Source organism: Streptomyces sp. S465 (assembly GCF_026898115.1).
GTDB lineage: Bacteria > Actinomycetota > Actinomycetes > Streptomycetales > Streptomycetaceae > Streptomyces > Streptomyces luomodiensis.
Window position 1 is genome coordinate 2,169,299 of sequence record NZ_CP114036.1, and the last position, 915,913, is coordinate 3,085,211.

General features: G+C 71.8%; 801 protein-coding genes, 5 tRNA genes, 3 rRNA genes, 1 other RNA gene, 22 pseudogenes and 4 riboswitches (2 of these 836 cut by a window edge). Of the genes and pseudogenes, 376 read left to right on the plus strand and 456 right to left on the minus strand.

Features of this window, described 5'->3' with window-relative positions; genetic code table 11:
- Both N6H00_RS09265 and N6H00_RS09270 read right to left on the minus strand, forming a co-directional pair.
- Positions 1–176, minus strand: the beginning of a protein-coding gene (locus N6H00_RS09265) for a molybdopterin-dependent oxidoreductase (protein ID WP_268971109.1). 559 nt of this gene lie to the left of the window's left edge; the window shows 176 of its 735 coding nt (coding positions 1–176); its start codon is at positions 174–176; its stop codon lies beyond the left edge, outside the window.
- A gap of 81 nt (positions 177–257) precedes the next feature.
- The gene (locus N6H00_RS09270) at positions 258–1,070 is read right to left on the minus strand and encodes a helix-turn-helix domain-containing protein (RefSeq protein WP_268971110.1); all 813 of its coding nucleotides are present in this window, start codon (positions 1,068–1,070) and stop codon (positions 258–260) included.
- A 100-nt stretch (positions 1,071–1,170) separates the two neighbouring features.
- On the opposite strand from N6H00_RS09270, the gene N6H00_RS09275 reads away from it, so the two are divergent.
- On the plus strand, positions 1,171–2,013 hold the full coding sequence (locus N6H00_RS09275; protein WP_268971111.1) for an SDR family oxidoreductase: 843 nt from the start codon (positions 1,171–1,173) through the stop codon (positions 2,011–2,013).
- 94 nt (positions 2,014–2,107) lie between these two features.
- Here the strand turns inward: N6H00_RS09275 and N6H00_RS09280 are convergent, their stop codons facing one another.
- Positions 2,108–3,763: an FAD-binding dehydrogenase gene (locus N6H00_RS09280; RefSeq protein WP_268971112.1), complete on the minus strand. Its 1,656-nt coding sequence runs from the start codon at positions 3,761–3,763 to the stop codon at positions 2,108–2,110.
- A 232-nt stretch (positions 3,764–3,995) separates the two neighbouring features.
- Between N6H00_RS09280 and N6H00_RS09285 the strand changes: the two genes are divergently transcribed.
- The 4 genes from N6H00_RS09285 to N6H00_RS09300 all read left to right on the plus strand — a co-directional run bounded on the left by N6H00_RS09285 (position 3,996) and on the right by N6H00_RS09300 (position 6,174).
- Complete coding sequence (locus N6H00_RS09285) at positions 3,996–4,769, plus strand: hypothetical protein (RefSeq protein ID WP_268971113.1); 774 nt, start codon at positions 3,996–3,998, stop codon at positions 4,767–4,769.
- A gap of 29 nt (positions 4,770–4,798) precedes the next feature.
- Positions 4,799–5,335, plus strand: a complete 537-nt coding sequence (locus N6H00_RS09290) for an NUDIX domain-containing protein (protein ID WP_268971114.1) — start codon at positions 4,799–4,801, stop codon at positions 5,333–5,335.
- A gap of 89 nt (positions 5,336–5,424) precedes the next feature.
- Positions 5,425–5,817: a YidH family protein gene (locus tag N6H00_RS09295; RefSeq protein WP_268976886.1), complete on the plus strand. Its 393-nt coding sequence runs from the start codon at positions 5,425–5,427 to the stop codon at positions 5,815–5,817.
- 18 nt (positions 5,818–5,835) lie between these two features.
- Entirely contained in the window at positions 5,836–6,174 is a 339-nt protein-coding gene (locus tag N6H00_RS09300; RefSeq protein ID WP_268971115.1) for a DUF202 domain-containing protein, read from the plus strand.
- 44 nt (positions 6,175–6,218) lie between these two features.
- Here N6H00_RS09300 and N6H00_RS09305 read toward each other — a convergent pair whose 3' ends face one another.
- Complete coding sequence (locus N6H00_RS09305) at positions 6,219–7,145, minus strand: NADP-dependent oxidoreductase (RefSeq protein ID WP_268971116.1); 927 nt, start codon at positions 7,143–7,145, stop codon at positions 6,219–6,221.
- 157 nt (positions 7,146–7,302) lie between these two features.
- On the opposite strand from N6H00_RS09305, the gene N6H00_RS09310 reads away from it, so the two are divergent.
- Complete coding sequence (locus tag N6H00_RS09310) at positions 7,303–8,325, plus strand: phosphotransferase family protein (protein WP_268971117.1); 1,023 nt, start codon at positions 7,303–7,305, stop codon at positions 8,323–8,325.
- A 6-nt stretch (positions 8,326–8,331) separates the two neighbouring features.
- A complete protein-coding gene (locus tag N6H00_RS09315) occupies positions 8,332–9,546 on the plus strand; it encodes an acyl-CoA dehydrogenase family protein (protein ID WP_268971118.1) in 1,215 nt (404 codons plus the stop codon).
- Positions 9,547–9,623: 77 nt separating this feature from the next.
- On the opposite strand, the gene N6H00_RS09320 is transcribed toward N6H00_RS09315, so the two are convergent.
- From N6H00_RS09320 to N6H00_RS09335, 4 genes are all read right to left on the minus strand, one after another.
- Positions 9,624–10,217, minus strand: a complete 594-nt coding sequence (locus tag N6H00_RS09320) for a TetR/AcrR family transcriptional regulator (RefSeq protein WP_268971119.1) — start codon at positions 10,215–10,217, stop codon at positions 9,624–9,626.
- Positions 10,218–10,255: 38 nt separating this feature from the next.
- Complete coding sequence (locus tag N6H00_RS09325; RefSeq protein ID WP_268971120.1) at positions 10,256–11,899, minus strand: AMP-binding protein; 1,644 nt, start codon at positions 11,897–11,899, stop codon at positions 10,256–10,258.
- Between the two features lie 60 nt (positions 11,900–11,959).
- Positions 11,960–12,769 carry an SDR family oxidoreductase gene (locus N6H00_RS09330; RefSeq protein WP_268971121.1) on the minus strand — a complete coding sequence of 270 codons (810 nt, stop codon included), beginning with the start codon at positions 12,767–12,769 and terminating at the stop codon, positions 11,960–11,962.
- Positions 12,770–12,913: 144 nt separating this feature from the next.
- Positions 12,914–13,954, minus strand: coding sequence for a LysR family transcriptional regulator (locus tag N6H00_RS09335; RefSeq protein WP_268971122.1), 1,041 nt, complete (start codon positions 13,952–13,954; stop codon positions 12,914–12,916).
- Between the two features lie 310 nt (positions 13,955–14,264).
- Between N6H00_RS09335 and N6H00_RS09340 the strand changes: the two genes are divergently transcribed.
- Positions 14,265–15,602 carry a serine-threonine protein kinase gene (locus N6H00_RS09340; RefSeq protein WP_268971123.1) on the plus strand — a complete coding sequence of 446 codons (1,338 nt, stop codon included), beginning with the start codon at positions 14,265–14,267 and terminating at the stop codon, positions 15,600–15,602.
- 85 nt (positions 15,603–15,687) lie between these two features.
- Here the strand turns inward: N6H00_RS09340 and N6H00_RS09345 are convergent, their stop codons facing one another.
- Positions 15,688–18,537 (minus strand): penicillin acylase family protein, encoded by a 2,850-nt coding sequence (locus N6H00_RS09345; protein ID WP_268971124.1) that lies wholly within the window; start codon positions 18,535–18,537, stop codon positions 15,688–15,690.
- Between the two features lie 201 nt (positions 18,538–18,738).
- Between N6H00_RS09345 and N6H00_RS09350 the strand changes: the two genes are divergently transcribed.
- Both N6H00_RS09350 and N6H00_RS09355 read left to right on the plus strand, forming a co-directional pair.
- Positions 18,739–19,350, plus strand: a complete 612-nt coding sequence (locus N6H00_RS09350; protein WP_268971125.1) for a hypothetical protein — start codon at positions 18,739–18,741, stop codon at positions 19,348–19,350.
- 168 nt (positions 19,351–19,518) lie between these two features.
- Entirely contained in the window at positions 19,519–19,980 is a 462-nt protein-coding gene (locus N6H00_RS09355) for a MaoC family dehydratase (RefSeq protein ID WP_268971126.1), read from the plus strand.
- A gap of 53 nt (positions 19,981–20,033) precedes the next feature.
- Here the strand turns inward: N6H00_RS09355 and N6H00_RS09360 are convergent, their stop codons facing one another.
- A complete protein-coding gene (locus N6H00_RS09360) occupies positions 20,034–20,669 on the minus strand; it encodes a TetR/AcrR family transcriptional regulator (protein WP_268971127.1) in 636 nt (211 codons plus the stop codon).
- Positions 20,670–20,752: 83 nt separating this feature from the next.
- Between N6H00_RS09360 and N6H00_RS09365 the strand changes: the two genes are divergently transcribed.
- Positions 20,753–21,271, plus strand: a complete 519-nt coding sequence (locus N6H00_RS09365; RefSeq protein ID WP_268971128.1) for a DUF402 domain-containing protein — start codon at positions 20,753–20,755, stop codon at positions 21,269–21,271.
- Between the two features lie 164 nt (positions 21,272–21,435).
- Here the strand turns inward: N6H00_RS09365 and N6H00_RS09370 are convergent, their stop codons facing one another.
- The 4 genes from N6H00_RS09370 to N6H00_RS09385 all read right to left on the minus strand — a co-directional run bounded on the left by N6H00_RS09370 (position 21,436) and on the right by N6H00_RS09385 (position 27,423).
- Positions 21,436–22,737, minus strand: coding sequence for an MFS transporter (locus N6H00_RS09370; RefSeq protein ID WP_268971129.1), 1,302 nt, complete (start codon positions 22,735–22,737; stop codon positions 21,436–21,438).
- Between the two features lie 3 nt (positions 22,738–22,740).
- A complete protein-coding gene (locus tag N6H00_RS09375; protein ID WP_268971130.1) occupies positions 22,741–24,201 on the minus strand; it encodes a CitMHS family transporter in 1,461 nt (486 codons plus the stop codon).
- Positions 24,202–24,351: 150 nt separating this feature from the next.
- Positions 24,352–26,580: a molybdopterin oxidoreductase family protein gene (locus tag N6H00_RS09380; protein ID WP_268971131.1), complete on the minus strand. Its 2,229-nt coding sequence runs from the start codon at positions 26,578–26,580 to the stop codon at positions 24,352–24,354.
- A 180-nt stretch (positions 26,581–26,760) separates the two neighbouring features.
- The gene (locus tag N6H00_RS09385) at positions 26,761–27,423 is read right to left on the minus strand and encodes a TetR/AcrR family transcriptional regulator (protein ID WP_268971132.1); all 663 of its coding nucleotides are present in this window, start codon (positions 27,421–27,423) and stop codon (positions 26,761–26,763) included.
- A gap of 74 nt (positions 27,424–27,497) precedes the next feature.
- Between N6H00_RS09385 and hmgA the strand changes: the two genes are divergently transcribed.
- The 3 genes from hmgA (at position 27,498) to N6H00_RS09400 (ending at position 31,334) form a co-directional block, all read left to right on the plus strand.
- The gene (hmgA, locus tag N6H00_RS09390) at positions 27,498–28,835 is read left to right on the plus strand and encodes a homogentisate 1,2-dioxygenase (protein ID WP_268976887.1); all 1,338 of its coding nucleotides are present in this window, start codon (positions 27,498–27,500) and stop codon (positions 28,833–28,835) included.
- A gap of 157 nt (positions 28,836–28,992) precedes the next feature.
- A complete protein-coding gene (locus N6H00_RS09395) occupies positions 28,993–29,757 on the plus strand; it encodes a GntR family transcriptional regulator (protein ID WP_268971133.1) in 765 nt (254 codons plus the stop codon).
- 368 nt (positions 29,758–30,125) lie between these two features.
- Complete coding sequence (locus tag N6H00_RS09400) at positions 30,126–31,334, plus strand: type ISP restriction/modification enzyme (protein ID WP_268971134.1); 1,209 nt, start codon at positions 30,126–30,128, stop codon at positions 31,332–31,334.
- Positions 31,335–31,547: 213 nt separating this feature from the next.
- Here the strand turns inward: N6H00_RS09400 and N6H00_RS09405 are convergent, their stop codons facing one another.
- Both N6H00_RS09405 and N6H00_RS09410 read right to left on the minus strand, forming a co-directional pair.
- Positions 31,548–31,811, minus strand: a complete 264-nt coding sequence (locus N6H00_RS09405; RefSeq protein ID WP_268971135.1) for a hypothetical protein — start codon at positions 31,809–31,811, stop codon at positions 31,548–31,550.
- Positions 31,812–32,071: 260 nt separating this feature from the next.
- A complete protein-coding gene (locus N6H00_RS09410; protein WP_268971136.1) occupies positions 32,072–32,878 on the minus strand; it encodes an SGNH/GDSL hydrolase family protein in 807 nt (268 codons plus the stop codon).
- 382 nt (positions 32,879–33,260) lie between these two features.
- On the opposite strand from N6H00_RS09410, the gene N6H00_RS09415 reads away from it, so the two are divergent.
- Positions 33,261–34,373: a DUF5925 domain-containing protein gene (locus tag N6H00_RS09415; protein ID WP_268976888.1), complete on the plus strand. Its 1,113-nt coding sequence runs from the start codon at positions 33,261–33,263 to the stop codon at positions 34,371–34,373.
- Between the two features lie 74 nt (positions 34,374–34,447).
- Here the strand turns inward: N6H00_RS09415 and ddaH are convergent, their stop codons facing one another.
- Together ddaH and N6H00_RS09425 are read right to left on the minus strand one after the other, a co-directional pair.
- On the minus strand, positions 34,448–35,224 hold the full coding sequence (ddaH, locus tag N6H00_RS09420) for a dimethylargininase (protein ID WP_268971138.1): 777 nt from the start codon (positions 35,222–35,224) through the stop codon (positions 34,448–34,450).
- Between the two features lie 18 nt (positions 35,225–35,242).
- A complete protein-coding gene (locus tag N6H00_RS09425) occupies positions 35,243–35,629 on the minus strand; it encodes a GntR family transcriptional regulator (protein ID WP_268971139.1) in 387 nt (128 codons plus the stop codon).
- Positions 35,630–35,915: 286 nt separating this feature from the next.
- Between N6H00_RS09425 and N6H00_RS09430 the strand changes: the two genes are divergently transcribed.
- Positions 35,916–36,845, plus strand: coding sequence for a GNAT family N-acetyltransferase (locus N6H00_RS09430; protein WP_268971140.1), 930 nt, complete (start codon positions 35,916–35,918; stop codon positions 36,843–36,845).
- Positions 36,846–36,896: 51 nt separating this feature from the next.
- Positions 36,897–38,381 carry a fibronectin type III domain-containing protein gene (locus N6H00_RS09435; RefSeq protein ID WP_268971142.1) on the plus strand — a complete coding sequence of 495 codons (1,485 nt, stop codon included), beginning with the start codon at positions 36,897–36,899 and terminating at the stop codon, positions 38,379–38,381.
- 35 nt (positions 38,382–38,416) lie between these two features.
- Here the strand turns inward: N6H00_RS09435 and N6H00_RS09440 are convergent, their stop codons facing one another.
- From N6H00_RS09440 to N6H00_RS09450, 3 genes are all read right to left on the minus strand, one after another.
- Complete coding sequence (locus tag N6H00_RS09440; RefSeq protein ID WP_268971143.1) at positions 38,417–39,598, minus strand: methyltransferase domain-containing protein; 1,182 nt, start codon at positions 39,596–39,598, stop codon at positions 38,417–38,419.
- A gap of 59 nt (positions 39,599–39,657) precedes the next feature.
- Complete coding sequence (locus N6H00_RS09445; RefSeq protein ID WP_268971144.1) at positions 39,658–40,407, minus strand: SAM-dependent methyltransferase; 750 nt, start codon at positions 40,405–40,407, stop codon at positions 39,658–39,660.
- 305 nt (positions 40,408–40,712) lie between these two features.
- Positions 40,713–40,871 carry a hypothetical protein gene (locus tag N6H00_RS09450; protein WP_268971146.1) on the minus strand — a complete coding sequence of 53 codons (159 nt, stop codon included), beginning with the start codon at positions 40,869–40,871 and terminating at the stop codon, positions 40,713–40,715.
- A 154-nt stretch (positions 40,872–41,025) separates the two neighbouring features.
- On the opposite strand from N6H00_RS09450, the gene N6H00_RS09455 reads away from it, so the two are divergent.
- Positions 41,026–41,874 carry a helix-turn-helix domain-containing protein gene (locus N6H00_RS09455; protein ID WP_268971147.1) on the plus strand — a complete coding sequence of 283 codons (849 nt, stop codon included), beginning with the start codon at positions 41,026–41,028 and terminating at the stop codon, positions 41,872–41,874.
- A complete protein-coding gene (locus tag N6H00_RS09460; protein WP_268971148.1) occupies positions 41,853–42,068 on the plus strand; it encodes a DUF397 domain-containing protein in 216 nt (71 codons plus the stop codon). The genes N6H00_RS09455 and N6H00_RS09460 overlap by 22 nt, the downstream gene beginning before the upstream one ends.
- Here the strand turns inward: N6H00_RS09460 and N6H00_RS09465 are convergent.
- Together N6H00_RS09465 and N6H00_RS09470 are read right to left on the minus strand one after the other, a co-directional pair.
- Positions 42,050–42,823 (minus strand): sulfite exporter TauE/SafE family protein, encoded by a 774-nt coding sequence (locus N6H00_RS09465; protein WP_268971149.1) that lies wholly within the window; start codon positions 42,821–42,823, stop codon positions 42,050–42,052. The two genes, N6H00_RS09460 and N6H00_RS09465, sit on opposite strands and share 19 nt — an antisense overlap.
- A gap of 48 nt (positions 42,824–42,871) precedes the next feature.
- A complete protein-coding gene (locus N6H00_RS09470) occupies positions 42,872–43,453 on the minus strand; it encodes a Uma2 family endonuclease (protein ID WP_030833228.1) in 582 nt (193 codons plus the stop codon).
- Between the two features lie 188 nt (positions 43,454–43,641).
- Here N6H00_RS09470 and N6H00_RS09475 point away from each other — a divergent pair, with 188 nt between their 5' ends.
- Positions 43,642–43,767, plus strand: a complete 126-nt coding sequence (locus N6H00_RS09475; RefSeq protein WP_443072920.1) for a hypothetical protein — start codon at positions 43,642–43,644, stop codon at positions 43,765–43,767.
- 20 nt (positions 43,768–43,787) lie between these two features.
- Here N6H00_RS09475 and N6H00_RS09480 read toward each other — a convergent pair whose 3' ends face one another.
- The 5 genes from N6H00_RS09480 to N6H00_RS09500 all read right to left on the minus strand — a co-directional run bounded on the left by N6H00_RS09480 (position 43,788) and on the right by N6H00_RS09500 (position 52,881).
- Positions 43,788–45,008: a type III PLP-dependent enzyme gene (locus N6H00_RS09480; RefSeq protein ID WP_268971150.1), complete on the minus strand. Its 1,221-nt coding sequence runs from the start codon at positions 45,006–45,008 to the stop codon at positions 43,788–43,790.
- Positions 45,005–46,909 carry an IucA/IucC family protein gene (locus N6H00_RS09485; RefSeq protein WP_268971151.1) on the minus strand — a complete coding sequence of 635 codons (1,905 nt, stop codon included), beginning with the start codon at positions 46,907–46,909 and terminating at the stop codon, positions 45,005–45,007. The genes N6H00_RS09480 and N6H00_RS09485 overlap by 4 nt, the downstream gene beginning before the upstream one ends.
- A gap of 97 nt (positions 46,910–47,006) precedes the next feature.
- The gene (locus N6H00_RS09490; RefSeq protein ID WP_268971152.1) at positions 47,007–49,214 is read right to left on the minus strand and encodes an IucA/IucC family protein; all 2,208 of its coding nucleotides are present in this window, start codon (positions 49,212–49,214) and stop codon (positions 47,007–47,009) included.
- Positions 49,211–50,491 carry an ATP-grasp domain-containing protein gene (locus tag N6H00_RS09495; RefSeq protein WP_268971153.1) on the minus strand — a complete coding sequence of 427 codons (1,281 nt, stop codon included), beginning with the start codon at positions 50,489–50,491 and terminating at the stop codon, positions 49,211–49,213. The genes N6H00_RS09490 and N6H00_RS09495 overlap by 4 nt, the downstream gene beginning before the upstream one ends.
- A gap of 167 nt (positions 50,492–50,658) precedes the next feature.
- Positions 50,659–52,881 (minus strand): carboxyl transferase domain-containing protein, encoded by a 2,223-nt coding sequence (locus tag N6H00_RS09500; protein ID WP_268971154.1) that lies wholly within the window; start codon positions 52,879–52,881, stop codon positions 50,659–50,661.
- 194 nt (positions 52,882–53,075) lie between these two features.
- On the opposite strand from N6H00_RS09500, the gene N6H00_RS09505 reads away from it, so the two are divergent.
- Positions 53,076–54,119 (plus strand): lytic polysaccharide monooxygenase, encoded by a 1,044-nt coding sequence (locus tag N6H00_RS09505; RefSeq protein ID WP_268971155.1) that lies wholly within the window; start codon positions 53,076–53,078, stop codon positions 54,117–54,119.
- Between the two features lie 121 nt (positions 54,120–54,240).
- Here N6H00_RS09505 and N6H00_RS09510 read toward each other — a convergent pair whose 3' ends face one another.
- Positions 54,241–54,753 carry a MarR family winged helix-turn-helix transcriptional regulator gene (locus N6H00_RS09510; RefSeq protein WP_268971156.1) on the minus strand — a complete coding sequence of 171 codons (513 nt, stop codon included), beginning with the start codon at positions 54,751–54,753 and terminating at the stop codon, positions 54,241–54,243.
- Positions 54,754–54,873: 120 nt separating this feature from the next.
- On the opposite strand from N6H00_RS09510, the gene N6H00_RS09515 reads away from it, so the two are divergent.
- Positions 54,874–55,290, plus strand: a complete 417-nt coding sequence (locus tag N6H00_RS09515) for an organic hydroperoxide resistance protein (RefSeq protein WP_311035029.1) — start codon at positions 54,874–54,876, stop codon at positions 55,288–55,290.
- 145 nt (positions 55,291–55,435) lie between these two features.
- On the opposite strand, the gene N6H00_RS09520 is transcribed toward N6H00_RS09515, so the two are convergent.
- Positions 55,436–56,452 carry a DNA polymerase Y family protein gene (locus N6H00_RS09520; protein WP_268976890.1) on the minus strand — a complete coding sequence of 339 codons (1,017 nt, stop codon included), beginning with the start codon at positions 56,450–56,452 and terminating at the stop codon, positions 55,436–55,438.
- Between the two features lie 731 nt (positions 56,453–57,183).
- Positions 57,184–60,774 carry a DNA polymerase III subunit alpha gene (locus tag N6H00_RS09525; RefSeq protein WP_268971158.1) on the minus strand — a complete coding sequence of 1,197 codons (3,591 nt, stop codon included), beginning with the start codon at positions 60,772–60,774 and terminating at the stop codon, positions 57,184–57,186.
- A gap of 352 nt (positions 60,775–61,126) precedes the next feature.
- Between N6H00_RS09525 and N6H00_RS09530 the strand changes: the two genes are divergently transcribed.
- Entirely contained in the window at positions 61,127–61,570 is a 444-nt protein-coding gene (locus N6H00_RS09530; protein ID WP_268971159.1) for a subtilase-type protease inhibitor, read from the plus strand.
- 132 nt (positions 61,571–61,702) lie between these two features.
- Here N6H00_RS09530 and N6H00_RS09535 read toward each other — a convergent pair whose 3' ends face one another.
- The 10 genes from N6H00_RS09535 to N6H00_RS09580 all read right to left on the minus strand — a co-directional run bounded on the left by N6H00_RS09535 (position 61,703) and on the right by N6H00_RS09580 (position 74,380).
- Positions 61,703–62,779 (minus strand): S1 family peptidase, encoded by a 1,077-nt coding sequence (locus tag N6H00_RS09535; protein WP_268971160.1) that lies wholly within the window; start codon positions 62,777–62,779, stop codon positions 61,703–61,705.
- 348 nt (positions 62,780–63,127) lie between these two features.
- Entirely contained in the window at positions 63,128–64,069 is a 942-nt protein-coding gene (locus N6H00_RS09540; protein ID WP_268971161.1) for a slipin family protein, read from the minus strand.
- 210 nt (positions 64,070–64,279) lie between these two features.
- Positions 64,280–65,185 (minus strand): S1 family peptidase, encoded by a 906-nt coding sequence (locus tag N6H00_RS09545; RefSeq protein WP_268971162.1) that lies wholly within the window; start codon positions 65,183–65,185, stop codon positions 64,280–64,282.
- A gap of 317 nt (positions 65,186–65,502) precedes the next feature.
- Positions 65,503–66,861 carry an NtaA/DmoA family FMN-dependent monooxygenase gene (locus tag N6H00_RS09550; RefSeq protein WP_268971163.1) on the minus strand — a complete coding sequence of 453 codons (1,359 nt, stop codon included), beginning with the start codon at positions 66,859–66,861 and terminating at the stop codon, positions 65,503–65,505.
- Entirely contained in the window at positions 66,858–67,961 is a 1,104-nt protein-coding gene (locus tag N6H00_RS09555; protein WP_268971164.1) for an LLM class flavin-dependent oxidoreductase, read from the minus strand. The genes N6H00_RS09550 and N6H00_RS09555 overlap by 4 nt, the downstream gene beginning before the upstream one ends.
- Before the next feature lie 31 nt (positions 67,962–67,992).
- Positions 67,993–68,955, minus strand: coding sequence for an ABC transporter substrate-binding protein (locus N6H00_RS09560; RefSeq protein WP_268971165.1), 963 nt, complete (start codon positions 68,953–68,955; stop codon positions 67,993–67,995).
- A 49-nt stretch (positions 68,956–69,004) separates the two neighbouring features.
- Positions 69,005–69,766, minus strand: coding sequence for an amino acid ABC transporter ATP-binding protein (locus N6H00_RS09565; protein WP_329618526.1), 762 nt, complete (start codon positions 69,764–69,766; stop codon positions 69,005–69,007).
- Positions 69,763–70,653 carry an amino acid ABC transporter permease gene (locus tag N6H00_RS09570; protein ID WP_268971166.1) on the minus strand — a complete coding sequence of 297 codons (891 nt, stop codon included), beginning with the start codon at positions 70,651–70,653 and terminating at the stop codon, positions 69,763–69,765. The genes N6H00_RS09565 and N6H00_RS09570 overlap by 4 nt, the downstream gene beginning before the upstream one ends.
- 122 nt (positions 70,654–70,775) lie before the next feature.
- Positions 70,776–72,659 carry an FAD/NAD(P)-binding protein gene (locus N6H00_RS09575; RefSeq protein WP_268971167.1) on the minus strand — a complete coding sequence of 628 codons (1,884 nt, stop codon included), beginning with the start codon at positions 72,657–72,659 and terminating at the stop codon, positions 70,776–70,778.
- 512 nt (positions 72,660–73,171) lie between these two features.
- Positions 73,172–74,380: a DUF5685 family protein gene (locus tag N6H00_RS09580; protein ID WP_268971168.1), complete on the minus strand. Its 1,209-nt coding sequence runs from the start codon at positions 74,378–74,380 to the stop codon at positions 73,172–73,174.
- A 237-nt stretch (positions 74,381–74,617) separates the two neighbouring features.
- On the opposite strand from N6H00_RS09580, the gene N6H00_RS09585 reads away from it, so the two are divergent.
- Entirely contained in the window at positions 74,618–75,049 is a 432-nt protein-coding gene (locus tag N6H00_RS09585) for a cell division protein SepF (protein WP_268971169.1), read from the plus strand.
- Positions 75,050–75,065: 16 nt separating this feature from the next.
- Here the strand turns inward: N6H00_RS09585 and N6H00_RS09590 are convergent, their stop codons facing one another.
- Positions 75,066–76,253, minus strand: coding sequence for an acyl-CoA dehydrogenase family protein (locus N6H00_RS09590; protein ID WP_268971170.1), 1,188 nt, complete (start codon positions 76,251–76,253; stop codon positions 75,066–75,068).
- A 176-nt stretch (positions 76,254–76,429) separates the two neighbouring features.
- Positions 76,430–78,136: an MFS transporter gene (locus N6H00_RS09595; RefSeq protein ID WP_268971171.1), complete on the minus strand. Its 1,707-nt coding sequence runs from the start codon at positions 78,134–78,136 to the stop codon at positions 76,430–76,432.
- A 352-nt stretch (positions 78,137–78,488) separates the two neighbouring features.
- On the opposite strand from N6H00_RS09595, the gene N6H00_RS09600 reads away from it, so the two are divergent.
- Together N6H00_RS09600 and N6H00_RS09605 are read left to right on the plus strand one after the other, a co-directional pair.
- The gene (locus tag N6H00_RS09600) at positions 78,489–79,676 is read left to right on the plus strand and encodes a hypothetical protein (protein WP_443072921.1); all 1,188 of its coding nucleotides are present in this window, start codon (positions 78,489–78,491) and stop codon (positions 79,674–79,676) included.
- Positions 79,677–79,978: 302 nt separating this feature from the next.
- Positions 79,979–81,010, plus strand: a complete 1,032-nt coding sequence (locus N6H00_RS09605) for a phosphatase PAP2 family protein (protein ID WP_268971172.1) — start codon at positions 79,979–79,981, stop codon at positions 81,008–81,010.
- Between the two features lie 218 nt (positions 81,011–81,228).
- Here the strand turns inward: N6H00_RS09605 and N6H00_RS09610 are convergent, their stop codons facing one another.
- Positions 81,229–81,444 (minus strand): I78 family peptidase inhibitor, encoded by a 216-nt coding sequence (locus tag N6H00_RS09610; RefSeq protein WP_268971173.1) that lies wholly within the window; start codon positions 81,442–81,444, stop codon positions 81,229–81,231.
- Positions 81,445–81,844: 400 nt separating this feature from the next.
- Between N6H00_RS09610 and gvpO the strand changes: the two genes are divergently transcribed.
- The 9 genes from gvpO to ctaD (N6H00_RS09655) all read left to right on the plus strand — a co-directional run bounded on the left by gvpO (position 81,845) and on the right by ctaD (N6H00_RS09655) (position 87,088).
- Positions 81,845–82,147, plus strand: coding sequence for a gas vesicle protein GvpO (gvpO, locus tag N6H00_RS09615; protein ID WP_268971174.1), 303 nt, complete (start codon positions 81,845–81,847; stop codon positions 82,145–82,147).
- A gap of 77 nt (positions 82,148–82,224) precedes the next feature.
- Positions 82,225–82,674 carry a gas vesicle structural protein GvpA gene (locus N6H00_RS09620; protein ID WP_268971175.1) on the plus strand — a complete coding sequence of 150 codons (450 nt, stop codon included), beginning with the start codon at positions 82,225–82,227 and terminating at the stop codon, positions 82,672–82,674.
- The gene (locus tag N6H00_RS09625) at positions 82,671–83,390 is read left to right on the plus strand and encodes a GvpL/GvpF family gas vesicle protein (protein ID WP_268971176.1); all 720 of its coding nucleotides are present in this window, start codon (positions 82,671–82,673) and stop codon (positions 83,388–83,390) included. Before N6H00_RS09620 ends, N6H00_RS09625 begins: the two co-directional genes overlap by 4 nt.
- 17 nt (positions 83,391–83,407) lie before the next feature.
- Positions 83,408–83,596, plus strand: coding sequence for a gas vesicle protein GvpG (locus tag N6H00_RS09630; protein ID WP_432280564.1), 189 nt, complete (start codon positions 83,408–83,410; stop codon positions 83,594–83,596).
- Between the two features lie 80 nt (positions 83,597–83,676).
- On the plus strand, positions 83,677–83,979 hold the full coding sequence (locus tag N6H00_RS09635) for a gas vesicle protein (RefSeq protein ID WP_268976894.1): 303 nt from the start codon (positions 83,677–83,679) through the stop codon (positions 83,977–83,979).
- Positions 83,976–84,794, plus strand: a complete 819-nt coding sequence (locus N6H00_RS09640; RefSeq protein WP_268971178.1) for a GvpL/GvpF family gas vesicle protein — start codon at positions 83,976–83,978, stop codon at positions 84,792–84,794. Before N6H00_RS09635 ends, N6H00_RS09640 begins: the two co-directional genes overlap by 4 nt.
- A complete protein-coding gene (locus N6H00_RS09645; protein WP_268971179.1) occupies positions 84,791–84,994 on the plus strand; it encodes a gas vesicle protein in 204 nt (67 codons plus the stop codon). The genes N6H00_RS09640 and N6H00_RS09645 overlap by 4 nt, the downstream gene beginning before the upstream one ends.
- Positions 84,991–85,281: a gas vesicle protein K gene (locus N6H00_RS09650; RefSeq protein WP_268971180.1), complete on the plus strand. Its 291-nt coding sequence runs from the start codon at positions 84,991–84,993 to the stop codon at positions 85,279–85,281. Before N6H00_RS09645 ends, N6H00_RS09650 begins: the two co-directional genes overlap by 4 nt.
- A gap of 97 nt (positions 85,282–85,378) precedes the next feature.
- Positions 85,379–87,088: an aa3-type cytochrome oxidase subunit I gene (gene ctaD, locus N6H00_RS09655; protein ID WP_268971181.1), complete on the plus strand. Its 1,710-nt coding sequence runs from the start codon at positions 85,379–85,381 to the stop codon at positions 87,086–87,088.
- A gap of 32 nt (positions 87,089–87,120) precedes the next feature.
- Here ctaD (N6H00_RS09655) and N6H00_RS09660 read toward each other — a convergent pair whose 3' ends face one another.
- Entirely contained in the window at positions 87,121–87,981 is an 861-nt protein-coding gene (locus N6H00_RS09660; protein WP_268976895.1) for a hypothetical protein, read from the minus strand.
- A 41-nt stretch (positions 87,982–88,022) separates the two neighbouring features.
- Positions 88,023–89,261: a glycosyltransferase family 4 protein gene (locus tag N6H00_RS09665; RefSeq protein ID WP_268971182.1), complete on the minus strand. Its 1,239-nt coding sequence runs from the start codon at positions 89,259–89,261 to the stop codon at positions 88,023–88,025.
- Between the two features lie 267 nt (positions 89,262–89,528).
- Between N6H00_RS09665 and N6H00_RS09670 the strand changes: the two genes are divergently transcribed.
- Both N6H00_RS09670 and N6H00_RS09675 read left to right on the plus strand, forming a co-directional pair.
- The gene (locus tag N6H00_RS09670; protein WP_268971183.1) at positions 89,529–90,458 is read left to right on the plus strand and encodes a hypothetical protein; all 930 of its coding nucleotides are present in this window, start codon (positions 89,529–89,531) and stop codon (positions 90,456–90,458) included.
- Positions 90,459–90,637: 179 nt separating this feature from the next.
- Positions 90,638–90,934, plus strand: coding sequence for a hypothetical protein (locus tag N6H00_RS09675; RefSeq protein WP_329618527.1), 297 nt, complete (start codon positions 90,638–90,640; stop codon positions 90,932–90,934).
- Between the two features lie 103 nt (positions 90,935–91,037).
- Here the strand turns inward: N6H00_RS09675 and der are convergent, their stop codons facing one another.
- The 14 genes from der to N6H00_RS09745 all read right to left on the minus strand — a co-directional run bounded on the left by der (position 91,038) and on the right by N6H00_RS09745 (position 107,572).
- The gene (gene der / locus N6H00_RS09680; RefSeq protein WP_268971184.1) at positions 91,038–92,501 is read right to left on the minus strand and encodes a ribosome biogenesis GTPase Der; all 1,464 of its coding nucleotides are present in this window, start codon (positions 92,499–92,501) and stop codon (positions 91,038–91,040) included.
- A gap of 56 nt (positions 92,502–92,557) precedes the next feature.
- Complete coding sequence (locus tag N6H00_RS09685) at positions 92,558–93,232, minus strand: lysophospholipid acyltransferase family protein (RefSeq protein ID WP_268971185.1); 675 nt, start codon at positions 93,230–93,232, stop codon at positions 92,558–92,560.
- The gene (cmk, locus tag N6H00_RS09690; protein WP_268971186.1) at positions 93,229–93,933 is read right to left on the minus strand and encodes a (d)CMP kinase; all 705 of its coding nucleotides are present in this window, start codon (positions 93,931–93,933) and stop codon (positions 93,229–93,231) included. Before cmk ends, N6H00_RS09685 begins: the two co-directional genes overlap by 4 nt.
- Positions 93,934–94,077: 144 nt before the next feature.
- Entirely contained in the window at positions 94,078–95,163 is a 1,086-nt protein-coding gene (locus N6H00_RS09695; protein ID WP_268971187.1) for a prephenate dehydrogenase, read from the minus strand.
- The gene (aroH, locus tag N6H00_RS09700; RefSeq protein ID WP_268971188.1) at positions 95,160–95,522 is read right to left on the minus strand and encodes a chorismate mutase; all 363 of its coding nucleotides are present in this window, start codon (positions 95,520–95,522) and stop codon (positions 95,160–95,162) included. Before aroH ends, N6H00_RS09695 begins: the two co-directional genes overlap by 4 nt.
- Before the next feature lie 245 nt (positions 95,523–95,767).
- The gene (locus N6H00_RS09705) at positions 95,768–96,847 is read right to left on the minus strand and encodes a pseudouridine synthase (protein WP_268971189.1); all 1,080 of its coding nucleotides are present in this window, start codon (positions 96,845–96,847) and stop codon (positions 95,768–95,770) included.
- The gene (gene scpB / locus N6H00_RS09710) at positions 96,847–97,527 is read right to left on the minus strand and encodes an SMC-Scp complex subunit ScpB (protein ID WP_268971190.1); all 681 of its coding nucleotides are present in this window, start codon (positions 97,525–97,527) and stop codon (positions 96,847–96,849) included. The genes N6H00_RS09705 and scpB overlap by 1 nt, the downstream gene beginning before the upstream one ends.
- Complete coding sequence (locus N6H00_RS09715) at positions 97,524–98,771, minus strand: segregation and condensation protein A (protein ID WP_329618675.1); 1,248 nt, start codon at positions 98,769–98,771, stop codon at positions 97,524–97,526. The genes scpB and N6H00_RS09715 overlap by 4 nt, the downstream gene beginning before the upstream one ends.
- 425 nt (positions 98,772–99,196) lie before the next feature.
- A complete protein-coding gene (locus tag N6H00_RS09720) occupies positions 99,197–99,781 on the minus strand; it encodes a hypothetical protein (RefSeq protein WP_268971192.1) in 585 nt (194 codons plus the stop codon).
- Positions 99,766–100,782 (minus strand): ParA family protein, encoded by a 1,017-nt coding sequence (locus tag N6H00_RS09725; protein ID WP_020872375.1) that lies wholly within the window; start codon positions 100,780–100,782, stop codon positions 99,766–99,768. Before N6H00_RS09725 ends, N6H00_RS09720 begins: the two co-directional genes overlap by 16 nt.
- Before the next feature lie 591 nt (positions 100,783–101,373).
- The gene (gene ald, locus N6H00_RS09730; RefSeq protein WP_268976897.1) at positions 101,374–102,489 is read right to left on the minus strand and encodes an alanine dehydrogenase; all 1,116 of its coding nucleotides are present in this window, start codon (positions 102,487–102,489) and stop codon (positions 101,374–101,376) included.
- A 197-nt stretch (positions 102,490–102,686) separates the two neighbouring features.
- Entirely contained in the window at positions 102,687–105,017 is a 2,331-nt protein-coding gene (locus N6H00_RS09735) for a tetratricopeptide repeat protein (protein ID WP_268976898.1), read from the minus strand.
- A gap of 191 nt (positions 105,018–105,208) precedes the next feature.
- Positions 105,209–105,835 (minus strand): NUDIX domain-containing protein, encoded by a 627-nt coding sequence (locus tag N6H00_RS09740; protein WP_268971194.1) that lies wholly within the window; start codon positions 105,833–105,835, stop codon positions 105,209–105,211.
- Between the two features lie 81 nt (positions 105,836–105,916).
- Complete coding sequence (locus N6H00_RS09745; protein ID WP_268971195.1) at positions 105,917–107,572, minus strand: CTP synthase; 1,656 nt, start codon at positions 107,570–107,572, stop codon at positions 105,917–105,919.
- Between the two features lie 420 nt (positions 107,573–107,992).
- Here N6H00_RS09745 and N6H00_RS09750 point away from each other — a divergent pair, with 420 nt between their 5' ends.
- A complete protein-coding gene (locus N6H00_RS09750; protein ID WP_268971196.1) occupies positions 107,993–109,801 on the plus strand; it encodes a glycoside hydrolase family 15 protein in 1,809 nt (602 codons plus the stop codon).
- An 88-nt stretch (positions 109,802–109,889) separates the two neighbouring features.
- Here N6H00_RS09750 and N6H00_RS09755 read toward each other — a convergent pair whose 3' ends face one another.
- The 6 genes from N6H00_RS09755 to N6H00_RS09780 form a co-directional block, all read right to left on the minus strand.
- Positions 109,890–111,062, minus strand: a complete 1,173-nt coding sequence (locus tag N6H00_RS09755) for a glycoside hydrolase family 64 protein (RefSeq protein ID WP_268971197.1) — start codon at positions 111,060–111,062, stop codon at positions 109,890–109,892.
- 109 nt (positions 111,063–111,171) lie between these two features.
- Positions 111,172–112,320 carry a glycosyltransferase family 4 protein gene (locus tag N6H00_RS09760; RefSeq protein WP_268971198.1) on the minus strand — a complete coding sequence of 383 codons (1,149 nt, stop codon included), beginning with the start codon at positions 112,318–112,320 and terminating at the stop codon, positions 111,172–111,174.
- 144 nt (positions 112,321–112,464) lie between these two features.
- Entirely contained in the window at positions 112,465–114,213 is a 1,749-nt protein-coding gene (gene recN, locus N6H00_RS09765) for a DNA repair protein RecN (RefSeq protein WP_268971199.1), read from the minus strand.
- An 854-nt stretch (positions 114,214–115,067) separates the two neighbouring features.
- A complete protein-coding gene (locus N6H00_RS09770; protein ID WP_268971200.1) occupies positions 115,068–115,988 on the minus strand; it encodes an NAD kinase in 921 nt (306 codons plus the stop codon).
- Positions 115,989–116,068: 80 nt separating this feature from the next.
- On the minus strand, positions 116,069–117,001 hold the full coding sequence (locus N6H00_RS09775; protein ID WP_268976899.1) for a TlyA family RNA methyltransferase: 933 nt from the start codon (positions 116,999–117,001) through the stop codon (positions 116,069–116,071).
- 53 nt (positions 117,002–117,054) lie between these two features.
- Positions 117,055–117,375: a hypothetical protein gene (locus N6H00_RS09780; protein WP_268971201.1), complete on the minus strand. Its 321-nt coding sequence runs from the start codon at positions 117,373–117,375 to the stop codon at positions 117,055–117,057.
- A 65-nt stretch (positions 117,376–117,440) separates the two neighbouring features.
- On the opposite strand from N6H00_RS09780, the gene N6H00_RS09785 reads away from it, so the two are divergent.
- Positions 117,441–117,788, plus strand: coding sequence for a sterol-binding protein (locus tag N6H00_RS09785; protein ID WP_268971202.1), 348 nt, complete (start codon positions 117,441–117,443; stop codon positions 117,786–117,788).
- Positions 117,789–117,933: 145 nt separating this feature from the next.
- Here N6H00_RS09785 and N6H00_RS09790 read toward each other — a convergent pair whose 3' ends face one another.
- The 4 genes from N6H00_RS09790 to N6H00_RS09805 all read right to left on the minus strand — a co-directional run bounded on the left by N6H00_RS09790 (position 117,934) and on the right by N6H00_RS09805 (position 122,288).
- Positions 117,934–118,872 carry an ABC transporter ATP-binding protein gene (locus tag N6H00_RS09790; RefSeq protein ID WP_268976900.1) on the minus strand — a complete coding sequence of 313 codons (939 nt, stop codon included), beginning with the start codon at positions 118,870–118,872 and terminating at the stop codon, positions 117,934–117,936.
- A 32-nt stretch (positions 118,873–118,904) separates the two neighbouring features.
- On the minus strand, positions 118,905–119,972 hold the full coding sequence (locus N6H00_RS09795; protein WP_268971203.1) for a FecCD family ABC transporter permease: 1,068 nt from the start codon (positions 119,970–119,972) through the stop codon (positions 118,905–118,907).
- Entirely contained in the window at positions 119,969–121,018 is a 1,050-nt protein-coding gene (locus N6H00_RS09800) for a FecCD family ABC transporter permease (RefSeq protein WP_268971204.1), read from the minus strand. Before N6H00_RS09800 ends, N6H00_RS09795 begins: the two co-directional genes overlap by 4 nt.
- A gap of 214 nt (positions 121,019–121,232) precedes the next feature.
- Positions 121,233–122,288, minus strand: coding sequence for an HAD hydrolase-like protein (locus N6H00_RS09805; RefSeq protein WP_268971205.1), 1,056 nt, complete (start codon positions 122,286–122,288; stop codon positions 121,233–121,235).
- Positions 122,289–122,364: 76 nt separating this feature from the next.
- Between N6H00_RS09805 and N6H00_RS09810 the strand changes: the two genes are divergently transcribed.
- A complete protein-coding gene (locus N6H00_RS09810; RefSeq protein WP_268971206.1) occupies positions 122,365–123,750 on the plus strand; it encodes a DUF1015 domain-containing protein in 1,386 nt (461 codons plus the stop codon).
- Positions 123,751–123,817: 67 nt separating this feature from the next.
- Here N6H00_RS09810 and N6H00_RS09815 read toward each other — a convergent pair whose 3' ends face one another.
- From N6H00_RS09815 to N6H00_RS09840, 6 genes are all read right to left on the minus strand, one after another.
- Complete coding sequence (locus tag N6H00_RS09815) at positions 123,818–124,654, minus strand: hypothetical protein (protein ID WP_268971207.1); 837 nt, start codon at positions 124,652–124,654, stop codon at positions 123,818–123,820.
- Positions 124,639–125,583 (minus strand): hypothetical protein, encoded by a 945-nt coding sequence (locus N6H00_RS09820; protein WP_268971208.1) that lies wholly within the window; start codon positions 125,581–125,583, stop codon positions 124,639–124,641. The genes N6H00_RS09815 and N6H00_RS09820 overlap by 16 nt, the downstream gene beginning before the upstream one ends.
- A 224-nt stretch (positions 125,584–125,807) precedes the next feature.
- A 5S ribosomal RNA gene (gene rrf, locus N6H00_RS09825) occupies positions 125,808–125,924 on the minus strand.
- A 110-nt stretch (positions 125,925–126,034) separates the two neighbouring features.
- A 23S ribosomal RNA gene (locus N6H00_RS09830) occupies positions 126,035–129,154 on the minus strand.
- A gap of 258 nt (positions 129,155–129,412) precedes the next feature.
- Positions 129,413–130,939, minus strand: a 16S ribosomal RNA gene (locus N6H00_RS09835).
- Together the 16S, 23S and 5S rRNA genes form the textbook arrangement of a ribosomal RNA operon.
- Before the next feature lie 528 nt (positions 130,940–131,467).
- The gene (locus N6H00_RS09840) at positions 131,468–132,130 is read right to left on the minus strand and encodes a DNA-3-methyladenine glycosylase (protein WP_268971209.1); all 663 of its coding nucleotides are present in this window, start codon (positions 132,128–132,130) and stop codon (positions 131,468–131,470) included.
- 168 nt (positions 132,131–132,298) lie between these two features.
- On the opposite strand from N6H00_RS09840, the gene N6H00_RS09845 reads away from it, so the two are divergent.
- Positions 132,299–133,081, plus strand: a complete 783-nt coding sequence (locus N6H00_RS09845; protein ID WP_268971210.1) for a sporulation protein — start codon at positions 132,299–132,301, stop codon at positions 133,079–133,081.
- 76 nt (positions 133,082–133,157) lie between these two features.
- Here the strand turns inward: N6H00_RS09845 and N6H00_RS09850 are convergent, their stop codons facing one another.
- Positions 133,158–133,484, minus strand: a complete 327-nt coding sequence (locus N6H00_RS09850; protein ID WP_268971211.1) for a barstar family protein — start codon at positions 133,482–133,484, stop codon at positions 133,158–133,160.
- Between the two features lie 87 nt (positions 133,485–133,571).
- Between N6H00_RS09850 and N6H00_RS09855 the strand changes: the two genes are divergently transcribed.
- Complete coding sequence (locus N6H00_RS09855; RefSeq protein ID WP_268976901.1) at positions 133,572–134,111, plus strand: YbhB/YbcL family Raf kinase inhibitor-like protein; 540 nt, start codon at positions 133,572–133,574, stop codon at positions 134,109–134,111.
- A 105-nt stretch (positions 134,112–134,216) separates the two neighbouring features.
- Positions 134,217–134,720 (plus strand): HNH endonuclease, encoded by a 504-nt coding sequence (locus N6H00_RS09860; RefSeq protein ID WP_268971212.1) that lies wholly within the window; start codon positions 134,217–134,219, stop codon positions 134,718–134,720.
- A gap of 30 nt (positions 134,721–134,750) precedes the next feature.
- On the opposite strand, the gene N6H00_RS09865 is transcribed toward N6H00_RS09860, so the two are convergent.
- The 3 genes from N6H00_RS09865 to N6H00_RS09875 form a co-directional block, all read right to left on the minus strand.
- On the minus strand, positions 134,751–135,710 hold the full coding sequence (locus N6H00_RS09865; protein ID WP_268971213.1) for an SPFH domain-containing protein: 960 nt from the start codon (positions 135,708–135,710) through the stop codon (positions 134,751–134,753).
- Between the two features lie 152 nt (positions 135,711–135,862).
- Positions 135,863–136,288: an NfeD family protein gene (locus tag N6H00_RS09870; RefSeq protein ID WP_268971214.1), complete on the minus strand. Its 426-nt coding sequence runs from the start codon at positions 136,286–136,288 to the stop codon at positions 135,863–135,865.
- 79 nt (positions 136,289–136,367) lie between these two features.
- Positions 136,368–137,159 carry an ABC transporter ATP-binding protein gene (locus N6H00_RS09875; protein ID WP_268971215.1) on the minus strand — a complete coding sequence of 264 codons (792 nt, stop codon included), beginning with the start codon at positions 137,157–137,159 and terminating at the stop codon, positions 136,368–136,370.
- A 110-nt stretch (positions 137,160–137,269) separates the two neighbouring features.
- Between N6H00_RS09875 and N6H00_RS09880 the strand changes: the two genes are divergently transcribed.
- Complete coding sequence (locus N6H00_RS09880) at positions 137,270–138,073, plus strand: hypothetical protein (protein ID WP_268971216.1); 804 nt, start codon at positions 137,270–137,272, stop codon at positions 138,071–138,073.
- A 226-nt stretch (positions 138,074–138,299) separates the two neighbouring features.
- On the opposite strand, the gene N6H00_RS09885 is transcribed toward N6H00_RS09880, so the two are convergent.
- The 3 genes from N6H00_RS09885 to N6H00_RS09895 form a co-directional block, all read right to left on the minus strand.
- On the minus strand, positions 138,300–138,536 hold the full coding sequence (locus tag N6H00_RS09885; protein WP_311035077.1) for a chaplin: 237 nt from the start codon (positions 138,534–138,536) through the stop codon (positions 138,300–138,302).
- Positions 138,537–138,674: 138 nt separating this feature from the next.
- Positions 138,675–139,322, minus strand: coding sequence for a response regulator (locus tag N6H00_RS09890; protein WP_268971217.1), 648 nt, complete (start codon positions 139,320–139,322; stop codon positions 138,675–138,677).
- A complete protein-coding gene (locus N6H00_RS09895) occupies positions 139,315–140,478 on the minus strand; it encodes a GAF domain-containing sensor histidine kinase (protein ID WP_432280566.1) in 1,164 nt (387 codons plus the stop codon). Before N6H00_RS09895 ends, N6H00_RS09890 begins: the two co-directional genes overlap by 8 nt.
- A 441-nt stretch (positions 140,479–140,919) precedes the next feature.
- Between N6H00_RS09895 and N6H00_RS09900 the strand changes: the two genes are divergently transcribed.
- On the plus strand, positions 140,920–141,675 hold the full coding sequence (locus tag N6H00_RS09900; RefSeq protein ID WP_268971219.1) for a transglycosylase SLT domain-containing protein: 756 nt from the start codon (positions 140,920–140,922) through the stop codon (positions 141,673–141,675).
- 116 nt (positions 141,676–141,791) lie between these two features.
- Here the strand turns inward: N6H00_RS09900 and N6H00_RS09905 are convergent, their stop codons facing one another.
- Positions 141,792–144,437 carry an ABC transporter ATP-binding protein/permease gene (locus tag N6H00_RS09905; RefSeq protein WP_268971220.1) on the minus strand — a complete coding sequence of 882 codons (2,646 nt, stop codon included), beginning with the start codon at positions 144,435–144,437 and terminating at the stop codon, positions 141,792–141,794.
- Between the two features lie 657 nt (positions 144,438–145,094).
- Between N6H00_RS09905 and serB the strand changes: the two genes are divergently transcribed.
- Positions 145,095–146,327 carry a phosphoserine phosphatase SerB gene (gene serB, locus N6H00_RS09910; protein WP_268971221.1) on the plus strand — a complete coding sequence of 411 codons (1,233 nt, stop codon included), beginning with the start codon at positions 145,095–145,097 and terminating at the stop codon, positions 146,325–146,327.
- Between the two features lie 130 nt (positions 146,328–146,457).
- Here the strand turns inward: serB and N6H00_RS09915 are convergent, their stop codons facing one another.
- From N6H00_RS09915 to N6H00_RS09930, 4 genes are all read right to left on the minus strand, one after another.
- On the minus strand, positions 146,458–146,976 hold the full coding sequence (locus N6H00_RS09915) for a SixA phosphatase family protein (protein ID WP_268971222.1): 519 nt from the start codon (positions 146,974–146,976) through the stop codon (positions 146,458–146,460).
- Positions 146,977–147,089: 113 nt separating this feature from the next.
- Complete coding sequence (locus N6H00_RS09920; RefSeq protein WP_268971223.1) at positions 147,090–147,308, minus strand: hypothetical protein; 219 nt, start codon at positions 147,306–147,308, stop codon at positions 147,090–147,092.
- A gap of 183 nt (positions 147,309–147,491) precedes the next feature.
- Positions 147,492–147,608 (minus strand): SGM_5486 family transporter-associated protein, encoded by a 117-nt coding sequence (locus N6H00_RS09925; RefSeq protein WP_268971224.1) that lies wholly within the window; start codon positions 147,606–147,608, stop codon positions 147,492–147,494.
- A gap of 35 nt (positions 147,609–147,643) precedes the next feature.
- Complete coding sequence (locus N6H00_RS09930; protein WP_268971225.1) at positions 147,644–149,065, minus strand: CynX/NimT family MFS transporter; 1,422 nt, start codon at positions 149,063–149,065, stop codon at positions 147,644–147,646.
- Between the two features lie 167 nt (positions 149,066–149,232).
- Here N6H00_RS09930 and N6H00_RS09935 point away from each other — a divergent pair, with 167 nt between their 5' ends.
- Entirely contained in the window at positions 149,233–149,907 is a 675-nt protein-coding gene (locus tag N6H00_RS09935) for a FadR/GntR family transcriptional regulator (RefSeq protein WP_268971226.1), read from the plus strand.
- A gap of 28 nt (positions 149,908–149,935) precedes the next feature.
- On the opposite strand, the gene N6H00_RS09940 is transcribed toward N6H00_RS09935, so the two are convergent.
- The 4 genes from N6H00_RS09940 to N6H00_RS09955 form a co-directional block, all read right to left on the minus strand.
- Positions 149,936–150,259: a hypothetical protein gene (locus tag N6H00_RS09940; protein WP_268971227.1), complete on the minus strand. Its 324-nt coding sequence runs from the start codon at positions 150,257–150,259 to the stop codon at positions 149,936–149,938.
- Between the two features lie 284 nt (positions 150,260–150,543).
- Positions 150,544–151,314, minus strand: coding sequence for an enoyl-ACP reductase FabI (gene fabI, locus N6H00_RS09945; RefSeq protein WP_268971228.1), 771 nt, complete (start codon positions 151,312–151,314; stop codon positions 150,544–150,546).
- A 5-nt stretch (positions 151,315–151,319) separates the two neighbouring features.
- Positions 151,320–152,024, minus strand: a complete 705-nt coding sequence (fabG, locus tag N6H00_RS09950) for a 3-oxoacyl-[acyl-carrier-protein] reductase (protein WP_268971229.1) — start codon at positions 152,022–152,024, stop codon at positions 151,320–151,322.
- A gap of 382 nt (positions 152,025–152,406) precedes the next feature.
- Positions 152,407–153,294, minus strand: coding sequence for an alpha/beta fold hydrolase (locus N6H00_RS09955; RefSeq protein WP_268971230.1), 888 nt, complete (start codon positions 153,292–153,294; stop codon positions 152,407–152,409).
- Positions 153,295–153,404: 110 nt separating this feature from the next.
- Between N6H00_RS09955 and N6H00_RS09960 the strand changes: the two genes are divergently transcribed.
- From N6H00_RS09960 to N6H00_RS09990, 7 genes and pseudogenes are all read left to right on the plus strand, one after another.
- A complete protein-coding gene (locus N6H00_RS09960; RefSeq protein WP_268971231.1) occupies positions 153,405–153,950 on the plus strand; it encodes a CGNR zinc finger domain-containing protein in 546 nt (181 codons plus the stop codon).
- Between the two features lie 188 nt (positions 153,951–154,138).
- On the plus strand, positions 154,139–154,453 hold the full coding sequence (locus N6H00_RS09965; protein WP_268971232.1) for an SseB family protein: 315 nt from the start codon (positions 154,139–154,141) through the stop codon (positions 154,451–154,453).
- Positions 154,446–154,967: a hypothetical protein gene (locus N6H00_RS09970; RefSeq protein ID WP_268971233.1), complete on the plus strand. Its 522-nt coding sequence runs from the start codon at positions 154,446–154,448 to the stop codon at positions 154,965–154,967. Before N6H00_RS09965 ends, N6H00_RS09970 begins: the two co-directional genes overlap by 8 nt.
- Complete coding sequence (locus N6H00_RS09975; protein ID WP_268971234.1) at positions 154,967–159,415, plus strand: putative T7SS-secreted protein; 4,449 nt, start codon at positions 154,967–154,969, stop codon at positions 159,413–159,415. Before N6H00_RS09970 ends, N6H00_RS09975 begins: the two co-directional genes overlap by 1 nt.
- Before the next feature lie 21 nt (positions 159,416–159,436).
- Positions 159,437–159,808 (plus strand): hypothetical protein, encoded by a 372-nt coding sequence (locus N6H00_RS09980; RefSeq protein ID WP_268971235.1) that lies wholly within the window; start codon positions 159,437–159,439, stop codon positions 159,806–159,808.
- Between the two features lie 274 nt (positions 159,809–160,082).
- On the plus strand, positions 160,083–160,523 hold the full coding sequence (locus N6H00_RS09985; RefSeq protein WP_268971236.1) for a hypothetical protein: 441 nt from the start codon (positions 160,083–160,085) through the stop codon (positions 160,521–160,523).
- A 208-nt stretch (positions 160,524–160,731) separates the two neighbouring features.
- A pseudogene (locus N6H00_RS09990) lies at positions 160,732–161,093 on the plus strand (PmbA/TldA family metallopeptidase); the annotation flags it as partial.
- Between the two features lie 163 nt (positions 161,094–161,256).
- On the opposite strand, the gene N6H00_RS09995 reads toward N6H00_RS09990, so the two are convergent.
- A complete protein-coding gene (locus N6H00_RS09995) occupies positions 161,257–161,832 on the minus strand; it encodes a Uma2 family endonuclease (RefSeq protein WP_268971237.1) in 576 nt (191 codons plus the stop codon).
- 46 nt (positions 161,833–161,878) lie between these two features.
- Positions 161,879–162,379 (minus strand): ATP-binding protein, encoded by a 501-nt coding sequence (locus N6H00_RS10000; RefSeq protein ID WP_268971238.1) that lies wholly within the window; start codon positions 162,377–162,379, stop codon positions 161,879–161,881.
- Positions 162,380–162,530: 151 nt separating this feature from the next.
- On the opposite strand from N6H00_RS10000, the gene N6H00_RS10005 reads away from it, so the two are divergent.
- The 10 genes and pseudogenes from N6H00_RS10005 (at position 162,531) to N6H00_RS10040 (ending at position 168,446) form a co-directional block, all read left to right on the plus strand.
- On the plus strand, positions 162,531–163,328 hold the full coding sequence (locus N6H00_RS10005; protein WP_268971239.1) for a helix-turn-helix domain-containing protein: 798 nt from the start codon (positions 162,531–162,533) through the stop codon (positions 163,326–163,328).
- Complete coding sequence (locus N6H00_RS10010) at positions 163,325–163,528, plus strand: DUF397 domain-containing protein (protein WP_268971240.1); 204 nt, start codon at positions 163,325–163,327, stop codon at positions 163,526–163,528. Before N6H00_RS10005 ends, N6H00_RS10010 begins: the two co-directional genes overlap by 4 nt.
- A 149-nt stretch (positions 163,529–163,677) precedes the next feature.
- A pseudogene (locus tag N6H00_RS10015) lies at positions 163,678–163,848 on the plus strand (TldD/PmbA family protein); the annotation flags it as partial.
- An 868-nt stretch (positions 163,849–164,716) separates the two neighbouring features.
- Complete coding sequence (locus tag N6H00_RS10020; protein ID WP_268971241.1) at positions 164,717–165,139, plus strand: hypothetical protein; 423 nt, start codon at positions 164,717–164,719, stop codon at positions 165,137–165,139.
- Positions 165,140–165,236: 97 nt separating this feature from the next.
- Positions 165,237–165,446, plus strand: coding sequence for a hypothetical protein (locus N6H00_RS10025; RefSeq protein ID WP_443073199.1), 210 nt, complete (start codon positions 165,237–165,239; stop codon positions 165,444–165,446).
- Positions 165,413–166,678, plus strand: a pseudogene (locus tag N6H00_RS10030) (type IV secretion protein Rhs); the annotation flags it as partial. The gene N6H00_RS10025 and the pseudogene N6H00_RS10030, both read left to right, overlap by 34 nt.
- Positions 166,679–166,742: 64 nt before the next feature.
- Entirely contained in the window at positions 166,743–167,057 is a 315-nt protein-coding gene (locus N6H00_RS40480; RefSeq protein ID WP_443072922.1) for a polymorphic toxin type 30 domain-containing protein, read from the plus strand.
- A 59-nt stretch (positions 167,058–167,116) separates the two neighbouring features.
- Positions 167,117–167,914, plus strand: coding sequence for a hypothetical protein (locus N6H00_RS10035; protein WP_268971242.1), 798 nt, complete (start codon positions 167,117–167,119; stop codon positions 167,912–167,914).
- Positions 167,915–167,945: 31 nt separating this feature from the next.
- Positions 167,946–168,107 carry a DUF5958 family protein gene (locus N6H00_RS40485; protein ID WP_443072923.1) on the plus strand — a complete coding sequence of 54 codons (162 nt, stop codon included), beginning with the start codon at positions 167,946–167,948 and terminating at the stop codon, positions 168,105–168,107.
- A gap of 66 nt (positions 168,108–168,173) precedes the next feature.
- Positions 168,174–168,446 (plus strand): hypothetical protein, encoded by a 273-nt coding sequence (locus tag N6H00_RS10040; RefSeq protein ID WP_268971243.1) that lies wholly within the window; start codon positions 168,174–168,176, stop codon positions 168,444–168,446.
- A 396-nt stretch (positions 168,447–168,842) separates the two neighbouring features.
- Here the strand turns inward: N6H00_RS10040 and N6H00_RS10045 are convergent, their stop codons facing one another.
- The gene (locus tag N6H00_RS10045; RefSeq protein WP_268971244.1) at positions 168,843–169,400 is read right to left on the minus strand and encodes a MarR family winged helix-turn-helix transcriptional regulator; all 558 of its coding nucleotides are present in this window, start codon (positions 169,398–169,400) and stop codon (positions 168,843–168,845) included.
- A gap of 139 nt (positions 169,401–169,539) precedes the next feature.
- Between N6H00_RS10045 and N6H00_RS10050 the strand changes: the two genes are divergently transcribed.
- The 5 genes from N6H00_RS10050 (at position 169,540) to tyrS (ending at position 175,238) form a co-directional block, all read left to right on the plus strand.
- Positions 169,540–170,079, plus strand: a complete 540-nt coding sequence (locus N6H00_RS10050) for a phenolic acid decarboxylase (protein ID WP_268971245.1) — start codon at positions 169,540–169,542, stop codon at positions 170,077–170,079.
- 11 nt (positions 170,080–170,090) lie between these two features.
- Positions 170,091–170,555, plus strand: coding sequence for a DUF3237 domain-containing protein (locus tag N6H00_RS10055; protein ID WP_268971246.1), 465 nt, complete (start codon positions 170,091–170,093; stop codon positions 170,553–170,555).
- A 155-nt stretch (positions 170,556–170,710) separates the two neighbouring features.
- Positions 170,711–172,246 carry a TldD/PmbA family protein gene (locus tag N6H00_RS10060; protein WP_268971247.1) on the plus strand — a complete coding sequence of 512 codons (1,536 nt, stop codon included), beginning with the start codon at positions 170,711–170,713 and terminating at the stop codon, positions 172,244–172,246.
- On the plus strand, positions 172,243–173,637 hold the full coding sequence (locus N6H00_RS10065) for a metallopeptidase TldD-related protein (RefSeq protein WP_268971248.1): 1,395 nt from the start codon (positions 172,243–172,245) through the stop codon (positions 173,635–173,637). The genes N6H00_RS10060 and N6H00_RS10065 overlap by 4 nt, the downstream gene beginning before the upstream one ends.
- A 182-nt stretch (positions 173,638–173,819) precedes the next feature.
- Positions 173,820–175,238, plus strand: coding sequence for a tyrosine--tRNA ligase (gene tyrS / locus N6H00_RS10070; protein WP_268971249.1), 1,419 nt, complete (start codon positions 173,820–173,822; stop codon positions 175,236–175,238).
- Positions 175,239–175,447: 209 nt separating this feature from the next.
- Here tyrS and N6H00_RS10075 read toward each other — a convergent pair whose 3' ends face one another.
- Positions 175,448–175,732 (minus strand): GlsB/YeaQ/YmgE family stress response membrane protein, encoded by a 285-nt coding sequence (locus tag N6H00_RS10075; protein WP_268971250.1) that lies wholly within the window; start codon positions 175,730–175,732, stop codon positions 175,448–175,450.
- 224 nt (positions 175,733–175,956) lie between these two features.
- On the opposite strand from N6H00_RS10075, the gene N6H00_RS10080 reads away from it, so the two are divergent.
- Positions 175,957–176,346: a DUF3099 domain-containing protein gene (locus N6H00_RS10080; protein ID WP_268971251.1), complete on the plus strand. Its 390-nt coding sequence runs from the start codon at positions 175,957–175,959 to the stop codon at positions 176,344–176,346.
- A gap of 193 nt (positions 176,347–176,539) precedes the next feature.
- On the plus strand, positions 176,540–176,776 hold the full coding sequence (locus N6H00_RS10085) for a hypothetical protein (protein WP_268971252.1): 237 nt from the start codon (positions 176,540–176,542) through the stop codon (positions 176,774–176,776).
- Positions 176,777–177,314: 538 nt separating this feature from the next.
- Here N6H00_RS10085 and moaA read toward each other — a convergent pair.
- From moaA to N6H00_RS10100, 3 genes are all read right to left on the minus strand, one after another.
- A complete protein-coding gene (moaA, locus tag N6H00_RS10090; RefSeq protein WP_268971253.1) occupies positions 177,315–178,304 on the minus strand; it encodes a GTP 3',8-cyclase MoaA in 990 nt (329 codons plus the stop codon).
- A 125-nt stretch (positions 178,305–178,429) separates the two neighbouring features.
- Positions 178,430–180,049 (minus strand): solute symporter family protein, encoded by a 1,620-nt coding sequence (locus N6H00_RS10095; protein WP_268971254.1) that lies wholly within the window; start codon positions 180,047–180,049, stop codon positions 178,430–178,432.
- Complete coding sequence (locus N6H00_RS10100) at positions 180,046–180,432, minus strand: DUF485 domain-containing protein (protein WP_268971255.1); 387 nt, start codon at positions 180,430–180,432, stop codon at positions 180,046–180,048. Before N6H00_RS10100 ends, N6H00_RS10095 begins: the two co-directional genes overlap by 4 nt.
- A 709-nt stretch (positions 180,433–181,141) precedes the next feature.
- Here N6H00_RS10100 and N6H00_RS10105 point away from each other — a divergent pair.
- A complete protein-coding gene (locus tag N6H00_RS10105; RefSeq protein ID WP_268971256.1) occupies positions 181,142–182,683 on the plus strand; it encodes a S8 family peptidase in 1,542 nt (513 codons plus the stop codon).
- Between the two features lie 63 nt (positions 182,684–182,746).
- On the plus strand, positions 182,747–183,295 hold the full coding sequence (locus N6H00_RS10110; protein WP_268971257.1) for a hypothetical protein: 549 nt from the start codon (positions 182,747–182,749) through the stop codon (positions 183,293–183,295).
- Here the strand turns inward: N6H00_RS10110 and N6H00_RS10115 are convergent.
- Together N6H00_RS10115 and N6H00_RS10120 are read right to left on the minus strand one after the other, a co-directional pair.
- Positions 183,270–183,977, minus strand: a complete 708-nt coding sequence (locus N6H00_RS10115; RefSeq protein WP_268971258.1) for a lysoplasmalogenase — start codon at positions 183,975–183,977, stop codon at positions 183,270–183,272. The genes N6H00_RS10110 and N6H00_RS10115 overlap by 26 nt on opposite strands.
- Positions 183,974–184,852, minus strand: a complete 879-nt coding sequence (locus N6H00_RS10120) for a sterol desaturase family protein (RefSeq protein ID WP_268971259.1) — start codon at positions 184,850–184,852, stop codon at positions 183,974–183,976. The genes N6H00_RS10115 and N6H00_RS10120 overlap by 4 nt, the downstream gene beginning before the upstream one ends.
- A gap of 190 nt (positions 184,853–185,042) precedes the next feature.
- Here N6H00_RS10120 and N6H00_RS10125 point away from each other — a divergent pair, with 190 nt between their 5' ends.
- From N6H00_RS10125 to N6H00_RS10145, 5 genes are all read left to right on the plus strand, one after another.
- Positions 185,043–186,029, plus strand: a complete 987-nt coding sequence (locus tag N6H00_RS10125) for a DEDDh family exonuclease (protein WP_268971260.1) — start codon at positions 185,043–185,045, stop codon at positions 186,027–186,029.
- A 63-nt stretch (positions 186,030–186,092) separates the two neighbouring features.
- Positions 186,093–186,326: a hypothetical protein gene (locus tag N6H00_RS10130; RefSeq protein WP_268971262.1), complete on the plus strand. Its 234-nt coding sequence runs from the start codon at positions 186,093–186,095 to the stop codon at positions 186,324–186,326.
- Between the two features lie 78 nt (positions 186,327–186,404).
- Entirely contained in the window at positions 186,405–187,220 is an 816-nt protein-coding gene (locus tag N6H00_RS10135; protein ID WP_268971263.1) for an SURF1 family cytochrome oxidase biogenesis protein, read from the plus strand.
- Between the two features lie 29 nt (positions 187,221–187,249).
- Entirely contained in the window at positions 187,250–189,031 is a 1,782-nt protein-coding gene (locus N6H00_RS10140) for a glycoside hydrolase family 15 protein (protein WP_268971265.1), read from the plus strand.
- 4 nt (positions 189,032–189,035) lie between these two features.
- Positions 189,036–189,791, plus strand: a complete 756-nt coding sequence (locus N6H00_RS10145) for an SDR family oxidoreductase (RefSeq protein WP_268971266.1) — start codon at positions 189,036–189,038, stop codon at positions 189,789–189,791.
- A gap of 883 nt (positions 189,792–190,674) precedes the next feature.
- Here N6H00_RS10145 and amaP read toward each other — a convergent pair.
- From amaP to N6H00_RS10170, 5 genes are all read right to left on the minus strand, one after another.
- Positions 190,675–191,229, minus strand: a complete 555-nt coding sequence (gene amaP, locus N6H00_RS10150) for an alkaline shock response membrane anchor protein AmaP (RefSeq protein WP_268971267.1) — start codon at positions 191,227–191,229, stop codon at positions 190,675–190,677.
- Positions 191,230–191,236: 7 nt separating this feature from the next.
- Positions 191,237–191,992, minus strand: coding sequence for a DUF6286 domain-containing protein (locus tag N6H00_RS10155; RefSeq protein WP_268971268.1), 756 nt, complete (start codon positions 191,990–191,992; stop codon positions 191,237–191,239).
- Positions 191,989–192,432 carry an Asp23/Gls24 family envelope stress response protein gene (locus N6H00_RS10160; protein WP_268971269.1) on the minus strand — a complete coding sequence of 148 codons (444 nt, stop codon included), beginning with the start codon at positions 192,430–192,432 and terminating at the stop codon, positions 191,989–191,991. The genes N6H00_RS10155 and N6H00_RS10160 overlap by 4 nt, the downstream gene beginning before the upstream one ends.
- 64 nt (positions 192,433–192,496) lie before the next feature.
- On the minus strand, positions 192,497–192,688 hold the full coding sequence (locus N6H00_RS10165; RefSeq protein WP_030841226.1) for a hypothetical protein: 192 nt from the start codon (positions 192,686–192,688) through the stop codon (positions 192,497–192,499).
- A gap of 41 nt (positions 192,689–192,729) precedes the next feature.
- Entirely contained in the window at positions 192,730–193,260 is a 531-nt protein-coding gene (locus N6H00_RS10170; RefSeq protein WP_268971270.1) for an Asp23/Gls24 family envelope stress response protein, read from the minus strand.
- A gap of 193 nt (positions 193,261–193,453) precedes the next feature.
- Here N6H00_RS10170 and N6H00_RS10175 point away from each other — a divergent pair, with 193 nt between their 5' ends.
- Positions 193,454–194,305, plus strand: a complete 852-nt coding sequence (locus N6H00_RS10175) for a nucleopolyhedrovirus P10 family protein (protein WP_268971271.1) — start codon at positions 193,454–193,456, stop codon at positions 194,303–194,305.
- A gap of 30 nt (positions 194,306–194,335) precedes the next feature.
- Here N6H00_RS10175 and N6H00_RS10180 read toward each other — a convergent pair whose 3' ends face one another.
- Positions 194,336–194,782: a response regulator gene (locus N6H00_RS10180; RefSeq protein WP_443073200.1), complete on the minus strand. Its 447-nt coding sequence runs from the start codon at positions 194,780–194,782 to the stop codon at positions 194,336–194,338.
- Positions 194,783–194,826: 44 nt separating this feature from the next.
- The gene (locus tag N6H00_RS10185) at positions 194,827–199,413 is read right to left on the minus strand and encodes a HAMP domain-containing protein (RefSeq protein ID WP_443072924.1); all 4,587 of its coding nucleotides are present in this window, start codon (positions 199,411–199,413) and stop codon (positions 194,827–194,829) included.
- Positions 199,414–199,566: 153 nt separating this feature from the next.
- Between N6H00_RS10185 and N6H00_RS10190 the strand changes: the two genes are divergently transcribed.
- A complete protein-coding gene (locus N6H00_RS10190) occupies positions 199,567–201,432 on the plus strand; it encodes a SpoIIE family protein phosphatase (RefSeq protein WP_268971273.1) in 1,866 nt (621 codons plus the stop codon).
- Positions 201,433–201,615: 183 nt separating this feature from the next.
- Here N6H00_RS10190 and N6H00_RS10195 read toward each other — a convergent pair whose 3' ends face one another.
- The 6 genes from N6H00_RS10195 to N6H00_RS10220 form a co-directional block, all read right to left on the minus strand.
- Positions 201,616–202,395 (minus strand): enoyl-CoA hydratase/isomerase family protein, encoded by a 780-nt coding sequence (locus tag N6H00_RS10195; protein WP_268971274.1) that lies wholly within the window; start codon positions 202,393–202,395, stop codon positions 201,616–201,618.
- Positions 202,396–202,528: 133 nt separating this feature from the next.
- On the minus strand, positions 202,529–202,750 hold the full coding sequence (locus tag N6H00_RS10200; protein ID WP_009718933.1) for a helix-turn-helix domain-containing protein: 222 nt from the start codon (positions 202,748–202,750) through the stop codon (positions 202,529–202,531).
- 395 nt (positions 202,751–203,145) lie between these two features.
- Positions 203,146–204,744: an ABC-F family ATP-binding cassette domain-containing protein gene (locus tag N6H00_RS10205; protein WP_268971275.1), complete on the minus strand. Its 1,599-nt coding sequence runs from the start codon at positions 204,742–204,744 to the stop codon at positions 203,146–203,148.
- A gap of 235 nt (positions 204,745–204,979) precedes the next feature.
- Complete coding sequence (locus tag N6H00_RS10210) at positions 204,980–206,431, minus strand: hypothetical protein (protein ID WP_443072925.1); 1,452 nt, start codon at positions 206,429–206,431, stop codon at positions 204,980–204,982.
- Positions 206,432–206,622: 191 nt separating this feature from the next.
- The gene (locus N6H00_RS10215) at positions 206,623–207,750 is read right to left on the minus strand and encodes an alpha/beta hydrolase (RefSeq protein ID WP_268971276.1); all 1,128 of its coding nucleotides are present in this window, start codon (positions 207,748–207,750) and stop codon (positions 206,623–206,625) included.
- Positions 207,751–207,957: 207 nt separating this feature from the next.
- The gene (locus N6H00_RS10220; RefSeq protein ID WP_268971277.1) at positions 207,958–208,644 is read right to left on the minus strand and encodes a class II aldolase/adducin family protein; all 687 of its coding nucleotides are present in this window, start codon (positions 208,642–208,644) and stop codon (positions 207,958–207,960) included.
- Between the two features lie 349 nt (positions 208,645–208,993).
- Between N6H00_RS10220 and N6H00_RS10225 the strand changes: the two genes are divergently transcribed.
- The 10 genes from N6H00_RS10225 to cobC all read left to right on the plus strand — a co-directional run bounded on the left by N6H00_RS10225 (position 208,994) and on the right by cobC (position 220,622).
- Complete coding sequence (locus tag N6H00_RS10225) at positions 208,994–210,349, plus strand: inorganic phosphate transporter (RefSeq protein ID WP_268971278.1); 1,356 nt, start codon at positions 208,994–208,996, stop codon at positions 210,347–210,349.
- Positions 210,350–210,362: 13 nt separating this feature from the next.
- Positions 210,363–210,611, plus strand: a complete 249-nt coding sequence (locus tag N6H00_RS10230) for a hypothetical protein (RefSeq protein ID WP_268971279.1) — start codon at positions 210,363–210,365, stop codon at positions 210,609–210,611.
- A 190-nt stretch (positions 210,612–210,801) separates the two neighbouring features.
- A riboswitch (cobalamin riboswitch) is annotated at positions 210,802–210,953 on the plus strand.
- Between the two features lie 201 nt (positions 210,954–211,154).
- Complete coding sequence (locus N6H00_RS10235; RefSeq protein ID WP_268971280.1) at positions 211,155–212,138, plus strand: cobalamin biosynthesis protein; 984 nt, start codon at positions 211,155–211,157, stop codon at positions 212,136–212,138.
- The gene (locus tag N6H00_RS10240; RefSeq protein WP_268971281.1) at positions 212,135–213,742 is read left to right on the plus strand and encodes a cobyric acid synthase; all 1,608 of its coding nucleotides are present in this window, start codon (positions 212,135–212,137) and stop codon (positions 213,740–213,742) included. The genes N6H00_RS10235 and N6H00_RS10240 overlap by 4 nt, the downstream gene beginning before the upstream one ends.
- Positions 213,743–213,794: 52 nt before the next feature.
- Entirely contained in the window at positions 213,795–215,951 is a 2,157-nt protein-coding gene (locus N6H00_RS10245) for a putative cobaltochelatase (RefSeq protein WP_268971282.1), read from the plus strand.
- Positions 215,951–216,547: a cob(I)yrinic acid a,c-diamide adenosyltransferase gene (gene cobO / locus N6H00_RS10250; protein WP_030841175.1), complete on the plus strand. Its 597-nt coding sequence runs from the start codon at positions 215,951–215,953 to the stop codon at positions 216,545–216,547. Before N6H00_RS10245 ends, cobO begins: the two co-directional genes overlap by 1 nt.
- Positions 216,541–217,992 (plus strand): cobyrinate a,c-diamide synthase, encoded by a 1,452-nt coding sequence (locus N6H00_RS10255; protein WP_268971283.1) that lies wholly within the window; start codon positions 216,541–216,543, stop codon positions 217,990–217,992. Before cobO ends, N6H00_RS10255 begins: the two co-directional genes overlap by 7 nt.
- A gap of 32 nt (positions 217,993–218,024) precedes the next feature.
- Positions 218,025–218,525 (plus strand): cobalamin biosynthesis protein, encoded by a 501-nt coding sequence (locus tag N6H00_RS10260; RefSeq protein WP_268971284.1) that lies wholly within the window; start codon positions 218,025–218,027, stop codon positions 218,523–218,525.
- 95 nt (positions 218,526–218,620) lie between these two features.
- Positions 218,621–219,517 (plus strand): sirohydrochlorin chelatase, encoded by an 897-nt coding sequence (locus N6H00_RS10265; RefSeq protein ID WP_268971285.1) that lies wholly within the window; start codon positions 218,621–218,623, stop codon positions 219,515–219,517.
- Positions 219,507–220,622: an Rv2231c family pyridoxal phosphate-dependent protein CobC gene (gene cobC / locus N6H00_RS10270; protein WP_268971286.1), complete on the plus strand. Its 1,116-nt coding sequence runs from the start codon at positions 219,507–219,509 to the stop codon at positions 220,620–220,622. The genes N6H00_RS10265 and cobC overlap by 11 nt, the downstream gene beginning before the upstream one ends.
- A gap of 198 nt (positions 220,623–220,820) precedes the next feature.
- Here the strand turns inward: cobC and N6H00_RS10275 are convergent, their stop codons facing one another.
- The gene (locus N6H00_RS10275; protein ID WP_443073201.1) at positions 220,821–221,723 is read right to left on the minus strand and encodes an SCO1860 family LAETG-anchored protein; all 903 of its coding nucleotides are present in this window, start codon (positions 221,721–221,723) and stop codon (positions 220,821–220,823) included.
- Between the two features lie 243 nt (positions 221,724–221,966).
- Positions 221,967–223,076: an amidohydrolase family protein gene (locus tag N6H00_RS10280; RefSeq protein WP_268971288.1), complete on the minus strand. Its 1,110-nt coding sequence runs from the start codon at positions 223,074–223,076 to the stop codon at positions 221,967–221,969.
- Positions 223,077–223,527: 451 nt separating this feature from the next.
- Between N6H00_RS10280 and N6H00_RS10285 the strand changes: the two genes are divergently transcribed.
- The 6 genes from N6H00_RS10285 (at position 223,528) to thpD (ending at position 228,538) form a co-directional block, all read left to right on the plus strand.
- The gene (locus N6H00_RS10285; RefSeq protein ID WP_268976906.1) at positions 223,528–224,100 is read left to right on the plus strand and encodes a SigE family RNA polymerase sigma factor; all 573 of its coding nucleotides are present in this window, start codon (positions 223,528–223,530) and stop codon (positions 224,098–224,100) included.
- A complete protein-coding gene (locus tag N6H00_RS10290) occupies positions 224,100–224,972 on the plus strand; it encodes a hypothetical protein (RefSeq protein WP_268971289.1) in 873 nt (290 codons plus the stop codon). The genes N6H00_RS10285 and N6H00_RS10290 overlap by 1 nt, the downstream gene beginning before the upstream one ends.
- A gap of 354 nt (positions 224,973–225,326) precedes the next feature.
- Positions 225,327–225,878: a diaminobutyrate acetyltransferase gene (gene ectA, locus N6H00_RS10295; RefSeq protein ID WP_268971290.1), complete on the plus strand. Its 552-nt coding sequence runs from the start codon at positions 225,327–225,329 to the stop codon at positions 225,876–225,878.
- Between the two features lie 61 nt (positions 225,879–225,939).
- Positions 225,940–227,202, plus strand: coding sequence for a diaminobutyrate--2-oxoglutarate transaminase (gene ectB, locus N6H00_RS10300; protein ID WP_268971291.1), 1,263 nt, complete (start codon positions 225,940–225,942; stop codon positions 227,200–227,202).
- Positions 227,203–227,241: 39 nt separating this feature from the next.
- A complete protein-coding gene (locus N6H00_RS10305; protein WP_268971292.1) occupies positions 227,242–227,646 on the plus strand; it encodes an ectoine synthase in 405 nt (134 codons plus the stop codon).
- 4 nt (positions 227,647–227,650) lie between these two features.
- Positions 227,651–228,538, plus strand: coding sequence for an ectoine hydroxylase (gene thpD / locus N6H00_RS10310; RefSeq protein ID WP_268971293.1), 888 nt, complete (start codon positions 227,651–227,653; stop codon positions 228,536–228,538).
- Between the two features lie 129 nt (positions 228,539–228,667).
- On the opposite strand, the gene N6H00_RS10315 is transcribed toward thpD, so the two are convergent.
- Both N6H00_RS10315 and N6H00_RS10320 read right to left on the minus strand, forming a co-directional pair.
- Positions 228,668–229,714: an aminotransferase class V-fold PLP-dependent enzyme gene (locus N6H00_RS10315; RefSeq protein WP_268971294.1), complete on the minus strand. Its 1,047-nt coding sequence runs from the start codon at positions 229,712–229,714 to the stop codon at positions 228,668–228,670.
- 188 nt (positions 229,715–229,902) lie between these two features.
- The gene (locus tag N6H00_RS10320) at positions 229,903–231,438 is read right to left on the minus strand and encodes an aldehyde dehydrogenase (NADP(+)) (RefSeq protein ID WP_268971295.1); all 1,536 of its coding nucleotides are present in this window, start codon (positions 231,436–231,438) and stop codon (positions 229,903–229,905) included.
- 133 nt (positions 231,439–231,571) lie between these two features.
- Here N6H00_RS10320 and N6H00_RS10325 point away from each other — a divergent pair, with 133 nt between their 5' ends.
- A complete protein-coding gene (locus tag N6H00_RS10325) occupies positions 231,572–232,342 on the plus strand; it encodes an IclR family transcriptional regulator (RefSeq protein ID WP_268971296.1) in 771 nt (256 codons plus the stop codon).
- A gap of 52 nt (positions 232,343–232,394) precedes the next feature.
- Positions 232,395–233,375 carry an aldo/keto reductase gene (locus N6H00_RS10330; protein WP_268971298.1) on the plus strand — a complete coding sequence of 327 codons (981 nt, stop codon included), beginning with the start codon at positions 232,395–232,397 and terminating at the stop codon, positions 233,373–233,375.
- Positions 233,376–233,444: 69 nt separating this feature from the next.
- On the opposite strand, the gene N6H00_RS10335 is transcribed toward N6H00_RS10330, so the two are convergent.
- From N6H00_RS10335 to N6H00_RS10400, 14 genes are all read right to left on the minus strand, one after another.
- Positions 233,445–234,665, minus strand: a complete 1,221-nt coding sequence (locus N6H00_RS10335) for a right-handed parallel beta-helix repeat-containing protein (protein ID WP_268971299.1) — start codon at positions 234,663–234,665, stop codon at positions 233,445–233,447.
- A 214-nt stretch (positions 234,666–234,879) separates the two neighbouring features.
- Positions 234,880–235,665: a polysaccharide deacetylase family protein gene (locus tag N6H00_RS10340; protein WP_268971300.1), complete on the minus strand. Its 786-nt coding sequence runs from the start codon at positions 235,663–235,665 to the stop codon at positions 234,880–234,882.
- Positions 235,666–235,876: 211 nt separating this feature from the next.
- Positions 235,877–237,181, minus strand: a complete 1,305-nt coding sequence (locus tag N6H00_RS10345) for a pectate lyase family protein (protein WP_268971301.1) — start codon at positions 237,179–237,181, stop codon at positions 235,877–235,879.
- Between the two features lie 37 nt (positions 237,182–237,218).
- The gene (locus N6H00_RS10350; protein ID WP_268971302.1) at positions 237,219–238,028 is read right to left on the minus strand and encodes a rhamnogalacturonan acetylesterase; all 810 of its coding nucleotides are present in this window, start codon (positions 238,026–238,028) and stop codon (positions 237,219–237,221) included.
- A gap of 218 nt (positions 238,029–238,246) precedes the next feature.
- A complete protein-coding gene (locus N6H00_RS10355) occupies positions 238,247–239,587 on the minus strand; it encodes an ABC transporter substrate-binding protein (RefSeq protein ID WP_268971303.1) in 1,341 nt (446 codons plus the stop codon).
- Between the two features lie 104 nt (positions 239,588–239,691).
- Complete coding sequence (locus N6H00_RS10360; protein ID WP_268976907.1) at positions 239,692–240,555, minus strand: PmoA family protein; 864 nt, start codon at positions 240,553–240,555, stop codon at positions 239,692–239,694.
- Between the two features lie 92 nt (positions 240,556–240,647).
- On the minus strand, positions 240,648–241,862 hold the full coding sequence (locus N6H00_RS10365) for a Gfo/Idh/MocA family protein (RefSeq protein WP_268971304.1): 1,215 nt from the start codon (positions 241,860–241,862) through the stop codon (positions 240,648–240,650).
- A gap of 96 nt (positions 241,863–241,958) precedes the next feature.
- A complete protein-coding gene (locus N6H00_RS10370) occupies positions 241,959–242,858 on the minus strand; it encodes a carbohydrate ABC transporter permease (RefSeq protein WP_268971305.1) in 900 nt (299 codons plus the stop codon).
- Complete coding sequence (locus N6H00_RS10375) at positions 242,855–243,781, minus strand: carbohydrate ABC transporter permease (protein ID WP_268971306.1); 927 nt, start codon at positions 243,779–243,781, stop codon at positions 242,855–242,857. The genes N6H00_RS10370 and N6H00_RS10375 overlap by 4 nt, the downstream gene beginning before the upstream one ends.
- Positions 243,782–243,968: 187 nt before the next feature.
- Entirely contained in the window at positions 243,969–245,756 is a 1,788-nt protein-coding gene (gene araD, locus N6H00_RS10380) for an L-arabinonate dehydratase (protein WP_268971307.1), read from the minus strand.
- Positions 245,753–246,655 carry a dihydrodipicolinate synthase family protein gene (locus N6H00_RS10385; RefSeq protein ID WP_268971308.1) on the minus strand — a complete coding sequence of 301 codons (903 nt, stop codon included), beginning with the start codon at positions 246,653–246,655 and terminating at the stop codon, positions 245,753–245,755. The genes araD and N6H00_RS10385 overlap by 4 nt, the downstream gene beginning before the upstream one ends.
- A gap of 78 nt (positions 246,656–246,733) precedes the next feature.
- On the minus strand, positions 246,734–247,372 hold the full coding sequence (locus N6H00_RS10390; protein WP_268971309.1) for a GntR family transcriptional regulator: 639 nt from the start codon (positions 247,370–247,372) through the stop codon (positions 246,734–246,736).
- Positions 247,373–247,600: 228 nt separating this feature from the next.
- Positions 247,601–248,800 carry a hypothetical protein gene (locus N6H00_RS10395; protein ID WP_268971310.1) on the minus strand — a complete coding sequence of 400 codons (1,200 nt, stop codon included), beginning with the start codon at positions 248,798–248,800 and terminating at the stop codon, positions 247,601–247,603.
- Complete coding sequence (locus N6H00_RS10400) at positions 248,797–249,738, minus strand: 5-dehydro-4-deoxyglucarate dehydratase (protein ID WP_268971311.1); 942 nt, start codon at positions 249,736–249,738, stop codon at positions 248,797–248,799. Before N6H00_RS10400 ends, N6H00_RS10395 begins: the two co-directional genes overlap by 4 nt.
- Positions 249,739–250,009: 271 nt before the next feature.
- On the opposite strand from N6H00_RS10400, the gene N6H00_RS10405 reads away from it, so the two are divergent.
- On the plus strand, positions 250,010–250,831 hold the full coding sequence (locus N6H00_RS10405) for an NAD-dependent epimerase/dehydratase family protein (protein WP_268971312.1): 822 nt from the start codon (positions 250,010–250,012) through the stop codon (positions 250,829–250,831).
- 507 nt (positions 250,832–251,338) lie between these two features.
- Here N6H00_RS10405 and N6H00_RS10410 read toward each other — a convergent pair.
- The 5 genes from N6H00_RS10410 to N6H00_RS10430 all read right to left on the minus strand — a co-directional run bounded on the left by N6H00_RS10410 (position 251,339) and on the right by N6H00_RS10430 (position 254,948).
- Positions 251,339–251,890: a cysteine hydrolase family protein gene (locus N6H00_RS10410; protein ID WP_268976908.1), complete on the minus strand. Its 552-nt coding sequence runs from the start codon at positions 251,888–251,890 to the stop codon at positions 251,339–251,341.
- Positions 251,891–251,892: 2 nt separating this feature from the next.
- Complete coding sequence (locus tag N6H00_RS10415) at positions 251,893–253,257, minus strand: MFS transporter (RefSeq protein WP_443073203.1); 1,365 nt, start codon at positions 253,255–253,257, stop codon at positions 251,893–251,895.
- A 107-nt stretch (positions 253,258–253,364) separates the two neighbouring features.
- Positions 253,365–253,793, minus strand: a complete 429-nt coding sequence (locus N6H00_RS10420) for a MarR family winged helix-turn-helix transcriptional regulator (protein ID WP_443073205.1) — start codon at positions 253,791–253,793, stop codon at positions 253,365–253,367.
- Positions 253,794–253,881: 88 nt separating this feature from the next.
- Positions 253,882–254,142 carry a DUF397 domain-containing protein gene (locus N6H00_RS10425; RefSeq protein ID WP_268971314.1) on the minus strand — a complete coding sequence of 87 codons (261 nt, stop codon included), beginning with the start codon at positions 254,140–254,142 and terminating at the stop codon, positions 253,882–253,884.
- The gene (locus N6H00_RS10430) at positions 254,139–254,948 is read right to left on the minus strand and encodes a helix-turn-helix domain-containing protein (RefSeq protein ID WP_268971315.1); all 810 of its coding nucleotides are present in this window, start codon (positions 254,946–254,948) and stop codon (positions 254,139–254,141) included. The genes N6H00_RS10425 and N6H00_RS10430 overlap by 4 nt, the downstream gene beginning before the upstream one ends.
- Before the next feature lie 172 nt (positions 254,949–255,120).
- On the opposite strand from N6H00_RS10430, the gene N6H00_RS10435 reads away from it, so the two are divergent.
- Positions 255,121–255,558, plus strand: a complete 438-nt coding sequence (locus N6H00_RS10435; RefSeq protein ID WP_443073206.1) for an ATP-binding protein — start codon at positions 255,121–255,123, stop codon at positions 255,556–255,558.
- Here the strand turns inward: N6H00_RS10435 and N6H00_RS10440 are convergent.
- Positions 255,526–256,104, minus strand: coding sequence for a TetR/AcrR family transcriptional regulator (locus N6H00_RS10440; protein ID WP_268971317.1), 579 nt, complete (start codon positions 256,102–256,104; stop codon positions 255,526–255,528). The genes N6H00_RS10435 and N6H00_RS10440 overlap by 33 nt on opposite strands.
- Before the next feature lie 125 nt (positions 256,105–256,229).
- On the opposite strand from N6H00_RS10440, the gene N6H00_RS10445 reads away from it, so the two are divergent.
- From N6H00_RS10445 to N6H00_RS10460, 4 genes are all read left to right on the plus strand, one after another.
- Complete coding sequence (locus N6H00_RS10445) at positions 256,230–257,186, plus strand: DMT family transporter (protein ID WP_268971318.1); 957 nt, start codon at positions 256,230–256,232, stop codon at positions 257,184–257,186.
- 96 nt (positions 257,187–257,282) lie between these two features.
- Entirely contained in the window at positions 257,283–258,500 is a 1,218-nt protein-coding gene (locus N6H00_RS10450) for a TerD family protein (RefSeq protein ID WP_268976910.1), read from the plus strand.
- Between the two features lie 70 nt (positions 258,501–258,570).
- On the plus strand, positions 258,571–258,861 hold the full coding sequence (locus tag N6H00_RS10455) for a hypothetical protein (RefSeq protein ID WP_030841051.1): 291 nt from the start codon (positions 258,571–258,573) through the stop codon (positions 258,859–258,861).
- Positions 258,843–259,256 carry a DNA-binding protein gene (locus N6H00_RS10460; RefSeq protein ID WP_268971319.1) on the plus strand — a complete coding sequence of 138 codons (414 nt, stop codon included), beginning with the start codon at positions 258,843–258,845 and terminating at the stop codon, positions 259,254–259,256. The genes N6H00_RS10455 and N6H00_RS10460 overlap by 19 nt, the downstream gene beginning before the upstream one ends.
- Before the next feature lie 164 nt (positions 259,257–259,420).
- Here N6H00_RS10460 and N6H00_RS10465 read toward each other — a convergent pair whose 3' ends face one another.
- The 3 genes from N6H00_RS10465 to N6H00_RS10475 all read right to left on the minus strand — a co-directional run bounded on the left by N6H00_RS10465 (position 259,421) and on the right by N6H00_RS10475 (position 264,348).
- Positions 259,421–260,527, minus strand: a complete 1,107-nt coding sequence (locus tag N6H00_RS10465) for an LLM class flavin-dependent oxidoreductase (RefSeq protein ID WP_268971320.1) — start codon at positions 260,525–260,527, stop codon at positions 259,421–259,423.
- 54 nt (positions 260,528–260,581) lie between these two features.
- Positions 260,582–262,036 carry an alkaline phosphatase PhoX gene (locus N6H00_RS10470; RefSeq protein WP_268971321.1) on the minus strand — a complete coding sequence of 485 codons (1,455 nt, stop codon included), beginning with the start codon at positions 262,034–262,036 and terminating at the stop codon, positions 260,582–260,584.
- Between the two features lie 782 nt (positions 262,037–262,818).
- Complete coding sequence (locus N6H00_RS10475) at positions 262,819–264,348, minus strand: hypothetical protein (protein WP_268971322.1); 1,530 nt, start codon at positions 264,346–264,348, stop codon at positions 262,819–262,821.
- 433 nt (positions 264,349–264,781) lie between these two features.
- Between N6H00_RS10475 and N6H00_RS10480 the strand changes: the two genes are divergently transcribed.
- On the plus strand, positions 264,782–266,611 hold the full coding sequence (locus N6H00_RS10480; RefSeq protein WP_268976911.1) for an endonuclease/exonuclease/phosphatase family protein: 1,830 nt from the start codon (positions 264,782–264,784) through the stop codon (positions 266,609–266,611).
- Between the two features lie 90 nt (positions 266,612–266,701).
- On the opposite strand, the gene dapD is transcribed toward N6H00_RS10480, so the two are convergent.
- The 13 genes from dapD to N6H00_RS10545 form a co-directional block, all read right to left on the minus strand.
- Positions 266,702–267,688, minus strand: coding sequence for a 2,3,4,5-tetrahydropyridine-2,6-dicarboxylate N-succinyltransferase (dapD, locus tag N6H00_RS10485; RefSeq protein ID WP_268971323.1), 987 nt, complete (start codon positions 267,686–267,688; stop codon positions 266,702–266,704).
- 719 nt (positions 267,689–268,407) lie between these two features.
- Positions 268,408–269,367: a hypothetical protein gene (locus N6H00_RS10490; RefSeq protein ID WP_268971324.1), complete on the minus strand. Its 960-nt coding sequence runs from the start codon at positions 269,365–269,367 to the stop codon at positions 268,408–268,410.
- Positions 269,360–270,013 carry an RNA polymerase sigma factor gene (locus N6H00_RS10495; protein ID WP_268971325.1) on the minus strand — a complete coding sequence of 218 codons (654 nt, stop codon included), beginning with the start codon at positions 270,011–270,013 and terminating at the stop codon, positions 269,360–269,362. The genes N6H00_RS10490 and N6H00_RS10495 overlap by 8 nt, the downstream gene beginning before the upstream one ends.
- A 223-nt stretch (positions 270,014–270,236) precedes the next feature.
- Positions 270,237–270,776: a TetR/AcrR family transcriptional regulator gene (locus N6H00_RS10500; RefSeq protein WP_268971326.1), complete on the minus strand. Its 540-nt coding sequence runs from the start codon at positions 270,774–270,776 to the stop codon at positions 270,237–270,239.
- Entirely contained in the window at positions 270,776–271,096 is a 321-nt protein-coding gene (locus N6H00_RS10505; protein ID WP_268971327.1) for a DMT family transporter, read from the minus strand. Before N6H00_RS10505 ends, N6H00_RS10500 begins: the two co-directional genes overlap by 1 nt.
- Before the next feature lie 116 nt (positions 271,097–271,212).
- A complete protein-coding gene (locus N6H00_RS10510) occupies positions 271,213–271,551 on the minus strand; it encodes a metal-sulfur cluster assembly factor (RefSeq protein ID WP_268971328.1) in 339 nt (112 codons plus the stop codon).
- Complete coding sequence (gene sufU, locus N6H00_RS10515) at positions 271,548–272,012, minus strand: Fe-S cluster assembly sulfur transfer protein SufU (protein WP_030841024.1); 465 nt, start codon at positions 272,010–272,012, stop codon at positions 271,548–271,550. Before sufU ends, N6H00_RS10510 begins: the two co-directional genes overlap by 4 nt.
- Positions 272,013–272,023: 11 nt before the next feature.
- A complete protein-coding gene (locus N6H00_RS10520) occupies positions 272,024–273,280 on the minus strand; it encodes a cysteine desulfurase (protein ID WP_268971329.1) in 1,257 nt (418 codons plus the stop codon).
- Positions 273,277–274,041: a Fe-S cluster assembly ATPase SufC gene (sufC, locus tag N6H00_RS10525; protein WP_268971330.1), complete on the minus strand. Its 765-nt coding sequence runs from the start codon at positions 274,039–274,041 to the stop codon at positions 273,277–273,279. The genes N6H00_RS10520 and sufC overlap by 4 nt, the downstream gene beginning before the upstream one ends.
- A 7-nt stretch (positions 274,042–274,048) precedes the next feature.
- Positions 274,049–274,372, minus strand: a complete 324-nt coding sequence (locus tag N6H00_RS10530; protein ID WP_268971331.1) for a bifunctional 3-phenylpropionate/cinnamic acid dioxygenase ferredoxin subunit — start codon at positions 274,370–274,372, stop codon at positions 274,049–274,051.
- Positions 274,369–275,538 (minus strand): Fe-S cluster assembly protein SufD, encoded by a 1,170-nt coding sequence (gene sufD, locus N6H00_RS10535; protein WP_268971332.1) that lies wholly within the window; start codon positions 275,536–275,538, stop codon positions 274,369–274,371. The genes N6H00_RS10530 and sufD overlap by 4 nt, the downstream gene beginning before the upstream one ends.
- A gap of 93 nt (positions 275,539–275,631) precedes the next feature.
- A complete protein-coding gene (gene sufB, locus N6H00_RS10540) occupies positions 275,632–277,053 on the minus strand; it encodes a Fe-S cluster assembly protein SufB (protein WP_268971333.1) in 1,422 nt (473 codons plus the stop codon).
- Positions 277,050–277,790, minus strand: a complete 741-nt coding sequence (locus tag N6H00_RS10545) for a helix-turn-helix transcriptional regulator (protein ID WP_268971334.1) — start codon at positions 277,788–277,790, stop codon at positions 277,050–277,052. Before N6H00_RS10545 ends, sufB begins: the two co-directional genes overlap by 4 nt.
- Before the next feature lie 376 nt (positions 277,791–278,166).
- Here N6H00_RS10545 and N6H00_RS10550 point away from each other — a divergent pair, with 376 nt between their 5' ends.
- The 3 genes from N6H00_RS10550 to N6H00_RS10560 all read left to right on the plus strand — a co-directional run bounded on the left by N6H00_RS10550 (position 278,167) and on the right by N6H00_RS10560 (position 280,952).
- Positions 278,167–279,093, plus strand: a complete 927-nt coding sequence (locus tag N6H00_RS10550; protein WP_268971335.1) for an ABC transporter ATP-binding protein — start codon at positions 278,167–278,169, stop codon at positions 279,091–279,093.
- Complete coding sequence (locus N6H00_RS10555) at positions 279,090–279,863, plus strand: ABC transporter permease (protein WP_268971336.1); 774 nt, start codon at positions 279,090–279,092, stop codon at positions 279,861–279,863. Before N6H00_RS10550 ends, N6H00_RS10555 begins: the two co-directional genes overlap by 4 nt.
- Positions 279,864–279,959: 96 nt before the next feature.
- On the plus strand, positions 279,960–280,952 hold the full coding sequence (locus tag N6H00_RS10560) for a COX15/CtaA family protein (RefSeq protein ID WP_268971337.1): 993 nt from the start codon (positions 279,960–279,962) through the stop codon (positions 280,950–280,952).
- Here the strand turns inward: N6H00_RS10560 and N6H00_RS10565 are convergent.
- Genes N6H00_RS10565 through N6H00_RS10575 form a run of 3 tightly spaced genes read right to left on the minus strand, consistent with a single transcriptional unit; the run spans position 280,922 to position 283,523 of the window.
- A complete protein-coding gene (locus N6H00_RS10565; protein WP_268976912.1) occupies positions 280,922–282,067 on the minus strand; it encodes an amidohydrolase in 1,146 nt (381 codons plus the stop codon). The genes N6H00_RS10560 and N6H00_RS10565 overlap by 31 nt on opposite strands.
- 55 nt (positions 282,068–282,122) lie before the next feature.
- Positions 282,123–282,548, minus strand: coding sequence for a hypothetical protein (locus tag N6H00_RS10570; protein ID WP_443072926.1), 426 nt, complete (start codon positions 282,546–282,548; stop codon positions 282,123–282,125).
- Positions 282,549–282,572: 24 nt separating this feature from the next.
- Positions 282,573–283,523 (minus strand): heme o synthase, encoded by a 951-nt coding sequence (locus N6H00_RS10575; protein ID WP_268971338.1) that lies wholly within the window; start codon positions 283,521–283,523, stop codon positions 282,573–282,575.
- Positions 283,524–283,906: 383 nt separating this feature from the next.
- On the opposite strand from N6H00_RS10575, the gene tkt reads away from it, so the two are divergent.
- From tkt to pgl, 5 genes are read left to right on the plus strand one after another with little or no spacing between them, the layout of a single operon-like run.
- A complete protein-coding gene (gene tkt / locus N6H00_RS10580; protein WP_268971339.1) occupies positions 283,907–285,985 on the plus strand; it encodes a transketolase in 2,079 nt (692 codons plus the stop codon).
- Positions 285,986–286,030: 45 nt separating this feature from the next.
- Positions 286,031–287,149: a transaldolase gene (gene tal / locus N6H00_RS10585; RefSeq protein WP_268971340.1), complete on the plus strand. Its 1,119-nt coding sequence runs from the start codon at positions 286,031–286,033 to the stop codon at positions 287,147–287,149.
- A 5-nt stretch (positions 287,150–287,154) separates the two neighbouring features.
- Positions 287,155–288,678, plus strand: coding sequence for a glucose-6-phosphate dehydrogenase (gene zwf, locus N6H00_RS10590; RefSeq protein ID WP_443073207.1), 1,524 nt, complete (start codon positions 287,155–287,157; stop codon positions 288,676–288,678).
- Positions 288,675–289,781 (plus strand): glucose-6-phosphate dehydrogenase assembly protein OpcA, encoded by a 1,107-nt coding sequence (gene opcA, locus N6H00_RS10595; protein ID WP_268971342.1) that lies wholly within the window; start codon positions 288,675–288,677, stop codon positions 289,779–289,781. Before zwf ends, opcA begins: the two co-directional genes overlap by 4 nt.
- Positions 289,778–290,560 carry a 6-phosphogluconolactonase gene (gene pgl / locus N6H00_RS10600; RefSeq protein ID WP_268971343.1) on the plus strand — a complete coding sequence of 261 codons (783 nt, stop codon included), beginning with the start codon at positions 289,778–289,780 and terminating at the stop codon, positions 290,558–290,560. Before opcA ends, pgl begins: the two co-directional genes overlap by 4 nt.
- A 75-nt stretch (positions 290,561–290,635) precedes the next feature.
- Here the strand turns inward: pgl and pgi are convergent, their stop codons facing one another.
- The 12 genes from pgi to N6H00_RS10660 all read right to left on the minus strand — a co-directional run bounded on the left by pgi (position 290,636) and on the right by N6H00_RS10660 (position 303,639).
- On the minus strand, positions 290,636–292,288 hold the full coding sequence (gene pgi / locus N6H00_RS10605) for a glucose-6-phosphate isomerase (protein ID WP_268976914.1): 1,653 nt from the start codon (positions 292,286–292,288) through the stop codon (positions 290,636–290,638).
- A 51-nt stretch (positions 292,289–292,339) separates the two neighbouring features.
- Positions 292,340–293,578 carry an MFS transporter gene (locus N6H00_RS10610; RefSeq protein ID WP_268971344.1) on the minus strand — a complete coding sequence of 413 codons (1,239 nt, stop codon included), beginning with the start codon at positions 293,576–293,578 and terminating at the stop codon, positions 292,340–292,342.
- Positions 293,579–293,713: 135 nt separating this feature from the next.
- Positions 293,714–294,049 carry an RNA polymerase-binding protein RbpA gene (locus N6H00_RS10615; RefSeq protein WP_009718803.1) on the minus strand — a complete coding sequence of 112 codons (336 nt, stop codon included), beginning with the start codon at positions 294,047–294,049 and terminating at the stop codon, positions 293,714–293,716.
- 216 nt (positions 294,050–294,265) lie between these two features.
- Entirely contained in the window at positions 294,266–294,493 is a 228-nt protein-coding gene (gene secG, locus N6H00_RS10620) for a preprotein translocase subunit SecG (protein WP_014059875.1), read from the minus strand.
- 113 nt (positions 294,494–294,606) lie between these two features.
- Positions 294,607–295,383: a triose-phosphate isomerase gene (gene tpiA / locus N6H00_RS10625; protein ID WP_268971346.1), complete on the minus strand. Its 777-nt coding sequence runs from the start codon at positions 295,381–295,383 to the stop codon at positions 294,607–294,609.
- Positions 295,384–295,387: 4 nt separating this feature from the next.
- Positions 295,388–296,590 carry a phosphoglycerate kinase gene (locus N6H00_RS10630; RefSeq protein ID WP_268971347.1) on the minus strand — a complete coding sequence of 401 codons (1,203 nt, stop codon included), beginning with the start codon at positions 296,588–296,590 and terminating at the stop codon, positions 295,388–295,390.
- Between the two features lie 83 nt (positions 296,591–296,673).
- Complete coding sequence (gap, locus tag N6H00_RS10635; protein ID WP_268971348.1) at positions 296,674–297,678, minus strand: type I glyceraldehyde-3-phosphate dehydrogenase; 1,005 nt, start codon at positions 297,676–297,678, stop codon at positions 296,674–296,676.
- Between the two features lie 352 nt (positions 297,679–298,030).
- The gene (whiA, locus tag N6H00_RS10640; protein WP_020872204.1) at positions 298,031–299,020 is read right to left on the minus strand and encodes a DNA-binding protein WhiA; all 990 of its coding nucleotides are present in this window, start codon (positions 299,018–299,020) and stop codon (positions 298,031–298,033) included.
- Complete coding sequence (locus N6H00_RS10645; RefSeq protein ID WP_311035189.1) at positions 299,011–300,030, minus strand: gluconeogenesis factor YvcK family protein; 1,020 nt, start codon at positions 300,028–300,030, stop codon at positions 299,011–299,013. Before N6H00_RS10645 ends, whiA begins: the two co-directional genes overlap by 10 nt.
- The gene (rapZ, locus tag N6H00_RS10650) at positions 300,027–300,962 is read right to left on the minus strand and encodes an RNase adapter RapZ (protein ID WP_268971349.1); all 936 of its coding nucleotides are present in this window, start codon (positions 300,960–300,962) and stop codon (positions 300,027–300,029) included. The genes N6H00_RS10645 and rapZ overlap by 4 nt, the downstream gene beginning before the upstream one ends.
- Positions 300,959–303,070, minus strand: a complete 2,112-nt coding sequence (gene uvrC / locus N6H00_RS10655; RefSeq protein ID WP_268971350.1) for an excinuclease ABC subunit UvrC — start codon at positions 303,068–303,070, stop codon at positions 300,959–300,961. Before uvrC ends, rapZ begins: the two co-directional genes overlap by 4 nt.
- Before the next feature lie 143 nt (positions 303,071–303,213).
- Positions 303,214–303,639 carry a QcrA and Rieske domain-containing protein gene (locus tag N6H00_RS10660; protein WP_268971351.1) on the minus strand — a complete coding sequence of 142 codons (426 nt, stop codon included), beginning with the start codon at positions 303,637–303,639 and terminating at the stop codon, positions 303,214–303,216.
- A gap of 202 nt (positions 303,640–303,841) precedes the next feature.
- Here N6H00_RS10660 and N6H00_RS10665 point away from each other — a divergent pair, with 202 nt between their 5' ends.
- Both N6H00_RS10665 and N6H00_RS10670 read left to right on the plus strand, forming a co-directional pair.
- Positions 303,842–304,900 carry a LacI family DNA-binding transcriptional regulator gene (locus N6H00_RS10665; protein WP_268971352.1) on the plus strand — a complete coding sequence of 353 codons (1,059 nt, stop codon included), beginning with the start codon at positions 303,842–303,844 and terminating at the stop codon, positions 304,898–304,900.
- Positions 304,897–305,847 (plus strand): carbohydrate kinase family protein, encoded by a 951-nt coding sequence (locus tag N6H00_RS10670; RefSeq protein ID WP_268971353.1) that lies wholly within the window; start codon positions 304,897–304,899, stop codon positions 305,845–305,847. The genes N6H00_RS10665 and N6H00_RS10670 overlap by 4 nt, the downstream gene beginning before the upstream one ends.
- A 64-nt stretch (positions 305,848–305,911) precedes the next feature.
- Here N6H00_RS10670 and uvrA read toward each other — a convergent pair whose 3' ends face one another.
- On the minus strand, positions 305,912–308,938 hold the full coding sequence (gene uvrA / locus N6H00_RS10675) for an excinuclease ABC subunit UvrA (RefSeq protein ID WP_268971354.1): 3,027 nt from the start codon (positions 308,936–308,938) through the stop codon (positions 305,912–305,914).
- Positions 308,939–309,245: 307 nt separating this feature from the next.
- Here uvrA and N6H00_RS10680 point away from each other — a divergent pair, with 307 nt between their 5' ends.
- Together N6H00_RS10680 and N6H00_RS10685 are read left to right on the plus strand one after the other, a co-directional pair.
- Positions 309,246–309,902, plus strand: coding sequence for an MBL fold metallo-hydrolase (locus N6H00_RS10680; RefSeq protein ID WP_268971355.1), 657 nt, complete (start codon positions 309,246–309,248; stop codon positions 309,900–309,902).
- Positions 309,903–310,005: 103 nt separating this feature from the next.
- The gene (locus N6H00_RS10685; RefSeq protein ID WP_268976916.1) at positions 310,006–311,313 is read left to right on the plus strand and encodes an MFS transporter; all 1,308 of its coding nucleotides are present in this window, start codon (positions 310,006–310,008) and stop codon (positions 311,311–311,313) included.
- 87 nt (positions 311,314–311,400) lie between these two features.
- Here N6H00_RS10685 and N6H00_RS10690 read toward each other — a convergent pair whose 3' ends face one another.
- The 4 genes from N6H00_RS10690 to uvrB all read right to left on the minus strand — a co-directional run bounded on the left by N6H00_RS10690 (position 311,401) and on the right by uvrB (position 317,705).
- Positions 311,401–312,405, minus strand: coding sequence for a TerC family protein (locus tag N6H00_RS10690; RefSeq protein WP_268971356.1), 1,005 nt, complete (start codon positions 312,403–312,405; stop codon positions 311,401–311,403).
- 221 nt (positions 312,406–312,626) lie between these two features.
- The gene (locus N6H00_RS10695) at positions 312,627–314,543 is read right to left on the minus strand and encodes a TerD family protein (protein WP_268971357.1); all 1,917 of its coding nucleotides are present in this window, start codon (positions 314,541–314,543) and stop codon (positions 312,627–312,629) included.
- Between the two features lie 110 nt (positions 314,544–314,653).
- Positions 314,654–315,232, minus strand: coding sequence for a TerD family protein (locus tag N6H00_RS10700; RefSeq protein ID WP_268971358.1), 579 nt, complete (start codon positions 315,230–315,232; stop codon positions 314,654–314,656).
- Between the two features lie 325 nt (positions 315,233–315,557).
- On the minus strand, positions 315,558–317,705 hold the full coding sequence (uvrB, locus tag N6H00_RS10705; protein WP_268971359.1) for an excinuclease ABC subunit UvrB: 2,148 nt from the start codon (positions 317,703–317,705) through the stop codon (positions 315,558–315,560).
- Between the two features lie 213 nt (positions 317,706–317,918).
- Between uvrB and N6H00_RS10710 the strand changes: the two genes are divergently transcribed.
- From N6H00_RS10710 to N6H00_RS10725, 4 genes are all read left to right on the plus strand, one after another.
- Positions 317,919–318,797: a glycerophosphodiester phosphodiesterase gene (locus tag N6H00_RS10710; RefSeq protein WP_268971360.1), complete on the plus strand. Its 879-nt coding sequence runs from the start codon at positions 317,919–317,921 to the stop codon at positions 318,795–318,797.
- Between the two features lie 81 nt (positions 318,798–318,878).
- On the plus strand, positions 318,879–319,514 hold the full coding sequence (locus tag N6H00_RS10715) for a methylated-DNA--[protein]-cysteine S-methyltransferase (RefSeq protein ID WP_268971362.1): 636 nt from the start codon (positions 318,879–318,881) through the stop codon (positions 319,512–319,514).
- A gap of 194 nt (positions 319,515–319,708) precedes the next feature.
- Positions 319,709–320,362, plus strand: a complete 654-nt coding sequence (locus tag N6H00_RS10720; protein ID WP_268971363.1) for a DUF4360 domain-containing protein — start codon at positions 319,709–319,711, stop codon at positions 320,360–320,362.
- Between the two features lie 51 nt (positions 320,363–320,413).
- Positions 320,414–321,076 (plus strand): DUF4360 domain-containing protein, encoded by a 663-nt coding sequence (locus N6H00_RS10725; protein WP_268971364.1) that lies wholly within the window; start codon positions 320,414–320,416, stop codon positions 321,074–321,076.
- Positions 321,077–321,112: 36 nt separating this feature from the next.
- Here the strand turns inward: N6H00_RS10725 and N6H00_RS10730 are convergent, their stop codons facing one another.
- Entirely contained in the window at positions 321,113–321,760 is a 648-nt protein-coding gene (locus tag N6H00_RS10730; RefSeq protein ID WP_268971365.1) for a uridine kinase, read from the minus strand.
- A gap of 78 nt (positions 321,761–321,838) precedes the next feature.
- Between N6H00_RS10730 and N6H00_RS10735 the strand changes: the two genes are divergently transcribed.
- On the plus strand, positions 321,839–322,381 hold the full coding sequence (locus N6H00_RS10735; RefSeq protein ID WP_268971366.1) for a DUF1697 domain-containing protein: 543 nt from the start codon (positions 321,839–321,841) through the stop codon (positions 322,379–322,381).
- 29 nt (positions 322,382–322,410) lie between these two features.
- Here N6H00_RS10735 and N6H00_RS10740 read toward each other — a convergent pair whose 3' ends face one another.
- Positions 322,411–322,881 (minus strand): type II toxin-antitoxin system PemK/MazF family toxin, encoded by a 471-nt coding sequence (locus N6H00_RS10740; protein WP_432280572.1) that lies wholly within the window; start codon positions 322,879–322,881, stop codon positions 322,411–322,413.
- A gap of 70 nt (positions 322,882–322,951) precedes the next feature.
- Here N6H00_RS10740 and N6H00_RS10745 point away from each other — a divergent pair, with 70 nt between their 5' ends.
- On the plus strand, positions 322,952–324,175 hold the full coding sequence (locus N6H00_RS10745) for an FUSC family protein (protein WP_268971367.1): 1,224 nt from the start codon (positions 322,952–322,954) through the stop codon (positions 324,173–324,175).
- A 52-nt stretch (positions 324,176–324,227) separates the two neighbouring features.
- On the opposite strand, the gene N6H00_RS10750 is transcribed toward N6H00_RS10745, so the two are convergent.
- A complete protein-coding gene (locus N6H00_RS10750) occupies positions 324,228–325,436 on the minus strand; it encodes an ADP-ribosylglycohydrolase family protein (RefSeq protein WP_268971368.1) in 1,209 nt (402 codons plus the stop codon).
- 144 nt (positions 325,437–325,580) lie between these two features.
- Between N6H00_RS10750 and N6H00_RS10755 the strand changes: the two genes are divergently transcribed.
- On the plus strand, positions 325,581–325,874 hold the full coding sequence (locus tag N6H00_RS10755) for a DUF6343 family protein (RefSeq protein WP_268971369.1): 294 nt from the start codon (positions 325,581–325,583) through the stop codon (positions 325,872–325,874).
- A gap of 121 nt (positions 325,875–325,995) precedes the next feature.
- A complete protein-coding gene (locus N6H00_RS10760; RefSeq protein ID WP_268971370.1) occupies positions 325,996–326,202 on the plus strand; it encodes a hypothetical protein in 207 nt (68 codons plus the stop codon).
- A gap of 55 nt (positions 326,203–326,257) precedes the next feature.
- On the opposite strand, the gene N6H00_RS10765 is transcribed toward N6H00_RS10760, so the two are convergent.
- From N6H00_RS10765 to N6H00_RS10775, 3 genes are all read right to left on the minus strand, one after another.
- A complete protein-coding gene (locus N6H00_RS10765; RefSeq protein WP_268971371.1) occupies positions 326,258–326,638 on the minus strand; it encodes a tetratricopeptide repeat protein in 381 nt (126 codons plus the stop codon).
- 258 nt (positions 326,639–326,896) lie between these two features.
- Entirely contained in the window at positions 326,897–327,505 is a 609-nt protein-coding gene (coaE, locus tag N6H00_RS10770; protein ID WP_268971373.1) for a dephospho-CoA kinase, read from the minus strand.
- 38 nt (positions 327,506–327,543) lie between these two features.
- Positions 327,544–328,488 carry a PAC2 family protein gene (locus N6H00_RS10775; protein WP_268971374.1) on the minus strand — a complete coding sequence of 315 codons (945 nt, stop codon included), beginning with the start codon at positions 328,486–328,488 and terminating at the stop codon, positions 327,544–327,546.
- 288 nt (positions 328,489–328,776) lie between these two features.
- Between N6H00_RS10775 and N6H00_RS10780 the strand changes: the two genes are divergently transcribed.
- Positions 328,777–329,238: a hypothetical protein gene (locus N6H00_RS10780; RefSeq protein ID WP_268971375.1), complete on the plus strand. Its 462-nt coding sequence runs from the start codon at positions 328,777–328,779 to the stop codon at positions 329,236–329,238.
- Positions 329,239–329,368: 130 nt separating this feature from the next.
- On the opposite strand, the gene rpsA is transcribed toward N6H00_RS10780, so the two are convergent.
- Positions 329,369–330,871, minus strand: a complete 1,503-nt coding sequence (gene rpsA / locus N6H00_RS10785; RefSeq protein ID WP_268971376.1) for a 30S ribosomal protein S1 — start codon at positions 330,869–330,871, stop codon at positions 329,369–329,371.
- A gap of 370 nt (positions 330,872–331,241) precedes the next feature.
- Here rpsA and N6H00_RS10790 point away from each other — a divergent pair, with 370 nt between their 5' ends.
- Positions 331,242–332,105: a class I SAM-dependent methyltransferase gene (locus N6H00_RS10790; RefSeq protein ID WP_268971377.1), complete on the plus strand. Its 864-nt coding sequence runs from the start codon at positions 331,242–331,244 to the stop codon at positions 332,103–332,105.
- 10 nt (positions 332,106–332,115) lie between these two features.
- Entirely contained in the window at positions 332,116–334,710 is a 2,595-nt protein-coding gene (gene hrpB, locus N6H00_RS10795; protein WP_268971378.1) for an ATP-dependent helicase HrpB, read from the plus strand.
- 14 nt (positions 334,711–334,724) lie between these two features.
- Here the strand turns inward: hrpB and N6H00_RS10800 are convergent, their stop codons facing one another.
- From N6H00_RS10800 to polA, 4 genes are all read right to left on the minus strand, one after another.
- Positions 334,725–335,741 (minus strand): DUF3068 domain-containing protein, encoded by a 1,017-nt coding sequence (locus N6H00_RS10800; protein WP_268971379.1) that lies wholly within the window; start codon positions 335,739–335,741, stop codon positions 334,725–334,727.
- A 16-nt stretch (positions 335,742–335,757) separates the two neighbouring features.
- Positions 335,758–335,892, minus strand: a complete 135-nt coding sequence (locus tag N6H00_RS10805; protein ID WP_268971380.1) for an SPW_0924 family protein — start codon at positions 335,890–335,892, stop codon at positions 335,758–335,760.
- A 176-nt stretch (positions 335,893–336,068) separates the two neighbouring features.
- A complete protein-coding gene (locus tag N6H00_RS10810; RefSeq protein ID WP_268971381.1) occupies positions 336,069–337,826 on the minus strand; it encodes a lytic transglycosylase domain-containing protein in 1,758 nt (585 codons plus the stop codon).
- 113 nt (positions 337,827–337,939) lie between these two features.
- On the minus strand, positions 337,940–340,678 hold the full coding sequence (gene polA, locus N6H00_RS10815; protein ID WP_268971382.1) for a DNA polymerase I: 2,739 nt from the start codon (positions 340,676–340,678) through the stop codon (positions 337,940–337,942).
- A 280-nt stretch (positions 340,679–340,958) separates the two neighbouring features.
- Here polA and N6H00_RS10820 point away from each other — a divergent pair, with 280 nt between their 5' ends.
- From N6H00_RS10820 to N6H00_RS10850, 7 genes are all read left to right on the plus strand, one after another.
- The gene (locus tag N6H00_RS10820) at positions 340,959–343,265 is read left to right on the plus strand and encodes an FdhF/YdeP family oxidoreductase (RefSeq protein WP_268971383.1); all 2,307 of its coding nucleotides are present in this window, start codon (positions 340,959–340,961) and stop codon (positions 343,263–343,265) included.
- An 87-nt stretch (positions 343,266–343,352) separates the two neighbouring features.
- Positions 343,353–343,868, plus strand: a complete 516-nt coding sequence (locus N6H00_RS10825) for a hotdog fold thioesterase (protein ID WP_268971384.1) — start codon at positions 343,353–343,355, stop codon at positions 343,866–343,868.
- Between the two features lie 584 nt (positions 343,869–344,452).
- A complete protein-coding gene (locus N6H00_RS10830; protein WP_268971385.1) occupies positions 344,453–345,685 on the plus strand; it encodes a branched-chain amino acid ABC transporter substrate-binding protein in 1,233 nt (410 codons plus the stop codon).
- Positions 345,686–345,789: 104 nt separating this feature from the next.
- Positions 345,790–346,722 (plus strand): branched-chain amino acid ABC transporter permease, encoded by a 933-nt coding sequence (locus tag N6H00_RS10835; protein WP_268971386.1) that lies wholly within the window; start codon positions 345,790–345,792, stop codon positions 346,720–346,722.
- Positions 346,723–346,734: 12 nt separating this feature from the next.
- A complete protein-coding gene (locus N6H00_RS10840) occupies positions 346,735–348,489 on the plus strand; it encodes a branched-chain amino acid ABC transporter permease (RefSeq protein WP_268971387.1) in 1,755 nt (584 codons plus the stop codon).
- Positions 348,486–349,394 carry an ABC transporter ATP-binding protein gene (locus N6H00_RS10845; protein WP_268971388.1) on the plus strand — a complete coding sequence of 303 codons (909 nt, stop codon included), beginning with the start codon at positions 348,486–348,488 and terminating at the stop codon, positions 349,392–349,394. Before N6H00_RS10840 ends, N6H00_RS10845 begins: the two co-directional genes overlap by 4 nt.
- Positions 349,391–350,107, plus strand: a complete 717-nt coding sequence (locus N6H00_RS10850; RefSeq protein ID WP_268971389.1) for an ABC transporter ATP-binding protein — start codon at positions 349,391–349,393, stop codon at positions 350,105–350,107. The genes N6H00_RS10845 and N6H00_RS10850 overlap by 4 nt, the downstream gene beginning before the upstream one ends.
- Positions 350,108–350,176: 69 nt before the next feature.
- On the opposite strand, the gene N6H00_RS10855 is transcribed toward N6H00_RS10850, so the two are convergent.
- A complete protein-coding gene (locus N6H00_RS10855; RefSeq protein WP_268971390.1) occupies positions 350,177–350,815 on the minus strand; it encodes an ANTAR domain-containing response regulator in 639 nt (212 codons plus the stop codon).
- 99 nt (positions 350,816–350,914) lie between these two features.
- On the opposite strand from N6H00_RS10855, the gene N6H00_RS10860 reads away from it, so the two are divergent.
- Positions 350,915–350,988: transfer RNA gene (locus N6H00_RS10860), tRNA-Leu, on the plus strand.
- 275 nt (positions 350,989–351,263) lie between these two features.
- Here the strand turns inward: N6H00_RS10860 and pyk are convergent.
- Together pyk and N6H00_RS10875 are read right to left on the minus strand one after the other, a co-directional pair.
- A complete protein-coding gene (gene pyk, locus N6H00_RS10870; protein WP_268971391.1) occupies positions 351,264–352,694 on the minus strand; it encodes a pyruvate kinase in 1,431 nt (476 codons plus the stop codon).
- Between the two features lie 134 nt (positions 352,695–352,828).
- On the minus strand, positions 352,829–353,545 hold the full coding sequence (locus tag N6H00_RS10875; protein WP_268971392.1) for an SIMPL domain-containing protein: 717 nt from the start codon (positions 353,543–353,545) through the stop codon (positions 352,829–352,831).
- Between the two features lie 291 nt (positions 353,546–353,836).
- Between N6H00_RS10875 and N6H00_RS10880 the strand changes: the two genes are divergently transcribed.
- The 3 genes from N6H00_RS10880 (at position 353,837) to N6H00_RS10890 (ending at position 359,060) form a co-directional block, all read left to right on the plus strand.
- Complete coding sequence (locus tag N6H00_RS10880; protein ID WP_268971393.1) at positions 353,837–355,648, plus strand: bifunctional metallophosphatase/5'-nucleotidase; 1,812 nt, start codon at positions 353,837–353,839, stop codon at positions 355,646–355,648.
- Positions 355,649–355,962: 314 nt separating this feature from the next.
- On the plus strand, positions 355,963–357,273 hold the full coding sequence (locus N6H00_RS10885) for an MFS transporter (RefSeq protein WP_268971394.1): 1,311 nt from the start codon (positions 355,963–355,965) through the stop codon (positions 357,271–357,273).
- Between the two features lie 68 nt (positions 357,274–357,341).
- Positions 357,342–359,060 carry a long-chain fatty acid--CoA ligase gene (locus N6H00_RS10890; RefSeq protein WP_268971395.1) on the plus strand — a complete coding sequence of 573 codons (1,719 nt, stop codon included), beginning with the start codon at positions 357,342–357,344 and terminating at the stop codon, positions 359,058–359,060.
- Positions 359,061–359,151: 91 nt separating this feature from the next.
- Here the strand turns inward: N6H00_RS10890 and N6H00_RS10895 are convergent, their stop codons facing one another.
- Positions 359,152–359,850 carry a GntR family transcriptional regulator gene (locus N6H00_RS10895; RefSeq protein WP_268971396.1) on the minus strand — a complete coding sequence of 233 codons (699 nt, stop codon included), beginning with the start codon at positions 359,848–359,850 and terminating at the stop codon, positions 359,152–359,154.
- Positions 359,851–359,982: 132 nt separating this feature from the next.
- On the opposite strand from N6H00_RS10895, the gene leuC reads away from it, so the two are divergent.
- From leuC to N6H00_RS10920, 5 genes are all read left to right on the plus strand, one after another.
- A complete protein-coding gene (gene leuC, locus N6H00_RS10900) occupies positions 359,983–361,383 on the plus strand; it encodes a 3-isopropylmalate dehydratase large subunit (RefSeq protein WP_268971397.1) in 1,401 nt (466 codons plus the stop codon).
- A 5-nt stretch (positions 361,384–361,388) separates the two neighbouring features.
- Complete coding sequence (gene leuD, locus N6H00_RS10905; protein WP_268971398.1) at positions 361,389–361,979, plus strand: 3-isopropylmalate dehydratase small subunit; 591 nt, start codon at positions 361,389–361,391, stop codon at positions 361,977–361,979.
- 11 nt (positions 361,980–361,990) lie between these two features.
- Positions 361,991–362,884: an isocitrate lyase/PEP mutase family protein gene (locus N6H00_RS10910; RefSeq protein WP_268971399.1), complete on the plus strand. Its 894-nt coding sequence runs from the start codon at positions 361,991–361,993 to the stop codon at positions 362,882–362,884.
- A gap of 67 nt (positions 362,885–362,951) precedes the next feature.
- On the plus strand, positions 362,952–364,403 hold the full coding sequence (locus N6H00_RS10915) for an MmgE/PrpD family protein (protein WP_268971400.1): 1,452 nt from the start codon (positions 362,952–362,954) through the stop codon (positions 364,401–364,403).
- A gap of 65 nt (positions 364,404–364,468) precedes the next feature.
- On the plus strand, positions 364,469–365,860 hold the full coding sequence (locus tag N6H00_RS10920; RefSeq protein ID WP_268971401.1) for an MmgE/PrpD family protein: 1,392 nt from the start codon (positions 364,469–364,471) through the stop codon (positions 365,858–365,860).
- A 21-nt stretch (positions 365,861–365,881) separates the two neighbouring features.
- On the opposite strand, the gene N6H00_RS10925 is transcribed toward N6H00_RS10920, so the two are convergent.
- The 9 genes from N6H00_RS10925 to N6H00_RS10965 all read right to left on the minus strand — a co-directional run bounded on the left by N6H00_RS10925 (position 365,882) and on the right by N6H00_RS10965 (position 380,670).
- Entirely contained in the window at positions 365,882–367,384 is a 1,503-nt protein-coding gene (locus N6H00_RS10925) for a lysine N(6)-hydroxylase/L-ornithine N(5)-oxygenase family protein (protein WP_268971402.1), read from the minus strand.
- Positions 367,381–368,781, minus strand: a complete 1,401-nt coding sequence (locus tag N6H00_RS10930; protein WP_268971403.1) for a pyridoxal phosphate-dependent decarboxylase family protein — start codon at positions 368,779–368,781, stop codon at positions 367,381–367,383. The genes N6H00_RS10925 and N6H00_RS10930 overlap by 4 nt, the downstream gene beginning before the upstream one ends.
- 186 nt (positions 368,782–368,967) lie before the next feature.
- Positions 368,968–369,729 (minus strand): respiratory nitrate reductase subunit gamma, encoded by a 762-nt coding sequence (gene narI / locus N6H00_RS10935; protein WP_268971404.1) that lies wholly within the window; start codon positions 369,727–369,729, stop codon positions 368,968–368,970.
- Positions 369,726–370,373 carry a nitrate reductase molybdenum cofactor assembly chaperone gene (gene narJ / locus N6H00_RS10940; protein ID WP_268971405.1) on the minus strand — a complete coding sequence of 216 codons (648 nt, stop codon included), beginning with the start codon at positions 370,371–370,373 and terminating at the stop codon, positions 369,726–369,728. Before narJ ends, narI begins: the two co-directional genes overlap by 4 nt.
- On the minus strand, positions 370,370–372,010 hold the full coding sequence (gene narH / locus N6H00_RS10945; RefSeq protein WP_268971406.1) for a nitrate reductase subunit beta: 1,641 nt from the start codon (positions 372,008–372,010) through the stop codon (positions 370,370–370,372). Before narH ends, narJ begins: the two co-directional genes overlap by 4 nt.
- A gap of 1 nt (position 372,011) precedes the next feature.
- Complete coding sequence (locus tag N6H00_RS10950; protein WP_268976918.1) at positions 372,012–375,698, minus strand: nitrate reductase subunit alpha; 3,687 nt, start codon at positions 375,696–375,698, stop codon at positions 372,012–372,014.
- 346 nt (positions 375,699–376,044) lie between these two features.
- Positions 376,045–377,067, minus strand: a complete 1,023-nt coding sequence (locus tag N6H00_RS10955; RefSeq protein WP_268971407.1) for a tellurite resistance/C4-dicarboxylate transporter family protein — start codon at positions 377,065–377,067, stop codon at positions 376,045–376,047.
- Positions 377,068–377,386: 319 nt separating this feature from the next.
- Positions 377,387–380,026 (minus strand): aminopeptidase N, encoded by a 2,640-nt coding sequence (gene pepN / locus N6H00_RS10960; RefSeq protein WP_268971408.1) that lies wholly within the window; start codon positions 380,024–380,026, stop codon positions 377,387–377,389.
- Positions 380,027–380,316: 290 nt separating this feature from the next.
- A complete protein-coding gene (locus N6H00_RS10965) occupies positions 380,317–380,670 on the minus strand; it encodes a chorismate mutase (protein WP_268971409.1) in 354 nt (117 codons plus the stop codon).
- A 685-nt stretch (positions 380,671–381,355) separates the two neighbouring features.
- On the opposite strand from N6H00_RS10965, the gene N6H00_RS10970 reads away from it, so the two are divergent.
- Positions 381,356–381,736, plus strand: a complete 381-nt coding sequence (locus N6H00_RS10970) for a VOC family protein (RefSeq protein ID WP_268971410.1) — start codon at positions 381,356–381,358, stop codon at positions 381,734–381,736.
- 109 nt (positions 381,737–381,845) lie between these two features.
- Here the strand turns inward: N6H00_RS10970 and N6H00_RS10975 are convergent, their stop codons facing one another.
- The gene (locus tag N6H00_RS10975) at positions 381,846–382,643 is read right to left on the minus strand and encodes a S1 family peptidase (protein WP_268971411.1); all 798 of its coding nucleotides are present in this window, start codon (positions 382,641–382,643) and stop codon (positions 381,846–381,848) included.
- Positions 382,644–382,884: 241 nt separating this feature from the next.
- On the opposite strand from N6H00_RS10975, the gene N6H00_RS10980 reads away from it, so the two are divergent.
- Positions 382,885–383,775 carry a hypothetical protein gene (locus N6H00_RS10980; RefSeq protein WP_268971412.1) on the plus strand — a complete coding sequence of 297 codons (891 nt, stop codon included), beginning with the start codon at positions 382,885–382,887 and terminating at the stop codon, positions 383,773–383,775.
- Positions 383,776–383,969: 194 nt separating this feature from the next.
- Entirely contained in the window at positions 383,970–384,443 is a 474-nt protein-coding gene (locus tag N6H00_RS10985) for a PPOX class F420-dependent oxidoreductase (protein ID WP_268971413.1), read from the plus strand.
- 156 nt (positions 384,444–384,599) lie between these two features.
- Here N6H00_RS10985 and N6H00_RS10990 read toward each other — a convergent pair whose 3' ends face one another.
- The 14 genes from N6H00_RS10990 to hisI all read right to left on the minus strand — a co-directional run bounded on the left by N6H00_RS10990 (position 384,600) and on the right by hisI (position 401,169).
- The gene (locus N6H00_RS10990) at positions 384,600–386,060 is read right to left on the minus strand and encodes a glutamate synthase subunit beta (RefSeq protein WP_268971414.1); all 1,461 of its coding nucleotides are present in this window, start codon (positions 386,058–386,060) and stop codon (positions 384,600–384,602) included.
- Positions 386,053–390,603, minus strand: coding sequence for a glutamate synthase large subunit (gene gltB / locus N6H00_RS10995; RefSeq protein ID WP_268971415.1), 4,551 nt, complete (start codon positions 390,601–390,603; stop codon positions 386,053–386,055). Before gltB ends, N6H00_RS10990 begins: the two co-directional genes overlap by 8 nt.
- Before the next feature lie 309 nt (positions 390,604–390,912).
- Entirely contained in the window at positions 390,913–391,644 is a 732-nt protein-coding gene (locus tag N6H00_RS11000; RefSeq protein ID WP_268971416.1) for a VIT1/CCC1 transporter family protein, read from the minus strand.
- A gap of 188 nt (positions 391,645–391,832) precedes the next feature.
- Positions 391,833–392,900 carry a prolipoprotein diacylglyceryl transferase gene (gene lgt / locus N6H00_RS11005; protein WP_268971417.1) on the minus strand — a complete coding sequence of 356 codons (1,068 nt, stop codon included), beginning with the start codon at positions 392,898–392,900 and terminating at the stop codon, positions 391,833–391,835.
- A gap of 72 nt (positions 392,901–392,972) precedes the next feature.
- Positions 392,973–393,806: a DsbA family protein gene (locus N6H00_RS11010; protein ID WP_268971418.1), complete on the minus strand. Its 834-nt coding sequence runs from the start codon at positions 393,804–393,806 to the stop codon at positions 392,973–392,975.
- Positions 393,807–393,911: 105 nt separating this feature from the next.
- On the minus strand, positions 393,912–394,733 hold the full coding sequence (gene trpA / locus N6H00_RS11015) for a tryptophan synthase subunit alpha (protein ID WP_268971419.1): 822 nt from the start codon (positions 394,731–394,733) through the stop codon (positions 393,912–393,914).
- Positions 394,733–396,013 carry a tryptophan synthase subunit beta gene (gene trpB / locus N6H00_RS11020; RefSeq protein ID WP_268971420.1) on the minus strand — a complete coding sequence of 427 codons (1,281 nt, stop codon included), beginning with the start codon at positions 396,011–396,013 and terminating at the stop codon, positions 394,733–394,735. The genes trpA and trpB overlap by 1 nt, the downstream gene beginning before the upstream one ends.
- Before the next feature lie 205 nt (positions 396,014–396,218).
- Positions 396,219–396,371, minus strand: coding sequence for a tryptophan biosynthesis modulator TrpM (gene trpM, locus N6H00_RS40490; RefSeq protein ID WP_432280573.1), 153 nt, complete (start codon positions 396,369–396,371; stop codon positions 396,219–396,221).
- A gap of 20 nt (positions 396,372–396,391) precedes the next feature.
- On the minus strand, positions 396,392–397,201 hold the full coding sequence (gene trpC, locus N6H00_RS11025; RefSeq protein ID WP_268971421.1) for an indole-3-glycerol phosphate synthase TrpC: 810 nt from the start codon (positions 397,199–397,201) through the stop codon (positions 396,392–396,394).
- Between the two features lie 157 nt (positions 397,202–397,358).
- Positions 397,359–397,769, minus strand: a complete 411-nt coding sequence (locus N6H00_RS11030) for a DUF2752 domain-containing protein (protein ID WP_268971422.1) — start codon at positions 397,767–397,769, stop codon at positions 397,359–397,361.
- Between the two features lie 117 nt (positions 397,770–397,886).
- Entirely contained in the window at positions 397,887–398,147 is a 261-nt protein-coding gene (locus tag N6H00_RS11035) for an HGxxPAAW family protein (protein WP_268971423.1), read from the minus strand.
- Positions 398,148–398,348: 201 nt separating this feature from the next.
- On the minus strand, positions 398,349–399,083 hold the full coding sequence (locus N6H00_RS11040) for a TIGR02234 family membrane protein (protein ID WP_443072927.1): 735 nt from the start codon (positions 399,081–399,083) through the stop codon (positions 398,349–398,351).
- A 109-nt stretch (positions 399,084–399,192) separates the two neighbouring features.
- Positions 399,193–400,683 (minus strand): anthranilate synthase component I, encoded by a 1,491-nt coding sequence (locus tag N6H00_RS11045; protein ID WP_443072928.1) that lies wholly within the window; start codon positions 400,681–400,683, stop codon positions 399,193–399,195.
- Between the two features lie 120 nt (positions 400,684–400,803).
- Positions 400,804–401,169, minus strand: a complete 366-nt coding sequence (gene hisI / locus N6H00_RS11050) for a phosphoribosyl-AMP cyclohydrolase (protein WP_268971426.1) — start codon at positions 401,167–401,169, stop codon at positions 400,804–400,806.
- Between the two features lie 357 nt (positions 401,170–401,526).
- Here hisI and N6H00_RS11055 point away from each other — a divergent pair, with 357 nt between their 5' ends.
- Together N6H00_RS11055 and N6H00_RS11060 are read left to right on the plus strand one after the other, a co-directional pair.
- Positions 401,527–402,240 (plus strand): hypothetical protein, encoded by a 714-nt coding sequence (locus tag N6H00_RS11055; RefSeq protein ID WP_268971427.1) that lies wholly within the window; start codon positions 401,527–401,529, stop codon positions 402,238–402,240.
- Between the two features lie 91 nt (positions 402,241–402,331).
- Positions 402,332–402,964 (plus strand): TIGR03085 family metal-binding protein, encoded by a 633-nt coding sequence (locus N6H00_RS11060; RefSeq protein WP_268971428.1) that lies wholly within the window; start codon positions 402,332–402,334, stop codon positions 402,962–402,964.
- A 116-nt stretch (positions 402,965–403,080) separates the two neighbouring features.
- Here N6H00_RS11060 and N6H00_RS11065 read toward each other — a convergent pair whose 3' ends face one another.
- On the minus strand, positions 403,081–403,917 hold the full coding sequence (locus N6H00_RS11065; RefSeq protein ID WP_268971429.1) for an endo alpha-1,4 polygalactosaminidase: 837 nt from the start codon (positions 403,915–403,917) through the stop codon (positions 403,081–403,083).
- A 317-nt stretch (positions 403,918–404,234) separates the two neighbouring features.
- On the minus strand, positions 404,235–404,978 hold the full coding sequence (locus N6H00_RS11070) for an SDR family oxidoreductase (protein WP_268971430.1): 744 nt from the start codon (positions 404,976–404,978) through the stop codon (positions 404,235–404,237).
- Between the two features lie 186 nt (positions 404,979–405,164).
- Here N6H00_RS11070 and N6H00_RS11075 point away from each other — a divergent pair, with 186 nt between their 5' ends.
- The 3 genes from N6H00_RS11075 to N6H00_RS11085 all read left to right on the plus strand — a co-directional run bounded on the left by N6H00_RS11075 (position 405,165) and on the right by N6H00_RS11085 (position 407,450).
- A complete protein-coding gene (locus N6H00_RS11075) occupies positions 405,165–405,635 on the plus strand; it encodes an OsmC family protein (RefSeq protein ID WP_268971431.1) in 471 nt (156 codons plus the stop codon).
- A gap of 139 nt (positions 405,636–405,774) precedes the next feature.
- Positions 405,775–406,416, plus strand: coding sequence for an RNA polymerase sigma factor (locus N6H00_RS11080; RefSeq protein ID WP_268971433.1), 642 nt, complete (start codon positions 405,775–405,777; stop codon positions 406,414–406,416).
- Complete coding sequence (locus N6H00_RS11085) at positions 406,413–407,450, plus strand: CU044_5270 family protein (protein ID WP_268971434.1); 1,038 nt, start codon at positions 406,413–406,415, stop codon at positions 407,448–407,450. The genes N6H00_RS11080 and N6H00_RS11085 overlap by 4 nt, the downstream gene beginning before the upstream one ends.
- A 132-nt stretch (positions 407,451–407,582) precedes the next feature.
- Here N6H00_RS11085 and hisF read toward each other — a convergent pair whose 3' ends face one another.
- The 8 genes from hisF to hisD are packed head-to-tail and all read right to left on the minus strand — an operon-like array spanning position 407,583 to position 413,408.
- Complete coding sequence (hisF, locus tag N6H00_RS11090) at positions 407,583–408,353, minus strand: imidazole glycerol phosphate synthase subunit HisF (RefSeq protein ID WP_268971435.1); 771 nt, start codon at positions 408,351–408,353, stop codon at positions 407,583–407,585.
- A complete protein-coding gene (locus N6H00_RS11095; protein ID WP_268971436.1) occupies positions 408,350–408,760 on the minus strand; it encodes a Rid family hydrolase in 411 nt (136 codons plus the stop codon). Before N6H00_RS11095 ends, hisF begins: the two co-directional genes overlap by 4 nt.
- Positions 408,757–409,488, minus strand: coding sequence for a bifunctional 1-(5-phosphoribosyl)-5-((5-phosphoribosylamino)methylideneamino)imidazole-4-carboxamide isomerase/phosphoribosylanthranilate isomerase PriA (priA, locus tag N6H00_RS11100; protein WP_268971437.1), 732 nt, complete (start codon positions 409,486–409,488; stop codon positions 408,757–408,759). Before priA ends, N6H00_RS11095 begins: the two co-directional genes overlap by 4 nt.
- A 52-nt stretch (positions 409,489–409,540) precedes the next feature.
- Positions 409,541–410,197: an imidazole glycerol phosphate synthase subunit HisH gene (gene hisH / locus N6H00_RS11105; RefSeq protein ID WP_268976919.1), complete on the minus strand. Its 657-nt coding sequence runs from the start codon at positions 410,195–410,197 to the stop codon at positions 409,541–409,543.
- 14 nt (positions 410,198–410,211) lie between these two features.
- Positions 410,212–410,376 carry a hypothetical protein gene (locus N6H00_RS11110; RefSeq protein ID WP_268971439.1) on the minus strand — a complete coding sequence of 55 codons (165 nt, stop codon included), beginning with the start codon at positions 410,374–410,376 and terminating at the stop codon, positions 410,212–410,214.
- Position 410,377: 1 nt separating this feature from the next.
- On the minus strand, positions 410,378–410,971 hold the full coding sequence (gene hisB / locus N6H00_RS11115; RefSeq protein WP_009718697.1) for an imidazoleglycerol-phosphate dehydratase HisB: 594 nt from the start codon (positions 410,969–410,971) through the stop codon (positions 410,378–410,380).
- Complete coding sequence (locus N6H00_RS11120) at positions 410,968–412,086, minus strand: histidinol-phosphate transaminase (RefSeq protein WP_268971440.1); 1,119 nt, start codon at positions 412,084–412,086, stop codon at positions 410,968–410,970. Before N6H00_RS11120 ends, hisB begins: the two co-directional genes overlap by 4 nt.
- Positions 412,083–413,408, minus strand: a complete 1,326-nt coding sequence (gene hisD, locus N6H00_RS11125) for a histidinol dehydrogenase (RefSeq protein ID WP_268971441.1) — start codon at positions 413,406–413,408, stop codon at positions 412,083–412,085. Before hisD ends, N6H00_RS11120 begins: the two co-directional genes overlap by 4 nt.
- A gap of 156 nt (positions 413,409–413,564) precedes the next feature.
- Here hisD and N6H00_RS11130 point away from each other — a divergent pair, with 156 nt between their 5' ends.
- Genes N6H00_RS11130 through ybaK form a run of 3 tightly spaced genes read left to right on the plus strand, consistent with a single transcriptional unit; the run spans position 413,565 to position 416,485 of the window.
- On the plus strand, positions 413,565–415,160 hold the full coding sequence (locus tag N6H00_RS11130) for an oxidoreductase (protein WP_268971442.1): 1,596 nt from the start codon (positions 413,565–413,567) through the stop codon (positions 415,158–415,160).
- A gap of 34 nt (positions 415,161–415,194) precedes the next feature.
- On the plus strand, positions 415,195–415,935 hold the full coding sequence (locus N6H00_RS11135; RefSeq protein ID WP_268971443.1) for an LON peptidase substrate-binding domain-containing protein: 741 nt from the start codon (positions 415,195–415,197) through the stop codon (positions 415,933–415,935).
- Between the two features lie 52 nt (positions 415,936–415,987).
- Positions 415,988–416,485 carry a Cys-tRNA(Pro) deacylase gene (ybaK, locus tag N6H00_RS11140; RefSeq protein ID WP_268971444.1) on the plus strand — a complete coding sequence of 166 codons (498 nt, stop codon included), beginning with the start codon at positions 415,988–415,990 and terminating at the stop codon, positions 416,483–416,485.
- 256 nt (positions 416,486–416,741) lie between these two features.
- Here ybaK and N6H00_RS11145 read toward each other — a convergent pair whose 3' ends face one another.
- From N6H00_RS11145 to N6H00_RS11160, 4 genes are all read right to left on the minus strand, one after another.
- Complete coding sequence (locus N6H00_RS11145; RefSeq protein WP_268971445.1) at positions 416,742–417,476, minus strand: magnesium transporter; 735 nt, start codon at positions 417,474–417,476, stop codon at positions 416,742–416,744.
- A gap of 59 nt (positions 417,477–417,535) precedes the next feature.
- Positions 417,536–418,414: an ABC transporter permease gene (locus N6H00_RS11150; RefSeq protein WP_432280737.1), complete on the minus strand. Its 879-nt coding sequence runs from the start codon at positions 418,412–418,414 to the stop codon at positions 417,536–417,538.
- Between the two features lie 133 nt (positions 418,415–418,547).
- On the minus strand, positions 418,548–419,588 hold the full coding sequence (locus N6H00_RS11155) for an ABC transporter ATP-binding protein (protein ID WP_268971446.1): 1,041 nt from the start codon (positions 419,586–419,588) through the stop codon (positions 418,548–418,550).
- A gap of 78 nt (positions 419,589–419,666) precedes the next feature.
- Positions 419,667–420,986, minus strand: a complete 1,320-nt coding sequence (locus tag N6H00_RS11160; RefSeq protein WP_268971447.1) for an NYN domain-containing protein — start codon at positions 420,984–420,986, stop codon at positions 419,667–419,669.
- Between the two features lie 304 nt (positions 420,987–421,290).
- On the opposite strand from N6H00_RS11160, the gene N6H00_RS11165 reads away from it, so the two are divergent.
- Positions 421,291–421,458 (plus strand): hypothetical protein, encoded by a 168-nt coding sequence (locus N6H00_RS11165; protein ID WP_268971448.1) that lies wholly within the window; start codon positions 421,291–421,293, stop codon positions 421,456–421,458.
- A gap of 134 nt (positions 421,459–421,592) precedes the next feature.
- Here the strand turns inward: N6H00_RS11165 and dnaE are convergent, their stop codons facing one another.
- Positions 421,593–425,138: a DNA polymerase III subunit alpha gene (gene dnaE, locus N6H00_RS11170; RefSeq protein WP_268971449.1), complete on the minus strand. Its 3,546-nt coding sequence runs from the start codon at positions 425,136–425,138 to the stop codon at positions 421,593–421,595.
- A 215-nt stretch (positions 425,139–425,353) separates the two neighbouring features.
- Between dnaE and N6H00_RS11175 the strand changes: the two genes are divergently transcribed.
- The 4 genes from N6H00_RS11175 to N6H00_RS11190 all read left to right on the plus strand — a co-directional run bounded on the left by N6H00_RS11175 (position 425,354) and on the right by N6H00_RS11190 (position 429,344).
- A complete protein-coding gene (locus tag N6H00_RS11175) occupies positions 425,354–426,679 on the plus strand; it encodes a DUF2252 domain-containing protein (protein ID WP_268971450.1) in 1,326 nt (441 codons plus the stop codon).
- 77 nt (positions 426,680–426,756) lie between these two features.
- On the plus strand, positions 426,757–427,704 hold the full coding sequence (locus N6H00_RS11180) for a thioredoxin domain-containing protein (protein WP_268971452.1): 948 nt from the start codon (positions 426,757–426,759) through the stop codon (positions 427,702–427,704).
- A 62-nt stretch (positions 427,705–427,766) separates the two neighbouring features.
- Positions 427,767–428,453, plus strand: coding sequence for a hypothetical protein (locus N6H00_RS11185; protein WP_268976921.1), 687 nt, complete (start codon positions 427,767–427,769; stop codon positions 428,451–428,453).
- A 63-nt stretch (positions 428,454–428,516) separates the two neighbouring features.
- The gene (locus N6H00_RS11190; RefSeq protein ID WP_268971453.1) at positions 428,517–429,344 is read left to right on the plus strand and encodes a DsbA family protein; all 828 of its coding nucleotides are present in this window, start codon (positions 428,517–428,519) and stop codon (positions 429,342–429,344) included.
- 85 nt (positions 429,345–429,429) lie between these two features.
- Here N6H00_RS11190 and N6H00_RS11195 read toward each other — a convergent pair whose 3' ends face one another.
- On the minus strand, positions 429,430–430,020 hold the full coding sequence (locus N6H00_RS11195) for a dienelactone hydrolase family protein (protein WP_268971454.1): 591 nt from the start codon (positions 430,018–430,020) through the stop codon (positions 429,430–429,432).
- 174 nt (positions 430,021–430,194) lie between these two features.
- Here N6H00_RS11195 and N6H00_RS11200 point away from each other — a divergent pair, with 174 nt between their 5' ends.
- Positions 430,195–431,349 (plus strand): mechanosensitive ion channel family protein, encoded by a 1,155-nt coding sequence (locus N6H00_RS11200; RefSeq protein WP_268976922.1) that lies wholly within the window; start codon positions 430,195–430,197, stop codon positions 431,347–431,349.
- A 49-nt stretch (positions 431,350–431,398) separates the two neighbouring features.
- Here N6H00_RS11200 and N6H00_RS11205 read toward each other — a convergent pair whose 3' ends face one another.
- The 4 genes from N6H00_RS11205 to N6H00_RS11220 form a co-directional block, all read right to left on the minus strand.
- Positions 431,399–431,863 carry a GNAT family N-acetyltransferase gene (locus N6H00_RS11205; protein ID WP_268971455.1) on the minus strand — a complete coding sequence of 155 codons (465 nt, stop codon included), beginning with the start codon at positions 431,861–431,863 and terminating at the stop codon, positions 431,399–431,401.
- The gene (locus N6H00_RS11210) at positions 431,860–432,801 is read right to left on the minus strand and encodes an RluA family pseudouridine synthase (RefSeq protein WP_268971456.1); all 942 of its coding nucleotides are present in this window, start codon (positions 432,799–432,801) and stop codon (positions 431,860–431,862) included. The genes N6H00_RS11205 and N6H00_RS11210 overlap by 4 nt, the downstream gene beginning before the upstream one ends.
- A 117-nt stretch (positions 432,802–432,918) precedes the next feature.
- The gene (locus tag N6H00_RS11215) at positions 432,919–433,512 is read right to left on the minus strand and encodes a signal peptidase II (protein WP_268971457.1); all 594 of its coding nucleotides are present in this window, start codon (positions 433,510–433,512) and stop codon (positions 432,919–432,921) included.
- A gap of 71 nt (positions 433,513–433,583) precedes the next feature.
- Positions 433,584–434,426: a TraR/DksA family transcriptional regulator gene (locus tag N6H00_RS11220; protein WP_268971459.1), complete on the minus strand. Its 843-nt coding sequence runs from the start codon at positions 434,424–434,426 to the stop codon at positions 433,584–433,586.
- Positions 434,427–435,024: 598 nt separating this feature from the next.
- Between N6H00_RS11220 and ileS the strand changes: the two genes are divergently transcribed.
- Complete coding sequence (ileS, locus tag N6H00_RS11225) at positions 435,025–438,162, plus strand: isoleucine--tRNA ligase (protein ID WP_268971460.1); 3,138 nt, start codon at positions 435,025–435,027, stop codon at positions 438,160–438,162.
- A gap of 198 nt (positions 438,163–438,360) precedes the next feature.
- On the opposite strand, the gene N6H00_RS11230 is transcribed toward ileS, so the two are convergent.
- The 16 genes from N6H00_RS11230 to rsmH form a co-directional block, all read right to left on the minus strand.
- Entirely contained in the window at positions 438,361–439,542 is a 1,182-nt protein-coding gene (locus tag N6H00_RS11230; protein WP_268971461.1) for a DivIVA domain-containing protein, read from the minus strand.
- 49 nt (positions 439,543–439,591) lie between these two features.
- Positions 439,592–439,888 (minus strand): YggT family protein, encoded by a 297-nt coding sequence (locus tag N6H00_RS11235; RefSeq protein ID WP_268971462.1) that lies wholly within the window; start codon positions 439,886–439,888, stop codon positions 439,592–439,594.
- Between the two features lie 81 nt (positions 439,889–439,969).
- Positions 439,970–440,590 (minus strand): cell division protein SepF, encoded by a 621-nt coding sequence (locus tag N6H00_RS11240; RefSeq protein WP_268971463.1) that lies wholly within the window; start codon positions 440,588–440,590, stop codon positions 439,970–439,972.
- A 123-nt stretch (positions 440,591–440,713) separates the two neighbouring features.
- Complete coding sequence (locus N6H00_RS11245; protein ID WP_268971464.1) at positions 440,714–441,433, minus strand: YggS family pyridoxal phosphate-dependent enzyme; 720 nt, start codon at positions 441,431–441,433, stop codon at positions 440,714–440,716.
- 3 nt (positions 441,434–441,436) lie between these two features.
- Entirely contained in the window at positions 441,437–442,177 is a 741-nt protein-coding gene (pgeF, locus tag N6H00_RS11250) for a peptidoglycan editing factor PgeF (RefSeq protein WP_268971466.1), read from the minus strand.
- Between the two features lie 43 nt (positions 442,178–442,220).
- Entirely contained in the window at positions 442,221–443,459 is a 1,239-nt protein-coding gene (gene ftsZ, locus N6H00_RS11255) for a cell division protein FtsZ (RefSeq protein ID WP_268971467.1), read from the minus strand.
- Between the two features lie 276 nt (positions 443,460–443,735).
- On the minus strand, positions 443,736–444,533 hold the full coding sequence (locus N6H00_RS11260; protein ID WP_268971469.1) for a cell division protein FtsQ/DivIB: 798 nt from the start codon (positions 444,531–444,533) through the stop codon (positions 443,736–443,738).
- 13 nt (positions 444,534–444,546) lie between these two features.
- Positions 444,547–445,641: an undecaprenyldiphospho-muramoylpentapeptide beta-N-acetylglucosaminyltransferase gene (gene murG, locus N6H00_RS11265; protein WP_268971471.1), complete on the minus strand. Its 1,095-nt coding sequence runs from the start codon at positions 445,639–445,641 to the stop codon at positions 444,547–444,549.
- 6 nt (positions 445,642–445,647) lie between these two features.
- Positions 445,648–447,099, minus strand: coding sequence for a putative lipid II flippase FtsW (gene ftsW / locus N6H00_RS11270; protein ID WP_268971473.1), 1,452 nt, complete (start codon positions 447,097–447,099; stop codon positions 445,648–445,650).
- Positions 447,100–447,152: 53 nt separating this feature from the next.
- Positions 447,153–448,604, minus strand: a complete 1,452-nt coding sequence (gene murD / locus N6H00_RS11275) for a UDP-N-acetylmuramoyl-L-alanine--D-glutamate ligase (RefSeq protein ID WP_268971475.1) — start codon at positions 448,602–448,604, stop codon at positions 447,153–447,155.
- Entirely contained in the window at positions 448,601–449,668 is a 1,068-nt protein-coding gene (gene mraY, locus N6H00_RS11280) for a phospho-N-acetylmuramoyl-pentapeptide-transferase (RefSeq protein WP_268971476.1), read from the minus strand. The genes murD and mraY overlap by 4 nt, the downstream gene beginning before the upstream one ends.
- A gap of 8 nt (positions 449,669–449,676) precedes the next feature.
- Positions 449,677–451,107, minus strand: coding sequence for a UDP-N-acetylmuramoyl-tripeptide--D-alanyl-D-alanine ligase (locus N6H00_RS11285; RefSeq protein ID WP_268971477.1), 1,431 nt, complete (start codon positions 451,105–451,107; stop codon positions 449,677–449,679).
- A gap of 62 nt (positions 451,108–451,169) precedes the next feature.
- Complete coding sequence (locus N6H00_RS11290) at positions 451,170–452,930, minus strand: UDP-N-acetylmuramoyl-L-alanyl-D-glutamate--2,6-diaminopimelate ligase (RefSeq protein WP_443072929.1); 1,761 nt, start codon at positions 452,928–452,930, stop codon at positions 451,170–451,172.
- A gap of 12 nt (positions 452,931–452,942) precedes the next feature.
- The gene (locus N6H00_RS11295) at positions 452,943–454,925 is read right to left on the minus strand and encodes a peptidoglycan D,D-transpeptidase FtsI family protein (protein WP_268976924.1); all 1,983 of its coding nucleotides are present in this window, start codon (positions 454,923–454,925) and stop codon (positions 452,943–452,945) included.
- A gap of 178 nt (positions 454,926–455,103) precedes the next feature.
- On the minus strand, positions 455,104–455,628 hold the full coding sequence (locus N6H00_RS11300; protein ID WP_268971480.1) for a septum formation initiator family protein: 525 nt from the start codon (positions 455,626–455,628) through the stop codon (positions 455,104–455,106).
- Positions 455,625–456,587: a 16S rRNA (cytosine(1402)-N(4))-methyltransferase RsmH gene (rsmH, locus tag N6H00_RS11305; RefSeq protein ID WP_268971481.1), complete on the minus strand. Its 963-nt coding sequence runs from the start codon at positions 456,585–456,587 to the stop codon at positions 455,625–455,627. The genes N6H00_RS11300 and rsmH overlap by 4 nt, the downstream gene beginning before the upstream one ends.
- Before the next feature lie 408 nt (positions 456,588–456,995).
- On the opposite strand from rsmH, the gene N6H00_RS11310 reads away from it, so the two are divergent.
- The 4 genes from N6H00_RS11310 to N6H00_RS11325 all read left to right on the plus strand — a co-directional run bounded on the left by N6H00_RS11310 (position 456,996) and on the right by N6H00_RS11325 (position 462,663).
- Positions 456,996–457,550, plus strand: coding sequence for a beta-class carbonic anhydrase (locus tag N6H00_RS11310; protein WP_268971482.1), 555 nt, complete (start codon positions 456,996–456,998; stop codon positions 457,548–457,550).
- A gap of 234 nt (positions 457,551–457,784) precedes the next feature.
- Positions 457,785–458,840 (plus strand): AAA family ATPase, encoded by a 1,056-nt coding sequence (locus N6H00_RS11315; protein ID WP_268971483.1) that lies wholly within the window; start codon positions 457,785–457,787, stop codon positions 458,838–458,840.
- A complete protein-coding gene (locus N6H00_RS11320) occupies positions 458,840–460,237 on the plus strand; it encodes a DUF58 domain-containing protein (RefSeq protein WP_268971485.1) in 1,398 nt (465 codons plus the stop codon). Before N6H00_RS11315 ends, N6H00_RS11320 begins: the two co-directional genes overlap by 1 nt.
- A complete protein-coding gene (locus tag N6H00_RS11325) occupies positions 460,234–462,663 on the plus strand; it encodes a transglutaminaseTgpA domain-containing protein (RefSeq protein WP_268971487.1) in 2,430 nt (809 codons plus the stop codon). The genes N6H00_RS11320 and N6H00_RS11325 overlap by 4 nt, the downstream gene beginning before the upstream one ends.
- A gap of 289 nt (positions 462,664–462,952) precedes the next feature.
- On the opposite strand, the gene N6H00_RS11330 is transcribed toward N6H00_RS11325, so the two are convergent.
- The 3 genes from N6H00_RS11330 to N6H00_RS11340 all read right to left on the minus strand — a co-directional run bounded on the left by N6H00_RS11330 (position 462,953) and on the right by N6H00_RS11340 (position 465,058).
- Positions 462,953–463,345 (minus strand): DUF3040 domain-containing protein, encoded by a 393-nt coding sequence (locus N6H00_RS11330; protein WP_030831620.1) that lies wholly within the window; start codon positions 463,343–463,345, stop codon positions 462,953–462,955.
- A 267-nt stretch (positions 463,346–463,612) separates the two neighbouring features.
- Complete coding sequence (locus N6H00_RS11335) at positions 463,613–464,395, minus strand: methyltransferase (protein ID WP_268971488.1); 783 nt, start codon at positions 464,393–464,395, stop codon at positions 463,613–463,615.
- A 132-nt stretch (positions 464,396–464,527) separates the two neighbouring features.
- The gene (locus N6H00_RS11340; protein WP_268971489.1) at positions 464,528–465,058 is read right to left on the minus strand and encodes an SAV_6107 family HEPN domain-containing protein; all 531 of its coding nucleotides are present in this window, start codon (positions 465,056–465,058) and stop codon (positions 464,528–464,530) included.
- Between the two features lie 241 nt (positions 465,059–465,299).
- Between N6H00_RS11340 and N6H00_RS11345 the strand changes: the two genes are divergently transcribed.
- Positions 465,300–465,920 carry a TetR/AcrR family transcriptional regulator gene (locus tag N6H00_RS11345; RefSeq protein WP_268971490.1) on the plus strand — a complete coding sequence of 207 codons (621 nt, stop codon included), beginning with the start codon at positions 465,300–465,302 and terminating at the stop codon, positions 465,918–465,920.
- A 401-nt stretch (positions 465,921–466,321) separates the two neighbouring features.
- Positions 466,322–467,878: a phytoene desaturase family protein gene (locus N6H00_RS11350; protein WP_268971491.1), complete on the plus strand. Its 1,557-nt coding sequence runs from the start codon at positions 466,322–466,324 to the stop codon at positions 467,876–467,878.
- Positions 467,879–468,012: 134 nt separating this feature from the next.
- On the opposite strand, the gene N6H00_RS11355 is transcribed toward N6H00_RS11350, so the two are convergent.
- The 5 genes from N6H00_RS11355 to N6H00_RS11375 all read right to left on the minus strand — a co-directional run bounded on the left by N6H00_RS11355 (position 468,013) and on the right by N6H00_RS11375 (position 472,771).
- The gene (locus N6H00_RS11355) at positions 468,013–469,002 is read right to left on the minus strand and encodes a hypothetical protein (protein ID WP_268971492.1); all 990 of its coding nucleotides are present in this window, start codon (positions 469,000–469,002) and stop codon (positions 468,013–468,015) included.
- 40 nt (positions 469,003–469,042) lie between these two features.
- Entirely contained in the window at positions 469,043–469,960 is a 918-nt protein-coding gene (metF, locus tag N6H00_RS11360; protein ID WP_268971493.1) for a methylenetetrahydrofolate reductase [NAD(P)H], read from the minus strand.
- Between the two features lie 193 nt (positions 469,961–470,153).
- The gene (thiE, locus tag N6H00_RS11365) at positions 470,154–470,801 is read right to left on the minus strand and encodes a thiamine phosphate synthase (protein WP_268971494.1); all 648 of its coding nucleotides are present in this window, start codon (positions 470,799–470,801) and stop codon (positions 470,154–470,156) included.
- A 242-nt stretch (positions 470,802–471,043) separates the two neighbouring features.
- On the minus strand, positions 471,044–471,409 hold the full coding sequence (locus N6H00_RS11370) for an Rv2175c family DNA-binding protein (protein ID WP_268971495.1): 366 nt from the start codon (positions 471,407–471,409) through the stop codon (positions 471,044–471,046).
- Positions 471,410–471,511: 102 nt separating this feature from the next.
- On the minus strand, positions 471,512–472,771 hold the full coding sequence (locus tag N6H00_RS11375) for an NAD(P)/FAD-dependent oxidoreductase (protein WP_268971496.1): 1,260 nt from the start codon (positions 472,769–472,771) through the stop codon (positions 471,512–471,514).
- A gap of 127 nt (positions 472,772–472,898) precedes the next feature.
- A riboswitch (TPP riboswitch) is annotated at positions 472,899–473,013 on the plus strand.
- A 128-nt stretch (positions 473,014–473,141) separates the two neighbouring features.
- Here N6H00_RS11375 and thiO point away from each other — a divergent pair.
- The 6 genes from thiO to N6H00_RS11405 all read left to right on the plus strand — a co-directional run bounded on the left by thiO (position 473,142) and on the right by N6H00_RS11405 (position 479,265).
- Positions 473,142–474,377, plus strand: a complete 1,236-nt coding sequence (thiO, locus tag N6H00_RS11380) for a glycine oxidase ThiO (protein WP_268971497.1) — start codon at positions 473,142–473,144, stop codon at positions 474,375–474,377.
- Positions 474,374–474,574, plus strand: a complete 201-nt coding sequence (thiS, locus tag N6H00_RS11385; RefSeq protein WP_268971498.1) for a sulfur carrier protein ThiS — start codon at positions 474,374–474,376, stop codon at positions 474,572–474,574. Before thiO ends, thiS begins: the two co-directional genes overlap by 4 nt.
- A gap of 151 nt (positions 474,575–474,725) precedes the next feature.
- Positions 474,726–475,469 (plus strand): thiazole synthase, encoded by a 744-nt coding sequence (locus tag N6H00_RS11390; RefSeq protein WP_268976925.1) that lies wholly within the window; start codon positions 474,726–474,728, stop codon positions 475,467–475,469.
- A gap of 146 nt (positions 475,470–475,615) precedes the next feature.
- Positions 475,616–476,074, plus strand: coding sequence for an SRPBCC domain-containing protein (locus tag N6H00_RS11395; RefSeq protein ID WP_268971499.1), 459 nt, complete (start codon positions 475,616–475,618; stop codon positions 476,072–476,074).
- Between the two features lie 194 nt (positions 476,075–476,268).
- On the plus strand, positions 476,269–478,194 hold the full coding sequence (gene pknB, locus N6H00_RS11400) for a Stk1 family PASTA domain-containing Ser/Thr kinase (protein ID WP_268971500.1): 1,926 nt from the start codon (positions 476,269–476,271) through the stop codon (positions 478,192–478,194).
- A 195-nt stretch (positions 478,195–478,389) separates the two neighbouring features.
- Entirely contained in the window at positions 478,390–479,265 is an 876-nt protein-coding gene (locus N6H00_RS11405) for a deoxyribonuclease IV (protein WP_268971501.1), read from the plus strand.
- Between the two features lie 73 nt (positions 479,266–479,338).
- On the opposite strand, the gene N6H00_RS11410 is transcribed toward N6H00_RS11405, so the two are convergent.
- Complete coding sequence (locus N6H00_RS11410; RefSeq protein ID WP_268971502.1) at positions 479,339–479,962, minus strand: sulfite oxidase-like oxidoreductase; 624 nt, start codon at positions 479,960–479,962, stop codon at positions 479,339–479,341.
- A 158-nt stretch (positions 479,963–480,120) separates the two neighbouring features.
- Here N6H00_RS11410 and bfr point away from each other — a divergent pair, with 158 nt between their 5' ends.
- Positions 480,121–480,600: a bacterioferritin gene (gene bfr, locus N6H00_RS11415; RefSeq protein WP_268971503.1), complete on the plus strand. Its 480-nt coding sequence runs from the start codon at positions 480,121–480,123 to the stop codon at positions 480,598–480,600.
- 58 nt (positions 480,601–480,658) lie between these two features.
- Here bfr and N6H00_RS11420 read toward each other — a convergent pair whose 3' ends face one another.
- Both N6H00_RS11420 and N6H00_RS11425 read right to left on the minus strand, forming a co-directional pair.
- The gene (locus N6H00_RS11420) at positions 480,659–480,922 is read right to left on the minus strand and encodes a (2Fe-2S)-binding protein (RefSeq protein ID WP_268971504.1); all 264 of its coding nucleotides are present in this window, start codon (positions 480,920–480,922) and stop codon (positions 480,659–480,661) included.
- A 135-nt stretch (positions 480,923–481,057) separates the two neighbouring features.
- Positions 481,058–482,407, minus strand: coding sequence for a class II 3-deoxy-7-phosphoheptulonate synthase (locus N6H00_RS11425; protein ID WP_268971505.1), 1,350 nt, complete (start codon positions 482,405–482,407; stop codon positions 481,058–481,060).
- Positions 482,408–482,680: 273 nt separating this feature from the next.
- Here N6H00_RS11425 and N6H00_RS11430 point away from each other — a divergent pair, with 273 nt between their 5' ends.
- Positions 482,681–483,232 carry a hypothetical protein gene (locus N6H00_RS11430; RefSeq protein WP_268971506.1) on the plus strand — a complete coding sequence of 184 codons (552 nt, stop codon included), beginning with the start codon at positions 482,681–482,683 and terminating at the stop codon, positions 483,230–483,232.
- A gap of 186 nt (positions 483,233–483,418) precedes the next feature.
- Complete coding sequence (locus N6H00_RS11435) at positions 483,419–485,374, plus strand: anthranilate synthase family protein (protein ID WP_268971507.1); 1,956 nt, start codon at positions 483,419–483,421, stop codon at positions 485,372–485,374.
- Positions 485,375–485,461: 87 nt separating this feature from the next.
- Here the strand turns inward: N6H00_RS11435 and N6H00_RS11440 are convergent, their stop codons facing one another.
- The 4 genes from N6H00_RS11440 to N6H00_RS11455 form a co-directional block, all read right to left on the minus strand.
- Positions 485,462–486,490 (minus strand): 6-phosphofructokinase, encoded by a 1,029-nt coding sequence (locus N6H00_RS11440; RefSeq protein ID WP_268971509.1) that lies wholly within the window; start codon positions 486,488–486,490, stop codon positions 485,462–485,464.
- Positions 486,491–486,670: 180 nt separating this feature from the next.
- Positions 486,671–487,351 carry a response regulator gene (locus N6H00_RS11445; RefSeq protein WP_268971511.1) on the minus strand — a complete coding sequence of 227 codons (681 nt, stop codon included), beginning with the start codon at positions 487,349–487,351 and terminating at the stop codon, positions 486,671–486,673.
- Complete coding sequence (macS, locus tag N6H00_RS11450; protein ID WP_268971512.1) at positions 487,348–488,604, minus strand: MacS family sensor histidine kinase; 1,257 nt, start codon at positions 488,602–488,604, stop codon at positions 487,348–487,350. Before macS ends, N6H00_RS11445 begins: the two co-directional genes overlap by 4 nt.
- A 64-nt stretch (positions 488,605–488,668) precedes the next feature.
- On the minus strand, positions 488,669–489,394 hold the full coding sequence (locus tag N6H00_RS11455) for a lysophospholipid acyltransferase family protein (protein WP_268976926.1): 726 nt from the start codon (positions 489,392–489,394) through the stop codon (positions 488,669–488,671).
- A 134-nt stretch (positions 489,395–489,528) separates the two neighbouring features.
- On the opposite strand from N6H00_RS11455, the gene N6H00_RS11460 reads away from it, so the two are divergent.
- Positions 489,529–490,344, plus strand: coding sequence for an alpha/beta hydrolase (locus N6H00_RS11460; RefSeq protein WP_268971514.1), 816 nt, complete (start codon positions 489,529–489,531; stop codon positions 490,342–490,344).
- Positions 490,337–490,954 (plus strand): hypothetical protein, encoded by a 618-nt coding sequence (locus N6H00_RS11465; protein WP_268971515.1) that lies wholly within the window; start codon positions 490,337–490,339, stop codon positions 490,952–490,954. The genes N6H00_RS11460 and N6H00_RS11465 overlap by 8 nt, the downstream gene beginning before the upstream one ends.
- 78 nt (positions 490,955–491,032) lie before the next feature.
- On the opposite strand, the gene N6H00_RS11470 is transcribed toward N6H00_RS11465, so the two are convergent.
- The 6 genes from N6H00_RS11470 to N6H00_RS11495 all read right to left on the minus strand — a co-directional run bounded on the left by N6H00_RS11470 (position 491,033) and on the right by N6H00_RS11495 (position 496,114).
- Positions 491,033–491,830, minus strand: coding sequence for an endonuclease/exonuclease/phosphatase family protein (locus N6H00_RS11470; RefSeq protein ID WP_268971517.1), 798 nt, complete (start codon positions 491,828–491,830; stop codon positions 491,033–491,035).
- A gap of 21 nt (positions 491,831–491,851) precedes the next feature.
- On the minus strand, positions 491,852–492,793 hold the full coding sequence (locus N6H00_RS11475; protein WP_268971518.1) for an ROK family glucokinase: 942 nt from the start codon (positions 492,791–492,793) through the stop codon (positions 491,852–491,854).
- A 57-nt stretch (positions 492,794–492,850) separates the two neighbouring features.
- On the minus strand, positions 492,851–493,324 hold the full coding sequence (locus N6H00_RS11480; protein ID WP_268971519.1) for a DUF5304 domain-containing protein: 474 nt from the start codon (positions 493,322–493,324) through the stop codon (positions 492,851–492,853).
- Between the two features lie 120 nt (positions 493,325–493,444).
- Positions 493,445–494,800 (minus strand): ArsA family ATPase, encoded by a 1,356-nt coding sequence (locus tag N6H00_RS11485; protein ID WP_268971520.1) that lies wholly within the window; start codon positions 494,798–494,800, stop codon positions 493,445–493,447.
- Between the two features lie 45 nt (positions 494,801–494,845).
- On the minus strand, positions 494,846–495,286 hold the full coding sequence (locus N6H00_RS11490) for an SRPBCC family protein (RefSeq protein WP_268971521.1): 441 nt from the start codon (positions 495,284–495,286) through the stop codon (positions 494,846–494,848).
- A 66-nt stretch (positions 495,287–495,352) separates the two neighbouring features.
- Positions 495,353–496,114 (minus strand): metallophosphoesterase family protein, encoded by a 762-nt coding sequence (locus N6H00_RS11495; protein WP_268971522.1) that lies wholly within the window; start codon positions 496,112–496,114, stop codon positions 495,353–495,355.
- Positions 496,115–496,366: 252 nt separating this feature from the next.
- Here N6H00_RS11495 and N6H00_RS11500 point away from each other — a divergent pair, with 252 nt between their 5' ends.
- Positions 496,367–498,163: an AMP-dependent synthetase/ligase gene (locus tag N6H00_RS11500; RefSeq protein WP_268971523.1), complete on the plus strand. Its 1,797-nt coding sequence runs from the start codon at positions 496,367–496,369 to the stop codon at positions 498,161–498,163.
- Between the two features lie 72 nt (positions 498,164–498,235).
- Here N6H00_RS11500 and N6H00_RS11505 read toward each other — a convergent pair whose 3' ends face one another.
- The 6 genes from N6H00_RS11505 to N6H00_RS11530 form a co-directional block, all read right to left on the minus strand.
- The gene (locus N6H00_RS11505) at positions 498,236–499,378 is read right to left on the minus strand and encodes a glycosyltransferase family 4 protein (protein ID WP_268971524.1); all 1,143 of its coding nucleotides are present in this window, start codon (positions 499,376–499,378) and stop codon (positions 498,236–498,238) included.
- A gap of 96 nt (positions 499,379–499,474) precedes the next feature.
- Positions 499,475–500,749 carry a hypothetical protein gene (locus N6H00_RS11510; RefSeq protein ID WP_443072932.1) on the minus strand — a complete coding sequence of 425 codons (1,275 nt, stop codon included), beginning with the start codon at positions 500,747–500,749 and terminating at the stop codon, positions 499,475–499,477.
- A 31-nt stretch (positions 500,750–500,780) separates the two neighbouring features.
- Complete coding sequence (locus N6H00_RS11515) at positions 500,781–501,953, minus strand: C40 family peptidase (protein WP_268971525.1); 1,173 nt, start codon at positions 501,951–501,953, stop codon at positions 500,781–500,783.
- 237 nt (positions 501,954–502,190) lie between these two features.
- Entirely contained in the window at positions 502,191–503,216 is a 1,026-nt protein-coding gene (locus N6H00_RS11520; protein WP_268971526.1) for a C40 family peptidase, read from the minus strand.
- Positions 503,217–503,522: 306 nt separating this feature from the next.
- Positions 503,523–504,884 carry an NYN domain-containing protein gene (locus N6H00_RS11525; protein ID WP_268971527.1) on the minus strand — a complete coding sequence of 454 codons (1,362 nt, stop codon included), beginning with the start codon at positions 504,882–504,884 and terminating at the stop codon, positions 503,523–503,525.
- A 17-nt stretch (positions 504,885–504,901) separates the two neighbouring features.
- Complete coding sequence (locus N6H00_RS11530) at positions 504,902–505,147, minus strand: hypothetical protein (RefSeq protein WP_268971528.1); 246 nt, start codon at positions 505,145–505,147, stop codon at positions 504,902–504,904.
- 153 nt (positions 505,148–505,300) lie between these two features.
- Here N6H00_RS11530 and N6H00_RS11535 point away from each other — a divergent pair, with 153 nt between their 5' ends.
- Together N6H00_RS11535 and N6H00_RS11540 are read left to right on the plus strand one after the other, a co-directional pair.
- Complete coding sequence (locus N6H00_RS11535) at positions 505,301–506,011, plus strand: rhomboid family intramembrane serine protease (RefSeq protein WP_268971529.1); 711 nt, start codon at positions 505,301–505,303, stop codon at positions 506,009–506,011.
- The gene (locus N6H00_RS11540) at positions 506,008–506,289 is read left to right on the plus strand and encodes an Lrp/AsnC ligand binding domain-containing protein (protein WP_268971530.1); all 282 of its coding nucleotides are present in this window, start codon (positions 506,008–506,010) and stop codon (positions 506,287–506,289) included. The genes N6H00_RS11535 and N6H00_RS11540 overlap by 4 nt, the downstream gene beginning before the upstream one ends.
- A 51-nt stretch (positions 506,290–506,340) precedes the next feature.
- On the opposite strand, the gene N6H00_RS11545 is transcribed toward N6H00_RS11540, so the two are convergent.
- The 6 genes from N6H00_RS11545 to ctaE all read right to left on the minus strand — a co-directional run bounded on the left by N6H00_RS11545 (position 506,341) and on the right by ctaE (position 513,608).
- On the minus strand, positions 506,341–507,741 hold the full coding sequence (locus tag N6H00_RS11545; protein ID WP_268971531.1) for an aminotransferase class V-fold PLP-dependent enzyme: 1,401 nt from the start codon (positions 507,739–507,741) through the stop codon (positions 506,341–506,343).
- A gap of 200 nt (positions 507,742–507,941) precedes the next feature.
- A riboswitch (SAM riboswitch) is annotated at positions 507,942–508,060 on the minus strand.
- Between the two features lie 114 nt (positions 508,061–508,174).
- On the minus strand, positions 508,175–509,248 hold the full coding sequence (gene trpD, locus N6H00_RS11550; protein ID WP_268971532.1) for an anthranilate phosphoribosyltransferase: 1,074 nt from the start codon (positions 509,246–509,248) through the stop codon (positions 508,175–508,177).
- Positions 509,249–509,422: 174 nt separating this feature from the next.
- Complete coding sequence (qcrB, locus tag N6H00_RS11555; protein ID WP_268971533.1) at positions 509,423–511,060, minus strand: cytochrome bc1 complex cytochrome b subunit; 1,638 nt, start codon at positions 511,058–511,060, stop codon at positions 509,423–509,425.
- Positions 511,057–512,112, minus strand: coding sequence for a cytochrome bc1 complex Rieske iron-sulfur subunit (gene qcrA, locus N6H00_RS11560; RefSeq protein WP_268971534.1), 1,056 nt, complete (start codon positions 512,110–512,112; stop codon positions 511,057–511,059). The genes qcrB and qcrA overlap by 4 nt, the downstream gene beginning before the upstream one ends.
- Positions 512,109–512,918, minus strand: a complete 810-nt coding sequence (gene qcrC, locus N6H00_RS11565) for a cytochrome bc1 complex diheme cytochrome c subunit (protein ID WP_268971535.1) — start codon at positions 512,916–512,918, stop codon at positions 512,109–512,111. Before qcrC ends, qcrA begins: the two co-directional genes overlap by 4 nt.
- A 69-nt stretch (positions 512,919–512,987) precedes the next feature.
- A complete protein-coding gene (gene ctaE / locus N6H00_RS11570; protein ID WP_268971536.1) occupies positions 512,988–513,608 on the minus strand; it encodes an aa3-type cytochrome oxidase subunit III in 621 nt (206 codons plus the stop codon).
- Positions 513,609–513,819: 211 nt separating this feature from the next.
- Here ctaE and N6H00_RS11575 point away from each other — a divergent pair, with 211 nt between their 5' ends.
- A complete protein-coding gene (locus N6H00_RS11575; RefSeq protein WP_268971537.1) occupies positions 513,820–514,221 on the plus strand; it encodes a hypothetical protein in 402 nt (133 codons plus the stop codon).
- A 33-nt stretch (positions 514,222–514,254) separates the two neighbouring features.
- Here N6H00_RS11575 and N6H00_RS11580 read toward each other — a convergent pair whose 3' ends face one another.
- The 4 genes from N6H00_RS11580 to ctaC all read right to left on the minus strand — a co-directional run bounded on the left by N6H00_RS11580 (position 514,255) and on the right by ctaC (position 518,768).
- Complete coding sequence (locus N6H00_RS11580) at positions 514,255–515,502, minus strand: L,D-transpeptidase (protein ID WP_268971538.1); 1,248 nt, start codon at positions 515,500–515,502, stop codon at positions 514,255–514,257.
- Between the two features lie 169 nt (positions 515,503–515,671).
- A complete protein-coding gene (locus tag N6H00_RS11585; RefSeq protein WP_268971539.1) occupies positions 515,672–516,070 on the minus strand; it encodes a cytochrome c oxidase subunit 4 in 399 nt (132 codons plus the stop codon).
- Entirely contained in the window at positions 516,067–517,809 is a 1,743-nt protein-coding gene (ctaD, locus tag N6H00_RS11590; protein ID WP_268971540.1) for an aa3-type cytochrome oxidase subunit I, read from the minus strand. Before ctaD (N6H00_RS11590) ends, N6H00_RS11585 begins: the two co-directional genes overlap by 4 nt.
- Entirely contained in the window at positions 517,806–518,768 is a 963-nt protein-coding gene (gene ctaC / locus N6H00_RS11595) for an aa3-type cytochrome oxidase subunit II (protein WP_268971541.1), read from the minus strand. The genes ctaD (N6H00_RS11590) and ctaC overlap by 4 nt, the downstream gene beginning before the upstream one ends.
- A 580-nt stretch (positions 518,769–519,348) precedes the next feature.
- Between ctaC and N6H00_RS11600 the strand changes: the two genes are divergently transcribed.
- A complete protein-coding gene (locus tag N6H00_RS11600) occupies positions 519,349–520,749 on the plus strand; it encodes a cysteine desulfurase/sulfurtransferase TusA family protein (RefSeq protein WP_268976928.1) in 1,401 nt (466 codons plus the stop codon).
- Positions 520,750–520,881: 132 nt separating this feature from the next.
- Here N6H00_RS11600 and N6H00_RS11605 read toward each other — a convergent pair whose 3' ends face one another.
- Positions 520,882–521,856 carry a carbohydrate kinase family protein gene (locus tag N6H00_RS11605; RefSeq protein WP_268971542.1) on the minus strand — a complete coding sequence of 325 codons (975 nt, stop codon included), beginning with the start codon at positions 521,854–521,856 and terminating at the stop codon, positions 520,882–520,884.
- A 172-nt stretch (positions 521,857–522,028) separates the two neighbouring features.
- On the opposite strand from N6H00_RS11605, the gene N6H00_RS11610 reads away from it, so the two are divergent.
- Both N6H00_RS11610 and N6H00_RS11615 read left to right on the plus strand, forming a co-directional pair.
- Positions 522,029–522,253, plus strand: a complete 225-nt coding sequence (locus tag N6H00_RS11610; RefSeq protein WP_268971543.1) for a hypothetical protein — start codon at positions 522,029–522,031, stop codon at positions 522,251–522,253.
- A gap of 91 nt (positions 522,254–522,344) precedes the next feature.
- The gene (locus N6H00_RS11615) at positions 522,345–523,838 is read left to right on the plus strand and encodes a hypothetical protein (RefSeq protein WP_268971544.1); all 1,494 of its coding nucleotides are present in this window, start codon (positions 522,345–522,347) and stop codon (positions 523,836–523,838) included.
- Positions 523,839–523,939: 101 nt separating this feature from the next.
- On the opposite strand, the gene N6H00_RS11620 is transcribed toward N6H00_RS11615, so the two are convergent.
- A complete protein-coding gene (locus N6H00_RS11620; RefSeq protein ID WP_020871998.1) occupies positions 523,940–524,293 on the minus strand; it encodes a HesB/IscA family protein in 354 nt (117 codons plus the stop codon).
- 236 nt (positions 524,294–524,529) lie between these two features.
- Here N6H00_RS11620 and nadA point away from each other — a divergent pair, with 236 nt between their 5' ends.
- Positions 524,530–525,708, plus strand: a complete 1,179-nt coding sequence (gene nadA / locus N6H00_RS11625; RefSeq protein ID WP_268971550.1) for a quinolinate synthase NadA — start codon at positions 524,530–524,532, stop codon at positions 525,706–525,708.
- A gap of 64 nt (positions 525,709–525,772) precedes the next feature.
- Here the strand turns inward: nadA and N6H00_RS11630 are convergent, their stop codons facing one another.
- The 4 genes from N6H00_RS11630 to N6H00_RS11645 all read right to left on the minus strand — a co-directional run bounded on the left by N6H00_RS11630 (position 525,773) and on the right by N6H00_RS11645 (position 528,951).
- Positions 525,773–526,450: a response regulator transcription factor gene (locus N6H00_RS11630; protein ID WP_268971552.1), complete on the minus strand. Its 678-nt coding sequence runs from the start codon at positions 526,448–526,450 to the stop codon at positions 525,773–525,775.
- Complete coding sequence (locus tag N6H00_RS11635; RefSeq protein WP_268971555.1) at positions 526,447–527,730, minus strand: sensor histidine kinase; 1,284 nt, start codon at positions 527,728–527,730, stop codon at positions 526,447–526,449. The genes N6H00_RS11630 and N6H00_RS11635 overlap by 4 nt, the downstream gene beginning before the upstream one ends.
- Positions 527,731–527,846: 116 nt before the next feature.
- Positions 527,847–528,125, minus strand: a complete 279-nt coding sequence (gene pspAA / locus N6H00_RS11640; protein WP_268971556.1) for a PspA-associated protein PspAA — start codon at positions 528,123–528,125, stop codon at positions 527,847–527,849.
- A 37-nt stretch (positions 528,126–528,162) separates the two neighbouring features.
- Complete coding sequence (locus tag N6H00_RS11645) at positions 528,163–528,951, minus strand: PspA/IM30 family protein (protein WP_268971557.1); 789 nt, start codon at positions 528,949–528,951, stop codon at positions 528,163–528,165.
- Positions 528,952–529,221: 270 nt separating this feature from the next.
- Here N6H00_RS11645 and N6H00_RS11650 point away from each other — a divergent pair, with 270 nt between their 5' ends.
- Together N6H00_RS11650 and N6H00_RS11655 are read left to right on the plus strand one after the other, a co-directional pair.
- Positions 529,222–529,818 (plus strand): DUF3043 domain-containing protein, encoded by a 597-nt coding sequence (locus N6H00_RS11650; RefSeq protein ID WP_268971558.1) that lies wholly within the window; start codon positions 529,222–529,224, stop codon positions 529,816–529,818.
- Positions 529,819–529,901: 83 nt separating this feature from the next.
- Entirely contained in the window at positions 529,902–530,612 is a 711-nt protein-coding gene (locus N6H00_RS11655) for a class I SAM-dependent methyltransferase (RefSeq protein ID WP_329618683.1), read from the plus strand.
- Positions 530,613–531,463: 851 nt separating this feature from the next.
- Here N6H00_RS11655 and N6H00_RS11660 read toward each other — a convergent pair.
- Positions 531,464–531,667 carry a hypothetical protein gene (locus N6H00_RS11660; protein WP_268971560.1) on the minus strand — a complete coding sequence of 68 codons (204 nt, stop codon included), beginning with the start codon at positions 531,665–531,667 and terminating at the stop codon, positions 531,464–531,466.
- A gap of 141 nt (positions 531,668–531,808) precedes the next feature.
- Between N6H00_RS11660 and N6H00_RS11665 the strand changes: the two genes are divergently transcribed.
- Together N6H00_RS11665 and cobT are read left to right on the plus strand one after the other, a co-directional pair.
- Positions 531,809–533,008: a bifunctional adenosylcobinamide kinase/adenosylcobinamide-phosphate guanylyltransferase gene (locus N6H00_RS11665; protein ID WP_268971561.1), complete on the plus strand. Its 1,200-nt coding sequence runs from the start codon at positions 531,809–531,811 to the stop codon at positions 533,006–533,008.
- Positions 533,009–533,682: 674 nt separating this feature from the next.
- Positions 533,683–534,732: a nicotinate-nucleotide--dimethylbenzimidazole phosphoribosyltransferase gene (gene cobT, locus N6H00_RS11670; protein WP_268971562.1), complete on the plus strand. Its 1,050-nt coding sequence runs from the start codon at positions 533,683–533,685 to the stop codon at positions 534,730–534,732.
- Positions 534,733–534,872: 140 nt separating this feature from the next.
- Here the strand turns inward: cobT and N6H00_RS11675 are convergent, their stop codons facing one another.
- Positions 534,873–535,868: an adenosylcobinamide-GDP ribazoletransferase gene (locus tag N6H00_RS11675; protein ID WP_268971563.1), complete on the minus strand. Its 996-nt coding sequence runs from the start codon at positions 535,866–535,868 to the stop codon at positions 534,873–534,875.
- 202 nt (positions 535,869–536,070) lie between these two features.
- On the opposite strand from N6H00_RS11675, the gene N6H00_RS11680 reads away from it, so the two are divergent.
- The 6 genes from N6H00_RS11680 (at position 536,071) to N6H00_RS11705 (ending at position 546,059) form a co-directional block, all read left to right on the plus strand.
- Positions 536,071–537,603: a leucyl aminopeptidase gene (locus tag N6H00_RS11680; protein WP_268971564.1), complete on the plus strand. Its 1,533-nt coding sequence runs from the start codon at positions 536,071–536,073 to the stop codon at positions 537,601–537,603.
- A gap of 295 nt (positions 537,604–537,898) precedes the next feature.
- Positions 537,899–539,287 carry a dihydrolipoyl dehydrogenase gene (gene lpdA / locus N6H00_RS11685; RefSeq protein ID WP_030838769.1) on the plus strand — a complete coding sequence of 463 codons (1,389 nt, stop codon included), beginning with the start codon at positions 537,899–537,901 and terminating at the stop codon, positions 539,285–539,287.
- A gap of 53 nt (positions 539,288–539,340) precedes the next feature.
- Complete coding sequence (gene sucB, locus N6H00_RS11690; protein ID WP_268971566.1) at positions 539,341–541,101, plus strand: 2-oxoglutarate dehydrogenase, E2 component, dihydrolipoamide succinyltransferase; 1,761 nt, start codon at positions 539,341–539,343, stop codon at positions 541,099–541,101.
- A gap of 126 nt (positions 541,102–541,227) precedes the next feature.
- Positions 541,228–541,851 carry a GntR family transcriptional regulator gene (locus N6H00_RS11695; protein ID WP_268971567.1) on the plus strand — a complete coding sequence of 208 codons (624 nt, stop codon included), beginning with the start codon at positions 541,228–541,230 and terminating at the stop codon, positions 541,849–541,851.
- Between the two features lie 91 nt (positions 541,852–541,942).
- Complete coding sequence (aceE, locus tag N6H00_RS11700) at positions 541,943–544,618, plus strand: pyruvate dehydrogenase (acetyl-transferring), homodimeric type (RefSeq protein WP_268971568.1); 2,676 nt, start codon at positions 541,943–541,945, stop codon at positions 544,616–544,618.
- Positions 544,619–544,766: 148 nt separating this feature from the next.
- Positions 544,767–546,059 (plus strand): helix-turn-helix transcriptional regulator, encoded by a 1,293-nt coding sequence (locus N6H00_RS11705; protein WP_268971569.1) that lies wholly within the window; start codon positions 544,767–544,769, stop codon positions 546,057–546,059.
- A 5-nt stretch (positions 546,060–546,064) separates the two neighbouring features.
- Here N6H00_RS11705 and N6H00_RS11710 read toward each other — a convergent pair whose 3' ends face one another.
- Positions 546,065–546,985 carry an SDR family oxidoreductase gene (locus N6H00_RS11710; protein WP_268971570.1) on the minus strand — a complete coding sequence of 307 codons (921 nt, stop codon included), beginning with the start codon at positions 546,983–546,985 and terminating at the stop codon, positions 546,065–546,067.
- A gap of 151 nt (positions 546,986–547,136) precedes the next feature.
- Here N6H00_RS11710 and N6H00_RS11715 point away from each other — a divergent pair, with 151 nt between their 5' ends.
- The 3 genes from N6H00_RS11715 to N6H00_RS11725 all read left to right on the plus strand — a co-directional run bounded on the left by N6H00_RS11715 (position 547,137) and on the right by N6H00_RS11725 (position 550,269).
- A complete protein-coding gene (locus N6H00_RS11715; protein WP_268976929.1) occupies positions 547,137–547,658 on the plus strand; it encodes a DUF4240 domain-containing protein in 522 nt (173 codons plus the stop codon).
- A gap of 49 nt (positions 547,659–547,707) precedes the next feature.
- Positions 547,708–548,598 carry a TIGR01777 family oxidoreductase gene (locus N6H00_RS11720; RefSeq protein ID WP_268971571.1) on the plus strand — a complete coding sequence of 297 codons (891 nt, stop codon included), beginning with the start codon at positions 547,708–547,710 and terminating at the stop codon, positions 548,596–548,598.
- A gap of 327 nt (positions 548,599–548,925) precedes the next feature.
- A complete protein-coding gene (locus tag N6H00_RS11725) occupies positions 548,926–550,269 on the plus strand; it encodes an NAD(P)/FAD-dependent oxidoreductase (protein WP_268971572.1) in 1,344 nt (447 codons plus the stop codon).
- Positions 550,270–550,465: 196 nt separating this feature from the next.
- Here the strand turns inward: N6H00_RS11725 and N6H00_RS11730 are convergent, their stop codons facing one another.
- A complete protein-coding gene (locus N6H00_RS11730; protein WP_268971573.1) occupies positions 550,466–551,944 on the minus strand; it encodes a regulator in 1,479 nt (492 codons plus the stop codon).
- A 205-nt stretch (positions 551,945–552,149) separates the two neighbouring features.
- On the opposite strand from N6H00_RS11730, the gene lipB reads away from it, so the two are divergent.
- The 4 genes from lipB (at position 552,150) to N6H00_RS11750 (ending at position 555,263) form a co-directional block, all read left to right on the plus strand.
- A complete protein-coding gene (gene lipB / locus N6H00_RS11735; RefSeq protein ID WP_268971574.1) occupies positions 552,150–552,974 on the plus strand; it encodes a lipoyl(octanoyl) transferase LipB in 825 nt (274 codons plus the stop codon).
- A gap of 211 nt (positions 552,975–553,185) precedes the next feature.
- On the plus strand, positions 553,186–554,136 hold the full coding sequence (gene lipA, locus N6H00_RS11740; RefSeq protein WP_268971575.1) for a lipoyl synthase: 951 nt from the start codon (positions 553,186–553,188) through the stop codon (positions 554,134–554,136).
- 238 nt (positions 554,137–554,374) lie between these two features.
- Positions 554,375–554,572: an SCO2195 family GlnR-regulated protein gene (locus N6H00_RS11745; protein ID WP_268971576.1), complete on the plus strand. Its 198-nt coding sequence runs from the start codon at positions 554,375–554,377 to the stop codon at positions 554,570–554,572.
- A 10-nt stretch (positions 554,573–554,582) separates the two neighbouring features.
- Positions 554,583–555,263: a DUF4191 domain-containing protein gene (locus tag N6H00_RS11750; protein WP_268971577.1), complete on the plus strand. Its 681-nt coding sequence runs from the start codon at positions 554,583–554,585 to the stop codon at positions 555,261–555,263.
- 173 nt (positions 555,264–555,436) lie between these two features.
- Here N6H00_RS11750 and N6H00_RS11755 read toward each other — a convergent pair whose 3' ends face one another.
- Entirely contained in the window at positions 555,437–555,904 is a 468-nt protein-coding gene (locus N6H00_RS11755; RefSeq protein WP_268971578.1) for an RDD family protein, read from the minus strand.
- Between the two features lie 253 nt (positions 555,905–556,157).
- Between N6H00_RS11755 and glnA (N6H00_RS11760) the strand changes: the two genes are divergently transcribed.
- Positions 556,158–557,567 carry a type I glutamate--ammonia ligase gene (gene glnA, locus N6H00_RS11760; protein ID WP_268971579.1) on the plus strand — a complete coding sequence of 470 codons (1,410 nt, stop codon included), beginning with the start codon at positions 556,158–556,160 and terminating at the stop codon, positions 557,565–557,567.
- 85 nt (positions 557,568–557,652) lie between these two features.
- Here the strand turns inward: glnA (N6H00_RS11760) and N6H00_RS11765 are convergent, their stop codons facing one another.
- The 5 genes from N6H00_RS11765 to N6H00_RS11785 all read right to left on the minus strand — a co-directional run bounded on the left by N6H00_RS11765 (position 557,653) and on the right by N6H00_RS11785 (position 562,057).
- Complete coding sequence (locus N6H00_RS11765; protein ID WP_268971580.1) at positions 557,653–558,252, minus strand: Ig-like domain-containing protein; 600 nt, start codon at positions 558,250–558,252, stop codon at positions 557,653–557,655.
- A gap of 333 nt (positions 558,253–558,585) precedes the next feature.
- Entirely contained in the window at positions 558,586–559,962 is a 1,377-nt protein-coding gene (locus tag N6H00_RS11770) for a hypothetical protein (RefSeq protein WP_268971581.1), read from the minus strand.
- Between the two features lie 98 nt (positions 559,963–560,060).
- Positions 560,061–560,651: a TetR/AcrR family transcriptional regulator gene (locus N6H00_RS11775; RefSeq protein ID WP_268971582.1), complete on the minus strand. Its 591-nt coding sequence runs from the start codon at positions 560,649–560,651 to the stop codon at positions 560,061–560,063.
- 111 nt (positions 560,652–560,762) lie between these two features.
- Complete coding sequence (locus N6H00_RS11780) at positions 560,763–561,281, minus strand: inorganic diphosphatase (protein WP_268971583.1); 519 nt, start codon at positions 561,279–561,281, stop codon at positions 560,763–560,765.
- Positions 561,282–561,364: 83 nt separating this feature from the next.
- Positions 561,365–562,057, minus strand: a complete 693-nt coding sequence (locus N6H00_RS11785; protein WP_268971584.1) for a TetR/AcrR family transcriptional regulator — start codon at positions 562,055–562,057, stop codon at positions 561,365–561,367.
- Between the two features lie 138 nt (positions 562,058–562,195).
- Between N6H00_RS11785 and N6H00_RS11790 the strand changes: the two genes are divergently transcribed.
- Genes N6H00_RS11790 through N6H00_RS11800 form a run of 3 tightly spaced genes read left to right on the plus strand, consistent with a single transcriptional unit; the run spans position 562,196 to position 565,325 of the window.
- Positions 562,196–563,251 (plus strand): medium chain dehydrogenase/reductase family protein, encoded by a 1,056-nt coding sequence (locus N6H00_RS11790; protein ID WP_268971585.1) that lies wholly within the window; start codon positions 562,196–562,198, stop codon positions 563,249–563,251.
- The gene (locus N6H00_RS11795) at positions 563,248–564,651 is read left to right on the plus strand and encodes a carotenoid oxygenase family protein (RefSeq protein WP_268971586.1); all 1,404 of its coding nucleotides are present in this window, start codon (positions 563,248–563,250) and stop codon (positions 564,649–564,651) included. Before N6H00_RS11790 ends, N6H00_RS11795 begins: the two co-directional genes overlap by 4 nt.
- A 41-nt stretch (positions 564,652–564,692) precedes the next feature.
- The gene (locus tag N6H00_RS11800; RefSeq protein ID WP_268971587.1) at positions 564,693–565,325 is read left to right on the plus strand and encodes a GntR family transcriptional regulator; all 633 of its coding nucleotides are present in this window, start codon (positions 564,693–564,695) and stop codon (positions 565,323–565,325) included.
- Between the two features lies 1 nt (position 565,326).
- On the opposite strand, the gene N6H00_RS11805 is transcribed toward N6H00_RS11800, so the two are convergent.
- The 3 genes from N6H00_RS11805 to N6H00_RS11815 all read right to left on the minus strand — a co-directional run bounded on the left by N6H00_RS11805 (position 565,327) and on the right by N6H00_RS11815 (position 567,979).
- Positions 565,327–565,698, minus strand: a complete 372-nt coding sequence (locus N6H00_RS11805) for a cupin domain-containing protein (protein WP_268971588.1) — start codon at positions 565,696–565,698, stop codon at positions 565,327–565,329.
- Complete coding sequence (locus tag N6H00_RS11810; RefSeq protein ID WP_268971589.1) at positions 565,695–566,498, minus strand: carbon-nitrogen hydrolase family protein; 804 nt, start codon at positions 566,496–566,498, stop codon at positions 565,695–565,697. The genes N6H00_RS11805 and N6H00_RS11810 overlap by 4 nt, the downstream gene beginning before the upstream one ends.
- 125 nt (positions 566,499–566,623) lie before the next feature.
- Positions 566,624–567,979, minus strand: a complete 1,356-nt coding sequence (locus N6H00_RS11815; protein ID WP_268971590.1) for an MFS transporter — start codon at positions 567,977–567,979, stop codon at positions 566,624–566,626.
- Between the two features lie 233 nt (positions 567,980–568,212).
- Between N6H00_RS11815 and N6H00_RS11820 the strand changes: the two genes are divergently transcribed.
- On the plus strand, positions 568,213–568,935 hold the full coding sequence (locus N6H00_RS11820) for a DUF2848 domain-containing protein (protein WP_268971591.1): 723 nt from the start codon (positions 568,213–568,215) through the stop codon (positions 568,933–568,935).
- Between the two features lie 146 nt (positions 568,936–569,081).
- On the opposite strand, the gene N6H00_RS11825 is transcribed toward N6H00_RS11820, so the two are convergent.
- Positions 569,082–569,522 carry an SPW repeat protein gene (locus tag N6H00_RS11825; protein WP_268971592.1) on the minus strand — a complete coding sequence of 147 codons (441 nt, stop codon included), beginning with the start codon at positions 569,520–569,522 and terminating at the stop codon, positions 569,082–569,084.
- A 94-nt stretch (positions 569,523–569,616) separates the two neighbouring features.
- On the opposite strand from N6H00_RS11825, the gene N6H00_RS11830 reads away from it, so the two are divergent.
- Both N6H00_RS11830 and N6H00_RS11835 read left to right on the plus strand, forming a co-directional pair.
- Positions 569,617–572,646 (plus strand): helix-turn-helix transcriptional regulator, encoded by a 3,030-nt coding sequence (locus N6H00_RS11830; RefSeq protein WP_268971593.1) that lies wholly within the window; start codon positions 569,617–569,619, stop codon positions 572,644–572,646.
- 321 nt (positions 572,647–572,967) lie between these two features.
- On the plus strand, positions 572,968–573,756 hold the full coding sequence (locus N6H00_RS11835) for a S1 family peptidase (protein WP_268971594.1): 789 nt from the start codon (positions 572,968–572,970) through the stop codon (positions 573,754–573,756).
- Between the two features lie 61 nt (positions 573,757–573,817).
- Here N6H00_RS11835 and N6H00_RS11840 read toward each other — a convergent pair whose 3' ends face one another.
- Positions 573,818–574,189: a 5-carboxymethyl-2-hydroxymuconate Delta-isomerase gene (locus N6H00_RS11840; protein WP_268971597.1), complete on the minus strand. Its 372-nt coding sequence runs from the start codon at positions 574,187–574,189 to the stop codon at positions 573,818–573,820.
- Between the two features lie 339 nt (positions 574,190–574,528).
- Here N6H00_RS11840 and N6H00_RS11845 point away from each other — a divergent pair, with 339 nt between their 5' ends.
- Positions 574,529–575,083, plus strand: a complete 555-nt coding sequence (locus N6H00_RS11845) for a winged helix-turn-helix domain-containing protein (protein ID WP_268971598.1) — start codon at positions 574,529–574,531, stop codon at positions 575,081–575,083.
- 187 nt (positions 575,084–575,270) lie between these two features.
- On the opposite strand, the gene N6H00_RS11850 is transcribed toward N6H00_RS11845, so the two are convergent.
- Positions 575,271–577,466 carry an MMPL family transporter gene (locus N6H00_RS11850; RefSeq protein ID WP_268971599.1) on the minus strand — a complete coding sequence of 732 codons (2,196 nt, stop codon included), beginning with the start codon at positions 577,464–577,466 and terminating at the stop codon, positions 575,271–575,273.
- 253 nt (positions 577,467–577,719) lie between these two features.
- Here N6H00_RS11850 and N6H00_RS11855 point away from each other — a divergent pair, with 253 nt between their 5' ends.
- Entirely contained in the window at positions 577,720–578,997 is a 1,278-nt protein-coding gene (locus N6H00_RS11855; RefSeq protein WP_268971600.1) for a sensor histidine kinase, read from the plus strand.
- 163 nt (positions 578,998–579,160) lie between these two features.
- Here the strand turns inward: N6H00_RS11855 and N6H00_RS11860 are convergent, their stop codons facing one another.
- Positions 579,161–579,772 (minus strand): hypothetical protein, encoded by a 612-nt coding sequence (locus N6H00_RS11860; RefSeq protein WP_268971601.1) that lies wholly within the window; start codon positions 579,770–579,772, stop codon positions 579,161–579,163.
- Positions 579,773–580,135: 363 nt separating this feature from the next.
- Positions 580,136–580,993 carry a putative RNA methyltransferase gene (locus tag N6H00_RS11865; protein ID WP_268971602.1) on the minus strand — a complete coding sequence of 286 codons (858 nt, stop codon included), beginning with the start codon at positions 580,991–580,993 and terminating at the stop codon, positions 580,136–580,138.
- Positions 580,994–581,254: 261 nt separating this feature from the next.
- Here N6H00_RS11865 and N6H00_RS11870 point away from each other — a divergent pair, with 261 nt between their 5' ends.
- From N6H00_RS11870 to N6H00_RS11880, 3 genes are all read left to right on the plus strand, one after another.
- The gene (locus N6H00_RS11870) at positions 581,255–581,902 is read left to right on the plus strand and encodes a response regulator transcription factor (protein ID WP_268971603.1); all 648 of its coding nucleotides are present in this window, start codon (positions 581,255–581,257) and stop codon (positions 581,900–581,902) included.
- Between the two features lie 106 nt (positions 581,903–582,008).
- Positions 582,009–585,149, plus strand: coding sequence for an alpha-N-acetylglucosaminidase (locus tag N6H00_RS11875; protein ID WP_268971604.1), 3,141 nt, complete (start codon positions 582,009–582,011; stop codon positions 585,147–585,149).
- A gap of 78 nt (positions 585,150–585,227) precedes the next feature.
- Entirely contained in the window at positions 585,228–587,174 is a 1,947-nt protein-coding gene (locus tag N6H00_RS11880) for a hypothetical protein (protein WP_268971605.1), read from the plus strand.
- Positions 587,175–587,295: 121 nt separating this feature from the next.
- Here N6H00_RS11880 and pulA read toward each other — a convergent pair whose 3' ends face one another.
- The 6 genes from pulA to N6H00_RS11910 all read right to left on the minus strand — a co-directional run bounded on the left by pulA (position 587,296) and on the right by N6H00_RS11910 (position 595,927).
- Positions 587,296–589,965: a pullulanase-type alpha-1,6-glucosidase gene (gene pulA / locus N6H00_RS11885; RefSeq protein ID WP_329618528.1), complete on the minus strand. Its 2,670-nt coding sequence runs from the start codon at positions 589,963–589,965 to the stop codon at positions 587,296–587,298.
- Positions 589,966–590,107: 142 nt separating this feature from the next.
- Complete coding sequence (locus N6H00_RS11890) at positions 590,108–591,499, minus strand: alpha-amylase (protein WP_268971606.1); 1,392 nt, start codon at positions 591,497–591,499, stop codon at positions 590,108–590,110.
- A gap of 252 nt (positions 591,500–591,751) precedes the next feature.
- Entirely contained in the window at positions 591,752–592,783 is a 1,032-nt protein-coding gene (locus N6H00_RS11895) for a LacI family DNA-binding transcriptional regulator (protein ID WP_268971607.1), read from the minus strand.
- Positions 592,780–593,610 (minus strand): sugar ABC transporter permease, encoded by an 831-nt coding sequence (locus N6H00_RS11900; protein WP_268971608.1) that lies wholly within the window; start codon positions 593,608–593,610, stop codon positions 592,780–592,782. Before N6H00_RS11900 ends, N6H00_RS11895 begins: the two co-directional genes overlap by 4 nt.
- A gap of 2 nt (positions 593,611–593,612) precedes the next feature.
- Positions 593,613–594,635: a carbohydrate ABC transporter permease gene (locus N6H00_RS11905; protein ID WP_268971609.1), complete on the minus strand. Its 1,023-nt coding sequence runs from the start codon at positions 594,633–594,635 to the stop codon at positions 593,613–593,615.
- 11 nt (positions 594,636–594,646) lie between these two features.
- The gene (locus N6H00_RS11910; RefSeq protein WP_268971610.1) at positions 594,647–595,927 is read right to left on the minus strand and encodes an extracellular solute-binding protein; all 1,281 of its coding nucleotides are present in this window, start codon (positions 595,925–595,927) and stop codon (positions 594,647–594,649) included.
- Positions 595,928–596,211: 284 nt separating this feature from the next.
- Between N6H00_RS11910 and N6H00_RS11915 the strand changes: the two genes are divergently transcribed.
- The 4 genes from N6H00_RS11915 (at position 596,212) to N6H00_RS11930 (ending at position 600,906) form a co-directional block, all read left to right on the plus strand.
- Positions 596,212–597,873, plus strand: coding sequence for a glycoside hydrolase family 13 protein (locus tag N6H00_RS11915; protein WP_268971611.1), 1,662 nt, complete (start codon positions 596,212–596,214; stop codon positions 597,871–597,873).
- A gap of 25 nt (positions 597,874–597,898) precedes the next feature.
- The gene (locus N6H00_RS11920) at positions 597,899–598,969 is read left to right on the plus strand and encodes a LacI family DNA-binding transcriptional regulator (protein ID WP_268971613.1); all 1,071 of its coding nucleotides are present in this window, start codon (positions 597,899–597,901) and stop codon (positions 598,967–598,969) included.
- Between the two features lie 65 nt (positions 598,970–599,034).
- Positions 599,035–599,883 (plus strand): phosphatase PAP2 family protein, encoded by an 849-nt coding sequence (locus N6H00_RS11925; protein WP_268971615.1) that lies wholly within the window; start codon positions 599,035–599,037, stop codon positions 599,881–599,883.
- A 132-nt stretch (positions 599,884–600,015) separates the two neighbouring features.
- Positions 600,016–600,906, plus strand: a complete 891-nt coding sequence (locus N6H00_RS11930; protein ID WP_329618529.1) for an HAD family hydrolase — start codon at positions 600,016–600,018, stop codon at positions 600,904–600,906.
- 592 nt (positions 600,907–601,498) lie between these two features.
- Here the strand turns inward: N6H00_RS11930 and N6H00_RS11935 are convergent.
- From N6H00_RS11935 to N6H00_RS11945, 3 genes are all read right to left on the minus strand, one after another.
- Entirely contained in the window at positions 601,499–601,702 is a 204-nt protein-coding gene (locus tag N6H00_RS11935; RefSeq protein ID WP_268971617.1) for a DUF397 domain-containing protein, read from the minus strand.
- A gap of 196 nt (positions 601,703–601,898) precedes the next feature.
- On the minus strand, positions 601,899–602,108 hold the full coding sequence (locus tag N6H00_RS11940; protein ID WP_268971618.1) for a DUF397 domain-containing protein: 210 nt from the start codon (positions 602,106–602,108) through the stop codon (positions 601,899–601,901).
- 10 nt (positions 602,109–602,118) lie between these two features.
- Positions 602,119–603,012, minus strand: a complete 894-nt coding sequence (locus tag N6H00_RS11945; RefSeq protein WP_268971619.1) for a helix-turn-helix domain-containing protein — start codon at positions 603,010–603,012, stop codon at positions 602,119–602,121.
- 174 nt (positions 603,013–603,186) lie between these two features.
- Here N6H00_RS11945 and N6H00_RS11950 point away from each other — a divergent pair, with 174 nt between their 5' ends.
- From N6H00_RS11950 to N6H00_RS11965, 4 genes are all read left to right on the plus strand, one after another.
- Positions 603,187–603,615 (plus strand): ATP-binding protein, encoded by a 429-nt coding sequence (locus N6H00_RS11950; RefSeq protein WP_268971621.1) that lies wholly within the window; start codon positions 603,187–603,189, stop codon positions 603,613–603,615.
- A gap of 230 nt (positions 603,616–603,845) precedes the next feature.
- Positions 603,846–604,136 carry a hypothetical protein gene (locus tag N6H00_RS11955; RefSeq protein ID WP_268971622.1) on the plus strand — a complete coding sequence of 97 codons (291 nt, stop codon included), beginning with the start codon at positions 603,846–603,848 and terminating at the stop codon, positions 604,134–604,136.
- A 99-nt stretch (positions 604,137–604,235) separates the two neighbouring features.
- Positions 604,236–605,330 carry a hypothetical protein gene (locus tag N6H00_RS11960; RefSeq protein ID WP_268971625.1) on the plus strand — a complete coding sequence of 365 codons (1,095 nt, stop codon included), beginning with the start codon at positions 604,236–604,238 and terminating at the stop codon, positions 605,328–605,330.
- Positions 605,327–606,538 (plus strand): hypothetical protein, encoded by a 1,212-nt coding sequence (locus N6H00_RS11965; RefSeq protein WP_268971627.1) that lies wholly within the window; start codon positions 605,327–605,329, stop codon positions 606,536–606,538. The genes N6H00_RS11960 and N6H00_RS11965 overlap by 4 nt, the downstream gene beginning before the upstream one ends.
- A 49-nt stretch (positions 606,539–606,587) precedes the next feature.
- On the opposite strand, the gene N6H00_RS11970 is transcribed toward N6H00_RS11965, so the two are convergent.
- Positions 606,588–609,818, minus strand: coding sequence for a bifunctional [glutamine synthetase] adenylyltransferase/[glutamine synthetase]-adenylyl-L-tyrosine phosphorylase (locus N6H00_RS11970; RefSeq protein ID WP_268971629.1), 3,231 nt, complete (start codon positions 609,816–609,818; stop codon positions 606,588–606,590).
- Positions 609,819–609,967: 149 nt separating this feature from the next.
- Positions 609,968–611,329 (minus strand): type I glutamate--ammonia ligase, encoded by a 1,362-nt coding sequence (glnA, locus tag N6H00_RS11975; protein ID WP_268971630.1) that lies wholly within the window; start codon positions 611,327–611,329, stop codon positions 609,968–609,970.
- 481 nt (positions 611,330–611,810) lie between these two features.
- On the opposite strand from glnA (N6H00_RS11975), the gene N6H00_RS11980 reads away from it, so the two are divergent.
- Positions 611,811–613,400 (plus strand): multicopper oxidase family protein, encoded by a 1,590-nt coding sequence (locus N6H00_RS11980; RefSeq protein WP_268971631.1) that lies wholly within the window; start codon positions 611,811–611,813, stop codon positions 613,398–613,400.
- Between the two features lie 106 nt (positions 613,401–613,506).
- Entirely contained in the window at positions 613,507–615,261 is a 1,755-nt protein-coding gene (locus N6H00_RS11985; protein ID WP_268971632.1) for an NAD+ synthase, read from the plus strand.
- Between the two features lie 371 nt (positions 615,262–615,632).
- Here the strand turns inward: N6H00_RS11985 and N6H00_RS11990 are convergent, their stop codons facing one another.
- The 4 genes from N6H00_RS11990 to N6H00_RS12005 all read right to left on the minus strand — a co-directional run bounded on the left by N6H00_RS11990 (position 615,633) and on the right by N6H00_RS12005 (position 620,437).
- The gene (locus N6H00_RS11990; protein ID WP_268971633.1) at positions 615,633–616,838 is read right to left on the minus strand and encodes an MFS transporter; all 1,206 of its coding nucleotides are present in this window, start codon (positions 616,836–616,838) and stop codon (positions 615,633–615,635) included.
- A 165-nt stretch (positions 616,839–617,003) separates the two neighbouring features.
- Entirely contained in the window at positions 617,004–618,032 is a 1,029-nt protein-coding gene (locus N6H00_RS11995) for an endonuclease/exonuclease/phosphatase family protein (RefSeq protein WP_268971634.1), read from the minus strand.
- Between the two features lie 174 nt (positions 618,033–618,206).
- A complete protein-coding gene (locus N6H00_RS12000; RefSeq protein ID WP_268971635.1) occupies positions 618,207–618,815 on the minus strand; it encodes a TetR/AcrR family transcriptional regulator in 609 nt (202 codons plus the stop codon).
- Positions 618,812–620,437, minus strand: a complete 1,626-nt coding sequence (locus tag N6H00_RS12005) for an MFS transporter (protein WP_268971636.1) — start codon at positions 620,435–620,437, stop codon at positions 618,812–618,814. The genes N6H00_RS12000 and N6H00_RS12005 overlap by 4 nt, the downstream gene beginning before the upstream one ends.
- Positions 620,438–620,627: 190 nt before the next feature.
- Between N6H00_RS12005 and panB the strand changes: the two genes are divergently transcribed.
- The 3 genes from panB (at position 620,628) to N6H00_RS12020 (ending at position 623,534) form a co-directional block, all read left to right on the plus strand.
- Positions 620,628–621,488, plus strand: a complete 861-nt coding sequence (gene panB, locus N6H00_RS12010) for a 3-methyl-2-oxobutanoate hydroxymethyltransferase (RefSeq protein ID WP_268971637.1) — start codon at positions 620,628–620,630, stop codon at positions 621,486–621,488.
- 143 nt (positions 621,489–621,631) lie between these two features.
- Entirely contained in the window at positions 621,632–622,645 is a 1,014-nt protein-coding gene (locus N6H00_RS12015; RefSeq protein WP_268971638.1) for an ATP-binding cassette domain-containing protein, read from the plus strand.
- Between the two features lie 64 nt (positions 622,646–622,709).
- On the plus strand, positions 622,710–623,534 hold the full coding sequence (locus N6H00_RS12020) for an ABC transporter permease (RefSeq protein WP_268971639.1): 825 nt from the start codon (positions 622,710–622,712) through the stop codon (positions 623,532–623,534).
- A 161-nt stretch (positions 623,535–623,695) separates the two neighbouring features.
- Here N6H00_RS12020 and N6H00_RS12025 read toward each other — a convergent pair whose 3' ends face one another.
- Positions 623,696–627,073 carry an ATP-binding protein gene (locus N6H00_RS12025; protein ID WP_268971640.1) on the minus strand — a complete coding sequence of 1,126 codons (3,378 nt, stop codon included), beginning with the start codon at positions 627,071–627,073 and terminating at the stop codon, positions 623,696–623,698.
- Between the two features lie 230 nt (positions 627,074–627,303).
- On the opposite strand from N6H00_RS12025, the gene N6H00_RS12030 reads away from it, so the two are divergent.
- Entirely contained in the window at positions 627,304–628,101 is a 798-nt protein-coding gene (locus N6H00_RS12030) for a site-2 protease family protein (RefSeq protein ID WP_268971641.1), read from the plus strand.
- Between the two features lie 25 nt (positions 628,102–628,126).
- Here the strand turns inward: N6H00_RS12030 and N6H00_RS12035 are convergent, their stop codons facing one another.
- From N6H00_RS12035 to N6H00_RS12060, 6 genes are all read right to left on the minus strand, one after another.
- Positions 628,127–628,324 carry a hypothetical protein gene (locus tag N6H00_RS12035; RefSeq protein WP_268971642.1) on the minus strand — a complete coding sequence of 66 codons (198 nt, stop codon included), beginning with the start codon at positions 628,322–628,324 and terminating at the stop codon, positions 628,127–628,129.
- A gap of 100 nt (positions 628,325–628,424) precedes the next feature.
- On the minus strand, positions 628,425–629,171 hold the full coding sequence (gene npdG, locus N6H00_RS12040) for an NADPH-dependent F420 reductase (protein WP_268971643.1): 747 nt from the start codon (positions 629,169–629,171) through the stop codon (positions 628,425–628,427).
- A 71-nt stretch (positions 629,172–629,242) separates the two neighbouring features.
- Positions 629,243–630,106, minus strand: a complete 864-nt coding sequence (locus tag N6H00_RS12045; protein ID WP_268971644.1) for a carbohydrate ABC transporter permease — start codon at positions 630,104–630,106, stop codon at positions 629,243–629,245.
- A complete protein-coding gene (locus N6H00_RS12050) occupies positions 630,103–631,035 on the minus strand; it encodes a carbohydrate ABC transporter permease (protein ID WP_268971645.1) in 933 nt (310 codons plus the stop codon). Before N6H00_RS12050 ends, N6H00_RS12045 begins: the two co-directional genes overlap by 4 nt.
- Before the next feature lie 8 nt (positions 631,036–631,043).
- On the minus strand, positions 631,044–632,441 hold the full coding sequence (locus tag N6H00_RS12055; protein WP_268971646.1) for an ABC transporter substrate-binding protein: 1,398 nt from the start codon (positions 632,439–632,441) through the stop codon (positions 631,044–631,046).
- On the minus strand, positions 632,438–633,565 hold the full coding sequence (locus N6H00_RS12060) for a sialidase family protein (protein WP_268971647.1): 1,128 nt from the start codon (positions 633,563–633,565) through the stop codon (positions 632,438–632,440). Before N6H00_RS12060 ends, N6H00_RS12055 begins: the two co-directional genes overlap by 4 nt.
- Before the next feature lie 261 nt (positions 633,566–633,826).
- Between N6H00_RS12060 and N6H00_RS12065 the strand changes: the two genes are divergently transcribed.
- The gene (locus N6H00_RS12065; protein WP_268971648.1) at positions 633,827–634,432 is read left to right on the plus strand and encodes a hypothetical protein; all 606 of its coding nucleotides are present in this window, start codon (positions 633,827–633,829) and stop codon (positions 634,430–634,432) included.
- A 750-nt stretch (positions 634,433–635,182) separates the two neighbouring features.
- On the opposite strand, the gene N6H00_RS12070 is transcribed toward N6H00_RS12065, so the two are convergent.
- Positions 635,183–635,389, minus strand: a complete 207-nt coding sequence (locus tag N6H00_RS12070) for a hypothetical protein (RefSeq protein WP_268976931.1) — start codon at positions 635,387–635,389, stop codon at positions 635,183–635,185.
- Positions 635,390–635,476: 87 nt separating this feature from the next.
- Here N6H00_RS12070 and map point away from each other — a divergent pair, with 87 nt between their 5' ends.
- From map to N6H00_RS12085, 3 genes are all read left to right on the plus strand, one after another.
- On the plus strand, positions 635,477–636,334 hold the full coding sequence (gene map / locus N6H00_RS12075; RefSeq protein WP_268971649.1) for a type I methionyl aminopeptidase: 858 nt from the start codon (positions 635,477–635,479) through the stop codon (positions 636,332–636,334).
- Positions 636,335–636,500: 166 nt separating this feature from the next.
- Positions 636,501–637,130: a biliverdin-producing heme oxygenase gene (locus N6H00_RS12080; protein WP_268976932.1), complete on the plus strand. Its 630-nt coding sequence runs from the start codon at positions 636,501–636,503 to the stop codon at positions 637,128–637,130.
- Between the two features lie 124 nt (positions 637,131–637,254).
- Positions 637,255–637,953 carry a hypothetical protein gene (locus tag N6H00_RS12085; protein ID WP_268971650.1) on the plus strand — a complete coding sequence of 233 codons (699 nt, stop codon included), beginning with the start codon at positions 637,255–637,257 and terminating at the stop codon, positions 637,951–637,953.
- Between the two features lie 28 nt (positions 637,954–637,981).
- On the opposite strand, the gene N6H00_RS12090 is transcribed toward N6H00_RS12085, so the two are convergent.
- Both N6H00_RS12090 and N6H00_RS12095 read right to left on the minus strand, forming a co-directional pair.
- Positions 637,982–638,365 (minus strand): hypothetical protein, encoded by a 384-nt coding sequence (locus tag N6H00_RS12090; RefSeq protein ID WP_268971651.1) that lies wholly within the window; start codon positions 638,363–638,365, stop codon positions 637,982–637,984.
- Positions 638,366–638,405: 40 nt separating this feature from the next.
- On the minus strand, positions 638,406–638,768 hold the full coding sequence (locus N6H00_RS12095; protein WP_268971652.1) for a hypothetical protein: 363 nt from the start codon (positions 638,766–638,768) through the stop codon (positions 638,406–638,408).
- 366 nt (positions 638,769–639,134) lie between these two features.
- Between N6H00_RS12095 and efeO the strand changes: the two genes are divergently transcribed.
- From efeO to N6H00_RS12115, 4 genes are all read left to right on the plus strand, one after another.
- Positions 639,135–640,268 carry an iron uptake system protein EfeO gene (gene efeO, locus N6H00_RS12100; protein ID WP_268971653.1) on the plus strand — a complete coding sequence of 378 codons (1,134 nt, stop codon included), beginning with the start codon at positions 639,135–639,137 and terminating at the stop codon, positions 640,266–640,268.
- 11 nt (positions 640,269–640,279) lie between these two features.
- Complete coding sequence (gene efeB, locus N6H00_RS12105; RefSeq protein WP_268971654.1) at positions 640,280–641,539, plus strand: iron uptake transporter deferrochelatase/peroxidase subunit; 1,260 nt, start codon at positions 640,280–640,282, stop codon at positions 641,537–641,539.
- A 110-nt stretch (positions 641,540–641,649) separates the two neighbouring features.
- A complete protein-coding gene (gene efeU, locus N6H00_RS12110) occupies positions 641,650–642,627 on the plus strand; it encodes an iron uptake transporter permease EfeU (protein ID WP_268971655.1) in 978 nt (325 codons plus the stop codon).
- On the plus strand, positions 642,578–643,483 hold the full coding sequence (locus tag N6H00_RS12115; RefSeq protein ID WP_268971656.1) for a hypothetical protein: 906 nt from the start codon (positions 642,578–642,580) through the stop codon (positions 643,481–643,483). The genes efeU and N6H00_RS12115 overlap by 50 nt, the downstream gene beginning before the upstream one ends.
- A gap of 83 nt (positions 643,484–643,566) precedes the next feature.
- On the opposite strand, the gene N6H00_RS12120 is transcribed toward N6H00_RS12115, so the two are convergent.
- Positions 643,567–644,304, minus strand: a complete 738-nt coding sequence (locus N6H00_RS12120; RefSeq protein ID WP_268971657.1) for a bifunctional DNA primase/polymerase — start codon at positions 644,302–644,304, stop codon at positions 643,567–643,569.
- A 168-nt stretch (positions 644,305–644,472) separates the two neighbouring features.
- Here N6H00_RS12120 and N6H00_RS12125 point away from each other — a divergent pair, with 168 nt between their 5' ends.
- A complete protein-coding gene (locus N6H00_RS12125; protein WP_268971658.1) occupies positions 644,473–645,387 on the plus strand; it encodes a glycerophosphodiester phosphodiesterase in 915 nt (304 codons plus the stop codon).
- A gap of 629 nt (positions 645,388–646,016) precedes the next feature.
- Positions 646,017–647,039, plus strand: coding sequence for a small ribosomal subunit Rsm22 family protein (locus N6H00_RS12130; protein WP_268971659.1), 1,023 nt, complete (start codon positions 646,017–646,019; stop codon positions 647,037–647,039).
- Positions 647,040–647,145: 106 nt separating this feature from the next.
- Here N6H00_RS12130 and N6H00_RS12135 read toward each other — a convergent pair whose 3' ends face one another.
- The 3 genes from N6H00_RS12135 to N6H00_RS12145 form a co-directional block, all read right to left on the minus strand.
- On the minus strand, positions 647,146–648,477 hold the full coding sequence (locus N6H00_RS12135; protein WP_268971660.1) for a cytochrome P450: 1,332 nt from the start codon (positions 648,475–648,477) through the stop codon (positions 647,146–647,148).
- A gap of 116 nt (positions 648,478–648,593) precedes the next feature.
- Entirely contained in the window at positions 648,594–649,652 is a 1,059-nt protein-coding gene (locus N6H00_RS12140) for a serine hydrolase domain-containing protein (RefSeq protein WP_268976933.1), read from the minus strand.
- A gap of 5 nt (positions 649,653–649,657) precedes the next feature.
- A complete protein-coding gene (locus N6H00_RS12145; protein WP_268971661.1) occupies positions 649,658–650,998 on the minus strand; it encodes a multidrug effflux MFS transporter in 1,341 nt (446 codons plus the stop codon).
- Positions 650,999–651,090: 92 nt separating this feature from the next.
- On the opposite strand from N6H00_RS12145, the gene N6H00_RS12150 reads away from it, so the two are divergent.
- Positions 651,091–652,098: a Gfo/Idh/MocA family protein gene (locus N6H00_RS12150; protein ID WP_268971662.1), complete on the plus strand. Its 1,008-nt coding sequence runs from the start codon at positions 651,091–651,093 to the stop codon at positions 652,096–652,098.
- A gap of 48 nt (positions 652,099–652,146) precedes the next feature.
- Here N6H00_RS12150 and N6H00_RS12155 read toward each other — a convergent pair whose 3' ends face one another.
- Entirely contained in the window at positions 652,147–653,769 is a 1,623-nt protein-coding gene (locus tag N6H00_RS12155; protein WP_268971663.1) for an alkaline phosphatase D family protein, read from the minus strand.
- A 173-nt stretch (positions 653,770–653,942) separates the two neighbouring features.
- Between N6H00_RS12155 and N6H00_RS12160 the strand changes: the two genes are divergently transcribed.
- The 7 genes from N6H00_RS12160 (at position 653,943) to N6H00_RS12190 (ending at position 661,912) form a co-directional block, all read left to right on the plus strand.
- Positions 653,943–654,716 (plus strand): SDR family oxidoreductase, encoded by a 774-nt coding sequence (locus tag N6H00_RS12160; RefSeq protein ID WP_268971664.1) that lies wholly within the window; start codon positions 653,943–653,945, stop codon positions 654,714–654,716.
- A 349-nt stretch (positions 654,717–655,065) separates the two neighbouring features.
- On the plus strand, positions 655,066–655,674 hold the full coding sequence (locus tag N6H00_RS12165; RefSeq protein ID WP_268971665.1) for a hypothetical protein: 609 nt from the start codon (positions 655,066–655,068) through the stop codon (positions 655,672–655,674).
- A gap of 153 nt (positions 655,675–655,827) precedes the next feature.
- Positions 655,828–656,667, plus strand: a complete 840-nt coding sequence (locus N6H00_RS12170) for a glycosyltransferase family 2 protein (protein ID WP_329618684.1) — start codon at positions 655,828–655,830, stop codon at positions 656,665–656,667.
- 134 nt (positions 656,668–656,801) lie between these two features.
- Positions 656,802–658,010 (plus strand): PP2C family protein-serine/threonine phosphatase, encoded by a 1,209-nt coding sequence (locus N6H00_RS12175; RefSeq protein ID WP_268971667.1) that lies wholly within the window; start codon positions 656,802–656,804, stop codon positions 658,008–658,010.
- Positions 658,011–658,029: 19 nt separating this feature from the next.
- Positions 658,030–660,483 (plus strand): SpoIIE family protein phosphatase, encoded by a 2,454-nt coding sequence (locus N6H00_RS12180; RefSeq protein WP_268971668.1) that lies wholly within the window; start codon positions 658,030–658,032, stop codon positions 660,481–660,483.
- A gap of 347 nt (positions 660,484–660,830) precedes the next feature.
- Positions 660,831–661,400 carry an Hsp20/alpha crystallin family protein gene (locus N6H00_RS12185; RefSeq protein ID WP_268971669.1) on the plus strand — a complete coding sequence of 190 codons (570 nt, stop codon included), beginning with the start codon at positions 660,831–660,833 and terminating at the stop codon, positions 661,398–661,400.
- An 80-nt stretch (positions 661,401–661,480) separates the two neighbouring features.
- Complete coding sequence (locus N6H00_RS12190; protein ID WP_268971670.1) at positions 661,481–661,912, plus strand: DUF2267 domain-containing protein; 432 nt, start codon at positions 661,481–661,483, stop codon at positions 661,910–661,912.
- Between the two features lie 49 nt (positions 661,913–661,961).
- Here the strand turns inward: N6H00_RS12190 and N6H00_RS12195 are convergent, their stop codons facing one another.
- Complete coding sequence (locus tag N6H00_RS12195; RefSeq protein WP_268971671.1) at positions 661,962–662,864, minus strand: alpha/beta fold hydrolase; 903 nt, start codon at positions 662,862–662,864, stop codon at positions 661,962–661,964.
- A gap of 117 nt (positions 662,865–662,981) precedes the next feature.
- Here N6H00_RS12195 and N6H00_RS12200 point away from each other — a divergent pair, with 117 nt between their 5' ends.
- Entirely contained in the window at positions 662,982–663,872 is an 891-nt protein-coding gene (locus N6H00_RS12200; RefSeq protein ID WP_268971672.1) for a LysR family transcriptional regulator, read from the plus strand.
- Positions 663,873–663,929: 57 nt separating this feature from the next.
- On the plus strand, positions 663,930–665,000 hold the full coding sequence (locus tag N6H00_RS12205) for a tartrate dehydrogenase (RefSeq protein WP_268971673.1): 1,071 nt from the start codon (positions 663,930–663,932) through the stop codon (positions 664,998–665,000).
- A gap of 91 nt (positions 665,001–665,091) precedes the next feature.
- Here the strand turns inward: N6H00_RS12205 and N6H00_RS12210 are convergent, their stop codons facing one another.
- The 5 genes and pseudogenes from N6H00_RS12210 to N6H00_RS12230 all read right to left on the minus strand — a co-directional run.
- Positions 665,092–665,244 (minus strand): hypothetical protein, encoded by a 153-nt coding sequence (locus N6H00_RS12210; protein ID WP_268971674.1) that lies wholly within the window; start codon positions 665,242–665,244, stop codon positions 665,092–665,094.
- A 488-nt stretch (positions 665,245–665,732) separates the two neighbouring features.
- Positions 665,733–666,077: a hypothetical protein gene (locus N6H00_RS12215; RefSeq protein WP_268971675.1), complete on the minus strand. Its 345-nt coding sequence runs from the start codon at positions 666,075–666,077 to the stop codon at positions 665,733–665,735.
- 250 nt (positions 666,078–666,327) lie between these two features.
- Positions 666,328–666,630: pseudogene (locus N6H00_RS12220) on the minus strand (glycoside hydrolase domain-containing protein); the annotation flags it as partial.
- Between the two features lie 518 nt (positions 666,631–667,148).
- Positions 667,149–667,553: RNase P RNA component class A (gene rnpB / locus N6H00_RS12225), an RNA gene on the minus strand.
- 22 nt (positions 667,554–667,575) lie between these two features.
- A pseudogene (locus tag N6H00_RS12230) lies at positions 667,576–667,879 on the minus strand (Uma2 family endonuclease); the annotation flags it as partial.
- A gap of 218 nt (positions 667,880–668,097) precedes the next feature.
- Between N6H00_RS12230 and yaaA the strand changes: the two are divergent.
- Positions 668,098–668,901 (plus strand): peroxide stress protein YaaA, encoded by an 804-nt coding sequence (yaaA, locus tag N6H00_RS12235; RefSeq protein WP_268971676.1) that lies wholly within the window; start codon positions 668,098–668,100, stop codon positions 668,899–668,901.
- A gap of 99 nt (positions 668,902–669,000) precedes the next feature.
- Complete coding sequence (gene eda / locus N6H00_RS12240; RefSeq protein WP_268976934.1) at positions 669,001–669,660, plus strand: bifunctional 4-hydroxy-2-oxoglutarate aldolase/2-dehydro-3-deoxy-phosphogluconate aldolase; 660 nt, start codon at positions 669,001–669,003, stop codon at positions 669,658–669,660.
- Positions 669,661–669,831: 171 nt separating this feature from the next.
- Here the strand turns inward: eda and N6H00_RS12245 are convergent, their stop codons facing one another.
- From N6H00_RS12245 to N6H00_RS12255, 3 genes are all read right to left on the minus strand, one after another.
- Positions 669,832–671,136, minus strand: a complete 1,305-nt coding sequence (locus N6H00_RS12245; RefSeq protein WP_268971677.1) for a bifunctional RNase H/acid phosphatase — start codon at positions 671,134–671,136, stop codon at positions 669,832–669,834.
- Between the two features lie 4 nt (positions 671,137–671,140).
- Entirely contained in the window at positions 671,141–671,884 is a 744-nt protein-coding gene (locus tag N6H00_RS12250; RefSeq protein ID WP_268976935.1) for a zinc ribbon domain-containing protein, read from the minus strand.
- 94 nt (positions 671,885–671,978) lie between these two features.
- A complete protein-coding gene (locus tag N6H00_RS12255) occupies positions 671,979–672,839 on the minus strand; it encodes a Nif3-like dinuclear metal center hexameric protein (protein ID WP_268971678.1) in 861 nt (286 codons plus the stop codon).
- Between the two features lie 355 nt (positions 672,840–673,194).
- Here N6H00_RS12255 and N6H00_RS40495 point away from each other — a divergent pair, with 355 nt between their 5' ends.
- Together N6H00_RS40495 and N6H00_RS12265 are read left to right on the plus strand one after the other, a co-directional pair.
- On the plus strand, positions 673,195–675,954 hold the full coding sequence (locus N6H00_RS40495; RefSeq protein WP_443072937.1) for a hypothetical protein: 2,760 nt from the start codon (positions 673,195–673,197) through the stop codon (positions 675,952–675,954).
- 135 nt (positions 675,955–676,089) lie between these two features.
- Positions 676,090–676,251, plus strand: coding sequence for a hypothetical protein (locus N6H00_RS12265; protein WP_268971679.1), 162 nt, complete (start codon positions 676,090–676,092; stop codon positions 676,249–676,251).
- 133 nt (positions 676,252–676,384) lie between these two features.
- Here the strand turns inward: N6H00_RS12265 and N6H00_RS12270 are convergent, their stop codons facing one another.
- The 3 genes from N6H00_RS12270 to N6H00_RS12280 form a co-directional block, all read right to left on the minus strand.
- Positions 676,385–677,401 (minus strand): 3-oxoacyl-ACP reductase, encoded by a 1,017-nt coding sequence (locus N6H00_RS12270; protein WP_268971680.1) that lies wholly within the window; start codon positions 677,399–677,401, stop codon positions 676,385–676,387.
- Entirely contained in the window at positions 677,386–678,471 is a 1,086-nt protein-coding gene (locus tag N6H00_RS12275) for a Zn-dependent alcohol dehydrogenase (RefSeq protein ID WP_268971681.1), read from the minus strand. The genes N6H00_RS12270 and N6H00_RS12275 overlap by 16 nt, the downstream gene beginning before the upstream one ends.
- A 104-nt stretch (positions 678,472–678,575) precedes the next feature.
- Positions 678,576–679,433 carry a MaoC/PaaZ C-terminal domain-containing protein gene (locus tag N6H00_RS12280; protein WP_268971682.1) on the minus strand — a complete coding sequence of 286 codons (858 nt, stop codon included), beginning with the start codon at positions 679,431–679,433 and terminating at the stop codon, positions 678,576–678,578.
- Between the two features lie 320 nt (positions 679,434–679,753).
- Here N6H00_RS12280 and N6H00_RS12285 point away from each other — a divergent pair, with 320 nt between their 5' ends.
- From N6H00_RS12285 to N6H00_RS12325, 9 genes are all read left to right on the plus strand, one after another.
- Positions 679,754–680,962, plus strand: coding sequence for a sensor histidine kinase (locus tag N6H00_RS12285; RefSeq protein ID WP_268971684.1), 1,209 nt, complete (start codon positions 679,754–679,756; stop codon positions 680,960–680,962).
- Positions 680,963–681,393: 431 nt separating this feature from the next.
- Positions 681,394–681,999, plus strand: a complete 606-nt coding sequence (locus N6H00_RS12290; RefSeq protein WP_268976937.1) for a response regulator transcription factor — start codon at positions 681,394–681,396, stop codon at positions 681,997–681,999.
- Positions 682,000–682,038: 39 nt separating this feature from the next.
- Positions 682,039–682,323 (plus strand): hypothetical protein, encoded by a 285-nt coding sequence (locus N6H00_RS12295; RefSeq protein WP_268971685.1) that lies wholly within the window; start codon positions 682,039–682,041, stop codon positions 682,321–682,323.
- Complete coding sequence (locus N6H00_RS12300) at positions 682,305–682,718, plus strand: DNA-binding protein (protein ID WP_268971686.1); 414 nt, start codon at positions 682,305–682,307, stop codon at positions 682,716–682,718. Before N6H00_RS12295 ends, N6H00_RS12300 begins: the two co-directional genes overlap by 19 nt.
- Before the next feature lie 90 nt (positions 682,719–682,808).
- Entirely contained in the window at positions 682,809–683,495 is a 687-nt protein-coding gene (locus tag N6H00_RS12305) for a class I SAM-dependent methyltransferase (protein ID WP_268971688.1), read from the plus strand.
- Positions 683,496–684,135: 640 nt separating this feature from the next.
- A complete protein-coding gene (locus N6H00_RS12310) occupies positions 684,136–685,032 on the plus strand; it encodes an N-acetylmuramoyl-L-alanine amidase (RefSeq protein WP_268971690.1) in 897 nt (298 codons plus the stop codon).
- A 162-nt stretch (positions 685,033–685,194) separates the two neighbouring features.
- Entirely contained in the window at positions 685,195–686,022 is an 828-nt protein-coding gene (locus N6H00_RS12315) for a DUF5336 domain-containing protein (RefSeq protein ID WP_268971692.1), read from the plus strand.
- Between the two features lie 177 nt (positions 686,023–686,199).
- Positions 686,200–687,210: an LLM class F420-dependent oxidoreductase gene (locus N6H00_RS12320; protein ID WP_268971695.1), complete on the plus strand. Its 1,011-nt coding sequence runs from the start codon at positions 686,200–686,202 to the stop codon at positions 687,208–687,210.
- Positions 687,211–687,274: 64 nt separating this feature from the next.
- Positions 687,275–687,568, plus strand: a complete 294-nt coding sequence (locus N6H00_RS12325; RefSeq protein ID WP_268971697.1) for a hypothetical protein — start codon at positions 687,275–687,277, stop codon at positions 687,566–687,568.
- 252 nt (positions 687,569–687,820) lie between these two features.
- Here the strand turns inward: N6H00_RS12325 and N6H00_RS12330 are convergent, their stop codons facing one another.
- The 3 genes from N6H00_RS12330 to N6H00_RS12340 form a co-directional block, all read right to left on the minus strand.
- Positions 687,821–688,921 carry a prenyltransferase gene (locus tag N6H00_RS12330; protein ID WP_268971698.1) on the minus strand — a complete coding sequence of 367 codons (1,101 nt, stop codon included), beginning with the start codon at positions 688,919–688,921 and terminating at the stop codon, positions 687,821–687,823.
- The gene (locus tag N6H00_RS12335) at positions 688,918–689,661 is read right to left on the minus strand and encodes a class I SAM-dependent methyltransferase (RefSeq protein WP_268971699.1); all 744 of its coding nucleotides are present in this window, start codon (positions 689,659–689,661) and stop codon (positions 688,918–688,920) included. Before N6H00_RS12335 ends, N6H00_RS12330 begins: the two co-directional genes overlap by 4 nt.
- A gap of 107 nt (positions 689,662–689,768) precedes the next feature.
- Positions 689,769–691,106, minus strand: a complete 1,338-nt coding sequence (locus N6H00_RS12340) for a glycosyltransferase family 4 protein (protein ID WP_268971700.1) — start codon at positions 691,104–691,106, stop codon at positions 689,769–689,771.
- Positions 691,107–691,518: 412 nt separating this feature from the next.
- Between N6H00_RS12340 and N6H00_RS12345 the strand changes: the two genes are divergently transcribed.
- Together N6H00_RS12345 and N6H00_RS12350 are read left to right on the plus strand one after the other, a co-directional pair.
- Positions 691,519–692,133 (plus strand): TetR family transcriptional regulator, encoded by a 615-nt coding sequence (locus N6H00_RS12345; RefSeq protein WP_268971701.1) that lies wholly within the window; start codon positions 691,519–691,521, stop codon positions 692,131–692,133.
- A 311-nt stretch (positions 692,134–692,444) separates the two neighbouring features.
- A complete protein-coding gene (locus tag N6H00_RS12350; protein WP_268976938.1) occupies positions 692,445–693,065 on the plus strand; it encodes a response regulator transcription factor in 621 nt (206 codons plus the stop codon).
- 872 nt (positions 693,066–693,937) lie between these two features.
- On the opposite strand, the gene N6H00_RS12355 is transcribed toward N6H00_RS12350, so the two are convergent.
- Positions 693,938–694,171: a ferredoxin gene (locus N6H00_RS12355; RefSeq protein ID WP_268971702.1), complete on the minus strand. Its 234-nt coding sequence runs from the start codon at positions 694,169–694,171 to the stop codon at positions 693,938–693,940.
- Positions 694,171–695,637, minus strand: coding sequence for an aldehyde dehydrogenase (locus N6H00_RS12360; RefSeq protein ID WP_268971703.1), 1,467 nt, complete (start codon positions 695,635–695,637; stop codon positions 694,171–694,173). Before N6H00_RS12360 ends, N6H00_RS12355 begins: the two co-directional genes overlap by 1 nt.
- A gap of 112 nt (positions 695,638–695,749) precedes the next feature.
- Between N6H00_RS12360 and N6H00_RS12365 the strand changes: the two genes are divergently transcribed.
- Both N6H00_RS12365 and N6H00_RS12370 read left to right on the plus strand, forming a co-directional pair.
- The gene (locus tag N6H00_RS12365) at positions 695,750–696,826 is read left to right on the plus strand and encodes an MBL fold metallo-hydrolase (protein ID WP_268971704.1); all 1,077 of its coding nucleotides are present in this window, start codon (positions 695,750–695,752) and stop codon (positions 696,824–696,826) included.
- Positions 696,827–696,965: 139 nt separating this feature from the next.
- Positions 696,966–698,513, plus strand: a complete 1,548-nt coding sequence (locus N6H00_RS12370; RefSeq protein ID WP_268971705.1) for a cytochrome P450 — start codon at positions 696,966–696,968, stop codon at positions 698,511–698,513.
- 93 nt (positions 698,514–698,606) lie between these two features.
- Here N6H00_RS12370 and N6H00_RS12375 read toward each other — a convergent pair whose 3' ends face one another.
- Complete coding sequence (locus tag N6H00_RS12375; RefSeq protein WP_268971706.1) at positions 698,607–699,071, minus strand: protein-tyrosine phosphatase family protein; 465 nt, start codon at positions 699,069–699,071, stop codon at positions 698,607–698,609.
- Between the two features lie 125 nt (positions 699,072–699,196).
- Between N6H00_RS12375 and N6H00_RS12380 the strand changes: the two genes are divergently transcribed.
- The 6 genes from N6H00_RS12380 (at position 699,197) to N6H00_RS12405 (ending at position 706,165) form a co-directional block, all read left to right on the plus strand.
- Complete coding sequence (locus N6H00_RS12380) at positions 699,197–699,769, plus strand: GNAT family N-acetyltransferase (protein WP_268971707.1); 573 nt, start codon at positions 699,197–699,199, stop codon at positions 699,767–699,769.
- Positions 699,770–699,789: 20 nt separating this feature from the next.
- Positions 699,790–699,864: riboswitch (cobalamin riboswitch) on the plus strand.
- A 167-nt stretch (positions 699,865–700,031) separates the two neighbouring features.
- On the plus strand, positions 700,032–701,345 hold the full coding sequence (locus N6H00_RS12385; protein WP_268971708.1) for a prenyltransferase/squalene oxidase repeat-containing protein: 1,314 nt from the start codon (positions 700,032–700,034) through the stop codon (positions 701,343–701,345).
- 14 nt (positions 701,346–701,359) lie between these two features.
- Positions 701,360–702,055, plus strand: a complete 696-nt coding sequence (locus N6H00_RS12390) for an SCO2322 family protein (RefSeq protein ID WP_443073208.1) — start codon at positions 701,360–701,362, stop codon at positions 702,053–702,055.
- Positions 702,056–702,129: 74 nt separating this feature from the next.
- Positions 702,130–703,524 (plus strand): energy-coupling factor transporter transmembrane component T, encoded by a 1,395-nt coding sequence (locus tag N6H00_RS12395; protein WP_268971709.1) that lies wholly within the window; start codon positions 702,130–702,132, stop codon positions 703,522–703,524.
- On the plus strand, positions 703,521–705,143 hold the full coding sequence (locus N6H00_RS12400; protein WP_268971710.1) for an ABC transporter ATP-binding protein: 1,623 nt from the start codon (positions 703,521–703,523) through the stop codon (positions 705,141–705,143). The genes N6H00_RS12395 and N6H00_RS12400 overlap by 4 nt, the downstream gene beginning before the upstream one ends.
- Before the next feature lie 221 nt (positions 705,144–705,364).
- Positions 705,365–706,165 (plus strand): ECF transporter S component, encoded by an 801-nt coding sequence (locus tag N6H00_RS12405; protein ID WP_268976940.1) that lies wholly within the window; start codon positions 705,365–705,367, stop codon positions 706,163–706,165.
- 62 nt (positions 706,166–706,227) lie between these two features.
- Here N6H00_RS12405 and N6H00_RS12410 read toward each other — a convergent pair whose 3' ends face one another.
- Positions 706,228–706,794 (minus strand): hypothetical protein, encoded by a 567-nt coding sequence (locus tag N6H00_RS12410; RefSeq protein WP_268971711.1) that lies wholly within the window; start codon positions 706,792–706,794, stop codon positions 706,228–706,230.
- A gap of 287 nt (positions 706,795–707,081) precedes the next feature.
- The gene (locus tag N6H00_RS12415) at positions 707,082–708,251 is read right to left on the minus strand and encodes a steroid 3-ketoacyl-CoA thiolase (RefSeq protein WP_268971712.1); all 1,170 of its coding nucleotides are present in this window, start codon (positions 708,249–708,251) and stop codon (positions 707,082–707,084) included.
- 259 nt (positions 708,252–708,510) lie between these two features.
- On the opposite strand from N6H00_RS12415, the gene N6H00_RS12420 reads away from it, so the two are divergent.
- The gene (locus N6H00_RS12420) at positions 708,511–709,749 is read left to right on the plus strand and encodes a cytochrome P450 (protein WP_268971713.1); all 1,239 of its coding nucleotides are present in this window, start codon (positions 708,511–708,513) and stop codon (positions 709,747–709,749) included.
- A gap of 35 nt (positions 709,750–709,784) precedes the next feature.
- On the opposite strand, the gene N6H00_RS12425 is transcribed toward N6H00_RS12420, so the two are convergent.
- The 3 genes from N6H00_RS12425 to N6H00_RS12435 form a co-directional block, all read right to left on the minus strand.
- Positions 709,785–710,414 (minus strand): superoxide dismutase family protein, encoded by a 630-nt coding sequence (locus tag N6H00_RS12425; protein ID WP_268971714.1) that lies wholly within the window; start codon positions 710,412–710,414, stop codon positions 709,785–709,787.
- A 111-nt stretch (positions 710,415–710,525) separates the two neighbouring features.
- Positions 710,526–712,628, minus strand: a complete 2,103-nt coding sequence (locus N6H00_RS12430) for a bifunctional glycosyltransferase 87/phosphatase PAP2 family protein (RefSeq protein WP_268976941.1) — start codon at positions 712,626–712,628, stop codon at positions 710,526–710,528.
- 275 nt (positions 712,629–712,903) lie between these two features.
- The gene (locus N6H00_RS12435; protein ID WP_268976942.1) at positions 712,904–713,716 is read right to left on the minus strand and encodes an AraC family transcriptional regulator; all 813 of its coding nucleotides are present in this window, start codon (positions 713,714–713,716) and stop codon (positions 712,904–712,906) included.
- A 166-nt stretch (positions 713,717–713,882) separates the two neighbouring features.
- On the opposite strand from N6H00_RS12435, the gene N6H00_RS12440 reads away from it, so the two are divergent.
- The 3 genes from N6H00_RS12440 (at position 713,883) to N6H00_RS12450 (ending at position 715,825) form a co-directional block, all read left to right on the plus strand.
- Entirely contained in the window at positions 713,883–714,293 is a 411-nt protein-coding gene (locus N6H00_RS12440; RefSeq protein ID WP_268971715.1) for a DUF2000 domain-containing protein, read from the plus strand.
- 266 nt (positions 714,294–714,559) lie between these two features.
- The gene (locus N6H00_RS12445; RefSeq protein WP_268971716.1) at positions 714,560–714,883 is read left to right on the plus strand and encodes a DUF6355 family natural product biosynthesis protein; all 324 of its coding nucleotides are present in this window, start codon (positions 714,560–714,562) and stop codon (positions 714,881–714,883) included.
- Between the two features lie 615 nt (positions 714,884–715,498).
- On the plus strand, positions 715,499–715,825 hold the full coding sequence (locus N6H00_RS12450) for an antibiotic biosynthesis monooxygenase family protein (protein WP_268971717.1): 327 nt from the start codon (positions 715,499–715,501) through the stop codon (positions 715,823–715,825).
- A gap of 123 nt (positions 715,826–715,948) precedes the next feature.
- On the opposite strand, the gene N6H00_RS12455 is transcribed toward N6H00_RS12450, so the two are convergent.
- Positions 715,949–716,512: a flavoprotein gene (locus tag N6H00_RS12455; RefSeq protein WP_268971718.1), complete on the minus strand. Its 564-nt coding sequence runs from the start codon at positions 716,510–716,512 to the stop codon at positions 715,949–715,951.
- A 134-nt stretch (positions 716,513–716,646) separates the two neighbouring features.
- Between N6H00_RS12455 and N6H00_RS12460 the strand changes: the two are divergent.
- Positions 716,647–717,225, plus strand: a pseudogene (locus N6H00_RS12460) (helix-turn-helix domain-containing protein); the annotation flags it as partial.
- Between the two features lie 58 nt (positions 717,226–717,283).
- Here N6H00_RS12460 and N6H00_RS12465 read toward each other — a convergent pair.
- Positions 717,284–717,643: a winged helix-turn-helix transcriptional regulator gene (locus N6H00_RS12465; protein ID WP_268971719.1), complete on the minus strand. Its 360-nt coding sequence runs from the start codon at positions 717,641–717,643 to the stop codon at positions 717,284–717,286.
- A 92-nt stretch (positions 717,644–717,735) separates the two neighbouring features.
- Between N6H00_RS12465 and N6H00_RS12470 the strand changes: the two genes are divergently transcribed.
- From N6H00_RS12470 to N6H00_RS12490, 5 genes and pseudogenes are all read left to right on the plus strand, one after another.
- Positions 717,736–718,575 (plus strand): enoyl-CoA hydratase/isomerase family protein, encoded by an 840-nt coding sequence (locus tag N6H00_RS12470; RefSeq protein ID WP_268971720.1) that lies wholly within the window; start codon positions 717,736–717,738, stop codon positions 718,573–718,575.
- 74 nt (positions 718,576–718,649) lie between these two features.
- A pseudogene (locus N6H00_RS12475) lies at positions 718,650–718,819 on the plus strand (IS5/IS1182 family transposase); the annotation flags it as partial.
- Positions 718,820–718,896: 77 nt separating this feature from the next.
- Positions 718,897–719,808, plus strand: coding sequence for a MerR family transcriptional regulator (locus N6H00_RS12480; RefSeq protein WP_268971721.1), 912 nt, complete (start codon positions 718,897–718,899; stop codon positions 719,806–719,808).
- Between the two features lie 564 nt (positions 719,809–720,372).
- Positions 720,373–720,768 (plus strand): hypothetical protein, encoded by a 396-nt coding sequence (locus N6H00_RS12485; RefSeq protein ID WP_268971722.1) that lies wholly within the window; start codon positions 720,373–720,375, stop codon positions 720,766–720,768.
- Positions 720,769–720,918: 150 nt separating this feature from the next.
- Positions 720,919–721,701: an HD domain-containing protein gene (locus N6H00_RS12490; protein ID WP_268971723.1), complete on the plus strand. Its 783-nt coding sequence runs from the start codon at positions 720,919–720,921 to the stop codon at positions 721,699–721,701.
- A 35-nt stretch (positions 721,702–721,736) separates the two neighbouring features.
- Here the strand turns inward: N6H00_RS12490 and N6H00_RS12495 are convergent, their stop codons facing one another.
- Positions 721,737–723,035: a sialidase family protein gene (locus N6H00_RS12495; protein ID WP_268971724.1), complete on the minus strand. Its 1,299-nt coding sequence runs from the start codon at positions 723,033–723,035 to the stop codon at positions 721,737–721,739.
- Between the two features lie 218 nt (positions 723,036–723,253).
- Here N6H00_RS12495 and N6H00_RS12500 point away from each other — a divergent pair, with 218 nt between their 5' ends.
- The 5 genes from N6H00_RS12500 to N6H00_RS12520 all read left to right on the plus strand — a co-directional run bounded on the left by N6H00_RS12500 (position 723,254) and on the right by N6H00_RS12520 (position 727,581).
- Complete coding sequence (locus N6H00_RS12500) at positions 723,254–723,997, plus strand: response regulator transcription factor (protein ID WP_268971725.1); 744 nt, start codon at positions 723,254–723,256, stop codon at positions 723,995–723,997.
- A complete protein-coding gene (locus N6H00_RS12505; RefSeq protein WP_268971726.1) occupies positions 723,994–724,713 on the plus strand; it encodes a sensor histidine kinase in 720 nt (239 codons plus the stop codon). The genes N6H00_RS12500 and N6H00_RS12505 overlap by 4 nt, the downstream gene beginning before the upstream one ends.
- 225 nt (positions 724,714–724,938) lie before the next feature.
- Positions 724,939–726,177 (plus strand): cytochrome P450, encoded by a 1,239-nt coding sequence (locus N6H00_RS12510; RefSeq protein ID WP_268971727.1) that lies wholly within the window; start codon positions 724,939–724,941, stop codon positions 726,175–726,177.
- A 19-nt stretch (positions 726,178–726,196) separates the two neighbouring features.
- Positions 726,197–726,394, plus strand: a complete 198-nt coding sequence (locus tag N6H00_RS12515) for a ferredoxin (RefSeq protein ID WP_268971728.1) — start codon at positions 726,197–726,199, stop codon at positions 726,392–726,394.
- Positions 726,391–727,581, plus strand: a complete 1,191-nt coding sequence (locus N6H00_RS12520) for an NAD(P)/FAD-dependent oxidoreductase (RefSeq protein ID WP_268971729.1) — start codon at positions 726,391–726,393, stop codon at positions 727,579–727,581. Before N6H00_RS12515 ends, N6H00_RS12520 begins: the two co-directional genes overlap by 4 nt.
- A gap of 570 nt (positions 727,582–728,151) precedes the next feature.
- Here N6H00_RS12520 and N6H00_RS12525 read toward each other — a convergent pair.
- Entirely contained in the window at positions 728,152–728,490 is a 339-nt protein-coding gene (locus N6H00_RS12525) for a P-II family nitrogen regulator (RefSeq protein WP_268971730.1), read from the minus strand.
- Positions 728,487–729,797 (minus strand): ammonium transporter, encoded by a 1,311-nt coding sequence (locus tag N6H00_RS12530; RefSeq protein WP_268971731.1) that lies wholly within the window; start codon positions 729,795–729,797, stop codon positions 728,487–728,489. Before N6H00_RS12530 ends, N6H00_RS12525 begins: the two co-directional genes overlap by 4 nt.
- 429 nt (positions 729,798–730,226) lie before the next feature.
- Here N6H00_RS12530 and thrS point away from each other — a divergent pair, with 429 nt between their 5' ends.
- A complete protein-coding gene (gene thrS, locus N6H00_RS12535) occupies positions 730,227–731,459 on the plus strand; it encodes a threonine--tRNA ligase (RefSeq protein ID WP_268971732.1) in 1,233 nt (410 codons plus the stop codon).
- 265 nt (positions 731,460–731,724) lie between these two features.
- Here thrS and N6H00_RS12540 read toward each other — a convergent pair whose 3' ends face one another.
- The 4 genes from N6H00_RS12540 to N6H00_RS12555 all read right to left on the minus strand — a co-directional run bounded on the left by N6H00_RS12540 (position 731,725) and on the right by N6H00_RS12555 (position 734,357).
- Positions 731,725–732,279 (minus strand): GNAT family N-acetyltransferase, encoded by a 555-nt coding sequence (locus N6H00_RS12540; protein WP_268971733.1) that lies wholly within the window; start codon positions 732,277–732,279, stop codon positions 731,725–731,727.
- 70 nt (positions 732,280–732,349) lie between these two features.
- Complete coding sequence (locus N6H00_RS12545) at positions 732,350–732,925, minus strand: helix-turn-helix domain-containing protein (protein WP_268971734.1); 576 nt, start codon at positions 732,923–732,925, stop codon at positions 732,350–732,352.
- A gap of 137 nt (positions 732,926–733,062) precedes the next feature.
- Positions 733,063–733,329, minus strand: a complete 267-nt coding sequence (locus tag N6H00_RS12550) for a hypothetical protein (protein ID WP_268971735.1) — start codon at positions 733,327–733,329, stop codon at positions 733,063–733,065.
- 332 nt (positions 733,330–733,661) lie between these two features.
- Positions 733,662–734,357 (minus strand): hypothetical protein, encoded by a 696-nt coding sequence (locus N6H00_RS12555; protein ID WP_268971736.1) that lies wholly within the window; start codon positions 734,355–734,357, stop codon positions 733,662–733,664.
- Between the two features lie 125 nt (positions 734,358–734,482).
- Between N6H00_RS12555 and N6H00_RS12560 the strand changes: the two genes are divergently transcribed.
- Positions 734,483–735,022, plus strand: a complete 540-nt coding sequence (locus N6H00_RS12560) for a GNAT family N-acetyltransferase (RefSeq protein ID WP_268971737.1) — start codon at positions 734,483–734,485, stop codon at positions 735,020–735,022.
- Positions 735,023–735,182: 160 nt separating this feature from the next.
- Here the strand turns inward: N6H00_RS12560 and N6H00_RS12565 are convergent, their stop codons facing one another.
- Positions 735,183–737,276 (minus strand): MFS transporter, encoded by a 2,094-nt coding sequence (locus N6H00_RS12565; protein ID WP_268971738.1) that lies wholly within the window; start codon positions 737,274–737,276, stop codon positions 735,183–735,185.
- 175 nt (positions 737,277–737,451) lie between these two features.
- Between N6H00_RS12565 and N6H00_RS12570 the strand changes: the two genes are divergently transcribed.
- On the plus strand, positions 737,452–738,483 hold the full coding sequence (locus tag N6H00_RS12570) for a peptidoglycan-binding domain-containing protein (protein ID WP_268971739.1): 1,032 nt from the start codon (positions 737,452–737,454) through the stop codon (positions 738,481–738,483).
- A gap of 176 nt (positions 738,484–738,659) precedes the next feature.
- Positions 738,660–739,310 (plus strand): HAD-IA family hydrolase, encoded by a 651-nt coding sequence (locus N6H00_RS12575; protein ID WP_268971740.1) that lies wholly within the window; start codon positions 738,660–738,662, stop codon positions 739,308–739,310.
- A 606-nt stretch (positions 739,311–739,916) separates the two neighbouring features.
- Here the strand turns inward: N6H00_RS12575 and N6H00_RS12580 are convergent.
- Both N6H00_RS12580 and N6H00_RS12585 read right to left on the minus strand, forming a co-directional pair.
- Positions 739,917–740,498, minus strand: coding sequence for a TMEM165/GDT1 family protein (locus N6H00_RS12580; protein WP_268971741.1), 582 nt, complete (start codon positions 740,496–740,498; stop codon positions 739,917–739,919).
- 191 nt (positions 740,499–740,689) lie between these two features.
- The gene (locus tag N6H00_RS12585) at positions 740,690–741,505 is read right to left on the minus strand and encodes an ABC transporter permease (RefSeq protein WP_268971742.1); all 816 of its coding nucleotides are present in this window, start codon (positions 741,503–741,505) and stop codon (positions 740,690–740,692) included.
- A 188-nt stretch (positions 741,506–741,693) separates the two neighbouring features.
- Between N6H00_RS12585 and N6H00_RS12590 the strand changes: the two genes are divergently transcribed.
- The 5 genes from N6H00_RS12590 (at position 741,694) to N6H00_RS12610 (ending at position 746,892) form a co-directional block, all read left to right on the plus strand.
- Positions 741,694–742,362, plus strand: coding sequence for an HNH endonuclease family protein (locus N6H00_RS12590; RefSeq protein ID WP_268971743.1), 669 nt, complete (start codon positions 741,694–741,696; stop codon positions 742,360–742,362).
- Positions 742,363–742,478: 116 nt separating this feature from the next.
- Positions 742,479–744,233 carry an alkaline phosphatase D family protein gene (locus N6H00_RS12595; RefSeq protein ID WP_268971744.1) on the plus strand — a complete coding sequence of 585 codons (1,755 nt, stop codon included), beginning with the start codon at positions 742,479–742,481 and terminating at the stop codon, positions 744,231–744,233.
- Positions 744,234–744,684: 451 nt separating this feature from the next.
- The gene (locus N6H00_RS12600) at positions 744,685–745,167 is read left to right on the plus strand and encodes a DoxX family protein (protein WP_268971745.1); all 483 of its coding nucleotides are present in this window, start codon (positions 744,685–744,687) and stop codon (positions 745,165–745,167) included.
- 243 nt (positions 745,168–745,410) lie between these two features.
- Positions 745,411–746,109: a DedA family protein gene (locus N6H00_RS12605; RefSeq protein ID WP_268971746.1), complete on the plus strand. Its 699-nt coding sequence runs from the start codon at positions 745,411–745,413 to the stop codon at positions 746,107–746,109.
- An 84-nt stretch (positions 746,110–746,193) separates the two neighbouring features.
- Positions 746,194–746,892, plus strand: coding sequence for a lytic transglycosylase domain-containing protein (locus N6H00_RS12610; protein ID WP_268971747.1), 699 nt, complete (start codon positions 746,194–746,196; stop codon positions 746,890–746,892).
- Here N6H00_RS12610 and N6H00_RS12615 read toward each other — a convergent pair.
- Positions 746,876–747,658 (minus strand): alpha/beta fold hydrolase, encoded by a 783-nt coding sequence (locus N6H00_RS12615; RefSeq protein WP_268971748.1) that lies wholly within the window; start codon positions 747,656–747,658, stop codon positions 746,876–746,878. The two genes, N6H00_RS12610 and N6H00_RS12615, sit on opposite strands and share 17 nt — an antisense overlap.
- A gap of 521 nt (positions 747,659–748,179) precedes the next feature.
- On the opposite strand from N6H00_RS12615, the gene N6H00_RS12620 reads away from it, so the two are divergent.
- Positions 748,180–748,746: a helix-turn-helix domain-containing protein gene (locus tag N6H00_RS12620; RefSeq protein WP_268971749.1), complete on the plus strand. Its 567-nt coding sequence runs from the start codon at positions 748,180–748,182 to the stop codon at positions 748,744–748,746.
- Between the two features lie 39 nt (positions 748,747–748,785).
- On the opposite strand, the gene N6H00_RS12625 is transcribed toward N6H00_RS12620, so the two are convergent.
- The 3 genes from N6H00_RS12625 to N6H00_RS12635 all read right to left on the minus strand — a co-directional run bounded on the left by N6H00_RS12625 (position 748,786) and on the right by N6H00_RS12635 (position 751,368).
- Positions 748,786–749,391, minus strand: coding sequence for a ClpP family protease (locus N6H00_RS12625; protein ID WP_268971750.1), 606 nt, complete (start codon positions 749,389–749,391; stop codon positions 748,786–748,788).
- Between the two features lies 1 nt (position 749,392).
- On the minus strand, positions 749,393–750,055 hold the full coding sequence (locus tag N6H00_RS12630; RefSeq protein WP_268971751.1) for a ClpP family protease: 663 nt from the start codon (positions 750,053–750,055) through the stop codon (positions 749,393–749,395).
- A 191-nt stretch (positions 750,056–750,246) separates the two neighbouring features.
- Complete coding sequence (locus N6H00_RS12635; protein WP_268976943.1) at positions 750,247–751,368, minus strand: MFS transporter; 1,122 nt, start codon at positions 751,366–751,368, stop codon at positions 750,247–750,249.
- Between the two features lie 250 nt (positions 751,369–751,618).
- On the opposite strand from N6H00_RS12635, the gene N6H00_RS12640 reads away from it, so the two are divergent.
- Positions 751,619–752,227, plus strand: a complete 609-nt coding sequence (locus N6H00_RS12640) for a TetR/AcrR family transcriptional regulator (RefSeq protein WP_268971752.1) — start codon at positions 751,619–751,621, stop codon at positions 752,225–752,227.
- A 58-nt stretch (positions 752,228–752,285) separates the two neighbouring features.
- On the opposite strand, the gene N6H00_RS12645 is transcribed toward N6H00_RS12640, so the two are convergent.
- On the minus strand, positions 752,286–752,876 hold the full coding sequence (locus N6H00_RS12645) for a TetR/AcrR family transcriptional regulator (protein WP_268971753.1): 591 nt from the start codon (positions 752,874–752,876) through the stop codon (positions 752,286–752,288).
- A gap of 133 nt (positions 752,877–753,009) precedes the next feature.
- Between N6H00_RS12645 and N6H00_RS12650 the strand changes: the two genes are divergently transcribed.
- Complete coding sequence (locus N6H00_RS12650) at positions 753,010–753,660, plus strand: peroxiredoxin-like family protein (protein ID WP_268971755.1); 651 nt, start codon at positions 753,010–753,012, stop codon at positions 753,658–753,660.
- A 74-nt stretch (positions 753,661–753,734) separates the two neighbouring features.
- On the opposite strand, the gene N6H00_RS12655 is transcribed toward N6H00_RS12650, so the two are convergent.
- Both N6H00_RS12655 and N6H00_RS12660 read right to left on the minus strand, forming a co-directional pair.
- Positions 753,735–755,186 (minus strand): amidase, encoded by a 1,452-nt coding sequence (locus N6H00_RS12655; protein WP_268971756.1) that lies wholly within the window; start codon positions 755,184–755,186, stop codon positions 753,735–753,737.
- A 204-nt stretch (positions 755,187–755,390) separates the two neighbouring features.
- Positions 755,391–755,607: pseudogene (locus N6H00_RS12660) on the minus strand (hypothetical protein); the annotation flags it as partial.
- A 181-nt stretch (positions 755,608–755,788) separates the two neighbouring features.
- Here N6H00_RS12660 and N6H00_RS12665 point away from each other — a divergent pair.
- Both N6H00_RS12665 and N6H00_RS12670 read left to right on the plus strand, forming a co-directional pair.
- On the plus strand, positions 755,789–756,637 hold the full coding sequence (locus N6H00_RS12665) for an oxidoreductase (RefSeq protein WP_268971757.1): 849 nt from the start codon (positions 755,789–755,791) through the stop codon (positions 756,635–756,637).
- On the plus strand, positions 756,637–757,251 hold the full coding sequence (locus tag N6H00_RS12670) for a TetR/AcrR family transcriptional regulator (protein ID WP_268971758.1): 615 nt from the start codon (positions 756,637–756,639) through the stop codon (positions 757,249–757,251). Before N6H00_RS12665 ends, N6H00_RS12670 begins: the two co-directional genes overlap by 1 nt.
- A gap of 283 nt (positions 757,252–757,534) precedes the next feature.
- On the opposite strand, the pseudogene N6H00_RS12675 reads toward N6H00_RS12670, so the two are convergent.
- Positions 757,535–758,021 (minus strand): annotated as a pseudogene (locus N6H00_RS12675) (hypothetical protein).
- A 153-nt stretch (positions 758,022–758,174) separates the two neighbouring features.
- On the opposite strand from N6H00_RS12675, the gene N6H00_RS12680 reads away from it, so the two are divergent.
- On the plus strand, positions 758,175–758,468 hold the full coding sequence (locus N6H00_RS12680; RefSeq protein WP_268971759.1) for a hypothetical protein: 294 nt from the start codon (positions 758,175–758,177) through the stop codon (positions 758,466–758,468).
- Positions 758,465–759,592 (plus strand): methyltransferase domain-containing protein, encoded by a 1,128-nt coding sequence (locus N6H00_RS12685; RefSeq protein WP_268971760.1) that lies wholly within the window; start codon positions 758,465–758,467, stop codon positions 759,590–759,592. The genes N6H00_RS12680 and N6H00_RS12685 overlap by 4 nt, the downstream gene beginning before the upstream one ends.
- A gap of 71 nt (positions 759,593–759,663) precedes the next feature.
- On the opposite strand, the gene N6H00_RS12690 is transcribed toward N6H00_RS12685, so the two are convergent.
- On the minus strand, positions 759,664–760,080 hold the full coding sequence (locus N6H00_RS12690; protein WP_268971761.1) for a hypothetical protein: 417 nt from the start codon (positions 760,078–760,080) through the stop codon (positions 759,664–759,666).
- A gap of 303 nt (positions 760,081–760,383) precedes the next feature.
- On the opposite strand from N6H00_RS12690, the gene N6H00_RS12695 reads away from it, so the two are divergent.
- The 6 genes and pseudogenes from N6H00_RS12695 to N6H00_RS12720 all read left to right on the plus strand — a co-directional run bounded on the left by N6H00_RS12695 (position 760,384) and on the right by N6H00_RS12720 (position 766,751).
- Complete coding sequence (locus N6H00_RS12695; RefSeq protein ID WP_268971762.1) at positions 760,384–761,415, plus strand: XRE family transcriptional regulator; 1,032 nt, start codon at positions 760,384–760,386, stop codon at positions 761,413–761,415.
- Between the two features lie 251 nt (positions 761,416–761,666).
- The gene (locus N6H00_RS12700) at positions 761,667–762,878 is read left to right on the plus strand and encodes a helix-turn-helix domain-containing protein (RefSeq protein WP_268971763.1); all 1,212 of its coding nucleotides are present in this window, start codon (positions 761,667–761,669) and stop codon (positions 762,876–762,878) included.
- A gap of 113 nt (positions 762,879–762,991) precedes the next feature.
- Positions 762,992–763,579: a hypothetical protein gene (locus tag N6H00_RS12705; protein WP_268971764.1), complete on the plus strand. Its 588-nt coding sequence runs from the start codon at positions 762,992–762,994 to the stop codon at positions 763,577–763,579.
- A complete protein-coding gene (locus N6H00_RS12710) occupies positions 763,576–763,920 on the plus strand; it encodes a hypothetical protein (protein ID WP_268971765.1) in 345 nt (114 codons plus the stop codon). The genes N6H00_RS12705 and N6H00_RS12710 overlap by 4 nt, the downstream gene beginning before the upstream one ends.
- A 430-nt stretch (positions 763,921–764,350) precedes the next feature.
- A complete protein-coding gene (locus N6H00_RS12715) occupies positions 764,351–764,725 on the plus strand; it encodes a methyltransferase domain-containing protein (protein WP_268971766.1) in 375 nt (124 codons plus the stop codon).
- Positions 764,726–765,098: 373 nt separating this feature from the next.
- Positions 765,099–766,751: pseudogene (locus N6H00_RS12720) on the plus strand (IS1182 family transposase).
- Between the two features lie 35 nt (positions 766,752–766,786).
- On the opposite strand, the gene N6H00_RS12725 reads toward N6H00_RS12720, so the two are convergent.
- Both N6H00_RS12725 and N6H00_RS12730 read right to left on the minus strand, forming a co-directional pair.
- Positions 766,787–767,287, minus strand: coding sequence for a hypothetical protein (locus tag N6H00_RS12725; protein WP_268971767.1), 501 nt, complete (start codon positions 767,285–767,287; stop codon positions 766,787–766,789).
- 337 nt (positions 767,288–767,624) lie between these two features.
- Positions 767,625–767,696 (minus strand) — tRNA-Val (locus tag N6H00_RS12730).
- A gap of 273 nt (positions 767,697–767,969) precedes the next feature.
- Between N6H00_RS12730 and N6H00_RS12735 the strand changes: the two genes are divergently transcribed.
- The 3 genes from N6H00_RS12735 to N6H00_RS40500 all read left to right on the plus strand — a co-directional run bounded on the left by N6H00_RS12735 (position 767,970) and on the right by N6H00_RS40500 (position 770,782).
- Positions 767,970–769,283 (plus strand): hypothetical protein, encoded by a 1,314-nt coding sequence (locus N6H00_RS12735; RefSeq protein WP_432280578.1) that lies wholly within the window; start codon positions 767,970–767,972, stop codon positions 769,281–769,283.
- A gap of 104 nt (positions 769,284–769,387) precedes the next feature.
- On the plus strand, positions 769,388–769,609 hold the full coding sequence (locus N6H00_RS12740; RefSeq protein WP_268971769.1) for an FmdB family zinc ribbon protein: 222 nt from the start codon (positions 769,388–769,390) through the stop codon (positions 769,607–769,609).
- Positions 769,610–769,753: 144 nt separating this feature from the next.
- On the plus strand, positions 769,754–770,782 hold the full coding sequence (locus tag N6H00_RS40500) for a DUF4383 domain-containing protein (protein WP_443072941.1): 1,029 nt from the start codon (positions 769,754–769,756) through the stop codon (positions 770,780–770,782).
- On the opposite strand, the pseudogene N6H00_RS12750 reads toward N6H00_RS40500, so the two are convergent.
- The 5 genes and pseudogenes from N6H00_RS12750 to N6H00_RS12770 form a co-directional block, all read right to left on the minus strand.
- A pseudogene (locus tag N6H00_RS12750) lies at positions 770,739–771,402 on the minus strand (O-methyltransferase). The gene N6H00_RS40500 and the pseudogene N6H00_RS12750 sit on opposite strands and share 44 nt — an antisense overlap.
- 134 nt (positions 771,403–771,536) lie before the next feature.
- Positions 771,537–772,409, minus strand: coding sequence for an HAD family hydrolase (locus N6H00_RS12755; protein WP_268971770.1), 873 nt, complete (start codon positions 772,407–772,409; stop codon positions 771,537–771,539).
- Positions 772,410–772,501: 92 nt separating this feature from the next.
- Positions 772,502–774,542, minus strand: a pseudogene (locus tag N6H00_RS12760) (cysteine protease StiP domain-containing protein); the annotation flags it as partial.
- 462 nt (positions 774,543–775,004) lie between these two features.
- Positions 775,005–775,853, minus strand: a pseudogene (locus N6H00_RS40505) (phosphoribosyltransferase domain-containing protein); the annotation flags it as partial.
- Positions 775,854–775,880: 27 nt separating this feature from the next.
- On the minus strand, positions 775,881–777,158 hold the full coding sequence (locus N6H00_RS12770; protein WP_268971771.1) for an HpcH/HpaI aldolase/citrate lyase family protein: 1,278 nt from the start codon (positions 777,156–777,158) through the stop codon (positions 775,881–775,883).
- A 234-nt stretch (positions 777,159–777,392) separates the two neighbouring features.
- Here N6H00_RS12770 and N6H00_RS12775 point away from each other — a divergent pair, with 234 nt between their 5' ends.
- Positions 777,393–778,547, plus strand: coding sequence for a TerD family protein (locus N6H00_RS12775; protein WP_268971772.1), 1,155 nt, complete (start codon positions 777,393–777,395; stop codon positions 778,545–778,547).
- A gap of 122 nt (positions 778,548–778,669) precedes the next feature.
- On the opposite strand, the gene N6H00_RS12780 is transcribed toward N6H00_RS12775, so the two are convergent.
- From N6H00_RS12780 to N6H00_RS12805, 6 genes are all read right to left on the minus strand, one after another.
- Positions 778,670–779,413, minus strand: a complete 744-nt coding sequence (locus tag N6H00_RS12780) for a TerD family protein (protein WP_268971773.1) — start codon at positions 779,411–779,413, stop codon at positions 778,670–778,672.
- Positions 779,414–779,548: 135 nt separating this feature from the next.
- The gene (locus N6H00_RS12785; RefSeq protein ID WP_268971774.1) at positions 779,549–780,754 is read right to left on the minus strand and encodes a DUF475 domain-containing protein; all 1,206 of its coding nucleotides are present in this window, start codon (positions 780,752–780,754) and stop codon (positions 779,549–779,551) included.
- Between the two features lie 50 nt (positions 780,755–780,804).
- Positions 780,805–781,380 (minus strand): TerD family protein, encoded by a 576-nt coding sequence (locus tag N6H00_RS12790; protein ID WP_268971775.1) that lies wholly within the window; start codon positions 781,378–781,380, stop codon positions 780,805–780,807.
- Between the two features lie 146 nt (positions 781,381–781,526).
- Positions 781,527–782,102, minus strand: coding sequence for a TerD family protein (locus N6H00_RS12795; protein WP_268971776.1), 576 nt, complete (start codon positions 782,100–782,102; stop codon positions 781,527–781,529).
- Between the two features lie 102 nt (positions 782,103–782,204).
- Positions 782,205–782,663, minus strand: a complete 459-nt coding sequence (locus N6H00_RS12800) for a peroxiredoxin (RefSeq protein WP_268971777.1) — start codon at positions 782,661–782,663, stop codon at positions 782,205–782,207.
- 114 nt (positions 782,664–782,777) lie between these two features.
- Positions 782,778–783,218 carry a DUF3052 domain-containing protein gene (locus N6H00_RS12805; protein ID WP_030826007.1) on the minus strand — a complete coding sequence of 147 codons (441 nt, stop codon included), beginning with the start codon at positions 783,216–783,218 and terminating at the stop codon, positions 782,778–782,780.
- Positions 783,219–783,689: 471 nt separating this feature from the next.
- On the opposite strand from N6H00_RS12805, the gene aceE (N6H00_RS12810) reads away from it, so the two are divergent.
- Positions 783,690–786,419, plus strand: coding sequence for a pyruvate dehydrogenase (acetyl-transferring), homodimeric type (gene aceE / locus N6H00_RS12810; protein ID WP_268971778.1), 2,730 nt, complete (start codon positions 783,690–783,692; stop codon positions 786,417–786,419).
- 118 nt (positions 786,420–786,537) lie between these two features.
- Here aceE (N6H00_RS12810) and N6H00_RS12815 read toward each other — a convergent pair whose 3' ends face one another.
- On the minus strand, positions 786,538–786,924 hold the full coding sequence (locus tag N6H00_RS12815) for a peptidase inhibitor family I36 protein (RefSeq protein WP_268971779.1): 387 nt from the start codon (positions 786,922–786,924) through the stop codon (positions 786,538–786,540).
- 124 nt (positions 786,925–787,048) lie between these two features.
- Positions 787,049–788,650, minus strand: coding sequence for an MFS transporter (locus N6H00_RS12820; protein WP_268971780.1), 1,602 nt, complete (start codon positions 788,648–788,650; stop codon positions 787,049–787,051).
- A gap of 127 nt (positions 788,651–788,777) precedes the next feature.
- On the opposite strand from N6H00_RS12820, the gene N6H00_RS12825 reads away from it, so the two are divergent.
- The 5 genes from N6H00_RS12825 (at position 788,778) to N6H00_RS12845 (ending at position 793,996) form a co-directional block, all read left to right on the plus strand.
- A complete protein-coding gene (locus N6H00_RS12825) occupies positions 788,778–789,443 on the plus strand; it encodes a TetR family transcriptional regulator (protein WP_268971781.1) in 666 nt (221 codons plus the stop codon).
- Between the two features lie 100 nt (positions 789,444–789,543).
- On the plus strand, positions 789,544–790,749 hold the full coding sequence (locus N6H00_RS12830) for an alpha/beta hydrolase (RefSeq protein WP_268971782.1): 1,206 nt from the start codon (positions 789,544–789,546) through the stop codon (positions 790,747–790,749).
- An 86-nt stretch (positions 790,750–790,835) separates the two neighbouring features.
- The gene (locus N6H00_RS12835; RefSeq protein WP_268971783.1) at positions 790,836–791,909 is read left to right on the plus strand and encodes a DUF4429 domain-containing protein; all 1,074 of its coding nucleotides are present in this window, start codon (positions 790,836–790,838) and stop codon (positions 791,907–791,909) included.
- Positions 791,910–793,319: a sensor histidine kinase gene (locus tag N6H00_RS12840; RefSeq protein ID WP_268971784.1), complete on the plus strand. Its 1,410-nt coding sequence runs from the start codon at positions 791,910–791,912 to the stop codon at positions 793,317–793,319.
- The gene (locus N6H00_RS12845; protein ID WP_268971785.1) at positions 793,316–793,996 is read left to right on the plus strand and encodes a response regulator; all 681 of its coding nucleotides are present in this window, start codon (positions 793,316–793,318) and stop codon (positions 793,994–793,996) included. Before N6H00_RS12840 ends, N6H00_RS12845 begins: the two co-directional genes overlap by 4 nt.
- Before the next feature lie 594 nt (positions 793,997–794,590).
- On the opposite strand, the gene N6H00_RS12850 is transcribed toward N6H00_RS12845, so the two are convergent.
- Together N6H00_RS12850 and N6H00_RS12855 are read right to left on the minus strand one after the other, a co-directional pair.
- Complete coding sequence (locus tag N6H00_RS12850) at positions 794,591–795,634, minus strand: aldo/keto reductase (protein WP_268971786.1); 1,044 nt, start codon at positions 795,632–795,634, stop codon at positions 794,591–794,593.
- Positions 795,635–795,641: 7 nt separating this feature from the next.
- Complete coding sequence (locus N6H00_RS12855; protein ID WP_268971787.1) at positions 795,642–796,103, minus strand: MerR family transcriptional regulator; 462 nt, start codon at positions 796,101–796,103, stop codon at positions 795,642–795,644.
- A 148-nt stretch (positions 796,104–796,251) separates the two neighbouring features.
- Between N6H00_RS12855 and N6H00_RS12860 the strand changes: the two genes are divergently transcribed.
- The gene (locus N6H00_RS12860; protein WP_268971788.1) at positions 796,252–797,064 is read left to right on the plus strand and encodes a serine hydrolase domain-containing protein; all 813 of its coding nucleotides are present in this window, start codon (positions 796,252–796,254) and stop codon (positions 797,062–797,064) included.
- 62 nt (positions 797,065–797,126) lie between these two features.
- Here the strand turns inward: N6H00_RS12860 and N6H00_RS12865 are convergent, their stop codons facing one another.
- The gene (locus N6H00_RS12865; RefSeq protein WP_268976944.1) at positions 797,127–797,795 is read right to left on the minus strand and encodes a pirin family protein; all 669 of its coding nucleotides are present in this window, start codon (positions 797,793–797,795) and stop codon (positions 797,127–797,129) included.
- 114 nt (positions 797,796–797,909) lie between these two features.
- Between N6H00_RS12865 and N6H00_RS12870 the strand changes: the two genes are divergently transcribed.
- The 5 genes from N6H00_RS12870 to N6H00_RS12890 all read left to right on the plus strand — a co-directional run bounded on the left by N6H00_RS12870 (position 797,910) and on the right by N6H00_RS12890 (position 802,857).
- Positions 797,910–799,094: a PucR family transcriptional regulator gene (locus N6H00_RS12870; protein WP_268971789.1), complete on the plus strand. Its 1,185-nt coding sequence runs from the start codon at positions 797,910–797,912 to the stop codon at positions 799,092–799,094.
- Positions 799,095–799,183: 89 nt separating this feature from the next.
- Complete coding sequence (locus tag N6H00_RS12875) at positions 799,184–800,179, plus strand: ACP S-malonyltransferase (protein ID WP_268971790.1); 996 nt, start codon at positions 799,184–799,186, stop codon at positions 800,177–800,179.
- Positions 800,176–801,186, plus strand: coding sequence for a ketoacyl-ACP synthase III (locus tag N6H00_RS12880; RefSeq protein ID WP_268971791.1), 1,011 nt, complete (start codon positions 800,176–800,178; stop codon positions 801,184–801,186). The genes N6H00_RS12875 and N6H00_RS12880 overlap by 4 nt, the downstream gene beginning before the upstream one ends.
- Before the next feature lie 82 nt (positions 801,187–801,268).
- Entirely contained in the window at positions 801,269–801,517 is a 249-nt protein-coding gene (locus tag N6H00_RS12885; RefSeq protein WP_014060365.1) for an acyl carrier protein, read from the plus strand.
- A 74-nt stretch (positions 801,518–801,591) separates the two neighbouring features.
- A complete protein-coding gene (locus tag N6H00_RS12890) occupies positions 801,592–802,857 on the plus strand; it encodes a beta-ketoacyl-[acyl-carrier-protein] synthase family protein (RefSeq protein WP_268971792.1) in 1,266 nt (421 codons plus the stop codon).
- A 475-nt stretch (positions 802,858–803,332) separates the two neighbouring features.
- On the opposite strand, the gene N6H00_RS12895 is transcribed toward N6H00_RS12890, so the two are convergent.
- Both N6H00_RS12895 and N6H00_RS12900 read right to left on the minus strand, forming a co-directional pair.
- Positions 803,333–804,226, minus strand: a complete 894-nt coding sequence (locus tag N6H00_RS12895) for an NAD(P)-dependent oxidoreductase (RefSeq protein WP_268971793.1) — start codon at positions 804,224–804,226, stop codon at positions 803,333–803,335.
- Between the two features lie 60 nt (positions 804,227–804,286).
- Positions 804,287–804,781 carry a DUF3145 domain-containing protein gene (locus tag N6H00_RS12900; RefSeq protein ID WP_268971794.1) on the minus strand — a complete coding sequence of 165 codons (495 nt, stop codon included), beginning with the start codon at positions 804,779–804,781 and terminating at the stop codon, positions 804,287–804,289.
- 365 nt (positions 804,782–805,146) lie between these two features.
- Between N6H00_RS12900 and N6H00_RS12905 the strand changes: the two genes are divergently transcribed.
- Positions 805,147–806,118, plus strand: coding sequence for an SGNH/GDSL hydrolase family protein (locus tag N6H00_RS12905; RefSeq protein WP_268971795.1), 972 nt, complete (start codon positions 805,147–805,149; stop codon positions 806,116–806,118).
- Positions 806,119–806,893: 775 nt separating this feature from the next.
- On the opposite strand, the gene N6H00_RS12910 is transcribed toward N6H00_RS12905, so the two are convergent.
- Positions 806,894–809,461: a glycoside hydrolase family 3 protein gene (locus N6H00_RS12910; protein ID WP_268971796.1), complete on the minus strand. Its 2,568-nt coding sequence runs from the start codon at positions 809,459–809,461 to the stop codon at positions 806,894–806,896.
- 179 nt (positions 809,462–809,640) lie between these two features.
- Here N6H00_RS12910 and N6H00_RS12915 point away from each other — a divergent pair, with 179 nt between their 5' ends.
- On the plus strand, positions 809,641–810,243 hold the full coding sequence (locus N6H00_RS12915) for a TetR/AcrR family transcriptional regulator (RefSeq protein ID WP_268971797.1): 603 nt from the start codon (positions 809,641–809,643) through the stop codon (positions 810,241–810,243).
- A 31-nt stretch (positions 810,244–810,274) separates the two neighbouring features.
- On the opposite strand, the gene N6H00_RS12920 is transcribed toward N6H00_RS12915, so the two are convergent.
- Positions 810,275–810,769: a DUF6299 family protein gene (locus N6H00_RS12920; protein ID WP_268971798.1), complete on the minus strand. Its 495-nt coding sequence runs from the start codon at positions 810,767–810,769 to the stop codon at positions 810,275–810,277.
- A gap of 201 nt (positions 810,770–810,970) precedes the next feature.
- Positions 810,971–812,158: an MFS transporter gene (locus N6H00_RS12925; RefSeq protein ID WP_268971801.1), complete on the minus strand. Its 1,188-nt coding sequence runs from the start codon at positions 812,156–812,158 to the stop codon at positions 810,971–810,973.
- Positions 812,159–812,404: 246 nt separating this feature from the next.
- Between N6H00_RS12925 and N6H00_RS12930 the strand changes: the two genes are divergently transcribed.
- The 9 genes from N6H00_RS12930 to N6H00_RS12970 all read left to right on the plus strand — a co-directional run bounded on the left by N6H00_RS12930 (position 812,405) and on the right by N6H00_RS12970 (position 823,861).
- Positions 812,405–813,379, plus strand: coding sequence for an ArsR family transcriptional regulator (locus tag N6H00_RS12930; RefSeq protein WP_268971802.1), 975 nt, complete (start codon positions 812,405–812,407; stop codon positions 813,377–813,379).
- A gap of 267 nt (positions 813,380–813,646) precedes the next feature.
- Positions 813,647–814,810, plus strand: a complete 1,164-nt coding sequence (locus N6H00_RS12935; protein WP_268971803.1) for a mandelate racemase/muconate lactonizing enzyme family protein — start codon at positions 813,647–813,649, stop codon at positions 814,808–814,810.
- A 163-nt stretch (positions 814,811–814,973) separates the two neighbouring features.
- On the plus strand, positions 814,974–815,993 hold the full coding sequence (locus N6H00_RS12940) for a zinc-dependent alcohol dehydrogenase (protein ID WP_268976945.1): 1,020 nt from the start codon (positions 814,974–814,976) through the stop codon (positions 815,991–815,993).
- Between the two features lie 246 nt (positions 815,994–816,239).
- On the plus strand, positions 816,240–817,229 hold the full coding sequence (locus tag N6H00_RS12945; RefSeq protein WP_268971804.1) for a hypothetical protein: 990 nt from the start codon (positions 816,240–816,242) through the stop codon (positions 817,227–817,229).
- Between the two features lie 41 nt (positions 817,230–817,270).
- Positions 817,271–818,380: a multiple monosaccharide ABC transporter substrate-binding protein gene (gene chvE, locus N6H00_RS12950; protein WP_268971805.1), complete on the plus strand. Its 1,110-nt coding sequence runs from the start codon at positions 817,271–817,273 to the stop codon at positions 818,378–818,380.
- Between the two features lie 14 nt (positions 818,381–818,394).
- A complete protein-coding gene (mmsA, locus tag N6H00_RS12955; RefSeq protein ID WP_268971806.1) occupies positions 818,395–819,960 on the plus strand; it encodes a multiple monosaccharide ABC transporter ATP-binding protein in 1,566 nt (521 codons plus the stop codon).
- Positions 819,957–821,189, plus strand: coding sequence for a multiple monosaccharide ABC transporter permease (gene mmsB, locus N6H00_RS12960; RefSeq protein ID WP_268971807.1), 1,233 nt, complete (start codon positions 819,957–819,959; stop codon positions 821,187–821,189). The genes mmsA and mmsB overlap by 4 nt, the downstream gene beginning before the upstream one ends.
- 23 nt (positions 821,190–821,212) lie before the next feature.
- Positions 821,213–822,421 carry an aldose epimerase family protein gene (locus N6H00_RS12965; protein ID WP_268971808.1) on the plus strand — a complete coding sequence of 403 codons (1,209 nt, stop codon included), beginning with the start codon at positions 821,213–821,215 and terminating at the stop codon, positions 822,419–822,421.
- 183 nt (positions 822,422–822,604) lie between these two features.
- Positions 822,605–823,861 (plus strand): pyroglutamyl peptidase, encoded by a 1,257-nt coding sequence (locus N6H00_RS12970; RefSeq protein WP_268971809.1) that lies wholly within the window; start codon positions 822,605–822,607, stop codon positions 823,859–823,861.
- A 12-nt stretch (positions 823,862–823,873) separates the two neighbouring features.
- Here the strand turns inward: N6H00_RS12970 and N6H00_RS12975 are convergent, their stop codons facing one another.
- Together N6H00_RS12975 and N6H00_RS12980 are read right to left on the minus strand one after the other, a co-directional pair.
- Positions 823,874–824,671: an EI24 domain-containing protein gene (locus N6H00_RS12975; RefSeq protein WP_268971810.1), complete on the minus strand. Its 798-nt coding sequence runs from the start codon at positions 824,669–824,671 to the stop codon at positions 823,874–823,876.
- A gap of 86 nt (positions 824,672–824,757) precedes the next feature.
- A complete protein-coding gene (locus tag N6H00_RS12980) occupies positions 824,758–825,015 on the minus strand; it encodes a hypothetical protein (protein WP_268971811.1) in 258 nt (85 codons plus the stop codon).
- Positions 825,016–825,222: 207 nt separating this feature from the next.
- Here N6H00_RS12980 and N6H00_RS12985 point away from each other — a divergent pair, with 207 nt between their 5' ends.
- Entirely contained in the window at positions 825,223–826,017 is a 795-nt protein-coding gene (locus tag N6H00_RS12985; RefSeq protein ID WP_268971812.1) for an intradiol ring-cleavage dioxygenase, read from the plus strand.
- Between the two features lie 141 nt (positions 826,018–826,158).
- Here N6H00_RS12985 and arfA read toward each other — a convergent pair whose 3' ends face one another.
- The 4 genes and pseudogenes from arfA to N6H00_RS13005 all read right to left on the minus strand — a co-directional run bounded on the left by arfA (position 826,159) and on the right by N6H00_RS13005 (position 829,817).
- Complete coding sequence (arfA, locus tag N6H00_RS12990) at positions 826,159–827,667, minus strand: arabinosylfuranosidase ArfA (RefSeq protein ID WP_268971813.1); 1,509 nt, start codon at positions 827,665–827,667, stop codon at positions 826,159–826,161.
- Positions 827,668–827,963: 296 nt separating this feature from the next.
- The gene (locus N6H00_RS12995; protein ID WP_268971814.1) at positions 827,964–828,434 is read right to left on the minus strand and encodes an NUDIX domain-containing protein; all 471 of its coding nucleotides are present in this window, start codon (positions 828,432–828,434) and stop codon (positions 827,964–827,966) included.
- A 3-nt stretch (positions 828,435–828,437) separates the two neighbouring features.
- Positions 828,438–829,071: pseudogene (locus tag N6H00_RS13000) on the minus strand (XRE family transcriptional regulator); the annotation flags it as partial.
- Positions 829,072–829,439: 368 nt separating this feature from the next.
- A complete protein-coding gene (locus N6H00_RS13005) occupies positions 829,440–829,817 on the minus strand; it encodes a hypothetical protein (protein ID WP_268971815.1) in 378 nt (125 codons plus the stop codon).
- A gap of 54 nt (positions 829,818–829,871) precedes the next feature.
- Between N6H00_RS13005 and N6H00_RS13010 the strand changes: the two genes are divergently transcribed.
- Positions 829,872–830,417, plus strand: a complete 546-nt coding sequence (locus tag N6H00_RS13010; RefSeq protein ID WP_268971816.1) for a glycoside hydrolase family 30 beta sandwich domain-containing protein — start codon at positions 829,872–829,874, stop codon at positions 830,415–830,417.
- An 81-nt stretch (positions 830,418–830,498) separates the two neighbouring features.
- Here the strand turns inward: N6H00_RS13010 and N6H00_RS13015 are convergent, their stop codons facing one another.
- The gene (locus N6H00_RS13015; protein ID WP_268971817.1) at positions 830,499–831,518 is read right to left on the minus strand and encodes an NADP-dependent oxidoreductase; all 1,020 of its coding nucleotides are present in this window, start codon (positions 831,516–831,518) and stop codon (positions 830,499–830,501) included.
- Between the two features lie 89 nt (positions 831,519–831,607).
- On the opposite strand from N6H00_RS13015, the gene N6H00_RS13020 reads away from it, so the two are divergent.
- Positions 831,608–832,036, plus strand: coding sequence for a MarR family winged helix-turn-helix transcriptional regulator (locus N6H00_RS13020; protein WP_268971818.1), 429 nt, complete (start codon positions 831,608–831,610; stop codon positions 832,034–832,036).
- 32 nt (positions 832,037–832,068) lie between these two features.
- On the opposite strand, the gene N6H00_RS13025 is transcribed toward N6H00_RS13020, so the two are convergent.
- From N6H00_RS13025 to N6H00_RS13035, 3 genes are all read right to left on the minus strand, one after another.
- A complete protein-coding gene (locus tag N6H00_RS13025; RefSeq protein WP_268971819.1) occupies positions 832,069–832,809 on the minus strand; it encodes an SCO2400 family protein in 741 nt (246 codons plus the stop codon).
- 141 nt (positions 832,810–832,950) lie between these two features.
- Positions 832,951–833,820 carry an SMP-30/gluconolactonase/LRE family protein gene (locus N6H00_RS13030; RefSeq protein ID WP_268971820.1) on the minus strand — a complete coding sequence of 290 codons (870 nt, stop codon included), beginning with the start codon at positions 833,818–833,820 and terminating at the stop codon, positions 832,951–832,953.
- The gene (locus N6H00_RS13035; protein WP_268971821.1) at positions 833,817–834,593 is read right to left on the minus strand and encodes an IclR family transcriptional regulator; all 777 of its coding nucleotides are present in this window, start codon (positions 834,591–834,593) and stop codon (positions 833,817–833,819) included. The genes N6H00_RS13030 and N6H00_RS13035 overlap by 4 nt, the downstream gene beginning before the upstream one ends.
- 145 nt (positions 834,594–834,738) lie before the next feature.
- Between N6H00_RS13035 and N6H00_RS13040 the strand changes: the two genes are divergently transcribed.
- The gene (locus tag N6H00_RS13040; protein ID WP_268971822.1) at positions 834,739–835,362 is read left to right on the plus strand and encodes a hypothetical protein; all 624 of its coding nucleotides are present in this window, start codon (positions 834,739–834,741) and stop codon (positions 835,360–835,362) included.
- Here the strand turns inward: N6H00_RS13040 and N6H00_RS13045 are convergent.
- The 4 genes from N6H00_RS13045 to N6H00_RS13060 all read right to left on the minus strand — a co-directional run bounded on the left by N6H00_RS13045 (position 835,337) and on the right by N6H00_RS13060 (position 838,578).
- A complete protein-coding gene (locus N6H00_RS13045) occupies positions 835,337–835,762 on the minus strand; it encodes an OsmC family peroxiredoxin (RefSeq protein ID WP_268971823.1) in 426 nt (141 codons plus the stop codon). The two genes, N6H00_RS13040 and N6H00_RS13045, sit on opposite strands and share 26 nt — an antisense overlap.
- Positions 835,763–835,837: 75 nt before the next feature.
- Positions 835,838–836,485 carry a histidine phosphatase family protein gene (locus N6H00_RS13050; protein WP_268971824.1) on the minus strand — a complete coding sequence of 216 codons (648 nt, stop codon included), beginning with the start codon at positions 836,483–836,485 and terminating at the stop codon, positions 835,838–835,840.
- Positions 836,478–836,891: a thioredoxin gene (gene trxA / locus N6H00_RS13055; protein ID WP_268971825.1), complete on the minus strand. Its 414-nt coding sequence runs from the start codon at positions 836,889–836,891 to the stop codon at positions 836,478–836,480. The genes N6H00_RS13050 and trxA overlap by 8 nt, the downstream gene beginning before the upstream one ends.
- 67 nt (positions 836,892–836,958) lie before the next feature.
- Complete coding sequence (locus N6H00_RS13060) at positions 836,959–838,578, minus strand: FG-GAP and VCBS repeat-containing protein (RefSeq protein ID WP_268971826.1); 1,620 nt, start codon at positions 838,576–838,578, stop codon at positions 836,959–836,961.
- Between the two features lie 171 nt (positions 838,579–838,749).
- On the opposite strand from N6H00_RS13060, the gene N6H00_RS13065 reads away from it, so the two are divergent.
- Entirely contained in the window at positions 838,750–839,397 is a 648-nt protein-coding gene (locus N6H00_RS13065; protein ID WP_268971827.1) for a CatB-related O-acetyltransferase, read from the plus strand.
- Here the strand turns inward: N6H00_RS13065 and N6H00_RS13070 are convergent.
- Positions 839,394–839,924: pseudogene (locus N6H00_RS13070) on the minus strand (helix-turn-helix transcriptional regulator); the annotation flags it as partial. The gene N6H00_RS13065 and the pseudogene N6H00_RS13070 overlap by 4 nt on opposite strands.
- Positions 839,925–840,392: 468 nt before the next feature.
- A pseudogene (locus N6H00_RS13075) lies at positions 840,393–840,899 on the minus strand (helix-turn-helix transcriptional regulator); the annotation flags it as partial.
- Between the two features lie 100 nt (positions 840,900–840,999).
- On the opposite strand from N6H00_RS13075, the gene N6H00_RS13080 reads away from it, so the two are divergent.
- The 3 genes from N6H00_RS13080 (at position 841,000) to N6H00_RS13090 (ending at position 843,823) form a co-directional block, all read left to right on the plus strand.
- Positions 841,000–841,584: a DinB family protein gene (locus N6H00_RS13080; protein WP_443073210.1), complete on the plus strand. Its 585-nt coding sequence runs from the start codon at positions 841,000–841,002 to the stop codon at positions 841,582–841,584.
- Between the two features lie 98 nt (positions 841,585–841,682).
- Positions 841,683–842,726, plus strand: coding sequence for an aldo/keto reductase (locus N6H00_RS13085; RefSeq protein WP_268971828.1), 1,044 nt, complete (start codon positions 841,683–841,685; stop codon positions 842,724–842,726).
- Positions 842,723–843,823 (plus strand): winged helix DNA-binding domain-containing protein, encoded by a 1,101-nt coding sequence (locus N6H00_RS13090; protein ID WP_268971829.1) that lies wholly within the window; start codon positions 842,723–842,725, stop codon positions 843,821–843,823. Before N6H00_RS13085 ends, N6H00_RS13090 begins: the two co-directional genes overlap by 4 nt.
- 33 nt (positions 843,824–843,856) lie before the next feature.
- On the opposite strand, the gene N6H00_RS13095 is transcribed toward N6H00_RS13090, so the two are convergent.
- The 4 genes from N6H00_RS13095 to N6H00_RS13110 form a co-directional block, all read right to left on the minus strand.
- The gene (locus N6H00_RS13095) at positions 843,857–844,609 is read right to left on the minus strand and encodes a GNAT family N-acetyltransferase (RefSeq protein ID WP_268971830.1); all 753 of its coding nucleotides are present in this window, start codon (positions 844,607–844,609) and stop codon (positions 843,857–843,859) included.
- Between the two features lie 270 nt (positions 844,610–844,879).
- On the minus strand, positions 844,880–846,223 hold the full coding sequence (locus N6H00_RS13100; protein ID WP_268971831.1) for an MFS transporter: 1,344 nt from the start codon (positions 846,221–846,223) through the stop codon (positions 844,880–844,882).
- 35 nt (positions 846,224–846,258) lie between these two features.
- Positions 846,259–847,923 carry a dihydroxy-acid dehydratase gene (locus N6H00_RS13105; protein ID WP_268971832.1) on the minus strand — a complete coding sequence of 555 codons (1,665 nt, stop codon included), beginning with the start codon at positions 847,921–847,923 and terminating at the stop codon, positions 846,259–846,261.
- A gap of 13 nt (positions 847,924–847,936) precedes the next feature.
- A complete protein-coding gene (locus N6H00_RS13110; protein ID WP_268971833.1) occupies positions 847,937–849,301 on the minus strand; it encodes an FAD-dependent oxidoreductase in 1,365 nt (454 codons plus the stop codon).
- 67 nt (positions 849,302–849,368) lie between these two features.
- On the opposite strand from N6H00_RS13110, the gene N6H00_RS13115 reads away from it, so the two are divergent.
- Complete coding sequence (locus N6H00_RS13115) at positions 849,369–850,007, plus strand: GntR family transcriptional regulator (protein ID WP_079079968.1); 639 nt, start codon at positions 849,369–849,371, stop codon at positions 850,005–850,007.
- Positions 850,008–850,104: 97 nt separating this feature from the next.
- Here N6H00_RS13115 and N6H00_RS13120 read toward each other — a convergent pair whose 3' ends face one another.
- The 4 genes from N6H00_RS13120 to N6H00_RS13135 form a co-directional block, all read right to left on the minus strand.
- Entirely contained in the window at positions 850,105–850,797 is a 693-nt protein-coding gene (locus N6H00_RS13120; RefSeq protein ID WP_268971834.1) for a hypothetical protein, read from the minus strand.
- Positions 850,798–851,012: 215 nt separating this feature from the next.
- Complete coding sequence (locus N6H00_RS13125) at positions 851,013–851,396, minus strand: RidA family protein (protein WP_268971835.1); 384 nt, start codon at positions 851,394–851,396, stop codon at positions 851,013–851,015.
- 44 nt (positions 851,397–851,440) lie between these two features.
- Positions 851,441–852,940, minus strand: a complete 1,500-nt coding sequence (locus tag N6H00_RS13130) for a carboxylesterase/lipase family protein (RefSeq protein ID WP_268971837.1) — start codon at positions 852,938–852,940, stop codon at positions 851,441–851,443.
- Positions 852,941–852,961: 21 nt separating this feature from the next.
- Positions 852,962–853,876 (minus strand): MBL fold metallo-hydrolase, encoded by a 915-nt coding sequence (locus tag N6H00_RS13135; protein ID WP_268971838.1) that lies wholly within the window; start codon positions 853,874–853,876, stop codon positions 852,962–852,964.
- Positions 853,877–854,117: 241 nt separating this feature from the next.
- Here N6H00_RS13135 and N6H00_RS13140 point away from each other — a divergent pair, with 241 nt between their 5' ends.
- Entirely contained in the window at positions 854,118–856,925 is a 2,808-nt protein-coding gene (locus tag N6H00_RS13140) for a helix-turn-helix transcriptional regulator (RefSeq protein WP_268971839.1), read from the plus strand.
- A 409-nt stretch (positions 856,926–857,334) separates the two neighbouring features.
- On the opposite strand, the gene N6H00_RS13145 is transcribed toward N6H00_RS13140, so the two are convergent.
- Complete coding sequence (locus tag N6H00_RS13145) at positions 857,335–858,243, minus strand: SDR family oxidoreductase (protein WP_268971840.1); 909 nt, start codon at positions 858,241–858,243, stop codon at positions 857,335–857,337.
- 125 nt (positions 858,244–858,368) lie between these two features.
- On the opposite strand from N6H00_RS13145, the gene N6H00_RS13150 reads away from it, so the two are divergent.
- Positions 858,369–858,935 (plus strand): TetR/AcrR family transcriptional regulator, encoded by a 567-nt coding sequence (locus N6H00_RS13150; RefSeq protein ID WP_268971841.1) that lies wholly within the window; start codon positions 858,369–858,371, stop codon positions 858,933–858,935.
- Between the two features lie 118 nt (positions 858,936–859,053).
- Here the strand turns inward: N6H00_RS13150 and N6H00_RS13155 are convergent, their stop codons facing one another.
- The 3 genes from N6H00_RS13155 to N6H00_RS13165 all read right to left on the minus strand — a co-directional run bounded on the left by N6H00_RS13155 (position 859,054) and on the right by N6H00_RS13165 (position 863,056).
- Entirely contained in the window at positions 859,054–860,427 is a 1,374-nt protein-coding gene (locus N6H00_RS13155; protein WP_268971843.1) for an MFS transporter, read from the minus strand.
- Complete coding sequence (locus N6H00_RS13160; RefSeq protein WP_268971845.1) at positions 860,424–862,106, minus strand: acyl-CoA synthetase; 1,683 nt, start codon at positions 862,104–862,106, stop codon at positions 860,424–860,426. Before N6H00_RS13160 ends, N6H00_RS13155 begins: the two co-directional genes overlap by 4 nt.
- 125 nt (positions 862,107–862,231) lie before the next feature.
- Positions 862,232–863,056: an enoyl-CoA hydratase/isomerase family protein gene (locus tag N6H00_RS13165; RefSeq protein WP_268971846.1), complete on the minus strand. Its 825-nt coding sequence runs from the start codon at positions 863,054–863,056 to the stop codon at positions 862,232–862,234.
- Between the two features lie 204 nt (positions 863,057–863,260).
- Here N6H00_RS13165 and N6H00_RS13170 point away from each other — a divergent pair, with 204 nt between their 5' ends.
- Entirely contained in the window at positions 863,261–864,229 is a 969-nt protein-coding gene (locus N6H00_RS13170) for a LysR substrate-binding domain-containing protein (RefSeq protein WP_268971848.1), read from the plus strand.
- Between the two features lie 42 nt (positions 864,230–864,271).
- Here the strand turns inward: N6H00_RS13170 and N6H00_RS13175 are convergent.
- Positions 864,272–864,448: pseudogene (locus tag N6H00_RS13175) on the minus strand (IMP dehydrogenase); the annotation flags it as partial.
- Between the two features lie 45 nt (positions 864,449–864,493).
- On the opposite strand from N6H00_RS13175, the gene N6H00_RS13180 reads away from it, so the two are divergent.
- Positions 864,494–864,778, plus strand: a complete 285-nt coding sequence (locus N6H00_RS13180; RefSeq protein ID WP_268976947.1) for an MmyB family transcriptional regulator — start codon at positions 864,494–864,496, stop codon at positions 864,776–864,778.
- Between the two features lie 45 nt (positions 864,779–864,823).
- On the opposite strand, the gene N6H00_RS13185 is transcribed toward N6H00_RS13180, so the two are convergent.
- Positions 864,824–865,567 (minus strand): SDR family oxidoreductase, encoded by a 744-nt coding sequence (locus N6H00_RS13185; protein WP_268971850.1) that lies wholly within the window; start codon positions 865,565–865,567, stop codon positions 864,824–864,826.
- Between the two features lie 94 nt (positions 865,568–865,661).
- Between N6H00_RS13185 and N6H00_RS13190 the strand changes: the two genes are divergently transcribed.
- Positions 865,662–866,564 (plus strand): LysR family transcriptional regulator, encoded by a 903-nt coding sequence (locus N6H00_RS13190; RefSeq protein ID WP_268971851.1) that lies wholly within the window; start codon positions 865,662–865,664, stop codon positions 866,562–866,564.
- Positions 866,565–866,634: 70 nt separating this feature from the next.
- Here the strand turns inward: N6H00_RS13190 and N6H00_RS13195 are convergent.
- Positions 866,635–867,216, minus strand: a pseudogene (locus tag N6H00_RS13195) (aminoglycoside phosphotransferase family protein); the annotation flags it as partial.
- Positions 867,217–867,220: 4 nt separating this feature from the next.
- Here N6H00_RS13195 and N6H00_RS13200 point away from each other — a divergent pair.
- Positions 867,221–867,638, plus strand: a pseudogene (locus tag N6H00_RS13200) (IS5 family transposase); the annotation flags it as partial.
- A 9-nt stretch (positions 867,639–867,647) separates the two neighbouring features.
- On the opposite strand, the gene N6H00_RS13205 reads toward N6H00_RS13200, so the two are convergent.
- The 5 genes and pseudogenes from N6H00_RS13205 to N6H00_RS13225 all read right to left on the minus strand — a co-directional run bounded on the left by N6H00_RS13205 (position 867,648) and on the right by N6H00_RS13225 (position 872,439).
- On the minus strand, positions 867,648–869,738 hold the full coding sequence (locus tag N6H00_RS13205) for a hypothetical protein (RefSeq protein WP_268971853.1): 2,091 nt from the start codon (positions 869,736–869,738) through the stop codon (positions 867,648–867,650).
- A gap of 949 nt (positions 869,739–870,687) precedes the next feature.
- Positions 870,688–871,472: pseudogene (locus N6H00_RS13210) on the minus strand (IS5 family transposase).
- 565 nt (positions 871,473–872,037) lie between these two features.
- Positions 872,038–872,114, minus strand: a tRNA-Ile gene (locus N6H00_RS13215).
- Positions 872,115–872,288: 174 nt separating this feature from the next.
- Positions 872,289–872,361: transfer RNA gene (locus N6H00_RS13220), tRNA-Asn, on the minus strand.
- A 5-nt stretch (positions 872,362–872,366) separates the two neighbouring features.
- Positions 872,367–872,439, minus strand: a tRNA-Asn gene (locus tag N6H00_RS13225).
- A gap of 248 nt (positions 872,440–872,687) precedes the next feature.
- Here N6H00_RS13225 and N6H00_RS13230 point away from each other — a divergent pair.
- The gene (locus tag N6H00_RS13230; protein ID WP_268976948.1) at positions 872,688–872,957 is read left to right on the plus strand and encodes a YtxH domain-containing protein; all 270 of its coding nucleotides are present in this window, start codon (positions 872,688–872,690) and stop codon (positions 872,955–872,957) included.
- A 25-nt stretch (positions 872,958–872,982) separates the two neighbouring features.
- Positions 872,983–874,485, plus strand: a complete 1,503-nt coding sequence (locus N6H00_RS13235; RefSeq protein WP_268971854.1) for an FGGY family carbohydrate kinase — start codon at positions 872,983–872,985, stop codon at positions 874,483–874,485.
- A gap of 959 nt (positions 874,486–875,444) precedes the next feature.
- Here N6H00_RS13235 and N6H00_RS13240 read toward each other — a convergent pair.
- The 5 genes from N6H00_RS13240 to N6H00_RS13260 form a co-directional block, all read right to left on the minus strand.
- Complete coding sequence (locus tag N6H00_RS13240) at positions 875,445–876,626, minus strand: RNA polymerase sigma factor (protein ID WP_268971855.1); 1,182 nt, start codon at positions 876,624–876,626, stop codon at positions 875,445–875,447.
- A 315-nt stretch (positions 876,627–876,941) separates the two neighbouring features.
- Positions 876,942–878,936: a DNA primase gene (gene dnaG / locus N6H00_RS13245; RefSeq protein WP_268971856.1), complete on the minus strand. Its 1,995-nt coding sequence runs from the start codon at positions 878,934–878,936 to the stop codon at positions 876,942–876,944.
- Positions 878,937–879,009: 73 nt separating this feature from the next.
- A complete protein-coding gene (locus N6H00_RS13250; protein WP_268971857.1) occupies positions 879,010–880,305 on the minus strand; it encodes an NAD(P)/FAD-dependent oxidoreductase in 1,296 nt (431 codons plus the stop codon).
- Positions 880,306–880,481: 176 nt separating this feature from the next.
- Complete coding sequence (locus N6H00_RS13255) at positions 880,482–881,852, minus strand: deoxyguanosinetriphosphate triphosphohydrolase (protein WP_268971858.1); 1,371 nt, start codon at positions 881,850–881,852, stop codon at positions 880,482–880,484.
- Positions 881,849–882,739: a sirohydrochlorin chelatase gene (locus N6H00_RS13260; RefSeq protein ID WP_268971859.1), complete on the minus strand. Its 891-nt coding sequence runs from the start codon at positions 882,737–882,739 to the stop codon at positions 881,849–881,851. The genes N6H00_RS13255 and N6H00_RS13260 overlap by 4 nt, the downstream gene beginning before the upstream one ends.
- A 160-nt stretch (positions 882,740–882,899) precedes the next feature.
- Here N6H00_RS13260 and N6H00_RS13265 point away from each other — a divergent pair, with 160 nt between their 5' ends.
- On the plus strand, positions 882,900–885,116 hold the full coding sequence (locus N6H00_RS13265) for a molybdopterin oxidoreductase family protein (protein WP_268971860.1): 2,217 nt from the start codon (positions 882,900–882,902) through the stop codon (positions 885,114–885,116).
- A 151-nt stretch (positions 885,117–885,267) separates the two neighbouring features.
- Here N6H00_RS13265 and N6H00_RS13270 read toward each other — a convergent pair whose 3' ends face one another.
- Positions 885,268–886,245, minus strand: coding sequence for an adenosine deaminase (locus N6H00_RS13270; protein WP_268971861.1), 978 nt, complete (start codon positions 886,243–886,245; stop codon positions 885,268–885,270).
- Positions 886,246–886,434: 189 nt separating this feature from the next.
- Between N6H00_RS13270 and N6H00_RS13275 the strand changes: the two genes are divergently transcribed.
- Together N6H00_RS13275 and N6H00_RS13280 are read left to right on the plus strand one after the other, a co-directional pair.
- On the plus strand, positions 886,435–887,046 hold the full coding sequence (locus N6H00_RS13275; protein ID WP_268971862.1) for a Uma2 family endonuclease: 612 nt from the start codon (positions 886,435–886,437) through the stop codon (positions 887,044–887,046).
- 77 nt (positions 887,047–887,123) lie between these two features.
- The gene (locus tag N6H00_RS13280; RefSeq protein ID WP_268971863.1) at positions 887,124–887,870 is read left to right on the plus strand and encodes a SanA/YdcF family protein; all 747 of its coding nucleotides are present in this window, start codon (positions 887,124–887,126) and stop codon (positions 887,868–887,870) included.
- Between the two features lie 36 nt (positions 887,871–887,906).
- Here N6H00_RS13280 and cutA read toward each other — a convergent pair whose 3' ends face one another.
- Positions 887,907–888,230 (minus strand): divalent-cation tolerance protein CutA, encoded by a 324-nt coding sequence (gene cutA, locus N6H00_RS13285; RefSeq protein WP_268971864.1) that lies wholly within the window; start codon positions 888,228–888,230, stop codon positions 887,907–887,909.
- Positions 888,231–888,354: 124 nt separating this feature from the next.
- On the opposite strand from cutA, the gene N6H00_RS13290 reads away from it, so the two are divergent.
- The gene (locus N6H00_RS13290) at positions 888,355–888,714 is read left to right on the plus strand and encodes a cupin (protein WP_268971865.1); all 360 of its coding nucleotides are present in this window, start codon (positions 888,355–888,357) and stop codon (positions 888,712–888,714) included.
- A 33-nt stretch (positions 888,715–888,747) separates the two neighbouring features.
- On the opposite strand, the gene N6H00_RS13295 is transcribed toward N6H00_RS13290, so the two are convergent.
- Complete coding sequence (locus N6H00_RS13295) at positions 888,748–889,404, minus strand: TIGR04222 domain-containing membrane protein (RefSeq protein ID WP_268971866.1); 657 nt, start codon at positions 889,402–889,404, stop codon at positions 888,748–888,750.
- 183 nt (positions 889,405–889,587) lie between these two features.
- A complete protein-coding gene (locus N6H00_RS13300) occupies positions 889,588–890,253 on the minus strand; it encodes a maltokinase N-terminal cap-like domain-containing protein (protein WP_268971867.1) in 666 nt (221 codons plus the stop codon).
- A 253-nt stretch (positions 890,254–890,506) separates the two neighbouring features.
- On the opposite strand from N6H00_RS13300, the gene N6H00_RS13305 reads away from it, so the two are divergent.
- The 9 genes from N6H00_RS13305 (at position 890,507) to nirD (ending at position 900,587) form a co-directional block, all read left to right on the plus strand.
- Positions 890,507–891,895: an ATP-binding protein gene (locus N6H00_RS13305; protein ID WP_268971868.1), complete on the plus strand. Its 1,389-nt coding sequence runs from the start codon at positions 890,507–890,509 to the stop codon at positions 891,893–891,895.
- Positions 891,895–892,341, plus strand: coding sequence for a roadblock/LC7 domain-containing protein (locus tag N6H00_RS13310; protein ID WP_268971869.1), 447 nt, complete (start codon positions 891,895–891,897; stop codon positions 892,339–892,341). The genes N6H00_RS13305 and N6H00_RS13310 overlap by 1 nt, the downstream gene beginning before the upstream one ends.
- Complete coding sequence (locus tag N6H00_RS13315; protein ID WP_268971870.1) at positions 892,338–892,703, plus strand: DUF742 domain-containing protein; 366 nt, start codon at positions 892,338–892,340, stop codon at positions 892,701–892,703. Before N6H00_RS13310 ends, N6H00_RS13315 begins: the two co-directional genes overlap by 4 nt.
- 115 nt (positions 892,704–892,818) lie before the next feature.
- Positions 892,819–893,412 (plus strand): GTP-binding protein, encoded by a 594-nt coding sequence (locus tag N6H00_RS13320; protein ID WP_432280581.1) that lies wholly within the window; start codon positions 892,819–892,821, stop codon positions 893,410–893,412.
- Complete coding sequence (locus N6H00_RS13325; RefSeq protein ID WP_268971872.1) at positions 893,409–894,665, plus strand: cytochrome P450; 1,257 nt, start codon at positions 893,409–893,411, stop codon at positions 894,663–894,665. Before N6H00_RS13320 ends, N6H00_RS13325 begins: the two co-directional genes overlap by 4 nt.
- The gene (locus N6H00_RS13330; RefSeq protein WP_268971873.1) at positions 894,662–895,924 is read left to right on the plus strand and encodes a cytochrome P450 family protein; all 1,263 of its coding nucleotides are present in this window, start codon (positions 894,662–894,664) and stop codon (positions 895,922–895,924) included. Before N6H00_RS13325 ends, N6H00_RS13330 begins: the two co-directional genes overlap by 4 nt.
- A 126-nt stretch (positions 895,925–896,050) precedes the next feature.
- A complete protein-coding gene (locus tag N6H00_RS13335) occupies positions 896,051–897,574 on the plus strand; it encodes an FAD-dependent oxidoreductase (protein WP_443073211.1) in 1,524 nt (507 codons plus the stop codon).
- 2 nt (positions 897,575–897,576) lie between these two features.
- Positions 897,577–900,216 carry a nitrite reductase large subunit NirB gene (nirB, locus tag N6H00_RS13340; RefSeq protein WP_268971875.1) on the plus strand — a complete coding sequence of 880 codons (2,640 nt, stop codon included), beginning with the start codon at positions 897,577–897,579 and terminating at the stop codon, positions 900,214–900,216.
- Positions 900,213–900,587, plus strand: a complete 375-nt coding sequence (nirD, locus tag N6H00_RS13345; RefSeq protein ID WP_268971876.1) for a nitrite reductase small subunit NirD — start codon at positions 900,213–900,215, stop codon at positions 900,585–900,587. Before nirB ends, nirD begins: the two co-directional genes overlap by 4 nt.
- A gap of 99 nt (positions 900,588–900,686) precedes the next feature.
- Here nirD and N6H00_RS13350 read toward each other — a convergent pair.
- Positions 900,687–902,074, minus strand: a pseudogene (locus N6H00_RS13350) (endo-1,4-beta-xylanase).
- Positions 902,075–902,200: 126 nt separating this feature from the next.
- Here N6H00_RS13350 and N6H00_RS13355 point away from each other — a divergent pair.
- The 5 genes from N6H00_RS13355 (at position 902,201) to N6H00_RS13375 (ending at position 909,165) form a co-directional block, all read left to right on the plus strand.
- Positions 902,201–903,244 carry a LacI family DNA-binding transcriptional regulator gene (locus N6H00_RS13355; protein ID WP_268971877.1) on the plus strand — a complete coding sequence of 348 codons (1,044 nt, stop codon included), beginning with the start codon at positions 902,201–902,203 and terminating at the stop codon, positions 903,242–903,244.
- Positions 903,245–903,569: 325 nt separating this feature from the next.
- Positions 903,570–904,877 carry an ABC transporter substrate-binding protein gene (locus tag N6H00_RS13360; RefSeq protein WP_268971878.1) on the plus strand — a complete coding sequence of 436 codons (1,308 nt, stop codon included), beginning with the start codon at positions 903,570–903,572 and terminating at the stop codon, positions 904,875–904,877.
- Entirely contained in the window at positions 904,877–905,800 is a 924-nt protein-coding gene (locus N6H00_RS13365; RefSeq protein WP_268971879.1) for a carbohydrate ABC transporter permease, read from the plus strand. The genes N6H00_RS13360 and N6H00_RS13365 overlap by 1 nt, the downstream gene beginning before the upstream one ends.
- Positions 905,797–906,714: a carbohydrate ABC transporter permease gene (locus N6H00_RS13370; RefSeq protein ID WP_432280582.1), complete on the plus strand. Its 918-nt coding sequence runs from the start codon at positions 905,797–905,799 to the stop codon at positions 906,712–906,714. Before N6H00_RS13365 ends, N6H00_RS13370 begins: the two co-directional genes overlap by 4 nt.
- Positions 906,715–906,765: 51 nt before the next feature.
- Entirely contained in the window at positions 906,766–909,165 is a 2,400-nt protein-coding gene (locus tag N6H00_RS13375; protein ID WP_268971880.1) for a glycoside hydrolase family 3 N-terminal domain-containing protein, read from the plus strand.
- Between the two features lie 57 nt (positions 909,166–909,222).
- Here N6H00_RS13375 and N6H00_RS13380 read toward each other — a convergent pair whose 3' ends face one another.
- Both N6H00_RS13380 and N6H00_RS13385 read right to left on the minus strand, forming a co-directional pair.
- A complete protein-coding gene (locus tag N6H00_RS13380) occupies positions 909,223–911,217 on the minus strand; it encodes a hypothetical protein (RefSeq protein ID WP_268971881.1) in 1,995 nt (664 codons plus the stop codon).
- Between the two features lie 545 nt (positions 911,218–911,762).
- The gene (locus N6H00_RS13385) at positions 911,763–912,365 is read right to left on the minus strand and encodes a TetR family transcriptional regulator (RefSeq protein ID WP_268971882.1); all 603 of its coding nucleotides are present in this window, start codon (positions 912,363–912,365) and stop codon (positions 911,763–911,765) included.
- Between the two features lie 109 nt (positions 912,366–912,474).
- On the opposite strand from N6H00_RS13385, the gene N6H00_RS13390 reads away from it, so the two are divergent.
- The 4 genes and pseudogenes from N6H00_RS13390 to N6H00_RS13405 all read left to right on the plus strand — a co-directional run bounded on the left by N6H00_RS13390 (position 912,475) and on the right by N6H00_RS13405 (position 915,832).
- Complete coding sequence (locus tag N6H00_RS13390) at positions 912,475–913,281, plus strand: SDR family NAD(P)-dependent oxidoreductase (protein ID WP_268971883.1); 807 nt, start codon at positions 912,475–912,477, stop codon at positions 913,279–913,281.
- A 145-nt stretch (positions 913,282–913,426) separates the two neighbouring features.
- The gene (locus tag N6H00_RS13395; RefSeq protein ID WP_268971884.1) at positions 913,427–914,359 is read left to right on the plus strand and encodes an oxidoreductase; all 933 of its coding nucleotides are present in this window, start codon (positions 913,427–913,429) and stop codon (positions 914,357–914,359) included.
- A 186-nt stretch (positions 914,360–914,545) separates the two neighbouring features.
- A pseudogene (locus tag N6H00_RS13400) lies at positions 914,546–914,791 on the plus strand (Scr1 family TA system antitoxin-like transcriptional regulator); the annotation flags it as partial.
- Between the two features lie 243 nt (positions 914,792–915,034).
- Positions 915,035–915,832, plus strand: coding sequence for a putative protein N(5)-glutamine methyltransferase (locus N6H00_RS13405; RefSeq protein ID WP_268971885.1), 798 nt, complete (start codon positions 915,035–915,037; stop codon positions 915,830–915,832).
- 4 nt (positions 915,833–915,836) lie between these two features.
- Here the strand turns inward: N6H00_RS13405 and N6H00_RS13410 are convergent, their stop codons facing one another.
- A protein-coding gene (locus N6H00_RS13410; protein WP_268971886.1) for a MarR family winged helix-turn-helix transcriptional regulator crosses the window boundary here: on the minus strand, positions 915,837–915,913 show its 3' portion. Its footprint extends 364 nt past the window's final position; only the last 77 of its 441 coding nucleotides appear in the window; its start codon lies beyond the right edge, outside the window — the gene reads right to left on this strand; the stop codon is at positions 915,837–915,839.

A 915,913-nucleotide genomic window follows, 5' to 3' on the forward strand; every position in this document is an offset into this window, starting at 1 on the left:
CCGGTCACCCCCGTCGGGTCCTTGTCGGCCACCGCGCCCAGCGCGGTCTCCAGCCGGTCCTGCAACCAGGGCGCCGCGGCCATCGCGCCGGCGCCGAGGCCGAGCATGCCGAGAACGAGGCGCCGGCCGACGGGGGCGCCCCGGCCGTCGGCTCCGGCACCGGTGTTGGGGTCCATGGACCGATGAGAGCACCGGGCGGGGGCGACGCGCCATCTCCGCCGGGGATTCGTCAGCGTTCCGTAAGACTCCGTCGTGGCCTACGAGGCGTCGAGCGAGGCGAGCAGTGCGAGGGCGTCGGCCGAGGGGCTGCCGGGAGCCGCGTGCAGGAGCAGCGTCTCCAGTCCGTCGGAGCCGGCCACCTGGAACTTCTCGACCAGCAGTTCCACCGGGCCGATCGTGGGGTGCCGGATGCGGAAGGTGGTGTCGCGGGCGGTGCGCACGTCGTGGCGCGCCCACAGCACGCGGAACCGCTCGCTCTTGACGGAGAGCTCACCGATCAGGGTGTGCAGACGCTCGTCGTCGGTCTCGGTGCCGATCTGGGCGCGCAGGTGCGCCACGGCGGTGGCCGTGTACTGCTCCCAGTCGTCGTGGTAGTCGTGTGCCGCCTGCTCGGTGAAGAGCGTCCGCAGCCGGTTCGTCCCCGGCTCCATGTCCGGCGCCAGGGCTCGGGCCAGCCGATTGGCGGCCAGCACGTCGCTGTACTTGTTGAACACCATGGCGGGCACGTTGACAGTGCGCAGCAGCAGGCCAAGGCTCTGGGGTACGCGCGCGTCCGTCCGGTCCGGGCGGCGGCTCGGCTTGGGGCCGGCCAGCGACATCAGATAGGCCGTGCCTTCCGCGTCCAGCTGGAGCACATCGGCCAGGGCGTGGATGACCTGGGCCGAGGGGTTGCGGTCGCGGCCCTGTTCCAGGCGCAGGTAGTACTCGACGCTGATCCCGGCCAGCATCGCCACTTCCTCGCGGCGCAGACCCGGCACCCGCCGCGGCCCGTGGCCGGCCGGCAGGCCCGCCTCCGCCGGTGTGACGAGTTCACGACGGGCCCGCAGGAAGTCTCCGAGAGCGTTGTCCACCCGTTCAGCCTAGGCGGCCGCGACTCCCCGTGGGTGTCCCCGCCACTACCAGGAACAGCGGGGACTGGGACCCGGCATGCGCCCGGGTGACAGTGACGGCATGACGAAGACATGGTTCATCACGGGGGTCAACAGCGGGCTCGGCCGGGAGCTGGCGGAGCAGCTCCTCGCGCGCGGCGACCGCGTCGCGGGAACGGTCAGGCGGCAAGGATCGGTCGATGACCTGCGGGACACGTACGGCGACCGGTTCTGGCTCGGCCACCTCGACATCACCGACCTGGCGCGGGTGCGGGAGGTCGTCGACGCCGCCTTCGGCGAGCTGGGCCGTATCGATGTCGTCGTGATCAACGCGGGCTACGGGCTGTTCGGCGCTGCCGAGGAATGCACCGACGAACAGATGGTCCACCAGATCACCACCAACCTGATCGGCTCGATCCAGACGGCGCGGGCGGCGCTGCCGCATCTGCGGGCGCAGGGCGGCGGCCGGATCATCCAGATCTCGTCGGTCGCCGGTCTCGCCGCGCACCCTGGTGCCTCGCTCTACCACGCGGGCAAGTGGGGCGTCGAAGGGTTCATGGAGGCCCTCGCCGGTGAGGTGGCGCCGTTCGGCATCGAGGTGACGCTGGTCGAGCCCGGTGGTGCGCGGACCTCCTTCGCCGGCAGCAGCCTGGCGCTGGGCCGGCCGCTGGCCGCTTACGACGGCACACCGGCCGCCGCGGTACGCGCCTTCAAGGACACCGCCGTCCCGCTCCCCGGCGATCCGGCCAAGGTCGCCGCGAAGGTCATCGACAGCGCCTCCCAGCGGCCCGCGCCGATGCGGCTGGTGCTGGGCAGCGACTCCTACCAGGGCGCCACCGCCGCGCTGCGCAACCGTCTCGCCCACATCGCACCGCAGCGGGCCGGCGCCGCCGAGACCGACGCGGACACCGACGGGACCGCCTGAGCGATCCCGCCGCCGCCGGCCGGGTGCCCGCCCGGCCCGCAACCATGGGGTCGGCCGGGCCGTCCATGGCGTCGGTCTGACCGTCCGCCGGAGGTCAGGACACCGCCTTGGCCGCCGCGCGGCCCGCCGTGCGGCCCGAGAAGAGGCAGCCGCCCAGGAAGGTGCCCTCCAGGGAGCGGTAGCCGTGCACGCCCCCGCCGCCGAAGCCCGCCGCCTCCCCGGCCGCGTAGACGCCGGGCAGCGGTTCGCCGCCCTCGGTCAGGACGCGGGAGGAGAGGTCCGTCTCCAGGCCGCCGAGCGTCTTGCGGGTCAGGATGTGCAGGCGCACGGCGATCAGCGGACCCGCCTTGGGGTCGAGGATGCGGTGCGGGGCGGCGGTGCGGATCAGCCGGTCGCCCAGATAGTTGCGGGTGCCGCGCAGGGCGGTCACCTGGAGGTCCTTGGTGTAGGGGTTGGCGATCTCGCGGTCCCGGGCGACGATCTCCCGCCGCAGCCCGGCCTCGTCGATGAGCGGCTCCTTGGTGAGCTCGTTCATCCGCCGGACCAGCGCCGTCAGCGACCGCTCCACGATGAAGTCCGCGCCGTGGTCCATGAACGCCTGGACCGGGCCCGGGACGCCGGCCCGCGCACGGCCGATCACCTCGCGGACGCTCTTGCCGGTGAGGTCCGGGTTCTGTTCGGAGCCGGAGAGCGCGAACTCCTTCTCGATGATCTTCCGGGTGAGCACGAACCAGGTGTGGTCGTAGCCGGTCCGCATGATGTGCTCGAGCGTGCCGAGGGTGTCGAAGCCGGGGAAGAGCGGCACCGGCAGCCGGTTGCCACGGGCGTCGAACCACAGCGAGGACGGGCCGGGCAGGATGCGGATGCCGTGCCGGGGCCAGATCGGGTTCCAGTTCTCGATGCCCTCGGTGTAGTGCCACATCCGGTCGCGGTTGATGATCCGTCCGCCGGCGGCCTCGGCGATGCCCAGCATCTTGCCGTCCACATGGGCCGGAACCCCGGAGATCATCCGCTCGGGCGGGGAGCCGAGCCGCTCGGGCCAGTTGGCGCGGACGAGGTCGTGGTTGCCGCCGATGCCGCCGGAGGTGACGATCACGGCTTGGGCGCGCAGTTCGAAGGCGCCGGTGACCTCGCGGCCGCTGGCGGTGCCGCGCTCGGCACGGCTGGGCTCCAGGATGTCGCCGGTGACCGTGTCGACCGTGCCCGCGCTGCGGCCCAGCCCCGTCACCCGGTGCCGGAAGCGCAGGTCGACCAGGCCGCGGGCGGCGGCCGCGCGCACCCGCCGCTCGAAGGGGGCGACGACGCCGGGGCCGGTGCCCCAGGTGATGTGGAAGCGGGGCACGGAGTTGCCGTGCCCGGTCGCGTCGTAGCCGCCGCGTTCGGCCCAGCCGACGAGCGGGAACAGCCGCAGCCCCTGGGCGTGCAGCCAGGACCGCTTCTCGCCCGCCGCGAAGTCCACGTACGCCTCGGCCCAGCGGCGCGGCCAGTGGTCCTCCTCGCGGTCGAACCCGGCCGTGCCCAGCCAGTCCTGCCAGGCGAGGTCGCGGCTGTCGCGGATGCGCAGGCGGCGCTGCTCGGGTGAGTCGACGAGGAAGAGGCCGCCGAAGGACCAGTGGGCCTGGCCGCCGAGCGACTGCTCGGGCTCCTGGTCGAGCAGGATCACCTTGCGGCCGGCGTCGGCCAGTTCGGCGGTGGCCGCGAGGCCCGCGAGCCCCGCGCCGACCACGATCACATCCGCGTCGTACGCCATGGTGTGGTGTCCCGTTCTCGTGAGCCCGCCGACGCCCGCCGGCGGTGTCGTGACCGCGATCCTGCCTACCGGCCAGTACGGCGTCAACCCGCGGCATGGGAGCGGTTTCCGGCCGCTCCCATGCCCGTCGGTGTGGTGCCGACGGCGCGGCGAAACCTCGGCGCCGAACAAAAGGGCACAATCGTTCACTGATATTGGACAGGGTTTGGCTGACGGTGCATCATCATCGACCATGGCTGACAGCTCCGTTGAGCGTTCAGGGCCGACCCCCACCGTGGGACGCCGCGTGGTGAACCCGACCCTCGTCACGCCCGGCCCGCAGCCCCTGGAGGCCGGACCGCCCGCGGACGAGGCGCCACAGGTGCTCCGCGGCGAGGTGATCGGGCCCCGGCACGCCCGCCACCGCCCGGTGGACAACCGGCGCAAGGCAGCCGCCGGGGCGATCCTGCTGTCCGCCACCGGCGCCGCCACCGCGCTCCTGATGTTCCTGGGCAAGGACGCCCGCGAGGCGTCGGCCGCCCCCGAGCACCACACCGCCACGGCCGCCCCCGACGAGCCGGACAGCCAGGCCGTCCCGTACGCCGAGGCGGCGGTGGGCGACACCCCGCTGCGCGGTGCGCGCGCCGAGAAGTCCGAGCAGCCCGAGTCGCGGCGGCCCGCCACCGCGCAGCCGACGGCCCAGGCCCCGGCCGACGGCTCCACCCCGGCGGCCGGGCCCCGGACCCCCTCGTCCGGCGGGAACCGCTCCGCCCCGTCCTGGCCGGACCGGGCTTCGCAGGGGTCGGGGCGGTACGAGGACTGGCAGGACGCGGCGGAGGCGTTCGACCGCTGGGTCGAGCAGCAGGCGAGGCAGTACGCCGACGACGGCGGCTCCGGGCCCTACGGGACGGGCCAGGGCGACGGGCGCGGTCGGCGCGGGCACGGCGGCGGCTACGGCGGCTATGGCGGCGGCCACGGGGGCGGGAACGGCCACGGGGGCGGCTACGGCGGTGGCCACCGCCGCTGACCGCGTCCGCGATCTGCTTGTATGGCGGTATGCCTGATCAGGAACCGCGTTCCGCCGACGAACTACTGGACATCGTGGACGAGCGGGACCGCGTGGTGGGCCAGGCCCGACGCGGTGACGCCATGGCCCACCGACTCCGGCACCGCTGCGTCTTCATCCAGGCGCGGGACGCCCAGGGCCGGATCTTCGTCCATCGCCGCACCGCCGAGAAGCTGGTCTTCCCGTCGCTGTACGACATGTTCGTCGGCGGGGTCGTCGGCGCGGGCGAGAGCTACGACGAGGCGGCGCTGCGCGAGGCTGAGGAGGAGCTGGGGGTGCGGGGGCTGCCCGCGCCCGTGCCGCTGTTCTCCTTCCTCTACGAGACGCCCGAGCACACCTGGTGGAGCCGGATCTACGAGGTGCGCTGCGAGCTGCCGGTCGATCCGCAGGTCGAGGAGGTCGCCTGGCACACCTTCCTCACCGAGGAGGAGCTGACCCGCCGGCTGCCCGAGTGGGAGTGGGTGCCGGACGGGCGGGAGGCGTACCGGCGGCTGGTGGAGTGGCGCCGTGAGAGGCTCGAAGCGTGACCGAGTCCGCCGAACCCACCGAATCCGCCGAACCCGCCGAGCCCGGCTCTCCGGAAGCCTCCGGGCCCGCCGATGCGCGTGGCGGCGGTCTGGCCTCCGTCGTCGCGGAGGTGCGGCTGTGGTTCGCGCCCGAGCGGCTGCGGACGGAGGGCGACACCCCCGACTACCGCTTCTCGCTCGCCAACGAACGGACCTTCCTGGCGTGGCTGCGCACCGCGATGGCGCTGGTCGGCGGCGGATTCGCGGTCGACCAGTTCCTCCCGGGGACGGGCCGGCCGCTGCGGCTGGCCCTGGCCCTCATCCTGCTGGCGGGCGGTGCGATGTGCGCGCTGCGGGCCATCAACCACTGGATGCGCTGCGAGCGGGCGATGCGACGCGGCGAGGACCTGCCGGTGTCCCGGTTCCCGGTGGTGCTGGCCGTCGCGGTCGGGGTGGTCGCGCTGCTGATGGTGATCGTGGCCGCCTTCGGGTGGGGCGGGTGAGCCGGGAGGTGTGAGGCGATGCCCGAGGGGAACAGAACGGACGGAACACGAACGCAGGACCGGGACCCAGGGCTCCAGCCGGAGCGGACGCGGCTGGCCTGGCGGCGTACGACGCTGGCGTGCGCGGTGGCCGCCTCGCTCGCGGGGCGCCAGACCTTGCACGGCGGTGCCGACCCGGCAGCGCTCGTGATCCTGGCCCTGGTGGTGCTGGCCTGGCTGGCCTTCCTGGTGTCGGCTCACCGCCGTATCCGGGCCATGAACGCGTCACGGCCGCCCGCCCTGTCCCCGCGGACGGCCGCGGCCGCGGTCACCTGCACCCTCGCCCTGGCCCTCCTGGGAGCGGCCACCCTGCGCTGAGCCCCACCCAGCGCTTCACCCCCGCCCGGGGCCGCCCGGATCGCTCAGTCCACCGTGATGGCGATCTTGCCCCTGACGTGGCCCTCCATGCTGAGCCGGTGCGCGTCGGCCGTCTTCGGGAGGGGGAAGACCTCGGCGACCTCGACGCCGAGGGCGCCGCGCTCGGCGAGGTCGGTGAGGTCCTGGAGGTCGTCGGGGTCGGGGCGGACGAAGACGTAGTGGCCGCCGAGGCCAAGGACCGCGGGGTCGGCGATGGAGGCCAGGCGGCCGCCGGGGGCGAGGAGTTCGGGGGAGGCGGTGAGGGCGTCGCCGCCGACCAGGTCGAATACCGCGTCCACCCCGTTCGGGGCGAGGGCGCGGACCCGGTCGGCGAGTCCCTCCCCGTACGTGGTCGGTTCGGCGCCGAGCGCGCTCAGGTACGCGTGGTTGCGCTCGCTCGCGGTGCCGATCACGCGGGCGCCCATGTGCCGGGCCAGCTGGACCGCCATCGAGCCGACCCCGCCCGCCGCCGCGTGGACCAGGACGGTGTCCCCCTCACCGGCCTTCAGCGCCCGCGTCAGTGTCTGGTAGGCGGTCAGGCCCGCCAGGGGGATGCCCGCGGCCTGTGTGAAGGAGAGGTTCCGCGGTTTGCGGGCGAGGGTGCGGATGGGCGCGGCCACGTACTCGGCGCAGGTGCCCCGGGAGAGGAAGTCCTCCCGTACGTACCCGATCACCTCGTCGCCGGGCTGGAACTCCGTCACCGCCGGACCGGTCCGCTCCACGACCCCGGAGACGTCCCAGCCGGGGATGACCGGGAAGACCGCGTCCAGGAAGGGGTCGAGGTAGCCGGCCCGCGTCTTCCAGTCGACGGGGTTCACGGCGGCCGCCTTGACCCTGATCAGCACGGTGTCGGGGCCGACCTTGGGCTCCGGCCGCTCCCCGTACTCCAGGACCTCGGGGCCGCCGTAGCTGCGGTAGCTGATGGCCTTCATGGTGGTACTCCTCGCCTTTCTCGTGTTGCTCGTGTTGGTCGCGGGTCTCGCCCCCTCGCTGTCGCCGAGACCCACTGGACTACATACCGACTGGTCGGCATCATGTGGTGGGACGGTCCGCCCGTTTCCCCTACCCGAGTACCGAGGAAGAGGCGCGATGAACGCAGGCAATCCCCCAGGGCTCGACCTCGAGCGGCTCCGTGCCCACCTCGACCGCGAACGGGCGGGGCTGGTGCGCGGGCCGCTGAGCGCCGAGCTGATCGAAGGCGGCCGTTCGAATCTCACCTACACCGTCACCGACGGCGCGTCCCGCTGGGTCGTCCGGCGTCCGCCGCTGGGCCATGTGCTCGCCACCGCCCATGACATGGCGCGCGAACACCGGGTGATCAGCGCGCTGCACCCGACGTCGGTGCCGGTGCCGGAGCCGGTGCTGCTGTGCGAGGACGAGACGGTCATCGGGTCGCCCTTCTACGTCATGGAGTTCGTCGAGGGCACCCCGTACCGCAGCGCCGGGCAGCTGGCCGCGATCGGGCCGGAGCGCACCCGTGAGGTCGTCCTCTCCCTCGTCGATACGCTGGTGGCGCTGCACTCCGTCGACCCGGCCGAGGTCGGGCTCGGCGACTTCGGGCGTCCGGAGGGGTTCCTGGAGCGGCAGCTGCGCCGCTGGGGCAAGCAGCTGGAGGCTTCGCGCAGCCGCGAGCTGCCGGGGATCGACGAGCTGCACACCCGGCTCGCCAAGGCGCTGCCGGTCTCCCCCTCCCCCACGGTGGTGCACGGCGACTACCGCCTCGACAACGTCCTGGTGAACGCCGACGACCGGATCACGGCGATCCTCGACTGGGAGATGTCCACGCTCGGCGATCCGCTGACCGATCTCGGGCTGATCGTGATGTACAGCGGTCATCCGCAGCTCGCCGACGCCCCCATCTCCTCCACCCAGGGCGCCCCCGGCCACCCCGCCACGGACGAGCTGATCCAGCGCTATGCCGAGGGTTCGGGGCGCGATGTCGGCGCCGTCTCCTGGTACACCGCGTTCGCCTACTTCAAGCTGGCGGTGATCCTCGAGGGCATCCACTACCGCTTCACCCTCGGTCGGACCGTCGGTGCGGGCTTCGACCGCATCGGCGACATCGTCCCCGCCTTCATCGACCACGGCCTCACCACCCTCCAGGAGAGCTGATCCCGCATGGACTTCGCATTCGACGCCAGGACCGAAGAGCTGCGCGCCAAACTGCTCGCCTTCATGGACGAGCACGTCCATCCGGCGGAGGCGGTCGTGGAGGAGCAGCGGGCCCGGCTGGACTCCCCGTGGCTCACCCCGCCGATCGTCGAGGAGCTCAAGGCCGAGGCCCGCCGCCAGGGGCTGTGGAACCTGTTCCTGCCCGACGCCGAGTACGGCGCGGGGCTGACCAATCTCCAGTACGCCCCGCTCGCCGAGATCACCGGTCACAGCCCCCAGCTGGCCCCCACGGCGCTGAACTGCGCCGCCCCCGACACCGGCAACATGGAGGTGCTCGCCCAGTTCGGCGACGAGCGGCAGCGCAAGCAGTGGCTGGAGCCGCTGCTCGCGGGGGAGATCCGGTCGGCCTTCGCGATGACCGAGCCCGAGGTGGCCTCGTCCGACGCGACCAATATCGAGACCCGGATCGAGCGCGATGGCGACGACTACGTCATCACCGGGCGCAAGTGGTACATCTCCGGGGCGATGAACCCCGACTGCAAGATCTTCATCGTGATGGGCAAGACCGACCCGGAGGGCGCCGATGTGCGCCGTCAGCAGTCGATGGTGCTGGTCCCGCGCGACACCCCGGGGGTCGAGGTGCGGCGGGCGATGCGGGTGTACGGCTACGAGGACCACTACCACGGCGGCCACGCCGAGGTGGTCTTCGACCGGGTGCGGGTGCCGGTGAGCAACCTCATCGGGGAGGAGGGCGGCGGTTTCGCCATCGCCCAGGCCCGTCTCGGCCCCGGCCGGATCCACCACTGCATGCGGCTGATCGGCATGGCCGAGCGCGGGATCGAGCTGATGTGCCGGCGGGCCGTGGACCGTACGGCCTTCGGCAAGGCGCTCGGCCGGCAGGGCCAGGTGCAGGAGTGGATCGCGGACGCGCGGGTGGCGGTCGAGCAGCTGCGGCTGCTGGTGCTGAAGACGGCCTGGCTGATGGACACGGTGGGCAACCGCGAGGCCCACACCGAGATCCAGGCGATCAAGATCGCGACCCCGCGCACGGTGGTGGACATCCTGGACCGGGCGGTGCAGCTGCACGGCGCGGGCGGGGTCAGCCAGGACTTCCCGCTGGCCGAGCTGTGGGCCGCGGCCCGTACCCTGCGGCTCGCCGACGGCCCGGACGAGGTGCACCAACGCTCGCTGGCCCGCCGGGAGTTGAAGCGCTACCAGTAGACCAGTAGACGCTGACGGAAACGGGTGTGGGGCGCCTGCCGGGCAGGCGCCCCACACCCGTGGGTGTCACGATCCGCTCAGGGCCGCAGCGCGCGGAGCAGCAGGTCGGCCAGATGGTCGGCGACCTCCTGGGCGCCCAGCGGCCCGCCGTGCCGGTACCAGGTGCCCAGGTGGTGGACCGAGCCGAAGTGGTAGTCCACCACCAGATCGGCCGGGGTCCGGGAGCTGAACACCCCGGTCCGCTGGCCCTCCTCGATCAGCGCGCGGAACCGCTCGTGGTAGCGGCGGCGCTCGGCGCGCACCTGCTTGTGCTTCTCCGGGCTGAGTTGGTGCATGGACCGGAAGAAGATGGTGGCGTCGTCGAGGTTCTCGATGGTGGTGACCACGACATCGGCCGCCGCGTCGCGCAGCCGCCGCTCCACCGGCGCGTCCGCGTCCGCGAAGGCGTCCAGGCGCTCCTGCTGGAGCCGGAGCACCCGGCCGTAGATCTCATGGAGCAGATCGTCCTTGGAGCCGAAGTAGTGGTAGAGCGCGCCCTTGGTGACGCCTGCCGCCTCGACGATCTCCTGTACGGACGTCCGGTCGTAACCGCGCTCGGCGAAGAGGCGGGTGGCAGCGGCCAGCAGCCGCTGTGGCACCGGCTGTCCGCCGCCGTCGGTCGCTCTGCCCATGGTCGCCACCCGTTCTCTTCCTCTTTTCTCTTTCCCTCTTATCCTCGCAGCTCGCGCCGGAGGATCTTGCCACTGGTCGTCTTCGGCAGCTCGGGCAGGATCTCCACCTCGCGCGGGTACTTGTACGCGGCCAGCCGCTCCGCACAGTACGCGGACAGCTCGTCCGGTGTGGCCTCGGCCCCTGGCCGGAGACTGACATACGCCTTGACCGTCTCGCCGCGGTAGGCGTGGGGTTTGCCGACGACGGCCGCCTCCCGCACGGCGGGGTGGGTGTAGAGCACGTCCTCGACCTCGCGCGGCCACACCTTGAAGCCCGAGGCGTTGATCATGTCCTTCTTGCGGTCGACCACGTACAGCCAGCCGCCCTCGTCCATGAAGCCGATGTCGCCGGTGCGCAGCTCGCCGTCGGGGAGGGCGGCCGCGGTCGCCTCCGGGCGCCGCCAGTAGCCGGGCACCACCATCGGGCCGCGGACGACGATCTCGCCCTGTCGGCCGAACGGCACGTCCTCGCCCGCGTCGTCCACGATGCGCACCACGGTGTCGGCGCCGGGGACGCCGACGGCGAGGGTGCCGGAGGCCGGGTCGACGGGGGCGCGGACGCCGGGCGGGACGCTGGCGCAGGGCGCGGTGCACTCGGTGAGCCCGTAGCCGTTGTGCAGATACGGGCCGAGGGTGGTCTGGAACCGTTCGACCAGCGCGGGCGGCAGCGGGGCGCCGCCGGAGGAGATGATCCGGAAGGACGAGAAGTGGTCGCGGGTGGCCTGCGGATGGGCCATCAGCGCCATGAAGGCGGTGGAGGGGCCCACGGTGTAGACGGGACGGTACTCGGCGAAGGCGTCGAGGACGACCCCGGTCTCGAAGCGGTAGGTCAGGGCGAGGGTGCCCGCCCCGGCGATGCACGCGCACAGCTGGCAGACCATGCCGGTGATGTGGAAGAGCGGGGCCAGCGCGAACAGCGTGGAACCGGCGGGCAGCTCATGGAGGAGGTGCTGCCGGTCGGCGTTGTAGGAGATGTTGCCGTGGGTGTTGGTGGCTCCCTTGGGGGTGCCGCTGGTCCCGGAGGTGTAGCTGATCAGCGCGATGTCATCGGGGCCCGGTGCGGCGAGGGACGGCGGGCGGGCTCCGGCGCGGGCGGCGACGAGGAGGTCCTCGGTGTCCTCGGGGACGGGGATCGGCGCATCGCGCAGCACCCGCTCGTCGTCGCGGGTCTGGAGGTCGCGGGCGTCGGCGGTGAGCGCGATGCGCACCGGGGACGCGGCGGCCGTCTCGCGTATGTAGTCCTCCCAGGCGTGGCGGGCGCAGACCAGGGCGCTGACCTCGGCGTCGCCCAGGATGTGCGCCAGCTCCGCGCCCTTGTACATGGGGTTGACGGGGACGACCGTACCGCCCGCCTTCCACGCGCCCAGCAGCGCGAGCACGAAGTGCGGGGTGTTCTGGAGCATGATGGCGAGCCGGTCGCCGGGCCGGAAGCCGCGTTCGGTGAGATGGCCGGCTATGCCGTCGGAGAGCTCGTCGACCTCCTGGTAGGTCAGCCGTCCGTCGAAGTAGGCGAGTGCCGGGTGGCCGGGTGAGGTGCGCACGGCGTCCCGGAACGCGTGCAGCGGACTCGGCCTCGGGGTGATCGGCCGGCGCTGTGCCTCAGTGAGTTGCGCGAGCCATGGCTTGTCCTGGTACGAGGTCATGGGGTGCGGCCCTGTCTGGTGGGGGTGAGGGTGGCGGTGGGAGAGGTACCGGGCGCGGAGTCAGCCGGATGTCCCGGAGGCCCCGGATGTCCCGGAGGCACCGGGTGCCGCTTCGATCGCTTCGAGCTTGCGCTGGAGCTTGTTGATACCGCCCAGCCAGCGGTCGGTGTCACCGGCGCGGGCCGCGTAGTGGCGGGCCACCTCGGGGTGCGGAAGGATCAGGAAGCGCTCCTCGGCGATGCCCGCGAGGACGGCGTCGGCGACCTGTCCTGGTTCGATCGCGGTGGGCGCCAGCACCAGCTCACCGGCGGTCCCGGAGGCGGTCAGCATGTCGGTGCGCACCCCCTGCGGGCAGACGGCGTGGACGCCGATGCCGCGGTGGCGGTAGGTGGCCGAGAGCCATTCGGCGAAGGCGAGCGCGGCGTGTTTGGAGACGCTGTACGGCGCCGAGCCGACCATGGTGAGCAGTCCGGCGGCGGAGACGGTGGCGACGAAGCGGCCGCTGCCGCGCTCCAGCCACTCGGGCAGCAGTTCACGGGCGGCCCGCACATGGGCCATCACATTGACGTCCCAGGACTGCTGCCACAGCTCCTCGTCGGCCTCCGGGCCACCGTCGTGGCCCACGCCGGCGTTGGCGCAGAAGATGTCGATGGTGCCGTCGAGCGCCTCGCGGGCCGCGGGCACGACACCGGAGGCGTCACCGGGGACGGCGGTCGCGCCGATCTCCTCGGCGACGGCCTTGGCCTTGGCGACGTCGAGGTCGTTGACCACGACCCGGGCGCCCTCGGCGGTGAAGCGCCGGGCGAGGGCGGCGCCGATGCCGCCGCCCGCTCCGGTGACCACGACATGCGCCCCACGCACGGTACCCACGATCGCAACGCTCCTCGGATCGGCTCGGTTCTGTTCGGCTCGGTTCCGATCGGCTCGGTTCCGTTCGGCTCCGCAGCGCAGACTAACCAGTCGGTATGTGCGAACGGAAGAGGTCCCGCCACCTCCCCGCGAATGACCGGTGGGTTACCGGCCGGGTCCGTTCTTGCGCATGACGCTGCGCCAGCGGGCGTTCTCCCCGGCGAGCGCGTTCCACAGCACATTCAGCGGATGACCGGCGTCCTGCGCGGTCCGCTCCCCGGCCCGTACGAACACCCCGACCAGCACTTCCAGCTCCGGCTCCATGCCGTCGGTCAGCTCCAGCGTGCGCAGCCCGGCGCCGGCCCGGATCCGCCCGTCGGCCACCGCGTCGCCGATGCCCTCGGTGACCAGCACTCCGCCGCGCAGCACGCCGGAGGAGAGCAGCTCCAGGCCGTACTGCACATTGTCGATCTCGGCCGCGATGTTCAGCTCCTGGCGGTAGCGGCCGCCGAACCAGCCGCGCAGGAAGCCGGGTATCAGACCGTCGGCCGACACGGCCAGCGGCAGCCGGGGCAGCTCGCCCACCGGGACCGAGGGGCCCGGCAGTTCCCCGGCGTCCAGGTTGGTGACCAGGGACAGCCCGCTGCGCCGCCACTCCATCACCTCGAAGCCGTCGAGCCGGCCGTCGCGGCCGGCCGTGGTGAGCACGCTGCCGCAGACCAGGTCGAGTTCCTTGGCGTCGAGCCGCTGCAACAGATCCCGGGTGCGCACATGCTCGACCTTGAGCTCGACCCCCCGGCGGTCGAATTCCCCGGCCACCAACTCCACCGCGTTCAGCAGAAAGCCGAGGGTGTATCGGGTGGAGCCGACGCAGAGCCGGCTGCCGAGACGGCGGCGGGCGTCGTACAGCTCCTCCCGCCAGTCTTCGAGGGTGCCGCGCGCGAGTGTGGCCAGTGACTCCCCGGTCGCGGTGAAGAGCACATTCCGGCTGCGGCCCCGTTTGACCACCAGCGGCTCACCGCACAGCGCGCCGAAGTTCCGGTTCAGGGTGTCCAGTTGTTTCTGCACACTGGACTGTTCCCGCCCCAGCAGCCGGGCGGCGCCCAGCGCGGTGCCCGTCTCATGGACCGCGAGCAGCGTTCTGAGCTGGTCCATCGTGGTGTCCAGCAGCGCCGTCGGGTACTGCCACCGATCCTTTACAGGCATTCCGGCCTTCCGCTCGAAGAGTATTCGGCACCCCAATGACGTTTCCGTCCGCAGCATAGTCCAGCGCACTTTGGGTGAACTGATCCCGAGAACAGCGGCGATATTCTTCCGATGGATATTCGGGAATTCTGTATCCCCCACGTATCCCCCGGCGGTTACGGAGTCCTGCATTCCAGGTTCCGCCCGCCCATTCCGGGTAAGTCGAACGGCTGGCCGATTGTCCGACGGCGACCGTATGCGTGTCGTATGGCCAGCGCTCAGGGCAGTTGGGACGATACACGCACAACGGACCATTCGAGGGGAAGCAGCAATGACGGGGATGAGCGTACGGCCGTACTGGGAGCTGAGATTCGACGCCGACGGGGACGTCGACGTCCGGCAGCTGGACCGGCTGCTGGAACAGACCGCGCAGCGGGAACTCACGGATCTGGTGGTGTTCTCGCACGGCTGGAACAACACCCGGGCGATGGCCACGCGGCTCTACGACCGCTTCTTCGCGCCCTTCCCGGAGCTGCTCGGCGAGACGGGCCCGGCACGCCTCGGCTATGTGGGGGTGGTGTGGCCGTCGATGCGGTTCGCCGACGAGTCGCTCGCGGGCTTCCCCCGCGAACCGGTACCCGGTGCCCGCCCGGGGCTCGACGCGGAGACCCGGCGAGCCCTGGAGACGGTCTTCCCCGGGCGGCAGCAGATCGTGGCGCGCCTGGCCGAGCTGCTGGCCGAGCGGCCCGAACGGCTCGCGGCGCTGGACGAGTTCGCGGTGCTGATGCGCGGGCTGGTCGGGGTCCGTGGGCTGTCCGGCGCGGCCGGCCACGCGGCGGACACAGACGCGGACACGGACGCCGACGACGTACCGGCGATGTTCGGGGAGGACGTGGCGGAGGTCTGCGAGCGGTTCGCCGCCGCGCTCACCGAGGCGCGCGGGAAAACCGACACCGAGGACCGCGGGAGGACCGGCACCGAGGACCGCGCCCTCCTCGACAGCGGGCTCGACGGGCTCTGGGACGGGGCGCACGAGCTGCTCCGCCAGGGCACGTACTACGTGATGAAGCGGCGGGCCGGCACGGTCGGGCGGGAAGGTCTGGGACCGGCGCTCGGCGCGCTGGCGGCCGCCCGGTCCGCGCCGCGCCTCCATCTGATCGGCCACAGCTTCGGTGGCCGGCTGGTGTCGTACGCGCTGACCGGGCTGCCCGGGAGCGCCACGGTGGCATCGGTGACCCTGCTCCAGGGGGCCTTCTCGCACTACGCCTTCGCCGAACGGCTGCCGCACGCCGCAGGGCGCGGCGGTGCGCTGCGCACCGCCCCGCACCGGGTGGCCGGGCCGGTGGTGTCCTGCCACTCGCGCCATGACACCGCGCTGGGCCTGCTGTACCCGGTGGCGTCGCGGGTGTCCGGGGACGATGCCTCGCTGTTGCCGGGCGACACCCGCTGGGGGGCGATCGGGTACGACGGCATCCACGCGGTGGACGGCTCCCGGCGCGTGGACCTGGCCGAGGCGCTGGACGGGCCGTTCCCGGCCGGGGGCTGTGTGAGCGTCGATGTCTCGGAGGTCGTCCGGCACGGCGTGCCGCCGGCCGGCGCGCACAACGACATCTGCCATGCCGAGCTGGCCCAGGTGGTGCTGCGCGCCGGCCGGATCGGGGACGGGTAGCGGTTCCGCGACGGCCGGGGCGGCGGCCCTGTCACGGCCGGGAGGGGCGGGACCTCGTCGGGTGCGAGGTCCCGCCCCGGTGGCCTCAGCGGTGGGCCGGGAACTCCACGACCTGCTGGTAGGTGGGCCGGTTCTGCCAGCTGATCTTGTTGTGGGTCAGCCCGCCGACCGGCCGCTGGATGATGGCGTCGGCGCACCACTGGTCGCCCGCCGAGCAGTTGTCGTCGCCGGGGTAGACCTGGGCGGGGGTCTTGGCCACGGCCGTCCTCAGACTCGTCAGCAGGGCGTCCCGGCAGGCGCTCAGCTCCCCGCCGCCGCAGTACGGCCGGGCCAGCGGGCCCGCCACGTCCTCGCCGAGGACCGTGCGCAGATCCTTGTCGACATAGGACCACCAGCCGTACTGGAAGGAGGACCCGGCGTGCGAGCCGGTGGGGCCGTGCCCGGCCGAGGGCGCTTCGTCGACCGTCAGATTGGCGCGCAGGGCGTCGTAGAGGTCATCGCCCAGTCCGGGTCCGAACTCGGCCTCGACCAGCAGCGGCCACCAGGCGTCCATGATCCGTACGGCGTCGGCGTGCCCGTAGGTGTGCGAGCCGGCGCTGGTCTCGCGGCGCTGTGCGCCCGCCGCCGCCCAGGACTCCAGCCGCTGCACCGCGGTGGCCAGGCCGGGGTCGTCGATGGGCTGCGAGCGCAGCACCTTCAGCAGCTCCGGCAGCACGTCCTCGCCGCGCAGATCGGTGACGGCGGCCTCGGCCATGGCCCGGGTGAGCGCGGCGCGGGTGACCCCGCCCTCGCGGACCAGGGCGCGCACCCGGTCGTCGAGGAGGTTGCCGCGGTGCACCGAGCCGTTGCCGAAGCCGGCCGCGCTGTAGCCCTTGGCCAGCTTGTTGTTCCAGCTGATGTAGTAGTCCTGGTCGATGGACTGCGGATGTTCGGCGGGCGGGGTGGCGGCGGCGGTGTTGGCCGTGGGGTCGAAGTCCCGCCACTCGTACGCGGTCTGGGCCCGGACCGGCAGCGAGGAGTCCACGTCCGCGGCGCGCACCGGGTTGAGTCCGCTGTTGTAGTAGGCGGTCTGCCGGGAGTCGGCGTAGAACCAGTTGAAGGTGTAGTTGATGTGCTGGGTCGCGCTCTGGAAGGACGCGGCGTCGGTCACGTAGCCGGGGTCGTTGAGCATCTGGAAGCCGATGATGGAGTCGGCCTCGTGGCGGTAGGTGGAGCGCAGCACGGTATAGGCCACCGGTGTGCCGTCGACCGTCGCGCGGTGGGTCACCAGTCCGTAGTTGGTCCGGTAGACCTGCATCCGGTACGAGCCGGCGGCGGTGGAGTCGGCGAGGGTGGGCTTCCAGGCGTTGCGCCGCTCCAGCTTCTCCATCGGCAGACAGGCGCCGTGGTAGCGGTAGTACGTGGCGTCCTTGGACGGCGCGGAGCCGTCCGGGGAGCACAGCTCGACCGCGTAGGTGTCGGTGATGTCCTGGGCGGAGGTGGTGGCGCTCCAGGCGTAGTCCTGGCCGCGGCCGAGCTGGACGTACATCCCCACGCCCGCGAAGGAGGCACCGCGGGCGCTGATCCCCGGGCCCTGGAGCTCCTGGAGCATCAGCAGCTGCGGGGCGAAGTAGCCGGTCTGCGGGCCGAAGACGGCCATCGGGTGGCCGCTGGCGGTGTACTTGCCGGAGACCACCAGCGCGTTGGACATGCCCTTCTTGCGGCTGAACAGATCGCGGGGCAGCACCCCGTCGTCGTAGATGCCGCGCAGCGGTTCGAGTGACGCGGGGCCCTCGGCCTCGGTGCGGTCCTTGCTGTCGGCTTTGCCGGCTGTGGTGGCGCCGCCCTCGCGGTCGTAGACGAGTTGTTCGGCGGTGACCGAGCCGGGGTCGGGCAGCGCGACGCCCTTGGGCGTGGCGGGCTTGTCCGCGTACGGGAAGCTGCCGTCGCGCACGGTCAGCACCGCCTCGGGGTCGTTGCGCTCCCGGAAGGACTCCCACACCTCGGTGCCCTCGGCGAGGCCGTACTTCTGCTGGGCGGCGAGCAGCGAGAGCGCGCCCTCCACCTCGCCGCCCCCGCCGTTGCCGAAGAGGGCCCCGACCACGGAGGCGAGGGCGATCAGGTCGGTGAGCTTGAACGGCTGGATCTCACCGGCGTTGGTGATCGCGTCGATATGGCCGGTGAGCACGTACTCCCCGGGGAAGTACCGGCCGTCCTTGGCCTTCTTGGCGTAGGCGTTGATGCCGTCGACATACGCCTGGGCGTCGGCCAGCGCCTGGCGTCCGCGCTCTCCGCCGTGGCCGAGGATGTAGTCGATCTGCGCCTGGTAGTCGGCCTCGGTGTACGGCGCCTGGCGGAAGAAGTCCTGCTCCAGGCCCTGGTTGGCGGCGGCGCCGCCGGCGAAGGAGGTCAGTTCGCCGCGCCCCACGTGGCGGAAGAGGTCCATCAGCCACAGCCGGTCCTGGGCCGCGGCGTATCCGGCGCCGAACTCGGTGCCCTCGCGGGTGGTGCCCTGGATGTGCGGGACACCGGTCTTCTTGTCACGGGTGATCGTGACGTCGTCGCGTGGCTTGGTCACGGAGGCGACCTGGCCGGCGGGGACGCCGAAGGAGGAGTCGTTGAAGAAGTCGGTCAGCTTGTCGTCGGTGAGGGCGGGGTAGCCGCTCGCCAGGTCGCCGTAGCGGCCGAGTTGGTCGGTGCTGTGCTCGGGATGGGTGCCCAGCACCCGGTTGGCGAGGATGTCGGCGAGCGTGGCGTTGCCGGTCGCACCCGGCGGGAGGATGTCGGAGCACTGGCCGCCGCAGTAGTCGGTGGCGGCCGCCGCGGCGGGCTCCGCACGGGCCGGCTGCGGCACCGGGGCCGCGAGGGCGACGCCGAGGCCGAGTGCGGCGGCCGCGGCGAGCACGGTACTGGTGAGCTTGCGGGGTCTGATGGGCCTGGGGGTTCGTCGTCGCATGTGCGCTCCTCCCGGTTGCCGTCGCGACGGAGGTTACCGGCGGTATTACCGGCCCGGAAGATGAGCGGACGTCAACTTCGTGGCCACGGCGGCCGAGTGAGGACTGCCGGAGAAGATCCGGGGAATTCGATGGATCCGGATCGCGCTGCGTTACGTCCATTCGACAACGAGTCGGGTCCGCACTCGCGGAGGTGGTAAGAAGTGGCCGGTTTCAGAGCACTTGCACGTGAGGTTCGCAATCCACGCAGACACATCACCGCCCGGCGCACATCGCTGCGCAAATGCCTGGAGCGGTTCGCGCCGTACGGGCACCGGGCGACCTGGCACCATCTATGCGCCCGTTCCGGGATCATCCCGGAGGACCGTAGGCCGGACCCCCTGCGGCTGCTCACGGCCCTGGCGGAGCTCGAGGAGGCCCGCACGCTGTGGCTCGCGTACGAGGCGGACTTCGCCGCCCGGCGCCGGCAGGAGAAATTCCTCGGCATCCGCCAGCCGAGCGCCGTCGACGACTGGCATCTGCGCACCTGGGGCGGATGCGACATCATTCCCTGCGAATCCCCCCAGGCCCATCCCGACGGCCGCCTCGCCGACGTGCTGCGACGGCTGATCGCGGCGATGGAGTCGGGTCCGGGCTCGGCCTGTCCGGTCTGCGCGCGACCGGACCTGGTCTGGCGCGAGGACCTGGACCGCTATCCGTCGGCCGGGCCGGTCTGCCAGGACTGCGGCATCGTGGTGCCGCTGCCGCTGCTGACCACCGAGGCCCTGGCGGCGGCCCGGCGCGCGGCGCGGATGAGCCGGTACGCCACCGTATGACACCCGGCCTTCCCCGGCCGGAGGAGCGCTCGCCGGAGTCCCCGCACCGGGCGGCCGGCGAGCGCCGACATCCCTGACGACCGCGTCGGCGCGGGCCGCGTTGACAGGGCGCCGGGCAGCCGAGCATGCTGAGCAGTCGCTTAGTACGTGGCTGCCCGGGAGGCACGCATGACAGAGCCCAGGATCTTCACCTCGCCCGATGAGCTGCGGTCCGCGGCCGGCGCGGAACTCGGCCCCAGCGACTGGCTGGAGATCGACCAGAAGCGCATCGATCTGTTCGCCGACGCGACCGGCGACCACCAGTGGATCCACGTGGACGCGGAGAAGGCGGCGGCCGGCCCGTTCGGCACCACGATCGCGCACGGCTATCTGACGCTGTCCCTGCTGCCGTCGTTCACCCCGCAGCTGCTGCGGGTCGAGGGTGTGCGGATGGGCATCAACTACGGCGTGAACAAGGTCCGCTTCCCCTCCCCCGTCCCGGTGGGCTCCCGGCTGCGCGCCACCGGCCGGATCGTGGAGGTCGCCGAGGTCAAGGACGGGGTGCAGATGACGCTGACGGTGACCGTGGAGCGGGAGGGCGGCGACAAGCCGGTGTGCGTGGCGGAGTCCGTGGTCCGCTACTACGGCTGACGGTTACCGCTGCCGGTGGCCCCTACGGCCGGCGGCCCTACCGCTGACGGCCCCTACGGCTGCCGCCCCGAGGCCCCCACCATGCGCAGCACCAGACCCGCGTAGAGGTCGCCGACCTCGTCGGGGGTGCTGCGCCCGCGGGCGTTGAACCAGCGGGCGACGTCGATGCACAGGGACAGCACGGCGACCGTGGTGCCGCGCACGTCCGCGACGTCGAAGACGCCCTCCTTCACCCCGTCCTCGATGATCGAGCGCACCGCCCCGTCCGTGGCCCTGCGGACGGCGATGACCTCGGCATGGTGCTCCTCGGCGAGCGCGCCGAGCTCGTACTGCACCACCCGCGCGGTCGTATGGTGCTCGGCGTGCCAGCGGACGAAGGAGCGCACCGCCTCGGCGAGCCGCTCGGCCGGGCTGCCACCGCCGTCCCGCGCCCGCTCCACGATCCCCAGGGCCCGCTCATGGCCGACCTTGCTGATCTGGTAGAGCAGCTCTTCCTTGGTCTTGTAGTGGATGTAGAGGGCGGCCGGGCTCATTCCGGCGCGGCTCGCGATGTCCCGGGTGGTGGTGGCGTGGTAGCCGCGCTCCGCGAAGGCGTGCACGGCGGCGCTCACCAGCCGCCGGGCGGCGTCAGGGGTGATGTCGCCCCAGGGCTCGGCCTTGCCCCCGGTGTTCTTCGGCTCCGCGTCCATGGCGGACACCCTACACGGAGAGTGAGCAAGCGCTTAGGAGATGTCCGGATCGTCGTCCCGCCACTCGGACTAGGATCCCCCCCATGTCACAACTGGTCCAGGTCAACTACCGCAAGTACGACGGCACTCTGCACTGGAATCAGCGGATGCGCAGACTGGGCGAGGACGACCACGGCGTATGGCTGGGGCTGCCGGCCGGGGCGGTGACGCGCAAGGGGTACCGTCCCCCGATCCTGCTCGAGTGCGCGCATGTGCTCCTCTTCCCGCGCGACGCGTGGTGGACGGCGGTGTTCAACGCCCCGCCCCGGGAGACCGAGATCTACTGCGACATCACCACGCCGCCCGAGTGGGTCTCCCCCTACGAGGTGACCATGGTGGACCTGGACCTCGACGTCATCCGCGAGCGGACGGACGGCGCGACCCGGATGGTCGACCAGGACGAGTTCGCCGAGCACCAGGTGCGGTACGGCTATCCGGCGGACGTCATAGCGGAGGCCGAGGCGGCGGGGCGGTGGCTGATGGAGGCGGTCGACGGGCGCGCCGAGCCGTTCGGGACCGCCTGCGGGCAGTGGCTGGGCATGGTCGACGGCGAGCGGCGCTGACGGCCCCACCAGGGACGCGGCCTCACCGGGGACGCGGCCTCACCGGGGGCCGCCACCTCAGCGGGGACGCAGCCTGACCGGGGGCCGCCACCTCAGCGTTGGACATCGCCTCACCGGTGGGCGCCACCCCACCAAGGGACGTCGCCTCGCCGGGAAACGTCGTCTCACCCGGGCGGGCGGCCCGTGCCGGGCGCGGCCGAGGACCCTTCCGTATGCCGCTTCCCCGGCACGGGCGGGCCCCCGGCGGGGTCCGCGGCGGGGTCCGCGGCCGAGCGTTCGCGCAGTGGCCGTACGGCGATCGCCGCCGATATCAGGAGCAGTCCGCCCAGCATGACGAAGGGGGCGGCCGTGCCCACGAGCCCCGCGAGCACACCGGCGGAGGCGGGCGCGGCGACCTGGCCGAGGCGGTTGCCGGTCAGCCGCAGCGCGAGGGCCGTGCTGCGCGCCCCCTCCGGGGCGGCCTGGACGACGGTCGTCATCGACAGCGGCTGTCCGACGCCGAGGCAGAAGCCGAGTCCGGCCAGCAGCACCCCGAGCGCCCAGGCGGGCACCGGCAGGGCGATGCCCGTGCACAGCAGCGCGGCGCCCAGACAGCTGACGGCCATCAGGACGGTGCGGCCCATCAGCCGGATCATCGGGGTGATGGCGAGCCGGCAGACCACGGTGGCGGTGGCGCGCAGGCTGAGCAGCACACCGACGACCGCGGGCGAGATCCCGCGCTGTTCGCCGACCACCGGCAGATAGGCGGTGAGGATGTCGGTGGCGGAGAGCACGGCGAGGCTGATGAACATGCCGGAGGCGACACCGCGGGTGGTCAGGATCCCGCGCACCGGCACCCGCCGGGCGGCGGTCTCCCCGGCGGGCGCGGCCGTCGCCCGCGTACCGTCCGGGCGGCGCTCGATGCGCCACAGCGAGGTGACGGAGAAGGCCGCGAGGGCGGCGGACACGAACAGCGCGGCCGCGCTGGTGCGCCCCATCGCCCCGTCCTGTTCGGAGACCACCAGCCCGGCCGCGATGGGCCCGATGAGCTGGCCGAGCGAGGCGCCGATGGTGAAGTGGCCGAAGTTGCGGTCCTGTTCGTCCGGTCCGCTCTGGCGGGCCACGATGGACTGGGCGCCGATGACGAACGACAGATGGCCCAGGCCCATCACCCCGCTCCACGCGGCCATCTCGGGCAGCGAACCGGCCGTGCCGCTGAGCGCACAGCCGGTGGCGATGAGCGCGACCCCGACGGGCAGCAGCGGGGCGCACCGCCCGTGGTCGGTGCGCCGTCCCAGCGGTACGGCGGCGAACAGCGGCAGCAGGGCGTAGACACCGGCGATCACACCGACCGCGCGGGCGTCGGCGCCGAGTGCCAGCGCCCGGTAGGAGACGGCCGGCCGCGCCATGCTGACCGCCCCCTGGGTGAACGAAAAGGCGATGACCAGGCGCAGCAGCCAGCCCCTCCCGGGCTTCGAACTCTCCATGGATCAGATGATGCCGAAGGCCAGAGCCGCGGCGAGCACCACCAGCGAGGTGAGCGCCGCCCATTTCACGGTGAACCGGGTGTGGTCGCCGAATTCGACCTTCGCCATGCCCACGAGGACGTAGACGGCGGGGACCAGCGGGCTCGACATGTGCAGGGCCTGTCCGGTGATCGAGGCGCGGGCGATCTCCAGCGCGGAGACCCCGTGCGCGGCCCCGGCCTCGGCGAGGATCGGCACGATGCCGAAGTAGAAGCCGTCGTTGGACATGAAGTAGGTGAGCGGGATGGACAGCACACCGGTGACCACGGCCATGTGCGGGCCCATGCCGTCGGGGACGCTGTCGACCAGCCAGCGGGCCATGTGCTCGACCATGCCGGTGCCGGTGAGGACGCCGGTGAAGACGGCGGCGGCGAAGACCATCCCGGAGACGTTGACGACGTTCTCGGCGTGCGCGGCGATCCGGGCCTTCTGGTCGCTCATCTGCGGGAAGTTGACGGTGAGCGCGATCGCGGCGGCGAGGAGGAAGAGGACCGGGATCGGCAGGACTTCCATGATCATCAGGGTCAGCAGGGCGATGGTCAGGGCCGCGTTGAACCAGTAGAGCTTGGGGCGCAGGGTGGCGCGGTGGGGGTCGAGCCCCTTGAACTCGTCGTCCTCGGAGGCGCCGGAGACGCCGGAGACGTGCGAGCCGTGCGAGCCGTCCGAAGCGTCGGAGGCATCGGAGGCGTCCGAGGCGTGTGCCGCGCGGCCGCCCTTGGCGGCCTTGCCGCCGCCCTCGCCCTTGGTGCCGGAGCCCGCGCCGACCAGCACCTGCTCGGGGTCGCCCGCGGTGACCTCGTCCAGCGTCAGCACGCCCAGGCGCTTGCGCTCCCGCAGACCCAGGCCGTAGGAGAGGGCGATGACGAAGAGCAGTCCGACCGCGAGGGCCGGGATCATCGGTACGAAGATGTCGCCCGCGTCGACCTTGAGCGCGGTGGCGGCACGGGCGGTCGGGCCGCCCCAGGGCAGCGTGTTCATCACGCCGTTGGCCATGGCCGCGACACCGGTCATCACCACCAGGCTCATCTTCAGCCGCCGGTAGAGCGGCACCATGGCCGACACGGTGATCATGAAGGTGGTGGAGCCGTCGCCGTCGAGCGAGACGACCGCCGCGAGGATCGCGGTGCCCACCACGATCCGCATCGGATCCGCTTTGCAGAACCGCAGGATGAGCCGGACGATCGGATCGAAGAGGCCGACGTCGATCATCACCCCGAAGTAGATGATGGCGAACATCAGCATGGCGGCCGTGGGGGCGAGATCGCCGACGCCGTCGAGAACGTAGTCCCCGAGATGCGCCCCCTTCCCGACGAGCACGCAGAACAGCGCGGGGATGAGCACCAGGGCACCCATCGGGGACATCTTCTTCATCATGATCAGGACAAGGAATGTCGCGATCATGACGAAGCCGAGGACGGTCAGCATAGTTGGCTACCTCACGTTCGCCTTCGAACTCCCCCAGTTATTGGCGGTCGAGGTGACGTTAGGTGCGGCAACTTTCCGTTAACAAGACCTTGACATGCGAGCAATAAGCGCAAAACCCCAGGTCAGTGCAGTGGTGTCAGCGCAGTGGCCTCAGCGTGGCGGCATGGGCGAGACCTGCACCGGATGACCGTTGAGCACCGCCGTACCGGAGAGCGGGTCCAGCCGTGAGCCGTCGATGAGCTGGTTGACGTTGACGCCGGGACGGGCCCCGGCCACGGAGAGCCGGACACCGGGACGGTCATGGCCCCAGCCGTGCGGCAGGCTCACCACGCCGGTGCGTACCGCGTCCGTCACCTCGACCGGCACCTCCAGTTCTCCGCCGTCGCCCTTGACCCGCGCCAGGCCGCCGTCGGCCAGGCCCAGCCGGGCGGCGTCCTCGGGGTGCACCTGGAGGGTGCAGCGGTTGCTGCCGCCCATCAGGGCCGGGACGTTGTGCATCCAGCTGTTGTTGGACCGCAGATGGCGGCGGCCGACCAGCAGCAGCCCCGAGGGCCGGTCGGCCAGCGCCCGGCGCAGCCGGGCCACATCGGCGGCCAGCGGCTCCGGGCACAGCTCGACCGTGCCGCTGCGGGTCTTCAGCAGTCCGGGCAGCCGCGGCCGCAGCGGCCCCAGGTCGATGCCGTGCGGATGGGCGAGCAGCTTCTCCAGGCTCAGCCCGTCGGGATCGGCGCCGAACCCGTCGCCGTACGGCCCCAGCCGCAGCATCATGTCCAGCCGGCGCTCGGCGCCGTCCACCCCGGTCAGCCGCGCGGCCAGCCCGGCGGGCTCGCGTCCGTACACCGGGGACGCCGGATCGGCGGTCTCCTTGCCGAGCGTCTGCTCGATGGCCAGCGCGTCCACGGCCGCCGGGTCGGTACCGCCTCGTCCGCTCACGCACAGCACCAGCCGCGCCAGGATCTCGCACTCGCTCATCCGGTCCGCCTCCAGCGGGATGGCGGGGCGGCTGTAGCGGACCTGGTTGCGCACGGACAGGCTGTTGAAGGCGTAGTCGAAGTGGGGGCTGCGGCTGGGCGGGGGCGGCGGCAGCACCACATGGGCGTGGCGCGAGGTCTCGTTGAGATACGGATCGACGCTGACCATGAAGTCGAGCCCGGCCAGCGCCCGGTCGAGGCGGTCGCCGTCCGGCGCGGAGAGCACGGGGTTGGCCGCGATCGCCAGCAGCGCCCGTATCCGCCCCTCGCCCGGTGTCTCGATCTCCTCGGCGAGCGCGGCGACGGGCAGTTCCCCCTTGGCCTCGGGGTGCCCGCTGACCCTGCTGCGCCAGCGGCCCAGCGCGAACCCCTTCCCCGGCCGCGCCGGGCGCTCCCGCCGGCCGGTCGCGCCCAGCGGGAACATCATGCCGCCGGGCCGGTCGAGCTGTCCGATGAGCACGTTGACCACATCGACCAGCCAGCTGGTGAGGGTGCCGAACTCGACCGTGGTGGAGCCGACCCGCCCGTACACCACGCCCCTGGGCGCGGCGGCCAGCTCACGGGCGAGGGTGCGGATCTCCTCGGCGGGCACATCACACGCCGCGGCCACCGCCTCCGGCGGGAAGTCCTCGGCCAGCCGCCCCACCTCCGCCACACCGCTGATGTGCTCGGCGAGCGGGCCCGGTGCCACCAGGTCCTCGGCGAACAGCACCTGCACCATGGCGAAGAGCAGCAGGACGTCCGTACCGGGCCGGATCGCCACATGGCGGTCGGCCAGCGCGGCCGTACGGGTGCGCCGGGGGTCGACCACCACCAACCGGCCGCCGCGCCGCCGCAACGCCCGCAGCCGGCCGGGGAAGTCGGGGGCCGTGCACAGACTGCCGCCCGAGTCCAGCGGGTTGGCGCCGAGTATCAGCAGATGGTCCGTACGGTCCAGATCGGGCACCGGGAGCGCGCCCGCGTCGCCGTACAGCAGCCCGCTGGAGACGTGCTTGGGCATCTGGTCGAGGGTGCTGGCGGTGAAGACGTTGGGGGTGCGCAGCGCGCCGAGCAGCTGCGGCGGATAGAGCCCTCCGGCCACGGTGTGCACGTTGGGGTTGCCGAGCACGATCCCCGCCGCCTGCGGTCCGTACTCGCGCAGCAGGGGCGCCAGCCTCTCCTGGACGACGGCGAACGCTTCGTCCCAGCCGGTCTCCTCAAGGCGCCCGGCGCGGCGCACGAGGGGACGCCGCAGCCGGTCGGGGTCGGCGTCGAGCTCCCCGAACGAGGCGCCCTTGGGGCAGATGAAGCCACGGCTGAAGACGTCCTCCCGATCGCCGCGCGCCCCGGTGACCCTCCCCTCGTCGATCGTCAGGGTCAGCCCGCAGGTGGCCTCGCAGAGCGGGCAGATGCGCAGGGCGGTGCTCATGGGTCCCTCCCGGGGACGGCGGCGAGGCGGCGCTGACGCGCGGGACCCGCTCACCATACCGACTGGTTGGCATGCCGGGGAGGCATCGACGGGAACTCCCGCCCGGCACGGCCCCGCCGCCCGGCCCCTCCGCCGCCTGCCCCGGATCGGCCCAGCACCCGGGCCGGCCCAGCACCCAGCTCAGTCCAGCACTCGGGCCAGATAGGCGCGCAGCAACTCCTTCGTCTCCGCCACGATCGCCGGATCGCCCTCCGGGTCCATCCGGAACGCCAGTTGCAGCAGCGCGTCCGCCGCCTCGACCGCGAGCAGGAACGCCACCCGCAGCCGCTCCTCGGCCACCTCGACCGTGCCGTCCCCGCCGTCCCCCAGCCGGTCGGCGAGCAGCATCCGCAGCCGGTCGGCGACCAGATGGTTGGGCTGGTCCGGCCGCGCGGTCGCCGGGACCGGATGGCCGAACTCGATGAGCGCGAAGCCGGGCGCCCCGCGCTTCATCGCCAGATACTCGTCGACGACCACGTCCATCGCCTCACGCCAGCCGCCGCGCCCGGCCGGCCCGGAGTCCGAGGCGGCCAGCCGCCGGGTGATCCGCGTGGCGTACTCGTCCAGATTGCGGTGGGCCAGGGCCTCGGCCATCGCCCGCTTGTTGGAGAAGAAGCGGTAGACCGAGCCGATGGGCACATTGGCGCGCTCGGCGACGGCGCGGGTGCTCAGCTCTTCGTAGCTGATCTCGTCGAGCAGTTCGGCGCAGGCGTCCAGGATCCGGCCGAGGCGCTCGGCGCTGCGACGCTGGACCGGAGGGCGGCGGAGGGGCGGTATGGGCACGCCACCATCCTGCCCGATCATTGACGCACCCGGGTTTCGATTCCTATCGTCTGACAGAGGAATCGAGCGGTGTGGCGGAGCGGCGGGAGCGCGCGATGGGCGACGGCACGGGGATCGAGCAGGCGCGTAAGACGGCCCAAGGGCTGGTCTACGCCTCCGGATTCGGCAATGAGCACAGCAGCGAGGCCGTGCCCGGCGCACTGCCCATCGGCCGCAACTCCCCCCAGCGCGCACCGCTCGGGCTCTACGCGGAGCAGCTGAGCGGCACCGCCTTCACCGAGCCGCGCGCCGCCAACCGGCGCTCCTGGCTGTACCGCATCCGGCCCTCCGCCGCGCATCCGCCGTTCACCCGGATCGACAATGGCGCGCTGCGCGGCGCGCCCTTCACCGAGACCGCGCCCGACCCCAACCGGCTGCGCTGGGATCCGCTGCCGGAGCCGCCGGAGGGCACCGACTTCCTCACCGGGCTGTGGACGCTGGGCGGCAACGGGGACGCCACCCAGCGCGCCGGCATGGCCATCCACCTCTACGCGGCCAACGCGCCGATGACCGACCGGGTGTTCAGCGACGCGGACGGCGAGCTGCTGATCGTTCCCGAACGGGGCGGGCTGCTGCTGCGCACCGAGTTCGGTCTGCTGCGCGCCGAGCCGGGGCATGTGGCGCTGATCCCGCGCGGCGTGCGGTTCCGGGTGGAGCCGCTCGCCCCTTCCGTGCGCGGCTATGTGTGCGAGAACTACGGCCGCCCCTTCACCCTCCCCGACCTCGGCCCGATCGGCGCCAACGGGCTGGCGAACGCCCGGGACTTCCTGGCCCCGGTCGCGGCGTACGAGGACGTGGAGCGCCCGGTGGAGGTGATCAACAAGTTCTGCGGCAATCTGTGGGCCGCGACGTACGACCACTCGCCGCTGGATGTGGTCGCCTGGCACGGCAACCATGTGCCGTACGTGTACGACCTGCGCCGTTTCAATGTGCTGGGCACCATCAGCTACGACCACCCGGACCCGTCCATCTTCACGGTGCTCACCTCGCCCTCCGACACCCCCGGGCTCGCGGGCGTGGACTTCGTGGTCTTCGCCCCGCGCTGGCTGGTCGGCGAGGACACCTTCCGGCCGCCGTACTTCCACCGCAATGTGATGAGCGAGTACATGGGCCTGATCGAAGGCGCGTACGACGCGAAGACCGGGGGCGCCGGGGGCTTCGTACCGGGCGGGGGCTCGCTGCACAACATGATGTCCGCGCACGGCCCCGACCACGAGACCTTTCTGCGGGCGAGCGCGGCCGAGCTGGCGCCGCACAAGGTGGACGACGGGCTGGCCTTCATGTTCGAGACCCGCTGGCCGGTCGCGGCCACCCGGCAGGCGCTGGAGGCGGACCACCTCCAGGGGCGCTATGACGACGTATGGCAGGGTCTGGAGCGTCATTTCCGCCCCTGAAACGCCACGTGAACGACGCCGTGCGGCCGTTGCCGTACGACCGCGCGGCGCGGCCGCTGCCGTACGACCGCCCCGCGCGGCGGTTGCCGTACGACCGCCCCGTACGGCCGCTCCGGCACGGCCGCTGCCGTGACGCGTGGCTCGTGACTCCTGACTCATGACCGGAGACCGCGTGACCGCCTTCGCCCCCGACTCCCTCACCCTCAACCGCAAGTTGCCGCTGTGGTACCAGGTCTCGCAGTCGCTGCGGGCCTCCATACTCGGCCGGCGCCCGCACGACCCGCTGCGGCTGCCGACCGAGGACCAGCTCGCCGAGCACTACGGCGTCAGCGTGCTCACCATGCGGCAGGCGCTCAAGGAACTGGAGGCCGAGGGGCTGATCAGCCGCCACCGCCGTCGCGGCACCTTCATCGAACCGAGCGCGCGGCGCGGCGCGCCGGTACGGCTGCTGGGATCGGTGGACGCGATCGTGGCCCAGCAGTCGGGCGAGCGGACGACGGTGCTGGAACACGGCCCGGCGCCGGTTCCGGCGGAACTCGCGGAGTACTTCCCCGGCCTGGACGAGGCGACCGTCTACCGCCGGCTGCGCCGGGACGGCAGCGGCGGCGAACCCACCAACTGGGCGGAGAACCTGGTCCGCCCCGAGCTGGCCGACCGCATCGACCTCGCGGACCTGGCGCGCTGGCCGATGACGAAGGTGCTGCGGGACGTGGTGGGGGTACGGATCAGCCGGATCACGGACACGGTGGAGGCCCGGCTGGCCGACCCCGAGACCTCCCGCCTGCTCCAGGTCCCGCTGCTCAGCCCGATCCTGTACTACACGGGGGTGACCTACGACGAGAGCGGCCGCGTGGTGGACGTGGCCCGCATCCACTACCGGGGCGACCGGTTCTCGTTCTCGGTAACCGTCGAGGCCGACTGACCCGCCCCCGCGCAGCGGCCACGCCGCCACACCCCCCGCCGTCGCCGTCGCCGTCGCGGGGGGGCGGGACGCGGACACCGATGTGCGGGTGCCGCCGGTCCGACCGGGCGCCCACCCCGCCCGCCTCCCTCGCACCGCGCGGGCGGCGCACGTCCGACAGTGGCAGCCGGACAGGCGGGACAGGCGATCACCGTCGAGGCCGACCGGCACCCCTCGGCCCCGCCGGGCCACGCCGCCACACGCCCCGCCGTCGCCGTCGCCGTCGCGGCGGGACGCGGACACCGATGTGCGGGTGCCGCCGGTCCGACCGGTGACCGGCATGGTGACGGCGGGCACATGGCCTTGGGGGTGGGGGCCGCATCGATACCATGCCGGGCGTGGGAGAACGTGAGGCGCCGCTGCTGGGGGACCTGATGCCGTGGGCCGTGGGGCCGCTGCGGCTCGGGCGGGCCTGGGTCATGGGGCCGGACGCGGTCTCACTCAGAGCGCGCTGGGAGCGGCTGACGGGGGCCGAGGACGAGGCCGCGCGGGCCGCGCTGTTCCGGCCGACCCGCGCCCGTACGCTGCACAGCTCCGTACCGCAGCTGCCCGGCCAGACCACCTCCACCGCCCGGCTGGCGCGGGCGGACGGACCGTGCCCGCAACCGGTGCGGATCGCGCACGGGCCGTTCGACCAGCAGTGGCTGATACCGGATCACCGGCTGATCGACGCCGCCCGCCCCGAGCTGTGGCGGGTGGCCGACGACCGGCAGATCCATGTGGTCGAGGCCGCCGGGCCGGACCCGGACCCGGTGCTCAGCTTCTCGGCGCTGCTGCCGGACGGCCACTCCCCCGCGGGCCGCCCCGGCCGTATCCGTCCGCTCTACCGCCGCCCCGGCGGGCAGGAGCCCAATCTCGCTCCCGGGCTGCTCGCATACCTCACCACCCGGCTCGGCCGCGCGGTGAGCGCCGAGGACTTCCTGGCGTGGACCGCCGCCGTGGCGCGCGGCGCCCCGTGCGCCGTGCCGCTGACCGCCGACCCCGGGATGTGGGAGTCGGGCGTGGCGCTGGGCCGCCGTGTGCTGTGGCTCCACACGCGCGGGGCGCACAGTGGTGAACGCCCGCGCATGCCGGGTGGCCGACGCCCCTACGTCCGTGCCGCGCTTCCGGCGAGCGGGCTGCCGGACTCCCTGGACTACGACCCGGACGAGGAGGCCCTGCTGCTGGGTGAGGGCCGGATCTCGCCGGTGCCACGGGTCGCGTGGGAGTTCCGGGCGGGCGGGGTGCGCGTACTGGAGACGTGGTTCGAGCGGCGCACCGCCCGGCAGGAGCCGGGCACGCTGGAGGCGGTCGGCCCGGCGGACTGGCCGCCCGCGTGGACCTCGGAGCTGCTGGAGCTGATCACCGTGCTGGCGCTGCTCGCCGGGCTGCGCCCGGAGCTGCGGGCCGCCGCCGACCGGCTGGCGGACGGCCCCCTGATCGAGGCGGCGGAGCTACGGGAGGCGGGGGTGCTGCCGGTGCCCGGCACTGCGCGGCGCCCCGCGTCCGTACTGGACCATCACGAAGAGGGCCCGGAGGGTCAGTTCGCCCTTCTGTGAACGGACCCGCCCCGCTTCCACGAGGGGTACGGCCGCCTCCACGAAGAGTTCGGCCGCACCCACGCGGGGTACGGCCGAACGGACCTCTCGTCGGCATCCCACAGCGACAGCGGTATGGGGTGGATCACAGCACGGAACTCACCGGCTGGAGCGAACCGGATGACCCCGTGCCTGCCCGGGATGACGAACGAAGACGCCTACGGGCCGGCCGGGTCAGCCGTGGTTGCCGAACAGCGAACGACGCAGCCGGCGCAGTGGCGCGAACAGCGACACCCGCGCACCCCGGCTGTTCTTCGCGCGCGTGTGATCGTGCGCGATCAGCTCCTGCATCAGCACCGCGGCGCTCTCCGCCTCCCGCTGGGGGACGGCAGGGCCGCCCAGCACCGCGAGATGGCGGTCGAGGCGCGCGCTGGACGCACCGCTTCCGCATTTGATCGCAGGCACTCGTGGCCTGCTCCGTACCGTTATCTGCTCCATGACACTCCCCACCCGTACGAGGGCACCCGCCCCGGGCAGAGTAACCCTACCTCCCCGAGCCGTCACCCACGCATCCCAGGTTCCGGATTCACCACCACGTCAAGGGTGTTGACAATACCTTTCGCGCGCAAACACATTCTCGGCCCACCGCTCCATCCGTCCATCTGTCTACCCATCGCACCCCTTCACCAGGCTCGAACACGCCTGCGAGGAGACCCCGGCGGCCGGGGCCTCCTCCGTGCGGTGGTGGCGTGGCGCGATCAGGCGGCCGAACTGAAGACCGGGAGGTAGCCACCGGACTGACCGGCGGCGGTGGGGTGGTAGGACTCGTCGATGGGGATGGTGACGCTGTTCAGCCAAGCGCTGCCGGAGCAGATCTCATGCCCGGTGAAGGTCGTGGTGACGTCGCCGAAGCTGAAGCCGTGGTCGGCGGCGCGCTTGGCGGTGACGGAGTTGAGCACGTCGGCGCCGCTGTTGATCGCGGCGCGCTCGGTCTCGCTGAGACCCAGTACGCAGGAGCCGCTCAGCTTGTAGAAGCGCGGGTAGCCGAGGACGACGACATGGGCGGACGGGGCCTTGGCGCGGATGGCGTCGTAGACCTGGTCCAGCTTGGCGGGCAGGGTGTTCTGGACGAACGTCTTGGCGCTGTTGACCGCGTTGACGCAGGTGGACTCGGACTGGAGCACACAGGTGGTCATGATGTCGGCGAAGCCGGCGTCATTGCCGCCGATGGAGATGGAGACGAGACCGGTGCCGGAGTTCAGCGGACCGAGCTGATTGTTCAGCACATCGCCGGTCTTGGCGCCGGAGCAGGCCGTGAAGGCGAAGCTGGAGGGGGCGTGCGCGGCGGCCCAGAGCGCGGGGTACGCCTTGGTGCTGCGCTTACAGCTGCCGCTGGCGCTGTCGTAGCTGCCCGCGCCGACGCCGGATGAGTAGGAGTCACCCAGCGCCACATAGGCGGGGCCCGCGCTGTTCTCGTGGGCATGGGCGGCGCCGGCCCCGGTGAGGGCGAGGACGGCACCGACGACGAACGAAGCCACCGTCGCCGTGAGTCTGGACAGTTTCATTCGATCTCCCTAGCAGGATCACTGCTGTGCCGATATGAGGCGCGATGACCCGAAAAGGTGTCATCGCGTTCGTTCGAAACCGTCAGTCACGCCGCACGGGAGCGTTTCAGCGGAGTGACATGGCTATGTCATCCCGCTCAAGCGGCCTATCTATGCGAGTAGTTGGCAAAAATCTTTCGATACGCGGCCGATACCGCCACAGGGCGGCCAGTATCCGGACGAGTCACTCCGCGGGATGCGTGAACGCCCCCATTCCGGTGGGGTCCGTGGAACAGCTCGGTAAACGGCCGCAAACCCTGGTGCGCCCTCGCCCCCGGTCCTGGATCATGGGGGCGGGTGCGCTGACCGACGCACCGGCCCCCCCGTTCTCAGGAGGCAGACCCTGCCTACGACACCCGCCGAAAAGTCCCTCCCGATCCGGCTGAACGTCGATGACAGCGATTCGCCGTCGGATGTCGTCGACGCGCTCTTCCTGGGGCGCTTCGCGACCGGTGAGCAGCCGTACGCCCGCAGCCACTCCGTCGACCGGGTGAAGTCGGGTGCCACGCTGCTGCCGCCGTCCGCGACCGTGCTGCGGGCGGCCCGCGACGACGACCGCAGCGCGACACTCGCCGAGGGCGACGGCTGGACCCTGCTGATCTCCCGGTGGAACCGGGGCGCGGATGTGACCGTGACCGCCGTCGAGGACGCGCTGGCCGAGAAGGTGCTGCGGCAGGCGGTCGACGGCGCGGAGGACGAACCCGAGCCGCAGCCGGAGAACGTCTCGATGGGCTTCTGGTACGTCTCGCCGCGGCGCGGACCGCACCGCACCACGCGGCAGATCTCGGCCGGGACCTGGGAGGAGATCCGCGGCAACTACACGGCGCCGGTCGCCGAGGCCATGGACGGGCTGATGAAGGTCACCCCCGACGACATCGCCGGCCGGCTCCTGCTGCTGCACGGCCCGCCCGGCACCGGCAAGACCTCGGCGCTGCGCACCCTGGCCCGGTCCTGGCGGGACTGGTGCCAGGTGGACTGCGTCCTGGACCCGGAGCGGCTGTTCACGGACGTCGGCTATCTGATGGACATCGCGATCGGCGAGGACGACGGCACCGCCAAGGGGCGCTGGCGGCTGCTGCTCCTGGAGGACTGCGACGAGCTGATCCGCGGCGAGGCCAAGCACACCGCCGGGCAGGCGCTGTCCCGGCTGCTGAACCTGACGGACGGTCTGCTCGGCCAGGGGCGCAATGTGCTGGTCGGGGTGACCACCAACGAGGACCTGGAGCGGCTGCATCCGGCGGTCGTCCGCCCCGGCCGGTGCCTGGCCCGGATCGAGGTGGGCAAGCTGACGCGGGCGGAGGCGGTCAACTGGCTGGGCACGGAGACCGACGACCGGGAGGGCGTCGTCGGACGGGACGGGGCGACGCTCGCGGAGCTGTACGCGCTGCGCCGCGGCACCCGGCCCGCCTCGGTGCCGTCACAGTCGGGGGACGCGGACGCGGGGCTGTACCTGTGAGACGCGCGGGCCGGTGAGACAGGCGGGCCGGTGAGACGCGCGGGCGATGAGACGGGCTCGCCGGCGGGCCCGTCTCAGCCGTACAGCTCCCGCAGCCGTACGGACAGGCAGGTCACACAGCCCTCCATCTTCTCGAACTCGCTGATGTCCACCGGCACCGGCTCATAGCCGAGGTCGGCGAACAGCTCGGCGGTGCGCGGCGCGCTCCGCGCCATCAGCAGCTTGCCGCCGCCGAGCAGCACCACATGGGCGCCGGACTCCTCGGGCACGGGGAGGAAGCGCGGAAACGCCTCCGGGTCGTCGACCAGCGGCGGATAGCCGATGACGGTGCCGTCCGGCAGCGCGGTGACCGCCGACTTGAGGTGCAGCACCTTGCTGACCGGTACGGCCACCACCCGCGCGCCCAGCGGCTCCAGCGCGGCGCGCAGCTGGCGTACGCCGTCGCCGTTGGTGCGCCCGCCGCGTCCCACGTAGAGGGTGTCGCCGATCTTCAGCACGTCCCCGCCGTCCAGCGTCCCCGGCTCGCGGATGCGGTTCAGCGAGCAGCCGAGTCCGGTCACGGCCTCCTCCGCCGTCACGGTCTCGGGCCGGCGGGAGTCGGCGCCGGGGCGGGCGATCACCGCGACGTTCCGGTGGACGACCATGGTGTCCTCGACGAACACCCCGTCCGGGCAGTCGTCCAGCGGCGGCAGCTCCACCGTCTCCCAGCCGTGCGCACGCAGCGCCACGACGTAGACCTCCCACTGCCGCAGCGCCAGCGCCGCGTCGACCGGTGTGCGGTCGATATGGGTGACGAGCCCGTCGGCGAGGCGGGGACTGGGGCGTCGGACAAGGGCTTTACGGCTGGTCATGGCTCCAGGATGACAGGCTCAGGCGCCGTCCTGGTCACCGTAGGCGGCCCGCACGGCGTCCTCGACGGCGGCGAGCGCGGCCGCGCGGTCCAGGCCCAGGCGCCGCGCCCGCTGGGCGTACGTCCGGGCGGCCTCGGCGGCCTGGCGCCGGGCCGCGTCGCCCGCCGCCGCGATGAAGGAGCCGTGGCGGCCGCGGGTCTCGATCACACCGTCCGCCTCCAGCGCCCGGTACGCCTTGGCGACGGTGTTGGCCGCCAGCCCCAGCTCCTCGGCGAAGCCGCGTACGGTGGGGAGTTTGTAACCCACGGGGAGCGCGCCGGAGCGGGCCCGCTCGGCGATCTGCGCGCGGATCTGCTCGAAGGGGGCGGCCGCCGCGTCCGGGTCGACGGTGATCTGCAAGGCCACGTGGGGCTCCTGGGGCGTGCGTACGGTGTGGTGGTGTGTGGCCCCCATTGTCTGCCACGCCGAGGGCCCGCGCACCGCCGGTGATCCGGCGCATGAGCCAGCGGTGAGCTTGCGCAGGCGCCAGCGGTGATCCGACGCACGCGCCGCGGGTGGTCCGGCGTATGAGCCGCCGGGGGCCCGGCGTATGCGCCGCGGGTGATCCGGTCCCCATACCGTCGGTGATCTAGCCCACGAGCAGGGCGAATTGGGAGGCGGGCGGAGCTGACAGGCCGTAGCCTGCGAAACCATGACCCTGACTGTGCGCGATTTCCGTGCCGCCGACGCGGAGTCCGTCGCGGCAGCGCGTCGCTCCGCCTTCCCCTATCTGGTGACCACCCCGCGGACGGTGGTCTGGGCGGTGGAGAGCGCGCCCGTGGCACGGCACTACCGGCTGCTGGTCGCCGAGGCCGACGGGGAGGTGGTGGGCGCGTCCGAGGTGGGCGTCTTCCACGACAGCGACGAGCCCGGCCTGGCCTTCGCCAATACGACGGTGAGCACGCGGGCGCGCGGCCGGGGCGCCGGCTCGGCGCTGGTGACCGCCGCCGAGGAGTACCTGGCCGGACTGGGCACCGCGAAGGTCTTCGCCTGGACGCTGGACGAGCCGCACGCGGTGACGTTCGCCGAACGCCGTGGCTACCGCCGTGGCCGCGCCTCCCGCGTCCAGCGGCTGGACCTGACGGCGGCCGCGCTGCCGCCGCTGGACGCGGACGGCCTGCCGGACGGCGTGGAGCTGCGCACGGCGGCGGACTTCGCGGACGATCCGCGCCCGCTGTACGAGGCGGACGTCGAGTGCACACGGGACGAGCCGGGAGATGTGGCGACGACCCGGCCCCCGTACGCCGAGTGGCTGGCCGCCACCTGGGAACACCCGGCGCTCGACCGCGAGCTGACCTCGGTGGCCGTGGTGGACGGCGCCGTGGCGTCCTACAGCGTCGCCCACACCGACGGCCGGGGCCGCTACTGGTCCGGCATGACCGGCACCCTCCGCGCCTTCCGCGGCCGCGGCCTGGCCAAGCTCGCCAAGAACGACTCCCTGCACCGCGCCCGGTCGGCGGGCTGCCGGGAGGCGTTCACCGGCAACGACGGCGACAACGAGCCGATGCTGGCGATCAACAAGTGGTTCGGCTACGAACCGGCGCACATGGAGTGGCGCTACGTCCGGGAGCTGGCGGCGTAACGCCGTCAGCCGCCCTTTTCCTGTCAACCCCCCACTGACCAAGGGACATCGATGTCTGCCATGACCCCATCCGTCCACCCGCCCAGACGCACTCTGCTCGGCACCCTCCTGGCCGTCGCCCTCACGGCGGCGGTACCCCTCCTCCCGAACGGCACGGCCTGGGCGAACGACAGCGCCTCCGCCGACACGCTCAAGGTGATGGTCGTCGGCGACTCGATGACCCAGGGCCACGAGGGCGACTACACCTGGCGCTACCGCCTGTGGCAGTGGTTCCACGAGCAGCACGTGGCCGTGGACTTCGTCGGCCCCTACACCGGTACGACGTCACCCGACGCACCGGCCGCTCCCCAGCCGCCCCGGCTCCAGGGCGAGCCGGAGCCCGCCCCGGCCCCGCCCAGGACCGACGGCGGCTACGCCAAGGACGCGGAGGCGTTCGACAGCGACCACTTCGCGGTGTGGGGCCGGCAGGCCGCCCAGGACAAGGCGCTGATCAAGGAGCAGGTGGCGAAGTACCAGCCGGATCTGCTGCTGGTGGGCCTGGGCTTCAACGACATGGGCTGGTTCGTCAGCGACGCCCAGGGCACCCTGGAGAGCGTGAAGACGCTGGTCGACGAGGCCCGCGCCGCCAAGTCCGACGTCAAGTTCGCCCTGGCCAACGTGCCGCAGCGGGCGAAGATCGAGGGCCGGGACGACCTGATCGCCAACACCGACACCTACAACCGGCTGCTCGCCGAGGCGATCCCGGCCTGGCACACCGCCACGTCCCCCGTGAAGCTGGTCGACTGGCAGGGCGACTACGACTGCGCGCCCGAGAGTTGCCCCGCCGGCTATGACGGCCTGCACCCCAACGCCCTCGGCGAGTACCAGATAGCCCACGCCTTCGAGACCACCCTGCACACCGAATACCACCTCGGCACCGACGTCCCGGACGTCCCCGGCACCGTCGCGCCCCGCCCCACCTCGACACCGGCCGACGTCAAGGCCACCTCGGCGGACAGCGGCATCGTCGTCACCTGGGACCCGGTCTACGGCGCCTTCGGCTACGACGTCCGCGCCCGGCTCGTCGGCTCCGCCGACTGGGGCGGCGCACACCACGTCACCGCCAACCGCTACGACACCACCTGGACGACCGAGGGCCAGACCTACGAGTACCAGGTCCGCACCGACAGCGGCGAAACGCTGAAGTCGGAGTGGTCGGAGGTCGTCAGCGCGACCGCCCACCCGAAGACAGCCCCCGGCCCCGCCGACATCGCCACCCGTCCCACCGCCACCGGCGTCGACGTGACCTGGAACCCCCCGACCGGCCCGTACACCGACACCATCGACCGCTACGAGGTCCTCACCTACGATCTCGACACCCCCGGCGCGTTCCCCGGCAGCGTCGGCACCCGGGACACGTCCATCCACGTGGACGGCCTGACGCCCGGCCACCGCTACGCGGTCTCCGTGGCCACCTGGAACGCGGCCGGCGGCGGTATCCCCAGCGGCGGCCCCCAGGTCGTCATCGGCGCGGACGCCGCGTCGGCGGCAAGCTGACCGTCCGATAAACGCGCTGTCGCGCGGTCACGGCACTAGCCCAGCGGCGTCAGGCGGTCGGGGCCCTCCGGGTCGTACGCGATGGCGTCGCCGGGCTCGTGCCAGTGGACGGTGAAGCGGTGGCCCGCCCGGTAGGCCTCCAGGCCCGCGCGGCAGTACGCCACCATGTCGTCCGGCAGCGCGTCCAGCGGGAACCAGCCCAGCTCCGAGCACTTCTCCGGCTCCCGGTTGACCGGCTCCCGCCCGCCCTCCCCCGGATCTCCCAGCTCCGCCTCGAAGAACCACCCCGTACGGGGCGCCCCCGTCGGCGCCTTGTGCTGCATCACGAGGACGACCCGCACCTCGTCCGGGGTGAGGGTGAGGCCGATCTCCTCCGCCGTCTCGCGGAGGAGTGCGGCACGGACGTCCTCCCCGTCCTCGACATGGCCGGACGGGGCGTGCAGCAGCCCGTCCGCGTAGCCCGTGTTGGCGCGGCGGGCGAGGAGGACCTCGCCGCCGCGGCGCAGGATCAGATGGACGTCGACGATCTCGGTGTGGCGCCGGGCGGGCGCGAGGTCGGCCACCAGGACATACCGCTCGTCGTGCACCACCCGCCCCCACAGCGCCGCGTCCGGCCCGAGCTGCTCGACCGACAGCCGCTCGGCCAACGGCCCGACCAGCCCGGACAGCTCGGCGGCGGACAGACCGACGGGGCCGGACCGCTCAGCGACGGACAGGCCCACAGGATCGGACCGCTCGGCGACGGACAGGCCCACCGAGTCGGACTCACCCCAGCGGCCCTCGATCAGCACCAGCCGCCCGCCCGGCCGCAACAGCCGCGCCCAACGGCCCAGCACCGCCCGCTGATCGGGCAGCAGCCACAGCAGATGCCGGACCAGCACCACATCGAAGCTCCGCTCCGGCACGGGCGGCTCCGCCGCGTCCCCGACGAGCACGGTGGCGCCCGTCCCCGCGAGCTTCTCCCGGGCCAGCCCGGCCATCCGGGACGAGCGGTCGACCCCCGTCACCCGGTGCCCCGCCTCGGCCGCGAGCAGGGCGAGGCTTCCGGTGCCGCACCCGAGGTCGAGCACATCGCCGGGCCGCTCGGGCAGCCACCCACGCAGCCGGGCGGCCCACGCCTCCCGGACGGCCGGGTCACGCAGTCCGTGATCCGGCTCGTCGTCGAAGTCCCCGGCGGCGGCGTCCCAGTAGGCGGTGGTCGAGCTGTCGTCACGCATAGCGCGATGGTCGCATCCGCCACCGACAACGCCTCCCTTTCTCACCGTGGGGCGGCTTCTTACCGTGGGACGGGCCGCAGCACGAGGGTGACGAAGCCCAGCGTGCCGCGATAGCCGTTGAGCCAGCCGGTGCGGTGCTCGGCGGCGGCCTCCAGCACATCGGCGCTCACCGGGTCCTCGGGGTGGTCCAGCGCCCACTGGGCGGTGGCTCCGCTCCAGGCCCACTCGAAGTCGTTCCACTCCTCCGGCGTGCTCACATGGCCGTGGACCGGCACCCAGCCGTCGGCGACGACGCGGTCAACGGTGGTGGCCAGGTCGTCGTAGTCGTCCGGGGCGACTTCCAGGACGTCAAGGGTGGCCGTATCGGGGGGCCGCTCCCAAAAGCCCTCGCCCACGATGACGCGCCCGCCGGGGGCCAGATGCGCACGGGCCGCCGCGAGAGTGGGCAGCAGACCGCCGAAGGCGTGGGTGGCGCCGACACTTAGGACGACGTCGAAGGGGGCGGACGCGGTGTAGGCCGAGGCGTCCTGCCGGTGGAGGACGAGCCGGTCGCCGGCTCCCATACGCGCCGCCGCCTCGCGGGCCCGCGCGAAGCCGGCGTCCACGACGTCGACTCCCTCGGCCGTCACCCCCGGACGCCCGGCGAGGGCCCGCAACAGCCACTCCCCCTCCCCGCAGCCGAGGTCCAGAACACGCTCATCGCCCCGGGCCAGGGCACGGTCGAGGAGTTTCGCCACGGAGGCGTCACTGAGCGGGCCGACTATGGGGTGGGCGGCGCGGGCAGGGCGAGCAAACGATTGACGATCCATCCGAGGGATCCTGGCATGCGCCCCGCCCCGGGGCATCCGTATTTCCTTGCCATGGCGGCGCCTTTGACGGGCGGAACGTCAGAGGTCGCCCTCCCGTTCGTGGACCTCGCGGGCTCGGGCCACGGCCTCGGCCGCCGCATGGCCCGCGCCCCGAGGTCGATGACCCGTGGCCGCCGTCGACGGCCCGCCCCTTGCGTCGTCGATCGCCGCCAGGACGTCCGATGCGCTCAGGCGGGCACCGGCCTCGGCTTCGGCACGAGCCGCAACCTCGGCAAGCGTGGGCCCGTGGGCATGCCGCAGCTGCTTCACAGGTCCGCCCGGTCGCGGTGGCGCGGGCAGCGGCAGGGCGGGAACTGGCTCGACCGCAGGGGTGCGAGCTTGTCCTTGACCACGACGACCACCTTGGCGACTTCCTGCGTGACGACCGCGCCGTCCGGCGAGACGCGGTAGACGCGCATCGTCATCCGTGGAGGGGCGGGTTCGCTGTGTGGGAACACGTTGACCTGTCTTTCCGGTCGGCCAATTACGTTGAGTGCCCACAGCGTTGCGCTCCGGCACGTAGGCTGGAAAGAGGCGATACGTCCCAGCCAAGATCGCGGGACGAAAGGGGATGGACCGATGACGTTCCAGCCACGCGAACTGTTTCCCGACCGCTCCGCACGTGACCTCTTCGGCGCGGAGATCCGCCGCCACCGCGAGAAGGCGGACATGTCGCTGCGGCGGCTGTCAGAGGTGCTGAACTACAGCAAATCGCACCTGGCCCGGATCGAGGCAGCGGAGTCCCTGCCGTACGACGACCTTCCGGCCAAGCTGGACGCGTGCTTTGGGACGGACGGCATGTTCGCGCGAATCTATGCGCTGGCGAAGAACGAGCCGTATCCGTCGAAGTTGCGCCGTGTGGTGGAAGTTGAGAAGCGCGCGGTCGCCATCGAGCAATACGCGTGCGCAACCATCCCTGGCCTGCTCCAGACTCCCGAACTCGCGAAGGCATCGCTACGCATCGGCAACCGGTTCGCTCCCGAGGCGGAGATCGAGGCGTGGACGAAGGCCCGCATCGCTCGACAGGCGCGGTTGGCCGAACCACGGCCACCGCACTGTTGGTTCATCGTGGACGAGGCGGCATTGCGCCGCGCGGCGGGCGGACCTGACGTGATGCGCCGCCAGATGGCGTCCCTCCTTGAGCGCGGGACGCAGCCCTACGTAACCATTCAGGTCCTGCCGTTCAGGGCGGGCCAGCACGTGGAGGCGGGCGGTTCCTTGCTGCTCTACACGCTGCCGAACGAGCCACTGCTGGCCTATGAAGAAGGCAGCCGCTTCGGGACTTTCATCGAGGACCGGGACCGAGTTGCGGAGCGCCGGAAGAACTACGATCTGCTCAGGGCAATGGCCCTCTCGCCCCTCGACTCCGAGGCGGTGATCCGAGCCGTGATGAAGGACTGGACCTCATGGGAACCGCCCCAGACCTGAGAACCGCTTCGTGGCACAAGAGCAGCTACAGCAGTAACGGGGGCGGCGAATGCGTGGAGGTCGCCGACAACCTCCCCGGCATCGTCCCCGTCCGCGACTCCAAGAATCCCGACGGGCCCGTCCTCATATTCCCGAACGACTCCTGGAGCACCTTCATAGCGAGCCTGAAGAGTCCTCACCGCAGCAGCAGCTGAAGTCCGCCCAGCACCGTGGCCGCGATCACCAGGCGCTCGAAGAGCTTCTGGTTGATCCGGTCCACGCACGCCTTGCCGATGAACGCACCGGGCAGGACGAAGAGCGCCAGCAGCGCGTCCAGCGACAGGGAGCGGGCGTCGATCAGGCCGAGGCCGACGCTGAAGGGCACCTTGGCCACGTTCACGATCAGGAAGAACCAGGCCGAGGTGCCCAGGAAACCCAGCTTCCGGAAGCCGGCGGAGAGCAGGTAGAGCGACATGACCGGGCCGCCCGCGTTGGCCACCATCGTCGTGAAGCCGCCGAGGACACCGTACGAACCGGCCTTGAGCCGTGCGCCCGCCCCGTCCGTGTCCGGGGCCGCCGGGACCGCCGGGGTCTCCGCACGTGCCGCCGTGCGCCGTCGCCACAGCGTGACGCCCGCCATCAGCAGCAGGATCGCCCCGATCGACGTCCGTACCGCCGCGTCCCCGGCCCACAGCAGGAACACCGTCCCCACCACGACCCCGGCCGCGACCGCCGGGAACAGCCGCCCCAGGGTCCCCCAGTGTGCGTGCCGCCGATAGGTGCTCACGGCGAGCACATCACCCACGATCAGCAGGGGCAGCAGCACACCGGTCGACTCCCGGGCCGGAAGCACCGCCGCGAAGATCGCGAGGCTGACGGTGTTGGCGCCGCTGACGGCGGTTTTCGAGAAGCCGACGAGTATGGCCGCCGCCGCGAGCGCGGCGAACTCCCAGAGGGTAACGGTGTACATGCCACGGAATGATGGCAGGCCGCCGCGTACCCGCCGCAGCCAGGGATCTCAGCGCACCCAGCCCATGAGCGGCTCGGTGTCGAGCGTGACGCCGACCGGCGCGGGCAGCGTGAGGGGCTTACCGAACGGCACGGTCTTGGTGCACTCGTAGCGGACGCCGTCGGGCTCGCTGAACACGGTGACCTCACCGGCCTCCCGGTCGACCAGCAGGTAGACCGGAATGCCCGTCTCGGCGTAGGCCCGTGGCTTCTCCACCCGATCCCTGCGGTCGGTGTCGGAGTCGTAGGAGGTGACCTCCACGACCATCAGGACGGAGTCGGCATCGGCCCACTCCCCCTGGCCGACGAACGCGTCACTGTGGGCCAGCGTCCCGTCGGGGCGCGCATGGCCATTGCGGTACGTCTCGACTTTGAGGCCCTGGTCGTGCAGCCACAGTTCGGGATGGGCCTGGATGCAGATCCGCGCCAGCCACTGAATGATCCGCCCGTGATCGCCGTCCGGCACCGGCGTGACCCCGATCTTCCCGTTGATGAACTCCCACCGCACTCCCTCCGCCACGCGGGCCGCCAGCCGCGCGTACTCCTCGAACTCCTCCGGCAGCATCTGCGGACGATCGTGGGTCGCGGTCATGACCGAGAGCCTCCTTCGGGTGCGGTGCGCTCTCAGCGTAGTCGTTCTCAGTGGCCACCACCTGTGAGACCGAGGCGCACGCATGGTGACAGGACGAACTCGGGACGGGCTGCCGGAGCTGGTGGACTGGTTCGAGGAGGAGTACGGGCCGATCGCCGAGGACGGAACTCCGCCTCGCGTACGAGACGATGGAGCTGCCCGCCGACGACGATCAGCGCCTGGTGGTGCACATCCCCGCCGACGACGCCTCGGCCGCCGCCCTGGACCGACTGACGGGCCGCTGCTCCGGCGCGCTGCGTGCGGTGTCCGGCTGAGGCCCGTCCGCCGGGCAGGCTCATTCGTCCAGGTAGTGGAAGCCCGGATGCGGATGCATCAGGAAGTCGTGGTGCGAGATGTTCCAGGCGTACGCACCGGCCATCGCGAAGGCGACGCGGTCCCCCGCCCGTAGCTCCGCGACCGGGACGCGGCGGGCCAGGACGTCCTTGGGGGTGCACAGCTGGCCGACCAGCGTGACCGGCTCCTCCCGTACGGCCGGGCGCGCCCAGGGTCGGGGCCAGGTGTCCACGGGGAGCACCTGGAAGGGCTGGTCGTGCTGTTTGGTCGCGGGGGTGCGCAGGTGGTGGGTGCCGCCGCGCAGCACCGCGAACGCCTCACCCCCGCTGTGCTTGAGGTCCAGCACTTCGGTGACGTACCAGCCGCAGTGGACGGTCAGCGCCCGGCCGGGCTCGATCCGCAGGGTGAGGCCGGGGTGGCGCAGGGCGAGGTCCGCCATGCCCTTGCCGTAGGCGGCCCAGTCGAAGCGGCGGTCGGGGTGGTCGTAGTCCACCCCCATCCCGCCGCCGACGTTCACCTCGGTGAGCGCCAGACCGTGGCGCTCGGACAGCTTCCGCGTCCAGTCGGCGATCACGGCGGCCACCGCGACCTGGGCGGGGGCGTCGAGGCCGCTGGCGAGATGGGCGTGGATGCCGCGCAGGCGGAGGGGGCCCGCGCGGGTGAACAGGGGCAGGCAGTGCTCCACGGCCTCGGGGTCGAGGCCGAAGGGGCTGGGGCGGCCGCCCATGGCGAGCGCCGCGCCGCCCAGCTCGTCACCGGGCACCGGGAGGTTGACGCGCAGCAGGACGTCCACGTCCCCGGCCCCCGTGTCCCCGGCCCTCACGTTCCCGGCTCGCGCGTCTTCCGCCGCCCTGGCCAGCAGCCGCAGCTCCTGTTCGCTCTCCACATGGAACCGCTCCACGCCCAGCGTCAGCGCCCGGCGCAGCTCGCCCTCGGTCTTGCCCGGTCCGCCGAAGGCCAGCGGCATCCCGGGCACGGCCGCGCGGACATGCTCCACCTCACCGCCGGAGGCGACCTCGTAGCCGGTGACGTGGGGCGCGAGCGCCCGGAGGACGGGCGGGGCCGGATTGGCCTTCGCGGCGTAGTAGAGCTCCAGGCCCGGCGGCAGCGCGTCGCGTACGGCGCGTGCGTGGGCGCGGAGCGCGGCCAGGTCGTAGACGTAGGCGGGGAGGTCGTCGCTGGTCAGCGCCGTGGCGAGGGTGTGGACGGGGGTGGTGATCAACGGCTGCTCCCGGGGTGGATGGCATGGGCCGCCTCGGCCACGTGGGTCGACTCCGACACCTGGGTCGTGTTCGACACGTGAGTCGTCTTCGAGGCGTGGGTCGACTCCGACGCATGGGGTGTCTCCGACGCATGGGGTGTCTCCGACACATGCGCCGCCTCCGACACGTGCGCCGCCTCGGACAGCAGGGCGGAGGCGAGCGGGCTGGCGATACGGACATAGCCCGCGTGGCGGTCGGCCTGACGGGCCCAGCGGGTGAGCAGGTTGGCCTTGGCGGGCAGCGGCACACCCGCCACGAGGGCGCGCAGCGCGGGCGGGTGATCGTGGGCCGCGGAGCGCTCGCACAGCACCCGGCGGACCGCCGACCACAGCGCGGGCTCCAGACGCGGACAGCGGTCGGCGAGGGCGGCCACCATCTCGGCGACATGGTTGACCAGCAGGCAGTACACCACCCGGTCCCAGCCGCGCTCCCGCTCGTACGTCAGCGGGCGGGCCACGGCCTCGGGCAGCGCCGCGAGCGCGGCGGTGTGCTGCTCGGGCACCAGCTTGGTGCCCTCCAGGTCGCGGAAGAGGACCTGCCGGGGGGTGCCGTCGGCGGGGTCCACGCCGATCACGACGTTCTGGAGATGGGGTTCGAGCACCACGCCGTGGTCGAAGTAGGCGGCCAGCACGGGCGGTACGAGAAGGTCCAGATACGCCTGCCACCAGGCGGCGAGCCGGTCGGGACCGGCGCCGGGGAGGAGCCGGGAGATCTGGGCGCCGCTGGTCGGGTACTCATCGGCGACGGCCGCCGCGAGCACCGCGGTCAGCCCCGGCCGCAGCCGGGCGGCCAGCCCCTCGCGGACGATCACCCCGAAGCCCTCGGTCAGCTGCTGCTCACCGCCGAGGTCAAGGCTCCGGTACGCGGGTTCGCGCAGCAGCTCGCAGCCGGGGAAGCGGGCGGCGAGGTCGGCGGCGACCGGTTCCAGCAGCCGGGTCAGGGCGACGGCGCCGGACAGCTCGTAGTCGGCGTTCTTGCGCAGGCAGTTGGTGATCCGCACGTTCAGGCTGAACTTGAGGAAGTCCCGGCCGTCGTACAGCGTCCGGACCGACGCGGTCGGCGCGAAGTCCCGGCCGCCGGGCCCGAGGTCCAGCACATCGCCACGGCCGATCGCCGCCCGCAGCAGATGGTGCTCGCTCAGCATGGCGTACTGCCAGGGGTGCGCGGGCAGCAGGCGGTAGCCCTCGGGGACCTGGCGCTGCCGGTCCAGCGCGGCGAGGGCCCCGGGGCGCGCGGACTCCTCGCGGACGTATGCGTGGCGTACGGCGAGGTGGCGCAGCGGGAAGCGCGCCCCGGCCTCGGGGGCGAACCGCGACCAGGAGTCGGCGCTGCCGGTGCGGGCCTTGGGGGTGGGGTGGAAGCGGTGGCCGAAGAGCAGGGACTGCTCGGAGGCGAGATAGGCGAGATGGGCGCGCTGGGTGTCATGGGCGCTGTCGGCGGCGGGTGGGGTGTCCCGGTCCCGGTTCCGGTCCCGCTCCTCCGCCGTCTCCAGGGCCGCCGTCATGCCCGCGTGGCTGGAGGTGACCTGGTCCAGGAACTCGTCGTTGTGCACACCCGTGCGCAGCTGGAGCTCCCGGTGGATGCGCTCGGCGAGTTCGCGCCAGGACATCTCGGTCCAGGTGCCGTCGCGCTGTTCGCTGACCGGCCCGGTGAAGCGGTGCGCCCCGATGAGGGAGGTGCGCCGCAGCCGGACGCGCAGCAGCGCCCCGCAGCGCGGCAGCCTCAGCCGAAGCCACCCGTCGGCCACGGCGGTCTGGTGCTCCGGCCCCGAGACCTCACGGAGCAGACAGTTGAGGAGGGTGTGGGCGGTCACGTGGTCGGCGGAGGCCACGGCCGCGGCGGGCGAGGAGGTCATGGGCATGAGGCGGCTCCAGCGGGGGCGGAGGAGGGTGCGGAGGGAGGTGCGGGGTGGAGGGTGGGAGAGGTACGGAGAAGGTGGGCCGGTCGGGGCGCGCCGGTCATCTGCCGCTTCCCCGCAGCAGATAGTTGGGCCCGGTGACGTAGTGCTTGTTGATGTCCGCGGCGCCCGAGTGCTCCTTGGTGAACAGGGTGCCGGCGGTGACCATCGCCTTGACCGGCAGCCGCGCCGCCTCCAGCACCCGCGCCCGCAGCAGGGCGGCGGACGTCCCGGGCCGGGTGGCGGCGAGCCGGTCGACGGCCTCGGTGAGCCGGTCACGCAGCCGCCGCAACAGGGTGTCGAGCGGGGCCCGGCCAAGGCGGGCGAGTTCGAAGACGAGGGCGGCGGCGCACAGATGGACGGTGATGGTGGTGAACACATCGGCCACCGGGCCGTCGCCGGGCGTCAGGATTCTGCGGTCGTCGAAGCCGCACAGGTCGGCGGCGGGTCCGCCGCCGATCACGGCGGCGAGCCGTACCGCGTGGACGCGGGGGCCGTCGTGGTCCTTGATGAGCAGCCGCAGCCGGGGCACCGCACACCCCTCCTCGAAGACCAGCGAGGTGTTCTGCTGGTGGGACTCCAGCGCGATGCCGTACCCGAAGAGGGTGGTGTGGAAGTCGAACAGCAGCGTGAAGTAGTCGTCGAGCAGGGCGAGGACGTCACCGCCGTAGTGGCGCTCGGCGAGCCCGTCGATGACGAGCGTGCCGTCCGGGGCGGGGGCGAGCAGCCCGGCCAGCGGCACGATCGTGGCGTTCTCCAGACCGGGCGGGTAGCGGCGCACGAGCGTGGCCAGCAGCTCGTGCCCGGCGTGCAGATGGGTGGTCTCGTCGGCGAGCAGCACGGTGGCGCGGAACCTCGGCTCGCGCTCGATCACGGCTTCCACGAGCCGCTGGGCCACTTCACCGTCGGTGAGGGTGCCGGGTTTGATGGACCGCCGGTTGCGTTGCCCCAGCGTGGAGGTGGTGAGCGGCAGCTTGAGGTGGACGAGGGGGTCGTCGGCGACGGCCACGGTCCGCATGGAGAGGGTGGGCCGTACGTCCAGCAGACCACGGTCGGCGAGCCGGGCGGCACCCTCCAGCCCGGCCGTGCGCAGCGCGGTCTCCAGCGGGCGGCCGACGGTGAGCGGATGCACCGGGAAGGTCAGCCACCCGTCGGCCGTCCCCTTCCCCGGTCCGAGATCGAGCCCGAGATCGAGCCCCAGCTCACCGGGTGTCGGCCACCAGACGGGCAGCCGTGCCAGGTCCCCGCTGACCGCCTCGCGGGGGAGGACGAGCCAGCGCAGCGGGAAGGTGGGGTGGAACTCGGGGGCGTGGGCGCGTAATTGGTCCTCGGTGAAGACGGCCCGGCCCCGGCTGGTCGGGTAGACCGGGTGGTCCCGGAAGGCGGCGAGCGTGTCATACGCCACCGCCCCGGACATCCCCGTCCACCGCTCACCGTGGCGCGCGGCCAGGTCGGCGACGACAGCGGGCCGGACGCGGGTGTGCAGCCGCATGGCGTCGAGGGCCTGGTGGCATTCGGTGACGAAGACGTCGTACAGCGCGCGGTCGTCGACCGGAACGGCCGCCCGCAGCCGCCCGAGGACGGCGTCGAGGCCGGTGAGCGGTGCGGTGCGGACGGGATGGTCGACGGGACTGCCCCCAGCTCCGGGCCCGGCGGCGGCGCCGGGGGCGCCGGAACTGCCGGGGACGACGGGAACGCCGGGGACACCGGAAGTGCCAGGGGCGCTGGGGACACGGGGGACGCCGAGCGACCCGGATTCACCCGAGACGCCGAGCGGCCCAAGCCCGGCCGGGGCGCCCGGCGCCCGGGGAACGCGACCTCCGGGAGCGCGGTTCCCGGGCCCGGCGGCCGGGCCGGGCCCGGCCGAGGGGGCGGCGTCCCCGGCGCCGCCCCCAACCGCGGCACCCGACGCCCTGCCCGCGCCCGCACAGCCCACGGCCGCGCCACCCGCACCCGCGCCCACACCACCCACAGTCGCGCCACTCGCACCCGCGCCCCCCACAGTCGCGTCTCGCGAGGGGGCGGGTACCAGTCGGGGCGGGCGGCGGGCGCGGATGGCGCACTGGAAGCCCTCGGGTTCCACCGGCAGCAGCACGCTCTCGCCCCCCTCCAGCGCGATGCGCAGCCAGTCGCCGTCGGCGCGCCGCACCGTACGGGCGCGGCTGCGCAGCTTGTAGGCATCCTCTCGGAGGAGCGTGTCGAGCACCCGTCCGAGAAGCTCCCGCTCCTCTTCCGCTGTTTCCGCTGTTTCCGCTGTTTCCGCTGTCACACGATCTCCCATCGGTGGGCCGCGAGGAACTCCGCCACCGCCGCGTCGATCCGCCCCTGGTCGGTGCCGGTGGCCCGGAGCACGCCGAGGAAGTCGCGGTTGGTGCGGTGGAGCGGGTGTTCCTCGCCGATTCCGCGCAGCGGCCGGTAGTCCAGCCGTACGCCGTCGCGTTCGGTCACACTCGCCGGAGGGGCGGACGCGAGCCGTCCGGCCCGGTCGGCCATGACGTACTCCATGCGGACCCGGCCGTCGGTCCGTGCGCCGAGGTCGTCCGGCAGCGGCTCGCCCAGGTGCGTACGGAGGATGTACTCGAACAGGGGGATGTCGAGGAGCTCGGCGAGGACGAGGTCGCACTGGTCGCCTATGGCACGGTAGTTGACCTCTATGAGGCGCGCCCGGTCGCCCTGGACGACGTACTCGGTGTGGCACACGCCGAACCCGACACCGAGCGCCCGTAGTTGGGCCAGCACCTGGTCGGTGTGCGGCTGCGGGGGCGGGGCGGGCAGCAGGTGCAGCCGTTCCTCGATGAAGTGCGGGGGTGGCGACAGCTCGGTGCGGAAGGCGCCCAGGACATGCAGGGTGCGGCCGTCGCCGAGCGTTTCCAGGGTGCGTAGTTCGCCCTCGAGGAACTCCTCGATCACCAGCGCGGCCCCGGGCCGCCGGGCGCGGATCTCCCGGCAGCGCCGGATCAGTTGGTCCGCGTCGGCGACGAGGACGACGTCCTCGCTGGCGACGCCCTCGCGTGGTTTGACCACACAGGGGTAGGGCGCGTCGAGTCCGGCGAGGGTGGCGGGGTCCTGCCCGGTGGCGAGTTCGGCGGACCAGACGGGGTCGGCGGCGTCCGGGCCGGCGGCGGCGAGGGCGCGGCGCAGTTCGGCCTTGTTCTTCGTGCGCAGCGCGGCGCGCCAGTCCTTGCCGGGGAGGCCGAAGTACGCGGCGGCGAGGGCGGCCTGGGTCTGGAGGTGGTCGCTGTTGGTGAAGACGGCGTGGGGACGGCCCTCGGCGGCGATACGGCTGATGACCTCGGCGAAGTCCCGCACCTCACAGGGGACGACATCGAGCGCGGGGAACGGGGCGCGCCGCCGTCCGTAGGCACGTTCATGGGCGTCGGGCTGGTCGGTGAGGAGGGTGACCGCCAGGCCGAGCCGGGCCGCCGCGGGGAGGAAGCCCTCGGTGACGGAGTCGGTGGGGTTGAGGGCGAGGAGGTGGAGCCGAGGCGGCCCCGAGGCAGGGGAGGAGGACGGCCGGGACGCCGCGTCGAGATCATTCTCGTTCACGGCCCGAGATTAGGTTAGGCATGCCTAATCTTGCTAATTCGACGGCCCGGTCCGCCCGTTTGGCCCTGATTAGCCGTCAACGATCGTCACCACTCCGCATCGCCCCTCCGCATCGGCCCTCCGCGTCGGCCCTCCGCGTCACCCCCCGGCGTCGACGAGGTGGTCCGTCAACGGGGTAGCCCGATGCCGCGCTGGCGGACGCGGCGCGCGGTGAGCCGCTCGTCCGGGTCCTGGGCGCGCAGCGCGGCGAGTTCGTCGCCCAGGAGACGGCCGAGGCGGCCGAGGAAGGCGTCGGCGGTGCGGGAAGCGTCAGGGGTCCGGGCGGTGTCCCCGTCCGCCTCCCGGTCCGCCTCCCCGTCCTCCTCCACGATCCGGTCGACGATGCCCTGGGCGAGGAGGTCGGCGGAGCGTACGCCCTGGCGGGCGGCGACCTCGTACGCCCGCTCCGTGGTGCGGTGGAGGATCGCGGAGGCGCCCTCCGGCGGCAGCGGCGACAGCCAGGCGTGGCGCGCCGCGACGACCCGGTCGGCGGGCAGCAGCGCGAGCGCGGCGCCACCGGCGCCCTGGCCGAGCAGCAGGCAGAGGGTGGGCGCGGGCAGGGTCACCATGTCGGCGAGGCACCGTGCTATCTCCCCGGCGAGCCCGCCCTCCTCGGCCTCGCGGCTGAGCGCGGCGCCCGCGGTGTCGATGACGGTGAGCAGCGGCAGCCCGAGCTCGGCGGCGATCCGCATCCCGCGCCGCGCGGTCCGCAACCCCGCCGGCCCCAGCGCCTGCCCCTCCCCCGGCCCGTCGGCCGTGTCGCCCTTACGGGCACTGCGCCGGTTGTGGCCGAGGACGACGCAGGGCGTCCCCCCGACGCGGGCGAGCGCCAGCAACAAGCCGGGATCGTGCTCGCCGGCCCCCGTGCCGCTGAGCGAGCTCACATCCTCGGCGGCGACCCGCAGCAGATCCCGCAGACCGGGCCGTTCGGCCCGCCGCGACGCCCGGATCGACTCCTCGGCGGACGGCACCGCCGCCCCCACCTCCGCGTCGTCGGGTGCCCCGCCGCCCCCTCCCGCCCCGGCGAAGGCAGTGGCCCCGGCCTGATCGTGCTCGGCCCCCACGCCCCCGCCGCCCCCGGCCGCCTCCGGTGTGGTGGCACGCGCGACCGACGCGCCAGCCCCGGCCGCGACATCCCCACGCCGACCGCCCGCTCCCGCCCCGGGCAGAGCGCCGGAGGGCGGGACCGGCGTCGGGGCTGCCGACCCCGCCTCCACGGCATCGGCACCACCCGCGTCCCGCTCGGCGCCGCGCCCACCAGGCACCACGTGCCCGTGAACGGCCGACGAGGACCCGGCCTGCGGATCCCACCGGCCCGCGCCACCACCGAACGCCTCCGCCTCACCACTATCGGCGCCACGAGCGACCGTCGGGCCGCAGCCGGCCGCGACATCCCCACGTCGCCCCGGCGTCCCACCAGGCGCGTCACCCGGTGTGCCGGGCGCGGACCCGGTGGAGGCCCCGCCTGCGTCCCTCGGCTGGTCGGGGGCGAGTGCCGCACCCGCCGTGGGGGCGGGCCCGGACGCGGTGTCCGCACCTGGCCCGAGCGCCTCCGCCTCCGGCCCGGCGCCGGAGGCGGAGGCGGAGGGCGGGGGCGCCCCGGTCTCCGGACCCGTGGCGGGGCCGGCCGCGGCGTCGCCCGCGCAGAGAACCCTCAGCACGCGTGCCGCCACGCCCGGCAGGCGGCTCAGCGGGAGGACCGCGTCGATCAGGCCGTGGCGCATCAGGTTCTCGGCGTTCTGCACACCGGGCGGGAACTCCTCCCCGTACAGGGCCTCGTGCACCCGCGGGCCCATGAAGCCGATGAGGGCGCCCGGCTCGGCGGCGGTGACGTGGCCGAGGGAGCCCCAGGAGGCGAGGACGCCGCCGGTCGTGGGGTGGCGGAGGTGCACGAGGTACGGCAGGCCCGCCGCCTTGTGGTCCGTGATCGCCGCGGCCACCTTCACCATCTGGAGGAACGCGACCGTACCCTCCTGCATCCGGGTCCCGCCCGACGCCGGTGCCGCCAGCAGCGGCAGTCGCTCCGCCGTGGCCCGCTCCACGGCCCGTACCAGCCGCTCCCCCGCGGCGACGCCTATCGAACCGGCCAGGAAGCGGAACTCGCAGGCGACCAGCGCCACCCGGCGCCCCTCGATACGCCCCTCACCGGTGATGACCGACTCGTCCAGCCCGGTGCGCTCCCGGGCCCGCTCCAGGTCGGCCCGGTAGTCGGGGTCCTCCGTGGTGATCTCCACCGGCTCGTCCCAGCCGTACCAGCTGCCGGGGTCGACGACGGCCTCGATCAGCTCACGGGCCGAGGCGCGGGAGAGGCGGGAGGCGCGGGAGACGCGGGGTGAGTTCGTTCCGGTCATGTGTGTCACCTTTCCACGCTGCCGAGCCTGCGCAACCATCGGCGATCACCTTGAGTACCCCCGGGACCGGCCCAGGACCGGCCCAGTCTCAGCTCCGCCTGAGCTGCTCCTTAACGGCGCCATAAGTGCGGTGGACCGGCCGGTGGGCGGGGCTAGCGTGCTCCGCGTCACCCCCACCGAAGGAGTCCCCGACGATGACCGCTCGTGCTACCGCTCGCCGCAGAACCGCCCGCATCGCCGTGCTCGGGACGGTGCCGCTCGCCCTCATCGCGCTGAGCGCCGACCCGGCCTCCGCGCACGGTTCGATGACGGACCCGGTCAGCCGGGTGTCGGCATGCTTCGCGGAGGGGCCGGAGAGCCCGGACTCGGCGGCCTGCAAGGCGGCCGTCGCGGCAGGCGGCACCCAGGCGCTCTACGACTGGAACGAGGTCAACATCCCGGACGCCGCCGGGCGCCACAAGGAGATCATCCCGGACGGGAAACTGTGCAGCGCGGGCCGCGACAAGTACCAGGGCCTGGACCTGCCGCGCGCCGACTGGCCCGCCACCGCCATGACGGCCGGTGAGCACACCTTCAGCTACCGGGCCACCGCGCCCCACCGGGGCAGCTTCGAGCTGTACATCACCAAGGACGGCTACGACCCGACGAAGCCGTTGACCTGGGCCGACCTGGAGGCGGAGCCGTTCGCCAAGGTCACCGACCCCACGTTGCGGAACGGCAGTTACGTCTTCACGGGGAAGGTGCCCGACAAGTCGGGCCGCCATCTGATCTACAGCATCTGGCAGCGTTCGGACAGCCCGGAGGCGTTCTACACCTGCTCGGACGTGACGTTCGGCGGAGACGCGGCCGGGACGGGGACGAACTCCGCACCCGCCGCCGTCGCGCCCGATGACACGCAGATAGCGGAGGGCGCCGAGAAGTCGACGGTCGACCACCACGGGCACGGCGGTGACGGCGGCGCCGAGGCCACCCAGCAGCCGAAGACGGCGGACGAGAGCGCGGAGGGGACGGACACCAAGGCCAAGAGTGCCGAGGCCAAGAGCGCCGAGGCCATGGCCGCGAGCACCGGCCCGCGACAGGACGGGAGCGCCGCCGACGGGCAGCGGCTCGCCGAGACCGGGGGCGACGGCTCCACCACCCCCATGGCCCTCGGCGGCGCCGCGGTCCTCGCCACCGGCGCGGCCGTGCTGTTCGCCGTCGGCAACCGCCGCAAGGCCGTACGCCGCGGCCGCGGCTGAGGCTGTCGCCGGCGCCGAGGCGCCAACGCCGAAACGGAGCCGATGAAGCGGAGCCGGTTCCGGGGCCTACGGCAACCCCGGGACCGGCTATCCGCGTTTCGTCACTCCGACAGGGGCCCGTCTAGAGCTCGTCGTCGGCCAGCGCCGCGTCGAGGGCCGCCGTGAGCCGCAGCAGCCGCGCCCGCAGATCGATCGCCTCCTCGGCGTCGAGGCCACTGGCCTCGATCGCCTTCAGGGGGACGACCTGGGCGCGCTCCTTCAGCGCCGTCCCCTCCGCCGTCAGCCGGACCGTCACCGAGCGCTCGTCGTGCGCGCTGCGCTCGCGCTGGACGAGTCCGGCCGACTGCATCCGCTTGAGCAGCGGCGAGAGGGTACCCGAGTCCAGCCGCAGGAACTCCCCCAGCCGTTTGACCGGCATCTCCCCGTGCTCCCACAGCACGAGCATCGCCAGGTACTGCGGATAGGTCAGCTCCGTGTCGCGCAGCACCCGGCGGTAGAGGCCGTCGAAGGCGCGGGAGGCGGCGTGCAGGGCGAAGCAGAGCTGCCGGTCGAGCCGGAGCAGCTCGTCGGCGGGAGGCAGCGGCGCCTCCGGGGCGGTGGTGCGGTCGGTCGTGCGGTCGGGCTGATGCGGCATGTATCCAGCGTACCCTTTAGTTGTGCGCAACTTAATTGTGTGCTGTACTTCCGTCCGGAGGCAGGGCGCACCGAGCACCCGCCTCCCTCCGACTGCCGGAACACGAAAGGGATGGTCTTCATGGACGCGCTCTACACCGCGGTGGCCACGGCCAACGGACGCGACGGCCGGGCCGTGAGCTCCGACGGACAGCTCGACCTGCCGCTGGCCATGCCGCCCGCCCTCGGCGGCAGCGGCCAGGGCACCAACCCCGAGCAGCTGTTCGCCGCGGGCTACGCCGCCTGTTTCGCGTCCGCGCTCGGCCTCGTCGGCCGCCAGGCCAAGGTCGACACCAAGGACATCTCCGTCACCGCGGAGGTCGGCATCGGCAAGGACGAGGCGGACGGCGGCTTCGGGCTCAAGGTGACGCTGCGCGTCGAGCTGCCGAGCGAGCTCGAGAACGAGACCGGCCGCAAGCTGGTCGAGCAGGCGCACCAGGTGTGCCCGTACTCCAAGGCGACGAGGGGCAACCTCGAGGTCGAGCTCGTCACCGAGTGACCGGGTAACACCCGGCAGCCCGGCGGACGGCGCGCCCTGCCCGTACGGAACGAGGCAGGGCGCTCATCCACGCGCGGCCAGGCGTCAGTCGTCCGCGGCGAGGCCGACCAGGGTGTTCACCTTCGGAGGAACGTTTACGCCGTTTTCACGCCACGTCCAGGAACCCGGCGGGCCGGATCGCGGAGTCGCCGAAGCGGGCGCGGGCCCGGTCGGCGGCGGCCTCCAGGCGGCGTGACTTCTCGTCGGCGGGGTCGAACGTCAGCTGGTGCGGGGCGAGTTCGGCATCCACCAGCCCCTCGACGCGCAGCGCCACCGACCGCACCCGGGCCCGCTGCAACCCGAGCGCGTCGTGCAGCGCGTACGCGGCGGTGGTCAGCGCCGGGGTGTGCGCGGTCGGCTCGGTCAGGGTGCGGGAGCGGGTGGTCGTGGAGCGGTCGGCGTAGCGGACGGTGAGGCTGAGCGCGGTGGCGACCTGGCCGCTGGTGCGCAGCCGGACGCCGAGCCCGTCGGCGAGGGTGAGCAGCGCGCGGCGCCTGCGGACCGGGTCCAGCTCGTCGTGCCGGAAGCGGTGTTCCGCGCCCATCGCACGGGCGGGGGCGTTCGGGGTGACCGGCGCCGGGTCGACACCGCGCGCCCACGCGTGGACGCGGCGCGCGGTCGCCACGCCGAGGATCCGCTGGAGGGTGGACAGCGGCGCGGCGGCGATCCGTGCGGCGCTGTCCAGCCCGTACGCACTCAGGGTGCGCGCGGTCGCCGGGCCCACCCCGGGCAGGGCGGTGGGCGGCTTACGGGCCAGGAACGCGGCCACGGCATCCGGATCGCCGGGAACGGTACGGACGGAACCGGCCGCACGGCCGGCCCGGCCGCCCTCGGGGCCGGAGGCGTCGGACTCCTGGGCGGCCATGCGGGCGAGCATGGGGTTGGCGGCGACGCCGACGGTGCAGTCCACGCCGTACCGGGCCAGCGCCCGGACCCGTACGATCCCGGCCAGCCCGGCCGCGTCCCGCCCGAAGTACCGCAGCGCACCCCGCACATCGGCCAGCGCGGCATCGGGCGGCAGCGCCTCGACGACCGGCGTCAGCTCCCCGAGCAGGGTGAGCAGGCCCTGATAGACGTCCTCCCCGGGCGCGGGATGGAACCGCACGTACAGCACATGCGGCACGTCATCGGACCGTTCCGGACCGTCGGCCCGCCCCCGGCCCGCGTCGCCCGCCCCGCCGGCCCCGCTCCGGGTCCGGCCACCGGCCGGCGCGTCCTCGCCCGCCTCGTCCTCCGGCGCCCCGGCCGCCGCCCCCGCGTCCGCCTCGTCCTCCGGCGCCCCAGCCGCCGCCCCCGCGTCCGCCTCGTCAGCGCCGCCCGGGGTCCGGCCCCCGCCTCCGCCTCCGCCCGCCTCGTCGTCGAACTGGTCGAACTCCTCGGCGCCACCGCTGGGTTCACCGGCCGCCGAACCCGCCGCCGCACCGTCAGCGGGCCCCCCGGGTGCGGCGGCACCGGCCGAGGGGTCGGCCGGGCGCGCGACGGGGGCGGCCGAGGAGACCGCACCCGTACCGCCGGGGGCGCCCTCCCCCGCCACGACCGACGACTGGCTCGGCGCGGGCGGGCGGGCATCGGCCGCATGGCCGGCCTCCGCCCCGCCCCGGGGCACCGCGCCATCCAGACGCATGCGCTCCCCCGGCCCGGCCCCGCCCCGCGCCCCGGGTGCGAGTGGTCCGGCCGACGCCGGTGGGGGTGCGGTGGCCCGGACGCCGAGCGGGACGACGCCGACCAGGGACATGGCGGACGGGACCGCACCACCACCGGCCCCGAGCGCGGGCCCGCCCTGGCACGGCCCGACCCGCAGCACGGGCGACGTGGCGGCGGACGTACGGCGGGGCTGCCGCCCCTTCGGGGCGTTCATCCCGCGCTCCCCGGACTCGCGTGCCACAGCTTGCGGCCGGTCGCGGCCTGGTCGCCCGCCGGCCGGAGGTCGGCCCAGGGGTGCATGGCGTAGCCGGTGGGCATCTCGATGCGGCGGTCGGAGCCGGAGTCCGCCCCGGCCGTCTCCGGGCCCGCCCCGGCCAGTTCGGCGGCGACCGCCTCGAGGCCGCCCTCCTTCCTGAGCCGGGCCAGTTCGGCGAGGTTCCACACGGCCGAGCCGACGACGCTGAGGCTGCGCGGGCCGCGCCGCTGGACCACCCCGCGCACGAGCAGCAGCCAGGAGTGGAAGACGGTGTGCGCGCAGGCCGCGTGGCTGTCGTCGAAGAAGGCGCAGTCGACCAGCCCCGTACCGTCGTCGAGCGTGATGAAGATGACCCGGCGTCCCGAGCGGATCGGCGGGGTCTGGGTGGCGGCCTTGGCGCCGGCGACGAGCACCGTCTCCCCGTGCGGCGCGTCGCGCAGCCGCTTCGCGGGGATCGCGCCCAGCTCCTCCAGGAAGTCCCGGTGGTCGCCCATCAGATGGCGGGAGACGTCCATGCCGAGGATGCCGAGTTCGGCGCCGAGGCGTTCGTCCGCGTCGAGGTCGGGGAGGCCGGCGGGGGCGGCGGGGCCGGTTTCGGCCAGCGGAAGCTGGCCCTCGGCGTTGTGCCGGGCGGCGGCGCCCCGCTGCTGGCGGTGCAGTTCGGCGATCTGTAGCAGCAGGTCGCGGCGGCTCGCGCCGAACGCGTCCAACGCGCCGACCTGGGCCAGCCGTTCGGCGACCGGCCGCCCGGGGTGGGCGCGCAGCCACAGGTCCTGGAGCGAGGAGTACGGCTGTCCGGCCACGATCCGCTCGGTCTCGGCCTCGCTGATGCCGTGGACGTCGCTCAGCGCCAGCCGGATCCCGACGCCCTCATGACCGTCTTCATGACCGTCCCCATGACCGCCCTCATGACCGCCCTCATCATTGGCGTCCTCTTTATTACGGCTGTCATGAGAACCGCCAGACGTCAGTTCGATTCGATAGGCGGCCCCCGACCGGTTCACGTCCAACGGCAGGATCGGCACCCCGCGCCGCCGCGCGTCCGCCAGCAGCAGCCGCTTCGGGTACATCCCGGGGTCATGGGTGAGCAGCCCGGCGTAGAAGGCGGCCGGATGGTGCGCCTTGAGCCATGCGGACTGGTACGTCGGGACCGCGAAGGCGACGGCGTGCGCCTTGCAGAAGCCGTACGAGCCGAACGCCTCGACGATCTCCCAGGTGCGCTCCCGTACCTCCGGCGCATAGCCCCGTTTCTCCGCCTCCGCGTGGAACCAGGACCGCACCCGCCCCTGCCGCTCGGGGTCGGACAGCGCGCGCCGCGCCTCGTCGGCGAGGTCCCGTTCGCAACCGGTCATGATCGACACGATCTTGATGATCTGCTCGTGGAAGACCACGACCCCGTAGGTCTCGCGCAGCGCGTCCGCCAGGTCCGGATGCGGATAGCGCGCGGGTTTGCGGCCGTGCCGGGCGTCGATGAAGGGCCGGACCATGTCGGCGGCCACCGGACCCGGCCGGAAAAGCGATATGTCGACCACGAGGTCGTGGAAGGAGGTGGGCTGGAGCCGGCCCAGGAGATCACGCTGACCGGGCGATTCGATCTGGAAGCAGCCGAGCGTCTCGGTGGAGCGGATCAGGTCGTAGGTGGCCGGATCGCCGGGCCGGACCTGACCGGGGTCGTCGAGATCCACGTCCCGCCCGGTGGTCCGGCGGATCTCCGCGACCGCGTGCGCCATCGCGGACTGCATCCGCACACCGAGGACATCGAGCTTGAGCAGTCCGAGCTCCTCCACGTCGTCCTTGTCGAACTGCGACATGGGAAAGCCCTCGCCGCTGGTCGGCACGATGGGGGTACGGGCCGGCAGCCCGGCGTCCGAGAGCAGCACTCCGCAGGGGTGCATGGCGATGCCACGGGGCAGCCCGTCGAGCGCCTCGACCAGTCCCCAGAACCTGCTGAAACGTTCCTGTCCCGCGGTCGCCTCGCGGAGCGCCCGCAGCTCGGGCAGTTCCTCCAGCGCCGCGCGGGCATCCCGGGCGCGGATGTGCGGGAAGGACTTGGCCAGCCGGTCCACCTCGGCCGGGTCCATGCCGAGCGCCGCGCCCACGTCCCGTACGGCATGGCGCACCCGGTAGGTCTCCGGCATCGAGACGGTCGCGACCCGCTCCGCCCCGAACCGCTCGAAGATCGCGCGATAGACGTCGAGCCGCCGCGCGGACTCCACATCGATGTCGATATCGGGCAGCGCGGCCCGCCGCACCGACAGGAAGCGCTCCATCAGCAGGCCGTTGGCGACGGGGTCGGCGTGGGCGATGCCCAGCAGATGGTTGACGAACGACCCGGCGCCGGAGCCACGGGCGGCCACCCGGATGCCGAGCGCACGGGTGTCGTCCACGACCTGCGCGACGGTGAGGAAGTACGAGGCGAAACCGAGCCGTTCGATGGTGCGCAGCTCGTCCTCCAGCCGCTCCCAGCGCGCCCGGTCGCGGTCGTACCCCCGCAGCACCATGGCGGCGGCGCAGCGCGACCGCAGCACCCGCTCGGCGCTCCGCCGCCCGGCCCCGACCAGACGGGGCTCGGGGAAGTGGACGCTGCCCAGGCCGATGTGGCCCTCGGGATCGACCAGACACCCGGCGGCGGTGCGCCGGGTCTCCTCCAGCAGCCGGTACGCGGCATCCCGCCGCATCCCGGCCGCCGCCACGATCCGCTCGGCCGCCTTCGCCATGTCCCGGGGGCCCTTGAGCCAGCGCTCACCGCTGTCGAGCGCGCCGGGGTCGCGCGGGTCGATGGGAACGAGCCGGCGGGCCGCGTCCAGGACATCGGCGACCGGCCCCTCCCCCGGGTCCGCATAGCGGACGGCGTTGCTCAGCACGGCCGGTATGCCCTGTTCTGCGGCGAATCCGACGGTACGGGCGGCGAGCCGCAGCGAACCCGGGCCGGTGCCGGCGCGGCCGTGCCAGACGGCTTCCAGCCGCAGCGCGTCACCGAAGAGTTCCCGCCAGGGGGTGATCAGCTGCTCGGCCCGGTCGGGGCGTCCGGCGGCCAGGGCCCGGCCGACGTCGGAATCCGGGCCGAGCAGCACGGTCAGCGGGGCGAGCGCGCCGGCGGCGCCCACCAGATCGCGCCAGTGCAGCAGGGGCGGCCCGGCACCGTTGGTCCGGGCGGTCCCGGGGTGGGCGAGCCCCGCATGGGCGGCGGAGACCAGCCCGCACAGCGCGGCCCAGCCCGCCGCGCCGTCCCGGGCGAGGAAGACCACCCGGGGCGCGGACTCGTCGATGAACGCCCCGCCGCGCACCGGCGTCCGGCGCCGGGCGGTACGCCCCGGCTCCGGGGCCTCCATCCGTACGGCGAGGTCCACCCCGAAGAGCGGCCGCACCCCCGCACGCTCACACGCCCTGGCGAACCGCACCGCCCCGGCGAGGCTGTCGCGGTCGGTCAGCGCGACCGCGTCCATGCCACGCTCGGCGGCGCGCTGCGCCAGCCGCTCCGGGTGCGCGGCCCCGTACCGCATGGAGAACCCGGACGCGGTGTGCAGATGCGTAAAGCCCGGCATCCACACCTCCCGCTGCTCGCACCCCCTGCCCGACCCTGCTTGTCCCACGCCCCACCATAACCCCATTCTCGAACAGGAGTACGAGTTGGTTCGGCGGCCTTCTTCATCCACCATAAGCACATAAAACGACACCAAGTTCCGCGTGTCGCCTTCGGAAGCGGCGGAGCCGGGACGCGACAGCCTCGCCGGGGCGGCGCGCGGCGTTCCGCATCGAAACATCCGCCGCACGCGACAATAAGCCACCGAACGACTACGTGTAGCGACCGGAAGTGCTCGATTGGCGTGCGCTCTTGACGCGTACCGCGTAAGGCTCCGTCCGGTATCTGCAACCATGAGCAAGGGAGTGTTCGACATGCGGAAGACCACTGGGGCGATCGGGCTGGGAGCCGCTCTGACCGTGAGCGCCGTGCTGGGGATCGGCACGAGCGGCACGGCGAACGCCGAGCCCGTCAAGCCGAAGAGCCTGTACCCTCCCTCCGCCCTGGTCCTCACCGTCGGCTACGGGGCCGACGCGGCCACGGCCAGGGTCCAGCGGGCGGTCACGCTGAGCTGTCGCCCCACCCCCAGCGGCACCCACCCGGCCCCCGCCCAGGCATGTGCCGAACTCCGTTCCGTGAACGGCACGTTGGGCCGGCTGCGGACCGGGGCGGAGCCCGGCCGGGTGTGCACCAAGGAGTGGCGTCCGGTCACCGTCACCGCCGAGGGGGTCTGGGACGGCCGCCGGGTGTCGTACGCGCACACCTTCGCGAACAACTGCTTCAAGAACGCGGCCCCGACGGTGATCTTCGAGTTCTGACCGGCTGAGCCCGTCCGACCGGCTGAGCCCAGGCGAGTTCCGGCCGGCCGCACCACAGAACAGGCCCCCGGACACCCTCCACGGGTTCCGGGGGCCTGCTGATGTTCTGTTCGTACCGCTCTACCCGGCCCTTCAGCCGATCTCGGCGCCGAACGCCTGGAGCGCCTCCGGCACCGGCTGGAAGAAGGTCTCGCCGCCCGAGGAGCAGTCACCGCTGCCGCCGGAGGTCAGGCCCAGCGCCGTGTCGCCCGAGAAGAGCGCGCCGCCGCTGTCGCCGGGCTCGGCGCAGACGTTGGTCTGGATCAGCCCGGAGACCGACCCCTCCTGGTAGTTGACGGTCGCGTCGAGGCCGGTGACCTCGCCGTCGTGCACCTGGGTGGTGGAGCCGCTGCGCGTCACCGTCTGACCGACCGTGGCGTCACCGGCCTTGCTGATGGCCTGGGTGCTGCCGTTGTAGAGGTCGACCTCGCTCGGGTGGTCGGTGTCCGCGGTGTACTTGACCAGCCCGTAGTCGTTGCCGGGGAACTCGCTGCCCGCGTTGGTCCCGATCTCGCCGCCGCCCTGCGAGTCCGACCAGCTGCTGATGGCCTCGGTGCAGTGACCGGCGGTCAGGAAGTACGGCTCGCCGTCCTTGACGACGTTGAAGCCGAGCGAGCAGCGTCCGCCGTCGCCCCAGATGGCGTCGCCACCCGCGATGAAGGTGGAGAACTTCCCGGCCGAGCGCTTCACCTCGACCTTGTCGCCGAGCGCGTCGGTGACCTTCTGAAGCGCGCTCAGCCGGTCGCCCTTGACGGTGCTGTCCGCGGTGACGACGACCTTGTTGCTTCTGGGGTCCACCGACCACGAGGTGCCCGGAATGGTGGCCTTGTCCTTCAGCGTCTGACGCGCCTTGCCCAGCTCGGCCAGGGTGTACTTGACCAGCTTGGCCTCGGCTCCGGCCTCCCGGACCCGGTCCACGGCGGTCTCGTCGACCACGTTGACGACGAGCTTCTTGGCCTTGGCGTCGTAGTACGAGCCCGCCGTGTCGCTCTTGAGCGTGGCGGTGAGGGTGTGGGCGAGCTTTCCGGCGGCGGTGACCGAGAGGGTCTCCGGCTGGGCCTCACCGGGCGCGGCGTTGGCGCTCTGGAGGGTGATCCCCGTGGCGACCAGGGCCGCTATGCCGGCTCCGGCAATGGCGACACGACGCTTCGGTATGCGGCGGTGCTTCAACTCTCTGCCTTCCAGTGGGGGGTTGGGCCGTCGGCAGTGGGGTGCCAGGGCCCGGAGGGCGTAACGACATGCCGCTTCTCCCCACGCGGGGCGCGTTCATGCCAAATTGCGCCGTCGAGTATTCCCATCACGACCGGGCGCGCACAAGGGGGCGTTCACCTCATGGGCGTGAAATGTACCCTGCGGCCCCGAGTCCGGACATGCCGGGGCCCGCACACCTCATGGGTGTACGGGCCCGATCAGGCGCATCCGAACGGAACGTCACACCTCGCGGATCTCCCCAGCTCAGCGCCCCGCCGGCAGCTCCTCACTCCCGGCGGGGCGCTCCTCACGGCCCCCTCTCGCGGCTCACCGGTCCACGGTATGCGCCTCCGGTTCCGGCTCGCGCTCGGTGATCCTCGGCATCGCCGGCCGGGCGGACTGCGCGGACTGGGCGGGTGCGGCCTCCCGCTCCGGAGCGGCGGCCGGGGCGCCGCCCGCCGCACCGCCCGCCACGCCGCCGTCCGTCCGGGCCGCCCCCTCCGGGAGCTCCTGCTGTCCCTTTTCCAGGAAGCGCAGCAGCTCGACCGGGATGGGCAGCACCAGCGTGGAGTTCTTCTCGGCGGCGACCGCCATCACGGTCTGGAGCAGCCGCAGCTGGAGGGCCGAGGGGGTGTCGGCCATCTGCGAGGCGGCCTCGGCCAGCTTCTTCGACGCCTGGAGCTCCGCGTCCGCGTTGATGACCCGGGCGCGGCGCTCCCGGTCGGCCTCCGCCTGGCGGGCCATCGACCGCTTCATGGTCTCCGGCAGCGACACGTCCTTGATCTCCACCCGGTCGATATGGACGCCCCAACCGACGGCCGGGCTGTCGATCATGAGCTCAAGGCCCTGGTTGAGCTTCTCGCGGTTGGAGAGCAGATCGTCCAGATCGCTCTTTCCGATGATCGACCGCAGCGAGGTCTGGGCCATCTGGGAGACGGCGAAGCGGTAGTCCTCGACCGCGACGAGCGCGTCGGCCGGGTCCACGACCTTGAAGTAGACGACGGCGTCGACCCGCACCGTCACGTTGTCCCGGGTGATGCCCTCCTGGGCGGGCACGGGCATCGTCACGATCTGCATATTGACCTTGTAGAGCCGGTCGACGAACGGGGCGATCATGGTGAAACCCGGCCCCCGGATATCCGAGCGCAGCCTCCCGAGCCGGAAGACCACCCCCCGCTCGTACTGCTTGACCACCCGGGCCGCGGCCAGCACGCCCAGGACGCCGAGGCAAGCCAGTACCACTACCAATGTCACGAGCGCGTCCACCATCACGGCCACCTGCCGTCCGTATCGCGAACAATGCCCCGTATGGGGTACTGATGTCCACGATAGTCCGCCGGTCGGACAGGGGGGAGAGCCGCGGAAAGCCCCCGCCCGGTGGCCCGGACGGGGGCTTCTCAGCAGGCTGCTCAGCCGGCGATGATTCGGCGACGATTCGGCGATACGGCGCCGATCAGCCGATCAGCGAACGGGCGCCGATCAGTACACGCTCACGCCGTACGCGTTCAGCGCCTCGACGACCGGCTGGAAGAACGTGGTGCCACCGGAGGTGCAGTCGCCGCTGCCGCCGGAGGTGAGGCCGAGGGCGGTGGTGCCGGCGTAGAGCGGGCCGCCGCTGTCGCCGGGCTCGGCGCAGACCGTGGTCTGGATCATGCCGTAGACGATGTCACCGCCGCCGTAGTTGACCGTGGCGTTCAGCGCGGTGACCCGGCCGCTGTGGATGCCGGTGGTGCTGCCGCGCCGGGTGACCGTCTGGCCCACGGTCGGGTTGGCGGCGGAGGTGATGTCCTGGCTGCCGACGGTGCCGGAGGGGGACACCGAGCCGCTGTACTGGACCAGACCGTAGTCGTTGGTCGGGAAGCTGGAGCCGGCCGTCGGGCCGATCGTGGAGGTGTGGCTGGAGTTCGACCACCAGGTGCCCGCACCGTCGGTGCAGTGACCGGCGGTGACGAAGTAGTTGGTGCCACTGCTGCTGCGCACGTTGAAGCCGAGGGAGCAGCGCCAGCTACTCGCGTAGATCGCGTCGCCGCCCGAGATCAGCTTCTGGATCTTGCCGGGGGTCCGCTGGACCTCGATCGCGTCGGCGCTCGCACCGGCGGTGTTCTTGATCTTGGCTATCTCGCTCTGGGACACCGTGCTGTCGGCGGTGACGACAAGCTTGTTGGTCGCCTTGTCGACATACCAGGCGGTGCCCGCGACATCGGCCTCCAGGACGGCGTTGCTCGCCGACTTGGCCTCCGCCGCGCTGAAGGTGCGGGCGTTGTCGCTTCCGGCGTAGGCGGCGGGGGCGGCGAGCGCCGTTCCGGCCACCAGGGCGGAGGTCGCGGCGATCAGGGCGATGCGTCTCGCCTGCTTACCGTGGGGGGCGTTGCGCTTGATCCTCAACTCTTCCTCCGTGGGAATCGGGGGTCCGCTCGAGTGGGCAGGCCCGTGAGGCGCAGTCAGAGAGCACGCCGAATAGTCCCATTCGACGTGCCCCTGACAAGCGCTTCCGGAAGTATTCGTGGCCATGGGCGCACCGCGCAAGAGGACAATTCGGAACAGCCGCCTGGCACACGCCACATAGCCCCGGCGGGTTCAGGCCGCCGGGGCTTGTGCTCCCATCCCCTTGGGGTATCCCATGAGACGGATGCGCGGGCGATCAGGTTCCGTTGTGGCGCGGGCGGATCACACCCCTTCGGCCATCCCGGTCCCGGGGCCGCTCAGTCCCCCTCCCGCCGCTCCCCCGGATAGGGAAGTCCCAGGTGGTCGCGGAGTGTCGGACCGGTGTACGCGGTGCGGAACGCCCCGCGCTCCTGGAGCAGCGGCACCACCCGGTCCACGAAGTCGTCGAGCCCGCCGGGGGTCAGATGCGGTACGAGGATGAAGCCGTCGGCGGCGTCCGCGGCGACGTATTCGGCCATCTCGGCGGCGACCGCCTCCGGGGTGCCGATGAACGACTGCCGCCCGGTCGCCTCGATGACGGTCTGCCGGATGGACAGCCCTTTCTCCTCCGCCAGCGCCCGCCACTTGGCGGCGACGGCCAGCGGGTCACCATGCCGCACCCGGCCCTGGGCCAGCTGGGCGTCGGGGTCCGGGTCGATGTCCGGAAGCGGCCCGTCGGGGTCGTAGCCGGACAGGTCCACGCCCCAGATCTGCTCCAGGGTGAGCAGCGCGGTCTGGGGCGAGACCTGCTGCCGCCGGATCTCGGCGGCCTTCTCCCGGGCCTCGGCCGCGGTGTCGCCGAGGACCAGGGTCACCCCGGGCATGATCTTCAGTTCCTCCGGGGCGCGCCCGTACCGCGCGAGCCGCCGCTTGACGTCGGCGTAGAAGGCGCGCCCCGCCTCCAGTGAGCCGTGCCGGGTGAAGATGACGTCGGCGGTGGAGGCGGCGAACTCCCGCCCCTCGTCGGAGTCCCCGGCCTGGATCACCACCGGATGGCCCTGCGGTGAGCGCGGCAGGCCGAACTCGCCCTCGAGGGTGAAGTGCCGGCCGGTGTGGGCGAACGCGCGGGGCGTACCACCCGGCGTGCCACCCCGCAGGCCGTCCGGCGTGCCGTCCGGGGTGCCCTTCGTCCCCTGGGAGTCCCACAGTTCGCGGGCGACGGCGACGAACTCGGCGGCCCGGGTGTAGCGGTCGGCCCGGTCCAGGAAACCGCCGCGCCGGAAGTTCTCGCCGGTGAAGGCGTCGGAGGAGGTGACCACGTTCCAGGCGGCGCGGCCTCCGCTGAGGTGGTCCAGGGAGGCGAACCGGCGGGCCAGCTCATAGGGTTCGTTGAACGTGGTGTTGACGGTGGCGGCCAGCCCCAGCCGTTCGGTGACGGCCGCGAGCGCGTTCAGCACGGTGATCGACTCGGGCCTGCCGACCACGTCGAGGTCGTGGATGCGGCCGTTGTGCTCGCGCAGCCGCAGCCCCTCGGCGAGGAAGAAGAAGTCGAACAGGCCGCGCTCGGCGGTGCGCGCGAGATGTTCGAAGGAGGAGAAGTCGATCTGGCTCCTGGACCGGGGATCGGCCCAGACCGTGGTGTTGTTGACCCCGGGGAAGTGGGCGGCGAGATGGATCCGCTTGCGCTGCCGGCTCATCGGGCGGCCTCCCTCTCCAGGGCGTAGCGGTTGGCCGGGCGGGACAGCCCCAGGTGGTCGCGGAGCGTCGCACCGGGATAGAAGGTGCGGAAGAGCCCTCGGTGCTGGAGCAGCGCCACACTGCCGTTGACGAAACGCTCCAGGTCATGGCGCGGGGCGACGGGGGTGATGTGGAAGCCGTCCACGGCGTCGGCGGTATGCCATCCGGTGATCAGCTCGGCGAGGTCGACCGGTCCCCCGCGGTACAGCGGCGGTCCACCGGCCGTCGCGGGCGGCCGCACCAGCGGGGCGTCGGCCGGGGAGCGCCCGGCCGCGCCCTCCCCGTCGGCCAGGTCCACGGCGACGGCGGCGAGCACGGTGAGCGCGCCGGCCTCCCGGCCGTACCCCACCGCCCGGCTCCGCAGCTGGTCGCGGAGGCGGCCCGCCTCCTCCGGGGAGGTGGCGTGGACGTACACCACGTCGGCGTGCCGGGCCGCGGTCTCCCAGGTCACCGGGTCGGTGGCGGCGACGGCCACGACCGGGTGGCCCTGCGGGGGCCGGGGCACGATGGCGGGGCCGCGCACCGTGAAGCGGGGCGACTCGAAGTCCACGTAGTGCAGTTTGTCGCGGTCGATGAAGCGGCCGGTGGCGGTGTCGCGGATCTCCGCGTCGTCCTCCCAGCTGTCCCACAGCCGGGCCGCCACATCGGCGACCTCCCCCGCCTCGGCCCACAGCTCCCCGGCGGGGGCGGCCGGGCGGCGGCCCACCAGCCGCGCCTCCGCCTCCGTGGACGACACCTCGACCCGCCAGCCCGCCCGGCCGCGGCTCACCCAGTCCAGGGTGGCCACGGCGGAGGAGACGTGGAACGGTTCGGTGTGGGTGGTGGTGACGGTCGGGACCAGCCCGATCCGCCCGGTGGCGGGTGCGACACGCGAGAGCACGGCGAGCGCGTCCAGCCTGCCGCGGCCCGGCCCCGGCGGGCCGAAGGTGTCGTCCAGGGTGACGAAGTCGAGTGTGCCGCGCTCGGCGAGGCGGGCGAGGTCCACGTAGTACGGCGCCTGGTACTGCCCGTCGCCGTCGATGGCGGCAGCCAGGTGCAGGGTGCCGGTCGGTACGGCCATGGTCAGGGCCTTCCTCGGTCGGGGGCGGGGGTCACGGCTTGGGCAGACCGGGCGGGTTGATCTCGGACTGCTTCACCGCCTCACTGGAGAGCCCCCACCGCTTCAGAACCTTGGCGTACGAACCGTCCTCGATCACGTGGTCGATGGCCGCGGCGTAGGCGTCGACCAGCCCGCTGCCCTTCTTGGTGGTGGCCGCGATCTTGCCCTGCACCTGGTCGCCGCCGCCCGAGAAGCGGCCGATGATCTGGGTCTGGCCGGTCGAGGCGACGTGGTAGGCGGAGGTGGGGTGGGGGCCGAAGTAGGCGTCGATACGGCCGGACTGGAGGGCGAGGTAGTAGTCGGTGTCCTTCTGGAAGTACTTGATGTCCACGGGCTTGCGGCCCGCCTTCTCGTTCTCCTTGCTCCAGTCGACCAGGATCTTCTCCTGGTTGGTGCCGGAGGAGACCGAGATGGTCTTGCCCGCCACGTCCTTCGGGCCCCTGACCCGCCACGACGTGCCCTTCTTGGCCTCGAAGGCGAGGTCGTCCAGCCGGTAGGTGGCGAAGTCGTACTTCTCCTTGCGCTCCTCGGTGACCGTCACATTGGAGAAGACGGCGTCGAACTTGGAGCTGTCGAGGCCCACGAAGAGGTTCTCCCAGGAGACCGCCTGGAAGTCGACCTTGAGCCCGAGGGTGTCGGCGACCAGCGTGGCGATGTCGATCTCCGAGCCGATCCGGGTCTTGTCGTCGGTCGCGTAGAAGCCGAGCGGGGCGGCGGCGTCGGCGCTGCCGCCGATGCGCAGGGTGCCGCGCTCGCGGATCGCGGCCGGCACCTTGGCCGCGATCGACTCGACCTTCTTGCCTCTGATGCGGTGCTGGTCGGGGCCGATGTTGATGGCGTTCTTCCGGTTCTTGGAGCCCACCGTCTCCTGGACATCGCCGTCGCCGCAGCCGCCGAGCAGGGCGGAGGCGGTGAGGGCGGCGACGGCGGTGACGAGGGTGCGGCGGGTCTTCACGGGGTGCTCCTTGCACAGAGGGACAGCGGCGTACGTGACCATCGGCGGATCACAGGACCTTGGAGAGGAACGCCTTGGTGCGTTCATGGCGCGGGCTGTCGAGCACCTCGGCGGGCGTGCCCTGCTCGACGATCCGGCCGCCGTCCATGAAGACGACGGTGTCGGCGACCTCCCGCGCGAAGCCGATCTCATGGGTGACGACGATCATGGTGGTGCCCCGGTGGGCCAGGTCCTTGATGACGTCGAGGACCTCGCCGACCAGTTCCGGGTCGAGGGCGGAGGTCGGCTCGTCGAAGAGCAGCAGCTCGGGTTCCAGGGCGAGGGCACGGGCGATCGCCACCCGCTGCTGCTGTCCGCCGGAGAGCTGCCGGGGGTACGCGGACGCCTTGTCGGCGAGACCGACCCGGGCGAGCAGCGTCCCGGCGGCCTCGACCACCTGCTTCCGGGGGCGGCGCAGGGCCGAGACCGGCGCTTCGACGATGTTCTCCAGCACGGTCAGATGCGGGAAGAGGTTGAAGTTCTGGAAGACGAAGCCGATCCGGGTGCGCTGCTTGAGGATCTCGCGTTCGCGCAGCTCGTAGAGGCGGTCGCCCTGACGGCGGTAGCCGACCAGCGAGCCGCCGACGCTGATCCAGCCGCTGTCCACCTTCTCCAGGTGGTTGATGGCGCGCAGCAGGGTGGACTTGCCGGAGCCGGAGGGGCCGAGGACCACGGCCACCTCCCCGGAGCGCACCTCCAGGTCGATCCCGCGCAGCACCTCCAGCGGCCCGAAGCTCTTGTGGACGGAGCGGATGTCGACCATGGCGGTCATCGGGTGGCTCCCCGCGAGAAGTGGCGCTCGACGAATGTCTGCACGATCGAGAGCACGGTGGTCAGGATGATGTACCAGACGGTCGCGACCATCAGCAGCGGCACGACCCGGCCGTTGCGTCCGTAGATGACCTGCACCTGGTAGAACAGCTCGCCGATCGCCATGACGGAGACGATCGAGGTGCCCTTGAAGAGCGAGATGACCTCGTTGGCGGCGTTCGGCAGGATCGAGCGCATCGCCTGCGGGAGCACGATCCTGCGCAGCTGCCGCAGCCGGGGGATGCCGAGCGCGGCCGCCGCCTCCAGCTGTCCGCCGTCGACGGCGAGGACTCCGCCGCGCACGATCTCCGCTGCGTAGGCCGCCTGGTGGAGGGCGAGTCCGAGGACCGCCGCGCTCATCGCGCCGACCAGACCGGCGGTGTCGAAGGAGAAGAAGCCGGGGCCGAAAGGGATGCCGAAGTCGATCCGCTGGTAGAGATAGGTGAGGTTGAACCAGAAGAGCAGCTGGACGATGAGCGGGATGGAGCGGAACGCCCAGATGTAGGTGAAGGCGACCGACTTCAGGAACGGGCTCTTGGACAGCCGCATGAAGGCCAGGACGATCCCGAGGGCGAAGCCGAGCGCGGTGCCGTAGAAGGTGAGCTGGATGGTGATCCAGACCGCCTTGAGGATGGTCGCGGTGGTGAAGAAGTCGGCGAAGACGTCCCATTCCCAGCCGGGGTTGGTGACCAGGCCGTGGGCGAACTGGGCCACCAGGACGGCGGTGACGACCACCGCGGCCCAGCGCCAGGGGTGGCGTACCGGGACGACCTTGAGGGCGGAGTAGTCCTCGCGTGCGGCGCCGCCATCGGCGGCCTTGCCGACAGGCGGATCGGACGTCAGCGACATGGAGGGTCCTTCAGGGGGGAGCGGAGGGTTTTCCGGGGGCGGAGGGTTTTCCGGGGGATGCTCAGAGCTCAGGCGATGCGCGGGACTCGGACGGCGAGCGGGACTCGGACGGCGAGCGGGACTCAGACGGCGAGCGAGGCGCGACAGGACAGGTCGCGCAGACAGCGCAGCAGTGCGCGGGCGGTCGCGTCGTTCTGCCGGAACGCGGGTGCGTTGGTACGGGGCCGGGCGAAGGCGCCGGAGGCGCGGGCGTCGGTGTGCGGGCCGAGCGCGAAGCGGCGCGGATGCGGATGGCCGGCCCGGTCCAGGACCCGGGCGTCGGCGGGGCTGACGGCGAGCAGTCCGGCCGGGGTGGCGGCGGCGCCGTCGCGGTGCAGGGAGCGCAGCAGGCTGTCGCGGGAGCGGTCCACGGTCGGCTCCGGCAGCCGGGCCTCGACCAGCGCACGGGCCTCGACGGCGTGGCCGGGCACACTGGCGGAGCTCGCCCGGAACACCCCGCGCAGCGGATCGGCGGTCACGGTCGTCTCGGCGCCGAGGAAGCGGACCACTCCCGCGCGGGAGAGCGCGAGCAGCTGCTCAAGCCGTGGGCCGGGCGGTCCGGAGGCGAGGAAGCTGAAGAAGCCGTGCCACCAGCCGCCGATGTCGCCGAGCCGGGTCAGCTGGCCGTAGACGGACAGCAGGGCGAGGAAGACGGCCAGGTCGGGGCTGTGGGCGGGGTCGTGGCGGCGGGCGAGGTCGGCCTCGATATGGGCGCGCAGCCCCTGCTGGAGGGCCTCCTCGGTGGGGAACCGCAGCCCGGTCAGGGGGCGGTCGAGGGCGTCCAGGCCGAGTCGGTCGGCCGGATCGGGGACGGCCGCCGTGACCAGGGCGTCCAGTGCGGGACTGCCGGGCGGGCAGGCGGCGTACTTCTCCTCGAACGCGGACCACTCGCCGGCCGTCCGCTCCGGATGGGCGGTGAACAGCCGGTGGTAGTGGGCGAATCCCAGCTCCTTGGTGATCAGGGGCCAGATGTCGCGCCGGAAGTCCGGCCGTTCGGGGCGCGACAGCAACGCGTCGACCTGGGCGGGGCCGAAGAAGCGCGGCACTGGGGGCCGTTCGCCGTCCAGCGAGTAGCCGATCTTGGCGTGGTACGGCACACCGCGCCGTGAACCGGCGTACAGCACGGGCTCGCGGCCGGAGGGGCGGTACACCAGCTCCCCGTCCGGGCCGCGCTCGTAGCGTCCGCCGCGCCCCTCGGTGAGCAGCAGCATCAGATCGACGAAGGCCAGGCCGAGGCCGCGTACGAGCACCGGTTCCCCGGGGCGCAGTCCGCTCAGGTCGCTGTCGGCGGTGTACTCCGGCGGGAGGTGGACGAGTCCGTGCTCGGCGGCGAACGCGCTGAGCGCCCGCTGCTCGGCATCGGGTTCGGCGTCGAGGTGGCCGAGGGTGAGGACCACGGCGTCGGCGGTGATCGGGGCGGTCCGCCGCTCCAGCCACACCTGCTGGCGTCCGTCGCGCGGCCCGGTGACGCGTACCGCCCGGTCCCGGTGCTCATGGACGGTGGTGCCGGGCGGCAGGGCGGCCACCGACCGCTCGTACACCCAGCGCAGATAGGCGCTCTGGAGGCGTCTGGTGGCGAAGCTCTGCCCGGTCAGGGCGGCGGCCTCGGCGGCGAGTTCGGGCGGCAGGGCGGGGGACACCTCTCCCGCGCGGACCTGTCCGGCCCATTCGGCGAGGGAGGGGCCGGGACGCAGCGGGCCTTCGCGCTCCACCGACTCGTCGGTGAACATGGTGACGTCCTCGGCCATGGAGTTCATCCACAGCAGCGGGGACTGGTCCGGCCGCCAGATACGGCCGCCACCGGGCGGGTGGGGGTCGACCAGGTGCAGCTCGAACGGGACGCCGTCGCCGTACAGTTCGGGGGCGTTGGCGGCGATGCGCTCGATCAGACCGGTGGCGCGGGGGCCCGCGCCGACGATGACGATCGTGGCGGGCGATCGGGAGGGGTGGTCCGATGTCGCGGACATGCGAGGGCTCCGTGAGTTCTGAAGTGAACACACGCATGGCCCGCACACACGGCCGAGCCCCTCAGCTCGGCATGGGCCCGAGGCTAAGGCGTCCCCACCGTGCGCTGTCAAGACCGTCCGAACTGTGAGCAGTGCGTCTCACCACGGTTGACGTGCAAGCGGAAGGCTGCTCCACTTGGACCATGGACTCTTGGCAGCGACTGGTCACGCGCGACCACATCGACTTCGGTCGGGTGTGGTCCTCGTCCTGTTCGGGCTGACCGCCCGCCTCCGCTGCCCTGGGGGAATCCCCCGGATTCCTCCGGAATTCCCCGGAATTCTCCGGGAATACCCTCCTCCAGCGCTTCGAGGCTTCGCCCGCCCGCCGGTTCCCTCCTCCGGTGTGGCCGCCGCATCCCCGCGTCGTCACGCGCCATCGGCCCTCGCGCACGCATGACCGCAGCACACGTTTGACGCCAGCACACACGGTTCAGCACACCCCTCCCCTCGGGTGCCCCGGCACCGCCTAGCGGCTAGCAGTCGCAGCCGCAGTCACAACCGTCGCAGCAGTCACAGCAATTGCAGCAGTCGCCGCAGTTGCCGCAGCAGTCACAACAGTCACAGCAGTCATCGCACTTATGGCACAGGCCCTCGCGCGGCTGCCCGGTCCACGGGTCGTGGTACGGGTCCCGGCAGCACACCTGGCAGGTGCAGCACAGCCCGGTCCACACCAGGCAGCCGGCGATCAGCCCCCGGCGCCGGTGCGGCGGCTCCGGAGGCGCGCCGCCGGGGCCGCCCGGGGTGATCCACGGCGACTGCGGCGGCGGCCCGTAGGAGGACTCCGGGCCGCCGGAGCCATGGCCGGTGTGCGCACAGCCGCCGGTGCCGAAGGCCCGGTCGACCGCGCGCTCCAGCTCGTGGACCAGCAGCACATGGGCGAGCCGCCCGGACCCCTTGTCCGCGAACCGGGTGTCCTTCAGGGCCAGCCGCACCCCGTGCACCGCGTCGTCGCACAGCCTGCGGACCTCGGCGAGAGAGGTGCCGGTGGCCGCGATCGGGTTCCAGGCGCCGGTCCGGGCGTCCTCGGCCAGGTCCTCCACCGCGTCCAGCAGATGGGCGAGCCGTCCGAAGAGCCGGCCCGCCTCCTCCAGCGGGGTCCGGTTGCCGGGCCGGCCGGCCAGGACGGCGGTGTGCCCGAAGGCCGCGGCGGTCGCGGTCTCGGTCGGCTCGGTGATGGTCAGCAGTGAGGTGCCGGGGCCGGCCTGGGACTCGAGCTCCGGCTGCCGGCCGACCGCGTCGAGCAGCAGGGCGGTGTCGAAGCCGAGCGCGGCGCCGCCGCGCTCCCCCGCCCGGTCCCACCGCCCGGCCACCCGGCGGGCGGCCGCGGCGACCGGCCGCCGGGCCAACGCCCCGTCGCCGTCCGCGACATGGTCCCGTACCTTCGCCGAGGCCAGCACCAGCGAGACGGTGGCCGCCAGCCGCGCCCCCTCGCCCTGGGCGACCGACGCCGTCCGCATCCCGCGCAGCGGACAGGGCCCGGCGGTGCGCCGCCAGCCGTCCGAGCGCCCGGCCTGGGCCTCCACCAGTACCGAAATCACCAGGCCGTCGTAATTGGTGGCGATGCGGGCGAACTGCCCGTGTTCACCCCGCAAGGCGAGGCACAGCCCGCACAAATGCGCCATCCACTCGGTGCGCAGGTTTTCCGACAGCCGATGGCGGCAAGGCCGGATAATGCCAAACACAAAGATCCCCGTTCACCCATACGTCCCCGACGTCACCCGTCCGGCCGCGGCGGAGTCTACCCAGCGCTCCGTCAGCCTCCATAAGCAGGGGGAACTCTGATATGGCGCCAGTCGTTGTGCACCAGTAACGTCACGAATCCCCTGTGCGGCCGCAATCCACGTGGCAGACCATCCGCATCATGGACGACCATAGAGGGGCGGACACTACACACCATCAGGGAGAGAGAGGAGGCGTCCATGGGATCGGTACGCAAGGCAAGTGCCTGGCTTGGCCTCGTCGACGACAGCGATGACGAGCGCTACTACGACGACGACTACGCCGAGGGACCCGAGCCCGGCGACTCCTGGGTGACCGACCCGCGAGCGCGGGTGGCCGACCAGACCGCGCAGGACCCCGGGACCCGGATCGCCACGGTCACCCCGGAGGGGTTCCGGGACGCGCGCGGCATCGGCGAGATGTTCCGGGAGGGCGTCCCGGTCATCGTCAATCTGACGACGATGGAGCCCGCCGACGCCAAGCGCGTGGTGGATTTCATGGCCGGGCTGATCTTCGGGCTGCGGGGCTCGATCGACCGCGTGGCCAACCGCGTCTTCCTCCTCACCCCGCCGGACTACCAGATCATCAACGGCCAGGTCGGCCACGCCACGGGTTTTTTCAACCAGAGCTAGGCCCGCGCTGCGGGGCTCACCGGAAGGCGTCGATTCCGGTGAGCGCCTTGCCCAGCACCAGCTGGTGCATTTCGACGGTGCCCTCATAGGTGAGCACCGACTCCAGATTCGTGGCGTGCCGCATCACCGGATACTCCAGCGAGATCCCATTGGCACCCAGAATCGTCCGCGCCGTACGGCAGATCTCGATCGCCTCCCGCACATTGTTCAGCTTGCCGAAGCTGACCTGCTCGGGGCGGAGCCGTCCCGCGTCCAGCCGCCGCCCCAGATGATGGGCGAGCAGCACCCCCTTGTGGAGCTCCAGCGCCATATCGGCCAGTTTGGCCTGGGTGAGCTGGAAGCCCCCGATCGGCCGGCCGAACTGCTCGCGCTCGCGCGCGTAGTCCAGCGCCGACTCGAAGGCGGAGCGGGCCGCCCCCATCGCGCCCCAGACGATGCCGTAGCGGGCGTGGCTCAGACAGCTGAGCGGCCCCCGCAACCCGGTCACCTCGGGCAGGACGGCGTCGGTCGGCAGCCGCACCTCGTCCAGGACCAGTTCGCTGGTGACCGAGGCGCGCAGCGACCACTTGTGCTTGATCGCGGGGGCCGAGAAGCCGGGCGCGTCGGTGGGGACGAGGAAGCCGCGGATGCCCTCGTCGGTGCGGGCCCACACCACGGCGACCCCGGCCACCGAGCCATTGGTGATCCACATCTTGCGGCCGGTGAGCACCCAGTCCGAGCCGTCCCGCTTGGCGTAGGTGCGCATACCGGAGGGGTCGGAGCCGTGGTCGGGCTCGGTCAGCCCGAAGCAGCCGATGACCTCGCCGGAGGCCATCCGGGGCAGCCACCGCTGCTTCTGCTCCTCGGAGCCGAAGCGGTGGATGGCGTACATGGACAGGGAGCCCTGCACCGAGATCAGGGAGCGGATGCCGGAGTCGGCGGCCTCCAGCTCCAGACAGGCCAGTCCGTACTGGATCGCGCTGGCGCCCGCGCAGCCGTATCCGGTGAGGGACATGCCGAGCGCGCCGAGGGAGCCGAGCTCCCGGGCCAGCTCGCGGATGCCGGGCACCTCGCCGCGCTCGTACCAGTCGGCGATCTGCGGCAGGACGCGGTCGGCGGCCCAGCGGCGCATGGTGTCGCGGACCGCGAGGTCCTCGGGGTCGAGCAGATCGTCGAGCCCCAGCGGGTCGCGCGGGTCGAACGGCGGCAAGGTACCAGCGGACATGGGCGGCGGCCTCCGGTGGTTGCGGGTCCGGTACACCGGGCGCGTACCGGCCGCCGGGGCGCGTCCTGTCGCCCGGCGGCCGGGGTGGTCAGCCCGGTCGGTCCGACGCTACGGCCGGGTAACCCCCGGCGTCCAGACCCGCTCCCGCCAGGTCATCGGGGTCGGTCGGGGTCCGGTCAGGACTCGGCGGCGACGGCGGTGCGGTCATACCGGGCCGGGGCGTCCGGATCGCCCGTCCCCTGTCCGTCCGCCTCCTGTCCGTCCGCATCCTGTCCGTCCTGGCCCTGGGCGGCGCCCGGGTCGGACTCGTCGTCGCCGGCGCACTCCATGACCTTGGGCAGCCGCAGCGCGGCCAGCGCGCCGAGCAGCAGCAGACCGGCACTGACCGCGAGCGTGACGTGCAGACCGTGGACGAAGGCGGTGCGGGCGGCCGAGCGCAGGGCCTCCCCGGCGTGGCCGCCGAGCCGGTCGGAGACCTTGTACGCGGCGCCCAGCGACTGGCCCGCGTCGGCGCCGGCCGAGGCGGGGACGCCGGGCACCGAGGACACTCCGGGCTTGTAGGCGGCGTTCATCACGCTGCCGAGGAGGGCGATGCCGATACCGGCGCCGAGCTGGTAGGAGGTCTCGCCGATGGCGGCCGCGCCGCCCGCCGAACCGGTCGACGCCTCGTTGAGCATGGACTCATAGGCGCTGAAGAGCGTGGTCTCCAGGCCGAAGCCCAGGACGACGAAGCCGCCGACGAGCACGGCGGGCCGGTCGGACTGGCCCATGGCGGTGAGCGAGAGAACGGCGAGGGCGGTGAGCGCGAAGCCGACCGCGACCATGACCCGGGGGCCGAGCCACTGGAGCATCCGCGAGCCGACGAGCCCGGCGGCCATGGCGGCGAAGGTGAGCGGCAGCAGCCGCAGACCCGTCTCGAGCGGGGTGAGCCCGAGCACGAGCTGGAGGTACTGGGCGGCTATGAGCTCCAGGCCGACGAGCGCCAGCAGGGCGAGGACGATACAGCCGACGGAGATCGAGAAGGCGGGCCGGGAGAACAGCTTGAGATCGACCAGCGGATGCGTACGGCGGCGCTGGCGGCGGATGAAGAGCACCAGCAGCACCACCCCGAACAGGGTCGGGGCGGCGGTCACGACGTTCAGCAGCCCGGCGCCGCTGCCCACCCGCTTGACGCCGAAGACGACGCAGAACAGCCCGCACGCGGCCATGACCGCGCCCAGCACGTCCCAGGGCCCGTTCCGGTCGCCGGTGGACTCCGGCAGCAGCCAGCGGCCGACGGGCAGCGCCACGACCATCAGGGGCAGGTTGACCAGGAAGACCGAGCCCCACCAGAAGTTCTCCACCAGAAAGCCGCCGAGCAGCGGACCGACGGCCGCGCCGACGGCGGCGACCGCGCTCCATATGCCGATGGCCAGCGCCCGCTCCCGGCGGTCCGGGAAGACCTGGCGCAGGATGGACAGCGTCGCGGGCATGATCATCGCGCCGCCGACGCCCAGCAGCGCGCGGGCCACGATGAGGATCTGGGGGCTGGGGGCGAAGGCGGCCAGCGCGGAGGCGGCGCCGAAGAGCCCGTAGCCGAGCAGCAGGACGCGCCGTCTGCCGACCCGGTCGCCGAGGGTGCCGAAGAGGATCAGCAGCGAAGCGCAGACCAGTGGATAGACGTCCACGATCCACAGCAGTTCGATCGCGCCGGGGCGCAGATCCTCGGTCACGGCCGGGACCGCGACATGGAGCACGGTCGCGTCCACGGCGACGAGCAGCAGGCTGACGCAGAGCACGAGGAGCACGATCCAGCGGTTCGCCCCGCCGTTCGCCCCGGTGCCGCGCCATTGCCGGGGAACGCCCGCCGTCCGCCGATTGCCGGCCGTGGTCGTCCCGGACATGTACGCACCTCCCTGGGTCTTGCGCTCGCGGTCCGCCGCGCTGGGGCGGAACGTCACGTCGGTGGGGACGTCCGGGTGACCCGGTGGCGAAGGCGCGAGTGAGACGTCAGGGTACGCGAGTCCCCGCGCGGACCGTGTGCCGCAGGTCATGTTGGGCCCATCGCCCGGATGGCTTACGGAGGCGTACGTTCCGCACTTCCCCTTTTGTCCCCCGTCGCTCTGCCGTTCCCCGCCGTCCCTCCCGTGTCCTCACGGTGGCTGTTTTCCGTTCGTCCGCCGTTGTCCACAGCCCCCGCGAGCGGTCGTCCACAGCCCCCGCGAACAGCGCGGACCATCCTTGATAATCGTCGCCGTGACTGATCTCGCCCCGACCGACTGCGCGCCACCCGGCGACGGCGGCAGACCGGGCCGCACCACCGGCCCCACGCCGCGCCGGGCCGCTTCGGCGTTGCTCGCGTATGCGGGGACGCGCCTGCTCGGGCTGGTGGTTCTCGCGGTCTGGGGCGCCTTCGCGGACAAGAGCCCGCACCAGCTGCTCGCGGCCCGCTGGGACGCGCTGTGGTACACCCGCATCGCCGAGGAGGGGTACGGCTACGCGCTCCGGCTGCCCGACGGGTCGGTCCACTCCGACCTCGCGTTCTTCCCCCTGCTCCCCGCGCTGGAGCGAGTGATTTCAGCCATAGCCCCGCTGACCGCGGCCGACGCCGGTCTGCTGGTGAGCTGGGTCACGTCCCTGCTCGCCGCCTGGGGGATCTTCGCGATCGGCGATCTGCTCCACGGCCGGCGGGTGGGCCTCACGCTGGCCGCGCTGTGGGGCGTGCTGCCGGTCGGGATCGTGCAGTCGATGGCGTACTCGGAGTCGCTCTTCACGGCACTGGCCGCCTGGGGGGTGTACGCGGCGCTGACCCGGCGGTGGCTGTGGGCGGGGCTGCTCGCGGCGCTGGCGGGGCTCACCCGGCCGGTGGGGGCGGCGGTGGTCGCGGCGGTCTGGGTGGCGGCCGCGGTGGAGCTGCTGCCCGGCGGGCGGTGGCGGCGGGCGGGAGGAATGGATCGGGGCCTGCTCGCGGGCGTCGTGCTCGCGCCGCTGGGCTGGCTCGGCTATGTGACCTGGGTGGCCTTCCGGACCGGAAGCGTCACCGGCTACTTCGACGTCCAGAACGGCTGGGGAAACGGCTTCGACGGCGGCCTGGCCTTCGCACGCTTCATCGGCGGGCTGCTGACCGGCCCGCCCTTCGTGGACGGGCTCGGCCTGCTGCTCGGCGTCGGGGCGCTGCTCTGGCTCTACGCCCGCTGTGTGCGGCAGCGCCAGCCGCTGCCGCTGCTGGCCTACGGCGGGGCGGTGCTCGCCCTGGCGCTGACCGCGAAGGGGTACTTCGGCTCCAAGCCCCGGCTGCTGCTACCGGCCTTCCCCCTGCTGCTGCCGGCCGCGGTCGCCCTGGCCCGGCTGCGGCCGGGGCGCGCCGCGCTGGTGCTGGGCTCGGTCGGGCTCGTCTCCGCGCTGTACGGGGCCTTCTGGCTGCACGGCTCCGGGCCGCCGTGATCCGACCATCCCGGCCGGATCGCCGAGCGCCCGCGGAGAGCCGCGTCCGGCCGCCCGGCGACGCCCGGGGAAACAACGAGGAACGCCTCGGCTAATACGCGATAAACACCCCCTGTAAGAATTCCATAAAGGCCCTGGGACACGCCCATTGCAAGGGCGGGTCACAAAAGTCCGGGAGCTCGCGCATTCCTGGGAAAGGGCACGGCCAAAAGCCATGGGCGAGACGCACTCCACATCACATCGTCATCACAAAGCGACCTGATCGACCGAACCCGCCTGTCACGCAATGTAACGTCGATTAGGTGCGTACCGAAGACAGGCTCCCGGCGACCGAGGAGCGACGGCCCGATCTCATGCGACCACGCATGACCCGAACGCGCTTCTGGCTGCTCGGGACCACCATTGCGGTCTACGCGGCGACCGTGATCGGGGTGCTCACCACCTCATGGCTGGTGGAGCTCGACTGGCAGGTGATGCTCTTCCGGCCCTACAAGCAGTGGCCGGAATTCCACACCTTCCTGGACTATTTCGTCGTCATGGGCCAGCGCGGCCCGACCGCGGTGGCCGTCGCCGCCTGGCTGGGGTGGTGCTGCCACCGGCAGCGCACCCTGCGCCCGCTGCTGGTGCTGGGCACCTCCCTGCTGCTGCTGAACGCCACCGTGGGCGCGGTGAAGCTCGGCTTCGGCCGGCTCGGTCCGCACTACGCGACCACCGTCGGGTCCAATGAGATGTGGGGGACCGGCGATATATTTCCTTCCGGTCACACCGCGAACGCCGTGGTCACCTGGGGCGTGCTCGCCTATCTGGCGACCACCCCCCTGGCCCGCAGAGTCGCCTCGCTGATCGCCGCGGGGTTCGCCTTCGGCGTCGGCATGACCACCGTCTACCTCGGCACCCACTGGCTGAGCGATGTGGTGCTGGGCTGGGCGGCCGGGGTGCTGGTGCTGCTGGCGCTGCCGTGGCTGGAGCCGGCCATGGCCCGCGCCGAGGTGCTGCTGCTGACCCTGTGGCGCCGGGTGCGCGAGCGCCGGGCGGCCGCGCCGGTGCCCACCGGGCCGCCGGTCGCCGGGACCCCGCTGGCCACCCCGCGTGCCGCCCGCGACGACGAGCTGCCCGCCCGGGAGACCGTGGCGGTGATCCGGCCGGCCGCCGCGGCCGGCCGCGGCCCCGACGGACGGCCCCACCACCCGGTCCGCCAGCACACGGTGCGCTCCGAGCGCACCCCGGTCACCCCGGTCGGCAGCCGCCGGCCGCCGCACGCCGACCGGGTGCCGCGCACCACGGCGCCCTTCGGCCCGCCCGCCGGCCGCGGCCGGACGCCCGCGGGGGGCTGAGCCGCCGCACCGGGCCGCGGGGCGGTACGCACACCCTTCCCCGCTTCCCAGCGCCGGTCGATTCGCGCACCACGGCCCCGGACGCTCCGCCGAGAGCGTCCGGGGCCGTGGTGTGTCCGGGCACGTGACGTGTCCGGACAGGTGGCGTGTCCACGCAGGTGCCGTATCCGCGCAGGGCGGACCGGCGCGCCTCGGACAGCCGGGCCGGACCGGGCCGGTCAGCCGCGCCAGCAGCGCTTCACGGTGCCGTCGTCCACCTCGAAGTCGATCCGCCCGCGCACGTACTCCATCGTGATGATCGCGCCCGGCGGAAGCGACCGTACGGTGGTCCAGCCGCGGGCGCGCGCCCTCTCCTCGGCGGTACGGGCATCGAGACCCACATAGCTGTCGAGATCGTCGTCGGGTTCGGCCGGAAGGTTCGGTACAGGTCCCATGACAGCCACCGTAGGTGGCTCCATACGAGTGGCAAACCCGGAGTGCCCATGGACTGGCACCGCCTCATGTGCCTCGTGTCCGCCATTCGTCACACTTGTGTCACAGAAAACACGCCCGGGTTTGTCGGCGACTTCGTCACTCTTCCGGGGCTTGTGTTGACGTCTCGAAGATGACGGCGAGTTTCCGTCGATATCCCGCGCCAAACCACCGGCTCCGGTATGGACGGCGGGCCTTGGCGAGATCCTTCGAACAATTCGCACAGCTGCCGGAAAAGCGATGTCCGGACCCTCCGGAACACACACTTCCGCCACACATCGCCGAAGCCGAACCCGAAGGCCGGAGCCGAACCCCAAGGTTTACGCCCAGCCGGACGCGGTACCCGCCGCCACCGGAGACCACATGACTGACACATCCGATGAGACCCCCGAGAAGACGGCGGCCGGCGACCTGACCCCGCTGGCACTTCTGCGCGCCGCCCGTGAACAGCTCGTCGAGCTGACGGGCCTGGCCCCCGAGTCCGTGCCCCGCCTGGAGCGGACCGACGAGGGGTGGGTGCTGGAGGCCGAGGTGGTGGAGCTGGCCCGGGTGCCGGAGACGATGAGCCTGATGGCGCTGTACGAGGTGAGCCTCGACCCGGACGGCATCCTCACCGGATACCGCCGCCTCCGCCGCTATGAGCGCGGACGGAGCGACCGCGCCTGACGGCGGGAGCCCCGGACGCCCACGAAACCCAAGACCTTGAGACCTGAACCCCGAAACCCGAGAGGAGCACATCCGACATGACCACTGTTGTCCCGGCACAGCAATCCAGAGGCGGTGGCGGCTCCAGCGGCCTGTACGACGTCCTGGAACTCATCCTCGACCGGGGGCTGGTGATCGACGCGTTCATCCGCGTCTCCCTCGTCGGCATCGAGATACTCAAGATCGACGTCCGGGTCGTGGTGGCCAGCGTCGACACGTATCTGCGGTTCGCCGAGGCGTGCAACCGGCTCGACCTGGAGTCGGGGCCGAACAAGTCCCCCGGACTGCCCGAGGTCGTGGAGGGCATCACCGAGGGCGGTGCGCGTTCCAAGACCAAGGGCGCCCTCTCCGGCGCGGGCGAGACCGTCTCCAAGGCCGCCCAGTCCGTGGCCGAGGCGATCCGGCCGGCGGAGGAGGACGACGAGGAGCCGCGCCGCCGGCGTCCGGCCCGTAAGGCGGCGCCGAAGAAGTCCGAGGAGTCCGCATGAGCACGTATGTCTACGGCATCGCGCGCGGTGAGGTCGCGGATCTGGACGATCGGCTGACCGGCATCGGTGACCCCCCGCTGCCGGTCCGGGCGCTGAACGAGGGCGAGCTGGCCGCGATCGTCAGCGACTGCCCGGCGGAGCTCAAGCCCCGGCGGCGCGATCTGCTGGCCCATCAGCATGTGCTGGCCGAGGTGAGCGGCTCCCATCCGGTGCTGCCGATGCGCTTCGGCAGCGTGTCCTCCAGCGACGAGGACGTCCGCAGCGTGCTGGCCGAGCACGCCGACCGCTACCAGGACCAGCTCAGCCGGCTGTCCGGCCGGGTGGAGTACAACGTCAAGGCCGTGCACGACGAGGACGCGGTGCTGCACCAGGTGCTCGCCGAGGAGCCGGACCTGCGGGTGATGGCGGAGGCCAACCGCGCGGCGGGCGGCGGCACCTACGAGGAGCGGGTGCGCTTCGGCGAACGGGTGGCCGAGGCGGTACGGGCGCACGAGGTGCGGGACGCCAAGCTGGTGGAGGAGGCGCTGGCCCCGACGGCCGAGGACGTGCGCCCCGGACCGGAGAGCGGCGGCTGGTTCCTGAGCCTGTCCCTGCTGCTGGACAAGGACGCCGCGGATCCGCTGCTGACGGCGGCCGCCGATCTGGAGAAGGCCCATCCCTGGCTGAAGCTGCGGCTCAACGGCCCGCTGCCGCCGTACAGCTTCGTCGAGTCCTGATGCTGATGATCGGCTGGGTGCTGAGGCAGGTCGTGGCCGCCGCGGAGCGGGAGTACTACGACCCGGCCAACATCCAGCGCGCCCTGGCCGATCTGGAGAACCGGCTCGACCTGGGCGAGATCGACGAGAAGGAGTTCGAGCGGCAGGAGGACGCGCTGCTCGACCGGTTGGAGGAGGCGCGCCAGTGGGCGAACGGGACTCTGTGACCACCCGGGGCGGTGTGGCCCCGACGGCCGGCGCGTATGGCTCTCCGGCCTCGTCGTTCGGCTCCTCGGGATCGTACGGGGTGGCCAACCGGGGCGAGGGCGGGGCCAACCTCGCCGACATCCTGGAGCGGGTGCTCGACAAGGGCGTGGTGATCGCGGGCGATATCCGCATCAATCTGCTCGACATCGAACTTCTCACGATCAAGCTGCGGCTGATCGTGGCCTCGGTCGACAAGGCGAAGGAGATGGGCATCGACTGGTGGGAGCACGATCCGTCGCTCTCCTCCCGCGCCCGGACCGACCGGACCGAAGTGACCGACCAGGCCGCCCGGACCGACCGGGCCGAGGTGCCCAGCGGGGAGAACGAGGAGAAGACCGCATGACCGAAGGACTGCGGTACGCCTACGCGGTGGTACGCGACACCGGTACGCCGGACGCCGCCCCGGACGTGCTCGCCGCCCTGGAGGGGGTGCCCGGAGTGGCGGGCGAACCGGTGCGCGCCGTACGCCATCTGGGCCTCGCCGTCCTGGCGGGCACCGTGCCCGCCGAGCACTTCGACGAGGGCCCGCTGCGCGAGCGGCTGGAGGACATGGCATGGCTGGAGCGGGTGGCGCGCGCCCATCAGCGGGTGGTCGACACCGCGGGCGCCGAGTCCTGCGTCATACCGGTCCGGCTGGCCACCGTCTGCCGTGGTGAGGAGGGGCTGCGGCGGATGCTCGCCGACGGGCGGGAGCGGTTCGCCTCGGCGCTGGACCGGCTGGAGGGCCGGGTCGAATGGGGCGTCAAGGCATATGCCGAGGCGCCCCCGCCCGAGGAGCCGCCCGCCGGGGAACCAAACGCTGCGACCGCCCTGTCCGGCCGTGACTACCTGCGCCGCCGCAAGGCACAGCGGCACGCCGCCGAGCAGCGCTGGGGCCATACGGAGGAGGGTGCGCGGCTGGTGCACGACACCCTCGCCGGGCTGGCCGAGCGGCACCGGCTGCATCCGCCGCAGGACCCGAAGCTGTCGGGGGTGTCCGACCGCAATGTGCTGAACGCCGCATATCTGGTACGGCGCGAGGACAGCGCCGGTTTCGCCCAGCGGGTCGGTGAGCTGGCCGGGCGGGCGGCCGGGCTGCGGGTGGAGCTGACCGGCCCGTGGGCGCCGTACTCCTTCACCGCCCCTGACGAAGCCGAGGGCGCGGGGGCGGGCGGATGACGACGGCCCCGGCCGACCGTCCCCTGGCCCATCAGCAGATCGCCCTGGTGGATGTGTTGGACCGGCTGCTCGCGGGCGGAGTGGTGATCACCGGTGATCTGACCCTGCGGATCGCCGACGTCGATCTGGTCCGTATCGATCTGCGCGCGCTCATCAGCTCGGTGAACGCCAATGTGCCGTCGCCCTGGGAGGAACCATGAGCGGAACCGTGAGCCACAAGCTGGAGCTGGACCAGGACACCGTCGAGCGTGACCTGATGAAGCTGGTGCTGACCGTCGTCGAGCTGCTGCGCCAGCTCATGGAGCGGCAGGCGCTGCGCCGGGTGGACCAGGGCGACCTGACGGAGGACCAGGAGGAGCGGATCGGGCTGACGCTGATGCTGCTGGAGGACCGGATGGGCACCCTCTGCGCGCGCTACGGCATCGCGCCCTCGGAGCTCAATCTGGACCTTGGGCCGCTCGGTCCGCTGCTGTCCCCGGGGGAGTGACGGTCAGGGCAGCTCCACGGTTCGCCGCAGCCAGCGGACGATCATGACGGTACCCGTCTCCAGGACCGAACCCGCCCAGGACACGTAAGGAGCCTCGATGGCGACAGACACCGCGCGGGCCGTCGGTCCGGTCCGGGTGACACGGCAGGGCAGTGTGCTCGTGGACTGGCTCACCACCACCGACCACAAGAAGATCGGGCATCTGTATCTGATCTCGTCCTTCGGCTTCTTCCTGGTCGGAGGCGTCCTGGCGCTGGTGATGCGCGCGGAGCTGGCCCGCCCCGGGCTCCAGATCGTCTCCCAGGAGGAGTTCGACCAGGCGTTCACCCTGCACGGCACGATCATGCTGCTGCTGTTCGCCACCCCGGCCTTCGCGGGGTTCGCCAACGAGATCATGCCGCTCCAGATCGGCGCGCCGGATGTGGCCTTCCCACGCCTCAACATGCTGTCGTACTGGCTGTATCTGTTCGGCGGGCTGATCGTGGTGGCCAGTCTGCTGGTGCCGGGGGGCGCCGCGGACTTCGGCTGGACCGCCTACGCCCCGCTCAACAGCGCGATCCGCTCCCCCGGTATCGGCGCCGATATGTGGATCATGGGGCTGGCGCTGTCCGGCTTCGGGACGATCCTGGGCGCGGTGAACTTCCTGACCACCATCATGGCGATGCGGGCGCCGGGGATGACGATGTTCCGGATGCCGATCTTCACCTGGAACACCCTCTTCACCTCGATCATGATCCTGATGGCGTTCCCGGTGCTGGCGGCGGCGCTGCTGGCGCTGGAGGCGGACCGGCGGTTCGGGGCGGTGGTCTTCGACGCCCGGTACGGCGGACCGCTGCTGTGGCAGCACCTCTTCTGGTTCTTCGGCCATCCCGAGGTCTACATCATCGCGCTGCCGTTCTTCGGCATCATCACCGAGATCATCCCGGTCTTCTCCCGTAAACCGGTCTTCGGCTATGTGACGCTGATCGGCGCGACCATGGCCATCACCGGACTGTCGATGGTGGTCTGGGCACACCACATGTTCGCCACGGGATCGGTTCTGCTGCCCTTCTTCTCCCTGATGTCATTTCTGATCGCGGTGCCGACCGGGGTGAAGTTCTTCAACTGGATCGGCACCATGCTGGGCGGCTCGGTGTCCCTGGAGGCGCCGATGCTGTGGGCGGTCGGGTTCCTGGTGAGCTTCCTCTTCGGGGGGCTCACCGGCGTCATCCTGGCCTCACCGCCGATGGACTTCCATGTCACCGACACCTACTTCGTCGTGGGCCACTTCCACTACGTGGTCTTCGGCACCGTCGTCTTCGCGATGTTCGCGGGGTTCTACTTCTGGTGGCCGAAGTTCACCGGGAAGCTGCTGGAGGAGCGGCTGGCCCGGATCCACTTCTGGACGCTGTTCGTCGGCTTCCACACCACCTTCCTGGTGCACCACTGGCTGGGGGTGGAGGGGATGCCGCGCCGCTACGCCGACTATCTGGCGGCGGACGGCTTCACCGCGCTCAACACCGTCTCCACCATCGGCTCCTTCCTGCTGGGCATGTCGACCCTGCCGTTCCTCTACAACGTCTGGAAGACGGCCAAGTACGGGAAGAAGATCGAGACGGACGACCCCTGGGGGTTCGGCCGCTCCCTGGAGTGGGCGACCTCCTGTCCCCCGCCCCGGCACAACTTCACCACCCTGCCGAGGGTCCGCTCCGAGTCGCCCGCCTTCGATCTGCACCATCCGGAGGTGGCCGGCCTGGAGCAGGGGAAGGACCAGCAGCTGAAGCCGCGGGGGGCGATCGGCCCAGGGCCCGAGCCAGGCGGTCCCTGAGCCTCGAGCCCCCGCCGAAGCCCCCGTCAGGATCAGACCGACGCCTCGATCCGCACCGCCAGGTCGTTGCCACGGGTGTAGTACGGCCGGGCCTGTACCTCCCCGTGCGGGCCCGTGACCGTCCGCGGCGGATAGGTGAAGATCTCCTTCTTGTCCGCGATGTCGTCCAGGATGCGGGCGAGCCGCGCCGGGGCCATGCTCCCGTCCGCCGGGCGCAGCCACAGGTCCCACACGTCCGCACCGCCGTCCCAGCTCCGCGCCAGCTCGGGGTAGGAGAGCGTGAAGGAGAAGTCCGGGCCGTCCACCTCCAGCGGCGCCGTCCGCACCGGGGCGGTGCCCCCGCGGCGGCGGGCCTCGACGACCGCCTCGGCCAGCCAGTCGGAGGGGTAGGCGACGCGGTGCAGCCGCCCCCGGACGGTCATCGTGTCGTCCCCCAGGCGGATCTCCCCGGCCTCGGCGTGGGGCGCCCGCCGCCAGCTGCGCAGCGACAGATTGCCGTGCTTGGTGGCGTACGGGATGCGGACGGACAGCGGGGAGGTGCTCGGCCCCGGCCGGCGGTCGACGAGCGAGCGCAGATCGTTCAGGCCCGGGGCGAGCCGCCGCGGCTCCGCGTCCCCGTACGCCACATGGACGTCCCAGCGGCCCTCGGGCAGGGCGACGGTGCTGGGCAGGGCAGCCTGTAGCCGGCCGTCCGCGGTGGGGCCCAGCGGCAGCCGCACCTCCCCGTCGGGGGCGTCCGCCGCGCCCCGGCGGAGCAGCACCAGCGCACCGCTCCAGTCGTCGTGGCCGCCCGGGGCGGGACGGGCCCCGTCGGCGATGTGGAAGGTGAGCCCGCCGGCCGAGTCCGCCACGCAGTCGGCGCGAGCCGGGGCGGTCTCGTCGGCCTCACTCATCCCGTCCTCCTCGAGGTGCTGGGCTGCCTCCACTGTTGCACTCATGCGACACGCACCTTCCGCAGGGAGTCCTTGGTGGTGAACGCGCCGCTGAGCAGGGAGCCGCGGGTGCGGTGCCAGGACTCCCGCAGTCCGCTGCGGGCGATCAGACCGGAGAACAGCGTCTCGTAGCGCCCGGCCACCCGGGAGGGGTCGAAGCGGGCCGAGTCCTTCAGCGCCGCCTGTCCCATCTGCTGGCGCAGCTCGTCGTTGTTGATGAGGTCGAGGAGGGCGGCGGCGATGGCGTCGCTGTCGCCGGTGGGCACGAGCCGGCCGTCCACGCCGTTGTCGATGATCTCCGCGGGTCCGTGCGGGCAGTCGGTGGCCACCACGGGAAGGCCGCAGCGCATCGCCTCCACGATGGTCATGCCGAACGACTCCAGGCTGGAGGTGACGGCGGCGATGGAGCCCTTGGCCCACTCGGGGTCGAGCGGATTGGCCGGACCCATCAGGAAGACGTGGTTGTAGAGGCCGAGCTGGTCGATCAGGGCGCGCAGCTTGGCGTACTGGGCGCCGCCGCCGTAGATCCGCAGCCGCCAGTCCGGGCGGGCCTCGCTGACCTTGGCGAACGCGCGTATCAGCAGGTCGTAGCGTTTGACCGGGGCCAGCCGGCCGGCCGCGACCACCCATTTGCCGGTGCCGTCCGCGGGCGCCAGACCGGGCTCGGGCACGCTGTTCGGCACCGCCTCGACCCGTACGCCGGGCAGCCGCATCTGGTCGCGGTAGGTCTGCGCGTCGGCCTCGGTCACGGTGGTCACCGCGTCCAGCCGGGGGTAGACCGCGCGCAGGGCCCGCTTCAGCCCCTTGGAGTGGGTGCTGAGCGTCAGATGCTCCTGGCCGACCCGTACCGGACCGCGGCGGGCCTCGCGGGCGATGTGGACGTTGAGCCCGGGGCGGGTTCCGACAACGATATCGGCGTCCAGCCGGCGCAGATGGTCCGCGATACGGCGGTCGGTGAGGGCGCTGTACTGCTTGTAGCGGCCCTCCGCCGCCGGGAAGACCCGCGCCGGGCGGCTGTGGTCCGGGTCGTCGCCGTCGTAGGACGGGCTGTTCTTCCGGATGTCCACTAAGTGGCTGAGCCGCACATGCGGACCGGGATCGAAGATCGGCTGGTCGCGGTGGCGGAAGACCGACACGATCTCCACATCGTGCTGTTCCCCCAGGGTGCGGGCGAGGTTGTACGTGGTCCGGATCGTCCCGCCGATCCCGTACGCGTTATGAATCAGGAAAGAGATGTGCATCCGGCCCCGTATCCCACTGCTTCCCCGCGGACGGGTCTCGTCCGCCTACCACGGTGTTAGACGGCGAAAAGTGGGACAGGGTTGGGCGTCATCACCTTCTTGTGTCCCAACAGATGTGAAATCGGTAGCGACTTGAGGGAACCATCCGGCCCGACGGGCCATCGGGCCCCGGCGCGGCCCAGGGCGCGTGACCCCCGCCCCGCATGGCCCGTTGTCTACGTATGAGCCGGGAACCGCCCGGCTCACACCGAGACCGAGGAGCCACCCGTGCCGCGCATGCTCGACGTCAGCGATGACGTACGCGCCGAGATCGGCGACGAAGAAGCCGACCGGCTGCTCGCCGGGGACAACGCCCCGGGCGCTTACGACTGCACGTCCTGCCGCACGCCCGGCAACACCGAGCAGGAGCGGACCAGCACCGTGCTCTTCGTGGGCCAGGAGACGGCCGTGCTGGCCTTCGCCCACGCCACCTGCGTGCCCTCCCAGGTCGTCCCGGTCTCCGAAGAGCAGCTGCGCGGCGCGGTGCGGTCCATCACGGGCGAGGACGCCGCGCCACTGACCGCCGAGGCGCCGCCCGCGCCGCCCGCGCCATACGCTTCCGTATCGCACGCCTCCGTACCGCAGGCTTCCGCGCCGTACATCCCCGCCCCGGCCGCGCCACTCGCCCCCGCCTCGCACACCTCCGCGCTGCTGACCGCCGAGGCGCCGCACGCGCCGGTGGCCCAGCAGGCGGTGCTCGGGGTGACCAGCGGGGTGGTGCTGGTCGGCCAGGAGGCGTGCCCGGCGCTGGTGGTGGAGCCGACCGCGCCGATCGTCCGCCCCGGTTCGGCCGGCCACGCCGACGACTTCCTCCAGCTCCTCATCGAACAGGGCTTCGCCCCGGTGGTCGATCTGGGCCGGCCGCCCGCGCCCAACCCCGGCTGGTCGGTGCTGCTGGCCATGGGGCGGCTGCACGCGGTGCTGATGCCGGGGCCGAACGGCGGCGGCCCGGTGGCCTGGTGGCAGGCGCACAGCCCAATGCCGCTCAGCGACGGCTGGCGGAGCGCCGTCGGCCGCTCCCGGAAGGTGCTGATCTACGGCGCGGCGGCGGGCACGATCGGCACCCAGCCGCGCGAGGACCAGCTGCGCGCGGCGCTGGACCGGGCCGCGGCGCGCGGTGCGCTGGTCGGCGCGTCGATGCCGCTCGCGGGCACATGACCGCCATGGCCGCCGCCGTCCCGGAGCTCCCCCCGCAGCTCCCCCCGGACCTCACCGACCCTTGGTGGGCAGCCCATTCGCCACCGATGCCGCATCCGACGGGCGGCCGGGTCGTTGGCACATACGTGCACGCATACGACCTCTCCTACCGCTCCCCTTCATACGGCTGCATTCCGGCCATGCGCCCCGCGCTGGAGGCAGCGCCCGACCCCTGGCGCCACTCCGCCACGCCGATCTACGACGCGTTGTACGCGGAGTACCGCAGGCTGTTCCGGGCGCTGCCCGGCGACCGTTCGGACGAGGAGAACATGGAGTTCGTGGCGTTCGCCGCCATCGGCCGGCCCCGGGGCCTCACCGGCGGCCACGGCCGCCCGGACGGCCACAGCGCAGCGTGGCACACCGACGAGCTCTACTACCGCGGCTACGTCCCCGCCCTGCCGCCCGGCCGCGGCGAGGAGCGGGGGCACACCTACTGACCCCGGGGGCACACCCACCGGTCCCCGCGCCCGCCCGCCCGCCGCACGGGCGGAAGGCGCGGACCCGGCCGGGAGCCGGGGCGGGCTGACCGGCGCGCGGCCGCTACTTCTTGCGGCCGCGCTTCTCGCGCACCCGCACCGAGATCTGCAGGGGCGTTCCCTCGAAGCCGAACTCCTCGCGCAGCCGCCGCTCGATGAAGCGCCGGTAGCCGGCCTCCAGGAATCCCGAGGCGAACAGCACGAACCGCGGCGGCCGGGTCCCGGCCTGCGTCCCGAACAGAATCCGCGGCTGCTTGCCGCCGCGGATCGGATGCGGATGGGAGGCGACGATCTCACCGAGGAAGGAGTTGAGCCGCCCGGTCGGAATCCGGGTCTCCCAGCCGGCCAGCGCCGTCTCGATCGCCGGGACCAGCTTCTCCATGTGGCGGCCGGTGCGCGCCGAGACGTTCACCCGCGGCGCCCACTGGATCTGCCCCAGCTCGGTCTCGATCTCGCGCTCGAGGTAGTAGCGGCGCTCCTCGTCGAGGGTGTCCCACTTGTTGTACGCGATGACGAGCGCGCGCCCGGCCTCGACGGCCATCGAGATGATCCGCTGGTCCTGGACGCTGATGGACTCGCTGGCGTCGATCAGCACGATCGCGACCTCCGCCTTCTCCACGGCGGCCGCGGTGCGCAGCGAGGCGTAGTAGTCCGCGCCCTCCTGGAGGTGGACCCGGCGGCGGATACCGGCGGTGTCGACGAACTTCCACGTGACGCCGCCGAGTTCGATCATCTCGTCGACCGGGTCGCGGGTGGTGCCCGCCATCTCGTTGACGACCACCCGCTCCTCGCCCGCGACCTTGTTGAGCAGCGAGGACTTGCCAACGTTCGGGCGGCCGATCAGGGCGACCCGGCGCGGTCCGCCGACCGTCGCCCCGAAGGTCTGGGCCGGGGCCTCGGGCAGCGCCTCCAGCACCGCGTCGAGCATGTCGCCGGTACCGCGGCCGTGCAGCGCGGAGACCGGGTACGGCTCGCCGAGGCCGAGCGACCACAGCATCGCGGCGTCCGCCTCACCGCTGGGCCCGTCGACCTTGTTGGCGCACAGCACCACGGGCTTCCCGGCCCGGCGCAGCAGCTTGACCACGGCCTCGTCGGTGTCGGTGGCGCCGACCGTCGCGTCCACGACGAACACCACCGCGTCGGCGGCCTCGATGGCGAACTCGGCCTGGGCCGCCACGGACGCGTCGATGCCGAGCACGTCCTGCTCCCAGCCGCCGGTGTCGACCACCTTGAAGCGGCGGCCGGACCACTCGGCCTCGTAGGTGACCCGGTCGCGGGTGACCCCGGGGCGGTCCTCCACGACCGCCTCACGGCGGCCGAGGATGCGGTTCACCAGGGTGGACTTGCCGACGTTGGGGCGGCCGACGACGGCCAGTACCGGCAGCGGGCCGTGCCCGGCCGCGGCGAGGTCGCCCTCGACCTCCGTCAGGTCGAAGCCCTCTTGCGCGGCGAGCTCCATGAACTCCGCGTACTCGGCGTCGCCAAGCTCCCCGTGCTCGTCGCCGCCGCTGTGGATCTGGTCGTTCATGAAGATTTCCTCGTCGTCCCTCAGTGCCGCGGGCCGCCGCTATGGGCTCGCGGGTCTCATGTCTGGTCTGGGCGCCCGGTCAGCCGCCGGGCGGCGTCCAGATGCGCGCCCAGCCGCTTCCGGATGCGCTCGGTGGCCTGGTCCAGGGCCGCCCGGGTGCGCCTGCCGCTTCCGTCCCCCGCCTCGAAGGGGTCGCCGAACACCACGTCGATCCTGCCGCGCAGCCGGGGCAGCGCCCTGGTCCGCCCGTCGCCGCGCGGCTCGGCGGTGCCGAGCACCGCCACCGGCACGATCGGCGCACCGGAGCGCACGGCGAAGTACGCGAGCCCCGAGCGCAGTGAGGCGAAGTCGCCGTCGCCCCGGCTGCCCTCCGGGAAGATGCCCAGCACCCCGCCGCGCTCCAGCACCCCCAGGGCCTGGCCGATCGCGGTGCGGTCGGCGCTGGTGCGGTCCACCTTCAGCTGCCCGATACCGCGCAGGAACGGGTCCAGCGGGCCGGTGAACGCCTCCTTCTTGACCAGGAAGTGCACCGGCCGCGGCGAGGTGCCGATCACCATCGGACCGTCGACGTTGTGGGAGTGGTTCCCCGCGAGGATGACGGGCCCGGCGGACGGGACGCGCCAGGCGCCCAGCACCCGGGGCCGCCACAGCCCGTACATCAGGCCGATGCCGATCCGCCGGGCCGCGGCGGCCCCGGCCGCGCTGGGAAGTGCCGCGTCGGTGGCGCTCACGCCGCGGTCCGCTTCTCCTCGACGAGGGTGACGACGCACTCGACGACCTGGTCGAGGGTGAGGTCGGAGGTGTCCACCTCGACCGCGTCGTCCGCCTTGGCGAGCGGTGAGGTCTTACGGCCGGAGTCCAGGGCGTCCCGCTTGGCCAGCGCGGCCTGGGTGGCGGCCAGGTCGCTGGCCTCCTTGCCCTTCAGCTCGCCGTTGCGGCGGGCCGCCCGGACCTCCGGGGAGGCGGTCAGGAAGATCTTGAGGTCGGCGTCCGGGAGGACCGTCGTGCCGATGTCCCGGCCCTCGACCACGATGCCGCGCGGCGCCTCGGTGGCGATGGTCCGCTGCAGCTCGGTGATCACGGCCCGCACCTCGGGCACCGCGCTGACCGCGCTGACCCGCGAGGTGACCTCCTGGGTGCGGATCGGCCCGGAGACGTCGGTGCCGTCGACGGTGATCGTCGGGGCGGCCGGGTCGGTGCCGGAGACGATGGTGGGCTTGGCGGCGGCGTCGGCCACGGCGACGGCGTCCTCGACGTCGATGCCGTTGGTCACCATCCACCAGGTGATCGCCCGGTACTGGGCGCCGGTGTCCAGGTAGCCCAGGCCCAGCTTGGCGGCGACGGCCTTCGAGGTACTGGACTTGCCCGTGCCTGCGGGGCCGTCGATCGCGACAATCACTGCTGCCGGGGCGGTCCGGGCGGCGGTTTCCACGGTGACAGACACCTTTCATGTGCACGGGGCTGAGTTGAACGGGGCAGGTGAGCCTCGGACAAGGTTACTGGCTTCGTCCGGGCGGCTTCGCACCGCTGGGGGACGGTCCCCGGGGCCGGGGCGTGCGGCGGCCGTCCCGCACCGCTACTGCCGGATGGACCAGCCCCGCTCCCGCAGCGCCTTGGTGAGCGCCGGGGCCGCCGAGGGCTCGACCATCAGCTGGATCAGACCGGCCTGCTGTCCGGTGGCGTGCTCGATCCGGACGTCCTCGATGTTGACGCCCGCCCGGCCCGCGTCGGCGAAGATCCGGGCCAGCTCGCCCGGCTGGTCGCCGATGAGCACCGTCACGGTCTCATAGGCGGCCGAGGCGGCGCCGTGCTTGCCCGGCACCCGCTCGCGCCCGGCGTTGCCCCGGCGCAGCACGTCCTCGATACCGGCCGCGCCGTGGCCGCGTTTGGCCTCGTCGGCGGACTGGAGCGCGCGCAGCGCCCGCACCGTCTCGTCGAGGTCGGCGGCGACGGCGGCGAGCACATCGGCGACCGGGCCGGGGTTGGCGGAGAGGATGTCGATCCACATGGCGGGGTCGGAGGCCGCGATCCGGGTGACGTCGCGGATGCCCTGCCCGCACAGCCGCACGGCCGTCTCATCGGCGTCCCTCAGCCGCGCGGCGACCATGCTGGACAGCAGGTGCGGGGTGTGCGAGACGAGCGCCACCGCCCGGTCGTGGGCCTCGTCCTCCATCACCACGGGCACGGCCCGGCACAGCGCGACGAGCTCCAGCGCCAGGTTGAGCACCTCGATATCGGTGCCGCCGGTGGGTGTGAGCACCCAGGGCCGTCCCTCGAAGAGGTCGGCGGTGGCGGCCAGCGGCCCGGAGCGCTCCCGGCCCGCCATCGGATGCGTGCCGATGTAGCGGGTCAGATCGCAGCCGAGGGCCTCCAGCTCACGGCGCGGGCCGCCCTTGACGCTCGCGACGTCCAGGACGCCGCGGGCCAGGCCGCGGCGCAGCGCGTCGGCCACCGTGGGGGCCACGTGGGCCGGCGGCACGGCCACGATCGCCAGGTCCACCGGCCCGTCCGGCTCGCCTTGCGTCCCGGCGCCGAGCGCCTCCGCGGTGCGGGCCTGGTCCGCGTCGTGGTCGGCGAGGTGCACCTGGACCCCGCGGCCGGCCAGGGCCAGCGCGGCGGAGGTGCCGATCAGGCCGGTGCCGATGACGAGGGCGGTTCTCATTGGGCGATGTCCTTGCGGAGGGAGGCGGCGGCGCCGAGGTAGACATGGGCGACGTCGGACTTGGGCAGGGGCGTCTCGACATGCGCCAGGATGCGGACGACCCGGGGCATGGCCCCCTCGATGTCCAGCTCCTGGGCGCAGATCAGCGGTACGTCGGTGATGCCGAGCTTGCGGGCGGCGACCGCGGGGAAGTCGCTGTGCAGATCGGGGGTGGCGGTGAACCACACGCTGATCAGGTCGTCGGGGTCGAGGTCGTTGCGCTCCAGGATGGCGGTCAGCAGCTTTGAGACCTGCTCGTGCATGTGCTCCGGCTCGTCCCGCTCCAGCTGGACGGCCCCGCGGACCGCTCGTACCGCCACGTCTCGCTCCCTGTCGCGCTGTGCCCGTCTGCGTCGGGCGCGGCCGCGTCGCGGGCCGCGCTCACGATCAGCCTAACGAGCGGGTCGGACAGACTCCCGGGGCGACCGCTGGGCGAGACGCGACGAGACCGGCGAGACGCGACGAGACCGTACGAGCCGCCGGCGGCCGGGCCGATCAGCGACTCGGGGGTCGTCAGTGGCTCTTGGACCGTCAGCGGCTCGGGGACCTCAGAGGCTCGGGGACCTCAGAGGTCGACCTCGCGCATCAGCATGCCGACCTCGGTGTTGGTCAGCCGCCGCAGCCAGCCGGACTTCTGGTCGCCGAGCGCGATCGGTCCGAAGGCCGTCCGCACCAGCTTGTCGACCGGGAAGCCGGCCTCGGCGAGCATCCGCCGCACGATGTGCTTGCGGCCCTCGTGCAGGCTCACCTCGACCAGGTAGTTCTTGCCGGTGTTCTGCACCACCCGGAAGTGGTCGGCGCGGGCGTAGCCGTCCTCCAGCTGGATGCCGCTCTTGAGCCGCTTGCCGAGGTCGCGCGGGAGCGGGCCCTGGATCGCGGCGAGGTAGGTCTTGGTGACGCCGTAGCGGGGGTGGGTGAGGCGGTGGGCCAGCTCACCGTGGTTGGTGAGCAGGATGATGCCCTCGGTCTCGGTGTCGAGCCGGCCGACGTGGAAGAGCCGGGTCTCGCGGTTGGTGACGTAGTCGCCCAGGCACTGGCGGCCGTCGGGGTCCTCCATGGTGGAGACGACACCGGCGGGCTTGTTCAGCGCGAAGAAGAGGTACGACTGGGTGGCCACGGTCAGCCCGTCGACCTTGATCTCGTCCTTCTCGGGGTCGACGCGCAGCCCCTGCTCGGTCACGATCTTGCCGTTGACCTCGACCCGGGCCTGGTCGATCAGGTCCTCACAGGCACGGCGCGAACCCATACCGGCGCGGGCGAGGACCTTCTGGAGCCGCTCGCCCTCCGGCTCGCCGAAGGTCTTGGGCAGCGTGATCCGCGGCTTGTCGTGGCGGGCGCGGTTGCGCTCCTCGATCTGCGCGTCGTACTCGCGCGGACGGGCCGGGGCCGACGTCCGGCCACGGCCGCCGCCTGCCTTGGGACCACCCTTGGGGCCGCCCTTGGGCCCCGCCTTCGGGCCGCCCTTCGGTCCACCCTTGGGACCCGCCTTGGGGCCCGCGCTCGGGCCGCCGCCCACGTCGTAGCGGCGCTCCTCGGGGCGGGGGCGGCCGGCGCGCTGCTGCTTCTCGTCGCGCCGGTTCCCCGCGCCCCGGTAGTTCTTGCCGCCGCTACCGCTGCCCCTGCTGTTCCTGCCGCTGCTTCGCATCACGTTTCCGTCTGAGAGTGGCCGCTGCCGGCTCGGTGTTCTACATCGTCGTGCGCTTCGTCGCCGTCGATGGCGTCCGGATCGAACGACGGCACGCCCTCCTGGGACTCGCCCTCGACCGCGTCCGCCTCGGGGAGGAACGGCGCGAGCTCCGGAAGCTCCTCCAGGCCCCGCAGGCCCATCCGCTCCAGGAAGTAGTTCGTCGTCCTGTACAGGATCGCACCTGTTTCGGGTTCCGTGCCCGCCTCCTCGACCAGACCCCGCTGGAGGAGGGTCCGCATCACGCCGTCGCAGTTGACGCCGCGGACGGCCGAGACCCGGGAACGGCTGACCGGCTGACGGTACGCGACCACCGCGAGGGTTTCCAAAGCGGCCTGGGTGAGCCGGGCCTGCTGACCGTCCAGGACGAACCCCTCGACGGCGGCGGCGTAGGCCGGGCGCGTGTAGTAGCGCCAGCCGCCCGCGACCAGCCGCAGCTCGAAACCGCGGCCCTGTGTCGCGTACTCGTCGGCCAGCTCGCGCAGCGCGTCCGCGACGGCGCGGCGCGGCCGCTCCAGCACCTTGGCGAGGTGCTCCTCGGTGGCGGGCTCGTCGACGACCATGAGGACGGCCTCCAGGGCGGGCTTGAGGTCCAGCTCGGCGACCCCGGAGAGCCCGGCGGGTGTCCGCTGCTCACTCAACTCGGTACCTCCTCCTTCTCGTTCGGGGGCGTGGCCGTCTCCTTACCGGGCGTGGCCGCCTCCTTACCGGGCTCGGCCTCCCGGGGCCGGGCCTTGCCCCGGGCCTGGGCCTCCTGGTCGAACTCGTCGGTCACCAGCGGCTGCCGCCCCTCCTCGCCCGTCCAGCGGACCATGAGCGACCCGAGCGCCTCCGGCTGGTCGAGCAGGACCGCGCGCTCCCGGTAGAGCTCCAGGAGCGCCAGGAAACGCGCGACGACCGTAAGGACGTCGGGAGCGTCCTCGGTGAGCGTGCCGAAGGTCGCCTCCCCCAGCTCCCGCAGCCGTGCGACCACCACCTCGGCCTGCTCCCGGACGCTGACCAGCGGGGTGTGGATGTGGTCGACGTAGACCTGTGGCTTGGGTTTGGGCTGCATCGCCTTGACGGCCAGCTTGGCGAAGCCCTCGGGGCCGATGCTGATGACGACGTCGGGGAGCAGCTCGGCGTGGTGCGGCTCCAGGCCGACGGTACGGGGGTGGCGGGTGGCCTCGGCGGCCAGCCGGTCGCTGAAGATGTCCGCGATCCGCTTGTACGCGCGGTACTGGAGCAGCCGGGCGAAGAGCAGGTCGCGCGCCTCGAGCAGGGCGAGGTCCGCTTCGTCCTCGACCTCGGCGGCGGGCAGCAGCCGGGCCGCCTTGAGGTCCAGCAGGGTCGCGGCGACGACGAGGAACTCGGTGGTCTGGTCGAGGTCCCAGTCCGGTCCCATGGCGCGGATATGGGCCATGAACTCGTCGGTGACCTTGGAGAGGGCGACCTCGGTGACGTCGAGCTTGTGCTTGGAGATCAGCTGAAGGAGGAGGTCGAAGGGGCCCTCGAAGTTGTCCAGCCGCACGGTGAACCGATTGCCGTCGTCGTCACCCTCGACGTCGTCCTGGTCGCCCCCCTGGGTCCCCTGAGTCCCCTCGCTCCCGTCGGCCCCGTCGGTCCCGGCCCCCGTCGCCTCCCCGCCGTGCCCGCCCGCCGAGGGCGTCACATCGACGTCGGCCCGTGCGTGCACCGGCTCCGGCTCGCCCGCCGCAGCGCCCTCACCATGGCCCCCGGCCGTCGCACCGCGCCCGGCGGGCGTGCCGCCCGGCACGGCCCGCTCCCCCGGGGCGACGGTCCGTTCCTGGCGCGTGGTGCGCGGCTGAGCGTGGGTCCTTCGTCCGGCTCGGGTCTCCGCTTCCGTGGCCCCGGCCGCCGGGGCCGGAGCGGCGGGCTCGGTCACCGCCGGGGACGCCTCGGGCCCGGCGGCCGCCCCGTAAGGGGCCCCGTGCGCCGCACGGGCGCCGTCCCGCGGCCCGTCGGCCACCAGGGGCGGCGCTGCCGCCTCAGCCGTCGCCGGGTGCGGATCGGCCGCCGTCGTCGTACGCGTGGCGGGCTCGCTGCCCGGAGTGGCGCGGGCCGCTTCGGCGGGGTCCGTCCGCGGGGACGGGGCGTCCGACGCGGGGGGCGGCGCGGCGGGGTGCTGCGCGGAGGTGGTGGACCGGTCCGGCCCCGTGGTGTGCGGCCGGGCGCCGGGGCCTCGGCCGAGGGTGCGGCGAGGGGGGCGGGGCGGCGGGGCGGGGGCGTCGTTCGTCGGCATCGCGGTCCAGGGTGCTCAGGGCCGGGCGGGGCAGCCCGTACGACCGGGCAGGCTATCGCCCGGCCCGGTCAACGGCCGCGCAGGCGGCGCACCAGGATGCTCGCGTCGCCCCGCGACTCGAGGTCGGCGAGGACGACCGCGACCGCCTCGCGGACGATCCGGCCGCGGTCGACGGCGAGCCCGTGCTCGCCCCGGAGCACCAGACGTGCGTGCTCGAGGTCCATCAGCTCCTCGGCGGAGACATAGACCGTGATCTTCTCGTCGTGGCGCTCGCGCCCGCTGGGCCGCCGGTTCGCCGTACGGGCGCGCCGGCGGGCCGGGGCGCTCTGCTCGGCCGCGGCCGAACCGGTCCGGGCCGGGCGGCCCTTGGGCCGGTCCCCGGCCGCGGGGCGCCGCTCGCCGACCGCGTCCTGGGGGGCCGCCGCCTCCCGTCCGGTGTGTTCGCCCGAGCCGGACTGCTCACCGTCCGGGCGCTGCTCCTGCCCTTCGCCCGGCTCGGTGCCCGCCTCGGGGCCCGCGGCGGGCGGGGGCACCCGGGGGCCCTCGCCGTTCGTCTGGCGGCGTCCGGAGGCGGGAGAGGAGGACTGGAGCGCCATCCCTCCCGTGGTGCGGAACAGTTCGTCGGCTCCCGGCAGACTCACTCGGCGTGACACCGGGCGAGCACCTCCCTGGCGAGCTGACGATAGGCGGCGGCGCCGACGGAGTTGGACGCGTACGTGGTGATCGGCTCACCCGCGACCGTGGTCTCGGGGAAGCGGACCGTACGGCCGATGACCGTGTGGTAGACGTGATCGTCGAACGCCTCGACCACTCGGGCGAGCACCTCGCGGCTGTGCACGGTGCGCGAGTCGTACATCGTGGCGAGGATGCCGTCCAGCTCCAGGTCGGGGTTGAGCCGCTCCTGGACCTTCTCGATCGTCTCCGTGAGCAACGCCACACCGCGCAGCGCGAAGAACTCGCACTCCAGCGGCACGATCACCTTGTGCGCGGCGGTGAGCGCGTTGACGGTGAGCAGACCGAGCGAGGGCTGGCAGTCGATGACGATGTAGTCGTAGTCGGCCATCAGCGGCTTGAGCGCGCGCTGGAGGGTCGACTCCCTGGCGACCTCGCTCACCAGCTGCACCTCGGCGGCCGACAAGTCGATATTGCTGGGCAGCAGGTCCATATTGGGCACGGCCGTCTTCAGCAGCACCTCGTCGGCCGACATGCCCCGCTCCATGAGCAGGTTGTAGACCGTGAGGTCGAGCTCCATCGGGTTGACCCCGAGGCCGACCGACAGGGCGCCCTGCGGGTCGAAGTCGACGAGCAGGACCCGGCGGCCGTACTCGGCCAGGGCGGCGCCCAGGTTGATGGTGGAGGTGGTCTTGCCGACCCCGCCCTTCTGGTTGCACATCGCGATGATCTTCGCGGGACCGTGGTCGGTCAGCGGACCCGGGATCGGGAAGTACGGCAGCGGGCGCCCGGTCGGGCCGATGCGCTCGCGGCGCTGGCGGGCAGCGTCGGGCGCGAGCGTGGCCGCGTATTCGGGGTCCGGTTCGTACTCCGCGTCCGGGTCGTAGAAGTGCCCGTCGGGGAGGTCGTCGTAGTCGGCGAAGCGGGCGGGATCCGTGCCCCCCTGGTCGCCGGCCATGGCGTTCACGTGATGGCCGTCCATGCTGTGGCTCTGGTGGGCTGTCGTCATGCTCTGGTGGGTTGCGAAGGTGCGGACAGCGACGGAGCCGACAGCCTCGAGCCCCGAGGGACCCTGGCCCCGCGCAGCCGATCCTGGTTGACCACCCCCGGGAGAAAATGTCGACTCATTCACAAGTCGTCCTACCTCCTTGGTGACCAGGAAATTTCTCTATAGGTCAGCGTGACACCATGCCGACGGTTGGCGACTCTATGGCGTGTCGGCGGTCCGCAGCAACACAATCCACCGGACACGGCACGATGTGTCGGCAATCGAACACCCCGATGTCAAGGGCGTGTGACCGGTGCCGCGGAGATTTCACCACCCCACAAAGCGTCTGAATAGTTGCCTTTAGGGCGAGTTGGCCGAGCCATGAGCCGCGCCCGATATGGGACACAGCGGACACGCCCGCGGCCGGGCCCCGCCCTACGGCAGAACCCGGCCGGATGTCCATCCTTGACTTGTCGTTGACGGTCCGGGTTGACCGTCCGGCAACCGGCGTTCACCGGCCCGGACAACCGGAATTCACCCGCCCCGGCACCCCTCAGCCGATCAGCGAGTCAGCCGATCGGTGAGTCAGCCGATCAGCGCGCTCAGTTCGACGGCGGGCAGCTCGTGCGCCTCGGCGACCGGGCCGTAGACGACCTGCCCCTCATGGGTGTTGAGCCCCTTGGCCAGCGCGGCGTCCCGGCGCAGCGCGTCCCGCCAGCCGCGGTTGGCCAGCTCCACGATGTACGGAAGCGTCGCGTTGGTGAGCGCGTGGGTGGAGGTGTTCGGCACCGCGCCGGGCATGTTGGCGACGCAGTAGAAGACCGAGTCGTGGACCGTGAAGGTCGGCTCGGCGTGGGTGGTGGGGTGGGAGTCCTCGAAGCAGCCGCCCTGGTCGATCGCGATGTCGACAAGGACACTTCCCGGCTTCATCCGGGACACCATCTCGTTGCTGACCAGCTTGGGCGCCTTGGCCCCCGGGATGAGCACGGCACCGATGACCAGGTCGGCATCAAGGACGGCCTTCTCCAGCTCATAGGCGTTGGAGGCGATGGTCTGCACCCGGTTGCCGAAGATCCGGTCGGCCTCGCGCAGCTTGTTGATGTCCTTGTCGAGCAGCGTGACGTGGAAGCCCATGCCGATGGCGATCTGGGCGGCGCTCCACCCGGAGACGCCACCGCCGATGACGACGGCCCGCGCGGCGGCCACCCCCGGCACCCCGGCGGGCAGCACACCGCGACCGCCGGCCGACCGCATCAGGTGGTACGCGCCGACCTGCGGCGCGATCCGGCCCGCGACCTCGGACATCGGCGCGAGCAGCGGCAGCGCGCGGTGGGCGGTCTCGACGGTCTCGTAGGCGATGGCGGTGGTGCCGGACTCCAGCAGCGCGTCCGTGCAGGCCCGGGAGGCGGCCAGGTGCAGATAGGTGAAGAGCGTCTGGTCCTTGCGCAGCCGGTGGTATTCCTCCGCGATGGGCTCCTTGACCTTCAGCAGCAGGTCGGCGGCGGCCCAGACCTCGTCGGCCGTGTCGAGGATGCGCGCGCCGGCGGCGATGTACTCCTCGTCCGTGATGGAGGAGCCGAGGCCCGCGCTCTGCTCCACGACGACCTCATGGCCGCCTCGGACCAGCTCGTGCACACCAGCGGGGGTGATGGCCACACGGAACTCGTTGTTCTTGACCTCGCGGGGAATACCGACCTTCACGTCGATCACGGTCCTTGGATGGGGGGAAAGGAACATATCGCCACAGCCAGTCATAGGCCGCCACAACATCGACCTTAGACAGGCAAACCGGAACGCGTCCGCATGCCGGAGACGACCGCAACATTCGCGGTACAGCCAGTCTAATGAAGGAGGTCACCCTGTCTAGCCTTGCAATGCATCAATCTTTTGGGAGACCGCTACTTGTTTCGTAGGTCGACTGGGTTTCCCTTGTCCTTCCCGAGTGACGGAACCATGTCGTCCGGTTCGGCCTCGTCGATCCTCTGGGCGGTGCGTCGCAGCGACCGCGCCACCGCGGGGTCCCCGCCCAGCCGGTCGATCGCGTCCGCCGCGTGGTGCGCCACATCGGCGTGCAGCCGCGTATCGCCGCAGGTCCGGGCGGCCGCGGCGGCCTCCGTCCAGATGCGCAGCGCCTCCCTCGGCCGGCCCGTGCGCTCCTGGGCGCCGGCGGCACCGCTGAGCGCCCGCGCGTACCCCGGCCGGTCCCCCGCCCGGCGGCAGGCGGCCGCGGCGGCCCGCCAGTCGCGCAGCGCCTCGCCCCACCGCCCGGCGTAGCCGTGGACGGTGCCGAGCCGGGCGTACAGCCGGGCGGCCGCGGGCAGATCGCGGCGGCTCAGCCGCAGCTCCAGGGCCCGTCCGTACCAGTCGGCCGCCCGGTGCCAGTCCTCCAGCTCCTGGTACGTCCCGCCGATCGACTCCAGCGCCCGCCCGGTCGTATACGGATCGCCCGAGGCGCGGGCGGCCTCCAGGGCGCTCTTGTAGCGGGCGAGGGCCTGGTCCACCCGGCCCGCCCCGCCGTCCAGATCGCCGAGGTTCAGCAGCGCGGCCGCCCGCTCCACCGGCAGATCGCGCCGCCCGGCCACGTCCAGCACCAGCTGATGCAGGCCGTACAGCTCCGGCGCGGCGCCCTCGGCGCCCCGGTGGGCGGTGAGGGCATGGGTCAGCGCGGCCACCAGACGGCGGGCCAGGGTGTCGAGCCGACCGGTCTCCACGGCCGTCCGGGCGGCCTCGAGCAGCGTGGGCAGCCGCGCCTCGAGCCAGGCGGCCGCCTCCGCCGCCGACTCGAACCGCAGCGGCCTCGGCATCTCGGCCAGCCTCTTCCGGCCCGGCGAACCGGGGGGCTCGGCGGCCAGTCGGCAGGCGCGCAGCTGCCGTACGGTGCGCTCCAGCATCCGCGCCCGCGCCAGCTCCACCTCCGCCGGGCGCTCCACGGTCTCCAGCAGCTCCCGCAGCAGCGGATCGAGACAGCCGGGCACCAGGTAGCGGCCGGGCTCGCGCGGGCGCAGCATCCCGTACGCGGCGAAGCCCTCCAGCGCCGCCTCGCCGTCCGCCACCGAGCATCCGGCCAGCGCGGAGGCGGTCTGCGCGTCGACCGATCCGCCGGGCGCGAGCACCAGCAGCCGCAGCATCCGGGCGGTGGCGGACGGCAGCGCGGCGTAGGCCAGCCGGAAGGCGCGGTTCAGCGGGCGCGCGCCATGGTCGGAGTCCCTCTCGTCCGGCGGCAGTTCGCGCAGCCGCGCCAGGACGTCGGCGACCGACGCCTGGGGACGGGCGGCGAGCCAGCCGCCGATCAGGACGAGCGCGGCGGGCTGGCCCGCGCACTCCTCGACCAGGGACTGCGCGGCCACCGGATCGCAGGTGATCCGGGTGGGACCGGCGTACTGCGCCAGCAGGCCGACCGCCGCGCTCACGTCCAGCCCGCCCACCGTGCACGGCCGCACATCCGGCACCCCGGTCAGCGGTCCGTGCGAGACGGCGACCACCAGGCAGCCGGGCTCATCCGGCAGCAGCGCGTCCACCTGCTCGGCCCCGGCCACGTCGTCGAGCAGCAGCAGCATCCGCCTGCCGTCGAACGCCTCGCGCAGCCTCGCGCTCAGATCGTCCTCGTCCGCCCCCGGCGGGGCGCTCGCCCCAAGCCGTCCGAGCAGCTCACGGGCGGTGCGCTCGATGGGGACGGGGTCGCCGGCGGAGGTCGTCAGCCGGGCGCTCAGCACACCGTCGGGGTAGTCGTCGGCGAGCCGCCGGACGAGCTCCTCGGCGAGCGCCGTACGGCCCCAGCCGGGGCGGCCCGCGATCAGCAGCACCCGGCTGCGGGCGGCCTTGCGGCCGGCGAGGGTGTCCAGGCCCGCGCGCTCGATATCGGCCCGCAGCGAGAGCAGCTCCCGCCGCCGCCCGGCGAACCCCCGCCCCACCGTGGCCGCCGCCGCGAACAGCACGGCCCGGGTCGCCCCGCTCCACACCCCGCCGTCCTGGCCCCCCGTGCGCCCGGCCGCGCCGCTCGCGGAGCGCTGCCGGGGCGGGGTGTCGGCAGGGGGTGTCCGGTCGTCCGGCGCCGGACGGTCCTGTGACGCACGGTCCTGCGCCGGACGGTCCTGTGACGCACGGTCCTGCGGCTGCCGCCCGGGAGCGGACGAAGTGGAAGAAGTAGACGAAGCGGGCGCGGCGGGCGGCGGCTGCCGCTTCCGGGGGGCCGTCGGCTCCCCATCGGTGTCGACCGCCTGCTCCGCCACCGGCCCACTCCCGTCCACCTGCGCGTTCGAGCCCGTCGCGGCCATGCGATCGGGGTGACTATGAGCGTAGTTCACTCCGCGTCAGGTAACCGGCACTCCCGGCCCACGGCCCGCCCCGAAAATCACTCCATCGGATCTTCACCAGCCGCCGCCCCCCCCAGGCGCGGGCCTGCGCCTCGGCAGACGCGGGCCTACGCCTCGAAGGGGCGGGCCGGCCAGGGCGCGTCGGCGGGGCGCAGGGAGTCGATGCCATCGCCGGCGAGCGCGGCCTGGAGCGCCAGCGCACCGACCGCGAGGCAGTTGTTGTGCAGTTCGCCCGCGAGGACGCCGCGCACCAGCTCCTCCAGGGACACCCGGGCCAGCTCCATGTCGGCCTCCTCCTCGGAGACCTCGAACCGCTCGCCCTCGGCCGCGGAGATCTCCCGGGCCAGGAAGATCCGTACGGCCTCGTCACAGCCGCCGGGCGAGGTGTAGACGTCCACCAGGACGCGCCAGTCCTCGGCCTTGACGTGCGCCTCCTCGTACAGCTCCCGCTGGGCGGCGTGCAGCGGGTTCTCACCGGGGATGTCGAGGAGACCGGCCGGGATCTCCCACAGCCGCCGGCGGACCGGGTGCCGGTACTGCCGCAGCACGATCACCCGGCCGTCCTCGTCCAGGGCGAGGACGGCGACGGAGCCGGGGTGGACCTGGTAGTCGCGCTTGGCCCGGCCGCCGTCGGGCATGACCACCTCGTCCGTGCGCACGCTCGTCTTGTTGCCGGTGAACGGCGTGGCGGTGGCGGTGACCTGCCATTCCTCGGGGGTGTCCTGGATGCGCATGCTTGCCTCAGCGTCCTTTCCGCGTGCGGTTGACGGGGCGGTGGGGCCGCGCCGGCCGCCCGCCCCCGTCAACCGTAGCGGTCAGACCTGGCCGCCCCGCGCCTGAGCTGCCGTCTGTCGCTCGACCGCGGCCTTCACCAGGCCCGCGAAGAGCGGGTGCGGACGGGTCGGACGGGAGCGCAGCTCGGGATGGGCCTGGGTGCCGACCAGGTACGGGTGGACCTCGCGCGGGTACTCCACGTACTCCACGAGCTTGTTGTCCGGGGAGGTGCCGGAGAAGACGATCCCGGCCTTCTTCTCCAGCTCACCGCGGTAGGAGTTGTTGACCTCGTAGCGGTGGCGGTGGCGCTCCTCGACGTACGGCTGGTTGTCGTAGACCTCGCGGACGATCGAGCCCTCGGCGAGCTTGGCCGGGTACATGCCCAGCCGCATGGTGCCGCCCATGTCGCCCTCGCCCGCGACGATGTCGAGCTGCTCGGCCATGGTGGAGATCACCGGGTCGGTGGTGGCGGGCTCGAACTCGGTGGAGTTGGCACCCTCGATGCCCGCCAGGTTGCGCGCCGCCTCGATGACGATGCACTGGAGTCCGAGGCAGAGGCCCAGCAGCGGGATCTTGTTCTCCCGGGCGTAGGTGATCGCGCCGACCTTGCCGATCACACCGCGGTCGCCGAAGCCGCCGGGGATGCAGACCGCGTCCACGCCGTCGAGCTGCTGCCGGGCACCGGCCGCCGTCTTGCAGTCGTCGGAGGTGACCCACTTGATCTTGACGCGGGCGCTGTTGGCGAAGCCGCCGGCGCGCAGCGCCTCGGTGACGGAGAGGTAGGCGTCGGGCAGGTCGATGTACTTGCCGACGAGCGCGACGGTGACCTCGTGGTCCGGCTGGTGGACCCGCGCCAGCAGGTCGTCCCACTGGGTCCAGTCCACGTCGCGGAAGGGCAGGTCCAGCTTGCGGACGACATAGGCGTCCAGGCCCTCGGAGTGCAGCACCTTCGGGATGTCGTAGATCGACTTGGCGTCGATGGCGGCGACCACGGCCGCGTCGTCCACGTCGCACATCAGCGAGACCTTGCGCTTGATGGAGGTCGGGACCTCGCGGTCGGCTCGCAGCACGATCGCGTCCGGCTGGATACCGATGTTGCGCAGCGCGGCCACCGAGTGCTGGGTGGGCTTGGTCTTCAGCTCGCCGGACGGGCCGATGTAGGGCAGCAGCGAGATGTGCACCACGAAGACGTTGTCCCGGCCGACCTCGTGCCGGACCTGGCGGACGGCCTCCAGGAAGGGCAGCGACTCGATGTCGCCCACGGTGCCGCCGACCTCGGTGATGACGACGTCGACGTCATCGGTGGCCATGCGCCGGATACGGTGCTTGATCTCGTTGGTGATGTGCGGGATGACCTGCACGGTGTCACCGAGGTACTCACCGCGCCGCTCCTTGGCGATTACGGTGGAGTAGACCTGGCCGGTGGTCACATTGGCCGAGCCGTCGAGGTCGACGTCGAGGAAGCGCTCGTAGTGGCCGATGTCCAGATCGGTCTCGGCACCGTCGTTGGTGACGAACACCTCACCGTGCTGGAAGGGGTTCATCGTGCCCGGGTCCACGTTCAGGTACGGATCGAGCTTCTGCATGGTGACGCGCAGACCGCGCGCCTTCAGCAGGGCCCCCAGGCTGGAGGCGGTAAGACCCTTGCCGAGTGAGGAGGCGACACCCCCGGTGACGAAGAGGTGCTTGGTCGTCATGGGTTTAGCGGCAATGGCCAAGAGGGAGCTCCCGTGGTCGCGTCGTGAGGGTGCGCACGGCAACCGCCCCGGATACCGGGGGCGCCGTCGCTGAGGTTCGGGGGTTTCGTGCCCGCCGCTCCACGGGCTACCAGGGTATCAGCGCCCCGGAGCGGCCGCTGCTGACCTGGTTCCCGCGTTCGGTCTGCGCAATCGTCCGGATACCATCGGTGACCGGCCACCCGATCGGCCGCGCGCTGCGAGCCACGATGTGGACTGACTCCAGCGGATCACCGTCGTCCGTCGTATCCTCATCGGACGCACGCATGCGAGCGACCCCGGCACGGCACCACCAGCACGCCCCCGGAACAAGTAGCTCGTCAGAATTTTCCGAGACCGTAAGCAACGCCCTCCGGGGCGATACGGCCGTTCGAATGGGGAATGCACGTGGCCGGGCGTATCGAGGATTACGCACTGATTGGTGATATGCAGACCGCCGCCCTCGTCTGCAGAGACGGGACGGTCGACTGGCTGTGCCTGCCGCGCTTCGACTCCCATGCCATCTTCGCCGCTCTGCTGGGCACCGAGGAACACGGCTTCTGGCGCCTGGGCCCCGCCTCCCCCGCGGGGAGCGAACCGCCCGCCGCCGACCGCCGCCGCTACCGCGGCGACTCGCTGGTCCTGGAGTCGGAGTGGGACACCCCGCGCGGCACGGTCCGGGTGATCGACTTCATGCCGCCCCGGGACGGCGCCCCGCAGCTGGTGCGGATCGTCGAGGGGGTCAGCGGCCGGGTGCCGATGCGCTCCGCGCTGCGGATGCGCTTCTCCTACGGCTGGGTCGTGCCGTGGGTGCACAAGGTGGACACCCGCACGGTCGCCGTGGCCGGTCCGGACTCGGTGTGGCTGGACACCGAGGTCGACACCTACGGCAAGGACCTGACCACCTACTCCGACTTCACGGTGGGCCCCGGCGACCGGATCGCCTTCACCATCAGCTGGCAGCCCTCGCACAAGGAGCCGCCCGCCCTGCCCGAGCCGGAGACCGCGCTGGAGGCCACCGAGGCGTTCTGGCGGGAGTGGGTCGAGCACTGCACGTACCACGGCCCCTACCGGGACGCGGTGGTCCGCTCACTGATCACGCTCAAGGCGCTGACCTACGCCCCCACCGGCGGCATCGTCGCGGCGCCCACCACCTCGCTCCCCGAGGAGATCGGGGGCGTCCGGAACTGGGACTACCGCTTCACCTGGCTGCGGGACGCGGCGATCACCCTCTCCTCGCTGCTGCGCACCGGCTACCGCGAGGAGGCCCGCGCCTGGCGCGAATGGCTGCTGCGCGCGGTCGCGGGCGACCCGGAGAACCTACAGATCATGTACGGCATCGCGGGCGAGCGGGAGTTGGCCGAGGCGGAGCTGACCTGGCTGCCGGGCTATGAGAACTCCCAGCCGGTCCGGGTCGGCAACGGCGCGGCGGGCCAGCTCCAGCTGGACGTCTACGGCGAGGTCACCGAGGCGCTGCACCTGGCCCATATGACCGGGCTGGCGCGCAACGACTACGCGAGCGTGCTCCAGCTGAAGCTGATCCGCTACCTCGAGGAGCACTGGGACGAGCCGGACGAGGGCATCTGGGAGGTGCGCGGGCCGCGCCGGCACTTCGTGCACTCCAAGGTGATGGCCTGGGTCGCGGTCGACCGCACCGTCAAGCTGATCGAATCCGGCGATGTGGACGGGCCGTTGGAGCGCTGGCGGGAGCTGCGCGAGATGATCCACCGGGACGTGTGCGAGAAGGGCTACGACGCCGAGCGCAACACCTTCACCCAGTCCTACGGCTCCAAGGAGCTGGACGCCTCGCTGCTGCTCATCCCGCAGATGGGCTTCCTGCCGCCGGACGACAAGCGCGTCATCGGCACCATCGAGGCGATCCAGCGGGAGCTGTCGACCGAGGACGGTTTCGTCATGCGCTACCCCACGGCGGGCGAGGACGCCGGGGTGGACGGTCTCGAGGGCGACGAAGGGGCCTTCCTGGCCTGCTCGTTCTGGCTCGCGGACGACCTGGCGATGATCGGCCGGGTGGACGAGGCCCGCAGGCTCTTCGAGAAGCTGCTCGCGCTCCGCAACGACCTCGGGCTGCTGGCCGAGGAGTGGGACCCGCGCAACCAGCGCCAGGTGGGGAACTTCCCGCAGGCGTTCAGCCATGTGCCGCTGATCGACACCGCGCTGCGGCTGACGGCGTCCGGGGCGTACGGGGGCTAGTGACCGGGGGTTGGCCGCGCGGGCGGCCAACCGCCACCGGGCGCGGTGTCCGCGTGGACACCGCGCCCGGTCATGCCGGATGAGCGTCTTAGAACGGGGTCAGGGTGAGCGTGATCCCCGTCGGGGCGGTGTCCTGGATGTAGGACGCGAACTCGGCCACGTCGTCGAAGGCGAAGCCGTACGCCTTGCCGTCCACGGTCGCCGCGTGCATGGCCTTGGCGTAGTGGTTGGTGACGTCCTCGCCGTAGAAGGCGGCCGGGTCGGTGGTCGGCTGGGCGTCGGCGTTGTGCAGCGTGGTGCGGTTGAAGCCCGCGCCGAGGATCGCCGCGACCGGGCCCGTCGTCCCGTCGTTGGGGGCCGCCAGGGCGCCGTCGCAGAACAGCACGTCCTTGGTGGAGGGCTTGTCGAAGGAGACCGACGCCGGGCCGGTGAAGGAGAACTTCCCGTCGGTCACCCGGCCGGTGAACTCGCCCGCGTTGGTGGTGACCTTGAGGTCCTTCGATCCGTAGGTCTCCCAGACCTGGTCGATGTACGACGCGAAGTAGTCCTCCGCGAACACTCCCGCGCCCATGCCGTGGCCCGGGGCGATCACCCGCAGGTTGTCCCCGACGATCAGCGGCTTGAAGGCCTCGACGGCGGCGATGTCGGAGAAGACCTTGTCGCGGGCGCCGTCCTTGAGGGTGCCGGTGGTCTGGTCCTGGGCGCCGGTGAGGTGGATCGACAGCGGGACGCTGAACATGTCCACCATGGTGGTGTTGCAGAACATCCCCGAGGAGTTGTACGTGAACTCCGCGCAGTCGTGCAGGATGTCGTAGTTCGGGTCGCCGGACACCCAGCCGGCCGGGTACTGGAGCGCGGCCTTGCCCGCCCCGTCCTCGACCACCTTGAGCTTGAGCTTCGAGCCGAGGGCCACATAGATCCGGCCGGACATCTCGGGCAGGTTCAGCTTGGTGTCGCCGCCTCCGGACAGCGGGATCGCGTAGTCGGTGAAGCCGTCCGAACCGTTGTCGGAGAGCGCGACGGGGACGGCCTCGCCCTCCGGGGTGACGTGGACCTGCTGGTCTCCCGCGTTGCCGACGATGTAGAGCCACACCGACCCGTTGTCGTACTGGCCCGTCTTGTTCACGACGGTCAGGGGCAGCGAGGCGGCGGCCCTCGCGCTCGGCGCACCGCTGGCGCGGCCGCCGGCGAAGGCCAGGCCGGTTCCCGCGGCGGCGGCGGAGGCCGCGATTCCACCCAGCAGCTTCCTGCGACTGATCATGATGATGGTGCTCCTCGGCGTAGTGGGGGTTGCCGGGAAAATGGCGTGGGGGGTGACGAGACGCGCAACTGAGAGCGCTCTCTCGTCCCTCTGCCCAGCACCCTGCCGATCAACGGCCGGGCCCGTCAACCCTTTCGCTCAGAATGGTCTGCACCAACTCGTCGTAGACGCTGAGGACATGGGCGACGGTGTCGTCCTCCGTCGGCCAGCCGGCCGTCCGCGCCCGCCCGGCCGCGGCGAGCCCGGCCCGGCGCGCCGGGTCGGCGAGCAGCCCGGTCACGGCGCCGGCCAGGGCCTCCGGGTCGCCGTACGGGACGAGTTCGGCCGCGTCCCCGACCAGTTCCGGCACCCCGCCCACCGCCGTGGCCACCAGCGGCACGCCCGCGTGCAGCGCCTCCTGGGCCAGCAGCGACCGCGCCTCCCAGCGGCTGGAGAGCACCGCGACATCGGCGGCGGACAGCAGCTGCGGCACATCGTCACGCCGGCCGAGCAGCCGCACCGGCAGCCCCTCCAGGGCGATCCGGCGCTCCAGCACCGCACGGTCCGGCCCCTCCCCCGCCACCACCAGCAGCGGCCGCGGCTCCAGCCCGCGCCAACGCCGCGCCGCGTCCAGCAGCGGGCCGAAACCGGCCGCCGCGTCCAACCGGCCCGCCGTGACCAGCAACGGCCGGTCCAGCACGCCCAGTTCGGCCCGGATCTTCTGGCGGCGGCCGTCCCCGCTCTCCGGTGCGCGGCGCGGTGCGGGCACCGCGACCGGGGCCAGCCGTGCGTCGCGCGCACCGCGGGCGCGGGCCCGGTCCACCAGGTCCGAGGAGGCCCCCAGCACGATCGCCGCGGTCCGCGCCACCCGGCGCTCCATCAACCGGACCAGACCGGCCCGCGCCCCCTCGACGTCCACCCGGGTGTGCCAGGTGACGATCAGGGGCACATTCCGGCCACGCAGCGCCACCGCGGCCAGCAGCCCCGGACGCAGTCCGTGGGCGTGCACCAGGGCCGCCCCGGCGGTGGCCGCGCGCAGCGACGCCACGCTTCCGGCGTCCGTCAGGGCGTCCAGCCCGGTGAACCCCGCTCCGGCCTGCGTGAAGCCGTAACCCTGCTCGGCGCTCCAGGGCCCGCACACGGTCACCCGCAGTCCCCGGGCCACCAGCCCGGCCGACAGCGACCGCACATGCACCCCACTGCCCGAACTCCCGCCGCCCAGCACCTGGACGGCGTGCAGCGACGACTGCCCGTGCGGCGGGACCGGGGTGTTGCTCACGCGGGCGGAGCTCCTGAGGCGATATCGGAGAAGGGGACGGCCCAAGAATGCCAGCACTCGCCGGGCCCTCGTCGCAACGCTCCCAGGCGACGTCCGCCCCGGGCTCGTTCGTACGTCCGCGACGCAACCCTTTCGGGTGAAGGATCAACGTCCCGCGCGGGCCGCCTCCAGGAGCTCTTCCGCATGCGCCCGCGCCAGTTCGGAGTCCTCCTGGCCGGCGAGCATCCGCGACAGCTCCCGCACGCGGTCCTCGCCCTCCATGGCCTTCACCCCGCTGCGGGTCACCGCCCCGTCGTTGGTCTTCTCCACCACCAGATGCCGGTCGGCGAAGGCCGCGACCTGCGGCAGATGGGTGACCACCACGACCTGCGCGGAACGGGCCAGCCGCGCCAGCCGACGGCCCACCTCGACCGCCGCCTTGCCGCCGACGCCCGCGTCCACCTCGTCGAAAAGATAAGTCGGCACGGGATCGGAGCCCGCGAACACCACCTCGACCGCGAGCATCACCCGGGACAGCTCACCTCCGGAGGCGCCCTTGGCGATCGGCCGGGGCGGGGCGCCCGGGTGGGGGGCGAGCAGCAGCTCGACCTCATCGGCCCCATGCGGCCCGAACCCGACCGCCCGGCCACCCACCTCGATGCCCTCTCCCTCGGCGGCCTCGTTCTGCCGGATCGCGAACGTGACCCGCGCGTGCGGCATCGCCAGGGAGGCCAGCTCGGCGGTGACCGCCTCGGCGAAGCGCCCCGCCGCCTCCGTACGGGCGTCGGTGAGCGTCTGCGCCAACTCGCCCAGTTCGGCACGGAGCGCGTCGCGCTCGGCGGTCAGCTCGCCGATCCGGTCGTCGTCACCGTCCAGCTCGGCGAGCCGGGCCGCGCCCTGCTCCGCCCAGGCCAGCACATCCGCGATGGTCTCCCCGTACTTGCGGGTCAACTGGGCCAGCGCGGCCCGGCGCTCCTCGACGGCCGCCAGCCGCAGCGGGTCGGCGTCGAGATCGTCGGCGTACCCCGCGAGCTCTCCGGCCACATCGGACAGCAGGATGCCGACCTCGCCGATCCGGTCGGCGAGCCCGGCGAGGGCCGGGTCATGGGAACGCACCCCCTCCAGCGCACGGTGGGCACCCGCCACCAGCGTGGCCGCGTCCACACCCTCCGGGTCCTCCGGATTCCCGGCGAGGGCGGCATGCGCGAGCGCGGCGGCGGAGGCCAGGGCCTCGGCATGGCCGAGCCGCTCGGCCTCGGCCGCCAGCTCGGCGTCCTCGCCGGGCAGCGGCTCGGCGGCCGCGATCTCTTCCAGACCGAAGCGCAGCAGATCGGCCTCCTGGGCCCGTTCCCGCGCCCGCGTGGTCAACTCCTCCAACTCGGCCGAGACGGCACGCAGCCGACGATAAGCCTCCGCGTACTTCTCCAGCGGCCCGGCCACCGCGTCCCCCGCGTACCGGTCCAGCGCCTGACGCTGCCGGGCCGGACGCAGCAGACCCTGCTGATCGGTCTGGCCGTGCACGGCCACCAGATCGTCGGCCAGCTCGCTCAGCAGCCCCACCGGCACCGAACGGCCACCCACATGGGCCCGCGACCGCCCCTCGGCGGAGAGCGTACGGCTGATCAGCAGCGCGCCGTCATCGAGCTCGGCCCCCGCCTCCTCGGCTCTCACGGCCACCGCCGAACGGGCATCCACCGTGACCCGCCCCTCGACGACCGCCGCCTTGGCCCCGATCCGCACCAGGGCGGCATCGGCCCGACCGCCCAGCAGCAACCCGAGGCTGGTGACGACCATGGTCTTGCCCGCGCCGGTCTCACCGGTCACCGCGGTGAAGCCGGGCGACAGCTCGACGACCGCGTCGTCGATGACGCCCAGCGCACGTATCCGCATCTCCTCCAGCACGTGCAAGACCATACGAGGTTTGCCCGGCCCGACGCGACGAAGGGGCGCCACTTCCGAGCCCCACCGCACATATGCCCGGCCCCAGGGCCGCACCCGCGCCGCCGGGCAAACCCACCACCAGACAGACGCCCGGAGCCACCGGGGGGGGGCAGCCGCCGACGAGACGGGAGGGGGCGGGGCCGCACCCACCCCCGCCCAGCACCCGCGCCACCGCGCGGGTCCGGGGACGGACAGGCGCCCGGAGCCACCGGGGGGGCAGCCGCCGACGACACGGGAGGGGGCAGGACCGCACCCACCCCCACCCGGCACCCGCGCCACCGCGCGGGTCCGGGGACGGACAGGCGCCCGGAGCCACCGGCGGGCGGCCGCCGACGAGACGGGAAGGGGCGGGGCCGCACCCACCCCCGCCCGGCACCCGCGCCACCGGGCGGGTCCGGGGACGGGCAGGTGCCCGGAGCCACCGGGGAGCGGCCGCCGACGAGACGGGAGGGGCGGGGTCGCACCCACCCCCGGCACCCGCACCGCCGGGCGGACCCGGCACCGGACGGCGCCGGGGACCACCGGGGGGCGGCCGCCGACGAGACGGGAGGGGGCGGGGTCGGAGGGGCGGGGTCCTGGACGCTTACGTGTATTTGTGGCGCCAATCTCCGGCCCACCCCACGCTCAACTGTCGTCGGCGCCGTAAATATACGGTCCAGGACCCCGCCCCGGAGGCCCCGCACCCGCACCCACCACACAACCGACCGCGCACCCCACGGCAACCCCGCCCCCGCACCCGCACCCGCACCCACACAACCCACCGCGCACCCCAGCGCAACCCACCGCGCACCCCAGCGCAACCGACCGCGCGCCCCCAGGGCAACCCCCTAGTGCGGCGCCCCCCGCCACCCCGCCACCGGAAGCGCGAACTTCGCGACCAGACGGTCCGTGAACGACGCGTGGTGCAGCCGCGCCAGCCGCACCGGTACCGCACCCCGGCGCACCTCCACCCGCGCCCCCGCCGGCAGCTCCACCGTGCGCCGGCCGTCACACCACAGCACCCCATGCGGCGTCTGCGGCTGGACCTCCACCGCGAGCACCGACTTCGGCGACGCCACCAGCGGCTTGGCGAACAGCGCATGAGCGCTGATCGGCACCATCAGCAGGGCCTCCACCTCGGGCCACACCACCGGCCCGCCCGCCGAGAACGCGTAGGCCGTAGAGCCGGTCGGGGTCGCGCAGACCACACCGTCACCACCGAACCGGGAGACCGGACGGTTGTCGACCTCCGTGACCACCTCGAGCAGCCGCTCACGCGCCGCCTTCTCGACCGACGCCTCGTTCAGCGCCCAGTCCGTGTGCACGATGTGCCCGTCGGTGCGGACGAGCACATCGATCGTCATCCGCTCCTCGACCTCGTACTGCCGGGTCACCACCCGGTCCACGACCTTGTCGAGGTCGTCCCGCTCGGCCTCGGCCAGGAAGCCGACCCGGCCGAGGTTCACCCCGAGCATCGGCACCCCCGAGACCCGGGCGAACTCCGCGCCGCGCAGCAGCGTCCCGTCCCCGCCGAGCACGACCAGCAGCTCGCAGCCGTCCAGGACGTCACAGTCCGCGTCGACGCGCTCGACGGCGGGTGGCAGCGGCAGGTCCGCGGCCTCGGCAGCGAGTACCCGCACCCCGATTCCGCTGCGCAGCAGCCCCTGGACGACCAGCTCGGCGCTGCGGATGGCCGCGGGGCGGCCGGTGTGCGCGAGCAGGAAGACGGTGCGGTCCGCCGCCGGCTCGACCGCCGGTGGTGGCACCATCGACGCCAGCGGAGCCACCGACGCCGAAGACTCCCACGCTTCGGGCACTGCTTCCTTCTCCTGCGCTGCTTCTGAAGTGGTCAACTGGGCCCCTCCGCCACTGCACGGTCAACATCGGCCGGGTCCAGTGCCGGCGCCCCGGCGCGCATCCACAAAAAGTACTCAACATTACCCGACGGTCCCGGAAGCGGGCTGGCCGTCACGCCCAGCACCCCCAGTCCCAGTTCCGCCGCCCGCTCCGCCACCGTACGCACCGCTTCGGCGCGCAGCTCGGCGCTGCGGACCACTCCCCCGCTGCCCAGCCGCTCCTTGCCGACCTCGAACTGCGGTTTGACCATCAGTACCAGATCGGCGTCGGGCGCGGCGCACCGCACGAGGGCGGGCAGGACCAGCCCGAGCGGGATGAAGGAGAGATCGCCGACGACCAGGTCCACCGGTGTCCCCCCAATCCGCTCGAGTGTCAGCTCGCGTACGTTCGTACGGTCGTAAACGCTGACGCGTTCATCGTTCTGGAGCGACCAGGCCAGCTGGCCGTAGCCGACATCGACGGCGAGCACCCGCGCGGCGCCCGCGCGCAGCAGAACGTCCGTGAAGCCTCCGGTCGACGCACCCGCGTCCAGCGCCCGCCGCCCGGCGACCTTCAGCCCCGCCCCGTCGGCCGGGCGGACCGGGCGGACCGGACGGACCCCGGGCTCCTGCCCAGCGCCCGAACCGGCACCCGCACCCGCACCCACACCCACACCCGCACCGGCACCCGCCCGATACTCCTCACTGAAGGCGTACAGCGCGCCCGCCAGCTTGTGGCCGCCGCGCGAGACGTAGTCCGGATCGCTGTCGTCCTTGATCACGACGACGGCCGCGCTGGTCTCCACCTGGGTGGCGGGCTTGGTCGCCACCGCCCCTCCGACGGTGACCCGGCCCGCGCTGATCAGCTGGCTCGCATGCTCACGCGAACGCGCCAGCTTGCGGCGCACCAGCTCCGCGTCGAGTCGTACGCGTCGTGGACGGGTCACTGCCACGGGTGGTTCAGCTCCTGAGGTCGTTTACGTCGTGATGCGGCGAACGGTTACATCGCAGCAGGGGGCTGCGGACCGGGCGCCGGCGGTCCGGGCCGCCGGTCGAGTGCTGTCAGCGTGTCGCGCAGGCCCCGGTGGACATCCTCGTACACCTCCAGATGTCCGCTGGTCGCGAGGTGGTCGGCATCGGCCAGCCGGTCGAGCCGGGCGTCCACCTCGGGAACGCCGGTAGGTGTGCGGTCCACGCCGAGCGGCGCCGGATCAGCGGCCCCGAGCGGCTCCGGCACAAGGTCCGGCGCCGGCTCCGGTACCGACTCCGCCGCCGGATCGGACTGTGGGCCGGGCCGTCCGGCCGGCATCGGCTCGCTCATGGCCCCGACGCTACCGCGAATCCCACGTTCTCCGGCGTACGAGACCTGCGGTAACGTCGTCCGCGATGGCGACCTTGGAACAGTGCCGCGGCGCACTCGAGAAGCTGGCGGAGAACCTCGCGGGCGCGAACGGGGACCTCCGCAGCGCCGCCGCGCTCGATCGCTCCGTCAGCTGCTGGATCACCGACCTGGACACCACCTTCGTCGGGCGTCTCGTGGACAGCCGGATAGAGGATGTGACGGCCGAGCCGGGCCCGCCGGCCGAGCGAGCGCAGATCCGGCTGACGATGACCGGCGACGACCTGGTGGCCCTGGTCGACGGCGAGCTGCACTTCGCACGGGCGTGGGGCAGCGGCCGGATCAAGCTCGAGGCCGGTCTGCGCGACCTCCTGCGGCTACGGAAGCTGCTCTGATCCAACCGGAAGCGCCCCAACCGGACCTGAGCGGAAACACCCCAAGCGGAAACCGGACCTGAGCGGAAACGCCCCAAGCGGAAACCACACCGACCAAAGACCCAGCAGAGACTCGCCAGGACTGGCCAGGACTCGCCAGGACTCGCTAGGACTCGCTCGCCACAGCCGCCAAAGACACCTCGGCGGCCCGTGCCGTACGGGGCTGGCGGGCAGCGGGGATGACCAGCGGCGTCCCCGTCTCCGGGTCGTCGATCACCTGGCAGCGCAGCCCGAAGACCCGCTCCACCAGCTCCGCCGTGACCACGTCCCCCGGCGTCCCCTCGGCGACGATCTTCCCGCCCCGCATCGCGATCAGATGCGTGGCGTAGCGGGCGGCGTGGTTCAGGTCGTGCAGAACGGCGACGAGGGTGCGGCCCTGTTCCTCGTGGAGCTGGGCGCACAGGTCCAGCACATCGATCTGGTGCTGGATGTCCAGGTAGGTCGTGGGCTCGTCGAGGAGCAGCAGCGGGGTCTGCTGGGCGATGGCCATCGCGATCCACACCCGCTGGCGCTGTCCGCCGGACAATTCGTCGACATAGCGATCCCTGAGTTCCGCCACCCCGGTCGCCGCCATCGATTCGTCGACGATCCGCTCGTCCGTCTCCGACCACTGCCGCAGCAGCCCCTGGTGCGGATAGCGGCCGCGGGCGACCAGGTCGGCGACCGTGATCCCGTCCGGCGCGATCGAGGACTGGGGCAGCAGCCCGAGCGTGCGGGCGACCTTCTTGGCGGGCAGCGTGCCGATGGCCTGCCCATCCAGCAGCACCGATCCGGCCGAGGGCTTGAGCATCCGGGACAGGGCACGCAGCAGAGTGGACTTGCCGCAGGCGTTCGGTCCGACGATCACCGTGAAGGAGTTGTCGGGGATGACCACGGACAGCTCTTCGGCGACCGTGCGCCGGTCGTAGGCGAGGGTCAGCCCCTCCGCGGTGAGCCGCTGCCGCCCCCGCGAGCCCCCGCTTCCACTCCCACTCCCACTACCGCTACCGCTACCGCCCCCACTGCCACTGCCGTCTGCCACGGTCTGCCGGGTGTCCTTGTCCATGTCGTCTTCCGTCCGGGTCGTGTCCACACTCGTCATATCCGCCCCGCCTTGCGCTCGGTCACCAGCAGCCACAGCAGATAGGCGCCGCCCAGCATCCCGGTGAGCGCCCCCACCGGAAGCTGATCGGCCCCGAAGGCGCGCTGTGAGGCCCAGTCGGCGGTGATCAGCAGCCCCGCGCCCATCCAGGCCGACGGCAGCAGATTCGGGCCCGCCGAGCGGGTGAGCCTGCGGGCCAGCTGCGGGGCGACCAGCGCCACGAAGGCGACGGGCCCGGCGGCGGCCGTGGCGGCCGCCGTCAGCAGCACGGCCGAACCCATCAGCACCATCCGCGTCCGCTGCACCCGCACCCCGAGCGCGTAGGCGCTGTCGTCGCCCATCTCCAGCATCCGCAGCCCGCGGGCGTGGCCGAAGACCACAGGCAGCAGCACCACGCAGACGGACAGCAGCGGCCAGACCTGGTTCCAGTCCCGCGCGTTGAGCGATCCGGCGATCCACACCACCGCGCGGGTCGCGTCCACCACGTCGGCCTTGGTGAGCAGATAGCCGTTGACGGCGGTGAGCATCGCGGACGCGCCGATGCCCACCAGCACCAGCCGGTACCCCTGTACGCCCCGCCGCCAGGCCAGCGCGTAGACGCCGAGTCCGGTCAGCAGGCCGCCGCCGAGCGCACCGGCGGCGACCTCGGCCGGACTGCCCTGGAGCAGGACGATCACGGTGAGCGCCCCCGCCGCCGAGCCCTGGCCGAGACCGAGCACATCCGGACTGCCCAGCGGGTTGCGGGAGATGGACTGGACGATCGCCCCGGCCAGCCCCAGGGAGGCGCCGACCAGCAGCCCCACCAGTACGCGCGGCAGCCGCAGATCGTTGACGATGAAGTCCTGGGCCATCGTGCCGTCGCCGAACAGCGTGCGCACCACGTCGACGGGGGCGATGGGGTAGTCCCCGGTGCCGATCAGCACGACGCTCATCACCAGCGCCAGCGCGATCAGCAGCGCCCCCACGACCATGCCCCGGACGTCCAGGCGCAGCGAGAGGCCGCCACGGGTGCGCAGCACGGCTCCGCGCGTCCCGGGCTTGCTGGTGCGCTTGCTCGCGTTCACAGTTCGGCCATCCTTCGGCGACGTACGAGGTAGATGAAGAGAGGTCCGCCGATGAAGGTGGTGACGACGCCGACCTGGAGTTCCGCGGGCCGGGTGATCACCCGCCCGATCACATCGGCGCCCAGCAGCAGCACGGGCGAGAGCACGGCGGCGTACGGCAGGATCCAGCGCATATCGGGCCCGGTGAGCGCGCGCACCAGATGCGGCACGATCAGCCCGACGAACGCGATCGGCCCGCAGGCGGCGGTCGCGGCCCCGCACAGCAGCGTGACCGCGCCCATGGAGAGCGCCCGGGTGCGGTTGAGGTTGGTGCCAAGCGCGCGCGCCGTGTCGTCGCCGAGGGCCACGGCGTTCAGCGAACGGCCCAGCGCGACCGCGAGCACCATGCCGACCAGGAGGAACGGCGCCACCTGCCGGACGACGCTCATGTTCGCGGAGGCGAGCGAACCGACCGTCCAGAAACGCATCTTGTCGAGCGCCGCGGTGTCCAGCAGCTCAACGGCGTTGACGTATCCGTAGAGAGCCGCGTACACCGCCATACCGGCGAGCGCGAGCCGCACCGGGGTGGCGCTCCGGCTGCCGCCGAGCGCGTACACCAGCACGGCCACGACGGCGGTGCCGAGGAACGCGAACCACACATAGCCGGTCAGGGAGGTGACGCCGAAAAAGCTGATGGCCGAGACGACGGCGGCGGACGCGCCCGCGTTCAGCCCCAGCAGTCCGGGGTCGGCGAGCGGGTTGCGGGTGAGCGCCTGGATGACCGCACCGGCGAGGCCCAGCCCGGCGCCGACGAGCAGACCGAGGATGGTGCGCGGCAGCCGTACGTCCCGGATCACCACATCGGTGTTGTCGCCGGTGTAGTGGAACAGCCCGTGCCACACCTGGTCCAGCGGAATCGGTTTGGCGCCGATCGCGATGGACGCCGCGGCGATCGCCAGCAGCACGCCCAGGGAGACGACCAGGCCGGTCGCACGGAGCGCGGTGCGCCGACGGGGCGGCGCGCTCGCTGTCTCGGTCCCGGCTTTCACCGGACTGACCACGGTCACGCGGAACTCCACCTCATAGCACGGCCGATCATGACTTAGGTTAGGTTACCCTAAGTCTTACTGGCCGTATCCATGCGGGATCACCGGAGTTCGTGGCCGGGCTCACAGCCCCCAGCCGCCCAACGCAGCCGCCGCCGGCCGCGCAACGCCGCCAACGCCGCCAACGCCGAGTCTTCCCCGCGTCCGCCGAGTCTTGCCCGCGTCCGCGCTCGGCTCACAGCCCCAGCCGCGCCAGAGCCTTCCCCGCGTCCGCGTCGCTCACACCGTCCCCCGCCTCGGCCCACGCCGCCGCGCACAGCGCCCGCAGACCGTCCAGCGGCTCATCGCCGTCGCCCTCCAGCACCAGCGCCCCGCCGTCGGCCCGCGCGACCCAGCCGCCGCACCGGAAAGCGCCCGCCGCGCCCGCCGCGCCCGCCGCGCCGTCGTGCTCCACCTCCGGCTGCGGGGTGAGCAGCCCGCGCAGGTCGCGGTCCACATACGCCGGCCGGTACTTCGGCTCGGCGGCCAGCAGCTGCGCGGGCGTGGTCACCCCGGTCAGCACGAGCAGCGAGTCCACCCCGCCCGCGTACGCGCCCTCGATATCGGTGTCCAGCCGGTCCCCGACCACCAGCGGCCGCCGGGCGCCGGTGCGCAGGATCGTCTCCCGGTGCATCGGCGGCAGCGGCTTCCCCGCGGCCTGCGGGGACGCGCCCGTCGCGATGCGCACGACCTCCACCGCCGCGCCGTTGCCCGGTGCGATGCCCCGTCCGCTGGGAATCGTCAGATCCAGGTTGGAGGCGAACCACGGCACCCCGCGCGCCACCGCGTACCCCGCCTCCATCAGCCGTGCCCAGGGCATCTCCGGCCCCCCGTACCCCTGCGCCACCGCCGCCGGGTCGTCGTCCGCCGAGTCCACCGGGGTCAGCCCGCGTTCGCGCAGCGCCACCCGCAGCCCCTCCCCGCCGATCACCAGCACCCGCGCCCCCTCCGGCAGCTGCTCGGAGATCAGCCGGGCGACCGCCTGCGCGGAGGTGATCACATCGGCGGGGGCGGCGGGCACCCCGAGCCGCGTCAGATGCTCGGCCACCACCTCCGGCGTCCGCAGCGCGTTGTTGGTCACATACGCCAGCCGCATCCCGTCGTCCCGCGCGGTGACCAGCGACTCCACCGCATGCTCAATGGCCTCGCCGCCCGCGTACACCACCCCGTCGAGGTCCAGCAGGGCCGTGTCGTACGCCTCGTGCAGCGGCCGTCGACTGGATTCGGGCCGGGTGCGGACGGGCTGGTTCATGGGGGCCACTCCTCGCAGATCTGTGCGCTTCTCCCCCGATCATCGCGTATCGCCGCGCGGGGCATAACATTCACTGATGAGCATTCCAGGGCCTGGCGGACAAGGTCTCCAGCTCACTCCCTTCCGGGGGCTGCGCTATGTCGCGGAGCGGGTCGGCAGCCTCGCCGCCGTCACCTCACCTCCCTACGACGTGGTCGTACGGCCCGATGGTCTGCGCCGGCTCGAGGCGGAGGACCCGTACAACATCGTCCGGCTGATCCTGCCCCAGGCCGGCACCCCGGCCGCCCGCCACCGCCAGGCCGCCGAGACGCTGCGCCGCTGGCAGGCCGACGGAGTGCTCGCCCCGGACCCCGAGCCCGCGCTCTACGTCTACGAGCAGCGCGACGGCCGGACGCTCCAGCGCGGACTGATCGGCGCACTGCGGCTGAGCCCGCGCGAGGAGGGCATCGTCCTCCCCCATGAAGAGGTCATGCCGCATGTCGTCGAGGACCGCGCCGATCTGATGCGCGCCACCGCCGCCCATCTGGAGCCGCTGCTGCTCGCCTACCGCGGCCACGAGAACGGGCCCTCGGGGAACGGACCGAACGGACCAGCGGAGAACGGAAGCGCAGGGAACGGCACCACGAGGAACGGCACCACGGGGAACGGACCAGCGGAGAAGGGCACCGGCGGGGCCGCGCGGGTCATCGAACGCGCCATCCGACGCGCACCGCTGCTCTCCACGACCACCGAGGACGGCGTCGACCACCACCTCTGGCGCGTCACGGACCCCGCCGACCTGGTGGAGGTCGCCGCCGACCTCCGCCACCACCAGGCCCTCATCGCCGACGGCCACCACCGCTGGGCCACCTATCTGCGGCTGCGCGAGGAGCGCCGGGAGCCCGGCCCCTGGGACTTCGGGCTCGTCCTGCTCGTCGACACCGCCCGCTACCCCCTCCGGGTCCGGGCCATCCACCGGCTGCTCCGCCGGCTGCCACCGGCCGAGGCGCTCGCCGCGGCACGACGCGCCTTCCGCGTACGGGAGATCGACGGCCCCATGCCGCGCGCCCTGGAGCGGCTCGCCGAGGCGGCCGCGGCCACGCCGCCGAACGCCTTCCTGCTGGCCGGGGACGGCCGCTTCCACCTCCTGGACCGGCCGGATCCGCAGGTGCTGGCCCGTACGGTCCCCGAGGGACGGCCGGAGGCATGGCGGACGCTGGACGCCACGGTGCTCCACCACGTCCTGCTGGACCATCTGTGGCATGTCCCGGACACACCCGAGCACATCGGCTACCTCCACGACCCGGCGGCGGCCGTCGAGCAGGCCGAGCGGCTGGGCGGTACGGCGGTGCTGATGCATCCGGTGTCCGAGGACGTCGTGCACGAGCTGGCGCGGCAGGGCATCGCGATGCCGCACAAGTCGACGTCCTTCGGACCGAAACCGGCGACGGGGCTGGTGCTGCGGAGCCTGACGCTGGGCTGAGCCCTTCGGCCGCGGCGGACAGACGAGTGGGGCGGAACCCTTCCGGAATCCCGCCCCACTCGTGGCGTCAGCTGTCGTCGCCGTCCTTGTCGCGCTCGGCCCGGGGCCCGGACGTCGCCTCCGCCACCGGCTCGGCGTCCTGGTCCTGGTCCTCGGCCTGTTCCTCGCCGGACTCCTGGCCCCGGTCCTCGCCCTCGGCCTCCTCGACCGGCCGGGGAACGTCCGGCTGGGGAACGTCCGGCTGGGGAACGTCCGCCCCCTCCTGCTCGGGGTCGAGGGCGTCCACGAACTCGACCCCGTCCAGCTCGGCGAGCCGGTCCGACGCGTCCGTGGTCCCGCCCTGGTCCGCCTCGAGCGCCTTGGCGAACCACTCCCGGGCCTCGTCCTCGCGGCCGACCCCCAGCAGCGCGTCGGCGTACGCGTAGCGCAGTCGGGCGGTCCACGGCTGGATCGAGTTCGAGGCCAGCTCCGGGCTCTGCAAGGTGACGACGGCGGCCTCGGCCTGGCCCATGTCGCGCCGGGCTCCGGCGGCCACCATCCGCATCTCGACCTGCCCGGCCCGGTCCAGCTTCTGCACCTCGGGCTCACCGGCCATGGCCAGCGCCCGCTCGGGACGGCCCATGCCGCGCTCACAGTCGGCCATCACCGGCCACAGCTCGGAGCTGCCGGTCATCCGGCGCGCGGCGCGGAACTCCGCGAGCGCCTCGGCGTACTTCCCGACGCTGTACGACGCGAAGCCCGCGGCCTCGCGCACGGCGGCCACCCGGGAAGCGAGCCGCAGGGCGACCCGCGAGTACTGGTACGCCCGCTCGGGCTCGTCGTCCAGCAGCTTGGCGACCATGACGAGGTTCTTCGCGACATCCTCGGCGAGCGTCTTCGGCAGGCTCATCAGCTCCTGCCGCACGCTCTTGTCGATCTCCTCGCCGGTGACGTCCTCGGGGATCGGCAGCCGCTTGATCGGCTCGCGGTCGCGGTCCCTGCCGCGCTCATCGCGGCGCCCGTAGCCGCCGGTGCGGTCGTCGCGGCGGTTGAAACCGCCACCGCCGGAGCGGCGGTCGTCCCGACCCCGACCCTGACCGTACGGCCGGCGCGGCCCGCGGTCGTCGCGACCGCCCCGGAAGCCGCCATCACGGTCGTCGCGCCGCGGCCCGCGCGGCCGGTCGTCCCGACGCTCGTCACGCCGCTCATCCCGCCGGAACCCACCACGGTCACGGTCGTCACGGCGGAACCCACCACGATCGTCATCGCGCCGGAAGCCACCACGGTCACGGTCGTCACGCCGGTAGCCGCCCCGGTCGTCGTCACGCCGGTACGAAGTCCGCTCGTCACGGCGCTCGTATCCGCCACTACCACGACCGCCACGGTCGCGGTCACGGTCATCGCGGCGGAACCCACCACGATCGTCACGCCGCTCGTCACGGCGGTCATCGCGCCGGTAGCCGCCACGGTCATCGTCCCGGCGGAAGCCCGGCCGATCGTCACGGTCGCGACGGAAGCCACCCTGGCGGAAGCCACCGTCGCGATCATCCCGGCGCGGTCCGCGCGGCCGCTCGTCACGCCGCTCATCACGCCGGTCATCGCGACGCTCGTCCCGGCGCTCGTAACGGCCGGCAGGACGGCCGCCCCGGTCGTCGCGGCGCCCGTAGCCACCGGGACGGCCTCCGCGGTCATCGTCCCGACGCGGCCCGCGCGGCCGGTCATCCCTGCGATCGTCGCGGCGGTCATCGCCACGGCGGAACCCGCCACGGTCGTCATCGCGACGCGGTCCGCGCGGCCGCTCATCACGCCGGTCATCGCGGCGATCATCACGACGGAAACCACCACGGCCGCCATCACGGCGCGGCCCGGAGCCGCGGAACTCGCGCCGGTCGCCGGCGTCCCGGCGCCGCGGCTCGCGGCCTGTCCGGTCGTCGGGAGAGTTGGTGGACATCGGCGTGACTCCTGTCTTCATGTACTACAGACATTCTCCCGCACCGGACGCACCGATGCGGCTCCAGAAAAAACAAAAGGACCCCTGGTCCCAGCATGCACGCTGGGACCAGGGGTCCTAAAAGATTGTTCGGCGGCGTCCTACTCTCCCACAGGGTCCCCCCTGCAGTACCATCGGCGCTGAAAGGCTTAGCTTCCGGGTTCGGAATGTAACCGGGCGTTTCCCTAACGCAATGACCACCGAAACCCTATCGGGTTCTAGCGAACAAGCACACTCTTCAATTAAGTCAAGTGGAACTGATTCACCGGTGCGACTGTTCGCAACCCGGGAACCACACAGTGGACGCGAGCAACTGAGGACAAGCCCTCGGCCTATTAGTACCAGTCAACTCCACCGGTCACCCGGCTTCCATATCTGGCCTATCAACCCAGTCGTCTACTGGGAGCCTTAACCCCTCAAGGAGGTGGGAGCCCTCATCTCGAAGCAGGCTTCCCGCTTAGATGCTTTCAGCGGTTATCCCTCCCGAACGTAGCCAACCAGCCATGCCCTTGGCAGAACAACTGGCACACCAGAGGTTCGTCCGTCCCGGTCCTCTCGTACTAGGGACAGCCCTTCTCAAGACTCCTACGCGCACAGCGGATAGGGACCGAACTGTCTCACGACGTTCTAAACCCAGCTCGCGTACCGCTTTAATGGGCGAACAGCCCAACCCTTGGGACCGACTCCAGCCCCAGGATGCGACGAGCCGACATCGAGGTGCCAAACCATCCCGTCGATATGGACTCTTGGGGAAGATCAGCCTGTTATCCCCGGGGTACCTTTTATCCGTTGAGCGACGGCGCTTCCACAAGCCACCGCCGGATCACTAGTCCCGACTTTCGTCCCTGCTCGACCCGTCGGTCTCACAGTCAAGCTCCCTTGTGCACTTACACTCAACACCTGATTGCCAACCAGGCTGAGGGAACCTTTGGGCGCCTCCGTTACCCTTTAGGAGGCAACCGCCCCAGTTAAACTACCCACCAGACACTGTCCCTGATCCGGATCACGGACCCAGGTTAGACATCCAGCACGACCAGAGTGGTATTTCAACAACGACTCCACCACAACTGGCGTTGCGGCTTCACAGTCTCCCACCTATCCTACACAAGCCGAACCGAACACCAATATCAAGCTGCAGTAAAGGTCCCGGGGTCTTTCCGTCCTGCTGCGCGAAACGAGCATCTTTACTCGTAGTGCAATTTCACCGGGCCTATGGTTGAGACAGTCGAGAAGTCGTTACGCCATTCGTGCAGGTCGGAACTTACCCGACAAGGAATTTCGCTACCTTAGGATGGTTATAGTTACCACCGCCGTTTACTGGCGCTTAAGTTCTCAGCTTCGCGGAGTCGAAACCCCACTAACCGGTCCCCTTAACGTTCCAGCACCGGGCAGGCGTCAGTCCGTATACATCGCCTTACGGCTTCGCACGGACCTGTGTTTTTAGTAAACAGTCGCTTCTCGCTGGTCTCTGCGGCCACCACCAGCTCCGAGTGCAAAACCCATCACCAGCAATGGCCCCCCTTCTCCCGAAGTTACGGGGGCATTTTGCCGAGTTCCTTAACCATAGTTCACCCGAACGCCTCGGTATTCTCTACCTGACCACCTGAGTCGGTTTAGGGTACGGGCCGCCATGAAACTCGCTAGAGGCTTTTCTCGACAGCATAGGATCATCCACTTCACCACAATCGGCTCGGCATCAGGTCTCACCCACAATGAGAGACGGATTTACCTACCCCTCGGGCTACACCCTTACCCCGGGACAACCACCGCCCGGGCTGGACTACCTTCCTGCGTCACCCCATCACTCACCTACTACAGGTCTGGACCGTCGGCTCCACCACTCCCCTTCACCCGAAGGATCCAGGGCGGCTTCACGGACTTAGCATCGCCTGGTTCAGCGTTGGCGCTTCAAAGCGGGTACCGGAATATCAACCGGTTGTCCATCGACTACGCCTGTCGGCCTCGCCTTAGGTCCCGACTTACCCTGGGCAGATCAGCTTGACCCAGGAACCCTTAGTCAATCGGCGCACACGTTTCCCACGTGTGAATCGCTACTCATGCCTGCATTCTCACTCGTGAACCATCCACAACTCGCTTACACGGCTGCTTCACCCGGCACACGACGCTCCCCTACCCATCACAACAGCCGTTAGGCCTTACGCTGCAATGACACGACTTCGGCGGTACGCTTGAGCCCCGCTACATTGTCGGCGCGGAATCACTTGACCAGTGAGCTATTACGCACTCTTTCAAGGATGGCTGCTTCTAAGCCAACCTCCTGGTTGTCTCTGCGACTCCACATCCTTTCCCACTTAGCGTACGCTTAGGGGCCTTAGTCGATGCTCTGGGCTGTTTCCCTCTCGACCATGGAGCTTATCCCCCACAGTCTCACTGCCGCGCTCTCACTTACCGGCATTCGGAGTTTGGCTAAGGTCAGTAACCCGGTAGGGCCCATCGCCTATCCAGTGCTCTACCTCCGGCAAGAAACACACGACGCTGCACCTAAATGCATTTCGGGGAGAACCAGCTATCACGGAGTTTGATTGGCCTTTCACCCCTAACCACAGGTCATCCCCCAGGTTTTCAACCCTGGTGGGTTCGGTCCTCCACGAAGTCTTACCTCCGCTTCAACCTGCCCATGGCTAGATCACTCCGCTTCGGGTCTTGAGCGTGCTACTCAAACGCCCTCTTCGGACTCGCTTTCGCTACGGCTCCCCCACACGGGTTAACCTCGCAACACACCGCAAACTCGCAGGCTCATTCTTCAAAAGGCACGCAGTCACGAGACACCAGCAAGCTGATGTCCGACGCTCCCACGGCTTGTAGGCACACGGTTTCAGGTACTATTTCACTCCGCTCCCGCGGTACTTTTCACCATTCCCTCACGGTACTATCCGCTATCGGTCACCAGGGAATATTTAGGCTTAGCGGGTGGTCCCGCCAGATTCACACGGGATTTCTCGGGCCCCGTGCTACTTGGGAAACAAGCAAGCAAGCCACCACGATTTCAGCTACGGGGGTCTTACCCTCTACGCCGGGCCTTTCGCATGCCCTTCGCCTATCGCAATGGTTTCTGACTCACCCAGCCGCCGGCAGACGACCGAAGCTCGCTCCCACAACCCCGCATGCGCAACCCCTGCCGGGTATCACACACATACGGTTTAGCCTCATCCAGTTTCGCTCGCCACTACTCCCGGAATCACGGTTGTTTTCTCTTCCTGCGGGTACTGAGATGTTTCACTTCCCCGCGTTCCCTCCACATACCCTATGTGTTCAGGTATGGGTGACAGCCCATGACGACTGCCGGGTTTCCCCATTCGGACACCCCCGGATCACAGCTCGGTTGACAGCTCCCCGGGGCCTATCGCGGCCTCCCACGTCCTTCATCGGTTCCTGGTGCCAAGGCATCCACCGTGCGCCCTTAAAAACTTGGCCACAGATGCTCGCGTCCACTGTGCAGTTCTCAAGCAACGACCAGTCGCCCACCACCAACATGGACTCCGGCCAACCGAGGGTTCATTCCCTCAGACACCCAACAGCGTGCCCGACCCGACCGCACCCGACCATCCCGTTCCACACCCCCGAAGAGGCAGTACTGAAGACACCAGGCCAACGGCCGTGCCGAATAGTCAACGTTCCACCCATGAGCAACCGTGCGAGACACTCGCTCGCAGTCGGCTATGCGCTCCTTAGAAAGGAGGTGATCCAGCCGCACCTTCCGGTACGGCTACCTTGTTACGACTTCGTCCCAATCGCCAGTCCCACCTTCGACGGCTCCCCCCACAAGGGTTGGGCCACCGGCTTCGGGTGTTACCGACTTTCGTGACGTGACGGGCGGTGTGTACAAGGCCCGGGAACGTATTCACCGCAGCAATGCTGATCTGCGATTACTAGCGACTCCGACTTCATGGGGTCGAGTTGCAGACCCCAATCCGAACTGAGACCGGCTTTTTGAGATTCGCTCCACCTCACGGCTTCGCAGCTCATTGTACCGGCCATTGTAGCACGTGTGCAGCCCAAGACATAAGGGGCATGATGACTTGACGTCGTCCCCACCTTCCTCCGAGTTGACCCCGGCAGTCTCCTGTGAGTCCCCATCACCCCGAAAGGCATGCTGGCAACACAGAACAAGGGTTGCGCTCGTTGCGGGACTTAACCCAACATCTCACGACACGAGCTGACGACAGCCATGCACCACCTGTACACCGACCACAAGGGGGCACCCATCTCTGAGTGTTTCCGATGTATGTCAAGCCTTGGTAAGGTTCTTCGCGTTGCGTCGAATTAAGCCACATGCTCCGCCGCTTGTGCGGGCCCCCGTCAATTCCTTTGAGTTTTAGCCTTGCGGCCGTACTCCCCAGGCGGGGAACTTAATGCGTTAGCTGCGGCACGGACAACGTGGAATGTCGCCCACACCTAGTTCCCAACGTTTACGGCGTGGACTACCAGGGTATCTAATCCTGTTCGCTCCCCACGCTTTCGCTCCTCAGCGTCAGTATCGGCCCAGAGATCCGCCTTCGCCACCGGTGTTCCTCCTGATATCTGCGCATTTCACCGCTACACCAGGAATTCCGATCTCCCCTACCGAACTCTAGCCTGCCCGTATCGAATGCAGACCCGGAGTTAAGCCCCGGGCTTTCACATCCGACGCGACAAGCCGCCTACGAGCTCTTTACGCCCAATAATTCCGGACAACGCTTGCGCCCTACGTATTACCGCGGCTGCTGGCACGTAGTTAGCCGGCGCTTCTTCTGCAGGTACCGTCACTTGCGCTTCTTCCCTGCTGAAAGAGGTTTACAACCCGAAGGCCGTCATCCCTCACGCGGCGTCGCTGCATCAGGCTTGCGCCCATTGTGCAATATTCCCCACTGCTGCCTCCCGTAGGAGTCTGGGCCGTGTCTCAGTCCCAGTGTGGCCGGTCGCCCTCTCAGGCCGGCTACCCGTCGTCGCCTTGGTAGGCCATCACCCCACCAACAAGCTGATAGGCCGCGGGCTCATCCTGCACCGCCGGAGCTTTCCACCACCAGACCATGCGGTCAGCGGTCATATCCGGTATTAGACCCCGTTTCCAGGGCTTGTCCCAGAGTGCAGGGCAGATTGCCCACGTGTTACTCACCCGTTCGCCACTAATCCCCGGCCGAAACCGGTTCATCGTTCGACTTGCATGTGTTAAGCACGCCGCCAGCGTTCGTCCTGAGCCAGGATCAAACTCTCCGTGAATGCTTCCGGGATATCCCGGCAAACACTGCACGAGAGCGGAACAGAACCGGAGGAATAATCCAGTCCCGTTCACAGCGTCCTCGCTGTGTTTTTCAAAGGAACCTCGTCCGAGAAGGACGGGGTTATCAACATATCTGGCGTTGACTTTTGGCACACTGTTGAGTTCTCAAGGAACGGACGCTTCCTTCGAAACCCTTTCACCGGTTTCTCCGGGCGCTTCCCTTCAGTGTTTCCAACCTTACCAGATCCGATTTCCGGTCCGTTTCCGTTCCGAATACCGTTTCCGGCCCCCTGCTGGAGCGGGGTGTTTCGCGCCTTCCGGCGTGTCCACTACTTTAGCCAATTTCCTGCCGGGCGCCTAATCGGAGCCCCGGGCCTTGATTTCGCGCAGCGAAATAGGACCCTCTTCGGGAATCGTCGGTAGTGGTTGGCCGCTCCGGAGCTGCGGTGACGTGATCTTCAGATCGCGCCGACAGCGCTGCCCGTCTCAAGCGGCTCGGGCTACGTTAGGCGTCCGGTCCAACGGAGTCAAGTTCCGACCTGACGGCGCGTCGCATTTCGGCGACGCGGGGTGTGGGCCCGGTAGGGGCTCACCGAGGGGTCACCGTCGATCCAGAAGCGCCAGGGGTGAGTTGCGCCCTCGCCGCCCACTCCGGTGCGCGGACCGCTGAGCACCTGGTCGGGCCGGGCGGGGTGGCCGGTGAGTATGCCCAGCGGGGCATCGGCGCCGGCGCAGGCATCGATGCCGTTCAGCCGGCGGTCCACGCCCAGCGCCGTGGCCAGCCGGGCCGGTCCCTTGGCCAGCTCGTGGTCGTTACGGGCCTTCGGCCGGCGCTCATGGGCCCGCTCATGGCCGTGCAGTACCTCGCCCGCGCGCAGCAGCACCCCGCTGGCGTGGCCCTCCGGTCCGCAGACCAGGTTGAGGCAGTGCCACATGCCGTAGGTGAAGTAGACATACGCATGACCCGGGGGGCCGAACATCACGGCATTGCGCTCGGTGCGCCCCCGGTAGGCGTGCGAGCCGGGGTCCGCCGGGCCCGCGTAGGCCTCGACCTCGGTCAGCCGCAGTTCGATCGGGCCGTCCGGGGTGCGTCGCACCAGGACGCGGCCCAGGAGGTCGGGCGCGACCTCGAGGACGGGTCGGTCGAAGAAGGCACGGTCGAGCGGCTGGCGATCAGGTCCTGGTGTCACGCGCCCCGAGCGTAGTGGAACAGATATGAACCGGTGGTTGGAGAGGGCACCGATCCGCTGGGAAGGTATGAGCCGCGGAACCGTCCAGTGCGGTTTCGCGTTCCTACGTGTCAACAGTGATCGAGTGCGATCAGGTCAAGACGCAGTCGCGTCCTTGAAAGGGAGAACATGGGCTTCAAGAAGCTGCTCGCGAGTCTGGGTGCCGGTGGCGCTTCGGTGGAGACGGTGCTGACCGAGGAGAACGTCGTCCCGGGTGGCATCGTGCAGGGCGAGGTCCGGATCCAGGGCGGCTCGGTCGCGCAGCAGATCGAGGGGCTCTCGGTCGGCCTACAGGCACGGGTCGAGGTGGAGGGCAACGACCAGGAGTACAAGCAGGACATCGAGTTCACCCGGCAGCAGCTGGGCGGTGCGTTCGAGGTGCAGCCGGGTGCGGTGCACGCGGTGCAGTTCGGCCTGGAGATCCCGTGGGAGACTCCGATCACCATGTTCCTGGGCCGGCATCTGACCGGGATGAACGTGGGGGTGACCACGGAGCTGGCGATCGCGCGCGCGGTGGACTCGGGCGATCTTGACCCGGTCAATGTGCACCCGATCCCGGCCCAGCAGGCGATCCTGGACGCCTTCGGTGCCCTCGGCTTCCGGTTCAAGAGCGCCGACCTGGAGAAGGGACACATCCGCGGGACGCGCCAGCGGCTGCCCTTCTACCAGGAGATCGAGTTCTACGCGCCGGAGCAGTACCGGGGTCTGAACCAGGTGGAGCTGTCCTTCGTGGCGGACGACCGCGAGATGGACGTGGTGCTGGAGATGGACAAGAAGCCGGGGCTGTTCACCGAGGGCAGTGACACCTACCGGTCGTTCACGATGAACCTGGCGTCCTTCCAGGACACCGACTGGGCCGCGTACCTGAACCAGTGGCTCGCCGAGGTCGGCGGCAAGCGCAACTGGTTCTGAGGGTTCCCTCCGCTGCGATGAACTCCCGCGCGGGGCGCACACCGAAGGCATCGCGGTGTGCGCCCCGCGTCGTACGTCAGGGCCCGTCGTCGTAGCGCACCACCAGCGGCCGCCCCTGCGCCGCCCAGTACGCCTCCGCGTCGGCGAGGATGTCCGCCGCGATCGCGGCGGCGTCGGGGGCCGCGTCGCGGAAGGCCGGCCAGCCCTGGATGTCCAGCAGACAGCCGCTGGGCTCGCCGCCCTCGGCCAGCCAGGACAGATCGGTGAGGCAGTCGGCGAGGGCGTCCCAGTTGCGCCCGTACCAGTCGGGAAAGCGCAGGTCCCGGGCGCAGCGGTCGAGAAAGCCGCTCTTGTCCGTCACGCCGTCGAGGCGTAGGTGGAGGGCGAGGGTCGGGCCGGTCATGGGCGCCATGGTGCCAGCCCGCCGGGTACGGGTCTCGTTAGGCTGGCCGCGGAGATGATCCACTGCGACTTCGAGGAGGTTCTCGACGTGTCCGAGCAGAACCGGCCACCGCTTCCCCATGACTTCCATCCGCCGGTGCCGTCGTTCACGGTGGTGAGCGACGATGTGGAGCCGGGCGGCACGCTGAAGTCCGCCCAGGTGCACGCCGAGGGGAACACGTCCCCGCAGCTGCGCTGGGAGGGCTTCCCGGAGGGTACGAAGAGCTTCGCCGTCACCTGCTTCGACCCGGACGCGCCGACGGGCAGCGGTTTCTGGCACTGGGTGGTGTTCGACATCCCGGCCACGGTCACCGAGCTTCCGGCGGGTGCGGGCAGCGGCGGCTTCGCGGGCCTGCCCGCTGGTGCCGTGCAGGCGCGCAACGACTACGGCACGCGTGACTTCGGCGGTGCCGCGCCGCCGCCCGGGGACGGTCCGCACCGCTATGTGTTCACCGTCTACGCGGTGGACACGGAGAAGCTCGGCCCGGACGCGGATGCCTCGCCCGCGGTGGTCGGCTTCAATCTGCGGTTCCACACGCTGGGGCGGGCCCAGTTGATCGGGGAGTACGAGGTTCCGGCCGCGGGCTGACGCGGCCGAAATTGCGTTGTTCCCGGCCAGGCTCCCGGCCAGAGTTGATCCCGGCCCCGCACATGTCCGGGCGGGGCCGGACGCCGGGATGCGGGGGTGGTCGGGATGCGCGAGACGCTGGTTCTCAATGCGAGCTTCGAGCCGCTGGCGACGGTGACGCTGCGGCGCGCCGTGGTGCTGGTGCTCCAGGAGAAGGCGGTCGTCGAACACGCCCATCCGGGGCTGCGGGTGCGGGCCGCGGAGGTGGATCTGCCGCTGCCGCGGGTGATCCGGCTGTGCCGTTACGTGCGGGTGCCGTTCCGAAGACGTGCCCCGTGGTCGCGGCGCGGGGTGCTGGTGCGGGACCAGCACCGGTGCGCGTACTGCGGCCGCCGGGCGACGACCGTGGACCATGTGGTGCCGCGGTCGCGCGGGGGCGGGGACACCTGGCTGAACACGGTGGCCTCCTGTGCCGAGGACAACCACCGTAAGGCGGACCGGACTCCGGAGCAGGCGGGGATGCGGCTGCTCAAGGCGCCGTTCGAGCCGACGCCTTCGGATGCGCTGCTGCTGGCGCTGGGGGCGGCGGAGCGGGACGGCCTGCCGGAGTGGCTGGCGCTGCCGGCCTGAGGGTCCCGGGGCCCGTCCCGCCGCCGTCCGTCAGTCGATCGTGGGCTGTTCGCGGCGCGGGGCGGGCTCCTTACCGGTGGCGGCGGGGGCACCGCCGCCGTTTCCGCCGCCGGTCAACGGGCCGAAGTTGCCCATGGCCCCGCCGAGTCCCTTGAGGGCGTCGCCGATCTCGCTGGGCACGATCCAGAGCTTGTTGGCGTCGCCCTCGGCGATCTTCGGCAGCATCTGGAGGTACTGGTAGGAGAGCAGCTTCTGGTCCGGGTCTCCGGCGTGGATGGACTCGAAGACCGTACGGATCGCCTGGGCCTCGCCCTCGGCGCGCAGCGCGGCGGCCTTGGACTCACCCTCGGCCCGCAGGATCGCGGACTGCTTCTCACCTTCGGCACGCAGGATCTCGGACTGCCGGACACCTTCGGCCTGGAGGATCGCGGCGCGCTTGTCACGGTCGGCGCGCATCTGCTTCTCCATCGAGTCCTGGATGGAGGTCGGCGGCTCGATGGCCTTGAGCTCGACGCGGTTGACGCGGATGCCCCACTTGCCGGTGGCCTCGTCGAGGACGCCGCGCAGCGCCGCGTTGATCTCCTCGCGGGAGGTCAGGGTGCGCTCGAGGTCCATGCCACCGATGATGTTCCGCAGGGTGGTGACGGTCAGCTGCTCGATCGCCTGGATGTAGCTGGCGACTTCGTAGGTGGCGGCGCGGGCGTCGGTCACCTGGTAGTAGATGACGGTGTCGATGTTCACGACCAGGTTGTCCTGGGTGATCACCGGCTGCGGGGGGAAGGGCACGACCTGTTCACGCAGGTCGACGCGGTTGCGGATCGAGTCGATGAACGGGACGACGATGTTGAGGCCCGCGTTGAGGGTGCGTGTGTAGCGTCCGAAGCGCTCCACGATGGCGGCACTGGCCTGCGGGATGACCTGGATCGTCTTGATCAGTGCGATGAACACCAGCACCACGAGGATGATCAGGACGATGATGATCGGTTCCACAGCGGCTCCCCGTGCCCTTCATGCGGCGGTTCGGATGGTCGGGATGATCAGGTTGGGCGGTTCCCGAGGGTGGAGTCTGTCAGATTCATGGCCGACTCCGCAGCTCAACCGGGTTGTCCTCAGCTCTTGTTGGGACACTTCCGGTACGACGTCTACATGACGACGGCTGTCGCACCGTCGATGTCCACCACGTCGACCTGCTGCCCCGGTTCGTAGCTCTGGCCGGGGTCGAGGGAGCGCGCGGACCACACCTCGCCGGCGAGTTTGATCCGGCCGCCGCCGCTGTGGTCGACGCGCTCGAGGACGACGGCCTGGCGTCCTTTCAGCGCATCGATACCGCTGCGCAGTTCGGGCTGCTGACGGCGGCTGCGGACCGCCATCGGCCGTACCACGGCGACCAGCGCGACGGAGACGGCGCAGGCGACCACGACCTGGAGCACGATGCCGCCGCCGAGCGCGTCGATGATGGCACCGGCCACGGCGCCGACCGCGACCATCCCGAATTCGGGCATCGCGGTCAGCACGAGCGGGATGCCCAGTCCTACGGCGGCGATCAGCCACCACACCCACGGATCCACACGGTCATGGTAGTTGGCGCCGGTCCTCGGGGACAGTGCGCGGATCACCTGCCGATGGCACGGCGGGCGCCGGGGGCGGTCACTTCAGCGGCAGGCCCTGGGCGGTCCAGCGGTCGCCGTTGCGCTCGACGACCAGCGGGAGGCCGAAGCAGCGGGAGAGGTTACGGGAGGTCAGTTCGGTCTCGACCGGGCCGGCGGAGAGCACCCTTCCCTGGCGGATCATCAGCACATGGGTGAAGCCGGGGGGGATTTCCTCGACATGATGTGTCACCATGATCATCGACGGGGCGAGCGGGTCGCGGGCGAGCCGTCCGAGGCGGCGGACGAGGTCCTCGCGGCCGCCGAGGTCGAGTCCGGCCGCGGGCTCGTCGAGGAGCAGCAGTTCGGGGTCGGTCATCATGGCGCGGGCGATGAGGGTGCGCTTGCGCTCGCCCTCGGAGAGGGTGCCGAACTTCCGGTCGAGGTACTCGGTCATGCCGAGGCGGTCGAGGAAGGCGCGGGCGCGGGACTCGTCGACCGCGTCGTAGTTCTCCTGCCAGTGCGCGGTCATGCCGTAGGCGGCGGTGAGGACCGTCTGGAGGACGGTCTGGCTGCGCGGCAGCTTCTCGGCCATGACGATGCCCGCCATGCCGATGCGCGGGCGCAGGTCGAAGACGTCGACGTGGCCGAGCAGCTCGCCGAGGATCCGGGCGCTGCCGGTGCTCGGGAAGAGATAGCTGGACGCGAGGTTGAGGAGGGTGGTCTTACCCGCGCCGTTGGGGCCGAGGATGACCCAGCGCTCTCCCTCTTTGATCGACCAGGAGACCTCGTCCACCAGAGCCCGACCATCGCGGACCACCGATACGTCCAGCAGCTCCAGAACCTCGCTCATGAGCGCGTTGTCTCCCATTGCAGTCTCGAGTCGTGCGTGCGCCTGTGGGCGCAGCCCCCTGGGGAAAACCTACGCCACACGTTGTCGGTACCAGTCCTTAGGCTGGTGCCATGCTCGATGAACCACGTTCAGGGCGCCTCGCAGCTTGGGGAAATGCCCTTCTTGCCGGACTTGTCTCCCCCGATGAGGCCGCGCATCGCATCGCGGGAGAGGACGCGTCGCACCGTGTGGCCGGGCTTCCGGGGGAGTCCGGGCCGGTGGGGCTCACGCTGGCGCTGGGGCGGCTGCGGGCGCTCGGGGCCAAGGGGCTGCGGGTGGCGCTGCCCATAGCGGGGCATCCCCTGGGGCTGAGCGGTCCGCCGGAGTTCAACGCCAAGGCGCTCGACGCGGGCGAGGCGGTGATCGCCACGGGGGTCGCGCTCGGCCTGGTGCCCGAGGTGTCGGCGGCCGGGCCCGAGGGCGATCAGCACATCGAGGTGGTGTGGCGGTGCCAGGGCGTGCGGGAGGCGCCGCCGGCCGATGTGCCGTCGCTGGGCGAGGCCGAGCGGGAGCTCGCCGAGGCGCTGCGGGAGGCCACGGAGGTGCTCTCGCGGCTGAACGTGGCCGGATCGGGCCCGGTGGCGCAGGCGGCCCTGGAGGCGTACCGGGCGCGGGCCGAGCGGGGGCGCGAGGTGCTGGCCCCGGGCTATCCGCCACGGGCCATCCGGGTTCTGGAGCTGGCGCAGCGGGTGGGCGCCCTGGTGGACATCGCGTACACGGCGGGCGGGGACGGCCGGGAGCACGGCGGTGCGGTGAGCGCGTCGGAGATCGCGGCGCGGGCCGAGGCGCTGCGGCCGGTGGAGCGCACTTCGCGGCGGGCGCAGGTGGCGGCGTACAACGCGTATGTGGAGGAGCGGGAGCGGGGCGGTCTCTGACCCTCGCAGGGTGTCTTCCTGGGCTGTCTCCGGGGGCGGGGTGCGGGCTTCCCGGGCTGTCTTCCCGGGAGCGGGGCTGTCTCCCGGGAGCGGGGCTGTCTCCCGGGGCGGGGCGCCGGCGTCCCGGGGGTGCCTTCGCCGGAGTGTCATGGGACCGGCCCCGGAGGCGGGTGCCTCCGGGGCCGGCCGGTGGTGCGTCGGGTGTGTCCGCCCGGACAGGGAATCGTCAGCGGCAGACGCCGGGGTAGGCGAAGTTCATGGCCCCGATCGCGGTAATGGTGTTGCTGCAGACCCCGGCGGGCACGTGGACGGGCACCTGAATGTTGTTACCGGACACGGCACCCGGGGACGTCGTGGCCCCACCGTCGGCCTGGGGGCCCTGGGCGGAGGCGGCACCGGCACCGGCCACGGCGAGTCCGCCGGCCGCGATGGTGATGGCAGCGAACCTCTTGATGTTCTTCACTTCTCAAGACCCTTCATCCATAAGCGTGTCGCTGCGACGGTCCGCCGCAGTACGCCGTGAAGAACGGCCCCGCTCGCGACGAGTTGCGCTGTTCGAGTGACGGCTACACGTTGGTGTGATTGCACGGAGAAACGCTGTTCAGGCTCCGATCCCATGCCTTACGGCCCACAGCGCGGCCTGGGTGCGGTCGGCGAGATCCAATTTCATCAGGATATTGGACACATGGGTTTTAACGGTCTTTTCGGATAGCACCAGGGCACGGGCGATCTCCCGATTGGACCGGCCGTCCGCGATCAGGGCGAGCACCTCGCGCTCCCGCTCGGTGAGTGAGCCGCCGCGCCCCTGGCCGCCGCCGTTCTCCTCCTGGGAGAGCAGCGCGAGGGCCACGTCGGGCTGGAGCAGCACATGCCCGGAGTGGACGGACCGGATGGCGCGGGCCAGCGCCTCGGGGTCCACGTCCTTGTAGACGTAGCCCGCGGCGCCCGCGCGCAGGGCGGGGACCACGGTGCGCTTCTCGGTGAAGCTGGTCACGACCAGCACCCGGGCGGGGTTGTCGAGGTCCCGCAGGGTGCGCAGCGCCCCGATGCCGTCGAGGCCGGGCATCTTCACGTCCATGAGGACCACGTCGGGGCGCAGCTCCTCGGCGCGGGCGATGCCCTCCTCGCCGTCCGACGCCTCGCCGACCACCTCGATGTCGTCCTGGACCTCGAGGAAGGTGCGCAGTCCGCGCCGCACCACCTGGTGGTCGTCGACGAGCAGTACCCGAATCCGCCCCGGGTCAGCCACCGGGCACCTCCATCTCGATCACGGTGCCCTTACCGGGCGCCGACTCCACGGTCAGGCGGCCACCGACGCCACCGGCCCGGTCCCGCATCGACACCAGCCCGAGGTGGCGCCCGGCGCGCCGTACGGCCGAGGGGTCGAACCCCCTGCCGTCGTCGGCGACGCGGAGCCGGGCGCCCTGGCCGTACCGGGCGAGGGTGACGTCGACCTGTTGTGCGTCGGCGTGGCGCAGCGCGTTGTGCAGCGCCTCCTGGGCCACCCGCAGCAGCGCCTCCTCCTGGGCGGCGGGCAGCGCCCGTACGCCGTGGCAGGCGAAGGTGACACGGGCGGAGTGGGCCCGGTCGAGGACCCGCACCTGCGTTCTCAGGGTCGCCACGAGGCCGTCCTCGTCGAGGGCGGCGGGGCGCAGTTCCACGACGGCGGAGCGCAGCTCGTCGGCGGCCTCGGCGGCGAGCTGCGCGACCTGCCGGAGCTCGTCCTTGGCGCGGACCGGGTCGCGGTCCACGAGGGCGGTGGCGGCCTGGGCGGTCAGCCGCAGCGAGAAGAGCTTCTGGGAGACCGCGTCGTGCAGCTCGTGGGCGAGCCTGGCCCGCTCCCCGGCGATGGTGAGTTCGCGGCTGCGCTCGTAGAGCCGGGCATTGGTCAGGGCGATGGCGGCGTGCTGGGCCAGGATGGCGAGCAGCTCCTCGTCCTCGGCGGTGAAACCGCAGCCGCCCTGGGGCTTGGGGCATCGCTTGTTGGCGAGGAACACCGCGCCGAGGACTTCATCGCCGTCGGCAATAGGAAGACCCAGAAAATCAGACATATCGGGATGAGCTGATGGCCATCCACCGAAACGCGGATCAAGTCGTACATCGGCGAGTCGCTGCGGAGTGGCGTCCTTGAGCATGGCGGCGAGAATGCCGTGCTGCCGGGGCAGCGGCCCGATGGCCTTCCACTGCTCCTCGCTCACCCCATCTACTACGAACTGGGCGAAACCTCCGTGATCATCCGGCACCCCCAGAGCGGCATACTCCGCATCGAGCAGCTCACGGGCGGACACAACGATGGTCTTTAGGACATCACGGACTTCCAGATGTCTGCTCATGGCAAGCAGCGCACCGCTCACCCGGCGCAGCCCGGCCTCGGTTCCGCCACCCCGTCCTTTCGTCATGAGCATTACCGTACCGACCGCCATCCGGGGGCCATATCGGCCGGTCGGCGGCCACCTGATAAGACCCGAGCCCTAGGTCGAACGGCGCACTCAAGGCGCCCGAAGGGGCTGTTACAGGAGTGGAAAATACAAACACCCTGTGCATTTGCGTGGGCACACCGCGCAATATGAGAGGCTCCGCGATGTGAGCCCGGACACAGGACCTAAAGCACTTACGAACGTGCTTAGTGGACGTTTCATAGGCGACTGAGCGGGGATGACGGCCGTTCGCATGGGCATGAGCGGCCTACTTATCCACTAAGCAGCATCGTATGTCACTGCTTTGCGACAGCTTTTTGCGGCAGCTAAGAATTTCCCCCAGTCGCACGGCGCCGTAGATCGATGAACGGCGCTCTGCGCGCCGATTTGGCCTGCGACTCAAAGCGATTGGAAGAGGTCTACTCCGCCATGCCCCTGCCCAACATCCCCGGCTACCACCGTCTGACCAAAACGCACAAGTACTCCGCCGCCGGTATCGCGGCCGCCGGTGCGGCCGCCATAGCCTTCGCGGTCGTCCCCGGCGGTGACACCGGTGCCCAGACGACGGCCCAGGACCTGCCGAACAAGCCGGTTGCCCTCACCTCCCAGAAGGCCGACAGCCAGGCGCACCACGAGGTCCTGGTGAAGCAGTCGGCCGCCGCCGAGAAGCAGGCCAAGGAAGAGGCCGCCGCCAAGAAGAAGGCCGCGGAAGAGGCTGCGAAGAAGAAGGCCGCGGAAGAGGCCGCCGCCAAGAAGAAGGCCGCCGAGGCCAAGGCCGCCAAGGAGCGGGCAGTCAAGCAGGCCGCGAGCCGCTCCACCACGCGTGTCGAGACGGTCGCCGCTGCCAAGGACACCAAGAACTACCCGGACAACCTCGACGGCTGGATCCGCGAATCCCTCGACATCATGAAGGAAAAGGGCATTCCGGGGACCTACGAGGGCATCCACCGCAACATCATCCGGGAGTCCGGCGGTAACCCGCGCGCCATCAACCTCTGGGACATCAACGCCCAGAACGGCGTGCCCTCCAAGGGCCTGCTCCAGGTAATAGCCCCGACGTTCAAGCAGTACCACGTCGAGGGCACCTCCTGGGACCCCTACGACCCGGTCGCGAACATCACCGCCGCGTGCAACTACGCCGCCGCGCGGTACGGCTCGATGGACAACGTGAACGGCCCGTACTAAATCCAACGGCCCGTCCCGGACCCGGCGTTCACACGCCGAAGGGCGACGGCACCCCCTGTGTGCGAGGGGTGCCGTCGCTCTTTTCGGTGACGTCAGGACGGTGGTGACGGCCGCGGCTACTTGCGCATGACCTCCGGCTCATGGCGGCGCAGCAGCCGTGCGACCGCGAAGCCGCAGGCGATGCCCAGGACGAGCAGCGCCACCATGTCGATGCCCCACTGCGTCGTGGTGTGCTCCCACAGCGGATCGGTGTCCAGGGGCTTCTTGCTGTCCCACGGCGCCATCATGTGGCCGGAGCCCGGACCCAGGTCCAGCGTGGCGCCGGCCGCGCCGACCGCCCAGCGGGACGGCATCAGCCACGCGAACTGCTCCACGCCCGGCGAACCGAAGATCTTGAACAGCACACCGGTGAAGACAACCTGGACGATCGCGAACATGACCAGCAGCGGCATGGTCTTCTCGGCGGTCTTCACCAGGGACGAGATCACCAGGCCGAACATCATCGAGGTGAAGCCGATCGCGATGACGGCCAGGCAGAGCTCGGCGGCCGGGGGCATCAGCAGGCCCTCTTCGGGCAGCTTGCGCGTCGAGAGACCGATGGCGCAGATGATGATGCCCTGGACCGCGGTGATCACGCCGAGCACGATCACCTTGGACATCAGATACGCGGAGCGGGACAGGCCGACCGCCCGTTCCCGTTCGTAGATCACCCGTTCCTTGATCAGTTCTCGTACGGAGTTGGCCGCACCGGTGAAGCACATGCCGACCACGAGGATCAGCAGAATGGTCCCGGCAGCCTGGTTGAACGAGCCCTTCGGGGCCATCTGGAGGCCGAACTTCGCCGGGATGACGACGCTCACCGCGCCCAGTACGGCGGGCAGGATCGCCATCAGTCCCATGAAGCCCTTGTCCGAGCCGATCACCGACAGATAGCGGCGGATCAGCGTCCACAACTGGGATCCCCAGCTCTGCGGCTTCTGCATCCGGGTCGGCGGGGCCTGGACATGGACGGACTGCGGGGCGACGGAGTCCAGGTCCGCCGCGTACATCTGGTAGTGCTGCGAACCGCGCCAGCGGCCCGCCCAGTCGTAGTCGCGGTAGTTCTCGAACGCCGAGAAGACATCCGCCCAGCTGTCGTAGCCGAAGAAGTTGAGCGCCTCGTCCGGCGGGCCGAAGTAGGCGACCGAGCCGCCCGGCGCCATCACCAGGAGCTTGTCGCACAGCGCCAGCTCGGCGACCGAGTGGGTGACCACCAGCACGGTGCGGCCGTCGTCGGCGAGCCCGCGCAGCAGCTGCATGACATCGCGGTCCATGCCCGGGTCGAGACCGGAGGTCGGCTCGTCCAGGAAGATCAGCGACGGCTTGGTGAGCAGCTCCAGCGCGACGGAGACCCGCTTGCGCTGACCGCCGGAGAGGGCGGTGACCTTCTTCTCCCGGTGGATGTCGAGCTTGAGCTCGCGCAGGACCTCGTCGATCCGGGCCTCGCGCTCGGCCGCGGCGGTGTCACCGGGGAAGCGGAGCTTGGCGGCGTACCGGAGGGCCTTCTGGACGGACAGCTCCTTGTGCAGGATGTCGTCCTGGGGCACCAGACCGATGCGCTGGCGCAGCTCGGCGAACTGCTTGTAGAGGTTCCGGTTGTCGTAGAGGACATCGCCCTGGTTGGCCGGGCGGTATCCGGTGAGCGCCTTCAGCAGCGTGGACTTACCGGAGCCGGACGGGCCGATGACCGCGACGAGGGACTTCTCCGGGACGCCGAAGGAGACGTCCTTGAGGATCTGCTTGCCGCCGTCGACGGTCACCGTCAGATGGCGGGCCGAGAAGGAGACCTCACCGGTGTCGACGAACTCCTCGAGGCGGTCGCCGACGAGCCGGAAGGTGGAGTGACCGACACCGACGGTGTCGGAGGGGCCGATGATCTGCTGCCGGACCGGCTGACCGTTGACATAGGTGCCGTTGTGGCTGCCGAGGTCGCGTATCTCGAAGCGGCCGTCGGGCAGCGCCCGGAACTCGGCGTGGTGGCGGGAGACCTGCAGATCGGAGACGACCAGGTCGTTCTCCAGCGCACGGCCGATGCGCATCACCCGGCCGGCGGCCAGCTGGTGGAAGGTGGTCGGGCTGCGGTCGCCCTGGGCGGGCGCGGCACCGGCCGGGCCGCCGGAGGGGCCGGCGCCGGGGACCTTCTGCGCGGGGTTGTGCTGCGGGGCCTGGGCCTGGGCCTGTGGCTGCTGGGGGGCCTGCTGCTGTGGGATGAACGGCTGCTGCTGGTGCGGGGCCTGGGGCTGCTGCTGCGGCTGGTGCTGCTGCGGCCAGCCTTGGTGGGGCTGCGGTGCGCCCTGCTGGGGCCAGCCGGAACCGGCCTGCTGCTGCGGCTGGTGGGCGGGGGGCTGCTGAGCCTGCTGAGGCATACCCATCGCCGCCTGCTGGCCGTACCCGCCCGTGGCGCCCATCGAAGCGGCACCGTTGCCGGAGACGCTGAGCCGGGGACCGTCGGTGGCGTTGCCGAGATGGACGGCCGAACCAGGGCCGATTTCCATCTGTTGGATTCTCCGGCCTTGCGCATAGGTGCCGTTCGTGGATCCCTGATCCTCAATGATCCAACTGCTCCCGCCCCAGCGCACCGTGGCATGTCGCCAGGAGACCCTGGCGTCGTCCAGCACCATGTCGCCCTGCGGGTCACGCCCCAGGCTGTACGACCTCGACGGGTCAAGTGTCCAGGTCTGTCCGTTCAATTCCAGTACGAGTTCCGGCACTCCACGCCCCACTAGTTGTCCCCCGAGCTACCCCCTGTCACAGGGAGTCTAGGGATGGCGAACATCGTGGGGAACTATTTCAGGCTCAGTCCCTTAACTGAAAGTCGGGTTTTGACAAGACCACATCTCGGGCGGTGTTGACTCATCCGAAAGGCCCTCGGAAAGTGGTAAGCGCTGACAGACAGCCCGGATCGCTGTTTATCCGGGCAACCTGATCGATGCGGACGGGGCGGACGCGCTCGGCCCGATGACCGCCGCGGCGACGGTGCCGGCGGTCGGCGGTTCCGTACACCGCGCGCGGGCCTCGTGGCCGCCTCCTTTCCCGCTCCTGCTCGCCGGGCTGATCCGGGTGGACAACGATACGGTCACGATCGACGGCATCCGCGCTGGTCCGCGCTCGTCGACGCCACGGTGTCCGTCGGCTTCGCCGCGGCACCCGGCCGCTCGCTGCCGGGCGGGCGCGGTGTGGGTGGCCGCCGTGCGGTGAGACGTGGGGATGGGAGACGGGGCACGGGAGGGGCTGGCACCGGGGGCGTGGGGAACGGCACCGCCGATCATGCGAGGGATGACGCCACGGCGACCTGGACATGAACGTTCCGCTTCGGGTGGCTGTCCACGGTGCGGGCTGCCGCGCACCCCGCGCGGACAGCCGGATACGGTGGTAAGACCATGAGCGCATCGCGGAATCTCCCTGTCACCGCCGTCCCGGATGACGATGTCCCCACCCTCCTTGTCAAGATTTTCGGCAAGGACCGCCCCGGTATCACCGCCGGGCTCTGCGACACCCTCGCCGCCTACGGCGTGGACATAGTCGACATAGAGCAGGTCGTCACCCGGGGCCGCATCGTGCTGTGCGTCCTGGTCACAGCCCCCACAGCAGACGGGGTGGAGGGCGATCTGCGGGCCACCGTGCACAGCTGGGCGGAGTCGATGCGGCTCCAGGCCGAGATCATCTCCGGCCGGGGCGACAACCGGCCGCGGGGCACGGGCCGGTCGCACGTCACCGTGCTGGGGAATCCGCTGACCGCCGAGTCGACGGCCGCCATCGCCTCCCGTATCACCGGCACCGGCGGCAATATCGACCGGATCTTCCGGCTGGCGAAGTATCCGGTGACGGCCGTGGAGTTCGAGGTGTCCGGCGCCGAGACGGAACCGCTGCGCACCGCGCTGGCCACCGAGGCCGCCGATATCGGTGTCGATGTGGCCGTGGTGGCGTCGGGGTTGCAGCGCCGGGCGCAGCGGCTGGTGGTCATGGATGTGGACTCCACCCTGATCCAGGACGAGGTGATCGAGCTCTTCGCCGCCCATGCCGGGTGCCAGGACGAGGTCGCCGAGGTCACGGCGCGGGCGATGCGCGGTGAGCTGGACTTCGAGCAGTCGCTGCACGCGCGGGTCGCGCTGCTGGCGGGGATCGACGAGTCCGTGGTGGAGAAGGTACGCGCCGAGGTCCGGCTCACCCCCGGCGCCCGTACGCTGATCCGCACCCTGAAGCGGCTCGGCTATCAGGTGGGTGTGGTCTCCGGTGGCTTCACGCAGGTCACCGACGATCTCAAGGAGCGGCTGGGGCTGGACTTCGCCTCCGCCAACACCCTGGAGATCGTGGACGGCAAGCTGACCGGCCGGGTGATCGGCGAGGTGGTCGACCGGGCGGGCAAGGCCCGGCTGCTGCGGCGCTTCGCGGCCGAGGCGGGGGTGCCGCTGGTGCAGACCGTCGCGATCGGCGACGGGGCGAACGACCTGGACATGCTGAACGCGGCCGGGCTCGGGGTCGCCTTCAACGCCAAGCCGGTGGTGCGGGAGGCCGCGCACACCGCCGTGAACGTGCCGTTCCTCGACACGGTGCTGTATCTGCTGGGCGTGACCCGCGACGAGGTCGAGGCCGCGGACGCGCACGAGGACTGACGGGTCCGGAACCCGCGTCCCGCGTCCCGGCCCGGCGGAACGCGCATCGGCCCCCGGCTCCTCCGTACGACGGCGGAGCCGGGGGCCGATGCGGTGGCGACGTGGTGGCGACCTGGTGGGACCGGTGAGATCACTCGTGGGGCGCCCAGAAACCGGCGAGGCGCCCGCAGCCGAGCTCGACCGACTTCCACGAACCACTGAAGGTCACCACCGCGAACGCGGAGGTGGGGAAGGCGCTGCGGGTCATCCGCTCCCGGGCGCCCTCCTCGGCCTCGCCCGCCAGCGCGTCGGCGAGGCCGTGCATCCCGGGGTTGTGGCCGACGACCAGCAGGTCGGTGATGTCGTCCGAGGTCTCGTTGAGCACCTCGATGAGCTGGCCGACCGGAGCGTCGTACAGCCGCTCCTCGTAGACGGTCTTCGGGCGCCGCGGCAGCTCGTGGACCACCAGCTTCCAGGTCTCACGGGTGCGCAGTGCGGTGGAGCAGAGGGTGAGTTCGGGGGTGAGACCGGCCTCCGCGATCCGGCGCCCGGCGATCGGGGCGTCCTTACGGCCGCGCTCCGCGAGCGGGCGCTCATGGTCGGCCACCTGGGGCCAGTCGGCCTTGGCGTGTCGAAGGAGGACAATCCTGCGGGGCACATCGACGCTCATGCGTCCCAGCTTCGCATGAATCAGTGCATGAGGCGCAGGGTGTTGGAACGACCTTGTCAAACGTGCGCGCACCCGCCATACGGCGGACCTGGCTGGTGGGCGGCCTGCGGCGGTCACAGTGCCGCGCGTCCGAAGGCCCGGTGCAGCAGCTCCACGGTCTGCGAGACCGGCCCGGAGCCGCCGCTCGCGGCGTGGGCGTCGGTGGGTCCGGTGAGCAGGAGCAGCAGCGCCACGAAGGCCAGGACCGGGAGCGCGAGGGCCCACCACGGCAGCCGGACGTCCACGCCGCTGTCCGCCGGGTGTACGGGCCGGGTACGGGTGCGGGCGGACATGGGATCGCCTCCGGGGTCGCCGAACGTGGTGATGGTTCGACAGTACGGAGCGGGCGGGGCCGCCCCCATCCGGTGAGCCACCCAGTTACCCCTGAGCCTGACCCCCTAGGGGATGGTGGGGCCTGCCCCACCATCCGATCCACCGCACCAGGTCAGGGCGCCGGGCCGGCCGGGCCGGCCGGGTCAGGGCGAGGCGATGGTGGCGATCACGGCGATGATCACGGTGATGCCCAGCATTACGCCGAAGATGGTGAGGAGCTTCTTCTGGCCGTTCGGGGGGTTCTCATCGAGCACTGGCATGGCACCAGTGTCCCACTCCCCGTGTGCGACGCCGATCAGGCCTCGTCCTCCAGGGTGCGGGGACGTCCGGCCAGTACGCCCGCGATGATCTGCGGCACCATGAACGCGGCCATCAGCGCGATGGGCTGCCCCCAGCCGCCGCTGTGCTGGTAGAGCACGCCGACCAGCAGCGGGCCCGGGATGGACAGCAGATAGCCGGTGCTCTGCGCGAAGGCAGACAGCCGGACCACGCCCGCGTGGGTCTTCGCCCGCATGCTGATCATGGTGAGGGCGAGCGGGAAGGCGCAGTTGGCGACGCCGAGCAGCACGGCCCACGCCCAGGCGCCCTCGGCCGGGGCCAGCCACAGTCCGCCGTAGCCGATGAGGGAGAAGGCGCCGAGGATGGCGACCAGCACGCCCTGGTGCCGCAGCCGGGCGGCGATCCGGGGCAGGACGAAGGCGAGCGGCACGCCCATCGCCATCATCACGGCCAGCAGCAGACCGGAGGTGGAGGCGGAAACCCCCGCGTCCCGGAAGATCTGCGGCATCCAGCCCATGGAGACGTACGCGGCGGTGGCCTGGAAGCCGAAGAAGACGGCCATCGCCCAGGCGATGGGGCTGCGGGTGATGCGGATCGCGGACCCGCCGGCGGAGGCGGATGTCCCATCGGCGGAGGCGGATGTCCCGCCGGCAGGGGTGGGAGTCCCCGCTCCGGCCGGTGCGTCCGCGCGGGAACCGCCCGCCGCGGAACCCCGCACCACGGAACCACCCGACCCGCCCGCCGCCGGGCCATCCGCCTGCGGGCCATCCGCCTCCGGTCCGCTCGCACGGTCGCGGGCGAGGAACAGCCAGGGCACCAGCGCCACGGCGGCGAGCAGCGCCCACACCGCGAGCCCGGCCCGCCAGGAGCCGCCCAGCGCGTCGGTCATCGGCACGGTGGCCGCCGCGGCGGCGGCCGTGCCCAGCGACAGTCCCATCGAGTACAGCCCGGTCATCGCGCCGACCCGGTCCGGGAACCAGCGCTTGACGATCACCGGCATCAGGACGTTGCTCACCGCGATCCCGGCCAGGGCGAGCGCGCTGGCGGCCAGGAAGGCCACCGTCCCGCCGGCGAGGGGGCGCAGCGCCAGACCGGCGGTGATGGCGGCGAGCCCGGCGCAGACGACGGCTCCCGGACCCCGGCGCCGGGCCAGTCGGGGTGCGGCGAACCCGAAGAGCGCGAAACAGGCCGCGGGCACGGAGGTGAGCACTCCGGCGACGGTGCCGCTCATCCCGAGGTCGTCGCGGACCTCCTCCAGCAGCGGACCGAGGCTGGTGACGGCCGGGCGCAGATTGAGTGCGGCCAGGAGGAGTCCTGCCGCCATGACGCGGCCGCGCCACGGCGAGGCCGCGCGGTGCGGTTTTCCGGGTTGCGCCGGGCGGGGCGCGGAGGCGGCGGTGTCAAGCGTCGCGAGGTCGTCAGACGGGGGCGTGTGCATGCCGACCATCATAGAATCATGGGATGAATGCCGTCCAAACGCCGGTCATGCCGGTCGTGACGGTCATGCCGCCCCAGTGGTGCGCGATCGCCCGGTGACGGCCGGACGGCATGATGGAAGGGCCCGTTCACCCAAACGGCCACCACCGCACCACGCACAGGAGAGTCATGCCGCTGACCTCGCCCCGGCGTTCCGCCCTCGCCGACCAGGTGATCGCCCAGCTGCGCGCCCAGATCACCTCGGGCGAGTGGCCGGTGGGCTCGCGGATTCCCACCGAGCCCGAGCTGGTCGAGCAGCTGGGGGTCGCGCGCAACACCGTGCGCGAGGCCGTGCGCGCCCTCGCGCACAACGGGCTGCTGGACATCCGCCAGGGCTCGGGCACCTATGTGCTGGCGACCAGCGAACTGGCCGGGGTGATGCACCGCCGATTCGCCGGCGCCGACCCCCGTCATGTGGCCGAGCTGCGCAGCGCCCTGGAGACCAAGGCGGCCCAGCTGGCCGCGGAGCGCCGTACCGAACAGGACCTCAAGCAGCTGGACGCACAGCTGGACCGGCGCGAGCGGGCCTGGGAGGCGGGCGACCCGGGCGCCTTCGTCGAGGCGGACGCCACCTTGCACATGGCGGTCGTGGCCGCCTCGCACAACGATGTGCTGGCCGAGCTGTACGCGGATCTGGGCGCGGTCGTACGGGACTTCCTGCGCGCGGACATCCACGGCGGGATGGGCCCGGAGACGCATGTGGACCACGGCCGGCTGGTGGCGGCGATCCGGGAGGGGGACGGCGAGCGGGCGGCGGCCGAGGCCAGCATCCATCCGTTCGGCTGCCGCTTCCGCGGCCGCTGAGCGTGGACGCGTCAATCCCTGAACGCACTCACCGGTGGCTCACCCACGCCTTCCGTATCTCCTTCCAGCAGCGCTCGGCGAGCCGCACGTACTGAGCCGGGCCGACCTCCACCGGGCGGGCGTCCATGTCCGGGTCCCACCAGCGGGCGCATTCGACGTGCAGTTGCACCCGGTCGGAGCGGGGGTTGGGGTTGAAGCAGCTGGCGGTGGCGTGCGAGCCGCGCACCGAGGTGCTGCACGCGGCCTCGCGCCGCCGGGGCCGCTCCTGCGCGGCGGAGCTGGAGGCGGCGATGACCAGCCCCACCATGGCGACGAGCAGCAGCCCGGCCGCGACACGACGGGTCGTCCGCACACGGCGGGTCGTACGCACACGGCGGGTCATACGCACACGCCGGGTCGTACGCACACGAACGGTCGTACGCATGCGGGACCTCCTCGGCCGTGCTGCCGCGCCGCTGTCGCTTCGGTGAGTCGGTTCGTGAGTTCGCCTTCGAACACCTCCACAGTGCGCGCTCCCACCACCCGTACGCGCGTTCTCCTCCCCCGTACGGGTGAACGCGGACGCGGAACGGCCGCCGCCCCGGACCCGCGGTTCGCGGGTGGGACGGCGGCCGTCGCGCGGAGCGTGCCGTGGGCTCAGGCGCCCATCATGTGCACACCGCCGTCGACGTGCACGATCTCGCCCGTAGTGCGCGGGAACCAGTCGGACAGCAGGGCGACGACGCCGCGGCCGGCCGGCTCCGGGTCGGTCAGGTCCCAGCCGATCGGGGCCCGGTGGTTCCACACGTCCGCCAGATCCTCGAAGCCGGGGATGGACTTCGCGGCCATGGACTTGATGGGCCCGGCGGAGACCAGGTTGCAGCGCACGTTCTTCTCGCCGAGGTCGCGGGCGAGGTAGCGGTTGGTGGACTCCAGCGCGGCCTTGGCCACACCCATCCAGTCGTACTTCGGCCAGGCGAACTGGGCGTCGAAGGTCAGCCCGACGATCGAGCCGCCGCGCGGCATCACCGGCAGGCACGCCATGGTGAGCGCCTTGAGGGAGTAGGCGGAGACGTGCACGGCGGTGCCGACGTCCTCCCAGCTGCCCTCGAGGAAGTTGAACGCGCCCTGCGGGCCGAAGGCGATGGAGTGCACCACGCCGTCGAGGTCGACACCCTCGCCCAGGTGCTCGCGCACCTTGTCGGCCAGGCCGTCCAGCTGCTCCTGGTTCTGCACGTCCAGCTCGATCACCGGGGCGGGCTTGGGCAGCCGCTTGGCGATCCGCTCGACGAGGGAGACCCGGCCGAAGCCGGTGAGGATGACCTCGGCGCCCTCCTCCTGGGCGAGCTTGGCGGCGTGGAAGGCGATGGACGACTCGGTGATGACGCCCGTGACCAGGATGCGCTTACCGGCGAGAATTCCACTCATGACGTTCAGTGACCCATGCCCAATCCGCCGTCGACAGGGATGACGGCTCCAGTGATGTACGCGGCCTCGTCCGAGGCCAGGAAGCGGACCGAGGCGGCGATCTCCTCGGGCTGCGCGTAACGCGCGAGCGGTACCTGCTTCACGATGTTCTCGCGCTGCTCGTCGCTGAGCGCGCGCGTCATGTCCGTGTCGACGAAACCGGGCGCGACCACGTTGACGGTGATGTTGCGCGAGCCCAGCTCACGGGCGAGGGAGCGGGCGAAACCGACCAGGCCCGCCTTGGACGCGGCGTAGTTCACCTGACCGGCCGAACCCATCAGTCCGACGACCGACGAGATCAGCACCACGCGTCCCTTACGGGCTCGCAGCATCCCCCGATTGGCCCGCTTGACCACGCGGAACGTGCCGGTGAGGTTGGTCTCGAGGACGGTGGCGAAGTCCTCCTCGGTCATCCGCATCAGCAGCTGGTCGCGGGTGACCCCGGCGTTGGCCACCAGGACCTCCACCGCGCCGTGCTTCTCCTCGATCTCCTTGTACGCCTGCTCCACCTGCTCCGGCTCGGTGATGTCGCACTTGACCGCGAGGAAGCCGGCCGGCGGCTCACCGGACCGGTAGGTGATGGCGACCTTGTCGCCAGCGTCGGCGAAGGCGCGGGCGATGGCGAGGCCGATGCCGCGGTTGCCTCCGGTGACGAGAACCGAGCGGCTCAAGGGACCACCTTCTCTTGTCGATCTTTTGTCGATCTTGCCGATCTTGTCGATGTCGTGGTGCACGTCACAGTGCGTGCCGACGACCCCTACCCTCGCAAACTATCGGTCCGAGGCCCCCGAGGAGGAATCGGGCACCCACAGGGGCGTGTGGCACTCCCTGTCGAGTTCCTACAGAAATCCGGTGCCGGACGGACCCCGCCGCGCCCGTCGGCATCCGCCGCGACATCACCGGAACGGCTGACCGTACCTGCGTCCGTGCTCGACACCCCGGCGGCCCGGACCGGAATCCCGCCCGGGGAGAAAGGTGACCAACAAGCAGGCCGAGCTGTCGTGGTTCAAGAGCAGCTGGGGCGCAGCTGGGGCGCCGTCATCTCCGCCCCGTTCACCCGCGGCTTGCGGGCGGCAAAGGCTGCTGCTCGAGGAAGGCGCGCATCGCGTCGGCGACCGTGTCGAGGTGGCTTTCGAGGAGGAAGTGCCCTCCGCCCGGCACCAGCCGGATCTGGGCGTTGTCGAGGTCCCTCGCGAAGGCCCGCGCTCCGTCGGGACCGAAGATCTTGTCTTCCGCGCCCCAGATGGCCAGCAGCGGTACCTGGGTGGCACGGAAGTACGCGTGGAGCTGGGGATAGAGGGGCGGGTTGGTGGCGTAATCACGGAAGAGGTCGAGTTGGATCCGGTCGACGCCGGGGCGCGAGATCTCACGGTGGTCGGCAGCCCAGGTGTCCGGGTCGATCAGTTCTGGTTCGGCGACACCGTGCAGGTACTGCCAGCGAATGGCTTCCTCGCTCAGGGCCGCACGCAGCGCGGCTTCCGTCGTTGGGCTCGGCGACTGCGCGTAGGCCCAGATGGGGGCCCAGAAGTCGGCGACGAATCCTTCGTCGTAGGCGTTGCCGTTCTGCGTGACGATCGCGGTGATGGCGTGAGGGTGTCGCAGTGCCAGGCGCCACCCGATGGGAGCGCCGTAATCCTGCACATACAGCGCGTACCGCTCCAGGCGCAGTTCGGTGAGGAATGCGTCGGTCACGTCGGTGAGAGCGTCGAAGCTGTAGGCGAACTCGTCGGCCGGCGGCGTGGCGGACTGCCCGAACCCCAGATGGTCGGGGGCGATGACGTGGAATCGGTCGGCCAGTGCGGGAATCAGCTGCCGGAACATGCGTGAGCTCGTGGGATATCCGTGCAGCAGGACGATGACGGGAGCGTCGGCGGGGCCGGCTTCCCGGTAGAACACGCGATGTCCGAGCACGGAGGTGTAGCGGTGTCGCACCTCAGCCATGGGTAACCCCTTTAGTTCCTCTGTGTGGTTAGGTCGGTTCCTCATAGGCTGACCCTGAGCGTGTAACCTGTCAAGCGCTACAAGCTGGTTACAGACGGAGGAAGGGTCGGATGCCCAGCGAGGAGGCGCTGCTCGAAGCGCTCAACAGCACCCCCGTAGTGGACGGGGTTCCGCGCGACCTGTGGCTGGAGGACCCCGCACTGCGCCAGTGGGCGGCACGGCACGGCGGTGACGGCGGCCCCGCGGAGCGGGAGTGGCTCAGGAAGACCCGTGACGTCCTGCAGACGGTGGTGCGCGGTGAGGACGGACCGGAGGTCCTGGCCCCGTTCGTCGCAGGCGCCCGCAAGGTGCCCCGAGTGAGCGAGGACGGCCTGGAGTGGATTCTGGAGGTCGAGGCGGAGCGCCGGCTGGCCGTCGGGCTGATCCTCGCCTGGGCCCGCATGCAGGAGGACTCGCCGGGCAGGCTGCGACCGTGCGCGAACAGCGACTGTCACCTGTTTCTAGTCGACCGCAGCCGTGCCAACACCGCGCGGTGGTGCTCGATGAAAACCTGCGGCAACCGGCTCAAGGCCCGTCGGCACCACGAGCGGCAACGTCGGGCCGGGAGACAGACCGCGCCCGGTGACACCGGAGCGAGGGCGGACCAGCCGTCCTGACCGACCTCTTCGGCGGCCTGGACACCACGCGATGACGGTCATCGCGCAGAGCGGTGTGGCGGTCACCGGCGGTGTCGGTCACCCGTGCGAAGATAACCCTCATGTTTGGGGGAGGGAACGGTCGGCCGCCCGGTCGGAGCGGCCGTCAGACGCTGGCTGACCTGGTACGACAAGAGGCCGCCGCGCGCATGCCGGAGCGCGAGAAGTGGGCGGCGCTGCGGAAGCGGCGGCTGTACTTCCAGCGTCCCGAGAACCCCGGCTTCCTGGTCTCGGAGACCGCCGAAGGCGGCCCACTGGTACCGGTCTTCACCTCGCTCCAAGGGCTCGCGCTGTTCGCGGGGGCGTGCGGCTGGGCGTCCACCACGGCCGAGGACCTGGTGGGCCTGCTGCCCGAGGGCGTACGGGCGTTGGTGGACCCGCTGGGCGAGCACCCCTTCCTGCTGGACGCGCGGACGCTGCGCGACGCGGAGGGGCACGGGGAGGAGGCGGCCGGCCATGGCTGATCCCGACGCGCGGAATGTGAACCGCGCTCCCAGCGAGGGCGGCGAGGACGGCAAATACGGCGGCAACGAGGGCGCCGACGGCTACAAGATCGAGATCGAGTCGGTGAAGGGGCTGATCAGCCCGCTGGAGGAGTCGGTCATCGGCGCGCGGGCGGTGAAGAACGGCCAGGAGAAGCTGACGACGTACCTCCAGCACTGCGGCGCGCCCGAACTCCTGGAGTCGGGCAAGGGATTCATCAAGGCGTGGGGCTTCGGCATGGGCGAGCTGGCCGACCACGCGGACGTGGTGGTGGAGCGGCTGTACGAGGCGGTGGCCGGGTACATGCTGGCGGAGCTGCTCCAGATCAAGAACTTCTGGCCCTCGGACGAAAACATGGCCAAGCTGCCGAACGGCGCGGCGGGCAAGTGGTCGTGGGACAACGTGGGCGCGCCGGAGATGGAGAAGCGCCCGGAGGACACGGGGTTGTCGAAGCTGTCGCGCAAGTGGCTGCGTGAGTACGAGGACGAGAGCTGATGGGCGATCCGGACGCGGGGCGGGCCCCGCAGATACGGATACCGGCGGGCGCCGAGCCCAAGGACCTGATCCCCGGCGATCCGGACCAGATCGACGACCTGGTGCTGGAGCTGCGCGCGTACGCGGGCGCCTTCCAGGACGGCAAGGACAAGCTGCGGCCGCTGGAGCTGGCGGACTGGTCGGGCAAGGGCGCCAGCGAGTTCCGCAAGTCGGTCGACCGGCTGCCGAAGGAGCTGACCTCGGGCCACGACCAGTTCACGCATGCGGCGAGCGCGCTGGCGGCGTACGCGACCAAGCTGCGCTCGGTGCAGAAGAGCTGTGAGCTGATCATCGAGGACGCGGACGCGGCGCGGTCGGCGTCGAGGTCGCACAGCAAGAAGGTCGAGGCCTACAACGACGCGGTCTCGCGCGGCGACGAGGAGTTGCCGGAGAAGCCTTCGGAGACCGATCCGGGCATCGCCGCGATGGACGAGTGTGTCGGTCGGCTGGACAAGCTGATCGAGGAGTTGCAGCTGGTCGTCGACGCGTCGAAGAAGAAGATCGACACGGCGGCGGAGAAGGCCCCCGACAAGCCGAGCAACTGGCAGAAGGTCGGGGACGGCTTCAAGGACGGGTTATGGAAGGTCCACCACGGCATCCTGGGCATGGCCGAGCTCCCCGCCTCGCTCCTCAAGGGCGACGTCAACGACTTCGCGATGCAGTTGGCCGGCATGGTGGACGGCGCGGCGTACGCGGCCCAGCACCCCAAGGAGTTCGCGAAGGCGGTCACCAACTGGGACATGTGGTCCAAGGACCCGCTGCGCGCGGCGGGCGAGATCACCCCGTCACTGCTGCTCGCCCTGGCCACGGGCGGTGCGAGCGCGCTGCGCAAGGAGCTCCAGTCGGGCAAGACCGCCGCCCAGCGGCTGGCGGCCCGTAAGCAGGCGCTGGGCCGGGACGGCGAGGCGTCCGGCCGGGCGGACAGCGAGGGCAGCCAAGACCAGCACACGCGCGACAGACCCTGCGAGAACGACCCGGTCGACGTCGCGACCGGCGAGATGGTCATGCCGGCCACGGACGTGTCCCTGCCCGGGGCGCTGCCCCTGGTCCTGGAGCGCACCTTCGTCTCCGGGCACACCTGCGGCGGCTGGTTCGGCCGCACCTGGGCGGCCACGCTCGACCAGCGGCTGGAGCTGGACGCGAACGGGATCGTGTTCGTCGCGGCCGACGGCATGGTGCTGCGCTACGGCGTGCCGACACCCGGCCAGGACACGTATCCGGTGCGGGGCCCGCGCTGGCCGCTGCACTGGGACGGCACGGCGGGCGGCACGATGCGGGTCGAGATACCCGAGCAGGCCCGCACACTGCACTTCGACCCGCTGGGCGGCCTGGGTGGCAACGAGCTCCCCTTGACGCTGGTCGAGGACCGCAACGGCCGCTCGATCACCTTCACCTACGACGAGGACGGCACCCCGCGCGAGGTGACGCACTCCGGCGGGTACCGCATCGCGATCGACACCGACCCGGAGCTGATGCGCGTCACCGGGCTGCGGCTGCTGGGCGTCGGCGACGCCGAGGGAGGGACCACGCTGGTCTCCTTCGGCTACAACGGCGCGGGTGATCTGACCGAGGTCCACAACTCCGCCGCCGAGCCGATGCGGTTCACCTACGACGACCAGCACCGCATCACCTCGTGGACCGACCGCAACGGCACCAGCTTCGGCTACGTCTACGACCACCGGGGCCGCGTGCTGCGCACCATCGGCTCGGACGACATGATGACCGGCCGCTTCCACTACGACGAGGCGTCCCGCACCACCGTCTACACCGACTCGCTCGGCCACCGCATCACCTACGTCTTCGACGAGGCGTACCGGACGGTGGCCCGCACCGACGCCCTGGGCCACACCACCCACACCCAGTGGGCCCCGGGGCCGCGCCGCCTGCCGCTGTCGGTGACCGATCCCCTGGGCCACACCACACGCTACGCGTACGACGACTCCGGCCACCTGATACGCGTGGACCGCCCGGACGGCACGACGGCCACGGCCACCTACGACACGTACGGCCACCCGCTGGAGATCCGGGAACCGGACGGCGCGGTGTGGCGCCACGCGTACGACGACCGGGGCAACCGCATCCGCACGACGGACCCGACGGGCGCGCAGACGCACTACGCGTACGACGCGTCGGGAAACCTGACGTCGGTCACGGACGCACTCGGCCACACCGTGCACGTGGTGTGCAACGAGGCGGGCCTGCCGGTGAAGATCACCGACGCACTGGGCAACACGACCACCGTCCGCCGGGGCACCCACGGCCGCATCACCCGCGTCACCGACCCCCTGGGCCACATCACCCGCCAGGGCTGGACGATCGAGGGCAAGCCGGCGTGGCGCACCCGCCCGGACGGCAGCCGCGAGACGTGGACCTGGGACGCCGAGGGCAACCTCCTCGAACACACCGACCCGGCGGGCAACACCACCCGCCACACCCACACCCACTTCGACCTCTCGGCGACCCGGACGGAACCGGACGGGGCGAGGTACGCCTTCGCGTACGACACACAGCTGCGCCTGACGACGGTGACGAACCCGCAGGGCCGGACGTGGACATACACGTACGACGGCGCGGGCCAGGTCGTCTCGGAAACGGACTTCAACGGCCGCACACTCACCTACGAACACGACGCGGCAGGCCGCCTGACATCCCGGACCAACGGCGCGGGCGAAACCCTGTCCTACACACGCGACGCACTGGGCCGCACGATCGCCACCCGCACGGCGGACGGGACGGAGACGACGTTCGCGTACGACGCGGCGGGCCGCCTGACCCGGGCGACAAACCCGGACACGGAGCTGAGCCGCACGTATGACGCGCAGGGCCGGGTCCTGACGGAAACGGTGGACGGCCGGACGACGACGTACGAGTACGACGCGACGGGCAACCGCACCCAGCGGATCACCCCCAGCGGCCTGCACTCGGAATGGACCTACGACGCGGCAGGCCGCCCGACGACCCTCAGCACGGCGGACAACACCCTGCACTTCGCGTACGACGCGGCGGGCCGCGAAACCTCGCGGACGTTCGGCGCCGACGTATCGCTGACCCAGACCTGGGACGCCCTGGACCGCCTGACAACCCAGTCCCTCACCCACGCTTCCGGCGCGGAGCGGCTCTTGCAACACCGGGCGTACGCCTACCGCCCGGACGACCACCTCACCGAAATCCGCGAGCTGACCTCCGGCACCCGCCGCTTCGACCTCGACCCGGTCGGCCGCGTGACGGCGGTCCACGCCCACGGCTGGACCGAGACCTACGCCTACGACCCGGCGGGCAACCTGACCCACGCCACGGCCCCTGACCACGCGTCCCCCGGGGACCGCGAATTCACCGGCACGGTGATCCACCGAGCGGGCCGCACGACCTACGAACACGACGCCCAGGGCCGCCTCACCCGCCGCACCCGCAAACTCCTCAACGGCCAGACCCGCACCTGGACCTACACCTGGAACGCGGAAGACCGCCTCACCGACGCAACAACCCCCGACGGCGAGCACTGGCACTACACCTACGACCCCCTGGGCCGCCGCACCACAAAACAACGCCTGACCGAGACCGGCACAGTCGCCGACCGAATCGACTTCACCTGGGACGGCACAAGACTGGCGGAGCAGACGACGCCCGAGGGCGCGACGCTGACCTGGGACTACGCCCCAGACACCCACCGCCCGATAACCCAAACCGAGCACCACACACCGCAAGAACCGACGGAGGAGCCCTCAGCAACCCTCCGCCGCCTGACCGACAAGACCCCCCAATCGGAATACGACGCCCGCTTCCACGCCATCATCACCGACCTGGTCGGCACCCCCACCGAACTGGTCACCCCCGACGGCACCCTCGCCTGGCAACACCGCACCACCCTCTGGGGCACCCCCCTCCCCGCCCCACCCAGCTCAACCGACTGCCCCCTCCGATTCCCCGGCCAATACGCCGACCCCGAAACCGGCCTCCACTACAACTACTTTCGGTATTACGACCCCGAAACCGCCCGCTACACCGCTCCTGACCCCCTTGGGCTTGCCCCTGCCCCTAATCATCACTCCTACGTTGTCAATCCCTTCGCTTCATCAGATGCGCTCGGCCTCGCGCCTGATTGCGACGATCTCGGGGAGGCCTGGCAGACCAAGCCGGTCGAAAGCATTCCCGGGAGCAGCGGATGTGAGGACGTCGCCCGAGAGATCCAAAAGAGAATCGGCGGCGAGAGAATGCGCATCACTGACTCCATGGGCGCCCCCCAGCTTGGCAAATATCGAGGTCAAGATAGCTTCTGGGGTCATCATGATGTCCTCGTAAAGAATGGCCGAGTGTACGATGCCTGGACCGGGCGACACGGAGAGCCTATGGATGAGTACCTAGCCCATTGGGAATATGGCGAATATCTTAGATTCGACCCCGCCCCCTAAGCAGCCGGAAAGGCGTCAGTGATGGATTATCGTCAGCTCTTCACCGACACACACAGGCGGCCAAATGCATACGGTCTCGACGGAAGTTATCACCAATACGTCGCTTTCATTACAGGATGTGATGCCGGTAACGATTGGGGGCTGCTTGTCGGATTTCCAGAATGGCTCGCCTTGAAGGCAGGGACTGAAGCAAACGTTGCCTGGCCATCATTGGTGTTGAAGGTAGCCGAACAATTCGGCGCAGGCGACTATTCCTCCGATGCGAAATCCAACTCGAAAGCAGTCGCTGCCCTCTTCTCCCTTCTCGACGAATTCCTATCCGAACGCGCCGGGGCGAAGGGTGCGTCAAACATCATTTCTCGCTATGTCAACAGGAGACAGGAGGGAACATAGTGGCTATGGGTCCTTCCTGGGCTCCAGAAAACGCATTCCATCTCCGCTAGCCCAAGGCATACACCACATCGCGTTGGAGGGCTCACCCCTCAGTGCATCGGATCGAGCCGTGTACTGCCGGACATCGCCGTCGAGCTGTCCAGCGCGCTGCTGATCCCAGACCGCAGCCCCCAAGCCTAAGGCCGGCCTCCAAGGGAACTTTGGAAACGCTTAATTGGCTGTCAATGACTCACCTCCGTCACTTCAGGGAATGACCACCCACCGAGGGGAACCTATGACGGTAGGCGACAGAAGGCTCATCAGCCTTGTCAAAGAACTCGTTTCAGAGGCGCCAAGAGTGAGAGAGAATGCTTGCGGCACGGTCGCGGACTGGGTGAATTCGCTCAACCCAAGGGAAGCCACACTCCTCGCCATGATCCTCTTTTCTTCCGCCACCATAGAAGAAGACCTCAGTCGCGGGGAAAGCCAACTCCACGCCCTTGTCGAACTAAGTGACACGGGATTCGTTCACACCAAGGACTTTTCACCGCTCTCCTCTCTCAGCAGGAGCGTTCTACAGGACTCAGAAGTCGAATACGTTGACTACCTGACGGCCGAATACGCCGAACCCGGCACCTCGCGTGGGACGGCACCCGCCTCCCAGACCGCTGGAGTAACGTGCAGCAACAGGAAATCCAGAAACTTCTTGACCTGCTTGACGCACGACGAGAACTAGCGCGTCTCTTACTTCGATCAGTCGACAGCCTCACAGATCGAGATCGAATGACCCCATATCGCTGATCTATGCGCCAGGCTGACGCTGTCGGGCCTGGCCGGCGAGCTGCTCGCGCCGCGCCGGCTCGTGGGGGCAATTACCGCGCCCCAGACCGCAACCGCATGGTTCACTGCCGACGGACACCTACACGACCGAAGGGGAGTCGCCCGTGCCGCACGGGATTGATCCGTCCTTCCTCGCGCTGCCCCTGCGGGTGCTCGCCGATGCGGCGCCCACGCGCTCGGGGCCGAGCATGCCGACTTCCGGTTCGAGCGTGTGCGCAGTGCCGCGTACCGGTTGCGGGATGCCAAGCCGGCCGGGACCTCGGACATCACCGATCTGGGGTATGCGGTGCGGGTGGTGCACGGCGGGGCGTGGGGGTTCGCGTCCGGGGTGGATCTGACCATGGACGCGGCGGCGCGGGTCGCCTCCCAGGCGGTGGCGATGGCGAAGCTGTCGGCCAAGGTGATCGAGGCGGCGGGGCCCGATGAGCGGGTGGAGCTAGCGGACGAGCCGGTGCATGCCGACAGGGGCCCCTGCATAAGAGGTCTTCAGCTTGCTGACGGACAGCGGGCTGCCCGCGCACCGCCAACCGCAGGCGGCATCCTGAAGTCCCAGCCCAGACAGGAATTGCGCACCCCACCCGCAGCCTCGTGGAGCGAGCGGCTGCCGGCCGCCGCCGGCGGTCGGCGGGTCAGCGGTCCTCGGGATAAGTCCGCAGGTCCGTGGTCGCGAGGGTCCAGTCGCCGATGGTCACCTCGTCGCCGAAGGCGTAATCGCTACGGGTCCGGTAACGGGGGCCCTCGCCGCCGAGCCCCGGCCCCGGATCGGACAGGGCCGCGATCGTGCCCTTCCGTGGGTCGACGAGGAGATAGAGCGGGATGCCCATCGCCGGGTAGTCGTGCATTTTTTCGACGTAGTCGGTGGAGTGGTTCGACGGCGAGACGATCTCGGCGACCAGGGCGACATCGCGAGGGTGGAACGGTGCCATCGTGTTCTCGGCGAACACCGCATCAGGAACGACGATCAGATCGGGGCGCCGGAGCTTCCCGAGGGAGGCGTCTTCCACCTCACCGCCCGTGTGGGCGACCAGGAAAGGCGGGATCTGCCGGTCGAGCTGCTGGCGGATACGCAGGGCGATGAACTCGTGCGGCCGCGAGGGAGACATCATCATGACGATCTCGTCGCCGCTGATCTCGTAGCCCCGGAACGGGTCCGGGGCGTGCTCGGCGAGCCGCTCCGCGATCTCCCGTAGACGTGCATACTCCACGGCCGACGCTCCTTCACCACGGCGGGCCTGCTCCTCTGTGCCCCCATCATCGCGCACCGCCGGCTCCGGTGTCTCCCGTGACCTGCTGCGACCGGCACCCGACGGGAGCCAAGGCGTATTCGCACCACACCGTCTTACCGACACCCCGCTCCGCCACCCCCCACTTCGACGCGAGCGCATCCACGAGCAGCAGCCCGCGCCCGCACTCCGCCTCGTCCTGGCACTCCCGGAGCACAGGCCGCCGTTCGTCACGAGCGTCGGACACCTCGATACGGGCCGATACGGGGCCGGGACGCCCGTCGCGATCCAGCGGCGGCTGCACGCTGAGCCGCAGGTGGAAGTTCCGGCCGGGCACATGCCCATGGCTCACGGCGTTCGCCGCGAGTTCGCCCGCGATCAGGGCCAGGCCCTGCGAGGCGTCGCTGTCCCGGGGGATGCCCCACTCCTCCAGTCTGCGGACAACGAGGCACCGGGCGAGCCGGGCACCGCGCCGGGAAGAGGTGAAGAACATCTCGAACGTACCGCTAGGGGGATTTTCGCCATTCACGTCACCGAGCGTGGCGAAGCGTGCCTAGCCTGACCAGACGGGCGGCGGGTACGCAGAGTCGCGGTACGGGCACTTCGGGTGCCCGTACGGGAGTCATGCCGTGACGCCGAGGGACGGCGGGGCGTTCTGGCGCAAGGAGGTGGGCGGGCGCATGGCAGGTGACATCGCCAAGTGCATCGGCAGGCAGGTGAAGCTCTTCCGCGAACGGGCAGGGGTCACACAGGCGCAGCTGGGGGAAGCGATCGGGTACAGCGAGGAGCAGGTCTCCTCCGTCGAGCAGGGACGCCGGGTGCCACAGCCGGACTTCCTGGACGCGGCGGACGAGGCTCTGGAGGCGTTCGGGGTACTGCGAGCGGCCAAGGAGGAAGTCGCCAACATACAGCTCCCGGCCTTCTTCCGGGGCGCGGCACGGCTGGAGGCGCAGGCGACCGAGTTCCACGCGTATGAGAACCAGGTGATCAACGGGTTGCTCCAGACCGCTGATTACGCTCGCGCCGTCTTCACCATGCAACGCCCCATACTGGACGAGGAAACCATCGAGCAACGGGTCACCGCCCGGTTGGCCCGGCAGGAACTCCTCACCCGACAGCCCCCGCCCGTCATGAGCTTCGTGATCGAAGAGGTGGTATTGCTCCGGCCGTGCGGCGGAGCATCCGTGCTGCGCGCGCAGTGGGAACACCTGCTCCGCATCGGCCAGATGCGCAACGTAGAGCTTCAAGTCATGCCGACACGGCGGGAAGAACATGCCGGAGCGGGCGGCCCCTTCGCCTTGCTGGAACCCAAGGGGCGCCAGATGATGGCCTACGCAGAGGTCCAGGACATCAGCAGGTTGCTGACGGACCGCAAAGCGGTCCGCACGCTCGAACAGCGCTACGGGATCATCAGGGCCCAGGCTCTCCCGCCACGGGAGTCGCTGGAGTTCATCGAGAAGCTGCGGGGAGAAACATGACCAACAAGCAGGCCGAGCTGTCGTGGTTCAAGAGCAGCTACAGCAGCGGCGAGGGCGGCATGTGCGTCGAGGTGGCCGCCACGCCCGACACCGTCCACGTACGGGACTCCAAGAACCGCCACGGATCGCAACTCGCCTTCCCCATACGCCAGTGGGACGCGTTCATCGGCCGTCTCACGGCTGAAGAGTTCGGCGCGTAACCACCCGTTCGGCCGCCCTGGGCAACCGGGGCGGCCGTTGTCCTTTCGCCACGCAGAGCGCAACGGCAAGCACCGCGCCCCGGGCCCCAGTCAGCATGGTTCACTGCCGACGGACACCACACAACGTACGCGACGAAGGGGAGCCGCCCGTGCCGCACGAGATGGATCCGTCCTTCCTCGCGCTGCCCCTGCGGGCGCTCGCCGACGCGGCGCTCGCGCGCGCCCGCGCGCTCGGGGCCGCGCATGCCGACTTCCGGTTCGAGCGGCTGCGCAGTGCCGCGTACCGGTTGCGGGATGCCAAGCCGACCGGGACCTCCGACGTGGAGGCAACACAAACAGCGAGTTCACCTCATGGACCACTGATTTCTGCGGCGTAGCAGTGGACGCGGCTGATGAATATTCGAGCCACCTGACATCTACGGCGAAGGTGAGATACTAATCAGAGGCGAAATATCCGGAACCTTGATATCCACCAACGACGGGAAGAGCCGGCAATGTCCAGGTTGCTTGAAGCTATCGAAAGGGCGATCAATCGAGGAGGCGTTATCGATTCCTCGTTTCTGTCGCTCATCGGGGACACGCAGAGAGTGGACGATGCACAATCAGAAGTGGGTGTCGAGTCACTTAAGCGGACTTACAGAAGGAGGGTCAATAGATTTTCCCCGGACACCACAGAATACACAGAGATAAGCCGCCTTCTGGAAACCCTAGAGTCTGTTACGACAGATTGCGTCAGATTGCTGCAGCTACATGGCAGCGAAGGCCGGAAGACCCTTCTCCTGGCTGACAAAACCGGCACCAAGGTCCTCTACTGGTCCCCCATGTGGGTAACTCCGTAAGCGGATTTTGTTCGGCTAGGCTCTGACAGCCGCGCCGCTGATCAATGGCGGCGAGCCAGGTTATCAACCCATGGATGAGTACCTAGTCCATCGGGAATATGGCGAATATGATCCGGTGACCTCCGGATTCCCTTCGGAAGAGGCGGAGCGACCGCGGGTCACTCGTTCGTGACGGCCAAAACCATGATCGACGATCGGGTCTGACTGAGGCTGATCGAAACCCGGTCAGCATGCGACGCCCGGGCGCACGGCTCTGTTTGACACCGGTTGAGCGTATGCGATTGATCTTCACGAACGGGTGATCTGCGGACGACGGGCCTAGCTCGTCATCTCGTCCGACGGGCGCGGGGTGATCAACCACGCTGGGTCTCGTCTGCTGGCGGATCTCGCCAATGCCACCGGCCTGACCGCAGCCTTCACCGACGCGCTGCGTCGGCTGTGGCCACGCGGCACCGGGCACGTCCCTGGAAGGATCGCGATGGATCTGGCGGTGATGCTCGCCGACGGCGGCGAGGCCATCACGGACCTGGCTCTACTGCGCGATCAGGCCGAGGCGCTCGGTCCGGTGGCCTCCACTCCGACCGCCTGGCGGCTGCTGGCCAGCATCGATCCTGCCGCCCGCGCGGCACTGCGGGCGGCCCGCGCCGCCGCCCTCGAAGTCGCATGGATACAGGCCACCGACTCCAGCCCTGCGATACCTGCGGCTCACGCGGGCGGACGCGACCTCGCGGGCCTGAACCTGGACATCGACGCCACCTTCGTCACCTGCTAGTCCGAGAAGGGCCAAGCGTCGGCCACCTATTAAACGCGGCTTCGGCTACCACCCGCTGCTGTGCTTCCTAATCAACACCGGAGAAGCCGTGGCCGGAGTGCTGACGCCGGGCAACGCCAGGGCCAACACCGCCGCCGATCACATCGCCGTCCTCGAGCAGGTCCTGGCCCAGATCCCCGATGCCCACCGCCACGGCACCGACATCCTCATCCGCACCGACAGCGCCGGAGGCGCGAAGGCATTCCTGACCCACCTGCGCCACTTACGACGGAGACGACGTTCGCGTACGACGCGGCGGGCCGCCTGACCCGGGCGACGAACCCGGACGCGGAGCTGAGCCGCACGTATGACGCACAGGGCCGGGTCCTGACGGAAACGGTGGACGGCCGGACGACGACGTACGAGTACGACGCGACGGGCAACCGCACCCAGCGGATCACCCCCAGCGGCCTGCACTCGGAATGGACCTACGACGCGGCAGGCCGCCCGACGACCCTCAGCACGGCGGACAACACCCTGCACTTCGCGTACGACGCGGCGGGCCGCGAAACCTCGCGGACGTTCGGCGCCGACGTATCGCTGACCCAGACCTGGGACGCCCTGGACCGCCTGACGGGCCAAACCGTCACCGGCCCGGCCAACGCCCTGATCCAACACCGGGCGTACGGCTACCGCCCGGACGACCACCTCACCGAAATCCGCGAGCTGACCTCCGGCACCCGCCGCTTCGACCTCGACCCGGTCGGCCGCGTAACGGCGGTCCACGCCCACGGCTGGACCGAGACCTACGCCTACGACCCGGCGGGCAACCTGACCCACGCCACGGCCCCTGACCACGCGTCCCCCGGGGACCGCGAATTCACCGGCACGGTCATCCACCGAGCGGGCCGCACGACCTACGAACACGACGCCCAGGGCCGCCTCACCCGCCGCACCCGCAAACTCCTCAACGGCCAGACCCGCACCTGGACCTACACCTGGAACCCCGAAGACCGCCTCACCGACGCAACAACCCCCGACGGCGACCACTGGCACTACACCTACGACCCCCTGGGCCGCCGCACCACAAAACAACGCTCAACCGAGACCGGCACAGTCGCCGACCGCATCGACTTCACCTGGGACGGCACAAGACTGGCGGAGCAGACGACGCCCGAGGGCGCGACGCTGACCTGGGACTACGCCCCAGACACCCACCGCCCCATAACCCAAACCGAGCACCGCACACCGCAAGAACCGACGGAGGAGCCCTCAGCAACCCTCCGCCGCCTGACCGCCAAGACCCCCCAATCGGAATACGACGCCCGCTTCCACGCCATCATCACCGACCTGGTCGGCACCCCCACCGAACTGGTCACCCCCGACGGCACCCTCGCCTGGCAACACCGCACCACCCTCTGGGGCACCCCCTCCCCGCCCCACCCAGCTCAACCGACTGCCCCCTCCGATTCCCCGGCCAATACGCCGACCCCGAAACCGACCGCGACATACATTCAGAACCCCCACACCTGGGCCGACCCCCTCGGACTCGGACCCTGCCCCCCCTTCTGGAGATGCCGCTGGCACGGGCCCAGGTCCGTGGGATATGACTGGTCGAGACCCGATGAGTGTCGTGCCGGACCATGCGACCGTCCGTGAACTTAAGCCAGATCCGAATGGAGGAGCCCAGTACGGACTGGAATATAAGTGGGTCGACTCCGAAGGAAGGACTGTCCGTCTTCGAATCCACGGCCCGGACGGGAACGCACCGGCAGGTTCACACGCCCACATGGGGGAGACGTATCGAATTCAATATGGCGGAAAGTACCAAGACATGATGGGCAATCTGCATCCGAGGAACGTCCACAACCCGGCCAGCCCGCACTACGATCCGCATGCGGCCGACGCCACACATATACCTTGGCCTCGCGATTTCTAGGACCGAGGTCTCTGAAAACACGGCCATAAGAAATGCCAAGAGTCCACCAGGGGAATATCATGGCGGTAGGCGACAGAAGGATCATCAGCCTTGTCAAGGAACTACTTGCAGAGGATCCAAGAGCAAGAGAAGATGCCTGCGGTACGGTTACGGACTGGGTGAACTCGTTCGACTCAAGGGAGGCGACGCTCCTCGCCATGGTCCTCTCTTCTTCCGCAACCACAGAAGAAGACCTTAGTTGCAGAGAAAGTCAACTCCACGCGCTTGTCGAATTGAGAGACACAGGCTTCATTCACGCCAAAGATTTTTCACCGCTCTACTCTCTCAACAAAAGTGTCCTACGGGGCTCCGAAGTCGAATATTTCGAGTACCTAACCACCGAACATATCGAACCCAGCATAGAGCAGGATAATATCGGCGAACAGCGCGCCAGCGTTCGTGAGCGTGCGCCCACTTCTGGTAGGGACCCGGAAGACGTCAGCGACGTATTACCGTCAGCCCTTAGCCGACACACGGGCGACCAAATACATACGGACTCGACGGAAGTTATCGCTAATACGTTGCTTTCATTACCGGTTGTGACGCCGGTAAATGGCCAAATCGACGAGGTCGTTCATCTGTGTCCGAAGAGAGCGATCGCGGCTTTGGAAAAGTACACTGCGGGCGACATTACGGCGAAGGAGCTTACCGAATGGGCGGAGAGGGTGCATTCTCTGGACACCATTGGGGTAGCTGAAGAGCACGAGGATTTACTGCTCCAGTTCCTTTTCGAAATTTCCACTCCAGAGCTATTCAACGAAATCAACGCTGAGATCTGTAGCCGGTGGATCAGTAGGTTGCGCCGCGCGACTTCATGATCCGAAGGATTACTGAGGCGGTTGAGGCGGCATGGACGAAGCCGTTAACTGGTTCCCTTCGCTGGACCGGGACACGCAGAGAGCGGTGCTGCAGGAGGTGGTTCGTTACGCGATGCAGGCGCAGGTAACGGCAGAGGATGGGCGAAATGGCCTGGCGGGTTCATCGCGGCGCCTGCACTCACGATTGGCATAACCTATGAGCGCTACAAGGACGCGTACGGTACGCCTTTTGGCGGATTACGAGTGCTATCCCGTGTGGATGATCACTGAACAGGGACTGGATAACGTAGCGCCCGACTCGCTTCCTCTCAGCAGGCAGCTCATAGAGGATCTGGATCGTTGGGGAGACGAGTACGAAGCGACGTACAACCGGGATGACCCGGCGATCTCCGGATTCCCTTCGGAAGAGGCGGAGCGAAGCTTCGTTGAGCGGGGCCATATGTTGGCTCGCCGTCTGCGCGATGTGCTCGACGAGACCTGGCGCGTCTCCTACTTCGATCAGTCGACAGCCTCACACATCGAGATCGAGTAACCCATCGCTGACCTGTGGGCCGGGCCGGCGCTAGCGGCGGCTGCACTTCCAGCGCCCGGAGAACCCGGGCTTCCTGGTCTCGGAGACCGCCGGAGGCGGCCCACTCTGCCGGTCTTCCCCCAAGGGCTCACGCAGTCCGCGGGGGCGTGCGCTGGGCGTCCACCACGGTCGGAGGACCTGGTGGACCTGCCGCCCGAGGACGTACGGGCGTTGGTGGACCCGCTGGGTCCCTTGAGGCATGGCTGCCGCCGGACGACATGCGCGGACGGATCGAGCAGTGGGACCCTCGGTCTGGTGGCGGGTTCCGAAAGTTCCTCACCTACCTCGACCCCGCCCACAGCCCCAGCAAGACGTCAGCGGCGACGGATGTCGTCAACGTCGAGTTCACCGGCTGGCTCAGGTCGACGCGTCGTCTCCAGCCTCGGCACCGGCCCCCGCCCCGGCCTCCAGCGCGGCGACCAGCCGGTCCAGTGCGGGCAGGGCCTGGTCCAAGGCCAGCCGGTCGGCCTCGGGCAGTTCCTCGACGACCCGGGTGAGGGCGGCCGTGCTGGCGCGGTCGTAGCGCTCCAGCAGCTTGAGGGCATCCGCCGAGGCGGTGAGAACCACGGTCCGGTGGTCGTGCTCGGGGCGGATCCGGTCCACCAGCCGCGCGGCGGACATCGTCCGGACGAGGTTGCTGACGGTGGAGGGCGCCACCCGCAGGCGGTTGGCCGCCGCGCCGGGGCTGAGGCCGTCGGGGGCGGAGGACAGCGCCCGTAGCAGCTCGATCTGGGCCTCCGGCAGGTCCGGCAGCCCCTCGGCGTTGCGGGTGGCGCGCAGCACGGCGCGCCGCAGCGGGCCCAGCAGGCCGCCCAGTCCGGCGGCCACCCGGGTCGCTCCGGCCACTCCCCGGCCGCCGGGCGCACCGCCGCCGTCCTTCCCGCCACCGCTCGCTGCTCTGTCCGTGTTGCGCATGCCCCCATTGTGGGCCCACGGACGCATAGTTTTGTGACAAACATGTTTTGTTGCACAATGAATTCCAGGGCGCGGAACCGGACCGGCCTGAACCACACGCCCGCCGGCCCTCGCCCACCGCACAGCAAGGAGCACCACCATGAGCACCGGGTACGCCACGCCGACCACCGTCGAGAACCCCGTCCCGCCGCAGGACCTGTCCGGCATCGCCGGGCACCGGTTCATCTACACCTATGCCAACGGCTGGCAGTACGAGATGTACGTGAAGAACGCCACGACCATCGACTACCGGATCCACACCGGCATGGTCGGCGGCCGCTGGGTGAAGGACCAGGAAGTCGACCTGGTGCAACTCGCCGACGACGCCTACAAGATCTCCTGGAACGAGCCGACCGGCACCTCGGCGGTCGTCAACGTGCTGCCCGGCCGGCGGGTCCTGCACGGCACCATCTTCTTCCCGCAGTGGATCGAGCAGGAGGGCAGCAAGACCGTGCTCTACCAGAACGAGCACCTGGAGGAGATGCGCGCCTACCGGGACGCCGGCCCCACCTACCCGATCTATGTCGTCCCGGAGTTCGCCCGGATCACCCTGTTCGAGCACGTGGGCGAGAACGACGAGAAGGTCATCGCGGTGGGTCCCGAGGAACTGCCCGCGGGCTTCGCCGACCGCGTCAACTGAGGACGGCGACCGTGACTCCCGCACCTCCGCCGCTCACTTTCTTCGCCCACCTGTCGGTGCACGTGGACGCCCCCTACGACCTCGGGGAGGCGTCCGACGGCCACCGTCGGCTGGTGCCCCTGACCGGGGGCCGCTTCGCAGGGCCGGACGTGCGGGGCACCGTCCTGCGTGGCGGGACCGACAACCAGGTCCTGCGCACCGCCACCCTGACCGAACTCGACGCCCAGTACGCCCTGGAGACGGATGAGGGCGAGCGGATCGCGGTGCACAACACCGGCATCCGCTCCGGCAGTCCCGAGGACATCGCGGCCATCGTCCGGGGCGAGGAGGTGGCGCCGGAGCGGATCTACTTCCGCAGCTTCCCTCGTCTGGCCACCGCCGCCCCCAGGCTGGCCTGGCTCAACGAACGCCTCTTCGTCGCGACCGGGGAGCGCCGGCCGGACAGCGTGGAGCTGGATGTCTTCCTGCTCGGCTGACCACTGACACTGTCCCGAGGACGCCGCCCCGGTAGCACACCGAGGGCGGCGTCTTCGGCTCATGGGCGCCTTGCAGGCACGAATTAACCGGACCCGAGACGGATCGGCATGGTTCACTGCCGACGGACACCTACACGACCGAAGGGGAGTCGCCCGTGCCGCACGAGATTGATCCGTCCTTCCTCGCGCTGCCCCTGCGGGCGCTCGCCGACGCGGCGCTCGCGCGCGCCCGCGCGCTCGGGGCCGCGCATGCCGACTTCCGGTTCGAGCGGGTGCGCAGTGCCGCGTACCGGTTGCGGGATGCCAAGCCGGCCGGGACCTCGGACATCACCGATCTGGGGTATGCGGTGCGGGTGGTGCACGGCGGGGCGTGGGGGTTCGCGTCCGGGGTGGATCTGACCATGGACGCGGCGGCGCGGGTCGCCTCCCAGGCGGTGGCGATGGCGAAGCTGTCGGCCAAGGTGATCGAGGCGGCCGGGTCCGATGAGCGGGTGGAGCTGGCGGACGAGCCGGTGCACAGCGACAAGGTCTGGGTCTCCTCGTACGACGTCAATCCCTTCGATGTGGCCGACTCCGACAAGACCGGGCTGCTCGCGGAGTGGAGCGAGCGGCTGCTGGCGGCCGACGGGGTCGCGCACGCGGACGCGTCGCTGCTGACCGTGCAGGAGAACAAGTTCTACGCGGACACGGCGGGCACTACGACCACCCAGCAGCGGGTGCGGCTCCATCCGCAGCTGACCGCCGTGGCCGTGGACCCGGCGAGCGGTGAGTTCGACTCGATGCGCACCCTGGCCCCGCCGGTCGGGCGCGGCTGGGAGTATCTGACCGGAGGGCCCGGTGCGGGCGGCTGGGACTGGGACGCCGAGCTTGCGGAGATCCCGGAGCTGCTGGCCGAGAAGATGCGGGCGCCCTCGGTCGAGGCCGGGACGTACGACCTGGTGGTGGATCCGTCCAATCTCTGGCTGACCATCCATGAGTCGATCGGTCACGCCACCGAGCTGGACCGTGCGCTGGGCTACGAGGCGGCGTACGCGGGCACCTCCTTCGCCACGTTCGACCAGCTCGGGACGTTGAAGTACGGCTCCGAGGTCATGAACGTCACCGGGGACCGGACGGCCGAGCACGGGCTGGCCACCATCGGGTACGACGACGAGGGGGTGGCCGCGCAGTCCTGGGATCTGGTCAAGGACGGCACGCTCGTCGGCTACCAGCTGGACCGCAGGATCGCCCGGCTGACCGGTTTCGAGCGGTCGAACGGCTGCGCCTTCGCCGACTCGCCCGGCCATGTGCCGGTGCAGCGGATGGCGAATGTGTCGCTGCGGCCCGCGCCCGACGGTCCCTCGACACAGCAGCTGATCGGGGACGTCGAGAACGGTCTGTATCTGGTCGGCGACCGCTCCTGGTCGATCGATATGCAGCGGTACAACTTCCAGTTCACCGCGCAGAGGGCGTACCGGATCAGGAACGGGGCTCTCGCCGGGCAGCTGCGCGACTTCGCCTACCAGGCCACGACCACCGACTTCTGGGGTTCGATGACGGCCGTCGGCGGCCCGCAGACCTACGTCCTGGGCGGCGCCTTCAACTGCGGCAAGGCCCAGCCCGGACAGATCGCGGCCGTCTCGCACGGCTGCCCGTCGGCACTGTTCCGCGGCGTGAACATCCTCAACACCACCCAGGAGGCCGGGCGATGAGCACCAAGCCGCATGAGATCGTCGAGCGCGCCCTGGAGCTGTCCCGCGCGGACGGCTGTGTGGTGATCGCGAACGAGACCTCCACGGCCAATCTGCGCTGGGCGGGCAACGCCCTGACGACCAACGGTGTCACCCGCGGCCGCACCCTGACCATCGTGGCCACGGTGGACGGCGCGCGGGGCACCGCCTCGGGTGTGGTGTCCCGGTCCGCGGTGACCACCGAGGAACTGGAGCCGCTGGTGCGGGCCGCCGAGGCGGCCGCGCGCGGAGCGGAGCCGGCCGAGGACGCCCAGCCCCTGGTGGCGGCCGGTCCGGGGGCGTCCGTCTCGCCCGGCTTCACCGACTCCCCCGCCGTGACCTCCTCCGAGGTGTTCGCCGACTTCGCCCCCGTCCTCGGCGAGTCCTTCGCGGCCGCCCGCGCGGGCGGCCGGGAGCTGTACGGATTCGCCCACCACGAGCTGGTCTCCAGCTATCTGGGCACCTCCACCGGGCTGCGGCTGCGCCATGACCAGCCGACCGGCACGCTTGAGGTCAACGCCAAGTCCCCGGACCGGACGCGTTCGGCCTGGGCCGGGCGGGCCACCCGCGACTTCACCGATGTGAACCCGGCCGCGATCGACGCCGAGCTCGCCCAGCGGCTCGCCTGGGCCGAGCGGAGGATCGAGCTGCCGGCCGGCCGCTACGAGACGCTGCTGCCCCCGAGCGCCGTGGCCGATCTGCTGATCTACCAGATGTGGTCCGCCTCGGCGCGGGACGCGGCGGAGGGCCGTACGGTCTTCAGCAAGCCGGGCGGCGGCACCCGGATCGGCGAGAAGCTGTCCGAGCTGCCCCTCACACTGCGCAGCGACCCGGCCGCGCCGGGGCTGGAGGCGGCGCCGTTCGTGATCGCGCACTCCTCCGGGGACGACGCGTCGGTCTTCGACAACGGCCTGCCGCTGTCCGCCACCGACTGGGTCCGCGACGGGGTGCTCGAGCGGCTGATCACCACGCGGCACACGGCCGGTCTCACCGGGCTGCCGGTCGCCCCCGCGGTCGACAACCTGATCGTGGACGCGGGCGGCACGCGCTCGCTGGCGGAGATGGTCGCCTCGACCGAGCGGGGGCTGCTGCTGACCTGCCTGTGGTACATCCGCGAGGTCGACCCGGCGACGCTGCTGCTGACCGGGCTGACCCGGGACGGTGTCTACCTCGTGGAGAACGGCGAGGTGGTCGGCGAGGTGAACAACTTCCGGTTCAACGAGTCCCCGGTGGATCTGCTCTCCCGGGCCACCGAGGCGGGCCGCACCGAGCGGACGCTGGCGCGTGAGTGGAGCGACTACTTCAACCGGGCCGCGGCGCCCGCGCTGCGCGTGCCGGACTTCAACATGAGCTCGGTCAGCAAGGGAGTCTGACTGGTCCCGCCGGTGCCGCCGGTGCCGCCGGTCCTGCCGCTCCGGGCAGGACCGGCCGCTCGGGAGGACCGGCCGCTCGGGAGGACCGGCCGCCCCGGCCGGACGCCCCGGCCGGACGAATAGACTGGTCCACGCCTGTCCCGATCTCTTCCCTATCCGTTTCGTCTATCTCCAGGAACGCCATGACACGCCTCGGCGAATCCGTCGCCCGCGCCAGTGAGCTCCTCACCCAGGACCTCTCCTCCGACAAGACCGTCGAGCGGCTGCTCGAGGAGACGGGCTCGCGGCGCTATCTCGATCTGACGGACCTGTCGCCGCTGGAGCAGGCCGAGCTGATCGCGTCCCGTACGGTCGAGATCCTGCCGGGTGTGGAGGAGCTGGCCAAGCGGATCGAGGAGCGCGCCGGCGCCGGCCAGGGCCTGGGCATCAAGCTGGGCATCGACCCGACGGCCGCCGATGTGCACCTGGGCCATGTGGTGCCGATGATCATCCTCAACCGCTTCCAGCGGATGGGGCATGACGTCACCCTGCTGATCGGCGACTTCACGGCCAAGATCGGCGACCCGTCGGGCCGTACGGCGGAGCGCCCGCCGCTGACCGACGAGGACATCGCCCGGAACCTCGCGGGCTACCAGGACCAGGTCCGGCCCTTCTTCGACTTCGAGAAGGTCAGCTTCCGGCAGAACAGCGAGTGGCTGGCGCCGTTCACCTTCCCCGAGCTGCTGGGGCTGCTCTCCCAGGTGCCGGTCTCGCAGCTGCTCCAGCGCGAGGACTTCCGCAACCGGCTGGCCGCTGGCTCCGGCCTGACCATGTCCGAGCTGCTCTACCCGATCGCGCAGGCCCTGGACTCGGTGGCCCTGGACTGCGATGTGGAGCTGGGCGGCGCGGACCAGCTGCTCAATCTCCAGATGGGCCGCAAGCTGATGGAGCTGCGCGGGCAGCGGCCGCAGCTGGTGGTCACGATGCCGCTGATCGAGGGCACGGACGGCACCGGCGCGAAGATGTCCAAGTCCAAGGGCAACTACGTCGCGCTGTCCGCGACCGCCGACGACGTCTTCGGCAAGATCATGTCGATTCCGGACCGGCTGATGAAGCCGTACCTTCAGGCGTGGACCGAGTGGACGGACGCGGAGATCGCCACCGTGACCGCCCGGGTGGAGGACCGGTCACTGCATCCGATGGACCTGAAGAAGGTCCTGGCGGGTGAGGTGGTGGCGGCGCTGTACGGCGTCGAGAAGGCGATGGCGGCCCGTGCGGGCTTCGTCGCCCAGTTCTCCAAGAAGAGCTTCGCCGACGTCGGGACGCTGCCGGTGGTCGACGCCGGGGAGCACGGCGCCGAGTCCATCGCGACCGTGCTGAGCAAGGTGCTGGAGTTCCAGCCCAGCGCCTCGGCCGCCCGCCGGGTGGCCAAGCAGAACGGTCTGCGGCTGGTCGTCGAGACCGAGGGCGGTCAGGAGTCGGTGGTGCTGCCCGAGGCCCAGGCGGTGCGCCCGCTGGCCGAGGTGATCGCGGAGACGCTGGCGTCCACCGGGCTCACGGCGGACTCCGGCACGGTCTACCTCAAGGCCGGGCGCAAGATCGCCCAGGTGCGGGGGGTGTAGCCCGCCCGCTCCGCTACGACCCGAAAGCCCCCGTCAGGGGCCGAACCGGCGGCCGGTGCGCGTCTCCAGCACGTGCGCCGGCCGCCGCGCATATGGGCCGTATGCATATGGGCGTATGCACATGAACCGATGCGTATGTGGCGTGTGCGTACGGGCGTATGCGTACGGGCACCCTCACGACGCGCACCCCGCTCCCCGGCCGCCGGCGGTCAGGTCACACCCCGTCTGCGTCCGCCACTGCGGATGGTGTGCCACAGCGGAGTGCCCAGGGCGACGATCACCACGGCCCCCGCCAGCTGGAGCAGATGCCGGATCCAGTCGAAGCCCCCGGTGTGCCGGACCCCGATCCAGCCGGCCACCGCATTGCCCAGCATGCCGCCGAGGATGCCGTAGATGCAGGTGAGCCAGAGCGGAATGGCCTGTTTGCCGGGCAGGATCGCCCTGGCGATCACACCTAGGATCAGACCGACGATGATCGCCCATAGCCAGTTCATGTCGCCTCCTGACACGCGGCGAAGGGATGCGAAGGGACGCACATCCCTTCCAGTGTTCGGCCACTTCGGATACGGCGCACGCCGGAGGGCCGGTACGCCTTCTGGCGCACCCAGGACGACACCCGTCAGGACGCCCCGGTCTCGAACCGACAGCAGGCGCGGCGTAACGTTGAGTACGTCCCAGAGCGGGGGATGCCCGCTCGGCGAGCAGGTGGTGGAACGTGATGCGGAAGCAGGGCGGTACGGAGGTCTTCCGGATCACCGGAGCCCGGCAGGGTCTGGCCGACGACGTACGCGGCCGGCAGCGGCGTTATGTGATCTCGATGTCGGTGCGGACCGTCGCGGTCGTGCTGGCGGCGGTGTTGTGGAACGTGGAGCGGCATGTGGCCATCGTGGCCCTGGTGCTCGGCGCGGTGCTTCCGTACATCGCGGTGGTGATCGCCAACGCGGGCCGGGAGAACGCCACTTCCTTGCCCACCACCTTCATCCCGACCCCGCCCCGTCCGATGCTGATCGCCGGGCGCGGTGAGGAGCCGTCCGATTCCCGTGGGGCGGAATCCGTCCCGGAGGACCTCGGACATATCAGCGAACCTGGACGCGGCGAGCGCGGCTGACCTGCCAGGTTTTCGCAAGCTCAAGAAAACCTCAGATCAATCGCGCAGTTCCGGTGCACCGCGCCCTATCCCTCGTGACATACTGCGTACGCGCTCCGCATCCCCCGTCGGAGCGACGGACCGACGCCGGGCGGCTCCCCCCGTGGCTGCCCGGCGTCGCCATGTCCGGCGGGTCTTCCGTAGAGTCTGCGGTGTGAACACCCCTGAGACCACCGCCGAGACCGACACCCTGATCTGCTCCGCCAAGGGCTGCCGTGCCCCCGCCGTATGGGTGCTGGCCTGGAACAATCCCAAGATTCACACTCCGGAGCGGCGCAAGACCTGGCTGGCCTGCGAGGAGCACCGCGAGCATTTGTCGGAGTTCCTCGGGATGCGTGGCTTCCTCAAGGACGTGGTGACGCTGGAGGAGTGGTCGGCCGCCGACCACTGACACCGGTTCCGCAAGCTCAAGAAAACCTCAGATCAATCGCGCAGTTCCGGTGAGCCGTGCCCGGTGCCCCGTGCCATACTTCCTGGCGTTTCCGAAGCGCGCCCCTGCGGCAGGCCCGCTGCATCCGTTAGCGGACCTGTTGGAGGACCAAGGAGGAAGTGAGTGAGTGGTCGGAACGAGGCGAAGCCTCACGGGCGAAGGTGGACCGATGCCGAGAGGTGGCAGGTCGGTCTGGCAGTGGCGGGACTGTTCGTGGCGATCATCGCCACGGTGGAACAGTTCGTGCGGTAGCAGTCCCGCACATGAGACGGTCGCGACCGGATCCGTACACGCGGAAGCCCGGTCGGCAGATGGACGACCGGGCTTGTGAACCGCATTGAAGGGTCTGCCTCGGGATGCCGCCCGGGTCGGGCCCTTCAGTGTTGACACGAAGAATATATCGAACCCACATCACCGTGGAGCCGGTTCCGGTGGTTCCGGCGGTTCCGCCCAGGCGGCGGGGCCGCCCCGGAAGGAGTCAGCCGCCGATCGGCCGGTGTCAGCCGCCGATCGCCGACATCGGGCGGTCGGGCTGGAGGAACGACGGGTCGTCGAGCCCGGAACCGGCCTTCTTGCCCCACATCGCCAGCCGCCACAGCCGGGCGATCTCCTCGTCCGGGGCGCCGGAGCGCAGCGCTCCGCGCAGATCGGACTCCTCGCGGGCGAACAGACAGGTGCGCACCTGCCCGTCGGCGGTGAGCCGGGTGCGGTCGCAGGCGCGGCAGAAGGGGCGGGTGACGGAGGCGATGACGCCGACCCTGGCCGGGCCGCCGTCGACCAGCCAGCGCTCGGCGGGCGCCGAGCCGCGCTCCTCGTTCCCCTCGGGGGTGAGGGTGAAGCGGGTGCGCAGGCTCGCCAGGATGTCCCCGGCGGTGGTCATTCCCTCGCGCTTCCAGCCGTGCTGGGCGTCGAGTGGCATCTGCTCGATGAAGCGCAGCTCATAGCCGTTTTCCAGGGCCCAGGCGAGCAGCTCGGGGGCCTCGTCGTCGTTGAGTCCGGGCATCAGCACGGCGTTGACCTTCACCGGGGTCAGCCCGGCGGTGTGCGCCGCCTGGAGGCCGCGCAGCACATCGTCATGGCGCTTGCGCCGGGTCAGGGCCTGGAAGACCTCCGGGCGCAGCGTGTCGAGCGAGACATTGACCCGGTCCAGACCTACGTCGCGCAGGGCCTGGGCGGTGCGCTCCAGCCCGATGCCGTTGGTGGTGAGGGACATCTCGGGGCGCGGGGTGAGGGCCGCACAGCGCTCGACGATGCCGACCAGACCGGGGCGCAGCAGTGGCTCACCGCCGGTGAAGCGGACCTCGGTGACCCCGAGCTCGGTGACGGCGATCCGGATCAGCCGGACGATCTCGTCGTCGGTGAGCAGATCCGGTTTGGCGAGCCACTGCAGGCCCTCTTCCGGCATGCAGTAGGTGCAGCGCAGGTTGCAGCGGTCGGTCAGGGAGACACGCAGGTCGGTGGCTACGCGACCATAGGTGTCGATCAGCATGGTGCGGCCCCTCCGCGGTTGGCGTCGCGTGCACTGTGGTCAATTGTCCACGGTGGTCAATTGTCCTTCTCGCAGCGTACGTGACGGGTGTGACAGGGAGGGGCCGCACGAGTGGTTCAAGCGGCTCAGTGGGCGCCGTGTCCGGTGAGCGAGCGGACCTCCAGTTCGGCGTACTTGTCCTTGTCCGGCTCCTCCTTGGAGACCAGGGTGCCCACCCAGCCGAGCAGGAAGCCCAGCGGGATGGAGATCAGACCGGGGTTCTCCAGCGGGAACCAGTGGAAGTCCACATCCGGGAACATCGAGGTCTCCTTGCCCGAGACGACGGGCGAGAAGAGCACCAGGAAGACCGAGGAGATCAGTCCGCCGTAGATGGACCACAGCGCGCCCTGGGTGGTGAACCGCTTCCAGAACAGGCTGTACAGGATGGTTGGCAGGTTGGCGGAGGCGGCGACCGCGAAGGCGAGCGCCACGAGTCCGGCGACGTTGAGATCCCGTGCGAAGACCCCGAGGACGACGGCGACGGTGCCGATGCCGACGGTGGCCCAGCGGGCCGCCGAGATCTCCTCCTTCTGCGTCGCCTGGCCCTTGCGGATGACGTTGGCGTACAGGTCGTGGGCGAAGGAGGACGAGGAGGCGAGGGTGAGTCCGGCGACCACGGCGAGGATCGTCGCGAACGCCACCGCGGAGATCACCGCGAGCAGGATGGCCCCGCCGGTGGAGTTCGCCCCGCCGCCGACCTCCTCGGCGAGCAGCGGAGCGGCGGTGTTGCCGGACTTGTTGGAGGCGATGATGTCGTCGCGGTCGAGCAGCGCGGCGGCGCCGAAGCCCAGCGCGATGGTCATCAGGTAGAAGACGCCGATGATGCCGATGGCCCAGTTGACCGACTTACGGGCGGCCTGGGCGGTGGGCACGGTGTAGAAGCGGATGAGGATGTGCGGCAGTCCCGCGGTGCCCAGCACCAGGGCGATGCCGAGGGAGAGGAAGTCGAGTTTGCTGGTGGCGTTGATCCCGTACTTCAGCCCCGGCTCCAGGAACGACTCCCCGATGCCGCTGTTCTTGGCCGCCTCGCCGAGCAGCTCGGAGACGTTGAAGTGGAACTTCAGCAGCACCAGGAAGGTGATCAGGAGCGTGCCCGCGATCAGCAGTACGGCCTTGACCATCTGCACCCAGGTGGTGCCCTTCATGCCGCCGATGGTGACGTAGAGCATCATCACGACGCCGACGAGGACGACGATGAGGATCTTCCCCGCCTCGCTGGTGATGCCCAGCAGCAGGGAGACCAGCACGCCAGCGCCCGCCATCTGCGCCAGCAGATAGAAGATCGACACGACGATGGTGGAGACGCCCGCGGCGGTGCGCACCGGGCGCTGGCGCATCCGGTAGGCGAGGACGTCGCCCATCGTGTAGCGGCCGGAGTTGCGCAGCGGCTCGGCGACCAGCAGCAGGGCGACCAGCCAGGCGACGAGGAAGCCGATCGAGTACAGGAAGCCGTCGTAGCCGGAGAGGGCGATGGCGCCGGCGATGCCGAGGAAGGACGCGGCGGACATGTAGTCGCCGGAGATGGCGAGGCCGTTCTGGAAGCCGGAGAACTGGCGGCCGCCGGCGTAGAAGTCGGTGGCGTCCTTGGTCTGCCGGCCCGCCCATACGGTGATGGCGAGGGTGGCCAGGACGAAGACCGCGAAGAGCGTGACGATCAGCGGCCGGTTGTCCGAGGTGCTCCCGGCCGCGAGCAGATGGTGGCTCATGGACGCTCCTCCAGAGGGGTCTTGCCCGTACTGGGCTTGTCCAGACGGGACTTGATCGCCTCGGCGCGGGGGTCGAGCTTGGCGGCGGCGTGCCGGGAGTACCACCAGGCGATGAGGAAGGTGCTCAGGAACTGGGCGAGCCCGAACACCAGGGCCACGTTGACATGGCCGACGACCTTGGTGCCCATGAAGCCGTCCGCGTAGTTGGACAGCAGGACGTAGAGCAGGTACCAGCTGACGAACGCGATGGTGAGCGGGAAGGCGAACGAGCGGTGGGCACCGCGCAGTTCGCCGAACTCCGCGCTCGCTTGCACCTCGGCGTAGGGTGAACGGTCTTGTTGCCGCTGATCGTCGGGGCGATCGCTGGCCGGTGCGGTATCCACGGTCTCTCCTGGTGAGTGGGTCCGAGCGGGGATGGAAACGGCGGCGCGAAGTGATCCGGATCACGCATGGTAGGGCGACGCCGACCCGTACGACAGGGGCCGGTTGATTGAAAGAGGGATAAGAATTCGGCGGAGGGATCGGCTCCGGGTACTGTGGCGGGTTTTCTTCCGGAATGCATTGATGCCCGACCTTGATCAGCGATAGCTTCCTTCGTCATGTACCCGCCCAAGCGCGGACTGCGTTCGGGCGGCCCTCGAGGACGAAGTGGAGACCCCATGCCTCATCCGAGATCGGCTCCTCCAAGACCCGGACGGCGGGCTTTTGACGGCCCGTCGGCTCCGCACGCTCGCATGACCCCTTCACCACTCCCCGCCGTCTCTCCCCCGGTCCCGCGGCGTCCCGGGGCGTCACGACGGCGAGCGGGATCCGCGCCATGAGGGCGCGCACATTCGCTGGTGCGGATGACCCCGGCCGGACCACGGCCGTTGACCCGGCCCCCAGGACCGCCGCCCGCGCCCGGGGGCTCCGCGTCCCCCGAGTGGCGCGCTGAGCGCGCGTCCGCGCCCCCGGTCCGGAACGCTGTCGATCCAGCCCGGTCCGTCGGCCCAGGTCCCCCTCAGCCACGTTCCCGCCACGTCTGGCCCACGTGTCACCCCATCTCACCCCGCCCCACCGCGTCTCACCCACGTCGAGAGAACCGGAGTACCCATGACGCCGCGCCGCACCTCCCTGCCGCTGCGCACCGCCGCGATACCCGCCGCCATGGCGCTCACCACCGCGCTGGCCTTCCTGCCCACCACCGCCACCGCTCTCGGGCGGGACGGCGACGCCACCGCGGCCACCACGGCCACCACGGCCGACGGTCCGTCGCTGAGCTATGTCGTCAACACCCGTCCGGGGCAGGACCCGTCCCGGATCCGCAAGGCCATCACCCAGGCCGGCGGCACGGTGGTGGAGTCGTACGACCGGATCGGCGTCATCGTCGTCCACTCCGCCAACCCGGACTTCGCGAAGACCGTCCGTAAGGTCCGCGGCGTCGCCTCCGCCGGCAACACCCGCACCGCCCCGCTGCCCGCCCAGTCCACCGACGACATCGACACGCCGAAGCTGCTGAGCGAGAAGGAGCGGCAGGCGGTGGCGGCGAAGGCCTCGGCCGGGCAGGACCCGCTGGAGCCGCTCCAGTGGGATCTGCCGGCCATCAAGGCGGACAAGGCACATGAGAAGAGCCTGGGCAGCCGGAACGTCACCGTCGGGGTCATCGACACCGGCGTGGACGACACCCACCCCGATCTGGCGCCGAACTTCGACCGTAAGGCGTCCGTCAACTGTGTGACGGGCAAGCCGGACACCACCGACGGCGCCTGGCGGCCGAGCGCCGAGGAGTCCCCGCACGGTACGCATGTCGCGGGTGAGATCGCCGCCGCGAAGAACGGCATCGGCGTCACCGGGGTGGCCCCGGGCGTCAAGGTCTCCGGTATCAAGGTGTCCACGACCGGCGGGTTCTTCTACACCGAGGCGGTCGTCTGCGGCTTCGTCTGGGCCGCCGAGCACGGTGTGGACGTCACCAACAACAGCTATTACACCGACCCGTGGTACTTCAACTGCACCACGGACCCGGACCAGAAGGCCCTGGTCGAGGCGGTGCGCCGGGCCTCGTCGTACGCGGAGCGCAAGGGCGTGGTCAACGTGGCCGCGGCGGGCAACGAGAACTACGACCTGACCTCGGACACCATCACCGACCCGTCCAGCCCCAACGACACCACCCCCGGCGACCGGGAGGTGGACCCGAGCGTCTGCCTGGACATCCCGACCCAGCTGCCGGGCGTCGTCACCGTGGCCTCGACCGGCGCCAAGGGGCTCAAGTCCTCGTTCTCCAACTACGGCCTCGGGATCATCGACATCGCGGCCCCCGGCGGCGACAGCACCGCCTACCAGAAGCCGGAGCCCCCGGCGACCAGCGGCCTGATCTACAACACGCTGCCGGGCGGGCAGTACGGCTACATGGCGGGCACCTCGATGGCCTCGCCGCATGTGGCCGGCGTCGCGGCGCTCATCAAGAGCACCCATCCGCACGCCTCCGCCGCGCAGGTGAAGGCGCTGCTCAAGGCCGAGGCCGACGACATCGCCTGCCCGACCGAGTACGACATCGACGGCAACGGCACGGTCGACGCGGTGTGCGAGGGCGGTGAGCGGTACAACGGCTTCTACGGCGCCGGGCTCGCGGACGCCCTGGACGCCGTCGAGAAGTAACCGGCTGACACAATGCACGGGCCGCCGGGGCGACTTCGCTTCGGCGGCCCGTACGCGTCCCCCATGAAGCCGCGAGAGGACCTCGTTTCCGTGCACCCCCACGACCCCTGGGGACCGCTGCCCCCACGGCCGGCCTTCTCCCTGCTGATCCGGTTCGTACTGACCGTGCTGCTGCTGCCGGTGTGGTGGGTGCTGGTAGTGGTGATCTTCCTCGCCTTCATCGCCGCCGCCCTCGTGGGCGAGATCCTTACGGTGATCCCCGGGTTCGAGAGGGGCTTCCTCCGGCTGATGGACGCGTTCGGGGACAAGGTGGCGGTGTGGCCCGCCTGGTGCGTGACGCTCCCGGAGCTGCGGCACGAGGGCGACGCGGCCTTCTACCGGGCGCGGGTGGACCACCGCATCGCCACGTGGACCAGCAAGGAGCTGGCCGCCCAGAAGGCGCGGAAGGCACCGCCGCCGGGCCCGCACGACATCACGGTGCGCGAGTACCGCGGGGTGGGCGCGGGCTATGTCGTCCAGGCGGCCCGCGCCCAGGGCTGGGAGCTGAGCCATGACCGCCCCTCGGACCCGCTGCGCGTGGTCCGGCTCAGGCGGCTTCCCGTCCCGGCCTGACGAGCGCCCCTGCCGGCCCGGGGCGTGAGGCCCCGGCGCGTAGCGCCCCCGCCGTCAGCAGCCACTGGGCGGCGGCATAGGTGGCCATGATCCAGAACTGGGGCACCGGCGGCCGCGGCCAGTCGGCGAGCCCAGCCGCGATCAGGGTGTCGGAGAGCAGGAACAGCGCCCCGCCGAGCCCCGTCCACGGGCCCGCCCCGAGTGCGCCGAGGCCCATGGCCGTCAGCAGCAGGCTGTAGCCCGCGACGGGCAGCCGCAGTTCCGGCGCGAGACCGGGCCACAGCAGCGCCACCGTGCCCAGCCAGGCCGCCCCGTATCCGGCGGCCGCCCGGAGCGCCGTACGGCGCCGTACGGCACGGGCGAAGAGCGCCGGCCGGCAGCGGGTGAAGAGCGCCAGATAGCAGAGGTGTCCGGCCGCGAAGCAGCCCATTCCGGCCAGGAACGCGATCTCGCCGCCGATCTGCAACAGCACATCGCCGCCGCAGCCGCACAGCAGCGCGGCGGGGAGCGGCCACGGCCCGCCCCGCACCAGGGCCCAGGCGGCGAGGACGGGCATCAGGGCGGGTTTGGTGAGCCGGCCGGCGGTGGTGGCGCCCGCCAGGAGCGCGCCCAGGTGAACGGCGGTCAGCAGCGCGAAGCAGACCGGCAGGGCCCGCGCCGCGCGCCCGGCGGCGGCCGTCATCCCACGCGCTCGCCGGCCGGCTCCCGGCGCCCGGCCTCCGGGGCCGGTCCTGGCTGCCAGCCCGGCCCCCTGAAGACCCGGCCCGCCCGTTCGCGCCAGTCCCGCGCCGCCGCGATGTCGCGGGCGATGGCCGCGTACTCGTGCGTGGCCACGCGCAGCGGGTTGTAGGTGGCGATGTTCTTCGTCAGACCGTAGACGGGCCGCTCGGTCTCGGGGACGAACGACCGGAAGAGCCGGTCCCACACGATGAGGATGCCGCCGAAGTTGCGGTCCAGATAGCCCCCTTGGGAGGCGTGGTGGACACGGTGGTGCGAGGGGGTGTTGAACAGGAACTCCACGGGGCGCGGCAGGGTGCCGATCCGCTCGGTGTGGATCCAGAACTGGTAGACGAGGTTCGCCGACGAGCAGAACGCCACCGCCGCCGGATGCACCCCGAGCGCGATCATCGGCACGTAGAACGGCCATACCGTCCAGGTGGTCCACGGCTGCCGCAGGGCGGTGGTGAGGTTGAACTTGCGGCTGGAGTGGTGCACCACGTGGCACGCCCACAGGACGCGGACGACGTGGTGCCCGCGGTGCGACCAGTAGTACAAGAAGTCCTGGACGAGCAGCATCAGCGGCAGCGTCCACCACACCACCGGGACGCGCAGCGGGGTGAGTTCGTAGACGGCGGTATAGATCGCCACAATCGGGATCTTCCACACCAGGTCGAAGACGATGCTGCCGAGCCCCATGGTGACGCTGGTCGCGGCGTCCTTCACCGCGTAGCCCTCGGCGTCCTCGTCGGGGTGGAGGCGACAGCTCACCATCTCCACGACGGTGAGCAGGACGAAGGCCGGTATGGACCACAGCACGGCATTGGGCAGATGCGGCATGTCCGCAACATAGAACCGCCCGTAAGGCCACGGCTAGGGTTGGTTACCAACAAGTACGGTAGATGGTGTGTCAACAAGGCGATGGCTGCCCCAGGGGCTTCGCCCGACACCCCGTCAACCCCGAGGCCGCGCACGTCCCGACCGGCCCGCCCGTCAGGGCTGTCGGTGACGGCCCGTATCCTCATGGACCATGCTCGAAGACCCGACGGCAACCGCACCGCACCCCGTCCCGCCGTCCGCATGGCCGGCCAGCTATCCGCAGGGGTACGCGGTCGTCGACGTGGAGACCACCGGCCTCGCCCGCGACGACCGGATCGTCTCCGCGGCGGTCTATCAGCTCGACGCCCGGGGCGCGGTGCAGGACCACTGGTACACCCTGGTCAACCCGCAGCGCGATCCGGGCCCGGTGTGGATCCACGGCCTCACCGCGGAGATGCTCGCCGACGCCCCGCGCTTCCCCGAGATCGCCGGGGAGCTCTCCGAGCGGCTCGCCGACCGCGTCCTGGTCGCGCACAACGCCGCCTTCGACTGGTCGATGCTCGCCCGTGAGTACGCCCGCACCAAGAGCACCGCGCCCGTGCGGCAGCGGCTGTGCACCATCGCCCTCTCCAAGGAGCTGGGCCTTCCCCTGCCCAACCACAAGCTGGAGACCCTCGCCGCGCACTACGGCGTGGTCCAGCGGCGCGCCCACCACGCCCTGGACGACGCGCGGGTGCTCGCCGAGGCGTTCCGGCCCAGCCTCCTCCGGGCCGCCGCGACCGGGCTGCGCCTGCCGCTGCTGGCCTGCCAGCCGCTCACCGAGTGGTCCGACGGCCCGGCGATCGGCCACCAGCGGTCGTACCGGCAGACCTGGCGCCCCAGCCGGAAGCGCCCCGCCTGCCCCTATCCCAACCCCGGGCGCTACGAGCCGGGCGGGCAGCTGGTCCAGGGCATGCGGGTGGCGTTCTCCGGGGACACCTCGGTCGACCGCGAGCTGCTGGAGGACCGGGCGATCGAGGCCGGGCTGCACGTGGCCACCAGCGTCTCCCGGCTCACCAGCGTGCTGGTCACCAATGACCCCGAGTCGCCCACGTCCAAGACCGCCAAGGCCCGCTCCTTCGGCACGCCCATCATCGACGAGGCGGCCTTCATGCAGCTCCTCCAGGACGTCACCCCCGCGCCGCCGACAAACAGGTGAAGTCGGCGCGACGCGCCCGCCCGCCGCTCGCCCGCCACCGCGCGGGGCCGCACGCTGAGGCGCATGGCACGTTGTGAGGTCTGCGGAAACGACTACAGCATGGCGTTCGAGGTGCACGCGCAGGGCAGCGTGCACGTCTTCGACTGTTTCCAGTGCGCCATCCACCGTATGGCGCCCATCTGCGAACACTGCCGGGCCCAGATCATCGGGCAGGGCGTGGAGGCGGACGGCCAGTTCTACTGCTGTGCGCACTGCGCGCGGGCGGAAGGGAAGGTGGGCATCGTCGACCATGTGTGAACCCGGCCACCTGCGTGGATTGTCCCGGGGCCGCCCCCACCGGCCGAGGGACAATCCACGCCGAGTAGGGTCAAGGACGTGTACCGCTTCCTGTTGACCCGGCAGTGGGTGATCCTCACACTCGTGGCCCTGGCCCTGATCCCGACGATGATCAGGCTGGGTTTCTGGCAGCTGCACCGCCATGAACACCGGGTCGCGCAGAACCAGCTCATCGGGGACAACCTCGACGCCCCCGCCGTGGCCGTCGAGAAGCTCACCTCCTCCGGCCGTACCGTCCCGCGCGACGACACCTGGCGCACGGTGACCGCCACCGGCAGCTACGACACCGCCCACGAGGTCGTCGTCCGCCAGCGCACCGGCTCCGACGAGCAGTCCATCGGCTACTTCGTGCTCACCCCGCTGCTGCTCCCCGACGACCGCGCGGTCCTGGTCAACCGGGGCTGGATCCCGGCCGGCACGGACCTCACCCGATTCCCCGACGTGCCGGCCGCCCCCTCCGGCAAGGTCACCGTCACCGGCCGGCTGAAGGCCGACGAGACCACCGGCAACAGCGGCATCAAGGACAAGCAGGGGCTGCCGCCGCGCCAGGTCTCGCTGATCAACAGCGAACAGCAGGCGAAGGTCCTGTCCCGGCCCGTCCTGGGCGGCTACATCGAGCTCACCTCGTCCTCCCCCAAGGGCGGCGGCAAGCAGCCCCAGCCGGTCGCCGCGCCCAACCACAGCGACATCGGCCCGCACATGGCCTACGCCATCCAGTGGTGGCTGTTCTCCGCCGGTGTGCCCATCGGCTGGGTGGTGCTGGCCCGCCGCGAGCGCCGGGACCGCGCCGAGGAGGCCGCGAAGGCCGCCGCGGCCACCCCCGAGAAGGTCCCGGCCACGGCCTCGGCGGACTAGCGTCCCGCTTCCCGGGAAGGCGTCCCGACATGGCTCAGCGCATCGACGACTACGCCCTCATCGGTGACCACCAGACGGCGGCCCTGATCAGCCGCCATGGCTCGATCGACTGGCTGTGCCTGCCCCGCTTCGACTCACCGGCCTGCTTCGCCGCGCTCGTCGGCGACCACGACAACGGGCACTGGCGGCTCGCCCCCAAGGGCGCGGGCGACTGCACCCGCCGCCGCTACCTCGACGACTCCCTCGTCCTGGAGTCGGTCTGGGAGACCGGGACGGGCACGGTCAAGGTCATCGACTTCATGCCGCAGCGCGACCGCGCCCCCGACGTCGTCCGCATCGTCGAGGGCGTCTCCGGCAGCGTCGAGATGCTCGGCGTCCTCCGGCTGCGCTTCGACTACGGCCGGGTCATCCCCTGGATGCGCCGCACCGACGGCCACCGGATCGCGGTCGCCGGACCCGACTCCGTATGGCTGCGCTCGGAGCCCGAGGTCCGCACCTACGGCAAGGACTTCAGCACCCGCTCCGAGTTCACCGTCTCGGCCGGGGACCGGGTGGCCTTCGTGCTCACCTGGCACCCCTCCCACGAGCCCCGCCCTCAGCTCGTCGACCCGTACGACTCCCTCCGCTCCAGCCTGGCGGACTGGCGCGACTGGGCCGCCCGCTGCCGCTACCAGGGCCCGTACCGGGATGCCGTCATGCGCTCCCTGATCACCCTCAAGGCGCTCACCTACGCGCCGAGCGGCGGTATCGTCGCGGCCCCCACCACCTCGCTGCCCGAGGAGCTCGGCGGGGTCCGCAACTGGGACTACCGCTACTGCTGGCTGCGCGACTCCACCCTCACCCTGAACGCCCTGCTGCGCGCCGGCTACCAGGAGGAGGCCGCCGCCTGGCGCGACTGGCTGCTGCGGGCGATCGCCGGCGACCCGGCCGAGCTACAGATCATGTACGGCCTCGGGGGCGAGCGCCGCATCCACGAACACGAGCTCCCCTGGCTGGAGGGGTACGACCGCTCGGCACCCGTCCGGGTCGGCAACGGCGCGGTCGACCAGCGCCAGCTCGACGTCTACGGCGAGGTGCTCGACACCTTCCACCTGGCCCGCGCCGCGGGGCTGCCCGCCGAACCGCACGCCTGGAAGATCCAGACCGCGCTCATGGACTTCCTGGAGTCCGCCTGGCGCGACCCCGACGAGGGGCTGTGGGAGGTCCGCGGGCCTCGCCGTCACTTCGTCCACTCCAAGGTCATGGCCTGGGTCGCCGCCGACCGCGCCGTCCGCGCCCTCGAGGCCCACCCCGAGCTGAGCGGCGACGCGGACCGCTGGCGCGCCATGCGCGACGCCGTCCACCAGGAGGTCTGCGAAAAGGGCTACGACCCCGCGCGGTCCACCTTCACCCAGTCCTACGGGTCCGCCGAGCTGGACGCCGCGACCCTGCTCATCCCCCGCGTCGGCTTCCTCCCCGCCACCGACCCCCGCGTCACCGGCACCATCGACGCGATCCGCCGCGAACTCAGCGAGGACGGCCTGATCCGCCGCTACACCACCGACGGCGGTGTGGACGGCCTCCCCGGCTCCGAGGGCGCCTTCCTCGCCTGCTCCTTCTGGCTCGCCGACGCCCTCCAGCTGGCCGGCCGCCACAAGGACGCCCGGACGCTCTTCGAACGCCTCCTCACGTTCCGCAACGACGTCGGACTCCTCGCCGAGGAGTACGACCCGGCGGCCGGCCGGCAGCTCGGCAACTTCCCCCAGGCGTTCAGCCACATCGGACTGGTGGGGACCGCCCTCACCCTCGCGGAAGGGCCCAGGGCAGACTGACCCCATGGATCTTGGACTCAAAGACCGCGTGTACATCGTCACCGGGGCCACCCGCGGGCTCGGCCTCGCGACCGCCCGTGAGCTGATCGCCGACGGCGCGAAGACCGTCATCACCGGCCGCGACGCCGACACGGCAGCCGCCGTCGCCGCCGACCTCGGCCCGAACGCCGTCGGCGTCGCCGCCGACAACGCCGACCCCGAGGCCGCGGCCCGTCTGATCGCCACCGCCCGCGAGCGCTTCGGCGGCTTCGACGGCATCCTCATCAGCGTCGGCGGCCCGCCGGCCGGGTTCACGGCCGACCTCACCGACGCCCAGTGGCAGAGCGCCTTCGACTCCGTCTTCCTCGGCGCCGTCCGCCTCGCCCGCACCGCCGCCGAGCAGCTCTCCTCCGGCGGCGTGATCGGCTTCGTCCTCTCCGGCTCCGTCCGCGAGCCGATCCCCGGCCTCACCATCTCCAACGGCCTGCGGCCGGGCCTCGCCGGTTTCGCGAAGTCCCTCTCCGTCGAGCTCGGCCCCCGCGGCATCCGCGTCCTGGGCCTCCTCCCGGGCCGCATCGCCACCGACCGCGTACGCGAGCTCGACAGCCTCTCCGGCGACGCGGACGCGGCACAGGAGCGGGCCTCGGCGGCGATTCCGCTGCGGCGGTACGGGACACCGGAGGAGTTCGGCAAGTCCGCCGCGTTCCTCCTCTCCCCGGCCGCGTCGTACCTCACCGGCCTGATGCTCCCCGTGGACGGCGGCGCCCTCCACGGCATCTGAGCGGCTCCACCCCGGCCGCATGGGCTCCCCCCAGCCCCGGTGCCGCCTGCGTCCCCGCCGGACCTCCGGATGCGGACCGTGGACGCCTCCGGCGACCGTCCCCCACCCCACCCCTCCCCGAACCGAGGGGCTCCCCCCGGCCCCCGCTAGCGACGGCCGACGAGACGGGAGGGGACGGGGGCCGCACCCACCCCACCGGACGAAGCCGAGACCGGGCATCGGAACCACCGGGGGCGGTCGCCGACGAGGCAGGAAGCGGCGGGGGCCGCGCCCATCCCACCGGACAAAGCCGGAACCGGTCACGCGTCCGGGACGAAGACGAGAACGAACGGGGCCGCACCCACCCCCCCAAACGCACCCGCCACCGGGCAGGTGTCCGGGGTCACCGGGGGGCGGCCGCCGACGAGACGAGAGGGGACGGGGCCGCACCCACCCCACCGGCGAACCCGGCACCAGGCAGGCACCCGGGACCACCGGGGCGCGACGCCAACGAAGACGAGAACGAACGGGGCCGCACCCACCCCACCGGCGAACCCGGCACCAGGCAGGCACCCGGGACCACCGGGGCGCGACGCCAACGAAGACGAGAACGGACGGGGCCGCACCCACCCCCCGGACGTATCCGCCACGGGGCAGGTGTCCGGGGTCACCGGGGGGCGGTCGCCGGCGAGACGGGAGGGGGCGGGGTCGGAGGGGCGGGGTCCTGGACGCTTACGTGTATTTGTGGCGCCAATCTCCGGCCCACCCCACGTTCAACTGTCGTCGGCGCCGTAAATATACGGTCCAGGACCCCGCCCCGGAGGCCCCGCACCCGCACCCACCCACGCAACCGACCGCGCACCCCACGGCAACCCCGCCCCAGGGGCACCCCCGCCCCGCAGAGCTACCGCGCCCGCTCCGCCCCGTGCCGCGCCACCCGCACCCGCACCTCCGCCGGCAGCCGCTCCAGCCCCGCCGAGCCCCGCGCACGCTCCAGGACCTCCGCCCGCAGCCCGTCCAGCGTGAGCTTCGGCTCCGCGCCCGGCTCCAGCACCAGCCCCATCCGGGCCTCCGGTGTGGTCCGCCGGCCGCGCAGCAGCACATGGGCCCGCTCCACGCCGTCCAGCGACTCCGCGTCCGCCAGCAGCGCCGCCTCCAGGGCCCGCCCCCGCAGCAGCGCGCCCTCGCCATCGCCCGTCTCCACCAGCACCTCATGCAGCCGGCGTCGCCGCAGCTGTGCCAGGAACCAGCACAGCGCGAGCACGAACAGCACCGCCAGCGCCGCGATGACGGCCGGCCACCACCACCCGGCGTCCCGCCAGCGCGTCCGGTCCGCCCGGCTGAGCAGCACATCGTCCCGTCCGTCGAACGGCGGCCACCCGGCCAGGACCACCGCTCCCACCCCGGCCAGCACCAGACCCAGGACGCCCAGCAGCACCCGGTTGACGACGCTCAGCATGGCCCGCTCACCTCGTCTTCGACTTCGCCGACCGCCGGACATGGACGGACAGGGCGGGCCGCCGGGCCAGGCCCAGCTGCCGGATGCCCTCGTGGAGGGCGGCATCCAGATCCGCCCGCACCTCGTCGAGATCGCGGAAGTGGGCCAGCGCGCGGGCCCTGATCCGCCGACGGCCGACGTCGACGCGGGCCGACCGCACACCGGGCACCTCCATCGCCCGGTCCCGCAGCACCAGCCCCGCCGAGGCCCGGTCGATCCCCGCCCGAACGCCATCCGCGCCCCCGGCGCCGGCCCCGGCCGCACCCCCAGCAGACGCCTCCGCACCCGCACCCGCACCCGCACCCGCACCCGCACCCGCACCCGCACCCGCACCCGCACCCGGCGAACGCATAGGGAGCACCCCGCGCATCCCCGGCGTCATCGCGAGGACCACCATCCACACCCCCAGCGCGGCCAGCAGCGCCGCCCCGCCCATGACCCACACGTCGTCCAGCGGCCGCGAGGCGAGTTGCGCGGCGAGCCAATCCCGCCAGCGCATCGCAGACCAGCCCGAGCGCACGGCCGCCACGTCGTACAGCAACAGCCCGGCGACGGCGGCTGTGACCAGGGCGACGATCCCGGCCGGTACCCGCCGCACGGACCAGAAGCGCCTCACCCGAACGGGCGGATCTCCGTACTCCGCGCCGGAGCCCGCCCCCGTCCGCTCCCCCGCGCCGTACGCCGACGCCGACGTGGACTGACGCATCTTCTGGTCCGCGTTCATCGCACCCTGTCCCTCCCCCGCCGCACCTTCTGCTCCGGGCGCTCCCACCGCGGCACATGCAGCCGTTCGACCGTCACGACGACCTCGGGCACCTCCATGCCCGTCAACTCGCCTACCCGTTCGATCACCCGGCGACGCACCGCACCGCAGTGCGCCCCGATGTCCGAGGGATAGCCGAGCTCGACAGCGACCCGGATCCGCGCGACACCCCCGCGCACCACCGCGACAGCGTTCGGCCGAGCGACGGCGGCGTCGGTAAGACCGTCAGCAAGGCCGTCAGCAAGACCGACATCCGCAGCGCCGACGGCACCGGCAGCCCCCACGGCACCCACGGCACCCACGGCACCCACACGCAACGCCTCCCGCGCCGCCCGCGCGGCGATCTTCGCAACGACCCGATCCGCGATCCGCGTCGCACCCCGCTCACCCGGCTCGACCACAACGCGTCCTTACGGTCGTCACGGCCACCTCTGCCGTCATGATCCCTGTCGTCATGGTGTTCATTCACCGCCGCCGTTCGTCACGGCCACGGGAACGGAAGAAGTCGCCCGGTTCCAGATCACCGTCCAGGAACCGGCCGACGATGAACCCGACGGCGCCCAGCGCCGCCACCAGCAGAAAGGCCCCGAAACCACCGAAGTAACCGGCGAAAGCCAGCGCCATCCCCGCGATCATCCCGACCACGGCCATGCTCATCGTGTGCTCCCCTGCTGGAGCCAACCGGAACCGCCTCCGGACTACTGAAGCCGCGGCTCCGGCGCTTCCTCTTCTTCGTCCGGCAACTTCACATCGCTGACCGCGATATTGACCTCGACCACCTCGAGGCCGGTCATCCGCTCGACCGCCGCGATCACGTTCTCCCGCACAGCCCGTGCGACATCGGAGATGGAGACCCCGTAGTCCACCACGATCTCCAGGTCGAGGGCCGTCTGCACCTCCCCCACCTCCGCCTTCACCCCTCGGGTGACCGACCGGCCGCCGGGCACCCGGTCCCGTACGACCCCGAAGGTGCGCGCGAGACCGCCGCCCATCGCATGGACGCCGACCACATCCCGGGCCGCCATACCAGCGATCTTCTCGACGACGCCATCGGCGATGGTGGTACGCCCCCGCGAGGCGGGGTCGCCACCGCTCCGCCGGGTCCGGTCGGGGGTCCCGGGGGCGGTGCCGCCTCCGGCGCCACTCCCGGCACCCAGCGTCTTGGGTGTACCGGCGGCGGGCTCCGTGGCGGGGTTCTCGGGTCGGTTCCGTGGTGCGGTCTCGGACATCACCGATCGTTCCTTCCGAGGCGGAGAGCGGCTGAAGCGGTCAAATCAGCCAAAGCGACCGAAGTACGGTGTTTTCCACTCGCTCTACTTGCCAGCCTAAAGGCGCTTTCCCCGAACCGCTCCGGAGATGCGGCACTCGCGCGATCGATACGGCAGGCTGAGAGCAGGAGCACGTACGGCGCCAAGAGGTGACATGGTGGTCACGGACCGGCTCGCGCAGACCGTAAGGGAGCAGTTGCGGCTCGGCCGGCTGCTGCCCCTGGGTGGGCCGGAGGACGGCTCCTGGATCACCGAGCACGCGGCGAGCGAGGTGCTCGGGCGGGCCGCGCACGAGGTTACGGACGCACGTCTGGAAGCGCTCCGGATCGGCCCTGCCGACCCCGACACCGCCTCCACACCGGCCGTTCCGCCCCCGCCGAGCGCGCTGCCGCCGGGCCCCCTGCGTATCGCGGCGGAGTGCGGCGCGACGCTGGAGGAAGCGCTTCCGGTGACGGCGGACCGGCTGCGCGAGGTACTGCTCGACGAGGCGGCGGACCGGCTGGGCCTCCTGGTGGAGGCAGTGGACGTACGGGTGACGAAGGTGCTGGAGGAACCCCAAACCCCACAACACCACCCCCAGGCGCCGGCGGAACCCCAAACCCCACAACACCACCCGAAGGCGCCGACGGAACCCCAAACCCCACAACACCACCCGAAGGCGCCGACGGAACCCCAGCCCCCACAACACCACCCACCACAACCGCAACCCACACCACGGCCGACCACCGAGCGTCCCGAGCCCCCCGACCGCGCCACCTCCGTGCCCGACCCCGCCACCCGCGCCGCCGCCTCCGTGCCCGGCGTCGCCCGCCTCACGCCCGTGCTGGGCTCGTCCCGCGCCGTACGGATCGAGGGCGCGCACATCCGGATCGAGCTGGCCGTGGCGGCGGGCCACCGCGCCCTGGACGTGGCGAGGGCGGTGCGGACGGCGGTGGCCGAGGCGGTCCCGCCCCCGGAAGACCAGCCGACCACGGTGGCCGTCCTGGTCACCGCCGTGGACCCCTGACCACCCGTGGACCCCCGACCACCCGCACGATCAACGCTCGGCGCGGTGCTTCCGCAGCTCCTCGACGGTGCGTTCCAACTCCGCCACCCGATCGGCCAGCTGCTCGCTCCGCGCCTCGAGCCGACGGTTCTTACGGTGCATCTCCAGGAAGACGTTGACCTTCGTCCGCAGGAGCCAGGGGTCGAAGGGTTTGGTGAGGAAGTCGGCGGCCCCGATCGCATAGCCCCGGTAGGCGTAGTCGGAGTCGGCGTCGGTCCCGGTCAGCAGGATGATCGGCACGTCCTTGGTCTGGTCGAGCCGCTTGATGTTGGCGGCGGTCTCGAAGCCGTCCATGCCCGGCATCAGCACATCGAGCAGAACGACGGCGAAGTCCTGCCGCAGCATCGCCTTCAGTGCCTCCTCGCCGGAGCGGGCGCGGACGAGCTGCTGATCGAGCGGGCCGAGGACGGCCTCCAGCGCGATCAGGTTCTCCTCCATGTCGTCGACGATGAGGATTCCGGCCTTTTCCGACACGGTCGCAGTCACCTCTCCCCCTGCCTCGGCCTCGGCGGAGCGGCCTCGGCGGACACGCTCCCGCCCTGGCCCACACCCTCGTCCTGACCCGCACCCCCGCCCTCACCCACACGCCCAGCGTTGTCACCGCCGCCGTCACCACCGTCGCCCCCGACACCATCCCCGCCGTCATCCCCGGACGTGGCACCCTCACTCCGCGCCCCGCCCGTCGGATCGAGCAGTTCGACGATCGCCGACATCAGCCGGTCGACATCCACGGGTTTGGGGACATAGCCGTTGGCGCCGCTGTCGATGGCCTTCTCGCGGTCGCCGGGCATGACCTTCGCGGTCAGGGCGATGATCGGCACATCGGCGAGACGGGGTGTGTTCCGGATGACCCGGATCGTCTCGTACCCGTCCATCTCGGGCATCATCACGTCCATCAGAACCAGCGAGACGTCCGGGTTGCGGTGCAGCACCTCCAGCCCCTCGCGCCCGTTCTCCGCGTACTTCACCGTCATACCGACCCGGCCCAGCACATGGGTGAGCGCGAAAACGTTCCGGATGTCGTCGTCGACGATCAGGATGCGGCGGCCGTTCAGCACCCGGCCGGAATGTCCGTGCTGCCACTCCTTGAGCTGCGTGGTCTCCGGCCAGCCGTCGCCGCGCCCCTCGGACTCGCCCCCGAATCCGCTCTCGGTCCCGAACCCGCCCTGGGTCCCGGACCCGCCCTCGGTCTCGCCGCCCGGGGCCGGGCCACCGACCCGGGTGTCCGTCTCCCCGAAGATCCCGCTGGGGGCGTGGTCGGCGGTGTCCGGCAGCGGCTCGTCCGGTTGCGGGCGGACCACCGCCGGGACGGTGGAACCGGTGGCCTTGGGGTCCGAGGGGTCGGGCACCGGGGCGACACCCCGGTAGTGGGCGGGGACGTAGAGGGTGAAGCGGGAGCCGACGCCCAGCTCGCTCGCGGCCACGATCCGGCCGCCGAGCATCCCGGCGATCTCCCGGCTGATGGACAGACCGAGGCCGGTGCCGCCGTACTTGCGGCTGGTGGTGCCGTCGGACTGCTGGAACGCCTCGAAGATCACCGGCAGCTTCTCCGGCGGGATGCCGATACCGGTGTCGGTGACGGAGAAGGCGATGACGGCGTCCGCGCCGCGCAGCGTCTCCTCCTCGAACCGCGCCGCCGGGACGCGCTCGACACGCAGCGTCACCCCGCCCGAGGAGGTGAACTTCAGGGCGTTGGAGAGGAGGTTGCGCAGGATCTGCTGGAGCCGCTGCTCGTCGGAGAACATGTCACGCGGTACGTCCTCGCCGACGGCGATCTCGAACGACAGATCCCGGTCGGCGGCGAGCGGCCGGAAGGTGGCGTTCACATAGTCCAGGATCTTGACCAGCGGCAGATTCCTCGGGCGGACGTCCATCCGGCCCGCCTCGATCTTCGACAGATCCAGGATGTCGTTGATCAGCTGGAGCAGATCGGAACCGGAGCGGTGGATGGTCGCGGCGAACTGCACCTCCTGGCTGGACAGCCGCCCCTCGGGGTTGTCCGCGAGCAGCCGGGCCAGGATGAGCAGCGAGTTCAGCGGGGTGCGCAGCTCATGCGACATATTGGCCAGGAACTCGGACTTGTACTGGGAGGCGGTGGCCAGCAGCGCGGCCTTCTCCTCCAGCTCCGCGTTGGAGCGCTGCAGCTCGTCCGAGCGCTGGCGCAGCTCGGTGGTCAGCCGCTGGGACTCGGAGAGCAGCGACTCGGTGCGGGCGTTGGCGATGATGGTGTTGATCGAGACGCCGATGGTGTTGACGAACTGGTCGATGAAGGCCAGGTGGACCTCGCTGAACCGGCTGAACGAGGCCAGTTCGATCACTCCGAGCACCTGGTCCTCGTAGAGGATCGGCAGGATGACCACGCTGGCCGGGAGCGCGGAGCCCAGTCCGGAGCTGATGGTGATGTAGTCGGGCGGAACATCGTTGATGAGGATCCGCTTCTTCTCCAGCGCCGCCTGGGCGACCAGCCCGCATCCGGGAGGACCGGTCCCCGGCGCCGGGCCACCGCCCCGGGTCGCGGACTGATCGGCCCCGGCCACGGAAAGATCGGTCCCGTATCCGGCGATGAGCTCCAGCCCCTGCCCTCCACCGGCCACGCCACCGTCCCCAGTACCGTCATCGGCGCCGGCGTCCGCGACGACCTCCGCACCCACCTCCGCACCCGCCTCCACACCGACATCCGCACCCACCTCCGCGCAGACGTCCGCACCGGCCTCCGTATCGCCGGCACTGAGGAAGAACGCCCCGAATTGCGCGTTGACCAGCGGGGTCAGCTCACGCAGGATCAGATCGGCGACCTCGACCAGATCGCGGTGGCCCTGCATCAGCGAGGCGATACGGGCCAGGTTGGACTCCAGCCAGTCCTTCGCGCGGGTGGTTTCGCGGAGGTTGGCGACCATCAGGTTGACGTTGTTCTTCAGCTCGGCCACCTCGCCCTGCGCCTCGACCGAGATGGACCCGGACATATCACCCTGGGCGACGGCGGACGCGACCTCGGCGATCGCGCGCACCTGGGTGGTCAGGTTGAGGGCGAGCTCGTTGACGCCGGTGGTCAGCCGCTTCCAGGTGCCGTAGACGCCCTCGACCCGGGCCTGGCCGCCGAGGCGGCCCTCGCTGCCGACCTCGCGGGCCACCCGGGTCACCTCGGAGGAGAACGAGGAGAGCGTGTCGACCATGGTGTTGATGGTGGTCTTCAGCTCCAGGATCTCGCCGCGCGCGTCCACGTCGATCTTCTTGCTCAGATCGCCCTCCGCCACGGCGGTGGCGACCTGGGCGATGTTGCGGACCTGCGAGGTCAGGTTGAAGGCCATGAAGTTGACGTTGTCCGTGAGGTCCTTCCAGACGCCCGAGGCGCCCGGCACCCCGGCCCGGCCGCCCAGCTGGCCCTCGGTGCCCACCTCACGGGCCACCCGCGTCACCTCGTCGGCGAACGAGCGCAGCTGCTGGACCATGGAGTTCACGGTCTCCTTGAGTTCCAGGATCTCGCCCCGGGCATTGACCGTGATCTTCTTCGACAGATCGCCGTCGGCGACCGCCGTGGTCACCTGGGCGATGTTGCGGACCTGCGAGGTCAGATTGGACGCCATGAAGTTGACGTTCTCCGTGAGGTCCTTCCAGACCCCGGAGACGCCACGGACCTGGGCCTGACCGCCGAGGTTGCCCTCGGTGCCCACCTCACGGGCCACCCGCGTCACCTCGTCGGCGAAGGACGACAGCCGGTCCACCATGGTGTTGATCGTCGACTTCAGCTCCAGGATCTCGCCCTTCGCCTCCACCGTGATCGTCTTGCCCAGATCGCCCTCCGCCACGGCGGTGGCGACCTGGGCGATGTTGCGGACCTGCGAGGTCAGGTTGTCCGCCATGAAGTTGACGTTCTCCGTAAGGTCCTTCCAGACCCCGGAGACGCCACGGACCTGGGCCCGGCCGCCGAGCCGGCCCTCGGTGCCCACCTCACGGGCCACCCGCGTCACCTCGTCGGCGAAGGCGGAGAGCTGGTCGACCATGGTGTTGATCGTCGACTTGAGCTGGAGGATCTCGCCCTTCGCGTCCACGGTGATCTTCTGCGAGAGATCGCCGTCGGCGACCGCCGTGGTCACCTGGGCGATGTTGCGGACCTGCGAGGTCAGATTGGACGCCATGAAGTTGACGCTGTCCGTAAGGTCCTTCCAGACCCCGGAGACGCCACGGACCTGGGCCCGGCCGCCCAGTTCACCCTCGGTACCCACCTCACGCGCCACCCGCGTCACCTCGTCGGCGAACGCCCGCAACTGGTCGACCATGGTGTTCACGGTCAGCTTGAGCTCCAGCAGCTCACCGGTGGCCTCGACGGTCACCTGGCGGGTGAGGTCACCGCGGGCGACCGCCGTGGTCACCTCGGCGATGTCGCGGACCTGTGCGGTCAGCCGGGAGGCCATGGTGTTGACGGCCTCCGTCACCATGCGCCAGTCGCCGGAGAGCCCCCGCACCTTGGCCCGGCCGCCCAGCCGCCCCTCGATGCCGACCTCGCGGGCGATACGGGTCAGCTCCCCGGTGAACAGCGACAGCTGGTCCACCGTGCGGTTCACCCCGCGCCCCAGCCGCCGCAGATCGCCACGGAGCTGGCGGTTGCCGTCGTGCAGGTCCACCCGCTGGGTCAGATCCCCCGACGCGATGGCGTCCAGCACCCGGGTGGCGTTGCACACCGGCCCGACCAGGGCGTCCACCAGCTGATTGGCCGCGTCCACACTGGTCGTCCAGGCCCCCTGGCCGGGGCTCGCGGTGATCCGCTCGTCCAGCCTGCCCTGGCGCACCACCTCACGGCGCACCCGCTGAAGCTCCCCGGCCAGATGCGCGTTGCGCCCCACGAGCTGGTTGAAGACCCCGGCCATCTCGCCGACGAGGCCCTCGGCCGAGCTGTCCGCACGGACGGTGAAGTCGCCGTCGCACAAGGCGTTCATCGCCGCGAGCAGGGGACGCAACTCCGCCGCCGACACGGACTCCTCACCGCGCGCCAGGCCGGACGGCCGGGCGGATTCCGGATGTTCCACGGTCCGCGCTGAAGACGTGTCGGTGGGGATCGGGTCGAGTGCCATGGCGTCGCCCCTAAAAGATCATTAACATCCCCCTGTTTGTCATAATATGGCACCTAGATGGCCTAAACCGCTCGTATTGTCCTGGAGCCGCACGTGGGGGCCTTGTTTCCTCTCTCGCGTGAGTCCGTCTCGCGGACGACGTTGCCCGGAAGTGTGGGCGCTCCCGGCGCGGCACGCGCCTTCGTCCGTACGGCGCTTACGGAGCAGAGCACGACGGAGACGTACACACCGATCGCCGTCGACGAACGGTCGGTCGACGACGCGGTGCTTCTGGTGAGCGAGCTGGTCACCAATGCCGTACTGCACGCCGGCACCCGGGTCGAGGTCATCTGCCGGATCCAGCCCGGCGGCGCCGACGACGAGGGCGGCGCCGCGGGGCCCGGCGAGACGCCCGGCCCGGACGACGTGCCGAAGCGGCCGGGCGTCGTCGTGGAGGTGGTGGACCTCCACCCCGCCAGCACCGTGTACGGGGGACCGGAGACCCAGCGCCGGGGCCGCGGCCGGGGGCTCCAACTGATCGGGGCGCTCGCCGAGTCCTGGGGCGTGACCTACCACCGCACCCGTAAGGCGGTCTGGTTCCGGCTGGACGCCGAGCGGGCCGGGCCCGCGTACGACACCGTCCCCACCAGCGCGCTCGGCCGTGAGCTGCGGTTCGCCGAGACCCTCGCCCCCATCCCGCCGCGTGAGCAGCGCGATCCCACCACCGAGTGGGTGGACCGCGGCGGGCCGTCCTTCCTCGCCGAGGCCAGTGAACTGCTCACCGGCCAGCTCGACGAGAACATGGTCGCCGCGCTCGCCGGACAGCTCCTGGTCCCCCGGCTGGCCGACTGGTGCGCGGTCTGGCTGGTCACCGAGAGCGGCCGACTCCAGCTCGCCCGCGTCTGGCACGGCGATGAGCGCCGGATCGACGCGCTCCGCGTCGCGCTGGAGCGGCATCCGCCGCCGACCGGGCTCGGCTCGGCGGGCGGTACGCCCTGGCCCTGGCCCGGGGTCGCGGACAGCCACGGGACGGGCGGATCGGCGGTGTGCTTCCCCCTGATCGCGCACGGCCGCAGCCATGGCGCACTCCTGCTCGGCCGGGCCGGCGTGCCGCGGCTGAGCGAGGGCGTGGTGCGGCTCTCGGAGGACGTGGCGCGGCGGGTGGCCCAGGCGGTCGCCACCGCCCGGCAGTACACCCGGCAGGCGACGATCAGCCGGGCGCTGCAACGCCGGCAGCTGCCCATGTCGCTCGCCCATATCCCGGGCGTGGACACGGCGATCGTCTACGAGCCGCACGGCGAGGGCCAGACCGTCGGCGGCGACTTCTACGATCTGTTCCCGATGGGCAGCCGCCGCTGGTGCTTCCTGCTGGGCGACGTCCAGGGCAGCGACCCGGAGGCGATGTCGGTCACGGGGCTGGCCCGCCACCTGGTCCGGCTGCTGGCGCGCGAGGGCCACGGCGTCGAGTCGGTGCTCAGCCGGCTGAACCAGGCGCTGGTGGAGGAGGAGACGGAGGCGGCGGAGATCGGCGGCGAACAGGCCCGCCCGCGCTTTTTGAGCCTGCTCTACGGGGAGCTGGAGCCCGATCCGGAAGGCGGCGGCGCCCGCTGCACGCTGGCGAGCGCCGGTCATCCGCTGCCGCTGCGGCTGACCACCGACGGTGCGGTGGCGCCTGCCGCCACCCCCCAGATGCTGCTCGGCATCGACGAGCATCCCGGCTTCCACGCCGACACCGTGAACCTGGCGCCCGGCGAGACGCTGCTGTGCGTCACCGACGGGGTGACCGAGCGGCGCAACGGCACCCGTCAGCTGGATGACGACGACGGCCTTTCCGAGATCCTGCGGGGCTGTGTCGGGCTGGGCGCCAAGGCCGTCGCGGAGCGGGTGCGGCGCGCCACGCATGACTTCGCCGCCGAGCCGGTCGACGACGATCTCGCGGTGCTGGTGCTGGAGGCGGTGCCGCCGGTGAGCCGCCGCGGCTGCCGTGACGGGGCGGGGCCGGGACGGGACCGAGACCGGGACCGGGACGGGACCGTGTGACAGGGCCGCCCGTGGTGTCCGCCGATGACTGCGCCGGACTTCGCCGGACGTCGCCGGTGACGGAGGCCGTTGAGTGGCACGTCCTCGTTGAGTGGCACGTCCTGCGTCACCGCCACGCACCGGCACTCACCGTCCGGGGCACTCACCGTCCGGCCGGCGCCGTCGGTCCGCCGGCCCGCACCGTCAGTCCGCCAGTCCGACCAGGTCGCGCAGTCGGCGGGCCTGGGCGGCGCGCTCGGCGGCGCGCTGCTCCTCGTAGGTGCGGTCCACGGCACCCCGCAGCAGCGCCTTGGTCTCGATCACGGCGTCGCGTGGCGCGGCGAGAAGGGCCGCCGCCAGGTCCTGGACCGCGCCGTCGAGTTCGGCGGCGGGCACCACGAGGTTGGCGAGCCCGGTCCGCTCGGCCTCCGCCGCATGGACGAACCGCCCGGTGGCGCAGATCTCCAGCGCCCGCGCATATCCCACGAGGCCGACCAGCGGATGGGTGCCGGTGAGGTCCGGCACCAGTCCAAGGCTGGTCTCGCGCATGGCGAACTGTGCGTCGTCCGCACAGATCCGCAGGTCACAGGCGAGTGCGAGCTGGAATCCGGCCCCGATGGCATGGCCCTGGACGGCGGCGACCGACACGATGTCGTTCCGCCGCCACCAGGTGAACGCCTCCTGGTACTCGGCGATCGTGGCGTCCAGCTCGCTGTCGGAGCCGCGCGCCAGATCGCGGAACGACGGCTCGCCGTCGAACCCCTCGGGCGTGAACGCCTGCCGGTCCAGACCCGCCGAGAAGGACTTGCCCTCGGCGCGCAGCACCACCACGCGCACGGTGCCCGGCACCAGCTTTCCCGCCTCGGCCAGCGCCCGCCACAGAGCGGGCGACTGGGCGTTGCGCTTCGCCGGGTTGGTCAGGGTCACCGTGGCGACCGTGTCATCGACGGTGAGCCGAACGCCGTCCTTGTCGAGCAGGGTCACAGGGGCCTCCGGTCGAGTGCGGTCAGTACAAGTGACTGCACAGTAACCACCCGGCCGAACCGACGGTCAGCCGGGTGGCACCCCTGTCCATACCTGCTGGTCGTGCTGGTCCTGGCGGAGCCGGCGGGCGCGATCAGGCCGAGGCGGCCTTCTTGCCCCGTGTGGCACCGCCGCGTCCCCGTAGGGAAACTCCGGATTCGCTGAGCATCCGGTGAACGAATCCATAGGAACGGCCGGTCTCCTCGGCCAGCGCCCGGATGCTCGCACCGGAGTCGTACTTCTTCTTCAGGTCTGCCGCGAGCTTTTCGCGCGCGGCGCCGGTCACCCGGCTGCCCTTCTTCAGAGTCTCGGCCACCCGTGCCTCCTCATGGGAAGTGCGCTCTGGACTCTCATGATCACCCCTATAGGGCTTCCTGGCCACCCATTCGGCAAGGTCTGTGGATGAAGGATTGCTTGAAATCGCGGCACGAGGACCTTCGGAAGCAAGGATTCCGGCGCTGTTCGACCTGACACTCTTTCGTGTTCACCGGCGAAGAGGCAGGTCAGGGCATACGTGAGCAAGGTCGGAGAGATCCAGACCGGCGCACGGCACGCCGCGTGCGCCGGTGGCCCGCGACGCGCCGCGATACCAGCCGTTCTCACTCAGATGATGGATCACGCCTAGGCCGAATGATCTATCGGAAGGGTACGGGGCCGGAGGAACCGGGCTCTTGCCACGGCGTCCGGCGAAACCGGGCCCTTGGGGCGGCCTCAGGCGAGCGCCACGAGGTCCGCGTACTCCTCGCCCCACAGGTCCTCGACCCCGTCCGGAAGCAGAATGATCCGCTCCGGCTGTAGCGCGTCGACGGCGCCCTCGTCGTGGGTCACCAGGACCACCGCACCGGCGAAGGTGCGCAGCGCGCCGAGGATCTCCTCACGGCTGGCCGGGTCGAGGTTGTTGGTGGGCTCGTCCAGGAGCAGCACGTTGGCCGAGGAGACCACGAGGGTGGCCAGCGCGAGCCGGGTCTTCTCACCACCGGAGAGCACCCCGGCCGGCTTGTCCACGTCGTCGCCGGAGAACAGGAACGACCCGAGCGTCTTACGGATGTCGACGAGGTCCAGGTCCGGGGCGGCGGAGCGCATGTTCTCCAGGACGGTGCGGTCCGGGTCCAGCGTCTCGTGCTCCTGCGCGTAATAGCCCAGCTTCAGCCCGTGGCCGGGGGTCACCGCACCGGTGTCCGGCTTCTCGACCCCGGCCAGCAGCCGCAGCAGGGTCGTCTTACCGGCGCCGTTCAGCCCGAGGATGACGACCCGGGAGCCCTTGTCGACGGCCAGGTTCACATCGGTGAAGATCTCCAGGGAGCCGTACGACTTCGACAGCCCCTCCGCGGTCAGCGGGGTCTTGCCGCACGGGGCCGGGTCGGGGAAGCGGAGCTTGGCGACCTTGTCGGACTGACGGACCTCCTCCAGACCGGCCAGCAGCTTCTCGGCGCGGCGGGCCATGTTCTGGGCGGCCACGGTCTTGGTCGCCTTGGCGCGCATCTTGTCGGCCTGGGCGTTGAGCGCCGCGGCCTTCTTCTCGGCGTTGGCGCGCTCGCGCTTGCGCCGCTTCTCGTCGGCCTCGCGCTGGGCCTGGTAGAGCTTCCAGCCCATGTTGTAGATGTCGATCACCGAGCGGTTGGCATCGAGGTAGAAGACCTTGTTGACGACCGTCTCGACGAGGTCGACGTCGTGGGAGATGACGATGAAACCGCCGCTGTAGGTCTTGAGGTAGTCCCGCAGCCAGCTGATCGAGTCGGCGTCGAGGTGGTTGGTGGGCTCGTCCAGCAGCAGGATGTCGGAGTCCGAGAAGAGGATCCGGGCCAGCTCGACCCGGCGCCGCTGACCGCCGGAGAGCGTATGGAGCGGCTGGCCGAGCACCCGGTCGGGCAGTCCGAGACTGGCCGCGATGGTCGCGGCCTCCGCCTCGGCGGCGTATCCGCCCTTGGTGAGGAACTCGGTCTCCAGGCGCTCGTACTTCTTCATCGCGCGCTCACGGGTGGCGCCCTTGCCGTTGGCCATCCGGTCCTCGTTCTCGCGCATCTTACGGAGCACGGAGTCGAGGTCGCGGGCCGAGAGGATGCGGTCGCGGGCGAGGACGTCGAGGTCGCCGGTGCGCGGGTCCTGCGGGAGGTAGCCGACCTGACCGGAGCGGGTGATCGTGCCGGAGGCCGGGATGCCCTCACCGGCCAGACACTTGGTGAGCGTGGTCTTGCCCGCGCCGTTGCGGCCGACGAGGCCGACGCGGTCGCCCTTGGCGATGCGGAAGGAGGCGGACTCGATGAGGACGCGGGCGCCGGCACGCAGTTCGACGCCGGAGGCGGTGATCACGGAAATTACTCCTGGGCAGAACGGACGGCGGACGGGACGCGTCAAAGGGGGCCGCGCGCAGCGCGCCGTACAGGGGTGGAGGCGAGCGACGGGCGGGCGGGCCGACGCCGTCTAATGCACGAGGAGAATTGCCATGCGGACAGTTTAGCGGGGCGGGCAAGTCGATTTTTCCGCGGCTTCCCCCCGCTGCCCGCTCCCCGCGGGCCACTCCCCTCTCCCCCGGCGGCCGCTCTCCTCAGGCGCCGCCCGTGTGCACCTGGAAAGCCGCCCGGCGCACCGCCTTGGCCAGGGCCGGATCGGGGTGGGCGGCGGCCAGCGCCACCAGGACCTGCACGGTACGGGGGTGGCCCACGGCACGTACCTCCTCCAGCAGCGCGGGCACGGTGCCCTGGACGGCGGACTCCAGGTGGCGGACGAGCAGCGGGCTCTCCCCGTGGTCGGAGATGGCCGCGGCGGTGTCCACCCACAGCCAGGTGGCCTCCTCGCGGGTGAGCGCGTCCAGCGCATCGTCCGGGTCGGCCCCCTCGTGCTCGGCGAGCCACAGAAGCGCGTACGGCCGCAGGCACGATTCGTCGACGACGGCCCGTACGGCGGGCTCGGCGGGCGCCCCGACAACGCGCAGCGCCTCGAAGGCGAGCCCGCGCAGCAGCGCGTCGTCGCCGCGCGCCGCGTCGATGAGCTCGGTGACGGCGCTGCCGACCGGTCGGGCGGCCAGCCAGGCCCGGTACTCGGCGCGGGCGGGGCCCGGGGTCAGGCCCGCGCAGCCGCGCAGCATGTCGGCGGCGGGCTGCTCGATGTTCCCGGCCGGGCTCTGGGCGGCGACGCAGATCTGCTCCAGCTTGACCCACACCGCCCAGTTGCCGAGCGCGGTGAGCACGGCCTCGCGGCGGTCGCCCTCGGCGCCGTCCGCCGCGCTCCCCGCGCCCTCAGGGCCGTCCTCGGGGCCCTCCCGCACGGTGAGCGCCCCGACGGACGAGAGGGCGTCCAGGGCCCAGTCGAGCAGCCCCTCCAGGGTGGCGGCGTCCTCGGCGTCATGGGCGCTCTCGGCGCCGTTGGCGGGCTCCCGGGCCTCGGCGGCCTCCTGGGGGACCTCGCACCGCTCGGTGCGCAGCTCGGCGACCCGCTGCCGGAGCATGTCCAGCAGGGTGGCGATCGGCACGGGGCCCGCCGAGAGCTGGAGCAGGGACAGCAGCTGCGGTACGGCCTCGACGACCTCCGCGACCGCCGTCGGCTCGGCCGTGGCCGGGGCGGGGCAGGCCAGGGACCACGCGTCGAGCAGCGCGACCCAGCCGCGCAGCACCGCGCTGTCGTCGCGGTCCCACGCCTGGAGCCGCCAGCCGGGGCGGGTGGTGCCCGCGTGGTGCTCGATGAGGCCGATGAGGCGGGCGCGGTCCCAGTCGCTCCGCACCTCCTGCGGGCTCAGACCGAGCGCCGCCGCGGCGCGGGCGGCGGCCTCGTCGGACAGCGCGCCGGGCGCGCCGTGCTCGGCCGCGGCCCAATGGGCGATCGCCACGGCCCCGGTGAGCCCCGCCCTGGCTCTCCGGGCCAGCTCCGCCGGGGGCGGAGTGCCCTCGGGCGGGCGGGGCGCCGGTCTTGAGCCGCGGTTCACCGCGGGCCGGCGGGCGGTGGCCATCGGCCGGTTGCGGACGAGTCGGAGCCGGGAGTCGCGCGGAGTACGGGACGTCACGGGAGCAGTCTCGCCGTTGACGGCCCGAAAGCCCAATCGGCACCCGTCCGGCGGTCGCCGCGAACGGCGCGCGTCACCTTGCGGACGCTTCCGTCTCCGCCGCACGAACGCCTCCCGCGCCGCCTCGCACGCCCTTCCGCGGTCGCCTCGCACGCCCTTCCGCGGTCGCCTTACGGATCGCTTCCCAGGCGTTAGAGGAACGGCGTCAAAAAGCGCCGCAGGACCTCTTCGTACCCCTGGGGGTCCGCGTTCCACATGGCCGCGTGCGGGGCCTGCCGCACCGTGTGAAGGGTGACCAGATCGCGGCGGCGGTCGGCGAGTTCACGCGAGACGTGCCAGGGCGCGAGGGTGTCGTCGGGGCCATGGGCGATCAGCGTGGGCACGGACAGCCGCTCGGGGTCGGCCACCTCCGGAAGCCTGCTGTCATGGAGTCCGGTGCGCCCCTCGGCGGCCCGCAGGGCGAGCGGAAGCAGGGGGGCGGGGATGCGGCGGGCCGTGGCGAGGGCGCGCAGGGTGGCCTGCCAGTCGAGCACGGGGGAGTCCAGGACGATGCCGCGGACGTGGTGCCGCAGCGCGGAGTTCGCGGCCGTGTGGAGCGCCATGGAGGCGCCGATGGACCAGCCGTGCAGCACGATCCCGGTCGCCCCGTAGCCCACCGCGTAGCGGATGGCCGCCTCCAGGTCGCGCCACTCGGTGTCGCCGAGGTGGGATATGCCCCCCTCGGGGCGGGGGGCGCCGGGGTCCCCGCGGTAGGCGAGGTCGAGCACCGGCACCCGCAGCTGCCGCAGGAAGGGCATGACGACCATAGGGTGCTCACGGGTGGTGCCGAGGCCATGGGTGGTGATCACCCATGTGGAGCGTTCGCCGGGGACGAACCAGGCGGGCAGCGGACCGAGTTCGCCGGACACCTCGACGTCGGCGTGGTCGATGCCGAGCGCGTCCCGCGGATTGCCGATGTGCACCTGCGGGGTCAGCCGCACCCGGGTGCCGGGGGTCAGATCGCCGTGGGCGACCCGCTCCAGGCGGCGTACGACGCAGTCGGCGCCGCGCGGGGCGTCCTCGATGACGGGGCCGACGACGGCGTGGCAGGAGCGGCCGGTGAGGCCGTAGGTGCCGGGGCGCAGCGTGGCGAGGGAGCGGGTCAGGGTGATCTGGCCGGCCGCGGTCGCGTGCACGGTCAGCGGCGGCTCGTTGGGCAGCGGGCGGCCGGGCCCCGGTTTCAGCGCAGCGTCGGTGGCGTACCGTCCGGCCGCCACCGCGGCCGCGCCGACACTCAGCAGGGTGGTGGCGGCCGCAACCGCCGTTGTACGCAGACGCATCCCTCCCAGTGTGGGCGGGGAGGCGGCCTCTGGCCAGCGGGCGTGCCTCGCCGGGTGACCGGCGGACCGGCGGACCGGGACCGGACGTGCCCGGCCGGGTGACCGTACGGGGTCGGGTGACCGATACGGGGTCGGGTGACCGATACGGGCAGGACCGGGCGGGCCCGGCCGGATGTCCGTACGACCCGGGCCGGGCGCGCCGCGGGCTCAGCGCGGCTGGCCGTAGCCGCTCAGCTTCTCCGCGGCCCGCCGCATCTCGTCCGGCGGGATCAGGGAGGGGGTGCGGCCGGGGACGGAGGCCGCGGTGAGCCAGACCTGGCACATCCATTCGAGCTGGGCGGTGCGGTCGTACGCCTGGTCCAGGGTGGCGCCGTGGACGACGGTGCCGTGGTTGCGCAGCAGACAGCCGCTGCGGTTGCGCAGCGCCTCGATCATGGCGGCGGCCAGTTCGTCCGTTCCGTAGAGCGCGTACTCGGCGACCCGGACCGGGCCGCCGAGGGCGGCGGTCATGTAGTGGATCGCGGGGAGCTCGTCGACGAGCGTGGAGACGGCCGTGGCGTGGACGGCGTGGGTGTGGACCACGGCCTGGGCGTCGGTCTCGCGGTAGACGGCGAGGTGCATGGGCAGCTCGCTGGTGGGCGCCAGCGTCCCGAGGACCTGCTGTCCGTCGAGATCGACGGCGACGGCGTCCCGGGGGCCGAGCCGGTCGTAGGGGACGCCGCTGGGGGTCACCAGGACGGTGTCGCCGACCCGGGCCGAGACATTGCCCGAGGTACCGACGACCAGGCCGTCCGCGGTGGTCCTGCGGGCCGTGCGCACCACCTGCGCCCATGCCTGCCGCAGGGGGTGGGTCAGCCGCGGCTGCGGCCGCCGTGGGGATTGCGACTGTGTCACCTGTCCTCACCTCCGTTGGCCCGATCCTCCCAGGCGCCGGGAGGCCGGGCGGCGGCGGGGCCGGAACGGGCTCGCCGGGCGCCTACGGTCGCGCCTCGTGGACAGCCGTCCCGGGTGGGCGGCGGAGGGTGAACGGCGGGCGGCCGCGCGGTCGGGCCACGGGCCGTCCCAGGAGTGCTCGATCGCCACCCAACTCCCTTGCGACACAGGAGAGTAGGCTCGAATTCACTGCGTATTAGCACGCCCGCAACCACGTCATCCCCACGCCCGACTCAGTTCATCTTCCGTTCACCATGCTTCCCTACGTTCACCGAGGCACTACCGACCTTCGAACTGATTGACCGGGTGTATGGAACACATCACGCTTCTCATCGGGATCGTGATCGTCACGGCCTTGGTGTTCGACTTCACGAACGGCTTCCACGACACGGCCAACGCCATGGCCACCACCATCTCCACGGGAGCACTCGGTCCCAGGGTGGCGGTGGCGATGTCGGCCGTCCTCAACCTCGTCGGCGCGTTCCTGTCCGTGGAGGTGGCCAAGACCATCTCCGGCGGGATCATCGACGAGGATTCCGGTATCCGACCCGAAGTGATCTTCGCTGGACTGGTCGGCGCGATCCTGTGGAATCTGGTGACCTGGCTCGCCGGGCTCCCCTCCAGCTCCTCGCACGCCCTGTTCGGCGGCCTCATCGGCGCCACCGTGGTCTCCGCCGGCCTGGACGGGGTCAACGGCGACGCGATCGTCATGAAGGTCCTGATCCCCGCCGTCGCCGCGCCGGTCGTGGCCGGCATCGCCACGGTGGCCGCCACCCGGCTCACCTACCGGCTCGGCCGCGACCGCGCCCCGGAGGACACCGCGAAGGGCTACCGCGCCGGGCAGATCGCCTCGGCCGCCCTGGTCTCCCTGGCCCACGGCACCAACGACGCCCAGAAGACGATGGGCGTGATCACCCTGGCGCTGGTCACCGGAGGCGTGGTGGCACCCGACTCCGACCCGCCGCTGTGGGTCATCGTCTCGGCGGGCCTGGCCATCGCGCTCGGCACCTACCTGGGCGGCTGGCGCATCATCCGCACCATGGGTAAGGGCATCACCGACATCCAGCCGCCGCAGGGCTTCGCCGCCCAGACCGGCGCCGCGACCGTCATCCTCGCCTCCTCCCACCTCGGCTTCGCGCTGTCCACCACCCAGGTCTGCTCCGGCGCCGTCATGGGCGCGGGTGTCGGCCGTAAGGGCGCCGTGGTGCGCTGGTCGACCGCGGGCCGCATGGTGATCGCCTGGGTGCTGACCCTGCCGGCCGCCGGTCTGGTGGCGGGCGGCGCCGCGCTGCTGGCCGACCAGGGGAACGCGGGGATCACGGCGGTCGCCGTGCTCGCCGTCCTGGCCTGCGGGGCGATCTGGGCGCTCTCGCGCCGCAAGCCCGTGGACCACACCAACGTCAACGAGGTCGGCAGCCAGGAGCCGGTCGGCGCCGTCACGGCCGCCCTGCGGTCCGTGGCCCCGCCGCCCGCGGGTCCGGTGGCGCCTGCCGGCCCGGCGGATTCCGCTTCCGTCTCCGCTTCCGTTTCGGCAAGCTCCGAGGTCTCCGGGAAGACCGGCGAGACCGGGGGAACCGCCTCCGGGACCGGCGCCCCGGAGACCACGTCCGAGAACATCCCCACGCCCGCCCCCGCCGCCGCCGCGGCGAGCAGCACCACCCCGTAAGGAGCCGGCAAACATGGACATCGACTGGGCGGCACTCGGCCAGGTCTTCGGCGTCAGCCTCGTGGTGACGGTCGGCATGGTGGGCGTCTTCACCCTGGGTATCGTCGGGACGTCCCGCAAGACGCGGCCGGAGCAGGGCGACACGGCCGCCGTGCCGGGTGGCGCGGCCGACGCCTCCGCGCTCGCGCGCACCGGCGCGTACGCCTGTTTCGCGGTGTGCGCCGCGGTCGTGGCGTACGGCATCTATCTGATCGTCGGCTGAGGATTCCGCCCGCGTCCTCATCGACCTACCGGCCGCCGGACGGTGGCGCTGACCAGCGCCGTCCCTCCGGCGGCCGTTCCGTGTGCGGCGGTCGCTGTGGGCCTCGGCACACTCGGGCGTCCTGGGTCATATGCGAGTTGACGGCCATTCGCGGCCCATGGTGGACTTCCCGAGCCAAACGGCGGCAGGAGAGGAAGCCGGTGAGAATCCGGCGCGGTCCCGCCACTGTCACCGGGGAGCGCCCTCCCATCGCCTGCATGGGGTCACGGCTCATCCGTACGGTTCGTTCCGTGCACGGGCTGGAAGACCGGGAGGGCCGCGGATCCGGGAGCCAGGAGACTCTCACCGCCGGTCACGTCGAACCAGGGCGAGGACCCTGAGTGAGGACATACCGCCATGCCCGGCACCGCCACGCCGCCAGCCCCCTCGGTCCGCTCCGGCTGCCCTGTCTTGCCCACCCGTCTTGTCCTTACCAGCCGCACCGGCTGCTCGGTCGGCTCGGTCGGCGTGTCCCCGCGCCGGGGCATGACGGCGGCCTGACGGATGGCTGCCGACCACGCCTCCTTCGCGTGCGGCGCGGCCCTCGGCTTCCTCGCTGATCTCGCCGTGGGCGATCCGCGCCGCGGCCACCCGGTGGCCGCTTTCGGGTGCGCCGCCGCGGCCGCCGAGCGCCGGCTGTGGCGTGACCACCGCGGTTACGGGGCCCTGCACACCGCGTTGTGCGCGGGCGGCGCGGCCGCCGGTGCCGCGCTGCTGACCCGCGCCGTACGGGCCCTGGGCGGCCGCCGTGGTGCGCAGGCCGCGCTGACCGCTGCCGCCACCTGGGCCGTGCTGGGCGGTACGACGCTGGGCCGTGAGGCACGGGCCGTCGGCGGGGCGCTGGCCGCGGGCGACCTCGAGGGCGCCCGGGAGCGGCTGCCGCATCTGTGCGGCCGCGATCCGCAGGCGCTGGACGGGCCGCAGATCGCCCGCGCGGTCGTCGAATCGGTCGCCGAGAACACGTCCGACGCCGTCGTGGGCGCGCTGGTGTGGGGGGCCGTGGGCGGGGTGCCGGGGCTCATCGGCTTCCGCGCCGTCAACACCCTGGACGCCATGGTGGGTCACAAGTCGCCGCGCTACCGGCGGTTCGGCTGGGCGGCGGCCCGTGTGGACGATGTGGCCGGCTGGCCCGGTGCGCGCCTTACGGCGGCCATGGCGACCCTCGCGGGCCCCGATCCGCGCGGCGCGTGGCGCGCCTGGCGGCGCGACGGCCGGCGCCATCCGAGCCCCAACGCGGGACCCGTGGAGGCGTCCTTCGCGGGGGCGCTCGGCGTACGGCTGGGCGGCACCCTCGCCTATGGCGGCCGGGTCGAGCACCGGCCGGTGCTCAACTCCGGCGGGCGGCCGGTGGCGGCGGCCGACATCGAGCGGGCGATACGGCTGTCGCGGCGCGTGGGCCTCCTGGCGCTCGGTGTGTCCGTGGCGGCCCGGCCGGCCGTCAGGGCGTTGACGGGGCGGCCGCGGGCCGCTGGAAGGGGCGGTGGATGAGCGGGATACACGGTAAGGGCGGCACGGGCGCTCCCGGGGCGCGGGGCGGGGGGCTGCTGGTCGCGGGTACGACCTCCGACGCGGGCAAGAGTGTCGTGACGGCCGGGATCTGCCGGTGGCTCGCCCGTAAGGGCGTCAGCGTGGCGCCCTTCAAGGCGCAGAACATGTCCCTGAACTCCTTCGTGACCCGGGAGGGGGCGGAGATCGGGCGGGCGCAGGCCATGCAGGCGGCCGCCGCGCGCGTCGAGCCGAGCGCGCTGATGAACCCGGTCCTGCTGAAGCCGGGCGGCGACCGCAGCAGCCAAGTGGTGCTGCTGGGCAAGCCGGTGGGCGAGATGAGCGCCCGCGGGTACTTCGGGAAGTACGGGCCGCCGTCATCCGGGGAGAGTCCGTACGCGGGGGGCCGGGAGGCGCTGCTGGGGACCGTCACGGAGTGCCTGGAGGAGCTGCGGCGCACCCATGACGCGGTGATCTGCGAGGGCGCGGGCAGTCCGGCCGAGATCAACCTGCGCCGCACCGACATCGTCAACCTGGGGCTGGCGCGGGCCGCGGGGCTTCCGGTCGTGGTGGTCGGGGACATCGACCGCGGTGGCGTCTTCGCGTCCTTCTTCGGCACGACCGCGCTGCTGTCGGCCGCGGACCAGCGGCATGTGGCCGCCTATCTGGTGAACAAGTTCCGCGGCGATGTGAGCCTCCTGGAGCCCGGTCTGGAGATGCTGCGCGACCTCACCGGCCGCCCGACCGTCGGGGTGCTCCCGTTCGCCCACGGGCTGGGGATCGACGAGGAGGACGGGCTGCGGGTGTCGCTGCGCGGCGCAGTGCGGGAGAGCGTCGTGGCGCCCCCTTACGGTGCGGACGTGCTGCGCGTCGCGGTCGCCGCCGTGCCGCTGATGTCCAACTTCACGGACGTGGACGCGCTGGCCGCCGAACCGGGTGTGATCGTGCGGTTCGTGGACCGGCCCGAGGAGCTGGCCGACGCCGATCTGGTGGTGCTGCCGGGCACCCGGGGCACGGTGCGGGCGCTGGAGTGGCTGCGGGAGCGCGGGCTCGCCGAGGCGATCGCCCGGCGGGCCGCCGAGGGCCGTCCGGTACTGGGCATCTGCGGCGGTTTCCAGGCGCTCGGGGAACGCATCGAGGACGAGGTCGAGTCGAAGGCCGGGACGGTCGCCGGGCTCGGGCTGCTGCCGGTAAGGGTGCGGTTCGCGGCGGAGAAGACCCTGGCCCGGCCGGTGGGCGAGGCGCTCGGCGAGCGGGTGGCGGGCTACGAGATCCACCACGGGGTCGCCGAGCTGCTCGACGGGGCCGACGAGCCCTTCCTGGACGGCTGCCGGGTGGGCTCGGTGTGGGGCACGCACTGGCACGGCTCGCTGGAGAGCGACGGCTTCCGGCGGGCGTTCCTGCGGCGGGTGGCCGACGCGGCGGGCCGGGCGTTCGTCCCGGCGCCGGACACCCGCTTCGGCGAGCTGCGCGAGGAGCAGCTCGACCGTCTCGGGGACCTGATCGAGGAGCACGCCGACACCGACGCGCTGCTGCGGCTCATCGAGGAGGGTGTGCCGGACGGGCTGCCCTTCGTCCCTCCGGGAGCGCCGGGGGGCACGGCGTGACGACCCGACACACCGACACCGACCGCCCATCCACCCCAGGAGGTATCGCCGCGTGACCACCACCTACCCCTTCAGCGCGATCGTCGGCATGGACGGTCTGCGGCTCGCCCTGCTCCTCAACGCCGTCTCGCCCGCCGTGGGCGGCGTCCTGGTGCGCGGGGAGAAGGGCACGGCCAAGAGCACCGCCGTAAGGGCGATCGCCGCGCTGCTGCCCGAGGTGGACGTGGTGGCCGGGTGCCGGTTCTCCTGCGATCCGGCCGCGCCCGACCCGTCCTGCCCGGACGGGCCCCATGAGCCGGCCACGGGCGAGGCGCGCCCCGCGCGGATGGTCGAGCTGCCCGTGGGCGCTTCCGAGGACCGGCTGGTCGGCGCGCTGGACATCGAGCGCGCGCTGTCGGAGGGGGTCAAGGCGTTCGAACCCGGGCTGCTCGCGGACGCCCACCGCGGGGTGCTCTACGTCGACGAGGTCAATCTGCTGCACGACCATCTGATCGACCTGCTGCTCGACGCGGCCGCCATGGGCGCCTCCTATGTGGAGCGCGAGGGGGTGTCCGTACGGCATGCGGCGCGCTTCCTCCTGGTGGGCACCATGAACCCCGAGGAGGGCGAGCTGCGGCCGCAGTTGCTGGACCGCTTCGGCCTCACGGTGGAGGTCGCGGCGTCCCGGGACACCGAGGAGCGGGTCGAGGTGGTGCGGCGACGGCTGGCGTACGACGAGGACCCCGAGGGGTTCGCGGCGCGCTGGGCGGCGGACGAGGACGCCCTGCGGGAGCGCATAGCCGCGGCGCGCGCCCTGCTGCCGCGGGTGCGTCCGGGCGACCGCGCGCTGCGGCAGATCGCGGCGGTGTGCGCGGGGTTCGAGGTGGACGGAATGCGCGCGGACATCGTGACGGCCCGTACGGCGACCGCGCTGGCCGCCTGGGCGGGGCGCACCGATGTGCGGACCGAGGACGTACGGGGGGCGGCGCTGCTGTCGCTCCCCCACCGCCGGCGGCGGGCTCCGTTCGACGCGCCGGGGCTCGACGAGAACAAACTCGAGGAGATCCTGCGCCGGTTCGAGGAGGACGACCCGGAGCCGGATCCGGACCCGGGCCCGGAGGGACCCGAAAGCCCCGACGACGGGCCGGACGGCCGCGGACCGGACGGGCCGGGCGGCTCCGACGACCCCGGAGGCCGCCCCCAGGAGGGCGCGGCGGAGGGGGCGCGGGAGCAGGCGCCGCCCGCCGCTCCCGAACCCGAGCCGTCCGTCCCCGGCCAGCGCACGGGTGAGCACGAGGCGGCCGACCGCGCGACCGACGCGGCCGAAGCGGACGACGGTTCGGGCGGCGGCACGGGCGGTGCCGGCGGCGAGCGGGCGGCCGTGGGCGCCGCCGAGCCGTTCCGGACCCGGCGTCTCGACGTCCCCGGGCTGGGCGAGGGCGCGGCCGGGCGGCGCTCGCGCGCCCGCAGCGCGCACGGCCGCACCACCGGGGCGCGCCGCCCGCGGGGGGCACTGTCCGCGCTGCATCTGACGGCGACCGTCCGGGCGGCCGCCCCGCATCAGCGGGCGCGCGGGCGGCGCGGCCCCGGGCTGCTGGTGCGCCGTGACGATCTGCGCGAGGCGGTGCGCGAGGGCCGGGAGGGCAATCTCGTGCTGTTCGTGGTGGACGCGTCGGGGTCGATGGCCGCGCGGAAGCGGATGAGCGCGATCAAGGGGGCGGTGCTGTCGCTGCTGCTGGACGCCTACCAACGGCGGGACAAGGTCGGGCTGATCACCTTCCGGGGCGCGGACGCCGAACTGGCGCTGCCGCCCACCTCGTCGGTGGACGCGGCCGCGGTGCGGCTGGACCGGCTGCCGACGGGCGGCCGCACGCCGCTGGCGGCCGGGCTGTTGAAGGCGCGGGAGGTGCTGCGGGTGGAGCGGCTGCGCGATCCCTCGCGCCGCCCGCTGCTGGTCGTGGTGACCGACGGACGGGCCACGGAGGCGAGGCGGACCGACAGGTCCAGGCCGGTCGAGCGGGCCGGGCGCGCGGCGCGGATGCTCGCGGGCGACGGGGTCGCCTCGGTGGTCGTGGACTGCGAGTCGGGGCCGGTGCGGCTGGGACTGGCGGGGGCGCTCGCCCGCGAGCTGCGGGGCACGCGGGTGACACTCGACGAGCTGCGCGCGGACAGCGTGACCGAGCTGGTGCGCGATGTACGGACCGTATCGAACACACGGAGGGCCGCCTGATGCCGCAAGGACAACCGACCGTCGTCCCGGACGACGGGCTCACCACCCGCCAGCGCCGCAACCGCCCGCTGGTGCTCGTCCACACAGGTCAGGGCAAGGGCAAGTCGACCGCGGCGTTCGGGCTGGCGCTGCGGGCGTGGAACCAAAACTGGCCGGTCGGTGTATTCCAGTTTGTAAAGTCCGCGAAATGGCGGGTCGGTGAGGAGCGTGCGCTGCGCGTCCTCGGCGACTCGGGCGAAGGGGGGACCGTCGCATGGCACAAGATGGGCGAAGGCTGGTCGTGGGTCCAGCGCGACATGGCTTCCAGCGAGGAGGCCGCACGCGAGGGCTGGGAGCAGGTCAAGCGCGATCTCGCGGCGGAGACATACCGGCTGTATGTGCTGGACGAGTTCGCGTATCCGATGCACTGGGGCTGGGTGGATCCCGACGAGGTGGTGTCGGTGCTCCGGGACCGGCCCGGGACGCAGCACGTCGTCATCACGGGGCGTAACGCACCGGCTCAGCTGCTGGACTTCGCCGATCTGGTCACCGACATGTCCAAGGTCAAGCATCCGATGGACGCCGGCCAGAAGGGTCAGCGAGGCATCGAGTGGTGAGTGTCCCGCGCCTGGTGATCGCCGCGCCCGCCTCCGGCAGCGGGAAGACGACGGTCACCGCGGGGCTGATGGCCGCCTTCGCGGAGCGCGGCCTGGACGTGTCTCCGCACAAGGTCGGCCCGGACTACATCGACCCTGGCTATCACGCGCTCGCCATCTCCTCGGCGGCCTCCTCGGCCGCCTCCTCGGCCGGCCGGTCCCGGGCCCGGGGAGCGCGGCCGGGCCGGAATCTGGATGCCTATCTGTGCGGTCCGCAGCGGATCGCCCCGCTGTTCCTGCATGGGTCGGCGGGCTGCGATCTGGCCCTGGTGGAAGGGGTGATGGGCCTGTTCGACGGGGCGGCCGGGCAGGGCGAGCTGGCCTCGACGGCGCATGTGGCCAAGCTGCTGCGGGCGCCGGTGGTGCTGGTCGTGGACGCGTCGTCGCAGTCCCGGTCGGTGGCCGCGCTGGTGCACGGCTTCGCGTCCTGGGACCCCGAGGTCCGGGTCGCCGGGGTGATCCTCAACAAGGTCGGTTCGGACCGCCACGAGGCGATGCTGCGCGAGGCGTTGGAGGGCTGCGGGGTGCCGGTGTTCGGCGCGCTGCGCCGGACGCGGGCGGTGCGAGCGCCGAGCCGTCATCTGGGTCTGGTGCCGGTGGCCGAGCGCCATGCGGAGGCGGTGGATTCGGTGGCCGTGCTGGCCGCCCGGGTGCGGGAGGGCTGCGATCTCGACGGGCTGCTGGCGCTGGCGCGCAGCGCGCCGCCCCTGTCCGGGCCGGTCTGGGATCCGGAGGAGGAGATCCGCCGGGCGACGGGGCCCGCCACCGGCGCCGGGGCTCCGGCCGGGCGAGAGGGGCGGCCGGTGGTCGCCGTGGCGGGCGGGGCCGCGTTCACCTTCTCGTACGCGGAGCACACCGAGCTGCTCGCGGCGGCCGGGGCGCGGGTCGTCCCCTTCGATCCGCTGCGGGACGAGCGCCTCCCGGAGGGCACCGGCGGTCTGGTGATCGGCGGCGGGTTCCCGGAGGTCTACGCTCCCGAGTTGTCCGCGAACGAGCCGCTGCGCGCCGCCGTCGCCCAACTCGCCGCGTCCGGCGCGCCCATCGCCGCCGAATGCGCCGGGCTGCTGTATCTGGCGCGTTCGCTGGACGGGGAGCCGATGTGCGGGGTGCTGGCCGCCGAGGCGCGGATGTCGGAACGTCTGACGCTGGGCTACCGTGAGGCGGTGGCCGTCTCCGACACCTCCCTCGCCGCCGCGGGGACGCGGGTGCGCGGCCATGAGTTCCACCGCACCGCCATCGAACCCGGAGCGGGGCCGGAGCCCGCCTGGGGGCTCGTCCACCCGGAGCGTCGCACCGAGGGCTTCGCGCAGGGAGATGTGCACGCCTCCTATCTGCATGTGCACTGGGCCTCGATCCCGGGGGCGGCGGCCCGGTTCGTCGACAGATGTGTGCCGTACGGCGAGTGAACAGAAGCGGTGAGCGGAGACGGTGAGCTGAGGTGGAGGTCATCGGCCGGGCCACGGCCCGCCCCCTGCCCGGGTCACCGCTCGTGGTCGGGGTCGGGGCGAGCCGGGGGGTGTCCGCCGACGAGGTGGCCGGGCTGGTCGAGGCGACTTTGGCGGAGGCGGGCCTGGCACCGCGCGACGTGGCCGAGTTGGCCACGGTGGCGGCCAAGACCGGGGAGGCCGGGCTGCTGACGGCGGCCGGACGACTCGGGGTGCCGTTGCGCGGTTACCCGGCGGAGGCGCTGGCCGCGGTGGAGGTGCCGCATCCGTCCGCGGCGGCGCTCACCGCCGTGGGCACGGCCGGGGTCGCCGAGGCGGCCGCACTGCTGGCCGCCGGTCCGGGAGGCGAACTGCTCGTGCCCAAGCGGAAGTCCGCGCCGCACGGCCGCCCCGCGATGGCCACGTGCGCCGTCGCCCGCCGTCCGGTGGGCGTCCCATCCGCGCGGAGCGGGCAGCGAGGACCTGCCGTCGACCGCCCCGGCTCAGGTCAGTAACGTCTCGGGGCGGAACGGCCCGCTGTCCCCGCTGACCGTGACACCGGCATCACCCGCACCGGCACCACTTGCACCACCTGCGCCAAGGAGACCTCGTGACGACCCCGCCCGCGCTGCTCATCGCAGGCATCGGTACTCGAGACGACAGGCATGCCGCCGCCTTCCACGACTTCGTCAGGGAGCTGGCCGCACGCCACCCGGAGCTGCCCGTGGCGGGTGGCCTCACCGGACCGGGCGGCCACCCGCTGTCCGACGCGGTCGCCCGGCTCGTCGGGGAGGGGGTGACCCGCTTCGCCGTCGTACCGATGACGCTGGTGGCGACGACGCTCGACCCGGCGACGCCACCGACGGACTGCATCGCGGCCGCGCTGGCCCAGGAGGCGGAGCGGCATGCCGACGCCGCGTTCACCTCCGCCCTGCCGCTCGGCCCGCACCCCACGCTGCTGAACGTGCTGGAGCGGCGACTTGACGAGGCGCTGGGCAATGGGCCCCGGCTGCCCTCGGACCGCGCGGAGACGACCGTGCTGCTGGTGGGCGACGGATCGCCGCTCCCCGAGGCCAATGCCGAAGTGCACCGCGCGGCCCGGCTGTTGTGGGAGGGCCATGGCTTCGCGGGCGTCGAGGTGGCTTTCGCCTCGCTCGCCGCACCGGATGTGATCTCGGGGCTGGACCGCTGCGCCAGGCTCGGGGCGCGGCGGGTCGTGGTGCTGCCGTACTTCCTGTTCGCCGGCGACGCCCTGGAGCGGGTGCGGCAGCAGGCGGAGGGCTGGGGGCTCGCCCACCCCGAGGTCGAGGTGGTCGCCGCCGATGTCATCGGACCGGTGCGGGAGTTGGCCGAGCTCGTCATGGAGCGCTATGCGGAGGCGGCCCGGACCACCGGGCGGCCCGACTTCCCCGATGAGCCGCACGCCTTCACCCACCCCGATGCCCACCCCGACGCCGACGCCGTCGCCCACGCCGATGTCCATGCCGATGTCTCCGATGCCCGCTGACGCGTCGGCGGGCCGGCCCGCACACGGGCCGGCCGCCCCGTCCGCCGAGGGCGAGCCCGCCGGGTTCGATCTGCGGCACCACGGGGACGCGGAGGTGCGGGGTGCCGACGCCGCCCTGACCGACCTCGCGGTCAATGTGCGGACCGGTACGCCTCCGGACTGGCTCAAGGCCCGTATCGCCGCGTCCCTCGACGGGCTGGCCGCCTATCCGGACGGGCGGGCGGCGCAGGACGCGGTCGCCGTACGGCATGGGCTTCCGGCCGGCCGAGTGCTGCTGACGGCGGGCGCCGCTGAGGCGTTCGTCCTGCTCGCCCGCGCCATCCCGGCCCGGTGTCCGGTGGTGGTGCACCCGCAGTTCACCGAGCCGGAGGCGGCACTGCGGGACGCGGGGCACACGGTCCGGCGCGTGGTCCTCGAGGAGCGGGACGGCTTCCGGCTCGCCCCGGAGGCGGTGCCGGACGAGGCCGATCTGGTGGTGATCGGCAACCCCACCAACCCCACGTCCGTACTGCACCCGGCCGACACCCTGGCCGGTCTGGCCCGGCCGGGGCGGACGCTGGTGGTGGACGAGGCGTTCATGGACGCCGTCCCGGGCGAGCGCGAGTCGTTGGCGGACCGCGCCGATGTGCCGGGACTCGTGGTGCTGCGCAGCCTCACCAAGACCTGGGGCCTGGCGGGGCTGCGGATCGGCTATGTGCTGGCGGAGCCGGACACCATCACGGCGCTGGAGCGGGTCCAGCCGTTGTGGCCGGTGTCCAGCCCGGCCCTGGCGGCGGCCGAGGCGTGCTGCACCCCGTCCGCGCTCGCCGAGGCCGCACGGGCCGCCGAGCGTACGGCCGCCGACCGGGCCCATCTGACCGAGCGGCTGGCCGAGCTGACGGAGGTGCGGGTGTGCGGTCCGGCGGCCGGGCCCTTTGTGCTGATCCGTCTTCCGGGCGCGGCGGCGATCCGCACCCGGCTGCGGGATCTGGGCTTCGCCGTCCGCCGCGGTGACACCTTCCCGGGCCTGGGACCGGACTGGCTCCGGCTCGCCGTCCGCGACCGCGCCACGACGGACCGGTTCGTCATCGCCCTGGCGAAGGCCCTCGCGGAGGTGACCGCCTGACCCAGTGCCGCGGCCACCGCCTGACCATGTGCCGCGCGGGCGACGCGCGGCACACGGTCGGATGCGGACACGGCCGGCCCGTGCCACCCGGCCTCCTTGGCCCAACGGACCAGGAGGCGTCAGGCGGCGGCACGACGCGTCAGGCGCCAAGGCACTTCAGGGGCGAGACACCTCAGGCGGCACGACGCGTCGGCGGCGTCAGGAGGCGTCGCCGTCGGCGCCCGCGCGCCGGCGGCGGGCCAGGAGGACGGCGCCGCCGCCCGCGGCGAGCAGCAGCGCGCCGCCGCCCACCAGATACGGCGTGGCCGAGCTGCCACCGGTCTCGGCCAGGTGCTCCGGCTCGGGCTTGGGCTCCGGCTTGGTCGGGGAGCTCTCGCTCGGGCTGGGCTCGACCGCCGCGGCGGTGGGCGCCTCGCAGGTCGCTCGGGCGAGGGTGACCTGCCCCTCGACCTCGGAGACGTTCAGCTTGAGCGGGTTCACGGAGACCTTCAGGTTGAGGGCCGTGGCCGCCGCCGTGCGCGAGGTGGTGGCCGTCCGCGACAGATCGAGCCGGACCTGGCCGAGCGTGGGGACATCGACCGTGGTGGTGCCGCTCGTGCTCAAGGTGGCCTTCCGGCCGAGCACGCTGACGCTGCCGAGCAGGTTGGAGTCGGCGGTCGGCCGCTTTCCGGCGGCGCACACCGCCTTCGAGGTCACCTGCTCGACCGTGATCAGCGGCACCGCGGCCAGACCCGGCACATGGACGTGGGCGTTGACGATGTTGGAGTACCCTTCGGCCCGCTGCTTGTCCGCCGCGGCCCGCGCGGTGGCCACATCGGCCCGCAGCACGCTGAACGGGTGGCCCCCGTCCACGCCGTCCAGGGTCGCGGTGAGCGCGGTCTTGCTCGCGGTCGCGGGCGCCTGCACATCGTTCAGCGCGAGCGCGAGCGGTGCCGTGACGGTCTTGTTGAGCAGGGAGACATCGAGGTCGGTGCGGAGCACGACCGCACCCGCCTTACCGGTTTTCGCACCGGTTTCGGCCTGCGCGGTCGCCGCGGGCAGCAGGCCCAGGACGGAGACCGCGGCTGCGGCAGTGGCGGCCGCCAGGCGGCGGGTGGGCATGCCGAAGGAGGTGTTACTGGAACAGGACACGTGAGTTGACCCCCACAGGAGACATGGAGCCGCCGGCGCCTGCCGCGGGGGACTCCACGGGCGCCGACGGCCTCGACCACGCCATATTTGCGCACCGTGGGTAAACGGGCAGACACATGCGGTCCGTTCATCCCAACGGGTGTGGTTCGTCGCTCAGTTCGACCCCCGGGCCCTCTCCAGCACCCCCCGTCCCACCCGTCCCCCGGCGCCGTGTCAGCCGACCACCCGGCCCCGCAGCACGATCCGTCGCGGCGCCGTCAGCACCCGCACATCGGCGCGCGGATCCGTCTCGTAGACGACGAGATCGGCGGGGGCTCCCTCGGCGAGCCCCGGCCGCCCGAGCCAGGCCCGCGCCCCCCAGGTGGCCGCCGAGATCGCGTCCCGCGCCGGGATGCCCGCCTTCACCAGCTCGGCGACTTCCTGCCCGATCAGCCCATGGGCCAGGCCGCCGCCCGCGTCGGTGCCGGTGTAGATCGGGATGCCCGCGTCGTAGGCCGCCCGCACCGTCTCGTACCGGCGCGCGTACAGCCGCCGCATATGGTCGGCCCAGCGCGGGTACCGCATGTCGCCGGCCAGCGCCAGCCGGGGGAAGGTGGCGATGTTGACCAGGGTCGGGACGATCGCCACGCCCCGCTCCGCGAACAGCGGGATGGTCTCCTCGGTCAGCCCGGTGGCGTGCTCGATGCAGTCGATCCCCGCCTCGACCAGCGGGGCGAGACTCTCCTCGGCGAAGCAGTGCGCGGTGACCCGGGCGCCCAGCCGGTGCGCTTCCGCGATGGCCGCCTCGACCGCGCCGCGCGGCCAGCAGGCCGCCAGGTCGCCGGCCTCCCGGTCGATCCAGTCACCGACGATCTTGACCCAGCCGTCGCCGCGCCGTGCCTCCGCGGCCACGTAGGCGACCAGGTCCTCCGGCTCGATCTCGTGCGCGTAGTTGCGGATATAGCGCTTGGTGCGGGCGATGTGGCGGCCGGCCCGGATGATGCGGGGGAGGTCCTCGCGGTCGTCGATCCAGCGGGTGTCGGCCGGTGATCCGGCGTCCCGCAGCAGCAGTGCCCCGGCGTCGCGGTTGGTCAGCGCCTGTTTCTCGCTCTTCGCCTCGCCCACCGCACCATGGGAGTCGAGTCCGACGTGGCAGTGGGCGTCGACGAGTCCGGGCAGGACCCAGCCCTCGATCAGCCGGACGTCCCTGGCCCCGGCCGGCCGCTGGAACGTGATCCTGCCGTCCACCACCCACAGCTCGTCCCGGATGTCCCCGGCAGCGTCGCCGGTGTCCGGCCCGACCAGCACCCGGCCCTTGATGTGGAGTACCGCGCTATCCCTCATGCCACGCACTGTACGAGACCGGGGCAGGGCGCTGACCGGCCAATTCCCGCGAGTGGTGACGGCGCCACTCGAACAACATGCGCAGCGCTGCTACGCTCACGCAACCCACCGGACGCGCGGCAGTGAGGAGGTCCTCGTGAGCGCTCCCGCCGATGACGCGGCCACCGCGGGCACCGCGCGCGCCGCGCGGATGGAGGCGGCGCGCGGGGCGGACACCCCACGGGAGGTGCCGTCGGACGCGTCCGACGCACCGGACGGCCCCGACGGCTTACCGGACGGCCCCGACGGCTTACCGGACGGCCCCGACGGCTTACCGGCCGGCGCACCGGCCCGCTCGCACACCGACTCCCCGACCCGCTCGCACACCGGCCCACAGGCCGACCCACACGCCGACCCAGACACCGACCCGCAGGCCGAGTTCCGGGACTTCTTCGAGCGGCACCACGCCGAACTGGCCCGCCTCGCCCATCTGCTGCTCGGCAGCTCCGACGGGGCGGACGACCTGGCGGCCGACGCGCTGGTGGCGGTCTGGCACCAGTGGGACCGGGTGCGGGCCGCCGACCATCCGGCCGCGTACGCCCGGGGAGTGGTCGCCAATCTGGCCCGGTCCCGGATCCGCAGCCTGGTGCGGGAGCGGCGGCGGGTGGCGCTGTTCTCCTCGCAGCGCGCCGACCACGTGGACGACCCGGATGTGTCCGCCGTGGTGGATGTGCAGGCCGCGCTGGTCCGGCTGCCGTTCCGCAAGCGCGCGTGTGTGGTGCTGCGCCACGCCTTCGATCTCTCCGAGCGGGAGACGGCCCGTACGCTGGGCATCTCCGTGGGCACGGTCAAGAGCCAGACCTCCCGTGGGATCGCCGAGTTGGAGCGGCTGCTCGGCCCTCCGGACGGCGAGGGGGAGCTGCCCACGGCGACGGAGGCCGAGCGGACGGTGCGGACGCTCCGCTCCGGGGGCGCGGGCCGCACCGGGTCAGCCCGCCACTCGGGGCATATGGGCCACGCCGGGCACGCGGGAGGGGGCGGTTGATGATCGAGCATCGCGAGCGCCACGAGGGCCGCGATGTCGTCGCCGAGCTGCGGGCGGCCGCCGGCTCCCACGAGCCGGACCGGAGCCGGATGCTGGCCCGGGTCACGGCGGGCATGGCGGCCGCGGACCGGGGCCGCGACCCGCGGACGAGTCCGCGCCGGCCGCGCTGGACCCACTGGACGCGCCGGACACCCCGGACACGCCGGACGCAATGGACCCGGGTGCTGGGCCCGGTGGCCGGGCTGGCCGCGGCGGTCGCCGCGGCGGGCATCGCGGTGGTGGCCACGGACAGTGCCGAGCCGCCGCAGACGGTGCGCATCTCGGGCGCGCCCTCCGCGCCCGCGGCGGGCGTGGCCGGGCACCCCGGGGACGAGCCCGACGGGGGTTCGCCGGGCGCTGGGGGTTCGCAGGGCGATGCTGAGCGGCACACGCCGAGCGCCTATCCCACCGCGGCCGGTCCAAACCACCTCGCCGAGCCGACCGTGCGGTCGAAGGGCGCCGTCAACGCTCATGCGAATCCGTACTGGGCGCAGAGCGACATCACGCTCTCCATCGGTAAGCCGCTGACCTCGCTGACGGTGGAGCTGCGGGTCGCGGACACCGGGCAGGTGCGGACCACCGGGTCCTGGAGCACGCTGCCGGCCGGTGATGTGACCACGTCCGCCCATGTCGAGGACGGGGTGCTGGTCTACCGCTGGACGCTCCGGAAGGGGGCGACCGTGCCCGCGGGCCGGCAGGTCTTCGCCGGGCAGTACAACCACGCCCAGGGCGACCGGGACACCGGCCGGGACGCGTACTCCGCCTCGGGCAACGGCGCCTCCGGGCCCTTCGCGGTGCGCGGCGACTTCCCTCGGTCCCCCGTGGCCGATTGAATTCGATGCGATCCGCGACAGTGGCATGCGACAACCCGCGACGATCCGGGAGAGGAATTCCACGCGTTTTTCCGCTACTGCTTCCGGATTCGTCTGCCCGCTTTTTTGATTCCTAAACAAAAAAGTTTTCCACGGGGTTTCCGTCTCATAATTCAAACCGGTCACCGGCCGGTTACGCATATGTGACACACCCCACACCGGGTCCGTTTTAGCCCAGTATCTCCCTGACAAATCGCCGTCTTTCGGCGGGCGGCCGCGCGCACGCACGCTCCCGCGTGATAACACACCCACCCCCCTCTCCGTAACCCCTCACCGCGATGCATTTTCAGATTCTGCTGGGTAAATTGAATTTGCATGACCGCCGTACAAGCAGACCTTGTCCGTAGCGATTTGGATTTGCCGGAGGGCCTCACCCTCGACACCCCACGCGTCGAGGACGGAGCCGCGATCTGGCGAATCGCCCGCGACTCCAAAACCCTGGACCTCAACTCCTCCTACAGCTACCTCCTGTGGTGCCGCGACTTCGCCGCCACCTCCGTCGTGGCGCGCGACGCCGACGGCGGACCGGTCGGCTTCGTCACCGGTTACATCCGCCCCGAGCTCCCCGAGACCCTCGTCGTCTGGCAGGTCGCCGTCGACCATGCCTGGCGTGGCCGCCGACTGGCCGCCACCCTGCTGGACGGACTGGTGGGCCGGGTCGCCGAGCTGGGCGTCCGTGGCATCGAGACGACGATCACCCCTGACAACACCGCCTCGAACCGGCTGTTCACCTCGTTCGCCGAACGGCACGAAGCGCCACTCGAGCGTGAGGTGCTCTTCCACGGCGGTCTGTTCCCCGACGGTGCGCATGAGCCCGAGGTGCTCTACCGCATCGGTCCGCTCGGCCCGCGCGCGGACCGGACCTGACTCCCCGCCCCTGAACCCCCACCCTCCTCACCCCCTCACACCCCTCTCCCAGGAGAACGCTGTGACCATCACCCCGCCCGCCCTGAGCGTCTTCGAGGCCCTGGAGTCGGAGGTGCGCAGCTACTGCCGTGGCTGGCCCGCCGTCTTCGACCGCGCGCAGGGCAGCCACATGTACGACGAGGACGGCCACACCTATCTCGACTTCTTCGCCGGGGCCGGGTCGCTCAACTACGGCCACAACAACCCGGTACTGAAACGGGCGCTGATCGACTACATCGAGCGTGACGGCGTCACGCACGGCCTGGACATGTCCACCACGGCCAAACGCGCGTTCCTGGAGTCGTTCCAGAACAACATCCTGCGCCCGCGCGACCTGCCCTACAAGGTCATGTTCCCGGGCCCGACCGGCACCAACGCCGTCGAGGCCGCCCTGAAACTGGCCCGCAAGGTCAAGGGCCGCGAGGCCATCGTCTCCTTCACCAACGCCTTCCACGGCATGTCGCTGGGCTCGCTGGCCGTGACCGGCAACGCCTTCAAGCGCGCCGGTGCGGGCATTCCGCTGGTCCACGGCACCCCGATGCCGTTCGACAACTACTTCGACGGCACCGTCCCGGACTTCCTGTGGTTCGAGCGGCTGCTGGAGGACCAGGGCTCCGGCCTCAACCAGCCCGCCGCCGTGATCGTCGAGACCGTGCAGGGCGAGGGCGGTATCAACGTGGCCCGGCCCGAGTGGCTGCGCGCCCTGGCCGAGCTGTGCGAACGCCAGGACATGCTGCTGATCGTCGACGACATCCAGATGGGCTGCGGCCGCACCGGTGCCTTCTTCTCCTTCGAGGAGGCGGGCATCACCCCGGACATCGTGACGGTCTCCAAGTCCATCAGCGGCTACGGCCTGCCGATGTCGCTCACCCTCTTCAAGCCCGAGCTGGACGTCTGGGAGCCCGGCGAGCACAACGGCACCTTCCGCGGCAACAACCCCGCCTTCGTCACCGCCGCCGCGACCCTGGACACCTACTGGGCCGACGGCCAGATGGAGAAGCAGACGCTGGCCCGCGGCGAGCAGGTCGAGCGGGCGCTGCGCGCCATCTGCGAGGAGCAGCCGGGCACCCGGTTCCGCGGCCGCGGCCTGGTGTGGGGCCTGGAGTTCGACGACAAGCCGCGCGCCTCGGCGGTCTGCCGGCGCGCCTTCGAGCTGGGGCTGCTGCTGGAGACCTCCGGCCCCGAGAGCGAGGTCGTCAAGCTGCTGCCCGCGCTGACCATCTCCCCCGATGACCTGGACGAGGGGCTGCGGACCCTCGCCCGCGCGGTCCGCGAGACCGCATAACACTCCCGCCCCGCAGAGAGAGAAAGGCTAGAACTCACCGTGATCGTCCGATCCTTCAAGGACATCGAGGGCACCGACAGGCACATCAAGTCCGCGTCCGGCACCTGGGAGAGCAAGCGCATCGTGCTCGCCCGGGAAGGCGTCGGCTTCTCGCTGCACGAGACCATCCTCTACGCGGGCACCGAGACGTCGATGTGGTACGCCAACCACATCGAGGCGGTGCTGTGCGTCGAGGGTGAGGCCGAGCTCACCAACGACGAAACCGGTGAGAAGCACTGGATCGCGCCCGGCACCATGTACCTGCTCAACGAGCACGACAAGCACACGCTGCGTCCCAAGACGGACTTCCGGTGCGTCTGCGTCTTCAACCCGCCGATCACCGGACGGGAGGACCATGATGAGAACGGCGTATACCCGCTGATCACCGAGACCGAGGAGGCCTGATCCGATGACCGCGGTCACTGACCTGTACCCGACCCGTGGGTCCGTGGAGGTGGCGACGCCGCGCGTGGACCCGGTGGTGTGGTCCGAGCCCGGGGCCCCGGGGCCGCTGCAACCGTCCGAGCTGAGCGATTTCGATCGCGACGGCTTCCTGGCGATCGACCAGCTGATCACTCCGGACGAGGTGGCGGTCTACCGCGCCGAGCTGGACCGGATGATCGCCGACCCGGACGTGCGCGCCGACGAGCGCTCGATCGTCGAGCCGAAGTCGCAGGACGTACGGTCGGTGTTCGAGGTGCACCGGATCAGTGAGGTCTTCGCCCAGCTGGTACGCGACGAGCGGGTGGTGGGCCGGGCCCGGCAGATCCTCGGCTCGGACGTGTACGTCCACCAGAGCCGGATCAACGTCAAGCCGGGCTTCGGCGCCTCGGGCTTCTACTGGCACTCGGACTTCGAGACCTGGCACGCCGAGGACGGGCTGCCGAACATGCGCACCGTATCGGTCTCGATCGCGCTCACCGAGAACTTCGAGTACAACGGCAGCCTGATGATCATGCCGGGCTCGCACCGCACCTTCCTCGGCTGTGCGGGCGCGACGCCGAAGGACAACTACAAGAAGTCGCTCCAGATGCAGGACGCGGGCACCCCGTCCGACGAGGCGCTCAGCGGCTTCGCCGACAAGCACGGCATCAGGCAGTTCACCGGCCGGCCCGGTTCGGCGGTCTGGTTCGACTGCAACTGCATGCACGGGTCCGGCGACAACATCACGCCGTACTCCCGCAGCAATGTGTTCATCGTGTTCAACAGCGTGGAGAACACGGCGGTCGAGCCGTTCGCCGCGCCGGTCCGCCGGCCGGAGTTCATCGGGGCCCGGGACTTCACGCCCGTACGGTGACGGCCGTTGGCGACCGTACGGTGACGTGACGTCCGTGATCTGAGGGAAGCCGGGGCGCCCGGCTTCCCTCAGGTTTTTTCCGTGCCACGGGCCCCGGCTCCCCCAGGGCTTTCCGCGTCGCGGGGTGTCTCAGCCGGAGAGCGCCGCCAGCAGCCGGTCCACATCGGCCGGGGTGTTGTAGAGGTGGAAGGCGGCACGGAGGTTCCCGGCCCGCGCCGATACGGCGACGTTCGCCTCCGCCAGCCGTGCCGCGGCATCGCCCAGGCCCGGTACGGAGACGATGGCCGAGCCGGGGGCGTCGACGGGCCGGTGGCCGAGCTCGGCGAGCCCGGCGCGGAAGCGGTCGGCGAGCGCGCGGTCATGGGCCGCGATGGCCTCGATGCCCACCTCCTCGAGCAGGGCGAGGGAGTGCCGGGCCGCGACGTAGGAGTACATACTCGGGCTCTCGTCGAAGCGGCGGGCGGAGTGGGCGAGTTCGGCCACCGGCCCGTAGCAGCTGTCCCAGGGCTTCTCGCCCGCGACCCAGCCCGCGAAGACGGGGGTGAGTTCGCCGAGGTCCTCGGGGACGGTCAGGAAGGCGACCCCGCGCGGGCACAGCTGCCACTTGTAGGACACGCAGACGGTGTAGTCGGCCTCGGCCGCGCGCACCGGGAACCAGCCGACCGCCTGACTGGTGTCGACCAGGGTGCGGGCCCCGTGGGTCCGGGCCGCCTCCCGGATGGCGGCGAGATCGGCGATCCGGCCGTCCGCCGACTGGACCGCGCTCACGGCCACCAGCGCCGTACCGGGCCGTACCGCCTCCGCGATCTCCTCCAGCGGCACGATGCGCAGCTTGAGGTCACCGCGCACGGCGAAGGGGTTGACCAGGGAGCTGAAGTCGCCGTCGGCCACCAGGACTTCGGCCCCGGGCGGCAGCGAGGTCGCGATCATTCCGGCGTACACGGCGACCGAGCTGCCCGCGGCGACCTGCCGCGCCGGTACGCCGACGAGCCGGGCGTAGCCGGCCCGGCTCTGCTCGACCGCGTCGAAGGCCACGTCGGCGACGGGCCCGCCGGCGGCCGCGTCGTCCAGGACCGCCTTCATGGCGGCCACCGCCCGTGCGGGCATCAGACCGCTGGACGCGGTGTTCAGATATGTCGTCTGTGGCGCGAACTCGGCGCCGGCCAGGCTCTCCATGCCCATCAACTATGGGCCGGTCGCACTCCGGCGTCCATCGCGTTTTCCTGTCGAATGCCCTCAAGCGATCCTTATGCATCCCCGCTGACCTGCGGTGATGCCAACGCCTGGCGGGCCGGCCACCGGACACGGGTGGGCCGCCGGACGCGGGTGGGATTCCGCGCGTCCGGCGGCCGTGCCGTGGGGTGTCAGCCGCGCTGCTCCCGGACGCCGTTGATGCGCCGGGGCAGCCCGAGCGGGTTCTCCTCGCGCAGCTCCGGCGGCAGCAGGGCGGCCGGGGTGTCCTGGTAGCTGACCGGCCGCAGCCAGCGCTCGATGGCGGTGCCGCCGACCGAGGTAGAGGTCGAGGTGGTGGCCGGGTACGGGCCGCCGTGGTGCTGGGCGGGGGCGACCGCGACACCGGTCGGCCAGCCGTTGACCAGGACCCGGCCGGCCAGCGGGGTGAGCTCGGCGATCAGTTCACCGGCCCGGCCCTCGGTGCCCTCAGCCTCGGCGGCGGAGATCTGGACGGTGGCGGTGAGGTTGCCCTGGAGCCGGCCGAGCACCGCGCTGATCTCGTCGTCGTTCTCGTAGCGCGCCACGACGGTCACCGGGCCGAAGCACTCCTCCAGCAGCACATCGTGCGGGCCGTCCTCGGTGAGCCGCCGCGCCGGGACGGTCAGGAAGCCCGCGCTGACCGTGTGCTCGCCGCCGGCGCCGGGGGTGACCGGGGCCTCCACGTCCGCCAGCTCGGCGCGCTCCTTGACCCCGGCGACGAAGTTGTCCCGCATCCGGTGGTCGAGCAGGACGCCGGCGTCGGTGTTGCTGACCGCGTCGGTGAGGGCCTTCACCAGGCCGTCGCCCGCCGGGCCGGCCGGGGCCAGCACGAATCCGGGCTTGGTGCAGAACTGGCCCACGCCCAGGGTCATGGAGCCCGCGAGCCCCGCGCCGATCTCGTCGCCGCGCTCGGCGGCCGCGGCCTCGGTGACCACGACCGGGTTGAGGCTGCCCAGCTCGCCGTGGAACGGGATCGGCGTGGGCCGGGCGGCCGCGGCGTCGTGCAGGGCGCGCCCGCCGCGGACCGAGCCGGTGAAGCCGGCGGCGGCGATCAGCGGGTGCTTGACCAGCTCGATGCCCGCGTCGAAACCGTGCACCACCGAGATCACATCGGCGGGTACCCCGACCTGCTCCGCGGCGCGGCGCAGCGCGGCGGCGGCCACCTCGGAGGTGGCGGGGTGGTCGGGGTGGGCCTTGACGACGACCGGGCAGCCGGCCGCGAGGGCGCTGGCGGTGTCGCCGCCGGGCACGGAGAAGGCCAGCGGGAAGTTGCTGGCGGCGTAGACGGCGACGACGCCGAGCGGCAGCTTGTAGCGGCGCAGATCGGGCCAGGGCGGGGTCTGGGTGGCGTCCGCGTGGTCGATGCGGACGTCGAGGAAGGCGCCCTCGTCCACCACGGTCGCGAAGGCCCGCAGCTGGTAGGTGGTGCGGGCCAGTTCTCCGGTGAGCCGGGCGGGGCCGAGCGCGGTCTCCGCGTCGGCGGCCTCGACCAGCTGGTCACGGGCCTCGTCGAGCAGATCGGCGGCGGTGCGCAGCAGGGCGGCGCGCACCGTACGGTCGGCCAGGGAGCCGCGCGCGGCGTGGGCCGCGCGCACCACGCGGTCGACCTCCTCCGCCGTGGCTTCGACCGCTACCTGCTCGCGCTGCTTTCCGGTTCGGGGGTCGACGCTCCACACTGGTGCTGACACCGCGGATTCCTCCTGCTGTGGTGTTACCGCTGCTTGCGTCTCACACATCGACGGTGTTCGATATGCTGAACGCTGTCCCGGGTGATGAATTTCCCTGGGACTCTATGGCTGGTCGAACAGAGGGGTCAAGGCGATGTCAGCTGCCGAGACAGGCGGGGCCCAGGTCAAATCGGCGGTCCGCACGGTCGAACTGCTGGAGTTCTTCGCCGGACGGCCCGGAATGCACAGCCTGGCCGCGGTCCAGGAGGCCGTGGGCTACCCCAAGTCGAGTCTCTACATGCTGCTGCGCACCCTGGTGGAGCTCGGCTGGGTGGAGACGGACGCCACCGGCACCCGCTACGGCATAGGCGTGCGCGCCCTCCTCGTCGGCACCTCCTACATCGACGGCGACGAGGTCGTGGCCGCCGCCCGCCCCACCCTGGACCGGCTCTCGGACGACACCACCGAGACCATCCACCTCGCCCGCCTCGACGGCACCAATGTGGTCTACCTCGCCACCCGCCAGTCGCAGCACTATCTGCGCCCCTTCACCCGCGTCGGCCGCCGGCTGCCCGCCCACTCCACCTCGCTGGGCAAGGCGCTGCTGGCCACCCACTCCGATGAGCAGGTGCGCAAGCTGCTGCCGGAGACGCTGAGCCGGCTCACCGAGCACACCATCACCGACCGCGAGAAGCTGATCGAGGAGCTGCACCTCATCCGGGAGCAGGGGTACGCGGTGGACCGCGAGGAGAACACCCTGGGCCTGCGCTGCTTCGGCATCGCCATCCCGTACCGCACCCCCTCGCGTGACGCCATCAGCTGCTCGGTGCCGGTGGCCCGGCTCACCTCCGCCCATGAGCAGATGATCAAGGACGCCCTGTTCGACGCCCGGGACCGGCTCACCCTCGCCACGCGGCGTCTCTGACCCTCGGTGTGACGATTCCGGCGAGCGCACGGAAGGCAGGAGGAACAGGCACATGGAGTACGCACGGCTGGGCACGTCGGGCATCAAGGTGTCGCGGATCTGCCTGGGCATGATGAGCTACGGCAGCCCCGAGTACCGCCCCTGGCAGCTGGACATCGACGACGCGCGGCCGATCGTGCGGCGCGCGGTCGAGAGCGGGGTGACCTTCTTCGACACCGCCGACATGTACGCGATGGGCCGGAGCGAGGAGATCACCGGGGAGCTGCTGCGGGAGCTCTTCCCCCGCCGCGACGACTACGTCCTCGCCACGAAGGTCTACTCCCCGATGGGAGAGGGCCCCAACGACCGGGGGCTGTCCCGCAAGCACATCCTGGCGGGCATCGACGCCTCGCTGCGGCGGCTGGGCACCGATCATGTGGACCTGTACCAGATCCACCGCTTCGACCCCGAGACGCCGATCGAGGAGACGATGGAGGCGCTGCACGATGTGGTGCGGGCCGGGAAGGCCCGGTACATCGGCGCGTCCTCCATGTTCGCCTGGCAGTTCGCCAAGGCCCAGCACACGGCCGGGACCCACGGCTGGACCCGGTTCGTCTCGATGCAGAACCACTACAACCTGCTGTACCGGGAGGAGGAGCGGGAGATGAACCCGCTCTGCCTGGACCAGGGCGTCGGCGTGATCCCCTGGAGCCCGCTGGCGCGCGGGCTGCTGGCCGGGACGCGCGACCGGGACCGCACCGGGCCGACGGTCCGGGCGGGCAACGATCCGCTGGTGGAGAAGTGGTACGCGGACGCGGAGTTCTCCATCGTGGACGCCACCCGCGCGATTGCCGAGGAGCGCGGGGTGTCCCCCGCGCGGATCGCGCTGGCGTGGCTGCTCGGCAGGCCCGCGGTCACCGCGCCGATCGTCGGGGCCACCAGGACCGCCCATCTGGAGGACGCGGTCGCGGCGGTCGGGCTGACGCTCGACGACGAGGAGGTGGCCCGCCTGGAGGCCCCCTACCGCCCGCGCCCCATCATGGGCCACGGCTGACGGGCGGGGTGCACGGGACGGGGCGGGGGTTCACGGCTCAGGAGAGCCTCTCCCCCGCTCGCGTCGTCATCAGTTCATCGTCGAACCGATCTCGGTGCGGTCCATGACCACCAGGAAGCTGGTGACCGGCAGCGAACCGTCCTGCCGCCGCGAGCCGAGGGCCGTGGTGGGATCGGTGGTGACCAGCGGTGGGGTGACCGGGCCGCCCGGCGACCAGCTGTTGTCCCGGGAGACGGCGAGGTGTCCGGTGTCGGCGCTGCCGCGCCCGTTGGAGACCGCGAGGTTGCGGGTCAGGACGGCGCGGGAGCCGGCGAAGGAGTAGCCCTTGCCCCAGTTGGCGAAGGCGGTGGTGCGCTGGAGCCGGAGGGCTCCGGTGTTGCCGCCCGCGTCGAAGCCGCTCTTGGAGTTGTCCCAGGCGGCGGAGGACCGTACGACATGGGCGGGCGAGGGGGCGCCGACGCGGTCGGCGCCGAGCTGGAAGCCGCTGCCGTCGCCCTTGAAGTAGGGGATGTGCCAGCGGTTGCGGCCGTTTCCGAAGGCCCAGGAGTGCTCGATGGTGACCGGGCTCGCCCACATCCACAGGTCGAGGCCGTCGTCGCTGTTGTGGTACAGCCGGGAGCCGGTGACCACGTTTCCGGTGCCGGAGCCGTGGGTGATGGCTATGCCGTCGGCTCGCCGCCCGCCGGTGGCGTCGTCGTGGTTGCCGTAGGAGTCCAGGTTGCGGATGACGTTGTCGTGGGTGTTGTCGCCGCGGAGGGTGAGTCCGGTGTCGCCGTTGCCGTGCGTGCTGAGGTTCTGGAAGACGTTTCCCGCGCAGGAGGTGCAGACCAGGCCGCCGCCCGGGGCGTTGCGCAGTTCGATCCCGGAGACCGTCCAGTAGTCGGCGCTGAGGGAGAGCAGGGCGGAGCCCTCACCCAGCCTGGAGCCGTCGATCCTGACCTTCTCCGCGCCGTACGGCCGCAGTCGGACGCGTTCGCGGGGGGTGCCGCTGACGGAGCTGCGCAGCGTGCTGGAGGGGTAGTAGGTACCGCCGCGCACCTCGATGGTGGTGCCCGCCTTGGCGGCGGAGAGCGCCTTTTCCAGGCTGCGGTACGGGGACCCCAGCGTGCCGGTGTTGCCGTCGCTGCCATGGGTGGCCACATACACGGTGGTGGGCACGGCGCTGGCACCCTCCGGCGAAGCCGTCAGATACACCCCGGCCACGGCCGACGCCACGATCACGGCGCTGCCCAGCGGCAGCGTGCGGTCCTTACGGCGCCGGTGGCGGCCCCGTTTGCGCCTCAGCCTCATGGCAACTCCTGTTCCGCGTCGAGAGAACGAGCCGGAGAATCCGGGCCGGCCCGCTCCATGTCGTCGTTGCCGCCAGTCCAGATTAGGTTGCCGGGCTCCCGAGGATTCTTAGATTACGAAATTCCGATCGCCTCGCGATAGCTTGAGACAACTCTTGATCGTTTTGTGGCCGAGGATGCAACGAGAACCGCGAAGTTCGCGTCGGTCTGTTGCCTCATGGACGATAGACCTTGCCCGGCTCCGGGGTGGCCGGGGCCAGCAGCTGGGAGACCGTCACCACGGTGTAGCCGTCCTTCTTCAGCTTCGCCAGGATGCCCGGCACCGCCGGTACCGTGCCCCGGTAGATGTCGTGCAGCAGGATGATCCCGTCACGCTTCGTCTGGTCCAGCACCCGCTTCTCGATCAGCTTCGAGTCGGTCGTCCGATAGTCCTTCGCCGTCACGCTCCACAACACCTGTGCCACGCCCAGCTCACGGCAGATCTTGATGATCCGCTCATCCGTACGCCCCTGCGGCGGCCGCATCAACAGCGGTTTGGTACCGGTGAGCTCGACGACGGCGTCCTGGACGCGGCTGATCTGCGAACGCACCTCGTCGGAGTCGGTCTTGGTCAGGATCTTGTGCGACCAGGTGTGGTTGGCCACCTCATGGCCCTCGGCCGCGATGCGGCGCACCAGGTCGGGGTGTTTGTCGATGTGGTTCTTGCCGAGCATGAAGAAGGTCGCGTGGGCGTGCTCGCGCTTGAGGATGTCCAGCAGCCGGGGGGTGTTCTCACTGGGCCCCGCGTCGAAGGTGAGGGCCACGCACTTGGCGACGGCGCAGTCGACCGACGCATCCAGCGCCGCGTGCTCGGCGCCCGACGCCGCGTGCTCCCGGGCGCTGCGCGGCGAGGTGGTGTCGTAGGAGACGCCACAGCCGCTGAGGCCCAGCGTCAGACAGACAGCGCCCGCGAGGAGCCCGTACGTGCGGGATATGCGGGATATGCCGCCTTTTTGTTTCATGGAATCCCCGTCATCAGATAGTGCCCGTAAGCGCCGTTGTGGTCAGCAACGGCCAAATGACGCCAACAGGAGTACAAACGCGTACAGTTGGCGGCGCGCAGCGAGCACTATACATGGCAGGTATACATAAAGTTTATAGATGGGTCACAGAAAGGGAGGCCGGGCGGGGCCAGTTACGCCCGGCCTCCCCGCTCTCAGGAGCGGCGGACCGTCACAGACGGCCCGCGCCCGCGCCCCTGGCGACGGCACCGGGCACCGCGCGGGGGTCGTCGACCCGGGTGCGCAGCGTCGGCGTCCAGCCCGCGTCGTCGCCCAACCGCTCCTCGGGAACGCCCGCGTTGTGGAGGGCGAGGAGATCGGCCGGCCGGCCGCCGAGGCGGTTGTTCCGCGCGGTCAGCGCCGTGCCGTTCCACTTCTTGATGATCTTCGCGGGATCGACGGAGGAGGGCACCGTGAAGGCGTTGGCCTCGGCGACCAGCTGGGACTCGATGCCGACGCCCCAGCTGTAGACATAGCCGTCGCGGGGCGCCACGAAGTGGTTGTTGTAGACGTCCACCTTCCCGAACCGCACCCGCGGCGCCCGCTCCACGATGGTGCGGAACAGGTTGTGGTGGAGCGTGACCCGGAGCCTGCCGCGGTCCGTCGCGCCCGCGCTGTCGCTGTTGCCGATCATCAGTGTCTTGTCGTGGTCGGCGAAGACGTTCCAGGATGCGGTGACGAGATCGGCCCCGCGCACCACGTCCAGCTCACCGTCGTGCTGCTGGTAGAGCCGTCCGTAGTAGCTCGGCTGGGCGCTGTCGGGGCGGCGGCCGTCGGTGAAGGTGTTGTGGTCGACCCAGACATGGGTGGAGCCGTACACCACCAGGTTGTCGTACTCGGAGTTCCAGTTGCCCTCGTCGCCGTCGGTCGGGTCCCAGGCGGGGAAGCAGTCGAAGGCGTCCTCGAAGGTGAGATTCTGGACGATGACGTTGTCCGCGCCCCTGACCTGGAGGCTCGCGCCCAGCAGTCGCGCGCTGCGGCCGAGGCCCACGATGGTGGTGTTGGAGCCCACCGTGAGCTGCACGCGTTCGGCCTGCCGGGCGGCGGAGGCGGCGCGGGCCTCCTCCTGCGGGCCGGACGGCTCGGCCTCGCCCCAGGTGGCCGGGTCGTAGGCGGTGAGGTAGGCGTCCAGGGAGTAGCCGTCGGTCGCGTAGTCCGCGCAGGACAGCGGCTTTCCGGCGGCGTCGGTGTTGGCGTCGATGGTGCCCTTGACGTAGATGAGCTTCGGGGTCGGATCGGCGTCGTTCAGCGCCTCGGCCAGTTCCGCCCGGTTGGTGACCGTGTACGTATGCGCCCGGTCGGCCTTGCCGCCGCCGGTCGTACCGCCGTCGGCGGAGGCCCAGCCGTCACCGGCGGGGAGGGCGGCTCGGGCGACGGCGGACGGCGTGTGCGCCGAGGCGGGGACGGTGGCGAGGGCGCCGAGGGCGAGTGAGGCGCAGCCGAGTACGGCGGCGACGCGGGCATGGCGTCCGGGCATGACGGCTCCTGGGGAACGGGGTGGGCGGCGGGAGGGGTTACCAGGTGATCCAGCTGTCCGGGATCGCGTCGTCCAGACGCCGGACCTCGTTCGGGGCCAGCACCCGCGCGTCCTTCAGCCCGCGCGCGACGAGCCGGGCGACCTCGATCGCGCCGTGTGGCTGGAAGTGGGTGTTGTCCTGGAGCCCATCGGGGTAGTTGGGCCACTCCCCCGGGTCGAGCCAGTCGAAGCAGTCCTTGGTGGCCTCGGGCCCGAGCCGCTGCCACAGGGCGAGGCTGGTGGCCTGGACGTCGATCAGGGGCACCTGCTCGGCGCGGGCGAGAAGGCGCACCGCGTCGGGGTAGGCGCCGTGCGTGGGCAGGGCGTTGCCCGCCGCGTCGAAGCGGCGGCGCTCGACGGAGGTCAGCAGCACGGGCCGGGCGCCGCGGTCGCGCGCGCCCTGGACATAGCGCCGCAGATACTCCGGATAGGTGGTCTGCGGATCGGTGCCGCGCGCCGGGTCATCGGTCTTCTCGTCGTTGTGGCCGAACTGCACGAGGAGCAGGTCACCGGGGCGGATGGCGGCCAGGACGGGGGTGAGCAGACCCTCGTCGTAGAAGCTCTTGGAACTGCGGCCGTTGACGGCGTGGTTGGCCACCGCGAACCGGTCCTCGCCGAGGAAGAACGGCAGGGCCATCCCCCAGCCGGTCTCGGGGGCGGCCGAGGGGGCCTTGGCCGCGGCGGTGGAGTCGCCCGCGAGGTAGACGGTGGAGAGGCGGCGGGGACGGGCCTCGGCGGTGCCGGTGGCGGCGAGGACGAAGGGCAGCGCGGCGAGCGAGGCGGCCGCGTGTCTGCGGGACAGGGACATGGCGAAGCGGATGCCTTTCGTACGAAGCGTGCGGGTGCCCGGTGCGAACGGGCCCCGGGACGAGGGGTGCGGGGCGGGGACGGACACGTGCCGGGGCGAGCCGGGTCGAAGGGCGGCAGGGCGAAGAGGTGGCGCGAAGGAGTGGCGCGGCGGGCAGGGCGGGCGGCGGTGGGGCGGCCGTCGGTGGGGCGCGGCCGCCCCGTACGCGCGGACGGCGGCTAGCCCTGGTGCTCCTTCCAGTCCGCCTGCGCCGCGTTGAGCTCCTTCGCGACCTTGTCGCAGAAGGCCTTGGCGGTCATCTGGCCGAGCAGCACCTTCTGGAAGCTGGGCTCGTTGTCGGCCTTGCTGATGTTGTTCCAGTCCGGGAGGTAGTACGGCAGCTGGACGACCTTGGTCCGCGGATCGTTGAGCGACTCCAGCGCGGCCTTGGTCGGCGGGGCCTCGGCGATCCAGTCGTCGTCCGCCGCGCCGACGTTGGCGGGGATCGCGCCGACGTCCTCGTTCCACAGGCTGTTCATCTCCGGGGAGGCCGCGAACTCGATGAACTTCCAGGCCGCCGCCTTGTTCTTGCTCGCCTTGAAGAGCCCGAGTCCGTCCACCGGGTTGGAGACGATGGTGCGCGCCGCTCCGGCCCGCGACGGCGGCAGCGGGATGCCCGCGATCTTGTCCTTGCCGAGCAGCCGTACGTGGTCGACATAGCTGCCGAGGTTGTGCTGGAGCATCCCGATGTCGCCCTGGTCGAACTGGGCGACCATCTTGGCGAAGTCGTTGTTGAGGTCCGCGGCGGGCGTGACCTTCTTGAAGAGCGCGACGTACTTCTCGAGCGCCGCGACGTTCTTCGGGTCGTTGAGCGTGGTCTTGTCGCCGTCCCAGAAGGACGGGATGCCGGACTGGGCGTACATCATGTCCAGCGCCTGGGCGATCGAGCCCGCACCGCCGCGCAGGGTGAAGCCGAACTTGTTGTCGCCCTTGTCGGTCAGCTCGTCGGCGGCCCGGTAGAAGTGCTCCCAGGTGTCGGGGGCCGGCAGCTTCGCCGCCTGGAACAGGTCGGTGCGGTACCAGAGGGTGCCCTGGTTGGCGGAGGTCGGGACGGAGTACAGCTCCTGGTCCGCACCGCCGGCCGCGCGGACGCTCTCGACCATGTTCTTGATCAGCTTGCCCTTGAGGGCGCTGTCGTCGATGCGGTCGGTGACGGGGTCGAGCGCGCCCTGGGCGACCAGGTTGGCCAGATAGGCGGTGCCCACGCCGCCGACGTCGGGCAGGCTGTCGCCGCCGCTCTGGATGGCGGTGTCGTACTTCGACTGCACATTGGTGATCGGGATCGGCACGTACGTGACCGTGATGTCGGGGTACTTGTCCTCGAACTTGGCGATGATCCGCTTCCAGATCTTGGTGCGGGGGCCGCCGTTGTTGTCCCAGAAGGTGATGGTGCCCTTGCCGGAGCCCTCCTCGCCGGTGGTCGAGCCGTCGTCCCCGCAGGCGGTGGCGGTCAGGGCGAGGGTGAGGGCGGCGGTCAGGGCGGCTGCGGTGCGGGTGGCGCCGCGGGTGCGTGGGTTCATGGATATGCGTCCGTCTCGTCGTGGGTTTCGCTTGCGGTCACCGGTCGGCACCGGCGGCTCCGGGGCGCGTCCGCTCCTGCGGCGGTGGCTCCTACGGCGGTGGCTCATACGGCGGCCCCCTTGTCGGAGAGCTGCCCCGCGATCCGGGCGGCGGCGGGGCGGTCCAGACGGCCGTCGGCGACGGCGGTGACGATGCGCCGGGTGACGGTGTCGGCGGGGGCGATCGGCAGCGGCCGCTCCCAGGCGAGGGCCGAGCCCACCCCCGGGTGCTCCCCGGTGCGCACGCACCAGGGGTCGGCCCGGGTGTCGCCGGTCGCTCCGGCGAAGACCAGCGTCCAGTCGTCGGTGGCCAGCGCCAGCCAGTCCGCTGGCCGTCCGTGCACCGCCGCCTCGCCCTCGCCGTCGGCGCTGAAGACGTGCGCGGGCTCGGGACGCCTCGGGAGGGGCCAGCAGAAGCCGCCCGCGTGGCCGGTGGCGCCGATGCCGATCTCCCGGCCGGTCACATTGGTGAGGGCGGAGGTGAAGTCCAGTGCCCAGCACCCCGTGCCGAGGGCCCGTACGGCCACCGTGCGGCGCTCCAGCAGCAGTTGCCGCCCCCCGGCCGTCCACGACAGCTCCTCCACGAACCCGTCGGGGTCGCGCAGCAGCCAGCTGAGATGGCGCTGGCTTCCCTGGTGGTCCAGCCGGCCCGGACCGCCCCGGAAGTCCCGTCCCGCCACCTCCGGGACGGCCATGGACACGCCCAGGTGCGCCGGATGTTCGGCGGGCCGCAGCCCGGTGACGGTGGCGCCGCCCAGGGTGCGCACGGGGTGCAGATACGGGCGTGGCGCGAGCATGCCGGGCAGCTGGGGGCGGTGCACGTACGACCCGACGATCCGGCCCTCATGGCGCAGCACGGTGCAGGGGGGACGGCGGGTGAGGGACGGGGTCAGCGCGTTGGAGGAGGTCAGCCGATTGGAGGGGGTCAGCCGGTTGGGCGGGGTCAGCGGGTTGGGGGTCAGCCGGTTGGGCGGGGTCAGCGGGTTGGGCGGGGTCAGCGGGTTCGAGGGGGTCAGAGGTGTCATGGGTGCGGGACCTCCGCGGGGGGTGCGGCCCAGGGGGCGCGCAGTTCCGAGTACAGGGCGAGGCGCTCGGCGCCGGCGGTGACCAGTCGGTCGATGCCGGTCACCACGCGCCGCTTGGCGGCCCGCGCGGTGACGCCCGCACCGGGCTCGGTGCGCCAGGCGTCCGCGGGCAGCGGGACCGGTGCGGGGGCGGTCCGGACCGCCTCGACGACACGCATGAACGCGCCGGTGCGGTCCGGTGGGACGAGCAGTTCGGTGCCGTCGCGCAGATGCGCGACCAGGTTGTCCAGCAGGTCGGTGCGCGCGTGGTCGGTGGTCTCGGGCGGCGCTCCGTCGCGTTCGACGCGGACCCGGTCCAGCTTGTACCAGAAGGTGATCCGGCCCCGGTCGCCGTGGACGGTCACATACGGTTCACCGGGCTCCTCCGCGCACAGGGTGACGGCGGCGGCGATCGTGGTGCCGCCGGTGGTACGGACGCGTACGCAGGAGGTGTCGTCGGCCTCGATGGCGTTGGCCCGGTACAGCTCCAGCTCGATACCGGCCACGTCCTCGGCCCGGTCGGCGCCGCCGAGGCTCAGGGCGGTGGCGACGGCGTGGGCGAGGGGGTTGGTGAGGACCCCGTCGACGACGTCACGGCCGTCGAGGGTGCGGTGTCCGGCCCAGGGGGCGCGGGTGTAGTAGTCCTCGTCGCGGGCCCACGCCCCGGCCGCGCCGATGCCGCGGATCGCCCCTATGCGGCCGTCGGACACGAGTTTCCGGATGGCGGGCAGGGCCTGGGAGCCGAGCGACTGGAAGCCGATCTGGCAGGCGGTGCCGTACCGGCGCAGCCCTTCGCTCAACCGGGTGAATGCGGCGTACGAGGGTGTGGGCGGCTTCTCCAGCAGAAGGTGCGCACCGCGCTCGGCGGCGGCGAGGGCGAGGTCGGCGTGGGTGTGGATCGGTGTGCAGATGACGGCGATCCGGGCGCCGGTCCGGGCCAGAAGTGCGGGCAGGTCGGCGGATTGCTCGGGCTCGCCGAGCCCGTCGCCCAGCTCCGCCGCCGTGAGGGGACGGAGTTCGCACACTCCGGCGAGCCGGACCTTCCGCTCGGCGGTCAGCCGGCGGATGTTGTCCAGGTGCCAGCGCCCGTGGCCGCGGGCGCCCGCGAGGACGACGGGTATCGGTTCCTCGGCCGGTGCCTTCCCGCGGCTTTCGGGGTGCGCCATGTCCATGCTCGGACCTCCTTGCTCGTTCACGAACGGTTGTGCCGCTGACCAGGTGCGTCGGCTCCGGCCGGCTGTTGACCGGCCGGCTCCCGACCGGGTCGGTCAGCCCTTGACCGCCCCCGCGCTGAAGCCGGTGATCAGCCACTTCTGGATGAAGGCGAAGACGATGACGACCGGCACCGCGGCGATCACCCCGCCCGCCGCGAGCGCGCCCAGATCGACGCTGTCGGCGCCGATGAGGGTGTTGAGGCCGACCGGGATGGTCTGCCTGTCCTGGGAGCTGAGGAACATCAGCGCGAACAGGAAGTGGTTCCAGCTGTGCACGAAGGCGAAGGAGCCGACCGCGATCAGCCCGGGGCGCAGCAGCGGCAGCACCACCGCGCAGAAGGCCCGGAAGCGGCCGCAGCCGTCCACCCACGCCTGCTCCTCCAGCGACACCGGCACGTTCCTGATGAAGCCGCTGATGAGGATGATCGACAGGGGCAGCTGGAAGACCGTCTCCGCGATGACCACGCTCCCCAGCGAGTTGATCATCTGGAGGTTCTTGAAGATCTCGAAGAGCGGCACCAGCATCAGCGCGCCCGGGATGAACTGCGAGGCCAGCAGCGCCAGCATGAAGCCCTTCTTGGCCCGGAAGTCGAAGCGGGCCAGGGCATAGCCGCCGGCCAGCGCGACCGCCGTCGTCATCACCAGCGAGGCGACACCGACGATCATGCTGTTCTGGAAGAAGATCCCGAAGCTGCGCTCGTTCCACACCTTCTGGAAGTGCTCACCCGTGACCGGCCAGGGCACCAGCGCGTTCGAGCCCGCGGGGCGCAGCGCGAACAGCAGCATCCAGTAGAAGGGGACGAGGGTGAACAGCAGGTACAGGCACAGCGGCAGATAGATCTGCCAGCGCGGTACGCCCTGGTCGAGCCCGCGCCGACGCTTCGCGCGGGCGGCGGGCGGCGGGGCGGCCGTGGGGGCGGGCAGGGTGCCCTGCTCGGCGAGTGCGGTGGTCACGTGGGGTCGCCTCCGAACTTGCTCAGGCGCAGATAGAGGATCGAGCAGAAGAGGAGGATCACGAAGGCGACGGTGGTCAGCGCGGAGGCGTAGCCGAAGTCATGGCCGTTGATCCCGGTGTTGGCGACGTACAGCGGAAGGGTGGTGGTCTGCCCGGCCGGTCCGCCGCCGGTGAGGGTGTAGAGCAGATCGACGTTGTTGAACTCCCACACCCCGCGCAGCAGCGTGGACAGGATGATCGCGTCCTTGAGGTGCGGCAGGGTGATGTGGAAGAACCGCCGCGCCCGGCCCGCGCCGTCGACCGAGGCCGCCTCGTACAGGTCCCCCGGGATGGACTGGAGGTCGGCGAGGATGAGGATCGCGAAGAACGGGACGCCGCGCCAGAGTTCGGCGACCACGGCGGCCCAGAAGACGGTCCCGGTGTCGGAGAGCACCGAGGTGCCGTAGGTGCCGATCCCGGCGTCCGCGAGATAGCGGCTGATGCCGGTCGAGGGGTTGTAGAGCAGCATCCAGATGGTGGTGGTCAGCACCCCGGACACGGCCCAGGGCGAGAAGACCAGGGCGCGGGCGAGGCCGCGGCCCAGGAAGGTCTGGTTGACCAGCAGGGCGAGCGCGAGGCCGAGCAGGAGTTGCAGCAGCACCTCGGTGACGACCCATTTGCCGCTGAAGACGAGGGTGTCCCAGAACTGCGGATCGTCGGTGAAAATGCGGGTGAAGTTCGCGAAGCCGGCCCAGCCGTTCCGCCAGGGCTTGGTGACGTTGTAGTGCTGGAGGCTGTAGTAGAGGACGCTGAGCATCGGATAGGCGATGAAGCCCAGCATCAGCAGCCCGGCGGGGGCGATCAGCAGATACGGGAGGCGGCGGGGCGGTCCTCCGGTACGGCGCCGGGTGACCCGGGGTGGTTTCGCCACGGCGTCGGCCATGACTGCTTCTCCGTTCTCAGAGGTGCACGGGCGGGTCTCACAGGTGCACGAGCGGGTCTTACAGGTGTACGAGCGGGCGGGTGAAGCGCTTGCTGTGAAGCGCTTACCGAATAGCGTTCGATATGACGAACAAACCGTGTGCTGATGGATGCGGGCTGATGGATACGGGCTGCTCAGAGGGTGTGCGTCAGCCCGCGTAGGGTTCGGGGACCGCCCCTGGGCGGGCCAGGAAGCGGAAGTCGCATCCGGTGTCGGCCTGGGTCATCTGCTCCTGGTAGAGCGCGCCGTAGCCGCGTTCGTAGCGGGGCGGCGGAGCCGTCCACCGCGCCCGGCGCCGCTCCAGTTCGGCGTCGTCCACCTCCAGCCGCAGCGTCCGCGCCGCGACATCGAGGGTGATCGGATCGCCGTCGCGGACCAGGGCGAGCGGGCCGCCCACGTACGACTCCGGCGCGATGTGCAGCACACAGGCCCCGTAGCTGGTGCCGCTCATCCGGGCGTCGGAGATCCGCACCATGTCCCGCACCCCCCGCTTCAGCAGATGGTCGGGGATCGGCAGCATCCCGTACTCGGGCATCCCGGGGCCGCCGAGCGGGCCGGCGTTGCGCAGCACCAGCACGCTGTCCTCGGTGATGCCGAGGCCGGGGTCGTTGATGGTGGCCTGCATCGCCCGGTAGTCGTCGAAGACCACGGCCGGCCCGGTGTGCTTCAGCAGCCGGGGCTCGGCCGCGATGTGCTTGATGACCGCGCCGTCGGGGCACAGGTTGCCGCGCAGCACCGCCACCCCGCCCTCCTCGGCCAGCGGGTTGTCACGCTCCCGGATCACCTCGGAGTTGTGCACCAGGGCGCCGTCCAGCTGTTCGCGCAGCGTGGTGTGGGCGATGGTGGGGCGGTCCAGGTGCAGGATGTCGGTCAGCCGGGAGAGGAAGCCGGGCAGCCCTCCCGCGAAGTGGAAGTCCTCCATCAGGTACCGGCCGCCGGGCCGCAGATCGGCCAGCACGGGGACGGTACGGGCGATCCGGTCGAAGTCGTCGAGGGTGAGCCGCACCCGGGACCGGCCCGCCATGGCGATGAGATGGATCACCGCGTTGGTGGAGCCGCCGAGGGCGAGCACGGTCGCGACCGCGTCCTCGTACGCCTCCCGGGTGAGGATCTCCGAGAGCCTGAGGTCCTGCCAGACCAGCTCGACGGCGCGCAGTCCGGCGGCGGCGGCCATCCGGTCGTGCCCGGAGTCCACGGCCGGGATGGACGAGGCGCCGGGCACGGTCACGCCCAGCACCTCGGCGGCGGCCGTCAGCGTGGAGGCGGTGCCCATCGTCATGCAGTGACCGGGTGAGCGGGCCAGTCCGCGCTCCAGTTCGGACATCTCGCAGTCGCCGATCAGCCCGGCCCGCTTGTCGTCCCAGTACTTCCACATGTCGGTGCCCGAGCCCAGCACCTCGTTGCGCCAGTGCCCCGGCAGCATCGGCCCGGCCGGGACGAAGACCGCCGGCAGGTCGGCGCTGGCCGCGCCCATCAGCAGCGCCGGGGTGGACTTGTCACAGCCGCCCAGCAGCACGACGCCGTCGACCGGATAGGAGCGGCACAGCTCCTCGGTCTCCATGGCGAGGAGGTTGCGGTAGAGCATGGGGGTGGGCTTCTGGAAGGTCTCGGAGAGCGTGGAGACCGGGAACTCCAGGGGGAAACCGCCCGCCTGCCAGACGCCGCGCTTGACCGCCTGGGCGCGGTCGCGCAGATGCACATGGCAGGGGTTGATGTCGCTCCAGGTGTTGAGGATCGCGATGACCGGTTTGCCCAGGTGCTCCTCGGGGAGGTAGCCGAGCTGGCGGGTGCGGGCGCGGTGGCTGAAGGAGCGCAGGCCCTCGGTGCCGTACCACTGGTGGCTGCGCAGCTCCTCGGGCCGTCTGCGTCTCCTGACCGGGGCGCTTGCACCGGTCCCGGCCGGGGAACCCGTACCCGTCCCGACCGGGGTGCTCATACCGACCACCCTTCGACGATCGCGGCGACCTCCGCGCGCCGGGCTTCGGGCAGCGGCTTGCTCGGGGGGCGGACGTCGCGCCGGCACAGGCCCATGGCAGCAAGCGCTTCCTTGACGACCGTGACGTTGTTGGCGGACTGCCGCTCGGCCCTGAGGTCCTCGAACCGCCGGACCTGTTCCCACACCTTCATCGCGCCCGGATAGTCCCCCGCGCGCAGCGCCCCCAGCATGTCGAGCGAGAGGGTGGGGGCCACGTTGACCAGGCCCGAGGTGAAGCCGGTGGCGCCGACCGCCCAGTACGAGGGCGCGTACAGCTCGGCGAGCCCGGCCACCCAGACGAACCGGTCCAGCCCGGCCTCGCGCGCCACCGCGGCGAAGCGGGTGGCGTCGTGGACCGCGTACTTGAGCCCGATGACATTGGGGCACTCCTCGCCGAGCCGGGCGATGGCCGCGCCCTCGATCAGCGGATTGCGCAGGTACGGCACCACGCCCAGCTCGGGGACGGCCTCGGCGATGGTGCGGTGGTAGTCGATCCAGCCGTCCTGGGCGACGTAGGGGTGCACCGGCTGATGGACCATCACCATGTCGGCGCCGGCCGCGCGGGCATGGCGGGCGGCCTCGACCGCGGTGGCCGCGTCATGGCCGACGCCGACCAGGACGGCGGCCCGGCCGGCGGCCTCCTCGACGGCCAGCTCCGTGACCAGCCGGCGCTCGTCGAGGGTGAGGGCGTAGAACTCCCCGGTGTTGCCGTTCGGGGTGACGGCCTTGACCCCGCCGTCGAGGAGCCGGCGGAGCAGGGCGCGGTAGGCGGTGCGGTCCACCGCGCCCTCGGCGTCGTACGGAGTCACCGGGATCGCCACGACGTCCGCGAGCGCCGTCCTCAGCGGTGAGTAGTCCATACGAACCCTTTCTCTCGATGTCGGCATCGGGCGGGCTGTTCGGATGGTGCTGGGGCCGGCGGCCTGGGCCGCCGGGTGCTACTCCCCCTTGGGGAAGGCGCGCTGGACGAAGGAGGCGATGTGGTCGTGGAGCGCGCGGGCCGCGCCGTCGGCGTCGCCGTCGCACGCGCGGGCCAGGATCTCCCGGTGCTCACGGGCCTCCTGCTCCCAGGAGGGCACCGCCTGCCAGGCGACGGCGGAGACCAGCGCCGCCTGGTCGCGCAGCTCGTCGAGCATCCGGGTCAGCAGGGGGTTGCCGCAGGACCGGTAGAGGGCCCGGTGGAAATCGCGGTTGGCGAGCGACCGGCCGGCCGGATCGGCGGCGGCGTCCGACCGCTCCAGCGCGGCCCCGGCGTCCTCCAGCCCGGCCCCGGCGGCGACGGTCCGGCGCAGCGCCTCGGGCTCCAGGAGCAGCCGCACATCGTAGACGGCGTGCGCCATCGCGGTGTCGACGGTCCTGACGGTGGCCCCCTTGTACTCGCTCATCACCACGAGCCCACGCCCCGCGAGCGTCTTGAGCGCCTCCCGTACGGGCGTCTTGGACACCCCGAACTGCGCGGCCAGTTCGGCCTCCACCAGCGGCTGCCCGGGGCGCAGCTGCCCGGTGAGGATCGCGCGCTTGACCGCCTCCTGCACGTACTGGGTACGGGAGGGGATCGGGCTCGGTGCGATGTCCATGGACGGCTCTCAGGTGGCTCGGATGGCTCGCAGAATTCGCATATCGCGTCTCATATATGACGTACGAAGTACGACGCGATGAAGTTAGGGCGGCCCCGGGGCTGCGTCAACGGTTCTGACGGAAAATCGCGCAGGCCGCCACATGCCGGGCACTCCGAGGATCTGCCAAGCCGTCCCGGGAACCCGCCACCGTAAAAGGGCGGCGGGTTCCGGGCCGGATCTCAGCGCTCAGCCCAGCTCGGCCAGGGCGGTGCGGACCGCCGTGAGGTCCTGGTCCGAGGCCAGGCCCGCGTGGTACAGCCGGATCTCGTCCGCGCCGAGCTCCACCGCGTGGGCCGCGTCCTGGGCCAGCGTGGCCGGGCTGCCGCCCATCCCCGTGACCACCGTGAAGTTGGCGGCGAGCACGGTCCGTTCGGTCCGGTGCGGGGCGAAGGGCGGCAGGATCGCCGAGCGCGCTGCCTCGCCCCCCGTGCACGGCAGCACGACGCCGTCCGCCTGGGACAGCACCTGGGCCGGGTCCACGCCGACGTTGGCGCCGAGCCGGTGCGGGGCCGGGTCGGCGTGCAGCAGCACCCGGAAATCCTTCGCCGCCGCGGCCCTTACGGCGGCCACGGCCTCGGCCCGCAGACCGCCGGCGATCCGGTCCCGCCAGGCCGCGAAGAGCGCGGCGCGGTCGGCGCCGAGCAGCTTGACGACCTCGGCCCACTCCCCCGCGCGGTCACCGCCGTCCGCGGTGGTCCCGCCCGCCCACACCGGGCGCAGGGCGCGCAGGACCGCCTGGCGCAGCTCCTCGGCGTCGGCTCCGAGTTCCGCATAGCCCGCACCGCAGCTCTCGCAGAAGCACAGCGACATCAGGTACTGGCCGGCGCCGCCCAGCGGCACCCCGCCGATCTTGTCGTGGGCGTGCAGATGGGCGAGCCCGTACCAGCCGCAGGACTCCAGCTCCACCCCCCGGGTGCCGGGCCGCACGGCGGCCTCGGCGGCCAGGTCCACCAGATAGGCGCGCACCTCGGGGCGGGCGATGCACGGCGCCCACGGGTAGCGGTCGCCATAGGCGTTGCGCACGGCGATCCGGGGGTGCTCCTCGCCCAGCCGGGAGTTGTGCGCGAGCACCACCCAGGAGTGGACCTCAAGCCCGGCGTCGGCCAGCGCGGCGGCGGCCTCGCCGTACGGGTCGTCGCCCGGCACCCACGACTGCTGGTACGGGCGCAGCTCGCGGCCCCGCCAGCGCTCGGCGTCCGGCGGGTAGAGCACGGCGGCGTGCCGGGCGGTGACGACGCGGTGGTCCGGGTGACGCGGGGTCAGGGCCCGGGTGGAGTGGTAGGCGGAGGCCAGGGTCACCTGCTGGACGCCGAGGTCGGCGATGCGGCGCGCGGCGTCCGGGTCTCCGACGACGTCCCAGGGGTAGACGAACGCGGAGGCTCTCACCGCGCCTCACCGTCTCCGATCAGCGCCATACCGCGCTCGATCAGCTCGGCCAGCTCCTTGACGTGGGCGGGGCTGGGCTCGCTCAGCGGCGGCCGCACCTCGCCCACGTCCAGCCCGCGCAGCCGGACCCCCGCCTTGACCAGCGACACGGCGTAGCCGCGGCCCTGGTTGCGGAGTTCGACCAGCGGCCGGTAGAAGCCGTCGAGCAGCTTGTTGACGGTCGCGTCGTCGCCCGACAGGAGCGCCTCACGGAAGGCGAGGGCGATCTCGGGGACGAAGCAGAAGACGGCGGAGGAGTAGAGCGTCACGCCGATCCCGCGGTAGGCGAGGCCGGTCAGTTCGGCGGTCGGCAGCCCGTTGAAGTAGCGGAAGTCCGCGCCCTCGTCCTCCGCCCGCACCGCGCTCACGATGCGCTGCATCAGGTCGAGGTCGCCGATGCCGTCCTTGAGGCCGATGACGCCGGGCACCTTGGCGAGCCGGGCCACGGACTGCGGGGTGAGGACGGCGTTGTCCCGCTGGTAGACGATGATGTCGAGGTCGGTGGCGCCCGCGAGGGCGCTGTAGTGGCGGATCAGCCCTTCCTGGTCGGCCACCACCAGATACGGCGGCATGGCGAGCAGCCCGTCCGCCCCGGCGCGCTCGGCGAGCTTGGCGTAACGGATCGCCAGCGCGGTCCCGTACCCGGCGCCCGCCACCACCGGCACCCGCCCGGCGGCCTCCTCCACGGCGACCGCGACGCAGTCGTGGAACTCCTCCGGGGTCAGGGCGTGGAACTCGCCCGTGCCGCAGCACGCGAAGACGGCCCCCGCCCCCGCCTCGATCCCGGCGCGCACGTGCGCGCGGTAGACCTCCAGGTCCAGGGCGCCATCGGGACCGTAGGCGGTCACGGGGAAGAACAGCAGACCCTCAAGGCGCTCGCCGAGTGAAGTCGAGGTCACGGGCTTCTCCCTGTCGCGTACACGGACCCGCCGTCAGCCGCCCGACGAAGTGTGCACGTTTCTGATCGTCATCTACATTCGTGAACGCGCTCACCGTAAGGCAGCCCTCTGTCACCGGTCAAGGGTGCGGACGGGGCACGCACCCTTGACGGTCCATCCGTCGATCCTTACGGTGTCCATGAATCTGAACCACATACACGAATAAAAACCCCATACGCCCGCTTCCGCGCATCACACGACCCGATAAGCCCCTTACGGAGGAGATCCGCCCATGCCCGCTCCCCGCACCGTCCTCCTCACCGGCGCCGCCGGCGGCATGGGCACCTTGATGCGCGAGCTGCTGCCGTCGTACGGATATCGGCTGCGGCTGCTCGACCAGCTCCCCATCGAGGGCGAGCCGGACGCGATCACCGCGGATCTGTCCGACCGGGACGCCCTGGGCGAAGCCGTACGGGGCGTCGACGCGATCATCCATCTCGCGGGCATCTCCCTGGAAGCCCCGTTCGAGAAGATCCTGCGGGCCAATATCGAGGGCACGTACAACCTGTACGAGGCGGCCCGCGAGGCGGGCGTCCGCCGGATCGTCTTCGCCTCCAGCAACCACGCCGTCGGCTTCACGCCGCGCCCGGCCGAGACCCCCGTGTCCGGCGACGCGCTCATCCCGCTCGACACCCCGCGCCGCCCCGACACCTTCTACGGGCTGTCGAAGTCGTTCGGCGAGGACCTGGCCTCGCTCTACTGGGACAAGCACGGCATCGAGACGGTCGCCATCCGCATCGGCTCCTGCTTCCCCGAGCCGACGACGGTCCGCATGCTGTCCATCTGGATGAGCCCGGCGGACGGCGCCCGGCTGCTCCACGCCGCCCTTACGGCGGAGAACGTGGGCTACACCCTGGTCTACGGCAGCTCGGCCAACACCCGCCTGTGGTGGGACCTTTCCTCGGCCCGCGCCCTGGGGTACGAGCCGAGGGACGACTCCGAGCCGTACGCCGCGAAGCTGATCGCCGAGCAGGGCGAGCTGGAGCCGGGCAACCCCGACCACGACTACCTCGGCGGCGCGTTCTGCACCAACCCGCCCATCTGGCCGCGTTGAGGCGTTGGGGCGCGGGGTTGTGGTTTACGGGCGCGCTTTTGAGGCGGCGCGCCCTTGAGGTTTCCGGGCGCGCCCGTGCGCGTGGGGGCGCCGCTCACCGAGGCGAGGTGGTTTTGAGCATGGGTCCGGTGGTGGGGGGCGCGGCGCCACCGCCGGCCGCCGGGCCGGTGGGATGTCAGGACCGTGGCGGCTCGGCGATGCGCGGGACCCGGCCCGATCCGGAGTGCGGCCCGGTGGCCCCTGGGGCGGCCCCTCCGGGTACCCCTCCAAAAGATGCTTGATCTGACGCAACTAATTTGTCAAGCAGTTTCCAGAGGGGTACCCCCACCCCTCGGCGGCCCGGCGGCGGCCCTGGCTCCCGGCCACGGAAGCCGCCACCGGCGCCCACACCCACGGGCCCGGCGGACGGCGGCGGCGCCGCGCTCCCCACCCCCGCCGCCGCTGCTCAATTGCGCCGAAGGCGCGAGACGAAGGCCGCACTCAACCGAGCCGCCCAGCCGCAACCGCTCAGCCCACCGCCTTCGCCCACTCCTCCACCGTCGTGACCTCGGCCTGACGCGGGAACACCTTCTCGGTGAGCACCCGGTGGACCTCCTCGTCCGGGTCGGCACAGCCGTCGGCCAGCACGGTGAGCTGGTAGTCCAGGTCGGCGGCCTGCCGCAGGGTGGACAGGACGACGCCGCTGGTCGCGATACCGGCCAGGACGAGGTGGGAGATACCGCCGGAGCGCAGAACCAGCTCCAGGTCGCTCCCGGCGAACGCGCTGACCCGCTTCTTGGTGATCACGGCCTCGTCGGGCCGGGGTGCGACATCGGGGTGGATGACCGCGTTCGGGTCCCCAGGGCTGAACGCGCCCTCGGGCAGGCCGCTGAACGCCTTGTTGCGGTCGGAGATGTCGGAGCGACCGGACCGGAAGCCCACCACGACGTGCAGGACCGGAATCCCGGCGGCACGGGCGGCGTCGATCGCGCGGCGCACGCGCGGCAGGTAGTCGGCATCCCCAATGTGGCTCACCATGGCCGCCTGGAGGTCCATCGCGAGCAGAGCGGTGTTGTTCACGGTCACGTTGTCGACGCCTTTCGCTGCTGTGGTTCTTGGGAAGAGGAGGAATCGCCGGACCCGATACGGCCCAGCGAGCGGTCCACGACCGTCAGCGCCAGGAACAACCCGGCGACGGCGAGCATGAACCAGGCCAGGCCGTGCAGCCCGGCGGTGTCGGCGCGGGCGCCGAAGAAGGCGCCGTTGGCGCTGGAGGCGACCATCGCGCCGACGTAGAGGAAGGTACGGAGCAGTCCCGCCGAGGCGCCCATCCGTTCCGGATCGGCCTGGTGGTACACCGCGTTCTGGAGGGCGAGGTTGTTCAGCCCCTGCGGTACGCCGAAGACGAGCGCGACGGCGATCAGCAGCCACACCGCGCTGTGCGGCTGGAGCAGGAGCAGCAGGACGCATACGGCGATCTGCGCCACACCGCCCACCAGAAGCTTGCCGCGCACCTCGGCGCGGCGCCCGGTCACGGAGGACACCGCGATACCGGTCAGGAACAGCGGCAGTTGGGCCAGCCCCGCCTGGGACGCCGTCAACCCCCGGCCGTCCTGGAGCCACTGGGTGTAGCCGTACAGAAAGACGTAGGAGACGACGGAGGTGAGGAGGGCGCGGCCGTAGGTGAGCAGCAGGGGCGGATTGCCGCCGAACACCCGCAGGTCGATGAACGGCTCATCCGTCCGCAGCTCCCGCACCGCGAACCCGGCCGCCGCCAGCGCCACCAGCACCGGCAGGTACCAGCGGTCGGACCGGGGCTCCATCAGGAACAGCAGCAGCGAGACGAGCATGGCGGCGAACAGCGCCATACCGGGCAGGTCCAGCCGGACGCCCCTCCCGGCCCGCCCCTTCGGCGAAGCCTTGGGCAGCCGCCGGACGCCGAGGACCAGACCGGCCACCGCCAGGGGGATGTTGACGGCGAACGTGGTGCGCCAGCCGCCGAGCCCGATCAGCAGCCCGCCCAGGGGCGGGCCGACGACGGCGACGGTCTGACTGGCGACCGCGAGCGCCGCGAGGATTCCGGCGGGGCTGTCCCGGCCGGTCCGCCGGGCCTCGCTGCGGATGAGGGACATCGAGGCCGGATAGCCCGCGCAGGTTCCGAATCCGAGCACCACGCGGGAGACGATCAGCACGCCCAGGTTCGGGGCCAGCAGCCCGATCACCCCCGCGATCCCCGTCAGCGTCGCCCCGGCCAGGAAGAGGCGGCGCGGTCCGTAGAGGTCGATCAGCCGCCCCACGACCGGCTGGCCTATCGCGGTGGCCAGATAGAGCGCGGAGACCAGCCAGGCCGTCTGCGACGGCGGCGCCCCGAACGCGGCGCCGATGGGCACCAAGGAGACGGAGATGATCGAGGAGTTGACCGGGTTCAGCACCGAACCCAGCATCATCGGGGCCAGGAGCCTCCGGTCGAAGGCGCTCTCCTTGTCCGCGTCCGCCGTGGCCTGTCGTCGTCGTACGAGCCGGGCGAGCCGCGCCAGCCGCGCCAGCCGCGCGATCACGCGCGGGTGAGCCGGTCCAGCAGGGCCAGCGCCTCGAGGATGGTCTGCCGTTCCGCTTCCGTATAGCCGGTTTCCAGGGACCGGGCGAGCCACTCCTCGCCCGCCCGCCGCTTGTCGGCCAGGAACGCGCCGCCGGCTTCACTCACCGACACCAGCTGCCGCCGCCTGTCATGGGGATCGGGGCGCCGCTGGATCAGCCCGCGCTCGTCCAGTACGCCGAGCGTGGCCGCCATCGACTGCGGCCGGACCCGCTCGGCCGCCGCCAGATCACTGGTCGAGGCGGGACCCTCCTTGCTGAGCCTGCTGAGCACGGAGGTCTGGGAGGGGGTGAGCTCCTCGTTGTCGTACGTCTCCTTGAACCGCCGCCGCAACCGGCCGATCACCACGCGGATCTCATGCGCGGCGCGCACGGCGGACGCGGACATGCCGCGAGGGGTTTCTGCCATGCCCCTCACGGTAATTTCTTCAGCCCAGGCTGTCCAGTTGCAACTGAACAGCCTGGGCTGTGCATTTTCAGAGGTTCGCGCTCGCGCCCGCGAACCCTACGAACTCGGCCCACGCATGTGCCGGGAACGTAAGGTTCGGGCCGTCGGTGTCCTTGCTGTCCCGGACGTGCACGGTGCCGGGGCACGCGGCGACCTCGACGCACTCGCCGCCCTCGCCCCCGCTGTAGCTGCTCTTACGCCAATCCATGGCAACTTCGACGCACTGGCCGCCCTCGCCGCCGCTGTAGCTGCTCTTGAACCACACCAGCTCGCGTATGTCCCTGCTCATAGCTCCCCCAGCAACTTCTCGATGAAGATGGACGACTCTCGTGGCGTGAGAGCCTGGGCCCGGATGATTCCATACCGCGCGGCGATGGCGCGGACTTCTTCCCGGTCGGTGAGCAAGGTACTGCGCCCCTGGCCTTCGAGATATGCGATCTGTTCGCTTCCCTTGGGGGTCATCAGCGTGAAAGGTCCGTCTATACCGGCGTTGTCCTCCCGGCTGAGGGGCATCACCTGAATCTCCACATTGCGCTTCTCTCCGACGAGAAGTAGCTGCTCCAACTGTCCACGGAGAACCTGCACCCCGCCGAACGGTCGCCGCAGGACAGACTCCTCGATGACGAAGCCCAGGAGGGGAGCAGGGCGCATACCGAAAATCGCTTGGCGCTCCATGCGTGCGGCAACTCGCTGTTCAATGACCTCTTCGTCCAGGTGTGGACGGCGCATCGTGAACGTCGCTCGCGCGTAGTCCTCCGTCTGCAAGAGGCCGTTCACCACATGCGTGTCGTACACCTGGACCTCAACCGCCACCGCCTCCAACCGCGCCGCATCGCGGAAGAACGCCGGGTACCGCGCGTGCGCCAGCTCCTCCTTCATCGCCCCCAGCACGCCGCCCGCACCCAGCACCTCATCGGCCTTGTCGACCAGCTCCGGCTTGGGAATCCGTCGTCCGCATTCCACCGACGCCACCTGGTCCGCGCTGTACCCGACGAGCGCCCCTAATTCCGCCTGGGTGAGTCCGGCCCGTTCCCGGAACAGCTTCACCTGCCTGCCGAAGCCCCTGAGGAACGGGGACCGTTCCGTACCCGCCATGTCGCATCCCTCCCATCACACCAGGCGTGCACGTACAGGCACTGTCCGTACACGCGCGCTTGCTGGTCAGGCTAGGCACGCCACCGCAAGGCTCGTGCCCATGACGACCGAAAATGCCCCCTCACGAGGGACACACCAGGGACAACCAACGCCCGCGCCCGGCGAGTTCGCCATGCGCTTCACCTCGACGCCGCGCGGTGCGCGCCTCGCTCGGCGGCTCGTGTCGCACCGGCTCGCCGCGTGGGGCTACCCGTACGATTCCGGCCCCAACGAGACCGTGACCCTGATCGCGAGCGAGCTGGCCGCGAACGCGGTACGGCACGGCCGCGTGCCGGGGCGGGACTTCCACGTACGGCTGACCGCACCGCTGGGCGACGCGGGCGGGACGATCCGGATCGAGGTGTCGGACACGCGCACCGAGAAGCGGCCCACGCTCACCGCCGCCGCGCCGGACGCCGAGACGGGGCGCGGTCTGTTCCTCGTCTCGCGGCTCGCCGAGCGCTGGGCGGTCGGGCCCCGGCCCGGCGGCGGACCGGGGAAGACCGTGTGGGCCGAGATCGCGACCGAGACCAAGCCCTCAGACCGCTCCGGCCCGCTCCAGCGCCCGTAGGGCCATCCGACGTGAGATGCCGACCGGATCGGCCACCGCCGACAGCCCGTACAGCACCGTGGCGCCCTCGTGAAGCAGCAGCAGCTCGTCCGCCAGCTCATCGGGGGCGGCCACGCCCGCCTCCTCGCACAGTTGCCACAGATAGGTCCGCAGCCAGCGCTTCTGGCCGGCGACCACCTGCCGGGCCGGATGGTCGGCGTCCGGCAGTTCGGCCGCCGCGTTGACGAATCCGCAGCCGCGTGGGTTCTCGCGGCGCATCCACGCCGCGAGGGCGTCGAAGGTGGCCAGGACGCGCTCCGCCGGGGGCGACTTCTCGACCTCGGCGGTGAGCCAGGCCCGCCACCGCTCATCGCGCTCCCGCAGATACGCGGCGACCAGCGCTTCCTTGGAGCCGAAGCGCTCGTACAGCGTCTTCTTGGTGACTCCGGCGCGCTTGGCGATCAGATCCACGCCGACCGCGTTGATCCCCTGCCCGTAGAACAGCTCGGCGGCGGCGTCGAGGACGCGGCGCGCGGCGGGGGTGAGCGCTTCCCTCTGCGTTCGCATGCCGTGATCACCTCCGATCGGGGTTGACGGAAGGGTATACCGATCTGTTTAGTCTAGTGGACGCGAGGTACTAAACAGATCGGTATACCTGGAACCCGATCCGACCCGGAATGAGGACGACGCCCATGCCCATCAGCACCGCCATCACCTCCATCGGCCTCGTCGTGATGTGGAGCTCCGGCTTCATCGGGGCCGAGCTCGGCACCCGGGAGGCCACCGCCGACACCCTGCTGATGTGGCGATTCATCGCGGCGGCGGCGGTGCTGGGCGGCGCCTGGGCGCTGCTGAGGCGCCGCAAACTCCGCCCGCGCGCCATCGCCGAGCAGGCGGCGATCGGCGCGCTCTCGCAGGGCGGCTACCTGGGCGGTGTCGTCTGGGCGGTCGGGCTCGGCGTCCCGTCCGGCACCACCGCGCTGATCGCCGCGTTGCAGCCGCTCGCGGCGGGCGCGCTGGCCGGGCGGCTGCTCGGGGAGAGGGTCAGCCCGCGCCAGTGGGCGGGGCTGGCCATCGGCCTCGGCGGGGTCGCGCTCGTCGTCCAGGGCGATCTGTCGGCGGGCACCGCGGCCGCCCCGGTCTGGGCGTACGGACTGCCGTTCGCGGCGATGGCGGCGCTGCTGGCCGCGAGCTTCCTCGAACGCAGGGCGCGGGCGCCGCTCGGCCCCGTGGACGCCGTGCCGCTGCACTGCCTCGTCAGCGCCGTGCTGTTCACCGGGGTCGCCCTGGCCGGGGGCCATGCCGCGCCCCCGTCGAGCGGGACCTTCTGGACGGCGGTGGCCTGGACGTTCCTGCTCTCCACGGTCGGCGGTTACGGCTTCTACTGGCTGAGCCTGCGCCGCAGCGGCGTCACCCGCACCAGCGCCCTGATCTACCTCACGCCGCCGACCACGCTGGTGTGGGCGTACGCGATGTTCGGCGACGCGCCGGGGTGGACGGCCCTGGCGGGCATGGCGGTGTGCGTGATCGGGGTGACGGCCGCCACCGCCCGCCCCGTACAGCGCCGCATGCGCCGCCCCGAGCCGTCGGCGCGGCGCGCGGATGATCCGGTCCGTGATCGAGCGGTGTCACGGGTACCGGCCGAGTAGCGCGCGATGCGCGAGGCGTCCGGGGCGCGGACGGAAGTGGGGCGCAGGTCAAGGAACCGTAAAGCGGGGACGTTCGTTACCCCGGGCATGACCGCTATGACACCCGGCTCGAACCTCCCCCTCCCCGTCGCGCGCGTGGCGGTTGACGTGACCGCTCCGGTGCGGCTCGACGTATCGGGCCTGCTGCTGACCGCCAACGGCAAGGTGCGCTCCGACGACGACTTCGTCTTCTACAACCAGCCCGCCGGACCGGGGGTGACCCACCGCGCCGGCACGGCGGGCGCGGGCGACACCATCACCGTGGACACCGGCGCGGTGCCCGCCGATATCGAGAAGATCGTGGTGACCGCGAGCCTGGACGCCCCCGGGGCGACCTTCGCGGGCACCGAGCCGACCGCCACCGTGCGCGGCGCCGACGACGGTGCCGTGATCGCCACCTTCACCCCGCCGCGCCTGGGCAGCGAGACGGCGCTGGTGGTCGTGGAGGTCTACCGGCGCAATGGGGCGTGGAAGGTGCGCGCGGTCGGGCAGGGCTACGCCAATGGGCTGGCGGGCATCGCCACCGACTTCGGGGTGACCGTCGAGGAGCCCTCCGTCCCGGCCGCCCACGCCACCCAGTCGCCGCCCCCGCCGAGCGGTCCGCCCGCCGGTTTCCAGCCCCCGCCGCCCATGCCGACCGCCCCGCCGCCCGCTCCCCCGGCCGCGCCGCCCGCCGCCGCACCGGCCCCGGCCGCCGGGAAGATCAACCTGGACAAGGGCCGGGTCAGCCTCCAGAAGAACCAGACGGTCTCCCTGGTCAAGGGCGGCCGCCCGGTGCTCAGCTCGGTGAAGATGGGCCTGGGCTGGGAGCCCGCCTTCCGTGGCAAGGACATCGACCTGGACGCGTCCGTGATCGCCTTCGGTGTCGACCGCAAGAAGATCGACGCCTGCTTCTTCGGCAAGCTGGCCATCCTCAACGGCGCCATCCAGCACTCCGGCGACAACCTCACCGGTGAGGGCGGCGGCGACGACGAGTCCATCACCGTCCACCTCGGCGGCCTCCCGCCCGAGGTCACCGGCCTGGTCTTCACGGTCAACTCCTTCTCCGGCCAGAAGTTCACCGATGTGGCCAAGGCGTACTGCCGCCTGCTCGACGCCCAGACCGGCGAGGAACTGGTCCGCTTCGACCTCACCCACGCCGAGCCGCGCACGGGCGTGATGATGGCGAAGCTGATCAAGCAGTTCTCGGGTGAGTGGGAGATGACCGCGATGGGCGAGTACGTCGACTCGCGCACCGTGCGCGGCATGGCCAAGCCCGCGGGCAAGGCCCTGTGAGCCATCCCGCCCGCCACGCGTCGGGTGTTTCCGGATAACGGATTATTAAACCGATTGCTAAACTGGGCGCATGCATGAGGAATCAGTGGAGCCGGGGATCGGGGAGGGACCTGCGAAGGCGCTCAGCGTGTCCCTCCCCGAGGGAACGGTGCGGGCGCTGCGGGACCGTGCGGGCAACCGCGGCGTCTCCGCCCTTGTCGCAGCGGCCATCGAGGAGCACCTGCGCAACCAGGCCACGCGCGAGAATCTCGCCGAGTTCGAGAAGGACCACGGCCCCTTCACGGTCGAGGAGCGGCAAGCGGCCGCGGACGTCTGGTCCACGGCCGAAAGCCGGGAGTCCCGTTGGCGCGAGGCCGGCTGACCGGGGGCGGCAGCCTGGTGCTGGACAGCCAAGGGCTGTCGCTCTACCTCGAAGAGGACCGGGCCGTGATGAACATGGTTCGCTCCGCGCTGGACCGCGGCGCCGACCGAGTAGTCAGCGGAGCCACCCTCATCGAAGCCCAGCACAACGGCGTCAAGCGCGCCCGCTGGCACTATGTGCTGTCACAACTGCGCGTCGAGCCGCTCAGCGTCGACTGGTCCAAGGAGGCCGCGCTGCTCCTGCGGGACACCGGCCTGCACGGCCACACATACGCCATCGACGCCATGGTGGCCGTCACCGCGCTCCACCAACCGGGCCCCGTCGTCATGCTGACCTCGGACACGGATGACATGGCAAAGCTGTGTGGAGAGAGGATCACGCTTGTCGCCGTCTGACATGAGGCCGTACGGATCATCGGACGCGGATTGCCACCAAGCCGTGCGGCGGCAGGTCGAGCGGGTCCTTCTCGCCGAGCTGACCGCCCAGTACGAGGCCCAGCACGGGATGCTGAGCCCAGCGGAAGTCAACGCGGCGCGGACACTTCTTCGCGGCCGACCGGTCAGCTGCGCATGCCGGTCTCATGCGCACGGCTCGGCATGCGCTGACCCGGTGACATAGCGGCCGGCGCTGAAACGGAACCCGGGCCGGGGCCGGAGTCGCCGGACAGGCCCGCCACGCGGGCCAGGCGGCGGTAGGAGTCCAGCAGCGCCTCGCGGTCGTAGGTGCTCGTGGTGACCAGCACCTCGTCCGCGTCGCTGCGCTCGATCAGCTCCTCGAGCGCGGCGGCGACCTCGTCCTCCGTGCCGTACAGCTGGCCCCGCAGGCCCCGCTCGTAGAAGCCGCGCTCCTTCTCGGTCATCTCCCGCGCCTCGATCTGCGCCACCGGGGCCAGCGGCGGGAAGACACCGTGGGTGCGGGAGTGGGCCATCGCCCACGCCTCGGGGAGCAGCAGCCGGCGGGCCTCCTCCGTGGTCCCGGCGACCGCGACATTGCCCGAGACGACGACATACGGTGCGGCGGACCACGCCGAGGGGCGGAAGCCCGTGCGGTAGCGGTCGATGGCGCGCAGCATCTCGTCCCGGCCCCGCAGATCGCCGATCACCAGGGCCAGCCCGGCTTCCGCCGCCAGATCCGCGCCGGCCCCGGTGGCCAGGACGAAGACGGGCAGCCGCAGCCCCTCCGCCGGGTGGGCGTGGACCTGGGGGTAGGCGCTCTGCTCACCGGTGAACCAGCCGAGCAGCTCCTCCAGTTGGGCGCCGAAGTCCCGCGCGGCCTCCTTCTCGGCGCCCAGGGCGCGGCGGATGCCGTCGGTGAAGCCGACGGAGCGGCCCAGGCCCATGTCGATCCGGCCCGGGAAGAGGGATGCGAGCACCCCGAACTGCTCGGCGACCACCAGCGGGCGGTGGTTCGGCAGCATCACCCCGCCCGTGCCCACCCGGATGCGGACCGTGGCCGCCGCGACGGCGGACGCCAGCACCGTGGGCGCCGAACCGGCGACGCCGGGCACGCTGTGGTGCTCGGAGACCCAGAAGCGGTGGTAGCCGAGGGCCTCGGACGCTTGCGCGAACCGTACGGTGTCGCGCAGCGCCTGCGACCGCTCCCGGCCCTGGCGGGTGCGGGAGCGGTCGAGGATGGAGAAGGGGGTGGTGCGCAGGCGTGAGGTCACCCTCACGTCAACGTGCGCCCCGGCCGGCGGGATTCCCCCCGGCCGGGTGCCGCGTCAGCGCTGGCGGCGCCAGGGTCCGGTGATCGCGAGCATGATGCCCGGCACCTGGATGTTGGCGAACAGCGTCGATCCGTCGGGCGAGAAGACCACACCGGTGAACTCGCTGAACTCCGGCTCCTCGGCCGTGCCGATGTTCAGCTCGTTGCGCGCGATCGGGTACGTCCGGCCGTCCTCGGTGGCGCCGAACAGGTGCTGGATGCCCTCGCCGTCCTCGGCGATGACCAGCCCGCCGTACGGCGAGACGGTGATGTTGTCCGGGCCGTCGAAGGCGCCGTCCTTCGACGGGTCGGGGTTGACGCCGAGCAGCACCTTGAGGGTGAGGGTGCGCCGCTTGGGGTCGTAGAACCAGACCTGGCCGTCGTGCTGGACCGGGCTCTCCTCACGGGCGTACGAGGAGACGATGTACGCACCGCCGTCCGCCCACCACATGCCCTCGAGCTTGCGCGCCCGGGTGATCTGACCGTCGGCGAACTGCTTGCGCACCGACACGGACTTCGCGTCGCGGTCCGGCACCGGCTCCCAGTCCACGCCGTAGACCGTGCCGGTCTTGGTGGCGCGCGAGAGGTCGTCCACGAAGTTGCCGCCGGAGTCGTAGCACTTGGGCGCCTGGAGCACACCCGCGTCGTCGGCGAGGGTGTCCAGCTTGCCGCGCCCGTGCTCGAAGCCGTGCGGCGGAACCCACCGGTAGAGGAGGCCGTTCGGTCCGGAGGCGTCCTCGGTGAGGTAGAGGTGGCCGCGCTTGGGGTCCACGACGACGGCCTCGTGGGCGTACCGGCCCAGGGCCTTGATCGGCTTCGGGTCGCGGTTGGCCCTGCGGTCGTGCGGGTCGACCTCGAAGACGTAGCCGTGGTCCTTGGTCATGCCGTTCTGGCCGGCCTTGTCCTCGGTCTCCTCGCAGGTCAGCCAGGTGCCCCAGGGAGTGCGGCCACCGGCGCAGTTGGTGGAGGTGCCCGCGATACCGACCCACTCGGTGACGTGGTCGCCGTGCTTGGAGACCTCCACGACGGTGCAGCCGCCGGAGGCCGCCGGGTCGTAGACCAGACCGTCGGTCAGCGGGACCGGATGCGGCCACTTGCTGCGCGGCCCGCTCAGCTCGTGGTTGTTGACCAGCAGCGTCGCACCGCGCGAGCCCTCGAAGGTGGCTGTGCCGTCGTGGTTGGACGGGGTGGACTCGCCGGACTCCAGCGTCGTCTCACCGGTGCGGGTGATGATCTTGTAGCTGAAGTCCTTGGGGAGGGCCAGGATGCCCTTGGGGTCGGCGATGAGCGGACCGTAGCCGAGCGAGGCGCCGCCGTGACCGGGCCGACCCTCGGCACCCGCCGCGGTCGTCCCGGCCGCCTCAGCGGCGAGCGCACCGGGCGCGGTGCCGAGCACCCCGGCACTTCCGACCAGGGCGACCCCGGCCCCGGCCGCGGAATGCTTCGCGAAGTCTCTTCGGCTGAGCGACATGTCTTCTCCCGAACGCAGGTGGTCCTCCGGACTGCGGCCTTACGTTCCCGCCCTCGGCCGAACATCAGTTGAACGGAACGCGACATCAACGGACCAATGGGCCGCCGCCCCCTGATACGGCACTCCCGGAGCCGCGTCCCGCGAGCGGATCGCGTCCCACCGCACGAGGGCGGGCGCCCCCCTCAACGCGCAAGCACCCGCCCACCCCACGAGCGGATGCGCCGCTCAGCCTCACGATGGCGGGTACCCCCTGCCCCGCACGTCGCTCACCCCACGAGCGGAATCGCGACTCACCCCGCAAGCCGACGCGCCCCTCACCCAGCGAGCGATCGCCCACCCCACGAGCAGGATCGCGTCCCACCCCACGAGGACGGGCGCCCCCTCAACGCGCAAGTGGCCACTCACCCCACGAGCGGATGCGCCGCTCAGCCTCGCAAAGGCGGGCACACCCCCTGCCCCACACATCGCACACCCCACGAGCGGAATCGCAGCTCACCCCGCAAGCCGGTGCGCCAGCGAGCGATCGGCCACTCCACGAGCGGGTGCGCCCCCACCCCGCGAACTAGACCGCCACTCACCCCACGAGCGGGCGCCCCCTCAACGCGCGAGTGACCGCCCACCCCACGAGGGCAAGCACGCCGCTCACCCACGAGCGAGCTCCCGGCCCACCACACGAAGCGGAAACGCCCCCACCCCGCGAGCGGAATCGCGACTCACCCAGCGAGGATCGCTCAACCCCGTGAGCGGGATCGGGGCTCGCCCCGCGAGGGCGTGGGCGGCGCTCAGCCTCGGGAGCGGGCCTTGAAGGCGGCCTTGCGGGCCTCCTTGGCGGCCTTCTTGTCCGGATGCAGCCGCCCCATCGCCTCCAGCACCTCCGCGGTCGCCGGGTGGTCCACCCGCCAGGCCGAGTCGAAGAAGCTCCCCGACTGGTCGACCAAACCCCGCACCAGATCCCGTAGCTCCGCCGAGTCGCCCTCGGTGGCGAGCTGGGCCGCCAGGGTGTCCACGGTCAGCCAGAAGACCATCTCCTCCGACGGCTCCGGAACCCCCGCCACCCCGTGTTCGGCCAGCCAGACGCGGGCCAGCCCGCCCAGGTGCCGGTCGTCCAGCACCTCGCGCAGCGCGGGCTCGGCCGCGGCCCCGGCCAGCGAGAGGGTCTGCTGGCAGGTGAGGCGGCGCAGCGGCGCGCCCTCGTCGTCGCCGCGCGCGGCGGCCAGCAGCTCGCGGGCGGCCTCCTCGGGCGTACGGCGGGCCAGCCACTGTTCGGCCTCGGCCTGCGCGGCGGGCTCGGGGTGGCCGGGGAGGGCGGCCAGCAGGACGTCGGCGCCTTGGTCGGCCAGGTCGCCGACGGCCGGGGCGTCGATGCCCGCCTCGACCATCCGGGACCGTACGGCGTAGACGCCGAGCGGGGTGAGCCGGACCATGCCGTAGCGGGAGACGTCCTCGTCCTCCAGCTCCTCGGCCGGCTCGGGCTCATGGACGCGGCCCTCGCCGTCGACCTCCTCGATCAGCGCCTCGTCCACCGGCTGGTAGTCGATGAGGCCGGTCGGGGCGAGCAGCCGGAACTGGTCGTCCAGCCGCACCATCGCCTCGGAGACCTCTTGGAGGACGTCGTCGGTGGGCTCGTCCATGTCCTCGGGGACGATCATGGAGGCGGCCAGCGCGGGCAGCGGTACGGAGGCCGCGGCGGCCTCCTCGTCCAGGGCGGTCAGCAGGTAGAGGTTGCCCAGCACGCCGTCGAGGAACTCGGCCTCCTCCTCCGGGTTCCAGTCGAGCGCGTCGAGGTCCAGCTCACCGCCCTCGCTGAGCTGGTCGGCGATCTCGGCCAGGTCGGGGGCGGCGGCGTCGGCCAGCACCGTCTCGAAACCGTCCAGCCAGATGTCCAGGATGTCGCGGGGGCCGCCCTCGGAGATCAGCCGCAGCTCCTCGCCGCTGGTCGCGACGGACGAGAACGCGTCCCCGGGTGCCGCCGCGCCGTCCGCGCGGTCACCGTGGTCGTCACTGCCGCCGTCGCCGTCACCCTCGTCGTGACCGTCTCCACGGATCTCGACCAGTCCGGTGTCGACGGCCAACTGCCATGCCTGCGCGGTGTGCTCGGGTCCGTCCTCGTCCCCCGCGAGCCCCAGCAGCTCGATCGCCGCCCGCAGCTCGGCCTCCGGCAGCACCCCGTCCGACGCCACCGGCTTCCCCGGCTCGGCCCAGCGGGCGAGCCGGACCGCGCGGGAGAGAAGCGGCGCGGCGAGTGCGTCCCGTGCGAGTTCCGCGTCGGTGCGGAGCCGCACGGGCGGCATGGTGGGGCGCTCTTCTGGCATGGGCGGACGTCACTCCTCGGGGACGCGGCGGTCGCGGGCGCGCATCGGGGCTGTCAGGACCACGGCTATGGGGCTATGGCTGTACGGGCTATCGGGCTATCGGGCTATGGCTACGGGACACGGCTGTGCGGCTGTGCGGACCCGGATGCGCACGGCTGCGCAGGCACGGCCCGCCCCCAGCGTAGACGGAACGGGACGGCACTTTCGTCCCGATGTGGCCCCGCGTCACGGCAAGCGGTGATTTCGGCCAGTGGACCGGCGGTCACCTGCCGGGGCGGGGGTACGGGCGCCGCGCCTCCGTTCACGATCCCGTCCCGCTCCGGCCACGCACCGGACATCCGTCCTCCCTTGACAACGTCCGTGGTGAGGACAGAGATTGACGCGCGTAGAGGCCACCTCCTCGCCCGTTCACTCCTTCCCGGAGGCCACCACCATGTCCCCTCGCGCCCCGCGCGGACCCGTCGCCGTCACCGTCGTCGCCGCCTCCGCCCTCGCGGCCGGGCTGCTCGCCGTACCGTCATCGGCCGCCGCCGCCGAGATCCGCATCCATGACATCCAGGGCAGCACCCGGATATCCCCGCTCGCCGGACAGCGGGTGACCGACGTCCCCGGCACGGTCACGGCGATACGCGCCTTCGGCTCGTCGCGCGGCTTCTGGGTCCAGGACACCGCGCCCGACGACGACCCGGCCACCAGCGAGGCGATCTTCGTCTACACCGGATCGACCACGCCCTCGGTCGCCGTGGGCGACTCGGTGCTGGTCTCCGGAACGGTGTCCGAGTACTACCCGGGCGGCAAGGACGCCGGCGGGCAGTCGCTCACCGAGCTGTCCAAGGCGACCTGGACGGTCCGGTCCTCCGGCAACGCGCTGCCCGCCGCCTACCGGCTCAACCCGTCCACGATCCCCGACCGCTACGCCCCGGACGCCGGCGGGAACTCCATCGAGGGGCTGCGGCTGCGGCCGCGCTCGTACGCCCTGGACCGCTACGAGTCCCTGGAGGGCATGCGGGTCTCGGTCCAGGACGCGCCCGTGGTCGGCGCGACCAACACCTACAAGGAGCTGTGGGTCACCGCCGAGCCCCGCCACCAGCGGACCGCGCGCGGCGGCGCCCTCTACAGCTCGTACCGCGACGCGAACGCAGGACGGGTGAAGGTGGTCTCCCTCCTGCCCTACGCCGAGCACCCCTTCCCGGTCGCGGACGTCGGCGACGCGCTGACCGGCACCACGGCCGGACCGCTGGACTACGACGACTTCGGCGGGTACACGATCGCCGCCACCGCGCTGGGCGGCCTGGCCGACCACGGCCCCGAGCGGGAGAGCACCCGCGCGCAGCGGGCGGACGAACTCTCCATCGCCACCTACAACGTGGAGAACCTCTCCCCCAAGACCGCCCAGTCGAAGTTCGACCGGCTGGCCTCGGGGCTGGTGGAGCACCTCGCCTCGCCGGACATCGTCGCGCTGGAGGAGGTCCAGGACGACAACGGTTCCACGGACGACGCGGTGGTGAGCGCCGACGCCACGCTGAAGAAGCTCACCGACGCGATCGAGGCGGCGGGCGGACCCTCGTACGCGTGGCGCCAGATCGACCCGGTGGACGACCAGGACGGCGGCCAGCCCGGCGGCAACATCCGCGTGGCGTTCCTCTACAACCCGGAGCGGGTCTCCTTCACCGACATCCCGGGCGGCGACTCCACCACCCCGGTGCGGGTCGAGGAGAAGGGCGGCAAGGCCACGCTGTCGGCCTCCCCCGGCCGTATCGCCCCGGCGGACGACGTCTGGAAGGACAGCCGCAAGCCGCTGGTCGGGCAGTTCTCCTTCCGGGGCCGCCCGGTCTTCGTGGTGGCCAACCACTTCAACTCCAAGGGCGGCGACCAGGGCCTGGACAGCCGCTTCCAGCCCCCGGCCCGCTCCTCGGAGACCCAGCGCACCGGACAGGCCGCGACCGTCAACACCTTCGTCAAGGAGCTGCTGAACGCCGACCCCAAGGCGGCCGTGGTGGTCGCGGGCGACCTCAACGACTACCAGTTCTCGCCCGCGCTGGCCGAACTCACCGAGGGCGGTGTGCTGACGGACCTGGTGACCCGGCTGCCGAAGGACGAGCGCTACGGCTATGTCTACAACGGCAATTCGCAGGTGCTGGACCACATCCTCACCAGCCGTGCGCTGAGCCGCCACGCCGACTACGACATCGTCCACGTCAACGCCGAGTTCTCGGACCAGTCCAGCGACCACGACCCGCAGGTGGTGCGGGTGCGGCCCTGACGCCCGGCGTCACGCGGCGGCCCGGCGGGAAGCTGCTTCCCGCCGGGCCGCCGTCCTGCGTCCGGTCTTCAGTTGTGGCTCAGTCGTGGCTCAGTTGTGGCTGTGCAGCGCCTCGTTCAGACCGCCCCAGGAACCCGTGCGGGGCAGCGCCTCGACGGTGCCGGTGACGGAGTTGCGGCGGAAGAGGAGGTTGTTGACGCCGGACAGCTCCAGAGCCTTGGCGATCTTGCCGTCCGGGAGGGTGACGCGGGTGCCCGCCGTCACGTACAGCCCCGCCTCGACGATGCAGTCGTCGCCGAGCGAGATGCCCAGACCCGCCTCGGCGCCGAGCAGGCAGCGCTCGCCGATGGTGATGGTCTGCTTGCCGCCGCCGGACAGCGTGCCCATGATCGAGGCGCCGCCGCCGACGTCCGAGCCGTCGCCCACCACGACGCCCGCGCTGATCCGGCCCTCGACCATGGAGGTGCCGAGCGTGCCGGCGTTGAAGTTGACGAAGCCCTCGTGCATGACGGTGGTCCCCGGGGCGAGGTGCGCGCCGAGGCGGACCCGGTCGGCGTCGCCGATGCGGACGCCGGAGGGGACGACGTAGTCGGTCATCCGCGGGAACTTGTCGACACTGGTCACCGACAGCTGGAGCCCTTCCGCGCGGGCGGCGAGCCGGGCCCGCTCCACCTGGTCGGCGGCGACGGGACCGAGCGAGGTCCAGGCGACGTTGGCAAGCAGGCCGAACTGGCCCTCCAGGCTCACCCCGTGCGGCTTGACCAGCCGGTGGCTGAGCAGGTGCAGCCGCAGATAGACGTCGTGCGCGTCGACGGGCTTCTCGTCGAGCGAGGCGATGACCGTGCGGACGGCGACGACCTCGACGCCGCGCCGGGGGTCCGGTCCGACCGCCTTGAGGGCGGTCTCGCCCAGCAGCTGCGTGGTCCGCTCGGCATCGAGCCGCTCGGTCCCGGCCGGGCCGGGCTCGTCGGTCAGCTCGGGGGCCGGGAACCAGGTGTCGAGAACGGTGCCGTCCTCGGTGAGGGTGGCGAGACCGGCGGCGACGGCGCCGGTGCGGGTGGTGGGTGCATCGGTCATGCTCAGAACGCTAACCGGAGCCGGCCCCGAGAGGCGAACCGGTCTCAACGACCGACACCCACCGCCCCGGCCCCCGGCCCGGCCCGGTCCGCGCCGGCCCGGTCCGGTCCGCGTCGGCCCGGTCCGGGGCGCGTCGGCCCGGTCCGGGGCGCGTCGGCCCACCCCGGCCCATCCCGACCCGATCCACCCCGGCCCGGTTGGTCCGCAGCGGCCCACCCCGGCCCGGACCCCAGCCCGGTCCACCCCGGCCCGCGCCCCCGGTCCGTGCCGGTCCACCCCGGTCCGCGCCGGCCCGCGCCCCCGGTCCGTGCCGGTCCACCCCGACCTACCCCGGCCCGGTCCGGTCCACGGCCCGGTCCGGTCCACCCTGGTCCGCACCAGCCCGCCTCAGCCCGCGCCGGTCCACTCCGGCCCGCGCCAGGCCGTCCCGGCCCGCGCCAGTCCACGCCGGTCCGCCCCCGCCCGCGCCGGTCCACGCGGGTCCAGCCCCGCCCGCCCGGCCCGTGCCGGTCCACTCTGGCCTGCCCTGGCCCGGCCCACCCCGGTCCGCCCCGGCCCGCGCCGGTCCACCCCGGCCCGCACCAGTCCACCCTGGCCTGCCCCGGCCCGGTCCACCCCGGTCCGCGCCGACCCACGCCGGTCCAGCCCCGCCCGCCCCGGCCCACGCCGGTCCACCCCGGCCTGCCCTGGCCCGGTCCGCGCCCCCTGCCCGCCTCGGCTCAGGGCCGCTGTCCGTCCTCGTCCACCAGTGCCTGGTCCACCAGCGCATGCGTGCTGAGCACGTCGCCGGCCTTCCAGCCGTCCTTGTCGTCTGCGTCCGGCTCCGCGTCGTAGCCCGCGATGCCGCGCTCCCCGAGCGGGGCGAAGGTCTCCGGGTCGTACAGCAGTTGGAACTCGGTGAAGCCCTTCTTCCGCACCGTGCCCTGGCCGATCGCCACGGCCTTGCGCCCGAGGTTGTCCGTCACCCGGGCGGCCGTGATCCCCGGCAGGGTCGCCATCGCCCGGAGGACCTTGGCCCGGCCCTCGGGGTCGGTCGGAAACGCCTGGCTCAGACCGCCGAGCAGCCGGAAGTCGTACTGCGCGGAGGTCTCGGAGTCCGGGCGGCCCTCTTCCAGCGTGCGGACCTTCTTCTTCACCCGCTCCGGGTCGTCCGGCAGCGACCGCAGCAGGCGGTACTCCTTCCGGGCCGCGTACGAGGGATCGTCGTACGCCGTCCAGGACTCGGACTCGCGCGGTTCCGGCCCGCCGTCGATCCGGCCCGCGTCCACGTACCTGGTGTAGATCCACTGGCCGTCATGGGGCGTGGGGACGGGGGTCTGCTCCACGGTGTCCGCCGCCTGACGCAGCAGCTTCGCCGCGTCGCCGAGGTCCTTCCCGTCCGCGGCGCTGCCCAGCCGGGCGGTCGCGGTGTAGCCGGGCCGGGCCGCGGGGTCCGCTACGCGGGTGCCCCCGGCCCCGCCGCCCACGACGTCGGCGGCCAGCAGGGCGGCTACGGTCAGCGTCGCGGCGACACCGGCGGCGGCGAGCCGCCAGTCGGCGCGGAAGCGGCGCCCGCGGGCCGCGCCGGTGGCGGCCTGGTGGAGCCGCGCGCGCCCGGCCGCGAGCCGCGCCCGGTCGGGGCGGGGGGCGTCGGCGCGCAGCGCGCGCAGCCCGGTCAGGTCCTGCTGAAGATCATCCATAGCTGACCACCTCCGTGACATCCGTGACATCCGTGGCATCCGTGGCATCGCTGACGAGGGTGGGGTCGGTGCCGAGCGCGGAGCGCACCGTGCGGCGGGCGCGGTTGAGCCGGGAGCGGACGGTCCCGACGGGGATGCCGAGGGCCTCCGCGACCTCCTGGTAGCTGAGGTCGGCCCAGGCGACGAGGAGCAGCACATGCCGGTCGCGGGCGGACAGCCCGGCGAGGGCGGCAGCCAGAGGCCGGCGGGTGGCCTCGGCCGCCATCCGGCTGTCGGCGCGCTCGACCCAGGACTCGGCGACCGGGTCGGTGCCGGTGCGGGCCAGGGCGCGCAGCGCCCGTACCTCGGCACGGCGGTGCTTGCCGATGAGGTTGGCGGCGATGCCGTACAGCCAGGGGCGGGCGGTGCGGCGCCCCTGGTCGTAGCGGGCCCGGACGCGGAAGGCGATGAGGAAGGTCTCGGCGGTGATGTCGTCCGCGGCGCCGTCGCCGAGGCGGCGGGCCGCGTAGCGGTGGATGTCCGGCGCGTACCGGTCGTAGAGCCGCGCGAAGATCTCGGGCCGCTCCAGCGACTGGGCCACGACCGCCGCGTCGTCGTCGGGCGTGGGGTCGGGGTCGTGGTGCGACGGTGGATCGGGGTCGGTCACAGGGTCTCCGTATCCGGTGCGTCGAGGTGCGGGGATCGGTGTGTCACCCCCTGTTCCCCGATGGCCGGATACGGGTTCACGGCCTGCCCGTCAGCCGGTCGGCCGCCCCTCCGGCCGGGCGCCAGTGCTCAGCCGGTCGCCAGCCCCTCAACCAGCCGCCAGTGCCTCAGCCGGTCGCCCGCCCCTCAGCCGGTCGGCCGCCCCTCAGCCGGTCGGCCGCCCCTCAGCCGGTCACCCGCTCGAACGCCGCCCGCGCCTCGTCCCGGTCGAACGGCCGCCCGGTCAGCAGCAACTGGAGCAGCAGCCCGTCGAACAGCGCCACCACCCCCCGCGCGACGGAGAGGTCGCCGGCGCGGCGGACCAGCAGGGCCGCCGTGTCATCGAGGTACGCGGCGACGATCGGCCGCACCGGGGTGCGCCGCAGGGCGGCGACGTACAGCTCGTACTCCAGCTCCAGCCGCTTCCGGTCCCCCTCCAGCAGCTCCTCCATCAGCCCGGTCATGGCGTCCGCGAGCGGCACCTCGGCGGCCGTGTCCCGCTCCCAGCGCTCCATATCGGCCACCCACTCGGCGCTGACCTGCTCCAGCGCGGCGACCAGCAGATCATCCAGGGACGCGAAGTGGTACGTGGTCGACCCGAGCGGCACATCGGCCGCTGCGGCCACGGTCCGATGGCTGAGCGCTCCGATGCCGCGCTCCCCCACCACCGTGATCGCGGCGTCGATGATCCGCTGCCGCCGCTCGGGGTCGTAGCGGCGTCCCATCAGTGGGCCCCGCTGGAATTGAGCACCACCACTCCCGCGATGACCAGCAGCACCCCGATCACCTTCGCGGCGGTCATCGCCTCCCCCAGGAAGAGCATGCCGATCGCGGCGATGACGGCGGTCCCGACCCCGGACCATATGGCGTACGCGGTGCTGACCGAGATGGTCTTGAGCGTCTGCGCGAGCAGGACGAAGGACACCAGATAGCCCGCGGCCGTGGCGAGCGAGGGCCACAGCCTGCTGAAGCCCTCGCTGTACTTCATCGAGGTGGTGGCGAGGATCTCGGCGAGGATCGCCCCGGAGAGCGTCAGATATCCCATGCGTACGAGCGTACACAACGATGCGTACGGCCGTACATAAAAGCCCCCCAAGGGTCCGGACACGCGGATGGCCCCCGCGCCGCGGCGCGGGGGCCATCCGGGACATCCAGGAGCCGTCAGACGTTGAAGCCGAGCGCACGCAGCTGCTCGCGCCCATCGTCGGTGATCTTGTCCGGGCCCCACGGCGGCATCCAGACCCAGTTGATCCGCAGCTCGCCCACAATGCCGTCGGTCGCGGACTTGGCCTGGTCCTCGATGACATCGGTCAGCGGGCAGGCCGCCGAGGTGAGCGTCATGTCGATGGTGGCGATATTGCTGTCGTCGACATGGATGCCGTAGACCAGGCCGAGGTTGACCACGTCGATGCCCAGCTCGGGGTCCACGACGTCGTACAGGGCCTCGCGGACCTCTTCCTCGCTCGCGGGCTTGGTGGTGGTCTCCACGTTGTCACTCATGCGGTCTTCCCTCCGGCGGTCTCACCCAGTGCCTGTGCCGTCGCGTCCTTCCACGCCATCCAGCTCAGCAGCGCGCATTTCACACGGGCCGGGTACTTGGAGACACCGGCGAACGCGATCGCGTCCTCCAGCACCTCCTCCATGGCGTCGTCCGGCTCGGCCCGGCCCTTGGACTGCATCAGCTCCAGAAAGGTCTCCTGGATCTTGCGGGCCTCGGCCAGCTCCTTGCCGACCAGCAGTTCATTGAGCACGGAGGCGCTGGCCTGGCTGATGGAACAGCCCTGGCCCTCGTAACTCACGTCCTCGATGGTGTCGCCGTCAAGCCGAACCCGGAGGGTGATCTCGTCACCGCAGGTCGGATTGACATGGTGGACCTCTGCGTCGCCGTCCCGCAGCCCCCGCCCGTGGGGGTTCTTGTAGTGGTCCAGGATCACGTCCTGGTACATCGAATCCAGCTTCACGCGGCACGCCCCTACCCGAAGAAGTTCCGTACGTGCTCCAGGCCCTCCACCAAGGCGTCGACCTCGGCCGGCGTGGAGTACAGATAGAACGACGCCCGGGTGGTCGCCGGAATTCCGTAGCGCAGGCAGACCGGGCGGGCGCAGTGGTGGCCGACCCGGACCGCGATGCCCTGCTCGTCGAGCACCTGGCCCACGTCGTGGGGGTGGATGTCGCCGAGCGTGAAGGAGATCGTGGCGCCGCGCTCCTCGGCCGTGGTGGGGCCGATGATGCGCAGCTCGGGCACCTCCAGGAGCCTGCCGACCGCGTAGTGCGTGAGGGCGTGCTCATGGCGGGTGATGTTGTCCATGCCGATCGAGGTGAGGTAGTCCACGGCCGCGCCGAGGCCGACGGCCTGGGCGATCGGGGGCGTACCGGCCTCGAACTTGTGCGGCGCCGGGGCGTAGGTGGACGAGTGCATCGAGACGGTCTCGATCATCTCGCCGCCGCCGAGGAACGGAGGCAGGTCCTCCAGCAGCTCCTGGCGGCCCCACAGCACCCCGATACCGGTCGGACCGCACATCTTGTGGCCGGTGAAGGCCACGAAGTCGGCCTGGAGCGCCTGCACGTCCAGCGCCATGTGCGGGGCGGCCTGGGAGGCGTCGATCACCACGAGGGCGCCGACGTCCTGGGCGCGGCGGACGATCGCCTCGACCGGGTTGACCGTGCCGAGGATGTTGGAGACCAGCACGAACGAGACGACCTTGGTCTTCTCGGTGATGATCTGCTCGATCTCCGACAGGTCGAGCCGGCCGTCCTCGGTGAGGCCGAACCACTTCAGCTTCGCGCCGGTGCGCTGCGAGAGCAGCTGCCACGGAACGATGTTGGAGTGGTGCTCCATCTCGGTGATGACGATCTCGGTGTCCTGGTCCACCCGGTAGGGCTCATCGGCCCAGCCGAGCATGTTGGCGACCAGGTTCAGCGACTCCGAGGCGTTCTTGGTGAAGATCACCTCGTCGCGGCTGGGAGCGTTGATGAAGGCGGCGACCTTGTCGCGGGCGCCCTCGTACAGCGCCGTGGCCTCCTCGGCGAGCACATGGACGCCGCGGTGCACATTGGCGTTGGAGCGCTCGTAGTAGTCGTTCAGCACGTCCAGCACCTGGCGCGGCTTCTGCGAAGTCGCCGCGTTGTCCAGGTAGACGAGCTTCTTGTCGTCGTGGACGGCACGGTCCAGGATCGGGAAATCCTTGCGGATCGCCTCGGTGTCGAGGAGGCCCGGCAGCTGTGTCACTCGGACGCGCCTCCCTTCACGTACGCCTCGTAGCCCTCTTCCTCGAGCTTGTCGGCGAGCTCGGGGCCGCCGGACTCGGCGATCCGGCCGGCCGCGAACACGTGCACGTGGTCGGGCTTGATGTAGCGCAGGATGCGGGTGTAGTGGGTGATCAGCAGGGTGCCGACCTGGCCCGACTCACGGACGCGGTTGACGCCCTCGGAGACCACCCGCAGCGCGTCGACGTCGAGGCCGGAGTCGGTCTCGTCGAGGATCGCAATGGCCGGCTTCAGCAGCTCCAGCTGGAGGATCTCGTGGCGCTTCTTCTCACCGCCGGAGAAGCCCTCGTTCACGTTCCGCTCGGCGAAGGAGGGGTCGATCTGGAGGCGCTCCATGGTCTCCTTGACCTCCTTGACCCAAGTGCGGAGCTTGGGCGCCTCGCCGCGGATCGCGGTGGCGGAGGTGCGCAGGAAGTTGGAGACGGAGACGCCGGGGACCTCGACCGGGTACTGCATGGCGAGGAAGACACCGGCGCGGGCGCGCTCGTCGACGGACATCGCGAGCACGTCCTCGCCGTCCAGCGTCACGGTGCCGCCGGTGATCGTGTACTTCGGGTGACCGGCGAGCGAGTAGGCCAGGGTGGACTTGCCGGAGCCGTTGGGGCCCATGATGGCGTGCGTCTCGCCCTGCTTCACGGTCAGGTCGACACCGCGCAGGATCTCGCGGGGACCGCCCTCGGCGTCGACGGAAACGTGCAGGTCGTGGATCTCAAGCGTGGCCATGGGTGCCTCAGGACTCCTGGGTGACGGAGACGAGCACATCGTCCCCTTCGATCTTTACGGGGTATACGGGGACCGGGCGCGTCGCGGGGAGGCCGGACGGCTTGCCGGTGCGCAGGTCGAAGCTGGAGCCGTGCAGCCAGCACTCGATCTGGCAGTCCTCCACCTCGCCCTCGGACAGCGAGACGTTCGCGTGCGAGCAGATGTCGTTGACCGCGAACACCTCGCCCTCGGTGCGCACGAGAGCGATGGGCACGCCCTCGAGCTCCACCCGCTTGGGGGTGTCCTCCTCGAGTTCGTCCAGCGCGCAGGCGCGTACGAAGGTGTTGGTCATCCTACGGACGCCTCCAGCTCGGCCTCGATCTTGGCGATGAGCCGCTCCTCCAGCTCGGGGATCCCGATCTGCTGGACGAGCTCGGCGAAGAAGCCGCGGACCACCAGACGGCGGGCCTCCTCGGCCGGGATACCGCGCGCCATCAGGTAGAACAGCTGCTCGTCCTCGAAGCGGCCGGTCGCGCTCGCGTGACCGGCGCCGACGATCTCGCCGGTCTCGATCTCCAGGTTCGGCACCGAGTCGACGCGGGCGCCGTCGGTGAGGACCAGGTTGCGGTTGAGCTCGTAGGTGTCGGTGCCCTCCGCGGCGGCCCGGATCAGCACATCGCCGATCCACACCGCGTGCGCCTCCGCGCCCTGGAGCGCGCCCTTGTAGGCGACGTTGCTGCGGCAGTGCGGGGTGTCGTGGTCGATGAAGAGCCGGTGCTCCTGGTGCTGGCCGTTGTCGGTGAAGTACACGCCGTAGAGCTCGGCCTCGCCGCCCGGGGCGCCGTAGACGACGCGCGGGTGGAGCCGCACCAGGTCGCCGCCGAAGGTGACGACCACGGACTTGAAGGTGGCGTCCCGGCCGACCAGCGCGGTGTGCTGACCGGCGTGGACCGCGGTGTCGTCCCAGTCCTGGACGGAGACCACGGTGAGCTTGGCGCCGTCGCCGATCAGGTACTCCACATTGGCGGCGAGCGTGGCGTCACCGGTGTGGTCGATGACCACGACCGCCTCGGCGAAGGCGCCGACCTCGACCACCTGGTGGCCGAAGGCGGTGCCGCCCTCGCCGTGCACGGAGATCCGCACCGGCTCGGTGAGCACCGTCTCCTTGGGCACGGAGACGACCGACGCCTTCTCGAAGGAGCTGTACGCCTGGGCCGCCACCCGGTCCACCGGCTTGCCGGCCTTCCCCAGGCGCGCGTCGTCACGGCCCACGGTCTCGACGGTGACGCCCTCGGGGGCGGTCACCTCGACCTTGACGCCGCCGTCGGCGACAGCCGTGCCGTCGTGGAGACCGCGCAGCCGCTCCAGCGGCGTGAACCGCCAGTCCTCCTCGCGGCCATGGGGCACCGGGAAGTCGGCCACGTCGTACGACGCGGGCGCGCTCACCCGGGCGTCGGTGGGCTGGCCCACCTGGATGACGCCGTCCGTGGTGGATCCGGCCGGGATGGTTTCAGCCATGGCTGTCGTACTGCTCTCTTTCTGCCTGATGGGCCTGAACGGGGTGCCCAGGCGGGGACGGTGCCCCCGCCGGGGCGGGAAGGGGTGGTGGCGTCAGCCGACCGCGCCCTCCATCTGCAGCTCGATCAGCCGGTTGAGCTCCAGCGCGTACTCCATGGGCAGCTCGCGCGCGATCGGCTCGACGAAGCCGCGCACGATCATCGCCATGGCCTCGTCCTCGGACAGCCCGCGGCTCATGAGGTAGAAGAGCTGGTCGTCGCTGACCTTGGAGACGGTCGCCTCATGGCCCATGGACACGTCGTCCTCGCGGACGTCCACATACGGGTAGGTGTCCGACCGCGAGACCGTGTCGACCAGCAGGGCGTCGCACAGCACATTGGACTTGGAGCCCTCGGCGCCCTCGCCGATCTCGATCAGACCGCGGTAGGAGGTGCGGCCGCCGCCGCGCGCCACCGACTTGGAGACGATGTTCGACGAGGTGTGGGGCGCCATGTGCACCATCTTGGCGCCGGCGTCCTGGTGCTGGCCCTCGCCCGCGAAGGCGATGGACAGGGTCTCGCCCTTGGCGTGCTCACCCATCAGGTAGACGGCGGGGTACTTCATGGTCACCTTGGAGCCGATGTTGCCGTCGACCCACTCCATGGTCGCGCCCTCGTAGGCCACGGCGCGCTTGGTGACCAGGTTGTAGACGTTGTTCGACCAGTTCTGGATGGTCGTGTAGCGGCAGCGGGCGCCCTTCTTGACGATGATCTCGACGACCGCGGAGTGCAGCGAGTCCGACTTGTAGATCGGCGCGGTGCAGCCCTCGACGTAGTGGACGTACGCGTCCTCGTCGACGATGATCAGCGTCCGCTCGAACTGGCCCATGTTCTCGGTGTTGATCCGGAAGTAGGCCTGAAGCGGGATCTCCACGTGCACGCCCTTCGGCACGTAGATGAACGAGCCGCCGGACCAGACCGCCGTGTTCAGCGAGGCGAACTTGTTGTCGCCCGCGGGGATCACCGAGCCGAAGTACTCCTTGAACAGCTCCGGGTGCTCCCGCAGACCGGTGTCGGTGTCGAGGAAGATGACGCCCTGCTCCTCGAGGTCCTCACGGATCTTGTGGTAGACGACCTCGGACTCGTACTGGGCGGCGACACCGGCGACCAGCCGCTGCTTCTCGGCCTCCGGGATGCCCAGCTTGTCGTAGGTGTTCTTGATGTCCTCCGGCAGCTCCTCCCAGGAGGCGGCCTGCTGCTCGGTGGAGCGGACGAAGTACTTGATGTTGTCGAAGTCGATGCCCGACAGATCCGAGCCCCAGGTGGGCATGGGCTTCTTGTCGAAGAGCTTCAGTCCCTTGAGACGGAGCTTGAGCATCCACTCCGGCTCGGACTTCTTCGCCGAGATGTCGCGTACGACCTCCTCGGAGAGGCCGCGCTTGGCCGAGGCGCCGGCCACGTCGGAGTCGGCCCAGCCGTACTCGTAGTTGCCCAGACCCTCGAGCTCGGGGTGAGCGGTCTCCGTGGGGAGAGTCATTCGGAATTCCTCCCGGCCGTGCTGGCAGATGCGGTGGTGGTCTTGATGGTGCTGGTGTCGGTCTTCTCGACCTTGCCGGTCTTCGGAATGAACGTCGTGCACACCCCGTCGCCATGGGCGATGGTGGCCAGACGCTGCACATGGGTTCCGAGCAGCTGGGAGAAGACCTCGGTCTCCGCCTCACACAGCTGCGGATATCGCTCGGCTGCGTGGGCGACCGGGCAGTGGTGCTGGCAGAGCTGTTCGCCGACCGGCGCGCTGCGCGCCGTAGCAGCGTACCCGTCCGCGGAGAGTGCGCCTGCGAGCGCCTCGGTGCGGCGGCCGGGGGCGGCGGCCTCGACGGCGCCGCGGTACCTCTCCGCCTGGGCGGCGAGCCTGGCGCGGGCGAACGCCGCGACCGCGGCACGGCCCGCCTCGCCGCCTCCGGCGCTCTGCTCGATCCAGTGCAGTGCGTCGACGGCGAGCTTGTCGTAGGCCTGGTCGAAGGCGTCGCGACCGCAGTCGGTGAGCGCGAAGACCTTGGCCGGGCGGCCGCGCCCCCGCGCCCCGTACACCCTCTTCTCGCGGGGCTCGACGACGCCGTCGGCAACGAGGGTGTCCAGGTGGCGGCGGACGGCCGCCTGGGTCAGCTCCAGCCGCAGGGCGAGCTCCGCCGCGGTGGAGGGACCGTGGTCGAGGATCGAGCGCGCCACCCGGTTGCGGGTGCCGTGCTGCTCTTCCGGCGCTGACGCGGGCACGCCAGTCCGCGCGGCCGCTTCGGCCGCGCGTCCGTTCGGTGCGTCGCTCGCGTATTTCACAACGCCATTGTTGCGTAATTCTCCGGCGAAGGACAACCGAGGGGATCGCCGGTTCCGGTGGAGTACGTCACTTAGGCACGCCTAAGCCCCGAACGGCCCTGGACCATCGTTTCACCTGCTGCTTCACCTGTCGCTCCGCCCGCGCCGCCACCTGAGCCGCGGGCACGGCGCGCCGCTCACCGCCGGTCACCTCCGACACGGGGCACGGCGCCCGGGATTCCGGCCTCCGCCACCGGATGCGCGCCGGACCGGCGGGCGCCATCGCTTTCCGGCCCTGCCGCCCGCGGGGGGCCCCGCGATTCGTAGACTGCCGAGCATGCGAGAAGAGCCCGCGGTCGACATCGTCGGCCTGGTCAAGCGGTACGGCCCGAAGACCGCGGTCGACGGGCTCGACCTGTCCGTCGACCGGGGCACCGTGACCGCCGTCCTCGGCCCCAACGGAGCCGGTAAGACCACCACCGTCGAGACCTGCGAGGGGTACCGCCGCCCCGACGCGGGCACGGTCCGGATACTCGGGCTCGACCCGGTCGCGGACGCCTCGGCACTGCGACCGCGGGTCGGGGTGATGCTCCAGTCCGGAGGCGTTTATTCCGGCGCGCGAGCAGAAGAGATGCTGCGCCACACCGCCTCACTGCACGCGCATCCGGTGGACGTCGGTCTGCTGATCGAACGGCTCGGCCTCGGCTCCTGCGGCCGGACCCCCTACCGGCGGCTCTCCGGGGGCCAGCAGCAGCGGCTCGCGCTCGCCATGGCCGTCGTCGGCCGCCCCGAGCTGGTCTTCCTCGACGAGCCGACCGCCGGACTCGATCCGCAGGCCCGCCGCGCCACCTGGGACCTCGTCCGCGATCTGCGGGGCGACGGCGTCACCGTGGTGCTGACCACGCACTACATGGAGGAGGCCGAGCAGCTCGCCGACGATGTGGCGATCATCGACGGCGGCAAGGTGATCGCCCAGGGCAGCCCGGAGGAGCTGTGCCGCGGCGGCGCCGAGAACACCCTGCGCTTCACCGGGCGCCCCGCACTCGACCTGGCCTCGCTCCTCAAGGCGCTGCCGGCCGACTCCACGGCCTCCGAGCTGACGCCCGGCTCGTACCGCGTCACCGGCAAGGTCAACCCCCAGATGCTGGCCACCGTCACGTCCTGGTGCGCACAGAACGGTGTGCTGCCGGACCGGATCTCGGTCGAACGGCACACCCTTGAGGACGTCTTCCTGGAGCTCACCGGTAAGGAGCTGCGAGCGTGACCGCCACGGGCACTTTCCTCCCCAGGCCGGGGGCGGCCCCGCTCCTCCGGATGATCCGCGCGCAGGCCGCGCTGGAGACCCGGATGCTGCTGCGCAACGGCGAGCAGCTGCTGCTGACCGTCGTCATCCCCTCCCTGTTGCTGGTGCTCTTCAGCACCGTCGACATCGTCGACACCGGCGCGGACGGCAGCGCGGTGGACTTCCTGGCGCCCGGTGTGCTGGCGCTGGCCGTGCTGTCCACGGCGTTCACCGGCCAGGCCATCGCCACCGGCTTCGAGCGGCGCTACGGCGTACTGAAGCGGCTCGCCGTCTCGCCCCTGCCGCGGTGGGGCCTGATGACCGCCAAGACCTGCGCGGTGCTGGTCACCGAGGTGCTGCAGATCGCGCTGCTGACCGCGATCGCGCTGGCCCTCGGCTGGTCGCCGCACGGCGACCCGCTCTCCGTGGCGCTGCTGCTGGTCCTCGGCACGGCGGCGTTCTCCGGCCTCGGACTGCTGATGGCGGGCACCCTGAAGGCCGAGGCGACCCTGGCCGCCGCCAATCTGGTCTTCCTGCTGCTGCTGGTGGGCGGCGGGGTGATCGTGTCGCTGGACAAGTTCCCCGGCGCCGTGCGGGGCGTGCTGGAACTGCTGCCGATCTCGGCGCTCTCGGGCGGGCTGCGGGACGTGCTCCAGGACGGGGGCGGGATGCCGTGGCGGGATCTGGCGATCCTGGCGGTGTGGGCGGTGCTGGGACTGGGCGCGGCCGCGCGCCTCTTCCGCTGGGAGTGACCCGGGCCCCCCTCTGATCTGCGGCTGTGACCTGGGGCTTTACCGAAAGACAACCCCTCGTGAAAAGCTGCACAAGCGGCGGCCTACGATGGGCCCGTGCCGAATTCGCTGAATCCGCTGGAGCTGATCGCCCGGCGCTGGCAGCCCTCCGCGCGTTTCGTGGAGCGGGCCGCGCTGGCCACCGTGGTGATGGCCGTGGTCATCGTCGTGACCGGAGGCGCGGTCCGGCTCACCGAGTCCGGGCTGGGCTGTGACACCTGGCCCAAGTGCACCTCCGGCAGTCTGACGCCGACCTCCGACATGGGCATCCACGGCGCCATCGAGTTCACCAACCGCATGCTGACGTACGTCCTGTGCGTCTTCGTCGGCGTGCTGATCATCGCCGCGCGGGCCCGCACCCCGGTGCGCCGCTCCCTCACCCGGCTCGGCTGGGCACAGTTCTGGATCGTGATGGGCAACGCCGTCGTCGGCGGCATCGTGGTCCTCACCGGGCTCAACCCGTACATCGTCAGCTCGCACTTCCTGCTGTCCTCCGCGCTGCTCACGGTCGCGATGGTGGTCTGGCAGCGGGCCCGCGAGGGGGACGCCGAGCCACGCGATCTCGTCGCCCGCCCGGTGCGCCAGCTGACCTGGCTGCTGGTCGGCACGACCCTCGCGCTGATCCTGATCGGCACCGTGGTCACCGGGGCCGGACCGCACGCGGGCGACGCCCGGGAGGTGCACCGGATCCCGCTGAACTGGCAGGAGATCACCCAGCTGCACGTGGACTTCGTCTACATCGTGCTGGGCCTCACCGTCGCCCTGTGGTTCACGCTGCGGGCCGTGAAGGCCCCCGCCGCGCAGCGCCGGACGGTCCTGGAGCTCCTCGTCGTACTGCTCCTCCAGGGCGTGGTCGGGTACGTGCAGTACTTCACCCATCTGCCCGAGGTGATCGTCGGCCTCCATATGTTCGGCTCCTGCCTGGTGTGGATCGCGGCCCTGCGGGTGCTGCTCGGCCAGCGCGAGCGCGCCGCGCTCCCGGCGTCCGTGCCCACCCCCACGGGCGGCCACGAGGCCGTTCAGCCCGAGCCGGCCGCGTCCAGCCGGTAGACCCGGCGCGCGGTCCCGGCCGCGACCAGCCCGGCGATCCGCTGGGCCTCGGCCCGGGTGCAGATCCCCCCGCCGACCCACTCCTCCGCCAGCCGGGCCATGGCCTGGCCGAACAGCCGGGACGCGGTCACATACAGCTCGGGCAGGGCCCGCGCGCCGGTCGAGAAGAGCAGCTTGCCGAAGGGCGCCTCGCCCAGGGTCTCCTCGGGCCGGAGCCCGGCGTCCGCGTAGACGTGCGGGAAGGCCGCGGCCAGCTGGGCCGCCCGCCGGTGGTGCGGCCGGCCGGGCAGCAGCACCAGATCGGTGCCGAAGCCCGCCGTGGCGCGCAGGAAGCCGGTGAGCGGCTGCGGATCGGCGCAGTGCAGCTGCACCGGAAGGCCGGTCGCGACGGCGCTCCACAGCAGGTGCTGGGCGAGCGCCGGGTCGGGGGCGCGATCCCGGGCCGGGCGTACGGTGAGCGCGAGCCAGCGGGCGGCGGCGCGCCGCACCTCGCGCGGGTCGGGCGGGATCTCGTCGCAGAAGGTGATCCCCATGGCGAAGGCGGTCGCGTGCTGGGCTGCCGCGTACAGCGCCTCGGCGGTGTTGCCGATGAAGGCGTCCACCGTGCCGGAGGTGTCGGCGACCTGCTCGGCCAGCGGCTCCAGGCGGATCACCTCATGGACCGTGCCGTCGGCGGCCGCGGCCAGCTCCTCGGCGGTGCTGAGGTCGTCCCGGGCGCCGGACTCCAGCAGGAAGGTGCCGATGCCGGCGCCGCGCAGCAGCAGCCGCGCGGCGTGGTAGGCGCCCAGCTCACGGCGGCGGGCGAGATAGCTGACGGGCGCGCAGTGGGGTTCCATCCCCAGCAGCGGCGGGCACCAGCGGCGCACGGCCAGTCCGGTCCAGCTGTCGAAGAAGGTGGTGCCGACCGGGGCCGCCCCCGACCCGGCGGCGGCGGCCAGATGGGTTTCGAACGAGCCCAGCCCCAGCTCGCCGTGGACCGTGCCGTGGCTGTGCTGGTCGACCAGCGGCGGCAGGGCGATCCGTCCCGCCACCGGGCCCGGCCCGTCCCGGGGGACCGGGCCGGGCGGGGCGCTCAGGGTGTCCGGGGTGTCCGGGGAGTCCGTCGCCTCGTGCATCGCCATCGATGGGCTTAACGGGCGAAAGGGGTGCGAGGTGTCGCCGGACCCGTTCTCAGGCGTGTCGCGAGGCCGATGCCGGAGGGTTGGGCGTTCCGCCCAGCTGGATGCCCGCCATGCGCGTCCACTCGTACGGACCGGTGCGGACCTTCGCGGCGAGGTCGCCGCCGAAGTCGTCATGGAGGGTCAGCCCGGCGATCTCGGCGGCGCGCCGCGCGCTCTCCTGGGAGGGGGCGACGAGGACGCCCCATTCACCGTCGGTGCCGACCAGGGCGATCCGGACGGCGCCGCGGCCGATATGGGCGATCTGGCCCTCGGCGCCGCCGCCGTGACTCGTGGCGAAGGCCGTGATCTGCCGAGCGAGCCGCTCGGCCCGCTTCTCAGCCTTGGAAGGCTTCGACGGCTTGGCGGGCTTGGCGGAGGCCGCCGATGCGGTCGGCTCGCCGCCCTCGATCGTCTCCGGCTGGGTGCTGTCTGCCATACAGCCGATGCTACCCGCCGGTAATCACCGCAGGAAGGGGTCCACGGCCAGGGCGACGAAGAGCAGCGAGACATAGGTGATGGACCAGTGGAACAGCCGCATCTCCTTCAGCTTCGCGCCCGTGATCTCGGCCTTGGCGCGGGCCTGGAGCCCATGCGCCTCCTTCAGCCACAGCCCGCCCAGCACGGCCGCGACCACCGGGTAGAACCAGCCGGTGTAGCCCAGCGGCCACAGCAGCAGGGAGACGATGACCATGGCCCAGCTGTAGAGGACGATCTGCCGGGCGACCACCTTGTTGCCCGCGAGGACCGGCAGCATCGGCACGCCCACCCGCTCGTAGTCGTCCTTGACCTTCATCGACAGCGGCCAGTAGTGCGGCGGCGTCCAGAAGAAGATGACGAGGAAGAGGATCAGCCCGGCCCAGGAGACCGAGTTGGTCACCGCCGACCAGCCGATGAAGACGGGCATGCAGCCGGCGATGCCGCCCCACACGATGTTCTGCGAGGTGCGCCGCTTGAGCCACATCGTGTAGACGAGGACGTAGAAGGCCAGCGCACCGAGCGACAGCATCGCGGACAGCGGGTTGACCAGCACCCAGAACCAGACCGTCGACCCGACCGCGAGCGCGGAGGCGAAGACGAGGCATTCCCGGGGCGAGACCATGCCGGTCACGAGCGGGCGCTGCGCCGTGCGTTCCATCAGCGCGTCGATGTCCCGGTCGTAGTACATGTTGAACGCGGCCGCGCCGCCGGCCGACAGGTAGCCGCCGACGCAGGTCGCGAGCACCAGCCACAGATCCGGGACGCCCTGGGCGGCCAGGAACATGACCGGCACCGTCGTCATCAGCAGCAGTTCGATGACGCGCGGCTTGGTCAGCGCCACGAACGCCTTGACACGGGCCCCGAACGGCCGGTGACCGGAGCTCGTTTCGCTCGTCTCGAGCACCCCCGCAGGACGGGATTCGACGGCCGTCACGCACACCCCTGGTGGAAGCAAGAACAAGCAAGCACCGGACATGAAGAGCCGGTAAAGACTTGCGCGTACCACGCCACTCTAGACGCAGCGGATGCGCCGCCCGCCGCCGGGGTCCCCCGTGTTGGGGGCGCGCCGCGGGGCGCCCGTAAGGCGGTCACGCCCGGGGCGCGGCAGGGCCGGCACAGTCCGGAACGACACGTTCCGCATCCTCTTCGATGCCCTCCGGACGGACACCGGAGGGAATGCGGCAACCTCGGAATTCGTTCCCTATCCCGTTGGGTGGAACTGAAAAAGATGACCATTGTTCCAGGGGTAGGCTCGACATCGCCGGTGTACATACGGTCACCGGATTTCGACAGTGTGGAGAGGAGCCCTGACTCAGGGTGAGCACCAAGCCGACTACCACAGACCTCGAGTGGACCGATCTTGACCAGCGGGCCGTCGACACGGCCCGGGTCCTGGCCATGGACTCCGTACAGAAGGTCGGTAACGGCCACCCTGGCACGGCCATGAGTCTCGCGCCCGCCGCGTACCTGCTCTTCCAGAAGCTGATGCGGCACGACCCCTCCGACGCCGGCTGGGCGGGCCGCGACCGCTTCGTCCTGTCCCCCGGGCACACCAGCCTGACCCTCTACGTCCAGCTGTACCTGGCGGGCTTCGGGCTGGAGCTGGAGGACCTGCGGGCGTTCCGCACCTGGGGCAGCAAGACCCCGGGCCACCCGGAGTACGGACACACCACCGGGGTCGAGACCACCACCGGCCCGCTGGGCCAGGGCATCGCCAACGCGGTGGGCATGGCGATGGCCGCCCGCTACGAGCGCGGCCTGTTCGACCCGGAGGCGCCGCAGGGCGCCTCCCCGTTCGACCACACCATCTGGGCGATCGTCTCCGACGGCGACCTGGAGGAGGGCATCTCCGCCGAGGCGTCCTCGCTGGCCGGCCACCAGAAGCTGGGCAACATCGTCGCCCTGTACGACGACAACCACATCTCGATCGAGGGCGACACCGCCACCGCGCTCTCCGAGGACGTGCTCCAGCGCTACGAGGCGTACGGCTGGCACGTCCAGCGCATCGAGCAGGCCGAGAACGGCGACTTCGACATCCACGCGCTGTACGCGGCGCTCAAGGCGGCGCAGGCCGAGACCGAGCGCCCCTCGATCATCGCGGCCCGTACGATCATCGCCTGGCCCGCCCCGAACGCGCAGAACACCGAGGCGTCGCACGGCTCGGCGCTCGGCGCCGACGAGGTCGCCGCCACCAAGCGTGTCCTCGGCTTCGACCCCGAGCAGCACTTCGCGGTCGAGCAGGACGTCATCAACCACACCCGCGGACTGGTCGAGCGCGGCCGCCAGGCGCGCGCCGCCTGGGACAAGCAGCTCCAGGAGTGGCGGAACAACAACTCCGAGCGCGCCGCCCTGTTCGACCGGATCACCGCGGGCGAGCTGCCCGAGGGCTGGGAGAGCGCGCTGCCGGTCTTCGAGCCGGGCAAGGACGTCGCCACCCGTAAGGCGTCCGGCCAGGTACTCAAGGCGCTCGGCGGGGTGCTCCCCGAGCTGTGGGGCGGCTCCGCCGACCTCGCGGGCTCCAACAACACCACGATCGACGCGTCCTCGTCCTTCCTTCCCAAGGGCAACCCGCTGCCGGAGGCCGACCCGTACGGCCGCACCATCCACTTCGGCATCCGCGAGCACGCCATGGGCTCGACCATGAACGGCATCGCGCTGCACGGCAACACCCGTGTCTACGGCGGCACCTTCCTGGTCTTCTCCGACTACATGCGCCCGGCCGTCCGGCTCGCCGCGCTGATGAAGCTGCCGGTCACCTACGTGTGGACGCACGACTCCATCGGCCTCGGCGAGGACGGCCCGACCCACCAGCCGGTGGAGCACCTGTCCGCGCTGCGCGCCATCCCGGGCCTGAACGTCGTCCGCCCGGCCGACGCCAACGAGACGGCCATCGCCTGGCGGGAGATCACCCGCCGCCACAGCGCCGCCCCGGCCCCGCACGGCATCGCGCTGACCCGGCAGAACGTGCCGACCTACGAGGCCAACGAGGACGCCGCCAAGGGTGGTTACGTCCTCTTCGAGGCCGAGGGCGGCCGGCCGCAGGTCATCCTCATCGGCACCGGTTCGGAGGTGCAGCTCGCCGTCGAGGCGCGGGAGCAGCTCCAGGCCGCCGGGATTCCCACCCGCGTCGTGTCGATGCCCTCGGTCGAGTGGTTCGAGGAGCAGGACAAGGGGTACCGGGACGGGGTGCTGCCGCCGTCCGTCAAGGCTCGTGTGGCGGTCGAGGCCGGGATCGGCCTGACCTGGTACCGCTACGTCGGCGAGGCCGGCCGCATCGTCTCGCTGGAGCACTTCGGCGCCTCCGCCGACTACAAGGTGCTCTACCGGGAGTTCGGTCTCACCGCCGAGGCCGTGGTCACCGCCGCCCGCGAGTCCCTCGACGCCGCAGGGCGCTGACGCCCCGCAGACGACTTAGTAGCGACGAGTAGGAGAACACACCCCATGACAGACGCACTCAAGCGGCTGGCCGACGAAGGCGTCGCGATCTGGCTCGACGACCTCTCCCGCAAGCGGATCACCTCCGGCAACCTGGCCGAGCTGATCGACCAGCAGCATGTCGTAGGCGTCACCACCAATCCGTCGATCTTCCAGAAGGCGATCTCCGGCGGCGACGGCTACGAGCAGCAGCTGACCGACCTCGCGGCCCGCAGGCTCACCGTGGAAGAGGCCGTCCGCATGATCACCACGGCGGACGTCCGCGACGCCGCCGACATCCTCCGGCCGGTGTACGACGCGACGGGCGGCCAGGACGGCCGGGTCTCCATCGAGGTCGACCCGCGCCTGGCCCACAACACGGCCGCCACCATCGCCGAGGCCAAGCAGCTGGCCTGGCTGGTGGACCGGCCCAACACCTTCATCAAGATCCCGGCGACCGAGGCGGGGCTGCCCGCGATCACCGAGGTGATCGGCCTGGGCATCAGCGTCAATGTCACGCTGATCTTCTCCCTGGAGCGGTACCGCGCGGTCATGGACGCCTTCCTGGCCGGTCTGGAGAAGGCCAAGGCCGCGGGGCTGGACCTCTCCAAGATCCACTCGGTGGCGTCCTTCTTCGTCTCCCGCGTGGACACCGAGATCGACAAGCGCATCGACAAGATCGGCACCGATGAGGCCAAGGCGCTGCGCGGCAAGGCCGCCGTCGCCAACGCCCGCCTCGCCTACCAGGCGTACGAGGAGGTCTTCTCCTCCGACCGCTGGGCCGCCCTGGACCGCGCGAACGCCAACCGGCAGCGTCCGCTGTGGGCCTCGACCGGTGTCAAGGACCCGGCGTACAAGGACACCATGTACGTCGTGGAGCTGGTCGCCCCCGGCACCGTCAACACCATGCCGGAGGCCACCCTGGAAGCGGTCGGCGACCACGGCGAGGTCCGCGGCGACACCGTGCGGGGCACCTACGAGCAGGCCAAGGCCGACCTCGACGCGCTGGCCGGGATCGGGATCTCCTACGACGAGGTCGTCCAGGTCCTGGAGGACGAGGGCGTGGAGAAGTTCGAGTCCTCCTGGAACGACCTGCTGAAGTCCACCGAGGCGGAGCTCAGGCGCCTCGCACCCTCGGAGGCGTGAAAACGGTGAGCAGCAGCAATCCGCTGCGTGACCCACGGGACCGGCGGCTCCCGCGTATCGCGGGGCCGTCCGGCCTCGTGATCTTCGGCGTCACGGGCGACCTGTCCCGTAAGAAGCTGATGCCCGCCGTCTACGACCTGGCCAACCGCGGTCTGCTGCCCCCGGGCTTCTCGCTCGTCGGCTTCGCCCGCCGCGACTGGGAGAACGAGGACTTCGCCCAGGTCGTGCACGACGCGGTCAAGGAACACGCCCGGACCCCGTTCCGCGAGGAGGTCTGGCAGCAGCTGGCCGAGGGGTTCCGCTTCGTCCCCGGCGAGTTCTCCGACGACGAGGCGTTCCAGACCCTGCGGGCGACCATCGAGGAGCTCGACAAGGCACGCGGCACCGGCGGGAACTTCGCGTTCTACCTGTCGGTCCCGCCGAAGTTCTTCCCCACCGTCGTGCAGCAGCTCAAGAAGCACGGGCTGTCGCAGGGGCAGGGCGACTCCTGGCGGCGCGCGGTCATCGAGAAGCCCTTCGGCCACGACCTGGCGAGCGCTCAGGAGCTCAACCAGGTCGTCCACGAGGTCTTCCGGCCCAGCGACGTCTTCCGGATCGACCACTACCTGGGCAAGGAGACGGTCCAGAACATCCTGGCACTGCGCTTCGCCAACACGATGTTCGAGCCGATCTGGAACCGGTCGTACGTCGACCATGTACAGATCACCATGGCCGAGGACATCGGCATCGGCGGGCGCGCGGGCTACTACGACGGCATCGGCGCGGCCCGTGACGTCATCCAGAACCACCTGCTCCAGCTGCTCGCGCTGACCGCCATGGAGGAGCCCGCCTCCTTCGAGGCGTCCTCCCTGGTCACCGAGAAGCTGAAGGCGCTGCGGGCCGTCAAGCTGCCCAAGGAGCTGGGCAAGCACACCGTGCGCGCCCAGTACGCCCGCGGCTGGCAGGGCGGCGAGGAGGTGCGCGGCTACCTCGACGAGGAGGGCATCGACCCCCACTCGAAGACCGACACCTACGCCGCGATCAAGCTGGAGATCGACAACCGCCGCTGGGCGGGTGTGCCCTTCTACCTGCGCACCGGCAAGCGGCTGGGGCGGCGGGTCACCGAGATCGCGGTGGTGTTCCAGCGCGCCCCGCACTCCCCCTTCGACGCCACCGACACCCAGGAGCTGGGGCAGAACGCCCTGGTCATCCGGGTGCAGCCGGACGAGGGCGTCACCATCCGGTTCGGCTCCAAGGTGCCCGGCACCTCCATGGAGATCCGCGACGTGACGATGGACTTCCAGTACGGCGAGTCCTTCACCGAGTCCAGCCCCGAGGCGTACGAGCGGCTGCTGCTCGATGTGCTGCTGGGCGAGGCGAACCTCTTCCCGCGCCATGAGGAGGTCGAGCAGTCCTGGCGGATCCTGGACCCGATCGAGGACTACTGGGACAAGCACGGCAGGCCCGAGCAGTACACGGCCGGGACCTGGGGGCCGAAAGCCGCGGACGAGATGCTCGCACGAGACGGACGGAGCTGGCGGCGGCCATGAACATCGATCTCACGGACACCACGTCCAGCCGGATCAACTCCGCTCTGGTCCAGGCGCGCCGGGCCACCGGTTCCCCGGCCGTGGGCATGGTGCTCACCCTCGTCATCGTCACCGACGAGGGCAATCACTACGACGCGCTGCGGGCGGCGAGCGAGGCGTCCAAGGAACACCCCTCGCGCATCCTGGTCGTCATCAAGCGGCCGGGCCGGTCGCCGCGCGACCGCAAGATGGCCCGGCTGGACGCCGAGGTGCGGGTCGGCGGGGAGACCGGTACCGGCGAGACGGTGCTGCTGCGGCTGCACGGCGAACTCGCCAACCACGCCTACTCGGTGGTCCTGCCGCTGCTGCTGCCGGACGCCCCGGTGGTGGTGTGGTGGCCGGAGGACGCCCCGGAGCACCCCAGCGAGGACCTGCTCGGCCGACTGGCCCAGCGCCGGATCACCGACGCCCAGGCCACCGAGGACCCGGTCGCGGCCCTGGGGCTGCGGGCCGAGACCTACACCCCGGGCGACACCGATCTGGCCTGGACCCGGATCACCCCGTGGCGCAGCGTCCTGGCCGCCGCGCTGGACCAGAAGCACTCCCCGATCACCTCCGCGGTCGTCGAGGGCGAGGCGTACAACCCGAGCAGCGAGCTGCTCGCGCTGTGGCTCGCCGAGCGGCTGGGGGTGCCGGTGGACCGGCAGGTCTCGGAGGGCCCCGGGCTGACCGCGGTGCGGCTCCAGACCGCCGACGGCGTGATCTGCCTGGACCGGGCGAACGGCTCGCTGGCCGAGCTGGCGATGCCGGGCCAGCCGGACCGGCATGTGGCGCTCCAGCGGCGTGAGATGTCGGAGCTGATCGCCGAGGAGCTGCGCCGGCTGGACCCCGACGAGATCTACGAGTCGTCGGTGAAGTTCGGGGTGAGCAAGCTCGGCAACGGCGGGGTGGGCACGCTGGAGCGCGACGCCAAGGCGGCCCCGGCCACTCAGGTGGCACCGCCGGCCCGGTCCGCGGCTTCGAAGGCGAAGGCGCAGAAGGCCAACGCACAGAAGGCCAAGGCGCAGAAGCCCGAGGAGCAGAAGGCCGAGGGCGCGGCCGGGGACGGAAAGGCGGACACGTGACCGCTCCGCAGGTGGTCGTCCACCGCGACAAGGAGCTGATGGCCCAGGCCGCGGCGGCCCGGCTGATCACGAAGATCGTGGACGCCCAGGCCGCCCGCGGCTCCGCCTCGGTCGTCCTGACCGGTGGGCGCAACGGCAACGGCCTGCTGGCCGCGCTCGCCGCCTCCCCGGCGCGCGACGCGGTCGACTGGTCGCGGCTGGACCTGTGGTGGGGCGATGAGCGGTTCCTGCCGGAGGGCCATCCGGACCGCAATGTCACCCAGGCCCGTCAGGCGCTGCTGGACGCGGTGGAGCTGGACCCGGCGCGGGTGCGTGCGATGCCCGCGTCCGACGGGCCCCACGGCGGCGATGTGGACGCCGCGGCCGAGGCGTACGCCGCCGAGCTGGCCCGAGCGGCGCGGCCGGAGAACCACGCCGCGGTGCCGTCGTTCGACGTGCTGCTGCTGGGCGTCGGCCCGGACACCCATGTGGCCTCGCTGTTCCCCGAGTTGCCGGCCGTCCGGGAGACCGAGCGGACGGTGGTCGGGGTGCGCGGCGCGCCCAAACCGCCGCCCGTACGGATCACGCTGACCCTGCCGGCGATCCGCGCGGCACGCGAGGTGTGGCTGCTGGCGGCCGGTGAGGACAAGGCGAAGGCGGTCACGATGGCCCTGTCGGGGGCCGGGGAGCTACAGGCCCCGGCGGCGGGGGCGTACGGCCGCGGCCGTACGCTGTGGCTGCTGGACCGTACCGCCGCGGCGGGCCTGCCCCGCGAGCTGTACCCCCCGGCGTCACCGTAATCCGCATCCGCGCGACGATCCCCCGGGAGCCTCAGGGCCCCGGGGGATCGTCGCGTTTTCGCGTGCCTGCGCGCCTCAGCGGCCGCGCAGCGAACGGTAGGTGGCGACCAGGTGCGCGGTGGAGGTGTCCAGACCCGGCACCTCGGCGCCCTCGGTCAGCGCGGGCTCCACCCGCTTGGCCAGCACCTTGCCCAGCTCCACTCCCCACTGGTCGAAGGAGTCGATGTTCCAGACGGCGCCCTGGACGAACACCTTGTGCTCGTAGAGGGCGATCAGCTGGCCCAGCACCGACGGGGTGAGCTCGGAGGCGAGGATCGTGGTGGTGGGGCGGTTGCCGGGGAAGGTCTTGTGCGCCACCAGGTGCTCGGGCACGCCCTCGGCGACGACCTCCTCGGCGGTCTTGCCGAAGGCCAGCGCCTGGCCCTGGGCGAAGAGGTTGGCCATCAGCAGGTCGTGGTGGGACTCCAGGCCGGGCGGCAGGTCCTCGACCGGCCGGGCGAAGCCGATCAGATCGGCCGGGACCAGCTTGGTGCCCTGGTGGAGCAGCTGGTAGTAGGCGTGCTGGCCGTTGGTGCCCGGGGTGCCCCAGACGATGGGGCCGGTCTGCCAGCCGACGCGATTGCCGTCCCGGTCCACGGACTTGCCGTTGGACTCCATGTCCAGCTGCTGGAGATAGTCGGTGAACCGCGACAGGTAGTGGCTGTACGGCAGGACGGCGTGCGCCTGGGCGTCGAAGAAGTTGTCGTACCAGATGCCCAGCAGGCCCATCAGCAGCGGAACGTTCTCCTCCGGCGGGGCGGTGGCGAAGTGCTCGTCGACCAGGTGGAAGCCGGCCAGCATCTCGCGGAAGCGCTCCGCGCCGATGGCGACCATCAGGGAGAGCCCGATGGCCGAGTCGAAGGAGTAACGCCCGCCGACCCAGTCCCAGAAGCCGAACATGTTGTCCGTGTTGATGCCGAACTCGGCGACCTTCTCGGCGTTGGTCGACACCGCCACGAAGTGCTTGGCGACGGCCTCCTCGCCGGCGCGCAGCCCGGTCAGCAGCCAGTCGCGGGCGGAGACGGCGTTGGTGATGGTCTCGATGGTGGTGAAGGTCTTGGAGGCGACGATGAACAGCGTCTCGGCCGGGTCCAGGTCGCGCACCGCCTCATGCAGATCCGCGCCGTCCACATTGGAGACGAACCGGAACGTCATCGAGCGGTCGCTGTAGGGCCGCAGCACCTCGTACGCCATGGCCGGGCCCAGGTCGGAGCCGCCGATGCCGATGTTGACGACGTTTTTGATCCGCTTGCCGGTGTGGCCGGTCCAGTCGCCGGACCTGACGCGGTCGGCGAAGACGGCCATCTTGGTGAGCACGGCGTGCACCTCGCCGACCACGTCCTCGCCGCCCACCTTGATGTCCGCGGAGTGCGGGGCGCGCAGCGCGATGTGCAGCACCGCGCGGTCCTCGGTGGTGTTGATCCGCTCACCGCGGAACATGGCGTCCCGCAGCTCGGCCACCTTGGTGGCCCGCGCCAGCTCGCGCAGCAGCCGCAGGGTCTCGTCGGTCACCAGGTGCTTGGAGTAGTCGACATGGAGATCGCCGACCTGAAGGGTGAGCCGGCGGCCGCGCTCGGGGTCGCCTGCGAACAGCTCGCGCAGATGCGCGTCGCCCAGCTCCTTGCGGTGTGCGGACAGCGCATGCCATTCCGGCAGCTGGTCCAGCCTGGTGCGGCCTTCCACGTTCATCTCGGACATCAGCCCACTTCTCGTCGGTGCCTGGCCCCCGTGTCCCCCAACCTAATTGATGCCGGACCGCATTCCCGGAACGAGGGCCGCCAGCCCGCAGACGAAGAGCCCCGCGGCCCCCAGCGCGGGCGTGTTGAGCCCCCATGCCGCGGCCATCGCCCCGCCCAGCAGCGCGCCGAGCGGGGCGCCCGCGATCGACAGGGTGCGGAAGGCCGAGCTCACCCGGCCGAGTGTCCCGTCGGGGCTGCGCCGCTGGGTCATCGTCACCTCGATCACGTTCCAGATGATCCCCGCGAAGCCGAAGAGGCCCATGGCGGCGACCGCGACCGGCAGGCTCCGTATCGCCCCGAGGGCGACCAGGGCGCCGATCTGCGCGGTGCCGCACACCGCGAGGGCGCGGGCGTTCCCCAGCTTCTCGGTGAACCGGGCGGCCACCAGCCCCCCGATCACACTGCCGATCCCGTACACGGTGATCACGACGGCGTACCCGGTGTTCCCGGCGTCCAGCCAGCCGGTGATGTGCAGCACCAAGGTGGCGATGAGCGCGCCGATGCCGATGTTGCACAAAGTGGTGGAGGCGCACAGCGCCCGCAGCATGCGGTCCCGCCACAGCACGGCCAGGCCCTCGGCGATGTCCCGCCGCAGCGACCCGCCCGGCGGGCGCGAATCCCGCGGAGGGGGTGTCACCCCCAGCGAGGCGACCAGCGCGGCGGCGACGAGATAGGTGACCGCGTCCGCCGCGTACGGCATCGCGGCGCCCAGGCCGAGCAGCACCGGCACCAGCGGGGCGCCCACGAACCGGCCCATGACCTCCTGGCCGGTCATCAGCCGGGCGTTGGCCCGGCCCAGCGCCTCCTGGCCCACCACCGACGGCAGCAGCGCCGTGGCCGCGTTGTCGAACAGGGTCTGGAGCGTGGTCAGCGCGAAGGCCAAGGCGATCAGCAGCCCGACGGTGGCCCGGTCCAGCCACACCGCGACGGCGAACCCCGCCATCAGGACGGCCCGCACGCCGTCCACCGCCCACATCGCCCGCCGCTGGTCCACCCGGTCGGCGATCGCCCCGCCGATCAGCCCGAACAGCAGCCACGGCAGGAAGCCGCAGGCGGTCACCAGCGAGACCAGCACCGGCGAATCGGTGAGCGAGACGGCCAGCAGCGGCAGCGCCGCACCCCGCAGGGCGTCCCCGAACCGGGAGACGAGCGCGGCCGCCCACAGCCGCCCGAACCCCCCGCGCCACGCGGGCACCGCCGCCTTCCCGGCGCCCCGCTCACCGGCGTCCACCGCGGTCATGACGCTCCCCCCTGGGCCTCGGCCCCGCCCCTGCGATCCAGCACCCCATGACCGTAGCCCGCACCACTGACAACGGCCCGGCCGCGCACCCCTCGCAGGAGGTGCCCGGCCGGGCCGTCGTACCGCGTGCTGTGTCTAGATCTCGCCCCGGAGCTTGGCGAGTGCCTCGGCGAGGATCGCCTCGCCGTCGGCGTCGCTGCGCCGCTCCCGTACGTACGCCAGATGCGTCTTGTACGGCTCGGTGCGCGGCGGGTCCGGCGGATTGTCCCGGTCCTTGCCGGCCGGGAAGCCGCAGCGGGGGCAGTCCCACGTGTCAGGGATCTGCGCGTCGCTGGCGAAGCTCGGCACGGTCTCATGCCCGTTCGAGCACCAGAAGGAGATGCGCAGGCGCGGCGCCGATTCGCCTCGCTCGGCTTCTCCCATCGGCCCCGCTCCGACCCGACTTCCACGGATCGCGTTGCCACTTGCCACGGTCGTAACTCCCTGCGTGATGGTGCCGCGAAGCCTCGATTGGCAGCTCCGCCGCCCGGCGCCCCAGTCTACGTAAGGCCCAACGCGCGTCCAGTGAGAGGAGTTACACCCGCCACCGAGGACGCCATGCCATCATAGGCCGCATATGGGCCCCGCTGGCGACGGTACGTCAGTTATCGGGCGTCAGCCGGGCCCTGAACGGGCCCCGCCGGAGCCTCAGTCGAGCTTCATCAGTAGTCCGAGCACGACGATGCAGACGAACCACAGCAGCCCGACCACCACGGTGATGCGGTCCAGGTTGCGCTCGGCGACCGAGGAGCCGCCCACCGAGGACTGCATCCCGCCACCGAACATGTCGGACAGGCCGCCGCCCTTTCCCTTGTGCATGAGCACCAACATCATCAACAGGAGGCTGAAGATGATGAGGGCGATCGAGAACCCCATGATCACAGCTGGACCAACCTTCTCGGGCTTGAACGGACGTCGGGGGCCGGACGGTGCGCAGCACACCGCCCCGACCCCCGACAGGGTACGACGACCCGCGCGCTAGGGCCTACTCACTGGTCGCGGAAACGAACGATCTTGACGAATTCGTCCGCGTCCAGCGACGCGCCGCCGATCAGTGCGCCGTCCACATCCGGCTGGGCCATGATCGCGGCGACGTTCCCGGACTTCACCGAGCCGCCGTACTGGATCCGGACCTTGTCGGCGACCTCCTGGCCGTAGAGCTCGGCGAGCCGGCCGCGGATGGCCCCGCAGACCTCCTGGGCGTCCTCGGGGGTCGCGACCTCGCCGGTGCCGATCGCCCAGACCGGCTCGTAGGCGATCACGATGGTCTCGGCCTGCTCGGCCGGGACGTCCTTGAGACCGCCGTCCACCTGGGCGAGGGTGTGCGCGACCTGGTTGCCCGCCTTACGGACGTCGAGGCCCTCGCCGACGCACAGGATCGGCGTGAGGTCGTTGCGGAAGGCCGCCTTGACCTTGGCGTTGCACAGCTCGTCGGACTCGTTGTGGTACTGGCGCCGCTCCGAGTGCCCGACGACGGCGTAGGCGCACTTGAGCTTGGCCAGCATCGGGCCGGAGATCTCGCCGGTGTACGCGCCGGAGTCATGCGCGGAGATGTCCTGCGCACCGTACTTGATCTTCAGCTTGTCGCCCTCGACCAGGGTCTGCACCGACCGCAGGTCGACGAAGGGCGGCAGCACCGCGACCTCCACGGCCTCGTGGTCCTTGTCGGAGAGCGCGAAGGCGAGCTTCTGGACGTGGGCGATGGCCTCGAGGTGGTTGAGGTTCATCTTCCAGTTGCCCGCCATCAGCGGGGTGCGGTCACTCACGGGTTCAGTCCTCCAGTGCGGCGAGGCCGGGGAGCGTCTTGCCCTCGAGGTATTCGAGGCTCGCTCCACCGCCGGTCGAGATGTGGCCGAAAGCGTTCTCGTCGAAGCCCAGGATGCGTACGGCCGCGGCGGAGTCGCCGCCGCCGACCACGGTGAAGGCCGGGCTGTCCACGAGCGCCTGGGCCACGGCCCGGGTGCCCTCGGCGAAGTCGGGGTGCTCGAAGACGCCCATCGGGCCGTTCCAGAAGACGGTGGCCGCGTCGGCGAGCTTCGAGGCGTACAGCTTGCGGCTCTCCGGGCCGATGTCCAGCCCCTGCAGATCGGCCGGGATCGCCTCCGCGGGGATGGTCGTCGGGTTCGCCGGGGCCTTGGTCTTCAGGTCCGGGAACTCGGACGCGGCCACGACGTCGACCGGGAGCACGAACTCCACACCGCGCTCCCCCGCCCGGCGCAGATAGTCCTGGACCGCCGGGACCTGGTCCTCCTGGAGCAGCGAGCCGCCGACCTCGTGGCCCTGGGCCTTGAGGAAGGTGTAGGCCATGCCGCCGCCGATCAGGATGCGGTCGGCCTTCTCCAGGAGGTGGTCGATGACGCCGAGCTTGTCGGAGACCTTGGCGCCGCCGAGGACCACCACGTAGGGCCGCTTGACGTCCTCGGTGAGCTTCTTGAGGACGGACAGCTCGGCGGCGATCAGGTTGCCCGCCGCGTGCGGCAGCCGCGCCGGGAGGTCGTACACGGAGGCGTGCTTGCGGTGGACCGCGCCGAAGCCGTCGCCCACATAGAGGTCGGCGAGGGCGGCGAGCCGCTCGGCGAAGGCACCGCGCTCGGCGTCGTCCTTACTGGTCTCACCGGCGTTGAAACGCAGGTTCTCCAGCAGCGCCACCTCACCGCCGCCGAGCGCCGCCACGGTGGCCCGCGCGCTGTCGTCCACGGTGTCGGTGGCGAAGGCGACCTGCTTGCCGAGGAGTTCGCCGAGCCGCCGGGCGACGGGGGCGAGGGAGAACCGGGGGTCCGGGGCGCCCTTGGGGCGGCCCAGATGCGAGGCGACGATCACCTTGGCGCCCTGGTCCAGGAGCTTGCTGATCGTCGGGACGGCGGCGCGGATCCGGCCGTCGTCGGTGATCGTCTCGCCGTCGAGCGGGACGTTCAGATCGGCGCGGACGAAGACCCGCTGCCCGGCGACCTGAAGATCGTCAATCGTCTTCACTGGGTTGACTCCTTGATCATGGATCGGGGCCCGTTACGACGGTGTCGTAGCGGGCCCCGTTTCCTAGCTCATCGGGACAGCGGTCAGAGCCGGCCGCCGACGAAGACGGTCAGGTCGACGAGGCGGTTGGAGTAGCCCCACTCGTTGTCGTACCAGCCGACGACCTTGACCTGCTTGCCCTGGACCATGGTCAGGGAGGAGTCGAAGGTGCAGGACGCCGGCCAGTTGACGATGTCCGAGGAGACGATCGGGTCCTCGGTGTACTCGAGGATGCCCTTGAGCTGGCCCTCGGCGGCCTTCTGGAAGGCGGTGTTGATCTCGTCCCTGGTGACCTCGCGGTCGAGCTCCAGGACGAGGTCGGTGACCGAGCCGGTCGGGACCGGGACGCGCATCGCGATGCCGTCCAGCTTGCCCTTGAGCTGGGGGAGGACCAGCGCGGTGGCCTTGGCGGCACCGGTGGAGGTCGGGATGATGTTCTCGGCCGCCGCACGGGCGCGACGCAGGTCCTTGTGCGGGAAGTCCAGGATGCGCTGGTCGTTGGTGTACGCGTGAACCGTCGTCATCATGCCCTTGACGATGCCGAAGCTCTCGTCGAGGACCTTGGCCATCGGCGCCACACAGTTGGTGGTGCAGGAGGCGTTGGAGATGACGTGGTGGTTCGCCGCGTCGTACTTGTCGTTGTTGACGCCCATCACGATCGTGATGTCCTCGTTCTTGGCGGGCGCGGAGATCAGGACCTTCTTGGCGCCGGCGGCGAGGTGCTTGGCGGCGTCCTCTCGCTTGGTGAAGATACCGGTGGACTCCACCACGATGTCGGCGCCGAGCTCACCCCACGGCAGGGCCGCCGGGTCGCGCTCGGCCATCGTCTTGAAGGTCTGGTTGCCCACCGTGATGGTGTCCTCGGTGTGGCTGACCTCCTGCTTCAGCCGACCGAGGATGCTGTCGTACTTGAGCAGGTGCACCAGGGTGGCGTTGTCGGTCAGGTCGTTGACACCGACGATCTCGATGTCCGCGCCCTGCTCAAGGAGCGCGCGGAAGTAGTTGCGGCCGATGCGGCCGAAGCCGTTGATGCCTACGCGGATCGTCACGAACCGATCTCCTCGTTGGTGTGCCGGTCTGGACGCCGGCGAACGTGTATGGGATGTCCCCGACCGCCTCCGACCCTACCGCTATCACGGGACGTACGTGACATTGGCATCGGCGGCCCATGACCACCGGAAAGTGGTACGGCCCGCCGATTGAGTCACGATTTGTCACGTGCTGTCAACGACGCAGCGTACGCAGCGCGTCGCCCCATCCCCGCACGGCCACAGGCACACCGACGACGGCGAAAGGGGATACCGGCCTGGCCGGTTGGGAGCGGCGCCGGGCACGCGTACGCCCCCGGATCAGCTGAGCGATCCGGGGGCGCGGGGCGGCTTCCGTGGCGTCTACGGGCGGTCAGCCGACCATGCCGTCGGCCATCTCCTCGGTCAGGCTGGACTCGGTGCCGGGGATGCCCAGGTCCTGGGCGCGCTTGTCGGCCATGGCCAGCAGCCGGCGGATACGGCCCGCGACCGCGTCCTTGGTCAGCGGCGGGTCGGCGAGGGCACCCAGCTCCTCCAGGGACGCCTGCTTGTGCTCCATGCGCAGCCGGCCGGCCGCGGCGAGGTGCTCGGGCACCTCGTCGCCCAGGATCTCCAGGGCGCGCTGCACCCGGGCCCCGGCGGCCACGGCGGCACGGGCCGAGCGGCGCAGATTGGCGTCGTCGAAGTTGGCGAGGCGGTTGGCGGTCGCCCGCACCTCGCGCCGCATCCGCCGCTCCTCCCAGGCGAGGACCGACTCGTGCGCCCCCAGCCGCGTCAACAGCGCGCCGATGGCATCACCGTCCCGGACGACCACCCGGTCCACCCCGCGCACCTCGCGCGCCTTGGCCGCGATCTGTAGCCGGCGGGCGGCGCCGACCAGCGCGAGCGCGGCCTCCGGACCGGGGCAGGTCACCTCCAGGGAGGACGAACGGCCCGGCTCGGTGAGCGAGCCATGGGCGAGGAAGGCCCCGCGCCAGGCGGCCTCGGCGTCACAGGTGGCGCCGGAGACCACCTGCGGCGGCAGTCCGCGGATCGGCCGGCCGCGGCCGTCGACCAGGCCGGTCTGCCGTGCCAGCTGGTCACCGCCCGCCACCACCCGCACCACGTACCGGCTGCCGCGGCGCAGCCCTCCGGGGGCCATCACCACCAGGTCCGAGGAGTGGCCGAAGATCTCCAGGATGTCCTTGCGCACTCTGCGGGCCGCGATCCCGGTGTCCAGCTCGGCCTCGATCACGATGCGCCCGCTGACCAGATGCAGGCCGCCCGCGAACCGCAGGATCGCCGAGACCTCCGCTTTCCGGCAGCAGGTCCGGGTGACGGGGAGCCGGGAGATTTCGTCCTTCACCGCTGCCGTCATCGCCATGGGCCGATCCTTCCATGCATCCGAAAAATACGGTCGTACGCGGCCGCCAGAAGCTCCGGGTCGTGCTTCGGGGCACCGTCGGTCGCGGCCACCGGCGCCAGCTCGACCGTGCCGCCCAGCCGCTTGGCGGCGTCGCACAGACTGCTCTGGTCCGGGACGGCGGCCTCGTCGGCCAGCACCACGTCGAAGGCGAGTTTAGGGGCGTGTCGGGCCAAAACCTCCAAATGACGCTGCGGGGAGAAGCCGTCGGTTTCGCCCGGCTGAGGGGCGAGGTTCAGCGACAGCACCCGCCGGGCCTTGGTCTCGGTGAGTGCCTGGAGCAGCTCGGGGACCAGCAGATGCGGGATCACGGAGGAGAACCAGGAGCCGGGCCCCAGCACCACCCAGTCCGCGTCCATGACCGCCTCGACGGCCTCGGGGACAGCCGGCGGATCGGGCGGCACCAGATGGACCGACTGCACCTCGCCGGGGGTGAGGGCCACGGTGGCCTGCCCGGCGACGGTGGAGACCTCGTCCGGACGCGCCGGGTCATGGCCGCGGACGTACGCCTGGAGCTCCAGAGGGACGGCCGACATGGGCAGCACCCGGCCGTGGGCGCCCAGCAGCTTGCCGACCAGGTCGAGCGCCTCCACATGGTCGCCCAGCTGCTCCCACAGGGCGACGATCAGCAGATTGCCGACCGCGTGGCCGTGCAGCTCGCCCTCGCTGGTGAAGCGGTGCTGGATGACCCGCGCCCAGGTCTGGCCCCAGTCGTCGTCGCCGCACAGCGCGGCCAGGGCCTTGCGCAGATCGCCGGGGGGCAGCACGTCCAGCTCGTCGCGGAGCCGTCCGCTGGAGCCCCCGTCGTCGGCCACGGTGACGACGGCGGTCAGATCGCCGGTGATCCGGCGCAGCGCGGCGAGCGACGCCGACAGACCCATGCCACCGCCGAGCGCGACGACCTTGGGCTGAGTGCCCCGGCTCGTGCGCGCCCCGACCAGCCGCCGCAGCCGCCTGGTACGGATGGTCACTCGCGCCCCATGTCCCGGTGGACGACAACGGTCTCCACGCCCTCGGCGGCCAGCCGCGGGGCGAGCCGCTCGGACATGGCGACACTGCGGTGCTTGCCGCCGGTGCAGCCGACGGCGATGGTCACATAGCGCTTGCCCTCGCGGCGGTAGCCCGCGGCGATGAGCTGGAGCAGCTCCGCGTAGCGGTCGAGGAACTCCTTGGCTCCGGGCTGGTTGAAGACATAGCCGGAGACCTCCTCGTTGAGCCCGGTGAAGGGGCGCAGCTCGGGGACCCAGTGCGGATTGGGCAGGAAGCGGCAGTCCACCACCAGATCGGCGTCGACCGGCAGTCCGTACTTGTAGCCGAACGACATCACGGTGGCCCGCAGCTCGGGCTCCTCCTCGCCCGCGAACTGGGCGTCCATCTTGGCGCGCAGCTCATGGACGTTGAGACTGGAGGTGTCGATCACCAGATCGGCGTCTCCGCGCAGCTCGCGCAGCAGATCGCGCTCGGCGGCGATGCCGTCCACGATCCGGCCGTCGCCCTGGAGGGGGTGCGGGCGGCGCACCGACTCGAAACGGCGCACCAGGGCCTCGTCGGACGCCTCCAGGAACAGCACGCGCCGCTTGACGTTCTTGGCGGCGAGGTCGGCGAGGGACTCGCGGAGGTTGTCGAAGAAGCGGCGGCCGCGGACGTCCACCACCACGGCGATCCGGGCCACATTGCCCTGGGAGCGGGCGCCCAGGTCGACCATGGTGGGGATCAGCGCGGGCGGCAGGTTGTCCACGACGAACCAGCCGAGGTCCTCCAGACACTTGGCGGCGGTGCTGCGGCCCGCGCCGGACATTCCAGAGATGATCACCAGCTCGGGGATGGCCGCCACCTCGGCGGACTCTCCCGACGTGCCCGTATTCACCTGCGCTCCGTCTCCGTGGTTCGTGTGTGCGGTCATGGTCTGGTTCCCCCGTTCGACGACGCCGCGCCGGCGGCCTCGTCCTCAATGATCTCTCCTGTGGCGGTGTTCACCGCGGGCGCGGCCGGGGCGGACCCGGCGAGCGCCGCGGCGACCGTCTCGGCCGTCTTACGGCCGACACCCGGCACCTCGCAGATCTGCTCGACCGTGGCGGCGCGCAGCCGCTTGACCGAGCCGAAGTGCTTCAGCAGCGCCTGCTTACGGCTGTCGCCGAGACCCGGAACCGTGTCCAGCGGCCCGGCCTTCATCGACTTGGCGCGCTTGCTGCGCTGGTAGGAGATGGCGAAGCGGTGGGCCTCGTCACGGACCCGCTGGAGGAGGTAGAGCCCCTCGCTGCTGCGAGGCAGCACCACCGGGTCGTCCTCGTCCGGCAGCCACACCTCCTCGAGCCGCTTGGCGAGACCACAGACGGCGACATCGTCGACGCCGAGCTCTTCCAGGGCCCGCTTGGCGGCGGCCACCTGCGGCTTTCCGCCGTCGACCACGACGAGCTGGGGCGGATAGGCGAACCGCTTCGGCCTGCCCTCCTCGTCGACCGGGCCGGCGGGCCCGCCGACGGACTGCCCGTCGGGTCCGGGGACGCCAGGGGCTCCGGGGGTGCCGGTGGTGTCAGGGGCTCCGGGGGTGCCGGTGGCTCCGGTGGCACCAGGGGTGCCGATGGTCTCCTCTTCCCACTCCCCCGTCTTCTGCTTCTCCTGGAGATAGCGGCGGAAGCGGCGGCTGACGACCTCGTGCATGGAGCGGACATCGTCCTGCCCGGCGAAGCTCTTGATCTGGAAGCGGCGGTACTCACTCTTACGGGGGAGCCCGTCCTCGAAGACCACCATGGAGGCCACCACGTCATCCCCCTGGAGATGGGAGATGTCGAAGCACTCGACGCGCAGCGGAGCGGAGTCCAGCCCCAGGGCCTCGGCGATCTCCTCCAGCGCCCGGGAGCGCGTGGTGAGGTCGGAGGCGCGCTTGGTCTTGTGCAGCGCGAGCGCCTGCTGGGCGTTGCGCTGGACGGTCTCCATCAGGTCCTTCTTGTCGCCGCGCTGCGGAATGCGCAGATCGACCCGGGAGCCCCGGCGATCGGCGAGCCACTGGGTGACCGGTTCGGCCGGGTCCGGCACGGCGGGCACCAGGACCTCCTTGGGGACGGCGTCGCCGCGCTCCTCCCCGTACAGCTGCTGAAGGGCGTGCTCGACCAGTCCGGCGGTGTCGACGGCCTCGACCTTGTCGGTGACCCAGCCGCGCTGCCCGCGCACCCGGCCGCCGCGCACATGGAAGATCTGGACGGCCGCCTCCAGCTCGTCCTCGGCGACCGCTATCAGATCGGCGTCGGTGGCGTCGGCGAGGACCACCGCGTTCTTCTCCATGGCGCGCTTGAGCGCCCCTATGTCGTCACGGAGCCGGGCCGCCCTCTCGTACTCCATCTCCTCGGCGGCCTCGTGCATCCGCTGCTCCAGGCGGCGCAGATAGGTGCCGGTGCGGCCGGCCATGAAGTCGCAGAACTCCTCAGCCAGTTCGCGGTGTTCCTCGGCGGTGACCCGGCCGACGCAGGGGGCCGAGCACTTGCCGATGTAGCCGAGCAGACAGGGGCGGCCGATCTGGGCGGAGCGCTTGAACACCCCGGCCGAGCACGTGCGGACCGGGAACACGCGCAGCATCAGGTCGACGGTCTCGCGGATCGCCCAGGCGTGGGCGTACGGACCGAAGTAGCGCACGCCCTTCTTCTTGGCACCGCGCATCACCTGGACCCGGGGAAACTCCTCGTTGAGGGTGACGGCCAGGGAGGGGTAGCTCTTGTCGTCGCGGTACTTGACGTTGAACCGGGGGTCGAACTCCTTGATCCAGGAGTACTCGAGCTGTAGGGCCTCGACCTCGGTGGAGACCACGGTCCACTCCACGCCGGCGGCCGTGGTGACCATGGTGCGGGTGCGCGGGTGGAGGTTCGCCAGGTCCTGGAAGTACGAGGAGAGCCGCTGGCGCAGGCTCTTCGCCTTTCCGACATAGATCACCCGGCCGTGTTCGTCACGGAACTTGTAGACCCCCGGCGACTCGGGGATCTGTCCCGGCTTGGGGCGGTAGCTGCTCGGGTCGGCCATGGTGACCACCCTACTTGCGGGGGGTGACACATCCGGCGCCCTCGGGACGCGGGTTGGTCAAGGTCCAGGGGATTCCGCAGCCGCCCGGATGCCGACCGAGCGCCGGGGCAGGCTTCGGGGCCCGCTCAGGCTTCGGGAGCCGCTCAGGCGTCGGGGCCCGCGACGAGCCGTCCGCCCTCCGCGGTGACCGGGACCGACGGCAGCGGCTTGACCGCGGGCCCCTGGAGGACCTTGCCGGTGCGGGCGTCGAACTGGCTGCCGTGGCAGGGACAGCTGATCGCGCCGTCCTCGACGCTGTCGACGACGCATCCGGCGTGCGTGCACACCGCGCTGAACGCCGTGAACTCACCCTTGGCGGGCTGGGCGACCACCACCCGCTGCTCGCGGTAGATCTTGGCGCCACCGACCGGGACGGCACCGGCCGTGCCGAGGTCGACGGGGGCGGTGGGCGTCGGGGACGCCTTCTTGTCCGATCCGTCCGGGGTGCAGGCCGCCGCCCCGAGCCCGGCGGCTCCGGCCAGCGCGGCGCAGCACAGCACGGTTCGGCGGGAGGCGGGCTGGCGGGACATGTGCGGCTCCTGGGGGTGTGGGGGCCCTCCGACCATACCGGCACAGATCTCTCCGTCCGCCGCCGCCTCCCCGGCTGGGCGAAAACGCTTGCGCAAACGTTTACGTCCGATCCCGGATGCGGTACGTTACGGGCTCCGACGAACCCGATGAACCCCATGAACCCGACGAACCCGGCGACCTCGACGCGGAGGACCCCAGCGGATGGCAACCATGGTCGACGTCGCCCGGCGCGCCGGGGTGTCCGTGGCCACCGTCTCGCATGTGCTCAACGAGACCCGGCCGGTCCGCCCGGACACCCGTAAGGCCGTGCTGGACGCCATCGACGACCTCGGGTACATCCCCAATACGCTGGCGCGCTCCCTGGTGACCGCGCGCACCCGCTCGATCGGTCTGGCCGTCTCGGCGATCAGCAATCCGTACTTCACCGAGATCCTCCAGGGCGTCGAGTCCAGCGCCCTGGAGCGGGGATACGGGCTGCTGATCGCCGATCCGCATGACGACCCCGCGCATGAGCGCAAGGTCGTCCGGCTGCTCCATGAGCGACGGGTGGACGGCGTGATCGTGGCCCCGTCGGCCGAGCCCGCCGGGCTGGTGGAGTATCTGACCCGCCGCGGGATTCCGGCCGTGTTCCTCGACCGGCTGGTCGGCGACTCCCACGACCAGGTGTGCGCCGAGAACGCCCCTCCCGTCGAACAGCTGGTGCTCCATCTCACCGACCTCGGCCACACCCGCATCGGGCTGGTCGCCGGGCTCCCCGGGCTGAGCACCACCAGCGAGCGGATCGCGGGCTACCGGGCCGGGCTGGCGCGGCGCGGGCTGCCGTTCCGCCCCGGGCTGCTGGCGGACGGCCACTCCGAGGCGCGGGGCGCGGAGCACGCCGTCCACCGGCTGCTGGCCGCGCCCGAGCCGCCCACCGCGATCATCGCCGCGAACAACGCGATGACCATCGGCGCGCTGCGCGCCCTGCGGACGGCGGGTCTGAGCGTGCCGGGCGATCTCGCGCTCGTCTGCTTCGACGACTTCTCCTGGGCGGATGTCTTCTCCCCCGGACTCACCGCGATCTCCCAGCCCAGCCGGGAGATCGGCGCCACCGCCGTCCGGCTGCTGCTCGACCGGCTGGAGAACCCGGGGCGGCCACCGCGCACCGTCCGGCTGCCCTGTGCCTTCGTCCACCGCACCTCCTGCGGCTGTGTGGCCGAAGCCCCCGACCGACCGCTCCCCGGAACCCCCGCACAACCCGGAAAGGACCCCGCCTCGTGATCGTCGTCGCCGGAGAAGCCCTGATCGACCTCGTGCCCGAGCGCACGTCGAGCGCCGCGGCGGGCGACCGGCTGCCCGCGCTGCGGCCGGCGCGCGGCGGTGGCCCGTACAACACCGCGCTGGCGCTGGGGCGGCTCGGCTCGCCCACCGCGTTCTGCTCGCGGGTCTCCACGGACGGCTTCGGAGAGGCGCTGCTGGAGGGCTTGCGGAAGGACGGTGTGGACACCGCGCTGGTGCAGCGCGGCCAGGAGCCCACGACCCTCGCGGTCGCCTCCATCGGGGCCGATGGCTCGGCCGGGTACGGCTTCTATGTGCAGGGCACCGCGGACCGGCTCTTCACCCTGCCGCCGTCCCTCCCCGAGGGGGTGCGCGCACTGTCGCTGGGCACCTGTTCCCTCGTGCTGGAGCCGGGCGCGAGCGCGTACGAGGAGCTGCTGCGGCGTGAGGCCGCACGCGGTGTCTTCACCACCCTGGACCCCAATATCCGCACCGGTCTGATCCCCGACGCCGCTGCCTACCGGGCCCGCTTCCACGGCTGGCTGCCCCATATCGGCCTGCTGAAGCTGTCCATAGAGGACGCCAGGTGGCTGGCCGACTCGGAGGACGCGAAGGATGTGGAGACGGCCGTGGGCGAGTGGCTCGCGGCGGGACCGGCGGCCGTGGTGCTCACCCATGGCGGGGAGGGGCTGAGCGTACGGCGCCAGGACGGCTCGGTCTTCTCGGTGCCGGGCGAGCGGGTGGACGTCGTGGACACCATCGGGGCGGGCGACACCGTGAACGCCGCGCTGCTGCACCGGCTGGCCGCACACCAGGCGCTGTCGGCGCCCGCGCTGGCCAAGCTCGACGAGACGGTCTGGCGGGATGTCCTGGCCTTCGCCGGCCGCGCCGCCGCGATCACCTGCTCCCGCGCGGGCGCGGAGCCGCCCTACGCGTCCGAGCTGGTCTGACCCCCCTCGCCGCGACTGCGCCGCGCCCGGTCGGTCCGGGCGCGGCGCATCCGCGGGCGCGGGGCTACTTCGCGGCCGTCCGCTGGGAGGCGACCGTGGTCTTGGCCGCCCCCTTCTTGGCCACGGTCTTCTTCGCCGCGGTCTTCGCGGCCGCCGTGGTCTTGGCGGCGGCCTTCTTGGCGGGCTTGGCGGCGGCCTTCTTGGCGGTCCTGCCGCCCTTGCGCGCGACCGGCACCGTCGCGTCGCTCACCCGGTCACCCAGCATGTCCCGCAGGAACTTCCCGGTGTGGCTGGCCGGGATCGAGGCCACGTCCTCGGGGGTGCCCTCGGCGATCACCAGACCGCCGCCGCTGCCGCCCTCGGGGCCCATGTCCACGACCCAGTCGGCCGTCTTGATCACATCGAGGTTGTGCTCGATGACGATCACGGTGTTGCCCTTGTCGACCAGTCCGGAGAGCACGCTGATCAGCTTGCTGATGTCCTCGAAGTGCAGACCGGTGGTCGGCTCGTCCAGGACGTACACCGTGCGGCCGGTCGACCGCTTCTGGAGCTCGCTGGCCAGCTTGACGCGCTGCGCCTCACCGCCGGACAGGGTCGGCGCGGGCTGCCCCAGCCGGACATAGCCGAGACCGACCTCGTTGAGGGTGCGCAGATGGCGGGCGATGGTGGGCACCGCCTCGAAGAAGTCCAGCGCCTCCTCGATGGGCATGTCCAGCACCTCGGCGATGGACTTGCCCTTGTAGTGCACCTCCAGGGTCTCCCGGTTGTAGCGCGCGCCGTGGCAGACCTCGCACGGCACATACACATCCGGCAGGAAGTTCATCTCGATCTTGATAGTGCCGTCACCGGAGCAGTTCTCGCAGCGGCCGCCCTTGACGTTGAAGGAGAACCGGCCGGGCTGGTAACCGCGGACCTTGGCCTCCATCGTCTCCGCGAACAGCTTGCGCACATGGTCGAAGACGCCGGTGTACGTCGCCGGGTTCGAGCGCGGGGTGCGGCCGATGGGCGACTGGTCGACATGCACCACCTTGTCGACGAGGTCGTCGCCGACGACCCGGGTGTGCCGCCCGGGAACCGCCCGCGCGCCGTTGAGCTCACGGGCCAGATGGGTGTAGAGGATGTCGTTTACCAGCGTGGACTTACCCGATCCGGAGACGCCGGTGACCGCGGTGAGCACCCCCAGCGGGAAGGACACATCGATGTCCTGGAGGTTGTTCTCCCGGGCGCCGTGGACCGTCAGATGCCGCTTGGGGTCCACGGGCCGGCGCGCCGCCGGCAGCGGGATGGCCTTCTTGCCGGCCAGATAGTGCCCGGTCACCGACTCCTCGTTGACCAGCAGCTCGCTCAGCGGCCCGCTGTGGACCACCTTGCCGCCGTGCTCACCCGCACCCGGACCGATGTCCACCACCCAGTCCGAGGTCTTGATGGTGTCCTCGTCGTGCTCCACGACGATCAGGGTGTTGCCGAGGTCGCGCAGCCTGACCAGCGTCTCGATCAGCCGGTGGTTGTCGCGCTGGTGCAGGCCGATGGACGGCTCGTCCAGGACGTAGAGCACGCCGACCAGACCGGAGCCGATCTGGGTGGCCAGCCGGATGCGCTGGGCCTCGCCGCCGGAGAGGGTGCCCGCCGCGCGGTTGAGCGAGAGATAGTCCAGGCCGACGTCGACCAGGAACCTCAGCCGCTCATTGACCTCCTTGAGGACCCGCTCGGCGATGGTCTTCTCGCGCGGGCTCAGCTCCATGCCGCGCAGGAAGTCGGCGCATTCACTGATCGACATCGCCGAGACGTCCGCGATGGACTTGTCCTGCACGGTGACCGCCAGGACGATCGGCTTGAGGCGGGTGCCCTCACAGGTGGGGCAGGGCACCTCGCGCATATAGCCCTCGAACCGCTCCCGGCTGGTGTCGCTCTCCGCCTCCGAGTGGCGCCGCTTCACATACGGCACCGCGCCCTCGAAGGCCGTGGTGTACGCCCGCTGGCGGCCGTAGCGATTGCGGTAGCGGACCTCGATCTGGGTGCGGTGGCCATTGAGCAGCGCCTTCTTGGCGCGCTGCGGAAGCCCGGCCCAGGGGACGTCCGTGCGGAAGCCGAGCGCGTCGGCGAGCGCGCCGACCAGCCGCCCGAAGTAGTCCTTGGTGTGGCCGTGGGACCAGGGGTGGATGGCGCCCTCGTCGAGCGACTTCTCCTCATCCGGGATGATCAGCTCGGGGTCGACCTCCATCCGGGTGCCGATCCCGGTGCAGTCCGGGCAGGCGCCGAAGGGCGAGTTGAAGGAGAAGGTGCGCGGCTCCAGCTCCTCGAAGGACAGATCGTCGTACGGGCAGTACAGATGCTCGGAGAACATCCGCTCCCGCTGCGGGTCGTCCTCGTCGAGGTCCACGAAGTCGAGGATCACCATGCCGCCGGAGAGGCCGAGCGCGGTCTCCACCGAGTCGGTCAGACGGCGCTTGGCGCTGTCCTTGACGGTGAGGCGGTCGACGACCACCTCGATGGTGTGCTTCTCCTGCTTCTTCAGCTTCGGCGGATCGGCCAGCTGGATGGTGGTGCCGTCCACCCGGGCCCGGCTGTAGCCCTTGGTCTGGAGATCGGAGAAGAGGTCGACGAACTCCCCCTTGCGCTCGCGCACCAGCGGGGAGAGCACCTGGAAGCGGCTGCCCTCGGGGAGCTCCAGCACCCGGTCCACGATCGCCTGCGGCGACTGGCGGGCGATGGGGCGGCCGCACTCGGGGCAGTGCGGCTTGCCGATCCGGGCGAACAGCAGCCGGAGGTAGTCGTAGACCTCGGTGATGGTGCCGACCGTCGAGCGCGGGTTCCGCGAGGTGGACTTCTGGTCGATCGACACCGCGGGGGACAGGCCCTCGATGAAGTCGACATCGGGCTTGTCCATCTGCCCCAGGAACTGACGGGCGTAGGAGGAGAGCGACTCCACGTAGCGACGCTGCCCCTCGGCGAAGATCGTGTCGAACGCGAGGGACGACTTGCCCGACCCGGACAGCCCGGTGAAGACGATGAGCGAGTCGCGAGGAAGGTCGAGCGAGACGTTCTTGAGGTTGTGCTCGCGAGCGCCACGAACGATGAGACGGTCGGCCACGCCGGTCGGCACCTTTCTTGAGAGAGACGGGGTGCGCCGAGCCCGCTCGCGGGGCGGCCCTGCCGGATGGAGCAGAGGCGGAGCGGAGCGAAGCCCCCGACCCAGGGTATGGGGGCACGACGGCGATGTCTTAAGGATGCAGCACACCGAGCCTATAGCACGCACATTCGATTCGCGGGAGATGGGAACGGACTTCACCCGATCGTGTGGCGCGCGGGCGCACTCATCGGTACAAGCTTCGCCGGGTGCCCGGGTATTCCCCGCCCCGACGGTCCCTCGCCCCTTCCCCCCGGACTAGGCTGAGGCCATGACCTACAGCGGAGTGGTGACGGTCGGCGGACCGGCGGACGTGCATGAACTGCCCGATCTCATGATCTCGAAGGTCGCGGTGGGCCCCATGGCCAACAACGCGTACCTGCTGCGCTGCCGGGCCACCGACGAGCAGCTCCTGATCGACGCCGCGGCGGAGCCGCACACCCTGCTGTCCCTCATCGGCGAGAGCGGGATCGCCTCCGTGGTCACCACCCACCGCCACCAGGACCACTGGGGCGCGCTGCGCGAGGTGACGGAGGCCACCGGCGCCCGCACCTACGCGGGCCGCTACGACGCGGAGGGCATCCCGGTGCCGACCGACGTCCTGGTCGAGGACGGCGACACACTGCGGGTCGGCCGGGTCGAGCTGACCGCCCGCCACCTGGTCGGCCACACCCCGGGCAGCATCGCCCTGATCTACGACGATCCGCACGGCCATCCGCACGTGTTCACCGGCGACTGCCTCTTCCCGGGCGGGGTCGGCAACACCCGTAAGGACCCCAAGGCGTTCGAGAGCCTGATCAACGACGTCGAGACCAAGCTCTTCGACCGGCTTCCGGACGAGACCTGGGTCTACCCCGGCCACGGCGACGACACCACGCTCGGCGCCGAGCGCCCGCACCTCGGGGAGTGGCGCGAGCGCGGCTGGTAGCGGCACACGCACGGCCCCCGCGCGCCGCGCACCCCCGTACGCCCCGTGACTCCCGGCGGGCCGTGACGGTTGGCGCGTCATGCAGCATGACCGCCCTGTGTCCATGGCCCGCCTCGCCGCCGCCTCCCTGGCCGGCACCGCGATCGAGTTCTACGACTTCTTCGTCTACGGCACGGCCGCCGCGCTCGTCCTCGGCCCGCTGTTCTTCCCCACCTTCTCCCCGCTGGCCGGCACCCTCGCCGCCTTCGGCACCTTCGCCGTCGGTTTCGTCTCCCGGCCGCTGGGCTCGATGCTCTTCGGGCCCATCGGCGACCGCCACGGCCGCCGGCCGGTGCTCATCGCCTCACTGCTGCTGACGGGGATCGCGACCGTCGCCGTGGGCTTCGTCCCGTCCTACGGCACGATCGGCATCGCCGCCCCCGTACTGCTGCTCGTGCTGCGCTTTCTCCAGGGGCTGGGGCTCGGCGGCGAGTGGGGTGGTGCGGTGCTGCTGACCGCCGAGCACGCGCCCGCCGGGCGGCGCGGGCTGTGGTCGGGCTTTCCGCAGGTCGGCCCGGCCATCGGCTTTCTGCTCGCCAACGGCACCATGCTGGCCCTGTCGGCCACGCTGAGCGAGGGCGCGTTCCGGTCCTGGGGGTGGCGGGTGCCGTTCTGGGGCGCGGGGCTGCTGGCGGGCGCCGGGTTGCTGCTGCGGGCCCGGCTGACCGAGAGCCCGCGCTTCCGGGAGCTGGCCGAACGCGACGGCCGGGCCGCCGCGCCGCTGGCCGAGGTGGTGCGCGGCCACTGGCGGCTGGTCCTGCTGACCGCGGGCGGGCTCACGGTGGGCTACGCCGTCTTCTACACGGTCACGACCTGGTCCCTGGCGTACGGCACGGAACGGCTCGGCATGGCGCGCACCACCGTGCTGGGCTGTGTCATGGCGGCCGTGGCGGCCATGGGGGCCTTGACGCCCCTGGTGGCCCATCTCGGCGACCGCTTCGGGCGGCGGCCGCTGTGCCTGGTGGGCTGTGTGGCCACCGCGGTGTGGATGTTTCCGCTGATCGTGCTGTTGCGCACCGGGGAGCCGCCGCTGATGTTCCTCGGCTTCCTGGGCGCGCTGCTCGCCTTCATCACCATGTTCGCCGTGACCTCGGCCTATCTGCCCGAGCTGTTCGAGGCGCGGGTGCGCTGCACGGGCGCGGCGCTCGGCTACAACCTCGCGGGCGTCCTGGGCGGGGCGCTCACCCCGATCGTGGCGACGGCGCTGTCCCACGGCGACGGCCCGCCCTGGGGCGTCGCCGTGTATCTGACCGCCGCCGCGCTGCTGAGTCTGGGCTGCTTCGTGCTGCTGCCGGAGACACGGCCGACGGCCGACCGTCCGGAAGGACGATCGGCCGTACGGCCTCTGGAGGCCGGGGAGGCGGCTGCGTGAGCCGGTCTCCCGGGTCCGGGACGCGGACGTCGCCGCACGCCCTCGGTCGCCGCCGGGCGCCGTCAGGGCGGTGACGCCGCAGGGCCGTCAGACGTCGACGCTGTCCTTGTCCCGGGCCCGGCTCTCCCCGTTCCCCGCCTCCACCAGGGCCTGTTTCCTCGAGGCGTGCAGACTGGTGGCCGTCGTGACGGCGAGCACCGCGCAGATCACCCCGAGCGAGACCGGGATGCTGATCTCCGGGACGTGCACCCCTGACTCGTGCAGCGCGTGCAGCACCAGCTTGACACCGATGAAACCGAGGATGATCGACAGCCCGTACGAGAGGTGGACCAGCTTCTTGAGCAGGCCGCCGATCAGGAAGTACAGCTGGCGCAGGCCCATCAGGGCGAAGGCGTTGGCGGTGAAGACGATGTACGGATCCTGGGTGAGGCCGAAGATCGCGGGTATCGAGTCCAGCGCGAACAGGACGTCCGTGGTGCCGATCGCCAGCATGACGATCAGCATCGGGGTCATCAGCCGCTTGCCGTTCCGCACGATGAAGAGCTTGGTGCCGTGGTACTCGTCGGTGGACGGGAACCGCTTCTCGACCGCCTTGAGCAGCCGGTTCTCCTCGAACTCCGCTTCCTCCTCATCGGCCCGCGCCTCCTGGATGAGCTTCCAGGCCGTCCAGATGAGGAACGCGCCGAAGATGTAGAAGACCCAGGCGAAGGTCGAGATGATCGCGGCGCCGGCGGCTATGAAGACCGCGCGCAGCACCAGGGCGATGAGCACCCCCACCATCAGCACACGCTGCTGATAGACCGTCGGCACCGCGAACTTCGCCATGATCAGCACGAAGACGAAGAGGTTGTCGACGCTCAGCGACTTCTCGGTGATGAAGCCGGCGAAGAACTCGCCGGAGGGCCCGCCGCCGGCGAAGACCAGCAGCCCGAGCCCGAAGAGCGCGGCAAGGGCGACCCAGACGGCGGTCCAGATCCCGGCCTCCTTGAGGGAGACCTCATGGGGTTTGCGGCCGCCTATGAAGAAGTCGGCGGCGATGAGGGCACACAGCCCACCAATGGTCAGCCCCCACATGGCCCACGAAACGTCCACGGTTCCTCCGGCATTCGTACGGCAATCTCAGCGTCGTCGCTGCCGGAGGTCTCCTCCGCCCATGGCCGAGCCGTGGACCGGTGCCCCGGGATGCCATCCGGTCTCCTGGGACCGGACGGCATCCGTGGTGACGGGAACACCGCTACAGGAGTACTCCCCTCCGCGTAAAGAAGAGTACAGGAATTCCCATGAGAGAGTAAAGAGATGGGCAAAAGAGCTGGTCAACGCCCATACGACTGGCGGGCCCTCACCATCTGCCGCAGCACCTGGTCCAGCACCTGACTGCCCCGCGGCACCATCGACGGCTCATACGTCCACGCATGGCCCACCCACGGGTCGGCGAGATGGTCGTCGGCGACCGGAGTGAGCCGCAGCAGCGACCGCCACAGCGGATCGAGCACCGGACCGTAGTCCCGCGCGTCCTCACGGTCGGCGACCATCATCAGATGCACGCCCACCGAGGGCCCCTCGTCCGCCAGATAGCGCAGCTGGGTGACGGCCCGGTCGTCGAAGCCGTGCGGGAAGTCATGGACGAGCAGCAGCTGCTCGGCGGTGTCCAGATCGGGCGGCAGCGCGTCCGTGGCACCGCTGCGCATCGCCATCTGCACCAGGTCGACACGCCGGGTCAGCGAGGCGAGCACCGCGGAGACCCCCTGGGCGCCGGCCGCCGGCGGCTCGCCCAGCGCACCCGACCCCACCAGCGGGGCGAGCGAGCCCGCGGCCGAACCCGCCGGGTCGATCACACGCACCGAGAACTCCCCCGCCGGATAGACGGCCAGCAGCCGCGCGGCGATCGTCACCGCCGTGTCCGCAGCCAGTCGGCGCAGCTCGCCGGGGTCGGCCGGCCCCCCGTCGAACGAGCCCGAACGCCCGGCGTCGATCCACAGCCCCCGCTCCAGGGGCAGCCGCACCAGCATGGGGATGCGCAGATCGGCGCGCTCCGGGAGGTGCAGCTCGCCCAGGCGCAGGGCCATCGGCATCTCCATCGGCACCTGGTACGCCTGCCACACCGGGCTGTCCCAGCGGGCGTAGGCGGGCGGCAGCGCGGGCTCCACCACCTCGGCCTCGGCCGTGAGCTGCGCCAGATCGCGGTCGAAGGCGGCGCGGGCCTGCTCGACGAGGTCGGTGTGCCTGGCGCGCGCCTCGGCGCGGGCGGAGTCGGCCGCCGGGCCCACCCGGGTGCGCGGATCGGAGAGCACCCGGTCCAGCTCCTGCTCCATCCGGGACTCCGCGAAGTCCACGGCGCTGCGATAGGCCGCGGTGGTGCGGGCCAGGTCCTCGAACATCCCCCAGACCTGGTTGTAGAGCCGCTCGTCCATGGTCCAGCCGGAGGCGTCGCCCGCGACCGGCCGGGCGGGCTGTCCGGGCGTGGCGGGCGGCACGGACGGCGGGGGCGGGGGCGGCGCGGCCGTACGGCGGCCTGGGTGCTGATAGTTGACGGGCCCTTGGCCGCAGGGCGCGCCCTGCGGCTGCTGCGGCGGGGTCTGCGGCTGGGCGGGGGCCGGGGCGGCACCGCCGCCCGCGGTGGCCGTGCGCACCCGGCCGTCGTCCTCGGAACGGGGCGGGGGCTGGGCGACCGAGCGGGCCATGCCCCGCACCACCGCCTCGTTGATCCGCGCCGCGAGTTCGGCGCCCTGCTCGAGCCCCTGGTCACGCAGCATGGCCGCGAGCCCGTCCGCGTACCCCTGGCCGACGGCGCGCACCTTCCAGGCGCCCTGCCTGCGGTAGAGCTCCAGGGCGGCCACCGCGGACTCCGAGTCCAGGCCGGTGATGGTGTAGCCGGCGATCTCGGTGCCGTCGAGGCCGGTGACGGCGACGAACGGCGCGGCCGTGGCGCCGAACCGGTCCGGGCCGCCGACGCCGGTCGGCAGCGCGAGCAGCACGGTGACCCGGTGGACGTTCTCGGGCATCGCGTCGAGGTCGACGGCGAGCCGGTGGTCGGCCGCCGCCTGTCTGGGCACCTCTATCCCGGCCAGTTGGGGCGAGGCGGGGTGCGCGACCCCTTCGGCGCCGTGCACCGTGCCCCGCTCATCGCCGAGGGTGGCCCCGGCCACGATCGGATGGCCCGCCGAGATCCGGATCTCCAAACGGGTCTGGGGCAGGGGGTGGTTCTGCCCTCGGACCAGCTCGGCCGTCATGGCTTGCGTCCCCTCGTTGTGTTCCGCGGTGTGCCGTGGATCCGCATGCGTGCGGATGGTACGGCGAGCGCGCGGGCCCACCGGGACACACGCGCTCGCCGAACGGCGGATTACAGATGCGGCAGGATATGCGGCATCAGGTCCTGGAAGGTGCGTCCGTTGGCCGGCTCGCCGATCGCCCTCATCTGCCAGGCGCTGCCCGCCCGCTGGACGGTGGCCATGATCTGGGCGGTGTACTGCCCGCCGCCGGTGAGGGTGTAGCGGGCGAGCTCCTGGCCGTTGGTCTCGTCCACCAGCCGGCAGAACGCGTTCTGCACCTCGGCGAAGGTCTGGCCGGTGAAGGAGTTCACCGTGAAGACGATCTTGTCGATGTGGACCGGCACCCGCTGCAGGTCGACCAGGATCGCCTCGTCGTCGCCGCCCTGCCCGGCGCCGCCGACGAGGTTGTCACCGGTGTGGCGGACCGAGCCGTCGTCGCTGACCAGGTGGCGGAAGAAGACGACATCGGTGGGCTGCTTGTCGGCGAAGAGGACCGCCGACGCGTCGAGGTCGATCTCCCGCGTACGGGAGCCGAACAGCCCGCGGCGGGGCGCCGCCTGCCAGCCCAGCCCCATCCGCACCGCGGTCAGGGTGCCCCCGTCGGCCTTCTGTAGGCTGATGGCCTGTCCCTTGGACATGTTGACCGTCACGCGCTGTCCCTACTCTCGTCTCTCGATTCCCCGTGGCCGCCGCGGGAGTGCGGCCGTGGCCGCGCCGTGTGCACGGCCCTGTCGAAAACCCTATGCACTGCGACCAGGACTCCGGCCGGACGAGCGGGCTTTTGTGTCGGTCTTGCAACACAGCGGAGCAGGTGCGGGTTCGCGGCACGGCGGAGCAGCCGTGCGGGTTCGCGGCACGGCGGAGCAGGGGTGCGGCCTTGCGCAGGGGTGCGGCCTTGCGGCACCGCGGGGCAGCCGGGCGGCCCCGCGGCACGGAGAGGGGCGGGCGCCCCGGCGGGTCCGGGGCGCCCGGCCGTCAGGAGACCCCGGCCTCCCGCATCTGCCGCAGCTCCTTCTTCAACTCCGCCACCTCGTCGCGCAGTCGGGCCGCCACCTCGAACTGGAGCTCCGCCGCCGCGGCCCGCATGCGGTCGGTCATCTCCTCGATCTGCTCGGCGAGTTCGGCTGCGGGCCGGTCGGTCAGCACCGGCTCCTTGGCCTTGCCCTTGGCAGCCTTGGCGCCCTTGCCGCCCTTGGCCGCCTTTCCGCCCGCCGCCGCCTCGGGGGTCTTGGCGCCCTTGCCGTCCTTCGTCTTGCGGTAGCCGGTGCCGAGCAGCTCCTCGGTGTCGACGTCCTCACGAGCGATCTGCGCCACGATGTCGTTGATCTTCTTGCGCAGCGGCTGCGGGTCGATCTTGTTGGCCTTGTTGAACGCGATCTGCTTCTCGCGGCGCCGGTTGGTCTCCTCGATGGCCTTCTCCATCGCCGGGGTGACCTTGTCGGCGTACATATGCACCTGGCCCGACACGTTACGGGCGGCCCGGCCGATGGTCTGGATCAGCGAGGTGCCCGAGCGCAGGAAGCCCTCCTTGTCCGCGTCGAGGATGGCGACCAGCGAGACCTCCGGAAGGTCGAGGCCCTCGCGCAGCAGGTTGATCCCCACCAGCACGTCGAACTCGCCGGCGCGCAGCTCGCGCAGCAGCTCGACCCGGCGCAGGGTGTCCACATCGCTGTGCAGATAGCGCACCTGGATGCCGAGCTCCAGCATGTAGTCGGTGAGGTCCTCGGCCATCTTCTTGGTGAGGGTGGTGACCAGCACGCGCTCGTCCTTCTCGGTACGCGTGCGGATCTCGTGGATGAGATCGTCGATCTGGCCCTCGGTCGGCTTGACGACGACCTCGGGGTCGACCAGACCGGTCGGGCGGATGATCTGCTCCACGAAGCCGTCGCCCCGGGAGAGCTCGTACGGGCCGGGGGTCGCGGAGAGGTAGACGGTCTGGTCGACGCGCTCCAGGAACTCCTCCCACTTCAGCGGGCGGTTGTCGAGCGCGGAGGGCAGCCGGAAACCGTGCTCGATCAGGGTCCGCTTACGGGAGGCGTCGCCCTCGTACATCGCGCCGATCTGCGGCACCGTGACATGCGACTCGTCGATGACCAGGAGGAAGTCCTCCGGGAAGTAGTCCAGCAGGGTGTGCGGCGGGGAGCCGGGCTCACGGCCGTCGATGTGCAGCGAGTAGTTCTCGATACCCGAGCAGGTGCCGATCTGCCGCATCATCTCGATGTCGTAGGTGGTGCGCATCCGCAGCCGCTGGGCCTCCAGCAGCTTGCCCTGCTTCTCCAGCCGGGCCAGGGTCTGCGTGAGCTCGGCCTCGATCCCGGCGATGGCCTTCTCCATGCGCTCGGGCCCGGCCACATAGTGGCTGGCCGGGAAGACATAGAGCTCCTGGTCGTCGCTGAGCACCTCGCCGGTGAGCGGGTGGAGCGTGGAGAGCGCCTCGATCTCGTCGCCGAACATCTCGATGCGGACCGCGAGCTCCTCGTAGACCGGGAAGATCTCGACGGTGTCGCCGCGGACCCGGAAGGTGCCCCGGGTGAACGCCATGTCGTTGCGGGTGTACTGGATGTCGACGAAGCGGCGCAGCAGCTGATCGCGGTCGATCTCCTCGCCGACCTTGAGCGGCACCATGCGGTCCACGTACTCCTGCGGCGTGCCGAGGCCGTAGATGCAGGAGACGGATGCCACCACGACCACGTCACGCCGGGTGAGCAGCGAATTCGTCGCCGAGTGGCGCAGCCGCTCCACCTCTTCGTTGATCGAGGAGTCCTTCTCGATGTAGGTGTCCGACTGCGGGACGTACGCCTCGGGCTGGTAGTAGTCGTAGTACGAGACGAAGTACTCGACCGCGTTGTTCGGCAGCAGCTCGCGGAACTCGTTGGCCAGCTGGGCGGCCAGCGTCTTGTTCGGAGCCATGACCAGCGTGGGCCGCTGAAGCTTCTCGATCATCCACGCGGTGGTGGCGGACTTGCCGGTGCCGGTCGCGCCGAGCAGGACGACGTCCTTCTCGCCCGCGCGGACGCGCCGGTCGAGGTCGGCGATGGCCGTGGGCTGGTCACCGCTGGGCTGATAGGGGCTGACGACCTCGAAGGGCGCCACCTTGCGTTCGAGCTGAGTTACGGGCCGCATGTCACCCACGGTACGACTCACCACTGACAACGGCGGGCGTTCCGCCGCGCCGCCCGCTGCCCGGCGCCCGTCCGGATTGGCATGATCACGCGGGCGATGCCGCCCGCCACACGAATTTTCCGTCCATCCGATACCTATCCCCCGCTACCGCGCATCTGGGACCCTCTGCCCGTCCATGAGTCAGACGCACGTCAGACGATGCGAGGAGTCCGTATGCAGATCCGCCCGGCCGCCGCGTTAACCGGCGCGCTCATCGGGATGTCCGCGCTCTTCCTCCCCACGGCCGCGGCCCAGGCCACCGGCCATCCGCACCACCACACGGTCACCGTGGCCCACCGGGGGGCCTCCGGATACGCCCCCGAGAACACCCTGGCCGCCGTCGACGCCGCCGACGACCTGGGCATCGACTGGGTGGAGAACGACGTCCAGCGCACCAAGGACGGCGAGCTGATCGTGATGCACGACACCACGCTGAGCCGGACCACCAACGCCGAGGAGGTCTTCCCGGACCGCGCCCCCTGGAACATCTCCGACTTCACCCTCGACGAGATCGAGAAGCTGGACGCCGGAAGCTGGTTCGGCCCGGAGTTCCAGGGCGAGGCGGTGCCCACCCTGGAGGAGTACATGGACCGGGTTTCGGACAACCACCAAAAGCTCCTCCTGGAGCTCAAGTCCCCCGAGCTCTATCCCGGGATCGAACGCCAGACGCTGCGGGAGCTGCGCAGAGAGGGCTGGCTGGACCACCGGCACAAGCGGCGGCTGATCGTCCAGAGCTTCGACGCCGCGTCCATGCGGACGGTCCACCGGCTGCGGCCGGACGTCAAGACCGGCTTTCTGGGCACCCCGGCCGTCGCCGATCTCCCGGAGTACGCCGAGTTCTCCGACCAGATCAACCCCAGCTACAAGACCATCGACGCCGACTACGTGGCCGCGGTGCAGGCCGTGAAGGGGGCACACGGCAAGCCGCTGGAGGTCTACACCTGGACCGTCAACGACGGCCCGTCGGCGGTCTCGGTCGCGGGCATGGGCGTGGACGGCATCATCACCAACAAGCCCGATGTGGTCCGGGACGCCCTCGACGACGCTTCGTGACCCACCGCTCCTCGAAACGAGGCGCCCCGTCGGCCGAGCGGCCGGCGGGGCGCTGTCGGTGGTGGGTTCTACGCTGAACGCGTGAGCATCGCACAGCGGCAGACACGGCGGGACCCGCGGGAGCGACCCGAGCGGGCGGACGCGCGCGCCTGGGCCTGGGCCGTGCCGGCCACGCCCATCGGCCCACTGCTGCTCGCGGCCACCGACGAGGGGCTGGCCCAGGTGGTCTTCCACGCGGAGGGGGAGACGGCGGCCGAGGCCGTGGCCAGGCTCACGCGCCGCCTCGGCGCCGGGCCCACGGCCGGGCCGCCCGCGTCCTCCGCCGCCGCGGCCGCCCGGCCGGCGCCTCGGTGCGCCGAGCATCTCGCCGCGGCGATACGGCAGGTGGAGAGCTATTTCGCCGGCGAGACCAAGGCGTTCACCCTCCCCCTGGACTGGTCGCTGATCACCGGCTTCAACCGCCGGGTGCTGCGCGAGCTGGCCGCCCATGTCCCCTATGGCACGGTCGTCGGCTACCAGGACCTCGCCGACCGGGTGGGCGAGCCGGGCGCCGCCCGCGCCGTCGGCGTGGCCATGGGGAGCAATCCGCTGCCGGTCGTGGTCCCCTGCCACCGGGTCGTGGAAAGCGGCGGCGGCATCGGCGGCTTCGGCGGGGGGCTGGAGACCAAGCGCGCCCTGCTGGCGCTGGAAGGCGTTCTTCCGCAGCCGCTCTTCTGAATCGTCCGGCCGCCGGCCGGGACGGAAATATCTTGTTCCGGAATTCCTCGGCCGTCTTGTGGCGCTTGCCTTTCGCCCTTATCTTAACAGCGGCCTTCCTGCCCTTCGCGCACTTTCCGCTCTTCGCAGACCTTCCCGCTCCTGGGAAATTCACGGCTCAACTACGTCCCCACAGATGATCGAATTGGAGAGCCATGTCCGGTGTTCTGCTCGCGGGCGGCGCGGTCGCGGCGTTATTCGCCTCCGCCCTTTCCGCCCAGGGGGTTTCCCCGGCCCCCGATGCGCCGTCGGAAAAGATCCAGATAAGCGTCAGAACGGTGAACGGTTCGGGTTGTCCCCAGGGCACCGCCGCCGTGGCCGTGGCCGCTGACAACACGGCCTTCACCGTGACCTACAGCGACTATCTCGCCCAGGTCGGCCCCGATGCGGACCCCACCGACATCCGCAAGAACTGCCAGCTCAACCTGGGTGTGCACGTACCGCAGGGATTCACCTACGCCATCGCCCAGGTCGACTACCGGGGCTATGGCCACCTCGAAAAGGGCGCCCAGGGCACCGAGAAGGCGAGCTACTACTTCCAGGGCTCGGCGGACACCGCGTCACGGACCCATGACTTCAGCGGTCCGTACGACGACAACTGGCAGACCACCGACAGCACCGACTACAGCGCCCTGGTGTGGGCCCCCTGCGGCCAGGACCGGAACGTCAACATCAACACCGAGCTGCGGGTCAGCGCCGGCACCTCCCCCACGGGCAGCACCAGCTTCATGGCCATGGACTCGACGGACGGCGGGGTCAACACCATTTACCACCTCGCCTGGAAGGAATGTTCCTCCTCCGTCCAGTGACACGGTAAATCCACCATCGCACCCAGAACCTCGAACATCGAATGGAGAATCATGTCCGGTGTTCTCTACGCAGGCGGCATGGTCGCGGCGTTATTCGCCTCGACGCTTACTTCCCAGGCATATGCACAACCGCCGTTCGACACCGTGCCACCCGACAAGATCGTGATTACGGTCGCGACCGTCAACGGATCGGGCTGTCCGGCGGGCACCGCGGCGGTCGCCGTTTCCCCCGACAACACGGCCTTCACCGTGACCTACAGCGACTATCTCGCCCAGGTGGGCCAGGGGTCCACGCCGACGGACTTCAGAAAGAACTGTCAGCTGAGTCTGGTCACGCATGTGCCGCAGGGCTTTTCCTACGCCATCGCCAGTGTCGACTACCGTGGTTTCGCCCATCTGGAAGATGGCGCGTCCGCCACCCAGAAAGCGTCGTACTACTTCCAGGGCCAGTCGCAGACCTCGTCCAACTCGCACGACTTCACCGGCGTCTACGACGACAACTGGCAGACCACCAACGTCTCGGACATCGCCACCGTGGTGTGGTCGCCGTGCGGTGAACTCCGCAACTTCAACATCAACACAGAGTTGCGCGTCAACGCCGGAAGCTCCGACACCACCAACACGACGAGCTTCATCACCATGGACTCGACGGACGGCGATGTGAGCACCACCTACCACTTCGCCTGGAAGGAATGCCCGCCGGCCCAGGAGTGACCTCCTGCCCCCGCGCACCGCCCCGGGGCGTCCCCCCTACGGCTCCGGGCGGTGCCAGGCCGGATGCCGGGGGTCGTCCACCCGCACCACCACATCCGCCGCCTCACCGGGTCCCACCTCGTCCTCGTAGCGGGCGAAGGCCGGCAGGGTCCAGTGGTCGTCCTCCTCGGTGCGACGGGCGAGGGCGGCCGGCGACAACCGCAGATGCACCGACAGATCGAACGGGAACCAGTGCCCCAGCAGCAGCGCACCGTGCAGCAACAGCACCCCGCCCCGGGGCAGTTCGGCATACGGGCTGCGGGTGGCCCGGTCGGTCACCGGATCCCACAGGTCGGGCAGCACCCGCCCGGTGCCGCCCGGCCCCGGCTCCAGCGGGGCGAAGACCTCCCGCCACAGGACGCCGGTGTCCAGCCAGCGGTCGTAGTAGGCGTCGGGGTCGCGCTTCCCGTACTCGAAGCGCAGCGAAGCGGGCCGCCAGAACCCCGCCGACGCGACCATCAGCACCGGACGCCCCCGGACCCGCAGCGCCTCCGACAGGCCCCGCGCCAGCTCGGCGGTGGGCGCCGCCGGGGCACCGTCGACGGCCACCCTCAGCCAGGGGCTGCCGTCCGCCGCCGTCAGTCCGGCGATGCGGTCGGCGGTCGCGTCGGTCAGCCGTTCCCAAGTGATCGCTTCGAGCCGCACGCCCCCATCATGCCGTGGCCCCCACGGCATGGGCCGCGGGGCCCGGCTCAGCGGCCCCCGGCAGGTTACGCTCCGGCCATGGCATCTCAGATAGCGCTGCTCCGCGGCATCAATGTGGGCGGGAAGCGGAAGTTCCCCATGGCGCGGCAGCGCGCGCTGATGGCCGAGCTGGGCTTCGGCCGCGTCACCGTCCACCTCCAGACCGGCAACATCGTCTTCGCGGACCCCGGCACCCCGCCCGAGCGGACGGCCCGTACGCTCGAGGACCACTTCGCCGCCGACCTCGGCTTCCCCGTGCCCGTCATGGTCCGTACCCGCGACGAGCTGGCCGCGGTGATCGAGGCCAACCCCTATCCGGAGGCCGCGGCCGAGCCCAGGACCCTGCATGTGGTCTTCCTGGCGGACGTGCCCGCGGACACCGCCGCGCTGGACGCGCTGGATCCGGCCGCCTACGCCCCGGAGGAGTTCCGCCTCGTCGGCCGGGAGATCTTCCTGCGCTGTCCGGACGGGATCGGCCGCTCCAAGCTCGCGGCGAAGGTCACCAACGCCCGGCTCGGCGTGCCGGCCACCGCCCGCAACTGGAACACGGTCACCAAGCTGATGGCGCTGGCCGACATCTGAGTCCGGGTTCCCCTCGGTCCACGGTTCCCTCAGCTCCAGCCGTACCGCCGCCGCAGCCGCATCACCACCAGGTCGAAGCGCGGCCGGTCCAGGGCGCACGCCTCCCGCCGCATCCCTTCCGGGTGCACCCGCAGCACCCGGTCCAGGTCGACCCAGGACTCGCGCCCGGCCCGGTCCCACGGCCCGGAGCCGATCGCCACCCACTCGCGGTCGTCGTCGTGCCGCTTGCTCGACAGCTGCACGGCGAGCAGCGTCCCGCCCCGTTCCCGCGCGACCACCAGCACCGGCCGGTCCTTGCCGCGGCCGTCGTTCTCCTCGTACGGCACCCAGGTCCAGACGATCTCCCCGGGGTCCGGGTCCCCGTCCGGATCCGGTGCGTACTCCGTCCGCACCCGCCCGACCTGGCGCGGATGGGCCTCGACGGTGGCGGCGGGGCCGGTGCTCCCGGGAAGCACCGCGCCGTCCTCGGTCCCCTGCGTTGCGTTGAATGGCCTGATCACGCGCGACACGTTAACCCGTCCGCGACCGCCGGTGACATGGCGGCCCCCTCGGCGTGGAAGGGGCTAGTACGTGCCCGATGTTCTCGACCCAGTGGCGGAACTCGTCAAACGGCGCCATGACCCGGTCGTCGTGCAGACAGTGCGGTCCACGGCCGCCGCGATCATCGCGTACGTCGTCGCTCTCAAGCTCAGCAAGGAACCCGCTCCGCTCACCGCCCCGCTCACCGCCCTGCTCGTCGTCCAGGTCACCCTCTACGCGACCCTCACCAGGAGCCTGCGCAGGGTGCAGGCCGTGGTCGTGGGTGTCCTGATCGCCATCGGCTTCAGCATCCTGGTGGGGTTGACCTGGTGGAGTCTGGGTCTGATCATCCTCGCCGCGCAGACCGCCGGTTATCTCACCCGGGTGGGCGACTGGGTCCAAGAGGTGGCGATCAGCGCCATGCTGGTCCTCGGCGTCGCCCAGGTGACCACCTACGCCTGGGACCGGGTGCTGGAGACCCTCATCGGGGCGGGCGTCGGAATGGCCTTCAACTTCTTCCTCGCCCCTCCGGTCTGGGTCCAGACGGCCGGCCAGTCCATCGAGGACCTGGCCCGCCGGATGCGTCAGCTGCTGCTCCACATCGGCGAGGAACTCGGCAGCCAGGTCGCCGTCGACCGTGCCGCCGCCCGCCTCCACGAGGCCCGCCGCCTCGACCACGACATCGCCCAGGTCGACGCCGCGCTCCGCCAGGCGGAGGACAGCGTGCGGCTCAACCCCCGGGTCAAGGAGGGCCTGCTGTACCGCGTGGTGCTCCGCACCGGCCTGGACACGCTGGAGATCTGCACCGTCATCCTGCGCGTGATGACCCGCACCCTGACCGACCTCGCCAAGAAACGGATGGAAGAGCCCCTCTTCCCCCCGGACGTGGCGGACGCCCTACAGGATCTCTTCGTCCACCTCGCCGCCGCCATCGAGAGCTTCGCCATCCTGGTCACCACCCAGGTCAGCGCCAACGCCGAGGAGGCCGAATCCCGCCTGGCCAGCGAGCTCGTCAAGGCCCACGCCGGCCGCGACCGCGCCGCCAATCTCCTGCTGCGCCGGGTCCAGGAGCACCCCCGCCAGTGGCAGCTGCACGGAGCCCTGCTCGCGGAGATCGACCGCATCCTCGACGAACTCGACATGGAACAGCGCTCCACCCGCCTCATGGAGGAGCTCGACCGCAGCACCCGGGAGAAGCGCGAGCGCTTCCCCCTCCTCCACAAGCTCCAGCGCTATGTCCGGGGCGAGGACACGGACGGCTCCATGAGGACCTGAGCGAGCGCCCCGCCGAGGCCGGCGCGCCCGCGCACCGGCTGCCGGGCGCGGGTCAGCTGAGCGGGTAGCGGTCGCGGGGGAAGACCACGTCGTCGTAGGGCTCGTACAGCTCCACGGAGCGGTGGAACTCGGCGGCGAAGTCGTCGGCGAGCTCCGCGATCGTGGCGCGGCCCTCGATCCGGGCCAGCCAGGACGGCGGGAGGCGGAGGTCGCCGTGGTGGGCGCCGAGGAGGTTGCCGCAGATGGCGCCCGTCGAGTCGCTGTCGCCCGAGTGGTTGACGGAGAGCAGAAGGGCCGCCTGGACGGGGGTGCGCGGCGGCGCCGGCTCATAGCTGATCTTGCCGCCGGGGCCATAGAGGATCTGCTGCGCGGGGGTGCGGGCCAGGGCGCTGTAGACCGCGATGGCCAGGGCCTCCTCGGCGACCCAGCCGCCGCCGAGCGATTCGGCCTTCTCGGCGGTCGGTTCGCCCTCGGCCGCCAGGTCGACCGCTTTGCGGAGGACGGCGGTGGTCTCCTCGTGCCCGGGATAGCGGGCGAGGAGCTCCAGGGCGCGCAGGGTCGCGCCTTCGAGGGACTCGCCGTCGAGCAGGCACGCGATCATGGCGGCCAGGGCCCCGGCCGCGTAGTAGCCCGTCGGATGGCCGTGGGTGATCTGGGCGCAGCGGGCGGAGAGTTCGAAGCAGTCGCGGGGGTCGAGCCCGGTGAGGCCGAACGGCGCTGAGCGCATCACGGTGCCGCAGCCCTTGGAGCCGGGGTTCACCGGGCCGGGGGTGCCGTCGAGGGGGCCGCGCGGGGCCGGGACGTGCTTCGCGGCGAGGCCGGAGAGGCAGGCGTTACCGGGGGCGCGGCGCGCGTACAGCCAGGACTGGGTGCGCAGCCAGCCGGACCGGACCACGTCCCCGGCGCCCTCGGCGGGCGGCGGCCCGGGGTGGTTCTGGGTGTCCAGCCAGCGCAGATAGGCATGGCGGACGATGGCGCTGTCGGACCCGTCGGCGCCCTTGGACGAGGACCTGGCATGGGCCCGTATCAGGCCCTCCGCCGTGAAGAGGGTCATCTGGGTGTCATCGGTGATCCGGCCCACGAAACCGCTGTCGTCCGGGACCAGGGTGGTGACGCCCGCGCCGCCGTGGGTCTCGCGGATCGCCCGCAGGGAGAGGAACTCGATCGGGTTGCCGAGGGCGTCCCCGATCGCCCCGCCCAGCAGGCAGCCGCGGATACGGGCCCGCTTGGCGGCCGATTCGTCCCATGACTGACGGATCACTGGCAGCTCCTCATCGTTCTCGTCTCGCGCCGTCCCGTCCGGACGCCCAGAACATGATCTCAGGTGTCGGGGTGCGTCCCCCGGCGGTAGATTCGACATGGCAGAAACCAGGAGGAATCGGGAACAAACGGGAGATGCGCTGCCATGCCGATGAGGCTGATCCGAACGGGTGATGAACCTCTGCACGCGCGCAGCCCTCTGCGCATGCGGCTGGGGCTGGCCACGTGGGGGCTGCTCTGGACACTCGGCGGCGCCGTCGCCTTCGCGCTCGCGGGCCGGCCGGGATGGGCGGCCGCGTGTGCCGCGCTCGCCGTCGTCACGCTGGTCGATCTGGTCCTGGTCATCCGGCACATCCGGCAGGGACCGCACTATCAGCCCGGCCCGGACGTGCCGCCGTACGCACCGATCATGGAGCGCGGGAATCGCGGGCGGCGCTGAGCGCCGTGGCCGCCGCTTAGGCGGTGACGGGATATCGACGGCCGGGAGCGCCGCGTTCCGGGAGATACTGCCGAGTACCAGCTGCATACCTGCTGAGTACCTGCCGCGACAGGGGGCCGTCATGGGGGTGCTGGCGATCGGCGTCGCGCTCTGTGCGCTCGGGCTGCTGTTCTCCGGAACCGGAGAGCCGTACGGGCGGCGGGAGGCGCGGCGGGGCCGGGCGGCCGACCCGTACGACATCGCCCGGCAGCGTGGGGTGGCGCTGGGCCTGGGCGGAGTGGTGCTGTTGGGCGCGGTGGTGCTCGGCGGGTTCGCCCTCTGGCGCTGACGGAATCCCCGCCCCGCTCATCCGCGCCCGCTCCCCGGCCCCGCTTGCCCGTCCCCTATCCGTCCCTTCCGCCCTTTTCGCCGAACCGGGCCGCCTCGACGAAGTCCGGACGGGGGTCGAGCGCCGCCGCCAGCCGGAAGTGGCGGGTGGCCTCGGCCGGGCGGTTGGCCCGCTCCAGGGTGCGGGCCAGGGCGAAGTGGGCGAAGGCGTTGTCCGGCTCGCGCTCCAGGACGAGCTGGAACTCCAGCTCCGCCGAGCGCAGCTGCGCCGCGCCGAAGAAGGCACGCGCCCGCAGCAGCCGGGCCGCCGTGTTCTCGGGGTGGGCGCTGATGACCGAGTCGAGCAGCTTCACGGCGCCCCGTGGGTCTCGGGCGGCGAGCAGCTGCTCCGCGGCGCGGTAGTCGATGACATGGGTCTCGGGCGTGGGCTCGCGCACAGCCGTTTCCTTCCCCGGGTACGTGCTCGGTGATGAGGCGGTGGATCGGGTGAGGGGATGGGGGGAACCGTCACGGTGATCGTTCAGTGATCGTTCGTTACGGGGAGCACAACAAGCACCCCGCACGTCGCATTCCCCGCCGCGCTCGCCCGCACGCTCCGCACCACGCCCCCGCTGGTCCCGCGCGCCCCGCACCACGCCCCCACCCGGGCCGCACGCTCCGCACCAGCCCCCGCTGGCCCCGCGCCGGCCGCCCGCTCAGTTCCGCGTGCCGGCCGCCCGTTCGACCAGATCCGCCCAGACCTTTCCGACCTGCGGCTCCAGCGCCTCGATCGGGCCATTGTTGTCGATCACGACATCGGCGACCGCCAGCCGATCCGCACGCGTGGCCTGCGCCGCCATCCGGGCCCGCGCCTCGTCCTCGGTCATGCCGCGCAGCCGTACCAGCCGGTCGAGCTGCGTCTCGGGCGTGGCGTCCACGACCATGACCAGGTCGTAGAGCGGGGCCAGCTGGTTCTCGGCCAGGAGCGGGACGTCGTGGACGACGACGGCGTCCGGGGCGGCCGCCGCCTGGAGCTCGGCGGAGCGGTCCCGGACCAGGGGGTGGATGATCGCGTTCAGCGCGCTCAGCCGCTCGGGGTCGTTGAAGACGATCCCGCCGAGCCTGGGCCGGTCCAGGCGGCCGCCGGCGGTCAGCACCTCGGGGCCGAACTCGGCCACGACGGCGGCCAGTCCCGGCGTCCCCGGCTCGACCACCTCCCGAGCGATCCGATCAGAGTCGATCAGCACCGCTCCGTATGAGGTCAGGATGCGTGAGACCTCGCTCTTGCCCGCGCCGATTCCGCCCGTGAGCCCCAGCTTCAGCATGGGGCCCACGCTATACGGCGCGGCGGCGGAGCCATCGCTCAGGCTCCGCCCTCGCCCTCCCGCTCGGCCAGGAACCGCTCGAACTCCGCCCCCAGCTCCTCCGCCGAGGGCAGCTCGGCCGGCTCCGCGACCAGATTGCCACGGCTCTCGGCCCCGGCCACCGCGTCGAACTGGTGCTCAAGCCCCCGGACGAGCGCGACCAGCTCCTCGTCCCCCTCCGAGATCTGCCGCTCGATCTCCTCCTGCGTCTTGAGGGCCTCGTTGCGCAGGGTGTGCGCCGGCCCCGGCAGGACCAGACCGGTGGCCGCGGTGATGGCCTCCAGCGCGGTGAGCGCCGCGTCCGGGTAGGCCGACCGGGCCAGATAGTGCGGCACATGCGCGGCGACGCCGAGCACGTCGTGGCCCGCCTCGGCGAGCCGGTACTCGATCAGGGACTCGGCGCTGCCGGGCACTTGCGCCTCGTCGAAGTAGCCGCGATGACCGGGCATCAGGTCGGTGCGGTTGCCGTGCGGGGTGATGCCGACCGGACGGGTGTGCGGAACGCCCATGGGGATGCCGTGGAAGTTCACCGCGAGCCGCACCCCCAGCCGCTCGACCAGCTGACGCACGGCCGCCGCGAACCGCTCCCACTCCACGTCCGGCTCGGGCCCGGCGAGCAGCAGGAACGGGGCCGCGGTCGCATCGCGCACCAGATGCAGCTCGATCTTCGGGGTTTCGTAGGCGGTCCAGCGGTCGCGCTGGAAGGTGAGCAGTGGGCGACGGGCCCGGTAGTCCACCAGCCGGTCGTGGTCGAAACGCGCGACGACCTTGCGCGGCAGGCCGTCGAGCAGCCGCTCGACGATCTGGTCCCCGGTCTCACCGGCGTCGATATAGCCGTCGAAGTGGTACAGCAGCACCAGCCCGGCCGAGTCCCGCGACATTATCGCGTCGACCTCCGCCAGTCCGCTCGGCTCCCATGCGTACAACTCCTGCGGATCATGCACTGTGACCGCTCCTCCTCGGGTTCGCATCGAAGAACACCGAACGGGGGCGGGGGCATTCCCCGAGCGGGAGGTCCGATCGCCCGGACGGCGGTGAACCGCGCTTCGGCGATGCCCACTTGGGCGGTACGGCAGCGGCCCGATCCCGACGTCGGCGCACGTCGCGGGGTTGACGGCGCTATCCGGCACACCTATCTTCGCGAGCCGTCAGCGGTTCACCATGTCATCCGGCGTTCACTGATCAGAACCGGGCGATCGCGCCGGCTGGTCACGGCACAGGAAGGCAGCCCTATGCACTCCCCCGGCCGCACCCCCACCCGATTACGCACCCTCCTCACCGCCTTCGCCGCCGGACTGATCGCCACCGGCGGGCTGATCGCGGCGGGCACCACCGCGCGGCAGGCCCCGGCCGCCACCGCCGCCCCGATCTCCGTCTTCGACACGGACGGGCTCAGGGAGGCCCTCGACGCGGCCCGGCCCGGCGATACGATCCGGCTCGCCGACGGCAGCTATCACGGCAGCTTCGAGATCACCGTCTCCGGCACCTCCGGCTCGCGGATCACCCTCACCGGCTCGCCGAAGGCGGTCCTCACCGCGCGCGACGGCTATGGGCTGCGCCTGAACGGCGCCTCGTACTGGACCGTCGAGGGGATCACGGTCCGCGGCGACCGGGAGGGCATCAGGATCGACGATGCCCGGAGCGTGACCGTGGACTCGGTTTCGGTCAGCGTGCGGCGCCCCGAGCACGCATAAGGCCGCACCAGGCACCCCAAACCGCCCGCGCATAAGGCCCACTCCCCCGACCAGCCGAGCACGCGTAAGGCCCGCTCCCCAGGGGGAGCGGGCCTTACCGGCTCAGCTGGTGCCGACTAGCGGCCGCTGGTCAGCTCTGGCCGCCGGCCAGCTTCTCGCGGAGCGCGGCCAGCGCCTCGTCCGAAGCCAGGGCGCCGGAGTTGTCGGCCGACTCCGAGGAGTACGAACCGCCACCGGACGCCTGCCCGCCCTGCGACGGGGCGGCGCCGCCCGCCTCGGCAGCGGCCTGCTCGTCGGCCTCGCGGGACTTGATGACCTGCGCCTGGTGCTGCTCGAAGCGCTGCTGCGCCTCGGCGTACTGGCGCTCCCACTCCTCGCGCTGCTTCTCGTAGCCGGGCAGCCAGTCGTTGGCCTCCGGGTCGAAGCCCTCGGGGTAGATGTAGTTGCCCTGGTCGTCGTAGGACGCGGCCATGCCGTACAGGGTCGGGTCGAACTCGACCGCGGACGGGTCGGCACCGAAGGACTCGTTGGCCTGCTTCAGCGAGAGGCTGATGCGGCGGCGCTCGAGGTCGATGTCGATGACCTTGACGAAGATCTCGTCGTTGACCTGGACGACCTGCTCCGGGATCTCCACGTGGCGCTCGGCCAGCTCGGAGATGTGGACCAGACCCTCGATGCCCTCGTCCACGCGGACGAACGCACCGAACGGCACGAGCTTGGTGACCTTACCCGGGACGACCTGACCGATCTGGTGGGTCCGGGCGAACTGCTGCCACGGGTCTTCCTGGGTCGCCTTGAGCGACAGGGAGACGCGCTCGCGGTCCATGTCGACGTCCAGGACCTCGACCGTGACCTCCTGGCCGACCTCGACAACCTCGGACGGGTGGTCGATGTGCTTCCAGGACAGCTCGGAGACGTGGACGAGACCGTCGACGCCGCCCAGGTCCACGAACGCACCGAAGTTGACGATGGAGGAGACGACGCCGGAGCGCACCTGGCCCTTCTGAAGGGTGGTGAGGAAGGTCTGGCGGACCTCGCTCTGGGTCTGCTCCAGCCAGGCGCGGCGGGACAGGACCACGTTGTTGCGGTTCTTGTCGAGCTCGATGATCTTCGCCTCGAGCTCCTTGCCCACGTAGGGCTGAAGGTCGCGGACGCGGCGCATCTCCACCAGGGAGGCGGGGAGGAAGCCACGGAGGCCGATGTCGAGGATGAGACCACCCTTGACGACCTCGATGACGGTACCGGTGACGATCCCGTCCTCTTCCTTGATCTTCTCGATGGTCCCCCAGGCGCGCTCGTACTGGGCGCGCTTCTTGGAGAGGATCAGCCGGCCTTCCTTGTCCTCCTTCTGGAGAACGAGGGCCTCGATCTCGTCGCCGACGGCCACGACCTCGTTGGGGTCGACGTCGTGCTTGATCGACAGTTCGCGGGAGGGGATGACGCCTTCGGTCTTGTAACCAATGTCGAGCAGGACCTCGTCCCGGTCGACCTTCACGATGACGCCGTCGACGATGTCGCCGTCGTTGAAGTACTTGATCGTCTCGTCGATCGCGGCGAGGAAGGCTTCCTCGGAACCGATGTCGTTTACCGCCACCTGCGGGGTGGTGCGGGTTGCCTCGGTGCTGCTCGTCATGTGGAAAAGGGCTCCGGTACGGACATGAAGTCGTAGGTACTGCTACGCCAAGGACCCTTATCGCACCGCCGAAGCCGGACAGCCTTGGAGGCGTTCCACTCTTTCCGATTTGCGAGTGATCGAAAAGTGTAAGCGCCTCGACAACCGAGGGGACATACAACAGATGCGAGTGCGGCCTGCTCCGTCCGAGGCGCACAGGCCCGCAGCGCAACTTGTAGCATACGGGGGCAGCCGGGCATGGTCAATGCACGAAGAGCGCACGCGGGGACCAACGCCCCGAACCCGGCAAATTGCACGGTCCGCGCGGCGACGCGGTCCTCGCCGCGTCCCGCACCCGCAGGTCGAGACAGAGAGTACGACGACACCCGAGATGGTCCAAGAACACGAGCCCAGCACCGCTGGGGAGGCCGCCGAGCCGACGGCCACCCGCCGGATCGCCGACGAGGCGGAGAGCAGCCGGGCCAGCCGGGGATGGTGGGACCGCAACGCGGACGAGTATCAGGAGGAGCACGGCGCCTTCCTGGGCGACGACCGGTTCGTCTGGGGCCCGGAGGGACTGGACGAGGCGGAGGCCGGGCTGCTGGGTCCGGTGGAGGCGCTCAAGGGGCGCGACGTGCTGGAGGTGGGCGCGGGCGCCGCGCAGTGCGCCCGCTGGCTGGCGGCCCAGGGGGCGCGGCCGGTGGCGCTGGACCTCTCCCACCGGCAGCTGCGGCACGCACGGCGGATCGACGCGGAGGCCGCCGCCTCCGGGGCCCCTGAGGGGTCCGGGGTGGCGCTGGTACAGGCCGACGCCACGGCCCTGCCCTTCCGGGACGGCTCCTTCGACCTGGCGTGCTCCGCGTACGGGGCGGTGCCGTTCGTGGCCGAGCCGGTGCGGGTGATGCGCGAGGTGCGCCGGGTGCTGCGGCCGGGCGGCCGGTGGGTCTTCGCGGTGACGCATCCGATCCGCTGGGCGTTCCCCGACGAACCGGGGCCCGAGGGGCTGTCCGTCGCCGCCTCCTACTTCGACCGCACGCCCTACGTGGAGCAGGACGAATCGGGCCGGGCCGTCTATGTGGAACACCACCGGACGCTGGGCGACCGGGTACGGGACGTGGTGGCCGGGGGCTTCCGGCTGGTCGACCTGGTCGAACCGGAATGGCCCGAGTGGAACCACCAGGAGTGGGGCGGCTGGTCCCCCCTGCGGGGGAACCTGATCCCCGGCACGGCGATCTTCGTATGCGAGCGGGACTGAGGCGGAAGCGTTGACGGCGTCGAACGTCCCCGCGGGCCCGCGCACCGAGGCCCTCGACCGCCTGCCCGTCAAGGACGCCGTGCCCGAGCTGCTGCGCGCGCTCGACGAGCGCGGCGTCGCGGTGCTGTGCGCGCCGCCGGGCACCGGTAAGACGACGCTGGTGCCGCTGGTGCTCGCCGGGCTGGTGGGCGGTGGACCGGTGCGGCGGGTGCTGGTCGCCGAGCCGCGGCGGATCGCGGCACGGGCCGCCGCGCGGCGGATGGCGTGGCTGCTGGGCGAGCGGACGGGCGGGAAGGTCGGCTTCACCGTGCGCGGCGAGCGGCAGGCCGGGCGCGGCACCGTGGTCGAGGTGGTCACGACCGGTGTGCTGGTGCAGCGGCTGCACCGCGACCAGGAGCTGACCGGCGTCGATGTGGTCGTGCTCGACGAATGCCACGAGCGCCACCTGGACGCCGACACGGCCGCCGCCTTCCTGCTGGACGTCCGGGCCGCGCTGCGCCCCGACCTCCGGCTGATCGCCGCCTCGGCGACGACGGACGCGGAGGGCTGGGCGCGGCTGCTCGGCGAGGGCGGGCCGGACGGCGGGGACGGCCCTGGGGAGCCCGCGCCGGTCGTCTCGGCGCCGGGCGTGTCCCATCCGGTGGAGGTGGTGTGGGCGCCGCCCGAGCGTCCGGTGAGGCCGCCGCACGGGATGCGGGTGGACCCCGCCCTGCTGGACCATGTCGCGGCCGTGGTGCGGCGGGCGCTGCGCGAGCGGGAGGGCGATGTGCTGTGCTTCCTGCCGGGCGTCGGGGAGATCGCCCGGGTGGCCGGGAAGCTGGGCGGGCTCGCCGGGGCGGAGGTCCTCCAGGTGCACGGGCGGGCGCCCGCCGCCGTCCAGGAGGCGGTGCTCGCGGGCGCGGACGGCGGACGGCGGCGGGTGGTGCTGGCCACCTCGGTCGCCGAGTCGAGCCTGACCGTGCCGGGCGTGCGGATCGTCGTGGACTGCGGGCTGGCGCGGGAGCCCCGGATGGACCACGCACGCGGACTGAGCGCGCTGACGACCGTAAGGGCGTCACGGGCCGCCGCACGGCAGCGCGCGGGCCGTGCCGGGCGTGAGGCGCCCGGGGTGGTCTACCGCTGCTGGCCGGAGGCGGAGGACGCCCGGCTGCCGCGTTTCCCGTCCCCGGAGATCGCCGGCGCGGACCTTACGGCGTTCGCGCTACAGACGGCGTGCTGGGGCGATCCGGACGCCTCGGGTCTGGCGCTGCTCGATCCGCCGCCCGCCGGGGCGATGACGGCCGCACGCGGGACGCTGGCCGCGATCGGCGCCGTGGACACCGCGGGACGGGCCACCGAACGCGGCACCCGGATGGCCCGCCTCGGCCTGCACCCGCGCCTGGCGCGGGCCCTCATCGACGGCGCGGAGGAGGTCGGCGCACGGCGGGCGGCCGAGGTGGTGGCCCTGCTGAGCGAGGAACCCCCGCGGGAGTACGGCGACGACCTGGCCGCCGCCTGGCGCACCGCCCGCCACGGTGGCGACCCCTACGCCGCCCGCTGGCGCCAGGAGGCCCGGCGGCTCGAACACGCCCTGGCCGCCGAGGGGCTCGCGGGTGCGGACGGCGCACGCGGCGGTGACGGCCTGGCGCGCGGCGAGGACGCGGTGGCGGGGCTGATGGCCGCGCTGGCGTTCCCGGAGCGGGTGGCCCGGCGGCGGGGCGAGCGGGCGTATCTCATGGCCGCCGGGACGGGCGCGGAGCTGGGCGACGGCTCACGGCTGGGCGCGGCCCCATGGCTCGCGGTGGCCGTCGCGGACCGGCCGGTGGCCGCCGCGTCGGCGCGGGTGCGGCTCGCGGCCGTGACCGACGAGGACACCGCCCGGACCGCGGCCGCGGCGCTGGCCTCGGACGGTGCGGAGGTCCGCTGGGCGGACGGGGACGTGCTGGCGCGCCGGGTGAGCCGGCTCGGCGCGATCGAGCTGGTGTCCCGGCCGCTGGCCGACCCCGGTCAGCACGCGGTGCGGCGGGCGCTGCTGGAGGGGCTGCGCCGCGAGGGGACGGGGCTGCTGCGCTGGTCGGCACAGGCCACGGCGGTACGGCAGCGGATGGCGTTTCTCCACCGGGAGCTGGGCGGGGCCTGGCCGGATGTCTCCGACGCGGCGCTGCTGGACCGCGTGGACGACTGGCTCGGGGTGGAGCTGGCGCGCGCCCGCAGACGTGCCGACCTGGAGCGGGTGGACGCCGGGGTGGCGCTGGCCCGGCTGCTGCCGTGGGCCACCGGCGAGGCCGCGCGGTTCGAGGAGCTGGCGCCGGAGCGGATCGAGGTGCCGAGCGGTTCGCGGGTGCGGGTGGACTACGGCGGGGACCGGCCCGTGCTGGCGGTCAAGCTCCAGGAGCTGTTCGGCTGGCAGGAGGCGCCCCGGATCGCGGGCGGCCGGGTGCCGCTGCTGGTGCACCTGCTGTCCCCGGCGGGGCGTCCGGCCGCGGTCACCGCCGATCTGGCGTCGTTCTGGAAGGACGGCTACCGCTCGGTGCGGGCCGAGTTGCGCGGCCGGTATCCCAAGCATCCCTGGCCGGAGGACCCGACGACGGCCGAGCCGACCCGGCGGACCAACGCCCGCCGCTGAGCCCGCGCCGGCCCCTACCGGCTTCGCCGCCACGAGCGAATCCCGGGGACGGATGGTGACGCGGGGGCCGGTACGGGCCGTGGCCGGTGCGCGGTGCGGCCGCGGGCCTCCAGCAGCAGGGCGAGCGCGAGCAGGGCCGTCCCGAGGATCAGGAAGCCCCACGGCAGGTAGGTCGTGAGCGCGAGGACCAGCTGGCGCTGGGACGTGACCAGGTCCACGGTGTGCCGGACGTAGTCCTCGCGCATCTTCACATGGCCGGAGAAGACGGTCACCCGGTCGCGGTCGCCCAGCAGCGTGCCGCCGCGCAGCTCCTCCTTGTGGATCTCCTCTCCGTTGACCGGGGCGCCCGTGGTGGGCTCGACCCAGAACATCCGCTTGGTGCTGTACCAGCGGGAGGTGCCGGCCTTGGCGACGGTCTCGGGGGTGACGCCGTCGACCGGCATGGTCTTGGGCAGCGCCACCTTGGTCCAGGGGATGGTCTGTTCGAAGTAGTAGACCTTCAGGCCGCGGAAGGTCCGGGTGCCCTTGTAGTGGATCGGGGCGGAGGTGCGGGTCTGGGCGTCGAAGTAGCGGTAGTCGCGCTTTTCGGTGAGGAACGGCCATTTGTACTCGATGCCGTCGCGGCGCACCGAGTCCCCGTCGACGTGCTCGCCGCCGGCGTGCACCGGGTCCTGGGAGTGGGCGTCGAAGACATAGCGCTCGGGGATCTTGGAGACCATCTTGCCGTCGGGCCCGGCGACGTACGACAGGGCGTCCCAGACGACGACATCGCGCCCGGTCTCCTTCCCTACCTTCCCGGCGGCCGCCACATTGCCGCGCAGGGTCTGCACGATGCTGACCTTGGAGACGGTGTGGGGCTTCATGGTGCCGTAGTCGAGCAGGGTGGCCGGACTCGCCTCCAGGACCGCCGTCTGGTACTCGCTGGGCGGGATCTTGGCCAGCCGGGGATAGGCGTACCAGCGCAGCAGCGGCGCGAGGGCGGCGAAGAAGACGGCGAAGGCCAGCAGCACCAGGCTTGCTCTGCGGCGCATGGCGGATGTCCCTCCCTCAGGGGTGCTCGGGGACCGTGGTGAGCAGGGGGTCCGGGGAGGTCTCCCCGCTGGGCACGCCGATGGCCGTCACCGTCAGGACGATGGCGAGGGCGGCGGCGAGTCCGATCGCGGCGGCGACGAGGGCACGCATACGGGCCTCCTCGTGGGTCCGGTACGAGGCGCTGCCTGACGCTTCGTCAGGGATGGGGCACCGTAGCAACGGGGGCCGCAGATGAGAACACGAAGGCGGGAAAGCGTCGCACCGCCCCTGGACCCGGCGGGGCCCAGGGGCGGTGCGAGGAAACTGCCCGGTGCGCGGAGCGGCGCTTACGAGGCGGGGGCCTGGGTGACCGTCAGCTCGACGTCCAGCACCGCGCCGCCCTCCGTGGTGAGCCGGAGCAGGAAGGTGCCCGCCTGGTCATCGGTGAGGATCTTCGGCAGCGTGAGCTGCCCGGAGGCGTTGGTCTTCAGGCCGGTCAGGGTGCGGACCGGCTTGCCCGCGGCGTCCAGGAAGTAGGGGCCCTTGTCGTTCGCCTCGGGCTGTTCGGCCGAGGTGATCATGGTGGCGGTCACCGGCACATCCGCCGTGGCCTTGCCCTTGTTGGTGGCCGTGACGGTGAGCGCGTCGGCGAAGGAGCCGCCGGTCTGGGCCGTGAGCTTCTTGTCGCCGATCCGGGCCAGCGCATCGGCCTGCGGTACCGGACGGGCCGTGACGGTCGCGGCGAATTCGACCGGGGCGGCCTCCCGTCCCACGGCGGTGGCGCGCACGGTGAAGGCGCCGGCCTTCTCGCCCGCGAGCAGCTTCGGCGCGGTGGCGGTGCCATCGGAGCCGGTCAGCACGGTGGCGGAGGTGACGAGGCCGAGGAAGCGGGCGTCGGTCTCGCCCAGGATCTCGTACCGAACCTTCGCACCGGCCACCGGCTTGCCCGCCGCGTCCACGGCCTTGACCTGCGGCGACTGGGCGAAATTGGTGCCCGCGACGGCGGACAGCCGCTGCGCGCCGACGGTGGTGAGCTTGCTGGTGCCGCTCGGGGTGGTGGGCGGAGTGGTGGTGGGCGGCTTGGGGGCCGGGGTCTGGGAGCCGGGGGTCCCGTCGTCGCCATCGGCCGGAGGGGTCGGGGTGGAGCTTTCGGAGTCCCCGTCGGGCTTGGGCAGGGTGTGGGCGTCGTGCTCCCCGCCGTTGCCGGTGTCCTTGCCCGCTCCGCTGCCCTTCCCCGTGTCCTTGTCCTTGTCGCCCGAGCCGCCACTGGACTTGTCGCCCGAGGGCAGCACACCGGTGCCGTCGGGGACCTCATGGGTGCCGCGCTTGTAGTACTCGAACCACGACAGGACGGTGTTCAGATACTCCTGCGAGTGGTTGTAGCCGAGGATCGCGCTGTCCAGATCGGCCTTGACGGACAGGTCGCGGCCGCCGGCGCAGAGGTAGCTGCCCGCGGCGAGGGCCGCGTCATAGATGTTGTTGGGATCCTTCTCACCGTCACCGTTGCCGTCCCGGCCCCAGCTGGCCCAGGTGGACGGGATGAACTGCATGGGGCCCACGGCCCGGTCATGCGTGCTGTCGCCGTCGTAGGCGCCGCCGTCGGTGTCCTTGATCAGTGCGAAGCCGTCGCCGTTGAGCACCGGGCCGAGGATGGGCGAGACGGTGGTGCCGTTCGCGTCCACATTGCCGCCGCGAGCCTGGCCGGACTCGACCTTGCCGATCGCGGCGAGCAGCTGCCAGGGCAGATTGCAGCCGGGGTTGGACTCCCTCAGGGCCGCTTCGGCCTTCTTGTAAGCGGCGAGGACGCTCGCGGGTATGCCCGCCTCGGGCTTGGTGCTGTTCCCGAGCCCCGGCAGGTCGACCGAGGAGCCCGGCTTGTCGGGGGTGACCAACGGCGGCAGATCGGTGTGGTACGACGAACCACCGTCAATGGGGGTGTCGTCGGGCGCCGGTGCCTCCCCGGCCCGCTGCTCCCGGTTCCGGTCACCATGGTCCGAATTGGCGAACCCGGGCGCCTGAGAGGCGGTGAGGGCGGCCATCGCGGCCGCCGCCACCGCTGTCGTGGCCGCCCCCTTACGCAGTCGTCGGCCGATAAGCGGTGCCATCCGAGTGTCCCTCCCGTGTGAACACAGTGCGCTCCCCCGCGCGTCAACCCTGGTGACACTACGACAACTTATGGCCCGGAGCTACCGGTGCAAACACCGCGTCCGCGGATCCCTCAGTGAGCCGCCGACTCCCAGTCGGCGCCCGAGCCGACCGACACGTCCAGCGGGGCGCTCAGCCGGAAGGCGCCCTTCATCTCACGGCGCACCAGCTCCTCGACCCGCTCCCGCTCACCGGGGGCGATCTCCAGCACGATTTCGTCGTGCACCTGGAGCAGCATCCGCGAGGAGAGCTTCTCCTTGGTCAGCGCCGCGTCGACCTTCAGCATCGCGATCTTGACGATATCGGCGGCGGTGCCCTGGATCGGGGCGTTGAGCGCCATCCGTTCGGCCATCTCGCGGCGCTGGCGGTTGTCGCTGGTGAGGTCCGGAAGATAGCGGCGGCGGCCGAGCATGGTCTCCGTATAGCCGGTGGCGCGCGCCTCCTCGACGACCCGCTGAAGATAGTCGCGCACCCCGCCGAACCGCTCGAAGAAGTTCTCCATCAGCTTGCGGGCCTCATCGGGGGTGATGCCCAGCTGCTGGGAGAGGCCGAACGCCGACAGGCCGTACGCCAGCCCGTAGGACATGGCCTTGATCTTGCGGCGCATCTCCGGATCGACCGCCGCCGGCTCGACCGCGAAGACCTGGGAGGCGACCGTGGTGTGCAGATCCTCCCCGGAGGTGAACGCCTCGATCAGGCCCTCGTCCTCGGAGAGATGGGCCATCACGCGCAGCTCGATCTGGCTGTAGTCGGCGGTCATCAGCGACTCGAAGCCGTCACCGACGACGAAGCCGCGCCGGATCGCCCGGCCCTCGTCCGTGCGCACCGGGATGTTCTGGAGATTGGGGTCGGTGGAGGAGAGCCGGCCGGTGGCCGCCACGGTCTGGTTGAAGGTGGTGTGGATGCGGCCGCCGGGGGCGATGGTCTTGATCAGACCCTCGACGGTGGAGCGCAGCCGGGCCTGCTCACGGTGGCGCAGCATGATCACCGGGAGTTCGTGGTCGGTCTGCGCGGCCAGCCAGGCCAGCGCGTCGGCGTCCGTGGTGTACCCGGTCTTGGTCTTCTTGGTCTTGGGCAGGCCCAGCTCGCCGAAGAGCACCTCCTGGAGCTGCTTGGGCGAGCCGAGGTTGAACTCATGGCCCACCGCGGCGTGCGCCTCCTTCACGGCATGCTGCACGGCGGCCGCGAACTGCTGCTCCATGCGCTCCAGCCAGGAGCGGTCGGCCGCGATGCCCGACCGCTCCATCCGGGCCAGCAGCTCGGAGACCGGCAGCTCCATGTCGTGCAGCAGCCCGTCCGCGCCCACGTCCTTCAGCCGGCCGCCGAACGCCTCCCCCAGGTCCAGGATCGTCCGCGCCTTGATCATCAGGGCGTCCCGCTCGGCCTCGTCATCGGCGCCGAAGGCCAGCTGCCCGCCGTCCGCCGCCACCGCGGGGGACAGCTCACGGCCCAGGTACTCCATCGACAGGGCGTCCAGCTCGAACGAGCGGCGGCCGGGCTTGACCAGATAGGCGGCGAGGGCGGTGTCCATGGTGACGCCCGCGACGGACCAGCCGTGCTCGGCGAAGACCCGCATGATCCCCTTGGCGTTGTGCAGCACCTTGGGGCGGTCCGGGTCCGCGATCCACTCGGCGAACGCCCGCTCGTCGGCCTCGTCCAGCTGCGCGGGGTCGAAGCTCACGGCGGGTCCGGAACCGGTGGCCAGCGCGATCTCGCTGACGCTGCCGCTGCCCAGCGCCCAGGTGTCCACGGTGGCCAGGCCCAGCGGTGCGGCGCGGTGGCTCTCCAGCCAGGGGGCGAGCTCACCCGCGCCCAGCGCCACCCCGTCGACCGCGACGCCCGGCTCCGCGGCCGCGGGCTCCTCCTCCGCCGCGCCCGGGTCGGCGGCCATGATCCGGTCGCGGAAGTTCTGGTGGCGGAACTCCAGCGCGTCCAGGATCACCGAGAGCGCATCCCGGTCGTACGGGGCGCGCGCCAGCCCCTCCGGACCGGTGGTGAGCTCCACGTCCCGCACCAGCTCGGTCAGCCGGCGGTTGAGCTTCACGGACTCCAGGTGGTCGCGGAACTTCTCGCCGACCTTCCCCTTGACCTCGTCGGCCCGCTCCACCAGCTCTTCGAAGGAGCCGAACTGGTTGATCCACTTCGCCGCGGTCTTCTCGCCGACGCCCGGGATACCGGGGAGGTTGTCCGACGGGTCGCCGCGCAGGGCCGCGAAGTCGGGGTACTGGCGCGGGGTGAGGCCGTACTTCTCCTGCACCTTCTCGGGGGTGAACCGGGTCAGCTCGGACACGCCCTTGGTGGGGTAGAGCACCGTGACATGGTCGGTGACCAGCTGGAACGAATCCCGGTCGCCGGTGACGATCAGCACCTCGAAGCCCTGCTCCTCGGCCTGGGTGGCGAGAGTGGCGATCACGTCGTCGGCCTCGAAGCCGTCCACCGCGAACCGCGTGATGTTCATGGCGTCGAGCAGCTCGCCGATCAGCTCGACCTGGCCCTTGAACTCGTCAGGGGTCTTGGAGCGGTTCGCCTTGTACTCCGTGAACTGCTCGGAGCGCCAGGTCTTGCGCGAGACGTCGAACGCCACGGCGAGGTGCGTGGGCCGCTCATCACGGAGCGTGTTCGCCAGCATCGAGGCGAAGCCGTAGATCGCGTTGGTGGTCTGGCCGGTGGTCGTGCTGAAGTTCTCGGCCGGCAACGCGAAGAACGCCCGGTATGCCAGGGAATGCCCGTCCAGCAGGAGCAGGCGGGGACGGTCCTCCCCCGTGCGGTCGGACGCGGGCGCTGCGGTCTTCTTCGATGCTTTCTCTGCCACGCCCCCGATCCTGCCACGCCCCACCGACAATGCTTCCCGCCCCGGCCACCGGGACCAGGCCGGGCACATGATCGGACGGGCACATGACCGGCACATGACCAGGCACCTGACCCGACACTTGAGCCGGACGCATGACCGGACCGGCCGCGGTCCGAACCAGAGAGGCGGACCACCGGGACCGGCCCGCCACCCCGGACGCCGGTGACCCGTGACAGGATCGGACCCACAGGTCCACGCACCCGCACAGGTCCCGCAACGCTCGAACCCGAAGGGGAGCGAGATGGCAGCCAAGCCGCCCGCAGGCGATCCGGTCCAGGACGCGCCCGAGGTCACACCCCCACGCCACGCCGCCGCCGGACTGCCGGCCGTAGGGCATTCACTGCGCGTCGCCCAGCAGCAGATGGGCGTGCGCCGCACCGCGCTCACCCTCCTGCGCGTCAATCAGAAGGACGGCTTCGACTGCCCCGGCTGCGCCTGGCCCGAGCCCGGCAAGCGCCACACGGCCGAGTTCTGCGAGAACGGCGCGAAGGCCGTCGCCGAGGAGGCCACCCTTCGCCGGGTCACCCCCGACTTCTTCGCCGCCCACCCGGTGGCCGACCTCGCCACCCGCAGCGGCTACTGGCTCGGCCAGCAGGGCCGGCTGACCCAGCCCATGTATCTGGCCGAGGGCGCCGAGCGGTACGAGCCGGTCACCTGGGACCGGGCCTTCGACATCATCGCCGACGAGCTGACCGCGCTGGACTCCCCCGACCAGGCGGTCTTCTACACCTCGGGCCGCACCAGCAACGAGGCGGCCTTCCTCTACCAGCTCTTCGCGCGCGAATTCGGCACCAACAACCTGCCCGACTGCTCCAACATGTGCCATGAGTCCTCCGGCTCGGCGCTCACCGAGACCCTCGGTGTCGGCAAGGGCAGCGTGCTGCTGGAGGACCTCTACCAGGCCGACCTGATCATCGTGGCCGGGCAGAACCCCGGCACCAACCACCCGCGCATGCTCTCCGCCCTGGAGAAGGCCAAGGCCAACGGCGCGCAGATCATCTCCGTCAACCCGCTGCCCGAGGCCGGTCTGGAGCGGTTCAAGAACCCGCAGAACGCCCGCGGCCTCGCCGGCGGCGGCACCGCGCTCACCGATCTCTTCCTCCAGATCCGGCTCGGCGGCGACCAGGCCCTCTTCCGCATCCTCAACAAACTTCTCCTCGAAGCGGCCGACAGCGCCTCCGGCGCGGGCGAGGGCGCCATCGACGAGGCGTTCATCCGCGAGCACACCCACGGCTTCGAGGAGTTCGCCGCCGCGGCCCGCGCCGCCGACTGGGACGAGACACTGCGGGCCACCGGCCTCGACCGCGCCGACATCGACCGCGCGCTGCGCATGGTCCTCGCCTCGAAGCGCACCATCGTGTGCTGGGCGATGGGCCTGACCCAGCACAAGCACGCGGTGCCCACCATCCGGGAGGTCGTCAACTTCCTGCTGCTGCGCGGCAACATCGGCCGCCCCGGCGCCGGGGTCTGCCCGGTGCGCGGCCACAGCAATGTGCAGGGCGACCGCACCATGGGCATCTTCGAGCGCCCCGCCCCGGCCTTCCTCGACGCCCTGGAGCGCGAATTCGGCTTCGCCCCGCCCCGTGAGCACGGCCTCGACGTCGTCCGGGCCATCCGCGCCCTGCGCGACGGCCAGGCCAAGGTCTTCTTCGCCATGGGCGGCAACTTCGTGGCGGCCACCCCCGACACCGAGGTCACCGAGGCCGCGATGCGCGCCGCGCGGCTGACCGTCCACGTCTCCACCAAGCTCAACCGCTCCCATGTGGTCACCGGCGCACGGGCGCTGATCCTGCCCACCCTGGGCCGCACCGAGCGCGATCTCCAGGGCGGCGGACCGCAGTTCGTCACCGTCGAGGACTCCATGGGCATGGTGCACGCCTCCCGCGGGCGCCTGGAGCCCGCCAGCCCCCACCTGCTGTCCGAGCCGGCCATCGTCTGCCGGCTGGCCCGCCGGGTGCTCGGCCCCACGAGCCGCACCCCCTGGGAGGACTTCGAGAAGGACTACGCGGCGATCCGCGACCGCATCGCCGCCGTCATCCCCGGCTTCGAGGATTTCAACGCCCGGATGAGCGACCCGGCCGGGTTCGCCCTGCCGCACGCCCCGCGCGACAGCCGCAGCTTCCCCACCGCCACCGGCAAGGCCAACTTCACCGCGGCCCCCGTCGAGTACCCCACGGTGCCCGAGGGGCGGCTGCTGCTCCAGACCCTCCGCTCCCACGACCAGTACAACACCACCATCTACGGCCTGGACGACCGCTACCGCGGCATCAAAGGCGGCCGCCGGGTGGTGCTGGTGCACCCCGAGGACGCCCGGGAGCTCGGGCTCGCCGACGGCGGTTACGCCGACCTGGTCAGCGAGTGGACGGACGGCACCGAGCGGCGCGCCACCGGCTTCCGCGTGATCCACTACCCGACCGCACGCGGCTGCGCCGCCTCGTACTACCCGGAGACCAACGTCCTGGTCCCGCTGGACGCCACCGCCGACACCAGCAACACCCCGGCGAGCAAGTCCGTGGTGATCCGTCTGGAACAGACACCCCCGGCCTAAGCGTTTGCTCAGTCCCCTGGTAAGAAGGTGGCCACCACCAGCCAAGACCAAGGTGGCCACCACGAGCAACCGAACGGAGCCGGTCCGATGGGCGAGCAGACCAGCGTGAAGTTCCCGCAAGAGGTCATCGACGAGTACGCGGCGCTCGGTGTGGACCTTCCCGCGCTGTTCTCCGCCGGACACCTCGGCACCCGCATGGGCGTGCAGATCCTCGAAGCCTCCGCCGAGCGCGTCGTGGGCACCATGCCCGTGGAGGGCAACACCCAGCCCTACGGACTGCTGCACGGCGGCGCCTCCGCCGTCCTGGCCGAGACCCTGGGCTCGGTCGGCTCGATGCTCCACGGCGGCAGCGAGCGGATCGCGGTCGGCGTCGACCTCAACTGCACCCACCACCGCGGCGTCCGCTCCGGCCTGGTCACCGGCGTCGCCACCCCCCTCCACCGGGGCCGCTCCACCGCGACCTACGAGATCGTCATCAGCGATGAGCAGGACCGGCGGGTGTGCACCGCCCGCCTCACCTGCCTGCTGCGCGAGATCGACAACGCCGGCCGCGCCAGGACGGTCGCCGAGATCACCGACGCCAAGGAGCGCACGCAGGCGTGACGCCCGGCGGGCCGGACGCGCCCGCGCCGTCCGGCCCGGCCCTCTCGAAGGCCGGGCCGGACTTCTTTACGGCCGGAAGGACTTCCTTACGGCCGGAAGGACTTCCTTACGGCCGGCCCCGCCCAGCAGGGGAAGCCCCGCTCGCGGCACCGGACCGATGTCGACGGTTGTAACACTCCGTAACGCCGACGCAATGCGAGATCGCGTTTTCAGCGACCGGAACGCCACTCCGAACTCGATCTTTTCGCGCTGATCCGCGCACGGCGCTCCGCACTTCGCTCGCCAGTTCCCCACACTCCTTAGCGGAACTGCACCTTCTCAGTATCCGGACCTGATAATCGATCCAGGTATGCCCTATTCATCCTTTCCGTTCCGCTACACGGACACCCAGAAGTGACGCGCGTCATAACAAGACAGTCACATCATGGCCTGCACCTCTGCCCCCGGTCGCGCCCCACGCTTAGAGTCACAGCCAGTCACGACCCCGTGGGGTGTACGCCGCACCCGCACGGCCATTCCAGGTTCATCCGGCGAGGACACGGCATCCCGTGAACTCGGGTGCCGAGCCAGGGAAAGGATTCCTCGTGCGACACCGTTCCTTGCTCATCATGACCACCGCGATCACTGCGGGCGCCCTCACCCTCAGCGCCTGCGGGTCGCGGGACAACAAAGACGACAGTGGCGGCAAGGACAGCAAGACGACCGTGGTCATCGGTGTCGACGCCCCGCTCACCGGCTCGCTGTCCGCCATCGGCCAGGGCATCAAGAACTCCGTCGACCTCGCGGCGCGCATAGCCAACAAGAACAACGAGGTCGACGGAGTCACCTTCAAGGTCAAACCCTTCGACGACCAGGCCGTGCCCTCCTCCGGCAAGGCAAACGCCACCTCGATGGTCGACGACGAGGAGATCCTCGGCGCGGTCGGCCCGCTCAACTCGGGCGTCGCCCAATCCATGCAAGGCGTCTACGCCAGAGCCGACCTCGCCCAGGTCTCCCCCGCCAACACCAACCCGGCCCTCAGCCAGGGCGACGACTGGGCCTCGGGCAAGAAGTCCCGCCCCTTCAAGACCTACTTCCGCACCGCGACCACCGACATCATCCAGGGCCGCTTCGCCGCGCAGTACTACTACAAGGACGCGAAGAAGCGGAAGGTCTTCGTCATCGACGACAAGCAGGCCTACGGCAACGGCCTCGCCACCATCTTCGCCGAGGAGTTCAAGCGCCTCGGCGGCAAGGTCGTCGGCCGCGACCACCTCACCGTCAAGGAAACCGACTTCTCCGGCATCGCCAACAAGGTCAAGTCCTCCGGCGCCGACTCCGTCTACTTCGGCGGCCAGTACCCCGAGGGCGGCCTCCTCTCCGACCAGGTCAAACAGGCCGGCGCACAGGTCCCGGTCATGGGCGGCGACGGCATCTACGACCCCGCCTTCATCAAGGCGTCCAGCACCAGCAACGACGGCGACCTCGCCACCTCCGTCGGCTACCCGGTCGAACAGCTCGACTCCGCCAAGACGTTCGTGAAGAACTACGCGGCCCAGAACTACGACGACCCCTACGGCGCCTACGGCGGCTACTCCTACGACGCCGCCTGGGCCATCATCCAGGCCGTCAAGGCCGTCGTCGACGACAACGACGGCAAGCTCCCGGACGACGCCCGCGCCAAGATCACCGAAGCCCTCGGCGACGTCTCCTTCGACGGCGTCACCGGCAAGGTCTCCTTCGACAGCTACGGCGACACCACCAACAAACAGCTGACCGTCTACCAGGTCACCAAGGGCGCCTGGAAGTCCGTGAAGAGCGAGACCTTCAAGGACTGACCACCCGGCGGCGACTCGCACACCCACGAAACGAAACCGCGCGAGGGCGTACACCATCGCCCTCGCGCGGCGTCATATCCGACACGCTCATCGGAGGCCCTGCGGTGCACGAACTGCCGCAAACGCTGGTCAACGGCCTGACCCTCGGCGCCCTCTACGGCTTGATCGCCATCGGGTACACCATGGTCTACGGCATCGTCCAGCTCATCAACTTCGCCCATGGCGAGATCTTCATGATCGGGGGCTTCGGCGCCCTCACCATCCACCTCTGGCTGCCCAGCGGCACCGCACTCGCCCTCGCCCTGCCCCTCATGCTCATCGGCGGCATCATCGCCTCGGTCGCCATCGCCACCGCGGCGGAACGCTTCGCCTACCGCCCCCTGCGCGGCGGCCCCCGGCTCGCCCCCCTGATCACCGCCATCGGACTGTCCATCGCCCTGCAACAGGCCATCTGGGCCTTCTACCCGGACGCCAAGAAACCCCTCAGCTTCCCCCAGTTCGAAGGCGCCTCGTTCGAAATCCTCAGCAACCTCCACATCCAGCGCGGCGACGCCTTCCTCCTCATCGCCGCCCCGCTGTGCATGCTCGCCCTCGGCCTGTTCGTCTCCAAAAGCCGCGCCGGCCGCGCCATGCAGGCCACCGCGCAGGACCCCGACACCGCCAAACTCATGGGCATCAACACCGACCGCATCATCATGATGGCCTTCGCCATCGGCGGTGCCTTCGCCGCCGTCGCCGCCCTCTCCCACGGACTCAAATACGGCCAGATCAACTTCGAAATGGGCTTCATCGCCGGCCTCAAGGCGTTCACCGCCGCCGTGCTCGGCGGCATCGGCAACATCTACGGCGCCATGCTCGGCGGCGTCGTCCTCGGCATCGTCGAAGCCCTGGCCATCAAATACATCCAGGACATCCCCGGGATGGACCAACTCGGCGGCGGCGCCTGGAAGGACGTATGGGCCTTCGCCCTGCTCATCGTCGTCCTGCTGGTCAGGCCACAGGGCCTGCTCGGCGAACGCGTAGCGGACCGGGCGTGAGGGAGTGAACCGATGACCACCGACAAGACCCAGCCCACGCCCACGAACACGACCCAGGCCGGCACCACCACCCCGCGCACCACCTGGCTCCGCGCCCTCACCGCGGCCGGCGGCGTCGCCGCCGTCGCCTCCACCTTCCTCGCCTGGACCTGGACCGCCGAATTCCCCGGCGACCTGACCGTCTACGGCTACCCCGGCGGACTCCAGCTCCTCACCCTCGTCCTCGGAACCGCCACCGCCGTCTTCGCACTCGCCGCCCTCGGCCTGAAGGGCCTGCGCTGGCTCACCCCCAGCGGCTCCACCCAGGCCCTGCGGCTGCTGGCCCTCGGCACCTTCGCCGTCACCTGGTTCACCGTCATCACCATCGCCGTCGACCTGAACGGCCTGGTCAACCTCGAACCCGGCGGCTGGATCGCCGCCCTGGCCACCGCCGCCCCCGTCGCCACCACCTTCCTCCTCCCGGACGACACCCACCCGCTGCGCCGCCCCGCCGAACTCCCCTCCTGGGCCGACATCCTGATCATCGCGGCCGTCTTCGCCCTCGGCCTCTACGTGGTCAACTACGGCATCCAGACCGACGCCGACCACCCCGAACCATTCCTCGGCTACCTCATCGCCATCGGATTCGCCGCCGTCGCCCTCGCCAAAGCCGGACTCATCAGCCGGATCAGCGAACTCACCAGCGCCTACCGTTCCACCACCCTGGTCGCGGCGCTCATCACCGCCATCGTCTTCCCGTTCTTCCAGGACAAATCCAGCTTCACCGAACTCGGCGTCAACATCGCCATCTTCGCGACCGTGGCCCTCGGCCTGAACATCGTCGTCGGCCTCGCCGGCCTCCTCGACCTCGGCTACGTCGCCTTCCTCGGCGTCGGCGCCTACACCGCGGCCCTGGTCTCCGGGGCCACCGCCTCCACCATCGACGTGACATTCCCGTTCTGGGCCGCCGTGCTCACCGGCGGCGCGGTCTCCCTGATCTTCGGCGTCGTCATCGGCGCCCCCACCCTGCGGCTGCGCGGCGACTACCTCGCCATCGTCACCCTCGGCTTCGGAGAGATCTTCCGGCTCGCCATGCTCAACCTCGACGGCACCTCCGGCCCCTCCGTCACCAACGGCCCCGACGGCATCCCCAACATCCCCCCGCTGGAGATCTTCGGGTTCAACTTCAACGACGACCACAGCTTCGCCGGACTCACCCTCGACGCAGGCGGCAACTACTACCTGCTGATGCTGCTGGTCACCGTCCTCGTCGTACTGATCTTCAGCCGCGCGGGCAACTCCCGCATCGGCCGCGCCTGGGTCGCCATCCGCGAGGACGAGACCGCCGCCACCGCCATGGGCATCAACGGCTTCCGCGTCAAACTCATCGCCTTCGCCCTCGGCGCCACCCTCGCCGGAGTCGCCGGCACCGTATGGGCCCACTTCCAGTCCACCGTCGTCCCCGAACAGTACGTCTTCGCCGGCCCCGTCCCGCCCAACTCCACCTTCCTGGTCGCCGCCGTCATCCTCGGCGGCATGGGCACCATCGGCGGCCCCCTGCTCGGCGCCACCCTGCTCTACCTCATCCCCAAGAAACTGGAATTCCTCCAGGACTACCAGCTCCTCGCCTTCGGCATCGCGCTCATCCTGCTGATGCGCTTCCGCCCCGAAGGGATCATCCCCAACCGGCGACAGCAGCTCGAATACCACGAGACCGGCCAGCTCGACGTCCCCGGCGCCACCGGACTCAAGGACGCCGCCATCGGCGTCACCAAGGCGGAGGCATGACAGCGATGACCACCACCACGACCTCCCCCGTGCTCACCGCCACCGGCGTCACCATGCGCTTCGGCGGACTCACGGCCGTACACGCCGTCGACCTCGACGTCCACCCCGGCGAGATCGTCGGCCTCATCGGCCCCAACGGCGCCGGCAAGACCACCTTCTTCAACTGCCTCACCGGCCTCTACGTCCCCACCGAAGGCAGCGTCGCCTACCAGGGCACCGTCCTGCCGCCCAAACCCCACCTCGTCACCCAGGCCGGCATCGCCCGCACCTTCCAGAACATCCGGCTCTTCGCCAACATGACCGTCCTCGAAAACGTCCTCGTCGGCCGCCACACCCGCACCAAAGAGGGCTTGTGGTCCGCCCTCCTGCGCGGTCCCGGCTTCAAACGCGCCGAGACCGCGTCCAAAGCCCGCGCCATGGAACTCCTGGAATTCACCGGCCTCGCCGACAAGGCCGACCACCTCTCCCGCAACCTCCCCTACGGCGAACAGCGCAAGCTGGAGATCGCCCGCGCCCTCGCCAGCGACCCCGGACTGCTGCTCCTCGACGAACCCACCGCCGGAATGAACCCCCACGAGACCCGCGCCACCGAGGAACTGGTCTTCGCCATCCGCGACATGGGCACCGCCGTACTCGTCATCGAGCACGACATGCGCTTCATCTTCAACCTCTGCGACCGGGTCGCCGTACTCGTCCAGGGCGAAAAGCTCATCGAGGGCACCTCGGACGTCGTCCAGAGCGATGAACGCGTCATCGCCGCCTACCTCGGCACCCCCTTCGAAGGCGCACCCGGCGCGGAGGAGGCCGCCGAGGTCACGGCCGCGGAGGCCGGGACCGCGCAGGCCAGGGCCAGGCAGGACGAGGCCCACCCGGGCACCACAGCACGTACGGAGGACCAACAGTGACCGCACTGCTCGAGGTCGAGGACCTCCGGGTCGCCTACGGCAAGATCGAGGCCGTCAAGGGCATCTCGTTCAGCGTCGAGGCCGGCCAGGTCGTCACCCTCATCGGCACCAACGGCGCGGGCAAGACGACCACACTGCGCACCCTGTCCGGCCTCCTCCAGCCCCTCGGCGGCCGGATCCGCTTCGACGGCAAACCTCTGAAGGGCGTCCCCGCGCACAAGATCGTCGCCCTCGGACTGGCCCACTCGCCCGAGGGACGGCACATCTTCCCCCGGCTGACCATCGCCGAGAACCTCCAGCTCGGGGCCTTCCTCCGGAAGGACGCGGACGGCATAGCCGCCGACACGCGCAAGGTCTACGACCTCTTCCCCATCCTCGGCGAACGCCGCGGCCAGGCGGCCGGCACCCTCTCCGGCGGCGAACAGCAGATGCTCGCGATGGGCCGGGCGCTGATGTCCCGCCCCAAGCTGCTGATGCTCGACGAACCCTCGATGGGCCTCTCCCCGATCATGATGCAGAAGATCATGCACACCATCGCCGAGCTCAAGGCCCAGGGCACGACGATCCTGCTGGTCGAGCAGAACGCCCAGGCCGCCCTGTCCCTGGCCGACCAGGGCCATGTGATGGAGATCGGCAAGATCGTGCTGTCGGGCACGGGAGAGGCACTGCTGCACGACGAGTCGGTGCGGAAGGCGTACCTCGGCGAGGACTGACGCCCGGACACAGCGGAAGGGCCCGCACCGCCTCATCCGGCGGTGCGGGCCCTTCCGCCGCCTCGTTCCCTACTGCTCCTTGGCGGCCTTCTTCTCCTCCGCGTCCTCGATCACGGCCTCCGCCACCTGCTGCATCGACATCCGGCGGTCCATCGAGGTCTTCTGGATCCAGCGGAAGGCGGCGGGCTCGGTCAGCCCGTACTGGGTTTGCAGGATCGACTTGGCCCGGTCCACGAGCTTGCGGGTCTCCAGCCGCTGGGAGAGGTCGGCGACCTCCTTCTCCAGGGTCTTCAGCTCGGTGAAGCGGGAGACGGCCATCTCGATGGCCGGGACCACATCGCTCTTGCTGAACGGCTTCACCAGATACGCCATCGCCCCCGCGTCCCGGGCCCGCTCGACCAGCTCGCGCTGGGAGAAGGCGGTCAGCATCAGGACGGGGGCGATACGGTCCCCCGCGATCCGCTCGGCGGCGGAGATACCATCGAGAACCGGCATCTTCACATCGAGGATGACGAGATCGGGGCGGTGCTCCTGGGCGAGCGCGACGGCCGTCTCACCATCGCCCGCCTCGCCGACGACGGAGTACCCCTCCTCCTCGAGCATCTCCTTCAGGTCGAGGCGGATGAGGGCCTCGTCCTCGGCGATGACGACGCGGGTTGTCTGCGGTGGGACGTGCGACTGCGCGTCGGGGGCGTCAGCGGTGCTCACTGTGCTCCTCGTTTTCCTGGCAGGTGGGCCACCACGAGCCTACCGATGTCCTGTATCTTTGACGCACGGAGGGGCTAGACTAACCTTCAGATTGCAGGGGCTCCGGTAGTCCAATCGGCAGAGACGATACCCTCAAAAGGTATTCAGTGTGGGTTCGAATCCCACCCGGGGCACTTTTCCTTAGGTTCCAAGGTCGCCAGCGGATATGGGGATCTTCCCTCAATGAGGTGAACAATCCTTCGAATGGGCGCGCATCGGACGCGTCACGGTCACACTCGCATGTGTGTACGACCTGGAAACACGCAAACGCGTTCTTGCCCTGGTGCGCCAAGGGCGCAGCCTCAACTCCATGAGCAAGCAGACGGGGACATCCCGATACGCGACACGCGACGCACGTCGGGCCGAAGTACTGAGCCCAGTACTTCGGCCCCCGGGGAGCGAGGCGCGGTTACCTCAGGTCGTCCGCGCCGATGTGGTGGACGCGGACCAGGTTGGTGGAGCCGGAGACGCCGGGCGGGGAGCCGGCGGTGATGATGACGAGGTCGCCCTTGCGGCAGCGGCCGAGGCGCAGCAGTTCCTCGTCCACCTGGGCCACCATCTCGTCCGTGGAGTCGACCTTCGGGCCGAGGAAGGTCTCGACACCCCAGGTGAGGTTGAGCTGGGAGCGGGTGTTCGGCTCGGGGGTGAAGGCCAGGAGGGGGATCGGGGAGCGGTAGCGGGAGAGGCGGCGGACGGTGTCGCCGGACTGGGTGAAGGCGACGAGGAACTTCGCGCCGAGGAAGTCGCCCATCTCGGCCGCCGCGCGGGCCACCGCGCCGCCCTGGGTGCGGGGCTTGTTGCGTTCGGTGAGCGGGGGGAGGCCCTTGGCGAGGATGTCCTCCTCGGCGGCGGCGACGATGCGGCCCATCGTCTTGACGGTGGCGATGGGGTACTTGCCGACGCTGGTCTCGCCGGAGAGCATCACCGCGTCCGTGCCGTCGATGACCGCGTTGGCGACGTCGGATGCCTCCGCCCGGGTGGGGCGGGAGTTGTCGATCATCGAGTCGAGCATCTGGGTGGCGACGATGACCGGCTTGGCGTTCCGCTTGGCCAGTTTGATGGCGCGCTTCTGGACGATGGGCACCTGTTCCAGCGGCATCTCCACGCCGAGGTCGCCGCGGGCGACCATGATGCCGTCGAAGGCGTCGACGATGTCCTCGAGGTTGTCGACCGCCTGCGGCTTCTCGATCTTGGCGATGACGGGGAGCTGGCGGTCCTCCTCGTCCATCACCCGGTGGACGTCCACGATGTCGTCGCCGTTGCGGACGAAGGAGAGGGCGATGACATCGGCGCCGGTGCGCAGTGCCCAGCGCAGGTCCTCGATGTCCTTCTTGGAGAGCGCGGGGACGGAGACGGCGACGCCGGGGAGGTTGAGCCCCTTGTGGTCGGAGACCATGCCGCCTTCGATGACGATGGTGTGCACCCGGGGTCCGTCGACGTCGACGACTTCGAGGGTGACGCGGCCGTCGTCGACGAGGATGCGCTCGCCCTTGCTGACGTCGCCGGCCAGCCCCTCGTAGGTGGTGCCGCAGCGGAACCGGTCGCCCTCGATGGGTTCGACGGTGATGGTGAACTCGTCACCGCGTTCAAGGAGTACGGGACCTTCACGGAAGCGGCCGAGTCGAATCTTCGGGCCTTGAAGGTCGGCGAGGATGCCGACGCTGCGGCCGGTCTCCAGCGAGGCTTTGCGCACTCGCCGATAACGCTCCTCGTGCTCGGCGTAGGTGCCGTGGCTGAGGTTGAGGCGGGCCACGTCCATTCCGGCTTCGACGAGTGCCTTGATCTGCTCGTACGAGTCGGTGGCGGGTCCCAAGGTACAGACGATTTTTGCTCGGCGCATGGTGCCGAGCCTATGACTTACCGACGAGTAAAGAACCGTGAACTCCACACTCCTCCATGGCCTTTGGATGGCAGGTTATTGACAACTAATGAAACGTGCACGGGGGTGCTCCGATGAGCGTTCGCGAGGGCGGTTCACAGCTCGGGAGGGGTCATCGTAAAGCGGGCGTTGACCTGTGCGTACACCGTCTGGCGCTGCGGTTCGAGGTCGAGTGCGGCCACGGCGTCCTGGTCGGCGGGGCCGCCGTAGCCCGACCGGCGGCGCGGGGCGGCGACGGCGACGGGCTGGAGCGGGCCCTGCTCCGCCTCGAGGTCGGCGAGCTCGACGAGCGCGACCAGCCGGGCACCGAGTGCTCCGGCGTACTCGCGGGCCCGCTGCACCGCCTCGCGCACCGCCTGCTGCCGTGCCCGGCCGTGGGCGGGCGAGTCGGGGCGCAGTCCCCATCGGGGGCCGTCGACACGGGTGAGTTCGAGGTCGGCGAGGCGGGTGGTGAGTTCGCCCAGTGCGGTGAAGTCGGTGAGGGTCGCGGTGAGGTGCACCCGGCCGTGGTAGGCCCGTACGCGCTCGTGGCGACCCTTGGGGGCCAGTTCGGGGGTGACCGAGAAGGCGCCGGTCTCCAGCTTCTCGACCGCCTCGCCGTAGGACTTCACCAGCTCGCGGACTTCGTTGTTGCGGCGGGTGAGGTCGTCGAGCGCGGCGCGCCGGTCGGCGCCCCGGGCGCTGACGGTGATGGTGATCCGGGCGATCTCGGGGTCGACGTCGAGGCGCGCCTCGCCGAGGACGGCGACGCGCGGGGTGTCGGGGGTGCCGTAGGGCTGGGGCGCGGCGGGCGGCTGGGCGGGCTGGTTCATGGGGCGGGCTCCTGGTCGGGTGTTACGGGGGGTGGTGTTCGGAGCGTACGGCGCGCGGCCCCTCGGCGGGGCGGGGCGACCGGGCCGGGTGGGCTGCCGATGCGCCGGCCCGTCAGCCGGCCCGTCCGCTGACGCCCCCTCATGCGCGGGGGCTCTCACGCGTGGGGGCGGCAACCTGATCGCAACCTGCCGGGGGTGGTGCGGAGTGGTGCGGCTGCGCCAGAATCTACGCGCGTTGTGCCCGGTCGGCGGGCTGTCGACGGGTTGTGTACCGCAAGGGGAGACATAGAGATGCCGCTCAACCGTAGGACGTTCCTGGGCCGCTCGGCGGCGACGAGCGCGGGGGTCGCACTGGCCGGGGCCTCGGCCTCCACCGCTGCCGCCGCGCAGGCACGGGGGCACCAGGGCCCCGCCGGCCACCGGAAGCGGTACGCCTTCACCGTGATGGGCACGACCGATCTGCACGGCAACGTGTTCAACTGGGACTACTTCACCGACGCCGAGTTCGATGACACGGCGCACAACGACGTGGGCCTGGCGAAGATCTCCACGCTGGTCGACCAGGTCCGCGAGGAGAAGGGGCGTCGCAATACGCTGCTGATCGACGCGGGTGACACCATCCAGGGCACCCAGTTGTCGTACTACTACGCCAAGGTGGACCCGATCACGGGCGCGGACGGTCCGGTGCACCCCATGGCGCGGGCGATGAACGCGATCGGCTATGACGCGGCGGCACTGGGCAACCATGAGTTCAACTACGGCATCCCGGTGCTGCGGAAGTTCGAGGAGCAGTGCGACTTCCCGCTGCTGGGGGCGAACGCGCTGGACGCGAAGACGCTGCGGCCGGCCTTCGCGCCGTACTGGATGACGCGGCTGCGCACCCCGTTCGGGCGGGATGTGAAGGTGGCGGTGCTGGGGCTGACCAATCCGGGCATCGCGATCTGGGACAAGGCCAATGTGCAGGGGAAGATGACGTTCCCGGGTCTGGAGGAGCAGGCCGCGAAGTGGGTGCCGCGGCTGCGGTCGATGGGCGCGGACGTGGTGATCGTCTCGGCGCATTCGGGGACCAGCGGCACGTCCAGCTACGGCGACCAGGTGCCGTATGTGGAGAACGCGGCGGCGCTGGTGGCGCGGAAGGTGGCGGGGATCGACGCGATCCTGGTGGGCCACGCGCATGTGGAGATACCCGAGTCACGGGTGGTGAACGAGGAGACGGGGCGCGAGGTGGTGCTCTCGGAGCCGCTCAAGTGGGGTCAGCGGCTCACCCTCTTCGACTTCGAGCTCGCGTGGGAGCGGGGCCGCTGGCAGGTGGCGTCGGTGTCGGCGGAGGTGCTGAACTCCAACACGGCCGAGGAGGACCCGCGGATCGTGCGGCTGCTCGGCGATGAGCACAAGAAGGTCGTCGGCTATGTGAACCAGACCATCGGCACCTGCTCGGTGGCGATGGCGGCCACCGAGGCGCCCTACAAGGACGAGCCGATCATCGACTTCATCAACCATGTGCAGTCGGAGACGGTGAAGGCGGCGCTGGCGGGGACGGAGTACGCGGCGCTGCCGGTGCTCTCGCAGGCGTCCTGTTTCTCCCGGACGGCGGCGATCCCGGCGGGGGAGGTCACGATCCGGCAGGTGGCGGGGTTGTATCCGTTCGAGAACACCCTGGAGGCGCGGGTGCTGACGGGTGCCCAGCTCAAGGAGTATCTGGAGTTCTCGGCGCGCTACTACGTGCAGACCCCGGCGGGCGGTGAGGTGGACCCCGAGAAGCTGACGAACGCCTCGGACACCCCGGACTACAACTACGACGCGGTCGGCGGGCTGACGTACGAGATCGACATCGCGAAGGCGCCGGGGTCGCGGATCGCCGGGCTGAGCTTCGAGGGCAAGCCGATCGACGAGAAGGCGGAGTTCGTGCTGGCGGTCAACAACTACCGGGCGAGCGGGGGTGGCAACTTCCCGCATGTGGCCTCCGCGAAGCAGGTGTGGGCCAATTCGGAGGAGATCCGGAACACGATCATCGCCTGGGTGCAGGCGGAGGGGACGATCGATGTGTCGCGGTTCGGGTCGGTGGACTGGAAGCTGACCCGCGACGGCGTCCCGGTGTTCTGAGGGGTCGTCGGACGGGTCCTGCCCGGAGCAGGACTGACGCGCATGTGACCGCCGCTTCATGGGAAGCGGCGGTCTTCTTCTTTTTCGGTGCGATGGGCGCGGCGGGGCGATGTGAAAGATTCCCGAAACCAAGCGTTGACGAGCCCACAATATTGTCCCACACTTTTGCCCCATCGACTCGGGCGTCGCGTCGGAGCACCGTCCGCGCGCCGACGAACCCAGACCGACAGGGAGCAACGCATGTCTCACTTGCCCGGCGCCCCTCCGCCACCACAGCCATCGGATCCCCTCGCCGAGCGTCCGCGGCGGCGACGGTGACCGCCACCGGCCGGGCGACCGCACCCAGCGGATCCGCCTCCGGCGCCCACGACACAGTCCGCTGGTACCGACAGGTGGACGCCACGGCATGGCGAGCCCTCATCGCGGGCGGCGGGGCGTGGCTCTTCGAGGTATTCGACGTCACACTGCTGTCCCTGACCACCCCCGCACTGCTGGCCGATTTCAGTACCACCAAGGCGCAGATCGGTCTCATCGGCACTCTTCAAGCCGTGGGGATGCTCGTCGGCGGTATCACCGGGGGCGCGATCGCCGACCGCGTCGGCAGGGTGAAGTCCCTGAGCCGCGCCACCGCCGTATACGCCCTCTTCACGGGCCTGGCGGCGCTGGCGCCCTCCTTGGGCGTCTTCGCGTTGCTGAGGCTCCTCGCCGGCCTGGGACTGGGCGCCACCTGGTCGGCGGGCGCCGCGCTCATCGCCGAAACCTGGCCCGCGGAGCACCGCGGCAAGAGCGGCGCTCTGATGCAGATCGGATGGCCGCTGGGCAACCTGCTCGGGTTGGGTGTCGCGACCGTGGTCACCGCGTCCAACGGGGGAGACCTGCACCACGGTGGTTGGCGGATCCTCTACGCGATCGGGGCGCTGCCGCTGCTGCTCGCTCTCTACATCCGGGTGGCCACACCGGAATCGCCGCATTGGTCGAGGGATCACACATCGGAGAGCTCGCGCCCCCGGGCCCGCACCCTGCTCGCCCGGGGAACACGTCAACCGCTGCTGCTCGGCCTGGTGTTCGTGCTGGTGCTGCAGTACATGTTCTGGGGCGTGGTCTCCTTCCTGCCGACATACCTGGTCGAGGTCGACGGGCTCTCCATGGCCAAGAGCCTGGCGTTCCTGCTCATCCAGCAGGCGGGGGTGGCGGTGGGAATCATCGCCTATCTGGGGGTCGGGGACCGATGGGGCCGCAAGCCGGTCTTCATCGCCTATCTCACCGTGACCGTCTGCGGCATACTCCTGCTGATCAGCACACGCTCACATCCCGCCGCCCTCGTCGCCGGCCTCCTCGCCGGGACGGGAGTGAGCGGAATCCTCGCGGGGATCGGCCCCTGGACCGCCGAGCTGGTGCACCGGTCGCCCATCCGCGCGACCGCCATGTCCGTCATCTACCACGGTGGGCGCATCGGCGGCGCCGCCGCGCCGTACATCATCGGCACCCTGGCCGTGGGGACGACCGGATTCAAGATCGGACTGCTGACCACCGCGCTCGCCACGGTCGCGGCCATCGTCGTCATGTCGTTCGCTCCCGAGACCAAAGGCCGGGAACTGACCGCGAACGCCGCCGTCCGCGCCTAGGACAGGTGCCGCGCCCGCCCAAAACCTCCCCCTGCCGCTCCCCTCCCGTTCAAGGATCCCCGCCTCTCATGTTGAGCACCATGCAGGACGTTCCCCTCACCCTCGCCCGGATTCTGATCCACGGCTCGACGGTGTTCGGGAACTCCACCGTCACCACCTGGTCCGAAAGCCACTCACCACGGCGCCGCGGCTACGCGGAGACCGGCGCACGTGCTGCCCGCCTCGCCCACGCACTTCGCGAGGAACTCGGAATCCGCGACGGCGACAGGGTTGCCACGTTCATGTGGAACAACGCCGAACACCTGGAGGCATATCTCGCCGTCCCCGCGATGGGAGCGGTGCTGCACACCCTCAACCTCCGGCTGGCACCACATCAGCTCTCCTGGATCGTCAACGACGCCGCCGACACCGTGATCATCGTTGACGGATCGCTGCTGCCGCTCCTCGCTCCGGTACTGGCCGGACTGCCCTCGGTCGAGCACCTCATCGTCGCGGGCCCCGGGGACCGCTCCGGGCTCGACGAGGCCCGCGCGGCCCGGCGCCGGGCCGGCCGCGGCGTCCATGTCCACGACTACGAGGAACTGATCGCGGGGCGGCCCGAGGAATATCCCTGGCGGGAGGAGATCGACGAGCGATCGGCCGCGGCGCTGTGCCACACCTCCGGCACCACCGGAAACCCGAAAGGCGTCGTCTACAGCCACCGTTCCATCTACCTGCACTCTCTGCAGTTGCAGGCCGCCGACGCCTTCGCCCTCGGCTCCGCGGACACCGCGCTTCCCGTGGTCCCGATGTTTCACGTCAACGCCTGGGGCATCCCGCACGCCGCCTTCATGACCGGTGCCTCCTTGCTGATGCCGGACCGGTTTCTCCAAGGAGCGCCACTCGCCGACATGATCGCCGCAGAACGGCCCACTGTGGCGGCCGCGGTACCGACCGTGTGGGCCGCCCTGCTCACCGAACTCGACGCGCGACCGCGCGACGTGTCCAGCCTGCGCACGGCGGTCGTGGGCGGTTCCGCATGCGCCCCGTCACTGATGCGCGGCCTCGAGAGCCGGCACGGCGTACGGGTCCTCCAGGCTTGGGGGATGACCGAGACCTCGCCCTTGGGGACACTGGCCCGGCCACCCGCCGGCGTCGACGACGAGCAGGCGTGGAAGTACCGGGTCACCCAGGGCCGTGTCCCGGCCTCGGTCCAGGTCCGGCTGGTCGGCCTCGACGGAGCCCCGGTCCCCCACGACGGGCGCACCAGCGGTGAGCTCCAGGTGCGCGGCCCGTGGATCACCGGCTCCTACTACGAGGGGGCCCACCCGGCGACGCCGTCGGACCCTCAGACCCCCGAAGCGCATGAGCGGTTCGACGGGGACTGGCTGCGCACCGGGGACATCGCGACGCTGACCCCGGACGGCTATCTCACACTCACCGACCGCGCGAAGGACCTCATCAAGTCAGGGGGCGAGTGGATCTCCTCGGTCCAGCTCGAGAACCACCTCATGGCACACCCGGCGGTGGTCGAGGCAGCCGTCGTCGCCGTCCCCGATGAGCGTTGGGGGGAGCGCCCGCTGGCGGCGGTCGTGCTCCGGCCGGGTGAGGACATCGCCTTCGGGCCGCTGCGCGACTTCCTCGCCGGGCACATCGCGCCCTGGCAGTTGCCGGACCACTGGGTCCGCCTGCCCAGCCTTCCGAAGACCTCCGTGGGCAAACTCGACAAAAAAGCGCTCCGGGCTCGGTACGCCGACGGCGAGCTGGACACCGTTCGCGTCCCCGGGCGCCGGGAGCGGGGGGTCTGAAGGGGCGGAGGGCTCTGCCCGCTCACGGGTTGGCCTGTCCGGCGGCACATGGGACAGGCGAACCCGCCCCTGGCCGGCTGGAGGAGGTCCCTCAGGCGAAGTCGCCGTCCGGGAGCTGCATGATGCCGCTTCTGGTGTGCCTCAGGTGGCGGCGCATCAGGTCTTCGGCCCGGGTGCCGTCGCCGTCGAGAATCGCCTCGGCGAGGCTTTGGTGCTCGGTGACCGAGTATTCCCGCATGCCGGTCCTGTCGTGGATCGCCGCCGCCGAGCGGAACTGGATGCGGAAGGTCTGGATCTGGAGCTGGTCCACCAACTCCTCCAGGCGCGGATGGGCGCTCAGCTCGACGATGGTGCGGTGGAACCGGATGTTCTCGTCCATGTAGACCGGCAGTTCGGCGGTGCGGGCGACCTCATGCATGGATTCGAGTGCCGCCACCAGGCGATGACGGTGATCCGTTTCGCCGATCCGTTGGGCGGCGAGGCGGGCGGCGAGCCCTTCGAGAACCTCGCGCAGTTCGTAGAGCTGAGCCACGTCCTCGCGGGTCAGCCGGCGGATGGAGGCACCCCGATGCGCTTCGATCTGCACGAAGCCGTCGCTGCGCAGCCGGGACAGCGCCTCGCGCAGCGCGTTGCGTCCGACGCCGAGTTCCCGCATGAGGTCGGCCTCCACAAGGCGCTGACCGGGGACGTAGCGGCCGGTCTTGACCCCCTCCCGCACGGTGGCGACCACCCGCTCGACGGCGGATGACGCCCCGCGACGCCCCCCGCCGGTCACTACTTGCTCGGTCACTTTCGGTTCCTCTCGCTCGATGGGGGCCGGTCTTGCCGGGCCCGGCACGCTGTCCATATTTTGCCCCCTTGCATCATCCTACAATTTCGCCCTACCATCGCCGGGAAATGAAACGTCCTCGAGGAGGTGCCGATGAAGACGTTGGTCGAGAAGGTGTGGGACGCCCATGTCGTGCGGCACGCCGAAGGCGAACCCGACCTGCTGTACATCGACTTCCACCTGCTGCACGAGGGCTCCAGCCCCCAGGCGTTCGCCGGGCTGCGTCAGACCGGCAGGCGGGTGCGGCGCCCGGAGCTGACCATGGCGACCGAGGACCACATCGTCCCGACCCTCGCCATCGACCGCCCGGTCGGAGACCCGGTGGCCCGCATGATGATGGACGCGCTGCGGAGCAACTGCGCCGAGTTCCACGTCCCGCTGCACCGCATGGGCTCGGCGGACCAGGGGATCGTGCACGTCATCGGCCCGCAGCTGGGGATCACCCAGCCCGGTATGACCATCCTGTGCGGCGACAGCCACACCAGCACCCACGGCGCGTTCGGGGCGCTGGCCCTCGGCATCGGCACCAGCGAGGTCGAGCATGTGCTGGCGACCCAGACGCTGCCCCTGCAGCGGCCGAAGACGATGGCCGTCACGGTGAACGGCCGGCTGCCCGCCGGAGTCACCGCGAAGGACCTGATCCTGTCCGTCATCGCGAAGATCGGCACCGGTGGCGGCCAGGGCCACATCATCGAGTACCGCGGTGAGGCGATCCGGGCGCTGTCGATGGAGGGCCGGATGACGGTGTGCAATATGTCGATCGAAGCCGGCGCCCGAGCCGGGTTGATCGCCCCGGACGAGACGACGTTCGCCTACCTGGCGGGCCGGAGGTACGCCCCGAAGGGCAGGGACTGGGAGACATCGCTGGAGCGCTGGCGCTCCCTGGCCACCGACGAAGGCGCCGCCTTCGACACCGAGGTCGAACTGGACGGCTCCGCGATGTCGCCGTACGTCACCTGGGGCACCAACCCCGGCCAAGCGGTACCGCTGTCCGGCACGGTCCCCGCCCCGGACGGCTTCGCCGACCCCCACAAGCGCACCGCCGCCGAGCAGGCCATGGCCTATATGGGGCTCTCCCCGGGCACACGGATGCGGGACATCGCCGTCGACACCGTCTTCCTCGGGTCGTGCACCAACGGGCGCCTCGAGGACCTGCGGGCCGCCGCCGAGATCCTGCACGGCAAGAAGGTCGCACCGGGGGTGCGGATGGTCGTCGTCCCGGGATCCATGAGCGTCAAGGCCCAGGCCGAGTCGGAGGGACTGCACGAGGTCTTCCTCGCCGCGGGCGCGCAGTGGCGGGCGGCCGGCTGCTCGCTGTGCGTCGGCATGAACGACGACCGGCTCGGGCCCGGACAGCGCTGTGCCTCCACGTCCAACCGCAATTTCGAGGGTCGTCAGGGCAAAGGCGCACGCACTCATCTGGTCTCTCCGGCCACCGCCGCCGCCACCGCCGTCACCGGCCGTCTGACCGCCCCCGCCGACCTGGACGCGTGATCACCATGCAGCCACTGACCGTGCACACCGGATCCGCGGTGCCCTTGCGCCGCAGCAACGTCGACACCGACCAGATCATCCCGGCCCGGTACTGCCTGACGGTGTCCCGCACCGGATTCGCCGACCATCTGTTCCACACCTGGCGCCAGGACCCCGATTTCGTACTCAACCGGCCCGAGTACACGCACGCCTCCGTGCTGCTGGCCGGGCCCGACTTCGGCACCGGCTCCTCCCGGGAACACGCCGTATGGGCCCTCCAGGACTTCGGCTTCCGCGTCGTGGTGTCCGCCCGCTTCGGCGACATCTTCCGCGGCAACGCCACCAAATCGGGCCTCCTCCCCGCCCAACTCGACGAGGACGCCGTCCTCGCCCTGCAGCAGCGCGTCGAAGCGGACCCCGCCCAACCGGTCACCCTGGACGTCATCGAGCGCCGGGTGCGCTGCGCGGAGCTGGATCTGCCCCTGGAGATCGACGACTTCACCCGCCGACGGTTCCTCGAAGGGCTCGACGACATCGACCTGACCCTGCGGCATGCCGCCGCCATCACCGACTACGAGGCCGGGCGGCCCGCGGGGCTGCCCGCCGTCCTGGCCTGAGGAGCGAGACCATGAGCACTTCCCCCGCGGCCCGACTGCGCCGGCTGATCGCCGGCGAGGAACTGATCGTCGCTCCCGGCATCTACGACGGTCTGACGGCCGCCCTGGCCGAGCGTCATGGCTTCCCCGCGGCTTACGTCAGCGGCGGGGCGGCGTCCTGCGCCGTCCTCGGGCGCCCCGACCTCGGTCTGATGACGGCCTCGGAGATGATCGCGCACACCTCCCGGCTGCGCTCGGCGACCTCGCTCCCGCTGGTGGTCGACATCGATACCGGTTACGGCAACGAACTCAACGTCCGCCACACGATCGAGTCCTACGTCCGGGTCGGCGCGGCCGCGGTGCACCTCGAGGACCAGGTCTTCCCCAAACGCTGCGGCCACCTGTCCGGCAAGGCCGTCATCCCCACAAAGGACGCCGTCTCCAAGGTACGAGCGGCGGTGGCCGCCCGCGCCGACGCGGACCTGGTGGTCATCGCCCGCACCGACGCCCGTGCGCCGCTGGGGTTGCGGGAGGCCATCGACCGGGCGAACCGCTTCGCCGACGCCGGTGCGGACATGGTCTTCATCGAGGCACCCGAGAGTGTCGCGGAGATGGAGGCCATCGCCGAACGGGTCGAGGTCCCGCTGGTCGCCAACGTACTGGCCAACTCCAGGACGCCGGTGCTGTCCACCGAGGAACTGGCACAGCTCGGCTTCCGGCTGGCCCTCTACCCGGCCATCACCGCCGGCGCCGCGGTCACCGCGGTGGACACCGCGCTGGCGACCCTCGGCGAACGGGGCCGCCCTCCCGAGCAGGACGCCCACGGGCCCGCCGCCCTGTTCGACATCGTCGGACTCGACGACTGGCTGGAATGGTCCGAGCACTACACGGGCACCAGCGCCGCCAAGCCGCACGCCCCTGAGTGAGCCCGGCCGGCAGATCGCCTTCGAAACCTTCCGGCACCGCACCTCGCGCGAAGAGAGACCGAACGGAATGAGCGCATCGCACCGCCCCCGGAACACCGGCGCCCCGGCAAGCGACCCCACCGGGCCGACCGGCAGGCTGGCCAGCTGGCTGGCCGACACCACCCTCGACGACATCCCGGCCTCCGTACGCGAGCGCGCCAAGCACCTGCTGCTCGACGGCGTCGGCTGCGCGCTGGTCGGCGCCCAACTCCCCGTGTCCCGCACCGGCGTCGAGGCCGTCACGGCACTGGACGACGCCGGAAGTGCCATGATCATCGGTTGGGACGGCCGCACCACCAGCGCGCCCTCGGCGGCGATGCTCAACTCCAGCTTCATCCAGGGATTCGAGCTCGACGACTACCACCCCCTCGCCCCGCTGCACAGCAACTCCCTCGTCCTGCCCGCCCTGCTCGCCGCCGCATCCCGCATCGGAACGGTGTCGGGCTCCCGCTTTCTGCTCGGCGCGATCCTCGGCTACGAGACCGGGCCGCGGGTCGGGCTGGCCCTGCACGGTCTGGAGATGCTGTCCCGTGGCTGGCACTCGGGCCCGGTGTTCGGCACCCACGCCGCGGCCGCGGCGGCCGGGGCCCTCTACGGCCTTGACGCCGCGGGATTCGAGGACGCCCTCGGAATCGCCGGCACCCAGTCCGGCGGGCTGATGGCCGCCCAGTTCGAATCGATGGTCAAGCGGATGCAGCACGGCTTCGCCGCGCGCAACGGCCTCACCGCCGCCGCGCTCGCCGCCTCCGGATACGTCGGCATCAAGCGCGTCTTCGAGCGCGAGTACGGCGGCTTCCTGGCCACCTTCGGTGAAGGACACAGCCCCGATGCCCGGCAGATCGCCGACACCCTGGGCAGCGTCTGGGAGACCGAGCGCATCGCCGTCAAGGCGTACGCCGCCATGGGCGGCCTGCACGCCGCCATCGACGCCGCTCTGAAGCTGCGCAGGGACCTTCCGCTGTCCGTCGAGAACATCGAGCACATCCGTATCGACGTCGCCGAAGCCGCCTTCCACCACGGCGGATGGCAGGCCGTACGCCCCCTGGAACCGATCGGGGCCCAGATGAACCTCGCCTACGCCGTGGCCGCCGCGCTGATCGACGGAGCCGTCCTCATCGACCAGTTCACCGATGAACGGATCAACCGCGACGACGTCTGGTACCTCATCGACCGGACCGAAAGCCGCCACGAAGCGGCCTACGACCAGCTCCCGCACGACGAGCGGCTGACCACCCGGCTCCGCCTGACCCTCAAGGACGGCAGCCGGCACGAAACCCTCGTCACCCACCCCCGCGGCACCGGCGACCGCCCCCTGAGCAACACCGACATCGTCGCCAAGTACCGCGATCTGACCCACGCGGTCATCACCCCGGACCGGCAGGCCGCCATCGAACACGCCGTCCTCGGCCTCGACGGCCTCGAGGACATCACCGCACTGGCGGACCTGCTGTCCCCCGCGGCGCGCCCGGCGCTCGGCTGAGGGCCTTCCCGAGAGGTGCACCGGAGCACCCGCCCACCCCGGATACGAACGGAGGCGCCGGCCTCATGACCACACCCGCCGACACCCTGTCCGCCTCGCCCGCGGGACCGACGGCCGAACTCGCCCGGTTCGTCTCGCGACTGCGCTTCGAAGATCTTCCGGCCTCCGTGGTGACACGGCTGTCGCAGTGCCTGCTCGACTTCATCGGCGTAACCGTCGGCGGCAGCGCCCAGGCCGACTCCAGCCCGGCCGTCATCAACGCGGTGCGCAGCCTCGCACCGCCTGACGGCCCGGCCACCTGCGTCGGCCACGAGCGCGGCTACCCGTGGCAGTACGCCGCACTGCTCAACGGAGCCTTCGCGCACAGTCTCGACTTCGACGACACCAACATCACGAGCGCGCTGCATCCCGGTGCTCCGGTGATACCAGCCGCCCTGGCCGTCGCCGAGCGCGAAGACGCCACCGGAGCCGAGTTCCTCACCGCGCTCGCCGCGGGCTACGAGACCTGCTGCCGCGTCGGTGCCGCGCTCGGGCAGAGCGCCTACGACCGCGGGTTCCACCCCACCGCCATCGCGGGCCTGTTCGGCGCCGTGGCGGCCGGGGCGCGGCTGATGAACACCACCGCCGAACAGCTCACCGGCGCCTTCGGAGTCGCCGGCTCCATGGCGGCCGGGTCCATGCAGTACCTGAAGAACGGGAGCTGGAACAAGCGGCTCCATCCGGGGCTCGCCGCACACAACGCCATCCTGTCCCTCGCCCTCACCGCATCCGGATTCCACGGTGCGGAGCAGGCTCTGGAAGGACGCCATGGGCTGCTCAACTCCTACAGCGATGCCCCGCGCCCCCAGCTGATCACCGACGGCCTCGGCGAACACTGGCTGCTGTCCGACACCGGCATCAAGCCCTACCCCGCCTGCCGCCTCGCCCACGGAGCGATCGACGCGGCCCTGCGGCTGCGCCAGTGCCTGGGCGGAGCCATCCCGCCGTCCGCGGAGATCAGCGTGCGCGTCTCACCGCGGGCCTACGCGATCGTCGGTACGGACGAGTCATGCAAGACCCATCCGGCCAACACCGTCGACGCCCAGTTCAGCGTCTACTTCCAGACGAGTGTCGCGCTGCTCGACGGCGCCGTCGACTGGTCGAGCTACCAGCGCCTGGGCGACGCCGACGTCCTGGCCCTCACCAAGCGTCTCCACGTCACCGCCGACGACCGGGTTCCCGACGCGGGAGCTGTCCTCACCTGCTGCCTGGACGACGGCCGGACATCCGAGATACGCGTCGACCAGCCGTCCGGCGAACCCGGCGGCGACCTGCCGTGGGAGCCGGTCGAGGCCAAGTACTACGCACTCGTCCGCACCATCTACGAGGAGGAGCAGGCCCGCGGAATCGTTCAGCAGGTCAGAACCTTGCCGGAAGGGGTGCGCATCCGCTCGCTCGCCCGCCGCCTTCGTACGTGACGCCCCCTCGCCCCCACGCGGTCAGGTTCGGGTGCGGGCGAGGGGGCCGCGCTGGTCGGGGAGGTGCGGGCTGCCGATGACGGTGCCGCACCGCCCCGACGGCTGGAGGCCGAAGGTGGTGAACGCGGTGCGGGACGGCAGCCGGTAGGCGGGCTCGGCGAGCAGCGAGTTGAGGATGACGGCGGAACGCCATGCGGCGAGGCCGAGGTCGGGCGTGCCGACGCCGTGGGTGTGGCGTTCGGCGTTCTGGACGTACACCGAGCCTTTGATCATGGGGTCGAGGACCAGGCGGTGGTCGGCGTCGACGCGGGGGCGCTCGGAGGCGTCCCGCCGGATGTAGGGGTCGAGGGCGGCGAGGAGGGTGTCGACGGGGCGCTCGCGGTAGCCGGTGGCGAGGACGACGGCCTCGGTGGTGTGGCGGGCCCGGGTGCCCTGCTGGATGTGTTCCAGGTGGAGTTCGAGGCGGGCTGCGGCGATGCGTCCTGCGGTGCGGACGGTGACGCCGGGGGTGAGGACGGCGCCGGGCCAGCCGTCGGCGTGCTGGGCGCGGCGGTAGAGCTCCTGGTGGATGGCGTCGATGGTTTCGTGGGCGATGCCCTTGTAGAGCTGCCATTGGCGGGGCAGCAGCTGGTCGCGGACGGGTTCGGGCAGGGTGTGGAAGTAGCGGGTGTAGTCGGGGCTGAACTGCTCGAGGCCGAGTTTGCTGTATTCCATGGGTGCGAAGGCGGGGGTGCGGGCGAGCCAGTGGAGTCCCTCGGCGCCGAGGGGGCGATTGCGCAGCAGGTCGAGGAAGACCTCGGCGCCGGACTGGCCGGAGCCGATGACGGTGACGTGGCCGGTGGCCAGGAGCCGTTCGCGGTGTTCGAGGTAGTCGGAGGAGTGCAGGACGGGGACGTTGGGGGCGTCGGCGAGGGGGCGGAGGGGTTCGGGGACGTACGGTTCGGTGCCGACGCCGAGGACGAGGTTGCGGGCGTAGGCGCGGCCGGGGGTCCGGCTCTCCTGGTCGGTGGCGGTGGGGTCGGTGGCGGTGGGGTCGGGTGTGTGGGGGTCGGCGGCCGGGCCGAGGCGGGTGTAGTCGATTTCGAACAGTTGGTGTTCGTGGTCCCAGCGGACGGCGTCGACGCGGTGGCCGAAGTGGAGTCCGGGGAGTTGTTCGCTGACCCAGCGGCAGTAGGCGTCGTATTCGGCGCGCTCGATGTGGAAGCGCTCGGCGATGTAGAAGGGGAAGAGCCGCTCGTGGGCCTTGAGGTAGTGGAGGAAGCTCCAGGGGCTGGTGGGGTCGGCGAGGGTGACCAGGTCGGCGAGGAAGGGGACTTGGATGGTGGCGCCGTCGATGAGGAGGCCGGGGTGCCAGTGGAAGGCGGGCCGCTGTTCGTAGCAGGCGGTGCGCAGGGCGGGGACGCCGTGGGCGAGGGCGGCGAGGGAGAGGTTGAACGGGCCGATGCCGACGCCGGCCAGGTCCAGGGGCCGGTCGGCGGTGGGGGCGGGCTCGGCGGCGGGGCGGGTGGGGGGTGCGGTGCTCATGGGGTGGTGTTGCCTTCCACGAGTTCGAGCAGCCCGCGCAGGTCGTCGGGCTGGGTGTGCGGGTGCAGGACGGTGGCCTTGAGCCACAGTCCTTCGGGGGTGGTGGCGCGGCCGAGGACGGCCGTGCCGTGGTGGAGGAGGCGGCGGCGCAGTGCGGCGACGGCGGCGGGTGGTGCCCCGGTGGGGCGGAAGAGGACGGTGCTGAGGGTGGGGCGGGCGTGGAGTTCGAGTCCGGGGCGGGCCTCGATGAGGTCGGCGAGGTGCTGGGCGGCCGCGCAGACGTGGTCGACGAGGTCGCCGAGGCCGCGGCGGCCGAGTGCCCGCAGGGTGACGGCGATCTTGAGGATGTCGGGGCGGCGGGTGGTGCGGAGGGAGCGGCCGAGCAGGTCGGGGATGCCGGCGTGGGTGTCGTCGTCGGCGTTGAGGTAGTCGGCGTGGTGGGCCAGGGGGGTGAGGGCGGCGGTGTCGGGGACGGCGAGGAGGCCCGCGGCGACGGGTTGCCAGCCGAGTTTGTGCAGGTCGAGGGCGACGGTGTGGGCGCGGTCGAGTCCGTGGAGCCGTTTGTGGAGGGTGTCGCTGAAGAGGAGGGGTGCGCCGTAGGCGGCGTCGATGTGGAGGGTGGCGGAGTGGTGGTCGCAGATGTCGGCGATGTCGGGGAGCGGGTCGATGGCTCCGGTGTCGGTGGTGCCGGCGGTGGCGACGACGAGGGTGGGGGCGGCGGGCAGCCGGTCGAGGGCGGTGTGGAGCGCGGCCGGGTCGAGGACGCCGGTGGGGGTGGGGAGGGTGTGCGGTGCGGGGAGTCCGAGGAGCCAGGCGGCGCGGTGGATGCTGTGGTGGGCGTTGGCGCCGTGGATGATCCGCGGTGGCCGGCCGCCCGCGGCTTCGCGGGCGAGGAGCAGGGCGAGTTGGTTGGACTCGCTGCCGCCGGTGGTGACGAGGGCGTCGGGGGCGGGGCCGTGCGGGTGGACGAGTTCGGCCAGGGCGCGGCAGGTGAGCGCCTCCAGTTCGCAGGCGGCGGGGGCCTGGTCCCAGGAGTCGAGGGAGGGGTTGAGCGCGGAGACCGCGAGGTCGGCGGCGGTGGCGACGGCGAGTGGCGGGCAGTGCAGATGGGCGGTGCAGCGGGGGTCGGCGGGGTCGGCGGCGCCGTGGGCGAGGGCGCGGACGAGGGTGCGCAGTGCGTGGTGGGGCCCCTCCCCTTCGTCGGGGATGAGCGGCCGGGCCGCCTCCCGTATCCGCCGGGCCACCGCGGCGGGTCCCCCGGCCGGGAGCGGTCCGCCGCGGTCGGCGGCGCCGTGGGCGAGGGCGTGGAGGACGGTGTCGAGCAGCGGGCGGAGCGCGCCCGGTCCGTCGTGGCCGCCGGCGAGGAGGCGGGCGGTTGCGGATGCGGGCTCGGGCATGGGGGGTGCCCCTAGGGGGTGTGGTGGACTCGGGCGGGTGGGAGTGTCGGGCGGCGGTCAGGGGTGCCCCAAACTACTTCGCACTGCCGTGGTCGGGCCGGGGTCGGCGGGAAGTGCACCCGTACGTGGTACGGCCCGGTGGTGCGGATTGATCCGCACCACCGGGCCGTCCGGAGGCCGCCGCTGTCAGGTCCTGGCCCGGCCCTGCCGCCGGGGGGCCGGGGTGCCGGTGTCGGCGCCGGTGAGGGCGGGGTGCCGGTGGGGGTGGGCGGGGGTGCGGGAGCGGTAGACGACGTAGGGCCTGGTGAGGTAGCCGATGGGGGCGGTGAAGGCGTGGACGAGGCGGCTGAAGGGCCACAGGGCGAACAGGGCCATGGCCAGGAGGGCGTGGAGCCGGTAGGCCAGGGGGGCGTGGGTCATGGCGGGCACGTCGGGGTCGAGGGTGAACAGGCTGCGGACCCAGACGGAGACGCCCTGCCGGTAGTCGTAGGCGCGGTGGCCGGCTCCGGTGGCGGTGGCGGTGAGTCCGGCCAGGAGGACGGCGGCGAGCAGCGGGTAGAGGGCCTTGTCGGTGCGGCTGGTGGCCGCCCGGACGGCTGGTACGCGCAGCCGCCGGTGGAGGAGTATGCCCAGGCCGGCGGCGGTGGCCAGACCGGCGGTGCCGCCGACGAGCAGGGCGCCCGCGTGGTAGAGCGATTCGCTGACGCGCAGTCGTTCGGTGAGGGCTTCGGGGATGAGCAGGCCCACGACGTGTCCGGCGATCACGAAGAGCAGTCCGTAGTGGAAGAGGGGGCCGCCGATGGCGAGCAGCCGGTGTTCGTGGAGCTGGCTGGAGCGGGTGGTGAAGCCGAAGCGGTCGTAGTGGTAGCGCCAGGCGCTGCCGCCGGTGAAGAGGGCGAGCACGAGGTAGGGGAGGACGCCCCACAGGGCGGTGTCGAGGTGGTTCATCGGCCGGTTCCTTGCGCGGCGGAGGGGGCGGCTGAGGGGATGGCGGAGGGGTTTGCGGAGAAGGGGGCCAGGCCCACGGTTTCGGTGGGCGGTCCGCCGCGGGCGAGGGCGAGGGCCTGGGCGCGGTCGGCGGGTGAGGGTCCGGGCAGGGTGTCGCAGACGGCGCGCAGGATGTCGGCGTACGGGCTGCCGTGGTCGGTGAGGGCCATCCTGAGCAGTTCCAGGGCGGCGCGGTGGTCGCGCAGGAGCGCGCTGCCGGGGTCCGGGCAGCGGGCGGCGAACTCCAGCAGGAGGGGCAGGTGGTCGGGGAGTTCGTTCTCGGGGGGTGCCCATCCGTGGGCGCGGTAGTGGGCCTTGAGGGCGGCGAGGGCGGAGCCGCGGCGGCGGGTGTCGCCGTCGGTGTAGTAGGTGAGGTGCAGGGTGCGGCGGCGGCTGCGGTCGAAGGTGCGGACGTAGGCGGAGGCCAGGTCGAGCACCGGGATGCCGTCGACGGCGGCGCAGAACCGCAGCAGGGGCGCGGCGGCGGGGGTGGCGAGTTCGGTGAGGCAGTCGCGTACCAGTGTGTGGCGGGCGGGCCAGTCGGGTCCGGGGTAGCCGAGGAGGAGGGCGGCGGCCTGGTGGAGGGCGGGGGTGGCGGGGGTCACCGGGTGTCCCCGTTCCGCTTCGGGAACAGTCCGGCGGGGCGGCCGCGGCCGTTCCAGTTGAGCAGGTTGATCCGGCCGGCGAGGCCGGAGGCGGCGCTGGCGGGTTCGGGTGCCGGGGGTGTGTGGAAGGCGTCGGCGCCGGGCGGGCCGTAGGGCATCATGCCGGGCAGTCCGTCGCCGTCGAGGCTGCATGAGTCCAGGGGGGCGTCGCCGCCGGGACCGGTGGTGTAGCTGGTGGGAATGACGTAGCGCTCCTCGTACTTGGCGAGGGCCAGCAGCCGGTAGAGGGCCTCGATGCCGTCCTGGTCCAGGCCGACGGCCGCCGCGATGGCGGGGTCGCGTTCCTCGCCGAGGTTGATCCGGCGCATATGGCTGCGCATGGCGGCCAGCCGGCACAGGGCGGCCTCGACCGGTTCGGGGTCGCCGGCGGTGAAGAGTTCGGCGAGGTAGCCCAGGGGGATGCGCAGGCTGTCGATGGCGCCGAAGAGGTTGACGGGGTCCTCGCCGTCGTGGCCGGTGGCGGTGAGCGCGTCCACGACCGGGGAGAGCGGGGGGACGTACCAGACCATGGGCATGGTGCGGTATTCGGGGTGCAGTGGCAGGGCCACCCGGTAGCGGGTGATGAGGGCGTGCACCGGGGAGCGCCGGGCGGCCTCGATCCAGTCGTTGGGGATGCCGGAGTCGGCGGCGGCGCGGGCGACGGCGGGGTCGTGGGGGTCGAGGAAGCAGCCGAGCTGGGCCTCGTAGAGATCCTTTTCGTCAGGGGTGGCGGCGGCCTCGCCGACCTTGTCGGGGTCGTAGAGCATGACGCCGAGGTAGCGCAGCCGTCCCACGCAGGTCTCGGAGCACACGGTGGGTTCCCCGGCCTCGATGCGCGGGTAGCACAGGGTGCACTTCTCGGCCTTGCCGCTGCGGTGGTTGAAGTAGATCTTCTTGTACGGGCAGCCGCTGACGCACATGCGCCAGCCGCGGCAGCGGTCCTGGTCGACCAGGACGATGCCGTCCTCGATCCGCTTGTACAGCGCGCCGGAGGGGCAGACGGCGACGCAGGAGGGGTTGAGGCAGTGCTCGCAGATGCGCGGCAGGTAGAACATGAAGGCCTGTTCGTACTCCAGCCGGACCTGTTCGCTCATCTTGGCCAGGACGGGGTCGCCGGCGATGTGTTCGGGGCCGCCGCCGAGGTCGTCGTCCCAGTTGGGTCCCCAGGTGACGGTGGTGGGCCGGCCGTCGATGAGGGAGCGGGGCGGGGCGGTGGGCACGTCGTCGCCGAGCGGGGCGGTGGTGAGGGTGTCGTAGTCGTACGTCCAGGGCTGGTAGTAGTCGTCCAGCCGGGGCAGTTCGGGGTTGGCGAACAGCCGGGCGAGGCGGCGGGCCCGGCCGCCGGTGCGCGGCACCAGCCTGCCGCCCTTGAGGTGCCAGCCGCCCTTCCAGGTGTCCTGGTCCTGGTAGCCGCGGGGGTAGCCCTGGCCGGGGCGGGTCTCGACGTTGTTGAACCAGACGTATTCGGTGCCGGAGCGGTTGGTCCAGGTCTGTTTGCAGGTGACCGAGCAGGTGTGGCAGCCGATGCACTTGTCGAGGTTCATGACCATGGCGACCTGGGCCATCACCCGGGGGGTGCGCGGGCGGTGACGCGGCATGTCAGTACTCCACGTTCTGGGAGCGGCGCCGGATGACGGTGACCGCGTCCCGCTGGTTGCCGGTGGGGCCGTAGTAGTTGGGGGCGAAGGAGAGCTGGGCGTAGCCGCCGATGAGGTGGGTGGGTTTGATGAGCAGTTTGGTGAGGGCGTTGTGCACTCCGCCGCGGCGGCCGGTGGCCTCGGACTTGGGCACGTTCACCAGCCGTTCCTGCACGTGGTACATGAACACGGTGCCGGTGGGCATGCGGTGGGAGACCACGGCGCGGGCGACCACGACGCCGTTGGCGTTGACGGCCTCGATCCAGTCGTTGTCGGATACGCCGATGGCCTGGGCGTCGGGGACGCTGAGCCAGATGACGGGGCCGCCGCGGGCCAGGGTCTGCATGATCAGGTTTTCCTGGTACTCGGAGTGGATGGACCACTTGGAGTGCGGGGTGACGTAGCGGACGGTGACCGCGCGGCCGGTGTCGCCGTCCGCTCCCGGCGGGGCCTCGCCGAGGGCGGCCAGGTCCAGCGGGGGCCGGTAGACGGGGAGTTGTTCGCCCAGTTCGGCCATCCAGGCGTGGTCGAGGTAGAAGTGCTGGCGGCCGGTGAGGGTGTGCCAGGGTTTGCGGTGCTCGGTGTTGATGGTGAACGGCGCGTACCGGCGGTCGGGGGCCTCCTTGCCGGACCATTCGAAGCTGGCGCCTACCTGGACGGGCCTGGCCTGGGTGTCGGAGAACACCACCCGGCGCTCGGCCACCGAGGCGCCCAGTGCGGTGAGGCCGGAGTCGGGGCCGCAGCGCTCGGCGAGCCGGGCGAACCCTTCGGCCGCGATGCGCCCGTTGGTGGTGCCCGACAGGGCGAGGATGGCCTCGCACAGCTTGGCGTCGGTGTCCAGCAGGGGCCGGCCCGCCGCGGCGCCGCCGGTCGCGGTGCCACAGCGGTCGGCCAGCCAGGCGGCTTCCGGGTCCGGGTGCACGGTGATGCCCTTGACCTGCATGCCCGCCTGCTGGGCGAGCGGGCCGAAGGCGGCGAGCCGGTCGGCGACGGCGGTGTAGTCGCGGGTCACCAGGGTGACGTTCGGCAGGTTGACGCCGGGTGCGGCGGGGGTGTGGCCGTCCCGCCAGTCCGGTACGGTCCCGCCGGGCTGGGCGGTCTCCCCGGGGGTGTCGTGCAGGAGGGCGGTGGCGACCAGGTCGTGGGCGGTGTCCAGCCGTCCGGCGGCCAGTTCGCTGAGTTTGCGGGCGAGGCCGTGGAAGATGTCGAAGTCGGTGCGGGCCTGCCAGGGCGGGATGATGGCCGGGGTGAAGGCGTGCACGTAGGGGTGCATATCGGTGCTGGACAGGTCGTGCTTCTCGTACCAGGTGGCGGCGGGGAGCACGAGGTCGGCGAAGAGGGTGGTGGAGGTCATCCGGAAGTCCAGCGCGAGCAGCAGGTCGAGCTTTCCGCGGGGCGCCTGGTCCTGCCACGTGACGTCGGCCGGCCGGCCCTCCGGCGGGGTCTCCTCGGCGGTGGCGTTGTCCTGGGCGCCCAGCAGATGGCGCAGGAAGTACTCGTTGCCCTTGGCGGAGGAGCCGATGAGGTTGGCCCGCCAGACGGTGAGCACCCGGGGCCAGTTCTCCGGCGCGTCCGGGTTCTCGCAGGCGAACTCCAGCTCGCCGGAGGCAAGGTGGTCGGCGAGCCACTCCCCCGCCGGCCGTCCGCTCTCCTTCACCCGGCGGCCCAGTTCCAGGGGGTTGGCGGAGAAGGTGGGGTAGGAGGGCATCCAGCCCAGCCGCATGGACTGGGCGACCAGGTCGGCGGTGTGGCGGCCGGTGAACAGTCCCCGGCCGGTGGGTGAGGCCAGCGCGTCGGCCCCGTACCGTTCGTAGCGCCACTGGGAGGTGTGCAGGTACCAGTACGGGGTGCCCGCCATCTGCCGGGACGGCCGGGTCCAGTCGGCGGCGGTGGACAGCTGCTGCCAGCCGGTGAAGGGGCGCACCTTCTCCTGGCCCACGTAGTGCGCCCAGCCGCCGCCGTTGACGCCCTGGCAGCCGGTGAGCAGCAGCAGGGTGAGGAAGGAGCGGTAGATGGTGTCGGAGTGGAACCAGTGGTTGGTGCCGGCGCCCATCACGATCATGCAGCGGCCGCGGGTCTTCTCCGCGGTGCCCGCGAACTCCCGGGCGGCGCGGATCACGGCGGCGGCCGGGACCGAGGTGATGGCCTCCTGCCAGGCCGGGGTGGGTGCCGCCGAGGCGTCGTCGTAGCCGCTGGGCCACTGTCCGGCCAGGCCGGGGCGGTCGACCCCGTACTGGGCCAGGAGCAGGTCGAAGACGGTGGTGACCAGGCGTCCGCCGATCCGCCGGGCCGGGACGGCGCGCCGGGTGGTGGCGCCGGGTTCGTCGAAGCGGGGCAGTTCGACCTCGACGGCCTGGGCGCCGGGGGTGCGGTGGAGGGTGAGCCGTGGGGTGATGCCGCGCAGGTCCAGGTTCCAGCGGCCTTCGCCGCCGTCGGCCCAGCGGTCGCCGAGGGTGCCGTTCGGGACGGCGGGGCGGTCGGTCCCGGCGTCGTGGAGCACCGGCATCCAGCGGCGGGCCGCCCGGTCCACATGGGCGGCCAGGTCCGGTTCGGTGGCCTCCAGGTCGGCGGCGGTGAGGAACCGGCCGGGGGTGTGGGATCCGGGCCGCTCCCGCTCCTCCAGCTCGACCAGGAAGGGCAGGTCGGTGAAGCGCCGGGCGTAGTCGGTGAAGTAGGGGACCTCGCGCTGGACGAAGTATTCCTTGAGGACGACGTGTCCCATCGCCATGGCGACCGCCCCGTCGGTCCCGGGGTGGGGGTGCAGCCATTCGTCGGCGAACTTGGTGGCGTCGGCGTAGTCCGGGGAGACCACCACCACTTTCTGTCCCCGGTAGCGGGCCTCGGCCATCCAGTGGGCGTCGGGGGTGCGGGTGACCGGCACGTTCGAGCCCCACAGCATCAGATAGGCCGCGTCCCACCAGTCGCCCGATTCGGGGACGTCGGTCTGGTCGCCGAACACCTGGGGGGAGGCGATCGGCAGGTCCGCGTACCAGTCGTAGAAGGAGATCATCGGGGCGCCGATCAGCGCCATGAAGCGGGCGCCGACGGCGTGGGAGGCCATCGACATGGCCGGGATGGGGGAGAAACCGGCGATCCGGTCCGGACCGTGGGCGGACAGGGTGTGCACATGGGCGGCGGCCGCGATCTCCAGGGCCTCCTCCCAGCCGATCCGCACCAGCCCGCCCTTGCCGCGGGCCGACTGGTAACGGCGCCGTTTGACCGGGTCCGAGGTGATCTCGGCCCAGGCGGCCACCGGGTCGCCGAGCCGGTCGCGGGCCTCCCGGTAGAGCTCGACCAGCACCCCGCGGGCGAGGGGGTGGCGCACTCGGGTCGGCGAGTAGGTGTACCAGGAGAAGGAGGCGCCGCGCGGGCAGCCCCGTGGTTCGTACTCGGGGCGGTCGGGGCCGACCGAGGGGTAGTCGGTCTGCTGGGTCTCCCAGGTGATCAGCCCGTCCTTGACGTAGACCTTCCAGGAGCAGGATCCGGTGCAGTTGACGCCGTGGGTGGAGCGCACCACCCGGTCGTGCGCCCAGCGTTCGCGGTACGGGGAGTCCTCCACGGTCTGGTCGGTCCGGTAGACGGCCCGCAGATCGGTGCTGGCCGGGAGGCGGCGGAGCGATGTCCCGGCCGCGAGCAGTCTCTCGGTCACCGCCGCGGCGACGGCCCCGGCTCCCCCTGGTGCTGTGCGGCTTCGTGCTGTGCGGCGCGCCACGGTCCCGCTCCTTCGGCTGTGGCTCCGTGCCGAAGGGTCGGCCGGGGCTTCGAATGCGTGCTGCGCGTCAGCATCACTCGGGCATCGGCCGGGCCGTATGAGCCCATTAAGTCATTTAGCAACCCCTAGATCGGTTTTTTCTCGCGGTTTGCCGAGCTTGCGCCGGGCATGTGCGCCCAAGGCGGCGCCACGGTGAACAGGAGTTGACGGCACATCATTTTTGCCTGATAGGCAAGCGGGGAGACCGCACCGCATCGGTGCCGGGCGTCCGCCGGCCGGGGTTTCACTTCTCTTGACCCGGCTTCTGGCCGGAATTCAACCCCGCCGGGCGAGGCCGTCGCGCATGGGTCAACCCGGCCGCGACCAGCGCCCACATACCCAGAGCGACCCAGGCGGCGACATGTCCGAGGGCCACCAGGCGGCGGATTCCCTCGGTCTCGCCGAGGGCCGCCGTGGACACGGCGTACATGCCCGTGGGGAACACGATGGTCCAGAAGGCCGGCTCGTACCCCAGGGGCACCCGGTGCACCAGATGCCGCCAGACGCCGGCGGCCAGCAGCGGCGGCAGCAGGCAGGTGGCCCAGCCCCACAGGGCGAGGAGGACGACGCGGAGCACCGGCCCCGGATGCGGGGCGCCGAGCCCCTGGTGCGCCAGCCGGGCACCGGCGAGGAGGCTGATCGCGCAGGCCCCCATCGTGATCCAGTAGGGCGGCGCCAGCTCCCGCGGCCGTATCCCGAACCGGGTCAGCCGGCCGGCCACCACCGTGGCCACCGCCGCGTACAGCAGCACTCCGGCCGCCCAGCCGAACGCCTCGGCCGGCCGGGCCCGGCCGGGCGCCAGCGCGGCCGCCGCCAGCACGGTGGACTGGAGGCCCACCACGCACAGGAACCAGGTGCCGTCCGCCCGCCGCACCATCCCGCCCGCTCCGAGCCGGTACGCCAGCCGCGCCACGCACCCCAGCAGGACGGCACAGGCGGGGACGGCCATCATCGGCAGGGCCACGGCGGCCGCCCGCCACGGCCCGGACGCCAGCCGGACGGCGAGCACGTCGGAGCCGGCGACGAAGGTGAAGAAGCCGAAGAGCCGTCCGGGATCCCGCAGGTCGGCGGCGACCTCGCCCGGATACCGCGCCACCCGCCACACCAGCCCCGCCAGCAGCCCGCCGTAGACCACCACGGCCACCGCCAGCAGGGCGTCCGACAGCCGTCGGGCGCCGCCCGCCGCGAGTGCCTGGGACACGATTCCGGTCGCCATCACCGGGGCGAAGGCGCTGGGCGGGAGGTTACGCGCGGTAACGCTGGGCATGGTCCGTATCACGCCAGCAGGCTGCCACCGCACCGGCGGCCGGGGGCCGCGGCCGGGAAGGCCGGGCCGCGGCGGGGATGTCTTTGGCCACCGGTTGCACAAGAGTCTCACAAGCCCCCTTGGCGGACGCTTTAACCAGCGCAGACCGTTCCCATAGCCGAGGGGCCCGGGGCCGGCCGTGGAAACGGGCCACGATGGCGTGAAGGACGCCTTCGAACGCCCGTCCGCCCAGCTCAGGGCCGGTTCGGCGGGCAGTTTTCGGCCGCCCGCCCCGCCGCGCCTCGCCGACCGCCCCGCCTCGCCGGGCCGGCCGCCGTGGCTATCCCTCCTGCTTCCGGCGTACGGCCAGGGCGCGCCGCAGATCGTCGAGCTGATCGGCGAGCCGACGGCGCAGGGCGGGCTGGGCGTCGGGGTGTGCCAGGCACTCCTCGCCCAGCCGCAGGGTTTCGGGGTCCACCGTGCTCGGGAAGCCGAAGCGGGCCACGGTGTCGGCGATGGCGGGGCCGCGGCGGGCGCCCAGCGCGGTGGCGGCCGGGAAGTAGCGCGGCACGTAAGCGGCGAGGACGTCGTGGTGCTCGGGCTGCCAGAAGCCGGTGAGGGTCGCGGTGACCAGGTAGTTGGAGAGCTCGCCCGGCTCGGTGTCCGCGCCCCGGCCGTCCCCGGCACCGTCCTCCGGGCCGTCCTCCACGCCGCCGAAGAGGGTCCGCCAGGCGGCCTCCTTGGCGTCCGCGTCGGGCAGCGCGGCCCGGCAGCGGGCCGCGCCCTCCTGGCCGGTGGCGCTGGAGTCACGGGCGAGTTCGGCGTCGATGTCGGCGGGGCCGACCGCGCCGAGGACGGCGAGCCGGCCGAGGATCTGCCAGCGCAGCTCGGGGTCGAGGGCCGGGCCGCCGGGGACGGTGTCGCCGTCGAGCCAGTCGCTCAGCTCGGCGGGGGCGGTGGCGCTGCCGATGAACGTGCGCACGGCGGCGAGCCGCAGTCCGGGCCCGGAGCCGTCCTCGGTGCGGCGCAGCAGATCGCGGCAGGTGGCGCTGATGGTGGCCAGGGCCGCGGGGCGCTGGTCCGCGGGGAGGTAGCGGTCGGCGATCTGGGTGCGGGCGAAGGCGAGGACGCCCTGGACGATCGCTATGTCGGTCTCGTGCGGCAGATGGGCACGGGCGGCCTCGAGGTACTCGGCGGGCCGGAGGTCGCCGTCGCGCACCATGTCACGGGCGGCGTTCCAGACCACGGCGCGGCTGACGGCGTCGGGCAGGCCGGACAAGGAGCGGACGACGGCCTTCCAGGAGCCGGGGTCGAGCCGGATCTTGGCGTAGGTCAGGTCGCCGTCGTTGAGGAGCAGCAGATCGGGGCGGGGCCCGGTGAAGGAGAGGGTGAGACCGGACTCGACGCCGTCGAGCTCGGCCTCCACGCGCTCGCGCAGCACCAGCTGGTGCGGGGCGGCGGGCGCGTGGTCGTACAGGCCGATGGCGATGCGGTGCGGACGGCTGACCGGACCCGCGTCGGGACCGCTCCCGTCCCGCCCGTCCCCGTGCGGGCCACTGCCCTGGTGCCGGATCTCGGCGCTCCACCGGTCGCCGTTGGCGCTGATGGCGGGGGTGAGGGTGTCGACGCCGGTGGTGCGCAGCCAGCGGTCGGCCCAGGCGTGGACGTCGCGGCCGGAGGAGCGGGCGAGGGAGTCGATGAAGTCGGCGAGGGTGGCGTTGCCGAAGCGGTGCCGGGCGAAGTGGTCGTTGATGCCGTCGAGGAACGTCTTCTCACCGAGCCAGGTGACGAGCTGGCGCAGCGCGGAGGCCCCCTTGGCGTAGGAGATGCCGTCGAAGTTGAGACGGGCCGCGGCGGTGTCGGGGACGAGTTCGGGCGCGGGGGCGACCGGGTGGGTGGAGGGACGCTGGTCGGCGTCGTAGCCCCAGTTCTTGCGGCGGACGCCGAAGTCGGCCCAGGTGTCGGTGTAGCGGGTGGTCTCGGTGAGGATCTGGTAGCCCATGTACTCGGCGAAGGACTCGTTCAGCCAGATGTCGTCCCACCACTTCATGGTGACGAGGTCGCCGAACCACATATGGGCCATCTCGTGGGCGATGACCATGGCGCGGGTCTGGCGCTCGGCGTCGGTGACGGCGGAGCGGAAGACGAATTCGTCGCGGAAGGTGACCAGGCCGGGGTTCTCCATGGCGCCGGAGTTGAATTCGGGGACGAACGCCTGGTCGTAGGAGTCGAAGGGGTAGGGCTCCTGGAAGATCTCGTGGTAGCGGTCGAAGCAGCGCCGGGTGATCTCGAACAGTTCGTCGGCGTCGGCTTCGAGGTAGGGGGCGAGCGAGCGGCGGACATGCAGCCCGAAGGCCAGTCCGGCGTGCTCGGTGCGCACCGAGTGGTACGGGCCGGCGGCCAGCGCCATCAGATAGGTGCTGATGGGCGGCGTCGGCGCGAGCTGCCAGCGGCCCTCCTCGGGGGCGCCGACGCGGGTGGCGACGCCGTTGCCGAGGACGGTCCACTGCGGCGGGGCGGTGACCCGGACGTCGAAGACGGCCTTGAGGTCGGGCTGGTCGAACGCGGCGAAGACGTCGTTCGCGTCGGCCATGCAGCACATGGTGTAGAGGTAGGTCTCGCCGTCGGCGGGGTCGGTGAAGCGGTGCATGCCCTCGCCGGTGTGGGAGTAGCGCATGTCCGCCTCGACCCGCAGCTCGTGCTCGCCCTCGGTGAGCGCGGTGAGCGGAAGCCGTCCGTCGGCGAGTGCCTCGGCGGCACCGGTGAGGTCGAGCTCGCGGCCGTCGAGCACGGCCCGGTGGAGTGCGGCCGGCTGTAGCTCGACGAAGGTGTCCGCGCCCGCCTCGCGCGCGCTGAAGCGAATGGTGGTGGTGGAGCCGAAGAGCTCCTCCCCGCGGGTGAGGTCGAGTTCGATGGTGTAGCGGTGGACCTCGATGAGGCGGGCTCGGATCTGCGCTTCGTCGCGCGTCAGTACGGACATGGAGACATGCTGCCCTACGTGCGGCGGGCCGCACACGGGTGGGAAGTGGTTGCCCGGCGCGGCCGGGCCCCGGACGCACTACCGGAGTGCGCCCCGGGGGTGCCCAGCCGGGGGCACGCCGCTCATTGACCACGGCCGCATGGGGCCCGGCGCCGTACGAATGCGGCCGCGTGAACGGACCTACCGCCGCGGCCGGGCGGGCGGGGAGCAGCTCCTGCCGCGCAGTGGCCCAGACCGGCGTGGTCGCTCCGCGTCGGCGCCGAGCAACGTGTCGTCGCTCCGAGCCGGGGTCAGGAGCGGGCGATGGTCTCGTGGTGCCGGATGACCTCGGCGATGATGAAGTTGAGCAGCTTCTCGGCGAAGCCGGGGTCGAGCTTGGCGCTCTCGGCGAGCTGGCGCAGCCGGGTGATCTGGCGGGCCTCACGGGCCGGGTCGGCCGGGGGGAGCCGGTGGGCGGCCTTGAGGTGGCCGACCTGCTGGGTGCATTTGAAGCGCTCGGCGAGCATGTGGACCACGGCCGCGTCGATGTTGTCGATGCTCTCGCGCAGCCGGGTCAGCTCGTCGAAGACGGCCGGGTCGATGCTCTCGGTGTCCCCCGGCGTCACCGGCTGGTCGGCGGTGCGGTCGCTCGTGCTGTGCGTCATGCCTCCAGAGCCTACTTTTCCCGGGGCCGGCTCGGCTCCGGGTCCGGAGTGCGGACGGAGCGCGGACCGCCCCGACCCCTGTGGGGGGTTCGGAACCGGCCCTGCGGGGGGCCGGAACGGGGGCGGGGCGGTCGCGGGGAGGGCCGCTCCCGGTACGGCGCCTCACCATGGAGGAGGGGCCTGGGCGGGGAGAGGTTCCCTTTCGGGCCCGGCTTTCCCGCGGCCGCTTCCGGACAGAGCCACGCCCCGGCCGGGCTCGCGGCAGCCCGCGCGACCGGGAAGCGGACCCCTGCCGCGCCGGGCCCAAGCCACTCCGAGCGGGATCGTCCCGAACGAGGCCACTCCGGCCCCGAGCCCCTCCGGACGGAGCCGCGACCGGACGGAAGCCGTGCCGGACCCGAGCCGCTCGGACGGAGCCACGCCCCGGCCAGGCTCGCGGCAGGCCGCACGGCCGGGAAGCGGACCCCTGCCGCGCCGGGCCCGAGCCACTCCGGACGCAGCCGCGACCGGACGAAGCCGAGACCGGACGGGAGCCGTGCCGGACCCGAGCCGCTCGGACGGAGCCACGCCCCGGCCAGGCTCGCGGCAGGCCGCACGACCGGGATGGGGAACGTACCGCGCCGGGCCCGAGCCACTCCGAGCGGGATCGTCCCGGGCCCGAGCCGCTCCGGACTAGGGTTCCGGCATGATCGCGACGCTTCAGTGCACCGTCATCGACTGTCCCGACCCCGCCGCGCTGGCCGCCTTCTACGGGCGGATCCTGGGCTGGCGGGTGGACGACAGCGATCCGGAGTGGGCGACCCTGACGGCCGAGGACGGCCGGCGGCTGGCCTTTCAGCTCGCGCCGGATCATCAGCCGCCGCGCTGGCCGGACCCGGCCCGTCCACAGCAGATCCATCTGGACTTCGACGTGGAAACGCGCGCGGACGCGGAGCGGGCGCAGCGGGAGCTGATCGGGCTCGGGGCGACGTTTCTGCACGACAGCGGTGGGGAGCGCAGCGGCTTCCGGGTCTTCAGCGATCCGGCGGGGCATCCGTTCTGCATCTGCTACGGACAAACCGGATAGATCTGAGAGGTCTGACAGACCCGACAGGGCAGGCAGAGCCGACCGGGGCCGCCCGAAGGCCGGGTCCCGGTCGGCTCTGCCCTTGTGCTGAGGCGGGGCCGCTGACGGGTCAGCCGTCGAGCTGGGTCGCGGCCGCCTTGATGTCCTCGGCGAAGGTGCTCACCTCGGTGTAGACGCCGGGCTTGCCGGGCCGTGCGCAGCCCTCGCCCCAGCTGACGATGCCGACCTGGATCCACTGGCCGCTGTCGTCCTTGCGGAACATCGGGCCGCCGGAGTCGCCCTGGCAGGTGTCCACGCCGCCCTCGTCCACCTTCCCGGCGCAGAGCTCCTCGTCGGCGACGAGCTCGTCGTACGCGGCCTTGCAGGTGGCGTCGTCGACGAACGGCACGGTGGCCTTGAGCAGGTAGCGCTGCTGGTCGCCGCCCTCGGCGTCGGCGCCCCAGCCGGCGATGGTGAAGTCGCCCTCGTTGTAATCCGTGGTGTCGGCGATCTTCAGGGTGGGCTGGTCGATCGGCTCGGCGAGCTTGATGAGCGCCCAGTCCTTGCCGGTGCCGTTGTAGCCGGGGGCCTGGAGGACCTCGGTGGACTTGACCTCGATGGCGTCCGGGTCCTGGAGGTCGACGACGCCCGCGGTGGCGGTGATGGAGGTGTCGGCGCCGCTGCCGTCCACACAGTGGGCGGCGGTGAGCACGATGTCCTGGGTGTAGAGAGCGCCGCCACAGCCCATGGACAGCCGGACCATGAAGGGGAATTCGCCCTGGGTGGCGCGGGTGCCGCCGACGACGGAGGGGCTGGGCTCAGGGCCGGTGGGGGCGGCGCTGGCACTGCCGGGGGTGAGGCTGAAGGCGGCGAGGGCGACCGCGCCGAGGGCCGAGGCTCTCTTGATGTGCTTCCAAGGGTTCCGCAACGGACTTTCCTTTCGTGGGGGGTTGTGCGCTATGTCAAGCACATGCCAACTCAGGAAATCCGGAATCGGCTCCGAAATCCCGTGGCCGAGCTGATAAAGCGCCCTGTGATTATCCGGAGCCGATGATCCGGATGACAAGGGTTGGTTTCCGGCCAGCGCGGCCTCCCCACCGCCGCGGCGAACGGCCGTAAGGTTGACGCCAGACAGGGCGCGCGGCGGACGACGGCACGGGGGTGACGGCGTGGCGGCACCGGGCAGCGACATCGAGCACGGCTATCCCCACCTGGACACCGTCCGGGCCGCGATCACCGCGCTCTACCACCGGCTGTCCCGCGACACCGTGGACACCTTCGGGCTCAGCGTGCTCCCCGGCGATGTGGCCTTCTCCGACCAGGACGACCTCTACCTGGGCGTGCAGCGGGTCGCCCGGGTCATGGTGCAGCATCTGCGGCTGCCCGAGGCCCGGATGATCGTGAGCTTCCGGGAGATGCGGCATGCGGGGAATGTGGACCTCGCCGCGGGCCCGGAGTACTTCATCGAGCTCAACTCCCGCTTCAAGACGCACCGCAGGGACATCGGCGCGGCCCTCGCCCATGAGGTCACGCATGTGTATCTGCACCGGCTGGATCTGTCGTTCCCCGGCACCCGCGACAACGAAATCCTCACCGACACCACCGCCGCCTATCTCGGCACGGGCTGGCTGCTGCTCGACGCCTACCGCCAGGACTCGCTCACCAGCCAGAAGCTGGGCTATCTGACGCCGGAGGAGTTCGGCTATGTGCTGGCCAAGCGGGCGCTGCTGTTCGCTGAGGACCCGTCCCCCTGGTTCACCTCTCCCCAGGCGTACGAGGCGTACGCCAAGGGGCTGGAGCTGGCCCGCCGCGACCAGGCCCAGCCGCCGCTGGCCGCGGCCGGCTGGACCGGCCGCCGCCGCTACGCCAAGGACCGCCGGTCGGCCCGGTCCGACGCCCCCTCCCCCACCACCGGAGGCGACTACTCCTTCGACGGCGGCCCTCCGCTGAGCGTCTCCTTCCCCTGCCCGACCTGCCGTCAGCGCATCCGGGTCCCGGTACGCGGCCGGCTGCGGGCCCGCTGCGGGCTGTGCCGGACGGTGCTGGAATGCGACACCTGACGCGGCCCTGACGCAGGTACCACCTGACGCGGCACGGCCTCACGCCGTACGACCTGACACGGCACGACCTGACGCGGTGCCACCTCACCCCGTGCCACCTCACGCCGGCCACTCGACGCGGGACGGCACCCGACGCCGGACCGGCCGGTCGTCGTGCGCGCTTCGAGCGTGCTCGACGTCGTACGCTCGCCTGCATGAGTCCCTCCATCGCCACCAACACCCGTGTCGGCCTCGACGAGCTGCTGGAGTTCGTACGCCCGCGCCACCGTGCGCTGCTGATGACCCGCCGGGCCGACGGCTCGCCCCAGGCGTCCCCGCTGACCTGCGGAGTCGACGACTCCGGCCGTATCGTCGTGTCCACCTACCCCGAGCGCGCCAAGGTGCGCAACGCCAAGCGCGACCCGGCCGTGAGCGTCGTCGTGCTGTCCGACGAGTGGAACGGCCCCTGGGTGCAGATCGACGGCACCGCCGAGGTGATCGATCCCCCGGACTCCGTGGAGCCGCTGGTCGAGTACTACCGCAACATCGCGGGCGAGCACCCGGACTGGGACGAGTACCGCGAGGCCATGCGCAAGCAGGGCAAGTCGCTGATCCGTATCACCCCCGAGCGCTGGGGTCCGGTCGCCACCGGCGGCTTCCCGGCCCGGCTGGTGGAGAGCGGGTCCTGAGACCTCGGCACCGCGCCGCCCGCCCGTGAACGCCATACGGCGCCCGCCCCCGAGGAATGGGGGAAGGCGCCGTACGGCCGGTCCGTACGCCGTTGTACGGACGTCAGATCCGGGACCTCCGGGAGAGCCCGGAGGGTCACCCGCGGTGAAGCGCGGTCAGACCGCGAGGGCCCGGTCGGTGGGGCGGATCGGGGCGGGCAGCTCACTGGCCCCGGTCAGGTAGCGGTCCACCCCGCGCGCCGCGGAGCGGCCCTCGGCGATGGCCCAGACGATCAGCGACTGGCCGCGGCCCGCGTCACCGGCCACGAAGACACCGGGCACGTTGGTGGCGAAGTCGGCGTCGCGCGCGATGTTGCCGCGCTGGTCCAGCTCCAGACCGAACTGCTCGACCAGGCCGTTCTTCTGGTCGGTGCCGGTGAAGCCCATGGCGAGGGTGACCAGCTGGGCCGGGATCTTCCGCTCGGTGCCCGGCTTCTGCTCCAGCTTGCCGTCCTTGAACTCCACCTCGATCAGATGCAGCCACTGGACGTTGCCGTCCTCGTCGCCCTCGAAGTGGGTGGTGGAGACGGAGTAGAGCCGCTCGCCGCCCTCCTCGTGGGCCGAGGTGACCTTGTAGAGCATCGGGAAGGTCGGCCAGGGCTGGTTGGCGTTCCGCTCGTCGCCGGGCTTCGGCATGATCTCCAGCTGGGTGACGGAGGCGGCACCCTGCCGGTGGGCGGTGCCGACGCAGTCCGCGCCGGTGTCACCGCCGCCGATGACCACGACGTGCTTGCCCTCGGCGGTGATCGGGGAGGTGGTGAGGTCGCCCTCCTGCACCTTGTTGGCCAGCGGCAGGTACTCCATCGCGAAGTGGATGCCGTTCAGCTCCCGGCCCGGCACGGGCAGGTCGCGCGAGGTGGTGGCGCCGGCCGCGATGACCACGGCGTCGTACCGCTTGCGGAGCTTGGCGGCGTCGATGTCGCGGCCGATCTCCGTCTCGGTGCGGAACTTGGTGCCCTCCGCGCGCATCTGCTCGATACGCCGGTTGATGTGCCGCTTCTCCATCTTGAACTCGGGGATGCCGTAGCGCAGCAGGCCGCCGATGCGGTCGGCCCGCTCGTAGACGGCGACCGTGTGGCCGGCCCGGGTCAGCTGCTGGGCGGCGGCCAGGCCGGCCGGTCCCGAGCCGATGACGGCGACGGTCTTGCCGCTGAGCCGCTCCGGCGGCTGCGGGGTGACATCGCCGGCGTCCCACGCCTTGTCGATGATGGTGACCTCGACGTTCTTGATGGTCACCGGCGGCTGGTTGATGCCGAGCACACAGGCCGACTCGCACGGGGCCGGGCACAGCCGCCCGGTGAACTCCGGGAAGTTGTTGGTCGCGTGCAGCCGCTCGCTGGCCTCGCGCCAGTCCTCCCGGTAGGCGTAGTCGTTCCACTCGGGGATGAGGTTCCCCAGCGGACAGCCGTTGTGACAGAACGGGATGCCACAGTCCATGCACCGGCCGGCCTGCTTGCTGATGATCGGCAGCAGCGAACCGGGGACGTAGACCTCGTTCCAGTCCTTGACGCGCTCGCCCACCGGACGGGTCTTGGCGACCTCGCGGTCAGTGGACAGGAAGCCCTTGGGGTCAGCCATTGATCGCCGCCTCCATCATCTTCTCGTGGGTCTCGGACTCGGAGAGCCCGGCACGCTCGGCGGCTTCCTTGGCGGCGAGCACGGCCTGGTACGTAGCAGGGATGATCTTGCTGAAGCGCGGGAGGGCGGCCTCCCAGTCGTCGAGCAGCGCACCCGCGACGGTGGAGCCGGTCTCCTCGTGGTGGCGGCGCACCGCGTCGTGCAGCCACCGCTTGTCGGCGTCGTCGAGCCCACCGACGGCATCCCGGAGGTCGCCGTTGACGTTGTCCCGGTCGAGGTCGATCACGTATGCGATACCGCCGGACATACCCGCCGCGAAGTTCCGGCCGGTGGGTCCGAGGACGACGGCGTGGCCGCCGGTCATGTACTCACAGCCGTGGTCGCCCACGCCCTCGGAGACGACCGTGGCGCCGGAGTTGCGGACGCAGAACCGCTCGCCGACCCGGCCGCGCAGGTACATCTCACCGCCGGTCGCACCGTAGGCGAGGGTGTTGCCCGCGATGGTCGAGTACTCGGCGAGGTGGTCCGCGCTCCGGTCCGGGCGGACCACGATCCGGCCACCGGAGAGGCCCTTGCCCACGTAGTCGTTGGCGTCGCCCTCGAGCCGCAGCGTGACACCGCGGGGCACGAACGCGCCGAAGGACTGGCCGGCCGAACCGGTGAAGGTGATGTCGATGGTGTCGTCGGGCAGGCCCGCGCCGCCGAACTTCCGGGTCACCTCATGGCCGAGCATGGTGCCGACGGTCCGGTTGATGTTGCGGATCGCGACCTGGGCGCGGACCGGCTGGGCGGCCTCGGCGCTCTCGGCGTTCAGCGCGTCGGCCGCCAGCTTGATCAGCTGGTTGTCCAGCGCCTTGGCCAGGCCGTGGTCCTGCTCGACCGCCTGGTGGCGGACGGCGCCGTCGGGCAGCTCGGGCACGTACAGCAGCGGGGCGAGATCCAGACCTTGCGCCTTCCAGTGCTGTACGGCGCGGGTGGTGTCCAGCAGCTCGGCGTGGCCGATGGCCTCGTCCAGCGTGCGGAAGCCCAGCTCGGCGAGGAGCTCGCGGACCTCCTCGGCGATGAACTCGAAGAAGTTCACCACGAACTCGGCCTTGCCGCTGTAGCGCTCGCGCAGCACCGGGTTCTGGGTGGCGATGCCGACCGGGCAGGTGTCCAGGTGGCAGACGCGCATCATCACACAGCCGGAGACCACCAGCGGCGCGGTGGCGAAGCCGAACTCCTCGGCCCCGAGCAGGGCGGCGATGACCACGTCACGGCCGGTCTTCAGCTGGCCGTCGGTCTGCACCACGATACGGTCGCGCAACCCGTTGAGCAGCAGCGTCTGCTGGGTCTCGGCGAGGCCGAGCTCCCAGGGGCCGCCCGCGTGCTTGAGCGAGGTGAGCGGCGAGGCGCCGGTGCCGCCGTCGTGGCCGGAGATCAGCACCACATCGGCGTGTGCCTTGGAGACGCCCGCGGCCACGGTGCCGACGCCGACCTCGGAGACCAGCTTGACGTGGATGCGCGCCTGGGGGTTGGCGTTCTTCAGGTCGTGGATCAGCTGGGCCAGATCCTCGATCGAGTAGATGTCGTGGTGCGGCGGCGGGGAGATCAGGCCGACGCCCGGGGTGGAGTGCCGGGTCTTGGCGACCCACGGGTAGACCTTGTGGCCGGGCAGCTGACCGCCCTCACCGGGCTTGGCGCCCTGGGCCATCTTGATCTGGATGTCGTCGGAGTTGACCAGGTACTCGCTGGTCACACCGAAGCGGCCGGAGGCCACCTGCTTGATCGACGACCGCCGGGCGGGGTCGTGCAGCCGGTCGGAGTCCTCGCCGCCCTCACCGGTGTTGGACTTGCCGCCCAGCTGGTTCATGGCGATGGCGAGGGTCTCGTGCGCCTCCTGGGAGATGGAGCCGTAACTCATGGCGCCAGTGGAGAACCGCTTGACGATCTCGCTGACCGGCTCGACCTCGTCGATCGGGATCGAGGGGCGCTCGTTCTTGAAGGAGAACAGGCCGCGCAGCGTCATCAGCCGCTCGGACTGCTCGTTCACCCGGCCGGTGTACTTCTTGAAGATGTCGTAGCGACGCGACCGGGTGGAGTGCTGGAGCCGGAAGACCGTCTCGGGGTCGAAGAGGTGCGGCTCGCCCTCACGGCGCCACTGGTACTCGCCGCCGATCTCCAGCGCCCGGTGGGCGGAGGGGACGCCGGAGGCGGGGTACGCCTTGGCGTGGCGGGCGGCGACCTCCTTGGCGACGACGTCCAGGCCCGCGCCACCGATCTTGGTGGCGGTGCCGTGGAAGTAGGTGTCCACGAAGGACTCGTCCAGACCGACGGCCTCGAAGACCTGCGCGCCCCGGTAGGAGGCCACGGTCGAGATGCCCATCTTGGACATGACCTTCAGGACGCCCTTGCCGAGCGCCTTGATCAGGTTCTTGATCGCGATCTCGGCCTCGACCCCGGGCAGGAAGGTGCCCGCCCGGACCAGGTCCTCGACCGACTCCATAGCCAGGTACGGGTTGACGGCCGCGGCCCCGTAGCCGATCAGCAGCGCGACATGGTGCACCTCGCGGACGTCGCCCGCCTCGACCAGCAGCCCCACCTGGGTGCGCTGCTTGGTGCGGATCAGGTGGTGGTGGACCGCGGAGGTGAGCAGCAGCGAGGGGATCGGGGCGTGCTCGGCGTCCGAGTGGCGGTCGGAGAGCACGATCAGCCGGGCGCCGTCCTCGATGGCGGCGTCGGCCTCGGCGCAGATCTCGTCCAGCCGGGCGGCGAGCGCCTGACCGCCGCCGCCGACCCGGTACAGGCCCGAGAGGGTCGCCGCCTTGAGGCCGGGCATGTCGCCGTCGGCGTTGATGTGGATGAGCTTGGCCAGCTCATCGTTGTCGATCACCGGGAAGGGCAGGGTCACGCTGCGACAGGAGGCCGCGGTCGGCTCCAGCAGATTGCCCTGCGGGCCCAGCGAGGAGATCAGCGAGGTGACCAGCTCCTCGCGGATCGCGTCCAGCGGCGGGTTGGTGACCTGCGCGAACAGCTGGGTGAAGTAGTCGAACAGCAGCCGCGGCCGCTCGGAGAGGGCGGCGATCGGCGAGTCGGTGCCCATCGAGCCGATCGGCTCGGCGCCGGTCTTGGCCATCGGCGCGAGCAGGACGCGCAGCTCCTCCTCGGTGTAGCCGAAGGTCTGCTGGCGGCGGGTGACCGAGGCGTGGGTGTGCACGATGTGCTCGCGCTCGGGCAGGTCGGCCAGGCCGATCAGACCGGCCTCGAGCCACTCGCCGTACGGCTGCTCGGCGGCCAGCTGGGCCTTGATCTCGTCGTCCTCGATGATGCGGTGCTCGACGGTGTCGACCAGGAACATCCGGCCCGGCTGGAGCCGGCCCTTGCGGACCACCCTGGCCGGGTCGATGTCCAGGACGCCGACCTCGGAGGAGAGCACGACCAGACCGTCGTCGGTGACCCAGTAGCGGCCGGGGCGCAGACCGTTGCGGTCCAGCACGGCGCCGACCTGGGTGCCGTCGGTGAAGGTGACACAGGCCGGGCCGTCCCAGGGCTCCATCATCGTGGAGTGGTACTGGTAGAAGGCGCGCCGGGCCGGGTCCATGGAGGGGTGGTTCTCCCACGCCTCGGGGACCATCATCAGCACCGAGTGCGGCAGCGAGCGGCCGCCGAGGTGGAGCAGCTCCAGGACCTCGTCGAAGGTCGCCGAGTCGGAGGCGTCCGGGGTGCAGATGGGGAAGATCCGCTCCAGCGCCTTGTCCCCGAACAGGTCGCTGACCAGCTGGGACTCCCGGGCGCGCATCCAGTTGCGGTTGCCCTGGACGGTGTTGATCTCACCGTTGTGGGCGACGAAGCGGTACGGGTGGGCCAGCGGCCAGCTCGGGAAGGTGTTGGTGGAGAACCGGGAGTGGACCAGCGCGATGGCCGTGGCGAAGCGGCGGTCGGAGAGGTCCGGGAAGAACGGCTCCAGCTGCCCGGTGGTCAGCATGCCCTTGTAGACCAGGGTGCGGGAGGACAGCGAGGGGAAGTAGACCCCCGCCTCGCGCTCGGCGCGCTTGCGCAGCATGAACGCCTTGCGGTCCAGGGCCACGCCGGTGCTGGTGCCGTCGGCCACGAAGAGCTGACGGAAGACGGGCATGGTGGCGCGGGCCCCGTTGCCCAGCAGCTCGGGGGCGACGGGCACCTCGCGCCAGCCGAGGACGGTGAGCCCCTCGTCGGCGGCGAGCCGCTCGATCTGCTCCACGGCGGCCGCGCCCTCGGTCTGCCCCTCGGGGAGGAACGCGATACCCACCGCGTAGGCACCGGCCTCGGGCAGCTCGAAGCCGGTCACACTGGCCCGCAGGAAGGCGTCCGGGACCTGGACGAGGATGCCCGCGCCATCGCCGGAGTCGGGCTCGGAACCGGTGGCGCCGCGGTGCTCGAGGTTCCTCAGCACGGTGAGAGCCTGCTCCACGAGCTCATGGCTGGCCTCGCCGGTGAGGGTCGCCACGAAGCCGACGCCACAGGCGTCGTGCTCATTGCGCGGGTCGTACATCCCCTGTCGGGCGGGGTGGGATGCAGAACGCATCGGCTCTCCCGTCGTCGTCATGGCATTGTGCGTGTGCCGAGGGACGACGTTGGCCCTCCGCGAAATTTCATGCAGGTTACATGATGAGCAGCTTCTCGGAAACCGGAAGTTCCGTTTCATCATGCGGACACCCCGGAGCGAGGTGACGTCAGGCGATGCAGGCGATACGGGCAAGAACGGACCGAGCGACCGACGTCGCCAAGGCGCTGATCGGGCGACACTGCCCAAGCGCTTCGGGCTTATGCCCGCCTGTAAAAGGATCGAAACCGTCGAGTAACGGCGTAATTATGCGGCTCGCCGTATGGTATGTCATCCTACGGCCGTTCCGAAGAAAGTGCCCAGGGCGTAGGTCACACCCGCCGCCGCACCTCCCAGCGCCAGCTGCCGCAGCCCGCTGTACCACCAGGAGCGGGCGGTCACCCGCGCCACCACCGCACCGCAGCCGAACAGCCCGATCAGCGCCAGCAGCACGGCCGGCCACAGCGCGGTGGCGCCCAGCAGATACGGCAGCACCGGCAGCAGCGCACCCAGCGCGAAGCAGCCGAACGAGGACACCGCCGCGACCAGCGGCGACGGAAGGTCGTCCGGGTCCACGCCCAGCTCCTCGCGGGCGTGTATCTCCAGCGCCTGCTCGGGGTCCCGGGACAGCTGCTCGGCCACCTCCCGGGCCAGGGCCGGCTCCACACCGCGCGACTCATAGAGCGCCGCCAGCTCCTCCAGCTCGTCCACCGGGTGCTTGCGCAGCTCGCGCCGCTCCACCTCCAGCTCGGCCTGGACCAGATCGCGCTGGGAGGCGACGGAGGTGTACTCACCGGCGGCCATGGAGAAAGCACCGGCCGCCAGTCCCGCCAGACCGGTGATCACGATGGTCTGCCGGTCCACGGCACCGCCGGCCACACCGGTCATCAGCGCGAGGTTGGAGACCAGTCCGTCCATGGCACCGAAGACGGCCGGACGCAGCCAGCCGCCGTTCACATCACGGTGGGTGTGGTTGTCGCGGTGGGCGATATGCGGGGACTCGGTGCTGTCGATGACGGACATATGAAGATGTGCTCCCTTCGCGAAGGGTGTGGCGATGCTGCGCTCACTCCAACGGTTCGAAGGTACGCACGGATTCCCCTGCTCCGCCAGCAAGGAAGGCCGAACTTACCTCGCTGACCTGCGGAAACGTAAAGAGGCCGCCGAACCCCGAGGGGGTCGGCGGCCCGTTGGGCGCACGGTGGCGCGGGTCAGGGTTTCCGGGAGGGCTCCGCCTCGGCGGCCACCGCACCGGTCGTGTCCGCGGCCGGCTTGTCCGCGGTCGTGTCCGCATCGGTCGCGTCCGCGGCGGGCTTGTCCGCGTCGGTCGCGTCCGGCTTGGTCGTGTCCGCGGCGGCCTCGTCGACAGCGGCCGTGTCCGCCGCCGCCGTGTCCGCCGCCGCCGTGTCCGCGCCCGGCCCGTCCGCGCCGTCGCTCTTCTCGGCCGCGTCCCCGGCCGCCGCGGGCTCCACGACCGCCTCCCGGCCGGGGGCCTTCTTGGCGGAGATCACCATGTAGGCCACCGCGCCCAGGAAGACCACGATGGACGTCCAGTCGTTGAGCCGCAGCCCCAGCACATGGTGGGCGTCGTCCACCCGCAGGTACTCGATCCAGAAGCGGCCCACGGTGTAGGCCGCGACATAGAGGGCGAACGCCCGGCCATGCCCCAGCGTGAAGCGACGGTCCGCCCAGATCACCAGCAGGGCCACCCCGACGCACCACAGCGACTCGTACAGGAAGGTCGGGTGGTACGTGCCGGCCACCCGGCCCGCGTCGGCGTCGCCGTCGATCTTCAGCGCCCACGGCAGCGTGGTCGCCTTGCCGTACAGCTCCTGGTTGAACCAGTTGCCCCAGCGCCCGATCGCCTGGGCGAAGGCGATACCGGGCGCGATGGCGTCCGCGTACGCCGGGAGCGGGATGCCCCGGCGGCGGCAGCCGATCCAGGCGCCCAGCGCACCCAGCGCCACGGCCCCCCAGATCCCGAGGCCGCCCTGCCAGATCTTGAAGGCGTCCACCCAGTCACGGCCGTCGGTGAAGTACAGCTCGTAATCGGTGATGACGTGGTAGAGGCGCCCTCCGACCAGGCCGAAGGGCACGGCCCAGACGGCGATGTCGGCGACGGTGCCGACCTGGCCGCCCCGGGCGACCCAGCGCCGCCCGCCGAGCCAGACCGCGACGAAGACGCCGATGATGATGCAGAACGCATAGCCGCGCAGCGGGACCGGACCGAGATAGATCACGCCGGACGACGGGCTGGGAATGTAAGCGAGGAGGTCCATGGCAGGACCGACGCTACCGTGCCGGGCGGGAGATGCGGCAACCCACCCGGCACAACGGCTGCATAACGAGGGTCAGTCGCGGGTCGCCGCGAGGACCATGCGCTTGAGCTTCTTGGGGCTCAGCGGCTTGTCGGGGTCGCCGTACACGGACTTCCCGTCCAGCAGCACCGTCGGGGTGGAGGCGTAGCCGGAGTGGGTGAAGACGTCGTTGGACTTCCGTACCCAGGTGTCGTGCCGGCCGTCCTCGACGCACTTCCGGAAGGCGGGGGTGACCAGCCCGGGGACCGTGCCGGCCAGCTTGATCAGCCTGCTGTTGTGGGCGTAGGCGTCCCGGGTTTCCTCGGGCTGATGGCGGTAGAGCACATCGTGGTACGCCCGGAACGTGTCGGGGTCCCGGTCCTGGGCGCAGGCCGCCGCGTTCGCCGCGCGGAGCGAACCGGTGCCGCCGAGGTTTCCGTCGATGATCGTCACCAGGTGGTACTCGACCCTGAGCCGGCCGTCGTCCTGGAGCTCGTGGACGGTCTTGCGGAAGACGTCCTCGAACTGCTTGCACCCAGGGCAGCGGAAGTCCTCGAACACCGTCAGGGTCGCCGGGGCGCCCTTCCCCGATCCCTTGCTCGATTCCCCCGGCTCGCCCGGCTCCCCCTTCTTCCCCGAGGGGATCACCAGACGTCCCTTGCCGGCCGCTCCGCGCGGCGGCACCACGGCGCTGCCCGACTTGCCCGAGTCGTCATCGGTTCTGGACGCGAACATGCCCACCCCCGCGGCCACGGCGAAGACGGCCACCACCGCCCCCAGGACCCCCAGCGTCCGCTTCCTCTTCGCGCGCGCCCGCTCCCGTTCACGCTGTTCCCGCAGGCGCTCACGGGCGCCGCGCTTTCCCTCACCACGGTTTCTCTGGCTCACGCCCTCGCCTAACGAGGCGGAGGAGCACCGCTGAGCTCCTCCGCCTCGTTGTTCCCTCCAACGAGTGACCCTCCAACGGCCGACCAGCGGCCGATCGGCGGCCGGTTAGCGGCGGCCGGCGCGGACGCCCTCCGCCAGGTCACCCGCGAGCTCGCGCAGCCCCGCCAGACCGGCCTCGGTGTCGCCGTCGGCGTCCAGCAGCCGCTTGACGAAGGCCGAGCCCACGATGACGCCGTCGGCGAACCCCGCGACCTCCGCCGCCTGCGTGGCATTGGAGACGCCGAGCCCCACGCACACCGGAAGCGAGGTGGTGCGACGGGTGCGCTCCACCAGCGCGCGCGCCTCCTGTCCCACCGATTCCCTCGTTCCGGTGACGCCCATCAGGGACGCCGCGTAGACGAAACCGCTGCCCGCCGCCGTGATCTTCGCCAGCCGCTCGTCACGGCTGCTGGGCGCGACCACGAACACGGTCGCCAGACCGTGCTGCTCGGCGGCCTTCCGCCAGATCTCCGACTCCTCGACCGGCAGATCGGGCAGGATGCAGCCCGCGCCGCCCACCTCGGCGAGATCGGCGGCGAACCGCTCGACGCCGTACCGGTCCACGGGGTTCCAGTACGTCATGCACAGGATCGGCGCACCCGTCCGGGCGTGCACCTCCCCCACCGTGCGGATCACATCGCGGATCTTGACCCCGCCGCGCAGCGCGATGTCGTCGGCGGTCTGGATCACCGGTCCGTCGAGCACCGGGTCGCTGTGCGGCAGGCCGACCTCGACGATGTCGCAGCCGCCCTCGATCATGGCGGTCATCGCGTCCACCCCGCCGTCGACGGAGGGGAAACCGGCGGGCAGATAGCCGACGAGCGCGGCGCGTCCCTCGCCCTTGGCCTTCGCCAGGACCGATCCCAGCAGCTCCAGATTTCCGGCCATCACTTCTCCCCCTGGTCGTGTCGCTGCTCGTTCCGCTGGTCGTCCCGCCGCTCGTCCCGGTCGTACAGCCCGAAGTACCGGGCCGCCGTGTCCATGTCCTTGTCGCCGCGCCCGGAGAGGTTGACCAGCACCACGCCGTCGCTCCCCAGCTCACGGCCGAGGTCCAGGGCGCCCGCCAGCGCGTGGGCGCTCTCGATCGCCGGGATGATGCCCTCGGTCCGCGACAGCAGCCGCAGCGCCCGCATCGCCTCGTCGTCGGTGACCGCCCGGTACTCGGCGCGGCCGGTGTCCTTCAGGTACGCGTGCTCCGGTCCGACGCCGGGGTAGTCCAGTCCGGCCGAGATCGAGTACGGCTCGGTGATCTGGCCGTCCTCGTCCTGGAGCACATACGACCGGGAGCCGTGCAGGATGCCGGGCTCGCCCTGGCTCAGCGTGGCCGCGTGCTCCCCGGTGGCCACCCCGTGCCCGGCGGGCTCGAAGCCGACGATCCGCACGCTCTCGTCCGGCAGGAAGGCGTGGAACAGCCCGATCGCGTTGGACCCGCCGCCCACGCAGGCCGCGACCGCGTCCGGCAGCCGCCCGGTCCGCTCCAGGATCTGCCGCCGGGCCTCCACGCCGATCACCCGGTGGAAGTCGCGCACCAGGGCCGGGAAGGGGTGGGGTCCGGCCACGGTGCCGAAGAGATAGTGGGTGCGGTCCACATTGGCGACCCAGTCCCGGAACGCCTCGTTGATGGCGTCCTTCAGGGTGCGGCTGCCGGACTTCACGGCGATGACCTCGGCGCCCAGCATCCGCATCCGCGCCACGTTGAGCGCCTGCCGCTGGGTGTCCACCTCGCCCATGTAGATGGTGCACTCGAGCCCGAACAGCGCACACGCGGTGGCCGTGGCCACGCCGTGCTGACCGGCGCCGGTCTCGGCGATGACGCGGGTCTTGCCCATGCGCTTGGTGAGCAGGGCCTGCCCCAGCACGTTGTTGATCTTGTGGGAGCCGGTGTGGTTGAGGTCCTCCCGCTTGAGGAAGACCCGGGCACCCCCGGCGTGCTCGGCGAACCGCGGCACCTCGGTCAGCGCGCTGGGCCGGCCGGTGTAGTTGACCATCAGGTCCTCGAGCTCGGCCGCGAAGGCGGGGTCCGCCTTGGCCTTCTCGTACTCGGCGGCGACCTCGTCGACCGCGGCGACGAGCGCCTCGGGGATGAACTTGCCGCCGAAGGCGCCGAAATACCCCTCGGCGCTGGGCACCTGACCCTCCGGGTCCGGGATGAAGAAATCAGAGGACATGCGATGTACTCCTCGTTCGGGGCATCGCCCCGCAACAGGTGTGATGGGTGTGGGGAACCGTGTCCGAGCGGGCCGACGGGGCACGTCGCTGCCGAGACGTCGAGACGTCGATAGACCGATACGGCGATAGGCGATACGGCGATACATCGACAAACGACACCTCCCGGCGGTGGCCGGGGGCTGTCAAACCCCTAAAAGGCCCCGCTCAGCGCGTTGCCGCCCGGCGCCATCGACGCCCGTTGATCTGCCCCGGCTCACATCCGATGTGGTAGCGCACGCGCCGCCCCCGCACCCGCCGCGCGGGCGCACGGCAGCCCCGGGGCCGACAGCCCCGGGCCAGGCGCGCGTACGTCTCCATGGTCCGCCGTTCCCGTCTCGTCAGTCCCGGCCGTGGCGCAGCGCCGGATGGGCGCCCGCGGCCACCAGGTCGGCCACCGCGGCCTTGGGGTCGCGTCCGGTCACCAGGGACTCGCCGACCAGCACCGCGTCCGCGCCGTCGTTCGCGTAGGCGATCAGGTCGTGCGGTCCGCGCACGCCCGACTCCGCGATCTTGACGATGTGGTCCGGGATCTCCGGTGCGATCCGGGCGAAGTTCGAGCGGTCCACCTCGAGGGTCTTGAGGTTGCGCGCGTTGACCCCGATCACCCGGGCCCCCGCGTCGACCGCACGGGCCACCTCTTCCTCGTCGTGCACCTCGACCAGCGGCGTCAGCCCGATCGACTGGGCCCGCTCGATGAGCGAGACCAGGGCCTCCTGCTCCAGGGCGGCGACGATCAAAAGGATCACGTCGGCGCCGTACGCCCGCGCCTCCCACAGCTGGTACGAGGTGACGATGAAGTCCTTACGGAGCACCGGGATGTCGACCTTGGCCCTTACGGCCTCCAGGTCGGCCAGCGAGCCGCCGAAGCGCCGCTGCTCGGTCAGCACGCTGATGACGGCCGCGCCGCCCGCCTCGTAGTCGGCGGCGAGCCCGGCGGGGTCGGCGATCGCGGCGAGCGCGCCCTTGGACGGGCTGGACCGCTTGACCTCGCAGATGACCTTGACGCTGTCGCCCTTGAGGGCGGCGGCACCGTCCTTCGCCGGCCGCGCGCCGGCCGCCCGCTGCTTGAGCTCGTCGAGGGTGACGCGCGCCTGCCGCTCCGCGAGGTCGGCACGGACTCCGTCGATGATCTCGTCGAGCACACTCACCGAGCGGCCCCCTTCCGGGACGGGGATGAAGCTTCTGATCGGCGCCGGGCGGGGCGGTCCACCGCGTCACCCGGCACTGCGATGGTAGCCGCCGTAAGGCCGATGTTTCGCATCCGGTTGACGCAGATGCCCACCACGTGGACATACAGAACAGCGGTCATGGCGTCAGCAGTCCCCCGAACGGAAAATTCCGGACAATGGTGAAAACCAGGGCCGCCCCGCCGAGCGCGCCCGCGTGCCAGAGCCGCGCCGCCGGGAAGCGGCCGCGCACGCACCACACCACCCAGCAGACGGCGAAGACGGCGTAGCAGCCGACGGCGAGGGCGTTGTCGCGCAGGGCGGCCGGCAGATCGCCGTGCACGAGGGCATGGGCGCCGCGCAGCCCGCCGCAGCCGGGGCAGTACAGCCCGGTGAGCCGCAGCAGCGGGCAGACGGGATAGTGACCGGGCTCCCGGGGGTCAACGGCGCCGACGTAGCCGAAGGCGGCGAGGACACCCGCGAGCACGCCGAAAGGGGCGGCGAGGCGCCGCACCAGGGGAACCGGGACGGCCGGCGGTGGTTCGGTCACACCGCCGAGTCTGCCCGGGGAGCCATCGAGGCGCGGCCCGGGGCCTGTGCACCGGCCTCCGAACGGCTCAGTGCCGAGCGAGGTGGAGGCGGCCGGAGCCCCGGACCGCGCCCCGGCTCACTGCTGGGTCTGCGCCTGCGCCTGCGGCTGCGACTTCGCCGCGGGCTGCGGCTGCGGGTGCTGCGACTTGGGCATGCCCAGCCCGGCCGCGCGCATCGCCGCGCCGACGACGCCGCCGAGGGCGATGATCACGATGCCCGCCCAGAAGCCGACCGGCTTGGCCGCCACGGTGAACGCGCCGGCGACACAGAATCCGATGAAGGCGATGGTGACACCGGTCCAGGCGGCCGGGGTGTGTCCGTGGTTGTGACCCGCCATGAATACTCCTCGTAGCTGTACTGCGCCTGGTCCGGGCGCCCGGGGGCGAACGCTCCCACGCCATTGTCCCCGACGCGCGAAACACCCTTGAGCGGGGGTGGACCTTGCGGTGCGAGAGGGGAGGGCAGGCGGGTGGGCGGCCCGGACGGATGGGCGGGTGGGCGGCCCGGACGGGCTCCCTAGGCGCCCCGGACGGGCTCCCTAGGCGCCCCGCTCGGCCTCCTGCCGCACCGGGGCCTCAACCGGGGCCTCAACCGGGGTCTCGGTCGGGGTCTCGGCCGGCGCCTCGGTCGGGTCCTCGCCCCGGTCCAGGGCCTTCCACAGCTCCTCGGGGCGGTCCGGGTCGGGGGCCGGTGCGCCGCGCCGGACGCGGCCGCGGCCCGCGGTGCCCGAGCGCTCGTACCGCCCGGACATGGCGGGCCAGTGGCGGCCGTACCCCAGGGCGAGAACGCCCGCGAGCAGCAGCAGCACCCCGCCCGCCGCCGCGACCCACGGCCAGGTGGTGTACGCCACGTCGTGGATCGGGCTGTGGGTCAGTCCGCTCACCTTGGACGCCTTCTCCTCCAGCGCCGCCTTGTCGGAGGCGCCGAGGACCGAGCTGATGACGATGCCCGCGCCACTGAGGGTGAGCAGCGCCGCGACGACGACGCGGCCGATGCGGCGCACGGCGAAGACCGCGACCAGCGCGGCGAGGCCGACGACCGCGAGCGCGCCGGGCAGCCCTGTGATGTCATCGCCGTTGGCGCTCTGCGGGAGGGAGCCCTGGGCGACTGAGGCGGTGCCCTCGGCCCACTTGCGGCTGGTGGCCAGCAGAACGAGGGCGGCGCCGAGCGCACCGGCGAGCAGGGCGATGGCAAGGCTGCTTCGGCGGCCGCGCGCGGCGGGGGCGGAGGGCTCGTTCTCGGCCCTGGGCTGAGGTACGGCTGCTGCAGTCACGCCTACCACTATCCCCCACCGGGGTACGGGGCCGTTCCCGGGGATACCGGACCGACGAACCGTTCCCGGCGATACGGGACCGTCGGACCGTTCCCCGGGAATACGGGACCTACCGCCCCAGCCGGTTCGCCGAGTGCACCGCCCGCAGCACCGCTGCCGCCTTGTTGCGGCACTCCGCGTCCTCGGCCACCGGGTCGGAGTCGGCGACGATCCCCGCGCCCGCCTGGACGTACGCCGTGCCCTCGCGCAGCAGCGCGGTACGGATGGCGATCGCGGTGTCGGAGTCGCCCGCGAAGTCGAGATAGCCGACACAGCCGCCGTACAGCCCGCGGCGGCTCGGCTCCAGCTCCTCGATGATCTGGAGCGCCCGCGGCTTGGGGGCGCCGGAGAGGGTGCCCGCGGGGAAGCAGGCGGTGAGCACGTCGAAGGCCGTACGGCCCTCGGCGAGGCTGCCGGTGACCGTCGAGACGATGTGCATGACATGGCTGTAGCGCTCGATCGACATGAAGTCGACGACCTCGACGCTGCCGGGCTCGCAGACCCGGCCCAGGTCATTGCGGCCGAGGTCGACGAGCATCAGGTGCTCGGCCCGCTCCTTGGGGTCGGCGAGCAGCTCCTCGGCGAGGGCGGCGTCCTCCTGCGGAGTGGCGCCCCGGTGCCGGGTGCCGGCGATGGGGTGCAGCATGGCCCGGCCGTCCTCGACCTTGACCAGGGCCTCCGGGCTGGAGCCCACCACGTCGAAGCCCTCGAACCGGAAGAGGTACATATAGGGGCTCGGGTTGGTGGCGCGCAGCACCCGGTAGACGTCGAGGGCGCTCGCGGAACACGGCGTCTCGAACCGCTGCGAGGGGACGACCTGGAACGCCTCGCCCGCGCGGATGCGCTCCTTGATGTCGTCCACGGCCGCCATGAAGTCCTCGCCGCCCCACAGCGCGGTGTACTCGGGCAGCTCGGAGTCGGGCAGCGCGGCGGGGTCGGTGGGCATGGGGCGGACGAGGTCGGCGGCCATCGCGTCGAGCCGCGCCACGGCGTCCGCGTACGCCTCGTCCACGCCCGTTTCGAGGTCGTTGTGGTTGATCGCGTTGGCGATCAGCAGCACGGTGCCGTCCCAGTGGTCCAGCACCGCGAGGTCCGAGGTGAGCAGCATGGTCAGCTCGGGCAGCCGCAGATCGTCCCGCCCGTGCTCGCCGACCTTCTCCAGGCGGCGGACGATGTCATAGCCGAGGTAGCCGACCATGCCGCCGGTGAACGGCGGCAGCTGGACCAGGCCCCCGAGGTCACGGGGGGTGTGCAGGGCCTCGACGGTGGCGCGCAGCGCCTGGAGGGGGTCGCCTCCGGTGGGAACGCCGACGGGCGGGGTGCCCAGCCAGTGGGCGCGGCCGTCGCGCTCGGTGAGGGTGGCGGCGCTGCGGACGCCGATGAAGGAGTAGCGGGACCAGGAGCGGCCGTTCTCGGCGGATTCGAGCAGGAAGGTGCCGGGCCGCTCGGCGGCCAGTTTGCGGTAGAGGCCCACGGGGGTGTCGCCGTCCGCGAGCAGCTTGCGGCTGACGGGGATGACGCGGCGGTCGGCCGCCAGCTTGCGGAAGGTCTCGAGATCCATCGTGACAGCGTCCTGGGTCGAGGGCCGGGAAGCCCGGCGGGGCACGGGGACTGGGTTGGATGGTGGCCGGGTCGGATGGCGGCCGGTCGGTGGCTGGTCTGTCGCCGGTCTGCGGCCGGTCTACTGGCCGAGCGGGAGCACGTCGGCGTCGAAGCAGGTGCGGTCACCGGTGTGGCAGGCGGCGCCGACCTGGTCGACCTTGACGAGGATGGTGTCGGCGTCGCAGTCGAGGGCGACGGACTTGACCAGCTGGACATGGCCGGAGGTGTCGCCCTTGACCCAGTACTCCTGGCGGCTGCGGCTCCAATAGGTGCAGCGGCCGGTGGTGAGGGTGCGGTGCAGCGCCTCGTCGTCCATCCAGCCGAGCATCAGCACCTCACCGGTGTCGTACTGCTGGGCGATGGCGGGCAGCAGCCCGTCGGCACCGCGCTTGAGGCGGGCGGCGAGGGCCGGGTCGAGGGCGGAGGGGCGGTCGGAGCCGGTCATGCGACCATTCTGCACGGCCGGGCGGGCGTCCCCGCGAACAATCCCTGTCCGGCCGGCCCGCCCGAGCCCGATGACCGGGTTGTCGGTGGAATGGGGCATGCTTCGGACATGACGTTTCCGCCGCCGTCGAACGACCCCAACCGGCCTGGAGACGGCGGGGGGTTCGGTCCGCCGCCGCAACCACAGCCACAGCCACCGCAGCAGGGCTTCGGGCCGCCGCCCCCGGCGGACCAGCCCGCTCAACCGGGTCCGCCCGCGCTGCCGAGTGGCGGTTTCGGCCCGCCCCACCCGCCGGTGCCGCTGCCCGGCGGTCCGCCGCCGGGCGCTGTGCCGCCGGGCTCCATACCCCCGGGCGCGATGCCGCCCCCTCCCCCGCCGCCCGGCAGCAGCGGCTCCAAGGTCACCGCGATCGTCATCGCGGCGGTGGTGGCCGTCGCGGTGGTCGTCGGCGCGATCGTCATCGGGACGAAGGACGACGGCGGCGGCAAGGAGACGTCGGCCGACGCCGGCCCGTCCGCCTCCGCCTCGGACAGTCCCCGCTCCTCGCCCTCGGACGCCGGGCCGTCCGCCTCCGCCGCCCCGCCGGGCTCGGAGGACCCCGGCCAGGGCGCGCCGCTGGGCGGTGGGAGCGATGTCCCCGACGGTGATCCGGACGCCTCGGACTCGGCGGACCCGGGCGCGTCGGAGTCCGCCGCGCCCGGTGACCGGGTGCCGTATGTGGTGCTCGATCCCGGCCAGTGCTTCGACCATCCGGCGCTGGACAGCAGCGTCACGAAGATCGAGAAGCGGTCCTGCCGCAGCCCGCACGACGGCGAGGTGATCGCCAATGAGACGCTGAGCGGTGACTTCTCCTCCGAGAAGGCGATCCAGTCCAAGGCGCTCTCGCTGTGCGGCACGGACGCCAAGAACCGGCTGAAGAGCATCCCCAACGACGGCCGGATGTACTACTACTACGCGCTCTATCCCGCCCTGAGCACCTACACCGTCCAGGGCGAGGACCAGGTCTCCTGCGCGCTCACGCTGAGCGCCGGCCCGGACGGCAAGAAGCTGAGCGAGCCCCTGCCGGGGTGAGCCCTGGCCGGGGTGGGCCCGGCGCGGTGGCGGGGCCGCCTCAGCGGCGATTCTCATGGCCGCGGGCGGGTCCCGGCCGTAGGGTGGCCGTATGTCCACTCACGCGAAGCGCGAACGCCTGCTCCTCGCCGACCTCTTGGAGAACGCGGGCCCCGGGGCCCCCACGCTGTGCGAGGGCTGGACCACCCGCGATCTGGCGGCCCATCTGGTGGTCCGCGAGCGCCGCCCCGACGCGGCCGCCGGGGTGCTGGTCAAGCCGCTGGCCGCGCGGCTGGCCCGGGTGCAGGAGGAGTTCGCGGCGAAGCCGTACGAGGAGTTGCTCCAGCTGTTCCGCACCGGTCCGCCGCGGATGTCGCCGTTCGCGCTGAAGCAGGTGGACGAGGGGGCCAACAGCTTCGAGTTCTACGTCCACGCCGAGGATGTGCGCCGGGCCCGGCCGGACTGGACACCGCGCGAGCTGGACCCCGTCTTCGCCGACACGCTGTGGTCCCGGATCGAGCGCGGCGCCCGGGTGTTCGGCCGCCGCTCCCCGGTCGGCCTGGTGCTGCGCCGTCCGGACGGCCGTACGGCGGTGGCCCGCCGAGGCGTCCCGGTCGTCACGGTCACCGGCGAACCGGGCGAGCTGGTGATCTTCCTCACCGGCCGTCAGAAGGCCGCCCGGGTCGAGCTGGAGGGCGACAAGGAGGCCGTGGCCGCGGCGCAGGAGGCCAAGCTCGGCATCTGAGCGGCCTCGTCGGCCGGCCCGGCCCCCTGTGGTCACCGCGCCCGGCCGCACCGGGCCCGTGAGAAACCCACGAGCCCCGCCCGCCCGCGCGGCGGGCGGGGCGTCGAGCGGACTCCCTAGCACGTCTCGCGGACGTAGTCCTCGCTGTCGTCGGTGGAGACGTCCACGTCCCGCAGGACGACGCTGAGCCGGTCGCCCCAGCCCTCGCACGCCTTGGCGAAGCCCTCCTCGCCGTACTCGACGACCACGACGTGATCGTCGTACGCCTTGGCGAACGCATCGCACTCGTCGTACTGGCCGCACTCCTCGACCACCGCGAAGTCCAGCCCGGCCGCCTTCCGGCCGGACAGCAGCTCGGCGGTGTTCTTCTGACCGATGGCCAGCCCCTGGGCGTGGGCGTGCTCGGACAGCAGGGCGATGAACGCCTTGGCGTCGTTGGGGGTCAGCAGGTCCTGGGAGCGTTCGTAGCTGTCGTAGTTGTCGGGCTCGATGGCGTCGAAGCCCTTGTCGGCGCAGCCGTCGATCCATGTGTTGACCTTGTCGGCCACGCGCTCGCGCTTCTTGGCGGTGCCGATGTCGAGCAGCGGCTCGTTCCAGTCCTCGTCGATGACCAGATCGCCGTTCTTGTCGCGCAGCAGCAGGTCGTCCGGCCACTGCTTGCGCTCGCCCGGCTGGACCTGGAAGGCGTTGACGTAGCAGATGTTGTAGAGCCCGTCCGCCGGGGAGTCCGCGCGGTCGCGGCTGACGATGTCGACGCCCTTCGGCGGGGTGTACTCCCCGCCGATCTGGTAGTCGAAACCGCCGTGGACGGGCGGCAGCGCCACTTCGGACGCGTCGGCCCCGTTGGCCCCGTTGGACAGGGACACGGCCACGACGGCGGCGGCGACGGCGGCCGCCGCCACCGAAGCGACGGCCCAGCGGCGGCGAAGGCGGTGGGCATGGCTGGCGGGCATGAAAGCTCCAACACTCGCGGGCAACGACCCCGCCTCGGACGGCATCCGCCGTCCTGGCGACTGAGTCCGGGCTCGGGACCGGAACCGGGTCCCCTACCGGCTGGGCGCGCCTCTTGCCTCTTGGGCGGCACCGGGCTGGACACCGGTGCGACTGCTGCGATCAAAGCGGGCCCCGGCAACGGCGTCAAGTCGGCAGGCCACGGGACCGGACCCGCCGCCTCCGGGCCGGCTGAGCCGGCGTCAGCCCCGCGTCGGCCCGCGCGTCGAGCCGGCCGGGGAACGCCGGCGCTGGACGCCGGCGCTGCGCGCCCGTGCCCCTACTGGGCGCTCGCGGCCGGGCGGACCACGATCTCGTTGACGTCGACCTCGGCGGGCTGACCGATGGCGTAGGCGATGGCGTCCGCGATCGCGGAGGCGGGGATGGCCACCGAGCGGTAGGTCTTCATGGCCTCGCGGGCGCCCTCATCGGAGATGGAGTCGGCGAGTTCGGACTCGGTCACGCCCGGGGAGACCAGGCTGGTCCGGATGTCACCGGCCGACTCCTGGCGCAGCCCCTCCGTGATGGCGCGGACGGCGAACTTGGTGGCGCAGTAGACCGCGGCGGTCGGCACCACCTCGTACGCGCCGACCGAGGCGATGTTCACGATGTGCCCACCGCCCTGCTCCTTCATCACCGGCAGGGCCGCGGCGATGCCGTACAGCACCCCGCGCACGTTCACATCGAGCATCCGGTCCCACTCGTCGACCTTCAGCGCCTCCAGCGGCGAGAGCGGCATCACCCCGGCGTTGTTGACGATCACATCCACCCGCCCGAACCGCTCCCGGGCGGCGGCCACGAAGGCGCGCACGTCCTCGGCCGAGGTGACATCGAGCCGCTGGTACGCGGCGGTGCCGCCGTCGGCGGTGATCTGCGCGGCCAGCTCCCCGAGCCGCTCGGTCCGGCGCGCCCCCAGGTGGACCCGGTGCCCGTCGGCGGCGAGCCGACGCGCGGTCGCCTCCCCGATCCCACTGCTGGCCCCGGTGATGAGCACGACCTTGCCCGTGACGTTGCTGGCGTTCATGGCGGTATCCCTCTCGATCCTGCTGCCGTTCGCTGTCCTGCACCACCGAGTCTGCGCAGGTCAGCGCCCCTATACCAGGACGCCCTTCTCCTGGGTGCGCCACACCCAGTCGGCGCTCCGGATACGGTCGCACCTCGATCGCGCGATAGCTGAGCGCCGTAGATCACGAAAGGGAGCACGCAGACCATGGGCCGGAAGCACTCCTACCGCACCACCGTCCGCTGGACCGGCAACACCGGTTCGGGGACGAGTGGTTACCGCGACTACGGGCGGTCGCACGACGTCATCGGCGACGGCAAGCCGACCCTGCGGGCCAGTGCCGATCCCGCGTTCCTGGGGGATGCGGAGTGCTGGAATCCGGAGGAGTTCCTGCTGGCCTCGCTCTCCCAGTGCCACATGCTGACCTACCTCTCGGTATGCGCCCGGGACGGGGTACGGGTCACGGCGTACGAGGACGTCGCCACCGGGGTCATGGAGGAGGCGGCCGGGCACAGCGGGCGCTTCACCGAGGTGGTGCTGAACCCGGTGGTCACCGTCGCCGACGCGGCGATGGTGGAGCGGGCGCGCGCGGCGCACAGGGACGCGCACGAGGCGTGTTTCATCGCCAACTCGGTCAACTTCCCCGTCCTGCACCAGCCCACCGTCCGGGTCGGCTGAGCTCAGGCCGCCGTCGGCGGGGCCCCGTCGCCGAGCAGCCGGGCACGGGGCGCGGTCAGCGCCCGCGCAGCACATGTGGCGCAGGTCACGGGAACCACCTCCGGCGTGCGGAGAGGCACGGGTGTGAGGTGTAAACGACATGACTGAGGGTGTGCGGGCGCGGATTCGGGCGGGTGACCGCGAGGCGTTCGCAGAGCTCTACGAGAGTTACGCGCGCACGGTGTACAACCACGCCTACCGGCTGACCGGCGACTGGTCGGTCGCCGAGGAGGTGATGGGGGACACGTTCCTCGACGCCTGGCGTAACCGGGAGCAACTGGAGCCCGGCGACGGCACGCTGAAACCGTGGCTGCTGGGCGTGGCGACGAACAAGGCGCGGAACGCCAACCGGGGCATCGGCCGCCGGCTGGCCTTCCTGGCCCGCCGCCCCGCCCCCGACCCGGTGGCGGACTTCGCCGACGAGGCCGCCGGGCGCATCGACGACGCCCGCCGGCTCGCGGCCGTACGCAAGGTGTACGGCCGCCTGCGGCGCGGCGAGCAGGAGGTGCTGGCGCTGTGCGTATGGTCCGGCCTGGATTACGCGCAGGCCGCGCAGGCGCTGGGGGTTCCGGTGGGGACCGTGCGCTCGCGCCTGTCCCGCGCCCGCGCCCGGCTGCGGAAGCTCGCCGAGCAGAAACTCGCGGAAGAAAAGAAGGAACCGCGACCTCGCCGCGGAGAGGTACGGAGCGAGGCCGCGTTCGCGGCCCTGCCCTTTCAGGAACTTCAGGAGGAACCCCGATGAACGCCGCCGGCTCCGGTCCCGCACGGGCCGGGCACGAGGAAGCGGAGCGCGAGGAACTGGCCCGGCTGCTTCCCGCCCCGGCCGAACGGGACGTTCCTTCCGAGCCCTACCTCCACCACAAGGACCGTTTGATGCAGCACATCGATGACGACCAGAACCGCACCACCCCCGCGCCCGCCCAGAAGGTCCGGCGGCGGATGCTGCGCCCGGCGCTGCTGATGCCCGCCGCGGGCCTGGCGCTGGCCGGGGCGCTGGCCGTCACCCTCACCGCGGGCGGGGAGTCCGGCAACGGCTCCGGCCAGCCCCGGGAGAGCGCCGCCGTCCTGCTCGACCGGATCGCCGGCGTCGCCGAGAAGACGGACGTCAAGCCGGTACGGGAAGACCAGTTGGTCTACGTCAAGAGTCTGATGGCGGGAGCCGAGCTGAAGGAGGACGGCTCCTCCAAGCTGGACCCGCTGCACGAGCGGGAGATCTGGAAGTCACAGATCTCCAAGCCCGTGATCAAGATCGGCCTGATCCACGAGGACGGGGCCTACTTCCCGCTCAACGAGGGGGGCCCCGGCACTCCGGCGGGCGTCCACCGGCCGACGTACCTCTGGCTGTCGTCCCTGCCCACCGACCCGGACGCCCTCCTCAAGGAGCTGTACCGGATGACCGAGCCGGAGGAGGGGCACGAGAAGGCGCAGGCCGTCTTCGACCTGATCGGCGAACTGCTGTCGGAGAACGTCATGCCGCCGGAGAACGCCGCCGCCATCTACAAGGCCGCCGCGAAGCTCCCCGGGGTGAAGCGCGTCGACGACGCGGTGGACGCGGCCGGGCGGCACGGGGTCGGCATCGCCCGTACCGACAAGTGGGCGTCGACCGCCACCGAATGGGTCTTCGACCGGGACAGCCTGGCCTTCCTCGGCGAGCGCCGCTACCGGACGGAGGACGTCGGGGCGGGCAAGAAGGGCGACATCCTGGAGAAGTTCGCGGTCCTGGAACGCGGCATCGTCGACGCGTACCGCGAGCGGCCGGACTCGGACACGAAGTAGGCGGGCCCCGGGGGTGGGGCGGACCGTGCTGCGGTCCGCCCCGCCCCCGGCCGTTGGGCCAGGGCCCTTCCGGCGGATCTCGGCCGGAGGAGGAGCGGTGTCGCGGGCCCGCGACGATCCACCGGACAGGGCCTAGCGGACCGGGTGCCCGGCCCTCCGCAGTTCGTCCTTGACCTGGCCGATCCGCAGATCGCCGAAGTGGAAGACGGACGCGGCCAGCACCGCGTCCGCGCCCGCGGCGATCGCCGGCGGGAAGTCGGCGAGCTTCCCCGCGCCGCCGCTGGCGATGACCGGGATGGTGACGTGCTTGCGGACGGCCTCGATCATGGCCGTGTCGTAGCCGTCCTTGGTGCCGTCCGCGTCCATCGAGTTCAGCAGGATCTCCCCGGCGCCCAGCTCCGCGGCGCGGTGGGCCCACTCGACGGCGTCGATCCCGGTGCCCCGGCGGCCGCCGTGGGTGGTGACCTCGTAGCCGGAGGCCGTCACCGTCCCTTCGGGACAGGCGCGGGCGTCGACCGAGAGGACCAGGACCTGGCTGCCGAAGCGCTCGGCGATCTCGCGGATGAGTTCGGGGCGGGCGATGGCGGCCGTGTTGACGCCGACCTTGTCCGCCCCGGCGCGCAGCAGCTTGTCGACGTCCTCCGGGGTGCGGACGCCCCCGCCGACCGTCAGCGGGATGAAGACCTGCTCTGCGGTGCGGCGGACCACGTCATAGGTGGTCTCGCGGTCGCCGGAGGAGGCGGTGATGTCGAGGAAGGTCAGCTCGTCCGCGCCCTCCTCGCCGTAGACCTTGGCCATCTCGACCGGATCGCCCGCGTCGCGCAGATTCTGGAAGTTGACGCCCTTGACGACCCGGCCGTTGTCCACGTCCAGGCAGGGGATGACTCGGACCGCCAGGGTCATGACTGTCGTGCTCCTCGGAATGCTTCCAGTTCCACTTCCACCAGGACCCGCGAGTCGACGAAGCCGGACACCACGACCAGCGTGGCGGCGGGGCGCACGGCGTCGAAGAGCTCCTTGTGGGCGCGGCCCACCTCGTCCACGTCGCGGGCGTGGGTGATGTACATACGGGTGCGGACCACCGATTCGACGCCCAGGTCGAACTTCTTCAGGACGTCCAGCGCATGGCGGAAGGCCGCGAGGGTCTGTTCGTACGGATCGCCCTCGCCCTCCAGCACACCGCGCTCCGCGAGCGGCATCGTCCCGGAGACGAGCACCAGGTCACCGGCCTCCACGGCCCGTGCGAACCCGATGTTCTCCTCCCAGGGGCTCTCGGTCTGGACCCGCCGCGCGGTCTCGGGTGAGGTCATACGGATACCGCCTCCAACGCCTCTTCCAAGGTGAACGCCTTGGCGTAGAGCGCCTTGCCCACAATGGCGCCCTCGACACCTTCCGGTACCAGGGTCGCAAGGGCGCGCAGGTCGTCGAGGGAGGAAACGCCGCCGGAGGCGACGACGGGCTTGGTCGTCGCGGCGCAGACGTTGCGCAGCAGCTCCAGGTTGGGGCCCTGGAGGGTGCCGTCCTTGGCGATGTCGGTGACGACGTAGCGGGCACAGCCCTCGGAGTCGAGGCGGGCCAGGGTCTCGTACAGATCGCCGCCGTCACGGGTCCAGCCGCGGCCGCGCAGGGTGGTGCCGCGCACGTCGAGGCCCACCGCGATGAGGTCGCCGTGCTCGGCGATGACCTTGGCGACCCATTCGGGGGTCTCCAGGGCGGCCGTGCCGAGGTTCACCCGGGCGCAGCCGGTGGCCAGGGCGGCGGCCAGCGAGGCGTCGTCGCGGATGCCGCCGGACAGCTCGACCTTGAGGTCCATGGCACGGGCCACCTCGGCGATCTGCGCGCGGTTGTCCCCGGTGCCGAAGGCGGCGTCGAGGTCCACCAGGTGCAGCCATTCGGCGCCCGCGCGCTGCCAGGCCAGGGCGGCCTCCATCGGGTCGCCGTACGACGTCTCGGAGCCGGACTCGCCGTGCACGAGGCGGACGGCCTGGCCGTCGCGGACGTCGACGGCGGGGAGGAGTTCGAGGCGGTGCGTGGGCATGCGGGCAACCTTCGGTCGGTCGTGCGGGCGGGTGGGAGCCGGCGCGGGCCGGTCAGAGCGTGTCGAGCCAGTTGCGGAGCAGCCGCGCTCCGGCGTCACCCGACTTCTCGGGGTGGAACTGGGTGGCCCACAGCGGGCCGTTCTCCACGGCGGCGACGAACGGCTCGCCATGGGTGGTCCAGGAGACCTTGGGAGCGGGGATGTGCGGGTTGGTGACCTCCAGCTCCCAGGTGCGGACCGCGTAGGAGTGGACGAAGTAGAACCGCTCGCCCCCGTCCAGCCCGGCGAACAGCCGCGAGTCCTGGGGCGCCGTGACCGTGTTCCAGCCCATGTGGGGGACGACGGGGGCGCGCAGCGGCTCGACCGTGCCGGGCCACTCCTCCAGGCCCTCGGCCTCGACGCCGTGCTCGATACCGCGCCCGAAGAGGATCTGCATGCCGACGCAGATGCCCATGACCGGGCGGCCGCCGGACAGCCGGCGCCCCACGATCCAGTCGCCGCGCGCCGCGCGCAGCCCCTGCATACAGGCGGCGAAGGCGCCGACGCCGGGGACGAGGAGGCCGTCGGCGGCCATGGCCGCCTCGTAGTCGCGGGTGATCTCGACCCGCGCGCCGACGTGGGCGAGGGCCCGCTCGGCGGAGCGTACGTTGCCGAATCCGTAGTCGAAGACCACGACGTTCTTCGGCGTCTTGGTGGGCACGGGCTTCATGGGGGTGTCGTCGCTCAATTCCACACCTCGAGCCGCAGGACCCCGGCGAGCAGCGCCATCGCGGCGCCGACGCCGAGCAGCGTGATGATGCTCTTGGACATGCCCTGCTTGACGAAGGAGATGACCCCGCCGAGCAGGAACAGTCCGAGGAGGATGAACGCGGTCGACAGGCCGTTCACGTTAGAGGGCGCCCTTCGTGGAGGGGAGGATTCCGGCGGCCCGGGGGTCGCGCTCACTGGCGTAGCGCAGGGCCCGCGCCAGGGCCTTGAACTGGCACTCCACGATGTGGTGCGCGTTGCGCCCGTAGGGGACGTGGACGTGCAGGGCGACCTGCGCCTGGGCCACGAAGGACTCCAGGATGTGCCGGGTCATCGTGGTGTCGTACGAGCCGATCATCGGCGCGATGTTCTCCGGCTCGCTGTGCACCAGGTACGGGCGGCCGGAGAGGTCGACCGTCACCTGGGCCAGGGATTCGTCGAGCGGCACCGTGCAGTTGCCGAAGCGGTAGATGCCCGTCTTGTCGCCGAGCGCCTGCTTGAAGGCGGCGCCGAGCGCGAGGGCGGTGTCCTCGATGGTGTGGTGGGTGTCGATGTGCAGGTCGCCCTCGGTCTTGACGGTGAGGTCGAAGAGGCCGTGGCGGCCGAGCTGGTCGAGCATGTGGTCGTAGAAGCCGACCCCTGTCGACACATCGACCTGGCCGGTGCCGTCGAGGTCGATCTCGACGACCACCGAGGTCTCCTTGGTGGTGCGCTCCACGCGGCCTACGCGGGTCATGCGCTCTTCTCCTTCATCAGCTCGCGTACCGCGTCGAGGAACGCGTCGTTCTCGGCGGGGGTGCCCGCGGTGACCCGCAGCCATCCCGGTACGCCGTTGTCACGGACCAGGACGCCCCGGTCCAGCAGGCCCTGCCACGCCGCGTGGGCGTCCTCGAAGCGGCCGAACTGGACGAAGTTGGCGTCGGAGTCGGTCACCTCGCAGCCGATGGTGCGCAGCTCGCTCACCAGCCGGTCACGCTCGGCCTTCAGCGCCTCGACGTACCCCAGCAGCGTATCGGTGTGCTCCAGGGCGGCCAGCGCGGTGGCCTGGGTGATGGCGGACAGGTGGTACGGCAGGCGGACCAGCTGGACGGCGTCGACGACCGCCGGGTCGGCGGCGAGATAGCCCAGCCGCAGCCCGGCCGCGCCGAACGCCTTGGACATGGTCCGCGAGAGCACCAGCCGCGGCCGCCCCTCGATCAGCGGCAGCAGCGACGGACGGTGGCTGAACTCCCCGTACGCCTCGTCCACGACGACGAGTGCCCCGGCGGCGTCCGCCCTGGCGGCCTGCGCCGCGTCGTGGAGCGCCAGCACCGTCTCGGCCTCGACGGCCGTGCCCGTCGGATTGTTCGGCGAGGTGATGAACACGACATCGGGGCGGTGCTCGGCGATGGCCTGACGGGCGGCATCGACATCGATGGTGAAATCGGTGTTCCGGGGACCGGAAATCCAGCCGGTGCCGGTGCCACGGGAGATCAGCGCGTGCATCGAGTACGAGGGCTCGAAGCCGATCGCGGTGCGCCCCGGCCCGCCGAAGGTCTGGAGCAGCTGCTGGAGCACCTCGTTGGACCCGTTGGCCGCCCACACGTTCGCGACGCCGACCTCGAGACCGGCCGTGCGGCTGAGGTAGCGGGCCAGCTCGGTGCGGAGCTCGACCGCGTCCCGGTCCGGGTAGCGGTTGAGGTTCCGGGCCGCCTCGGCGACCCGCTCGGCGATCCGCGCGACCAGCGGCTCGGGCAGCGGATAGGGGTTCTCGTTGGTGTTCAGCCGTACGGGCACATCGAGCTGCGGGGCGCCGTACGGGGACTTGCCACGGAGCTCGTCCCGGATCGGGAGATCGTCAATGCGGGTCACTTGCTCGGTGGCACCTTCCAGTCGAACCTTGCCTTCACCGCGGCGCCGTGCGCGGGCAGATCCTCCGCCTCGGCGAGCGTCACCACATGGCCGGCGACCTCGGCCAGCGCCTCCCGGCTGTAGTCCACCACATGGATACCGCGCAGGAAGGACTGCACGGACAGCCCCGAGGAGTGGCAGGCGCAGCCGCCCGTGGGCAGCACATGGTTGGAGCCCGCCGCGTAGTCGCCGAGCGACACCGGCGCATAGGCCCCGACGAAGATCGCCCCGGCGTTGCGCACCCGGGCCGCGACGCCCGCCGCGTCCTGGGTCTGGATCTCCAGGTGCTCGGCGGCGTATGCGTCCACGACGGCCAGGCCCTGCTCCAGACCGTCGACCAGCACGATGCCGGACTGCCGCCCGGACAGCGCCGGAGCGATCCGGTCCGCGACGTGCTTGGTGGCCGCGACCTGGACCTCCAGCTCCTTCTCGACCGCGGTGGCCAGCTCCTCGGAGTCGGTGACCAGCACGGACGCGGCCAGCGGATCGTGCTCGGCCTGGCTGATCAGGTCGGCGGCGACGTGCACCGGGTCGGCGGTGGCGTCGGCGAGGATGGCGATCTCGGTCGGCCCGGCCTCGGCGTCGATGCCGATCCGGCCCTTGAGCAGCCGCTTGGCCGCGGCGACCCAGATGTTGCCCGGCCCGGTCACCATGGAGACCGGACGGCAGTCCTCGGTGCCGTAGGCGAACATGGCGACGGCCTGGGCGCCGCCCGCCGCGTACACCTCCTCGACGCCCAGCAGCGCGCACGCGGCCAGGATCGTGGGGTGCGGCAGGCCGCCGAACTCGCTCTGCGGCGGGGAGGCGACGGCCATCGAGCCGACCCCGGCCTCCTGCGCGGGCACCACGTTCATCACCACGGACGACGGGTAGACCGAGCGCCCGCCCGGTACGTACAGGCCGACGCGCTCGACCGGCACCCAGCGCTCGGTGACCGTGCCGCCCGGCACCACCTGGGTGGTGTGGTCGGTGCGCCGCTGCTCGCGGTGGACCAGCCGGGCCCGCCGGATGGACTCCTCCAGAGCGGCCCGCACGGCCGGGTCCAGCTCGGCGAGGGCGCGCCCCAGCGCCTCCGCGGGGACCCGCACCCGCTCTATGGTGACGCCGTCGAACCGATGGGCGTACTCGATCAGCGCAGCGGTACCACGATGGCGCACGTCGTCGCAGATGGGCCGGACCTTCTCCAGGGCGGCCTCGACATCGAGCTCGGCACGGGGCAGCAGGTCGCGGTCGATCCCGCCCTCGGGGAAGGCGGCGCCGCGCAGATCGATACGGGAGATCACGCGCCCAATTGTCTCAGACCCGCCACGGCGCCCCTCCCCCCGTATCAGCCAGTGATACGGACCCCCTAAGTTGACCCTGACCGTTGGCGTTCAACCGGTTACTCAGCGGGAATGTGGTCCGTACGGGGACACGGAGAATCAGGAGGGGACACGGCTGTGACCGAGCCGCACGATGGCGATCCACCCCCGGGTCTCGATCTGACCACCGCCGAATGGGGCATGTGGCAGGCGTTCCGCAACGGCAGCACCCATGATCTGCGCACCTCGCACCCCCAGCGGAACGACCCCTCCGGCCCGTACGCATGGGGGCCGGAGCGCAGTGTCCGCGCGCGTGTCGTGGCCCTGCTGCTGCTGGACGGGCCGCCCGCGCAGCCGGGCCGGGTGTCCGCGCTCAAGCTCAACGGGGTGCACATCACCGGCACGCTCGACCTGGCCGGCGGCAACATCGAGCCCTATGTGGAGCTGAAGAACTGCCGCTTCGAGCGGGAGGTGCTGCTCCCCGAGTCGCAGTTCACCACCCTGCGCCTGGTGGGCTGCGCCCTCCCCCGGCTGGAGGCGGCCCGGCTGCGCACCGAGGGCGATCTGCATCTGCCGCGCTGTGTGGTCGAGCACGGCATCCGGCTCACCGACGCCCATATCGGCACCGATTTACTGCTCAACCAGCTGATCGTGCGCCGTGACCGCCGGGGCATGTCGATCAGCGCCGACGGGCTGTCCGTCGCCCAGGACTTCCAGGCCGACATGATCGAGTCGTATGGCGAGCTGAGCCTGCGCGGGGCGCAGATCGGGGTGTCGCTCAGCCTGCGCGGCAGCCGGCTGCGCAACCCTTACGGCCGCCGCGCCCTCAACGCGCCGCAGCTGACCGTGGAGCGCAGCCTCTACCTCACCGCGGGCGGGGTGAGCACATATTCCAGCGGCTCCACACCGCCGTACGGCACCGCCTCCACCCCGACCCGCGGCACCCGTATCCAGCGTTTCGAATGCGAGGGCGGCATCCGGCTCGACGACGCGCGGATCGGCGACGCCATCGACTTCGACCAGGCCCGCTTCATCATGGAGAACGACCAGGAGCTCTCGCTGCGCCGGGTCCAGACGCCCGAGCTGCGCTTCCTCGGGGAGCGGCCACAGCGCGGACGGGTGATCCTCTCCGGCGCCCGGGTGGTCAACCTGGTCGACAAGTCGGTGAGCTGGCCGGGGCCGGGCGGGCTGACCATGGCCGGGTTCAGCTACGAGTGTCTGATCCCGCGCGGCCACTTCCCGCTGTCCCGGCGGCTGGAGTGGGTGGCCGCCGCGACCCCCGAGTACGCGCCCGAGCCGTACGAGATGCTGGCCAACACCATGCGGGCCAGCGGCGAGGACGCCGACGCGCGCGAGGTGCTGCTCGCCAAGCAGCGCCGCCGCCGGGAGACGCTGCCGCTCGCCGGGAAGGTGTGGGGCTACCTCCAGGACTGGACGGTGGCCTACGGCTACCGACCGGGCCGGGCGGCGGTGTGGATGGCGGTGCTGTGGGCGGTCGGCTCGGTGTTCTTCGCGCACAACCGGCCGGAGGCGATGAAGCCGGACGAATCCCCGCACTGGAACGCCTCGCTCTACACCCTCGACCTGCTGATCCCGGTCATCGACCTGGGCATGGACGGCTACTGGAAACCCGAGGGCCCGGTCCAATGGGCGTCCATCGTGATGATCCTGCTGGGCTGGGTGCTGGCCACCGCGGTGGCCGCCGGCGCCTCACGACTGCTGCGGCGCCAGTGAAAGGTGGCGCGCGGGGCCATTAGGCTTACGCCCCGTGACCTCCGCGCGCCTTCCGCTCTTCCCGCTGAACACGGTGCTGTTCCCGGGGCTCGTCATGCCCCTGAACGTCTTCGAACAGCGGTATCGCTCCCTGATGCGCGACCTGTCGGCGCTCCCCCAGGACGCGCCGCGCCGGTTCGGGGTGATCGCGATCCGGGACGGCCACGAGGTCGCCCCGAGCGCGATCGGCCTCCCGGACTCCGTCACGCTGCCGGACCCCGGCCCCACGGCCGGGTTCGGCCCCGACCCCGCCAAGTCCTTCTATTCCGTGGGCTGTGTGGCGGACGCGGCCACCATCCGGGAGCAGGAGGACGGCACCTTCGAGGTGCTGGCCACCGGCACCACCCGGTTCGAGCTGCTCTCCGTGGACTCCTCCGGCCCCTATCTGTCGGCCGAGGTCAAGGAGCTGGAGGAGGAACAGGGCGAGGGCGCCGGGGCACTGGCCTCAGGGGTCGTACGGGCCTTCCGGATGTACCAGAAGCGGCTCGCGGGCGCCCGTGAGCGGACCCTGGCGGCCGAGCAGGACCTGCCGGGCGAACCGTCCGTCCTCTCCTATCTGGTGGCGGCGGCGGCCGTGCTCGACACGCCCGCGAAGCAGCGGCTGCTCCAGGCGCCGGACACCGCGAGCCGGCTGGCCGAGGAGCTGAAACTGCTGCGCGCCGAGAGCGCGGTCATCGGTAAGCTCCCGTCGCTCCCCGCCGTCGACCTGACCCGCCGTCCCACCAGCCCCAACTGACGCAGACGAACCGACGCAGACGAACCGACGCAGAGAATCGACGCGGACCAACATGGCCAAGAAGTCCAAGAAGACCTCCGCGGGCACCCCCGCCACCACCGCGCTGACGGCCGCGGGCACCGACTTCACCCTGCACTCCTACGAGCACGACCCGGCCGCCCCCTCCTACGGCGAGGAGGCCGCCCAGGCGCTCGGCGTCGAACCGGGCCGGGTCTTCAAGACCCTGGTCGCCAGCGTCGACGACCGCCTTACGGTCGCCATCGTCCCGGTCTCGGCCACGCTCGACCTCAAGGCACTCGCCTCGGCGGTGGGCGGGAAGCGCGCCACGATGGCGGACCCCGCGGTGGCCGAGCGCACCACGGGCTATGTGCGGGGCGGGATCTCCCCGCTCGGTCAGCGCAAGCGCCTTCCCACGGCCCTGGACGCGTCGGCCACCGGCTACGAGACGATCTGCGTCTCGGCGGGCCGGCGCGGGCTGGAGGTCGAGCTGTCGCCCAAGGACCTGGCGTCGCTGACCGACGCGGTGCTGGCGCCGATCGCCCGCACCTAGGGCGTGTTTCGAAAGCAGCGCCGTCCGCCCGGAGGGCGGGCCCCGCGGCGTCTGGTGCGTGTGATCGCAAGGCGGAGGGTCGTCCTCGTAGTGGGCCAAGCGCGCGTGCCAGGCGCCGCGGGGCAGGCGGGACTTTCGAAACGCGCCCTAGGGGCCCGCCGGCAACCGGCAGGGGCGCGGGCCCCGGGCGAGGGCGCTCAGGCCCTGAGCGGGCCCTGTGCGGTCCCCGAGCCCCCGGGCCCTCGCCGAACGGCGCCTAGCGCGCTCCCGAGCCCGCCGCGGGCGGCAGGGCCGGCTCCGGGTCGCGGGGGCCGAACAGCCCCGTCAGCGCCAGGTGGATCACCATCGCCGCCACCGACCACGACAGCAGCGCGCCCTTCGCGCCCAGCTTCAGCGGTCCGTCGAAGGTGACGCCCTTACCGGCCGACTTTGCATGGGCCACGACGTCCGAGGTGGGTCCCAGCCATACGCCCAGCCGCCAGGCGATCACCGAGGCGAGCACCCCGCCGATCGCCAGCCCGACGACCAGCGCGATACCTCCGCGGCGGAAGAGCAGAAAGACGACGACGGCCGAGACCACCCCGAAGGCGAGCCCGAGCAGCGTGAACACACCGTCCGCGCCGATCGCGTCCTCACCTTCCGAGTTCGCCAGATAAACGGCGGAGCCGTCCGAGACCAGCGGCACCTTCGGCGCCCACCACAGCCACAGCAGCCCGAGAAGCACCCCCGCGACCGCCACCGCGATGGCGACCAGCGACGCCTGCACCAGTTCGGCGCGCAACTCGGGCCCCGGCTCGGACTGCTCCGAGTGCTCCGAGTGGTCGGGGTGGCCAGGGTGGTCGGGATGACCGGACTGCCCGGGATGGCTGCTTTGCTCCGGGTGCCCGGAATGTTCGGGGTGCGCGTACGGCTGCCCCTGGGACGGCGGCCGGCCCCCGGCAGGATCATCGTGCGGCGAAGGCTGATCATGTGGCGTCAACGGTGCGGTCACCCCGTCATCGTGCCAGGCGGATGGCGTACATCGGTCGGCGGGAGGTTCACTGCGGCGCGTCACCGCACCGCCGCCCGCCGATAGGCCCAGGTCGCGGCAGCGAGGGACACCACGGCCACCCCCGCGCACACCCCGAGGTCGGCACAGATCACCCACCAGTCGGGCTGCCCGTCGAAGGACCGCGCCAGGGCCTCCACACCGTACGTCGAGGGCAGCAGATCGCGCACGTACGACACTACCTGCGGCATCCGGGCCGCGGGCAACACGCCCAGCAGCAGCGCGGCGGACATCCCCAACTGCCCGCACAGCGTGGCGAGTTCCTGGCGCGGCGCGAGCAGCCCCAGCGCGGCGCCGAGTCCGGCGAGGGCGGCGCCGGAGAGCGGGATCACGGCGAGGAGGATCCACAGATGCGCCATGGGCAGCTGGAAGAGGGCACTGCCCATGACCGCGGTGACGGCGGTCCCGGGCACGGTGAAGGAGGCGTACGCGGCGGCCGCCCCGAGCACCACGGCCGCGGGCGGCACCGGCAGGGTCGCGTAGTGGTCGAGCCCGCCGCTGGCCCGCAGCTGGCCGAAGTACTGCGCGAGCAGGTTGAGCGCCACGAAGGCGACGACGAGCACGCTCGACCCGGCCACCACGGACCGCGCCTCGTTTCCGCCGTCCACCACCCCGCGCATCAGGATCATGATCCCGACGGACTGGAAGGTCGCCACGAACAGCAGGGGTATCCGGGCCACCCGGGCCCGCGAGAGCTGGGCGCGGTAGACCGCGGCGAGCGCGGGGAAGAGCCGTGCCCGCGCCGCCAGGGGCGCGGGCACATCACCGGCCCCGCCGGACGCCCCCGACGTACCAGAGGCGTCAGGAGCACCGGAGACACCCGAGGTACCGGAGGCACCGGGCACACCTGTGGTCCCGGACACACCGGACAGGGCGGGCACGACACTCACGTTGCGCTGCTCCTTCACCTACACGGGTCTACGGTTCTACGGCTTCACGGTTCTACGGCTGCATGGCTCCACGTCCCGAAATACGGTCACGGCCACCGGCGCGTTCACCGGAGCGCCCCGGCCATCACGCCTTCACCAGCCCCTGCGCGCCCTCCGCACGGCCGCCCAGGGCGAGGTACACATCCTCCAGGCTCGGCGTGGCGAGAGTGAAATCGTCCAGCGCGGCGAAGGCGGGACCACCGGTCACGGTGGCGACGGCGGCGCGCGCGTCGTCCGGCGGGAGCCGCAGCGTCCAGCGCCGCCCCAGGGCGCCGTCCGCGGCCCGAGCCGCCTCGGCGGCCTTCCGCAGGGCGGCGACCCCGGGCACGTCCAGCGGCGGCTCGGTGCGCCACACCAGCTCCAGCCGCACCTCGTCGGCCACCAGCGCCTTGAGCCCGGCGGGCGTGTCGCAGGCGATCACCCGGCCGCGGTCCAGCACGGCGACCCGGTCCAGAACCGTTTCCGCCTCGATCACGTTGTGGGTGACCAGCAGCACCGTGACCCCCCGCTCGGCCCGCCGCCGGTCCACGGCCGCCCATACGGCGCGCCGGGCCACGGGGTCCATCCCGGTGGTGGGCTCGTCCAGCACCAGCAGCGGCCGCTCCCCGACCAGCGCGGCGGCGACGCAGGCCAGCCGCCGCTGTCCGCCGGAGAGCTTCTTCAGCGGCCGCCCGGCGAGTCCCCCGAGCCCCAGCTCCTCGATCACCGCGTCCCGCTCCGCGCGGGCCGCGCGGTTGTCCAGCCCGCGCAGCCGCGCGGTGGTCTCGGCGGCGAGCGAGACGGTCAGCTCGTCCAGCGCGGTCGAGTCCTGGCCGAGATAGCCCAGCAGCCGGGCGGCGCGCTCGGGGTGGCGTACCAGATCGTGGCCGAGCACCCGCACCCTGCCCTCGTCGGGCCGCAGCAGGCCGGTGAGCTGCCGTACCAGGGTGGACTTGCCGGCGCCGTTGGGCCCGAGCAGCCCGAAGACCTCGCCGCGCACCACATCGAGGTCGATGCCGTCGCTGGCCCGGACGGCGGGCGTGGCGGGCGCGCCGCGTCGGCCACGCGCCGCGGGATAGGTCTTGACCAGGCCGCGCACGGTGCACACCACATCGCCGCTCGTCGCCTGTTTCGCGCCCGTCCTCACGAGCTATGAGGGTACGCGCCCAAACACCCACACCTGCGCCCGGGGCCCACGCCCTCGGCGGGAGAACGGCGGGAAGGCTTACTCCCCGGCCGGTGCGTGCTCCGCCGCCGAACGGACGTCGATCTCACGCCAGAAGCCCGCCCGGATCGCATAGCGGTCGTGCTCGTCGATCTGGTCGTCCTTGTGGGCCAGCAGCCCGAAGCGGGCCGCGTAGCGCAGCAGTTCGCCGTCGATACGGTGCGGGATGCGGGGGTACTCGGTGGAGAGCTGGTGCAGATGGCCCGGATCGGCGAGCCGGTCGGCCCAGCGGCGGGCGAAGACCTGGCCGACCTCGAAGGGGTCGCCGCTGACGGCGGTGATGTCCTCCTCGCGGTCGGCCCAGCGCTGCTCGGCGCTGGTGAGCTGGGCCAGCATGGGGAGATTGGCGGTCTCCGGCGGCTCCCCCACCCCGGTGCCGGGGCCGCGGTCGATCCAGCCCTTGTCGGAGGACCAGCGCAGGGTGGCACTGGCGGCCTGCTGCCGCTCCGCCTGGCCGCCGGGCACGGCCGGGCCCCGGCCCAGGTCGGCGAGGTCCTTGGGGGTGGGCACGCCCCGGCCGGCGCCCCCTGCCGCGGTGTCCGGGCCCGCCCCGGGGGCCGCGGCGGCGGGACGGCCGGGAGCGGCCGCCGGGTCGGTCACCCCGGCGCCGGTCCTGGCGGTGCCGTTGCGGCCGGGGGGCGCCTCGCCCGCGCCGGGCGGGGCGGCCGCGGCGGCGGCAGCGGCGGCCGCCGCCGTCTCCGGCAGCGGGGCGGAGAGGATGGCCGCGATCTCCGGGCGCGGCTCGGAGACGGGCGCGCAGGGCCCGGGAAGCTCCTTGGCGCGCACCGCCCGGGTGATCCAGGCGCGGTCCAGGACACGCCGCTCATCGGCCTCGGCGACGAGGTCCTCGGACTGGTTGTAGTCGCCGTCGGCGGCCTGGACCGCCCACAGGTGGACGGCGACGCCGTGTTCCTTGGCCGACATCAGTCCGGGCAGCAGGTCCCCGTCGCCGGTGACGAGCACGATGTCGGAGCAGGCGCGGTTGCGGGCGAGCTCGGTGAGCTCGGCGTGCATGGCGGCGTCGACGCCCTTCTGGGCCCAACGGCCGTCACTGCGGGTGAGCGCGCCCAGCCGGACGGTCACCCGGGGCATCACGCGCAGCCTCCGGTGCTCGGGCTGCGGGACGCGGTCGGGGGCGCCGTCGAACCAGTAGATGCGCAGCAGCGGACGCTCGGTCTCGGCCTCGGCCCGCTCCCGCAGGCCCTGGATGAGGGTCGCGTGGTCAACGGAAATACGCGATCGGGCGGGCTCCCCGGCCAGCAGGCTCGCGGCGGCGCCCAGCAGATACCCGGCGTCCACCAGGACGACGCAGCGGTCCACGTTCCACCCTCTTTCCTGACGGTCCAGTCCTCGGTCGCCCCCCGCACACAGCCATGCCCCGGATCTCCCCTTCGGCCTTCCTTCGAGTCTGCCCGACCGTACGGGGGGTTATCAGTCCGAACTGGATCACCGGCGTGGCGGATACGGCCTACCCGCCAACACCCTCCTTCTCACTCACGGTAATTGCCCGAAATGCACGGGTCACCGTGGCGTGTCACTGTTCTTCCCGAAGGGATTCTCACCGGAGGGCCCTTCATCGGGGGACTCTTCGCCGGGGGCTGATCCCAACTGGAGGAACACCACCATGGGCAAGAACAAGAACCGCACTCGCAAGCAGCAGCAGGAGCAGGGCATGGCCGACCGCCCCGCCGAGCAGCAGTCCTCGATGGACGCGCAGTCGCAGGCGATGCGGTCGGAGGGCAGCCCGTCGACGGCGCGCAAGACCCGGCAGAAGAGCTTCGGCCACAACTGAGGCACCGCGCGGCGGCACCGGCCGCCGCGACGGCGGGCCGCGCGGCAGCGGCCCCGGGGCGCGCCCGTGCCGGGCGCGCCCCTCGCGCTGAAAGGGGCCGGGTCAGCGGGGCGAACGCCGGCCAGGCCGGGCGGTCACCCGGCCAGACAGGACGCCCCCAGCAGCACCTTGAGGTCGCCGAAGAGCGCCGGGTCGGGGGTGACGCGGTGCCGGTCGAGCCGCAGCACGGTGGTCTTCCGGGCCCCCTGGAGCTTGATCCGCACCTCCGTGGAACCGCGGTGGTGGGTGAGCACCTCGCCGAGCTTCTCGACCAGCGGCGGGGTGACCTTGACCGTGGGAATGGTGATCGTCACGGGTGCGTTGGCCGACGCCTCGGACAGATCGGGAACCATCAGCTCCATGGCGACCAGCCGGGGCACGTCCTCGCGCTTGTCCAGCCGGCCCTTGACGAAGACGACCGCGTCCTCCACGAGCTGGGTGGAGACCAGCTGGTAGGTGGCGGGGAAGAACATGCACTCGATGGAGCCGGCCAGGTCCTCCACGGTGGCGATGGCCCAGGCGTTGCCCTGTTTGGTCATCTTGCGCTGGAGGCCGGAGATGATGCCGCCGATGGTGACGATCGCACCGTCGGCGTGCTCGCCCCCGGTGAGCGCGGCGATCGCGGCGTCCGCCTTCTCGTTCAGCACATGCTCGATGCCGAACAGCGGATGGTCGGAGACATACAGGCCCAGCATCTCCCGCTCCTGGGCCAGCAGATAGGCCTTGTCCCATTCGACGTCCGAGAACTCGACGTCGAGCCCGAAGCCCGGCCCGTCGCTGTCCCCGCCGTCGCCGCCCATGCCGCCGAAGAGGTCGAACTGCCCCTCGGCCTCCTTGCGCTTCACCGCGACCACATTGTCGATCAGCGCCTCGTAGTGCGCCATCAGCCCCTTGCGGGTGTGGCCCATCTCGTCGAAGGCACCCGCCTTGATCAGCGATTCGGTGGTGCGCTTGTTGCAGACCACCGCCTCGACCTTGTCCAGGTAGTCCGGGAACGAGGCGTACTTCCCCTTGGTCTTACGGCCGCGGATGATCGCTTCCACCACGTTCTGACCGACGTTCCGGACCGCCGTGAGACCGAAGAGGATCACATCATCACCCTGGGCGGTGAAGTTGGCCTCGGACTCATTGACGTTGGGCGGCAGCACCTTGATGCCCATGCGGCGGCATTCGTTCAGATAGACCGCCGACTTGTCCTTGTCGTCACGGACCGAGGTGAGCAGCGCCGCCATGTACTCGGCGGGGTAGTTGGCCTTGAGGTACGCGGTCCAGTAGGTGACCAGGCCGTAGGCGGAGGAGTGCGCCTTGTTGAACGCGTATCCGGCGAACGGGACCAGCACGTCCCACACCGCCTGGATGGCCTCGTCGGAGTACCCCTTCTCGCGGGCGCCCTTCTGGAAGTTGACGAACTCCTTCTCCAGCACCTCGGGCTTCTTCTTGCCCATCGCACGGCGCAGCAGGTCGGCCTGGCCGAGCGAGTAGCCCGCGAGCACCTGGGCGGCCTTCTGCACCTGCTCCTGGTACACGATGAGGCCGTAGGTGATGCCGAGGACCTCCTTGAGCGGCTCCTCCAGCTCGGGGTGGATCGGGGTGATCTCCTGCTGCCCGTTCTTCCGCAGCGCGTAGTTGATGTGCGAGTTCATGCCCATCGGGCCCGGCCGGTAGAGGGCCGAGACGGCGGAAATGTCCTCGAAGTTGTCGGGCTTCATCATGCGCAGCAGGGAGCGCATGGGACCGCCGTCGAACTGGAAGACGCCGAGGGTGTCACCGCGGCAGAGCAGTTCGAAGGTCTTGGGGTCGTCCAGGGACAGATCGAGCAGCTTCAGATCGATGCCCTTGTTGGCGCGAACCATCTTGACGGCGTCGTCCATGATGGTGAGGTTGCGCAGGCCCAGGAAGTCCATCTTCAGCAGGCCCAGCGACTCACAGGTGGGGTAGTCCCACTGGGTCACGACCTGGCCGTCGTTCTTCGGCGAGAAGACCGGGACGTGGTCGGTCACCGTCTCGCTCGACATGATCACGCCGGCGGCGTGCACACCCATCTGGCGCACCAGGCCCTCGATACCGCGGGCGGTGTCGATGACCTTCTTGACATCCGGCTCGTTCTCGTACATTCCGCGCACCTCGCCCGCCTCGCTGTAGCGGGGGTGGCTGGAGTCGGTGATGCCGGAGAGCGGGATGCCCTTGCCGAGGACGTCGGCGGGCATCGCCTTGGTGATGCGGTCGCCCATCGCGTACGGGTAGCCCAGCACACGGGCCGAGTCCTTGATGGCGTTCTTGGCCTTGATGGTGCCGTAGGTACCGATCTGGGCGACCTTGTCGGCGCCGTATTTCTCGGTGACGTACCGGATCACCTCACCGCGCCGACGCTCGTCGAAGTCGATGTCGACATCGGGCATGGACACGCGCTCGGGGTTGAGGAACCGCTCGAAGATCAGCCCGTGCTCGACCGGGTCGAGGTCGGTGATGCCCATCGCGTACGAGACGATCGAACCGGCCGCGGAGCCTCGCCCGGGGCCGACCGCGATGCCGTTGTTCTTGGCCCACATGATGAAGTCGGCGACCACGAGGAAGTAGCCCGGGAACCCCATCTGGATGATGACGTCCATCTCGTACTCGGCGAGCTTCTGGCGGTCCTCGGGGACGCCGCCGGGGAAGCGGCGGGCCATCCCCTTGCGGACCTCCTCCTGGAACCAGGTGACCTCGGTGTACCCCTCGGGGACGTCGAACCGGGGCATCAGGTCACGCTTCTCGAACCACCCGGTGGTGTCGATCTGCTCGGCGACCAGCAGGGTGTTGGCGCACCCCTGCTGCCAGGCGTCGGAGGAGTCGATGGCGTACATCTCCTCCGTGGACTTCAGGTAGTAGCCGGAGCCGTCGAAGCGGAAGCGGTCCGGGTCGGAGAGGTTCTTGCCGGTCTGGACGCACAGCAGCGCGTCGTGCGCCTCCGCCTCACGGGAGTACGTGTAGTGCGAGTCATTGGTGACCAGCGGCGGGATGCCCAGCTTCTTGCCGATCTCCAGCAGCCCGTCGCGGACCCGGCGCTCGATCTCGATGCCGTGGTCCATCAGCTCCAGGAAGTACCGGTCCTTGCCGAAGATGTCCTGGTACTCGGACGCGGCCTTGAGGGCCTCGTCGAACTGGCCGAGCCGCAGCCGGGTCTGCAGCTCGCCCGAGGGGCAGCCGGTGGAGGCGATCAGACCCTCGGACCACTGGGCGATGGTCTCCTTGTCCATCCGCGGCCACTTGACGAAATAGCCCTCCATATAGGCGTCCGAGGAGAGCCGGAAGAGATTGTGCAGACCGGTCTTGTTCGCCGCCCAGATGGTCTTGTGGGTGTAACCACCGGAACCGGAGACGTCATCGCGCTTCTGGTGCGGCTGGCCCCACTGCACACGCCGCTTGTAGCGCCGCGACTCGGGCGCCACATACGCCTCGATCCCGATGATCGGCGTGACCCCGGCGCCCGTCGCCTGCTGGTAGAAGTCGTAGGCGCCGTGCAGGTTGCCGTGGTCGGTCATGGCGATGTGGGTCATGCCCATCTCATTGCAGGCCTTGAACATGTCCTTCAGCCGCGCCGCACCGTCCAGCAGCGAGTACTGGGTGTGGACATGCAGGTGCGTGAAGGGCGGCTTCGTCACGGTGGAGGACCTCCGGCGAACAATCGATGACGGCAAGGCGAGACAGCACCGAAGGTTACCCCTCCGCACCGACAGGAGCCCGGCACTCACGAGTAGCCTCGGGCGTTGATCCCGACGGGGCGTCCGGTCCTCCCGCGCACCCGGCGGACCGGAACATACCCTGTCGTATCTGCCATTCCGATCAGATCCCTCATGCCCCCAGGAGGCGCTCCGCGATGTCGACCCAGCAGACCCAGGCGGAACAGCGCGGCGAGCACATCCTCGCCGTTTTCGACACCGCCTTCGGCGAGCTGCTCGCCGCCGACCCGGCCGCCTTCCGCGTCAAGTTCCGGAAGATGGCCGCCTCGGCGTTCGCGTTCTACCGCGGCACCGCCTGCCTGTTCTACGCCGATGTGGAGCGGGAGCGCGCCGGCGGTCCGTACCTGGACGACCGCACCAGCCGGGTGTGGATCCACGGCGACCTCCACGCCGAGAACTTCGGCACCTACATGGACGCCAACGGCCGGCTGATCTTCAACGTGAACGACTTCGACGAGGCGTACGTCGGTCCCTTCACCTGGGACCTGAAGCGCTTCGCCGCCTCCGTGGCGCTCATCGGCTACACCAAGGCGCTCAGCGACGAGAAGATCACCGAGCTGGTGCGGACGTACGCCGGCGCGTACCGCGAGCGCATCCACGCCCTGGCCACCGGCGCCAAGAACGACGAGGTGCCGCCCTTCACCCTGGAGACCTCGGAGGGTCCGCTGCTGGACGCGCTGCGCGACGCCCGCTCGCTGACCCGCTTCGGGCTGCTCGACTCGATGACCGAGATCCGCGACTTCGAGCGGCGCTTCTCGGCCGGCGGCGGGTCCATCGAGCTGGACGCGGCCACCCGCTACAAGGTCCTGGCCGCCTTCGACGGCTATCTGGAGACCCTCCCGGAGTCCAGTCTCGCGCGTCCGGACTCCTACCGCGTCAAGGACGTCGTGGGCCGCCGGGGCATCGGCATCGGCAGCGCCGGGCTCCCCTCGTACAACATCCTTCTGGAGGGCAACAGCGACGCCCTGGAGAACGATGTGGTGATCTACATGAAGCAGGGGCAGACCCCGGCGGTCTCCCGGCACATCACCGACGAACAGGTGCGGTCGTACTTCCACCACGAGGGCCACCGCACGGTGATCTCCCAGCGCGCGCTCCAGGCCCACGCCGACCCGTGGCTGGGCTGGACCGAGCTGGACGGGGCGGGGCAGCTGGTCGCCGAGGTGTCGCCGTACGCGGTGGACCTCGACTGGTCCGACATCGACGACCCGGCCGAGATCGCGGCGGTCGTGGCCGACCTCGGACGGGCCACGGCCGCCATGCACGCGGCCGCCGACGACCAGAGCGGCCACTCGCTGGTGCCGTTCTCCACCGAGCGCGCCATCGACGCGGTGATCGCCGCCGACGAGGACGGCTTCGCCGATCTCCTGGTGGACTTCGCGCACTCCTACGGCGCCCGCGCCCGCGCCGACCACCAGATCTTCGTGGACCTCTTCCGCAACGGCCGCATCCCCGGCCTCTGACCGCCCAGGGGGCCCATGACCGCCCCCGGTGACCGCACGGTCGCCGCCCCCCGCCGACTGCTCTATCGTTACCGGGCATGTGGCCTGGAGAGCAGCCGCCGGGGGGCGAGCAGAATCCGCAGCGGAATCCGTACCAGCAGCCGGGGTACCAGCAGCCGGGCCATCCGCCGCCCCCTGCTCAGCCTCCGGGCTTCCCGCCCGCTCCCCCGCCGCCGCCCGGCCCGGTCGGCGCGCCCGGCCCGGCGGACCGGCAGCGCCGGAGCGGGCTCACGGCCGTCGTGGCGGTGACGGTGGCCGCCGCCGCGCTCGCGGGCGTTCTGGTGATCACGGACGAGGACACGGGTTCGAAGGACTCCGCGGCCGATGTCGTCCAGGGCGGCTCCGACGGCTCCACGGACGCGGACGGCTCCGGGGGCTCGCAGAAGCTCGTCACGCCCGCCCACAGCTCCGGTCCGAGCGGCACCACCGTGGTGGTCGGCGAGGCCGGTTCCGGGCACACCCTCGACGTCTACGAGGATCTTCGCTGCCCGCCGTGCGCCGCCTTCGAACAGGGGGTCGGGCCCACCATCGCCAAGGACATCAAGGACGGCACGTACCAGGTGTCGTTCCACTTCGCCGCCATCCTGGACGAGACCATGGGCGGCAGCGGCTCCGCGAACGCCCTGAGCGCCCTCGGGGCGGCGCTGGACGTGAGCACCGACGCCTTCCTCGACTACAAGGCCGCCCTGATGTCGTCGAAGAACCACCCCGTGGAGTCCAAGGACTCCTACGCCGACGACGACTATCTGCTGAACGTCTCCCAGGAGGTGTCCGCGCTCAAGACGAACGCCTCCTTCCGGGCGGCGGTGCGCGAGGGCACCTACGACCCCTGGGCGAAGCAGGTGATCGCCGACTTCGACGCCTCCGGGGTGAACGGCACGCCCACCGTCGAGCTCGACGGCTCCCCGCTCCAGGCGAACGGCTCCGCCCCGGTGACCGCGACGGAGTTCACGAAAGCGGTGAACAAGCAGCTCAAGGGCGGATAGCCGGCCGCCATGGCCGGTTCTTCACCTGGTCCATACGGGCGAACGTGGCAGAATTCGAAGGTATGGACGGCACCGGACCGCAGCTGAGGGCAGTGCGCGCGGCGCTCTTCACCGCGCTGTGCGTCACGCTGTCCTCGGCTTCGCATGTCCTGCTGTCGCGGGTCCCGCTGCCCCTGGGCACCGTCGCCGCGCTCTCGGTGGCCGTCTTCGCCCTCGCCTACGCCCTCGCGGGCCGGGAGCGGGGCTTCTGGTCCATCGCCGCCCTGCTGATCCCGCTGGAGCTGGCCGCCGACACGATCTTCACCACCGGCCAGCAGGCGTGCTACGGACAGTCCGGCGGCCCCGTGGCGGGCTCGCTGCGCTCCATGGGGGTCACCGTCCTGTGCGGCGGCGGTGACCTCGGCGGTCCGCTGCCCGCGGTCTCCCGGAGCGGCGTCGGCACCCCGCTGGCGGCCACCGTGAGCTCCTCCACGCCCTGGCTGCTGCTCGCCGCGCATATCGCGGTGGGTCTGGTCGCCTCGGCCTGGCTGCGGCGCGGCGAGGCCGCCGTGGGCCGTCTGCTGGGCTCCCTGGCCGCCTTCGCCTTCCGGCCGCTGCTGCTGGCCGCCGCGGGCCTGGCGCCGGCCGGGGCGCTCCCGCACCGGCGCCCGGCCCCGCGGCCCGTACGGCCGGTGCGCCCGGCGCCGGCGCTCCCCCTCCTCGTGCACTCCGTGGTGCGCCGCGGACCGCCCTGCTCGGCCGCTGCCTGAGCACAGCGTTCCCCACCCCGTACGCATCACCGACGACGCACACCCACGGAGATCGAATCCATCATGAGCAACCGCAACAGCCACCAGAACAAGCAGGCCGCGCGCGAACGGCTGCGCGCCGAGCGTGAGCGCCAGGCCAAGCGGGAGCGGACGCGGCGCCAGCTGTTCGTCGGCGGCGCGGTCGTCGCGGTCCTGGCGATAGCCGGCGGCATCGGCTACGCCGTCACCAACATGCACTCGGACGACGCCAACAAGAAGTGGCGGGCGGCGGCCGAGAAGGAGGCGTTCAAGAAGCCCGCCCACACCAGCGGCTCCCAGGGCACGACGGTCGTCATCGGCGACGAGAAGGCCAAGAACACCCTGCACGTCTACGAGGACATGCGCTGCCCGGTCTGTGCCCAGTTCGAGGAGTACACCGGTAAGACCGTGCTCAAGGACATCAAGGACGGCACCTACAAGGCGCAGTTCACGATGGGCACCTTCCTCGACGACAACAAGCAGGCGCCCGGCGCCGGCTCGAAGAACGCCCTGAGCGCGCTCGGCGCGGCCCTCAACGTCAGCCCGCAGGCGTTCCTGGACTACAAGGCGGCGCTGTACGCCCCGAAGAACCACCCCGACGAGACCGACGACGCCTTCGCCAGCGACCAGAAGCTGATCGACATCGCCCAGCAGGTCAAGGAGCTGAAGGGCAACACGGCCTTCGAGAAGGCCGTGAAGAACGGCACCTACGACCGGTGGGCGCTGGCCATGTCCAAGTCGTTCGACGACACCAAGGACATCACCGGCACCCCGTCCTTCAAGCTCAACGGGAAGAAGCTGGAGGTCAACGGCAACCCGCCGATGACCCCGGACCAGTTCACCCCGCTCATCGAGAACGGGCTCAAGAAGTAACGGCCGACGCTGTTCCCGGCCGGATCGGCGGGCGTGTCCCCACAGGGCACGCCCGCCGATCGCGCTCGCCGGCCCGGCGGCCCGCTCAGAGGTCGGCCAGGAAGCCGAGCGCCACCCGCCAGGCGGCCTCGGCGGCCTCCTTGTCGTAGTCCGGCAGCTCGGGGTCGGTGAAGATGTGCCCGGCCCCGGCGTAGCGGAAGACCTCCACATCGGCGCCCGCCCGCCGCATTCGCAGATACCAGGCGTTGAGCCAGTCGTGCGGCTCGAACGGGTCGGGGTCGGCCACGTGCAGCTGCACCGGCAGCTCGTCGGCCGCCGCGTCGTCGGCGATGTCCGAGGTGCCGTGCAGCAGAAGCAGTCCGCGCGCCTTGTCGTCGGCCAGCGCCAGGTTCTGCGCGAGGGAGCCGCCGAGCGAGAAACCGGCGTAGACCAGCCCGCGGTCCGAGTACGGCGCGGCGGCGGTGACGGCCCGCTTCAGCAGCTCGTCGCGGCCGATCCGCTCCTTGATCACCATGCCGTCCTCGACGGTGTCGGCGGTCTGCCCCTCATAGAGGTCGGGCACGACCACCTCATGCCCGGCCGCGCGCAGCCGGTCGGCCGCCTCCCGCACGGCGGGCCGCAGTCCGTACGCGGAGTGGAACAGAACAATCGTCGAGGTACCGGCCACCGCTGTCACTTCCCCTTGCGTGGGTCTTCCATGGGTTTTCCACGGGTCTTCCGTGGGTTTTCGCGAGTTCTTCCGTGGATCGTCCTCTCCCATCGTGCCAGTCGCGGTCTGAGCGCACCCGTTCCGGGGAAGGCGGGACAGGGCACCCGGGAGTCTCCCGAAGGAAGGATGAGGTAGGTGTCCATGGAGGACGTGCTGCGTCCGCTCGTCGTCATCGGCGGCTCACTGGCCATCACGCTGTTCATCGGCTGGGCCGTCGACTGGCTGCTGCGACGGGCCGACGCCCGGCACCCGGAGACCCCCCTGTGGGACCGGCTGCGCCGCTGCCGGCTTCCGCTACAGGTGACCGTGTGCACGGCGCTGCTGGGCGGGTCGTACGACAAAACGGAGGCGGAGGTCGTCCACGAGCACGGGACGGCCATCGGCCGACTGCTCGCGCTGGTGCTGATCGCGGCGGCGGCCTGGCTCGCGGTGCGGGTCTCGTCGGCCATCGTGGAGTCCTCCTACTCCCGCTACGCCTCCAGCGCGCACGACCCCGCGCGGGTGCGCCGGGTGCGCACCCAGGTGACGTTGATCCAGCGGGTGGTGGCCGCGATCGTCGGCGTGGTGGCGGCCTCCGCGATGCTGCTGACCTTCCCGACCATGCGCACGGTCGGCACCTCCATGCTGGCCTCGGCCGGCATCCTCGGCGTCGTCGCCGGTGTCGCCGCCCAGTCCACGCTGGGGAACCTTTTCGCGGGGCTCCAGATCGCCTTCGGCGACATGGTGCGGATCGGCGACACGGTGGTCGTGGACGGCGAGTGGGGCACGGTCGAGGAGATCACGCTGACCTTCCTGTCCGTGCGGACCTGGGACGAGCGGCGGATCACCATGCCGGTCTCGTACTTCACCAGCAAGCCGTTCGAGAACTGGTCGCGCGGCGGCACCCAGAAGGTGGCCACGGTCTTCTTCCACCTCGACCACAGCGCGCCGGTCGAGGAGATGCGGGAGCGGCTGCGCGAGATCGTAAGGAAGTCCCCGGCCTGGGACGGCCGGGACTGGAACCTGGTGGTGACGGACACCACCCCGAGCACCATCCTGGTACGGGCGCTCATCACGGCGCGGGACCCGGACGACGCGTGGACGGTGCGCTGCGAGGTGCGCGAGAAGATGATCACGTGGCTGCGGGACACCCACCCCTACGCCCTGCCGCGCATCGCCACCGCCCCGGCCGCCCAGCCCCCGCAGGCGCTTCTGGAGGGCGAGCGCGGCCATGACCGCCGCGGCCGCCACGAACACTTCGCCCGCTTCGAGGACGGGCTGCGCAAGGACGCCCAGGGCCCGGGGCGGGACTACTGAGGGCGCGCGGCGCCCCGGGCCGCGCCCGCCGCTGCCACCGCACCGCCCGCTACAGCGCCCGCCGCATCGCGCGGTGCGGGATGCCGCTGCCCTCGTCGAACTCGGGGCCGTACGCCGCGTAGCCCAGCCGCTCGTAGAAGCCGAGCGCATGGGTCTGGGCCTCCAGATAGACCTCGGCCAGGCCGCGCCGGCGGGCCTCCGCCTCGACGGCCCGGACCAGGTCGGCCCCCAGCCCGGTGCCGCGTGCCGCCCTGGCCACCGCGAGGCGGCCGAGGACGGCGGTGGTGGCGCCGTCGACACCGGCGTGGGCGTACTTCTTGTCCGCGGCGGCGCCGTGCAGAAACCGGACGGTGCCCACCGGACGGCCCTCGGCGTCGGTGGCGAGGAGGTGGACGGCGTGCGCGTCGTACGCGTCCATCTCCTCCTCCTCGGGGATGCGCTGCTCCACCACGAAGACCTCCCGGCGCACCGCGAAGCAGCCGGACAGGTCCCCGTCGGCCACCACCTCGATCACGCGCTCTCCGCCTTCACGATGTCCAGCGCCCCCCGCAGGTCGTCCGGGTAGGCGCTCTCGAACTCGACCCATTCACCGTGCGCGGGGTGCTCGAAGCCGAGCCGCACGGCGTGCAGCCACTGCCGGGTCAGCCTCAGCCGCTTGGCGAGCGTCGGGTCCGCGCCGTAGGTGAGGTCGCCGACACAGGGGTGGCGGTGGGCGGCCATGTGCACCCGGATCTGGTGGGTGCGGCCCGTCTCCAGCTTGATGTCCAGCAGGCTCGCGGCCCGGAACGCCTCGATGAGGTCGTAGTGGGTGACGCTCGGCTTGCCCTCCGCCGTCACGGCCCACTTGTAGTCGTGCTGCGGATGGCGCCCGATCGGGGCGTCGATGGTGCCGCTCAGCGGGTCCGGGTGGCCCTGGACCAGCGCGTGGTAGCGCTTGTCCACGGTGCGCTCGCGGAACGCCTGCTTGAGCACGGAGTACGCCAGCTCGGACTTGGCGACGACCATGAGCCCGGAGGTGCCGACGTCCAGTCGGTGCACGATCCCCTGGCGCTCGGCGGCGCCCGAGGTGGAGACCCGGAAGCCGGCGGCGGCGAGTCCGCCGATCACGGTGGGTCCGGTCCAGCCGGGGCTGGGGTGGGCGGCGACGCCGACCGGCTTGGAGACGACCACGATGTCCTCGTCGTCGTGCACGATCTCCATGCCCTCGACGGGCTCGGCGACGACCTGCACCGGCGGCGCGGCCCGCGGCATCTCGACCTCGAGCCAGGCACCCCCGGAGACCCGGTCGGACTTCCCGGCGACACTGCCGTCGAGCTGCACCTTTCCGGCGGCGGCCAGCTCGGCCGCCTTGGTCCGGGAGAAGCCGAACATACGGGCGATCGCGGCATCGACGCGCTCGCCTTCCAGACCGTCCGGTACGGGCAGGGTGCGGATCTCGGGAATCGTACTCACCCGACGAGTATGCCGGACCGGGCGCACCGGTTCGTACGCCCGTCGGATACCAGCCGGTCCGCCCCCGTCCTGGCCGGACCGGTGCCTCCCCGGTCCCGTCCCCGGACCGCCGCCGGGTCAGTCCTTGTGGACGGTGCCGTCCGGGTCCAGGCCGCGGAAGGACAGGATCACGATCAGGAAGCCGCCGCACACGATGGCCGAATCGGCGAGGTTGAAGACCGCGAAGTGGGCGGGCGCGATGAAGTCCACCACCGCCCCCTGGAAGTCCCCGGGCGCCCGGAAGACCCGGTCGGTGAGATTGCCGAAGGCCCCGCCGAGGAGCAGACCGAGCGCGATGGCCCAGGGCACGCTGTAGAGCTTGCGGGCCAGCCGCGCGATCACCACGACGACCCCGACCGCGATCACTGTGAAGACGATGGTCATGGCCTCACCGAAGCCGAAGGCCGCGCCCCGGTTGCGGATCACCTCGAACTGAAGCCAGGTGCCGATCACCTCGACCGGAGCGTGGTGCTCCAGCTTCGCGACCACGGCCAGCTTGCTGATCAGGTCGACCAGATAGGCCAGCGCGGCGACTCCGAGGAGCACTCCGACCCGCCGCCGCCCTCTGTCCGCCGCGGTCTCCTCGGCTCCGGCTCCGGCAGCGCTGGTCCCGGCGCCCCCTTCCGCCTTCCCCGCGTCCGGCGTACCGATGGCCTGCTCCGCCTCTGTCACGTGAGTCCCTCAACCTCTCCGGGCCAGTCTCCCCCTGTGAGGGACGAGGGTACGGCACACACGTACGGGCGTCAGCGGCGCTCCTGGCGCTGCTTGCATTCGACACACAGTGTGGCCCTGGGGAACGCCTGCATCCGGGCCTTGCCGATCGCGTTGCCGCAGTTCTCGCACAGCCCGTACGTCCCGGTGTCCAGCCGCTCCAGGGCCCGCTCGGTCTGGAGCAGCATCTCGCGGGCGTTCCCGGCCAGGGCCATCTCGTGCTCACGGGTGATGTTCTTGGTGCCGGTGTCGGCCTGGTCGTCGCCGGCGCCGTCACCGGAGTCGCGCATCAGCCCGGTGATCGCCTGCTCGGAGGCGAGGATCTCGGTGCGCAGCCGGCCGGCCTCGGTCAGCAGCTCGGTGCGCGCCTCCTCCACCTCCTCGGCCGACCAGGGGTCCTCACCGGGGCGTACCGCGAGCTCGCCGGGGTCGGCGGGCGCGCCCGCCGCTCGGGCCTTGGGCAGCGGGGGCGCGGTCGTCGTGGGCTTCTCGTCGGTCGGCGCACCATCCGGGGTCTTCTTCGCAACCACTTTCCTGGCTCCCGTCTTCTTCGCGGGCACCGCCTTGCCGGCGGGCGTGGCCTTCCTGGCCGTGGTCTTCCCGGCCGTGGTCTCGTCGGCCACGGTCTTCCCGGCTGCGCCTTCCTCGGCGGGCGCGGCCGTCTTGGCGGATGCGTTCCTCCTGGCGGGTGTGGCCGCCTTCTTCCTCGGTGCGCTCTTCTTCGCGGACGCGGCCTTGGCGGGGCCCTGCGCGGCGGCCCCGTCGGCCGCCGCGGTCTTGTGCGCGGCCTTCTTGCCCGAGGCGCTCTTCTCGGCGGGCGCGGCCTTCGTCGCCTTCGCCGTGCTCTTCTGCACGGCGGTCTTCCTAGCCACCATGGCCGCGGCCCCTTCACATATTGTGATCTTGCTCGCGAATCGTTCCGGAACGATAAATCGACTCCGGGCGGGCGGCAACGGGGCACGCCGCCCGATTCGCCCGGCTTGTCGCTACGACAACCCGGTCTCCCCCGTTGTGCCCCACTCCGCGCGCCGTAATCCGTCCGGCATCCGGTACCGGGGAGTGACCCAGCGTGACGACCGTGCCCACGGCACCCGGCGTAGCGCCATTCGGGTCAATCCCCGGAGCCGGCCGTCCCCCACTCGGCGCAGCGCCTTATTCGGTCGGCCCCGGTCGTCCCGGCCCCGTACACTGGGCGCAGCGAAAGGCGTGGATGGGGACGAGTAGCGTCGTAGGCGGCCCAGAGCGACCCGGGGACGGTGTGAGCCCGGGGGCGAGCGCGATGTGAAGGATCACCCCGGAGCCGCCGGAAGAACCCCCGCCCTGGGCCAGTAGAACCGGCATCGCGATCCCAATGAGGGGGCCGGGAGCTCACCCGCTGCCGGTCAAGGAGGGTGGTACCGCGGGAGCGCACGGCTCTCGTCCCTCCGACGGAACCGGAAAGAGCACGTGTCCGCCGGAGGAAGAAGAGCCCCGATGACGCCGCAGTACCGCCAGGTGCCCGCCCAGGTCGACCTGCCCGCCCTCGAGCACGCCGTGCTCGACTTCTGGCGGGAGAACAAGATCTTCGCCCGTAGCCTCGAGCAGTCCGAGGGACGGCCCGAGTGGGTCTTCTACGAGGGCCCGCCGACCGCGAACGGCATGCCCGGCGCCCACCACATCGAGGCCCGCGTCTTCAAGGACGTCTTCCCGCGCTTCCGCACCATGCGGGGCTACCACGTCGACCGTAAGGCGGGCTGGGACTGCCACGGCCTGCCGGTCGAGCTGGCGGTCGAGAAGGAACTGGGCTTCAACGGCAAGAAGGACATCGAGGCGTACGGCATCGCCGAGTTCAACGCCAAGTGCCGGGAGTCGGTCACCCGGCACACCGACGCCTTCGCCGAGCTCACCACGCGGATGGGCTACTGGACCGATCTCGACGGCGCGTACTGGACCATGAACCCCGAGTACGTCGAGTCGGTGTGGTGGTCCCTGAAGGAGATCTTCAACAAGGGGCTGCTGGTCCAGGACCACCGGGTCGCCCCCTGGTGCCCGCGCTGCGGCACCGGACTGTCCGACCACGAGCTGGCGCAGGGCTACGAGACGGTCGTCGACCCCTCGGTCTTCGTCCGCTTCCCGCTGACCTCCGGGCCGCTGGCGGGCCGGGCGTCGCTGCTGGTGTGGACGACCACGCCGTGGACCCTGGTCTCCAACACCGCCGTGGCCGCGCATCCCCAGGTGCGCTACGTGGTCGCCACCGACGGCGCGGAGTCGCTGGTCGTCGCGGAGCCGCTGGTGGAGAAGGCGCTCGGCGAGGGCTGGACCGTCACCGGGGAGTCCTTCACCGGGGCCGAGATGGAGCGCTGGAGCTACCGGCGCCCCTTCGAGCTGGTGGAGATCCCCGACGCGCACTTCGTCGTCAACGCCGACTATGTGACGACCGAGGACGGCACCGGTCTGGTCCACCAGTCCCCGGCCTTCGGTGAGGACGACCTGAAGACCTGCCGTGCGTACGGTCTGCCGGTGGTCAACCCGGTCCGCCCGGACGGCACCTTCGAGGAGGGTCTCGGCCTGGTCGGCGGCGAGTTCTTCAAGAAGGCCGACGAGGCGCTGACGGCGGACCTCCAGGAGCGCGGTCTGCTGTTCCGGCACGTGCCGTACGAGCACAGCTACCCGCACTGCTGGCGCTGCCACACCGCGCTGCTCTACTACGCCCAGCCGTCGTGGTACATCCGCACCACCGCGATCAAGGACGCGCTGCTGCGGGAGAATGAGAAGACCAACTGGTACCCCGAATCGGTCAAGACCGGTCGCTATGGCGACTGGCTCAATAACAACATCGACTGGGCGCTGTCGCGCAATCGCTACTGGGGCACCCCGCTGCCCATCTGGCGCTGCGCCGAGTCCCATCTCACCTGCGTCGGCTCCCTCGCCGAGCTCTCCGAGCTGACCGGCACCGACCAGAGCGGACTGGACCCGCACCGGCCGTACATCGACGAGATCACCTTCACCTGCGCCGCCGACGGCTGCTCGCTGACGGCCGAGCGGGTGCCCGAGGTCATCGACGCCTGGTACGACTCGGGCTCGATGCCGTTCGCGCAGTACGGCTACCCGTACCGGAACAAGGAGCTCTTCGAGCGGCGCTACCCGGCGCAGTTCATCTCCGAGGCCATCGACCAGACCCGCGGCTGGTTCTACACGCTGATGGCGGTCGGCACGCTCGTCTTCGATAAGTCCTCGTATGAAAACGTGGTCTGCCTCGGTCACATCCTGGCTGAGGACGGGCGGAAGATGTCCAAGCACCTGGGCAACATCCTTCAGCCGATCCCGCTGATGGACCAGCACGGCGCGGACGCGGTGCGCTGGTTCATGGCCGCGGGCGGCTCGCCGTGGGCGGCGCGCCGGGTCGGGCACGGCACCATCCAGGAGGTCGTGCGCAAGACGCTGCTCACCTACTGGAACACGGTCGCCTTCCAGGCGCTGTACGCCCGCACCTCGGGCTGGGCGCCGTCCGGGGCGGACCCGGCCCCGGCCGAGCGGCCGCTGCTGGACCGCTGGCTGCTGGGCGAACTGGGCACGCTCACCGAGCAGGTGACCGAGGCGATGGAGGCGTACGACACCCAGCGCGCCGGAAAGCTGCTGTCGGCCTTCGTCGACGATCTGTCCAACTGGTATGTGCGCCGCTCCCGCCGCCGCTTCTGGCAGGGCGACGCCGCCGCGCTGCGCACCCTGCACGATGTCGTCGAGACGGTCACCCGGCTGATGGCACCCCTGGTGCCCTTCATCACCGAGCGGGTCTGGCAGGACCTGGTGGTCCCGGTGACCCCCGAGGCGCCCGCCTCCGTGCACCTGGCCACTTGGCCGGAGCCGGACCGGTCCATGATCGACCCGGTCCTCTCGGAGCGGATGGCGCTGGTGCGGCGCCTGGTGGAGCTGGGGCGCGCGACCCGCGCGGAGTCCGGTGTGAAGACGCGCCAGCCGCTGTCGCGGGCGCTGGTCGCCGCGTCCGGCTTCGAATCCCTCGGCACCGAACTGCGCGCCCAGATCGAGGAGGAGCTCAACGTCTCCTCGCTCGCATCGCTGAGCGAGGTCGGCGGCTCGCTGGTGGACACCACCGCGAAGGCCAACTTCCGCGCGCTGGGCAAGCGTTTCGGCAAGGGCACCCAGCCGGTCGCCAAGGCGATCGCGGATGCGGACGCGGCCGCGCTGTCGGTGGCGCTGCGCGAGGGCACGGCGTCGGTGACCGTGGACGGCGAGCAGGTCTCCCTCTCCCCGGACGAGGTCATCATCACCGAGACCCCGCGCGAGGGCTGGTCGGTCGCCTCCGACGCGGGTGCCACGGTCGCCCTCGACCTGGAGATCACCCCGGAGCTGCGCCGCGCGGGTCTCGCCCGTGACGCGATCCGGCTGATCCAGGAGGCCCGTAAGAACAGCGGACTGGACGTGGCCGACCGGATCGCGCTGCGCTGGCGGTCGGCCGACGAGGAGCTCCGCCAGGCCCTCACCGACCACGCCGAGCTGATCGCGGACGAGGTCCTCGCGACCGACTTCGCCTCCGGCGACGGGGAGGAGGGCTACGGCGAGGAGTTCACGGACACCCCGCTGGGCCTCACTTTCCGCCTTCGCAAGGCGTAATACCGCACGGGGTTCGGTACCCCACCCCGCGAGCGCCGGACGGGCTGGAACCAGCCCGTCCGGCGCTCGCGACGTCCCGAACAAGGGGCAGGCAGGGGAAAGCGTCCCACCCGCACGGCAAAGGGCCGGGCCCGGGAGCTTGCCGCTCCCGGGCCCGGCCCTGGTGATTGCCGAACGCCGCGCGCTATGCGTACCGCGTCAGTTGTCGTCCTCGTCGATGAGGAAGCCCCGCATCGGGCTCGGCGCCTGCTGCATCGGCTGCGGGCTCTGCGGCCGCACCGGTGCCATCGGCTGGGTCATCGCGGGAGACATCTGCTGCTGTCCGCCGTAGGACGGCGCTCCGCCGTTCTGACCGTGGCCGCCCATGGACTGGTTGCCGCCCATGGTGTGGCCGCCCATCGTGCCGGCGCCGGCCGAGGCCATGGAGCCGCTCATCGACGGGGACGGCGGCAGCGAGGCGGTCGCCGGAGTACGCGGCGGGGCGAGCGAGTCGTCGGCCTGGTTCTCCAGCTGGCGCAGCTGGCTCTCCAGGTACGACTTCAGCCGCGTGCGGTACTCGCGCTCGAAGCCGCGCAGGTCCTCGACCTTGCGCTCGAGCGTGGCACGGGCGGACTCCAGGGAGCCCATCGCCACACGGTGCTTCTCCTGCGCGTCCCGCTCCAGCGCGTCGGCCTTGGCGCGGGCATCCCGCTCCAGGCCCTCGGCGCGGCTGCGGGCCTCGCCGACGATCTTGTTGGCCTCGGAACGGGCCTCCGCGATCGCCTGGTCAGCGGTCTGCTGCGCGAGCGAGAGCACGCGCGCGGCGCTGTCGCCGCCCGGACCCTGCCCCGGCTGCGGCAGCTGCGGACCACCGGGGCCGCCAGGACCGCCGGGGCCACCGGGCCCACCGGGACCGCCCATCGGGCCACCCATGGGACCGCCGGGACCCATCGGGCCGTTCTGACCCATGGGGCCGTTCTGACCCATCGGACCGTTCTGGCCCATCGGGCCGGGGCCACCCTGCTGCATCGGTCCGGGGCCGTTCTGGCCCATCGGACCGGCCGGCAGCTGCGGGGCACCGCCCGGAAGTTGGGGCGGCCCACCCATCTGCTGCTGCTGGCCGGGCGGCACCGGCTGCGGTCCCGATATGGCGGCGGGCACGGGTGCGCCTGGCCTCTCCTGCTGTTCGGGAGGCTTGCGCATGCCTTGTTGCTGACTCTGGGCGGCGGCACGCGTCGCGGCGGCCAGCTTGGCGCGCAGGTCCTCGTTCTCCCGCAACAGCCGGGTCAGTTCGGCTTCGACCTCGTCGAGGAAGGCATCGACCTCGTCCTCGTCATAGCCTTCTCGGAGGCGGACGGTCGTGAACTGCTTGTTCCGCACGTCCTCGGGGGTCAACGGCATCTCTACTTCACCTCAACGTAGTCGTCGGCAATCGGCAAGACCGTATCGTTCACACCCTGCTCGCAAAATTGCTCACGACGGTGATCAGGATCCAGACGATGATCATCAGCACGAAGAAGGACAGGTCGAGCGCCACACCCCCGAGACGCAGCGGCGGGATGAACCGCCGCAGAAGCTTGAGTGGCGGATCGGTCACAGTGTAGGTGGCCTCGAGGAGGACCACCATCGCTCGACCGGGTTGCCACGAGCGCGCGAACTGGAAGACATAGTCCATAACCAGCCGGAAGATCAGCACGATCAGGAAGCAGTAGAGCGCGATGTAGATCACCTGTAGTGCGATGCCCATCCCGCGCGTCCCTCTCCCCTGGTTCGTACTGGCCTTACGGCCTCGGATGACTCGGTGTTGCCGGTTTGCCGTTTTTGCGTCTCAGCTCTGGTTGAAGAACCCGCCCTCTGCGATACGGGCCTTGTCCTCCGCCGTGACATCGACGTTAGCAGGAGACAACAGGAACACCTTCTGCGTCACCCGCTCAATGCTGCCATGGAGGCCGAACACCAGACCGGCGGCAAAGTCGACAAGTCGCTTCGCATCCGTGTCGTCCATCTCCGTCAGATTCATGATCACGGGAGTGCCCTCACGGAAGTGTTCCCCGATAGTACGGGCCTCGTTGTAGGTCCGGGGGTGGAGTGTGGTGATGCGGTACGGCTCCCGCTCGGACACAACCTTGGGCATGATCACGGGCGCGTTCTTCTCCAAGTTCTGACGTTCAGGTGTGATGGACGCCACGGGGGCAATTCGCGCGGGTCGCCCGGTTTCCACCGCAAGGGGAGTTGGCTCACGCTGCGCGGGAGGATGGACGACTCGCACGGATTCGCCCCTTTCCGGCCGTGGTTCGGTCTCCACTACCTGATGTCGCCGACGGTCCCGCTCCCGCTCGGGCTCCGGCTCGGGCTCGAACTCGTCGTCGGGGTCGAATCCCCGGCCGTCGTACCCATCGTCCTCCACGAGGCCGAGGTAGACCGCCATCTTGCGCATCGCGCCGGCCATTCTCTGCGTCCTCCGCTCTGTGGTGGATCGGCTCCGCCACCGGATGCCATGGATCCACGTGGCCCGCCCGCCTTTTGACGGGAATGACCATATTTTCTGCTGTGGTCCGACTTCTTCGCGACGTTACCGGAGCCTGGGTCGGACTCCGAGTACCGCAGTGCCGACGCGCACATGTGTCGCCCCCGCCGCCACCGCTTCCTCGAGGTCCGAGCTCATCCCCGCCGAAACCATGGTGGCAGCCGGATGGGCCACGCGCAGGCGGGACGAGATTTCCATCAGCCGGTCGAACGCCGCCCGCGGCCGCCCTTCATAAGGGCCCGTCAGCGGGGCGACGGTCATCAGACCGTCGAGCCGCAGCCCTTCGGCCTCGGCCACGGAGTCGGCGAGCCGTGCCACTCCGTCCGGTCCGACGCCTCCGCGCCCTCCCCGTTCGTCGGAGTCCGCGTCGAGCGCGACCTGAATCAGGACGCCCAGCTCCCGTGCGGCCCCCACGGCCGCACGGGAGAGCGCGTCAACCAATCGCTTACGATCGACAGATTGCACCACATCGGCATAACTCGATACCGAACGAACCTTATTGGTCTGCAACTGTCCGACAAAGTGCCAGATCAGTGGCAAATCCGCGCATTCCGCGGCTTTGGGAGCTGCTTCCTGATCGCGGTTCTCGGCGACATGCCGTACGCCGAGTTCCGCGAGCAAACGGACATCGCTCGCCGGATAGGTCTTGGTGACCACGATCCGGGTCACCTCTTCGCGCTTGCGACCGGCCGTGGCACAGGCGGCAGAGATACGTTCCTCCACCCGGGCCAGATTGGCGGCCAGTTCCGCCTTGCGATCCGTCACGACTCAGCCGCCCAACCAGACATAGCTCGCGAGCCGCCCCGTGATGCGCTCGCGCCGGTACGAGAAGTGGTCCGCCGACTCCAGGGTGCAGATGTGAGATTCTCCATCCGCCTCGTCCATCCGCACACCGGACCGGGTCAGTTGGGCCCGGACACCGGCCACCACGTCCACCGCCGGGGTACCCCAGCTGGTTTCGGCCCATGCCTCGGGCACCGTCGCGGCGACATCGGCGCGCATGTCCGCGGGAACCTCGTAGCAGCGGCCGCACACCGCGGGGCCAATACGGGCGACGATCCGGGCAGGCTTAGCGCCCTGTTCGGTCATCGCCTCCACCACCGCCGGGACCACTCCGGCGACCAGACCCGGCCGGCCGGCGTGGGCGGCGCCGATGATCCCGGCCACCGGATCGGCCAGCAGCACCGGGGTGCAGTCGGCGGTGAGGACGGCCAGGGCGAGACCTTGACGCCGGGTCACCACCGCGTCCACCGCCGGGATCTCCCCGTCGGCCCACGGTCCGTCGACCACCGCGACGTCCCGGCCGTGCACCTGGTTCATCCATACGACCGCCGCCGGGTCCAGGCCCATCGCCTTGGCGGCCAGTTCCCGGTTGGCCCGTACGGCCTGGGGGTCGTCGCCGACCGCCCCGCCGAGGTTGAGCTCGTCATACGGAGCGGCGCTCACCCCGCCCCACCGGTCGGTGAAGGCGAAGTGCGCGCCGCTCGCGTCGTGCTGTTGCGCTATCACGTCTGGTTCGCTTCAAAGTCGCCGTCGAGCCATACCGGACGGCTCACTTCAGGAAGTCCGGAACGTCCAGCTCCTCGGCCTGGCTCTCCGGGTAGGGACGAGCCGGGGGGACCTGGGGGTGCGGGGCGGGCGCCGGGGGCGGCGGCACCTCGGCGACCGGGGTCGGGTCCGCCGGGGCGGGCTCCTCCTCGCGCGGGGTGACGCTGCCGAGCCCGCCGAAGGACGGGCGGCTGTTCTCCGAGCGGGACGACGGGCCGCTCGAGGAGGCGGTGGCGCTCTCGTCGCGGCTGCCGCCGTAGGAGCCGAGCACCTTGTCGCGGTTCTTGGCGGGCGGCTGACCGCCGTCGAAGCCCGCCGCGATCACGGTGACCCGGACCTCGTCGCCGAGCGCGTCGTCGATCACCGCGCCGAAGATGATGTTGGCCTCGGGGTGGGCGGCCTCGCTCACCAGCTGGGCGGCCTCGTTGATTTCGAACAGACCGAGGTCGGAACCGCCGGAGATGGAGAGCAGCACGCCCCGGGCGCCGTCGATGGACGCCTCCAGCAGCGGCGAGGAGATCGCCATCTCGGCCGCGGCCACCGCGCGGTCGTCACCGCGCGCCGAGCCGATGCCCATGAGCGCCGATCCGGCCTCGGACATCACGGACTTGACGTCCGCGAAGTCGAGGTTGATGAGACCGGGGGTGGTGATCAGGTCGGTGATGCCCTGAACACCGGAGAGCAGCACCTGGTCGGCCGACTTGAACGCGTCGAGCACGCTCACCTGACGGTCCGAAATGGACAGCAGTCGGTCGTTCGGGATCACGATGAGGGTGTCGACCTCGTCCCGCAGACCCGCGATGCCGTCCTCCGCCTGATTGGCGCGGCGGCGGCCCTCGAAAGTGAACGGACGGGTGACCACACCGATCGTCAGTGCGCCCAGCGAACGCGCGATGTTCGCGACCACAGGCGCACCGCCGGTGCCCGTGCCGCCGCCCTCGCCCGCGGTCACGAAGACCATGTCGGCCCCCTTGAGGACCTCCTCGATCTCCTCGCGGTGGTCCTCGGCGGCCTTCCGGCCGACCTCGGGGTTGGCGCCGGCGCCCAGGCCCCGGGTGAGCTCGCGGCCGACGTCGAGCTTGACGTCCGCGTCACTCATCAGCAGGGCCTGCGCATCGGTGTTGATCGCGATGAACTCGACGCCCTTGAGCCCGACCTCGATCATCCGGTTGATGGCATTCACGCCACCGCCGCCGATGCCGACGACCTTGATGACTGCGAGGTAGTTCTGCGGTGCTGCCACGTCGAAGGCCTCTCGCCTCGAGTTACGTGTCGCCACCCCGCCGTTGCCGCGGTGCGCCGACTGATGCCGAATGGGACGGTTCCGATTGCCGACCCCAACCCTAACGCTGAAGTTTAGGGTTACCAGTGCCTCTGTTTCCCGGACTCTTCGGAACAGGACACTAAGTCGACAAGTGGCGCGCGTTCAATGAACACGCCGAACCTCCCGCTTTTCTTTTCACCCTATGTGATCACCCAGTGGGCTAGCCAACCAGGGTGCTGGCCTGCCGCTATCACGTCAACTGCGAGACACCGCCGGGGCGCTCGGCGCTTGGACGTCGAAGTGGTCGGCGTCCGGCCGCGCTTTCATCAGCGCGGTGAGCGTCTTCGCCTTCGCCTCGCCGCGCTCTCCGCTCCCCCAGGCGACCGTACGGCCGCCGGTCAGCTCCAGGGTGATCGAATCGTACGAGCGGACCCGGAGGGAACGGGTGTCCCGGTGGACCTTCTCCGGGAGTTGGGTGACCACCCGGACCGCCTCGCGGCGCAGCCTGGCCGCGCCGAAATGGCGCGAACTCGGCGACCGGTCCGGCTCCATTTCCAGCAGCGGAACCCCCTTCGGACGCTTGCTCACGGTGGAGAACAGGACTCCCCCGGCGTCCACTTCGTGGAACTTCCCGTCCTCTTCGACAATCGCTTCGGGCTCGCGTTCCGTCACCACCAGACTGATGGTGTGCGGCCATGACCGGGATACGTCCACTTTCGCAATCCGCGGCAGTCGCTCACGCAGCCGGTGTTCGATCGCTCCGGTGTCCACCGCCGCCAAGGGGGTGTTCATGGATACGTCGGCGGCGTCGCGCACCTCCTCGGCGGTGAGGACGGTGGTGCCGGCGACCCGCACCCGCTCGGTCCGCAGCCAGCTCGAGCCGTAGAGCAGCCAGCCGCCGCCGGCGCCGAGCAGGGTCACCGCCACCGCGGTCAGCAGCAGGGTGCGCCGGCCGGGCAGCCGGATCCGGCGGCGGGCGGCGGGACGGCGTGGGGGCGGGCCGGACGGCGACGTCCTTCGTGCACCGCGCTCGGCGGTCGACGGTCCGGCCACGCTCCCTGCCTCCTCACGCCTGGCGGCGTGCGCTGATCGCCTCGTACACCATGCCGACCAGCAGCTCGTCGGCGTCCCTGCGGCCGAATTCGGCGGCGCGCCGGGACATCTCGTACAGCCGGTGCGGGTCGCCGAGCACCGGCAGCACATTGCTCTGCACCCACTCGGGGCTCAGCTCGGCGTCGTCGACCAGCAGCCCGCCGCCCGCCTTGACCAGCGGCTGGGCGTTGAGCCGCTGTTCGCCGTTGCCGATCGGCAGGGGGACGTAGGCGGCCGGGAGCCCGACGGCGGACAGTTCGGCGACGGTCATCGCGCCCGCGCGGCAGAGCATCATGTCGGCCGCGGCATACGCGAGGTCCATCCGGTCCAGATACGATACCGGGATATACGGCGGCATTCCGGGCATGTGGTCCACGCGCGGCAGTTCGTTCTTCGGGCCGACCGCGTGGAGCACCTGGATTCCGGCGCGCTGGAGGAACGGCGCGACCGTCTGGACCACCTCGTTGAGCCGGCGCGCGCCCTGCGAACCGCCGGAGACCAGCAGCGTCGGCAGGTTCTGGTCGAGCCCGAAGGCCGCGCGGGCCTCGGGGCGGACCGCCGCCCGGTCGAGGGTGGCGATGGAACGGCGCAGCGGGATGCCGACGTAGCGGGAGTTGCGGAGCTTGCTGTCCGGCGTGGAGACCGCCACGTACTTGGCGTAGCGCGAGCCGATCTTGTTGGCGAGCCCGGGGCGGGCGTTGGCCTCGTGGACGACGATCGGCACCCCGAGCCGCTTGGCGGCCAGGTAGCCGGGCAGGGCCACATAGCCGCCGAAGCCGACGACGCAGTCGGCCTTGGTGCGCTCCAGGATCTGCTCGGCGGCCTTGATGGTGCCGCGCAGCCGCCCGGGGACGGTGATCAGCTCGGGGGTGGGCTTGCGCGGCAGCGGTACGGCCGGGATGAGGCCGAGTTCATAACCACGCTCGGGTACGAGCCGGGTCTCGAGCCCGCGCTCCGTACCGAGCGCCGTGATCCCCACGGTCGGGTCCTGCCTGCGCAGGGCGTCCGCGAGGGCGAGCGCGGGCTCGATGTGGCCGGCGGTCCCCCCACCGGCGAGTACGACATGCACCGAAATTCACCGCTCTCCGGACGGCCGTCCCTTGACGGGCCGTCTCATCGTCTTCCGTCTCACCCGAGCCAGCTTCTTCCGCAAAGCAGGCTGCCGCATGGCCAGTGCCGCCCGCGCGGCGGGCTCCGCCCGTGCGAAGGCGATCAGCAGGCCGACGGCGAACATGGTCGGCAACAGGGCGGACCCTCCGTAGGAGAACAGCGGGAGCGGAACCCCGGCGATCGGCAGCAGACCGAGCACCGCGCCGATGTTGACCACGGCCTGGGCCGTGATCCAGGTGGTCACGCCTCCCGCGGCATACCTCACGAAGGGGTCCTCCGTGCGTCCGGCCACGCGGATACCCGCATAGCCTAGAGCCGCGAAGAGAACGAGAACCGACAGCGTCCCCGCCAGGCCGAGTTCCTCCCCGGTAATCGCGAAGATGAAGTCGGTATGCGGTTCGGGTAGTTCGCCCCATTTCTCCATACTCGCCCCAAGTCCCGAGCCGAACCATCCGCCGTTGGCGAGCGCGTAGATCCCGTGCACCGCCTGCCAGCACTGATCGTTCGTCCCGGGCTCGGTGGCGCCGATACAGGCGAGCCGGGACATCCGGTTGGCGCTGGTCTTGATGAGCAGCACGCCGATGACCCCGGCGAAGGCGAGAACGCCCACGAAGAGCCGGGTGGGGGCGCCGGCCAGCCAAAGGAGGCCGAAAAGGATCGCCGAGAGGATGATCGCGGTGCCCATGTCCCCGCCCAGCATGATCAGGCCGAGCAGCATGGCGGTCGCGGGCACCAGCGGGACCAGCAGATGCTTCCACTGGACCAGCAGCCGCTTGTCCTGTTTGCGGGCGAGAAGATCGGCGCCCCACAGGACGAGCGCGAGCTTGCCGAACTCGCTGGGCTGGAGCAGGAACGGACCGCCGAAGGAGATCCAGTTCTGGTTGCCGTTGACCGCGATGCCCATGCCCGGGACCTGCACCAGACACATCAGGAAGACCGAGACCGCGAGCAGCGGATAGGCGAAGGCGCGGTGCAGTTTGATCGGCATCCGCACGGCGAGCAGCATCAGCGCGCCGCCGAGTGCGGCGGCCAGGAGCTGTTTGCGAAAGAAGTACGACGGCGAGAGCCCGGATTGCAGCGCCTTGATCTGGGAGGCGGAGTAGACCATGACCAGGCCGAGCACCAGGATCAGCAGTGAGCCGCCCAGCAGCAGGTAGTACGCCGTGAGCGGCCGGTCCCAGGCCCGCCGGAGGCGCTGGTGGAGCCCGCGCAGCCGGTCCAGGACGTTTCCCCGCACCGGGCGGCGCGGAGGGCGGGAGACGCCCGCTGCGCCGCGCGGGCGGGCCGGAGACGCCGCCCGGCCCTTGGCCCGCACGGCCTCCCGCACCCGCGGGGCGCCGCCCGAACGCGGCCCGGGGCGGCCGGTGCCGGGGCGTGCCGTCCGGGACCGGGGCGCGGCGGGCTGGTCAGACGTCATGTCGTATCCCCTCCAGTTTCCCCGCGCGGGCGGTCCATGCGGGGACCGGCGGGCTACTGATCGTCCGTGACCCGGCCGGAGGCCAGGTCACGCACTGCCGCGGCGAAGGCGTCGCCCCGCTTGTTGTAGTTGGTGAACATGTCCATCGAGGCACAGGCCGGGGCCATCAGGACGGTATCGCCCGGCCGGGCGAGCCGCGCCGCTTCGCGCACAGCCGCCGCCATCGCCCCAGTGTCGGTCCGGTCGAGGTCCACGACCGGGACATCCGCTGCGTGTCGCGTGAGCGCTTCGCGGATCAGGGCGCGGTCCGCGCCGATCAGCACGACGCCGCGCAGCCGCTTGGCCGCCGTAAGGACGAGTTCGTCGAAGGTGGCTCCCTTGGCGAGGCCCCCCGCGATCCACACGATGTGCTCATAGGCGCCCAACGACGCCTCCGCGGCGTGGGTGTTGGTCGCCTTGGAGTCGTCGACGTAGGTCACCCCGTCGACGTCCGCGACATGCTCCACCCGGTGCGGATCGGGGCGGAAGGCGCGCAGGCCGTCCCGTACGGCCGTCGGCGGGACGCCGAAGGCGCGGGCCAGGGCCGCCGCCGCGAGGGCGTTGGCGATGTTGTGCGGGGCCGGCGGGTTCACATCACTGACCTCGGCGAGCTCCTGCGCCTGCTTCTGCCGGTTCGGCACGAAGGCCCGGTCGACCAGGACGTTCTCCACGACGCCGAGCTGGGAGGGGCCGGGGGTGCCGAGGGTGAAGCCGATGGCCCGGCAGCCCTCCTCGACGTCGGCCGCGCGCACCAGGTCCTCGGTGGCGGGGTCGGCCACGTTGTAGACGCAGGCCACCTGGTTGCCCTCGTAGATCCGGCCCTTGTCGGCCGCGTACGCCGCCATGGAGCCGTGCCAGTCGAGGTGGTCGGGGGCGAGGTTGAGCACCGCCCCGGAGTGGGCGCGCAGCGAGGGCGCCCAGTGCAGCTGGTAACTGGAGAGCTCGACGGCCAGCACGTCGTACGGCTCGTCGCCCAGCACGATGTCCAGGAGCGAGACGCCGATGTTGCCGACGGCGGCGGTGCGCAGCCCGGCCGCCTCCAAGATGGCCGCCAGCATCCTTACGGTGGTCGTCTTGCCGTTGGTGCCGGTGACCGCGAGCCAGGGCGGGGCGTCCGCGCCGCGCAGCCGCCACGCCAGTTCCACATCGCCCCAGACGGGCACGCCGGCCTCGGCGGCGGCCAGGAAGAGCGGACTGGTGGGCTTCCAGCCGGGGGTGGTCACGATCAGCTCGGTGGACTCGGGGAGCGTCTCCCCGTCGCCGAGGCGGACCGTGATGCCCAGCGGCTCCAGTTCGGCCGCCTGGGCGCGCTGTGGCGCGCCGTCGCTGCCGTTGACCACGGTCACCGAGGCCCCGAGGCCCCGCAGCGCACGCGCTGCGGGGACCCCGGAGACGCCGAGTCCGGCGACGGTGACCTGCCGTCCGGCGAGGTCGGACACGTCGAGGGAGGCGGCGTCGGATGTCACGAGGCCCGCCACCCCGCGTAGAAGATGCCGAGGCCGACGATCACGCACATGCCCTGGATGATCCAGAACCGGACCACCACAAGGACTTCGCTCCACCCCTTGAGTTCGAAGTGGTGCTGGAGCGGCGCCATCCGGAAGACCCGGCGCCCGGTCGTCCGGAACGAACCGACCTGGATGACCACGGACATGGTGATCAGGACGAACAGCCCGCCGAGGAGGGCCAGCAGCAGCTCCGTACGGGAGCAGATGGCCAGGCCCGCGAGCGCGCCGCCGAGCGCGAGCGAACCGGTGTCCCCCATGAAGATCTTGGCCGGCGAGGTGTTCCACCACAGGAAGCCGAAGCACGCGCCCATCAGGGCGGAGGCGACGACCGCGAGGTCGAGTGGGTCGCGGACCTCGAAACAGGAGGCGGGGTTGGTCAGGGTCTGCGCGTTGGCGCAGGACTCCTGGTACTGCCAGACGCCGATGAAGGTGTAGGCGCCGAAGACCATCACGGAGGCGCCGGTGGCCAGACCGTCGAGACCGTCGGTGAGGTTCACCCCGTTCGACATCGCCAGGATCATGAACAGCGCCCAGATCGCGAAGATCACCGGGCCGAAGGACCAGCCGAAGTCCTGGACGAAGGAGAGCCGGTCGGAGGCGGGCGTCTGCTGGCGCGCGTCGGCGAAGTTCAGCGCGAGGATCGCGAAGGCGATACCGACGATCAGCTGACCGGCCATCTTGGCCTTCGCCCGCAGACCCAGGCTCCGCTGCTTGACGATCTTGATGTAGTCGTCGAGGAAGCCGACCAGGCCCATGCCCGCGAACAGGAAGAGCACCAGCACACCGGAGAAGGACGGCGGCTTGCCCGTGATCACCTTCGCCAGGGCGTAGGCGATCAGCGTGGCCAGGATGAAGGAGATACCGCCCATGGTGGGCGTGCCCTTCTTGCTGCCGTGCGTCCGCGGACCGTCGTCCCGGATGTACTGGCCATAGCCCTTGCGCGCCAGCAGCTTGATCAGCAGCGGCGTGCCGATCAGGGTCAGGAAGAGCCCGATGGCTCCCGAGAAGAGGATCTGCCTCATGCCACCCATCAGAGGACGCCCTCACCCTTGCCCTCGAGCAGCGCCTGCGCGACCCGCTCCAGCCCCACCGACCTGGAAGCCTTCACCAACACGACGTCCCCCGGTCGCAGCTCGCTGCGCAGCAGATCGACCGCTGCCCGCACGTCGGACACGTGCACCGACTCCTCACCCCACGAACCCTCGTTCTTGGCGCCCATGTTCAGCCAGCCGGCCTCCCGGCCGCCGACCGCCACGAGCTTGCTGACGTTGAGCCGGACGGCCAGCCGCCCGACCGCGTCGTGCTCGGCCAGTGACTCCTCGCCCAGCTCGGCCATCGGGCCGAGCACCGCCCACGTGCGACGCCCCGGTGTGGCAGCGCCCATGGCGACCAGTGCGCGCAGCGCAGCTCGCATGGACTCGGGGTTCGCGTTGTAGGCGTCGTTGACGACCGTCACGCCGTCCGAGCGCTCGGTGACCTCCATCCGCCAGCGGGAGAGCTGCCCCGCCTCGGAGAGCGCCACGGCGATCTCGTCGACGGACATGCCCAACTCATGGGCGACGGCGGCCGCGGCGAGCGCGTTCGACACGTGGTGCTCACCGTACAGGCGCATGGTCACGTCGCTGCACCCGGTAGGGGTGTGAAGTGTGAAGGCGGGCCGGCCGCCGTCGGCGAGCCGGACATTCCCGGCACGCACATCGGCCTCCTCGGCCTCGCCGAACAGGACGGTACGGGCCTTGGTGCGCGACGCCATGGCGCGCACCAAGGGGTCGTCGGCGTTGAGCACCGCCACCCCGCCGTCCTCGGCCGCCGGCAGCGCCTCCACCAGTTCGCCCTTGGCCTCGGCGATCTGCTCCCGGCCGCCGAACTCCCCGATATGGGCGGTGCCGACGTTGAGCACGAGTCCGATACGGGGCGGGGTGAGGTCCGTCAGATACCGGATGTGGCCCTTACCGCGGGCACCCATCTCCAGCACCAGGTGCTGGGTGGTCTCATCGGCGCTCATCGCGGTGAGCGGCAGACCGATCTCGTTGTTCAGCGAGCCCGGCGTCCATACGGTCGGGCCGCGGCGCTGGAGCAGCTGGGCGATGAGGTCCTTGGTGCTGGTCTTGCCCGCGGAGCCGGTGAGCGCGACCACGGTGACACCCAGCCGCTCCACGACGGCGCGCGCGAGCGCCCCCATGGCGGCGATGACATCGGGCACGACGATCGCCGGTACGGGAGCGTCGGCGGTGCCGACGGGACGGGCGGCCAGAACCGCCGTGGCGCCGGCCTCGACCGCGCTCCGCGCGAAGTCGTGGCCGTCCGCGCGCTCCCCGGGGAGCGCGGCGAAGAGGCTGCCGGGCCGCACCTCGCGGGAGTCGATCACGACAGGGCCCGTGACCTTCAGGTCCGGGTCCGGTATGTCGTGCGGCTGTCCACCGACTAGGCCGGCGATCTCGGTGAGGGACAGTGCGATCACTGATCACCTCCGGCCGTGCGGGAGAGCTGCCTGGAGGGTGCTGGTGCGCGCATGGCGGTCTGTCATCCCTGGTCGTCTTGGTGTTTGTCCCAGTGCTGTGCGCTCGCCCCGGGGCACGAGGCATCGCGCCTGTGGGCTCGCTCACTGAGCTCGATGGCTTCGCGGAGTACCTGTCGGTCGTCGAAGGCACGGACCACGCCGGCGATGTCCTGGCCCAGCTCATGGCCCTTGCCCGCCACGATGACGGTGTCACCGGGCGCGGCACGGGCGACGGCGGCCGCGATGGCGTTGGCCCGGTCCTCCTCGACCAGCACATCACCGCGCTCGTGGGCGGGCACCTCGGCGGCACCCGCGAGCATGGCGGCGAGGATCGCGAGCGGGTCCTCGGAGCGGGGGTTGTCGGAGGTGAGGACGGCCGTGTCGGCGTACCGGGCCACCGCGGCGCCCATGGGGCCGCGCTTGAGCCGGTCGCGGTCCCCACCACAGCCGAGAACGGCGTGCAGCTTGCCGTCGGTCACCTTACGGAGCGCACGCAGCACCGACTCCACGGCGTCGGTCTTGTGGGCGTAGTCCACGACAGCGAGGTAGGACTGGCCCACGTCCACCCGCTCCAGCCGGCCCGGTACGCCGGGGACGGCGGCGATGCCGTCGGCGGCCGTCTGCGGGTCGATCCCGGCCACGGCGAGCGCCACCACGGCGGCGAGCGCGTTGGACACGTTGAAGGGGCCCGGAAGGGGCGCGGCGGCCCGTACGGACTGGCCGTCCGGACCGAGGACGGTGAAGGTCGAGCCGAGCGGGCCGACCTCGACGTCCGCGGCGCGCCAGTGGGCGTCGGGGTGGCCCTCGGCGGAGAAGGTGGTGACGGGGACCTCGGACTGCTCGATCAGCCGCCGACCGTACTCGTCGTCGTAGTTGATCACTCCGGCACGGCTGCGGGCCTTGGTGAACAGCTGGGCCTTGGCCTGGAAGTAGTCCTCCATGCCGGAGTGGAACTCCATGTGCTCCGGGCTGAGGTTGTTGAAGACGGCGACGTCGAAGACGCAGCCGTCGACACGGCCGAGGACCAGGGCGTGGCTGGAGACCTCCATGACGACCGAACGGACGTCGCGCTCGCGCATCACCGCGAACAGGGCCTGGAGATCGGTGGCCTCGGGGGTGGTGCGCTCGGACTTGATGCGCTCGTCGCCGATCCGCGTCTCCACGGTGCCGATGAGACCCGTAAGGCCGCCGTCGTGCTTCGCGGCGGCCCTGAGGCCGCCCTCGATGAGATACGCGGTCGTGGTCTTGCCGGAGGTGCCGGTGATCCCGATCTGCAGCAGGTCGTGACCCGGCTCGCCGTAGATCGTGGCGGCCAGCGCGCCCATCCGGCCGCGCGGGTCCTCCGCCACCAGGACCGGCAGCCCGGTGGCCGCGGCGCGCTCGGCGCCGGCCGGGTCGGTCAGCACCGCGACCGCGCCCAGGTCGGCCGCCTGGGCGGCGAAGTCCGCGCCGTGGAGGCGGGCACCGGACAGCGCGGCGTACACATCGCCGGGACGTACGGCCCTCGAGTCATGGGTGATCCCGGTGACCGCGGCCCCCTCCGGGGCCTCGGGGGCTTCGACGCCCAACTGCTCCGCCAGCTCCGCGAGCGGGATCGGGCGGACCTGGAGAGGGCGGGGCGCTCCCGGGTATTCCACAGAAACGTCCTTCTGAGGGGTTTGGGACTGGTCAGCGTGGGGCACGGCGGTGAGCGTACCCGGCACACCCGCTCCCCCGCGAAATGAGACGGGGAAGCGGGCCCGTACCGGACCGTGGTTCCCGGGGTCCGGCGTGATCGTCATCACTACTGGGTCCGTTCACTGGCCCGGGTCATAGCTCACGGCGAGCCGTTCCGGCTGCTTCCCGGACGGCCGGACCTGCAGGGCCTTCAGACCGAACTCCATGACCTTCTTGTAGACCGGCCCGCAGACCTGACCGCCGAAATAGCTGCCCTTGGTCGGGTTCTGAACGGCACAGTAGACGGTCAGCCGGGGTTTGTCGGCCGGGGCGAAGCCGGCGAAGGACGCGGTGTAGCCGCGGTAGCGGCCGGTCTTGGGGTCCACCCGGTTGGAGGTGCCGGTCTTGCCCGCGACACGGTAGCCGGGGATCTTCGCCTTGGTACCGGTGCCCTCCTCGTCGTCGACGACCGACTCGAGCATCTTGGTGAGGGTCTTCGCGGTCTCCTTACTGACGACACGGGTCCTCTTGGGAGCGGGCGCGGCCGTGAAGTCGCCGTCCGGCCCCCGGGTGCCGCGGACGAGAGTGGGCGCGATGCGCTCACCGCCGTTGGCGATGGTGGAGTACACCGAGGCCGCCTGGACTGCGTTGAGCGACAGCCCCTGGCCGAAGGGAATCGTGTACTGCTGCGAGGCGCTCCAGTCCTGCGGCTGGGCCAGGATGCCCGGGGTCTCGCCGGGGAAGCCGAGCCCGGTGGGCCGGCCGATCCCGAACTTCCGCAGATAGGAGTAGAGAACCCGGTTCTTCTCCTGCTTGGTCTTCCCCAGCTGCTCGGTGGCGAGGATGGTGCCGATGTTGCTGGACTTGGCGAGCACGCCGTTGAGCGTGAGGTACCAGGTCGGATGGTCTATGTCGTCGGCGAAGGCCCGGTCCGCGCGCCGCAGCCGGTTGGGGACCACCACATGGGTGTCCCACCGCGCCGCGCCCTCCTGGAGGACGGCGGCCATGGACATCAGCTTGCTGACGCTGCCGGGCTCGTAGGCGTCGGAGACCGCGGCGTTGCCCAGGTCGTCGGCGTCCGACGTGGTGATGTCGTTGGGGTCGAAACCGGGCGCGTTGGCCATCGCCAGTATCTGCCCGGTGCGGGTGTCCTGGACGATGACGTAGCCGCGGTCCGCCCCGGACTTCTCGACCTGGTCGGCGATGGCGCTCTGGGCGGCCCACTGGATGTCGCGGTCGATGGTCAGCTCGATGTCGCTGCCGGGGACCGCGGGCTGCTCCTTGACGTCACCGGTGGGCACCTGGTGGCCACCGGACTGGGCGTAGACGCGCCTGCCGTCCTTGCCCGCGAGCTTCTTGTTCAGCTGCTGCTCCAGCCCGGCGGCGCCGCGGCCGTCGGCGTCCACGAAGCCCAGCAGCCCGGCGGCCAGGTCCCCGTTCGGATAGACCCGCTTGCTGTGCGCCTCACGGTTGACCCCGGCCAGGACATTGGTGCCCTTGCCCTTGGCCGCCGAGTCGTCCAGGGCGCTCTTCAGGTCCTTGATCTGGTTCCAGACCTGCGGGGACTGCTGCCGGGCCAGCACCACGTACTTCGACGTGGGGTTGTCGGTGAGCTTCTTCTCCAGGTCCGCCTGGTCCTTGCCGAGGATCGGCGCGAGCAGGGCCGCGGCCCGGCGCGGCGCGTCACGGGTCTTGGCCGTCTCGGGCGTGAGGAGGTCGGGGGCGGCGGTGATGTCGTACGCGTCCACGGTGGTGGCCAGGTCGACGCCGTCGCGGTCGGTGATGGAACCGCGCTCGGCGGACAGCGTCACCGGGATGTAGCGGTTGACGTTGGCCTTGGCCGCGTAGGCGCTGGCGTCCACGGCCTGCACCTGGAGCAGCCGCACCACGAAGACCAGCATGACGAGGGTGAGTCCGAGGCTGATCAGCCGCAGCCGGGGGCGCGGGCTGCCCAGCCGCAGCGGCTGGGGGCCACCGGGGCGCGGGCGCCGGGCCGGACGGCCGGACGGCCCCGCAGGGCGCCCGTCGGCGCGGCGCGGCGTGCCCTTGCGCGGGCGGCGGTCGCCGCCCGGCCCGGCCGGGCCGGGCACCCTGCGGCGGCGGGGGTCCTGGGGCCCGGTCACGCGACGACCGCCCTCGGTCCAGCGGCCGCCGTCGGTCCAGCGGCCGCCGTCGGTCCAGCGGCCGCCGTCGGTCCAGCGGCCGTCCACGGTCCAGCGGCCGTCCACGCAGCGTGTGCGGTGGTCGGCGCGGACGGGCTGGACGGGGCGCGGGCTGGGGATCGCGTCACCGTGTCACCTCCTAGGGGGCCGGGGTGGACTTCGCGGAGGCGGAGGCGGAGGCGGAGGGGGCGGCCGGCGAGGCCGGAGTGGCCGGTGCGGCCGGCGACGCGAGGACGGACGGTACGGGCGCCTTCGACGGCGTGCGCGCGAGCGCGGAGGGCGGCGCGGGCCTGGGGGCGCCGAGCACCGAGGGCTGCTCCGTGGCGGGGGTGGGCACCCCGCTGACCGTGCCGTCCGGGTTGAGGAAGGCGGGATTGCCACCGGGCACCATCCCCAGCTCACGGGCGCGCCGCTCCAGCTCGCCGGGTGCGGAGAGCTTGTCGACGTCCTGCTGGAGCGCCTGGCGCTCGTCGGTGAGCTCCTTGGTCTGCTTCTCGAGCCTGCTGAGCTCGAACGAGCCCTGGTTGAGGGAGGAGTTCAGCAGCAGCAGCGCGATCAGGCCGGAGCCGAGCAGGACCACGACGAGCAGCACGAAGGGCGTGCGCTTGGCCGTGGTCCCCCCCGGCGCCGGCCGGCCTTTCGCCCCCGCCCCCCGCGTGCTCAAGGTGCCACCTCTTCCCGGATGCGCTCGGCCGCCCGGAACCGGGCCGGAGCGGCTCGGCGGTTCTCGGCGATCTCCTCCTCGGTGGGCAGCTCCGCGCCACGGGTGAGCAGCTTCAGCCGGGGCTGGTAGCGCTCGGGGACAACCGGCAGCCCGGGGGGTGCCGTATGGCTGGCACCGGCCGCGAACACCTGCTTGACCAGGCGGTCCTCCAGCGAGTGATACGACAGCACGGCGATCCGCCCGCCCACCGCGAGCGCCCCGACGGCCGCCGGAATAGCCCGTTCCAGGACCGCGAGCTCGCCGTTGACCTCGATGCGCAGCGCCTGGAAAGTGCGCTTGGCCGGGTTGCCGCCGGTGCGCTTGGCGGCCTGCGGCAGCGCCTCACGGATCAGTTCGACGAGCCGGGCGCTGGTGGTGAACGGCTCCTTGGCGCGCTCGCGCACCACCGCGTCCACGATCTTCTTGGCGAACTTCTCCTCGCCGTACGCCCGCAGGATGCGCACCAGCTCACCCGGCGGATAAGTGTTGAGCACCTCCGCCGCGCTGACCCCGGTGGTCTGGTCCATCCGCATGTCCAGCGGGGCGTCCTGGGCGTAGGCGAAACCACGCTCGGCCTCGTCCAGCTGCATGGACGACACGCCGAGGTCGAAGAGGACCCCCTGGACGCGCGGCACACCGAGCCGGTCGAGGACCTCGGGCAGCTCGTCGTAGACCGCGTGGACCAGCGTCGCCCGATCGCCGTACGGGGCGAGCCGCTCACCGGCGAGCCGCAGCGCGGCCGGGTCGCGGTCGAGGGCGATCAGCCGGGCCTCGGGGAAGTCGCGCAACAGCGCCTCGCTGTGGCCGCCGAGGCCCAGGGTGCAGTCGACCACGACCGCGCCGGGCTGGGCGAGAGCGGGGGCCAGCATGTCCAGACAGCGCTGGAGCATGACGGGAACATGGAGAGCGTTGCTGCTCATTGCGCTGCTCGTGCGCCCTTCTTAGGGTCGGGCGAGGAAGGCACGCACCTCCGGGTCCCCACCCGCTCTGAAGGGGAAGCGGCCTACTGGCGCCGGGGAAGTGACGTCAGGCGACCGGAGCGGGAGGAGGCCGAGGGGTACGTACGCACCGCGCTCACGCGAAATTCCGGGATCCGAGGGGAGCGTCACGCCTCCCACTTCGCGCCACTTTAGTCCACTCGTCCCTTCGGTCAACCAACCGGCCAGCGCGTCCCGGCCCAGGGGTGACATCACCTCCCCCGTGCGCCACACAGCGCGGCCCACGGGTTGTGGATTGCCTCACATCACCCCTTCGGCCCACCCGGTTGCCCTCGTTTGCACTACCTAAAGAGAAGACAAAATCCCCTGGTGAGAGGTAGCGTCATAGCCATGTCGATATCAGCGCCGCAGCCGAACCCGCCCGCCGACCGCGACGCCCGCACGGGAGAGACGGTCACCGACAGCCTTGTGGAGGCCAACCGCAAGTACGCCGAGAAGTTCACCGACCCCGGGATGGACGCGCGGCCCGTGCGGCGCGTCGCCATCGTCGCGTGCATGGACGCCCGTCTGGACCTGCACGAGGCGCTCGGCCTGGAGCTGGGCGACTGTCACACCATCCGCAACGCGGGCGGTGTGGTCACCGATGACATCATCCGATCCCTGACCATCAGCCAGCGCGCGCTCGGGACCCGCAGCGTCGTGCTCATCCACCACACCGGCTGCGGTCTGCTGAACCTCACCGAGGACTTCCGGCACGAGCTGGAGGAAGAGGTGGGCCAGCGGCCGTCGTGGGCGGTCGAGGCGTTCCGGGACCTCGACGCCGATGTCCGCCAGTCGATGCAGCGGGTGCGCACCTCGCCGTTCCTGTTGCACACCGACGATGTCCGCGGTTTCGTCTTCGATGTGACGACGGGTCTGCTGCGGGAGGTCACGCCGCGGGCGTGAGACGACGCCGAGGGGGTTGCTGAGGGGATTCAGCACGATTCAGCACCCGAACTCGCACAAGCGTGACAAATAACCCCGGGTTATCCACAGCCGAGTGACGCGAGGCCGCGGAGACCGCAAGAATGCATAGGTGACATCGCCCCCCGCGACCACGCGGGGGACCGATGGCGGCGTTTGCGGTGGGCCGGTCCGTTCCGAGGGCAGCGGCCCTGAGAACGGGCCGAGGAGGGCCGGGTGACGACCTATGACGAGCGAGCGAGCCTCAGCGATCTGACCACCACAGCTGAGCGGGTCCGCCGGTCGGTGGAGGGTGTGATCGAGGGCAAGCCCGAGGTCGTACGGCTTTCGCTGACCGTGCTGCTCGCCGAGGGGCATCTGCTGATCGAGGACGTCCCGGGCGTGGGCAAGACGATGCTGGCCAAGGCGCTCGCCCGGTCCATCGACTGCTCCGTGCGGCGGATCCAGTTCACCCCGGATCTGTTGCCGTCCGACATCACCGGCGTGAGCATCTTCGACCAGCAGCGCAAGGAGTTCGAGTTCAAGCCGGGCGCCATCTTCGCCCAGATCGTGATCGGCGACGAGATCAACCGCGCCTCGCCCAAGACCCAGTCCGCGCTGCTGGAATCGATGGAGGAGCGCCAGGTCACCATCGACGGGCAGAGCTATGAGCTGCCCAACCCGTTCATGGTGGTGGCCACCCAGAACCCGGTCGAGATGGAGGGCACCTATCCGCTGCCCGAGGCGCAGCGCGACCGCTTCATGGCCCGGGTCTCCATCGGGTATCCCAGCCCGCAGGCCGAGCTGGCGATGCTGGACATCCACGGCGGTGTCTCCCCGCTGGACGACATGCAGCCCGTCGCACACGCCCATGAGATCGCCAAGCTGGTCGAGACGGTGCGCACGGTGCATGTCGCCGAGGCCGTCCGGCGGTACGCGGTAGACCTGGTGGCCGCCACCCGCAACCACCCGGATCTGCGGCTGGGCGCCTCGCCCCGGGCCACGCTGCATCTGCTGCGGGCCGCCAAGGCGTCGGCCGCGCTGGCCGGGCGGGACTTCGCGCTGCCGGACGATGTGCAGTCCCTCGCCGTCCCGGTGCTGGCGCACCGGCTGCTGCCCACCGCGCAGGCCCAGCTGAACCGGCGCACCTCGGAGCAGGTCGTCGCGGACATACTCCAGCGCACCCCGGTGCCCGCCTCCGGCCCGCGCGGCGCGGGTGCGATGCCGCCGCCCATGCCGCCCATGCCCCCGGCCGACTACGGCCGGCAGCAGCCGGGCGCGCGGAGGCTGTGATGACCGCAGGGGGGACGGGCATGGGGCCCGAGGGCACCGGCGGCGACGGCGACGGGGAGCGCTCGGGCGGGCTGCGGGCCGCCCTCGCCGGTCTGACGACCCGCGGCCGTTCCTTCCTGGCCGCGGGGGTGGCCGCCGCGGTGTGCAGCTACGTCCTGGGCCAGGCGGATCTGCTGCGGGTCGGGCTGCTGCTGGCCGCGCTGCCGCTGGTCTGCGTGGCCGTGGTCCACCGCACCCGGTACCGGGTGGTGGGCAGCAGGCGGCTCACGCCCGCGCGGGTCCCGGCGGGCACGGAGGCCCGGGTGCATCTGCGGATGGACAACGTCTCGCGGCTGCCCACCGGGCTGCTGATGCTCCAGGACCGGGTGCCCTATGTGCTGGGGCCGCGCCCCCGGTTCGTGCTGGACCGGGTGGAGCCGGGCGGGCGGCGCGAGGTGTCCTACCGGGTCCGCTCGGATCTGCGTGGCCGCTATCCGCTGGGCCCGCTCCAGCTGCGGCTGAGCGATCCCTTCGGGATGTGCGAGCTCACCCGCGCCTTCAGCGCCTATGACACGCTCACGGTGGTGCCCCAGGTCGAGCCGCTGCCCCCGGTGCGCCTGACCGGTGAGGCCGCGGGTTACGGGGACGGACGGCACCGCTCGCTGGCGCTGGCCGGTGAGGACGATGTCATTCCGCGCGGCTATCGCGTCGGCGACGATCTGCGCCGGGTGCACTGGCGGTCCACCGCGCGCTACGGGGAGCTCATGGTCCGCCGGGAGGAGCAGCCGCAGCGGGCCCATTGCACGGTGCTGCTGGACACCCGGCGCACGGCCCACCACGGCTCAGGGCCCGGCTCGGCCTTCGAATGGGCGGTCTCCGGGGCGGCGTCGGCCGCGGTCCACCTGCTGGAGCGGGGCTATGCGGTCCGGCTGCTGACCGACTCCGGAAGCTCGGTGCCGGGCCCGGACGGCGGCGGTGGGTTCGCCGGTTCCAGGCACGACTCGGCGGAGACGGCCGGGCTGATGCTGGACACCCTCGCCGTGGTGGACCACTCCGACGGCGGAGGGCTCTCGCCCGCCTATGAAGTGCTGCGCGGCGGCGGTGAGGGACTGCTGGTGGCCTTCCTGGGCGATCTGGACGAGGAGCAGGCGGCGATGGCCGCCCGGATGCGGCACCGCACCACGGCGGCGGTGGCGTTCGTGCTGGACGGCGCGGCCTGGTCGCGCGGGGCGGGGTTCGGGGACGGACCGGAGCTGCGGGAGCGGCTGCGGCGGCTGCGCGAGGCGGGGTGGACGGCGCTGCCGGTCGGTCCGGGGGCCTCGCTGGCACAGCTGTGGCGGCAGGCCGACGGCCAGGGCGCCACCCGGGCGGACGCCGAGGGCCCCGCGGTCGGCGGTATGACAGGGAGCTGGGCATGAGTGGAAGTGTTCGGCTCGCGATATGCGCGACGCTGGCCACGGTGGCGGCGGCCGGTGCGCTGCTGCCGCTGGTGGATCCGGCGAGCTGGCTGCTCCAGGCCGTCCTGCTGCTGGCGGTGCAGAGCGCGGCGGGTGTGGCGGCCCGCCGGGTGCCGCTGGCCCGCCCGCTGACGGTGGCCGTGCAGGCTTTGGTGACGCTGCTGCTGCTCACCGTGGCCTTCGTGCGCGAGCAGGCGCTCGGCGGGCTGCTGCCGAGCCCGCAGGCGTTCCACGAGTTCGCGCTGCTGCTGCGGGACGGCGCCGACGACGTGGGGCAGTACGCGATCCCCGCGCCGCTCACCGACGGCATCCGGCTGATGCTGGTGGGCGGGGTGATGGTGATCGGCCTGGTGGTCGACGCGCTCGCGGTGACGTACCGCAGCGCGGCCCCCGCCGGGCTTCCGCTGCTCGCGCTGTACTCGGTCGCGGCCGGTCTGTCCGACGGCGGGAACGACTGGCTGTGGTTCCTGCTGGCGGCGGTCGGCTATCTGCTGCTGCTCCTGGCCGAGGGCCGGGACCGGCTGTCCCAGTGGGGCCGCGTGTTCAGCGGGGGCGCCCCGCATCCACCGGGGATGCCGCCGTCCGGCCTGGCCGGGGCCGGCGGCGGCCCGGCGCTCGCCCCGGTCCGCACCGGCCGCAGGATCGGCGCGCTGGCGCTCGGCATCGCGCTCGCGGTGCCCGCGGTGCTGCCGTCCCTGGACGGCGGGCTGCTGGACCGGCAAGGCAGCGGCGGCGGGTCGGGCAGCGGCGGCGGCACGATCTCGGCGGTCAATCCGCTGGTGTCGCTCCAGGACAGCCTGAACCAGCCGGAGAACAAGGAGGTGCTGCGCTATCGCACCTCCTCGCAGACCACCCAGGACCTCTATCTGCGGATCGTCGCGCTGGACCAGTTCGACGGCACCTCGTGGAAGTCGTCCGAGCGGCATGTCACCGATGTGCCCAGCCAGCTGCCCTCACCGGCCGGGCTCGGCCCCTCGGTCAGGGTCTCCTCGATCGACACCTCGATCACGGCCGCCGAATGGTACGCGCAGAACTGGCTGCCCCTCCCCTACCCCGCTTCCCGGGTCGAGATCGACGGGCGCTGGCGTTATGAGCCGGAGGGCCGCACGCTGGTCGGCGACCGCGGCCAGACCACCCGGGGCGCGCGCTACCGGGTCACCAGTCTGCTGGTGGAGCCGACGGCCGAGCAGCTGGCGGACGCACCGGCGCCGCCTTCGCGGCTGCGGAGCGAGTACACCAAGGTGCCGGATTCGTTGCCGCCCATGGTGGCCCGTACGGCGCGGGAGGTGACCGCCGGCGCGGCCAACGCCTACCAGAAGGCGGTCAAGCTCCAGGACTGGTTCGCGGTGAGCGGAGGGTTCCGCTACGACACCCAGGTGCAGTCCGGCAGCGGCTCGGCCGCCATCGTGCGGTTCCTGAAGCAGAAGGAGGGCTTCTGCGTCCACTTCTCCTTCTCGATGGCGGCGATGGCCCGGACCCTGGGCATCCCGGCTCGGGTGGCGGTGGGGTTCACCCCCGGCACCACCGAGGCGGACGGTTCGGTGTCGGTGGGCCTGAAGGACGCGCACGCCTGGCCCGAGCTGTATTTCGAGGGCGTGGGCTGGACCCGTTTCGAGCCCACCCCGAGCCGTGGCACCCAGCCCGACTACACGATCGACCAGACGCCCTCGGGCGACCCGTCCGACGAGCCGACGGACGAGCCCAGCGCGTCCTCGGAGCCGACGGCCGCGCCGACCGCCTCCGAGAGCTGCACCGCGGAGATGAAGAAGCTGGGCACCTGCGGCGGCGCCGCGGCCCAGCAGCCGGACAGTGGCGCCTCGGGCGGGGGCTGGTCGGCGACCAAGGTCACCAGCTGGAGCTCACTGGCGGTGCTGCTGGTCGTGGTGCCCCTGCTGCCCATGCTGTGGCGGCGGCGGATACGGACCCGCAGACTGGGCGGCTCGGGCGGGCGCACGGAGCAGGACGCGGCCGACCGGGTCCTGGCCGCATGGCGGGAACTCACCGATTCGGCCTGGGACTTCGGCGTGCTGCCGGACGACTCGCTGACCTCGCGCAGAGCAGTGGCCCGCATGGTACGGATCGCCGATCTCGACGACGAGTCGGCCCATGCGGCGCAGCGGGTGGCCACGGCGGTCGAGCAGGTGCTGTACGCACCGCGGCCGCGTCCGGCCGCCGGGGTCGCGGACGACGTCCGGCTGGTGCTGGCCGGTTTCCGGGCCAGGGCCGGGCGGCGGGAGCGGCTGCGTGCGCTGCTGGCCCCGCGGTCCGCGGCGCAGCTGATGTGGGCGGCCGGACAGCGCTGGTCCGCGCTGGTCCAGCGGTGGGGAGCCCCTCGCTGGGCCCGCTGGGCCGCCCAGCTGCGGGCCCCTCGGGGCCAGGGGAGCTGATCCGCGGCCGCCCTGAGCCCCTGCGGTATGCGCGGGGGCTCAGGGCGGCCCGAGGCGCGCCTCGGGCCGCTGCGGGACTCCTCGTCCTCGGGGTCCTCGGGATCCTCGGGATCCTCGGGATGTCGCGTTGCGTTCCGGGCCTCGGGGTCGCGGGCACGGTCGGAAGGCGAAGAAGAGGCCGTCGAGAGGCTGTGCGGCGGTGGGAAGGGCCATGGCACGGCTGAGGGGCGGTCGCCGGTCGGCGACCGCCCCTCAGCCGTTCATCCGTGAATGCTCAGTGGCCGAATGCTCAGTGGCCCTGCTCGTCGCGGCGCCGCTGCCACCGCTCCTCGATACGCGTCATCATCGAGCGGCGCTGACGCCCCTGACGGCGGGGAGCCGCCCCGCCGCCGCGCTGTGCCTCACCGGGTTTAGGAGCCTTGCGCCAACCGGTCACCGCGAGCACCGCGCATCCCAGCATGATCAGGAAGCCCACCACGCTGATCCAGATCTGGGGAACGATCACTCCGACCATGAGGAGTGCGATGCCCACGAGAAAACCCGCGACCGCCTGGTAGACCCGTCGCCGGGTGTACGTACGCAGGCCGCTTCCCTCAAGCGCTGTCGCGAACTTGGGATCTTCGGCGTACAACGCTCGCTCCATTTGCTCGAGCATGCGCTGCTCGTGCTCCGAGAGCGGCACGGAGTCCTCCTACTCGTCGGTCGCGGGGGGCGACCGAATGCGACCCTTTCAGGATAGGCAGGGAATCGCCCCCGTGAAACCCGCCCCTCAGCGCCAATTCGCCCACCCCCGCAAGCGGGGCGAAAGTTGACGCTGAGACGTCCATTCCCCTCCCGCCGATTGGCCATGCCGGACGGTGTACCTCGATCATACGGGGCCGGACGTCCGATCGGGTGTGCTGTGGCCTACTCCACCGCTCCGCCCGCCGCCCGGCGGGACGCGTGGTGATCAGTCACGCTCGGCGAGAACGTGCAGCTGAGTGGCGACGGAGCGGAACGCGGGCAGCTCGGCGGCGGCCTCCTCCAGCTGCAACAGGGCCTCCAGCGCCCCGGGCTCGGTGTCCACCAGCACCCCGGGGACGAGGTCGGCGAACACCCGCACCCCGTGCACCGCGGCGATCTCCAGCCCGGCCGCGCTCACCAGCTCGGACAGCTGGTCGGCGGTGAAGCGGCGCGGCATCGGGTCGCCGGAGCCCCAGCGGCCCTCGGGGTCGGTAAGCGCTTGCCGCGCCTCGCCGAAGTGCCCGGCCAGGGCGCGGGCCAGCACGGCGCCGCCCAGGCCCGCGGCGAGCACACTGAGGGTTCCGGCGGGGCGCAGGGCCGCCGCCGCGTTCCCCAGGCCCTCGGCGGGGTCGTCCACGTACTCCAGCACGCCATGGCAGAGCACCACGTCGTAACAGCCCCGCTCGACCACGTCGAACAGCCCGTGGGCATCGCCCTGGACTCCGCGCACCCGGTCGGCGACCCCGGCCTCGGCGGCCCGCCGCTCCAGCGCGAACAGCGCGTTCGGGCTCGGGTCGACCACGGTGACACGATGGCCGAGGCCGGCCACGGGGACGGCGAAATTACCGCTGCCGCCGCCCGTGTCGAGAACGTCCAGCGCCCCATGCGCGGCCCCGCCCTCCGCGGCCCTGCGGCCCGCGGCCTTGGCCCGCCGTTCCAGGGCGTCTTTCAGGACCTCCCAGACCACGGCGGTACGGAGGGACGCCCGGGGGCGCTGCGGGTCTGACACGGCGGGTGGCTCCTCGGCGCGGTGCCGCCACCGCCCGGAGGCGGCGACGACGGCTTACTGACGTCGGTGCTCCCAGCCTATTGCCTCCACGGGCCGGGCCGCGCCCACCGGCCACCGGCCGCCGGGCCGCGCTCAGGCGTCCGACGGGCCCGGCCCGCCATCGGGCGGGGTCCGGTGGGGCAGGGCGGGCTGGAGCGTCAGCATGCGTTCCACCAGCCGCAGGAACATCGCGGTGGCGCGCAGCAGATCATCCGCGTCCCGGTGGCTCGCCGCGCCCGGTATCCCCGCCTCGGCGCGGGCCCGGCGCTCGGCGCCGGAGGCGAACAGCGCGCTCCACTCGGCGAGTTCGGGAGCGACCTCCGGCAGCACCTCCCAGGCGCTGCGGATCCGGGCGCGGCGGCGCGCGGTGGACTCGGGACGGCCGCGCACGGCGAGCACGGCGGCGGCCGTGCGCAGGGCGGCCAGATGTGCGGCCGCGAAGCGCTCGTTGGCGGTTTCGAGCGCGGTGGCCTCGTCCAGTCCGTGATGGGCCTGGGTGAGCAGGTCGACGGCGGCGGGCGGGGCGGACGCGCGGCGCAGCACGGGGTGGACATCGCTCGCGGGTCCGGTCAACGAGGGGGCAGGGGCGGCACGGTGCCGACGCGCTGCGGCGGTACTGGCCATGACGAACCTCCTGTCGTCGCGTGGCGGCCGGTCGTGTGGTGGAGCGACCGCCGTATGGGGCCATCGTGGGGCACACCACTGACAATCGACCCTGACCAGTGCGTATGCCCCCGCTGCCGGGTCCTTGGCCGCGATCGGCAGGTGTGGTCGCGGTGCGGTCGGTGGAGCGGTCGGTGGAGCGGTCGCGTCCGGAACTGAGGCTGTGAGCGGGAGCACATCGACAGCGGGCAGAATCGGCGCCATGGACAGCAGCAGCACGCGCCGCCAGGCCACACGGCAGAAACTCTTCGAGGCAGCGGTCACCCTCATCGCCGAGCAGGGCTTCTCCGCCACCACCGTCGACGAGATCGCGGAGCGGGCGGGGGTGGCCAAGGGCACGATCTACTACAACTTCGCCAGCAAGACCGTGCTCTTCGAGGAGTTGCTGCGGCACGGCATCGAGCTGCTGACCGCCTCGCTCCAGAACGCCGCCGACGAGAACGCCGAGCGCGGCGGCAGCCATGTGGACGCGCTGGACGCGATGATCCGCGCCGGACTGGACTTCATCTCCCGCTATCCGTCGCTGACCCAGCTGTACGTGGCCGAGCTGTGGCGCACCAACCGCGCCTGGCAGGCCACCTTGATGAGGGTCCGGCAGCGGGCCATAGCGGCGATCGAGGCCGAGCTGCGGGCCGGGGTGGCCGCGCATGAGTTCAGCGGGGACATCGACATCCCGCTGACCGCGTCGGCGCTGTTCGGGATGGTGCTGGTGGCCGCGCTGGACTGGCAGTCCTATCAGCCGGAGCGGTCGCTGGAGGATGTGCACGCGGCGCTGTCGCGGCTGCTACAGGGCCGCGTCGGCGGGACGGTGGCTTCCGGATAGCGGCTCCGGAAGCGGCTTCGACCGTCGAAGGGCATCGGCCGCCGAACGACATCGGCCATCGAACGGCAGAAGGCGCTGTTCCGGCAGATCGACCCCCATCGACCTGACCGGAACAGCGCCTCCCCCCGTAACTCCCCCGTACTTCCCCCGTTGGAGGCTCCTGGTTCCTGAGACTCCCGGTGACTCCCCACCATTCCGTCCGGGCCGCCGCGCCGTTCCGCCGCCCCGTGCCGGCGGTGCGGCGTGCGGCCCTTCCGTGTGCTCCACTCTCTCGTCCGCGCAGGTGGCGGCCCATCCGCGCGACTACTCATCTCCCCGCCTGAGTACCTGTACTCAGGTGTGCGCGCTGATCCTCAGGCGCCGTGCCCCGGTTGTCAGTGGGTGCGGATAAAGTCGCGGTCATGGCACGGATTGCGGTGATCGGCTCCGGGATGGGCGCCATGGCGGCGGCCGCCCGGCTTGCCGTGGCGGGCCACCGGGTGGTGGTGTACGAGCGCGGGCGGACCCATGGCGGCGGGGTCGGCCGCTTCGAGCGGGACGGATTCCGGTTCGACACGGGTCCGGGGCTGCTGCACCTGCCCGCCGTCTACCGAGACCTGTTCGTGAAGACGGGCAAGCAGACCCTGGAGCAGAGCGTCGAGCTCGTCCAGGTCGACCCGGCGAGCCGGCACCTCTTCGCCGACGGCACGGATGTCCGGCTGCCCAATGCCTCGCGTGCGGGGGTGCTCCAGGCGCTGGACGGCGCCTTCGGCGCGGGCGCGGGCGAGCGCTGGAGCGATCTGGTCAACCGGGCGCGCGAGGTGTGGGACGCCACCCGCAGGCCGCTGCTGGAGGAGCCGCTGCGCGCCGACTGGCGGGTCCTGGGCCGCGATCCCTATCCGGCCGCGCCCGTGCGGCGCGGCTGGCTCGGCGGCCTGTTCGGCCGGGGCGGCGCCGACGGCCCGCCCACGCTCGCCGGAGTGGCCCGGCGCGAGTTGGGGGACCCGCGCGCCGCGGCCCTCCTGGAGAGCCATGCGCTGGCGCACAGCCTCGATCCGCGCTCCGCCCCCGCCGCGGCCACCGTGCTGCCCTATATCGAGCAGACCTTCGGCACCTGGTATGTGCGCGGCGGTATGCGGGCGCTCGCCGACGCCCTCCATGAGCGCTGCCGTCAGCGGAAGGTGGAATTCCGCTTCGAGGCCGAGGTCACCGGCATCGTGGAGAAGGACGGCCGGGCGGCGGGTGTGGAGCTGGCCGACGGCACTGTCGCGGAGGCCGACGCGGTGGTCTCGGGCACCGACCCGGCGCTGCTGCCCCCGCTGCTCGGCGGGCAGGAGCCCTGGCGTGCGGAGGACGTCCGGCCGGAGCCGGGCGCGGGAGGCGGCGCCCCGGGGCGGCTGACCGTCTTTCTGGCACTGCGCGGCGCCCGCCCCGGCGACACCGCGCACCGCACCGTGGTCCACACCCCGGACCGGGAGGCGGAGTTGACCGCCGTCTTCGGCGACGGCCACGGCCTCCGCGAGCCCTGTGCGCACCCCACGGTGACCGTGCTGCGCCCGGACGACCCCGCGGTGCGCCCGGACGAGGACCACGAGGCCGTCACCCTCACCGCGGTCGTCGCCCCGCACGGCCCGGTGGACTGGACGGACGGCGCGGCGGCTGAGCAGGACGCCCAGCGGCTGATCACCGCCGCCGAGGCCGCGATACCGGGGCTGCGGGACCGGATCCTGTGGCACGAGGTCCGCACCCCCGCCGACACCGGCGCCGAGACGGGCGCCAGGGGCGGTGGCGTCCCGGGCCCCGCACTCGCCGGAGCGGACGGCGCGTTTCTGCGGCCCGCCAATGTCACCCGGGTTCCGGGGCTGTATCTGGCGGGCGGCTGGGCCCATCCGGGTGGCGGGCTCGCCCACGCCGGGATGTCGGGCGCGCTGGTGGCCGGGCTGATCGTCGAGGGCGAGGACTGGCGCGGCTCCCAGTAGCGGTACCGACCAGCAGCGGCACCGGTTCAGTGGCCGTACCGGCCGGTTGCCGTACCGGTCAGTGGCCGCGCCAGCCGGTGGCCGCGCCGGTCGGTACCGCCAGCAGCGGCACCGGTCAGTGGCGGTACCGCGCCTCAGTAGCGGTACTGCTCGTCGAAGCCCTGGGGGTAGCCCGGGTGCTGCTGCTGGTACGGGTACGCCTGCTGGTCCGCCGCAGGGGTGGCGTCGCCCTCGCGCTGCTGCGGCACCCAGGGCCCGCCGGGCCCCATCGCGTCGTACGCCGGGTCCGGCGAGGGGTAGGAGGCGTCGGCCGCCCAGTGGTCGCCGCCGAGGGTCCCGCCGTCCCCGCCGCCGTACGGATCCTGCTGGCCGTACGGCGCGTACTGCTCGGTGTACTGCTGATGGCCGTAGGGCTGCTGCTCGTAGGGCTGGGCCTGGGGCTGGGCGCCGCCGTACGGGTCCTGCTGACCGTAGGCCGCGTACGCCTCGTTGCCGTAGCCGTACTGCCCGGCCTGGGTCTGGTCCGCGTAGATGTCCTGGCCGCCGTAGCCCTGGCCCTGCTCCTGTCCGTGGCCCAGCCCGTGGTCCAGCCCGTGGTCCTGCTGCGAGCCGTAGCCGCCGTAGGTCTCGTACGCGCTGTAGTCGCCGGCCGCGTTGTCGCTGTAGGGGCCGGAGGCCGGGGTGAAGGGGGACGGCTCGTCGTAGACGCCGTACTCGCTGGTCTCGTCGGGCATCGGCTGCGGCTGGTACGCGGCCGGCTCCGGCTGGGCCGCCGGGACCGCCTCCAGGCCCGACACCTCGAGGACCGGCTCCTTGTCGGCGTCGTCCGGCCGGGGACGCTTCTCCCCGCGCCCGAGCAGCCCCGGCAGCCCGCCGCGCAGCGCCCAGCCCGCGGCGAAACCGCGCCGGAAGGAGAGCGTCACATAGGTCTGGCCTATGGCGAAGGCGATCGCGCCCACCCCGATCACCGGAACCGACGGGATCAGCACACCGACGACCACGCCCAGGAAGCCGCAGAAGGCCAGCAACCGCCAACGCAGCCGCGCCTTGTACTGGAGGAGGACCTCCCCCAGCAGCCACAGCGCGACGACGCCGAAAGCGATGTAGAGGACCGTCCAGCCCATGCCCGCCCCTCTCAATGCGGCCGCCCGTCGGCTGCCGTCATCAGGACCGCTGATGCAGTCCCAGATTCTTGTAGATCTCCAGCGTCGCCGTGGAGTGGTTCAGGGTAATGAAGTGCAGCCCGGGGATCTCCTCGGCCATCAACCTCGCGCACAACTCCGTGGCGTAGTCGATCCCGATCGAGCGTACAGCCGCCGCGTCGTCCTTCACCGCCAGGATCCGGTCCGCCAGTTCGGGCGGGAACGCGGCATTGCTGAGCTGTGCGAACCGCTCGATCTGCTTGATGTTCGTGACGGGCATGATCTCAGGGATGATCGGTGTCGTACAGCCCGTTGCCGCGACCCGGTCGCGCAACCGCAGATAGTCCTCCGGATAGAAGAACATCTGCGTGATGGCGAAGTCGGCGCCCGCGCGGCACTTGTCGATGAAGTGACGGATGTCGGTGTCCCAGTCCGTCGACCGGGGGTGCATCTCGGGGAACGCGGCCACGCCGACGCAGAAGTCCCCGGACTCCTTGATCAGCCGGACCAGCTCGGCGGCGTAGGTGAGACCGTCGGGGTGCCGGACCCACTCCCCCATCGGATCGCCCGGCGGATCGCCGCGCAGGGCCAGCATGTTCCGGATCCCGGCGTCGGCGTACTGCCCGATGATGTTGCGCAGCTCGGCCCGGGAGTGGTTGACCGCGGTCAGATGGGCGACGGGGGTGAGCGTGGTGTCCGTCGCGATGCGCTCGGTGGCGCGCACGGTGCCCTCGCGGGAGGAACCGCCAGCTCCGTACGTCACGGAGACGAAGGTGGGCGAGACGGCTTCCAGCCTGCGGATGGCGTCCCACAGCGTCTGCTCGCCCTTCGCCGTCTTGGGAGCGAAGAACTCGAAGGAATACGACTGCTCGCCGGACGCGAGCAGATCGCGCACGGTTCGTGCGCGATCGGTCCTGGTGGAAGCGGTGCCTAGGGCCATATGAGCAGGCTATCCACCCGGCTCGCCCACGCCCACCCGGTCACGGAGATATGGGGGATTTGCCAGATTTCTGTCCGTAGTGCGGACAGTTCCGTACGTTCTCGACCGTCGGACGAACCGAGCAGAACCGAGCCGGACGGGCGGCCGGGCCGGGGCCCCGGCCTGCGCCGGTAGCGGCCGGATCCCGGCCAGGTCAGGCCGCGCGCACCCGCTTCGCCAGCTCCGCCGTCGCCGCCGCCGGGTCGTCGGCGGCCGTGATGGCGCGGACCACGACGATGCGCCGGGCGCCCGCCGCCAGCACCTGATCGAGGTTGGAGGCGTCGATTCCGCCGATGGCGAACCACGGCCGCTCGGTGCCCAGCGCGGCGGCGTAGCGGACCAGGGACAGCCCCGGGGCGGGGCGGCCGGGCTTGGTGGGGGTGGGCCAGCACGGGCCGGTGCAGAAGTAGTCCACACCGGGCTGGACGGCCGCCGCGTCCACCTCCGCCTCCGCATGCGTGGAGCGCCCGATCAGCACGTCCTCGCCGAGGATCGCGCGCGCCGCCGGGACCGGCAGGTCGCCCTGGCCCAGGTGGAGCACGTCGGAGCCGATGGCGTGGGCGACGTCCGCCCGGTCGTTGACGGCGAGCAGCTTTCCGTGCCGACGGCAGGCGTCCGCGAAGACCTGGAGGTGCTCCAGCTCTTCCGCCGCCTCCATCTCCTTGTCCCGCAGCTGGACGATGTCCACCCCCGCGCCCAGGACGGCGTCCAGGAACTCCGGCAGGTCGCCCTGTCGCTTCCGTGCGTCGGTGCACAGATAGAGGCGGGCGTCGGCCAGCTGCTCACGAGCGGTGGTGGACATGGGTAGGTCCCCCTGGGGGTCGGTGGCGTACGGGCCGTGAGCGGAGCCCGGCCCGTACGCCCGTGGGCGATACGAAAACGACAAGCCCTGCAGAAGCCTTGCACGAGCCCTGTGGAGCCCTGTGCCGGGGGCTCAGTGCGAGCCGTGTACCGGCTTCCGCGCGAGCCCTGCGCGCCCTGTACGAGCCTGTACGAGCCCTTCAGGAGCTCCGCGGAAGCCGCCGGTGGCTGGCGGGAGCGGCGTCAGACAGCCAGCGCCTGCGCGCGCCGCTTCACCTCCGTGCCACGATTCTCGCTCAGGGCCTGTGCCGGGGTGCCGGGCAGGCTCGGGTCGGGGGTGAAGAGCCACTCCAGCATCTCTTCGTCGCTGAAACCGTCGTCCTTCAAAAGCGTCAAGGTCCCCACGAGGCCCTTGACGATCTTTCCGTCACCGATGAACTCCTCGGGCACTTGGAGCACCCGGTTCTCGCCACGGCGCACCGCGATCAGCTGGCCCTCCTTGACCAGCTGCCGGACGCGTGTCACCTCCACACCGAGCCGCTCGGCGACGTCGGGGAGGGTGAGCCAGTCGGGGACGAGAGCATCGATCTTCGCGTCAATCTCGGTCACGGAACAAGCCTGCCATCTGGGACTGACAGTGGGTAGCCGGGCGCCCGCCGCGCGGGCCGCCCCGCCCCGCCCCGGACGCCCGCCCGGCGACCGGCCGGCCCGTCAGCGGACGGCCGACTTCAGCGGCACCGAGGGGTCCATGGCCCGCGTCCGGTCCAGCCGGGCGCCGCGCTCGATCAGCTTGCGCCCCTGGGCCAGATCGCGCGGACGGCCGACGGCCAGCAGGGCGACCAGGGCGCCCTCGCGCAGCCAGCACACCGACCAGGCGGCACCGGCCGGATCGCCGCGCCAGACCAGTTCGTCGGCCTCCGCATGATGGCCGGCGTACTGCACGAAGCGCCCGAACTGCTCGGACCAGAAGTACGGCACCGGGTCGTAGACCACACCGGGGAAGTGGGCGGCCGTCCGGTTCCCCACCACATTGGCGGCGACGGTGCGCGGCCCCTGGAGCGCGTTGTCCCAGTGGTGCACCAGCAGCCGCGTCCCGTAGCGGGCGGACGGGAAGGAGGCGCAGTCGCCGACCGCGTAGACGTCCGGCACCGAGGTGCGCAGCCGGTCGTCCGCGGCCACGGACCGGTCCTCGGCCAGCGCCACGTCCGAACCAGCCAGCCAGTCCGTGGCCGGCCGCGCCCCGATCCCGACGACCACCGCACCCGCCCGCAGCCGGGTGCCGTCGTCGAGCAGCAGCCCGCTCCCGTCCACGGCGGCCACCCGGGCGCCCGTCATCAGCGTGGCGCCGCAGTCCTCGTACCAGGCCGCCATGGGGGCGGCGACCTCGGCCGGGAGGGCGCCCGCCAGCGGTCGGTCCGCGGCCTCGACGACGGTCACGGCGCACCCCGCCTCGCGCGCCGCCGTGGCGAACTCCGCGCCGATCCAGCCCGCCCCCACGACCGCGATCTCACGCTGCCGGGCGAGCACCGGGCGCAGCCGTTCGGCGTCGTCCAGGGTGCGCAGCAGGTGGACGTTCGGCACGTCTTCGGCGCCCGGCAGCGGGATCGGGTCGGCGCCGGTGGCGATCACCAGGACGTCGTACGGGACCGGGCCGGTCCCGGTCTCGACCACCCGCTTGTCCGTGCGCAGCCCCGTGACCGGGACGCCGAGCCGCAGCCCGATGCCCAGCCCGGCGAAGTCCACGTCGAGCGTCGATCCCTCGGCCTTACCGAGCAGCACGGCCTTGGACAGCGGCGGCCGGTCATAGGGCTGGTGCGGCTCCGCGCCCAGCAGCACGACCTCCCCGGCCCAGCCCTGCTCGCGCAGCGCGACGGCGGTCTGCACGCCCGCCATCCCCGCGCCGACGATCACCACCCGCTGTCCGCCGCCATCCGAGGACGCCTTCGTCCCCGTCGTCGTCTTATCGCTCACACGATCACTGTATGGCGGCAGGTGGAGCGGACCGCAGAGCACGGGACGAGATCTCGGGCACAGCACGGAGGGCAGGGCGAACGGCCACCCTTCCGACCGATTCGGACCTCGTACTAGGGTGGCGGGACGAAGCACTCGCGGGAGCCCGGACGCACCGGGCTGAGAGGGAGGCTGGCACGGCCTCCGACCGTACGAACCTGATCCGGGTCATGCCGGCGAAGGGAGGGGCGGCGTGTCCACGCACGCACCAGGTCACGACGGACCGCACTCACCAGGTCACGACAACGACGGACCGCACTCACCAGGTCACGACAACGACGGACCGCGCACAACCGGTCAGGACAACGACGGACCGCGCACGCCAGGTCACGTGGACGACGGACCGCATACACCGCGACCCGGCGGCGGACCGCCCGGCGGGGCCTATGACGCCCTCGTCGTCGGGGGCGGCATCATCGGCCTGGTCACGGCCTGGCGAGCGGCCCAGCGGGGCCTGCGCACCGCCCTCGCCGACCCGGCGCCCGGCGGCGGAGCCGCCCGTGTCGCGGCCGGGATGCTGGCGGCCGTCACCGAGCTCCACTACGGCGAGCAGACCCTGCTCGGCCTCAACTTGGCCTCCGCACGCCGCTATCCGGACTTCGTGGCCGAGCTGGAGGAGGCCGGCGGCCAGGACGTCGGCCACCGGGCGTGCGGCACGCTCGCCGTCGCGTTCGACTCCGACGACCGCGCCCATCTGCGTGAACTCCACACGTTCCAGCAGGGGCTCGGGCTGGACTCCCAGTGGCTGACGGGGCGGGAATGCCGCCGTCTGGAACCGATGCTCGCGCCGGGCGTACGCGGCGGGCTGCGCGTCGACGGCGACCACCAGGTGGACCCGCGGCGGCTGGCGACGGCGCTGCTCATCGCGTGCGAGCGGGCCGGGGTGGTCCTCCACCGCGCCCGTGCGGAGCGGCTGCTGCTGGACGGCGACCGCGCCACCGGGGTCGAGCTGACCGGGGACACCCGCCTGGCCGCCGAGCAGACCGTGCTCGCCGCCGGCAGCCTCAGCGGACGGCTCGCGGGCGTCCCCGACGACGTCCTGCCACCCGTCCGCCCGGTCAAGGGACAGGTGCTGCGGCTGTCGGTGCCCGAGCGCTACGCGCCGTTCCTCTCCCGGACGGTACGGGCCGTGGTGCGCGGCGGGCCGGTCTACCTCGTACCGCGCGAGAACGGCGAGCTGGTCGTCGGCGCGACCACCGAGGAACTGGGCTGGGACACCACGGTCACCGCGGGCGGCGTGTACGAACTGCTGCGCGACGCCCATGAGCTGGTGCCCGGCATCACCGAACTCCCGCTGGTGGAGACGTGCGCCGGACTGCGCCCCGGCTCCCCCGACAACGCCCCGATGCTCGGCCCGACCGCGCTGCCGGGGCTGCTGCTGGCCACCGGCCACTACCGCAACGGCGTCCTGCTCACCCCGATCACCGGCGATGTCATGGCCGAGGCACTGACGAGCGGAGAACTCCCGCCCGAGGCCCGGCCGTTCACCCCGCGGCGCTTCGCGGCCCCGGCCGTCCCCGACGCGTCCGCCGCCGCGCCCTCCCCAGCACAGGAGCAGCACACATGACCGTCTCCGTCAACGGCGAGCCCCGCGAGATCCCCGACGGCACCACCCTCGACCGGCTCGTCGCGACCCTCACTCAGGCGCCCTCGGGCGTCGCCGCCGCCGTCAACGAGACGGTCGTCCCGCGTACCCAGTGGCCCGCGACCCCGCTCGGCGACGGTGACCGCGTCGAGGTCCTCACCGCGGTCCAAGGAGGCTGATCCCCCCATGGCTCCCACCACCACGACCACTACGGCCAACACGGGCACCACGTCCGCCGCCCCCGCCGCCGCCCTGGCCGACGGCGCCGCGCCGCTCGCCGCCGCCGACCCGCTCACCATCGCCGGGACGACGTTCGGCTCCCGTCTGATCATGGGCACCGGCGGCGCCCCCAGCCTGGAGGTCCTGGAGCGCTCGCTGCTGGCCTCCGGCACCGAGCTGACCACCGTCGCGATGCGGCGGCTGGACCCCACGGTGCAGGGGTCGGTGCTCTCCGTGCTCGCCCGGCACGGCATCCGCCCGCTGCCCAATACCGCCGGGTGTTTCACCGCCGGTGAGGCCGTGCTGACCGCCCGCCTCGCCCGGGAGGCCCTGGGCACCGACTGGGTCAAGCTGGAGGTGGTCGCCGACGAGCGCACCCTGCTCCCCGATCCGATCGAGCTGCTGGACGCCGCCGAAACCCTGGTCGACGACGGCTTCACGGTCCTCCCGTACACCAATGACGACCCGATCCTGGCCCGGAAGCTGGAGGACGTCGGCTGCGCCGCGATCATGCCCCTCGGCTCCCCGATCGGCTCCGGGCTCGGCATCCGCAATCCGCACAACTTCCAGCTGATCGTCGAGCGCGCCACCGTGCCGGTGATCCTCGACGCGGGCGCGGGCACGGCGTCGGACGCCGCGCTGGCCATGGAGCTGGGGTGCGCGGCGGTGATGCTCGCCTCGGCGGTCACCCGGGCGCAGGAACCGGAGCTGATGGCCGGGGCGATGCGGCACGCGGTGGCGGCGGGCCGGCTGGCCCACCGGGCGGGCCGTATCCCCCGCCGCCACTTCGCCGAGGCGTCCAGCCCGGCCGAGGGCCTGGCGGCCCTGGACCCCGAGCGCCCGGCGTTCGGCTGATCCGCGTCCGGCGGGTCCGCGTCCGGCGGGTCCGCGTCCGGCGGGCCCGCGTCCGGCGGGTCCGCGTCCGGCGGGCCCTGTCCGGGCCCCGCGCCGCCCCTCTACGGTGGATTGAGGGGTCAGCGCACACTGCGGAGGTGGTCGCCGTGACCGTGACCGTGGCCGACCGGATCGAGCGCGAGGTGTTCGTACGAGCGCCGATCGACCGGGTGTGGCGGGTGCTGACGACGCCCGAGCACATCCGCGTCTGGTACGCCCCCGGCGGCTGCGAGATCGATCCGCACCCCGGCGGGACGCTCCGGTTCCGCTGGGACGAGCACGGGGAGTTCCACGGCCAGGTCGAACGGGCGGTGCCGGACACCCTCTTCCGCTTCCGGCTGGCCCTGGAACCCGATCACGCCCCCTCGGACCCCGGGGAGGCGACCGTGGTGGAGTTCGCGCTCTCCGCAGAGGGGCGGGGCACCCGGCTGCGGTTCGCGGAGAGCGGTATCCGCGACCTGGCCGTCCCCGACGACGCCAAGGCCAAGCACGCCGAGTACGCCACCCTGTCGTGGACCTCCGCGCTCGAGGAGCTGGCCGCGATCGCCGCCGCGTCGCACAACTGACGTCGCACAACTGACACCGCACAACGGACATCCCGCAACGGACATCGCGCAATCGCACAACGCCACATCACCCAGCGGACATCGCACGGCTGACATCGCGCAACCGACTCACCGGTGTCACCGTTCCGCTGCAATACCCGCCCCACCTGGGCAGCCGGTCCTGGCTCAAAGCGACGCCTCGTAGACTGCCCCCCGTGGATACGACCCTCCAGGACCCCCTCGTCGGGCAGGTGCTCGACGGCCGCTACCGCGTCGAGGCGCGCATCGCCGTTGGCGGGATGGCGACGGTCTACCGGGCCGTCGACACCCGGCTCGACCGGGTGCTCGCCCTGAAGGTGATGCACCAGAGCCTCGCCTCCGACGCCGCCTTCGTCGACCGCTTCATCCGGGAGGCGAAATCCGTCGCGAGGCTCGCGCACGCCAATGTGGTCGCCGTCTACGACCAGGGAACGGACGGCGACCACGTCTATCTGGCCATGGAGTACGTCGCCGGCTGCACCCTGCGCGATGTGCTCCGCCGGCGTGGCGCCCTGCACCCGCGCGCCGCGCTGGACATCCTGGAGCCGGTGCTGGCCGCGCTCGGCGCGGCCCACCGGGCCGGTTTCGTGCACCGCGACATGAAGCCGGAGAACGTGCTGATCGGCGACGACGGCCGGGTCAAGGTGGCCGACTTCGGTCTGGTCCGGGCGGTGGACACCAACACCAGCGCCTCCACCGGAGCCGTCCTCGGCACGGTGTCGTATCTCGCGCCCGAGCAGATCGAGCACGGCACGGCCGACACCCGCGCCGATGTCTACGCCTGCGGTGTGGTGCTGTACGAGATGCTGACCGGTGCCAAGCCGCACACCGGCAGCACCCCGGCGCAGGTCCTCTACCAGCATCTGAACGAGGACGTCCCGCCGCCGTCCGCCGTCGCGCCCGAGGTCGCCCCGGAGCTGGACGCCCTGGTCGCCTCGGCCACCGCGCGCGCCCTCGACGCGCGCCCCGCCGACGCCGTCGCACTGCTGGGCGCGGCCCGCGCGGTGCGGGACGCGCTGACCGACGCCCAGCTGGACGCGGTGCCTCCGCAGGCCAAGGAGGACACCTCGGAGGGCGCGGAGAACCGTACGACGGTGATTCCGCGCCCGGCGGCCGCGGTCGACGACCAGGAGGCGCTGAACCACACCAGCCGTCTGGAGCTGCCCCCGGAACCGCCCCGGCGCGAGCGGTCCGACCGGCGCGGGCGGGGCCGGATGCCGCGCCGCGGGATCGTCACGATCGTCGCCGCGGTGCTGCTGCTGATCGGTCTCGGCGTCGGGATCTGGTACATCAGCGTCGGCCAGTTCACCGAGGTCCCGCCGGTGCTGCGGAAGACCCAGGCGGAGGCGGAGAAGAAGCTGCACGACGCCGGTCTGGACGTGAAGGTCGTCAACGAGTTCAGCGATGTCGTCCCCAAGGGCCAGGTCATCGGCTCCAAGCCCGGACCGGGCGAGCGCGTCCGCGACAGCGTGACCATCCGGGTCTCCCAGGGGCCGCCGCGGGCCGAGGTGCCCAATGTGGTGGGCATGCCGCTCGCCGACGCCAAGCGGAAGATCGCGGACCAGGGGCTCACGGTCGGCACGGTCACCCGCCGCTTCAGCAGTGAGACGGCCCAGGGCTCGGTCCTGTCCACCAGCCCCGGCGCCGGCTCCGTACGCCGTCCCGAGACGTCGGTGTCGATCGTGGTCAGCAAGGGCGAGCCGGTCGACGTCCCGGATGTGGTGGGCGATTCGGTCGCCGAGGCCCGGTCCGCGCTGGAGGACGAGGGCTTCAAGGTCAAGATCGCTGAGCGCCAGGTGTACTCGGAGGAGGACAAGGGCTCGGTCGCCGCGCAGTCGCCGTCGGCGGACGGCCAGGGCGCCAAGGGCGACACGGTGACGCTGACCCTCTCCAAGGGCCGGCAGATGATCGAGGTGCCGGACGTCACCGGGCTGAAGGTCGACGAGGCCACGTCGCAGCTGGAGGAGGCCGGCTTCGAGGTGAAGGTCGACAAGGCGCTGTTGTTCCCGGGGGACACGGTGAAGGACCAGTCGGTGAACGCCGGTGACAAGGCGCCCAAGGGGAGCACCATCACCATCACGCTGAGCGGCGGCGTGTTCTAGGGCGTCGGCGGCTTCGCGGCTGCCGGACGGCGATGGCCGTGCCATCCGTCCGGCAGCCGGCCCCCTCCCCCGTACCGCGACGGCTCGCGGAAGCGCTGGTCGGGCAAGGCTCCCGTGGCCCGGTGCACCCGGCGGGGGCGCCTCAAAGCGGTGGCCGGGGACATCCGAGCCACGAAAAGCAGGCACCCTTGTTCTGTGAGTACGCATCGCATCCGCAACCCCATCGGAGGCCATGTCCGGGTGGCCGGTGGCCTCGCCACCGTCGGCATGGCACACGCCGCCGACATCGGCGCCGAGACCGTCCAGGTCTTCGTCGCCAATCCGCGCGGCTGGGCCACCCCGGCCGGTACGCCCGCCCAGGACGAGGCGTTCCGGGCCGCCTGTGCCGAGCGGTCCATACCGGCGTATGTCCACGCCCCGTACCTGATCAACTTCGGCTCGCACACGGAGGCCACCGCCGAACGCTCCGTGGCATCCCTGCGCCATTCGCTGCGGCGCGGCCGGGAGATCGGGGCACTCGGCGTCGTCGTCCACACCGGCTCGGCGACCGGGGGACGCTCGCGGGCCACGGCGCTCGCGCAGGTGCGGGAGCGGATGCTGCCGCTGCTGGACGAGCTGGTCCGGGACGACGACCCGTGGCTGCTGCTGGAGCCGACCGCCGGTCAGGGCACCTCGCTGTGCTCGTTCGTGGCGGACCTGGGCCCGTACTTCGAGGCGCTCGACCGGCACCCCCGGCTCGGTGTCTGCCTGGACACCTGCCATGTGTTCGCGGCGGGCCATGATCTCGCCGCGGCGGGCGGTGTGAAGCAGACCCTGGACGAGCTGGTGGCCGTCACCGGCGAGGGGCGGCTCAAGCTGATCCACGCCAACGACTCCAAGGACGTGGTCGGCGCCCATAAGGACCGGCACGCGAACATCGGCGCCGGGCACATCGGGGCGGAGCCGTTCCGTGAGCTGTTCGCCCATCCCGCGACGGAGGGGGTGCCGCTGGTGATCGAGACGCCGGGCGGTACGGAGGGGCATGCGGCGGATGTGGCCCGGCTGAAGGAGTTGCGCGCCGGGGTGGTCTGAGCGCCCGGGAGGCGCCGGGGGGCGTCTTCAGGGCCTGGGGCCCTTCTGACGGATCTCCGCGGGAGAGGGCGCCCTAGAGCTCCGGGCCGTCGCCCGGCTCCTCCTGGTAGGAGTAGCGCTGTTCCGCCCAGGGGTCGCCGATGTTGTGGTAGCCGCGCTCCTCCCAGAAACCACGGCGGTCGGCGGTCATGTACTCGACCCCGCGCACCCATTTCGGGCCCTTCCAGGCATACAGATGGGGCACCACGAGCCGCAGCGGAAAGCCGTGCTCGGCGGTGAGCGGCTCCCCGTCCTTGTGCGTCGCGAACATCGTGGTTTCCGCCAGGAAGTCCGACAGGCGTAGATTCGAGCTGAACCCGTATTCCGCCCACACCATGACATGGGTGACGTCCGGCGCCGGCGGTGCGAGTTCCGCGATCTCCCGCGCGGAAACCCCGCCCCATTCGGCGCCGAGCATGCTGAATTTGGTGACGCAGTGCAGATCGGCCACGACCGTCGAGTACGGCAGAGCGGAGAACTCCTCATGCGTCCAGCAGTGTTTTTCGCCGTCCGCCGTGGCGCCGAAGACCCGGAACTCCCATCGGTCCGGCTTGAACTTCGGCACCGGCCCATAGTGCGTAACCGGCCAACCGCGCTGCAGTCGCTGCCCCGGGGGCAGCTTCGCGAGCTCCCCCTCGCGGCTTTCCGACTGACCCATGGACTCCATGGTCTCAGACCGCCGGGGGTGGTCGTGACCAGGGCATCGGACGCCGGGACAACCCGTACTAAGCGTGCACTTACTGGACGCCCTACCAGGCGCGATGCGACGATGCGCGGAACCTGCCGTTCCCGATCGGATTGGAAGGAGCCCCTCCGATGCAGGGTGACCCCGAGGTCCTCGAGTTCCTCAACGAGCAGCTGACCGGCGAACTGACCGCGATCAATCAGTACTTTCTGCACTCGAAGATGCAGGACAACTTTGGCTGGACTCGGCTTGCCAAACACACCCGGTCGGAGTCTTTCGATGAGATGAGGCATGCGGAGACGCTCACCGACCGGATCCTTCTCCTGGAGGGCCTGCCCAATTACCAGCGGCTCTTCCATGTCCGGGTGGGCCAGACGGTGACCGAGATGTTCCAGGCCGACCGGCAGGTGGAGGTCGAGGCGATCGACCGTCTCAGGCGGGGCATCGAGCTGATGCGGTCCAAGGGGGACATCACCTCGGCCAACATCTTCGAGGACATCCTCGCCGACGAGGAACTCCACATCGACTATCTCGACACCCAGCTGGAGCTGATCGAGAAACTCGGCGAGGCCCTCTACATCGCCCAGCAGATCGAGCAGCCGAGCGACTGAACCAGGACGCCGGTCAGGCAGGTCAGACAGGTGAGTCCGGTCAGCCCCGTCAGTCCCGTCAGGCCGCTTCGGCCGCCGCCGGGACGGAGGCGGCAGCGGTGGCCGCGGCCGTGGCAGTGGCCGTCGTCAGGACGACCGGGTCCAGCGCCTCGCGCCGGGGGCAGGCGCCGCGGCCCAGCAGCGCCTGGATCTTCCGCACGCACGAACCGCAGTCCGTGCCTGCCTTGCAGGCACCGGCGATCTGGCGCGGGGTGCACGCGCCCGCCTCCGCGTGCTCACGCACCTGCCGCTCGGTGATGCCGAAGCATGAGCAGACGTACACGGGCTCTCCAGCGGTGGCGGTGATCAGTGAGGTAACCCTTACCTTACCTGCCGCACCGGACCCCCACAACGCACAGGGGGCGCGGATCCTTGTGATCCGCGCCCCACCTGCGTCTTTGCGATCTTCGCCGGGTGCCTACTGGTCCCGGTACATCTCCGCCACCAGGAACGCCAGGTCCAGCGACTGGCTGCGGTTGAGCCGCGGGTCGCAGGCCGTCTCGTAGCGCTGGTGCAGATCGTCGACGAAGATCTCGTCGCCGCCGCCCACGCACTCCGTGACGTCGTCGCCGGTCAGCTCCACATGGATACCGCCCGGGTGGGTGCCCAGCGCCTTGTGGACCTCGAAGAAGCCCTTGACCTCGTCCAGCACGTCGTCGAAGCGGCGGGTCTTGTGCCCGGACGCCGCCTCGAAGGTGTTGCCGTGCATCGGGTCGCAGACCCAGACGACCTGCGCACCGGAGGCGGTCACCTTCTCCACCAGGTTGGGCAGCTTGTCGCGGATCTTGTCCGCGCCCATCCGGGTGATGAAGGTCAGCCGGCCCGGCTCGCGGTCCGGGTCGATCCGCTCGATCAGCGTCAGCGCCTCTTCCGGCGTGGTCGTCGGGCCGAGCTTCACGCCCACCGGGTTGCGGATCTTCGAGGCGAACTCGATGTGCGCCCCGTCCAGCTGCCGGGTGCGCTCACCGATCCAGACCATGTGGCCGGACACGTCGTACAGCTCACCGGTGCGCGAGTCGGTGCGGGTCAGCGCCGTCTCGTAGTCGAGGATCAGGGCCTCGTGCGAGGAGAAGAACTCGACCGTCCTGAACTCCTCCGGGTCCACCCCGCAGGCGTTCATGAAGGACAGCGCCCGGTCGATCTCGCGCGCCAGCGCCTCGTAGCGCTGGCCCGACGGGGAGGACTTCACGAAGTCCTGGTTCCAGGCGTGCACCTGGCGCAGGTCCGCGTAGCCGCCGGTGGTGAAGGCCCGCACCAGGTTCAGCGTCGAGGCCGACGCCTGGTACATGCGCTTGAGCCGCTGCGGGTCCGGGATCCGGGCCTCGGGGGTGAACTCGAATCCATTGACGGAGTCGCCGCGGTAGGTGGGCAGGGTCACCCCGTCCCGGGTCTCGGTCGGCTTCGAGCGCGGCTTGCTGTACTGCCCGGCGATCCGGCCCACCTTCACCACCGGGACGGATCCGGCGTAGGTCAGCACGGCGCCCATCTGGAGGAGCGTCTTGAGCTTGTTGCGGATCTGGTCGGCGCCCACGCCGTCGAACGCCTCGGCGCAGTCCCCGCCCTGGAGCAGGAACGCCTCGCCCCGCGCCACGGCCCCCAGGCGGTGCCGCAGCGCATCGCACTCGCCCGCGAAGACGAGCGGCGGATAGGACTCGAGCTCAGCGATCACATCGCGCAGAGCCGCTCGATCCGGCCAGTCGGGCTGCTGCGCCGCGGGAAGAGACTGCCAGGTGTGGCCACCGGCGTGGGTTTCAGCGTTCACGGTCACCCGCACAAGGTTACGGGGTCCGCACCGCCTCCCAGCGCGCTGCCCACAGGGTGAGACATCTTCCGCCACGCCGTGGGCTCTCGTCCCGCCCCTCCCCCGCGCCTCCGCTCCCGCCCCGCACATCCGCGGCCCCGGGCGCAAGAACGACCGCTCGGGCATCCTGCGACCGGTTATGGCCATGTCGTGAAGAACACGTGATGGAATCGCGCCCTCCTCGGACGCTGTCCGTGCCGGTCCACCCCGGGCCGGCACGGACACCCGAAGGAGTGCGCCATGAGGAAGCCCAGGCATCTGAGGAAGGTGCTCCGCTCCACCGCCACGGCCGTCGCGGCCGCCGCCTCGCTCGTCCTGCTGCCGTTGGCCGCCGCCCCCGCCCAGGCGGCGCCCTCGGCCATCGCGTCCGGGATGACCTGGACCGTGCTCGCCAAGGGCGACGGCACGGTCCGGGTGGGGGCCGACGCCGCGACCGACGCCTACAACGGCGACACCGCCGCCACCGCGACACTGCCCCTCCTGTGCCTGAGAGTGAACGGCAGCGCCGTGCCCAGCGGGATCACACCGGACTTCTACGCCGGCTGGTCCCGCGGCACCGTCGCCGCGACCCCGCCGGTACTGGGCCGGACGCTGACCAGCCGGGCCGTCGCGGACGCCCTGTGCGCGCAGTACTACGGCCCGGAGTGGCGCATGGCGGAGTTCCACGACGGCCGCTACGGCAGCGCTCTGGAGTTCAGCGGCGGCTGGTCCTTCTGGGCGTACGGCTATGTCCCGGACGGCAGCCGCTTCTGGACCGCGATCGACGACCAGCCCGCAAATCCTTGGAATTGATCCGTTGCGGCCGCAACCGGTCCTGTAGGGTCTGGCACATGTTCGCGCGACTGACCATGACCTGGTGGTGGACCGCTCATCCGGCGGCCCGCTGAATCGCGCACTCCCAGACACCGCGAAGGCCGCCCGAGGGGCGGCCTTCGGCGTTTCCGCGGGTCGTTCCTCATTCCGGAAGGACTATCCGCCATGCAGAACCCTGCTCAGGCCGTCGTCGCACGGCTGCTCTCCGACGACGCGCCGCCCTTCGCCCTGCTGCACCGCCGCACCCCCGGCCGGGCGTCCGACACCGTCGAGGTGCTGCTCGGCCCGGTCACCGAGGTGGAGCGGCTGACCGACATCCCGCTGCCCGCCGGCGCGCCGGAGGACGGCGCCCCGGTGGTGGACGCGCTCGCGCTGGTGCCGTTCCGGCAGATCCGGGAGCGGGGGTTCGAGGTGCGCGACGACGGGACGCCGCTGGCCGTGCTGCGGCCGCGGGAGACCGTCGAGCTGCCGCTCGCCGAGGCGCTTGAGGCGCTGCCCGCGCACCGGGTGCGGGTCGAGGACGGGGCGTTCGACGTGGCCGACGACGCCTACGCCGACATCGTGCGCCGGGTCATCGAGGACGAGATCGGCACCGGTGAGGGCGCCAACTTCGTCATCCGGCGGACGTTCCGGGGCGAGATCCCGGGGTTCGGCAGCAGCGACGCGCTCGCGCTCTTCCGGCGGCTGCTGGCCGGTGAGCGGGGCGCCTACTGGACGTATGTGGTGCGGCTGCCGGACGGGCGGACGCTGGTGGGGGCCAGCCCGGAGGTGCATGTGCGGGTGTCCGGGGGGACGGTCGTGATGAACCCGATCAGCGGCACGTACCGCTATCCCGAGGGCGGGCCGAGTACGGCGGGGCTGCTGGAGTTCCTGCACGACCGCAAGGAGGTGGAGGAGCTGTCCATGGTCGTGGACGAGGAGCTGAAGATGATGTGCACCGTCGGCGACATGGGCGGGACGGTGATCGGGCCCCGGCTCAGGGAGATGGCGCATCTGGCGCACACCGAGTACGAGCTGCGCGGCCGTTCCTCGCTCGACGTCCGGGAGGTGCTGCGCGAGACGATGTTCGCCGCGACGGTCACCGGATCGCCGGTGCAGAACGCCTGCCGGGTGATCGAGCGCTACGAACCCCTCGGACCGGACGGGGCCGCGCGCGGCTACTACGCGGGCGCCCTGGCGCTGATCGGACGGGACGGCGGCGGCGCCCAGACCCTGGACTCGCCGATCCTGATCCGCACCGCCGACATCGACGCCGCGGGATCGCTGAAGGTGGCGGTCGGCGCGACGCTCGTGCGCCACTCGGACCCGCGCGGCGAAGTGGCCGAGACGCACGCGAAGGCGGCCGGGGTGCTGACCGCGCTGGGCGTGCGGCCGGCGCCGGTACGGCCCGAGGCGCGGGGCCCGCGGCCGCGGCTCGCGGACGATCCGCGGGTGCGGGCGGCGCTGGACGCGCGGCGGGCGGACCTGGCGCCGTTCTGGCTGCGGATGCAGCAGACCCCGTCGTCGGCGGACGGGTCCCTGGGCCGGAAGCTGTCCGGGCATGCCCTGGTCATCGACGGGGAGGACACGTTCACCGCGATGCTCGCGCATCTGCTGCGCACCTCGGGGCTGACGGTGACCGTGCGGCGGTACGACGCGCCGGGGCTGCGGGAGGCGGCGCTGGCGCATCAGGGGCCCGTGGTGCTCGGCCCGGGGCCGGGCGACCCCGGCGACACGACGGACCCGAAGATGCGCTTCCTGCGGGGGCTGACCGCGGAGCTGGTGGCCGGGCACCGGCACGGGCTGCTGGGGGTGTGCCTGGGCAGCGAGCTGATCGCGGCCGAGCTGGGGCTGGAGATCGTGCGCAAGGCCGTGCCGTTCCAGGGGGCACAGGAGCGGATCGACTTCTTCGGGCGCGAGGAGACCGTCGGCTTCTACAACACCTTCACGGCACGCTGCGACGAGGCGGCCGAGACGGAGCTGGCGATGCACCGCGTGGAGCTGAGCCGGGACCCGGTGACCGGCGATGTGCACGCGCTGCGCGGGCCGGGTTTCGCCGGGGTGCAGTTCCACCCGGAGTCGGTGCTGTCCCGGGACGGGGCGGCGCTGGTGGCGGAGCTGCTGGCGGCCGTGCTGGTCTGACGGGTCCGGCCGGTCCGCCGCGGGCGTGACGATGGGCCGGGTGCGGGGAACGCGCCCGGCCCATCGCCGTACTGCACCCAGACGGCCTCAGCCGAAGAAGACCTCGGCCTCGGCGTAGAGCGAGGGATCGACCGTCTTGAGCCGTGCGGTCGCCTCGGCGAGCGGGACCCGGACGATGTCGGTGCCGCGCAGGGCGACCATCTTCCCGAAGTCCTCGTCCCGCACCGCGTCGATGGCGTGCAGCCCGAAGCGGGTGGCGAGCCAGCGGTCGAAGGCGCTGGGCGTGCCCCCGCGCTGGACATGGCCGAGGACGGTGGTGCGGGCTTCCTTGCCGGTGCGCTTCTCGATCTCCTTGGCCAGCCACTCGCCGACGCCGGAGAGCCGGACATGGCCGAAGGAGTCCAGCGTGTCGTCCTTGAGGACCACCTCGCCGTCCTTGGGCATCGCGCCCTCGGCGACGACCACGATCGGGGCGTAGCGGATCTGGAAGCGGGATTCGACCCAGGCGCAGACCTGGTCGATGTCGAAGCGCTGCTCGGGGAGGAGGATCACGTTGGCGCCGCCGGCCAGCCCCGAGTGCAGGGCGATCCATCCGGCGTGACGGCCCATCACCTCCACGACCAGGACGCGCATATGCGATTCGGCGGTGGTGTGGAGCCGGTCGATGGCCTCGGTGGCGATGTTGACGGCGGTGTCGAAGCCGAAGGTGTAGTCGGTGGCGGAGAGATCGTTGTCGATGGTCTTGGGGACGCCCACGCAGGCGATCCCGTAGTCGCCGGAGAGCTGGGCGGCGACGCCGAGGGTGTCCTCGCCGCCGATCGCGATCAGCGCGTCGACCTCCTGCTTGACGAGGGTCTCCTTGACCCGCCGGATGCCGTCCTCGCTCTTGAGGGGGTTGGTGCGGGAGGAGCCGAGGATGGTGCCGCCGCGCGGCAGGATGCCGCGCACCGCGCGGATGTCGAGGGGGACGGTGTCGTTGTCGAGAGGGCCGCGCCAGCCGTCCCGGAAGCCGATGAAGTCATAGCCGTATTCCTGTACGCCCTTGCGCACGACGGCGCGGATGACCGCGTTGAGCCCGGGGCAGTCACCGCCGCCGGTCAGCACTCCGACCCGCATCGTTTCTTCCCTTCTCCCGTGAAATCCCGTGATTGGGCCCGGTATGGAATGCCACGCTAACGGTGATCCAGGTCACACGGGATGGGGCGTCGGCCGATTTCCGTGCGCGCCAAGGGAGTTGGTTTTGAACTTCACTCGTACGAGCGGTTGCGCGGTGTCGACGTGCTCAGCCGGACGGCGTCAGGCGTCGTCCAGGCCGCGCTCGATCGCATAGCGGACCAGCTCCACGCGGTTGTGCAGCTGAAGCTTGCCGAGGGTGTTCTGGACGTGGTTCTGCACCGTGCGGTGCGAGATGACCAGCCGCTCGGCGATCTGCTTGTACGACAGCCCCTTGGCCACCAGCCGCAGCACCTCCGTCTCGCGCTCGGTCAGCCGCGGGGCGGCCGGCTGATCGGCGGCGGTGGGGGCGGGCTCGCCCGCCAGCCGCCGGTACTCGCCGAGCACCAGGCCCGCGAGCCCCGGGGTGAACACCGGGTCGCCGGCCGCCGTGCGGCGCACCGCGTCCAGCAGCTCCTCGGTGCTGGCCGACTTCAGCAGATAGCCGGTGGCCCCGGACTTGACCGCCTCCAGGACGTCCGCGTGCTCACCGCTCGCGGAGAGCACCAGCACCCGCAGCCCGGGGCGGTCGGCGACGACCTCCTTGCACACCTCGACCCCCGGCAGACCGGGCAGGTTGAGGTCGAGCACCAGGACGTCGGGGCCGGTGGCCTTGGCCCGGCGGACCGCCTGCGGTCCGTCCCCGGCCGTGGCCACCACGTCGAACCCGGCCTCGGCCAGGTCCCGGGCCACCGCGTCACGCCACATCGGATGGTCGTCGACCACCATCACCGTCACCGGCCGGCCGTCCAGCTCAGCGGTCATCGCGCCGCTTCCCCCTTCTCCTTCTGCTCCGCCTTCTCCGCCGGCCGCTTCGCCGACGCCTTCGGCACCGTCAGCTCCACCTCGGTGCCCTGGCCCGGGGCCGAGATCCACTCGGCGGTGCCGCCGAGGTCGCGCAGCCGTCCCCGGATCGACAGGGCCACCCCCAGGCGGCCCTCCGCCTCCGCGTCCGCCAGCCGCCCCTCGGGAATGCCGGGGCCGTCGTCCCGTACGGTCACCATCACCGCGTCCGGCTCGTCCTCCAGCAGGATCCAGGCATGGGCCTCCTCCCCGGCGTGCACCCGCACATTGTCCAGGGCCGCACCGACGGCGGCGGCCAACTCCCCGGCGGCGCCCGCCGGGAGGAGCACCGGGGCGCCCGGTTCGGAGAAGGTGACCCGGGAGCCCGCGTGCGGTGCCAGCAGGGCCCGCAGATCGCAGGGCGCGCCATCGGAGCGCTCGGGGCCGGGCGGACAGGGCGGGGCCGACGCGTCCGCCGCGCCCGGGAGGCCGTACGGGTCCGGTGCGGTGTCCGCCGCCCCGCGCGGCGGGGTCACCAGACCGGTGGAGACCAGGGTGCGCAGTGCGATCTCCTGTTCCCCGGCCATCCGGCCCAGTTCGGCCGCCTCACCGCCGATGGCGGCGCCGCGCCGCTGCACCATGGCGAGCACCTGGAGCACGCTGTCGTGGATGTCGCGGGCCAGCCGCTCCCGCTCCCGGGTCGCCGCCTCGATGCGCAGCGCGCGGGCGAGGGTGCGCTCACTGGCGCGGGCCACCTCGACCACATAGCCGATGGCCACGCTCGCCACCCACACCAGCATCAGCATGTGGATGGTGTCCTGGGCGAAGGTGCCACGCTCGATCACATTGGCGGCGCAGACGACGGCGGAGGCCCAAGCGCCCCAGCGCCAGCCGCCCTTGATGGCGAAGCCGAGGACCGCGCCCATCGTCCATATGGACGGCAGGGTGGGCGTGCCCTCGGCGATCCGGTCGTGGTTGTCCACGAGCGGGGTGAGCAGAATGCCGGCCACCGCGATGCCGAGGTCGCCGACGAGGAACCGCCGGGTGCAGCGCTCGGCCGAGGAGACCATCCGGAAGGTGAGCGCGGTCCACAGCGTCAGCACCGCCATGTAGACGGCCGCGCCGAACGGATGGTCGTAGTCGTCGTACGCGTAGACGCACAGGCCGAGCGCGTAGAGCAGAGTGAGCACCCGGTAGGCGGTCAACGCCTGCCACAGCGGCTGCTCGACGGACATGCGCACCACACGTCCAGGCCTGGACCGCTCCGTCAACGTCCCCCCTCCCCCGGTGCCGGCGCCGCTAGGCGTCGGGCTTGTGCTTGTCCTTCTCCTTCTCCGCCTGCTTCCGGGCCGCCTCCGCCTCCGCGATCTGCCGCTTGGCGGCGGTCGCGTAGATGTCCACGTACTCCTGACCGGAGAGCTTCATGATCTCGTACATGACCTCGTCGGTCACCGAGCGCAGGATGAAGCGGTCGCCGTCCATGCCGTGGTAGCGGCTGAAGTCCAGCGGCTTGCCGATCCTGATGCCGGGCCGCATCAGCTTCGGCATGACCTTGCCGGGGGGCTGGATCTTCTCGGTGTCGATCATCGCGACGGGGATCACCGGCGCACCGGTCGCGAGCGCGACCCGGGCCAGACCGCCCGGCTTGCCCCGGTAGAGCCGGCCGTCGGGCGAGCGGGTGCCCTCGGGGTAGATGCCGAACAGCTCACCCCGCTCGATCACCTCGATACCCGCCTTGATGGCGGCCTCGCCGGCGCCGCGCGAGCCCGAGCGGTCCACCGGGAGCTGCCCGACACCCTTGAAGAAGGCCGCCGTCAGCCGCCCCTTGACCCCGGGGGTGGTGAAGTACTCCTGCTTGGCGATGAAGGTGACTTTGCGGTCGAGCATCGCGGGCAGGAAGAAGGAGTCGGAGAAGGAGAGGTGGTTGCTCGCGAGGATGGCCGGACCCTCGGCCGGGATGTGTTCCAACCCCTCCACCCAGGGCCGGAAGGCGAGCTTCAGCGCTCCCCCCACCGACAGCTTCATTGCGCTGTAGAACAACCGGGACCTCCTGTATCCGACGAGGAGACCTTAACCTGCCTACCCCCTGTGCGGCGCGCCGCGTACGCTGAGGACCTCGATACCCGCTTCCCCGCTTCCCCAGTGAATGGAGATCCGTGGTGCCGCTCCTGCCCGGAGCCGAGCCGTTCCGCCACGACGGCGGCGAGATCGGCGTCCTCGTCTGTCACGGCTTCACCGGTTCCCCGCAGTCCGTGCGGCCCTGGGCCGAGCATCTGGCGGCCCGCGGTCTGACCGTCTCGCTGCCGCTGCTTCCCGGCCACGGCACCCGCTGGCAGGATCTCGCCGTCACCGGCTGGCAGGACTGGTACGCGGAGGTGGACCGCGAACTGCGGCGGCTGGTCCGGGTGTGCGAGCGGGTGTTCGTCTGCGGTCTGTCGATGGGCGGGGCGCTCGCGCTGCGGCTGGCCGCCCTGCACGGTGCGGCGATCAGCGGCCTCGCGCTGGTCAATCCGGCCAACAAGGTGCACGATCCGCTGGCGGTGGCGCTGCCGGTGCTGCGTCATCTGGTGCCCTCGGTGAAGGGCATCGTGAGCGACATCGCCAAGCCGGGGGCGCGGGAGTCGGGCTACGACCGGATACCGCTGCACGCCGTGCACGCGATGCGCCGGCTGCTGAGCGTCGTCGACGCGGAGCTGCCGCAGGTGACCCAGCCGCTGCTGGTGATGCACAGCCCGCAGGACCATGTGGTGCCCCCCGCCGACTCCGAGCGCATCCTGAGTCAGGTGTCCTCGCGGGACATCACCGAGCGGCTGCTGGAGCGCAGCTACCACGTGGCGACCTTGGACCACGACGCCGAGTTCATCTTCGAGCAGACGGACACGTTCATCACCCGGCTGACGGCGGGTATGGGTCAGGACACCCGGACCGGCCTCGGGAAGGGCAGCGGAAAGGAGGGGGCGGCGGCCAGTGGCTGAGCGCGACTCGAATGAGAACGAGGCGGACGCGCGGCGCGATGACGACGCCGCCTTCGCCGCGATCGTCGCCGCGTACGGGGAGGAGCCGCAGGACCCGCCGGGCGCCGAGCGGTGGCCCGCCGCCGAGAACCTCGACGAGGAGCCGTACCGGGACCGCCGGCCCGGCGCCGCGGACGACGACACCGACGACGGCACCGATACCGACGCCGACGCCGAGGGCTCCGGTGAGGGCGCGGCGACGGGCGGTCTGACCAAGCCCGACAAGCCGGTGGGCAGCTTCATCGTCTACGCCCCGGGCGTGGGGCCCCGCGACTGGGAGCCCGACGAGCCGTCCGAGGACGATTTCGACGAGACCGACGAGGGCCATTTCGTCCCGCGCGAGCCGCCCCCGCTCCCCGAGTCGGACACCACCTCCCGCTTCGCCTGGCTGGGGGTGCTGGGCGGACCGCTGCTGCTGCTCGGTGCGGTGATCTTCCAGGTGGAGATGGTCTGGTGGATCACGACGCTGGGCGTCGGCGGCTTTCTGGGCGGCTTCGTCACGCTGGTGCTGCGGATGAAGGACGACGACGAGGACGAGGACGACGACCCGGGGCGCGGCGCCGTCGTCTGACCCCGGCGCCCCGGCGCCCCGGCTCCCGGAAGGGTCCTGGCCCCCGTCGGCTGCCAAAGAGCCCTGGCCGGCCCCGGCTCAGACCGGGGCCACGCGCGGCAGCCTGAGCGCGGCCAGGACCGGAAGGTGGTCGGTGGCCGCTTCGAGGTCCGCGTCGGCGACGCCCGGCAGCCCGGCCGGAACGCCACAGCCGATGATCTCCACGCCCTCGGAGGCGAAGACGGCGTCGATGCGCCGGCGCGGGTCCCCGGGGGTCGAGGTGGCCTCGCTCCCCCAGGGCTCGGTGGCCCAGCCGTCCCGCAGCTTCCCCGCGATCCGGCGGAAGGCGCGGCCGTCCGGACGGTCGTTGATGTCACCGGCCGCGATGGCGTACGGGACGTCCAGCGCGGTCAGGTGGTCCAGCAGCATCCCGGCCTGGTCGTAGCGCTCGGCCTCCGCGAGGCTCAGATGGCAGCTGACCACGCCGAGCCGGACGCCGCCCGCGTTCCCCGGGCCGCCGGTGTCCCGGTGGCCGCCGCCAAAGCGCAGCACGGCGGTCGCGAACCCGCGCCGGTGCAGCCCGGGGACGCGGGGCAGCAGGGTGTCCTCGGCGTGCTCCACCTGGGCGCGCAGCGAGGTGAGGATCATCGGGCCGGCGGCGGTGGCCCCGCCCGTGGTGTAGACGAGGCCGGTCTCCCGGGCCAGCCAGGCGGCGGCCTTGCGCCAGCGGAAGAAGCGCGGCGCCTCCTGGACGCACACGACGTCCGGGGCGCAGGCCCGGATCACCCGGGCCAGCGCCTCGCGGTCGTCACGCATCGAGCGGATGTTGTAGCTGAGCACCCGCACCACCGCCGCGTCCGGGCCGGTGCTGGATCGTGGCAGGTCCGCGAGCGGCACGATGTCGGTCCCCCTCGCCCCTCAGCCCTGGCGGGCCAGGTCGGCGGCGCCGACGAGCCCGGCCTTGCCGCCGAGCTGGGCGGCGAGCACCTGGGCGTGCGGACGCCACTGGTTGCCGACCAGCCAGCGCCGGAAGGACTTGCGGATCGGCTCCAGGACGAGATCGCCCTCGTCGGAGACCCCGCCGCCGACGATGAAGGCGGAGGGGTCGAAGAGCGAGGCGAGGTCGGCGAGCCCGGCCCCGGCCCAGCGGGCCAGCTCACGGAAGGAGTCGACGGCGACGGCGTCGCCCTGGCGGGCGGCGTCGCTGATGTGCTTGCCCTCGATGCCCTCCGGGGTGCCGTCGCCGAGCCCGAGCAGGACCGTGGCGTTCTCCGGGGTGGCGGCGGCGCGCTGCTTGGCGTAGCGGACCAGCGCGCGGCCGGAGGCGTACTGCTCCCAGCAGCCCTGGCTGCCGCAGCCGCACAGCAGACCGTCCGGGACGACCCTGATGTGGCCGAACTCGGCCGCGACGCCGAAGCGGCCGCGGTGCAGCCGGCCGCCGATGATGATGCCGCCGCCCAGGCCGGTGCCGAGCGTGATGCAGACGACGTCGTCATGGCCGACGCCGGCGCCGAAGCGGTACTCGCCCCACGCGGCGGCGTTCGCGTCGTTCTCCACCACGACCGGCAGGCCCACGCGCTGCTCGACCTTGTCCTTGAGCGCTTCGTGCCGCCAGTTGATGTTCGGCGCGAAGAGCACGGTGGCGCGCTTGTCGTCCACGTACCCGGCCGCACCGATGCCGACGGCCTCGATGTCGTGTCCCTCGCTCACGATGCGCACCGCGTCCGCGATGGCATCGACGACCCCCTCGGGGGTCCGCGGGGTCGAAACCTTGCTCGTCTCGAGAATCGTGCCCTCTTCGTCGACCACGCCGGCCGCGATCTTCGTGCCGCCGATGTCGACGCCGATGGTGAGTCCCATGAGTCCCTCAGTTATTTGGTCGAACCCCGCCGAGGCTAACGGTACCGGAGGTAGCGCTCAGTCGAGGTCGATGTGTTCACTACTCGAACTCTTGCCTTCGTCGCCACGGCCCTTCGCATCGCCGTCGGCACCCTGGGTCCAGCGCCGCTCCTGGCCGGTCACGGCGGCGCGATAGGCGGCGAGCAGCTCGGAGCCGGCGCTGGCGAGGTGCTCGAAAACGTCTGGGTTGCGCTCTATGACCGGCTCCACGGCAGCCTTGGCCTGTGCGATCAATTGTTGTACGGCCCCTTGAACCGCCGTCCCGGCGATCGGTGCCTGGATCCCGGCGACCTTGTCGGCGAGCGCGTCGGCGAGCTTGAGGAACTCCTCGGCGACGCTCCCCGGCTCCTCGGCCGTCTGCCGGGCCCGCCGCCGGGCGCGCTCGGCGGCGAGGTCCTCGGCACAGGCGCGCTCCCAGGCGTCGGGGTCGATCTCGGTGACCGGTACATCGGTGACCGGGGGTTCAGCGGGGCGCTCGGTGGCATCGCTCATGGCGAACTCCTGGCGGCGGGGATGCTGGCGGCCCGTTGCGTTCATCCGGGCTTGTGACCGACGTTACCCGAAGGAGGGGGCGCGGTCAGAGCCCAGGACCGGCCGGGACGGGAGCCGGGTTCACGGCCGCTTCGGCCACAGCTCGGGGTCGGGGGCGAAGCGGACCTCGAGCCGGCCGTCGCGCAGCCCGGCACCGGCGACGGTGCAGCGGCGCAGGGCGGACGGCAGGGGCAGCACCCGGTGGAACGCCCCGACGGTGACGATCAGTTCATCGCCCCGGCGCACCAGTCCGAGCCCGTCGCGGTCGGCGCCGGGCAGCGGCAGCCGCCACAGCAGCACCCCGTCGTCGGCCAGCCGGTCCTCGACGGTCCAGGGGTCGGGGGCGGGCCGGTCGGGCCGCGGCTCGGGGGCCCCGACGGCCCCGGCGAGCGCGGCGAGGCCGACCGGGGCGCGCCCGGCGTCGCCGCCGGGCCCGGCCGGATCCGCCTGCCGCGCGTCCCCGGCGCCGAACGCGTCCCCGGCGCCCCGCGGGTCGCCGAGCCCCGGCACCTCGCCCAGCCCCTGCGGATCGCGGCCCAGATGCGGCAGTTCGCGGACCGGGACGGCGGGGGCCCACTGCTCGTACAGCTCCTTGAGCGCGGCCTGCTGCTGACCGGAGAGCGCGGCGAGCCACGGGTCAGAGGTGGCGGTGGGCAGCAGCCGGTTGGCGATGACCGCCTCCACCCGGCAGCCGTGCAGCGCGAGGCCCGCGCGGGCGGTGCGCAGCGCCCGGTCGGCGAGCGGTCCGGGCTCCACCACCAGCCGTACCGTCGTGGCCTCGGACTCGATCACCGACTGGACGGCGGCCAGCTCCCGCTCCCAGCGCTCGGCCGTCTCGTACAGCTTCTGCGCGGGCATGGCCACCCCCGCCAGCTGGGCGAGCATCGGCCGCAGCGCGCGGGCCGCCTGCCGCTCGGCGGGCAGCAGCCGCCGCAGATAGCGCCGCAACTGCTCGGGCAGCGCGAGCGTGGTGACGGTCTCCGGCGCGGGCGGCATGTCGACGACGAGGACGTCCCAGCCGGCGCCGGGCGGGGCGGCCTGGGCGGCGCGCAGGGCACGCAGCAGCGCGACGGCCGCCACGCCGGGGAGGACGGTCAGCTCCTCGTCGTCCAGCGGGGTCGCGCCGAGCATGTCGAGCAGACCGTGGCCGCGCTCCTGGAGGGCGGCCAGCTCGCCGCGGAACCACTCGTCCGTGACGACCCGCGCGACCCACAGCCCCGGGGCGAGCTCGACGGGTACGGACCACGGCAGCCGGTCCGCCGGCCGCCCGGGGGCGGACCGCAGCGGGCCGGTCCCGAGCAGCGCCTCCGGGGTGCCGTCCGGGTCGGCGGTGAGCAGCAGCGTCCGCCGCCCCTCACGGGCGGCGGCGAGGGCGGTCGCGGCGGCCACGGTGGTGCGGCCCGCGCCGCCGGTTCCGGTGACGAGGACCGTACGCATGAAGGAAGCCTCCGGCAGGTGATGCGTCAGACTGTCAGGAGGCTGTCAGGCGCCCTCGACGCGCTTCTTCAGGCCCGCGAGCGCGCGGTCGATGATGACCTTCTCGGCCTTGCGCTTGATCATGCCCAGCATGGGGATCTTGACGTCGACGGTGAGCTGGTACGTCACCTCGGTGCTCTTGCCCCCGGCCAGCGCCGACAGCCGGTAGGAGCCGTCGAGGGAGCGCAGCATCTGGGACTTGACCAGGGACCAGCTGACCAGGTCGTCGCCGGTCCAGGTGTACTGGAGGACGTAGTCGTCCTTGATCGCCCCGGCGTCGAGCAGCATCCGCACCTGCTCGGCGCGCCCGTGGTCGTCCTTGGTGAGGATGTCGGCCTCCTTGACCTCACCGGACCACTCCGGGTAGCGGTCGAAGTCGGCGATCACCCCCATCACGTCGGCCGGTGCCGCCTCGATCGTGATGCTCGAGCTGGTGTGTTCCGCCATCGCCGTGGCTCCTCCGTACCGGTCCGCCGCATGGGATCTCTGCCGCTGAAGGCTACCGCGCCCGGATCACCACTCCAGGGCCCAGGGGGTGCCCGAGGAGGCGAAGTGTCCGACATTGACGCACTCGGTGGCACCGATGCGCATACGGCGCGCGAGCGGCTGGTGGACATGGCCGAAGAGGGCGTACTTGGGCCGGACGGTGTGGATCGCCTCCAGCAGGGCGGCGCTGCCGCGCTCGAAGCGGCGGGCGACGGTGTCGTAGCAGAGGTCGGGCACATCCGGCGGGATGTGGGTGCAGAGCACGTCCACCTCGCCGAGCGCCGCGAGCTTCGCCGCGTAGGTCTCGTCGTCGATCTCGAACGGGGTGCGCATCGGCGTGCGCAGCCCGCCGCCCACGAACCCGAAGACCAGCCCGCCGATGTCGACGCGCTCACCGTCGAGGACGGTGGTACCGGGCCGGGCGTACTCCGGCCACAGGGCGGGCATGTCGACATTTCCGTAGGTGGCGTACGTCGGGGTGGGGAACGCGGCGAACAGCTCGGCGTACTGCCGGCGGACCGCGGACTCGATGGCCGCGTTGCGGTCGAGCCCCGCCCACAGCCGGTTGCCGAACTCCCGGGCCTCCTCGAAGCGGCGGGCGGTGCGCAGCTCGACGATGCGGTCGGCGTTCTCCACCCCGAAGAGGTCGGGGAAGATGCCACGTGAGTGATCGGCGTAGTCGAGGAAGAGGATGAGGTCGCCGAGGCAGATCAGGGCGTCCGCGCCATCACCCGCCTTCTCGAGGTCCTCACTGTTGCCATGCACGTCACTCACCACGTGGACTCGCATGCGTGTCACCCTAAGACGTAAGGGTCCGCGCCCGTAAGGTGTTCCGCCTGCGTCTCCCCGCGTCCACCTGCGGTTCCCGGGCGGTCGCGGCGTGCGTCGACTAGTCTGCGGGCAGTGTGAAGGCGGTGTGTGACGCATCGAACATCTGGGCGGGAACCCCTATCCCGGAAGCGTACCGATGGGTAACGTCCGGGCCGTCCACCACCCCCCATGCCCTGTAGCGGCGCCGGCGCCCCACGAGGAGCAGCAGTCTTGCGCGAGTTCAGCCTTCCGGCCCTGTACGAGGTCCCGGCCGACGGCAATCTGACGGATCTCATCCGCCGCAATGCCGCCCAGCATCCCGATGTCGCCGTGGTCGGCCGCAAGGTCGACGGCCGTTGGGAGGACGTCACCGCGACCGAGTTCCTGGCCGAGGTGCGCGCCGCCGCCAAGGGTCTGATCGCGGCCGGGGTGGAGCCGGGCGACCGGGTCGGGCTGATGTCGCGCACCCGCTATGAGTGGACGCTGCTGGACTTCGCCATCTGGAGCGCGGGCGGGGTCACCGTGCCGGTGTACGAGACGAGTTCACCGGAGCAGGTCCAGTGGATCCTCAGCGATTCGGGCGCGGTGGCCGCGCTGGTCGAGACCGGGACCCACGAGGCCGCCGTGGAGTCCGTACGGGACGGCCTGCCCGCCCTGAAGCACGTGTGGCAGATCGAGGACGACGCCATCGGGGCGCTGCGGAAGCTGGGTGCGGACGTGCCCGAGGAGAAGGTGGAGGAGCGCTCCTCGATCGCCACCGCCGACTCCCCCGCCACCATCGTCTACACCTCGGGGACCACGGGCCGCCCCAAGGGCTGTGTGCTCTCGCACCGCAGCTTCTTCGCCGAATGCGGCAACGCGGTGGCGCGGCTCAAGCCGATCTTCCGCACCGGTGAGTCGTCGGTGCTGCTGTTCCTCCCCGAGGCGCATGTCTTCGGGCGGCTGGTGGAGATCGCGGCGGTGCTGGCGCCGATCAAGCTCGGTCACGTACCGGATGTGAAGTCCCTGACCGAGGAACTCGCCGCGTTCCGGCCCACGTTGATCCTGGGCGTGCCGCGCGTCTTCGAGAAGGTCTTCAACGCGGCGCGGGCCAAGGCCCAGGCCGAGGGCAAGGGCAAGATCTTCGACAAGGCGGCCGACACCGCCATCGAGTACAGCAAGGCGCTGGACACCCCGGGCGGTCCGTCCCTCGGACTCCGGTTCAAGCACAAGCTCTTCGACCGGCTGGTCTACGGCAAGCTGCGGGCCGTGCTGGGCGGCCGCGCCACCCACGCCATCTCCGGCGGGGCGCCGCTGGGCGCGCGGCTGGGCCACTTCTACCGGGGCATCGGCTTCACGGTGCTGGAGGGGTACGGCCTGACGGAGTCCTGCGCGGCGACCACTTTCAACCCCTGGGACCGGCAGAAGATCGGCTCGGTCGGACAGCCGATGCCGGGCTCGGTGGTGCGCATCGCCGACGACGGCGAGGTGCTGCTGCACGGTGAGCACCTCTTCACCGAGTACTGGAACAACGAGGCGGCCACGGCGGACGCGCTCTCGGACGGCTGGTTCCACACCGGGGACGTGGGCACCCTCGACGAGGACGGCTATCTCACCATCACCGGCCGGAAGAAGGAGATCATCATCACCGCGGGCGGCAAGAACGTCGCCCCGGCGGTGATCGAGGACCGGATCCGGGCCCACGCCCTGGTCGCCGAGTGCATGGTCGTCGGCGACGGCCGCCCCTTCGTGGGCGCGCTGATCACGGTGGACGAGGAGTTCCTGCCGCGCTGGGCGGCCGAGCACGGCAAGCCCGAGGGCGTGACGGTGGCCGAGCTGCGGGAGGACCCGGAGCTGCTGGCCGAGATCCAGCGGGCGGTGGACGACGGCAACGCGGCGGTGTCCAAGGCGGAGTCGGTGCGCAAGTTCCGCATCGTGGCCACGCAGTTCACCGAGGACTCCGGGCATGTGACGCCGTCGCTGAAGCTCAAGCGGAATGTGGTGGCGAAGGACTTCGCCACCGAGATCGAGGCCATCTACCACGGCTGACGACGGCGGGGCCCCTGGGCCCGGCCTAGGGCCGGCCCGGGCCCGGCCCAGGTCAGGCCCGAGGCCGCTCCGTCACAGCAGCGACTTCAGGCGGTCGGCGAGCAGATCCCAGCGCCAGCGCTCCTCGACCCAGGCGCGGCCCCGCTCGCCCATGCGGCGGCGCAGCTCGGCGTCCTCCAGGAGCGTCACGATGCGCTCGGCGCTCTGCTCGGCGGAGCCGCCCCGGACCACCCACCCGGTCTCCCCGTCCAGCACCGCGTCCGGCGCTCCGCCCGAGTCCCCGGCGACGACCGGCAGCCCGGTCGCGGACGCCTCCAGATAGACGATGCCCAGGCCCTCGACGTCCAGTCCGCCGCGGCGGGTGCGGCAGGGCATGGCGAAGACGTCGCCCGCGCCGTAGTGGGCGGGCAGCTCCTCCCAGGGGACCGGGCCGGTGAACCGTACGGAATCGGCCACGCCCGTGGTCTCCGCGAGCCGGTGCAGATCCTTCGCGTACGGCCCGCCGCCGACGATCAGCAGCACGGCGTCCGGCACCCGCCGCAGGATCCGCGGCATGGCCCGGATCAGCGTGTCCTGCCCCTTGCGCGGCACCAGCCGGGAGACGCAGACCACCACGGGCCGCTCGGCGAGGCCCAGCCGGGCCCGGATCTCATCGCCGCCCGAGCCGGGGTGGAAGGTCTTCTCGTCCACACCGGGCGGGAGTTGGACCATCCGGGCGGCGGCCCGGGGGTCGAGCGCGGCGGCGATCCGGGAGCGGGTGTACTCACCGAGATAGGTGATGGTGTCCGTGGCGCCGCCGATCCGCCGCAGCAACCCCCGGGCGGCGGGCAGCTGCGCCCAGGCCGCCTCGTGGCCGTGCGTCGTGGCCACCAGCCGCCGCGCCCCCGCCCCGCGCAGCGCGGGGGCCATCAGCCCGAGCGGCGCGGCGGCGCCGAACCACACCGAGGTGCAGCCGTGCTCACGCAGCAGCGCGACCGCGCGGCGGGTGACGCGCGGGGTGGGCAGCAGCATGGTCGTCCGGTCACGGACGACCTGGTACGGCTGCTCGGCGTCGAATCGGGCGGTGGCCTCCGCGCCCTCCTGGCCGCGCTTCCAGGTGGACGCGTAGACGACGATCCGGTCCGGGTCGAGGCGCAGCGCGATGTTGTGCAGGAACGCCTGGATGCCGCCGGGGCGGGGCGGAAAGTCGTTGGTCACGAGCAGCGTCTTGTCCATCGTGGCCGACAGTACCGGGTACGGCACCGCGCTCCCGCCCACGGCCGGCCGCCCCGGGACCTCCCGGACCTGCGGGGGGCAGGCCCGGGTCGGGGTTCAGTCCAGCTTGCTCGCTACGTACTTTCGCCACAGCGCCGTGAAATCCGCCAGGTTCGTCCCCAGCACCTCGTCCAGCGCGGCCTCCACCGCCCCCGCGCGCTCGGGCGCCCGGCCCACCGTGCGGTAGAACTCGACCAGCTTCTTCTCGCCCCACCGGTCCGCGATCAGGCGGCAGGCGAGCCAGCCTTGTTCATAGGCGCGGGAGAGGCTGTCGGAGTCGCTGCCGAAGCGGAAGTCGTCGTCGCGCGGCAGCGTGGCGGGCAGGTGTCCGGCGGCGACGGCCTCGGCGAGTTCCGGGGCGACTTGGCGCGGGGGGCGGCCCGGGGCGCGGTAGCCCACCCAGTCGGCGAAACCCTCGGAGAGCCAGAGCGGGGTGGCGGCGGTGGTGGCGGTGCGGGTGGCGACATGGGCCGTCTCATGGGTGATCACGACGTTCCGGCCGAAGTCGCCGAGGACCTGGTACGCCTCGGGGTTGACGATCACGCGGTCGGCGGGGGCCTCGTCCCCGGACCCGCCGACCTCGCCGGTGGTGACGGCGGCGATCCCCCGGTAACCGTCCGCGGAGGCGCCGAGCAGGGCGGCCATATGACCCAGGGAGGCGGGGACCTCGACCACGACGCGTCCGGCCCACGCATGGGGCCAGACCCGGTCGAGGGCGGGCACCGCCCGGTCCGCGGTGTCGGCGAGCGCGCGCAGCACCCGCCGGTCCTGGCCGACGCCGAGGACGAGGCTGTGGGCGCCGCGGACGACGTCGACCGTGCCCTGGTCCCACAGCTGCTGAAGACCGCGTTTGCCGTCCACCACTCCGTCGTCGTTCGCCACGTACCACCGCCCGCCGCGCTGGGCGAGGGTCAGGTACTGGGCGGAGACCAGCGGCGCGGTGTCGTACCCCTTGAGCCGGTAGCGGAGTTCGACCTGTGCGGCGAGGCGGCGGCCGGTGACCCGCGCGGGCTCGAAACCGCCGGTGCGCACCAGGCGGTAGGTCCAGGAGTCCAGCGGTACGGCGGACATCTGCCGGAACACCCGCCGCTGCTCGGCCCGGTAGCCGGCGGAGCCGCGGTCGACGGTGGCGAGGAACGCCTCCGCGTCCCGGTTCCGGACCGCCGCGGCCCGCTGGTCGAGCATGCGCTGCACGGCCCGGCCGTCGCGCCCCTCGGGGTCGTCGGGCGCGGGGACGGCGCCGCAGCCGCTCAGCGCGGTCACGGAGAGCGCGGCCGCCAGCGGCAGGCACAACAGCGCCCGCCATCCGCCCGATCTCCACCGACCCGCCACGTCTTAGATCGTACGAGCCCGCGCGCCGGCTTCAGACGCGTGTGATGGAAGAGATCGGCAACATGCCGACGGGGTCATAGCGGACCCGTGCCCCGGGGTAAGGGGCGTGGATCACTTGCCCGTTGCCCGCGTACAGGGCGACATGACTGGCGTCGGAGCGGTAGACCACCAGATCGCCGGGGCGGGCCTGGGACAGCGGCACCGGCTGCCCGGCGTGCGCCTGGGCCTGTGAGGTGCGCGGGATGGCCACTCCGGCGCGGGCGTACGCCCATTGGGTCAGCCCGGAGCAGTCGAAGGCGGCCGGGCCGGCCTGGCCCCAGGCGTACGGCAGCCCGAGGGCCGCCCGTGCCGCGTCGACGGCCGCGGCGGCCCGCCCCGAGGACGGCGCGAGATCCGGCCCGCCGGTGAGGCCGCCGGGGAACTCGCCCCAGCCGGAGCCGGATCCGGAGCCGGAGCCGTGCACGGAACCGGGACCGGGACCGTGCACGGAACCGGGGGTGGGGCCCGGCAGCCCGCCGGCGAGGGCGCCGGACCCCCGTTCGCCCGCCCGCGAGGCGCGGCGCGCGTACGTCTCCCACTCCCTGGGCGGCAACTGGTGCACCAGCCGCCGCGCCGTGGCCAACCGGCGCTGGACGGTCCGCTTGTGGCGGGCCACGGCCCGGCGGCTGTGCTCCAGCTTCACCAGCTTGGCGGCGGCCTCCGCCCGTTCCTGCCGCAGCGTCCGCTGCGCGCCCTGGAGCACCCGCAGTTGGGCGGCCTGGCGGCTGGTGATCCGCTCCAGTGTGGCGGCCTTGTCGAGGTACTGGGCCGGGTCCTCGGAGAGGAGCAGGATGAGGCCCGGGTCGATCCCGCCGGAGCGGTACTGATCGCCCGCGAGGGCGCCGAGCGCCATCCGCATCCGGTTGACCCGCCCCTGGCCGCGGGCGACCCGGTCCTGGAGCCGGTCGACCTGGCGGCGCAGGCCCTGGGCGCGCGTCCGAGCCGCGTTGTAGCGCTCGGTGGCCCGCTCCGCCTGGGCGTAGAGGGTGGCGATCCGGTCGCCGGGGGACCGGGACGCGGGACGGCCCGCCGGGTCATGCGGTTCGGCACCGGCCGCCACGGCGGCCAGTGCGGCGGCGGAGGCCACCACGGCGGCCGAGGCGGCGGCCGTGACAGTGGCCCGGCCGGACCCGGGTTTCGCGGCGCGGTGGCGACGGGACGCCATGGGAAGCCGCACTCCTTTCCGCAGTGTCGGGCGAGAACTGCGGGCAGACAGTAGCCGGGGGGCTACGCACGGTCCAACGGCCGTGAGGTGCGGACAAGCTGACGCGCCGCCGACTGACGCAGGTCACCGGCGGGGCGGAGGATCAGCGAGGGTGCTGGAGATTCGCCCGAAAGGATGGCCTTTCAGACGGTTTGAAACCCGGTTCGAGACCCGGTTCGACCCGGTTCCCGGCTCCGGTCAGACCCGGACGCCGAACTGGAACGGCATGTTGTCCATCGACTCGTAGCGCACGTTGGCACCGGGCTTGGGCGCGTGCAGCACCTGGCCGTTGCCCGCGTACAGACCTATGTGGTGCAGGTCGCCGTAGAAGAGCACCAGGTCACCCGGCTTGAGCTCACCGCGGCCGATGCGGGTGCCGGCGTTCGCCTGGTCCTGCGAGATACGCGGCAGCTGCACACCGGCCTGCTGGTACGCCCAGCCGGTGAGGCCGGAGCAGTCGAACGAGGACGGACCGGTGGCGCCCCACACATAGGGGGTGCCGATCTTCGTCTTGGCGGCGGCGAGCGCGGCGGCGGCACGCTGCGAATCGGGCACCTCGCTGCCCAGGTCGACACGGTCGCTGGAGCGGTTGGCGCGCTCCGCGTCCTGGGCCGCGATCTGGGCGCGCTCCTTGGCGGTCAGCGTGTTGAGGAGGTTCCGGGCCTTGGAGAGCTTGCCCTGGATCTCGTCCTTCTTCTTGCCGAGCGCCGTACGGGTGTCCGCCAGGTCCTGGAGCTTGGTGGACGCCTCCTGGCGCTGCTGCTTCAGGGTGCGCTGCTTGTCGGCGATCTTGCGCAGGGACTCGGCCTGCTTGCCGCTCAGCTGGTTGAGGGTGGACGCCTTCTCGAGGTAGGTGTCCGGGTCGGAGGAGAGGAGCAGCTGCACCGAGGGGTCGATACCGCCGGAGCGGTACTGCGCGGTGGCCATCGCGCCCAGGCCGTTGCGCAGCTTGTTCAGCTCCTCCTGACCGCGCGCCACCTTGTCCTGCAGCTCGCCGACCTGCTTCTCCAGCTTCTGCTGCTTCTCCTTGGCGCCGTTGTACTTCTCGGTCGCCTGCTCCGCCTCTTCGTAGAGCTTGTCGACCTGCTCCTTGACGTCCTTCTTGTCCTGCTTCGGAGCGGCCTGGGCGGCCTGGGACGTGAGAGCGACGGCAGCGGCCGCGGTCGCGGTGAGGACGGTTACCCGAGTGCGGCTCGGCTGCTTGGGTCGACGGTGGGACGCCACGAAGGCGAGCTCCTTCTTCCTCCAGCCGCCTACCGGGAGTTGGGGGGTTGTGAAGCCCCGGCTCCGCGACAGGGCGCGGACTCGGCGGTACCTCCGCTGTCACCCCGGATGGGTGATCAACCGCGCGAAGGTTCGAGGCGACCATAGTGACCTCGCCGTGATCCGTTCAAATCCCGACGGCAAAAAAGTTGCTCCGGAAGGGCATCTTTTACAAACAACACACGGGCAGTGACGGCCGATTGACGCTCCGCCGACATCAGAAGTGGTGCGGTTCCGACTTCTGAAGTGATTCGGACGTACCGGGCCTCAGGTACGGGCAAGTCGCTTCAGCAGCAGCGCGGATGCCACGGGGCGCGCTCCGGCGCGCGCCACTCCGTCGGCCACCTCGCGATCGGTGGAGACCACCACCACCGGCCGGCCCGGCGGCTCCGCCCGCACCAGCTGCCGGATCAACTCGTCGGCCGTCACCCCCGGCTTGCTGAACAGCACCCGCACCCCGCGCGGCGGTGCGAGCAGCACCGGCGCGGCCAGCTCCGCCCCGTCGAAGACACAGGTCATCTCCGCGCCCGTCTGGGCCGCGAGCACCGCCAGACCGCCCAGCAGCCGCAGCCGCTGCTTCTCCAACGGCATCGTCGGATAGCCGGTCTTGGTGACGTTGTAGCCGTCCACCACCAGATGCGCCTGCGGCAGCGCGAGCAGCTGGTCCAGCAGCGCCGGATCCATCTCCGACAGCGCCCGGGTCGCTATGTCCTTCGGCGTCATCTTCCCCGGCTCCACGGCGGCCACCGTGTCCGCCGGGCGCGTCGACGCGGGCGGCAGGGCCAGTTCCCGCCGCAGCCCCTGCGCCGCGTCCAGCACCGTGTCCAGCAGCAGCCGCAGCCGCATGTCCTCCACGCTGCGCCCCTCGCGCGCCGCCCGCCGGCTGGCCTCCAGCGCCGACTCCGCCTCCGCGAGCCGGGCCCGCAGCCGCCGCGCCTCGCTGTCCGCGGTCGCCTGGCGCGCCGTCGCCTCCGACCGCACGGACTCCAGCTCCGCCTCGACCTTGCGCAGCGCGGCCGCGCCCCGCTTCACATCGCTCAGCGCGCTGCGCAGCTTGCGCTGGAGCACATCGTTCTCCTTGCGGGCCGCCTCCAGTTCGCCGCGCGCCCGCTCCGTCTCGTGACGGATGGCCGCCTTGGCCTCGGCGAGCTGGTCGCGCAGCCGCTGGAGCTCGCGTGCCGCCTCCTCACCGGCCCGCTCGGCGGAGGCCCGCTGGGCCTCCTCGCCCGCCGCCTCGACCAGCTTGACCCAGCCCGCCGGGCGCAGCACATACGCCACCGCCGCGACGTCCACCGGGTCGGCCGCGGCGGGCGGCGAACCGCTCTCGATCGCCTCGGACAGCTCCGGCTGGGCCTCCCGCAGCCGGCTCGCGATCCGCTGCCGGAACAGGGGGTCGCTCTCCACCGCGGCGGCCATCGCGTTGCCCGCGAACTTGGCGCGCCGGGTCGGGGTGAAACGGGCGTACTGCCGCAGCTGGGTGGGCAGCTCGGTGACCGTCAGCCCGCCGAAGGCATCGGCGACCAGCGCCACCACCCGCCGCCGCACCCCCTCCGGCAGGGGGCGGTCCAGCGCCTCGGTGACGCCCTCGGCATCACCGGCCGCCCCGGGGCCACCGGTCCGCTCCACCACCTGTCATCGCTCCGTTCTCAGTCGCCGGCGCCGCTGCTCGGACGGTCCACGAGTTCGATCTGGTCGACCGCGTTGCACCAGCGACAGCGCACTGACTCAATGGTCTCACTGAGCACCTCGCGCTCCTCGACACTGGGTTCCCCGGCCAGGTCGAGATGCACATACTCCACGGCCCTCGTCGCACGGGTCACATCGAAGCGGGTGAGGTTGCCGCACAGCGTGCAACGCCAGCGGGTCTCGGCGGTCGGCTGGGGAACGGCCATGATTGCGGATCCTCGCTTCTCGGCTGTCGGCGGCGTCCTGTAACCCTACGGCCTGAGCCCTGGCCCGTGCCCGGCCCGTACCGCCGCCGCGTCCCGGCGGGAGCGCGGCGAGGCACTCTGTGGAGGTTGTGCCCGGTACGCCATGATCTGACCATGATCGAGACGTCGGCGGGGCCCGGCCGTCCCTGGGTGACGTACGGCCTGATCGTCAGCTGCTGCCTGCTCTTCGTGCTCGGACCGGCCTCGGGGCTCAACCCCGGCTATGGCTCGGGCGGGGAGCTGGTGGCGGCCCAGTCCGCGTACTTCGAGCGCTGGGGGGTGGTGCCCAGCGCCCTGTGGGGCGGCGCCCCCGATGCGCCGCTCGCCCCGCTGACCGCGCTGTTCGTGCACGGCAACTGGCTGCATCTGCTCGGCAACATGCTGTTTCTGTACGTCTTCGGCGCGATGACCGAGGAGCGCATGGGCCGGTTCCAGTTCGCCGTCTTCTACGTCGCCACCGGCTATCTGGCGCTGCTCGGCTACGCCGCCGCGCACCCCGACTCCACCCAGAGCCTGGTGGGCGCCTCCGGGGCCATCTCCGGGGTGCTCGGCGCCTTTCTGTGGCTGTTTCCCCGGGCCCGGGTGACCAGCCTCTTCCCGTTTCTGTTCTTCCTCCCGCTGCGCTTCCCGGCCTGGGCGGTGCTGATCTTCTGGGTGGCCCTCCAGTGGCTGGCCGCCCGCGAGGCCGACGACCGTCCCGGGGTCGCCTATCTCGCCCATCTCGTGGGCTTCACACTCGGCTTTCTCTTCGCGTGGGCCCGGTTCGGGGGGACGCGTAGAGTGGGCGGCGCAGCCAGGTCCAGCGAGGGAGAAAGCCAGCCGTGATCACATCGATCGTGCTCATCAAGACCAGTGTGGACCGGATCCCGGAGATCGCCGAGAAGATCGCCGCGCTGGACGGTGTGAGCGAGGTCTACTCGGTCACCGGTGCGCACGATCTGATCGCGATGGTGCGGGTGGCCCGCCACGACGACCTCGCGGACATCATCCCGGGCCAGATCAGCAAGGTGCCGGGGGTGGCCTCCACGGAGACGCACATCGCCTTCCGGACGTACTCCCAGCACGACCTGGAGGCCGCGTTCGCCATCGGCCTGGACAGCTAGGCCCAGTCCGGACAGGCCCGGTCCGGACCTCCCCCGGCGCCGCCCAGGGGCTCAGCCGCGGTCCGGGACGCAGCGGCCGTCCTCGGTGCGGTAGCTCCACCGGGCACCGTCGCGTACGAGCTCCCGCACGGCGCGGACGAACCGCTCCACATGTTCGTCCGGGGTGCCCGCCCCGAAGCTGACCCGGATCGCGTTCAGCGCACGCTCCCCCGGCGCGGCCTCGGGCGCACCGCATTCGCCCGGCTCGTCGGGCTCGCTGTCCAGCAGGGTGCGGACCAGCGGATGCGCGCAGAAGAGCCCGTCGCGCACGCCGATGCCGTACTCCGCGGAGAGCGCCGCCGCGAAGTGGGAGCTGTTCCAGCCCTCCACCACGAACGAGAGCACACCGACCCGGGGGGCGTCGTCGCCGAACAGCGACAGCACCCGCACCTCGGGCACCTCGGCCAGCCCCGCCCGCACCTTGGCGATCAGCTGCCGCTCACGGGCCACCAGGCCCTCGAAACCGGCCTCGGTCAGCGCCTTGCACGCGGAGGCGATCGCGTAGACGCCGATGACGTTCGGCGAGCCGGCCTCGTGCCGGGCGGCCGTGGTGTGCCACTCGACGTCGATCCCCCCGTCGTCCCGGCGCGCCACCTTACGGCTGGCGCCACCGCCCGCCAGATACGGCTGGGCCTCCCGCAGCCAGTCGGCCCGCCCGGCCAGCACACCGGCCCCGAAGGGCGCGTACAGCTTGTGCCCGGAGAAGGCCACCCAGTCCACGTCCGCCGCCGCGATGTCCACCGGGTGGTGCGGGGCCAGCTGCGCGGCGTCCAGCACGATACGGGCGCCGTGGGCGTGCGCCGCGGCGGCCAGCTCCCGCACCGGCCACAGCTCACCGGTCACATTGGACGCGCCGGTCACGCAGACCAGCGCCGGGCCCTCGGCGGCCCGCCCGGCGAGCGCCGTCTCCAGCGTCTCCACCGCCTGCCGCGGGGAGCGCGGGGCGCTGAGGTAGTGGACGGCGATGTCCGCCCGCTGCCGCCAGGGCAGCAGCGAGGCGTGGTGTTCGGTCTCGAAGACGAAGACCTGGGTGCCGCGCGGCGCCACGGCGGCCAGGAGGTTGAGCGAATCGGTGGTGGAGCGGGTGAAGACGACCTGGTCGTCCGCGCGGCAGCCGAGGAAGGCGGCGACGTCCTTACGGCTGTTCTCGAAGAGGTCGGTGGACAGCTGCGAGAGGTAGCCCGCCCCGCGGTGCACGCTGCCGTAGTAGGGCGCGTAGGCGGCGATGTCGTCCCAGACCCGCCGCAGGGCGGGCGCGCTGGCGGCGTAGTCGAGCGCCGCGTAGGTCACCTCGCCGCCGGTGACCAGGGGCACCAGGACATCGCTGCCGAGCACGGGCAGCGGCTCACAGGCGGCGGAGGAGGAAGCGGCGCAGGAGTCGGCGGAGGCGAGGGCGGAAGGGCGCGTGGACATGACGAGGTCTCCCGGAAGGGTCGAAGGCGTGACGCGCCACGGGAACGGCGGCGGTGAACCAGCCGTCGGGGCGCGGAAAGGTCGCTCGACGCACGGCACCACCGCGCGGAGCGGACAAAAGAGAAACGGGCCGCTCGGCCCTAGCGCATTCGCTGCATCACGGAAAAGCTCCCTCGACCACCAGGACCCCTAGTGCGAGGGGTCCGCGCTTGCCACCGGCCTTGTTGCCAGGCGGCCTGGTCATCACCCGGGGCACCCCGCCACGGACGGAGGGTTGCCGGACAGCGGGCCGGGGCCGTAGTCGCTGTCGCTCGTGACCTGGGCAGGAGTATGCCATGCCGAACGCCGACGCCCATGTTCTGTCCGCATCCCGGACAGAACATGGGCGTCGTCAACCGAACACGGGCGGCGTAAGGAGGCCGCCGGGGTCCGCTCAGGCGTTGGTGGCCCGCACCCACCGCTCCAGGGCGTCGCGCGCCGCGCCCGAGTCGATCGACTCGGCGGCTTGCTCGACCCCCGCCGCGATCCGCTCCGTCAGGGGCTTGTCCCCCGGCTCCGGTTCGAGCGCCACGAGCGCCGCCGCCGAGTTCAGCAGCACCGCGTCCCGGACCGCGCCCCGCTCGCCCGCCAGCAGCCGGCGGGCCACATCCGCGTTGTACGAGGCGTCGGCGCCGCGCAGGGCCTCCACGGGAGCCAGCCCGATGCCCACGTGCCGGGGGTCGAAGGTCTCCTGGCGCACGGCGCCGTCCCGGACCTCCCACACCTGGGAGGTCGAGGTCACGGTCAGCTCGTCCAGTCCGTCGTCGCCCCGGACGACCAGCGCGGAGGAGCCGCGCTCGGCCAGCACCCCGGCCATGATGGGCGCCATCCGGGCATCGGCCACCCCGGTCGCCTGGCATGTGACCCGTGCCGGGTTGGTCAGCGGGCCGAGGAAGTTGAACGGGGTGGCGACGCCGAGCTCGCGCCGGGCCGCCGCGACATGCCGCAGCGACGGGTGGAACTTCACCGCGAAGCAGAAGGTGATGCCCGCCTCCTCCGCGATCTCGACCACCCGCTCCGGGCTGATGTCCAGATTGACGCCGAGCTTCTCCAGGACGTCGGAGGCACCGCTGGCGGAGGACGCGGCGCGGTTGCCGTGCTTGACCACCCGTGCGCCGGTGCCGGCCACGACCAGCGCGGACATGGTCGAGATGTTGACGGTCTTGGCGCGGTCGCCACCGGTGCCGACGATGTCCACGGTCGCCCCGGGCACCTCGATCACCTTGGCGTGCTCGTACATGGCCCGCACCAGACCGGTCATCTCGGAGACCGTCTCGCCCTTCGCCCGCAGCGCGACCGCGAAACCGGCGATCTGGACGTCGGTGGCCTCGCCCCGCATGATCTGGTCCATGGCCCAGGCGGTGTCGTCCGCGCCGAGGTCCTGGCCGACCAGCAGCGAGCTCAGTACGTCCGGCCAGGTGCGGGCCGTCGCGGTGCTGTCGCCTCCGGCGGGGGTCACAACGTCCATGGTCCGCTCCTGGATCCGTGGGGGTGGGCAGGGACAAAGGGGTCCGCGACATCAGCGGCCCGCCGCAAGCCTATCGGCAGTACGACCGGGGCCCCGGTCCGGACCGTGCGGTCCGGGCCGGGGCCCTGGTCTGTGGCGTCGCTCGAGTGGAGAAACCGGTGGGTGGGAGTGAGATCAGTGGTGGCCGTGGCCGCTGGTGATCTCGTGGTACTCCTCGCGGGTCGGCTTCGGAATGATGTTGTCCCCGCCGTAGTAGCCCTTGGAGAGCTTGGAACGGAGCTTCTGGGAACGCTTTATCTTCCGCTTGACCCCGTTCTCGTCGACCTCGGGGCCGATCTCGTAGGGCTCGGGCTGATCGTGCTGGGTCAGCGCGAACAGCTGGTCCTGCGAGAGCGGCTCGTGGACCTCGATGAACTCACCGTGCGGGAGCCGCTTGATGATGCCGGTCTCACGGCCGTGCAGCACCTTGTCGCGGTCGCGCCGCTGGAGGCCGAGGCAGATCCGCTTGGTCGCGATGAACGCCAGGACCGGGCCGACGAAGAAGCCGATCCGCACGAACCACGTGATCGAGTTGATCGACAGGTGGAAGTGGGTGGCCCACAGGTCGTTACCGCCACCGATCAGCATCACGAAGTACGCGGTCAGCCATGCGACACCGAAGGCCGTACGGGTCGGGGCGTTGCGCGGGCGGTCCAGGATGTGGTGCTCGCGCTTGTCACCGGTGATCCAGGACTCGACGAACGGGTAGAGCCCGATCGCGAAGAGGACCAGCGGGAAGAGCACGATCGGGATGAACACGCCCAGGACGAGCGTGTGACCCCAGGCGGTGATCTCCCAGCCGGGCATCACACGGACCAGACCCTCGGCGAAGCCCATGTACCAGTCGGGCTGGGCGCCGGTGGACACCTGGTCGGGCCGGTAGGGACCGATGGTCCAGACCGGGTTGATGGTCGCGATCGCGGAGACGACCGCGATCACACCGAAGACCAGGAAGAAGAAGCCGCCCGCCTTGGCCATGTAGACCGGCAGCAGGGGCATGCCCACGACGTTCTTCTCGGTCTTTCCGGCCCCTGGGTACTGCGTGTGCTTGTGGTAGAAGACCAGGATCAGGTGCGCCACCAGCAGACCGAGCATGATGCCCGGCAGCAGCAGGACGTGGACCGGGTAGAGCCTCGGGATGAGGTCCATCCCCGGGAACTCGCCGCCGAAGACGAACATCGAGATGTAGGTGCCGACCACCGGGATCGACAGGAAGACACCCTCGATGAACCGCAGACCGGTGCCGGAGAGCAGGTCGTCGGGGAGCGAGTAGCCGGTGAAGCCGGTCAGCATGCCGAGGAAGAACAGCAGGAAGCCGAACAGCCAGTTGATCTCACGCGGCTTGCGGAACGCACCGGTGAAGAACACGCGCATCATGTGCGTGAACATGCCGCAGAGGAAGACCAGCGCGGCCCAGTGGTGGATCTGCCGGATCAGCAGACCGCCGCGCACCTCGAAGCTGATGTCGAGCGTCGAGGCGAACGCCTCGGACATCTTGACACCCTGCATCGGGACGTACGGCCCGTGGTACGTGACCTCTTCCATGCTGGGGTGGAAGAACAGCGTCAGATACACACCCGTGAGGATGATGATGATGAAGCTGTAGAGGCAGACCTCGCCCAGCATGAAGGACCAGTGGTCCGGGAAGATCTTGCGCATGTTGGCCTTGGCCAGGCTGTAGATGCCCAGCCGGCCATCGGCCCAGTCGGCGACGCGCTCGCCCGCGGGCGCTTTGCCGCGGCGCTGCGCGCCGCTGTCGCTTGCAGTGCTCATCCGCGCTCCCAGTAAGCAGGACCGACGGGCTCCGAGAAGTCGCCCATGGCTTCGAGGTACCCCTGGTCGTTGGCCCTGATCCGCAGCTGCGGCAGCGCGTGACCGGCCGGACCGAAGATCACTCGGCCACCGTCGGAGAGGTCGAAGGTCGACTGGTGGCAGGGGCACAGGACGTGGTGCGTCTGCTGCTCATAGAGGTTGATCGGGCAGCCGACGTGGGTGCAGATCTTGGAGAACGCCACGATGCCCTCGTGCGACCAGTCCAGCTCGCGCTTGTCCTTGATGTTCTCCGGCTGGAGCCGGACCAGCATCAGGGCGGCCTTGGCGATCTGGGTCTGGAAGTCGTGGTCCTCCTCGCTCATGCCCTCGGGCATGGCGAAGGTGAGCGAACCGACGGCGATGTCCTCGGGGCGCAGCGGCTGCATGGTGTTGTAGTTCATCAGCCGCTTGCCCTTGGCCCACTTGGTGTGCCGCAGCTTGGTGCCCGGCATCGGGCCGAGGTCGCGCAGCAGCACGACGCCGGAGAGCGGCACCAGCGCGAGCGCGCCGAAGAGGGTGTTGCGGGCGAGCTTGCGCCGGCCGAAGCCGGACTCCTTCGCGCCCTGGCGGAAGTCCTCGAGGACCTTCGACTTCACCTCGGGGCTGGCCTCGATGGCGTGCCGCTCGTCGGCGATCTCCTCGTCGGACATCAGGGTGCGGGCCCAGTGGACCGCGCCCGCGCCGATGCCGAACAGCGCGATGCCGAGCGTCACCCCGAGCGCGAAGTTGAGCGCGCTGATGTGCCCGATCGGGAAGACGTAGATGTACTTGTCGACCGGGATCGCCACGTACGCGGCGATGAAGGCGATCGTGGCCAGCATCGAGACCGTGAAGAGCAGGGCGACGGTGCGCTCGGAGCGCTGTGCGGCCCGCTCGTCGATGTCCTGCTTACGGTGCTCGTGCGGCGGCAGCCCCGGGTCGGCGAAGGGGTCGTCGGCCGGCCTTACGGCGCTGGCGGCCCCCCGCCCTTCCGGCAGCTTGTCTTCTGCTTCTGAAATCTCGTGGCTACTCATGACTTCTTGGCCTTTGCGGTCCGGGCGGCGACCCAGATGGTGAGGACGATCATCGCGCCCATGCCGAAGACCCAGCCGAACAGGCCCTCGCTCACCGGGCCGAGCCCGCCGAGCTCGAGGCCACCGGGGGTCTTGCTCTTGTCGCTGTTGACCGTGTCGAGGTAGGCGATGATGTCCTGCTTGTTCTTCTCCGGCATCACGGTGTCGGGGAAGGAGGGCATGTTCTGCGGGCCGGTCTGCATGGCCTCGTAGAGATGCTTGGGGCTGACCCCTTCGAGGGACGGCGCGAACTTGCCGTTGGTCAGGGCGCCGCCCTTACCGCCGAAGTTGTGGCACTGCGCGCAGTTCGTCCGGAAGAGCTCCCCGCCCTTCGCGACGTCCGCGCCATCGGTGCTGTACTGGTCCTTGGTGGGCGTCACCGGACCGGCACCGAGCGAGGCGATGTACGCGGCGAGCTGCTCGATCTCGGCGTCCGAGTAGATCTTCTTCTTCTTCGGCACCTGGGCGCCCGGCTGCTGCGCGGGCATACGGCCGGTGCCGACCTGGAAGTCCACGGCGGCGGAGCCGACGCCGACCAGGCTCGGGCCGTCAGAGGTCCCCTGACCGCCCGTGCCATGGCAGCTGGCGCAGCCGACGGCGTAGAGCTTCTTGCCCTCCTCGATGGCGAGGGACTGGGCGGAGCTGTCGTCGGCCTTCGCCTTACTCGGCGAAAACGCTGCGTACAGCCCTCCAGTGACCGCCAGCGCGAAGAGTAGGACGACGAGCGCAGCCAGCGGATGGCGCCGTCGTGCGGAGAGCTTTTTCACGGATTACCCCGGTGTCAGGATCTTCTGCGTCGATGCTGTTAAGGACGTTATTCCGGTGCGGTGACCGGCTTACTTGATCATGTAGATCGTGGCGAAGAGGCCGATCCAGACGACATCGACGAAGTGCCAGTAGTAGGACACGACGATGGCCGCCGTCGCCTGCTGGTGGGTGAACCTCTTGGCCGCGTACGTCCTGCCCAGGACCAGCAGGAAGGCGATCAGGCCGCCCGTCACATGCAGTCCGTGGAAGCCGGTGGTCAGGTAGAACACCGAACCGTACGGGTCGGACGAGAGCGAAAGCCCGTCGTTCTTGACCAGCTCGGTGTATTCGAAGATCTGACCGCCGATGAAGATCGCGCCCATGATGAAGGTGATCACGAACCAGGTCCGCAGCTTCTTCACGTCGCCGCGCTCGGCGGCGAAGACGCCGAGCTGGCAGGTGAGAGAGGAGAGCACCAGGATCGTGGTGTTCGTCGCGGAGAACGGGAAGTTCAGCGCGGACGCCATTTCCTTCCAGTGCTCGGCTCCGGTCACCGATCGCAGGGTGAAGTACATCGCGAAGAGGGCCGCGAAGAACATCAGCTCGGAACTCAGCCAGATGATGGTTCCGACGCTGGTGAGGTTCGGCCGGTTGACCGACGGGTGCGCGTGCCCGGTTTCTACTGCTGTTGCTGTCGCCACGACCGACATTATGTCGGTCGCTTATCCAGCCCTCACTCCCGGGGGTCCCGTTCGGAGTGTCAAGGGCCGCGTCAAGGGCATCGACCCTGCTCGTCGGGGCTGTTCGGGACGGTCCCCCGAAGGGAGGAGAGATCCGTACGCCCCCTCCTCCGGACGGCTGTACGGGAGTAGCATCCGCCCCAGGAGCCCGGCAGATCACTTACTTCGCCCGGAGGTCATGATGCGGCCGACCGCAACGGTGCTGGTCTACAGCGACGACGCGAGCACCCGCGAGCAGGTGCGCCTGGCGGCCGGGCGCCGGCCCGCCGCCGATGTGCCCCCGGTGGAGTTCCTGGATTGCGCCACCCTCCCGGCCGTTCTCTCGGCGCTGGAGGAGGGCGGTATCGACGCCTGCGTGCTGGACGGTGAGGCGGTGCCCGCGGGCGGGATGGGCGTCTGCCGGCAGATCAAGGACGAGATCTTCCAGTGCCCGCCGGTGCTGCTGCTCATCGGCCGCCCGCAGGATGCCTGGCTGGCCACCTGGAGCCGCGCGGAGACCGCGGTGGCGCATCCGGTGGACCCGGTCGCCCTGGCGGACGCGCTGGCCGGGCTGCTCCGCAAGCGGCTCTCGGTGGACGCCTGACCTCACCGTCTTCCTCACACCCGGGAACCTTCCTCACACCTGGGGACGGAGCCGGGCCGAGTCGGCGGGGGTGCCGTCGGGCTGGCCCGCGGCAATCGCGCTGCCCTTGCGCCAGTCCGCCCACGCCATGTTCCAGTCGCCGTAGCCGTTGTCGAACGTCGCCATGTCCTCGCCGTTGCTGTTGACGACCTCCACGATGTCACCCAGGCGCACGGTGTTGAAGAACCACTCGGCGTTCGCCGTGCTCATGCCCGTACAGCCGTGGCTGACGTTGGCGTAGCCCTGCGAACCGGTGGACCAGGGCGCGGCATGGACGTACTCACCGCTCTTGGTGACCCGGGCAGCCCAGTAGACCATCAGGTCGTAGGAGCCGGCGCCGAGTCCGATGCTGGCGCCCGTCATCCGTACGGCTGATTCCTTGGCCAGGATCACCTTGATGCCGTTCCGGGTGTCGAATCCGGGCATACCGGTGGTGATCGGGATGGTCCGGATCGGCACGCCGTTCCGCTTCACCGTCATCTGGTGGGTGCCGGAGTCGGTGAGGGCCTCGATGCGGTCGCCCGTGGTCAGCCGCAGCGACGTGGACGGGCCGCCGTAGAGCCCGCCGCCGACCCTGATGCCCTTGAGGTTGGAGTGGACCGTGATGGTGGCGTGGGCGGGCCAGTACTCCCGCGGACGGTAGTGCAGATTGCGGCTGTCCACCCAGTGCCAGACGCCCTCCACCGCGGGCCGCGAGTCCACCTTCAAGGCGCGTTCGATCACGGCTCGGGCCGAGGGGTCCTTGACGGGCCGGCTCAGCCGGGCCGTGATGGGCTGCCCCACCCCGTACTCCCCCGCCTTGGGGCCGAAGGTGACCTTCAGCAGCCGGCGGGCGGGGCTGGTGGTGAAGTCGACGGTACGGCGGCCGGGGGCCCCGTTGGAATCCTCCGTGGACACCTTCAGCGTGTAGCGCGCCCCCGCGGCCAGTGGCACGGTGCTGCGCCAGCGCTTGCCGTCGGACGCCAGCTCGCCCCGGACATAACGGCCCGCGGCATCGGTGGCCGTGACGTCCGTGATCCGGCTGTCGTCGTCCTTGGCCGTCACGACGAGCGGCTTGTCCGGATCGGCCTTGCGGCCGTCGCCGTCACCGCTGAACGAGATCTGGTCGGCGGCGTCGTACGGCTTGGCGGACAGGGGGTCGGGAGAGCCCCCGCATCCGCTCAGACCCGCTATCAGCGGCGCCACCAGCAGGGCGCAGGTGAGCGCCGCCCGGCTGCTGAGTGATCGAGGTGTGTGGCTCATGGTCTCAACGTACGAACGGCGTCCGTGCCCGTCGCGCCGGATGAGGCAGTGGAGTGAGCCACCGGCCCGCGCCCCGGTGCGCGCGCGGCAACGCGCAAGCGGGGCCCGGACACCTGGGGAGGTGTCCGGGCCCCGCTTGTCTCACCGGTCGTGTCGGCCGACCGGTCCGCTACTGGTTGGCGTTCTCGCCGCGGTAGTACTCGAAGACCCAGCCGAAGAGACCGATCATGAGGATCGGGGCCGAGAAGAAGAGCAGCCACCAGCCGAAGACCACGCCCAGGAAGGCCATGGCGCCACCGACGGCCAGGGAGAGCGGCTGCCAGCTGTGCGGGGAGAAGAATCCCAGCTCACCGGCGTCGTCCGCGACATCCGCGTCCTTGTTGTCCTGCGCTCCGACATCCACCCGGCGCGCCGTGAACGCCAGGTAGTAGCCGATCATGATGCTCAGCCCGAAGGCCAGGAAGAGCGCGGTGGTGCCGGCCGGCTCCTTCGACCACACGCCATAGACGATCGCCATGACGAGGATGAAGACGGCCAGCCAGATGAACATCCGGCCTTGGACCTTCACTTGCCGGCCTCCTTACCACCCGCGAGGGCCTTGTCATCGTCAGGCGCACCGTGGTTCTCGAGCTGGTCGAGCGCCGCGATCTCCGGGTGGTGCAGGTCGAACGCCGGGGATTCGGAACGGATCCGCGGCAGGGTGAGGAAGTTGTGCCGCGGGGGCGGGCAGGAGGTCGCCCACTCCAGCGAGCGGCCGTAGCCCCAGGGGTCGTCGACCTCGACCTTCTTGCCGTACTTGGCGGTCTTCCAGACGTTGTAGAGGAACGGCAGGATCGACAGGCCCAGCAGGAAGGAGCTGATGGTCGAGATGGTGTTCAGCGTGGTGATGCCGTCGGCCGCCAGGTAGTCCGCGTACCGGCGGGGCATGCCCTCGGCGCCCAGCCAGTGCTGGACCAGGAAGGTGCCGTGGAAGCCGATGAACAGCGTCCAGAAGGTGATCTTGCCGAGCCGCTCGTCGAGCATCTTGCCGGTGAACTTCGGCCACCAGAAGTGGAATCCGGAGAACATCGCGAAGACCACGGTGCCGAAGACCACGTAGTGGAAGTGGGCCACCACGAAGTACGAGTCGGAGACGTGGAAGTCCATGGGCGGCGACGCCAGGATCACACCGGTCAGACCACCGAAGGTGAAGGTGATCAGGAAGCCGATCGCCCAGAGCATCGGGGTCTCGAAACTCAGCGACCCCTTCCACATCGTGCCGATCCAGTTGAAGAACTTGATACCGGTCGGCACCGCGATGAGGAACGTCATGAACGAGAAGAACGGCAACAGCACTCCGCCGGTGACATACATGTGGTGGGCCCACACCGTCACCGAGAGACCGGCGATCGAAATGGTCGCGGCGATCAGGGAGATGTAACCGAACATCGGCTTCCGGGAGAAGACCGGAATGACCTCGGAAATGATGCCGAAGAACGGCAGCGCGATGATGTACACCTCTGGATGGCCGAAGAACCAGAAGAGGTGCTGCCAGAGCAACGCTCCGCCATTGGCCGCGTCGAAGACGTGTGCCCCGAATTTACGGTCCGCCTCCAGGGCGAACAGCGCGGCGGCCAGCACCGGGAAGGCGAGCAGGACCAGCACCGCGGTCAGCAGCACGTTCCAGGTGAAGATCGGCATCCGGAACATCGTCATGCCCGGGGCGCGCATGCAGATGATCGTGGTGATGAAGTTGACCGCACCGAGGATCGTGCCGAAGCCGGAGAGGGCCAGACCCATGATCCACATGTCCGCGCCCACACCCGGCGAACGCACCGCGTCCGACAGCGGGGAGTAGGCGAACCAGCCGAAGTCGGCCGCGCCCTGCGGGGTCAGGAAGCCGCCCACCGCGATCAGCGAACCGAAGAGGTACAGCCAGTACGCGAACATGTTCAGCCGCGGGAACGCCACATCGGGCGCACCGATCTGCAGCGGCATGATCCAGTTCGTGAAGCCCGCGAACAGCGGGGTGGCGAACATCAGCAGCATGATCGTGCCATGCATGGTGAACGCCTGGTTGAACTGCTCGTTCGACATGATCTGCGTACCCGGACGGGCCAGCTCGGCGCGCATGAAGAGCGCCATGAGGCCGCCGATGCAGAAGAACGCGAACGACGTGACGAGATAGAGCGTGCCGATCGTCTTGTGGTCCGTGGTGGTCAGCCACTTGACGACGACATTGCCCGGCTGCTTCCGGCGTACCGGCGACTGCCGCTCATGCGAGCCGGCCGTGTCGGCGGCACCCTGGGGTTCGTTGAGGATGCTCACGATGTCTTGGTCTCCGCGTTCTTGGCGGCGTCCGTCTGCTCAATGCCCGCCGGGATGTAGCCGGTCTGGCCCTTCTTCGCCAGCTCCTTGAGGTGCTGCTGGTAGCGCTCCGGCGACACGACCTTGACGTTGAAGAGCATCCGGGAGTGGTCGACGCCGCACAGTTCGGCGCACTTGCCCTTGAAGGTGCCCTCGCGGTTCGGGGTGACCTCGAAGCGGTTGGTGTGGCCCGGGATGACGTCCATCTTCATCAGGAAGGGGACCACCCAGAACGAGTGGATGACATCGCGGGACGTCAGGATGAACTGGACCGACTCGCCCTTCGGCAGCCACAGGGTCGGACCCGGGTTGCCGGTCTGCGGGTTCCGCTCACCGGGGGTGCCCGCCTCGTAGACGCCCTCCGCGCCCTTGGGGACCGCGCTGAGCATGCGCTTGGGGATCGAGGAGATCTCCTTGGCGGTCGCCTGTGGAGTCGTGGTCTTCCCGTCCACGTTCTCCATGTAGTTGAAGCCCCAGCTCCACTGGTAGCCCACCACGTTGACCACGTGGTCGGGCTTCTTGGAGGTCTTGAGGAGCGCGTTCTCATCGCGTGCGGTGAAGTAGAACAGCACCGAGACGATGATGATCGGGACCACGGTGTACAGCGCCTCGATCGGCATGTTGTACCGGGTCTGCGCGGGAACCTCGATCTTGGTCCTGCTGCGGCGGTGGAAGATGACCGCCCAGATGATCAGGCCCCAGACCAGGACGCCCGTGGCGAGCGCTGCCGCCCACGAGCCCTGCCACAGGGAGAGGATCCGCGGCGCCTCCTCCGTGACGGGGGTAGGCATTCCGAGGCGGGGGAAGTCCTTCGATGTGCAACCGGTGGCGGTCGCCAGGACCAAGCCCGCGGCCAGCGCCTGCAGCAGCTTCCGCCGCACCGGGCGCCGCGACGAGCGGTCGGAGCCGTTGGGACTCACGTAGCGCCTTCCCGAGAGTCTCGCCCGCGCGGTCGGCCGCGGCCGTCTGTCTGGTCGGTCGCCGGCCCGGTGCGGGCAGGGGTTTGGATGTTTATGCGGACCAAACCCTACTGGACGCCATTTGGGGTCGTGCGGGGAGGGTGCCCAACGCGCCGGGGCGCTCCACGAAGGGGTGGAATCCCGGGCTCCGGTGGCCTTTTCCGCACCTGGCACGCCCCCGGCCCCGGCCCCGGCACACCCCGCTTCGGGACCCTGGCACGGCCCGGCTCGGGGTCGGCTTGGGACTCTGCGCGCCCCGGTTCGGGGTCCTGGCGCGGCCCGGCTCGGGGCCCTGGCGCGGCTGGGCCCTGCGCGCCTCGGCCCCAGGTCTGACGCGGACCCGGCCCCGGGTGCGGCACAGCCCCGAGTCCGCCGCGGCCCGGTCTCGGGGTCGGTGCGAACCGGCTGCGAGGCCAGTGCGGTCCGGCACGGCACGGTCCCGGCCGCCGGGGTCCGGCCGGATCTCGGCTGGGCGGTCGGTGCGGGCACGGACGGGGCCGCGCGCGCCCGGTTGTCGGTGGTGGCGACTAGCGTTTCGTATGTGCCCTACTTCGACGCGGCCTCGTCCGCTCCGCTGCACCCCGTCGCCCGGCAGGCGCTCCTGGCCGCCCTCGACGAGGGGTGGGCCGACCCCGCCCGGCTCTACCGGGAGGGGCGCCGCGCCCGGCTGTTGCTGGACGCCGCGCGGGAGGCGGCGGCCGAGGCCGTGGGCTGCCGCCCGGACGAGCTGGTCTTCACTCCTTCGGGGACGCGCGCGGTGCACGAGGGCATCGCGGGGGCGCTCGCGGGCCGTCGGCGCGCCGGCCGTCATCTGGTCGTCTCCGCCGTGGAGCACTCCTCGGTGCTGCACGCGGCGGCCGCGCACGAGGCGGACGGCGGCACGGTCACCGAGGTGCCGGTGGACCGTATGGGGCGGGTCGCGCCGGACGCGTACGCGGCGGCCCTGCGGGAGGCCCCGGACGGGGTGGCGCTGGCCTGTCTGCAGTCCGCCAACCATGAGGTGGGCACCCTCCAGCCGGTGGCCGAGGCGGCCGAGGAGTGTGCGGCGGCGGGCGTACCGCTGCTGGTGGACGCGGCGCAGTCGCTCGGCTGGGGTCCCGTGGAGGGCAATTGGTCGCTCCTGACGGCAAGTGCCCATAAGTGGGGCGGCCCCGCGGGGGTGGGGCTGCTCGTGGTGCGCAAGGGGGTGCGCTTCCGTACGGCCTCGCCCGCCGACGAGCGGGAGTCGGGCCGCTCCCCCGGTTTCGAGAACCTCCCCGCCATCGTCGCCGCGGCCGCCTCGCTGCGGGCCGTCCGGGCGGAGGCCACCGCCGAGGCGGAACGGCTGCGGGGGCTGGTGGACCGCATCCGGGCGCGGGTGCCGGCGCTGGTGCCGGAGGTGGAGGTGGTCGGCGACCCTCAGCGGCGGCTGCCGCATCTGGTGACCTTCTCCTGTCTCTATGTCGACGGAGAGGCGCTGCTCCACGAGCTGGACCGCGCGGAGTTCTCGGTCTCCTCCGGCTCCTCGTGCACCTCGTCCACGCTGACCCCGAGCCATGTGCTGCGCGCGATGGGGGTGCTGTCCGAGGGCAATGTCCGGGTCTCGCTGCCGCGCGGTACGGCCGAGGCGGAGGTGGACCGGTTCCTGGAGGTGCTGCCGGGGGTGGTGGCCGAGGTGCGCGAGCGCCTGGGCGCGCCACGGCCGGCCGGAGCCGAAGCCTCCGCCCCGGCTCCCGAGCCCGAGCTGGTGGTCGATTCGCTCGGCAAGCGGTGCCCGATCCCGGTGATCGAGCTGGCCAAGGTGATCGGCGAGGTACCGGTGGGCGGCGTGGTGACGGTGCTGTCCGACGACGAGGCGGCCCGGCTGGACATCCCGGCGTGGTGCGAGATGCGGGGCCAGACCTACGAGGGCGAGCGCCCGGCCGAACGGGGCGTGGCCTACCGGGTCCGCCGCCGCGACTAGGCCCCGTCGGCCCTGTCCGGCACATCACGCCGTCCGCCGGGGGCGGTGCGCGCGGCCTCGGTACACGAGGTACCTCCCAGCGGTGGCTGGGGGAGCCGGCACGGCGGGATGTGTCGGACAGGGCCGGTGGGGTCAGGAGAGGTGGGCCGCGATCTCGCCCGCCGCCTCATGGCCGTACGCCTTGGCGAACCGCTCCATGAAGTGGCCGCGGCGCAGCTCGTACTCCTGGGTGCCGACCGTCTCGATGACCAGCGTCGCCAGCATGCAGCCGACCTGGGCGGCGCGCTCGAGCGGGAGTTCCCAGGCCAGACCGGAGAGGAAGCCCGCGCGGAAGGCGTCGCCGACGCCGGTCGGGTCGGCCTTCCGCTCCTCCTCCGGGCAGCCGACGACGATGGGCTCCTCGCCCTCGCGGTCGATCCGCACGCCCTGTGCGCCCAGCGTGGTGACCCGGGTGCCGACCTTGGCGAGGATCTGGTCCGCGGTCCAGCCGGTCTTGGTCTCGATCAGCGCGGCCTCGTACTCGTTGGTGAAGAGGTACTCGGCGCCGCCGATCAGCGCCCGGATGTCCTCGCCCTCCATGCGGGCGAGCTGCTGGGAGGGGTCGGCGGCGAAGGGGATGCCGCGGGTGCGGCACTCCTCGGTGTGGCGGACCATCGCCTCCGGGTCGTCCGCGCTGATCAGGACGAGGTCGAGGCCGCCGACCCGCTCCGCGACCGGCTGGAGCTCGATCTGGCGGGCCTCGCTCATGGCGCCGGTGTAGAAGGAGGCGATCTGGTTGTGGTCGGCGTCCGTGGTGCAGACGAAGCGCGCGGTGTGCAGGACCTCGGAGATCCGCACGGACGCGGTGTCCACACCGTGCCGGTCCAGCCAGGCGCGGTAGTCGGCGAAGTCCTCGCCGGCCGCGCCGACCAGGATCGGGCGCAGGCCCAGCACGCCCATGCCGAAACAGATGTTGGGGCCGACCCCGCCACGGCGGACGTCGAGGGTGTCGACCAGGAAGGAGAGGGAGACCGTATGCAGCTGATCGGCGACCAGCTGATCGGCGAAGCGGCCGGGGAAGGTCATCAGATGGTCGGTGGCGATGGAGCCGGTTACGGCGATACGCACGGGATTCGCTCCTGCGAGGGGCGGCGAGATCGGACGCTTCACGCTATCCGCTTCCCCCTGCCCATACGAACGGAAGAAACTACCCGATAGTAGGTCTTTTGTCGCGGACACCCGCTGAATAGCGTGCTCGACGCGGGGTACGCGTCGGCGGCCCCCTGGACCGGGAGACCTCATGCCTCAGCGATTCGCCTCCGCCTTCTCCGCCACCGGAGTCATCGAACCCGAGCAGCTGGAGGAGCTGCGCGGGGACGGTGCGCGGATGGCGCCGCACTGGGCGGTCACCGTATCGCCTGCCGCCGCCCCCGCCTCACCGGTCTCCCCCTCCCGCATCCGGGGGATCACCGTGCCGCCCGCGTCGGCCGATCTGCTGGCCGGCATGTCGGATTACGGCAACTGAAGGAACCGGGTGCGCCCCGGCTCCGTCTCATCGGCATCTCCTCGCGAGGGATGCGACCGTAGAACGTGAGCGGAGCCGAAGGAGCGAAACGGTGAGCACCGAGGACACCGACACCCCGCAGACCCCCGACGACGACACTCGCCGACCGCGCCGACGCTCGCCGCTGGCCGTCGTGTCAGTGGCGGCCGCGGTGCTGGTCGCCGGTGGTGGCGGCGCCTACTGGGCCTCCAGCGCGGCGGACGGCGGCACGCGAGGGCCGGGCGCGGCGGGCGAGGACGGCGCGCCGAAACCCCTCGCACTGGACGCCTACGCCTCCCCGGCCGGGGAGCGGGGCGGGGACGAGGGCATCGCGCCGGGTGAGCCCGATCCGCGCGGCGGCCGCTATGTGATCAAGGGGAAGTACCCGGACGGGCCCGAGGAGGCCCCGGTGTACCTGAGCGACCCGAAGGTCACCAAGGCCGATGCGGCGCGGCTGGCGAAGGCCCTGGACGTGTCCGGCAGCCCCCGCGCCGACCACGGGTACTGGAAGGTCGGCGGCACCAAGGACGGGAGCGGCCCGACGCTGCGGGTGAGCCGGACCGGGCCGGGCAGCTGGTCGTACGCGCGCTATGGGGCGCCGGGCGGCACGTCCTGCGTCCACCCGGACGGGAAGCCGGCGGATCAGGGCGCGCGGACCGACAAGGGCGGTCAGGCCGCCGGGACGGATGCGGACAAGGACGCCGCGGACTGCCCCTCCTACCGGGACGGCGACAAGCGCGGTGACAACGGCGCCGGTGAGGGTGGCGACAAGGCCGTGTCCGAGGAGAAGGCGGAGCGCACCGCCGAGCCGGTGCTGAAGGCGCTGGGCCTGTCGGACGCGAAGCTCGACGCGCGGAGCCGCTACGGCGCCGTGCGGATGGTGAACGCGGACCCGCGGGTGGGCGATCTGCCGACCCACGGCTGGCGGACCAGTCTTCAGGTCGGCGCCGACGGCCAGCTGGTGGGCGGCAGCGGAACGCTGGCGCTGCCCCGGGAGGACGACAGCTATCCGCTGCTCGGCGCGGAGCAGGCGCTGCGGCGGCTGAACGACACGGCGGCAGCCAAGGGAGGCGACGGCTCCGACAAGGTGACGGTGCGCAAGGCCACCTTCGGCCTCGCCTCGCACCTGGTCGACGGCCGGCGGGCGCTGGTGCCGTCGTGGATCTTCGAGACCGAGCCGACCGGGGCCAACGGGGTGGCGGTCACCCTTCCCTACCCCGCGGTGAAGCCGGAGTTCATCAAGAAGGCCGAGGGGCCGGGCCACTCCCCGTCGCGGCCGGGCGAGGGGGACGAGACCTCCAAGCCCGATGACATCACCTCGTACAGCGTGGACGGCAAGACCCTGACGGTGCGCTTCTGGGGCGGTGTCTGCAACACCTACTCGCTCTCCGCGAAGGAGACGTCCGAGCAGGTGACGCTGGAGCTGGGGAGCAAGCCGACCCATCCGGGGCGGGCCTGCATCCTGATCGCCAAGCAGTTGGAGAAGAAGGTGACGCTGAAGGAGCCGCTGGACGGCCGGAAGGTCGTGGACGGGTCCACCGGTGAGACGGTGCCGCTGCGGAAGTGACGGTGCCGTCGCGGGAGCAGGCGTAGCACGGCATGCGGAAGGGGGCGGGCCCATGGGCCCGCCCCCTTCGTCGCGCCGTTCGCCGCCGCCGTGCCGGCGGCTCAGCTGAAGGAGTCGCCGCAGGCGCAGGAGCCCGTGGCGTTCGGGTTGTCGATGGTGAAGCCCTGCTTCTCGATGGTGTCGACGAAGTCGATCGAGGCACCGCCCAGGTACGGGGCGCTCATGCGGTCGGTCACGACCTTGACGCCGCCGAAGTCCTTGACGACGTCGCCGTCGAGCGAGCGCTCGTCGAAGAAGAGCTGGTAGCGCAGGCCGGAGCAGCCGCCGGGCTGGACGGCGACGCGCAGCGCGAGGTCGTCGCGGCCCTCCTGCTCCAGCAGGCTCTTGACCTTCGACGCGGCGGCGTCGGACAGGATGATGCCCTCGCTCGCGGTGGTCTCGTCCTGAACGGTCATCTGCTTCTCTCCCGGGTCGTACGGACTGCTTGCCGTCGGAACCAACCAACGGCGTCCCGGATTCATTCCGGGCCCAGCGCTTGTCTCCTGTTGCCCTTCATGCTCGCACACGGGTCGGCACACCGGAATGCGTCACATCGACACAATGCCCATCGTCAAAGTGACGTGAAGCGGCTATGATAGATAGCGTCATTCTGACGATTAGGGTTCCCAGTGAAGAAAGAAGGGTGCGTGACGTGACCACCGCCCAATCCCTCGACGTGCAGCCGACCCCGCTCGCTCTGCTGCTTCTCGGCCGGGAGGCCGACCCCCGGAGCGAGCGCGGCGTGGAATGCCCGGGAGACCTTCCGGCGCCCTCCGACCCGGATCTGGTGGCGCGCGCCCGCGCGGCCAAGGAGAAGCTCGGGGACAAGGTCTTCGTCCTCGGCCACCACTACCAGCGCGACGAGGTGATCGAGTTCGCCGATGTCACCGGGGACTCCTTCAAGCTCGCCCGGGAAGCGGCGGCCCGTCCGGACGCCGAGTACATCGTCTTCTGCGGTGTGCACTTCATGGCCGAGTCAGCCGACATCCTGACCAACGACGCCCAGCAGGTCGTCCTCCCCGATCTGGCGGCCGGCTGCTCGATGGCCGACATGGCCACGGCCGAGCAGGTCGCCGAGTGCTGGGAGGTGCTGACCGAGGCGGGGGTCGCGGATGTGACGGTGCCCGTCTCGTACATGAACTCCTCCGCCGACATCAAGTCGTTCACCGGTCGCCACGGCGGCACGATCTGCACCTCCTCCAATGCCCAGCGGGCCCTGGAGTGGGCGTTCCAGCAGGGCGAGAAAGTGCTGTTCCTGCCCGATCAGCATCTGGGGCGCAATACGGCGGTCCGCGACCTGGGCATGTCGCTGGAGGACTGTGTCGTCTACAACCCGCACAAGCCGAACGGCGGCCTCACCCCCGAGCAGCTGCGCGCCGCGACGATGATCCTGTGGCGCGGCCACTGCTCGGTGCACGGCCGGTTCTCGCTGGACTCGGTCAACGATGTGCGCGAGCGGATACCGGATGTGAACGTGCTGGTGCACCCCGAGTGCAAGCACGAGGTGGTGGCCGCGGCGGACCACGTGGGCTCGACCGAGTACATCATCAAGGCCCTGGAGGCCGCCCCCGCCGGTTCGAAGTGGGCGATCGGCACCGAGCTGAACCTCGTACGGCGCCTGGCCAATCGTTTCGCCGATCAGGGCAAGGAGATCGTCTTCCTCGACAAGACGGTCTGCTTCTGCTCGACCATGAACCGGATCGATCTGCCGCACCTGGTCTGGGCGCTGGAGTCGCTGGTGGACGGCAAGGTGGTCAACCGCATCCAGGTCGACAAGGAGACGGAGCACTTCGCCAAGCTGGCCCTGGAGCGGATGCTGGCGCTGCCGTAGCCGGCGGCGTGTACCGGGCACCGGGGCTGAGCTCGGCAGTCGGCCCCGGCCGCCCGGCCCCCGGTCAGTGGCCCGCGCGGACCAGCCCCGTCTCGTAGGCGATCACCACCAGCTGGGCGCGGTCGCGGGCGCCCAGCTTGGCCATCGCGCGGTTGACATGCGTCTTGACCGTGAGCGGGCTCACCTCCAGCCGGGCGGCGATCTCGTCGTTCGACAGCCCGCCGGCCACCTGGGCCAGGACCTCGCGCTCGCGGACCGTGAGGACGTCCAGCCGCGCGGCGTCGTAGCCGCTCCCCTCGTCGCTCCGGTCGCCCTGGGCCAGGAAGCGGGCGATCAGCCCCTTGGTCGCGGCCGGGGACAGCAGCGCCTCGCCCGCCGCCGCGATACGGATCGCCGCGAGCAGCTCATCGGGTTCGGCGCCCTTGCCGAGGAATCCGCTGGCACCCGCCCGCAGCGAGTCCACCACGTACTCGTCGACCTCGAAGGTCGTCAGCATGACCACCCGGACGCCGCCGAGCTGCGGATCTTTGGTGATCATGCGGGTGGCGGCCAGTCCGTCCGTACCGGGCATCCGGATGTCCATCAGGACCACATCGGCACCCTCGGCGCGGGCGATCTCCACCGCCTGCGCCCCGTCGGACGCCTCCCCCACCACCTCCATGTCCGGCTCGGAGTCCACCAGGACGCGGAACGCGCTGCGCAGCAGCGCCTGATCGTCCGCGAGCAACACCCTGATCGTCATGAGTCCCCTCCGCTACGCAACTGCAGAGGAAGTCTCACCCGGACCCGGAAGCCGCCCTCGGGCCGGGGTCCCGCCTCGCAGCTGCCGCGCAGCGCGGTCACCCGCTCGCGCATGCCCAGCAGGCCGTGTCCGCCGCCCCCGGTCTCCTCCCCGGGCCCGCCCCTGTCGTCCGTCCCCTCCGGCCCGCCCGGCCCCACGGTCCGCGCCCCCGCCCCGTCGTCCTCGACGGTGACGTCCAGGGCGTCCCGGACGCGGGCGATGCGGACCTGGGCGGTGGCCCCGGGCCCGGCGTGCTTGTGCACATTGGTCAGCGCCTCCTGGACGATCCGGTAGGCCGTCAGGTCCACCGAGCCGGGCAGCGGGCTGAGCGCCTCCGGTGGCTCCGCCCGGACCTCGACCCGCATCCCGGCCCGGACGAAACCGTCCACGAGCTGGTCCAGGACGGCGAGACCGGGGGCCGGTTCGGTGGGCGCGGCGGGGTCGCCGTACTGCCGCAGCAGACCGACCGTGGCGCGCAGTTCGTCCAGCGCCGAGCGGCTCGCCTGCCGTACGTGGGCGAGCGCCTCCTTGGCCTGGTCCGGACGGTTGTCCATGACGTGGGAGGCCACCCCGGCCTGGACGTTGACCAGCGCGATGTGATGCGCCACGACATCGTGCAGCTCACGGGCGATGCGCAGCCGCTCCTCGGCGACCCGGCGGCGCGCCTCCTCCTCGCGGGTCCGCTCGGCCCTGACCGCCCGCTCCTCGATGGCGGCGATGAAGGCGCGGCGGCTGCGCACCGCGTCGCCGGCCGCCGCGGCCAGCCCGGTCCAGGCGAAGAGCCCCCAGTTCTCCTGGGAGTACCAGGGGTTGAGCCCGAAGAGCATCCCGGCCCCCGTGACCAGCACGGCCGTGGCGGCGCCGAGCCGCCAGGTGGTGGGGCGGTCGGTGCGGGCCGCGACGGTGTAGAGCGCCACCACGACGCCGAACACGATGGAGGTGCGCGGCGGGCCCACGTCATTGGTGATGATCTCGACGAGGGTGAGGCCGACGTTGAAGACGAGCACTCCGCACGGCCGTTCGCGGCGGAACACCAGCGAGCCGGCGGCGAGCACGGCCAGCAGCACGAAGAGGGGGCCCAGCGGCTGATCGGGCACGCGCGGACTGGCCACCGCGCCGATCAGGATCAGCACCAGGACCCCCGCCGACACCATGGCGTCCAGGGAGCGGGGGTGGTCGCACAGCCAGCGGTGCGGACGGGCCAGACCCGGCCCGACGGCGAGGGGAGTCACGGGATCCAACGGTAAGGGCCGCGGCGGGCCGCCCGGCTTCATGAGCGCCCGAGCCCGGCCGGCCGAGCGGGCACGAGCTGAACTGGAGTGCGGTCCGGGGGCACGTCGCACGACCTTGCGCCGCACTATCCCGGAATGAGGCCGTCGTCCTTGAGCATCGCCTTGACTTCCTCAAGGGTGGCGTCGGCGGCGGGGAGAATCAGCTCGGACGGCTGGAGGGCGTCGTCGGGCAGCGGCTCACCGGCCGAGCGCACCGCCTCCAGCAGCGCGCCCAGGGTCTTCCGGAAGCCCTCGTGATCGCCGCCCTCGATCTCGGCGAGCAGCTCGTCGTCCAGTCTGTTCAGTCCGGGCAGCCGGCTGTCGGCCACCAGCACCTGGCCCTCCCCCATGATCCGTACGATCATGACGACCTCCTCGGAGACCTCGCCCAAGGGGCGCGGGCTACTGCTTGTCGAACCTGTGCTGGGTCTGGGACTGCTGGGCCTGGTCCTGCTTGCCGCCCTCGATCGCCTGCTGCGGGCTGCCGCCGGCCAGCTCGGCCTTCATCCGCTGGAGCTCCAGCTCCACGTCCGTACCGCCGGAGATCCGGTCGAGCTCGGCCGCGATGTCGTCCTTGGTGGCCATACCGGACTGGTCGTCGAGGGCTCCGGAGGCCAGCAGCTCGTCGATCGCACCCGCGCGCGCCTGCATCTGGGCGGTCTTGTCCTCGGCGCGCTGGATCGCCATGCCGACGTCGCCCATCTCCTCCGAGATGCCGGAGAACGCCTCGCCGATCCGGGTCTGCGCCTGGGCCGCGGTGTAGGTGGCCTTGATGGTCTCCTTGCGGGTGCGGAACGCGTCGACCTTGGCCTGCAGCCGCTGGGCGGCCAGCGTCAGCTTCTCCTCCTCGCCCTGGAGCGTCTGGTGCTGCGTCTCCAGGTCGGTGACCTGCTGCTGGAGCGCGGCACGGCGGGACAGCGCCTCGCGGGCCAGGTCCTCCCGGCCGAGCGCGAGCGCCTTGCGCCCCTGGTCCTCCAGCTTGGTGGACTGGCCCTGCAACTGGTTGAGCTGAAGCTCCAGGCGCTTGCGCGAGGTCGCCACGTCCGCGACACCGCGCCGCACCTTCTGGAGCAGCTCGAGCTGCTTCTGGTACGAGTAGTCAAGGGTCTCGCGCGGGTCCTCGGCCCGGTCCAGGGCCTTGTTGGCCTTCGCGCGGAAGATCATTCCCATACGCTTCATGACACCGCTCATGGGCCTCGCGCGCCCCCTTCTGACGGACGTGTGCTCCGGCACTCCAATAGACCCAGCCTACGGGGCCCACTTCCATTACCGCACTGTTCGCGTCCGCGCGCGCTCCTCCTCCAGGACGATCAGGCACCCGGAGTCTCCGGCGCAAGGAGGAGTGCGCCCCCTGTGTCCCGATCTGTGTCCCGATCGGGTCCCGGTACGGCGGGATCCCGTTGCCGGATCGTTCCCCCTGAGGCTGGGGCACCCACCCGGCAACCCGTACCCTTGGGCTTTGTGTTCCGAAGCCGTTCCAAGGATGAGCAGGCCGCAACCACCAAGGTGACCGCGGACCAGCCGCAGCAGCCCCGTGACCCGCAGGCGCCCAAGGGCCGCCCCACTCCCAAGCGGAGCGAGGCCCAGTCACAGCGCCGCAGCCTGGCGAAGACGCCGGCCAACCGTAAGGAGGCCACCAAGCGTGCGCGCGAGGCCCGCCGCGCCGATCTGGCCAAGCAGCGCGAGGCGCTGGCCGGGGGCGACGAGCGGTATCTGCCGGCCCGCGACAAGGGTCCGGTGCGCCGCTTCGCCCGCGACTTCGTGGACTCGCGGTTCTCGGTGGCGGAGTACTTCCTGCCGCTCGCGGTGGTCATCCTGGTGCTGAGCATGATCCGGGCCGGCGCCCTGCAGAGCTATGTGCTGCTGCTGTGGATGGTGGTCATCGTCCTGATCGTGATCAACTCCATCGTCCTCGGCTTCCAGCTCAAGCGGCAGCTGCGCAAGCGCTTCCCCGACGAGAACCTGCGCGGCGCGGTGGCGTACGCCCTGATGCGCACCCTCCAGATGCGCCGGCTGCGGCTGCCCAAGCCGCAGGTCAAGCGCGGAGAGCGGCCCTGAGCGGCCAACCCTCCGGCTTCGCCGGCGGGGCGACCGGCTGGCTGGGTCACCTCGGGGCCCTGCGGAACACCGTCCGGCAGACACTGGTCGCGCACCAGCTCGACGAGCAGATCACCGCCCGCTTCCCGGTGGGACAGCGGCTGCGGGTGCTCGACGTGGGCGTCGGCCAGGGCACCCAGGCCCTGCGGCTGGCCCGTGCCGGCCATGAGGTGACCGGGCTGGAGTCGGACGCCGCCATGCTGGAGGCGGCCCGCACCGTGCTCGCCGAGGAGCCCGAGGGCATCCGGCGGCGGGTGCGGCTGATCGAGGGCGACGGCCGGGAGACCGGGGCCCACTTCCTGCCGGGCACCTTCGACGTGGTGCTGTGCCACGGGGTGCTGATGTACGTGCCCGAACCCGATCCGCTGCTCGCCGGGCTGGCCCGGGTACTGGCCCCCGGCGGTCTGCTCTCCCTGCTGGTGCGCAACGGCGACGCGCTGGCGATGCGGCCGGGGCTGGCCGGGGACTGGGACACCGCGCTGACCGCCTTCGACTCCCCCTCGTACACCAACCGGATCGGCCTGCGGGTGCGCGCCGACCGGCGCGAGGAACTGACCTCGACCCTGACCGCGATCGGCGCGCCGCTGCGCGCCTGGTACGGGGTGCGCGTCTTCACCGACCTCGCCCCGAACGACGCGGAGCCGCCCGGCTCCCCGGAGTGGGAGCGCCTGCTGGCAGCCGAGGAACGAGCCGGCCGCACGGATCCGTACCGCGCGGTGGCGGCACTGCTGCATCTGTGTGGGGTGCGGGGCTGATCGCCGATGCGGGGTGGCAGTGGCGGTGCCCACCGCCACTGCCACCCCGCACCTACCTCGCGCGAGCGCCAGACGGTACGGCCGCCACCCCGCCCGGGGCACCACCTTGCGTGGGCACCACCTCGCGCGGGCAGCCCCCCGCGCAGGCGCTACCTCGCACGGGCACCACCCCGCGCGAGCAGCCCCCGCGCAGGCACCACCTTGCGTGGGCGCCACCTCGCACGGACGCCACTCCGCGCAGGCGCCACCCCGCGCAGGCACCACCCCGCGCGGGGCAGCCCCCGCGCAGGCGCTACCTCGCACGGGCACCACCTCGCGCAGGCACCACCCCGCGCGGACACCACCCCGCGTGGGCGCCACCCCGCACGGACGCCACTCCGCGCAGGCGCCACCCCGCGCAGGCGCTACCTCGCGTGGGCGCCACCCCGCACGGGCGCCACCCCGCGCAGGCGCTACCTCACACGGGCACCACCTCGCGTGGGCGCCACCCCGCGCAGGCACCACCCCGCACGGACGCCACCCCGCGCGAGCAGCCCCCCGCACGGGCGCTACCTCAGGCGAGCGCTACCCCCGCACGGTCACCACCCTGCGCGGGCACCACCTTGCGCAGGCACCCTGCGCAGGCGCTCGGGCACCACCTCGCGCGGGTGCCACCCGCGCATCGGCGCATGCGTCTGGCTCGACGCGGGCGTACTGCAAGGTGCGGGTCCGGTGCGATGCACCCTTGCTCTTCGGGTGCGTGCCCTGCGGTGCGCGGACGCCTGATCGGCGTCCACCGTCCGGCTCGGTGCGCGCCGGCCGAGTAGGCGCGTAGGCCTACTCGGGGCGCACCGTCCGACTCGATGCCACGCCTACTCGGCGCGCAGGCTCATCGGGCCGTAGATCTTCGTGCCGTCCTCGAAGAGCGTCACCTGCTCCGCTCCTCCCTCGAGGAGCGCCCGCCACTCCTCACCGATCCACGACTCCGCGTCCCCCTGAGTCGGGAACTCGTCCGGCTGCACCGCGGGCTTCGTCTCCGTCCCGTCGGACTTCTCGAACCGCCATGTCCACGCCATATCCAGCCTCCTCCATCCTGCCGGCCCACAGGTGATACCCGCCGGTCCACAGGTGATGTCTGCCCGCAGCCTAAGTGACTGATCACTCCCTAGGGGGTGGCCCCGCGCGACCCGTGGGACCGGACGCGAGACGATCAGACCGTGGAACTCACTCTTCTGGGCACCGGGTCGCCCGACGGGCTGCCGCGCCACGGCTGCCCCTGCGCCTCCTGCGCCGCCGCCGTCGGCGAGGAGGCGCGGGCCGCCACCTCGCTGCTGATCGACGGCGCGCTGCTGATCGACCTCACCCCGGGGGCCGCCTTCGCCGCCGCGCGGGCCGGCCACTCGCTGGTCGGCGTACGGCAGGTGCTGCTCTCGCATCCGCACGCGGGCCCGGCCGTCGAGTTCCCGGCCGGGCTGCCCGCGCCGGGGCGGGTGCCGGACGGCCGCCGGCTGTCCCTGATCAGCGGCCACCGGGTACGGGCGGTGGCGCTGGACTCCCCCGGTACGGGCTACGAGGTCACCGGCCCCGACGGCCCCCGGCTGCTGTACCTGCCGCCGGGCGGCGCCCCCGCCGGCCTCCCGGACCCGGCCGAGCCGTACGACATGGTGCTGCTCGATGTGCTGGGCCGCCCCGACGCCCTGGCCGCCCTGCGCGCCTCGGGCGCCGTGGGCGCCACCACGGACGTCGTGGCCGTGCACCTCGACCACACCGTCCCGCCGGGCCAGGAGCTGCACCGCCGTCTCGCCACGGCGGGTGCGCGGACGGTGCCCGACGGGCGGACGCTGATCGTCGGCGAGTACCACGCGGTGCCGGATCTGCCGCGCCGCACGCTGGTGCTGGGCGGTGCCCGGTCCGGTAAGTCCATGGAGGCGGAACGGCGGCTGGCCGCCTTCCCCGACGTGCTCTACGTCGCCACGAGCGGCATCCGCGAGGGCGACCCGGAGTGGGCCGCCCGCATCTCGGCCCATCGCGAGCGCCGCCCCGGCTCCTGGCGCACCACCGAGACCTGCGATCTGACACCGCTGCTCGCCCAGGACGGCCCGCCGCTGCTCATCGACTGCCTGGCGCTGTGGCTCACCGACGCGATGGACTCCGTGGACGCCTGGGACGACGACAAGTGGGCGCACGGCGGTGAACGCGCCCTCCGCGAACGGGTGTCCGCGCTCGTCGCGGCGGTCCGCGCCACCAGCCGTACGGTGGTGGCGGTGAGCAACGAGGTCGGCGCCGGGGTCGTCCCCGCGACCGCCTCCGGCCGCCGCTTCCGCGATGAACTGGGCCGGTTGAACGCGGCGTTCGCCGAGGAGTGCGAGCAGGTGCTCCTGGTCGTGGCCGGTCAGCCGCTGCCGCTGCGCGGCTGAGCCCGTCGGGGCAACCTCGGCCGGGGCTCCTGGGCCGCCAGGTCTTGCGGGGCTGTTCGGCTCGGTGGGGTGCGGGTTTCGTCTCGCGCCTTCGGCGCACTTGAGCAGCGGGGCAGGGGGTGGGGGGCGGCGCCGCCGCCGGGCGCCGGGGCGGTGGGGGCGGGCGCCGGTGGCGGCTTCCGTGCTCGACGGCCGGGGCCCAGCCGGACTGCGCGCTGCGGGCTGCGGGGCAAGATCCCGTCGGCTTCCGGCGGTCCGGCGCCGCACTCGACGGAAGCTCGCCCCGCCTGGCCCCTCCCGGTACCCCCCCCATAAAAAACGCTTGATCTGACGCAACTAATTCATCAAACGTTTTCAGGAGGTACCCACCAACCCCCCTGCTGTCCGGCATCGGCCTCGGCCCCCGGCCACGGAAGCCGCCACCGGCCCCCGCCCCCACCGGCCCGGCGGACGGCGATGCGGGCCCGGCCCGGCACCCCCTGCCCCGCTGCTCACGTGCGCCGAAGGCGCGAGACGAAACCCGCACCCCACCGAGCCGAGCAGCCCGACGCCGACGCCGACGCCGACGGCAACGCCGACGCCGACGCGGACGCCGACGCGGACGCCGACGCGTGAGCCGACCCCAACCGGCGGAGCCGGTACCGCTTTCCGGCCGGCCCGGTAGGGTTCGCCAGGTGAGTGCTCTCAATCTCGATGACTTCGTCGACCTGATCGAGCGCCCCGACGGGGGCATCCGGCGTGACGCCGAGGAGCGCCGCGAGCGGCTCGCGTTGCCGCCGGGTGCGCTCGGGCGGCTGGACGAACTGGGCGAGTGGCTGGCCGCCGCGCAGCAGCGGGTGCCGGTCAAGCCCGTCGAGCAGCCCCGCGTCATCCTCTTCGCGGGCGACCACGGCGTCTCCGACCTGGGCGTCTCCGCCCGCCCCGCCAGGAGCACCCACCGCCTCGTCCGCGCCGTGCTGGACGGCGAGAGCCCGGCCGCCATCCTCGCCGCCCGGCTCGGCGCGTCCGTCCGCGTCGTCGACATGGCGCTGGACTGCGACCCCGGGGACCTCCCCGAGGAGGTCACCCGCCACCGCGTGCGCCGCGCGTCCGGCCGGCTCGACGTCGAGGACGCGCTCACCCTGGACGAGGCCGAGCGGGCCTTCCGTACCGGGATGGCCATCGCCGACGAGGAAGTGGACTCCGGCACCGACCTCCTCGTCCTGGGCGACCTCAGCGTCGGCGGTACCACCGCCGCCGCCACCCTGATCGCCGCGCTGTGCGGTACGGACGCGTCCGTGGTCACCGGCCGGGGCGGGGCCGCCATCGACGATCTCGCGTGGATGCGCAAATGCGCCGCGATCCGCGACGGGCTGCGCCGGGCCCGCCCGGTGCTCGGCGATCAGCTCCAGCTGCTGGCCACCGTCGGCGGTGCCGACCTCGCCGCGATCACCGGCTTCCTGTTGCAGAGCGCCGTGCGCCGTACCCCCGTGATCCTGGACGGCGTCGTCTCGGCGGCCTGTGCGCTGGTCGCCCAGCGGGTGGCGTTCCGTGCCCCGGACTGGTGGCTGGCCGGTCAGGCCAGCGGCGAGCCGGGCCAGGAGAAGGCGCTCGACCGTATCGCCCTCACCCCGCTGCTCGACCACGGCGTCACGGTCGGCGAGGGTACGGGCGCGCTGCTGGCCCTGCCGCTGGTGCAGGCGGCCGCGGCCCTGTACGCGGAACTCCCCGAACACGACGGCTGAGGTCCTTCCGACGGTCCTCCGCGGGAGCCGCGAGGGGGAACGGGCCGCGGACCTGCCGTAGCGGCGGCCGCTCGCCGCCGCGAACCCACCGCAACCCGGGCGCCGGGCGCCGGATGGTCCGGGGCCGGCGGCGGCCGGTCCTAACCAAAGGTCAGGATCACCAGGGCGGTCGTCGCGGCCGTCTCCGCGAGCGCGCCGAAGACATCGCCGGTCACCCCGTCGAGACGGCGGCGGCAGTGGCGCAGCAGGAGTTCGGCGGCCACCAGGGCGGCCAGGGCGGCGAAGGCGTGACGGGCGACGGCGTACGGGCCGAAGGGGGCGGCCGCCACCGCGCAGCCGGCCACCGCCACCGCCGCCACGACACCGGCGGACCGCCACGGCACGGTGCCCGCGACGGCCGCGCCCAGTCCCTCCGGACGCGCCGCCGGGACTCCCACGCGCGCCGCGAGCGTCAGGGAGCAGCGCGCGGCGACACCGGCCACGGCCGCCGCGACCGCGCCGTGCGCCCAGTCCTGCCCGTACAGCTGGGCCAGGGCCGCCACTTGGCCGAGCAGGACGAACAGCAGCGTGATCACGCCGAACGGCCCGATGTCCGACCGCTTCATGATGCGCAGCGCGTCCTCGGCGGGCTTGCCGCTGCCGAGCCCGTCCGCGGTGTCGGCGAGCCCGTCGAGGTGGAGGCCGCGGGTCAGTACGGCGGGTATCGCGGCGGTGGTGACGGCCGCCAACAGCGCCCCGGCGCCCAGGAACAGCAAGGCCCCACCCACTGCCGCCGCGCACAGTCCCACGGCCAGCCCGGCCAGCGGAGCGCACAGCATCCCGGCGTGGGCCGCCTGCCGGTCCCAGCGGGTGACCCGTACGGGCAGCACCGTGAGCGTGCCGAAGGCGAAGCGGACCCCGTCGGCCCAGGGGGCGCGCGGAGCGTGCGCGGGCGGCGGGTCGTACGCGGGGCGCGGCGGATGCTCCGGGCGGCCGGGGGGCTCCGCGCCTTCCGGGCGGTCGGAGGGCTCCGCGCCTTCCGGGTGCTCGGGCTCCGGCGCGCGCTCGGACTCCGGCCCGCGCGCGGACGACCCCGGCTGCGGCGGCTGCGACGGGGAGTGCGGCTGCTGCGGCGGCTGCTCCGGCGTGGTGTCCATCGCGCGGAAGGCTATCGCGCGGCCTCCCGTCCCTGAACGGCCACCGTCAATTCCGTTCCCCACCCGCCCCCGCTCCGAGGCCCCGGGCACCACGCCCCTGGGGCGAACCGAGCCTCGAGAACAAGCGACCGCATACGATGCGGAGGGCGCGGCCTGCAACCCATATCGGCCGACGAACCAACGGAAGAGGGACCCGACCACTGTGACTGCTCTGACTCTCAGCACCTCCTCCGCCGCGGCACTGCGCGCGGACGCCGTCGTCGTCGGCGTGGCGAAGGGGGCCAAGGGCCCCGTCGTCGCCGCCGGCGCCGAGGCCGTGGACAAGGCGTTCGGCGGGAAGCTGGCCGCCGTTCTGGAGACGCTCGGCGCGACCGGCGCCGAGGGCGAGGTGACCAAGCTGCCCTCCGCGTCCGGCCTCAAGGCCCCGGTCGTGCTGGCGGTCGGGCTGGGCGAGGCCCCGGCCAAGGGCGACGGCTACGCCGCCGAGACGCTGCGCCGGGCCGCCGGGGTGGCCTCGCGCGCACTGTCCGGTTCGAAGAAGGGCGCGTTCGCGCTGCCGGTCGAGAACGCGGCGGACGCCGGCGCCGTCGCCGAGGGCGCGCTGCTCGGTGCGTACGCGTACGACAAGAGCAACGGCAACGGCGGCAAGGCCAAGGACGACAAGGACAAGAAGAACAACGGCCCGCTCGCCGAGGTCACCCTGCTCGGCAAGCCGCGCGACAAGGCGTACAAGGCCGCCGCCGAGCGCGCCACCGCCCTGGTCGCGGAGGTCAACCGGGCCCGCGACCTGATCAACACCCCGTCCAACCTGCTCACCCCGGCCGTCTTCGCGGCCGAGGCGGTCGCGGCCGCGAAGGAGCACGGTCTCAAGGCCGAGGTGCTGGACGAGAAGGCGCTCAAGAAGGGCGGGTACGGCGGCATCCTGGGCGTGGGCCAGGGTTCGGAGGCCCCGCCGCGGCTGGTCCGGATCGCGTACACCCACCCCAAGGCCGAGAAGACGCTCGCGCTGATCGGCAAGGGCATCACCTACGACTCGGGCGGCATCTCGCTCAAGCCGGCCGGTCACAACGAGACGATGAAGTGCGACATGAGCGGGGCCGCCGCCGTGTTCGCCGCGGTCGTCACCGCCGCCAAGCTGGGTCTGCGGGTCAATCTGACCGGCTGGCTGGCGCTGGCCGAGAACATGCCGTCGGGTTCGGCCACCCGTCCCGGCGATGTGCTGTCGATGTACGGCGGCAAGACCGTCGAGGTGCTGAACACCGACGCCGAGGGCCGGCTGGTGCTCGCCGACGCGATCACCCGCGCCGGTGAGGAGAAGCCGGACGCGATCGTGGACGTGGCGACGCTGACCGGTGCGATGGTGCTCGCGCTGGGCAACCGCACGTTCGGGATCATGTCGAACGACGACGCGTTCCGCACCACGCTCCACGAGACCGCGGAGCAGGCCGGTGAGCAGTCGTGGCCGATGCCGCTGCCGTCGGATCTCCGCAAGGGCATCGACTCCCCGGTCGCCGATCTGGCGAACATGGGCGAGCGCATGGGTGGCGGTCTGGTGGCGGGTATCTTCCTGCGGGAGTTCGTGGCGGACGGGATCACCTGGGGCCACCTGGACATCGCGGGCCCGGCCTTCAACGAGTCCGGACCGTTCGGCTACACCCCCAAGGGCGGCACCGGCTCCGCGGTCCGCACGCTGGTGCGGCTGGCGGAGCGCGCCGCCGACGGCGATCTCGGCTGAGCCGGGACGCGGCCGGACGCGGCCGGGCCACGGGCCGAAAGTCCCGTCGATTTCGCCCTCAACGAAATCGACGGGGCTCCGCGTTCCGCCTACGCAGGAGTAACCCCTGAACTGGGGTGTGGAGATTTCTCACACAGCGGCCCCGCGTCCCGCCTCCTCTCAACAAGTGCGAAGATGTTGTCCCGGCAGGACAGGGCCCCAGACACCAGGGCCGTGAGCAAGAAGCGGCCGAACACCCGCCGCCGCCCGGCCGACCGACGGCCGACCCCGGCGCACCATGCATGGAGGACGTGACGTGGCGAACGACGCCAGCACCGTTTTCGACCTAGTGATCCTCGGAGGCGGTAGCGGCGGTTACGCCGCTGCCCTGCGCGCGGCGCAGCTGGGTCTGGACGTCGCCCTGATCGAGAAGGACAAGCTGGGCGGCACCTGCCTGCACCGCGGCTGCATCCCCACCAAGGCTCTGCTGCACGCCGGTGAGATCGCCGACCAGGCCCGTGAGGGTTCGGAATTCGGTGTCAAGACCACCTTCGAGGGCATCGACATCGAGGGTGTGCACAAGTACAAGGACGGCGTGGTCTCGGGCCTCTACAAGGGTCTCCAGGGCCTGATCGCCTCCCGCAAGGTCACCTATGTGACGGGTGAGGGCCGGCTGTCCTCCCCGACCTCCGTCGATGTGAACGGCCAGCGGTACACCGGCCGCCACATCCTGCTGGCCACCGGTTCGGTGCCGAAGTCCCTCCCCGGCCTGGAGATCGACGGCAACCGCGTGATCTCCTCCGACCACGCGCTGGTGCTGGACCGGGTGCCGAAGTCCGCGGTCGTGCTGGGCGGCGGTGTCATCGGTGTCGAGTTCGCCTCCGCGTGGAAGTCCTTCGGGGCCGACATCACCATCGTCGAGGCGCTTCCCCACCTCGTCCCGGTCGAGGACGAGAACAGCTCCAAGCTGCTGGAGCGCGCCTTCCGCAAGCGCGGCATCAACTTCTCCCTCGGCTCCCGCTTCTCCGGCGTCGAGTACACCGCCGACGGCGTCAAGGTCTCGCTGGAGAACGGCAAGACCTTCGAGGCCGAGCTGCTGCTGGTGGCCGTCGGCCGCGGCCCGGTCTCGCAGGGCCTGGGCTACGAGGAGGCCGGGGTCGCCATGGACCGCGGCTACGTCCTCGTCGACGAGTACATGCGGACCAATGTGCCGACCATCTCCGCCGTCGGCGACCTGGTCCCCACCCTCCAGCTGGCCCACGTCGGCTTCGCCGAGGGCATGCTGGTGGCCGAGCGGCTGGCCGGCCTGAACCCGGTGCCGGTCGACTACGACGGTGTGCCGCGGGTGACCTACTGCCACCCCGAGGTCGCCTCCGTCGGCATCACCGAGGCCAAGGCCAAGGAGCTGTACGGGGCGGACAAGGTCGTCGCCCTGAAGTACAACCTCGCGGGCAACGGCAAGAGCAAGATCCTCAAGACCGCGGGCGAGATCAAGCTCGTGCAGGTCCGCGACGGTGCCGTCGTCGGCGTCCACATGGTCGGTGACCGGATGGGCGAGCAGGTCGGCGAGGCTCAGCTGATCTACAACTGGGAGGCGCTGCCGGCCGAGGTCGCGCAGCTGGTCCACGCCCACCCGACGCAGAACGAGGCGCTCGGCGAGGCCCACCTGGCCCTGGCCGGCAAGCCGCTGCACTCCCACGACTGATTCATCCCGAGCGCGAACCATCCGTAAAGATCGTTAAGGAGCAACCGAACACCATGGCGGTTTCCGTAACCCTGCCGGCGCTCGGCGAGAGCGTGACCGAGGGCACCGTCACCCGCTGGCTCAAGGCCGAAGGTGAGCGCGTCGAGGCCGACGAGCCCCTGCTCGAGGTCTCGACCGACAAGGTCGACACCGAGATCCCGGCCCCCTCGGCCGGTGTGCTGACCTCCATCAAGGTGGCCGAGGACGAGACGGTCGAGGTCGGCGCCGAGCTCGCCGTCATCGACGACGGCGGCGCGGCCCCGGCCGAGGCCCCCGCCCCGGCGGCCGAGCCCGCTCCGGCGGCCCAGCCCGAGCCCGCCCCGGCGCCCGCCGCCGAGGCCCCCGCCCCCGCCCCTGCCGCCGCCGCTCCGGCCGGTGGCGCCGAGGGCACCGATGTGGTCCTGCCCGCGCTGGGCGAGTCGGTGACCGAGGGCACCGTGACCCGCTGGCTCAAGGAGGTCGGCGACTCCGTCGAGGCCGATGAGCCGCTGCTCGAGGTCTCGACCGACAAGGTCGACACCGAGATCCCGGCCCCGGCCGCGGGCACCCTGCTGGAGATCCTGGTCGCCGAGGACGAGACCGCCGAGGTCGGCGCCAAGCTCGCCGTGATCGGCGCCGCCGGCGCCGCTCCGGCCGCCGCGCCCGCCCCGGCCGCCCCGGCTCCCGAGCCGGCCAAGGAGGCCCCGGCCCCGCAGGCCCCGAGCGCCCCGGCGCCGCAGGCCGTCACCCCGGAGCCGGTCGCCCCCGAGCCGGCCCCGGCCGCCCCGGCCCCGGCTCCGGCGCCCGCCCCGGCTCCGGCTCCGGCTCCGGCCGCGACCATCCCCGCTCCTTCGGCCCCCGAGGCCGAGGGCGCCTACGTGACCCCGCTGGTGCGCAAGCTCGCCGCCGAGAACGGCGTGGACCTGGCCACCGTCAAGGGCACCGGCGTCGGCGGCCGCATCCGCAAGCAGGACGTCATCGCCGCCGCCGAGGCCGCCAAGGCCGCGGCCCAGGCCCAGGCGCCGGCCCCGGCCGCCGCCGCGCCGAAGGCCGCCCCGCAGGCGGTGTCCCCGCTGCGTGGCCAGACCGTCAAGATGCCGCGGATGCGCAAGGTCATCGGCGACAACATGATGAAGGCCCTGCACGGCCAGGCGCAGCTGACCAGCGTGGTCGAGGTGGACGTCACCAAGGTCATGCGGCTGCGCGCCCAGGCCAAGGAGGCGTTCGCGCAGCGCGAGGGCGTCAAGCTCTCGCCGATGCCGTTCTTCGTGAAGGCCGCCGTCCAGGCGCTGAAGGCCCACCCGGCCATCAACGCCCGGATCAACGAGGACGACAACACCATCACGTACTTCGACGTGGAGAACGTCGGGATCGCGGTGGACGCCGAGAAGGGCCTGATGACCCCGGTCATCAAGGGCGCGGGCGACCTCAACATCGCGGGCATCGCCAAGAAGACGGCGGAGCTGGCGGGCAAGGTCCGCTCCAGCAAGATCACCCCGGACGACATGTCCGGCGCCACCTTCACGATCAGCAACACCGGTTCGCGCGGTGCGCTGTTCGACACGATCATCGTGCCGCCGAACCAGGTCGCCATCCTGGGCATCGGCGCGACCGTCAAGCGTCCGGTGGTCATCAACCACCCGGACCTGGGCGAGACCATCGCGGTGCGCGACATGACGTACGTGGCCCTCTCCTACGACCACCGCCTGGTGGACGGTGCCGACGCGGCCCGCTACCTGACGGCCGTCAAGGAGATCCTGGAGGCCGGGGAGTTCGAGGTCGAGCTCGGTCTCTGAGCCCTCCGAGGCCCCCTCTGAGGCACTGCCGCGCCCCGCACGGGCTTCCCGTGCGGGGCGCGGTTTTCGTTCCGGCAGTACCGGGATAATGGCTGCTGTTCACTGTTGGTCCCTAAGGAGCGCCCCATGGCCCCGCCCGTCGTCCACTCGCTGCGCGAGCAGATCCGCGAGCACCTCGTGGAGGGCATCGTCAGCGGCCGCTGGAAGCCGGGCGAGCGGATCGTGGAGCGGAGGATCGCCACGGAGCTGGAGGTCAGCCAGACGCCGGTCCGGGAGGCGCTGCGGGAGCTGGAGTCGCTGCGGCTGATCGAGTCGGCCCCCAACAAGGGCGTCCGGGTGCGGAATCTGACCGCGGCCGACCTCGAGGAGATCTATCCGGTACGGGCCGGGCTCGAGCAGATCGCGGCGGAGCTGGCCGCGCCCGCGCTGGCCGAGGACACCTCCGCGCTGGAGCCCGAGGTGCGGGCGCTGTACGCGGCGGACCGGGCGTCGGACGGGGAGGCGCAGGTCAGGCACACCGTGGCGTTCCACCGGGAGCTGGTGCGGGCGTCGGGCAACAGCGTGCTGCTGCACACCTGGGAGTCACTGGGCATCGAGATCTGGACCACGCTGTCGATCCGCTGGCTGGGCACCGTCCAGCAGTCGTACGCCGAGGAACACCAGGCGGTGGTGGACGCCTTCAAGCGGCGGGACCCGCGAGTCGGTGAACTGGTCAAGGAGCATGTGCTGGGCTGTGCACCGCGTGCCTAGTTTCGCGGCACGGAATGCCAATTTCGGCCTGCGGAGCACTTTTTTCCCGGCGGCGCTTTGATCGATCATCGATCAGACTTACAGTCGGTCCATGACCGATCTCGCACGCACGCAGCCGAGTGCGCTCGACCAGCTTCCCGACCGTGACCCCGAGGAGACCGCCGAGTGGGGCGCCTCCCTGGACGCCGTCGCGCGGGCGGCCGGGTCGCACCGCGCCTCGTACCTCATGCGCCGCACCCTGGAGCGCGCCGAGAGCGCCGGGCTCGCGCTGCCGCCCCTGCTGGAGACGGACTACGTCAACACCATTCCGACCGCCGCCGAGCCCGCGTTCCCGGGCGACGAGGCGATGGAGGCCCGCATCACCGCCTGGAACCGGTGGAACGCGGCGGCGATGGTCACCCGCGGCAGCCGTGACGGCCTCGGCGGCCACATCGCCACCTTCGCCTCCGCCGCGTGGCTCTACGAGACGGGCTTCCAGCACTTCTTCCGCGGGAAGGAGGCCGACGGCAGCGGCGACCAGCTCTACATCCAGGGCCACGCCTCCCCCGGCATCTACGCCCGCGCCTTCCTCGACGGCCGGCTGACCGAGGCCCACCTGGACAACTTCCGCCGTGAGGCGGGCGGCGAGGGGCTGCCGTCCTATCCGCATCCGCGCCGGCTGCCGTGGCTGTGGGAGTTCCCCACCGTCTCGATGGGCATCGGCCCCATCTCCGCGATCTACCAGGCCCGCTTCAACCGCTATCTGGCGGCGCGCGGCATCAAGGACACCGCGAACTCCCACGTATGGGCCTTCCTCGGCGACGGCGAGATGGACGAGCCGGAGTCGACCGCCGCGCTCGCCCTGGCCGGGCGTGAGGGCCTGGACAACCTCACCTTCGTCATCAACTGCAACCTCCAGCGCCTCGACGGTCCGGTGCGCGCCAACTTCAAGATCGTGCAGGAGCTGGAGGCCCAGTTCCGCGCGGCCGGCTGGAACGTGATCAAGTCGCTGTGGGGTTCCGCCTGGGACGAGCTGTTCGCGCTGGACACCTCGGGGGCGCTGGTCCGCCGGCTGCGCGAGGTCCCGGACGGTCAGTTCCAGACGTACGCGACCCGCGACGCGGCCTACATCCGCGAGCACTTCTTCGGCGCCGACCCGGAGCTGGCCCGGCTGGCCCAGGGCCTCACCGACGCCAAGCTCACCGAGTGTTTCCACACCTCGCGCGCCGGCCACGAGCCGCGCAAGGTGTACGCGGCCTACCGCGCGGCCGTGGCGCACAAGGGCGCCCCGACCGTGGTGCTCGCCCAGACCGTCAAGGGCTGGACGCTGGGCCCCGGCTTCGAGTCGCGCAACGCCAACCACCAGATGAAGAAGCTGACGGGCAAGGAGTTCCGCGCCATGCGGGACCTCCTGGAGCTGCCCATCCCGGACAGCAAGCTGGACGACGCCCTCGTCCCCTACGTCCACCCCGGCCCCGACTCCCCCGAGGTCCGCTACCTCCAGGAGCGCCGCGCGGCCCTCGGCGGCCCCGCCCCGGCCCGGAAGGTCCACCCGGTGGCCCTGCCCGAGCCGTCCCCGAAGCCGTTCGAGACGCTCGCCAAGGGTTCCGGCACCCAGGAGATCGCCACCACCATGGCCTTCGTCCGGCTGGTCAAGGACCTGATGCGGGACAAGGAGACCGGGCGGCGCTGGGTGCCGATCGTGCCCGACGAGGCACGCACCTTCGGCATGGAGTCGCTCTTCCCGACCGCCGGGATCTACTCCCCGCTCGGCCAGACCTACGACCCGGTCGACCGCGATCAGCTCCTGTACTACAAGGAGGCCGCGAACGGTCAGATCCTCAACGAGGGGATCACCGAGGCCGGTTCGATGGCCGACTTCACCGCCGCCGCGACGTCGTACGCGACCCACGGCGAGCCGATGATCCCCTTCTACATCTTCTACTCGATGTTCGGCTGGCAGCGCACCGCCGACCAGATGTGGGCGCTCGCCGACCAGCTCGGCCGCGGCTTCCTCATCGGGGCCACGGCCGGCCGTACGACGATGACCGGCGAGGGCCTCCAGCACGCCGACGGCCACTCCCCGCTGATCGCCTCCACCAACCCGGCGGCGCTCGCCTACGACCCGGCCTTCGCCTACGAGATCGGCGTGATCGTACGGGAGGGCCTGCGGCGGATGTACGGCCCCCGGGCCGAGGACGTCTTCTACTACCTGACGGTCTACAACGAGACCAAGGTCCAGCCGCCGATGCCGCAGGGCGAAGGCGTCGAGGAAGGCATCCTCAAGGGGCTGTACCGCTTCAAGGAGGCCGAGGCGCCCGCCGCCGACGCCCCCCGCATCCAGCTCCTCGCCTCCGGCACCGCCATCCACTGGGTGCTGGAGGCCCAGAAACTCCTCGCCGACGACTGGGGCGTGGCCGCCGACGTGTGGTCCGCCACCTCCTGGAGCGAGCTGCGCCGTGACGCCCTGTCCTGTGACGCGGCGCAGCTCAATGGCGAAGACCGGGTCCCGTTCGTCACCCGTGCCCTGGCAGGCGCACCGGGCCCGGTCCTCGCCGTCAGCGACTGGATGCGCGCCGTCCCCGACCAGATCAGCCAGTGGGTCGAGCAGGACTGGTACTCGCTGGGCACGGACGGTTTCGGCCTCTCCGACACCCGCGAGGCCGCCCGCCGCCACTTCGGCGTGGACGCCCCGGCCATCGTGGTGACCGCGCTGTCCCGGCTGGCCCGTCAGGGCGTGGTACGGGCCACCGCGCCCAAGGAGGCCGCGAAGCGGTACGGCATCTGACGGCACCACTCCCCCGCCCCGCCCACGGCAGCCGATGAACGGCTCGCCGCGTGGCGGGGCACCGCGTTCCGCGGCCCAGACGTCGTGAGCCGGCTGTCCCCCCGATCCGGCCCGGCCTCGCCACGCGGTGGCACGGCATGATGGGGCCGTGCGTGCTGCCCGGCTCATCAAGATGGTGCTCCTGCTGCAAGCCCGGCCCTCGATCACGGGGGCCGAGCTGGCGCGGGAGCTGGAGGTCTCGGAGCGCACCGTGACCCGGGACGCCGCCGCGCTCTCCGAGGCGGGCATCCCGGTCTACGCGGACCGGGGCCGGGCCGGCGGCTACCGGCTCATCGGCGGCTACCGCACCCGGCTGACCGGCCTCGGCCGGACCGAGGCCGAGGCGCTGTTCCTGTCCGGTGTCCCCTCCGCGCTGCGCGAGATGGGGCTCGCGGACGCCGCCTCCGCCGCCCGGCTGAAGGTCTCCGCCGCACTGCTCCCGGAGCTGCGGGACGCCTCGCACACCGTGGCCCAGCGGTTCCACCTCGACGCCCCGGGCTGGTGGCAGGAGCCGCAGACGCCGCCGCTGCTGCCGGAGGTCGCCGACGCGGTGTGGGACGACCGCCGGCTACTGGTGCGCTACCGCCGCCGGGACACGGAGGTGGAGCGCGAGCTGGAACCGTACGGGCTCGTACTCAAGGCGGGCGTGTGGTACCTGGCGGCCCGCGTGAACAGACCGAACGGACCGAACTGCACGGATGGCGCAGACGACGCGGACGGTACGGGCGGCACGGGCCGTCCCGGCGGCACGGGCGGCACGGGCCGTCCCGGCGGCACGGGCCGTCCCGGCGGTACAGGCGGCGTGGGCGGCACGCACAGCACGGACGGCTCCGGACGCACACACGCCACGGGCAGCAAGGGCGGCTCCAGCGACACGGGCGGACCGAACAACACGGGCCGTCCCGGCGGCACAGGCGGCGCGGGCCGTTCCGGTGGTACGCACAGCGCGGGGGGTGCGGGCTCAGGCCGCCCCGGCGGCCCCCGCGGCCCCCGCGGCGACTTCCGGGTGTACCGGGTGGATCGCCTCACCGACGTCGCCCCCGTGTCCGGCGCCCCGCGCTTCGGTCGGGACGAGGCGTTCGACCTGCCCGCCTTCTGGGCCGAGCGGGCCGCTCAGTTCGCCCGCTCGATCCTCCGCGAGGAGATCACCCTGCGGCTCAGCCCGGACGGGGCCCGCCGCCTGCCGTACGTCACGGACCGTACGGCGGGCGAGGAGGCCGTCCGGGCGGCCGGGGAACCGGATGGGGAGGGGTGGATCACCGTCACCCTGCCGGTGGAGTCGGCGGAGGTGGCGTACGGCCAGCTGCTGGCCCTCGGCCCCGAGGCGGAGGTGTTGTCCCCGGCCTGCCTGCGGGAGCGCTTCGCGACGGCGGCGCGCCGCATGGCATCGCGCTACCGGTAGCCCGGCTACCGGTAGTCGGCGGCCGTGGCCTCCTTCTCCCCGAAGACGACGTCCCGGAAGTAGCCGGAGACGTCCGGCCGGGAGCCGTCCAGATCGGTGAAGCCGTAGACCTTGGCCAGATCCCCGCTGAAGACGGACTTCCCGTTCCACCGCGCCCGCTCCGGGTCGGCGGCGAGCGCCGCGACCGCCCGTCCGACGAAGCGCGGCGACTCGGCGATGGCGAAGTGCGGCTCCTTCTCCACCGCGTCCCGCCAGTTGGCCTCGGTCACCCCGAAGTGGTCCAGCATCTGTTCGGAGCGGAGAAAGCCCGGGGAGACGGACACCGCCGTGCCGCCGAACTCCTTCAGCTCCTCGGCGAGCCCGAAGGCCGTGCGGATCGGGGCGTTCTTGGTGAGGTCGTAGAAGAGGTTCAGGCGGTAGGTCCGGTTGAACTCCGCGGTGCCGTCGGTCACCTCGACCACCAGCCCGCCCGGCTGCCGGATCAGCAGCGGCAGCGCGTAGTAGGCGGTGATGAGGTGGGTCTCGACGCCGAGCCGGAGCATCCGCAGCCCGGAGGCCAGGTTGGTCTCCCAGGTCTTCTTGCCGAACTCGATCAGCGCCTCGCCTCCCCATACATCGTTGACCAGGATGTCCAGTCGGCCCTGCGCCCGGTCGATCCGCTCCACCAGCGCCCGCACCCGCTCGGGCTCCAGATGGTCGACCGGGACCGCGATGCCCACCCCGCCCGCGGCCGTGACCAGCTCCGCCGTCTCCTCGATGGTCTCCGTGGCCCGCCCCACCTCGCTGATCCGGTCCCGGGTGGTGCGCCCCGTCACGTAGACGGTGGCCCCGGCCGCCCCCAGTTCGACGGCCATCGCCCGGCCCGCGCCGCGCGTCGCCCCCGCGACGAGTGCGACCTTGCCCGCCAGCGCGCCCTGTGTGCTCATGTCCCCGCGTCCTCTCGGTGTGGCTGCCGTGTGGGTGATGTGGCCGACCCTCGCAGGGAAACCCGACATCTGCTGTCCGGTATCGCGAGAGGGCCGCGTCCGGCCCGCTCCGCGTGCGGGGGTGCGCGGGAGGGCCGATCCTGATCCCGTGATGATGGACGAGACGGAGTTCTGGGGGCTGGTCGACAGCGCTCGGGAGGCCGCGGAGGGCGACCCCGAGGAGCAGTCCGACCTGCTCGTCGAGCAGCTGTCACAGCTCGACCCCGACGCGGTGCTGGACTTCGCCCGGCACTTCGAGGCCCGCTCCAACCGGGCGTACCGCTGGGATCTGTGGGGCGCCGCGTGGGTGCTGCTCGGCGGGGTCGACGACGACGCCTTCGAGTCGTTCCGCTACTGGCTGATCGGCCAGGGGCGGGAGGTCTTCGAGGGCGCGCTGCACGATCCGGACGCGCTCGCCGAACTGCTGGAGGACTTCGACGACCAGGTGGACGGCGACTGCGAGGACCTGGGGTTCGCGGCGGACGAGGCGTATGAGCGGCTGACCGGGGCTCCTCTGCCGGCGCTGGAGATCGCCCCGGCACCCGGTGAACCGATCGGGGAGCCCGGCGACTTCGAGAACGAGGCGGTACTGGCGGAGCGGTATCCCCAGCTGTGGGAGCGGTTCCGGGCCTGACGGGCACGGACACGACATCCCTCTGGATGATCGAGGGCAGGATGGTGCCATGCGTATCGCGGTCACCGGCTCGTCCGGGCTCATCGGCACGGCTCTCGTCCGCTCGCTGCGCGAGGACGGCCACCAGGTGGTGCGCCTGGTGCGGCGCCCGCCACGGGCGGAGGACGAGGTGGAGTGGGACCCACGACGGCAGTGGGTGGACACCGCCGGGCTGATGGGCTGTGACGCCGTGGTCCATCTCGCGGGCGCGGGCGTCGGCGACCGCCGCTGGACCGAGGCGTACAAGAAGGAGATCCGGGACAGCCGGGTGCTGGGCACGGCGGCCATCGCCGAGGCGATCGCCTCGCTGGACGTTCCGCCCCGGGTGCTGGTGAGCGGGAGCGCGATCGGGTTCTACGGTGACACCGGGGAGCGCGCGGTCGATGAGAGTGCGCCCCCCGGCCACGGTTTCCTCCCGGATCTCTGCCAGGAGTGGGAGGAGGCGGCGGCCGCCGCGCAGGAGGCGGGCATCCGTACGGTCTTCGCCCGGACCGGTCTGGTGATCTCCGCCGAGGGCGGGGCGTGGGGCCGGCTCTTCCCGCTGTTCAAGCTGGGGCTCGGCGGGCGGATGGGCAACGGCCGCCAGTACTGGAGCTTCATCGCGCTGCGGGACCACATCGCCGCGCTGCGCCATGTCCTCGACACGCCCGAGCTGACCGGCCCGGTCAACCTCACCGCGCCGACACCGGTCACCAACCGCGAGGTGACGGCGGCCATGGGCCGCGTGCTGCGCCGCCCCACGCTCTTCACCGTCCCAGCCCCCGCCCTCCGGATCGCGCTCGGTGAGATGTCCGGCGATGTCCTCGGCAGCGTCCGGGCCGTCCCCCGCCGCCTCCTGGACTCCGGCTTCTCCTTCGCCCACCCGCGAGTGGACGATGCCATCAAGGCGGCGCTGACGTAGGAGAGTTGACGGCCCTCGGGTTCCGGTAGCGCATCCTTCGAACCCCGGTCGAGCGCCTCTCGAACCCCGGTCGAGCACCTCTCGCATCCCGGTCCAGCATCTTCTGAACCCCGGTCGCGTACCCCTCGGGCCCCGGTCGCGCACCCCCCGGCGGCAATGTGCGACCGGCGTGCGCCCGTGCCCGGTCGATGCGCGTCTGGCATCGACCGTTTTTGTCCGTACTGTCAAGTACCGTCCCGCCGAGACGTTGGGCGGGACGGTACGCATCCGGGCCGCCGGTCGGGGCAGCAGCCCCCGTGACGGACGCACCGACCTCGGGGAGGACACGTGCTCGAGCACGCGCACCGCACGGACGTCGTCATCGTGGGCGCCGGGCTCGCGGGGCTGGCCGCGGCTCATCGGCTGACCGCCGCGGGAGTGGCGGTCACGGTCCTGGAGGCCGCGCCCCGCGTGGGCGGACGGATGACGACCGACACCGTCGACGGCTTCCGGCTGGATCGCACCGGCCATTTGATGAACACCTCGTTCCCGGAGCTGCGGCGCACTCCAGGGCTCGGCGCCCTCGCCCTGCGCCCCTTCGCCCAGGGGGTGCTGGTCCACAGCGAGGGCCGTACGCAACGGGTGGACACGCCCCGGAGCATGAGGGGCGCATTCACCACGGCACGCGCCCTCGCGAACGCCGCCCGCGCGCCGCTCGGCAGCGGGCTCGACCAGGCCCGACTCGGTGCCGCGCTCGGCAGGCTCGCCGCCCTGCCCGCGGACCGCCTGCTCGCCCGCCCCGACCGGCCGGTCTCCGAGACCCTGGGGGGGCGGGGCCTACCTGCTCGTACGGTCGAGGGGGTGCTGCGTCCGCTGCTCGTCTCGCTGCTCAGCGACCCGGACCTCACCACCTCCAGCCGCTGCGCCGACCTCGCGCTGCGCGGCTACGCACGCGGCCGCCTCTGCCTCCCGGCGGGCGGCGCGTCCACCGTCCCCGAACTGCTGGCGGCCGCGTTGCCGCCGGGGACGGTCCGTACGGGCGTCCGGGCCGTATCGGCCTCCACCACCGCCGTGGCCACCGCCGAACACGGCGAGATCGGCTGCCGTGCGGTGCTGGTGGCCACCGGGGCGCATGACGCGGCGGAACTCCTGCCCGGACTGCGGGTGCCGGCCTTCCACCCGATGACCGTGGTGCACCACACCGCCGGCCGGCCGCCGCTGCGCGAGCCCGCGCTGATACTCGCGGCGGGCGGCCGGGGCCCGGTCGCGCACACCACGGTGGCCAGCGAGGTCGACCCCTCGCGCACCCCGCCCGGCCGGGTGCTGATCACCTCCACGGTGCTGGGCACCGCCGCCGCGCTGCCGACCGCCGAGCTCGACCGGGCCGTCAGGACCCAGCTGGCGGCGGTGTACGGGACGTCGACGACCGGCTGGGAGCTGCTGGCCGCGCACCACGACCCGTACGCGGTCCCGGCCATGCCCGCCCCGCACGATCCGCGCCGCCCGGTGCGGCTGCTGTCGGGGCTGTACGTATGCGGCGACCACCGGGACTCCAGCACGGTGCAGGGCGCCCTGGCCTCCGGCCGGCGGGCCGCCCGCGCGGTGCTCAGCGACTTCGGCGCACCTCCGGGCTCCGGGACGGGCGCGGGTTCCGGCACCGGCTCCGGCTCCCTGCCCGCCGCGGCGGCCTGATCCGCCGCCCCCTCGGGGGCCGACCGGGCCCCGGGCGACGGACAGCGGGCGGCGACGTCCGTCCCGAGGCGGACCCGGGGTCGGCCCGGCCGCCCCGGTCAGCGGCCGGCCACGGGGCGCCGACGCACGCCACACCCCGCCCGGACACCGACCCGGCAACCGCCGACAACACGCCCGAACCGACCGGCCCCACCCACTACCCCAGCGCCGCCACCCGTTCCCGGTAGCCCCGTACCGGCGCCGCGTCCCGGTACGGTTCCAGGCGGCGTTCGAAGTCCCGTACGTACTCCAGCGCCCGTACCGAGCGCATCTCCGACGCCTGCTGCGCCGCCTCCGCTCCCAGCTGGCACGCCTGCTCCAGTTCGCCGAGGCCCAGTCGCGCCGTCGCCAGCACCACCCGGCAGAACAGCCGGCTGCGGGCGAACCCGGCGCCGCGCAGTCGCAGGGCGCGCTCGGCGTGCTGGGCGGCGGCGCGGTACTGCTGGAGATCACGGTGGCAGTGGCCGAACTCGTCGGCCAGCTGTGCCTCGTCGAAGAGCCGGGCCCAGTACGGCACCTCGTCCCCCGGCCGTGCCGCCTCCAGCGCACGCTCGGCGCGGGCGAGCGAGGCGGTGCAGGCGCGCACCTCGCCCAGGATGCCGTGGCCGCGCGCCTCGACCGCGTGCAGCAGCGACTGGAGCACCGGCGGGGCGCCGCCGCCCACTCCCTGCTGGGCCACCCTGGCCAGCTGCACGGCCTCCCGCCCATGGCCCAGATAGACGGCCTGGCGGCTCATCGTCACCAGCACATAGCCGCCGTACGGACGGTCGCCGGCCGCCTGGGCCAGCCGCAGCGCCTGGACGAAGTAGCGCTGGGCCAGACCGTGCGCGGCGATGTCGTACGAGGTCCATCCGGCCAGCCGGGTCAGATCGGCGATCGCGCCGAACAGCCGCCGCCCGGTGGCCTCGTTGTAGGTGCCGCGCAGCATGGGCTCGCCCTCGTGCTCGAGGTAGCGCACCAGGGCCTGCCGGGCGTGCCCGCCGCCGTACGTCTGGTCCAGCGCGCCGAACAGCTCGCCGACCGAGCGCAGGGCCGCGATGTCGCCGGAGGTCACCCGGTGGCCCGCCGCGCGCCGGTCGCGGTCGGGCCGGCGCTGGCGGGGCAGCGGCGCCCGGCTCTGGGCGGGGGCGAGCCCCGGTCCGGGAGCCGGGCCGCCCGTCGGGCCGCCCGCCGTCGGCTCACCGCGCGCCACCCGGTCGTCGGGCCGGCCGATCAGCCAGTCGCGGCTGGGGACGACGAGCCCCGCCGGGGTGAAGGCGATCTTCCGCAGCTCCGCATGGCTGCCGGAGTCCTTGCGCCACAGCCCGCTGACGATGTCCACCGCCTCCTGCGGGGTGGCGGCGAACTCCAGCCCCGCGTAGACCGGCGCACACGCGTCCAGGCCCAGGTCCTGGGCGGTCAGCCGGCGTCCGAGGCGCCGGGTGAACACCTCGGCGATCAGCGCCGGGGTGGTGCCGCGCGGCTGCTGTCCGCGCAGCCACCGCGTCACCGATGTCTTGTCGTACCGCAGGTCCAGACCGTGCTCCAGCCCGAGCTGGTCCACCCGCCGGGCGAGCCCTGCGTTGGAGAAGCCCGCCTCGGCGATGAGCGCGGCGAGCTGACGATTGGGGATGCGCTGCGGGGGTTGTTCCGTCATCAGCCTGCCGGTCTCCCTGATCGCTCTGTGGAACGGCGCGAATGTAACCGCCGCTCGAGGGCTGATCGCGCCCGTCGGCCTCCATTCATCCGATCGTGTGAGAACGAGCCGAGTGAGGACGTAACGGCACACGGTCGTACAGTGGCTGAGGCGTCACCGCGAGGCGTCGCCACCTCATCGAACGCGGGCCGAGAAGGAGCTTGTCGTGACCGCCGTGACCACGTCTTCCCCGGGGCCGGTCCCCGGTTCACCGGCACTGGCCTACGTCCACCTGGGCTTCGGGGCGGACGCCGTGGACTACCAGGAGGCGTGGCAGGAGCAGCGCCGGGTGCACGCCGCCCGCTTCGCGGACGAGATCCCCGACACCTGCCTGCTGCTGGAGCATCCGCCGGTCTACACGGCGGGGCGGCGCACGGCCGACAGTGAGCGCCCCCTGGACGGCACCCCCGTGGTGGACGTGGACCGCGGCGGCAAGATCACCTGGCATGGCCCCGGTCAGCTGGTCGGCTACCCGATCCTCAAGCTGCCGCGCCCGGTGGACGTCATCGCGCACGTCCGCCGCCTGGAGGAGGCGCTGCTGCGCACCTGCGCGGAGTTCGGCGTGGCGACCACCCGGGTGGAGGGCCGCAGCGGGGTGTGGGTGCTGGGCGACCCGGTGGAGCAGCGCCCCGCCCTCGGCGGGCTGAAGCTGGACTTCGACCCGCGGCTGGCGGACGAGGAGTTCGACCCGCGGCTGAACGGCCCGGAGTACGCCCCGTCCAACGCCGGGCAGCGCCGTGAGGACCGCAAGCTCGCCGCCATCGGGGTGCGCATCGCCAAGGGCGTGTCCATGCACGGCTTCTCGCTCAACTGCAATCCGGACAACACCTGGTTCGACCGGATCGTGCCGTGCGGCATCCGGGACGCGGGCGTGACCTCGCTCTCCGAGGAGCTGGGCCGGGACGTACCGGTGGCCGAGGTGGTCCCGGTCGTCGAGAGGCATCTGCGGGAGGTCCTGGAGTCCTCCGTGCCGCTGCCGCGGGCGGTCTGACCCTCCCCCGCCGCCGCGGGTCCGGCCTTCCCCGCCGCCGCGGGCGGTCCGGCCCGCGGCGGGAATGCGTCCTGGCCGCCTTCGGTTGCCCTGGACGTAAATCCGTACGAACCACGGGCGTACCCTGGTGACCGCCGACGACCCACAATCCCGTCGGCGAACTCGCCGCGCCGAGCCGCCCAGCAGAGCCAAGCAAAGAGGAGTGCCGGACGTGTCCGCAGTCGCACCCGACGGTCGCAAGATGCTGCGCCTGGAGGTCCGGAACAGCCAGACCCCCATCGAGCGCAAGCCCGAGTGGATCAAGACCCGGGCGAAGATGGGCCCCGAGTACACCGAGCTGCACGGCCTGGTGAAGCGGGAGGGCCTGCACACCGTGTGCCAGGAGGCGGGCTGTCCGAACATCTACGAGTGCTGGGAGGACCGCGAGGCGACCTTCCTCATCGGCGGCGACCAGTGCACCCGGCGCTGCGACTTCTGCCAGATCGACACCGGCAAGCCGCAGGCGCTGGACCGGGACGAGCCGCGCCGGGTGGCCGAATCCGTACGCACGATGGAGCTGAAGTACGCGACCATCACCGGTGTGGCCCGTGACGACCTCGAGGACGGCGGCGCCTGGCTGTACGCGGAGACCGTGCGCCAGATCCACTCCCTGATGCCGGACACCGGTGTGGAGCTGCTGATCCCGGACTTCAACGCGGTCCCCGAGCAGCTCGCCGAGGTCTTCTCGGCCCGTCCCGAGGTGCTCGCGCACAACGTCGAGACGGTGCCGCGGATCTTCAAGCGGATCCGCCCCGGCTTCCGCTACGAGCGCTCGCTCGAGGTGATCACCAAGGCGCGTGAGGCGGGTCTGGTCACCAAGTCCAACCTGATCCTGGGCATGGGCGAGGAGCGCGAGGAGATCAGCCAGGCGCTTCAGGACCTCCATGACGCGGGCTGCGAGCTGATCACCATCACCCAGTACCTGCGGCCGTCCGCCCGGCACCACCCGGTGGAGCGCTGGGTCAAGCCCCAGGAGTTCGTGGAGCTGAAGGAGGAGGCGGAGGAGATCGGCTACGCGGGTGTGATGTCCGGTCCGCTGGTCCGCTCCTCGTACCGGGCCGGCCGTCTGTACCAGCAGGCCATCGAGCGGCGCAATGTCGCGGTGGCCTCCCAGGCGGTCTGAGGTCACCGTCCGTCACCGCCTTCGTCCGGTGTGAGCAACACGTTATGTGATTGCGGGCACACACATGTCCGAAGGCTCCGACAACGTCGCAGGTCACGGGCGCCATACGGGCCGCAGCGGGGATTCATCGGTGTTTGACCGCCCAGTCACGCACTGGTAACACCATTGGGTAACGATTAAGCCACGCACCGCTCATAGGTTGTGCGTCACGATCATCCGCCGCTTCCGAGGGGTACCCATGCCGGCTGCGCCCGTACGCCCGTCCGTCACCGACGCGCTCCTCGTCCTGGAGGCCCTGCTGCTGCGCGGCGGGCAGCGCACCGCCCGCCGCAACGCCTGGACGGCGGTGCTCGAGGACCGCCGCCGGGCCAAGGACCGGCACGAGGCGGAACATGTGCTGGAGGCCGTGTCCACCGGGGCTTCCCAAGCCACGTAAACTTCGCTGTATGGCGAGGAAGGAAACATCCGAGAACCCCGGGCGGCTGAAGCAGATCGCCCTGACCTACAAGATGACCAAGCGGGTCGACTCGAAGGTCGGTCTTGTCGTCGCCGGCGTGGGGATTGTCACCTTCGGTGTCCTTCTCGCGATCGGCTTCTGGATCGGCCACCCGATCTTCCTTGGCATCCTGGGCTTCGTCCTGGCTTTCCTCGCGATGGCGATCATTTTCGGCCGCCGTGCCGAGCGGGCCGCCTTCGGACAGATGGAGGGCCAGCCGGGCGCGGCGGCGGCGGTGCTGGAGAACGTGGGCCGCGGCTGGTCGGTGACCCCCGCGGTGGCCATGAACCGCAACCAGGACGTCATCCACCGCGCGGTGGGCAAGGCGGGCATCGTGCTGGTCGCCGAGGGCAACCCGAACCGGCTCAAGAGCATGCTGGCCGCCGAGAAGCGGAAGATGGCGCGCATCGTCGCGGACGTTCCGGTCCACGATGTGATGGTGGGCTCCGGCGAGGGCCAGGTGGAGATCAAGAAGCTGCGCACCACACTGCTGAAGCTTCCCCGGGTGCTGCCGGGCGCACAGGTCACGGTGGTGAACGACCGACTGCGCGCACTGGGCGACCTGATGAGCAACATGCCGATTCCCAAGGGCCCGATGCCGAAGGGCATGCGGATGCCGAAGGGGCGCTGAGCACTCCCCGTCACCGCACGGACAACGCATACGAGACGGCGGCCCGGATATCGATTCCGGGCCGCCGTTTCTGTGCGTTTACGGGTCGTATGTAATCCGCGCATTGTATGTAATCGGAAGCCGGACGGCCGGCCTGCGCGGGGCGGGCCTCGGCGATCCGCGCGGGGCGGGCCTCAGACCCTGATCTGCACCGAGCGGGAGAGCCGGTCGTGCAGTCCGCGGGTGTCGCGGTCCCAGACCACGGCCGGGATGACGAGCACCACCAGCACACTGCGCAGGACGGCCCGCGGCAGGCTCAGCCGCACTCCGCCCTCGCCGATGACCCGCAGCCTGAGCAGCAGCTTGCCGGGGGTGGCGCCGACGGTGCCCACGGTGATCAGGCTCAGCACCAGGAAGACGAGCAGGGCCCAGTTACCGGCGGCCCGCGCATCGCGGCCGGACAGCAGGGCGTAGGAGACGAGGAGGCACAGGGCCCAGTCGATGAAGAGCGCCCCGAAGCGGCGCCCCAGTGGCGCTATGGCGCCCGGTCCGCTCTCGGGAAGCCCGAGGCCCTCTCCCCGGTAGCCGAATTCGACACCCATGTCCTCGGCGGCCGCGCGGGGCCCGGAAAGCCACGATCCGATTGCTTGCCTCTTGTCCACCCGTCCACGTTACTGCGACCGCATACGTTTCCCGGGCCGGGCCCCTCCCCATCGGCTTCCGCCGATCCCGTGCGGCGCCTATTCACCTGCCGCGAAGCCCCCGCAACCACCCCTGAGCCGGTTAACCTGGGTGAAACAAATGGGTCATGCACGGGAAATCCCGGCTGCCTATGGTCGGCGAAGCGCGCCACCGCACAGGACCGCGCGACCGAACGAATCCCCGTCCCCCCGCGGCCGGGCTAGGAGGAGTTGGATGTTCCAGAACGCCGACGACGCTCGGAAGTTCATCTCGGACGAGGACGTCAAGTTCGTCGACGTCCGCTTCTGTGACCTTCCCGGCGTCATGCAGCACTTCACCGTACCGGCGGAGGCGTTCGACCCGAACGAGGAGCTGGCCTTCGACGGTTCGTCGATCCGCGGTTTCCAGGCGATTCACGAGTCGGACATGGCCCTGCGCGCGGACCTTTCCACGGCGCGGGTCGACCCGTTCCGCCGGGACAAGACCCTCAACATCAACTTCTTCATCCACGACCCGATCACGGGTGAGCAGTACAGCCGCGACCCGCGGAACATCGCCAAGAAGGCCGAGGCGTACCTCGCCTCCACCGGTATCGCGGACACCGCGTACTTCGGTCCCGAGGCGGAGTTCTACGTCTTCGACAGCGTGCGCTTCGAGACCAAGTCGAACGAGGCCTTCTACCACATCGACTCCGAGGCGGGCGCCTGGAACACCGGTGCGCTGGAGGACAACCGCGGCTACAAGGTCCGCTACAAGGGCGGTTACTTCCCGGTTCCGCCGGTCGACCACTTCGCCGACCTGCGCGCCGAGATCTCCCTGGAGCTGGAGCGGGCCGGCCTCCAGGTCGAGCGCCAGCACCACGAGGTGGGCACCGCCGGCCAGGCCGAGATCAACTACAAGTTCAACACGCTGCTCGCGGCCGCCGACGATCTCCAGCTCTTCAAGTACATCGTCAAGAACGTCGCGTGGAAGAACGGCAAGACCGCGACCTTCATGCCGAAGCCGATCTTCGGTGACAACGGCTCGGGCATGCACGTCCACCAGTCGCTGTGGCAGAACGGCTCCCCGCTCTTCTACGACGAGCAGGGCTACGCGGGCCTGTCGGACACCGCCCGCTACTACATCGGCGGCATCCTCAAGCACGCCCCGTCGCTGCTGGCCTTCACCAACCCGACGGTGAACTCCTACCACCGCCTGGTCCCGGGCTTCGAGGCGCCGGTCAACCTGGTGTACTCGCAGCGCAACCGCTCCGCCGCGATGCGTATCCCGATCACCGGCTCCAACCCGAAGGCCAAGCGCGTCGAGTTCCGCGCCCCGGACTCCTCGGGCAACCCGTACCTGGCCTTCTCGGCCCTGCTGCTCGCGGGCCTGGACGGCATCAAGAACAAGATCGAGCCGGCCGAGCCGATCGACAAGGACCTCTACGAGCTCGCCCCCGAGGAGCACGCGGGCGTTCCGCAGGTCCCGACCTCCCTCCCGGCCGTCCTCGACTCCCTCGAGGCCGACCACGAGTTCCTCCTCCAGGGCGGTGTCTTCACCTCCGACCTGATCGAGACCTGGATCGACTACAAGCGCACCAACGAGATCGCGCCGCTCCAGCTGCGTCCGCACCCGCACGAGTTCGAGCTCTACTTCGACGTGTAAGCCGACGTGTGAGCGAAAAGCTCGCGGTCTTCGCCGAGCCCCCGCCACCGCCCGATGGGCGGCGGCGGGGGCTCGGTGCGTCAGGTCAGGGGTTCACGGTCTGGGTGTCGGTGCCGGAGGACGGCAGGAAGCTGGTGTCGCCGTTGTAGAGGGCAACCACCAGGTGGGTACCGGCGTCCAGGTTGCTGAGCGACAGCGTCGCCGTACCGCCCGACAGCGGCTGGACGAACGTACCGCCGCCGGAGCCGCCGACGAAGAAGGTGACCGTCCCGGTGGGGACGCCCGACCCGGGTGCGACCGGGGTGACGCTGGCGGTGAACGTGACCGACTGGCCCACCGTCGAGGGGTCCGGCGAGGAGGTCACCGACGTCGTGGTCGCCGACGGGAGGACGATGAGGGCGCCAACGCCGCTGGAGGGGGCGAAGGTGGTGTCACCGCTGTAGTTGGCGAGGACGGCGTGGGCGCCGACGCTCAGCCCGGCGGGGACGGTGACCGAGGTCGTCCCGCCCGACAGCGTCCCGGTCAGGGTGGGGCCGCCGGTGACGACGAACGTGACGGTACCGGTGGGGGTTCCGGTACCCAGTGGGATCACGGTGGCGGTGAGGGTGACCGACTGTCCGGCCGTCGCGGGAGTGGGGGTCACCGTGACCAGGGTGATCGTGGGCGTGGTCGTGGGCGTGGTCATGTTGGGCCCTCCGAGTGAGGTGAGGGTGGTGGGCCTCGCCCGCCACGCGGGCCCGGAGCGGGGCGCGGCGGTGCATCGGAGGCTAGGGGGTGCGCACATACGGCGATCCACGCGGGGATATCCCCGTGTCGCCGTCCCCCGGCAGATGGGGAACCCACCGGTCTGTAGCACCAGTAGGCGCGCGGCTCGCCGCCAATGCCATAGAGGTGCCGCCCAATTACCCCGGATAGCGCAGCGCTCGGCGGCTCCCCCAGCGCACACCGCTCACCTCATACGGCGCGCGTCCCCCACCGCCGGGACACCGCGCACACTCCGCGCATCCAGCCCCGGAGATCAGCCGCCGTCGCCGAAGCCTCCCCCGAAGCCGCCGCCGAAACCACCGTCGAAGCCGCCGCCGTCGCCGAAGCCACCGCCGAAGTCGTCGCCGCCCCCGCCGTCGCCGAAGTCACCGTCCCCGCCGTCGCCGAAGCCACCGCCGAAGTCACCGGTGTCGTAGCCGGGGCCGAGGGATCCGCCCAGCAGCGTGCCGATCAGCAGTCCGGGCAGCAGCATCGAGCCGTATCCGCCGAAGTACCCGCTCGCCCAGGGTCCGTAGGCGGGACCGGCCTCCCAGTACGGGCGTCGCCGGTCGCCGCCGACGGGGACGGTGCGGGCGTCCGGATCGAGGCCGTCGTCGATGCGGGTGGCGTCGGCGGCGCAGGCGGGGACGGAGCGCGAAGTGCCGCCCGCGGGCGCCCACGGGACGTCCCGGACCGATGGTCCGTGCCGCGGGTCGAAGAAGCACGGAGGGCGCCGCTGGGGCAGCGGGCCGCCCTCGCGGCGGGCGTCGAGCATCGCCAGTGCGAAGCGGCCCTCCTCCAGCGCCTCGGTCACCGGCCGCATGTCCCCGGGCCGCCGGGCGGCGGCCGACCTGGCCTTGGCCTCGTCGTACGCGTCCAGGGCGCGGCCGTAGTCCTCCGCCATCTCGGGGGTGGACGCCGGGTCGGCGGGGTCGAAGCCGGTCCGGCCGAGCTTCTCGCCGTACGCGGTGATGTCCTCTTCGACCGCGCCGCGCACCTGCTCCAGCTCGGCCCGCTCGCGCTCACGGCGGTGCTTGTTGGTGCGCCGCAGCATGTAGAGGCCGCTTCCGCCGACGGCGGCCAGGACGATCAGCACCGCCACCGCGTCCCCCACCGACAGGCCGGTGGAGTCCCGCGCGCCCCGGTCGCCGCCGGTCCCCTGGCCGGTTCGGTCGTGGATCGCCGCCGCCGTGTCGGCCACGAAGCCCTCCAGGACCGCCGCGAGATCGCGCGGATGCTGCCGCAGGTTCCGCTCCGCCAGCGCTTGCGAGGTGCGTCCGGGCAGCACCGAGGTGTCGGAGGCCGCTCCGAAGGAGGAGCCCAGCGCCACCGCGTAGACGCCGGGGCGGTCGACGGCAGCGCGCAGCCGCCCGAAGACGCGCTCTCCGCCGTACGCGGGGTCGTCCGGCAGGACGGCGACGTAGACGGGCACCCCGGCGGCACGGATGTGTCCCGCGAGGTCGCGCGCCTGCGCGGCGCTCAGCGCGGCGGAGGCTCGTGGATCGACGTACACCGGGTTGCTGCGCAACGCCTTGCCGATCTTGTCCACGTCCGTTTCGGCACGCGCGCCCCCGGCGGTGAGCACCACCGCCGCCAGGGCGACGAGGAGGGACAGCAGCACCGTGCCCCATCGCGACGTCTTGCCGGACACACCCCGGGGTTACCCGCACATGGGACATCTATGCACATTTAGGACTTGATGCTCAGACGGCCGGTGGTCAGTGCGGCCGGTGGTCAGTGCGGTCGTGGTCAGTGCGGTCGGCGCAGTCCCGCGATGAGGAGCTGGGCCAGTCGACGTGCGTCGTAGTGGCTGTCGCTCTCCGCGCCGATGCAGAGGTTCCCTACGCCGCGCATCAGCTCGTAGGCCCTCAGATCGGAGTGGATCTCGCCGGCGGCGGCCGCGGCGTCGAGCAGTTGGGTGCACACGGGCACGAGGCGGTCGAGGAAGTAGGCGTGCAGCGCGTCGAAGCCGGCGTTGTCGGACTGGAGCACGGCGGCGAGTCCGTGCTTGGTGACCAGGAAGTCGACGAAGAGGTCGATCCACTGCCCCAGGGCGGCGTGCGGAGTCGCGCTGGTCTCCAGCAGGGCCGGACCGGCCTCGGCGCAGGCCTCCACCTGGTGCCGGTAGACGGCGATGATGAGATCCGCCCGGGTCGGGAAGTGGCGGTAGATCGTGGCCGTCCCGACACCAGCCTTGGCCGCGATGTCGCGCACCGGCGCTTCCACGCCCGACGTGACGAAGATGGCGGCGGCCGCCTCGAGCAGGGCCTCCTGGTTGCGCCGGGCGTCCGCCCGCTTGGGCCGGGCCGCTTGGCCCGCGCCGCGGTCGCTGTCGTTCACCGGACCGGCTCCCTCCGTTATCGGGTTGGCTCAGAACAGCGTTCCACAACCTGAAGCGGAGTGAGGTTCCGATTCGCTCGATGATGCGCCGAGGCCGGCATGTCCGGCTTGTCAGGAGGGCCGGAGCCGGCCGACTTCGGTTTCGGCCGCTCGGGCGCGGGAGGCGGCTATTTCCGCGTAGGCCCGGTCGCGGCCCTCCCAGTGGGAGCCCTCGACAGACTTGCCGGGCTCGAGGTCCTTGTAGACCTCGAAGAAGTGGGTGATCTCCATCCGGTCGAATTCGGGGACGTCCCCGATGTCCTGGACACCGGCATAGCGCGGGTCATGGGCCGGGACGCAGAGGATCTTCTCGTCCGGGCCCTTCTCGTCGCGCATGCAGTACATGCCGATGGCCCGGCAGAGGACCACACAGCCGGGAAAGGTCGGCTCGGCGACGGTGACGAGGGCGTCCAGCGGGTCGCCGTCCTGGCCGAGGGTGTGGTCGATGAAGCCGTAGTCGGCCGGGTACTTCGTCGAGGTGAACAGCATCCGGTCCAGCCGGATGCGGCCGGTCTCGAAGTCCATCTCGTACTTGTTGCGGGACCCCTCGGGGATCTCCACGACCACGTCGAACTCAGCGTGCTCCTCCATCGCGCCCTCCGGTCACCCGTGCGCTCCGGTGTCCTTCCAGTGTGCGCCGGGCGCGCCGGACGGGCAGCTCGGACCGGGGCGCCTCAGCCGCCCCGCATCAGGGCGTCGATCTCGGCCTCGAAGAGGACCGAGGGATCGAAGCCCATGGTGGTGAACTGGCCTTGCAGATCCAGGCTGATCACGCCGTGCAGCCGGGTCCAGGCGCGCAGCGCGCGGCCCTTCAGCTCGCCGCCGGGCTCCTCGCCGGACACCCAGGGGCCCGCGCCCTCCAGATGGCGCGCCAGCTCGGCCTCGAGCTCGGTGCGGGGCTGCCCGCCGCTCCCGGCGCCGCCGCTGCCGGTGGCGGCACTCCCGACGGTGGCACAGGCGTCGAGGATGGTCCGCATCAGCCCGGCCGCGATCTCGGTGGTCTCCGGCGGTGCCTGGTAACCGGGCACCGGGGTGCCGAAGATGAGCAGATAGCGGTCGGGCTGCCGCTTCGCCCAGTCGCGCAGGGTACGGGCCAGGGCGCGGAAGCGATCGGCCGGGGCGGCGTCGGCGACGGCCTGGGCCGCGGCCTCGGCCAGATCGCGGTAGGCGTCGGTGATCAGCTCGGTCAGCAGCTCGTCCCGGCTGGCGAAATAGCGGTAGAGCGCGGGGCCTGTCATGCCCATTTCCTTCGCGATCGCGTTGACCGAGATGCCCGCCGTGCCCGCCTCGGCCAGCTGGGCCAGGGCCACGGCCTTGGCCTCCTCCCGGGTCTGCTTGCGGTAGCGCTCTCGCCGTGCTGTCGCCATGGACGCGCCTCTCGTACGGATCGTCGACTTCGCACTTGACACACCGAGAGTAACAGGTTCATTGTTTGGTTAGAAGTTCTTACGAAGACGAGAAGTCATCACACGAACCAGAAGCCCTTACGAAAACCGAGGTCAACCATGCTCACCGAAGTCGTTCTGCCGGGCCGGGTGGAGCCGGAGGGGCTCCAGCTCCGCACCCGACCGCTGCCCGAGCCCGGTCCCGGGCAGGCGCTGGTGGCCGTCGAGGCGTCGGGGGTCTCCTTCGCCGAGCAGCAGATGCGCCGGGGGAAGTACTACGACCAGCCGCCGTTCCCCTTCGTGCCCGGCTATGACCTGGTGGGCACGGTGGTCTCCACCGGCCCCGGGGTCGATCCGGCCCTGCGGGGGCGCCGGTTCGCGGCGCTCACGAAGATCGGCGGCTGGGCCAGCCACGCCCTCCTCGACGCGGGCGATCTGGTGGAGGTCCCCGACGGGGTCGGCGCGGCGGAGGCCGAGACGATGGTGGTCAACGGGATCACGGCCTGGCAGATGCTGCACCGCGTGGCCAAGGTGCGCCCCGGGGCGACCGTGCTCGTTCACGGGGCCAACGGCGGGGTGGGCTCCACTCTGGTCCAGCTCGCCCGTCTCGCGGGCGTCGAGGTCATCGGCACCGCCTCGCCCCGCCATCACGACGCGGTGCGCGCCCTCGGCGCCACCCCGCTCGACTACCGCGACCGGGATCTGTCCGGCCGGGTGCGCGCGCTGGCGCCCGGCGGGGTCGACGCGGTCTTCGACCACGTCGGCGGCGAGGGCATCGTCGACTCCTTCCGGCTGCTCGCCCGCGGCGGCACGCTGGTCTCCTACGGCACGGCGGCCACCCGGGACGTCGCCGGATCGTCCCGGGCCCCGGTGCTCAAGCTGCTCGCCCGGCTGGCCCTGTGGCACCTGCTGCCGAACGGCCGGCGGGCGCACTTCTTCAACCTCTGGGCCGGACGGCGGCGGCGGGCGGCCTACCAGGCCCGGATCCGCGCCGACCTGGGGCAGGTGCTGGCGCTGCTGGCGAGCGGCGAGCTGACCGCGCTGGTGGCGGCGAGGATTCCGCTCACCGACGCCGCGGAGGCGATGCGGCTGGCCGAGTCCGGCACCGTCGCCGGAAAGGTGGTCCTGGTGGCGGATCAGGGTGCCCGCCGGGGCGGCGAGGAGGGCGCGCGATGAGCGGCAAACCCTATGTCAGCGGCCACTACGCCCCCTTGGCGCTGGAGGCGACGGCCTGGGGTCTCACCGTCCACGGCTCCCTCCCGCCCGAGCTGACCGGCCGTTACCTGCGCAACGGCCACAATCCCGTGCCAGGGGTGGTGCCGTCGCACTGGTTCAAGGGCAGCGGCATGGTGCACGGGGTGCGGCTGCGCGGCGGAAGAGCGGAGTGGTACCGCAACCGCTGGGTGCGGACACCGGCCCTCCACGACGCCGTGGAGGCGGCCGCGGGCGGTGCGGGGGCCGCGGCGGCGAGCACGGCCGAGGGGGCGGACGGTGCGGCCGATCTCACCGCCAGCGTCGCCGGCACCCATGTGATCGAGCACGCGGGCCGCGTCCTGGCCCTCCAGGAGGCGAACCTCCCCTATGAGCTCACCCCCGAGCTGGCCACGGTCGGCGCCTACGACTTCGGGGGAAAGCTGACCCGGGCCATGACGGCGCATCCCAAGGAGGATCCGGTCAGCGGGGAGCTTCACTTCTTCTCGTACTCCCCCTTACCGCCCCATCTCGTCTACTACGTCGCGTCCCGCGACGGCCGCATCGTCCGCGAGGAGACCATCGAGGGGGCGGGGCCCTCGCTGATGCACGACTTCGGGCTGACCGAGCACTTCGTGGTCTGGCTGGACCTGCCGGTGGTCTTCGACCCCGCCGAGCGCTCCGGCATCCCCTACCGCTGGTCCGACGGCTACCGGCCGCGCATCGGGGTCATGCCGCGCACCGGGCCGCCCCGGGTCACCTGGTGCGAGGTGGAGCCGGGCGCCCTGCTGCACATCGCCAACGCCTACGAGGACGCGGCGGGCCGCATCGTCGTGGAGGGGCCGCGCTACGACCGCACCGCATGGCAGACCTCCTGGAAGTGGTGGACGGGCGCCCCGGGCCACGCCCCCGTCCCGCTGGTCGGCTCCCTGCGCCACCGCTGGATCCTCGACCCCGCCTCGGGCGGCGTGCGGGAGGAGCCGCTGGACGACCTGGTCACCGAGTTCCCCACGATCAACGACAGCGTGCTGGGACGGCCCAGCCGCTATGCCTACGCCGTCGCCTTCCCCGGGGCCGGCCTGGAGGAGTACGCGCTGGTCAAGTACGACACGGCCACCGGAGCCCGGCAGATCGCGCCGACGGGGCCGGGCCGGATGCCGGGGGAGGCGGTGTTCGTGCCCGCGGCCGGGAGCCGAGGAGGGGGCGAGGACGACGGCTATCTGCTGACCATCGTCAGCGACCTCCGCCGCGACGCCTCCGAGCTGATCGTCCTGGACGCCCATGACATCACGGCCGGCCCCGTCGCCACCGTGGAACTCCCCCACCGCGTCCCCGCGGGCATCCACGGCTCCTGGGTCCCCGACGCCTCCCCCGGTCCGTGGTAATTTTCGTATACGAGTTGTATGCGAAGCAGCATGGGGGCCCAGTGCCAGCGCAGTCCGGACGAGAAAAGGCGTACGCGTTCCTCAAGGAGACCGTGCTGACCGATCCCGACATGCAGGGCAGGTTCCTCACCGAGCAGGAGATCGCCGACCGGATCGGCATCTCCCGGACCCCGATCCGCGAGGCCCTGCTCCTGCTGGCGGCCGAGGACCTGGTCCAGCTGGTCCCCAAGCGGGGCGCGCATATCGCCCCGCTCTCCGGCCGGGAGATCACCGAACTGATGGAGCTGCGCGGGATCGTCGAGCGCCATGCCGCCGAGCAGACCATCGAGGCGGGCACGGTGCCGGTCGGGAAGCTGGCGGAGCTGCTGGAGCGGCAGCGTGGGCTGATGGGGCCGGAGCAGGCCAAGGAGTTCATCGCCGTCGACCACCTCTTCCACGCGACCATGGTCGCCGCGGTGGGCAATGAACTCCTCAACCGGCACTACGACGGACTGCGCAGCCGGCAGATCCGGGCGGGCGTGGTGGCCCTGTTCAACCAGACCGGCCGCCAGGAGGCGGTGCTGGTGGAGCACCAGGCGATCCTGGACGCGGTGGCCTCCGGCGACGTGGCGGCGGCGCGGGCCGCGATCAGCTGCCATCTGGAGACCACGCTGAAGGTGCTGCTCGCCGGGTGAGTCAGCGCCCGGCCGCCACCTCCGGATAGGTGATCACCAGCATGGTGACGCCCTCCTCGGAGACCCAGGGGCCGTGGGGCATCCCCGGTGGCCGGCAGGTGTAGAAGCCGCGGGAGAAGGTCTCCCCCAGCGTCAGATCGCGCATGCTGCCCTCGAGGAGATAGACCTCCTCCCAGCCGTCGTGGCGGACGACCCCGGACGGGGAGGTGTCCGTCCCCGGCTCCCAGCGCACCAGGGCGGTGGTGTGGGTGCCGCTCCCGTCCACGGCCAGGATCTGTTCGCTGACTCCGGGGACCGCGCCCGGCGGCCGTCGCCAGGGCGCGGAGGGCAGGTGGAACTCGAGTTCGGGTTTGGCCCCGCCGGTGCCGCTCATGGCCGTACGCCCAGCCTGCGGTTGTCCAGGACGGCCACGCTGCGCCGTACGGCGGTGACCTCCTCGGTGTCCACCTCCCCCACCAGCAGCCCCGGTCCCGCGTCCAGCCGCTCCCGTACGGTGCCGTCCGGGCCGATCAGGGCGCTGTGGCCGATACCGGTGGGGGCGGAGGTCGCGGCGGTCCGGCCGGACGCCGCCGGGTCGGCCTGGCCCACGGCGGCCAGCCATACGGTGGCGTCGAGCGCCCGCGCCCGGGTCAGCAGTTCCCACTGCTCGCGCTTACCGGGGCCCGCGCCCCAGGAGGCGGGCAGCACCGAGAGCACCGCACCCGCGTCGGCGTGCGCCCGGAAGAGCTCGGGGAACCGTACGTCGTAGCAGGTGGCCAGGCCGATCCGGACCCCGTCGAGGTCGAAGGTCACCACCTCCGAGCCCGGGGCCACCGTCTTGGACTCGGCGAAACCGAAGGCGTCATACAGATGGATCTTGTCGTAGGAGGTCTCCACTCCCGGGCCGGTGGCCAGCAGGGTGTTGGTCACCCGGCCGTCCGGCGCCGGGGTGAACATCCCGGCCACGACCACCAGCCCGGCATCCTTCGCGATCTGCCGGACCTCGGTGGCCCAGGGGCCGTCCAGCGGTTCGGCGACCGGTTTCAGCGGGATGCCGAAGCAGGCCATCGCCGCTTCGGGGAACACCACCAGACGGGCGCCGGCCTCCGCCGCGCGGTCCGTCTGCTCGCGCAGGAGGGCCAGGTTCTGCTCCGGCTCCGGACCGGTGGTGATCTGGCTCAGTGCGATGCGCATCAGGGGTGCGGCCTCTCTTCCATGGGTTGTTGGGTCCACTATGCGCCGTCCGGCGCCACGTGGCGGAGATCGAGTTCCGCCCCGGCCGGACCGGGTCGACCGGCCCGACCCGGCCCGGCCCGGCTTCAGCCGACCGTGGCGGAGGGGCGGTCCCCGGCGGACAGCGGCTCCGGTTCCTCCCGCTGAGCACCGGACGCGTCGCGGCCCAGACACAGTCCGACGACGGTGACGGCGGCCGTGACGGCGATGTAGAGCGCCAGCGGCACCCATGCGTGATAGGTCCCGAGCAGCGTGGTGAAGAGCAGCGGCGCGATCGCACCGCCGATGATCCCGGCCAGGGTGTAGGCGAGCGAGGAGCCGGTGTAGCGCAGCCGCGGGGAGAACTGCTCGGCGATGAAGGCCGCCTGCGGCCCGTACATCAGCGAGTGGATCACCAGCGCGCCGATGACCCCGAGGGTGAGCAGCGCCCAATTGCCACCGGCGACCAGGGGGAAGAACAGGAACGGCCAGACACCGGCGGCCACGGCGGCGCCCCCGTACAGCAGCCGCCGGTTGACGCGGTCCGAGAGCGCCCCGGCCAGGGGGATGAGCACGATCTGCAACGAGGAGCCGATCAGCACGGCGGTCAGCGCCGACCCCCGTGACATGCCGAGTTCCTCGGTGGCGTAGGTGAGGACGAAGACGGTGAACATCGCGTACAGCACATCGGGGGCGACCCGGCTGAGGATCGCGGCGGTCAGCGCCCTCGGCTGGGTGGTGAACACCTCGCGCAGCGGTGCCTCCGGCCGGTCCTGCGCGGCCTCCATGGCCTTGAAGACCGGCGTTTCCTCCAGTTTGGCGCGGATCCACAGGCCGAACACCACCAGGGCACCGGAGAGCAGGAACGCCACCCGCCAGCCCCAGCTGATGAACTGGTCCTCCGTCAGCGCCGCGCCCAGCCCGGCCAGGACGCCGTTGGCCAGCAGATTGCCCGCCGGAGGGCCGATCTGTGCGGCGGAGGCGTAGAAGCCACGCCGCCGCGGATCGCCGAACTCGCTGGACAGCAGCACCGCACCGCCCCACTCACCGCCGACGCCGACGCCCTGCGCGAAGCGCAGCAGCACCAGCGCGGCCGGGGCCGCGACGCCGACCGTGGCGTAGGTGGGGAGCAGCCCGATCAGCAGTGTGGCGGCGCCGATGAGCACGAGCGTCGCGATGAGCACCTTCTTGCGGCCGATGACATCGCCGAGCCGGCCGAAGACGAAGCCGCCCAGCGGCCGGGAGACATAGCCGACGGCGTAGGTGGAGAACGCCAGCAGAGTGCCGGTGAAGGGGTCCTTGGAGGGGAAGAAGAGGTCGCCGAAGACCAGCGCCGCGGCGGCGGAGTAGACGGCGAAGTCGTACCACTCCAGGGCGGTGCCGGTGAGGCTGGCGACGAAGGCGCGGCGAACCCCGGACCGGTCGGCCCGGGGCGGCGGTGCGCTGGATGCGGTGTGCTGCATGTTCCGTCCTCGAGGTGGTGCGTGAGGTTGACGGGGGTGGTGCGGTGAGGGGCCAGGGTAAGCGCTCGACCTTCCGGCATACTTGTTGTATACCAAGCGTATGCGCAACCCTTCCGGAGGAAGTTAACCGCTTCGAAACCACGGAAACCACGGCAACCGCAGAAACCGTAGAAACCGCACTCGACCCCGCAGCCACCGCACATCGCCCCATCGCGCCTTGGAGAGCACCACCCATGACCACGCAGCCGTCGCAGCCCTCACAGCCCGTCCAGCCCTCGCTCACCTTCGAGCTCCCCGATGGCTCCCTCCAGCAGGTGCGGGTCACCCAGGTGCTCAACGCGGGCTACGCCGGACGCAGCCAGGAGGACGTGGCCGCCCATGTCGCCGAGCTCGCCGAGCTGGGCGTGCCCGCACCCTCCGTGACGCCCGCCCTCTACCCGGTCTCCCCCTACCTCGCCCAGCAGACCGGCCGGGTCAGCGTCCAGCACGCCCGCACCTCGGGCGAGGCCGAGTGGGCGCTGGTCGTGGCCGCGGACGGAGAGCTGCTGCTGACGGCCGCCTGCGACCACACCGACCGGGCCCTGGAGGTCCACGGCGTGGCCTGGAGCAAGAACGCGGCCCCCGATGTGCTCGCCGCCCGCGCCTGGCGGCTGGCCGATGTGGCACCCCGCCTCGACGATCTGACCCTCCGCGCCTGGGTCACCCACGACGGCACCGAGACGGAGGTGCAGAGCGGCACCCTGGCCGAGCTGCTGCCGCCCGCCTACTGGGTCGAGGTGCTGCGCGAACGCGGTGACCTGGTGCCCGGGACCGTGCTGATCTCCGGCACCATCCCGATGGCCGAGGGCGTGGACCAGTTCGCCGAGCGGTGGCGGGTGGAGCTGGGCGACCCGGCCACCGGCGAGACCATCGAATGCGCCTACGACGTGGTCCCGCTGCCCGAGCCGATCGGCTGAGACCGGCCGCACGGGGATCATCCGGGACCGGCCGCACGCGATCGTCCGGGACCGGCCGCACCAAGGCCGTCCGCCGTACGCCCCTCGGGGTCGTACGGCGGGCGGCCTTCGCCGATATGCGGCGGTGGGGTGGTGTCAGCGTCCGGTCAGGTCTCCCTGCCCTTCCGCATCACCATGCCGGCTGCGATCAGCCCGAACAGGCAGGTGATAGCGCCGACGACGACATTGTTCACGATCATCCCGGCATCAGGACCCCGGGCGACCACCCAGGGGGAGATGATCATCCACACACCGATCGCGGACATGGCCCAGCACAGGCTGTACATCCTCCTCGGTGCCGTGGTGAGTCCGAGCCCCAGCAGGGCGACGGTGACACCGAGAATGAGGTTGTTGACCATGAGGTTGGGGCTGGTGCCCGAGAAGTGCACCACCCATGGAGAGATGGCGAAGTACAGACCGGCGAGAAGCACCGGCCCGTCGAGGAAGACAACGTCCCGCGCGTCCATCATGCGGGCGTAGCGCTCCCGCATCTCGGACACGTCGGGGTGGCCCGTAAGATCACCTCTCGCACGTGAGACGTCGGCCATTCGACTCGCCTCCTTCGATCCATGCAAGTCTGACCGCGCAGTGCGGTAAAAACACCGCACCACCATTGTGCGCCTCGCCTTGGTTTATAGGTAGATGTCGGATTCGTGGTCGATGGCGTACGGTTCGCCGTCGGCCGCCGTACGGGCACGCGCACAGGAGGCAGGGGAGGGGGCGAGGCCCGTGGAGCGGTACGGCGAACAGCCGGAACCCGTGGTCGGACGCGGTGAGCTGCTGGCACGAGGGCGTGAACAGCTGGCCCGGGGCGGCAGCCTGCTGCTTCCCGGCCCCGCCGGGATCGGCAAGTCCACCGTGCTGCGGGCGCTCGCCGCCGAGGGCGCGGACGGCGGGCGGCGGCTCGTGCTGCGCTGCTCACCGACCGAGTCGGAGAGTCAACTGCCGTTCCTGTCCCTCATCGATCTGCTGGGACCGGTGGCCGACGAGGCGTCCGACGCGCTGCCCGCCGCGCAGCGCGCGGTCCTGGACGCGGCGCTCACCGGGCGGCGCGGCCCGGCCGACCACCACGACGGACTGGCGCTGCGGCTGGCCGTGCTGTCGGTGCTCCGGACGCTGGCCGGGCGGGCGCCGGTACTGCTGGTGGCCGACGATCTCCAGTGGATGGACGCGCCCAGCCGGGAGTTGCTGGCGTTCGCGGCCCGCCGGACGGGCGGACTGCCGCTGCGGATGATCGCGGCGGTACGGACCGGCGCCCCCGGGACGGACCGCGTCGCCCCGGACCCGCCGACGGACGCCGGGCAGCACTCCCCGGACCACCCCCGCAGCCGCCCCCTGGACCGCTCCTTCGGCCGGCCCCTCGGCCACCTCGCAGCGGAGACGGACGGCATCGACCACTTTCTACGCGCGTTACCTCCGCCCGCGCTCGTCCTGCCCGTCCCCCCGCTCACCTATCCGCAGACGGCCGCGCTGCTCTCGGCGCGACGCCACGGAAGACCCGCGGACCTGCCCGGTTCCGTGGTCCGGGAGATCCATCGCACCAGCGCGGGCAATCCCTTCTACGCCCTCGAACTGAGCCGCGCCCTGGCCGAGTCGGGGACCCTGCCGCGCCCCTGCGACCCCCTCCCGGTGCCCACCGGGCTGCGCGCCCTGGTCCTCGACCGGCTGCGCGCCCCCGCCGCCGGCACCCGGGAGACCCTGCTGCTGGCGAGCGCCGCCGCCCGCCCCACCCTCGCGCTGCTGCGGGCGGCCGGACGCCCGGACGCCGAGGCGGAGCTGGCCGAGGCCGCCGCACTGGGCCTCGTGGACGGCGAGACGGAGCCGGTGGTGCGGTTCACGCATCCGCTGGTCTCCGCCACCCTGTACGCCGCCGCCGGGCCCCGCGAACGGCGCGGTGCGCACGCCGCCCTCGCCGCCGCCTCCACCGACCTCATCGAGCGGGCCCGCCATCTGGCGCTGGCCGCCCCCGGCCGCGACGAGCGGGTGGCCCGCACCCTCGCCGGGGCGGCCGCCGTGGCCCGGGAGCGCGGGGCGCCCGCGGCGGCCGCCCGGCTCGGGTTGCTCGCCGCCGACCGCACCCCGTCCGAGGCGGCGCCCGCCGCCCACGCCCGGCGGCTGGTGGCGGCCGAGGACGCGCTGGTCGCGGGCGAACCGGAGGTGGCCCGCGGCATCGCGCACGAGGTGCTCGCCGAGTCCGTACGCCCCGCCGACCGGGTGCGCGCCTGGATCGCCGTGATCGACTCCGCCGGGCAGGCCATGGCGGACGTGGACGACGTCTTCCCGCAGGCGCTCGCCGACGCGGACGGCGATCCGCGGCTGCTGGCGCCGCTGCACTACCAACTGTCCTGGCGGGCCCTGCTGGTCCTCGGCTCGCTGCCGCGGGCCCGTGCCGAGGCCGCCGAGGCCGCGCGGCTCGCGGCCCTCGCCGAAGACCGCCGCACCGAGCTGCTCGCGCTGTCCTTCCAGGCGCTGGCCGAGACACTGATGGGCCACCGGGACGCCGAACAGACCCTGGCCAGAGCCCTCGCCGAGCCCCAGGACCCGCACGTGGCCCGCGACCACAACGGCCCCGGTCACACCCGCTTCCGCTGCCTGCTGATGAGCGACCGGCTGGACGAGGCGCGGGCCGTCGTCGGAACGCTGGTCCGGCTGGCCGAGCGGAGCGGGGCCGTGGAGAGCCGCATCCTGTTCCTGCGCGGGCTCGCCGAGACGGAGCTGCGGGCCGGCCGCTGCGCCCACGCCCTCGAACTGGCCCACCGCAGCCTGCGGCTGGCGCGCGACGCCGGGATCGGCGAGGGCCCCGCCCTCCAGCTCACGGCGCTCGCGGAGGCGGCGGGCGGCAGCGTGGCACGCGCCCTGACGCTGGCCCAGGAGGCGGTGCACAGCGCCGAGGAGGACGGCGATCTGCTCTACCTCGCCCGCCATCTGTACGCGCTGGGCCACGCCCGGCTGGTGTGCGGCGACGCCGAGGGCGCGGTGACGGCGCTGCGGCGGGTACGGGAACTGGAGCGCGGGCAGGGCGTGATGGACCCGGCGCGCGGCCGCTGGCAGGGCGATCTGGCCGAGGCCCTGGTGGGCACCGGCCAACTCGCGGAGGCCGCCCAGGTGATCGAGTCCACCCGGGCGTCGGCGACCCGGCTGGGGCGCGGCGGGGTGCTGGCCGTGCTGGCCCGCGCGCAGGCGATGGTGACGGCCGCGCACGGCGATCCGGGAAAGGCGGCGGGCGCGCTGCGCGCGGCGGGCGGCCGACTCGGCGGGCTCGGCTACCGGGTCGAGGAGGGGCGCTGCGCACTGGCGCTGGCCCGGGTGGAACTGGGCCGTGGGGAGGTGGCGGCGGCCCGTACCGCCCTGGAGGCGGCGGCCCGGGTCTTCCGGCGCGCCCGCGCCCACCCCTGGCTGGAGCGGACGACGGCCGAACTCGCCGCCGTACCGGCCGGGTCGGCGCCGCCCGCGGCCGGTGTGACGGCGCGGCCACGGCTGTTGGACACCCTCGCCGAGACCGAGCGCCGGGTCGCCACGCTCGTCCTGGAGGGGGCGACCAACCGGGAGATCGCCGCCCGGCTGTTCATCAGCGTCAAGACCGTCGAGGCGACGCTGACGCGGGTCTATCGAAAACTGGGGATCCGATCGCGGGTCGACATCGTCAGACTCGCGACGGACGGCGGCGCGTGAGGACGCGCGGCGGCCGCGCGGCCCCGAGGCCCCGATGTGCCGCAATGTGCCGCGATGAGATGCGGCGGCGCGTGAGGGCGCGATGAGGGACGAGGGATGCGAGGGTGGCGCGACCGCACGGGTAACGGCCGTGTGAAACGGGTTTACCGACGGGGCATAGGGGGTTTTCCCTATGGCCCCGATCGAGGGCCGACCCTCATTGGGCGGGTGGCGGACGGCTCTTAGCGTGTAGCCGCCGTCGGCGACGGGCCACGTCGCCGGCCGACTGTGCTCCGCTTCCGGTTCCGGTTTCCCCCACTCCTCGAAGCCCTGGAGAGAAGCATGTTCTTCAAGCTCCCCCGCCGCGCCGCGCTCGCCGCCGCCGCCGTCGCCACGGCCGCCTCCCTCGCCGGTGTGCTGACCGGCACCGCGCAGGCCGCTCCGCAGCCCATCGTGGGCGGTTCGACGACCACGACCACCGCGTACCCGTACGTCATGCAGATCACCGACGCCTCGCAGAACCAGTTCTGCGGCGGCACGCTGGTCTCGCCGACCAAGGTCGTGACCGCGGCCCACTGCATGGTGGGCGAGACCACCAGCAGCGTCCGGGTGGTCGGCGGCCGCACCTACCTCAACGGCACCAACGGCACGGTGAGCAGAGTCAGCAAGATCTGGATCAACCCGTCGTACAGCGACGCCACCAACGGCGACGACGTGGCCGTGCTGACGCTCTCCACGTCCATGCCGTACACCACGCTGCCGTACGTGTCGTCCTCCGAGACCGGGGTGTACGCCGCGGGCACCACCGCCCGCATCCTCGGCTGGGGCACCACCAGGTCCGGCGGCTCCTCCTCCAACCAGCTGCGCACGGCCACCGTCCCGACCGTGTCCGACTCCAGCTGCAGCAGCTCGTACGGCTCCGACTACATAGCCTCCGACATGGTCTGCGCCGGGTACACCCAGGGCGGCGTGGACACCTGTCAGGGCGACAGCGGCGGCCCGCTGATCATCAACGGCAAGCTGGCGGGCATCACGTCCTGGGGCAACGGCTGCGCCCTGGCCGGCTACCCCGGTGTCTACACCCGGCTGACCACCTTCTCCTCACTGGTGTCGGCCCAGGTCAACTCCTGACCGGCCGGCCGCCCGCGGGGACGTCGCGGAACGCGTCCCCGCGGGCGGCCGCACGCGTCCGTCAGGCCGGATGCGCCACCTCGTGCTGCTGGTAGCAGTCACGGTCGAGATCGCGCACATCGACGGTGGTCTGCACGGTCAGTCCCGGCACGGGCGACACATGGGCGCGGGCCACCTCCAGAACGGCGGCGGACAGCTCCCGCTTGGTCTCGGCGTCCCGCCCGGACAGGATGGACACCTCGACATGGATCATGGCGAGGCCCGGAGCGCCGTCCGCCAGAAACGCGTCCTCCACCCGCCGGAAGCGGGTCTTGCAGCCCGCCACCGCCGTGTCGACGGTCTTGGCGATCACCGGGTGCAGGGCGGCACCGAAGCCGGGACGGTCGAAGGCGTCGGTCAGGGTGTCGGAGTATTCGACGACGATATGCGGCATGTGCTTGCGCTCCTCAAGGGGTACGCGGCGGCCTGTGGCACTCCCGCGTGGGGCCTCTTAACGTGGGCATCGTCGCACTTCTTCGTTCTCCGCGGCCGAGCGCCCCGGGCCCGGTATCTGCTTCAATAGGGGGCATGGCCAGCCTCCACCACCTCGCGACGGGTCGATACGACCTCGAGCCGTTCTGGCCGTCCCGGCAGGCGCACCACTTCGACCGCGAGTGTTGCCGCGCATCCGATGCGCGGGCCCGCTCGCTCGGCCGCTGATCTCTCCGCCCGGCCGCCCAGCCCGCGCGCACGACGTCCACTGACGCCCTCTCGCGCGAAAGAGCTGACCTCCATGACGCACGTCCGTAGTCTGTCGTCCGCCCCCGTCGCCCCGTCCGTCCCGGCGGCCCGCCAGCGGCTCCGAGCCGTCGCACCGGACGAGGTGCCGCCGGTCGCCGATCTGCTGCACCCCGGCGCCACCTGGCTGCCCGCTCCCCCGCACACCGTGCCCGCGCTCCCCGGCCATCCGCCGATGGTCGGCTATCTGGTGCTGGTCCCGGCCGACCGGCAGCAGCCCGAGGCCGCGGCGCCCTCGGAGGCGTCACCGGCGACCACGGGTGACGGGCTCATCCGGATAGACCCCGAGCAGCGGACCGCCCAGATCGCGGGACGCCCGCTGGACCTGACCTATCTCGAGTTCGAGCTGCTGACCCATCTCGTCGCCCATCCGCACCGGGTGCACACCCGCGACCAGCTGGTGACCACGGTGTGGGGGTACGGCCATGTCGGCGACGGCCGGACCGTCGATGTCCATGTGGCCCGGCTGCGCCGCAAGATGGGCCCCGAGCACCGGGGCACGATCGTGACGGTGCGGCGCGTCGGGTACAAGTACGTGCCCACGGTCTGACCCGTATCCGCCACGCGACGCCCGCCGTGCCGGGCCGGCCAGGAGCCGGTCCGGCACGGCGGGCGCGCTCGTGCGGGACGTGTTCGTACGGGACGTGTCCGTACGGCCCGCGCTCGTACGGGACGTGTTCGTACGGGACGTGTCCGTGCGGCCCGCGTTCGTACGGCCCGCGCTCAGCGCCCCCCGCTCACCGGTCCGCCCCGACCAGCGGCGGCCGGGGTCGCTCCACCGGCTCCTCGCCGTGGCTGACGCTGGGCAGCCGCCGCAGGGCGCGCGGCAGGTACCAGGTGCGCTCGCCGAGCAGCGCCATCGCCGAGGGCAGCAGCACCATCCGCACCAGCGTGGCGTCCACCAGCACCGCCACCGCGAGCCCGACGCCCATCTGCTGCATGTCCTGCATCCGCAGCAGGGCGTAGACCGCGAACACGACGACCATGATGGCGGCCGCGCCGGTGACCGGGCCCGCCGTGGTCCGGATGCCCTCGCGGATCGCGTCCCGGGTGGCGAGGCCCCGTGCATGGGCCTCCCTGATCCGCGAGACCACGAAGACGTGGTAGTCCATCGACAGTCCGAAGAGGATGACGAGGACGAACAGCGGCATCCACGACTCGATCGCCCCGGCCGGTTCCGTTCCCAGCAGCTCCGCGCCCCAGCCGTGCTGGAAGACGGCGGTCATGGTGCCGTACGCGGCGCCCACCGACAGCAGGTTGAGCAGGATGGAGACGATCGCGATCGGCAGCGACCGGAAGCAGAGCAGCATCAGGACGAAGGTCACGGCGGCGATGAAGAGGAAGACCGGTGCGATATCGGTCTTCAGCTGGTCGTTGAAGTCGCGGTTCGCGGCGAGGTCACCGCCCACGTGGACCTGGTCGGAGACCGGTCCGAGAATCCTCGGGACCAGGTCCTCCTGGAGGGTGTCCAGGGCGTGCCGGGAGGTGGCGTTCCCGCCGTCCCCGGCCAGCGGCACCTCGATCCGGGCCACCCCCCGCGTACGGTACGTCTCCACCTCGACCGTCCTGCCGAACTCCCCGGACGCGGCGAGCTCCTTCTTGAGGTCCGCCACGGCCGCCGCGAAGCGGGGGGAGCCGATGTCGCCGGAGCGCAGCACCACCTCGGCCGGGGCGGGGCCGCCGGGGAACGCTCCGGTGATCTCCTGGTACGCCACGGTGATCGCGGCGTCGGAGCCGAACTGCTTCTCCAGGCCGAGCTGTTCGGTCTTCATCCCGAGGGCGGGTGCGCACAGCACCAGCAGCAGCGCGCCCGACACGGCGGCGAACAGCTTCGGCCGGGCCAGAACGGGCCGCATCAGCCGGCCGGAGACGCCCCCGGCGGCCCGCGCGCTCTTCTTCCGGCGGCGGTTCAGCAGCGGCACCCGCCCGGCGTCGATCCGGTCGCCCAGCCAGGACAGCGTCGCGGGCAGTACGGTCACCGAGCCGAGCATCGCCATCAGGACGACCAGGATGGTGGCCACCGCGAAGCCCTTGAACAGCATCAGCCCGGACAGGAACATCCCCGCCATGGCCAGGATGACCGTGACCCCGGAGATCAGCACCGCCCGGCCACTGGTGGCGGCCGCGATCCGCAGCGCGGTCGCGGCGTCCCGGCCCGCGGCCCGCTCATCGCGCTCACGCCGCAGGTAGAACAGCGAGTAGTCGACCCCGACGGCCAGACCCACCAGGAACATCACCGAGTTGGTGGAGTCGAACAGGGGCACCTCACGGCTGGCGAAGGCGAGCAGTCCGAAGGTGCCGACGCAGGCGGTCACCCCGAGCAGCACCGGCAGCAGCGCGGCGACCAGCGCCCCGAAGACCACCAGCAGAATGCCCAGCGCCAGCGGTACGGCGGTCAGCTCGGCCTTCTTCAGGTCGTCGGTCAGCATGCCGTCGAGGATGTGCTGGGCGGTGGCGTCGCCGAACTCGTAGACCTCGATGCCCCGATGGGCCGCCTCGGTCCGCTCCACCGCGTCGACGACCGGCCCCACCCGCTCCCCGGCGGTGTCCGGGTCGCCCCTCAACTCGAAGGTGACCAGTGCCTCCCGTCCGCTCTCCGAGCGCACCGGGGGCTGGACGCGCGCCGTCTCACCCGTCCGCTCCAGACGCGCCGAGAGGTCGCGGGCCGCGGCCCGCCAGCCGTCCGGGCGGTCGCTGCGCAGCATCACCATCTCTCCGGCCGGGGTCTGGAGGCCGGCGTCCTCCAGGATCTTCTCGGCGCGTGCGGAATCGCCCGCACCGTTCTCTGAATTGGTCATCTGCCGGGACCCCGAGACACCGCCGGCCACGGCGACGACCACGACGAACAGCAGCCATCCGATGATCGCGGTCTTGCGGTGGCGGGTGCTCCACCCGCCGAGCCGCACGGCCAGGCCCTTTCTCGTCGCACTCATCGCGTCTCTCCCCCTGAGGTACGGGCTGAACAGGTCATGCCACGACGCTAGGAATCCGCGGGACCGCGCCCCAGCCGGTCAGCCACCCCTTCGCCGAGCCATAGGGCCCGGCGGGGAGGTGGTGCCAGGTACACCCCGGAACGGGGCCGCACCCCCGTGACCGGTGAAGGGGGCGCGGCCAGACTGGGGGTGTTGACTGACCGTGCCGGACGATCAGGGGCCGGCCGGACGCGACCGCCGAGGGAGACGCGGGATGAAGGTACGCACGGCGCTGCTGGCCTGCGCGCGGGGACTGGCGCTGGTCCCCCTCACGCTCGCGGGTTCGATCACGCTCTTCACGCTGCTGGTCGTGTCGATCTGCCTGATCCCGCTGGGCGTCGGGGTGTTCACCACCCCGCCCCTGGTCCGCGCGGTACGGGCGCACGCCAATCGGCGCCGGCTGCTGGCCGCCACCTGGGCCGACGTCCGGATCCAGATCCCGTACCGCTCGCTTCCCGCCGACCGGCGCTCCGGCGTCACCGGGCAGGTGGAGCTGTGCGCCTTCCTGCTGAAGGACCCGGCCACCTGGCGGGATCTGCTGTGGCTGGTCGTCGACATGGTCGCCGGATGTGTCAGCGCGCTGCTGGCCTTCGTCTTCGTGCCCTACGGGGTCGAGGGGTTCGTCATGGCCGCCGGGGTGTGGAAGCCGATCGTGGACGCGAGCGGCACCTACTGGTACGCCTTCCTCCCCATCGGCTCGTGGGGCACCGCCCTCCTGGCCGTCCCGCTCGGCGTCGGCTTCCTCTGCCTGGGCCTGGTCGTCTCCCCCCTCGTGCTCCGCGGCCACTTCCTGCTCTCGCGCGCCTTCCTGGACCCGACCCCGCACATGGCGCTCGAGGAGCGGGTGCAGCGGCTCACCCAGACCCGGCACGACGCCGTGGACACCTCCGCCGCCGAGCTGCGCCGGATCGAGCGCGATCTGCACGACGGCGCCCAGGCCCGCCTCGTCGCCATGGGCATGAGCCTGGGCACCGTGGAGGCCCTGATCGAGAAGGACCCGGCCAAGGCCAAGGAGCTGCTCGCCGCGGCCCGTACGAACTCCGCCCAGGCCCTGGCCGAGCTGCGCGACCTGGTCCGGGGCATCCATCCGCCGGTCCTGGCCGAACGCGGCCTGGGGGACGCGGTGCGCGCACTGGCACTGCGGATGCCGGTGCCCGTGGAGGTGGACGTGGACCTGCCCGGCCGCGCCGACGAACCCGTCGAGTCGGCCGCGTACTTCGCGGTCAGCGAGGTGCTGACCAACGCGGCGAAGCACGCGGACGCCACACGCATGTGGCTCGACGTGCACCACGAGGACGGCATGCTCCGCATCACGGTGACCGACGACGGCCGGGGCGGCGCGCGGATCACCCCGGGCGGCGGTCTGAGCGGCGTCGAGCGGCGCCTGGGCACCTTCGACGGCGTCCTCGCGGTCAGCAGCCCCGGCGGCGGGCCGACCATGGTGACGATGGAGATCCCGTGCGCCCTCTCGACCCCGAAGCCCACCGGCTGACGCGCCTACCGGCTGACGTGTCTACCGGCTGACGCGCCCACCGGCGGACGGACCTACCGGCTGACGCGTTTGCCGGGCGGCGGCGCGCCGGGGAGCGCGCCGGCGGGAGGCACCGGGTGGGTGCGAGCGCGCCGGTGCCGGGCCGGGGCCCGGCCGTTCGGCATCACGTCACCTCCACCCGGACCTCCTCGCGCAGATCGGTGGCGATCGCGGCGGACTCGTCGAGGGTCAGCGCCTTGTTGCCCTCCGTGGGGACCACCGCGCCCACGGTGCCGTAGTCGCCCCAGACGCACAGGGCGATGGAGGTGGGCTCCTCGGCGTTGGTCTCCTCCGTGGTCCGGATGGTCTGGCACTTCATGATGGCGTTGTCCAGCCCGTCGGGCGTCTTCCGCTCCGGGGTGCCGACCAGTTCCACATCGCTGTCGCCGCTGCCCGCCGTCCTGCTCCGGCGCTCGAGGTCGGCGAAGTAGGCGTCGACGGACTTCTCCGGGTCCGTCACCTCCCCGTAGGCGCCGATGAGCTGGAGCCGCTTGGCCTCGCCCGAGGTCTCCCAGACGGCGTTGAGACCGCTGCCGCCCTTGTCGACGCCGAAGGCGGCCGCCTGCTCAGCGGTCAGCTTCTTCTCCGTCCCGGCGTCGGAATAGGCGCTTTCGTAGTCGCCGAGCACCCTCTCGGGCGCGGTGAGCTTGTACTCCTTGCCGTCGTCGGTGACCCCGCCGCCGTCGTCCCCGCCGAACAGCACCACCCCGCCGACGATCGCCCCGACCACCGCCACGGCCCCGATCGCAAGCCCGACCGCCTTCCCCTTCGAGCCGCGCCCGCCGCCCGGCGGTGGCGGCGGCGGATAGCCCGGGACCTGCGGCTGGGCATACGGATTCCCCCCACCCTGCGGCGGCTGTCCGTACGCCCCGTAGGGTCCGGGTCCGGGTTGCCCGTACGCCCCGTAAGGCCCGGGTTGCCCGTACGGACCGGGCTGCCCGTACCCACCCGGCTGCCCGTACCCACCGGGCTGCCCGCCCGGCTGCCCGTACGGCCCCTGCGGTGGCGGCTGGTGATGACTTATCGACAGCGTCCTTTCCCCCTGCGCCTCCTGCGCGACGCACCGCCCAACTGGACGCTCCCCGAAGGCGGCGCGGTTTCACCGGGGCCGGTAGACGGATGCGCGCACGGAAACGGTCACGGGTTGCGGACAGCTCAGGCGAGCGATACGGCGGCGCAGCTCATCGGCGTCGATGTGGTGGGCGGTCGGCCCCATGGAGACCAGGGCGTCGAGGTCCCGCCCGCCCAGGCGCAGCACGTACTCCAGCCGCTCGGTGCGCTCATGCCGGAAGCGGTCGCCCAGCGCGCTGTGCAGCCGCCGCTCCTTGGCGGGGTCGACCGACAGCAGGCCGAGCCGGCTCCGCAGCTCTCGCAGATGCCCGGACGCCGGGGTGAGCACCAGCAGGGCGCCGTCCGGGCGGAGAACACGGTGGAACTCACCGCCGTTGCGGGGCGCGAAGACGTTGAGCACGAGATCGACCGAACCGGTCCGCACCGGCAGCGGCCGCCAGACGTCCCAACTGGCCGCCCCCGCACGCGGATGCGCCCGCGCAGCCGCCCGCAGCGCGTACGCGGAGGTGTCGAGCCCCAGCCCGAGCGCCCCGGGCAGCGCGTCCAGCACCGCCGCGAGGTAGTACCCGGTGCCGACCCCGGCATCCAGGACGGTGCCGTCGGCCGGGCACAGTGACAGCGCCAGCCCGGCGAGGCGGGACGCCAGCGGCGCGTAGTGCCCGGCCCCGAGAAACGCGGTCCGGGCCCGGACCATCTCCGGGGTATCGGCGCTGCGGGCCCGCCGGCCGGTCATCAGGCTGAGGTATCCCTGCCGGGCGACGTCGAAACTGTGCCGCCCCTCGGCACAGCGCAGGGCACGCCCGGCGGGGACGAGGCGGGCCCGGCACACGGGACAGGTCAGCAGGGCCGGCAGCCCGTCGTGCGGGCAGGGGCCGGTGAAAGGCATGGTCGCTCCTGGTGCGGCGGTGAGCCGCGTGCGGTGATGGACGAGGGCACACGAAGCCGGCGGCGTGACGAACCGCCCGGGAACCGGGCCCGGGGTCACGCCGCTGTGCTCACCACCGCGTCAGAGAAAGCAGTGCGGAACGCTTGTCCATGCCATGCCGCACAGATTACGCGTCGGCGTCCGGGGGCGGCTGGGCGCGGTAGATTCGGACCGATTCGGCCGTGTCCCCGCTCCGGGGCCCGAGGGAGTCAGGGAGCTGCCGTGCGTGTTGTGGTCGCCGAGGATCTGTTCCTGTTGCGGGACGGGCTGGTGCGGATGCTGGAGGCGTACGACGTCGAGGTGGCGGCCGCGGTGGCGAGCGGGCCCGAGCTGAGCAAGGCGTTGGCGGAGCTGGCGCCGGATGTCGCGGTGGTGGATGTGCGGCTGCCGCCGTCGTTCAGCGACGAGGGGTTGCAGTGCGCGCTGGCGGCGCGGCGGGAGCGGCCGGGGTTGCCGGTGCTGGTGCTGTCGCAGCATGTGGAGCAGCTGTACGCGCGGGAGTTGCTCGCGGACGGCAGCGGCGGCATCGGGTATCTGCTGAAGGACCGGGTCTTCGACGCGGATCAGTTCATCGACGCGGTGCGGCGGGTGGCCGCCGGGGGTACGGCGATGGATCCGCAGGTGATCTCGCAGCTGCTGGACCGGCGGGCGCAGGACAAGCCGCTGGGGCGGCTGACGCCGCGGGAGCTGGAGGTGCTGGAGCTGATGGCGGAGGGGCGGTCGAACGCGGCGATCGCCTCGCGGCTGTGTGTCACGGAGCGGGCGGTGGCCAAGCACACCTCCAATATCTTCGGGAAGCTCGGTCTGCCGCCGTCGGACGACAACAACCGCCGGGTGCTGGCGGTGCTGGCCTATCTCGACCGGGGCTGAGCGGGGCTGATCGGCGGCCTCGCCCGCGCACCATTGCTCCCGCCCCGCAACGCTGGTTAAGTGCCGTATCCGCACGACGCATTGGCCGTTGTCCGATGGGGGGCGCATGAGCGACCTGAGCAGACGCACGCTGATCGGAACAGCCGGAGCACTCGGGGCCGGGGCCACGCTGGGGAGCCGGTTCCCCGCGGCGGCCGACGGGCCGGACGACGCACAGGACACCGCCGTGACCCCCTTCGACACCGCCCCCGCGCGCGCCGCCCTGCGGCGGCTGCTGCCGGCGCACGCCGATCAGTTCCGGCTGGTGGCGCTGGAGCGGCGGGGCGATGAGGAGCGGTTCGGGGTCGAGGGGTCCGCGGGGCGGCTGACGGTCTCCGGGACCAGCCCGGCGGTGCTGCTCACCGGCGTGCACTGGTATCTGAAGTACACCTGCCACGCCCAGATCACCTGGTCCGGCGATCAGCTGAACCTGCCGGAGCGGCTGCCCGCGCCCGCCCGGCGCGTGGCGGGCTCGACCGCGCTGCCGCACCGCTTCGCGTTCAACGACACCCACGACGGCTACACCGCGCCGTTCGCCGACTGGGACCGCTGGGAGCACCTGATCGACGTCGCGGCCCTGCACGGCTGCAACGAGCTGCTGGTCACCGCCGGTCAGGAGGCCGTCTACCACCGGCTGCTCCAGGAGTTCGGCTATCCGGAGGCCGAGGCGCGCGCCTGGCTGCCCGCCCCCTCCCACCAGCCGTGGTGGCTGTTGCAGAACATGAGCGCATACGGCGGCCCGGTGTCCACCGCGCTCCTCCAGAAGCGCACGGCGCTGGGGCGGCGGATCGCGGACCGGCTGCGCGAACTGGGCATGCGGCCGGTGTTCCCCGGCTACTTCGGCACCGTCCCGGACGGGTTCGCGGACCGCAACCCGGAGGCCCGTACGGTGCCGCAGGGCGACTGGAACGGGCTGCGGCGGCCCGACTGGCTCGATCCGCGCACCGCGTCGTTCCGTCAGGTGGCCGCCGCCTTCTACCGGCACCAGCGCGACCTGTTCGGCGAGGCCGAGCTGTTCAAGATGGATCTGCTGCACGAGGGCGGCGACCCCGGCGACGTCCCGGTGCCCGAGGCGGCCCGCGCCGTGGAGACCGCGCTGCGCACCGCCCGCCCCGGTGCCATCTGGGTGATCCTCGGCTGGCAGGAGAATCCCCGCCGCGATCTGCTGGACGCCGTCGACCACGACCGGATGCTCGTCGTGGACGGGCTGTCGGACCTGGAGACCGTCACCGACCGGGAGCGGGACTGGGGTGCGGTGCCGTACGCGTTCGGCACCATCCCCAACTTCGGCGGCCGCACCACGATCGGCGCCAAGACCCATATGTGGGCCGAGCGGTTCACCGTGTGGCGCGACAAACCGGACAGCAAGCTCGTCGGCACGGCCTATATGCCGGAGGCGGCCGAGCGCGACCCGGCGGCGTTCGAGCTGTTCAGCGAGTTGGCGTGGCGGGACGAGCCGGTGGACCGGGCCGAGTGGTTCCGCCGTTACGCCGATGTGCGCTACGGCGGACCGGACGCCAGGGCCCGGGAGGCGTTCGCCGCGCTGCGCACCACCGCGTACCAGATCAGCAGCAAGGACGGCCGCCCGCACGACTCGGTCTTCGCCGCCCGCCCCTCCCTGACCGCGCGCTCGGGCACCAACTACGCGACCCACACCCCCGCCTTCGACCCGGCCGGCTTCGACGTGGCCTTCGCGGCGCTGCTGGGCGTCCGCGCGCCGCTGCGCGACAGCGACGCCTACCGCCACGACCTCACCGACCTCGCGCGGCAGGCGCTCGCCAACCGCTCCTGGCAGCTGATCCCCCAACTCCAGGACGCGTACGAGCGCAAGGACCGCACAGCCTTCCGGACGCTGTCCCGGCTGTGGCTGAAGCTGATGCGGCTCAGCGACGACATGACCGGCGCCCACCGGCGGTTCCTGCTGGGACCCTGGCTCGAGGACGCCAAGCGGATGGCGTCCGGCGATCAGGAGTCGGCCCAGCTGGAGCGGGCCGCCCGCACCCTCGTCACCACCTGGGCGGACCGCGCCACGGCGGACGGCGGCAAGCTCGCCAACTACGCCAACCGCGACTGGAGCGGTCTCATCGCCGACTTCCACCTCCCCCAGTGGCAGTCCTATCTGGACGAGCTGGAGGACGCGCTGGCGGAGGACCGCGCACCGCGCGCCTTCGACTGGTACGCCGTCGAGGAGCCGTGGACGCGGGAGCGCAAGACCTACCCGGTGCGGCCGACGGCGGACGCCCACCGCACCGCCCAGCGGGTGTACGAGGCGCTGGCCAAGGCCCCGTACCAGGGCACGCTGACCGTCACCGCCGAGCCCGCCACCCTGCCGCCCGGCGGCTCCGCGTCCCTCACCGCCGCCCTGCGCAACGTCAACGGGCTGCGCCCCACCGGCCGCGTCGACTTCGACCTCACCGTGACCGGCCTGGACCCGGCCCCGTCCCCGGACGGCCCGACCCGGCTGTCCGGCGTCCCCGCGGGCGGCACCGGCGAGGTCCACTGGCGCGTGACCGCGCCCGACGAGCCGCTGGAGCGTCCGCTTGAGCCGCTGCCGTACGAGCTGGGCGTCACCTACGGGCCCCGGGGCGAGGACCGGGTGCGGGCGGTGCGCACCGGTTCGCTGTGGATCGCCGGACCGCTGGCGGAGGGGATGCGGACGGTCACCAACAGCGGCGCGGTCTTCGGCCGGCTGGACGACCGGTTCGCCATCGACGGCGCGGGCCAGGACCTGTGGAAGGGCACCGCCGAATTCGGCTCCGTCTACCGCGACGGCGTCCTTGACGTGGGCACGGCCATGACCGTGAAGGTGACCGCCCAGGCGGCCACCGGGCCGTGGGCGCGGGCCGGGATCATCGTCCGCGACGACCTCGCCACGGCCGGCTCCCCCGGTTTCGTGAACCTCTCCGTCACCCCGGCCAACGGCGTCGTCCTGTCGTACGACTCGGGCGGCGACGGCACGCTGGACACCTACCGGCGGATCACCGGCGTCAAGGCGCCCGTGCTGCTGCGGCTGACCCGCACCGCCGCCACCTCCTACACCGGCGAGCTGTCCACCGACGACGGCGCGACCTGGCGGACGGTGGCCACCGTGACGGCACCGGGCGGGGCGGCCGCGCAGGACGCCGGGATCTTCATGAGCGCGGCGAACGGCGGCAGCGGGGCGCGGGGCACGGTCGAGTTCAGCGGCTGGGAAACCAGCACGGCATAGCGGGTTCGCGGGGGTGGCGGGACGGGGCCAGGTGACCGGCCAGGTGACCAACCCGCCCCGCCACTCGTTCTACGAACCGTGGACCAGCACCAGGCGACAGTCGCCCCCGACGACGAGACCACCGGCCTGATCGACGTCGAGCAGGCCGAGGCCGCCATCGTCGAGCACTACCCACGGCTGGTGCGGCTCGCGTATCTCATCCTCCCGCCCGGCGTCGCCCGCACCCGCCGGGTGCTCGCGGCGCATGCCCTCGCGCAGCGCGCGCTGCCCCGCAACCGGGCGTACGGCGCGGGCTCCGACCGGCAGCCCGAGGTCGAACTGCCCTGGCAGCGCGGGACGAAGGGCCCGGCGGCCGACGCGGGCTACGGCTATGTGCGGCTGCGGGTGCTGCGCCTGGCGCTGCGCGCCGCCCGGCCGCGCCGCTGGTGGCGGCCGCCCCCGGCGCTGCCGCAGGTGCTCGGGCTGCGGCTGTTCCCGCGCTCCGGCGGCGCCGATGAACTGGCCCTGGACAAGGCGCTGTCACAGCTGTCCGGGCCCGGCCGCGCCGCGTACGTCCTGCGGGAGCTGGAGCGGCTCGGCGAGCACGAGACGCGCACGCTGCTGCGGGCCGCGGGGGTCACCGACGCGCGGGCCGCGCTGGAGGAGGCGGAGTCGGTGCCGGAGCCGGCCGGCGGCCGGGACGGATCGCTGCTGGAGTCCGCGGAGTTCGACCCGTGCTCGCTCCAGGCGCGGCCCACCGATCTGATGCGCCGCCGTCAGCATCTGCGGGCGGTGCTGGTGGCCGTGGTGGCGCTGGTGGTGTGCGGCACGCTGCTGGGGACGCCGGGGCGGGGCTGGGGGCCGAGCGGTGCGGCCGCGCCCTTGTACGCCCGCCACCCCTCCGCCGAACGGGCCCTCGATCCGCAGCGGTTGACGCGCGCCCTGCCCGACGCCTGGCGCACCGCCTCCCGTGCCGACTTCTCCGTCTGGCCCGCGCGCGGGGACCGCCTCCATGACACCGGGCTGCTGCGCCGCGCGCTGGCCGTCTGGGCTCGGCCGGGCCCGTCGGTGCGGGTGTCGGCCACCATGGGCACCCAGTCCGGGCCGCCCTCGGGGCCGCCGCAGCTGCTGTTCGCGGGCGAGGTGGACCGGACGTCGGTGGTGCTGCTGTACGACGGGCTGCGGGTGGCGCGGTACGCGGAGACGGGCGACGGCGACGGCGGTGCGGTGGCGCTGGACTTCGCCCGGCTGGACGCCGCCGACGCGGCCACCTCGACCGCGCTGGTCCTCAGCCGGGTGGACGGCAATGTGCGCTATCTGACCGCCCCTTGGGTGCGCCACGCCTGGGTGCGGGATCTGCTGCGCCCCGGCCAGGCGCCGCGTCCGCTGCACCGCACCGGTGAGGGGGTGACCGACCCGGTGCGCACCGTGCCGTCGCTGCGGCCCTGCCGGGGCTGGCCCGCGCTCCAGTTCGGCCCGCGGCTCGTGGCCGACCTGGGCGAACTGGCCCCGGCCCGGCTCACCTACGGCACCCCCGGGCACGGTGTGCGCGATGTGGCGGGGCGGGCGGCCCGGCTGAGCTGGGCCAGGACCGGGTGCCGGCTGGCGCTGATGCGGGCGCGCGGGGTGCGCACGGTCAACTCCTGGCGGTTCGCCGCCCAGCGGCTGCCGGAGGCGGGGGGCCACGCGGCCTGGCTGTGCACCCGCGCCGACACCTGGCGGGGCACGGGAGCCAAGGTGCTGGCCCAGTTCCAGCCGTGGGACACCCGCCGGGGTGCGGCGGGCGCGGTCGCCGCCGGCGCCGACAACTCCCCCGCCTGCGGCCCGCGTGCGCCGCGGGTGCTGGCGGGGGTGCTGTGGAAGGCGCGGTCCGGCCACTGGTACCTGCTGGCCGCCGGAAGCCGTCAGGTCACCGCGATCGCCGCCACCGGCGGTGTCCGGGGCCACTCCTACGGCCGCGCCCTGACCCTGCCCGCCAAGGCGGGTGCCCGAGCCGACCTGAAGGCCCGGCTGGCGGGCGGTGGCCGGCTGGGCCCCCTGCGGTGACGCTCCGCGGGACGTGCCCCGACCCGCTGTCGACGGTCCGCGGCGCCGTCGTGGCCGGTCGCACGGCCCCCGCGCCCCTTCTGTGCGCCGCTCGGACCGCGACCGGCTTCCGCCCGTCCGCTCAGCGCCCGGCGGCTCCGGCCCTGAAGACGGCGACCGTGCGGCCGGGGACGGTGAAGGTGCCGGTCGCGCGCTCGTAGCCGGCCGTCTTCACCGTGGCGTCGGAGCCGTGCGCCTGGACCGGGTGGAGCGCGTACGGGGTTCCGGCCAGGGCGGGGACGGTTTGCGCCTGCCGGGACGGGGTGGCGTTGAAGACCACGACGAGCCGGTCGAGCCGCATGGTGATCACGCCGGGCGTCTCCCCGGTGCCGGACAGCGGGAAGGACAGCGCGTCCTGCACCCCCTCCGCCGTGGCCTGGCTGAACGCCTTCTCGGTGGTACGGATCCGCAGCAGGTCCCGGTAGGCCGCCGAGGCGCCGGTGATCTCCGCGCAGCCGGGGCGCGCCGCCGGGTTGGTCAGCAGGGGTGTGGCGTAGGGCCACTTGGCCTGGTTGTCCGCGGCCGGGGGCAGTCCCCGGCCGAATCCGTTGCCGGACTCGCAATCCCAATGGATGGCGTTGAACCAGTCGCCGCTGTCGTAGGAGTTGCGGTCCAGCGACTTGGAGCGCAGCAGATCGGTGCCGGCCTGGCTGAGCGCCGGGCCCTGGGAGAGGGCGGCGGTGGCCAGGGCCAGGACCTGCGCGCGGGCGCGGTCGGCGGCCGGGGTGGTGGTGGGGAGCTTGTAGGCGAGCGCGTCGTAGAGGGTCTCGTTGTCATGGGCGTCGGCGTAGGCGAGCGCGTCGCCGGGGGCGGCGGCGTAGCCGGCCGGGGAGCCGTTGTAGTCGACCTCGGAGCCCTTGACCCGGTGTCCGGCGGTGTCGGTGAAGGTGTAGTCGGCGAGGTTGCCGGAGAGCCCGACCTTGATCAGGTCCTGGGCGTGCAGCAGCCGGGCCCGCTGCTCGTCCGGTGTGCCGTTGGCGGGTGAGCCGTTCGGGTCGGTGAAGAGTCCGGAGGCGAAGCCCTGGACGCGGGGGTCCTCGTCGAACGGCCCGCCGCCGCGCACCGCGTCCCTGGCCCGGTCGCTGAAGGTGGCGATGCCGGTGCCGGCCATGGTCCGCTGGGTGGCCTGGACGAAGCGGGCGTCGTCGGCCACCTCGCCGAAGTTCCAGCCCTCGCCGTAGAGGATGATCGACTTGCCGTCCACCCCGTCCTTGGCGGGGGTCAGGGCGTCCAGGGCCTTGCGTACGGCCAGAATGTTGGCCTTGGGGTGGTGGCCCATGAGGTCGAAGCGGAAACCGTCGACCTTGTACTCCTTGGCCCAGGTGACGACCGAGTCCACCACGAGCTTGCCCATCATCGCGTGCTCGGGCGCGGTGCCGGGGCAGCAGGTGGAGGTGGCCACGCTGCCGTCGTCCAGCAGCCGCTGGTAGTAGCCGGGCACGATCCGGTCGAGCACCGACTTCTCGTCCTGTCCGGCGGCCACGGTGTGGTTGTAGACGACGTCCATGACGGTGCGCAGCCCGGCCCGTGCCAGGCCCTGCACCATCTGCCGGAACTCGCGGGTGCGCGCCGGGCCGTCCGGGTCGCTCGCGTAGCTCCCCTCCGGCACGGTGTAGTGCAGCGGGTCGTAGCCCCAGTTGTAGCCGTCCCGGCCGGCGGTCCGGGCCACACACGTCTGCTGCTGGTCGGAGTCGGCGGGCAGGGCGGCCAGGTCGCAGCCGGGCCGGGCCTGGTCCGACCGCCGCTCCGGAACGGTGCCGAAGTCGAAGGCGGGCAGCAGATGGACGTACGAGGTGCCGGACCGGGCCAGCTCCCGCAGGTGCCGCATCCCGTCCGAGTCGCGGTCGGTGAAGGCGAGGTACTGGCCGGGGTGGGCGCTGGTGCGGTCCGCGACGGAGAAGTCGCGGATCTGGAGCTCCTGGATGCGGGCGTCGCGCAGCGGGACGGCCCGGGGCTTGGTCAGCTCCGCCCAGCCGGCCGGGGCGAGCCGGGGGTCGCCCAGGTCGGTGACCAGGCTGTGGGTGGAGTCGGCGGTCAGGGCGGTGGAGTACGGGTCGGTGACCTCGTTGGTGACGGTCTTGCCGATGCTCGGCGCCCAGACCCGGACCCGGTAGCGGTAGGGCTTGTCCCGCCAGTCGGGGCTGCCGGTGACGCTCCACACCCCGCTGCGGGCGTCCCGCCGCATGGCGACGGTGCGCCCGTCCAGGTCGAGCGAGACGCTCCGGGCGGTCGGCGCCCATACGGAGAGGGTGGGGCGGGACCCGTGGAAGACCGGGCCGAGGTCGGCCCGGCCGGCCCGGTCCGCGTAGAGGTCGTCCAGGACGCCGGGGATCTGCACCCCGGTGCGGTGCAGTACCCGGTCGTGGTCGTCGGCCGCGCGCTGGACGGCGGCGAGGGGGCCGCGCAGGGCGGTGGCGGCCTTGTCGCGGTCGCGCGGGTCGAGCCGGTAGGCGGGGCGGCCGGCCAGGTGCGGATAGGCGGCCCGCTGGGCGTCGGTCAGGGAGACCGGGGTCAGCCGCAGGGTGCCACCGGTGTAGCTCAGCTCCTCGGTGGTCGCGGCGGTGTGCTCGACCGGCCAGACGACGGTGGCCCGGTCGATCCACTGCGCCTCGGCGGTGGCGGGGGCCTGCGCCTCTGCGGTGCCGGTCGCGGCCCGCGCGGTCTGCGGTACGGCGGGCACGGCGGCCGCGCCCAGGGCCAGGGTGGCGAGCGCGGCGGCGGCGCGGACGAGGGTGACTCTCGGGGGTTTCACAGGGCTGGTGACTCCTTGAGGTGTGGTGTGGGTGTGGGCCCCGCGCCCACCCGCCCGGGGGCGGGCGCGGGGCCCCCGCACGCCCGGGGGCGCGGGCGCGTGGCCCTCACCCCCGGGCGTGCCCGCCGGTGCGGGCCACGGCCTATCCGCAGCTACGGGCACCCACGTGCAGCGCCACCGCCGTGTTGGCGCCCAGCGTGGCGGTGAACCGGCCGGAGGAATCCACCGTGACGGTCTTGCCGCTCTGCACATCGCAGTAGCCGCCCGACGGCAGCGAGGTCTGGAAGGTCTGGGTGAGGGAGCCGCTTTCGTGGTTGATGGCCACGAACGCCTTGTCGCCGCGCCCGAAGGCGATGGCGTCGTTGCCGTTGTCCCACCAGTTGGTCACCGCTGTGCCCCGGGCCGTGTTGCGGAGGGCGACCATGCTCATGATCTCGGGCCACTTGTGCTGGCACTTCCAGCCGTCCTGGTAGCAGGCGTTCACCGTGCCCCCGTTGGGCGGGCCGGCGTCGTTGTCGCTGAACTCGTAGCCGGAGTGGACGTCCGGGGAGCCGTAGGGCCAGGCCAGCATGAAGACGTTGGCCAGGGTGTAGTCGGCGCCGTTCTTGTAGGTGAGGGTGGAGCCGTTGCGCTCGGTGTCCCAGTTGTCGACGAACACACCGGACGTGCCGCTCGCCATGTAGCCCCAGCCCTCGCCGAAGTTGTTCAGGTAGGCCAGCTTCTCGTTCTGGAACACCCGCTTGAGGTCACGGCCGTAGCGGAACTCCTGCACATCACCGTTGCCCAGGTACTCGGTCGGGGAGACCGCCTCGCCCTCGCCGTAGATGACCTCCTGCTTCCAGTAGACGCCCGAGTTGCTCAACTGGCTCTTGATGGCGGCCAGGTCCTCGGCCGGGATGTGCTTGGCACCGTCGACACGGAAGCCGTCCACGCCGAGCGAGAGCAAATCGTTGAGGTACTGCGCGATCCGGGTCCGGACGTGGGACTCACCGGTGTCCAGGTCCGCCAGGCCCACCAGCTCGCAGTGCTGCACGTTCCAGCGGTCCTGGTAGTTGCTGATCTGCGAGGTGCAGTCGTCCATGTCCTGGGACTGGTAGATCCCGGGGTAGTCGTACTTGGTGTACGAGGAGCCGCCGGTGCCGGTGCCGGACCCGGCGGACATGTGGTTGATGACGGCGTCGGCGACGACCTTGACGCCCGCGGCGTGACAGGTGTCGATCATGTTCTTGAAGGCGGTGCGGTCGCCGAGCCGTCCGGCGATCCGGTAGCTGACAGGCTGGTAGGAGGTCCACCACTGGCTGCCCTGGATGTGCTCGGTGGCCGGGGACACCTCGACATAGCCGTATCCGGCGGGGCCCAGGGTGGTGGTGCACTCCTTGGCGACGGAGGCGTACGTCCACTCGAAGAGTTCGGCGGTGACGTCCTTGGTGCCGGGCGGTGCCGCCTGCGCGGGCTGCGGGGGCAGGGCGACGAGCGCCGCCGCGCCCGCCGCGAGGGCGAGCGCGGTGGCGAGGGATGTGCGACTGCTGGCCATCGTTCCTCCGTGGGGGGAGTTCGGGGTGCCGATCGAGCCTCGTACGGCAACGCGCCATGCCCGTAAGGCCAGGTGAAGGTTCTTGCCGCACGCGCCAGTGCGGTGTTGGTGACGGGACCGTACTCGCGAGTTTTTGTTGTTGCAAGACCTTTCGCAAGCGATTGCGGCGGTGTTACGTTCGACCACGTTCTCCGGTCCGGCCGGTCGGGGGTCCGTCTCAACGGACCCCACGCGCCCGGCCGGTCGGGCCGGTTATGGCACTTGGGCCGTGGAGCCGCGGACCACCAGGTCGGGCTGGAAGACGAACTCCGTGCGCTGCACCGGGTTGCCGGCCATCTCCTCCAGCAGTGCCCCGACCGCCGCCGTCGCCATCGACTGCACCGGCTGGCGGACGGTGGTCAGCGGCGGATCGGTGAAGGCGATCAGCGGGGAGTCGTCGAAGCCGACCACCGACACATCGCGCGGCACCCGCAGCCCCCGCCGGGCCGCCTCCCGGATCACCCCGAGCGCCATCAGATCGCTGCCGCACACGATGCCCGTACAGCCCTGGTCCAGCAGCGTGGCCGCCGCCACCTGCCCGCCCTCGACGCTGAAGAGCGTATGCCGCACCAACTGCCGTGCCTCGCCCGGCGACCGTCCGAGCAGGTCGGCGCTCGCCGCCAGGAACCCCTCGACCTTGCGCCGTGCCGGGACATAGCGGGCGGGCCCCACCGCGAGGCCGATCCGGTGGTGGCCGAGCGCGGCCAGATGGGTGGTGGCCATCCGGGCCGCGGCCCGGTCGTCGGGGGAGACGAACGTGGCGCGGATGCGCTCGTTGTAGCCGTTGATCAGCACGAACGGCACCTTGCGGCCGGCCAGCCGGGCGTAACGCGCGGGGTCGGCCGTGGTGTCGGCGTGCAGTCCGGACATGAAGACGATGCCCGCCACATCACGCTCCTCCAGCTGCTCCACCAGTTCGTCCTCGGTGGCGCCGCCGGGCATCTGGGTGCACAGGATCGGGGTGTAGCCATGGCCGGCCAGTACCTGCTCGATGATCTGCGCGAAGGCGGGGAAGACCGGGTTGGTCAGCTCCGGGATCACCAGGCCGACCAGCCCGGCGCTGCGCCGCCGCAGCCGCACCGGCCGCTCGTAGCCGAGGACGTCCAGGGCGGCGAGCACCCGCTGCCGGGTGGTGGCCGCGACCCCCGCCTTGCCGTTGAGCACCCGGCTGACGGTGGCCTCGCTGACCTCGGCCTGTGCGGCGATGTCGGCGAGCCGCGGCGGCGCCGCCGGTGGGCTCGTCACGACTTGGTCGCTCCGGCCGTGAGGCCCGCCACGAGGTGGCGCTGGGCCCAGGAGAACACCAGCGCGGCCGGGATGGCGATCATGACGGCCGCGGCCGTCATGGAGCCCCAGTCCGAGGTGTACTGGTTGACGAAGGTCTGGAGCCCCGCGGCGAGGGTGAGGTTGTCCTCGCCGGTCATGAAGGCGGAGGCGTAGGCGACTTCGGCCCAGGCGGTGATGAAGGTGTAGAACGCGGTCACCGCGAGCCCCGGTTTGGCCAGCGGGACGACCAGCCGCCAGAAGGTCCCGAAGGGGTTGAGGCCGTCGACCCGGCCCGATTCGTCGATCTCCACCGGGATGGTGTCGAAGAAGCCCTTCATCATCCAGGCGCAGAACGGCACGGCCACCGTGAGGTAGGTGACGACGAGCGAGATCGGCTGGTTGAGCCAGCCCAGCGTCGACATGATGTTGTAGAGCGGCACGATGAGGATGGCCACCGGGAACATCTGGGTGATCAGCAGCAGCCACATCAGCGGGCGCATCCCGGGGAAGCGGAAGCGGCTGACGGCGTAGCCGGTGGTGGCCGCGACGAACACGCCGAGGACCGTGGTGATGACCACGATGAACAGCGAGTTGCCGAACCAGGTCAGGAACTCGGTGTCGTTCAGTACGTGCTGGTAGTTGCGCAGCGTCGGGTTCTTCACCACATCGGTGCTGAACGCCTCGGTCTTGGGCTTGAACGAGGTCACCACCAGCCACAGCGGCGGGAAGACCGCGACGGCGGAGGCGATGACGAGCGTGGTGTGCAGCCCGACGGAGGCGAGCGGGCCGCGTCGTTGGTCGCGCATGGCTACCACACCTCTCCCTGCTTGCGGAGCGAACGGCGGTAGACCACCGCGAAGAGCATGAGGATGAGCAGGATCAGCACACCCCAGGCCGAGGCGCCGGCGAAGTCGCGCGGGCTGTTGACGAAGGAGAGCCGGTAGGCGTACGTCACCAGGATCTCGGTGGAGTCGCCGGGTCCGCCGCGGGTCAGCAGGAAGATCACCGGGAACATGTTGAACGTCCAGATGGTGGACAGCAGGATCACGGTGGAGCTGACCGAGCGCAGTCCGGGCAGGGTGATGTGGCGGAACCGCTGCCAGGGGCTCGCCCCGTCCATCTCGGCGGCCTCGTACAGCTCACCGGGGATGGACTGCAACCCGCCGAGCAGGGCGACCAGCATGAACGGCACCCCGAGCCAGATGTTCACGGCGATCACCGAGACCTTGGCCATGGTGGGGTCGTTCAGCCAGGGCACCGCGTCGATCCCGCCGCCGTCCAGCACCTTGTTGAGGATGCCGTTCTTCTCGTTGTAGAGCAGCCGCCAGGCGAAGACGGAGACGAAGGCGGGCACGGCCCAGGGCAGGATCAGCAGCGACCGGTAGAGGGTGCGCCCGGCGAACCGGCGGTTGAGCAGGACGGCCAGGCCCAGGCCGATCGCGAAGGTGAGCGCCACACAGCTGACGGTCCAGGTGACGGTCCAGATCAGCCGGTCCCAGAAGACCTGGTCCTCCAGGATGGCCTGGAAGTTGTCGAGGCCGACCGTTTGGTAGGTGGCGGGGATGTGGTTGACCCCGATGGTGCGCTCGACGTTGGCCTCGTTGGCGTCGGTCAGCGACAGGTAGACGCCGCGGGCCAGCGGATAGCCGATGATCAGCCCGATGACGACCACGACCGGCGCGACCATGGCCCAGGCGTACCAGTGGCGGGCCAGTGCGTGGCGGATGCGGCGCGGCGGCGGGGTGCCGTCCTTGCGAACCCGGCCGCCGCGGCCGCGGGCGCCCTTCGCGCCCGCGGCCGGGTCCAGCGGCCGGCTGGTGTCGACAGCCATCGTCGCCGGCCCTACTTCCAGTCGCCCTTGAGGAGCTTGCGGTACGCGTCACCGACCGACTTCGCGGCCTTCTCGGGTGAGGTCTTGCCGGTGAGGACGTTCGGGAACTGCACCAGGATCGCCTGGAAGAGGCTGTTGCCCTCGGGGATCCAGGGGCGTTCGACGGCCTTGTCCACGGCGCCCTTGAAGAACTTCACATTGGTGTTCGCGGCGACCGTCTTGTTCTCGTAGACGGAGGTGCGGGTGGGCAGCAGCGAGAGCTTCTCGGTGGTCTTGGCCTGGACCTCGGCCGAGCTCATGTACGCCGCGAAGGCGTAGGAGGCGTCCAGGTTCTTCGAGCCGGCGTAGACGGTGAGGTTCTGGCCGCCCTGCGGGGCGCCCTGGCCCTCGCTGCCGGCCGGGACCGGGACCACGCCGAGGTTGGACGTGTCCTTGAACGCCTTGCCGGCCAGGGTGTCCTCGATCGCCCACGGCCCGTTGATGGTCATCGCGACGTCGCCGTTCTTGATGGCGTTCTGCATGTTGTCCCAGCCGTCGGTGGCGTCGGTCTCCGCCGCCCCGGAGGTGACCAGGTCACGGGCGGCCGCGAACGCCTTGACGCCGGGCGCGTCGTCGACGGTGACCTTCTTGGCGCCGGTGTCGAGGAGGTCGCCGCCCTCGCCGTAGATGAAGGGCAGGTACCAGTAGGCGTCGTCGCCGCGCAGATACAGACCGGTCTTGCCGGTCTTCTCCTTGATCTTCTTGGCGGCGGCCTTCAGCTCGGTCCAGTCCTGGGGCGGCTCGACCCCGGCGTCCTTCAGCATCTTCTTGTTGTAGAAGAGGCCGAGGGTGTCGATGACCTGCGGTACGGCGTAGGTCTTGCCCTTGAACTTCGCGCCGGCGAGGGCCTTGGGCAGATAGTCGGACTGGTCGGCGAGGGCCGCGGTGCCGTCCAGCGGGGCGAGATAGCCGATGTTGGCGAGGTCCTGGGTCCAGGCGACCTCGGTGCGCAGCACGTCGGGGGCGCCGGAGCCGCCGGAGCCCGCGGCGTTCTTGAACTTGGCCAGCGCCTCGCCGAAGGGCACGTTGACGTAGTTGACCTTGACGTCGGGGTACTTCTTCTCGAAGCCCAGGGCGAGCTCCTTGTAGGCGCCCTTCTCCGCGTCGTTCGACGTGTCCCAGTACGTCACGGTGCCGGACAGATGGCCGCCGGACTTCTTGTCGCCGCCGCTGTCGCCGTCGTCACCGCCGCACGCGGTCGCCGCGAGCGCCATGGCCGCGACGAGTGCGGTGGCCGCTATGCCACGTCGCATCTGAACTCCTCCAAAGCCGGCCGCTCCGTCGCGGCCCCGGGTTGCGGAGGAACGTAACAGGGCCGCAAGCTCACCGAAAGACCTTGCGGCAAATTTCTGCAAGGCACCCGGGCATCGTTACCCGCATGTGTCCCGGCGGTAGCCACTCCGCTCCCCTGTCGGCGCTTGACATCGGTTTACGGGCGCCCCGTACGCGCCCACGGCGCGACCGGAGCCCCCCGGAGCGCACCACTACCCGCTGCAAGCTCTTCCGCAAGGCATTGCAGAGCTGTTACGTTCCCGCCATGACCCAGGAGCTCACGACCTCCCTTCCCACCGAGCCGGAACGGCCGTCCAAGAGCCCCGGCTGGTGGCGCGACGCCGTCATCTACCAGGTGTACGTGCGGTCCTTCGCCGACAGCGACGGCGACGGGATCGGCGATCTGCGCGGGGTGCGGGAGCGGCTGCCACACCTCGTCCAGCTGGGCGTGGACGCCGTCTGGCTGACCCCCTTCTACGCCTCCCCGCAGGCCGACGGCGGCTACGACGTGGCGGACTACCGCGCCGTCGATCCGCTCTTCGGCACCCTCGGCGACGCAGACGACCTGGTGCGCACCGCCCATGAGCTGGGGCTGAAGGTGATCGTGGACGTCGTCCCGAACCACAGCTCGGACCAGCACCCGTGGTTCCGCGAGGCGCTCGCCGACCGGCCCGGCGGGGCGGCCCGCGCCCGCTACCACTTCCGCCCCGGCCGTGGCGCCCACGGCGAACTGCCGCCGAACGACTGGGAGTCGGTCTTCGGCGGCCCCGCCTGGACCCGCACCACCGATCCGGACGGCACCCCCGGCGAGTGGTACCTGCACCTGTTCGCCCCCGAGCAGCCCGACCTCAACTGGGACTCCGACGAGGTCCGCGAGGAGTTCGACTCGGTGCTGCGCTTCTGGCTGGATCTGGGCGTGGACGGCTTCCGCATCGATGTCGCGCACGGCATGGTCAAGGCCGCCGGACTGCCCGACATCGGCCGCACCGAGCAGGCCAAGCTGATCGGCGCCCAGGTGCTGCCGTTCTTCGACCAGGACGGGGTGCACGAGATCCACCGCTCCTGGCGCCGGCTGCTGGACTCCTACCCCGGTGAGCGGATCGGCGTCGCCGAGGCATGGGCGCCCACCGCCGAGCGGCTGGCCCTCTACGTACGCCCCGACGAGCTGCACCAGGCGTTCAACTTCCAGTTCCTCAAATGCCCGTGGGACGCGACCGCGATGCGCGAGGTGATCGACGAGTCGCTGGCCGCGACCGCCTCCGTCGACGCCCCCACCACCTGGGTGCTCTCCAACCACGACGTGGTCCGGCACACCACCCGCTACGCCACCGACAGCCCCGAGCAGGGGCTGACCCGGGCCCGCGCCGCGGCCCTGCTCACCCTGGCGCTGCCCGGCTCGGCCTACCTCTACCAGGGCGAGGAGCTGGGCCTTCCCGAGGTGACCGAGCTGCCGGACGAGCTGCGCCAGGACCCGGCCTTCTTCCGCACCGCCCCCGACGGGCAGGACGGCCAGAACGGGCAGGACGGCTTCCGCGACGGCTGCCGGGTGCCCCTGCCCTGGACCCGCTCCGGCGACAGCCACGGCTTCGGCCCCGGCGGCAGCTGGCTGCCCCAGCCGGCCGCCTGGTCCGAGCTGTCCGTCGAGGCGCAGACCGGCGACCCCGGCTCCACCCTGGAGCTGTACCGCGCCGCGCTGGCGCTGCGCCGCGAGCTGCCGGGCCTGGGCGACACCCCGATGACCTGGCTGGACGCCCCGGAGGGGGTCCTGGCGCTGGCGCGGCCGGGCTTCGTGTGCACGCTCAACACGCTCGGGGAGGAGGTCGAACTGCCGGTTCCGGGGCGTGCGCTGCTGTCCTCGGCGCCGCTGGAGTACGGGGACGGCACCGTGCGCATTCCGGCTGATTCATGCGCGTGGTGGGCAATCTGACATGCGACCGGTACAGTCCCACTCCATGACCGCACGGCTTGCTGACATCGCAGCCCAGGCGGGGGTCAGCGAAGCCACCGTCAGCCGCGTCCTCAACGGCAGGCCGGGGGTGGCGGCGACCACCCGCGAATCCGTCCTCGCCGCGCTGGACGTCCTCGGCTATGAGCGGCCGGTGCGACTGCGCCAGCGCAGCGCCGGACTGGTGGGACTGATCACCCCCGAGCTGGAGAACCCGATCTTCCCCGCGCTCGCCCAGGTCATCGGGCAGGCGCTCACCCGGCAGGGCTACACCCCGGTGCTGGCCACCCAGACCCCCGGCGGCTCGACGGAGGACGAGCTGACCGAGATGCTGGTGGACCGGGGGGTGGCCGGGATCATCTTCGTCTCCGGGCTGCACGCGGACACCTCGGCCGATATGCAGCGCTATGACCAGCTGCGCGGCCAGGGTGTTCCGTTCGTGCTGGTGGACGGCTTCTCACCGAAGGTGCGGGCGCCGTTCATCTCCCCCGACGACCGGGCGGCGATGGGGCTGGCGGTCACCCATCTGGTCTCGCTCGGTCATACCCGGATCGGTCTGGCGCTCGGGCCGAAGCGGTTCGTTCCCGTCCTGCGCAAGATCGAAGGCTTCCAGCAGGCGATGCGGGACCGGCTGGGGCTTACCCCGGAGGAGACCGAGGAGCTGATCCAGCATTCGCTGTACACCCTGGAGGGCGGTCAGGCGGCGGCGACCGCGCTGATCGACCGGGGCTGTACGGCGGTGGTGTGCGCGAGCGACATGATGGCGCTGGGCGCCATACGGGCCGCCCGGCAGCAGGGTCTGCGGGTCCCTCAGGACGTCTCGGTGGTCGGTTTCGACGACTCCCCGCTGATCGCCTTCACCGATCCGCCGCTGACCACCATCCGCAAGCCGGTGCAGCCGATGGGTCAGGCCGCGGTGCGGGCGCTGCTGGAGGAGATCGGCGGCACCCCGGCGCCGCCCAGCGAGTTCGTCTTCCTCCCCGAACTGGTGGTGCGCGGCTCCACGGCGTCGGCGCACGGCGTTCAGCCGCGGGGCCGGGCGTCCGGGAGTGGCGGGAGCGCCGGGACCGCGACATAAGCGACGGACGGCCGGGGGCGCGACATAGGCGTACGTAGGGGTGCGTACGCCTAGACTGTTGCCCTATGGGTGGAGCGACTATCAGGACCACGGCAGGCCGGACGGCCACCCCGGCACCCATCGCGCACACCGAGGCAGCACGGGTGCCGGGCAACACCCTGATGCAGCGGTTGCGGGCGCCCAGAAGGCCCCGGCTCTGGTTCGAGATCGTCCTGATCGCCGTCAGTTACTGGATCTATTCGCTGGTTCGCAACGCCGTCCCGGAGCAGAAGTCGGAGGCGCTGCGCAACGCGAGCTGGATCTGGGACTGGGAGCACCGGCTCGGCATGGCCTTCGAGCGGGGCGTCAACCACGCGATCGACTCGGTCAGCTGGCTGATCGTGGGCATGAACTACTACTACGCCACGCTCCACTTCATCGTGACGCTCAGCGTGCTGGTGTGGCTCTACCACTGGCATCCGGGCCGTTACGCCGCCACCCGGCTGGCGCTCTTCGCGGCCACCGGCGTGGCCCTGCTCGGCTACTACTTCTTTCCGCTGGCCCCGCCCCGGCTGATGAGCGGCGGTCATTTCATCGACACCGTGGTGGTGCACAACACCTGGGGGTCGATGGCCTCGGGGAACCTCGCCGACATGTCGAACCAGTACGCGGCGATGCCCTCGATGCACATCGGCTGGTCGCTGTGGTGCGGTCTGTCCATCGCGACCCTGGCCCGTCCGGTGTGGGTCAAGACGCTGGGGCTGCTCTACCCCTCGGCCACCCTGCTGGTGATCGTCGCCACCGCCAACCACTTCTGGCTGGACGCGGTCGGCGGGGTCGTCTGTCTTTCCTTCGGCCTCTCGCTGTCCCGCGCGTGGTATGGCTCGCTGCCGTACCGGCTGCCGCGGCAGGTGGCCGTGATCTGCACGGCTTGATCGCCCCTGCCCCGAACCGCCATTCTCTGTTCCGCAAGTTCGATGTTCGATGTGAGTTCAGGGGCTCCCTGTGTCGCGCCGACCGACGCGGAACGAGCACGATGAGCGTGACGAAAGGGACCACCGGCCACCGTGCACACCGCCGACCCGACCGCCTCCGCCCCCTCGACCGTCGCCGCTCCGGGCGCGCCGCTGCTCCCCCGGCCCCGCACCGCCGCGCGACCCCGATTCCCGCTGGTGGCCACCGACCTCGACGGCACCCTGCTGCGCGCCGATCTGACGGTCTCGCCCCGCACCCGTGCGGCGCTCGCCCTCGTCCGGACCGCCGGAGCCCGGCATCTGGTGGTCACCGGGCGTCCGGCCGCGTCCTGCCGGGAGTTCCTGGTCGCGATGGGCTACCGGGGGCTCGCGGTGTGCGGACAGGGCGCGCAGCTGTACGACGCCTCCGCGGACCGGCTGCTGGTCTCGGCGTCGCTGGACCGGGAGCTGGCCCGGTCGGTGGTGGAGCGCACGGAGGAGGCGCTGGGCGCCGGGCCGCTGGAGCTCGCCGTGGTGACCGCGGCCCCCGAGAACCGCTTCCTGGTCACCGCCCGCTTCGCCGACCGGACGCGCCCGGAGTGGGGGCTGGTGGAGCGGGCGCAGCTGTGGGCGGCGCCGATCGAGAAGGTGCTGATGCGCCACCGTACGGTCGAGGACGGACTGGTCGCCGCGGCCGCGGAGCGGGCGGGGGCCGGCGAGGTGGCGGTGACCCACTCCGAGAAGGGCATGATCGAGGTGCTCCCCGCCGGAACGGACAAGGCGGTGGGACTGCAACTGGCCGCCGACCGGATGGGGTTCACCCCGGCGGAGACCATCGCGTTCGGCGACATGCCCAATGACATCCCACTGCTGGGCTGGGCCGGATACGGGGTCGCGATGGGCAACGCGCACCCCGATCTGCTGGCGATGGCCGACGAGGTGGCGCCCTCCCACGAGGAGGACGGAGTCGCGGTGGTCCTCGAACGACTCTTCACCCACGCTTGAGCGACTGGTGGACACCGGGGCCCGGTCACTGCGGCGCTACCGAGCGGCCCTCCCGGTAGGCATCGACGCCCCGGTGTCACTGGCTGAAGGGTGCCCGCCGCTGGTCGAAAAGGACTCGGGGAACGATCGGTGCGGCCCAGGAGCCTCCGCTTGCCCGGCTCGGTCGGGTGCGGCTCTCGTCTCGCGCCTTCGGCGCACGTGAGCAGCGGGGCAGGGGGTGGGGGGGCGCGGGCGGCGCCGCCGGGCGCCGGGCCGGTGGGGGCGAGGGTCGGTGACGGCTTCCGTGGCCGGGGGCCGACGCCGATGCCGGACAGCAGGGGGGTGGGGGTACCCCTACAGAAACTGATTGACCAATTAGTTGCGTCAGATCAAGCGTTTTTTAGGGGGTACCGGGAGGGGCCGCCCCGGCTGCCCCCGCAGTCCGGCGGGACTCCGGCCACCGAGTGCGGAAGCCGCCACCGGCACCCACACCAACGGGCCCGGCGCCCGGCGGCGGCGCCGCGCCCCCCACCCCCGCCGCCGCTGCTCAAGTGCGCCGAAGGCGCGAGACGAAACCCGCACCGCGCCACCGGCCGAACAGCGTCCCGGACGGTTACGCGCTCCCCGGCAGCCGGTCGAAATCGCCCCGCTTGAGCCCCTGGACGAAGGCAGCCCAGGGGGCCGGATCCGTGGCGATGACGGCCGCCGGGTCGTCGCTCTCGCGGATCAGTATGAGGTCGGGAGACGGTGCCGCGACCTCGACACACTCCGCACTGACTTGACCGCTGCTGAAACTCGACTTTCGCCAAAAGGACATGCCCAGGGCTCCCCTTCACAAGGTGTACAGCAAGTGCTGGATGAGCTGGAGTGAATCCCTCTGGGTATAGCACTCGCCTTCGCCCCGAGGGGCGATGGGCGGCAGGGCCACCGCGCTGAGGTGTTCGAAGGCCGAGTTGTACTGGGCCAGATGCTCACGGCCCCCGAGGAAGACGACCCAACGGCGTCCCGGACGGTTACGCGCTCCCCGGCAGCCGGTCGAAATCACCCCGCTTGAGCCCCTGGACGAAGGCAGCCCAGGGGGCCGGACCCGTGGTGATGACGGCTGCCGGGTCGTCGCTCTCGCGCAGGCGTATGAGGCCGTTCGGCGTCGTGGCGACTTCGACGCAGTCCTGACCTCCGACTCCGCTGCTGAAACTCGACTTTCGCCATTCGAGCCCGGACATGGGGTTCTCCTCAGAGCGTGTACAGCAGATGCTGCACGAGCCTAAGTGAGTCACTGCGCATATAGGACTCGCGTTCGGGGTTCGCGTCAATCGGCGGCAGTGCCGCCGTCGTGAGACGTTCGAAAGCGGCGCCGTACTGAGCGAGATGCGCCTGGCCGGCGAGGAACGCGGAGGACACGGGGTGCTCGACGTAGACCGTGTTCAGCTCGGGCACTTCGGCCTCGAAGAGGATGAACGCGGCCGCCGGCGTCGCCGGGGAGAGGGCCGCCTTGAACGGCAGGAGCTGGATGCGGACATGCGGCAGCCGAGCCATCTCCACAAGGTGCTCGATCTGGCGGCGCATGACGCCGTTCTCCACGAACTGCATGTGGAACGCCGCTTCGTGGATGACCGCGTGAAAGGTCGGCGGCGCCTCCCCGGCCAAGACCTCCTGACGCTTCAGCCGGAACTCGACATACGTGTCCAGCAAGCTGGGGTCCGCCTCGGGCTCGCCTCCGGCCGTCAGGGCTCTCGCGTACTCGGGGGTCTGGAGTAATCCGGGCACATACATCCACTGGAACGAGCGGTGAGCCACCGAAGTCGCCTCGAGTTCCGCGAGATCATGAGCGCTCTGAGGGAGCGGGGATTTGCGGTAGCCCGACCACCACCCCTTCCCCTTGGACTCGCTCATGGCGACGAGCGCGTCAGCAAACGATTCATCTTGGCAACCATATCCAGCGAGCAGCGCACGGAGCTTCACCTCGGGAATGGCCGTTCGACCCGCCTCGATGTGCCCGAGGTGCGGCGAGCCGAGATCAGCGAAAGCTCCTGCCTCTGCTGCGGACAAGCCGCGCTCATTGCGAAGTCTTCGCAGTTCCGTACCCAGACGCCGTTGCCGCTGCGTCGGGTTGGCGCGTAGCCCCATGACGACCTCCTCGTGATCGTGAGCAGTCTGCCCGGTTGGAGCAGCCGGGGGCCACTCATTGGAGGGAAACGAGCCATTGAGGTTGCAGACTGGAAACCTACCTCTCTACCGTCGAAGGACAATCACCCAACCGGCATCCGCCCAACGGCCGTTGGCCGAAGGAGGCAACACCTCATGAGCGCCCAGCTCCCCCGTGCCGACTTCTCCCTCGTCTTCCCGCCCGACCCCGGCTGGGTCCGTACCGCCCGCGAAGCGATCCGTACCGCCCTGCGCACCGCGAACCGCACCGACTTAACGGATACCGCGCTGCTCCTGACCTCCGAAGCCGTCACCAACGCCGTCAACGCCTGCCGGAGCAGCGGCTGTTCGGCCCCCGTCACCCTCTACGCCGAGTGGGGACCGTACGGCACCCTGCGCGTTCTGGTGAGCGACGACGCCCCCGGCCTCCCCGCGCAACGCACCCTCGCCGGAGACGCGACCGATGCCGAGAGCGGCCGGGGGCTGCTCATCATCGGCAGCTCCGCCACCGACTGGGGCGTCTGCCACCACGGGCCGGGCCCCGGGAAAGCGGTGTGGTTCCAGGTCAGCGGGGCCCGTTCATGAACAGCCCAGGTGCGTACAGCATGCGAGAGGGCTCGGGGGTCGTCCTTCTCACTTGCGGTCAGATGGGCGGGGGCGGTCCACGCGCCGCATTACGGTGACGACACGTTCCCCCTGTTCATCGGCGTCTGGAGGATGGTGTGCGGTACAAAGGGCCGCTTTCGAAGCGGGTCACCGGCCCGGTCAATCGGTGGGTTGCCGGGTTGCGCTCCTCTCCCCGGTGGGGGCGGCTGGTGAGCGGGCGCCTTACGGTCGTGACGTACACGGGGCGGCGCTCGGGCCGTACGTTCAGCACGCCGGTGGCCTACCGGCGGGCCGCCGACCTCGTGACGATCGGCGTGGCCATGCCCGAACGCAAAACGTGGTGGCGCAACTTCACCGATGAGGGCGGCCCGATATCGCTGGACCTGGACGGGGGCGACCGCACGGGACACGCGGTGGCCCGGGTCGACGGGAAGGGGCGCGTCACCGTCACCGTGCGGCTCGACCCCGGCCCGCCCGCCGGGGGCGGTAGCGGTCGCTGACGCGGCCACGTACCGCGCCCAGCCGCTTGCCATGCCCCCTTCACGTTCTACGCGGAGCCGTTCCGTAAGATCGACGGCCACACGGGGGAAGGAACAGCGATGAAACAGCTGATGAGCGGCGTGCGCAGCCGCGTGCGTCGGCGGACCGCTCTGGCCGGCGGCGCCGTCGTGGTGCTGGTGGCGGCCGGGCTCGGCACCTGGTCCACGGACACCTGGCCGTTCGACAAGGACAGCTACTGCTGGGGCGCCTGGAAAGAGGACAGCGGACCGCACTTCCTGAGCGGCGAGGCCATCGACGAGGACAACGCCGGCCGTACGTCGAAGGAGACCGCGCCGACACCACGGCGGCCGCAGGGGCGGTGCACGGTCTCGCTCCACTCCGAGGACGCCGACGTGGCCGAGAAGACCGAGGTCACGGTCGTCTACGGCCCCGCGCCCGAGGACGCCGCGGAGCGTGTCGAGTGGATCGGCGGATACCTCGGCGACCGGGCGATGCCGCTGCCCGACGGACTGCCGGGCGCCACCGACGGCAGGCACGCGCTGCTGGTGCTGCCCAAGGAGTGCGACACCCGCGACGGGCGGCCGACCGCGGTGACGCTCGACGCCACCGCGGAGTCGGTCTACCGCGACTCCACCATGTCGGGTGACGCGGGGCTCGGCGGCTCCCAGTCCGTGGCCCGGCTGCTGGTCGCGGTCGCCAACCGGGCGATGGAGAAGGCGGGTTGTGCCCCGGCGAAGCCGCTCGAGGTCCACTCGCCGATCACCACACTGCCCGAGGAGGAGGAATCCTTCTTCACCCGCGCCTGCCGGATCAGGGGCCTGGACCTCGGCGATGCGGCCGAGGAGCTGGAGTACCAGGTCGGCGCGGTCACCCGGGACCTCCAGTCGTGTTCGGTGCGGCTGCGGCGCGGCGAGGGCCGGTACTTCGACGCCCTGATGGTCGCCCAGCCACGTCTGGCCGCGCTGTTCGACGGCGTCACCGGCAGCAAGGCGCCGGCGCGCGGCTGGCGCGGTACGGGGGTCTTCGCCGACGAGTACAAGGTCGTACGGGCCGGATGCGCGGACCGCCCGCTCACCGTGCTGATGCTCGCCCCGTCCACCCGCGAGACGACGCCGTACTTCGCCACCTTCGCCAACGCCGTGGCGCGACGCATCGGTTGCGCGCCCATCGCACCTGGGGGGACCGACCGATGACCGACCGCACCGGGGACAACCAGCACCCCGACAGCACCGAGAACCCCGAGCAGGACGGCGACACGACCGCCGTGCCGCCGCCGCACGAGCGGCACCGCCCCTGGTGGCACTGGCGGCGCCTGACCGGCAGCCGGCTGCGGCTGGCCGTGACCACGGGCGTGGCCGGGGCCGTCGCCGGGGCGCTGCTCGGCGGCGCGGGAGTGGCCTGGCGGGCCGAGGCGGGTCCGTTCGCGGACGACCGGGCCTGCTGGGGGGCGCTCAGCCGGGACGATGTGGCGGCGCTGTTCGACGGCAAGACGGACATCGAGACGTCCGACGTGCCCATCACCACCGACCGCATCGGCTCCGAGGGCCCGTCGGGCGCATGCCGTCTGACGTCGCCGCGCGGGCGGCGGATCACCGTCGAGGCGCACCAGCTGGACACCCGGTTCGGCGGCTCGGGCGACCAGTGGGCCGATGAGTTCCTGTCCGCGCGGCTCACCCCGCTGGGCGGCGGGCTGCTGGGCATGGCCTCGGACACCCGGGCCTGGCTCGCGGTGCCCGACGGCTGCATAGGCCGGCCGAGCCGGACCGGCGTGTCCGACGGCCCCACCGTGATCGACATGGACACCGGCTGGACCGTCTACGACGACGAGGTCGACACCGAGGCCCGCGACGCGCTCGCCCGCGCCGTGGTCACGCTCGTCAACCACTACATGGCCGACCAGGGCTGCACGGGCACCATCGCCGACCCGGTCGGCGGCATGCCCGCGCCGCCGCGCTTCCTGGACGAGAAGAAGGACGCCATGTGCGGCGTCGAGGGGCTGCCGCTCCCCGCCGCGTACAAGCGCGGGGGGCTGGGCCGTGCGCTGGTGACCCGGGGCGACGGCCCGGTGCGCACCTGCGACCGCGATGTGCTCTTCGGCCACCCCGGGCTGCGGCTGATGACGGTCGAGGACCCCCGGCTGGCCGTGCTCTACGACCGGCTGTCCCTGGACGGCGCCAAGGAGCCGGTCAAGGCCGGTGAGGGCGACGGACGCGGCTTCGTCCGCGACGACATGGGGATGTTCCAGGCGGAGTGCCAGACCGGCCAGGTCACCTTCCTGGTCCGGGCGGACGACGCGGACCGCCCCGGCGCCATCCGTGCGCTGCTCACCCGCTATGTGGCCGCGGAGGCCGACCGCATCGGCTGCGGTCCGCTGCGCCTCACGCTGCCCGAGGACGGCTGAGGCACCGCTTCACCGCGCCATCAGTACCCGTCGATTCCCGTGGTCGCCGTCAGTTCTCGTAGTCGTAGAACAGCCGCTCCACCACCGCCCGCGCCCGGCGGGTGGTGCGGCGGTAGTCCTCCAGCGCCTCGCCGACGTGGCCGGGGCCGTAGCCCAGGTAGCGGCCCACCGCGGCCAGTTCGCGGACGTCGGTCGGGAAGGTGTCGCCGGGGCGGCCGCGGACCAGCATGACGGCGTTGCGGACGCGGCTGGCCAGGACCCACGCCTCGTCCAGGGTCTGGGCGTCCTCGGTGGAGATCAGTCCGGCGGCGTGGGCGGCGGCCAGGGCCTGGCGGGTGCGGGTGGTGCGCAGACCGGGCTCGGCCCAGCCGTGGCGCATCTGAAGCAGCTGGACGGTCCACTCGACGTCGCTGAGGCCGCCGCGGCCGAGTTTGGTGTGGGTGGTGGGGTCGGCCCCGCGCGGCAGCCGTTCGGACTCCATCCGGGCCTTGAGCCGCCGGATCTCGCGGACCGCGTCCTCGCCCAGCCCCTGGGACGGGTACCGCAGCGGATCGATCAGCTCGATGAACCGCTCGCCGAGCCCGGGGTCGCCCGCGACCGGTTCGGCGCGCAGCAGCGCCTGGCTCTCCCAGACCAGCGACCAGCGGCGGTAGTAGGCGGCGTAGGAGGCGAGGGTGCGCACCAGCGGGCCGGACTTGCCCTCGGGGCGCAGGTCGGCGTCGATGAGGAGGGGCGGGTCGACGGTGGGGAGCTGGAGCAGCCGGCGCATCTCGTTGGCCACGGCGAAGGCGGCGCGGGCGGCTTCCTGTTCGTCGGCGCCCTCGCGCGGCTCGTGGACGAAGAGCACGTCCGCGTCGGAGCCGTAGCTGAGCTCATGACCGCCGAAGCGGCCGAGACCGATCACGGCGAAGCGGGTGGGCAGCTCATCGCCCCAGGTGTCGCGGACGGCGGCGCGCAGGGCGCCGGCGAGGGTCGCGGCGTTCAGATCCGAGAGGGCGTCACCGACCATGTCGACCAGCGCGGCGGCGTCCACGGGCGGTTCGGCGGCGGGGACGGTGGGCCGGGCCGGCACATGGGGTTCGGACTCCTTGAGGGCGGTGGGCAGCTCGGAGCGCTTGGCCGCCGAGGGGGCGGGCGCGGGCCCGGTGGCCCGGCCCGGCGTCCGGTCGCCGGACGGCGGCCAGCTCACGGTGGGGCGCACCTCGCCGTTGGCCAGCCGGGCGCTTTCGATGATGTCCGCCGCCGCGGTACGGAACATCTCGCGCCGCCGCACCCCGCGCGCCACCGCGACCGCCTGCTCGGCACCGTCGGCGCGGCCGACGGCGGCCAGCACCTCCTGCTCCAGATGGGCCCGGCCGCGCGGGCGCAGCCCCTCCGGGTCGCCGAGCAGGGCGACCGCCTCGGGGGCGCGCAACAGCAGGTCGGGGGCGAGCCGCCCGGCGGACAGCACCCGGGCCAGGTTCTCCGCGGCGGCGCCCTCGTCCCGCAGCAGCCGCAGGTACCAGGGGGTTTTGCCGAGCGCGTCGGAGACCTTGCGGAAGCCGAGCAGTCCGGCGTCCGGGTCGGCGGAGTCGGCGAACCAGCCCAGCAGCACCGGCAGCAGCGTGCGCTGGATCGCCGCCTTCCGGGTCACCCCGGACGCCAGCGCCTCCAGGTGCCGCAGCGCCCCGGCCGGGTCCGCGTAGCCCAGGGCCGTGAGGCGCTGGCCGGCCGCCTCGGAGCTGAGCCGGATCTCACCGGGCTCCAGTTGGGCGACGGCGTCCAGCAGCGGCCGGTAGAAGAGCTTCTCGTGCAGCCGCCGCACCTCGCGGGCGTGCCGCCGCCAGGCGGTGTCCAGTTCGGTGACCGGCTCCGTGCGGAACCCCAGCGACCGGCCGAGGCGGCGCTGATCGGCCTCGTCCTCGGGCATCAGATGGGTGCGGCGCAGCCGGTGGAGCTGGATGCGGTGCTCCATGGTGCGCAGGAAGCGGTACGCGGAGTTCAGCGCGGCGGCGTCGGTGCGCCCCACATAGCCGCCCGCGGCCAGCGCCGCGAGCGCGTCCAGCGTCGTGCCGCTGCGCAGCGACTCATCGGACCGCCCGTGCACCAACTGGAGCAGCTGGACGGCGAACTCGACGTCGCGCAGGCCGCCGGGGCCCAGCTTGAGTTCGCGGTCGACCTCGGCGACGGGGATGTTCTCGACCACGCGGCGGCGCATCTGCTGGACGTCGGGCACGAAGTTCTCGCGCTCGGCGGCCTGCCAGACGAGCGGCGCGAGGGCGTCCACGTACGCCTGGCCGAGCGCGCCGTCGCCCGCGACCGGACGGGCCTTCAGCAGCGCCTGGAACTCCCAGGTCTTGGCCCAGCGCTGGTAGTACGCCAGATGGCTGGAGAGGGTCCGCACCAGCGGGCCGTTGCGCCCCTCGGGGCGGAGGTTGGCGTCGACGGGCCAGATGGTGCCCTCGACGGTGACATCGGAGCAGACGCGCATCAGCCGGGAAGCGAGCCGGGTGGCGGCCCGTACCGCCTCGTCCTCCGGAACGCCCTCCACCGCCTCCGCCACGAAGATCACATCCACGTCGGAGACGTAGTTGAGCTCGCGGCCGCCGCATTTGCCCATGCCGATCACGGCCAGTTTGCAGGCGGCGGCGTCCTGCGGCTGCTCCTCGGCCGCGATCTCCAGCGCGGCCCGCAGCGTCGCGGTCGCCAGGTCGGCCAGTTCGGCGGCCGTCTGGGTGATCTCGGTGGTGCCGCACACATCGCGGGCCGCGATGGCCAGCAGCGCCCGCCGGTAGGCGACGCGCAGCGCGTCGGCCCGGGGCAGCCCCGCCCCGGGCTCGCCCCAGACGCCCTCGGCCAGGGCCCGCTCGAACTCGGGGGTGGTCGGGTGCAGATCGGCCGACTCGTAGGTCACCAGGGCGTGCCAGTCCTGCGGATGGCGGGCGAGGTGGTCGCCCAGCGCCTCGGAGGCGCCGAGCACACCGAGCAGCCGGTCGCGCAGCGGTTTGGCGGTGACGAGGGTGTCCAGCAGCGCCTGCCGGGAACCGGCCCGCTGCCCGCCGTGCTCCCCCGGGCCGCTCTGCTCCTCCTCCTCGGGCAGCGCCTCGACCAGCCGGACCAGCCCGAGCAGCGCCAGATCCGGATCGGCGGTCGCGCCGAGCCCCTCCAGCAGTACGGAATCGCTGCGCACCCCGGCCAGCTCGGGCGCGTCCAGCAGCCGCTGGGCGGCCGAGGCGTCGGTGAAACCGTGCCGCAGCAGCCGGGTGAAGTTGCTGCTCCTGCGTCCCTGCGGTACGGACATCCCGCCGCCTCCCGTCCCTGGTCGACTCCGCGCCGCCCGATCACGCGCCGCGCACAGCGTGATCAATGCGCCGCTGACGAGCCTAAGCGACCTCGGCGGCGAAGCGGCAGGTCCGGGCGGGGGCGCGGCCGGCGCCCCCGCCCGGCCCGCTACAGCACCGGCAGGTTCTTGCGCAGCTCGAACGGGGTGACCTCGGAGCGGTACTCCTCCCACTCCTGCTTCTTGTTGCGGAGGAAGAAGTCGAAGACATGCTCCCCGAGCGTCTCCGCGACCAGTTCGCTGCGCTCCATCAGGTCGATCGCCTCGCCCAGGTTCTGCGGCAGCGGTTCGATGCCGAGCGAGCGGCGCTCGGCGTCGGAGAGGGCCCAGACGTCGTCGTCGGCGCCGGCCGGGAGCTCATAGCCGCCCTCGATGCCCTTGAGTCCGGCCGCGAGCAGCACCGCGTAGGACAGGTAGGGGTTGGCGCCGGAGTCCAGGGAGCGGACCTCGACCCGGGTGGAGCCGGTCTTGCCGGGCTTGTAGAGGGGGACGCGGACGAGGGCGGAGCGGTTGTTGTGGCCCCAGCAGATGTAGGAGGGGGCCTCGCCGCCCGCGCCGGCGGTGCGCTGGGAGCCGCCCCAGATGCGCTTGTAGGAGTTGACCCACTGGTTGGTCACGGCGGAGATCTCCCCGGCGTGGCGGAGCAGTCCCGCGATGAAGGAGCGGCCCACCTTGGAGAGCTGGAACTCGGCGCCGGACTCGTAGAAGGCGTTCCGGTCGCCCTCGAAGAGGGAGAGGTGGGTGTGCATGCCCGAGCCGGGGTGTTCGGAGAACGGCTTCGGCATGAACGTGGCCTGCACCCCCTGCTCCAGCGCCACCTGCTTCATGACCAGGCGGAAGGTCATGATGTTGTCGGCGGTGGAGAGCGCGTCGGCGTAGCGCAGATCGATCTCCTGCTGGCCGGGGGCGCCCTCGTGGTGGGAGAACTCGACCGAGATGCCCATCGATTCGAGCATGGTGATCGCCTGGCGGCGGAAGTCCATGCCGATGTTCTGCGGGGTGTGGTCGAAGTAGCCGGAGGAGTCGGCGGGCACCGGGCGGGTGCCGTCCACCGGCTTCTGGCTGAGCAAAAAGAACTCGATCTCGGGGTGGGTGTAGAAGGTGAAGCCGAGGTCGGAGGTCTTGGCGAGGATGCGCTTGAGGACGTAGCGGGGGTCGGCGAAGGACGGTGAGCCGTCCGGCATCAGGATGTCGCAGAACATCCGGGCGGTCCCCGGGGCCTCGGCGCGCCAGGGCAGGATCTGGAACGTCCCGGGGTCCGGCTTGGCGATCATGTCGGACTCGTAGACACGGGCGAAGCCCTCGATCGCGGAGCCATCGAAGCCGATGCCCTCGTCGAAGGCGCCCTCGAGTTCGGCGGGTGCGACGGCGACGGACTTCAGAAAGCCGAGCACGTCGGTGAACCACAGCCGCACGAACCGGATGTCGCGCTCTTCGAGCGTGCGGAGCACGAACTCCTGCTGCTTATCCATGGTCCCCTATCCTTGCAGGTCAAACGGCTCTTTACGCGGGCGCGGGGCACCTTTCGCAGCCCCAGTATCACGTGGCGGGATTTCTTGGAGGTTTCGTCCGGCCGCTCCGGTCTCCCCCTGTACCTCACCACGATGTGTGCATCGTACTTTCACGCGGCCGGTCACGGACCCGAGCGTTCCGCGCCCGCCGTGGCGCCTTCGGGAGGTCCATACCCCTTGGGGGTAAGCTGCCGATCACCACGATGATCAAACAGTCGGATAATGATCATAACGGCCAGAGCAACCAGAACGGTCAGATGGAGGCGGCGGTGCACCGTCGGAGCCCCTCACCCCTCACCCCACCCCTCAGCCGGTCGCCGGCGCGCCGCACGGCACGCAGAGGCCGTATAGAGCGGCGCGTCGGCCGCCCGCCCTCCCGGCGGGGCGGCGGACGCGCCGACCCTCACCCATACGGCACACATCAGCATTGGGGTACCGACTCATGCACGAAAAGACTCGCCGTGCCGTACTCGGCACGGGCATCGCCGCCGCCGGCAGCGGTCTGCTCCCGGCCTGCGGCTCCCCCGCCCGCCACCGCGCCAAAGACCACGACGGCATGGACGGCGCCCGCATGGGCGCCCCCGGCAGGGCCGGCGCCCCCGCGAGCGACGCCCCGCCCGCCTACATCTCCCCGCACGGCCCGGAGGTCGCCGAGCGGGAGCGGAAGCGGGACCCGGGGCCGGTGCGGCGGTTCCGGCTGACCGCCACCGCGACCACGCTGGACATCGGCGCCCGCAAGGTGACGTCCTGGGCGTACGAGGACCAGGTGCCGGGCCAGGAGATCCGCGTGACCGCGGGCGACACCATCGCGCTCACCCTCGCCAACAACCTGCCGCAGTCCACCACGCTGCACTGGCACGGCATCCGGCTGCGCAACGACATGGACGGCGTCCCGGGGGTGACCCAGCGGCCGATCAGGACCGGCGCCGCCTTCGACTACCGCTTCACGGCGCTCTACCCGGGCACGTACTGGATCCATCCGCACTCGGGCCCCCAGCTGGACCGGGGGCTGTACGCACCGCTGATCGTGGAGGATCCGAAGGAGACGCTGACCTACGACAAGGAGTGGGTCGTCGTCCTCGACGACTGGCTCGACGGAGTGGGCGGCCGCACCCCGGACACGGTGCTGAAGCAGCTCAACGGCGGCAAGGCCGCCCATGCGATGGACGACGACGGCAAGGGCGACGCCGACAACGCGGCCAGGAAGACCCGGCACGAGGCCGCGCCGATGCAGAGCGCGCTGCTGGGCGGCCACGCGGGCGATGTCACCTACCCCTACTACCTGGTCAACGGGCGCAGCCCGGAGTCCCCGCAGGTCTTCCGCGCCAAGCGCGGCGACCGGGTCCGCATCCGCATCATCAACGCGGGGGGCGACACCGCCTTCCGCGTCGCCCTCGGCGGCCACCGGATGACCGTCACCCACACCGACGGCTACCCCGTCGTACCGGCCGAGACGGACGCGCTGCTGCTGGGCATGGGCGAGCGCTACGACGTTCTGGTCACCGTCAAGGACGGGGTCTTCCCGTTCGCCGTCCTCGCCGAGGGCAAGGGGCGGTCCGCGCTGGCGGTGCTGCGCACCCGCGGCGAGAAGCCCGTAAGGTTCCCGCGCCCCAAGGAGCTGGACGGCAAGCTGCTCACCGCGGCCGAGCTGAAGGCGGCGGAGGAGGTGCGGCTGACGCCCAAGGGGCCCGACCGCATCATCCGGCTGCGGCTCACCGGCTCGATGCGGACGTGGGACTGGGCGATCAACGGCCGGCCGTACGAACCCTCGCAGCGCTATCCGGTGCGGTCCGGGGAGCGGGTCCGGCTGTCCTTCATCAACGGCACCGACATGTGGCATCCGGTGCATCTGCACGGCCACACCTTCGCGCTGCCGGACGGCGGCCCCCGTAAGGACACCACGATCCTGCTGCCGCACCACAAGGTGAACGTGGACCTCGACGCCGACAACCCCGGGCTGTGGATGATCCACTGCCACAACGTCTACCACTCGGAGTCCGGGATGATGACCATCCTCGGTTACCAGAAGTAGCCACGGAGCGGGCCCGGCCCCAGAAGGCGCAGGGGCCGGGCGGGCGTGAGGAGGCCGACAGAGACACCCCCGGCTATCGCGTCAGACAGACGATTACACTGGGCCCGTGCCTCAACTTCGCCTCGCTCTGAACCAGATCGACTCGACCGTCGGAGACCTCGCCGGCAACACCGAGTCGATACTCCACTGGACCCGGCACTCCGCCGAGCAGGGCGCCCATCTGGTGGCGTTCCCCGAGATGGCGCTGACCGGTTACCCCGTCGAGGACCTGGCGCTGCGCTCGTCCTTCGTCGAGGCGTCACGCTCCGCGCTGCGCTCGCTCGCCGAGCGGCTGGACGCCGAGGGACTGGGCGAGGTGCCGGTGGTCGTCGGCTATCTCGACCGCAGCGAGCGCGCCCGGCGGTACGGCCAGCCGGCCGGCTCACCGCAGAACGCGGGCGCCGTGCTGCACCGGGGCACGGTCGCCCTGACCTACGCCAAGCACCATCTGCCGAACTACGGCGTCTTCGACGAGTTCCGCTACTTCGTGCCCGGCGACACCCTGCCCATGGTGCGCGTCCACGGCATCGACGTGGCGCTCGCCATCTGCGAGGACCTGTGGCAGGACGGCGGCCGGGTGCCGGCCGCCTGCACGGCGGGGGCCGGACTGCTGCTGTCGATCAACGCCTCGCCGTACGAGCGGGAGAAGGACGACACCCGGCTGGACCTGGTGCGCAAGCGGGCCCAGGAGGCCGGCTGCACCACCGCGTACCTGGCGATGATCGGCGGCCAGGACGAGCTGGTCTTCGACGGTGACTCGATCGTCGTGGACCGGGACGGCGAAGTCATCGCGCGCGCCCCGCAGTTCGCGGAGGGGTGTGTGCTGCTCGACCTCGAGCTGCCCGCCGCGGACCCGGGCTCCGTCCCCGAGGGGGTCGTGGACGACGGGCTCCGCATCGAGCACGTCACCCTCTCCGCCGACCCGCTCCCCGCGTACGAGCCGCAGCTCGCGGGCGGCGAAGCCGAGCGGCTCGGGGACGACGAGGAGATCTACACGGCGCTGGTCGTGGGGCTCCGGGCCTATGCGGCGAAGAACGGTTTCCGCAGTGTTCTGATCGGGCTCTCCGGCGGGATCGACTCCGCCCTCGTCGCCGCCATCGCCTGTGACGCGGTCGGCGCGCAGAACGTGTACGGCGTCGCCATGCCCTCGCGCTACTCCTCCGAGCACTCGATCGCCGACGCCACCGAGCTGGCGCGGCGCACCGGGCTCAACTTCCGTACGGTCCCGATCGCCCCGATGTTCGACGCCTATATGGGGGCCCTGGGCCTGACCGGACTGGCCGAGGAGAACCTCCAGTCGCGGCTGCGCGGCACGATGCTGATGGCGATCTCCAACCAGGAGGGCCACATCGTCCTCGCCCCGGGCAACAAGTCCGAGCTGGCCTGCGGCTACTCCACGCTCTACGGGGACTCGGTCGGCGCGTACGGCCCGATCAAGGACGTCTACAAGACGTCCATCTTCCGGCTGGCGAAGTGGCGCAACCGCGCGGCGGAGGAGCGGGGCCAGACCCCGCCCATCCCCGAGAACTCGATCACCAAGCCCCCGAGCGCCGAGCTGCGCCCCGGCCAGGTCGACACCGACTCGCTCCCGGACTACGACGTCCTCGACCGCATCCTGGAGCTGTACGTGGACCGGGACCAGGGGCGTGCGGAGATCGTCGCGGCGGGCTACGACGACGCGCTGGTGACCCGGATCCTGCGGCTGGTCGACACGGCGGAGTACAAGCGGCGCCAGTACCCGCCGGGCACGAAGATCTCCGCGAAGGGCTTCGGCAAGGACCGCCGACTGCCGATCACCAACCGCTGGCGCGAGCACGTGTGAGCCGGTTCCGGCCCCGGGCACCACGCCTGGGCGTCCAGGACCCCTGAACGGGCCCAGCCACTCGGCGGGTGCCAGTCCGGCCTGGCCGATCGCGCCGGGCGGCACGGAGGCGCGGCCGCCCTCGACGACGGCGGCCGGCTCCTCGGGCGTCATCCGGTCCGGACAGGGCGCACCCGCGCCGACGAGCGCCGTCCAGCGGGCGGCCGGCTCCCCGGTGCCCGAACGCGGCCGGCACGGCCAGTCGCCGCCCCGTAGCCGCATCCGGGCGCCGGGGACGGCCGCGGTCAGGTCCAGCGCATACGGGACAAGGCCCCCGCCGGTGGCGGGGGCCTTGTCCCGTACTCGTCCCGTACTGCCGTCGGGCCGGGCGCTCAGCGCACCTCGGACAGCCGCGGCATCGACTCGCTGCTCGCGACGACCCGCGAGCCGCTCGCCGGGGTCCGGTCGGTCAGCCCCGCGATCAGGGCGATCGACAGACCGACCACCGCGAGCACCGCGCCCACCAGCGTCGGGGAGGTCCAGCCCCAGCCCGCCGCGATGGCCACGCCGCCCAGCCACGCGCCACCGGCGTTGGCGAGGTTGAAGGCGGAGTGGTTGGAGGCGGAGGCCAGCGTCGGGGCGTGCTGGGCCTTGTTCATCACCAGCATCTGGAGCGGGGTGGTGGTCATGAAGCCGACCGCGCCCAGCACCACGACCGACAGCAGCGCCGCCCACTTCACATGCACCGTGAAGTCGAAGACCACGAGCATGGCGGCCAGCGCCGCCAGCGAGCCGTAGAGCGTGGGCCGCAGCGCCCGGTCGGTCAGCGGACCGGCGGCCAGGGCGCCCAGCGTCATGCCGATGCCGAACAGCGCCAGCACCAGGGTGACGGTCGACTCGCCGAACCCGGTGACCTCGGTGACCATCGAGGCGAGGTAGCTGTAGACGGCGAAGACGCCGGCGAAGCCGAAGACGGCGGTCAGCAGTCCCAGCACCACCTGCCGGTCGCGCAGGGCACCGAGCTCCTGGCGCAGTCCGCCGTGCTGGTCGTGGGAGATCTGCGGGACGAGCCGGGCCAGCGCGGACATGGCGACCACGCCGATGCCGGCGACGACCAGGAAGGTCGCCCGCCAGCCGAGGTGCTGGCCGAGCAGGGTGGCCACGGGGACGCCGACGATGTTGGCGATCGTCAGCCCCAGGAACATGGTGGCGACCGCGCGGGCCCGCCGGTCCTCGGTCACCAGCCGCGCGGCGACGACCGCGCCTACGCCGAAGAACGCGCCGTGCGGCAGTCCGGCGAGCACCCGGCCCGCGATCAGCAGGCCGAAGCTGGGGGCGAGGGCGGAGGCGAGGTTGCCCACCGTGAAGAGCGCCATGAGCAACACGAGCATCCGCTTGCGCGGGATACGGGAGCCGAGAGCGGTCAGCAGCGGAGCGCCCACCACGACTCCGATGGCGTAGGCGGAGACGAGGTATCCGGCCGTGGGCACGGAGGTGCCCAGATCGTTCGCGACATTGGGCAGCAGGCCCATCATCACGAATTCGGTAGTACCAATGCCGAAGGCGCTCACAGCAAGGGCGAGCAGGGCCAGGGGCATGAGAGACCTTTCAAACGAAGGAGAAACGTGCAGAGGATGCGTATGTTCTCTAGCTGAACAAAGTCTCTCACGGCAGTTGTTCCCGAAGAGGATCCCCAGATGAACAGCACGTAAGATCTCGCCGGGCGCCCCGTGAGTTGGGTCACCCAAAACGGCCCCGGAAGCTCAGTAGTCGACCGACGCCGCCACCGGAAGGTGATCGCTGCCGGTCTTCCCCAGCGTCCACGCCGAGACCGGGTCCACCCCCCGCACCATGATCTGGTCGATCCGCGCCATCGGGAACGAGGCGGGCCAGCTGAAGCCGAAGCCGTCGCCCGCCGCGCCCTGGGCGGACCGCATCTGCGCGGTGACGGGGGCGAGCGCCCGGTCGTTCATGGTGCCGTTCAGATCGCCGAGCAGGATCACCTTGTCGAGCGGCTCGTGGGAGATGGCCTCGCCCAGCGCCTCGGCGCTGGCGTCGCGCTGTTCGGCGGTGAAGCCCGCGTTGAACTTCACCCGCACCGAGGGCAGGTGCGCCACGTAGACACCGACCTCACCGTGCGGGGTGCGCACCGCGGTGCGCAGCGCCCGGGTCCAGCCCAGCTTGATGTCCACCGGCTTGGTGCCGGACAGCGGGTACTTGCTCCACAGCCCCACCGTGCCCTGCACGGTGTGGTAGCGGTAGCTGTCCGCCAGCGCCCGCTCGTACCGGGGCACGGCCGTGCTGGTCAGCTCCTCCAGCGCCACCACGTCGGCGCCCGAGGCGGCCACGTCCTTGGCGGTGCCCGAGGGGTCGGCGTTCTCCGCGTTGACGTTGTGGGTGACAACGGTCAGCTCGCCGCCGCTGCCGGACTTGTCGGAGAACATCAGCCCGCCGAAGAGGTTCAGCCAGACGGCGACCGGCAGCACCAGCGCCAGCACGGCGCTCGCCGACCGCCGCACCAGGCCGAGCACCAGCAGCACCGGGAGGGCCAGGCCCAGCCACGGCAGGAAGGTCTCCAGCAGGGAGCCGAGGTTGCCCACGCGGTTGGGCACATCCGCGTGGAAGATCATGACCAGGGCGAGCAGGATCGCGATCCCCGCCAGCACCAGCCCGCGCCGCCACAGCCCGCGATCGTTCCGCAGCCGGTCGAGCAGGCGGCCGATCCGGGAGCCCGATGGCTGGGGCGCGTCGTCCCCGAGCTGTCGTGTCTCCTGCGTGTACGCCTGCGTCATTCGCTGTCCCTCACTGCCTCAACTACCGCGCCTTGGGCTACGACCATAGGTGATGACCAGGGGCTTTCCCGGCGCCCCCTGGGGCGCTCCCGGTTGGAGGACGTCATGGTCCGGGCCGGGAGTTCCGCGACCGGGCGCGGACGGGACTGTTGTGACACAACAGGCACAAACCGCTCAGTCGCGCGGCGAGACCCCGGCCAGGACCGTATCGACGATCCGTTCGGCCAGCCCTTCGGGAAGTTCCTTCCACTCGTGGAGCATGGCACGAGAGAGCATCGGACCGGTGAAGAGGTCGGCGAGCAGCTCCAGATCCACATCGGCGCGGATCTCACCGCTCTCCCTCCCCCGCCGCAGCACGGCGCGCAGGCTCGCCCGGCGGGCCGCTATGACATTCTCGTCGTAGGCCCGCCACAGCTCCTGGTGCGCGTGCATCTGGGTGACGACGGTGCGCAGCAGGGCGGAGTTGCGCTTGGCGAGCCCGCGGCGGCGCATGAACTCCAGGACGGTGACGAGGTCGTCGCGCACCGAGACCCCGGCCGGCTCCGGGCTGGGCTCCTCCAGGGAGCGCAGCACGTCGAGCATCAGCGCGTCCTTACCGGGCCAGCGGCGGTACACGGTGGCCTTGCCGACGCCCGCCTCGCGGGCGATCCTCTCGATCGACAGCCCGCCGACCGAGGCGCCCTCCTCCAGCAGCCGCAGGGCGGCCTCGATGATCGCGGCGTCGGTGGCGGGGCTGCGGGGGCGGCCGCGCAGTTTTCGTACGGAGCTGTCCGGGACGGTCATCGGTCGGCCGACGCCTCCTCACGCGGGCCCGTCCGCCCGCTGTCGGGGGCCTGGCCGGAGGCGTCCTTGCCGGGCAGGAAGGCCAGCACGACCAGCGCGCCGAGGAGGGCGACACCCGCCGAGCCGAGCGCGGTGACGTGCATGGCGTGCACGAAGGCGTCCTGCGCCGGGCCCACCAGCGCCTGGCCCCTGGGCCCCAGCTTCTCGGCGACGGCCAAGGTGGCCTCGACGGACTCGCCCGCCGAGCGCCGTACGGAGTCGGGCAGTCCGGGCACGGCGGCCAGGGTGTCCCGGATGCCGTCGCGGTAGGCGGTGGAGAGCACCGAGCCGAGCACGGCGACCCCGAGCGCGCCGCCGACCTGCCGGAAGGTGTTGTTCAGCGCCGAGCCGGAGCCGGCCTTCTGGCGCGGCAGCGCCTGCATGATCGCGGTGGTCACCGGCGGCATGATATGCGCCATGCCGGAGCCCTGGGCGAAGAACAGCACCTCCAGCACGAAAATCGGGGTGTCCACGCCCAGCAGCAGGAACCCGGACATGGTGGCGGCCACCAGCAGCATGCCGCCGGTGCACACCGCGCGGGCGCCGAACCGCTCCACGACCAGCCGGGCACGCGGCGCGAAGACCAGCTGCGCCACGGCCAGCGGCAGGATCAGCAGCCCGGATTCCAGCGCGCTGTAGCCGCGCACGCTCTGGGTGTAGAAGACCATGAAGAAGGTCACGCCCATGAGGGCGAAGAAGACCAGGGCGACGGCGGCGATGGCGGCGGAGAAGGCGGGCTTGCGGAAGTAGCCGACGTCGATGGCCGGATGGTCGCTGCGCTTCTCGTGCACCACGAACAGGGCCAGGACGACGAGTCCGGCCCCGATGGAGCCCAGCACCTGGGCGTCGGTGAAGTCGGCGAGCTGACCGCCCTTGATGATGCCGTAGACCAGCAGCACCAGCCCGACCACGGACAGCAGCACCCCCAGCGGGTCCAGCCGGCCGGGCGCGGGGTCCTTGGAGTCGGGGACGAGCACCACCATCGCGATCAGTCCGGCGATCACGATCGGCACATTGACGAAGAAGACCGAACCCCACCAGAAGTGCTCCAGCAGCAGCCCGCCGGTGATCGGGCCGATGGCGATGGCCAGGCCCACCGCGGCGACCCAGATGCCGATCGCCTTGGCCTGTTCCTCGCGTTCGAAGACATTGACCAGGATGGCGAGGGTGGCGGGCATCACGAAGGCGGCGCCCAGGCCCATCACGGCCCGGAAGCCGATGAGTTCGGCCGGCGAACCGGAGAAGGCGGCGAGTACCGAGCCCACGCCGAACACCGCCATCCCGCCGAGCAGGACCTTCTTACGGCCGAGCCGGTCGCCCAGCAGCCCCGCGGTGAACAGCAGTCCGGCGAAGACCAGCGTGTAGGAGTTGATCGCCCACTCGAGCTGACTCTGGGTGGCGCCGAGCCCGGTGGGCTTCGGCGTGGCGATGGTCTTCATCGCCACGTTGAGTATCGAGTTGTCGAGGACGACGACCAGGACGCTGACCATCAGGACGACGAGGATCGCCCAGCGCCGCCGGTGGACCGCCTCGGGAACGGCGGACCCGGCCGGGGCACCCTTGGTGCTGGAAGGGGTTGCCATGCCGTCCAGGCTAGGCAGCTTCCGATACGAGACCGTCTCGTATCGGAAAGTATGGAAAAGTCTTTGCGCGGGTTTTGGCCGACGGGGCGAGGTCCCGGCCCACTTTCGTCCCGGCAGGAGCCGTGCCAGCATGGGGGTGGTCCGGGGACGCCGTCAGGGCGCCTCGAGATGATGAACAGGAGCCGTAGCGATGACGCACGTCAGCCCTGCGCGAAACCAGTCCGACAAGGCGCTCTACGGGGGCACGAGCTCCCGCCGCATCACCGTCCGGGACATCGCGGCCGCCAAGGAGCGCGCCGAGAAGTGGCCGATGCTCACCGCCTACGACGCGATGACCGCGTCCGTCTTCGACCAGGCGGGCATCCCGGTCCTGCTGGTCGGCGACTCGATGGGCAACTGCCACCTGGGGTACGAGTCCACCGTGCCCGTCACCATGGACGAGATCGCGCTGCTCTCCGCCGCCGTGGTCCGCGGCACCCAGCGCGCCCTGGTCGTCGCCGACCTGCCCTTCGGCTCGTACCAGGAGGGCCCGGTGCAGGCGCTGCGCAACGCCACCCGGCTGGCCAAGGAAGCGGGCGTGGGCGCGGTGAAGCTGGAGGGCGGTGAGCGCTCCGCCGACCAGATCGAGCTGCTGGTCCAGTCCGGCATCCCGGTCATGGCGCACATCGGCCTGACCCCGCAGTCCGTCAACGCCTACGGCGGCTACCCCGTCCAGGGGCGGGGCGAGGAGGCGGCCCAGCAGCTGCTGCGGGACGCCAAGGCGGTCCAGGACGCGGGCGCCTTCGCGGTCGTCCTGGAGCTGGTCCCGGCCGAGCTGGCCGCCGAGGTGACCCGGTCGCTGCACATCCCCACCGTCGGCATCGGCGCCGGTCCGGACTGCGACGGCCAGGTCCTGGTGTGGACGGACATGGCGGGCATGACCGACGGCCGGGTGCCGCGCTTCGTCAAGCGGTACGCACAGCTGCGCCAGGGCCTGGGCGACGCGGCGCGGGCCTTCGCGGAGGACGTGGTCGGCGGGGCCTACCCGGCCGAGGAACACTCCTTCCACTAGGGGGCACGCTCCGCCGGGGAGCGCTTCTTCCAGCAGCCGGCAAGAGCCACTGCGGTACAACGGCAGCCCGCCGATCTTCCCCCGTCGGCGGGCTGTCTGCCGCGTGTCGGTGGTCTGTCGGTGGTGCCTGGCATCGTGGTGGCATGACGCGAGGGGAACACAGGATCAGAGACGGCAACGCCGTCGAAGTACGGGGGCTGGTCAAGCACTTCGGTGACACCAAGGCCGTCGACGGAGTGGACCTGGACGTGCCGGAGGGCACCGTCCTGGGTGTGCTGGGCCCCAACGGCGCCGGTAAGACCACACTGGTGCGCTGTCTGTCCACCCTGCTGGTGCCGGACGCCGGCACCGCGGTGGTGGCCGGGTACGACGTGGTGCGCCAGCCCCGGCAGCTGCGCCGCACCATCGGGCTGACCGGGCAGTACGCCTCGGTCGACGAGAAGCTCCCCGGCTGGGAGAACCTCTACATGATCGGGCGGCTGCTCGACCTCTCCCGCAAGGAGGCGCGGGCGCGGGCGGACGCCATGCTCGAGCGGTTCTCGCTCACCGAGGCGGGCAAGCGGCGCGTGCGCACCTACTCCGGCGGTATGCGCCGCCGGCTCGACCTGGCCGCGTCCATGATCGGCCGGCCCTCGGTGCTCTATCTGGACGAGCCGACCACCGGTCTGGACCCGCACGCCCGCAACGAGGTGTGGGACGAAGTCAGGCGGATGGTCGCCGACGGGGCCACCGTGCTGCTGACCACGCAGTACATGGAGGAGGCCGAGCAGCTCGCCGACCACCTGACGGTGATCGACCGGGGCAGGGTCATCGCCGACGGCGGGGTGAACGAGCTCAGGGCCAAGATCGGCGGCCGCACCCTGCAAATCCGCCCGTCCGACCCCGGTGAGCTGCACCGGATGGTCGGCGCCATCACCCAGGCGGGGCTCGACGGCATCGGCGGCGCGACCGCCGATGTGGCGGAGGGCCTGGTCAACGTGCCCATCGCCAGCGACGAGCAGCTGACCGCCCTGATCGGGCTGCTCGGTCAGCGCGGTTTCGCGATCGCCGGGATCGACACCCATGTGCCCAGCCTGGACGAGGTCTTCCTGGCCATCACCGGCCGGAAGGCGTCCGCACCGCAGGACGGCAAGACGCTGGACGAGGTCGTCGCGTGAACGCCGCGCGCCTCGATGTCACGAGCAGCCGCCGACGCGGCGGGACGAACGGAGGGGACACAGCATGACCGCGGCCACGACGACCGCGCCCGTGCCGGGAAAGAGCGACGCCCGGATCGGGCTCCGGGCCAATCTGCGCCATATCGGCGCGCTGGTGCGGCGCTACTTCATGCAGATCCGGTACGAACCGTTCTCGATGTTCGACGCCCTGGCTACGCCGATCGTCTTCTCGCTGCTGTTCACCTATGTCTTCGGTGGCGCGATGACGGGCGGCAACCGGAGCGAGTACGTCAACTACTTCATTCCCGGTCTGATGGCGATGGGCGGGCTCAACATCGCGATGTCGATCGGCACCGGCGTCAGTGACGACTTCAACAAGGGCGTCATGGACCGCTTCCGCACGCTGCCGATCGCCCGCTCCTCGGTGCTGATCGCCAAGCTGGTCGTGGAGAGCGGCCGGATGCTGGTGTCCACCGTCATCCTGCTGATCATGGGCTTCATCATGGGCTTCGAGCTCGAGACCGGGCCGCTGGAGCTGTTGGCCGCGGTGCTGCTGGCCCTGGTCTTCGGATCCTCACTGACCTGGATCTTCATGCTGCTGGGGATGTCGCTGCCCACCCCGCAGGCGGTCAGCGGTATGGGCTTCATCGTGATCATGCCCCTACAGTTCGGCTCGTCCATCTTCGCCCCGACCGCCACCATGCCGGACTGGCTCCAGTCCTTCACCGAGTACAACCCGCTGTCCCGGCTCGCGGACGCCGCACGGGCGCTGACCAGCGGCCGGGGCGCGGTGGCGGAGCCGGTGACGGTGACCTTGATCTGGGCGCTGGCCATCACGGTGATCGTGGCGCCGCTCGCGGTGCGCAAGTTCCGCGACAAGACCACCTGACGGCCCGCGGCCCTGGGCCCGCGGCCCCGCCGGAGGGCCGCGCCGCACGGGAGGCGGCGCGGCCCTCCGGCGTCGCACCAGGCGCGGTCAGCGCCCCGCACCACCCGGCGGCGCCGAACCGCCGGACCATGGCAGCATCACCGGACCGTGGGCGGGGCCCGTCAGACCAGGGGGAGCGCCTCCTCCAAGGTGAGGCCGGTGCCCTCGGTGTAGGCCCGCTCGTACGCGGCGTCCCCGAGCTCGGCTCGCACCGCGGCCTCGGTCCGCTCCCGGCCCGTGCGCTCCGTGGCGGCGCGCCGGTAGGACTGGGGCGTGCGCAGTGTGTCGTAGGCCCCCACCAGCCGCGCCGCGGCCGTGGCCCGCTCCGCGCCGCCGAGGCCGCTCAGCGCCTCGGCCGCGGTCAGCAGCTGCATCACCGGGATGAACGGCGCGACCAGCCCGGTCATCCGGTGAGACGTCTTCGCCAGGGCACCGCGGACCGTCGCCAGAGCGTCGCCCGGCCGTCCCTCCAGCAGGTCCAGCCCGGCCAGCATCCCCTCCACCATGCCCTCGAACAGCCGCAGCGCCCGGGTCGCGAACTCCCGGCGCAGCGAGGTCAGGATCGTCCGTGCCTCGGTGAGGCGGCCCGTGGCGGCACAGTGCTGCGCCAGATGGATCCGGGCGTACGACAGCGCCTCGGCGCCCACGTGCTGCCCCTGCTCGACCACCTCGCGCAGCATCCGCTCGCCCTTCGCGACCTGCTCGCCCTCCCCGAACTCCACGAACAGCCCGGCCAGCCGGGACCGCAGCAGCAACACCTGCTCATGGGCCCCGAGTTCCTGGGCACAGCGGATCGCCGCACGGTAGTCCTCGGCCGCGGCGGCGGCCGCGCCCCGCCGCTCCCGGGCCTCGGCACGGCCGGACAGCGCCTCCGCCGCGCCCCACGCGTCACCGAGCCCGCGGAAGATCTCCAGGCTTTCGTCGGCGTCGTCGGCCGCGTCCTGGTCCCGGTCACTCCGCTCGTTGTTGTCGATCTTGGCGCGCAGCTGGAGGGTGAAGGCCAGCTCCCAGGCGTAGCCCAGCTCCCGGCAGGTGCGCACCGCCGCGTCGGTCATCTCCCGCAACAGGGCGAAGTCGCCCTTGAGGAGCACCGCGAAGAACCACAGGGCACCGGGGAGACGGCAGGTCTGGGGCAGGCCGGGCCGGTAGGCGGAAACGATTCCCTCCAGCTCGCCGTGTGTCCCGTCGTCCGCCATGGCCTGGAGGTCGCCCTCGATGTTGGCCAGCGCGAACAGCCGCACCCCCCGCCGCGCCTCGACCAGCAGCTCGGGGGCCATCGGCGGCGGGGCGGCGGTGCAGCTGACGTACAGCGGCGGCGCGGGCGTCACGGGCGGTGCGAAGGGGCTCGGTCCGAGCGACGCCGCCGCGACTGCCCAGTGCCGCGCTTCGCCGCGGTGGCCGCGCAGATGCCAGAACCAGCCGAGCGAGAGCACCAGGCACAGCGCCTCCTGCTCGTCACGGGCGGCCACGGCCCGGCGCAGCGCGGTGCGCAGATTCTCGTGCTCGGTCTCCAGCCGGTCCAGCCAGTGGCGCTGCGCGGGGCCGCGCAGCAGCGGATCGGCGGTACGGGCCAGCTCCCGGTAGGCGACCAGATGGCGCCGTTCGACCGCCGCCCGCTCACCGGATTCGTCCAGCCGCTCGGCCGCGTACTCGGCGACGGTCTCCAGCAGCCGGTAGCGCATCTCCCCGTCCGCGCCCGGTGCGGCGACGACGAGCGACTTATCGACAAGGGAACCCAGCAGCGCGGCCACATCGCGGGACTCCACGGCCCCGCAATCCCCCACCGGGTCCTCTCCGATCCGCCCTTCCGCGTCCTTCCCGGCGGCCCTCCCGGTGTCCCTTTCGGTGTCCCCGCACACCGCCTCCGCCGCGGCGAGATCGCAGCCGCCGGCGAAGACGGACAGCCGGGCGAGCACCGTGCGTTCGGGGGCGTCGAGGAGGTCCCAGGACCAGTCGACGACGGCTCGCAGCGTCTGCTGGCGGGGCAGCGCCGTACGGCTGCCGCTGGTCAGGATGCGGAAGCGGTCGTCGAGGCGGTCGGCGAGCTGCCGCGGGGTGAGCAGCCGCAGCCGGGCGGCGGCCAGCTCGATCGCCAGGGGCAGCCCGTCCAGGCGCCGGCAGATCTCGGCGCACGCGGCCGGATCGTCCTCGGTACGGAAACCGGGCCGGGCCGCCGCGCCCCGATCCTGGAGCAGCCGCAGCGCGACGGGGTCGGGCAGCGGTTCCACCGGACGCACCAACTCGCCCGGCACCGCGAGGGGTTCACGGCTGGTGGCCAGGATGGTGACCCCGGGGCACTGGGCGAGCAGGGACTCCGCGAGGTGGGCCGCGGCCTGGACGAGGTGTTCGCAGTTGTCGAGCACGATCAGCATGCGGCGCGGGGCGCAGTGCTCGATGAGCCGGGTGCGTGGATCGCGCACGGCCGGATCGGTCGCGGCGCGCAGCCCTTCCGTCGCCGTGCCGAGGATGACCGTCTCGCGCGCCCCGAGCGCGGTGAGGACCGTCTCCGGAACGGTCTCGGGGTCGTCGACGGGCGCGAGTTCGGCCAGCCACACCCCGTCCGGCCAGGCGGACGCCACCGACTCGGCGGCCTCCTGCGACAGCCGCGTCTTCCCGGCGCCGCCGGGCCCGAGGAGGGTGATCAGCCGATGGCCCGCCAGATCCCCGCGCAGGGTGCGCAGATCGGACTCGCGCCCGACGAAGCTGGTCAGCCGGGCCCGCAGATTGCCGCCGCCGGTGCGGGCAGGGGCGGCGGCGGACGGCACGGGGGCGCCCGCACCGGGCTCCGCCAGCAGTTCGGCGTGGAGCGCCCGCAGCTCCGGCCCCGGATCGGCGCCCAGCCGCTCGGCGATCTCCGTACGGATCGCCTCGTACGCCGCCAGCGCCTCCGCCGTACGGCCCACGTCCCGCAGGGCGCGGATGCGCAGCGCGTGCAGCGGCTCGTCCAGGGGGTGGTCGTCGCAGAGGCCGGTGAGCACGGGGAGGGCCTGGTCGGCGCGGCCGAGGGCGAGGTCGGCGGCGAGCCGGCCGCGCCGCGCGGCCAGCCGCCGCGCCTCGGCGCGGGCGGCGGGCGCCCCGGCGTCGGGCAGATCGCTGAGCGCCGGCCCGCGCCACAGCGCGAGGGCGTCGTCGAGCAGATCGACGGCCTTGGCCGGATCGCCGTCGGCGAGGGCGCGGGCGCCCTCCTCCGCGAGCCGTTCGAAGCGGTGCAGATCGACGTCGTCGGGGTGGGCGCGCAGCCGGTACCCGCCGGGGACGGACTCCACGGCGTCCTTGCCGAGCACCCGCCGTAGCCGCCCGACCAGGGCCTGTAGCGCGCCCTGCCCGTCGGCGGGGGGATCGGTGTGCCAGATCTCCCCGATGAGCACCCCGGTGGTCCGGGCCCGGCCGGGCGCCAGCGCCAGCGCCGCCAACAGCGCGCGCAGCCGCGCCCCGCCGAGCTCGACGGGGGTGCCGTCGTCTTGGCGGGCCTGGGTGGTGCCGAGGATGCCGTAGCGCACGGGCCCATTCTGGTGGATGGCCCGCCCGGCGGGGCATCAGCCTCAACCGCGCGGGAACCGACGACGGGTCCGGGGCCGGCCCTCCGGTCGCCGGCCGGGCTCTCGATCCGCTCGCCGGGCGCCCCGCCCGCGTGGCCCTGGTCACGTCCGTTTCCCCTGGCCCGGAACTCCGTGCACGCTGTTCATCGTTCCTCTGCCAGCCATCACCAGCCGTATGGAGACCCCACCCGATGACCACCGCAGTCAGCCGCCACGACCGGCGCGTCAGTCCCGTCTTCCTCGGTCTGGTCGCGATCATGGCCGTGTCCGCGTGGGCCGTGTGGACGGAGTACTCCGCGAGCCCCGGCTTCGCCGTCTTCCTGTTCGTCGTCTCCGGCTGGGTCGTCTCCCTGTGCCTGCACGAGTACGCCCATGCGCGTACCGCGCTGCACGGCGGGGACCTGACCATCGGGGCGAAGGGCTATCTGACCCTCAACCCGGTGAAGTACACGCATGTGGCGCTGAGCATCGTGCTGCCCGTGGTCTTCGTGATCATGGGTGGCATCGGGCTGCCCGGCGGGGCGGTCTTCATCGAGCGGCACCGCATCCGGGGCCGCTGGAAGCACAGCCTGATCTCGGCCGCGGGCCCGCTGACGAACGTGCTGTTCGCGGCGGCCTTGACGGCCCCGTTCTGGCTCGGCGCCACGGACCGGGTGCCGGAGCTGTTCCGCTACGCGCTCGCCTTCCTGGCACTGCTCCAGGTCACGGCGGCGATCTTGAACTTCCTGCCAGTGCCGGGCCTGGACGGCTACGGGGTGATCGAGCCGTGGCTGTCCTACCGCATCCGGCGCCAGGTCGAGCCGTACGCGCCGTTCGGGCTGCTCGCGGTCTTCGGCATCCTGTGGATACCGGAGGTCAACCAGGTGTTCTTCGACGCGATCGACGCGGTGATGCGGGCCCTGGGCGTATCGGAGTGGGAGACCTACTGGGGTCAGGAGTTCTTCCGCTTCTGGCAGGGCGAGCCCCAGCTGCCCGGCTTCGGCTCCTAGGGTCCGGCCGGCGGGGCTTCACGGATCAGCTCGTGGCGCCCGCGCCCTCACGGTCGGCGCGGTCGGCGCGGGCCTTGCGCAGGTAGTACCAGGCCATGTTGGACGAGATACCGGCGATCAGGACCCAGACGATCCCGAGCCAGCTCCCCCGCGCGAAGGACACGACGGCCGCGGCGATGGCGAGGACGCAGACGGCCAGGGTGTAGAGGGCGAGGCGGGGCATGGGGTCGGCTCCTGTCGGGGGGTGTGTCACTCCCCCACATTGTCCCCCATGCACCGCCGGAGGGGCCGGGCGCCCCGGTGGAGCGGACGCGTGGGCGCCCTCAGATGTCCGTGACGCGCAGGCCGGCGTGGGCCTTGTAGCGGCGGTTGACCGAGATCAGGTTGGCCACCAGGGACTCCACCTGGTGGGCGTTGCGCAGCCGGCCCGCGTAGACGCCGCGCATCCCCGGGATGCGGTTCGCGAGCGCCTGGACCAGATCGGTGTCGGCGCGCGACTCCCCCAGGACCATCACATCGGTGTCGATCTGCTCGACCTCGGGGTTCTGGAGCAGCACCGCCGAGAGGTGGTGGAAGGCCGCGGTGACCCGGGAGTCCGGCAGCAGGGCGGCGGCCTGCTCGGCGGCGCTGCCCTCCTCCGGCTTCAGGGCGTACGCGCCCTTCTTGTCGAAGCCCAGCGGGTTGACGCAGTCGATGACGAGCTTGCCGCTGAGCTCCTCGCGCAGCGACTCCAGCGTCTTGGCGTGGCCGTCCCACGGGACCGCGACGATGACGACATCGCTGCGGCGCGCGCACTCGGCGTTGTCCGCGCCCTCGATGCCGAGCTCCGCGCCGCCCAGTTCGCGCGCCGCGGTCTGCGCGCGCTCGGCGGCGCGTGAGCCGATGATCACCTTATGGCCCGCCCTGGCCAGCCGGTAGGCGAGGCCGCGGCCCTGGTCACCGGTGCCGCCCAGGACGCCGACGGTCAGACCGGACACATCGGGGAGGTCCCAGGGGTCCTTGGCGGGGGCCTTCTTCGCGGGCGCGTCGGATCCGGGACGCGCGGCGTGAGGTGCGTCAGGAGTAGTCATGACAGCGATACTGTCACGCACCGCGCTCCGCTTCAGGGTGACATCTCTTACGCCGTGACGCCCACCTGCCCTTACGCCTTGACGCTCCCCTCCGTCAGCCCCGTGCGCCAGTACCGCTGGAGCACGCCCATCAGCACCATCAGCGGCAGCACGGACAGCAGCGCCCCGCCGACCGTGTACTGGTACAGCTCCGGCTGCCGGTCCGCGTACCCCTGCCAGGAGGTCAGGCCCAGCTGGATCGGATAGAGGTCGGAGTCGGAGAGCATGACCAGCGGCAGGAAGAAGTTGTTCCAGATGTGCACGAACTGGAACAGGAAGACCGTGACCAGCGCCGGGGTCATCAGCCGCAGCCCCAGGGTGGAGAAGATCCGGGCCTCCCCCGCACCGTCGATCCGCGCCGCCTCCAGGAGGGAGCCCGGGACGGCGGCGGCCGCGTAGATCCGGCAGAGGTAGACCCCGAAGGGGCTGACCACGCTGGGGATCAGCACCGCCCAGTAGGTGTTGGCCAGGCCGATCTCGCTGAAGAGCAGGTAGAGCGGGAGGGCGAGCGCCGTGCCCGGGATCAGCACGCCGGCCAGGATGACGTTGAAGATCCCCTCCCGGCCGGGGAAGCGGAACGTGGCCAGGGCGTAGCCGGCCGCGGCCGACAGCAGGGTCGCGGCGAGCGCGCCGACGCCCGCGTACATCAGGCTGTTGGCGAACCACCGGACGTAGACGCCGTCGTCGTAGCTGAGCACCCCGTGCAGATAGTCGAGCGGATGCGGGTCGTGGAACCAGAAGCCGAAGGTGCCGAAGAGGTCGCTGCTGGACTTGGTGGAGGAGACGACGAGCCAGTAGACGGGGGTGAGGAAGTAGATCGCGGCGACGGTGAGCAGCGAGACGGTGACGATCCGGTGCCGCAAGGGGGGTTGGGACAGGTCGTTCGGTTTGCTCATCCCCGCTCACCGTCCTTCCCCCGCTGTCCCACGAGCCGGAGGAACCCGAAGGACAGCACACAGGCGACGAGGGCGAGCAGCACCGCCTCGGCTGCCGCGATGTGCTGGTTGTTGCTGGTGAACGCCTCGTTGTAGGCGGCCAGATTGGGGGTGTAGCCGGAGTCGATGGAGTTGCTCAGCGGTTTGAGCACCTTCGGCTCGGCGAAGAGCTGGAGCGTGCCGATGAGGCTGAAGACGGTGGTGAGCACGAGCGCGGGCCGGATCAGGGGGAGTTTGATGTGCCGGGCCACCTGCCAGGCACTGGCCCCGTCGATCCGCGCCGCCTCGTACAGCTCCCCGGGTATCGCCTTGAGCTGGGCGATCAGCACCAGCATGTTGTAGCCGGTGAACTGCCAGGTGACGATGTTGGCGATGGACCACAGGACCGCCCCGCGGCCCAGGAAGTCCACGTCCCAGCCGGCCGAATGGGCCATCTCCACCAGCGGGCTGATCCCGGGGACGTAGAGGAAGCCCCACAGGATCGAGGCGATCACACCGGGCACGCCGTACGGCAGGAAGAAGGCGGTCCGGAAGAAGCCGACCCAGCGTGCGGAGGCGGCCTCCAGCAGCAGCGCGAGCGCGGTGGCGAAGGCGATCATCACCGGGATCTGGACGGCGCCGAAGAGCAGCACCCGTCCGAAGCCCGCCGTGAAGCGGTCGTCCTGGAGGGCGTGTGCGTAGTTGGACAGGCCCGCCCACACCTGGGTGGTCTCGCCGCCGAGGCCGAGCGGCCCGGTGCGCTCGACCTTCAGCAGGCTCTGGTAGAGGGCGTAGCCGATGGGGGCGATGAAGCACAGCAGGAAGAGCGCGAGGAAGGGCAGCAGGAACCCGGTCGCGGCTCGGGCGCTGCGCGCCTCGGTCCGGGTGAGGCGGCGGGGGCGTGCTCTCATCCGCCGCCTCACCCGGCCTCCACCTTGAGGCCCTTTTCCTTCAGATCGCCGATCGTCTCGCCCTGCACCTTCTTCAGCACGGAACGGAAGGAGGACCCGTCTCCGATGGCCGCCGTGAAGGCGTCACCGAGCCGCTGGTAGAGGGTGTCCGTGGCGGGGCCCCACTGCCAGCTGGTGTCCACGCCCTTGCTCGCCGCGTCGAAGACCTCGCTGTACTCCTGGCCGCCGAAGAAGTCCTTGTGCACATCGAGCTGGGAGGTGGTGTACCCCTGCTTGGCGCCGGGGGTGCCGTAGCCGTTCTCGATCAGGAGCTTGATCGACTCGGGGTCGGTGTTGAGCCAGATCGCGAAGGCCAGCGCGTCCTTGGGGTACCTGGACTTGGCGAAAACCGCGGTGGTGGAGCCGCCCCAGTTGGCGTAGGCGGCGTCGCCCTTCCGCCACTGCGGCATGGGCACGACCCGCCACTTCCCGGCCGTCTTGGGCGCGTTGCCGACCAGCAGGGCGTCGCCCCAGCTGGCGCCGAGCCAGGAGGCCATGGCGCCGGTCTGGACATCCTTGTACCAGGCGTTCTGCCGGTCCGGGATGGTCTTGATCAGCTTCCGCCGGACCAGGTTGTCCCAGTAGTCGGCGACCTTACGGGTGGGCTCGTCGTCGATGGAGACGGTCCAGGTGTCGCCCTCGGTGCCGAACCAGCGCGCCCCGGCCTGCCAGGCCAGTCCCGCGAAGCGGTTGCCGTTGGTCGCCGAGAAGGTCTCGATCCAGGCGCCCTTCTTACGGATCGCCTCGGCCGCCGCCTCGTACTCGTCCCAGGTCGTGGGCGGTTCCACGGCCCACCGGTCGAACAGGTCGCGGCGGATGAACAGGCCCATCGGACCGGACGCCTGCGGTACGGCGTAGACGGCCTTGCCGAACACGGACTGCTGCCACTGCCAGCCGATGAACTCGTCCTTGTGGTCGGCGATCCCGTACCTGGTCAGGTCCAGCAGGCCGTTGTCGATGAGGAAGCTGGGCACGACCGGGTACTCGATCTGGCCGAGGTCCGGCGGATTGCCCGCCTTGATGGCGGCGTGCATCTTGGCGTACTGGGCGCCGTCGACGGCCGAGACCTTCTCGACCTCGACCTGGACCTCGGGGTTCTCCCTGTTCCACAGGGCGACGGGCTTGTCGATGCCCGGCACCCAGGACCAGAAGGTCAGGGTGATCTTCTCGCCCTTCTTGCGGTCCTTGGGCTCATCGCCGCCGTCGCCGTCCGAGCCGCAGCCCGCGAGGGCGAGCCCGGCGGCCGCGGCGGCGGCCCCGCCGAGGACGGCGCGGCGGGGCGCGCCGTAGGTCCGGGTGTTCCGTCGGGCCGGGGTGTCGTTCGTGTCGGTCGGGGTGCCGCTCGTATCGGTCGGGGTCTCGCTCATACCAGCTCCTCCAGGGGGATGCGCCGGAATGTGATGGTCGAGTAGGCGCTGAAGTCGCCGGTCTCGTAGAGCAGTCCGACCGTGGCGTCATCGAGCCGGACCAGGTCGGAATAGGCGGCGGGCAGGCCGTTCACGGTGTGCGTGGGCCGCCAGGTGAGGCCGCCGTCATGGCTGGTGCGGACGGTCATCAGGGCCCGGTGGGCGGGGTCGGCGGGGCCGGAGTAGAGCAGCGCGTCCGGCTCGCCGAGGTGCAGCACACTGCCCTCGACCACGGGGGTGACCAGACCGGCCTGGGGCCGGAAGGGGAGCTCCAGGGTGGCGCCGCCGTCGAGGGAGTAGGCGTCGGCGCGGGTACCGGGCGCGGTCGCCTCGGTGCGGGTGTTGAAGTAGACGCGGCCGTCGGGGAGTTGGGCGGCGGTGGTCTCGTTGGCGTTGACGTAGCCGTCGGGGTTGTCGTCGACGTAACCGATCCGCCAGGTGGCGCCGTCGTCGTCGCTGAGCAGAGCGTGCCCGCCGTTGTACCGGCCCTCGGTGCCGTCGTCGCCGGGGACGGTCGGGGGCAGCGAGTGATTGGCCGGGACGACGATCCGGCCCGGATGCGCCCCGTACCGCAGCCGGAGGGCGTGGCCGGGGGTGGTGGCGTACCAGCGCCATGCGGGCCGCTTGGTACTCGCGGTGATCTCGCGGGCCTCGCTCCAGCTCGCGCCGTCGTCGTCGCTGTACGTCAGCCACACCCGCCGCCCGTCGGCCGCGCCGACCTCGCCGCGCCGGATGCGGTCCTCGGTGGCCGAGGCGGCGCTGCGGACGTGCACCAGCAGGACGCGGCCGTCGTGCGGGCCGCCTTCGAGGACGACGGGGGCCGGGTTGCCCGCCGTGCCGTCGCCGTTGCGGGCGACGACCTGTAAGCCGCCCCAGGTCCGTCCGCCGTCGGCCGACCGCTTGAGCACGAGGTCGATGTCCCCGTGGTCGGCGGAGGAACCCACGCGGCCCTCGGCGAAGGCCAGGACGGTACCGGCGCGGGTCAGCACGGTCGCCGGAATCCGGTAGCTCGCATAGCCCTCGGTCCCCGCCCGGAACGGAACGGACACCTCGTACGCGCGTGCCGCCCCCGTGCCGACTGCCATCAGACCTCCCGATGCCCCGTCGCAATCGAGTGCCGAGTCAGAAAAATGGGACGTAGGACGTCCCTTGTGTGCCGCGACCTTAGGGTTTGCCTCACAGAGCGTCAAGAGACGGCGCAATGAACAGTTCGAGACGGCGCCGGGCGAGCGCGCGCCGTGTCCCGGATACGGGATACGGCCTCCCATACGGGATACGCCCCGAAGGAGTGAGCCGGGGCCCAACCGGGCCCGTCGGGGCGCGGACCGGGGCAGGATGCGGATGCCATGGACGCCGTAAGGGTCGCGCTACTGCGCGAGGTCCTCGCCGGAACCGAATGGCTTCAGGCCACCCGCCGCTTCGCGGGCTCGCTGCGGGCCTCGGTCGGGCCGCGCGCGGGCGGGCTGCTGCTGGTCGGCAGCGAGGAGTACGAACCATGGCACCTGGCCGCGCACCTGGACGACGAGGCGGCCTGGTCCGGACTGCCCGAGCTGTCCCCCACCCTGGTCCGCCACCGGGTCCCGGAGGGCGGCGCCGTCCCCGCGCATCTGGCGGTCGGGCTGGGGCGGCTGGAGAGCGCGGGCCGCGGTGAGACGCTGCTGGTGGTCGCGCCGGGCGACCCCGGAGCCGGGCTGCTGGAACGGGTCAACGACGCCCGCCGGGGCGGGGCGACCGTACTCGCCCTCGACAGCGGCGACACCGAGCTGGGGGCCCTGGCCCACGACGGGCTGTCCGCCCCCGAGGGCGGCGAGCTCGACCTCGACACCATTCAGCACCTGGTCAGCGCGGCCGCCGGGGAGAACAGCCTGCCGCGACCCGGCCGCCGCCGCTTCCAGGACCGGCTGGCCCGGCTGGCCGAACACCTCACGGCACCGCCACCGACCCGCTGGTGACGGCGCGGACCGCTCCGCCACTCCCCGGGCCGCTGCCGGATCGCCCTCGCCACTCCCCGGGCCGCTGCCGGATCGCCCGGCGGCGATCCGGCTCCTCACACCCCGCTCCGCGGGCGGATGCTTCCTCGGCCTGAGTGCCGGGCTCCTCCGGGAACCCCGATGACCTACGGCGCCCGGCCCGGTCCCGGGCCGATCACCGGGCTGGCCCCAAGGCCCGGCGGCCCGGGGCCCGTCCCGTCCGGACCCGGGACCCGTCCCGTCTGAACTGGGGACCCGTCCCGTCCAGGCCGAAGGGGCGTCGCGGCCGGGGGCCGGGGCCCAGCCGCCGGGGCCCAGCCACCGTGATCCAGTCGCCGTGACCCAGCCACCGTGCCCCAGCCGTCGGGGCCCAGTCACCGTGGCCCAACCGCCGTGCCCTGGCCGCCGTGGCCCGGCCGCCGTGATCCAGCCACCGTGCCCCAGTCGCCGGGGCCCAACCGCCGTGCCCCAGCCGCCGGGGCCCAGCCACCGTGCCCCAGCCGCCGGGGCCCAGCCGCCGTGATCCAGCCGCCGTGCCCCAGCCGCCGGGGCCCAGCCACCGTGATCCAGCCGCCGTGCCCCAGCCGCCGGGGCCCAGCCACCGTGATCCAGCCGCCGTGCCCCAGCCACCGGTGCCCAACCGCCGTGATCCAGCCGCCGGGGCCCAGTCGCCGTGGCCCACCGCCGTGACCCGGCCGCCGGGGCCCACCACCGCGCCCCAGCCGCCGTGCTCTAGTCGTCCTGCCAGCGGGGGTCGTTCCGCCACTCCTCGTTCCGCTCGCGCGCCGTCTCCATCGCGTGGGCGGCCTCCTCGGGGGAGGCGTACGGTCCGAGGCGGTCGGCGGCGCGGCACTCCGGGCCCTCCTCGACCTTCTGGTGCCGGACGCAGTAGTACCACTCGCCGGGCTTGCCGGCGGTCCCTCTCCTGAACAGCGCCATCCCGGCCTCGCCCTTCCGCTCGTGCTCCCCTGCGGCCATCTCTCTCGCGGCCATGCTGCCCCATGCGCCGCCGATACACTCGCCGGTATGTCTGGCCAGTCGCTTCTAGTCCCGGGGAAGCTCTCCCCCACCCGCGCCGTTCCCGCCTCGATCCCGCGTCCTGAGTACGTCGGGAAGGACGGCCCGACCCCCTATGCCGGGCCCGAGGTCCAGGACGCCGAGACGATCGAGCGCATGCGGATCGCGGGGGGCATCGCCGCGCGGGCGATGGCGGAGGCTGCCAAGCTGATCGCGCCGGGGGTCACCACGGACGAGCTGGACCGGGTCGCCCATGAGTACATGTGCGACCACGGCGCGTACCCCTCGACGCTGGGCTACCGCGGCTTCCCCAAGTCACTGTGTTCCTCGATCAACGAGGTCATCTGCCACGGCATTCCGGACACCACCGTCCTGAGGGACGGCGACATCGTGAACCTCGACGTCACCGCCTACATCGGCGGGGTGCACGGGGACACCAACGCCACCTATCTGTGCGGCGAGGTGGACGAGGAGTCGCGGCTGCTCGTCGAGCGCACGCGGGAGTCCCTCAACCGCGCGATCAAGGCCGTCAAGCCGGGCCGCCGGATCAACATCATCGGCCGGGTCATCGAGTCGTACGCCAAGCGCTTCGACTACGGCGTGGTCCGCGACTTCACGGGGCACGGCATCAACACCTCGTTCCACTCCGGCCTGATCGTGCCGCACTACGACAGCCCACACCACACCACCGAGATCAAGCCGGGGATGACGTTCACCATCGAGCCGATGCTGACGCTCGGCACCTATGAGTACGACATGTGGGAGGACGGCTGGACCGTGGTCACCAAGGACCGCAAGCGGACTGCGCAGTTCGAGCACACGCTGGTGGTGACGGAGAGCGGGGCGGAGATCCTGACTCTGCCGTAGCGGCTGAGACCGGAAGGGCTGTCGGTGATGCCACCGACAGCCCTCTTCGCTGCCGTGTTTTACCGACAACCTGTCGGGAAGGTATTGACGTAGCGCACGGACCTCTACTTAGGTAAGGCTAACCTACTCACCCCGGCCCCGGAGGTCCACCGTGGAGTTCTCCGCCATGATCCGCACCGCCTCACGGGAAGCGCACACGAGCGTCGGGAGCTCGTCGTTCATGAGCGATCTGCTCGGGGGGCGGCTCGGTGTGTCGGCGTACCGCCGCTACTCCGAGCAGCTGTGGTTCGTCTACCGCGCCCTGGAGGCCCCGGCCGACGCGCTCGCGAAGGACCCCGTGGCGGGGCCGTTCATCCGCCCGGAGCTGGCCCGCCTGGCCGAGCTGGAGCGCGATCTGGCCCATCTCGGCGGCCCGGACTGGCGCACCGGCCTGACCGCGCTGCCCGCCACGGCGGCGTACGCGGCGCGGGTGGCGGAGTGCGCCCGCGACTGGCCGGCGGGCTATGTCGCCCACCACTACACCCGCTACCTGGGCGATCTGTCCGGCGGCCAGATCGTACGGGACACGGCGGAGAAGACCTGGGGCTTTTCGCGCAAGGGCGACGGGGTGCGGTTCTACGTCTTCGATTCGATCGGCAACCCCGCCGCGTTCAAGCGGGAGTACCGCACGCTGCTGGACGCGCTGCCGGTGGACGACCTGGAGAAGCAGCGCGTGGTGGAGGAGTGCAAGCGCGCGTACGCGCTGAACGCGGCGGTCTTCGCGGACCTGGCCGAGGAGCTCCGGCTCAGCGCCTGAGCGGCATCCACGCGGAAAAGCCGCCATCCACTTGTCCACACCGTTTGGTGGCACCGATTCCATAGCGTACCAACTGGTCCTAAAATGTGTTGCCTTGAGGCCGACGGGGGGAAGGTTGATACGCGTGGAGTCGACACCGGCGCTGATTGTGACCGCCTTGCTCTGCTGGTTGATCTACACGCTGTTCGTATGGATCCGCGGAGTCGTGCACCGACGGGGACTCCCGGAGCCGTCGGTCGCCCCGGGCCAGTTGGAGATCTATCAGGGTCAGGCATTCCGCGAGATGTGCCGACGGGCGGCGTACCAGGGGCGGCGCGTGATGATGACCGACTACTTCGCCGAACGCGGATGGAATCGGGCGGACGTCATGTACATCCTGGCCGAGCTGCTCAAGCACAAACTGATCGCCGTGGAGGGTTGGCGGTTCGGCAGCTACAGCGTGACGCACAAGGGCTGGGCCGAGTACGAGGGCAAGTTCATCTGGACAGGAGGCGAAGGGGTGCACATCTCCACTGGACCGGGCGGCTTCGTCGTGGCGAACGTCAACAGCCACCATTCGGTGGCCCACGGCGGCTACGGCAACCGGGCGAACGCACCTGACGTTCCCCACCAGCAACTGATCGACGCCCTGCGCACGGACGCGGACAGCGCAACGTCCGATGAGGCGGTAAGGGCGCGGGAGTACGCCGACGACCTGGCCGCGGCCGTCGACGCGCAGGATGCCGACAGGACGGCTCGCGTCCTCGAAAGGATCAACGCCCTCCTGTCCACCGCGACGGCTGCCTTCACCCTGGCTCGCGGACTACTGCCATCCGGCTCGTAGCGCTGAGCCCGCGGCCTCGTGTCAGACCTCAGCAGGTCGCGGCGGTGGAGATGCGAATCCCCGTGAGCGGTCCCGCGACGTCGATGGTGTACTCCGGCGGCAGACATATGGTCGAGCCGGTGGAGAACCGGATGTGGGCGGTGTCGTCGAGACGGGTGTTGGTGATGGTGATGGTGCCGGTCGGTTGTGACGGCAACGGCTGCCAGTCCGTGGTGACGTCCTGGAACTGGCCGATCTTGACGCCGTCCTTGAACAGACACACGTAGGGGTACGCACAGCTCGCCGCAGCCCTCGGCAAGCCTGAAGCGCTCGCGGGGACGGCGACCGCCGTCCCCGCGGAAACGGCCATGAGCCCGGTGGCCGTCACCGCGGCCCATACAGCTCGGCTGAGGGTCCGCCCTGATGTCCTCATCTCTTCTCCTTAATCGTTCACCAGCCGGTGCGGTCGGGGCTCAATCGCAGGTCGCGGACGAGGAGATGCGTATGCCGGTGAGAACAAGATCACCAAGCCCGACGCTGACGCCAGGGGCGGCGCAGAAAACCACTCCGTCGGCGCTGCGCACGTAGACGACGTCGTCGTGCCGTGTGTTGACGAGGTACACGTGGGTCGGCCTGGACGGAAGGGGCTGATACTCCGAGGTGACGTCCTGGAACCGTCCGATAATGACCCCGTCTACGGCCCTATGGATGCACACGTACGGGTAGACGCAGGTGTCGGCGGGGGCGGCGGAGGCCGACGACGTACCAAACGACAGCGTGGCTCCCAGCGCCGCTGCGGTACAGACGGCGCTCGCAATGGTTCGCGCGGTTCTCATGTCCCCCTCCACGTCGCCTTACGGCGATGCTCGGCAACAGTGGCTGGGACGCTAACCACTGAGCGGGGGATTCAGAAGCGTCAATCAGGACATCGCGCATCAATCGCCGAGCGGCCCTCGGAACACACCTCCTGGGCCGCTCGGCCGCAGGAGCCCTCCCAGCAACAGCCCGCGCACATAAGAGATGTGCGTCACATTTTTCCGCCCGCCTGCCGCATAAAATCGGCCAACTTGGCAAACGCTTTGCTTTCCATGGAGAACTCCTTGACTTTACACAGGACTCACACAGGCAAGGCTCAGTTAAGTTAGGCCAGCCTTATCCGGCTGCCTTGCGTCCGCCCCGTCCTGATTCCGTCTGGAGCCCGTATGCGAGCCGCTCGCACCTCCGTCGTCGTCGCCGTATCGGTCCTGACGACGATCACCGCCGTTGCCGGGTGCGCCCAGAAGTCCGACGCCAAGGGTGCGGGCGCCGTCCAGGTCACCGCGTCCGACAGCGCGTGCGAGGTCTCCAGGACCTCCTTCCCCGCCGGGCATGTGAAGCTCTCGGTGGAGAACAAGGGCTCCAAGGTCACCGAGGTCTACGTCTACGCGCCGGGCGACCGGATCGTCACCGAGCGGGAGAACATCGGCCCCGGCACCCGCGCCTCGATCAACGCCGAAATCAAGGCCGGTTCGTACGAGATCGCCTGCAAGCCCGGGATGAAGGGCCACGGCATCCGCCAGAAGGTCTCCGCCACCGGCAAGGGCAAGCTGCCCCCGCGCGATCCGAAGCTGGACAAGGCGGTGGCCGCGTACCGGACGTACGTCCAGAAGCAGGCCGACGAGACGCTGCCCAAGGTCCGGACGTTCGCCGACGCGATCAAGAAGGACGACATCGAGGCCGCCAAGAAGGCGTACGCCCCCTCCCGCGTCGGCTGGGAGCGCACCGAGCCGGTCGCCGAGTCCTTCGGCGACATCGACCCCAAGGTCGATGTGCGCGCGGACGGCCTGGAGCAGGGCCAGAAGTGGACCGGCTGGCACCGGCTGGAGAAGTCGCTGTGGCAGACGAAGAAGATCACCGCGGCCGACCACGCCCTCGCCGACCAGCTGGTCGAGGACCTGAAGGACTGGCAGAAGCGCGTCGGCACCGCCGACATCACCCCCACCGGCATGGCCAACGGCGCCAAGGAGCTGCTGGACGAGGTGCAGACCGGCAAGGTCACCGGTGAGGAGGAGCGCTACAGCCACACCGACCTGGTGGACTTCGAGGGCAACGTCGAGGGCGCCAAGACCTCGTACACGCTGCTCAAGCCGGTGGTGTCCGAAAACGACCCGGCGCTGGCCAAGGAGCTGGACAAGCAGTTCGCGGCCGTCGGGAAGCTGCTGGACGGCTACCGCGAGGGCGATGGCTTCGTGTCCTACGACACCGTCTCCACCTCCCGGCGCAAGGAGTTGTCCGACGCGGTCAACGCGCTGGCCGAACCGCTCTCGCGGCTCGCCGCCGCCGTGGTCACCAAGTGAGGGAGCCGGGCATGACGGACGACGCCGGCACGTCTCCCTCCCGCCGGGCGCTGCTCGGCTGGGGCGGCGCCGGGCTCGCGCTCGGCGCCGCGGCCGCCGGAGGCGCGGCGGCCGCGCTGAGCGGCGGTACGGACGAGACCGGGGCGGCCGCCGGCAGCGGCGCCGCGGTGCCCTTCCACGGGGCGCACCAGGCGGGGATCGCCACCCCGGTGCAGGACCGGCTGCACTTCGCCGCGTTCGACGTCACCACCGACGACCGCGCCGAGCTGATCGCGCTGCTGAAGGAGTGGACGAAGGCGGCGGCCCGGATGACCCAGGGGCACCCGGTCGGCGGCGGCGCGGTCAGCGATCTGGTGGAGGCCCCGCCGGACGACACCGGCGAGGCGCTCGGCCTCCCGGCGTCCCGGCTCACCCTCACCATCGGCTTCGGACCCACGCTGTTCCGGGACAAGAAGGGCAAGGACCGCTTCGGTATCGCCGACCGCCGTCCCGAGGCGCTGATCGACCTGCCCGCGTTCCCCGGCGACAACCTCGAGGCGGCGCGCAGCGACGGCGATCTGTGTGTGCAGGCGTGCGCGGACGATCCGCAGGTGGCCGTGCACGCCATCCGCAATCTGGCCCGGATCGGCATGGGCCGGGTGGCCATCCGCTGGTCGCAGCTGGGCTTCGGCAAGACGTCCTCGACCACGCCGGACGCGCAGACCCCGCGCAACATGCTGGGCTTCAAGGACGGCACCCGGAACATCGCGGGCACCGACACCGCCGCGCTGGACCAGCACGTGTGGGTGAGCGAGAAGGCGGGTCCGGCGTGGCTGGCGGGCGGGTCGTACCTGGTGGCGCGCCGTATCCGGATGCACATCGAGACCTGGGACCGTACCTCGCTGAAGGAGCAGGAGGACGTCTTCGGCCGGGACAAGGGCGAGGGCGCGCCGCAGGGCAAGCAGCACGAGCACGACGAGCCGGACCTGAGGGCGATGCTGCCCACCGCGCACGTCCGGCTGGCGCATCCGGACTCCAACGGCGGGGCGCGCATCCTGCGCCGCGGCTACTCCTTCACCGACGGCACCGACGGGCTGGGGCGGCTGGACGCGGGGCTGTTCTTCCTCGCCTACCAGCACGACGTACGGGACGGGTTCGTGCCCGTGCAGCGGCGCCTGGCCCGCTCCGACGCCCTCAACGAATACATCCAGCACGTGGGTTCGGCGCTCTTCGCCATCCCGCCGGGCGTCCGGGACGCGGACGACTGGTGGGGCAGGGCGCTGTTCTCCTGACGGACTCCGGACCGACTCCGGACCGACTCCGGACCGACTCCGGACCGACTCCGGACAGGCTCCGGACGGCTCCCTGACCGGAACGGATCCTCGAAAGGAAGGCGAACCTCGTGTTCGGCAACTACCTGATCGGTCTGCGCGAAGGGCTCGAAGCCAGCCTGGTCGTCTGCATCCTGGTCGCCTACCTGGTCAAGACCGGGCGCCGGGACGCGCTGCGCCCGGTGTGGCTCGGCATCGCCGCCGCGGTGATTTTGAGCATGTCCTTCGGCGCGGCGCTGGAGTTCGGCTCCCAGGAGCTGACCTTCGAGGCGCAGGAGGCGCTGGGCGGCTCGCTGTCGATCGTCTCGGTCGGTCTGGTGACCTGGATGGTCTTCTGGATGCGGCGCACCGCCCGCCATCTGCGGTCCGAGCTGCACAGCAAGCTGGACGCGGCGCTGGCGATGGGCACCGGGGCGCTGGTGGCCACCGCCTTCCTCGCGGTGGGCCGGGAGGGCCTGGAGACCGCGCTGTTCGTGTGGACGGCGGTGCGGGCGAGCAACGACGGTACGGCGGACCCGCTGATCGGTGTGGTGCTGGGCCTGGTCACCGCGGTGGCGCTGGGCTGGCTGTTCTACCGGGGCGCGCTCCGGATCAACCTGTCGAGGTTCTTCACCTGGACCGGCGCGATGCTGGTCGTGGTGGCGGCGGGGGTGCTCGCGTACGGCTTCCACGATCTCCAGGAGGCGGACTGGCTCCCCGGGCTGCACTCGACGGCGTTCGACATCAGCTCGACCATCCCGCCCGACTCCTGGTACGGCACGCTGCTCAAGGGCGTCTTCAACTTCCAGCCGGACCCGACCGAGCTTCAGCTGTGGATGTGGGCGCTCTATCTGGTCCCCACGCTCGCGCTGTTCCTGCGCCCCGGTAGGGTGTCGCCGTCCACAGCAGCCCCCAGGAACCGGGAGCCGGAGCCCCATGACACGCAGGTCGCCCCGTCGACAGTTCGCAGTTCCGACCGCAGCGGTGGTACTGACGCTGGGGATGACGCTGACGGGGTGCATGACGGTGCACGGGGAGCGGGAGAACATCCCGTCGGTGGACAAGGCTGAGGCGCCCAAGGCCCTCAAGCGGTTCCTCGACACGTACAACGAGGCGTACCGGGAGCTGGATCCGTCGCTGGCGAGCCAGGTGGAGACGGGCCCGCTGGGGGCGATCAGCACGGCCGACCTCAAGGCCCAGCACGCGGGCTCCCCCGGCGGCAACCCCACGTACTCGCCGCTGAAGCTGTCCGACGCGACGTTCCACATCCCCAAGCAGGTGGGCTGGCCGAAGTTCTTCGTCGCGGACACCGACAGCAACCGCGACGACAACCGCTGGCTGTTCGTCTTCACCCGGGACGGCGCCGACGAGCCGTGGAAGGCCGCGTATCTGTCGATCCTCAGCCAGGACGAGGTGCCGGACGTCGCGACCGACGAGGACGGCTGGGCCAAACCGGTCCCGGCGGCGGGTCCGGCCCCGAAGCTGGCGGCCCGGCCGGACGAGCTGAGCGCGGAGTACACCGACTACCTGATGACGGGCAAGGGCGCGGTCTTCGCCGACGGCCAGTCGACCTCACGGCTCCGGGACGCGCGGAAGAAGTACCTGCGCACCCCGAAGTTCTGGACGGAGTACATCGACACCCCGGCGCAGGGCGACCAGTACGCCCCGGTGGGGCTGCGCACCTCGGACGGCGGGGCGATCGTGTTCTTCGCCTCGCACCACCGGCAGAAGCAGACCATGGCCAAGGGCTACCGGCCCAACCCCGATCCGCAGATCAAGGCGCTGATGACCGGGGAGGCGAAGAAGGCGGTGACGCTGACCAGGGTCGCCGAGTCGGCGGTGCGGGTCCCGGCCAAGGACGCGGCGGATCCGCAGGTGGTCTTCCTCAACCGCCTGGAGGGTGTGACCGCCGCCAAGGGCGAATGATCCGGTTCCGGGGCGCTACCGCCCCAGCGGCGCTACCGCCCTATCGACGTCATCGCCCTGTCGGCACTATCGCCCTGTCGGCGCTATCGCCCTATCGGCCAGGCGGCCGAGTCGTGGTCCTGGTCCTCGCCCGCGAACTGGGCACACGCGTCGGTGAGCGACTCCAGCAGGGTCAGGGGGTCGGGCAGCGGCCGCTCCGGGCCGAGCAGCCAGCCCACATGGCCGTCGCCGGGCAGCCGCGCGGGCGGTACCAGCACATAGCTGCCCCGGCAGTGCCAGCGCAGCCCCGGGTGCTCGTCCATGGTCTCGGGATGGCAGTCCAGCTCACACGGCCACCACTCGTCCTCGTCGTCGGGAGTGCCCCGGGTGGCGGTGAAGAACAGCATCCGGCCCTGCTGGAGATCGCCGCTGCTGGTGGCCACCGGCCCGACCTCGACCTCGGCCGTGCCCAGCCGCTCCAGGGCCAGCCGCCCGGCGTCCGCGGGCACGTCCAGCACATCGTGGACGATGCCGGTGGCGGTGATGAAGTTGGCCTGCGGATCGGCCCGCAGCCACTGCGCGACCCGGTCCGGATCGGTGGTCGCCTGCGTCTGCCAGGCGAACGAGACGGGGTGGCGGGCGGGGGTGGGACAGCCGATGCGGTCACAGGAACAGCCGTAACCGGAGGGGTGGGCGGCCGGTGCGAGCGGGAATCCCGCCGCGGCGGCGGCCAGCAGCAGGTCCTCGCGGACGCCGCCGGCGCCCGCTCCCGTGTCCTTGTCGCCGCCCGCTTGGCTCCTCGGCCGACGCAGCCACTGGGAGAACCTGCCCTTGCGTTCCATCTACCGCCTCGCTTCACCGCCGGCCCGGCGGTACCGCCGGTACCCGATCAATGCTGCCACCATCCTGCTCCCGAAGTGGCCGGTGTCCGCATCCGGGGTACGGAAGAGCACCCCGACCGGGTGCGGATAGCAGGGCATATCGGGCGTCCCGCCCCTAGCGTTCCGTTTATGTTCAGCAGGCACGTATCGATCGCGGTCGCGGTTCTCGGCCTCTCCATACCGGCGGCCGTCGCGGCCCACCCCTCCACCCACCCCGCCGCCCGGCCGTCCGCCCGACGCCTCACACCCCCGGTCGCGGAACCGACGCGCCTCAGGCCCGCGCTCATCGTGCCCCCGGCCGGACAGCCCGCCGTCACCTACACGGCACACCGCGGCGGCGCCCTGGAAGTACCCGAGAACAGCATGTCCGGGCTGGCCGCCGCCTTCCGCCGGCACGACGCCCAGGTCCTCGACTTCGACACCCGCATGCTGCGGGACGGCACGCTCGTGGTGATGCACGACGCGACGCTGGACCGCACCACCGACCGGACCGGGCCGGTACGGGACCTGACCGCCGCCCAGTGGCGGACGGTCCGGCTGCGCCCCGCCGCCTCGCTGCGCGGCCACTGGCGGCCCGAGCGGCCGCCGACGGTCGCCGAGGCGCTGGACCGGTTCGGCGGCCGGATCACCCTGATGGTGGAGGCCAAGGACCCGGAGAGTCTGCCGCGGCTGGCCACGATGATCCGCGACCGCGGACTGGTCCACTCCGTCTACGTCAACACCAACCGCCCCGAAGTGGCCCGCGAGGCGCACCGCGCGGGACTGCTGACCCAGTTGTGGCGGTCCGCCCGGCAGCTGCGCACCGACACCCCGCGCGACTGGCGCGGCACCGTCGATCTGCTGGACGTCGACTACCGGGCGCGGGACACCGATGTACGGCGGGCCGTCGCCTCCGGCATACCCCGGGTGTGGGCGCACACCGTGGACACCCCGGCCCAGCGGGACCGAATGCTGCGGCTGGGCTGCGACGGCATCATCACGGACGCGCCGGCCCGACTGGCCGCCACACCCATACGGCCGGCACGGGCGCGGGGCGGGGACTGAGGCCCCGCAGAGCCGTGACGCGACGCAGAGCCGTGACTGGCGCTGCCGCAGGGCCATGACGACCGGCCCAAGGCGTCCGCGTACGCGTCCGCCGCCGGTGGCCCGCCCCGGCCCGCCCTGCGGGGCTCCCGCTCGTCGAGCACCACCAGGGCGTCGAGCAGGACGCGGCCTCGGCGGGCCACCAGCGGCAGACGGTCCGCTCCCCGACCCCGGCGCGGTCGACGGCCCGGCACGGGCGGCGCCCCGGCGCCGACGGCAGCCCGGCACCGGCGGCAGCCCGGCACGGGCGACGACGACCCAGCGCGGGCGACGACCCGGCGCGGGCGACAGCCCGGCACCGGCGGCAGCCCGGCACGGGCGACGACGACCCAGCGCGGGCGACGACCCGGCGCGGGCGACAGCCCGGCGCCGACGGCAGCCCGGCACGGGCGACGACGACCCAGCGCGGGCGACGACCCGGCGCGGGCGACAGCCCGGCGCAGACGACGACCCAGCAGGAGGCAGCGCCCCGGCACGGGCGACGACCCAGCACAGGCGTGCAGCCCAGCGCAAGCGGCAGCCCAGCGCGGACGGCAGCCCGGCACGAGGCAGCGGAAGGCGGCTCCCTTCCGGCCGGTAGAATCCAGCGAATGCACGCCCCCGACGCCGCCCGCACCGACGAGACGCCGCACACCGCGCTCGCCGGCCTCCTCGACGGTCTGCCGCCCCGCCAGGCGGCCCAGGCGGTCGACCGGCTGATCGGCCACTACCGGGGGCGCACCCCGACCGACGCGCCCGTGCTGCGGGACCGCTCCGATGTCGCCGCGTACGCCGCGTACCGGATGCCCGCGACCTTCGAGGCCGTGCGCGCCGCGCTCACCGCCTTCCGCGCCGGGGCGCCCGCATGGGCCCCGGCCTCGCATATCGACATCGGCGGCGGCACCGGCGCGGCCAGTTGGGCGGTGGCCGCCACCTGGCCGGGGGCCGGACACACCACCACGGTCCTGGACTGGGCCGAGCCCGCGCTGGACCTCGGCCGCGAACTGGCCCGCCAGGCGCCCTCCGCGTCGCTGCGCACCGCCCGCTGGCAGCGCCGGGCCATCGGCGACGGCCTCGTCCTGCCGGACGGGACCGACCTGGTCACCGTCAGCTATGTGCTGGGCGAGCTGACCGAGGCCGACCGGCGGGCCGTGGTGACCGAGGCGGGCCGCGCGGGCCAGGCCGTGGTGCTGATCGAACCGGGCACCCCGGACGGCTATCTGCGGATCCGCGAGGCGCGGGACCGGCTGCTGGCGGCCGGGCTGCGGATCATCGCCCCCTGTCCGCACGGCGCGGCCTGCCCGATCGAGCCCGGCGCCGACTGGTGCCACTTCGCCGCCCGGGTCCGCCGCTCCTCCCTGCACCGGCAGGTCAAGGGCGGTTCGCTGCCGTACGAGGACGAGAAGTTCAGCTACGTCGCGGCCGTACGGTTCGACGCCGCGCCCGCCGGGGCGCGGGTGGTGCGCCGTCCGCAGATCCGCAAGGGCCAGGTGCTGCTGGACCTGTGCGACCGGCCGGAGGGGCTGGGGCGCACCACGGTGACCAAGCGCCAGGGGCCGCTGTACCGGGCCGCCCGCGACGCGTCCTGGGGGGATGTCTGGCCCCCCGAGTCCGCCGCGGCCGACCCGGCGTAGGGGCTGCGCCGGGTCCGGTCCGGCGGCTCTTCGCGGGCCACGGATCTTCGGGGCCACAGATTTCGCGGGCCCGCGGCGCCTGGCAGGGCTCCCCCGGCTGCCGGGCCTAGTCGGTGACGGGTGCGGGCGTGAAGGTGACCGGCAGCGAGACCAGGCAGCGGTACCACAGGGAGTCCGCCCACTGGAGTTCCTCGGGTTCGACGGCCAGCGTCAGGTCCGGGACGCGGTCCAGCAGCACTTCGATCGCCGTCTCCGAGATGATCTTGCCCAGCTCGGGCGCGCCCGCCGGGCACCCGTAGTCGCCGCCGGTGAAGGACACATACGCGTTGTTCCCGGCGTAGCCCGCCGTGGAGTCGGGCCACAGCAGCGGGTCCGCGTTCGCGGCGGCCAGGCCGAGGACGAGGAGGTCACCGGCGCGGATGTGCTGTCCGCCGAGTGTGGTGTCCCGGGTGGCGAAGCGCCCGATGACGTTCTGGAGCGGGGAGTCGGCCCACAGCACCTCGTTCATGGCCTCGCCGATGCTCCGGCGGCCGCCCGCGAGGGTCACCGCGAACCGGTCGTCGGTGAGCATCAGCCGGACGGTGTTGCCGATCCAGTAGGACGTGGCGGGCAGACCGGTGGCCATCATCACCATCAGGTCCCCGATCAACTGCTCGTCGGTGAGGTCCGGGGCGTTGTGGATGAACCGGGAGGTGACGTCCGCGCCCGGCGACTCGCGCTTGGCCGCCACCAGTTCCTCCACCACCCCGGCGGCCCGCTCCTTGGCCGCCATGGACTCGTCGGTGGACAGCAGCGAGACGGTCAGGGCCTCCGCCATGTACTCCAGCTTCTCCTCGGGCAGGCCGAACATCTGGCCCATGGCGAGGGCGGGTACCGAGTACACGTAGTCATGCACCAGGTCCGCCTTGCCGCTGCCGGCGAACTTGTCGATCAGCCAGTCCGCGAAGCGCTCGCAGTGGTTGCGCAGTTCGAAGGGGTCGATGGCGGAGAGGGCGTCGCTGACGGCCGCCGAGCGCCGCCGGTGCTCGTCCCCCTCGGTGAGGTAGATCATGGGGCCGTGCTCCACCCAGGGCAGGAGGGACCAGTCGGACGGCACCTCGTCCCAGCGGTTCCAGCGGCGCGAGTCGCGGCCGTAGGTCTGGGTGTCGGTGACGACCTGGCGCACCTCGCGGTAGCCGAGGACCAGCCACGCGGGGATGTCGGACTCGAGCAGGACCGGGGCGACCTGTCCGTGCTCCTTCCGCATCCGCTGATAGCTCTCGGTCGGATTCCGCAGGTAGTCCGCCCCGTACAGCAGCGCGGGGCCGGCGTGGGCTGGGCCGGCGTGGGCTGGGCAGCCGGGGGGCGGCGCCACCGGGGCCGTGCCGCCGGGCGCGTCCCCCGCGCCCGGCACGTCCTGGGAATCCGGTATGTCCTGCGGGTCCTGGGGGTTCGTCACAGCGGTCTTCCTCGTAGCGGTGGATCAGCGCTGCCGCCGGGCGGATACGGCAGTGGCACAGGCTAACCAAGCGAATCGACCAGGCCAACTGCCGCGACGTTACAGGATGGTGCGGCTCAGCGCAGGGCGCGGGCCAGCGCCGTGGCCGCCGCCGCCCGGGGCGCGCTGTCGCCGGGGCGGCGGCGCGGGTGCACCGTGGTGGCGAGCAGCACCAGATAGGCCCCGCGGGCCCGGTCCACCACCAGGCTGGTCCCGGTGAAGCCGGTGTGCCCCGCGGCGCCCCGCCCCGCCAGCTCCCCCATGAACCACGGCTGGTCGACCTCGAAGCCCAGCCCCGGCGCGGTCAGCATCAGCTCGGTGGACTCCGGCGACAGCACGGGCCCGCCGCCGGCCAGCAGCGCCCGGCACAGCACCGCCAGGTCCCCGGCCGTCGAGAAGAGCCCCGCATGGCCCGCGACCCCGCCCAGCGCCCACGCGTTCTCGTCGTGCACCACCCCCCGCAGCATCCCCCGGTCCAGCTTGCCCCAGGGCCGCCGCTGGTCCTCGGTGGCCGCGATCCGGGGCAGCCAGGAGGCGGGCGGGCGAAAGCGGGTGGCGGCCATGCCCAGCGGGCCGGTGACCGTCTCCCGCACGAGCCGGTCCAGGGGGCGCCCCGCGGTCCGCTCCAGGACGCGCTGGAGCAGCAGGAAGTTGAGGTCGGAGTAGCGGCGGGCGGTGCCGGGCGGGGTGGTCGGCGGCTCGGCCGCGACCCGGGCCAGCGCCCGCTCCCGCCCGTCCTCCTCGTACAGCGGCAGCTCGGGCAGCAGCCCCGAGGTGTGGGTGAGCAGCTGCCGCACCGTGATGCCGTGCTCGGCGGCGGCCGTGCACTCGGGGGCGTACGCGGCGACCTGCCCGTCCAGCGCGATCAGCCCGCGTTCGACCGCGCGCAGCGCCACGATCGTGGTGAACAGCTTGGTGAGCGAGGCGAGGTCGAAGACGGTGTCGCGGCCGACCGGCACCCACCGCTGTCGCGGCAGCTCCACGCCCCGGCCGGCGGCCTCGTCGTACGCCGCGTAGCGCACCGCCCAGCCGAAGGCCTCCTCGGCGACCGGGCCCGATCCGGTCCCGGCGGCCAGCGCCACCCCCGCACACCAAGGGCGCTCCCCCTCGGGAAGCGCCCTGACGGTCTCCAGCAGCCGGGTCAGGCCACGGTCGTGCTCTGCTTCGTACGTCGCTGCCACGGACGGCAGAGTCCCATGAAGCAGGTCATGGCCGCGAGCGCGCAGGACAGCTGGACGACGGCCATCGGCACCGCCGTGGTCTCGCCCGCGATCCCCACCAGCGGGGAGGCCACCGCGCCCAGCAGGAAGGTGGAGGTGCCCAGCAGCGCGGAGGCGGAACCGGCGGCGTGCGGGGTGCGGTTCAGCGCCTGGGCGTTGGTGTTCGGCATGGCCAGGCCCATCGCGGACATCAGCACGAACAGGCTCCCCGCCACCGGGACCAGACCGGCCTTCCCGAAGACCCCGGAGGACAGCACGAGCAGCGCGGCCGCCGCGGCGGTGATCACCACCAGCCCCACGGTCAGCACCTTGTCCATGCTGACCCGGCCGACCAGCACCCGGCCGTTGAGCTGGCCGGTGACGACCAGACCGATCGAGTTCAGCCCGAACAGCAGGCTGAAGGTCTGCGGTGAGGCGCCGTAGATCTCCTGGACGACGAAGGACGAACCGGCGACATAGGCGAACAGCGCCGCGAAGGTGAAACCGCCCGCGAGCATGTAGCCGGTGAAGACGCGGTCGGCGAGCAGACCGCGCATGGTGCGCAGGGTCTGGCCGAGCCCGCCGGCATGGCGCCGCTGGGGCGGCAGGGTCTCCCCCAGCCAGCGCCAGACCACGAGGGTGAGCAGGGTGCCGATCACGGTGAGCACCACGAAGACCCCGCGCCAGTCGGTGAAGCGGAGGATCTGGCCGCCGATGACCGGGGCCGCGATGGGCGCCACACCCGAGATCAGCATCAGGGTGGAGAAGAAGCGGGCCATCGCGATGCCGTCGTAGAGGTCGCGGACGACGGCGCGGGCGATCACTATGCCGGCCGAACCCGCCAGGCCCTGGAGCAGCCGGAAGGCGATGAGCAGCCCGGCGCTGGGGGCGAAGGCGCAGATGGCGGTGGCGACGATGTAGATCACCATGCCGGTGAGCAGCGGGCGGCGGCGCCCCCACTTGTCGCTCATCGGGCCGACGACGAGCTGGCCGAGCGCCATGCCCATCAGACAGGCGGTGAGGGTGAGCTGGGCGGTGGCGGCCGAGCTGTGGAGCGCGTCGGTGACCTCCGGCAGGGCCGGGAGGTACATGTCCATGGACAGCGCGGGGAGTGCGGTGAGCCCGCCGAGGACCAGGGTGACGAGGAGGCTCGTACGGCGCTGCGCGGTGAGCCCGGGAGCAGGGGCGGCGGAGCGGAGGGAGGCGGTGGCGGAGTCGGGGGACGGGGTGTCGGGCCGGTCGGCCCGGGGGGAAGCGGCGGCCGGTTGGCCGGGCTGCTGCATGCGTACCTTCCATGAGTCGTTGATGCGTTCTCTATGCTCTCAGCAATTCGAATCGGGTCGAACCTTTTACGGACAGGGGGCGTGGGGGCGGAATGGCCGGAACAAGCGGGTCGCAGGCCGTGCGGTGGGGGATTCTGGCGACCGGTGGGATCGCCGCGTCGTTCACCGCGGATCTGCTTCAGATGACGGACGCGCAGGTCATGGCGGTCGGCTCGCGCCGGCCGGAGTCGGCGAAGCGGTTCGCGGAGCGGTTCGGGATACCGCGCGCCTACGGCGGCTGGGAGGAGCTGGCGGCCGATGACGAGCTCGATGTGATATACGTCGCCACCCCGCACTCGGCCCATCGGGCGGCGGCCGGGCTGTGCCTGGAGGCGGGGCGGGCGGTGCTGTGCGAGAAGCCGTTCACGCTCAATGCCCGTCAGGCGAAGGAGCTGGTGGACCTGGCCCGGAGCCGGGGCCGCTTCCTGATGGAGGCGATGTGGACGTACTGCGATCCGGTCGTCCGCCGGATGACCGAACTGGTCCACGACGGCGCGATCGGGGAGGTCCGGGCGGTCCACGCGGACTTCGGGCTGCCCGGCCCCTTCCCCCAGGACCACCGGCTGAGCGATCCGGCCCTGGGCGGCGGCGCCCTGCTGGACCTCGGCGTCTATCCGGTGTCCTTCGCCCAGCTGCTGCTCGGCGAGCCGGACACGGTGCGGGCGGTGGGGCAGCTCTCCCCGCGGGGCGTGGACGTGAACACGGGCCTGGCGCTGGGCTGGGACAGCGGGGCGGTGGCGCTGCTGTCCTGCTCGATCACCGCGGACACGCCGATGACCGCGGCGGTGACGGGGACGGCGGGGCGGATCGAGTTCCCGCGCGGCTTCTTCCACCCCGAGCGCTTCGTGCTGCACCGGCCGGGCCGGGACCCGGAGGAGATCACGGCGGTGGACGGGCTGCGCGCCTACCAGCGCGAGGCGGCGGAGGTGATGCGCGCGCTGCGCGCGGGCGAGACGGAGTCCCCGCTGGTGCCGCTGGACGGCACGCTGGCGGTGATGCGCACCCTGGACGCGGCGCGCGAGCTGATCGGGGTGCGGTACCCGGGCGAGGGCGGGGAGTGAGCCGGGCGGGCCCGGCGCAGGGGATGCGCGCCGGGTCCGCCCGTCCGGTCAGACCTGCTGCAGGCCGGGGTTGCCGGCCTCGCTGACGAACGACGCCGCCGTGGTGAGCGGCGCGTTGGGGGTGGTGACCGCGGAGACCGTCTTGTAGTCGGCCTGGGCCCGCCGCTCGTCCAGCGAGACCGTCACATAGCCGCGCCGGCCGTTGTAGAACTTCATATGCGGGTTGGCGTCCATGTACGTGGCCCAGTTGGCGGGCTTGTCGGCGCCGTCCTTGCCGCTGGCGATGGACGTGCCCACGAACTCCACGCCCAGGGTGCGGGAGGCCGGGTCGTCGAAGTCCCGCTTGATGTCGAAGGCGTAGTGCACATGCACATCGCCGGTGAGCACCACGAAGTTCTCCAGGCTGGCCTGCTCGACACCGGCCAGGATCCGGGCCCGGGAGGCGGGGTAGCCGTCCCAGGAGTCCATCGAGAGCTTGGAGCGCTCGGCGGTGGTGTTCTTCCGCTGCGAGAAGGTGACCTGCTGCGGCAGCACGTTCCAGGTGGCGGTGGAGCGCTGGAAGCCGTCGAGCAGCCACCGCTCCTGGGCGGCGCCGGTGAGGGTGCGCGAGGGGTCCTCGGACTCCGGGCCGGGGTACTGCCAGCCGTCGCCGTACGCCTGGTTGGAGCGGTACTGGCGGGTGTCGAGGATGTCGAACTGGGCGAGCTTCCCGTAGTGGAAGCGGCGGTAGAGCCGCATGTCGGCGCCGTCCGGCCGCTGCGGCATGCGCAGCGGCATGTTCTCCCAGTACGCCCGGTAGGCGGCGGCCCGGCGGATCAGGAACTCCTCCGACGGACCGTCGTGCTCGTCGATGTCGCCCGCGTAGTTGTTCTCGGTCTCGTGGTCGTCCCAGGTGACGTACCAGGGGAAGGCGGCGTGGGCGGCCTGGAGGTCCTCGTCGGACTTGTAGAGCGCGTAGCGCAGCCGGTAGTCCTCGAGGGTCACCGTCTCGGTGTTGAACACCGCGGGCAGGGTGCGGTCGGTGTAGTTGCGGGCGCCGCCCACCGAGTTGACCGCGTACTCGTACTGGTAGTCGCCCACGTGGAAGACGGCGTCCAGGTCCTCACCGGCCAGGTGGCGGTAGGCGGTGAAGTAGCCGTCGTGGTACGCCTGGCAGGACACCAGGCCGAAGCGGACGTCCCGGACCTTCGCGCCCGCGGCCGGGGTGGTGCGGGTGCGGCCGGCCGGGCTGGTCCAGCTCCCGGCCCGGAAGCGGTACCAGTAGACGCGGTCCGGCTCCAGCCCCTTGGCGTCCACGTGCACGGTGTAGTTGAACTCGGCGTGCGCGGTGGTGGTCCCCCGGCGGGCGACGCGCTGGAAGTGCTCGTCGCGGGCGATCTCCCACTCGACCTTGACGGTGCCCTCTTCGGGCAGCCCGTTGCCCGGCTCGTACGGGCGCGGTGCCAGCCTGGTCCACAGCACGACCGCGTCGGGCAGCGGGTCGCCGGAGGCCACGCCGAGGGTGAAGGGGTTGTCGGTGAGCGCTTGCGGAGACACCTGCGCGGCGTGGGCGGTGGGCAGGTTGGTGGTGAAGGCGAGCGCGGCGGCGGCCGCGGTGACGGTGAGGAAGCGGCGGCGTCCCAGACGTGCGGCCGCGGCTCGTATGGCCCGCTGATGCGAGTCGTGTGCCATGTGCTCTCCCCTGGCTCGGTGCGTCAGAGGAATTGGAGTGTCGGGGGACGGCCAGGTGTTTGCCTGTGCACGACAACCGCATGACCGCTGGGTGAGGTCCGGCCCCGGAACGGACCTTTGCGGCGAATCAGCCCGGAGCCGCGGCGGGGTGACGTGGCGTACGCTGCGGCGCCATGAGCGACGGTCGTGTGTCGGTGGTGTCGAAGGTGGCGGTGGTGACGGGCGCGGGCTCGGGGATCGGCCGGGCGGTGGCGCTCGAACTCCTCGACGCGGGCTGGTCGGTGGTGCTGGCGGGGCGCCGCGAGGAGGCCCTGGCGGAGACGGCACGGCTGGCCGGCGGCGGCCCCCCGGCCCTCGTGGTGCCGACGGACGTGGCCAGCCCGGAGCGGGTGGACGCGCTCTTCGCGGCGGTGCGGGAGCGGTTCGGGCGGCTCGATCTGCTGTTCAACAACGCGGGGAGCTTCGGACCGCGCGGCGTGGCGCTGGCGGATCTGCGCTACGAGGACTGGCGGGCGGTCGTGGACACCAATCTGACGGGCGCGTTCCTGTGCGCGCAGGCGGCGTTCCGGCTGATGCGCGAGCAGGACCCACACGGCGGGCGGATCATCAACAACGGATCCATCTCGGCCCACGCGCCCAGGCCGGACAGCGTGGCGTACACCGCCACCAAGCACGCCATCACCGGGCTCACCAAGTCGCTGTCGCTGGACGGCCGCCGGTACCGCATCGCCTGTGGGCAGATCGACATCGGCAACGCGGCGACCGAGATGACGGAGCGGATGCCCACCGGTGTGCCCCAGGCGAACGGGGAGGTGATGGTCGAGCCCGTGATGGACGTCGCGGACGTGGCGCGCACGGTGCGGCATATGGCGTCGCTGCCCCTGGAGGCGAACGTGCAGTTCGCGACGGTCATGGCGACGGCGATGCCGTACATCGGCCGTGGCTGACGGCGCATCGGCCACGACGGACGACACATCGGCCACGACGGACGGAGCATCGGCCATGGCCGGCGGAGCATCGGCCATGGCTGGCGGATGAGGGTTCGTCACCCAGCGTAGATAGCCTCCGTTTGTGGAGATGATGTGAGGATGCGGGTAATTCACCCCATCGGCACAGCGGCTCCGGCGCCCGCTCTCACCAGCCCCCCGGACTGTTCGACACCCGCGCGGTATGGCAGTGTCGTCTCCCACCGCGCAACAGGTTTCACCACGGCCCCACGACCCCGCCTCGTCTCACCACCCCACGACCGCACCCGTGTTCACCGCCCGACCGCCATCCGATCGAAAAGAGACCGCCGTGCGTTCTCTGCCGCTCATCCTGGTCGCCCGTCTGCTGCCCGTCGCCGTCCTCGCCGCCGCGGGTGTGGCCATGACGACGTCGGGCGACTCGGACGCACACGCCACCCCGGCGAGCCCCTCCCCGCACCCCTCGGCCCCGGCCACCGGCTCCGCCGCGCCGCGCTACGCCAAGCCGCCCACGGAGGCGTGCGCCGCCCTTCCGGAAGCGCTGGTCAAGGAGCTGGTGCCGGGTGCGGAACCGGCCGGGAACGAGCTGAAGTCCAGCGACCTCAGCCGCCGCACGGGCTGCAACTGGCACGCCCTGCACGGCTTCGACTACCGCTGGCTGGACATCTCCTACGACGTCTCGGACGTCGCGCGGACCAAGGGCAAGGGCGGCAGCGCGGTGTCCGGGCTGGGCGACGACGCCTCGGTGACCGAGGAGACCACCGAGGACGACGGCCAGGGCATACGCGAGGCGGTGGTGACGGTCCACCAGGACAACGCCACGGTCACCGTGACGTACAACGGCGGCGACTTCGAGAGCCACAAGGCCGCCGGCACCGACGCGATCCGTAAGGGCGCCATCAGCGCGGCCAAGGAAGCGGTCACCGCGCTCGACGACTGACCCCGACGCGCTCATCGGTGAACATCAGCTGTACGGAAGTGGATTCCTGGGTGAACGGTTACGATCGCGGGCATCGCAACCGAGCTCTGGAGTCCCACCGTGTCCGCCGTGTCCGCCACCTCCGACCCACGCCTGGGTATCGCCATCCTGACCATGGGCAACCGGCCCAGGGAGGTGGCGGCGCTGCTGGAGTCGGTCGCGAAGCAGGACCTGCCCCCGGCCCGCGTCGTGGTGGTCGGCAACGGCTCCCCGCTCCCGGAGATGCCCGCCGGGGTGACCACGGTCGAGCTGACGGAGAACCTCGGGGTCTCGGGCGGCCGTAACGTCGCCTGGCGGCGGCTGCGCGAGTTCGGCGACGTGGACGTCGTCGTCGACCTCGACGACGACGGGCTGCTGGTCGACGCCGACGTCTTCCGCCGGGTGCGCGACCTGTACGCCCAGGACCCGCGCCTGGGCATCGTGAGCTTCCGCATCGCCGACGAGACGGGCGAGACCCAGCGCCGCCACGTGCCCCGGCTGCGCGCCTCCGACCCGATGCGCGGCGGCGAGGTGACCACCTTCCTCGGCGGCGGCCACGCCCTGTCGATGCGGATGCTGGAGCAGATCGGCGGCTGGCCGGACGCGTTCTTCTTCACCCACGAGGAGACCGACCTCGCCTGGCGGGCGCTCGACGCGCGCTGGAAGGTCCTCTACGCCCCCGAGCTGCTGCTCCAGCACCCCCGCACCTCCCCCGCCCGGCACGCCGTCTACTACCGCATGACCGCCCGCAACCGGGTCTGGCTGGCCCGCCGCCACCTGCCGCTGCCCCTGGTCCCGCTCTACCTGGGCACCTGGACGCTGCTCACGCTCGCCCGCACCCGTTCCGTGACGGGGCTGCGGGCCTGGGCGGGCGGCTTCCTGGAGGGCCTGCGCACCTCCTGCGGCCGCCGCCGGCCGATGCGCTGGAGCACGGTGTGGCGCATGACCAGGCTGGGCCGCCCGCCCGTCATCTGACGGACGGCGCGGCACCCCGTGGGAGCCGGTGCCCGCGCCCCGTGCTCCCCCGGCGTCCGCTCCCCCCGGCGTCCGCTCCCCCCGGCGTCTGCTCCCCCAGGCGTCGCAGGGCCCACCGCCGTAAGGTTGACCGCATGGTGGACGCGAACGTGTCGACCTCGGCCGAGACCGCTGAGCAGTTGCTGGAGGAGCTGCTCCGGGCCACCCACGAGGCATCGCCCGCGGAGCTCCCGGGGGCCTTGGACCGCTATACCGAGGCCATGCGCATGGGCCGTGCGGTCGTCTACCTGATCGACCTCCAGCAGCGGCTGCTGATGCCGCTCGCCGAGGGTGAGCCGCGCCTGGGCCTCGACGACTCCCTGGCCGGTTTCGCCTACCGGACCGACACCGTACGGGTCGAGGAGGACGGCGCGGACGGGCTGGCCCTGTGGCTGCCGCTGATGAACGGCGCGGAGCGGCTGGGGGTGCTCCAGCTGCGGACGATCTCCCTGGACGGGCTCACGCTCTGGCGCTGCCGGATGCTGGCCTCGCTCCTCGCCCTGGTCATCACCTCCAAACGGACGTATCTCGACACCTTCGCGCAGCGCATCCGCACCCGGTCCATGCAGCTGCCCACGGAGATGGTGCGGGCCTTCCTCCCGCCCCGCTCCATCGGCACCGGCCGGGTGGTCTCGACGGCCGTTCTGGAGCCCGCGTACGAGCTGGGGGGCGACGCCTTCGACCATTCGTTCACCGAGGACGTCCTGCACGCCTCGATCCTCGACGCCATGGGCCACGACCTGGCATCCGGGCTGACCACCTCCGTGGCCATGGCGGGCAGCCGCAACGCCCGGCGCACCGGCGCCGATCTGGCGGCCCTGGTCACCACCGTGGACGAGGCGCTGGCCACATGGCTTCCGGACCAGTTCTGCACGGGCGTCTTCGTCCGGTTGCACATGCCCAGCGGGGTGCTGCGCTGGGCCAACTGCGGCCATCCCACGCCGTTGGTCATCCGCCGCCAGCGGCTGCTGGAGAAGGAGCTGGAACGGGCCTTCGAACCCCCGCTGGGGCTGCCCGCGCAGCTGTCGGACGCCACCCGGCAGATCCATGAGACGGCCCTGGAACCCGGGGACCGCGTCCTGCTCTACACCGACGGGGTCGTGGAGTCGCGCGACGAGGGCGGCGAGCAGTTCGGCCTGGAGCGCTTCGCCGACCACATCATCCGGTCGACGGCCGCCGGGCAGAGCGCCCCCGAGGTGCTCCGCCTGCTCATCCACGCGATCCTCGACCACCGGCACCGCGAACTCAGCGACGACGCCACGATCCTGATGATCGAGTGGCATCCGCCGGATCCGGGCCCATGAGCCGCCTGGGCGATGTGCGATGACGACCCCCGACCCCACTGACCCCACCGCCCCCCGGGGCCGGCCGGACGCGCCGCCCGGAACGGCCGGCCTGGCCACGGCCACGGTCGACGACCACGGCGTGGTGACCGGGTGGAGCGAGGGCGCTCGGCAGTTGCTCGGCCACCGCGCCGAGGAGGTCCTGGGGCGGAGGGCGGCCGAGCTGCTCGCCGAGCCCACCGCCGGGGACACCGCGGGCGGCGCCGGGCCGTGCCTGGCGGAGGGGGCCCGGTGGAGCGGGACGGTCGCGCTGCGCCACCGGGACGGCCATCGGGTGGAGGTCGAGCTGCTGGCCCACCGCGGTCCGGTGGCGGAGGACGGAGCCACGGGCTGGCTCCTGGTCTCCGCCGTACCCCGGGAGCCGCTCCCCCGCGACGCACCGGCCCTCCAGGACCCGGGTGCGGCGGATCGCGGGTTCGTCCAGTCCCCGTGCATCCTGGCCCTCTTCGACACGGAGCTGCGGCTGATCCGGGCGAACGCCGAAATGGAGGCCACCACCGCCCTCAGCGAGGACCGGATGCGCGGGCTGCGGCTGTCGGAGCTGGTCCCCCACCGGGAGAGCGATCGGGTCGAGCGCGCCATGCGCCGGGTGCTGGAGAGCGGTGAGCGGCACGACCTGGAGTCGGGGCGTCTGCGGTTGCCGGGCCTGAGCCACGAGCACGCCTATATGGTCTCCCTGGCCCCGCTGACCGACCCGGCCGGCGGGCTCCGCGGCGTGTGCTTCGCGGCGTACGACATCACCGCCCAGCGCGAGGCCCGCCAGCGGCTGCTGCTGCTCAGCGAGGCGGGGGCGCGGCTGGGCAGCACCCTGGACCTGGACCGGATCGCCCAGGAGCTGGTCGAGGTGGCGGTCCCCCGGTTCGCCGATTTCGCCAACGTCGATCTGCTCACCTTCCTCCACGACGGCGACGAGCCGCCGGAGGGACCGCTGAGCGCGCCCATCACCCTGCGGCACACGGCCCACCGGTCCGTCCTGGAGGGCGCCCCGGAGGCGCTGGCCGGCATCGGGGGCCTGATCACGCACCCCGAGCACTCCCTCACGGCCAGGAGCCTGACCGAGGGCCGGGCCGTGCGGTACCAGATAACGGCGCCCCTGCTGGCGAGCTGGGAGGCCAGGGACCCGGTGCGGGCCGCCCGGATCCGCGACTACGGGATACATTCGGTGATCATGGTGCCGATGCGCGCCCGCGGGGTCACCCTCGGCGCCGCCTCCTTCGCCCGCCACCGCACACCGACGCCGTTCACCGCGGACGACGTGCTGCTGGCCGAGGAGCTCACCGCACGAGCGGCCGTCTGCGTCGACAACACCCGCCGCTATCTGCGCGAACGCAGAACGGCCCTGACCCTCCAGCGCAGTCTGCTGCCGCAGCGGATGCCCGATCTGACGGCGCTGGAGGTCGCCTCCCGCTATCTGCCCTCGGGCACCTACGCGGGGGTGGGCGGCGACTGGTTCGACGCGATCCCGCTCTCCGGCGCCCGCGCCGCCGTGGTGGTCGGCGACGTGGTGGGCCGCGGCCTGCGGGCGTCCGCCACCATGGGGCGGCTGCGCACCGCCGTACGCACCCTGGCCGATATCGACCTGCCGCCCGGTGAGCTGCTGACCCACCTCGACGACCTGGTCACCCGGCTGTCCTCGGAAGAGGACCCCGAGATGCCCGCGGCCGTCGGCGCCACCTGTCTGTACGCGATCTACGACCCGGTCTCCCGGCACTGCGCCATCGCCGCCGCGGGCCACCCCGCACCGCTGGTGGTCAGCCCGGAGGGCACCGCCGACCTGCCCGCCCTGTCCATCGGCCCGCCCCTGGGGCTGGGCGGGCTGCCCTTCGAGACCACGGAGACGGAGCTACCCGAGGGCAGTGTGCTCGCCCTCTACACCAACGGCCTGATCAACAGCCGCCACCGGGAGATCGGCGAGGGGCTCGACACCCTGCGCAACGCCCTGAGCAGTCCCGTCGCCTCCCTGGACGCGCTCTGCGACAGCGTGCTGCGCGCCCTGCTCCCGGCCCGTCCCGACGACGACATCGCCCTGCTCCTCGCCCGCACCCGGGCGCTCGGCACCGACCGGGTCGCCACCTGGGCGATCCCCCCGGACGCGGCCGCCGTCGCCGACGCCCGCCGGAACACCGTCGAGCGGCTGACCGACTGGGGACTGGAGAAGGCCGTCTTCACCACCGAGCTGATCGTCAGCGAACTGGTCACCAACGCGATCCGTTACGCCCGCCCGCCCATCCGGCTGCGGCTGATCCGCGACCGCGCCCTCATCTGCGAGGTCTCCGACGGCAGCAGCACGGCACCCCATGTACGGCGGGCCCGGGTCTTCGACGAGGGCGGCCGCGGCCTGATGCTGGTGGCCCAGATGGCGACGCGCTGGGGCACCCGGCAGAGCACGGACGGCAAGACGATCTGGGTCGAACAGGACCTCGCCTCCGGCTGAACCGGGCCCCGGACAGAACCGGGCCTCGGCTGAACCGGGTCCCGGACAGAACGGTGCCGGACTGAACGGCGCCGGACTGAACGGCGGCGGCACCTTCGCGAACCGGCGGTCACCCACGAGGCACAGCCGCAGATGGCGGGAGCCGGAAGGGCCGCGTGAACGCGGTGCGCGGCGCGGGCCTTCCGTTCGAGGTGCAGGCCGCGCCGACCCTGCTCATGCTGGACGGGGGGAGGTGACGGCCGCGCCCGACGGCGATCCCCACCCATCCGAGCCACACATCCGAGCCACGCATCCACCCCCCGCATCCGCGCTATGCACCCGCTACACATGACCGGAGGTGAAGGGTGATGAGCACACCCGCCCGACGACAGCCACAGCAGCGCCAAGGCGCGATGGACCGCCCCCGGGTGTGGGCGCGCAATCCGCTGGCGGAGTTCGACGATCTGCTCAACCAGATGGGCGGTCTGCTCGAATCCACGGTGGGCGGAGCGCCGATACCCGGTATCGCGTGGGCACCCGCCGCCGATGTGATCGAAGCGGACGAGGCGTACCACGTCGAACTCGAGCTCCCCGGGGTCAAGGGCCGGGACATCAACATCGAGGTCAACGGCCAGGAGTTGACCGTCTCCGGGGAGATCAAGGAACGGGAGCGCAAGGGCGTCCTGCGCCGCGGCGGCCGCCGCACCGGCCGTTTCGAGTACCGGCTGCTGCTCCCGAGCGAGGTGAACACCGAGAACGTCAGGGCGGCCATGTCCGAGGGCGTCCTCACGATCACCGTTCCCAAGGCGGAGATCGCCAAGCCCCGCCACATAGAGATCACCGAGAGCATCCAGGCGCAAGAACAGCCCCCACAGCAACAGACACAGCAACAACAGCCGCAGCAGCCGCCGTCGCAGCAGCCGCCGGGCGGTTACTGAGGCCGCGAACCGGCTCTCTCACCCCGCGGCGGCCCCCGCTCCGCCGGGCGGCCGCCGCGGGCACCGGAAGGACGAACACGATGGTCGCCACAGGTTTTCCCGCGTTCGACACGACGGTCGACAAGACCAACCGGCTCCTCAGGGAGATCGAGGAGGCGTACGGCTGGCCCAAGGAGCGCCGCAAACAGTCCTATGCCGCCCTGCGCGCGGTCCTGCACCAGCTGCGGGACCGGCTGACGGTGGACGAGGCCGTTCAGTTCGGCGCCCAGCTCCCGATGCTGGTGCGCGGCATCTACTACGACGGGTGGAAACCCGCGGAGACGCCCGTGAAGATGCACAGCGAGGAGTTCTTCCAGCGCATCCGGCACGACTTCCCGTACTCGATCCAGGGCGACACCGAGCAGCTGGTGCACACCGTCCTGGCGGCCCTTCAGCGCCATGTCAGCGAGGGCGAGTGGCACGATCTGAGGGCCCGTATGCCCGCCGACCTGGTCACCGTCATCCCGGCGTAGCAGGTGCCGCCCCACGGCGGACGTGGCCGGCACCGCCCCCACGGCGGGGTCAGGCGCCGCCGTGGTCCGCCAGGAACGCCCGCAGCTGGTGTGCCGTCTCGGCCGGCGCCTCCTCGGGAAGGTAGTGGTCGCACGGCAGGGCCTGCCCGCGCACATCGTCCGCGTAGCCGCGCCAGGCCGCCAGTACGTCGTAGTGGCGGCCCACGAAGCCGTGCGCGCCCCACAGGGCCAGGACCGGCGCGGTGACCCGCCGGCCGGCCGCGGCGTCCGCGTCGTCGTGGACCAGGTCGAGGGAGGCGGCGGCCCGGTAGTCCTCGCAGGAGGCGTGGATGGCCGCCGGGTCCGAGAAGCAGCGCACGTACTCGGCCAGGGCCGCCTCGCTGAACGGGGTTCCGCCGTGGTGGCGGGCCCCCATCCGGGTCCGGACCCAGAACTCCGGGTCCTGGCCGATCAGGTGCTCCGGGATGCCGTTGCCCGCCGTCAGGAAGAACCAGTGGTAGTAGCCGAGACCGAACCCCATGTCGGCGTGGTGGAAGGCGTACCGCGTCGGCACGATGTCGAGGACCGCGAGCGCCGAGACCGCCTCCGGATGGTCCAGCGCCAGCCGGTGGCCGACCCGGCCGCCCCGGTCGTGGCCGACGACCGCGAAGCGGTCGAAGCCCAGCTCCCGCATCACCAGCAGCTGGTCGCGCGCCATGGACCGCTTGGCGTACGGGGTGTGCGCGTCGTCGGAGGGCGGCTTGGCGCTGTCGCCGTAGCCGCGTAGGTCGGTGAGCACCACGCGGTGCGTGGCCGCGAGCACCGGGGCGACGTGGTGCCAGATCAGATGGGTCTGCGGATAGCCGTGCAGCAGCAGGACCGGCGGGCCGTCCCCGGCCGTGCGCACGTTGATGCGCACCCCGTCGGCGTCCACGGTGCGGCGGTCGAAGTCGCCCAGCAGCTGATCGCTCATGGTCCGATCCCAGCAGCGGCCGGTGGTGCGTGTCCAAGACCGGTTGCCGACAATCCTTATAGGGGCGCCCTATAAGAAGAGGCGGCCGACGGGACGGAACACGGGAGGCGGCACGCGGTGGATGTGCGGCAGCTGGAGTACTTCCTGGCCGTGGTGGACCACGGCGGATTCAACCGGGCGGCCGCCGCGCTGTATCTGTCGCAACCGTCCCTGTCCCAGGCCATCCGCGCCCTGGAGCGCGACCTGGGCAGCGACCTCTTCCACCGCATCGGCCGCCGGGCGGTCCTCACCGACGCGGGCACGGCACTGATCGAACCGGCGCGGGACGCCGTGCGCAGTCTCCAGCTGGCGCGGGCCAGTGTGGAGTCGGTGCACGGGCTGCGCGGCGGCCGGGTGGACATCGCGGTCCCGCCGTCCCAGGCGGTCGAACCGCTGACGGGAATGATCGACCGCTTCACCCGGGCCCACCCCGGGGTGTCCGTGCGGGTGCAGGCCGCGTTCACCCCCCGCGATGTGACGGAGATGGTGCGCACCGGCGTGTGCGAACTGGGCCTGCTGGCCTCCCCCGGCCCCACACCGCAGTCAGACGTACGCACCCACCCCCTGCACGAGCAGCGCTTCGTCCTGCTGGCACCCCCGGACGGCCCGTTCCGCCCCGGGGCGCCGGTGCGCCATGAGCAACTGTCCGGCCACCGGCTGATCGTGGGGCAGAAGGGCACGGGCATGCGCCGCTACGTCGACGACCTCCGGGCCACGGGCGTCGAGCTGACCGTCGTGGTCGAGACCGAGCACCGGGTGGCGATCCTGCCACTGGTCCTGCGGGGCGTCGGCCTGGCCGTGGTCGCCGACGCCTGGCGCGGCCTGGCGGAGCGGGCGGGCGCCCTGGTCCTGGACCTGGAGCCGACCACCAGCCTGCACATCTCCCTGGTCAGCAGGCGGGCTCCGCTGACACCGGCGGCCGAGGCGTTCGTGCGCACGGCCACGGCGCCCGATAAGGAGGGCCTATAAGAGAGATGGATTCTGCGTCTTGGACGGGTGCGGCAGGCCCCTGTTGCAATCCTCTCCATGACGAACCGCCGCACGACCAACCATCACATCGCCCTGATCCCCGGCGACGGCATCGGCACCGAGGTCATCCCCGCCGCCCGCCGCGTCCTGGACGCCGTCGCCGCCCGGCACGGCCTCGGCTTCACCTACGAGACGTTCGACTGGTCCTGCGAGCGCTACGTCCACCAGGGCGCGATGATGCCCGACGACGGCCTGGAGCGACTGCGCGGCCATGACGCGATCCTGCTCGGCGCGGTCGGCTACCCCGGCGTCCCCGACCACGTCTCCCTGTGGGGCCTGCTGATCCCCATCCGCCGGGGCTTCCAGCAGTACGTCAACCTGCGCCCCATCCGCGTCTTCGAGGGCGTGCCCAGCCCGCTGCGCGACGCCCGGCCCGGCGATGTCGACCTCGTCGTCGTCCGCGAGAACGTGGAGGGCGAGTACGGCGAGATCGGCGGCCGCCTCGGCCGGGGCCTCCCGGAGGAACTGGCCGTCCAGGAAGCGGTGTTCACCCGCAAGGGCGTGACCCGGATCCTGGACTACGCCTTCTCCCTGGCCGGGAGCCGGGCCCGGCACCTCACCTCGGCGACCAAGTCCAACGGCATCATCCACACCATGCCCTTCTGGGACGAACTCGTCGCCGAACGCGCCACCGCCCACCCGGAGGTGGCCTGGGACCAGGAGCACATCGACGCCCTCGCCGCCAAGTTCGTCCTCGACCCCAAGCGCTTCGACGTCGTCGTGGCCTCCAACCTCTTCGGCGACATCCTCAGCGACCTCGCCGCCGCGGTCGCCGGCAGCATCGGCATCGCCCCCGCCGCCAACCTCAACCCCGAACACGACTACCCGTCCATGTTCGAACCCGTCCACGGCTCCGCCCCCGACATCGCCGGCCGCGGCATCGCCAACCCCCTCGGCGCGATCTGGTCCGCCGCCATGATGCTCGACCACCTGGGCCACCCCGAAGCCGCCACCCACATCACCGACACCATCGCGACCGTCCTGGCCAAGACCCCGGTACGCACCCCGGACCTGGGTGGCACGGCCACCACGACGGAATTCACCGACGCCCTGCTGGAACTCCTCTGACCCTCCGCCGCCCCCTGGGACCACCGTCCCGGGCCGGGGCGGCGCTGCGGCGGGCGGACGAGTCGGCCTGTACGCCGGGTATCAGGGACTTTCAGCCGAGGTCCGAGAACCAGGCCTCGATGGCGGACATCCCACGCGCGCCGGCCTGCGGCATGAAGTGCGTGTACGTCCGGAGCGTGAACGCCGGGTCGGAGTGCCCCAACCACTTCGCGAGCGAGACGATCGACTCACCGGCATCGAGCATCACCGAGGCGTAAGTATGGCGGAGGATGATGTTCCTTCCTGGAGAGTCTGGTGAGGGGTGCGATGCCGAACTTCAAGAGGACAGCAGCCGCGGCCATGGCGATGACAGCGCACACCGTGATGGACGGATTAACCCATGCAGGAACCAGGTCGAAGTGCGCATTGCACTTGTTGCGCAGTGGAAAGAACTTCTGGAATTCCGCTGCGTGTGCGTCCCTGTACGCCCTGTCGTAGTACTCGTGATGGACGAACTGGCATGTTTTGCGGACGTCGAGCCCTCCTCTGAACACCCCCCAGATCCATGTCACGAGGCCCGCGAAGAGCGCTACGGAGCAGACACGTGTCCACCACAGTGGGCGCCGCCATGATCGGTCTCGAAGGCCGGTCACGATGCGGAAGGGGTTCCACAGGTTCCACACCAACCAGCCGCTGAGGACCACTGCGGCGAAAAGGGCTCCTACTTGCTTCATTCCGATGTTCTATCTGTCGTCACCGGTCGGCGCGTGCGCGGGCTGCCTTGAGGTACTTCTCATGGTTTGCCTGGTACAGGGACAGATTGGCAATCTCCGTTCCCATCCGGGCCAGCAGCGCGTCGACGAAGCCCTGCTCGAAGTTGCTGAGCTTGTCACCACCGCCAGGGAGGTTCTGGTAATCCGCCGGAGCCACCACTCCGGCTAGGGTGATGAGTTGGGACTGAGCGACAGACAGCGTTGCGTCCACCGCGGTCAGGGCGTTGTGCGCGGAGGTCTTGCAGTCGGTGGCGTTGCCCCACCGGTTGGTGAAGTAGTCGTTGAAACGCTTGAGGCCGCCGCCACCGTTGTAGTGGTCCTTCACGGCATCGACTTACGAGGTCCCTGTCCCCATACGATCGATGGCGGATGTACTCCATGACGAGCTGACTGCGCTTCTGACCGGTGGCGCCATAGGCGCCGGCCAGGTCGTACAGCTTCTGGACGTAGGCGATGAAGTCGTCCGCAGGCCCGCCGGCGTCCTTCACCGACGAGACGCCGCGGTCGAGGCCAGACACAGCGTCGTTGTCCAGATCGAACCCGTCAGAGCCGTTGGTGACGTGGAATTCCTTGATCTGGTTGAAAGTCCAGTTCCTGGGGATGGGGAAGCCAAGGTTCCCGGAGAACCCATAGGACATGCCAGAGATGAAGGAGTAGCGAGCGAACGTCTTGTTGCTCACGTTACTGCAGACATTTCTTGATCCGTACACACCGTGGGTGTACTTCTTACCCTGGCTGGCTAGGGCGGCCTGCACTCCGTGGAAGTACGGCACGATGGCGCTCGCGATCTCTTCGCCGGTCGCGTCGTAGTCGACGGCGAAGTAGATGGTGGTACCCCTGTTGAAGCCGTATTCGGAGGCACACTTATGCGCGTTCAGACCATGGCTGTAGCCGTTAGTGTAGGTGAAGTCTCCGAGCTGACGCGAACCAGCGTTCTACTTGGTTGAGTCAGGAGGCACTGGTCGGGGTGAAGTGCATGTGGAAGCGGGGATGGGCCAGCAGCCACTTCTGCGGCGAACAGGGGCGTCACGCCGCCGCGCAGGTAGTCATGGGTGCGGCGCTCGGGCATGCCCGGCATCATCGGCAGCACCGGTGCCGAGGTCGCTCTTCGGCGACCTGCGCGCACCATGGCCAGAGATCGCTCGCGCTATCGAGGATGAGATGCGTCTGTAGGACCAGATCCCAGCGCCTTACGGCCCGATGAATGCGTCATGTCCGATCGATCCGAGCCGGCCGGGACGCGTCCCCCGCCCCTCTGCTCCTGGGACTTTTCAGGGACTTTCAGCGCTGTCCGAGGGCTTCCGAGGGACTTTTGGCTACCTGACACGGCAAGCCCCCGGAAAGGGCCTCCGGCGCAGATCAGAGGCCCTTTCCGAGGCAAAGCCCCAGGTGCCGGCGGACGAGTCGGCCTGTACGCCGGGTTCTGTCTCCCGGGGGCCTTGCGGCCCACGGGGAGGCGGCCATCCATCTAGGACCGGCGTTGCCGCCGGCCTCGTGCGGTCCACCCGCGGACTCGGGCGGGCAGCCCTCGATCGTCCGCGCAGAGCGCTTTTCACGGCGCTCCTCTTGACCTTGCTCCAGGTGGGGTTTACCGAGCCGTCCGAGTCACCTCGGACGCTGGTGGTCTCTTACACCACCGTTTCACCCTTACCGGACGCCTCGCGGCCTCCGGCGGTCTGTTTTCTGTGGCACTGTCCCGCGGGTCACCCCGGGTGGGCGTTACCCACCACCTTGCCGTGTGGAGCCCGGACGTTCCTCGGCGGGACCCGAAGGGCCCCGACGCGACCGCCCGGCCGGCTCGTCCGCCGTGCTGAGCATGATACCCGGCGAGGAGTGCCGACCGGGTCGACGTCGCTCTTCTCCCGGTCGACGAGCAGGTAGCGGGGGATGCCACCGCGTGCGGAGCAGTGGCGCTTGGCCGTGCGGTCCCGGTCCGGCTTGGCCGAGGTGACCTCGGCGACCATGGCGACGCCCTCGCAGGGCATCCAGGGCTCGGACGCCTCGGAAGAGCCGCGGCTCTCTTGAGGCAAAGGTGCCGTCCGGGGTGACGTGGTTCCGCACGCAGAGACCACCGCGCGGGACCGTGAGCCCCTTGTTACCCGAGAACTGCATGTGTGTCCCGGACCGTGTGAACAGGCCGGCGGTCCGGCGCCGGGATGGCGGCGCGCCGGGCGGGCGCGGCGTTGAGCGGCTTTTCCGCTGAGCGCCATCGGGCCCCCGGGGCCGCCGGGCGCTCCGGCCCGGGGGTCGTAGGCTGCGGCCGGGTGGGGCCGCGTCCGGGTCCGCCCCGTACCGTTGGACGTCGTTCTTCGTGGCCCTCACGCCCCGACCCCTGAGGAGAGACCGTGCTCGTGCTGCTGCCCCCGTCCGAGGGAAAGGCCACAGGAGGCTCCGGGTCCCCGCTGGACCTGGGATCGCTGTCGCTGCCGGGCCTGGGCGGGGCGCGGGCGGAGGTGCTGGACGAGCTGGTGTCGCTGTGTTCGGGCGACGCCGCGAAGGCCGCCGAGGTGCTGGGGCTCAGCGAGGGGCTGCGCGGCGAGGTCGCGAAGAACGCGGCGCTGCGGGAGGCCGGGACGCGGCCCGCCGGGGAGATCTACACCGGTGTGCTGTACGACGCGCTGGGCCTGGCCACGCTGCCCGCCGCCGCCCGCCGCCGGGCGGAGCGGTCGCTGCTGGTCTTCTCGGGGCTGTGGGGCGCCGTACGGATGGACGACCGCATCCCCTCCTACCGCTGCTCGATGGGCGTGAAGCTCCCGGGGCTCGGTGCGCTCGGCACCTACTGGCGGACCCGGACCCCGATGGCCGAGGTGCTTCCGGAGGCCGCCGGGAACGGGCTGGTGCTGGACCTCCGCTCGGCGGCGTACGCGGCGGCGTGGAAGCCCAAGGGGGCGGTCGCCGAGCGTACGGCGACGGTGCGGGTGCTCCAGTCGAAGATCGTGAACGGGGTCGAGAAGCGGTCCGTCGTCAGTCACTTCAACAAGGCGACCAAGGGCCGGATGGTACGGGACCTGCTGACCGCCGGTGCCGACCCGAGCGGGCCCGCCGAGCTGGTGGAGGCGCTGCGGGGGCTGGGGTACGCGGTCGAGGCCGCGCCGCCGGAGCGGGCGGGGCGGGCGTGGGGGCTGGATGTGGTGGTGACCGAGCTGTAGTGCCGGGGTGCTGCCCGCGCACCGTCACCTCACCGTTCGGAGGCGTTGCATTGCAGCATGCGCAACGGCCGTTGCGCGGCGCGCCGCTGCCTGGGCAGGATGGGCGCCGTGACTAGCACCGCGCCCTCCCCAGGCTCCCCGGATTCCTCGCTGCTCGATCTCGCCCCCGTCATCCCCGTGGTCGTCCTCCACGACGCGGCCGACGCGGTCCCGCTGGCCCGTGCCCTGGTGGCGGGCGGGCTGCCCGCGATCGAGGTGACCTTCCGGACGCCCGCCGCCGCGGACGCCATCCGGGCGATCGCCGAGGAGGTCCCCGAGGCGGTCGTCGGCGCCGGTACGGTGCTGACCCCGGAGCAGGTGGAGACCGCCGTCGCCGCCGGGTCGCGGTTCCTGGTCTCGCCCGGCTGGACGGACCGGCTGCTGGGGGCGCTGGACGCCTCCGGGCTGCCGTATCTGCCGGGTGTCTCGACCACCTCGGAGGTCGTGGCGCTGCTGGAGCGCGGGGTGGCGGAGATGAAGTTCTTCCCGGCGGAGGCGGCCGGGGGCACGGCGTATCTGAAGGCGCTCGCCTCACCGCTCCCCGGGGCCCGGTTCTGCCCGACTGGCGGTGTCAACGCCTCGAACGCCCCCGCGTACCTGGGCCTGCCCAACGTCGGCTGCGTCGGCGGCACGTGGATGCTGCCCTCGGACGCGCTGGCGGCGGGCGACTGGGAGCGGGTGGAGTCCCTCGCCCGGGAAGCGGCCGCCCTTCGCGGCTGACGCGCGGCCAGGGCCGCGAGCCGGGATCGGGTGCCAGGACCGCGCATCGAGATTGCCCCGCCCCCGCCGCAGGTGCGCCGTCTACCGCAAGTGCGGTCCCCACCGTGGGTTCGGTCCCCACCGGGGGTGCGCCGTCTACCGCGGATGCGTCCCCCACCGCAGGTGCGTCTCCTACCGCAGGTGCGCCGTCTCGTTCAGCAGCCGCAACGACGCGTTTCCGTCCGCGTAGTACGCCACCGCCGACAGCGAGGCCGCCGACAGCTCCATGCGGAACAGGGCCTCCGGAGGGGCGCCCAGGGCCAGCCGGATCAGCGTTTTGATCGGGGTGACATGGGTGACCAGCAGCACCGTACGGCCCGGATAACGGGCGATCAGCTTGTCCCGGGAGAGGGCGACCCTGCGCGCGACCGTCGCGAAGCTCTCGCCGCCGCCCGTGGGGGCCGCCTTGCTGGAGGCCAGCCATGCCTCCAGGTCGTCCGGGTGGCGCTCCTTGACCTCCGCGAAGGTCAGCCCCTCCCAGGCGCCGAAGTCCGTCTCCCGCAACCCTTCGTCGACACGGACGTCGAGGCCCAGGCGCCGGGCCACCACGTCGGCGGTCTCGCGGCAGCGCAGCAGCGGCGAGGTGACGACGGCCTGGATGGTGCCGCGTGCGGCGAGCGCCGCCGCCACCCGCTCGGCCTGGTGGCGGCCGACCGGGGAGAGTCCGGGGTCGGTACCGCCGCTGCCGGAGAAGCGCTTCTCGGGGGTGAGCGGAGTCTCCCCGTGCCGGAGCAGGACGAACGTGGCGGGGGTGCCCAGATCCGCCGCGGGCCGACCGACTACGGAGGCCCGGTCGGTCGCCGAGGCCCGGTCGGTCGCCGTAGGCCGGTCGGCTGCCGGGGTCCTGCTGGCTGCCGGAGCCCGGTCAGCCGCCGGGGTTCCGCCGACCGCCGACGCCCCGCCGGCCGCCGGGGCGTCGCCCGTCGCGGTGGGCTCGGCGAGGGTGTCGGCGGCGGGCGCGGCGGCCTCCGGCGCGCCTGCCGCCAGCGTGCCGCCCGGCGGCACCTTCGGCTGCCACTGCTCGCCCCGCTTGCCCGCGTCCATCGCCTCGTTGGCGAGCCGGTCCGCGTGCTTGTTCCGCTCGCGCGGGATCCACTCGTACGTCACCCGGCCGGGCGGGAAGACCGCCTTGGCGTCGGCGGCGAGCGGACGCATGTCCGGGTGCTTGATCTTCCAGCGGCCCGACATCTGCTCGACGACGAGCTTGGAGTCCATCCGCACCCGGACCTCGGCCTCCGGATCCAGGGCGTACGCCTCCCGCAACCCGGCGATCAGGCCCTTGTACTCGGCGACGTTGTTGGTCGCGGTGCCGATGTACTCGGCCGCCTCGGCGAGCGTCTCACCGGTCTCCGCGTCGCGCACGACCGCGCCGTAACCGGCCGGTCCCGGGTTGCCCCGGGATCCGCCGTCCGCCTCGACGATGAAACGCCGCGCCATGGGCCTACAGCCCCGACTCGGGCGTACGGACCAGGATCCGGCGGCAGTTCTCGCACCGCACCACCGTGTCGGGGGCCGCCGAGCGCACCTCGTTGAGCTCGGTGATGGCGAGCTCCTGGCGGCAGCCGTCGCAGCTCCGCTGGTAGAGCCGGGCCGCGCCGATACCGCCCTGCTGCTCGCGCAGCTTGTCGTAGAGCTTCAGCAGATCGGCGGGGATGGTCCCGGCGATCACCTCGCGCTCCTTGGTGACGGTCGCGACCTCGGCGTCGATCTCCTCCGCCGCCGCGTCCCGGCGCGACGTGGCGTCGCCGATCTTGGCCTGGAGGGACTCCACCCGCCCGGTCAGCTCGGTGACCCGCTCCTGGACGGACTCCCGGCGCTCCATGACCTCCAGGACGACGTCCTCCAGGTCGCCCTGGCGCTTGGCGAGGGAGGCGATCTCGTGCTGGAGGTTCTCCAGGTCCTTGGGCGAGGTGACGGCCCCGGAGTCCAGGCGCTTCTGGTCGCGGGCGGCGCGCTGGCGCACCTGCTCCACGTCCTGCTCGGCCTTAGTCTGCTCGCGGGCGGTGTCGCTCTCCTCGGTCTGCGCGGCGATAAGCAGGTCACGCAGCTGGGTGTGATCGGCGTTCAGAGTCTCGATCTCGGCGTGCTCGGGCAGCGTTCGGCGCTTGTGCGCGAGCTGCGACAGCCGGACGTCGAGCGCCTGGACGTCGAGAAGGCGGATCTGATCGGCGGGCGCGGCATTCAGCGTGGGGCTCCAGGGGAGTCGATGGGACGGAACGACGATAGAGAGGTCGAGCGGGGCGAGCGTCAAGCAGGAATCAACAGGCGTCAAGCAGTCATCAAGCGGAGAGGGACGGAGCGGTCGCGCCGACGGCCGGGGCCGCGGCGTGGGCCGTCCAGGGGTCGGTGACCGTACGCGAGACATGCGTCCGCAGGTCCCAGCCGTGCCGGTCGGAGATCTCGTCCAGCTGGGCCGCGGCCTGCTCGGTCCAGGGCCATTCGGTGGCCCAGTGCGCGGCGTCCACCAGGGCGAGATCGCTGTGCTCGCGCGCCTCCGAGGACGGGTGGTGGCGCAGATCGGCGGTGAGGAACGCGTCGACCCCGGCCGCGCGCACCACGTCGAAGAGGCTGTCCCCGGAACCGCCGCTGACGGCGACCCGGCGGATCGTACGGTCCGGATCACCGGCGGCGCGGATGCCCTGCGCGGTGGCGGGCAGCCGGGCGGCGGCACGCTCGGTGAACTCCCGCAGCGTCTCGGGGTGGTCCAGCTCGCAGATCCGGCCCAGACCCCGGCGGCCCGCCGGGTCGGTGGCGTCCGGCACCAGCGGACCGACGATCCGCAGATCGAGCGCACCGGCGAGGGCGTCGGAGACACCGGGGTCGGCGGTGTCGGCGTTGGTGTGCGCGACATGCAGGGCGATGTCGTTCTTGATCAGCGTGTGCACCACCCGGCCCTTGAAGGTGGAGGCGGCGACCGTGGTCGTTCCCCGCAGATAGAGCGGATGGTGGGTGATCAGCAGATCGACGCCGAGGTCCACCGCCTCGTCGGCCACTTGCTGTACGGGGTCGACGGCGAACAGCACGCGGGTGACCTCGGCGTCGGGGTCACCGCACACCGTGCCGACGGCGTCCCACTGCTCCGCCCGCTCGGGCGGCCAGAGGGCGTCGAGTGCGGCGAGGACGTCGTTGAGTGAGGGCACGGAGCAAGGCTACCTCCCGGATCACGGCTGAGCCCTGCCCCGGCCTTCACCCAGCGCGACCCCCGCCGGTGCGCGATCCCCCGCCGGACTCGGGGCGACGCGGGCCGCCCCCGGCAGGGCTCGGGGCGAACGTCCGCGGGGATGCGGGGCGCCCCTCCCGACATCCGGCACCGTGCCCCGCCTCGACTCCGGGCGCCCCGAACCTCGCTCCCGCCGAGCGCATCACCCACAGCACACTCAGCACCGACCTCTCAGGCGAATCGGGCAACCGCCACACTTACGGGTGGAGCGCACCCATTACGGCCTTCGGCAGGGAGTACGAAAACTACTTTCAGTGGCCGGAGGTGACCGACCGATGACTGCCTGTGCCTTCGACACCGCCCTCACCGGGGGCGTCGGCGACCGGCCGCGAGGGGGTTTCACCATCGCCTCGGACCGCTCGTACGGCGCGCGGCTCGCGCTCAGCGCGGAAGCGGGCTGCTGGTACCCGGAGCGCTGGACGCTGGACGGCCCGGAGCCCTACGCCGTGCCGTTGCCCGCCGCCCAGCCCGAGGAGCCGGACAGCGAGCTGCTGCCGCTGGCCGACGGGCAGGTGCTCATCCACCGCCGGGTGGCCGGCCACCACGCCTTCTCGCTGCTCTATCCGGCCGGCCCCGGCACCGGCGAACGCCCGCTCGGTGTCATCGACCGCGCCGAGGTCTCGCTGCTGCCGCCCGCGCCCGGCGGTCTGTGCGCCTTCGCGCTCGGGCGCGGACAGCGGTCCACCTCCGTCTGGCTGGTGTTCGGCGGCGGCGTCCTCGTCCCCCTGCACCTGGCCGAGGTGCCGGGCCGCTGCACCGGCGGCAGCTGGCTGGACCGCACCGGCCGGCTGCTGGCGCTCGACCGCGAACTCGACGGCCGTACGAAAACGGTGGTGGTCGATCTGCGGCGCGGCGGTGAGACCAGCCCGTTGCTACAGATCACCGAGCGCAGCGACGACCGGCTGCTGCTCGCCGACCCCGACAGCGGTCTGCTGCTCGTACGGTCCGACGCGCCCGGGGACGAGCGGCTGGGGTGGGGCGTGCTGGGCAGCACGCTGCCGGTGAGGTTCCCGGACTGTCTGCGGCCCGCGGGGCCGTCGGAGGCCACACCGTTCGCGGTGCAGCCGGGGCAGGTGCTGACGCCGGAGGCGTGCGCGGTGGCCTTCCGCATCGACGGACCGAGCGGTTCCGGGCGGCCGTGGGTGGGCGTATGGCGACCGGCGGAGCGGCGGTTGCGCGAGTTCCCCGCACCGGAGGGCTGGCTCGCGGGCGCGGGCCTGTGGAGCCGGGACGGCGAGCTGCGGCTGCCGTACGTGACTCCCCAGGTGCCCTGCGGGCTGGCGCGGGTGCGTCTGCCTGGGGTGCCTGGAGTGTCTGGGGTGCCTGGGGTGCCTGGGGTGCTGGGCGCATCGGAGGCGTCGAGGCTGTCGAGGGGCTCCTGGGCGTCGGCGCCGGGCGGCCGGGGTGCGGCGCGGATGGCGGACGTCACGGACACGACGGGCGCCACGCGCGCTTCCGCAACGTCGTGGACGTCCGTCACGTCCACGACAGCGGAGACGCCGTCGAGGCCGGAGAGACCGTGGGCACTGGACGACGCGACGGGGGCCCGGCGGATCGCCCGGCGGGTGACACGGACGGCCGAACCGTCCGGCGCGCCCCTGCCCCCGACTCCGGCTCCGGCCCCGGCCGGGGCGCGGGCGGTCCAGACGCCACGGACGGCGACCCCCGCGGCCGGGATCGCGACCAGAATCACACCGTGGACTCGGGTCGGCCCCGGCGGCCCCAGCGATCTCGACGGACCCGGCAGACCCCACAGCGCCAGTGCTCCCGACAGCCCCGACGGCCCCAACAGCCTCGACCGACCCAGCGGACCCGGCAGCCTCAACGGACCCGGCAGATCCGGCGGTCTCAGCGGACCCCGCGATCTCGGCAGCCCCAGCAGCCTCGGCGAGCCCGGCAAACCCGGCAGCCTCGACCGACCCAGCGATCTCGACGGACCCGGCAGACCCGACAGCGCCAGTGGTCTCGGTGGCTCTAACAGCCTCGACGGACCCAGCGGACCCGGCAGCCTCGGTGGGCCCGGCAGATCCGGCGGACCCAGCAGCCTCAACGGACCCGGCGGGCCTAACAGCCTCGACGGACTCGGCAGACCCGACAGCGCCAGCGGTCTCGGCGGCCCCGGCGGCCCCAACAGCCTCGACCGACCCAGCGGACCCGGCAGCCTCAGCGGACCCGGCAAACCTGGGAGCCTCGACGGTTCCCGCGGACCCGGCGGACTCAGCGGACCCGGCGAGCCCAACAGCCTCGACGGACTCGGCAGACCCGATGGCGCCAGTGGTCTCGGCAGCCCCGGCGGCCTTGACGGACCCAGCGGACCCGGCAGCCTCAGCGGACCCAGCAGCCCCGGCAGCCTCAGCGGACCCGGCAGATCCGACGGTCTCAGCGGACCCGACGGACCCAGCAGCCTCAATGGACCCCGCGATCTCGGCAGCCCCAGCAGCCTCGATGGGCCCGGCAAACCCGGTAGCCTCAGCGGGCCCGGCGGTCTCAGCGGACCCGGTGGCCCTAGCAACCTCGACGGTTCCCGCCGACCCGGCGGTTTCAGCAGTCTCGGCGGACCTGGCAGATCCGGCAGGCCCGACGCACCCGGCAGTCTCAGCGAGCCCGGCAGGTCCAACGGCCCCAGCAGCCTCGACGGACCCCGCGATCCCGGGAGACCCAGCGGCCCCAGCGATCTCGGCGGGCCCGGCTCCGTGCGGTCGCCTGGGCTCGTGCCGCCGCGGGCGCCGGAGCCGACGCCGGGCCGGGCGCGGGTGCCGGAGGTCGAGGCCGGATCGGGCGTCGAGCCCTGGGGCGGGACCGGGTCATGGGCCGGGGTCGAGCAGGAGATGGGACCCGATCCGTACCCTGAGCCGGGCCTCGGTCCAGACCTCGGGCCGGACCTCGGTCCAGGCCCCGATCCAGGCCCCGATCCAGGCCCTCCCGACCCCGACGCGGGCCCCGCCCTGCGGCCCGTACCGCTCCAGCAGGCCCCGCTCGCGCGGCCCCCGCTGGCCCGCCCACCCCGCTGGGTCCGGGATCACCGCCCTGGTTAGACTCGGCCGGGGCTGCGCGTCCCTGTGCTCTGTCGTGCGCGGGACGCCCCAGGTGATGCGCGTGGAAGCTCGTGTTCCATCGTGACCTGCCCTTTTGCACCGTACAAAGAGATCTGACGGGGTGACGTACCCACCATGTCCGAAACCCACATCGACACGACCCAGGCGCGCCCGCAGGACGCCGCCGCGGCCCAGGCCGATGGCGGTCAGGGCAAGCACCGGGGGCAGGCCGCGTCGGAGGAGACCCAGGCACCGGCCCACGGCCGCCACCGCCGCCCGAGCGAAACCCGCTCCTGATCCTGAAGAGCGTCGAGATCGTCGACATTGTCCTATAGGGGTCCGATAGGGGCCCGAGGCCCCTCCTCGATCGGCGGGCGGGCCGGATTCCCCGTGGGGTTCCGGCCCGCCCGCCGATCGTGGTCACCCCCAGTCACCCCCGTTTGAGACCCAGCACCTCCACCGCCGCGAAGCCCTCCCCGCTCCGCTCCGCGAAGTACGGCGTCAGCACCGCGTCCAGTTCCTCGAAGCCGAAGGCGTCCCCCTTCGCGTCCAGCTTCGCCGCCACCTTCGGCCGCTCCAGGATCGCCACCATGCCGCCGTGCACCACGAACACCTGGCCGTTCACCTTCGCCGCGCCCGGTGAGGCGAGATAGCCGACGAGCGGGGCCACGTGTTCGGGGGCGAGGACGTCGAGGCGGCCGTCCTCCGGGAGCTCAAGGTCCGCGAAGACCTCCTCGGTCATCCTCGTGCGGGCACGCGGGCAGATGGTGTTGGCCGTCACCCCGTATTTGGCGAGCGCCGCCGCCGTCGAGGTGGTCAGCCCGACGATGCCGCCCTTGGCCGCCGCGTAGTTCGGCTGGCCCGGCGAACCGGCGAGGAACGCCTCGGAGGAGGTGTTGATGATCCGGCCGTGGACCGGGCCGCCCCGCGCCGCCTTCGACCGCTCGCGCCAGTGTGCGGCGGCGAAGCGGATGGTGTTGAAGTGGCCCTTGAGGTGGACGCGGATCACCGAGTCCCACTCGTCCTCGGTCATCGAGAAGACCATCCGGTCCCGCAGGATGCCCGCGTTGTTGACCAGGATGTCCAGCGTGCCGTAGGTGTCGATCGCGAGCTGGACCAGCTCGCCCGCCTGCGTGAAGTCGGCCACATCGCCCACGTGGGCGATGGCCCGGCCACCGGCCGCGCGGATCTCCTCGGCGACCTCCTCGGCGGGTCCGGCCGATGCCTCGCCCGTGCCGTCGCGTCCGCCCTGTCCGTAGTCGTTGACGACGACACTGGCGCCCAGGCGTGCCAGTTGCAGGGCCTCGGCGCGGCCGAGCCCGCGTCCGGCGCCGGTGACGATGGCGGTCTTCCCGGCCAAGGGGCCCGTCTTCCCGGCCGGCGGGTCCGTCTGCCCCGCCAGCGGACCGGTCTTCCCCACTGGCGGGCCCGTCAGATCTCGATGCATGTGCGCAGCGCCTCCCCGGTCCGCATCTGGCCGATCGCGTCGTTGATCTCGCCGAGCCGCACCCGGTGGGTGATCAGCCCCTCGAGGTCGATCCGGCCCGCGCGCCACAGGTCGATGGTCCGCCGGTAGGCGCGGAGCACATCGCCGCCGCCGTACAGCGAGGGCAGGATCCGCTTCTCGTCGAAGAACAGCTCGAACATGTTGAACTGCACGAAGTCGTCCGTCGCCCCGGCCCCGACCACGCACATCGTGCCGCCGCGCCGGGTGGTCTCGTAGGCCCGGCGGGCGGTGTCGGAGCGGCCCACGACCTCGAAGACGTAGTCGAAGCCCTCGCCCGCCGTGACGGTGTTCCGGGCGGCGTCGAGACCGTCCGGGGCCACCGCCTCGGTGGCCCCGAACCGCAGCGCGGCCTCGCGCCGCGACTCCACGGGGTCGACGGCGACGATCTGCGCGGCGCCCGACGCCCTGGCCCCCTGGATGACGCTGATGCCCACCCCGCCGCAGCCGATGACCGCGACCGACGAACCGGCCGCCACCCGGGCGGTGTTGAAGACGGCCCCGAGCCCGGTGGTCACTCCGCAGCCGATGAGGGCCGCGATGTCGTACGGGACGTCGTCGGGGATGGGCACGGCACAGGGCGCGGGGAGGACGATCTCCTCGGCGAAGGTGCCGGTCCCGGACATGCCGAACAGCTCCTCCGGACTGCCGCCGGGGCGCCGGAAGTTGGGCGTTCCGGCGCTCATGAACCCGGACAGGCACAGCTCGGTCTGGCCACGCCGACAGGACGGACAGCCGCCGCACGCGGGCAGCCAGCACACCAGCACCCGGTCGCCGGCGCTCAGCCCGGTCACCCCGTCGCCCACCTCGACGATCTCGCCCGCGCCCTCGTGGCCGGGGACGAAGGGGGCGGGCTGCGGCAGCACCCCGGCCATCGCGGAGAGGTCGGAATGGCACAGTCCGGTGGCCCTCACCCGCAGCCGGACCTTGCCGGGGCCGAAGCCCAGCGCCTCGACGTCGTCGAGGACCTCCAGCTTGTCCTGTCCCGTCTCATGCAGTACGGCAGCGCGCACGACGCCTCCTTGGGGATCGGGTCCTCGGGATCGGGTCGTTGGGATCGGGTCGTTGGGGATGGGTCGTTTGGGATCGGGTCGTTGGGAAATCTGCTCGGGTGGGATCAGGTGTGCTCGACGATGGTGTCGGTGAGGACCGGCGCCTCGTCCCGCTCAACGGCGGTCGCCGTCACATGGACCCGCTCCGGGTCCTGCCACATCCGGACGCGCAGAGTCTCGCCGGGATACGCCACCCCGGCGAAGCGGGTGGTGTACGAGCGCACCCTGGTGACGTCCCCGTCCAGCGCCGTGTCCACGACCGCCTTGAGCACGATCCCGTACGAGCACAGCCCGTGCAGGATGGGCTTGTCGAACCCCGCGGCCTTGGCGAACTCGGGATCGGCGTGGAGCGGGTTCCAGTCCCCGGAGAGCCGGTAGAGCAGCGCCTGGTCCTCGCGGATGGTCCGCTCCACGGTGCGGTCCGGTGCCCGGTCCGGCGGCGGCCCCACCCGGCCGGAGGGGCCGCGCTCACCGCCGAAGCCGCCCTCGCCGCGGACGAAGATCCGGGTGTCGCTGGTCCACAGCGGGCCGTCCGCGTCGGCGACGTCGGTGCGCAGCACGATGACCGCCGCCTTGCCCTTGTCGTAGACCGCGGCGACCTTCGAGGTCTGGGTGGCCTCCCCGCTCACCGGGATCGGCCGGTGCAGTTCCACGGTCTGACCGCCGTGCAGTACGGCGGCGAGGTCCACATCGACTCCGGGCGCGCTCAGGCCCCCCGCGAGCGCCATACCGCCGCCCGCGACGGTGGCGAAGCTGGGGAGGACGTGGAGCCTGCTCTCCAAGCTGTAGCGGAGCTCTTCGGGGTCGGTGGCGGGGACACCGGCGCCGATGCCCAGGTGATAGAGCTGGATGTCCTTGTGTCCCCAGGAGAGACCCGTGCTCCGGGGTTCGGCCGAGACGGCCTTGGCTACATCGATGGGCATAGGGGGACAGCACTCCTTGGTCCGCTCGCTCGGCCACGGTCCGAAGACCCCGGCCCGCCCGTCCGCACCGTCGGCCGCGCCGGGGTCGTCGCTGGTCGGCCGGGTCGCGTCACCGACGCGGGCATACCGACGTGGGCATACCGACATGCGCATGTAGAACGCGTTCTAGCCGATGGCCCCTGTATAGCCCAATCGCCCCGAAGGGGGAAGGGCGCTGACGTCCCGTCAGACGATATGGCCGGCCCCTGGGACACATGTCACGGCCATCCCCCCACATTCACATCTGCCCAGCTCATACGGGCCTCCGTAAGGTCAGGCGCATGTATGAGACCGCCGCCCGCATCGAGCGCCTCAAGCCGCCGGGTCGCCGCGCCTTCCTGCCCTGGCTCTTCATCCTCTCGGGGGACGTGCAGAGCCTCTTCAAGGGGAAGACCCCGCTGCCCTGGCTCGGCGGCGCCGGAGCCGTGGCCTTCGTGGCGCTCTACGTCGCGACCGTCTACACCGGCCTCGACGAGCGCCGCCGCCACACCAGGACCCCGCTGCTGGCGCTCGCCGGGCTGACCGCGGTCACCTACGCGCTGGGCATCGGTTACGCCGGGGACTGGCTGCTGTGCTTCCCGCTGCTCTCGCTGGCCTCCGGAATCGCGCTCCGGGGGCCGGGGCGGCGGCTGGGGCCGCTCATCCTCGTCTTCTCCGGCTCCGCCGGGGTCATCGCCGGGATCCGGGGCGGCGCCTCGGACTCGCTGACGGTCTCCTACGGAACCGTCCTGTCCGGTCTGGTGACGGCGGCCATCCTGTCGCTCTTCGAGACCGTCGCCCAACTCCGCGCGACCCGCCAGGAGCTGGCCCGTACGGCGGTGGAGAAGGAGCGGCTGCGGTTCTCCCGCGATCTGCACGACCTGCTGGGCCACACCATGTCGGTCGTCGTGGTCAAGGCGGAGGCCGTACGCCGGCTCGCACCGAAGAACCTGGAGGCCGCGCTGGGGCAGGCCGCGGACATCGAGGCGGTCGGCCGGCAGGCGCTCACCGAGATCCGCGAGGCCGTCACCGGCTACCGCGAGGGCAGCCTGGCCACCGAGCTCGACCGGGCCCGCTCGGCACTGGACGCCTCCGGCATCGAGGCCGTCATCCGCCGCTCCGGTCCGCCGCTGGCCCCGCAGACCGAGGCGCTGCTGGGGTGGGTGGTCCGCGAGGGCGTCACCAATGTGGTGCGGCACAGCGGGGCGGTCCGGTGCGAGATCGAGGTGCGCGGCGGCACGGACCGGGTACGGCTGGAGATCACGGACGACGGGGGCGGCGTAGGCTCCCGTGCTGCCAGTGCGGCGGACACGGCAGGCACGGCAGGCGCAGCGGCGGACGGCGCGATCGGCGGTACGGGGCTCAAGGGCCTGGCCGAGCGGCTGTCCGCGGCGGGCGGCTCACTGGAGTCCGGCCCCGGCGGGCACCGGGGCTTCCGGCTCGTGGCCGAACTGCCGGTGGACGCGGAGGAGCCGATGGAGACCGAGGCCAAGGAGGCCCGGAGGGCGTGAACGACGCGAAGGGTACGAAGGGCGTGGGCGACGCGGGGGCGAAGGGCGTGGGCGACGCGGGCACGAAGGGCTTGGGCGACGCGGGCACGTCGGGGGGCGCGGGCGTGACAGGCCACGTCGGCGGCACGGACAGCGCGGGCGGCGCAGGCGGCACGGGCGCTACGGGCAACAGGAACGGCACGGGCAGTACGGCCAGCACGGGCGGCGCAGGCAGCGCGGACAGCGCAGGCGGTACGGCCGGCGCGGGCGGCACGGGCGGCGCAGGCGCAACGGCCGCCGCGAACGGCGCGGGCAGCGCAGGCAGCACGGACAGCGCGGGCAACACGAACGGCGCGGGCGGTACGGCCGGCGCGGGCGGCGCGGGCGGCGCAGGCAGCACGGACAGCGCGGGCAACACGAACGGCGCGGGCGGTACGGCCGGCGCGGGCGGCGTGATCAGGATTCTGCTCGCCGAGGACCAGGGGATGATGCGGGGCGCGCTCGCCCTGCTGCTCGGGCTCGAGGAGGACTTCGAGATCGTCGCGCAGCTCGGGAACGGCGACGAGATCGTGCCCCAGGCCCTGGAGACCCGACCCGATGTGGCGCTGCTCGACATCGAACTTCCCGGCCGCAGCGGTCTGGACGCCGCCGCCGCGCTACGCGAGGCACTGCCGGGGTGCCAGGTGCTGATCCTGACCACTTTCGGCCGCCCCGGCTATCTGCGCCGGGCGATGGAGGCGGGGGCGGCCGGGTTCCTGGTCAAGGACGGCCCGGTCGAGGAGCTGGCCGTCGCGATCCGCCGGGTCCTGGCCGGTGAGCGCGTCATCGATCCGGGCCTGGCCGCCGCGGCCCTCAGCGCGGGCCCCAACCCGCTGACCCAGCGCGAGCGCGATGTGCTTTCGGCGGCGGTGGACGGGGCGACGGTCGCGGACATCGCGGCCAGGGTGCACCTGTCCCCCGCCACCGTGCGCAACTATCTCTCCTCGGCCATCGGCAAGACCCAGACCCGCAACCGCATGGAGGCCGTCCGCGCCGCCCGCCAGAACGGCTGGCTCTGACCCCGGTCATGATTCCTACTCGTTTGATAATCTCGCCGCATGAGTGAGACGCCGTACAGCATCGGGGAAGGCCCGGCCACCAGAGTGAGCCTCTCCCTCCCCGAGGGGACGGCCGAGGCGATTCGCCGACGGGTCGGCAAGCGGGAGTTCTCCGCGTTCATCACCGCGGCTGTGGAGCGGGAGCTGCGCGGTCAGATCCTCGACGAGTACCTGGCCGACTACGAGCGTCGCAAGGGGCCGGTTTCCGACCACGAGCAGGAGCGGGCACGGCGGGTCTTCGACGAGGTATTCGCCGAGGAGGGGCAGTGGCCCTCCGCAAGCTGAGCCACGAGGGCACCCTCGTCCTCGGCTGCGAGGGCCTCTCGAAGCTGGTGAACGACCACGAGCCCGTGGTGGCCCTGGTCGCGGAGGCGCGCAAGCGCGGCATGGAGGTGGTGATCAGCGCACTGACCATCATCGAGGCCGCGCACCGGCGGACCGACCGCCCGCGGCTTGCCTGGGTACTGTCCGGGACGCGGATCGTGCCCGTCGGCGACGAGGATGCGAAACGCGCCTCCGCGATGCTCATCGCCGCCGGGCTGCACGGCCACGAGTACGCCATCGACGCCGCGGTCGCCGAGATGGCGCTGCGGCAGCGTCGCCCTGTCGTCATGCTCACCTCGGACGTCGATGACATGACGAAGCTGTGCGGCGAGAAGGTCCGCCTCGTGGCGGTGTAGACGGCAGCGGCGCATGGGCGGCGAAGCCCTGCGCGGTCGAGGGGCGGCCCGCGGTGCCGGTCCGGTGCGGCCGTAGGGCAGGATGGGCCGGTGACTCAGTCTGCTGCCGCCACCACGCACCCGGCTCCCGACCACACCGTGCTCGCCGCCTTCGAGGAGGCGAAGGGCTTCATGCCGCTGGACGAGGGGCTCGCCCTGTACGCCGCCGCCGCGGAGGCCGCGGCGCTGGGGCTGCCACTGGTGGAGGTCGGCACGTATTGCGGGCGCTCCACCATCCTGCTGGCCGACGCCGCCCGCGCGGCGGGGACGGTCGCCGTGACCGTGGACCACCATCGGGGTTCCGAGGAGCAGCAGCCGGGCTGGGAGTACCACGACCCGGAGGTGGTCGACCCCGAGATCGGGCGGATGGACACGCTGCCCACCTTCCGCCGCACCCTCCACCGGGCGGGCCTGGAGGACCATGTGATCGCCGTGGTCGGGCGGTCCCCGCAGGTCGCGGCGGTGTGGGGACGACCGGTCGGGCTGGTGTTCATCGACGGCGGGCACACCGACGAGCATGCGAGCGCCGATTACGAGGGCTGGGCGCCGCATCTCGCACCGGGCGGGCTGCTGGTGATCCACGACGTCTTCCCCGATCCGGCCGACGGCGGTCAGGCGCCGTACCGGATCTACCGCCGCGCGCTCGCCTCCGGCACGTTCACCGAGGTCTCCGCGACCCGCTCACTGCGCGTCCTGCGCAACACCAAGACCACACCCCGGCCCGCCCCGCCAGCCTGACCCGCGCCCCCGGCCCGCCCCGCCTGCCTGAGCCACGCCCCCGGCCCGCCCCCTTCCGCGCGCACTCCGACCCGAGTGCGCCCCGCCCGGAGTACGCCCTGGGCCCGAGCGCGCGGCCGCGGGCACACGGCCGGGGGACCCGGCAGCCCCATCAGCCGCTGCCGGACAACGCCCCCACCGGCCCCGCACCGGAAGCCCCCCGGTGGCACACCACGACGAACGCCGCCACGGCCGGGCCCGACCGGAAAACCCGGCAGCCACCAGAGGCCAGGGCGATGTACGGCACCCCAGTGCGAGTACGCCCCCGCCCGAGCGCACGACTGGAGGCGCCCAGCCGACCCATCGGCGACTGACGGACGCCGCCTCCGCCGGGGCCGGGGCAGCGGCCCTTCGGCCGGACCCGGCCACCACCGAGGTCGGGGCGGAGAGCCCCCAACCGGACTCCGGCCACCACCGGAAACCGAGGCAACGGGCCCCCGGCCGGGCCCGGACGCCGCCGGACCCAGCCGCCGCCGGGGCCGGGCCGCCGCCGGGGCCAGGGCGGCGGCGGGTGGTGGCGGGCGTTTGGGGCTACGGCGGTCGGCGGCGTCGCCGGTCCCGGCTTCTGGGGGGCGGCGGGGGTCCGATTACCATCGCCCGCGTGTCCAACGGCAGCTTTCCTCCTGCGTCCGGTCGCCGCGGCGGCACTCTCGCGATCGTCCTGGCGGCGCTGATACCAGCCTGTTGCGTCGCCTTCTGGCTGCTGTCGAGTTCCCCCGGCGGTTCGAAGGACGACGACGCGGACGGGGGCAGCGGGTCCACGGCCCCCTCCGCGCCCTCCTCCACGTCCTCTCCCTCGGCCACGTCCTCCCCGTCGTCCGGTAAGCCCCTCCGGGGCAAGGTCGTGGTCATCGACCCCGGCCACAACCCACACAACCGCGACCACCCCTCGCAGATCGCCCGGCTCGTGGACATCGGCACTAACACGAAGGAATGCGACACCACCGGCACGGCCACCAACTCCGGCTACCCCGAGGCGTCGTTCACCCTGGACGTGGCGCGCCGCGTCCGCTCCGTGCTCGAAGCGCGGGGCGCCACCGTGCGGTTCACCCAGGACGGTGACCGGCCGTACGGGCCGTGCGTGGACGAACGCGCGCAGATCGGGAACGAGGCGCACGCCGATGCCGTGGTCTCCGTCCACGCGGACGGCGCGGCCGCCGGGCAGCGCGGTGTCCATGTGATCCTGCCCGAGTCCGTGCGGGGCGGCGACGCGGACACCTCAGCCATCACCACCCCCTCCCGTCACCTCGGCGAGCGGCTGCTCGACCGGTTCGTCAAGGCCACCGGCAGCGAGCCCGCGCAGTACATCGGCGACGGCAGCGGACTGGACATCCGGGGCGATCTGGGCGGGCTCAACCTGTCCACCGTGCCCAAGGTGTTCATCGAGTGCGGCAATATGCGCGACGCCCAGGACGCCGCCCAACTGACCGATCCGGCATGGCGCGAGCGCGCGGGCCGCGGTATCGCACAGGGCATTACGGACTTCTTGAACGAGTAGCGCCGCCGCAACCGAACGGGAGGTCACGACCGTGAAACCGATGGGACACCCTCGGTCTCCGCCGGGAGATTCCCCCGTACGATGGGGCCCACCCCCGACGCCTTCGCGCCACGCGCCTGGCGGCAGCGCTACGTACAGACAAAACCGACAAAGGACCTCACGTTGAACATCCGCTCGCTCACTCGAGGCGACGGCGTGGTGATCGGAGCAGCGGTGCTGCTGTTCATCGCCTCCTTCCTCGACTTCTACACCATCGACTGCGGCAGCAGCAGCTTCTGCAAGGACGCCGGTGAGAACGGGTGGGAGTCCGACTTCTTCCCCGTACTGCCGTCGATCTTCCTCGCCGGTGTGATCGCCGCCGGGCTGATCGTCTTCGCGCGTTTCCAGCCCCCGGCCCGCAACCTGTTCGGGCTCTCGCTCGAGCAGTGGGGCTCGGCGCTCGCGGTCTTCGCGGCCTGGAGCTCGCTGTGGACGATCATTGGTGGCCCTGAGGGGGTCGACAAGGGCGTCGGGCAGATCCTCGGCCTGATCGCCACCCTGGCGATGGCCGCCGTCGCGCTGCTCAGCCAGCGCGTCCCGGCCCTGAAGGCCCCGCTGATGAACGCCAACGCCGGCGGCCCGGCCCCGTACGGTGCCCATGCCCCGCAGCCGGGTTACGGCTACCCGGGTCCGGGCGGTGCCCAGCCCGGCGCCCCCGCGCCGTACGGCACCCAGCCCGCCCAGCCCCAGGCCGGCCAGCCCTTCGGCGGCCAGCCGGCCCCGGCTCCGGCTCCGGCGTCCTCGGGCGGCGGCGACTTCTCCCCGTTCTGGTTCGCGGTTCCGGTGGCCCGTCCGCTGTACGCCGAGGACGGTTCGTCGAGCACCATCGCCGAACTGGCCCCCGGCACCTGGTACCTCGCGGTGGAGCAGCGCGGTCAGGCTCTGGTCGCCCAGACGCAGGACGGCCGCCGCGGTGTGCTTCAGGACACCACGGGGATCCAGCGCGGCTGACCCCACCGCACGCGTCCCCTGACGCGGCGCGTCCCCTGACGTGACGCGACTCCACGGCCCCTCGCCCGAACCATCGGGCGAGGGGCCGTTGCCATGTGCGCCCCGGGCCCGTACAGTCCGCCGGACCGACGGCGCGTCAGCCGCACCGTCGGTCCGGCGGACGGGGAAGGGGCTCGTATGCGGCTCGGTCTGGCGCTCGGCTACTGGGGCCGTGGCCCCGACCCCCAGCACCTCGAACTCGCCCGGGAGGCGGAGCGGCTGGGCTACCACTCGGTGTGGACCGCCGAGTCCTGGGGCTCGGACGCCTTCACCCCGCTCACCTGGCTCGCCGCGCACACCAGCCGGATCCGGCTCGGCACCGCGGTCGCGCAGATGGCCGCCCGTACCCCCACCGCCACCGCGATGCAGGCGCTCACCCTGGACCATCTCTCCGGCGGCCGGATGATGCTGGGCCTGGGGCTGTCCGGTCCGCAGGTGGTCGAGGGCTGGTACGGGCGCCCGTTCCCGAAGAGCCCGCTGACCGCGACCCGTGAGTATGTCGAGGTGATCCGGCAGGTGCTGGGCCGGGCGGCGCCGGTGCGGCTCGACGGGCGCTACCACGCGCATCCGTACACCGGCCCGGACGCCACCGGGCTCGGCAAACCCCTCAAGTCCATCGTCCATCCGCTGCGCGCCGACCTCCCGGTGCTGCTGGGGGCGGAGGGGCCCAAGAACATCGCGCAGACCGTGCGCATCGCCGACGGCTGGCTGCCGCTGTACTGGTCGCCGTCGCGTACGGAGCTGTACCGGGCCGCGCTGGCCGACGCCCGGGACGGCTTCATGGTGGCGCCGATGGCGCAGGCCCGGGTGTGCGCCGATGTCGCCGAGGGGCTGAAGCCGGTGAAGGCGATGCTCGGCTTCTACATCGGCGGTATGGGCCACGCGGCCCGTAACTTCCACGCCGATCTGATGGGCCGCTTCGGCTACGAGGCCGAGGCGCGCCGGGTGCAGGAGCTGTTCCTGGCGGGTCGGCGCGCCGAGGCGATCGACGCGGTGCCGGACGCCTTCGCCGATGAGATCTCGCTGGTCGGGCCGCGTGAGCGGATCGCGGAGCGGCTGGAGCTGTGGCGGCGGGGCCCGATCACGGATCTGCTCGTACTCGCCCCGGACCCGGAAACCCTGCGGGTACTGGCGGAGCTGACGGGCTGAACGCCTCGTACGGGTGTGCGGCCGCGCCGGGTTTGGCTCCGCTTCGGGCGGCAACACGTGAGGCATGTCACGAAGTTATCGCCACGGAAGCAATCAGGCGGCGACCGTCGTGGCGGTCGTCGCGGACGTCATGGCCGTCATCCTCGGCCTCTGGATCCTGTTCGCCCTTCTCGACGCCAACCGCGCCAACGACCTCGTGACGGTGGTCCACGACGCGGCGAGCTGGCTCGCGGGCTGGTCCCATGACCTGTTCACGATGGACACGGACTGGCTCCGCACCGTCCTCAACTACGGCCTGCCGGCCGTGGTGTACCTCTTCGTCGGCCACGCCATCGCCGGGCGGCTCCGCCGCGGTTAGCCCCGATGGCGGTGACTGCGGGGTGGGAGTGGGCAGCGGGCAGCGGACATGCCGTAGCGGCGGCCTCTCGCCGTAGCGGACCCAACCGCACCCCGGGCGTCCGGTCGCGGCACCAAGCGCACGGTCCCGATGCCAAGCGCACGATCGCGGCACCAAGCACACCGCCCTGACCTCAAGCACACGGTCGCGGCACCAAACACACGGCCCTGACCCCAAGCACACGGTCACGACGCCAAGCACACGGCCGCGACGCTACGCGCAGCAGTCCGAGTCCAGCCCGCGCGGCAGGCCCTCGCCGCCGAAGACGGCCGTGGTCGCCTCGTCGCCGCCCAGCGCCGCCACGGCGAGCAGCAGCGACCCGGCCGTCCAGGTGGTCCGCTCCTCCGGCCAGACCGCGTCGTCCTCGAAGACGTAGCCCGTCCAGTACATCCCGTCCTCGGCCCGCAGCCGCGGCTGGATCCACCTGAGGATCTCCACCGCGCGGTCGGACTCCCCCATCGCCCAGAGTGCGAGCGCCAGTTCGCAGCTCTCGCCGCCGGTGACCCAGGGGTTGGGGGAGACACAGCGCACCCCGAGCCCCGGGACCACGAAGCGGTCCCAGCCGGCCTCGATGCGCTCCTTGGCGGCGGCGCCGGTGAGGGCGCCGCCGAGGACCGGGTAGTACCAGTCCATCGAGTAGCGGTGCTTGTCGAGGAACCGTTCGGGGTGGTGGCGTATGGCGTGGCCGAGCAGTCCCGCCGACAGCTCCCAGTCGGGCTGGGGCTCCTCGCGGTGCTCGGCGATGGCCAGGGCGCAGCGCAGCGCCTGGTAGACGGAGGAGGAGCCGGTCAGCAGGGCATCGGTGTCGACGGAGCCGTCGGCGCGGCGCCGCCAGCCGATCTGGCCGCCGCTCTGCTGGAGCGCGAGGACGAACTCGACGGCCGCGAAGACGGTGGGCCAGATGGTGTCGAGGAAGGCGTCGTCGCCGGTGGACAGGTAGTGGTGCCAGGCGCCGACCGCGACGTAGGCGCAGAAGTTGGACTCCCGGCCGCGGTCGGTGGGGTCGGTGGCGGCCACGCCGTCGGGGGTGTCGGGGTAGGCGGCGTACCAGGAGCCGTCGGGGTTCTGGTGCTCGGCCAGCCAGCGGTAGGCGGCCGCGGCGCGCTCGTGCTCGCCCGCCGCGTCCAGCGCCATCGCGGCCTCGGTGTGGTCCCAGGGGTCGAGGTGGTGGCCGCGGAACCACGGGATGGCGCCGTCCGCGCGCTGGACTGCGGCGATGCCCTCGACCGTGCGCACCACCTGCTCGGGGTCGAGCACCCCGGGCAGTGCGAGCCGTTCGGTACGGGGGCCGGGGCGCGGTCCGAGCGCCGTCACGCCTGGCCCTCGCGCGGGGCGTGGGGCTTGGTGGCGTAGGCCACGAAGCTCTTGCCGATGACCGGGTTCAGCGCGCGTTCGGCGACCCGCGTGGCCAGCGGCTTCTTCATGATGTCCCACACCAGCAGCTTGTGGTAGGCGCGCACCGGCAGCGGCGCCTCGTCACCGTCCTTGTCCACTCCGAAAGCGCACTTGAGCCACCAGTAGGGGCTGTGCAGCGCGTGTGCGTGGTGGGTGCCGTACGGCCGCAGTCCGGCCTCGCGCATCTTCTCCAGCAGCTCATCGGCGCGGTAGATGCGGATGTGGCCGCCCTCGACCTCGTGGTACGCGTCCGACAGCGCCCAGCAGACCTTCTCGGGGCCGTAGCGCGGCACGGTGACGGCGATCCGGCCGCCGGGCCTGAGCACCCGCACCATCTCGGCGAGCACGCCCTTGTCGTCCGGTATGTGCTCCATCACCTCGGAGATGATGACCACGTCGAAGCTGTCGTCGGGGAAGGGCAGGGCGAGGGCGTCGCCCTCCATGGCGGTGGCCGTGGCGCCCGCCGGGGCCTCCCCGGCCTCCTTCATGGCGGCGAACCACTTGGCGACCTCGCGTATCTCGTCGCCGTTGCGGTCGAGCGCGACGACCTGGGCGCCGCGCCGGTAGCACTCGAAGGCGTGCCGGCCGGCACCACAGCCGAGGTCGAGGACGCGATCGCCGGCGGCGAGGGGGAAGCGGGAGAAATCGACGGTCAGCACGGGGGTCTGCTTTCGTCCGGCGGGATCGTGGGGCGGGGGTAGGCGGAGTAGGGGGCAGGGGCCGGGGCGCGGGCGGCGGGGGCCGGGGCGCGGGTCCACGGCACGGGTCAGCGGCGGGCGGCCCGTGCGGACGCGCCGATGGCCTCGCGGTACCGCTCGACGGTGCCGCGGGCGGCCTGTTCCCAGGTGAAGCGCCGCAGCACCCGCTCACGGCCGGCCGCGCCCAGCCGGCGTCTGAGGTCGGCGTCACCGAGCAGCCGGGTCAGGGCCGTTGCGAGCGCGTCGGCGTCGCCGGGCGGCACGGCCAGGCAGGTCTCGCCGTCCGCCCCGGCGACCTCGGGTATCGCACCGCCGGTGGTGGCGACCAGGGGGGTGCCGGTGGCCATGGCCTCGGCGGCGGGCAGCGAGAACCCCTCGTACAGCGAGGGCACACAGGCGATCTGGGCGCCGCGCACCAGGTCCACCAGTTCGGCGTCGCTGATGCCCTTGACGAACTCGACGGCGCCCTCGAGCCCGTGGCGGGCCATGGCGGCGGCCACCGGCCCCTCCTGTGGCCGCTTGCCGACGACCACCAGATGGGCCTCGGGGGTGCCGGCGCGGACCTTCGCGAGCGCCTCGATCAGATACACCAGGCCCTTGAGCGGCACATCCGCGCTGGAGGTGGTGACGATGCGTCCGGGGATCACCGGGACGGCGGGGTCGGGCGAGAACAGTGCGGTGTCCGCGCCGATGTGCACCACATGGATCCGGTCCGGCCGCACCCCGAGGTCCTCGACGATCTCCCGTCGGGAGGAGCCGGAGACGGTGAGCACCGAGGGCAGCCGCCGGGCCACCCTCTTCTGCATCCGGGTGAAGCCGTACCAGCGGCGCACCGACAGGCGCCGCTTGAAGCCATCGGCGGCGTCCAGCTCCAGCTGCCGGTCGACGGTGATCGGGTGGTGGATGGTGGTCACCAGCGGGAAGCCGATCCGCTCCAGGCCCAGCAGCCCGTATCCCAGGGTCTGGTTGTCGTGGACGACGTCGAACTGGCCGGGGCGCGCGGCGAGATGGCGGCGGGCGCGCAGGCTGAAGGTGAGCGGCTCGGGGAAGCCGCCGGTCCACATGGTGGAGACCTCCAGGGCGTCGATCCAGTCCCGGTACTCCTCGCGCCGGGGGGTGCGGAACGGATCGGGCTGGCGGTAGAGGTCGAGGCTGGGCAGCTCGGTGAGGGTGACGCCGTGTTCGGCGTCGAGCACCGGATACGGCTGGGCGCCGATGACCTCGACGGTGTGGCCGAGCCGGGCGAGCTCCCGGGAGAGATGGCGCACATAGACGCCCTGGCCCCCGCAGAATGGATTCCCCTTGTAGCTGAGCAGCGCGATGCGCAGCGGACGTTCGTCGGGGGCGGTGGGGGGCACTGCTCGCAGCGGGTCGGCCCCGGTCTCCTGCGCGGCCTCTGCGGTCACTCGCGCCCCCTCCTTGGTGCAGTTCAGCGGGAGCGTATCCGCTTCCGTTCAGCTAGAACAAGTTTCACTAGCGCATCGCCTGAGGAGTCTCGAAGATACCCGCCCCGGACGGTCTCTCCAGGACCGGGGCAGGTGATCCCTACCACTCGGTAGCCGGTGCGCCGGGGCGACGTTGACGACGGACGAGTCCACCGGGCCGACCGCCCACCGGCCCGGCCGCGCACACCGCGCGCACCGCGCACACCGCACGGCAGCAACCTGCCCCAACTGCGCGGACACGGGTGCTTCGGGCAGGTCCCGCGCTAGCCTAGAACGAGTTCCAGTGGCTCACAGGCCCGGTTCCGGTCCTGCCGCCATGCACGATGTCCGCTTGCCGCCGACCCGCAGACGCAATACCTCCGAAGTGGGACATATGACCGCAGAAGTCAAGCCGGCCACCCTTCAGCTGACCGAGCGGCAGGAGGCGCGCCGCCGACGCATCCTGCACGCCAGCGCCCGGCTGGCCAGCCGGGGCGGCTTCGACGCGGTCCAGATGCGCGAGGTCGCCGAGAACTCCGGCGTGGCGCTCGGCACCCTCTACCGCTACTTCCCCTCCAAAGTGCATCTGCTGGTCGCGACGATGCAGGACCAGTTGCAGCACATGCACGAGACGCTGCGCAAGCGGCCGCCGACCGAGGACGAGCCGGCCGCCCGGGTCGCCCAGACCCTGATGCGCGCCTTCCGCGCCCTCCAGCGCGAACCCCATCTGGCCGACGCGATGGTGCGCGCCCTGACCTTCGCCGACCGGTCGGTCAGCCCGGAGGTGGACACGGTCTCCCGGCTCACCACCGCGATCATCCTCGACGCCATGGGCCTGCCGGACGCCCCGACGGCCGAGCAGCTCTCCGCGGTCCGGGTCATCGAGCACACCTGGCATTCGGCACTGATCACCTGGCTCTCGGGGCGCGCCTCGATCGCCCAGGTCAAGATCGATATTGAGACCGTCTGCCATCTGATCGACCTCACGGCTCCCGCTCCGGCCCGCTAGCCGGGCGGATCGCGCACCGGCACGCACGGAACACCCACCGATCGCACACCCATCGCACACCCGTCACACACCGACCACGCACCGATCACACATAACTCGCGCACCCACCACACACGATGTGCACATAGGGGCGCACGGGCCAAACTCTGCGCCCCTTAAAGCCTCCGGGTGTGGTTTGTGCGCCCTTGCGCCCCCTCTTGGCTCAAATTCCGCGTTCACGCCCTGCCCAATCCCGGTATTCATGAACGGCGCGCGACAGAGCCACAACGGCGCGCAACAAGAGAACAGCATCGTGGGGGGTGGAGAAATTCGTGATCCGGTTACTTCTGGTACACGATTCAGGTCTATTACGGTCGGCCCTGGCCTCTTTACTAGGGACCGAACCGGACATCGAGGCGGCCGCGTGCTCCTGGCGCGACGCGCGTAGCAGAGCCCGTTCCTTACAACCGCATGTGTGCGTGGTGGACGCGGACTGCCCGGCCTCCGACCGGGCGGACCGAAAAGGCGAGTTGGGGAAGATCGTGGCCTCCGTCTCCGGGGAGGGCGGTGAGTGCGGACTGCTGGTGCTGGTCAACGCGGAGCGACCGGGTCCGCTGCGCCGCGCCCATGAGGCCCGCGCGCTCGGCTACGTCGACAAGGACGCCCCGCCACAGCGGCTGATCGAGGCGATCCGGCAGGTGGCGAGGAAGGAGCGCTATGTCGACGAGGCCCTGGGCTACGGCTTCCTCCAGGCGGCCGAGATCCCGCTGACCGAACGCGAGCTGGGCGTGCTGTCCCTGGCCGCCGACGGCGCCTCCATCCCGGAAATCGCCCGCACGCTCCACCTGTCCACCGGGACGATACGCAACTACCTGGCCGCGATCACCCGTAAGACCGGTGCGCGCAACCGCGTGGACGCCATACGCATATCCCAGGTCGCGGGGTGGGTCTGACCGGGACCGGCGACGACCCGAGGACGCCGGTCGGGGTGGTGGTCATGGCGCCGGTCGGGGTGGCTGTCGGAGCGCCGGTCGCGGTGGCGGTCGGGGCGCTGCTCAGGGTGGCTCTCGGGGCGCCGGTCGGGGTGGCGGTCGGGGCGCTGCTCGGGGTGGCTGTCGGAGCGCCCGTCGCGGTGGCGGTCGGGACGCCGGCCAGGGTGCCCGTCGAGGCGGCGTCTTCGCGATGCCGGTCGGGGTGGCCATCGGGACGCCCGTCGAGGTGGGCTCTTCGCAACGCCGATCGCAGCGCCAGTCAGGGCGCCGATCGGGATGCCGGTCAGGGCGCCCGTCGGGGTGGCGCTCCTCGCAACGCCGATCGCAGCCCGACCGGGACACCGGCCAGGACACCCCGCCGGGGTGGCATCTTCACACAGCCGATCGCAGCGCCGATCGCGACGCCAGTCGCAGCCCGGCCGGGACACCGGATGGCGACCTTCGCAACGCCCATCGGAACACCGGCAGGGTGGCGGTCAGGACGCCCGTCGGGGCGGCGCTCCTCGCAACGCCGGGTCGCAGCCCGACCGGAACACCGGCCAGGACAACCCGCCAGGGTGGCATCTTCACACAGCCGATCGCGACGCCGATCGCGACGCCAGTCGCAGCCCGGCCGGAACACCAGACGGCGACCTTCGCAACGCCCATCGGAACACCGGCCAGGGTGGCGATCGGGACGCCCGAGGTGGGCTCTTCGCAGCGCCGGTCGCAGCCCGGCCGGGGCACCCGTCGTGGCGCCCGCCTGCGCGCCCGTCGCAGCGCCCGTCGTGGCGTCGGCCGGGGCGCCCGCCGGCGCACCCGTCGCAACACCCACCGGCGCACCCCTCGTGGCGCTATTCGTCGGGGGGAAAGACTTGCTCACCCGTGTCCGCCAGCCGGATGGCGATTGCCTCGACCGGACAGCCCTCGGCCGCCGTCAGCACCGGCTCGGAGGCGTCGGCCTCCGGCTCGGTGGGATGCGCCTGCCGCGCCCCGTCGAGCCGGAAGGCGCCGGGGGCGGTGGCGGCGCACATCCCCGAGCCGATGCACACGCCGCGGTCCACCTCGATCCGCCAGCGGTCCCCCATCAGCCCGGCTCCCCGTCCCAGCCCTGGGGCAGGTGGATCATCTTGTGCTCCAGATAGGCGGAGAACCCCTCCGGGCCGAACTCCCTGCCCAGACCGGAGTTCTTGTAGCCGCCGAACGGCCCGAGCATGTCGAGGCTGAAGGTGTTGACGGAGTAGGTGCCGGTGCGGACGCGCCGCGCGAAGTCGATGCCGTGCCCGACGTCCGCCGTCCATACGGAGCCCGACAGACCGTAGTCGGAGTCATTGGCGATCCGGGCCGCCTCCTCCTCGTCGCCGTACGGCAGCAGACAGATGACCGGGCCGAAGATCTCCTCACGGGCGATCCGCATGCCGTTGCCGACGTCGCCGAAGAGCGTGGGCTCCACGTACCAGCCGGTCTCCGGGGCCCTTGGGCGGCCGCCGCCGGTCAGCACCTTGGCGCCCTCGCGCTGCCCCAGCGCGATGTAGTCCAGCGACCGCTTCTGCTGCCGCCGTGCCACCAGCGGCCCGACCTGGGTGGCCGGGTCCAGGGGGTCGCCGACGACCAGGGCGGAGGCGGCGGCCACCAGACGCGCGGCGATCTCGTCGTAGTGGGCGCGCGGCGCGAGGATACGGGTCTGGGCCACGCATGCCTGTCCGTTGTTCATCCAGGCGTTGGGCACGATCCCGGCGACGGCCGTCTCCAGGTCCGCGTCCGGAAGGATCACCGCGGCCGATTTGCCGCCCAGTTCCAGCGTGACCCGGGTCAGTTGGCGCGAGGCGACCTCCATCACTCGTTTGCCGGCCGCGACCGAGCCGGTGAACGACACCTTGTCCACGCCCGGGTGGCCCACCAGATACTCGCTGACCTCGCGGTCGGCCGGAAGGATCGACAGCACCCCCTCGGGCAGCCCCGCCTCGGCCACGATCTCCGCAAGGAGGTAGGAGTCCAGCGGCGTCTCGGGCGACGGTTTGAGGATCACCGAGCACCCCGCGAGCAGCGCGGGCGCCAGCTTCGCGGCGGCCACGAACTGCGGCACGTTCCACGGCACCACGGCCGCGACCACCCCGACCGGCTCCCGCCGCACCAGCAGCGGGCCGAGCACCCCGGCCCGCCGCTCCTCGTAGACGAAGTCGCGGGCCACGGTGATGGCCGCATCCCACACCATCATCGCGCCCAGCGCCTGGGCCAGGACGCTCCAGGAGTACGGGGAGCCGTTCTGCGCGCTGATGACCCGGGCGATCTCCTCGTGGCGTACGGCGATGGCGTCCTTGATCCGGGTGACCACCGCGATCCGCTCGTCCAGGCTCGTCCGGGCCCAGGGCCCCTCGTCGAACGCCGTCCGCGCCACCGCGACCGCCCGGTCCACATCGGCCCGGGAGGCGTGCGGCACCCGGCCGATGACCTCCTCGGTGTGCGGCGAGACGACCTCGATCACGTCCGTACCGGCCGGATCGGCCAACGCGCCGCCGATGAAGAGCTGTCCGTGCTCGATGAGGTCGCTCATCGTCGAGCCTCCCGCCACTCGCCCCGATCTGACGCCGAATCTGACGCAGCATCAGAACTGATACCAGTTGCGGTTATAGTGGGCAATGCTTGTGTCGAGGAGAGGGGCGCCGATGGCGCGGGGGAGTCAGAGGACGCAGGTAGCGCGGGTGACGGAGCACGGCGGCGGGGTGTGGAGCATCCCGGTCCCGATCCCCGACAACCCGCTCGGGTACACCCTCGTCCACCTCCTCGACACCGACCGCGGCCCGGTCCTGATCGACACCGGCTGGGACGACCCCACCGCCTGGGACACCCTCACCGCCGGGCTCGCCGCGTGCGGCGCCTCCGTCTCCGACGTCCACGGCGTCCTCGTCACCCATCACCACCCCGACCACCACGGGCTGTCCGGCCAGGTGCGGGAGGCGTCCGGTGCGTGGATCGCCATGCACGCCGCCGACGCCGAGGTCGTCCGCCGCACCCGCGAGGCCGAGCCCACCAGCTGGCTCGACTACCTCGCCGAGAAGCTCGCCGTCGTCGGCGCCCCCGAGGGCCACCTGGCCCCGCTGCGCGCGGCCCGCGCCTCGGGCCGCGCGGCCGCCCTCCCGCGCAGCCGCCCCGCCCAGCCCGACCGCGAGATCGTCCCCGGTGAACTCCTCGATCTGCCCGGCCGCCGGCTGCGCGCCATCTGGACCCCCGGCCACACCCCCGGCCATGTCTGTCTGCACCTCGAAGAGACCCACCCGGCGGCCGGCGAGGGCACACCCGGCCACGGCCGGCTCTTCTCCGGCGACCATCTGCTGCCCGAGATCAGCCCGCACATCGGGCTGTACGAGGACCCCGACGACGCCACCGTCACCGACCCCCTCGGCGACTACCTCGACTCCCTCGAACGCGTCGCCGCCCTCGACCCGGCCGAGGTGCTCCCCGCCCACCAGTACGCCTTCACCGACGCCCCGGGCCGGGTGCGGGCCCTGCTGCGCCACCACGAGGAGCGGCTGGCGGGGCTGCGTACCCTGCTGGTCGACGCGCCGCTGACGCCGTGGCAGCTGGCCGAGGCCATGGAGTGGAACCGCCCCTGGGCCCAGATCCCGCACGGCTCCCGCACCATCGCGGTCTCGGAGGCGGAGGCGCATGTGCGCCGGCTGGTGAAGCTGGGCAGGGCGGAAGCGGTGCCGGGCAGCAATCCCGTGCGGTACCAGGCGATATGAGTGACGCATGAGGGTGCCGGTCTTTCCGGCCGGGGACTAGGGTCCTTCTTCCGGATCTCCACGGCGTCGCGGAGCTCCGGAAGCAGGACCCCAGCCTTACCCGGCCTGGCCCACACACCCCGTACCAGCAGGAGCACGCGTGACGAGCCCCACCCGCGATTCCGCCCCCACTCCAGGTCCGGCAGCCGGCCCGACACCGCCCCCGGGCTGCCCCGCGCACTCCGGCCAGGCCCCGGCCGGGGGACGGCTCGAGTCGCTGCACGGCCCCGAGTTCGCCGCCGACCCGGCCGCCACCTACGCGCGGCTGCGGGAACACGGGACCATCGCCCCCGTGGAGCTGGCACCCGGCGTCACCGTCTCGCTCGTCACCGGCTACCGGACCGCGCTGGACATCCTGCGCAGCCCCGAGACGTACTCCAAGGACGCGCGCCACTGGCAGGCCCTCTCCGACGGCACCATCCCCCTGGACAACCCCGTGGTGCCGATGATGATGTACCGGCCGAACGCGCTGTGCAGCGACGGCGAGGCGCATGGCCGGCTGCGGTCGGCGATCTCCGACACCCTCGATCGGCTGGACATCCACGCGCTGCGCCGCTACGTGGAGCGGAGCGCCGACTTCCTCATCGACCTCTTCGGCCCCAAGGGCGAGGCGGATCTGCTCAAGGAGTACGCCGCCCGGCTCCCCCTGCTGGTCTTCAACCAGCTCTTCGGCTGTCCGCCGGAATTGAGCGACCGGCTCGTCAGGGCGCTCTCGGCGCTCTTCGAGATCACGGAGGACTCCGAGCAGGCCAATACGCTGCTGGCGGAGACACTCTTCGAGCTCGTCGCCCGCAAACGGGCCGAGCCGGGACCGGACATGACGTCCTGGCTGATCGCCCATCCCGCTCAGCTCACCGACGAGGAGCTGGTCCACCAGATCGTCGTCCTCGTCGGCGCGGGTACCCAGCCCCAGCAGAACCTGATCTGCAACGGGCTGTTGCTGCTGCTGTCCGACGAACGGTTCGCGGGCGCTCTGACGGGCGGCACCATGCTGATCGAGGACGCGCTCAACGAGATGCTGTGGAAGGACCCGCCCCTGGCCAACTTCTGCGTCCACTACCCGCGCCGTGACGTGACGGTCGACGGACACCGGCTGCCCAAGGGCGAACCCGTCGTCATCAGCCTGACCGCCGCCAACAATGACCCGTACCTGCTGGCGAACCGGCGCGGCAACCGGGCCCATCTGGCGTGGAGCGCGGGCCCGCACACCTGCCCCGCGAAGGACCCGGCCCAGGTCATCGCCTCCGTCGCCATCGAGAAGCTCCTCGACCGCCTTCCCGACCTCGAACTGGCCGTGCCGGTCGAGCAGTTGGAGTGGCGGCCCGGCCCCTTCCACCGGGCCCTGGCCTCGCTGCCGGTGCGCTTCCCGCGGACCGCCGCCAAGTCCGATGAGGCGCTGGCCGAGATGGCCGCCGCGGCGAGCGCGATCGGCGCCGGGGCCGTGCTGGGCACGGCGCCCGCGGCCGCCACACCCGCCGACGGGGAGAACCCGCCGCAGGACGGTCCCGGTGAGACCGCGTCCGCGCCGGAACCGGACACGGCAGGCCCCGGCACGGCGGCCACCGGCACGGCAGCGGAACCCGGCGCCGGGCACGAGGCCCGGCGCCGCTGGTGGACGTCCCTGGCCCAGTGGTGGCGCCGCGGATAGCCGAGAGGCGGCCGATACGACTGCCGGCCGGCCCGTTCGGTCCCGGTCGGCCCGTTCGGTCCCGGCCGCTCCCGGTCGGTCCGGTCGGCCAGGTCAGCCCGGCTGAGCAGGCCCCTCGGCGTGGTGGGAGGGGTCGAAGCGGGTGACGAAGCGCCGCTGCCAGGGCGTCTCGACCGCGCGCCGTGAGTAGTGCTCGCGGACGTACGCCACCGCCTCCCGGCCGGGCACCCCGTCCAGCACCGCGAGACAGGCGAGCGCGGTGCCGGTGCGGCCCTGGCCGCCGCCGCAGGCCACCTCGACGCGCTCGGTCCCGGCCCGCTCCCATGCCTCGCGCAGCGCGCCGGCGGCGGCGAAACGGTCCGAGGGCAGCCGGAAGTCCGGCCAGCGCACCCAGCGGTGCTCCCACTCCACCGCCGGTGGGCGGCGGCCCAGCAGATAGAGCGCGAAGGTGGGCAGCAGCCCCTCCGGAAGTGGATGGCGCAGCCCCCGCCCCCGGATGAGCCGGCCCGACGGCAGCCGCAGCACACCCGCCCCCGTGGGCTCCCAGGTATGGGTCATGGGGGCGAGGCTATCGAGAAGCCTTTCTTCCGTGTTCCGGATGCCGGAACCCGCGGCGCGGGCTGAGACGGCGTTATCGGTATCGGATTGCCGGGCCGGTGGGCGACCGCATAGCGTCGCGGCGCATGACACCGACGCTGCGCACCGCGCGCCTGCTGCTCGAGCCGTACCGGCCCGAGGACGAGGACGCCTTCGTGGCGCTGTTCCAGGACCGGCGGGTGTCCCGCTGGATGGGGGACGGGAGGCCCGCCCCGGAAGCCGAGGACCGGGCGCTGTTCGGGCGGGTCTTCAGCAAGGTCTACGCCCGGCGGCTGTTCGACGTCCGGGCGGTCCGCGAGGACGGCCGGTACGTCGGCCACGCCGAGATCAAGCCGGCCGAGGCCGTCGGCGGCCACGAGATCGTCTACGCGCTGGTGCCGGAGGCGTGGGGGCGCGGCCTGGGAACGGAGCCGGCCGTGGCGGTCGTCGGCCACGGCTTCGGCGCGCTCGGGCTGAACGAGGTGCACGCCACGGTCACGGCGGCCAACGGCGCGTCGCTGGCGCTGCTCACCCGGCTCGGGTTCGCGCACAGCCGCGACATCGAGGAGGACGACGGCACCGTGACGCGCTGCCTCACCCTCGTCCGGGGCGACCGGCAGCGGCGGGCCGGCGAGGGTGGCCGAGGGCGGTCGACAAGTCGCCGCATAAACTGTCCGTAAACTTCATACGCGTCCGATCGGGGGAAGCCGGTGCGATTCCGGCGCTGACCCGCAACCGTGAGCGCGCCCCGCGGGGCGTACGAGCCGGAACACCCGGGCGGGCGCGACGACGCAGGCTCCCGCCGCCGGAGGACCGGCGGCGGCACCGTCGAGGTATGCGGAGCTGAGCCGGGTGCCAGCCGTGTCGCGGAGCGTTCCGCGGACGGATGGACGGCCGTGCGCGGCTGCGTACGCCCGTCCACCGACCGAGAGGCACCAAGCCATGAACATACGCCGCAGCGTGGCGGCCCTTTCCCTGTGCGCCGCCCTGGGCGTGGCCGCCGCGCCTGCCGCCGTCGCCGACGACGGGTCGGCCGGGCGTCCCGAGGGGCTGTACGGCGCCAAGGACCCGACGTTCGACGGGGTGTGGCGGCAGTCGCTGGCGCTCCTCGCCCAGGACGCGGTGGGCGTCACCCCGGCGAAGTCGGCCATTGACTGGCTGGCCGGGCAGAGTTGCGCCGACGGCGGTTTCGCGGCGTACCGCGCGGACACCTCGAAGGCGTGCGACCCGAAGAAGGGCGAGTTCACGGACGCGACCTCGGCGGCGGTCCAGGCGCTGGCCGCGGTGGGCGGGCGCGCCGAGGTCGTGGAGAAGGGCATCGGCTGGCTGAAGCGCCACCAGAACGACGACGGCGGCTGGGGCATGAACCCGGGCGGCCCGAGCGACGCCAACTCCACCTCGGCCGCGATCGGCGCCCTGGCCGCCACCGGTCAGGACCCGGCGGAACTGACCTCGGGCTCGGGCGAGGACGGCAAGACCCCGTACGACGCACTGCTCGGCCTGCAACTGGACTGCTCGGCGAAGGCGGAGGAACGCGGGGCGTTCGCGTACACGGCGGCCAAGGGCAAGCCGGTCGCCAACGAGCTGGCCACCGCGAGCGCCGCACTGGCCGCCCAGGGGAAGGGCTTCGTCTTCGAGACCGTCGGCAAGGACAACGGCGCCGACCCCGAGCCGCTGAGCTGCACGAACGGAAAATCGGACGGAAAGACGGACGGAGAGACGGACGGAAAGGGCAAGGCGGGTACGCCGAAGGCGGCCGCCGAGGCCGCGCTGGCCCATCTGTCCCGCGTCATGTCCGACACCGGCGCGCACCTGAAGTCCGCGCTGCCCGGCGCCGAGGACCAGCCCGACTTCAGCGGCACCGCCGACGCGATCGTGGCGCTCGCCGCCGGGGAGCACAGCGCGGTCGCGGGCAAGCCCCTCCAGTGGCTCCAGGGCAAGGACAGCGGCACGGCGGCCTGGGCCAAGGGCGATCCGGGCGCGCTCGCCAAACTGATCCTCGCGGCCCACGCGGCCGGAGCCGACCCACGCGACTTCGGCGGCGCCGACCTCGTACAGCAGCTGAACGCCACCGGGCCCAAGCCCGAAGCGACGGCCGCGGGCGCGGAGTCGGGCGCGGACGGGGACGGCAAGAGCGAGGAGAAGAAGGACGACAGCGGCGGGATCGGCGGCGTCTGGTGGACCGTAGGGGTCTGCGCGATCGCCGGTGTGGGCATCGGCTTCCTGCTCAGCGGCCGAAAGAAGCAGCAGCTTTGACCCCGCGCACATACCTGGCCCCGACCTCCCGCGCATACACGGCCTCGGCCCAGCGCACCCGCGTGGCCCGGTTGCTGCTGCCCGTCCTCGTCCTGTGCGCGGTGCTCGGCGCCGCCCCGGCGCAGGCCGCCGACGGGTATCGCTACTGGTCGTTCTGGCAGCGGGGCGGGGACCGTGGCGGCTGGACCTATGCCGTCCAGGGGCCCTCGTCGGCGCGGCCCGCCGACGGCGACACGATCGGATTCCGGTTCGCGGTCAGCGAGGACTCCGACGACGCCACCCGGCCGCGCGGCACGGCCGACTTCGCCGCCGTCTGCGCCAGCACCCCGGCCAAGGGCGGTACCAAACGGGTCGCGGTGGTCCTCGACTTCGGCACGGCCGCCGACGCGCCGGACCACCGGACCCCGCCCGCGCCCCGTACGGAGTGCGCCCGGGTCGGCGAGGACGCGACCGCCGGGGAGGCGCTCGCGGCGGTCGCGAAGCCGCTGCGCTACGACTCCGCCGCACTGCTGTGCGCCATCGCCGGATATCCGGAGTCGGGTTGCGGTGAGAAGGTGAGCACCTCCGTGGACGCCCACGCCGTCCCGAAGGGCGACGGCGACACGGCGGACGGCGACTCGGGCCCCTCCGCCGGGCTGATCGGCGGGCTGGCCGCCGTCGTCCTGCTCGGCGCCGCGGCGGTGTGGCAGGCGCGCCGCCGTCGCGCATGAGGACCCGGATGAGCGCGCGGGTGAGTGCGCGGATGGGGCTGCGGGCGAGCGCGTGGTCGCGGAGGGGCACGCGGATGACCGCCACGCCACCGCGCACCGCCCACGAAACCGCCACGCCACGCCGCTCCGGTGCCCGTCCCGGTGCCCGCCCCGGCGCCCCGCGCAGCGGCGGCGCGCTGCACGCCGGGGCCTGGTGGCTGTGGGCGCTCGGGCTGGCCACGGCCGCGTCCCGGACCACCAATCCGCTGCTGCTCGGCCTGCTGATCGCGGTCGCGGGCTATGTGGTGGCCGTGCGCCGTACGGACGCCCCGTGGGCCCGCTCGTACACCGCGTTCCTCAAGCTCGGTCTCGTGGTGCTGGCCATCCGGCTGTTCTTCGCGGTCTTCTTCGGCTCGCCGATCCCCGGTACGCGGGTGCTCCTCACCCTTCCCGAAGTCCCGCTCCCCCACTGGGCGCAGGGCGTGCGGATCGGCGGCCGGGTGTCGGCCGAGGGGCTGGTGTTCGCGCTGTACGACGGGCTGCGGCTGGCCGCCCTGCTGATCTGCGTCGGCGCCGCGAACGCGCTCGCCAGCCCGGCGCGGCTGCTCAAGTCGCTGCCCGGCGCGCTGTACGAGGCCGGGGTCGCGGTCGTGGTGGCGATGACCTTCGCCCCCCATCTGGTGGCGGACGTCCAGCGGTTGCGCTCCGCCCGCCGGCTGCGCGGCCGCCCCGACCGCGGGGTGAAGGCGCTGCTGCGGGTCGGGCTGCCGGTGCTGGAGGGCGCGCTGGAGCGGTCGGTGGCCCTGGCGGCGGCGATGGACGCGCGCGGCTACGGCCGTACCGCCCAGGTCCCGCCCGCCGTCGCCCGTACCACCACCGCGCTGACCCTGGGCGGGCTGCTCGGCGTCTGCTGCGGTACGTACGGCCTGCTCGCGGCCGAGGGCGCGGGCTACGGTCTGCCGCTGCTGCTGGCCGGGCTCGCCGCCGCGCTCGGCGGACTGTGGCTGGGCGGCCGCCGCACGGTGCGCAGCCGCTACCGCCCGGACCGCTGGGGCGTGCGGGCGTGGCTGGTGGCGGGGTCGGGGGCGGCGGTCGCGGCGCTGATGATCGCTGCCGCCTCGTACGCCCCCCAGGCCCTCCAGCCGTCCGTCGTCCCGCTCACCGCCCCGACGCTGCCGCTGTGGCCGGCGGCGGGCGTGCTGCTGGGGCTGCTCCCGGCGGTCGCGGCCCCGGCGCCGCCTCCGGCCCCAGGTTCGGCCCCGGCCCCGGCCCGCGAGCCGGTTCCGGCGGACGGCACCCCCACCGGACCGGCCAGGGGCCAGGGTCCATGGCGCCCGGAACACCCGGAACACCCGGCCCCCGGCCACCGCCTCATCGCCGAAACCCCGCCCGGCGGGACCGAGCGCGAGGACGGGCAAGAGCACGGGCCAAAAGACGAGCAGAAGAACGAGCGAGCCGAGGCGGGCTCCGAGGAGGAGGCCACGCAGTGATCCGTTTCGAGCAGGTGTCGGTCCACTACGACGGTGCGGCGCGGCCCGCCCTGGCGGGGGTGGACCTGACCGTTCCCGAGGGCGAGCTGTGTCTGCTCGTCGGCCCGTCCGGGGTCGGCAAGTCGACCCTCCTGGGCGCCGTCTCCGGTCTCGTACCGCATTTCACCGGTGGCACCCTGCGGGGCCGGGTCACCGTCGCGGGCCGGGACACCCGTACCCACAAACCCCGCGAACTGGCCGATGTCGTCGGCACCGTGGGGCAGGATCCGCTTGCGCACTTCGTCACCGACACCGTCGAGGACGAACTGGCCTACGGCATGGAGTCCCTCGGCGTCGCGCCCGACACCATGCGCCGCCGGGTCGAGGAGACGCTGGGCCTGCTGGGCCTGGCCGAGCTGCGGGACCGCCCCATCGCCACGCTCTCCGGCGGGCAGCGGCAGCGCGTGGCGATCGGCTCGGTGCTCACCACCCATCCCCGCGTCCTGGTCCTGGACGAACCGACCTCCGCGCTCGACCCGGCCGCGGCCGAGGAGGTGCTGGCCGTGTTGCAGCGGCTGGTGCACGACCTGGGCACCACCGTGCTGATGGCCGAGCACCGGCTGGAGCGGGTGGCGCAGTACGCGGACCAGATGATCCTGCTGCCCTCCCCCGGCGCCGCCCCGCTGACCGGCCCACCGGCCGAACTGCTGCCGGTGTCGCCGGTCCAGCCGCCCGTGGTGGCGCTGGGCGGCCTCGCGGGGTGGCCGTCGCCGGTGCCGCTGTCCGTGCGGGACGCGCGCCGCGGGGCGGGCCCGCTGCGGGAGCGGCTGGCACCGCTCGTCCCCCGGGCGGTGGCCGATCCGCCGCCGGGCGAGCCGGTGGGCGAGGTGGCGCGGCTGTCCGTCCGGCACGGCCGGGTCGAGGCGCTGCGCGGGGTGGACCTGGCGGTGCGTCCGGGCGAGACCGTGGCGTTGATGGGGCGCAACGGGGCGGGCAAGTCCACGCTGCTGGCGAGCCTGGTCGGACTGTGTGAACCGGCCTCGGGGTCGGTACGAGTCGGCCCTGGCCGGGTCGTACCGCACCGCACCCGCCCCGCCGAACTGCTGCGCCAGGTGGGCCTGGTACCGCAGGAGCCGCGCGATCTGCTCTACGCGGACACGGTCGCCGCCGAATGCGCGGCGGCCGACCAGGACGCGGGCGCGGCCCCCGGCACCTGCCGTGAACTGGTGGACCGGCTGCTGCCGGAGGTGGCGGACACCGCCCATCCGCGCGATCTGTCGGAGGGGCAGCGGCTGGTGCTGGCCCTGTCCGTCATCCTCACCGCGCGTCCGCCGCTGCTGCTGCTCGACGAGCCGACGCGCGGCCTCGACTACGCGGCGAAGGCGCGCCTGGTGGAGGTGGTACGGGGGCTGGCGGCGGACGGCCACGCGATCGTGCTGGCCACCCACGACGTGGAACTGGCGGCCGAACTCGCGCACCGCGTCGTCATCCTGGCCGAGGGCGAGGTGGTCGCGGACGGGCCCACGGCGGAGGTCGTGGTGTCGTCCCCCGCCTTCGCCCCGCAGGTGGCCAAGGTCCTGGCGCCGCTGCCGTGGCTGACGGTGCGGCAGGTGCGCGAGGCGCTGGAGGGGGCGCCGTGAGCGGGACACCCCTCAGCGGGCCGCACCAACCCGAGAAGCGGTACGGCGACGAGGCAACGGCCGTACGGGAACAGGACGCACGGAAGCAGGGCGCACGGAAGCAGGGCGCACGGGAACAGGACGTACGGAAGCGAGCCGCACAGAAGCAGGACGCACCGAAACAGGCCGCACCGGAACAGGGTGCGCGGCAACAGGGTGCGCGCACGCGGGCGGCCGCACCCCTGCGAGCCGTACGTCTGGGCCCGCGCTCGGTCGCGGCGCTCGCCCTCGTCTCCGCGATCGGCGTCGTCGCCTTCGGCTGGCCACTGTTCGCACCGGGCGACTCCGGGATCACCACCCATGCCGCCGACGCCCCCTGGCTGTTCGCCGCGCTGCTTCCGCTGCTGCTGGCCGTGGTGGTGGCGACGATCGCGGACACCGGTCTGGACGCCAAGGCCGTCGCGATGCTCGGGGTGCTGGCGGCGGCGGGGGCGGCGCTGCGGCCGCTGGGCGCGGGGACGGCCGGGATCGAGCCGATGTTCTTCCTGATGGTGCTGTCGGGGCGGGTGCTGGGCCCGGGTTTCGGCTTCGTCCTCGGCGCCGTGTCGATGTTCGCGTCCGCGCTGCTCACCGGCGGCGTGGGGCCGTGGATGCCGTTCCAGATGCTGGCGATGGGCTGGGTGGCGATGGGCGCGGGGCTGCTGCCCGGCGCCGCGCGGCTGCGCGGCCGGGCGGAGTCGCTGCTGCTGGCCGGGTACGGGGCGGTGGCGTCCGTGGCCTACGGAACGGCGATGAACCTCCAGGGCTGGGCCCTGATGCAGGGCATGGCCTCGGGGATCTCCTACGTCCCCGGCGGTCCGCTCGACGAGAACCTGGCCCGCTTCGTGGCGTACTGCCTGGCCACCTCGCTGGGCTGGGACCTGCCGCGCGCCGTGGTCACGATGGTGCTCACCCTCACCCTCGGCGGACCGGTGCTGCGAGCGCTGCGGCGTGCCACGCGCCGGGCCGCGTTCGAGGCGCCGGTGGCGTTCGAGGACAGGTGACCGGGCGGGCCCGGCGCGATGTCCGCGCCGGGCCCGCCCGTCCTGGGTCGTGGTGGTGGGCGTCAGTTCTGGTGGAAGATCCTCGCGTCCCACTGCGCGACCCACCTGCCGTCACCGAAGCTCAGGTTGGCCGTGCACGTGTAGGTGTCGCCGTCACAGTTCAGGGCGGTCACCGGCACCGGGGCGGCGGCGTCCCGCGGAGCCTTGACCGTCTTCGCCGCCGCGGCCGGCACGGCATTGGCCACGGCCTGGTGGAACACATTGGCGTTCGACTGGGCCACCCACCTGCCGTCCCCGAACTGCAGCCCGGCGGTGCACTTGTAGGTGTCTCCGTCACAGGTGAGGGTGGTGACCGGGACCGGGGCGGCGGCGCTCAGCGGTGCGTCCGACGACCGGGTGGCCCGCTGATCGCTTGCCGCGCTCTGGTGGAACACGTTCACATTCCACTCCGCGACCCACCTGCCATCGCCGAAGCTCAGGTTGGCCGTACATGTGTAGGTGTTGCCGTCGCAGTTGAGGCTGGTCACGGGGACGGGCGCGGCGTTGGCCGCCGGGGCGACCGCCGTGGCGGCCAGGGCCAGGGCGCCCAGCCCCAGGAATGTACCGGTGAGCATTCGGTGAGCTGACATGTCGTCGCTTCCCTTCGACTCCGGCCACGGAAGGTGTACTTCATCGAAAAACCACCTCAAGCGGCCATTCTGATGACATCCCAGAGATTAGCCGCCCTTAAATGCTTTTCATCCGCTCGTACTACATGAACTCATATACGACACAACCCCCGTTACGGCGAGGGCGGTCACCATGGATTGACAATCCGGGCATACGAAAAGGGCGGCGCCCCAAAGGGGCGCCGCCAAGGAATCGTTACCGCCGAAATCCAACCCCGGGATTCCGGTCAATCAGCGCTCGACTATTACTACAGCCGCTGAAGGATCGTGCCCGTGGCCAGGCCGCCGCCCGCGCACATGGTGATCAGCGCGAACTCCTTGTCCGCGCGCTCCAGTTCATGCAGCGCCGTGGTGATCAGGCGGGCCCCGGTGGCGCCCACCGGATGTCCCAGCGCGATCGCGCCGCCGTTCACGTTCACCTTCTCCAGGTCCTGTTCGAAGACCTGGGCCCAGGACAGGACCACCGAGGCGAACGCCTCGTTGATCTCGACCAGGTCGATGTCCTTCAGGGTCATCCCGGCCTTGCCGAGGACCGCCTTCGTCGCGTCGATCGGCCCGTCCAGGTGGTAGTGCGGATCGGCGCCGACCAGGGCCTGTGCCACGATGCGGGCGCGGGGGCGGAGTTTGAGGGCGCGGGCCATCCGCTTGGAGGACCAGAGCACCGCGCACGCGCCGTCGGAGATCTGGGAGGAGTTGCCGGCCGTGTGCACGGCGGTGGGCATGATGGGCTTGAGCCCGCTCAGCGCCTCCATGCTGGTGTCGCGCAGCCCCTCGTCCCGGTCGACGGCCCGCCACATGCCCTGTCCGGCCGTCTGTTCCTCGTCGGTCGTGGGCACCTGCACCGCGAAGGTCTCGCGCTTGAACCGCTCCTCCGCCCAGGCCCGCGCCGCCCGCTCCTGGGAGGCCAGTCCGAGCGCGTCCACGTGCTCGCGGGTCAGGCCGCGGTGGCGGGCGATGCGCTCGGCCGCCTGGAACTGATTGGGCAGGTCCACGTTCCACTCCTCCGGGAACGGTTTGCCCGGCCCGTGTTTGGAGCCGCTGCCCAGCGGCACCCGCGACATGGCCTCGACCCCGCAGCCGATGCCGATGTCGATGACGCCGGTGGCGACCATGTTGGCCACCATATGATTGGCCTGCTGCGAGGAGCCGCACTGACAGTCCACCGTCGTCGCCGCGGTTTCGTACGGCAGCCCCATGGCCAGCCAGGCGGTCCGCGCGGGGTTCATCGACTGCTCCCCGGCGTGGGTGACCGTGCCGCCGACGATCTGTTCGACGCAGTCGGGCTGGATGCCGGTGCGGGCGAGGAGTTCGCGGTAGGTCTCGCCGAGCAGATAGGCGGGGTGGAGGTTGGCGAGCGCGCCTCCGCGCTTGCCGATGGGGGTGCGTACGGCTTCGACGATGACGGGTTCCGCGGCCATGGCTGTCTCGTCCTCTCCTCGCGTCCGCGGGGCTCCCGGCAGCGCCCGCGCCAGAACTAGTACGCGTTCTAGTTCTCCCGCTCAGTCTGCTGAGGCCCGGCCCGGCGGCGCAAGGGTCGTGCAGGGGTTGCGCGGACCGTGGGCGGCCCCGCCCCGCCGCAACAATGGCCGCCTTTTCTCTTGCGACTTGTAGAACCCGTTACTACGTTGCGGACACTTCTGATAGGTCGTCAGATCCGTGAGATCCCTGGAGTGGCCGATGTCCTGTCCAGCGCTCCCCGAAGGCTTTGACCTCACCGACCCCGACCTCCACCAGCATCGGGTGCCACTCCCGGAGCTCGCCCGGCTGCGGCGGACCGCCCCCGTGTGCTGGATACCCCAGCCGCACGGCGTCGCGGGCTTCGACGACGACGGGTACTGGGCCGTCACCCGCCACGCCGACGTCAAGGAGGTCTCCACCCGGCCGGAGATCTTCTCCTCCCACGCCAACACCGCGATCATCCGCTTCAACGAGCACATCCAGCGCGACCAGATCGACGTCCAGAAGCTGATCATGCTCAATATGGACCCGCCCGAGCACACCCGGGTCCGCCAGATCGTCCAGCGCGGCTTCACCCCACGCGCCATCCGCGCCCTCGAGAACGCCCTGCGCGACCGCGCCGAACGCATCGTGGCCGGGGCCAGGGAGGGCGGCAGCGGGGACTTCGTCACCGATGTCGCCTGCGAACTGCCGCTCCAGGCGATCGCCGAGCTGATCGGCATCCCCCAGCAGGACCGGTCCAAGATCTTCGACTGGTCCAACAAGATGGTCGCGTACGACGATCCGGAGCTGGCCATCACCGAGGAGATCGGCGCCGAGTCGGCCATGGAACTGATCTCGTACGCGATGAACCTCGCCGCCGACCGCAAGGCGTGCCCGGCCAAGGACATCGTCAGCCGGCTGGTGGCCGCCGAGGACGAGGGCAACCTCGGCTCGGACGAGTTCGGCTTCTTCGTCCTGCTGCTCGCCGTCGCCGGCAACGAGACCACGCGCAACGCCATCAGCCACGGGATGCACGCCTTCCTCACCCACCCCGGCCAGTGGGAGCTGTTCAAGGACGAGCGCCCCGCCACCACCGCCGACGAGATCGTGCGCTGGGCCACCCCCGTGATGTCCTTCCAGCGCACCGCCACCCAGGACACCGAACTCGGCGGACAGCGCATCGAGGCGGGCCGGCGGGTCGGCGTCTTCTACTCCTCCGCCAACAACGACCCCGAGGTCTTCGACCGACCGGAGGTCTTCGACATCACCCGCGACCCCAACCCCCATCTCGGCTTCGGGGGCGGCGGACCGCACTTCTGCCTCGGCAAGAGCCTGGCGGAGCTGGAGATCCGGCTGATCTTCGAGGCCATCGCGGACACCCTCCCGGACATCCGGCTCACCGGTGAGCCCCGGCGGCTGCGCTCGGCCTGGTTGAACGGGATCAAGGAGATGCGGGTGTCCTACACACCGTCCTGACCCCGCGACCACACCGTCCTGAGCCCGCGACGCCGCTACTTGAACGGCACGTTGACGCACGCCACCCGGGCGCCGGCCTCCCCGGCCTTGCCCGACGTGGTGCCCGTCGCATGCTTGTGGATCACCACCGAGCGGGCCTCCCCGGACCTGAAGTGCCACTTCACCCACGCCTTGGCGTAACCCTTGCCGGAGCCGTTGGTGGTGACGTCCAGCCACACCTCGTTGTGCGGATTGGCGTACTTCGGATTGGTCGAGGGCTGCTTGGGATCCTTCTTGTTCTGGTAGTGCGGCCCCGACGCGTCGGGCTTGGTGCCGCACGCCTTCGTATGGACATGGATCCCGAAGTGGTGGTCGGCCGCGACACCCCGCAGACTGAGGAAGACGAACGTGCCACTGTGCATCTTGTGGTGGCCGCCGTGCATGTTCTTCTCGTGCTGCTCCATGCCCTTGCCACCCAGCCGCAGCTCCGCGACGAACGCCGTCGCGGTCGTCGGCACCAGCGCCTTGTCGTAGGTCACCGCACCGGCGCTCTTCGCCTGCGACGCCGGCTGGAAGTTGTCGTGGACGAAGACGAAGGGGCGCGGCGGCGCGGCGACCGCGGGGGTCGCGATGGCCATCGAGGCAGCCATCGCCACCGCCGCTGTTGCTGCCTTCACCAGGGACATCCTTGATCCCTCCTCGGTCGGGGCCCCCGCTCCCCGTCTCGATTCCCTAAATTCCCCCGTCTGAGCCGTTTCCGCCCCTTTTCACCACGCTAGACCCGCCGGTCATGCCTCTCAACGCGAAGCGTCAGCCGACTCCGCGCCCGCCGTTTCCGCGCCCTCGACACGACCGTCCTTCGCACCCCGACCGTCCTCGGCGCGCCGGCCCTCCTCCGCGGGCTCGGCCTCGTCGTGCTGTCCGCCGCGCTGCCGTACCAGCCCCGGCACCAGCTCCCGGGCCCGGGTGACCGCGGCGCCCACCGCCGCCGACAGCGGCGGTGCCTCCTCGTGCGGGCGCTTGCCCACGCCGAGCAGCAGGTACTGGAGCCCGAACCCGGCCGAGACGATGGCCGCGCCGCCGATCGCGTCCAGCACATAGTGGTTCGCGGTGCCCACGATGACGGCCGTCGTCAGCAGCGGGTACAGGATGCCGAGCGCCTTCGCCCACACGTACGGCGCCACGATCGCGATGACCACCCCGCACCACAGCGACCACCCCACATGCAGCGACGGCATGGCCGCGTACTGGTTGGACAGCTTGGTGAGCGCGCCGAAGTCCGGGTTGTTCAGGTCCTGCGGGCCGTGCGCGGTGTCCACGTACCCCAGGCCCATCAGCCGCGGCGGGGCCAGCGGGTAGAGCCAGAAGCCGACCAGGGCGAGCAGCGTGGCGAAGGCCAGCGGGGTACGGGCCCAGCGGTAGGTCGCCGGGCGGCGCAGATACAGCCAGGCCAGCAGGGACAGCGGAATCAGGAAGTGGAAGGTGCTGTAGTACCAGTTCATGAAGTGCTTGAGCCCCGAGGTGTCCGCCACGATGGCGTTGAACCAGTGCTCGATGTCGATGTGCAGCCAGCCCTCGAGGGTGAGCACCTGGTGGCCATGGCCCTCGGCCACGCTGCGCTCGTCCGGGGCGTGGCCGCGGATCCAGGAGTAGGCGAAGTAGCCGACGCGGATCAGCATCAGCTCGAGCATCAGATTCGGGCGGGACAGCGGCCGCTTGACGAACCTCAGCAACGGCACCCAGGCGAAGCGGCCCTTGGCCGGTTCGGCGACCGGGGTCGGCTCGGGGGCGTCCCAGTGCGGCGAGGTACGGGAGAGGAACGGCACCACACAGGCGGCGGCGAGCGCGGCCAGCAGCGGCGCGTTGTAGCCGATATGGCCGAGGATCTCGATGTCGGGCAGCAGGGCGGTGCGGCTGAGCGACATCGCCAGCACCACCAGCACCGGCCACACCAGCCGGTCCGAGGCGCGCCGGCCCACCCGGCCGACCACGGCCAGCAGGATCCACAGCTGCTGGTGCTGCCAGGAGGTGGGCGAGACCGCGAGCGCCACGCTGCCGGTGATGGCGGCGGCGAGCAGCGGCTGCCCGTCCCTCGCGTAGCGCACCGCGCGGCGCAGGCCGATCACGGCGACCGCGACCGCGAGCACGGCCAGCAGCACCAGCTCGGCCGGGCCCTCGAGACCGATGCGCAGCAGCAGCCCGTGCAGCGACTGGTTGGCCAGGCTGTCGGCGGGCGCGCCGAGCCCGGCGCCACCGATGTGGTGCAGCCAGTACGCCCACGAGTCGTGCGGCATCGCCGCCCAGGCGAGCGCGGAGCACGCGGCGAAGGTCGCGCCCGCCAGGGCCGCGGCCCGGCGCCGTCCGATGCACCACAGCACGACGGCGAACAGCAGCAGCGCGGGCTGGAGCGCCGCGGCCACGCCGATGAGCACCCCGGTCTGCCGTCCGGAGGTCCTGGGCAGCACGGTGAGGACGACCAGCAGTACCGGGATGATGCTGGTCTGGCCGAGGGTGAAGGTGTTGCGCACCGGAAGCGAGAGCACCAGCAGGCTGATGGCCAGGGGGGCGGCGATCAGCGAGGTGCGGCGGGAGACCGGACCGGGCAGCGCGCGGGCCACGACCAGCCCGAGGACCACGACCAGCAGCAGGGTGCCGAAGGTCCAGGCGACGCCGAGGCTCTGTTCGGCGGCCCGGGTCAGCGGCTTGAGGACGAGCCCGGAGAACGGGGTGCCGGTGAACGAGTCCCCGTCGTACAGCGACCCTCTGACGTGCAGCACGCCCTGGTCGCCGAGCCAGGTCTCCAGGTCGGTCAGCCGCTCGCCCGGCGGCCTCCGCAGCACCGCGGCCGCCTGACGGACGGCCAGCAGGCCCGCCAGGAGCCACAGGGCCGCGAGCCCCATTCTGGTCCGTGGCGTCCGCGCCCCGACCGCACCGGGGGCCGGCCCCGGGTCCGGGGTGCGCCGCAGTCCGCTCCGCTCCACGTTCGCCACGCCGTGCCGCTCCCCCACTTGCCGTCTTCACCTGTCCCGGATGTCTGGAGACCCTACTGAGCCCACTACTCAGACGCCGCACACCCCCACGTCACCTGACTGTCGTCGGCGGTTGTCCGAAAGATGTCAGGCTTTGGCGGGGTGCTTGCGCTCCGCGTGCGTCCGTACGGTCCGGGCCAATTTCATCAGGGTCGCGGGGTGCGCCGCGAATCGGGACCGGCCGCGCGCTGGAACGCCCCCGGCGTCACCCCGAAGCACCGCACGAACCACCGGTGGAAATGGCTCTGGTCGGCGAACCCCGCCTGGGCCGCGGCCTCGGCCGCGCTACGGCCCGCGACCAGCAGCCCGCGCGCCCGGCGCAGCCGGAGCTGGCGCTGGACGTCGCTCGGCGCCATTCCGTACGTGGCGCGGAACGCCCGGTAGAGCGCGTACCGGCTGCATCCGGCGGCCTCCGCGAGCCGCGCCGCCGGGATCTCCTCCGCGTACGCCTCCTCCAGCAGCGCGCGGGCACGCAGCGCGGCCCGCGCCTGCCCGCCGCCCCCGGCCGGAAGCGCTCGGGCGCGCAGCGGGCCGGTGGCCCCGCGCCGCACCATCGCCCCGACGGCGGCGGTCAGCCGCTCGTCCCGCACCAGCGGTCCGGCGCCGTCGACCAGGGCGGTGTGCAGCCGCAGCAGGGCGCGGGCCAGCACCGGATCGCTGACCACGGGCTGATCGAACAGCGGCAACGCCGCCCGGTGGTCCGCGACATCGGCCACATCGGCGAGAACGTTCCGCACCACATCGGGACCGATGTGGATGATCCGGTACTTGTACCCGAGCTCGGCGGCCGCCTCCCCGTCATGCGGATCGTCGGGGTTGAAGACCATCACCATCCCCGCCCCGCTGGTGCGCAGCGCACCCCGGCACCGGAAGCGCTGGGCGCCGATCTCGGTGACGGCGAAGGAGTAGGCGTCGTGGCTGTGCGGATGGAAGCGATGGCTGAAGAAGTGCGCGTGCATGGCCTCCACGGGCCGGTCGGGATCGCGCCAGTACCGGACCCAGTCCTCCTGGCCCCGCGCTCCCTCTCCGACCGCACCGACGGCACCGACCGCTCGCACCGCTCCATTGTGCCGTCCCGCACCAGCGTTCAAGACCGCAGGTCACGACCGTGGCGAGGATGGGTCCATGCGTTTCGACACCAAGATCGCCGTCATCGTCCGCACCGACCTCGCCGACTGGCAGAAGCTGAACGTCACCGCCTTCCTCGCGAGCGGTCTGGCCCACGCCACGGACGAGATCGTCGGCAAGCCGTACGAGGACGCCTCGGGCAACGCCTACCTCCCGATGTTCCGCGAGCCGGTCCTCGTCTACGCCGCCGACGCCGCCGCCCTCACCCGCACCCACGCCCGAGCCCTCTCCCGCTCCCTGCCGACGGCCCTCTACACCGAAGAGCTGTTCGGCACCGACAACGAGGACGACAACCGCGCGACGGTCCGGGCCGTCGAGGCCGACGCGCTGAACCTGGTGGGCCTGGCCGTCTACGGACCGCGCGGCCAGGTGGACAAGGTGACCAAGGGCCTGAAACTGCACGGCTGAGGGGTCGCCGGGCCGACGCCGGGTACGAGCCGCGGCGAAGTGAGCGCTGTACGGCTCCCGACCGCCGGGCGCGCAACACCAGTACGGGCCGCGCGACACCGCGGCGCCGCGCGCGGGCCGCCGCACAGGCCCGGACGCCCTCCGACAGGACCACGACAGCGGCACGACAGCGGTACGAGAGTGCCCTTCTGCAGGCTTGTCCCCAAGCGAACACCGAGCGATGCGCTCGACCGAGTGCACGCGGACGCCGGCAGAAGGGAAAACTCATGCAACTGGTCAACGCGGTGAAGAGCCGGACGAGCGGACGGTGGAAGCGCGCGGTTCTTCCCGCCGCGGCGCTCGCCGCCATCGCGGCCTACGGCCCGTTCGCTCCCCAGGCTCAGGCCGCACCCGCCGTCAAAGACCCCTGCGGGTTCTACGAGACCTCCACCGACGCCTACTACAACCACTGCACGAGCGACGGCTCACATATCGTGATCGAGATCGACGACTGGTTCACCAACACTGAGATGTGTGTGGGCCCAGGGGTGACCTGGATCGGGGCGGCCGGAGATGTCGACGGCGCCTGGTACACCGGGCGCACCTGCTGATCCCCATTCCGGAGATCGAGATGCCGGCGGCCGTGGTGTCGCCGGCATCGGCACGGCCTCACGCCGCTCGGACCGGCGCCGGCAAGGGTGCGGACACCCGCCGCCCAGGCATCGTCACCTGTCCGAAAATCAGTGGAACCGCACTCCCGTGCGCCGCTACCGTGCTCCCGCCCACCGTCACCCCGTCAAGGACGTGCCGATGTACACCACGTGAGACCCCCAAGCGCTGATCCGTCGCGCGTCGCACCTGTGCGCCGCGCCCCTTTCCGCTGCGGTCCTCTCACTGAAACCGGTGTATCTCTGTGTCCAAGAACTGGGTGGCCGTGCCCACCTGCCTACTGATCGTCCGCCACGACAACGACCCCGGCCCGGTCGCCGTACGGCGCCGCGCCGCGGGCCGCCCGATCCGAACCGAGCGGCCGGCCTGGCAGTCGCCCTACGGTCCGCCGCCGCGCCGGTCACACCGCGGCCGGTGGGTGCCTGTGCCGGGATGGGCCGGCTCTCGGCCCGCTATGCGGCACGGATGCCTGGGCGGCCGGTGCGGCTGATCGGCCGCCGGACGGGCCCTGGCGTCGTAGTCCGCGGCCTTCCTGGTGATGCGGCAGGATGGTGGGCATGAGCATCGTCAAGATCAATGTGCTGACGGTCCCGGAGGAGCAGCGCGAGGTGCTGGAGAAGCGTTTCGCGTCGCGGGCCGGGACGGTCGAGAACTCCGACGGCTTCGAGTGGTTCGAGCTGCTGCGCCCGGTCGAGGGGACCGACCAGTACCTCGTCTATACGCGCTGGCGCAGCGAGGAGGACTTCCAGGCGTGGATGGAGGGCCCCATGAAGGCCGCCCACCAGCGCGGCGGCGAGGACGCCCCGCAGCACAAGCCCGCCGCGTCCGGCTCCACGCTGTGGTCCTTCGAGGTCGTCCAGCAGGCCGCACCCAAGCAAGGCTGAATGAGCCCCTTGGAACCATCGCTAGCCCCCCTGGCTTTGGTCAGGGGGGCTAGCGGTTTCGTGTTGCGCCGGTTAGACGGCTGCGAGCCCGCCTGCCCGTTGGCTGCACCGTCCCGGGGCGGCTCATGCACTGCGGGGATCGCGCCCGCTGACGGCTGAGGCGGCGGCTTCGAGGGCCAAGTGCCACGGATAGTTCTCCGGTCGACCCTGGCCCGGCTGGTTGGGTACGAATCCGCCTTCCCCATACAGCACACGCACCCCCATCGCGCGGAGCGTGGCAACGCTGGTGTCGAACTGGGTGTGCTGGACGTAGGCGGCGTTGACGCACGGCATCGTCACGGTGGGGATGCCCTTGCCGATGGCCTCGGCGACGAATCCGACGATGAACTTCTCGGTGATCCCCAGGGCCCACTGGTTGATCGTGTTGAAGGTGGCGGGTGCCAGGACCGCGACATCGGCCGGGGGCCAGGCGTCGGGCTCTTGAGGCAGCTTGTACTGGCTGCGCACCGGGTGTCCGGTCAGCTCCTCCAACCCTGGTAGCTCGTCGTCAAGCCAGCGCGCGGCCGTGGGGGTCAATCCGAGGCAGACATCCCAGTCGGCCGCCTGCGCACGTTCGATCACGCCAGCGATGTTCAGCACCGGCGGGGCGGCGCTTCCGAACAGGTAGAGGACACGGTTCGCGGTCATGCGGGCAGTCCACCGCCTGGCACCCCTCATCCGCAAACCCCCGCCCGCTCGGTGTTGAGAGCGCCGTTCGCCGTCTTCTGCCGTGGCCGAGCGGGTAGCGTCTCCGTTGAGTGAGTCACGAAAGGGAGGCACGCATGCCGCTCCCCGACGACGAGCACACGGGCGCTCGGATCGCACATCACCGGAAACGGGCTGGGCTGACGCAGCGTGGGCTGACTCAGAAGATCCCCTACTCCTACAGCCTCCTGACCCAGGTTGAGTCCGGGCACAAGCCAGCCAGCCCCGACCTGGTGGCCGCTGTGGCGAAAGCGCTGTGCGTCGACGTCACGGCGCTGACCGGGCAGCCCTACGTGACCGAGCTACAGCAGGACCGGTTGGCCTCGCTGGTCCGCCCGATCCGTGAAGCCCTCGGCCTCTACGACCTGGGGGCCGATCCGGCGATCACACCGCGTCCCACTCCTCAGCTCGTCGCCGCTGCTCAGGCTTTGTGTCAGCAGGTCCGGGCCACGAAGCTCCATGACGCTGCTCTTGATCTCCCAGGAACGATGGCGGAGATCACCACAGCCGCGTATCGGACGCCGTCGCATGCCGTTGCCGGACAGCTTCACCTCGGGGCGAGCATCATCGCTGCCCGCGCCCATGACGAAGACGCGGTGAAGAAACACCTTGAAGAGGCCCGGTCCTACGCCAACCGGACAGGCGAAGCAGCGAACGGCTCGGCATGACCAGTTGGGAGTCCTGGCGCCGTCCTGCGCTGGACACACCCGGATGTCACTTGTCCACTCGTCGCTCGTCGTAGCGACAGCGGGCGGCTTCGACCGCATCGAGGTGATCGACGGCCCATTCCAGTACGGCGTACACAGGGGGCCGAAGGGTCCGGCCCAGGGGGGTGATGCGGTATTCGATCGCCACCGGATCCGTGGACACGACCACTCGCTCGACCATGCCGTTGCGCTCTAGTCGTCGCAGGCATGTGGTCAGTGACTTCGGGGTGACAGCGGGCATGTGTTGCCGGAGTTCGTTGAAGCGTCGGGGGCGGTCGCACAATGCGGCCAGTACCAGCAAGGACCACTTGTCGAAGAGTTGGTCGAGCAACTGCCGGCCGTTGCCGTTGAGCTTCACTTCGGGCACGTCGGTCTCCCTCGCGATACCTGATTTCGTTGAAGTATATCCCTGCCACTAGATATACATCAGATACCTGGCCTGACGTCGAAACGGGAATCATGACTGACGCATACTCGACCCTCAAGATCTCTTTCACCAGCGGCGTGGCGCACGTCGTGATCGACAACCCTCCCATCAATCTGCTCGATGCCGCCCTGATGACGGACCTGGACCGGTTCGCGGACGCCATGTCCGGCGACCACGACATCCGGGTGATCGTTTTTGACAGCGCGGACCCGGACTTCTTCGTCGCGCACGGCGACATGACGACCGCCGACGACCCCGCGGCATTCATTGCGCTCCCCATTGCGCCCGAACAGGACCAGTCCCTCAACCCGATGATGCGGCTCCACGAACGCATCCGGTCGCTGCCGCAGATCACCATCGCCAAGCTGCGCGGACTGGCACGCGGCGGCGGTGCGGAACTGCTGTCCGCGATGGACATGCGGTTCGCATCGCTCGAGCGCGCCGGAATGGCCCAGATGGAGTGCCGCCTGGGAATCCTCCCGGGCGCGGGAGGCACTGCATACCTGCCCGGTCTCGTGGGTCGCGCACGCGCCCTGGAGATCATCCTTGGCGGGCAGCTGATCGATGCCGCGACCGCGGAACGGATCGGCTGGGTGAACCGGGCCGTGCCGGACACCGACCTTGACCACGTCGTCGACACCCTCGCCGCCCGCATCGCCGCTCTGCCGCCCGGCGTCGCCCGCGCCGCGACCGAAGCGGTCGACACCGCGGTCGAGTCGACCACTCACGGCCTGCGGAAGGCCAACGAGCTCCTCAGCGGACTCTTCAGTGAGCCCGCTGCAGCCCGTCTTGCCAAGGCTGCACTGGCCGCCGGCGTGCACACCCGCGACGGAGAGCGCCACCTTGAGGCTCTTGTCGACGACATCACCTGAGAACTCCTACCGGGATGCCTTTCAGGCGTCGCCAGCAGATGAGTGCGCACCCGAGGGTGAGGAAGGCTTCGTGCCTGCTGGCCCGACTCCGCGGTGCCAACGCCCTGGACTTCTCCCGCGCCGCAGTCGACGGCTCCCACATCCGGGCGTCAAAAGGGGGCCCAAGACCGGACGAAGTCCCGTCGACCGGGGCAGGACGGGCAGCAAGCACCATCTGTTCACCGACGCCACCGGTATCCCGCTAGGCCGGGTTGCACCTTCCGTAGCGGCATGTGGTCCGGTGGACTTACGTCCCGATGCCTTGAGGAAAGGTCCCTGCTCATGCATTCGTCTTTCATGCCACCCCGTCAGGTCAAGATCGGTGACGCGGCGGCCTTCGTTGGCAGCACGCCACGGGCGATTCGCCATTACCACGAGATCGGCCTGCTCCCCGAGCCTGAGCGGGGCGGCGATGACCGCCGCCGCTACGGGTACGAGGACATGATCCGCTTGCTGTGGATTCGCAAGATGGCCGACGCCGGGATCGCCCTGGACGACATCCGTGACGCCTTTACCACCGGCACGGCTTCCGCCGGTGTGGACAGCGGAGAAGGTATCGCGGGCACCCTGGAGCGGTTGGAGGAAACCCTCGCCGAGCAGGAGGCGGAATTGCGGCGGCAACGGACCGCCGTGCGGCGGATGCGCACCGAAGGCAGCCGGATGGGCCTGCTCTCCGACGTCGTCACCGAACGCCTCAAGAGCCTGCCCGAGGGCTCCCTGCGTCAGGCGGACCTGGACAGTCTGCTGGTCACTGAGCGGATCTTCGGCCCGCTCGGCGCGGCCGTCCAGGCCACCCGCTTCGTCGTCCTGGCCACGCATCCCACTCTGCGGGAGGATTCCGACCGCATCGATGACGCCGAGGAGGCACTCGATGACAGTGTCGCCGTCGATGATCCACGGGTGGCTCAAGTGGCCGTCGAGCGGCATGCCTTCGAAAGCGCCCTGCAGGCCGTCATCGAGGAGTCCGGCCTGGGTAAAGACGACGATGCCCTCTTCGATGCTTGGGACACTTTGCACCCTGCCACCGCCGATGACGGCGAGGGCGAGGCCGACCTCGGCTCTGTCAGGCGGGAGGCTGACTCCATGAGCGTGTTCGAAGCCACCGGCAAGATGCCCTACGACTTCTCCCCAGCCCGCCTGCGCTGTATGGAACTGGCGGAAGAACTATCCGCCCAAGACTCACCCGCTACCTAAAACACGGCCCAGGCCGTCGGCCCCAGCCACAACGCCCCCGCCCCGGACGGCGGTGGGCGCCCGACGGGACCGGCGGCCACGCCGCAGCCCGGCGGGGCGGCCAAACCGCCCGGCGCGCCGCAAGGCGCGCCCGCGTGGCGGCCAGGTCGTGCCAGCCGTAGGTGAGGCGGCTGGTGATCAGGTGGTCGCCGCTGGGGTGAGTCTGGCGAGGTACGGGGCGAGGTGGTCGGGGTGGGTGGCGTTGTCGAAGACGAGGAGCCATCCGCGGTGGGTATCGAGCCAGGTCAGGGCCCATTCGGCCAGGACTGCGCTGGACCGCCTCGCCGTGCAGCGGGCCGCCCCCACACGGCTCGCCCAATGCCTCCTGGACGTCCATGCCCGGCGCGACGCGGAAGACATCGTCAGGTCCCTGGTCACCGCCGTACCCGGAATCGCGTCGGGGCGGACGCTCCGCCTCATCGGTCAGGTCGCCCAGCAGCGCGAAAGGCTGGCCGGTGCACCGTCAAGCCTTACGGATACTCTGGAGCACCTGGCAGAACGGCTCGATGAGGATCCCTTCAGGCTATGATCACGTCTTCCCGTTTGACCACAGACGGCTGGGTCTTCGTCGCCGCCGTCACCACCGTCATCTACATGGTCGCGATGCGCTGGTGCATGCCGACGCCGAAGGCACAGCGGCGCACGTTCCTCGCCCCGCTGGCCGGCTGCGTCTTTCTGGTGCCCAGCGCCGCGGTAAAAGGCTACTCCGTCTCCTTCACCCTGTATTTGTACAGTTGCGGCCTGTTGATGATGGTCATCATGCTGGCGCCGGTCAGGAAAAGGGTCGCGGCCGACATCGCGGAACAGGAACAGAAGCCCTGGACCAAGGTGCCGCTCAATACCTTTTCCCTGTACTGGCTCACAGCGTCGGCCACGGGGTGCATCGCGGCGATGGTCCTGCTCTGGCCGCACGTCGGCTAGCGCACGGAGCGCGGCACACCTCCGACGCCGAGGCGGTGGAATCCTTCCTGGCGAGAATCAGAGGTTTCTCGGCATTTTCGCCGCTGTTGGCTCGGTGACGCCCTTCATAGTCTCGTGGCACCAACCGCCGACCACGAGAAGGCTCTCCACATGTTTGACAAGAGCAAGGGCACGAAGAAGGTCACCCGGCGCACGGTGCTGCAACGTGGTGCCGGCGTCGCCGCCGCGTCCGCGTTCGCCGCCGCCGTCTCCCATCCGCCCGCTGCCGCGGCGCCGAGGCCGCGTGCCGATGCCCTGCCCACGGCGGTGGCCGGTGTCCGCATTCCCGACAGTGGCCTGGCCCGGGAGGCCGCGGCGTTCGCACGAGGCGCGTCCACCGAGACGCTTTTCAACCATGTCATGCGGACGTACCTCTTCGGCTGTCTGATGTTCGACCAGCAGGGCGTTCGCTACGACCGCGAGCTGGTCTTCGTCGCCTCGGTCCTGCATGACCTCGGGCTGGTCGAGGCGTACCGGACGCCGAATGAGCGCTTCGAGGTCGACGGTGCCGACGCCGCACAGCGGTTCCTCCGGGAACAGCGGATGTCGGCCGACCGGGTGGCGGTGGTCTGGGACGCGATCGCCCTGCACACCACCGCCGGTATCGCGGCTCGGAAGCGACCGGAGATCGCCATGATCGCCGTCGGTTCGGGTATGGATTTCTCCGGGAACGGCCTTCAGAAATTGCCGTCCGACGCTCTTGATGACGTGCTGACCGCGTTTCCCCGGAAGGGATTCAAGCAAGAGGCGATCGACACCATAGTGTCGCTGTGCCGCACCAAGCCCATGGGGGAACTCATGCATCCCTTCGCCGAGGTCGGCCGCCGCCACATCGCCGACTTCTCGGTGCCCACCGTGGAGGACCTGCTGCTCGCCGCGCCCTTCGAGGATTGACGCCACACCCCAAGGCCGCAATACCGCCGGCCGGGTCACGCGTCATTCGTTGCGTAATACAGCCGGCACACGCCCCCGTCGTAGTCGGTCGCGGCCTCCAGCACCTCGCTGCCGTCGGCTGAAGGCAGCAGGCTGGAGCTGTAGTTGGGGCAGAAGTCCACCTTGTCGGACGTCACGGCGACGGGGGCCGGGATCTCGCGCCAGGCGCCTTGGCCGCCCTTGCTGTTGGTCCAGATCGTGCGCCCGCTGCCCTGGGCCTTGCTGCCGTCCGCGTTGTACATCGCCTGCCCGACCAGCAGCAGCTTGCCCTGCGGGTTCCCTTCCTCCGGTGCCCAGGCCAGGTTGGGCGCGTGCTTGAAGTACTTGCCGTCCGCCGTCTCGGGCCGGATACCGAGGTTGGCGGGGTCGCCCCAGTCCCATCCGTCGGGAGAGGTGCGGTAGTGCACCACGCATGAGTACTGGGCGTCGTCGGAGCAGATCTCGTAGGTCATGATGTACGTGCCGGTCGGCAGCTTGCGCACGACCGCCATTCCGGGGCGGTCGGAGACCGGGGCGCTCGCGACGGTGTCGTGGAGACCGCTCCAGGAGACGCCGTCCCGGGAGCGCACGGCGACGAGCTTCTGGCTGTGGCGCGGATCGGTTTCGTCGGAGTAGTGGCAGACCAGGTTTCCCTCGGCGTCGATGGAGAACTCCGGCTCCCACAGCCCCTTGGCGTCGGTGGCGGCGGCGACCGTGGACAGGTAGGTCCAATGACGGCCCACGTCGGTGCTCTTGAACACCCGTATCGACATCCGGCGGTCGGACTCGTCCTGGCCGAAGGAGGCGGCCCACAGCAGGGTGCCGGCCGGCATGTCCCCGATCTGTCGCGGCAGTTCGAAGAGGGTCGCGCAGCACAGCCCGCGGCCGTCGGCGGACTTGGGGTCGGCGATGGTGCCCACTTGGCGAAAGCTCGCTCCGTCGTCGGTGCTCTCCTGGATGGTGCCGACGCCGTCGCCGCCGTCGTGGACGACGGACGAGGCGAGCACGCGTCCGTTGCGGTCGCCGCTGTGCTCCAGCCGGATCGCCCGGGGGTAGAGGGCCGCGCCGTCGCGCAGCGGAGTGACGGTCTTCTTCCGCAGGGACTCCGCGGCGCCCGATCCGCTCTTCGCGGAGCCGGCGGCGGAACGGGGGTCCTGGGAGCCGGAGTCGTGCGAGCCGGAGGCGGCGGAGGACTCGGCTCCCGCGGCGTCGTTCCCGGTGTCCTGGCAGGCGGTCAGCCCGAAGGCGGCGGCGGCGACCACCGCGGCGGCGGCGACGGCCTTGCGGGTGTGGTGACGTGCGGTGCGATAGGGCATGTGTCCCCCCGTGTCGTGGGTTCTGTCGTGGCCTGCCCCGTCCTTCGGGCTCGTGGCGACCACACTGTCCGCCGCCGCTGACGGACTCCTGCCGATCCGCTAACAGGCCGCTAACCTCTCGTTCTCGCGTTCAATGACGGTGGCGAACTGTCCGGATCCCATCGCTCACGATCAGGGTCCTGGTGCCCCGGAACGGTCGGTTCACGTAGTGTCATGGCGTGTACGGGAGTGTCAGCGAAAAGCCCGAGAAGCCAGCACCCGCCCGTGGCGGCGGGCAGCACATCCTGGTCGTCGACGACGAAACGAGAATCGCCGAACTGCTGGCGACCACCCTGGAGCTGGCCGGTTACCGGGTCGGCACCGCGGCCACCGGCGGGGAGGCGCTCGACCGGGTCGGGCGGGAGCGGCCCGACCTGGTGATCCTCGATGTGATGCTGCCGGACATGGACGGCTTCACGGTGTGCCGGCGTCTGGTCGCGGCCGATGAGGACCATCCGCCGGTGCTCTTCCTCACCGCCCGCGACTCGCTGGACTCGCTGGTCACCGGCCTCGGCATCGGCGGGAACGACTACGTCACCAAGCCGTTCCGGATCGCCGAGGTGCTGGCCCGGGTGCAGGCGCAGCTGCGCACCCGGAGCCGGCGGCGGGAGGAGCCGTCGCCGCGCTACGCGGATCTGGTGCTGGACGATACGACCCGTCAGGCGCGGCGTGGGCAGCGGACGCTGGCGCTGACCCCGGGGGAGTTCCGGCTGCTGCGCTATCTGCTGGTCAACGCGGGCCAGGTGCTGTCCAAGGAGCAGATCGGCGAGCATCTGTGGCTGGCGGAGCACAGGCGTTACGGGGACAACGCCATCGAGAAGCTGGTCTCCCGCCTCCGCCACAAGGTCGACGGGGCCGGGCCCGCCCTGATCCACACCCGCCGTGGCTTCGGCTACTGGCTCGGCCGCCTCGCGCAGATATGAGCGCGCACGGGGAGGAGGCGGACGAGCGCCAGCAGCGGCTGGAGGTGCTGCTGCACGAGCTGCGCACCTCCCTGACCACCATCCGGGGCTGGGCCGAACTCCCGCTCCAGGGGCTCAGCGACGACCCCGAGCTGATGGTGCGCGCCCTGCGCCGGATCCAGGACGAGGCCGACCGTATGCACCAGGCGGTCCAGCAGGTGTTTCCCCGTGCGGACGCCTCCTGGGTACCGGTGCCGGACCGGGAGCCGGTGTGTCTGCGGGACGTGGCGGACGAGGCGGTGGCGGATCTGGGGGTGCTCGACCCCGAACGCCCCATCGCACGGGAGGACTCCGGCCGGGTGGCCCTCGTCGCCGACGGCCGCCTGCTGCGGCACGCCGTCCGCAATCTGCTGGTCAACGCGTTGCGGCACACCCCCGCCGGGTCCCCGGTGACCGTGGCGGTGCGCGGTCCGGTGGCCGGGCCCGGCGGGCAGCCGCGGGCCGAGCTGTCGGTCAGCGACCAGGGGCCGGGCATGAGCCCGTACGACATCGCCCGGCTCACCGACGCTCGCTCCGCCGAGGACGGCCGGAGCGAGCTGGGCGGCGGGCTCGGCCTCACCATCGTGCGGCGGGTGGTCGAGCGGCACGGCGGCGAGGTGACCGTGCGCAGCGCACCGGGCCGCGGCACCACGGTCACGCTGGCCTTTCCCGCTGTCAGCGATTCGTCAGGAAACTGACCGGGGGACGTCAGGTGGAGGGGGTTCGCTGGTCACCACGTCCCCGACGCGAAGGATCGGTCCCCTGAGACGAAGGAGCACATCCCCGACGCGAAGGATCGGTCCGACGCGAAGGAGCACGTCCCCGTATCGCGAAGGAGCACGTCCCCGTATCGCGAAGGGTCACGTCCCCGTATCGCGAAGGTTCACGCTCCGCTCATCGGAATCCCCCACCCGAGGAGAGACATGACCGAGACGCTGGCAGAGACCACGGCCGAGGCGGAAGAGCCGCTTGCGGAGTTTCCGATGCCGCGTGCGGCCGGCTGCCCCTTCGACCCGCCCCCGGCCACCCGGGTTCTCCAGAACGAGCGGCCGATCGCGAAGGTGCGGCTGTGGGACGGCAGCACCCCGTGGCTGGTGACCCGGCACGCCGACCAGCGCGCGCTGCTCGGCGACCCGCGGGTCAGCTCGGACCCCCTGGTGCCCGGTTTCCCGCATCCGAACGAAGGCTTCCGCGAGAACTCCAAGCGGCGGCGGACGTTCCTCGGCATGGACGACCCCGAGCACGCCCGGATCCGCCGGATGGTCACCGCACCGTTCGCGATCAAGCGGGTCGAGGCGTTGCGGCCCGACATCCAGAAGATCACCGACGATCTGATCGACGCCATGCTGGCCGGGCCGACCCCGGTCGACCTGGTGCGCGCGTTCGCGCTGCCGCTGCCGTCGCTGGTGATCTGCCGGCTGCTCGGGGTGCCGTACGAGGACCACGACTTCTTCCAGAAGAACAGCTCGGTGCTGATCAACATGGCGTCGTCGGTCGAGGACGTGGTCCGCGCCAACGAGGCGCTGACCGACTATCTGGACAACCTGGTCGCCGCCAAACTCGCCGACCCCGCCGACGACATGCTCTCCGAGCTGGCCGCCCGGGTCAGGGCCGGTGAGCTGACCCAGCGCGAGGCCGCCAACATGGGCGTGCTGCTGCTGATCGCCGGTCATGAGACCACCGCCAACATGATCGCCCTCGGCACCGTCGCGCTGCTGGAACACCCCGACCAGCTCGCCGTCCTGCGGGAGACCGACGATCCCAAGGCGGTGGCCAGGGCGGTCGAGGAACTGCTGCGCTACCTGTCCATCGTGCACAACGGCCGGCGCCGGGTCGCGCTGGAGGACATCGAGGTCGGCGGCGAGACCATCCGCGCCGGGGACGGGATCATCCTCCACACCGGCACCGGCAACTGGGACGCGGAGGTCTTCCCCGAGCCCGAGCGGCTGGACATCAGCCGCGACGCCCGCCGCCACATGGCGTTCGGCTTCGGCGTCCACCAGTGCCTGGGCCAGCCGCTCGCCCGGCTGGAGCTCCAGGTCGTCTACAGCACGCTCTACCGCCGGATTCCCACTTTGCGGCTGGCGACCGGCCTCGACCAACTACCGTTCAAACACGACGGTGCCGTCTACGGCGTCTACGAACTGCCCGTCACCTGGTAACGAGGAGTACGAGTCAGCCATGCGTGTGGAAGTCGATGTGCCCAAGTGTGTGGGGTCAGGTCAGTGCGTGATGATCGCCCCTGATGTGTTCGACCAGCGGGAGGAGGACGGCATCGTGGTCCTGCTGAACGACAGGCCCCCGGCCGAACTCCACGCCGATGTGGAGGAGTCCGCGGTGGTCTGCCCGGCGGCGGCGATACGGGTGGTCGAGAAGTGAAGCAGGTCGTGGTGGTCGGTGCCTCCGCCGCCGGTCTCGCGGCGGCGGAGACGCTGCGCCGGGAGGGCTACGAGGGCACGATCACGCTCATCGGCGATGAGCCGTACCACCCGTACGACCGGCCACCGCTGTCCAAGCAGATCCTCGGCCGGCAGTGGGAGGCCGACCGGGTGCCGCTGCGCGCGCCCGCCGACCTGTACGGGCTCGGCCTCGATCTGCGCCTCGGGACCGCCGCGACCGGGCTCGACCTCGCCGGCCGTACGGTCGCGCTGGCCGACGGGGCGCGGGTGCCGTACGACGGCCTGGTCATCGCCACCGGCGTCCGCCCGCGCCGGCTGCCCGGCGACGGCGGGGAGCGCGCGCATGTGCTGCGCACCCTGGACGACGCCCTGGCCCTGCGGGACCGGCTGGTCCCGGGGCGGCGGCTGGTGGTGGTCGGCGCCGGATTCCTCGGCGCCGAGGCGGCCGCCGTGGCCCGGGGGCTCGGCGTGGAGGTGACCCTGCTGGAGCCGACCCCGGTGCCGCTGGCCCCGGCGGTCGGCGAGCGGGTCGGACGGATGCTCGCCGAGGCCCACCACGACCACGGCGTCGATCTGCGCACCGGGGTCACGGTGGCCGAGGTGGCCGACGGCGGGGTGCGGCTGGCGGACGGCACCCTGGTCGAGGCCGACGAGGTGCTGGTCGCGATCGGCTCGGTGCCCAACACCGACTGGCTGGAGGGCAGCGGCCTCACCCTGGGCAACGGCCTGGAGTGCGACGAGTACAGTGCCGCCGCGCCGGGGGTGTACGGCGCGGGGGACGTGGCCCGCTGGCACAACCCGCTGTTCGGTACCGCGATGCGGATCGAGCACCGGACCAACGCCACCGAGCAGGGCATGGCCGTGGCCCGCAACCTCCTGCGCCCGGACGCGCGCAAGCCGTTCGCCCCGGTGCCGTACTTCTGGTCGGACCAGTACGACTTCCGCATCCAGGCCTATGGACTGCTGCGCGGCCATGAGGAGGTCGCGGTCGTCGAGGGCGCCCTGGAGGAACGGAAGTTCCTGGCCGTCTACCGCGCCGGGGACCGGGTGGCCGGTGTGCTGGCCGTCGGGATGCCGCCCAAGGCACTGCGCACATGGCGGCAGGCGGTCGCCACGCGGGCCGCGTGGCGGGACGCGGTGGGGGAGCTGGTCCCGGAAGGGGCGTAGCGACCCAACCCAAGCGACAAAAGCCCGGCCGGACCACCCCGGCCGGGCTCCGGCCCATCGTGCCCAGCCGTCCCGGCCCGTCGGCCCCAGCCGGACGGGCGGCCCCGGCCGCCGGCCCCGGCCGGACGGGCCCGGCACGTCGAGCCCGGCCGTCGGCCCAGGCACGTCGTGCCCCGGTCCGGCCCCGGCGCGTTGCCCAGTCGGTCGCGGCACGTCGGCCCGGCGCACCCGGTGACGGCCCTGGCGCGTCGCCTCGCCCGTCCCGGCCCGCCGCCCCCTGGCCCATCACGCCCGGCCGTCGGCCCAGGCACGTCGCCTCGCCGCCCACGGCACGTCGGTCCGGCGCGCCCGGTGCTGGTCCCAACCCGTCGCCGCGCCCGCCCCGGCCCGCCGCCTCATGAGCCCCGGCACACCGCCTCACCAGCCCCGACCCGCCAGTCCGGCGCGCCCGGCCGTCGGCTCCGGCCCGTCGACTCGCCGGCCCCGTAGTCGGCCCCTGCCGGACGGGCGGGTCCGGCGATCGGCGGGCCCGGCCGTCCGGCGTCGCGGTTGTCGGCGTTATCGCGGTTGTCAGATGGCGTCCGGGCCGCGTTCCCCGGTGCGGACCCGCACTACGTCGTCGACCGGCACGGCCCAGACCTTGCCGTCGCCGATGCGTCCGGTGCGGGCGGCGGTGGTGATCGTCTCCATGACCGCCTCCGCCTCGGCGTCCTCCACGACCACGTCGATCCGCGCCTTGGGGACGAAGTCGACGCGGTACTCGGCGCCGCGGTAGACCTCGGTGTGGCCGAGCTGGCGGCCGAAGCCGCTGGCCTCGGTGACGGTGAGGCCCCGCACCCCGATCTCGTGCAGCGCCGTCCTGACGTCATCGAGCTTGAACGGCTTGATGATGGCCGTGATCAGCTTCATCCGAGCGGGGTCCTGTCCGAATGCGGGAGCGGGCGGTGGGCGTGGGCGTTCTGCGGCACACCGTGGCCCAGAACGCCGTGATCATAGGCGGTCTCGGCGTGGACGGCGAGGTCGAGGCCGGACCGTTCGTCCTCCTCTGCGGCGCGGAAGCCGAGGAACCGGTCGATCAGCTTTCCGATCCCGTACGTCACGGCGAACGCGTAGGCCCCCACCGCCAGCACCGCCACCACCTGCTTGCCCAGTTGCGCCGGGCCGCCGCCGGAGAGCAGCCCGGAGGCGCCGCCGGTCATGGCGGAGGTGGCGAAGAGGCCGATGAGGACGGTACCGACCACCCCGGCGACGAGGTGGACGCCGACGACGTCCAGGGAGTCGTCGTAGCCGAACCGGAACTTCCAGCTCACGGCGTAGGAGCACAGCAGCCCGGCGGCCAGTCCGATCACCAGCGCGCCGGCCACGCCCACCGAACCACAGGACGGGGTGATGGCCACCAGTCCCGCGACCGCGCCGGAGGCGGCGCCCAGGGTGGTGGCGTGGCCGTCCCGCAGCTTCTCGACCGCCAGCCACCCCAGCAGCCCGGTGCAGCCGGCCGCCTGGGTGTTGACGAACACGGCGGCGGCCAGCCCGTCGGCCCCCAGCGCCGAGCCCGCGTTGAAGCCGAACCAGCCGAACCAGAGCAGTCCGGCCCCCAGCAGCACCAGCGGCAGGTTGTGCGGCCGCATGGCCTCCTTCTTGAAGCCGATCCGCGGTCCGAGGATCATCGCGAGCGCCAGCCCGGACGCCCCGCAGTTGACCTCCACCACGGTGCCGCCCGCGAAGTCCAGGGCGCCCAGCTGGTCGAGGATCCAGCCGCCGGGTGCGAAGACCCAGTGCGCGACCGGAACGTATACGAGCAGTGTCCATACGGCCACGAAGACGACCCACGCCCCGAACCGTGCCCGGTCGGCGATGGCGCCGCTGATCAGCGCGGCCGTGAGGATCGCGAAGGTGAGCTGGAAGGTCGCGAACAGCAGGGTCGGCACATGCCCGGTGAGGGTGGTCGGCCCGATGCCGTGCAGGCCGATGTGGTCGAGGCTCCCGATCAGACCCCAGCCGCCGGTATCGGTCCCGAAGGCGAGGCTGTAGCCGACGAGCAGCCACACGACGGTGACGACGGCGATCGAGACGAAGCTCATCATCAGCATGTTGAGCGCGCTCTTGGCGCGGACCATGCCGCCGTAGAAGAGGGCGAGCCCGGGGGTCATCAGCAGCACGAGCGCGGTGCTGGCCAGCAGCCAGGCGGTGTCACCGGTATGGAGTCCGGTCGGCATATGGATATGTCACCTTCCCAGTCGGCATGGCTTCGCGTCGAGGCTCGACGGCCGCTCGGGGAAGGGTCACTTTTCCGCGTTACCGAGTGCGCACAGCGGTGTTTCCTGCGTGTTTCGTGTTGCCTGCACGTTTCCGGTGCGCGTTCGCGATGCGCGGGTTCCGGTGCGCTTGCGCCGTTCCGGTGCGCGTTTCCGGTGGCCGGTGGCGCAGGCCGCTGCCGCACGCGGAAAACCGGCGGCGGCCCCGGCCCGACCGCTGCTACCGTCATCCGCATGAAGCGCGCTGCCATGACGACGACGCCGGAGAGTGTCCCGGCGCGCTGATCGACGTTCTGATCCCAAGCCCCGGGGCGAGTGCCCCGGGGCTTTGCCGTGCGGTCACTCGCCCGATGTCCACCGACATCCACCGACCTCCCCGAGGAGACCGCGATGCCCGACCACCGCAAGCTCGGCCGTGAGCTGGACCTGTTCGACACCGACCCGCTGATCGGCGCCGGCTTGCCGTACTGGCTGCCGGACGGCGCGACCATACGGCACACCCTGGAGGAGTACATCCGCGACGCCGAGCGCCGGGCGGGTTACCGGCATGTGTACTCGCCGGTGCTCGGCAAGCGGGAGCTGTACGAGCTGTCGGGGCACTGGTCGCACTACAGCGACGACATGTTTCCCCCGATGGAACTGGGCGCGCAGCCGGGCGGGGAGCAGGTCGTCCTGCGCCCGAGCCTGTGTCCGCACCATGCGGTGATCTACCGCTCCCGCGCCCACAGCTACCGCGAGTTGCCACTGCGGATGGCCGAGCTGGGCGGGATGTACCGCTCGGAGCTGTCGGGCGTGCTCGGCGGACTGACCCGGGTCCGGGCCATCCAGCTGAACGACGCCCATATCTTCTGCACCCTGGACCAGGTCGCCGACGAGGCGGGGGCGGCCCTGGAGATGATCCGCCGGGCGTACCAGGCGCTGGGCATCGCCCCGGCCCGCTACCGGCTCTCCCTTCCGGGCCCGGGAGGGAAGTATGTCGCCGCCCCCGAGCTGTGGCGGCGGTCGACCGCCCTGCTGACCGACGTCCTGGACCGCTCCGGCCTGCCGTACGAGGCGGTGGAGGGCGAGGCGGCGTTCTACGGCCCCAAGATCGATGTGCAGGTGGCGGACGGCGCCGGCCGGGAGTCCACCCTGTCCACCGTCCAGGTCGACTTCCACCAGCCCGAGCGGTTCGACCTGCACTACATCGGCCCGGACGGCGCCCGGCACCGTCCGGTCATGGTCCACCGCAGCATCATCGGGAGCGTGGAGCGGGCCGTCGCGCATCTCATCGAGGTGCACGGCGGGGCCTTCCCCGCCTGGCTCGCCCCCACCCAGCTGGTGGTCCTCCCGGTCTCCGAGGCCGAGCTGCCGCAGGCCGAGGCGCTCGTCCGGCGGTGCGCGGACCTCGGGCTGCGGGCGGAGCCGGCCGGACCGGAACGCGGCAGCCTGGGCGCCCGGATCCGGGCCGCCCGCCTCGTCCCCTACCAGGCCGTGGTAGGCGCCAGGGAGGCCGCTGACGGCCGGGTGGCCCTCCGTCTACGCGACGGCCGCCGACCGGCCCCGCAGGCGGCCGACGACACCCTGGCCCGGATCGCCGCGCTGGTCGCGGCGCACAGCACCGACCTGTGGGACGAGGCATGACGCCGCCGTACCGCCGGGCTACGGGACAGCCGCCCACCACCGAGGCTGTAGCCCCGCCGCCTGGGAGCTAAGGGCCCGCCGCCCACCGCCAGGGCCGCGGACCCGCGCGAACGCGTCGGCGACGCCCCCGAATCCTTCGTCGACCCATCCGCTGTACTGCTCCACGGCTCCCCCGCCTTTCCTCGACCCCGCTGGTCCCTGCTGGTGGTCCCCGCTGATGACAACCGCGCCACCCTGGACCGGGGTCACCACTCCCACGACCGATTTACGCTCCGGCCGGGGCCACCGGCGTATCGAGGTGTTTGTAGTAGAAGCTGGAGTCCTCCAGGGAGCCGTCCGGGTCGGTGGCGTAGCCGGGGACGACGCCGAAGCGGGTCCAGCCGTCGGCGGCGTAGACCCGCTCGGCGGTGCTGCCGGTGCGGGTGTCCAGGAGCAGGAGGGTGACCCCGGCGGCGGTGGCGGCCGCTTCGGCGGTGGCCAGCAGGGCGCGGGCGATGCCCTGGCCCCGGGCGTCGCGGTGGACCATCAGCTTGAGGATCTCGGCCCGGTGCCGGCCGTTGGGCTTACCGGAGAAGGCCAGGCTGACGGTGCCGTTGATGCCGGTCATACCGTCGCGGGAGACCCAGACGGCGAGGGTACCGTCGGCCACCACCGGGGCCTGGGTCCGCCACCAGGACGCGGCGGCCTCATGGTCGAAGGGGGCCAGGAAGCCCAGCGAGGCGCCGTCGTCGACGACGTCGACCAGGAGCTCGGCCAGTCCCTTGACCGCGTCGGGGAAGTCGGCGGCGGTCAGGCGGTCGATGCGGTGGGGTGAGGGCACGGCGGTTTCTCCTTCTGCGGGGTCTGACGGGCTGGTGCCTGACGGGCTGTCGTCCGGCGGTCTGGCGGTGTTACGGGAGGACGACCATCAGGGCGTAGCGCACCGGTGCGGAGCCCACACAGCGGAACCGCGAGCTTCCCCACAGCCGGAACCGCAGACAGTCCCCCGCCGCGAGCTCGTGCACATGGCCGTTGGCCGTGATCTCCACCGCGCCCTCCAGAACCCAGATGTGCTGCTCGACGCCGGGGACCGGTGGCCCGTCGTAGGCGATGTCCGCGCCCGGACGCAGCGTGCCCTCGATCACCTCACCGCGCAGCCCCGGATGCGGCGGGGACACCGAGCGGCGGGTGAACCCCGATGTCCGGTCCCGCCACATGGACTGCGCGGCGGCGCGCACCACCTGCGGCGGCTCCGACTCCACCTCGGCCAGCAGCCGCGACATCGTGCGCTCGTAGACCGTGCACAACTTATTGAGCAGGGCGGCGGTGGGGCTGATCTCGCCGCGTTCGAGACGCGACAGCGTCGAGCGGCTGATGCCCGCCCGCCGCGCCAACTCGTCCAGCGACCAGCCCCGTTCCATGCGCAGATCGCCGAGCCGGGCGGCCAGCCGGGCCTCCAGGGGTTCGACGCACTCCAGCTCTCCCATATACGAGAGGTTATCCCATATCCGGGAAGCCTCCCCCGCCCCAGGGCATGAGCATGGCCGCCGCCCGGAGGGGGAAGCCGGGCGGCGGCCAGGTGGATGGTCGCGGACGGTCGGATACGTCAGGCTCTTCGGGCACGTCAGATACTGATGAGACGCTCCAGCACATTGCGGTAACCCCGCATCGCCAGCCGCAGCTCTTCCGTCTCCGAGATGACCGCGTCATCCTCGTGCCAGGCGGCACGCAGCGTGCCGCGGCGTTCGGCCAGGAGATCGGCGAGCCGGGTGGCCACCTCCTCGAGCAGGGCATCGGCCTCCTCGACGGCGCCGCGCGGGGAGTCCACGAAGCCGCTGATCGCGAACCGCAGCCGCTGGGCCAGCTCGTCGTGCTCGCTCGTCGGCAGCACGGGGAAGCTGGGACCGTTCGGGGTGCTCGACAAACCGGCGGAGGGCTGCTCGGACGGCCAGGACAGCTCGGACGGTGCGGGCGGCGCGGACGGCGCGGACGGCTGCCATGGCGTCGTGGGCCTGGTCCCGTTTCCGTACCCGCGTCCGTTTCCGGTTCCGTGTCCGTTTCCGGTTCCGTGTCCGTTTCCGGTTCCGTGTCCGTTCGTCGGCATCGTCGAGGCTGTCTCCGGCATGCCCATCGACGGGGGCGGCGCCTGGTGTCGTCGGCCCTGGTTTCCCGTCGGGTCGCCGGTCGGTTCCGTCGGGTCGCCGGTCGGGTCCGTCGGGTCCGTCACCACGCGCCGCCCTTCCTCGTGTGGCCGAGCCGGGTGTGACCCGCCCCCGGCCCCGTCCCGGTGCCCGGCAGCCACCGGTGGAGTCGGCTGTGCTGCCGCCCGCCGTGATACTGCCGCGTGGTCTCGGGGCGGGCGGTGGCGCTGTGGTGCGGGGGCCTGACCAGCGCCTCGAAGAACGGCCGGGCGTGCACCACGGCCTCGCGCAGCTCCTCGGTGTCCGCCTGCCCCTGGCCGGCGCGTACGGCCGCGTCATGGATCTGCCGGTAGCCCTGGACGTGGTCGGCGTGGTGCACGGACAGCGCCGCCACCTGCTCCTCGTAACCGTCCGACGGATAGCCCCGGTCGCGGGCGAGCCGGGCCAGCAGCTGATCGGCGCCGGCCACCGCGCGTTCCGGGGACTCGATGAACATCTCCTGCGCACCGGCCCATTCGGCCACGTACCGCTCACGCAGCTCACCGGACAGGGGCTGGGTCTTCACATCGCCGTACATCCGCAGCCGTTCGTCCAGCTCGCGCTGCGCCGCCTTGGCGTCACCCGCGTGCTGGGCGACGGTGAGTTCGTACTCGGGTCCGAAGCGGCGTCGCAGAGCGCGTTCCTTACGGCTGGCGCCCGCGCGGACGACGCGGATGACGAGCGCGGCCGCGAGGACGACCGCGACGACAACCACGATGCTGATCGCACCAGTTGACATGGTCTGCTTCTGCCTTCCCGCTGGCTTCCCCCTCGGCGTTCGGGGGCTCCTTCCATCGGGTAGCCCGGTCTTGGGCCCTCAAACTGCGGTGCGTTCAAGGGAAAAGCGGTGCCAGGATGCCGGACATGACGAGTACGCCCCGCTCCCCCGCCGGTTCGCGCGTCCCGGCCGCCCGCGCCTGGACGGTCGCCGCAGGGCCCGTCGACGACCCCGTCTCGGCCATGCTGCTGCGCGAGTACCTCGTCGATGTCGCCGACCGCTACTACCGGCTCCACGAGGCGCGGGACTCGACCCCCGAGGAGATCGAGCGGGCGCTCGCGGAGATGCCCAGCGACGACCTCGCCCCGCCGCGCGGGGTCTTCCTGCTGGCGCGCCACGCGGGTGAGCTCGCCGGATGTGCGGGACTGCGGCTGCTGGACGGGCGTACGGCGGAGCTGAAGCGGGTGTTCGTACGGCCCGCCAAGCGGGGGCTGGGCGGGGGCGCCGCGCTGCTCACGGCCGCCGAGGCGGCGGCACGGGAGCTGGGCGCCGAGCGGATCGCGCTCGACACCCGCCTCGATCTGGTGGAGGCCCGTGCGCTGTACGCGCGGCACGGCTACCGGGAGGTCGCGCCGTTCACGCAGGGGCCGTACGCCGAGGTCTGGCTGGCCAAGGAGCTGGGCTGAAACGGTGCGTGGCCCCTGGGCCGCTGAGCCAGGGCAGGTCCCGTGCCCCGCCCTGGCCCCCTGGACCGAGACACGACCCGTCGGCCCCTGGGCCAAGGCAACTCCCGTCAGTCCCAGCCCCCTGGACCACAACACGACCCGCGGTCCCTGGGCCGCGAGGTCAGGGTTCTCGCCACCGTGGCGGGCAGCGGTGGTCGGGGAGCGGGGCGGCGCCTCGCGGCTGTTCCGCGTCGGAGCCGCACAGCTCGCGCGTCAGCTCGTCCACCAGCGCGCTCAGGTCGGTCGGGCGGTCGGGTGACCACCAGTCGCCCAGGAGTTCCGCGAGGGACGCCTCGCGCGCCCGGAAGAGCCTCGCGGCGGCCTCACGGCCGTCCTCCGTGAGGGTCAGTTCCAGCCCGTAGCGGCGGCCCAGACCGCGCTCCTCGATCTGCCGGGCCGCCTCGGTGACGACCCGCAGCGGCAGGGGCGTGCGCTCGGCGAGCACCGCGGGTTCGACCGAGCCGTAGTGGTGGATGCGCAGCAGCATCCAGCTCGCGGCCGGTCCGAGGTCGAGCCCGGCGCGTCGGGTGATGTCCACGTAGATCTCCCGGCGGCCCTCCCGGCTGCCGAGCAGGGACAGCGCGCGGGCGCACTCGTCGCGCGAGGAGCGTTCCACGGGGTTGCTGGCGAATATCTCGGTGCCGTCCGGTGCGGTGACGCTGCCACGCAGCGGCTCCTCGCGGAGGTACCAGGCGAGGAGGAAGGCGAGCAGTACGACCGGCACCGCGTACAGGAAGACATCGGTGATGGAGACGGCGAACGCGTGCCGCACCGCCGCCCGCTCCACCGCCGGCAGCCGGCCGATGGCCCGGGGGTCGGAGCTGAGGCCGGCGGGGGTGACGCCGGGGGGCAGGCGCCGCCCGGCGAGGGCGTCGGCGAGGTGCGGACCGAGGTTGTTGGCGAAGATCGCGCCGAAGACGGAGACGCCGAACGAGGCGCCGATCGAGCGGAAGAAGGTCGCACCCGAGGTGGCGACGCCCAGGTCCCGGTAGCCGACCGAGTTCTGCACGATCAGCACCAGCACCTGGATGACCAGGCCGAGACCGCAGCCGAAGACGAAGAGATACGCGCTCATCTCCACCACCCCGCTGGACTCCCGCAACTGGTGCAGGAACAGCAGGCCGACGGCGGTGATCGCGGTGCCCAGGACCGGGAAGACCTTGTACCGGCCGGTGCGGCTGACCAGCTGGCCGGAGAGGGTGGAGCAGACCAGCGTGCCGAGGACCAGCGGCAGCAGGTGGAGGCCGGACGCGGTCGGTGAGACGCCCTGCACGATCTGGAGGAAGGTCGGCAGAAACGTCATGCTGCCGAACATCGCGAAGCCGATGATGAAGCTGATGACCGCGCAGAGCGTGAAAGTGCGGCTGCGGAAGAGCGCCAGTGGCAGCACCGGCTCGGCCGCGCGGGACTCCACTCGTACGAAGGCCGCCAGCAGCACCAGGCCGGCCACCGCGAGCCCGATGATCTGCCAGGACCCCCAGCCGTAGCTGACCCCGCCGAGGGAGGTCATCAGCACCAGGGCGGCGGCGACCAGGGCGATCAGGAAGGTGCCGAGGTAGTCGATGGTGTGCGGGGTGCGGCGCACCGGGATGTGCAGCACGGAGGCGACGACGAGGAGGGCGACGATGCCGACGGGCAGGTTGACGTAGAAGACCCAGCGCCAGCTGAGACGGTCGACGAAGACCCCGCCCAGCAGCGGCCCCAGCACACTGGTGGCGCTGAAGACGGCGCCGAAGAGCCCCTGGTAGCGGCCTCGGTCACGGGGCGGGACGATATCGCCGACGATGGCCATCGACAGCACCATGAGGCCACCGCCGCCCAGCCCCTGGAGCGCTCGGAAGGCGATGAGTTCGGCCATGTTCTGGGCGACGCCGCACAGCACGGAGCCGATCAGGAAGATGACGATCGCGGCCTGGAAGAGCTTCTTGCGCCCGTACTGGTCGCCCAGCTTGCCCCACAGCGGGGTGGCGGCGGTCGAGGCGAGGAGATACGCGGTGACGACCCAGGACAGATGCTCCAGGCCGCCGAGGTCGCTGACGATCGTGGGCAGCGCGGTGGAGACGATCGTCTGATCGAGCGCGGCGAGCAGCATGCCGAGCAGCAGCGCGCCGATGGCCACCAGAACCGTGCGCCGCGACCGGCCCTCACCCGGGCCGGGGGCCACGGCGCCGGAGGCTCCCGGGGCCGGAGCCGGGCTGCCGGCGTCCCACGCCATGGCGACTCCTCGACCGCTCGATCCGCCCTCCCCCTTCGTCCTCACCCATCCTCACCCCATCCTCGCCCTTATGCCCTGTTACGGCCCGCCGGGTCCGTCCGCGCAGCGGGCGAACGCCTGCGCGGAAGGGGATCGGATGCGCATAATCGCTGCGACTCCAGGGAGGGAAGGTTCCGTGACGGCAGAGTCCTGCCCGCACTGCTTCGCACCGGCGCGCGCCAACGGCCGGCCCGGCTGTACGTGTGCCGCACGCGCCGCCGCGTCCGCCGCGTCCGCCGCGACGGCAGGCGAGACCGATGACCAGACCCATCTGCGTCCGTATGTGACGCTCTCGGAGGAGAGCGCGGGCGGGCCGGATCCACGTGATCTGCGGCTGTTCGACGAGCCGCAGAAGCCGGAGAAGCCGGAGAGGCCGGGGAAGGGGGACGCCGAGGAGACGCGGGTGCTGGACCGCGTCGAGGAGAGACGCGGCGGGGACGAGGCGGCACAGTCCTCCGACGCGGCACTGTCCGACGCGGCGGGCAGTGCCGCCCCGGACGCCGACGAGTACGACGCCCCCGGCCCCAGCCCCGTCCGCCACCGCAGGAGCAGGCGCAAGACCGTGGCGACCGTGCTCGCGGGAGCGGCCGCCGTGGCGGTGGCCGGTTCGCTGGCGATCGGCACCGGCTTACTCGGCGGGGACCACCAGGACGACGGCGGCGGCTCGGACGACCGCGCGCTGGCCGACATCCGCACCAGCGCCCCGGCCGACGACACTCCGGCCGACGAGGGGAGCGCGTCCGGCACCCCCTCGCCGAGCGCGACGGCCCACCCCTCCGCGTCCGGCTCCGCGCGGGCGAGCGCGACCCCGAGCGAGACCGCCGCACCGGCCACCGCCCACCCCTCGGCATCGGCCTCCGCGCCCCGCTCGACGGCCCAGCCCGAGCCGACCGCCTCCGGCGAGCCGACGGCCGACCCGTCCGACACCCCCGGGCCCACCGGTCCGCCGGTGCTGAGCGAGGGGGACAGCGGGGCCGAGGTGGTCGAGCTACAGAAGCGGCTGGCCCAGCTGCTGCTCTACATAGGCGTGGCGGACGGGGAGTACGACGCCGGGGTGCGCAACGCGGTCTCCAGCTACCAGGGCCAGCACGACATCACGGGCGATCCGGACGGCGTCTACGGCGAGAACACCCGCCACGACCTCGAATCCAGAACCGACGAGCCCTAGTAGACCTGCCCTGGGCCAGGCCGCCCTCCGGCGCCGAACCGAACCCCGAGGGCCCACCCCCCTGGCGCAGCACGGTCGCGCTTTGTATCGTGAAGGAACAAAGTGGCTCCGCCCGCTCTCCCTGACCGGCGGGCGGGGCCGCTTGTCTCTTTCCGCGCTCCCGCCCAGGAGTCCCGATGTCCCTCACCGCCCGCGCACTGCTCCTCGACATGGACGGCACCCTGGTCAACTCCGACGCCGTGGTCGAGCGCTGCTGGCGGCGGTGGGCGGCGGAGCAGGGGCTGGACGCCGAGCGCGTACTCGGGATCGTCCACGGGCGGCAGGGCCACGCGACGATGGCGGTGCTCCTGCCCGACCGTCCGGTCGAGCGGAACCTGGCGGACAACCAGCGGATGCTGGAGTGGGAGACCAACGATCTCGACGGCGTCGTTCCGGTGCCCGGCGCGCCCGCCTTCGTGGCCTCGCTGGCCGGTCTTCCGCACGCCCTGGTGACCTCCGCCGACAAGGCGCTCGCCACCGCCCGGATGGGCGCCGCCGAGCTGCCGATGCCGCGGGTGCGGATCACCGCCGAGTGCGTCGGCGCGAGCAAGCCGGACCCGGAGGGCTTCCTCAAGGGCGCCGCCGAGCTGGGCTTCGCCCCCGCCGACTGTGTGGTCTTCGAGGACTCGGAGGTCGGCATCGCGGCGGGCCGGGCGGCCGGGATGCGGGTGGTCGGAGTGGGGGCGCGCGCCGCGGCGCACGCCCCGGACGCCCATGTGCGGGACCTGGAGCAGGTACGGGTCGAGGCGCTGCCCGACGGCACCCTGCGACTGAACTTCACGGACTGAGCACCACCGCCACGCGCCGCGCCCCACCCAGGGCCGAGCACCGCAACCCAGGTCTGAGCACCGCGCCCCAGAGCCGAGCGCCACGGCCCGGGACTGATAGCGCGCTCCCGAGCAACCGATCCCACGCCCCCGAGCCGAGCACCACGACCCGGGACTGAGCGCCACAGCCCAGGACCGATCCGGCGCCCCAGGGCCGAGCGCCACGCCCCCAGGACCGACCCGCGGCCAGGACCGACCCGCGGCCAGGACCGAGCCGCGGCCAGGACCGAGCGCCGCAACCCAGGGCTGGCGCCACGACCCGCCCCCCAGCCGCAGCCCCACTCCCCACCCGGGGCGCGGGTAGGGGCGCGACGCTGTCTGGGGCCGCAGCCCGGGTGGGCCCACGGCGACGAGTGGGGCGGGCGGCCCGAGTGGGGGCGCAGCCCGGATGCGGCGCGGCGAGGGTGGGCCGCAACCCGGGAGGGACCGCAGCCCAGGTGGGCCCACGGCGAGGAGTGGGGCCGCGGCCCAGATAGGACCGCAACCCAGGAGGGGCCGCAGCCCGGGTAGGGCCGCAGCCCGAGCGGGGCCGCAGCCCGAGCGGGGCCGCAGCCAGGGAGGGGCCGCTCAGCTCGTGATGGCCTCGTACAGGCTGAACCCGCCCAGCGCCAGCATCACCAGCGCCGCGACCTTGGTGATCAGCCGCAGCGGTACGAACCGCATGAGGGTGCGGCCGCCCACGATGCCCAGCCCCGCGACGGCCCACAGCGCCAGCACCGCGCCCACGCCCACCGACAGCGGGTCGTCGTAGCGGGCGGCGAGGTTCGCGGTCATGATCTGGGTCAGATCGCCGAACTCGGCGACCAGGATCAGCATGAAGCCCGCCCCGGAGACCTTCCAGAAGCTCTGGTCGGCGGGTTTGCGGATCTCCTCCTCCTCGTCGTCCTTCTTCAGGAGCAGCATCGCCGCTCCGCCGAGGAAGAGCACGCCCACGATCGCCTGGAGCAGCCGGTGCGGCAGCAGGGTGAGCACGCTGCCCGCCGCGATCGCGAGCAGCACGTGGAGGGCGAAGGCCGCGGCCACGCCGACGAAGACGTACGACGCCCGGTAGCGGGTGCCGAGCATCAGCCCGGCCAGGGCGGTCTTGTCGGGAAGTTCGGCGAGGAAGACGACGCCGAAGACCACGGCGGCGACGGTGATGCTGAACACGGGACGGATTACCTCATAGGTCGGGCCGCGCCAAGGGCCCCGGGGAGGGATCGCTTCGGCACGGCAGCGTCGGACACTGCGGCCGAAGGTCTCGCTGGCGCACGGCCCCGCGCTCCGCGGTGGTTCCGTACGCTCCGGGCGCCGGCCCGCACCTCGAGGGGCGGGCAGTATGTCGACGGTCCGGCGAGGAGCTACTCCCCTTCTGCTGCCGACAAGGATACGGGAACCCTCCGGTGCAGCCGCCCCACGGCCACCAGCTCCAGCACCACCGCGACCGCCACCGCTTGCACCGCCATCAGCGCGACCAGCACGAACAGCTGCACCGCGCCCGCCAGTACGGGCGAGGCGCCGCCCAGCAGCATGCCGACGAACGCGCCGGGAAGTGTGACAAGCCCCACAGTCCGGGTCTGGTCGAGCCCCGGCAGCAGTGCGTCCGAGGCCGCCGGGCGGGCGATCTCCAGCCGCGCGTCCCGGTCCAAGAGCCCGAGCGCGAGCCCCGCCTCCACCTCGCCGTGGCGCGCGGTCAGCTCGTCCAGCGCCCGCCGTCCGCCGAGCACGGTGGCGGTGAGCGCGCCCCCGATGAGGATGCCGGTGACGGGGATCAGCGCGACACCCTTGAGCGGCACCAGCCCGGTCAGCAGCAAGGCGGCCACCACCGGCGCCACCCCGGCGGCGATCGGCACCGCCGCCCACCACCAGGTGGCGTTGGGCGTGATCCGGCGGCCCGCGGTCCGTACGGCGACGGCGAACATCAGGGCCACGAAGGCCAGCAGCAGCGGTACGGACCGGACCACCCAGCCGATGGCGTAGGAGACGGCGGCCAGTTGGGCGGCCGCCCGCGCGCCGGCGAGCGCCATGGCGCGCGCGTACCCGCGCTCACGGCTGTCCGCGAGCCGCGCTCGAGCGGCGACGGTGACGGCGGCCAGCAGCAGCGCGCCGAGCACCACCCCGAGTGTGACGTTGACCGGCAGCAATGCCGCGGCCGCGAGGGAGGGGGCGCTGAGCACACGGCCACCTTACGGCGCGCGACGGCGGCGCCGGATCGCTCACGCGGCATCAACCGCCTCTCGAACCCCCTTGCGTTGACATGACCGCGTCGTCACTCTGTTACCTGGCGCCCACCCCGTGGAAACCCGGCGTCGCCACCATGGCCGGGCACCAGCGGCCAACACCCCCCACCCTCAAGGGAGTTCGCATGTCGGACATGCACCGTCGTTCTGCTCGTCGTCACGTCTACGCGCGTCGCGCGTCCGTCTTCGGCGGGTTCGCCGCCCTGCTGGGCACGCTCGTCCTCAACGGGCCCGCCGCCCAGGCTTCCCCGCCCACCCCGCCCAGCGCCGCCACCGCCCGCACCCAACTGGCCTCGCTGACCGTCAAGGCCGAGGGCTCGTCCGACGGTTACAGCCGCGACAAGTTCCCGCACTGGATCACCCAGAGCGGGACCTGCAACACCCGTGAGGAAGTCCTCAAGCGCGACGGCGAGAACGTCCAGACCGACTCCAGCTGCGCGGCCACCAGCGGCACGTGGTACTCCGAGTACGACGGCGAGACCTGGTCCGCCTCCTCCGACGTGGACATCGACCACGTCGTACCGCTCTCCGAGGCGTGGAAGTCCGGCGCGAGCAGCTGGACCACCGCCCAGCGCCAGGCCTTCGCCAACGACCTGACCCACTCCCAGCTCATCGCCGTGACGGACAACGTCAACCAGTCCAAGGGCGACCAGGACCCCGCCGAGTGGCTGCCGCCCCGGACCGCGTACCACTGCATGTACGCGCGGATGTGGGTCTCGGTGAAGTACACCTACAAGCTCAACCTCGACTCGGCCGAGAAGTCGGCGCTCAGCGACATCCTCAACGGCTGCTGACCGGCTCCAACGGCTGCTGACCGGCTCCACCGCCGGGTGGAACCCCGCACCCTCCTCCGTCGTTCCGTACCGTACGCATGGACCGAGCACATCAGCGAACGACGGAGGAGGGCCGCATGGCCGGGCTGCGCCTGGGACCACTGCTGCGCCATGTCGACTGGGAGACCGGAACCGGCGCGACCGTCTGGGTCGAGGCCGACCGGCCCTGTGAGGCCGAGGTGCGGTGCGCCGACGGCGCCGGCGGCACGGCCCGCACCTGGCAGATCGCCGGCCACCACTACGCCGTGATCCCGGTCACCGGGCTGCGGCCGGGCGGGGAGACCGTCTACCGGGTGCTGCTCGACGGTGAGCAGGTCTGGCCGCTGCCCGGCTCCCCCTTCCCCGACAGCACCATCCGCACCCCCGAGCCGGGGGCGGACGCCGCGCCGGTGCGCGTGGCGTTCGGCTCCTGCCGGTGGGCCGCGCCGCCCTCCGACGCCTCGCACGACCCCGTGGGGCCCGACGCACTCGACGCCCTCGCACAGACCCTGGCCCGCGCCCCGGAGCGCCCGCGCCCCGATGTGCTGATCCTGCTGGGCGACCAGGTCTACGCGGACGAGACCTCCGCCGAGACCCGCCGCTGGCTCGCCACCCGCCGCGATCTGAGCGAACCGCCGGGCGAACAGGTCGCGGACTACGAGGAGTACACCCGGCTGTACTACGAGTCCTGGCTGGACCCCGAGGTGCGCTGGCTGCTCTCCACCGTGCCCAGCTGCATGATCTTCGACGACCACGACGTCATCGACGACTGGAACACCAGCGCGGCGTGGCAGCGCCGGATGCGCGCCACCCCGTGGTGGCGGGAGCGGATACTGAGCGGGCTGATGTCCTACTGGGTCCATCAGCACCTGGGCAACCTCTCCCCCGCCGAACTGGCCGCCGACCCGCTCTACGCACAGGTGCGCGCGGCCGCCGACGGCACCGAGGCGCTGCGGGAGTTCGCCGCCCGCGCCGACGCCGATCCGGCCTGCACCCGCTGGAGCTACCGCCGCGACTTCGGGCGGACCCGGCTGCTGATGGTGGACACCCGCGCGGCGCGGGTGCTGGACGAGGGCCGGCGGGCGATGCTGCACGACAAGGAGCTCGCCTGGGTGCGCGAGCAGGCCCTGGCCGGCATGGACGGCGCCCCGGACACCCAGCGGCCCGGGACCTCGGCCACGACGGGCCCGGGGGCCTCGGACACGGCGGGCCCGGGGACATCGGGCGGCTATGACCATCTGCTGCTGGGCACCTCGCTGCCCTGGCTGCTGCCGCATTTCGTGCATGACGTGGAGACGTGGAACGCCTCGGTGTGCGGCGGCAGACGCGGTGCCCGCTGGGCGCGGATCGCCGAGAACCTGCGGCAGCGCGGCGACTTGGAGCACTGGGCCGCGTTCCCCGAGTCCTTCGACGCGCTCACCGACACCATCGCCGAGGTGGGCGGCGCGGCCGGGGCGCCCGCCACGATCAGCGTGCTCTCGGGTGATGTGCACCACGCCTATGTGGCCGCCCCGGACTGGTCGCGGTGGTCGTCGCGGCCGCCGCGGAGCCAGGTGCGGCAGTTGACCTGCTCTCCGGTCCACAACAGCATCCACGCGTCGATCCGGCTCGGCTTCCGCTTCGGCTGGAGCGGGGCGGGCCGCGCCCTGGGCCGGCTCTTCCGGCGCCATGGGCGGGTGGCGCGCTCCGGCCTGCGCTGGCGCAAGACGGGCGGGCCGTGGTTCGGCAACCAGCTGATGACGCTGACCCTCCGGGGCCGTACCGCCCATCTGCGGCTGGACCAGGCCCAGTCGGACCCGTCGGGTGCCGGGGCCCGGCTGGTGACGGCGCTGGAGGCGGAGTGGGCGGGATGATCACCCCTGATCCCCTTGATCACCCCCGCCCCGTTCACCCCGGCACGCTTCAGGCGTCACTTTTTGGCCACCGGGCACGACAGCCCTGAAGAGGCCACCGTGCTCGCGGAGTACGGCGTTCCGGTGGCGCGGCCCCGATCCCGGACGCGGTGCCCCGGCCTTCCGCGGACGCCGTTTCACAGGGTGTGCGTGACCGGGCGGCCATTTCGTCACCCTCCGCGACACGGAGCGATACCACGGCCGGCGCCGCGCGTGGTGCCCCCTGGGGAGTCCTGACAGAAAGGTGCCCCGATGTGCGCGGTGGGGCTCTGAGGAGCGGGTTTCGGGCGTGACCGGAGGGGTCCGTGACACTCACCATTGGCAGGAACTTGAACTTGCAACAAAATATGAGGCGACCCTAACCTGGGCGGGCCGTTGTTTCCCGTCCCCGGAACAAGGAGCTTCTCCTCTCATGTCTGCATCCCCCACACCACGCAACCTCGGTGAGACGCTCGACAGCACCAAACCGTACGTTTTGTCGCTTTTCCGTATCGTCGTCGGACTGCTGTTCTTCTGCCACGGCGCCGCCTCGCTGTTCGGCTGGTTCGGCGGCATGGGCGGCACCGGGGCCACCGTCGAGGCCGGCACCTGGCCGGGCTGGTACGCGGCGGTGATCCAGCTCGTCGGCGGTGCCCTCGTGCTGCTCGGTGTCGGCAGCCGCAGCGCGGCGTTCATCTCCTCGGGCTCGATGGCCTACGCGTACTTCCACGAGCACCAGCCGGAGAAGCTGTGGCCCATTCAGAACGGCGGTGAGGCCGCCGCGATGTTCTGCTGGGCCCTGCTGCTGATCGTCTTCACCGGCCCCGGCCCCTGGGCCCTGGACCGGCTCTTCGGCTCGGCCCGTACGAGCGAGTCGGCGCCCGAGACGCGGCGTCAGCCGACCGCGGTCCGATAGACATCAGCCGCACTCGGCACACAGCACACTCAGCACCCATCAGCGCATAGCCGCACGGACGCCCCATCACGCACCACGTCATGCGGGGCCGAGCGCCCCGCATGACGTTATTTCGAACGCGATCGTTACCCCCTTACCGTTATCCTCAGCAGTCACAGGCGTACGCTGTATGGCTGTACAGGCTGGCGCCTGCCGCTTCCCGGCGACATGCGCAGCGGGGGGAACGGGATCGGGAGAAGAACGTTGTTGGAACATTTGGGGTCGCTGACCAACACCCCATGGATCTACGCGGTCATCGCGGCGTCCGTCCTGCTCGACGTCTTCCTGCCCGTTCTGCCCAGCGGAGTCCTGGTCATCACCGCCGCCACCGCGGCCGCCGGCACCACCGTCGACCCCGTCGGTGTGGTGCGCCAGGCCGACGCGGCCGACTTCCCCGCCATGTTCGGGCTGATGCTGTGCGCCGCGACCGCCTCCGTCCTCGGGGACATGGTCGCCTACCGGCTGGCCTGGCGCGGCAGCGACCGGCTCGACCGCGCGATCGCCCGCTCCCGCCGGCTCACCTCCGCCCAGGAGAAGTTGGGCACCGCGCTGGTGCGCGGCGGCGGTCCGCTCGTGGTGATAGCCCGCTTCGCACCCGCGGGACGCTCGGTCGTCAGCCTGAGCGCGGGCGCGGCCCACCGGAGGGTGAAGGAATTCCTGCCGTGGTCCGTGGTGGCCGGGCTCGCCTGGGCGGCGTACAGCGTGGCCCTCGGCTATGTCGGCGGCCAGTGGCTCGGCGCGTCCTGGCTCGGCACGGCGGTCTCGGTGCTCGCCCTGTTCGCGGCGGGCGCGGGCGCGGCGTATGTGATGAAGCGGCCCGGTGAGGAGGAGACCGGCCCGCTGGCCGCGGCCCCCGCGGGCCAGCCGATCCCCCCGGTCCCCCCGGTCCATCAGGCGTCGTAGCTCCGTGTCGGCAGCCGATTACGGATCGGCCGACGAGACCGGCTACGGTCCCTGCATGCGTAACCCCTCCGTGCCGGTTCCGGCATGCTGACCCGCGCCGCCGGGCTGGTCGCGGCGTTCATCGCCGGCCTCGCGCTGGTTGTCGCCGCGGTCCTCGTCGTACGGCATCTCACCGCACCCTCGAAGCCCGAGCTGCCGGTGATCCCCGAGAGCCGGCGCCCCGCCCTGGAGGCGGCGGCCCGCGTCTGTGCCCCGCTCAGCGTTCCGCTGCTGGCTGCCCAGATCGACGCGGAGAGCGGCTGGCGCCCGCACGCGGACTCCGGACATGCCCAGGGCATCTCGCAGTTCGCGCCGGTCACCTGGAAGGAGTGGGGCCAGGACGGCGACGGCGACGGCAAGGCCGACGTCTGGGAGCCCCGCGACGCCATCCCCTCCCAGGCCCGCTACATGTGCCATCTGTACGACGTGGTCAAGGCGGTCCCGGGCAGCGAGACCAGCGTCGGGGCGACCCGGCTCGCGCTCGCGGCGTACAACGCCGGGCCGAACGCGGTGCTCCGGGCGCGCGGCATCCCGAAGATCCTCGAAACCGAGGAATATGTCGACAAAATCATGAAGGATCTGCTGCCCAAGTACCGGAAGAGCGAGGAGAAGTACCGGACGAGCGAGGCGAAGCGCACCGGCCGCGCCTCCGCCTCGCCGTCCGTCCCGTCCTCCGCCTCGCCCTCCACGGATCCGTCCGCGCCCGCCTCCGGCGACTCACCGGCGGCTACGCGTCAGCCGTGATGAAGTCCTCCACGGCCCGTACGAGTTCCAGCGGTGCCTCGTCGGCGGGGTAGTGCCCGGCGTACGGCAGCTCCAGCAGCTCGGCGTTGACGTACCAGCGCAGCCAGGTCCGCCGCATCAGCTCCGCCGTGAGCGCCGGGTCATGGGCGCCGACCACGACCCGGACCGGCACCTGGGCGCCCGTGATGTCCTCGTGGAAGTCCTCCAGCGCCCAGGAGTCCAGCCAGGCGCGGAGCGCCTTGGGGTCGCTGTGCTCCAGTGAGTGCCGCACCATCAGGTCCAGCCAGGCGGCCGGGTGGCGGCCGCCGGTGGTGAGGTCGATGATCGTCCGTCGGTTCTCCGGGCGGTCGGCGGCCGCCGCGAACAACTGCCACTGCTCGCCCTCCATCGGCATCCCGCTGGCCGGCACCGGCGCGACCCCGACCAGCCGGCGGACCCGCTCCGGTGCGGCCGCCACGACGCGCTGGACGACGGCCCCGCCCATCGAGTGGCCGACGAGCGAGAACCGCTCCCAGCCGAGGTGATCGGCGAGCGCGAGCAGATCGCCCCCGGCCTCGCCGGTGGTGTACGCGCCGGGGACGTCGCGCGCCTCGCCGTAGCCGCGCAGATCGGGAAGTACATAGGTGAACGCGCGCCGGTCGATGTGCGGCAGCATCGCGGCGTACGCGGCGCGGTCCGCGAACCAGCCGTGCACCGCCATCACATGGTGCGGCCCTTCGCCGACGGTCTCATACGGTGGAACGAGGGGTGGAACGATGGGTCCCATGGCACCTCCGGTCCCAGTCGAGTACGGGCGCGCGGCGCGTGCCCGTGGGGGACAACGGTGACGGCTCCGGCGGAGGCTGGGCAAGCCCGGTGCGCATATGCGTGCGCGCGGCACGAGCCAGGTTCCAGGGACGGTGCGCGGGGTTCGCCATATCGCCGCTGCGATGGAGCGGCTGATTGGCTGTCTGTTGGGGGGCGGCCTGCGGGGCCGTCTGCGGGGCTGAACTGCGGGGCTGCCTGCGGGTGCGATCTGTGGGGGCGATCTGTGGGACGGCCTGCGGGGTGGGCCCGTACCGCAGACGGGGGCCGGGCCCGCGCTGTCGGGCCCGGCCCCCGCCGTGTCCGAGCGCGCAAGCAGCCCAGCAAGCGTGAACAAGGACAGCCATACGGTAGGGCCCGGCACTGACATTCAGCCGTGGAGCGCGGTCGAGCGGGCCCGGTTCGCCTCGAACCCATGAGCGATTCGCCAAGGGCAGAACGCCGCGCCCTTCCCGTCGGGCTCGGCGCTCCTACGCTGAGGGGGTGAACAGCCACGCGTCGAACCGAGCCCGCGTCATTCAATTGCGTCCGGCCGCCGCGGACCCGGCGCCCCAGGCGGGAGCCACCGCCGGAGCCGAGGCCCCGGCCGCCCCTACCGTGCCCGCTGTCCCTACCGTGCCCGCTGTCCCGGCCGGCCGGGAGCGGACCGGCACGGAGCCGGTGAGGGAACCCCTCTGGCGGGACGTCATCGGCAGCGTTCTGCGGCGTGAGCGCCTCGCCCAGCAGCGCACGCTCAAGGACGTGGCCGAGGCGGCCCGTATCTCGATGCCGTACCTCTCGGAGCTCGAGCGCGGCCGTAAGGAGGCCTCGTCCGAGGTTCTCGCGGCCGCCGCCCGCGCGCTCGGCCTCGGCCTGGCCGACCTTCTCGCCATGGCCCAGGGCGAGTTGATCCGCCTCGTCTCCGGTCCGCGACGGCGCGACGGCGCGAGGGTGTCCGTCACCTCCCTCACGTCCGTCACGTCCGTCACCTCCGTCACGTCCGTCAGCTCCGGCGCGGACCGCGGGTCCCGGCCCACGGGGCGGCAGGGCGACGTACGCCTCGCGGCCTGAGACGGCGGCGACGGCGGTCTGAGACGGCGGGGCCCGGTTTCACAACCCCCTGGCCATCCGCCGGTTCAGCACCTCGTCGGCGAGCCCGTACGCCACCGCCTCCCGCGCCGTGAAGACCTTGTCGCGGTCCATATCGGCGCGGAGGGTGGCGGTGTCATGAGGCGTGTGGCGTGCGAGCACCTCCTCGACCTGGGCGCGGATCCGGAGCATCTCCTTGGCCTGGAGGCTGAGGTCCGAGACGGTCCCCTGCCGGCCGCCGCTCACCGGCTGTCCCAGCAGCACCCGGGCGTGCTCCAGCACGAACCGCCGCCCGGGGTCTCCCCCGGCCAGCAGCACCGCGGCGGTCGAGGCCGCCTGCCCCACACAGAACGTCGAGATGGGCGCGGACACGAACGTCATCGTGTCGTAGATCGCCATCAGCGAGGTGAACGAGCCGCCCGGTGAGTTGATGTAGATCGCGATCTCCTGCTCCGGGCTCGACGATTCAAGGTGGAGCAGTTGCGCGATGACGACGTTCGCGACGCCGTCGTCGATCTCCGTGCCGAGGAAGATGATCCGCTCGGACAGCAGCCGGCTGTAGATGTCGTACGCCCGCTCCCCCTGCGTGGTGCGCTCGACGACGGTCGGAATCGTGTACTGCCCCATGTCAGATCCCCATCCTGCGCCGCGAACCGGCCGGCCGTACATCCGCCAGCGACTCCACCACCCGGTCGACCATTCCGTATTCCTTCGCCTGTTCCGGAGTGAACCAGCGGTCGCGGTCTCCGTCGCGGGAAATCGTCTCCGGGCTCTGTCCGGTGTGCTCCGCCGTGATGCGTTCGATGGAGCGCTTCGTGAATTCGAGATTCTCGGCCTGAATCGCGATATCGGCCACGCTCCCTCCGATACCGGCCGACGGCTGATGCATCATGATGCGGGAATTCGGCAGGGCGTAACGCTTTCCCGCCGTGCCGACGGTGAGCAGGAACTGCCCCATACTCGCGGCGAATCCCATGACGAGCGTGGACACGTCGTTCGGGATCAGCCGCATGGTGTCGTAGATCGCGAGTCCCGCCGTCACCGAACCGCCCGGACTGTTGATGTAGAGGCTGATATCCGTCCGTGAGTCCTCGGCCGACAGCAGCAGCAGCTGGGCGCAGACCCGGTTCGCGGACACCTCGTCCACCTGGGTCCCGAGAAAGACGATGCGCTGGGTCAGCAATTGCGCGGCCAGATGATCGTCGAACCGCGTCGGAGCCGTGTCCCCCTCCGCGGCCCGCGGAACGGATGCCGGTGCCGCCGATTCCCAGCCGGTGGTGAACCTTTCCATCGGACCTCCCTGTGAGTACCGCGGCCCTCACTGCCGCGGTCCTTCCACCATCGGCCCGATTCCGGTGCCGGAGAGGAATTCTCGGCCCGCGGCAGATTCGCCCATGGCAGAGCTCGGGTCCTCGATGGTCAGCCGACTCGACCGGCTGTGGCGCGCGGCCGGTGCTGACCCGGCCGTGGGGCGCGACGGGCTCACCGCCCGGCCGGGAAGGCCGCGCGTCGGCCGCAGCCGACCGTGACCAGGGCGAGGAGCGCGAGCCCGATCATCCCGGCGGGGAGAACCGATGCGCCGATGCCGTCGACGACGAGGGCACCGAGAGCGCCACCCGCGAAGATCGCCAGGTTGAAGGACGTCGTGAGCAGCGCGTTCGCCACGTCGCCGTTCTCGCCCGCGGCTTCTCCCATGGCCGTCTGAAGGTGCGTCGCCGCGCCGCCGAAGGCGATGCCCCACAGGACGATCGCGAGGAGCGCGAGCACCGTGGACCGCTGGGCCAGCAGGAACGTCGCGCCGGAGACGATGAACAGGCTCACGCTCACCAGGGTGAGCCGGCGCAGCGCGTGGTCGATGTACACCCCGGTGATCCAGATCCCGCCGAGCGCAGCGACGCCGAAGACGACGAGCGCCAGGTCGGGCCGGAGTGCGAGATGCGTCTGCCGCAGGTAGGGGGCGATGTAGGTGTAGAGCAGGTTGTGCGCGAGCATCCAGACGAAGACGGCCAGGAGGATGGTCGCCACGCCCGGAATGCCCAGCACCCGGGCGAGCGGAACCCGTGTCCGCGCGCGCTGCCCCGGAACGTCGGGCACGAGGAACTGCGCGAAGATCATGACGACGGCGGTGAGCAGGGACATCGCGGCGAAGGCCCAGCGCCATCCGGCCGCCGAACCGAGCCAGGCCCCGAGGGGCGTCCCCGCCGAGAGCGCGACCGGGGTTCCGGTCATGGCGATGGCGAGGGCGCGGCCCGCCTGTTCCGGCGCGGCGATGCGCCGGGCGTATCCGGCGAGCATGCCCCACAGCAGCCCGGAGAAGGCTCCCGCGACGAAGCGGGCGCCGAGTGCGACGGGGAGCGAGGGCGCCAGGGTGGTGACGGTGTTGGCGACCAGGAATCCGAGCAGCCCGGCCCGGAGGAGCGGCTTCCGCCGGGCCCCACGGGTCAGCATGATCGCGGGTATCGCCGCGAGGACCGTCCCGATCGCGTAGGCGCTCACGAGCTGGCCGGCTCCGCCCTCGGACACGCCGAGTCCGCCGGCGAGCTGCGGGAGCAGCCCGGCCGGCATCGTCTCGGTCATGATCACGATGAACCCGGTGCACGCCATCACGACCAGGGCCGGAACGGGAAGCGGCTCGCCTGAGCGGGCGGGCGCCGGGACGGTAGCGGGGTCGGACGCTGGATCGGAAGCCGGGCCGGGGACCGGGTCGGAAGCCGCGCCGGAAGCCGGGCTGGGGAACGTCGAGGCCATCGAAAGTACTCCTCCACCAATTACGGATCGATCGATCCGATATTGACGAGCCATGACGCCGTCCGTCAAACTGGACCAGTCATTCCGAAAATGAAGGAGACCCGCCGTGTCACCCGTCGGCCGCCCCCGCGCCTTCGACCTGGAGGCCGTTCTGGAAGCCGCGATGCTGCTGTTCTGGGAGCAGGGCTACGAAGCGACCTCGCTCGCGCAGCTGCGCGAGGCCACAGGACTGTCCTCGGCCAGCCTGTACGGGGCCTTCGGCTCGAAGGACGGCTTGTTCGAACGCGCCGTGCAGCACTACATCTCCGGACCGGGCAGCATCACCGACGTCGCCGCCGACGAGGCGCTGAGCCCCAGGGAGGCCATCGCGCGCCTTCTGCACGGATCGATCGACATGCAGACCGACCCGTCCCACCCCCGCGGCTGCCTCATCGCCCTCTCGGGCACACTCGGCGCGCCGGACTCGGGAGAGGCGGCGCGGAAGGTGGTGGCGGCCCGGCGGGCGGTGGACCGAGCGCGCATCCGAGAGTGCGTCGTCCGCGGCATCGCGTCGGGAGACCTCGCCGAGGACACCGACGTGGACGGCACCACCTCGATGATCCACGGCTTCCTGCTCGGCATCTCGACGCAGGTGTGCGACGGCGTCCCGGCCCAGGACCTGCACACCGCGGCCGACACGCTGCTCGCCACCTGGGGCGAGCCGGGCCGGGACTGACGCCCCGACAGCACAACGGCCAACCCGAGATCGGCGGCTGCCGGACCAGGGACGGGGCCTACGGTCGGCCGATCGCCCGCAACGCCGTGGCCACCGTCGCGCGCAGCGCCTCCGCGTCGGCGCCCGCGCGGGAACGCAGGTTCACGCCGTAGGCGAGCAGCGCCAGCAGTTCGGCCGTCGCGCCCGGGTCGGTGCCGGGGGCGAGTTCTCCCCGGGTCCCGGCCGTGACGAGCCTCGCGTGCAGCGCGTCCCGCAGTTGCCGGTGGTTCTGGTCGAGCAGGGCGCGGACGTCGGGGTCGCCGTTCTCGGTGCCGGCGTGCGCGTTGGAGAGCAGGCAGCCCCAGCCGGCCCGCTCGCCCGAACAGCGCACGTCGATCAGCCCGTCGAAGAAGTCGACGACGGCCGGAAGTCCGCGCTCGTCCGTCGCCAGTCGGCCGAACGCGGGCCGGGCGTACCGGTCCAGGTAGCGGCGCAGCGCGGCGAGATACAGCTCCCGCTTCCCGCCGAAGGTGGCGTAGAGGCTGGAGCGGTTCACTCCCGTCGCGGTCACGATGTCCTGGATCCCGGTCGAGGCCATGCCCTGCCGCCAGAACAGCCGCACCGCGCTCTCCAGGGCCACATCCGGGTCGAAGTGTTTGACGTCCGGCATCTCTCGCTCTGTCCCTCTGGAAACGACGTGGCCAAGATACTCCGGCCCGGTGCCTCCCGGAGGTCTGACGCTGATATCTTGGAACAGTCGTTCCGAGATCTGTGAGCACGCCACGAACGAGAGGACCGCCACCGTGACCGCCCTCAACGCCGAACTGCGCGCCTTCTACGCATCCCTTCAGAAGGAGATCCCCGCCGAGGCCCGGCAGCTGATGGAGCGAGCCGGGCAGGAGCTCGCCGACTCCGGCCAGGCCGACCGGTCCCTCGCCGTCGGCGATCCCGCTCCCCGCTTCCGGCTGCCCTCCGCCACCGGCGCGACGGTGGCGCTGGACGACCTCCTCGCCCAAGGGCCGGTGGTCCTGACCTTCTACCGCGGCGCCTGGTGCCCGTACTGCAACATCGCCCTGCGCTCCCTCCAGCGGCACCACTCCGACATCGCCGCGCGCGGCGCGCGGCTCGTGGCCGTCTCACCGCAGATCCCGGACGAGTCCCTCACGCTCAGCGAGAAGCACGGTCTCGTCTTCGACGTGCTCAGCGACATCGGTTCCGACACCGCCAAGCAGTACGGCATCGCCTTCGACCTGCCCGACTATCTCGCCGACCTCTACGACGAGATCGGGTTCGACCTCCAGCGCGTCAACCACGGCCACCGGCGCACCCTGCCGTTGCCCGCGACGTACGTCATCGACCGCGCCGGCACGATCCGCTGGGCCTTCGTCGACACCGACTACACCACCCGCGCGGAGCCGGCCGACATCCTCGCGGCCCTGGACACGCTCGGCTGACCGCGTCGGACGCCTCGTCCTCGACCTCGGCCTGGTCCTCGACCTGGTCCTCGACGGGCACCCGGTCGTACGCCCTACCGCGGTGCCTGGAAGCCGCCGATCCTCCGCTCGAGCAGTTCGGCCAGCCGCAGCGGGGTGCGGTCCTCGAACATCGGGCCGATGAGCTGCACTCCCACCGGCAGGCCGTCGGGCGACAGGCCCGCTGGTACGGCGGTGGCGGGCAGGCCGGGCATGGTGGCCAGACCGGCCCAGACCAGCTGGTCGAGGTACGGGTACTCGACACCGTCGATGTCGATCCGGCGTTCCAACAGATCGGGGGTGTGGTCGTGCGGGAACGCGGGAGTCGGCGTGATCGGGCACACCACGGCGTCGAACTCGGCGAAGAGCCGCCGCCAGCCATGACGGTGGAGCTCGCGACGGCTGTTGGCCTCCATCCAGTCGCGGTGGCTGAACACCGCGCCGCGCAGCCGCGCCGCACCGAGACTCCGGTCGTCCGCGCTCAGTCCGGCGGCGCGGGTCCGCAGCCGCTCGTACGCTTCGACGGGAAAACGCGCGGCGGAGCTCGAAAACAGCAACTGCGTGTAGAGCGTCGCGGCTTCGGTCAGATCGGGCAGCAGCGGAGTGCGGCGTTCGACGCGGGCGCCGCCGTCGGCAAGCGCGTCGGCCACCCGGTTCACGCCCGCCCGCACAGCGGACCCGGTCGGAAGGAGCGGATGCTCGTCGAGGACCAGGACCCGGAAGTCGCGGAGCCGCTCGTGGCGCGCGGGCGGCAGCGTCACCTCATGCGCCACACCGAGCGTCAGCGGGTCCGGTCCCGCCATCACATCGAGCAGGAGCGCGAGGTCGCGGGCAGCGCGCGCCATCGGACCGACGACGGCGAGGTCAAGGTCTTCCGGCAAGGCCGGCGCGGGCGGCGGGACCATACCGCGGTTCGCCGCCAGCCCGAGTGTCGGCTTGTGTGCGTAGACACCGCAGAAATGTGCCGGGGTGCGCAACGAACCGCCGATGTCGGAGCCGATGGACAGCGCGCCGAACCCGGACGCCAGGGCCGCCGCCGACCCGCCGGAGGACCCACCCGGCGTACGACCGTGATCCCACGGGTTATTGGTGGTGCCGTAGATCTCGTTGAAGGTCTGCACATCTTGCAGCCCCAAGGGCACATTCGTCTTACCGAGCACCACCGCGCCCGCGGCCTTCAGCCGCGACACCTGCACCGCGTCCTCGGCCGGCATGTGGTTCCGGTGCAGCGGCACGCCCCAGGTCGTGGGCAGCCCCGCGACGTTGTAGGACTCCTTGACCGTCACCGGAACGCCGAGCAGCGGCCGGTCCTCACCACGGGCGCGCGCCTGGTCGGCACCGCGCGCGGCGGCCCGCGCACGGTCGAAGTCCGGCACACAGATCGCGTTGATGGCCTTGTCCTCCCGCTCGATACGGGCGATCGCCTCATCGGTCAGTTCCGCCGAGCTCACCTCACCGGCGCGCAAGGCAGCCGCGAGTCTTTCGGCCGTCTGAAAACTCCACTCCATGAATCCGACCGTACTGACCCCTGGAACAGGCCATAAAATGCCGCTTCGCACAACGAAATGGCCGCCCCCATTTCGCCCGGCCGCCGGCGACGGCGACACGCGGCGGGACCGGTGCCGGCCGCCTTCCGAAGGTCGATGAGTCCGCCGGGGCTGTCCACGGCCGGCTGAGACCGCACCCGCTCCCCGCAGGCCAAGGCCCCTCGCCTACGAGCGGGACGCGCCGTCCGGCCACACGACATCCACGACCCGCTTCCTCCACCACGTCCGCCGTCCCGCCACCCTCGCCCGTGGGAGGCTGCCCGTTCCACACGGCCACGAGACGATCGGCCCACCGCAGCAGCACGGCGTTCGCCGCTTCGTACGCCTGACGGTTCGCCGTGGCGCGCGGCATCACCAGCACCTCGTCCGCCGCGTCCACGACGGCAGGCGAGTGGCAGATTGCCGCTGATCAGGCCCCGCATCTTCTCTCAGGCCCTCGCCGGGTGTCCCTGTGATGGCCGTGAGCGCTACCAGAATCGACGCGGTAACGATAAAAATCGACACTGTGTAGACTTTGGTGAAGGGAGCGACCCTGCTCCTCGCAAGACCTCTCTGGAGGAACAATGGACAAGCGGAACTGGCTCATCACCGGCGTCAGCACGGGCCTGGGGCGCGCTTTCGCGCAGGCAGCCCTGGCCGCAGGGCACACCGTCGTCGGCACCGTCCGTTCCGAGGAGGACCTGCGGGCCTTCGAAGAGCTCAGGCCCGGCCATGCTCACGGCCGTATCCTGGACGTGACGGACGGTGACGCCGTCTCCGGCGTGGTCGCGGAGGTCGAGCGGAGCGTCGGCCCTCTGGACGTCGTTGTCGCCAACGCCGGCTACGGCCTGGAGGGAACCTTCGAGGAAACCCCGCTGGCCGAGGTGCGGCGGCAGTTCGAGGTGAACGTGTTCGGGGCGGTGGCCACCCTTCAGGCGGCGCTGCCTCACATGCGTCGGCGCCGCCGCGGACACCTGATGGCCGTCACCTCCATGGGCGGGCTGATGGCCGTGCCCGGCATGTCCGCCTACTGCGGCAGCAAGTTCGCCCTGGAGGGCATCCTGGAGGCGCTGGGCAAGGAAGTCGCGCAGTTCGGGATCCATGTGACGGCGATCGAGCCCGGCTCCTTCCGCACCGACTGGGCCGGACGGTCCATGACACGCGCCGCGCGGACCGTCGACGACTACGACGAGCTGTTCACCCCCATCCGCGAGGCGCGGCAGAAGGCCAGCGGGAACCAGCTGGGCAATCCGGCCAAGGCCGGGGAAGCGGTCGTGCACATCACGTCGGTCGAGCAGCCGCCGGCCCACCTCGTCCTGGGCTCGGACGCGCTGCGGCTGGTCACCGCCGCGCGCACGGCCGTGGACGAGGACATCCGCGCGTGGGAGGCGCTCTCCCGGACGACCGACTTCGCCGAGGGCGCTCAGCTGTGATGTCCGGCCACCGCCCCGCGCGCGGCCGTCGCACCACCGAGCGCAAGGGGGATGTCCGGGAGCGGGCCATCCTTGACACCTGCGAGGCCTTGCTGGCGCACAAGGGCTACGACGCCATGACCGTCGGCGACGTAGCCCAGGGCGCCGGTATCACACGTGGTGCCCTGTACTTCTACTTCGGCTCCAAGCAAGAAGTGGTCACGGCACTCGTGGCCCGGACCGTCGAGCATCTGTGGGAGCGGTCCCGGGTCACCGCGCAGACGGACGAGCCGCGTCAGGCCATCGCGGCGGCCATGCAGCGCACGGTCGAGCTGTGGAATGAGCACGGCCTGGTCATGCGCACGGCGATCGACCTGTCGTTGACCGTTCCGGAGATCGGCGAGCTGTGGAACCACACGGCTGACCTGTTCATCGCGGCCATCACCGCTGTCCTGGAACGCGCCGGCATCCAGGCCGGCACCGCACCGGACCAGGCCTCGGCGATGGCACGCGCCCTGTGCTGGATGATCGAGCGGTCCTTCTACCACGCCTCACAGGAATCCCGCGAGAAGCTCCAAGAGGCGTCGGCGACATGCGAACACATCTGGCTGACCAGCGCCGGCCTGATCACGTGAGGTGTCTGCCATGGACGCGGTGAGACGCTGAACGCCCGTGTCGGGCCTTGCTCCCCGTGAGGTGGACACCTGTGCGCGTCGGTGATGCGGCGAGGGGGCTGGTGACCAGATGCTGTTCGTGGGCGATCGCAGCCCCAACTCCTCACCCCAGGGCCGCCGCCGGCCTGCCCTCGGGGGGCGCGCGGCCCGGCGGGTACGGCGTCCCGGGCGGTCAGGTCCAGGCCGAGGCGTCTGTACGGCCGGATGAGATCGCACCCGCTCCCCACCGGCCAAGGCCCCTGACCTACGAGCGGGACGCGCCGTCCGGCCACACGACATCACACGGGTACCCCTGCCTCTCGCGCTTCCTCCACCACGTCCGCCGTCCCGCCACCCTTGCCCGTGGGAGGCTGCCCGTTCCACACGGCCACGAGACGATCGGCCCGCCGCAGCAGCACGGCGTTCGCCGCTTCGTACGCCTGGCGGTTCGCCGTGGCGCGCGGCATCACCAGCACCTCGTCCGCCGCGTCCACGAGCCGGTCGAAGGTTTCGGCGTGGTCCGGTTTCACCTTCACCTGCCGGTAGTCCTCCGAGGGGATCACCACAGCCAGGCGCCCGCCCGCTGACAGGACCGCATCCGCGAAGATGCTGTCGCTGCCCTTCGCGATGCACGACACTCCTACCAGGCTGGAGGGCTCATAGGCGGCGAGGACCTTGTCCAGCTCCGCTCGCACCAGCGGCACCGACTCGTCGGTGAGGTCCATGTGCCCGGTGACAGCGATCGTCGTCATGGCGCCTTCCTCGTCATACGGTCAGCAAACTCCGGATGCTACCGCGCACATCGGCCACGGCCCGGGGGACATCGTCGCCCACTGTGTAGGGGTACAGCGTGCCAGTTGTGCGCGCACGCGGGCGGAGCGAAGGCCGGACGCGACATTGACGGCGTGTTGCGAGTGGTCGGCCACGCGGGCTCCGACGCCTCCCGCATCGACTTCCGGACCGACTACGACAACCTGACGTACAAGCCGTGCGAGGTACCCAAGCACATCGCCGCAGGCGTCCACATGCTGACGTACGCCTGTCGACTCCACTACGTCGCCCTGGACTTCCTCGTTGACCCACAAGGGCACTGGCACCTGGTCGACGTCAACCCGAACGGACAGTGGGCATTCATCCCCGACCTGCGCACGCCCATCACCCGAGCACTCGCTGACCTACTGGAGAGGGCCACACCGTGATCACCGAAGCACCATCAGCAGACGAGCTGCGCCACCACATGGCCGACCAACTGGTAAGAGCCGGGCACATCCGGTCCAAGCCGTGGCGCGCCGCCTTCCTCAGTGTCCCCCGCCACGAGTTCGTCCCCGACTTCACCATCCGGGCGCAGGGCAGCCTGCACCGGTACAGCCAGGGAGACCCCGCATGGCTGGCCGCGGCCTACCAGGACGCCTCCCTGCTGACCCAGTTCGACCAGGACGGCACCGCCACCAGCTCGTCCACACAGCCCTCCCTCATGGCCCAGATGCTCGAAGCCCTCGACGCCCGCGACGGGGACACGGTGCTGGAAATCGGCGCGGGCACCGGATACAACGCCGCCCTGCTGTCCCATCGCCTCGGTGCCGCCAACGTCGTAACGGTCGACGTCGATCCCGACCTGGTGGCCACCGCGCAAACCCGCCTGCGGAAGGCCGGCTACGAGCCCACCCTCATCGCGGGGGACGGGATGGCCGGCTACCCGGAGCGCGCACCGTACGATCGGCTGCTGGCGACCTGCGGAGTCCGCCGGATCCCGACCCCCTGGCGGGAGCAACTCCGCCCCGGCGGGGTCATCGTGGCCAACATCGGCTGCGCCATCGCCCGCCTGGAGGTCACGGCCGACCACTCCGCCTGCGGCTGCTTACTCCCCGGCCTCGCCACCTTCATCACAGCCCGGCCGACCCCCGACACCGTGGGCACCACCGCGAAGCGACTCGTGCAGCCGCTGCTGACGTGGTCCGGCGAGACACGGGAGATCACCGTCCCGGCGAGCCTGGACGTGCCGGTCGTGCAGCTGCTGTCCTCGCTGGCACACCCTGCGGTGACCGACTTCACTCTGGTCGACGAGGAAGGCCGGCAGATCCGGTGCCTGTACGACCCGGACACCTCGTCGTGGGCGCGGATCACCTTGACCGGAGTGACGAGCGCTCGGCTCGACCACAGGGGACCCCGTGATCTGTGGGCCGAGCGGGAACCGCTGCTCACCCAGTGGCGGGATGCCGGGCGGCCGGGGCACGAGCGCTACGGCCTCACCGTCGCTCCGGACGGCGCGCATTCGCTGTGGCTGGACCAGCCGGATGGCGTGAGTCGGCAACTGCCGGACTAGCGGGGGACGGCGGCGGCAAGGCCCCGAGCCTGGCCAATGCAGCCTCGGGGCCGGCCGTATGTCCGGCTGTCTCAGGTGGCGATGGTGAGGATCGCCGAGCCGGTGTACTGGTGCGCCGCGTTCTCGGCGTACAGCCGGAAGTAGAACGTCCGGCCCGCGGCCAGCTGGAACGTGAACGAGTTGCCGGTCAGCAGCGGTCCCGACACCCGGATGAAGCACGGACCGTCGGCGGTCGAGGGCCCGCCGCAGGACCCCTCGCGGTAGCCGGTCGTCACCGTGTCGGTCGGGTCCTTCGGGTCCCAGGTGACGGTCACCTGCTCGGTGGCCGCGTCATAGCTGTACGTCAGGCCGGTGGGCGCGGGCGCCGGCGCGGTTTGGGTGGTACCGGTCGGCGCCGCTACCGCCGGGACGGCAGTCGCTCCCCCCGCTGCCGCCAGTGCGATGGCCACCGCAGCCGCACGGCAGGCGATCCGTACTCGATCTCGCATGTCCCCCTCCAGGATGTTGATCGACTCGAACGGCGGGAGGGTACGAGCGCCGACCCACTGCCTGGATGACGGGCAGTGGGCGAGGGGATGGCGAACAGCTGAACACCCAGACCGGCTGGCCCCGCACCTGCTCGGCCGTCCCGGGAGACCTGCGCGTTCCGCCGGTTCGCGACCGCACTCGGAATCCCGTCCCAAGACCTCGGCCTCACCGAACCGCCTCGACACAGTGCGACAACTGGCCCCTATCCGAGCCTCCCTGCGCCTACGGTGGGGATTCCCGGGCACGAGGACGGTGAGGACGCGGTGAAGCGCAGGAAACTGCTCGCGAACCTGACGATCACAGCAGCGGCAGCCGCCGTCGTCCCCATCACCGGCACCGGCCACAGCAGCGCCGCCGAGGCCCGACCAGGGGAACTCCTCGTCACCGGACTGCGGGATGCGATGCTCGGCCTCGGCCCGCTCGGCGCGCCCCTCTCTCCGGACCACTTGCCTGGCGAACTGGCGCGGGCCGTCGCACACTTCAACGCCTCCAGCTACGGCAGCCTCGCCGTCCGCCTCCCACGCCTCATCCGGGCCGGGCACCAGGCCGGCGCCGAGTACCACGCCGTCCTCGCGCGCTTCTACCTCCTGGCCACCCGCGCCCTCATCAAGCTCGACGAACCGCAGCTCGGATGGATGGCCGCCGACCGCGCCCGCCGGCTCGCCCTGGCCGGGGGCGCCCCACTCGACGTCGCCGAGGCCGCCCGGCAACAGGCCGTGCTGGCCCGCCAGGCCGGATGGCATGACCAATCCCTCACCCTCGCCCTGGCCGCCGCCGATGACCCCGCACTCCGCGAGGCCGGGAACATCGGCATCGCCCAGCGCGGCCTGCTCATCCAGTGCGCCGCGTACACCGTCGCCCACCAGCGCGACCAGGAAGGCATGCGCCGGCTCACCAAGGAGGCCGCCGCCATCGCCGACGAACTCGGCGGCATCACCCACCTGCGAGACACCGCCGGCGGCTTCAACCGCGCCACCGTCCAGCTGCATCTGATCTCGGCGGAGTACAAGGCCGGCGACCCGTCAGCCGCCATCGCCGCCGACGCCCTTCACCCCATGACGCTGCCCACCGTCGAGCGCCGCGCCCTCTACTGGACCGACCGGGCCACCGCTTACGCCCAGTGGGGCCGCCGGGACCAGTGCATCGACGCGCTCCTGGAAGCCGAACGCTGCGCGGCTGAAGAGACCCACGCCCGCCCCGCGGTCAAGGCCATGCTGAACGGCCTACTCGTCTCCGGACGCACCACACCCGAGCTCCGCGGTCTCGCTGCTCGCGCCGGCGTCCTCCCCGCGTAGGTGGCGGCGGCACCGACCTCCAGCACGGGTGCGCCACGGCCGGAGCCGACGGACGGCCCGAGCACGCCAGCTGCCTTTGCTCCCGACCGCCGACGACTCTGAAACGCCTCGCCCCTCTGGCCTCGGACCGGGGGGCTTTCGTCGTGTCAAGGAAGCGCGACGGCCCCCACCGGAATGGGGGCCGATCAGCCGTACCGGCGGAGCCGACCGCGGGTACCGTTCTGAGTGTCGAAGTCAGAACGGAGTTCAGCATGCCATACGGCAACGACGGACACACCGGCGGAATTGGACGGCGCATCGCCGAACTACGCGCCGTCCGCGGCTACTCACTACGACAGCTGGGGCAACGCTCGCACGTCTCCGCTTCGATGCTCTCGATGATCGAGAAAGGGGACCGGAACGCCAGCGAGGAGATCGTGGCCGCAGTCGCCCGCGCCCTTGACGTAGGCGTCTCCAACCTGCGCGGCCAGCCCTACCGCGAGCAGCTGCAACAGGACCGCATCGACCGCATGATCGAGCCGCTCGGCGGGGCCCTCGACAACTGGGACCTCGACCCCGACCCGGCCGCACCCCCACCGCGGCCGCTCGGCGAGCTACGCGCCGCCGTGACAGAGACAGTCCAGATGCGAGCAGCCGCAAACCTGGGCGGACTCGCCGAAAAGCTGCCATCCCTCATCGCCGAGATCCTCCACGCCATTCACCTCCAGGACCGTCCCGGGCGCGCACGCGAAGAGCTGCACGGGCTCCAGGCCGAGGCCGCCCGCGGCGTATGGCGGGTGGCGTACCGAGTCGGGGAGATGCATCTCGCCCGACTCGCGCTGTCCCGGATGGCGCAGGCCGCGGCTCAGTCCGGCGACCCGCGGCAGGTGGCGGTCGAGCGCTGGATGCGCGCACAGACCAGCGTGGAGAGCGGCCGACCTGGCATCGACACCGGGCTTCGGCTGGTGAACCACGCGCTCAAGGAGCTAGACGATGACGGCTCCCCTGGCACCCGGGCGGTGCGCGGAGCGCTGTATCTGAAGGGCTCCATTCTCGCGTCCCGCCGAGGGGACAAGGACGGCTCCGACGCGTGGCTGGACGAAGCGCGCGGGATGGCGCAGCAGACGGGCGAGACGCGCGCCTACGAGCTGACGTTCGGGCCGACGAACGTGGAACTACACGCAGTTGCCGCGGCGGCGGACAGGGACAAGCACGGGCTGGCGCTGAAGCGTGCGGCCAAGGTGGAGATCCCGGAGGACTACCCGCCGGGCCGGGCCGGGCACTTCTACATCGATCTGGCGAGGGCCCAGGTGTGGACTGCCCGCCACGAAGAGGCGTTCGCGTCCCTGGTCAAGGCCCGGGAGACGGCGCCGCAGATGACGCGGCATCACCCGCAGGTGCACGAAACAGCAGCGGCGTTGCGTAGAGCACGTGCGAAGGTACCTGACCCGTTGCGCGAGTTCTCCCTGTGGTGCGGCGTGTAGCGCGTCGATCACCCTAAGTCAAGGACCCTGGCGTTCACAGTCTGTGGACACCAGGGTCTTGCTGCGTAGGCACGATGTGACGGTCAGCACACAGACCGCGCATGGAGCCGACCATGACGACCCGTACCCTGCCGTGGACACCGCCACCTGCTGTTGATGTCGAGGCGTTACCCGCCGGCAAATGGTGGGACGCCGTGCGGGCCGCACCCGTCGTCGGCGAACGCGCCCTCACGACGCTCGGTGACAAGACCGGCGCGGTGATCCAAGACCAGGGCGGCACCTTCTACTGGCTCGTCGCCGTGGGCTCGGCGACGAGCTGGAACCTGCGGCAGGTCCGCGTCCTCACCCGACTCACCGACGAACGCACCTACCTCGGCGTACCCCCCGCCTCCTGGACGAAGGGCCCCAAGACCCACTGGCGCGTACCCCTCGGCCCCAACCGCTACCTGACACACCCCTGGAAGCTGTGGGAAGCCCTGGCCGAAGCCGACCGCGCCGAGTACGGACGCAGGCCCAAGGGGCGCCAACTCTGCTACCACTGCCAGCTCCCCACCGACGAACCCATCCCGATCGAGGTGAAGAAAAGGGGCATGACCGTCAGCATGTACGCCTGCCCCAACCACGCCCCGCTCTACCCCACAGTCCAGCACCCCCGAACCCTCACCAGCGCAACCGCAGCCGAGCACGAGGGCCGCCGATGAAGGCGCACCAGCTGGCCACCACGACCCCGGGCCCGGCCGGCATCGACCCGACCGCCCTCACCCACGAACAACTCCAAGGCTGGCGCTGCGCCCTGTGCTGCGCGCTGCTCACCGGAGACCGCCCGCTCGGCACGGTCACCATCGGCGAGGGCCCCACACTCACCACCTACCCCCTGTGGGCGTGCAACCCCAACTGCGCCACGGAGAGCGCGTGGCGCGCGGCCATCACGCATGCCGCGGGCTGCCAGGCATGCAGGACGGGTGAGTGCGAGACCGGCCAGCGCCTCCTGGACACCTACTCAACAGCCATCCGGCAGGAGCACGCGAGAGGCGCCGGATGAGGCACTGTCGACAGCCTCCCGCCGAACGAGCGGCGCTGCTCGCCTTCCGAGCCGCCCGGATGGGCCTGCTGCTCAGCGCGATCCCCGCGCTGCCGGCGTTCGCGGTCCACCTCTGCGTGGCCGGGGCCCCAGCCCGATAGATCGGGTGGGCCGCTGGTGTTCCGAGCCCCCGTACCGGAAACGACGGCACCAGCGGCCCACCCTCCAAGACCCCCTGCCAGTCAGTAGCCGAGGAGCGGCCACGACAAGGCAGGGGCCGTGGGGCCTGGCAGGCCAGACCACCAGGCCAGGCGCCACCCCAGCAAGGCCAGACCAGGTCATCCGACATAGGAGGCAATGTGACCGTCACCGTAGAACGGCCGCTCGGCACCGCCACCGACCCCAGGAAGCTCCTCAGCACAGATCTCCTCAACCGGCTCGCTGCCGCATCGTGAAGGACCACGATGTCGCGCTGCCGCTGACCCACCGCACGCACACCTTCGACGCGGTGTTCTCCGTCTTCGGCGCGGTGTGGTTCACCGACCCTGCCCGCCTGCTGCCGGCGATTCATGAGCGCCTCCGTCCGGGCGGCGTGCTGGCCTTCTCCCAGCGCCCACCCGTCGAGGGCTGCTATGGCTGTCAGGCGTCGTACATCGCCAGGTCCGAGGACGAGGACTCGCTGGTGGTGAAGCGGTGGGATTACGAACCACCGAGCTGGACGCAGATCCTGCGCGAGCACGGGTTCACCGACGCGACCGCGCGGGTGCTGCCTGCACCAGCTGGCTCTCGGAAGATCGGCACCATGCTCGTCCGCGCCACAGCCTGAGCCTGCCCACGGCCCCGCCCGTGCGTCGCCCCCGTGGCGCGCGGGCGGGGCCTCGCTCCGTCGATCTTCCGCCCCTGTTCTGCTGCGCGTATCGCGTACGCGCCGGTAGTCGCTGACCGAGTCGGCACCTAGTTGGGCACTGCACGGACCAGCATGGCTCAAGGACCATCCTGCCGTTCTCGACAGGACTGATCGTCTTGTTGTCGATCCCGGCCCGCGTGCCCAACTGCATCTGCGTGAGCCTTACGTTTCTACATACAGGCGCCCCCGCCGACAAACCGACGCTGTTGGTGAATCCTGGGGCGAGCGTGACGTCGGCCTTCATGACCCGTTGTGGTCATGAAGGCCGACGTTGTTTTTGGGGAGGGTGTCGGTGTCGTTGCACTCCAGGAAGGTCGACGGGGTTCCTGAGGAGACGGCCCGGGTGGCACGGGCTGCGTTCCCGAAGGGCAGCCTGGCAATGCGGATCCGTGACGAGTTGGGCGAACTGTTCTCGGACGCGGACTTCGCCGGGCTGTATCCGAGCGGGGGGAAGCCGGCGTGGTCGCCGAGCAGGCTGGCGTTGGTGTCGGTCATGCAGTGCGCCGAGGGTCTGTCGGACCGGCAGACCGCGGACGCGGTGCGAGGCCGGCTGGACTGGAAGTACTTGCTGGGGCTGGAGCTGGCCGATCCTGGTTTTGACCACTGGGTGCTCACCGAGTTCAGGGACCGGCTGATCGCGGGAGAAGCCGGGATCCAGCTCCTGGACCGGGTTCTTGAGGCCGCCGCGGAGCGCGGCTTGCTCAAGGCCGGTGGTCGTGCGCGCACGGACTCCACGTTCGTGCTGTCCGCCGCGCGGCAGATCAACGGGCTGGTGCGGCTCGGTGAAACCCTGCGGGCCGCGTTGAACAGCGTGGCGGCCCACGAGCCGGATTGGCTGGCTGGGTGGGTTCCGCCTGAATGGTTCGACCGGTACGCGATCCGGTTCGAGGACACCCGGCTGCCAAAGGGGAAGGCCAAGCAGACCGAGCTGATCGAGCAGATCGGAGCCCATGGGCTGAGACTGCTTGCCGCCCTGCACGCGCCCGACGCCCCCGCGTCCCTACGGCTGCTCGGCCGGGTCCAGACCCTTCGGAGGATGTGGATTCAGCAGTACTTCGTCGATAACGGACATGTTCGTCGCAGAGACCTCAAGGACCGGCAGCCGGGCGCGGAGCGGCTGGTCACGCCCTACGACACCGACTCGCGGGGCAGCGTGAAGCGTGGTGTTTTCTGGGACGGCTACAAGGTCCACCTCACCGAGACCTGCGAGCCGGACCGTCCGAACCTGATCACCCACGTCGCCACGACCGACTCCACGGTCCAAGATGTGCGGCTGGTCGCCCCGATCCACGCCCACCTCGCCGAGCGCGACCTTCTGCCCGAGTGCCACCTGGTCGACGCGGGCTACGCGACAGCCAGGGAAGTCACCGCTCGCCGGAAGCACAAAGTGAACCTGATGGGTCCGATCCTCGCCTCTACCAGCTGGCAGACCAGGGACGGCGACTTCTCCCAGGCCGACTTCGCCGTCGACTGGGTGAACCGGCAGGTGATCTGTCCCAACGGCGCGATCAGCAGTCGTTGGATCGAAGACCGCTCCCAGGAGGGGACAGCCGTGGTCCGGGCGCGCTTCCCGACGGCTGCTTGCCGTCCCTGCAAGTCCCGAGAGCAGTGCACCCGCTCCAACAGCAAGTGGGACATGGGCCGTCGGATCACCCTCCGCCCATAAGCGGAGTATGAGGCGATCCAGCAGGCACGAGCCCAGGAAGACACTCAGGAGTGGAGAGAGCAGTACGCACACCGGGCTGGTGTCGAAGGCACCATCTCCCAAGGTGTTCGAGCCTTCGGTCTGCGGCAATGCCGGTATCACGGCCTGGCCAAGACGCGGCTACAGCATCAGCTCACCGCAGCCGCGATGAACTTCCACCGCCTCAATGCATGGTGGACCGACACCCCAAGAGCCCGCACTCGCACGTCGCACCTGGCAGCCCTCCGGCCTGCCCAGTAGAACGCGGCAGGCCTGCGTCCAACGCAGGCTGGCCCTCAGTCCCACAAGTTGAAGAGTGTTGCACCAAGGGTCTCCGGCCGCCAGTGCTTGATCTGACGCCACTCCGCCGCAGACAGAGCAGAGGTGTCCGACTCCGCCAGCGGTGACAGGAGCTGTGCTGCGCTCAAGACGACAAAGCCGGCCTCCCTGAGGACGGTGGCCCAAGTGGGAGGTTCCTGGAACTCGTCGGTGTACCAGAAGCGCCTGTCACCAACGAAGGCAATCAGCGGGTAGTGAGTGTGGAACAGCGCGACGTGCGCGCCGTTCCGATCGCTGATCGTGGCGCTGTGGAAGTTCTGCGGGTACTCCTGCTCCGTGAAGTCCTCGACCTGCCCGCCCGCAGCCCGCGCCGCGGCATAACAGGCGGCACGGCATGCCCTGGGGTCAGTACTCGGTACGGGCGGGTCACTCCAGTCGCGAAACCCGGTTACACCCCGCTCCAAGCGGAAGGTGACCTGCGAGTCCTCCACCTTCACCCCTCCGAGCAGGCCGTTCACTGTGATGGCACAAGCCTAGTGATCACCAACCTCCGTTGGCACAGGAACTTCGCCAACAGTGTCACAAACCCGGCGGGGCGCTCTCCCATGGTGTGAACCTCCCCGTTCAACGACCACGGGTCTGCTGAGGCAGGAATCGGCGACGCCGGATTGGGAGCAGCGCCACCCCTCGAGGGTCTCACTGTATGAAATCCGTACCCCTATCACACAGGGTTACCCCGTTGCACAGCGTGATCCTTTGGGGGTGTGGCATCTATGTGGCATCCAGACGAAAACGGCCCCTCAACCCGGAGGGATTAAGGGGCCGAACCGCACTCTCACCTGCGGTCAGTCACTGTGGGCGCAGACGGGTTCGAACCGCCGACATCTGCCTTGTAAGGGCAGCGCTCTACCGCTGAGCTATGCGCCCCTGGGGAGCTGTCAGCCTACAGGGTTCCTGGGGTGGTGCCGCAATCGTGGGGCTTGCCTGGGGGAAGTCCGCGGATCGTGAACCGAACCGAGCACTGTGCTCGTCAGTGACGGGTGGGAGAATGACATTCGGACCTGGGCGATCCATCGGGAGCGGGAAGTGGCGGCGACATCTCCAGACTCTGCTCGTCCAGCGCGCCGTCCGCACCGTCCGGGCCATGCGGACCGTCCGGGCCGTCCGGCCGCGGCGGTGCGGCGCCCGCGTCGTCCGTCCGTGCTCGGGCTGATCCTGCTGCCGGTGCCGCTGCTGGCCGTGGTGGGGGCGCTGTCGTTCGCCGGTGGGGGCGGGGGGCGGCGGTGGTTCGGGGGGCGGGGGGCGAGTCAGCGGGCGGAGGCGCAGGCGGCGAAGGACGCCGCGGCGGCGGCGTTCTACGAGCTGGACACCGCGCAGCGGGATCTGCGGATCTCCATCGAGACGATCACCGCCGTGGACGATTCGCCCGCCGCGCGCCGCACGGCGTCCGACTTCTCGGCGCTCGGGCAGCGGATCGACCAGGTCAGCCGGGACTACATCACGGCCGTGGACGCCCATGATCTGGACCGGGACGACCTGGACGCGGCGACGGCCTCCCGGGCGCGGACGGATCTGACCAGGGCCAAGGAGGCGTTGGAGCGCACCAAGGCGGATCTGGACCGGTTCGCGCAGGGGCTGGGGCCGCTGCTGGAGCAGGCCGAGACGCGGCTGGCGCGGCTGGCGCCGGCGGTGGAGCGGGCGCGGCAGGCGTTGCTCGCGGCGAGTAACGCGCTGGACGCGGTGCGTGCGTCCGGGCTGCGGGCGGACGATCTGGCGGCCCGGCTGGCGGCGCTGTCGCCCGAGCTGACCAAGCTCAACCAGGGGGCCGGGCAGCACGGCGTGCAGGAGACCCTGCGGCGCGCCGATGACGTGCTCCGCAGGGCGGAGGCGGTGCGCGGGGAGGCCGAGCGGCTGCCGGAGCGGGCGGCCGAGATCGACCGGCGGCTGGTGTCGCTGCGCACCCGGGCGCAGGCGATCACCACCCGGGCCGCCGGGGTCGAGCCGGTCCTCAGCGAGCTGCGCCGCCGTTACAGCGCGGCCTGCTGGCAGGACCTCCAGCCGGTCCCCGCGCAGGCCGCGCGGGATGTGGCGCAGGCCGAGGCGAAGCTCAAGGAGGCGCAGGCGGCGCGCGAGGAGCAGCGCTGGCCGGACGCCACCTCGCTGCTGACCACCGTGCGGGCGCTGCTGAACACCACGGACGAGGCCGTCTCGGCGGCCGGGGACCGGCTGCGGCGGCTGGACGAGGTGTCGTACGACCAGCAGAAGGAGGTCGACCGCACCCGGTTCGCGGTCCGGGACGCCCAGCGGCTGGCCATGGCCGGGCGCAACACCCCCGATCCCCGCCACGCACGCCCGCTGGACGACGCCGTGGAGCGCCTCGAGCGGGCCATCGCGGGGCTGGAGGGCCGGCATCCGGACTGGTGGCACTTCCTCTCCGAGACGGAGGCCGTACGGCAGACCGCCGCCCGGGTCGTCCAGGAGATCCGGGAGGAGCGGGGCGGCGGCGCGCACTGAGGCCGCCACAGGGGGTGGAGCCGGGAGTGGGCCGGGAGTGGGCCGGGGGTTGGGCCGGGATTGTCCGAGGGGTTGACCTGCGGATCGGTGGTTATGCTCCTGCCATGCCTCGCTATGAGTACCGCTGCCGCGCCTGCGGCACCACCTTCGAGTTGAACCGGCCCATGGCCGAGTCCTCCGTTCCCGCGTCCTGCCCGGACGGGCACGACGACACGGTGAAGCTGCTGTCCACCGTGGCCGTCACCGGCGCCTCCGCCTCGTCCTCCCCCCGGCCCCCGTCCGGCGGCGGCGGGGGCGGCTGCTGCGGGGGCGGCTGCTGCGGCTGAGGCTGCTGCTGAGGTTGAGCCGAGGGGGACGCGGGCGGATCCTGGGAGGTACGTACCCGTGCCGCGCACGTGGCGTCCACGGGTACGGCCTCGGCCGCGGAGTGCGCGGAACCGGGGCCCGGCGCCAGCAGAAGGAGGCCGGAGATGGCTGTGGGACGCCCCTCCCCCATCGGTCCTCACCCCGCCGGAGTCGCACGGCACTTCCCGGAGCGGATCGGCGCGCACACCACGCTCGATGAGCATCTGCCGATCGATCACCGGCTCAGCCAGGTCTACCGCATCGGAGCCGGGCTCATGGGGCTGGTGCTCGTCGCCTTCGGCATCCTGGGCCTGATCCACCGGGTCGGCTTCTTCGACACCGGCGGGGCCACGGTCGCCGGTCTGAACACCAACGGCACGCTGAGCGTGCTGTCCATCGTCATCGGGCTGCTGCTCTTCATCGGCATGGTCATCGGCGGCAACTTCGCCTCGACGCTCAACATGGTGCTCGGGATCCTCTTCCTGCTGAGCGGGTTCGTCAATCTGGCGCTGCTGGCGACCCCGTTCAACTTCCTGGCGTTCCGGATGCAGAACGTGCTGTTCAGCTTTGTGGTGGGGCTGCTGCTGATGTGGTTCGGCATGTACGGACGGGTCAGCGGCGGGCTGCCGCACGACAATCCGTACTGGCTGACCCGCCACCCCGAGCAGGCCGAACGGGAGGCCCAGGCCCGTGAGCTGATCGCGGCACGCGGGCGCGCCGCCGAGCAGGCCGGTACGGCCGCCCCGCCCGGCACCCCGCTGGCCCCCGGCGTCCCTGGCGTCCCCGGCGGTCCCAGCGGTCCCGGCGGTCCCGGCGGTCCCGGCGGTCCCAGCGGTCCCGGCGGTCCCAGCGGTCCCGGTGCTCCGGGCGGGCGCTCCACGGCCGGTGGGTCCGGTGCGGAGTCGGCGGCACGGCGGTCCGGTCAGCCGCCCGGTCATCAGCCGCCCGGTAAGTGGGGCAAGCTGGATCAGCCCGGGGGGCGTGGCACCGAACCCGCCGACATGTCGACACCGGCACACCGCCCTGAGCAGCGTCCTGAGCAGCGCCCTGAGCAGCGGCAACAGCCGCCCGCCCGCACCCGGCGGCTCGGCAATCGGCTCAGGAACCGGCTCAGCCGCGTCGGCGCGCGATCGTCAGACCGTCGGCGACGGTGAGCATGACCGCCTCCGTCCGGGTGTCCGCCGCCACGTGATCGTTGAACGCCTGGATCGCGGCGCCCGCGCCCGACAGCGCCGCGTCCGTGACCTGCCCGCCGTAGAACACGTTGTCCGCGACGATCAGGCCGCCGGGGTTCAGCCGCGGGACCAGCTCCTCCCAGTACGGGATGTAGTTCTGCTTGTCCGCGTCGAGATAGGCGAGATCGATATGGGGCTCGGCGGGCATCGCCCGCAGGGTGTCCAGCGCGGGCGCGATCCGCAGCTCGATACGGTCCTCGACGCCGGCCTTGGCCCACGCCTGACGCCCGTACGCCGTCCACTCTGCCGACACATCGCAGGCGATCAGCCTGCCGTCGGCGGGCAGCGCCTGGGCCATGGCCAGCCGCGGAGAAGCCGGTGAAGGTGCCGACCTCGACGATGTGGCGGGCGCCGATCAGCCGGACCAGGAAGGCCAGCAGCGGGGCCTGCTCCTCGGCGGACTGCATTCCGGCGTGCTCGGGAAGGCTGCGGTAGGTGACCTCGACGAGCTCGCGCTGTACGGGGTCGAGCGGCGGATTGTGCCGCAGGACGTACGCGTACAGCTCGGGCGTCACCGGTGTGCTCTTGCTCTCGGCCATCACGGCCTCCCTTCGGCTCGCGGCGCCCAGCGGCCCGCCCCGCTCACCTTCCGACCGGCGTCGCGGTACGGCGAGGACTCGGCGACTGTAACCCGAGTTCCCCGGGGATTCGAGCTTCGGCCGACGCCGCGTGATCAGTCCCGGCCACGGGAGACGGCGCGGATGACCTCGCCGCCGGCCCGCGCCCCGGCCCGCGCCCCGGCGACGGAGGCGCGTTCGCCCAGGGCCCGGACGATGCTCTCGCCCGCCACGACACCCTTCTCCTCGACCACGGTCAGCTGGGGCGCCGTCCAGCCGGCGTCGGCCAGTTCGCCGTGGCCGGGGCGCCAGGCGCGGTCGGCGGCGAGCAGCAGATCCGCGTCGAGCAGCGAATCGCCCGCGGCGAGCACCTCGTCCGCCCCGGTCCGGCTCGTGACCTCGGCGACCGCCGCGCTCTTGGTGAGCGGCTCGGGCACGGCGTAGATCTTGCGGCCCTGAAGGGAGACCGTCCAGCCGCGCGGCGCGGCCCACTGGGCGAGCTCCTTGACGTAGCTCTCGGGCAGCAGCTCCCGTTCGACCACCAGATAGGCGAACAGGTCCTCCGCCGCCCGCTCCTTGAGCAGCCAGGCGGGGTCGGCGGTGGCCCTGAGGTGGGCGCGGACCTCGTCCAGGGGAGCGCATGCGGCGGCCAGGGTGGTACGCACCCGCGTGTGCCAGTCGGGGTCGGGCTCGCCGTCGACCAGCAGCTGGCCGCCGTTGGCGCAGATCGCGAAGCGGGGGGCGGGGCCGGGGAGGCGGACGCGGCGGTACTGCTCGACGGTGCGGGTGGTCGTGGGGACGAAGACGGAGGTGCGGGCCAGTTCGGCGAGCAGTCCGGCGGCGGTCTCGGTCAGGTACGACAGCGGCCGGCCCTGGTACACCTCGACGCACAGCAGGCGCGGGGCCTCGGCGTCCGGCATGTCGAGGCCGAGTGCGGCCGCCGAATAGATGAGGGTGCGGTCGAGGTCGCTTGCCACCAGGACGCTCATCGTGCCGCCACCGTTCTCTCGTCCGCGCTGCCGTTCGGCTTGCCGTCCGTCTCGCCGTTCGGCTTGCCGTCCGTCTTGCTCCCCTTGTTGCCGACCGCTTTGCCGTCGGCCCCGGTGGCGCCCCGGGTGTAGCGCGGGTGGATCAGTCCGACGCAGGTGTACGGGAGCCCGTCGGTCTCCTCGACCGGCACGCCGCGTTGGTCGGCGAGCAGCCGCACATGGTCCAGGTCCGCGCCCGCGCCGCGCCGGGCGAGGATCTTCCACGGGATGCGGCGCAGCAGCACCCGGGTGGTCTCGCCGACGCCCGGCTTGACCAGGTTGACGTCGTGGATGCCGTACTCCTGGCTGATCCGCTCGACCGCGGCCCATCCCGCCCAGGTGGGGGTGCGGTCGGTGGCCGCGAGCCGCCTGGCGTCGGCCACGGCGGCCTCGGCGACCTCGGCGAAGCGCGCCGAGACGGTGTCCAGGAAGTCGCCGGAGACGTCGGACCCGGCGAGTTCGCGGTAGTACTTCGCGCCGTGGAAGTCGTTCGGCCCGACGAGGTCGGCGCGGAGCACGGTACGCGATATCAGCCCGGAGACGGTCGAGTTGAGGCACGCGGAGGGGACGAGGAAGTCGTCCCGGGTGCCGTAGGTGTCCACACAGTGGCCGGGGTCGGCGAGGACCGCGATACGCGGATCGAAGTCCGGGTACGGGGCGAGGGCGTCCGACAGCTCGCGGGTGATGGCGCCCTTACCGGTCCAGCCGTCGACGAAGACGACGTCGGCCGGGTCGTGGTGGTCCGCAAGCCAGCGCAGCGCGGCGGTGTCGATACCGCGGCCGCGCACGATGGAGATCGCGTAGTGCGGGAGGTCCAGCCCGTGGGCGTGGCGTGCCCAGCGGCGCATCAGCACCCCGACGGGGGTGCCGGCGCGGGCGAGGGAGACCAGGACGGGGCGCGGGGAGCGCTCGGCGAGCACCGTCTCGGTCACCGCGCCGACGGCGCGGGCGATACGGGCGGCGGAGGCCTCGAGGGCGGACCGGAAGAGCTCCTGGTAGCGCTCGCTGGGCTGGTACTCCACGGGCAGCGACTCGGCGTAGTGCGCGCCCCCGCTCTGGATCGCCTCCTCCCGCTCCTCGGTGGGCGCTTCGAGGGTGACCTGGGAGAGGTCCTGGAGCAGCCAGCCGACCTCGTCGGGGGCGTAGGAGGAGAACTCGGGCCCGCGCAGGGGCTCGTGCGACGGTTGGTGCATGGGCGGGGCCTGTCGTTGGGAGACGGTGCGGGGGGTGGGCGGGGCGGAAGCGGTGGACGGAGTGGACTGAGCGGGCGGGGTCTGGGGGCGGTAGGACGGCACGACGGCGAGCACCAGCCGGTCCGTCTGCGCGCGCAAGCCGTCGAGCAGCCCGCCGGGGGCGTGCAGCGCGGGGGTGTCCGCGACCGAGTCCACGACGGCGACGACGGCGTCGAAGCGGCGCTCCGGATCGGCGCCGGGCGCCACGTTGTAGGCATAGCGCGGACCGGGGCCGTCGGCGGGCTCGTCGTGCGCGGGGAAGGTGAGCCGCGTCCGGATCGCGTACCCGGGGTCGTCGACGGCGAGCACGGGCGAGCGGGTGGTCGTCGAATACCGCACCTCGGCATCGTCGAGGACCTCGTCGAGCGCCTCGGCGATCCGGAGGGGCGCGTACATCAACTCCTCGAACCCGAGGACGAGGACACGACGGGACGGACGGGACGGGTACGGGGGCCGGGGCCGGGGTGTCGGGCGTGGCGGGCCCCCCGGGGAACGCGGCGGGGCGGCCGTCCTGGCCGCCTGCCGCCGTAGCCGTCGTCGTAGTCACAGGCGCGTTCGCCTCGGCCGGCGCCGCCGGGACGTTCGGCGCGACGGGTCCCTTGGGTTCCGCCGGGGCGCCATCGAGGGGTACGGCCGCGCCATCTGACACGACGTGCCCCCCAGCAGCCGGCGGAGCGCCGTAGGCGAGCGCGGCGGGATCCCCCGCCGGGGCGTCGCGGGGTGCTGTCGCCAGCGCGTCCGCGACGCGGGCCGCCATGGCGGGGAGTGCCGCTTCCAGGCGGGCGCGGTGGCCGGGGGTGAAGCCGTGACGACCGCCGTCCGGGAGCCCCTCGGGCCAGCCGAGGTCCACGCGGACCACGGCTGGGAGGCCCGTGCCTTCTTGAGCGGCGGCCGGCCCGGCGTTCTCCTGTCGCTCGCCCACAGGGGCCGGAACAGGCGCGCCCGAGACCGGGCGCCCCGCCTCGGCCGGAGGCGTCCTGTCGGCAGCCACGCCGGGGGCCGGGCGGGCCCCGTGGGCACTCGCGGCGGACACGCCGCCGCAGGCCGCCCCACCGGCCGCGTCCGCGTCCGAGGCGACGGGGACGGAGGGCGTGGTGGGGACGACACCCGCCGGGACCGCGCCCCCGCCCGAGGCAACACCCACCGGGGCCGCCTCACCGTCCGCAGCAACACCCGCCGACACCAGCGGCGTGGCGGAGGCAACACCCGCCGACACCGCGCCCCCGCCCGAGGCAACACCCGCCGACACCGCCTCCGCGTCCGCGTCCGAGACGACACCCGCCGACCCCAGGGACGTGGCGGAGGCGGCGCCCGCTGGGGGCACGGTGGGGGCGGGTGCGCTCCCATCGGCCGTGCCCGCGTCGCTCTCGTACTCGGCCACCAGGCGCGCGCCGCGCTCCAGCACGTCCTCGGGGAGGTGGACCGCTCCGGCCGCGGCGGCGACCAAGTCGACGCGGGCGCCCAGGTCGGCCGCGAAGGCGTCCAGGCGGGCGCGGTCCTCGGGGGAGCGCATGTCCACCAGGGCGACCACCACATAGTGGTCGCGCGGGAAGCGGCGGTGGAGGGCGGCGATGGTGTTGAGGATCGTCCGGCCCGTGGAGAACTCGTCGTCCACGAGGACCAGAGGGCCCTCGGAGCTGAGCAGCCCGGGGTCCTCCGGGAGCAGCAGATGGGAGGTGGCGTGGCTGTGCTCCTCCTCGAAGCCGCCCACCGTGGCGACGCCCGGGACCGGGCGGCGGGTGGAGTGCAGGTACGGCGCGAGGGCGAGCCCGTCGGCGACGCTGTGGCCGAGGCCCGTGGCCGTCTCGGCGTACCCCAGCACCACCGCACGCGCCGCCGCCTCGTCGCCCAGCAGCTCCCGCACCCGGTGGCCGAGCCGCACGCCCATGCCGTAAACGGTGGCGGGCCGCTGTGGAACGTGCTTGCCGAGCACGTTGGAGACCAGCAGATGCGCCCGCTTGGGGTTGCGCCGCAGCGCCAGCCCGAGCAGCTCACGCAGCCCGAGCAGCTCGCCCAGCTCCGCGCCGGTGCCGTCGCGGTCCCGGCCGCCAGTGCCGTCGCGGCCGACCCCGCCGTCCTCGAGCCGTACTCCCAGCCGGTCCGCGACCCACTGTCCCGACCACACGTTGCCCACGCTCACGCCGCCCTGTGCCTCGTTTCCCTCATCGTCCACCCCGGCCCGTGCCGAGCTCGGTTCGTTCTACGTGCCCAGGCTCGCCGCCAGCAGTTCCACGAAGCTCACGTCCTCCCGGGCCACCCCGAAGACCTCGGCGCGCCGCAGGGTCCGCTCGGCCCAGGCCCGGTGCGGCTTCACCTCGTTCATTTTGTTGGTGTACGAGGAGCGCAGCACACCGCCCCCGCCGCGCTGGGGTTCCAGGATGTCCACCGCGTCGCTGAACTCCTCGTGGCTGACGACGGAGAGCGCGTGCACGGGGGCGACATGGGTGGGGTGGATGCAGGTCTTGCCCTGGAGACCGTTGGCCCGGTCCAGCTCGATCTCGCGCAGCAGCCCGTCCATGTGGTGCTCGATCAGCGCGGTGCGCAGGGATTCGGCGCGGCCGCTGCTGAAGGGGCTGATCCGCAGCTGCGGTTTGAACATCCGCTCATGGGGCTTGAAGTACTCCCACACCGGTCCGGTGATCGTGAAGCCCGTGCCGTCGGCCCGGCCCAGCATGTTCACCACGTCCGCGATCACGGACGCGATCATCTGGACGTCGTAGGCGGTCATGTCCGGCGCCCTGCGCAGTCCGTACGCCGAGCACAGATCGGTGACCCCGAGGCGCAGCGCCAGCACCCGCTCCCGGTATTTGTCGACGATCCGGCCGATGCCGCTCAGGGTCTCGGTGCGGGTTTCGCGGTGCATCAGCTCGGGCGACTCCAGGACCGGCATCGCATAGAGCCGCCGTCCGCCCAACGCCTCGGTCACCTGGGGACTTTCGGCCGACATCAGCGCTTCGAGGAAGGCCGCGCCGCGTTCCTCGGTGAACTTCGGCAGTACGAATCCGGACAGCAGCCGCACGCCCGCTCCCAGCCGGGTGACGAGATCGGGGATCTGCTCGGGGGTGCGGACCCGGATGAAGAGCAGCGGCAGCGGGGTGTCGGGGCCGCGCCCGGACCGTCCCGACGACGCGACGGACCCCGCTGACCCCGCCAGTCCCACCGACTCCGCCGACCCTGCCGACCCCGCCGGCCCCGCCAGTCCCGCCAGCTCCGCGAATTGCCGTACGAGGTTCTCCTCCGCCCCCGGCACCTCGGCGTCGTCGATGGAGTCCTCCAGGCACAGCACCATGGACACCACGCCGCGGCCCGCCTGTTTGAGGATGTCCTCGGCGAGCCGGGGCCGGGTCGCCGGGCAGTAGAGGGTCGCGCCGAGCGCGACGGCCAGCGTCCCGGGCGGGGAGTCCACGGTGAACTCACCGGGCTCCCGGTGGAAGAGGTTCGCCCGTACCTCGTCCGGCAGATGTCCAAAATGCCGCATGTAACTCCCCGTACTGCCGGTACACTTCTTCGGCCACACTCGCCCATGGTTGGCCGATAATCGTACGTGCGGCCCCGGGTCAAAAGTTCCCCAAGAGCGTGAAAATCGCGTAACCCGTGTGCGTCCATGCGGTGTCCGGCATGCCCGCCCTGCCACCCCGTACCACCTCCGCACCGCGACCCGCCCCGTACCCTGCGTTGTCCCGGCACCCGCCGGGAGGGCAGGATTGCGGCCATGACCCAGGCGATGCTGAAGGGATCGAACATCCCGCTGGAGGCCACGGCCATACGCGCGGTGCTGCGCTGGACCCCCGGTACGGACGTACCCGACGTGGACGCCTCGGCGCTGCTGCTGGGCGTGGACGACCGGGTGCGCTCGGACGAGGACTTCGTCTTCTACAACCAGCCGCACCACCCTTCGGGTCTGGTCCGGCATCTGTCCAAGAAGCCGGTCCAGGACGCGATGACGGACACCATCGAGGCCGAGTTCTCCGCTCTGGAGCCGGAGGTGCGCCGGGTAGTGCTCGCCGCGTCCGCGGACGGCGGTGCCTTCGGGCAGGTACGGGATCTGAGCCTGCTGCTGTACGACGCCTCCTCCGGTGCTCCGGACAACACGGACGCCGAGCCGATCGCGATCTTCGCGGTGCTGCCGGAGACCGGTAAGGAGACCGCGCTGATCTGCGGTGAGCTCTACCGGCGCGGCGGCGGCTGGAAGTTCCGGGCCCTGGGCCAGGGCTATGAGTCGGGGCTGGTCGGACTGGCCACGGAGTACGGGATCTCGGTGGAGGACGGCGAGGGCAAGGATGTCCCGGACGAGGGCGCGCCCGCGGCCGGGCCGCAGGCCGCGGCCGCCTCCGAGCCCCCGGCCTCCGAGCGCCCGTCCGCCGCCCCCGAGCCCCCGCCCGCCGACGCTCCCGAGTCCCCGGCCGCCGCCGCGCCGCCCGCGCCCCCGGCCGCCCCCGGCACTCCGCCCCCGCCGTCGTCCGAGGCGCCGACCCAGGCCCACTCCCCCGCGTACGGCTATCCGCACGCGGCGCCGCCCGACCCCTGGGACCCGCACCGCACCCAGCCCATGGCGCCCCCCTCGGCACAGGGCGACAGCGGCTTCGCCCCTGTGCCGTCGCAGGTCCCGCCCCCGCCGCCGCAGGCCCCGGGGTATCCGCAGCCGCCCGCCCAGCCCCCGGCGCAGCCCGCCTACGGCTATCCGCCCCAGCAGCCCGCGCCCCAGCAGTCCCCGGCGTACGGCTATCCGCAGCCGCCCGCGTACGGCTATCCGCAGCAGGTGCAGCCGACGGGGCCGGTGCCGCCGCCCCCGCCGCCGATCCCCGCCCAGGTGCCGGACCCCCATTTCGTCCTGCCGCCGCAGGGGCCGCAGTTCCAGAACAGGTGAATGACGGACGCGAGGTGAGACGGGGGGCGGGGCCGGCCGTAGGGCGGGCGGCGGGCCGCCCCCCGGCCCCGGGCCCCTCGGGGCACACCCGGCCCCGCAGGTCACCCCCCGGCCCCCCCGCGTCACACCTTGGACTTGTAGCCCCGGCCCCACTGGAGCCCCCACCCGTACAGCCGGTCCAGCTCCGCCTGGAAGCCGTAGACGTACTTCACCTCGCGGCGGACCACCATCTCGCCCTTGACGTTCTCGATCAGCACGACGGCGCATGAGCGTGCCTGCGGGGCCCGCTCGTCGAGCGGTATCTCCACCCGCGGTCCATTGCTCGGATAGAGGGTGACCAGGCCGTGGGTGCGGTCGAAGGCGGGGGTGCCGTCGTAGATGTAGACGAACACGAGCAGTCGCTTGATGTCGTCCTTGTGGTCCATGTTGACGTAGACCGTCTCACCGGACCCCGAGCCGAACCGGTCGTCCCCGCTGAGCTTGACGTAGGGCGCCTCGTTGAGGGCGCCGAAGAACTCGCCGAGCGGCTGGACCACGCCCTTGGCGCCGTCCTTCAGCTCGTACATCACCGCGAGGTCCAGGTCGACATTGACCATGGCGGGCCCCTGGGCCTGCACCGGCTCGGGCTTGAACATCCGCAGCGGGTGGCGCAGCGAGCCGCGTCCCGCCCTGCTGTTGAAGTCCGAGGTGCGCATCTGCCAGGAGAGATTGATCCGCAGATTGCCCGTGGCGGCCCCCTGCTTGGTCAGCGATATCGACGCGTTCCGCTTGGTCAGCTCGACCACTCCGGACGCGTCACCGCTGTCGAACTGACGCCATGCGGACCGTCCCCAGTTGCCCCGTCCCCAGTTGCTCCAGAACGCCATGGTGCGCACCCCCACCCTTCGTGGCTCCGCTGCCTCACTTGTGTCCCATCGCCGCGGGGCGGCCGGGAGGTCGGATGACCTCGGCCGCCCCGCTCAGAGCGTTCCTCAAACGCCGCCGCGTCACACTCCCGGAGGTCAGACTCCGGAGGTGACTTCCGTTTTGGCCTCTGAGCCCTCGCCGGCGGCCGCCTCCCGGCGGTTGCGCACGACCGAGGACCAGTACGAGGCGCCGATCAGCACGACGCCCACCAGGCCGGTGATGACCTCGTTGATCTCGTACTTGATGGTGACCAGCAGGATGACGGCGAGCGCGCCGATCGCGTAGTGCGCGCCGTGCTCCAGGTAGACGTAGTCGTCCAGGGTGCCCCTGCGGACCAGGAAGACGGTCAGCGACCGGATGTACATGGCGCCGATGCCCAGACCCAGCGCCATCTCGAAGATGTCGTTGGTGATCGCGAAGGCGCCGATGACTCCGTCGAAGGAGAAGGACGCGTCGATGACCTCCAAGTAGAGGAAGAGGAAGAACGCGGCCTTGCCGGCCAGGCCGGCCACGGTGGCACCGCCGGAGCCACGGCCGCCGTTGCCGCCCTTCGCCCCTTCGACGTCCTTGCCCGCGGCGCCCGCCTCGTCGGCCTCCGCCCCGGCCTCGTCGGCCTCGGCAGCCTCGGCAGCCTCGTCGTCCTCCTCCTCTTCGAGCTTGTCCTCGAAGTAGCCGGAGATACCGCCCACGATCAGATAGGTCACCAGACCGGCGACCCCGGCCAGCAGGACGGTCGCGCTCTTGTCACCGCCGCCGTGGGCCACGTCGGTGGCCACGGTGGTGGCGGCGACCAGCAGCGCGACCAGGGCGACGACGATCGAGAACGTCTCCAGCTTGCCCAGCTTGGCGAGCGGCTTCTCCAGCCACCCCAGCCACTTGATGTCCCGCTCCTCGAAGATGAAGTCGAGGAAGATCATCAACAGGAAGATCCCGCCGAACGCCGCGATCGCCGGATGCGCCGCGGTGACCAGGTGCTCGTACTTGTCCTTGTCGTTGATCGCGAGATCGACGGCCTCGACGGGGCTCAACTTCGCCGTGATGGCGACGATGATCACCGGGAAGACGAGGCGCATGCCGAAGACGGCGATCAGAATGCCGACGGTCAGGAAGATCTTCTGCCAGAAGGCGTTCATCTTGCGCAGGATGCCCGCGTTGATGACCGCGTTGTCGAATGAGAGCGAGATCTCCAGGATCGAGAGGATCCCGACGATCGCGAGCCCCTTCCACCCCCAGAGGACGCCGGCCAGGGCCAGACCGATCGCCGTGATGGCGAACGACCACCCAAAGGTTTTGAGGAGCACTGCCAACCCCATCCTTCGTCGTAGGTCTCCCCCGCGCGCTCTACGCGGTTTTACGAAACGTTGACCCCGAAGTCTAGAGCGATGCCCCGCAGACCCGACGCGTACCCCTGCCCCACGGCCCGGAACTTCCATTCGCCGCCATAGCGATAAACCTCGCCGAAGATCATCGCGGTCTCGCCGGAGGCGTCCTCGGAGAGGTCGTAGCGGGCCAGCTCCTGACCGTCGGCCTGGTTCACCACCCGGATGAAAGCGTTGCTGACCTGCCCGAACGTCTGGCGCCTGGCATCGGCCTCATGGATGGAGACGGGGAAGACGATCTTGTCGACCTGGGCCGGGACCTTGGTCAGATCGACCAGGAGGGACTCGTCGTCGCCCTCGCCCTCACCGGTGAGGTTGTCACCGGTGTGCTCCACGGAGCCCTCGGGGCTCTTGAGGTTGTTGTAGAAGACGAAGTACTCATCACCGAGCACCCGCCCCGACGAGCACAGCAGCGCGCTGGCGTCGAGGTCGAACGGCGCTCCGGTGGTGGAGCGCGCGTCCCAGCCCAGGCCGATGAGCACCTGTGTCAGATTCGGAGCGGCTTTGGAGAGGGAGACATTGCCCCCCTTGGCGAGTGTGACGCCCATGATGCTGTTTCCTCCCCGGGTGTTGCGTGGGTGATGCGCGTCCGGCGCCGCACCCTGCGCCTCAAGGGGTGCAGGGTGCGGCGCCGGACCTGGCCTCGGTGCGGGCCCTTGACGGCCTTCGGCGGTCCGTCCGGACGGCGGTCCGTTCAGACGTTGACGCCGAAGTCCTGCGCGATACCGCGCAGGCCCGAGGCGTACCCCTGGCCGATGGCGCGGAACTTCCACTCCGCCCCGTTCCGGTACAGCTCGCCGAAGACCATGGCGGTCTCGGTCGAGGCGTCCTCGGACAGGTCGTAGCGGGCCAGCTCATTGCCGTCGGCCTGGTTCACCACGCGGATGAAGGCGTTGCGCACCTGGCCGAAGCTCTGCTGGCGGGTCTCGGCGTCGTAGATCGACACCGGGAAAACGATCTTGGCGACATCGGCGGGCACGCCCGCCAGGTTCACCTTGATCTGCTCATCGTCGCCCTCGCCCTCACCGGTGAGGTTGTCACCGGTGTGCTCCACGGAGCCGTCGGGGCTCTTGAGGTTGTTGAAGAAGACGAAGTTCTGGTCGTTGGCGACCTTGCCCTCGGCGTTGGTCAGCAGGGCGCTGGCGTCGAGGTCGAAGTCGGTGCCCGTGGTGGTACGGGCGTCCCAGCCCAGCCCCACGACGACCGCGGTCAGGTTCGGGGCTTCCTTGGTCAGCGAGACGTTGCCGCCCTTGCTGAGGCTGACTCCCACGAGTCCTCCCAAAAAGGTTCGTCAGGAGCACTGCGTGCCCCTTCATCGAAGGTCTTTCCCATCAGGATCAACGCATCGATCCTAGTGACGGGTTCCCCGCCGTTACAGCGTTTCGAGGGCCTTGACGTAGTCGTTCAGGTTCCGGGCGTCCGGCAGGCCGTTGACGACCGTCCAGCGCACCACACCCTCCTTGTCGATCACGAAGGTGCCGCGCACCGCGCAGCCCTTCTCCTCGTCGAAGACGCCGTAGGCACGGCTGGTCTCGCCGTGCGGCCAGAAGTCCGACAGCAGCGGGTACTCCAGCCCCTCCTGCTCGGCGAAGACCCGCAGGCTGAACGGCGCGTCGTTGGACACCGCCAGCAGCTGGACCTCGTCGTTGACGAACTTCGGCAGCTCGTCGCGGAGGGCGCACAGCTCACCGGTGCACACACCGGTGAAGGCGAACGGGTAGAAGAGCAGCACGACGTTCTTCTCGCCCCGGAAGTCGGAGAGCCTGACCGACTCGCCGTGCTGGTTCTTCAGCTCAAAGTCGGGGGCCTTCGCGCCAACCTCTATCGCCATCGGGTACATCCCTTCGGTCACATTCGAATGATCATGCGGTGCGTGCTCAACCCTACGCGCGAGCCCCCCTCCGACAGTGCACGGAGGGGGGCTCTGACGTGTGGATTCGGGGCCTCAGCGCTTACCGGTGCGAGCGGCTTTGGGCGTGACCAGACGGCTGCCCGTCCAGTCCTTGCCCGCGTTGAAGCTCTTGGTCTGGGACAGGCCCGCGGTGGTCGCGGCCTCATTGATGTCGCTCGGCTCGACATAGCCGTCACGGCCGGTCTTGGGCGTCAGCAGCCAGACCGGTGCGCCGTCGTCGATCATCTGGATGGCGTCCACCAGCGCGTCCGTCAGATCGCCGTCGTCCTCCCGGAACCACAGCACCACGGCGTCGGCCACATCGTCGTACTCCTCGTCGACGAGCTCCTGGCCGGTGATCTCCTCGATGGCCTCGCGGAGCTCCTGGTCGACATCGTCGTCGTAGCCGATCTCCTGGACCACCTGATCGGGCTGAAAACCCAGCCTCGCGGCAGGGTTGGTCCGCTCCTCCGCGTGGTCCGCGGTCGCGCTCACGGATTGCCTCCTGTCATCTCGCGTTCACTCTTCGAGTCTGTGGGCCCCGCGCGCGTACGCGAGGGCTTGGGCGTAGTCCACACGGGCCGGGCGGATCGCGCAAGTACCCGGCCAGCGATCCCGCCCAAACGTTGACGTGTCGCCGCAACTCCCATCATGGAGGAACGGCGCGCAACGGCGCGCGGCCGACCGGATTGCCCAATTACGTCCGGCTTACGTGTGTGTATCGCCACCCTACGCCGCCCCGGTGCCGAACGGTCGTACGCAGACGACCCCCGTCGTGGGCGTAAGGTTGCGAACCGGCCGTCACACAGCGAGCGGCCGCCGGAGCGCCCGTCTCACCCGCTGGTGGTTACCACTGGGTAGAGGTGACGTATCCCGTACCCGAGGTACACGATGGAGAACGGCGCGACAGCAGCAGAGCACGAATCCATGTGCGTGCACAGCACGACCGAAAAGCGAAGGAATAGCGTGGCTTCCGGATCCGATCGCAACCCGATCATCATTGGCGGCCTTCCCAGCCAGGTCCCGGACTTCGATCCAGAAGAGACCCAGGAATGGCTCGACTCGCTCGACGCAGCCGTCGATGAGCGAGGCCGGGAACGTGCCCGCTACCTGATGCTTCGCCTGATCGAGCGCGCCCGCGAGAAGCGGGTCGCCGTGCCCGAGATGCGCAGCACGGACTACGTCAACACCATCGCCACCAAGGACGAGCCGTTCTTCCCCGGCAACGAGGAGATCGAGCGCAAGGTCCTGAACGCGACCCGGTGGAACGCGGCGGTGATGGTCTCCCGGGCGCAGCGTCCGGGCATCGGCGTCGGTGGCCACATCGCCACCTTCGCCTCGTCCGCCTCGCTGTACGACGTGGGCTTCAACCACTTCTTCCGCGGCAAGGACCACGACAGCGGCGACCAGATCTTCTTCCAGGGCCATGCCTCCCCCGGCATCTACGCCCGCGCCTTTCTGCTCGACCGGCTGAGCGAGGACCATCTGGACGGGTTCCGCCAGGAGAAGTCCAAGCTCGGTCACGCGCTGTCCAGCTATCCGCACCCTCGGTCGATGCCGGACTTCTGGGAGTTCCCGACGGTCTCCATGGGCCTGGGCCCGCTCGGCGCGATCTTCCAGGCACGGATGAACCGCTATATGGAGGCACGCGGCATCGCCGACACCTCCAACTCCCACGTATGGGCGTTCCTGGGCGACGGCGAGATGGACGAGCCGGAGTCGCTCGGCCAGCTCTCCCTGGCCGCCCGTGAGGGCCTGGACAACCTGACCTTCGTGGTCAACTGCAACCTCCAGCGGCTCGACGGCCCGGTGCGCGGTAACGGCAAGATCATCCAGGAGCTGGAGTCGCAGTTCCGCGGCGCCGGCTGGAACGTGATCAAGCTGGTCTGGGACCGCACCTGGGACCCGCTGCTGGCGCAGGACCGCGACGGCATCCTGGTCAACAAGCTGAACACCACGCCGGACGGTCAGTTCCAGACGTACGCGACCGAGACCGGCGCCTACATCCGCGACCACTTCTTCGGTGACGACCAGCGGCTGCGCAAGATGGTCGAGGGCATGACCGACGACCAGATCCTGCACCTGGGCCGCGGCGGTCACGACCACAAGAAGATCTACGCGGCGTACGCGGCGGCCAAGGCCCACAAGGGCCAGCCGACGGTGATCCTCGCGCAGACGGTCAAGGGCTGGACGCTCGGCCCGAACTTCGAGGGCCGCAACGCGACCCACCAGATGAAGAAGCTGACGGTCGACGACCTCAAGCGCTTCCGCGACCGGCTGCACCTGCCGATCCCGGACAAGGACCTGGAGTCCGGCCTGCCGCCGTACTACCACCCGGGCCGGGACTCGGAGGAGATCCAGTACATGCACGACCGCCGCAAGGCGCTGGGCGGCTACGCGCCGACCCGTGTCGTGCGCGCCAAGCCGCTCCAGCTGCCGGGCGACAAGACCTACGCCACCCTGAAGAAGGGCACCGGCCAGCAGCAGATCGCCACCACCATGGCGTTCGTCCGGCTGCTGAAGGACCTGATGCGGGACAAGGAGATCGGCAAGCGGTTCGTGCCGATCGCGCCCGACGAGTACCGCACCTTCGGGATGGACTCGCTCTTCCCCTCGGCGAAGATCTACTCCCCGCTGGGCCAGACGTACGAGTCGGTCGACCGTGAGCTGCTGCTCGCCTACAAGGAGTCGGCGACCGGTCAGATGCTGCACGACGGCATCTCCGAGGCGGGCTGTACGGCCTCGCTGATCGCGGCGGGGTCCGCCTACGCCACGCACGGCGAGCCGCTGATCCCGGTCTACGTCTTCTACTCGATGTTCGGCTTCCAGCGCACGGGCGACCAGTTCTGGCAGATGGCCGACCAGCTGGCGCGCGGTTTCGTCCTGGGCGCGACCGCCGGCCGTACGACCCTGACCGGTGAGGGTCTCCAGCACGCGGACGGCCACTCCCAGCTGCTGGCCTCGACCAACCCGGCGGTCGTCGCCTACGACCCGGCGTTCGGCTTCGAGATCGCCCATATCGTCCAGGACGGTCTGCGCCGGATGTACGGCGAGAACAGTGAGGACGTCTTCTACTACCTCACCGTCTACAACGAGCCGATCCAGCACCCGGCCGAGCCGGAGAACGTGGACCGCGAAGGCATCCTCAAGGGCCTCTACCGCTACCGCCAGGGCGAGCGGGGCACCATTCCGGCGCAGATCCTCGCCTCCGGCGTCGCGGTGCCGTGGGCCGTCGAGGCCCAGCGCATCCTGGCCGAGGACTGGGACGTCAAGGCGGACGTCTGGTCCGCGACCTCCTGGAACGAGCTGCGCCGGGACGCCGTCGAGGCGGAGCAGCACAACCTGCTCCACCCGGAGGAGGAGCAGCGCGTTCCGTATGTCACCCGGAAGCTCGCGGACGCGGAGGGCCCGAAGGTGGCCGTGTCCGACTGGATGCGGGCGGTTCCCGACCAGATCGCGCGCTGGGTGCCCGGCACGTACCAGTCGCTGGGCGCCGACGGCTTCGGCTTCGCCGACACGCGCGGCGCGGCACGGCGCTTCTTCCACATCGACGCCCAGTCGATCGTGCTCGGCGTGCTGACGGAGCTGGCGCGTGACGGCAAGATCGACCGCTCGGTCCTGAAGCAGGCGATCGACCGCTACCAGCTGCTGGACGTGGCCGCGGCCGACCCCGGCCCGGCGGGCGGCGACGCGTAGCCGTCTGCGACGGCGGTGAGCCGTACGCGGGGGCAGGCTGGATTCCCAGCCTGCCCCCGCGGTGTTCCCCGACCCCCAGGGGCCCGATCCGGGCCGTGCCGCGCCGGGCCGGGCCGGGTCAGCGTTCCCAGATCTTGAAGGCCCGGATCTGGTAGGGGGTTTCGGGGGACCAGGAGCCGGTGGGATAGGTGCGGAACTCGGCCGTCTCGGCGCATTCGCGGCTCTGGTACGCCGTCACCGGGCGGCCCGTGCGGTTCGCCAGTGAGGCGGCGGTGGCGCCGGACGGCAGGGGCACACAGCTCTCGATGTCGGTATCGGCCAGTTCATGGGTCTGGCGCGCCCCCGTGAAGGCGCCGCCCCGCCACAGGCACAGCTGCCCGGCGGCGCAGGTCCCCAGCCGTGGCGGTGCGGCGGCCCCGGCCGCCGCGGCGGCCGGGGCGGGGGTGGTGGTGAGGGTGGCCGCGAGGGCCAGGGCCGGAACGGCGGCCGTAAAGATCGTGCGCATCACGCTTTCGCTCCCCGTGTGGCAAGAGTGGAAGAACAGAACGGGAGCCAGCCTGTCGCCGGCTCCCGTTCGCCACCATGGGGTCGATCAAGGTCCACCCTGATAGGGGATGGACGGCCAGGGGTCAGATGTGCACGGCCCCGCCGGCCGCCTCCGCGTTCTCACCGCGCTTGGTGAAGCCCGCGACCAGGGCCGCGACCACCGAGACGACGGCTGCGACGGTGAAGGCGAGGCCCATCCCTGACACGAAGGTGTCATGCGCGACGGCCGTGATCTTCCCCGCGATCTCCTGCGGAGTGCCCTTGGGAACCGGGGCGATACCGACCTCGACGGCGTCCGACGCCTGGGACTCCGCGCCCTTGGGCATCGGCGGCAGCCCGGCGTCGGCCCACTTCTCCGGCAGCGTGTCGTCCACCCGGCCTGCCATGACCGCGCCCAGCACGGCCGTGCCGAGGCTGCCGCCGACCTGCATCGCGGCCTGCTGGAGGCCACCGGCGACACCGGCGTGCTGGATCGGGGCGTTGCCCACGATGACCTCGGTGGCTCCGACCATCACCGGGCCGAGACCGAGGCCCAGCAGGGCGAACCACACGGACATCTCGACGCTGCCGCTGTTCACGTCCAGCCGGGAGAGACCGAACATCGACACGGCGGTGATCACCATGGAGATCACCAGCGGCAGCCGCGGGCCGAACTTGGTGATCACCGCACCGGCCAGCGGTGAGGCGATGATCATCATCGCGGTGAGCGGCAGCAGTCGCAGCCCGCTGTCGACGGGGCTCAGCCCGTGCACGTTCTGGAGATAGAAGGTGACGAAGAACAGACCGCCCATGAAACCGAAGGCCATCAGCACCATCAGCACGGTGCCCGCGCTCAGCGCCACCGAGCGGAACATGCTGAGCGGCAGCAGCGGCTCGCGGGTCCGGCTCTCCCAGAAGACGAAGACGACGAAGCAGACCACCGCCAGGCCCAGGAAGAGCAGCGTGCGCCGGTCGCCCCACTGCCAGTCGGCGGCCTTGATCAGTGCCCAGATGAGGCAGAACATCGCACCGGACAGCAGGACGATGCCGGGGATGTCGAAGGACCTCGGGGCCTTCTCGGCGCGGTGGTCCACCAGCAGCAGCAGACCGAGGACCAGGGCCAGCACGCCGACCGGCGCGTTGATGAAGAAGACGGACTGCCAGTTGACGTGCTCGACGAGCAGTCCGCCGACGATCGGTCCGGCGGCGGTGGAGGCGCCGATCACCGCGCCCCAGATCCCGATCGCCATGTTGAGCTTCTCGGCGGGGAAGGTGGCGCGCAGCAGTCCGAGCGCCGCGGGCATCAGCAGCGCGCCGCACAGGCCCTGGAGCACCCGGAAGGTCACGACGAGCGAGACCTCGCTCGAGAAGCCGATGGCGGCCGAGGAGAGGGCGAATCCGACGACGCCGATCAGGAAGGTCTGCCGGTGGCCGAAGCGGTCACCGAGCTTGCCCGCCGTGATCAGCGCGACGGCGAGGGCCAGCAGATAGCCGTTGGTGATCCACTGCACCTCGGCGAGCGAGGCGCCGAGGTCCTTCTGGATCGCCGGGTTGGCGATGGCGACGATCGTGCCGTCGAGGGCGACCATCGTCACGCCGAGGGCGACGGTGAGAAGCGTCAGCCATGGATGACCCCGAAGCCCTTTCGGGGGATCGACTATGGGAGGTTCCGGCGCCGAATCGGCGACGGTGGTCGAAGACGTCATGCCGGGAGACTAATGTCAGCGTCTGACAAAAGACAAACTTATTCATCCGCCGGTTACTGACGTTTTCCTCACAGATATCCTGAGCAGCCGCAACGCGGCCCGAACGCGGCAGAAAGAGAGCCGATAGGTGACAACGGACGAGGCAGTGGCGAACCCCGCGACGCCACCACCGGCCGGGCTGCGCGAGCGCAAGAAGCAGCGGACGCGCAACGCCCTGGTGCGCTCCGCACTGGAGCTGTTCACCCGTCAGGGATACGAGCGGACGACGGTCGACGAGATCGCCGAGGCGGTCGAGGTCTCCCAGCGCACCTTCTTCCGCTACTTCGCCAACAAGGAGGAGGTCGCCTTCGCCAGCCAGGAGTCGGCCGAGTGCCACTTCTTCGCCGCCCTGTGCGGGCGCCCCGCGGGCGAGGCGCCGATGACCGCGCTGCGCCAGGCGATCCTCGACGCCTGGGGGACCATGGGGGACGCCATCGAGCAGATGGTGCCGCCCCAGCTCCATATGCGGATGTACCGGCTGATCGAGTCGACGCCGAGCCTGCTCGCCGCCCATCTGCGCCGCACCGCCGAACTGGAGGAGCGGCTGGCGCGCGAGATCGCCCGCCGTGAGGGGCTGGACATCGACACCGACCCGCGGCCGCGGGTGGTGGTCGCCATGTTCGGCGGGGTGATCCGGGTGGCCGGGAAGATGTGGGGCGAGGGCGAGGACGACAGCACGGTCACCTTGCGGGACCTCACCGCGTTCCATCTTGATTACGTGGGTCCAGCCCTCGCCGAACAATGGGACAAGTAGCATCAATTCCGGCATAGGTCCCAGGATTTCGCGCCCTCAAACGTGATATGAATCACGGCATTTGGCACCCGGTGCCGTGCTTCTCCTAGGGTGTTCCGCGGTGACTTCCTTCTCGGAGCTCGGCTCCCCCTCTCCCGGTTCCACCGCCTGGCGCGCCCTGCTCGCGCTGGCGGTGGTTTTCGTACTCCTCGCCACCACCGGCTGGACCGCCATAAGAAGTCACACGGGAGCCGCCGGTCCGCTCTCCGCGTCGATCAACGCCTGGCGCCACGGCACGCTCAGCGGCCGCGCCCTGCCCGATCCGTACGGCTCGCCGCGCGCACTCAACCGCTGGTTCGACTCGCTCAGCAAGGCCCAGACGGACCGTCTGGTGCGCCGCTACCCGCTGGTCGTCGGCAATCTCAACGGCGCGCCGGTGGCCCTGCGCTACCGCGCCAACCGCGTCGCCCTGACCAAGGCGCGCGCCGAGGAGCGCAAGCGGGTGCACGACCCCCGGCTCACCCCGCTGGGCCGCGCCGACGCGGCCCGCCGGATGGACCGCTACGAGGACCTGCTGGGCGCCGGGCGGCAGATCTTCTCCTTCGACCCGTCGGGCGCCGGACGGGCCGCCGAGGTCTTCGGCGACCTCGCCCACGCCACCCGGGTCTCGATCGTGGTCCCGGGCGTGGACACCAACATCCTGACGTTCCAGAAGACCGGGCGCCCGTACACCGCCACGGTCGGCATGGCCCGTGCGCTCTACCAGAACGAGCGGACCGACGCCCCGGACACCAAGACCGCCGTCATCGCCTGGGCCGACTACACCTCCCCGGCCGGGATCGGCATGGACGCGGCCACCGGCAAGCTCGCCGCCCAGGGCGCGGTGCGGCTGCGCGCGCTGGTCGACGCGCTGCCCTCGCTCTCCCGGGTCTCGCTGATGTGCCACAGCTACGGCTCGGTGGTGTGCGGGGTCGCCGCCCGCGACCTGCCGCCCAAGGTCACCGATATCGCGGTGGCCGGCAGCCCCGGTATGCGCGCCGACCACGTCTCCGACCTGGGGACCAGCGCCCGGGTGTGGGCGATGCGCGACGCCGGCGACTGGATCGAGGACATTCCGCATCTGGAGGTCGGCGGGCTCGGCCACGGCGCGGACCCGCTCTCCTCCGGCTTCGGCGCCCGGGTGCTGTCCGCGGACGGGGCGCATGGACACGCCGGATACTTCGAACCGGGCACCACCAGCCTGGACAACTTCGCACGGGTGGGAATCGGCGCCGTCCAGTCCGTGAGCTGCGGCAACGGTGACGACTGCACGGCGGGGCTGCGCTGACGCGACGCGGAAACACCGGAAACTCTAGTGACGCGCGTAGCCTCAAAGGGGGACGGGCCGGGGTACCGCCGCATACGATGAGCCGCATGGGTGATGTGCTGGCGGGTTTTCAGACCGTCTGGGAGTTCGACACCGACTCCGTGCTCATCCGCTTCGAACGGGGGATCCGCACGCCGAAGCTGCTCCAGACGCTCGGCGAACGCCGCATCCCCTACGAGGCGCTGTCCGGGGTGGAGCTCACCCCGGGCAAACGGGGAACGGTGGTGTTGCGCGCCGTGCCGAGACCGGGCGCCGACCCGCTGATGGACGCGGCCGGCGGCCAGCTCAAGGAGGCGTACGACCCGTACCGCCTGGTGCTGCCAGCGGAGCGGGAGACCCTCGCCGACTACTACGCGGAACAGATACGCGCCGTCCTGGGCCCGGACGCCGGCATCCCCGCCGAGGCGTATCTGGTGACCGTGCCCCAGGCGCCGCTGTCCTTCAAGGCGTACGACGGCAAGGCGTCCTTCGACGGCAAGGCGATCTCCTTCCGCTGGTTCTGGACCGGCGCCTCCTCGGCGAAGTGGAAGGCCGGGGACCAGCGCTTCCGGATCGAAGAGCTGACCGGGGTGGAGTGGCGGTCACCGGAGAGCCGGGGCTCGGCGGGCACCGCGCCCAAGGAGGGCTCCGCCAAAGGGGGGTCCGTCGCAGGCGGTTCCGCCAAGGACGCGACGGCCAAGGACGCGACGGCCAAGGACGGCACGGCCCGGAACGGCACGGCCCGGAACGGCACGGCCCGGAACGGCACGGCCCGGAACGGCACCGGCAAGGGCTCCCCCAAGGGCGACGGCCACGGCCATCTGCGGCTGCTGCGCCGCTCCGCCGAGGACCAGCCCGCCGGCCGCCCCGACCAGGACCCCGCGGCCGTCGTCTTCGGGATGGGCTACGGACTCGTCCACCAGTCGCTGCCGTTCGCCGCGGCCGTCCTGGAGGCCATCCAGGTCTCCGCCCCGGTGCCGTGCGCCGAGGGCGCCCCGTCCCCGGCACGGGCCGCCGCCCCGCGCCGCGACCCCGCCGACATCGCCGAACGCATCCGCCATCTGGGCGAGTTGCACACGGCCGGACTGCTGACCGACGACGAGTTCAGCGCGAAGAAGGCCGAACTGCTGGCGGAACTGTAGGTGTCCGGTTCTCCCTCCGCGCCGGCGGACGCGGCCGCCGGCCCGGCGTCCACCGCGCACGAAAGCCTGCCCAAGGCCGCCCGGCGGCAGGTGGGCGCCCTCGCCCGCGCCCTGGTGACCCCCAGCTATCCGGCGACGCCGCTGTTCGCCCGGTCGCCCAGGCGCTGGGTGCGCCGGGTGCCGTACGGCGTGGCGATGATCCTCACCGCGATCCTGCTCCCGGTCTCCGCCCAAGTCCTGACCTCCGAATACGGGGTGGGCGGCGGCGTCGCCACGCTGTTCGGCGTCGCCCAGTCCACCCCGCTGCTGCTGTCCGTCACCCGTCCCCTTCAGGCGTGGTGGATCGTCCTCCTCAGCGACATCGTCTGCGCGCTGATGGTGCTCGGCACCACGGACCCCGACCGCCAGGTGTGGCCCTGGCCGCCGGCCGCCCTCATCGGCTACCTCTTCCTGCTGCTCGCCCTCGCGCTGCGCGAACCGCCCCGCACCCTGGTGGCGGTGTGGCTGGTCACCGGCGTCGCCGGGGTGGCGCTCGGCGTGGCCTTCCCGGAGCGGAGCAACGGCAGCAACGTGGTGCTGTTCGTGTTCAGCGGGGTGGTGCTGCTCGTCGTCGGCGCGCTGCGCGAGCGTGGGGACGCCCGGCGGCGGCTGGCCGAACAGGAGACGATCAGCGAGGCCGAACGGGCCCGACGCACCCTGCTGGAGGAGCGCGCCCGGATCGCCCGTGAGCTGCACGATGTGGTCGCCCACCACATGTCCGTGATCACCGTGCAGGCGGACAGCGCCCCGTACCGGATCGGCGGTCTGCCCGCCGAGGCGGAGCGGGAGTTCTCCACCATCGCCGCCACCGCCCGGCAGTCGCTCGCCGAGATGCGGCGGCTGCTGGGTGTCTTACGCGGTGCGGAAACCCGCGGGGAGCGGGCGCCGCAGCCAGGGCTGCGGCAGGTGCCGCAGCTGGTCGAGGCGACCGTGCGGGCCGGCATACCGACCACGCTGACCGTCGCCGAGGACGTGGCCGGGCTCGAACCGCTGCCACAGGCCGTGGGGCTGTCCGCGTACCGCATCGTGCAGGAGGCGCTGGCCAATGTGGTGCGGCACGCACCGGGCGCCGCCACCCGGGTGTCCATCTCGGCCGTCTCGGCCGACTCGGCCGACTCGGCCGACTCGGCCGTCTCGGCCCAGGACCGCTCGGCGCTGACCGTGCTGGTGGTCAACGGCCCACCGGAGAGCACGCCCACCAGACCCGTGGAGACCAGCGGCACCGGCCATGGCCTCGTCGGCATGGTCGAACGCGTACGGCTGGTCGGCGGCACGCTCGACACCGGCCCGCTGCCCGACGGCGGCTTCCGCGTCGCGGCCCGGCTCCCCCTGACCGACCTCGAACAGCGCGAAGAGACGGACCCGTCATGACCATCAAGGTGATCATCGTCGACGACCAGGCGATGGTGCGGGCGGGGTTCGCCGCGCTGCTCGCCGCGCAGAGCGATATCGACGTCGTCGGCGAGGCGCCGGACGGGCGGGAGGGCGTGGAGGTCAGCCGCCGCACCCACCCCGATGTGGTGCTGATGGACGTCCGGATGCCCGAGATGGACGGGCTGACGGCGGCCCGTCAGCTGCTGGACCCGCCGCGCGGGGTCACCCACCGGCCGAAGGTGCTGATGCTCACCACCTTCGACGTGGACGACTACGTCTACGAGGCGCTGCGCGCCGGGGCCAGCGGCTTTCTGCTGAAGGACGCCCCGCCGGCCGATCTGATCTCGGCGGTCCGGGTGGTGGCGGCGGGTGAGGCGCTGCTCGCCCCGTCCGTCACCCGCCGGCTGATCGCCGACTTCGCCCGCCAGCGCCCCGCCCCGCGCCGCGACGGACGCGCCCTGCGGCGCGGGCGGCTGACACCGCGTGAGACGGAGGTGCTGGAGCTGATCGCCCGGGGCCTGTCCAACCAGGAGATCGCCGAGTCGCTGGTGCTCGCGGAGCAGACGGTGAAGACACATGTCGGCCGGGTGCTGGCCAAGCTCGCACTCCGCGACCGCGCGCAAGCGGTGATCTTCGCCTACGAGTCGGGTCTGGTGACTCCGGGCAGCCAGTGACCCCCGGTGTACCCCCGGCCGAGGCCACGCCGGCCCGCAGCCGGGCTCGCCATCCCAGAAACCAGCGACCGCCGACACCCCGCCCGCCGTCCTCCGCCACGGCTACGGCTACGGCTCGATGGCCCGCGGACCGGCCTGTGCGGGTACCGCTTCGTATGCGTACCGGACCGGCTTCGCGCTGGCCCGCCCGGCCCAGAACACCGACGGGGCGACGCCCGCGATCCGCCAGGCGGCAGGGCAACCCACCGGACAATGCGGCGACCCGCCGGGCACTACCGCGACGCACCGCTGGCCCGGTGCCGCAACCCGCCACCAGGTGGCACCGCCACGCACCGCCAAGCGACCCACGCACCACCAAGCCCTACCGCGACACGCCGAGCCGACCGACCACACCGCCCCACACCACCGGCCCAGTGCCACAACCCACGCGTCCGGTGGCGCCAACCGTCCCCGGAGGTGCCACAGCCCACCGTCGGCACAGTGCCGCGCCCCGGCGGGCGGTGCCCCGCAGTGCCGCAACCCGCCGCCGGCGCGGGCGTCACGCGCGGCGTGACGACCGCGGCGGCGGCGCGGCGGCTGTCGCTGGGCTCTGGGCTAGGCGCGGCCCGCGCTCGTCGCGCTCATGTCGGCGTAGCGGGCGCCCACCACCTGTGCGGCGATCGGCTCCAGGGCGGCCAGTTCGTCCGCGGTCAGCTCGATCCGGGTCGCGGCGGTGTTCTGCTCGATCCGGGCGCGGGTGCGGGTGCCGGGGATCGGTACCACGGCGAGCCGGTGCACCTGGGCCTGCTGCTGCACCCAGGCCAGCGCGATCTGGGCGAGCGTGGCGCCGCGCGCCTCGGCGATCGTGCGGAGGGGCGCCAGCAGCGCGGCGTTGGCGGCCGCGTTGTCGCCGGTGAAGCGCGGCTGCCGGCGGCGGAAGTCGTCCTCGCCCAGCTCCCGCTCGGCGTTGACGAACGAGCCGGTCAGGAAGCCGCGGCCGAGCGGGGAGTACGGCACGAGGGCGACGCCCAGCTCCGCGGCGGTCGCCACGACGCTGTTCTCACCGCCGTCCTCCACATCGCGGCTGAACAGGGACCACTCCGACTGCACCGCCGCGATGGGGTGCACCGCGTGCGCCGCGCGCAGCTCGTTCGCCGTGACCTCGCTCAGCCCGAGGTGCTTGACCTTCCCCTCGGCCACCAGCTCGGCCATGGTGCCGACGCTCTCCTCCAGCGGCACCTCGGGGTTGCGCCGGTGCATGTAGTACAGGTCGACGTGGTCGACTCCGAGGCGGCGCAGGCTGCCCTCGATGGCCTGGCGGATGTACGGGCGGTCGTTGCGGATGCGCTGGTTGCCGAACGGCTCGTTCTCGTTCCGCTGGATGGCGAACTTGGTGGCCAGGGTGATCCGGTCCCGGTTGGCCCGGACGAAGGGGGAGATGAACTCCTCGTTCCGCCCGAAGCCGTAGACATCGGCGGTGTCGAAGAGCGTGACCCCCAGTTCCAGGGCCCGCTCCAGCGTCGCCCGCGCCTCCGCCTCGTCCTGGGTCGGTCCGTAGGCCCAGCTCATGCCCATGCAGCCCAGGCCCTGGACGCCGACCTCGGGTCCGCCGGTGCCCAGGCCGACCATGGCGATCGTCTCGTTGGTGCTGTCGCTCATACGGGGTTCAGACCCTCTCCGACGCCCTCCGGGCGTCAGCGTAGACATCGATCTTGTAGTCGAGAACGGCGAGCGTGCTCTGCAGCTCGGCGATCCGCTCCCGTACGTTCTCGCGGTGGGTGGTCAGCAGTTCCTCGCGCTCGGGGAAGGTGTGCTCGCCCTCCCGCACCAGCTCGGCGTAGCGGACCATGTCCGCGACCGGCATCCCGGTCAGCCGCAGCTTGCCGACGAGGTGGAGCCAGTCCAGGTCGCGGTTGGTGAAGCGACGCTGGCCGGTGTGGGTACGGTCCACGTGCGGCATCAGCCCGATCCGCTCGTACCAGCGCAGGGTGTGCGCCGTCAGCCCGGTGTGGGCGGCCACCTCACTGATCGTGTAGCGGTCCTGCCCGGTGGGCCGGGGGTGCGTGGTGCTTCCGGTACTTACGGTACAGCTGCGTACCTTCACCGGAGCGCTGTCCAACACGGTCATGCCGATTCACCTCTCGCAGGTCGTCGATCCGCACGCCTCATCGACGTCTTCAACGCTATTGACTTGGAGTGCACTCCAAGCAAGCGGAGATTTGGCGGAATCTTGGGCGGCGTGAGTGCCCGCGGCACCCGGCACTAGGCTCTGGGGCATGGAGAGCCTGCGGATGATCGAGAACTGGCCGGTCCCGACGGCGGCGGCCGCCGTTGTACGCGCGGACGGCACCCTGGCCGGATCGTACGGCCCGACCGGCCACCGATTCCCCCTCGCCTCGGTCACCAAACCGCTCGCCGCGTACGCCGCGCTGGTCGCCGTCGAGGAGGGCGCGGTGGAGCTGGATGAACCGGCGGGGCCCGAGGGCTCCACGGTGCGCCATCTGCTGGCGCACACCTCGGGGCTCGCCTTCGACGAGCACCGGCCGGCCGCCGCGCCCGGCAACCGCCGGCTCTACTCGAACGCCGGGTTCGAGGTGCTGGGCGACCACATCGCCAAGGCCACGGACATCCCGTTCCCGGAATACCTGCGCCAGGCGGTGCTGGAGCCGCTCGGCATGACCGCCACCGAGCTGCCCGGCTCCCCCGCCAAGGACGGCGTCTCGACCGTGGAGGACCTGGTGCGCTTCGCGGCGGAGCTCCAGGCCCCGCGGCTGCTGGCGGCCGAGACGCTGGCCGAGGCCACCTCCGTGGTCCATCCGGGTCTCACGGGTGTGCTGCCCGGCTACGGACACCAGCGGCCCAACGACTGGGGGCTCGGCTTCGAGATACGCGACGGCAAGTCGCCGCACTGGACCGGCGCCTCCTCCTCGCCCCGCACTTTCGGGCATTTCGGCCAGTCGGGGACGTTCCTGTGGGTGGACCCGGACGCGCACGCCGCCTGTGTCACCCTGACCGACCGGGCCTTCGGGCCCTGGGCGATCGAGGTCTGGCCGACGCTCACCGACGCGATCCTGGCGGAGCTGGGCTGAGGCCGGTCACCGGTCGCCAAGGGCTGTCGCTTATCGCCTGCCGCCTGTGCGTGCGTCGGCGGTCAGCCGAAGACCGGCTCCGCGTGCATCTCCCAGATCAGCAGCTCCGCGGGGCCCTCGGCCCACGCCTCCAGCCCCCGCGCACCCGTGATCCGGGCCGCGTCGCCGGGTGCCAGGGTCTCCCCGTCGAGCCGCACCGCGCCGCGCACCGCATGCGCGTACACCCACGGCGCGTCCGGCAGCGCGGTGCGCTCACCGTCCATCAGCCGCCGTACGTGCAGCACCGCCTCGGTGCGCTCCAGTGCGTACGGGGTGCCGTCGGCGATGCCGCGCACCACCTCGTAGCCGGGGTCGGCCGCGGCGGCGGGGCCCGGCACCAGCCACATCTGGACGAAGGTGAGGGGTTCCGCGCCCGCGTTGCGCTCGGTGTGCCGCACCCCGCTGCCCGCGCTGAGCCGCTGCACATCGCCGGGGCGCACCACGGTCCGCGCACCGGTGGAGTCCTGGTGGGTGAGCTCGCCCTGGACGACCCAGGTGACGATCTCCATATCGCGGTGCGGATGTTCGGCGAAGCCCGCGCCGGGGGCGAGCCGCTCCTCGTTGCAGGCGACGAGGGACCCGAACCGCACATTGCCGGGGTCGTAGTGCCCAGAGAAGGAAAAGGCGTGGCGCGTCTCGATGCCCGCGCCGTCCCCGCCCGGATACCGTGCACCGGACCGCTGTATCCACATCACCCGGTCCACGGTAGTGCGCCCCGATCTGCCCGTCCCGACCTCCCCCCGCCCCTACCCCCGCGTAGCCTCCCGCCCCCAGCGCTCACCACCCGATAAGGCAGTCTTGTCCTCGTGCCTGAACCAGCCTCGAACACCCCGCATCCGCACAGTGCCACCCTGCGCCGCCTGGAGAAGTCCTCCGGAAAGCTCGCCGCCAGCGCCATCGCGCGCATGGACGAGCAGCTGCCGTGGTACCGCGCGATGCCGCCCGAGAACCGCTCCTGGATCGGGCTGGTGGCGCAGGCGGGCATCGCGGCCTTCACCGAATGGTTTCGCCATCCCGAGACGCCCCAGGCGATCAGCACCGATGTGTTCGGCACCGCGCCGCGCGAGCTGACCCGGGCGATCACCCTGCGGCAGACCGTGGAGATGGTCCGCACGACCATCGAGGTCATGGAGTCGGCGATCGACGACGTGGCGGCGCCGGGCGATGAGTCGGTGCTGCGCGAGGCGCTGCTGGTGTACGCGCGGGAGATCGCGTTCGCCACCGCCCAGGTGTACGCGCAGGCCGCCGAGGCGCGCGGCGCCTGGGACGCCCGGCTGGAGTCGCTGGTGGTCAACGCGGTGCTGTCCGGGGAGGCGGACGAGGGGGCGCTGTCCCGCGCCGCCGCCCTGGGCTGGAACTCCCCCGACCATGTGTGCGTGGTGCTGGGCACCGCCCCGGACGGGGACAGCGAGCTCACGGTGGAGGCGATCCGGCGGGCCGCCCGCCACGCCAAGCTCCAGGTCCTCACCGGGGTGCTGGGCGACCGGCTGGTGGTGGTCGCGGGCGGCTCGGACAATCCGCTCCAGGCGGCGAAGGCGCTGATCGGCCCGTATGCCCCGGGTCCGGTGGTGGCCGGTCCCGTGGTCTCCGATCTGCTGGCCGCGACCCGCTCGGCGGGGGCGGCGGCGGCCGGCCTGAAGGCGTGCACCGCCTGGCCGGACGCCCCCCGTCCGGTACTCGCGGACGATCTGCTGCCCGAGCGCGCGATGGCCGGGGATCCGGCCGCCCGTGAGCAGTTGGTGGAGGAGATCTACAGACCGCTGGAGGAAGCCGGTTCCGCGCTGCTGGAGACGCTGAGTGTGTACCTCGAGCAGGCGAGCAGTCTGGAGGGCGCGGCCAGGATGCTCTTCGTTCACCCGAACACCGTGCGCTACCGGCTACGACGTGTGACCGACGTCACCGGATGGTCGCCTTCCGATGTCAGGTCGGCGTTTACTCTGCGCATAGCCCTGATCCTGGGCCGTCTCGCCGATGCGAACATATTGCCCTGACCGTTTGTCGGACCCCCACAATTCCCCTGACCGTTCTTCGTCCTTGTCCTCACGGGCGGGTCGGACCCCCCACAAGAGAGAGTGTGAGAGTGCTCGTACTCGTCGCTCCCGGCCAGGGCGCTCAAAAGCCCGGCTTCCTGACCCCCTGGCTCGACCTCCCCGGCGTCTCCGAACGTCTGGCCTGGTGGTCGGCCGTCTCCGGTCTGGACCTCATCCACTACGGCACGAAGGCCGATGAGGAGGAGATCCGCGACACCGCGGTGGCCCAGCCGCTGCTGGTGGCCGCCGGTCTGGTCGCCGCCCACGCGCTGTTCGCGGAGGGCGTCGAGGGCGCGACCGGTCTCGCGGAGCTGCCGAACCGTATCGGCGCGGTCGCGGGCCACAGCGTCGGGGAGATCACCGCGGCCGCGGCCGCGGGCGTGTTCACCGACGAGGCGGCCATGGTGCTGGTCCGCCGGCGCGGCCTGGCCATGGCCGAGGCCGCGAGCCGTGCCGAGACCGGCATGGCCGCCATACTGGGTGGTGAGCAGGACGATGTCGTCGCCCATCTGGAGAAGCACGGGCTGACCCCGGCGAACGTCAACGGCGCCGGGCAGATCGTGGCCGCGGGCACCGCCGAGCAGCTGGCGGCGCTGGCCGAGGACAAGCCGGAGGGGGTGCGCCGCGTCGTACCGCTCAAGGTGGCCGGCGCGTTCCACACCGGCCACATGGCCCCGGCGGTCGCCACGCTCGAGACCCTGGTCGCGGGCGTCCCGGCGGCCGATCCGCGCACCGCTTACGTCTCCAACCGCGACGGCGGGGTCGTGGCGTCCGGGGCCGAGGTGGTCGAGCGGCTGGTCGCCCAGGTGTCCAACCCGGTGCGCTGGGACCTGTGCATGGAGACCTTCCAGCGGCTGGGGGTCACCGCGCTGATCGAGCTGGCCCCGGGCGGAACGCTCACCGGCATCGCCAAGCGCGCCCTGCCGGGCGTCACCAACCTGGCGCTGAAGACTCCGGACGATCTCGACGCGGCCCGTGCGCTGATCGAGGAGCACGCCGTCCCCGCCGTCGACACACCGGCCGAAGAGGAGCCCCGAGAAGCATGACCGCGAAGATCAAGCCCAGCAAGGGCGCCCCGTACGCGCGCATTCTCGGCGTCGGCGGCTACCGGCCCACCCGGGTGGTGCCCAACGAGGAGATCCTCAAGCACATCGACTCCTCGGACGAGTGGATCCGCAGCCGCTCGGGCATCGCCACCCGTCACTGGGCCGGTCCGGACGAGACGGTCGCCGCCATGTCGGTGGAGGCGGGCGGCAAGGCCATCGCCGACGCGGGGCTGACGCCGGAGCAGATCGGCGGTGTGATCGTCTCGACGGTCTCGCATTTCAAGCAGACCCCGGCGATCGCCACCGAGATCGCGCATCTGCTGGGCGCCGGCAAGCCGGCCGCGTTCGACATCTCGGCGGGCTGCGCGGGCTTCGGCTACGGGCTGACCCTCGCCAAGGGCATGATCACCGACGGTACCGCGGAATACGTGCTGGTCATCGGCGTCGAGCGGCTTTCCGACCTGACCGACCTGGAGGACCGGGCGACGGCCTTCCTGTTCGGTGACGGCGCCGGCGCCGTGGTCGTCGGCCCCTCCAAGGAGCCCGCGATCGGCCCGACCGTCTGGGGCTCGGAGGGCGACAAGTCCGACACCATCAGCCAGACGCTGCCCTGGGACGTCTACCGCGACCAGGACGCGGCGGAGGTGCGCTACCCGGCGCTGCGCCAGGAGGGCCAGGCGGTCTTCCGCTGGGCCGTCTACGAGATGGCGAAGGTGGCCCAGCAGGCCCTGGACGAGGCCGGGGTCAGCGCGGACGACCTCGACGCGTTCATCCCCCACCAGGCCAATATGCGGATCATCGATTCGATGATCAAAACCCTCAAGCTGCCGGAGCACGTCACGGTCGCCCGTGATGTGGAGACCACCGGCAACACCTCGGCCGCCTCCATTCCGCTCGCCATGGAGCGGCTGTTGGCGACGGGGCAGGCGAAGAGCGGCGACACCGCGCTCGTCATCGGATTCGGAGCCGGTCTCGTCTACGCAGCGACGGTCGTTACCCTCCCTTAGGCTCCATAGTCCATATCCACGCAGCCCCGCAGAAGTCGGACGCTGCGCCACCACCGCAACACACCGAAGAAGGAGCGCCGCAATGGCCGCCACTCAGGAAGAGATCCTCGAGGGTCTCGCCGAGATCGTCAACGAGATCGCCGGTATCCCGACCGAGGACGTCCTGCTGGACAAGTCCTTCACCGACGACCTGGACGTCGACTCGCTGTCCATGGTCGAGGTGGTCGTCGCCGCCGAGGAGCGCTTCGACGTGAAGATCCCGGACGACGACGTCAAGAACCTCAAGACCGTCGGCGACGCCGTCGAGTACATCCTCAAGCACCAGGGCTGAGCCCCGGGAGGCCGGTTGTCGCCACCCATGCGGTGGCAGGTCCAGCACCTTCTACACGTGGAGTAAGAATTCCTGTGAACTCGACCAATCGCACCGTGGTCGTCACCGGTGTTGGTGCCACGACGCCGCTGGGTGGCGACGCCTCGTCGACCTGGGAGGCCATGCTGGCCGGCCGGTCCGGCGTCCGCCTCCTGGAGGAGGAATGGGCGGCCGAACTGCCGGTCCGCATCGCCGCGAAAGCCGCGGTCGACCCGGGCACCGTCATCCCGCGCCCGCAGGCCCGCAAGCTCGACCGTTCGGCCCAGTTCGCCCTGATCGCGGCCCGTGAGGCGTGGGCGGACGCGGGATTCACCGCCAAGGCGGGCGAGGACTCCTCGATCGACCCCGACCGGCTGGGCGCGGTCGTGGCCTCCGGCATCGGCGGGGTCACCACCCTGCTCGACCAGTACGACGTGCTGCGCGAGAAGGGGGTCCGCAAGGTCTCCCCGCACACCGTGCCGATGCTGATGCCCAACAGCCCGGCGGCGAACGTCAGCATCGCCCTCAACGCCCGCGCGGGCGCGCACACCCCGGTGAGCGCGTGCGCGTCCGGCGCCGAGGCCATCGGCTACGCCATCGAGATGATCCGCACCGGCCGCGCCGATGTGGTCGTCGCGGGCGGCACCGAGGCGTCCATCCACCCGCTGCCCATGGTCGCCTTCGGCAACATGATGGCGATGTCCAAGAACAACGACGACCCCCAGGGCGCCTCGCGCCCGTTCGACGTCGACCGCAACGGGTTCGTGATGGGCGAGGGCTCGGGCGCCATCGTCCTGGAGTCGGCCGAGCACGCCGCCGCACGCGGCGCCCGGGTGTACGCACAGGCCATCGGCCAGGGCATCTCGGCCGACGCCCACCACATCACCCAGCCGGAGCCGTCCGGCAACGGCATCGGGAACGCACTGCAGAACCTGGTGGAGAACACCGGCCTCAACGGTGCCGAGATCGCGCACGTCAACGCGCACGCGACCTCGACGCCGCAGGGCGACCTGGCGGAGATCAAGGCGCTGCGCAAGGTGTTCGGCGACCACGTGGACCACATGGCGGTCTCCGCCACCAAGTCCATGACGGGCCATCTGCTCGGCGGCGCGGGCGGTGTGGAGACGGTGGCCAGCGTGCTCGCGCTGTACCACCGGATCGCCCCGCCGACGCTCAACCTCGTCACCCCGGACCCGGAGGCGGACGCGGACTTCGTGACCGGCGAGGCCCGGCCGCTGCCCAGTGAGGGCCCGATCGCCGCGCTGAACGACTCGTTCGGCTTCGGCGGCCACAACGTGGTGCTGGCCTTCCGCACGGTCTGACCCTCGGCGGCCCCCTCCGGGGGCCCTGCCCAAGCGTGTGGCCCGCCCCCGGCTCCGACCGGAGGCGGGCCCTTCGCGTGCCGACCCTTTGGGGCGTCAGCCCTCGGGGCGTCAGCCCTCGGGGCGTCAGCCCTCGGGGCGTCAGCCCTCGGGGCGTCAGCCCTCGGGGCGTCAGCCCTCGGGGCGTCAGCCCTCGGGGCGTCAGCCCTCGGGGCGCCGGCCCTTGGGCGCCGGCCCTTGGATGCCGGTCCTCGGGGCGCCGGCCCCTTGGATGCCAGTCCTCGGGGCGTCAGCCCTTGGGGCGCCGGCCCTTGGGGCGCCGGCCCTTGGGGGGCCGGCCCTTGGGCACCGGTCCTCGGGGGCGTCAGCCCTCGGGGGCGCCGGTCCTCGGGGGCGCCGGTCCTCGGGGGCGTCAGCCCTTGGGGCGCCGGTCCTCGGGGGCGCCGGTCCTCGGGGGCGCCGGTCCTCGGGGGCGTCAGCCCTTCGTGTCGTCGAAGCTGGCGAAGTACGAGGCCACCATGTCCTCGTCGCCGTGGCCCGCCTCGATGGCGCGGCGGAACCGCTCGGCGCCCGCGGCCGCCACGTCCAGCCGCACACCGGCCCGCTCCCCGGCCGCCACGATCAGCCGGGCGTCCTTCTCGGCGGTCTTGGTCGCGAAGCTGGGCTCGAGGTCGCCCCGGAGCAGCTGGGCCGACTTGGCCCGCATATAGCCGTTGTCCAGCGGTCCGCCCTCCACCGCGCCCAGGAAGCCCTGCCAGTCCACGCCCAGCCCCTTGGCGAGGGCGGCTGCCTCGGCGGTGGCGTTGGTGACGCCCAGCACCCAGCTGTTGAGCACCAGCTTGAGCCGGGTGGCGGCGGCCTCCTCGGCGCTGTCGCCGACCCACACCGTACGGCTGCCGATGGCGTCGAAGACCGGCCAGACGACCGGGCGGACGGCGTTGGGCCCGGCGGCCAGCACCACGAGCTGTCCGCTCTCCGCGGGCTGCTTGGTGCCGAGGACGGGCGAGTCGACGAGGACGAGATCCTTCTCACGGGCGAACGCGGCGAGCGATTCCAGCGCGTCCAGCCCCGCCGTGGTGGCCTGGATCCACGCGGTTCCGGGGCGCAGCGCGGAGGCGGCCTGCCGCATCGTCTCCAGGACCGCGGCGCCGTCGTGGAGGATCGTCAGGACGGCATCGGCGCCGTCCACCGCCTCGGCCGGGGTGTCGGTGACGCGCACACCGTCCTGGCCGAGCGGCTCGGCCTTGGAGCGGGTGCGGTTCCACGCGCGGACGTCGAGCCCGGAGCGGGCGAGGTTGCGGGCCATGCCCGAGCCCATGATGCCGGTGCCGAGGACCGCGACGGACGTTGCCGGGAGTTGTTCGGTCATACCGTCACGCTAGGACGTGAAGCGTGCTCGAAGCCAAAGGGGCGGCGGCGCGTCAGGCGCTCAGACGACCTGGTGCAGCCAGCGCACGGGCGCGCCCTCACCCGCGTAGCGGAACGGCTCCAACTCGTCGTCCCAGGGCTTGCCGAGCAGCTTGGCGATCTCCTCCTCCAGCTCGCTCTCGCCACGGGCGGAGCGGACGAGGGCGGCGCGCAGCCGGTCCTCGGGGATCAGGATGTCGCCGTGCATGCCGGTGACGGCGTGAAAGATGCCCAGCTCGGGAGTGGAGCTGTAGCGCTCGCCCTCGGCGGTGGCGCAGGGCTCGGCGGTCACCTCGAAGCGCAGCAGATGCCAGCCGCGGAGCGCGGACGCCAGTTTGGAGGCCGTGCCCACCTCGCCCTGCCAGGAGAACTCGGCGCGCCAGGTGCCATTGGCGGCGGGCTGTTTGATCCAGTCGAGGGTGACGCGCACGCCGAGGACGCCCGCGATGGCCCATTCGACGTGCGGGCACAGCGCGCGCGGAGCGGAGTGCACATACAGAACTCCACGTGTCGTCACCGGGACCTCCTGTGCGGTTCGAGGTGTGCCTTCCCCAGCGGCCTCGCGCCCGTACCGGTCCCGCCCGGGACATCGGATCACATTCTGCCCTAGCGATCACGCCCACACCAGTCTCGACGTTACCTTCAGTGAAATTTATCGTGCAGAATTCTCTAGAAACTGGACAGGATGTGACGTGGCGTAAGGTGCTGTTACCGCGCGGCGCGCCATGCCGCCGGAACGTCGCTCAACCTGGCACGAGAAACTGGCACGGGAAACACGGAAACACAGGAACCACGAGGAAAACGTACCGTGCGGGTCGGCCGGAGGAGTGACGTACCGTCGGTCCGGATAGACATCACCCAACAGCCGGAGGGGGAACAGCCATGCGGGTCAGCGGGACACGCCGGAAGCGATCGGCGGCCGCTTCCTCGGCCACGCGTACGGTCGTGCGCCCGACCCCGCGCACCGCCCCGCGCACCGCGGGGCGCACTGGTGTGGTGCTGTTCACCACCGCCGCCGTGCTGAGCTCGGCGGGCTGCTTCGGCAGTTCGGACGACCCGTCCCGGCACGGTCCGGCCCGCGCCCAGAAGACACCCGGCGCCAAGACGGTCGTCTGGAACACCCGGCCGAGCTCGATCGCCTCCCTGGGCGACTCCATCACCCGCGGCTTCGACGCCTGCTCCGTCCTCTCCGACTGCCCCGAGGTGTCCTGGTCCACCGGCACCGATGTGCGGAGCCTCGCCCAGCGGCTGCTGCCCACCGCCACCGCCCGCGCGGGGACGAACGCCTGGAACTTCGCCAAGACCGGCGCGGTGGTGGCCGACCTCCCCGGCCAGATCGAGGCGGCCGCGGCCCACAAGCCGAAGCTGATCACCGTGATGATCGGCGCCAATGACGCCTGCCGGGACTCGGTCGACGACATGACCTCCACCGAGCAGTTCCGCACCACCTTCACCTCGGCCCTCACCCGGCTGCGCCGTGATCTGCCCAAGACCCAGGTGTATGTGGCCAGCGTGCCCAATCTGATGCGGCTGTGGTCGGAGGGGCGGAAGAACATCTTCGGCAGGCAGATCTGGAAGCTGGGCATCTGCCCGTCCATGCTGAAGGACTCCGACGCCATGGACGCGGCCTCCAACGAGCGGCGGCAGCGGGTGGCGGACCAGGTGACGGCGTACAACAAGGTGCTGAAGGACGTCTGCGGGCGGGATGTGCTGTGCCGGTACGACCCGGCGGTGCACGAGTACCGCTTCACGTCGGCCGAGCTGAGCAAATGGGACTGGTTCCACCCCAGCAAGCGGGGCCAGCAACAACTCGCCGACATGGCCTACCGCCGCATCGCGGAAGCCACGCCGTGATGGGGCCCGCCGCCACGTGATGGGGGCCGCCGCGTATGGGGGTCCGCCGCGTGGCCGCGTCCGCGCCCTGCCCCGGGCCGCGCCGCGGCCGGGGCCGATGACCGGACCGCGTCATACCCCAGGCAGCGACGTGGCCAGGAGCGCCACGTGACCGGAGCCGCGCCGTGACTCAGGCCACCACGTGCCCCGAGCCGCGCCCGTGCCCCGAGCCGCACCGCGACCCGAGCCGGGTCACGACCCAGGCCACCACGTGATCGGGGCCATCACGTAGCCCGAGCCGCGCCGTGACCCAGGCCGCCACATGACCGGGGCCACCACGTGCCCGGAGCCGCGCCGTGACCCAGGCCACCACGTGATCGGGGCCATCACGTGACCCGAGCCGTGCCGTGCCGTGACCCAGGCCGCCACGTGCCCCGAGCCGCGTCACAACCCAGGCCACCACCTGACCGGAGCCACCACCTGGCCCGAGCCGCACCGTGACCCAGGCCACCACGTACCCGGAGCCGCGCCGTGACCCGAGCCGCACCGTGACCCAGGCCGCCACGTGCCCCGAGCCGCGTCACAACCCAGGCCACCACCTGACCGGAGCCACCACCTGGCCCGAGCCGCGCCGTGGCCCAGGCCGCCACGTGACCGGGACCATCACGTGAGGCGAGCCGCGTCACGCCCCAGGCCACCGCCTGACCCGCCCCGCCACCTGACGCGAGCCGGGTCACGGCCCAGGCCACCACGTGGCCGGAGCCACAACCCAGGTGCGCGGTCGTCGGTCGTCTTCTCAGGGCACGCGCACCGGTACCGACACACGGCGGTCGGCTACGCTGCGGCCCGCCTCCGCCGTATAGCTGCCGGGGACCAGCCGCCAGGCGCCCTTCGTCTCGTCCCAGATCTCCGCCGCCCGGCGGGGCAGGGGGATGGCCGCCTCTGCCGTCTCCCCCGGGCCCGCGGTGACCGTGGCGAAGGCCGCGAGGCATCGCACGGGCCGCTCCTCGACGTCGTCCTCGGGCACGGTGAGGTAGATCTGCACCACCTCGCGCCCGGCCCGCTCCCCGGTGTTGCGGACCCGCACGGTCACGGTGCCCAGCGCTCCGTCGCCCTCTTCGGTGCCGTGCCCGCCGGTGGTCGGCGCGGGGGTGAAGTCCACCGCCTCGTAGGCCCAGTCGGTGTATCCGAGGCCGTGGCCGAACCAGTACGCCGGAGCGGGTCCCTGTCGCCGCTCCCAGGCCCGGTAGCCGATGAACACGCCCTCGTCGTACACCAGCCGGCCCTCGCTCGGGGTCACGGCGCTCACCGGGGCGTCCGCAAGCCGCTCGGGCCAGGTCGTGGGCAGCCGCCCGCCGGGCTCCTCCGCGCCCAGCAGGACATCGGCGAGCGCGGCCCCCGCCTCCTGGCCCGGGAACCAGCTCAGCAGCACCGCGGCGACCTCCTCCCGCCAGTCCATCTCCACCGGGGAGCCGGCGTTGACCACCACCACGGTGGGGGTGCCGGTGGCGGCGACGCGCCGCACGAGCTCGTCCTGGCGGCCCGGCAGCCGCAGATGCTTCCGGTCGAACCCCTCGCTCTCGACCCGCTCGGTGGTGGCGACCACCACCACGGCCACCTCGGCCGCCGAGGCCGCGGCGACGGCCTCCCGGATGAGTTCCTCGGCGTCCCGCTCCGGGGGCCGGTGCATCAGGCTGAAGCAGACGGCGTCGAGAAATGCCTCCTCGTGCCGCGCCACCGCGCAGGTGAGGCTGACCTCCACCGGCTCGCCCGCCGTGAGCTCCACCTGGCCCCGCGGCACCGGTGAGCCCAGGAACGCCTCGAAGGGGTCGTCGACGGCCGCCGGGAGCTCCTCCCCTTCGAAGAGCACCTGCCCGTCCACGACCAGCCGGAGGCCGCCCAGCCCCCTGGTGCCGAAGGAGTGCGCGCCGCTCTCGCGCGGGGTGAAGGTGCCGACGGTCTCGACGGTGTGCAGTTCCTCGTAGCTCACCCCGTCGGGGAAGTCGCCGATCCACTGCACCTGCCCGCTGGGCAGCCGCGACTCGCCGAGCACCCGCCCGTCGGCGGCCCGGACCACGGCGCGCAGCTCGAATCCGTGGGCGGCGGGGGCGAGTTCGTCGGTGGGGTCGGCGCCCACGGCGTAGCTGAGCCGGACCTCCGGCGGCAGGGCGGCCCGCAGCCCGTCGAGCGGTGAGACCACATGGTCGGGGAAGACCACCGCCGAGCCGCCGCCCAGCACCCGCGCGTCCCGCGCCGCCGCGCCGATCAGGGCCAGCGACCGCACCCCGCCGGGACCGTGGACACCGAGGGGCAGCACCGCGTCCCGGCCGCCCGCGCCCTCGTTCCGCAGCAGCACGAAGGACCGCCGGGCGATCTCGCGGGCCAGCGCGTCCCCGTCGATCGGGCCGGGCCGGTCGGCGGGCGCGACGGCCGGGGCCGCTCCGTCCAGGACGCCGACCCGGGCGGCCAGGGTGAGCAGCCGCCGCACCGCCGCGTCCAGCTCCGCCTCGGTCACCCGGCCCGCGCGCACCGCCGCGGCCAGCGCATCGCCGTAGACGGTCCGCGGACCGGGCATCGCGACGTCGAGGCCGCCCTTCAGGCCGCGCACGGTGTCCCGGGCGGCCATCCAGTCGGAGACGATGAAGCCGTCGAACCCCCACTCACCGCGCAGCACCCCCTGCTGGAGCTGGTGGTGCTCGGTCATGGTGGCGCCGTTGACCCCGTTGTAGGCGGCCATGACGCCCCAGGGGCGGGCGTTCTTGACGATGGCTTCGAAGGGCGCCAGATACAGCTCGCGCAGGGCCCGCGCACCGATCTCGTTGTCGACCGTGAAGCGCTCGGTCTCGGCGTCGTTGGCCACGAAGTGCTTGACGGTGGTGCCCACTCCGCCTTCCTGCACCCCCGTCACATAGCCGGTGCCGATCGCGCCGGTGAGATACGGATCCTCGCTGTACGCCTCGAAGTGCCGCCCGCCCAGCGGGGAGCGGTGCAGATTGACCGTCGGCGCGAGCAGCACATGGACGCCCTTGCGGCGCGCCTCCTGGGCGAGCAGCCGGCCCGCCCGCCGGGCGAGCTCCGGGTCCCAGGTCGCGGCGAGGGCGGTGGGGCTGGGCAGGGCGACGGAGGGGTCGTCGGCGGTCCAGTGGACGCCCCGGACGCCGATCGGGCCGTCGGACATCACCAGGGAGCGCAGCCCGATCGCGGGAACGGCGGGCAGGCTCCACATGTCCTGCCCGGACAACAGCCGCGCCTTGGTGTCCAGGTCGAGGAGGCCGAGGGCCTTCTCCACGGCCTCCGCCGTACCGTCGGTCCCTGCCGTACCGTCGGCCCCTGCCCTGCCGTCGTCGCCGATCGCGTGTGCCATCGCTCGCCCTCCCGCTGCGGGTCCTGTCCGGCTCTTTGTCACCGCGTTACTTCGTCGCTTCGTCACTTCGTCACTGCATCAACAGCGTTCACCGCGTCCGGGCCATCGTGGACCCGAGAACCTGTCACCAGGTAGGTACCGTTATCGATCCGTTATCAAACATGCTCTACGGTACGAGCATGGACAGGGTGACGGAGCGCGCTACCAGACGTGGTGAGGAGCGACGGGCGGAGATCGTCCGGTCCGCGCTCGAAGTGATCGCCGAGCGCGGCTACCGGGGTGCGACCCTCGGGGCGGTCGCCGAGCGGGTGGGGCTCACCCAGCAGGGGCTGCTCCACTACTTCCCCACCAAGGAGTCCCTGCTCATCGCCGTGCTCGAGGAGCGCGACCAGTGGGACACCGGCTCCGCCCGGCGGGACGGCGGGGACGCGTGGCCGCTGGACCTGCTCGCCACGCTGGTGGAGTACAACGCGATGCGCCCCGGAGTCGTCCAGACCTTCTCCGCACTCCTCGGCGAGAGCGTCACCGGTGACCACCCCGCACGCGGCTTCTTCACCCAGCGCTATGCGAAGGTGCGCGCCGACATGGCGGCCACCCTGCGCGGCGAGTTCGGCGACCGGCTCCCCGGCGGGCTCACTCCCGAGGCCGCCGCGCCGCTGGTGGTGGCGGTGATGGACGGATTGCAGTTCCAGTGGCTGCACGACCGGGACGCGGTGGACATGCCCGCCCTCTTCCGGGCCTTCGTCTCCCTGCTGGGGCAGGGAGACGAGGAGACCGCATGACGGCCCGCACCGGCCTGCTCGTGACGGCGGCTCAGTCGTCGTCCGCGACCAGCCTGACCTTCTGATCGACCCCGGCCACGTTCCTCGGCACCGGTCCGAGGAGGTCGTTGAAGCCGTACTTCAGCAGCACGCCCTCGACGTCCGCCGGCCCCCGCACATACCGCCCCACCCCCGTCCCGTCGATCACCCAGCGGTGCCGCCACCCGTCGCAGACCGCCTCGTACCCCCCGAGGCCATGACGCTCCCGGCCCTGGACGAGGGTGACGAGAACGCTCGCCCTCAGCCCTTCCGAGCCGTTCCCGGCACACCGGTAGCTTCCGTACAGCGTGACGGAGCCGTCCGGGGTGACGTCCCCGGTGCGGTCGACGGTCAGATCGTCGGTCCAGAGCGCGGATTGCCGCAGGTGGACGGAGCGCTCCCCCCGGGGGGCCGGACCCGACCACCCGGGGTTGGGCGCGGCATGGGCGGCCGGCGCCGCCATGAGGAGAACGATGAGGGCGCCGAGGGCGCGACGGCGGTTGCGCATGGACGTACGTACCTCCATGGACGGGGAACGGATTTTCCCCGTACAGCTACCGGGCGCCCGTCCTCGTCCGGGGGAACCTCACCCCGGGGCGGCGTGTCCGGCACCCCCGAGCGGGTGGTCGCCGGGCGCCCGGTTGACCTGGCGGCGCCCTTACGGCCTCACCGCGGCCCGGCACCGGTCTCACCGCGCCTCGGCACGGTTTCAGCGCGCCTCGGCGAGGCACTCGCGCTCCGGATCGCCCCGCAGTCCGGGGGCCAGGGCCAGGGTGACGGCTACGGACACCGCCGCCATCACGGCCATCGCCACGGCCGGCGAGGTGGGCTGCGCCAGCGCGCCCGCGAGGGCGGCGGACACGCCCTGCATGGTGAGCATGCCCGAGGAGTGCAGTCCAAGGGCCTGGCCGCTCATCTCGTCCGGGGTCAGGGCCATCAGCCGCTGCTGGAGCGGCAGCGTGGCCGAGAAGCCGATGGAGGCGAGGACGACGGCGGCCAGCGCGAGGGGCAGCGGCGGGTGCAGGGCGAAGACCAGGTACGGCGCGGCCAGCAGCAGCCGCAGGGGCGCCGCGAGCCGCTCGCGCCGGTGCGGCGGCAGCAGCCGTCCGGTGAGGACGTCCCCCATCAGCATGCCGAGGGAGCCGACGGCGAAGAGCAGTCCGGCGTGCTCGGGTGCGTAGGGCACGAAGAGGGATTCACAGCCGACGATCAGCCCGTTGGGCACCCAGAGCGCGTAATAGACCTGGCGGCGGGGCGCGGAGGACCACAGCCGCGCGTTGACGCGCCAGGTCTCGGCGACCGAGGGCCGCCCCTGGGCCCGTGCCGGACGCCCGCTCAGGCCCAGCCGGGCGGTGGCGGCCGCGAGCAGATACAGGGCGGCGGCGGTGAGCAGGGTGCCGCGCGCCGAGAGAGCGGTCACCAGGAGGCCGCCGACCGCGTATCCGCCGATCTGCATCGTGCCGCTGGACATGTTGATCACCGAACGGCCCAGCGGGTAGCCGTCCTTGGGCAGGATCTCGGTGAGCAGCCCGTAGCGGACGGCGCCGTCGAGGGCGGCCGCCGCGCCCAGCGCGAGCAGGATGGCGAAGACGGCCGCCACGGGCAGCCCGGGGAGGGCCAACGCGGCGGTCCCCACGGCGAAGAGCACCGACAGCCCGGTCAGCGCGGCGCGCGGCGGCAGCCGGTCGGCCGCCGACAGCAGCGCCAGGGCGCCCGCCACTTGGGCGAGCTTGGGGCCGAACATGCTGAGCGCGGAGAGCAGCGGTGAACGGGTCGCCGCGTAGACCAGGGTGCCGAGGGCGAGCCCGCTCGCCGTCGAGGCGGCCACCTGCGCGGCGGCGGTCAGGAACAGCGGGGTGAACTCCGGGACCCGGAACACTTCTCGATAGGTACGCATGGCCGTCAGGCTCGGGAGTGACCACGCGATGGCGTTAATGTTTCGCGCGGACGCGAAACCGCGAGGCGGCTCTCGCGCGGACGCGGGACTTACGCGCGGACGCCCCACTCTCGCGCGGAGGCGGGACTTACGCGCCGACGCGGGCTTACGCGCCAGCGCGGGCTCTCGCGCCGACGCGGACGTACGCGTGGACACGGACGTACGCGCCGACGCGAGACCACGGGACGGTGGCCGGGAGGTGGCGGCATGGGGCTGTGGCTGGTCGACGCGGATACGCTCGCGGGCGGCCGGTTCGTCCTCTCCCCCCTCGCCGAGACCACCGCGGCCCTGGTCACCCTGGAGCGTGCGCGGGCCGCGCACCCCGGCGAACGGGCCTGGCTCGACGCCCATCTGCCGGCCTACCGGGCGCGGCTGACCGACGACCCGGTCACCGCGCTGCTGGTCCGGGCCGCACTGGGCCCGGCCTGGCTCGCGGACTTCCTCACCCAGACGCCGCCGGGCGAGGGCGAGCCGTCCTTCGAGCAGGAGCTGGCCCGCATCCGCGCGACGGCCCCCGCCACCGCGCGCGCGGACCTCACGGTCTCCCTGGGCCGCTCCCCGCTCCCGGCCGCGCTGCGCCGCGACGACCTGCCGGAGCGGCTCGCGGATCTTCTGGCGTGGGTGTGGTCGGAGACGGTGCTGCCATCCTGGCCGCGCCGCCGCCGGATCGTCGAGGCCGACGTGGTGGCGCGCACCGGCCAGGTGAGCCAGGGCGGCTGGGCGGCCGTCCTGGACGAGCTGCGGCCGGGGATGCGGTGGCTGGGCGGGAGCCGGCTCCAGATCAACGCCCATGACCATCCGCCCCGCGCGGTCCACGGCGCCCAGTTGCTCTTCGTCCCCGTCACCCCCGTCGCCGGGTGGGTCTCCTGGGCCGCGCCGCACCGCTATGCCGTGGTGTACCCCTGCGCCGGCGTCCTCGCCGTATCCGACCCGCCCCCGGCCCCCGATTCCCTCGCCCGTCTCCTCGGCCCGGCCCGCGCGAGCGTCCTGGTCCTCCTCGACACCCCGAAGAGCACCACCCACCTGGTGGCCCTCACCGGTCAGACCCTGGGCTCGGTCGGCCGCCATCTGCGGGTCCTGCGCGAGGCCCGCCTGGTGCGGCGACGGCGGGCGGGACGGTCGGTGCTGTACGACCGGACGGCGGCGGGTGAGGTGCTGGTGCGGGCCCAGCGGAACGGCTGACCGGAGGCGAAGGCGCTCAGAAAGTAACGCGATCAGAACGCAACGCGATCAGAAAGTACGCGCACAGAAAGCAGAGGCGTACCCCGCGCAGGCATGTCGCATGGCGCCTTGATCGGTCATGATGGTTCTTGATCGGTCATGATGGGTTGTCACGTTCGAATGTCATTCGACGCATGACCATTGACACCCTTGACGCGCGCTTACTACCGTCACGCCAAGATTTCGAACGTGTGACGAAATATCGAACATCGCGGAAGGTCGATTGCTGTGCGCATCACCGGAATCAGTACGCATGTCGTCGGCACCCCCTGGCGCAACCTCACCTATGTGCAGGTCCACACCGACGAGGGGATCACCGGCGTCGGTGAGACCCGCATGCTCGGGCACACCGATGCGCTGCTGGGATATCTGCGCGAGGCCGAGGCCAACCACATCGCCGGGTCGGACCCGTTCGCGGTGGAGGACCTGGTCCGGCGGATGAAGTACGGCGACTACGGCCGGGCGGGCGAGATCGTGATGTCCGGGATCGCCTGTGTGGAGATGGCCTGCTGGGACATCAAGGGCAAGGCGCTCGGGGTGCCCGTCTGGCAGCTGCTCGGCGGGAAGGTGACGGACAAGGTCAAGGCGTACGCCAACGGCTGGTACACCGTCGAGCGCACCCCCGAGGCGTTCCACAAGGCGGCCTCCACCGTGGTCGAGCGCGGCTACCGGGCGCTGAAGCTGGACCCGTTCGGCACCGGCCACTTCGAGCTGGACCACGCCGAGACCCTGCATTCCCTCTCCCTCGTGGAGGCCGTACGGGACGCGATCGGCCCGGAGACCGAGCTGCTGGTGGAGATGCACGGCCGGTTCAGCCCGGCGACCGCCGTGCGCCTCGCGGCGGAGCTGGAGCGGTTCCAGCCGTCGTGGCTGGAGGAGCCGGTGCCGCCGGAGAACCTCAAGGCGCTCGCGAAGGTCGCGGAGAAGACGCCGCTGCCGATCGCGACGGGTGAGCGCATCCACGACCGGATCGAGTTCCGCGAGCTGTTCGAGTCGCAGGCCGCCGACATCATCCAGCCCGACCTCGGCCACATCGGCGGCATCGGCGAGACGCGCAAGCTGGCCGCCACGGCCGAGACGCACTACGTCCTGATCGCCCCGCACAACGTGGGCGGCTCCGTGCTGACCGCCGCCTCGCTGCAACTCGCCGGCTGCACCCCGAACTTCAAGATCCTGGAGCACTTCAACGACTTCGCCGACGCGGAGATCAAGAAGGTGGTCAAGGGCGCCCCGCAGGTCGTGGACGGCTACTTCCAGCTCTCCCACGAGCCCGGTTTCGGCGTGGAGCTGGACACCGACGCGGCGGCCGAATTCCCCCAGCAGCAGGCCCGTTTCGACCTGTGGGCCGAGGGCTGGGAGAAGCGGAACCCCTCCGGGGGGCGCAGCGCATGAGCGCCGTGGAAGGCCGCGCCGCCACCGCGGTGCGGCCCCCCGTGGCCGGGGCCGCCCGGCTCCGCCCCGTCGGCACGCGCCGCGTACCCGGCGGGCCGAGCGGCCGGGGCACGAGGGGACCGGAGACGCGCGGTACCGAGGGGAGCCGATGCACGTGAGCCGCATGGAAGACGTCCTGGTACTCGACAAGCCCGGCAGCCACCGGCTGGCGAGCCGGGCGGTCGCCGAACCCGGCCCCGGGGACGCCCGGGTGCGGGTGTACGCCTCGGGGATCTGCGGCAGTGACCGCGAGCTGTACCAGGGGAACCGGCCCGAGGGCTATGTCCGCTATCCCGTCACCCCCGGCCACGAGTGGTCCGGGACGGTCGAGGCGGTGGGCGCGGGCGTGCCGGAGGCGCTCGTCGGCCGTAAGGTCGTCGGCGAGGGGTTCCGCAACTGCCAGGTGTGCGACCGCTGCCACGCCGGGGACACCACGCTGTGCACGGCGGGGTACGAGGAGACGGGGTTCACCCAGCCCGGGGCGATGGCCGACACCCTGACCCTGCCGGCCCGGCTGCTGCACCCGCTGGGGGACGACGCCGACCTCGGCGCCGCCGCGCTGCTGGAGCCGGCCGCGTGCATCGCCGCCGCCGCGCTCAAGGCCCACGCCCGGCCCGGTGAGCGGGTCGCGGTGGTCGGCACCGGGACGCTCGGCATGATCGCCGTGCAGTTCCTCGCCGCCGTCTCCCCCGCCGACCTGCTGGTGGTGGGCACCCGCCCGGACCGGGAGCAGCTGTCCCTGGACTTCGGCGCCACCGCCTTCCGCACCCGGGACCGGCTGTCCGACCAGCTCGGGGGCTACGACGTGGTCATCGAGACCGCCGGATCGGCCTCCGCCGCCCGCACCTCCGCCTCGCTGCTGCGCCGCGGCGGCCGGCTGGTGCTCACCGGCATCCCGGCGGCGGGCGCGGATGGGCTGGACCCCACCGATCTGGTGGTCCGCCAGATCGAGGTGCAGACCGTCTTCGGCGCCCCGCCCGCCGCCTGGTCGCACGCCGTCCAGGTGTTCGACGCCGGGCTGCTGACGCTGCGGCCGCTGATCACCCATGAGCTGCCGCTGACCGACTTCGCCACCGCGATCGAACTCGTCGGCGGCGGTGATCCGGCCGTCGGCAAGGTGCTGCTGCGGCCGCAGGCCCCTTAGCACCTGGCACCTGGCACCTGGCACCTGGCAGGCCCCTAGCGCCTGGCGGGCACCTTGGTGCCCCGGCAAGCCGCGAGCCCGGCAAGCCTCCTGGCGCCTTTGGCAAGCGTTCCGTCCCGTTCCCAGTCAATCCACCAGCCTCCCGCGACCATTTCTAGTCATCCCCCCAGCCCCTCCCGGACAACGATGTCCCGGGCAGCATCAGCCGGACGCCGTACCACCGGCCATCACTCCACAGGGAGCACCGTGACCGCCGCCTCATCCGCCACTTCCGGCCCCCGCCGCCCCGCCGACGCGGCCCTCGCGTCGCTCGGCCACGCCGCGCCCGCCCCCGACCCCGCCGACGCCTCCGCGCACACCTTCCCCGACGGCGGCACCTGGCGCACCGAGATCCCGTCCGTCGAGGGTCCGGAGGCGCTGGCCACCGTGTTCAAGGAGGCCGGGCGGCTCGATGTGCCGATCCACCGGATCAGCCAGGGCAGTGGCGTCTGGATGCTCACCGATGCCGAGATCACCGAGATGGTGGAGTCCTGCGCCGAGCGGAACGCCGAGCTGTGCCTGTTCACCGGCCCCCGCGGCACCTGGGACATCGGCGCCGCCACCCGCTCCGACTCCGGCGGCGGGGGCCTGCGCGCCCGGGGCCATGACGCGGTGGCCGGATGTGTGGAGGACGCGCTGCGCGCGGCCTCGCTGGGCGTGAAGTGCCTGCTGGTCGCCGACGAGGGGGTGCTGTGGCTGCTGAGCCGGCTGCGGGAGCGCGGTGAGCTGCCCGCGGACACCACCTTCAAACTGTCCGCGCTGATCGGCCCGGTCAACCCGGCCTCGTTCGCGGTGTACGAGCGGCTCGGCGCCGACTCCATCAACATCCCGTCGGATCTGACGCTGGAGCACCTCACCGAGATCCGCCGGGTCTCCCGCGCCCCGATGGACTTCTACGTCGAGGCCCCGGACGACCTCGGTGGCTATGTCCGGCTCTACGACGCGGCGGAGCTGATCCGGCGCGGCGCCCCCATCTACCTGAAGTTCGGGCTCAGCAAATCCCCGGGGATCTACCCGTACGGCGCGCAGCTGCGGGACGTGGCGCTGAACAGCGCCCGTGAGCGGGTGCGCCGTGGGCGGCTCGTACTCGACCTGCTCAGCCGGCTGGGCGCGGACGGCGGGATGTCCCCGCTCGGCTCCCGGCTGCCGGGTCCGCTGCGGCGCTTCGCCGCCGACGCGGACCTCATCGATTCCTGACGTCCCGAAGCAACGACGCCCCAGGGAAGGACCCCAACACCATGCGCACGGTAAGAGGAGCACGAGTCGCGGCGATAGGCGCCGGTCTCCTCGCGCTCTCGCTGACCGCCACGGCCTGTGGCCAGGAGGCGGTCGGCGGCAGCCGGTACAGGAGCAAGGAGAAGGGAGGCACGATCGGCATCGCGATGCCGACCAAGTCCTCCGAGCGGTGGATCGCCGACGGCCGGAACATGGCCAAGCAGTTCCAGGCGGCGGGCTACAAGACGGACCTCCAGTACGGCGAGGACGACGTCCGTACTCAGGTGTCCCAGATCGAAAACATGATCACCAAGGGGCACCGGCTGCTGGTGATCGCGCCGATCAACGGCGGCGCGCTCTCCGACGTCCTGAAGCAGGCCCATGAGGCCAACATTCCGGTGATCTCCTACGACCGGCTGCTCCTGGGCACCAAGAACGTCGACTACTACGCGACCTTCGACAATGAGAAGGTCGGCCGGCTCCAGGGCCAGTACATCGTCGACAAGCTGGGGCTGTCCAAGGGCCGCAAGGGCCCGTTCTCCATCGAGTTGTTCGCCGGGTCCTCGGACGACAACAACACCAAGTACTTCTTCGACGGCGCAATGAGCGTCCTCAAGCCGTACATGGACAAGGGCGAGCTGGTCGTGCGCTCCAAGCAGACCAGCCTCAACCAGCTCTACACCGAGAAGTGGAGCGGAAGCGCCGCCCAGGACCGCATGGAGGACCTGCTCAACAAGGCGTACAGCAGCCGTGATGTCGACGCGGTGCTCTCGCCCTACGACGGCATGTCCATCGGCATCCTCTCCGCGCTCAAGGGCGTCGGCTACGGCACGAAGGACAAGCCGTACCCGGTGGTGACCGGACAGGACGCCGAGCTGGCCTCCGTGAAGTCCATCATCCGCGGCCAGCAGACGCAGACCATCTACAAGGACACCCGCAAGCTGGCGAAGGCCACCGTGGACATGGCCAAGGCGAAGCTGACGGGCGGCAAGCCCCCGGTCAACGACACCAAGTCGTACGACAACGGTGAGAAGGTCGTGCCGACCTACCTGCTCAACCCGGTCAGCGTCGACAAGTCCAATACCCAGGTGCTGGTGGACCAGGGTTACTACACCGCGTCACAGCTGAAGTAGGGCGGGTCCGGGCTATGAGCGACACCATTCTCGAACTGCGCTCGATCACCAAGACCTTCCCCGGTGTCAAGGCGCTCTCCGATGTCAATCTCCGGGTCCGCAAGGGCGAGATCCACGCCCTGTGCGGGGAGAACGGCGCGGGGAAGTCCACCCTGATGAAGGTGGTCAGCGGGGTCCATCCGCACGGCAGCTACGAGGGCGAGATCCTCTTCGAGGGCCAGTCGTGCGCCTTCAAGGACATCCGGGCCAGCGAGCAGCGCGGCATCGTCATCATCCACCAGGAACTGGCGCTGATCCCCTACCTGTCCATCGCCGAGAACATCTTCCTCGGCAATGAGCACTCCCGGCGCGGCCTCATCAGCTGGAACGAAACCCTGAAGCACGCCACCGCGCTGCTGCGGCGGGTCGGTCTGACGGATTCGCCGCAGACCAGGGTCGCCGACATCGGCGTGGGCAAACAGCAGCTGGTGGAAATCGCCAAGGCGCTCTCCAAGGAGGTGAAGCTGCTCATCCTGGACGAGCCGACCGCGGCGCTCAACGACGAGGACAGCGGCAAACTCCTCGATCTGCTGCTGGAGTTCAAGGCGCAGGGCATCTCCTGCATCATCATCTCCCACAAGCTCAATGAGATCCGCCGGGTCGCCGACTCCGTCACCATCCTGCGCGACGGCCAGACCATCGAAACCCTGACCGTCCGGGAGACCCCCGAGGCCAGCCCCGAGATCTCCGAGGACCGCATCATCCGCGGCATGGTCGGCCGCGACCTCGACCACCGCTTCCCCGACCGCACCCCGTACGAGGGCGAAGACGCCTCCGACGTGGCCCTGGCCATCGAGGACTGGACCGTCCACCACCCCATCGACCAGCAGCGCAAGGTCGTGGACGGGGTGTCGCTGAACGTGCGGCGCGGTGAGATCGTCGGCATCGCCGGGCTGATGGGCGCGGGCCGTACCGAGCTGGCCATGAGCGTCTTCGGCCGGGCGTACGGGCGGTACGCGGGCGGCCGGGTGTTCCGGGACGGCCAGGAGGTCCGTACCCGCACCGTCCCGGAGGCCATCGACCACGGCATCGCGTACGTCACCGAGGACCGCAAGACCTTCGGCCTCAATCTCGACGACACCATCAGCCGCAATGTCTCGCTCTCCTCGCTGCCGAAGGTGGCGCGCCGCGGCGTGGTCAACGAGCACGAGGAATCGCGGGTCGCCGAGCGGTTCCGCACCACCATGAACATCAAGGCCCCCACGGTCTTCGAGCGGGTCGGCCGGCTCAGCGGCGGCAACCAGCAGAAGGTCGTCCTCAGCAAGTGGATCTTCGCCGGTCCCGAGGTGCTCATCCTCGACGAGCCCACCCGTGGCATCGACGTCGGGGCCAAGTACGAGATCTACACGGTCATCAACGATCTGGCGGCACAGGGCAAGGCCGTCATCTTCATCTCCTCCGAGCTGGGCGAGCTGCTGGGGATGTGCGACCGGATCTACACGATGGCGGCCGGGCGGCTGACCGGGGAGGTCCCCCGGGGCGAGGCGACCCAGGAAGTTCTGATGCGCCATATGACGAGGGACAGAGGAGACGAAGGATGAGCACGGCCACCGAGAAGACCGAGAGCCCGGCCCCACCGCCGGCCAAGGGCTCCCCCAGCGTCGGGACGCTGCTGCTGGAGAGCATGCGGTCCAATATGCGGCAGTACGGGATGCTGGTCGCGCTCGCCCTGATCATCGTCATCTTCCAGATCTGGTCGGACAACATCCTGCTGCGGCCGCTGAACGTCACCAACCTGGTGCAGCAGAACGGCTACATCCTCATCCTCGCGATCGGCATGATGATCGTGATCATCGCGGGGCATATCGATCTGTCGGTCGGCTCGCTGGTCGCCTTCATCGGCGCGGCGGCCGGCGTGATGATGATCAAACACGATATGCCGTGGGGCCTCGCGGTCGTCCTCTGTCTGCTGCTCGGTGCGGTGGCCGGGGCCTGGCAGGGGTTCTGGATCGCCTACATCGGCATCCCGTCCTTCATCGTCACCCTGGCCGGCATGCTGGCCTTCCGCGGCGGCACCCAGATCCTGCTGGACGGCCAGTCCCTGTCGCCGTTCCCCGACGGCTTCGAGAAGCTGAGCACCGGCTTCATCCCGGAGATGGGCCCGTACACGCAGTACCACAACCCCACCATGGTGATCGGCCTCGTCGTGTGCGCGGCCGCCGTCTGGCAGGAGTGGCGCTCCCGGCAGCAGCGGGCGGCCTATGAGCTGGACGTGGTGCCGCTCGGGCTGTTCTTCGTCAAGTGCGCCGCCATCGTCGCCGCCGTGATGGCGTTCACCATGACGCTGTCCAGCTGGCACGGCGCGCCGTACGGGCTGCTGGTCCTGGCCGTGCTCTTCGTGCTGTTCAGCTTTGTGATGCGCAACACCGTGGTCGGGCGGCATGTGTACGCCCTCGGCGGCAACCAGCCGGCGGCCAAGCTGTCGGGTGTCCGGGACAAGCGCATCACGTTCATGGTCTTCGTCAACATGGGTGTGCTGGCCGCCCTCGCCGGTCTGGTCTTCGCCGCCCGGCTGGGCTCCGCCACCCCCAGCGCGGGCCTCAACTTCGAGCTGGAGGCCATCGCCGCCGCGTTCATCGGCGGCGCCTCGGCCAGCGGCGGTGTGGGCACCGTACTGGGCGCCATCATCGGTGGTCTGGTGCTCGGCGTGCTCAACAACGGCATGTCGCTGGTCGGCATCGGCACCGACTACCAGCAGGTGATCAAGGGACTCGTGCTGCTGGCGGCGGTCGGTTTCGACGTCTGGAACAAGCGCAAGGTCGGGTCCTGACCCCTAGCCTTATGGAGCCGCACATGACCACGAGCAGACGCACGGTGATCACGGCTGCGGCGGCGGCCGGACTGGCGGCCTCGGCCGCCCAGACCGGCACCGCCCACGCCAAGGGCAGAGGAGGAGCGGTGAGCGAGGAGAGCGCCACGGGCGGAGGAGACTCCGCGGGCAAGGGAGGCGCGGTGAAGGAACACTTCGGCACGCTCGCGGACGGCACGGAGGTCGACCGCTGGACGATCGAGAACGGCCGCACCCGGCTGCGCGTGCTCAGCTACGGCGGTGTCGTCCAGGCCCTGGAGATCCCCGACCGCCACGGCCACCGCGCCAATGTCTCGCTCGGCTTCGCCGACCTGGACTCCTACGTGGCGAACAGCCCGTACTTCGGCGCCCTCATCGGCCGCTACGGCAACCGCATCGCCCGCGGCACCTTCACCCTGGACGGCGAGACGTACCAGCTGCCGGTCAACGACGGGCCGAACAGCCTGCACGGTGGCGACAAGGGCTTCGACAAGCACGTCTGGTCCGTGGAGCCGTTCCGCAAGGGCGCGGAGGTGGGGCTCACCCTGCGCCGGGTCAGCCCCGACGGCGAGATGGGCTACCCCGGCACGCTCACCGTGCGCGTGGACTACACGCTCACGGCGGCCGGCGACTTCCGCATCGACTACGAGGCCACGACCGACAAGGCCACGGTCGTGAACCTCACCAACCACACGTACTACAACCTGGCCGGGGAGGGCAGCGGCTCGGTCTACGGCCACCGGCTGGAGATCGCCGCCGCCCGCTACACCCCGGTCGACAAGACCCTCATCCCCACCGGCGAACTCGCCAAGGTGGCCGGCACCCCGTTCGACTTCCGCCGCGCCAAGGAGATCGGCCGGGACATCCGTCAGGCGCATCAGCAGGTGCTCTACGGACAGGGGATCGACCACAACTTCGTGCTGGACAAGGGCATCACCAGCCGTCCCGAGCACGTCCTGACGGTGACCGAGCCGGAGTCCGGCCGGGTGATGAAGATCGCCACGACCGAGCCGGGCGTGCAGTTCTACACCGGCAACTTCCTGACCGGCACGTTCGCGGGCACGTCGGGGCGGGTCTACCGGCAGGGCGACGCCTTCGCCCTGGAGACCCAGCACTTCCCCGACTCGCCGAACCAGCCGTCGTTCCCGTCGACGGTGCTGCGGCCGGGACAGACGTACCGGTCGACGACGGTGCACTCGTTCTCGACGCGCTGAGCGGCTCCGCCGCGCGCGGCACCGCTTTCCCCGCCCGCCCCGCGCTCCCTCCCGGAGCGCGGGGCGGGCCCTGTCGTAGTCGGCGGGGCGGGCCCTTGTCGTAGGTCGGCGGGGCTGGGCCCGCCACACCCCGTCATGCCCCGGCCACCACCTCGCCCTCGCCCCCACCCGAAGGGACCTCGTATGAGACCGATACGCACGCTCCTGGCCCTGGCCGCCCTCCCCCTCGCCCTCACCGCCCCCGCCGTGGCCGCGCCGAGGGCCGACGCCACCCCCACCGTCGAAGAGCAGCGGCTGGACCGGGCCGCGCCCCAGGAGATCCTGCGCCGCAGCGGGTTCGACGACGTGGCGCCGGACTTCGCCCGTGCCCTGGCGGGGACGCACTCCGCCACCGAGGCGGAACGCGTGATCACCCGCGAGGGCCGCGCCGTGTGGCGGCGGGCCGTGGACCGGGCACAGGGGCGCGGGCCCGCGGGCGGGGACCTCAGCCGGGACGACGACCGGCCGCTGTACTGGGCGCGGCTGGGGATGACCCGCGCGCTCGGCCAGTGGCAGCCGGACTTCACGCTCACCGAGGCCCGCCGCGCCGCGCTCCGCGCCACGCTGGAGCGCACCTCACGCGGCCAGGACTCGCTCGATCTCCCGGCCGGTACGCACATCAAGCGGATCGTGGTCACCGGCTTCGACCCGTTCCAGCTGGACGCCGACGTACGCCGCTCCAACCCGTCCGGCGCGGCGGCGCTCGCGCTGGACGGGACGACGATCCGTACGGACGACGGCCCGGCCCGGATCGAGACGGCCGTCTTCCCCGTCCGCTGGGCGGACTTCGCGGACGGCACCGTCGAGCGGACGCTGCTGCCCGCCTTCCGGTCGGGCCCGCGCCGGGTGGACGCGTTTGTGACCATCAGCCAGGGCCGGGTGGGCCGGTTCGACGTCGAGCGCACCAACGGCGCCTGGCGCGGGGGCTATCCGGACAACGCCAACGTCTCCCGGACCGAGACCGTGCCCATCCCGGCCGGTGTGCCGACCCCGCGTCCGCAGCCGCAGTGGACGACGACCACCCTCCCCTACGACAAGATCGTCGCGGCGGACACCGGTCCGGTCCCGGTGTACGACAACACCACCGTCACCGAGATCCCGGCGGGCGCCACGGCCCCGGTGGTGCGGCCGGACGGCCCGACGCCCGGTTCGACGGCCCGCGCGGGCGGTGGCGGCGACTACCTCTCCAACGAGATCGCCTACCGCGCCACCCTGCTGCGCGACGCGGTCGGCCTGAAGGTGCCGGGCGGCCATCTGCACACGCCCGTCCTGGAGTTCGGCCCCGGTAACACCGACCCGGCCACCGGCCGGGTCACCGACCCCGACTTCGTCCGCGACCGCGAGGCCATCACCGCCCAGGTCCGCTCGATCCTCACCGTGGTGGCGGATACGGCGCGCTGACGCCGCGGCGCCCTACGCCCCGTTGAGGGCGCCCGCCGGGCCCGCCGCGGTCTCGCCCTGCGGGATCTCCTCGTTCTCGCCCGTCAGGTCGCGTACGAGCAGGGTCCCGCCCGCGACGGCGCCCGGCATCAGGAAGACCGCGACCAGGGGGAGGAGGTAGAGGAGGGCCAGAGGAACGCCGAAGCCGAGGCTGAGGAGGCGGCGGGAGCGGAGCATGCGGCGGCGCTCCGTGAGGCGGACGCCCCGGCGCAGCAGGGCGATGGAGGTCACCTCCTCGGTGAGGAAGAAACCGGTCACGCAGAAGGCCAGCACGGGGACCACGGTCTGGCCGACGGCCGGGATGAAGCCGAGCGCGAAGAACAGCACGCTCCACAGGGTCACGCGGATGAGCAGCGCGATGGCCTCGCGCAGGCCGATCCACAGCTCCGCCCAGACCGACATGCCGGAGTCGGGGACCGTACCGCCCTCGGAGCGGTCGACCTGTTCGGAGAGCGACTCGTAGAAGGGCTGGCCGACCAGGAGGGTGACCGCGGTGAAGCTGATGATGGCGAGGAAGAGGCAGGTGGCGACGAAGAGGATCGACAGGGCGCCGCGGAAGACGCCGAGCCAGGGCGCGGACCAGTCGTCGGCGAAGGGCGTGGCCCAGGCGATGACGTCATCGGTCCAGAAGAAGAGGACGACGAGGGCCGCCGCGTAGCCGACGACGGTGATCAGGGCGGGGATCATCCCGAACCCCCACCATCTCCCGTGCCGGGCCACCCAGCGTTGTCCCTTCAACAGATAGCCGAAGCCTCTCGCAAGATCACGCATGGGCCGAGCCTACTGGCCTGGGAGGGGGCGAAAGGGACGCCGAGTTTATCAATCTCGTCACCGGTGGTGAACGCCGTCGAGAGGCGTCACTGTTCCGGCCCGGGTGTGGTCGTGGCGGTGGGGTGTGCGGAGTCGGCCGGGCCGGCGCCGTGGCCGGAGACCGTGGCGAGGCCGCCGAGGGCGAGTGTCGCGGCGAGGCCCGCGGCGACCGCGGTCGGCCAGCGGCGGTTGCGGGCGGTGAGGGAGACCAGGGAGGTGCTCAGGGCGCCGGCGGCACCGGTGACGCCGCTGATGTGGTCCGGTGTGCCGTGGCCGGGCATGAGGCGCATGGGGGGAAGGCGCATGGGGGGAAGTCCTCTCATCCGGAGGGTCTCCACACGGGAGGGGCGGTACCGCCCCGGCAGACAGCAGCCATTCCCGAAGAAGCTAGTAAGCGCTTGCAGCACTGTCAACTTCCGTCACCCACACGGCAGTTGGCCGGTATGAGGAGTTGACGGAGGTCGACTTTGCCGAATTGACAGACGTCCCACAGGAACCATCCCTACCGTTCCATGCTCATGACAGACTTATCCTCCGCGCCCATCGGGCGCCGCAGAGTACTGGTCGCCGGAAGCGCCGCCGCCGCGGCCATCGGAATCGCCGGGGCGACCACCGCCGCCGCCCGCCCCGAGGCGGCCTCCACGGCCGATACGGCCACCACGGCAGCCGGAACCGTCGACGCCGCCGCCATCTGCACCCTGACCAAGGAGCTCACCGAGGGCCCGTACTACCTCGACCACGCCCTCGTGCGCTCCAACGTCACCGAGGACAAGGCGGGAGTGCCGCTCCAGCTCGCGCTCACCGTCGTGGACACCGCCACCTGCGCACCGCTGAACAAGGCGCTGGCGGAGATCTGGTACTGCGACGCCCTCGGTGAGTACTCCGGCTTCGTCGGCAACAACGGCCACCAGGAGCCGGACAACGGCAGGTTCCTGCGCGGCGGCGTGCTCACCGGCACCGACGGGGTGGCCAACCTCACCGGGATCTACCCCGGCTGGTACCGCGGCCGCTGCGTCCACATCCACCTCAAGGTGCACACGGGGGTCACGCTCACCTCCGACGGCTCGTTCACCGGGGGCAACGAGATCCACACCGGTCAGCTCTTCTTCGACGAGAAGATCACCGAGGCGGTGGCCAAGGTCTCGCCGTACTCCACCAACACCGTCCCCCGCACGCCCCTGTCCTCCGACGGCATCTACGGCAACGGCGGCACCGCCGCCGGGCTCCTCGCCGTGACGGCGCTGGGCAGCACCCCGTCCGCCGGTTACCGCGCCACGCTCACCGTCGGCGTCGACCCGGACGCCTGAGCCGAGCGCGGTCCGCCGTCCCCCGTCCCCACGTGCCCCGCCCGGCATCCCGGGCGGGGCTCTTCACGGCAGCGGTCGTCCGGGCGCCCGTGCGTCCGGCCGCCCGCGCGTCCGGGCGCCCGCGCGTTCGTGCGTCCGCGCTCAGGCCAGGCGGATCACGTTCCACGACATCGGTTCGAGCGTGGTGCGCAGGGCGCCGTCCGTGAGCGCGGTGCCCTCGCCGGGATGCGGGGTGACGCGCTCGGGGTCCGTGAGGGTGTTACGGGCCTCGGGGTCGGCGTCGGCGAGGACGGTGTGCTCGACCACGCGGGTCACCGGCAGGCCGTGCAGGGTGATCTCCAGCGGCAGGGGGCGGTGCTGGTCGCGGTTGACCGCGAAGACCGTCACCGCGCCGGTGGACTCGTCGAGCACGGCGGTGGCGTGCAGCAGCGGGACCTCGCCGTAGGCGGCGGTCTCGTACGTCGGACTGTCGACGTTGACCTGGAGCACCCTCCCCCGCCCGTGGGCCGACGCCTGCGCGAAGGGGTAGAAGGTGGTCTGGCGCCAGGCCGGGCCGCCCGGCTCGGTCATGATCGGCGCGATGACGTTGACCAGCTGGGCGAGGCAGGCCACGGTGACGCGGTCGGCGTGCCGGAGCATGGTGATGAGCAGCGAGCCGAAGACGACGGCGTCGGTGACGGAGTAGTTGTCCTCCAGGAGACGCGGGGCCTCCTCCCAGTTGGGCGGTTCGGCGTTCTTGTAGTGGGTCTGGTACCAGACGTTCCACTCGTCCAGGGAAAGGTTGATCTTCTTCTTCGACTTCAGCCGGGCACCGACGTGATCACACGTGGCCACGACGCTCTCGATGAAGGACTCCAGGTCCATGGCCGAGGCGAGGAAGGAGTCGCGGTCGCCGTCGCGCTCCTCGTAGTAGGCGTGCAGGGAGATGTAGTCCACCAGGTCGTAGGTCTCCTGGAGGACCGCCGCCTCCCAGCCGGCGAACGTCGGAATCGACTGGTTGGAGCTGCCACAGGCGACCAGCTCCACATCCGGATCGATCTGCCGCATCGCGCGGGCGGTCTCGGCGGCCAGCCGTCCGTACTCCTCGGCGGTCTTGTGGCCGGTCTGCCAGGGGCCGTCCATCTCATTGCCCAGACACCACAGCCTGATCCCGTACGGGTCCTTGTCGCCATGGCCGATCCGGAGGTCGGCGAGGGCGGTGCCGGAGGGGTGGTTGGCGTACTCCTGCAACTCCAGGGCCTCGGCGACACCGCGGGTGCCGAGGTTGAGCGCCATCATGGGCTCGCCGTCGACCTTGCGCACGAAGTCGATGTACTCGGAGAGGCCGAACCGGTTGGTCTCGGTCGACCGCCACGCCAGGTCGAGCCGGCGGGGCCGCTCCTCGACCGGCCCGACGCTGTCCTCCCACTTGTAACCGGAGACGAAGTTGCCCCCGGGATACCGGATGGCGGTGACGCCCAGCTCACGGATCAGCTCGAGGACGTCGGTACGGAGCCCGGCCTCGTCGGCGGCGGGGTGGCCCGGCTCATGGATGCCGGTGTACACGCACCGTCCGAGATGCTCGACGAACGAGCCGAAGAGGCGGGGGTTGACGTCCCCGACGGCGAAGGCGGGGTCGAGGGTGAACCGGGCGGAAGCGGTCTGCGGCATGGCGGCCCATCTCTTCAGGAGTCGCGGCAAAGGGGGGAGTCGCGGCAAACAGGGAGTCGCGGCCATTCGACATCTCGACCAGCGCTCGTTTCTTCGAACGTGACCGTAAGATCTCGCCGCCGGGTGCGTCAATGGCGGCGGAGGTGGTGAGAGCTGAGGTTGAGGCTGCTGGGCGGCTGGACCGCTTGGCGTTCTGAACTCCGGCTCGGCCGCCTCCAAGCCGCGCACGAGCCGGGACCCGCCGGCTTCCCGGCTTGACGGGGTGCCTCGTTCCCGCAACCTGGTTGATCCACGAGTCAGCCGAGATATGGCCGGTCGCGGTGTTCGAGGAAGTGGCGGAGTCGGAGCCGCTGTGTGTGATGCATGGGCAACTCGGCGAGTTCTTCCGACGAGACGAACCGTAGTTCCGTGGACTCCTGGGAGACCGCGAGTTGGCCGCCCACGACACGGGCGGTGAAGCAGACGTTGAACTGTCGGCGGACCTCGCCGTCCGTGTATGCGATCACGTGACGCGGATCGGTGTATGTGCCGACCAGCCCGGTGACCTCTACGTCAAGTCCGGTCTCTTCCTTGACCTCACGGACAGCCGTTCCCGGTAGGGAGTCGGCCATCTCCATGCCGCCACCCGGCAGCGCCCAAAGATCATTGTCCCGGCGGCGCTGAAGCAGGATACGGCCGCTCTCGTCGGTGACGACAGCGGACGCGGCGACAACCAAACTGTTCGGCTCGGGTGCGTCCGGATCGTCGTAGTACTCGGTCCGCGCCATGCGTCAGCCCACCTGCACCGGTGCCGCTGTCGCCCATACGGCGTCGAAGCTCTGGGCGTACGTGTCGAACATGCCGCCCTCGCCGTGTCGGCGCAGGTGCCAGACGGGCGCGCCGTACGCGTTGACGCCCCAAACGTGGGCGTTGACCAGGATTTGATCATCCGCGCGGTACAGCGAGTTGTAGAGGGTCGTTCCGTGCGTCCGCACCTCGACGCCCGAGGTGCCGATGAGGGGGCGGTAATGCAGGAGGGCGAGCCGACAGCGGGACTCGATGCCGTGGCCGAACTTCTCTTCCTGGCCGCGCTGCTGGACGTTGGGACTGTCAGCGTCGCCGACCGCGATCCGTACGGCGCAGCCTTGGGCGGCGGTACGCCTCGTGGAGGAAGACGGCGGCGTACACGAGCACATCGATCCGTTCGCGAGCCTGCGTCAGCATCTCCACGAACGTGGACACGGGGATGTCCGCGCGCTGGTCGTAGAGTGCCACGAGCTCGGGGCTGACCGCACGGGCGGGTCGCGCTTGGCGTAGCGCCGGCCATAAGGCGTGCACGCCTTCTCCTAACGTTGTCGCTGCCAGGATGGCCGTGCTGCGTCGCGGCGTGCGGTTGAGGTTGACCCACCTTTCGACGGATAGCGGCGGCGGAGGTGGGGGCGCGGCGGGAGCGCCGGGTCCGTTGGTGTGGGCGCCAGTGGCGGCTTCCATGCTCGGCAGTCGGGTCCGGACTGCGGGCGGCCCTCTCGGTACCCCCCTCAAAAGCGTTTGACCTGACGCAACTAATTTGTCAATCAGTTTCCAAGGGGGGCACCCACCCCCCTTGCTGTCCGGCACCGGCCTCGGCCCCCGGCCACGGAAGCCGCCACCGGGCCCTGCCCCCACCGGCCCGACGCCCGGCGACGCCGCCGCACCCCCCACCCCCTGCCCTGCTGCCCGATTGCGCCGAAGGCGCGAGACGAAGCCCGCACCCGACCACGCCGAGCACCCCAACCGCCTCACCTCGCCGCCCCCTACAACGGGCGGAGGTCACTGCTGGTGGAGAGCCTCAGCCGCACCTCCTGCTCCTCGTCTCCCGCCACCACACCCTGCTGCCGCACCTCGAAGGCGTGGGACAGGACGTCCGCCATCTGCCGCACCTGGCTGGGGCCGCCCTGGAGTTCGGCGGTGACGGGCGCCGTCAGGGAGGCGGGCCGTGGCTCTCCGCGCGTATCGGCCACCTCGAACGTGGAGGTCCACACCGTGGGCCGCCCCTCCGTCGCGTCCTGCGGAAGATCGGCGAATGCCTCGTCGGAGCGGTAGCACGTGCGCAGGACACCGAAGACGGCCTCGGCGTCGTCCCGCGAGATTCCGCTCAGCGCCACCAGCACCTGTCCGGCCGTCGTGGACATGGGGGCCACCTTCCTCGTTGATCTCGTTCAGCGTTGTTCCGTCTCATTCGGCCTGTGCCGAGGTCTACGGCCTGTGCCGAGGTCTACGGGTACCCGCCCGCTCCGCCCGCATCACCTCATGAGCGATCCGCCCATCGCCCCGATGGCACAACCTGGAACGAGGCATGGGACGACGGCAGCGGGTACGACGGCTTCGCGGTCGCGGAGGCGATCCACACGACGCGCGCGGACGCGGGGGCGAGCGCGTATGTGTACTGGTTCGGCGCGTCGGTGGGCGCCACCCTGGCCCTGGCCGCCTACAGCCGTTTCATCCGGCCCGGAGCGGTACGGGTGGCGGCGGGCTCCGGGGCGGAGGGATTGCGCACGACCGCCTTCCGGAACCGCGACGGACAGCGGGTGCTGGAGATCCTCAGCATCGGTGAGGGCCCGGCGCGGGTGGATTACGTCCTGCGCGGAGCGGGCGGCGGGGACGCGCGGGGCGCGGTCTACCGGACGGATGACACGCATGCGCTCAGCCGGGTCGGGACCGCGCGGGTGCGCGGCGGACGGCTGGCGGCCGAGCTGCCGGGGCGTTCGCTGACGACGGTGGTACTGCCCTAGCGAGCGGTCCGGCGCTCCCCGCCACCGCGTGGCGGGGAGCGCCGGACCGGTGCGTCGGCTGCTCCTGTGCTCCTGTGGACGTCAGTCCTCGAAGGCGACGATCATCTTGCCGGTGTTCTCCCCACGGAGCATCCCGAGGAAGGCCTCCACCGCGTTCTCCACACCCTTGGCGACGGTCTCCCGGTAGTGCAGCTTGCCCTCCCGGATCCAGCCGCCGACCTCCTCGAAGAACTGCGGCTGGAGATGCTGGTGGTCCGCGACCAGCATGCCCTGAATGCGCAGCCGCTTGCCGATGACCAACGCGAGGTTGCGCGGGGCGGGGGTCGGCTCGGTGACGTTGTACTGCGAGATCATGCCGCAGACGGCGATCCGGCCGTGCACCTTGAGGCGGCCGATGGCGGCCTCGAGGTGCTCACCGCCGACGTTGTCGAAGTAGACGTCGATCCCGTCGGGTGCGGCCTCCTTCAGCTGCTCGGCCACCGGGCCCTTCTTGTAGTTGAACGCCGCGTCGAAGCCGTACTCCTCGAGCAGCACCCGGACCTTCTCGTCGCTGCCGGCGCTGCCGATCACCCGGGAGGCGCCCTTGAGCTTGGCGATCTGGCCGACCTCGCTGCCGACCGCGCCCGCCGCGCCGGAGACGAAGACCGCGTCGCCCTCCTTGAAGGACGCGACCTCCAGCAGCCCCGCGTACGCGGTGAGCCCCGGCATGCCCAGCACCCCGAGGTAGGCGGGGAGGGGGGCGGTCTCGGGGTCGACCTTCACCGCGCTCTTGCCGTCCACCACCGCGTACTCACGCCAGCCGCCGAAGTGCAGGACGTGGTCCCCGACGGAGACGCCGTCCACGTTGGAGGCGATGACCTTGCCGACCGCGCCGCCGTCCATGGGCTTGTCCAGCTGGAACGGCGGCGTGTACGACTTCACGTCGTTCATGCGCCCGCGCATGTACGGGTCCACCGACATGTAGAGATTGCGGACCAGCACCTGATCGGGGCCCGGCTCGGAGACCGGGGCCTCGCGCAGCGCGAAGTCCTCCGGCTTCGGCCACCCCTCGGGGCGGGCGACCAGGTGCCATTCACGGCCGGTGGTGGGGATGACGGACATGAAAAGGGGCCTCTCCTAAGCTTCAGCAGTTGAAACAATCATGCTGCTTGATATTTCAGGGTGTCAAGTAAATGGGTACCCTGGTGACCATGACGTCCCGCATCGACCCGCTGACCCTCGAGGTCGTCGAGCTCATCGGCACCATCGTGGCCCGTTATCACCAGGAATACGAGGAGGCGGCGGCCAAGCACTCCCTGACCGGGGCACAGGCCCGGGTGCTGGGCCTGCTGTCCGGCGGCCCGACACCGATGCGCCGCCTCGCCCAGCAGCTGAAGTGCGAACCGTCGAACGTCACCGGGATCGTGGACCGCCTGGAGTCGCGCGGCCTCGCCGAGCGCCGCCTCGACCCGGCCGACCGCCGGGTCAAGCTCGCCGCCGCCACCGAGGCGGGCCGGGAGACCTCCGAACGGCTCCGGGGCTCGCTCGACTTCGCCCGCGAACCGCTGGCGGAGCTCTCGGACGAGGAGCGCACGGTGCTGCGCGACCTGCTCAAGCGGATGCTGGGCGTGGCGCCGTAGCGGCCCCTGGGACGGCCCCTGGGCCCCCTTGGCTAGACGCACCACCACAGGAAGCAGGTTTCCGTGGCCGTCGAGGTCGGCGTCGGTTCGACGGTCGCCGGGGCGGTGGGCCCGGGTTGCGACGGGGAGGTGGGCCGCTGGGTCGCGCCGGGGCCGCCCGGGGCCGGGGCGGAGGCGTCCGGCGGGTCGGAGGAGGAGTCGTCCGGATCGGACGAGGCGTCGCCGCTCCCGTCCTCGGACGTCTCGCCGCCCTCGCCCTCGGCCTCGCCCCCGGACGGGTCGCCGTCCTCACCCTGGCCGCCGCTCCCCGCCGAGGGGGCCGCGCTCGGGCCGCCCGCGTCCTGGCCGCCCGACTCGGCGGAATCCGTCGCCCCGCCGGTGCGGTCGGCCGCCGGCTCCCGCTGTCCGGGCGGGGAGGACTCCCGCCAGTGCCCCTCGGTGGCCAGCTCGGCCACGAACAGCGCGGCCAGCACCGGGCCGAGCACCGCCGCCAGGATCGTCACCCGGCGCCCCCGCCCCCGGCGGGCCCGGCGCGCGCGGCGGCCGATGAGGCCACGGGACTTGGGCTTCCGGCGCGAGGCACGGGCGGCACGCGAGGCGACGGGAGCGGCGGGAGCGGCAGGGGAGGCGACCGGAGAGCCGGGGGACGCCTGCGTACCCGCGTCCGCGTCCGGTGCGGCGAGGGCCGGCCCGGGGTCCTCGACGGGCGTCCCGCAGTCGGGGCAGGAGAGGGCACCGCCCAGAGGGCGGTGACAGGCAGAGCAGTAATCCATTTCGCGGGCAGGTTATGTGACCAACGGAGAGGCCAGCAGGCCGCGGGGTGTGAGGATCCTGTGCAAAGAACCGTACGAACGCCCTCGTCAGCCCCTCCCCCGCCGGTGTCCGGCGCCCGCCCGGCCCCGCCCCGCCGTCGCTCAGCCGGCGAAGGCGGGCTGCGCCAGCCCCTGTCCCGCGCCCTCGATGACCAGCAGCGACCCGGCGAGCGGCGGCGCGGCGGCGCCGAGGCCGACCCGTGCCGAGGTCAGATACAGATCGCGGAGGTCCGCCCCGCCGAAGGCGCAGGCGGTCGGGCGCGGGAACGGAAGCTCCACCACCCGATCGAGTGTCCCGTCGGGGGCGTAGCGGCGGATCGCGGCGCCGTCCCACAGGGCGACCCACACCGCGCCGTCGGCGTCCACGCACAGCCCGTCCGGGAAGCCCGCGCCCTCCTCGATCTCGACGAACGGCCGGCGCCCCGAGACCACCGGACCGTCCGCGCCGTCCGCCACGTCGAGGACGTCGATACGGCGGGTGGGGGTGTCGATGTAGTACATGCGGCGGCCGTCCGGGCTCCAGCCGATGCCGTTGCTGACCGTGACCCGCGGCAGGAACTCCGTACGGGAGCCGTCCGCCCCGATCCGGGAGAGCGTGCCGCCACCGGTCGCCTCGTCGTAGCGCATGGTGCCCGCCCAGAGCGAACCGTCGGGCGCGACCGCGGCGTCGTTGCCCCGGCGGCCGGGGACCGCCTCGCGCAGCAGCCAGCCGAAACCGCCGTCGGGCCCGTACACCCCGATGCCGTCGCGGAGGTTGACCACCAGTCCGCCGCCCGCGCGGGGCTTGGCCGCGCCGACGTGCTGCTCGGTGGCCAGGGTGGTGCGGCGGCCGGTGGCGGGGTCGTAGCCGTGGACGCGGGAGGAGAGGATGTCCACCCAGATCAGCCGCCGGGCGGCGGCGTCCCAGGTGGGTCCCTCGCCGAGCACGGCGTGCGCGCGCACCGCGATCTCGAGCGACGGCCGTGTGCTCATATGTCCCGCCTCCGATGGCCCAGCCGTGCCGACAGTTCTGCCGCACCCTTGGCCGCCAGCTCCTCCAGCTCGGCCTGGCGCTCCTCGCTCCAGCGGATCGTCGGCACCGAGATCGACAGCGCCGCGACCACCTTCCCGGTGGAGTCCCGTACGGGAGCCGCCACGCAGTTCACATCCGGGTTGGACTCCCGCTGCTCGACCGCGACGCCGCGCTCGCGCACGGTGGCGAGGTGGCGGCGCAGTTCGCCGGGGGAGGTGATGCTGTTGTCCGTCATCGCGGCCAGCGGCTGGTCGTCGGGCAGCCGGGCGTCCAGGGCGTCCTCCGGGAGGGAGGCGAGCAGCATCTTGCCGACCGAGGTGCAGTGGGCGGGCAGCCGGCGGCCCGCGGCCGAGACCATGCGGACGGCGTGGGTGGAGTCGACCTTGGCGATGTAGATGACGTCGGCGCCCTCGAGGATGGCGACGTGCACGGTTTCGTCGCAGGTCTCCGCGACGGTCCGGGCCACCTGCCGGCCCTCGGCCGCCAGGTCGAGCTGTTCGGCGTAGCGGCTGCCCAGCTGGTACGGCCGCACCCCGAGCCGGTAGCGGCCGGGCTGGTCGGGTACGTGGACCAGGTAGGAGCGGGCGGCCAGGGTGGTCACCAGCTCATGGACCGTCGTACGGGGCAGTCCCAGCCGCCGGGTGATCTCGGGGGCGGAGAGCGTGCCGTCTCCGTCCAGGAAGAGCTCGAGTATGTCCAGGGCCCGTGTCACCGCGGGCACCAGGCGTCCCATAAGTACTCGCCCTCCGCTTCTGGTCCGGATGCATATGGTTCGCGCGCAGATGTTCGAGATCCCGGCCGATGGCCGGTAAACCGAACACAGGTTACGCATAGCCGTCTTCCTCCGGCAATGGTCCGGCAAAGGCACGATAGGAACCATGGATTCCGCACCGGACTCGTTCCCCACCCCCTTCCCCTTCGTCCTCGTGCTGCTGCGGCGGATGGCCGATCATCAGCCGGGGCTGGTCGAGGACGCGCTGCGCGAGCTGGGCTTCGGGCGTTCGGTGATGCGCGAGGCCAACCGCCGCTGGCAGGCCATGCGGCACGCGTCACGGCGGCGCTCGGCGGTCGCCCGCTACCGCGCCGTACTGGGCCCGCCCGAGTCCACCGCCACCCGCCGGATCGGCGATCTGACCTGTGAGGCGCTGAGCTGGTCCGTGCCGCTGTGGCCGGATCTGCGGTTCGAGGTGCTCACCGCGCCGAACGGGGCGGTGTGGAACGAGTGGCTGGTGCGCGCCCCGGGGGCGCCCGGGGCGACGTTGCGTACGGCCGCCGATCTCGTGCCCTGGTCCTGCACGGTGGACGAGGTGGCGCGCGCCTTCGCGCCCGCGCGGCCGATGGAGGGCTCGGCGCCCACCCGCTGGCGGCTCGCCTTCGACGCATGGGACGGAGAGCACGGGGCGAACGGGGCGAACGGCGAACTCCGCCACTATGTGGCGGAGTTCACCTGGGGATTGCTTCAGCGCGTGGAGAACGTCAGGCCAGCTTCGCCGACAGCGTGATCTCCGTACCGGCGAGCGCCTGGCTCACCGGGCAGTTCTTCTTGGCGTCCTCGGCCGCCGCGACGAACGCGGCCTCGTCCAGGCCCTCCACCGAGCCCTCGACGGTGAGGTGGATACCGGTGATCCCGGTGCCGGGCTGGAAGGTGACCTCGGCCTGGGTGGTCAGCTGGGTGGGCGGGTTGCCCGCCTGGGTGAGGCCGTGCGAGAGCGCCATCGAGAAGCAGCTGGAGTGCGCCGCCGCGATCAGCTCCTCGGGGCTGGTCTTGCCGTTCGCCTGCTCGGCGCGGGACGGCCAGGAGACCGGCTGCTCGCCGATGCCGGAGGAATCGAAGGTGACGGTCCCCTTGCCCTCGGCCAGGTTGCCCTGCCAGACGGTGTGCGCGGTACGCGTCGTAGCCATGCTCGCTGTTCCCTGCTTCCTGTCGGTGACGTCCACCTGCCGGTGGAGCGCCGGATGTGACGTACGGTCGGATGATCATCCGGCGGGGGTGCCGCCCCTTCCGGCCGACCCCGGTCCGGAGATCGCCTCCGAGCCTACGTTCCAGGCGACGACGGCCGGGCGACCATGCTCAGTTCCGAGTCGACTCACGGTCGCGGTGTCCAGCCGGAAGAGCGCGCCGGCGGACGGGGGCAGCCCCAGCCGGCGGGCGGTGAGCACCCGCAGCACATGGGCGTGGGCCACCAGCACCACATCGGCGCCGTCCGCCGCGTCCAGCTCGGGCGCGATCCGGGCGAGCACCCGGTCCACCCGGGCCCCGATCCGCTCGGGCGACTCCCCCGGGTGGCCGGCTTCGCCCGGTGGGACGCCGTCGGTCCACAGGTTCCAGCCGGGGCGGGTGCGGTGGATCTCGGGGGTGGTGACGCCCTCGTAGCCGCCGTAGTCCCATTCGTGCAGCTCGGGCTCGGTCGTGAGGTCCTCGAGCCCGGCGAGCCGCGCGGTCCGCACGGCCCGCTCCATGGGGCTCACCAGGGTCAGCCCGATCTTGCGCGCGGCGAGCAGCGGGCGCAGCGCGCGCGCCTGCTCCTCGCCGTGCGCCGTCAGGGGCATATCGGTCCAGCTGGTGTGCTTCCCCGACCGGCTCCACTCGGTTTCGCCGTGCCGGATCAGCAGCAGCTCAGCCATTGCGGTCGGACGCCTTCTCCTCGTCGATCGCCCGCTTCTCGTTCGCGGCGGCCGCGATGGAAGCGCGCACCGCGTCCATGTCGAGGTCGCGGGCCTGGCCGATGACGTCCTCCAGGGCCGGCTCGGGGAGGGCGCCGGGCTGGGCGAAGACCGCGATGTTGTCGCGCACGATCATCAGCGTGGGGATGGACTGGATGTCGAAGGCGGCGGCCAGCTCGGGCTGGGCCTCGGTGTCGACCTTGGCGAACAGCAGATCCTGGTGGCGCTCCGCGGCCTTCTCGTAGACGGGCGCGAACATCCGGCACGGCCCGCACCAGGAGGCCCAGAAGTCGATCAGGACGAACGCGCTTCCGGACACGATGTCGTCGAAGTTGTCCTTGGTGAGCTCGACGGTGCTAGTGCTCATGCCTGCGTTACCCGCTTCCGTACGTCGGCAGATGCCTCGTGCACGGTAACCCCGCCGCCGCCGTCCGTTATTCCGGCCGGAAACGGATGCCGAGATCGGCGGGGGTGAAGCGGCGTACGTCCCGGGTGGACAGCCCGTGGCCGGTCCCCCGCAGGACCCAGAAGCCACCCGTTCGGCCGCGGTCGTAGCCGGGCGCGGCGGCGATCACGTCGTCGTGGCCGTCGCCGTCGACGTCGAGCAGCGGGGGCTGGGGGGCGAAGCCGTCGGAGCCGTACGGAGCGGGCCGGCCGGGCACGCCCGGGGTGTCCAGGTCGACGGTCTGCTCCCCGCCGTCCTCCTGGTGCGCGCCCGCGGCCGGGTCGTACTCGCCACCGCTCCCGCGCCGGGACCCGGGCAGCAGGGTGAGCCGGCCGTTGCCGTGGTTCTTCTCCGGGGTGGCCACCACGAGGTCGGGACGGCCGTCGCCGGTGATGTCGCCCACGGCCGGGGAGCCGCCGAAGCCATCGCCGCGCCGCGCGTCGCCGGGCAGGCCAGGACCGGACGGGTCGACGGTGAGCTCCGAACGCCCCCTGCCCAGCCCGGACCTGGCGCCGTGCACGACGGTGAGCCGGCCGGAGCCGCGGTGCGGGCCGGGGCCGAGGGTCCCCTGGCCGGGCGCGAGCAGATCGTCGATCCCGTCGTGGTCGGCGTCCCCGGCCGCGGGCTCGCGCGGACCGTCCTCCGTGCCGAGGGCGTGGGCCAGCCGCGCCTCGGGCCGCTTGTCCCGCACCAGGCCCTCGGGCCCGCCCCGGTAGTGGGCCACGGGTGGGTCGAGGGGGGCGGTGTCGTCGGATTCCGGCTGATCCGGCTGTTCGGGCTGCTCCGGCTGCTCCGGCTGCTCGGTGTCGTAGCGGTAGGTCAGCACCACGTCGGTGCGGTGGTCACCGTCGAAGTCCCCGGCGGTGGCGGTGGCGGGCGCGGTACGGCGGTGCCGGCCGGTGGGGAGCGCGGCGGTACGGGCCGGACGGGGCGTGGCACGCCCCGACCCGAACGCCCCGAACGGCCCGTACAGCACACGCACCGCGCCCCGGCCGTCGGCCGCCGAGGCCAGCAGGTCGGCGGCGCCGTCCCCGTCGAAGTCCCCCACGGCCAGGGACAGGAATCCGGTCGCGCCACCGCGCAGCGGGCGTGGGGCGGCCAGCCCACGGGGGCCGCCGCGCAGCACCACCGTCTCCCCGGTCCGCGCGGACCGTGGTGTCCTCCCGTGCCGGAAACGCGCCGTCACCAGGTCGGTGAATCCGTCCCCGTCGAGGTCGGTCCGCAGCGGCGACCCCACGTAGTCGTCCTCGGCGCCGTCGACGACGAGGCGGTGCCGTGGGTCCAGGCCCCGCGCCGAGCCGTAGACGACCGCCAGCCGGGCGGGCAGCGGTCCCCGGGAGGTGCTGGTGGGGCGGATGGTGGTGGCGAAGTCGTCGTAGCCGTCGCCGTTGAAGTCCCCGAGCGACGCGGCGGCCGCCCCCTTCGTGGCCCCCTCCCCCTCCCCCGGCTTCCGGCCGCCATGGCCGCCCTTGCTGCACCCGGCGAGCAGCAGCACGGCGGACACGGCCACGGCGGCGACGGGGACGAGCGAACGCACGGCGGCGCCTCCGAGGCGGATCGGCACGGGTACGGACATCGGCAGGGATACGGACAGGGGTTCATCGCTCAAGGACTCCACGCGGCGCTCTCAGGTTGCTCCGCGCGCCCCCGCGGAACCCCGTACGCCCCCACGGAATGCACGCGACACCGGGCGCCGAGGTTGCGATCATGGCGGGGGCCTCGCTCTGGGCGGGGAACTGGACGCGTCACGAGCAACTGGACGAGGAGGAGGCGATCCGCGATGCCGGCCGTACCCGCCGATCCGACGGTGCTGCACCCGATGCCCGAGCAGCCGCGGGTGGTGCTGCTGAAACCGCTGGTCACCTCGCCACTGATCGAGGTCGGGGAGTTCTCGTACTACGACGACCCGGATGACCCCACCGCGTTCGAGACCCGCAACGTGCTGTACCACTACGGGCCCGAGCGGTTGGTCATCGGGAAGTTCTGCGCACTGGGTGAAGGGGTGCGGTTCATCATGAACGGCGCCAACCACCGCATGGACGGCCCCTCCACCTTTCCCTTCCCCATCATGGGCGGTTCGTGGGCCGACCACTTCGACCTGATCACCGGCCTGCCGGGCCGGGGCGACACCGTGGTCGGCAATGACGTCTGGTTCGGCTACCGGGCGACGGTGATGCCCGGCGTCCGCATCGGCCACGGCGCGATCATCGCCTCCGGTTCGGTGGTCGTGGACGACGTGCCCGACTACGGCGTCGTCGGCGGCAATCCGGCCCGGCTCCTCCGCCGCCGCTACGACGACGAGGACATCGCCCGGCTGCTGGCCCTGGCCTGGTGGGACTGGCCGCCCGAGCACCTCACCGCCCACCTCCGCACGATCATGTCCGGAAGCGTGACCGACCTCGAGGCGGCGGCCCCGCGCCAGAACTAGCCAGGTGTGCGCTGTCCGGGGCCGTCGGCCGCCGCGGCAGCGGCGTAGCGGCGGGCCAGCTGCGCGAAGGCTTCCTTGAGTTCGGGCGGCCCGATGACCTCGATATCGGCGTCGAACCTGCCGATGGTGGCGGCCAGTCCGGGCCACGACCACGCCTCCAGGACCAGCCGGCAGCGGTCCGGACCGAGTGCCTCGACGACTCCGTCGCCGGCGAAGGGGGAGACCTCGGCGGCGGGCAGGTCGAGGATCACCTCGCCACGGCAGGGCCAGCCGCCGGGCCCGTCGGCACCCTGGAACCGGCCGAGGATGAAGGCGGCCACGTCCCCGCCGGGCACCTCGCGCGGGGTGAAACGGGGCCCGGTGGGGGTGCGCGGGGTGATCCGGTCGACGCGGAAGGTGCGCCAGCCCTCGCGGTCGAGGTCCCACGCGAGCAGATACCAGCGCCCGCCCCAGGTGACGAGATGATGCGGCGCCACTCTGCGCGGCGCACCCGCGACGGCCCCGGTACCGGCCGCCCCCGCCGGTGAAGCCGCACCCGACGCAGAAGCCTCCTCCGGCGGGGAAGCCGCCCCCGACGCAGAAGCCTCCTCCGGCGGGGAGGCCGCCCCCGACGCAGAAGCCACCCCAGGCAGGGAAGCCGCCCCCGCCCGGGAAACCGCCCCCGGCGGGGACGCCGCCCCCGACGCAGAAGCCACCCCAGGCAGGGAAGCCGCCCCCGCCGGGGAAGCCGCCCCCGGCCGGGAAGCCGCCCCCGCCGGGGAAGCCGCCCCCGGCCGGGAAGCCGCCTCCGGCGGAGAAGCCGCACCCGGCGGAGAAGCCGCACCCGACTGGGACGCCGCACCCGACGCAGAAGCCTCCTCCGGCCGGGAGGCCGCACCCGACGCAGAAGCCACCCCAGGCTGAGAAGCCGCCCCCGCCGGGGAAGCCGCCCCCGGCCGGGAAGCCGCTCCCGGCGGGGAGGCCCCTCCCCCCGGGGAAGCCGCTCCCGCCCAGGAAGCCGCCTCCGGCGGGGTGGCGGGGGTGTAGTCGAAGCGCAGGACCTCGCGGGCGCGGACGGCTGTGCTGAGCGCCATGAGGACCTGCGGGTCGGCCCGTGGATGCGGCCGGTCCCACGGACGTTCGACGGCGGTGATCTGGAGCGCGTCGACGCGGTGCCGCAGCCGTGCGGGCATGACCTGCCGGACGGTGTTCAGGGCGCGCGCCGCCGCGTCCTCGATCCCGGCGCCGGTGGTGAGGGCGGTCTGGAGCGCGACGGCGAGGGCGACGGCCTGCTCGTCGTCGAACAGCAGCGGGGGCAGCTCCGCGCCCGCGCCGAGCCGGTAGCCCCCGTCGGGGCCCTTGGTGGCCACGATGGGGTAGCCGAGTTCACGCAGGCGGTCGACATCGCGGCGCACGGTGCGCGGGCTGATCTCCAGCCGCTCGGCCAGCAGCTGCCCCGGCCAGTCGCGGCGTGCCTGGAGCAGCGAGAGCAGGGACAGCAGTCGCGCTGACGTCTTCGGCATGACTCCCATTCTGTCCCGAGTAGCGGCCACAACCTGTCCGCTACCTCTGTGAGTGTTGTCTCCGTCAGACGACGAGAACGACCAGAAGGACCCGATCACCGTGACCGCCACCGCCACCACCACACCCCCCGCCACCCTCGACGCCGAGCGGGCCGATCTGCTCGCCGAGCTCACCGCCGCGCGCTCCGCCCTGATCAAGAGCGTGCAGGGGCTCAGCGACGAGCAGGCCGGTGAGCGCCCGACGGTCAGCGCGCTCTGCCTGGGCGGGCTGATCAAGCACGTCGCGTTCATCGAGGAAGGCTGGATGCGCTTCGTCCTCGAGGGCCCGTCGGCGCTGCGTTACGACCTGCCCGAGGGTGTCACCTGGGCCGACCTCATGGGCGGTACCGCGAAGGAGTTCCCCCAGTGGGCGATCGACAACCAGAACAACTTCCAGATGCTGCCCGGTGACACGCTGGCCGGGGTGCTCGAGCGCTACGAGCAGGTGGCCGCCCGGAGCGCGGAGGTCATCTCCACCGTCCCCGACCTGTCGGCGACGCACCCGCTGCCGGAGGCGCCCTGGAACGAGCCGGGTGCGGAACACAGCGTGCGCCGGGTGATCATGCACGTCATCGCCGAGACCGCCCAGCACGCCGGGCACGCGGACATCATCCGCGAGACGCTCGACGGGCAGACGTCCAGCTGACCGCTTCCCGGAACCGCTCGGCGCCGCGCTGGCGACGGCCGTCACCTGCGCGGCGCCGGAATCCATGAGCCAAGGAACCGAAGGGAAACGGCGCGACCGTGAAGACACGTGAGCTGGGGCGTACCGGTATCCAGGTCAGCGCCTACTGCCTGGGCACCATGAAGTTCGGTCAGGTGGGCAATCCCGACCACGACGACTGCGTCCGGATCATCCACCGGGCGCTGGACGCGGGGATCAACGTCATCGACACCGCCGATGTGTACGGCCCGCACGGGGAGTCCGAGGACATCGTCGGCAAGGCGCTGCGCGGGCGGCGCGACGACATCGTGCTGGCCACCAAGGTCAACGGCAGGATGGGCGAGGACCCCAACCGCGGCGGCAGCTCCCGGCGCTGGATCATCGCCGAGGTGGAGCACTCGCTGCGGCGGCTGCGGACCGACCACATCGACCTCTACCAGATCCATCACCCCGATCCGCGGACCGATCTCGAGGAGACCCTCTCCGCCCTCACCGACCTGGTGCGCAGCGGCAAGGTACGGGCGATCGGGTCGTCCAACTTCCCGGCCTCGGAGATCGTCGAGGCGCAGTGGGTCGCGGACCGGCGCGGGCTCCAGCGGTTCCGTACCGAGCAGCCCACGTACTCCCTCCTCAACCGCGGCATCGAGCACGAGATCCTGCCCGTCTGCCAGCGGTACGGCATGGGCACGCTGGTCTGGAGCCCGCTGGCGATGGGCCTGCTCAGCGGCCGTTACCGCAAGGGCCGAACCGTGCCGCCGCAGGACGCGCGGATGCGCTGGGTGCCCCGGCACATGACCGACGAGCGCAAACTCGACGCCGTGGAGCGGCTCATCCCGCTGGCCGAGGAGGCCGGCCTGTCGCTGACCCACCTCGCGATGGCGTTCGCCATCACCCACCCCGGCGTCACCTCGGCCATCATCGGGCCGCGCACCATGGAGCAGCTCGACGACCTCCTGGCCGGCGCCGGAACCACTCTCGACGACGAACTCCTGGACCGGATCGACGAGATCGCGCCGCCCGGAACCGACATCGGCCCGATCGACGTGTCCTACACCCCACCGGCCGTCGAACGCGCCGCGCTGCGCCGCCGCCCGGCCGGGGAACGCGCCGCGGTGGCCCGATGACCGTCCTGGGCACCCGGGCGCTGAACCGCGCGACGCTCGCCCGGCAGTTGCTGCTCGACCGCGCCGACGTACCGGTCCACGACGCCGTCGGGCACCTGTGCGGTATGCAGGCGCAGGAGCCGCAGGAGCCGTTCGTCGGGCTGTGGTCGCGGCTGCGCGCGTTCGACCCGGCGGACCTCTCGGATCTGCTGGTCCGGCGCGCTCTGGTGCGGACCCACCTCATGCGCCGCACCGTCCACCTGCTCACCGCCGAGGACACCCTGGCCTGGCGGGCCCGCCACGGCACCATGCTGCGCCAGCGGGTGCTCGGCACCTACCGCCGCGAGTTCGAGGGGGTCGACCTCGACGAACTCGCCGTGGCGGGCCGGGCGGTGATGGCCGACGGCGAACCCCGCTCGATGGCCGAGCTGGTGCGGGTGCTGGCCGACCGCTGGCCGGCCCCCGCACCGCGGGCACTGGGCGAGATGGTGATCGCCGCCCTCGTGCCGATGGCGCAGACGCCCCCGCGCGGGCTGTGGCGCACCAGGGCGGGGGTGCGCAACGTCCTGCTCTCCTCCTGGCTGGGCCGGGAGGCCGACCCGCCCGCCCCGGACGGCTCCGACCCGGTCGGCCAGGCGCTGGTACGGCGCTATCTGGCCGCCTTCGGCCCCGCGGCCTCGGCCGATGTGCGCGCCTGGTGCGGCCTGGCCGGGCTGCCGGCCGCGGTGGCCGCGATCCGCGAGGAGCTGGTCACCTTCCGCGACGAGCGCGGGCGCGAGCTGCTCGACCTGCCCGACGCGCCGCGCCCGGACCCCGACACGCCCGCCCCGGTGCGGTTCCTGCCGGCGTTCGACAACGCGATCCTCGGATACCACGACCGCGGCCGGATCATCGACGACGCCCACCGCGGCCTGTCGGTCGCCGGCGAGCGCGTGGTGCTGGTCGACGGCCGGGTCGCGGCGACCTGGAAGGTCGAGGCGGATACGGTGGCCGTCACCCCGTTGCGCCGCCTCTCCCCGGCCGAGTGCGCCACCGTCGCCGAGGAGGGGCGGGAGCTGGCGTCGTTCCTCTCCGACAGCGCGAGCGACCGGGTGCGGGTCGCCGCGTCGCCGGGCTGACCCGGAACGCGCACCGGCCCCGCCCCGCCCGGGTCAGCCTTCGAGACTCAGGTACAGGCGGGTGCCCCGGGGCTCGTAGCCGACCCGTTCGTAGACGCGGCGGGAGCCCTCACCCGAGTACTCCAGCCATACCGACCGGGCTCCTCGCGCGAACATCGCCTCGGTCAGCGCGGCGGTGACCGAGGCGGCGATGCCCCGGCCCCGGAAGGCGGGCCGGGTGCCCACGCCCGCCAGTTCCGCGGTGCCCACGGCGGGCGCCGAGCAGGTGGCCGCACCGGCGCAGCCGCCGTCGGGGGCGCGGACGAACCGGACCGCGCCCCCGCCCTCCTGGACGCGGCGCAGCCGGTCCGCCCCCTCGGGGGAGGCGGCGAACTCGCCGAACGCCTCGGACAGCGCGGCGTCGATCGCCCGGTAGTCCTCGTCCGTGGCCGGGACCGCCACCGGGACGGCCGCCGTGCCGCGCGGGATGGTGAGCCGTTCCGGGGTGCAGACCAGATACGCGTGCACCGCCTCCACGGTGAACCCCGCCGCGCGCAGCGCGGGCTCCACGGCGGGTGCGGCGTCCGGCGCGAACTCAAGCCGGGGCTTGAGACCGCGCACCCGGAACGCCTCGATCAGCTCCTGCACGTCCCGGGCGGTGGGCCGGGCGGCGGGCAGCGGGGTCGCGTAGTTGATGTACGGGCTGGTGGTGCCGGGGTCGAACCCCGCCACGAAGCCCCCGGCCTCGATGAGCACGGGGCGGCGGCGGAGGTTGGCGACGGCGAAGCCTTGGACGTCGGTGCCCATGGTGATGTGACCTCACGAAGAAAGGCGGAGAAGAGCGACGACAACGCGTGGTGCGCGCGGACGTGGGGCCGCCGTGAGGAGACGGTGTGGCACCGAGCGGTCAGTGCCGACGGCGGCCGCTGGGGGACGCCGAGTTCATGGGCTTCAGTCCTTCAGGGTGCGGAAAACGCGGTGGTGGTCCGGCAGATCGTACGCGATCCTCCCGACCCCGCGTCAGGATTCTTTCCGCGGTTCAAGGAGCGGCGTTTCGAGGAGCGGTTCGAGGAGGTGTCACTGCCGGGCCGCCGCCTTCGTGGTGGCCTCCTGGGCGCGCGGGGTGACCGTGGCGTGCTCGTCGGCGGATTCGATGTCGCGGCGCCGGGTCTCGGGGCCCGCGGCGAGTGCGATGAGGGTGAGCACCGTCAGCAGCGCCATGTACGCGGCCACCGACCACCAGTGGCCGGACCACGCGAGCAGGGAGGTCGCGATCAGCGGCAGGAAACCTCCCGCCAGCACCGAGCCGATCTCTCGCGCGAAGCCGAACCCGGCGAGCCGGTTCCTGGTCTCGAACAGTTCCGCGAACCAGGCCGCCTGCGGCGCGAGCATCGCCGGGTAGCAGATGCCGAGCCCCACCACGAACGCGACGATGACGGCCACCGGTTCGCGGGTCTCCAGGAGCAGGAAGAACGGCACGATCCACAGCGCCGACGCGATCGCACCTGCCGCGTACACCGGACGCCGTCCCCACCGGTCGGACAGCCACGCGAACAACGGCACCCCGGCCACCTGCACGGCCGACGCGATGATCACCGCGGTCAGTCCCAGGGACTCGGCCAGGTGCAGCTCCCGGGTCAGGAACGCGACCGCGAAAACGGGGAACAGATAGGCGAAACCGTTCTCGGCGAAGCGGGCACCGACGACGACGAGGAAGCTCCTGGGCTGCTGCCGCAGTGCAGAGAAGAGCGACACCTTGGCCTCCTCGGCCCGTTGCGCCTTCTCGAACGCCGGGGACTCGGCCACCCCGGTACGGACGAAGTAGCCGATCGCGAGCATCACGATCCCCAGCAGGAACGGAACCCGCCAGCCCCACTGGCGGAACTGCTCGTCGGGCAGCAGCAGGAACAGCTGGTAGATCCCGGTGGCCAGCAGGGTGGCGAGGGCGAATCCGGCGGGGGCCCACGCCGCGGCCAGTCCGCGCCGCCGCTGGTCGCCGTGTTCGACCGACAGCACCACGGCGCCGGCGTATTCGCCGCCCGCGCCGAACCCCTGCACCAGCCGGAGCACGATCAGCAGCACCGGCGCCCAGACCCCGACGGTCTCGTACGTGGGCAGGACACCGATCAGTGCTGTGGCGACACCCATCAGCACGATCGTCAGCATCAGCATGGTCTTGCGGCCGAGCCGGTCGCCGAGGTTGCCCAGCACGATGCCGCCCAGCGGGCGCGCCAGGAAGCCGACCGCGTAGGTGGCGAACGTGGCCAGGGTGCCCGCCATCGGGCTGATCGCGGGAAAGAACAGCTTGTTGAGGACGAGCGCGGCGGCCGTACCGTAGATCAGGAAGTCGTACCACTCGAGCGTGGTGCCGACGAGCGCCGCGATCCCGGCTCTGCGGGCCTGCCGTCTGGTGTCGGTCATGGGGGCCTCTTCGTTCGGTGCGGGTGCGGGGGATGTCAGTGGCGGGCGGGACGGCGCAGGACCGCGCCACGCTGGATCGGGCCGACCAGTGCCGCGTACTGGCCGAGCCAGCCGCGCTCGGCCCCGGAGTCACCGGCGGTGACGGGCTTCCCGTCGCGCACGGGCTCGGCGTCGATGAGCCGCGCGTCGAGGTCGATCGAGATGGTGTCGCCGTCCTGGACCCCGGCGAGCGGACCGCCGTCGGCGGCTTCGGGCATGACCTGTCCCACGACGAGTCCGTGGTTGAGTCCGGACAGCTCGCCGTCGGTGACGACCGCGACCTGACCGCCGAGCCCCGCTCCGTTGAGCGCGGCCACGAAGCTCGCGGCGAAGACCGTCCCCGGGCCGCCGCGCGGGCCCATGCCTCGCAGGACGATCACCTGTCCCGGCTCGATCCCGCCGTCGCCCAGTGCGGTGATCGCCTCGTCCTCACCGGCGAACACCTTGGCCGGTCCGGAGAACTGCCGCCGTGCCGCTCCGACGCCGGCGACCTTCACGATCGCGCCGTCGGGCGCCAGCGAACCACGCAGGATCAGCAGACCGGGCTCGTCGGCCACGGGGTTGTCGAGCGGGTGCACGACATCGCCGTCCGGTTCGGCCGCGCCGCCGATCAGCTCGGCCACCGTACGGCCGGAGACGGTCGGCGCGTCCGTGTGCAGCCGCGGCGCCAGGGCGCGCAGCACTGTCCGCACCCCGCCGACCCGGTCGAGGTCCCACACCTGGTGTGTGCCGTTGGGGCGGATCGCGGCGAGCTGCTTGGCGCCGCGGCCCTTCTCCTCGAACAGCGCCACCACGTCGAGGTCGAGGTCGGCTTCGGCGGCCACCGCGGTGAGATGGCGGACGCAGTTGACCGAGCCGCCCAGCGCCAGCGCCACTTCGACCGCGTTCTCGATGGCGTCGCGGGTCAGCACCTTCCGTGCGGTGAGTCCCTCGTGGACGAGTTCGACGGCTCGTCTTCCGGCGGCCGCGGCACGTTCGAGCATCGGCTCGGAGTTGGCGCGCGTCGGCGCGGAGCCCGGCATCGTCATGCCCAGGGCCTCGGCGAGCACATGCATGGTGTTCGCCGTCGCCAGACCCGCGCACACGCCGGGGCCCTTGATGGCGTTGTCGGCCATCTCCCCCAGCTCGGCCACGCCGAGCCGCCCGGACGCGACCGCGCCGACCGATTCGTAGACCGAGTCGATGTCGACCGAACAGCCGGAGAACGTGCCGCCACGCTGGTAGCCGCCGATGACGAGGACCGCGGGGAGGTCGAGCCGGGCGGCGGCCATCAGATGGGCCGGTGTCGTCTTGTCGCAGCTGGACAGCAGCACCATGCCGTCGAGTTGGGCGCCTTCGACGGCCGCCTCGACATCGTTGACGATCAGGTCCCGGGTCGGCATCAGATAGCGCGCCTTGCGGCCGGCGCTGGTGACGAAGTCGCTCGGCGCGGTCGTCCTGATCTCCAGCGGCAGCCCGCCCGCCTCGCGGATCGCGTCGGCGACGACGTTCGCCACGTCGTCGAGGTGCGCGAAGCACACCGACAGCTTCGACGAGGTGTTGACGATCGCGATCTTGGGCCTCTGCTGGTCTTCGACGCCGATGCCCATCGCGCTCCACTGCGCGCGTCGGACGGCCCAGCGAGTGGTGCCCGGTTCGAAGTTGCTCCGCAACTGTTTCATGGGGAATCTCCTGTCAGGAAGGGGAAAGAGCGCTTCCGTTGGCCGCCATCGCCGCCCGGACCTCTCGGCCGTCGAGATCCCGGTAGGCGGTGTCCTTGTCCAGCGACAGCAGCGTCGCCACGGCGGCGGCGTGGCCGTACTCGAAGCACTGGGCGGTGACACGCGCCGACGCGAGCGCCTCGTGTTCGGCGCTCAGGCAGCGGCCGGCGACGATGATGTGCTCGCCGCGCTCGGGGACGAGCGTGCCGTAGGGCACCTCGTAGTAGTCGTCGAGCAGCCAGGACAGCTTCGGCCGGTCGCCGGCGTGCAGTTCGATCGGCCAGGGGACCCGGCAGATCCCGTCCTCCCGTTTGCGCGCCGCTAGCACGTCGTCGTTGGTCAGCCGGTCGATCCCGGCGATCGTGCGGGTCTGCCGGATCCCGGCCTCGACCCCGGTGTCCAGGACGAAGGCGTTCTCACAGCCCGGGATCCGCTCGGTCAGGAACCGCGCGTACGAACGGGCCTGCCGCCGCCCCAGGATCTCGGCCTCGGTGAAGTCGGCGGGGTCGATGACGTTGAGCATCCGCCCGTCCTGGCCCGCGAGCCGGGTCGCGTTGACCATCAGCTCGCCGGGCCGGGGAGTGGTGAAGATCCAGATCTTCTGCCGGGGCAGGTCCATACCCGCGTTCCGCGCCTGGATGATCTCCTCGGTGACCCAGGGCGGGCAGATCGTGTCCGTCCCGTAGAAGTCGAGGAACCGGCCGACGTCCACATTGCCGAGGCGGAAGAACATGGTCGGGTTCTGGATCACACCGTTGTCGCCGAAGGTGTAGCGGTACCCGGCCCGTGCGACGACCGCCGCGTCACCGGAGGCGTCGATCGTCCGGGCGGCGAGCACCACCGCGCGGCCCGCGTTGGACTCCACCACGACGCCGCGGTGGGTGTCCCCGTCGAGGACGACGCCCGTGACCGCGGTGTGGAACAGCACCCGGACCCCGGCCCGTGTCAGCAGATCGTCCGCGACCTCGCGCCACACCAGTGGATCGTGTGCGACGGTCCAGGTCTTGCCGTAGATCTGCGGCGGCGTGAGGCCGCCACGGGCCAGCAACTCCCGCCGGAACCGCTCGGTGAACCCCCCGACGACCTGCCTCGGCTCGCGGTCGGTCTCCGAGGCGAGGTACAGCCCGCAGATCGTGCCGGACATGCCGGCGACCGCCGCGCCGCCGGCGAAGCCGTACTTCTCCACGATCAGCACCGATTGCCCGGCCTCGGCCGCGACGACCGCCGCGGCGACCCCGGCCGGTCCTGCCCCGGCGACGAGCACATCGACCTCGGCCAGCACGCCGAGCCCCTGTTCGGGCGCGTCGCCGGTGAGGGTCCACACCGATATATTGGTCATGTATGGGTTGTACATCGAGCCCGACGGTAATGTCCAGAGCGAGCGGACAGTGAGCAGGAGGCGACCCGTGGCCAACAAAGCCGACCAGGCGTACGACGTGCTGGAGCAGATGATCACGTTCCAGGAGCTCCCGCCCGGGTCACTGGTGTCGGAGGCCCGGCTGATGGAACGCACCGGGCTCGGCCGCACCCCCGTGCGCGAGGCGCTGCAGCGGCTCGCACGGGAGCGCATGGTCGAGATCCACCCGAGCCAGGGCGTGTTCGTCGCCGCCACGTCGATCGAGGCGCAGCTCAAGGTGCTGGAACTGCGGCGCTCGATGGAGGAACTCGCGGTGCGGCTCGCCGCGCACCGCGCCACCACCGCCCAACGCGACCGCATCCTCGCCCTGGGCGAGGTCCTCAGCGCGTTCGACGGCGACGACCCCCGGGAGTTCGGGGACCTGCTCAAGCAGACCCACACGCGGATCGTCGAGGCCGCCCACAACGAGTACCTGTCGGTGGCGATGGCCCCCCTGCAGGGCCTCTCCCGGCGCTTCTGGTTCGCCCACCTCCGGAACCCGAAGGCGGAACTCGCCGAAGCGGCCCGCCTCCACGGCGACATCCTCCGGGCCATCTGCCACGGCGACGAGGCGAAGGCGTCGGAGGCATCGGTGCGGCTGAACGACTACCTGACCGACTTCACCTACCGGACGCTGCGGACCCAGTAGCCGCGCGCCCGCCGCGGGGGCACGCCCGTCGCAGGACCGCGCTCGTCGCGGGGAACGCGCCGTCGCAGGACCACGCCGTCGCGGGGCCGCGCCCGCCTCACAGGTGGCACCTCCCGGCGGCCAGCGCCGTGATCGCGCACTCGGCAGCGTGCCGTGCCGCGAGTGCGGCGGGAAAGGACCCGCACTCGTGGACGGCGCGGTCGGCCGGTCCGCTCGCGATCCGCCATCGCCAGGCGGTGCGTTCGGCGGGGAGCGAGGGGTGGGGCCAGACGGGCTCCGCAGCCGGGAGCGAGCCCACCGCCCGCAGGACCAGTACGCCGTGGCTCACCCCGCCGAGCACTGCGGAGGCACGCATCCCGCCGGTGTCGTCACCAGTCCACTCCAGCGGTGTCGGAGTCGACTCCGACACCTCCAGGAGGACGTCCGCGAGGTCGGCCAGGATCCGGTACAGCACGGTGCGCACAGCGTCGGCGTGGTCCCGGCCCCAGCGCCGCGGAGCCCGTTCGGCGATCTCGTCCACGAGGGTCCGCGCGGCGAGTTCGTCCAGGATGTCCCGCCGCACGGAGCTTTGCCGCACGGGGCTTCCCCGCACCGGGTCCTGCCGCGCCAGGGTGACGGCCGCGCCCCACGCGAGCTCCTCCCGGGTCAGGGCGGTGCCGCGGGCCAGCTCCCACAGGTCGGCCGGTCCCAGGTCGTCGACCGTGCGCCGGATCCAGAGCGCGGCCGCGTCCGACGACGGCGGGACCTCGGCGTTCAGCAGGCCCGCCCGCACCTCTGTGGCCGCGCTCACATCGCCCGGCTGCAGCACGCCCGGCGGCACCGATCCCGCCGCTCGGAGCACCTTCCCGCAGACTCGGCGTGCGGGACAAGGCCCGGAGGGCGGCGCCGGGCGCCCTGCCAGTGCGCACATGGCGTCCAGCAGTCCCGCCGGCGGAACCCTCAGGCCGGTGCACGCCTTCGGCAGACGCCCGTTCATCCCGCCCTCCGCCGAGGTCAGCCGTGCGGTCAGCCGTCCAACACGGCCAGGGCGTCGATCTCGACGAGCAGCCCCGGGGGAAGCCGCACGGAGACGGCGGTGCGGGCGGGGAACGGCTGGCCGACGACCGCGGCGTACGCCTGGTTCAGCTCGCCCATGTGAGCGGGATCGGTGAGGTAGACGCGGAACATCACGACGTCCTCCAGGCCGGCGCCGCCCGCCTTGAGCACGGCGGTGACGTTGCGCAGGACCTGCGCGCTCTGCTCGGCGACCGTGGTGCCGACGACCAGACCGGTGTCCGGATCGAGCGGGAGCTGCCCGGAGACCTGCAGGAAGGTGCCCTTGCGGATGCCTTGGGACAGCGGAGCCGCCAGGACGGGTGCGTTCTCGGTGGTGATGGCGGTTCTGGTCATGGGGTGATTCCTTGCCGGGTGTGATGACGGGTACGGGCCACGGGTCAGGTCCACGCCCGTCGTTCCCGGCCGCGGGGGTCGTCGAGCTGGGTCCACTCGGCGTCGATGCGCAGGGTGGCCCGGCGATCGGTGTCGTACGGGTCCCAGCCGGGGTCGCCGGTCCGGGCGAACCGGATCCAGGTCTCGTGCACCCGGGCGGCGAGACCGGCGGGCGGCTCGTCGGGGCCGAGCAGGGCGGCCGGTCCGTGGAGTGCGGGCAGGTGCGCGAGGTCGAAGACGAAGGGGAGGTCGACCGCGTGGGTGGCGCCCAGTTCGCCGTCCAGGGCGTGGGAGCGCCACGCGAACTCGTAGGCGAAGGTGGCCGAGCCGGGGTGCGCGGCGTGGGCGTCGGCCAGGGCCCAGCTGCCCGCGCCGAACAGCGCGTCCCCCATGATGGCGGACCGCAGCTCGGCGGCGGACGCCTCGGGGCGGGCCTTGCGGTACGCCTCGACGAGCTGGGCGGGACGCGGATGCGAGCGCGCCGCCGCCGCGTCGACGTCCTCGGCGGTGGAGGTGGCGTATCTGCCCACGGGGACCAGGTAGAGGTTGCCCTCCTCGGTGGTGGTCCCGACGAGCAGGTCCACCTCGGCGGCCAGGCCGGCGGCGACGGACGCGGCGGGCTGTGTGTCGAGGACCAGGCTGAAGGGGCTGAGCCCGATCAGCGGGTCGTGGTGCGTGGCGGTGCGCAGATCGATGCCCGCGAGCCGGGAGGCGGCCTCGACCAGGCGGTCGTCGGAGATCTCCGCGAAGTCCTCGGCACGGGGCTCGACGCCCAGGGCCTCGGCCGCCGCCCGGGTGACACGCGCGGCCTGCTCGGTGGTGAACGCGCCCAGGCCACTGCCGCTTTGGACGATCGCCCGGCGGACGAGGCCCGCGGCCTCGGGGGTGGCGAGGACGCCGCCGACGATGGTCGCCCCGGCCGACTGGCCGAAGAGGGTGACGTTGTGCGGGTCACCGCCGAAGGCGGCGATGTTCTCCCGGACCCAGCGCAGGGCGGCGATGACGTCGAGCAGACCGCGGTTGGCGGGCGCTCCGGGGAGGTCCAGGAACCCGGCGATGCCGAGCCGGTAGTTGAGGGTGACAAGGACGACGCCGTCACGGGCGAAGGCGGAGCCGTCGTACAGCGCGGACCGTGTCGACCCGGCGACGAAGCCGCCGCCGTGGACGAACACCATCACGGGCAGGCCGCCGCCCGCCGCGGCCTCGGGCGTCCAGACGTTGACGGTGAGGTAGTCCTCCCCTCGGCACCAGCCGTCCCCGAAGTAGGGGGACATGTCGATGGTGCCGAGCCTGCGCTCGGTCTGGGGCGCGTTGGGCCCCGGCACGGTGGCGTCCCGTACGCCGTCCCAGGGCTCGTGCGGCCGCGGCGGGGCGAACCGGCCGGCGCCGAGCGGCGGGGCGGCGTAGGGGATGTTCAGGAAGACGGCGGTGCCGGTGCCGTCCTGGCGCAGTCCGCGCACCGCGCCCCGTGTGGTGGTCGCGACGGGACCGGGTCGGTGGTTCATCTCTCGTCCTTTCCGCGGGTCTCAGAGCTGTTCGGAGTACGCGGCGAAGGGCGCCCAGCCCTTGATGGCGAACGCGCTGCCGTCGCGCGCCACTTCCGCCGCGCCGTGGCCGCCCAGGTGCGCGGGGATCACGAGGGCGTTGTTGTCGGCCGCCCAGCCCAGGACCTTGCGGCGGGTGGCGCGGGCGCCCGCGGGGTCCTCGCAGAAGCAGCTGTTGACGTCCGGCTCCAGGATCTGCACCGGGGTGTGCAGCATGTCGCCGACGAACACCGCGCGGTCCGAGCCGGAGGTGAGGGTCAGCACGGAGGCGCCCGGGGTGTGTCCGGGAGCGGCGTCCAGGCGCAGGTTGCCGTCGATGCGGTGGCTGTTCTCCCACAGCAGCGTCTGGCCGGCCTGGTGCACCGGGGCCACGCTGTCCTCGAAGACGTTCTGGTTGCCGTAGCCGGACCGCGGCTTGTGGCCGTTCTCCGGGTTCCAGAAGTCGAAGTCGTCCTTGGGCATCAGATAGGTGGCGTTGGGGAAAGTGGGCGCCCAGTGCCGCCCGTCCAGATACGTGTTCCAGCCGACGTGGTCGTTGTGCAGATGCGTGTTGATGACGATGTCCACGTCCTCCGGCGCGACACCGGCCCGCGCGAGATTGGCCAGGAATTGGGTTTCGAGACGGCTCCAGACCCGCGCGTACGGGCGCTCCTTGTAGTTGCCCACGCCGGTGTCGACGAGGATGGTCCGGCCCTCACTGCGCAGCACCCAGGTCTGGATCGCGGACACCACGACCTGGGTGTCGGGGTCCACGAAGTCCGCGTCGAGCCAGGAGGAATTGTCCTCCCACACCTCTTTCGAACTCTCCGGGAAGAAATCCTCGCGCTTGATGTCCACGGGTCCGAAGTATTCCCATACCCGGGTGACGGTGACATCGCCGAGCTCGATCTGGTCCATGGGTGCTCCTTGAGAATCCGGGGAATCGAAGAATGCGGGGAATTCCGTCGGGACATGTGGGGAATCCCGCCGGGGCTTCCGCCTGCTTTCCTGGAACCGTACGAACGCCCCCGGCGCACGCGGTATCCGTAAGGTGACTGCACCTGTGCACGGCTCGGGCGGCGGGCCCTCGCGCTTGTAATCTGGGCGGCGGACGGCGGGGCGGCTCCCGTCGGAGAGAGTCACGATTCCTGGAGACTCCGTGGACGAGCACACTGCCGGCGCCGGCGCGGTCAGCGGACCGGAGCCGGACGCGGCGGAGCCGATCGTCGGCCGGGACGCGGAGCTGGCACGTCTCTGCCACGCGGTGGACTCATCGGCCGACCCGCTGCTCATGCTCGTCGGGGACGCGGGCGCGGGGAAGAGCACGCTGCTGGACGCCGTGGCGCGCCGGGCCGAGGCCCACGGCGCTCGTGTGCTGCGTGCCCGCGGGAGCGAGTCGGAGTCGAGCCTCGCCTTCTCCGCGCTGCACCAGGTGCTGCGGCCGGTGCCGGCCGAGGTGGCCGCGCTGCCGGAGCGGCAGCGCGCGGCGCTGCACCAGGCCTTCGGGGCGGGTTCGGCCGCGGCCGAACCCGACCTCATGCTGATCGGGATCGCCGTCCTGGGCCTGCTGTCGGCCCTGGGCGAACGGCATCCGGTCCTGGTGGTGCTGGACGACGCCCAGTGGTGCGACCGGGCCTCCCTGGACGCGCTGTCCTTCGCCGCCAGACGGCTGGCGGGCGAACCGGTCACGCTGCTGGTCGGCGCCCGCGCCCAGCCGCCGGGGCTCGACCCTCGGGTACCGGTGCTCTCCCTCGGCCCGCTCGACGACGCCGCGGCCAACCGCCTGCTGGACCTCCGGCCGGAGCGCCCCACCGGCAGGACCCGGGCGCGCATCCTGGACCAGGCCGGCGGCAACCCGCTGGCGCTGACCGAACTGACGAGGGCGGCCACCGAACCGACGCGGGGGGCCACCGCGCACGACACGGCCGCCCAGCCGCCGGCCACGGGCCCGCTGCCGCTCACCGAACACCTGGAGCGGATCTTCGCCGCCCGCCTGCACGAGCTGCCCGCCGCCACCGCGCGGGCCCTGCTGCTCCTGGCCGCGATGGACACCGAGGACTCCGCGATCGCCGCCTCGGCCGGACTCGGGCACGCCGAGGACGACGCGTGGCCGCCCGCCGAGCGGGCCGGACTGGTCCGGCGGACCGGCCGGGACGTCCGGTTCCGTCATCCGCTGGTCCGGTCCGCCGTCTATCACGCCGCACCCTTCGACGCACGGCGTACGGCCCATCTCAGGCTGGCCGAGCTGCTGCGGGACGAACCCGACCGGCGTGCCTGGCACCTCGCCGCCGCCTGCCCCGGTCCGGACGCGGCCGTGTCGGCGGAGTTGGCCGAGACCGCGGACCGGGCTCGCCGCCGCGGCGGCTACGCGGCGGCGGCCAGGGCCCTGTACCGTGCCGCGGAACTCGCGCCCCGGCGCGCGGACAGCGCCCGGCTGCTGGTCGAAGCCGCCGCCACGGCCGTGTTCACCGGCGATATCGCCTGGGTGGAGGAGCTGGCCGCCGCGGCACGGGCGCGCACCGACGACGCGGCGCTGCTGGCCGCCGCCGCGGTGCAGGTCGGGCGGCTGGCGGCGATGACGGTGCGGCACACCGCGGTCTTCGCCCGGCTCACCGACACGGCCGAGCGGCTGACGGCCGCGCAGCCCGCCACCGCGCTGGACCTGCTGGCCGGCGCCGCCGTGGTCGGCTTCTACGGTGGACGGGACAGTCAGCGGCAGCGCGTCCGGGAACTCCTGCGGCGCCTTCCCGAGGACGCGTCACCCGGCTGGCTGCGCACCTGGGTGCGGGCCGTGTCGGACCCCTTCGCCGACCGGACCGAGCTGCTCGGTCTGCTCCCCCGGCTGGCCGCCGAGGTGGCACACCGGCCCGAGCGGCTCACCACTCTCGCGATCATGGCGTGGGTGCTGGACGAGACCCCGCGCGCGGTCCGCGCCTTCGACGAGGCGTTCGCCCGCTGGGAGCTGCGGGGGCCGCTGCCGGCGGGGCTGGGCGGCGCGGCCGCCTGGAGCTATGTGGAATGCGGGCGATGGGAACAGGCCCGTGCGGAGTGCGCCCGGGTGAGCGCGGTCGGTTCGGCGGCCGGCCTCGGCCACGCCGTGGCGTGTGCGGCCACGGTGGACGCCACCGTGCTGGCCTACCAGGGCGACGCGGCGGCGGCCCGCGCCCGCGTCGAGGACGCGCTCGCCCTGGTCGATCCGCTGGAAAGCCGCTCCGTGGCCGTCTACGCCCGGCGCGCGCTCGGCGCCGCGGCCGCCGCGGAAGGCGCGTACGAGACCGCGTACGACCAGCTCCGCATGGTCTTCACGGCGGATGGCGCCCCCGTGCACTACCACGCCTCCTACCCGGCCCTCGCGGATCTGGCCGCCGCCGCGGTGCGCGCTGGGCGACGTGAGGAGGCCGCCGCGATCGTCGAGCGCTCCGCACACGCCCTCGCGGCGGGCGCCTCACCTCGTCTGCGCGCGCTGATCAGCCGCGCACGGGGCCTGCTGGCCGACCCCGACGAGGCCGAACCGCACTTCCGGGCGGCCCTGGCCGACCCGGCGCTGGCGCACTGGCCCTTCGAACGCGCCCAGACCCTGCTGGATTTCGCCGAGTGGCTGCGGCGCCGGCGGCGCATCGCGGAGGCGCGGGGGCCGCTCACCGAAGCCCTGGAGACCTTCCGGCGTCTCGGCGCGCGCCCGTGGATCGAGCGCGCCCGAGCCGAATCGCGCGCCGCCGGCCTCGATGTGACGGACACGGCCCCCGACGCGATCGCCGCACTCTCCCCGCAACAGCAGCAGATCATCAGGCTGGCCGCGCGCGGGCTGACCAACCGGGAGATCGGCGAAAAGCTCTTCCTCTCCCCGCGCACGGTCAGCTCGCACCTCTACCGCAGCTTCCCCAAGCTGGGCATCACCGCCCGCTCCCAGCTGCGCGACCTCCTCGAGGACAGCCTCGCGACGGCCGGCCGCCACGGGCCCGGTTGACGCGCCCCGAGGCCATGGGACGCGGCCCGGACATGCACGGCCCGGTCAGGCGCGGCGCGGACAGGCGCGGCGCGGACAGGCGCGGCCCGGTCTTGCACGGCCCGGTCTTGCACGGCGCGGACATACACGGCCCGGACATGCACGGCCCGGACAGGCGCGGCCCGGTCTTGCACGGCCCGGTCTTGCACGGCGCGGACATACACGGCCCGGACATGCACGGCCCGGACAGGCGCGGCCCGGTCTTGCACGGCCCGGTCTTGCACGGCGCGGACATACACGGCCCGGACATGCACGGCCCGGACAGGCGCGGCCCGGTCTTGCACGGCCCGGTCTTGCACGGCGCGGACATACACGGCCCGGACATGCGCGGCCCGGTCATGCACGGCGCGGTCATGCACGGCGCGGGCGGCTACGCGCGGGACGGCTCGCCGGTCCGGAAGTAGTGGCCCTCGCCGAGGTCGTCGAGGAGCCCCGGCCGGGTCGGCTGCCACCCCACCAGCTCGCGGGTCAGGTCGCTGGAGGCCGATCCGTCGGCGGCCACCATGGGGGCGAGCCAGCCGAAGTGCTCGCCGGCGTCCTCGGGAGAGATGGCGGCCACGGGGAGGCCGAGATGCCGGCCGATCGCCTCGGCGAGGGTGCGGACCGGTACCCCCTCCTCCGCGACGGCGTGCAGCGCCGATCCCGCGGGTGCCTTCTCCAGGGCGAGGCGGTACAGGTGTGCGGCGTCCAGCCGGTGCACGGCCGGCCAGCGGTTCGACCCGTCGCCGACATAGCCGGAGACGCCCTTGGCGCGGGCGATGTCGATCAGGGTCGGGACGAAGCCCCGGTCGCCCTCGCCGTGCACCGAGGGGGCGGGGCGTACCACGGACGAGCGCACGCCGCGCGACGCCAGCGAGAGCATCGCCTGATGGGCGGCGGCTCGCGGCGTCGCCGCGGGGTCCTGCGCGTCCCGCTCGGTCGCCACCCGGCCGGGCGCGAGTCCCAGGACGCCGGTGGTGATCACGAAGGGGCGGTCGGTGCCCTCGAGGGCGCCGCCGATCGCTTCGATGGCCGCCAGATCGGTGCGGGCCGCCTCGGCGAACCGCGAGAAGTCGTGGACGAACGCGAGATGGATGACCCCGTCGGACGCGGCGGCACCCGCGCGCAGGCTGTCGAGGTCCTCCAGGGAGCCTCGGTGCACCTCGGCCCCGGCCGCGGCGAGGGCGGCGGCGGAAGCGTCCGAGCGGGCGAGGCCGAGGACGTGGTGACCGGCGTCGATGAGTTCGGGAACGACGGCGGAGCCGATGAAGCCGGACGCACCGGTGACGAATACGCGCATGAGAGCTACTCCGGGTGAGTGGATGCCGCCCCGCGCACACCTGTGGCGAGGACAGTCATGTCAGTGACTGTTATCAACAGTACCACCACCCATGACAGCGACTGTCATCACGTAGGATGCGCGGTATGGGTCGATGGGAGCCGAACGCACGTGGCCGGCTGGCGCAGGCTGCGCTGGAGCTGTACATCGAGCACGGCTTCGAGCAGACGACGGTTGCCAAGATCACCGAACGGGCGGGACTGACGGAACGCACCTTCTTCCGGCACTTCGCCGACAAACGCGAGGTCCTGTTCGCCGGTACGGGCAGGATGCTGGACCACTGCGTGAGCGCCGTCGCCGAGGCCCCCGACGCCGCGACGCCGATGGAGATGATCGCCGCGGCCCTGGACGCCATGGCAACCGAGTTCCAGGGGCGCGCCGAACTCATCCGGCAGCGCCAGGCCGTCATCGACGCCCACCCCGAGCTGCGGGAACGGGAGCTGATCAAGCTCGCGACCTGGGCCGCGGCGCTCACCGACGCGATGTGCCGGCGCGGCGTGGACGAACTGACCGCCCACCTGACCGCCGAAACCGGGATCGCCGTGCTCAAGGTGGCGTTCGCACGCTGGATCGCGGAGTCCGATCAGCGGCCCCTGGCCCAGCTCATCGGGGAATGCCTGGACACGCTCGACACCGTGACCGCGAGCCGCTGACCGTACGCCGACGGCCCGGAAGGCCGTGACGCCGACGGCCCTGATGACCGAAACGCCGACGGCCTGGGCAGCTCGTCGCTGCCCAGGCCGTCGGTGTCGCCGCGCTGACCGGGCCGGCTCAGCCGTCCCGCACCGTGGTCCGGGCCAGCGGCAGCCCCGCCGTCTCGCGGAAGGAGAACAGCACCACCAGCGCCGAGACGACCGCCAGGGCCATCAGGTAGAACCCGGGCGCGAGCGGTGTGCCCGCGAGGGTGACCAGTCCGGTCGCCACGAACGGCGCCGTCCCGCCGAACAGCACGTACGCCGCCGTGTAGCCGAGCGCCGAACCGCTCGCGCGCAGCTGCCCGGGGAACATCTCCACCATGGCCGGCACGTTGGAGGTGCCGATCACCGCCACCAGCACCGCCAGCACCGAGGTGCCCACCAGCGCGCCGGCCAGTGAGGTGCCGATCAGCCAGAACGCGGGCAGGGTCGCCACGGCGAAGCCCCCGCACGCGATGAGCAGCATCGGCCGCCGCCCGAAGCGGTCGCTGGCCGCCGCCATCAGCGGACAGGCGGCGCTGTACGCCAGCATCGCCACACACCCGGTCAGCATGGACTGGGCCTTGGTGTAGCCGATCTCCTCCGACATGTACGCGATGAGGTAGCTGCTCATCAGGTAGTAGCCGACCGCGTTGGTGATGCTGTAGCCGAACAGCGTCAGCACCTGCCGCCGGCACACCCGCCAGGCGTCCCGGATCGGGGCGTCGCGCACCGCCTCGCGCCGCTCCATGGCCCGGAAGACGGGCGTGTCCTCGATCCGGCCGCGCAGGTACAGGCCGATCAGACCGAGCGGCCCGGCCAGCAGGAACGGGATGCGCCAGCCCCAGCTGCGCAGCGCCTCGTCCTCCAGCGACCAGGTGATGAGCAGCCCGGTCAGCGACCCGGCCACCGCCGCGAGCCCCACGGTCAGCGCGACCACGCTGGCGTACCGGGCCCGGCGGCCCTCGGGCGCGTACTCCATGATGAAGGCCGAGGCGCCGGTGTACTCGCCGCCGGTGGAGAAGCCCTGCACCGCGCGGAGCAGGAACAGCAGCACCGGGGCGACGATGCCGAGCGTGGCGTAGCTCGGCATCAGGCCGATGAGCAGGGTCGAGCCGCTCATGCACAGCACGCTCAGCGCCAGCATCCGGTTGCGGCCGATGCGGTCGCCGTAGCGGCCGAAGAACACCGCGCCGATGGGCCGGGCCACGAACCCGCCGGCGAACACCGCCCAGGTGGCCAGCAGCGCCGCCGTCTTGTCGTACTGCGGGAAGAACAGGCCGGCGATGGTCGCCGACATCACCGCGTAGGCGCCGGAGTCGAACCACTCCACGAAATTGCCGATGGCGGTCGCCAGGGCCACCTTGCGCCGCTCGGCGGACGTGGCCGCCTCCTCGGGGGCGGCCGCGGGGGCCGGGGTGGCCGCGGCTCCCGGCGCGGTGGCCGCGCCGTTGACGTCGTGTCCGGTCACCTCGGTCCGTCCTTCCGGCTCGTCGCGCCCGCGTCGGGGGCGGGGGTGGGGGTGGTCGGGTCGGCGTCGCGGGCGCGCAGCGCGGCCCGCTGGATCTTCCCGGTGGCCGAACGGGGCAGTTCGCCGATGAATTCGATCAGCCGCGGATAGGCGAAGCGGGAGTGGTCCCGCTTCGCGTGCTCGGCGATCTCCCGGGCCAGCGCGTCGGACGGCCGGTACCCGGGGGCCAACTCGATCCACGCCTTGACCGCCTGGCCGCGCACCGGGTCGGGCACGCCCACCACACCGGCGTCGGCGACGGCGGGGTGGGTGCGCAGGACCGCCTCCACTTCGTACGGACCGACACGGTACCCGGAGGTCTTGATCACGTCGTCGGTGCGGCCCAGGAACCAGAAGTAGCCGTCCGCGTCGCGCACCGCCTGGTCCTTGGTGTGGTACCACGGCCCGCCGAAGGTCTCCGCGGACGCCTCGGGCCGCTCCCAGTACCCGAGCGGGAACTGCGGGTTCGACCGGGCGCGCAGGCAGATCTCGCCGGGCTCGCCGTCCGGGACCTCGGTGCCGGACTCGTCCAGCAGGGCCACGTCCCAACCGGGCAGCGGGCGGCCCATCGAACCCGGCTTGACCGGCACGCCGGGGAAGTTGCCGAGCAGCGGGTAGGACTCGGTGGAGCCGTAGTAGTCGAGCGGGGTGACGCCGAACTGGTCGCGGAACCAGGTGATGAGGTCCTCGGTCAGCGGCTCGTTGGAGCAGCACACCACGCGCAGCGCCTGCGGGTGGCGGGTGCCCGCGTCCGGCACCTCCTGCCGCATCTTGCGCAGGAAGGTGGGGTTCACCAGGGCGGTGGTGACCTTGTTGCGGGACATGCTGGCGAGCAGGCCCGCCGGGTCGAAACCGGCGGCCGGCCGGTACACCAGGTGCACCGCGCCCGCCCGCAGCGGGCCCATCAGCTTCGCCATCGACCAGGCCCAGTCGCCCGCGCCGTAGAACACGTCGCCGGGCCGCAGGTCGTGGCAGTAGCGGAACTCGTTGTGGCCCAGCAGGGTGCGGTGGGCGTGCACGATGCCCTTGGCGGCCCCGGTGGTGCCCGAGGTGTAGAAGATCAGCGCCGGGTCGTCGGGGGCCGTGTCGGCGGTGGTGAACTCCGGCGCGAGCGCCTCGATGGCGGGGTCGTCCACGTCGACGACGGTGCCGTCGAAACCGGCCGCGCGGTGCGCGGCGGCGGCCTCGGTCACCAGGACCGAGGCGCCGGAGTCGGCGAGCCGGTAGCGGATCGGCTCGTCCGCCCACAACAGCGACATCGTCACCAGGATCGCCCCGGTGCGCAGCACGCCGAGATAGGTGGCCGGGGTGTCGGGCCGCTGCGGCAGCAGGACGGCGACCCGGTCGCCCTTGCGCACCCCGAGGGCGTGCAGATGCGCGGCGACCTGCCGGGAACGGTCCTGGATCCGCTGCCAGCGGACCTCCTCACGGTGGCCGGTGTGGTCCTCGAAGACGAGCGCGAGCCGGTCGCCGGGGTGCCGGTCGGCCACGTCGGCGGCCATGTTGTACCGCTCGGGAACCTCCCACCGGTGGTTGTCGACGAGGCCGCGGTAGGCGGCCTCGGCGTCCTGGGTGTCCTGGGTGTCCTGGGTGTCCTGGACGTCCTGGGCGGGATCGGCGGCGGTGACGCCGGTGGACATGGCGAGTCCTCCTCGGTGCGCGGGAACGGGATGTCGGGGGGCGGCGGGGATATCGGCGGGCGGGGATGCCGGGGGACGGGGACGCCGGCGGGCGGGGACGCCGGGGCGGCGGTGGGCGGAGGCGATCAGCGGCGGCGGCCGGCCAGGAAGCGGGCCATCTCGCGCTGCGGCTCCCCGGTGGCGTACGCGGCCACATGGACCTTCTTGGCGGCCTCGATCGCCTCGTCCAGCCCGGCGTCGTCCAGTTCGCGCAGCCGGCCCTTGGTGAGCGCGACCGCGCCGGGCGGGAGCTGGGCCAGCCGGGACGCCTCGCCGAGGGCCTCCTCCTTGACGCGGTCCTCGTCGACCAGGCGGTTCAGCAGCCCGAGCCGCAGTGCCTCGGCGCCGTCCACGAGCCGTCCGGTGAGGGCGAATTCGGCGGTCTTCGCCCGGCCGAGGATGCCGCGCATCGCCCAGATGCCGGTGATGCTGGGGATGCCGGACAGCACCTCGGGCTGGCCCATGCGCACGCCCGGGTGGCCGATCCGCAGGTCGGCGAGGAGAGCGAACTGGAAGCCGGAACCGGCCGCGACCCCGTTCACGGCGGCGACGACCGGCTTGTCCAGGGCGCGCACGGCACGGAACAGCCGGCCGAAGTCGTCGATCCACTCCTCGGCGGCGGTGTGGTCCTCGGCGTCGATCGCGGCGGTCTCCGCGAGGTCCTGCCCGGCGCAGAACGCCCGGCCGGTGCCGGTCAGCACGACCGCCCGGCACCGGTCGTCGGCGCCGGCGGCGGCCAGCGCGGCGACGAGTTCGGCGCGCGTCGCGGCGGTCCAGGCGTTGAGCTTCTCCGGGCGGTTGAGCGCCACCTCGACGACGTGGCGGCCGTCGTGGGCGGCGTCGGCCGTTTCCTCCGTCTCGCTCGTGGTGACCGGGTGACGGGTGACGACGACAGTGCTGGACGCGGACATGACGGCATTCCTTCCTGGGGCGGGGACGGACGGCCCGGTGGCGCGCGGGACACCGGCGCGCCGGGCCGGGGGTGACGGGGAGAGGGATGACGGGGAGGGGGCCGGGAGTGGGCCTCCCGTGGCCAGTCATGGAAACAGCCGGGGATGTGAGCTGGCTAACACCAATCGGGACTGCCCGCGATATCAGAGCGATATGGTGCGGCCATGGAGCTCCGCCATCTGCGCTACTTCGCCGTGCTCGCCGAGGAACTCCACTTCGGACGGGCCGCGGAACGCCTGCACATGGCCCAGCCCCCGCTCTCCCAGCGCATCCGGGACCTCGAGCGCGAGCTGGGGGTGCGGCTGTTCGACCGCACCCGGCCCCGCATCCAGCTGACCGAGGCGGGCGCGCTGCTGCTGGAGCACACCCGCCCGGTGCTGGCCGGGGTGGACACGGCCCGCGAGGCGATGCGCCGTCTGCGGCCCGGCGAGGCCGGGATGCTGCGGGTCGGCGTACCGCCGGACACCCGGCCGCCGGTGCTGCGCACACTCACCGCGGGCTTCGCCCGGCGGGTCCCCGACGTCCTGATCGACCTGCACGAACTGACCACCGACGAGCAGCTGGTGCGGCTGCGGGAGGGCGAACTGGACGCGGGGGTGGTACGGCACCCCTCGGACACGGTGGGCCTGGAGTCGGGCCCCGTACTACGGCGCGAACTCGGCGTGGTGCTGCCCGCCGACCACCCCTCGGCACACCCGGCCGACCACCCGTCGGCACACCCCACCGACCACCCCTCGGCACCCGGCGGGGCGCCGGTACGGCTGCGGGACCTCGACGGCGCGTCCCTGGTCATCTTCCCGCGGGTGATGGCCCCGCGCCTGTACGACCACCTGCTGCTGGTGTGCCGGGACGCCGGTTTCCTGCCGGGCGCCATCCGGCACGCCCGCAACCCGGACTTCGTCCACGGCCTGGTCCTGGCCGGCCGGGGGGTGCACCTGAACGAGGCACCGACCGCGCCACTGCCCGAGGGACTGGTGTGGCGCCCGCTGGACAACTTCTCGCTGGCCTGGCTGACCTCGGTGGTATGGGTGCCGACCCGCCACAACGAGGCGATCGCCGCGTTCGCCGACGCGGTCCACGAAAGCCTCACCGAAGCGGGACACCGCCCCCACGACCGCCCGCCGGCCATGTGAAGCAACCGGCTCCACCACACGAGCACCGTCCCGGCGGACGTCTTAAGGACGCAGCAAGACCTTGATGGCGCGACGCTCGTCCATGGCCTTGTAGCCCTCGGCGGCCTGGGCAAGGGGCAGGGTGAGGTCGAAGACGCGGCCGGGGTCGATGCGACCGGTCATGACGCGGTCGATGAGGTCGGGCAGGAAGCGGCGCACGGGTGCGGGGCCGCCCTGAACGGTGACGGCGGCTGGGACGGCATCGCCCACGATGCCGTCGGCAGCCTGCGCGCCGAGGCCGCCCGCACACCGGGCAACACCGACCTCGCCGACCTCATCGACGAGCTCACGACCCACAGCGACGAGTTCGCCCTGCACTGGGACGCGCACGACGTCGAGTACTACCGCAGCGGACAGCAACGCTTCCACCATCGCGCCATCGGCGACCTCGACCTCGACTTCGACGCCCTCGAAATCGCCGCCGACCCCGGCCTGACGATCGTCACCTACACCCTCGCTCCCACCTCGCCGCACACCCCCGCGTTCCCCCGGCTTCAGCAGCGCAGCTGATACCAGCCCGGCGCCGGCCCCGAGAAACGACACACGCGTGTGCACCTAGAGTTGCGAAGCCCCTCCGTCGACAGGGAACTCCGCTCCCGTCGAGAAGGTCGCATCGAACGCCAAGTACGCCACCGCGGCGGCCACTTCCTCGGACGTCCCCAGCCGCTGCATCGGGTTGGTGCTCCGGTAGGTGTCCTTGATCGTCTCGATGACGTCGGCGGGCACGGAGCGGTCCAGGATGCCCGAGTCGATCGGACCGGGGCTCACGGCGTTGACGCGCACCTTGCGCGGCAGCAGTTCGCGGGCCAGGGTGCGCGTCATCGACCGCAGGGCTGCCTTGCTCGCCGAGTAGACACTGAGCGCGTCGAGGCCCAGGACGTTCACCACCGAGGTGGTGAGGACCACGCCGCTTCCTTCGCGCAACAGCGGCGCCAACGCCTGCACCGTGAAGTACGGGCCCTTGGCGTTGATGTCGAACAGCTCGTCGTACATCTCCTCCGTCGTCGAGTCGAACGGCGCGGACGCGGTGACACCGGCGTTGACGAACAGCGCGTCCACCGCGCCGAACCGCTCCTGGACCGTGTCGGCCAGCGCCTTGATGTCCTTCAGGGACGCGGCGTCGCTGCGGACGGCGACCGCCTTGTCCCCCAACTGCTCCAGCGCGGCGTCCAGCGTGGACCGGGTGCGGCCGGTGATCAGTACGTGCGCCCCGCCGTCCGCGAACAACCGGGCCGTCGTCAGGCCCATACCGCTGCTTCCACCCGTGATCACGATCTTCTTGCCGTCATAAGTGGTCATGCCCTCAACCCAAATGCCCACCCGCCCACCCTGTCCAAGACCTGTTCCGTAAGCCGTCATGTCCCAGGCGTATGACCACACGTACCCTGGGCGGATGGACGTCGATCTGCGGCTCGTGCGCTATTTCACGGTCGTGGCGGAGTACGGCAACTTCGGCCGGGCCGCCACCAGGCTGCACCTGGCGCAGCCGTCGCTGAGCCGCCAGATCCAGCGGCTGGAGGCTCAGCTCGGCGTCCGGCTCTTCGACCGCTCGCCGCACGGCAGCAGCCTCACCGACGCCGGTCAGGCATTCCTTCCCAGGGCCCGGATACTGCTCCAAGAGGCCGAGCAAGCCGCTCGCACGGCCAGAGCCGCCGTCCAGCCCCGTACCGTCACCATCGGCTGCGCCGAAGGACTGGTCATCACCGCCTGTGTGCAGGAACTGCGCCGCCGGCACCCTGACAGCCAGGTCCGCACCCGGCACCTCGGCTGGCGGGACACGAGCGCCCTCGCCGAGGGACGGGTCGACGCCCTCCTCGCGTACAGGCCCCTGCCCTTCCCCACGGACGGCTTCAGGGTGACCAAGCTCCACGAGGAGTCGCGGGTGCTCGTCACGTCGGCGAGTCATCATCTGGCGCACGAGAAAGCCGTCAGCCTGCGGGCTCTGTCGGACGAGGAACTGGTGGCCTGCGTCAGCACTCCGGTCGTCTGGAGCACGCCCAAGCCCATCGGCGACCGCCCGGCACCACCCCCGCCCGCGAGCGACGACAGCTACGAGGACAAGCTGGAACTCATCGCCACCGGCCACTGTGTCGCGCTCTTCCCCGCCGGCGATCGACGCGCCGCGGTGCGCGAGGACATCGCCCTGGTGCCGGTCATCGACATCGACCCCTGCGAGGTCGTACTCGTCACACGCGCTGACGACCCCAACCCACTGCTCGGATCACTGGAAGACGCCGCACGTACCCTGCTCGGCCCAGCCTCCCCACGGGAGCACCACGAACTGCCGGTCAACTGACGAACCCGTACAGCCGAGGCACGCCCTGGACGCGAGGGGGTCGGCCTGAAGATCCGGTCGGCGGACAAGATCACCGGGTCAACGCGAGCAGCTCATCGATCACCGGCCCCTCGCCACCGCTACCGAGGTGGGCGATGGCCGCGAACGGGGCGATCACCTGGCTCCAGGCATGGAGCCGGTCGCCATCGAGCCCGCACGCCGCCGCCACGCGCGCGCAGCGGGTCTCGACGCCCTCCACCCCGGCGCCGGCCACGACGTAATCCACAGCGTCGAAGCACGGATCACCCATACATGCCTTCGGATCGATGGCCATCAGACCGCGCTCCGCGCCGCCGTCGAGCACGTTGCCCAGGTGCAGGTCACCGTGGAGCAACACGGTTGTCGCTTCCGTGTCCAGCAGCCGCTCGCACCGCTGGATGGCCCTGTCCCACCCGGTGACGTCCATCCGTGCACTGATCGCAGGCTCGGACAGCCGCCTGCCGACCCGGGCGAAGGCCTCCTCGCACCGGCCGCGCAGCACACGCGGCGGCCGCGGAGGCGGAGCGACCCCGTGCAACGCGGCGAGCAGGTCCGACCACAGCCCCGGAAGCGAAGCAGCGGACATGTCCTCCGCCGGCGTTCCGGGCAGGATCTCCTCCAGCACCATGGCACCCGCGTCCTCGATCCATCTGATCGTCGACCGCCAGGGCCTGCCCCTCTCACTCGGTATCTCCGCCGCCAACCTTCACGACAGTCAGGCCCTCATACCGCTGGCCCGAGGCATCCCACCCATGCGCTCCCGCCGCGGCCCCCGGCGCCGACGGCCCGCCAAGCTCCACGGCGACAAGGGCTACGACTACTCCCACCTGCGGCGATGGCTCTCCTTACGTCAGATCCCCCACAGCATTGCCCGAAAGGGCACCGAGTCTTCCCAGCGCCTGGGCCGACACTGCTGGGTTGTGGAACGGACGGTGTCCTGGCTGTCGGGATGCCGACGTCTCCACCGCCGGTACGAGCGCAAGCCCGTCCGAGCACTTCCTCGCCTTTACCGCCATCGCGGCAACCCTCATATGCCACCGCAGACTCACCAAATGAAATGCCCTCTTATTCGAGCAGGAACCGCGCTTGGGAGCCGGGGCCGGTGGAGTCCATCCAGAACGAGATGATCGCGTGTCGACTGGCCTGCGCCCAGCCCGATGGCGCGTATTCCTGCAAGGGGAGGACGAGCTTGGCCTGGTCAGCCCGAGCACGATCAAGTTCCCGGGCCTCGACCACGACATCCGCGGTCGGGCCGCCCCGCCCCCACGGCAAGGGCGTCTTCCTGCGACTGTCGAAGGTATCGCCGTGCCAGAGCACGCTCTTCACGGGTTCATCCGCGAGCAGATAGTCGACCCGGATGCCGAACATCGCCTCCGACGACTTCGGGTCGGAAGCCAACGTGTCGGCCGATATCTCCAGTTTCAGGGAATCCGGCAGCTTGCGGTATTCCGCGCCGACCAGGGCGGTTCCCGCGTTCCCTTCGACACCCACGTAGGCGATGGCCCGTACGGCGTCATAGCAACCGTAGGCGTTGCCCCGCACGGAGGTCGTGTTTTTCGAACCTGGTATCCGATCGGCGAATGTGTGCTTGCGGACCAGTTCGGCATCCAGGCCATTCCGGTCCAGGACCGGATGCGCAGACTTGGTACCGACCTCGATGTACGCGATGCCGGGGCCGGCTACGGTCACGGTCTTGGACAATGACCGGGGAAGCTCGTCAAGGGTGGTGGCCTCGGTGGGGACGAACTTGTTGTCGCTGTGTTCCAACGGACTGCCGTGCTTGCTGTCGATGAGGTAGACCCGCAACTCGGCCTCACCTCGGCTGGAGCTCTGAAGGTGAGACATCTGCACATCGATGCTTTGCGCTCGGCTGGTTTCATTCCACACCAAGACCGCGCTGCGATACTGGTCACTCGAGGCCATGGCGCCGATACCGGAAGGCAATTCCCCCTGTACCGAGCCGCGGCGGTCCGGCATCCGCGCATAGAGCTTCAAGGCATTGAACAAAGGAAGTTGGAGCGCCTCGCCTCCCTTGTATTCAATCAGGTGAGGAATCCAGCCACTGAAGGTGAATGTCTGTAGGTCGGGCACTTGCAGCGCATTCTTCAATGACACCATGGACCGCACCGCTTCCAACGTGGTCCCGCGACGCTTCCCCCACTCGTGCGGCTTGAACACACCGGACTGCGCCTGAATGATGGGAACGGTGTTGAAGTCGGTTCCCAGTGCATTGCGAGCAGCGGCGAACAGCTCGTCGAGATCCGCGCCATAGCTGTTCAGGGTGAGGTAGTCGAACGGCAGGCCAGAGTTGGCCTTGACTCGTTTCCGCAATGCATCGATCGTGGCTTGAAGGTGGGAGCGGCCACCTAGCTTCTCGCGGACGGGAGCGCTTGTCTTGATGAAGCTCGCCATACCGAACAGCCCTCGAGGAGCGATCGCATTCGTGTAGGCGTCGTAGATGTCGACCATTTGCCTGACCGAGGCGCGGTTCGGGGATCCGGTGAGATTGTGACTCGGCTCGTTCCACATGCACCAGCTGATCGGATAATCGCTGTAGAGCTTGGTCCACTTACCGATAGCATCCGCAGCGGCCGTCAAGTCGGTCGGCATGGGGAACAGGTGTGGCCGTTTAGCCTTTTCGTAGTCCCACCACTGCTTCGGCGCGCCCATCAACTGGATCATGATCTCCATGTTGCGCCGTTGCAGCCCGGTGAACAGCTTTTCGAGGAACTCATTCGGCAACACCGAGACCTCGTCGTTCTCACCCACCACGAAGGGGTATGGCGTCAACGAGGGGTAATCGGTCTCCGGAAAGCGGATCTCCCCGTCGTAGACCGCTGGCCGGATCTGGTCCATGTACGGCAGACTGTCCAGGATCTCAGTCATACTGAGGGCTCGCCCCACCCCGATCTTCGACTTGAGCAGCGGAAAGAACTTCGCCTTCCCAAAATCTACCTGAAGTGTCGACGAGGAGGACTTTCCCTCGGAACTGCTGCAAGCGCCGAGGAGAGCTGCGGTCGCGACCCCGGCGGCAGCCAGGACACCACGCCGGGTGTGCTCGACGGAAGTGGACTGAAATGGTTGTTCCATTACTGGTACTTCTTTCCTGAATTCGCGGTCGGCGCGGTAAGGAATGATTTCCCTGTTCGGGATCACGATTCACGTACTCCACGGCGATCACTCTCGCGGCGGCATCGACGAGTACATGGCTCGAGAGCCGAGGTTGCGCGGTGTCCGCAGTGGCCGAACTCCACCTCGATGCCGGTGCCGGTGCCGGTGCCGGTGCCGATGAAAGTGAGGCATGCAGGTCGCCTCCCGGTGCGGCCGTGGTGCGCTGCATACGTGAAGGAAGTGAAAATATTCGGTCGCAAAACCTCCGACTCCGACTTGCCAGCCTTTCATTCCGTCCGTGCACCGCACAGCGGCGGCCCCACGGACCCGTTCCCCTCTTTTCTCCTAGATGCACTACAGCGCACCTTGGTTCACCACAGCACGCCGCCACGCCGCCCGCACTTTCTCGCCCTTCTCATACTTCCCTCTCGCAGCTTTGCGGGCATCGCTCGCGCTGCACGCCTTCTGTGCAGTTTTGCCTTTTTCGTTCTCCCTGCACCTCTGATCCGTTTTTTCACCTTTTTCGCAGCTCCTGCGTTTCCGCGTACCCGCTCAATTCTGGCTGTGCTTTTCTTTCCTCCTTTTCGTTTCCCTCGGAGAGGCTGGTGCCCTTGGCGTCGGCAGTGTTTGCTCACCGGATCTTCGACCAATTTCGGCAGCCCCAGCGGCCCGCGGATCCTCCGCGCTGGTGCGCCCGGTGGCGACGCCGACCACACGGACGCCTGCACCCAGCCCACCCGCACATCTGATGGCGTCCCCGACCGCGACTTCCGCACTTACCTGGGGGCACCCGAGTGCGGTACGCACCAGCTCCGGGCGCCCGTCAGCCAGTCCGTGGCTGCCCGGCCTGCTGGGAGACACGCTGCCCCGACCCTGCTCAGTGCTTGTACTTGGCTGACGTCCCGAGACCCCCAACCGGGATCGGCTGGGGGTCTTTTCGCTGGTGGGCGCAGACGGATTCGAACCGCCGACATCTGCCTTGTAAGAGGGCATTTCATTTGGTGAGTCTGCGGTGGCATACGAGGGTTACCGCGATGGCGGTAAAGGCGAGGAAGTCCTCGGGCTTGCGCTCGTACCGGCAGTGGAGACGTCGGCATCCCGACAGCTAGGACACCGTCCGTTCCACAACCCAGCGGTGTCGGCCCAGGCGCTGGGAAGACTCGGTGCCCTTTCGGGCAATGCTGTGGGGGATCTGACGTAAGGAGAGCCATCGCCGCAGGTGGGAGTAGTCGTAGCCCTTGTCGCCGTGGAGCTTGGCGGGCCGTCGGCGCCGGGGGCCGCGGCGGGAGCGCATGGGTGGGATGCCTCGGGCCAGCGGTATGAGGGCCTGACTGTCGTGAAGGTTGGCGGCGGAGATACCGAGTGAGAGGGGCAGGCCCTGGCGGTCGACGATCAGATGGATTTTCGATCCGTTCTTGCCGCGGTCGGTCGGATTCGGTCCCGTCAGCCGCCCCCTTTGAGGGCGCGGACACTGACGGAGTCGATCGCGCACCGCGACCAGTCCAGCTCACCGCGGGAGCCGAGCTCGTCGAGGACCAGGCGGTGGAGCTTGGCCCACACCCTCGCCTCGGTCCACTCGGTGAACCGGCGGAACGCGGTCACTCCCGAAGGGCCGAAGCCCGGGGGCAGCTGGTTCCATGTACAGCCTGAGGTGGCCACGAAGATGATCGCGGCCAGTACCTCCCGATTCCCGTGCCGACGCCGGCCGCCGCCTTGCGGTCGCTCCGGCGCAGGTGGCACCACTCGCTCGAACAACTCCCACAGACCGTCCGGAGCCATCCGCTCAACAAGCGAAGAAGTCACCACACCAGACTGCCGCAAGATCACACCAAACGAAATGGCCTCTAGAGCCAGCAGCTCCTCCAGTCCCGTCACTCCGGACGGAGCCGGCGAAATCCGCACAGTCGGCCGGGGCCAGGAACACGCTACCGACGCCGCCCTCAAGCGGGTCCGGGACCACTGCGCCATTCAGGGGTTGGAGATCCTGCGCATCGAGAACCTCGACGACCAGTATCCGGAGGACCAGCGGTCGAACTTCGCGCTGCTCCGCTTCTTCATCGCCAGACCGGAAGGACCGGACGTCTCCCAGTGGGGCCCGTCTGCCGCTGCCCGTCCCCGGTCCGGGGGCGGCTCACGAGGTCGCGCCGAGCGGCGATCTTCCCAGCGGGCCGGAAAGCTGCGTAGCCGCTCACGGCCACCGTCTGGGCCACTGTGCGACCCTCTGGGCCACTGTAGGGCCACTTGATCTTGGGCTGGCCGAGTGAACGGGAGCCACCGCGTCGGCGCGGCGGCTCCCGCTTTCGCGTCTGCGCAGGTCAGGATGGTTCTGCCCGCGTAGTGCGACTGGTGGGGCGGGTGGGACTCGAACCCACGGCCGACGGATTATGAGTCCGCTGCTCTAACCGGCTGAGCTACCGCCCCGTAACGGCGCGTCGTACACATCTGCGCACGCCGTCTGCCGCAGCATAGCCGCTCATACGATCTGCTGCTTCGGAGGATCGGTGATGAGCGCCTCCATGGCTTCGATCATGACGTAGATCACGCCCGGCGGGGCCCGGAAATGAAAAAGGACCCCTCAAGGGGTCCTCCTCCCTGCTCCCCCGACTGGACTCGAACCAGTAACCCTCCGGTTAACAGCCGAATGCTCTGCCAATTGAGCTACAGGGGACCGAGCTCCCCCGACTGGACTCGAACCAGTAACCTGCCGGTTAACAGCCGGCTGCTCTGCCAATTGAGCTACAGGGGATTGCTCCGTGTGCCGCGACCGTGGCCCCGTCCGGGGCTCCCGGACGGCGTTCGCTCGCTGCGACACATACATTAGCGCAAGCAGGGGGGTGCTCCGCCAATCGGTATGGCCGCGTCAGTCCTCGGGCGGTCCTCGGCCGATCCAGGGATGATCTTCTATGTGATCGTGGGTGATCTGCGGCGCGGGCGGGTAGGCGTGCGGCACGACCCCGGGGTCCAGATGTGAAGGACAGCGAGAAGGGCAGGTCGATGCGCTACCGGCTGACGTTCATCACCGGGATGGCTGTGGGTTACGTACTGGGCACGCGAGCCGGCCGCGAGCGGTACGAACAGCTGCGGGAGTGCGCGCAGAAGTTCGCACGGAACCCGGCCGTCCGCAATACCGCCGAGTCGGCCGCGCAGGGAGGCCGGCAGGCCGCCGTGCGCGCCCTGGACAAGGTGCGGCCGCTGCGCGAGAAGATCGGGCAGCGCGAGGCCCGCACCGGGACCGAGGACGACTGGGGCACCAGCAACACCTGACGGCGGCGGTGGCATGATCTGATCCATGGGGATAGTCGCCGGGTTGGACAGTTCGTCCGACAGCACACGAATCGTCGTCTGTGACACCGATACGGGTGCCGTGATCAAACAGGGGTACGCCCCGCACGCGGCCGGCGCCACCGGCGACGTGGATCCGCAGGCGTGGCTGATCTCCCTCGGTGAGGCCGCCGAGGGCGGGCTGCTCGAGGGGGTCCAGGCCATCGGCGTCTCGGCGCAGCAGCACGGGCTGCTGGCGCTGGACGCGGGCGGGGTGCTGGTGCGCCCCGCGTTGATGGGCAACGACAAGCGCGCGCAGTCCGCGGCCGCCGACCTCACCGAGGCGCTCGGCGGCCGCACCGCGTGGGCCCAGGCCGTCGGCGCCCTGCCGACCGCCTCGCAGCCGGTGGCCAAGCTGCGCTGGCTGACGCGGAACGAGCCGGAGGCGGCGCACCGCGTGGCCGAACTGATGCAGCCGCACGACTGGCTGGTGTGGCAGCTGCTGGGGCGGCCGGTGCGGCGGACGACCGACCGCGGCACGGCCTCCAGCAGCGGCTACTGGTCGGCGGCGACCGGCTCCTGGCGTCCCGACCTGGTCCAGCTGGCCCTCGGTCACCAGGTGCGGCTGCCGGAGGTCATCGGCCCGGCCGACGCCGCCGGGCACACCCCCGAGGGGCTGCTGATCTCCGCCGGGACGGGCGAGACCATGGCCGCCGCCTTCGGGCTCGGGGTCGGGGTCGGCGACGCGGTGATCTCGCTGGGCGCCTCCGGCTCGGTCTTCTCCATTCACCACGAGGCGCTGGCCGACCCGACCGGCACGATCCTGTCGTACGCGGACGCCACCGGGATGCACCTGCCGGTGGTGCACACGCTCAACGCGGTCCGGACGCTGCGCGGTACGGCGGAACTGCTCGGCACGGACCTCGAGGGGCTCTCCGCGCTCGCGATGAAGTCCACCCCGGGGTCGTACGGGCTGGTGCTGCTGCCGTATCTGGAGGGCGAGCGGACCCCGCATCTGCCGCATACGGCCGGCACGCTGACCGGGCTGCGGCGCGAGTCGATGAAGCCCGAGCACCTGGCGCGGGCCGCGTTCGAGGGGATGCTGTGCGGGCTCGCGGACGCGCTGGACGTGCTGCGCGGACGCGGCGTCCAGGTGCGGCGCGTCTTCCTGCTCGGGCCCGCGGCCGATCTCCAGGCCGTCCGCGCGATCGCGCCCGCGCTGCTGGGGGCGCAGGTCGTGGTGCCCCAGCCCGCCGACTACGCCGCCCTCGGCGCGGCCCGCCAGGCCACGTGGGCACTGGGCGTCGCGCACGGCACCCAGTCACCGCACGAGCCGCCGCGCTGGCCGGCCGCGGCAAGCCAGGTCTTCGAACCGGGCGACGACCTGCCGGTGGGCCAGGCGGTGCGGCAGCAGTACGTGGCGGTGCGGGAACAGACCCACCCCGGCGCCTTCGAGGCGGCGACCGGTGGGCACGAGCACCACGCGGACGGCCAGGTGCCCCCCGCCGGCGGGTACGAGACCGGAACCTGAGGCCGCCCCCCGGCCCGTGCGGTCCGACGTACACGGCGGAGCTTCTGGCGCGGCCCGGCGTGTGCGCAGCGCGCGGCCTGGCGCGGCCGCGGCCAGCGCAGCACGGCCCGTACGTCGCGGGGCCGTGCGCGGCACAGGGGGTTTGCGCGCGGCGCGGCCCGTACGCGGCCCGGCCTGGCGCGGCGCGGCCTCCGCACGAACCCGGTCTGCGCGCGATGTGGTCTGTGCACGGTTCTGCCTCGCACGACGCGGCCTGTGCACGGTTCTGCCTGTGCGCGGCCCGACCTGTACGCAGCACGATCTACGCACGGCCCAACCCGTGCGCGGCCCCGCCCGTACGTCGGCCAACCCGTGCGCGGCGTGGGCCGTACACGACCCAACCCGTGCGCGGCGCGGCTTCTGGCGCGGGTCGGTGTGTGCGCGGCCCAAGCGCGGACGACCTGCGCGCGGCCCGACCCAGCACGACGCGGCCTCTACGCGGCGCAGCCTGCGCGACGGCCTCACCCATACGCGGCGCGGCCCGCGTGTCGGCCCCGCCCGTACGTCGGCCAACCCGTGCGCGGCGTGGGCCGTACACGACCCAACCCGTGCGCGGCGCGGCTTCTGGCGCGGGTCGGCGTGTGCGCGGCCCAAGCGCGGACGACCTGCGCGCGGCCCGACCCAGCACGACGCGGCCTCTACGCGGCGCAGCCTGTGCGACGGCCTCACCCATACGCGGCGCGGCCCGCGTATCGGCCCATACGCGGCGTGGCCCGTGCGCGGCCCCACCCGTACACCGGCCGACCCATACGCGGCGTGGCCCGTGTGTCGGTCCCGCCCGTACGCCGGCCAACCCATACGCGGCGCGGCCCGTGCGCGGCCCCACCCATACGCCGGCCAACCCATACGCGGCGTGGCCCGTGTGCGGCCCCGCCCGTACGCCGGGCGACCCGTGCGGGGCGTGGGCCGTGTGGGCGGGGCTAGTCCAGGTAGCCGCGGAGCTGGTCGGCGAAGGCGTGGTCGCGGAGTTTGTTGAGCGTCTTCGACTCGATCTGGCGGATGCGCTCGCGCGTCACCCCGAAGATCCGGCCGATCTCCTCCAGCGTGCGGGGGCGGCCGTCGGCCAGTCCGTAGCGCAGCTGCACCACTTTGCGTTCGCGTTCGCCGAGCGTCGACAGGACGGCCTCCAGATGCTCGCGGAGCAGCAGGAAGGCCGCGGACTCCACCGGGGAGGCGGCGTCGCCGTCCTCGATGAGGTCGCCGAGGGCCACATCGTCCTCCTCGCCCACCGGCGCGTGGAGGGACACCGGCTCCTGGGCCAGCCGCAGCACCTCGCTCACCCGCTCCGGGGGGAGGTCGAGATGGGCGGCGACCTCCTCGGGGGTGGGTTCGTAGCCGCGCTCCTGGAGCATCCGGCGCTGGACCCGGATCACCCGGTTGATCAGCTCGACGACGTGCACCGGGACCCGGATGGTCCGGGCCTGGTCGGCCAGGGCGCGGGACATGGCCTGGCGGATCCACCAGGTCGCGTACGTCGAGAACTTGTACCCGCGGGCGTAGTCGAACTTCTCGACCGCGCGGATCAGGCCCAGATTGCCCTCCTGGACCAGGTCGAGCATGGTCAGGCCACGGCCGACATAGCGCTTGGCGACGGAGACGACGAGGCGCAGGTTGGCCTCGATCAGACGGCGCTTGGCCATCCGGCCCAGGACCACCAATCGGTCCAGGTCCACGGCGAGCTGGGAGTCGAGGTCGGGGGTGGTGCCGAGCTTCTCCTCGGCGAAGAGACCCGCCTCGACCCGGCGGGCCAGCTCGACCTCCTCGGCCGCGGAGAGCAGGGGGATCCGGCCGATTTCGCGGAGGTACTGGCGGAAGAGGTCGGCGGAGGGGCCGCTGGTGTCGGCGCGGACGGTCGGCTCGATCGATTCGGTCGATTCGGTCGGCTCGATCGATTCGGTCGGTTCGATCGATTCGGTCGGCTCGATCGATTCGGTCGGCTCGGCCGGTTCGGTCGGCTCGGTGAGGTTGGCCGACTCTGCGGGGCCGGTCGACTCTGCGGGGTCCGCTTCGGGGTCGGGTGTCTGGTCGGCGCCGGGCCGGTGCGGGGACTTGGGGCGCGGTGGCGCCGCGAGGGCCGTGTCGGTGAGGGTCTGGGTCTGCACGGGGGCGACCTCCAGGGTGATCGCTGCTGAGGGGGCAGAACGATCGGGTACGGCACGGCGGCCGCGCCGCCGTCCGTCCCGTACATCATGAGCGGATCTGCGAGGGATTCCGGCCCTACCCGGCCAACACCGCCGCGCTCCGAAGACTCAGGCACCGCACCCAGTGTGGAGTACGACACAGGCCCGCCACGAGGGGCGTGCGGGCACTTTTTGCGCAGCGGCCCGTGACCGTACGACTACCCGGCGGCTACGCCCGTCCCCGCCGTCCGCTCCGTCCGCCGCGCGCCCGCGCGCCCGTTCGCCCCGCGGGGCCGCCTACAGGGCGGCCGCGCCCCGGTCGCGCAGGGACTGGCCGTACTGCTGGAGCACCCACAACTCGTTCTGCACCGCGGCCAGATGGGCGGGGTCCGCGTGCTGCCCCAGGCGCTGGAGGGTGCCCCGCACCTCGGTCACGCGCTGATTGACCGCGGCCAGCCGCACGGCCACCAACTGCACGCCCGCGTACGCCTCGTCCGGGTCGCGGCGGGTGTGCGGCGGCTCGACGGCGAGCTCGGTGACCATGGCGCGCACCGTGTCGTCGGGCGCCGCCTCCCGGACCCGGGCGAGATAGTCGGCGTCGGCGGCGGTCGTGCCGCCCGCGTCCTCGATGGCGCGGCGCACCGCCGCGTACGGCGGGGCGGTGAACTCGTCGATGCCGTAGGCGTCGAAGGCCGGGGAGACCAGCTCGGGGCGCTGGAGCGCGAGCTTGAGCAACTCGCGCTCGACGCGGTGGGCGGGACTGCGCAGATTCAGCGCCGGCCCGCGGGGGACCGACGGCGCGCCCCCCGCGCCAGGACCGCCAGAGCCGCCAGGACCGCCGGGTCCGCCCCCCGTGCCTCCGTGGCCTCCCGGACCGCCCCGGCCGCCGTACCGGGGCCCGCCCGGACCGCCGCCCCGCTGGTCGCCGCGGCCACCGTGGTCCGGGCCGCCCTGCTGCCTGCTGCGGGCCAGCCCGCGCACCCGGCGGATGATCGACTGCTCCTCCGCCTGGCTGGCGATGCCGACCATCCCGATCAGCCGGATCGCATAGCGGTCCCGCAGCCCCGGGTTCTTGATCGCCGCGACCACCGGCACCGCCTCGTCGACCGCGGCGATGCGCCCCTCCTCGGTGTCCAGGTTGTAACGGGAGACGATCGAGGTCAGCGCGAAGGCGAACAGCGGCGTCCGGCTGTCGACCAGGGCCGTCACGGCCTCGTCGCCGCGGGCCAGGCGGAGTTCGCACGGGTCCATCCCGTCGGGCGTGATCGCGATGGAGGTCTCGGCGGCGAACCGCTGGTCGTCCTCGAAGGCGCGCAGCGCCGCCTTCTGCCCGGCCGCGTCGCCGTCGAAGGTGAAGACGACCTCCGCCCCCGCGTTGTCCATCAGCAGCCGGCGGAGGATCTTGATGTGGTCGCCGCCGAAAGAGGTGCCGCAGGTGGCGATGGCGGTGGTGACCCCCGCGAGATGGCAGGCCATGACGTCCGTGTAGCCCTCGACCACCACGGCCCGGCTGGTCTTGGCGATCTCCTTCTTGGCGAGGTCGATGCCGTAGAGGACCTGGGACTTCCGGTAGAGGGGGGTCTCGGGGGTGTTGAGGTACTTGGGGCCGTTGTCGTCGTCGCGCAGCTTGCGGGCGCCGAAGCCGACGACCTCTCCGGAGATGTCCCGGATCGGCCACATCAGCCGGCCCCGGAAGCGGTCGATGGGGCCGCGCCGGCCCTCCTGGGCGAGCCCGGAGAGGATCAGCTCCTTGTCGGTGAAACCGCGGCCGCGCAGAAAGCGCACCAGGTGGTCCCAGCCGGCCGGGCTGTAGCCGACGCCGAAGTGGTGCGCCGCGGCCTGGTCGAAGCCGCGCTGGGCCAGGAAGGTGCGGCCGATCTCCGCCTCGGGGCTCTCCAACTGCTCGATGTAGAACTGCGCGGCCACCTTGTGGGCCTCGACCAGACGGGTGCGCTCGCCCTGCTGGCGGCCGGGGGTGTAGCCGCCCTCCTCGTAGCGCAGGGTGATCCCGGCCTGGGAGGCCAGCCGCTCGATGGTCTCGGCGAAGGAGAGGTGGTCGATCTTCATGATGAAGTCGACGGTGTCGCCGCCCTCCTGGCAGCCGAAGCAGTAGTAGAGCCCCTTGCTGGGGCTGACCTGGAAGGACGGGGTCTTCTCGTCGTGGAAGGGGCACAGGCCCTTGAGATTGCCACCCCCCGCGTTGCGCAGCTGGAGGTATTCGGATACGACGGCGTCGATCGGGACCGCTGCCCGCACCGCCTTCACGTCGTCATCGTTGATCCTGCCTGCCACGCCCGAATTCTACGGCCGGGGTCCGACACGGCCGCCCGTGCCCGCCGGACCCCGGTGGAACGGTGCCCGGCGGCTACGGGAGCAGCGAGGTCAGCGGCACGGACGGGTCGGCCAGGGCCGCCGGGTCGAGCCGGCCGCCGCCGCGGATGAGCCGCTGGATCGGCTCGGTGACGTCCCAGACGTTGACGTTCATCCCGGCGAGCAGGCGGCCGTCGTTCAGCCAGAAGGCGATGAACTGCCGCTTGCCGACGTCGCCGCGCACCAGCACCTGGTCGTAGCTGCCGGGCGGGGCGTAGCCGGAGTACTCCAGGCCGACGTCGTACTGGTCGGAGAAGAAGTACGGGACCCGGTCGTACGCGACGTCCTGGCCGAGCATGGCGCGGGCCGCCGCCGGGCCGCCGTTGAGCGCGTTGGCCCAGTGCTCGACGCGCAGCCGGGCGCTCGCGGGCAGGGCGGCCCGTACCGGGCTGCCCTCGAGGAACGCGAGCGGGGAGGAGGCGACGTCGCCCGCCGCGAAGATGTCCGGGTCGCTGGTGCGCAACGAGGCGTCGACCGCGATGCCGCCGCCCGCCGCGCGGTCCACCACCTCAAGACCCGCGGCCTCGGCGAGGGCGGTGCGCGGGGCGGCGCCGATGGCGGCCAGCACGCTGTGGGCGGGGTGCTCCTCGCCGTCGTCGGTGAGGGCGGCCAGCACCATGCCGTCCTGGCCGGTGATCTCGGTGAGGCGGACGCCGAAGCGGAACCGGACGCCGTGCTCGCCGTGCAGATCGGCGAAGAGGGCGCCCAGCTCGGGGCCGAGCACGGGGTGGAGCGGGGTGGGCTCGGGCTCGACGACGGTCACCTCGGCGCCGTAGCCGCGGGCGGCGGCCGCGACCTCGAGGCCGATCCAGCCCGCGCCCGCGATGACCAGCTGGCCGTTGTCCCGGCCGAGGGCGGCCAGGACGCCCTTCAGCCGCTCGGCGTGGGCGAGCCGGCGCAGATGGTGCACCCCGGCCAGGCCGGTGCCGGGGATGTCGAGGCGGCGCGGCTCGGCGCCGGTGGCCAGCAGCAGCCGGTCGTAGTAGACGCGGGTGCCGTCGCCCAGGGTCACGGCCTTGGCGGCCCGGTCCAGGTGGACGGCGGGCTGGCCGAGGTGGAGTTCGATATCGGCCTGGGCGTACCAGGCGGGCTCATGGACGAAGACGCTGTCGCGCTCCTGGCCGCCGGTGAGGAAGCCCTTGGACAGCGGGGGCCGCTCATAGGGGTGGTCGCGCTCGTCACAGATGAGGATCACCCGCCCGGTGAATCCCTCCGCTCGAAGGGTTTCCGCGGCTTTCGCCCCGGCCAGGCCCCCTCCGACGATGACGAACGTCTGGTGTGCGTCGACCACTTGTGTCCTCCTCGCTGCCGAGCGGTGCCGAGCAGTGCCTTTCGTGAACAGGTGTGCTGTGCGGGCTGTGTGTGCTGTGCGGGCTGTTTCCTATGGGAGCCTCCCGCACCGCGCGTGCGTCCGGAAGGGCCGGTACGCCGGACGTGTGCGCCCAGCCGTACCCAGCGGGCGGCGGCTCAACCGGTGAGACGGGCGTGGAGCCGGCGGGCCGAGGTGTCGGTCAGGGAGGCGATCTGGTCGACGATCGCCCGCAGCCGGCCCCGGTCGTCCCCGGCCGCGTCGAAGAGCGCCCGGAACTGGGGGTCCAGGCCGTCGGGGGCGCGGGCGATCAGCGCCTCGCCCAGCTCGGCGATGACGACGCGCTGATCGGCGCGGACCAGCTCCTGATCGGCGCGCTGGATGACATAGCGGTCGGCCACCGCCTTGAGGACCGCGCACTCCAGACGGACGGCGCGGGGAACGACCAGCTCGGCGCGGTAGCGGGTGAAGCGGCCGGTGCCGTACGCCGCGCGGGTGGCGCGCTCGGCGGCCAGGCAGAAGCGGCCGATGAGCTGGCTGGTGGCGTCCTTGAGGCGGGCCTGGGCGACGGACGAGCCGTCGTAGCCGTGCGGCCACCACTCCTGGTCCAGCAGCCGGTCCAGCGCCTCGGCCAGCTCCGCGGGCTCGGCCCCCGGGGCGTAGCGGTCGGCGGCGACGGCGAAGACCTCGCGCCGCTCGGGCTCGGAGAGCAGGCGCGCGGGGTCGAGATGGCCGGCGTGCAGCCCGTCCTCCACGTCGTGGACCGAGTAGGCCACATCGTCGGACCAGTCCATGACCTGGGCCTCGAAGGTCGTACGGCCCTCGGGGGCGCCCTGCCGGTACCACCCGAAGACCGGGAGGTCGTCCTCGTAGACCCCGAACTTCGGGGAGCCGGGGGTGCGCGGATGGCCGCCGCGCGGCCAGGGGTACTTGATGGCGGCGTCCAGCGCGGCGCGGGTGAGGTTGAGGCCGACGCTCACCGGCTCGCCGGTCTCCCGGTCGGGCACGAACCGCTTCGGTTCGAGCCGGGCCAGCAGCCGCAGCGACTGCGCGTTTCCCTCGAAGCCGCCGCAGGGCTCGGCGATCTCGTTGAGCACCTGCTCGCCGTTGTGCCCGAACGGCGGATGGCCGAGGTCATGGGCGAGGCAGGCCATCTCCACCAGATCCGGGTCGCAGCCGAGGGCGGCCCCCAGCTCCCGGCCCACCTGGGCACACTCCAGGGAGTGGGTCAGCCGGGTGCGGGGCGTGGCGTCGAAGGCCGGGGCGCGCCCGGCCGGTCCGGGGTCGGCGGCCGGTGCGGCGGGCACCACCTGGGTCTTCCCGGCCAGTCTGCGCAGCGCGGCGGAGTGCAGCACCCGTGCCCGGTCCCGCTGGAAGGCGGTCCGGCCCGGCCGCTTGTCGGGCTCGGGCGCCCAGCGCTCGAGGTCCGCCGCGGCATAGCCGGGGATGCGGCGGGTGTCGGCCTCGGGGACACCGGTCGGGGGAACCGGATCCGGTCCGGCCGGTTCAGGGGGTGCGCTGCGGCTCATACACCGACGGTAGCCGCCGGGTGGGACACGGGCGCAGAGGCGAGGGCCTGTTCGTAACGGCGGAGTACGAGCCGTGCCACCGCGGGGTGGGCGCCGAGCGGGGCGGCCGCGACACCGGGGGCGGCGTGCGCGCACTGGGTGGCGAACCGGCCGGGTGCGGTGAAGTAGGAGGCGACCGCGATCCGGTCACGGCCGAGCGCGGCCAGGTCCCGTACCGCCTCGGGCACGGTGGGCCCGGAGCCGGAGGCGTAGCCGGGCAGCACGGGCACCCCGCCGAGCCGGGCGCTGAGCAGGGCGGCGGTCCGGGCCGCGTCGACCGCCGCGTCCGGGTCGCGGGAGCCCGCGGCGGCCAGGACGACACCCGCCCGGTGCGGGGCCGTGGCCGGCCGCCCGGCATGCGTGGGCCGCCGGCCGGTCCGGGTCGGCCCCGGCCCGGTCCGCCCAGGACTCCGGCCGGCCTGGGGCGGTGCCGGCCATCCGGCCTCCGCGAGCCGGGCGTGCAGCGCCTCGGCGAGCAGCGGGTCCGGGCCGAGCGGCGCGGCGATCCGGACGGAGAGATGGGGCGCGGCGGCGACGGCGGCCGGGATGTCCTGCTTGATGTGGTAGCCGCGGCCGAGGAGCAGCGGAACGAGCACGGCCGCACCGCGCAGCGCGGCCAGCGTGTCGGTCAGCAGCGGCTGGTTGAGCTCGATGTGGCCGAGACGTACGGGCAGTCCGGGCCTCAGTGCGCGGACGCGGTCCAGGAGGGCGGTCACGGTGCGCAGCGCCTCGGGGTTCCGGCTGCCGTGGGCCACGGCGACGAGCGTCGGCGGGCGGCCCACGGAGCGGCCGGAGGGGCCGGGGGCACCGGGGCCACTGGGAAAACCGGGAGGGGGCGACGCCGTCATGCCCAGAGCGTAGGCAGCGGCATATTGCGCCTCCGTTGCGTGGCCGTGACGGGTGGTTGCGGCGATTTCACCGGCCGCCGGGCGGCGCGCTGAGGTCCGGTTCCCGGGGCCGTAATACGAGGTGACGCGGGCCGTAACACGGCCGTAGCACGCTCTCCACATGGTGCACGTTCCCGAGGACCGCTCCCCCGCCGCCGACCCCGTCGACACGCACTGCCCTTACTGTTCGCTCCAGTGCGGTATGACGCTGCGGCCGGTGCCGCAGGGCGCAGGACCGGACGGCGCACCGGGCAGCGGACCGGACGGCGGACCGGGCGGCGGACCGGGCGGCGTCGAGGTCCTGGAACGCACCGCGTTCCCCGTCAACCGTGGCGCGCTGTGCGGCAAGGGCCGCACCGCGCCCGCCGTGCTCTCCTCCCGGGTGCGTCTGACCGAGCCGCTGGTCCGCCGCCCTGACTCCGGCCGGCTCGAACCGGCCACCTGGGAGGAGGCCCTCGACCGGATCGCCGAGGGCCTGGCCGCCACCGGCCGGGCGCACGGCCGCGACGCGGTGGGGGTCTTCGGCGGCGGCGGGCTGACGAACGAGAAGGCGTACGCGCTGGGGAAGTTCGCCCGGGTGGTGCTCGGCACCTCGCAGATCGACTACAACGGCCGGTTCTGCATGTCCTCGGCCGCCGCCGCGCACCAGCGGGCCTTCGGGCTGGACCGCGGGCTGCCGTTCCCGCTGGCGGACGTGGCCCGCACCGGATGCGTCATCCTCGTCGGCTCGAACCTGGCCGAGACCATGCCGCCCGCGCTGCGCTATCTGACCGAGCTGAAGGAGGCGGGCGGCCGGCTGATCGTGGTCGACCCCCGGCGCACCCGTACGGCGGAGCAGGCGGATCTGCATCTGGCGCCGCGCCCCGGCACCGACCTCGCGCTCGCGCTGGGGCTGCTGCACCTGGTGGTCGCGGAGGGCCGGGTGGACGAGGAGTTCGTCGAACGGCGCACCAGCGGCTGGCCCGAGGCACGGGCCGCCGCGATGGCCCACTGGCCGGAGCTGGTCGAGCGGATCACGGGCGTCCCGGTGCCCGAACTCCGTGCGGCGGTGGCGATGTTCTGCGACGCCGAGAACGCGATGGTACTGACCGCCCGGGGCCCCGAGCAGCAGTCGAAGGGCACCGACACCGTCGGCGCGTGGATCAACCTGTGCCTGGCCACCGGCCGCGCGGGCCGCCCGCTGTCCGGCTACGGCTGCCTGACCGGCCAGGGCAACGGCCAGGGCGGCCGCGAACACGGCCAGAAGGCCGACCAGCTGCCCGGCTACCGCAAGCTGGCCGACCCGGCCGCACGCGCCCATGTGGCGGCCGTGTGGGGCGTCGAACCCGATGCCCTCCCGGGGCCGGGGCGCAGCGCGTACGAGCTGCTGGACGCGCTCGGCCGGGACGTCCGGGCGCTGCTGCTGATGGGCTCCAACCCGCTGGTCTCCGCCCCGCGCGCGGCCCATGTGGAGGCCCGGCTGCGGTCGCTGGACTTCCTGGCGGTCGCCGACGTCGTGCTCTCGGAGACCGCCGCGCTCGCCGATGTGGTCCTGCCGGTGGCCCAGTGGGCCGAGGAGACCGGGACCATGACCAACCTGGAGGGCCGGGTCATCCTCCGCCGGGCGGCCCTCACCCCGCCGCCGGGCGTCCGGACGGACCTGTGGGTGCTGGGCGGGCTCGCGGCCCGGCTCGGCTGGGAGAAGGGGTTCCCGGCCGATGCGGAGGAGGTCTTCGAGGAGCTGCGGCGGGCCTCGGCCGGCGGCCCGGCGGACTACTCGGGCATCACCTACCGGCGGATCGCGGAGGAGGACGGGGTGTTCTGGCCCTGCCCGGAGAGCGCGGACGGCGCCGGTCCGCATCCCGGTACGCCACGGCTGTTCCTCGACCGGTTCGCCACGGAGGACGGGCGCGCCCGGTTCGTCCCGGTCGGCCACCGCCCGGCGGCCGAGGAGCCGGACGCGGAGTATCCGGTGGTGCTGACGACGGGCCGGGTGCTGGCCCAGTACCAGTCCGGCGCCCAGACCCGGCGCGTCACCGAACTCAACGAGGCCGCGCCCGCCCCCTACGTCCAGCTCCACCCGCTGCTCGCCGAGCGGCTGGGGGCGGACGAGGGCGCGCCCATCGCGGTGGTCTCCCGGCGCGGCCGCGCCGTGGCCCCGGCCCGCATCAGCCGGGACATCCGGCCGGACACGGTGTTCATGCCGTTCCACTGGGCGGGGCCGGGACGGGCCAACACGGTGACGAACCCGGCCCTGGACCCGGTGTCGCGGATGCCGGAGTTCAAGGTGTGTGCGGTGCGGCTGGAGGTGGCGGCAGAGGCGGAGGCAGCGGCGGAAGCGGCGCGGACGGAGGGCTGACCGTACCGCGGCGCGCCTCCGGCTGGGCTGCCCGCTGCCCGGCGTGGTCGGGTGCGGGTTTCGCCTCGCGCCGTCGGCACCGCCGCCGGGCGCCGGGCCGGTTGGTGTGGGCGCCGGTGGCGGCTTCCGTACGCGACGGCCGGGGCCCGGCCTAGCCCTCCAGCTCCGCCAGATACGCCGCCCGCGTCTCCTCGTCCAGGAAGGCGGCCCGGAAGGAGTTGCGGGCCAGCGTCCGCAGCGTGGCCTCGTCGAGGCCGAGCGCGTCCCGTACGGCGGTGACGTTGTCACCCAGGTAGCCGCCGAAGTAGGCGGGGTCGTCGGAGTTGACCGTCACCAGCAGGCCGGCGTCCAGCATCGCGGGCAGCGGGTGGTCCTCGAGGCTGTCGACGACGCGCAGCCGCACGTTCGACAGCGGGCAGACGGTCAGCGGGACCCGGTCCGCGACCAGCCGGGCCACCAGCGCCTCGTCCTCCAGGCAGCGCACCCCGTGGTCGATACGGTCCACGCCGAGGATGTCCAGCGCCTCCCACACATACGCGGGCGGCCCCTCCTCCCCCGCGTGCGCGACGCACTTCAGCCCGGCCTCCCGGGCCAGCGCGAACACCTCGCGGAACTTCGACGGCGGATTGCCCACCTCCGCCGAGTCCAGACCGACGGCGGCGATCCGGTCCAGGTGGGGGCGGGCCGCCTCGAAGGTCTCCAGGGCCGACGCGGCGCTCTCGTCGCGCAGGAAGCACATGATCAGGCGCGTGGTGATGCCGTACGTCCGCGGCGCCGCGTCCAGCGCGCGGCCGATGCCGCGGATGACCGTGCCGATGTCGACGCCGCGTGCGGTGTGCGCCTGGGGGTCGAAGAAGATCTCCGCATGCCGGACTCCCTGCTCACGGGCGCGGGCGAGATACGCGTCGGTGAGGTCGGCGAAGTCGTCCTCGGTGCGGAGCACGGTCATCAGCGCGTAGTACAGGTTCAGGAAGTCCTGGAGGTCGCTGAAGGAGTAGGCGGCCCGCAGCTCCTCCTGGGTGGCGTACGGCAGCGCGACCCCGTTGCGCTCGGCGAGCGCGAAGGCCAGATCGGGCTCCAGGGTGCCCTCGATATGGAGGTGGAGCTCTGCGGTGGGAATCGGCGGCACGGCTGGGATCACCTGCTGGTTTCAGTGGTACGGAAGAACTGGTCAAGGCTATGCGGGAGGGATGGATCACCCTTGTGGGGGTAATGCGAACGGAATACGGAAACCGCCGGGGGCCCGTCGCTACGGTGATCGAGACAGTACGCTCCGTAGCAGATGGAGGACACGGTGACCGCGATATTGGAGCGGCCAATGACTACTGAGACACCGGACGCCGAAGAGCCCCGAAAGGGATTCGACGCACTGCTCCGGACCACGGAGGAACTGGATACACCGGACGGCTACAAGGCCGAGCTCATCAGGGGGAAGATCGTCGTGTCGCCGTGGTCGGTGCTGCCATACCTGTGGCCCATGCGGGAACTCCGGCTGCGGCTGGAGCCCCATGCGCCCAAGGGGCATATCGCGGAGACATCGCCCTTCCTCTTCACCTTCCCCTCCGCCGAGCGGGCGTTCGGTCCGGACCTGTTCATCGCTGACGGCAAGGCCTTCCGGGGCGTCGAGGGGCGGCATGCCGATAGCGCGGCCCTGTCCCTCGTCGCCGAGTTCACGTCGGTCTCCACCCGGGATGTCGACTGGCAGGAGAAGCTCGAGGTCTACGGTCGCCATGTGCCGGTCTACCTGGTGGTGGACATGCAGGGCGAAGAGATCACGGCCTTCTGGGAGCCGTCGGACCATGGCTACCACGCACGGATGACCGTCCCGTTCGGCAAACCGCTGCCCATCCCCGCTCCGTTCGACTTCGAGCTCGACACGAATATCTTCCTGGAGACCGAGAAGTCCGACGAGGAGGAAACCGCCGAGTAGCCCGCCGCAACCGCCACCCCCCGCTTCCGCGTCACACAGCGCGACCGTGCCGGCGACGCGAAGGGGAGAGGGAACGCATGCTGGGGTGGGTGCGGAGGCGGTTGCCGAGGACGCGACGCGGGTGGCGGCGGCTGGTGCGGGCGAGCGTCCTCGTCTGCGTCCTGGCCCTGCTCCCCGCGACCTGGCTGCGGCTGAGCACGGACGACCGGCTGCATACGGTCGCGGATGTGCCCCCGGCCCCGGTGGGCGTGGTCTTCGGGGCGGGGCTGTGGAACGGGGAGCCGTCGCCGTATCTGGCGCACCGGCTGGACGCCGCCGTACGGCTCTACAAGGCCGGCCGGATACGTGTGCTGCTGGTCACGGGGGACAACAGCCGCGATGACTACGACGAGCCGGACGCGATGCGCGCGTATCTCGTCAAGCGCGGGGTCCCGGACCGGCGGATCGTGAGCGACTTCGCGGGGTTCGACACCTGGGACTCCTGTAGCCGGGCCCGGCGGGTCTTCGGGGTGCGCAAGGCGGTGCTGGTGAGCCAGGGGTTCCATATCCGCCGGGCGCTGGCGCTGTGCGGGGCGGCGGGGATCGACGCGTATGGGGTCGCGGTCGACGAGCCGCACGACGTGACCTGGTACTTCGGCGGGACCCGGGAGGTCCTGGCGGCGAGCAAGGCGGCTCTGGACGCGGCGTTCGAGCCCGATCCGCACTTCCTGGGGCCCCGCGAGCGGGGGATCGAGAAGGCGCTGGCGGACCGGGACTCCGGCTCCGGCTCCGGCTCCGGCTCCGGCTCCGGCTCCGGCTCCGGCTCCGGCTCCGGCTCCGGGTGATCGTCGCCGCTTCTCCGCCCGAGCCGTCGACCGGCCTCAGCCGATGGTCGTCTCCGACACCACCCACGCCAGATAGTCCTCGCTGCCGTTCACGATCGGCATCGCGATGACCTCGGGCGTCTCGTAGTCGTGCGCCTCGCGGATATGCGCCTCCAGCTCGTCGTAGCGCGCGGCGGTCGTCTTGAACAGCACCTGCCACTCGGCCGCCGTCTCGACCGTCCCCTCCCACCGGTACACGGATGTCACGGGCTGGCTGATCTGCGCACAGGCCGCCAGCCGGGCCTCGATCGCCCCCCTGGCCAGCGCCTCGGCCTTCTCGGGGGTGTCGGTGGTGGTCAGTACGGTCAGGTAGTCGGCCACTGCTGCGGTACCTCTCTCCACGGCGCGGCTGCACGGCGCGGCTGCGAACTGGCGCGTCCCACGGTAGCCGGTGAGGATTGAGGGAACCCGCCGACGATCAGACCGGACCGATCGAGGGGCACTCATGGATGACCTCACCACGCTCGCACGCCACCATCTGGACCAGGCGAAGGCCGATCCGCACGGGCGCAGCGCCCATCTGTTCCTGCATGACGGTCCGCTGCGGCAGAGCGTGATCGCCATGGTCTCCGGCTGCGAGCTCGATGAGCACAACGCCCCTCCGGCGGCCAGTCTCCAGGTGCTGCACGGGCATGTGCGGCTGACCGGCGGCGGTAACCGGCTGGATCTCATCGCGGGCCAGGTGCAGGAACTGCCGCACGAACGGCACGGGCTGCGCGCGCTGGAGGACTCGGTGGTGCTGCTGACCGCCGTGACCGCCACACCGGGCTGTCCCACCCCCTACGAGCAGGTGACCACCGCCTGACGGCCGCCGCGCGCCGCCCTAGGCCCCGCGGCCCTAGTCCCCGCCTCCGCCGCCCCCGCCGCCCCCGCAGGAGTGGTGGCCGCCGCCATGGCCCGCGCCGTGGTCGCCGCCGTGGCCCCAGCTCCACCAGGACGCGCCGTCCTGGGAGCCGGGGTGCGCGTCGATGTCGTTGTCCTCGGCCGCGGTGATGACGAGGCGCCGGCCCCAGTAGCCCAGCCCACCGCTCGCGACGGGCGTGGCGTCGCTGACGGTGCGGCCGCGCTCCCCGGCCGGGAGGGCGGTGAGGCCGTAGAAGGCGTAGGAGGGGAACGTCTCGTCCTGCTCGGCCGCCTCCAGGAGGCGCCGGCCCGCACGGGTGGGGCGGCGCCGGAGCGGGGTGAGCAGACCGCCGGCGGCGAGCCGACGTTGGATCTCCGCCACCTCCGGCCCGCCGCTCAGCGTGGTGCCGGCGGCGTCCACCCGCCTGGGGCGGCGGGCGCACAGCCCGACGAGCGCGCGCTCGAGGGGGTGGTCGGCCTGGTCGGCCTGTGCCTCCTGGAGCCGGACCCGGGCGCGCCGGATCGTGATGACGCCTCGCTCCTGGAGTGCGATGAAGACGGTCTGGACCACCCACGGCGGCCCGCCCACCAGATACGCGATGTCGTAGAGGTCCAGCGTCCGCGGCTCCGCCGAGGCCGGACGTCGGAACAAGGTCCCCATCGGAATGCCCCCGTCCATCCGAACTGCTTTATTACCGTCAGTTTTGTCCTTTCGATAAGCGATGAACCTGATGGGCGGCATTTCAGAGCGATATTTGAGGTTTCGCGATCGGTATGGCGCTTACGAGCGCGGTGGAAGCGCCGGCCACCGCCGGTGCTTCCACCGCGCGGCGCGTCAGGACGCCGTGTCGTGCAGGACGACGAACCGGCCGCGGGCCTCGCCGCCGTCCGGCAGCCGCCAGCCCGCGCTGACGTGGCCCCGGGCCCCGGTGGTCCCCGCGCCGGACTCCGGCCGGAGAACGCGCGCCACCTGGAGGGCCGGACCGCCGTCGCCCACTGTCAGGCGGGTGCCGTCCGGCCCGTTGGCCACGGCCGACGCCTCGGCGGCCCCGGCCGGGACGTCGAAACCGGCTCCGGCCACCTCGGCGGTGACGGAGGGGTCGGGGGTGTGGGAGACGCTCTGCGCCTGCGGTTCGGCACGGCCCTGGAGGAGCGCCAGCACCTGGGCGACGAACACCGGGTCGTGCGGCCCGTCGTACACCCAACGCCGGCCCAGCACTCCGTGCTCGGCCGTGCCGATGAGGGCCGGATCGGCCCCGTCGAGTGGCGCCGCGCGGTAGGTCATCGGCACGTGGTACCAGGCGGGCCGGTCGCCGGAGTCGTCCCGGACCACCATGAACTCGATCCCCACCTCGCCCTTCGGGTCGTCGAGCCGGAAGCCACCGGCCTTGGACAGCTCCGGAGCGCGCTGGGTGGCGGCGTACCACGGCTGCGCGGGCAGCCAGGTCGCGAGCAGCTCCAACTTGGTCGGAGTCAAGGTGGTCTTGTGGATGATCGACATGCCGGTGAGCGCCTTCCCTCGTCGTGTGTCCCCGGCCGCCGTCTACGGCCCAGGACAGCCACTGGCCGTAGGACAGTCTGCCGTGGGCGGGAAAGCCGCGTAAGGAAGACAGGACGGGTAAGGCGGGTAAGGCAGACGTGGGCGAGCGCTGACCCTGGCGCGGACGCGGCCCTTACTCGTGAGAGTTTGGCAACTACCGGTCCAAACTGATCAGTTGGTCAGTAGTATCTGCCCTTTCTTGGCCGTGTCCCGGATGGAGGTGTCAGAGGTGCTGTCGGGGACGGAGGCCGTCGTCCTGGTCGCGTCCGCGGTGCTGGTACTGGTGCTGTCGCTGTGCCTCACCTGGGTGGTCAGACTCCGTCGGGCGCGTCATGAGGCGCGTGCGGCGGTCGAGCGAGAACGAGCCGTATCGGCACGGGAACGAGCCAATGCCGCACAGGCGCGCGCGCTGGCGGCCGAACGCGCCGAGGAGGTCGCACGGCTGGCCGCCGTGCAGACCGAGCTGGACGAGGCGGCGCGCCGGGAGCGGATGCTGCGGGACTCCGTCCAGGCGTCGTTCGAGTCCGTGGCCCGCAACATGCACGCCATGTCGATGGTGCAGCAGCAGGTCCTCGACGGCCTCGGGCAGCATGTCGCGGACGCGCCGCTGATGGCCGAGGTGATGAAGGCGGACCACGCCGCGGCCCAGATGACCCGCAAGGCGCAGACGCTGCTGGTGATGTGCGGGATCTGGCCCGCACGGCGGGAGACCCGGCCGGTGTCGCTCTTCGACTGTGTGCGGGGCGCCCAGTCGCGCATCGTGGAGTTCGGCCGGGTGGACGTCCACGGCGGGCAGAACCTCTACGCGGTGGCACCCGCCGTGGAGGGGCTGATGCACGCGGTGGCCGAACTCCTGGAGAACGCCACGGTCTTCTCCCCCTCCCGCACCCAGGTCGCGGTCGCCGTCCGGGAGGTCGCGGCGGGCGCGGTCATCGAGATCGACGACGCGGGGCTCGGCATGCCGCCGGACGTGCTGGAACAGGCCGTGGGTCAGCTGCGGGACGGTCTGGACCTGGCCCAGCTGGGCGCCGTGCCCCGGCTGGGGCTCGCCTGTGTGGGGCGCTGGTCGCGGGAGCTGGGCTTCGGGGTGGAGCTGTCCACGGCGTCGGCGTACGGCGGTACGCGGGTGGTGGTCTTCGTACCGCACCGGCTGCTGACCGAGCCGACGGGCGCCGTACGGATGGCGGACCGCGAGCCGGTCGTCGTGGAGCCCGTTCCGGTCGGCACGGTGCGCCAGGAGGCGGGCGGCGCCGGCCTCGGCCCGCTGAACGGCACCTCCCTGAACGACACCCCCGGCACCCCTGGCGCCCCCGGAACCTCCGGCACCCCCGGAACCTCCGCGCCGCTCGGCAACGGGCTGCCCCGGCGCCGTAACCGCCGCCGCCCGGCCCCCGGAACCACCCCGGCCGACACGGGCGGCGCGTCCGCCGCCTCGCCCGCCTCGCCGGCCGCCAACGCCCCGTGGACGCCCGAGGCCGCCCGCGCCTCCATCACCAGCGTCGTCTCCGGAACCCGCCGCGGGCGGGCGGAGGCGGCCGGGGCCGTACGGCCCGCGGACCAAGACCCGAGTCCGGACCAAGAAGACCGAGAAGGAGACCGGTAGTGGCCGGAACCATATCCAGGTTGCCCGACGTTGGATGGATGCTGCGTCCGCTGACCGGGATTCCCGGGGTGCGGCATGCCGTCGTCGTCTCGGAGGACGGTCTGCGCATGGGTCACGACTCCGCCGAGGGACTGACGGGCGAGTCCCGGCTCAGCGTGGACGAGGCCGAGTCGCTGGCCGCCGCCTGTGCCGCGCTGACGGTGACCAGCCAGTCCACGGTGTCGCTGCTGTTCGGCGACGAGGCAGGGGTGAGACAGCTGATGATCGAGTCCGACAGCGGGTTCGTGCTGTTCACCTCGGCCGGTCAGGGCGCCTCGCTGGGGGTGGCCACCGACACCGAGGCGGATGTCGGGCTGGTGGCCCAGCAGATGCAGTTACTGGTCGCGAAGATCGGTGCCCATCTGAGCAGTCAGCCACGGGAACCGATGGGCCGCCCGGCGTCATGAGCTCGCCCGGCGAGGAACGCACCACGGCCGCGGTGCGCCCCTACGTGATCACACGGGGGCGCGCCGGTTCCTCACGGGAAGCTCTGCCGCTGGAAACGCTGGTCGTGGCGTCCGGGAGCGCGCTGCCGCCGCATCCGCAACCCGAGTACCGGCGGATCGTCGACTTCTGCCAGGGGCTGCTGTCGGTGGCGGAGGTCGCCGCCCATCTCGGTCAGCCACCGGCCGTGGTGCAGGTGCTGCTCGCGGATCTCATCGACTGGGGGCACATCGTGGCGCGTCCGCCGATCAGAGTGGTCAAGCGAAAACGTGCCGATTTGGACTTGCTGAGGAAGGTGCTCGATGGGCTTGAGAGCAAGCTCTGAGATCTCGATGGCCGGTACGGACGGCACAACAGACGCAGACCGCATGATCCATACAGACCACATAACCGAGACAACCGAGACAGGCGAGACGGACGAGACGGGCGATACGGACGACATGGATGACATGGACGACACACCCGTCATGTATGTGCAATCCAGTGTGGCCGGCGCGGCCAAGATCCTGGTCGTCGGGCCGATGGGCGTCGGCAAGACCACGCTGATCGGCACGGTGTCGGAGATCAAGCCGCTGTCCACCGAGGCGACGATGAGCCAGGCCGGGGCCCGGCTCGACACCAAGGTGCGGCCGTCGAAGACCACGACCACCGTCGCGCTGGATTTCGGGCGGATCACCCTGGGCGGCGAGCTGGTGCTGTACCTCTTCGGCACCCCCGGCCAGCAGCGGTTCCTCCCCGCCTGGAAGGACCTGGCGCGCGGGGCGCTGGGCGCGCTGGCCCTGGTCGACACCCGCGATCTGGAGGCGTCCTTCGACGCCATCGGGCATCTGGAGGACCTGGATGTGCCGTTCTCCGTCGCGGTCAACGCCTTCCCGGACAGCACGCTGCACAGCGAGGACGATCTGCGCTCGGCGCTCGATCTGCTCCCCCACACGCCGCTGGTCATCTGTGACGCCCGGGAGCACAAGTCCTCGGTCAAGGCGCTGATCTCGCTCGTCTCGCATCTGATCGAGACGCTCACGGAGGCTACGTGACCGCCCCGGCAGCCGCCCGGGTGCCGCTGTACGGGACCACGCTCGACGGTCCGCTGACCGAGCTGTACGAGCGGATGCGGCGCGACCACGGTCCGGTGGTGCCGGTGGAGATCGCGCCCAAGGTCGAGGCGTGGCTGGTCATCGGCCACCGCGAACTGCTCCATCTCACCCGCGACGAGCAGTACTTCTCCCACGATCCGCGCCGCTGGACCCCACTGCGCGAGGGCCGGGTGGCGGCCGACTCACCGCTGATGCCGCTGGTGGGCTGGCGTCCGGCGCTGCTGTTCGCCGACGGCGCGGCGCACCGCCGGATGCGCTCGGCGGTGGCCGACGCGCTGGGGCGGGTGAACGGCCATGAGCTGATCCGCAGGGTGCGGGCCACCGCGGAACGGCTGGTCGCCGGATTCGCCGACCAGCACACCGCGGATCTGGTGCAGAGTTACGCCCGCGTGCTGCCGTTGCAGGTCGTCACCGAACTGCTGGGGCTGGACGCGGAGAACGGGGCGCGGCTGGTCGAGACGCTCACCACGATCGTCGCCCCGACGCTGGCTGCCACCGGCGCCAACAAGCGGATGGGCCAGATCCTGCTGGAGCTGATCGCCCGGAAGAAGCGGCAGCCGGGCCCGGATCTGACGTCCTGGCTGCTGGAGCACCCCGCCGGGCTCAGCGACGAGGAGGTGCTGCACAACCTCGTGGTGATCATCGTCGCGGGGAACAACACCACCGTGAACTGGATCGCCTCCACGACCCAGATCCTGCTCACCGACCCCGCGTTCCGCTCCTCGCTGACCCACGGCCATCTCACCGTCGACGACGCCCTGGACCTGGTGCTGTGGCGGCAGCCGCCCACCCAGAACTTCCCCGGCCGCTACGCCACCCGGAATCTGCGCTTCGGCGGCCAGGACATCCGCACCGGGGACATGCTCATCATGGGCCTCGCGGGCGCCAACGCCGACCCGGAGGTGCTGCCGGAGGACGGCCGGCCGGTGGTCGGCAACCGCTCGCACCTCGCCTTCGGCGCGGGCCCGCACACCTGCCCGGCCCGGGACCCGGCCCGGCTGATCACCCGTACCGCCGTGGACACCCTGCGCCACCGGCTGCCCGATATGGAGATCGCGGTGGCGCGGGAGCAGCTTCCGTGGATCACCTCGCCCTGGTCCAAGGGCCTGGCCAAGCTGCCCGTCCGGTTCTCCGCACCGCAGCTGGCCGCCGACGCCCCGACCCCCGACTCCCCCGCAGGAGGCAGCAGATGACCGACCGCCGATGCCCCGTGACGCACGCCGTGCCGCCGCACCGCCTGGACCCCACCGGGGCCCACCAGCACGCGGTCAACGACGCGTTGCGTGCCCGCGGAGCCGCGGTCCCGGTCCTGCTGCCCGGTGACGTACCGGGGTACGCCATCACCCGGCACGAGGAGCTGAAGGAGTTCGTCACCCACCCCGATGTGGCCAAGAACGCCCGCCACTTCGCCGCGTTGCGGAACGACGAGCTTCCGCCCGGCTGGCCGATGCGGACCTTCGCCACCATCCGGGGCATGATCACCGCCGACGGCGAGGACCACAGGCGGCTGCGGTCCCTGGTGACCCGGGCGTTCACCCCGCGCCGGGTGGAGGCGCTGCGCCCGGTGGTCCACGAGCTGACCGGCACGCTGCTGGACCGGCTGGCCGAGGCCGCCGCCGCGGCTCCGGACGGGGTGGCCGACCTGCGCCGGCACTTCGCGCTGCCGCTGCCGATGAGCGTGATCTGCCAACTGCTGGGCGTCGACGACGCGTACCAGGACCGGCTGCACGCGCTGTCCAACGAGATCGTCTCCACCCAGACCGCCCCCGAGCGGGTCCCGGACGCCAACCGCGAGATGGTGGCGATCCTCGGCCAGGTGGCCGCGGCCCGGCTGACGGCCCCGGGGGACGACCTGACCAGCGCGCTCATCGCCGCCCGCGAGGAGAACGGGGACCAGCTCAGCGAGGAGGAGCTGATCGGCACCCTGATGCTGACGATCATCGCCGGGCACGAGACCACGCTCAACCTGATCACCAACGCGGTGCGGGCGCTGTGCAACCACCGCGACCAGCTCGACCTGGTCCGCTCCGGGGCCGCGAGCTGGGGCGATGTGGTCGAGGAGACGCTGCGGTACGACAGCCCGGTGAGCTTCTTCCCGTTCCGCTACCCCACCTCGGACCTGCCGGTCGGGGACACGGTCATCCCGCAGGGCGCGCCCGTGCTCGTCTCGTACACCGCCGCGGGGCGCGACGAACGGGCGTACGGACCGGACGCCGCCCGTTTCGACGTCACCCGCCGGGCGCGCCATCTGTCCTTCGGCCACGGCGCGCACTTCTGCCTGGGCGCCCCGCTGGCCCGGATGGAGGCCGTGATCGCCCTCGAGGGGCTCTTCACCCGCTTCCCCGCCCTCGATCTGGCGGTTCCCGACGAGGAGCTGGTCCCGCACCCGAGCTTCGTCGGCAACAGCCCGCAGCGGCTTCCGGTCCGGCCGGGGGCGGCTCACAGCGGCTGAGGCGGTGCGCTGAGGGCAGCGTTGCGTGCGGGAAACGGTGGTGATGCGGTCGGGTAACAGGCGCCCCGCACGCTTCCTGGCATGGAGTCGAACAGGCAGCCGCAGCCGGGGAGCCCGCACCGCCGTGTGGTGATCGTCGGCGGTGGCATGGCGGGTACGCGGCTGGCCCAGCAGCTGGCCGCGGGCGCGAGCGGTGGCTCGGCCGATGGCGCGGGCCCGGCCGCCGTCACGGTCATCGGCGAGGAGCCGCATCCCGCGTACAACCGGGTGCTGCTCGCCGAGGTCCTCGCCGGGCGGTACGCCCCGGAGGTCATCGCCCTCCCCGCGCCGGCGGCCGGGGTGCGGCGGCTCGGCGGGGTGCGGGTGGTCCGCGTCGACCGCGCCACGGCACAGGTGCTGTGCGACGACGGCCGCCGCGTGCCGTACGACGCGCTGGTGCTGGCCACCGGCTCCAACCCGGTGCTGCCGCCGCTGCGCGGCCTGTTCGAGCCGGACGGCCACGACCTGCCGGACGGCGTCCGCGCCTTCCGCACCATGGACGACTGCCTGGCCCTCGGCGCGGCGGTGCGGCCCGGGGTGCGGGCCGTCGTCATCGGCGGCGGACTCCTCGGCGTCTCCGCCGCCCGTGCGCTGGCCCAGCGCGGCGCCCAGGTGGTCCTGGCGCAGCAGGGCGAGCACCTGATGGAGCGCCAGCTGGACCCGGGCGCGGCGCGGCTGCTGCGGCGGCATATGACGGCGCTGGGTGTGGAGGTCCATACCGCATGCCGGGTCCGGGGCCTGCGCACCCGCCCCACGGAGCCGGCCGGCGACGGACGCGAGCCCGAGCGCGGGCGCGGACGCGGACGCGGGCGTGCGGTGAGCGCCGTCGAGCTGGCCGATGGATACGCCCTGGAGGCCGATCTGGTGGTGCTCGCGTGCGGGGTCCGGCCACGGGTCGGGCTGGCGCGGGCCGCCGGGCTGGAGGTGGCGCGCGGCGTCGTCGTCGACGACGAGCTGCGCACGAGTGACCCGCGGATCTTCGCGATCGGCGATTGCGCGGAGCACGAGGGTGTGGTCTACGGCCTGGCGGGCGCGGCGCAGGAGCAGGCGGATGTGCTGGCGCGATTGCTCTCCCCCGCCCCGCCCCTTCCCGGAACCAGGGGGCTCCGTCCCCTGGCCCCCCGCCGGGACTCCGCCCCGCAGCCCGCTGCCGCGGACCGGGTCGTGGGCCACCGTTCCCCGGCGGGGGCACCTCCCCGCGGTGGCCGGGCACGCCCCGGCCACCGGGTGGCACCCGGCGGCGACGGGACCGCGACCCGCTATACGGGCACCCGTGCGCTCACCCGCCTCACGCTCACCGCGGCGTCCGGCCCCGCCCCCGCGGTCGCCGGGACGGCCGCCCCGGTGGCCGACGGCCGGCCCGCGCCCGGCCCCCTCGACCTCGCCGCCTTCGGCGACCCCACCCCCGCCCCCGGCGACGACGTCGTCCACCTCACGGACGCCACCCGCAACGCGTACCGCAAGGTCGTGGTCCGCGGGGACCGCCTCGTCGGCGGCATTCTTCTCGGCGATCTCGGCACCGTCGGCGCGCTCGCCCGTACCTGGGAGGGCGACGAGCCGCTCCCCTCCACCCCCTTGCTCCACCTGCTGACCAACGATGGAGGCTCCTGACGATGAGCGCACCCCAGTCCGAACCGGCCGCCCCCACCATCGTGCTGGTCGGCCACGGCATGGTCGGCCAGCGGTTCCTCGAGGCGCTCGTCGACCGGAACGTCACCGAGACCGCCCGTGTCGTGGTGTTCTGCGAGGAGCCCCGGCCGGCCTATGACCGCGTCCAGCTGACCTCGTACTTCTCCGGCCGCACCGCCGAGGATCTCTCCCTCGTCGAGGACGGCTTCATGGCGCGGCACGGTATCGAGCTGCACCTGGGCGACCCGGCCGAGTCCATCGACCGCGCCGCCCGCACCGTGACCGCCCGCTCCGGGCTGACCGTCGGCTACGACACGCTGGTGCTGGCCACCGGTTCGTATCCGTTCGTGCCGCCCGTGCCCGGCAAGGACAGCGACGGCTGCTTCGTCTACCGCACCATCGAGGACCTGCTGGCGATCGAGGAGTACGCCAAGCACTGCGGGTCCGGCGTGGTCGTCGGCGGCGGGCTGCTGGGCCTGGAGGCGGCGGGGGCGCTGAAGGGGCTCGGGCTGACCACGCACATCGTGGAGTTCAACCCGCGGCTGATGGCCATCCAGGTGGACGAGGGCGGTGGCGCCGCGCTGCGCCGCACGGTCGAGGACATGGGCCTGATCGTGCACACCGGCGTCGGCGGCAAGGAGATCACGACGGGCGACGACGGCGCGGTCACCGCCATGGCGCTGTCCGACGGCTCGTCCATCGACACCGATCTCGTGATCTTCTCGGCGGGGGTGCGCCCGCGCGACCAGCTGGCCCGCGACTGCGGTCTGGAGGTCGGCGAGCGCGGCGGGATCGCGGTGGACGAGCGGTGCCGCACCAGCGATCCGGCGGTGTACGCGATCGGCGAATGCGCGCTGGCCGCCGACGGCCGGGTGTACGGGCTGGTGGCGCCCGGCTATGAGATGGCCGAGGTCGCGGCCGGTGAGATCGCGTCCGGTGAGATCACGGCCGGTGAGATCGCCGCCACCGCCGCCGAGGGGTTCACCGGCGCCGACACGTCCACCAAGCTCAAGCTCCTCGGCGTGGACGTGGCCAGCTTCGGCGACGCCCACGGCACCGCCGACGGCTGCCTGGACGTGGTCTACTCCGACTCCCGCGCGGGCGTCTACAAGAAGCTGGTGGTCGGCGCCGACGGCACCCTGCTCGGCGGGGTGCTGGTCGGCGACGCCGAGGCGTACGGCATGCTGCGGCCACTCACCGGTTCGGTGCCGCCGGTCGCCCCCGAGCAGCTGGTGCTCCCGGCGGGGCTGGGCGCGCCCGCCGCCCTCGGGCCGTCCGCGCTTCCGGACGAGGCGGTCATCTGCAACTGCCACAACGTCACCAAGGGCACGATCCGTTCGGCCGTCACCGACCACCAGTGCACCACGGTCCCGGAGGTGAAGAAGTGCACCAAGGCGGGCACCGGCTGCGGCAGCTGCGTCAAGGCGCTCACCTCGCTGGTCAACGACGAGCTGGAGGCGAGCGGGGTCAGCGTCGACAAGGGGCTGTGCGGCTGCTTCGGGTACACCCGCGCCGAGCTGTACGAGATCGTCCGCACCCTGCGCATCACCACCTTCGCGCGGCTGCTGGACAGCCACGGCCGTGACGAGGCGCGGCAGGGCGACGGCTGTGAGGTGTGCAAGCCCGCCGTGGGCTCGATCATCGCCTCGCTGGCCCCGACCCTGGGCGCCAGCGGCTATGTCCTGGACGGCGAGCAGGCCGCGCTCCAGGACACCAACGACCACTTCCTGGCCAATCTCCAGCGCAACGGGTCGTATTCGATCGTGCCCCGGATTCCCGGCGGGGAGATCACCCCGGAGAAGCTGATCGTGATCGGCGAGGTGGCCCGGGACTTCGGGCTCTACACGAAGATCACCGGCGGTCAGCGGATCGACCTCTTCGGCGCCCGGGTGGACCAGCTGCCGCGGATCTGGGCACGGCTGGTGGACGCGGGGTTCGAATCGGGCCACGCCTACGGCAAGGCGCTGCGCACCGTGAAGTCGTGCGTGGGGCAGACCTGGTGCCGCTACGGGGTGCAGGACTCCGTCCGGATGGCCATCGACCTGGAGCTTCGCTACCGGGGGCTGCGCGCACCGCACAAGCTGAAGTCGGCCGTCTCGGGGTGTGCCCGCGAATGCGCGGAGGCGCGCGGCAAGGACTTCGGCGTGATCGCCACCTCCAATGGCTGGAACCTGTACGTGGGCGGCAACGGCGGCGCCGATCCGCGCCACGCCGATCTGCTCGCCCAGGACCTGGACGACGAGCGGCTGATCCGGCTCATCGACCGGTTCCTGATGTTCTACATCCGCACCGCGGACCGTCTGGAGCGCACCTCGGCCTGGCTGGAGCGGATCGAGGGCGGTCTGGACCACGTCCGTGAGGTGGTGGTCGACGATTCGCTGGGGCTGTGCGCCGAGCTGGAGGCGATGATGGCCGACCACGTGGCCGGCTACCGCGACGAGTGGGCCGAGACCCTGAACGACCCGGAGCGGCTGCGGCGCTTCGTCTCCTTCGTCAACGCGCCCGACGCGCCGGACCCGACGGTGAAGTTCGTGCCCGAGCGTGACCAGGTCAAGCCGGACCTGACGGTGCTGTCCGGTCCGACCCTCCCCATCCGTACTCTCGAAGGGACTGCCAGCCGATGACCATCGCACCCGAGCGGACCGCGGTCCGCGTGGAACTCCTCATCGACCAGCGGTGGTTCGCGGTCTGCGAGCTGACCGACCTGATCCCCGGGCGCGGAGTGGCCGCCCTGCTGCCGGACGGCACCCAGGTGGCCGTCTTCCTGGACCGCGCGGGACGGCCGTACGCGATCGGCAACCGCGACCCGTTCACCGGCGCCTACGTCCTCTCGCGGGGGCTGCTGGGGTCGGCGGGCGGGCGGCCGTTCGTGGCCTCGCCGCTGCTGAAGCAGCGCTTCGACCTGGAGACGGGGCGCTGCCTGGACGACGAGACGGTCACCGTCCAGGCGTACGCGGCCCGTACGAAGGACGCGGTGTCAGCGCAGGTCGCGTGAGACCAGCAGCCCGCACTGGACGGCTTCACCCGCACAGCCGGCCGGCCCCGCGGCGAACACGCCCTTCGGCGGGGGCCCCGTCCGGGCGGAGGCGGGGGCTCAGCCGGTGGTGCAGGCGGTCCCGTTGAGGGTGAAGGCGCCGGGCGCGGTGTTGGCGCCCGCCCAGCTGCCGTTGAGGCCGAACGACACCGAGGCGCCGGCGCCGATCGTGCCGTTGTACGCGGCGTTGACCGCCGTGGCCTGGGAGCCGGTCTGGGTGACGGTGGCGTTCCAGGCGGAGGTCACCTGCTGGCCGGAGGGGTAGGACCAGGCCACCCGCCAGCCGCTGATGGCGTCGGTCCCGGTGTTCTTGACGGTGACGTTCGCCGTGAAGCCGGTGTTCCACTGGCTGGTGACGGCATAGGTGACCGCGCAGCCCGTGGCGGGCCCCGGGTCGCCGCCGTCGTCGCCGGTCCAGCCGAGGGCTTCGGCGATACCGTAGTACGCGGGTTTGGGCTGGTAGCTCTCGTCGTACGGGGTGGCGGCGCCCTGGCCGTCGAAGACGTCGGGGATCCAGGAGTCGGAGTCGGTGAAGCCCCAGACCGTCACCCCCTGGCAGCGGGTGACGGCGACACAGGCGCTGGTGACGGCCTTGTAGTCGGCCTTCTGCTGGGCGAGTCCGGCGTCCGTGGCCGGCAGCCGCATCCGGATGTCCAGCTCGGTGACGGCGACGTCCACGCCGAGGTCCGCGAACCGCTTCAGATTGGCCTGCAGGGTGGACGGCACCTGGCCGAGGATGAGGTGGCCCTGGAAGCCGACGCCGTCGATCGGGACGCCCTGCTCCTTGAGGGACGTGACCAGGTTGTACATGGCGTCGCTCTTCGCGCCCGTGCCGTCGGTGTTGTAGTCGTTGAGGTAGAGCTTGGCGTCGGGGTCGGCGGCGCGGGCGGCGCGCAGCGCGTCGGCGATGTACGACTCGCCGAGCTGCGTGTACCACATCGACTGCCGGAAGGTGCCGTCCTCGTTGAACGGCTCGTTGACCACGTCCCAGTGGTCGATCCGGCCCCGGTAGCGGCCGACCTCGGTGGTGATGTGGTCGGTCATCAGGGTGCGCAGCTGGTCGGCGGTCCAGGTGCCGGAGGTCAGCCAGTTCGGCAGCTGGCTGTGCCAGACCAGGGTGTGGCCGCGCACCCGCATGTCGTGCGCCTCGGCGAGTCGACGACGGCGTCGGCGCCGGACCAGTTGTAGCTGCCACGGTTCGGCTCGACGGACTCCCACTTCATCTCGTTGCCGGGGGTGAGGGAGCCGAACTGGGAACCGGCGATGCCGGCGTAGGTGCCGCTCAGCTTGGCGGCGGTGACGGCGGTGCCGTAGTAGGTGCCCTTGGCCTCGGCCAGGTCGCGCAGCACCGGAGCGGCGGCCGCGCTGCCCGGGGTGGCCGGCCCCAGCAGGAGCGCACCGGCGGCGGCGAGGCCGAGGGCGGCTCTGCGTAAGCTCAGGAGCTGCATGGGGACGTCCCTCTCTCGTCTCTTCACGTGTGATCCGGTTTTCCGGAAGACTTCTGCAAGGTTCCGAGGGTGCGCCCCGGAAAGGTAGAGGCGGGGGTGGCTCCCGTCAACGGAGGAGGCGGAAAAATGGCTACGGAGAGCAGGGGCACCGAGGGCGGCGCCCGGCCCAAGGTGACGATCACGGCCATCGCCCAGGAGGCCGGGGTGTCGGTGCCCACGGTCTCCCGGGTGGTCAACGGACGGTCGGATGTCTCGCCCGAGACCCGGGCCCGGGTCGAGGACCTGCTGCGGCTCCACGGCTACCGCCGCCGCCAGAGCGCGCCCGGCGACCGGGCCGCCCTGGTGGACCTGGTCTTCAACGACCTGGACAGCCCCTGGGCGGTGGAGATCATCCGGGGCGTGGAGGAGATCGCGCACCAGGACGGGGTGGGCACGGTGGTCTCGGCGATCCACGGCCGCGCGGGCTCGACCCGGCAGTGGCTGAAGAATCTACGGGCCCGCGCCTCGGACGGGGTGATCCTGGTCACATCCGTACTGGAGCCGGTGGTCCACGAGGAGCTGCGGCGGCTGAACGTACCGATCGTGGTCGTCGACCCGGCCGGCTCCCCGGCACTGGACGCGCCCACCGTGGGGGCGACCAACTGGGCGGGCGGCATGGCCGCCACCGAACACCTGCTGAGCCTCGGCCACCGCCGGATCGGCCTGATCGCCGGTCCGCCGCGGCTGCTGTGCAGCCGCGCCCGGCTGGACGGCCACCGCGCGGCGCTGGAGGCGGCGGGTGTGCCGTTCGACCCGGCGCTGGTGGCGCAGGGCGACTTCTACCACGAGTCCGGTTTCCACGGCTGCGATCAGCTGATGGACGCCGACTCCCCGCCCACCGCCGTCTTCGCCTCCAGCGACCAGATGGCCCTGGGCGCGATCGAGGCGCTGCGCCGCCGGGGCCTGCGGGTTCCGGAGGACGTGAGCATCGTCGGCTTCGACGACCTTCCCGAGGTCCGCTGGTCGGCACCGCCCCTGACGACGGTCCGCCAGCCGCTGGCGGACATGGGCAAACTGGCGGCCCGTACGGTGCTGCGGCAGGCGCGCGGCGAGGAGATCGAGTCCCCGAGGGTCGAACTGGCCACCCAGTTGGTCGTCCGCGCCAGCACGGCCCCACCCACGGAGGGCTGACCCCGGCGCCGGGCGCGGCGGTCCAGCGGCCGCCGCACCCGGCGCACCGAACCGGACCCCGACCACGCCCCCGGCGCGGCCGGGGCCACCGCGCTCCTGGACCGGGTCTCGGCCTCGGCGCCGAGGCCGAGGCCCCAGGTGGGCGCACACCACCGCGCCGGAAAGCACCGCCGGCCCACCCGCCCGCTCCGCCCCCACGCCGCACGGGTCCCGCCCCCGACGCGGGGCCGGCCCGTTGCGTGAACCCTTGACACCGCGTCAGCGCCCCCATACCTTCCACGCAACCGCTTCCGAGAATTATCGGGCTACTTCCGGAAGGCACACGATGCGCATACCTCGGTCAAGGTCCACCCTTCGTGCGTCCACCCTGGCGGCGGCCGTGCTGCTGGTCGGTACGGCGCTCGCCGGCTGCGGGAGCGGCGGGCCCGGCGGGTCGGATGACGGCTCCCTCGACGTGTGGGTCTACCAGGACGCCTCGACCAAGGTGCAGCGCGAGGTCGTCGAGCGGTTCAACAAGACCTCCGATATCAAGGTGACGCTCACCCAGGTGCCCGGTGAGGGCTACTCGGACAAGATGCGCACCTCCATGGGCACCCCCAACGCACCGGACGTCTTCTTCAACTGGGGCGGCGGCAGCATCAGCGACTTCGTCGAGAAGGACATGCTGCTCGACCTCGACCCGGTCATGGCCAAGGATCCGGAGCTGAAGAAGGCGTTCATCCCCACGATCCTCGACGCGGGCGCGATCGACGGTAAGCACTACGGCATCCCCATGCGCGGGATGCAGCCGGTGATCCTCTTCTACAACAAGGACGTCTTCGCGGACGCCGGGGCCAAGCCGCCGAAGTCCTGGGACGATCTGCTGAAGCTCATCGACACCTTCAAGGACGCGGGCGTCACCCCGTTCGCCCTGGCCGGCACCGATGCCTGGACCGAGCAGATGTGGGTGGAGTACCTGGTGGACCGCTACGGCGGGGCCGGGGTGTTCCAGAAGATCGTGAGCGAGGGCATGGCGGCGTGGGACGACCCGGCGGTGCTCAAGGCCGCGCAGACCATCAAGGACCTGGTCGGCCGGGGCGCGTTCGGCAAGAACTACAAGTCGGTCAACTACACCGCCGACGGGGCCTCCACGCTCTTCGCCAAGGGCAAGGCGGCCATGCACCTGATGGGCAGCTGGGAGTACGCCAACCAGAAGGCCAACCAGCCCGCGTTCGCCAAGTCGGGCCTGGGCTGGACCACCTTCCCGGCGGTTCCCGGCGGCAGCGGCGACCCCAAGAGCGTCGTCGGCAACCCGACCAACTACTGGTCGATCAACGCCAAGGTCAAGGGCGACAAGCAGAAGGCCGCGCTGGAGTTCGTGAAGTTCGCGGCGGAGCAGGACTACTCCAAGGACCTCATCGCCAACGGCGACGTCCCCACCACCTCCGACGCCGCCGCCCTGCTCGGCGAGCATGAGAACCCCGACTACGCGCGGTTCCAGTACGAGCTGGTCGAGCAGGCCCCCGACTTCACGCTCTCCTGGGACCAGGCGCTGCCCGCCAAGTACACCCCGCCGCTGCACACCGCCGTCCAGAAGCTGTTCAACGGACAGCTCAGCCCGGCCGGGTTTGTCGACGCCCTGAAGGGCATGTGATGGCGCACGCCGCGACACGCGCACCGCGCCGCGGCACCGGCCGGCCGGGAGTCGGCCGGCCCGGCGTCGCCTGGGCCCTTCCCGGGGCGCTGTTCTTCGTCTTCTTCGCCGTGGCGCCGATGGTCCTGGTCGGCGCCCTCGCCTTCACCGACTGGGACGGTATCGGCACCCCGAGCTGGACCGGGATGAGCAACTGGTCCCGGCTGTGGGACGACCCGGACACCCATCAGGCCATCTGGCTCAGCCTGGTGCTGACCGTGCTGACCTGGCTGTTCCAGACCCCGCTGGCGCTGCTGCTGGGCGTGTGGGCGGCCGGACGGCAGCGCAACCGGGCCGTGCTGTCGGCGATCTTCTTCCTGCCGCTGCTGGGCTCCTCCGTCGCGCTCGCGCTGGTCTGGAAGTCGCTGCTGGACCCCAACTTCGGCCTGATCGCCGACATCGGGCCCGCCCTGGGCTTCGCGGACGGCGATCTGCTCGGCAGCTCCAAGGGCGCCTTCGGCGCGATCCTCTTCGTCACCGCCTGGCAGTTCATCCCCCTGCACACGCTGATCTACCAGGGCGGCGCCCGCGCCATCCCGCGCTCGCTCTACGACGCGGCGGCGATCGACGGCGCCGGCACCGTACGGCAGTTCTTCGCGATCACCCTCCCCCAGCTGCGCAACACCATCGTCACCTCCTCGGTGATCATGGTGGTGGGCGCGCTGACCTTCTTCGACACCGTGCTGATCCTCACCAAGGGCGGTCCGGGCACGGACACCACGATCGTGCCGTACCTGATGTACAAGAACGGTTTCCAGGCGTTCGACCTCGGCTACGCCAGCGCGGTCGCCACCATCCTCGTCGTCGTCGCCACCACCGTCTCGCTGCTGCTGGTACGGCTCACCGGCTTCGCCGCGATGCGCAGCACCCGGGAGGGCATGTGACCGACGTCCTGCACGACCTGCACGATCGCCCCCCGAACGGCGTCCGTACGCCGAACAAGACCCCGGCGGCCTCTCGCCCCCGTCTCCGCCGCCGGGGTCTGCCCCGCTGGAACTATCCGGCCGGGCTCGGCTCCCTGATCTGGCTCGGCATCGTCGGACTGCCGCTGTACGTCCTGGTGGCCGCCACCTTCCAGACCCGCGACGGCTATATCGACGACGGTCCGCTGGCCCTGCCCGACCATCCGACGCTCGCCAACTACCGGCGGGTGCTGGAATCCGACTTCCTCTCCTACCTCCTCAACACCGCGCTGGTCACCGCCGTGTGCGCGACGATCGTGATCACGCTGTCGGTGACCGTCGGCTACACCGTCGTCCGCGCCCGCGGCCGGGTCTCCCGCCGGATCTTCCAGATCTTCCTGCTGGGGCTGGCGATCCCCTCCCAGGCGGTGGTGATCCCGGTCTACCTGGTCATCACCAAACTGCATCTGTACGACACCCTGCTCGCGGTGATCCTGCCGACGGCCGCCTTCTCGCTCCCGGTCAGCGTGCTGGTCCTGGTCGGCACGATGCGCGACATCGACGAGGAGCTGTACGAGTCGATGGCGCTGGACGGGGCGAGCCCCACCCGGGTGCTGCTCCAGCTCGTCGTGCCGCTGTCGCGGTCCGGGATCTCCACGGTCGGGGTGATGTCGGCGCTGCACGCCTGGAACGGCTTCCTCTTCCCGCTGCTGCTCACCCAGTCCAAGAGCAACCGGCTGCTGACCCTGGGGCTGTACGACTACGTGGGCGAGTTCCGGGTGGACACCCCGGCGCTGCTCACCGCCGTGGTGCTCTCCATCGTCCCGATCTTCCTGGTCTATCTCTTCGCCCGCCGTCAGCTGATCAACGGCCTGATGGGCGTGGGCGGCAAATAGACCGTCCCCCACCCCGCCGCCCTCGTCCGCTCTCCCCCGACAAGGAGCTTCATGCCTCAGCCCTGGCAGGACACCTCCCTCTCCGCGCAGGACCGCGCGGCGGCCCTGCTCTCCTCGATGACGCTGGAGGAGAAGCTCGCCCAGCTCTCCAGCGTATGGCCGGGTTCCGAGGCCGAGGAGGGCGAGGACGTCGCCCCGCTCCAGCACGAGGTGTCCGAGGCCGTGGACCTCGACGACCTCCTCCCCCATGGCATCGGCCAGCTGACCCGCCCCTTCGGCACCGCGCCCGTCGAACCGGCCGAGGGCGCCGCCGCGCTGGCCCGCCTCCAGGCCCGGATCGCCGCCGGAAACCGCTTCGGCATCCCGGCCCTCGCCCATGAGGAGTGCCTGACCGGCTTCTGCTCCTGGCGCGCCACCGTCTTCCCCACCCCGCTCGCCTGGGGCGCGTCCTTCGACCCGGCGCTGGTGGGCCGGGCCGCCGAGCTGATCGGCGGTTCGCTGCGGTCGGCCGGTGTCCACCAGGGGCTGGCCCCGGTGCTGGACGTGGTGCGGGACGCGCGCTGGGGCCGTACGGAGGAGTCCATCGGCGAGGACCCGTATCTGGTCGCGACCATCGGCACCGCGTACGTCCGTGGCCTGGAGTCCACCGGGGTCGTCGCCACCCTCAAGCACTTCGCGGGCTACGCCGCCTCGCGGGGCGCCCGCAACCACGCCCCGGCCTCCATCGGCCCCCGGGAACTCGCCGACGTCGTCCTGCCGCCCTTCGAGATGGCGGTGCGGGACGGGGGCGCGCGCTCGGTCATGCACTCCTACAACGACATCGACGGGGTGCCCTCGGCCGCCAACCCCTGGCTGCTGACCGAACTGCTCCGCGACACCTGGGGCTTCACCGGCACCGTCGTCGCCGACTACTTCGGGGTCTCCTTCCTGGAGCTGGCCCACCGGGTCGCCGACACCCGGGGCGGCGCGGCCGGGCTCGCCCTGGCGGCGGGGGTGGACGTGGAGCTGCCCGCGGTGCGCTGCTTCGGCACCCCGCTGCGGGACGCGATCCGGGCCGGGGAAGTGGACGAGTCGCTGGTGGACCGGGCGACGCTGCGGGTGCTGCGGCAGAAGTGCGAGCTGGGGCTGCTGGACCCGGACTGGTCGCCGACCCCGCCGGCGCTCGCCGAGGACGCGGGCCCCGTCGACCTCGATCCGCCGGAGATGCGGGCCGTGGCGCGGGAGCTGGCCGAGGAGTCGGTGGTGCTGCTCGCCGACGACGGCGATGTGCTGCCGCTCGCCCCGGACGCCCGGATCGCCGTGGTCGGCCCGCTCGCCGACGACCCGACCGCCATGCTCGGCTGCTACACCTTCCCCCGCCATGTGGGGGTGGAACACCCCGAACTCCCCCTGGGCATCGAGGTGCCGACCCTGTTCGCCGCGCTGCGCGCCGAACTGCCCGGTGCGCGGATCACCCACGCCGAGGGGTGCGCCGCGCCCGGCCCGGCCGCGTCCGCCGGGGACGCGGCCGGAACGGGGGGAGCCGGCGGAGCGGTCTCGGCCGGGGCGGCGGCGCTCACCGCCGAGAGCCGGCTGGCACAGGCCGCCAGGACGGCGGCGGACGCGGATGTGTGCGTCGCCGTGCTGGGCGACCGCTCGGGCCTGTTCGGCCGGGGCACCTCGGGCGAGGGCTGTGACGCCGCCGATCTCGAACTCCCCGGTGAGCAGGGGGCGCTGCTGGACACCCTGGTGGCCACCGGCACCCCCGTGGTGCTGGTGCTGTTCACCGGCCGGCCGTACGCGCTCGGCCGCTGGTCGGGGCTGCTGGCCGCCGCCGTCCAGACGTTCTTCCCCGGCGAGGAGGGCGGCCCGGCGGTCGCCGGGGTGCTGAGCGGACGCGTCAACCCCTCGGGCCGGCTGCCGGTGAGCGTCCCCTACGCGCCCGGCGGCCAGCCCTGGACGTACGCACAGCCGCCGCTCGGCCTGCGCAACGACGCCAGCTCGATCGACCCGACCCCGCTGTTCCCCTTCGGCCACGGGCTGTCCTACACCTCGTTCGCCTGGGAGCGCCCCGAGGCCGACGCCACCGATGTCCCGACCGACGGGGAGACCACGGTCCGGCTGACCGTGCGCAACACCGGCGACCGCGCCGGGACCGAGGTCGTGCAGCTATACCTGCACGACCCGGTGGCCCGGATCGCCCGGCCGGAGTCCCGTCTGATCGGCTACGTACGGGTGCCGCTGCGGCCGGGCGAATCCGCCGAGGTCCACTTCACCTTCCACGCCGACCTCGCCTCGTACCCGCTCGGGGCCGACGGCACGAGGGTGGTCGAACCCGGCGCCCTGGAGCTGCGGCTGGCCTCCTCCAGCGCCGACTCCGCCGTACGGCACACCGTCCCGCTGAGGCTGACCGGCCCCGAGCGCACGGTGGACCACCGGCGGCGGCTGGTGTGCGAGGCGCGGCTGAAATAGCCGAGTGGCGATCAGGGGGAACCACCGGGCGTGCCCCGGCCCCGGGGCCGGGGCCGGTCAGGCCGGGCCCTCGCCCTTTTCCACCAGCGCCCAGGCGTGGGCGAACAGTTCGGGCAGGGTGCGGGTGGGCAGCGGAAGGGGGTTCTCCAGCCGCCCGTTGTAGGAGCGCCGGAGCCCGATCAGCTCCGCCTTCCACGCCTCCATGGGCTGGTAGGGCTTCTTGGCGTGGACCCACTCACCCGGCAGGAAGACCTTGCGGCCCGCCCGGGGCCGGGTGTCCTCGGTGACGAGGCCGCGCTCGACCAGGACACCGGCCGCCTTCTGGTGCTGCGGGGCCTTCCACCCGTTCCAGGTGCGGACGTTCCGGTCGGTGGGCGCGGGCACGGCCAGCAGCTGGAGGTAGAGCGCCGCCGCGTCCTCGTCGATACCCAGTGTCCCGGCGACCCTCGCCACCACCTCGGGCGCGGAGGCCGCCGGGTTCGACTCGTACGCGCCGGCCGGCAGCGAGGCGCTCTCGATCCGCTCGACGATGCGCGCGCAGGCGGGGCCGCGCAGCCACTCGACGATCGGGAGGTCCTCCCGGTGGAAGCCGGAGGTGACCGCCGCCAGGGTCCGGGAGCGCTCGTCGTCGCCGTAGAACGCGGGGCGGAAGTACAGACGGGGAGGACCCTGGTACCCCCTGCGGTCGACCGCGCCGTCCGTGACGACGGTGAGCCCGTCGTCGATGCTCGCGACGTCCAGCCGCTCCGGGCCCGCGTACGGCCGGAACCCGAACCGGTCGTGCAGATCGGCGGCCGTACGCCCCAAGCCGGCGGCGGGGTGCCCGGCGCGCAGCAGCAGCCCCGGGTGGTCCAGGCGCTCGAGCAGCAGCCGCACCAGTCCTGGCGCCCCCTCGCGGACCGGGTCACCGGCGGGAAGCGCGGCGTAGACCCAGCCCAGATTCGGCACGACGGAGTGCAGGCGCTCCTCGAACCGCATGATGTCCCACTGGGCGTCGGTGAGCAGCGGGCCGTAGTCGCTGTTCTTGATCCAGGTGTCGAGCGGGGCGCTGAGCCCGGCTTCGGCGGCCGGGCCGGTGAACGCCGCACAGAACTCGGCCGCCGACACGCGCAGCAGCCCCAGCTCGACGACCGCGTCGAACGTGCGCTCGGGCACCACGGTCCGGGCGCCGTACCGCGCCCGCCACGCCTCGGCGAGCCGCTCGGCCACCCCCCGCATCCCGCCCGGCTCCCACAGCTCGGCGGGGTCGTCGGGCAGCGCGTCCGCCACCAGCTCCAGACGGCCGGCGGCGCGCAGCCGGGCCAGCTCGGAGGAACCGTCCTCGGCCTCGGCCACCTTCAGCCGCAGCGTCGCCCGCTCCTGGTCGTCCAGGAACGGGACGTACATCCGCTCCAGCATCCCGGCGAGCGCGAGGGACGCGGCGGGGCGCCCCAGCCCCGTCCGCTCCCGCAGCAGGCTCACGGCCTCCCGGTCCCACGGGACCGGGCCCCGCTCGCGCACCAGCGCCACCAGCCGCCGCAGCTGCTCCGCGCTCCCCCAGCCGCGCGGCACCTCGGCGACCTCCTCGATCTCCCCCAGGCCGGGCGGCTCCGCGTCCCCGGTCCGCAGGTCGACGAACTTACGCCGCCCCTGACCGCTCCACCCCACGCTCACGGCCGCCCCGCGCTCGTCGCGCACCGCGAGCCGTTCGGTGACCGCGATCCCGGTACGCAGCCGGGCACCCGGATCGGCGAACGGGCTCTCCGCCCACATCTCCAGCAGCGCCAGCAGCCGCTCCCGCCGCTCCGGACGCGTGGACGGCGCGGCGGCCCGGAGTGCGACGGCCCCGATCCGCCCGATGAACCGCACCCATGACCCTTCCCCCGCGATCCCGGGCCCGTCCTCGCCCTCGGGGCCCGGCGGATCCCAGGTCCCGGTCAGAAACCGCCCGGTCCGCTCGATGGCCCCCAGCGCCCCGGGCCGCCACATGCCCGTGCCGTCGATGAGCCCGCTCAGCGCGGGCACCACGCCACGGTCGTCCAGAGCCGCCCACGCCTCGGTCGTCTTCGTCATCGGACCTCCCCCGTCTCCCCCGTCGAATACATCACGAGGAGATCTTCGCTCATGGGTCCGACAGCGAGCCTTGCCCGGCTCGGCCGGGTGCGGGTTTCCTCTCGCGCCTTCGGCGCACTTGAGCAGCGGGGCCGGGGGTGCCGGGCCGGGCGCTCGCCGCCGGGCGCCGGGCCGGTGGGGGCGGGGCCCGGTGGCGGCTTCCGTGGCCGGGGGCCGAGGCCGATGCCGGACAGCGGGGGTAGGGCACCCCTCTGGAAACTGATTGGCAAATTAGTTGCGTCAGATCAAGCGCTTTTTAGGGGGTGGGGTGAGGGGCGGCCGGCCCGCAGTCCGGCGGGGCCCCGACCGCCGAACACGGAAGCCGCCACCGGCGCCCACCCAACGGACCCGGCGCCCGGCGGCGGCGCCGCGCCCCCCCACCCCCGCCGCCGCTGCTCAATGGCGCCGAAGGCGCGAGACGAAAGCCGCACCCGACCGAGCCGAGCAACCCAGCGGGCGCGGCATAGGAGCAGCGGTGACAGCAACTCGGCGGCGACAGCGGTGTCCTATCCGCGTACCGCGGCGACCGCCTCGTCGAAGGCCCGTTCCATACCGACGGTGCCGCCGCTGCGGACCCAGGTCTCCGTGGCGACTTCGGAGCAGGCCAAGGCGCAGGCGGCGAGCGCGTGGGCCCGCACCTGGGTCATGAGGTCCTCCGCGGCCCCCAATCGTCTGGCGATGTCCGGCACGAGCAGTTCGGTCCACTGCTGCCGCTTCTCCAACTGGCGCGCCCGGAGGGAGGGCGACGCGTGGAGCATGCTGGTGATCTTGAGGAAGTCCTCCGCCGAGTACGGCAGGGACTCGAGGAGTTGCAGCAGGGCCGCCCGGAGCGCTTCCCACGGAGGCTCGTCGGCCGGGCGAGCCTCCAGCGCGGCCCGCAGGACCTCTCCGTGTGCGGCGTGGTCGCCGAGCACGATGTCTTCCTTCGTGCCGAAGTAGCGGAACAACGAGCGCCGCGAGATGCCGATCTCGGTGGCGATCTGCTCCATGGTGGTGGCTTCGAAACCGCGTTCGAGGAACAACCGCATCGCGGTGGTGACGATCTCGGCCTGCACTGCTCGCCGGGTGCGCTCCCGTAGCCCCGCCCGGCGGCCCTTCTGATCGTTCATGGAACCGCAGCCTACCCCTTCGTGCACCCAGTACCTCATTGACACCGAGTGACAGTTTAGGCGTACAGTGCCATCACTCATTCCCTCCACCACCGTCCAGGAGCAGCCCGTGAGCGCCGTCGACTACCACGGCCAGACCACCCTCATCACCGGTGCCAGCGCCGGCATCGGCGTGGAGTTCGCCCGCCGGATCGCCCAGCGCGGCTCACACGTCGTCCTCGTCGCCCGACGCAGGGAACGGCTCGAGAAACTGGCCGCCGAACTCACCGCCGCCCACGGCATCCGGGCCACGGCCATCCCGCTCGACCTGAGCCTGCCCGCAGCGGGGCAGGCCCTCGCCGAGGAGACGGCACGGCGCGGCCTGAGCGTGACAAGCGTCGTGAACAACGCCGGCTTCGGCACCTTCGGCCCGTTCCACACCGAGGACCCACGCCGGCTGAGCGAGGAGATCTCCGTTGACGTCGCCAACGTGGTCGACATCACCCGCGCGTTCATCGAGCCGCTGCGGGCCTCCGGGACCGGGGTGCTGGTCAATGTGGCGAGCATGGCCGCGTACCTTCCCGTCCCCAACATGGCCGTCTACGCGGCGGCCAAGGCGTTCGTGCTGCATTTCACCGAGGCCCTGTGGCACGAGTCGCGCGGCACCGGGCTGCGCGTACTCGCCCTGTCCCCCGGTGCGACCAACACCGAATTCTTCGACGTCGTCGGCACCGATGGCGCGGACGGCGGCACCAAACGCCAGTCACCCCAGGAAGTCGTGGCCACAGCACTGCGGACACTTGACCGCCGCACACCACCACCGAGCGTCATCTCCGGCCGCCTCAACCGCGTCATGGCGAGCCTGGGCCGCGCCTCCAGCAGGCGACGCGCGGTCATGATGATGGGGGCCACGACCACCGCCCCGGACCCGGCCTGAGGACGGCCTGATGGCCGGTGGGGAGGATGCCCCGTTCGACGCAGTTGTTCGCGCTGCCGCTGTAGCTCTCCGCGCGCCCCGCTTAGGCTGTCGCCGGACACAGGGGCTACCGGCGCGCGTAGCGCACACCGCGAAGGAGCGCGTGATGAAGGGCTGGACCGCGAGCGACATCCCCGATCAGACCGGCCGCACCGCCGTGGTGACCGGCGCCAACAGCGGCCTCGGTTACATCACCGCCCGCGAGCTCGCCCGGCGTGGCGCGCAGGTGGTGCTCGCGTGCCGCAGCGAGTCGCGCGGGGCCGAGGCGGCGGAGCGGATCCGGGCGCAGGCGCCGGGCGCCAACGTGCGGGTCGCGCCGCTGGACCTCGCGGACCTGGCATCCGTACGGGCCTTCGCCGCCGAGCACAAGGGCGACCGGCTGGACCTGCTGATCAACAACGCGGGCGTGATGGCCCTTCCGTACCGCAGGACCGCCGACGGCTTCGAGACCCAGTTCGGCGTCAACCACCTGGGGCACTTCGCGCTGACCGGACTGCTGCTGCCGAAGCTGCTGGAGGCGGGCCCGGGGGCGCGGGTGGTCACCGTGTCCAGCTTTATGCACATGCTGGGGACGGTCGATCCGCGCGACCCGAACATGGAACGCGGATACCGGCGTTGGACGGCCTACGCCCGCTCCAAGTCCGCCAACCTCCTCTTCACCCATGAGCTGGCCCGCCGGCTGCGCGCGGCGGGCGCCCGCCTGGTGGCGGCCGCCGCGCACCCCGGCTACGCCTCGACCAACCTCCAGACCGCCGCCGCGAAGATGGAGGGCCGCCGGGCGACCGAGCGGTTCATGGAGATCGGCAACCGCTTCTTCGCCCAGAGCGCGGAGCAGGGCGCACTGCCCACCCTCTACGCGGCGACCGGCCCGGACGTCCGCCAGGACGACTTCTTCGGCCCGCCACTCCAGGGCCTGTGGCGCGGCTCCCCCGTCCGCTCGGCCCGCGCCAGGTGGACGCTCAGCGACCCGGCGGGGCGGGGACTGTGGGCCGCGTCCGAGCGGCTGACGGGGGTGCGGTACGGGGCGTTGGCGCCCTGAGTCACGGTCACGCCTGCGGGCAAGGGAGCCCCCGGCGACGTCCTCCCCGGCCGCGACGGCCCCGGCCGCGCCCTCGACCTTCGCGGACAGCGTTTCGGCCGCGCGGTCGTGGTCGGAGGCGAAGGATGCGGCGTGCGCACGGGCCTGAGCGCCGAACCAGTCGGCGGCCTGGGCGGGGTCGGTGCGTCATGTCCTGAAGGCCGGCTCACCGGTACGCAACTCGCCGAGCGGCTGGGCCGGCCGCACTCCAAGATCTACAAGCTGGAGAACGGGCGCCAGACAGCGACAGCCGGCATGCTCCAGACGGCCGACTACGCACGCGCGGTGTTCACTCGGAACGCAGACCTGCACCGGTCTCCACGAGACACCGAGGCTGCGGTCCGCGCCCGGGTGAAGCGACAGGAAGCGCTGTACGACTCGCGCAAGCGGTACCGAACACCCTGCGCGAATCCGCCGTCTTCGGCGCCGACGCCCAGCGCCTGATCAACGATGCCCGGCGGGCGCTGGACATCGGGTAACGTGGCCGCCACCCGTACGCACCGAGGAGGTGAGACCCATCAACGCCAGTTCAGGCTGGGCGCTCTCACTTCGTGGCCGCGTGGCCGCCACGACGTACGCGGCATAGCTGGCCGCCGGGAGCACCCTGAGACCTCCCGAAAGGCTTTTCAGGCTCCCATGTCGGCTTCACCTTCACTCGTCACCCTTTCCACCGTCGCCGCCAGGCTCCGCGCCGCCGGGTGCGTGTTCGCCGAGGACGAGGCGCGGCTGATCCTCGCCACCGCCGCCACCCCGGCCGCGCTCCACACCATGGTGGACCGGCGCGCCGCCGGGCTTCCGCTGGAGCATGTCCTCGGGTGGGCGGAGTTCCGGGGTTTGCGGATATCCGTGGACGCCGGGGTCTTCGTGCCGCGCCGGCGTACCGAGTTCCTGGTCGAGCAGGCCGTGGCGCTGGCCCGGCCCGGGGCCGTCGTGGTCGATCTGTGCTGCGGTTCTGGCGCGCTGGGCGCCGCGCTGGTCGCGGCGCTGGGCCGGGCCGAGTGGTACGCGGCCGACATCGACCCGGCGGCGGTGCGCTGTGCCCGGCGCAATGTCGAGGCGGCGGGCGGCACGGTGTACGAGGGCGATCTCTACGAACCGCTGCCCGCCGCACTGCGCGGCCGCGTCGACGTCCTGCTCGCCAATGTGCCGTACGTGCCGACCGAGGAGGTCGGGCTGCTGCCGCCGGAGGCCCGGGTCCACGAGGCGCGGGTGGCGCTGGACGGCGGCGCGGACGGGCTGGACGTCCTGCGCCGGGTGACCGCCGACGCGCACGGGTGGCTGGCGCCGGGCGGTTCGCTGCTGTTCGAGACGAGCGGGCGGCAGGCGTCCTCGGCCATGGCCATCGTGGCCGGTGACGGGCTGGAGCCGCGGCTGGCCGAGTGCGCCGATCTGGAGGCCACGGTCGTCATCGGCACCAGGCCGCCGGCTCCGTAACCCCTTACGCGCGCAGCTCCTCCGCCGCGTCCGCCACCCGTGCGATCAGCCGCAGCAGGGTCTCCCGCTCCGTCTCGTCCA

What these genes read in the sequence shown, in the direction of transcription:
- N6H00_RS09275 (WP_268971111.1), top strand. Translation starts at nt 1,171, where the DNA reads ATGACGAAGACATGGTTCATCACGGGGGTCAACAGCGGGCTCGGCCGG.
- N6H00_RS09280 (WP_268971112.1), bottom strand. Translation starts at nt 3,763, where the DNA reads ATGGCGTACGACGCGGATGTGATCGTGGTCGGCGCGGGGCTCGCGGGC.
- N6H00_RS09285 (WP_268971113.1), top strand. Translation starts at nt 3,996, where the DNA reads ATGGCTGACAGCTCCGTTGAGCGTTCAGGGCCGACCCCCACCGTGGGA.
- N6H00_RS09290 (WP_268971114.1), top strand. Translation starts at nt 4,799, where the DNA reads ATGCCTGATCAGGAACCGCGTTCCGCCGACGAACTACTGGACATCGTG.
- N6H00_RS09300 (WP_268971115.1), top strand. Translation starts at nt 5,836, where the DNA reads ATGCCCGAGGGGAACAGAACGGACGGAACACGAACGCAGGACCGGGAC.
- N6H00_RS09305 (WP_268971116.1), bottom strand. Translation starts at nt 7,145, where the DNA reads ATGAAGGCCATCAGCTACCGCAGCTACGGCGGCCCCGAGGTCCTGGAG.
- N6H00_RS09310 (WP_268971117.1), top strand. Translation starts at nt 7,303, where the DNA reads ATGAACGCAGGCAATCCCCCAGGGCTCGACCTCGAGCGGCTCCGTGCC.
- N6H00_RS09315 (WP_268971118.1), top strand. Translation starts at nt 8,332, where the DNA reads ATGGACTTCGCATTCGACGCCAGGACCGAAGAGCTGCGCGCCAAACTG.
- N6H00_RS09320 (WP_268971119.1), bottom strand. Translation starts at nt 10,217, where the DNA reads ATGGGCAGAGCGACCGACGGCGGCGGACAGCCGGTGCCACAGCGGCTG.
- N6H00_RS09325 (WP_268971120.1), bottom strand. Translation starts at nt 11,899, where the DNA reads ATGACCTCGTACCAGGACAAGCCATGGCTCGCGCAACTCACTGAGGCA.
- N6H00_RS09335 (WP_268971122.1), bottom strand. Translation starts at nt 13,954, where the DNA reads ATGCCTGTAAAGGATCGGTGGCAGTACCCGACGGCGCTGCTGGACACC.
- N6H00_RS09340 (WP_268971123.1), top strand. Translation starts at nt 14,265, where the DNA reads ATGACGGGGATGAGCGTACGGCCGTACTGGGAGCTGAGATTCGACGCC.
- N6H00_RS09345 (WP_268971124.1), bottom strand. Translation starts at nt 18,537, where the DNA reads ATGCGACGACGAACCCCCAGGCCCATCAGACCCCGCAAGCTCACCAGT.
- N6H00_RS09355 (WP_268971126.1), top strand. Translation starts at nt 19,519, where the DNA reads ATGACAGAGCCCAGGATCTTCACCTCGCCCGATGAGCTGCGGTCCGCG.
- N6H00_RS09360 (WP_268971127.1), bottom strand. Translation starts at nt 20,669, where the DNA reads ATGGACGCGGAGCCGAAGAACACCGGGGGCAAGGCCGAGCCCTGGGGC.
- N6H00_RS09365 (WP_268971128.1), top strand. Translation starts at nt 20,753, where the DNA reads ATGTCACAACTGGTCCAGGTCAACTACCGCAAGTACGACGGCACTCTG.
- N6H00_RS09370 (WP_268971129.1), bottom strand. Translation starts at nt 22,737, where the DNA reads ATGGAGAGTTCGAAGCCCGGGAGGGGCTGGCTGCTGCGCCTGGTCATC.
- N6H00_RS09375 (WP_268971130.1), bottom strand. Translation starts at nt 24,201, where the DNA reads ATGCTGACCGTCCTCGGCTTCGTCATGATCGCGACATTCCTTGTCCTG.
- N6H00_RS09380 (WP_268971131.1), bottom strand. Translation starts at nt 26,580, where the DNA reads ATGAGCACCGCCCTGCGCATCTGCCCGCTCTGCGAGGCCACCTGCGGG.
- N6H00_RS09385 (WP_268971132.1), bottom strand. Translation starts at nt 27,423, where the DNA reads ATGATCGGGCAGGATGGTGGCGTGCCCATACCGCCCCTCCGCCGCCCT.
- hmgA (WP_268976887.1), top strand. Translation starts at nt 27,498, where the DNA reads ATGGGCGACGGCACGGGGATCGAGCAGGCGCGTAAGACGGCCCAAGGG.
- N6H00_RS09395 (WP_268971133.1), top strand. Translation starts at nt 28,993, where the DNA reads ATGACCGGAGACCGCGTGACCGCCTTCGCCCCCGACTCCCTCACCCTC.
- N6H00_RS09400 (WP_268971134.1), top strand. Translation starts at nt 30,126, where the DNA reads ATGCCGGGCGTGGGAGAACGTGAGGCGCCGCTGCTGGGGGACCTGATG.
- N6H00_RS09405 (WP_268971135.1), bottom strand. Translation starts at nt 31,811, where the DNA reads ATGGAGCAGATAACGGTACGGAGCAGGCCACGAGTGCCTGCGATCAAA.
- N6H00_RS09410 (WP_268971136.1), bottom strand. Translation starts at nt 32,878, where the DNA reads ATGAAACTGTCCAGACTCACGGCGACGGTGGCTTCGTTCGTCGTCGGT.
- ddaH (WP_268971138.1), bottom strand. Translation starts at nt 35,224, where the DNA reads ATGACCAGCCGTAAAGCCCTTGTCCGACGCCCCAGTCCCCGCCTCGCC.
- N6H00_RS09430 (WP_268971140.1), top strand. Translation starts at nt 35,916, where the DNA reads ATGACCCTGACTGTGCGCGATTTCCGTGCCGCCGACGCGGAGTCCGTC.
- N6H00_RS09435 (WP_268971142.1), top strand. Translation starts at nt 36,897, where the DNA reads ATGTCTGCCATGACCCCATCCGTCCACCCGCCCAGACGCACTCTGCTC.
- N6H00_RS09440 (WP_268971143.1), bottom strand. Translation starts at nt 39,598, where the DNA reads ATGCGTGACGACAGCTCGACCACCGCCTACTGGGACGCCGCCGCCGGG.
- N6H00_RS09445 (WP_268971144.1), bottom strand. Translation starts at nt 40,407, where the DNA reads ATGGATCGTCAATCGTTTGCTCGCCCTGCCCGCGCCGCCCACCCCATA.
- N6H00_RS09450 (WP_268971146.1), bottom strand. Translation starts at nt 40,871, where the DNA reads ATGACGATGCGCGTCTACCGCGTCTCGCCGGACGGCGCGGTCGTCACG.
- N6H00_RS09455 (WP_268971147.1), top strand. Translation starts at nt 41,026, where the DNA reads ATGACGTTCCAGCCACGCGAACTGTTTCCCGACCGCTCCGCACGTGAC.
- N6H00_RS09460 (WP_268971148.1), top strand. Translation starts at nt 41,853, where the DNA reads ATGGGAACCGCCCCAGACCTGAGAACCGCTTCGTGGCACAAGAGCAGC.
- N6H00_RS09465 (WP_268971149.1), bottom strand. Translation starts at nt 42,823, where the DNA reads ATGTACACCGTTACCCTCTGGGAGTTCGCCGCGCTCGCGGCGGCGGCC.
- N6H00_RS09470 (WP_030833228.1), bottom strand. Translation starts at nt 43,453, where the DNA reads ATGACCGCGACCCACGATCGTCCGCAGATGCTGCCGGAGGAGTTCGAG.
- N6H00_RS09475 (WP_443072920.1), top strand. Translation starts at nt 43,642, where the DNA reads ATGGAGCTGCCCGCCGACGACGATCAGCGCCTGGTGGTGCACATCCCC.
- N6H00_RS09485 (WP_268971151.1), bottom strand. Translation starts at nt 46,909, where the DNA reads ATGCCCATGACCTCCTCGCCCGCCGCGGCCGTGGCCTCCGCCGACCAC.
- N6H00_RS09500 (WP_268971154.1), bottom strand. Translation starts at nt 52,881, where the DNA reads ATGACCGGAACGAACTCACCCCGCGTCTCCCGCGCCTCCCGCCTCTCC.
- N6H00_RS09505 (WP_268971155.1), top strand. Translation starts at nt 53,076, where the DNA reads ATGACCGCTCGTGCTACCGCTCGCCGCAGAACCGCCCGCATCGCCGTG.
- N6H00_RS09510 (WP_268971156.1), bottom strand. Translation starts at nt 54,753, where the DNA reads ATGCCGCATCAGCCCGACCGCACGACCGACCGCACCACCGCCCCGGAG.
- N6H00_RS09515 (WP_311035029.1), top strand. Translation starts at nt 54,874, where the DNA reads ATGGACGCGCTCTACACCGCGGTGGCCACGGCCAACGGACGCGACGGC.
- N6H00_RS09525 (WP_268971158.1), bottom strand. Translation starts at nt 60,774, where the DNA reads ATGCCGGGCTTTACGCATCTGCACACCGCGTCCGGGTTCTCCATGCGG.
- N6H00_RS09530 (WP_268971159.1), top strand. Translation starts at nt 61,127, where the DNA reads ATGCGGAAGACCACTGGGGCGATCGGGCTGGGAGCCGCTCTGACCGTG.
- N6H00_RS09540 (WP_268971161.1), bottom strand. Translation starts at nt 64,069, where the DNA reads ATGGTGGACGCGCTCGTGACATTGGTAGTGGTACTGGCTTGCCTCGGC.
- N6H00_RS09550 (WP_268971163.1), bottom strand. Translation starts at nt 66,861, where the DNA reads ATGAGCCGGCAGCGCAAGCGGATCCATCTCGCCGCCCACTTCCCCGGG.
- N6H00_RS09555 (WP_268971164.1), bottom strand. Translation starts at nt 67,961, where the DNA reads ATGGCCGTACCGACCGGCACCCTGCACCTGGCTGCCGCCATCGACGGC.
- N6H00_RS09565 (WP_329618526.1), bottom strand. Translation starts at nt 69,766, where the DNA reads ATGACCGCCATGGTCGACATCCGCTCCGTCCACAAGAGCTTCGGGCCG.
- N6H00_RS09570 (WP_268971166.1), bottom strand. Translation starts at nt 70,653, where the DNA reads ATGTCGCTGACGTCCGATCCGCCTGTCGGCAAGGCCGCCGATGGCGGC.
- N6H00_RS09575 (WP_268971167.1), bottom strand. Translation starts at nt 72,659, where the DNA reads ATGTCCGCGACATCGGACCACCCCTCCCGATCGCCCGCCACGATCGTC.
- N6H00_RS09585 (WP_268971169.1), top strand. Translation starts at nt 74,618, where the DNA reads ATGGGATCGGTACGCAAGGCAAGTGCCTGGCTTGGCCTCGTCGACGAC.
- N6H00_RS09590 (WP_268971170.1), bottom strand. Translation starts at nt 76,253, where the DNA reads ATGTCCGCTGGTACCTTGCCGCCGTTCGACCCGCGCGACCCGCTGGGG.
- N6H00_RS09595 (WP_268971171.1), bottom strand. Translation starts at nt 78,136, where the DNA reads ATGTCCGGGACGACCACGGCCGGCAATCGGCGGACGGCGGGCGTTCCC.
- N6H00_RS09610 (WP_268971173.1), bottom strand. Translation starts at nt 81,444, where the DNA reads ATGGGACCTGTACCGAACCTTCCGGCCGAACCCGACGACGATCTCGAC.
- gvpO (WP_268971174.1), top strand. Translation starts at nt 81,845, where the DNA reads ATGACTGACACATCCGATGAGACCCCCGAGAAGACGGCGGCCGGCGAC.
- N6H00_RS09620 (WP_268971175.1), top strand. Translation starts at nt 82,225, where the DNA reads ATGACCACTGTTGTCCCGGCACAGCAATCCAGAGGCGGTGGCGGCTCC.
- N6H00_RS09625 (WP_268971176.1), top strand. Translation starts at nt 82,671, where the DNA reads ATGAGCACGTATGTCTACGGCATCGCGCGCGGTGAGGTCGCGGATCTG.
- N6H00_RS09640 (WP_268971178.1), top strand. Translation starts at nt 83,976, where the DNA reads ATGACCGAAGGACTGCGGTACGCCTACGCGGTGGTACGCGACACCGGT.
- N6H00_RS09645 (WP_268971179.1), top strand. Translation starts at nt 84,791, where the DNA reads ATGACGACGGCCCCGGCCGACCGTCCCCTGGCCCATCAGCAGATCGCC.
- N6H00_RS09650 (WP_268971180.1), top strand. Translation starts at nt 84,991, where the DNA reads ATGAGCGGAACCGTGAGCCACAAGCTGGAGCTGGACCAGGACACCGTC.
- ctaD (WP_268971181.1), top strand. Translation starts at nt 85,379, where the DNA reads ATGGCGACAGACACCGCGCGGGCCGTCGGTCCGGTCCGGGTGACACGG.
- N6H00_RS09660 (WP_268976895.1), bottom strand. Translation starts at nt 87,981, where the DNA reads ATGAGTGAGGCCGACGAGACCGCCCCGGCTCGCGCCGACTGCGTGGCG.
- N6H00_RS09665 (WP_268971182.1), bottom strand. Translation starts at nt 89,261, where the DNA reads ATGCACATCTCTTTCCTGATTCATAACGCGTACGGGATCGGCGGGACG.
- N6H00_RS09675 (WP_329618527.1), top strand. Translation starts at nt 90,638, where the DNA reads ATGCGCCCCGCGCTGGAGGCAGCGCCCGACCCCTGGCGCCACTCCGCC.
- der (WP_268971184.1), bottom strand. Translation starts at nt 92,501, where the DNA reads ATGAACGACCAGATCCACAGCGGCGGCGACGAGCACGGGGAGCTTGGC.
- N6H00_RS09695 (WP_268971187.1), bottom strand. Translation starts at nt 95,163, where the DNA reads ATGAGAACCGCCCTCGTCATCGGCACCGGCCTGATCGGCACCTCCGCC.
- N6H00_RS09705 (WP_268971189.1), bottom strand. Translation starts at nt 96,847, where the DNA reads ATGCGAAGCAGCGGCAGGAACAGCAGGGGCAGCGGTAGCGGCGGCAAG.
- N6H00_RS09725 (WP_020872375.1), bottom strand. Translation starts at nt 100,782, where the DNA reads ATGGACGGCCATCACGTGAACGCCATGGCCGGCGACCAGGGGGGCACG.
- N6H00_RS09740 (WP_268971194.1), bottom strand. Translation starts at nt 105,835, where the DNA reads ATGCGCATCCAGGACACCCCCGAGGAATGGCAGGTCACCGCCACCGCC.
- N6H00_RS09745 (WP_268971195.1), bottom strand. Translation starts at nt 107,572, where the DNA reads ATGACGACCAAGCACCTCTTCGTCACCGGGGGTGTCGCCTCCTCACTC.
- N6H00_RS09750 (WP_268971196.1), top strand. Translation starts at nt 107,993, where the DNA reads ATGCACGTGGCCGGGCGTATCGAGGATTACGCACTGATTGGTGATATG.
- N6H00_RS09755 (WP_268971197.1), bottom strand. Translation starts at nt 111,062, where the DNA reads ATGATCAGTCGCAGGAAGCTGCTGGGTGGAATCGCGGCCTCCGCCGCC.
- recN (WP_268971199.1), bottom strand. Translation starts at nt 114,213, where the DNA reads ATGGTCTTGCACGTGCTGGAGGAGATGCGGATACGTGCGCTGGGCGTC.
- N6H00_RS09770 (WP_268971200.1), bottom strand. Translation starts at nt 115,988, where the DNA reads ATGGTGCCACCACCGGCGGTCGAGCCGGCGGCGGACCGCACCGTCTTC.
- N6H00_RS09780 (WP_268971201.1), bottom strand. Translation starts at nt 117,375, where the DNA reads ATGAGCGAGCCGATGCCGGCCGGACGGCCCGGCCCACAGTCCGATCCG.
- N6H00_RS09785 (WP_268971202.1), top strand. Translation starts at nt 117,441, where the DNA reads ATGGCGACCTTGGAACAGTGCCGCGGCGCACTCGAGAAGCTGGCGGAG.
- N6H00_RS09790 (WP_268976900.1), bottom strand. Translation starts at nt 118,872, where the DNA reads ATGGACAAGGACACCCGGCAGACCGTGGCAGACGGCAGTGGCAGTGGG.
- N6H00_RS09805 (WP_268971205.1), bottom strand. Translation starts at nt 122,288, where the DNA reads ATGAACCAGCCCGTCCGCACCCGGCCCGAATCCAGTCGACGGCCGCTG.
- N6H00_RS09810 (WP_268971206.1), top strand. Translation starts at nt 122,365, where the DNA reads ATGAGCATTCCAGGGCCTGGCGGACAAGGTCTCCAGCTCACTCCCTTC.
- N6H00_RS09820 (WP_268971208.1), bottom strand. Translation starts at nt 125,583, where the DNA reads ATGGCGGCCGTGGTGGTTTCCGTCGTGATGATCGCCGCGATGACCGGC.
- N6H00_RS09845 (WP_268971210.1), top strand. Translation starts at nt 132,299, where the DNA reads ATGGGCTTCAAGAAGCTGCTCGCGAGTCTGGGTGCCGGTGGCGCTTCG.
- N6H00_RS09850 (WP_268971211.1), bottom strand. Translation starts at nt 133,484, where the DNA reads ATGACCGGCCCGACCCTCGCCCTCCACCTACGCCTCGACGGCGTGACG.
- N6H00_RS09860 (WP_268971212.1), top strand. Translation starts at nt 134,217, where the DNA reads ATGCGCGAGACGCTGGTTCTCAATGCGAGCTTCGAGCCGCTGGCGACG.
- N6H00_RS09875 (WP_268971215.1), bottom strand. Translation starts at nt 137,159, where the DNA reads ATGAGCGAGGTTCTGGAGCTGCTGGACGTATCGGTGGTCCGCGATGGT.
- N6H00_RS09880 (WP_268971216.1), top strand. Translation starts at nt 137,270, where the DNA reads ATGCTCGATGAACCACGTTCAGGGCGCCTCGCAGCTTGGGGAAATGCC.
- N6H00_RS09895 (WP_432280566.1), bottom strand. Translation starts at nt 140,478, where the DNA reads ATGCTCATGACGAAAGGACGGGGTGGCGGAACCGAGGCCGGGCTGCGC.
- N6H00_RS09900 (WP_268971219.1), top strand. Translation starts at nt 140,920, where the DNA reads ATGCCCCTGCCCAACATCCCCGGCTACCACCGTCTGACCAAAACGCAC.
- serB (WP_268971221.1), top strand. Translation starts at nt 145,095, where the DNA reads ATGAGCGCATCGCGGAATCTCCCTGTCACCGCCGTCCCGGATGACGAT.
- N6H00_RS09915 (WP_268971222.1), bottom strand. Translation starts at nt 146,976, where the DNA reads ATGAGCGTCGATGTGCCCCGCAGGATTGTCCTCCTTCGACACGCCAAG.
- N6H00_RS09920 (WP_268971223.1), bottom strand. Translation starts at nt 147,308, where the DNA reads ATGTCCGCCCGCACCCGTACCCGGCCCGTACACCCGGCGGACAGCGGC.
- N6H00_RS09925 (WP_268971224.1), bottom strand. Translation starts at nt 147,608, where the DNA reads ATGCCAGTGCTCGATGAGAACCCCCCGAACGGCCAGAAGAAGCTCCTC.
- N6H00_RS09930 (WP_268971225.1), bottom strand. Translation starts at nt 149,065, where the DNA reads ATGCACACGCCCCCGTCTGACGACCTCGCGACGCTTGACACCGCCGCC.
- N6H00_RS09935 (WP_268971226.1), top strand. Translation starts at nt 149,233, where the DNA reads ATGCCGCTGACCTCGCCCCGGCGTTCCGCCCTCGCCGACCAGGTGATC.
- fabI (WP_268971228.1), bottom strand. Translation starts at nt 151,314, where the DNA reads ATGAGTGGAATTCTCGCCGGTAAGCGCATCCTGGTCACGGGCGTCATC.
- N6H00_RS09955 (WP_268971230.1), bottom strand. Translation starts at nt 153,294, where the DNA reads ATGGCTGAGGTGCGACACCGCTACACCTCCGTGCTCGGACATCGCGTG.
- N6H00_RS09960 (WP_268971231.1), top strand. Translation starts at nt 153,405, where the DNA reads ATGCCCAGCGAGGAGGCGCTGCTCGAAGCGCTCAACAGCACCCCCGTA.
- N6H00_RS09965 (WP_268971232.1), top strand. Translation starts at nt 154,139, where the DNA reads ATGCCGGAGCGCGAGAAGTGGGCGGCGCTGCGGAAGCGGCGGCTGTAC.
- N6H00_RS09970 (WP_268971233.1), top strand. Translation starts at nt 154,446, where the DNA reads ATGGCTGATCCCGACGCGCGGAATGTGAACCGCGCTCCCAGCGAGGGC.
- N6H00_RS09975 (WP_268971234.1), top strand. Translation starts at nt 154,967, where the DNA reads ATGGGCGATCCGGACGCGGGGCGGGCCCCGCAGATACGGATACCGGCG.
- N6H00_RS09980 (WP_268971235.1), top strand. Translation starts at nt 159,437, where the DNA reads ATGGATTATCGTCAGCTCTTCACCGACACACACAGGCGGCCAAATGCA.
- N6H00_RS09985 (WP_268971236.1), top strand. Translation starts at nt 160,083, where the DNA reads ATGACGGTAGGCGACAGAAGGCTCATCAGCCTTGTCAAAGAACTCGTT.
- N6H00_RS10005 (WP_268971239.1), top strand. Translation starts at nt 162,531, where the DNA reads ATGGCAGGTGACATCGCCAAGTGCATCGGCAGGCAGGTGAAGCTCTTC.
- N6H00_RS10010 (WP_268971240.1), top strand. Translation starts at nt 163,325, where the DNA reads ATGACCAACAAGCAGGCCGAGCTGTCGTGGTTCAAGAGCAGCTACAGC.
- N6H00_RS40480 (WP_443072922.1), top strand. Translation starts at nt 166,743, where the DNA reads ATGAGTGTCGTGCCGGACCATGCGACCGTCCGTGAACTTAAGCCAGAT.
- N6H00_RS10035 (WP_268971242.1), top strand. Translation starts at nt 167,117, where the DNA reads ATGGCGGTAGGCGACAGAAGGATCATCAGCCTTGTCAAGGAACTACTT.
- N6H00_RS40485 (WP_443072923.1), top strand. Translation starts at nt 167,946, where the DNA reads ATGGACGAAGCCGTTAACTGGTTCCCTTCGCTGGACCGGGACACGCAG.
- N6H00_RS10040 (WP_268971243.1), top strand. Translation starts at nt 168,174, where the DNA reads ATGATCACTGAACAGGGACTGGATAACGTAGCGCCCGACTCGCTTCCT.
- N6H00_RS10045 (WP_268971244.1), bottom strand. Translation starts at nt 169,400, where the DNA reads ATGCGCAACACGGACAGAGCAGCGAGCGGTGGCGGGAAGGACGGCGGC.
- N6H00_RS10050 (WP_268971245.1), top strand. Translation starts at nt 169,540, where the DNA reads ATGAGCACCGGGTACGCCACGCCGACCACCGTCGAGAACCCCGTCCCG.
- N6H00_RS10065 (WP_268971248.1), top strand. Translation starts at nt 172,243, where the DNA reads ATGAGCACCAAGCCGCATGAGATCGTCGAGCGCGCCCTGGAGCTGTCC.
- tyrS (WP_268971249.1), top strand. Translation starts at nt 173,820, where the DNA reads ATGACACGCCTCGGCGAATCCGTCGCCCGCGCCAGTGAGCTCCTCACC.
- N6H00_RS10075 (WP_268971250.1), bottom strand. Translation starts at nt 175,732, where the DNA reads ATGAACTGGCTATGGGCGATCATCGTCGGTCTGATCCTAGGTGTGATC.
- N6H00_RS10080 (WP_268971251.1), top strand. Translation starts at nt 175,957, where the DNA reads ATGCGGAAGCAGGGCGGTACGGAGGTCTTCCGGATCACCGGAGCCCGG.
- moaA (WP_268971253.1), bottom strand. Translation starts at nt 178,304, where the DNA reads ATGCTGATCGACACCTATGGTCGCGTAGCCACCGACCTGCGTGTCTCC.
- N6H00_RS10095 (WP_268971254.1), bottom strand. Translation starts at nt 180,049, where the DNA reads ATGAGCCACCATCTGCTCGCGGCCGGGAGCACCTCGGACAACCGGCCG.
- N6H00_RS10105 (WP_268971256.1), top strand. Translation starts at nt 181,142, where the DNA reads ATGACGCCGCGCCGCACCTCCCTGCCGCTGCGCACCGCCGCGATACCC.
- N6H00_RS10110 (WP_268971257.1), top strand. Translation starts at nt 182,747, where the DNA reads ATGAAGCCGCGAGAGGACCTCGTTTCCGTGCACCCCCACGACCCCTGG.
- N6H00_RS10115 (WP_268971258.1), bottom strand. Translation starts at nt 183,977, where the DNA reads ATGACGGCCGCCGCCGGGCGCGCGGCGCGGGCCCTGCCGGTCTGCTTC.
- N6H00_RS10120 (WP_268971259.1), bottom strand. Translation starts at nt 184,852, where the DNA reads ATGCCGCATCTGCCCAATGCCGTGCTGTGGTCCATACCGGCCTTCGTC.
- N6H00_RS10125 (WP_268971260.1), top strand. Translation starts at nt 185,043, where the DNA reads ATGCTCGAAGACCCGACGGCAACCGCACCGCACCCCGTCCCGCCGTCC.
- N6H00_RS10130 (WP_268971262.1), top strand. Translation starts at nt 186,093, where the DNA reads ATGGCACGTTGTGAGGTCTGCGGAAACGACTACAGCATGGCGTTCGAG.
- N6H00_RS10140 (WP_268971265.1), top strand. Translation starts at nt 187,250, where the DNA reads ATGGCTCAGCGCATCGACGACTACGCCCTCATCGGTGACCACCAGACG.
- N6H00_RS10145 (WP_268971266.1), top strand. Translation starts at nt 189,036, where the DNA reads ATGGATCTTGGACTCAAAGACCGCGTGTACATCGTCACCGGGGCCACC.
- amaP (WP_268971267.1), bottom strand. Translation starts at nt 191,229, where the DNA reads ATGCTGAGCGTCGTCAACCGGGTGCTGCTGGGCGTCCTGGGTCTGGTG.
- N6H00_RS10155 (WP_268971268.1), bottom strand. Translation starts at nt 191,992, where the DNA reads ATGAACGCGGACCAGAAGATGCGTCAGTCCACGTCGGCGTCGGCGTAC.
- N6H00_RS10165 (WP_030841226.1), bottom strand. Translation starts at nt 192,688, where the DNA reads ATGAGCATGGCCGTGGTCGGGATGATCGCGGGGATGGCGCTGGCTTTC.
- N6H00_RS10170 (WP_268971270.1), bottom strand. Translation starts at nt 193,260, where the DNA reads ATGTCCGAGACCGCACCACGGAACCGACCCGAGAACCCCGCCACGGAG.
- N6H00_RS10175 (WP_268971271.1), top strand. Translation starts at nt 193,454, where the DNA reads ATGGTGGTCACGGACCGGCTCGCGCAGACCGTAAGGGAGCAGTTGCGG.
- N6H00_RS10180 (WP_443073200.1), bottom strand. Translation starts at nt 194,782, where the DNA reads ATGGAGGAGAACCTGATCGCGCTGGAGGCCGTCCTCGGCCCGCTCGAT.
- N6H00_RS10185 (WP_443072924.1), bottom strand. Translation starts at nt 199,413, where the DNA reads ATGGCACTCGACCCGATCCCCACCGACACGTCTTCAGCGCGGACCGTG.
- N6H00_RS10215 (WP_268971276.1), bottom strand. Translation starts at nt 207,750, where the DNA reads ATGCGTCTGCGTACAACGGCGGTTGCGGCCGCCACCACCCTGCTGAGT.
- N6H00_RS10225 (WP_268971278.1), top strand. Translation starts at nt 208,994, where the DNA reads ATGGAACACATCACGCTTCTCATCGGGATCGTGATCGTCACGGCCTTG.
- N6H00_RS10230 (WP_268971279.1), top strand. Translation starts at nt 210,363, where the DNA reads ATGGACATCGACTGGGCGGCACTCGGCCAGGTCTTCGGCGTCAGCCTC.
- N6H00_RS10235 (WP_268971280.1), top strand. Translation starts at nt 211,155, where the DNA reads ATGGCTGCCGACCACGCCTCCTTCGCGTGCGGCGCGGCCCTCGGCTTC.
- N6H00_RS10240 (WP_268971281.1), top strand. Translation starts at nt 212,135, where the DNA reads ATGAGCGGGATACACGGTAAGGGCGGCACGGGCGCTCCCGGGGCGCGG.
- cobO (WP_030841175.1), top strand. Translation starts at nt 215,951, where the DNA reads ATGCCGCAAGGACAACCGACCGTCGTCCCGGACGACGGGCTCACCACC.
- cobC (WP_268971286.1), top strand. Translation starts at nt 219,507, where the DNA reads ATGCCCGCTGACGCGTCGGCGGGCCGGCCCGCACACGGGCCGGCCGCC.
- N6H00_RS10275 (WP_443073201.1), bottom strand. Translation starts at nt 221,723, where the DNA reads ATGCCCACCCGCCGCCTGGCGGCCGCCACTGCCGCAGCCGCGGTCTCC.
- N6H00_RS10280 (WP_268971288.1), bottom strand. Translation starts at nt 223,076, where the DNA reads ATGAGGGATAGCGCGGTACTCCACATCAAGGGCCGGGTGCTGGTCGGG.
- N6H00_RS10290 (WP_268971289.1), top strand. Translation starts at nt 224,100, where the DNA reads ATGATCGAGCATCGCGAGCGCCACGAGGGCCGCGATGTCGTCGCCGAG.
- ectA (WP_268971290.1), top strand. Translation starts at nt 225,327, where the DNA reads ATGACCGCCGTACAAGCAGACCTTGTCCGTAGCGATTTGGATTTGCCG.
- thpD (WP_268971293.1), top strand. Translation starts at nt 227,651, where the DNA reads ATGACCGCGGTCACTGACCTGTACCCGACCCGTGGGTCCGTGGAGGTG.
- N6H00_RS10315 (WP_268971294.1), bottom strand. Translation starts at nt 229,714, where the DNA reads ATGGAGAGCCTGGCCGGCGCCGAGTTCGCGCCACAGACGACATATCTG.
- N6H00_RS10325 (WP_268971296.1), top strand. Translation starts at nt 231,572, where the DNA reads ATGTCAGCTGCCGAGACAGGCGGGGCCCAGGTCAAATCGGCGGTCCGC.
- N6H00_RS10330 (WP_268971298.1), top strand. Translation starts at nt 232,395, where the DNA reads ATGGAGTACGCACGGCTGGGCACGTCGGGCATCAAGGTGTCGCGGATC.
- N6H00_RS10335 (WP_268971299.1), bottom strand. Translation starts at nt 234,665, where the DNA reads ATGAGGCTGAGGCGCAAACGGGGCCGCCACCGGCGCCGTAAGGACCGC.
- N6H00_RS10340 (WP_268971300.1), bottom strand. Translation starts at nt 235,665, where the DNA reads ATGAAACAAAAAGGCGGCATATCCCGCATATCCCGCACGTACGGGCTC.
- N6H00_RS10345 (WP_268971301.1), bottom strand. Translation starts at nt 237,181, where the DNA reads ATGCCCGGACGCCATGCCCGCGTCGCCGCCGTACTCGGCTGCGCCTCA.
- N6H00_RS10350 (WP_268971302.1), bottom strand. Translation starts at nt 238,028, where the DNA reads ATGTCCCTGTCCCGCAGACACGCGGCCGCCTCGCTCGCCGCGCTGCCC.
- N6H00_RS10355 (WP_268971303.1), bottom strand. Translation starts at nt 239,587, where the DNA reads ATGAACCCACGCACCCGCGGCGCCACCCGCACCGCAGCCGCCCTGACC.
- N6H00_RS10365 (WP_268971304.1), bottom strand. Translation starts at nt 241,862, where the DNA reads ATGGACATGGCGCACCCCGAAAGCCGCGGGAAGGCACCGGCCGAGGAA.
- N6H00_RS10375 (WP_268971306.1), bottom strand. Translation starts at nt 243,781, where the DNA reads ATGGCCGACGCCGTGGCGAAACCACCCCGGGTCACCCGGCGCCGTACC.
- araD (WP_268971307.1), bottom strand. Translation starts at nt 245,756, where the DNA reads ATGAGCACCCCGGTCGGGACGGGTACGGGTTCCCCGGCCGGGACCGGT.
- N6H00_RS10385 (WP_268971308.1), bottom strand. Translation starts at nt 246,655, where the DNA reads ATGGACTACTCACCGCTGAGGACGGCGCTCGCGGACGTCGTGGCGATC.
- N6H00_RS10390 (WP_268971309.1), bottom strand. Translation starts at nt 247,372, where the DNA reads ATGGACATCGCACCGAGCCCGATCCCCTCCCGTACCCAGTACGTGCAG.
- N6H00_RS10405 (WP_268971312.1), top strand. Translation starts at nt 250,010, where the DNA reads ATGCCCGCTCCCCGCACCGTCCTCCTCACCGGCGCCGCCGGCGGCATG.
- N6H00_RS10415 (WP_443073203.1), bottom strand. Translation starts at nt 253,257, where the DNA reads ATGATGCTGGGTTCGGTGCTGAACCCGGTCAACTCCTCGATCATCTCC.
- N6H00_RS10420 (WP_443073205.1), bottom strand. Translation starts at nt 253,793, where the DNA reads ATGTCCGCGTCCGCCGTGCGCGCCGCGCATGAGATCCGCGTGGTGATC.
- N6H00_RS10425 (WP_268971314.1), bottom strand. Translation starts at nt 254,142, where the DNA reads ATGAGCAGGGACATACGCGAGCTGGTGTGGTTCAAGAGCAGCTACAGC.
- N6H00_RS10430 (WP_268971315.1), bottom strand. Translation starts at nt 254,948, where the DNA reads ATGGCGGGTACGGAACGGTCCCCGTTCCTCAGGGGCTTCGGCAGGCAG.
- N6H00_RS10435 (WP_443073206.1), top strand. Translation starts at nt 255,121, where the DNA reads ATGCGCTTCACCTCGACGCCGCGCGGTGCGCGCCTCGCTCGGCGGCTC.
- N6H00_RS10440 (WP_268971317.1), bottom strand. Translation starts at nt 256,104, where the DNA reads ATGCGAACGCAGAGGGAAGCGCTCACCCCCGCCGCGCGCCGCGTCCTC.
- N6H00_RS10445 (WP_268971318.1), top strand. Translation starts at nt 256,230, where the DNA reads ATGCCCATCAGCACCGCCATCACCTCCATCGGCCTCGTCGTGATGTGG.
- N6H00_RS10450 (WP_268976910.1), top strand. Translation starts at nt 257,283, where the DNA reads ATGACACCCGGCTCGAACCTCCCCCTCCCCGTCGCGCGCGTGGCGGTT.
- N6H00_RS10455 (WP_030841051.1), top strand. Translation starts at nt 258,571, where the DNA reads ATGCATGAGGAATCAGTGGAGCCGGGGATCGGGGAGGGACCTGCGAAG.
- N6H00_RS10470 (WP_268971321.1), bottom strand. Translation starts at nt 262,036, where the DNA reads ATGTCGCTCAGCCGAAGAGACTTCGCGAAGCATTCCGCGGCCGGGGCC.
- N6H00_RS10475 (WP_268971322.1), bottom strand. Translation starts at nt 264,348, where the DNA reads ATGCCAGAAGAGCGCCCCACCATGCCGCCCGTGCGGCTCCGCACCGAC.
- N6H00_RS10480 (WP_268976911.1), top strand. Translation starts at nt 264,782, where the DNA reads ATGTCCCCTCGCGCCCCGCGCGGACCCGTCGCCGTCACCGTCGTCGCC.
- dapD (WP_268971323.1), bottom strand. Translation starts at nt 267,688, where the DNA reads ATGACCGATGCACCCACCACCCGCACCGGCGCCGTCGCCGCCGGTCTC.
- N6H00_RS10490 (WP_268971324.1), bottom strand. Translation starts at nt 269,367, where the DNA reads ATGGATGATCTTCAGCAGGACCTGACCGGGCTGCGCGCGCTGCGCGCC.
- N6H00_RS10500 (WP_268971326.1), bottom strand. Translation starts at nt 270,776, where the DNA reads ATGGGACGCCGCTACGACCCCGAGCGGCGGCAGCGGATCATCGACGCC.
- N6H00_RS10505 (WP_268971327.1), bottom strand. Translation starts at nt 271,096, where the DNA reads ATGGGATATCTGACGCTCTCCGGGGCGATCCTCGCCGAGATCCTCGCC.
- N6H00_RS10510 (WP_268971328.1), bottom strand. Translation starts at nt 271,551, where the DNA reads ATGAGTGACAACGTGGAGACCACCACCAAGCCCGCGAGCGAGGAAGAG.
- sufC (WP_268971330.1), bottom strand. Translation starts at nt 274,041, where the DNA reads ATGGCCACGCTTGAGATCCACGACCTGCACGTTTCCGTCGACGCCGAG.
- N6H00_RS10530 (WP_268971331.1), bottom strand. Translation starts at nt 274,372, where the DNA reads ATGACCAACACCTTCGTACGCGCCTGCGCGCTGGACGAACTCGAGGAG.
- sufD (WP_268971332.1), bottom strand. Translation starts at nt 275,538, where the DNA reads ATGGCTGAAACCATCCCGGCCGGATCCACCACGGACGGCGTCATCCAG.
- sufB (WP_268971333.1), bottom strand. Translation starts at nt 277,053, where the DNA reads ATGACTCTCCCCACGGAGACCGCTCACCCCGAGCTCGAGGGTCTGGGC.
- N6H00_RS10550 (WP_268971335.1), top strand. Translation starts at nt 278,167, where the DNA reads ATGCGAGAAGAGCCCGCGGTCGACATCGTCGGCCTGGTCAAGCGGTAC.
- N6H00_RS10565 (WP_268976912.1), bottom strand. Translation starts at nt 282,067, where the DNA reads ATGCACGAGGCGACGGACTCCCCGGACACCCCGGACACCCTGAGCGCC.
- N6H00_RS10570 (WP_443072926.1), bottom strand. Translation starts at nt 282,548, where the DNA reads ATGGCAGACAGCACCCAGCCGGAGACGATCGAGGGCGGCGAGCCGACC.
- tal (WP_268971340.1), top strand. Translation starts at nt 286,031, where the DNA reads ATGACAGACGCACTCAAGCGGCTGGCCGACGAAGGCGTCGCGATCTGG.
- opcA (WP_268971342.1), top strand. Translation starts at nt 288,675, where the DNA reads ATGAACATCGATCTCACGGACACCACGTCCAGCCGGATCAACTCCGCT.
- pgi (WP_268976914.1), bottom strand. Translation starts at nt 292,288, where the DNA reads ATGAACGTGGAAGGCCGCACCAGGCTGGACCAGCTGCCGGAATGGCAT.
- N6H00_RS10610 (WP_268971344.1), bottom strand. Translation starts at nt 293,578, where the DNA reads ATGACCGCGGTGGACGCCGGTGAGCGGGGCGCCGGGAAGGCGGCGGTG.
- secG (WP_014059875.1), bottom strand. Translation starts at nt 294,493, where the DNA reads ATGGGGTTCTCGATCGCCCTCATCATCTTCAGCCTCCTGTTGATGATG.
- whiA (WP_020872204.1), bottom strand. Translation starts at nt 299,020, where the DNA reads ATGGCGATGACGGCAGCGGTGAAGGACGAAATCTCCCGGCTCCCCGTC.
- rapZ (WP_268971349.1), bottom strand. Translation starts at nt 300,962, where the DNA reads ATGACCGCACACACGAACCACGGAGACGGAGCGCAGGTGAATACGGGC.
- uvrC (WP_268971350.1), bottom strand. Translation starts at nt 303,070, where the DNA reads ATGGCCGACCCGAGCAGCTACCGCCCCAAGCCGGGACAGATCCCCGAG.
- N6H00_RS10660 (WP_268971351.1), bottom strand. Translation starts at nt 303,639, where the DNA reads ATGTCCCGCCAGCCCGCCTCCCGCCGAACCGTGCTGTGCTGCGCCGCG.
- N6H00_RS10665 (WP_268971352.1), top strand. Translation starts at nt 303,842, where the DNA reads ATGGCAACCATGGTCGACGTCGCCCGGCGCGCCGGGGTGTCCGTGGCC.
- N6H00_RS10680 (WP_268971355.1), top strand. Translation starts at nt 309,246, where the DNA reads ATGACCTACAGCGGAGTGGTGACGGTCGGCGGACCGGCGGACGTGCAT.
- N6H00_RS10685 (WP_268976916.1), top strand. Translation starts at nt 310,006, where the DNA reads ATGGCCCGCCTCGCCGCCGCCTCCCTGGCCGGCACCGCGATCGAGTTC.
- N6H00_RS10695 (WP_268971357.1), bottom strand. Translation starts at nt 314,543, where the DNA reads ATGACGGCCGAGCTGGTCCGAGGGCAGAACCACCCCCTGCCCCAGACC.
- uvrB (WP_268971359.1), bottom strand. Translation starts at nt 317,705, where the DNA reads ATGCGGCCCGTAACTCAGCTCGAACGCAAGGTGGCGCCCTTCGAGGTC.
- N6H00_RS10710 (WP_268971360.1), top strand. Translation starts at nt 317,919, where the DNA reads ATGCAGATCCGCCCGGCCGCCGCGTTAACCGGCGCGCTCATCGGGATG.
- N6H00_RS10720 (WP_268971363.1), top strand. Translation starts at nt 319,709, where the DNA reads ATGTCCGGTGTTCTGCTCGCGGGCGGCGCGGTCGCGGCGTTATTCGCC.
- N6H00_RS10725 (WP_268971364.1), top strand. Translation starts at nt 320,414, where the DNA reads ATGTCCGGTGTTCTCTACGCAGGCGGCATGGTCGCGGCGTTATTCGCC.
- N6H00_RS10735 (WP_268971366.1), top strand. Translation starts at nt 321,839, where the DNA reads ATGGCATCTCAGATAGCGCTGCTCCGCGGCATCAATGTGGGCGGGAAG.
- N6H00_RS10755 (WP_268971369.1), top strand. Translation starts at nt 325,581, where the DNA reads ATGCCGATGAGGCTGATCCGAACGGGTGATGAACCTCTGCACGCGCGC.
- N6H00_RS10760 (WP_268971370.1), top strand. Translation starts at nt 325,996, where the DNA reads ATGGGGGTGCTGGCGATCGGCGTCGCGCTCTGTGCGCTCGGGCTGCTG.
- coaE (WP_268971373.1), bottom strand. Translation starts at nt 327,505, where the DNA reads ATGCTGAAGCTGGGGCTCACGGGCGGAATCGGCGCGGGCAAGAGCGAG.
- N6H00_RS10780 (WP_268971375.1), top strand. Translation starts at nt 328,777, where the DNA reads ATGCACTCCCCCGGCCGCACCCCCACCCGATTACGCACCCTCCTCACC.
- rpsA (WP_268971376.1), bottom strand. Translation starts at nt 330,871, where the DNA reads ATGACGAGCAGCACCGAGGCAACCCGCACCACCCCGCAGGTGGCGGTA.
- N6H00_RS10790 (WP_268971377.1), top strand. Translation starts at nt 331,242, where the DNA reads ATGGTCCAAGAACACGAGCCCAGCACCGCTGGGGAGGCCGCCGAGCCG.
- N6H00_RS10800 (WP_268971379.1), bottom strand. Translation starts at nt 335,741, where the DNA reads ATGCGCCGCAGAGCAAGCCTGGTGCTGCTGGCCTTCGCCGTCTTCTTC.
- N6H00_RS10805 (WP_268971380.1), bottom strand. Translation starts at nt 335,892, where the DNA reads ATGCGTGCCCTCGTCGCCGCCGCGATCGGACTCGCCGCCGCCCTCGCC.
- N6H00_RS10810 (WP_268971381.1), bottom strand. Translation starts at nt 337,826, where the DNA reads ATGGCACCGCTTATCGGCCGACGACTGCGTAAGGGGGCGGCCACGACA.
- N6H00_RS10820 (WP_268971383.1), top strand. Translation starts at nt 340,959, where the DNA reads ATGGCAGCCAAGCCGCCCGCAGGCGATCCGGTCCAGGACGCGCCCGAG.
- N6H00_RS10825 (WP_268971384.1), top strand. Translation starts at nt 343,353, where the DNA reads ATGGGCGAGCAGACCAGCGTGAAGTTCCCGCAAGAGGTCATCGACGAG.
- N6H00_RS10840 (WP_268971387.1), top strand. Translation starts at nt 346,735, where the DNA reads ATGACCACCGACAAGACCCAGCCCACGCCCACGAACACGACCCAGGCC.
- N6H00_RS10845 (WP_268971388.1), top strand. Translation starts at nt 348,486, where the DNA reads ATGACAGCGATGACCACCACCACGACCTCCCCCGTGCTCACCGCCACC.
- pyk (WP_268971391.1), bottom strand. Translation starts at nt 352,694, where the DNA reads ATGCGCCGAGCAAAAATCGTCTGTACCTTGGGACCCGCCACCGACTCG.
- N6H00_RS10875 (WP_268971392.1), bottom strand. Translation starts at nt 353,545, where the DNA reads ATGAACCAGCCCGCCCAGCCGCCCGCCGCGCCCCAGCCCTACGGCACC.
- N6H00_RS10880 (WP_268971393.1), top strand. Translation starts at nt 353,837, where the DNA reads ATGCCGCTCAACCGTAGGACGTTCCTGGGCCGCTCGGCGGCGACGAGC.
- N6H00_RS10890 (WP_268971395.1), top strand. Translation starts at nt 357,342, where the DNA reads ATGTTGAGCACCATGCAGGACGTTCCCCTCACCCTCGCCCGGATTCTG.
- leuC (WP_268971397.1), top strand. Translation starts at nt 359,983, where the DNA reads ATGAAGACGTTGGTCGAGAAGGTGTGGGACGCCCATGTCGTGCGGCAC.
- leuD (WP_268971398.1), top strand. Translation starts at nt 361,389, where the DNA reads ATGCAGCCACTGACCGTGCACACCGGATCCGCGGTGCCCTTGCGCCGC.
- N6H00_RS10910 (WP_268971399.1), top strand. Translation starts at nt 361,991, where the DNA reads ATGAGCACTTCCCCCGCGGCCCGACTGCGCCGGCTGATCGCCGGCGAG.
- N6H00_RS10915 (WP_268971400.1), top strand. Translation starts at nt 362,952, where the DNA reads ATGAGCGCATCGCACCGCCCCCGGAACACCGGCGCCCCGGCAAGCGAC.
- N6H00_RS10920 (WP_268971401.1), top strand. Translation starts at nt 364,469, where the DNA reads ATGACCACACCCGCCGACACCCTGTCCGCCTCGCCCGCGGGACCGACG.
- N6H00_RS10925 (WP_268971402.1), bottom strand. Translation starts at nt 367,384, where the DNA reads ATGAGCACCGCACCCCCCACCCGCCCCGCCGCCGAGCCCGCCCCCACC.
- N6H00_RS10930 (WP_268971403.1), bottom strand. Translation starts at nt 368,781, where the DNA reads ATGCCCGAGCCCGCATCCGCAACCGCCCGCCTCCTCGCCGGCGGCCAC.
- narI (WP_268971404.1), bottom strand. Translation starts at nt 369,729, where the DNA reads ATGAACCACCTCGACACCGCCCTGTGGGGCGTCCTCCCCTACCTCGTG.
- narH (WP_268971406.1), bottom strand. Translation starts at nt 372,010, where the DNA reads ATGCCGCGTCACCGCCCGCGCACCCCCCGGGTGATGGCCCAGGTCGCC.
- N6H00_RS10955 (WP_268971407.1), bottom strand. Translation starts at nt 377,067, where the DNA reads ATGCCCAGCGTTACCGCGCGTAACCTCCCGCCCAGCGCCTTCGCCCCG.
- pepN (WP_268971408.1), bottom strand. Translation starts at nt 380,026, where the DNA reads ATGTCCGTACTGACGCGCGACGAAGCGCAGATCCGAGCCCGCCTCATC.
- N6H00_RS10965 (WP_268971409.1), bottom strand. Translation starts at nt 380,670, where the DNA reads ATGACGCACAGCACGAGCGACCGCACCGCCGACCAGCCGGTGACGCCG.
- N6H00_RS10970 (WP_268971410.1), top strand. Translation starts at nt 381,356, where the DNA reads ATGATCGCGACGCTTCAGTGCACCGTCATCGACTGTCCCGACCCCGCC.
- N6H00_RS10985 (WP_268971413.1), top strand. Translation starts at nt 383,970, where the DNA reads ATGAGTCCCTCCATCGCCACCAACACCCGTGTCGGCCTCGACGAGCTG.
- N6H00_RS10990 (WP_268971414.1), bottom strand. Translation starts at nt 386,060, where the DNA reads ATGGCTGACCCCAAGGGCTTCCTGTCCACTGACCGCGAGGTCGCCAAG.
- gltB (WP_268971415.1), bottom strand. Translation starts at nt 390,603, where the DNA reads ATGCGTTCTGCATCCCACCCCGCCCGACAGGGGATGTACGACCCGCGC.
- N6H00_RS11000 (WP_268971416.1), bottom strand. Translation starts at nt 391,644, where the DNA reads ATGTCCGTCATCGACAGCACCGAGTCCCCGCATATCGCCCACCGCGAC.
- lgt (WP_268971417.1), bottom strand. Translation starts at nt 392,900, where the DNA reads ATGGACCTCCTCGCTTACATTCCCAGCCCGTCGTCCGGCGTGATCTAT.
- trpA (WP_268971419.1), bottom strand. Translation starts at nt 394,733, where the DNA reads ATGGCCGGAAATCTGGAGCTGCTGGGATCGGTCCTGGCGAAGGCCAAG.
- trpB (WP_268971420.1), bottom strand. Translation starts at nt 396,013, where the DNA reads ATGTCCTCTGATTTCTTCATCCCGGACCCGGAGGGTCAGGTGCCCAGC.
- trpM (WP_432280573.1), bottom strand. Translation starts at nt 396,371, where the DNA reads ATGGAGACGTACGCGCGCCTGGCCCGGGGCTGTCGGCCCCGGGGCTGC.
- N6H00_RS11035 (WP_268971423.1), bottom strand. Translation starts at nt 398,147, where the DNA reads ATGGCGGGTCACAACCACGGACACACCCCGGCCGCCTGGACCGGTGTC.
- N6H00_RS11045 (WP_443072928.1), bottom strand. Translation starts at nt 400,683, where the DNA reads ATGGATCTCGAGACCTTCCGCAAGCTGGCGGCCGACCGCCGCGTCATC.
- hisI (WP_268971426.1), bottom strand. Translation starts at nt 401,169, where the DNA reads ATGACCGGCTCCGACCGCCCCTCCGCCCTCGACCCGGCCCTCGCCGCC.
- N6H00_RS11055 (WP_268971427.1), top strand. Translation starts at nt 401,527, where the DNA reads ATGCCGCCCCCTCCCCCGCCGCCCGGCAGCAGCGGCTCCAAGGTCACC.
- N6H00_RS11060 (WP_268971428.1), top strand. Translation starts at nt 402,332, where the DNA reads ATGTCCACTCACGCGAAGCGCGAACGCCTGCTCCTCGCCGACCTCTTG.
- N6H00_RS11065 (WP_268971429.1), bottom strand. Translation starts at nt 403,917, where the DNA reads ATGCCCGCCAGCCATGCCCACCGCCTTCGCCGCCGCTGGGCCGTCGCT.
- N6H00_RS11070 (WP_268971430.1), bottom strand. Translation starts at nt 404,978, where the DNA reads ATGAACGCCAGCAACGTCACGGGCAAGGTCGTGCTCATCACCGGGGCC.
- N6H00_RS11075 (WP_268971431.1), top strand. Translation starts at nt 405,165, where the DNA reads ATGGGCCGGAAGCACTCCTACCGCACCACCGTCCGCTGGACCGGCAAC.
- N6H00_RS11080 (WP_268971433.1), top strand. Translation starts at nt 405,775, where the DNA reads ATGACTGAGGGTGTGCGGGCGCGGATTCGGGCGGGTGACCGCGAGGCG.
- N6H00_RS11085 (WP_268971434.1), top strand. Translation starts at nt 406,413, where the DNA reads ATGAACGCCGCCGGCTCCGGTCCCGCACGGGCCGGGCACGAGGAAGCG.
- hisF (WP_268971435.1), bottom strand. Translation starts at nt 408,353, where the DNA reads ATGACCCTGGCGGTCCGAGTCATCCCCTGCCTGGACGTGGACAACGGC.
- N6H00_RS11095 (WP_268971436.1), bottom strand. Translation starts at nt 408,760, where the DNA reads ATGACCTCACCCGAGACCGCGCGGCGGGTCCAGACCGAGAGCCCCTGG.
- priA (WP_268971437.1), bottom strand. Translation starts at nt 409,488, where the DNA reads ATGCCCACGCACCGCCTCGAACTCCTCCCCGCCGTCGACGTCCGCGAC.
- hisH (WP_268976919.1), bottom strand. Translation starts at nt 410,197, where the DNA reads ATGAAGCCCGTGCCCACCAAGACGCCGAAGAACGTCGTGGTCTTCGAC.
- hisB (WP_009718697.1), bottom strand. Translation starts at nt 410,971, where the DNA reads ATGACCCGCGTAGGCCGCGTGGAGCGCACCACCAAGGAGACCTCGGTG.
- ybaK (WP_268971444.1), top strand. Translation starts at nt 415,988, where the DNA reads ATGGCCAAGAAGTCCAAGAAGACCTCCGCGGGCACCCCCGCCACCACC.
- N6H00_RS11165 (WP_268971448.1), top strand. Translation starts at nt 421,291, where the DNA reads ATGGGCAAGAACAAGAACCGCACTCGCAAGCAGCAGCAGGAGCAGGGC.
- N6H00_RS11175 (WP_268971450.1), top strand. Translation starts at nt 425,354, where the DNA reads ATGTCGACCCAGCAGACCCAGGCGGAACAGCGCGGCGAGCACATCCTC.
- N6H00_RS11180 (WP_268971452.1), top strand. Translation starts at nt 426,757, where the DNA reads ATGTGGCCTGGAGAGCAGCCGCCGGGGGGCGAGCAGAATCCGCAGCGG.
- N6H00_RS11185 (WP_268976921.1), top strand. Translation starts at nt 427,767, where the DNA reads ATGGACGGCACCGGACCGCAGCTGAGGGCAGTGCGCGCGGCGCTCTTC.
- N6H00_RS11190 (WP_268971453.1), top strand. Translation starts at nt 428,517, where the DNA reads ATGAGCAACCGCAACAGCCACCAGAACAAGCAGGCCGCGCGCGAACGG.
- N6H00_RS11200 (WP_268976922.1), top strand. Translation starts at nt 430,195, where the DNA reads ATGGAGGACGTGCTGCGTCCGCTCGTCGTCATCGGCGGCTCACTGGCC.
- N6H00_RS11220 (WP_268971459.1), bottom strand. Translation starts at nt 434,426, where the DNA reads ATGGTGGCTAGGAAGACCGCCGTGCAGAAGAGCACGGCGAAGGCGACG.
- ileS (WP_268971460.1), top strand. Translation starts at nt 435,025, where the DNA reads ATGACGCCGCAGTACCGCCAGGTGCCCGCCCAGGTCGACCTGCCCGCC.
- N6H00_RS11230 (WP_268971461.1), bottom strand. Translation starts at nt 439,542, where the DNA reads ATGCCGTTGACCCCCGAGGACGTGCGGAACAAGCAGTTCACGACCGTC.
- N6H00_RS11235 (WP_268971462.1), bottom strand. Translation starts at nt 439,888, where the DNA reads ATGGGCATCGCACTACAGGTGATCTACATCGCGCTCTACTGCTTCCTG.
- N6H00_RS11240 (WP_268971463.1), bottom strand. Translation starts at nt 440,590, where the DNA reads ATGGCCGGCGCGATGCGCAAGATGGCGGTCTACCTCGGCCTCGTGGAG.
- ftsW (WP_268971473.1), bottom strand. Translation starts at nt 447,099, where the DNA reads ATGACGTCTGACCAGCCCGCCGCGCCCCGGTCCCGGACGGCACGCCCC.
- mraY (WP_268971476.1), bottom strand. Translation starts at nt 449,668, where the DNA reads ATGAGGCAGATCCTCTTCTCGGGAGCCATCGGGCTCTTCCTGACCCTG.
- rsmH (WP_268971481.1), bottom strand. Translation starts at nt 456,587, where the DNA reads ATGAGCAGCAACGCTCTCCATGTTCCCGTCATGCTCCAGCGCTGTCTG.
- N6H00_RS11310 (WP_268971482.1), top strand. Translation starts at nt 456,996, where the DNA reads ATGTCGATATCAGCGCCGCAGCCGAACCCGCCCGCCGACCGCGACGCC.
- N6H00_RS11320 (WP_268971485.1), top strand. Translation starts at nt 458,840, where the DNA reads ATGACCGCAGGGGGGACGGGCATGGGGCCCGAGGGCACCGGCGGCGAC.
- N6H00_RS11325 (WP_268971487.1), top strand. Translation starts at nt 460,234, where the DNA reads ATGAGTGGAAGTGTTCGGCTCGCGATATGCGCGACGCTGGCCACGGTG.
- N6H00_RS11340 (WP_268971489.1), bottom strand. Translation starts at nt 465,058, where the DNA reads ATGGCCAGTACCGCCGCAGCGCGTCGGCACCGTGCCGCCCCTGCCCCC.
- N6H00_RS11345 (WP_268971490.1), top strand. Translation starts at nt 465,300, where the DNA reads ATGGACAGCAGCAGCACGCGCCGCCAGGCCACACGGCAGAAACTCTTC.
- N6H00_RS11350 (WP_268971491.1), top strand. Translation starts at nt 466,322, where the DNA reads ATGGCACGGATTGCGGTGATCGGCTCCGGGATGGGCGCCATGGCGGCG.
- N6H00_RS11355 (WP_268971492.1), bottom strand. Translation starts at nt 469,002, where the DNA reads ATGGGCTGGACGGTCCTCTACATCGCTTTCGGCGTCGTCGCGCTGTGG.
- metF (WP_268971493.1), bottom strand. Translation starts at nt 469,960, where the DNA reads ATGGCCCTAGGCACCGCTTCCACCAGGACCGATCGCGCACGAACCGTG.
- thiE (WP_268971494.1), bottom strand. Translation starts at nt 470,801, where the DNA reads ATGTCCACCACCGCTCGTGAGCAGCTGGCCGACGCCCGCCTCTATCTG.
- thiS (WP_268971498.1), top strand. Translation starts at nt 474,374, where the DNA reads ATGACCGTCTCCGTCAACGGCGAGCCCCGCGAGATCCCCGACGGCACC.
- N6H00_RS11390 (WP_268976925.1), top strand. Translation starts at nt 474,726, where the DNA reads ATGGGCACCGGCGGCGCCCCCAGCCTGGAGGTCCTGGAGCGCTCGCTG.
- N6H00_RS11410 (WP_268971502.1), bottom strand. Translation starts at nt 479,962, where the DNA reads ATGGGTCAGTCGGAAAGCCGCGAGGGGGAGCTCGCGAAGCTGCCCCCG.
- bfr (WP_268971503.1), top strand. Translation starts at nt 480,121, where the DNA reads ATGCAGGGTGACCCCGAGGTCCTCGAGTTCCTCAACGAGCAGCTGACC.
- N6H00_RS11430 (WP_268971506.1), top strand. Translation starts at nt 482,681, where the DNA reads ATGAGGAAGCCCAGGCATCTGAGGAAGGTGCTCCGCTCCACCGCCACG.
- N6H00_RS11435 (WP_268971507.1), top strand. Translation starts at nt 483,419, where the DNA reads ATGCAGAACCCTGCTCAGGCCGTCGTCGCACGGCTGCTCTCCGACGAC.
- N6H00_RS11440 (WP_268971509.1), bottom strand. Translation starts at nt 486,490, where the DNA reads ATGCGGGTCGGAGTGCTGACCGGCGGCGGTGACTGCCCCGGGCTCAAC.
- N6H00_RS11445 (WP_268971511.1), bottom strand. Translation starts at nt 487,351, where the DNA reads ATGACCGCTGAGCTGGACGGCCGGCCGGTGACGGTGATGGTGGTCGAC.
- macS (WP_268971512.1), bottom strand. Translation starts at nt 488,604, where the DNA reads ATGTCCGTCGAGCAGCCGCTGTGGCAGGCGTTGACCGCCTACCGGGTG.
- N6H00_RS11455 (WP_268976926.1), bottom strand. Translation starts at nt 489,394, where the DNA reads ATGAAGCTGTCGGTGGGGGGAGCGCTGAAGCTCGCCTTCCGGCCCTGG.
- N6H00_RS11475 (WP_268971518.1), bottom strand. Translation starts at nt 492,793, where the DNA reads ATGGGACTCACCATCGGCGTCGACATCGGCGGCACGAAGATCGCGGCC.
- N6H00_RS11480 (WP_268971519.1), bottom strand. Translation starts at nt 493,324, where the DNA reads ATGAGCGATGCCACCGAGCGCCCCGCTGAACCCCCGGTCACCGATGTA.
- N6H00_RS11485 (WP_268971520.1), bottom strand. Translation starts at nt 494,800, where the DNA reads ATGCGTACGGTCCTCGTCACCGGAACCGGCGGCGCGGGCCGCACCACC.
- N6H00_RS11490 (WP_268971521.1), bottom strand. Translation starts at nt 495,286, where the DNA reads ATGGCGGAACACACCAGCTCGAGCATCACGATCGAGGCGGCACCGGCC.
- N6H00_RS11495 (WP_268971522.1), bottom strand. Translation starts at nt 496,114, where the DNA reads ATGCGAGTCCACGTGGTGAGTGACGTGCATGGCAACAGTGAGGACCTC.
- N6H00_RS11505 (WP_268971524.1), bottom strand. Translation starts at nt 499,378, where the DNA reads ATGGACAAGACGCTGCTCGTGACCAACGACTTTCCGCCCCGCCCCGGC.
- N6H00_RS11515 (WP_268971525.1), bottom strand. Translation starts at nt 501,953, where the DNA reads ATGGCGTCCCGTCGCCACCGCGCCGCGAAACCCGGGTCCGGCCGGGCC.
- N6H00_RS11530 (WP_268971528.1), bottom strand. Translation starts at nt 505,147, where the DNA reads ATGGCCGTTCCCCAGCCGACCGCCGAGACCCGCTGGCGTTGCACGCTG.
- N6H00_RS11535 (WP_268971529.1), top strand. Translation starts at nt 505,301, where the DNA reads ATGATCGAGACGTCGGCGGGGCCCGGCCGTCCCTGGGTGACGTACGGC.
- N6H00_RS11545 (WP_268971531.1), bottom strand. Translation starts at nt 507,741, where the DNA reads ATGTCCACGCGCCCTTCCGCCCTCGCCTCCGCCGACTCCTGCGCCGCT.
- trpD (WP_268971532.1), bottom strand. Translation starts at nt 509,248, where the DNA reads ATGGACGTTGTGACCCCCGCCGGAGGCGACAGCACCGCGACGGCCCGC.
- qcrB (WP_268971533.1), bottom strand. Translation starts at nt 511,060, where the DNA reads ATGAGCACTGCAAGCGACAGCGGCGCGCAGCGCCGCGGCAAAGCGCCC.
- qcrA (WP_268971534.1), bottom strand. Translation starts at nt 512,112, where the DNA reads ATGAGTAGCCACGAGATTTCAGAAGCAGAAGACAAGCTGCCGGAAGGG.
- ctaE (WP_268971536.1), bottom strand. Translation starts at nt 513,608, where the DNA reads ATGTCGGTCGTGGCGACAGCAACAGCAGTAGAAACCGGGCACGCGCAC.
- N6H00_RS11575 (WP_268971537.1), top strand. Translation starts at nt 513,820, where the DNA reads ATGCGGCCGACCGCAACGGTGCTGGTCTACAGCGACGACGCGAGCACC.
- N6H00_RS11580 (WP_268971538.1), bottom strand. Translation starts at nt 515,502, where the DNA reads ATGAGCCACACACCTCGATCACTCAGCAGCCGGGCGGCGCTCACCTGC.
- N6H00_RS11610 (WP_268971543.1), top strand. Translation starts at nt 522,029, where the DNA reads ATGCCTCAGCGATTCGCCTCCGCCTTCTCCGCCACCGGAGTCATCGAA.
- N6H00_RS11620 (WP_020871998.1), bottom strand. Translation starts at nt 524,293, where the DNA reads ATGACCGTTCAGGACGAGACCACCGCGAGCGAGGGCATCATCCTGTCC.
- N6H00_RS11630 (WP_268971552.1), bottom strand. Translation starts at nt 526,450, where the DNA reads ATGACGATCAGGGTGTTGCTCGCGGACGATCAGGCGCTGCTGCGCAGC.
- pspAA (WP_268971556.1), bottom strand. Translation starts at nt 528,125, where the DNA reads ATGATCGTACGGATCATGGGGGAGGGCCAGGTGCTGGTGGCCGACAGC.
- N6H00_RS11645 (WP_268971557.1), bottom strand. Translation starts at nt 528,951, where the DNA reads ATGAGCGGTGTCATGAAGCGTATGGGAATGATCTTCCGCGCGAAGGCC.
- N6H00_RS11660 (WP_268971560.1), bottom strand. Translation starts at nt 531,667, where the DNA reads ATGGCGTGGACATGGCGGTTCGAGAAGTCCGACGGGACGGAGACGAAG.
- N6H00_RS11675 (WP_268971563.1), bottom strand. Translation starts at nt 535,868, where the DNA reads ATGGACACCACGCCGGAGCAGCCGCCGCAGCAGCCGCACTCCCCGTCG.
- sucB (WP_268971566.1), top strand. Translation starts at nt 539,341, where the DNA reads ATGGCGGTTTCCGTAACCCTGCCGGCGCTCGGCGAGAGCGTGACCGAG.
- N6H00_RS11695 (WP_268971567.1), top strand. Translation starts at nt 541,228, where the DNA reads ATGGCCCCGCCCGTCGTCCACTCGCTGCGCGAGCAGATCCGCGAGCAC.
- aceE (WP_268971568.1), top strand. Translation starts at nt 541,943, where the DNA reads ATGACCGATCTCGCACGCACGCAGCCGAGTGCGCTCGACCAGCTTCCC.
- N6H00_RS11710 (WP_268971570.1), bottom strand. Translation starts at nt 546,985, where the DNA reads ATGAGCACACAGGGCGCGCTGGCGGGCAAGGTCGCACTCGTCGCGGGG.
- N6H00_RS11715 (WP_268976929.1), top strand. Translation starts at nt 547,137, where the DNA reads ATGATGGACGAGACGGAGTTCTGGGGGCTGGTCGACAGCGCTCGGGAG.
- N6H00_RS11720 (WP_268971571.1), top strand. Translation starts at nt 547,708, where the DNA reads ATGCGTATCGCGGTCACCGGCTCGTCCGGGCTCATCGGCACGGCTCTC.
- N6H00_RS11730 (WP_268971573.1), bottom strand. Translation starts at nt 551,944, where the DNA reads ATGACGGAACAACCCCCGCAGCGCATCCCCAATCGTCAGCTCGCCGCG.
- N6H00_RS11745 (WP_268971576.1), top strand. Translation starts at nt 554,375, where the DNA reads ATGCCGGCTGCGCCCGTACGCCCGTCCGTCACCGACGCGCTCCTCGTC.
- N6H00_RS11750 (WP_268971577.1), top strand. Translation starts at nt 554,583, where the DNA reads ATGGCGAGGAAGGAAACATCCGAGAACCCCGGGCGGCTGAAGCAGATC.
- glnA (WP_268971579.1), top strand. Translation starts at nt 556,158, where the DNA reads ATGTTCCAGAACGCCGACGACGCTCGGAAGTTCATCTCGGACGAGGAC.
- N6H00_RS11765 (WP_268971580.1), bottom strand. Translation starts at nt 558,252, where the DNA reads ATGACCACGCCCACGACCACGCCCACGATCACCCTGGTCACGGTGACC.
- N6H00_RS11780 (WP_268971583.1), bottom strand. Translation starts at nt 561,281, where the DNA reads ATGGAGGAGCACGCTGAGTTCGACGTGGTCGTGGAGATCCCCGAGGGG.
- N6H00_RS11785 (WP_268971584.1), bottom strand. Translation starts at nt 562,057, where the DNA reads ATGGCGACAGCACGGCGAGAGCGCTACCGCAAGCAGACCCGGGAGGAG.
- N6H00_RS11790 (WP_268971585.1), top strand. Translation starts at nt 562,196, where the DNA reads ATGCTCACCGAAGTCGTTCTGCCGGGCCGGGTGGAGCCGGAGGGGCTC.
- N6H00_RS11795 (WP_268971586.1), top strand. Translation starts at nt 563,248, where the DNA reads ATGAGCGGCAAACCCTATGTCAGCGGCCACTACGCCCCCTTGGCGCTG.
- N6H00_RS11805 (WP_268971588.1), bottom strand. Translation starts at nt 565,698, where the DNA reads ATGAGCGGCACCGGCGGGGCCAAACCCGAACTCGAGTTCCACCTGCCC.
- N6H00_RS11810 (WP_268971589.1), bottom strand. Translation starts at nt 566,498, where the DNA reads ATGCGCATCGCACTGAGCCAGATCACCACCGGTCCGGAGCCGGAGCAG.
- N6H00_RS11815 (WP_268971590.1), bottom strand. Translation starts at nt 567,979, where the DNA reads ATGCAGCACACCGCATCCAGCGCACCGCCGCCCCGGGCCGACCGGTCC.
- N6H00_RS11820 (WP_268971591.1), top strand. Translation starts at nt 568,213, where the DNA reads ATGACCACGCAGCCGTCGCAGCCCTCACAGCCCGTCCAGCCCTCGCTC.
- N6H00_RS11825 (WP_268971592.1), bottom strand. Translation starts at nt 569,522, where the DNA reads ATGGCCGACGTCTCACGTGCGAGAGGTGATCTTACGGGCCACCCCGAC.
- N6H00_RS11830 (WP_268971593.1), top strand. Translation starts at nt 569,617, where the DNA reads ATGTCGGATTCGTGGTCGATGGCGTACGGTTCGCCGTCGGCCGCCGTA.
- N6H00_RS11835 (WP_268971594.1), top strand. Translation starts at nt 572,968, where the DNA reads ATGTTCTTCAAGCTCCCCCGCCGCGCCGCGCTCGCCGCCGCCGCCGTC.
- N6H00_RS11840 (WP_268971597.1), bottom strand. Translation starts at nt 574,189, where the DNA reads ATGCCGCATATCGTCGTCGAATACTCCGACACCCTGACCGACGCCTTC.
- N6H00_RS11845 (WP_268971598.1), top strand. Translation starts at nt 574,529, where the DNA reads ATGACGCACGTCCGTAGTCTGTCGTCCGCCCCCGTCGCCCCGTCCGTC.
- N6H00_RS11850 (WP_268971599.1), bottom strand. Translation starts at nt 577,466, where the DNA reads ATGAGTGCGACGAGAAAGGGCCTGGCCGTGCGGCTCGGCGGGTGGAGC.
- N6H00_RS11855 (WP_268971600.1), top strand. Translation starts at nt 577,720, where the DNA reads ATGAAGGTACGCACGGCGCTGCTGGCCTGCGCGCGGGGACTGGCGCTG.
- N6H00_RS11865 (WP_268971602.1), bottom strand. Translation starts at nt 580,993, where the DNA reads ATGCCTTTCACCGGCCCCTGCCCGCACGACGGGCTGCCGGCCCTGCTG.
- N6H00_RS11875 (WP_268971604.1), top strand. Translation starts at nt 582,009, where the DNA reads ATGAGCGACCTGAGCAGACGCACGCTGATCGGAACAGCCGGAGCACTC.
- N6H00_RS11890 (WP_268971606.1), bottom strand. Translation starts at nt 591,499, where the DNA reads ATGGCCAGCAGTCGCACATCCCTCGCCACCGCGCTCGCCCTCGCGGCG.
- N6H00_RS11900 (WP_268971608.1), bottom strand. Translation starts at nt 593,610, where the DNA reads ATGCGCGACCAACGACGCGGCCCGCTCGCCTCCGTCGGGCTGCACACC.
- N6H00_RS11905 (WP_268971609.1), bottom strand. Translation starts at nt 594,635, where the DNA reads ATGGCTGTCGACACCAGCCGGCCGCTGGACCCGGCCGCGGGCGCGAAG.
- N6H00_RS11910 (WP_268971610.1), bottom strand. Translation starts at nt 595,927, where the DNA reads ATGCGACGTGGCATAGCGGCCACCGCACTCGTCGCGGCCATGGCGCTC.
- N6H00_RS11915 (WP_268971611.1), top strand. Translation starts at nt 596,212, where the DNA reads ATGACCCAGGAGCTCACGACCTCCCTTCCCACCGAGCCGGAACGGCCG.
- N6H00_RS11920 (WP_268971613.1), top strand. Translation starts at nt 597,899, where the DNA reads ATGACCGCACGGCTTGCTGACATCGCAGCCCAGGCGGGGGTCAGCGAA.
- N6H00_RS11925 (WP_268971615.1), top strand. Translation starts at nt 599,035, where the DNA reads ATGGGTGGAGCGACTATCAGGACCACGGCAGGCCGGACGGCCACCCCG.
- N6H00_RS11935 (WP_268971617.1), bottom strand. Translation starts at nt 601,702, where the DNA reads ATGTCCTTTTGGCGAAAGTCGAGTTTCAGCAGCGGTCAAGTCAGTGCG.
- N6H00_RS11940 (WP_268971618.1), bottom strand. Translation starts at nt 602,108, where the DNA reads ATGTCCGGGCTCGAATGGCGAAAGTCGAGTTTCAGCAGCGGAGTCGGA.
- N6H00_RS11945 (WP_268971619.1), bottom strand. Translation starts at nt 603,012, where the DNA reads ATGGGGCTACGCGCCAACCCGACGCAGCGGCAACGGCGTCTGGGTACG.
- N6H00_RS11950 (WP_268971621.1), top strand. Translation starts at nt 603,187, where the DNA reads ATGAGCGCCCAGCTCCCCCGTGCCGACTTCTCCCTCGTCTTCCCGCCC.
- N6H00_RS11960 (WP_268971625.1), top strand. Translation starts at nt 604,236, where the DNA reads ATGAAACAGCTGATGAGCGGCGTGCGCAGCCGCGTGCGTCGGCGGACC.
- N6H00_RS11965 (WP_268971627.1), top strand. Translation starts at nt 605,327, where the DNA reads ATGACCGACCGCACCGGGGACAACCAGCACCCCGACAGCACCGAGAAC.
- N6H00_RS11970 (WP_268971629.1), bottom strand. Translation starts at nt 609,818, where the DNA reads ATGTCCGTACCGCAGGGACGCAGGAGCAGCAACTTCACCCGGCTGCTG.
- glnA (WP_268971630.1), bottom strand. Translation starts at nt 611,329, where the DNA reads ATGGATAAGCAGCAGGAGTTCGTGCTCCGCACGCTCGAAGAGCGCGAC.
- N6H00_RS11980 (WP_268971631.1), top strand. Translation starts at nt 611,811, where the DNA reads ATGCACGAAAAGACTCGCCGTGCCGTACTCGGCACGGGCATCGCCGCC.
- N6H00_RS11990 (WP_268971633.1), bottom strand. Translation starts at nt 616,838, where the DNA reads ATGCCCCTGGCCCTGCTCGCCCTTGCTGTGAGCGCCTTCGGCATTGGT.
- N6H00_RS11995 (WP_268971634.1), bottom strand. Translation starts at nt 618,032, where the DNA reads ATGACGCAGGCGTACACGCAGGAGACACGACAGCTCGGGGACGACGCG.
- N6H00_RS12000 (WP_268971635.1), bottom strand. Translation starts at nt 618,815, where the DNA reads ATGACCGTCCCGGACAGCTCCGTACGAAAACTGCGCGGCCGCCCCCGC.
- N6H00_RS12005 (WP_268971636.1), bottom strand. Translation starts at nt 620,437, where the DNA reads ATGGCAACCCCTTCCAGCACCAAGGGTGCCCCGGCCGGGTCCGCCGTT.
- panB (WP_268971637.1), top strand. Translation starts at nt 620,628, where the DNA reads ATGACGCACGTCAGCCCTGCGCGAAACCAGTCCGACAAGGCGCTCTAC.
- N6H00_RS12015 (WP_268971638.1), top strand. Translation starts at nt 621,632, where the DNA reads ATGACGCGAGGGGAACACAGGATCAGAGACGGCAACGCCGTCGAAGTA.
- N6H00_RS12020 (WP_268971639.1), top strand. Translation starts at nt 622,710, where the DNA reads ATGACCGCGGCCACGACGACCGCGCCCGTGCCGGGAAAGAGCGACGCC.
- N6H00_RS12030 (WP_268971641.1), top strand. Translation starts at nt 627,304, where the DNA reads ATGACCACCGCAGTCAGCCGCCACGACCGGCGCGTCAGTCCCGTCTTC.
- N6H00_RS12035 (WP_268971642.1), bottom strand. Translation starts at nt 628,324, where the DNA reads ATGCCCCGCCTCGCCCTCTACACCCTGGCCGTCTGCGTCCTCGCCATC.
- npdG (WP_268971643.1), bottom strand. Translation starts at nt 629,171, where the DNA reads ATGACTACTCCTGACGCACCTCACGCCGCGCGTCCCGGATCCGACGCG.
- N6H00_RS12045 (WP_268971644.1), bottom strand. Translation starts at nt 630,106, where the DNA reads ATGAGCAAACCGAACGACCTGTCCCAACCCCCCTTGCGGCACCGGATC.
- N6H00_RS12050 (WP_268971645.1), bottom strand. Translation starts at nt 631,035, where the DNA reads ATGAGAGCACGCCCCCGCCGCCTCACCCGGACCGAGGCGCGCAGCGCC.
- N6H00_RS12055 (WP_268971646.1), bottom strand. Translation starts at nt 632,441, where the DNA reads ATGAGCGAGACCCCGACCGATACGAGCGGCACCCCGACCGACACGAAC.
- N6H00_RS12060 (WP_268971647.1), bottom strand. Translation starts at nt 633,565, where the DNA reads ATGGCAGTCGGCACGGGGGCGGCACGCGCGTACGAGGTGTCCGTTCCG.
- N6H00_RS12065 (WP_268971648.1), top strand. Translation starts at nt 633,827, where the DNA reads ATGGACGCCGTAAGGGTCGCGCTACTGCGCGAGGTCCTCGCCGGAACC.
- N6H00_RS12070 (WP_268976931.1), bottom strand. Translation starts at nt 635,389, where the DNA reads ATGGCGCTGTTCAGGAGAGGGACCGCCGGCAAGCCCGGCGAGTGGTAC.
- map (WP_268971649.1), top strand. Translation starts at nt 635,477, where the DNA reads ATGTCTGGCCAGTCGCTTCTAGTCCCGGGGAAGCTCTCCCCCACCCGC.
- N6H00_RS12080 (WP_268976932.1), top strand. Translation starts at nt 636,501, where the DNA reads ATGATCCGCACCGCCTCACGGGAAGCGCACACGAGCGTCGGGAGCTCG.
- N6H00_RS12090 (WP_268971651.1), bottom strand. Translation starts at nt 638,365, where the DNA reads ATGAGGACATCAGGGCGGACCCTCAGCCGAGCTGTATGGGCCGCGGTG.
- N6H00_RS12095 (WP_268971652.1), bottom strand. Translation starts at nt 638,768, where the DNA reads ATGAGAACCGCGCGAACCATTGCGAGCGCCGTCTGTACCGCAGCGGCG.
- efeO (WP_268971653.1), top strand. Translation starts at nt 639,135, where the DNA reads ATGCGAGCCGCTCGCACCTCCGTCGTCGTCGCCGTATCGGTCCTGACG.
- efeB (WP_268971654.1), top strand. Translation starts at nt 640,280, where the DNA reads ATGACGGACGACGCCGGCACGTCTCCCTCCCGCCGGGCGCTGCTCGGC.
- N6H00_RS12115 (WP_268971656.1), top strand. Translation starts at nt 642,578, where the DNA reads ATGACGGTGCACGGGGAGCGGGAGAACATCCCGTCGGTGGACAAGGCT.
- N6H00_RS12120 (WP_268971657.1), bottom strand. Translation starts at nt 644,304, where the DNA reads ATGGAACGCAAGGGCAGGTTCTCCCAGTGGCTGCGTCGGCCGAGGAGC.
- N6H00_RS12125 (WP_268971658.1), top strand. Translation starts at nt 644,473, where the DNA reads ATGTTCAGCAGGCACGTATCGATCGCGGTCGCGGTTCTCGGCCTCTCC.
- N6H00_RS12130 (WP_268971659.1), top strand. Translation starts at nt 646,017, where the DNA reads ATGCACGCCCCCGACGCCGCCCGCACCGACGAGACGCCGCACACCGCG.
- N6H00_RS12145 (WP_268971661.1), bottom strand. Translation starts at nt 650,998, where the DNA reads ATGCAGCAGCCCGGCCAACCGGCCGCCGCTTCCCCCCGGGCCGACCGG.
- N6H00_RS12150 (WP_268971662.1), top strand. Translation starts at nt 651,091, where the DNA reads ATGGCCGGAACAAGCGGGTCGCAGGCCGTGCGGTGGGGGATTCTGGCG.
- N6H00_RS12155 (WP_268971663.1), bottom strand. Translation starts at nt 653,769, where the DNA reads ATGGCACACGACTCGCATCAGCGGGCCATACGAGCCGCGGCCGCACGT.
- N6H00_RS12160 (WP_268971664.1), top strand. Translation starts at nt 653,943, where the DNA reads ATGAGCGACGGTCGTGTGTCGGTGGTGTCGAAGGTGGCGGTGGTGACG.
- N6H00_RS12170 (WP_329618684.1), top strand. Translation starts at nt 655,828, where the DNA reads ATGGGCAACCGGCCCAGGGAGGTGGCGGCGCTGCTGGAGTCGGTCGCG.
- N6H00_RS12175 (WP_268971667.1), top strand. Translation starts at nt 656,802, where the DNA reads ATGGTGGACGCGAACGTGTCGACCTCGGCCGAGACCGCTGAGCAGTTG.
- N6H00_RS12180 (WP_268971668.1), top strand. Translation starts at nt 658,030, where the DNA reads ATGACGACCCCCGACCCCACTGACCCCACCGCCCCCCGGGGCCGGCCG.
- N6H00_RS12185 (WP_268971669.1), top strand. Translation starts at nt 660,831, where the DNA reads ATGAGCACACCCGCCCGACGACAGCCACAGCAGCGCCAAGGCGCGATG.
- N6H00_RS12190 (WP_268971670.1), top strand. Translation starts at nt 661,481, where the DNA reads ATGGTCGCCACAGGTTTTCCCGCGTTCGACACGACGGTCGACAAGACC.
- N6H00_RS12195 (WP_268971671.1), bottom strand. Translation starts at nt 662,864, where the DNA reads ATGAGCGATCAGCTGCTGGGCGACTTCGACCGCCGCACCGTGGACGCC.
- N6H00_RS12205 (WP_268971673.1), top strand. Translation starts at nt 663,930, where the DNA reads ATGACGAACCGCCGCACGACCAACCATCACATCGCCCTGATCCCCGGC.
- N6H00_RS12210 (WP_268971674.1), bottom strand. Translation starts at nt 665,244, where the DNA reads ATGCTCGATGCCGGTGAGTCGATCGTCTCGCTCGCGAAGTGGTTGGGG.
- eda (WP_268976934.1), top strand. Translation starts at nt 669,001, where the DNA reads ATGGGCGCCGTGACTAGCACCGCGCCCTCCCCAGGCTCCCCGGATTCC.
- N6H00_RS12245 (WP_268971677.1), bottom strand. Translation starts at nt 671,136, where the DNA reads ATGGCGCGGCGTTTCATCGTCGAGGCGGACGGCGGATCCCGGGGCAAC.
- N6H00_RS40495 (WP_443072937.1), top strand. Translation starts at nt 673,195, where the DNA reads ATGACTGCCTGTGCCTTCGACACCGCCCTCACCGGGGGCGTCGGCGAC.
- N6H00_RS12265 (WP_268971679.1), top strand. Translation starts at nt 676,090, where the DNA reads ATGTCCGAAACCCACATCGACACGACCCAGGCGCGCCCGCAGGACGCC.
- N6H00_RS12270 (WP_268971680.1), bottom strand. Translation starts at nt 677,401, where the DNA reads ATGCATCGAGATCTGACGGGCCCGCCAGTGGGGAAGACCGGTCCGCTG.
- N6H00_RS12280 (WP_268971682.1), bottom strand. Translation starts at nt 679,433, where the DNA reads ATGCCCATCGATGTAGCCAAGGCCGTCTCGGCCGAACCCCGGAGCACG.
- N6H00_RS12285 (WP_268971684.1), top strand. Translation starts at nt 679,754, where the DNA reads ATGTATGAGACCGCCGCCCGCATCGAGCGCCTCAAGCCGCCGGGTCGC.
- N6H00_RS12295 (WP_268971685.1), top strand. Translation starts at nt 682,039, where the DNA reads ATGAGTGAGACGCCGTACAGCATCGGGGAAGGCCCGGCCACCAGAGTG.
- N6H00_RS12320 (WP_268971695.1), top strand. Translation starts at nt 686,200, where the DNA reads ATGCGGCTCGGTCTGGCGCTCGGCTACTGGGGCCGTGGCCCCGACCCC.
- N6H00_RS12325 (WP_268971697.1), top strand. Translation starts at nt 687,275, where the DNA reads ATGTCACGAAGTTATCGCCACGGAAGCAATCAGGCGGCGACCGTCGTG.
- N6H00_RS12345 (WP_268971701.1), top strand. Translation starts at nt 691,519, where the DNA reads ATGACCGCAGAAGTCAAGCCGGCCACCCTTCAGCTGACCGAGCGGCAG.
- N6H00_RS12355 (WP_268971702.1), bottom strand. Translation starts at nt 694,171, where the DNA reads ATGGGGGACCGCTGGCGGATCGAGGTGGACCGCGGCGTGTGCATCGGC.
- N6H00_RS12360 (WP_268971703.1), bottom strand. Translation starts at nt 695,637, where the DNA reads ATGAGCGACCTCATCGAGCACGGACAGCTCTTCATCGGCGGCGCGTTG.
- N6H00_RS12365 (WP_268971704.1), top strand. Translation starts at nt 695,750, where the DNA reads ATGGCGCGGGGGAGTCAGAGGACGCAGGTAGCGCGGGTGACGGAGCAC.
- N6H00_RS12375 (WP_268971706.1), bottom strand. Translation starts at nt 699,071, where the DNA reads ATGACCCATACCTGGGAGCCCACGGGGGCGGGTGTGCTGCGGCTGCCG.
- N6H00_RS12380 (WP_268971707.1), top strand. Translation starts at nt 699,197, where the DNA reads ATGACACCGACGCTGCGCACCGCGCGCCTGCTGCTCGAGCCGTACCGG.
- N6H00_RS12385 (WP_268971708.1), top strand. Translation starts at nt 700,032, where the DNA reads ATGAACATACGCCGCAGCGTGGCGGCCCTTTCCCTGTGCGCCGCCCTG.
- N6H00_RS12395 (WP_268971709.1), top strand. Translation starts at nt 702,130, where the DNA reads ATGACCGCCACGCCACCGCGCACCGCCCACGAAACCGCCACGCCACGC.
- N6H00_RS12410 (WP_268971711.1), bottom strand. Translation starts at nt 706,794, where the DNA reads ATGTCAGCTCACCGAATGCTCACCGGTACATTCCTGGGGCTGGGCGCC.
- N6H00_RS12415 (WP_268971712.1), bottom strand. Translation starts at nt 708,251, where the DNA reads ATGGCCGCGGAACCCGTCATCGTCGAAGCCGTACGCACCCCCATCGGC.
- N6H00_RS12420 (WP_268971713.1), top strand. Translation starts at nt 708,511, where the DNA reads ATGTCCTGTCCAGCGCTCCCCGAAGGCTTTGACCTCACCGACCCCGAC.
- N6H00_RS12425 (WP_268971714.1), bottom strand. Translation starts at nt 710,414, where the DNA reads ATGTCCCTGGTGAAGGCAGCAACAGCGGCGGTGGCGATGGCTGCCTCG.
- N6H00_RS12430 (WP_268976941.1), bottom strand. Translation starts at nt 712,628, where the DNA reads ATGGGGCTCGCGGCCCTGTGGCTCCTGGCGGGCCTGCTGGCCGTCCGT.
- N6H00_RS12435 (WP_268976942.1), bottom strand. Translation starts at nt 713,716, where the DNA reads ATGCACGCGCACTTCTTCAGCCATCGCTTCCATCCGCACAGCCACGAC.
- N6H00_RS12440 (WP_268971715.1), top strand. Translation starts at nt 713,883, where the DNA reads ATGCGTTTCGACACCAAGATCGCCGTCATCGTCCGCACCGACCTCGCC.
- N6H00_RS12445 (WP_268971716.1), top strand. Translation starts at nt 714,560, where the DNA reads ATGCAACTGGTCAACGCGGTGAAGAGCCGGACGAGCGGACGGTGGAAG.
- N6H00_RS12450 (WP_268971717.1), top strand. Translation starts at nt 715,499, where the DNA reads ATGAGCATCGTCAAGATCAATGTGCTGACGGTCCCGGAGGAGCAGCGC.
- N6H00_RS12455 (WP_268971718.1), bottom strand. Translation starts at nt 716,512, where the DNA reads ATGACCGCGAACCGTGTCCTCTACCTGTTCGGAAGCGCCGCCCCGCCG.
- N6H00_RS12470 (WP_268971720.1), top strand. Translation starts at nt 717,736, where the DNA reads ATGACTGACGCATACTCGACCCTCAAGATCTCTTTCACCAGCGGCGTG.
- N6H00_RS12480 (WP_268971721.1), top strand. Translation starts at nt 718,897, where the DNA reads ATGCATTCGTCTTTCATGCCACCCCGTCAGGTCAAGATCGGTGACGCG.
- N6H00_RS12485 (WP_268971722.1), top strand. Translation starts at nt 720,373, where the DNA reads ATGATCACGTCTTCCCGTTTGACCACAGACGGCTGGGTCTTCGTCGCC.
- N6H00_RS12490 (WP_268971723.1), top strand. Translation starts at nt 720,919, where the DNA reads ATGTTTGACAAGAGCAAGGGCACGAAGAAGGTCACCCGGCGCACGGTG.
- N6H00_RS12495 (WP_268971724.1), bottom strand. Translation starts at nt 723,035, where the DNA reads ATGCCCTATCGCACCGCACGTCACCACACCCGCAAGGCCGTCGCCGCC.
- N6H00_RS12505 (WP_268971726.1), top strand. Translation starts at nt 723,994, where the DNA reads ATGAGCGCGCACGGGGAGGAGGCGGACGAGCGCCAGCAGCGGCTGGAG.
- N6H00_RS12510 (WP_268971727.1), top strand. Translation starts at nt 724,939, where the DNA reads ATGACCGAGACGCTGGCAGAGACCACGGCCGAGGCGGAAGAGCCGCTT.
- N6H00_RS12515 (WP_268971728.1), top strand. Translation starts at nt 726,197, where the DNA reads ATGCGTGTGGAAGTCGATGTGCCCAAGTGTGTGGGGTCAGGTCAGTGC.
- N6H00_RS12525 (WP_268971730.1), bottom strand. Translation starts at nt 728,490, where the DNA reads ATGAAGCTGATCACGGCCATCATCAAGCCGTTCAAGCTCGATGACGTC.
- N6H00_RS12530 (WP_268971731.1), bottom strand. Translation starts at nt 729,797, where the DNA reads ATGCCGACCGGACTCCATACCGGTGACACCGCCTGGCTGCTGGCCAGC.
- thrS (WP_268971732.1), top strand. Translation starts at nt 730,227, where the DNA reads ATGCCCGACCACCGCAAGCTCGGCCGTGAGCTGGACCTGTTCGACACC.
- N6H00_RS12545 (WP_268971734.1), bottom strand. Translation starts at nt 732,925, where the DNA reads ATGGGAGAGCTGGAGTGCGTCGAACCCCTGGAGGCCCGGCTGGCCGCC.
- N6H00_RS12555 (WP_268971736.1), bottom strand. Translation starts at nt 734,357, where the DNA reads ATGTCAACTGGTGCGATCAGCATCGTGGTTGTCGTCGCGGTCGTCCTC.
- N6H00_RS12560 (WP_268971737.1), top strand. Translation starts at nt 734,483, where the DNA reads ATGACGAGTACGCCCCGCTCCCCCGCCGGTTCGCGCGTCCCGGCCGCC.
- N6H00_RS12565 (WP_268971738.1), bottom strand. Translation starts at nt 737,276, where the DNA reads ATGGCGTGGGACGCCGGCAGCCCGGCTCCGGCCCCGGGAGCCTCCGGC.
- N6H00_RS12575 (WP_268971740.1), top strand. Translation starts at nt 738,660, where the DNA reads ATGTCCCTCACCGCCCGCGCACTGCTCCTCGACATGGACGGCACCCTG.
- N6H00_RS12590 (WP_268971743.1), top strand. Translation starts at nt 741,694, where the DNA reads ATGTCGGACATGCACCGTCGTTCTGCTCGTCGTCACGTCTACGCGCGT.
- N6H00_RS12595 (WP_268971744.1), top strand. Translation starts at nt 742,479, where the DNA reads ATGGCCGGGCTGCGCCTGGGACCACTGCTGCGCCATGTCGACTGGGAG.
- N6H00_RS12600 (WP_268971745.1), top strand. Translation starts at nt 744,685, where the DNA reads ATGTCTGCATCCCCCACACCACGCAACCTCGGTGAGACGCTCGACAGC.
- N6H00_RS12610 (WP_268971747.1), top strand. Translation starts at nt 746,194, where the DNA reads ATGCTGACCCGCGCCGCCGGGCTGGTCGCGGCGTTCATCGCCGGCCTC.
- N6H00_RS12615 (WP_268971748.1), bottom strand. Translation starts at nt 747,658, where the DNA reads ATGGGACCCATCGTTCCACCCCTCGTTCCACCGTATGAGACCGTCGGC.
- N6H00_RS12625 (WP_268971750.1), bottom strand. Translation starts at nt 749,391, where the DNA reads ATGGGGCAGTACACGATTCCGACCGTCGTCGAGCGCACCACGCAGGGG.
- N6H00_RS12630 (WP_268971751.1), bottom strand. Translation starts at nt 750,055, where the DNA reads ATGGAAAGGTTCACCACCGGCTGGGAATCGGCGGCACCGGCATCCGTT.
- N6H00_RS12635 (WP_268976943.1), bottom strand. Translation starts at nt 751,368, where the DNA reads ATGGCGTGCACCGGGTTCATCGTGATCATGACCGAGACGATGCCGGCC.
- N6H00_RS12645 (WP_268971753.1), bottom strand. Translation starts at nt 752,876, where the DNA reads ATGCCGGACGTCAAACACTTCGACCCGGATGTGGCCCTGGAGAGCGCG.
- N6H00_RS12655 (WP_268971756.1), bottom strand. Translation starts at nt 755,186, where the DNA reads ATGGAGTGGAGTTTTCAGACGGCCGAAAGACTCGCGGCTGCCTTGCGC.
- N6H00_RS12665 (WP_268971757.1), top strand. Translation starts at nt 755,789, where the DNA reads ATGGACAAGCGGAACTGGCTCATCACCGGCGTCAGCACGGGCCTGGGG.
- N6H00_RS12670 (WP_268971758.1), top strand. Translation starts at nt 756,637, where the DNA reads ATGTCCGGCCACCGCCCCGCGCGCGGCCGTCGCACCACCGAGCGCAAG.
- N6H00_RS12690 (WP_268971761.1), bottom strand. Translation starts at nt 760,080, where the DNA reads ATGCGAGATCGAGTACGGATCGCCTGCCGTGCGGCTGCGGTGGCCATC.
- N6H00_RS12700 (WP_268971763.1), top strand. Translation starts at nt 761,667, where the DNA reads ATGCCATACGGCAACGACGGACACACCGGCGGAATTGGACGGCGCATC.
- N6H00_RS12705 (WP_268971764.1), top strand. Translation starts at nt 762,992, where the DNA reads ATGACGACCCGTACCCTGCCGTGGACACCGCCACCTGCTGTTGATGTC.
- N6H00_RS12710 (WP_268971765.1), top strand. Translation starts at nt 763,576, where the DNA reads ATGAAGGCGCACCAGCTGGCCACCACGACCCCGGGCCCGGCCGGCATC.
- N6H00_RS12740 (WP_268971769.1), top strand. Translation starts at nt 769,388, where the DNA reads ATGCCTCGCTATGAGTACCGCTGCCGCGCCTGCGGCACCACCTTCGAG.
- N6H00_RS40500 (WP_443072941.1), top strand. Translation starts at nt 769,754, where the DNA reads ATGGCTGTGGGACGCCCCTCCCCCATCGGTCCTCACCCCGCCGGAGTC.
- N6H00_RS12755 (WP_268971770.1), bottom strand. Translation starts at nt 772,409, where the DNA reads ATGAGCGTCCTGGTGGCAAGCGACCTCGACCGCACCCTCATCTATTCG.
- N6H00_RS12770 (WP_268971771.1), bottom strand. Translation starts at nt 777,158, where the DNA reads ATGCGGCATTTTGGACATCTGCCGGACGAGGTACGGGCGAACCTCTTC.
- N6H00_RS12775 (WP_268971772.1), top strand. Translation starts at nt 777,393, where the DNA reads ATGACCCAGGCGATGCTGAAGGGATCGAACATCCCGCTGGAGGCCACG.
- N6H00_RS12780 (WP_268971773.1), bottom strand. Translation starts at nt 779,413, where the DNA reads ATGGCGTTCTGGAGCAACTGGGGACGGGGCAACTGGGGACGGTCCGCA.
- N6H00_RS12790 (WP_268971775.1), bottom strand. Translation starts at nt 781,380, where the DNA reads ATGGGCGTCACACTCGCCAAGGGGGGCAATGTCTCCCTCTCCAAAGCC.
- N6H00_RS12800 (WP_268971777.1), bottom strand. Translation starts at nt 782,663, where the DNA reads ATGGCGATAGAGGTTGGCGCGAAGGCCCCCGACTTTGAGCTGAAGAAC.
- N6H00_RS12815 (WP_268971779.1), bottom strand. Translation starts at nt 786,924, where the DNA reads ATGCGCACGATCTTTACGGCCGCCGTTCCGGCCCTGGCCCTCGCGGCC.
- N6H00_RS12820 (WP_268971780.1), bottom strand. Translation starts at nt 788,650, where the DNA reads ATGACGTCTTCGACCACCGTCGCCGATTCGGCGCCGGAACCTCCCATA.
- N6H00_RS12835 (WP_268971783.1), top strand. Translation starts at nt 790,836, where the DNA reads ATGGGTGATGTGCTGGCGGGTTTTCAGACCGTCTGGGAGTTCGACACC.
- N6H00_RS12845 (WP_268971785.1), top strand. Translation starts at nt 793,316, where the DNA reads ATGACCATCAAGGTGATCATCGTCGACGACCAGGCGATGGTGCGGGCG.
- N6H00_RS12850 (WP_268971786.1), bottom strand. Translation starts at nt 795,634, where the DNA reads ATGAGCGACAGCACCAACGAGACGATCGCCATGGTCGGCCTGGGCACC.
- N6H00_RS12855 (WP_268971787.1), bottom strand. Translation starts at nt 796,103, where the DNA reads ATGACCGTGTTGGACAGCGCTCCGGTGAAGGTACGCAGCTGTACCGTA.
- N6H00_RS12860 (WP_268971788.1), top strand. Translation starts at nt 796,252, where the DNA reads ATGGAGAGCCTGCGGATGATCGAGAACTGGCCGGTCCCGACGGCGGCG.
- N6H00_RS12865 (WP_268976944.1), bottom strand. Translation starts at nt 797,795, where the DNA reads ATGTGGATACAGCGGTCCGGTGCACGGTATCCGGGCGGGGACGGCGCG.
- N6H00_RS12880 (WP_268971791.1), top strand. Translation starts at nt 800,176, where the DNA reads ATGACCGCGAAGATCAAGCCCAGCAAGGGCGCCCCGTACGCGCGCATT.
- N6H00_RS12885 (WP_014060365.1), top strand. Translation starts at nt 801,269, where the DNA reads ATGGCCGCCACTCAGGAAGAGATCCTCGAGGGTCTCGCCGAGATCGTC.
- N6H00_RS12895 (WP_268971793.1), bottom strand. Translation starts at nt 804,226, where the DNA reads ATGACCGAACAACTCCCGGCAACGTCCGTCGCGGTCCTCGGCACCGGC.
- N6H00_RS12905 (WP_268971795.1), top strand. Translation starts at nt 805,147, where the DNA reads ATGCGGGTCAGCGGGACACGCCGGAAGCGATCGGCGGCCGCTTCCTCG.
- N6H00_RS12910 (WP_268971796.1), bottom strand. Translation starts at nt 809,461, where the DNA reads ATGGCACACGCGATCGGCGACGACGGCAGGGCAGGGGCCGACGGTACG.
- N6H00_RS12915 (WP_268971797.1), top strand. Translation starts at nt 809,641, where the DNA reads ATGGACAGGGTGACGGAGCGCGCTACCAGACGTGGTGAGGAGCGACGG.
- N6H00_RS12920 (WP_268971798.1), bottom strand. Translation starts at nt 810,769, where the DNA reads ATGCGCAACCGCCGTCGCGCCCTCGGCGCCCTCATCGTTCTCCTCATG.
- N6H00_RS12925 (WP_268971801.1), bottom strand. Translation starts at nt 812,158, where the DNA reads ATGCGTACCTATCGAGAAGTGTTCCGGGTCCCGGAGTTCACCCCGCTG.
- N6H00_RS12930 (WP_268971802.1), top strand. Translation starts at nt 812,405, where the DNA reads ATGGGGCTGTGGCTGGTCGACGCGGATACGCTCGCGGGCGGCCGGTTC.
- N6H00_RS12940 (WP_268976945.1), top strand. Translation starts at nt 814,974, where the DNA reads ATGGAAGACGTCCTGGTACTCGACAAGCCCGGCAGCCACCGGCTGGCG.
- chvE (WP_268971805.1), top strand. Translation starts at nt 817,271, where the DNA reads ATGCGCACGGTAAGAGGAGCACGAGTCGCGGCGATAGGCGCCGGTCTC.
- mmsA (WP_268971806.1), top strand. Translation starts at nt 818,395, where the DNA reads ATGAGCGACACCATTCTCGAACTGCGCTCGATCACCAAGACCTTCCCC.
- mmsB (WP_268971807.1), top strand. Translation starts at nt 819,957, where the DNA reads ATGAGCACGGCCACCGAGAAGACCGAGAGCCCGGCCCCACCGCCGGCC.
- N6H00_RS12965 (WP_268971808.1), top strand. Translation starts at nt 821,213, where the DNA reads ATGACCACGAGCAGACGCACGGTGATCACGGCTGCGGCGGCGGCCGGA.
- N6H00_RS12970 (WP_268971809.1), top strand. Translation starts at nt 822,605, where the DNA reads ATGAGACCGATACGCACGCTCCTGGCCCTGGCCGCCCTCCCCCTCGCC.
- N6H00_RS12975 (WP_268971810.1), bottom strand. Translation starts at nt 824,671, where the DNA reads ATGCGTGATCTTGCGAGAGGCTTCGGCTATCTGTTGAAGGGACAACGC.
- N6H00_RS12980 (WP_268971811.1), bottom strand. Translation starts at nt 825,015, where the DNA reads ATGCGCCTTCCCCCCATGCGCCTCATGCCCGGCCACGGCACACCGGAC.
- N6H00_RS12985 (WP_268971812.1), top strand. Translation starts at nt 825,223, where the DNA reads ATGCTCATGACAGACTTATCCTCCGCGCCCATCGGGCGCCGCAGAGTA.
- arfA (WP_268971813.1), bottom strand. Translation starts at nt 827,667, where the DNA reads ATGCCGCAGACCGCTTCCGCCCGGTTCACCCTCGACCCCGCCTTCGCC.
- N6H00_RS12995 (WP_268971814.1), bottom strand. Translation starts at nt 828,434, where the DNA reads ATGGCGCGGACCGAGTACTACGACGATCCGGACGCACCCGAGCCGAAC.
- N6H00_RS13005 (WP_268971815.1), bottom strand. Translation starts at nt 829,817, where the DNA reads ATGTCCACGACGGCCGGACAGGTGCTGGTGGCGCTGAGCGGAATCTCG.
- N6H00_RS13015 (WP_268971817.1), bottom strand. Translation starts at nt 831,518, where the DNA reads ATGTCCGTCATCCCCACCACCGGCCGTGAATGGCACCTGGTCGCCCGC.
- N6H00_RS13020 (WP_268971818.1), top strand. Translation starts at nt 831,608, where the DNA reads ATGACGTCCCGCATCGACCCGCTGACCCTCGAGGTCGTCGAGCTCATC.
- N6H00_RS13025 (WP_268971819.1), bottom strand. Translation starts at nt 832,809, where the DNA reads ATGGATTACTGCTCTGCCTGTCACCGCCCTCTGGGCGGTGCCCTCTCC.
- N6H00_RS13030 (WP_268971820.1), bottom strand. Translation starts at nt 833,820, where the DNA reads ATGAGCACACGGCCGTCGCTCGAGATCGCGGTGCGCGCGCACGCCGTG.
- N6H00_RS13035 (WP_268971821.1), bottom strand. Translation starts at nt 834,593, where the DNA reads ATGGGACGCCTGGTGCCCGCGGTGACACGGGCCCTGGACATACTCGAG.
- N6H00_RS13040 (WP_268971822.1), top strand. Translation starts at nt 834,739, where the DNA reads ATGGATTCCGCACCGGACTCGTTCCCCACCCCCTTCCCCTTCGTCCTC.
- N6H00_RS13045 (WP_268971823.1), bottom strand. Translation starts at nt 835,762, where the DNA reads ATGGCTACGACGCGTACCGCGCACACCGTCTGGCAGGGCAACCTGGCC.
- N6H00_RS13050 (WP_268971824.1), bottom strand. Translation starts at nt 836,485, where the DNA reads ATGGCTGAGCTGCTGCTGATCCGGCACGGCGAAACCGAGTGGAGCCGG.
- trxA (WP_268971825.1), bottom strand. Translation starts at nt 836,891, where the DNA reads ATGAGCACTAGCACCGTCGAGCTCACCAAGGACAACTTCGACGACATC.
- N6H00_RS13065 (WP_268971827.1), top strand. Translation starts at nt 838,750, where the DNA reads ATGCCGGCCGTACCCGCCGATCCGACGGTGCTGCACCCGATGCCCGAG.
- N6H00_RS13090 (WP_268971829.1), top strand. Translation starts at nt 842,723, where the DNA reads ATGACCGTCCTGGGCACCCGGGCGCTGAACCGCGCGACGCTCGCCCGG.
- N6H00_RS13095 (WP_268971830.1), bottom strand. Translation starts at nt 844,609, where the DNA reads ATGGGCACCGACGTCCAAGGCTTCGCCGTCGCCAACCTCCGCCGCCGC.
- N6H00_RS13100 (WP_268971831.1), bottom strand. Translation starts at nt 846,223, where the DNA reads ATGACCGACACCAGACGGCAGGCCCGCAGAGCCGGGATCGCGGCGCTC.
- N6H00_RS13105 (WP_268971832.1), bottom strand. Translation starts at nt 847,923, where the DNA reads ATGAAACAGTTGCGGAGCAACTTCGAACCGGGCACCACTCGCTGGGCC.
- N6H00_RS13110 (WP_268971833.1), bottom strand. Translation starts at nt 849,301, where the DNA reads ATGACCAATATATCGGTGTGGACCCTCACCGGCGACGCGCCCGAACAG.
- N6H00_RS13125 (WP_268971835.1), bottom strand. Translation starts at nt 851,396, where the DNA reads ATGACCAGAACCGCCATCACCACCGAGAACGCACCCGTCCTGGCGGCT.
- N6H00_RS13130 (WP_268971837.1), bottom strand. Translation starts at nt 852,940, where the DNA reads ATGAACCACCGACCCGGTCCCGTCGCGACCACCACACGGGGCGCGGTG.
- N6H00_RS13135 (WP_268971838.1), bottom strand. Translation starts at nt 853,876, where the DNA reads ATGGACCAGATCGAGCTCGGCGATGTCACCGTCACCCGGGTATGGGAA.
- N6H00_RS13145 (WP_268971840.1), bottom strand. Translation starts at nt 858,243, where the DNA reads ATGCGCGTATTCGTCACCGGTGCGTCCGGCTTCATCGGCTCCGCCGTC.
- N6H00_RS13150 (WP_268971841.1), top strand. Translation starts at nt 858,369, where the DNA reads ATGGGTCGATGGGAGCCGAACGCACGTGGCCGGCTGGCGCAGGCTGCG.
- N6H00_RS13160 (WP_268971845.1), bottom strand. Translation starts at nt 862,106, where the DNA reads ATGTCCACCGGCGTCACCGCCGCCGATCCCGCCCAGGACGTCCAGGAC.
- N6H00_RS13165 (WP_268971846.1), bottom strand. Translation starts at nt 863,056, where the DNA reads ATGTCCGCGTCCAGCACTGTCGTCGTCACCCGTCACCCGGTCACCACG.
- N6H00_RS13170 (WP_268971848.1), top strand. Translation starts at nt 863,261, where the DNA reads ATGGAGCTCCGCCATCTGCGCTACTTCGCCGTGCTCGCCGAGGAACTC.
- N6H00_RS13185 (WP_268971850.1), bottom strand. Translation starts at nt 865,567, where the DNA reads ATGACCACTTATGACGGCAAGAAGATCGTGATCACGGGTGGAAGCAGC.
- N6H00_RS13190 (WP_268971851.1), top strand. Translation starts at nt 865,662, where the DNA reads ATGGACGTCGATCTGCGGCTCGTGCGCTATTTCACGGTCGTGGCGGAG.
- N6H00_RS13230 (WP_268976948.1), top strand. Translation starts at nt 872,688, where the DNA reads ATGCGCTACCGGCTGACGTTCATCACCGGGATGGCTGTGGGTTACGTA.
- N6H00_RS13235 (WP_268971854.1), top strand. Translation starts at nt 872,983, where the DNA reads ATGGGGATAGTCGCCGGGTTGGACAGTTCGTCCGACAGCACACGAATC.
- N6H00_RS13255 (WP_268971858.1), bottom strand. Translation starts at nt 881,852, where the DNA reads ATGAGCCGCAGCGCACCCCCTGAACCGGCCGGACCGGATCCGGTTCCC.
- N6H00_RS13260 (WP_268971859.1), bottom strand. Translation starts at nt 882,739, where the DNA reads ATGACGGCGTCGCCCCCTCCCGGTTTTCCCAGTGGCCCCGGTGCCCCC.
- N6H00_RS13265 (WP_268971860.1), top strand. Translation starts at nt 882,900, where the DNA reads ATGGTGCACGTTCCCGAGGACCGCTCCCCCGCCGCCGACCCCGTCGAC.
- N6H00_RS13275 (WP_268971862.1), top strand. Translation starts at nt 886,435, where the DNA reads ATGACTACTGAGACACCGGACGCCGAAGAGCCCCGAAAGGGATTCGAC.
- N6H00_RS13280 (WP_268971863.1), top strand. Translation starts at nt 887,124, where the DNA reads ATGCTGGGGTGGGTGCGGAGGCGGTTGCCGAGGACGCGACGCGGGTGG.
- N6H00_RS13290 (WP_268971865.1), top strand. Translation starts at nt 888,355, where the DNA reads ATGGATGACCTCACCACGCTCGCACGCCACCATCTGGACCAGGCGAAG.
- N6H00_RS13300 (WP_268971867.1), bottom strand. Translation starts at nt 890,253, where the DNA reads ATGTCGATCATCCACAAGACCACCTTGACTCCGACCAAGTTGGAGCTG.
- N6H00_RS13305 (WP_268971868.1), top strand. Translation starts at nt 890,507, where the DNA reads ATGGAGGTGTCAGAGGTGCTGTCGGGGACGGAGGCCGTCGTCCTGGTC.
- N6H00_RS13315 (WP_268971870.1), top strand. Translation starts at nt 892,338, where the DNA reads ATGAGCTCGCCCGGCGAGGAACGCACCACGGCCGCGGTGCGCCCCTAC.
- N6H00_RS13320 (WP_432280581.1), top strand. Translation starts at nt 892,819, where the DNA reads ATGGATGACATGGACGACACACCCGTCATGTATGTGCAATCCAGTGTG.
- N6H00_RS13330 (WP_268971873.1), top strand. Translation starts at nt 894,662, where the DNA reads ATGACCGACCGCCGATGCCCCGTGACGCACGCCGTGCCGCCGCACCGC.
- nirB (WP_268971875.1), top strand. Translation starts at nt 897,577, where the DNA reads ATGAGCGCACCCCAGTCCGAACCGGCCGCCCCCACCATCGTGCTGGTC.
- nirD (WP_268971876.1), top strand. Translation starts at nt 900,213, where the DNA reads ATGACCATCGCACCCGAGCGGACCGCGGTCCGCGTGGAACTCCTCATC.
- N6H00_RS13355 (WP_268971877.1), top strand. Translation starts at nt 902,201, where the DNA reads ATGGCTACGGAGAGCAGGGGCACCGAGGGCGGCGCCCGGCCCAAGGTG.
- N6H00_RS13360 (WP_268971878.1), top strand. Translation starts at nt 903,570, where the DNA reads ATGCGCATACCTCGGTCAAGGTCCACCCTTCGTGCGTCCACCCTGGCG.
- N6H00_RS13365 (WP_268971879.1), top strand. Translation starts at nt 904,877, where the DNA reads ATGGCGCACGCCGCGACACGCGCACCGCGCCGCGGCACCGGCCGGCCG.
- N6H00_RS13375 (WP_268971880.1), top strand. Translation starts at nt 906,766, where the DNA reads ATGCCTCAGCCCTGGCAGGACACCTCCCTCTCCGCGCAGGACCGCGCG.
- N6H00_RS13380 (WP_268971881.1), bottom strand. Translation starts at nt 911,217, where the DNA reads ATGACGAAGACGACCGAGGCGTGGGCGGCTCTGGACGACCGTGGCGTG.
- N6H00_RS13385 (WP_268971882.1), bottom strand. Translation starts at nt 912,365, where the DNA reads ATGAACGATCAGAAGGGCCGCCGGGCGGGGCTACGGGAGCGCACCCGG.
- N6H00_RS13395 (WP_268971884.1), top strand. Translation starts at nt 913,427, where the DNA reads ATGAAGGGCTGGACCGCGAGCGACATCCCCGATCAGACCGGCCGCACC.
- N6H00_RS13405 (WP_268971885.1), top strand. Translation starts at nt 915,035, where the DNA reads ATGTCGGCTTCACCTTCACTCGTCACCCTTTCCACCGTCGCCGCCAGG.